The 922746-nt window shown below is 38.4% G+C and carries 934 protein-coding genes, 1 tRNA gene, 1 other RNA gene, 20 pseudogenes, 10 riboswitches and 3 other annotated features (2 of these 969 only partly in view); of the genes and pseudogenes, 487 read left to right on the forward strand and 469 right to left on the reverse strand.

Features of this window, described 5'->3' with window-relative positions:
- The 6 genes from MKZ25_RS06615 to MKZ25_RS06640 form a co-directional block, all read left to right on the forward strand.
- A protein-coding gene (locus MKZ25_RS06615) for a ribonuclease H-like domain-containing protein (RefSeq protein WP_340800793.1) crosses the window boundary here: on the forward strand, positions 1-1211 show its 3' portion. 52 nt of this gene lie to the left of the window's left edge; only the last 1211 of its 1263 coding nucleotides appear in the window; the start codon falls outside the window, past its left edge; its stop codon occupies positions 1209-1211.
- Positions 1212-1311: 100 nt separating this feature from the next.
- The gene (gpsB, locus tag MKZ25_RS06620; RefSeq protein ID WP_340800794.1) at positions 1312-1611 is read left to right on the forward strand and encodes a cell division regulator GpsB; all 300 of its coding nucleotides are present in this window, start codon (positions 1312-1314) and stop codon (positions 1609-1611) included.
- Positions 1612-1674: 63 nt separating this feature from the next.
- An RNA gene (gene rnpB, locus MKZ25_RS06625) (RNase P RNA component class B) lies at positions 1675-2057 on the forward strand.
- 201 nt (positions 2058-2258) lie between these two features.
- Positions 2259-4007, forward strand: coding sequence for a putative bifunctional diguanylate cyclase/phosphodiesterase (locus MKZ25_RS06630; protein WP_340800795.1), 1749 nt, complete (start codon positions 2259-2261; stop codon positions 4005-4007).
- Positions 4008-4011: 4 nt separating this feature from the next.
- On the forward strand, positions 4012-5151 hold the full coding sequence (locus tag MKZ25_RS06635) for a THUMP domain-containing class I SAM-dependent RNA methyltransferase (RefSeq protein WP_340800796.1): 1140 nt from the start codon (positions 4012-4014) through the stop codon (positions 5149-5151).
- Positions 5152-5339: 188 nt separating this feature from the next.
- Positions 5340-7241 carry an ATP-dependent DNA helicase gene (locus MKZ25_RS06640; RefSeq protein ID WP_340800797.1) on the forward strand — a complete coding sequence of 634 codons (1902 nt, stop codon included), beginning with the start codon at positions 5340-5342 and terminating at the stop codon, positions 7239-7241.
- Positions 7242-7401: 160 nt separating this feature from the next.
- Here MKZ25_RS06640 and MKZ25_RS06645 read toward each other — a convergent pair whose 3' ends face one another.
- Both MKZ25_RS06645 and MKZ25_RS06650 read right to left on the reverse strand, forming a co-directional pair.
- A complete protein-coding gene (locus tag MKZ25_RS06645; protein ID WP_340800798.1) occupies positions 7402-7866 on the reverse strand; it encodes a chemotaxis protein CheX in 465 nt (154 codons plus the stop codon).
- 392 nt (positions 7867-8258) lie between these two features.
- Positions 8259-9248 carry a S66 family peptidase gene (locus tag MKZ25_RS06650; RefSeq protein ID WP_340800799.1) on the reverse strand — a complete coding sequence of 330 codons (990 nt, stop codon included), beginning with the start codon at positions 9246-9248 and terminating at the stop codon, positions 8259-8261.
- A gap of 151 nt (positions 9249-9399) precedes the next feature.
- On the opposite strand from MKZ25_RS06650, the gene glsA reads away from it, so the two are divergent.
- A complete protein-coding gene (glsA, locus tag MKZ25_RS06655) occupies positions 9400-10320 on the forward strand; it encodes a glutaminase A (RefSeq protein WP_340800800.1) in 921 nt (306 codons plus the stop codon).
- A gap of 49 nt (positions 10321-10369) precedes the next feature.
- Here glsA and abc-f (MKZ25_RS06660) read toward each other — a convergent pair whose 3' ends face one another.
- Positions 10370-11830: a ribosomal protection-like ABC-F family protein gene (gene abc-f / locus MKZ25_RS06660; RefSeq protein WP_340800801.1), complete on the reverse strand. Its 1461-nt coding sequence runs from the start codon at positions 11828-11830 to the stop codon at positions 10370-10372.
- 420 nt (positions 11831-12250) lie between these two features.
- Here abc-f (MKZ25_RS06660) and MKZ25_RS06665 point away from each other — a divergent pair, with 420 nt between their 5' ends.
- The 4 genes from MKZ25_RS06665 to MKZ25_RS06680 all read left to right on the forward strand — a co-directional run bounded on the left by MKZ25_RS06665 (position 12251) and on the right by MKZ25_RS06680 (position 14853).
- Entirely contained in the window at positions 12251-12985 is a 735-nt protein-coding gene (locus MKZ25_RS06665; protein WP_340802982.1) for a DUF2087 domain-containing protein, read from the forward strand.
- 13 nt (positions 12986-12998) lie between these two features.
- Positions 12999-13352: a DUF6176 family protein gene (locus tag MKZ25_RS06670; RefSeq protein ID WP_340800802.1), complete on the forward strand. Its 354-nt coding sequence runs from the start codon at positions 12999-13001 to the stop codon at positions 13350-13352.
- A 213-nt stretch (positions 13353-13565) separates the two neighbouring features.
- Complete coding sequence (locus tag MKZ25_RS06675; RefSeq protein ID WP_445326854.1) at positions 13566-14615, forward strand: YeeE/YedE thiosulfate transporter family protein; 1050 nt, start codon at positions 13566-13568, stop codon at positions 14613-14615.
- 13 nt (positions 14616-14628) lie between these two features.
- Complete coding sequence (locus tag MKZ25_RS06680; protein WP_340800803.1) at positions 14629-14853, forward strand: sulfurtransferase TusA family protein; 225 nt, start codon at positions 14629-14631, stop codon at positions 14851-14853.
- 535 nt (positions 14854-15388) lie between these two features.
- On the opposite strand, the gene MKZ25_RS06685 is transcribed toward MKZ25_RS06680, so the two are convergent.
- Positions 15389-16306 carry a LysR family transcriptional regulator gene (locus tag MKZ25_RS06685; RefSeq protein WP_340800804.1) on the reverse strand — a complete coding sequence of 306 codons (918 nt, stop codon included), beginning with the start codon at positions 16304-16306 and terminating at the stop codon, positions 15389-15391.
- A gap of 187 nt (positions 16307-16493) precedes the next feature.
- On the opposite strand from MKZ25_RS06685, the gene MKZ25_RS06690 reads away from it, so the two are divergent.
- On the forward strand, positions 16494-18413 hold the full coding sequence (locus MKZ25_RS06690; RefSeq protein ID WP_340800805.1) for a penicillin-binding transpeptidase domain-containing protein: 1920 nt from the start codon (positions 16494-16496) through the stop codon (positions 18411-18413).
- A gap of 89 nt (positions 18414-18502) precedes the next feature.
- Here MKZ25_RS06690 and MKZ25_RS06695 read toward each other — a convergent pair.
- Together MKZ25_RS06695 and MKZ25_RS06700 are read right to left on the reverse strand one after the other, a co-directional pair.
- Positions 18503-18889, reverse strand: a pseudogene (locus tag MKZ25_RS06695) (ZinT/AdcA family metal-binding protein); the annotation flags it as partial.
- Between the two features lie 25 nt (positions 18890-18914).
- Positions 18915-19937 (reverse strand): DUF2332 domain-containing protein, encoded by a 1023-nt coding sequence (locus MKZ25_RS06700; RefSeq protein WP_340800806.1) that lies wholly within the window; start codon positions 19935-19937, stop codon positions 18915-18917.
- 110 nt (positions 19938-20047) lie between these two features.
- Here MKZ25_RS06700 and MKZ25_RS06705 point away from each other — a divergent pair, with 110 nt between their 5' ends.
- The 6 genes from MKZ25_RS06705 to MKZ25_RS06730 all read left to right on the forward strand — a co-directional run bounded on the left by MKZ25_RS06705 (position 20048) and on the right by MKZ25_RS06730 (position 28767).
- Positions 20048-20938 carry a LysR family transcriptional regulator gene (locus MKZ25_RS06705; RefSeq protein WP_340800807.1) on the forward strand — a complete coding sequence of 297 codons (891 nt, stop codon included), beginning with the start codon at positions 20048-20050 and terminating at the stop codon, positions 20936-20938.
- 406 nt (positions 20939-21344) lie between these two features.
- A complete protein-coding gene (locus MKZ25_RS06710) occupies positions 21345-24956 on the forward strand; it encodes a dynamin family protein (protein ID WP_340800808.1) in 3612 nt (1203 codons plus the stop codon).
- Positions 24957-24970: 14 nt separating this feature from the next.
- Complete coding sequence (locus MKZ25_RS06715; protein WP_340800809.1) at positions 24971-25768, forward strand: sulfurtransferase; 798 nt, start codon at positions 24971-24973, stop codon at positions 25766-25768.
- A gap of 148 nt (positions 25769-25916) precedes the next feature.
- A complete protein-coding gene (locus MKZ25_RS06720) occupies positions 25917-26723 on the forward strand; it encodes an MBL fold metallo-hydrolase (RefSeq protein ID WP_340800810.1) in 807 nt (268 codons plus the stop codon).
- A gap of 389 nt (positions 26724-27112) precedes the next feature.
- Positions 27113-27733, forward strand: coding sequence for a DUF47 domain-containing protein (locus MKZ25_RS06725; RefSeq protein ID WP_340800811.1), 621 nt, complete (start codon positions 27113-27115; stop codon positions 27731-27733).
- Positions 27734-27750: 17 nt separating this feature from the next.
- Complete coding sequence (locus tag MKZ25_RS06730) at positions 27751-28767, forward strand: inorganic phosphate transporter (RefSeq protein ID WP_340800812.1); 1017 nt, start codon at positions 27751-27753, stop codon at positions 28765-28767.
- Positions 28768-29119: 352 nt separating this feature from the next.
- Here the strand turns inward: MKZ25_RS06730 and MKZ25_RS06735 are convergent, their stop codons facing one another.
- A complete protein-coding gene (locus MKZ25_RS06735) occupies positions 29120-29935 on the reverse strand; it encodes a S1C family serine protease (RefSeq protein ID WP_340800813.1) in 816 nt (271 codons plus the stop codon).
- 390 nt (positions 29936-30325) lie between these two features.
- Between MKZ25_RS06735 and MKZ25_RS06740 the strand changes: the two genes are divergently transcribed.
- A complete protein-coding gene (locus tag MKZ25_RS06740; protein ID WP_340800814.1) occupies positions 30326-31540 on the forward strand; it encodes an NAD(P)-dependent malic enzyme in 1215 nt (404 codons plus the stop codon).
- Positions 31541-31636: 96 nt separating this feature from the next.
- Here the strand turns inward: MKZ25_RS06740 and pepF are convergent, their stop codons facing one another.
- Positions 31637-33442: an oligoendopeptidase F gene (gene pepF, locus MKZ25_RS06745; protein WP_340800815.1), complete on the reverse strand. Its 1806-nt coding sequence runs from the start codon at positions 33440-33442 to the stop codon at positions 31637-31639.
- 127 nt (positions 33443-33569) lie between these two features.
- Between pepF and MKZ25_RS06750 the strand changes: the two genes are divergently transcribed.
- Both MKZ25_RS06750 and MKZ25_RS06755 read left to right on the forward strand, forming a co-directional pair.
- Positions 33570-34463 (forward strand): patatin-like phospholipase family protein, encoded by an 894-nt coding sequence (locus MKZ25_RS06750; protein WP_340800816.1) that lies wholly within the window; start codon positions 33570-33572, stop codon positions 34461-34463.
- 192 nt (positions 34464-34655) lie between these two features.
- Entirely contained in the window at positions 34656-35795 is a 1140-nt protein-coding gene (locus MKZ25_RS06755) for a cation:proton antiporter (protein ID WP_340800817.1), read from the forward strand.
- A 53-nt stretch (positions 35796-35848) separates the two neighbouring features.
- Here MKZ25_RS06755 and MKZ25_RS06760 read toward each other — a convergent pair whose 3' ends face one another.
- The 4 genes from MKZ25_RS06760 to MKZ25_RS06775 all read right to left on the reverse strand — a co-directional run bounded on the left by MKZ25_RS06760 (position 35849) and on the right by MKZ25_RS06775 (position 39270).
- On the reverse strand, positions 35849-36562 hold the full coding sequence (locus tag MKZ25_RS06760) for a DUF2812 domain-containing protein (protein ID WP_340800818.1): 714 nt from the start codon (positions 36560-36562) through the stop codon (positions 35849-35851).
- Positions 36559-36873: a PadR family transcriptional regulator gene (locus MKZ25_RS06765; protein WP_340800819.1), complete on the reverse strand. Its 315-nt coding sequence runs from the start codon at positions 36871-36873 to the stop codon at positions 36559-36561. Before MKZ25_RS06765 ends, MKZ25_RS06760 begins: the two co-directional genes overlap by 4 nt.
- Positions 36874-37035: 162 nt before the next feature.
- Positions 37036-38418, reverse strand: coding sequence for a Na+/H+ antiporter NhaC (gene nhaC / locus MKZ25_RS06770; protein ID WP_340800820.1), 1383 nt, complete (start codon positions 38416-38418; stop codon positions 37036-37038).
- A 165-nt stretch (positions 38419-38583) separates the two neighbouring features.
- Positions 38584-39270: a phosphoribosylaminoimidazolesuccinocarboxamide synthase gene (locus tag MKZ25_RS06775; RefSeq protein WP_340800821.1), complete on the reverse strand. Its 687-nt coding sequence runs from the start codon at positions 39268-39270 to the stop codon at positions 38584-38586.
- 175 nt (positions 39271-39445) lie between these two features.
- Between MKZ25_RS06775 and MKZ25_RS06780 the strand changes: the two genes are divergently transcribed.
- Positions 39446-39868: a universal stress protein gene (locus MKZ25_RS06780; RefSeq protein ID WP_251688750.1), complete on the forward strand. Its 423-nt coding sequence runs from the start codon at positions 39446-39448 to the stop codon at positions 39866-39868.
- A 51-nt stretch (positions 39869-39919) separates the two neighbouring features.
- Here the strand turns inward: MKZ25_RS06780 and gdhA are convergent, their stop codons facing one another.
- Complete coding sequence (gdhA, locus tag MKZ25_RS06785; RefSeq protein ID WP_340800822.1) at positions 39920-41287, reverse strand: NADP-specific glutamate dehydrogenase; 1368 nt, start codon at positions 41285-41287, stop codon at positions 39920-39922.
- 171 nt (positions 41288-41458) lie between these two features.
- Between gdhA and MKZ25_RS06790 the strand changes: the two genes are divergently transcribed.
- From MKZ25_RS06790 to MKZ25_RS06800, 3 genes are read left to right on the forward strand one after another with little or no spacing between them, the layout of a single operon-like run.
- A complete protein-coding gene (locus MKZ25_RS06790) occupies positions 41459-41917 on the forward strand; it encodes a YaiI/YqxD family protein (protein ID WP_340802984.1) in 459 nt (152 codons plus the stop codon).
- Complete coding sequence (locus MKZ25_RS06795; protein ID WP_340800823.1) at positions 41918-43246, forward strand: D-serine ammonia-lyase; 1329 nt, start codon at positions 41918-41920, stop codon at positions 43244-43246.
- A 14-nt stretch (positions 43247-43260) separates the two neighbouring features.
- The gene (locus tag MKZ25_RS06800; protein ID WP_340800824.1) at positions 43261-43611 is read left to right on the forward strand and encodes a DUF4181 domain-containing protein; all 351 of its coding nucleotides are present in this window, start codon (positions 43261-43263) and stop codon (positions 43609-43611) included.
- 41 nt (positions 43612-43652) lie between these two features.
- Here MKZ25_RS06800 and MKZ25_RS06805 read toward each other — a convergent pair whose 3' ends face one another.
- Complete coding sequence (locus MKZ25_RS06805) at positions 43653-44474, reverse strand: squalene/phytoene synthase family protein (protein WP_340800825.1); 822 nt, start codon at positions 44472-44474, stop codon at positions 43653-43655.
- Positions 44475-44774: 300 nt separating this feature from the next.
- Here MKZ25_RS06805 and MKZ25_RS06810 point away from each other — a divergent pair, with 300 nt between their 5' ends.
- The 27 genes from MKZ25_RS06810 to MKZ25_RS06940 all read left to right on the forward strand — a co-directional run bounded on the left by MKZ25_RS06810 (position 44775) and on the right by MKZ25_RS06940 (position 75039).
- Complete coding sequence (locus MKZ25_RS06810) at positions 44775-44906, forward strand: RAxF-45 family protein (protein ID WP_008404783.1); 132 nt, start codon at positions 44775-44777, stop codon at positions 44904-44906.
- A gap of 97 nt (positions 44907-45003) precedes the next feature.
- Positions 45004-46617 (forward strand): ribosomal protection-like ABC-F family protein, encoded by a 1614-nt coding sequence (gene abc-f / locus MKZ25_RS06815; RefSeq protein ID WP_340800826.1) that lies wholly within the window; start codon positions 45004-45006, stop codon positions 46615-46617.
- Complete coding sequence (locus MKZ25_RS06820) at positions 46614-47054, forward strand: ASCH domain-containing protein (protein WP_340800827.1); 441 nt, start codon at positions 46614-46616, stop codon at positions 47052-47054. Before abc-f (MKZ25_RS06815) ends, MKZ25_RS06820 begins: the two co-directional genes overlap by 4 nt.
- A gap of 229 nt (positions 47055-47283) precedes the next feature.
- On the forward strand, positions 47284-49185 hold the full coding sequence (locus MKZ25_RS06825) for an LTA synthase family protein (protein WP_340800828.1): 1902 nt from the start codon (positions 47284-47286) through the stop codon (positions 49183-49185).
- 533 nt (positions 49186-49718) lie between these two features.
- The gene (locus MKZ25_RS06830) at positions 49719-50837 is read left to right on the forward strand and encodes a thiolase family protein (RefSeq protein WP_340800829.1); all 1119 of its coding nucleotides are present in this window, start codon (positions 49719-49721) and stop codon (positions 50835-50837) included.
- A 97-nt stretch (positions 50838-50934) separates the two neighbouring features.
- The gene (locus tag MKZ25_RS06835; RefSeq protein ID WP_340800830.1) at positions 50935-52110 is read left to right on the forward strand and encodes an acyl-CoA dehydrogenase family protein; all 1176 of its coding nucleotides are present in this window, start codon (positions 50935-50937) and stop codon (positions 52108-52110) included.
- A 68-nt stretch (positions 52111-52178) separates the two neighbouring features.
- On the forward strand, positions 52179-53372 hold the full coding sequence (locus tag MKZ25_RS06840) for a thiolase family protein (protein WP_340800831.1): 1194 nt from the start codon (positions 52179-52181) through the stop codon (positions 53370-53372).
- Between the two features lie 20 nt (positions 53373-53392).
- Entirely contained in the window at positions 53393-54679 is a 1287-nt protein-coding gene (locus MKZ25_RS06845; RefSeq protein ID WP_340800832.1) for an acetyl-CoA hydrolase/transferase family protein, read from the forward strand.
- A 35-nt stretch (positions 54680-54714) separates the two neighbouring features.
- On the forward strand, positions 54715-55626 hold the full coding sequence (locus tag MKZ25_RS06850) for an SDR family NAD(P)-dependent oxidoreductase (protein WP_340800833.1): 912 nt from the start codon (positions 54715-54717) through the stop codon (positions 55624-55626).
- Between the two features lie 35 nt (positions 55627-55661).
- Positions 55662-56837 carry an acyl-CoA dehydrogenase family protein gene (locus MKZ25_RS06855; RefSeq protein ID WP_340800834.1) on the forward strand — a complete coding sequence of 392 codons (1176 nt, stop codon included), beginning with the start codon at positions 55662-55664 and terminating at the stop codon, positions 56835-56837.
- Positions 56838-56891: 54 nt separating this feature from the next.
- The gene (locus MKZ25_RS06860) at positions 56892-57299 is read left to right on the forward strand and encodes an FAS1-like dehydratase domain-containing protein (RefSeq protein WP_340800835.1); all 408 of its coding nucleotides are present in this window, start codon (positions 56892-56894) and stop codon (positions 57297-57299) included.
- A gap of 10 nt (positions 57300-57309) precedes the next feature.
- Positions 57310-57690: a MaoC/PaaZ C-terminal domain-containing protein gene (locus MKZ25_RS06865; RefSeq protein WP_340800836.1), complete on the forward strand. Its 381-nt coding sequence runs from the start codon at positions 57310-57312 to the stop codon at positions 57688-57690.
- Positions 57691-57818: 128 nt separating this feature from the next.
- Positions 57819-58703, forward strand: coding sequence for a R2-like ligand-binding oxidase (locus MKZ25_RS06870; protein WP_340802985.1), 885 nt, complete (start codon positions 57819-57821; stop codon positions 58701-58703).
- Positions 58704-58760: 57 nt separating this feature from the next.
- Positions 58761-60278, forward strand: a complete 1518-nt coding sequence (locus MKZ25_RS06875; protein WP_340800837.1) for an aldehyde dehydrogenase family protein — start codon at positions 58761-58763, stop codon at positions 60276-60278.
- A gap of 24 nt (positions 60279-60302) precedes the next feature.
- Positions 60303-61505, forward strand: coding sequence for an iron-containing alcohol dehydrogenase (locus MKZ25_RS06880; RefSeq protein ID WP_340800838.1), 1203 nt, complete (start codon positions 60303-60305; stop codon positions 61503-61505).
- 78 nt (positions 61506-61583) lie between these two features.
- Positions 61584-63107: a class I adenylate-forming enzyme family protein gene (locus MKZ25_RS06885; RefSeq protein ID WP_340800839.1), complete on the forward strand. Its 1524-nt coding sequence runs from the start codon at positions 61584-61586 to the stop codon at positions 63105-63107.
- A 143-nt stretch (positions 63108-63250) separates the two neighbouring features.
- On the forward strand, positions 63251-64012 hold the full coding sequence (locus MKZ25_RS06890) for a 3-hydroxyacyl-CoA dehydrogenase (RefSeq protein WP_340800840.1): 762 nt from the start codon (positions 63251-63253) through the stop codon (positions 64010-64012).
- Positions 64013-64024: 12 nt separating this feature from the next.
- Complete coding sequence (locus MKZ25_RS06895) at positions 64025-64819, forward strand: enoyl-CoA hydratase/isomerase family protein (RefSeq protein ID WP_340800841.1); 795 nt, start codon at positions 64025-64027, stop codon at positions 64817-64819.
- Between the two features lie 76 nt (positions 64820-64895).
- Positions 64896-66014 carry a CaiB/BaiF CoA transferase family protein gene (locus MKZ25_RS06900; RefSeq protein WP_340800842.1) on the forward strand — a complete coding sequence of 373 codons (1119 nt, stop codon included), beginning with the start codon at positions 64896-64898 and terminating at the stop codon, positions 66012-66014.
- 194 nt (positions 66015-66208) lie between these two features.
- Positions 66209-66970 carry a membrane protein insertase YidC gene (yidC, locus tag MKZ25_RS06905; protein WP_340800843.1) on the forward strand — a complete coding sequence of 254 codons (762 nt, stop codon included), beginning with the start codon at positions 66209-66211 and terminating at the stop codon, positions 66968-66970.
- 599 nt (positions 66971-67569) lie between these two features.
- Positions 67570-67789 (forward strand) — a binding site (T-box leader).
- A 39-nt stretch (positions 67790-67828) separates the two neighbouring features.
- Positions 67829-69508, forward strand: a complete 1680-nt coding sequence (argS, locus tag MKZ25_RS06910; RefSeq protein WP_340800844.1) for an arginine--tRNA ligase — start codon at positions 67829-67831, stop codon at positions 69506-69508.
- Positions 69509-69632: 124 nt separating this feature from the next.
- Entirely contained in the window at positions 69633-70484 is an 852-nt protein-coding gene (locus MKZ25_RS06915; RefSeq protein WP_340800845.1) for an alpha/beta fold hydrolase, read from the forward strand.
- Positions 70485-70527: 43 nt separating this feature from the next.
- Positions 70528-71106 (forward strand): GNAT family N-acetyltransferase, encoded by a 579-nt coding sequence (locus tag MKZ25_RS06920; RefSeq protein ID WP_340800846.1) that lies wholly within the window; start codon positions 70528-70530, stop codon positions 71104-71106.
- A 190-nt stretch (positions 71107-71296) separates the two neighbouring features.
- A complete protein-coding gene (locus tag MKZ25_RS06925; RefSeq protein ID WP_340800847.1) occupies positions 71297-72367 on the forward strand; it encodes a 3'-5' exonuclease in 1071 nt (356 codons plus the stop codon).
- A gap of 103 nt (positions 72368-72470) precedes the next feature.
- Entirely contained in the window at positions 72471-73307 is an 837-nt protein-coding gene (gene coaW, locus MKZ25_RS06930; protein WP_340800848.1) for a type II pantothenate kinase, read from the forward strand.
- A gap of 137 nt (positions 73308-73444) precedes the next feature.
- On the forward strand, positions 73445-73843 hold the full coding sequence (locus MKZ25_RS06935; protein ID WP_340800849.1) for a MarR family winged helix-turn-helix transcriptional regulator: 399 nt from the start codon (positions 73445-73447) through the stop codon (positions 73841-73843).
- 5 nt (positions 73844-73848) lie between these two features.
- Positions 73849-75039: an MFS transporter gene (locus tag MKZ25_RS06940; RefSeq protein WP_340800850.1), complete on the forward strand. Its 1191-nt coding sequence runs from the start codon at positions 73849-73851 to the stop codon at positions 75037-75039.
- A 130-nt stretch (positions 75040-75169) separates the two neighbouring features.
- On the opposite strand, the gene MKZ25_RS06945 is transcribed toward MKZ25_RS06940, so the two are convergent.
- Positions 75170-75559, reverse strand: a complete 390-nt coding sequence (locus tag MKZ25_RS06945; RefSeq protein ID WP_340800851.1) for a reverse transcriptase-like protein — start codon at positions 75557-75559, stop codon at positions 75170-75172.
- A gap of 112 nt (positions 75560-75671) precedes the next feature.
- On the opposite strand from MKZ25_RS06945, the gene MKZ25_RS06950 reads away from it, so the two are divergent.
- On the forward strand, positions 75672-75863 hold the full coding sequence (locus MKZ25_RS06950; RefSeq protein WP_340800852.1) for a zinc-finger domain-containing protein: 192 nt from the start codon (positions 75672-75674) through the stop codon (positions 75861-75863).
- 307 nt (positions 75864-76170) lie between these two features.
- Here MKZ25_RS06950 and MKZ25_RS06955 read toward each other — a convergent pair whose 3' ends face one another.
- The gene (locus tag MKZ25_RS06955) at positions 76171-77166 is read right to left on the reverse strand and encodes a YecA family protein (RefSeq protein WP_340800853.1); all 996 of its coding nucleotides are present in this window, start codon (positions 77164-77166) and stop codon (positions 76171-76173) included.
- Between the two features lie 234 nt (positions 77167-77400).
- Positions 77401-78300 (reverse strand): DMT family transporter, encoded by a 900-nt coding sequence (locus tag MKZ25_RS06960; protein ID WP_340800854.1) that lies wholly within the window; start codon positions 78298-78300, stop codon positions 77401-77403.
- A gap of 226 nt (positions 78301-78526) precedes the next feature.
- Between MKZ25_RS06960 and MKZ25_RS06965 the strand changes: the two genes are divergently transcribed.
- The 3 genes from MKZ25_RS06965 to MKZ25_RS06975 all read left to right on the forward strand — a co-directional run bounded on the left by MKZ25_RS06965 (position 78527) and on the right by MKZ25_RS06975 (position 80966).
- Positions 78527-79399, forward strand: coding sequence for a LysR family transcriptional regulator (locus MKZ25_RS06965; RefSeq protein ID WP_340800855.1), 873 nt, complete (start codon positions 78527-78529; stop codon positions 79397-79399).
- Between the two features lie 14 nt (positions 79400-79413).
- Positions 79414-80076: a phosphopantothenoylcysteine decarboxylase domain-containing protein gene (locus MKZ25_RS06970; RefSeq protein ID WP_340800856.1), complete on the forward strand. Its 663-nt coding sequence runs from the start codon at positions 79414-79416 to the stop codon at positions 80074-80076.
- Positions 80077-80159: 83 nt separating this feature from the next.
- Positions 80160-80966: a VOC family protein gene (locus MKZ25_RS06975; protein ID WP_340800857.1), complete on the forward strand. Its 807-nt coding sequence runs from the start codon at positions 80160-80162 to the stop codon at positions 80964-80966.
- Between the two features lie 42 nt (positions 80967-81008).
- On the opposite strand, the gene MKZ25_RS06980 is transcribed toward MKZ25_RS06975, so the two are convergent.
- Positions 81009-81209: a cold-shock protein gene (locus MKZ25_RS06980; protein WP_340800858.1), complete on the reverse strand. Its 201-nt coding sequence runs from the start codon at positions 81207-81209 to the stop codon at positions 81009-81011.
- Positions 81210-81399: 190 nt separating this feature from the next.
- On the opposite strand from MKZ25_RS06980, the gene MKZ25_RS06985 reads away from it, so the two are divergent.
- Positions 81400-83079, forward strand: a complete 1680-nt coding sequence (locus MKZ25_RS06985; protein WP_340800859.1) for a formate--tetrahydrofolate ligase — start codon at positions 81400-81402, stop codon at positions 83077-83079.
- A 157-nt stretch (positions 83080-83236) separates the two neighbouring features.
- On the opposite strand, the gene MKZ25_RS06990 is transcribed toward MKZ25_RS06985, so the two are convergent.
- Positions 83237-83389 (reverse strand): hypothetical protein, encoded by a 153-nt coding sequence (locus MKZ25_RS06990; protein WP_176142076.1) that lies wholly within the window; start codon positions 83387-83389, stop codon positions 83237-83239.
- Positions 83390-83667: 278 nt separating this feature from the next.
- On the opposite strand from MKZ25_RS06990, the gene MKZ25_RS06995 reads away from it, so the two are divergent.
- The 4 genes from MKZ25_RS06995 (at position 83668) to MKZ25_RS07010 (ending at position 89252) form a co-directional block, all read left to right on the forward strand.
- On the forward strand, positions 83668-84300 hold the full coding sequence (locus MKZ25_RS06995) for an HD domain-containing protein (RefSeq protein WP_340800860.1): 633 nt from the start codon (positions 83668-83670) through the stop codon (positions 84298-84300).
- On the forward strand, positions 84297-86183 hold the full coding sequence (locus tag MKZ25_RS07000) for an ABC-F family ATP-binding cassette domain-containing protein (protein ID WP_340800861.1): 1887 nt from the start codon (positions 84297-84299) through the stop codon (positions 86181-86183). The genes MKZ25_RS06995 and MKZ25_RS07000 overlap by 4 nt, the downstream gene beginning before the upstream one ends.
- A gap of 10 nt (positions 86184-86193) precedes the next feature.
- A complete protein-coding gene (locus MKZ25_RS07005) occupies positions 86194-87315 on the forward strand; it encodes a conserved virulence factor C family protein (protein WP_340800862.1) in 1122 nt (373 codons plus the stop codon).
- Positions 87316-88055: 740 nt separating this feature from the next.
- On the forward strand, positions 88056-89252 hold the full coding sequence (locus tag MKZ25_RS07010) for an aldehyde dehydrogenase (protein WP_340800863.1): 1197 nt from the start codon (positions 88056-88058) through the stop codon (positions 89250-89252).
- A gap of 68 nt (positions 89253-89320) precedes the next feature.
- Here the strand turns inward: MKZ25_RS07010 and MKZ25_RS07015 are convergent, their stop codons facing one another.
- The 3 genes from MKZ25_RS07015 to proB all read right to left on the reverse strand — a co-directional run bounded on the left by MKZ25_RS07015 (position 89321) and on the right by proB (position 92750).
- Positions 89321-90211, reverse strand: a complete 891-nt coding sequence (locus MKZ25_RS07015; protein WP_340800864.1) for a DMT family transporter — start codon at positions 90209-90211, stop codon at positions 89321-89323.
- Between the two features lie 177 nt (positions 90212-90388).
- Complete coding sequence (locus MKZ25_RS07020; protein ID WP_445326877.1) at positions 90389-91660, reverse strand: glutamate-5-semialdehyde dehydrogenase; 1272 nt, start codon at positions 91658-91660, stop codon at positions 90389-90391.
- Positions 91661-91667: 7 nt separating this feature from the next.
- Entirely contained in the window at positions 91668-92750 is a 1083-nt protein-coding gene (gene proB / locus MKZ25_RS07025) for a glutamate 5-kinase (protein ID WP_340800866.1), read from the reverse strand.
- Between the two features lie 536 nt (positions 92751-93286).
- Between proB and MKZ25_RS07030 the strand changes: the two genes are divergently transcribed.
- A complete protein-coding gene (locus MKZ25_RS07030; RefSeq protein WP_340800867.1) occupies positions 93287-93769 on the forward strand; it encodes a sigma-70 family RNA polymerase sigma factor in 483 nt (160 codons plus the stop codon).
- Positions 93770-93830: 61 nt separating this feature from the next.
- Here the strand turns inward: MKZ25_RS07030 and MKZ25_RS07035 are convergent, their stop codons facing one another.
- Positions 93831-94223: a glucosamine 6-phosphate synthetase gene (locus MKZ25_RS07035; protein ID WP_340800868.1), complete on the reverse strand. Its 393-nt coding sequence runs from the start codon at positions 94221-94223 to the stop codon at positions 93831-93833.
- A gap of 219 nt (positions 94224-94442) precedes the next feature.
- Here MKZ25_RS07035 and MKZ25_RS07040 point away from each other — a divergent pair, with 219 nt between their 5' ends.
- The 4 genes from MKZ25_RS07040 to MKZ25_RS07055 all read left to right on the forward strand — a co-directional run bounded on the left by MKZ25_RS07040 (position 94443) and on the right by MKZ25_RS07055 (position 96471).
- Positions 94443-94637, forward strand: coding sequence for a hypothetical protein (locus MKZ25_RS07040; RefSeq protein WP_340800869.1), 195 nt, complete (start codon positions 94443-94445; stop codon positions 94635-94637).
- A gap of 158 nt (positions 94638-94795) precedes the next feature.
- On the forward strand, positions 94796-95497 hold the full coding sequence (locus tag MKZ25_RS07045; protein ID WP_340800870.1) for a Type 1 glutamine amidotransferase-like domain-containing protein: 702 nt from the start codon (positions 94796-94798) through the stop codon (positions 95495-95497).
- A 50-nt stretch (positions 95498-95547) separates the two neighbouring features.
- Positions 95548-96072 (forward strand): AAA family ATPase, encoded by a 525-nt coding sequence (locus MKZ25_RS07050; protein ID WP_340800871.1) that lies wholly within the window; start codon positions 95548-95550, stop codon positions 96070-96072.
- Positions 96073-96108: 36 nt separating this feature from the next.
- The gene (locus MKZ25_RS07055) at positions 96109-96471 is read left to right on the forward strand and encodes a hypothetical protein (protein ID WP_340800872.1); all 363 of its coding nucleotides are present in this window, start codon (positions 96109-96111) and stop codon (positions 96469-96471) included.
- A gap of 175 nt (positions 96472-96646) precedes the next feature.
- Here MKZ25_RS07055 and MKZ25_RS07060 read toward each other — a convergent pair whose 3' ends face one another.
- Positions 96647-98818: a DNA topoisomerase III gene (locus MKZ25_RS07060; protein ID WP_340800873.1), complete on the reverse strand. Its 2172-nt coding sequence runs from the start codon at positions 98816-98818 to the stop codon at positions 96647-96649.
- Positions 98819-99202: 384 nt separating this feature from the next.
- Between MKZ25_RS07060 and MKZ25_RS07065 the strand changes: the two genes are divergently transcribed.
- From MKZ25_RS07065 to MKZ25_RS07090, 6 genes are all read left to right on the forward strand, one after another.
- A complete protein-coding gene (locus tag MKZ25_RS07065) occupies positions 99203-100564 on the forward strand; it encodes an aspartate kinase (protein ID WP_340800874.1) in 1362 nt (453 codons plus the stop codon).
- Positions 100565-100679: 115 nt separating this feature from the next.
- Positions 100680-101330: a DsbA family oxidoreductase gene (locus MKZ25_RS07070; protein ID WP_340800875.1), complete on the forward strand. Its 651-nt coding sequence runs from the start codon at positions 100680-100682 to the stop codon at positions 101328-101330.
- A gap of 24 nt (positions 101331-101354) precedes the next feature.
- A complete protein-coding gene (locus MKZ25_RS07075; RefSeq protein ID WP_340800876.1) occupies positions 101355-103133 on the forward strand; it encodes a glycerophosphoryl diester phosphodiesterase membrane domain-containing protein in 1779 nt (592 codons plus the stop codon).
- Between the two features lie 10 nt (positions 103134-103143).
- Entirely contained in the window at positions 103144-103674 is a 531-nt protein-coding gene (locus MKZ25_RS07080; protein ID WP_340800877.1) for a tubby C-terminal domain-like protein, read from the forward strand.
- Positions 103675-103686: 12 nt separating this feature from the next.
- The gene (locus tag MKZ25_RS07085) at positions 103687-103941 is read left to right on the forward strand and encodes a thymidylate synthase (protein WP_079526108.1); all 255 of its coding nucleotides are present in this window, start codon (positions 103687-103689) and stop codon (positions 103939-103941) included.
- 60 nt (positions 103942-104001) lie between these two features.
- Positions 104002-104304 (forward strand): hypothetical protein, encoded by a 303-nt coding sequence (locus tag MKZ25_RS07090; RefSeq protein WP_340800878.1) that lies wholly within the window; start codon positions 104002-104004, stop codon positions 104302-104304.
- A gap of 55 nt (positions 104305-104359) precedes the next feature.
- Here the strand turns inward: MKZ25_RS07090 and MKZ25_RS07095 are convergent, their stop codons facing one another.
- Positions 104360-104551: a hypothetical protein gene (locus MKZ25_RS07095; protein ID WP_008408460.1), complete on the reverse strand. Its 192-nt coding sequence runs from the start codon at positions 104549-104551 to the stop codon at positions 104360-104362.
- Between the two features lie 160 nt (positions 104552-104711).
- Between MKZ25_RS07095 and MKZ25_RS07100 the strand changes: the two genes are divergently transcribed.
- The 3 genes from MKZ25_RS07100 to MKZ25_RS07110 all read left to right on the forward strand — a co-directional run bounded on the left by MKZ25_RS07100 (position 104712) and on the right by MKZ25_RS07110 (position 109223).
- Positions 104712-106928, forward strand: coding sequence for a YcdB/YcdC domain-containing protein (locus MKZ25_RS07100; protein ID WP_340800879.1), 2217 nt, complete (start codon positions 104712-104714; stop codon positions 106926-106928).
- Between the two features lie 456 nt (positions 106929-107384).
- Entirely contained in the window at positions 107385-108608 is a 1224-nt protein-coding gene (locus tag MKZ25_RS07105; protein WP_340799980.1) for an IS110 family transposase, read from the forward strand.
- Between the two features lie 186 nt (positions 108609-108794).
- Positions 108795-109223: a homoserine dehydrogenase gene (locus MKZ25_RS07110; RefSeq protein ID WP_340800880.1), complete on the forward strand. Its 429-nt coding sequence runs from the start codon at positions 108795-108797 to the stop codon at positions 109221-109223.
- A gap of 126 nt (positions 109224-109349) precedes the next feature.
- Here the strand turns inward: MKZ25_RS07110 and MKZ25_RS07115 are convergent, their stop codons facing one another.
- Positions 109350-110696 carry an MATE family efflux transporter gene (locus tag MKZ25_RS07115; protein ID WP_340800881.1) on the reverse strand — a complete coding sequence of 449 codons (1347 nt, stop codon included), beginning with the start codon at positions 110694-110696 and terminating at the stop codon, positions 109350-109352.
- Between the two features lie 323 nt (positions 110697-111019).
- Between MKZ25_RS07115 and MKZ25_RS07120 the strand changes: the two genes are divergently transcribed.
- The 3 genes from MKZ25_RS07120 to MKZ25_RS07130 all read left to right on the forward strand — a co-directional run bounded on the left by MKZ25_RS07120 (position 111020) and on the right by MKZ25_RS07130 (position 112532).
- Positions 111020-111598 carry a 3D domain-containing protein gene (locus tag MKZ25_RS07120; RefSeq protein WP_340800882.1) on the forward strand — a complete coding sequence of 193 codons (579 nt, stop codon included), beginning with the start codon at positions 111020-111022 and terminating at the stop codon, positions 111596-111598.
- Between the two features lie 340 nt (positions 111599-111938).
- Entirely contained in the window at positions 111939-112271 is a 333-nt protein-coding gene (locus MKZ25_RS07125; protein WP_340800883.1) for a redox protein, read from the forward strand.
- Positions 112272-112322: 51 nt separating this feature from the next.
- Positions 112323-112532, forward strand: coding sequence for a hypothetical protein (locus MKZ25_RS07130; protein WP_340800884.1), 210 nt, complete (start codon positions 112323-112325; stop codon positions 112530-112532).
- A 76-nt stretch (positions 112533-112608) separates the two neighbouring features.
- Here the strand turns inward: MKZ25_RS07130 and MKZ25_RS07135 are convergent, their stop codons facing one another.
- The 3 genes from MKZ25_RS07135 to MKZ25_RS07145 form a co-directional block, all read right to left on the reverse strand.
- Positions 112609-113781: a hypothetical protein gene (locus MKZ25_RS07135; RefSeq protein WP_340800885.1), complete on the reverse strand. Its 1173-nt coding sequence runs from the start codon at positions 113779-113781 to the stop codon at positions 112609-112611.
- 1 nt (position 113782) lies between these two features.
- Complete coding sequence (locus MKZ25_RS07140; protein ID WP_340800886.1) at positions 113783-114358, reverse strand: hypothetical protein; 576 nt, start codon at positions 114356-114358, stop codon at positions 113783-113785.
- A 144-nt stretch (positions 114359-114502) separates the two neighbouring features.
- Positions 114503-115795, reverse strand: coding sequence for an MFS transporter (locus tag MKZ25_RS07145; protein WP_340800887.1), 1293 nt, complete (start codon positions 115793-115795; stop codon positions 114503-114505).
- A 192-nt stretch (positions 115796-115987) separates the two neighbouring features.
- On the opposite strand from MKZ25_RS07145, the gene MKZ25_RS07150 reads away from it, so the two are divergent.
- Positions 115988-117238 carry a helix-turn-helix transcriptional regulator gene (locus MKZ25_RS07150; protein WP_340800888.1) on the forward strand — a complete coding sequence of 417 codons (1251 nt, stop codon included), beginning with the start codon at positions 115988-115990 and terminating at the stop codon, positions 117236-117238.
- 155 nt (positions 117239-117393) lie between these two features.
- Positions 117394-118368: an alpha/beta hydrolase gene (locus MKZ25_RS07155; RefSeq protein ID WP_340800889.1), complete on the forward strand. Its 975-nt coding sequence runs from the start codon at positions 117394-117396 to the stop codon at positions 118366-118368.
- Positions 118369-118439: 71 nt separating this feature from the next.
- On the opposite strand, the gene MKZ25_RS07160 is transcribed toward MKZ25_RS07155, so the two are convergent.
- The gene (locus MKZ25_RS07160) at positions 118440-119813 is read right to left on the reverse strand and encodes an aminotransferase-like domain-containing protein (protein ID WP_340800890.1); all 1374 of its coding nucleotides are present in this window, start codon (positions 119811-119813) and stop codon (positions 118440-118442) included.
- Positions 119814-119959: 146 nt separating this feature from the next.
- On the opposite strand from MKZ25_RS07160, the gene MKZ25_RS07165 reads away from it, so the two are divergent.
- The gene (locus MKZ25_RS07165) at positions 119960-120856 is read left to right on the forward strand and encodes a DMT family transporter (protein WP_340800891.1); all 897 of its coding nucleotides are present in this window, start codon (positions 119960-119962) and stop codon (positions 120854-120856) included.
- Between the two features lie 128 nt (positions 120857-120984).
- Here MKZ25_RS07165 and MKZ25_RS07170 read toward each other — a convergent pair whose 3' ends face one another.
- Positions 120985-122388, reverse strand: a complete 1404-nt coding sequence (locus tag MKZ25_RS07170; RefSeq protein WP_340800892.1) for a sigma-54 interaction domain-containing protein — start codon at positions 122386-122388, stop codon at positions 120985-120987.
- 279 nt (positions 122389-122667) lie between these two features.
- Here MKZ25_RS07170 and MKZ25_RS07175 point away from each other — a divergent pair, with 279 nt between their 5' ends.
- The 9 genes from MKZ25_RS07175 to MKZ25_RS07215 all read left to right on the forward strand — a co-directional run bounded on the left by MKZ25_RS07175 (position 122668) and on the right by MKZ25_RS07215 (position 133815).
- Positions 122668-123912: a Zn-dependent hydrolase gene (locus MKZ25_RS07175; protein ID WP_340800893.1), complete on the forward strand. Its 1245-nt coding sequence runs from the start codon at positions 122668-122670 to the stop codon at positions 123910-123912.
- 28 nt (positions 123913-123940) lie between these two features.
- The gene (locus tag MKZ25_RS07180) at positions 123941-125584 is read left to right on the forward strand and encodes an amidohydrolase (RefSeq protein WP_340800894.1); all 1644 of its coding nucleotides are present in this window, start codon (positions 123941-123943) and stop codon (positions 125582-125584) included.
- Positions 125585-125613: 29 nt separating this feature from the next.
- A complete protein-coding gene (locus tag MKZ25_RS07185) occupies positions 125614-127056 on the forward strand; it encodes a sodium:solute symporter family protein (RefSeq protein ID WP_340800895.1) in 1443 nt (480 codons plus the stop codon).
- A gap of 134 nt (positions 127057-127190) precedes the next feature.
- A complete protein-coding gene (locus MKZ25_RS07190; protein WP_340800896.1) occupies positions 127191-128372 on the forward strand; it encodes an MFS transporter in 1182 nt (393 codons plus the stop codon).
- A gap of 218 nt (positions 128373-128590) precedes the next feature.
- Positions 128591-129259 (forward strand): response regulator transcription factor, encoded by a 669-nt coding sequence (locus tag MKZ25_RS07195; protein WP_340800897.1) that lies wholly within the window; start codon positions 128591-128593, stop codon positions 129257-129259.
- A complete protein-coding gene (locus MKZ25_RS07200) occupies positions 129256-130269 on the forward strand; it encodes a sensor histidine kinase (RefSeq protein WP_340800898.1) in 1014 nt (337 codons plus the stop codon). Before MKZ25_RS07195 ends, MKZ25_RS07200 begins: the two co-directional genes overlap by 4 nt.
- A gap of 345 nt (positions 130270-130614) precedes the next feature.
- Positions 130615-131031, forward strand: a complete 417-nt coding sequence (locus tag MKZ25_RS07205; protein ID WP_340800899.1) for a hypothetical protein — start codon at positions 130615-130617, stop codon at positions 131029-131031.
- 20 nt (positions 131032-131051) lie between these two features.
- Entirely contained in the window at positions 131052-131819 is a 768-nt protein-coding gene (locus tag MKZ25_RS07210) for an ABC transporter ATP-binding protein (RefSeq protein ID WP_340800900.1), read from the forward strand.
- Positions 131809-133815, forward strand: a complete 2007-nt coding sequence (locus MKZ25_RS07215) for an ABC transporter permease (RefSeq protein WP_340800901.1) — start codon at positions 131809-131811, stop codon at positions 133813-133815. The genes MKZ25_RS07210 and MKZ25_RS07215 overlap by 11 nt, the downstream gene beginning before the upstream one ends.
- 79 nt (positions 133816-133894) lie before the next feature.
- Here MKZ25_RS07215 and MKZ25_RS07220 read toward each other — a convergent pair whose 3' ends face one another.
- A complete protein-coding gene (locus tag MKZ25_RS07220; protein WP_340800902.1) occupies positions 133895-135595 on the reverse strand; it encodes a M3 family oligoendopeptidase in 1701 nt (566 codons plus the stop codon).
- 189 nt (positions 135596-135784) lie between these two features.
- On the opposite strand from MKZ25_RS07220, the gene MKZ25_RS07225 reads away from it, so the two are divergent.
- The 5 genes from MKZ25_RS07225 (at position 135785) to epsC (ending at position 139894) form a co-directional block, all read left to right on the forward strand.
- Positions 135785-136099 (forward strand): ArsR/SmtB family transcription factor, encoded by a 315-nt coding sequence (locus MKZ25_RS07225; protein ID WP_340800903.1) that lies wholly within the window; start codon positions 135785-135787, stop codon positions 136097-136099.
- A 3-nt stretch (positions 136100-136102) separates the two neighbouring features.
- Complete coding sequence (locus tag MKZ25_RS07230) at positions 136103-137398, forward strand: arsenic transporter (RefSeq protein ID WP_340800904.1); 1296 nt, start codon at positions 136103-136105, stop codon at positions 137396-137398.
- 14 nt (positions 137399-137412) lie between these two features.
- Positions 137413-137838, forward strand: a complete 426-nt coding sequence (gene arsC, locus MKZ25_RS07235; protein ID WP_340800905.1) for an arsenate reductase (thioredoxin) — start codon at positions 137413-137415, stop codon at positions 137836-137838.
- Between the two features lie 42 nt (positions 137839-137880).
- On the forward strand, positions 137881-138837 hold the full coding sequence (locus MKZ25_RS07240) for an arsenic resistance protein (protein ID WP_340800906.1): 957 nt from the start codon (positions 137881-137883) through the stop codon (positions 138835-138837).
- Positions 138838-138964: 127 nt separating this feature from the next.
- Positions 138965-139894, forward strand: coding sequence for a serine O-acetyltransferase EpsC (gene epsC, locus MKZ25_RS07245; protein WP_079526150.1), 930 nt, complete (start codon positions 138965-138967; stop codon positions 139892-139894).
- A 38-nt stretch (positions 139895-139932) separates the two neighbouring features.
- Here epsC and MKZ25_RS07250 read toward each other — a convergent pair whose 3' ends face one another.
- A complete protein-coding gene (locus MKZ25_RS07250) occupies positions 139933-140703 on the reverse strand; it encodes a CPBP family intramembrane glutamic endopeptidase (RefSeq protein ID WP_340800907.1) in 771 nt (256 codons plus the stop codon).
- A 179-nt stretch (positions 140704-140882) separates the two neighbouring features.
- Between MKZ25_RS07250 and MKZ25_RS07255 the strand changes: the two genes are divergently transcribed.
- The 3 genes from MKZ25_RS07255 to MKZ25_RS07265 all read left to right on the forward strand — a co-directional run bounded on the left by MKZ25_RS07255 (position 140883) and on the right by MKZ25_RS07265 (position 143263).
- Positions 140883-141410: a YceI family protein gene (locus MKZ25_RS07255; protein ID WP_340800908.1), complete on the forward strand. Its 528-nt coding sequence runs from the start codon at positions 140883-140885 to the stop codon at positions 141408-141410.
- 201 nt (positions 141411-141611) lie between these two features.
- Positions 141612-142205 carry an NADPH-dependent FMN reductase gene (locus tag MKZ25_RS07260; RefSeq protein ID WP_340800909.1) on the forward strand — a complete coding sequence of 198 codons (594 nt, stop codon included), beginning with the start codon at positions 141612-141614 and terminating at the stop codon, positions 142203-142205.
- A 119-nt stretch (positions 142206-142324) separates the two neighbouring features.
- The gene (locus MKZ25_RS07265; RefSeq protein ID WP_340800910.1) at positions 142325-143263 is read left to right on the forward strand and encodes a ring-cleaving dioxygenase; all 939 of its coding nucleotides are present in this window, start codon (positions 142325-142327) and stop codon (positions 143261-143263) included.
- Between the two features lie 53 nt (positions 143264-143316).
- Here the strand turns inward: MKZ25_RS07265 and MKZ25_RS07270 are convergent, their stop codons facing one another.
- Entirely contained in the window at positions 143317-143832 is a 516-nt protein-coding gene (locus tag MKZ25_RS07270; RefSeq protein ID WP_340800911.1) for a GNAT family N-acetyltransferase, read from the reverse strand.
- A gap of 100 nt (positions 143833-143932) precedes the next feature.
- Between MKZ25_RS07270 and MKZ25_RS07275 the strand changes: the two genes are divergently transcribed.
- From MKZ25_RS07275 to MKZ25_RS07285, 3 genes are all read left to right on the forward strand, one after another.
- On the forward strand, positions 143933-145261 hold the full coding sequence (locus MKZ25_RS07275; RefSeq protein WP_340800912.1) for an amidohydrolase family protein: 1329 nt from the start codon (positions 143933-143935) through the stop codon (positions 145259-145261).
- Positions 145262-145366: 105 nt separating this feature from the next.
- The gene (locus MKZ25_RS07280) at positions 145367-145846 is read left to right on the forward strand and encodes a DUF2243 domain-containing protein (RefSeq protein WP_340800913.1); all 480 of its coding nucleotides are present in this window, start codon (positions 145367-145369) and stop codon (positions 145844-145846) included.
- Positions 145847-145880: 34 nt separating this feature from the next.
- Positions 145881-146690, forward strand: a complete 810-nt coding sequence (locus tag MKZ25_RS07285) for a cytochrome c oxidase assembly protein (protein WP_445326878.1) — start codon at positions 145881-145883, stop codon at positions 146688-146690.
- Positions 146691-146772: 82 nt separating this feature from the next.
- On the opposite strand, the gene MKZ25_RS07290 is transcribed toward MKZ25_RS07285, so the two are convergent.
- Complete coding sequence (locus MKZ25_RS07290) at positions 146773-148311, reverse strand: glycine betaine uptake BCCT transporter (protein WP_340800915.1); 1539 nt, start codon at positions 148309-148311, stop codon at positions 146773-146775.
- Between the two features lie 243 nt (positions 148312-148554).
- On the opposite strand from MKZ25_RS07290, the gene MKZ25_RS07295 reads away from it, so the two are divergent.
- The 9 genes from MKZ25_RS07295 to MKZ25_RS07335 all read left to right on the forward strand — a co-directional run bounded on the left by MKZ25_RS07295 (position 148555) and on the right by MKZ25_RS07335 (position 157998).
- Positions 148555-150081, forward strand: a complete 1527-nt coding sequence (locus tag MKZ25_RS07295; protein WP_340800916.1) for a spore germination protein — start codon at positions 148555-148557, stop codon at positions 150079-150081.
- The gene (locus tag MKZ25_RS07300; RefSeq protein ID WP_340800917.1) at positions 150078-151124 is read left to right on the forward strand and encodes a GerAB/ArcD/ProY family transporter; all 1047 of its coding nucleotides are present in this window, start codon (positions 150078-150080) and stop codon (positions 151122-151124) included. Before MKZ25_RS07295 ends, MKZ25_RS07300 begins: the two co-directional genes overlap by 4 nt.
- A 17-nt stretch (positions 151125-151141) precedes the next feature.
- Positions 151142-152161, forward strand: coding sequence for a Ger(x)C family spore germination protein (locus tag MKZ25_RS07305; protein ID WP_340802986.1), 1020 nt, complete (start codon positions 151142-151144; stop codon positions 152159-152161).
- 48 nt (positions 152162-152209) lie between these two features.
- On the forward strand, positions 152210-153046 hold the full coding sequence (locus tag MKZ25_RS07310) for an MBL fold metallo-hydrolase (RefSeq protein WP_340800918.1): 837 nt from the start codon (positions 152210-152212) through the stop codon (positions 153044-153046).
- 275 nt (positions 153047-153321) lie between these two features.
- Positions 153322-155316 carry a catalase gene (locus MKZ25_RS07315; protein ID WP_340800919.1) on the forward strand — a complete coding sequence of 665 codons (1995 nt, stop codon included), beginning with the start codon at positions 153322-153324 and terminating at the stop codon, positions 155314-155316.
- Between the two features lie 536 nt (positions 155317-155852).
- Positions 155853-156908, forward strand: a complete 1056-nt coding sequence (locus tag MKZ25_RS07320; RefSeq protein WP_340800920.1) for a YkvI family membrane protein — start codon at positions 155853-155855, stop codon at positions 156906-156908.
- Positions 156909-157130: 222 nt separating this feature from the next.
- Positions 157131-157349 (forward strand): helix-turn-helix transcriptional regulator, encoded by a 219-nt coding sequence (locus MKZ25_RS07325; RefSeq protein WP_340800921.1) that lies wholly within the window; start codon positions 157131-157133, stop codon positions 157347-157349.
- Complete coding sequence (locus MKZ25_RS07330; protein WP_340800922.1) at positions 157346-157708, forward strand: hypothetical protein; 363 nt, start codon at positions 157346-157348, stop codon at positions 157706-157708. Before MKZ25_RS07325 ends, MKZ25_RS07330 begins: the two co-directional genes overlap by 4 nt.
- An 11-nt stretch (positions 157709-157719) precedes the next feature.
- Complete coding sequence (locus MKZ25_RS07335) at positions 157720-157998, forward strand: DUF3784 domain-containing protein (protein ID WP_340800923.1); 279 nt, start codon at positions 157720-157722, stop codon at positions 157996-157998.
- 45 nt (positions 157999-158043) lie between these two features.
- Here MKZ25_RS07335 and MKZ25_RS07340 read toward each other — a convergent pair whose 3' ends face one another.
- Genes MKZ25_RS07340 through MKZ25_RS07350 form a run of 3 tightly spaced genes read right to left on the reverse strand, consistent with a single transcriptional unit; the run spans position 158044 to position 161081 of the window.
- Positions 158044-159594, reverse strand: coding sequence for a YndJ family protein (locus MKZ25_RS07340; RefSeq protein ID WP_340800924.1), 1551 nt, complete (start codon positions 159592-159594; stop codon positions 158044-158046).
- Positions 159563-160171, reverse strand: a complete 609-nt coding sequence (locus MKZ25_RS07345) for a DUF4166 domain-containing protein (protein ID WP_340800925.1) — start codon at positions 160169-160171, stop codon at positions 159563-159565. Before MKZ25_RS07345 ends, MKZ25_RS07340 begins: the two co-directional genes overlap by 32 nt.
- A gap of 1 nt (position 160172) precedes the next feature.
- Entirely contained in the window at positions 160173-161081 is a 909-nt protein-coding gene (locus MKZ25_RS07350) for a DoxX-like family protein (protein WP_340800926.1), read from the reverse strand.
- 174 nt (positions 161082-161255) lie between these two features.
- Here MKZ25_RS07350 and MKZ25_RS07355 point away from each other — a divergent pair, with 174 nt between their 5' ends.
- The gene (locus MKZ25_RS07355) at positions 161256-161885 is read left to right on the forward strand and encodes a hypothetical protein (protein WP_340800927.1); all 630 of its coding nucleotides are present in this window, start codon (positions 161256-161258) and stop codon (positions 161883-161885) included.
- A gap of 94 nt (positions 161886-161979) precedes the next feature.
- A complete protein-coding gene (locus tag MKZ25_RS07360; protein ID WP_340800928.1) occupies positions 161980-162366 on the forward strand; it encodes a peptidylprolyl isomerase in 387 nt (128 codons plus the stop codon).
- A 247-nt stretch (positions 162367-162613) separates the two neighbouring features.
- Here the strand turns inward: MKZ25_RS07360 and MKZ25_RS07365 are convergent, their stop codons facing one another.
- Together MKZ25_RS07365 and MKZ25_RS07370 are read right to left on the reverse strand one after the other, a co-directional pair.
- Entirely contained in the window at positions 162614-163900 is a 1287-nt protein-coding gene (locus MKZ25_RS07365; RefSeq protein WP_340800929.1) for an alkaline phosphatase family protein, read from the reverse strand.
- A 4-nt stretch (positions 163901-163904) separates the two neighbouring features.
- The gene (locus MKZ25_RS07370) at positions 163905-165158 is read right to left on the reverse strand and encodes an MFS transporter (RefSeq protein ID WP_340800930.1); all 1254 of its coding nucleotides are present in this window, start codon (positions 165156-165158) and stop codon (positions 163905-163907) included.
- A 148-nt stretch (positions 165159-165306) separates the two neighbouring features.
- Here MKZ25_RS07370 and MKZ25_RS07375 point away from each other — a divergent pair, with 148 nt between their 5' ends.
- The 3 genes from MKZ25_RS07375 (at position 165307) to MKZ25_RS07385 (ending at position 168448) form a co-directional block, all read left to right on the forward strand.
- On the forward strand, positions 165307-166479 hold the full coding sequence (locus MKZ25_RS07375) for an MDR family MFS transporter (RefSeq protein WP_340800931.1): 1173 nt from the start codon (positions 165307-165309) through the stop codon (positions 166477-166479).
- A gap of 173 nt (positions 166480-166652) precedes the next feature.
- Positions 166653-167318 carry a metal-dependent hydrolase gene (locus MKZ25_RS07380; protein WP_340800932.1) on the forward strand — a complete coding sequence of 222 codons (666 nt, stop codon included), beginning with the start codon at positions 166653-166655 and terminating at the stop codon, positions 167316-167318.
- 164 nt (positions 167319-167482) lie between these two features.
- Positions 167483-168448, forward strand: a complete 966-nt coding sequence (locus MKZ25_RS07385; RefSeq protein ID WP_340800933.1) for a GGDEF domain-containing protein — start codon at positions 167483-167485, stop codon at positions 168446-168448.
- An 86-nt stretch (positions 168449-168534) separates the two neighbouring features.
- On the opposite strand, the gene MKZ25_RS07390 is transcribed toward MKZ25_RS07385, so the two are convergent.
- The gene (locus tag MKZ25_RS07390) at positions 168535-170577 is read right to left on the reverse strand and encodes a S9 family peptidase (RefSeq protein ID WP_340800934.1); all 2043 of its coding nucleotides are present in this window, start codon (positions 170575-170577) and stop codon (positions 168535-168537) included.
- 267 nt (positions 170578-170844) lie between these two features.
- Between MKZ25_RS07390 and MKZ25_RS07395 the strand changes: the two genes are divergently transcribed.
- The 4 genes from MKZ25_RS07395 (at position 170845) to MKZ25_RS07410 (ending at position 174599) form a co-directional block, all read left to right on the forward strand.
- The gene (locus MKZ25_RS07395; RefSeq protein ID WP_340800935.1) at positions 170845-171327 is read left to right on the forward strand and encodes a DUF2975 domain-containing protein; all 483 of its coding nucleotides are present in this window, start codon (positions 170845-170847) and stop codon (positions 171325-171327) included.
- 11 nt (positions 171328-171338) lie between these two features.
- Positions 171339-171554, forward strand: coding sequence for a helix-turn-helix domain-containing protein (locus MKZ25_RS07400; RefSeq protein WP_340800936.1), 216 nt, complete (start codon positions 171339-171341; stop codon positions 171552-171554).
- Between the two features lie 50 nt (positions 171555-171604).
- Complete coding sequence (locus MKZ25_RS07405; protein ID WP_340800937.1) at positions 171605-172855, forward strand: DUF4153 domain-containing protein; 1251 nt, start codon at positions 171605-171607, stop codon at positions 172853-172855.
- A gap of 190 nt (positions 172856-173045) precedes the next feature.
- Positions 173046-174599, forward strand: a complete 1554-nt coding sequence (locus MKZ25_RS07410; protein ID WP_340800938.1) for a class I adenylate-forming enzyme family protein — start codon at positions 173046-173048, stop codon at positions 174597-174599.
- Positions 174600-174849: 250 nt separating this feature from the next.
- Here MKZ25_RS07410 and MKZ25_RS07415 read toward each other — a convergent pair whose 3' ends face one another.
- The gene (locus MKZ25_RS07415) at positions 174850-176667 is read right to left on the reverse strand and encodes a serine hydrolase domain-containing protein (RefSeq protein ID WP_340800939.1); all 1818 of its coding nucleotides are present in this window, start codon (positions 176665-176667) and stop codon (positions 174850-174852) included.
- A gap of 175 nt (positions 176668-176842) precedes the next feature.
- On the opposite strand from MKZ25_RS07415, the gene MKZ25_RS07420 reads away from it, so the two are divergent.
- The 3 genes from MKZ25_RS07420 to MKZ25_RS07430 all read left to right on the forward strand — a co-directional run bounded on the left by MKZ25_RS07420 (position 176843) and on the right by MKZ25_RS07430 (position 181391).
- The gene (locus tag MKZ25_RS07420) at positions 176843-177829 is read left to right on the forward strand and encodes an NADPH:quinone reductase (RefSeq protein WP_340800940.1); all 987 of its coding nucleotides are present in this window, start codon (positions 176843-176845) and stop codon (positions 177827-177829) included.
- Positions 177830-177996: 167 nt separating this feature from the next.
- Positions 177997-179835, forward strand: a complete 1839-nt coding sequence (locus MKZ25_RS07425; RefSeq protein ID WP_340800941.1) for a hypothetical protein — start codon at positions 177997-177999, stop codon at positions 179833-179835.
- Between the two features lie 128 nt (positions 179836-179963).
- Positions 179964-181391 (forward strand): aldehyde dehydrogenase family protein, encoded by a 1428-nt coding sequence (locus MKZ25_RS07430; protein WP_340800942.1) that lies wholly within the window; start codon positions 179964-179966, stop codon positions 181389-181391.
- Positions 181392-182002: 611 nt separating this feature from the next.
- On the opposite strand, the gene MKZ25_RS07435 is transcribed toward MKZ25_RS07430, so the two are convergent.
- From MKZ25_RS07435 to MKZ25_RS07455, 5 genes are read right to left on the reverse strand one after another with little or no spacing between them, the layout of a single operon-like run.
- Positions 182003-183358: an LLM class flavin-dependent oxidoreductase gene (locus tag MKZ25_RS07435; protein WP_340800943.1), complete on the reverse strand. Its 1356-nt coding sequence runs from the start codon at positions 183356-183358 to the stop codon at positions 182003-182005.
- 13 nt (positions 183359-183371) lie between these two features.
- A complete protein-coding gene (locus tag MKZ25_RS07440) occupies positions 183372-184184 on the reverse strand; it encodes an ABC transporter permease (RefSeq protein WP_340800944.1) in 813 nt (270 codons plus the stop codon).
- Complete coding sequence (locus MKZ25_RS07445; RefSeq protein ID WP_340800945.1) at positions 184185-185006, reverse strand: ABC transporter permease; 822 nt, start codon at positions 185004-185006, stop codon at positions 184185-184187. It lies immediately after the preceding gene.
- Between the two features lie 21 nt (positions 185007-185027).
- On the reverse strand, positions 185028-186023 hold the full coding sequence (locus tag MKZ25_RS07450) for an aliphatic sulfonate ABC transporter substrate-binding protein (RefSeq protein WP_340800946.1): 996 nt from the start codon (positions 186021-186023) through the stop codon (positions 185028-185030).
- 15 nt (positions 186024-186038) lie between these two features.
- Positions 186039-186815: an ABC transporter ATP-binding protein gene (locus MKZ25_RS07455; protein WP_340800947.1), complete on the reverse strand. Its 777-nt coding sequence runs from the start codon at positions 186813-186815 to the stop codon at positions 186039-186041.
- A gap of 589 nt (positions 186816-187404) precedes the next feature.
- Here MKZ25_RS07455 and MKZ25_RS07460 point away from each other — a divergent pair.
- Positions 187405-189633 (forward strand): S-layer homology domain-containing protein, encoded by a 2229-nt coding sequence (locus MKZ25_RS07460; RefSeq protein ID WP_340800948.1) that lies wholly within the window; start codon positions 187405-187407, stop codon positions 189631-189633.
- 180 nt (positions 189634-189813) lie between these two features.
- Here the strand turns inward: MKZ25_RS07460 and MKZ25_RS07465 are convergent, their stop codons facing one another.
- From MKZ25_RS07465 to abc-f (MKZ25_RS07475), 3 genes are all read right to left on the reverse strand, one after another.
- The gene (locus MKZ25_RS07465) at positions 189814-190758 is read right to left on the reverse strand and encodes a bile acid:sodium symporter family protein (RefSeq protein WP_340800949.1); all 945 of its coding nucleotides are present in this window, start codon (positions 190756-190758) and stop codon (positions 189814-189816) included.
- A gap of 200 nt (positions 190759-190958) precedes the next feature.
- Positions 190959-192005 (reverse strand): LLM class flavin-dependent oxidoreductase, encoded by a 1047-nt coding sequence (locus tag MKZ25_RS07470; protein WP_340800950.1) that lies wholly within the window; start codon positions 192003-192005, stop codon positions 190959-190961.
- A 122-nt stretch (positions 192006-192127) separates the two neighbouring features.
- Entirely contained in the window at positions 192128-193576 is a 1449-nt protein-coding gene (gene abc-f / locus MKZ25_RS07475; RefSeq protein ID WP_340800951.1) for a ribosomal protection-like ABC-F family protein, read from the reverse strand.
- Between the two features lie 474 nt (positions 193577-194050).
- On the opposite strand from abc-f (MKZ25_RS07475), the gene MKZ25_RS07480 reads away from it, so the two are divergent.
- Positions 194051-194683 (forward strand): LysE family transporter, encoded by a 633-nt coding sequence (locus MKZ25_RS07480; RefSeq protein WP_340800952.1) that lies wholly within the window; start codon positions 194051-194053, stop codon positions 194681-194683.
- 343 nt (positions 194684-195026) lie between these two features.
- The gene (locus MKZ25_RS07485; RefSeq protein ID WP_340800953.1) at positions 195027-195650 is read left to right on the forward strand and encodes a DedA family protein; all 624 of its coding nucleotides are present in this window, start codon (positions 195027-195029) and stop codon (positions 195648-195650) included.
- 52 nt (positions 195651-195702) lie between these two features.
- Here the strand turns inward: MKZ25_RS07485 and MKZ25_RS07490 are convergent, their stop codons facing one another.
- Positions 195703-196566: a helix-turn-helix domain-containing protein gene (locus MKZ25_RS07490; protein WP_340800954.1), complete on the reverse strand. Its 864-nt coding sequence runs from the start codon at positions 196564-196566 to the stop codon at positions 195703-195705.
- Positions 196567-196774: 208 nt separating this feature from the next.
- On the opposite strand from MKZ25_RS07490, the gene MKZ25_RS07495 reads away from it, so the two are divergent.
- The 3 genes from MKZ25_RS07495 to MKZ25_RS07505 all read left to right on the forward strand — a co-directional run bounded on the left by MKZ25_RS07495 (position 196775) and on the right by MKZ25_RS07505 (position 200571).
- A complete protein-coding gene (locus MKZ25_RS07495; protein WP_340800955.1) occupies positions 196775-197092 on the forward strand; it encodes a hypothetical protein in 318 nt (105 codons plus the stop codon).
- 129 nt (positions 197093-197221) lie between these two features.
- A complete protein-coding gene (locus MKZ25_RS07500) occupies positions 197222-199705 on the forward strand; it encodes a hypothetical protein (RefSeq protein WP_340800956.1) in 2484 nt (827 codons plus the stop codon).
- Positions 199705-200571, forward strand: a complete 867-nt coding sequence (locus MKZ25_RS07505; RefSeq protein ID WP_340800957.1) for an ABC transporter ATP-binding protein — start codon at positions 199705-199707, stop codon at positions 200569-200571. Before MKZ25_RS07500 ends, MKZ25_RS07505 begins: the two co-directional genes overlap by 1 nt.
- 60 nt (positions 200572-200631) lie before the next feature.
- On the opposite strand, the gene MKZ25_RS07510 is transcribed toward MKZ25_RS07505, so the two are convergent.
- Complete coding sequence (locus MKZ25_RS07510) at positions 200632-201195, reverse strand: DUF4256 domain-containing protein (protein ID WP_340800958.1); 564 nt, start codon at positions 201193-201195, stop codon at positions 200632-200634.
- Positions 201196-201529: 334 nt separating this feature from the next.
- Between MKZ25_RS07510 and MKZ25_RS07515 the strand changes: the two genes are divergently transcribed.
- Positions 201530-201730, forward strand: coding sequence for a cold-shock protein (locus MKZ25_RS07515; protein WP_191701229.1), 201 nt, complete (start codon positions 201530-201532; stop codon positions 201728-201730).
- Positions 201731-201980: 250 nt separating this feature from the next.
- Here the strand turns inward: MKZ25_RS07515 and MKZ25_RS07520 are convergent, their stop codons facing one another.
- A complete protein-coding gene (locus tag MKZ25_RS07520; protein ID WP_340800959.1) occupies positions 201981-203288 on the reverse strand; it encodes a serine hydrolase in 1308 nt (435 codons plus the stop codon).
- Between the two features lie 224 nt (positions 203289-203512).
- Positions 203513-203725 (reverse strand): alpha/beta-type small acid-soluble spore protein, encoded by a 213-nt coding sequence (locus MKZ25_RS07525; protein ID WP_008406565.1) that lies wholly within the window; start codon positions 203723-203725, stop codon positions 203513-203515.
- Between the two features lie 259 nt (positions 203726-203984).
- Between MKZ25_RS07525 and MKZ25_RS07530 the strand changes: the two genes are divergently transcribed.
- From MKZ25_RS07530 to MKZ25_RS07570, 9 genes and pseudogenes are all read left to right on the forward strand, one after another.
- Positions 203985-204752, forward strand: coding sequence for a class I SAM-dependent methyltransferase (locus MKZ25_RS07530; protein ID WP_340800960.1), 768 nt, complete (start codon positions 203985-203987; stop codon positions 204750-204752).
- 12 nt (positions 204753-204764) lie between these two features.
- On the forward strand, positions 204765-205568 hold the full coding sequence (locus MKZ25_RS07535; protein ID WP_340800961.1) for a GNAT family N-acetyltransferase: 804 nt from the start codon (positions 204765-204767) through the stop codon (positions 205566-205568).
- A gap of 12 nt (positions 205569-205580) precedes the next feature.
- Positions 205581-205979 (forward strand): acyl-CoA thioesterase, encoded by a 399-nt coding sequence (locus MKZ25_RS07540; protein ID WP_340800962.1) that lies wholly within the window; start codon positions 205581-205583, stop codon positions 205977-205979.
- 22 nt (positions 205980-206001) lie between these two features.
- Positions 206002-206802 carry a DUF2785 domain-containing protein gene (locus MKZ25_RS07545; protein ID WP_340800963.1) on the forward strand — a complete coding sequence of 267 codons (801 nt, stop codon included), beginning with the start codon at positions 206002-206004 and terminating at the stop codon, positions 206800-206802.
- Between the two features lie 12 nt (positions 206803-206814).
- On the forward strand, positions 206815-207687 hold the full coding sequence (locus tag MKZ25_RS07550) for a S16 family serine protease (RefSeq protein ID WP_340800964.1): 873 nt from the start codon (positions 206815-206817) through the stop codon (positions 207685-207687).
- An 11-nt stretch (positions 207688-207698) separates the two neighbouring features.
- Positions 207699-207836: riboswitch (cobalamin riboswitch) on the forward strand.
- Positions 207837-208668: 832 nt separating this feature from the next.
- The gene (gene ltrA / locus MKZ25_RS07555; protein WP_445326855.1) at positions 208669-210486 is read left to right on the forward strand and encodes a group II intron reverse transcriptase/maturase; all 1818 of its coding nucleotides are present in this window, start codon (positions 208669-208671) and stop codon (positions 210484-210486) included.
- A 381-nt stretch (positions 210487-210867) separates the two neighbouring features.
- Complete coding sequence (locus MKZ25_RS07560) at positions 210868-212064, forward strand: MFS transporter (protein WP_340800965.1); 1197 nt, start codon at positions 210868-210870, stop codon at positions 212062-212064.
- Positions 212065-212071: 7 nt separating this feature from the next.
- Positions 212072-212299: pseudogene (locus tag MKZ25_RS07565) on the forward strand (5-methyltetrahydropteroyltriglutamate--homocysteine S-methyltransferase); the annotation flags it as partial.
- Positions 212300-212591: 292 nt separating this feature from the next.
- A complete protein-coding gene (locus MKZ25_RS07570) occupies positions 212592-212723 on the forward strand; it encodes a hypothetical protein (protein ID WP_340718947.1) in 132 nt (43 codons plus the stop codon).
- A gap of 298 nt (positions 212724-213021) precedes the next feature.
- Here MKZ25_RS07570 and MKZ25_RS07575 read toward each other — a convergent pair whose 3' ends face one another.
- The 5 genes from MKZ25_RS07575 to MKZ25_RS07595 are packed head-to-tail and all read right to left on the reverse strand — an operon-like array spanning position 213022 to position 215819.
- Entirely contained in the window at positions 213022-213153 is a 132-nt protein-coding gene (locus MKZ25_RS07575) for a hypothetical protein (protein ID WP_340800966.1), read from the reverse strand.
- A 17-nt stretch (positions 213154-213170) separates the two neighbouring features.
- Positions 213171-214010, reverse strand: a complete 840-nt coding sequence (locus MKZ25_RS07580) for an energy-coupling factor ABC transporter ATP-binding protein (RefSeq protein WP_340800967.1) — start codon at positions 214008-214010, stop codon at positions 213171-213173.
- Positions 214011-214020: 10 nt separating this feature from the next.
- Entirely contained in the window at positions 214021-214800 is a 780-nt protein-coding gene (cbiQ, locus tag MKZ25_RS07585) for a cobalt ECF transporter T component CbiQ (RefSeq protein WP_340800968.1), read from the reverse strand.
- Entirely contained in the window at positions 214787-215074 is a 288-nt protein-coding gene (locus MKZ25_RS07590) for an energy-coupling factor ABC transporter substrate-binding protein (protein WP_340800969.1), read from the reverse strand. Before MKZ25_RS07590 ends, cbiQ begins: the two co-directional genes overlap by 14 nt.
- A gap of 1 nt (position 215075) precedes the next feature.
- On the reverse strand, positions 215076-215819 hold the full coding sequence (locus MKZ25_RS07595; RefSeq protein ID WP_340800970.1) for an energy-coupling factor ABC transporter permease: 744 nt from the start codon (positions 215817-215819) through the stop codon (positions 215076-215078).
- 123 nt (positions 215820-215942) lie between these two features.
- Positions 215943-216119: riboswitch (cobalamin riboswitch) on the reverse strand.
- Positions 216120-216525: 406 nt separating this feature from the next.
- Positions 216526-216712: riboswitch (cobalamin riboswitch) on the forward strand.
- A 142-nt stretch (positions 216713-216854) separates the two neighbouring features.
- Here MKZ25_RS07595 and cobJ point away from each other — a divergent pair.
- The 26 genes from cobJ (at position 216855) to MKZ25_RS07725 (ending at position 241197) form a co-directional block, all read left to right on the forward strand.
- Positions 216855-218516, forward strand: coding sequence for a precorrin-3B C(17)-methyltransferase (gene cobJ / locus MKZ25_RS07600; protein WP_340800971.1), 1662 nt, complete (start codon positions 216855-216857; stop codon positions 218514-218516).
- A gap of 8 nt (positions 218517-218524) precedes the next feature.
- Positions 218525-219283 (forward strand): precorrin-6A reductase, encoded by a 759-nt coding sequence (gene cobK, locus MKZ25_RS07605; RefSeq protein WP_340802988.1) that lies wholly within the window; start codon positions 218525-218527, stop codon positions 219281-219283.
- An 11-nt stretch (positions 219284-219294) separates the two neighbouring features.
- Positions 219295-219960, forward strand: coding sequence for a precorrin-8X methylmutase (locus MKZ25_RS07610; RefSeq protein WP_340802989.1), 666 nt, complete (start codon positions 219295-219297; stop codon positions 219958-219960).
- Positions 219935-221071, forward strand: coding sequence for a cobalt-precorrin-5B (C(1))-methyltransferase (locus tag MKZ25_RS07615; RefSeq protein ID WP_340802990.1), 1137 nt, complete (start codon positions 219935-219937; stop codon positions 221069-221071). Before MKZ25_RS07610 ends, MKZ25_RS07615 begins: the two co-directional genes overlap by 26 nt.
- Positions 221046-222242: a precorrin-6y C5,15-methyltransferase (decarboxylating) subunit CbiE gene (gene cbiE, locus MKZ25_RS07620; protein WP_340802991.1), complete on the forward strand. Its 1197-nt coding sequence runs from the start codon at positions 221046-221048 to the stop codon at positions 222240-222242. The genes MKZ25_RS07615 and cbiE overlap by 26 nt, the downstream gene beginning before the upstream one ends.
- Complete coding sequence (gene cobI / locus MKZ25_RS07625; RefSeq protein WP_340800972.1) at positions 222239-222943, forward strand: precorrin-2 C(20)-methyltransferase; 705 nt, start codon at positions 222239-222241, stop codon at positions 222941-222943. Before cbiE ends, cobI begins: the two co-directional genes overlap by 4 nt.
- Positions 222943-223725, forward strand: coding sequence for a precorrin-4 C(11)-methyltransferase (gene cobM / locus MKZ25_RS07630; protein WP_340800973.1), 783 nt, complete (start codon positions 222943-222945; stop codon positions 223723-223725). The genes cobI and cobM overlap by 1 nt, the downstream gene beginning before the upstream one ends.
- The gene (locus MKZ25_RS07635; protein WP_340800974.1) at positions 223718-224857 is read left to right on the forward strand and encodes a cobalt-precorrin 5A hydrolase; all 1140 of its coding nucleotides are present in this window, start codon (positions 223718-223720) and stop codon (positions 224855-224857) included. Before cobM ends, MKZ25_RS07635 begins: the two co-directional genes overlap by 8 nt.
- Positions 224854-226212, forward strand: a complete 1359-nt coding sequence (locus MKZ25_RS07640) for a cobyrinate a,c-diamide synthase (RefSeq protein ID WP_340800975.1) — start codon at positions 224854-224856, stop codon at positions 226210-226212. Before MKZ25_RS07635 ends, MKZ25_RS07640 begins: the two co-directional genes overlap by 4 nt.
- On the forward strand, positions 226209-226841 hold the full coding sequence (locus MKZ25_RS07645) for a precorrin-2 dehydrogenase/sirohydrochlorin ferrochelatase family protein (RefSeq protein WP_340800976.1): 633 nt from the start codon (positions 226209-226211) through the stop codon (positions 226839-226841). The genes MKZ25_RS07640 and MKZ25_RS07645 overlap by 4 nt, the downstream gene beginning before the upstream one ends.
- A complete protein-coding gene (gene cobA, locus MKZ25_RS07650; protein ID WP_340800977.1) occupies positions 226838-227599 on the forward strand; it encodes a uroporphyrinogen-III C-methyltransferase in 762 nt (253 codons plus the stop codon). The genes MKZ25_RS07645 and cobA overlap by 4 nt, the downstream gene beginning before the upstream one ends.
- Entirely contained in the window at positions 227593-228147 is a 555-nt protein-coding gene (locus MKZ25_RS07655) for a nitroreductase family protein (protein WP_340800978.1), read from the forward strand. Before cobA ends, MKZ25_RS07655 begins: the two co-directional genes overlap by 7 nt.
- Before the next feature lie 12 nt (positions 228148-228159).
- A complete protein-coding gene (locus MKZ25_RS07660; RefSeq protein WP_340800979.1) occupies positions 228160-228699 on the forward strand; it encodes a cob(I)yrinic acid a,c-diamide adenosyltransferase in 540 nt (179 codons plus the stop codon).
- On the forward strand, positions 228699-230192 hold the full coding sequence (locus tag MKZ25_RS07665; protein ID WP_340800980.1) for a cobyric acid synthase: 1494 nt from the start codon (positions 228699-228701) through the stop codon (positions 230190-230192). The genes MKZ25_RS07660 and MKZ25_RS07665 overlap by 1 nt, the downstream gene beginning before the upstream one ends.
- A gap of 5 nt (positions 230193-230197) precedes the next feature.
- Positions 230198-231040, forward strand: a complete 843-nt coding sequence (locus MKZ25_RS07670) for a class I SAM-dependent methyltransferase (RefSeq protein WP_340800981.1) — start codon at positions 230198-230200, stop codon at positions 231038-231040.
- Positions 231033-232073: a FecCD family ABC transporter permease gene (locus MKZ25_RS07675; RefSeq protein WP_340800982.1), complete on the forward strand. Its 1041-nt coding sequence runs from the start codon at positions 231033-231035 to the stop codon at positions 232071-232073. The genes MKZ25_RS07670 and MKZ25_RS07675 overlap by 8 nt, the downstream gene beginning before the upstream one ends.
- A 1-nt stretch (position 232074) precedes the next feature.
- Positions 232075-232851: an ABC transporter ATP-binding protein gene (locus MKZ25_RS07680; RefSeq protein WP_340800983.1), complete on the forward strand. Its 777-nt coding sequence runs from the start codon at positions 232075-232077 to the stop codon at positions 232849-232851.
- 10 nt (positions 232852-232861) lie between these two features.
- On the forward strand, positions 232862-233851 hold the full coding sequence (locus tag MKZ25_RS07685) for an ABC transporter substrate-binding protein (protein ID WP_340800984.1): 990 nt from the start codon (positions 232862-232864) through the stop codon (positions 233849-233851).
- A 68-nt stretch (positions 233852-233919) separates the two neighbouring features.
- A complete protein-coding gene (locus MKZ25_RS07690) occupies positions 233920-234657 on the forward strand; it encodes a sulfite reductase (protein ID WP_340800985.1) in 738 nt (245 codons plus the stop codon).
- Positions 234608-235804 (forward strand): CbiX/SirB N-terminal domain-containing protein, encoded by a 1197-nt coding sequence (locus MKZ25_RS07695; RefSeq protein ID WP_340800986.1) that lies wholly within the window; start codon positions 234608-234610, stop codon positions 235802-235804. The genes MKZ25_RS07690 and MKZ25_RS07695 overlap by 50 nt, the downstream gene beginning before the upstream one ends.
- 81 nt (positions 235805-235885) lie before the next feature.
- Entirely contained in the window at positions 235886-236842 is a 957-nt protein-coding gene (gene cbiB, locus MKZ25_RS07700; RefSeq protein ID WP_340800987.1) for an adenosylcobinamide-phosphate synthase CbiB, read from the forward strand.
- The gene (locus MKZ25_RS07705) at positions 236817-237884 is read left to right on the forward strand and encodes a pyridoxal phosphate-dependent aminotransferase (RefSeq protein WP_340800988.1); all 1068 of its coding nucleotides are present in this window, start codon (positions 236817-236819) and stop codon (positions 237882-237884) included. Before cbiB ends, MKZ25_RS07705 begins: the two co-directional genes overlap by 26 nt.
- Positions 237868-238431, forward strand: coding sequence for a histidine phosphatase family protein (locus MKZ25_RS07710; protein WP_340800989.1), 564 nt, complete (start codon positions 237868-237870; stop codon positions 238429-238431). The genes MKZ25_RS07705 and MKZ25_RS07710 overlap by 17 nt, the downstream gene beginning before the upstream one ends.
- 15 nt (positions 238432-238446) lie before the next feature.
- Entirely contained in the window at positions 238447-239328 is an 882-nt protein-coding gene (locus tag MKZ25_RS07715) for an NAD(P)/FAD-dependent oxidoreductase (protein WP_340800990.1), read from the forward strand.
- A 183-nt stretch (positions 239329-239511) separates the two neighbouring features.
- Complete coding sequence (locus MKZ25_RS07720) at positions 239512-239691, forward strand: zinc-ribbon domain-containing protein (RefSeq protein WP_340800991.1); 180 nt, start codon at positions 239512-239514, stop codon at positions 239689-239691.
- 165 nt (positions 239692-239856) lie between these two features.
- Positions 239857-241197, forward strand: a complete 1341-nt coding sequence (locus tag MKZ25_RS07725; RefSeq protein WP_340800992.1) for a hypothetical protein — start codon at positions 239857-239859, stop codon at positions 241195-241197.
- 75 nt (positions 241198-241272) lie between these two features.
- On the opposite strand, the gene tnpC (MKZ25_RS07730) is transcribed toward MKZ25_RS07725, so the two are convergent.
- Genes tnpC (MKZ25_RS07730) through tnpA (MKZ25_RS07740) form a run of 3 tightly spaced genes read right to left on the reverse strand, consistent with a single transcriptional unit; the run spans position 241273 to position 243570 of the window.
- Positions 241273-242871, reverse strand: coding sequence for an IS66 family transposase (gene tnpC / locus MKZ25_RS07730; protein ID WP_340800993.1), 1599 nt, complete (start codon positions 242869-242871; stop codon positions 241273-241275).
- A gap of 38 nt (positions 242872-242909) precedes the next feature.
- Positions 242910-243263, reverse strand: a complete 354-nt coding sequence (tnpB, locus tag MKZ25_RS07735) for an IS66 family insertion sequence element accessory protein TnpB (protein WP_340800994.1) — start codon at positions 243261-243263, stop codon at positions 242910-242912.
- Positions 243253-243570, reverse strand: a complete 318-nt coding sequence (gene tnpA / locus MKZ25_RS07740) for an IS66 family insertion sequence element accessory protein TnpA (RefSeq protein ID WP_340800995.1) — start codon at positions 243568-243570, stop codon at positions 243253-243255. Before tnpA (MKZ25_RS07740) ends, tnpB (MKZ25_RS07735) begins: the two co-directional genes overlap by 11 nt.
- 240 nt (positions 243571-243810) lie before the next feature.
- Between tnpA (MKZ25_RS07740) and MKZ25_RS07745 the strand changes: the two are divergent.
- Positions 243811-244182: pseudogene (locus tag MKZ25_RS07745) on the forward strand (acyl-CoA thioesterase).
- A gap of 120 nt (positions 244183-244302) precedes the next feature.
- Here MKZ25_RS07745 and MKZ25_RS07750 read toward each other — a convergent pair.
- The 8 genes and pseudogenes from MKZ25_RS07750 to MKZ25_RS07785 form a co-directional block, all read right to left on the reverse strand.
- The gene (locus tag MKZ25_RS07750) at positions 244303-244686 is read right to left on the reverse strand and encodes a ribonucleotide-diphosphate reductase subunit beta (protein WP_340800996.1); all 384 of its coding nucleotides are present in this window, start codon (positions 244684-244686) and stop codon (positions 244303-244305) included.
- Between the two features lie 288 nt (positions 244687-244974).
- Positions 244975-245559, reverse strand: coding sequence for a ribonucleotide-diphosphate reductase subunit beta (locus MKZ25_RS07755; protein ID WP_445326856.1), 585 nt, complete (start codon positions 245557-245559; stop codon positions 244975-244977).
- Positions 245547-246497 (reverse strand): hypothetical protein, encoded by a 951-nt coding sequence (locus tag MKZ25_RS07760; protein WP_340802992.1) that lies wholly within the window; start codon positions 246495-246497, stop codon positions 245547-245549. Before MKZ25_RS07760 ends, MKZ25_RS07755 begins: the two co-directional genes overlap by 13 nt.
- A gap of 234 nt (positions 246498-246731) precedes the next feature.
- The gene (locus MKZ25_RS07765; protein WP_340800997.1) at positions 246732-247457 is read right to left on the reverse strand and encodes a GIY-YIG nuclease family protein; all 726 of its coding nucleotides are present in this window, start codon (positions 247455-247457) and stop codon (positions 246732-246734) included.
- Between the two features lie 156 nt (positions 247458-247613).
- Positions 247614-248054, reverse strand: a pseudogene (locus MKZ25_RS07770) (ribonucleotide-diphosphate reductase subunit alpha); the annotation flags it as partial.
- A 315-nt stretch (positions 248055-248369) separates the two neighbouring features.
- A pseudogene (locus MKZ25_RS07775) lies at positions 248370-249080 on the reverse strand (ribonucleotide reductase N-terminal alpha domain-containing protein); the annotation flags it as partial.
- Positions 249077-249445, reverse strand: coding sequence for a class Ib ribonucleoside-diphosphate reductase assembly flavoprotein NrdI (gene nrdI / locus MKZ25_RS07780; RefSeq protein WP_340800998.1), 369 nt, complete (start codon positions 249443-249445; stop codon positions 249077-249079). The gene nrdI and the pseudogene MKZ25_RS07775, both read right to left, overlap by 4 nt.
- Positions 249442-249669: a glutaredoxin family protein gene (locus MKZ25_RS07785; protein ID WP_340800999.1), complete on the reverse strand. Its 228-nt coding sequence runs from the start codon at positions 249667-249669 to the stop codon at positions 249442-249444. The genes nrdI and MKZ25_RS07785 overlap by 4 nt, the downstream gene beginning before the upstream one ends.
- 143 nt (positions 249670-249812) lie before the next feature.
- Positions 249813-249997, reverse strand: a riboswitch (cobalamin riboswitch).
- A 164-nt stretch (positions 249998-250161) separates the two neighbouring features.
- Here MKZ25_RS07785 and dut point away from each other — a divergent pair.
- Complete coding sequence (gene dut / locus MKZ25_RS07790; protein ID WP_445326857.1) at positions 250162-250605, forward strand: dUTP diphosphatase; 444 nt, start codon at positions 250162-250164, stop codon at positions 250603-250605.
- A gap of 37 nt (positions 250606-250642) precedes the next feature.
- On the opposite strand, the gene MKZ25_RS07795 is transcribed toward dut, so the two are convergent.
- Positions 250643-250945 carry an ATPase gene (locus tag MKZ25_RS07795; protein WP_340801001.1) on the reverse strand — a complete coding sequence of 101 codons (303 nt, stop codon included), beginning with the start codon at positions 250943-250945 and terminating at the stop codon, positions 250643-250645.
- Between the two features lies 1 nt (position 250946).
- Entirely contained in the window at positions 250947-251369 is a 423-nt protein-coding gene (locus MKZ25_RS07800; RefSeq protein WP_340801002.1) for a cobalamin biosynthesis protein CobN, read from the reverse strand.
- Between the two features lie 248 nt (positions 251370-251617).
- Between MKZ25_RS07800 and MKZ25_RS07805 the strand changes: the two genes are divergently transcribed.
- The 7 genes from MKZ25_RS07805 (at position 251618) to MKZ25_RS07835 (ending at position 257797) form a co-directional block, all read left to right on the forward strand.
- Positions 251618-252505, forward strand: a complete 888-nt coding sequence (locus MKZ25_RS07805) for an alpha/beta hydrolase (RefSeq protein ID WP_340801003.1) — start codon at positions 251618-251620, stop codon at positions 252503-252505.
- 27 nt (positions 252506-252532) lie between these two features.
- Positions 252533-253069, forward strand: a complete 537-nt coding sequence (locus MKZ25_RS07810; protein WP_340801004.1) for a histidine phosphatase family protein — start codon at positions 252533-252535, stop codon at positions 253067-253069.
- 36 nt (positions 253070-253105) lie between these two features.
- Positions 253106-253840 carry a metallophosphoesterase family protein gene (locus MKZ25_RS07815; protein WP_340801005.1) on the forward strand — a complete coding sequence of 245 codons (735 nt, stop codon included), beginning with the start codon at positions 253106-253108 and terminating at the stop codon, positions 253838-253840.
- 179 nt (positions 253841-254019) lie between these two features.
- Complete coding sequence (locus MKZ25_RS07820) at positions 254020-254925, forward strand: cation diffusion facilitator family transporter (RefSeq protein WP_340801006.1); 906 nt, start codon at positions 254020-254022, stop codon at positions 254923-254925.
- Between the two features lie 183 nt (positions 254926-255108).
- Entirely contained in the window at positions 255109-257049 is a 1941-nt protein-coding gene (locus tag MKZ25_RS07825; RefSeq protein ID WP_340801007.1) for a translation factor GTPase family protein, read from the forward strand.
- A 68-nt stretch (positions 257050-257117) separates the two neighbouring features.
- Positions 257118-257426, forward strand: coding sequence for a monooxygenase (locus tag MKZ25_RS07830; protein ID WP_340801008.1), 309 nt, complete (start codon positions 257118-257120; stop codon positions 257424-257426).
- Between the two features lie 152 nt (positions 257427-257578).
- On the forward strand, positions 257579-257797 hold the full coding sequence (locus tag MKZ25_RS07835; RefSeq protein WP_340801009.1) for a hypothetical protein: 219 nt from the start codon (positions 257579-257581) through the stop codon (positions 257795-257797).
- Between the two features lie 95 nt (positions 257798-257892).
- On the opposite strand, the gene MKZ25_RS07840 is transcribed toward MKZ25_RS07835, so the two are convergent.
- Positions 257893-258630: a hypothetical protein gene (locus MKZ25_RS07840; protein ID WP_340801010.1), complete on the reverse strand. Its 738-nt coding sequence runs from the start codon at positions 258628-258630 to the stop codon at positions 257893-257895.
- An 863-nt stretch (positions 258631-259493) separates the two neighbouring features.
- On the opposite strand from MKZ25_RS07840, the gene MKZ25_RS07845 reads away from it, so the two are divergent.
- The 8 genes from MKZ25_RS07845 to MKZ25_RS07880 all read left to right on the forward strand — a co-directional run bounded on the left by MKZ25_RS07845 (position 259494) and on the right by MKZ25_RS07880 (position 265535).
- Positions 259494-259685 carry a hypothetical protein gene (locus tag MKZ25_RS07845; protein WP_340801011.1) on the forward strand — a complete coding sequence of 64 codons (192 nt, stop codon included), beginning with the start codon at positions 259494-259496 and terminating at the stop codon, positions 259683-259685.
- 86 nt (positions 259686-259771) lie between these two features.
- Positions 259772-260191 carry an HIT domain-containing protein gene (locus MKZ25_RS07850; protein ID WP_340801012.1) on the forward strand — a complete coding sequence of 140 codons (420 nt, stop codon included), beginning with the start codon at positions 259772-259774 and terminating at the stop codon, positions 260189-260191.
- Positions 260192-260402: 211 nt separating this feature from the next.
- Positions 260403-260609, forward strand: coding sequence for a hypothetical protein (locus MKZ25_RS07855; RefSeq protein ID WP_340801013.1), 207 nt, complete (start codon positions 260403-260405; stop codon positions 260607-260609).
- Between the two features lie 264 nt (positions 260610-260873).
- Positions 260874-261254 (forward strand): ArsR/SmtB family transcription factor, encoded by a 381-nt coding sequence (locus tag MKZ25_RS07860; protein ID WP_340801014.1) that lies wholly within the window; start codon positions 260874-260876, stop codon positions 261252-261254.
- Positions 261235-263367 carry a heavy metal translocating P-type ATPase gene (locus MKZ25_RS07865; RefSeq protein ID WP_340801015.1) on the forward strand — a complete coding sequence of 711 codons (2133 nt, stop codon included), beginning with the start codon at positions 261235-261237 and terminating at the stop codon, positions 263365-263367. The genes MKZ25_RS07860 and MKZ25_RS07865 overlap by 20 nt, the downstream gene beginning before the upstream one ends.
- A 216-nt stretch (positions 263368-263583) precedes the next feature.
- Complete coding sequence (locus MKZ25_RS07870; protein WP_340801016.1) at positions 263584-263988, forward strand: hypothetical protein; 405 nt, start codon at positions 263584-263586, stop codon at positions 263986-263988.
- A 302-nt stretch (positions 263989-264290) separates the two neighbouring features.
- Entirely contained in the window at positions 264291-264713 is a 423-nt protein-coding gene (locus MKZ25_RS07875; RefSeq protein ID WP_340801017.1) for a hypothetical protein, read from the forward strand.
- Positions 264714-265145: 432 nt separating this feature from the next.
- Positions 265146-265535 (forward strand): DUF5071 domain-containing protein, encoded by a 390-nt coding sequence (locus tag MKZ25_RS07880; RefSeq protein ID WP_340801018.1) that lies wholly within the window; start codon positions 265146-265148, stop codon positions 265533-265535.
- A 307-nt stretch (positions 265536-265842) separates the two neighbouring features.
- Here MKZ25_RS07880 and MKZ25_RS07885 read toward each other — a convergent pair whose 3' ends face one another.
- Positions 265843-266409, reverse strand: a complete 567-nt coding sequence (locus MKZ25_RS07885; protein WP_340801019.1) for a GNAT family N-acetyltransferase — start codon at positions 266407-266409, stop codon at positions 265843-265845.
- Between the two features lie 109 nt (positions 266410-266518).
- Entirely contained in the window at positions 266519-267853 is a 1335-nt protein-coding gene (locus MKZ25_RS07890) for a hydroxysqualene dehydroxylase (RefSeq protein WP_340801020.1), read from the reverse strand.
- A gap of 222 nt (positions 267854-268075) precedes the next feature.
- Here MKZ25_RS07890 and MKZ25_RS07895 point away from each other — a divergent pair, with 222 nt between their 5' ends.
- Together MKZ25_RS07895 and MKZ25_RS07900 are read left to right on the forward strand one after the other, a co-directional pair.
- Positions 268076-268300, forward strand: a complete 225-nt coding sequence (locus MKZ25_RS07895; protein ID WP_340801021.1) for a transcriptional regulator — start codon at positions 268076-268078, stop codon at positions 268298-268300.
- Between the two features lie 109 nt (positions 268301-268409).
- On the forward strand, positions 268410-268541 hold the full coding sequence (locus MKZ25_RS07900; protein ID WP_340801022.1) for a hypothetical protein: 132 nt from the start codon (positions 268410-268412) through the stop codon (positions 268539-268541).
- Between the two features lie 79 nt (positions 268542-268620).
- Here MKZ25_RS07900 and MKZ25_RS07905 read toward each other — a convergent pair whose 3' ends face one another.
- Together MKZ25_RS07905 and MKZ25_RS07910 are read right to left on the reverse strand one after the other, a co-directional pair.
- Positions 268621-269388, reverse strand: a complete 768-nt coding sequence (locus MKZ25_RS07905) for a TerC family protein (protein ID WP_340801023.1) — start codon at positions 269386-269388, stop codon at positions 268621-268623.
- Positions 269389-269716: 328 nt separating this feature from the next.
- Positions 269717-269881, reverse strand: a complete 165-nt coding sequence (locus MKZ25_RS07910) for an aspartyl-phosphate phosphatase Spo0E family protein (protein WP_340801024.1) — start codon at positions 269879-269881, stop codon at positions 269717-269719.
- A 326-nt stretch (positions 269882-270207) separates the two neighbouring features.
- Between MKZ25_RS07910 and MKZ25_RS07915 the strand changes: the two genes are divergently transcribed.
- The 11 genes from MKZ25_RS07915 to MKZ25_RS07965 all read left to right on the forward strand — a co-directional run bounded on the left by MKZ25_RS07915 (position 270208) and on the right by MKZ25_RS07965 (position 279303).
- Positions 270208-270642 (forward strand): BrxA/BrxB family bacilliredoxin, encoded by a 435-nt coding sequence (locus MKZ25_RS07915; RefSeq protein WP_079526359.1) that lies wholly within the window; start codon positions 270208-270210, stop codon positions 270640-270642.
- Positions 270630-271418: a class I SAM-dependent methyltransferase gene (locus tag MKZ25_RS07920; protein ID WP_340801025.1), complete on the forward strand. Its 789-nt coding sequence runs from the start codon at positions 270630-270632 to the stop codon at positions 271416-271418. The genes MKZ25_RS07915 and MKZ25_RS07920 overlap by 13 nt, the downstream gene beginning before the upstream one ends.
- A gap of 98 nt (positions 271419-271516) precedes the next feature.
- A complete protein-coding gene (locus tag MKZ25_RS07925; RefSeq protein ID WP_340801026.1) occupies positions 271517-271843 on the forward strand; it encodes a metal-sensitive transcriptional regulator in 327 nt (108 codons plus the stop codon).
- 13 nt (positions 271844-271856) lie between these two features.
- Positions 271857-272063, forward strand: coding sequence for a copper chaperone CopZ (copZ, locus tag MKZ25_RS07930; protein WP_251688345.1), 207 nt, complete (start codon positions 271857-271859; stop codon positions 272061-272063).
- Between the two features lie 95 nt (positions 272064-272158).
- The gene (locus MKZ25_RS07935) at positions 272159-274552 is read left to right on the forward strand and encodes a heavy metal translocating P-type ATPase (RefSeq protein WP_340801027.1); all 2394 of its coding nucleotides are present in this window, start codon (positions 272159-272161) and stop codon (positions 274550-274552) included.
- A gap of 215 nt (positions 274553-274767) precedes the next feature.
- Entirely contained in the window at positions 274768-275766 is a 999-nt protein-coding gene (locus MKZ25_RS07940) for an NAD(P)/FAD-dependent oxidoreductase (protein ID WP_340801028.1), read from the forward strand.
- A 232-nt stretch (positions 275767-275998) separates the two neighbouring features.
- Positions 275999-276718 (forward strand): ABC transporter ATP-binding protein, encoded by a 720-nt coding sequence (locus tag MKZ25_RS07945; protein WP_340801029.1) that lies wholly within the window; start codon positions 275999-276001, stop codon positions 276716-276718.
- Between the two features lie 12 nt (positions 276719-276730).
- Positions 276731-277513 carry an ABC transporter permease gene (locus MKZ25_RS07950; protein WP_340801030.1) on the forward strand — a complete coding sequence of 261 codons (783 nt, stop codon included), beginning with the start codon at positions 276731-276733 and terminating at the stop codon, positions 277511-277513.
- A gap of 10 nt (positions 277514-277523) precedes the next feature.
- Positions 277524-277979 carry a LytTR family DNA-binding domain-containing protein gene (locus MKZ25_RS07955; protein WP_340801031.1) on the forward strand — a complete coding sequence of 152 codons (456 nt, stop codon included), beginning with the start codon at positions 277524-277526 and terminating at the stop codon, positions 277977-277979.
- Entirely contained in the window at positions 277980-278390 is a 411-nt protein-coding gene (locus MKZ25_RS07960; protein ID WP_340801032.1) for a DUF3021 domain-containing protein, read from the forward strand.
- Between the two features lie 106 nt (positions 278391-278496).
- Positions 278497-279303: an aldo/keto reductase gene (locus MKZ25_RS07965; RefSeq protein ID WP_340801033.1), complete on the forward strand. Its 807-nt coding sequence runs from the start codon at positions 278497-278499 to the stop codon at positions 279301-279303.
- Positions 279304-279325: 22 nt separating this feature from the next.
- Here the strand turns inward: MKZ25_RS07965 and MKZ25_RS07970 are convergent, their stop codons facing one another.
- From MKZ25_RS07970 to MKZ25_RS07985, 4 genes are all read right to left on the reverse strand, one after another.
- Entirely contained in the window at positions 279326-279616 is a 291-nt protein-coding gene (locus MKZ25_RS07970) for a hypothetical protein (RefSeq protein WP_340801034.1), read from the reverse strand.
- A 7-nt stretch (positions 279617-279623) separates the two neighbouring features.
- Positions 279624-280247, reverse strand: a complete 624-nt coding sequence (locus tag MKZ25_RS07975; RefSeq protein ID WP_340801035.1) for a permease prefix domain 1-containing protein — start codon at positions 280245-280247, stop codon at positions 279624-279626.
- The gene (locus MKZ25_RS07980; protein ID WP_340801036.1) at positions 280234-280569 is read right to left on the reverse strand and encodes a PadR family transcriptional regulator; all 336 of its coding nucleotides are present in this window, start codon (positions 280567-280569) and stop codon (positions 280234-280236) included. The genes MKZ25_RS07975 and MKZ25_RS07980 overlap by 14 nt, the downstream gene beginning before the upstream one ends.
- Before the next feature lie 291 nt (positions 280570-280860).
- Positions 280861-281553 carry a hypothetical protein gene (locus tag MKZ25_RS07985; protein WP_340801037.1) on the reverse strand — a complete coding sequence of 231 codons (693 nt, stop codon included), beginning with the start codon at positions 281551-281553 and terminating at the stop codon, positions 280861-280863.
- Positions 281554-281840: 287 nt separating this feature from the next.
- On the opposite strand from MKZ25_RS07985, the gene MKZ25_RS07990 reads away from it, so the two are divergent.
- The 4 genes and pseudogenes from MKZ25_RS07990 (at position 281841) to MKZ25_RS08005 (ending at position 284185) form a co-directional block, all read left to right on the forward strand.
- Positions 281841-282335: a sigma-70 family RNA polymerase sigma factor gene (locus MKZ25_RS07990; protein WP_340801038.1), complete on the forward strand. Its 495-nt coding sequence runs from the start codon at positions 281841-281843 to the stop codon at positions 282333-282335.
- Positions 282325-283374, forward strand: a complete 1050-nt coding sequence (locus tag MKZ25_RS07995; protein WP_340801039.1) for a hypothetical protein — start codon at positions 282325-282327, stop codon at positions 283372-283374. The genes MKZ25_RS07990 and MKZ25_RS07995 overlap by 11 nt, the downstream gene beginning before the upstream one ends.
- Before the next feature lie 57 nt (positions 283375-283431).
- Entirely contained in the window at positions 283432-283821 is a 390-nt protein-coding gene (locus MKZ25_RS08000) for a hypothetical protein (protein ID WP_340801040.1), read from the forward strand.
- Between the two features lie 23 nt (positions 283822-283844).
- Positions 283845-284185 (forward strand): annotated as a pseudogene (locus tag MKZ25_RS08005) (VOC family protein).
- Between the two features lie 97 nt (positions 284186-284282).
- Here MKZ25_RS08005 and pgeF read toward each other — a convergent pair.
- Positions 284283-285044 (reverse strand): peptidoglycan editing factor PgeF, encoded by a 762-nt coding sequence (gene pgeF / locus MKZ25_RS08010; protein WP_340801041.1) that lies wholly within the window; start codon positions 285042-285044, stop codon positions 284283-284285.
- An 88-nt stretch (positions 285045-285132) separates the two neighbouring features.
- On the opposite strand from pgeF, the gene MKZ25_RS08015 reads away from it, so the two are divergent.
- From MKZ25_RS08015 to MKZ25_RS08025, 3 genes are read left to right on the forward strand one after another with little or no spacing between them, the layout of a single operon-like run.
- A complete protein-coding gene (locus MKZ25_RS08015) occupies positions 285133-285561 on the forward strand; it encodes an ATPase (RefSeq protein ID WP_340801042.1) in 429 nt (142 codons plus the stop codon).
- Positions 285545-286216, forward strand: coding sequence for a DUF771 domain-containing protein (locus MKZ25_RS08020; protein ID WP_340801043.1), 672 nt, complete (start codon positions 285545-285547; stop codon positions 286214-286216). Before MKZ25_RS08015 ends, MKZ25_RS08020 begins: the two co-directional genes overlap by 17 nt.
- A gap of 16 nt (positions 286217-286232) precedes the next feature.
- Positions 286233-286535: a DNA primase gene (locus MKZ25_RS08025; RefSeq protein ID WP_340801044.1), complete on the forward strand. Its 303-nt coding sequence runs from the start codon at positions 286233-286235 to the stop codon at positions 286533-286535.
- A gap of 50 nt (positions 286536-286585) precedes the next feature.
- Here the strand turns inward: MKZ25_RS08025 and aspA are convergent, their stop codons facing one another.
- Complete coding sequence (gene aspA / locus MKZ25_RS08030; RefSeq protein ID WP_340801045.1) at positions 286586-288004, reverse strand: aspartate ammonia-lyase; 1419 nt, start codon at positions 288002-288004, stop codon at positions 286586-286588.
- A 211-nt stretch (positions 288005-288215) separates the two neighbouring features.
- Here aspA and MKZ25_RS08035 point away from each other — a divergent pair, with 211 nt between their 5' ends.
- Positions 288216-288758, forward strand: coding sequence for a dehydrogenase (locus MKZ25_RS08035; RefSeq protein ID WP_340801046.1), 543 nt, complete (start codon positions 288216-288218; stop codon positions 288756-288758).
- 321 nt (positions 288759-289079) lie between these two features.
- Positions 289080-289159, forward strand: a riboswitch (glycine riboswitch).
- A 258-nt stretch (positions 289160-289417) separates the two neighbouring features.
- Positions 289418-290755, forward strand: a complete 1338-nt coding sequence (locus MKZ25_RS08040; RefSeq protein WP_340801047.1) for an amino acid permease — start codon at positions 289418-289420, stop codon at positions 290753-290755.
- 477 nt (positions 290756-291232) lie between these two features.
- On the opposite strand, the gene MKZ25_RS08045 is transcribed toward MKZ25_RS08040, so the two are convergent.
- On the reverse strand, positions 291233-292441 hold the full coding sequence (locus MKZ25_RS08045; protein WP_340801048.1) for an MFS transporter: 1209 nt from the start codon (positions 292439-292441) through the stop codon (positions 291233-291235).
- Positions 292442-292452: 11 nt separating this feature from the next.
- On the reverse strand, positions 292453-293724 hold the full coding sequence (locus tag MKZ25_RS08050) for a sugar-phosphatase (protein WP_340801049.1): 1272 nt from the start codon (positions 293722-293724) through the stop codon (positions 292453-292455).
- Positions 293725-293939: 215 nt separating this feature from the next.
- Here MKZ25_RS08050 and MKZ25_RS08055 point away from each other — a divergent pair, with 215 nt between their 5' ends.
- The 10 genes from MKZ25_RS08055 to MKZ25_RS08100 all read left to right on the forward strand — a co-directional run bounded on the left by MKZ25_RS08055 (position 293940) and on the right by MKZ25_RS08100 (position 303449).
- A complete protein-coding gene (locus MKZ25_RS08055; RefSeq protein ID WP_340801050.1) occupies positions 293940-294488 on the forward strand; it encodes a GNAT family N-acetyltransferase in 549 nt (182 codons plus the stop codon).
- 192 nt (positions 294489-294680) lie between these two features.
- The gene (locus MKZ25_RS08060) at positions 294681-295586 is read left to right on the forward strand and encodes an ABC transporter ATP-binding protein (protein ID WP_340801051.1); all 906 of its coding nucleotides are present in this window, start codon (positions 294681-294683) and stop codon (positions 295584-295586) included.
- Entirely contained in the window at positions 295573-296511 is a 939-nt protein-coding gene (locus MKZ25_RS08065; protein WP_340801052.1) for an ABC transporter permease, read from the forward strand. The genes MKZ25_RS08060 and MKZ25_RS08065 overlap by 14 nt, the downstream gene beginning before the upstream one ends.
- Before the next feature lie 305 nt (positions 296512-296816).
- A complete protein-coding gene (locus MKZ25_RS08070) occupies positions 296817-298049 on the forward strand; it encodes a DNA polymerase IV (protein ID WP_340801053.1) in 1233 nt (410 codons plus the stop codon).
- A gap of 157 nt (positions 298050-298206) precedes the next feature.
- A complete protein-coding gene (locus tag MKZ25_RS08075; RefSeq protein WP_340801054.1) occupies positions 298207-299691 on the forward strand; it encodes an MFS transporter in 1485 nt (494 codons plus the stop codon).
- Positions 299692-299801: 110 nt separating this feature from the next.
- Positions 299802-300251, forward strand: coding sequence for a protoporphyrinogen oxidase (locus MKZ25_RS08080; RefSeq protein ID WP_340801055.1), 450 nt, complete (start codon positions 299802-299804; stop codon positions 300249-300251).
- A complete protein-coding gene (locus MKZ25_RS08085) occupies positions 300252-301190 on the forward strand; it encodes a TRM11 family SAM-dependent methyltransferase (RefSeq protein ID WP_340801056.1) in 939 nt (312 codons plus the stop codon). It abuts the gene before it with no gap.
- Between the two features lie 128 nt (positions 301191-301318).
- Positions 301319-301753 (forward strand): MarR family winged helix-turn-helix transcriptional regulator, encoded by a 435-nt coding sequence (locus MKZ25_RS08090; RefSeq protein WP_340801057.1) that lies wholly within the window; start codon positions 301319-301321, stop codon positions 301751-301753.
- Positions 301754-301830: 77 nt separating this feature from the next.
- Positions 301831-302814, forward strand: a complete 984-nt coding sequence (locus tag MKZ25_RS08095) for a ring-cleaving dioxygenase (protein WP_340801058.1) — start codon at positions 301831-301833, stop codon at positions 302812-302814.
- A 32-nt stretch (positions 302815-302846) separates the two neighbouring features.
- Positions 302847-303449: an alpha/beta hydrolase gene (locus MKZ25_RS08100; RefSeq protein ID WP_340801059.1), complete on the forward strand. Its 603-nt coding sequence runs from the start codon at positions 302847-302849 to the stop codon at positions 303447-303449.
- 315 nt (positions 303450-303764) lie between these two features.
- On the opposite strand, the gene MKZ25_RS08105 is transcribed toward MKZ25_RS08100, so the two are convergent.
- Positions 303765-304130 carry a hypothetical protein gene (locus MKZ25_RS08105; RefSeq protein WP_340801060.1) on the reverse strand — a complete coding sequence of 122 codons (366 nt, stop codon included), beginning with the start codon at positions 304128-304130 and terminating at the stop codon, positions 303765-303767.
- A 468-nt stretch (positions 304131-304598) separates the two neighbouring features.
- Here MKZ25_RS08105 and rnz point away from each other — a divergent pair, with 468 nt between their 5' ends.
- Together rnz and MKZ25_RS08115 are read left to right on the forward strand one after the other, a co-directional pair.
- Positions 304599-305540, forward strand: coding sequence for a ribonuclease Z (gene rnz / locus MKZ25_RS08110; protein ID WP_340801061.1), 942 nt, complete (start codon positions 304599-304601; stop codon positions 305538-305540).
- Positions 305541-305662: 122 nt separating this feature from the next.
- Positions 305663-305893, forward strand: coding sequence for an acyl-phosphate glycerol 3-phosphate acyltransferase (locus tag MKZ25_RS08115; protein WP_340801062.1), 231 nt, complete (start codon positions 305663-305665; stop codon positions 305891-305893).
- Between the two features lie 82 nt (positions 305894-305975).
- Here the strand turns inward: MKZ25_RS08115 and MKZ25_RS08120 are convergent, their stop codons facing one another.
- Entirely contained in the window at positions 305976-306452 is a 477-nt protein-coding gene (locus MKZ25_RS08120; RefSeq protein ID WP_340801063.1) for a hypothetical protein, read from the reverse strand.
- Between the two features lie 130 nt (positions 306453-306582).
- Between MKZ25_RS08120 and MKZ25_RS08125 the strand changes: the two genes are divergently transcribed.
- The 7 genes from MKZ25_RS08125 (at position 306583) to istB (MKZ25_RS08155) (ending at position 312893) form a co-directional block, all read left to right on the forward strand.
- Positions 306583-306912, forward strand: coding sequence for a histidine kinase (locus MKZ25_RS08125; RefSeq protein ID WP_340801064.1), 330 nt, complete (start codon positions 306583-306585; stop codon positions 306910-306912).
- Between the two features lie 9 nt (positions 306913-306921).
- Positions 306922-307689: a hypothetical protein gene (locus tag MKZ25_RS08130; protein WP_340801065.1), complete on the forward strand. Its 768-nt coding sequence runs from the start codon at positions 306922-306924 to the stop codon at positions 307687-307689.
- Between the two features lie 1050 nt (positions 307690-308739).
- Complete coding sequence (locus tag MKZ25_RS08135) at positions 308740-309021, forward strand: hypothetical protein (protein WP_340801066.1); 282 nt, start codon at positions 308740-308742, stop codon at positions 309019-309021.
- A 94-nt stretch (positions 309022-309115) separates the two neighbouring features.
- On the forward strand, positions 309116-309811 hold the full coding sequence (locus MKZ25_RS08140; protein ID WP_340801067.1) for a UDP-N-acetylmuramyl pentapeptide phosphotransferase: 696 nt from the start codon (positions 309116-309118) through the stop codon (positions 309809-309811).
- A 41-nt stretch (positions 309812-309852) separates the two neighbouring features.
- The gene (locus MKZ25_RS08145; protein ID WP_340801068.1) at positions 309853-310302 is read left to right on the forward strand and encodes an NUDIX hydrolase; all 450 of its coding nucleotides are present in this window, start codon (positions 309853-309855) and stop codon (positions 310300-310302) included.
- Between the two features lie 285 nt (positions 310303-310587).
- Positions 310588-312141, forward strand: coding sequence for an IS21 family transposase (gene istA, locus MKZ25_RS08150; protein ID WP_340716296.1), 1554 nt, complete (start codon positions 310588-310590; stop codon positions 312139-312141).
- Positions 312141-312893 carry an IS21-like element helper ATPase IstB gene (gene istB / locus MKZ25_RS08155; protein WP_340716297.1) on the forward strand — a complete coding sequence of 251 codons (753 nt, stop codon included), beginning with the start codon at positions 312141-312143 and terminating at the stop codon, positions 312891-312893. The genes istA (MKZ25_RS08150) and istB (MKZ25_RS08155) overlap by 1 nt, the downstream gene beginning before the upstream one ends.
- Before the next feature lie 33 nt (positions 312894-312926).
- Here the strand turns inward: istB (MKZ25_RS08155) and MKZ25_RS08160 are convergent, their stop codons facing one another.
- A complete protein-coding gene (locus MKZ25_RS08160) occupies positions 312927-313364 on the reverse strand; it encodes a hypothetical protein (RefSeq protein ID WP_340801069.1) in 438 nt (145 codons plus the stop codon).
- Positions 313365-313557: 193 nt separating this feature from the next.
- On the opposite strand from MKZ25_RS08160, the gene MKZ25_RS08165 reads away from it, so the two are divergent.
- The 3 genes from MKZ25_RS08165 (at position 313558) to MKZ25_RS08175 (ending at position 316545) form a co-directional block, all read left to right on the forward strand.
- Complete coding sequence (locus tag MKZ25_RS08165; RefSeq protein ID WP_340801070.1) at positions 313558-313731, forward strand: tRNA U-34 5-methylaminomethyl-2-thiouridine biosynthesis protein; 174 nt, start codon at positions 313558-313560, stop codon at positions 313729-313731.
- 232 nt (positions 313732-313963) lie between these two features.
- Complete coding sequence (locus MKZ25_RS08170) at positions 313964-316198, forward strand: transglycosylase domain-containing protein (protein ID WP_340801071.1); 2235 nt, start codon at positions 313964-313966, stop codon at positions 316196-316198.
- A gap of 59 nt (positions 316199-316257) precedes the next feature.
- Positions 316258-316545 (forward strand): 3-isopropylmalate dehydrogenase, encoded by a 288-nt coding sequence (locus tag MKZ25_RS08175; protein ID WP_340801072.1) that lies wholly within the window; start codon positions 316258-316260, stop codon positions 316543-316545.
- A gap of 65 nt (positions 316546-316610) precedes the next feature.
- Here the strand turns inward: MKZ25_RS08175 and MKZ25_RS08180 are convergent, their stop codons facing one another.
- The 4 genes from MKZ25_RS08180 to proC form a co-directional block, all read right to left on the reverse strand.
- Positions 316611-317069, reverse strand: coding sequence for a DMT family transporter (locus MKZ25_RS08180; RefSeq protein WP_340801073.1), 459 nt, complete (start codon positions 317067-317069; stop codon positions 316611-316613).
- Positions 317070-317080: 11 nt separating this feature from the next.
- On the reverse strand, positions 317081-317509 hold the full coding sequence (locus MKZ25_RS08185) for a DMT family transporter (RefSeq protein ID WP_340801074.1): 429 nt from the start codon (positions 317507-317509) through the stop codon (positions 317081-317083).
- 77 nt (positions 317510-317586) lie between these two features.
- Entirely contained in the window at positions 317587-317901 is a 315-nt protein-coding gene (locus tag MKZ25_RS08190) for an ArsR/SmtB family transcription factor (RefSeq protein ID WP_340801075.1), read from the reverse strand.
- A gap of 223 nt (positions 317902-318124) precedes the next feature.
- Positions 318125-318931, reverse strand: coding sequence for a pyrroline-5-carboxylate reductase (gene proC / locus MKZ25_RS08195; protein ID WP_340801076.1), 807 nt, complete (start codon positions 318929-318931; stop codon positions 318125-318127).
- Positions 318932-319002: 71 nt separating this feature from the next.
- Positions 319003-319214, reverse strand: a binding site (T-box leader).
- Between the two features lie 371 nt (positions 319215-319585).
- Here proC and MKZ25_RS08200 point away from each other — a divergent pair.
- Complete coding sequence (locus tag MKZ25_RS08200) at positions 319586-320584, forward strand: MBL fold metallo-hydrolase (protein WP_340801077.1); 999 nt, start codon at positions 319586-319588, stop codon at positions 320582-320584.
- A gap of 775 nt (positions 320585-321359) precedes the next feature.
- Here MKZ25_RS08200 and MKZ25_RS08205 read toward each other — a convergent pair.
- The 3 genes from MKZ25_RS08205 to hmpA form a co-directional block, all read right to left on the reverse strand.
- The gene (locus MKZ25_RS08205) at positions 321360-321977 is read right to left on the reverse strand and encodes a hypothetical protein (RefSeq protein WP_340801078.1); all 618 of its coding nucleotides are present in this window, start codon (positions 321975-321977) and stop codon (positions 321360-321362) included.
- Between the two features lie 17 nt (positions 321978-321994).
- On the reverse strand, positions 321995-322741 hold the full coding sequence (locus MKZ25_RS08210) for an FxLYD domain-containing protein (RefSeq protein ID WP_340801079.1): 747 nt from the start codon (positions 322739-322741) through the stop codon (positions 321995-321997).
- Between the two features lie 711 nt (positions 322742-323452).
- On the reverse strand, positions 323453-324613 hold the full coding sequence (gene hmpA / locus MKZ25_RS08215; RefSeq protein WP_340801080.1) for an NO-inducible flavohemoprotein: 1161 nt from the start codon (positions 324611-324613) through the stop codon (positions 323453-323455).
- Positions 324614-324857: 244 nt separating this feature from the next.
- Here hmpA and MKZ25_RS08220 point away from each other — a divergent pair, with 244 nt between their 5' ends.
- From MKZ25_RS08220 to MKZ25_RS08300, 17 genes are all read left to right on the forward strand, one after another.
- Positions 324858-325307, forward strand: a complete 450-nt coding sequence (locus MKZ25_RS08220; protein WP_340801081.1) for an RrF2 family transcriptional regulator — start codon at positions 324858-324860, stop codon at positions 325305-325307.
- Between the two features lie 51 nt (positions 325308-325358).
- Positions 325359-326105, forward strand: a complete 747-nt coding sequence (locus MKZ25_RS08225; RefSeq protein ID WP_340801082.1) for an SDR family NAD(P)-dependent oxidoreductase — start codon at positions 325359-325361, stop codon at positions 326103-326105.
- A 247-nt stretch (positions 326106-326352) separates the two neighbouring features.
- On the forward strand, positions 326353-327567 hold the full coding sequence (locus MKZ25_RS08230; protein WP_340801083.1) for an argininosuccinate synthase: 1215 nt from the start codon (positions 326353-326355) through the stop codon (positions 327565-327567).
- 87 nt (positions 327568-327654) lie between these two features.
- Complete coding sequence (argH, locus tag MKZ25_RS08235; protein WP_340801084.1) at positions 327655-329028, forward strand: argininosuccinate lyase; 1374 nt, start codon at positions 327655-327657, stop codon at positions 329026-329028.
- Positions 329029-329150: 122 nt separating this feature from the next.
- The gene (locus MKZ25_RS08240) at positions 329151-330764 is read left to right on the forward strand and encodes an MFS transporter (RefSeq protein ID WP_340801085.1); all 1614 of its coding nucleotides are present in this window, start codon (positions 329151-329153) and stop codon (positions 330762-330764) included.
- A gap of 277 nt (positions 330765-331041) precedes the next feature.
- Positions 331042-332193, forward strand: a complete 1152-nt coding sequence (locus tag MKZ25_RS08245; protein ID WP_340801086.1) for a toxic anion resistance protein — start codon at positions 331042-331044, stop codon at positions 332191-332193.
- An 84-nt stretch (positions 332194-332277) separates the two neighbouring features.
- Positions 332278-332664, forward strand: coding sequence for a hypothetical protein (locus MKZ25_RS08250; protein WP_340801087.1), 387 nt, complete (start codon positions 332278-332280; stop codon positions 332662-332664).
- Between the two features lie 149 nt (positions 332665-332813).
- Positions 332814-333110, forward strand: coding sequence for a hypothetical protein (locus MKZ25_RS08255; RefSeq protein ID WP_079526514.1), 297 nt, complete (start codon positions 332814-332816; stop codon positions 333108-333110).
- A gap of 75 nt (positions 333111-333185) precedes the next feature.
- Entirely contained in the window at positions 333186-334097 is a 912-nt protein-coding gene (locus tag MKZ25_RS08260) for a DMT family transporter (protein WP_340801088.1), read from the forward strand.
- A 51-nt stretch (positions 334098-334148) separates the two neighbouring features.
- Entirely contained in the window at positions 334149-335318 is a 1170-nt protein-coding gene (locus MKZ25_RS08265) for a M20 family metallopeptidase (RefSeq protein ID WP_340801089.1), read from the forward strand.
- Positions 335296-336024, forward strand: coding sequence for an SIR2 family NAD-dependent protein deacylase (locus tag MKZ25_RS08270; RefSeq protein ID WP_340801090.1), 729 nt, complete (start codon positions 335296-335298; stop codon positions 336022-336024). Before MKZ25_RS08265 ends, MKZ25_RS08270 begins: the two co-directional genes overlap by 23 nt.
- Positions 336025-336168: 144 nt before the next feature.
- Positions 336169-337458 carry a methyltransferase domain-containing protein gene (locus MKZ25_RS08275; protein ID WP_340801091.1) on the forward strand — a complete coding sequence of 430 codons (1290 nt, stop codon included), beginning with the start codon at positions 336169-336171 and terminating at the stop codon, positions 337456-337458.
- The gene (locus MKZ25_RS08280) at positions 337448-340027 is read left to right on the forward strand and encodes an AAA family ATPase (RefSeq protein ID WP_340801092.1); all 2580 of its coding nucleotides are present in this window, start codon (positions 337448-337450) and stop codon (positions 340025-340027) included. Before MKZ25_RS08275 ends, MKZ25_RS08280 begins: the two co-directional genes overlap by 11 nt.
- Before the next feature lie 547 nt (positions 340028-340574).
- Complete coding sequence (locus MKZ25_RS08285) at positions 340575-340730, forward strand: hypothetical protein (RefSeq protein WP_340801093.1); 156 nt, start codon at positions 340575-340577, stop codon at positions 340728-340730.
- A 46-nt stretch (positions 340731-340776) separates the two neighbouring features.
- Positions 340777-341061 carry a DUF3219 family protein gene (locus MKZ25_RS08290; protein ID WP_340801094.1) on the forward strand — a complete coding sequence of 95 codons (285 nt, stop codon included), beginning with the start codon at positions 340777-340779 and terminating at the stop codon, positions 341059-341061.
- Between the two features lie 6 nt (positions 341062-341067).
- Positions 341068-342084, forward strand: a complete 1017-nt coding sequence (locus tag MKZ25_RS08295) for an LLM class flavin-dependent oxidoreductase (RefSeq protein WP_340801095.1) — start codon at positions 341068-341070, stop codon at positions 342082-342084.
- Positions 342085-342330: 246 nt separating this feature from the next.
- Entirely contained in the window at positions 342331-342900 is a 570-nt protein-coding gene (locus MKZ25_RS08300; protein ID WP_340801096.1) for a hypothetical protein, read from the forward strand.
- Positions 342901-343272: 372 nt separating this feature from the next.
- On the opposite strand, the gene istB (MKZ25_RS08305) is transcribed toward MKZ25_RS08300, so the two are convergent.
- From istB (MKZ25_RS08305) to MKZ25_RS08315, 3 genes are all read right to left on the reverse strand, one after another.
- Entirely contained in the window at positions 343273-344025 is a 753-nt protein-coding gene (gene istB / locus MKZ25_RS08305) for an IS21-like element helper ATPase IstB (protein ID WP_340716297.1), read from the reverse strand.
- Positions 344025-345578, reverse strand: coding sequence for an IS21 family transposase (gene istA / locus MKZ25_RS08310; RefSeq protein WP_340716296.1), 1554 nt, complete (start codon positions 345576-345578; stop codon positions 344025-344027). The genes istB (MKZ25_RS08305) and istA (MKZ25_RS08310) overlap by 1 nt, the downstream gene beginning before the upstream one ends.
- Positions 345579-345791: 213 nt before the next feature.
- Complete coding sequence (locus tag MKZ25_RS08315; protein WP_340801097.1) at positions 345792-346403, reverse strand: hypothetical protein; 612 nt, start codon at positions 346401-346403, stop codon at positions 345792-345794.
- A 432-nt stretch (positions 346404-346835) separates the two neighbouring features.
- Here MKZ25_RS08315 and MKZ25_RS08320 point away from each other — a divergent pair, with 432 nt between their 5' ends.
- From MKZ25_RS08320 to MKZ25_RS08330, 3 genes are all read left to right on the forward strand, one after another.
- Positions 346836-347414 (forward strand): sigma-70 family RNA polymerase sigma factor, encoded by a 579-nt coding sequence (locus tag MKZ25_RS08320; RefSeq protein WP_340801098.1) that lies wholly within the window; start codon positions 346836-346838, stop codon positions 347412-347414.
- On the forward strand, positions 347399-348169 hold the full coding sequence (locus tag MKZ25_RS08325; protein WP_340801099.1) for a polyphosphate kinase: 771 nt from the start codon (positions 347399-347401) through the stop codon (positions 348167-348169). Before MKZ25_RS08320 ends, MKZ25_RS08325 begins: the two co-directional genes overlap by 16 nt.
- A gap of 445 nt (positions 348170-348614) precedes the next feature.
- Positions 348615-349049, forward strand: coding sequence for a hypothetical protein (locus tag MKZ25_RS08330; protein WP_340801100.1), 435 nt, complete (start codon positions 348615-348617; stop codon positions 349047-349049).
- A gap of 257 nt (positions 349050-349306) precedes the next feature.
- On the opposite strand, the gene MKZ25_RS08335 is transcribed toward MKZ25_RS08330, so the two are convergent.
- The gene (locus MKZ25_RS08335) at positions 349307-349867 is read right to left on the reverse strand and encodes a GNAT family N-acetyltransferase (RefSeq protein ID WP_340801101.1); all 561 of its coding nucleotides are present in this window, start codon (positions 349865-349867) and stop codon (positions 349307-349309) included.
- 291 nt (positions 349868-350158) lie between these two features.
- On the opposite strand from MKZ25_RS08335, the gene MKZ25_RS08340 reads away from it, so the two are divergent.
- The 3 genes from MKZ25_RS08340 to tnpC (MKZ25_RS08350) are packed head-to-tail and all read left to right on the forward strand — an operon-like array spanning position 350159 to position 352316.
- Entirely contained in the window at positions 350159-350350 is a 192-nt protein-coding gene (locus MKZ25_RS08340; RefSeq protein ID WP_340801102.1) for a hypothetical protein, read from the forward strand.
- Complete coding sequence (gene tnpB, locus MKZ25_RS08345) at positions 350347-350700, forward strand: IS66 family insertion sequence element accessory protein TnpB (RefSeq protein ID WP_340732394.1); 354 nt, start codon at positions 350347-350349, stop codon at positions 350698-350700. The genes MKZ25_RS08340 and tnpB (MKZ25_RS08345) overlap by 4 nt, the downstream gene beginning before the upstream one ends.
- 53 nt (positions 350701-350753) lie before the next feature.
- Complete coding sequence (gene tnpC, locus MKZ25_RS08350; RefSeq protein WP_340801103.1) at positions 350754-352316, forward strand: IS66 family transposase; 1563 nt, start codon at positions 350754-350756, stop codon at positions 352314-352316.
- A gap of 61 nt (positions 352317-352377) precedes the next feature.
- Here tnpC (MKZ25_RS08350) and MKZ25_RS08355 read toward each other — a convergent pair whose 3' ends face one another.
- Complete coding sequence (locus MKZ25_RS08355; protein WP_340801104.1) at positions 352378-352848, reverse strand: amino acid oxidase; 471 nt, start codon at positions 352846-352848, stop codon at positions 352378-352380.
- Positions 352849-353097: 249 nt separating this feature from the next.
- On the opposite strand from MKZ25_RS08355, the gene MKZ25_RS08360 reads away from it, so the two are divergent.
- The 14 genes from MKZ25_RS08360 (at position 353098) to MKZ25_RS08425 (ending at position 361228) form a co-directional block, all read left to right on the forward strand.
- A complete protein-coding gene (locus MKZ25_RS08360; protein ID WP_340801105.1) occupies positions 353098-353595 on the forward strand; it encodes an RNA polymerase sigma factor in 498 nt (165 codons plus the stop codon).
- Complete coding sequence (locus MKZ25_RS08365) at positions 353588-354457, forward strand: DUF3298 domain-containing protein (protein WP_340801106.1); 870 nt, start codon at positions 353588-353590, stop codon at positions 354455-354457. Before MKZ25_RS08360 ends, MKZ25_RS08365 begins: the two co-directional genes overlap by 8 nt.
- Before the next feature lie 72 nt (positions 354458-354529).
- A complete protein-coding gene (locus MKZ25_RS08370; protein WP_340801107.1) occupies positions 354530-354898 on the forward strand; it encodes a hypothetical protein in 369 nt (122 codons plus the stop codon).
- A gap of 97 nt (positions 354899-354995) precedes the next feature.
- Entirely contained in the window at positions 354996-355190 is a 195-nt protein-coding gene (locus tag MKZ25_RS08375) for a DUF6980 family protein (RefSeq protein WP_340801108.1), read from the forward strand.
- 366 nt (positions 355191-355556) lie between these two features.
- Positions 355557-355901 (forward strand): DUF3221 domain-containing protein, encoded by a 345-nt coding sequence (locus tag MKZ25_RS08380; RefSeq protein ID WP_340801109.1) that lies wholly within the window; start codon positions 355557-355559, stop codon positions 355899-355901.
- A gap of 187 nt (positions 355902-356088) precedes the next feature.
- Positions 356089-356541: a GNAT family N-acetyltransferase gene (locus MKZ25_RS08385; RefSeq protein WP_340801110.1), complete on the forward strand. Its 453-nt coding sequence runs from the start codon at positions 356089-356091 to the stop codon at positions 356539-356541.
- Between the two features lie 26 nt (positions 356542-356567).
- Positions 356568-356846, forward strand: coding sequence for a hypothetical protein (locus MKZ25_RS08390; protein WP_340801111.1), 279 nt, complete (start codon positions 356568-356570; stop codon positions 356844-356846).
- A 67-nt stretch (positions 356847-356913) separates the two neighbouring features.
- Complete coding sequence (locus MKZ25_RS08395; protein ID WP_340801112.1) at positions 356914-357219, forward strand: hypothetical protein; 306 nt, start codon at positions 356914-356916, stop codon at positions 357217-357219.
- A gap of 203 nt (positions 357220-357422) precedes the next feature.
- Positions 357423-357974, forward strand: coding sequence for a hypothetical protein (locus tag MKZ25_RS08400; RefSeq protein ID WP_340801113.1), 552 nt, complete (start codon positions 357423-357425; stop codon positions 357972-357974).
- Positions 357975-358185: 211 nt separating this feature from the next.
- Positions 358186-358449 (forward strand): CPCC family cysteine-rich protein, encoded by a 264-nt coding sequence (locus tag MKZ25_RS08405; RefSeq protein ID WP_340801114.1) that lies wholly within the window; start codon positions 358186-358188, stop codon positions 358447-358449.
- Between the two features lie 315 nt (positions 358450-358764).
- A complete protein-coding gene (locus MKZ25_RS08410) occupies positions 358765-360099 on the forward strand; it encodes a tetratricopeptide repeat protein (RefSeq protein ID WP_340801115.1) in 1335 nt (444 codons plus the stop codon).
- Positions 360099-360560 carry a hypothetical protein gene (locus tag MKZ25_RS08415; protein WP_340801116.1) on the forward strand — a complete coding sequence of 154 codons (462 nt, stop codon included), beginning with the start codon at positions 360099-360101 and terminating at the stop codon, positions 360558-360560. The genes MKZ25_RS08410 and MKZ25_RS08415 overlap by 1 nt, the downstream gene beginning before the upstream one ends.
- Before the next feature lie 43 nt (positions 360561-360603).
- The gene (locus tag MKZ25_RS08420; RefSeq protein WP_340801117.1) at positions 360604-360840 is read left to right on the forward strand and encodes a hypothetical protein; all 237 of its coding nucleotides are present in this window, start codon (positions 360604-360606) and stop codon (positions 360838-360840) included.
- Between the two features lie 73 nt (positions 360841-360913).
- Positions 360914-361228: a hypothetical protein gene (locus MKZ25_RS08425; protein ID WP_340801118.1), complete on the forward strand. Its 315-nt coding sequence runs from the start codon at positions 360914-360916 to the stop codon at positions 361226-361228.
- 51 nt (positions 361229-361279) lie between these two features.
- On the opposite strand, the gene MKZ25_RS08430 is transcribed toward MKZ25_RS08425, so the two are convergent.
- Together MKZ25_RS08430 and MKZ25_RS08435 are read right to left on the reverse strand one after the other, a co-directional pair.
- Positions 361280-361489 (reverse strand): hypothetical protein, encoded by a 210-nt coding sequence (locus MKZ25_RS08430; RefSeq protein ID WP_340801119.1) that lies wholly within the window; start codon positions 361487-361489, stop codon positions 361280-361282.
- A gap of 52 nt (positions 361490-361541) precedes the next feature.
- A pseudogene (locus MKZ25_RS08435) lies at positions 361542-362026 on the reverse strand (GNAT family N-acetyltransferase).
- Between the two features lie 268 nt (positions 362027-362294).
- On the opposite strand from MKZ25_RS08435, the gene MKZ25_RS08440 reads away from it, so the two are divergent.
- Positions 362295-362720 (forward strand): cytidine deaminase, encoded by a 426-nt coding sequence (locus MKZ25_RS08440; RefSeq protein WP_340801120.1) that lies wholly within the window; start codon positions 362295-362297, stop codon positions 362718-362720.
- Between the two features lie 97 nt (positions 362721-362817).
- On the opposite strand, the gene MKZ25_RS08445 is transcribed toward MKZ25_RS08440, so the two are convergent.
- Complete coding sequence (locus MKZ25_RS08445; protein WP_340801121.1) at positions 362818-363423, reverse strand: DUF2812 domain-containing protein; 606 nt, start codon at positions 363421-363423, stop codon at positions 362818-362820.
- Positions 363410-363733 (reverse strand): PadR family transcriptional regulator, encoded by a 324-nt coding sequence (locus MKZ25_RS08450; protein WP_340801122.1) that lies wholly within the window; start codon positions 363731-363733, stop codon positions 363410-363412. The genes MKZ25_RS08445 and MKZ25_RS08450 overlap by 14 nt, the downstream gene beginning before the upstream one ends.
- A gap of 194 nt (positions 363734-363927) precedes the next feature.
- On the opposite strand from MKZ25_RS08450, the gene MKZ25_RS08455 reads away from it, so the two are divergent.
- Both MKZ25_RS08455 and MKZ25_RS08460 read left to right on the forward strand, forming a co-directional pair.
- On the forward strand, positions 363928-364959 hold the full coding sequence (locus MKZ25_RS08455; protein ID WP_340801123.1) for a S66 family peptidase: 1032 nt from the start codon (positions 363928-363930) through the stop codon (positions 364957-364959).
- 190 nt (positions 364960-365149) lie between these two features.
- Positions 365150-365383: a permease gene (locus tag MKZ25_RS08460; RefSeq protein WP_340801124.1), complete on the forward strand. Its 234-nt coding sequence runs from the start codon at positions 365150-365152 to the stop codon at positions 365381-365383.
- Positions 365384-365482: 99 nt separating this feature from the next.
- Here MKZ25_RS08460 and sspO read toward each other — a convergent pair whose 3' ends face one another.
- The 4 genes from sspO to MKZ25_RS08480 form a co-directional block, all read right to left on the reverse strand.
- Entirely contained in the window at positions 365483-365632 is a 150-nt protein-coding gene (gene sspO, locus MKZ25_RS08465; protein ID WP_339176346.1) for a small acid-soluble spore protein O, read from the reverse strand.
- 351 nt (positions 365633-365983) lie between these two features.
- Positions 365984-367546, reverse strand: a complete 1563-nt coding sequence (gene tnpC, locus MKZ25_RS08470; protein ID WP_340732393.1) for an IS66 family transposase — start codon at positions 367544-367546, stop codon at positions 365984-365986.
- Between the two features lie 53 nt (positions 367547-367599).
- Complete coding sequence (gene tnpB, locus MKZ25_RS08475; RefSeq protein WP_340732394.1) at positions 367600-367953, reverse strand: IS66 family insertion sequence element accessory protein TnpB; 354 nt, start codon at positions 367951-367953, stop codon at positions 367600-367602.
- Positions 367950-368141 (reverse strand): hypothetical protein, encoded by a 192-nt coding sequence (locus tag MKZ25_RS08480; RefSeq protein WP_340718477.1) that lies wholly within the window; start codon positions 368139-368141, stop codon positions 367950-367952. Before MKZ25_RS08480 ends, tnpB (MKZ25_RS08475) begins: the two co-directional genes overlap by 4 nt.
- Before the next feature lie 91 nt (positions 368142-368232).
- On the opposite strand from MKZ25_RS08480, the gene MKZ25_RS08485 reads away from it, so the two are divergent.
- Complete coding sequence (locus MKZ25_RS08485) at positions 368233-368739, forward strand: RNA polymerase sigma factor (RefSeq protein WP_340801125.1); 507 nt, start codon at positions 368233-368235, stop codon at positions 368737-368739.
- Positions 368732-369670, forward strand: a complete 939-nt coding sequence (locus MKZ25_RS08490; RefSeq protein WP_340801126.1) for an anti sigma factor C-terminal domain-containing protein — start codon at positions 368732-368734, stop codon at positions 369668-369670. The genes MKZ25_RS08485 and MKZ25_RS08490 overlap by 8 nt, the downstream gene beginning before the upstream one ends.
- A gap of 152 nt (positions 369671-369822) precedes the next feature.
- Here the strand turns inward: MKZ25_RS08490 and MKZ25_RS08495 are convergent, their stop codons facing one another.
- A complete protein-coding gene (locus MKZ25_RS08495) occupies positions 369823-370623 on the reverse strand; it encodes an SAM-dependent methyltransferase (protein ID WP_340801127.1) in 801 nt (266 codons plus the stop codon).
- 420 nt (positions 370624-371043) lie between these two features.
- On the opposite strand from MKZ25_RS08495, the gene MKZ25_RS08500 reads away from it, so the two are divergent.
- The 7 genes from MKZ25_RS08500 to MKZ25_RS08530 all read left to right on the forward strand — a co-directional run bounded on the left by MKZ25_RS08500 (position 371044) and on the right by MKZ25_RS08530 (position 378623).
- Positions 371044-372270: a threonine synthase gene (locus MKZ25_RS08500; RefSeq protein WP_340801128.1), complete on the forward strand. Its 1227-nt coding sequence runs from the start codon at positions 371044-371046 to the stop codon at positions 372268-372270.
- Positions 372271-372295: 25 nt separating this feature from the next.
- Positions 372296-372955: an amino acid ABC transporter permease gene (locus tag MKZ25_RS08505; protein ID WP_340801129.1), complete on the forward strand. Its 660-nt coding sequence runs from the start codon at positions 372296-372298 to the stop codon at positions 372953-372955.
- Positions 372936-373613 (forward strand): amino acid ABC transporter permease, encoded by a 678-nt coding sequence (locus MKZ25_RS08510; protein WP_340801130.1) that lies wholly within the window; start codon positions 372936-372938, stop codon positions 373611-373613. Before MKZ25_RS08505 ends, MKZ25_RS08510 begins: the two co-directional genes overlap by 20 nt.
- 15 nt (positions 373614-373628) lie before the next feature.
- Positions 373629-374372: an amino acid ABC transporter ATP-binding protein gene (locus MKZ25_RS08515; RefSeq protein ID WP_285848760.1), complete on the forward strand. Its 744-nt coding sequence runs from the start codon at positions 373629-373631 to the stop codon at positions 374370-374372.
- Between the two features lie 11 nt (positions 374373-374383).
- Positions 374384-375244, forward strand: coding sequence for a cysteine ABC transporter substrate-binding protein (locus MKZ25_RS08520; protein ID WP_340801131.1), 861 nt, complete (start codon positions 374384-374386; stop codon positions 375242-375244).
- A gap of 365 nt (positions 375245-375609) precedes the next feature.
- Positions 375610-376590: a GMP reductase gene (gene guaC / locus MKZ25_RS08525; protein ID WP_340802993.1), complete on the forward strand. Its 981-nt coding sequence runs from the start codon at positions 375610-375612 to the stop codon at positions 376588-376590.
- A 131-nt stretch (positions 376591-376721) separates the two neighbouring features.
- Positions 376722-376955 (forward strand) — a binding site (T-box leader).
- 78 nt (positions 376956-377033) lie between these two features.
- Positions 377034-378623 carry a 2-isopropylmalate synthase gene (locus MKZ25_RS08530; RefSeq protein WP_340801132.1) on the forward strand — a complete coding sequence of 530 codons (1590 nt, stop codon included), beginning with the start codon at positions 377034-377036 and terminating at the stop codon, positions 378621-378623.
- Between the two features lie 185 nt (positions 378624-378808).
- On the opposite strand, the gene MKZ25_RS08535 is transcribed toward MKZ25_RS08530, so the two are convergent.
- The 6 genes from MKZ25_RS08535 to MKZ25_RS08560 form a co-directional block, all read right to left on the reverse strand.
- Entirely contained in the window at positions 378809-379804 is a 996-nt protein-coding gene (locus MKZ25_RS08535) for an LLM class flavin-dependent oxidoreductase (protein WP_340801133.1), read from the reverse strand.
- A 61-nt stretch (positions 379805-379865) separates the two neighbouring features.
- Positions 379866-380438, reverse strand: a complete 573-nt coding sequence (locus MKZ25_RS08540; protein ID WP_340801134.1) for a YdcF family protein — start codon at positions 380436-380438, stop codon at positions 379866-379868.
- A gap of 64 nt (positions 380439-380502) precedes the next feature.
- Positions 380503-381474, reverse strand: a complete 972-nt coding sequence (locus MKZ25_RS08545; protein WP_340801135.1) for a TDT family transporter — start codon at positions 381472-381474, stop codon at positions 380503-380505.
- An 83-nt stretch (positions 381475-381557) separates the two neighbouring features.
- Positions 381558-381872, reverse strand: a complete 315-nt coding sequence (locus MKZ25_RS08550; protein WP_340801136.1) for a DMT family transporter — start codon at positions 381870-381872, stop codon at positions 381558-381560.
- Complete coding sequence (locus MKZ25_RS08555; protein ID WP_340801137.1) at positions 381872-382210, reverse strand: DMT family transporter; 339 nt, start codon at positions 382208-382210, stop codon at positions 381872-381874. The genes MKZ25_RS08550 and MKZ25_RS08555 overlap by 1 nt, the downstream gene beginning before the upstream one ends.
- 5 nt (positions 382211-382215) lie before the next feature.
- A complete protein-coding gene (locus MKZ25_RS08560; protein ID WP_340801138.1) occupies positions 382216-382782 on the reverse strand; it encodes a TetR/AcrR family transcriptional regulator in 567 nt (188 codons plus the stop codon).
- 95 nt (positions 382783-382877) lie between these two features.
- Between MKZ25_RS08560 and MKZ25_RS08565 the strand changes: the two genes are divergently transcribed.
- A complete protein-coding gene (locus tag MKZ25_RS08565) occupies positions 382878-383435 on the forward strand; it encodes a DNA-3-methyladenine glycosylase I (RefSeq protein ID WP_340801139.1) in 558 nt (185 codons plus the stop codon).
- A 433-nt stretch (positions 383436-383868) separates the two neighbouring features.
- Here the strand turns inward: MKZ25_RS08565 and MKZ25_RS08570 are convergent, their stop codons facing one another.
- The 3 genes from MKZ25_RS08570 to MKZ25_RS08580 form a co-directional block, all read right to left on the reverse strand.
- Complete coding sequence (locus MKZ25_RS08570; protein ID WP_340801140.1) at positions 383869-384051, reverse strand: hypothetical protein; 183 nt, start codon at positions 384049-384051, stop codon at positions 383869-383871.
- A gap of 320 nt (positions 384052-384371) precedes the next feature.
- A complete protein-coding gene (locus tag MKZ25_RS08575) occupies positions 384372-384791 on the reverse strand; it encodes a universal stress protein (RefSeq protein ID WP_340801141.1) in 420 nt (139 codons plus the stop codon).
- Between the two features lie 10 nt (positions 384792-384801).
- Complete coding sequence (locus MKZ25_RS08580; protein ID WP_340802994.1) at positions 384802-386235, reverse strand: SulP family inorganic anion transporter; 1434 nt, start codon at positions 386233-386235, stop codon at positions 384802-384804.
- A 240-nt stretch (positions 386236-386475) separates the two neighbouring features.
- Between MKZ25_RS08580 and MKZ25_RS08585 the strand changes: the two genes are divergently transcribed.
- Both MKZ25_RS08585 and yfkAB read left to right on the forward strand, forming a co-directional pair.
- Positions 386476-388293 carry a dynamin family protein gene (locus MKZ25_RS08585; RefSeq protein WP_340801142.1) on the forward strand — a complete coding sequence of 606 codons (1818 nt, stop codon included), beginning with the start codon at positions 386476-386478 and terminating at the stop codon, positions 388291-388293.
- 138 nt (positions 388294-388431) lie between these two features.
- Positions 388432-389535, forward strand: coding sequence for a radical SAM/CxCxxxxC motif protein YfkAB (gene yfkAB, locus MKZ25_RS08590; RefSeq protein ID WP_340801143.1), 1104 nt, complete (start codon positions 388432-388434; stop codon positions 389533-389535).
- A 110-nt stretch (positions 389536-389645) separates the two neighbouring features.
- Here yfkAB and MKZ25_RS08595 read toward each other — a convergent pair whose 3' ends face one another.
- Positions 389646-391580 (reverse strand): right-handed parallel beta-helix repeat-containing protein, encoded by a 1935-nt coding sequence (locus tag MKZ25_RS08595; RefSeq protein ID WP_340801144.1) that lies wholly within the window; start codon positions 391578-391580, stop codon positions 389646-389648.
- Between the two features lie 279 nt (positions 391581-391859).
- Here MKZ25_RS08595 and MKZ25_RS08600 point away from each other — a divergent pair, with 279 nt between their 5' ends.
- The 8 genes from MKZ25_RS08600 (at position 391860) to MKZ25_RS08635 (ending at position 405194) form a co-directional block, all read left to right on the forward strand.
- Positions 391860-392978 (forward strand): AAA family ATPase, encoded by a 1119-nt coding sequence (locus tag MKZ25_RS08600; RefSeq protein ID WP_340801145.1) that lies wholly within the window; start codon positions 391860-391862, stop codon positions 392976-392978.
- Between the two features lie 24 nt (positions 392979-393002).
- Entirely contained in the window at positions 393003-394385 is a 1383-nt protein-coding gene (locus tag MKZ25_RS08605) for a VWA domain-containing protein (protein WP_340801146.1), read from the forward strand.
- A gap of 114 nt (positions 394386-394499) precedes the next feature.
- Complete coding sequence (locus tag MKZ25_RS08610) at positions 394500-395330, forward strand: DUF2785 domain-containing protein (protein ID WP_340802995.1); 831 nt, start codon at positions 394500-394502, stop codon at positions 395328-395330.
- A gap of 300 nt (positions 395331-395630) precedes the next feature.
- Entirely contained in the window at positions 395631-398327 is a 2697-nt protein-coding gene (acnA, locus tag MKZ25_RS08615) for an aconitate hydratase AcnA (protein WP_340801147.1), read from the forward strand.
- A gap of 584 nt (positions 398328-398911) precedes the next feature.
- Positions 398912-399808: a group II intron reverse transcriptase/maturase gene (gene ltrA, locus MKZ25_RS08620; protein WP_340799763.1), complete on the forward strand. Its 897-nt coding sequence runs from the start codon at positions 398912-398914 to the stop codon at positions 399806-399808.
- A complete protein-coding gene (locus MKZ25_RS08625) occupies positions 399769-400197 on the forward strand; it encodes a group II intron maturase-specific domain-containing protein (RefSeq protein WP_340799764.1) in 429 nt (142 codons plus the stop codon). Before ltrA (MKZ25_RS08620) ends, MKZ25_RS08625 begins: the two co-directional genes overlap by 40 nt.
- A gap of 192 nt (positions 400198-400389) precedes the next feature.
- The gene (locus tag MKZ25_RS08630; protein WP_340801148.1) at positions 400390-402549 is read left to right on the forward strand and encodes a 5'-nucleotidase C-terminal domain-containing protein; all 2160 of its coding nucleotides are present in this window, start codon (positions 400390-400392) and stop codon (positions 402547-402549) included.
- 338 nt (positions 402550-402887) lie between these two features.
- Positions 402888-405194: a YhgE/Pip domain-containing protein gene (locus tag MKZ25_RS08635; protein ID WP_340801149.1), complete on the forward strand. Its 2307-nt coding sequence runs from the start codon at positions 402888-402890 to the stop codon at positions 405192-405194.
- Between the two features lie 260 nt (positions 405195-405454).
- On the opposite strand, the gene MKZ25_RS08640 is transcribed toward MKZ25_RS08635, so the two are convergent.
- Entirely contained in the window at positions 405455-405748 is a 294-nt protein-coding gene (locus tag MKZ25_RS08640) for a YxcD family protein (protein ID WP_340801150.1), read from the reverse strand.
- Entirely contained in the window at positions 405736-406194 is a 459-nt protein-coding gene (locus MKZ25_RS08645) for a hypothetical protein (RefSeq protein ID WP_340801151.1), read from the reverse strand. The genes MKZ25_RS08640 and MKZ25_RS08645 overlap by 13 nt, the downstream gene beginning before the upstream one ends.
- A 251-nt stretch (positions 406195-406445) precedes the next feature.
- On the opposite strand from MKZ25_RS08645, the gene MKZ25_RS08650 reads away from it, so the two are divergent.
- From MKZ25_RS08650 to MKZ25_RS08685, 8 genes are all read left to right on the forward strand, one after another.
- Positions 406446-407429: a diaminopimelate dehydrogenase gene (locus MKZ25_RS08650; protein WP_340801152.1), complete on the forward strand. Its 984-nt coding sequence runs from the start codon at positions 406446-406448 to the stop codon at positions 407427-407429.
- Positions 407430-407632: 203 nt separating this feature from the next.
- Complete coding sequence (locus MKZ25_RS08655; protein ID WP_193433777.1) at positions 407633-407905, forward strand: YhdT family protein; 273 nt, start codon at positions 407633-407635, stop codon at positions 407903-407905.
- Positions 407905-409350, forward strand: a complete 1446-nt coding sequence (panF, locus tag MKZ25_RS08660; RefSeq protein WP_340802996.1) for a sodium/pantothenate symporter — start codon at positions 407905-407907, stop codon at positions 409348-409350. The genes MKZ25_RS08655 and panF overlap by 1 nt, the downstream gene beginning before the upstream one ends.
- Before the next feature lie 135 nt (positions 409351-409485).
- Positions 409486-410220 (forward strand): GTP cyclohydrolase II, encoded by a 735-nt coding sequence (locus MKZ25_RS08665; RefSeq protein WP_340801153.1) that lies wholly within the window; start codon positions 409486-409488, stop codon positions 410218-410220.
- Between the two features lie 12 nt (positions 410221-410232).
- Complete coding sequence (gene ribD, locus MKZ25_RS08670) at positions 410233-411345, forward strand: bifunctional diaminohydroxyphosphoribosylaminopyrimidine deaminase/5-amino-6-(5-phosphoribosylamino)uracil reductase RibD (protein ID WP_340801154.1); 1113 nt, start codon at positions 410233-410235, stop codon at positions 411343-411345.
- Entirely contained in the window at positions 411338-412414 is a 1077-nt protein-coding gene (locus tag MKZ25_RS08675; protein WP_340801155.1) for an FAD-dependent monooxygenase, read from the forward strand. Before ribD ends, MKZ25_RS08675 begins: the two co-directional genes overlap by 8 nt.
- Positions 412415-412423: 9 nt before the next feature.
- Entirely contained in the window at positions 412424-412996 is a 573-nt protein-coding gene (locus MKZ25_RS08680) for a 5' nucleotidase, NT5C type (RefSeq protein WP_340801156.1), read from the forward strand.
- A 138-nt stretch (positions 412997-413134) separates the two neighbouring features.
- On the forward strand, positions 413135-413728 hold the full coding sequence (locus MKZ25_RS08685) for a transcriptional regulator (protein ID WP_340801157.1): 594 nt from the start codon (positions 413135-413137) through the stop codon (positions 413726-413728).
- A 122-nt stretch (positions 413729-413850) separates the two neighbouring features.
- Here the strand turns inward: MKZ25_RS08685 and MKZ25_RS08690 are convergent, their stop codons facing one another.
- Positions 413851-414231: a nucleotide excision repair endonuclease gene (locus MKZ25_RS08690; RefSeq protein WP_340801158.1), complete on the reverse strand. Its 381-nt coding sequence runs from the start codon at positions 414229-414231 to the stop codon at positions 413851-413853.
- A 421-nt stretch (positions 414232-414652) separates the two neighbouring features.
- Here MKZ25_RS08690 and MKZ25_RS08695 point away from each other — a divergent pair, with 421 nt between their 5' ends.
- Together MKZ25_RS08695 and MKZ25_RS08700 are read left to right on the forward strand one after the other, a co-directional pair.
- The gene (locus tag MKZ25_RS08695; RefSeq protein ID WP_340801159.1) at positions 414653-415525 is read left to right on the forward strand and encodes a DMT family transporter; all 873 of its coding nucleotides are present in this window, start codon (positions 414653-414655) and stop codon (positions 415523-415525) included.
- A 102-nt stretch (positions 415526-415627) separates the two neighbouring features.
- Positions 415628-416362 carry an alpha/beta fold hydrolase gene (locus MKZ25_RS08700; protein ID WP_340801160.1) on the forward strand — a complete coding sequence of 245 codons (735 nt, stop codon included), beginning with the start codon at positions 415628-415630 and terminating at the stop codon, positions 416360-416362.
- A 43-nt stretch (positions 416363-416405) separates the two neighbouring features.
- On the opposite strand, the gene MKZ25_RS08705 is transcribed toward MKZ25_RS08700, so the two are convergent.
- Complete coding sequence (locus tag MKZ25_RS08705; RefSeq protein ID WP_340801161.1) at positions 416406-417227, reverse strand: TetR/AcrR family transcriptional regulator; 822 nt, start codon at positions 417225-417227, stop codon at positions 416406-416408.
- A gap of 93 nt (positions 417228-417320) precedes the next feature.
- On the opposite strand from MKZ25_RS08705, the gene MKZ25_RS08710 reads away from it, so the two are divergent.
- The 10 genes from MKZ25_RS08710 to MKZ25_RS08755 all read left to right on the forward strand — a co-directional run bounded on the left by MKZ25_RS08710 (position 417321) and on the right by MKZ25_RS08755 (position 427780).
- Entirely contained in the window at positions 417321-420407 is a 3087-nt protein-coding gene (locus tag MKZ25_RS08710) for an efflux RND transporter permease subunit (RefSeq protein WP_340801162.1), read from the forward strand.
- Between the two features lie 207 nt (positions 420408-420614).
- The gene (locus MKZ25_RS08715; RefSeq protein ID WP_340801163.1) at positions 420615-420791 is read left to right on the forward strand and encodes a DUF5412 family protein; all 177 of its coding nucleotides are present in this window, start codon (positions 420615-420617) and stop codon (positions 420789-420791) included.
- Positions 420792-420859: 68 nt separating this feature from the next.
- Positions 420860-421066 (forward strand): helix-turn-helix transcriptional regulator, encoded by a 207-nt coding sequence (locus MKZ25_RS08720; protein ID WP_340801164.1) that lies wholly within the window; start codon positions 420860-420862, stop codon positions 421064-421066.
- A complete protein-coding gene (locus tag MKZ25_RS08725; protein ID WP_340801165.1) occupies positions 421063-421362 on the forward strand; it encodes a hypothetical protein in 300 nt (99 codons plus the stop codon). Before MKZ25_RS08720 ends, MKZ25_RS08725 begins: the two co-directional genes overlap by 4 nt.
- 470 nt (positions 421363-421832) lie before the next feature.
- Positions 421833-423011 (forward strand): M14 family zinc carboxypeptidase, encoded by a 1179-nt coding sequence (locus MKZ25_RS08730; protein ID WP_340801166.1) that lies wholly within the window; start codon positions 421833-421835, stop codon positions 423009-423011.
- A 290-nt stretch (positions 423012-423301) separates the two neighbouring features.
- On the forward strand, positions 423302-424258 hold the full coding sequence (locus MKZ25_RS08735) for a cation diffusion facilitator family transporter (protein WP_340801167.1): 957 nt from the start codon (positions 423302-423304) through the stop codon (positions 424256-424258).
- A 42-nt stretch (positions 424259-424300) separates the two neighbouring features.
- Entirely contained in the window at positions 424301-424612 is a 312-nt protein-coding gene (locus tag MKZ25_RS08740) for an ArsR/SmtB family transcription factor (protein ID WP_079528762.1), read from the forward strand.
- A gap of 189 nt (positions 424613-424801) precedes the next feature.
- Positions 424802-425341 carry an NADPH-dependent FMN reductase gene (locus MKZ25_RS08745; protein WP_340801168.1) on the forward strand — a complete coding sequence of 180 codons (540 nt, stop codon included), beginning with the start codon at positions 424802-424804 and terminating at the stop codon, positions 425339-425341.
- Between the two features lie 379 nt (positions 425342-425720).
- Positions 425721-427241: a succinate CoA transferase gene (locus MKZ25_RS08750; RefSeq protein WP_340801169.1), complete on the forward strand. Its 1521-nt coding sequence runs from the start codon at positions 425721-425723 to the stop codon at positions 427239-427241.
- 29 nt (positions 427242-427270) lie between these two features.
- A complete protein-coding gene (locus MKZ25_RS08755) occupies positions 427271-427780 on the forward strand; it encodes a YfiT family bacillithiol transferase (protein WP_340801170.1) in 510 nt (169 codons plus the stop codon).
- A gap of 53 nt (positions 427781-427833) precedes the next feature.
- On the opposite strand, the gene MKZ25_RS08760 is transcribed toward MKZ25_RS08755, so the two are convergent.
- The 3 genes from MKZ25_RS08760 to MKZ25_RS08770 form a co-directional block, all read right to left on the reverse strand.
- The gene (locus MKZ25_RS08760) at positions 427834-428259 is read right to left on the reverse strand and encodes a GNAT family N-acetyltransferase (protein WP_340801171.1); all 426 of its coding nucleotides are present in this window, start codon (positions 428257-428259) and stop codon (positions 427834-427836) included.
- A gap of 30 nt (positions 428260-428289) precedes the next feature.
- A complete protein-coding gene (aac(6'), locus tag MKZ25_RS08765) occupies positions 428290-428724 on the reverse strand; it encodes an aminoglycoside 6'-N-acetyltransferase (RefSeq protein WP_340801172.1) in 435 nt (144 codons plus the stop codon).
- A gap of 122 nt (positions 428725-428846) precedes the next feature.
- The gene (locus MKZ25_RS08770) at positions 428847-430088 is read right to left on the reverse strand and encodes an erythromycin esterase family protein (protein WP_340801173.1); all 1242 of its coding nucleotides are present in this window, start codon (positions 430086-430088) and stop codon (positions 428847-428849) included.
- A 194-nt stretch (positions 430089-430282) separates the two neighbouring features.
- Here MKZ25_RS08770 and MKZ25_RS08775 point away from each other — a divergent pair, with 194 nt between their 5' ends.
- The gene (locus MKZ25_RS08775) at positions 430283-430846 is read left to right on the forward strand and encodes a glutathione peroxidase (protein WP_340801174.1); all 564 of its coding nucleotides are present in this window, start codon (positions 430283-430285) and stop codon (positions 430844-430846) included.
- 43 nt (positions 430847-430889) lie between these two features.
- Here MKZ25_RS08775 and ku read toward each other — a convergent pair whose 3' ends face one another.
- Complete coding sequence (gene ku / locus MKZ25_RS08780) at positions 430890-431714, reverse strand: non-homologous end joining protein Ku (protein ID WP_340801175.1); 825 nt, start codon at positions 431712-431714, stop codon at positions 430890-430892.
- 114 nt (positions 431715-431828) lie between these two features.
- Between ku and MKZ25_RS08785 the strand changes: the two genes are divergently transcribed.
- Complete coding sequence (locus tag MKZ25_RS08785) at positions 431829-432401, forward strand: ATP-dependent DNA ligase (protein WP_340802997.1); 573 nt, start codon at positions 431829-431831, stop codon at positions 432399-432401.
- Between the two features lie 220 nt (positions 432402-432621).
- Entirely contained in the window at positions 432622-433863 is a 1242-nt protein-coding gene (locus MKZ25_RS08790) for a hypothetical protein (RefSeq protein WP_340801176.1), read from the forward strand.
- A 138-nt stretch (positions 433864-434001) separates the two neighbouring features.
- Here the strand turns inward: MKZ25_RS08790 and istB (MKZ25_RS08795) are convergent, their stop codons facing one another.
- Both istB (MKZ25_RS08795) and istA (MKZ25_RS08800) read right to left on the reverse strand, forming a co-directional pair.
- Complete coding sequence (gene istB, locus MKZ25_RS08795; protein WP_340716297.1) at positions 434002-434754, reverse strand: IS21-like element helper ATPase IstB; 753 nt, start codon at positions 434752-434754, stop codon at positions 434002-434004.
- Positions 434754-436307, reverse strand: a complete 1554-nt coding sequence (istA, locus tag MKZ25_RS08800; protein ID WP_340716296.1) for an IS21 family transposase — start codon at positions 436305-436307, stop codon at positions 434754-434756. Before istA (MKZ25_RS08800) ends, istB (MKZ25_RS08795) begins: the two co-directional genes overlap by 1 nt.
- A 151-nt stretch (positions 436308-436458) precedes the next feature.
- Here istA (MKZ25_RS08800) and MKZ25_RS08805 point away from each other — a divergent pair, with 151 nt between their 5' ends.
- Both MKZ25_RS08805 and MKZ25_RS08810 read left to right on the forward strand, forming a co-directional pair.
- Positions 436459-439689: a helix-turn-helix domain-containing protein gene (locus tag MKZ25_RS08805; protein ID WP_340801177.1), complete on the forward strand. Its 3231-nt coding sequence runs from the start codon at positions 436459-436461 to the stop codon at positions 439687-439689.
- A gap of 22 nt (positions 439690-439711) precedes the next feature.
- Positions 439712-440650 carry a hypothetical protein gene (locus MKZ25_RS08810; RefSeq protein WP_340801178.1) on the forward strand — a complete coding sequence of 313 codons (939 nt, stop codon included), beginning with the start codon at positions 439712-439714 and terminating at the stop codon, positions 440648-440650.
- A 39-nt stretch (positions 440651-440689) separates the two neighbouring features.
- Here MKZ25_RS08810 and tnpC (MKZ25_RS08815) read toward each other — a convergent pair whose 3' ends face one another.
- The 3 genes from tnpC (MKZ25_RS08815) to tnpA (MKZ25_RS08825) are packed head-to-tail and all read right to left on the reverse strand — an operon-like array spanning position 440690 to position 442987.
- Complete coding sequence (gene tnpC, locus MKZ25_RS08815) at positions 440690-442288, reverse strand: IS66 family transposase (RefSeq protein ID WP_340800993.1); 1599 nt, start codon at positions 442286-442288, stop codon at positions 440690-440692.
- A gap of 38 nt (positions 442289-442326) precedes the next feature.
- The gene (gene tnpB / locus MKZ25_RS08820) at positions 442327-442680 is read right to left on the reverse strand and encodes an IS66 family insertion sequence element accessory protein TnpB (protein WP_340800994.1); all 354 of its coding nucleotides are present in this window, start codon (positions 442678-442680) and stop codon (positions 442327-442329) included.
- Positions 442670-442987 carry an IS66 family insertion sequence element accessory protein TnpA gene (tnpA, locus tag MKZ25_RS08825; protein ID WP_340800995.1) on the reverse strand — a complete coding sequence of 106 codons (318 nt, stop codon included), beginning with the start codon at positions 442985-442987 and terminating at the stop codon, positions 442670-442672. The genes tnpB (MKZ25_RS08820) and tnpA (MKZ25_RS08825) overlap by 11 nt, the downstream gene beginning before the upstream one ends.
- A 256-nt stretch (positions 442988-443243) precedes the next feature.
- Between tnpA (MKZ25_RS08825) and MKZ25_RS08830 the strand changes: the two genes are divergently transcribed.
- From MKZ25_RS08830 to MKZ25_RS08855, 6 genes are all read left to right on the forward strand, one after another.
- Positions 443244-444368 carry an IS4 family transposase gene (locus MKZ25_RS08830; RefSeq protein WP_340801179.1) on the forward strand — a complete coding sequence of 375 codons (1125 nt, stop codon included), beginning with the start codon at positions 443244-443246 and terminating at the stop codon, positions 444366-444368.
- A 142-nt stretch (positions 444369-444510) separates the two neighbouring features.
- Entirely contained in the window at positions 444511-445203 is a 693-nt protein-coding gene (locus MKZ25_RS08835) for a hypothetical protein (RefSeq protein WP_340801180.1), read from the forward strand.
- Positions 445196-445861: a hypothetical protein gene (locus MKZ25_RS08840; protein ID WP_340801181.1), complete on the forward strand. Its 666-nt coding sequence runs from the start codon at positions 445196-445198 to the stop codon at positions 445859-445861. Before MKZ25_RS08835 ends, MKZ25_RS08840 begins: the two co-directional genes overlap by 8 nt.
- Before the next feature lie 926 nt (positions 445862-446787).
- Entirely contained in the window at positions 446788-448329 is a 1542-nt protein-coding gene (gene istA, locus MKZ25_RS08845; RefSeq protein WP_340800721.1) for an IS21 family transposase, read from the forward strand.
- Positions 448326-449084 carry an IS21-like element helper ATPase IstB gene (gene istB / locus MKZ25_RS08850; RefSeq protein WP_293927736.1) on the forward strand — a complete coding sequence of 253 codons (759 nt, stop codon included), beginning with the start codon at positions 448326-448328 and terminating at the stop codon, positions 449082-449084. The genes istA (MKZ25_RS08845) and istB (MKZ25_RS08850) overlap by 4 nt, the downstream gene beginning before the upstream one ends.
- A gap of 724 nt (positions 449085-449808) precedes the next feature.
- The gene (locus MKZ25_RS08855; RefSeq protein WP_340801182.1) at positions 449809-450000 is read left to right on the forward strand and encodes a hypothetical protein; all 192 of its coding nucleotides are present in this window, start codon (positions 449809-449811) and stop codon (positions 449998-450000) included.
- Here MKZ25_RS08855 and MKZ25_RS19850 read toward each other — a convergent pair.
- On the reverse strand, positions 449959-450087 hold the full coding sequence (locus MKZ25_RS19850) for a hypothetical protein (RefSeq protein WP_445326858.1): 129 nt from the start codon (positions 450085-450087) through the stop codon (positions 449959-449961). The genes MKZ25_RS08855 and MKZ25_RS19850 overlap by 42 nt on opposite strands.
- Before the next feature lie 166 nt (positions 450088-450253).
- Between MKZ25_RS19850 and MKZ25_RS08865 the strand changes: the two are divergent.
- The 27 genes and pseudogenes from MKZ25_RS08865 to MKZ25_RS08995 form a co-directional block, all read left to right on the forward strand.
- Positions 450254-451122: pseudogene (locus MKZ25_RS08865) on the forward strand (rhodanese-like domain-containing protein); the annotation flags it as partial.
- A 39-nt stretch (positions 451123-451161) separates the two neighbouring features.
- On the forward strand, positions 451162-452208 hold the full coding sequence (locus MKZ25_RS08870; protein WP_340718241.1) for a TlpA family protein disulfide reductase: 1047 nt from the start codon (positions 451162-451164) through the stop codon (positions 452206-452208).
- A 3-nt stretch (positions 452209-452211) separates the two neighbouring features.
- On the forward strand, positions 452212-452523 hold the full coding sequence (gene trxA / locus MKZ25_RS08875) for a thioredoxin (protein ID WP_340718242.1): 312 nt from the start codon (positions 452212-452214) through the stop codon (positions 452521-452523).
- Between the two features lie 153 nt (positions 452524-452676).
- Positions 452677-453054, forward strand: a complete 378-nt coding sequence (locus MKZ25_RS08880) for a YidH family protein (RefSeq protein WP_340718243.1) — start codon at positions 452677-452679, stop codon at positions 453052-453054.
- Positions 453055-453182: 128 nt separating this feature from the next.
- Positions 453183-453389: a hypothetical protein gene (locus tag MKZ25_RS08885; RefSeq protein ID WP_340718244.1), complete on the forward strand. Its 207-nt coding sequence runs from the start codon at positions 453183-453185 to the stop codon at positions 453387-453389.
- 50 nt (positions 453390-453439) lie between these two features.
- Positions 453440-453850: an OsmC family protein gene (locus MKZ25_RS08890; RefSeq protein WP_340718245.1), complete on the forward strand. Its 411-nt coding sequence runs from the start codon at positions 453440-453442 to the stop codon at positions 453848-453850.
- A complete protein-coding gene (locus tag MKZ25_RS08895) occupies positions 453843-454427 on the forward strand; it encodes a TlpA disulfide reductase family protein (protein ID WP_340718246.1) in 585 nt (194 codons plus the stop codon). Before MKZ25_RS08890 ends, MKZ25_RS08895 begins: the two co-directional genes overlap by 8 nt.
- Positions 454428-454458: 31 nt before the next feature.
- Positions 454459-455211, forward strand: a complete 753-nt coding sequence (locus MKZ25_RS08900; protein ID WP_340718247.1) for a cytochrome c biogenesis CcdA family protein — start codon at positions 454459-454461, stop codon at positions 455209-455211.
- A gap of 104 nt (positions 455212-455315) precedes the next feature.
- Positions 455316-455999, forward strand: a complete 684-nt coding sequence (locus MKZ25_RS08905; RefSeq protein ID WP_340718248.1) for a response regulator transcription factor — start codon at positions 455316-455318, stop codon at positions 455997-455999.
- Entirely contained in the window at positions 455986-457065 is a 1080-nt protein-coding gene (locus tag MKZ25_RS08910) for a sensor histidine kinase (protein WP_340718249.1), read from the forward strand. Before MKZ25_RS08905 ends, MKZ25_RS08910 begins: the two co-directional genes overlap by 14 nt.
- A gap of 557 nt (positions 457066-457622) precedes the next feature.
- Positions 457623-457883: a metal-sensitive transcriptional regulator gene (locus MKZ25_RS08915; protein WP_340718250.1), complete on the forward strand. Its 261-nt coding sequence runs from the start codon at positions 457623-457625 to the stop codon at positions 457881-457883.
- Positions 457884-457932: 49 nt separating this feature from the next.
- Positions 457933-458409 (forward strand): DsrE/DsrF/DrsH-like family protein, encoded by a 477-nt coding sequence (locus tag MKZ25_RS08920; protein ID WP_340718251.1) that lies wholly within the window; start codon positions 457933-457935, stop codon positions 458407-458409.
- Positions 458410-458419: 10 nt separating this feature from the next.
- Positions 458420-458761 (forward strand): rhodanese-like domain-containing protein, encoded by a 342-nt coding sequence (locus tag MKZ25_RS08925; protein ID WP_340801183.1) that lies wholly within the window; start codon positions 458420-458422, stop codon positions 458759-458761.
- 12 nt (positions 458762-458773) lie between these two features.
- Positions 458774-459070: a rhodanese-like domain-containing protein gene (locus tag MKZ25_RS08930; RefSeq protein ID WP_340801184.1), complete on the forward strand. Its 297-nt coding sequence runs from the start codon at positions 458774-458776 to the stop codon at positions 459068-459070.
- Positions 459071-459120: 50 nt separating this feature from the next.
- Complete coding sequence (locus tag MKZ25_RS08935) at positions 459121-459681, forward strand: sulfurtransferase TusA family protein (protein WP_340718254.1); 561 nt, start codon at positions 459121-459123, stop codon at positions 459679-459681.
- 1 nt (position 459682) lies between these two features.
- Positions 459683-460078: a DsrE/DsrF/DrsH-like family protein gene (locus MKZ25_RS08940; protein WP_340718255.1), complete on the forward strand. Its 396-nt coding sequence runs from the start codon at positions 459683-459685 to the stop codon at positions 460076-460078.
- Positions 460079-460190: 112 nt separating this feature from the next.
- Positions 460191-461318 (forward strand): MBL fold metallo-hydrolase, encoded by a 1128-nt coding sequence (locus MKZ25_RS08945; protein ID WP_340798453.1) that lies wholly within the window; start codon positions 460191-460193, stop codon positions 461316-461318.
- 129 nt (positions 461319-461447) lie between these two features.
- The gene (locus MKZ25_RS08950; protein WP_251401579.1) at positions 461448-461675 is read left to right on the forward strand and encodes a sulfurtransferase TusA family protein; all 228 of its coding nucleotides are present in this window, start codon (positions 461448-461450) and stop codon (positions 461673-461675) included.
- 65 nt (positions 461676-461740) lie between these two features.
- The gene (locus MKZ25_RS08955) at positions 461741-462523 is read left to right on the forward strand and encodes a sulfite exporter TauE/SafE family protein (RefSeq protein WP_340801185.1); all 783 of its coding nucleotides are present in this window, start codon (positions 461741-461743) and stop codon (positions 462521-462523) included.
- Positions 462524-462800: 277 nt separating this feature from the next.
- The gene (locus tag MKZ25_RS08960; protein ID WP_340718258.1) at positions 462801-463463 is read left to right on the forward strand and encodes a nitrous oxide reductase accessory protein NosL; all 663 of its coding nucleotides are present in this window, start codon (positions 462801-462803) and stop codon (positions 463461-463463) included.
- A 5-nt stretch (positions 463464-463468) separates the two neighbouring features.
- Positions 463469-464800, forward strand: a complete 1332-nt coding sequence (locus MKZ25_RS08965; RefSeq protein WP_340798454.1) for a right-handed parallel beta-helix repeat-containing protein — start codon at positions 463469-463471, stop codon at positions 464798-464800.
- Positions 464797-465255, forward strand: coding sequence for a nitrous oxide reductase accessory protein NosL (locus tag MKZ25_RS08970; protein WP_340718260.1), 459 nt, complete (start codon positions 464797-464799; stop codon positions 465253-465255). The genes MKZ25_RS08965 and MKZ25_RS08970 overlap by 4 nt, the downstream gene beginning before the upstream one ends.
- Positions 465252-466064: an ABC transporter permease gene (locus MKZ25_RS08975; RefSeq protein ID WP_340718261.1), complete on the forward strand. Its 813-nt coding sequence runs from the start codon at positions 465252-465254 to the stop codon at positions 466062-466064. The genes MKZ25_RS08970 and MKZ25_RS08975 overlap by 4 nt, the downstream gene beginning before the upstream one ends.
- Positions 466061-466747 carry an ABC transporter ATP-binding protein gene (locus MKZ25_RS08980; protein WP_340718262.1) on the forward strand — a complete coding sequence of 229 codons (687 nt, stop codon included), beginning with the start codon at positions 466061-466063 and terminating at the stop codon, positions 466745-466747. Before MKZ25_RS08975 ends, MKZ25_RS08980 begins: the two co-directional genes overlap by 4 nt.
- Positions 466744-467268 carry a peroxiredoxin family protein gene (locus tag MKZ25_RS08985; protein WP_340718263.1) on the forward strand — a complete coding sequence of 175 codons (525 nt, stop codon included), beginning with the start codon at positions 466744-466746 and terminating at the stop codon, positions 467266-467268. Before MKZ25_RS08980 ends, MKZ25_RS08985 begins: the two co-directional genes overlap by 4 nt.
- An 82-nt stretch (positions 467269-467350) precedes the next feature.
- Positions 467351-467537: pseudogene (locus tag MKZ25_RS08990) on the forward strand (ArsB/NhaD family transporter); the annotation flags it as partial.
- Between the two features lie 283 nt (positions 467538-467820).
- Positions 467821-468210 (forward strand): DUF302 domain-containing protein, encoded by a 390-nt coding sequence (locus MKZ25_RS08995; RefSeq protein ID WP_340718264.1) that lies wholly within the window; start codon positions 467821-467823, stop codon positions 468208-468210.
- A 230-nt stretch (positions 468211-468440) separates the two neighbouring features.
- Here the strand turns inward: MKZ25_RS08995 and cydC are convergent, their stop codons facing one another.
- Positions 468441-470117 (reverse strand): thiol reductant ABC exporter subunit CydC, encoded by a 1677-nt coding sequence (gene cydC / locus MKZ25_RS09000; protein ID WP_340718265.1) that lies wholly within the window; start codon positions 470115-470117, stop codon positions 468441-468443.
- Positions 470101-471816, reverse strand: a complete 1716-nt coding sequence (cydD, locus tag MKZ25_RS09005; protein WP_340718266.1) for a thiol reductant ABC exporter subunit CydD — start codon at positions 471814-471816, stop codon at positions 470101-470103. The genes cydC and cydD overlap by 17 nt, the downstream gene beginning before the upstream one ends.
- Positions 471817-472136: 320 nt before the next feature.
- Between cydD and MKZ25_RS09010 the strand changes: the two genes are divergently transcribed.
- The 7 genes from MKZ25_RS09010 (at position 472137) to MKZ25_RS09035 (ending at position 477671) form a co-directional block, all read left to right on the forward strand.
- On the forward strand, positions 472137-473495 hold the full coding sequence (locus MKZ25_RS09010; protein ID WP_340801186.1) for a cytochrome ubiquinol oxidase subunit I: 1359 nt from the start codon (positions 472137-472139) through the stop codon (positions 473493-473495).
- Positions 473486-474514: a cytochrome d ubiquinol oxidase subunit II gene (locus MKZ25_RS09015; RefSeq protein WP_340801187.1), complete on the forward strand. Its 1029-nt coding sequence runs from the start codon at positions 473486-473488 to the stop codon at positions 474512-474514. Before MKZ25_RS09010 ends, MKZ25_RS09015 begins: the two co-directional genes overlap by 10 nt.
- Before the next feature lie 12 nt (positions 474515-474526).
- Positions 474527-474619, forward strand: coding sequence for a cytochrome bd oxidase small subunit CydS (cydS, locus tag MKZ25_RS19855; protein WP_445326859.1), 93 nt, complete (start codon positions 474527-474529; stop codon positions 474617-474619).
- Between the two features lie 229 nt (positions 474620-474848).
- The gene (locus tag MKZ25_RS09020; RefSeq protein WP_340801188.1) at positions 474849-476126 is read left to right on the forward strand and encodes an IS110 family transposase; all 1278 of its coding nucleotides are present in this window, start codon (positions 474849-474851) and stop codon (positions 476124-476126) included.
- A 410-nt stretch (positions 476127-476536) separates the two neighbouring features.
- Positions 476537-476725 carry a hypothetical protein gene (locus MKZ25_RS09025; protein WP_340718269.1) on the forward strand — a complete coding sequence of 63 codons (189 nt, stop codon included), beginning with the start codon at positions 476537-476539 and terminating at the stop codon, positions 476723-476725.
- Between the two features lie 12 nt (positions 476726-476737).
- On the forward strand, positions 476738-476998 hold the full coding sequence (locus MKZ25_RS09030; RefSeq protein WP_340718270.1) for a spore coat protein: 261 nt from the start codon (positions 476738-476740) through the stop codon (positions 476996-476998).
- Between the two features lie 121 nt (positions 476999-477119).
- Complete coding sequence (locus MKZ25_RS09035) at positions 477120-477671, forward strand: cupin domain-containing protein (RefSeq protein ID WP_340718271.1); 552 nt, start codon at positions 477120-477122, stop codon at positions 477669-477671.
- Between the two features lie 207 nt (positions 477672-477878).
- Here the strand turns inward: MKZ25_RS09035 and MKZ25_RS09040 are convergent, their stop codons facing one another.
- On the reverse strand, positions 477879-478550 hold the full coding sequence (locus tag MKZ25_RS09040; RefSeq protein WP_340718272.1) for an exosporium glycoprotein BclB-related protein: 672 nt from the start codon (positions 478548-478550) through the stop codon (positions 477879-477881).
- Between the two features lie 493 nt (positions 478551-479043).
- Here MKZ25_RS09040 and MKZ25_RS09045 point away from each other — a divergent pair, with 493 nt between their 5' ends.
- Positions 479044-479376, forward strand: a complete 333-nt coding sequence (locus MKZ25_RS09045) for an STAS domain-containing protein (protein WP_340718273.1) — start codon at positions 479044-479046, stop codon at positions 479374-479376.
- A gap of 192 nt (positions 479377-479568) precedes the next feature.
- Here MKZ25_RS09045 and lgt read toward each other — a convergent pair whose 3' ends face one another.
- Entirely contained in the window at positions 479569-480387 is an 819-nt protein-coding gene (gene lgt, locus MKZ25_RS09050) for a prolipoprotein diacylglyceryl transferase (RefSeq protein WP_340801189.1), read from the reverse strand.
- 263 nt (positions 480388-480650) lie between these two features.
- Positions 480651-480923: pseudogene (locus MKZ25_RS09055) on the reverse strand (transposase); the annotation flags it as partial.
- Positions 480924-481006: 83 nt separating this feature from the next.
- Here MKZ25_RS09055 and tnpA (MKZ25_RS09060) point away from each other — a divergent pair.
- From tnpA (MKZ25_RS09060) to tnpC (MKZ25_RS09070), 3 genes are read left to right on the forward strand one after another with little or no spacing between them, the layout of a single operon-like run.
- A complete protein-coding gene (tnpA, locus tag MKZ25_RS09060) occupies positions 481007-481324 on the forward strand; it encodes an IS66 family insertion sequence element accessory protein TnpA (RefSeq protein WP_340800995.1) in 318 nt (105 codons plus the stop codon).
- Positions 481314-481667, forward strand: coding sequence for an IS66 family insertion sequence element accessory protein TnpB (gene tnpB, locus MKZ25_RS09065; RefSeq protein WP_340800994.1), 354 nt, complete (start codon positions 481314-481316; stop codon positions 481665-481667). The genes tnpA (MKZ25_RS09060) and tnpB (MKZ25_RS09065) overlap by 11 nt, the downstream gene beginning before the upstream one ends.
- A 38-nt stretch (positions 481668-481705) precedes the next feature.
- A complete protein-coding gene (gene tnpC / locus MKZ25_RS09070) occupies positions 481706-483304 on the forward strand; it encodes an IS66 family transposase (RefSeq protein WP_340801190.1) in 1599 nt (532 codons plus the stop codon).
- Between the two features lie 56 nt (positions 483305-483360).
- Here the strand turns inward: tnpC (MKZ25_RS09070) and MKZ25_RS09075 are convergent.
- Positions 483361-483513 (reverse strand): annotated as a pseudogene (locus tag MKZ25_RS09075) (transposase); the annotation flags it as partial.
- A 2-nt stretch (positions 483514-483515) separates the two neighbouring features.
- On the opposite strand from MKZ25_RS09075, the gene MKZ25_RS09080 reads away from it, so the two are divergent.
- The 3 genes from MKZ25_RS09080 to tnpC (MKZ25_RS09090) are packed head-to-tail and all read left to right on the forward strand — an operon-like array spanning position 483516 to position 485673.
- A complete protein-coding gene (locus MKZ25_RS09080; RefSeq protein ID WP_340718477.1) occupies positions 483516-483707 on the forward strand; it encodes a hypothetical protein in 192 nt (63 codons plus the stop codon).
- A complete protein-coding gene (gene tnpB / locus MKZ25_RS09085) occupies positions 483704-484057 on the forward strand; it encodes an IS66 family insertion sequence element accessory protein TnpB (RefSeq protein ID WP_340732394.1) in 354 nt (117 codons plus the stop codon). Before MKZ25_RS09080 ends, tnpB (MKZ25_RS09085) begins: the two co-directional genes overlap by 4 nt.
- Before the next feature lie 53 nt (positions 484058-484110).
- Positions 484111-485673, forward strand: a complete 1563-nt coding sequence (gene tnpC, locus MKZ25_RS09090; RefSeq protein ID WP_340732393.1) for an IS66 family transposase — start codon at positions 484111-484113, stop codon at positions 485671-485673.
- A 71-nt stretch (positions 485674-485744) separates the two neighbouring features.
- On the opposite strand, the pseudogene MKZ25_RS09095 reads toward tnpC (MKZ25_RS09090), so the two are convergent.
- Positions 485745-486192: pseudogene (locus MKZ25_RS09095) on the reverse strand (transposase); the annotation flags it as partial.
- Positions 486193-486416: 224 nt separating this feature from the next.
- Here MKZ25_RS09095 and MKZ25_RS09100 point away from each other — a divergent pair.
- Positions 486417-486752, forward strand: a complete 336-nt coding sequence (locus tag MKZ25_RS09100; RefSeq protein ID WP_340718275.1) for an STAS domain-containing protein — start codon at positions 486417-486419, stop codon at positions 486750-486752.
- A gap of 154 nt (positions 486753-486906) precedes the next feature.
- Here MKZ25_RS09100 and MKZ25_RS09105 read toward each other — a convergent pair whose 3' ends face one another.
- Entirely contained in the window at positions 486907-487770 is an 864-nt protein-coding gene (locus tag MKZ25_RS09105) for a manganese catalase family protein (protein ID WP_340718276.1), read from the reverse strand.
- 153 nt (positions 487771-487923) lie between these two features.
- Between MKZ25_RS09105 and MKZ25_RS09110 the strand changes: the two genes are divergently transcribed.
- Positions 487924-488547, forward strand: coding sequence for a DUF421 domain-containing protein (locus MKZ25_RS09110; protein WP_340718277.1), 624 nt, complete (start codon positions 487924-487926; stop codon positions 488545-488547).
- A gap of 160 nt (positions 488548-488707) precedes the next feature.
- On the opposite strand, the gene MKZ25_RS09115 is transcribed toward MKZ25_RS09110, so the two are convergent.
- A complete protein-coding gene (locus MKZ25_RS09115; protein WP_340718278.1) occupies positions 488708-489250 on the reverse strand; it encodes a recombinase family protein in 543 nt (180 codons plus the stop codon).
- 93 nt (positions 489251-489343) lie between these two features.
- On the opposite strand from MKZ25_RS09115, the gene MKZ25_RS09120 reads away from it, so the two are divergent.
- Both MKZ25_RS09120 and MKZ25_RS09125 read left to right on the forward strand, forming a co-directional pair.
- A complete protein-coding gene (locus MKZ25_RS09120) occupies positions 489344-490771 on the forward strand; it encodes a SulP family inorganic anion transporter (RefSeq protein WP_445326860.1) in 1428 nt (475 codons plus the stop codon).
- 13 nt (positions 490772-490784) lie between these two features.
- Positions 490785-491198 carry a universal stress protein gene (locus MKZ25_RS09125; protein ID WP_340718279.1) on the forward strand — a complete coding sequence of 138 codons (414 nt, stop codon included), beginning with the start codon at positions 490785-490787 and terminating at the stop codon, positions 491196-491198.
- A gap of 75 nt (positions 491199-491273) precedes the next feature.
- Here MKZ25_RS09125 and MKZ25_RS09130 read toward each other — a convergent pair.
- The 3 genes and pseudogenes from MKZ25_RS09130 to MKZ25_RS09140 form a co-directional block, all read right to left on the reverse strand.
- Positions 491274-491357: pseudogene (locus MKZ25_RS09130) on the reverse strand (IS3 family transposase); the annotation flags it as partial.
- Positions 491358-491598: 241 nt separating this feature from the next.
- Positions 491599-492426 carry a hypothetical protein gene (locus tag MKZ25_RS09135; RefSeq protein WP_340718280.1) on the reverse strand — a complete coding sequence of 276 codons (828 nt, stop codon included), beginning with the start codon at positions 492424-492426 and terminating at the stop codon, positions 491599-491601.
- A gap of 127 nt (positions 492427-492553) precedes the next feature.
- A complete protein-coding gene (locus MKZ25_RS09140; RefSeq protein ID WP_340718281.1) occupies positions 492554-492901 on the reverse strand; it encodes a helix-turn-helix domain-containing protein in 348 nt (115 codons plus the stop codon).
- Between the two features lie 126 nt (positions 492902-493027).
- Here MKZ25_RS09140 and MKZ25_RS09145 point away from each other — a divergent pair, with 126 nt between their 5' ends.
- Entirely contained in the window at positions 493028-494020 is a 993-nt protein-coding gene (locus MKZ25_RS09145) for a DGQHR domain-containing protein (RefSeq protein WP_340718282.1), read from the forward strand.
- A gap of 335 nt (positions 494021-494355) precedes the next feature.
- Here MKZ25_RS09145 and MKZ25_RS09150 read toward each other — a convergent pair whose 3' ends face one another.
- Positions 494356-495582, reverse strand: coding sequence for an MFS transporter (locus tag MKZ25_RS09150; RefSeq protein WP_340801192.1), 1227 nt, complete (start codon positions 495580-495582; stop codon positions 494356-494358).
- A 1018-nt stretch (positions 495583-496600) separates the two neighbouring features.
- Here MKZ25_RS09150 and MKZ25_RS09155 point away from each other — a divergent pair.
- The 9 genes and pseudogenes from MKZ25_RS09155 to MKZ25_RS09195 all read left to right on the forward strand — a co-directional run bounded on the left by MKZ25_RS09155 (position 496601) and on the right by MKZ25_RS09195 (position 501528).
- On the forward strand, positions 496601-496861 hold the full coding sequence (locus tag MKZ25_RS09155) for a metal-sensitive transcriptional regulator (RefSeq protein WP_340718284.1): 261 nt from the start codon (positions 496601-496603) through the stop codon (positions 496859-496861).
- A gap of 50 nt (positions 496862-496911) precedes the next feature.
- Positions 496912-497388 (forward strand): DsrE/DsrF/DrsH-like family protein, encoded by a 477-nt coding sequence (locus MKZ25_RS09160; RefSeq protein ID WP_340718285.1) that lies wholly within the window; start codon positions 496912-496914, stop codon positions 497386-497388.
- A 64-nt stretch (positions 497389-497452) separates the two neighbouring features.
- Positions 497453-497740, forward strand: a pseudogene (locus MKZ25_RS09165) (rhodanese-like domain-containing protein).
- A gap of 13 nt (positions 497741-497753) precedes the next feature.
- Positions 497754-498050, forward strand: a complete 297-nt coding sequence (locus tag MKZ25_RS09170; protein WP_340718286.1) for a rhodanese-like domain-containing protein — start codon at positions 497754-497756, stop codon at positions 498048-498050.
- 62 nt (positions 498051-498112) lie between these two features.
- Positions 498113-498673: a sulfurtransferase TusA family protein gene (locus MKZ25_RS09175; protein WP_340718287.1), complete on the forward strand. Its 561-nt coding sequence runs from the start codon at positions 498113-498115 to the stop codon at positions 498671-498673.
- Position 498674: 1 nt separating this feature from the next.
- Complete coding sequence (locus MKZ25_RS09180; protein WP_340801193.1) at positions 498675-499070, forward strand: DsrE/DsrF/DrsH-like family protein; 396 nt, start codon at positions 498675-498677, stop codon at positions 499068-499070.
- Between the two features lie 119 nt (positions 499071-499189).
- On the forward strand, positions 499190-500317 hold the full coding sequence (locus MKZ25_RS09185) for an MBL fold metallo-hydrolase (RefSeq protein WP_340718289.1): 1128 nt from the start codon (positions 499190-499192) through the stop codon (positions 500315-500317).
- Between the two features lie 122 nt (positions 500318-500439).
- Positions 500440-500667 carry a sulfurtransferase TusA family protein gene (locus MKZ25_RS09190; protein ID WP_340718290.1) on the forward strand — a complete coding sequence of 76 codons (228 nt, stop codon included), beginning with the start codon at positions 500440-500442 and terminating at the stop codon, positions 500665-500667.
- Between the two features lie 81 nt (positions 500668-500748).
- Complete coding sequence (locus MKZ25_RS09195) at positions 500749-501528, forward strand: sulfite exporter TauE/SafE family protein (protein ID WP_340718920.1); 780 nt, start codon at positions 500749-500751, stop codon at positions 501526-501528.
- Between the two features lie 305 nt (positions 501529-501833).
- On the opposite strand, the gene MKZ25_RS09200 is transcribed toward MKZ25_RS09195, so the two are convergent.
- The gene (locus tag MKZ25_RS09200; RefSeq protein WP_340718291.1) at positions 501834-502775 is read right to left on the reverse strand and encodes an ATP-dependent DNA ligase; all 942 of its coding nucleotides are present in this window, start codon (positions 502773-502775) and stop codon (positions 501834-501836) included.
- Positions 502776-503262: 487 nt separating this feature from the next.
- Between MKZ25_RS09200 and istA (MKZ25_RS09205) the strand changes: the two genes are divergently transcribed.
- The 4 genes from istA (MKZ25_RS09205) to ligD (MKZ25_RS09220) all read left to right on the forward strand — a co-directional run bounded on the left by istA (MKZ25_RS09205) (position 503263) and on the right by ligD (MKZ25_RS09220) (position 508083).
- A complete protein-coding gene (gene istA / locus MKZ25_RS09205; protein ID WP_340716296.1) occupies positions 503263-504816 on the forward strand; it encodes an IS21 family transposase in 1554 nt (517 codons plus the stop codon).
- Positions 504816-505568, forward strand: coding sequence for an IS21-like element helper ATPase IstB (istB, locus tag MKZ25_RS09210; protein ID WP_340716297.1), 753 nt, complete (start codon positions 504816-504818; stop codon positions 505566-505568). Before istA (MKZ25_RS09205) ends, istB (MKZ25_RS09210) begins: the two co-directional genes overlap by 1 nt.
- Positions 505569-505794: 226 nt before the next feature.
- Entirely contained in the window at positions 505795-506658 is an 864-nt protein-coding gene (ligD, locus tag MKZ25_RS09215; protein ID WP_340801194.1) for a non-homologous end-joining DNA ligase, read from the forward strand.
- A 141-nt stretch (positions 506659-506799) separates the two neighbouring features.
- Complete coding sequence (ligD, locus tag MKZ25_RS09220; protein ID WP_445326879.1) at positions 506800-508083, forward strand: DNA ligase D; 1284 nt, start codon at positions 506800-506802, stop codon at positions 508081-508083.
- A gap of 52 nt (positions 508084-508135) precedes the next feature.
- On the opposite strand, the gene MKZ25_RS09225 is transcribed toward ligD (MKZ25_RS09220), so the two are convergent.
- From MKZ25_RS09225 to MKZ25_RS09235, 3 genes are all read right to left on the reverse strand, one after another.
- Positions 508136-508291, reverse strand: coding sequence for a uroporphyrinogen-III decarboxylase (locus tag MKZ25_RS09225; RefSeq protein WP_340801195.1), 156 nt, complete (start codon positions 508289-508291; stop codon positions 508136-508138).
- Positions 508292-508410: 119 nt separating this feature from the next.
- Positions 508411-508584 (reverse strand): hypothetical protein, encoded by a 174-nt coding sequence (locus tag MKZ25_RS09230; RefSeq protein ID WP_251688012.1) that lies wholly within the window; start codon positions 508582-508584, stop codon positions 508411-508413.
- Positions 508585-508798: 214 nt separating this feature from the next.
- Positions 508799-509692: an AraC family transcriptional regulator gene (locus tag MKZ25_RS09235; protein ID WP_340801196.1), complete on the reverse strand. Its 894-nt coding sequence runs from the start codon at positions 509690-509692 to the stop codon at positions 508799-508801.
- A gap of 229 nt (positions 509693-509921) precedes the next feature.
- Here MKZ25_RS09235 and MKZ25_RS09240 point away from each other — a divergent pair, with 229 nt between their 5' ends.
- The 4 genes from MKZ25_RS09240 to metA all read left to right on the forward strand — a co-directional run bounded on the left by MKZ25_RS09240 (position 509922) and on the right by metA (position 516252).
- Positions 509922-510347 (forward strand): acyl-CoA thioesterase, encoded by a 426-nt coding sequence (locus MKZ25_RS09240; protein ID WP_340718295.1) that lies wholly within the window; start codon positions 509922-509924, stop codon positions 510345-510347.
- Between the two features lie 120 nt (positions 510348-510467).
- Positions 510468-514214 (forward strand): AAA domain-containing protein, encoded by a 3747-nt coding sequence (locus MKZ25_RS09245; protein ID WP_340801197.1) that lies wholly within the window; start codon positions 510468-510470, stop codon positions 514212-514214.
- A gap of 20 nt (positions 514215-514234) precedes the next feature.
- The gene (locus MKZ25_RS09250; RefSeq protein WP_340801198.1) at positions 514235-514987 is read left to right on the forward strand and encodes a nucleoside-diphosphate sugar epimerase; all 753 of its coding nucleotides are present in this window, start codon (positions 514235-514237) and stop codon (positions 514985-514987) included.
- 60 nt (positions 514988-515047) lie between these two features.
- Positions 515048-515156, forward strand: a riboswitch (SAM riboswitch).
- Positions 515157-515310: 154 nt separating this feature from the next.
- Complete coding sequence (gene metA, locus MKZ25_RS09255; protein ID WP_340801199.1) at positions 515311-516252, forward strand: homoserine O-acetyltransferase MetA; 942 nt, start codon at positions 515311-515313, stop codon at positions 516250-516252.
- A 50-nt stretch (positions 516253-516302) separates the two neighbouring features.
- On the opposite strand, the gene MKZ25_RS09260 is transcribed toward metA, so the two are convergent.
- The 4 genes from MKZ25_RS09260 to plsY form a co-directional block, all read right to left on the reverse strand.
- The gene (locus MKZ25_RS09260) at positions 516303-517073 is read right to left on the reverse strand and encodes an ABC transporter ATP-binding protein (protein ID WP_340801200.1); all 771 of its coding nucleotides are present in this window, start codon (positions 517071-517073) and stop codon (positions 516303-516305) included.
- A gap of 124 nt (positions 517074-517197) precedes the next feature.
- On the reverse strand, positions 517198-517830 hold the full coding sequence (locus MKZ25_RS09265; RefSeq protein ID WP_445326861.1) for a YczE/YyaS/YitT family protein: 633 nt from the start codon (positions 517828-517830) through the stop codon (positions 517198-517200).
- A 141-nt stretch (positions 517831-517971) separates the two neighbouring features.
- Positions 517972-518262 carry a HesB/YadR/YfhF family protein gene (locus MKZ25_RS09270; protein ID WP_340801201.1) on the reverse strand — a complete coding sequence of 97 codons (291 nt, stop codon included), beginning with the start codon at positions 518260-518262 and terminating at the stop codon, positions 517972-517974.
- Positions 518263-518371: 109 nt separating this feature from the next.
- Positions 518372-518974, reverse strand: a complete 603-nt coding sequence (gene plsY, locus MKZ25_RS09275; RefSeq protein WP_340801202.1) for a glycerol-3-phosphate 1-O-acyltransferase PlsY — start codon at positions 518972-518974, stop codon at positions 518372-518374.
- Between the two features lie 303 nt (positions 518975-519277).
- Between plsY and parE the strand changes: the two genes are divergently transcribed.
- Together parE and parC are read left to right on the forward strand one after the other, a co-directional pair.
- Complete coding sequence (parE, locus tag MKZ25_RS09280) at positions 519278-521251, forward strand: DNA topoisomerase IV subunit B (protein WP_340801203.1); 1974 nt, start codon at positions 519278-519280, stop codon at positions 521249-521251.
- Entirely contained in the window at positions 521251-523680 is a 2430-nt protein-coding gene (gene parC, locus MKZ25_RS09285; protein WP_340801204.1) for a DNA topoisomerase IV subunit A, read from the forward strand. Before parE ends, parC begins: the two co-directional genes overlap by 1 nt.
- Positions 523681-523900: 220 nt before the next feature.
- On the opposite strand, the gene MKZ25_RS09290 is transcribed toward parC, so the two are convergent.
- The 6 genes from MKZ25_RS09290 to MKZ25_RS09315 form a co-directional block, all read right to left on the reverse strand.
- Entirely contained in the window at positions 523901-524041 is a 141-nt protein-coding gene (locus MKZ25_RS09290) for a hypothetical protein (protein WP_176142089.1), read from the reverse strand.
- Positions 524042-524154: 113 nt separating this feature from the next.
- Positions 524155-524577 (reverse strand): hypothetical protein, encoded by a 423-nt coding sequence (locus MKZ25_RS09295; RefSeq protein ID WP_340801205.1) that lies wholly within the window; start codon positions 524575-524577, stop codon positions 524155-524157.
- A gap of 127 nt (positions 524578-524704) precedes the next feature.
- A complete protein-coding gene (locus MKZ25_RS09300; protein ID WP_340802999.1) occupies positions 524705-526249 on the reverse strand; it encodes a solute symporter family protein in 1545 nt (514 codons plus the stop codon).
- A gap of 5 nt (positions 526250-526254) precedes the next feature.
- A complete protein-coding gene (locus tag MKZ25_RS09305; RefSeq protein ID WP_340801206.1) occupies positions 526255-526581 on the reverse strand; it encodes a DUF485 domain-containing protein in 327 nt (108 codons plus the stop codon).
- A gap of 493 nt (positions 526582-527074) precedes the next feature.
- Positions 527075-528625, reverse strand: coding sequence for a solute symporter family protein (locus MKZ25_RS09310; protein WP_340801207.1), 1551 nt, complete (start codon positions 528623-528625; stop codon positions 527075-527077).
- A gap of 2 nt (positions 528626-528627) precedes the next feature.
- Positions 528628-528966 (reverse strand): DUF485 domain-containing protein, encoded by a 339-nt coding sequence (locus tag MKZ25_RS09315; protein ID WP_340801208.1) that lies wholly within the window; start codon positions 528964-528966, stop codon positions 528628-528630.
- A 543-nt stretch (positions 528967-529509) separates the two neighbouring features.
- Here MKZ25_RS09315 and MKZ25_RS09320 point away from each other — a divergent pair.
- Positions 529510-530049 (forward strand): GNAT family N-acetyltransferase, encoded by a 540-nt coding sequence (locus tag MKZ25_RS09320; protein WP_340801209.1) that lies wholly within the window; start codon positions 529510-529512, stop codon positions 530047-530049.
- An 18-nt stretch (positions 530050-530067) separates the two neighbouring features.
- On the forward strand, positions 530068-531585 hold the full coding sequence (locus MKZ25_RS09325; protein WP_340801210.1) for a transglutaminase domain-containing protein: 1518 nt from the start codon (positions 530068-530070) through the stop codon (positions 531583-531585).
- Positions 531586-532229: 644 nt separating this feature from the next.
- Here MKZ25_RS09325 and MKZ25_RS09330 read toward each other — a convergent pair.
- Positions 532230-532718, reverse strand: a complete 489-nt coding sequence (locus tag MKZ25_RS09330; protein ID WP_340801211.1) for a GNAT family N-acetyltransferase — start codon at positions 532716-532718, stop codon at positions 532230-532232.
- Between the two features lie 98 nt (positions 532719-532816).
- On the opposite strand from MKZ25_RS09330, the gene MKZ25_RS09335 reads away from it, so the two are divergent.
- Both MKZ25_RS09335 and MKZ25_RS09340 read left to right on the forward strand, forming a co-directional pair.
- Positions 532817-533263 carry a MarR family winged helix-turn-helix transcriptional regulator gene (locus tag MKZ25_RS09335; protein ID WP_340801212.1) on the forward strand — a complete coding sequence of 149 codons (447 nt, stop codon included), beginning with the start codon at positions 532817-532819 and terminating at the stop codon, positions 533261-533263.
- 77 nt (positions 533264-533340) lie between these two features.
- Positions 533341-534741 carry an NAD(P)-binding domain-containing protein gene (locus MKZ25_RS09340; RefSeq protein ID WP_340801213.1) on the forward strand — a complete coding sequence of 467 codons (1401 nt, stop codon included), beginning with the start codon at positions 533341-533343 and terminating at the stop codon, positions 534739-534741.
- Between the two features lie 161 nt (positions 534742-534902).
- Here the strand turns inward: MKZ25_RS09340 and MKZ25_RS09345 are convergent, their stop codons facing one another.
- The 3 genes from MKZ25_RS09345 to ltrA (MKZ25_RS09355) form a co-directional block, all read right to left on the reverse strand.
- Positions 534903-535487, reverse strand: a complete 585-nt coding sequence (locus tag MKZ25_RS09345) for a hypothetical protein (RefSeq protein ID WP_340801214.1) — start codon at positions 535485-535487, stop codon at positions 534903-534905.
- A 146-nt stretch (positions 535488-535633) separates the two neighbouring features.
- Positions 535634-536089: an NUDIX hydrolase gene (locus tag MKZ25_RS09350; protein WP_340801215.1), complete on the reverse strand. Its 456-nt coding sequence runs from the start codon at positions 536087-536089 to the stop codon at positions 535634-535636.
- A 268-nt stretch (positions 536090-536357) separates the two neighbouring features.
- Positions 536358-538175 carry a group II intron reverse transcriptase/maturase gene (gene ltrA, locus MKZ25_RS09355; RefSeq protein WP_445326855.1) on the reverse strand — a complete coding sequence of 606 codons (1818 nt, stop codon included), beginning with the start codon at positions 538173-538175 and terminating at the stop codon, positions 536358-536360.
- A 1034-nt stretch (positions 538176-539209) separates the two neighbouring features.
- On the opposite strand from ltrA (MKZ25_RS09355), the gene MKZ25_RS09360 reads away from it, so the two are divergent.
- Positions 539210-540601 (forward strand): S-layer homology domain-containing protein, encoded by a 1392-nt coding sequence (locus MKZ25_RS09360; protein WP_340801216.1) that lies wholly within the window; start codon positions 539210-539212, stop codon positions 540599-540601.
- Positions 540602-540989: 388 nt separating this feature from the next.
- Here MKZ25_RS09360 and MKZ25_RS09365 read toward each other — a convergent pair whose 3' ends face one another.
- The 5 genes from MKZ25_RS09365 to MKZ25_RS09385 form a co-directional block, all read right to left on the reverse strand.
- The gene (locus MKZ25_RS09365) at positions 540990-542171 is read right to left on the reverse strand and encodes an MFS transporter (protein ID WP_340801217.1); all 1182 of its coding nucleotides are present in this window, start codon (positions 542169-542171) and stop codon (positions 540990-540992) included.
- A 575-nt stretch (positions 542172-542746) separates the two neighbouring features.
- Entirely contained in the window at positions 542747-543946 is a 1200-nt protein-coding gene (locus tag MKZ25_RS09370) for an MFS transporter (protein ID WP_340801218.1), read from the reverse strand.
- Positions 543947-544002: 56 nt separating this feature from the next.
- Positions 544003-544566 (reverse strand): TetR/AcrR family transcriptional regulator, encoded by a 564-nt coding sequence (locus MKZ25_RS09375; RefSeq protein ID WP_340801219.1) that lies wholly within the window; start codon positions 544564-544566, stop codon positions 544003-544005.
- Between the two features lie 26 nt (positions 544567-544592).
- Positions 544593-544856: a hypothetical protein gene (locus MKZ25_RS09380; protein ID WP_340801220.1), complete on the reverse strand. Its 264-nt coding sequence runs from the start codon at positions 544854-544856 to the stop codon at positions 544593-544595.
- Positions 544857-545190: 334 nt separating this feature from the next.
- Positions 545191-545556, reverse strand: a complete 366-nt coding sequence (locus MKZ25_RS09385; RefSeq protein ID WP_340801221.1) for a TetR-like C-terminal domain-containing protein — start codon at positions 545554-545556, stop codon at positions 545191-545193.
- A 237-nt stretch (positions 545557-545793) separates the two neighbouring features.
- On the opposite strand from MKZ25_RS09385, the gene MKZ25_RS09390 reads away from it, so the two are divergent.
- A complete protein-coding gene (locus tag MKZ25_RS09390) occupies positions 545794-546540 on the forward strand; it encodes an SDR family NAD(P)-dependent oxidoreductase (protein WP_340801222.1) in 747 nt (248 codons plus the stop codon).
- Positions 546541-547009: 469 nt separating this feature from the next.
- Here MKZ25_RS09390 and arsC (MKZ25_RS09395) read toward each other — a convergent pair whose 3' ends face one another.
- Genes arsC (MKZ25_RS09395) through MKZ25_RS09405 form a run of 3 tightly spaced genes read right to left on the reverse strand, consistent with a single transcriptional unit; the run spans position 547010 to position 549062 of the window.
- Entirely contained in the window at positions 547010-547435 is a 426-nt protein-coding gene (gene arsC / locus MKZ25_RS09395; RefSeq protein ID WP_340801223.1) for an arsenate reductase (thioredoxin), read from the reverse strand.
- Positions 547436-547448: 13 nt separating this feature from the next.
- Positions 547449-548744: an arsenic transporter gene (locus tag MKZ25_RS09400; protein WP_251687948.1), complete on the reverse strand. Its 1296-nt coding sequence runs from the start codon at positions 548742-548744 to the stop codon at positions 547449-547451.
- Between the two features lie 3 nt (positions 548745-548747).
- On the reverse strand, positions 548748-549062 hold the full coding sequence (locus MKZ25_RS09405) for an ArsR/SmtB family transcription factor (RefSeq protein WP_251687946.1): 315 nt from the start codon (positions 549060-549062) through the stop codon (positions 548748-548750).
- Positions 549063-549644: 582 nt separating this feature from the next.
- On the opposite strand from MKZ25_RS09405, the gene MKZ25_RS09410 reads away from it, so the two are divergent.
- From MKZ25_RS09410 to MKZ25_RS09425, 4 genes are all read left to right on the forward strand, one after another.
- On the forward strand, positions 549645-549854 hold the full coding sequence (locus tag MKZ25_RS09410) for a spore coat protein (RefSeq protein WP_340801224.1): 210 nt from the start codon (positions 549645-549647) through the stop codon (positions 549852-549854).
- Between the two features lie 12 nt (positions 549855-549866).
- Entirely contained in the window at positions 549867-550229 is a 363-nt protein-coding gene (locus tag MKZ25_RS09415; protein WP_079526734.1) for a spore coat protein, read from the forward strand.
- A gap of 21 nt (positions 550230-550250) precedes the next feature.
- Positions 550251-551387, forward strand: coding sequence for a zinc-dependent alcohol dehydrogenase (locus tag MKZ25_RS09420; protein ID WP_340801225.1), 1137 nt, complete (start codon positions 550251-550253; stop codon positions 551385-551387).
- Between the two features lie 289 nt (positions 551388-551676).
- Positions 551677-552186 carry an Ltp family lipoprotein gene (locus tag MKZ25_RS09425; protein WP_340801226.1) on the forward strand — a complete coding sequence of 170 codons (510 nt, stop codon included), beginning with the start codon at positions 551677-551679 and terminating at the stop codon, positions 552184-552186.
- A gap of 39 nt (positions 552187-552225) precedes the next feature.
- Here MKZ25_RS09425 and MKZ25_RS09430 read toward each other — a convergent pair whose 3' ends face one another.
- The 3 genes from MKZ25_RS09430 to MKZ25_RS09440 form a co-directional block, all read right to left on the reverse strand.
- Positions 552226-552870, reverse strand: coding sequence for an alpha/beta family hydrolase (locus MKZ25_RS09430; RefSeq protein WP_340801227.1), 645 nt, complete (start codon positions 552868-552870; stop codon positions 552226-552228).
- Positions 552871-552891: 21 nt separating this feature from the next.
- The gene (locus MKZ25_RS09435; protein WP_340801228.1) at positions 552892-553692 is read right to left on the reverse strand and encodes a protein phosphatase 2C domain-containing protein; all 801 of its coding nucleotides are present in this window, start codon (positions 553690-553692) and stop codon (positions 552892-552894) included.
- A gap of 184 nt (positions 553693-553876) precedes the next feature.
- Positions 553877-554251 carry an rRNA methyltransferase gene (locus MKZ25_RS09440; RefSeq protein ID WP_340801229.1) on the reverse strand — a complete coding sequence of 125 codons (375 nt, stop codon included), beginning with the start codon at positions 554249-554251 and terminating at the stop codon, positions 553877-553879.
- A 498-nt stretch (positions 554252-554749) separates the two neighbouring features.
- On the opposite strand from MKZ25_RS09440, the gene MKZ25_RS09445 reads away from it, so the two are divergent.
- Positions 554750-556123: a nucleoside-diphosphate sugar epimerase gene (locus MKZ25_RS09445; RefSeq protein WP_340801230.1), complete on the forward strand. Its 1374-nt coding sequence runs from the start codon at positions 554750-554752 to the stop codon at positions 556121-556123.
- A 95-nt stretch (positions 556124-556218) separates the two neighbouring features.
- On the opposite strand, the gene MKZ25_RS09450 is transcribed toward MKZ25_RS09445, so the two are convergent.
- Complete coding sequence (locus MKZ25_RS09450; protein WP_340801231.1) at positions 556219-556386, reverse strand: hypothetical protein; 168 nt, start codon at positions 556384-556386, stop codon at positions 556219-556221.
- On the reverse strand, positions 556379-556540 hold the full coding sequence (locus MKZ25_RS09455; RefSeq protein WP_340801232.1) for a transcriptional regulator: 162 nt from the start codon (positions 556538-556540) through the stop codon (positions 556379-556381). Before MKZ25_RS09455 ends, MKZ25_RS09450 begins: the two co-directional genes overlap by 8 nt.
- A gap of 200 nt (positions 556541-556740) precedes the next feature.
- Here MKZ25_RS09455 and MKZ25_RS09460 point away from each other — a divergent pair, with 200 nt between their 5' ends.
- Positions 556741-557994, forward strand: a complete 1254-nt coding sequence (locus MKZ25_RS09460) for a mechanosensitive ion channel family protein (RefSeq protein ID WP_340801233.1) — start codon at positions 556741-556743, stop codon at positions 557992-557994.
- Positions 557995-558114: 120 nt separating this feature from the next.
- Here MKZ25_RS09460 and MKZ25_RS09465 read toward each other — a convergent pair whose 3' ends face one another.
- A complete protein-coding gene (locus tag MKZ25_RS09465; protein ID WP_340801234.1) occupies positions 558115-559056 on the reverse strand; it encodes a tyrosine recombinase XerC in 942 nt (313 codons plus the stop codon).
- A 277-nt stretch (positions 559057-559333) separates the two neighbouring features.
- Between MKZ25_RS09465 and MKZ25_RS09470 the strand changes: the two genes are divergently transcribed.
- Positions 559334-560755 (forward strand): sugar phosphate isomerase, encoded by a 1422-nt coding sequence (locus MKZ25_RS09470; protein WP_340801235.1) that lies wholly within the window; start codon positions 559334-559336, stop codon positions 560753-560755.
- A gap of 54 nt (positions 560756-560809) precedes the next feature.
- Here the strand turns inward: MKZ25_RS09470 and MKZ25_RS09475 are convergent, their stop codons facing one another.
- Together MKZ25_RS09475 and MKZ25_RS09480 are read right to left on the reverse strand one after the other, a co-directional pair.
- Positions 560810-561214 (reverse strand): hypothetical protein, encoded by a 405-nt coding sequence (locus MKZ25_RS09475; RefSeq protein ID WP_340801236.1) that lies wholly within the window; start codon positions 561212-561214, stop codon positions 560810-560812.
- Between the two features lie 39 nt (positions 561215-561253).
- Positions 561254-562123: a tyrosine-type recombinase/integrase gene (locus MKZ25_RS09480; RefSeq protein WP_340801237.1), complete on the reverse strand. Its 870-nt coding sequence runs from the start codon at positions 562121-562123 to the stop codon at positions 561254-561256.
- A gap of 172 nt (positions 562124-562295) precedes the next feature.
- Here MKZ25_RS09480 and MKZ25_RS09485 point away from each other — a divergent pair, with 172 nt between their 5' ends.
- Entirely contained in the window at positions 562296-563099 is an 804-nt protein-coding gene (locus MKZ25_RS09485; protein ID WP_340801238.1) for an enoyl-CoA hydratase/isomerase family protein, read from the forward strand.
- A 220-nt stretch (positions 563100-563319) separates the two neighbouring features.
- Here the strand turns inward: MKZ25_RS09485 and MKZ25_RS09490 are convergent, their stop codons facing one another.
- Both MKZ25_RS09490 and MKZ25_RS09495 read right to left on the reverse strand, forming a co-directional pair.
- Positions 563320-564684 (reverse strand): FAD-binding oxidoreductase, encoded by a 1365-nt coding sequence (locus MKZ25_RS09490; protein ID WP_340801239.1) that lies wholly within the window; start codon positions 564682-564684, stop codon positions 563320-563322.
- 168 nt (positions 564685-564852) lie between these two features.
- On the reverse strand, positions 564853-565653 hold the full coding sequence (locus tag MKZ25_RS09495; protein WP_340801241.1) for a hypothetical protein: 801 nt from the start codon (positions 565651-565653) through the stop codon (positions 564853-564855).
- Between the two features lie 182 nt (positions 565654-565835).
- Here MKZ25_RS09495 and MKZ25_RS09500 point away from each other — a divergent pair, with 182 nt between their 5' ends.
- A complete protein-coding gene (locus MKZ25_RS09500) occupies positions 565836-566999 on the forward strand; it encodes an aminotransferase class I/II-fold pyridoxal phosphate-dependent enzyme (protein ID WP_445326862.1) in 1164 nt (387 codons plus the stop codon).
- 51 nt (positions 567000-567050) lie between these two features.
- Here the strand turns inward: MKZ25_RS09500 and MKZ25_RS09505 are convergent, their stop codons facing one another.
- The 3 genes from MKZ25_RS09505 to MKZ25_RS09515 form a co-directional block, all read right to left on the reverse strand.
- Positions 567051-567443, reverse strand: a complete 393-nt coding sequence (locus tag MKZ25_RS09505; protein WP_340801242.1) for a cysteine synthase — start codon at positions 567441-567443, stop codon at positions 567051-567053.
- Between the two features lie 107 nt (positions 567444-567550).
- Positions 567551-568762 (reverse strand): AI-2E family transporter, encoded by a 1212-nt coding sequence (locus MKZ25_RS09510; RefSeq protein WP_340801243.1) that lies wholly within the window; start codon positions 568760-568762, stop codon positions 567551-567553.
- Between the two features lie 93 nt (positions 568763-568855).
- Positions 568856-569794 carry an LCP family protein gene (locus MKZ25_RS09515; protein ID WP_340801244.1) on the reverse strand — a complete coding sequence of 313 codons (939 nt, stop codon included), beginning with the start codon at positions 569792-569794 and terminating at the stop codon, positions 568856-568858.
- Between the two features lie 289 nt (positions 569795-570083).
- On the opposite strand from MKZ25_RS09515, the gene msrA (MKZ25_RS09520) reads away from it, so the two are divergent.
- Positions 570084-570605 carry a peptide-methionine (S)-S-oxide reductase MsrA gene (gene msrA / locus MKZ25_RS09520; protein WP_340801245.1) on the forward strand — a complete coding sequence of 174 codons (522 nt, stop codon included), beginning with the start codon at positions 570084-570086 and terminating at the stop codon, positions 570603-570605.
- Between the two features lie 74 nt (positions 570606-570679).
- Here msrA (MKZ25_RS09520) and MKZ25_RS09525 read toward each other — a convergent pair whose 3' ends face one another.
- From MKZ25_RS09525 to MKZ25_RS09535, 3 genes are all read right to left on the reverse strand, one after another.
- Positions 570680-571927: a helix-turn-helix domain-containing protein gene (locus tag MKZ25_RS09525; RefSeq protein WP_340801247.1), complete on the reverse strand. Its 1248-nt coding sequence runs from the start codon at positions 571925-571927 to the stop codon at positions 570680-570682.
- 282 nt (positions 571928-572209) lie between these two features.
- Complete coding sequence (recQ, locus tag MKZ25_RS09530) at positions 572210-573973, reverse strand: DNA helicase RecQ (protein WP_340801248.1); 1764 nt, start codon at positions 573971-573973, stop codon at positions 572210-572212.
- A gap of 738 nt (positions 573974-574711) precedes the next feature.
- On the reverse strand, positions 574712-575893 hold the full coding sequence (locus tag MKZ25_RS09535; RefSeq protein WP_340801249.1) for an MFS transporter: 1182 nt from the start codon (positions 575891-575893) through the stop codon (positions 574712-574714).
- Between the two features lie 215 nt (positions 575894-576108).
- On the opposite strand from MKZ25_RS09535, the gene MKZ25_RS09540 reads away from it, so the two are divergent.
- Positions 576109-577713, forward strand: coding sequence for an ABC-F family ATP-binding cassette domain-containing protein (locus MKZ25_RS09540; RefSeq protein ID WP_340801250.1), 1605 nt, complete (start codon positions 576109-576111; stop codon positions 577711-577713).
- A gap of 54 nt (positions 577714-577767) precedes the next feature.
- On the opposite strand, the gene MKZ25_RS09545 is transcribed toward MKZ25_RS09540, so the two are convergent.
- The 3 genes from MKZ25_RS09545 to MKZ25_RS09555 form a co-directional block, all read right to left on the reverse strand.
- Positions 577768-579405: a hypothetical protein gene (locus tag MKZ25_RS09545; RefSeq protein WP_340801251.1), complete on the reverse strand. Its 1638-nt coding sequence runs from the start codon at positions 579403-579405 to the stop codon at positions 577768-577770.
- Between the two features lie 247 nt (positions 579406-579652).
- The gene (locus MKZ25_RS09550) at positions 579653-579853 is read right to left on the reverse strand and encodes a cold-shock protein (RefSeq protein ID WP_079526785.1); all 201 of its coding nucleotides are present in this window, start codon (positions 579851-579853) and stop codon (positions 579653-579655) included.
- A 214-nt stretch (positions 579854-580067) separates the two neighbouring features.
- Entirely contained in the window at positions 580068-580358 is a 291-nt protein-coding gene (locus tag MKZ25_RS09555; protein WP_251687892.1) for a DUF1033 family protein, read from the reverse strand.
- A 296-nt stretch (positions 580359-580654) separates the two neighbouring features.
- Here MKZ25_RS09555 and MKZ25_RS09560 point away from each other — a divergent pair, with 296 nt between their 5' ends.
- Positions 580655-581302, forward strand: a complete 648-nt coding sequence (locus tag MKZ25_RS09560) for a 5-bromo-4-chloroindolyl phosphate hydrolysis family protein (RefSeq protein WP_340801252.1) — start codon at positions 580655-580657, stop codon at positions 581300-581302.
- Positions 581303-581305: 3 nt separating this feature from the next.
- A complete protein-coding gene (locus tag MKZ25_RS09565) occupies positions 581306-582418 on the forward strand; it encodes a toxic anion resistance protein (protein ID WP_340801253.1) in 1113 nt (370 codons plus the stop codon).
- Positions 582419-582466: 48 nt separating this feature from the next.
- Here the strand turns inward: MKZ25_RS09565 and MKZ25_RS09570 are convergent, their stop codons facing one another.
- The 10 genes from MKZ25_RS09570 to dapF form a co-directional block, all read right to left on the reverse strand.
- Positions 582467-582664, reverse strand: coding sequence for a DUF6501 family protein (locus tag MKZ25_RS09570; protein WP_079526794.1), 198 nt, complete (start codon positions 582662-582664; stop codon positions 582467-582469).
- Between the two features lie 326 nt (positions 582665-582990).
- Positions 582991-583725 carry an amino acid ABC transporter ATP-binding protein gene (locus MKZ25_RS09575; RefSeq protein ID WP_340801254.1) on the reverse strand — a complete coding sequence of 245 codons (735 nt, stop codon included), beginning with the start codon at positions 583723-583725 and terminating at the stop codon, positions 582991-582993.
- A 1-nt stretch (position 583726) separates the two neighbouring features.
- Positions 583727-584473, reverse strand: a complete 747-nt coding sequence (locus tag MKZ25_RS09580; protein WP_340801255.1) for an amino acid ABC transporter permease — start codon at positions 584471-584473, stop codon at positions 583727-583729.
- Between the two features lie 124 nt (positions 584474-584597).
- The gene (locus tag MKZ25_RS09585) at positions 584598-585434 is read right to left on the reverse strand and encodes a transporter substrate-binding domain-containing protein (RefSeq protein ID WP_340801256.1); all 837 of its coding nucleotides are present in this window, start codon (positions 585432-585434) and stop codon (positions 584598-584600) included.
- A 114-nt stretch (positions 585435-585548) separates the two neighbouring features.
- Positions 585549-585736, reverse strand: a riboswitch (Lysine riboswitch).
- Between the two features lie 398 nt (positions 585737-586134).
- Positions 586135-587400, reverse strand: coding sequence for a 2-oxoglutarate dehydrogenase complex dihydrolipoyllysine-residue succinyltransferase (odhB, locus tag MKZ25_RS09590; RefSeq protein ID WP_340801257.1), 1266 nt, complete (start codon positions 587398-587400; stop codon positions 586135-586137).
- 93 nt (positions 587401-587493) lie between these two features.
- Positions 587494-590301, reverse strand: coding sequence for a 2-oxoglutarate dehydrogenase E1 component (locus MKZ25_RS09595; protein WP_340801258.1), 2808 nt, complete (start codon positions 590299-590301; stop codon positions 587494-587496).
- A 315-nt stretch (positions 590302-590616) separates the two neighbouring features.
- Positions 590617-592011: a HAMP domain-containing sensor histidine kinase gene (locus MKZ25_RS09600; protein WP_340801259.1), complete on the reverse strand. Its 1395-nt coding sequence runs from the start codon at positions 592009-592011 to the stop codon at positions 590617-590619.
- 5 nt (positions 592012-592016) lie between these two features.
- Positions 592017-592688 carry a response regulator transcription factor gene (locus MKZ25_RS09605; RefSeq protein WP_340801260.1) on the reverse strand — a complete coding sequence of 224 codons (672 nt, stop codon included), beginning with the start codon at positions 592686-592688 and terminating at the stop codon, positions 592017-592019.
- A 119-nt stretch (positions 592689-592807) separates the two neighbouring features.
- Complete coding sequence (locus MKZ25_RS09610; protein ID WP_340801261.1) at positions 592808-594823, reverse strand: diguanylate cyclase domain-containing protein; 2016 nt, start codon at positions 594821-594823, stop codon at positions 592808-592810.
- 27 nt (positions 594824-594850) lie between these two features.
- Positions 594851-595813: a diaminopimelate epimerase gene (gene dapF, locus MKZ25_RS09615; RefSeq protein ID WP_340801263.1), complete on the reverse strand. Its 963-nt coding sequence runs from the start codon at positions 595811-595813 to the stop codon at positions 594851-594853.
- 390 nt (positions 595814-596203) lie between these two features.
- Between dapF and MKZ25_RS09620 the strand changes: the two genes are divergently transcribed.
- Positions 596204-596752 (forward strand): GNAT family N-acetyltransferase, encoded by a 549-nt coding sequence (locus tag MKZ25_RS09620; RefSeq protein ID WP_340801264.1) that lies wholly within the window; start codon positions 596204-596206, stop codon positions 596750-596752.
- A 133-nt stretch (positions 596753-596885) separates the two neighbouring features.
- Here MKZ25_RS09620 and MKZ25_RS09625 read toward each other — a convergent pair whose 3' ends face one another.
- The 5 genes from MKZ25_RS09625 to MKZ25_RS09645 form a co-directional block, all read right to left on the reverse strand.
- Entirely contained in the window at positions 596886-597962 is a 1077-nt protein-coding gene (locus MKZ25_RS09625; RefSeq protein WP_340801265.1) for an undecaprenyldiphospho-muramoylpentapeptide beta-N-acetylglucosaminyltransferase, read from the reverse strand.
- Between the two features lie 519 nt (positions 597963-598481).
- A complete protein-coding gene (locus MKZ25_RS09630; RefSeq protein WP_340801267.1) occupies positions 598482-599384 on the reverse strand; it encodes a CobW family GTP-binding protein in 903 nt (300 codons plus the stop codon).
- Between the two features lie 67 nt (positions 599385-599451).
- Positions 599452-600960 carry a lmo1851 family serine protease gene (locus MKZ25_RS09635; protein WP_340801268.1) on the reverse strand — a complete coding sequence of 503 codons (1509 nt, stop codon included), beginning with the start codon at positions 600958-600960 and terminating at the stop codon, positions 599452-599454.
- Between the two features lie 167 nt (positions 600961-601127).
- Entirely contained in the window at positions 601128-601973 is an 846-nt protein-coding gene (locus MKZ25_RS09640) for a DUF6612 family protein (RefSeq protein ID WP_340801269.1), read from the reverse strand.
- A gap of 189 nt (positions 601974-602162) precedes the next feature.
- The gene (locus tag MKZ25_RS09645; protein WP_340801270.1) at positions 602163-602621 is read right to left on the reverse strand and encodes an RND transporter; all 459 of its coding nucleotides are present in this window, start codon (positions 602619-602621) and stop codon (positions 602163-602165) included.
- A gap of 218 nt (positions 602622-602839) precedes the next feature.
- Between MKZ25_RS09645 and MKZ25_RS09650 the strand changes: the two genes are divergently transcribed.
- Entirely contained in the window at positions 602840-603934 is a 1095-nt protein-coding gene (locus MKZ25_RS09650; protein WP_340801271.1) for an acyltransferase, read from the forward strand.
- A gap of 370 nt (positions 603935-604304) precedes the next feature.
- Here the strand turns inward: MKZ25_RS09650 and deoD are convergent, their stop codons facing one another.
- Together deoD and MKZ25_RS09660 are read right to left on the reverse strand one after the other, a co-directional pair.
- Positions 604305-605012 carry a purine-nucleoside phosphorylase gene (gene deoD / locus MKZ25_RS09655; RefSeq protein ID WP_079526826.1) on the reverse strand — a complete coding sequence of 236 codons (708 nt, stop codon included), beginning with the start codon at positions 605010-605012 and terminating at the stop codon, positions 604305-604307.
- Positions 605013-605201: 189 nt separating this feature from the next.
- Positions 605202-605426 (reverse strand): YozE family protein, encoded by a 225-nt coding sequence (locus MKZ25_RS09660; RefSeq protein ID WP_340801272.1) that lies wholly within the window; start codon positions 605424-605426, stop codon positions 605202-605204.
- Positions 605427-605518: 92 nt separating this feature from the next.
- Here MKZ25_RS09660 and MKZ25_RS09665 point away from each other — a divergent pair, with 92 nt between their 5' ends.
- On the forward strand, positions 605519-607306 hold the full coding sequence (locus tag MKZ25_RS09665) for a methyl-accepting chemotaxis protein (RefSeq protein WP_340801273.1): 1788 nt from the start codon (positions 605519-605521) through the stop codon (positions 607304-607306).
- A gap of 41 nt (positions 607307-607347) precedes the next feature.
- On the opposite strand, the gene msrB is transcribed toward MKZ25_RS09665, so the two are convergent.
- The 5 genes from msrB to MKZ25_RS09690 all read right to left on the reverse strand — a co-directional run bounded on the left by msrB (position 607348) and on the right by MKZ25_RS09690 (position 610804).
- Positions 607348-607776 carry a peptide-methionine (R)-S-oxide reductase MsrB gene (gene msrB / locus MKZ25_RS09670; RefSeq protein WP_340801274.1) on the reverse strand — a complete coding sequence of 143 codons (429 nt, stop codon included), beginning with the start codon at positions 607774-607776 and terminating at the stop codon, positions 607348-607350.
- The gene (gene msrA, locus MKZ25_RS09675) at positions 607777-608304 is read right to left on the reverse strand and encodes a peptide-methionine (S)-S-oxide reductase MsrA (protein ID WP_340801275.1); all 528 of its coding nucleotides are present in this window, start codon (positions 608302-608304) and stop codon (positions 607777-607779) included. It abuts the gene before it with no gap.
- 16 nt (positions 608305-608320) lie between these two features.
- Positions 608321-608893, reverse strand: coding sequence for a YpmS family protein (locus MKZ25_RS09680; protein WP_340801277.1), 573 nt, complete (start codon positions 608891-608893; stop codon positions 608321-608323).
- Between the two features lie 4 nt (positions 608894-608897).
- Positions 608898-609800, reverse strand: coding sequence for a GDSL-type esterase/lipase family protein (locus MKZ25_RS09685; protein ID WP_340801278.1), 903 nt, complete (start codon positions 609798-609800; stop codon positions 608898-608900).
- A 158-nt stretch (positions 609801-609958) separates the two neighbouring features.
- Positions 609959-610804, reverse strand: coding sequence for a DegV family protein (locus tag MKZ25_RS09690; protein WP_340801279.1), 846 nt, complete (start codon positions 610802-610804; stop codon positions 609959-609961).
- Positions 610805-611001: 197 nt separating this feature from the next.
- Between MKZ25_RS09690 and trhA the strand changes: the two genes are divergently transcribed.
- Positions 611002-611646, forward strand: coding sequence for a PAQR family membrane homeostasis protein TrhA (gene trhA, locus MKZ25_RS09695; RefSeq protein WP_340801280.1), 645 nt, complete (start codon positions 611002-611004; stop codon positions 611644-611646).
- Positions 611647-611699: 53 nt separating this feature from the next.
- On the opposite strand, the gene MKZ25_RS09700 is transcribed toward trhA, so the two are convergent.
- The 3 genes from MKZ25_RS09700 to MKZ25_RS09710 form a co-directional block, all read right to left on the reverse strand.
- On the reverse strand, positions 611700-612170 hold the full coding sequence (locus MKZ25_RS09700; protein WP_340801281.1) for a dihydrofolate reductase: 471 nt from the start codon (positions 612168-612170) through the stop codon (positions 611700-611702).
- A gap of 12 nt (positions 612171-612182) precedes the next feature.
- Entirely contained in the window at positions 612183-613160 is a 978-nt protein-coding gene (locus MKZ25_RS09705; protein ID WP_340801282.1) for a thymidylate synthase, read from the reverse strand.
- Between the two features lie 239 nt (positions 613161-613399).
- Positions 613400-613591 carry an ABC transporter permease gene (locus tag MKZ25_RS09710; protein ID WP_340801283.1) on the reverse strand — a complete coding sequence of 64 codons (192 nt, stop codon included), beginning with the start codon at positions 613589-613591 and terminating at the stop codon, positions 613400-613402.
- A gap of 437 nt (positions 613592-614028) precedes the next feature.
- Here MKZ25_RS09710 and MKZ25_RS09715 point away from each other — a divergent pair, with 437 nt between their 5' ends.
- Positions 614029-614364 (forward strand): DUF378 domain-containing protein, encoded by a 336-nt coding sequence (locus tag MKZ25_RS09715; protein WP_340801284.1) that lies wholly within the window; start codon positions 614029-614031, stop codon positions 614362-614364.
- A gap of 630 nt (positions 614365-614994) precedes the next feature.
- Here the strand turns inward: MKZ25_RS09715 and MKZ25_RS09720 are convergent.
- A protein-coding gene (locus MKZ25_RS09720; RefSeq protein ID WP_340801285.1) for an IS3 family transposase occupies positions 614995-616349 on the reverse strand; the annotation gives its coding sequence in 2 pieces (ribosomal slippage) (positions 614995-615896 and positions 615896-616349; 1356 coding nt in all).
- 830 nt (positions 616350-617179) lie between these two features.
- Between MKZ25_RS09720 and MKZ25_RS09725 the strand changes: the two genes are divergently transcribed.
- The gene (locus MKZ25_RS09725) at positions 617180-617803 is read left to right on the forward strand and encodes a copper amine oxidase N-terminal domain-containing protein (protein ID WP_340801286.1); all 624 of its coding nucleotides are present in this window, start codon (positions 617180-617182) and stop codon (positions 617801-617803) included.
- Positions 617804-617911: 108 nt separating this feature from the next.
- Here MKZ25_RS09725 and MKZ25_RS09730 read toward each other — a convergent pair whose 3' ends face one another.
- Positions 617912-618505, reverse strand: coding sequence for a YpjP family protein (locus MKZ25_RS09730; RefSeq protein WP_340801287.1), 594 nt, complete (start codon positions 618503-618505; stop codon positions 617912-617914).
- Between the two features lie 747 nt (positions 618506-619252).
- Between MKZ25_RS09730 and MKZ25_RS09735 the strand changes: the two genes are divergently transcribed.
- Positions 619253-619483 (forward strand): DUF2188 domain-containing protein, encoded by a 231-nt coding sequence (locus MKZ25_RS09735; protein WP_340801288.1) that lies wholly within the window; start codon positions 619253-619255, stop codon positions 619481-619483.
- Positions 619484-619724: 241 nt separating this feature from the next.
- Here MKZ25_RS09735 and MKZ25_RS09740 read toward each other — a convergent pair whose 3' ends face one another.
- Positions 619725-619922: a hypothetical protein gene (locus tag MKZ25_RS09740; RefSeq protein ID WP_340801289.1), complete on the reverse strand. Its 198-nt coding sequence runs from the start codon at positions 619920-619922 to the stop codon at positions 619725-619727.
- Between the two features lie 673 nt (positions 619923-620595).
- Here MKZ25_RS09740 and MKZ25_RS09745 point away from each other — a divergent pair.
- Positions 620596-621651, forward strand: coding sequence for a nucleoid-associated protein (locus tag MKZ25_RS09745; protein WP_340801290.1), 1056 nt, complete (start codon positions 620596-620598; stop codon positions 621649-621651).
- A 65-nt stretch (positions 621652-621716) separates the two neighbouring features.
- Here MKZ25_RS09745 and MKZ25_RS09750 read toward each other — a convergent pair whose 3' ends face one another.
- From MKZ25_RS09750 to rsgA, 3 genes are all read right to left on the reverse strand, one after another.
- The gene (locus MKZ25_RS09750; RefSeq protein ID WP_340801291.1) at positions 621717-623513 is read right to left on the reverse strand and encodes a M3 family oligoendopeptidase; all 1797 of its coding nucleotides are present in this window, start codon (positions 623511-623513) and stop codon (positions 621717-621719) included.
- A gap of 123 nt (positions 623514-623636) precedes the next feature.
- Positions 623637-625085 (reverse strand): cardiolipin synthase, encoded by a 1449-nt coding sequence (gene cls / locus MKZ25_RS09755; RefSeq protein ID WP_340801292.1) that lies wholly within the window; start codon positions 625083-625085, stop codon positions 623637-623639.
- Between the two features lie 374 nt (positions 625086-625459).
- On the reverse strand, positions 625460-626521 hold the full coding sequence (rsgA, locus tag MKZ25_RS09760) for a ribosome small subunit-dependent GTPase A (protein ID WP_340801293.1): 1062 nt from the start codon (positions 626519-626521) through the stop codon (positions 625460-625462).
- Between the two features lie 381 nt (positions 626522-626902).
- Here rsgA and MKZ25_RS09765 point away from each other — a divergent pair, with 381 nt between their 5' ends.
- The 5 genes from MKZ25_RS09765 (at position 626903) to MKZ25_RS09785 (ending at position 630005) form a co-directional block, all read left to right on the forward strand.
- Positions 626903-627361: a MarR family winged helix-turn-helix transcriptional regulator gene (locus MKZ25_RS09765; RefSeq protein WP_339176601.1), complete on the forward strand. Its 459-nt coding sequence runs from the start codon at positions 626903-626905 to the stop codon at positions 627359-627361.
- A gap of 12 nt (positions 627362-627373) precedes the next feature.
- Complete coding sequence (locus tag MKZ25_RS09770; RefSeq protein WP_339176521.1) at positions 627374-627889, forward strand: GNAT family N-acetyltransferase; 516 nt, start codon at positions 627374-627376, stop codon at positions 627887-627889.
- Positions 627890-627898: 9 nt separating this feature from the next.
- Positions 627899-628501 (forward strand): FMN-binding negative transcriptional regulator, encoded by a 603-nt coding sequence (locus tag MKZ25_RS09775; RefSeq protein WP_339176522.1) that lies wholly within the window; start codon positions 627899-627901, stop codon positions 628499-628501.
- 133 nt (positions 628502-628634) lie between these two features.
- Positions 628635-629162 (forward strand): YceI family protein, encoded by a 528-nt coding sequence (locus MKZ25_RS09780; protein ID WP_340801294.1) that lies wholly within the window; start codon positions 628635-628637, stop codon positions 629160-629162.
- A gap of 171 nt (positions 629163-629333) precedes the next feature.
- Complete coding sequence (locus MKZ25_RS09785) at positions 629334-630005, forward strand: HAD hydrolase-like protein (RefSeq protein ID WP_340801295.1); 672 nt, start codon at positions 629334-629336, stop codon at positions 630003-630005.
- 332 nt (positions 630006-630337) lie between these two features.
- Here MKZ25_RS09785 and MKZ25_RS09790 read toward each other — a convergent pair whose 3' ends face one another.
- Complete coding sequence (locus tag MKZ25_RS09790) at positions 630338-631024, reverse strand: hypothetical protein (protein ID WP_340801296.1); 687 nt, start codon at positions 631022-631024, stop codon at positions 630338-630340.
- A gap of 300 nt (positions 631025-631324) precedes the next feature.
- Here MKZ25_RS09790 and MKZ25_RS09795 point away from each other — a divergent pair, with 300 nt between their 5' ends.
- Entirely contained in the window at positions 631325-631663 is a 339-nt protein-coding gene (locus tag MKZ25_RS09795) for a GlpM family protein (protein WP_340801297.1), read from the forward strand.
- Positions 631664-631739: 76 nt separating this feature from the next.
- Here the strand turns inward: MKZ25_RS09795 and MKZ25_RS09800 are convergent, their stop codons facing one another.
- Together MKZ25_RS09800 and MKZ25_RS09805 are read right to left on the reverse strand one after the other, a co-directional pair.
- Entirely contained in the window at positions 631740-633092 is a 1353-nt protein-coding gene (locus MKZ25_RS09800; protein WP_340801298.1) for a TraB/GumN family protein, read from the reverse strand.
- A 397-nt stretch (positions 633093-633489) separates the two neighbouring features.
- Positions 633490-634614, reverse strand: coding sequence for an IS4 family transposase (locus MKZ25_RS09805; protein WP_340801179.1), 1125 nt, complete (start codon positions 634612-634614; stop codon positions 633490-633492).
- A 218-nt stretch (positions 634615-634832) separates the two neighbouring features.
- Between MKZ25_RS09805 and MKZ25_RS09810 the strand changes: the two genes are divergently transcribed.
- On the forward strand, positions 634833-635309 hold the full coding sequence (locus MKZ25_RS09810) for a YusW family protein (RefSeq protein WP_340801300.1): 477 nt from the start codon (positions 634833-634835) through the stop codon (positions 635307-635309).
- Between the two features lie 647 nt (positions 635310-635956).
- Entirely contained in the window at positions 635957-638464 is a 2508-nt protein-coding gene (locus MKZ25_RS09815) for a sensor domain-containing protein (RefSeq protein WP_340801301.1), read from the forward strand.
- A 65-nt stretch (positions 638465-638529) separates the two neighbouring features.
- On the opposite strand, the gene MKZ25_RS09820 is transcribed toward MKZ25_RS09815, so the two are convergent.
- The 3 genes from MKZ25_RS09820 to MKZ25_RS09830 all read right to left on the reverse strand — a co-directional run bounded on the left by MKZ25_RS09820 (position 638530) and on the right by MKZ25_RS09830 (position 643272).
- Positions 638530-640344, reverse strand: coding sequence for an ABC transporter substrate-binding protein (locus MKZ25_RS09820; protein WP_340801302.1), 1815 nt, complete (start codon positions 640342-640344; stop codon positions 638530-638532).
- Positions 640345-640363: 19 nt separating this feature from the next.
- Positions 640364-641860 carry an ABC transporter permease gene (locus MKZ25_RS09825; RefSeq protein WP_340801303.1) on the reverse strand — a complete coding sequence of 499 codons (1497 nt, stop codon included), beginning with the start codon at positions 641858-641860 and terminating at the stop codon, positions 640364-640366.
- Between the two features lie 62 nt (positions 641861-641922).
- A complete protein-coding gene (locus tag MKZ25_RS09830) occupies positions 641923-643272 on the reverse strand; it encodes an ABC transporter permease (RefSeq protein ID WP_340801304.1) in 1350 nt (449 codons plus the stop codon).
- Positions 643273-643442: 170 nt separating this feature from the next.
- On the opposite strand from MKZ25_RS09830, the gene MKZ25_RS09835 reads away from it, so the two are divergent.
- The gene (locus tag MKZ25_RS09835) at positions 643443-645179 is read left to right on the forward strand and encodes an ABC transporter ATP-binding protein (protein ID WP_340801305.1); all 1737 of its coding nucleotides are present in this window, start codon (positions 643443-643445) and stop codon (positions 645177-645179) included.
- A gap of 51 nt (positions 645180-645230) precedes the next feature.
- Here MKZ25_RS09835 and MKZ25_RS09840 read toward each other — a convergent pair whose 3' ends face one another.
- The 11 genes from MKZ25_RS09840 to ilvD all read right to left on the reverse strand — a co-directional run bounded on the left by MKZ25_RS09840 (position 645231) and on the right by ilvD (position 659297).
- Positions 645231-646355, reverse strand: coding sequence for a Ger(x)C family spore germination protein (locus tag MKZ25_RS09840; protein ID WP_340801306.1), 1125 nt, complete (start codon positions 646353-646355; stop codon positions 645231-645233).
- Positions 646330-647445 (reverse strand): GerAB/ArcD/ProY family transporter, encoded by a 1116-nt coding sequence (locus MKZ25_RS09845; protein ID WP_340801308.1) that lies wholly within the window; start codon positions 647443-647445, stop codon positions 646330-646332. Before MKZ25_RS09845 ends, MKZ25_RS09840 begins: the two co-directional genes overlap by 26 nt.
- Positions 647442-648785: a spore germination protein gene (locus MKZ25_RS09850; RefSeq protein ID WP_340801309.1), complete on the reverse strand. Its 1344-nt coding sequence runs from the start codon at positions 648783-648785 to the stop codon at positions 647442-647444. The genes MKZ25_RS09845 and MKZ25_RS09850 overlap by 4 nt, the downstream gene beginning before the upstream one ends.
- A 156-nt stretch (positions 648786-648941) precedes the next feature.
- On the reverse strand, positions 648942-649532 hold the full coding sequence (leuD, locus tag MKZ25_RS09855; protein WP_340801310.1) for a 3-isopropylmalate dehydratase small subunit: 591 nt from the start codon (positions 649530-649532) through the stop codon (positions 648942-648944).
- Between the two features lie 12 nt (positions 649533-649544).
- Complete coding sequence (leuC, locus tag MKZ25_RS09860) at positions 649545-650954, reverse strand: 3-isopropylmalate dehydratase large subunit (RefSeq protein WP_340801311.1); 1410 nt, start codon at positions 650952-650954, stop codon at positions 649545-649547.
- Positions 650955-651022: 68 nt separating this feature from the next.
- Positions 651023-652123, reverse strand: coding sequence for a 3-isopropylmalate dehydrogenase (gene leuB, locus MKZ25_RS09865; RefSeq protein ID WP_340801312.1), 1101 nt, complete (start codon positions 652121-652123; stop codon positions 651023-651025).
- A gap of 125 nt (positions 652124-652248) precedes the next feature.
- A complete protein-coding gene (locus MKZ25_RS09870) occupies positions 652249-653793 on the reverse strand; it encodes a 2-isopropylmalate synthase (protein WP_340801313.1) in 1545 nt (514 codons plus the stop codon).
- A gap of 1 nt (position 653794) precedes the next feature.
- Positions 653795-654808 carry a ketol-acid reductoisomerase gene (ilvC, locus tag MKZ25_RS09875; protein WP_079526917.1) on the reverse strand — a complete coding sequence of 338 codons (1014 nt, stop codon included), beginning with the start codon at positions 654806-654808 and terminating at the stop codon, positions 653795-653797.
- A gap of 118 nt (positions 654809-654926) precedes the next feature.
- Positions 654927-655442 carry an acetolactate synthase small subunit gene (gene ilvN / locus MKZ25_RS09880; protein WP_008403681.1) on the reverse strand — a complete coding sequence of 172 codons (516 nt, stop codon included), beginning with the start codon at positions 655440-655442 and terminating at the stop codon, positions 654927-654929.
- On the reverse strand, positions 655439-657187 hold the full coding sequence (ilvB, locus tag MKZ25_RS09885) for a biosynthetic-type acetolactate synthase large subunit (protein ID WP_340801314.1): 1749 nt from the start codon (positions 657185-657187) through the stop codon (positions 655439-655441). Before ilvB ends, ilvN begins: the two co-directional genes overlap by 4 nt.
- 439 nt (positions 657188-657626) lie before the next feature.
- On the reverse strand, positions 657627-659297 hold the full coding sequence (ilvD, locus tag MKZ25_RS09890; RefSeq protein WP_340801315.1) for a dihydroxy-acid dehydratase: 1671 nt from the start codon (positions 659295-659297) through the stop codon (positions 657627-657629).
- A 673-nt stretch (positions 659298-659970) separates the two neighbouring features.
- Between ilvD and MKZ25_RS09895 the strand changes: the two genes are divergently transcribed.
- Together MKZ25_RS09895 and MKZ25_RS09900 are read left to right on the forward strand one after the other, a co-directional pair.
- Positions 659971-660513 (forward strand): cysteine hydrolase family protein, encoded by a 543-nt coding sequence (locus tag MKZ25_RS09895; protein WP_340801316.1) that lies wholly within the window; start codon positions 659971-659973, stop codon positions 660511-660513.
- A 172-nt stretch (positions 660514-660685) separates the two neighbouring features.
- Positions 660686-660943 carry a GlsB/YeaQ/YmgE family stress response membrane protein gene (locus tag MKZ25_RS09900; protein WP_340801317.1) on the forward strand — a complete coding sequence of 86 codons (258 nt, stop codon included), beginning with the start codon at positions 660686-660688 and terminating at the stop codon, positions 660941-660943.
- A 54-nt stretch (positions 660944-660997) separates the two neighbouring features.
- On the opposite strand, the gene MKZ25_RS09905 is transcribed toward MKZ25_RS09900, so the two are convergent.
- A complete protein-coding gene (locus MKZ25_RS09905; RefSeq protein ID WP_340801318.1) occupies positions 660998-661681 on the reverse strand; it encodes a lytic transglycosylase domain-containing protein in 684 nt (227 codons plus the stop codon).
- A gap of 142 nt (positions 661682-661823) precedes the next feature.
- Here MKZ25_RS09905 and mscL point away from each other — a divergent pair, with 142 nt between their 5' ends.
- The 3 genes from mscL (at position 661824) to MKZ25_RS09920 (ending at position 664673) form a co-directional block, all read left to right on the forward strand.
- Positions 661824-662216 (forward strand): large conductance mechanosensitive channel protein MscL, encoded by a 393-nt coding sequence (gene mscL / locus MKZ25_RS09910; protein WP_340801319.1) that lies wholly within the window; start codon positions 661824-661826, stop codon positions 662214-662216.
- A gap of 181 nt (positions 662217-662397) precedes the next feature.
- Positions 662398-663513 (forward strand): methionine biosynthesis PLP-dependent protein, encoded by a 1116-nt coding sequence (locus MKZ25_RS09915; protein WP_340801320.1) that lies wholly within the window; start codon positions 662398-662400, stop codon positions 663511-663513.
- Positions 663510-664673 carry an aminotransferase class I/II-fold pyridoxal phosphate-dependent enzyme gene (locus MKZ25_RS09920; protein WP_340801321.1) on the forward strand — a complete coding sequence of 388 codons (1164 nt, stop codon included), beginning with the start codon at positions 663510-663512 and terminating at the stop codon, positions 664671-664673. Before MKZ25_RS09915 ends, MKZ25_RS09920 begins: the two co-directional genes overlap by 4 nt.
- A gap of 55 nt (positions 664674-664728) precedes the next feature.
- On the opposite strand, the gene MKZ25_RS09925 is transcribed toward MKZ25_RS09920, so the two are convergent.
- On the reverse strand, positions 664729-665466 hold the full coding sequence (locus MKZ25_RS09925; protein WP_340801322.1) for a DUF4362 domain-containing protein: 738 nt from the start codon (positions 665464-665466) through the stop codon (positions 664729-664731).
- Positions 665467-665668: 202 nt separating this feature from the next.
- Here MKZ25_RS09925 and MKZ25_RS09930 point away from each other — a divergent pair, with 202 nt between their 5' ends.
- Together MKZ25_RS09930 and MKZ25_RS09935 are read left to right on the forward strand one after the other, a co-directional pair.
- Positions 665669-666607 (forward strand): ring-cleaving dioxygenase, encoded by a 939-nt coding sequence (locus MKZ25_RS09930; protein WP_340801323.1) that lies wholly within the window; start codon positions 665669-665671, stop codon positions 666605-666607.
- 45 nt (positions 666608-666652) lie between these two features.
- The gene (locus MKZ25_RS09935; protein WP_445326863.1) at positions 666653-667129 is read left to right on the forward strand and encodes an LLM class flavin-dependent oxidoreductase; all 477 of its coding nucleotides are present in this window, start codon (positions 666653-666655) and stop codon (positions 667127-667129) included.
- 91 nt (positions 667130-667220) lie between these two features.
- On the opposite strand, the gene MKZ25_RS09940 is transcribed toward MKZ25_RS09935, so the two are convergent.
- From MKZ25_RS09940 to MKZ25_RS10010, 15 genes are all read right to left on the reverse strand, one after another.
- A complete protein-coding gene (locus MKZ25_RS09940; RefSeq protein WP_340801324.1) occupies positions 667221-667811 on the reverse strand; it encodes a hypothetical protein in 591 nt (196 codons plus the stop codon).
- Positions 667811-668623 carry a hypothetical protein gene (locus tag MKZ25_RS09945; protein WP_340801325.1) on the reverse strand — a complete coding sequence of 271 codons (813 nt, stop codon included), beginning with the start codon at positions 668621-668623 and terminating at the stop codon, positions 667811-667813. The genes MKZ25_RS09940 and MKZ25_RS09945 overlap by 1 nt, the downstream gene beginning before the upstream one ends.
- Positions 668624-668748: 125 nt before the next feature.
- Entirely contained in the window at positions 668749-669282 is a 534-nt protein-coding gene (gene ssuE, locus MKZ25_RS09950; RefSeq protein WP_340801326.1) for an NADPH-dependent FMN reductase, read from the reverse strand.
- A gap of 14 nt (positions 669283-669296) precedes the next feature.
- Positions 669297-670619 carry an LLM class flavin-dependent oxidoreductase gene (locus tag MKZ25_RS09955; RefSeq protein ID WP_340801327.1) on the reverse strand — a complete coding sequence of 441 codons (1323 nt, stop codon included), beginning with the start codon at positions 670617-670619 and terminating at the stop codon, positions 669297-669299.
- Positions 670620-670630: 11 nt separating this feature from the next.
- Entirely contained in the window at positions 670631-671758 is a 1128-nt protein-coding gene (locus tag MKZ25_RS09960) for an LLM class flavin-dependent oxidoreductase (RefSeq protein ID WP_340801328.1), read from the reverse strand.
- Positions 671759-671770: 12 nt separating this feature from the next.
- Complete coding sequence (locus tag MKZ25_RS09965; RefSeq protein ID WP_340801329.1) at positions 671771-672142, reverse strand: chemotaxis protein CheY; 372 nt, start codon at positions 672140-672142, stop codon at positions 671771-671773.
- Positions 672143-672157: 15 nt separating this feature from the next.
- Positions 672158-673456: an O-acetylhomoserine aminocarboxypropyltransferase/cysteine synthase family protein gene (locus MKZ25_RS09970; protein ID WP_340801330.1), complete on the reverse strand. Its 1299-nt coding sequence runs from the start codon at positions 673454-673456 to the stop codon at positions 672158-672160.
- A gap of 15 nt (positions 673457-673471) precedes the next feature.
- On the reverse strand, positions 673472-673963 hold the full coding sequence (locus MKZ25_RS09975; protein WP_340801331.1) for a redoxin domain-containing protein: 492 nt from the start codon (positions 673961-673963) through the stop codon (positions 673472-673474).
- Positions 673960-674313, reverse strand: a complete 354-nt coding sequence (locus MKZ25_RS09980; protein WP_340801332.1) for a FixH family protein — start codon at positions 674311-674313, stop codon at positions 673960-673962. Before MKZ25_RS09980 ends, MKZ25_RS09975 begins: the two co-directional genes overlap by 4 nt.
- Positions 674310-675080, reverse strand: a complete 771-nt coding sequence (locus MKZ25_RS09985; protein ID WP_065215891.1) for an ABC transporter permease — start codon at positions 675078-675080, stop codon at positions 674310-674312. The genes MKZ25_RS09980 and MKZ25_RS09985 overlap by 4 nt, the downstream gene beginning before the upstream one ends.
- Before the next feature lie 13 nt (positions 675081-675093).
- Complete coding sequence (locus MKZ25_RS09990) at positions 675094-676164, reverse strand: ABC transporter substrate-binding protein (RefSeq protein ID WP_340801333.1); 1071 nt, start codon at positions 676162-676164, stop codon at positions 675094-675096.
- Positions 676165-676176: 12 nt separating this feature from the next.
- Positions 676177-677052 carry an ABC transporter ATP-binding protein gene (locus tag MKZ25_RS09995; protein WP_340801334.1) on the reverse strand — a complete coding sequence of 292 codons (876 nt, stop codon included), beginning with the start codon at positions 677050-677052 and terminating at the stop codon, positions 676177-676179.
- Between the two features lie 4 nt (positions 677053-677056).
- Complete coding sequence (locus tag MKZ25_RS10000; protein WP_340801336.1) at positions 677057-678196, reverse strand: acyl-CoA dehydrogenase family protein; 1140 nt, start codon at positions 678194-678196, stop codon at positions 677057-677059.
- Between the two features lie 258 nt (positions 678197-678454).
- Positions 678455-678673, reverse strand: a complete 219-nt coding sequence (locus tag MKZ25_RS10005; protein ID WP_340801337.1) for a hypothetical protein — start codon at positions 678671-678673, stop codon at positions 678455-678457.
- Between the two features lie 22 nt (positions 678674-678695).
- Positions 678696-679064 (reverse strand): SLAP domain-containing protein, encoded by a 369-nt coding sequence (locus MKZ25_RS10010; protein WP_340801338.1) that lies wholly within the window; start codon positions 679062-679064, stop codon positions 678696-678698.
- Between the two features lie 111 nt (positions 679065-679175).
- Here MKZ25_RS10010 and MKZ25_RS10015 point away from each other — a divergent pair, with 111 nt between their 5' ends.
- Complete coding sequence (locus MKZ25_RS10015; RefSeq protein WP_340718429.1) at positions 679176-679559, forward strand: SET domain-containing protein; 384 nt, start codon at positions 679176-679178, stop codon at positions 679557-679559.
- 19 nt (positions 679560-679578) lie between these two features.
- On the opposite strand, the gene MKZ25_RS10020 is transcribed toward MKZ25_RS10015, so the two are convergent.
- Positions 679579-680379, reverse strand: coding sequence for an alpha/beta hydrolase (locus tag MKZ25_RS10020; RefSeq protein ID WP_340801340.1), 801 nt, complete (start codon positions 680377-680379; stop codon positions 679579-679581).
- 106 nt (positions 680380-680485) lie between these two features.
- Between MKZ25_RS10020 and MKZ25_RS10025 the strand changes: the two genes are divergently transcribed.
- Both MKZ25_RS10025 and MKZ25_RS10030 read left to right on the forward strand, forming a co-directional pair.
- Positions 680486-681046 carry a copper resistance CopC family protein gene (locus tag MKZ25_RS10025; RefSeq protein ID WP_340801342.1) on the forward strand — a complete coding sequence of 187 codons (561 nt, stop codon included), beginning with the start codon at positions 680486-680488 and terminating at the stop codon, positions 681044-681046.
- Positions 681043-682122 carry a copper resistance D family protein gene (locus tag MKZ25_RS10030; RefSeq protein ID WP_340801343.1) on the forward strand — a complete coding sequence of 360 codons (1080 nt, stop codon included), beginning with the start codon at positions 681043-681045 and terminating at the stop codon, positions 682120-682122. The genes MKZ25_RS10025 and MKZ25_RS10030 overlap by 4 nt, the downstream gene beginning before the upstream one ends.
- 152 nt (positions 682123-682274) lie before the next feature.
- On the opposite strand, the gene MKZ25_RS10035 is transcribed toward MKZ25_RS10030, so the two are convergent.
- From MKZ25_RS10035 to ribE, 8 genes and pseudogenes are all read right to left on the reverse strand, one after another.
- A complete protein-coding gene (locus MKZ25_RS10035; RefSeq protein WP_340801345.1) occupies positions 682275-683000 on the reverse strand; it encodes a TspO/MBR family protein in 726 nt (241 codons plus the stop codon).
- A 118-nt stretch (positions 683001-683118) separates the two neighbouring features.
- Positions 683119-683751, reverse strand: coding sequence for a LysE family translocator (locus tag MKZ25_RS10040; RefSeq protein WP_340801346.1), 633 nt, complete (start codon positions 683749-683751; stop codon positions 683119-683121).
- A 328-nt stretch (positions 683752-684079) separates the two neighbouring features.
- Entirely contained in the window at positions 684080-685276 is a 1197-nt protein-coding gene (locus MKZ25_RS10045) for a DUF2812 domain-containing protein (RefSeq protein WP_340801348.1), read from the reverse strand.
- A gap of 176 nt (positions 685277-685452) precedes the next feature.
- A complete protein-coding gene (locus MKZ25_RS10050) occupies positions 685453-686631 on the reverse strand; it encodes a DUF2812 domain-containing protein (RefSeq protein WP_340801349.1) in 1179 nt (392 codons plus the stop codon).
- On the reverse strand, positions 686624-686941 hold the full coding sequence (locus MKZ25_RS10055) for a PadR family transcriptional regulator (protein ID WP_340801350.1): 318 nt from the start codon (positions 686939-686941) through the stop codon (positions 686624-686626). The genes MKZ25_RS10050 and MKZ25_RS10055 overlap by 8 nt, the downstream gene beginning before the upstream one ends.
- Before the next feature lie 139 nt (positions 686942-687080).
- Positions 687081-687545, reverse strand: coding sequence for a 6,7-dimethyl-8-ribityllumazine synthase (ribH, locus tag MKZ25_RS10060; protein ID WP_340801351.1), 465 nt, complete (start codon positions 687543-687545; stop codon positions 687081-687083).
- Between the two features lie 18 nt (positions 687546-687563).
- A pseudogene (gene ribB, locus MKZ25_RS10065) lies at positions 687564-688172 on the reverse strand (3,4-dihydroxy-2-butanone-4-phosphate synthase); the annotation flags it as partial.
- Between the two features lie 14 nt (positions 688173-688186).
- Positions 688187-688822: a riboflavin synthase gene (ribE, locus tag MKZ25_RS10070; RefSeq protein ID WP_340801353.1), complete on the reverse strand. Its 636-nt coding sequence runs from the start codon at positions 688820-688822 to the stop codon at positions 688187-688189.
- 121 nt (positions 688823-688943) lie between these two features.
- Positions 688944-689079, reverse strand: a riboswitch (FMN riboswitch).
- A 99-nt stretch (positions 689080-689178) separates the two neighbouring features.
- A riboswitch (FMN riboswitch) is annotated at positions 689179-689315 on the reverse strand.
- Positions 689316-689632: 317 nt separating this feature from the next.
- Here ribE and MKZ25_RS10075 point away from each other — a divergent pair.
- From MKZ25_RS10075 to MKZ25_RS10090, 4 genes are all read left to right on the forward strand, one after another.
- Complete coding sequence (locus MKZ25_RS10075) at positions 689633-690316, forward strand: VC0807 family protein (protein ID WP_340801354.1); 684 nt, start codon at positions 689633-689635, stop codon at positions 690314-690316.
- A gap of 113 nt (positions 690317-690429) precedes the next feature.
- Positions 690430-690810, forward strand: a complete 381-nt coding sequence (locus tag MKZ25_RS10080; RefSeq protein WP_340801355.1) for a group-specific protein — start codon at positions 690430-690432, stop codon at positions 690808-690810.
- A complete protein-coding gene (locus MKZ25_RS10085) occupies positions 690794-691333 on the forward strand; it encodes an RNA polymerase sigma factor (RefSeq protein WP_445326864.1) in 540 nt (179 codons plus the stop codon). Before MKZ25_RS10080 ends, MKZ25_RS10085 begins: the two co-directional genes overlap by 17 nt.
- A complete protein-coding gene (locus tag MKZ25_RS10090) occupies positions 691317-691565 on the forward strand; it encodes a hypothetical protein (protein WP_340801357.1) in 249 nt (82 codons plus the stop codon). The genes MKZ25_RS10085 and MKZ25_RS10090 overlap by 17 nt, the downstream gene beginning before the upstream one ends.
- 357 nt (positions 691566-691922) lie before the next feature.
- Here MKZ25_RS10090 and MKZ25_RS10095 read toward each other — a convergent pair whose 3' ends face one another.
- From MKZ25_RS10095 to MKZ25_RS10110, 4 genes are all read right to left on the reverse strand, one after another.
- Complete coding sequence (locus MKZ25_RS10095; RefSeq protein ID WP_340801358.1) at positions 691923-692534, reverse strand: SCO family protein; 612 nt, start codon at positions 692532-692534, stop codon at positions 691923-691925.
- Positions 692535-692640: 106 nt separating this feature from the next.
- Entirely contained in the window at positions 692641-692781 is a 141-nt protein-coding gene (locus MKZ25_RS10100) for a YvrJ family protein (RefSeq protein WP_340801359.1), read from the reverse strand.
- Positions 692782-692847: 66 nt separating this feature from the next.
- Positions 692848-693069 (reverse strand): DUF2922 domain-containing protein, encoded by a 222-nt coding sequence (locus MKZ25_RS10105; RefSeq protein ID WP_340801360.1) that lies wholly within the window; start codon positions 693067-693069, stop codon positions 692848-692850.
- A gap of 31 nt (positions 693070-693100) precedes the next feature.
- Positions 693101-693319 (reverse strand): DUF1659 domain-containing protein, encoded by a 219-nt coding sequence (locus MKZ25_RS10110; RefSeq protein ID WP_340801361.1) that lies wholly within the window; start codon positions 693317-693319, stop codon positions 693101-693103.
- A 163-nt stretch (positions 693320-693482) separates the two neighbouring features.
- Between MKZ25_RS10110 and MKZ25_RS10115 the strand changes: the two genes are divergently transcribed.
- A complete protein-coding gene (locus MKZ25_RS10115; protein ID WP_340801363.1) occupies positions 693483-693917 on the forward strand; it encodes a DUF2621 domain-containing protein in 435 nt (144 codons plus the stop codon).
- Between the two features lie 293 nt (positions 693918-694210).
- Here the strand turns inward: MKZ25_RS10115 and MKZ25_RS10120 are convergent, their stop codons facing one another.
- From MKZ25_RS10120 to MKZ25_RS10135, 4 genes are all read right to left on the reverse strand, one after another.
- Positions 694211-694702 carry a CcdC family protein gene (locus MKZ25_RS10120; RefSeq protein ID WP_340801364.1) on the reverse strand — a complete coding sequence of 164 codons (492 nt, stop codon included), beginning with the start codon at positions 694700-694702 and terminating at the stop codon, positions 694211-694213.
- 124 nt (positions 694703-694826) lie between these two features.
- Positions 694827-695537, reverse strand: a complete 711-nt coding sequence (locus MKZ25_RS10125; RefSeq protein WP_340801365.1) for a cytochrome c biogenesis CcdA family protein — start codon at positions 695535-695537, stop codon at positions 694827-694829.
- Between the two features lie 191 nt (positions 695538-695728).
- Entirely contained in the window at positions 695729-696106 is a 378-nt protein-coding gene (locus tag MKZ25_RS10130; RefSeq protein WP_340801366.1) for a hypothetical protein, read from the reverse strand.
- Positions 696107-696222: 116 nt separating this feature from the next.
- Positions 696223-696852, reverse strand: a complete 630-nt coding sequence (locus MKZ25_RS10135) for a hypothetical protein (RefSeq protein WP_340801367.1) — start codon at positions 696850-696852, stop codon at positions 696223-696225.
- 190 nt (positions 696853-697042) lie between these two features.
- On the opposite strand from MKZ25_RS10135, the gene MKZ25_RS10140 reads away from it, so the two are divergent.
- The gene (locus tag MKZ25_RS10140; protein WP_340801368.1) at positions 697043-697390 is read left to right on the forward strand and encodes a hypothetical protein; all 348 of its coding nucleotides are present in this window, start codon (positions 697043-697045) and stop codon (positions 697388-697390) included.
- Between the two features lie 593 nt (positions 697391-697983).
- Here the strand turns inward: MKZ25_RS10140 and cbpA are convergent.
- From cbpA to MKZ25_RS10165, 5 genes are all read right to left on the reverse strand, one after another.
- Complete coding sequence (gene cbpA / locus MKZ25_RS10145; RefSeq protein ID WP_340801369.1) at positions 697984-698625, reverse strand: cyclic di-AMP binding protein CbpA; 642 nt, start codon at positions 698623-698625, stop codon at positions 697984-697986.
- Between the two features lie 93 nt (positions 698626-698718).
- Positions 698719-700053, reverse strand: coding sequence for a dehydrogenase (locus MKZ25_RS10150; protein ID WP_340801370.1), 1335 nt, complete (start codon positions 700051-700053; stop codon positions 698719-698721).
- A gap of 12 nt (positions 700054-700065) precedes the next feature.
- Positions 700066-700689 carry a serine protease gene (locus MKZ25_RS10155; protein ID WP_340801371.1) on the reverse strand — a complete coding sequence of 208 codons (624 nt, stop codon included), beginning with the start codon at positions 700687-700689 and terminating at the stop codon, positions 700066-700068.
- 122 nt (positions 700690-700811) lie between these two features.
- Positions 700812-701999, reverse strand: coding sequence for an NAD(P)/FAD-dependent oxidoreductase (locus MKZ25_RS10160; RefSeq protein WP_340801372.1), 1188 nt, complete (start codon positions 701997-701999; stop codon positions 700812-700814).
- Positions 702000-702034: 35 nt separating this feature from the next.
- On the reverse strand, positions 702035-702463 hold the full coding sequence (locus MKZ25_RS10165; protein WP_251687634.1) for a DUF1641 domain-containing protein: 429 nt from the start codon (positions 702461-702463) through the stop codon (positions 702035-702037).
- A 450-nt stretch (positions 702464-702913) separates the two neighbouring features.
- Here MKZ25_RS10165 and MKZ25_RS10170 point away from each other — a divergent pair, with 450 nt between their 5' ends.
- Positions 702914-703714, forward strand: a complete 801-nt coding sequence (locus MKZ25_RS10170; protein ID WP_340801373.1) for a M15 family metallopeptidase — start codon at positions 702914-702916, stop codon at positions 703712-703714.
- A gap of 70 nt (positions 703715-703784) precedes the next feature.
- Here the strand turns inward: MKZ25_RS10170 and rarD are convergent, their stop codons facing one another.
- The 3 genes from rarD to MKZ25_RS10185 all read right to left on the reverse strand — a co-directional run bounded on the left by rarD (position 703785) and on the right by MKZ25_RS10185 (position 708317).
- A complete protein-coding gene (rarD, locus tag MKZ25_RS10175) occupies positions 703785-704711 on the reverse strand; it encodes an EamA family transporter RarD (RefSeq protein WP_340801374.1) in 927 nt (308 codons plus the stop codon).
- 86 nt (positions 704712-704797) lie between these two features.
- Entirely contained in the window at positions 704798-706564 is a 1767-nt protein-coding gene (locus tag MKZ25_RS10180) for an ABC transporter ATP-binding protein (RefSeq protein ID WP_340801375.1), read from the reverse strand.
- The gene (locus MKZ25_RS10185) at positions 706554-708317 is read right to left on the reverse strand and encodes an ABC transporter ATP-binding protein (RefSeq protein ID WP_340801376.1); all 1764 of its coding nucleotides are present in this window, start codon (positions 708315-708317) and stop codon (positions 706554-706556) included. Before MKZ25_RS10185 ends, MKZ25_RS10180 begins: the two co-directional genes overlap by 11 nt.
- 446 nt (positions 708318-708763) lie before the next feature.
- Between MKZ25_RS10185 and MKZ25_RS10190 the strand changes: the two genes are divergently transcribed.
- Positions 708764-709342, forward strand: coding sequence for a copper resistance CopC family protein (locus MKZ25_RS10190; protein WP_340801377.1), 579 nt, complete (start codon positions 708764-708766; stop codon positions 709340-709342).
- A 62-nt stretch (positions 709343-709404) separates the two neighbouring features.
- Here MKZ25_RS10190 and MKZ25_RS10195 read toward each other — a convergent pair whose 3' ends face one another.
- The 10 genes from MKZ25_RS10195 to MKZ25_RS10240 all read right to left on the reverse strand — a co-directional run bounded on the left by MKZ25_RS10195 (position 709405) and on the right by MKZ25_RS10240 (position 719609).
- Positions 709405-710139, reverse strand: coding sequence for a glucose 1-dehydrogenase (locus tag MKZ25_RS10195; RefSeq protein ID WP_340801378.1), 735 nt, complete (start codon positions 710137-710139; stop codon positions 709405-709407).
- Positions 710140-710214: 75 nt separating this feature from the next.
- Positions 710215-710847 (reverse strand): TetR/AcrR family transcriptional regulator, encoded by a 633-nt coding sequence (locus MKZ25_RS10200; protein WP_340801380.1) that lies wholly within the window; start codon positions 710845-710847, stop codon positions 710215-710217.
- A 124-nt stretch (positions 710848-710971) separates the two neighbouring features.
- Complete coding sequence (locus MKZ25_RS10205; RefSeq protein ID WP_008403793.1) at positions 710972-711160, reverse strand: hypothetical protein; 189 nt, start codon at positions 711158-711160, stop codon at positions 710972-710974.
- 15 nt (positions 711161-711175) lie between these two features.
- Positions 711176-712372, reverse strand: a complete 1197-nt coding sequence (locus MKZ25_RS10210; protein WP_340801381.1) for a class I SAM-dependent rRNA methyltransferase — start codon at positions 712370-712372, stop codon at positions 711176-711178.
- Positions 712373-712552: 180 nt separating this feature from the next.
- Entirely contained in the window at positions 712553-713548 is a 996-nt protein-coding gene (gene bioB, locus MKZ25_RS10215) for a biotin synthase BioB (protein ID WP_340801382.1), read from the reverse strand.
- A 252-nt stretch (positions 713549-713800) separates the two neighbouring features.
- Positions 713801-715033, reverse strand: a complete 1233-nt coding sequence (locus MKZ25_RS10220) for an ABC transporter permease (protein ID WP_340801383.1) — start codon at positions 715031-715033, stop codon at positions 713801-713803.
- Positions 715026-715928 (reverse strand): ABC transporter ATP-binding protein, encoded by a 903-nt coding sequence (locus tag MKZ25_RS10225; RefSeq protein ID WP_340801384.1) that lies wholly within the window; start codon positions 715926-715928, stop codon positions 715026-715028. Before MKZ25_RS10225 ends, MKZ25_RS10220 begins: the two co-directional genes overlap by 8 nt.
- Positions 715929-716213: 285 nt before the next feature.
- A complete protein-coding gene (locus MKZ25_RS10230) occupies positions 716214-718700 on the reverse strand; it encodes an N-acetylmuramoyl-L-alanine amidase (RefSeq protein ID WP_340801385.1) in 2487 nt (828 codons plus the stop codon).
- Between the two features lie 292 nt (positions 718701-718992).
- On the reverse strand, positions 718993-719151 hold the full coding sequence (locus tag MKZ25_RS10235) for a hypothetical protein (RefSeq protein ID WP_340801386.1): 159 nt from the start codon (positions 719149-719151) through the stop codon (positions 718993-718995).
- Between the two features lie 155 nt (positions 719152-719306).
- Positions 719307-719609, reverse strand: coding sequence for a YqhV family protein (locus MKZ25_RS10240; RefSeq protein ID WP_340801387.1), 303 nt, complete (start codon positions 719607-719609; stop codon positions 719307-719309).
- A gap of 190 nt (positions 719610-719799) precedes the next feature.
- Between MKZ25_RS10240 and MKZ25_RS10245 the strand changes: the two genes are divergently transcribed.
- Positions 719800-721050 (forward strand): MFS transporter, encoded by a 1251-nt coding sequence (locus tag MKZ25_RS10245; protein ID WP_340801388.1) that lies wholly within the window; start codon positions 719800-719802, stop codon positions 721048-721050.
- 531 nt (positions 721051-721581) lie between these two features.
- Here the strand turns inward: MKZ25_RS10245 and MKZ25_RS10250 are convergent.
- Entirely contained in the window at positions 721582-722475 is an 894-nt protein-coding gene (locus MKZ25_RS10250) for a copper amine oxidase N-terminal domain-containing protein (RefSeq protein WP_340801389.1), read from the reverse strand.
- Between the two features lie 55 nt (positions 722476-722530).
- Positions 722531-723319, reverse strand: coding sequence for an N-acetylmuramoyl-L-alanine amidase (locus tag MKZ25_RS10255; RefSeq protein ID WP_340801390.1), 789 nt, complete (start codon positions 723317-723319; stop codon positions 722531-722533).
- Positions 723320-723507: 188 nt separating this feature from the next.
- Here MKZ25_RS10255 and MKZ25_RS10260 point away from each other — a divergent pair, with 188 nt between their 5' ends.
- Entirely contained in the window at positions 723508-724458 is a 951-nt protein-coding gene (locus MKZ25_RS10260; RefSeq protein WP_340801392.1) for an EamA family transporter, read from the forward strand.
- A gap of 521 nt (positions 724459-724979) precedes the next feature.
- Here the strand turns inward: MKZ25_RS10260 and MKZ25_RS10265 are convergent.
- Both MKZ25_RS10265 and MKZ25_RS10270 read right to left on the reverse strand, forming a co-directional pair.
- Positions 724980-725999, reverse strand: a complete 1020-nt coding sequence (locus tag MKZ25_RS10265; protein ID WP_340801393.1) for a serine hydrolase domain-containing protein — start codon at positions 725997-725999, stop codon at positions 724980-724982.
- A gap of 142 nt (positions 726000-726141) precedes the next feature.
- On the reverse strand, positions 726142-726519 hold the full coding sequence (locus tag MKZ25_RS10270) for an iron chaperone (RefSeq protein ID WP_340801394.1): 378 nt from the start codon (positions 726517-726519) through the stop codon (positions 726142-726144).
- A 241-nt stretch (positions 726520-726760) separates the two neighbouring features.
- Here MKZ25_RS10270 and MKZ25_RS10275 point away from each other — a divergent pair, with 241 nt between their 5' ends.
- A complete protein-coding gene (locus MKZ25_RS10275) occupies positions 726761-727444 on the forward strand; it encodes a VOC family protein (protein ID WP_340801395.1) in 684 nt (227 codons plus the stop codon).
- A gap of 45 nt (positions 727445-727489) precedes the next feature.
- Here the strand turns inward: MKZ25_RS10275 and MKZ25_RS10280 are convergent, their stop codons facing one another.
- From MKZ25_RS10280 to MKZ25_RS10310, 7 genes are all read right to left on the reverse strand, one after another.
- Positions 727490-728059 carry an AAA family ATPase gene (locus MKZ25_RS10280; RefSeq protein ID WP_340801396.1) on the reverse strand — a complete coding sequence of 190 codons (570 nt, stop codon included), beginning with the start codon at positions 728057-728059 and terminating at the stop codon, positions 727490-727492.
- A gap of 11 nt (positions 728060-728070) precedes the next feature.
- Positions 728071-728613: a DUF402 domain-containing protein gene (locus MKZ25_RS10285; RefSeq protein WP_340801397.1), complete on the reverse strand. Its 543-nt coding sequence runs from the start codon at positions 728611-728613 to the stop codon at positions 728071-728073.
- 545 nt (positions 728614-729158) lie between these two features.
- Positions 729159-729506 carry a DUF3139 domain-containing protein gene (locus tag MKZ25_RS10290; protein WP_340801399.1) on the reverse strand — a complete coding sequence of 116 codons (348 nt, stop codon included), beginning with the start codon at positions 729504-729506 and terminating at the stop codon, positions 729159-729161.
- Positions 729507-729536: 30 nt separating this feature from the next.
- Positions 729537-729746, reverse strand: coding sequence for a hypothetical protein (locus MKZ25_RS10295; RefSeq protein WP_340801400.1), 210 nt, complete (start codon positions 729744-729746; stop codon positions 729537-729539).
- 129 nt (positions 729747-729875) lie between these two features.
- Positions 729876-729992 carry a DUF6366 family protein gene (locus MKZ25_RS10300; RefSeq protein ID WP_340801401.1) on the reverse strand — a complete coding sequence of 39 codons (117 nt, stop codon included), beginning with the start codon at positions 729990-729992 and terminating at the stop codon, positions 729876-729878.
- 131 nt (positions 729993-730123) lie between these two features.
- Entirely contained in the window at positions 730124-730900 is a 777-nt protein-coding gene (locus tag MKZ25_RS10305) for a GNAT family N-acetyltransferase (RefSeq protein WP_340801402.1), read from the reverse strand.
- 88 nt (positions 730901-730988) lie between these two features.
- Positions 730989-732251 carry a M48 family metallopeptidase gene (locus tag MKZ25_RS10310; RefSeq protein ID WP_340801404.1) on the reverse strand — a complete coding sequence of 421 codons (1263 nt, stop codon included), beginning with the start codon at positions 732249-732251 and terminating at the stop codon, positions 730989-730991.
- A gap of 160 nt (positions 732252-732411) precedes the next feature.
- Between MKZ25_RS10310 and MKZ25_RS10315 the strand changes: the two genes are divergently transcribed.
- Positions 732412-732633: a hypothetical protein gene (locus MKZ25_RS10315; protein WP_340801405.1), complete on the forward strand. Its 222-nt coding sequence runs from the start codon at positions 732412-732414 to the stop codon at positions 732631-732633.
- Positions 732634-732757: 124 nt separating this feature from the next.
- Positions 732758-732830 (forward strand) — tRNA-Val (locus MKZ25_RS10320).
- A gap of 395 nt (positions 732831-733225) precedes the next feature.
- Here MKZ25_RS10320 and MKZ25_RS10325 read toward each other — a convergent pair.
- From MKZ25_RS10325 to MKZ25_RS10360, 8 genes are all read right to left on the reverse strand, one after another.
- Positions 733226-733447 carry a hypothetical protein gene (locus MKZ25_RS10325; protein WP_340801406.1) on the reverse strand — a complete coding sequence of 74 codons (222 nt, stop codon included), beginning with the start codon at positions 733445-733447 and terminating at the stop codon, positions 733226-733228.
- Positions 733448-733459: 12 nt separating this feature from the next.
- The gene (locus tag MKZ25_RS10330) at positions 733460-734653 is read right to left on the reverse strand and encodes a hypothetical protein (RefSeq protein WP_340801407.1); all 1194 of its coding nucleotides are present in this window, start codon (positions 734651-734653) and stop codon (positions 733460-733462) included.
- Complete coding sequence (locus tag MKZ25_RS10335; protein ID WP_340801408.1) at positions 734641-735144, reverse strand: hypothetical protein; 504 nt, start codon at positions 735142-735144, stop codon at positions 734641-734643. The genes MKZ25_RS10330 and MKZ25_RS10335 overlap by 13 nt, the downstream gene beginning before the upstream one ends.
- 284 nt (positions 735145-735428) lie before the next feature.
- The gene (locus MKZ25_RS10340) at positions 735429-735848 is read right to left on the reverse strand and encodes a DUF4279 domain-containing protein (protein ID WP_340801409.1); all 420 of its coding nucleotides are present in this window, start codon (positions 735846-735848) and stop codon (positions 735429-735431) included.
- Positions 735817-735954, reverse strand: a complete 138-nt coding sequence (locus MKZ25_RS10345; protein WP_340801410.1) for a hypothetical protein — start codon at positions 735952-735954, stop codon at positions 735817-735819. Before MKZ25_RS10345 ends, MKZ25_RS10340 begins: the two co-directional genes overlap by 32 nt.
- An 11-nt stretch (positions 735955-735965) precedes the next feature.
- Entirely contained in the window at positions 735966-736646 is a 681-nt protein-coding gene (locus tag MKZ25_RS10350) for an SMI1/KNR4 family protein (RefSeq protein ID WP_340801411.1), read from the reverse strand.
- Between the two features lie 100 nt (positions 736647-736746).
- Complete coding sequence (locus tag MKZ25_RS10355) at positions 736747-737208, reverse strand: hypothetical protein (RefSeq protein WP_340801412.1); 462 nt, start codon at positions 737206-737208, stop codon at positions 736747-736749.
- A 203-nt stretch (positions 737209-737411) separates the two neighbouring features.
- Entirely contained in the window at positions 737412-738248 is an 837-nt protein-coding gene (locus MKZ25_RS10360) for a hypothetical protein (protein WP_340801413.1), read from the reverse strand.
- 1392 nt (positions 738249-739640) lie between these two features.
- Between MKZ25_RS10360 and MKZ25_RS10365 the strand changes: the two genes are divergently transcribed.
- Positions 739641-739988 (forward strand): winged helix-turn-helix transcriptional regulator, encoded by a 348-nt coding sequence (locus MKZ25_RS10365; RefSeq protein WP_340801414.1) that lies wholly within the window; start codon positions 739641-739643, stop codon positions 739986-739988.
- Positions 739989-740087: 99 nt separating this feature from the next.
- Here MKZ25_RS10365 and MKZ25_RS10370 read toward each other — a convergent pair whose 3' ends face one another.
- Entirely contained in the window at positions 740088-740273 is a 186-nt protein-coding gene (locus tag MKZ25_RS10370; RefSeq protein ID WP_340801415.1) for a hypothetical protein, read from the reverse strand.
- 461 nt (positions 740274-740734) lie between these two features.
- Between MKZ25_RS10370 and MKZ25_RS10375 the strand changes: the two genes are divergently transcribed.
- Complete coding sequence (locus MKZ25_RS10375; protein WP_340801416.1) at positions 740735-742189, forward strand: DHA2 family efflux MFS transporter permease subunit; 1455 nt, start codon at positions 740735-740737, stop codon at positions 742187-742189.
- A 461-nt stretch (positions 742190-742650) separates the two neighbouring features.
- Here the strand turns inward: MKZ25_RS10375 and MKZ25_RS10380 are convergent, their stop codons facing one another.
- Positions 742651-743109: a hypothetical protein gene (locus MKZ25_RS10380; protein WP_340801417.1), complete on the reverse strand. Its 459-nt coding sequence runs from the start codon at positions 743107-743109 to the stop codon at positions 742651-742653.
- A gap of 909 nt (positions 743110-744018) precedes the next feature.
- Positions 744019-745326 (reverse strand): sensor histidine kinase, encoded by a 1308-nt coding sequence (locus tag MKZ25_RS10385; protein WP_340801418.1) that lies wholly within the window; start codon positions 745324-745326, stop codon positions 744019-744021.
- Positions 745327-745633: 307 nt separating this feature from the next.
- Between MKZ25_RS10385 and MKZ25_RS10390 the strand changes: the two genes are divergently transcribed.
- Together MKZ25_RS10390 and MKZ25_RS10395 are read left to right on the forward strand one after the other, a co-directional pair.
- The gene (locus MKZ25_RS10390; protein ID WP_340801420.1) at positions 745634-746131 is read left to right on the forward strand and encodes an RNA polymerase sigma factor; all 498 of its coding nucleotides are present in this window, start codon (positions 745634-745636) and stop codon (positions 746129-746131) included.
- Positions 746124-746993, forward strand: coding sequence for an RsiV family protein (locus tag MKZ25_RS10395; protein ID WP_340801421.1), 870 nt, complete (start codon positions 746124-746126; stop codon positions 746991-746993). Before MKZ25_RS10390 ends, MKZ25_RS10395 begins: the two co-directional genes overlap by 8 nt.
- Positions 746994-747435: 442 nt before the next feature.
- Here MKZ25_RS10395 and MKZ25_RS10400 read toward each other — a convergent pair whose 3' ends face one another.
- The 5 genes and pseudogenes from MKZ25_RS10400 to MKZ25_RS10420 all read right to left on the reverse strand — a co-directional run.
- Entirely contained in the window at positions 747436-748395 is a 960-nt protein-coding gene (locus MKZ25_RS10400; protein WP_340801422.1) for a sensor domain-containing diguanylate cyclase, read from the reverse strand.
- A 543-nt stretch (positions 748396-748938) separates the two neighbouring features.
- Positions 748939-750867: an MASE3 domain-containing protein gene (locus tag MKZ25_RS10405; protein ID WP_340801423.1), complete on the reverse strand. Its 1929-nt coding sequence runs from the start codon at positions 750865-750867 to the stop codon at positions 748939-748941.
- A 161-nt stretch (positions 750868-751028) separates the two neighbouring features.
- Positions 751029-751541 (reverse strand): hypothetical protein, encoded by a 513-nt coding sequence (locus tag MKZ25_RS10410; RefSeq protein WP_340801424.1) that lies wholly within the window; start codon positions 751539-751541, stop codon positions 751029-751031.
- 249 nt (positions 751542-751790) lie between these two features.
- Complete coding sequence (locus MKZ25_RS10415) at positions 751791-752216, reverse strand: zinc-binding dehydrogenase (protein ID WP_340801425.1); 426 nt, start codon at positions 752214-752216, stop codon at positions 751791-751793.
- A gap of 98 nt (positions 752217-752314) precedes the next feature.
- Positions 752315-752482: pseudogene (locus MKZ25_RS10420) on the reverse strand (UV DNA damage repair endonuclease UvsE); the annotation flags it as partial.
- 181 nt (positions 752483-752663) lie between these two features.
- Here MKZ25_RS10420 and MKZ25_RS10425 point away from each other — a divergent pair.
- A complete protein-coding gene (locus tag MKZ25_RS10425) occupies positions 752664-753485 on the forward strand; it encodes a polysaccharide deacetylase family protein (protein ID WP_340801426.1) in 822 nt (273 codons plus the stop codon).
- A gap of 304 nt (positions 753486-753789) precedes the next feature.
- On the opposite strand, the gene MKZ25_RS10430 is transcribed toward MKZ25_RS10425, so the two are convergent.
- The 12 genes from MKZ25_RS10430 to MKZ25_RS10485 all read right to left on the reverse strand — a co-directional run bounded on the left by MKZ25_RS10430 (position 753790) and on the right by MKZ25_RS10485 (position 767369).
- Positions 753790-754179: an OsmC family protein gene (locus tag MKZ25_RS10430; RefSeq protein WP_340801427.1), complete on the reverse strand. Its 390-nt coding sequence runs from the start codon at positions 754177-754179 to the stop codon at positions 753790-753792.
- Positions 754167-755165 carry an ABC transporter ATP-binding protein gene (locus tag MKZ25_RS10435; RefSeq protein ID WP_340801428.1) on the reverse strand — a complete coding sequence of 333 codons (999 nt, stop codon included), beginning with the start codon at positions 755163-755165 and terminating at the stop codon, positions 754167-754169. Before MKZ25_RS10435 ends, MKZ25_RS10430 begins: the two co-directional genes overlap by 13 nt.
- On the reverse strand, positions 755165-756151 hold the full coding sequence (locus MKZ25_RS10440) for an ABC transporter ATP-binding protein (RefSeq protein ID WP_340801429.1): 987 nt from the start codon (positions 756149-756151) through the stop codon (positions 755165-755167). Before MKZ25_RS10440 ends, MKZ25_RS10435 begins: the two co-directional genes overlap by 1 nt.
- Positions 756151-757089, reverse strand: a complete 939-nt coding sequence (locus tag MKZ25_RS10445; protein ID WP_340801430.1) for an ABC transporter permease — start codon at positions 757087-757089, stop codon at positions 756151-756153. The genes MKZ25_RS10440 and MKZ25_RS10445 overlap by 1 nt, the downstream gene beginning before the upstream one ends.
- Positions 757090-757101: 12 nt before the next feature.
- Positions 757102-758052 (reverse strand): ABC transporter permease, encoded by a 951-nt coding sequence (locus tag MKZ25_RS10450; protein WP_340801431.1) that lies wholly within the window; start codon positions 758050-758052, stop codon positions 757102-757104.
- A gap of 79 nt (positions 758053-758131) precedes the next feature.
- Positions 758132-759718, reverse strand: coding sequence for an ABC transporter substrate-binding protein (locus MKZ25_RS10455; protein ID WP_340801432.1), 1587 nt, complete (start codon positions 759716-759718; stop codon positions 758132-758134).
- Positions 759719-760120: 402 nt separating this feature from the next.
- Positions 760121-760696: a histidine phosphatase family protein gene (locus MKZ25_RS10460; protein WP_340801433.1), complete on the reverse strand. Its 576-nt coding sequence runs from the start codon at positions 760694-760696 to the stop codon at positions 760121-760123.
- A 296-nt stretch (positions 760697-760992) separates the two neighbouring features.
- A complete protein-coding gene (locus MKZ25_RS10465) occupies positions 760993-761724 on the reverse strand; it encodes a conserved phage C-terminal domain-containing protein (RefSeq protein WP_340801434.1) in 732 nt (243 codons plus the stop codon).
- A 568-nt stretch (positions 761725-762292) separates the two neighbouring features.
- Entirely contained in the window at positions 762293-763942 is a 1650-nt protein-coding gene (locus tag MKZ25_RS10470) for a catalase (RefSeq protein WP_340801435.1), read from the reverse strand.
- Between the two features lie 447 nt (positions 763943-764389).
- Entirely contained in the window at positions 764390-765016 is a 627-nt protein-coding gene (locus MKZ25_RS10475; RefSeq protein WP_340803001.1) for a response regulator transcription factor, read from the reverse strand.
- 48 nt (positions 765017-765064) lie between these two features.
- Positions 765065-766483, reverse strand: a complete 1419-nt coding sequence (locus MKZ25_RS10480; protein WP_340801436.1) for a HAMP domain-containing sensor histidine kinase — start codon at positions 766481-766483, stop codon at positions 765065-765067.
- On the reverse strand, positions 766467-767369 hold the full coding sequence (locus MKZ25_RS10485) for a substrate-binding domain-containing protein (RefSeq protein ID WP_340801437.1): 903 nt from the start codon (positions 767367-767369) through the stop codon (positions 766467-766469). Before MKZ25_RS10485 ends, MKZ25_RS10480 begins: the two co-directional genes overlap by 17 nt.
- Positions 767370-767736: 367 nt before the next feature.
- On the opposite strand from MKZ25_RS10485, the gene MKZ25_RS10490 reads away from it, so the two are divergent.
- The gene (locus MKZ25_RS10490) at positions 767737-769074 is read left to right on the forward strand and encodes an MFS transporter (protein WP_340801438.1); all 1338 of its coding nucleotides are present in this window, start codon (positions 767737-767739) and stop codon (positions 769072-769074) included.
- Between the two features lie 254 nt (positions 769075-769328).
- On the opposite strand, the gene MKZ25_RS10495 is transcribed toward MKZ25_RS10490, so the two are convergent.
- Positions 769329-769568: a cAMP-binding protein gene (locus tag MKZ25_RS10495; protein WP_340801440.1), complete on the reverse strand. Its 240-nt coding sequence runs from the start codon at positions 769566-769568 to the stop codon at positions 769329-769331.
- A 607-nt stretch (positions 769569-770175) separates the two neighbouring features.
- On the opposite strand from MKZ25_RS10495, the gene MKZ25_RS10500 reads away from it, so the two are divergent.
- Positions 770176-771423: a flavin-dependent oxidoreductase gene (locus tag MKZ25_RS10500; RefSeq protein ID WP_340801441.1), complete on the forward strand. Its 1248-nt coding sequence runs from the start codon at positions 770176-770178 to the stop codon at positions 771421-771423.
- 102 nt (positions 771424-771525) lie between these two features.
- Positions 771526-772899: an MFS transporter gene (locus tag MKZ25_RS10505; RefSeq protein WP_340801442.1), complete on the forward strand. Its 1374-nt coding sequence runs from the start codon at positions 771526-771528 to the stop codon at positions 772897-772899.
- A 260-nt stretch (positions 772900-773159) separates the two neighbouring features.
- Here MKZ25_RS10505 and MKZ25_RS10510 read toward each other — a convergent pair whose 3' ends face one another.
- Positions 773160-773531 carry a hypothetical protein gene (locus MKZ25_RS10510; RefSeq protein WP_340801443.1) on the reverse strand — a complete coding sequence of 124 codons (372 nt, stop codon included), beginning with the start codon at positions 773529-773531 and terminating at the stop codon, positions 773160-773162.
- 191 nt (positions 773532-773722) lie between these two features.
- Here MKZ25_RS10510 and MKZ25_RS10515 point away from each other — a divergent pair, with 191 nt between their 5' ends.
- Together MKZ25_RS10515 and MKZ25_RS10520 are read left to right on the forward strand one after the other, a co-directional pair.
- Complete coding sequence (locus tag MKZ25_RS10515; RefSeq protein WP_340801445.1) at positions 773723-773908, forward strand: hypothetical protein; 186 nt, start codon at positions 773723-773725, stop codon at positions 773906-773908.
- A gap of 283 nt (positions 773909-774191) precedes the next feature.
- Positions 774192-774734: a LysE family transporter gene (locus MKZ25_RS10520; RefSeq protein WP_445326880.1), complete on the forward strand. Its 543-nt coding sequence runs from the start codon at positions 774192-774194 to the stop codon at positions 774732-774734.
- On the opposite strand, the pseudogene MKZ25_RS10525 reads toward MKZ25_RS10520, so the two are convergent.
- Positions 774719-776070, reverse strand: a pseudogene (locus tag MKZ25_RS10525) (amino acid permease). The gene MKZ25_RS10520 and the pseudogene MKZ25_RS10525 sit on opposite strands and share 16 nt — an antisense overlap.
- 298 nt (positions 776071-776368) lie before the next feature.
- Between MKZ25_RS10525 and MKZ25_RS10530 the strand changes: the two are divergent.
- The gene (locus MKZ25_RS10530; RefSeq protein WP_340801446.1) at positions 776369-777847 is read left to right on the forward strand and encodes an aldehyde dehydrogenase family protein; all 1479 of its coding nucleotides are present in this window, start codon (positions 776369-776371) and stop codon (positions 777845-777847) included.
- A gap of 335 nt (positions 777848-778182) precedes the next feature.
- Positions 778183-779613: a carbon starvation CstA family protein gene (locus tag MKZ25_RS10535; protein ID WP_340801447.1), complete on the forward strand. Its 1431-nt coding sequence runs from the start codon at positions 778183-778185 to the stop codon at positions 779611-779613.
- Positions 779614-779763: 150 nt separating this feature from the next.
- On the opposite strand, the gene MKZ25_RS10540 is transcribed toward MKZ25_RS10535, so the two are convergent.
- The 3 genes from MKZ25_RS10540 to MKZ25_RS10550 form a co-directional block, all read right to left on the reverse strand.
- Positions 779764-780228, reverse strand: a complete 465-nt coding sequence (locus tag MKZ25_RS10540) for a YtxH domain-containing protein (protein ID WP_340801448.1) — start codon at positions 780226-780228, stop codon at positions 779764-779766.
- Positions 780229-780427: 199 nt separating this feature from the next.
- Complete coding sequence (locus MKZ25_RS10545) at positions 780428-781405, reverse strand: ketoacyl-ACP synthase III (RefSeq protein ID WP_340801449.1); 978 nt, start codon at positions 781403-781405, stop codon at positions 780428-780430.
- A gap of 42 nt (positions 781406-781447) precedes the next feature.
- A complete protein-coding gene (locus MKZ25_RS10550) occupies positions 781448-781789 on the reverse strand; it encodes a hypothetical protein (protein WP_340801450.1) in 342 nt (113 codons plus the stop codon).
- A gap of 763 nt (positions 781790-782552) precedes the next feature.
- Here MKZ25_RS10550 and MKZ25_RS19860 point away from each other — a divergent pair.
- Positions 782553-782834, forward strand: coding sequence for a DUF5658 family protein (locus MKZ25_RS19860; RefSeq protein WP_445326881.1), 282 nt, complete (start codon positions 782553-782555; stop codon positions 782832-782834).
- A 134-nt stretch (positions 782835-782968) separates the two neighbouring features.
- On the opposite strand, the gene MKZ25_RS10555 is transcribed toward MKZ25_RS19860, so the two are convergent.
- The 5 genes from MKZ25_RS10555 to MKZ25_RS10575 all read right to left on the reverse strand — a co-directional run bounded on the left by MKZ25_RS10555 (position 782969) and on the right by MKZ25_RS10575 (position 788286).
- A complete protein-coding gene (locus tag MKZ25_RS10555) occupies positions 782969-783262 on the reverse strand; it encodes a hypothetical protein (protein WP_340801451.1) in 294 nt (97 codons plus the stop codon).
- Positions 783244-784230, reverse strand: coding sequence for an anti-sigma factor (locus MKZ25_RS10560; RefSeq protein ID WP_340801452.1), 987 nt, complete (start codon positions 784228-784230; stop codon positions 783244-783246). Before MKZ25_RS10560 ends, MKZ25_RS10555 begins: the two co-directional genes overlap by 19 nt.
- A complete protein-coding gene (locus MKZ25_RS10565; RefSeq protein ID WP_340801453.1) occupies positions 784230-784709 on the reverse strand; it encodes a sigma-70 family RNA polymerase sigma factor in 480 nt (159 codons plus the stop codon). Before MKZ25_RS10565 ends, MKZ25_RS10560 begins: the two co-directional genes overlap by 1 nt.
- 142 nt (positions 784710-784851) lie before the next feature.
- Positions 784852-787359, reverse strand: coding sequence for an EAL domain-containing protein (locus tag MKZ25_RS10570; RefSeq protein ID WP_340801454.1), 2508 nt, complete (start codon positions 787357-787359; stop codon positions 784852-784854).
- 330 nt (positions 787360-787689) lie between these two features.
- On the reverse strand, positions 787690-788286 hold the full coding sequence (locus tag MKZ25_RS10575; RefSeq protein WP_340801456.1) for a CAP domain-containing protein: 597 nt from the start codon (positions 788284-788286) through the stop codon (positions 787690-787692).
- A 372-nt stretch (positions 788287-788658) separates the two neighbouring features.
- Between MKZ25_RS10575 and MKZ25_RS10580 the strand changes: the two genes are divergently transcribed.
- Positions 788659-789084 carry an SRPBCC family protein gene (locus MKZ25_RS10580; protein WP_340801457.1) on the forward strand — a complete coding sequence of 142 codons (426 nt, stop codon included), beginning with the start codon at positions 788659-788661 and terminating at the stop codon, positions 789082-789084.
- Positions 789085-789213: 129 nt separating this feature from the next.
- Here the strand turns inward: MKZ25_RS10580 and glpK are convergent, their stop codons facing one another.
- From glpK to MKZ25_RS10655, 15 genes are all read right to left on the reverse strand, one after another.
- A complete protein-coding gene (gene glpK, locus MKZ25_RS10585; protein WP_340801458.1) occupies positions 789214-790707 on the reverse strand; it encodes a glycerol kinase GlpK in 1494 nt (497 codons plus the stop codon).
- Positions 790708-790727: 20 nt separating this feature from the next.
- Positions 790728-791525 carry an MIP/aquaporin family protein gene (locus MKZ25_RS10590; protein WP_340801459.1) on the reverse strand — a complete coding sequence of 266 codons (798 nt, stop codon included), beginning with the start codon at positions 791523-791525 and terminating at the stop codon, positions 790728-790730.
- Positions 791526-791697: 172 nt separating this feature from the next.
- Positions 791698-792264: a glycerol-3-phosphate responsive antiterminator gene (locus MKZ25_RS10595; RefSeq protein ID WP_340801460.1), complete on the reverse strand. Its 567-nt coding sequence runs from the start codon at positions 792262-792264 to the stop codon at positions 791698-791700.
- Positions 792265-792377: 113 nt separating this feature from the next.
- Positions 792378-794021 carry a glycerol-3-phosphate dehydrogenase/oxidase gene (locus tag MKZ25_RS10600; protein WP_340801461.1) on the reverse strand — a complete coding sequence of 548 codons (1644 nt, stop codon included), beginning with the start codon at positions 794019-794021 and terminating at the stop codon, positions 792378-792380.
- 218 nt (positions 794022-794239) lie between these two features.
- Positions 794240-794443, reverse strand: a complete 204-nt coding sequence (locus MKZ25_RS10605; protein ID WP_008403962.1) for a zinc ribbon domain-containing protein — start codon at positions 794441-794443, stop codon at positions 794240-794242.
- Between the two features lie 116 nt (positions 794444-794559).
- Entirely contained in the window at positions 794560-794979 is a 420-nt protein-coding gene (locus MKZ25_RS10610; protein WP_340801462.1) for a DUF4279 domain-containing protein, read from the reverse strand.
- A gap of 45 nt (positions 794980-795024) precedes the next feature.
- The gene (locus tag MKZ25_RS10615) at positions 795025-795504 is read right to left on the reverse strand and encodes an NUDIX domain-containing protein (RefSeq protein WP_340801463.1); all 480 of its coding nucleotides are present in this window, start codon (positions 795502-795504) and stop codon (positions 795025-795027) included.
- A gap of 143 nt (positions 795505-795647) precedes the next feature.
- Positions 795648-796505, reverse strand: coding sequence for a PhzF family phenazine biosynthesis protein (locus MKZ25_RS10620; protein ID WP_340801464.1), 858 nt, complete (start codon positions 796503-796505; stop codon positions 795648-795650).
- A 119-nt stretch (positions 796506-796624) separates the two neighbouring features.
- Complete coding sequence (locus tag MKZ25_RS10625) at positions 796625-797920, reverse strand: NCS2 family permease (protein WP_340801465.1); 1296 nt, start codon at positions 797918-797920, stop codon at positions 796625-796627.
- Between the two features lie 109 nt (positions 797921-798029).
- Positions 798030-798129, reverse strand: a riboswitch (purine riboswitch).
- Between the two features lie 256 nt (positions 798130-798385).
- Positions 798386-799411: an LCP family protein gene (locus MKZ25_RS10630; protein WP_340801466.1), complete on the reverse strand. Its 1026-nt coding sequence runs from the start codon at positions 799409-799411 to the stop codon at positions 798386-798388.
- Complete coding sequence (locus MKZ25_RS10635; protein ID WP_340801467.1) at positions 799401-799928, reverse strand: sigma-70 family RNA polymerase sigma factor; 528 nt, start codon at positions 799926-799928, stop codon at positions 799401-799403. Before MKZ25_RS10635 ends, MKZ25_RS10630 begins: the two co-directional genes overlap by 11 nt.
- Before the next feature lie 194 nt (positions 799929-800122).
- Entirely contained in the window at positions 800123-800815 is a 693-nt protein-coding gene (locus MKZ25_RS10640; RefSeq protein ID WP_340801469.1) for a polysaccharide deacetylase family protein, read from the reverse strand.
- A 49-nt stretch (positions 800816-800864) separates the two neighbouring features.
- A complete protein-coding gene (locus MKZ25_RS10645) occupies positions 800865-801287 on the reverse strand; it encodes a DUF4181 domain-containing protein (RefSeq protein ID WP_340801470.1) in 423 nt (140 codons plus the stop codon).
- 25 nt (positions 801288-801312) lie between these two features.
- Positions 801313-801861: a GNAT family N-acetyltransferase gene (locus tag MKZ25_RS10650; RefSeq protein ID WP_340801471.1), complete on the reverse strand. Its 549-nt coding sequence runs from the start codon at positions 801859-801861 to the stop codon at positions 801313-801315.
- A gap of 56 nt (positions 801862-801917) precedes the next feature.
- Positions 801918-802457, reverse strand: a complete 540-nt coding sequence (locus MKZ25_RS10655) for an AAA family ATPase (protein ID WP_340801472.1) — start codon at positions 802455-802457, stop codon at positions 801918-801920.
- Between the two features lie 257 nt (positions 802458-802714).
- Here MKZ25_RS10655 and MKZ25_RS10660 point away from each other — a divergent pair, with 257 nt between their 5' ends.
- Positions 802715-802987: a YesK family protein gene (locus MKZ25_RS10660; protein ID WP_340801473.1), complete on the forward strand. Its 273-nt coding sequence runs from the start codon at positions 802715-802717 to the stop codon at positions 802985-802987.
- Positions 802988-803088: 101 nt separating this feature from the next.
- Here MKZ25_RS10660 and MKZ25_RS10665 read toward each other — a convergent pair whose 3' ends face one another.
- From MKZ25_RS10665 to MKZ25_RS10680, 4 genes are read right to left on the reverse strand one after another with little or no spacing between them, the layout of a single operon-like run.
- Positions 803089-804018, reverse strand: coding sequence for a hypothetical protein (locus tag MKZ25_RS10665; protein ID WP_340801474.1), 930 nt, complete (start codon positions 804016-804018; stop codon positions 803089-803091).
- On the reverse strand, positions 803961-804161 hold the full coding sequence (locus MKZ25_RS10670) for a phosphate starvation-inducible protein PhoH (RefSeq protein WP_340801475.1): 201 nt from the start codon (positions 804159-804161) through the stop codon (positions 803961-803963). The genes MKZ25_RS10665 and MKZ25_RS10670 overlap by 58 nt, the downstream gene beginning before the upstream one ends.
- A gap of 20 nt (positions 804162-804181) precedes the next feature.
- Positions 804182-804640 (reverse strand): hypothetical protein, encoded by a 459-nt coding sequence (locus tag MKZ25_RS10675; RefSeq protein WP_340801476.1) that lies wholly within the window; start codon positions 804638-804640, stop codon positions 804182-804184.
- 35 nt (positions 804641-804675) lie between these two features.
- On the reverse strand, positions 804676-805026 hold the full coding sequence (locus MKZ25_RS10680) for a hypothetical protein (protein ID WP_340801477.1): 351 nt from the start codon (positions 805024-805026) through the stop codon (positions 804676-804678).
- 248 nt (positions 805027-805274) lie between these two features.
- On the opposite strand from MKZ25_RS10680, the gene MKZ25_RS10685 reads away from it, so the two are divergent.
- Together MKZ25_RS10685 and MKZ25_RS10690 are read left to right on the forward strand one after the other, a co-directional pair.
- Positions 805275-805658, forward strand: coding sequence for a nuclear transport factor 2 family protein (locus MKZ25_RS10685; protein WP_340801478.1), 384 nt, complete (start codon positions 805275-805277; stop codon positions 805656-805658).
- Positions 805658-806149, forward strand: a complete 492-nt coding sequence (locus MKZ25_RS10690) for a histone acetyltransferase (RefSeq protein WP_340801479.1) — start codon at positions 805658-805660, stop codon at positions 806147-806149. Before MKZ25_RS10685 ends, MKZ25_RS10690 begins: the two co-directional genes overlap by 1 nt.
- A 49-nt stretch (positions 806150-806198) precedes the next feature.
- Here MKZ25_RS10690 and MKZ25_RS10695 read toward each other — a convergent pair whose 3' ends face one another.
- From MKZ25_RS10695 to MKZ25_RS10785, 19 genes are all read right to left on the reverse strand, one after another.
- The gene (locus MKZ25_RS10695) at positions 806199-807992 is read right to left on the reverse strand and encodes a S9 family peptidase (RefSeq protein ID WP_340801480.1); all 1794 of its coding nucleotides are present in this window, start codon (positions 807990-807992) and stop codon (positions 806199-806201) included.
- A gap of 245 nt (positions 807993-808237) precedes the next feature.
- Positions 808238-808843 (reverse strand): ABC-2 transporter permease, encoded by a 606-nt coding sequence (locus MKZ25_RS10700; protein ID WP_340801481.1) that lies wholly within the window; start codon positions 808841-808843, stop codon positions 808238-808240.
- Entirely contained in the window at positions 808836-809702 is an 867-nt protein-coding gene (locus MKZ25_RS10705; RefSeq protein WP_340801482.1) for an ABC transporter ATP-binding protein, read from the reverse strand. Before MKZ25_RS10705 ends, MKZ25_RS10700 begins: the two co-directional genes overlap by 8 nt.
- A gap of 5 nt (positions 809703-809707) precedes the next feature.
- The gene (locus tag MKZ25_RS10710) at positions 809708-810079 is read right to left on the reverse strand and encodes a GntR family transcriptional regulator (protein WP_340801483.1); all 372 of its coding nucleotides are present in this window, start codon (positions 810077-810079) and stop codon (positions 809708-809710) included.
- Positions 810080-810468: 389 nt separating this feature from the next.
- A complete protein-coding gene (locus MKZ25_RS10715) occupies positions 810469-811083 on the reverse strand; it encodes a TetR/AcrR family transcriptional regulator (protein ID WP_340801485.1) in 615 nt (204 codons plus the stop codon).
- Between the two features lie 37 nt (positions 811084-811120).
- Positions 811121-812296, reverse strand: a complete 1176-nt coding sequence (locus MKZ25_RS10720) for a thiolase family protein (protein WP_340801486.1) — start codon at positions 812294-812296, stop codon at positions 811121-811123.
- A gap of 78 nt (positions 812297-812374) precedes the next feature.
- Positions 812375-812773: a MaoC/PaaZ C-terminal domain-containing protein gene (locus MKZ25_RS10725; protein WP_340801488.1), complete on the reverse strand. Its 399-nt coding sequence runs from the start codon at positions 812771-812773 to the stop codon at positions 812375-812377.
- A complete protein-coding gene (locus MKZ25_RS10730; protein WP_340803003.1) occupies positions 812770-813219 on the reverse strand; it encodes a MaoC family dehydratase N-terminal domain-containing protein in 450 nt (149 codons plus the stop codon). Before MKZ25_RS10730 ends, MKZ25_RS10725 begins: the two co-directional genes overlap by 4 nt.
- 15 nt (positions 813220-813234) lie before the next feature.
- On the reverse strand, positions 813235-813999 hold the full coding sequence (gene fabG / locus MKZ25_RS10735) for a 3-oxoacyl-ACP reductase FabG (protein ID WP_340801489.1): 765 nt from the start codon (positions 813997-813999) through the stop codon (positions 813235-813237).
- 100 nt (positions 814000-814099) lie between these two features.
- Positions 814100-815074, reverse strand: coding sequence for an MBL fold metallo-hydrolase (locus MKZ25_RS10740; RefSeq protein ID WP_340803004.1), 975 nt, complete (start codon positions 815072-815074; stop codon positions 814100-814102).
- Between the two features lie 93 nt (positions 815075-815167).
- The gene (locus MKZ25_RS10745; protein ID WP_340801490.1) at positions 815168-816787 is read right to left on the reverse strand and encodes an ABC transporter substrate-binding protein; all 1620 of its coding nucleotides are present in this window, start codon (positions 816785-816787) and stop codon (positions 815168-815170) included.
- A gap of 36 nt (positions 816788-816823) precedes the next feature.
- Positions 816824-817729: an ABC transporter permease gene (locus MKZ25_RS10750; protein WP_340801491.1), complete on the reverse strand. Its 906-nt coding sequence runs from the start codon at positions 817727-817729 to the stop codon at positions 816824-816826.
- A 44-nt stretch (positions 817730-817773) separates the two neighbouring features.
- Positions 817774-818721, reverse strand: a complete 948-nt coding sequence (locus MKZ25_RS10755; protein WP_340801492.1) for an ABC transporter permease — start codon at positions 818719-818721, stop codon at positions 817774-817776.
- On the reverse strand, positions 818718-820757 hold the full coding sequence (locus MKZ25_RS10760) for an ABC transporter ATP-binding protein (protein ID WP_340801493.1): 2040 nt from the start codon (positions 820755-820757) through the stop codon (positions 818718-818720). Before MKZ25_RS10760 ends, MKZ25_RS10755 begins: the two co-directional genes overlap by 4 nt.
- 37 nt (positions 820758-820794) lie before the next feature.
- Positions 820795-822342: a class I adenylate-forming enzyme family protein gene (locus tag MKZ25_RS10765; RefSeq protein WP_340801494.1), complete on the reverse strand. Its 1548-nt coding sequence runs from the start codon at positions 822340-822342 to the stop codon at positions 820795-820797.
- 81 nt (positions 822343-822423) lie between these two features.
- Positions 822424-823638: an MFS transporter gene (locus MKZ25_RS10770; RefSeq protein WP_340801495.1), complete on the reverse strand. Its 1215-nt coding sequence runs from the start codon at positions 823636-823638 to the stop codon at positions 822424-822426.
- 323 nt (positions 823639-823961) lie between these two features.
- Positions 823962-825128, reverse strand: coding sequence for an acyl-CoA dehydrogenase family protein (locus MKZ25_RS10775; RefSeq protein ID WP_340801496.1), 1167 nt, complete (start codon positions 825126-825128; stop codon positions 823962-823964).
- A 273-nt stretch (positions 825129-825401) separates the two neighbouring features.
- Entirely contained in the window at positions 825402-826175 is a 774-nt protein-coding gene (locus tag MKZ25_RS10780) for a hypothetical protein (protein WP_340801497.1), read from the reverse strand.
- A gap of 156 nt (positions 826176-826331) precedes the next feature.
- Positions 826332-826721, reverse strand: coding sequence for a DUF2500 domain-containing protein (locus MKZ25_RS10785; protein ID WP_340801499.1), 390 nt, complete (start codon positions 826719-826721; stop codon positions 826332-826334).
- A 395-nt stretch (positions 826722-827116) separates the two neighbouring features.
- Here MKZ25_RS10785 and MKZ25_RS10790 point away from each other — a divergent pair, with 395 nt between their 5' ends.
- A complete protein-coding gene (locus MKZ25_RS10790; protein ID WP_340801500.1) occupies positions 827117-828202 on the forward strand; it encodes a type II asparaginase in 1086 nt (361 codons plus the stop codon).
- A gap of 119 nt (positions 828203-828321) precedes the next feature.
- Here MKZ25_RS10790 and thpR read toward each other — a convergent pair whose 3' ends face one another.
- From thpR to MKZ25_RS10815, 5 genes are all read right to left on the reverse strand, one after another.
- Positions 828322-828888, reverse strand: coding sequence for an RNA 2',3'-cyclic phosphodiesterase (gene thpR / locus MKZ25_RS10795; RefSeq protein ID WP_340801501.1), 567 nt, complete (start codon positions 828886-828888; stop codon positions 828322-828324).
- A 192-nt stretch (positions 828889-829080) separates the two neighbouring features.
- On the reverse strand, positions 829081-829248 hold the full coding sequence (locus MKZ25_RS10800) for a hypothetical protein (protein WP_340801502.1): 168 nt from the start codon (positions 829246-829248) through the stop codon (positions 829081-829083).
- 91 nt (positions 829249-829339) lie between these two features.
- On the reverse strand, positions 829340-829711 hold the full coding sequence (locus MKZ25_RS10805) for a hypothetical protein (RefSeq protein WP_340801503.1): 372 nt from the start codon (positions 829709-829711) through the stop codon (positions 829340-829342).
- A complete protein-coding gene (locus MKZ25_RS10810; protein WP_340803005.1) occupies positions 829708-829911 on the reverse strand; it encodes a helix-turn-helix transcriptional regulator in 204 nt (67 codons plus the stop codon). Before MKZ25_RS10810 ends, MKZ25_RS10805 begins: the two co-directional genes overlap by 4 nt.
- A 182-nt stretch (positions 829912-830093) precedes the next feature.
- Positions 830094-830576, reverse strand: coding sequence for a nucleoside deaminase (locus tag MKZ25_RS10815; protein ID WP_340801504.1), 483 nt, complete (start codon positions 830574-830576; stop codon positions 830094-830096).
- 189 nt (positions 830577-830765) lie between these two features.
- On the opposite strand from MKZ25_RS10815, the gene pdxS reads away from it, so the two are divergent.
- Both pdxS and pdxT read left to right on the forward strand, forming a co-directional pair.
- Positions 830766-831650: a pyridoxal 5'-phosphate synthase lyase subunit PdxS gene (pdxS, locus tag MKZ25_RS10820; RefSeq protein WP_340801505.1), complete on the forward strand. Its 885-nt coding sequence runs from the start codon at positions 830766-830768 to the stop codon at positions 831648-831650.
- 1 nt (position 831651) lies between these two features.
- Positions 831652-832239, forward strand: a complete 588-nt coding sequence (gene pdxT, locus MKZ25_RS10825) for a pyridoxal 5'-phosphate synthase glutaminase subunit PdxT (RefSeq protein ID WP_340801506.1) — start codon at positions 831652-831654, stop codon at positions 832237-832239.
- A gap of 42 nt (positions 832240-832281) precedes the next feature.
- Here the strand turns inward: pdxT and MKZ25_RS10830 are convergent, their stop codons facing one another.
- Entirely contained in the window at positions 832282-833532 is a 1251-nt protein-coding gene (locus MKZ25_RS10830; protein ID WP_340801507.1) for an S-layer homology domain-containing protein, read from the reverse strand.
- A 329-nt stretch (positions 833533-833861) separates the two neighbouring features.
- Here MKZ25_RS10830 and MKZ25_RS10835 point away from each other — a divergent pair, with 329 nt between their 5' ends.
- Positions 833862-834389: a DUF2179 domain-containing protein gene (locus MKZ25_RS10835; RefSeq protein WP_340801508.1), complete on the forward strand. Its 528-nt coding sequence runs from the start codon at positions 833862-833864 to the stop codon at positions 834387-834389.
- A 32-nt stretch (positions 834390-834421) separates the two neighbouring features.
- Here MKZ25_RS10835 and MKZ25_RS10840 read toward each other — a convergent pair whose 3' ends face one another.
- The 12 genes and pseudogenes from MKZ25_RS10840 to MKZ25_RS10895 all read right to left on the reverse strand — a co-directional run bounded on the left by MKZ25_RS10840 (position 834422) and on the right by MKZ25_RS10895 (position 842283).
- Positions 834422-834868, reverse strand: a complete 447-nt coding sequence (locus MKZ25_RS10840; protein ID WP_340801509.1) for an NUDIX hydrolase — start codon at positions 834866-834868, stop codon at positions 834422-834424.
- A gap of 43 nt (positions 834869-834911) precedes the next feature.
- Entirely contained in the window at positions 834912-835511 is a 600-nt protein-coding gene (locus MKZ25_RS10845) for a cysteine peptidase family C39 domain-containing protein (protein WP_340801510.1), read from the reverse strand.
- 42 nt (positions 835512-835553) lie between these two features.
- Complete coding sequence (locus MKZ25_RS10850; RefSeq protein ID WP_340801511.1) at positions 835554-836390, reverse strand: hypothetical protein; 837 nt, start codon at positions 836388-836390, stop codon at positions 835554-835556.
- 226 nt (positions 836391-836616) lie between these two features.
- Positions 836617-837462, reverse strand: coding sequence for a pirin family protein (locus MKZ25_RS10855; RefSeq protein WP_340801512.1), 846 nt, complete (start codon positions 837460-837462; stop codon positions 836617-836619).
- Positions 837463-837589: 127 nt separating this feature from the next.
- Positions 837590-838087, reverse strand: coding sequence for a GNAT family N-acetyltransferase (locus MKZ25_RS10860; protein WP_340801513.1), 498 nt, complete (start codon positions 838085-838087; stop codon positions 837590-837592).
- Between the two features lie 47 nt (positions 838088-838134).
- A complete protein-coding gene (locus MKZ25_RS10865) occupies positions 838135-838857 on the reverse strand; it encodes a DUF5694 domain-containing protein (RefSeq protein ID WP_340801514.1) in 723 nt (240 codons plus the stop codon).
- Between the two features lie 134 nt (positions 838858-838991).
- Positions 838992-839678, reverse strand: coding sequence for a DUF3600 domain-containing protein (locus tag MKZ25_RS10870; protein ID WP_340801515.1), 687 nt, complete (start codon positions 839676-839678; stop codon positions 838992-838994).
- A complete protein-coding gene (locus MKZ25_RS10875; protein ID WP_339194673.1) occupies positions 839662-840195 on the reverse strand; it encodes a sigma-70 family RNA polymerase sigma factor in 534 nt (177 codons plus the stop codon). The genes MKZ25_RS10870 and MKZ25_RS10875 overlap by 17 nt, the downstream gene beginning before the upstream one ends.
- Before the next feature lie 153 nt (positions 840196-840348).
- Positions 840349-840564, reverse strand: a complete 216-nt coding sequence (locus MKZ25_RS10880) for a DUF3923 family protein (RefSeq protein ID WP_339171452.1) — start codon at positions 840562-840564, stop codon at positions 840349-840351.
- Positions 840565-840636: 72 nt separating this feature from the next.
- A complete protein-coding gene (locus MKZ25_RS10885; RefSeq protein ID WP_340801516.1) occupies positions 840637-841074 on the reverse strand; it encodes a DMT family transporter in 438 nt (145 codons plus the stop codon).
- 64 nt (positions 841075-841138) lie between these two features.
- Positions 841139-841609 carry a DinB family protein gene (locus MKZ25_RS10890; protein ID WP_340801517.1) on the reverse strand — a complete coding sequence of 157 codons (471 nt, stop codon included), beginning with the start codon at positions 841607-841609 and terminating at the stop codon, positions 841139-841141.
- Between the two features lie 139 nt (positions 841610-841748).
- Positions 841749-842283: pseudogene (locus MKZ25_RS10895) on the reverse strand (helicase).
- Between the two features lie 191 nt (positions 842284-842474).
- Here MKZ25_RS10895 and MKZ25_RS10900 point away from each other — a divergent pair.
- Positions 842475-843122 (forward strand): DUF421 domain-containing protein, encoded by a 648-nt coding sequence (locus MKZ25_RS10900; protein WP_340801518.1) that lies wholly within the window; start codon positions 842475-842477, stop codon positions 843120-843122.
- A gap of 92 nt (positions 843123-843214) precedes the next feature.
- Here MKZ25_RS10900 and MKZ25_RS10905 read toward each other — a convergent pair whose 3' ends face one another.
- The 8 genes and pseudogenes from MKZ25_RS10905 to MKZ25_RS10940 all read right to left on the reverse strand — a co-directional run bounded on the left by MKZ25_RS10905 (position 843215) and on the right by MKZ25_RS10940 (position 848875).
- A complete protein-coding gene (locus tag MKZ25_RS10905) occupies positions 843215-843745 on the reverse strand; it encodes a D-glycero-alpha-D-manno-heptose-1,7-bisphosphate 7-phosphatase (RefSeq protein WP_340801520.1) in 531 nt (176 codons plus the stop codon).
- 167 nt (positions 843746-843912) lie between these two features.
- On the reverse strand, positions 843913-844389 hold the full coding sequence (locus tag MKZ25_RS10910; protein ID WP_340801521.1) for a CarD family transcriptional regulator: 477 nt from the start codon (positions 844387-844389) through the stop codon (positions 843913-843915).
- A 326-nt stretch (positions 844390-844715) separates the two neighbouring features.
- Positions 844716-845405: pseudogene (locus MKZ25_RS10915) on the reverse strand (M3 family metallopeptidase); the annotation flags it as partial.
- Positions 845387-845986 (reverse strand): hypothetical protein, encoded by a 600-nt coding sequence (locus MKZ25_RS10920; protein WP_340801523.1) that lies wholly within the window; start codon positions 845984-845986, stop codon positions 845387-845389. The gene MKZ25_RS10920 and the pseudogene MKZ25_RS10915, both read right to left, overlap by 19 nt.
- Positions 845987-846168: 182 nt before the next feature.
- Positions 846169-846717: a hypothetical protein gene (locus tag MKZ25_RS10925; protein ID WP_340801525.1), complete on the reverse strand. Its 549-nt coding sequence runs from the start codon at positions 846715-846717 to the stop codon at positions 846169-846171.
- Positions 846718-846756: 39 nt separating this feature from the next.
- Entirely contained in the window at positions 846757-846981 is a 225-nt protein-coding gene (locus MKZ25_RS10930) for a hypothetical protein (RefSeq protein WP_340801526.1), read from the reverse strand.
- 143 nt (positions 846982-847124) lie between these two features.
- Positions 847125-848378, reverse strand: coding sequence for a DUF4179 domain-containing protein (locus tag MKZ25_RS10935; protein ID WP_340801527.1), 1254 nt, complete (start codon positions 848376-848378; stop codon positions 847125-847127).
- The gene (locus tag MKZ25_RS10940; RefSeq protein ID WP_340801528.1) at positions 848375-848875 is read right to left on the reverse strand and encodes a sigma-70 family RNA polymerase sigma factor; all 501 of its coding nucleotides are present in this window, start codon (positions 848873-848875) and stop codon (positions 848375-848377) included. The genes MKZ25_RS10935 and MKZ25_RS10940 overlap by 4 nt, the downstream gene beginning before the upstream one ends.
- Before the next feature lie 166 nt (positions 848876-849041).
- Here MKZ25_RS10940 and MKZ25_RS10945 point away from each other — a divergent pair, with 166 nt between their 5' ends.
- The 3 genes from MKZ25_RS10945 (at position 849042) to MKZ25_RS10955 (ending at position 850113) form a co-directional block, all read left to right on the forward strand.
- Positions 849042-849272, forward strand: coding sequence for a hypothetical protein (locus tag MKZ25_RS10945; protein WP_340801529.1), 231 nt, complete (start codon positions 849042-849044; stop codon positions 849270-849272).
- Positions 849273-849540: 268 nt separating this feature from the next.
- On the forward strand, positions 849541-849699 hold the full coding sequence (locus MKZ25_RS10950) for an aspartyl-phosphate phosphatase Spo0E family protein (RefSeq protein WP_340801530.1): 159 nt from the start codon (positions 849541-849543) through the stop codon (positions 849697-849699).
- A 219-nt stretch (positions 849700-849918) separates the two neighbouring features.
- On the forward strand, positions 849919-850113 hold the full coding sequence (locus MKZ25_RS10955; protein ID WP_340803006.1) for a DUF4017 family protein: 195 nt from the start codon (positions 849919-849921) through the stop codon (positions 850111-850113).
- 78 nt (positions 850114-850191) lie between these two features.
- Here the strand turns inward: MKZ25_RS10955 and MKZ25_RS10960 are convergent, their stop codons facing one another.
- Complete coding sequence (locus tag MKZ25_RS10960) at positions 850192-851148, reverse strand: CAP domain-containing protein (RefSeq protein WP_340801531.1); 957 nt, start codon at positions 851146-851148, stop codon at positions 850192-850194.
- Between the two features lie 378 nt (positions 851149-851526).
- Between MKZ25_RS10960 and MKZ25_RS10965 the strand changes: the two genes are divergently transcribed.
- The gene (locus tag MKZ25_RS10965; RefSeq protein WP_340801532.1) at positions 851527-851793 is read left to right on the forward strand and encodes a YesK family protein; all 267 of its coding nucleotides are present in this window, start codon (positions 851527-851529) and stop codon (positions 851791-851793) included.
- Between the two features lie 54 nt (positions 851794-851847).
- Here MKZ25_RS10965 and MKZ25_RS10970 read toward each other — a convergent pair whose 3' ends face one another.
- From MKZ25_RS10970 to MKZ25_RS10980, 3 genes are all read right to left on the reverse strand, one after another.
- Complete coding sequence (locus MKZ25_RS10970; protein ID WP_340801533.1) at positions 851848-852474, reverse strand: nucleotidyltransferase domain-containing protein; 627 nt, start codon at positions 852472-852474, stop codon at positions 851848-851850.
- A 98-nt stretch (positions 852475-852572) separates the two neighbouring features.
- A complete protein-coding gene (locus MKZ25_RS10975) occupies positions 852573-852965 on the reverse strand; it encodes a DUF5412 domain-containing protein (protein WP_340801534.1) in 393 nt (130 codons plus the stop codon).
- A 71-nt stretch (positions 852966-853036) separates the two neighbouring features.
- Positions 853037-853594, reverse strand: a complete 558-nt coding sequence (locus MKZ25_RS10980) for a hypothetical protein (RefSeq protein WP_340801535.1) — start codon at positions 853592-853594, stop codon at positions 853037-853039.
- Between the two features lie 512 nt (positions 853595-854106).
- On the opposite strand from MKZ25_RS10980, the gene MKZ25_RS10985 reads away from it, so the two are divergent.
- The 3 genes from MKZ25_RS10985 (at position 854107) to MKZ25_RS10995 (ending at position 855988) form a co-directional block, all read left to right on the forward strand.
- Positions 854107-854478, forward strand: a complete 372-nt coding sequence (locus MKZ25_RS10985; protein WP_340801536.1) for a hypothetical protein — start codon at positions 854107-854109, stop codon at positions 854476-854478.
- A 181-nt stretch (positions 854479-854659) separates the two neighbouring features.
- A complete protein-coding gene (locus MKZ25_RS10990) occupies positions 854660-855346 on the forward strand; it encodes an HAD family hydrolase (RefSeq protein WP_340801537.1) in 687 nt (228 codons plus the stop codon).
- Positions 855347-855361: 15 nt separating this feature from the next.
- On the forward strand, positions 855362-855988 hold the full coding sequence (locus MKZ25_RS10995; protein ID WP_340801538.1) for a histidine phosphatase family protein: 627 nt from the start codon (positions 855362-855364) through the stop codon (positions 855986-855988).
- Between the two features lie 126 nt (positions 855989-856114).
- Here MKZ25_RS10995 and MKZ25_RS11000 read toward each other — a convergent pair whose 3' ends face one another.
- On the reverse strand, positions 856115-856501 hold the full coding sequence (locus tag MKZ25_RS11000; protein WP_340801539.1) for a molecular chaperone: 387 nt from the start codon (positions 856499-856501) through the stop codon (positions 856115-856117).
- Between the two features lie 220 nt (positions 856502-856721).
- Between MKZ25_RS11000 and MKZ25_RS11005 the strand changes: the two genes are divergently transcribed.
- Entirely contained in the window at positions 856722-856967 is a 246-nt protein-coding gene (locus MKZ25_RS11005) for a hypothetical protein (RefSeq protein WP_340801540.1), read from the forward strand.
- A 39-nt stretch (positions 856968-857006) separates the two neighbouring features.
- On the opposite strand, the gene MKZ25_RS11010 is transcribed toward MKZ25_RS11005, so the two are convergent.
- The 5 genes from MKZ25_RS11010 to MKZ25_RS11030 form a co-directional block, all read right to left on the reverse strand.
- Positions 857007-857267, reverse strand: coding sequence for a hypothetical protein (locus MKZ25_RS11010; protein WP_340801541.1), 261 nt, complete (start codon positions 857265-857267; stop codon positions 857007-857009).
- Between the two features lie 176 nt (positions 857268-857443).
- Entirely contained in the window at positions 857444-858409 is a 966-nt protein-coding gene (locus MKZ25_RS11015; protein WP_340801542.1) for a quinone oxidoreductase family protein, read from the reverse strand.
- 256 nt (positions 858410-858665) lie between these two features.
- A complete protein-coding gene (locus tag MKZ25_RS11020; RefSeq protein WP_340801543.1) occupies positions 858666-859247 on the reverse strand; it encodes a GNAT family N-acetyltransferase in 582 nt (193 codons plus the stop codon).
- A 255-nt stretch (positions 859248-859502) separates the two neighbouring features.
- The gene (locus tag MKZ25_RS11025) at positions 859503-860294 is read right to left on the reverse strand and encodes an alpha/beta fold hydrolase (RefSeq protein WP_340801544.1); all 792 of its coding nucleotides are present in this window, start codon (positions 860292-860294) and stop codon (positions 859503-859505) included.
- A gap of 52 nt (positions 860295-860346) precedes the next feature.
- Positions 860347-860787 (reverse strand): hypothetical protein, encoded by a 441-nt coding sequence (locus MKZ25_RS11030; RefSeq protein ID WP_340801545.1) that lies wholly within the window; start codon positions 860785-860787, stop codon positions 860347-860349.
- A gap of 201 nt (positions 860788-860988) precedes the next feature.
- Between MKZ25_RS11030 and MKZ25_RS11035 the strand changes: the two genes are divergently transcribed.
- Positions 860989-861330 carry a short-chain dehydrogenase gene (locus tag MKZ25_RS11035; protein WP_340801546.1) on the forward strand — a complete coding sequence of 114 codons (342 nt, stop codon included), beginning with the start codon at positions 860989-860991 and terminating at the stop codon, positions 861328-861330.
- A 116-nt stretch (positions 861331-861446) separates the two neighbouring features.
- Here MKZ25_RS11035 and MKZ25_RS11040 read toward each other — a convergent pair whose 3' ends face one another.
- Entirely contained in the window at positions 861447-861887 is a 441-nt protein-coding gene (locus tag MKZ25_RS11040; protein WP_340801547.1) for an NUDIX hydrolase, read from the reverse strand.
- A 228-nt stretch (positions 861888-862115) separates the two neighbouring features.
- On the reverse strand, positions 862116-862289 hold the full coding sequence (locus MKZ25_RS11045) for a Fe3+ hydroxamate ABC transporter substrate-binding protein (RefSeq protein ID WP_340801548.1): 174 nt from the start codon (positions 862287-862289) through the stop codon (positions 862116-862118).
- Positions 862290-862593: 304 nt separating this feature from the next.
- Here MKZ25_RS11045 and MKZ25_RS11050 point away from each other — a divergent pair, with 304 nt between their 5' ends.
- The 6 genes from MKZ25_RS11050 to MKZ25_RS11075 all read left to right on the forward strand — a co-directional run bounded on the left by MKZ25_RS11050 (position 862594) and on the right by MKZ25_RS11075 (position 866719).
- Entirely contained in the window at positions 862594-862806 is a 213-nt protein-coding gene (locus MKZ25_RS11050) for a DUF6366 family protein (RefSeq protein WP_340801549.1), read from the forward strand.
- A gap of 116 nt (positions 862807-862922) precedes the next feature.
- The gene (locus tag MKZ25_RS11055) at positions 862923-863477 is read left to right on the forward strand and encodes a hypothetical protein (RefSeq protein WP_340801550.1); all 555 of its coding nucleotides are present in this window, start codon (positions 862923-862925) and stop codon (positions 863475-863477) included.
- 328 nt (positions 863478-863805) lie between these two features.
- Complete coding sequence (tnpA, locus tag MKZ25_RS11060; protein WP_340800995.1) at positions 863806-864123, forward strand: IS66 family insertion sequence element accessory protein TnpA; 318 nt, start codon at positions 863806-863808, stop codon at positions 864121-864123.
- On the forward strand, positions 864113-864466 hold the full coding sequence (gene tnpB, locus MKZ25_RS11065) for an IS66 family insertion sequence element accessory protein TnpB (protein WP_340800994.1): 354 nt from the start codon (positions 864113-864115) through the stop codon (positions 864464-864466). The genes tnpA (MKZ25_RS11060) and tnpB (MKZ25_RS11065) overlap by 11 nt, the downstream gene beginning before the upstream one ends.
- A gap of 38 nt (positions 864467-864504) precedes the next feature.
- Entirely contained in the window at positions 864505-866103 is a 1599-nt protein-coding gene (gene tnpC, locus MKZ25_RS11070; RefSeq protein WP_340800993.1) for an IS66 family transposase, read from the forward strand.
- 175 nt (positions 866104-866278) lie between these two features.
- Positions 866279-866719, forward strand: coding sequence for a hypothetical protein (locus MKZ25_RS11075; RefSeq protein WP_340801551.1), 441 nt, complete (start codon positions 866279-866281; stop codon positions 866717-866719).
- Between the two features lie 711 nt (positions 866720-867430).
- Here MKZ25_RS11075 and MKZ25_RS19865 read toward each other — a convergent pair.
- The 7 genes from MKZ25_RS19865 to MKZ25_RS11105 all read right to left on the reverse strand — a co-directional run bounded on the left by MKZ25_RS19865 (position 867431) and on the right by MKZ25_RS11105 (position 873270).
- On the reverse strand, positions 867431-867574 hold the full coding sequence (locus MKZ25_RS19865; RefSeq protein WP_445326865.1) for a nucleotidyltransferase domain-containing protein: 144 nt from the start codon (positions 867572-867574) through the stop codon (positions 867431-867433).
- Between the two features lie 47 nt (positions 867575-867621).
- A complete protein-coding gene (locus tag MKZ25_RS11080; RefSeq protein ID WP_340801552.1) occupies positions 867622-868488 on the reverse strand; it encodes an ABC transporter permease in 867 nt (288 codons plus the stop codon).
- A gap of 1 nt (position 868489) precedes the next feature.
- Complete coding sequence (locus MKZ25_RS11085) at positions 868490-869419, reverse strand: ATP-binding cassette domain-containing protein (protein ID WP_445326866.1); 930 nt, start codon at positions 869417-869419, stop codon at positions 868490-868492.
- The gene (locus MKZ25_RS11090) at positions 869412-869816 is read right to left on the reverse strand and encodes a DUF3021 domain-containing protein (protein WP_340801554.1); all 405 of its coding nucleotides are present in this window, start codon (positions 869814-869816) and stop codon (positions 869412-869414) included. The genes MKZ25_RS11085 and MKZ25_RS11090 overlap by 8 nt, the downstream gene beginning before the upstream one ends.
- Complete coding sequence (locus tag MKZ25_RS11095) at positions 869813-870268, reverse strand: LytTR family DNA-binding domain-containing protein (RefSeq protein WP_340801555.1); 456 nt, start codon at positions 870266-870268, stop codon at positions 869813-869815. Before MKZ25_RS11095 ends, MKZ25_RS11090 begins: the two co-directional genes overlap by 4 nt.
- A 274-nt stretch (positions 870269-870542) precedes the next feature.
- Positions 870543-871436 (reverse strand): SDR family oxidoreductase, encoded by an 894-nt coding sequence (locus MKZ25_RS11100; RefSeq protein WP_340801556.1) that lies wholly within the window; start codon positions 871434-871436, stop codon positions 870543-870545.
- Positions 871437-871653: 217 nt separating this feature from the next.
- The gene (locus MKZ25_RS11105) at positions 871654-873270 is read right to left on the reverse strand and encodes a thiamine pyrophosphate-binding protein (protein WP_340801557.1); all 1617 of its coding nucleotides are present in this window, start codon (positions 873268-873270) and stop codon (positions 871654-871656) included.
- A gap of 214 nt (positions 873271-873484) precedes the next feature.
- On the opposite strand from MKZ25_RS11105, the gene MKZ25_RS11110 reads away from it, so the two are divergent.
- The 3 genes from MKZ25_RS11110 (at position 873485) to MKZ25_RS11120 (ending at position 875490) form a co-directional block, all read left to right on the forward strand.
- Positions 873485-873910: a hypothetical protein gene (locus MKZ25_RS11110; RefSeq protein ID WP_340801559.1), complete on the forward strand. Its 426-nt coding sequence runs from the start codon at positions 873485-873487 to the stop codon at positions 873908-873910.
- 131 nt (positions 873911-874041) lie between these two features.
- Positions 874042-874689, forward strand: coding sequence for a phosphatase PAP2 family protein (locus MKZ25_RS11115; RefSeq protein WP_340801560.1), 648 nt, complete (start codon positions 874042-874044; stop codon positions 874687-874689).
- A gap of 99 nt (positions 874690-874788) precedes the next feature.
- Positions 874789-875490 carry a DUF421 domain-containing protein gene (locus MKZ25_RS11120; RefSeq protein WP_340801561.1) on the forward strand — a complete coding sequence of 234 codons (702 nt, stop codon included), beginning with the start codon at positions 874789-874791 and terminating at the stop codon, positions 875488-875490.
- Here the strand turns inward: MKZ25_RS11120 and MKZ25_RS11125 are convergent.
- The 3 genes from MKZ25_RS11125 to MKZ25_RS11135 all read right to left on the reverse strand — a co-directional run bounded on the left by MKZ25_RS11125 (position 875483) and on the right by MKZ25_RS11135 (position 876831).
- Positions 875483-875956 carry a GNAT family N-acetyltransferase gene (locus MKZ25_RS11125; protein WP_340801562.1) on the reverse strand — a complete coding sequence of 158 codons (474 nt, stop codon included), beginning with the start codon at positions 875954-875956 and terminating at the stop codon, positions 875483-875485. The two genes, MKZ25_RS11120 and MKZ25_RS11125, sit on opposite strands and share 8 nt — an antisense overlap.
- A gap of 188 nt (positions 875957-876144) precedes the next feature.
- Entirely contained in the window at positions 876145-876288 is a 144-nt protein-coding gene (locus MKZ25_RS11130) for a hypothetical protein (protein WP_340801563.1), read from the reverse strand.
- A 132-nt stretch (positions 876289-876420) separates the two neighbouring features.
- Complete coding sequence (locus MKZ25_RS11135) at positions 876421-876831, reverse strand: hypothetical protein (protein ID WP_340801564.1); 411 nt, start codon at positions 876829-876831, stop codon at positions 876421-876423.
- A gap of 520 nt (positions 876832-877351) precedes the next feature.
- Between MKZ25_RS11135 and MKZ25_RS11140 the strand changes: the two genes are divergently transcribed.
- On the forward strand, positions 877352-877582 hold the full coding sequence (locus tag MKZ25_RS11140) for a hypothetical protein (RefSeq protein WP_340801566.1): 231 nt from the start codon (positions 877352-877354) through the stop codon (positions 877580-877582).
- A 107-nt stretch (positions 877583-877689) separates the two neighbouring features.
- Here the strand turns inward: MKZ25_RS11140 and MKZ25_RS11145 are convergent, their stop codons facing one another.
- The 16 genes from MKZ25_RS11145 to MKZ25_RS11220 all read right to left on the reverse strand — a co-directional run bounded on the left by MKZ25_RS11145 (position 877690) and on the right by MKZ25_RS11220 (position 889343).
- Positions 877690-878256 (reverse strand): dihydrofolate reductase family protein, encoded by a 567-nt coding sequence (locus MKZ25_RS11145; protein ID WP_340801567.1) that lies wholly within the window; start codon positions 878254-878256, stop codon positions 877690-877692.
- A 25-nt stretch (positions 878257-878281) separates the two neighbouring features.
- Positions 878282-878794, reverse strand: coding sequence for a GNAT family N-acetyltransferase (locus MKZ25_RS11150; protein WP_340801568.1), 513 nt, complete (start codon positions 878792-878794; stop codon positions 878282-878284).
- Positions 878795-878923: 129 nt separating this feature from the next.
- A complete protein-coding gene (locus MKZ25_RS11155; protein ID WP_340801569.1) occupies positions 878924-880579 on the reverse strand; it encodes an alkaline phosphatase in 1656 nt (551 codons plus the stop codon).
- Between the two features lie 158 nt (positions 880580-880737).
- Positions 880738-881526: a sulfite exporter TauE/SafE family protein gene (locus MKZ25_RS11160; protein WP_340801571.1), complete on the reverse strand. Its 789-nt coding sequence runs from the start codon at positions 881524-881526 to the stop codon at positions 880738-880740.
- A 91-nt stretch (positions 881527-881617) separates the two neighbouring features.
- Positions 881618-881845 carry a sulfurtransferase TusA family protein gene (locus MKZ25_RS11165; protein ID WP_087616299.1) on the reverse strand — a complete coding sequence of 76 codons (228 nt, stop codon included), beginning with the start codon at positions 881843-881845 and terminating at the stop codon, positions 881618-881620.
- A gap of 47 nt (positions 881846-881892) precedes the next feature.
- Positions 881893-883017 (reverse strand): MBL fold metallo-hydrolase, encoded by a 1125-nt coding sequence (locus MKZ25_RS11170; RefSeq protein WP_340801572.1) that lies wholly within the window; start codon positions 883015-883017, stop codon positions 881893-881895.
- Between the two features lie 45 nt (positions 883018-883062).
- The gene (locus MKZ25_RS11175) at positions 883063-883623 is read right to left on the reverse strand and encodes a sulfurtransferase TusA family protein (protein WP_340801573.1); all 561 of its coding nucleotides are present in this window, start codon (positions 883621-883623) and stop codon (positions 883063-883065) included.
- 52 nt (positions 883624-883675) lie between these two features.
- Complete coding sequence (locus MKZ25_RS11180) at positions 883676-883972, reverse strand: rhodanese-like domain-containing protein (RefSeq protein WP_340803007.1); 297 nt, start codon at positions 883970-883972, stop codon at positions 883676-883678.
- A 13-nt stretch (positions 883973-883985) separates the two neighbouring features.
- Entirely contained in the window at positions 883986-884327 is a 342-nt protein-coding gene (locus MKZ25_RS11185) for a rhodanese-like domain-containing protein (RefSeq protein WP_340801575.1), read from the reverse strand.
- 10 nt (positions 884328-884337) lie between these two features.
- On the reverse strand, positions 884338-884820 hold the full coding sequence (locus tag MKZ25_RS11190; RefSeq protein WP_340803008.1) for a DsrE/DsrF/DrsH-like family protein: 483 nt from the start codon (positions 884818-884820) through the stop codon (positions 884338-884340).
- Between the two features lie 45 nt (positions 884821-884865).
- The gene (locus MKZ25_RS11195; protein ID WP_339171633.1) at positions 884866-885126 is read right to left on the reverse strand and encodes a metal-sensitive transcriptional regulator; all 261 of its coding nucleotides are present in this window, start codon (positions 885124-885126) and stop codon (positions 884866-884868) included.
- A 191-nt stretch (positions 885127-885317) separates the two neighbouring features.
- Positions 885318-885779, reverse strand: a complete 462-nt coding sequence (locus tag MKZ25_RS11200) for a cupin domain-containing protein (protein WP_340801576.1) — start codon at positions 885777-885779, stop codon at positions 885318-885320.
- Positions 885780-885978: 199 nt separating this feature from the next.
- The gene (locus MKZ25_RS11205) at positions 885979-886968 is read right to left on the reverse strand and encodes an NADPH:quinone oxidoreductase family protein (RefSeq protein WP_340801578.1); all 990 of its coding nucleotides are present in this window, start codon (positions 886966-886968) and stop codon (positions 885979-885981) included.
- A gap of 141 nt (positions 886969-887109) precedes the next feature.
- Positions 887110-887931, reverse strand: a complete 822-nt coding sequence (locus MKZ25_RS11210) for a MetQ/NlpA family ABC transporter substrate-binding protein (RefSeq protein ID WP_340801579.1) — start codon at positions 887929-887931, stop codon at positions 887110-887112.
- A 10-nt stretch (positions 887932-887941) separates the two neighbouring features.
- The gene (locus MKZ25_RS11215) at positions 887942-888604 is read right to left on the reverse strand and encodes a methionine ABC transporter permease (RefSeq protein WP_340801580.1); all 663 of its coding nucleotides are present in this window, start codon (positions 888602-888604) and stop codon (positions 887942-887944) included.
- Positions 888597-889343 carry a methionine ABC transporter ATP-binding protein gene (locus MKZ25_RS11220; protein ID WP_340801581.1) on the reverse strand — a complete coding sequence of 249 codons (747 nt, stop codon included), beginning with the start codon at positions 889341-889343 and terminating at the stop codon, positions 888597-888599. Before MKZ25_RS11220 ends, MKZ25_RS11215 begins: the two co-directional genes overlap by 8 nt.
- A 471-nt stretch (positions 889344-889814) precedes the next feature.
- Here MKZ25_RS11220 and MKZ25_RS11225 point away from each other — a divergent pair, with 471 nt between their 5' ends.
- Both MKZ25_RS11225 and MKZ25_RS11230 read left to right on the forward strand, forming a co-directional pair.
- On the forward strand, positions 889815-890546 hold the full coding sequence (locus MKZ25_RS11225) for a conserved phage C-terminal domain-containing protein (RefSeq protein WP_340718633.1): 732 nt from the start codon (positions 889815-889817) through the stop codon (positions 890544-890546).
- Positions 890543-891811 carry a replicative DNA helicase gene (locus tag MKZ25_RS11230; protein WP_340801582.1) on the forward strand — a complete coding sequence of 423 codons (1269 nt, stop codon included), beginning with the start codon at positions 890543-890545 and terminating at the stop codon, positions 891809-891811. Before MKZ25_RS11225 ends, MKZ25_RS11230 begins: the two co-directional genes overlap by 4 nt.
- Before the next feature lie 253 nt (positions 891812-892064).
- Here MKZ25_RS11230 and MKZ25_RS11235 read toward each other — a convergent pair whose 3' ends face one another.
- From MKZ25_RS11235 to MKZ25_RS11290, 12 genes and pseudogenes are all read right to left on the reverse strand, one after another.
- Positions 892065-894044 carry a hydantoinase B/oxoprolinase family protein gene (locus tag MKZ25_RS11235; RefSeq protein ID WP_340801583.1) on the reverse strand — a complete coding sequence of 660 codons (1980 nt, stop codon included), beginning with the start codon at positions 894042-894044 and terminating at the stop codon, positions 892065-892067.
- A gap of 21 nt (positions 894045-894065) precedes the next feature.
- Positions 894066-896093, reverse strand: coding sequence for a hydantoinase/oxoprolinase family protein (locus tag MKZ25_RS11240; RefSeq protein ID WP_340718636.1), 2028 nt, complete (start codon positions 896091-896093; stop codon positions 894066-894068).
- A gap of 100 nt (positions 896094-896193) precedes the next feature.
- Positions 896194-897585: an aldehyde dehydrogenase family protein gene (locus MKZ25_RS11245; protein WP_340801584.1), complete on the reverse strand. Its 1392-nt coding sequence runs from the start codon at positions 897583-897585 to the stop codon at positions 896194-896196.
- A gap of 11 nt (positions 897586-897596) precedes the next feature.
- On the reverse strand, positions 897597-898724 hold the full coding sequence (ald, locus tag MKZ25_RS11250; protein WP_340718638.1) for an alanine dehydrogenase: 1128 nt from the start codon (positions 898722-898724) through the stop codon (positions 897597-897599).
- Positions 898725-898728: 4 nt separating this feature from the next.
- Positions 898729-900060, reverse strand: coding sequence for an aminotransferase family protein (locus MKZ25_RS11255; protein WP_340718639.1), 1332 nt, complete (start codon positions 900058-900060; stop codon positions 898729-898731).
- A gap of 260 nt (positions 900061-900320) precedes the next feature.
- The gene (locus tag MKZ25_RS11260) at positions 900321-901961 is read right to left on the reverse strand and encodes a sigma-54 interaction domain-containing protein (RefSeq protein WP_340718640.1); all 1641 of its coding nucleotides are present in this window, start codon (positions 901959-901961) and stop codon (positions 900321-900323) included.
- 64 nt (positions 901962-902025) lie between these two features.
- Positions 902026-903459 carry an amino acid permease gene (locus MKZ25_RS11265; RefSeq protein ID WP_340801585.1) on the reverse strand — a complete coding sequence of 478 codons (1434 nt, stop codon included), beginning with the start codon at positions 903457-903459 and terminating at the stop codon, positions 902026-902028.
- Positions 903460-903660: 201 nt separating this feature from the next.
- A complete protein-coding gene (rpoN, locus tag MKZ25_RS11270) occupies positions 903661-904998 on the reverse strand; it encodes an RNA polymerase factor sigma-54 (RefSeq protein WP_340801586.1) in 1338 nt (445 codons plus the stop codon).
- 210 nt (positions 904999-905208) lie between these two features.
- A pseudogene (locus MKZ25_RS11275) lies at positions 905209-905568 on the reverse strand (M23 family metallopeptidase); the annotation flags it as partial.
- A 509-nt stretch (positions 905569-906077) separates the two neighbouring features.
- Positions 906078-906953 carry a dehydrogenase gene (locus tag MKZ25_RS11280; RefSeq protein ID WP_340718642.1) on the reverse strand — a complete coding sequence of 292 codons (876 nt, stop codon included), beginning with the start codon at positions 906951-906953 and terminating at the stop codon, positions 906078-906080.
- The gene (locus MKZ25_RS11285; protein WP_340718643.1) at positions 906943-907437 is read right to left on the reverse strand and encodes an RNA polymerase sigma factor; all 495 of its coding nucleotides are present in this window, start codon (positions 907435-907437) and stop codon (positions 906943-906945) included. Before MKZ25_RS11285 ends, MKZ25_RS11280 begins: the two co-directional genes overlap by 11 nt.
- A 124-nt stretch (positions 907438-907561) precedes the next feature.
- Positions 907562-908062 (reverse strand): DUF1648 domain-containing protein, encoded by a 501-nt coding sequence (locus MKZ25_RS11290; protein WP_340718644.1) that lies wholly within the window; start codon positions 908060-908062, stop codon positions 907562-907564.
- Positions 908063-908167: 105 nt separating this feature from the next.
- Between MKZ25_RS11290 and MKZ25_RS11295 the strand changes: the two genes are divergently transcribed.
- Complete coding sequence (locus MKZ25_RS11295; RefSeq protein WP_340718645.1) at positions 908168-908821, forward strand: DedA family protein; 654 nt, start codon at positions 908168-908170, stop codon at positions 908819-908821.
- Positions 908822-908862: 41 nt separating this feature from the next.
- Here MKZ25_RS11295 and MKZ25_RS11300 read toward each other — a convergent pair whose 3' ends face one another.
- The 5 genes from MKZ25_RS11300 to MKZ25_RS11320 all read right to left on the reverse strand — a co-directional run bounded on the left by MKZ25_RS11300 (position 908863) and on the right by MKZ25_RS11320 (position 913241).
- Positions 908863-909345 carry a chemotaxis protein CheW gene (locus MKZ25_RS11300; RefSeq protein ID WP_340718646.1) on the reverse strand — a complete coding sequence of 161 codons (483 nt, stop codon included), beginning with the start codon at positions 909343-909345 and terminating at the stop codon, positions 908863-908865.
- An 11-nt stretch (positions 909346-909356) separates the two neighbouring features.
- Positions 909357-910466, reverse strand: a complete 1110-nt coding sequence (locus MKZ25_RS11305; RefSeq protein ID WP_340801587.1) for a M20/M25/M40 family metallo-hydrolase — start codon at positions 910464-910466, stop codon at positions 909357-909359.
- A gap of 47 nt (positions 910467-910513) precedes the next feature.
- Positions 910514-911494, reverse strand: a complete 981-nt coding sequence (locus MKZ25_RS11310) for a hypothetical protein (RefSeq protein ID WP_340718648.1) — start codon at positions 911492-911494, stop codon at positions 910514-910516.
- Between the two features lie 54 nt (positions 911495-911548).
- Complete coding sequence (locus MKZ25_RS11315) at positions 911549-912292, reverse strand: AAA family ATPase (protein ID WP_340718649.1); 744 nt, start codon at positions 912290-912292, stop codon at positions 911549-911551.
- A gap of 259 nt (positions 912293-912551) precedes the next feature.
- Positions 912552-913241, reverse strand: coding sequence for an AIM24 family protein (locus tag MKZ25_RS11320; protein WP_340801588.1), 690 nt, complete (start codon positions 913239-913241; stop codon positions 912552-912554).
- Between the two features lie 150 nt (positions 913242-913391).
- Between MKZ25_RS11320 and MKZ25_RS11325 the strand changes: the two genes are divergently transcribed.
- Entirely contained in the window at positions 913392-913775 is a 384-nt protein-coding gene (locus MKZ25_RS11325; RefSeq protein WP_340801590.1) for a general stress protein, read from the forward strand.
- A 2-nt stretch (positions 913776-913777) separates the two neighbouring features.
- Here the strand turns inward: MKZ25_RS11325 and MKZ25_RS11330 are convergent, their stop codons facing one another.
- The 4 genes from MKZ25_RS11330 to mce all read right to left on the reverse strand — a co-directional run bounded on the left by MKZ25_RS11330 (position 913778) and on the right by mce (position 916878).
- Positions 913778-914128, reverse strand: a complete 351-nt coding sequence (locus MKZ25_RS11330) for a hypothetical protein (protein ID WP_340801591.1) — start codon at positions 914126-914128, stop codon at positions 913778-913780.
- A gap of 45 nt (positions 914129-914173) precedes the next feature.
- Positions 914174-914665 (reverse strand): tetratricopeptide repeat protein, encoded by a 492-nt coding sequence (locus MKZ25_RS11335; protein ID WP_340718652.1) that lies wholly within the window; start codon positions 914663-914665, stop codon positions 914174-914176.
- Between the two features lie 228 nt (positions 914666-914893).
- Entirely contained in the window at positions 914894-916462 is a 1569-nt protein-coding gene (locus MKZ25_RS11340; RefSeq protein ID WP_340718653.1) for an acyl-CoA carboxylase subunit beta, read from the reverse strand.
- A 2-nt stretch (positions 916463-916464) separates the two neighbouring features.
- Positions 916465-916878 carry a methylmalonyl-CoA epimerase gene (gene mce / locus MKZ25_RS11345; protein ID WP_251687099.1) on the reverse strand — a complete coding sequence of 138 codons (414 nt, stop codon included), beginning with the start codon at positions 916876-916878 and terminating at the stop codon, positions 916465-916467.
- Between the two features lie 203 nt (positions 916879-917081).
- Here mce and prli42 point away from each other — a divergent pair, with 203 nt between their 5' ends.
- Entirely contained in the window at positions 917082-917177 is a 96-nt protein-coding gene (prli42, locus tag MKZ25_RS11350) for a stressosome-associated protein Prli42 (protein WP_008404197.1), read from the forward strand.
- Between the two features lie 92 nt (positions 917178-917269).
- Here prli42 and MKZ25_RS11355 read toward each other — a convergent pair whose 3' ends face one another.
- From MKZ25_RS11355 to MKZ25_RS11375, 5 genes are all read right to left on the reverse strand, one after another.
- Positions 917270-918226, reverse strand: a complete 957-nt coding sequence (locus tag MKZ25_RS11355; RefSeq protein WP_340801592.1) for an aromatic acid exporter family protein — start codon at positions 918224-918226, stop codon at positions 917270-917272.
- Positions 918227-918303: 77 nt separating this feature from the next.
- On the reverse strand, positions 918304-918744 hold the full coding sequence (locus MKZ25_RS11360) for a BrxA/BrxB family bacilliredoxin (RefSeq protein ID WP_340801593.1): 441 nt from the start codon (positions 918742-918744) through the stop codon (positions 918304-918306).
- 135 nt (positions 918745-918879) lie between these two features.
- Complete coding sequence (gene meaB / locus MKZ25_RS11365; RefSeq protein ID WP_340803009.1) at positions 918880-919962, reverse strand: methylmalonyl Co-A mutase-associated GTPase MeaB; 1083 nt, start codon at positions 919960-919962, stop codon at positions 918880-918882.
- 2 nt (positions 919963-919964) lie between these two features.
- Positions 919965-922115, reverse strand: a complete 2151-nt coding sequence (gene scpA / locus MKZ25_RS11370; RefSeq protein ID WP_340801594.1) for a methylmalonyl-CoA mutase — start codon at positions 922113-922115, stop codon at positions 919965-919967.
- Positions 922112-922746, reverse strand: the 3' portion of a protein-coding gene (locus MKZ25_RS11375; RefSeq protein WP_340801595.1) for a methylmalonyl-CoA mutase family protein. The gene runs 1048 nt beyond the window's last position; only the last 635 of its 1683 coding nucleotides appear in the window; its start codon lies beyond the right edge, outside the window; it ends in the stop codon at positions 922112-922114. Before MKZ25_RS11375 ends, scpA begins: the two co-directional genes overlap by 4 nt.

The raw sequence follows: 922746 nt of genomic DNA on the forward strand, positions 1-922746 counted from the left end.
CGGAGCAAAAAAAAGAAAAGCCGAAATTCATGAAACCCGAGCGGCCTTTATACAGCGAACAATGGCAACAGGCAGGGCTTGAACTGGTAGAAAATGAATTCGGCATGCTATTTAAACGGGAAGTACATTATCCATTTGATTATCAGCACGGCGACTACAAGCTCGGGGAACTTTTTCCTTCCTTAAAGCGCTGGAAGTCCCAAGCCGAAGATCATCCGTTTGCCATGAACGAAGATGAAACAATCGTGTTTTTTGATACGGAAACGACCGGTTTAAAAGGCGCGGGTACCCATATATTTTTACTCGGCTTTTTGGAAGCGGATGATGAAGGTTTTACGCTCATACAGTATGTAATGGCGGACCCCTCGAATGAAGCGGCACTTCTTTTTGAATCAAAGCTATGGCAGCGGAATGTAACGGTTGTTTCCTATAACGGAAAAAGTTTCGACTGGCCGCAGCTTCAAGTGCGCTGGACGTTGAACCAGCAATTTTTGCCGCCGCTGAAATCACAGCGGCAAATTGATTTGCTGCATAGTACGAAACGACTTTGGAAAGATGATTTATCACGCATGAAGCTTACTCAAGTTGAACAGGATAAACTTGGCTTTTATCGGGTCGGGGATATACCGGGACATTTAGCCCCGATTATTTATTTTGATGCGATTAAGAGCGGGAATGCGGAAACGTTGATGAAAGTGCTGTTGCATAATGAATGGGATTTACTGTCGCTGATCACTTTGTATATTCATTCTACGAATCTATTATTCGATGATATATCAACAGAATCCGCGACAACGTATACGAATATCGGAAAATGGTTTGGCGATTTGAAAAAACGGCAAACAAGTACGGAAATACTGCAGGCGGTGACGACGCATTTCGAAACGAAAGATACCGGTTATGCGCATTTTTATTTAGCATTCGAGTTAAAGCGAATTGGAGAAACGGATTTAGCGATCCAATCATTCCAAACAGCGCTCCCGGCAATCCCTGTAAAAAAACAGCTGCAGGCATACGAACAACTGGCCATGCTGTATGAACATCAACTAAAGGACTACGAGCAGGCATATATTTACACGGAAATAGGGAATAATTTACTTCCTGAAATACCGTTTCAAAAACAAACACAATTTCAAAACCAGCAAAAAAATTGGCGGAAAAGACTTAGTCGATTAGACAATAAAAGAAATAAAATTTTTTTCGACAAATAATGAAAAATTTTTCGACATCTAGAATATATGTAGTCGTCCCATTTGTCTGACCTATGCTATAATAAACCAAAGAAGTAGCGTGATGGAAGGACGAGGAATAATGGATATAAAATTAACAGCTGATCATATATTGGAAAAAGAATTTAAAAAGAGCATGAAAGGTTATAACATTGACGAAGTGGATCAATTTTTGGATCTGATTCGTGAAGATTATGACACATTTACTGCAAAGATTGCTTCCTTGGAAGAGGAGAACGAGCGCTTAAAGCAAGAGCTGGCAAATTCAAGCCGCAAATCGGCGGTTGCTCCTGCTCCAACAGCAAATAGCACAAACTTCGATATTTTAAAGCGACTTTCAAACTTGGAAAAGCATGTTTTCGGGAATAAGCTTTATGAATAGTTAAACTATTCATAGGAATATTGTTTTTTTTCTATTATTGCAGTATACTTTATTCATACATCAATATTCGAGTAATCGCTGCGTCTTTAATGTCGTAGAGGAAAGTCCATGCTCACACGGTGCTGCGATGCCCGTAGTGTTCGTGCTTACTGAAAAAATAAGGTAAGGCAAGAGAATCTCTCTTGACGGCGGAAGGAACTCCTAAGTCTTTTAGATATGGACGAAACTTCCTGAAAGTGCCACAGTGACGGAGCTTATAGTGAAAACTATGAGGTGGAACGAGGTAAACCCCATGAGTGAGAAACCCAAATTATGGTAGGGGCACTCTCCTGAAGGAATTGAACGGATGGAGGGACGGTCAGCTTGGCCGTAGATAGATGATTACTACCTAGTCGTACGAGGCGCAAGCTGTTTGAGTACTTAGGAACAAAACATGGCTTATTGATTATTGATGCTTTTTTGAACATATAAAAGGGCTCTCCATTCTTTTGTGGAGAGCCTTTCTTAGTAGAGAAAATTATTATAAATATAAAAATGAAGGTTCATGACGGGGAATTAGGGAACAAAATCTATAAAACTGCACCTGCTTCTGTCGGAGTGAATATATAAAAAACTGTTCTTTATATAAGATATAAGGGTGATATGTCTTGAGTGAATTGAAGTCTAATAAATCCATCATGCAAGAACTGGCATTGTCTCAATTTCCAAAAGAATTAATCGAAAGAGTTTTTGAAAATATTGCGGAAGGTATAATGATTACCGATCGTTATAGAAGAATTTTATCGATTAATGCTGCTTTTGAATTTGTAACAGGCTTTAAATTAGAAGAGGTACAAGGGAAAAAACCATCTATTCTACAGTCAGGTGTGCATGACAGAACTTTTTATATTGATATGTGGAAACAAATTGGCAAAGCAGGAATGTGGCAAGGTGAAATTTGGAATAGACGCAAGACGGGTGAATTATACCCCGAATGGCTGACAATACTAGCTATTAAAGATGATGCAGGTAAAATAACAAATTACTGCGGCATTTTTACAGATTTGTCAGAACGTAAAATCGTGGAAGACGAACTTGAAAAAAGGGCTCTTCATGATTCATTAACAGAAGTGTGCAATCGTTTTGCCTATATTGAACGTATGAAAGCACTGCTTGAAGTAACGGAAAATAAGGTAATGCCGATACAGCATGCCGTTCTTTTTATGGATTTGGACCGCTTTAAGCAAGTGAATGATATGCTCGGACATGCCATTGGTGATCAGTTATTGGTGGAAGTTTCCAAACGTGTGAAAACTTTAGTGAGAAACAAAGATATTTTAGCGCGCTTTGGCGGGGATGAATTTGTCATTACATTAGCAAATATCCAGCATCCAAGAGAAGCGGCAAAATTTGCTGAGCAGGTGCTCCGGGTTTTTGAAGCTCCGGTTAAAGTTCATGACCAGGATGTCTATATATCGACAAGTATGGGAATCAGTATTTACCCGACGGATGGTACGACGACAGAACAACTATTGAATCGTGCCGATCGTGCCATGTCATTTTCAAAAGATAACGGACGAAATTGCTATTCTTTTTATTTTGATGAGTTGGAAACGGATTCGAATCGAGTACTGACGCTGGATAGTGAACTCCGTAAAGCGATTGAAAACCGGGAATTTACGCTTGCCTACCAGCCGAAAATTAGCACCGAAAACAACGGAATTGTCGGAATCGAAGCATTAGTACGTTGGAACAGTGAGAAACTTGGCAATGTATCACCTGCTGAATTTATCGAGCATGCCGAAGAGTCAGGTCTAATTATTCCACTCAGCGAGCTGATTTTCGAGCTTGCCTGTGAAGGCTACCATCAGCTTGATGCTGCCGGATACCCGAATATACCGATTGCAGTAAACGTATCGAGCATTCACTTCCAGCAGCAAAGCTTCTTGGATTCGGTTCAAAAAATTTTAGAGCGGAACAATTCTTCTGCACAAAATTTTGAAATCGAAGTGACAGAGCGGACAGTAATGAACAGTGCGCAGGAGACAGTAAGCAAACTAGTAAAACTGAGGCAATCCGGCTTTAAGCTTTCGATTGACGACTTCGGGACGGGGTATTCTTCATTAAGTTACTTAGTGCGATTCCCGCTCGATGTGCTGAAAATTGACCGCAGTTTCATTCAGCATATTTGCTCGCTTGATGATAAGCAGGCAATTGTCGACGCGATTATTCAAATGGCGCATCGCCTGCAGATGAAAGTAGTAGCTGAAGGTGTGGAAACAAGCCAGCAAGTCGATTTGCTTAAATCGATGGGCTGTGATTATATTCAAGGGTATTACTACAGTAAACCTCTGCCTATGGAAGAATTAATCGACTTCATCCAATATTGGGAAGTCGAGCATCAAGGAAGGATTTAAACGCATGACAAAATTTAATTTAGTTGCAACAGCTGCGATGGGCCTAGAGGCGATTGTAGCAGAAGAAGTACGTGATCTAGGGTACGAAACACGTGTCGATAACGGCAAAGTATATTTTGAAGGCGATGAGATGGCGATTGCACGCACGAATCTATGGTTGCGTGTAGCAGACCGTGTGAAAATCGTCGTTGCCCAATTCCCGGCCAGAACATTTGACCAGCTATTTGAAGGCGTTAAAGCAGTTCAATGGGAAAAATACTTACCGGTGGATGCAAATTTCCCGGTGTCAGGTAAATCGGTCAAATCAACATTATTCAGTGTACCGGATTGTCAGGCGATTACGAAAAAAGCCATTGTTGAACGAATGAAACTTGCTTACAAACGTTTAGGATTTTTAGATGAGTCCGGTCCGACATTTAAGATCGAAATTTCGATTTTAAAAGATATGGCAACATTAACGATCGATACATCGGGTGTTGGATTGCATAAACGCGGGTACCGTACGACACAAGGTGAAGCCCCATTAAAAGAAACTCTTGCAGCAGCATTAGTGAAAATATCAAAATGGTCACCAAGCCGTCCGTTCGTAGATCCATTCTGTGGTTCGGGAACGATTGCATTGGAAGCGGCAATGATCGGCCAAAATATCGCACCGGGCTATAACCGTGAATTTATTTCGGAATCATGGCCATGGATGAAGCAGGATATTTGGGATAAAGCACGTGATGAGGCGGATTCGTTGGCGAATTATGATCAGGATTTAACGATAATCGGTACGGATATCGATCACAAAATGGTTGCTATCGCTCAAGAAAACGCACTAGAAGCAGGGTTTGGCGATTTATTGACATTCAAGCAAATGCAGGCGACAGATTTCACAACGAAGCTGACTGACGGAGTTATTGTTACAAACCCGCCATACGGTGAGCGGATCGGTGAAGTGGAAGAAATCGAGAAAATGCTGCGCCAGTTTGGTCAAGTTATGCAAAACTATCCGACTTGGTCCGTGTACATGCTGTCATCAATGGAAGACTTGGAAGTACATTACGGTAAAAAAGCGACGAAAAAGCGTAAGTTATTTAACGGATTCATCCGCACAGATTTATACCAGTACTGGGGTCAAAAATCTAAGCGCGAAAATTAATAACGAAGAGCGTGTCCGAGAAGACATTCCGGAGAACGCTCTTTTTGTTGCATATTATTAGTCTTTTTTATGTAAATCGTTGTATAATGATGAGTACGGAATTTTTTATAAAAAATTGTAAATTGTTAGTATTTGCGGAAGGAACTGTAATCATTTCCTTCCGCCTCATATTGAGGGGGAACATCCATTTGAGAAAATCTTTACCTTTTGAACTTTCAAGAGAAAAAACTTTCTTTGATTCGTTAGGTGATTGGCTCGGTGACGTATTATATGATGAGCTGCCAGAACGAGGATTTGAATGCCGTGACGAACAAATTTTCATGGCTTACCAAATAGAACAAGCTTTAAAGGAAAAGAACGTGTTATTTGCGGAAGCTGGGGTAGGAACAGGAAAAACGATCGCCTACTTATTACCGGCTGTATCCTATGCACGTTATACAGGAAAACCGGCACTTATTGCCTGTGCAGATGAAACTTTAATCGACCAGCTCGTAAAAGAGGGCGGCGATATTCATAAACTTCGTGATGTATTAGGACTGGATATTGATGTCCGCCTTGCAAAATCACGTGACCAATACTTATGTTTAAAACGTTTTGAAGAAGCGGAAAAAACTGAAACGGATGAATGGATTGATGATATAGCATTTTCAATTCCGGACGGTGTATATGCACAGGGCAGTATGATTGCCGTGCAGCCATACGGGGAGCGCTCGGATTATCCGTTAGTGACGGATGAAGACTGGGAGAAAGTAAACTATAATTCAATCATGCAATGCGCGGTATGCGATTTGCGTAATCGTTGCGGTCAAACGTTACACCGTGCCCATTACCGTAAATCGACGGACCTTATCATTTGTTCGCAAGACTTTTTAATGGAGCATTTGGCGACAAAGGAATCACGTGAACGTGAAGGACAGTTGCCGCTATTGCCGGAAGTTTCAATGATGGTGCTTGATGAAGGACATCTACTTGAATATGCAGCCCAAAAAGCATTAACTTACAAAGTTCAGGCGTATACGATCGTAGAGTTGCTGGAACGATTGATGGTTGATGGTGTTCGTGAACGAACATTATATGCAATGGAACATTTACAAGATCACCATGAACTGTTTTTTGACCAGTTACGTGAAGATGTCATTCAATCAGAAGAAGACCGTAAACGTATTGTGAAATCAGAGCGACTGATCCAGTTGGGCGAGCGTGTGATTGCATATGTCGACCAGCTGCTGGAAGAATTCGTCTTTGAATCGGAACTCTATATGATTCCGGAATATGAGCTGAATATGGCGGAAGAATTTTTAGAGCATTATGTTGCAGCGATTCGTATTTTTGTTGCGCAAGGCGATGCTGTTGATTGGCTCGAGGATACAGATGGAGAAGAGACGCTCGTCATTATGCCGCGCCTGATTACAGACGTGCTTTCAGAAACATTATTCTCGAAAAAAATGCCAATCGTGTTCTCATCGGCAACACTTTCGGTGAATAAGGATTTCAGCTATATCGCATCAAGCTTAGGCATTGAACAATACCAAAGCTTCAGTGTACCATCACCGTTTGATTATGAAGAAGTAATGAAAATTTATTTACACGAACTTTCGCAATCCGAAAAAACTGCAAAAGTCGAGCAGCTTTTGAAAGATGATAAACAGACGTTAATTTTATTTAAGTCGAAACAGGCAATGAATCACTTTAAATCAAATGTAGGTTTAATGGAACGCTTAAATATCGCATTTGAAGGCGATCGTGAGCTTTCTGCAATTGTCCGTGAGTTCCAAAACGGGGAAGTGAAAACATTATGTTCCTATCATTTATGGGAAGGTTTGGATTTACCGGAAGAAGCGTTAACGCGCGTCATTATTTTCGACTTGCCATTCCCGCCGCATGACCCGTTGTTTGATGCAAAACGTTCATTTGCACAAAATCCATTTGAAGAAGTCGAGTTACCATTCATGCAGCTTCGTCTTCAGCAGGGAATGGGCCGTTTAATTCGTACATCGAATGACCATGGTGACATTCATATTTTACTAAATAATGAAGAAGCAAGCGTGAAATCTCACTTTATAGATATTTTAGCAGTGGAACCACAATAGATTTCAACCCCATTCGAGTGTTTCGAGCGGGGTTTTTTGTTTGATTTTACTTGGGCGGGCAAAAGATTTTCTAATAAGGAATGAGTTTTTAAAAAATTGAAAAACCGTCGGTAAATAAAAAAACCTTTTACTGAAATAATCAACAAAAGGCAGTACTAATTTATTCGTCTTCATCAGTATCGATTGTATAAAGAATAACAAAATCCCCGATGCCTTCTAAAGTAGCGGGTATTTTAAATGCTTGCTTAAAACCATATAACTTTGTATGTCCAACCATCACGGTAGGTGGCGTAATATCAAGCTCCAGATCATGTTGTACCGTGTATGTACATAAATTACCGGCAATCATATTACCAAGTTCCCCAGTAAAAGATTCCAGCATGGCACCTTCTAAAGGCATTCCGAACATTGCAGAACCGATTGCACCAAATTTTTCCGGTGTACCATCAATGATAATACGTCCTTTAATATCACCAACCAATCCTATGAGTACCCCCATCTCGAATTGTTCGTACGGTTCATTTATGATTGAAGGAGATTTTACATCTATAATCATAGGCAATATAGTTTTTAATGAATTTATTGTCCCGTTTAAAATAGTTTGAATATGCGTCGAATTACTCAATATTTTTTTCTCCTTCCTAGACTTTTAATTCATATTACCATGTAACTTTAGTATATGTATAGAAGAAAATTAAAAGAGTCTGTATTGACAGAAAATTTCGGACCATTTATAATGAAAATGATAATTATTATCAGTGTATAGGGCGGTGTATGAAATGTTGTATGCTTTGATTGGGGCAACAGTAATCGTTTATGTGGCAATTGGAAACTATGTGTTAAAAAATACAGTAAATTAATGAAAATCATTTATCGCATTGTCAAGCTGACAATGCGATTTTTATGCAATAGAGTAGAATTTTAATTCTGAAATGAATTTACGGCATATATTGAAAGGCTATTGAATTCCGGAGTTCCATAGCCTTTTGAATGTCGAAAAGTTCCTTTCCTTAATAGCTAAAGCCAATGTTCAATACACGTAATCGTTTGGTTGATCGTATCCAGACGAATTTTTTTGCCGATTGCCAAAGGGAACATCGGGTGGGTATGGGCACAATCGACTTCTGCAAGTATAGGGATTACTTTTCCATCCAACTGTTCCAATAACAGATCAAGCGGCTGCTTGCCTGTCCCCTCATCATCAAAGAGCTCATATTTTCCAAGGAGAATACCGCCAACTTTGTCGAAGACCCCGTGCAGTTTTAACATCGCAAAATTCTTTTCTACAGTTGACGCACACTTTAATGAATCCTCTATCAGTAAAATGTCACCAGTATGAATAACGGGAAAAAATGATGTCCCGATAAAGCCGTACATTGTATTATTGTTGCCGCCAATTAAACGCCCCTCCACAACACCTTCATGAACACCGATCCAATTATTTGAGTAAAGTGTTTTTGGCTTCTCATAATTGAGCCAGTTAATCATTTCGTCTGACCAGACATGTGGCATAGAAATCGAGTACGGAATGCTCGGTTGGCAAAAATAGCGTTCGAAATAATTGTATGTTTCATGGACTAACGGCTCAAATTCTCCGAAAGAGGGGATGAGAGCCGGACCGTAATATGTAGGAATATTCGTTTTGGCAAATAGAGCCAGTAAAATTGCAGTAGTATCTGAATAGCCGACAACAATTTTCGGATTATTTTTAAATGCTTCGTAATCTAAATAGGGTAGCAGGCTATTCGAATTCGTCCCGCCAATTGAGGACATAATCATTTTTATCGATGGGTCTTTTAGTAGCTCATTGAATTCTTCGGCACGTTCTTTTGGCGTCCCTGACCGATAGCCATCTTGTTTACCTGTAAGATTTCCCTCGATAATTTGAAACCCTTTTCCCTCCAAAAATTCTTTACCGCGACTGTAGCGCAATTTTGCGGTAGCAGTTGCCGGTACAGAGGATGAAAAAATGCCGATCTTATCTCCACGTTGCAGTGGTTCAAACATATAATCACCTATCTTTACTAATTTATAGTTTTGGATATATGTTAAAATTATACAATATATTCAAGTAGAAAAAAGGAAATAATAAATGGAGAGTAGGGTACATGTTAGAAAAATGAGGAGGTGAGCAACTAGTTACGGCAACTAGTGTCGAATGAGCAAATTACAAAAAATTTATGAACAGGCAAAACAAATGACAGCAAGTGGTCAGGTCGCCTCGTATATACCGGCGCTTGCTGCAGCAAGCAGTGATTTGTTTGCGGTAAGTTTACTAAGTGCAGAACAGGAAATCGAATTAGGCGATTGTACAGAAACTTTTACCCTTCAAAGTGTCGTGAAAGTAATCAGTTTTATGGTTGCTGCAAACCATCACGGTATCGAGGAGATCATGCATTATGTCGATGTGGAGCCGACAGGAGACTCATTCAATTCGATCGTCCGCTTGGAAGGTCATAATAATAAGCCGTTCAACCCGATGATCAATGCAGGGGCGATAACGATTGCTTCGTTACTTCCGGGTGAGACAATGTTTGAAAAAGTGAAATCTGTGACGGCTTATTTGGAACAAATGATTGGAAAGAAAGTGAATATCAACAATGAAATCTATCTTTCGGAATACAAGTCAGCCGATTATAACCGGGCGATCGCCTATATACTACAGGCGAACGGTTTCCTGAAATCTGATGTGGAGGAAGCGCTTCAGGTCTATTTACAGCTTTGCTCGATTTCAGTAGATGTGTCAGATCTAGCGAAAATGGCCTATTATTTTGCTACTAATGGAAAAGAAAGTAAAGCTTGCTGCAATAAAGAGGTAATTAATATTGCTAAAGCTTTAATGCTCACATGCGGAATGTACAATGCATCCGGAAAATTTGCGGCGTTTGTAGGGTTACCGGCAAAGAGCGGTGTATCCGGCGCCATTATTGCGGTTGTACGTAATGGTGAAATAGAACAACTGCAAGGCCCTATTGGAATCGGCATCTATGGACCAGCCATTGACCAAGTTGGCAATAGTGTAGCAGGCATCGATTTTTTAATGCACCTGTCAAAGGAATATGATTTATTTTGTTTATAATAGGAAAAGGAACATTCCCATCAAAGCAGGGGAATGTTCCTTTCTTATTTTAACGATAAGGAAGAAGCTCGATAACTTTTGTTGCCGTGTTATTTATAAATGTTGCATCATGCTCCACAAACAATAAGGTCGGCTTAAAATGAGCAATCATATTTTCAATCTGCTGCTGGTTAAAAACATCCAAATAGTTGAGCGGTTCATCCCAAATATAAAATTCTGCTTCGAGTCCGAGCGACTTTGAAAATTCGACTTTCTTTTGCTGACCCATGCTCATCTTTTCGATTGGAACCTGAAAAACATCACGGTTAAAACCGAAAATACGTAAATTGTTCAAAAATAAGGTGAAGTCGATTTGGTGTTCGAGGGCAAAGTCTTTTAACGTTCCCCGGTTATCATCATAATTTTGACGGATCACACTTGTGCTCAATCCCTGTGGCATGATTATTTCGCCGTTTACAGTACCGGAAAAATTACCTTGTAAATATTGAACAAGTGATGTTTTACCGCTGCCGTTCGGTCCGATAATGGCAACTTGCTCTCCTTGGAAAATTTCAAATGAAATGGGTTTGAACAGCGGTTGGTCTGTGTAGCTTAACGTAAAGTTTTTAACCCGAAGCGCAGGATTTCGATGCTTAAATTGACAGTTAATCGTCAAATCGCTTATTGTTTCAATATTTTTCAGGAGCTTTGTTTTGTTTTCGATTTTCTCCTGTGTACGTTTTTCGATTGCTTTCGCTCGTTTATTCATACGCTTTGCAATGGCATTCCCGAACGGATCATTACCTGAAGGCTTTTCACGTTGCGCGGCCCAGTCAGACTTTTCACGGGCCGTTTTCTGCAGGCGGTTAATTTCAGTATTTAATGAACGATTTTGCTCGAGTTCAAACTCGTCCTGCAGCTTCTTCTGCTGTTCATAGATGGAATAGTTCCCTTTGTATAGGCTAAGCTGTTTTTTTTCAATCGCCAATATATGCGTGACCACTTCATCGATAAATTGACGATCATGGCTGACGACGATAAAGCCTTTTTTCTTTTTCAAATAGTTTGCAACGATGGAACGGCCTTTTATATCGAGGTGGTTCGTCGGTTCGTCGAGCAGCAGAAATCGTTTTTCCTCACAAAAGACAGCAGCAAGCATTACTTTAGTTTGTTCACCCCCTGACAGTTGCTCAAATGGCATCCATAGCAACGATGGATCGAGCGACAAAAGCCGGCATTCCCGCTCAAGCTTCCATAGTTCAACTGGCATTGCTTCGTCAATCGCATAATACGTACTTATTTTCGGATCACGAATGGCCAGGGGAAAATAATGGAATTCTTCATCGCTTATTACTGTTCCGCTGAACGGCAATTTGTTTTGCAGTAAATGCAGCAAAGTCGTTTTTCCGCGACCATTGCGGCCTATTAAACCAAGTTTCCACGTATTATCGATCGTTAAGTTAATGTTATTAAATAATGGTTCTTCAAGTAAGTCATAGCTAAATGATACGTTTTTCATTTCTATTGGCATAGATGCATACCTCCAAATTTCGATTTGAAAGTATACGCATTCACAAAGAATATTTATATATAAAAAATCCTTCTGAAAAAGTCAGAAGGATTAGTAATCTTACGTAAATAAGCCTTTAAGTTCGCTAAAGGAGTATAAATGGGCAGACTAATCCTATTTTATGTGAAAATGCGTATACATTTTACGTGTAAAATAGAATTATTTATCCATCAGCCATTCATCTTCCTTTCCGGTAAATTACTAGTAGTATGCCATAGATTTTTTAGGAATTCAACCCTGATATTTATGGAGCGAACAACGCCAAAAGGAAATGCAGGTTTTACTCTGGAGGAAATTATATAATGGGGAAGTTTTTGTATTAGTAAACATAATGTAAAAATGTTTACAAATAAGGTAACGTACATTATAAATATAATAGAGGTGATATTTTTGGAAATTCAAAATATTTCAACGGAAGCACTTATAAAAGGATATGAAATGAAACAGGAAAGTTATCAATGTCTGTTTTGTAAACAGTCCTATCATTTAGATGAAGTCTTTTCATATGACAACCGTTTTCTGACAGCGAAAGGCATAATTAAAAAACATATTGAGCTGGAACATATTTCACCATTTCATGCTCTGCTTGCTCTAGATAAAAAAGTAAGCGGGTTATCAGAAGTTCAAATTGAAATGATGCGGCATTTCTTCGAAGGCAAAACCGATCAGGAAATTGTAAATGACAGCAATTTGTCGAGTGTATCAACAGTACGCCAGCATCGCTTTAAACTTCGCGAAAAGGAAAAACAGGCGAAAATTTTTGTTGCTCTCATGCAGCTGATGAAAAATCCTGAACATTATCAAATACATAAAGGGGCGAGACAAGTGGACGAACGTTACAGTATTGAAGAGAAGGAACGGGAAAAAGTACTGACTACCTATTTTAAAAACGGGTTGGACGCAGGGATCGAAACAATTCCAAGTAAGGAAAAGAAAAAGCTTATTATCCTGCAGCATGTTTTAAAGCGTTTTGAGGCAGAAAAGCACTACCATGAAAAAGAAGTAAATGAAATTTTAAAGACGGTTCATATTGATTTTGTATCATTGCGCCGTCATTTGATTGAGTATGGCTTTATGGAGCGGAGTGACGATGGATCCGAGTACTGGGTGAAATGAGAGGAGGCTTTCAATGAGAGTAGAGCTGACAAGATATCGTGTAAAAGCCGGGAAAACCTCTAAAGTAGAAGAGTGGATGGAATTTTTAAATGATCATATGGAAGAAGTTCTCGTAACACTGGACGGAGAGAAGATGTATGTGGAAACGATTTTTCATGAACATTTGAATGGTGATGAATATCTATATTGGTATTCGGTGCAAGGAAGCGGTGGGGTGGATGTAGATGATTCCACCCATTGGATTGATAAAAAACATTTGGAATACTGGTATGAATGCATCGATGAAAGTTTTGGTTCCATTGATCTGAAAACAGAAGTTGTAATGATTCCCGAAAAAGTCCGGGCTAGTATGGGCTTCCAAAAATAGCATCTTATTATATTAAAACAGTGAATTTTCTGAAATTTAAAATCTGTATTATTCTATTGTAGTGAAATACTGTCATTTTCGTCCTTTAAACAAGAAAACCAACTAAATTTATACGATTATCTTAATCTTAAACAAAATACTTGTGTTATAGTGGTAAAATATTATATTATATCCCTATTGATAAACTTGGTTTTAATAATAGGAGGAATTATTTTGTTGCAAATGGCAATTACGGGTATCCTTTGTGGTGCTCTTTTAGGTTTTGTGATGCAACGTGGACGTTTCTGTTTAACAGGCGGTTTCCGTGATATGTACATCGCAAAAGATAATCGTATGTTTTATGCTTTACTAGTAGCCATTGCAGTTCAAGCGGTAGGTGTATTCCTGCTGATTGAGGCAGGGGCGTTTGAATATACAGCAGGTCAGTTCCCATTATGGGCAACGATTGCAGGCGCATTTATTTTCGGTATCGGGATTATTTTGGCAGGAGGCTGTGCGACAGGTACTTGGTATCGTGCGGGTGAAGGCTTAATCGGGAGCTGGATCGCATTGGCGTTCTACATGATAATGGCAGCTATCATGAAATCTGGCCCATTAGCACAATTTACAGTTGATGCACGTACACCGGTAGTAGGTACGGATTCAATTGCCGATACATTTGGCATTAATGTCTGGTTTTTAGTCATTCCGTTTGTCGCATTGGTGGCATTTATCGTTTACCGTGAATTGCGCAAACCAAGAGTGAAAATTCCAGGCTTGAAACCTAAGAAAACAGGCTTGGCACATATTTTATTCGAAAAACGCTGGAATCCGTATGTGACAGCAATTTTAATCGGTTTGATCGCAACATTGGCTTGGCCGTTAAGTGCGGCATCAGGACGTATTTTCGGTTTAGGGATTACAACACCTTCAGCAAACGTTCTGCAGTTTTTAGTAACTGGGGACTTAGACATCATTAACTGGGGTGTATTCCTTGTAATGGGTATTTTATTCGGTTCTTACTTCGCTGCTAAAATGAGCGGTGAATTCCGTTTACGTACACCGGATACAAAAACAGTTGTACGCAGCTCTGGCGGCGGTATTTTAATGGGATTCGGCGCAAGTATTGCAGGCGGCTGTTCAATCGGGAACGGTCTTGTTATGACATCTATGATGACTTGGTCAGGTTGGGTTGCTTTAGTATTCATGATTTTGGGTACATGGACAGCATCGTACTTTGTATTTGTGCGTCCATCAAAAAAACGTGCAGCAGCGCGTGCTTAAGGAGAGAATTTACATGAAAAAAACATTAGAAGTATTAGGAATGGTTTGTCCGTTTCCGTTAATCGAAGCAAAAGAAGCAATTAAAGAGTTAAATTCGGGCGATGAGCTTGAAGTACAATTCGACTGTACACAAGGCACGGAATCAATTCCACGCTGGGCTGCAGAAGACGGTCATGAAGTGACAAATTATGAACAATTAGGCGAAGCTTCTTGGACAATTTCAATTAAGAAGAAATAATAGTTGGGCTACGGGCAGCATCTCGATTTTAGAGGTGCTGCTTTTTTTATTGGGTGACGGGGACGGATTGCATATTACCCGACACTAATTGATATAAAAATTAATTTATTATGAGGCTATCAAGGCAAATTAAGATTAAAAGTAAACTTAGGCTTTGGCAGGGCTTTTATTAGAACTTTTGGGGGACTTATTAGAAAAACTTGGGGCGATATTAGAAGATTGAACCAAGATTTTAGAATAAAGCTTGCCGAGCACTGCTTTTGACCGAAGATTTCATATAGAAGTACTAGATTTGGATTTATATTAGAACAAGTCGGCGTTTTATTAGAAAAAGTCCGAGTGATATTCGAAGATTGGTAGGGAATATTAGAACAATCCGAACATTTATTAGAACAACTAGAAGAGATATTAGAAAATCTGCATTTTATTAGAATAAATAGTATTATATTAGAACATTTCCGGTTATATTAGAAAATCTCGCAACAACACCGTCCATCCCTCTTGATAAAAGACAAAAGGGACTACCGAATAGCCCCTACAATGAATTAGCAGACAAAGACAACTGATAATTTGTCAGCGCTGGCTTCAATAAATCAAGAAATGCCTTAAAAGCAGGCGATTGCTGGCGCTCCTTCTGATAGATGAGCAATGTTTCTCTTTCCAGCAAAGGGTGCTGAATGATATGAGCCTGCAGTTTATCCGAAGCATGTAAATCAAACAGTGTTTTAGCTACAATTGTTCCGCCAAGACCTTGCTCGACAAACTGAAAAATAGCGGGAATGCTTGAGGTTTCAAACTTCGGTTCAACCATTAACTTGTCCGATTTTGCCGCAGCATTTAAAATCCGCCGGCAAAGATGCGCATTTGGAAACAAAACAAGTGGTTCATTTAAAATATGGCGTAATTGTACGGTCCCATCATGGTGAGTAGCAGCGTCTTTGCTTTCTACATAACAGAACTTTTCATTATATAAAGGAATCTCCACAAACTGCTCATCGTAGTTTTCAATGAGTGGTGAAAACGAAAATCCGAAATCGATTGTATTGTTCTTCAGTAATGTATGAATATCTTCACCAGAAGTAACCTTTACTTGTATATGCGGATAGTTATGCATGAACTTCAATACTAAATCTGACACAATATTCGTCAGCTCACCAGGCAACGCGCCCACACGCAGAATCCCTTTTTCAAGCGAAGCCAATTGCTGCATTTGCATTTTTGTAGTATGCAATGTTTGAAATATCGTTTGTGCTTGGCGATAAAGAATCTGTCCGGCCTCCGTAAGGCTGATTTTCTTGCCTATCCGGTGAAACAAAGGGGTATTTATTTCATTTTCAAGCACTTTTATTTGCTGGCTTAAAGTTGGCTGTGCAATATTAAGCCGTTCAGCCGCTCTCGTAAATTGCATCTCTTCGCACAACATTAAAAAGTACTCCAACTGTCGTAATTCCATAGAAAACACCTCGTTTTTATAGTTATAAACTATTATATGTACTATTAATATAATTCATATCTATTGTAAAGGACATTCATCTAAATAGAAAGAGAAGGTATTCTTCTAATCCGATGAGCTATTCGACATGTAGCTGCTCGAATAGAAAATCAATTTTATTCATAATGTGAATATTGAGGTGAATTTTTTGAAGTGGATTTCAACTATTTCCAAAAAAAGATTGAGGTTAATCTTTTCTGCTTTTATTCTTTTCGGAGTTATTGTCTTTTTAAGACTGTTTTATGTGCAAATTATTCAGCACGATAAACTAACAGAGCTTGCAAAAACGAATTGGGATCGGGAAATTCCCTTTACTTCAGAGCGCGGGGAAATTACGGATCGAAACGGTAAACTAATTGTTACGAATGAATTAGCGCCAACGCTTTATTTCATGCCAACACAGAATGATAATATTGAACAAGCTGCAAACCAGATTGCAGAAGTACTTAATTTGGATGCGAAAAAACTATACGAAAAAATGAATTCAAAAAGTTATCTCGTCAAACTTGCACCGGAAGCGAAAAACATTTCATACGAACAAGCCGTTAAAGTTCAGGAATTGAAAATTGACGGACTATATAGTGGTGTAGATTACGACAGGATATATCCTTACGGGAATCTGTTATCAAGACTCGTAGGATTTACTGGATATGATTCGCAGGGACTTGCAGGGATTGAATATCAATATGATAAACTTTTGACTTCTAAAGATGCAGCGATCAAATTGTTTACTGATGCAAAGGGAAAGGCTTTACCTCATGTGAATGATGAATGGCGTGAAGGGAAGCAAGGAGCGACGGTAGGCTTAACAATTGATGTGGAAGTTCAGAAAGTAATAGAACGAGAACTGTCTCAAGCTATGACAAAATATAATGCAGAACAGGCATTGGCCATTGCGATGAACCCTAAAACGGGGGAGATACTAGCTCTTTCTTCATATCCTACATACGATCCTTCTAAGTTTGAAGAAATAGAATCATCCATCTTTAATCGAAATCTGCCGGTATGGATGACATATGAGCCGGGGTCAACCTTTAAAATTATTACACTGAGTGCAGCCGTTGAAGAAAATGTAGTGGACCTTGAAAAAGACACTTTTTTTGATAAAGGCTATACGATGGTGGAAGGTGTAAAACTTCGCTGTTGGAAACGTGATGGTCATGGAGAGGAAACTTTTTTACAAGTAGTGGAAAATTCCTGTAATCCGGGATTTATCGAACTAGGTCAGCGAGTCGGTGCTGATAAATTAATGAAGTACATTAAAAACTTCGGGTTCGGTCAAACAACCGGTTCCAATATTGCCGGAGAAGCGTCAGGTATTTTATTTTCAGAAGAAGCATTTGGTCCAGTCGAACATGCTACCACTTCTTTTGGGCAAGGTATATCTGTGACGCCGATTCAACAGGTTCAGGCGGTTTCAGCAGCTGTGAATGGTGGTAAACTCTTTACGCCGTATGTTGTCTCAAAAGTATACAACCAGGAAAGTGGAGAAGTAATCATTGAGAATAAGCCGACCTTAAAACGCAATGTGGTCAGTGAGGAAACTTCCAAAATAGTAAGAGACGCGCTGGAGTCCGTTGTAGCAAATGGGTCAGGGCGGGCTGCATATCGGGATGGACTTCGCATTGGCGGGAAAACGGGTACTGCTCAAAAAGTAGAAAATGGACGCTATAAAGATGGGGACTATATTGTATCATTTATTGGTTTTGCACCGGCAAATGATCCTGAAGTTGTTGTATATGTAGCGGTTGACAGTCCAAAAGGGGAAGTAGTATTCGGCAGTACAATTGTAGCACCGATTGTTGGACAGATTATTGAAGATATTGCACCAATATTGGGGATAGAAAAAGATCGAGAAGGCCAACTGGAAAAGCAATATCGTTGGGGAGATGAGTTGACGGAGCGCGTACCTGATTTAGTAGGTGTATCTGTAAATGAAATTATGGAGTTGGAATATCCTTATCAAATTAAAGTACATGGAGAAGGCGAAACAGTAAAAGCGCAGTTACCGGAGCCGGAAAGTGTATTGGAAATAGATGGCACGATTCATCTTTATTTAGAAAAATAGATAAATAATTTCAAATGTAGCTTGCTTTGCACATAATTGAAACAACCATTTCCTCAATGAGCAAATGGTTGTTTTTGTGTACTCAATTTTTAATGTGCTATCATCTTATGTGCAATTTCATGGCCATCCATATGTGAAGGGTAATAGGTTGGCCAATTCGTTACTTCTTTTAGTAAAGCTTCACGATCATTCCCCCAGTAGATATGGTAATGCCCAGATTTTTGAGGTGCAATAATGTGGTCGCTAAACTGAACATAAGCAGGGACGCCTGTTTCATTTCCAACATGTTTGAAAATAAACCGAACCCCACGATTACCTTTTTCATAAGTTAAAATTTCATAGCCATCATATGCGTATTCTCCTTTATGCGCGTGACCATGATCATAAAAAGTAATAAAACGATCTTCAATGACAATACGGTCCGTAGTTGTTTTATACCCAATTTCATAATAAGTTTTAAACTCCTCAGATGTTTGGCTTTCATCTTAATCGTAATTATTACTATTTGAGAAGTTGATTCCATAAAAAAAACTTGCCGTGCCCGTCTGTATTTTCTAGTATTTTGACAGTTTTAGTTATACCCTCATCAATGAAATCCACATGTAAATCAGCATCATCCATATTGTTATAAATATGATAAATACTTTGAATATGGCTTAGTTGCTGAAGCATTGCCAATAATTCCGCTTTTAATTTAGCAGAAAACTGATTTGCCACATGTGTGTGCAAAATAATAATCTGACTATCTTTAAGATCATGTGTATCAAATAAAGAGGGAATAAAGATTCTGAAATCACCATTTAGTAAAAGCTTTGAATATTGCCGATTAATCGTTCGTGCCTTCTCTAAATTTTCTTTCCGTTCAATTTGTTCGGGCCAAATTAAACTTTTCAGCCATAAAAATTCATCCGAATCTTGTAAATTAATAATATTTAAATCGATTCCGATACGTTGTGAAATATCCAAATTTTCCACAGAAGTGATAGGAGTGCCGTAGTTTTTTGCAAAAAGAGTGAGAGGACTATTTTCATTGCCAAATGAAATCGGCGGTTCCTGATCGATTTCATATCGATACCCATCTAGATTAAGCAAAAGTCCTGCACTTGTACCGATCTCTATTAAGGTTAACGGTTGCTTTGTTTCTTCGGAAATCTCTGAAAAAATCGGATAAAGATAGCTGGCCCGCTGTACTTCATTTGTTTGAACGGACTTTGTCTGAAACAACTGCAACAGTTCATCCGAATGTTGTATACAGAAATCTATGAGCAATTGAAAGCTTTCTTCCATATTTACTTCATAAGGATTTTCGAATATTTGTTTTAATGGGGTTTCTTTTTGGGCTGATAAGTACTGCACAGACCCAAAAAATAAATTAGGTTTTGGCTGCGTCTCCGGAATATGCATCATGAGATTCAATAGCTGCCCGTTGGTTATAATCCTTTCACACCAATATTCATAAAGCGGGCTATTGTTTTTAGCTTCATGGCTGGCGAAACGTCTGAAAGCTGCAACTAGTTTTTCCATTTTCAGCACCTCATTTCGATTAGTGCTTACAGTGTATAATAGACTTAAAATTAACAGAATTAATAAATTTTAATATATTTGATTAATACTATTAATAAGAGGGGGATGAAATGGATATAAAATGGCTAAAATCATTTATAGCAGTTGCCGAAGAAGGGAGTTTTCGAGCGGCGGCAGAAAAATTGTATATTTCTCAGCCTAGTATCACAGTACATATGAAATTATTAGAGGAACATTTACAGGTTCAATTGTTTCACCGTGAACATACAAAAGTAAAAATATCTGTAATTGGCGAAAAATATTATCCGATTGCTAAAAATCTGGTGGCTCAAATCGAAGCTAGTACGAATGAAATTCATCTTGAATCACTAAATCCGGTCGTTCCGTTAATAGTTTCCGTGTCACCCGCCTTACTTTATACGAATCTATTAGAGCAGATCCATAATTTTATTGAATTACATCCACAATTTAATGTGGAAATTGTTATGGAAGATCAAGTACAGTTAGAGAATGCAATAAGAGGACAGCGAATAGATGTAGCACTAGGTTTACATAAATTTACTTATAAAGAATTTCATTCGGAGCGTATTGACCGTTCACCGTTAAGACTGGTTTATTCCTCAAAATTAAAGCTGGCTGAGAAGCAATTGGATTTACAGCTTAAAGAGCTATTTGATGAGCATCAGCTTTATGTAGGTTATTTAAATGAACATACCCCGGTAGTTGAATGGTTAAAGAATGAATATGACATAAAGAAATTCAACAAAATAAATGATGTTATTTTTGCTATAAAATTGATTAAGGAAGGTTTAGGTATCGGGCTATTGCCTGAAAGTTTGATTGCAGAGGAAATTGAAGCAGACTTATTAAGGGTAGTGGATATAGGATCGATTGGAACTATTAATCCGGTTGATATTTACATGAGTCACTTAAGAAATAATACTAAAATTATTCCTTTGACGAGCTTTGTTCGACAAAGTTTAATATGTATGGGGGAGTAAGATTGTTTTTGAAAAAATCGACATGCAAATAAAACAGAAATAGCAAAAAAGCAGCGCAGGTTGGATTTGTTTTTTATTCGGTTGTTTAACTTGTCTATTCAATCTATTCATATTTCAATTTCTGCTCCAAACTTTTTATTTTCTTATTATACTGATATTATGTTGGGTAATGAGGAGATTTTATAAATCTTTACACTACAATCATAATAATGCTTTCAAATGCGCATAATAACCTGATTATTTCGAAATAGCAATTTCATAAGGAAAAGGTTAATCTTTACTGGAAAAATACGGATTACAATAATTTTAAAAAAATACTAGCCGATTTTCTTGACTGGGCATGGTACTATAGAAATATGGCGAATTTAAGGCGAAAAGATATAAATTGATATAAAGGGGTAGTAATATGACGATGTTTGACGAGAAAATTCAGGGATTGTTACAGCAATCGGCATTACAATACATAATTTATAAAGAAAATGAAGATACAGAACGAATTGAAAAGCTTCATCTCTTTGCACGCAAGCTTTTACAAAAGGAATTCGTTATCGGGTTTGCCGGTCACTTCTCTGCTGGCAAATCGAGCATGATCAATGCACTGTCGGGGGAAAATATCTTAGCGACAAGTCCGATCCCGACTAGTGCGAACATTGTTAAAGTGCATAAATCGGATGAAGATTTTGCGATTCTTTATTTACACAATGAAAAGCCGGTAAAGTTTGAAGCGGGCTATGATATTAAACAGGTAAAAGAATTGAGCAAAAACGGTGAATTGGTATCGCAAATTGAAATTGGACATAGCACGTCAAGTTTGCCTGAAGGAGTAACGGTAATGGACACTCCGGGTGTTGACTCAACGGATGATGCGCATGCGATGAGTACGGAATCCGCGTTGCATATTGCGGATATGGTGTTCTACACAATGGACTACAACCATGTGCAATCTGAATTGAACTTCCAATTTACAAAGCAATTGATGAAATACAATCCGAATGTATATTTAATCGTCAATCAAATTGACAAGCACCGTGAAGCTGAACTGTCATTTGAAGATTTCAAACAATCCGTTCATAACTCGTTTGCGGCTTGGGGTGTTTACCCGAAAAATATTTTCTTCACATCATTGCGTGAAAAAGAGCTTCCGGACAACGATTTTGATCAAGTAAAGAAAATCGTCATGGATTCGATGAACGACTGGCAGGAACAATTAATCTCTACGGCAGAAAATACGTTGACGAAGCTTCAGCATGAACATGAAGCGTATTTGGAAGAAGAAAAGCAGGACCGCTTCACGACATACGCTGAAATAGTTACTGAAGATGACTGGCAGCACCGTGATGATATTTTAGAGCAATATGAAAAACTGACACGTCAAACTGAATTATTCTCGTTTGATGTATTTGATAAGCAGTTCGATAAAAAACGTAAAGACCTGCTTGCAAATGCTGCGATTATGCCTGCGGATGTCCGTGATAAATTGCGTGCCTATTTAGAAAGTCAGCAAGAAGACTTTAAAGTTGGCGGACTGTTTACTGCGAAAAAGAAAACAGCAGAAGAGAAATCGCGACGTCAGGAAGAAGCATATGCAAGCTTTAACCATGTTGTCCAATCTCAAATTACCGGCCATATGAAAGCATTGATGAAGCAAGCTTTGAAAGATGTCGGTGCTTTGAATGACGAACGTGCCGCAAGTATTGACAATAAGGAATTTAGTTTCCCGTTCTCGATTATTGAAGATCAGGTGCAAAAAAGCGCAGTCATAACGGGAGATGCGGTATTGAACTTTGCGAATCGTGTATCAGAGGCGACAAAACGTTACTTTGTCCAAACAACAGATGCATGGAAGCTTGAGCAAAAAGATACATTGGAGCAAGTTGCACGAGAAGCGGCAGCACCTGTTAAGCTTAAAATTAATGCCATGTCCGAAAAAGTGCATGCGCTTCAGCATATTCTGCAAATCGAGAAATTCCAGGCATTCAGCAACACATTAATGAAACAAGTTTCCAATGAAATTCGCGCGGAATCCAAGATTTATCTGGAAAATTGGAAGCGCGAACATGAGCAGGCATTGAAAGATATTCGTCCTTTTGATGAGTCGATGCTGCAGTTGAAAGATCAGGAAACAGAAATTGCTGCTGAACAAACGCAGGAAAAAGTGGGTTCAGGTTTAAATGTTGATAAAGTCACTGAAAAAGCACTGAAAACAGCGCATATTATTAAAGACGTTCAAGGATTCAAAGAAGTGTCCAGCTTCTTGACAAAAAAAGTGGAGCGTCTGCAAAAGCGCGACTTTACAATCGCCTTATTCGGTGCATTCAGTGCGGGTAAATCAAGCTTTTCAAATGCATTGATGGGTGAGCGCGTATTACCGGTATCACCAAATCCGACGACAGCAGCGATCAATAAAATTCGTCCTGTCACACCGGAACATCCACATGAAACAGCCGATGTTCATCTAAAAGATGAAGCACAGCTACTTGAAGATATTCAAGGTTCGTATGCAGCAATTGGCCTTCAAGTATCATCACTAAAAGAAGCATATGATCGTGCAGAAGAAGGTTTGGCTGTTCCATTAACAGATGAGCGCCTGAATGTTCATAAATCATTTATCCGTGCGTATTCGGAAGGTTATGAAACATTCGTGACAAAACTGGGAACGACTTTGCGCGTGAACCGTCATGATTTTGAAAAATACGTAGCGCAGGAAAACCGTTCTTGTTTTGTGGATAATATCGATTTTTACTTTGATTCACCACTTACGCGAATGGGTGTAACATTAGTAGACACACCGGGTGCCGACTCGATCAATGCACGCCATACAGGTGTAGCGTTCGATTACATTCGAAATGCCGATGCCATTCTTTTCATTACGTATTACAACCATGCATTTGCAAAAGCGGACCGTGAGTTCTTGATTCAGCTAGGACGTGTAAAAGATGCGTTTGAACTGGATAAAATGTTCTTCATCGTGAATGCGATTGACTTGGCTTCCACAATGGAGGAAGAGGAAGAAGTAAAAGGCTACGTTCGTTCAGAGCTTCAACGTTTCGGTATCCGTTTCCCAAGACTATACGGAGTATCGAGTTTACTGGCCTTAAAAGAAAAGCAAGATCAGCTTGAACATCAGTCAGGTATAGCACCTTTTGAAGAGGCGTTCCACCATTTCCTGAATGATGAACTGATGGGAATTGCGGTACAGGCATTGCAGGAGGAAGTAGATAAAACAGAAGCCCGACTGAATGATTTAATCATACAAACCGAAGAGAACCTGAAACGGAAAGATGAACGACTTGAAGAATTGGCTCATTTGGAGAAGCATGTACGCTCCAAGTTCCAGACAACTCAGACAGCCATGCTTGAAAGTGAAACAAAGCAAGAACTGGACGAATTGTTATACTATGTGCTGCAACGTGTGTACTACCGCTATCCGGACTTCTACCGTGAAAGCTATAATCCGTCCACGTTCGCGCAAATGCCTGCACAGCAAGCATTGCAAACAGCATTAAAAGAAGTGCTTCAGGCGTTAAGCTTTGACTTCGCTCAGGAATTGCGTGTAACGAATTTCCGCTTAGCGCAATTTGTTGAGAAGAAGATGAAGGAACTGTTTAAAGAAGAATCGCGTGAATTAAAAGAACTGAATCCAAGCTTCGCATTTTTAAGCTATGAATCGAAAGAGCCGGAAATTTTGGACTTTGCTGGACCATTTGCAGATTCAACACCATATGAAGGGGTAAAATCACACTTTAAAAATGTGAAAGCTTTCTTTGAAAAGAATGAAAAAGAACAATTGCGTGATGCGCTCGAGCAATTAACAAAGCCAAATGCACAAAACTATCTGGAAGCAGAAAAAGCCAAAGTGATGGATTGGGCAGCAAGCTATATTGCCATTGAGGCAGAAGGATTACGCCAGCATATGCTTGAACAGGCAGTCGAGCAGATTGAAACAGAACGTTTATTACTTCAAGAAGAAAGTCGCTTAGCTGTTTGGAAAGATATTTACGCGCAGCTTCAAGCGTAAGGAGGATCTTTTTAATGACGAATATTTTTGTGACCGCAAATCGAATGGAAAGAACAGGTCGTTTAATCGATACTAGATTTGATATGATCAATTTAGAGTCAGGCAGAAAGATGTATGAAGAGAGCCATATTGAAGGCGCGGTATACTGGGATTTAAATACCGATTTGTCGGATTTAACAAAAGAAGAGGGTAGACATCCGCTTCCTGAGAAGGCGCAGCTTCAGGCTTTGTTTGAAAAGTATGGTTTGAATTACAATGATGCCATCTATATTTATGATCAGGGCGCTGCAGCTTTTGCAACACGTGCCTGGTGGATACTGCACTATGCAGGCTTTAAGCATGCCTATGTCGTAAATGGCGGTTTTGAAGCATTGAAGGAAGCGGGATTCCCTGTGACGAAAGAAGTACCTGAATATAAGGAAAGTAAGCTTGATCTACATTGGAATGATGATATTTTAATAAAACGTCAGGATATTATGCATATTATCGAAGGTAAGCGAAAAGCGACATTAATTGATGCCCGTGCACCGGAGCGTTACCATGGTGAGAAGGAGCCGTTCGATAAAGTGGCAGGACATATTCCAACAGCCAAAAACTATGATTGGGAACAGTTGCGAAATGGCTCAGAACTGGTGATTACATCTTCTCTTCTCGAGCAAGTTCCAAAGGGGGAGGAAGTAGTAGTCTACTGCGGTTCTGGTGTAACTGCTACCCCTGTATATACTGTTTTAAAAGAAGCGGGCTATGAAAATATAAAAATCTATATGGCGGGTTATAGTGATTGGGTAAAACATCATTCTGTCGAAAAATAGGTTGGAACTGCTGAACAGGCCGTTATGTAAATTAATTTTGCATAACGGCTTTTTGTCATACAGAAACTTAGCAAGTGTATGGACCTGATTTCCAATATTTATAATTAAGTGGTATTGTAGAAAAATAACGGTCAAAGGAGTGAGAAACTTGTTATTTAAGAAAAAAACAGAACTGAGCGAAAAAAACGGAGTGAAAATGATCAATGGATCTGTCCAATTTCAAGCTGTTCACTTAAATGTTCATTGCTTTGAAGTGGACGGTATACTAATTGATACAGGTTCTGCCTCGCTTCTTAAGCAGTTCAAGCCTTTTTTTGAACAGATGGACGTTGATCAGATTATGTTGACCCATTATCATGAAGATCACTCCGGAGGCGCTCATTTTTTGCAGAAAACGTATAACTTGCCGATATTTATGCATCCGCACAACTTGGAAGAATGCAGTAGGAAGGCAAGTTATCCTTTATATCGCAAGCTGTTCTGGGGGGCAAGACTGCCTTTTCTTGCACAGCCTGTCGGAAATTCTTTTTCATCAAGAACAGCTAATTGGACAGTAATTGAAACACCTGGACATACTGAAGACCATGTAGCCTATTTGAATGAAGCGACAGGCCAACTCTTTACAGGAGATCTGTATGTAACACCGAAAACAAAGGTTGTCCTGCGTGAAGAAAGTATCCCTCACATTATCGGATCGCTGGAGAAAGTGTTAACATATGACTTCCTTGAAATATATTGTAATCATGCGGGATATATAGAAAATGGAAGAGATGCTTTAATGCGTAAACTAAATTACTTAAAAGAGCTAAGTTATAAAATAGAAGTGTTGAACGAAGAGGGTTTGACAACTGATGAAATTACAGAGCAGCTTTTCAATAAAAAATATCCGATTACAAAATTTTCTTTAGGTGAATGGGATGCGGCGCATATCGTATCTTCAGTCTTAAACAAGTAAATAATAGATATAGGGTCTAGTAAGTTGAAACTTGCTAGGCTTTTTTTATATAAAAATACAGCTGAAAAAATAACTATTACGAAACTTAAAATTTACATTAGCTTTACAATTAACAATTCGTAATAATGGGTATGGAAGAGGAAAAACTAATTTTTGCAGACAATGCCGTAAAAAATGCTGGGAAATAGCATTATAATAACAAGTTTGTTGTGTTTTCAGAATATTTCATCAGAAATAGGCTAAAATTAACAGGATACAATCGTGAAGGTATGTTTCATAATTGTTAAGTTTTTGTAAATAACATAATTTAATGTTGAAGATATTGAAAACTCGGTGGTATGATTACCTAGGTTTTAATTTACAAACTTCATTTTAGGAGGATTTATTCGATGTTTAACTCTAAAAAGCCGGATCCATTTTTTGAAGGATTATTAAATATTGCAAAAAATGTACAACAAGGTGCCAACTATGCAAAAGAATCGACAATTACAACAGTATCAGAACTAAAACAAATTCAAATTAAAATGAAGTCCTATGAAACAGCAGGGGACAAGCTGATCCATGAATTGATCGTGAAATTAAACGATTCCTTTATGACGCCTATTGAGCGTGAAGATATTTTATCATTAGCCATCAAACTGGACGATATTCTGGATGGCATTGAAAATACAATTGCCCACTTTGAAATGTATTCATTTACAGAAGTGAATCAGTACATGCGTGACTTCGTAGACTATATTGCCAAATCATGTGATGAAGCAGTAAAGGCTATGGAATTATTGAATAAAAAAGATTTAATCGGTATGCGTCAACATGCCATTCTGATCAAAGATTATGAGCGTGAATGTGATGAAATTTTCCGTAAATCCATTACTGAACTATTCCAGACTGAGAAAGATCCGATTCGCCTAATCATCTTTAAAGATTTATATGAGCAGTTAGAAGAAATTGCAGACTACTGCCAAAATGTAGCGAATACAATCGAATCAATTATTATGCGAAATGCATAATGAAAAAGGAGTAAACTATGGATACGTTATTAATCATTACCGTACTCGTTGTCATCTTTGCGCTGGCATTCGACTTTATTAACGGTTTCCATGATACAGCGAATGCGATCGCCACATCTGTTTCGACGCGTGCATTAAAACCTCGTGTAGCTGTTCTGTTAGCGGCAGTGATGAACTTCGTAGGTGCGATGACGTTCGTAGGTGTAGCAAAAGCTGTAGCATCTGGAATTGTGGATCCGTTCTCTTTAAACGCATTTGAAGGGGATACAACAGGGTCTGTAGTAATTTTGGCAGCATTATGCTCTGCCATCACGTGGAACTTATTAACTTGGTATTTCGGTATTCCATCAAGTTCTTCCCATACATTAATCGGTTCAATTGCCGGTGCAGCAGTTGCATCTGCAGGTATGAATATTTTAAACTATGAAGGTTTCTTTAAAATTTTACAGGCATTAATTATATCGCCGATTTTAGCATTAACTCTTGGTTTTATCGTAATGAAATTATTTAAATTTATTTTCCACCGCTCGCCGTTATATGGGACAACGAAAGCGTTCCGTTTGACGCAAATCGGTACAGCGGCATTACAATCGTTTACACACGGTACGAACGATGCCCAAAAAGCGATGGGTATTATTACGATGGCTTTAATCGCAGCAAACTGGCAATCAACAGATGAAGTACAGGATTGGGTACGTTTTGCCTGTGCATTGGCGATGGGTCTTGGGACATCGGTAGGCGGATATAAAATTATTAAAACAGTCGGCGGTAAAATTATGAAAATCCGTCCGGTTAACGGGGTAGCGGCTGACTTGACTTCGGCATCCATCATTTTCGGTGCAACAGTCATCGCATTACCGGTTTCGACAACACATGTAATTTCTTCTGCAATTATGGGTGTTGGTGCAGCACAGCGTGTAAAAGGTGTTAAATGGGGAATGGCCCGTAAAATTGTGATTACTTGGTTTATCACATTGCCAATTTCCGCCTTAATGGCCGGATTATTCTACTTCTTAATTAGCCTTATTTTCTAATTTTAAAACGGCGCTCATTAAATAATAGTGAGCAGCCGTTTTTTGATCTGTAGGCGGTGGTGGGGGAGTTCTAATAAAGTTGCGGATTGTTCTAATTAAATTTGGGAAGTTCTAATAAAACTAGGGTAGTTCTAATAAAACTAGGGTAGTTCTAATAAAACTTAAAAAGTTCTAATTTATCGCCGTCCTTCTAATAAAGTACACGTTTGTTCTAATATGGTCGTTCAATCTTCAAATAAACTAGTTAAAAATTCTAAAATATCATCCAACTCTTCTAATATCATTCATAAATCTTCTAATAAAATGCATCAAAGGGCTCCCAAGCTTTTGAGCCTAGCTCCTCACTCCCGAATTACTTCAAATAAGCCCGAAACAGCGCATGCACATTTTCTACCGGAATAAATAATCCGACTTTCCCGTGACCTTCCCGAGTTCCGGTTGCAAATACAACCCCGATTACGTGTCCGTTATCATTAATGACCGGGCTGCCACTGTTCCCGCGATAAACAGGTGCGTCCATCATAATAATGTCCGGCTGAATGTCAGCGGCATTCGTATAGCCGATAATCGTTCCTTTATTGGCGATCCCGCTAAATGCAAGCGGATTTCCGATAAAATAAACGGGTTCATTTTTACTGAATTCGCTCGCCCGGGCAAGTGGCAGGAACGGCAAGTTTTCCGCATCCACTTTCAACAGTGCCAAATCATAATCTTCATATGATCCTACAACCTCAGCTTTATAAAGCGTATCATCCGGAAAAACAACGGTAATCGTCAACGCATCCTCAATTACATGATCATTTGTTATTATGTAGCCATTATTCGATACCGCAAATCCTGTTCCTTTTCCGGAGTCAGTATCAATCGTAACAACGGATTGTTTATATGTTTGGATATTTTCCTGATTTGATAGTTGTGCCGATACTTTTAAAAATTCGATGGCAGGAATGGAATACACATTGAAAATCATAGCAAACGTACTAAAAGCTAATGTTAATGCCATCAGCCAGACTACAATCCGAACAAACGGTTTTTGCTTTTTCGGTTTTTTCGGCTGTGGGTTTAACCGTTCCTCTCGTGCTTTTGCAAGCGCCTTTTCCTGTTCTTCCAAAACTAGTTCCAAAAATTCTTCTTCTGTCAGTTCCTCAGTATTCTTTTTTTCTGTCATTGTGTTCCCTCCGATATGTATAAGTGTAACAAAACTACACGGAATTGGAGACAAAAGTGCCGGTTCAAAAATTTTTTTTTAGGAGTTTGTGAATTATTTCATATTACTAAATTGAAAATACTTCGTGCAATCCATCACATACTTTAGCTTGATAAAGCAAGCTTTTGAAAATGACAGCCCTTACATTTATTATTCAAAAATAGTAGATTGTGTTTAAATTCACAAAGAGGGCAAGTGGTTAATTACCGTTATAAATGTTGTCATATCAATGTTTGCGGTGTAATTTAAGCGATTCGGATTGATTTTTAAAGCTATCGTTGACAAAGTAAAAGTTTACAGTTAACATTCGTAATTACAAAGGGATTGAAAAATTAGAAGGGGATGGTAATTATGGATTTAATGAAAAAGTCGCTTGAAATGCACGAACACTTTGGCGGGAAAATGGAAATTCGTGCAAAAGTTCCGGTACAGGATAAATATGATTTGAGCTTAGCTTATTCTCCGGGTGTTGCAGCTCCTTGCCTTGCGATTGAACAGAATCCTTCAACCGTGTATGACTATACGATGAAAGGGAATTTAGTGGCGGTGATTACAGACGGAACCGCGGTTTTAGGTTTAGGGGATATCGGTCCGGAAGCCGCCTTGCCTGTAATGGAAGGGAAAGCGTTATTATTAAAGCGTTTTGCGAATGTAGATGCTGTACCGGTTTGCTTAAATACTAAAGACGTAGACGAAATTGTCAATATCGTAAAAGCAATTTCACCGACATATGGTGCGATTAACTTGGAAGATATTTCAGCACCGCGCTGTTTTGAAATTGAAGACCGACTGCGTGCTGAATGTTCAATCCCGGTATTTCATGATGATCAGCATGGGACGGCAATTGTCGTTGGGGCGGGTTTAATCAATGCGGTGAAACTCGTGAAAAAAGATGTTACGAAAATGAAAGTTGTCATTAACGGAGCCGGGGCTGCAGGTATTGCGATTCTCCGTATTCTAATTCAGATGGGATACACAAATGTCGTAATGTGTGACACGAAAGGCATTATTTATGAAGGGCGTCCTGAAGGAATGAATCCGGTAAAAGAACAGGTTGCTCATTTATCGAATCCGGAGCAGTTGCGCGGAACTTTAGATGATGCATTAGTAGGGGCGGATGTGTTTATCGGGGTTTCAGCAGCAAATATTTTAACGGAAAAGCATATTAAATCGATGGCTATAGATCCGATTGTCTTTGCATTGGCAAATCCGGATCCTGAAATAACACCGGAAAACGCGAAAAAATGGGGCGTGAAAATTATCGGTACCGGCCGTTCAGACAATAAGAACCAAGTGAATAATATGCTTGCCTTCCCGGGAATTTTCCGTGGTGCACTTGATGTAAGAGCGACAGATATTAATGAATCGATGAAGCTGGCGGCGGTTGAAGCTATTGCATCGCTAGTAACGGAAGAAGAGCTGAATGAAGACTTTATTATTCCAAGCTCGATGGATGAACGTGTGGCAGGTGTGGTTGCGAAAGCGGTTGGATCTGCTGCCATCGAATCAGGGGTATCTGAATTATTCCAGCCAGTAGATCTTATCAGCACTTCGGTAGCCATTTAAAAAGGATGTGCCTGAATGTAAATTCAGCACATCCTGTAAAATAGTGATGATGGCCAATCAGTGGGAGCCTTAAATGCCCGCTGATTGCAGTGTCACTTAAACTGTTTGAAGCTCTGCAGTCAGTTGTTCCAATTGTGTAATTAAATCTCCGATAAATGCAATTGTGTCACGTAATGGCTGTTCGGTCGTAATGTCGACACCTGCCATTTGAGCTAGTTCAACAGGTGTTTTCGTACCACCTGATTTTAATACATCAATCCATTGTTCGACAGCTGCTTCGTCACCGTTTAAAATGCGTTGTGAAACTTGTGTTGAAATTGTTAATCCTGCAGAATACGTATATGGATATAAGCCCATATAGTAATGAGGCTGACGCATCCAAGTCAATTCTGCACCTTCAGTTACTTCAACGGCATCTCCCCAGAATTGTTCAAGCACTTCACGTTTTAATTCATTCAGTTTCGGTGCGTTGACGCTTCCGCCTGCATCGATAATTTCGTATACTTTACGCTGGTAAGCTGCCTCAAGTAAATGAGTTACGAAATTATGGTAGTACGTACGGCTGATGATTGTTGAGATGACCCAACGTTTAAAGCGCGCATCTGTAGAATTTTTTAATAAATGGTTTGCCATAAGCATTTCATTCATTGTTGATGGCGCTTCAATGAAGTAAAGTGATGGTCTGGCATTGAAAATGTTTTGCGCATCATTTGCCAAGTAGAAATGACCTGCATGACCAAGTTCATGGGCTAAAACGAATACTTCATTCATTCGGCTCGTCCATGAAATCAATACATACGGGTGCACACCATATGGACTTGAACAGAATGCGCCAGTTGATTTTCCTGCATTTTGTGCAAAATCAATCCATCGCTCGTCAAAAGAACGGTCGATCATGTTCGTATAATGGTCACCCATAATCGATAATCCGTCTTTCATATATTGACGGGATTCTTCCACCGTAATTGTTGGCTCATATGATGGGTCCAGCGAAATTTTAAGGTCTGCAAACGTCATTTTGTCCAACTGATGTGTTTTTTGCAGCAGTTTCGCATAGCGACGCATATGTGGTGCAAGCTCATTCATAATTAGATCGATTTGACGGTTATACATTGAGCGGTCCACTTGCTGTGACTCTAATAAAGAATCAAAAATGTTGTCGTAGCCCCGAAGGTCTGCTTCCGTTTTTTCAATCGCCAAGTGTGTATTGTATGTTTTGGCTGTCGTATGCTGATAGTCGCGTAGTTTTTTTGAAAAGGCTTCAAATGCAGCACGGCGTTTATCCGTGTCCGTTTCAAGCTCCCAGTCGCCTTCAAACAAGTTGTAGCTAAGTGGGAATGATTCACCACCTACTTCAAAGTCAGGGAACTGCATATCTACCAATTTTGTCGTATTGTACAGTTCATATGGCGCGTTGAATGTGGCCCCGAATGCTGCCAGCGCTTTTTCCGCTTCAGGATGTAACTGGTGCGGTTTCTGTACGAGCAGTTTATCAATAAAATTGGCGTATTCCGGTTTTACTGTTTGCGCTTCTTTTAAAACAGCTTCGTCCAATGCTAGTAAATCACTTTTTACAAATGATAACGTTGTTGCAAGTTTTGCAGCGAAAGAACCGAAGCTTGCTGCACGCATCTGATTGTCGGTGTTCGTTTGGTCAACACTATGTGAAAGGCTAGCATAGGTGCCGATCACAACCATTTTCTCCTGAATTTTTTCTGTTGCTTCAATTGCGTTAATCGCGCCTTGTACATCAGTAATTGTCCCTGCAAGTTTAGCTGCAGTTTCCTCAACAAGTTGTCTTACTTCTTCGATTGCCGCAGTGTAGGCTTGTTCTGTAGCAAATAGATCTTCCAAATTCCAAGTTTCTTCAACCGGTATATCACTACGATTCAACATTGACATAATTAGCCTCCTAATATTACGATATTCGAAATAAATAATACCATATTTCTGAAAATTTAGGAAGTAGCGAAAATTCATTGAGTATTATTTTTAATAATATTTAGAAGACATATAGTAAAATAGAGGAATGATGGAAATAGGGAAAGAGTGGGATGAGATGCAAGAGGTGAAGGATTGTAGTCTAATACTTGAAGGCGGGACATTTCGAACGGTTTTTACAGCAGGTGTTTTAGATGCTCTGATGGAAGAACAAATTAAGATGCCGTATATTGCGGCGATTTCGGCAGGTGCCATCAATGCGGTATCCTATATGTCAAATCAGCCTGAACGGACGATGCGTGTTTTGACAACGTACCGCAATGATCCCCGATATATGGGAATGCGGAATTTTTTGAAGGAAAAAAGCCTGTTCGGATTGGATTTTGCCTATAATATTGTGCCGAATCAGCTTGATTTGTTTGATTGGGACGCCTACTACAACTACCCAGGTGAGGTGGAGTTCGGGCTGACGAATGCATATACCGGAAAAGTGGAGTATAAAAGTGCCCATACTATGACAAAAACATGTGACATACTGCAGGCAACTTGTGCGATTCCTATACTGTTCCCTGAGATTAAAATTGACAATATTCCGTATTATGATGGGGGACTATCCGATTCGATCCCAATCAAACGTGCGATCGAAAAAGGATATAACAAACATCTGCTCATTTTGACGAGGGAACCGGGTTATATAAAAAGTGCATCAAAAACGAATCAGTGGGCAACGAAGCTTTTTCAAAAACGCTACCCGAGACTCGCGGCTGCGATGAGACACCGAGCGGATATGTATAATGAAACAATGCAATATATTGCTCAAAAAGAGACAGAACAGGAAGCATTTATTTTTAAACCGGACCGCCCGATCAAAAGCTTTGAAAGCAAAGTCGATCAAATGAAAGCCAATTATGAGGTCGGCTATGAACAGGCACAAAAGCAGATGCGTGAGTTGAAGGCGTTTTTAGGGATCTCAAGTAACTAGAAAAAATAGGAATAAGAAAGAAATAATAATATGATTTACCGTAAATATTATATACAGAAGCTTGCAAGTGCCAGGGGAAATATATTAGAATAGGGCCGTAAGCAATTAATTAAATAATAAATGCAAGACAAGGTGGAGCCATAGTCAACTATGGCACCGCCTTGTCTTTTTTTGCATTGAAAGGGGAAATTTATGTTTATTTTACAAATTGTAATAGTGTTATTAGCTACAAAACTTGCTGGCCATCTTGCAGCGAGAATCGGGCAACCATCTGTATTAGGAAAAATAATTGTTGGTATCATTCTTGGTCCGGCACTGCTTGGTTGGGTTCACGATACTGAACTTTTAACTGTATTCAGTCAAATAGGTGTTCTACTGTTAATGTTTTTAGCGGGTCTAGAAACTGATCTGCAGGAAATGAACAGAAACAAAAAGGCGGCAATCTATGTTGCTTTAGGTGGTATTCTGCTGCCAATCATTTTAGGTTATGCAGGTTCACAATATTACGGATTGTCTGTAGGAGAATCCATTTTTATTGGGTTATTACTTTCTGCTACATCTGTCAGTATATCGGTACAGGCTTTAAGAGAGCTTGGCTGGCTGAATAGTAAGGAAGGTTCAACTTTACTCGGGGCTGCGGTATTGGATGATATTGTAGTCGTTATTTTAATCGCGATTGCAATGAGTTTCTTTGCCGGTTCGGACACGAATATCGGTATATTAATCGGTAAGAAAGTTTTATTCTTCGCGATATTGATTGTGCTTGCAAAATGGTTTATTCCACACTTTATAAGACTATTCAAGAAGTTTAGAGTGACTGAATCAATATTGAGTGCGGGTTTGATTATATGTTTTGGTTTGTCATATTTTGCGGAATTCCTAGGTATAGCAGGTATTATCGGTGCGTTCTTTGCGGGGATTGCGATTGCACAAACAGAATATAAAGAAGAAATCGAACATAAAGTTGAGCCGATTGCCTACGGGATTTTTGTTCCGTTCTTCTTTGTCAGCATCGGATTAGCAGTTTCATTCGATGGAATTGGTGATCAAATCGGGTTTATTATCGTATTTTCAATAATTGCGGTTGTATCCAAGTTTATTGGATCAGGACTAGGTGCTAAATTAGCTGGATTCAATACGAAATCATCGATGGGCGTCGGTGCTGGGATGGTTTCGCGAGGCGAGGTTGCACTAATATTAGCTGCAATGGGACTTGAAGGAGGACTTCTCCCGGGTAATTATTATACATCGATCATTATCGTAATTATCGTAACGACAATCGTGACACCGCCTCTGTTAAAAGCGATTTTCGGGAAGAGAATCGTCGTATAAATTTAATGATTAAAAATAGAAAGATAGGCTCATTTTCAAGAGCCTATCTTTTCTTACGCTTTGTTTACTTTAAACCGGTGATAAAGAGACATAAACAATGTAATGAACGTTACAAAGACGGTTGCTCCAATGACAGCAGCGGCTAACATTTGTACTGTTTTTAAGTCGGATTCAACTATTGCATAAACCGCGATAACAACTGCAGCAGCGGGAAGCAGCTTTGTAAGGAGAACAAGCCCCGTTTTATTTTCAGCCTTCCATTGGTTCCCGTATGAAGTCAGTGCAGTCCACAGTAACGGAATCGTAATTACTGTCAGTAAAAGGGCTAAACTAAAGAAGAGCGTGTGTATGCTGCCAGTTGTTTGGAGAGAAATCATCCAAGATATGATTGTACCTGGTACCAGTGTCAACATCGCAAGATTCAGTGGTTTCTTTTGGCTTTTATACTTTTCAATTGTTGTATCACGGTCCGTGTATATTGGCTTCGTATGTGGTGCGGCACGGAACAGATGAATATCGCCGGCGGAATCCACAAGCGACCAGCCTGCATCCTTAAACAGCTCAAAGTATTCTTCTGCATCATTATCCAATGTACGATAATCGATACTGTAAATATAATCGGCACTTTCACCTTGCTCAAGCGTGTAGCCTAAAAATGAAAATTTCCGGACATGCCACCCTTCAGAAGAATATTTACGCAGTTTCTCCATATCTTTTTGTTCTGAAAAAGCTAATCCGCCAGACATCATATACTTCGTTCTACTCATGCTTCTTCCTCCAGTCCTTTTTCAGCTAACTGAATCATCAGCTTTCGAATTTTTAAATCTTCTGTTAATACAGTCCTGCCTTTTTGTGTCAATAAGTACACTTTGCGCCTTGAATCTGAATCATCGTACAAATAAATCCATTCATTTTGTATAAGCTTTTTTATAATCGTATACATGGAAGCCGGTCCGATAGAAATAGTGCCGTTTGATGTTTTTTCAATTAAACTCATAATTGCGTACCCGTGTTGAGGTGTTGTTAATGCGGCCATAATATGAAACATGGATTCGGTCAATTGATCATTGTTTTTCACTATGTCACCTCCTGATATATCCATAAGTGATATATATATCTAAAAACAATATATCACTTTATGATATATATGTAAACAGAATTATCGATTAATTTAGCGGAGGTTATAAAACACGGAAAAATAAAAACCTGCTCATTATAAAAGTGAGCAGGCGCATTTTTTTTAACTATTGCTGATTTTCGTAATCGTAATATTCAACCATCCAAATAAAATTGTGATGACTGGACTTAACAGACAAAAGAAAGCGAATGGTAAATAATCAGTGACCGGAACATTCATTGTAGAAGCAATGAACATACCGCACACACTCCATGGAACGAGCGGGTTGATGACAGTACCAGCATCCTCAATCGTGCGGGCCAGATTTTTCGGATGTAGCTGAAGTGATTTGAATTTCTCCTTAAACGCTTCACCTGTTAATAACAGCGATAAATACTGTTCGCCGATTGTTACGTTAATACCGATTGCTGTAAGAGCTGTACCGGTAATTACCGAACCGACTGATTTCAACTGGTTTTGAAGCACCTGTAATAATGTTTGGATAATGCCGAGTGTAAAGAGCAATCCGCCCATAGAAAGGGACAGTATAATCAGAATAATCGTAAACAGCATACTGTTCATACCGCCTCGTGACAGCAATGAATCGATTGCTTCGACACCTGTCTCCATTGAATAACCGTTATATAAAATCGAAAACAGTTCGTTCAATGGGATCGAGCTGTGGAAATACGATAACACGATGCCCGAAATAGCACTAATTGCCAGTGTAGCTAGGCTCGGCAATTTAAAAATTGTGCACACAATCAGAACGATGAGAGGGATGACCGCATACCAATGAATTAAATTTGTTGCAACCAATGTTTCTTTAAAGCTTGTAATAAGCTCAGTGTCCATATTCTGACTGCTTGGAGAAATCCACGCATAGATAATGAGTGAAATAATAAATGCGGGTATTGTTGTGTACATCATATTTTTAATATGCGTAAACAAATCAATCCCGGCAACAGTCGCAGCCAAATTTGTCGTATCGGACAGCGGGGACATTTTATCCCCGAAAAACGCTCCGGAAACAATCGCTCCTGCTGTAATTGCGAGTGAAGCATCTATCGAACTGGCAACTCCCAGCATCGCAACACCAATTGTTGCGACGGTAGTAAGCGAACTGCCGATCGCTGTACCGATAATACTTGTAATGATGAACACAACAGCATAAAAAAAGCTCGCGGAAATAATGGATAGACCAATATACAGCAATGTAGGAATTGTACCGCTTATTAACCAGCTACTAATTAATACACCGATAAGCAAAAAAATATAAACTGCGCTGATACTTGTTGAAACAGAAGCGATCATACTTTGTTCCATAATGCGGTACGGTACTTTTCGCAATACACCATACATCATCAGGACGATGATGGCTATGAAAATCGGAATATGCGGCACACTGCCAAGTTTCATAATGCTATAGGAAATGAGTGCAATAATAAATAAAATTAAAATAAGAGCTTCAATGAAATGGGGTTTTACATGTTGTTTTGCATTCATGATGACTAGACCTCGCTATATGATTTCGCGCTTCAACGCGTTGAAGTACAAAAGTAAGTGTAGCATTTTATCTTGAAAAAGGGAAGGGGGTAAAAACAAAAGGAACATACCGGAAAGTCCGGAATGTCCCTGTAGTGCTTGAAGAAAGGCATTAAGAAAATGAAATTATTCAGCAAGCATAATCTTTTCTAATTGTAATGGTTCAATATATGTATCACCTTGGTATGCGCGCATATTACCGCCTGAAATTTCATCAATGAGTAAAATTTCACCTGTTTTTGCATCGCGGCCAAATTCCAATTTAATATCATAAAGCGTTAATCCTTTTTTCTCCAACTCTGCTGCAACAAACTTTGAAATTTCGATTGTGCGCTGTTTCAAAATTGCATATTCCTCATGAGTCAAAATACCAAGCATTGAAAGCGCATCTTCTGAAATAGGAGGATCCAGGCGTTCATCATCCTTAATAGTTACTTCTACAAATGAATCCAAATCCTGACCTTCTGTTGCATAAGCACCATAGCGGCGTAAAAAAGAACCGACTGCTTTAAAACGGCAAATAACTTCCAAACCTTTCCCGAAAACAGTTGCTGGTTTAACCGTCATTGTCGCTTCATCAAAATTTGCCTCAACATAATGTGTCGGCACATTCAATTCGTTTAATTTCGAATAAAAGAAAGAGGTAAGTTTCAATCCGGCAAGGCCTGCGCCATCAATTGTTAAACCGACTGTGTTTGCGCCTGGGTCAAAAACCCCGTTTTCTCCTGTTACATCATCTTTAAATTTCAGTAAATATAGCTCGTTTTCAAGTTTAAATACATCTTTTGTTTTACCTGTATACATTAATTCCATGTGAGATACCTCCAAAAGTAATTTCAAATTTATTATAACACGAATGATTTTATAATATTGATATAAAATCGTTCGTATTTTAAAGAAAGACGTCTAACCTTTAATAGGGTATGCCCTTTGTTACCAGTGTAATGGTAACATTTGTTATACTAATCTTAGACAAGGAGTGATTTAGATGCTAAAAACGTATAATAATATTGTTGTAGCAATAGACTTTTCAGAAAAAGCAAAAATTGCCTTTGAGCGTGGTATGAACGTTGCTCGATTGACGGATGCGACATTGAATCTAGTGAGTGTAATTGATACACATTCATTCGGATCAGTGGAAGCATATGATTTAAAGTATGCAAAGGCTCTAAAGGAAAAAACTCTTGATCAGTTAAAGGAATACAAAGTTATAGCAGAACAGGCCGGCGTTAAAAATGTACAAGTATCCGTTGAAGAAGGGTCTCCTAAAGCGGTATTGACGAACTTGACAGATGCCGATCTGATCATTATCGGAGCAACTGGTTTAAACCGTGCCGAACGCTTCTTACTCGGATCTGTATCGGAAAATGTTGTACGCAGCGCCAATTGTGATGTTCTCGTAGTACGTTAAAAAATAAACCCGCAATGCTCCTTATTCGTAGGAAATTGCGGGTTTTGTTAATTAATAAACGCCTTCTACAAGCATACCGTTCGCTACTTTAATGAAGCCGGCAATGTTTGAACCGACAACTAAATTGCCTTCATAGCCATATTTTTTCGCTGCATCCGAACTTTCTTTGAAAATTGATTTCATAATACCGTGAAGTTTTTCATCAACTTCCTGGAATGACCAGTAGTTACGGCCTGAATTTTGAGCCATTTCAAGTGCAGATACAGCAACACCGCCTGCATTTGCTGCTTTACCAGGACCGAATAATACATCGCTTGCTAAAAATTCATTGATTGCATCTAAATTCGATGGCATATTAGCACCTTCTGCAACGACTTTTACGCCATTAGCAATTAAAGTGCGGGCCTGTTCACCGTTAATTTCATTTTGAGTTGCACATGGAAGAGCGATATCACATGGAATTGTCCAGATACCGTCACAGCCTTCTGTATAAATAGCATTTGGACGATAATTTACATATTCTTTAATACGCTTCCCTTCAACTTCTTTTAACCGTTTAACAATTTTTAAATCAATGCCTTCCGGATCGTAGATGTAGCCTGCAGAGTCGGAGCAGGCAACTACTTTTGCTCCAAAGTGCTGAGCTTTTTCAATTGCATAAATTGCTACATTACCAGAACCTGAAACAACAACCGTTTTTTCGTTAATTGAAAGTTTTGCATCACGCAGCATTTCTTCAACAAAGTATACTAAACCGTATCCTGTTGCTTCTGTACGCGCCAATGATCCTCCGTAGCCAGGTTTTTTACCTGTTAAAACACCTGCTTCATATGCACCCCGGATTCGCTTATATTGACCCCATAAAAAACCGACTTCACGTGAACCTACACCAATATCTCCGGCCGGAACATCGACATCCGGACCGACATAACGGTATAATTCTGTCATGAATGCTTGGCAGAAGCGCATAATTTCTGCATTTGATTTACCTTTTGGATTAAAGTCGGAACCGCCTTTACCGCCGCCGATCGGTTGACCAGTTAAAGCGTTTTTGAAAATTTGTTCAAAGGCTAAAAATTTCATAATTGATTCGTTTACAGTAGGATGGAAGCGTAAACCACCTTTATATGGCCCGATAACGTTATTATATTGAACACGGTACCCGCGGTTTACTTGTACTTGGTTTTGATCATCTTGCCAAGCTACACGGAAAGAGATGATTCTGTCCGGCTCAACGATACGTTCTAAAATATTATGTTGAATGTATTCAGGATGTTGTTCGAATACAGGTACTAAAGAAAGGAAAATTTCTTCTGCTGCTTGCAGGAATTCCAATTGATTTGAGTTTTTTGCTTTTAATTTTTCAAACACACCATCAACATATTGCTGTGCGTTACTCGTTGTTGTCATTGTCGTCATGTTAATACCCCCAAATGGATTAATAAGTATACATTAGTATGAATTATCAAACAATTCAATTATATTTTATGTGACATCACTATGTAAAATCGGTGTTAAAAAAGAGAAAACGTTTTCATATATTATATTGATATATTAATTTGGAGTTGCTTTTGGAAAGGATGATGAACTATTTTACAACTATTAATTGATGCAGATGCATGCCCAGTTGTTGATTTAGCGCTGTTTATTTCATCTCGATATGAGATAAGACCAATCTTGTTCTGCGATACATCACATCGAATGGAACGAGATGGTGCAAAAACAATTATTGTTGACAAAGGACCAGATTCGGTTGATTTTAAGCTCTTAAGTGTCTTAAAGCGAGGAGATATTGTCATAACAGGTGATTATGGCCTTGCTGCGATGTGTATTGCAAAAGGTGGAATTGTCATTACTCATAACGGTAAAAAACTGACGTCTGACAACATAGACCAACTGTTGGCTTTTCGATTTGAAAGTGCGAAAATAAGACGTGCAGGGGGACGTACGAAAGGTCCTAAAAAACGCACAGAAGAAAATAATTTGGCTTTTGAAACAAAATTTCGACAAATTTGTGAACGTGCGATTTTTGAGAAGGAGGAATCATAAATGAATCAGCAAATATTAAATTTAGACGCACTAAAAGAGCGCTTTCCATTAATTGAAAAGCTGCAATCCGAACAATACGTTTTTTGGGAAAATGAAAATGCAGAGAAAGGAAGGCAGTTATCTGAACAAGTAACGCTTGATATGATTCAAGACGCAGAAAATAGATTAAAGCGTTTTTCTTCTTATATAAAGGTCGCATTTCCGATGACGAAATTTTCAGACGGTATTATTGAATCGGAATTTAAAGAAATTGCTGCGATGAAAAAACTCATAGAAGGACGACGCGGTTTTAATATTCCCGGAAAACTAATGCTTAAATGTGATCATGCATTACCGATCGCCGGTTCAATTAAAGCGCGTGGCGGTATATATGAAGTGTTAAGCCATGCCGAAAAGCTGGCAATTGATGCAGGTATGATAACAGAACAAGATGATTACGCAAAATTCCATAGTGAAGAATTTCGCCAATTTTTTAGCCAATATAAAATAGCGGTCGGATCAACTGGTAATTTAGGCCTGAGTATCGGTATTATTAGCGCACAGCTTGGTTTCCGGGTAACGGTGCATATGTCGATAGAGGCAAAAGAGTGGAAAAAAGAACTGCTGCGTGAAAAAGGGGTAGAAGTGATCGAATACGAATCTGACTACACGTCTGCCGTGGAAAACGGCCGCCAAGTAGCAGAAAAAGATCCCGCATGCCATTTCGTTGATGATGAAAATTCAATCGATCTGTTTTTAGGATATTCAGTTGCCGGTTTACGCCTGAAAGAACAGCTACAGCAAGCAAAAATAAAAGTCGATGCGAATCATCCGCTATTTGTTTATCTGCCTTGCGGGGTTGGGGGAGCGCCCGGAGGAATTGCCTACTCTTTAAAACAAATTTACGGTGAACAGATTCATATTTTCTTTGCGGAACCATTTGCATCACCATGTATGCTTTTAGGATTGATGACAGGTTTGCATGACAAAATCAGTGTGAATGATATTGGGTTGTCCAACCAGACAGAAGCTGACGGATTGGCGGTAGGACGTCCTTCACGATTTGTCGGAACATTGATGGAATCCGTTATAAGCGGATGTTATACTGTGGATGACAGCTTTTTATTTAGAAGTTTAAAAGGTATGTTTGAGACGGAAAACATTTTTATGGAACCTTCAGCGCATGCAGGTGTGTATGGTCCGATTGAATTAATGATGCAGGGGACATCATACATCGAAAAGCATGGGCTTACAGATAAAATGGAAAACGCCACACATATTATTTGGTCAACAGGCGGTGATTTAGTGCCTGAAGAATTACGCCAGCAGTATTTACAATCAGAGATATAGAAGGGAAGTCGCTTGTGTTAATTGTAGTAGTCATCATCGCATTTTTTGGGGCAGGTTTACTCGATTTAAACTTACGCAAAAAATATAACATCCCAAAAAACGAGAAATTTATGGATCAGTATGTGGGGATTTGGCATTTCGTCTTGGAAATCATCCTATGCTTCATGTTTTTATCGTATGTAACTATTAATCTATTTGACCAAAAAACATTATATTCTGTATTGTTTGCGTTCATTATGATTTTGTTTATAGTTCGCGGATTATTGGAGTTTTGGTTTAGAAGAGAAAAGCGCCGTCATATTATTTCATTTACGTATGTAGGGCTTTGTGCAATTTGCAGTATCGCGATTGCCATCATTATGTAAGAAAGAAGTGTGTTGTGGGAGAACCCTCAACACACTTCTTTTTAATCTGCCTGGATTTCTTCTACTGTTGCTTCAACTTCTGAGCGGGACATTTTTTCTCGTCCATCTCTCATGGCCTGCAATGTTTTATGTGCCAATGCTAAAGGCAGTCTACAGAATAATTTAATCGAACGTTTGTCTAAATCTTTCATATAAAGGTCGGCCTTTGCCAAGTTTTCCTCCGCATAAGCAAATAGTTCAGCACGCGTCCAGCCATCAGGTACGAAGCTGACACCGCGCTCATCCAAATCTTCCTGCTCGTTACGTAAAATATTTACTGCCTGCAAACCGCGACCGTAGCCGATTGCCAGTTCACGGTCTGTTTTCGTGCCGGCGCTCCATTCCCAAAGCTCCGAAAGCATGACACCGACTAAGCCAGCCACATAATATGTATAGTCGTCCAAGTCTTCTTTCGTATGCACTTGCCAATTTGCGAGTGCCCATTTTGCCATCCCTTCTGCCATTTCGCTCGTCGCTGAAGTGACAATCGGGAATGCTCCTTGAGGACAAACTTCCAGCCAGTCAGCTAAACGAAGCGTTACTTCAGGCATTTTGTCCTTTACAGGTGCCAGTGCATCAAGGTAAGCATTATTATCAAAAGCAGGGGCTTTCAGCAATTCTGCTACTTTTAATAATGTCGCATTTTTCATTTCATTGGAAACATCTTCATGATCTTCAATTTCATCAATTGCCCGCATCGCTAAATACGCTGCAGCAACCGTTAATTTTAATTCTTTATCTAAAAAAGTAATGGGGATATAAAATGTGCGGCTCGTTTCTTTTAAAACGCGCATCGCATCTTTTTGTAAAGCTTTATTCGACATAAGGAAAACTTCCTCCATTCTAAATTGCATCCACCTCTTATCGTAACGCAAATTTGAGAAAAGGGAAAATAAAAGTTCCGGCTCTTGAGGATTTGAGGCAGGGAATGAAAATAGAAAGCGGAGAAATAGAGCAATGGATATCAAAAGTGGAAAAATCAGCGAAAAGTAGGAAGGTTGAATGCTAAAGTAGACCCTCTCCCGAATAAAGAACTACCCCCGTATAACATTCATTTCCAGTATGTACATATTAATTGAAATATGTTAATATTAGAACAATTCAAATGGACGGAGGTGAACGGAATGAAGAAGTTAGCGATCGAGACAGGTGTAAAAGTGGATACAGCTATGTATTTTGCACGTGTCATTACTTTTAAATTTGGGTCTAACGGGATAGGTGTGTCCTTTTTTAGACAATTTAAAAATAATGCGTAGCTAATTAACTTCATTCTTTTCACCATCATTGAAAAGGCTGCTCTTGTTAATGAGCAGTCTTTTTGTTGTTTAGCTGCGCCAGTGGAGGCGTAGAAATATGCAGTTGAAAGCAGAAAACATAACGAAAATTATCGGTGGCAACACCATTTTTAAGGAACTTTCCTTTGAAATGAATGCCGGTGAACGTATCGCAGTCGTCGGTCGAAACGGCAGCGGGAAAACGACTTTATTTAAAGTGCTGGCAGGCATTGAAAAACCCGATGAGGGGCGAATCATAAAATTGAAAAGTCAGACAATCGGCTACTTGCATCAAATTCCCCGATACACGGATCTATCAGTTTTTGATGTATTGTCAAAAGCATTCGCCGAATTACATGTTATTAAAGATCGTCTGTCTCAGTTGGAAATGAAGATGGCAACTGATTTATCCGAGAAGATTTTAAATCAATATGGCGAGCTGCAAGAGCACTATTTAGCAAAAGGCGGCTACGAAATCGAAGCAAAAATTGCATCGATTGCCAATGGACTCGCAATTTCAAAGCTATTGGAGCAACCTTTTCATGCACTGAGCGGTGGGGAAAAGACAAAGGTAATGCTCGCTCAAATTTTACTCCGGCAGCCGGATATTTTACTGTTGGATGAACCGACAAATCATTTGGATCTTGCTGCAACACAATGGCTTGAAGACTATTTGCAATACTTTAAAGGTACCGTTGTTGTGATCTCGCATGACCGGATGTTTTTAAATAAAATTGTTCACTATGTGGCAGAAATTGAAGATGGGCAGATTTGGGTGAGTAAAGGTAACTATAATCAGTACATTAAAAATAAAGAGGCAAAAATAGCACAGCAGTTTGCGGCATATGAAGAACAGCAAAAAAAGATTCAAAAAATGAAAGAAGCGATTCGCCGATTACGACAATGGGCGAATGAAGCGTCACCTCCGAATCCCGATCTATACCGTAAAGCGAAAGTAATGGAGAAAATGCTGGCACGAATGGAAACCGTCAAAAAGCCAAAAACCGAGCGCCAGATGAATTTACAGTTGAAAACTGAAGACCGGACAGGAAAAGAAGTGTTTATGCTGAAAAACATTTCCCACGGATTTGAGCAGGATTTTTTATTTATGAATGTACAGTTATCGGTACATTTTCAAGATCGAATCGCGATTGTCGGGAATAATGGAACAGGTAAATCCACATTGTTAAAAATCCTATTAGGGGAAATTGCGCCTATAGATGGCGATGCAATACAGGGAAGTAATTTAAAAATCGGTTACCTTGCACAGCAGTTTGACCAATTTAACGGCAAACAGCGTCTTATTGATGCATTCCGTGAGCAAGTGTCATTAACGGAATACGATGCGCGGCATATGCTTGCCCAATTTTTATTTTACGGTCATGATGTATTTAAAAAAGTGGATCAACTAAGCGGTGGGGAGAAAATGAGACTTCGATTAGCTCAGTTAATGGTTCAGAAATGCAATGTTCTTGTTTTGGATGAACCGACAAACCATCTTGATATTGAGTCGAGGGAAGCACTTGAAGAAGCATTGGGGAACTTTGAAGGAACCATACTAGCGATTAGCCATGACCGCTATTTTCTTCAAAAACTATTTACGAGAACGGCTTGGCTGGAAAATCAGCAGCTTACCGTGCATGAAGGTCCATTTGAATGGGCACAGTCGAAACAAAAGGAGTTAAGCAAATGAATCAAATCGAAGCCTATTGGCAGTATTTTTGTAATTCGGAAGGTATGAAAAATATTCATTATAAAGAAGCATTTCAATTTGGGGAAAAAGCAGATTGGCTTGCGGGACTTGTATTGGATGGCGTCAAAGGAGCAACTTGTTCAAGCTTTCCATTGTATGAACTGGAAGGAGAAAGATTACCGGAAATCGGGGACTATCAGATTGTTTTAAACAGTCAGGATGATCCGGTTGCGATCATCCAATCCTATTCCATTGAAATATACCCATTCAATGAAGTACCGGTTGATTTTGCGTTAGCAGAAGGAGAGGGGACTTATGCCGAGTGGAAGGAAGCGCATGTCGCGTTTTTTAGCAGAGAACTGTCCGAACAAGGTCTTGAATTTACCGAAGAAATGCTGACAGTTTGTGACCGCTTCAAAAAAGTTTTTCCTAAATGAAGTTTAGTAAGCTACATGTTCAATAGTTAGACTTATATAAAATGGAGGGATTTGCTTAGGCAATCCTCCATTTTTTCACTTTTTTCCTCAAGATCCACACTTCTTGGCAACAATTACTATCAGAAATCGTTACATAATAGTTGCATAAGTTAATGTTTTTTTGATATATTGATTCTTGTTTTTCTAAATAAAAAAGAAAAACGTCTTGAATAGAAAGAGTGATTACAAGGTGAAAAACTTAGTAAAAAATAAAAGCTTATTAAACAATTTCCTAGGGATTTTCGTTCTGGCTGTATTAATGCTATGGGCGAAAACTTATATTACACAACTAACGCAGTTTAAGCTGGGCGTTGAAGGACCACTCCAGCAGTTTCTTTTATTGATTAACCCATTAGGATCTGCGCTATTATTTTTATCAGTTGCTTTTCTGTTTAAAGGAAAGAGAAAACTGACGGTCTTGATCATCATCTATACATTGATGACAATTCTCTTATTTGCAAATGCTGTATATTATCGCTTCTTCAGTGATTTTATTACGCTTCCTACAATCTCTCAAACACAAAATTTCGGGGATTTAGGCGGCAGTGTTTTAACATTATTAAAACCTTATGATGTATTATTTTTTGCGGATATTTTCGTGTTGCTATATATTCGTTTTTCAAAGAAAATTAATTTCCAATCCGGCAAAATCGGATTCAAAATGCCTGCAGCTGTTATGGCAGCGGCAATTGTATTGTCTATTGTTAACTTACAATTAGCTGAAGCAGACCGCCCGGATTTATTGAGCCGAGGCTTTGACCGCAGTTATATCGTAAAATATTTAGGTATGTACAATTATTCTATTTATGATTCTGTTAAAACGTTTGAAGCGTCTTCAGAGCGGGCTTCAGCTGACAGCAGTGATATTGCGGAAATTATTAACTATACAAATTCATTTTCAGCCGGGCCAAACGAGAAGTACTTTGGTAAAGCGAAAGATATGAATGTTATTTACTTACATTTGGAATCCATGCAGTCGTTTTTGATTGATTATGAACTTGAGGGCGAACAAGTAACACCGTTTTTAAATTCATTAGTTAAAAATGAAAACACAATGTATTTCGATAACTTTTATCATCAAACAGCGCAGGGGAAAACTTCCGATGCTGAATTTATGTTAGAGAATTCATTATTCGGATTGCCACAAGGTTCGGCCTTTATTACGAAAGGACAAAATACGTTTGAAGCCGCACCATCGATTTTAAAAGATTATGGCTATACGTCTGCAGTGTTCCACGGAAATAATGGCAGCTTCTGGAACCGAAATATTATTTACAACCAGTTTGGCTATGACGAATTTTTTGATGAAAGTTCATATGATACTGCCGATTCGAAAAATATGGCGGAGTACGGTTTAATGGATAAACCATTTTTCGAGCAGTCAGAAAGCCTGCTTGAAACATTGCCGCAGCCATTCTATACAAAATTCATAACAGTTGCCCATCACTTCCCATACAAGATTGACCAGGATTTAGTGTCGATCGGTAAGGCGACAACAGGCGATGCAAGTGTCGATAATTATTTCCAGACAGCTCGATATGCCGACGAAGCGATTGAACAGTTCTTTGCCTATTTAAAAGAATCCGGTCTTTATGAAAATACAATGATTGTGATGTACGGTGACCATTACGGGATTTCCGATAACCACAATAAAGCGATGGAACAAATTATTGGTGAAGAAGTTACACCTGTTGTAAATGCAGATTTACAGCGTGTACCGCTATTTATTCATGTACCGGGCATGGAAGGTGGCGTTAACCATACGTATGGCGGCCAAATAGACCTTCTTCCGACAGTACTGCATTTACTTGGTGTTGAAACGAAAAACAATATTCATTTTGGTACAGACCTGCTTTCTGAAGAGCATAGCGAAATCGTGCCGTTCAGAAACGGTAATTTTGTCAGCCCGACGATCTATTCATTGGACGGCAAATACTACAATCCGAAGTCAGGTGAAGCGCTCGATGAGTCGAAAGTGGAAACAGCAGATAAATTAAAAGCGATGGTAGAAGAAAAACTTCACTATTCCGATAAAGTTGTAAATGGGGATTTATTGCGCTTCCATTCAAAAGACGGAAGCATAAAAGAGTAAGCAGAACAGTTTATAATTGGATATATTTTCTCAGGCATCATCTAATTTGATTAATTCAAATGGATGATGCCTTTTTATTATCGCTAAAAAAATAATTAACAAAGATTCAGATGGAGAAAATACTTTTGGAAATATAGTGGAATAGTCGAGGAACTCTATCTGTTTCATAATAAATCATTGACGGGTTTGAAGTTTGGTTTCCATATAAAACCATGTATCTATCCTGTTAACTACTTTCTGCGATGATGTATATACTTTATACTGAAATTTTAAATGAAATCGTCAATTGTTATTAAAGCAATAACAATTTATGTTGTGAGTGTGAATTTTACTATTTGAAAGTACTAATTTAGTGAGAATATTTTCATTGCATTATCTATATAAATTAAGAGACAGATATTTAATTGCTTAATAGGTTGTAATCTTTTTGTATAAGCAACATATATTGTTTTTTGGGAAAGCGAAATGATTTAGAGTTTTTAGGCGATCTAAATGATTCGCCAACGCCCAATTTAATAAGGGGGAATGAATGGATGAGAGAAGCCGTTATCGTCGCTGCAACACGAACACCGGTAGGCAGAAGAAATGGTGTTTTGGCAAATGTACGGGCAGATGATTTAGCTGCAGATGTACTGGAGGATGTAGTAAAGCGTGCGGGAATAGAAAAGGCACTTGTGGAGGATGTGATTTTTGGCTGTGTTACCCAAACATTGGAACAAGGCGGAAATATCGCACGAATGGCTGCGTTGATGGCAGGCTTTCCGATTGAGGTGCCCGGTGTAACGATTGACCGGCAATGCGGCTCGAGTTTACAGGCAGTTCATTTTGCGGCACAGGCGATTATAGCAGGTGATATGGATATTGTTATCGCAGGTGGTATTGAAAGCATGAGCCGTGTACCGATGGGATCGAATATGGAGGGCACGCGTAAAAGTGAACGTATCAAAAACTATGAGTTGATCCACCAAGGGTTGTCCGCAGAGCGTATCGCTGAACAATGGCAGTTAACAGAACAGGAAATTAATGAATATTCTGTTCTGAGTCAGCAGCGTGCCACTCAGGCAATTGAAGCAGGCTATTTTGATGATGAGATTGTAGCGATCGGTGATGTAGATACTGATGAGGGCCCAAGACCGGGAACAACCGTCGAAGTTCTGCAAGGCTTAAGAAAGCTGTTTAAAGAAGAGGGAGTTATTTCTGCAGGAACTTCATCTCAAATGAGTGATGGTGCATCAGCGGTACTCTTGATGTCGAGTGAAAAAGCGCAGGAACTTGGTGTGAAACCGATGGCGAAAATCATTGCGCGCACTGTCGTAGGTTCTGATCCTACACTTATGCTGACAGGTCCGATTGAAGCGACAATACGTGTCCTTGAAAAGGCAAACTTAACGATTGATGATATGGATACGTACGAAGTGAATGAAGCTTTTGCACCTGTACCGATTGTCTGGGCAAAAGAGCTTGGTGCGGATCTGGAAAAACTGAATCCCGACGGAGGTGCGATTGCACTAGGTCATCCGCTTGGCGCAACAGGAACAAAATTATTAACGACGATGCTTTACCGCATGGAACGTAATAACCAGCGCTACGGCTTGCTTGCGATTTGTGAAGGTATGGGCATGGCCAATGCAACAATTATTGAGAGAATTTAAATAAAACTCTATTCATATTTTATAAAATTACGAGATGGCATGTAATCGCTTTCAATATATAAGGTGTTAAAAATATGACGAAGAGAGAGTGATATAAATGAATAAAACATTGGCGAAAACAAGAAAAGAGTCCCGTACTTTTTTTAATAATGATCATATTATGTTCAGGGAGTCTCTTAAAAAATTTGTGGAAAAAGAGATTGATCCTTATTTTACACAATGGGAGCATGATCGCATCGTTCCGCGCGAATTATGGACAAAGTTAGGCAGTCAGGGATTTTTATGTCCGAGCGTAGAGGAAAAGTATGGCGGGATGGGCTTGGACTTTATTTTTGATATCGTTTTATCTGAAGAATTGTCAAAAGTCGGTGGCGGTTTAAGTGGAATCGGATTGCATAGTAATGTCGTAACGCCGTATATCACCTCTTTTGGAACAGAAGAGCAGAAGATGAAGTATCTTCCGAAGTTTGTGAGTGGCGAGTGGATTTCAGCCATTGCAATGACAGAGCCGGGTGCAGGTTCGGATTTACAGAAAATGACGACTACGGCCATTAAAGATGGCTCAGACTATATTGTGAACGGTCAAAAAACCTTCATTACGAACGGGATTCTTTCCGATGTCATCATCATCGCCTGTAAAACAGATCCAAAAGCGGTACCTGCCCATAACGGGGTAAGCTTATTGATTGTTGAAAGAGGGATGGAAGGTTTCTCACGCGGCAGAAAATTAGACAAGGTAGGCATGCATAGCCAGGATACAGCAGAACTTATTTTTGAAAATGTCCGGGTTCCGGCAGAAAATCTTCTTGGTGAAGAAGGAAAAGGTTTCTTGTATTTAATGCAAAAATTGCAGCAAGAACGTCTCCTGACAGCAGTAGGGGCAATTACTGCTGCAAAAGATATGCTCGACTTAACATTGCAGTATGTTAAAGAGCGGGAAGCGTTTGGTAAACCGATTGGAAAATTCCAAAACACACAGTTTACACTGGCTGAAATTGCGACGCAAGTAAAAATCGGCCAAACATTTGTAGATGATTTGATCATTCGCCATCTAGAAGGACAGGATATTGTGACGGAGGTATCAATGGCCAAATGGTGGACAACGGATATGGCTCGGAAAATCTCGGTAGAGTGTATGCAATTACATGGCGGCTACGGCTATATGGAGGAATACAAGATTGCTAGAAGATTCCGCGATATTGCGGTTACACCAATTTTCGCAGGTTCCAATGAAATTATGAAAGTCATTATTGCCAAAAATTTAGGACTGTAATGGATCCGAAGCGACTTCATCAAGTTTAAGCACATGATTAGTACTATGAATTTTTGAGGTGGGATGAAATGAGAAATGCCGTAATAATAGACTCTGTACGTACAGCAGTCGGTCGCATGGGCGAGACATTGAAAGATGTGGAAGTAGATTATCTTGCGGCAAAAGTGTTGGACGAAATTACGATCCGTACCGGAATCGACAAGAGTGAAGTCGATGAAGTCATTATTGGACAAGCGAAGCAAAGTACAGACTCGCCTAATCTGGCCCGCTTAGCCCTTTTACGTGCCGGTTTTCCGATTGAAATTACCGGCTATACTGTTCACCGGCAGTGCGGATCAGGTCTGCAGGCGATGAATAGCGGTGCCCAGCAAATCATGTGTGGACTGTCCGATATTATTATCGCGGGTGGGGCTGAAAGCATGAGCACAGCGCCGTACTATTTGCGGAATGTCCGATACGGTTACGGGGCAGGAAACGGCGAAATTCTCGATTCAAACACGGAAAGTCAGCCCCGTGCCCAACCGATTGAAACATATGGAGCATTAACAATGGGGATGACTGCCGAGAACTTGGCTGTAAAATACTCGATTTCCCGAAGTGAACAAGATGAGTTTGCCTTAAGAAGCCAGGAAAATGCAAAAAAAGCGATCGAGTCGGGATTATTTAAGGATCAAATCGTTCCTTATGAAGTGAAGTCGAAAAAGGGAACCGTCGAATTTAAAGTAGACGAGCATCCAAGGGAAACGACATTTGAAAAACTATCACAGCTAAAACCTGTTTTTAAAGAAAATGGCACAGTAACTGCCGGAAATACGAGTGGTCGAAATGATGGGGCAGGTGTAATCATGCTGATGTCGGAAGAAGCTGCTGCACAGTATGATAAAAAACCGAAAGCGAAAATCATTGCGCAGGCTGTAGCTGGGGTTTCGCCTGAAATTATGGGAATCGGTCCTGCTCCGGCAACTAGAAAAGCACTGAAAATGGCGAATTTAACTCTCGATCAAATCGGGTTAATTGAATTGAATGAAGCCTTTGCAGCGCAATCTTTAGCCGTCATCAAAGAACTTGGCATGGACATAAACCGTGTCAATGTTAATGGTGGGGCAATCGCCCTAGGTCATCCTATTGGCGGCACTGGCGGCGTATTAATGACAAAGCTGCTTCATGAAATGGAAAGACGCGGAGAAAAATATGGTTTAGTTACATTCTGTATCGGCGGCGGACTTGGTATTACGACTATTGTTGAAAACATGCAATTGTAATACGTACTGGAGCTGATCAAATGAACAAGACCGAATGGAAATGCCTCTATACAAAAAAATGTACCACTGCTGAAAAAGCAATCCAGCTTATTGAATCCTCTCAAACAATATTTTTGGCACCGATGTGTAATGAACCTCAAGAACTTGTAGAAGAATTAATACGTCAAAAGGCGCGTTTACAAGAGATTTTACTATATACCATCGTTTTAGGTAGTCCGTGTAAATATGCGGATCTATCATGTCAACCACACTTTACAATCCGAACATTTTTAAATTCATCCTTATTGAAAAAGGCCTGCCAACATAAACATTGTGATTACATTCCTATGAATTTCTCGGACATCCCCCGGTGGATCAAAGAAGAGAAAATCGATGTTGCACTTATCCAGGTTTCCAAGCCAAATGCAGATGGTTTTTGCAATCTCGGACTTTCGGTAGATGTTGTACCGTCATTAATAAAGGAAGCGAAGGTTGTAATCGCGGAAGTAAACAGCAATCTTCCTTGTACATCCGGTGAAACATTGGTCCATGTATCTCAGATTGACTGTTTTGTTCCGTCCGACCGTCCGTTACTCACGATTCCAAACAGTCCACCAGCCAACGAAGATATAGCGATCGGCAATTACGTAGCAGCACTGATCCCTGATTATGCAACGATACAAGTAGGGGTCGGTAAACTCGCAGGAAATATTGTCCGATCACTTCGGTCAAAAGTGGGCTTAGGTGTGCATTCGGGTTCGATTTCTGATGACATTATGCAGCTCATCAATCTAGGAGTCATTACGAACGAACGAAAAGAAATCAATCGTCATAAATCCGTATGTACAACACTTACCGGAACAAACGAGTTATATGAGTTCTGTCATCACAATAATAGCGTTGAACTGTATCCGGTCAGCTACACACATAATGCGGCAGTTATTTCGAAAATAAGCAACTTCTATTCAATTAACTCGGCGCTGGAAGTAAGTCTGTCCGGGCAAATCAATGCCGAACAGGTTGAGGATTCCTATGTTGTTGCAGGAGTTGGCGGTCAAATGGATTTCATTCACGGATCCAAACTTTCCCCTGGTGGAAGAGCGATTATTGCCCTGCCATCCACGGCGAAAAATGGTACGGAATCCCGGATAAAGGTTCATACAAAATACGTGACATCATTGAAGTCTGAAATTGACTATGTTGTCACAGAGTACGGTGTTGCCAAACTGTTCGGAAAGTCTTTAAGCGAACGGTCGGAAAGCTTAATTGCCATTGCGCATCCGAAATTCCGGGCTGCTCTATCTGAACGATACAAACAATTCGTATAAAGAGGAAATCAGCCAAATGAGAAAGGGTGTTAACTATGTCGAATTTAAAAGATAAAGTTGCAATCGTTACAGGTTCCGGTCGAGGGATCGGACGAGATATTGCCTTGCTTTTAGCAAAAGAAGGGGCGAAAGTTGTTGTCAATGATTTGGGCGGAGGATCTGACGGGCTAGGGAATGATACAAAAATTGCAGATGAAGTAGTGCAGGAGATACAGGAACTTGGTGGAGAAGCTGTAGCCAACTATGATTCCGTTGCAGACTATGACTCTGCTTCCAATATTGTAGATACAGCACTCTCACGATTCGGACGCTTGGATATCGTTGTGAATAATGCAGGTATTTTACGTGACCGTATGTTATTTAAAATGAGCGAGGAAGAATGGGATGTCGTTATTGCGGTTCATTTAAAAGGTTCATTCAATATGACGAGGGCGGCATCAACGATTTTTAAGGAGCAAAAAAGTGGACGCTTTATTCATTTCACTTCCACTTCAGGGTTAATCGGTAATGTGGGGCAAGCCAATTATTCTGCTGCCAAATTAGGAATTGTCGGGTTAAGTAAAAGTACGGCTTTGGATATGGCCCGCTATAATGTTACATCGAATGCGATTGCCCCATTTGCATGGAGTCGATTAATCGGGACAATTCCTGCAGATACAGAAGATGAAAAAGAGCGTGTGGAAAGACTGAAACAGCTTTCACCGGCTCATATTGCGCCATTAGTTGCCTTTTTGGCATCAGACGAAGCTGCCGATATTTCGGGTCAAATATTTGGTGTACGAGGAAAGGAAATTATGGTGTTTTCTCAGCCGCGCCCGATTCGCTCGGTATTCAATGCAAAAGGCTGGTCTGTCGATAGTTTAAGTGCAATTAAAGGATCGCTTCAATCAAGTTTTACACCACTTGAAGGTAGTGCTCAAGTCTTCCCGTATGCTCCGTTAGTGTAATTGTTTGGACTGCTAAATGGAAGGGAGAGAAAAATATGGACTTTCAGCTGCCACCCGATTTACTTGAAATGAAAAAATCAATCCGGGATTTTATAGATAATGTAGTGGATCCACTTGCAGACCAGATTGACCGTGAAGACCGCATTCCAGAACATATTATGAAAAGGTCAAAAGAAATGGGGTTATTCGGTTTAAGTATCCCAGCAGAATATGGCGGAACAGGTATTGATATGGTCGGTAAATGTAGTCTCTTTGAAGAAATCGGGCGCACATCGAATGGTTATATGACGGTTATTGGTGCCCACACCGGAATTGGGTCTGTCGGGATTGTGGAATTGGGGACAGAAGAGCAGAAGCGAAAATATTTACCGCGCATGGCTTCAGGTGACATCATTGGTGCGTTTGCTTTAACCGAAACGACTGCAGGTTCCCATGCGGCCGCTCTGAAAACAACAGCTGTTCGCAAAGGGGACAAATATATTCTGAATGGTGCAAAGCAATATATTACGAATGCCCCGATTGCAGGAGTTTTTACAGTGATGGCTGCGACCGATCCAACGAAAGGTGCAAAGGGGATCACTTCATTTCTCGTAGATAAAAGCGCTCCCGGTTTCATCATCGGAAAAACAGAAGAAAAAATGGGACTTCGCGGATCCCATTCGTCTGAAATCTTCTTCGAGGATTGTGAAGTTCCGGCCGAAAATGTGCTTGGTGAAGAAGGATTAGGTTACGTCAATGCTTTAACCATTTTGGCAAATGGCCGTGCGGGGCTCGCAGCGAGAAATTTAGGCTCATCGCAAAAGCTGTTTGAGCTATCCGTCAAATATGCCCATGAGCGTGAACAGTTCGGTAAACCAATTTTTGAACAGCAAATCATACAGCATTACTTGGCGGAAATGGCTTTGGATATCGAAACATTGAGATCCTTTACGTACCGGGTAGCATGGATGGTGGACCAGGGGATGAATGTCATGAAAGAGGCCGCGATGGCAAAGCTTTTAGGTTCGGAAATTTATAATCGCATCGCGGATAAAGCTGTTCAAATCCATGGTGGTCTCGGCTATATGAAAGATTTTCCTGTTGAAAGATTCTACCGGGATGCCCGTATTACAAAAATATATGAAGGTACATCCGAAATTCAAAAAAACATCATTGCTGCTCAAATTCATAAAGACTATATGAGGAAAGCCCATTCAGCAACAATGAAGTAAAGCAAGTAGAATTATCTGAAAATATCGATAAATGAAGTTGAAGGAGGTGATTTTTTGAGTACAGGGCTTAAGGAAAAAGTTGGCCTGAAATTAGAATCCTACACCTTTCGAGTTGAAAAAGGAAAAATCAAAGAATTTGCACAAGCGATTGGCGATCTGAAAGAGGAGTATTTGAACGGAGAAGCAGTACCACCGACATTCCCAACAGTGATCGATTTCTGGGGTGGAGGTGCCTCCTCATCCGAGGTATTGAATTTAAATATGAAAAAAGTCCTCCACGGTGCGCAGGAGTATGAATATTTCAGGGAAATCGTTCCCGATGAGGAAATTACCGTACATGGTGTTATTGAAAAAGCTTATTCAAAAGCGGCGATGAACTTCTTTGTTATACGCAAAGACTACTTGGACAAACAGGGTGAAACGGTTTTAATCAGTCGATCCACGATTATCGAAAGGCATTAGGGGGCATTTTATGGAAATCGGCCAGACACTGGAACCTTTACAGAAGGAAGAAATAACACATACACAGCTCGTTCGGTATGCAGGTGCATCCGGAGATTTCAATCCGATCCATACCGTTGTCCCTTTTGCGGAAGCGGCGGGATTAGGGGGAGTTATTGCACATGGCATGTTGGTGATGGGCTTTGTCGGACAGGCAATTGGACAATGGTTCGAAGTAAAGGATTTGAAGAAATTCACTACGAGATTTAAAGCAATGACAAGACCGGGAGAAAGAATAACAATTCAAGGCCGGATTGTTGATGAAAATGAAACCTGTTGGATTTGTGAGGCGGAAGCAGTCAATGAAGATGCTGAAGTAAAAGTGAAGGCATTTTTTGAGTTGAAAAAATAATTACTTTTACGTTTGTTCTAGAGAGATGTTTCGTTACGTAAAATTTGTGATGTTGACTGCAATTTTACAGGAGTATCTCTTTAATACACAAGCAGTTATGGACGAAGCGAACAAAATTTAAGGGGGAACTGGCAATGAGAGAATACGTAACGACGAAACAGGAAATCAACAAAAATTCACTACCGTATAACTTGTATCAGAAAGCAAAAAAATTCGGAATCTGGAATCCGGTAGATATCGACTTTACACAGGATAAAGAAGACTGGAAGAAATTAAGTGAGGAGCAACAATTAGAGGTACTTACACAGTTTGCTCAATTTATCGGCGGTGAAGAAGCGGTCACTCAAGATATTTTACCGATGATCATGGCAGTTTCCAAAAAGGGATGGTTCGAAGAGGAATCGTATTTAACAACATTCCTTTTTGAAGAAGCGAAGCATGCTGAATTTTTCAGTCTGTTCCTGGAAGAAATCGGCGTAACGGAAGATTTGACACATTTACTTTCACCAGGCTACCGAAAGTTATTTGATGAAACATTACCGGCAGTGATGGGGAAATTGATTGATGATCAGTCACCGGAAGCGATGATCGATGCAGCGGTTACTTACAATATTTTCGCGGAAGGTGTTTTGGCTGAAACAGGTTACTGGTTCTTCCATGAAGCACTCTCAAAATCAAATCTGTTCCCGGGGTTTATTACAGGAATTCGAAATGTAAAGCGTGACGAAGGACGTCATATTGGTTTCGGTACATTCCTCATTCAGCGCCTGATCAGTGAAAATCCTGAACTTGAGCTGTTTGAACGCGTGCAACAAAGACTGCAGGAGCTGTTACCGATTGCGATGATGTTAACGGAAAGAAAAGAAGAAGTAACAAGTCTTGGTATCGAACGAGGGAAATCGATGGAATTTGCAATGAAACAATTGCAGGCACGTCTGACAGTTCTTTCACGGGCAAAAGGAAAGACTTTAGAAGAAATCTACAATACGGACATTGCTTTAGAGGAAGTATAGGAAATAATCATTCAGACGCTGTAACAAGACAGTTTGCTATTTAAAGGGGGATGAAGGATGACGACAGACGTACAAGTAAAGGTCTTTCCGCAATATATCAATGGTGAATGGACTCCACCTGCTTCAGGTGAATTTTTTGATGTAATTAATCCGGCTACATCAGAAGTCGTTGCGAAAGTTTCAAAAGGGAACCAGGATGATGTGAATAAGGCGGTTCAAAATGCGAAAGAAGTATTTGAATCGGGTGTATGGTCAGGAAAAACGCAGGCGGAACGCGCACAGATCATGCTGCAATTTGCGGGGAAAATCAGGGAGCATGCCCAGGAAATCATTTTCCTGGAGGGGATCAGTACAGGGGCGACACTTCGTAAATTAGGTGGCGCGGATATCCGACAGTTAATCCTTTCTCTTACTCAAACAGCGGATTTATCATTGAAATATGAAGCTGTAACAGCGCTTCCCGTTAATGAGCAGCTCGGTGCGAACCGAAGCCTGCTTGTTCGTGAACCTCTCGGTGTAGTAGCGGCGATCACGCCATTTAACTTCCCGTTAGTATTAGCGATGTGGAAAATCGCACCAGCAATCGCGATGGGGAACTCGATCATTATCAAGCCGGCTTCGAATACACCACTAGGTACATTGAAGCTTGCACAATTAGCTGTTGAAGCCGGTATTCCACCAGGGGTAATTAATGTCATTACTGGTCCGGGAGCTGAAGTGGGGGATGCCCTTGTCACGCATCCGGATGTATCGAAAGTGGCATTTACTGGATCTACTGAAGTAGGCAGAAAGATTATGGCGCAAGCTGCGGGAACGGTAAAGAAAGTGACGCTTGAACTTGGAGGAAAAGCGCCTGCGATCGTACTACCGGATGTAGATCTCGAAGTAGCGATTCCGGGAATTCTGCTCGGTGTGTTTTTCCATTCCGGGCAAGTGTGTGAAGCGAGTACACGAGTTATCGTCCATGAATCCATATATGATATCGTCGTCCAACAACTAGCTGAAACATCGAAGAAAATTAAGCTCGGTCAGCCGCTTGATATGACAACTGGAATGGGGCCGGTGATCTCTGAATCACAGATGAATAAAATCCTCGATTATATTCAGTCTGGCGTTGATGAAGGAGCAAGACTTGTATGCGGTGGTAAACGGGCATCAGGTCCAGGGCTGGATAACGGATATTTCATCGAGCCGACGATTTTCGCAGACGTAACGAATGATATGAAGATTGCGCGAGAAGAAATCTTTGGTCCGGTATTATGCGTGCTTAAATATTCAACAGAAGAAGAGGCAATCGCCATCGCCAATGATACGGAATACGGGTTATCAGGCGGTGTCTGGGGTCGTGATGTGACGAAAGCAAATGAAATTGCTACGAAAATTAATGCGGGAACAGTCTGGATCAATGACTGGCATATTTTCCGTACAGATGCTCCATTCGGCGGCTATAAGCAAAGTGGTGTAGGTCGTGAACAGGGAGCTCAAGTGTTTGATGACTACACGGAGCTTAAAAATATTTGCACGTCCTTAACGACGGAAAACGCACAGCGTCCAGCTTTAGGTTTAATCTTTTAATCGAAAAACGAATGGAGAGATACGATGAAAACGACTTCCTATTTTGAGTTCACGCATCGCCCTGAAATCCGAAGTGGTGCAGGTTCACATATTTTAGTGCCGGATTTAATTCAAGGTTTAGGCGGAAAGCGCCCTGTTCTTTTTTCGGATAAAGGACTGACGGATGCCGGTTTAACGCAAAAAATCAAAAGCTTATTTGACATGGTACCCGGCATAAAGCTTGCTGGTGTGTTTGATGATATTCAGCAAGATGCGAAATCAAGCAATATTAACAGAGGTCTGAAGTATTTTAAAGATTGCAATGGCGACTCCATCATTGCGATTGGCGGAGGCAGTGTTTTAGATACTGCCAAAACAATTAAATGGGCTCTTTATAATGGTGTGAATCAAGTCGAATATACTTTAACGGGGAATGTTCTGGAAGTATGGCCGGATGCTAAGCCATTCGGTATTCCGCATATTTCGCTTCCGACAACTGCCGGAACAGGCGCAGAAATTTCCAGTATTTCTGTTGTGTTCAATGAAATGCTGAATTTGAAATGCAACTTGATGAATCCGTATTTAAGTTCCGACATTGCGGTATTAGATCCCGATTTAACGGTAGGCTTACCGCGACGAGTAACAGCATTTACCGGTATGGATGCACTGACACATGCTGTAGAAGGATTTTTCTCAACAAAATCCACGAATTTCTCGGATGCTTTTGCGCTGCATGCTGCAAAGATCATCGTCGAAAATTTAACTACAGCAGTACATGATGGGAAAAATGTTGCGGCACGTGCCAATATGCTTCAGGCAAGTGCGATGGCGATCACAAGCTTCCAGGCGGCGATGGCCAATATACCAATTCACAATATAGCCCATACGTATGGTGCGAAATACGGGATTCCACACGGTTTGGCAAATGCAGTTCTCATGCCGAGTGTGATGAAAAACATGCCGAACATGTATTTACCGAAAGTAAATGCATTTGCTTCTGCATTAGGGGTCATCCCGAATGCTGAAAATCCGCAAGAAACATTGGATGAGTGCATCAATGTAATTGTCGATTTAAGAAATGCAGTAAATCTGCCGCCAAGCTTTGACGAATTTAATATTGATGCGGCGGATATTCCGCAACTTGTGCCTGCTGTTCAAAACGATCCGTCGTCTTTAAGTTTCCGTATTCCGGATGACATCATCGTAAACGTTTCTAAAGAAGTAATCAGTTCAAAAGTAAGTATTTGATTTAAAGGAAGCGCTCTTGAGGAGAGGGGGGAATCTTCCTTTCCTTTGATCGATAATTTGAAAGTAGGAGGTTACATTATGAATATTGTTGAATTGCTTACTTCAACAACTTCACGTTTGCCGGATCAACCTGTCATCCACTTCAAAGGGGCAATGCTTACTTATAAAGAATTGCAAGATAAAGTGTACAAAATCGCCGCAGGTTTGAAGGAACAAGGTGTCACAAAAGGTACAAATATAGCATTAATGATGACGAATCGCCCGGAATATATTATTACGTATTTTGCTGTTTTAGCGAATGGAGGTACGGTCGTTCCGATCAATCCGACATTTAAAGAGCAGGAAGTTACGTATATCGTAAACGATTCTGAAGTGGAACTGTTAATTATGGAAGATGTGTGTAGGCCCGTCATTGAAAATGCAATGGCTCAATTGAAAACGGTCAAAACAATTATTAACTACAGTGATACGGCCGATGAACAATTTTTATCATGGCATCAACTGGACACATCCGCTTCTATTTCAGAAATTGTACCCCTTCATGAATCTGATGTCGCACAAATTATTTATACTTCCGGAACGACAGGAAATCCGAAGGGCGCCATGATTACACACGGAAATCTAAACTGGATGGCAATAACAGCAGCCGTCTACAATCAGTTAGTTCCGAGTGACCGTGTACTATGTGTATTGCCCTTGTTCCATGCTTATGCAAAACTTCAGGGCTTCCTTGCACCGATTGCTCACGGTTGTGCAATTTATTTAGAGGAACGGTTCCATCCTGTCGAAACATTAAAAGCGATTGCCGAACATGAAATTACAATCTTTTTAGGTGTGCCGACAATGTATGCCTTTTTTGCCCAAGTACCTCATTTAGTAGAGCAGCTGGACTTCTCAAAATTACGTACAGCCGGTTCAGGTGGTGCAAGCTTACCGGCAGAGCTATTGCACAAGACGAATGAATCGTTCGGTGTCAGTATTTCAGAAGGATACGGTTTAACGGAAAGTACGGTCATGCTGTTGACAACACACCGAAGCTTACCGAAGAAAGTCAATTCTGTCGGCATGCCGTTACCGGGAATCGATTTAAAGCTGGTCGATCCGGAAGGCAATGAAGTGGCCGATCATGAAGTAGGCGAAATCTTATTCAGAGGGCCGAACATGATGAAAGGTTACTACAAAAAGCCTGATGAGACTGCAAATACAATCAGGGACGGCTGGTTGTATACAGGGGACATGGCTTACCGAGATGAAGAAGGCTATCACTTTATCGTAGACCGTAAAAAAGACATTATCATTCGAGGCGGATTTAATATTTATCCTAGGGAAATAGAGGAACTGCTGTATCAGCATCCGGCGATCGTGGAATGTTCAGTGATCGGCAGACCGGACCCGATTTTTGGTGAAAAGACCGTTGCGTATGTCGTATCGAAAGATTCCGAGCTTACAGAAGAAGATATTCGGGACTACTGCAAAGTAAAACTTGCCGAATACAAAGTACCGGATTATGTAAGTTTTATCGAAGAAATTCCGAAGTCGGGAACAGGTAAGATTTTAAAAACGGCGCTGAAAAACTTGGACAAGAATGCACTGCCTAAATAAGAAGCGGTCGGTTGGTCGAAGTTCTTAAACTTCAGTACATGAACTAGAACGCAGATCATGCCCTTTTGGACGAGGCGCAAATGCGAATGCCCGGAAATGGCAAACAGGTTAACCATTGAACATGAATAAGGAGGGATTTATAAATGAATTTTGACCAAAAGGCAATTATCGTTACGGGTGGAGGATCCGGTTTAGGTGAAGCGACTGCACGAAAGGTTGCAGCTGCTGGAGGCTATCCGGTCATATTGGATTTAAATGAAGAAAAAGGTCAGGCGGTAGCTGATGAAATAAATGGCCTGTTTTTTAAAACGAACGTTGTGAAGGAAGAAGACGTACAGGCAGCGATCGACGGTGCTGTAGAAAAGTACGGTTCGATTCAAGGTGTTGTAAACTGTGCAGGTCTTGGTACTTCGACACGTGTAGTAGGCAGAAAAGGTATTTTTCCATTAGATGAATTTAACTTTATTATTCAAGTGAATCTGGTTGGTACGTTTAATGTCATCCGTTTAGCGGCAGCTGCCATGATGACAAATGAACCGAACGAACACGGGGAGCGCGGGGTTATTGTGAATACAGCTTCTGTAGCGGCATTCGATGGGCAAATCGGCCAGGCTGCCTATTCAGCATCTAAAAGCGGGATTGTAGGGATGACATTGCCGATTGCAAGGGATTTGGCAAGCTATGGCATCCGGGTTATGACGATTGCACCGGGAATTTTCGATACACCTTTAATGAACAGTGCCCCTCAAGCGCTTAAGGAAGCATTAGGAAAACAAATTCCATTCCCATCCCGTTTAGGGGAAGCTGATGAATATGCACATTTAGTAAAGGCCATTTTTGAAAATCCAATGTTAAACGGTGAAACGATTCGACTCGACGGCGCGATTCGCATGGCCCCAAGATAAGGAGGATAACGGATGAATCTTGAAACAATGACGATAGAGAAATTAGATTACGGTGTCCACGTCGTAACAATTAATAACCCTCCAGCGAATACATTAAATGCTGGAATTCAACAGGACTTGTTGCACCTGATTGAAGAAGTCGAGAAAAATCCGGCAATCCGGGCTATTGTGTTCAAATCGGCCAATCCTAAAATCTTCATAGCAGGTGCTGACCTTGGAGCAATGGGCAGCTCCAATGAAAACGTGGATTTTGCCGAAAGTTCAAAACATGTGCAAGATATTTTTAATCGGCTCGAAGCATTGCGGGTACCGACAATTGCCTCAATTAATGGCCATGCATTAGGCGGCGGTTGTGAATTCGTACTTTCATGCGACTTCCGTATTATGGGTGCCGGTACAATTGGCTTAACGGAAGCATCTTTGGGCTTATTGCCTGGTGCTGGCGGTACGCAGCGAATGACTAGATTGGTAGGCGGAGCAAAAGCACGTGAATTAATGTATTTAAGCAAACGTTTAAAAGCTGAAGAAGCTGCGGCAATCGGCTTAATTACAGAAGCGGTAGCCCCGGAAGAGTTGGAGGAAAAGGCAATTGCATTCGCAAATAAGCTTGCGCAAAGTGCAGTAGGAGCGATCGGCCTCATTAAAGAGAGTATTTTGGCTGCGGAAGAATTGCCGTTGGAACAAGGGTTGTTAGTGGAACGGGAAGCCTTTGCGAAAACATTTACTACAGGGGAAGTAAATGAAGGCATCCGTGCGTTCTTTGAGAAACGCCCTCCGAATTTTTTAAAGCCAGTTACAAATCAATAAATAGGACAATTGGGGGCCGTGTTGAAAGTTCAGCTTTCAGTACGGCCTTAATTTATACTGGAAGGATGAAGGAAATATGTTGTTAAAAGGGTTGAAAATTTTGGATTTCTCCACATTATTGCCAGGTCCGTTTGCGACGATGATGCTTGCAGATCTAGGAGCGGAAGTGGTACATGTCACAAAACCGGTAGAAGAAGGCAGGCAATGGGGACCGGACGAGTATTTGCAGCGCTCTAAAAAATCGCTGGCGGTCGATTTAAAATCTCCGGAAGTTGTCGCATCCATAAAGGAACTATTAAAGGAACAGGAATACGATATTGTTGTTGAGCAGTTCCGCCCTGGCGTGATGGCACGTCTTGGTCTAGATTATGAGTCATTAAAAGCGATCAATCCTGGCTTAATATACTGTTCCATTACCGGCTACGGACAGACTGGCTCTTACAGTGAACGCGGCGGGCATGATATTAACTATGTCGCTTTGGCAGGGCTGCAAGGATATTCCGGCACAAAAGAAAATGGCCCGGCAAATATTGGTTTTCAGGTGGCTGATTTGGCGGGAGGATCAATGCATGCGGTCATCGGCATTTTATCGGCTGTCATTTATCGTGGAACAACTGGACTCGGGCAGCATCTGGATATAAGCATGACGGATTGTGCTTTAACGTTAAATGCCTTATTTGCCCATGATTATCTAGCTGAAGGAAAACCGCTTGCGCGTGAAGAGCTGATCTTAAACGGCGGATCATTCTATGGTTACTACGAGACACTGGATGGCCGGTACCTTTCTGTCGGCAGCCTGGAACCGAAATTCAGGCAGCAGTTATGTGGGGCAATCGGATCCCCGGATTTACTCCGATTAGCATTGAGTAATAAACCGGATGATATGGCCATGCTGAAAGAACAGCTGCAAAGTACTTTTAAGCAAAAGACACTGGAAGAATGGCATTCTATTTTCTCTGAAGTAGATGCTTGTGTAGAGCCGGTATTGACGTTTGAAGAAACGGTTGAACACCCGCTTTTCAAGGACCGGGAAATGTTTGTGGAAATAGCAAAGCCGGATGGAACGACACAAAAACAGATTGCATGCCCGATCAAGTCCAATCTCTTCCAAGCATCTTATGGGACAGTCGGGGTAAAAGCGGGCGCACATAACGAAGAAATATTAGGGCATCTGTTAAAGAAGAAGATAAAGTAGAGAGAAAGAAGCAGATAAAAACGTATCACCTGCAGTGCTGAAAAGTGAGTAAATAGTAGTGGGAATGTAAAAAATAATACGTTTTATTACGTTCATATTAAAAAAACTTAACATTTATGAGAGTGATTACTGTTCTTTTTTTGAAAAATATTTTAAGATATAAACGAATTACAAGAATGTTGAGCAGGTGAACTATGAAAAACTTAAAACTTAGTGTTTTCCTTCTGACCGTTCCACTTTTACTGGCAGGCTGTGAAAGTGTTGAAAACAAAGAAGGCTTCTTCTATTCAACATTTGTACGTCCGATGGATTGGACGTTAAACACATTTGGTGAATTATTTAACGGCAGCTATGGTCTGGCTATTATTGCTATTATTTTAATTATTCGTCTCGTACTAATGCCGTTTATGCTTAAAACTTACCGCAGTCAAGCTACAATGAAAGTGAAGATGGATCTTGTCCGACCGCAAATGGAGGATATCCAGAAACGTTTAAAAGCAGCAAAAACTCCGGAAGAAAGAACGACGGTTCAGCAGGAAATGATGTCGCTCTACAAAGAACATAATATTAATCCGCTAAATATGGGCTGCCTGCCAGCGCTAATACAAATGCCGATTATTATGGGCTTATACTATGCGATTTTATATTCGGCTGAAATCAAAACACATTCATTCCTATGGTTTGACCTCGGCTCTACAGATATTTGGATGACTGCAATCGCAGGTGTCGTTTATTTTGTACAAGCAAAAGTATCGCTTCAAACCGTACCAGAAGCTCAGAAGAATCAAATGAAACTGATGATTTATGTATCACCGATCATGATTGTCATTATTTCATTGTCTTCGATGGCTGCACTCCCGCTGTACTGGGCAGTCGGAGGGTTATTCTTAATTGTCCAAACTTTTATTGGACGCAAATTTTTTTCTCACATCCCTGAAACTAAGGGAAATGAATAAATATAAGTTATGCCGCTGCTAAAGGCTTACTGAACTAAAACTACTGAGACGATGGTTCCAGTAGTTTTTTTTATGGTTTTTTGCTCAGTGTGCTGTTGTGGTGCAATTTTCTAATAAACTGGCGGATTGTTCTAATATATTTTAAAAAGTTCTAATAAAATGCTGATCTTCTAATATATTTGCCATTTGTTCAAATAAGTAGTCGAGATTTTCTAATAAAGCATCCGGTTGTTCTAATATGTCACAAGCATTTTCTAATAAACTGACGAATTGTTCTAATATATTTTAAAAGTACTAATAAAATCCTTATCTTTTAATCTATTTGCCAGTTGTTCAGATAAAATGGTCGAGATTTTCTAATAAAGCATCAAGTTGTTCTAATATGTCGCAAGCATTTTCTAATAAACATATTGTTTGTTCTAATAAAGGTGACATGAGGTTTCGGATCCTTCCTTTAATATAGGAAAACTTGAGGGGCCAGCATTTATTTCCGATGGTTTCCTAAAATAAAGTCGATTGTCTAATAACCACCTCAAATTATCTAATAATCGAAAAAAGATTTGACAATAATCAACTTTAATAGATATAATTCAGTAAATTTAAATTCGATGAAGAAGACAGTAATTTACAGATGTTTTGGAAAGCGAGCTGGGGATTGGTGTGAGCCTGGTGCAAAATATGTAAATGAAGCGCACTTTGGAGAAGCGGTCTGAACATGAGTAGGATCTGCCGGGGAGTCACCTCGTTACTAATGGAAAGTGGTCACGATTTGTGGCAACTAGAGTGGTACCACGGGAATTCAAAGCTCTCGTCTCTATTATTTGAGACGGGGGCTTTTTTATTTTGGGAGGGGAAAACATGTATAAAAGTATTGCATCAATTATTCATGAGGCTTTGCCGCAAAAAATAATAACTAATGATGAAATTGAACGACTACTGGAAAAGCCGAAATATGAGGCTTTAGGGGATGTAGCTTTTCCATGCTTTACGTTTGCTAAAACTTTAAAGAAAGCCCCAAACGTGATCGCTCAGGAAATAAGCAACAATATTAAAAGTGGGCTCGTTCAGGAAGTACAAGTTATTGGAGGCTATATAAATTTATTTTTAAATAAACTACAAGTGACGAGAGAAGTCATTACTCAAATTATGAAAGCTCCAGAAACGTACGGTCAACAAGAAGCACAGCATAAGAACATAGTAATCGATTTTTCATCACCGAATATTGCAAAGCCATTCTCCATGGGACATCTACGTTCTACTGTTATTGGCAATGCCCTTGCAAATATTGCAGAAAAAAACGGATACAGTGTCGTTCGGGTAAATCATCTTGGCGACTGGGGCACCCAATTTGGAAAATTGATTGTCGCATTCCGATTGTGGGGAGATAAAGAACGTGTTGAACAAGCACCTATTGAAGAACTTTTAAAGCTATACGTGAAGTTCCATGATGAAGCAGAAACAGATGAAACACTAAATGAGGAAGCGAGATCAGCTTTTAAAGCGCTCGAAGATAAGGACCCACAATCAATGGAATTATGGACCTGGTTTAAAAGTGCCTCCTTACAAGAATTTAAGCAGATTTATGATCAGCTCCATATTGAGTTTGATTCGTATGAGGGGGAAGCTTTTTATAATGACAAAATGCAGTCTGTTGTTCATGAATTAAATAAGAAGCAATTACTTACAGAGTCGGATGGTGCAAATGTTGTTGAGCTTGAAGACATGCCACCTTGTTTAATAACAAAACAGGACGGTGCAACATTATATGCAACCCGTGATTTAGCCGCAGCATTTTATAGAAAGGTGCATTATGAACCTTCCAAAGTTTTCTATGTAGTAGGTAATGAGCAAACACTGCATTTTAAACAAGTGTTTCAAGTAGTTTCGAAAATGGGGTATCCCTGGGCGGAAAATCTGAAGCATGTACCATTTGGAATGATGCTGAAAGACGGGAAAAAGATGTCGACTCGTAAAGGTAGAGTCATTTTATTGAAGGACGTATTAATAGAAGCAGTAGAAACGGCAACCAGAAATATAGAGGAGAAAAATCCAACGTTAAATAATAAACAAACTGTTGCTGAGCAAGTAGGAATTGGCGCGGTTATATTTAATGACTTAAAAAACTTCCGATTAAACGATATTGAATTTTCATTACCTCAAATGTTAAATTTCGAAGGTGAAACAGGACCATATGTACAATACACTCATGCCCGTATACATTCAATTTTACAAAAGGCAAAATTTAAAGCTAACAAGGAAATACCCGTAAAAGAATTAGAAGAATCGGCTTGGGCGGTAATTCAGCTGTTGCAACAATATCCACAAGTGATCATAGATAGTTTTGAACAAGTGGATCCGTCATTAATTGCGAAATATGTATTGCAATTAGCACGGATGTTCAACAAATATTATGCAAATACAAAAATTTTAGTGGAAGATGAGCAGCGGGAAAGCCGTTTACAGCTATGTTTTGCAGTGGCAACTGTATTAAAGGATGGTTTGAATTTGCTAGGAATCCAATCTCCTGAAAGTATGTAATTATAACGAACTTAGTGGTGATTTGAATGCTTTTAAAATTCTCTAAAGATATAAATACTCATTGTATCCACTCATTAACTATGCGAAAATTTATTAGAATATTGGAAAAATAAGGAGTGGTACTATGTGGGAGCAGCAGCTGATTGAAACAACGCGAGGAATATTCGAAGTTTTTACAAAAGGCGAGGGGAAACCGCTCTGTGTGACGCATTTATACAGTGAATATAATGCAAATGGAAATCGGTTTGCGGAAATGTTTGTACCGTATTATAAAGTGCATTTAGTGAATTTGCGCGGCTGCGGAAAATCAACGGATGATGTGTCTATCTTTAATTATGGTATGCAGGATAGCGTAGAAGATATGGAGGCAATCCGCGCAGCATCAGGTTATGAGGCATGGGGGTTTGCGGGACATTCAACAGGAGGGATGCTTGCATTAAATTATGTGATTTTGCATCCGGAAAGTGTGGAATTCATCGTAGCTGGCGGTCTTTGTGCTTCTGCGGAATATATGCATCATCCTGCGAGCATTTACTGCAAGGAAAATCCTAACAATAAAAGGATTCTAGAGATTTTAGCGATGCTGGCTGATCCATCATCAACAATCGAGCAAAGAAGAGCTGGCTCTAAAGAATGGGCGCTTATGTCGTTATATAAAAAACAAAGCTATGAAAATATGATAAGCCGTCCGAACAGCGGGAAAACCGTTACAAAAAGACTGGACTATTTTTCGTATAAAGAGCTGCCAGACTTTGATTTGCGACCGCAATTGCCGACAGTGAAAACGAAAGCCTATATATATGGCGGGTTATTCGATGCGCAATGTCCTTATGAATTTGCAGTGGAAGCAGCCGATTTGTTGGCAAATGCCTCTTTGACCACTTTTGCAGAAAGTAACCACAATCCGTTTATTGAGGAAGAAGAAAAGTTCTCGGAATTTGTGCAGAATGTGTCTCAAATTCATTCCCTCCGATAAAAAAGGATAGGTTCGATCAGATTTAGTGAAAAGGGAGAAATATATGGAAGATATACTATTAGAAAATAAAATCATCAAGTTAAGGCCAGTCCAATTAAGTGATATCGAAGCAATCACAAATGCCGCGAATGATGCGCGGATTTGGGAGCATATGTCGGTCACGCTGCTGTCAAAAGAAGCGGTACAAAACTATATTGAAAATGCGATGAAAGAACGGGAGAAAGGTATTTCGTATATGTTTGCGGTCATCGATAAAAAAACAGATGAAATTGTAGGCTGTACATCTTTTCTTGATATTTCGTTTCCCCATAAACGGTTGGAAATAGGGGCTACTTGGTATCACCCGAGTGCTTGGCGTTCTGCGATTAATACAAATTGCAAGTTTCTCTTGTTCCAATATTGTTTTGAAGTACTTAAATTAAATCGCATTCAAATTAAAACCGGGCACGAAAACTACCGCTCACAAAAAGCCATCGAACGCATAGGCGCAGTAAAAGAAGGGGTTTTACGCAACCATATGATCCGAAAAGAAGGAATTATTCGGCATACCGTTATGTATAGTGTCATTGCGGAAGATTGGGGAAAACTCAAAACCAAGTTCATTGATGATTTATTAAAATAAATGTGAAATTGAGATAATGGCTATGATAAGAATTTAAAAGAAAATCACATTTTTTCAAGCCTTTTAACACAAATTGTGTGGATTAAACGAACATTATCGTGTCATAACCCATGTTTTCATATACAATGAGAGAGGTTAATCTTTAATAGGGATACTTTTTACCTGTTAAATATAGATAGATGCGGTGTAGGTGAAAAATTTGGGACGAACGAAAACATATATAAGTATAGATATTGAGGCTGCCCTTATACGGGGGAAGCAGTATATTATTGAAATTGGTGCGGTTAAATGGTTGCCGGATGGTACGACGGAAACGTTTACCCAGCTTATTCAGCCCTATAAATTCAAAAAGCTGAATGCTCATATTCAAAAGCTGACAGGTATTACTACAGAACAGCTAATTGATGCACCTTCTTTTAAAGAAGCTTTTAATAAATTTAAACGCTGGTGTAAGCAGGATTATGTATTTTTAACATTTGGTGAATTTGATCGGAAAGTGCTTGAAGAAGAGCTGTCGCGCAATTACATAAAAAATGATTGCTTATATCCAATGATCGATTTTCAGCAAAAATATATGATTGCAAACGGTTTAAAAGAGCAGCCTTCATTAGGTGGGTTAATGGCCCAGCTTGGACTGGAAAACGAGACCCAGCACCGTGCATTAGCTGATGCGGTAAGTCTGCTCTCAATTTTTGTGAAAGTAGATGGAGATAAGCTCATTGAACAGCAGCAAACAAATGATTTTATTTTGTTGCTGACAAATTTCAGAATGCTGGAAACGACGTACGAACTCGTAATTTCAGCAACGAATTGCAAAGTCGAGGATGATCGGATAATTGTCAATTCAATGAATACTTTCCGTGATGAGCTTCCTTTTACTGTTCAAATGGTTGAACGTCAGGGGGAAGACGGGGAAAAAACGGCAACGGAAAAAATTTCGATTAAACCGAGTGCGCAGGCAAAACAGTTCTTGCAGCAGATTTCCGATAATATGAACGGTAAAATTTTAATTTCGCGTACGGCATTACGTTCAATGTCAAAAATATTAAAATTGCATCAAGTAACTTTGCCTAAAACAGAAGTGATGACATTAGTAAATTTATTGAAAAAAGAAGAGATTATTGCTAGGTTTAATTTGGATGATGAACCTACAAATACATATGAAGCAAGGGTTTTACATTTGCTTAATAAGTATGAGCATATGTTTGTTGCTGAGTTTTATAAGCGGGCATTAATCGAGAAAAATATAATACAGGTATAATAAATTCTCCATTATAAGGAGAATTTTTTCTTTAATGCCGACTCCTATTACGTTATGATAGGGGGGTACGAATCACTCGTGGGATAATAAAGGAGATTAATTTATGTCAGCATGGATTGGAATTGATACAGGGGGTACGTTAACGAAGCTTGCCTATTTGGATGAACAGCAGGAGCTTAAATTGACGGTCTTTCCATCTAACGAAATGCATTTAGTAAAAGAATGGTTGGAAAATCATCCTCAAGTTGAAGAAATCGGCTTAACAGGAGGACGTACAGAGCAATTGCTGGACGTCTTAAAGACGATGAAGTCGATTGAATATATTGTTGAATTTGAAGCAACTTTAAAAGGTGTGCGCTATTTACTGGAGAAAGAAGGCTACACAGTTGATCAAAGTATCATTACCAATATTGGCACAGGTACATCGATACACTATATGGATGGCAATACCCATGCCAGAGTAGGCGGTACAGGTGTAGGCGGGGGTACTCTGATCGGACTTTCCACAATCATGACCGGAATTTCAGATTTTGATGAAATAAAAGCAAACGCTTTCAAAGGGAAACGAGAAGGCATTGACATGCTTGTAAAGGATATTTATCAAGGAATGGATACACCGATTGACGGCAATTTGACAGCCAGCAATTTTGGGAAGGTCGGCATTACCGATCAACGCGAGTTTGAACAAAATAACGTACTGGCAACAACACAGGGGCTGATCGGTGAAGTGATTTCGACGTTAAGTATCCAGCTAGCCGTCCAGTATGAGACAGAGCATATCGTTTATATCGGTTCAACACTGATCGACAATGATCAGCTTGTAAAGGTAATTGAACATTATACTACTTTAAAAAAACATAAACCTATTTTCTTGGAAGATTGCGGATTTTCCGGTGCGATTGGTGCATTGTTAAATATCCGTGAGCATAGCAGAAGTTAAAGGACAGCATTTAGGCTAGCAACATAGTTTAAATGCTTCTTTTTTGCCGTTTATCTCTCAATTACTTTACTTAGCTTTTTAGGAAGCGTAAAATGGGGAAGTAAATTATTTAGTTAGGTAAATAAGGAGTGATTGCGATGAATCCGTTATTTCATACATTTTTTCAGCAAAATCGTTATTTAGTAAATCAATTAAATGATGTTCTAAAACAGCATGGACTATTCAGCTCACAATGGACGGTTCTTTTTTTATTGCATCAAAACGGGCCAATGACACTAACAGCGATATGGAAATACCTCGATGTGGAAGCGCCGACCGTAACACGAACAGTCACACGTCTGGAAACGCTTGGATGGGTGGAAAGGGTTCAAGGTGCAGATAAACGTGAAAAAATGATTGATTTAACTTCCAAAGCAATGGAACACTTTCCTCAAATAGAAGCATCTGTCGTTTCGTTCGAGGAAAAAATGACTAAGAATCTGTCTGAAGAAGATCAGGCACTCCTCATTCACTTACTAAAAAAGATGGAAGGTTAGAATAAATGGAGCTTCAGGAACAAACAAATAAAATTTTTACTAAACGATTTATTAGTCTATTCTTTACGAATATGTCGATATTTCTCGTGTTTTACGGCTTAATCACAACATTGCCGTTATATGCAATCGGTGAGTTAGGAAAATCGGATGACGATTCAGGCCTGCTTGTAACGGTATTTTTAATTTCAGCGATTATCGTCCGTCCATTCAGCGGAAAATTGTTGGATATTTATGGCAAGAAGCGATTGCTGATTATAAGTCTTGTACTTTACTTTGCATGCACGGTAATGTACTTATTTTTCAAACCTTTTCTGCTTTTGCTTGCACTTCGTTTTTTCCAGGGGATATGGTTTAGTATTGCAACGACTGCATCGGGCTCTTTGGCAGCCGATATTATTCCGAAAAGGCGAAAAGGAGCAGGATTGGGGTATTTTGCGATGTCTTCGAATTTAGCTGTCGTATTCGGTCCTTTTATTGGATTGCTCATTGTCCAATATTCAAGTTTTGATATGCTCTTTATCCTATTATCTGTATTTGTGGCAATAGGCAGTTTGCTGGCATTAACTATTCAAACGAATGACTTACCGCTACCGTTCGTAGCAGACCGCAGCTTTAAATTTTCATTCAATGATTTATTTGAACGAAGTGCATTGCCGCTTGCCGCACTAGCCAGCTTGATTGCGTTTTCTTATGCAAGTGTACTGTCGTTCCTATCGCTTTATGCAGAACAGAAGGATTTACTGAGCGTTGCCAGCTATTTTTTTGCGGTGTTTGCTGTTGCAATGATAACAGTTCGTCCAATTACCGGGAAAATCTATGATACAATCGGTGCAAAATTTGTTATTATCCCATCGTTCTTTATTTTTGCATTAGGCCTGATTATTCTTGGCAATGCCAATCAGGAAATTCCATTCATATTATCCGCAATCTTTATCGGTGCAGGATATGGTACGTTAACAACAAGTTTCCAGTCGCTATGTATCCAGTCAACTTCAATCCAGCGCAGCGGCTATGCAACGGCCACTTATTTTACACTGTTTGACATAGGGATTGCTGTTGGATCGTATTTGCTGGGGATGGTAGCGGTGAGTCTTGGCTATAAATATGTGTATTACATTGCAGCATTTATAATTGTTGTCGTATTTGCTCTGTATATGCTGTTACTCACTCGGCAAAAACACAAAACGGAACAATAAAAAAGACGATTCATCATTCCTCCAGTGGGATAGATGAATCGTTTTTTGCCACAATTAGTTTTAGGAGTTTTTTGATTCATGATTTGGTTGGGGATGAATGAACTCTCAGTAAATTTAAGGGGAAGAGCTTCTAATTATTTTTTAAGATTGCTTCACGAGCCAGAACATCAGCTGCTTTGTTATCTTTATCGGAAATCCATTTTATGAAAAAAAGGTCAAATTGTTCAATTAACGCGAGTGCCTGCTCTAAATAAGGTTTGAATTCCTCGTTTTTCACATATGCTTTGTCGATTGAGCTTACAACAATTTTTGAATCGGAGCGCATTGAAACAAACGATGAACCGATTTTCAACGCTTCTTCCAAACCACGTATTAGCGCTATAAATTCGGCCTGATGATTGTTCGTGATTCCTATTGGTTCACTGATTTTTATATGCTGTCCTTCACCTTTTATAAATATCCCAATCCCGCTAGGACCAGGATTTCCGGCACTGGCACCATCTATATACACTTCTAACATAATTTCGCTCCTTTTTTCGTTCTGTTCGTTTAAGTATAACAAATACATGTAAGTTGGAGAAAATAAAAAAATAGCGTACAATAGTAAAACAAAATATCGGGAGGTACATGACTTGAATAAAGTAGATGTTATGAAAGATATTGATGAATTGATGGATATGTACTGCGCTGATTGTCCAGTCATTCAGGATCTTCGTAAAGAACGGGGCAAACATGGTGCACACCGTTTCTGCATCGAATCTTGTACAGTAGGGAAACAGCTTCAGTTTCTTGGAAAAGAAATAATGAAAGTATCCGAAAAATAATAATATTTGATCTTTCATCTTAATATAGAATAATAATGAATTTTTTATATAATGATTAATTGTACGTTGTTTACGTAATATACATCTCTGTTACAGAGTCACTTTTCACAAATAATTGATTACAGTGGTGTTGTTGCCTTTAAAAACTCTTTCGTTTTTCCTTTTATAACTGAAAAGGGAGAGTCAGCTTGTAATAAGTAGCGCATAACTACTATATTACAAGCTGTTTTTTATGAATTTATTTAAAAAATGGGCATAGTAAAAAGCTACTTTCGACGTCTCGAAAGTAGCTTTTCTGATTTTGTTATTAACTATTAACAAGTTGTTTTTCATTATAGAAGGCATTTAATTCCTGATAATACTTATTTAAAGAAGATGGGGAAACACTGAAGCTTTCGCCGATTTCTTTTACAGTGAACTTTTGATCGAATAAATCATTTTCCTGACCAAATCGTACTGCACCGGCAGCTATAGCCCCTGCTTTACGTGCTGTAGGCTGTTTTTCGATTAAATAATCTTCAACTGTCGCTATGAAGCTCTCGTTATTGATCGCTTTTTCGGTCATAAATGCTTTTAACTGTTCCACTACTTCCTGCTCAAACGGTGTAAACTCTTCACCTTCATAGCCGTTTTCGACTAAACCTTCCCATAATACTAAGTGATTTTCTTTTGTGAATTGCGCAACAGATAAACGACTTGCTTTGTACGCCTCTGTAAACTGTTCAAAAGAAATCGCATGCTCTTTATGGAAGAAGATCAGTGTAGATACCGCTAATACGTGGTTTTCCTTGTTTGAACCATCCGGTAATAAAAAGGCGAACACACGCATTCCTAGAGGGATTGATTTGTGGCTTTCTCGCTGAATATGATATGTTGTGCCAGTTAAAGCAGAGATGGCTGTGAAGTAACCATCCTGTACATCTTCGACAGTTCCGATGAAGAAAATCGGCTGTTCCCATGATTTCAATAATTCGATCATAGATGGGCGAAGTGCTTTCTTAGCTGTTTTAGCTAAGAAATTTTGCCAAATATCTGGTCGTTGATGGAAGAAGTATTCATCTAATGCAACGGCTTCCACCAATTCCTTATGCAATTTTTTTTCTAGTTTCGGTGCCCAAGTACGAACCAATTCCATAAATTCACGGATATCTTTTCGTTCCGGGTAATTACTATAGAAAGTTTGTAATACGTTTTCAATTTCATCTTGGAAAACGTTTTGTGAAGTTACTTGATTTTTTCCTTCACAACATTTTTTGTATTTTTTTCCACTACCGCATAGACATGGGTCATTTCGTCCAATCATTGTAACACTTCCTTTAATACAACTTTTAAATACTAATGTCGCAGTATTGCTACTAATAATAATAACGTCAGATTGTTATTATGAAAACTGATTATGTTTTTAGAACTGTCAGAAAAATTGTTGCATTTTATATTATATGAAACTTGATATAAAAATAGAACAATCATAGAGTTAATTCTATCACCAATCTATAAAAAAGAGACATTGCACGCTCGGATGCGATGTCTCTTCCTATTATAACGTAGTTTTGGAGTGTGTTGGTGCAGGTAATTTTTTCATTGCTATAAATTGTTCTAGCTGAGCAACAGTATTGCCGATTAAAATAAATGCGCCGCCAATTACTAGTTGTGCAGTCAATCCTTCACCAAGGAAAATCAATGCGAACACAGCTGCGAAAATCGGTTCAAGTGAAAAAATTAGCCCGGTATGTGTAGGAGAAGTGTATTGTTGTACAACAGCTTGGGCAACAAAGCAAAACGCAGTACAGATAATGCCTAATCCAAGTACAGCAACCCAGCTCGTAGAATTAGACGGGAGCATAGGGGTTTCGAACATCATTGTGAACACTGCACCAAACACCCCGGCAATCCCTAACTGATAGACACCATATGAAATGGATTCGACATTTTTAGTGAATTTGCTATTTAATATTAAATAGATTGAATAGCAAACAGCTGCAATCGCTACTAATAAATCACCAATTTGAAACGTCATCGATTCTTTCATTGTCAGAACTGTAATTCCGATCATTGTAGCAACGATCGCGAAGCTCACTGCTCGTGAAGGAAGACGTTTATCAATGAAGCTTGTCATGATTGGTACTAAAACAACAGTCAGACTTAGTATAAAGCCTGCATTACCTGCTGAAGTCGTTTTTAACCCTAGAAGAGAAAGAGCAAAAATCGTGAACAATAAGAAGCCTTGTATCGAAGCATATAAAATCGTTTTAATATTTATGCGCAACATCTTCGGTAAAAAGATTAGCCCTGCAATGATAAATGCTATTAAGCATCGAAGTGCTACAACATTGAAAGCCTCCAAACTTTCCAGTCCCATGACCATAAAAGTATAAGATAGCCCCCAGAACATTGTAACAATCACCATTAAAATATTTGCTTTCCCTTGTAAACTCAAAGATGTCACCACATTTCTAAAAAGTAAGTTCTTAATAATCAGTAAAAATATGTACTTTACGACAAATACAAATAGCGATTAAAAGATGGTAAAGTACTGAATCACCTATTAAACCAATCTGTTATAAAACAGTATAAACAGGAAGTTGTGATTAGTAAAACGAATGTTTATAATGATTGATATGAAAATAATTCATGTTTAAAATTGAATAGTGGAGTGAATTATAATGAGTCTAGTAAAATACGAAATTTTGAATAAAGTGGCGGAAGTTCATAGCTTCACAAAAGCTGCATCGGTTTTGGGGCTTACCCAATCAGCTGTAAGTCATGCAGTTTCCAGTTTGGAAAAGGAGTTTGGATTTAATTTAATCCACCGGAACCGTACAGGAGTGACGTTGACTGAAGACGGAATGAAGATGCTCTATGAAATGCGCAAAGTATTAGTGGCGGAGGAGCATCTGCAGCAGACCGCATCAAATATTTTAGGTGTAAGCCAAGGAACCGTTCGAATTGGCCTAATATCGACAATTTCTACACATTGGATGCCGAACATCATTCATATAATGGATTCTGAGTTTCCGGGCATCCGCATTGAATTGCGCGAAGGGGATTATTATGAGATTGAACAGTGGCTATTACAAGGGGAAGTCGACTGCGGATTTTTAAATCGGACAAGCTCCAAACAGTTCGAATTTATGCCGTTAAAACGCGATCCGTTGTTATGTATTGTGTCGTCGCATAGTCCGCTATATGATAGAACAGAGATCGATTTATTTGAAATTGAAGATACCCCGATTATAATGCCTTCCTATAAAGGAACAAACGACGTTATGACAACATTTGAGAAATATGGCGTATTTCCGAATATACGTTTTGAACTTTATGACGAGAAGGCCATCGTATCAATGGTGGAACATAATCTAGGTATTAGCATACTGCCTGAAATGGCGATTTCGATGTTGCCGGATACTGTAAAAGCACTGCCTCTTGTACAGGAGAGTTATCGAATCCTCGGATTGTCAACAAAGCAGAAGCTGTCACCGGCATCGCAAAAATTTGTGGAAATATTAAAACAGTGGCTGGAAAATGAAGAACAGTAAAAGGGGAAACAACAATGCTGACAGGAAAAAAAGTAGTAATAACGAGTGGCGGGACATTTGAGAAATGGGATAATGTCCGTGGCCATACAAACTTATCAAAAGGAACGATGGGTAGTTATTTAGCCGAAGCCGCGCTTGGAAAAGGTGCGAGCGTTATTTATATGCACGGTGTATTTACACAGCTGCCGGAACAACGAAACGAGATGCAGCTCGTTGAATTTGAAGGAATAGAGGATTTAGGCGAAAAATTAAAAACGATTCTTGAATCCGAGCGAATTGACTATGTCATTATGGCGGTAGCCGGCTCGGACTGGCTTATTGACAAAGTGTTCGATCAGCATGGCAATGAGCTGAGTGAAAAAGGTAAGATGCCATCTGACGAACCTCCGATTATCCATTTTAAAAAAGCGCCGAAAATATTGGCACAAATTAAAAATTGGGCTCCGGATACAACATTAATCGGTTTTAAACTGGAAGCAACGGATGATGAATCGTATTTGTTGGAACGAGCTTCTGCAAGAATGGAAACAGCAAAAGCGGATTATATGGTCGCAAATAGTTCAAAATCTTTGTATGGTGCGATGGAGCCCCATTATATTATTCATAAATCCGGGGAAACTCATAAAGTCGACGGGAAAATGGCAGCTGCAACGGCATTAATGAATATCATCTCTTAACTAAAGTTGGCTTATTTTTCAATTGCCTATATATGGTATAATTTAGAATATTGTATCTATTTTTATTGAAAAGAGGTTGTTGCATGTACCAGTTCGATCATCTCGTCCATTTTGTTCCCTATCCAGAACAGACATCGTTAAAACTCCAAGAAGAAGGTTTCCATGTTGTCCCGGGAGGAAGTCATGAAGCGTGGGGTACATATAATACGCTAAGCTATTTTGATTTGGCTTATATTGAATTGATCGGCATTGAAAATGAAGAGAAGTTCCAGATAGCTGCCGAAAAGAAATATTCATTACATGCGAGCTATAAGGAAAATCGCCGACGTGACGGATTGACGCGTTTTGCGGTTCGTACAACGACAATTGAAGAAGATGCGAAGTTATTTGCGAAAGCCGGTTTGGAGGTAGTTGGTCCGGAACGTTATTCCCGTAGACGAGATGACGGTTCTGAAGTAAGCTGGCAACTGCTTTATATTGGTCATCCGAAATCGAAAATTGAATTCCCTTTTTTTATTCAATGGGATGAAGCAGATACGCTTCGACGCAAGGAACTAACGGACCGCGGTATTATAGCACAACATCCGTTAGGGGATTTAACGATTGAGGCTGTGCATTTTGTTGTACCGAATTTTGATGCAGTTGAGCAAATTGCCCAATTATGCGGAGCGACCATTTTAAAAAAGGTAAATCAGGAAGAGAACGTAGAGTATTCGATTATTCTGCTCAATGAAGTGAAGCTTATTTTCGTCAAGCCAGTCGGTGAAGGAACAGCCTGGGATTATATGCTTGAACACGGCTATGGCATAAAAAAGGTCGTGCTTTCAGGTGCGACGGAGCAAAAGCATATTACAATTGACGGCGCACAATACGAAATAAATAAGAAATAAAAAAGGCTGTAAACGATTAAACTTTTTCGTTTACAGCCTTGTCTATTTTTTTATAACATTCGCTGCTTGTGGACCCCGGATGCCGTCGACTAAATCGAATTCAACCACTTGTCCTTCATCCAGTGAACGAAATCCTTCCTCTTGTATGCCAGTAAAGTGTACAAAAACATCTTCACCATTCGTAGATTCTATAAATCCATAACCTTTTTCATTATCAAACCATTTTACAGTGCCTTGGTGCATCCGCTTTCTCCTCCGATACTGTCAAAATCAATTGATGAAACATAAAGATTCCAGAATATTACGAATAAACTATATACTATATGTATGTTAACTGTCAATAATTTGTCGATTTATGCACTTTTTTTTATTTATTAATTCAGACAAAACAGACTATAATAAAGTGATTACATATAAGAAAGCAGGGCGAAGCATGACAACGATTACGAAGAATCCATTAACAGATATTGAAATAGCCAATCAGGCGACAATGAAGCCGATTTTAGAAATTGCGGAACATGCACACATTCCGTTAGATGCAGTTGAACAATACGGTCACTTTAAAGCAAAAATTGATACAAGCAAAATTAGTGGTGAAGCAACGGCAAACGTGGTACTTGTAACAGCGATTAGCCCAACACCAGCAGGTGAAGGGAAATCGACAGTAACAATCGGTTTGGCGGATGCACTGCACCAATTGGATAAGCGGGTAATGGTTGCATTACGTGAGCCTTCTTTAGGACCGGTAATGGGTGTGAAAGGCGGTGCTACTGGCGGCGGATATGCACAAGTGTTGCCGATGGAGCAAATCAATCTGCATTTCAATGGCGATTTCCATGCGATTACAACTGCAAACAATGCATTATCTGCATTGATTGATAATCATATCCATCAAGGGAATGCATTGAACATTGATCCGCGACGAATTGTCTGGAAACGTGTACTGGACTTAAATGACCGCGCACTGCGTCATGTAACAGTTGGTTTAGGCGGACCGATGCAAGGTGTACCTCGTGAAGACGGATTCGATATTACAGTCGCTTCTGAAATTATGGCCATTTTCTGTTTAGCAACAGGCATGAAAGATTTGAAACAGCGTTTGGCGCGTATAGTAATTGGTTATACGTATGATCGAAATCCGGTAACAGTTGGTGATTTACAAGTAGAAGGAGCACTCGCTCTTATTTTAAAGGAAGCAATGAATCCAAACTTGGTGCAAACAATCGAAGGCACTCCGGCATTAATTCATGGGGGTCCGTTTGCCAATATTGCCCATGGATGCAACTCGATTACTGCAACTCAGACAGCACGCAAACTTGCGGACATCGTTGTAACAGAAGCCGGATTCGGTTCAGATTTAGGTGCGGAGAAGTTTTTGAATATTAAAGCCCGTGAAGCAGGTTTTAAACCGAGCGCTGTCGTGATTGTTGCGACAATCCGCGCACTGAAAATGCATGGCGGCGTGGCAAAGGCTAATTTGGTGGAAGAAAATGTGGAAGCCCTAAAACAAGGGATTTCCAATTTAGCACAGCATGTAGCCAATGTCCGGAACTTTGGACTGGAGCCGGTAATTGCTTTGAACCGATTTATTACGGATACAGAACAGGAACTGAAAGCTGTTTTACAATGGGCGGAAGCGAATAAGGTTCGAATTGCCCGTACGAATGTATGGGAAGAAGGCGGTAAAGGCGGTATTGAGCTTGCCGAAAAAGTACTTGAAGTAATTGAACAGCCAAATACTTTCCATCATTTATATGAGCTGCAAGAAACAGTGGAACAGAAGTTAACAAAGATTGTACAGCAGGTGTATGGTGGTTCAGGTGTGCAATTGACGGATGCTGCCAAAAAACAGTTGGCAGTGATCGAAAAAAATGGTTGGGACACTTTACCGATTTGTATGGCGAAAACTCAGTATTCACTATCAGATCAACCAAGCTTAGTAGGGCGACCAACCGATTTCGTTGTGACAATTCGTGAAATTCTTCCAAAGTTAGGTGCAGGGTTCCTTGTATGCTTAACAGGGGATATTATGACAATGCCAGGCTTGCCGAAACAGCCTGCAGCACTGAATATGGATGTGGCCGAAGATGGAAGTGCACTCGGATTATTCTAATCTGAACAATAGATAGCATCCGGCAGTATTTATGTCTGAGGACAAAATAACTCGGGAGCGATTAATAAAAGTAAAAGAAACGTATTCGTTTGATAATTCATTCGAATACGTTTCTTTTATTTGCATTGGAAACTTTGCTGAAATTTACGATCGTTCATTAAAACATGATTTGTAGAAGGTTAGTAGCAATCATAAAAGTTGCACTTAATCCGTATGCAACCGACCCGATTAAAATTGGTGATATAACAATTAGACCTTTACGTTGGCTATCGTTCATATTTGGTGCTACAGCTTGCATCATTCTTTGCATAAATAACACTCCCTTTTTCTGTTTAATGTTTTCTTATTGCTATTATATGATGTAAATTTGTAAAATACAAGCATTTAGTTCACATTTTAGACAAAAATTATCTCTGAATAATTGTTGACACTTGATTTTTTGGAAGAAAGTTGCTACACGAAGGGGGTTGCCATAAAAGGTTGAAAGACCGAATCTTTTAGCGATATTCATGTCAAATAACTGAAGTATCCTTGCTTATCATGGTAATATGATTATGGAAACTCTAAAAAGAAAATGGTGAATGTAACATGTCCGAAATAATCGTACGATGTGAACAATTAGTAAAGGAAATTTATGAAACGATGGATGCAAGCCATGATTTTCAACATATTGAGCGTGTTTATCAAAACGCTATGACAATACTTAAGTCCGAGCCTTTAGCAGATGGGAAAATCGTAAGTTTAGCTGTGCTGCTGCATGATGTCAGTGATGAAAAATATGCTGCGGATAAACAGCAGGAGCAGCGGATTTTGGATGAACTTGATTTAACGGAAGAGGATAAACAGCATATCCGTACAGTCATTGCAGAAGTTTCATTTAATGGGGGCAATGAACGGGATATTACAACAGTAGAATCAAAAATTGTGCGGGATGCAGACCGTCTGGATGCAATTGGTGCGGTAGGGATTGCACGCACGTTCGCTTACGGTGGTGCGAAAGGACGCAAGTTGTATGATGATGCAGAAGAAGTGCGCGTGAATATGACAAAAGAACAATACCGCAGCGAGTCCACAGCCTCTGTTACGCACTTTTATGAAAAGCTATTGCTATTGAAAGATTTAATGGTAACTGCAAAAGGGCGCGAAATGGCTGAAGAACGTCATGCCTTTATGGTACAATTTTTAGAGCAGTTAAAAAAAGAAAGAGACGGGATTTCATGAGTCATTTAATCGTATCAAATTTAACAAAAACAGTTGGCGATAAAACGCTATTTCAAAATATTGAATTTACCATTTATGAAGGCGAACGTGCCGGGTTAATCGGGATAAACGGGACTGGGAAATCAACTTTATTATCGATTATTGCTAAAAAACAGGATGCGGATACAGTGGAATTCGACCATCCGAATAAGTACCGCATTGCCTATTTGGAACAAGATCCGCAATTCCCGCAAGATTTAACGGTTTTACAGGCGGTATTCAGCGGAGATTCACCAATATTACAGTTAAACCGTGCCTATGAAGAGGCGGTAGCAGCGTTGTCTTTAAATCCGCAATCTGAAAAGCTGCAAAATGAACTATTTCGTTTACAGCAGCAAATGGATACGGAAAATGCCTGGGACGTCAATGCATTGGCAAAGCAAGCATTGACGAAGCTTGGGATCGATATGTTTGATAAGCAAGTAACGAGCCTTTCGGGTGGACAGCAAAAACGTGTGGCATTGGCAAAAGTATTAATCGAGCCGGCGGACTTGTATTTACTGGACGAGCCAACGAACCATTTGGATGTTATATCGACAGAATGGCTGCAGGAAATGGTGTCACGCCTAAAAGGGGCGGTCATCTTTATAACCCATGACCGTTACTTCCTTGATGAAACAGCGACACATATATATGAATTAGCTGATAAAACATTGTACCGCCATACAGGATCTTATGGAGATTTTCTAGAAGCACGTGCAATTCGTGAAGAAATGAATGCAGCATCACAGGCGAAGATGCGTAACCGCTACCGTTCTGAGCTAAAATGGATTCGACGCGGGGCTAAGGCGCGTACAACAAAGCAAAAGGCACGTATACAGCGTTTCGATGCACTGGATGAATCAATCGACCGTTCGAATGACCAGACAGATCTGGAATTAGGTCTGGCAACAACACGTTTAGGGAAAAAGGTGTTGGAATCAGATGGGATTTCCAAAGCATACGGAGACCGTGTCATTATTCAGGATTTCGAGTTTTTACTGCAGCATGGTGACCGTATCGGCATAATCGGCGCAAATGGGTACGGGAAATCGACACTTCTTAATATGCTTGCTGGAGAAATAGAACCGGACAAAGGCGAGGTAATTGTCGGGTCGACAGTAAAACGTCTGCATTTCAAGCAAGCACTGCCAGCGATGAATGAAAATGCACGAATGATCGATTATATTCGTGAAGCTTCAAATGATATTACGGATGCTGAAGGTGTTCGTTATTCTGCATCGCAAATGCTTGAACGCTTTTTATTCCCGCTTAATACGCACGGAACCCCGATCAGCAAGTTATCAGGCGGGGAACGCAAACGACTTCACTTGCTTCGTCTGTTGATGGAACAGCCAAACGTTCTGCTTTTAGATGAGCCGACGAATGATTTAGATATTGAAACTTTGGGTGTTCTAGAAGACTTTATCGAAAATTTCCCTGGCGTTGTCATTACAATTAGTCACGATCGTTTTTTCCTGGACCGAATTGCGAAAAAACTGTGGATTTTGGACGGAAAAGGCGGCGTATCGGAAAGCCTGGATATTTATACCGATTATTTGGCTAAACGTGAATCGGAGCTGCAACAGGAAGCGAAGGAAATGAAATCGGAAAGGCCAAAAGTTGAAAAGCAGAAATCCGAAAAGAAAAAGCTATCATTTAAAGAGCAGAAAGAATGGGAAACTATTGCTGATACAATTGCTCAAGTTGAAGAAAAAATTATGACGGCAGAAGACGAAATTTCAACAGCTGGTTCGGACTTTACAAAACTACAGCAACTGACGTCAGATTTGGAAAAGCTAAATCAAGAATACGAGCAATTGATCGAGCGCTGGAGCTACTTAGATGAAATCGTAAATGGATAGGAGCATAACAATGAAAATTTTATCAATTGAACCAACACCAAGTCCAAATTCAATGAAAGTAATCATTGATCAGGATTTACCATTCGGTAAAAGCTTTAATTATACAAAAGACAATATTGGTGAAGCATCAACTGAGCTGCAGTCCATCTTTGCAGTAGAAGGTGTAAAGGGTATTTACCATGTAACGAATTTCCTGGCGATTGAACGAAACGCGAAATATGCGTGGGAAAATATTTTGGCGGATATTCGCCGTGCAATTGGCGGAGAGGCAACTGAAAGCACTGAATATGAGATGAATGAGCATTACGGTGAAGTCAATGTGCATGTTCAAATGTACAAAGCGATTCCATTGCAGATCAAGGCATTTGACGGCGAAGGGGAAGTGCGAATAAGTGCAGGAGAGCGTTTCACAACAGCTTTTAAACGTCTGCAATTCAGTGTAACGGACGAAAACTATATTTTTGAAAGAAAATGGGTTGATTTCGGGGTTCGTTATGGCGATAAAGAACAAGTTGTACAAGAAGTGCTAAAAGAGGTAGATGCACTATATCCGCAAGAACGTGTGGAATCAATTGTACAGTCGGCGAATGAACAAGTTTTCACTGCAGCGCAAGAACGTAAAGAAGTGACTTTGGAACAATATGAGCAGGTTGAAGATTGGCAACAACGCTTCCAGCTATTAGATCAACTACCGGATCCGGAAGTGAAGGATATTCCATTATTCGAAAAAGCGCTGGAAGACGAGCAAATGTCTATACGACGCCTTGCAACCGTTTATTTAGGAATGATTGAAGATGCAGCGGTCGTACCGGCTTTAACAAAGGCATTGAATGACAAAAGTGCGGCCGTTCGCCGTACAGCTGGAGACTGTATGAGTGATTTAGGGTTACCTGAGTTTGAGTCTGCGATGATCGCTGCATTAGGTGACAAAAATAAACTTGTTCGCTGGCGTGCGGCAATGTACTTGTACGAAGTAGGTACAGAGCAGGCGATTGACGCATTAAAAACAGCGAGTGAAGACAAAGAATTCGAAGTAAAACTGCAGGCAAAAATGGCCCTTGCCCGTATAGAAGGCGGAGAAGAAGCAAAAGGTTCTGTATGGAAACAAATGACAGAAAGCCGTAAAGCTTAAATTTTAAGCTGCTAACGAAATTAATCGTTAGCAGTTTTTTATTTTAATTAAACATTTTCTTTTTATTAAATGGTATAATTTGAGAGAAAGGTATATATTTGGCTTATCATCAAAACATGGGGTTGCCATTTCGAATCAAGTTTTACTTGTTTGATTGGCGTGCTACGGCAAGACCGCGACAAAGCCACGTGATACGTGTCTTTATCCCTGTCTTTGTTGCCGTTTGCGAGGCGCGCCAATCGAAAAGTATTGTTCTCGTAATTAGGGTAAAGAGCGCAAAAGACAGCCGCTTGCGCTAACGCGAGGCGGCGGTGTGCAGAAATGCTCTAGTGTGTTTGTGGATAGCGTTCCGTTCCGTTAAAAAGAAATGCTACTTTTATGGAAGTTACTTTATACCAAAGTAGCATGCAGCGTAGCGAAGGGTGAGTCACGGACACACTTGCTTCAGCGAGTTGTACGGAGCGCAGGGGCGGACTCCTTGGCGATTAAGCGTGCGCGGAACATCCAATTTTGATGCCGCCGTCAGAGGCATCAAAAGTTAGTTGGAGCCACGCCGCCCGGAAAGCCTGCCCCGGAGTGCAGTACAACGGACCTATGCTTTAAACCACCTCTCTTCAAAGCATACAAACCCGTAGCAGAGCAGGACGGACTTCATTAGAAAAGCGTTTTGATCTTGTCATCTCCAACTTATGGTGATGAACCATATATTTAACAGTATATTTTAGAAAGGTGGGTCCATAATGGAGGAGATATTGTTGAAAAATCCTAGCGCTTTAAGTGATGAGCGTAAAGAAGCATTGTTAGATTTACTTTACTCCGAACATTGTAATGACTCCATACTATTAAAAAGTGATGATTTTTATTTGTTTTTTCATGATATTTGGTCACTTTTTGAAATTGGGGAAGAGTACGAAAGTGAAATTGTAGAAGAAGATATTAGGCTGAAAGAATGGCGCATTTTCATATTGGAATTTTTCTCCGCTCGAAATTTGGAAAAATTGAACTTTGAGTACTTAACGGATTCCTCTTTAAAAAAATTTTTGGTAGCACTATACATATGGAAAAAAATAAAAAAAGATTATTTTTACGAGATGCGTAAGGCGTTGAAGATTGAAAAAATAAAAAATGAATATGAAAAGGATTTTGCTGATAGTGAAGTTACTGGGGATATATATCATGAAATTCATTTAAAAGTTCAAAGCTATTGGTATATGAATTTATTTAGATTCAATTCCATTTACGACAGAATTCTCGATGAAGTATTGGAAGAAACGAAAGCGGTAGAGCTGCTTTTCGGTGACAAGATATGGGAGACAATCAGCAATGATAATTTAAGGAAATTTATGAGTTATATCGAATCAAGGCACTTTTCCGAAGTTTTGTTTTGGAAATCCAAATTTCAGACAGAACAATTTTTAAAAGTTGGTCTTGATCCGAACAGTACATATGTATTTTGTGTTCAAAAAGATATATCGATGAAACGCAGCCTTACTTTACAAAATGGATTGGCTTTGGCTGTTTCGGAATTTTCACAACAACATGAGCACAATTCTGTTTTTTTATCATTCATAAAAGCAATCGGTCAGGAAATGATTACACATAAAGAGACGATAGATTTTAATCATTATTTCGAGCTGGATAAATCATTCGGACTTAAAACGGAACCGATTAATTATAAAGGCGTTATCAACTATGCCTTCACGATGTTAAAGTTAGAATTATCCCATAGCAATAGCGGTAAAATCTATTTAATCTGCAATGAATTACTATTTGATGATTTCCCTGATGATGAAGATTGGATATCAGCTGTTACGCATTACAAAAAGGCAAAAAAGATTGAAATAGTCGTAATCTATATGGGAGATAAAACGAAACTCCAGCAAATATGGTTCGCAGATAAAATACTGATTCCAAAACAACTGGCCCAATTTAAATAAAAAACCTCTAAATAGTAAGCGCTTCAATTCCGCATACTGTTTAGAGGTTTTTTCATTTTATAGATCAATTAGGAACTGCTTGATTTAACCTTCTTTACGGTTTGCTGAGGAGAGAAAACAGTGTACAAAATACTTCCGAAAATCAGGACAATTCCGAGCACTTGCAATAAATTTGGTCGGAATGAAAGTAATACAGCATCCAATAATATCGCTACTACCGGATCGACAAATACAAGCACCGAAACGATGACAGTAGGGAGATCCCGGACACTATCAAAAAATAAGTAGTAGACAAATCCTGTATGGATTAACCCTGTACCAAGTATGTAAAGCCAGTTTGTATTCGATAAACCTTCAAATGCTGTAAAATCGCAAAACGGGAGCAGCAGGATTATTCCGGCAATCGTTTGGATAAAAGTAAGTGCATAGGATGACATGCCATGAACCGTTTTGCTCGTGAACATGGTCAGTGCATAGCAAATGGCCGAAAGAAGCGCCCATATAAATCCTGAATTCATAAATTGCGAGACGCTTGTAAAGCTCTCAATACCGATAATGAGAATACTGCCGAAAAAGCAAATAACCGTTGCGCAAATTGCGCGTATGCCCATTTTTTCAGCTAAAAACACCGAACCTAAAATTAATACAAAAATCGGCGCTAAATTATAAATCGAAATAGCGATCGAAATCGACATAACTTCAAACGCTTTAAATAAAAATACCCAGTTTAATACAAGAAATATACCGCAAATGACTGTTTTCATCACTTCGCTTCTATTCCAAACTTCTGTTTTATGCCCGCCTGTAATAAACCATAATCCTCCTAAAAAAAGTGTCGCACAAATACAGCGGACAAAAACGAGCTCTACTGCAGGCAAGCCGGTTTGTGTAGTAAAGAAACCGATAGAGCCGAAAATGGCCATGGAAAGAGTAAGTTTAAGCATCGAACGTACATTCATATGGTGAACCTGCTTTCTATATCCCGCCTTAACGGGGGAGTAATATATCTGCCACAAAAGCGCAGTTGCAGAGGTATGACTCCCACCTGAAGAATTAACAGGGCGAAAGGATAGGCGGGAGAATAACTACCCGAAAAAACCCCACTGTTTAAAGTATCACTTTATAGAAGATGAGTACTATTCACGAATTTGACCGTTGCCATGAATATAGTATTTCGTAGATGTCAATGCTGGTAAACCCATTGGACCGCGCGCATGCAACTTTTGAGTTGAAATCCCGATTTCGGCCCCATATCCGAATTCAAACCCGTCTGTAAAGCGTGTGGATGCATTATGATACACAGCGGCCGCATCAACTGAATTTAAAAATATTTCCGCGTGTTGCAGATTGTCAGTGATAATAGCTTCCGAATGATTTGTGCCAAACTGATTAATGTGATGTACCGCTTCCAGTACATCATCCACTACTTTTACGCTTAGTGTCAGAGCCAAAAATTCTTCGGCGTAATGTTCTTCCGTCGCCTCGATTGCTTCCGGCAATACAGTACACACATTTTCATCGCCATAGATTTTTATTTCAAGATCATTTTGCAAATAATGCAAAAATTGCGGACCGTGATTTTGGAAAAATTTCTGGTGAATCAATAAACTCTCTGCTGCATTGCATACGGATAAACGCTGTGTTTTCGCATTTTTTACAATTGATTTTGCCATTTCGAAATCAGCAAATTCATCCAAATAAATATGGCAATTTCCGGCACCGGTTTCAAGTACAGGCACCGTCGATTCACGCACGACTAAATCGATCAGTTTTTTTCCTCCTCTTGGTATCAGCACATCCAAGTATTCCGTCAATGTAAATAAAGATTTCGCTGTTTCCCGGCTTGTGTCCTCGATGAGCAAAACGGCATCTTTCGGGTAGTCGACAGCTTCCAATGCACGGTGAATCGATGCAACGAGTGCGATATTTGAGTGTTTCGCTGATGAGCTGCCACGTAAAAGGACCGCATTACCGGTTTTAATTGAAAGAGTTGCTGCATCAATCGTTACATTCGGGCGCGCTTCATAGATCATACCGATTACGCCTAATGGTACACGCTTTTTCGTAATTTGAAGCCCATTTTCTTTCGTGATTTGCTCGACTACTTCACCGACAGGATCTTCTAATCCGATCAGCTGAATGATCGCATCGCTCATCGCCTGTATACGGTTTTCATTCAGTAAAATACGGTCCAATGTCGCTTGATCGAGTCCGTTTATTTTTCCATCAGCAATATCTTTCGTGTTTTCCGTCAGCAGGATGTCCATATCGGCAAGAAGTTGTTGAGCGATACTTCTTAAAGCTTCATTTTTTTCTGCTGTTGTTTTGATATTCGTTAAATAGCTTGCCTTTTTTGCACGCTTTCCTTTTTCAACAACTTCATTTGCAATTGTTTTCGTCATTAAAATAACCTCCTTAAATTTTGACCCATTGATTACGGTGAATCACTTCAATCGGGTAATTCATGAGCTCTGTCGTCCGTTTGCCCATCGCATGCTCCAATTCAGCTGAAGAATAAAGGATTTCTCCACGACCGATACATGTATGTCGGTCAAAAACTTCTACAACATCGCCTTTTTCGAAATGTCCTTCATAGGCATAGACACCGGCTGGGAGTAAACTTTTTCCCCCATACTGCAATGCTTGGACCGCACCTTCGTCTATAAAAATCTTCCCGGAAGATTTTGAGAGCTGGACCCACTGTTTATTTGTCGGAACATACTTTTCATTGCGTTCAAAATATGTCCCATCACCGTTGTTTTCAAGGATTTCGGTAAGTTTTGTATGGCCGGACCCGGTGCCGATAAATACTTCGACACCGGTATTAATTGCGTAATTGGCTGCAGCCAGCTTGGACTGCATGCCGCCGGTCCCGACTTTTGAACCTGACCCTGTAGCAAATAGAAGCATTTCTTCTGTAATTTTTTCTATGCGATCGATTCGAATGGCGTTTGCGTTTGTTAATGGGTTTGCCGTATAAAGCCCGTTGACATCCGTTAAAATGATTAACTGATCTGCATGAACAAGACCACTAACTAATGCGGACAGCATGTCATTATCACCAAAAGTCAATTCGGCGACAGATACGGTATCATTTTCATTGATAATCGGGATGATTGAACGCTCCAATAGCTCTGTTAATGTTTCGTATGCATTTCGGTAACGCTGTTTATCGTTGAAATCAGAGCGAGTCAGTAATATTTGGGCGGATGTCTCATTATATGTGGCAAATTCATCTGCGTAAGCTTGGATTAATATACTTTGACCAACTGCCGCGGCAGCTTGTTTTCCTTTGAGTGTAATCGGTCGAGAAGGGTAGCCAAGCTTTCGGAAACCTGCTGCTACTGCGCCCGAAGATACTAAAATAACTTCATGACCAGCCTGTTTCAATGTGGCGATGGCAGCAACATGGTCATGAAATTTTTCATGATCAAGCTCACCTTTATTATTCGTTAAAGAACTGCTTCCGATTTTTATTACAACACGTTTTCTTTCCACCCGAAATCCTCCTCGATAAAAATATTGTAAAAAACATTGAGCGGCTTTAATACATAAAAAAGCACATTTCAATCCTATTGATTAGGACGAAATGTGCTGTTTCCGTGGTACCACCTAAATTGAATGCTCGTACTTGCATTCCACTTTATCTCATAACGCTGAGTCTGCGCCTATTTTTGTAGGAGCTGTTGAAGCAGGTTCGGCAGGTTTTGCTATGCCATTCTTTCAGCCTGTGGAATGTGCTCTCTTATATAGCCAATTGCTGCGTACTTGTCTTCAATATGCCTTTATATTTTCTAATAGCATGCATGATAGCGCGTTTTTTGTCAATATCGTTAAGTCTGATTTATTTGAAAATTATGCGAAAAACTCCTTTTTGGACCGATTTACGTTATAAAAGTGTGAATTTTACGACTATTACCTATGCAAAAGTATTTTTTCATGCTAAATCCGTACTTTGTTTCATTTTCAACTATTTTTTAAATTTGTAGTACCTAGGAATAATCGGTTGTGCACAGCTTAAAGGATTTGGAAATATGCAGATGCAGGATATCGAACAACTTCTTACTGAAAATGAAACATTAATCAAAAAAGTCATCTATAAACTGAAGATTTATCGGGATCTTGATGAATACATGCAAGTAGGGAGGATTGCTTTTTGGCAGGCATTACAGAAATTCGATGAGACAAAAGGAGACTTTGCGATGTTTGCCTATATGAATATAAAATATGCTATTATTCGGGCGCTTACGAAAGCGAATGACGTATCCGAACATGAACTGGCGGTGGAAGAAGATATAATTATCGTTAATACGCCACAATACGATTTGATTACATCCAGTGTGGAATGGCCAGAATGGTTTGATGAATTAAATGAAGAGGAGCAATCTCTGTTGATCGCTTTATATGAAAGAGAGCTTTCATTAAAACAGATTGCTGAAACGTATAGGTTGAAGTATGAAACACTAAAGAAAAGGCATCAGCGGTTACTGTCCAAGTTAAGAAGGTCATTAATATAATTACCTAGTTGCCGGGACACAAAAAAAGTGGAAGCTTATAAAGTTTCCACTTTGTATCATGTTATTGGATTGTATTTAAAAATGCTGTTCGCTGCTCTTCGGATTGCTGTTCGCCATTAACAAGCATTGCTCCGATACGGTAATCCGTTTGTCCTTTTTCAACAACATACTGTAAATTAACTGGCTGTACTTTGTTATCGATTTTGCACTTACCTTTAAATTCCACAACATGCTCCATCATTTTCGTTTGGAAGTATTCCCAGCGATTTTCTTCACAATAATTTTTGAAGGCATCTTCTATCGTAATATCGCTATTTTCCATAACGGGTGTAGCTTGAATATATGTAATGTAGTCATTATCTGTAACAGCTTTTTGCGGACCGAAAAAGTAAAAAAATATACCAATTACCCCGATTGGTATGATCCAAAATATCGTCCGTTTTCTTTTCTCCATGAAATAAATCCCCCTTTTTATATCATTAGTATAACATTGAAATGTTGATATTTTCTACATTGGGATAATAATTAGCTTAAAAAAGGGGTGCTGTTAACATATAGCATATGGATGTCATAATGGGCAGTCTAATAAGAGCATCCGTTAATATCGTAAAATTTGTTAATATAAAGATAGGTTATTGGTAACGAGAATTTATTTGAAAACCTGGAGGAAATTATGTTTTTTATTTTTATGGCAGTATACGGTACACCGGTTTTAGCTGTTTTATTTTGTTTAAAATTAGCACTGATCATCGATAAATCAAGAAAAGATGAGGATTTCAGGTTTAATGTTTATGTAATGACAGGAGCTTTCACGCTTATGATATCCTGTATCACAATTGCGCTGTTAACGGTTTTAGATGGGGTTTAATCCGTGTTATTTTATTTGATCAGTAAAAGAGCATTGTCTAAATGGCAATGCTTTTTTGTTAGGTACTCAAGGATTATCGCGAATTTTGCAGAATATATTAATAAAGCTAAAATGCGGGGAGACACTAAATACTCTTCATAACTGAAAGGAGTACACAAATGAAAACGAAACAAATAATTGCGATGGGCGGCGGGGGCTTTTCAATGGAACCTGATAATCCGCTTTTAGATCGTTATATTTTAAAACAGGCGGAAACGTCAAAACCGAAAATTTGTTTTCTGCCTACTGCTAGTGGAGATTCTGAACAATACATATCCAGTTTCTATAATTTTTTTAATACACAAGATTGCGACCCATCTCATTTATCACTAAATAACCCACCTTCTCGGGATTTGGAAAGTTTTATTTTAGAGAATGACATTATATATGTTGGTGGGGGAAACACGAAAAACCTTTTAGCTTTGTGGAAGGAAAGGGGATTAGATCGTATTTTAAGAAAAGCTTGGGAGGAGGGCGTTATTTTAGCCGGGTTAAGTGCAGGGGCAATCTGTTGGTTTGAACAGGGGGTGACAGATTCCTTTGGGGACGGACTTGAACCAATAACCTGTTTGGGATTGTTAAAGGGGAGTAATTGTCCGCATTACGATGGAGAAACGGAAAGAAGGCGTACATATCATCAACTGATTGAGTCTAATAAAATACAATCAGGAATTGCTGTTGATGATGGTGTTGCGATTCATTATACAGGACAGGAAATTCATAAAATAGTAAGTTCCAGATCTGATGCAAAGGCGTACAGTGTGTTTTGGGAAAAGGGCATAATTGAAAGGGCACTCCAAGCAGAATATTTGGGAACTTAATAGTTTATATTAGACTAGTCAATAAATTTTGAGGAAGTGAGTTGTTAAACATGCTTTTCGTACAGATGTCCGGATTCCCGGGCTCCGGCAAGTCGACGCTTTCTCGACAAATTGCCAAGAGAACTGGAGCAGTCATAGTAGATCATGATATTGTAAAATCTTCGTTATTAACGTCATTTGAGGAAATTCCAATAGAGAAAAAACTTGCTGGAAAGATTGCCTATAATGTTGATTGGTCTTTAGTGGAATTTCATTTATCACAAGGACAGAATGTCGTTTTAGATAGTCCTTGTCTTTATCAGGAAATGGTGGAGCGAGGGATAGGATTGTCAAAAAAGTATAATGCCGCATACAAATACGTAGAGTGTTATCTGAATGATTATCAGGAAATTAATAATAGATTACAAAGTCGAAATAGAATGGTTAGTCAAATAGAAAAGGCCAGCTCAGAAGAAATATTTAAATTTACGATTGAGAATAGTAAGAAACCAGATGAAGGTTCATATATCATTGTAAATACTAAAGATCCTTTAGAAAGTTACATAGATCGGGTAATTGATTTTATCATGGAGTAAGCCATACTGAAATCTATCCATTGCGGAGGTGCTGTATTGAAGCTCGTTAGTTCGAAAATAGGAATTTTAATTTTGTTTAGTGTTACTCTTTTATCTGCCTGCATACAGAAAGGTTATGTGTTTTTTGGTGAAAGTGAAAATTGGAGAGTCCAATATACAGTGACAGATGATAGTGGCTGCAATGCTACTAAAGGCTATATAAAATACCTGGGAAATGATTCAATGCCGGAACAATTGGAATTTAGTGTTGATAATACAGAAGGGGCCTCCATTTCATTAGATGAAAATGGCATGTTCTTTCTGCCATATGGCTGTTCGAATGCAACGGAAGGATCAGAGCTTGAAGCGAGTATCAAGTGGAACAGCCAATCGGAGACAATCCAATTACCTTTAAAATAATATTTATAAGTTAATTAGTATAGTACTGGTAGATTTCTGTATTCCGACTGCTATTGCGTAATTTTTCTTTATATTCAACAGAAATTAATAACAAGTCATAAAAGAAAAAAACACCTCGAAAGTTATGTGTTCGACACTAACTTTCGTGATGTTATTTTTAAAATGAAGTAAATTACTATGACTTTGTAAATTTGAAGCTTGTCTTTCGTTCCTTCTCATCCCAAATGAGGTGGGCATTGAAGATTTTTCCGCCTTTTTTAAATCCTTTGATCAAGTCCGTTTCACCGGAAGTTAAAAGTTTCTTCAGATTCGTTTGTGTAATTGTTTTTCCGAGTATTTTTTTGGAAACTGAAAATTTACAGCTGGCTTTTTTATAGTTTGAACAGCCGTAAAAAGTACCGTGATCGACAATGGATCCATCACAAAGAATACATTTCCCGACAACTGTTTTTTCTTTCTTATACTTTTTCGTATAGGGATTGTTTTCGGTGATTTTCTCCACATCATTTTGGTTGAAGGCCCAGACTTTTTCACGCTCGCCGGCATCTGCTATCAATTTATCGGCCAGTTTTTTTACCTGTTCCATAAATACTTGCGGGGAAGCGTGCCCTTCACCAATTTCAGAAAGGCGCTGCTCCCATTTAGCTGTCATGGATGCGGACGTTAATATGCTTTCACCCAGCGCCTCAATGAGCAGCATGCCTTTTGTCGTTGCAAACACTTGGTTTTTCCTCACTTCGATATAGTTCCGGTCTTTCAGTGTGCCGATAATTCCGGCGCGTGTAGCTTCCGTACCTAATCCTTCCGTTTTCGATAACACTTTTTCCAGCTCCGCATCTTCCAAATGTTTACCCGCCGTTTTCATGACTGTAATTAAATTACCTTCCGAATAGCGGTTTGGCGGCTGGGTTTCACCTTTCTTTACATCTGCTTTCACGACAGTCCCTTGCTCACTTTCCTGAAGAAGGGGGAGCAGTTCATCTTTATCAGCACTATCTTTTGTATGATGAATGACTTTACGCCAACCTTCCTCCAGCAGAACTTTTCCTTTGGAAATGAATTCCGCGCGCTGATCCACAAGCGAGTGAATTGTTGTATAGGAGAATACGGCATTATTGTAATGGGCCGCAATGACTTGCCTTGCAACTAAATCATAAATCTTTGCTTCCTCGGCACTGAACTTTGCCATATTCGGAACTTGTTCAGTAATTATTATGGCATGGTGATCGGTTACCTTTTTTTCATTCACGAACCGTTTATTGTTCATAAGTGAAGTTGTCGGTGGCGGTAAAAGACTTTTATATTGATCCAGCTTACTTAACTGTCCGAGAATAGCCGGTAATGTTTTCGCTTCCTCATTCGTCAAAAATTGTGAATCCGATCTTGGATAGGAAACGACACCTTTCAAATAAAGCTTCTGCAAAATATCGAGCGTCATTTGCGGAGAAAATTTAAATGCTTTGTTAGCTGTTGCCTGTAGTGCAGACAGATTGAACAAAAGGGGTGGTGCATATTCCTTCTTTTCTTTTTTTATATTTGTAATTTCCACGTTTTTATTGATGCAAAAGTTGGCTGCAGCAATTGCCTGGCGTTCTTCGAGAAGCCTTGTCACATTATTTTTATGCCATTTTGCTTTGAGGGTCTTGCCGTTGAAATTGAATTCCGCCTCCACTTCCCAAAACGGTTCTGGTTTAAAGTTCGCAATTTCATGCTCACGTTTCACGATAAGCGCCAAAGTGGGTGTTTGTACTCGTCCAATGGAGAAAACATCTTTTACGCTATTACGTTTAAGGAGTACCGTGTACAATCTGGATGTATTAATACCGATAAGCCAATCAGCACAGGAGCGGCTTAATGCTTCAAAATAAATATTCCTCGTTTTTTCTTCCGGCAATAAGTTTGCAAATCCGTTTTTCACAGCATTTTCCGTTAATGAGGATATCCATAATCGTTTCATCGGTTTATTCACACCACATACTTTTAAAATGGTACGTATAATGAGTTCACCTTCGCGCCCAGCATCCCCGCCGATGATGATTTCTCGAATATCCGGTCTTTTAGTGAGTGTTTTTATAATATTGAACTGCTTATATTTCGTTTTCGTTACTTTATACTCGAAACGTTCGGGAATGATCGGCAATGTATCCAACGTCCATTTCTTCCAGGCAGCGTTGTACTCTTCCGGGGCCTTCAATTCACAAAGATGACCGATCGCCCATGTAATGAGGGCACCTTCCGGAAAGTATGTGTTTGGCTTCACTTCAAAATAACCGGCCTTTTTAGTAAATGAAAATGGGGCAGCCAATTTTGCTGCCTGATCTGGTTTTTCTGCAATTACTATTTTCATATATCCTTCTCCTACTAATAATAATTACAACTCCTATTGTAATAATTATAGAGTAATTTACAGTCGAATGGGAGAACAAACATTTATTCCTTACTATAGATGGTGGGTAAGATGGTTTCACTATTTTGTCACTTCATTTGCCTAACAGAGGACAATTATTTTTTATTGTAAAAATGTTATAAATTTAAATAAATAAATATCATTTTTTATAAAAATCTCATATAATAGATTGACAAAATGACGAATTATTCGTATTTTGACTAAATAGATTAATGAATTTACTGAATAGTCTTGACTGAAATGGGATAAATTTGTACACTGTGTAAAGTCAAATGTTTTTTCGGTGAGTACAAATATCAATTTTGAGAGTAAGGATATGATGAGATGATAGTATGTAAATTTGGCGGCACATCTGTCGCGAGTGCAGAACAAATCAAAAAAGTAGCAAGCATTGTGAAATCTAATCCTGAAAGAAAGATTGTCGCTGTTTCTGCGCCTGGTAAGCGTTCAAGTGACGATATTAAAGTGACGGATTTATTAATAGATTTAGCAAACACCGTGATGAATGAAGGCGATGTTGAAGCGAAAATTAAGACTGTAGTAAATCGTTACCGTAATATCGCTGAAGATCTTGGTCTAGACAATACAATTTCAGATATTATTGAACAGGATATACGAGGGCGTGTGACAGAAAATTTGTCAGACAAAGATTTATTCCTAGATAATATAAAAGCAAGTGGTGAAGATAACAACGCAAAACTTATTGCGTCTTATTTTAATGCAATCGGCATGCCTGCAAAATATGTAAGTCCAAAAGATAAGTTAATTTTAAATGACTTCCCGGAACGTACGTATGCACTTCCAGAAGCATACGAAAACTTAAGTGTATTGAAAGATACGGAAGAAATTATAATTTTCCCTGGATTCTTCGGATATACAAAGTCAGGCATATTACGCACATTTGACCGTGGCGGATCTGATATTACAGGTTCCATATTGGCATCTGCCGTTGGGGCAAAGCTATATGAAAACTTTACGGATGTGGACTGCGTGTTCGCTGCAAATCCTAAAGTCGTAAATGATCCAGTCGATATTAAAGAAATTACGTATCGCGAAATGCGCGAATTATCGTATGCCGGTTTTTCCGTATTCCATGATGAGGCATTGATGCCGGTCTATAAACAGGGTATTCCGGTCAATATTAAAAACACAAATAACCCGTCTGCGTCCGGAACATTAATATTACCAACTCGTCCGGCAACGAATCGCCCGGTCACAGGGATTTCGGCGGATAGTGGTTTTTCAATACTATATGTATCAAAATATTTAATGAATCGGGAAGTTGGCTTTGGTCGCAAGCTTCTTCAAATTATAGAAGAAGAAAACATTTCCTATGAGCATACGCCATCTGGCTTAGACGATATTTCAGTTATTATGCGTTCATGCCAGCTGACACCTGAAATTGAAGAGCGTATTGTAAAACGTGTTAAGGAAGAATTATGCGCAGATGATGTTCAATTCAGTCATAACTTTTCAATGATTGTCATTGTCGGGGAAGGCATGCGCCATAATACAGGCTTGGCGGCACGTGCGGCAACTGCGATTTCCGCAACAGGTGCAAATATTGAAATGATTAATCAAGGTTCTTCGGAAGTTAGTCTTGTATTTGGTGTTCTTTCAAAATATGAAGATCAAATTTTAAAGGGACTTTATGAAGAGTTTTTCGCAACAATTACTTCGTTTTAGATAATATTTAGTCGAATCCATGTCGGGTTCGGCTTTTTTCTTTGGAATTTTGGGTATTGTAATAAAAAACCCATAGAATAGAGGGATAAATACATAAATTAAAGGGGGAGACAATATGAAAATAGAAATTTTTTCCGATTATGCTTGTCCGTTTTGTTATATTGCGAAAACGAAATTATTTCAAGCGATTAAGCAGTTAAATCTAGATGAGGAAACGGAAGTCGTTTACAGGGCATTCGAACTCAATCCTGCAGCTTCAAAGTCGGAAACGGTATCTTATGTCGACACAATCTTTAAAAAGAAAAACAATGATCTCCGTAAAACGGAAGAATTTATGGAAGCGTTGGAAATTCATGCACAGGATGCCGGAGTCAGATTCAATCTTGATAAGGTAGTGCTCGCCAATACAAAAAATGCCCACCGTTTAACTAAACTTGCAAGGCTTTATGAAAAAGAATTGGAGTTTGCTGATATTGTGATGGAATATTTTTTTTCAGAAGGTCTTAATTTAAATGACATAGAGGCACTGTTGGACATTTGCGAACAGATTGGCATTGACCGGAACATGGCGCAAAAAATAATAAAAGAACAACAATTCACTGAAGAATTAGTACTGGATCGTTATGAGGCACAGCAGCTGCAAATATCAAGTGTTCCTTTTTTTGTCTTTGAAGACCATTACGGTATTAGAGGAGTGGAGCCGCTGGAGGTATTTATAAATACATTACTTCAAACAAAGGAATATATGAAGAAAAACCAAAAATAGAAATTACTAGTCGGAGGAAGTTTTGTGGACAGAATTAAACGAGTTATAAAACTGATTTTCAGAAATCTGTATTATTATCGAGTCGATTATATACGGACGTTTGCGATATTACGGATTGTGCAGGCATTTATTCTATTGCCGCTCATCTGGCTGATTACCGCGCTTGTCATGGATATAACAGGAGTGCAGGTGATCACTCAAGATAGCATCTTGTATTTACTGACACATCCGTTTGCGATATTAGGAATAGGAATCATATTTTTTATCGGAATTGTATTCATCTATTATGAATTAGGATTTTTAATACTACTGGCATATTATCAGCAACGGGCCATTCCATATACATGGAAAGAGCTGTTAAAACGGTTAAATCAGAAGGTTGTCTATTTTATCAGTTTGCAGACATTGCTGATTGTCGTTTACCTCCTGTTATTAATTCCGCTTATTTCATCATTATTACCAGTTTCATTGATTCAAAATATCAATGTACCAAGTTTCATTATAGATGAACTTTTGAACTCCCGGAATGGCACTGTCTTATATATTGTGCTAATAATAATATTGAGCTTTATAAGTTTACGCTTTATTTTTACATGGCCATTTTTTACGGTTTACCAAGAGGTTACACTATTTAAAGCATTAAAAATGAGCTGGCAGTTTTCGAAAAGGAAACTGCTTGAGACGGTCGGAATGATCGGGCTTGTTGTTATTGTCAATGTAACGCTTTTATTGTTCGCATTATTTATAGTATTAACACCGCTATTTATCATTGAAACTCTGAAGCCGGACTGGGGACTTGTTACCGCAAGCTTTACGCTGACCCTCGCACAGGGCGTCATCATTCTGTTTTTTACTATATTGCAAGTGTTCTTTACACAGCTGATCGTAATGGTGGCATTTCAGTTAACACGCCATAAACCATTAATCGTTCAGGAAGAATCATTTAGACAAACGATTCGCCAATGGACCTTTATCATTGTTGTATTCGCTTTTTTCCTTGTGAGCGGTATTAATCTGATCAGTTTGGAAAAAACGATTTACGAACCCGAAACCAACATCATATCCCATCGAGGATTTATGGATGGCGGTGTGGAAAACACATTAAATGCCATTGAGGCTGCAAAAAAAGCAGAAGCGGATTTAGTGGAAATCGATATTCAGCAAACGAAGGATGGGGAATTTGTTGTCCATCATGATAAAACGTTGTCACGCTTGGCGGGTGAAGACGATATTGTCTATGATTTAACGCTCAATGAACTAGTTACGACGACTGTTTTGGCGGATGGGTTCAGCGACACGATCGCTTCTTTTGAGGAAGTGCTTGAGATGAGTCGTGATTTAAATATAAAATTGCTTATTGAACTGAAAACACATGGTTTTGAAACAGAGGACTTTCTTCAGCGCTTTGTCGATCTGCTTGATGAATATGATGCCTTGGATTATCATTATGTTCAATCGCCTGATTTGCCGTCAATGGAAATGCTGGAAGAACTGGAACCCCGGATTCATACCGGTCATATTTACTCCATCGCCTATGGGAAACTACCGGAATCAAATGCCGACTTTATTTCAGTAGAGCAGTCTTTTGCGACAAAAAATATTCAGAAGCAGGTTGTAGACCGCGGTATGGAGCTGTTCGTCTGGACGATAAATGATGAGTCGGATATGCAAAAATTTTATGAGAAAAATGTAGATGGTGTCATTACCGATCATCCGGATGAAGCACTTTCAAAACGTGAAAAATTTGATGAAAAGCAAAATTTCATAGGGCGGATACTCAATAAAATCAAGATTATTTATTAAGGGGAAATCAATGCAGACTTATACGTACGAAGTATTAGGAGATATAAAATCCACGGAACAGCGGCCAGTATACAATCAAGCGGGGGAACAAATCCTGAAAGTTCAGCGCATTTATGATAATGGGTTGAAAAAGGTGCTGGATGGCTATTTCGATCACCGCTATTTTTTGAAATATGCGGTGCTCCGTAATGATGGACAATTATTGTTCGAAGTGAAAAAGATTTTTAGACGTGGGAAAGTGTGGTTTGAAGGGAAAGATCATGTTCTAAACGAAAAATATATCATTAATTACGAAAACTGGCGTATAGGCGTCCCTGAACTATTTATTTCAAACGACAAATTTAGAATGAAAATTGACAAAGAAATGGAAGACTGGTCCAACTTTATTATCAATGATGAGGTTATCGCAAGATGGCTTGCAGTTTATAATGAACAATCGGATATGTTTTCGGTTAAGCTGGTAATATGGGATGAAGCACCGGTGCAGGACCCGGCGTTTTATATCGCCATTGCACAGGCGACACTATTTATAGGGGTATAGGAGAGTAAAAAGATGAATGTTGTATTTGTATTAACAGAAACCGCTGAAGAAGTTTTGCAAATGGTCAGTAACGATGTTGCGGGACTGCTCGCTGCTGTAAAGGGCGAAAGTGTTTCTTTTCCGTTTGGCAGCTATCAGTACGACAGCCACACACTGGATCATTATTTATTGGAAAATGGTACATATCAGCAAGAGCTTGTCATTTATTTAAAACCAGAGCAGAAAAATAACGAAACGATTTTGCCGTTACCTAAAATGCAGGATTAACATAGCTAATTTGCATCCATTCTATTATAATTTCACCTGAATAAAGGAAATCGAATTCACTTGTCGAATGTAGTTGTTGAATACATATTGGCAGGTGAATTTTCTTTGCGTCAGCTAAATCTATTTGATCTGGAATTTGAGCGGCATCAGCCGAAATTTCAATTGATGGATACTGTGAAAGTAATATTAATCGATGAACAACTGGATAGTGAAACCTATTATTATCGCAAATTTTATGAAGCCCATATTATTAATAAGGTAGGGGAAATAACAGACATTCATATAAATACATCCGGAATCCTTACCTGCGAAGTGGATATAAACGGAGCGAAATATTATTTGCTTGAAGAGGAGCTTATTTAAAGAAAGGTATGCAAACGGAAAAATCCCGAGTACTTAAAGCGGTACTCGGGATTTACTATTTATTTTTCCGTTCAAGTTTCATACCGATAATACGAATGACGATGCCGATCAGGATAAACACCCATCCGATGCCGATAAAAACATAATTCAATGTTTGATTAGTGTTAGGCAGGATGCCAAACAAACCTAAACAAACGACAATAATGCCGGAAAATGATACAAGCATTCCTGCTGTTACAATATTCACGAACTTCACCTCTGAAAAATTCTATCATGACTCACTATCGAACACAATCTCCCAATGTTTCCTGGATGAAAAGGAATAATTTCATTTAATATCCAATATATTGAAACTATTGCCAATAATTAGGCGTATAATAGGTAGAACATAAAAGGAGGAATTGGAAATGAAGAAATGGACAACCGCTTTAGGCATGTCGATTGTTTCTCTAGGATTGCTTGCCGGTCCCGCTCTTGCAGAAACTTCTGTTAAACCGAAAGAAGAAAGGGTACCCATCTATGTGGCAATGACGGAAGAAAGTGTAACAAAAGAGCAGCTGATTAAAATTTTAAAAACAAAGTTACCGGAGATGTTCGCTACATACTCTGATAGTGATTTTCAAATGACATCGATGAGCTATCATTATGCAGATGATTTGACGACACGCTATGAGTTAACATTTCAGAAAAATGTTAATAAACAGATGGAAAGTGGCAGCGCATCATTCAGATCGGACAACCTGGAAATAGAGCATCTCTATTTTAGCCCTGCAAATCTTAAAGATGCGCTATTTCCTGGGAAAATAACGGAAGAACAAGGACGTAAAATCGCGGAAGATTTCTTGAAAAAGGTTGCTTCATCATCCAATTACGTGTTATCAAATGAAACACCCAATTATTTCAGCCGCTTAATCACGGAGCCGATCACATACAATTTCAACTTCACTTCAACTGAAAAAAATATTCCAATACAGGATCAGTCGATTGTAGTGAATGTTCTGGGCGATGGAAAAATTCAATATTTCACACAAATGATTCCGGAACAAAAACGCATGGCATTTGAAGAGGCGAAAAATATTGTTTCAAAAGAAGCCGCGCTGGAAAAAATGAGAAATCAATTGGATTTAACATTGCAGTACTCGATTGATTATTCTTTAACATCGTCAAAACCTGCTGTAAAACTTGTTTACTTGCCAGCTCCAAATGTAATTGGCTTACATGCAGCATCGAATAAATGGGCAACTACTGCGGGCAAGGTAGAATCGTTAAATAGTAACGTAGCAATACAACCGCTTGCTCCTAGTCAATTAAAAGCACCATCGCCAATTACAATGGATGACGCGAAAGAAATTGCAAGACGGTTAGTAGAAAACCAGGGGAACACAACTAAGTTCACAATTGATCATGCTTATGAACATGAAATGAATGATCAGGCTGTAATCAGTGTTTCTTATTCTTACCGATACCAAAATGGCTCATTTGGTTCTTCGATCGAGTTCAATAAAAATACAGGGGAACTTATTTCGTACTCTGATTTCTATAGTCCAATCCCACTTGAAGAAGGTGAAACGGAAAACACAGTGCCAAGACTGGATAAAGATAAAGTTCTTGCAGCGGCGGAAAAATATGTGAAGGAACTTGCTCCGACCTCCGTACATGAATATGCAATGGCAAATACAGATCCGGGTTACGATAAAGAATCGAAAGTGCATTATGTGAATTTCCCTCGAATAAAAAATGGACTGATTGTAAATGGTGACAGTCTATCGGTAACAATTGATGACGAAGGGAAACTGAAATCATTCTATCGCTATCCATTAGAGATTGAACAGTGGCCGGATGCTGAAGCAACAGTTTCAGGTGAGGAAGCAAAGAAACGATTTGCTGATGCACTGGATGTTAAGCTGGTCTATCACCGACTGCAAAACGAAGACGGTAAATATGAGCTTGTTTACGTGCCGACTGTAAATGGACAAGAGACTTATCAAATCAATGCCAACAGCGGCGAAATTGTCAGCCCATATGCACAAACTGAAAAAGCGAAAGTAACTCATCCGACTGCAGAAAAGGAACTGAACTATTTAATCCAGGCTGGCGCAATTGAAGTGAAGGATCCGAAAACTTTCAATGCGGATACGGCTATCACACAAGGGCAGGCGCTGCAGACAATTATTAAATCCATCACTTATTTCTATGAGGATTATTATGCATATCGTCAGGAGCAGCCACCAGTATCATTCGATGAGATCAATCCGAATCACCCTTACTATAATGTAGTGGAAACAGCAACACGGCTTGGCATTTTAAATCCGCTTGAAGATAAACTGAACATCGATCAAAACGTAACAAATGAGCAATTGGCCGTTTGGTACATCCGTACACTTGGTCTTGAACAAGCAGCCAAGCATCCGGACATTTATCAGTTAACGATTAAAGATGCTACTGAGATCGACCCGAAAAAAATCGGATATGTGGCAATTTCCCATGTGCTAGGACTTCAAGGGGCAGAACAATCGATGTTCTCACCGAAAAAAGAAGTAACATATGCACAGCTGGCAAAATCCATTATTAGACTAGCTTATGAAATTGCAGAAAAGCGAAATAGTGGTTCGTATTACTACTAACCCTTATAATAATTTTAAACTCGTGAAGTTTATGGAGACTCCACGAGTTTTTTTATATTTTTTTCATAAAATAAGGAATATACGTTCTGTTTTGTGCAATCGTTAGTGGTTTAACTGTACCGACTTGTGATAAAATAATTTAAAGTGCTAAACTGAAAAAAATCGCGATAATTTTTTTGAAACGTTGTAAGATAGTACAAGTAATGAATCAATAAACATACTAACATTAGTAGTACAAACCAAGGCCATGGTTTGTGCTACTATTTTTTTATAGTAGAAGTGAAGAAAAGTCGACCAGCCTCTGGGACCATTTCTGAGTCCGTATAATAAACCGGCTAACTTCACGCCCTTATATGAATCAGTTTAGTATGTTGGGTCCAAGAGATCGTGTATAAGAAAGTGGAATCGATAAGGTATTGTGAAGACTTCTATATTTGGCTAAAAAGGAGAAACTATATGAAACATGTCATTGCGTTTGATGTAAGTAAAGGGAAAAGTTCGATGGTTATTTACGATGGCTATCGTCAATGTGAGTTTGAAGGAGAACTCTATCATACTCGAGTTGATTTTGAACGTTTACACAAACGGATTGAAGAAATCTCAAGACTTGATGGACAAACTCCTCAAATTGTATTTGAAGCGACAGGTGTTTATTCAAAACCAGTTGAAGCGTTTTTCAAAAATCATGGTTATACATACAGTCGTATGAATCCACTGGAAGCGAATTTACAGATGGCGAAAATGCGACGCCATAAAACGGATAGAAGTGATGCCCATGAATTAGCGAGAACGCACTTTAAAATGGAGCGTGAAGCAACTTATATACAAGATGATTATTATGAACAAATGCGTGCTTTAACCCGATATTACGATGAAATCGATGAGGAAATGATTTTATTAAAAAGTCGTATGCATGCGATTTTACATATGAGCTTTCCAGAGCTTGAAAAACTCATTACGCCAAGTTCTGCTTTATTTTTGAATATCGTACAACTATATCCACATCCAGCACTTGTTTTGTCGCATTCAAAAACGGTCATTAAAAATCGTTTGAAATCAAATACGAAAAAGAATCTATCACTTACCCGTGCCGAGAAAAAGGCGATGGAGCTAATAGAAGCAGCTCAAAATAGTTATCCGGCAATTAAGTCGTCAGATGTTCGATGCGAACAAGTAAAGGATTACGCCACTCGTATTGCGGAATTAAAAGAGAAGAAAGAAGCAATCGTCCAAAAGATGACAGAGCTATCAAAAGAACGTCAAGAATATCTTGTATTCCGTTCGATTCCTGGTGTGGGCGATTCAACCGCTTGTCGTCTGATTGGTGAAATCGGTGATATTCGCCGCTTCCAAAATGCGAAACAATTAAACGCTTATGCAGGCATAGACATCATGCGGTATCAATCCGGTAACACACAATATCGGGATCGTATCAATAAGCGTGGCAATAAACATTTGCGGAAAATTTTATATTTCATGATGCAAGGAATGCTTATGTTAAAAGACAAACCCAATCATTTTGCGGATTACTATTATAAATTAAAAACGCAACCTCAGAGAAAGCCTCATAAGGTTGCGATCATCGCCTGCGTCAATAAATTTCTGAAAGTGACATTTCAGTTACTGACACGTGGCATTATGTACGATTATGAGTCCGCACTACCAGCTCAGAAATCGTAATGAAATGTAATTCAACTATACCATACAGACCTTTCGAAAAAAATAGAAATCGTTAGGTCTTTTCGTCATGTGAAAATTTAGTTTTAAGGGTGAGGGGTACCCCTCACCCTTAAAACTAAATCATCAAAACAAAAGAAATTAATTAAATACACTTGACTAATCGTAAGAATGGAAGTTGGGAAAAAAATGCAAAAAAATAAATACCGAATTCATAGCAATGTTCTATTTGAAATTGCGCAAAGCCGTTCATTCACAGAAAAGGATAATATCGAGGAACGTTTTGATGAAGAAGGAAAAATCAAATTATTAAGTGACCGTGCTGGTGCAGATCTATCATTATCCATTGTGAAGACTGAAGATGGGATCGCATACTCAGTAAAATGGGATGACTCGGAAGAAGTATTCAAAGGGTGGAACATGGCATGGGAAGAATTTATTTGGTGCCTAGGTGTTGTCAACAAACCACTTGAAGAAGCCGCAAAAAAAGCTGCAGAAGAAGCAAAACGCCGTGCAGCTGAAGAAGCATTGCTGGCAGAAGAAAATGCAGAACTTGAAGAAGCTGTAGCAGAAGAAGCTTCAACTGAAGAAGCTGCAGCTGACGAATCATCTAAATAATTTTGTAAAAACGCCTTCGCAGCTATTGCAGAAGGCGTTTTTTCCATTATGAAGTGCATTAGGGCTTTCCGGCAGCCAAAAACATCCATCACCTCACATTAGGAGGAGATGGATGTTTTAGCATGCTTATTTATCTGAACCGACAATCGCATAGCGTTCCCATTTTCGGCTTCGCCAGCGGAAAATAACGAGCACTGCACGAATCCATTCATCACATGCAATAGCCAGCCATACACCGACAAGACCTAAATCAAGAACGAAGACGAATAAATAACCCAGCGATAGCCCGATGACAATCATGGAAACAAATCCAATACGGACAGGGTATGCGGCATCCCCGGAAGCACGCAATGAGTTAATGATTGTAATGTTAATTGTACGTCCTGTCTCCAGGAAAATACTTAGTAATAGTACACTTGCCCCGATTTTAATGATTTCTTCGTTATCAGTAAAGAGGCCCATGAACGGCTCTCGGAAAAGGATGATAATTGCAACCATGGACAATGTAAAAATTAGCGCAGATTTTACACCAAACCATACTTTATTATAGGCCAGCTCTTTCTCACCAGCTCCGACATACCGGCCGACCAAAATAGCAGTTGCCATCCCGATAGCCATTGCGAAAAGATAGGTAAACATCGAGATATTCACAGCATACTGGCGGGCAGATAATGCCTCGGCTCCAATAAATGTTACATAGTAGAGAAGGACGATTTGATTTGTCTGGTAGAGTACCTGCTCAAGTGCGGAAGGAATCCCGATTTTCAAGATTTTTGAAATATAGTTTTTGGATAATCTATAGTAATCGGCCCATTCAATACGAACTTCTAATGCCTGGTATAAAAGCCAGAAAAATACAGCTGCAGCAAGGGCACGACTAATAACGGAAGATATCGCTGCACCTTCCACACCAAGTTCCGGCATTCCGAATTTACCAAAGATTAAAATATAGTTTAAAACAACGTGCACAATATTCATTGCAAGTGAAACATACATCGTTTGCTTCGTCCAGCCTTGCACACGGATAATCGATGACATGGAAGTAATTAAAGCCTGAACGAATATAAAACCTCCGACAATGACTAAATAGCTTTGCGCTGCTTCCAATACAGCACCTTGCAGATTCATCATCTTCATTAAAACATCGGAAAACAATAAAAATAACCCGCTGATGACTAAACCGACGAGCAGATTGAGTGTTACCGATAAAGCGGCAATTTGTGATGCTTCTGCAATTAGGCGAGACCCTAAATATTGAGAAACAACTATGGAAGCACCTGTACCGATTACCCCCAATAATAAAATTGCAATCTGTATATATTGATTGGCTGTTCCTACCCCTGCTACTGCATCATCCGATACAGCGCTTAACATAAAAGTATCCGCTAATCCCATCAGCATAAATAGGAACAACTCTAAAAATAATGGCCATGTTAACTTAAATAAACTTAATTCTTTCGTGCCTTTTTCCAATCAGTTCACTCTTTCTATTGTTAAAATCAAAACAAAAAATATATTAGCATAAATTGTTACTGTAGGATAGTTTTTTACTCATACGTGTAAAAAGGGGAAAAAGTCATGAGAAAATTGTTAAATAATAGGGATATTTTAGTTGAATAATTAAGTTTATTCAGATATTCGTAATATATTCTCGACATATTTCGACACTTTGTTATCGAATTGTAATATTAGTAGCGTTATTTTGTCATCTCCATGAAACATAGGAAGGTTATGCTAGGTCATGTTGAATCAAAAAGATTTTTCACGACACTTTTTCTGGAGGGAAATATTCAAGTATGATCAAGAAAATAGTAGCATTTATTGCGGTTATGGCCGTAAGCACATTTATTTTTGCAGGAACGTCAGAGGCAGCTTCACATACAATTAAAAAAGGCGAGAATTTAACAATGCTTGCGAAGAAATATGATACATCAGTAAAAGAACTCATGGCGATAAATGGTTTAAAGACAACAAATTTACAAATTAAACAAGTCCTTAAATTACCAAGCCAAGTTAAAAATAAACCAGCTGTGAAAAAAGAAACAGCAACTAAAGCATCCGCTACACACCCATCAAATGTAAAAAAGACGATTAAGATGTCAGCAACGGCTTATACAGCAAATTGCAAAGGCTGTTCAGGTATTACGAAAACTGGGTTAAACCTGCGTAAGAATCCGAGTTTGAAGGTCATTGCAGTAGATCCGAAAATCATTCCGCTTGGCTCTAAGGTTTGGGTAGAAGGCTATGGGATTGCCGTTGCCGGTGATATTGGCAGTGCCATTAAAGGAAATAAAATCGATGTCTTTATGAGTAAAAAATCGACAGCTAAAAATTGGGGACGTAAAACAGTTACGGTTAAATTATTAAAATCATAATCAAAGCCTATTGCGAAGAAATCATTACTTCTCGCAATAGGTTTTTTTCATTTTAAGTTATAATAATAAAAGATTTTGCGAAAAGGAATGGTTCAAAATGTTTTTTTATGAGACAACTTGCCGGTATTGCCGAAAACCATTCAAATTAATGGAAGGCACTAAAAAATATCAGCGGTTTAAAGAAAATCGACAAGCAAGCATTGGCTGCGATAATTGTGATCGACGGATCGAAGCAGATTCAAGAAAATATTTGTTCAATCGTGATTAGATATGCTGCTTAAAATGTTTTCATTACAGGCTTCCCTGCGCTAAGTAACGAAATAATAGGAGTTGGTCATTCATGGATGGCAAAAAAGTAGAAATTGAATGTAGAAACTGTCATGAACGAATGACAATCGATTTTTCTACGGATTCTTTTTCATCGCAAATACAAATATTTAACGGGAGAAAACAACAGAAAAGGACATATATTAAGGAATGTCCGCATTGTCATACAATCAATTCCGTCACGAGTGATAAAAAAGAGGAGTGGGGCAGCCGGAAAGGACCGAATTTTAAGCTGTTTATGTTTTCCGGGTTATTTGGCTGTCTAGGATTTATTGTTATTGGTCTCCTTTTTCTTTATTTTGCGTTTCAAGGATTCGGATTTGTGGTAGATTGGTTATTTAATTAAGGAAATAATAAACTTTCGTGCTATAATAAATAGCTTGTGGAGGTGTAGTTAATGTCAAAAAAATGGACAATCCATTCGATTCAGGAATATGTAGAAAAGAATACAGATACAAAATTATTATCAACAGAATTTAAAGGTTTTTCGCAAAAATTAGATTTCCAATGTGCTTGCGGGAACACATTCCAAAAACCTTGGAAAAAGTTCAAAGAAAACAAACAGCAAAAGTGTGAAGTGTGCCAGCCGCCAAAAGAATCACGCTAATGGAACAAAAGATTTGTTTGTATCATGAAAAACGCTGTCCAGCTTATTGATGGACAGCGTTTTTATTGAAGCGGCATTATTTTTGGCCGACGATTGATAAATTTAATTCATTATACAGTTCGTAAAAACTTCTTTGTTCGGTATTTTCCGCAGAACCAATATAAATTACACAGCTTTTTAATTGCCGGTTATTCAACAGAACCTCCTGATATTTTTCGGTTGTAATCAGTAAAAACTTTTGTTCGCTGTAGGGGTAGATAATGAGCTGATTGTTGGCAGATTCACCATCAATCAGATCAAATAATTTCCTGAAGTTCATATGACTTTTAAGCTCCAGTTTATACATCGAAACAAGGTTATTTTCTTTAAGGTGCTCCGTAAAAAAAATGTTGGCAAGCTGATAAAACTGCCTCGAGTTATATATCAAAACATTTTGAGTAGTATTCAGGTCAGCAGGAATATATGACTTGTGACGTTCAATTATTTGCTCGCAAAATGTCAGTAAATCGCTGTATAGCAAGTTCGCCTCTGGATGCTTCTTAATAATCCGATAGAAGTGTCTTGCTAAAAACGAAGTATACATAATTTCGTTCGAGTCGTTAAATTTCTTTAACAATGAAGACATTGCAAAAATGGCCATTTCGTAATTTTTCTTCAAGAAGTTTGTACTTGCCTGAATGGAATGAACGAAAACAACTTCCGCGTCGTTTTTACAATGTTCAATATACCAGTTGAACTGATCAATATATTTATTAGCTTCTTCAAAACTTCCGGTTTCCAAAAGGGCGGTTACAAGCTGTAACTGAGCATTACATTCGTAAAATAATCGGTCTTCTTTCATTTCCAACGCATAAAAATATGCACTTTTTGCATATTGAACCGCTTCCGGATAGTTATTGTTTTCAAGTGCATGGATGCTTAATAGGTAGTGGCACATAGACAAATTTTGAGGGAAAGAATCTGTATCAATCGTGTGAATGATTGAGTTGATCAGCATATCGCTTTGTGGAATGGAAGAAACGATGGAAGCAAAATTAACACAGCAAACGAGCGCTTCTGTCACATGTTCCGGGTTGTTGGACCTTTCTATGATGGCCAAAATAAATTGAAGCTGCTCAAATGCTTCATCAAACTGTTTATTGGCATAAAAAGTTTTAAATTGCTTTATGCTCAGTGTTAACGAGCGTTCGATCAATCGTAATTCGTTGTTCAAACTAAGTTGTAATGATGTATCGGAACAAGTATGCATGTTATAACTCCTTTTGATGTATGAAATAATACCGGTTTGTACGATCAACAGTATCTTTTATCAATTGACTGAAGTAAGTGCCGACAAAAATTTTTTCTTTTAATTGTTGAAGAAACTGAACATGAATGTAATTGATGATCTGACTGGATGGGGATGGAAGGAGATTGTTGTCGTAAAAGTTTATTAACTCCAACGGCAATTCCGATGTGAAGCCGGCTTCCTCAACAATGCCCTGTATTGTTTGCTTTAATTTATTTTTTAGAAGAACAGAAAATAGTAAACAAATTAAAGGATCATTGCTCTTTTTAATTTTAAATCTCTGCAGCTCGTATTGCTTTATGATTATTTCATGAAGATACGACTGAAAAGGATAGTAAAAACGTATGTGATCATCCATTATTAATTCGTAATCATCCGTAGTTAAATATGTATACAGATTATAAACAAATTGATAATAAAAATTATAACCTTGATTATAATCTTCTAATTGGACATCCAGAAATGGGTTGTTTGACAGGAGCTGCTGAAATTCTGAATATTTACCTTCTGGCATAAAATAATAGTTGTGGAAATTCAATGAAATATCAGCCTCTCTAATATAAAAATTATTACAATATAAATTGTACAGAAACTTTGACAGTATATCAAACTTATATGGACTCTTATTTAAAGAAAAAAAGAGCTAATATAGAAATTTAGCTCTAATTCGAGTGAAAGTCTATTATTCGGTTACCGGTTCTGTATCCAGCTTCACCTTTTTCAATTCAGGGTGAGCCATTTCTAATATTGAAGGGCGAAGTAATAATAAAACAATTCCAATCAAGATCAGACCGCTGAAGATTAAAATATATTGTGCCGGAATGAATTCATATAAGATTCCAAAAACTAGTGTCCCGACAGGCATAGCACTCATCGCCATCATTTCGATAATCCCAAAAACACGCCCGCGGTACTCCTCTTCAATGGAAGTTTGCATCAACACGCCAAGTGGGGTATTTGTGATGACACCCAATGCCCCGAATAAAAACATGATGATTAAATAATAGACGAAATTCATCATTGCCGAAAATGTTATGATAAGCGGTATTGCCGATAGAATAACAACAACAGAAGAGGCAAACAGGGATCGTTTTACTGTTAGTAAAGGAAATTTGACGGTTGCTTTAGATGCAAAATAAACAGATGTAATTAAAACGCCAACTGCACCACCAGCCTCAGTAAAACCGATATATTTTGGATCTAAATTCAAAATCGTCAATAAAATATAATCTCCGCCAACATTGATCGCTGTAAAAAATAAATTTAACCAAAGTGCTGTCCATAGAATCGCTTTAATTATAGGTTTCGAATTGACATATCGGAAGCCGGCTTTAAAGCTTTCTAACATCGATTCTTTCTCCGCATTCTCATTTACTGTTTCTTTCTTATAAAGTACAAAGTTCATTGTAGATTCCAACAAAAGTGTTATAACAGCAGCACCGATAAAGATAATGAGGAACATTTCCATCGATACAAAACCGAATAACATTCCGCCGAAGATCGGTCCGCCAATACCTGAAATAGAATAGGACAACTGGTTAAAGCTCATCGCTTTCTGAAGTCGGGCTTCATCAACAAGGTTGGCAATCGAAGCGGAAAATGCCACACCTGAAAATGTGCTGAAAATACTATTGAACACTGTTGCGGTATATATCGCGATTAAAGATAATCCAAATTCATGCGTGTAAAGCAATAATCCGCCCACAGTCAGTATAACGCCGGCTTGCCCGCTGAGCACAAGCCATTTTCTTGGTAAGCGATCCCCTAATAGACCTGCAATCGGTGACATGATCGTGCGCGGTAAGTAGCTTAAAATAATATTTGTCGCAAAACTAAGCGAAGAACCTGTCATCGATAAAATATACATACTGATTCCAAAACTGTAAACATGTGACCCGAGCGCACCAATCATTTTGCTTATTAAAAACGTGTATAAATGATACGTTGCTCTTTTTAATTTCTGATGTTCATTCATAAACAAAAACCCCTTTGTTTAATTTAATTAAACTTATTATATGGCGAGATTTGTTAAAATGCAATACATAAGTTTAATTAAATTAAAATTATTTTAAAGCATTTTAATTTATTTTGATTTAAATGTTTAATTAGGTTAAAAAATTCGCCTTTTATTTGATTTTTGGTAAACTGTATTTAATGAGGTGACGACGTGTTGAATATTGGTGCCAAAATAAAAGAACTTAGAAAAGAGCGCAAAATGACGCTTGCCCAAGTAGCGGGAGACCGAATTACAAAAGGGATGCTCAGTCTGATTGAAAACGGGAAGGCACAGCCATCCATGGAAAGTCTTCAGCATATCGCAAAACAGCTCGATATCGATGTATCCGAGCTCATGCAAACCGAAAATCATCAGCAAATGAAAGAATTATACCGGAATGTTGAAGTAAAACGTTTAGCTCTGAATAAAGAGCATGATGATAAGAAAATAAATGAAAAAGTTCTCGAACTGTATCATCTAATCCATCCATTTTATGAAAATGGCAGCCTTAAAGGGGCAACGTTCGAGGAAGTGCGCATTTACGAAGTGTATTTAACAATGCGCTACTTTGCGAAAATGGATTTATCGGAAAAACCATTCGCCAAGTTAATCAGAATGTATGAACAAGTACACGGCTATTCGAAAATATTGAAGATTTATGCCCGTATGGGGAATATAAAGTTTCTTGAAAATCAATATGCGGAAGGCCTCCAGTATTTACTTGAAGGGGAAAAGTATATCGAGAAATACGGGGACTTGATAGACGACCTTGAAAAACTCGATTTATACTATAATATTACGGTTTCCTATGCAGCACTGAATGATGATGTCCAAATGGAAGTGTATTTGGAAAGAGCATTAAAATTAGCAAAAGAAAAGAAAATCGTCTATCGGTTAAACGATTTTTACCGCTTTTTGTTTTTCATTCACTGTTCAAAAGAAGAGGAGGAAAAAGCTTCATATTATTTAAAGAAAATCCGGGCATTCGCAGAAATTATGGAAGATCCGACTGAAACACTCATGGAGCAGCTTGTAACGCTTCTCTACACAAATCAGATCGAAAAAGATTACGAGAAAACAGTTGCAACCCGATTTGAAAATAATTTTGTTTTAGAAGGCTTTTCATACAGCGCGGACATTTTCTTTAATGGACAGTATGGGTATGCCTACTACATGCTTGAGCGGTATGAAGAAGCGTTGCAAACTTTGAAAGACATCGAAATATTAGAATACAATCAGCACCCGCTTGATTTGTCGATGATGTACATGGCGTTTGCAGTAAGGGCATTATGTTATTTCAAACTAGGGGACAAAGAAAACGCCAAACGCGATATTTTATATGCAATGGATGGTGTGAAAGATTTGAAAGTCACAAAGGAAATCCAGTTCATAATCGATGCGTATGAGGAAATATTGAAGTAGAACCAAAACACGGATAATCCTGGAGATTGTCCGTGTTTTTCTGTTATTAAACACTTGATACATTTCAGGAATTAATTTTGATTATGTTCTATTCATTTATCAGGACGAATAAATTAGTAGAGTGAGTTCAATTTTTGTGACATGGAGGAATGAAGATGATCAAACGAGTAAATCCAGAATTTTTAGCCGGTTTAGAAGCATTTACAGACTTTGATTTTAAAGTAGAGCACTTGGAAACGATGCGCGAAGGTATGGCCCAGGCGGTACTGCCGTTAACGAGCACTGATACAGTGAATATTATCAATAAAACTATTACCGGCATTGATGACAATGAAATTCGTGTTCGTATTTATAAACCAGCTCACCAGGATCAAGAATTACCTGTTTTATTGTGGATTCATGGTGGGGGTTATGTACTGGGCAGCATCGAAGACAATGATCATCTTTGTGTACAAGTTGTCGAGACAGCTAACTGTGTCGTTGTTTCCGTTGATTACCGTTTAGCACCGGAATATCCGTATCCTGCACCGCTTGAAGATTGCTACAGTGCCCTTGCATGGATTGCGGACAATGCAGCAGAACTGCAAGTGGACAAGAACCGTATCGGCGTAGCCGGGGCAAGTGCCGGCGGTGGTTTGACAGCCGGTTTAACATTGCTGGCGCGTGACCGTGAGTATCCTTCAATTTGTTTCCAAATGCCACTTTATCCGATGATTAATGACAGTAACGATACACCTTCCGCGAACGAAATTACGGAAGGTATGATCTGGAACCAAAAAACGAATGATTTTGGCTGGAAATGCTATTTAGGCGAATTGCATGGGCATGATGATATACCAATTTATGCTGCACCGGCAAGAGCGGAGGATTATCGCAATCTTCCATATACGTATACATGTGTTGGTCAATTGGATCCTTTCCGTGACGAAACCATTACGTATGTAACTAAACTGGCACAGGCAGGGGTTGATGTGGAATTTCACTTATATCCAGGCGCATATCATGGCTTTGAATCACTGAACCCACAGTCGGAACTTGCTCAGAAAGTAATTAAAGAATACGTGAATGCGATTAAAGTAGGCTTTGACCGCGTGAAAGCAAGCGCTGACCAAGTGGAAGAAGTAAAATAAATTCCTGGCTTCAGGGAATGCTCGGTTCTAAAGTGAACCGGGCATTTTTATTTTGAATACTGTTATTGAATTTAAAGATACGGTTTGAACGAGAGCAGGTTATAATTCCGTTTTTCATACAGTTCGATTATAAGCGCGGCCAATTGCTGAATGCCGAGATGGATTTTGTTTTCATCTACTTGTGAAATGCTTAGACGAATTGCTTTCTTCCTGTTTTCACTTAAATACATTCTCGAAGCATTATCTACATAAATATGTTTTTCCTGCAGCATGTAAATCAATTTATCGACATTTATAGAAGGGGGCAAGTAGATGGTGAGATAAAAACCGCTTTTGGGCTTTGTATACTGTACATAGGTAGGTAAATACAGTGAACATGCTTCTAATAACAGATCCATTTTAGTTGAATATAATTTTTTCACCTTTTCTAAATGGTATTGAAACATCCCATTTTTTAAATAGATTTCCAAAGCCCCCTGTGAAAGCGGCGATGTATTGAAATCTGCACTGAATTTATTGTGCACAAAGGAAGAAATCATTTTTTCAGGAAGTACCACTGTTGCGATTCGCAGTCCAGGCAAAAATACTTTGGAAAAGCTCTTAACATAAATGACTCTTTCATTAGGTTCATATGCAAACAAAGGATCGGACTTTATATCTGTATCAAGTTCTGCCAAGAAATCATCCTCTACGATATATACATCGTATTTTTCTGCAAGAGCAACAATTTTTTTCTTTTCTGCATTAGAGTAATGATGTCCTAATGGATTGTGGCATCTTGGGATGATGTAAAAGAATTTTATGTCAGCGGAGCGAAATAACTTCTCCAGTTTTTCAAATTCGATTCCTTCCATCGTCACTTCAATTCCGAATGTTGTAATCCCGTTTACCTGTAAGGCATCAATCATCCCAAAGTATGTAGGCTGCTCAATTAATACATTCTTTTTCCCGTTCGGAAACGGCATGGCTGAGAGAATATGGAGTGCCTGCTGTGATCCGGACGTAACGACAAGCCGATCGGGTTTCGTAAATACTTGTAAATGTTGCAAATACTTCGCAAGCTCCTTACGTAAAGAAAAAAGGCCCTGTTGATCACTATAAGTAAATAACTGTTCTTTATAATGATCGATTGCCTGGTTAATACAATACTGGAAATCTTCATATGGCATAATCCTTTTATCCGGACCAGCAGATAAGAAATCAATCTCGCTTTCCTTCTCGTCAAATGTTTGATAATCATCCACTACGTAATAGCCACTTTTAGGTTTTGCATAAATCATATGCTGTTTTTCCAACTCAATTAATGCTTTCACAACCGTATTTTTACTGCATTGAAATTGTTCAGCGAGCCGTCGGATTGAAGGCAACTTACTTCCTGTCTTTAAGCAATCATCCTTAATTTGTTGTTTGACCCATTCCAAAATGCCAATATATTTAGTTGTCATCTCGTTCTCCTTTGCTATCTGTCCCATGACAGATGGGAAATTCCCTTATTTTAAAAAGAGTGGATTTTCATTACAATCTGTTTAATTAGCTTAATCGTATTAACTAATTATGGAATATTTTTTTACGACTGTGAAGGGGGAATGAAATGGAAACTCATATGAAAAAAGGGATGCTGTTAGGCTTTATTGGAATCATTTGTTTCAGTTTTACATTACCGGCTACAAGCATTGCTGTTTCTTACTTCGGTGAGACAATTGTCGGATTGGGTAGGACAGTTATTGCAGCAATTATAGTCGGAACAGTATTTATTGTGAAAAAGCAATCTTTACCAAGTAAAAGACATATTAAGAGTTTACTAATTGTCGCTGTTGGAGCTGTACTGGCTTTTCCGTTATTAACAACATATGCGATGAAGTCATTGCCAGTTTCACATGGGGCAATTGAATTGGCTTTACTCCCACTTGCGACAGCTGGTTTTGCTATGTGGCGAGGGGGTGAGAGGCCTTCAAAACGCTATTGGATTGCGAGTGCAGCCGCGGCGATTACGGTCATTATTTATGCCATCTATTTAGGATTAGGGCAGTTGCATAAAGGAGACTTTGCGCTGATCGCAGCGGTCATATTACTTGGATTAAGTTATGCTGAAGGCGGCAAACTTTCAAAGGAACTTGGAAGCTGGCAAGTCATTGCTTGGGCTATTTTAATTGGTGCACCCTTTTTTGTTATTCCTGTAGGCCTGGGTTTATCAAACGGTATGTTGCAGGCACCTATCAAAGCATGGGTCAGTTTGTTCTATTTAGGAATAGTCAGTCAGTGTTTAGCTTATGTAGCATGGTATGGTGGTATGTCTTTAGGAGGCATTGCGAGGGTAGGGCAGATTCAATACTTACAGCCTTTTTTAATGATTGGTTTTTCTGTATTATTTTTAGGGGAATCGATTACTTGGATTACAATTATTCTAGCTATCATTGTTGTGCTATGCGTCATAGTGGGGAAAAAGGCACACTTGATGAAGAAAGATATCCACTCAAAGGCTAATTAAATAAAATTAATCAATTGGTGCCGGAACTACTAAAAATAGAACTCAGTAAAAAGAAAACAAGGGCTCACCCTTACAGAAAGTAAAAGGCATGATTCCTTGTTTTTTAGTGCAATGGTTTTCTTTATAAATTATGACTCAATGGACAAATTATATTTTTTTATTCTTCTCATAAGTGAAGATTGGGTTATTCCCAGTGCCTCCGCTGTCTTTCTTGTTGTCTTGTTTATAGCATAGGAATTGGATATAATCCTTTTTTCCACAGAGTCTAAAACATCATTCAAGGTGTTGTTACCTTCTAAGTACGTATCAATTATAGCCTCACTATGTTCTCTCAAGTGTTCCGGCAGGTCTTTCAATTGGATTTCATTATCTGCAGAAATAATTACTAATCTCTCGATTAAGTTTTCTAGTTCTCTAATATTTCCCGGCCAACTATATTGCTGAAGTTTCTCTAAGACATCAGGTGAAATGTGACATTTCCTTTTATGTTTGTTATTTGATTTAATTAAATAAAAATGAACAAGGCCAATTATATCTTCTTTTCTATCTTGAAGCGAAGGAACATGTACTGGCAATACGTTTAGCCTATAATACAAATCTGAACGGAAGTTACCATTTTTTACTTCATCAAATAAATTTAAATTTGTGGCAGCAATAATTCTTACATTAGCAATTTCATACTTAGTCGAACCTACAGGAAGAAATTTCTTTTGCTGCAGAAATTGCAATAGCTTTGCCTGTAGATGAATCGGTAACTCACCTATTTCATCAAGAAATAAAGTACCGCCATCTGCCAATTTTATTAATCCGGCTTTACCTGTTTTGTTTGCTCCAGTAAAAGCCCCTTTTGCATATCCAAAAAGTTCTGATTCGATAAGGGCCTCCGGTATTGCTCCGCAGTTAATTTCAATAAAAGGGCCATTGCTGCGCTCACTTAGATCATGTATCCGTTGAGCAAGCACATTTTTCCCAACCCCCGTTTCTCCCGTGAGTAACACTGTAGAATCCGTAAGAGAAATTTTATCAATTGTTTTTAAAAGAGTAAGATAGACTGGGCTTTGTCCAGAGAAAAAATGTGAATCTAGTTTTTTTACATAATTTAAGCGGAAAATCTCCTCGCTATAACGCTTTAATAATGACTGTGTTTCTTCTAATTTATTAGTTGTTTTTACAATTTCGGTAATATCTTTTGTTTGGGCAGTAATGTACTCTATTTCCCCGACTTCATTTTTAATCGGATGTCCTAAAACAATGAACCGGCTGTCCTTACTAGTTGTAGATTGTACTGTACTAACCACCGTTTTTGTTTCGAGGACAAGTTTTACGACAGAAGGATTAAAAATACCTAATTCTTCTAAGTGATATACATCCTTTCCGATGAAGAAAGATTTAGGTTTACCTGAAAAATTCGCACAAGCCTGGTTAATACATAGAACATTCCCTTTGCTATCAGCAATTAGTACACCATCAGAAAGTGAATCAATTATCTTAATAAAAAATGGATTCTCTATAATATTAAGGATTTTTTGCAATTTTTACCCTCCCCATTAAACGATGAGTAGATTATAACATTATTTTTGAGTCAAATTCGTTTCGAAAAACTACGAAGAAAGATTTTATAGGCTTTTAGTGAGTCGTCTTTGGTTCAAATGGCGAAATTATGAGTCGTTTTTGTTAAAAATAAAATAAATTTATTCAAAAATTTTATATATTTGTCTACAAAATTGGCATTTGTCCTCAAAATAGTTGGCATATAAATTGCTTTTAAAATGTTAAGTCCCTGAAATTCAGAATTAAGGAGGTTTGGGTTAATGATTCGCCAAAAAATACAAATCAATAGCGATCGTCTTACGAAGGCGATCGACGAAAGTGCAGGAATAGGTGAACTATCCGAGGGTGGAATAAGAAGACTTGCACTTACTGATGAAGATAAGAAAATGAGGAACACCTTTATTCAATGGTTGAAGGATAGTAAACTTGAAGTTAGAGTGGATGATTTTGGAAATATCTATGGACGAAGAGAAGGGCTCCTCCCCGATGCTCCCGCGGTACTGATTGGATCTCATTTGGACACACAACCAGAAGGTGGCCGCTTTGACGGTATAGTGGGAGTACTTGCTGGTCTTGAAGTAATTCGTACATTGAATGACTATAACATTCAGACAGAAAAGCCAATTGAGATCGTTAATTTTACTAATGAAGAAGGTGCTAGATTTGAACCGCCGCTTTTAGGTGCAGGGGGTGCTACAGGGCATTTTGATAAAGAATTTGTTTATAGTCGTAAAGACAAGGATGGAAAAACTTTTTTAGAAGAACTTAAAAGAATTGGGTTCCATGGTGAAAAAAGCAGCCGATTTCAAAACAGCCATTGCTACATTGAACTACACATTGAGCAAGGCCCCGTATTAGAGCATAGAGCTATAGACATTGGGGTTGTGACAGGTATTCAAGGAATTGATTGGCTAGAAGTTAAAATTACCGGACAATCTGACCACGCTGGCCCAACTCCAATGAACATGAGAAAAGATGCACTTTATGTAGCAGCCAAACTTATCCAAATTATTAGAGATACCATTGTCAGCGAAAATAGTGAGGCAACAGCAACTGTAGGAAGAATGGAAGTAAAACCAAATTCAATCAACAGCATTCCTGGCGAAGTTGTCTTTTCGGTAGATATCAGACATTCAGATGATAGGGTTAAAGAGCATTTAACTCAATTGATTATAGAAAAGTTAAGTGTTACTGCTGCAATTGAACAGCTTATGATAGAAATTAAAAAAATTTGGGAATCCTCTGCTAGCGATTTTTCTGCTGAACTAATTGACATCATTTCCGAAACATCCAATGAACTTGGATATAGCAGCCAAAAAATGGTTAGTGGTGCAGGCCATGATTCAAAATATATGAATGAAATTACTCCTACCGCCATGATATTTATTCAAAGTGAAGGTGGCAAGAGTCATTGTAAAGAGGAATTCACAAGTAGGAATTCAATTGACATGGGTGCCAATGTGCTATTGCATACTATTTGTAAATTGGCCTGTGCATCCAACTGAGAAAATAAAAAAGAAGAGGTGAGTTTATATGTATGCAGATTTGATCATTACAAATGCTGAGATTTATACAATGGATGAAAGTTATCCAATTGCTGAAAGTATGGCTATCAAAAATGGGAAAGTCATTGCTTATGATCAACAAGTTGAAAAATTAAAAGGACCGTCAACAAAAATGCAAAATTTGTATAAAAAAACGGTATTACCGGGTTTCATAGAGAGTCATACACACCCTCTGCACTATGCACTGAACTTACTTCAACTTGATTTAAGATCCGAAGTGACTCAGGATATCGAAAGTATACTTCATGCTGTAAGGGAGAAGGCAAAAGTGACCCCCAAAGGACAATGGATTTTAGGAATGGGTTGGGATGACAGCAAAATGAAAGAAAAGCGATTTCCAACAATAGAAGAATTAACTGAAGCAGCACCTGATCACCCTGTTTTTTTGAAAAGAACATGTGTGCATAATGCGGTTGTTAATCGAAAGGCCTTTGATGTAAGTGAACTTCCCGAACTCCCAAAAGATCCACAAGGGGGACACTTTCATATTAATCAGAAAACTGGAAAACCTAGCGGATTGATTCAGGAAAATGCAATGCAGGAATTTATGATTCCGCCATTCACAACAACACAGATGGTTGATACGATGTTACAGGCACAAGAGCAATTCTACCGCTGGGGTATTACTGCTGTCCACGATATGGCCGTGACTTCAAAAGAAATGGCGGTATATCAACAGCTCCAAAAAGTAGAGAACTTCCGATTAAAAGTACGTTTATGGTTATGGGCTACTGATTTAATGGGATGGAAAGGCGTTCAAGAAGAAGTTCTTTCCCTCGGTATAGAGAGCGGAATTGGAAATGATCGACTAAACATTCAGGGCTTAAAATATATGCTAGATGGAAGTGTTGGCGGAAAAACAGCAGCAGTAAACGAACCGTTTGAAGGTAATGAGAATACCCGTGGAATTTTATATATGAAACAAGAGAAATTAAATCAGTTAGTATCACAGGCTATAAATAATAATTTACGGGTTGCAGTACATGGAATTGGGGAACAGGCCATCGATATGGCACTGGAAGCCATTAAACAAGCTACAAATCCGGATGATAATAAAAAAATGAGAAATAGAATTGAACATTGTGCGTTACCTACTGATGATCACCTAAAGACAATAGCAGAGTATGGGATAATTGCTGCCTCTTCCATTGGATTTGTGTATTCAATCGGTGATAGTTACTTGAAAAATTTAGGGGAAGAACGAGCAGCTAGGGTGTTTCCGCATGCCTCTTTTAAGAGATATGGAATAATAGCTCCGGGAAACTCCGACTTACCAGTATGTAATGGAAACCCATTATTGGGCATTTATTCGGCTGTTACTCGTAAAACAGTGGGAGGGCGGCAACTTGGGACAGACGAAGCAATTTCTGCTGAGGAAGCAATAAGAGCGTATACAATAGATGCAGCTTATTCTGGTTGTGATGAGAATATTATAGGGTCACTTTCAATTGGCAAGTATGCTGATTTTATAGTATTGAATCAAAATCCGTTCAAGGTGGATCAAGAAAAGATTAAAGATATAAAAGTTATTCGGACAGTTATCGAGGGTGAGACAGTTTTTATCAGTGAGAACGCGTTAGAGGCCGAAGAGGTTTTTAGTAAGAATTATTGAAGAAATTTAATTGAAAAGGGGGAAATGTAATGTTTAATTCACAAGAACAAACGATTTTAGGTGGAATTGTTATCTTTTATTTCCTATTTCTATTTGCAATTTCTTTTTACATCAATCAAAAGAGTATTAAAACATACGATGATTACAACGTAGCTGGCAGATCCGTATCCATTTATCCATTAATATTAACTTTCGTTGGAACAGCAATTGGAGGTTCCACTCTGTTGGGATTCATGACAAATGGGTACAACTTCGGCATGGGACAAAACTGGCTAAATTTCAGTATTTTTATTACAGGTGTTTTAATGATGTTTTTCTTCCTGAAAAAAATCAGGAAGTATGGGGAAGAATATAACATGGTAACCATCGCAGATTTTACCACATTACGATTTGGTGAAGGTGCCCGTTTCCCTACAGTGATTAGTATTTTAATAGCATATAGTGCTATTACTGGGATGCAATTTATTGCTATTGCTACTATTCTGAACTTAACTATTGGAATTAGTATGACAGCTGGTATTATTATTAGTTGGATAATGCTTACATTAAAGACTTATTTCGGTGGTATGAAATCTGTTATTTGGCAAGATGCATTTCATGGAACAATACAAACTATTGGTATCTTCATTCTATTTGTTACTGTTATTTTCGTATCAGGCGGTTGGAATAAAATTTCTGAAAATGCTCTCGCGATAAATGAAGGAGCTAATTTGAATATATTTAATATTTCGATGACGGAGGTATTGGTATACCTTTTGACTATTGGGGGATATCAATTTGTCAGACAGGATCTATGGCAGCGATTTTGGGCAGCCAAAGATTTAAAAACAGCTTCACGAGGTTACTGGATTTCCATTATTGTAGCATTTGCGACAGGTATGGCCGTTATTATCATAGGTATTTACGGTAAATATGGCTTGCCAATGGGCGAGATTAATCCAACTTTAGCGTATTATGCCATTACAGAACATGTTTTCAATTTCCCGATGGTTGTAGTAATGATTGTCGCGTTACTGGCCACGGTTATCTCTACTGCGGATTCATTTTTCATGGCAGGTGCTTCATCGATCGTGAATGATGTCATTAGGCCGCGTATGAAAATCCAGGATGACAAAAAACTCTTAAAATACAGCAGATTATCAGTTTTTATAGTTTCACTATTAGCTTTAGGGCTGTCCCTTTATATTCCACAGCTTGTTAATTTATGGGTAACAGGAACTGCAATGCTTGTATCAGCCTTGGTAGCCCCAGTAACTTTTGGGCTGTTTTGGAAAGGCACGACAAAACTTGGCGGCACTATAGGGATGTGGGTTGGCTTATTCGTAGCTATAGGCTGGCAATTAGCAGGACATCCATTCGGCATTCATCCTGTATTCTTGGGATTACCTATTTCTATATTTTTAACAGTTGTTGTTTCACTCATGACTCTCCCAAAGAATTCAGTAAATCAAACAGAACAAGAATTGACTTAAAATAAGATATGTCGAGAAAATGCACTTGGAAAAGGGAAGGGGACATATACCTTCTTTTTCCATCTGTCATGTCTTGCTGTTCTAAAATAATTTTTGGCATAAGAACGGTTACTAAGCAGGGAGAGGAGTTATGGATGGCCTTTACATTTCGAAACCAAACTACCTTTTTATTCGTTTCTTTCTTATTTTGGGTTTCTCAATTTATTTATGTTCCTGTATTAGCGCCATATATAGAATCACAAGGTGGGAAATATACTTTTATTGGCCTTGTATTAGGCAGTTATGGCGTTTTCCAATTAATTAGCCGAATGCCCATTGGAATTTTTTCGGATCTTTTAAAAATAAGGAAACCCTTTATTTTATTTGGTTTGTTTATTAGTGCATTAAGCTGCTTGACATTTGCAATAACAGATCAATTAGGATGGATACTTGTGGCGCGATCACTAGCAGGGCTTGCAGCTGCAACATGGGTGGTATTTACAGTTCTTTATTCAAGTTATTTCACGGATCAACAGATCACTAAGGCAATGGGGAGCATTTCCCTAGTTGTAGTTCTGGCCCAATTTACAGGCATGGGTCTTAGCGGGTATGCGATAGCACAATGGGGATGGAATGGACCGTTTTGGCTGGGAGCAATAATTGCCCTAATTGGCATGCTCCTATCCGTGTTAGTATTTGAATCAAAAGAAAAAGTCACTAGTGAGCCTATTAGATTCAAAGAATTGACGTCTATAATTACCTATGTCCCTCTCATAAAAGTTTCAGTATTGTCTATTGTAGCCCACGGAATTCTCTTTACAACAATGTTTGGTTTTACACCGGCATATGCACTGGAAATCGGTTTCAAAGCAACCGATATAAGTTTAGTCACTATTGCCTTTATGATACCACATGCAATAGCAGCAATTGTAAGCGGCAAATATTTCGTTCCAATGTTAGGGAAGTGGCGAACGTTACAGTTAGCTTTTTGTTCAGTGACTGTTTTTACGTTACTTACACCTGTAATAGATGGAAAATTGCTATTTTGTATCTTGCAAATATTTAACGGCTTTTCGCTTGGCCTCCTATTTCCTGTACTATTGGCGATGGTAGTAGAATTGGTGCCGTATCAGAAAAGAGCTACAGCTATGGGAGTTTACCAAGCTCTATATGCACTGGGAATGTTTATTGGTCCATTTGTGGGTGGGATACTCAATTCATATTTAGGGATCGGTGGCGCATTTTATCTATCAGGCATAGCCGGAAGTATTGCAACAATCTTTACGTTTATTTGGAACTTTAAAGAACAAAATAAATTAAATGTGCAACCTGATTAAAGAATAGTATTATCCAAACTTACTGAATATTGTAAGGAGAACGATTTCATTTTGAATGGATTTCGTTCTTTTTTTATTGGGAAAAAGGGGTAAAAACGTTTTTTGTTGAAGTTAATCACATAGGACTGCTGTACATATGTTTGTGATAAATGATTAAGAATGGTATAAGTGTAAATGAATTTTAATCTGGAACTCCAAACGTTAAAGGAAGTGAACGTATGTCAAAAATCGTAATTATAGAGGATACGGAAACGATAAGAGAAGAATTGAAAACTTTTTTAATCACATATGGGTTTGAAGCAATTGCACCGACAAACTTTGAAAATATTATTCAAGAAACGCTAAACGAAGCACCGGATCTTATATTGCTGGATATCAACCTACCCATTTTTGATGGTTACTATATTTGCAGGGAAATAAGGAAACAATCGGATGTGCCGATCATCGTCGTGACGAGCAGGGATAACGAGATGGATGAACTGATGAGTATGAATTTAGGTGCGGATGATTTTGTTACAAAGCCTTATAACACTCAGATTCTTTTGGCAAGAATTGAAACCATTTTAAGAAGAGTTCAGGGATCGAGTATGCGGGATACTCTTGTTTATAATGATTTAAAGCTCAATTTATCCAACGGTTCTGTTACTTATAAAGGGGAGAAGGCAGAACTCACTAAAAATGAAATCAAAATACTTTCCTGTCTTTATAAAAACAAAGGAAAAATCGTATCAAGGGACGACCTCATGGATTTTATGTGGAACGCAGATGTCTTTGTAGATGATAATAACTTATCGGTCAACGTCACGAGATTAAGAAAAAAACTTGAAGCGTTAGGTATGGAGAAAAATATTGAAACGAGACGCGGGTTAGGATATATACTTCCATGACACTAAAAGAATATGTTAAAGACAGAACTGTATTCCTGCTCATGAATTTCATATTATTTATCATTATTGGCGGCATTATGATACTTGTCAGGATGAATGTCCAAACAGTTTTTCTTATTTTCTGTATTTGGTTTTTTCCACTCTTCATATATATGTTGATCGAATATTTTAAGCAGAAAATTTTTTATGATGAATTAACGAGCATTATGGATGATTTAGATCAGAAATACTTGCTGCCTGAAGTTATGAAAGAGCCTGAAACTGTGGAAGGTAAGGCTTTGTATGAGGCATTGCGTCAGGCAAACAAAGATATGCATGAGCATGTAAAAAGTTATCGTGACCGGGAAAATGAGTACAGGGAATATATTGAAACATGGATCCATGAAATTAAAACACCCATTGCCTCCACAAGGCTGATCATTGAAAATAATCAAAATGGCGTTACCCGAAATATTAAAGAGGAAATAAAGAAGATTGAAGAATATATCGAGCAGGTTCTCTATTATTCAAGAAGTAATAATGTGAGCAAGGATTACCTTATAAAAGAGGTACCTTTAGCTGACCTTGTAAGAAGTGTTATAAGGAGAAATTCAAGGGATTTTATTAGTAAAGGAATTTCAATTGACCTTGAAAAAGTTGAAGGGATCGTTTTCAGTGATACAAAATGGCTGGAATTTATCTTGAATCAGCTGATCGGGAATGCAATTAAGTATAACCGAGAACGTGATGGAAAGGTAATCATCCATACGGTCAGAAACGAAAATAATATCGTTCTTACGATTGAGGACAACGGGATAGGGATTCCAGAAAAGGATATACATCGGGTTTTTGAAAAAGGGTTCACCGGGGAAAATGGTAGGCAATTCGGGAAGTCTACCGGTATCGGTCTTTATTTATGTAAAAAACTCGCAGATCGGCTTGGCTTAGGTCTTACCATCACATCAAAGGCGGGTGAAGGAACAAAGGTGAGTATTATTTTCCCTTTAACCAACGTAAACTTCATGCAGTAATGCAACATAGAATAGCGGGTTTATAGCGATTGTACATTACAATAGCTATAAGTCCGTTTTTTATTTATTCGGGAATGCTTAACGTATTGTAAATCCCTTAAACTAAAAATTTTATTTACGTCTAGGCTAAAGCGCCAACCCCTGGCCATTTCGGCCCATCGTGCAAAAGTGATGGTACGTTTACTTTTGCGTCGGGACCTCCAATCGCTGGCGGAGTTAATCGGGCGCATTAGCGCTTTTGTTTATAATCTTGCAAAAATGTCACTTTAATAAAATATAAATCAATATGTCCTCCCAATAGCTATTGATAAGATACCGTTAGAAATCAATTAGGGGGAATAAATTATGAAAAAAGCCATTTCAATAGTATTAGGAATCTTTCTGTTAGGTCTTGGGATTTTCCTAGTGTATGAATATGTATCAGAGCCAAAAATCGTAGAGGGCGTCATGGCAAAAACGATTGATGAAAAGGGAAAACCTTCTGATATAACAAATACGTTTACACCAGGTGAAAAAATATATTTTGCCGCAAAGAGAAACCGGTTCTGGACTAATAAAGCAGAAGTGGTTTGGTATAAAGGTGAAATTAAAACAGCGAACCGATTTTTAGTGGAGGAAGAAGTAACTGTAAACGATGCGAAATATTTCATAGCCGAGCTATCTGTTCCGGAAGGTCTTGAAGAGGGGCATTACGGTGTCACGATATATGTAAAAGGGAAAAAAATTATGGAAACACATGCCGAATTTGATGTGAAAAAATAGATGTATCTTGGAGGAAACGTATGCAACCGATATTAAGCGTAGAAAAAATCGAAAAATACTACGGAAACAAAGGCAATATTACAAAAGCGATCGATAATATCAGCTTTACCGTAAATGAAGGCGAGTTTTTAGGAATCATGGGTCCTTCAGGGAGCGGAAAGACAACACTTCTGAATTGTATTTCGACAATTGATCATGTTACAACTGGCAAAATTATTATCAATAATCAGGATATTACGACATTAAAGAAGAAAGGTCTTGAAGCATTCAGACGTGACGAGTTAGGTTTTATCTTTCAGGATTTTAATCTGCTGGATACGCTGACAGCTTATGAAAACATCGCTTTGGCTTTGACGATTCAAAAAAGAGAGGCAATGGAAATTGATCAGCTCATTAAAGCCGTTGCGGAAAAGCTCGATATTTTGGGTATCCTTAGCAAATTTCCTTTTCAACTGTCGGGAGGGCAAAAGCAAAGGGTCGCTTGTGCAAGAGCGATTGTAACCGAGCCTTCTCTCATCCTGGCTGATGAACCTACAGGTGCACTTGATTCAAAATCATCACGATTATTGTTGGATTCTTTTGAAAAACTGAATAAAGAATACCAGTCAACAATACTAATGGTTACCCATGACTCGTTTACTGCAAGTTATGCCAATCGAATATTGTTTATAAAAGATGGTCGGATTTTTAATGAGCTCGTGCGCGGAAATGACACGAGAAAGGAATTCTTCAATAAAATCATTGAAGTGGTGACTTTACTTGGAGGCGATGTCGGCAATGTTCTCTAAAATCGCATTCAATAATGTTAAAAGAAGCTTTAAGGATTATTCAATCTATTTTCTGACATTGACTTTAGGGGTTTGTATTTTTTACAGTTTCAACTCTCTTGACTCGCAACAAGCTATCCAGGAGATGAACAAAAATAGTGTTTTTCGTGAATCATTAGAATTGCTCATGTCTGGAACATCAGTGTTTGTATCAGTTGTTCTTGGAGGTCTGATTGTATATGCCAATAATTTTTTGATAAAAAAACGGAAAAAAGAACTTGGCTTATATATGACATTAGGTATGTCAAAAGGAAAAATCTCTAGAATTTTAATTGTCGAAACTCTCCTGATCGGTGTAGTATCTTTAATTGCGGGAATTGGACTTGGGATCATAGTATCACAAGGCTTGTCGGTGCTGACGGCAAACATCTTGTCTATGGATCTTGACAAATATAAGTTTGTTTTTTCACTTGGCGCCATGATGAAATCGATTGTCTACTTTGGTATCATCTATTTGCTTGTCATGCTTTTCAACCAGTATACAATTTCCAAATACAAACTGATTGATATGTTAAATGCTTCAAAACGTAATGAAGTAGTAAAGCTGAAAAACTCTTTCGTATCCGTGCTGACATTTATTTTATCTTTAGCTTTTCTAGTGTTTGCCTATACAAGAATCCTAAAGACAGGTTTAAATGCTGATAGTATGGAATTGATAATCACGGTTATCGCAGGGGTATTCGGAACACTTTTATTCTTTTTCAGCCTTTCGAGCTTCTTTATCCATATTGTGCAAAAGAACAAAAAATACTATTTGAAAGATATAAATATATTTGTCTTAAGACAAATAAACAATAAGATCAATACGAACTTCCTTTCCATGACAATTATCTGTCTAATGCTTTTTTTAACAATCTCACTCATCTTTACTGCTTTTGATTTAAAAGGAACGATAGATAAGAATTCAGCAAAAAATTTGCCTTTCGATGCTTCGGCGTTTCTCGTAGCTGATCAAGATGAAGAACCTGCAGTGAATGATATAGAAGTCTATTTAAATAATATTGACTTTACATTTGAACCATATGAAAAACATGCTTTCTTTGATGAATACCTCCTTGATTTAACGATTGAGGACCTGTTATCAAAATATTTAAGCGAACAGGAACAGATTGCTATACAGGAAAATTACTTATATGGTCCAGTTTCAGCAATAAAAATTTCGGATTATAATGCAATTATCAATCTGAAGGGGCAAGAGGCTGTTGCTCTAAAAGATGATGAGGTACTTATTGTATCAAGCTATGGCGAGATGATCCAAGCTTTGCCTGAGTATATGAAGAATGAAGAAAACATTGTAATTGAGGATAAAGCATATACAATCAGAAATGATGTGGCTATTGAAGAAAATATAAGAATTAACAAGAGCAGTAAGTTCTTTTATCTTATCATTCCTGATAATTTTACAGGAAACCTCCAACTAGAGTTCTCAAGTTTTAACGTATTATATGAAGAGCGCTACTTTGAAAAATCCGAAGAGAGATTTTCTAACTTATTTAATGATCTGGAAGAAAATAAATATAGAAACATTCATCCGGGATTGGTCATCGGAAGTACAATCGATCAAATCAAAGAGCGAGAAAATGGTTCAGCGGCATTATTTCTATTCCTTGGCCTGTTTTTAGGGCTCATCTTTATTATATCGAGCGCAGCTGTTATGGCGTTGCAGCAGTTATCTGATGCAAGTGACAGCTTGGAACGCTATATATCACTAAAGAAAATCGGTGTCACGGATAAAATGATAAACGGGGCTATATTAAAACAATGTCTCATTTATTTTTTACTCCCTCTAGGTCTTGCGGTCATTCATTCGATTGTTGGAATCAAGGCGGTCAGCGGAATGTTCCATTTCAACTATGAAAGCATACTGATCAGTTCAGTGATCCTTGTTATCATTTATGGCGGGTATTTCTATGCAACGTATGTTGGTGTGAAGAATATTGTAAAAGGCAGTAATTAAGTAGCGTAAATGGCTATAATCTAAAGAAGAACGAATTTCCGCAAAGGGAATTCGTTCTTTTCAAGTTGTTCTCGACAGGTTATGAATTAATATCCTGAATTAATTTTTCCAAAAATTCTCCCATACGTTTTACAGTTGACTCTGAAAAGTCAAAATCCACACCCGTTTCTTTGTATATTGCTGCAATGGATTGATTGTAATCGGCACTTGCACCTTTTTTATAATACTCGACAGCTTGCTGAGGATTCTTTTGATAATTTTCAAGTAATTGAAGGGCACCGAGCATTGACATCGAGTATTCAATATCATAAAAAGGATATTGAATAAAGTGCAGCGTCCCGATCCAGCTCATGCCGATTTCCTCTTCCAGTCCATTAGTATCGACAGGGTTCAAGCCGTAACGTTTTGAAATTTCAAAGAACTTTTTATCACGTTCCTGCGCAGTATGCTGAGGATTTGTATACATCCAATGCTGGAAAAGGTCTCCTGACAATGGGCCGAATAACATCGTAAATGCCCGTCTAAGCTCTTCACGTTGCGCGCTTTTGAATTCCTGTTCTTCAGGATAAAACAGATTAAACTTATCCAATAACAACAATTCCATTCCGTGTGAATACAATTCAGCGATTTCCGCCCGCCACTGGAATTCTTCAATAGGGCCTTGTTCCGAGGCTTGGAGATAACCATTTACCGCGTGACCCATTTCATGAATTAGCGCAATAAGCGAGAAAAAGGAAGGACTGAAGTTTGCAAAAACGAAAGTATCCCCGGATACAGGTAAAGGGACACAGAAGCCACCCGGACTTTTCCCTTTACGGTCTCCAAGATCAAGCAATCCATTTTCTCTCATATATTCCAAACGGTCTAAAAAATACGGGTCTGTTTTTCCTAACATCTCGGCAACACCGTCCAAAAGCGCGGGCGTTTCAGAATAAGGAGGATTTTTAAGCAGTTTTGCGGTATTATCCCAAGGGCGATATGTATCGACACCAAGTTTAGACTTAAAAACTTCTGCAAGCCTGTTCCAGGCCGGAATAATATGCAGTTCAACATTTTCATGAAAGTTATAACAATCTTCTATACTGTACTCGCGATTTTTTGCTACAAACATATAATCACGGTAATTATTAAAACCCGCATTGACTGCAATTTGATGGCGCAGCTGAACGAGCTCATCCATGAGTGCATCCGTTTCAGGTTTAATTTGACGGTAGGCTCCTCTAATTAAATGGTAAGCTTTTTCACGAACACTTCTGTCCAAATTATCCAGCTGGGATTCGATAAATGGGAAAGGTTTTTCTTCTCCGTCCCATTCAACTGTAAGTCCGCCCATAATTTCACTGTACTTTGTGCTTAGTTCCTGTTCCTTTACAAACAGCGGGATATTTTCTTCTCTAAACAGTTTTAGCTTTGATTGTCTAAAATTACGCATTAAGCCGTATCGCTCTTCATCCAATTCACTGAAAAAAGGTGATTCACAGCACTTTTCATTTAGTTTTGCCTCATATTTCATCATCAAAGGTTGAATGACTTGCTGATCATGAAGGTAAGTTGATTTGATATCCGGATCATCTGTATTTCGGTAGAAGTCGACTAAATGGCCAGTCAATGCTTCTTCAATTTCAAAGCGTAAATTCTTTTCTTCTTCAATCCAATTCTCCAGGTCACTTACGGATTCAATCGAAACATTAAGTAACCGTTGAAAATGGACTTCCATTCCTTCGAGATCTTTCAAATCAATTAATTCCTTATAATAGTTAATACTTTTTGCTTGAGACATGAATAATACTCCCTTTACCTTCAGATTATTTTGACTAATGAATTAATTATATTATAGATTGCCGCCGATTCATTCTATTTTTCAAAAAAAATTCGATGTAGAAAAGTATTCTCTAAATAATTGCTTGCTTATATATCATTCGACTTATAATATAAGTATATTCTTATATAGTAATAGAGGTGTTGATAAGTGGAAATTGAATTAATGGAAAAGCAGTTAAAAGCGGTTGCTGATCTAAATCGGTTGAAAATTCTTGCATGCCTGAAAAAGGGGGAAGTTTGCGTTTGTGATTTTACAGATGTGTTGAATATTTCTCAGCCCGCGGTTAGTCAACATTTACGGAAGCTAAAAGAGGCGGGTATTATTGCCGAGCGGAAAGTCGGTACATGGAAGCATTATCGCATTCATGAAGACCAAACAGAATTGATGCGAAATATCCTTGTCTCAATTGAAACGCAGCCGTCTTGTGACTGTAAAATTAGCGGGATATGTATGGAGGAGTAGAATTTGAGTCTATTTGTAATAGCAGCATTTATTTTTATCGTGACGCTCATATTTGTTATTTGGCAGCCTAGAGGACTGAACATTGGCTGGTCGGCCATGGCAGGGGCAATTATTGCTTTAATGGCAGGTGTTGTTGATATTACCGATGTTGGAACAGTGATCGATATTACGTGGAATGCAACATTGTCCTTTGTTGCAATCATACTGATCTCGCTTGTTCTGGATGAAATCGGCCTGTTTGAATGGGCTGCACTTCATATGGCTCGTGGAGCAAAAGGCAATGGAATCAAGATGTTTGTCTATGTCAGCTTGCTTGGTGCAGTCGTTGCAGCATTGTTTGCGAATGACGGAGCGGCATTGATTTTAACGCCGATCGTCCTGGCGATGGTCCGTAATTTGCAGTTTAGTGAGAAAATGATTTTTCCGTTTATTATGGCGAGCGGATTTATAGCGGATACGACAAGTTTGCCGTTTGTCGTAAGTAACTTAGTAAATATTGTTTCCGCGGACTTCTTTCACATAGGGTTTGTAGAGTATGCAGCACGTATGATGATCCCAAACATTTTTTCGTTAGTCGCCACGATAACTGTTCTACTCGTTTACTTCAATAAATCGATTCCACTCTCGTACGATGAATCGATGCTAAAAGAACCGAAACAGGCAATTAAAGATATAAAGATGTTCAGGTTGTCTTGGGTTGTACTGGCCGTTTTAGTGGGGGGCTATTTCTCAAGTGAATATATCGGTCTGCCGGTATCGCTCGTTGCCGGAATTGTAGCGATTTTCTTCTTATTTATGGCGAAGCAAAGTACAGTAGTCAATACGAAAGCGGTCATTAAAAGTGCACCGTGGAACATTGTCTTTTTCTCTATCGGCATGTATGTAGTCGTATACGGTTTAGGAAATGCAGGACTAACTCCGGCACTAGCCAGCTTCATTGAGTGGACAGCCGATCAAGGGTTATTTGCTGCTACAGTCGGAATGGGCTTTATGGCAGCATTTTTATCTTCTGTTATGAACAATATGCCAACAGTTATGGTGAATGCACTGGCGATTGCGGAAACATCAACAAGCGGAATGATACGTGAAGCGCTCATTTATGCCAATGTCATTGGTTCAGATTTGGGTCCTAAGATTACACCGATCGGATCACTTGCAACATTGGTTTGGTTATATGTATTGTCACAAAAAGGTGTGAAAATTCCTTGGGGTACCTACATTAAAACAGGAATTGTTTTGACGGTCCCAATTTTGTTCTTCACACTGATCGGACTTTACATAACATTATTACTTTATTAAAAGGGGGAATCGAGATGACGAAGAAAATTCTGTATTTTTTATGTACGGGAAACTCATGCCGCTCACAAATGGCTGATGGCTGGGCGAAGGAGTTATTACCGGATGATTGGGAAGTCTATTCTGCGGGGATTGAAACACATGGTGTCAATCCAAATGCAATTAAAGCAATGAATGAGGTCGGGATCGATATTTCCAATCATACATCGGATTTAATTGATGAAGAAATCCTAAAGACCGCAACGTTAGTTGTAACACTTTGCGGGGATGCGGCAGATAAATGTCCGGTCACTCCACCGGATGTACGCCGTGAGCATTGGGGATTTGAAGATCCGGCGAAAGCAGTAGGATCAGCGGATGAAAAATGGCTTGTTTTCCAACAGGTACGTGATGCGATTGGAACACGTATTGAACAGTTTGTAAATGAAGAAATAAAAGGATAACATGTTCTCAAAGGAAATCGCTCGGATAAAGGAGTTTTTGTCATGATTTCAAGAGATCAACTGGAAAAGAACCAAGTAACGATATATATCATAACTTTATTATTGGCGGGATTTTCAGGATTGAATTTTTCGCGGTTGCAAAGTCAACTGGAAAATTCAATCCCCCTGATTCTTGGAATTTTAATGTACAGTATGTTTGTTCAAATTCCATTTGCTTCATTAAAAAAATCCTTTGTAAACAGGCGCTTTTTTTACGCAATCTGTATAGTCAATTTTTTTGCGGTACCAATTGTCGTATGGGTGCTGACGTTCTTTATTCCATATTATCCGCCACTATTATTAGGTGTTTACCTTGTTTTACTCACCCCATGCATTGATTACGTCATTGTATTTACAGCGCTTGGCAAGGGGAATGAAAAGGCGATGCTCAGTGCAACCCCTTTTTTGTTTGTTGCACAAATGCTGTTACTGCCGTTTTATTTATGGCTGTTTATCGGCGAAAAAGCGGCAAATGTAGTAGAGGTCGCTCCATTTGTTGAAGCATTTGTTACCTTTATTGTATTGCCATTATTTTTTGCGCTGATTGTACAACTTCTTTCAAAAGAGGGCGGTCGTGTTTATGAGGGGTCTTCCTGGCTCCCGGTACCATTCATGGCTTTAACTTTGTTTGTAATAGTTGCTTCTCAAATTGGCAAATTGGCGGGTACATTCGAATTGATTTTAAAAGTGATACCGATTTACATAGCATTTATGATCATTATGCCTTTTATCTCAAAGATAGTCGGGAAATGGCTAAAGCTCGATATCAGCACAGGCCGTGCACTAATCTTTAGCGGTTCGACACGTAATTCACTTGTTGTATTACCGTTTGCACTTGCAATGCCTGAGGAAATCCGTTCGCTCGTTGTAGCAGTTATTGTAACCCAGACAATTGTTGAGATTATAGGAGAGCTTATATATATTCGCATTATTCCGCAATTTGTCTTGCGTGATATATAGAGTATAAGCTCTTTACTGGCTATTGCTCCTGGGCTGCTTTACAATTTTGAAAAGAGGGATCAAACTGCGCGTTTTATGTAGTATAATCTTCATTACTATGTATTTTAAATAGAAAAGGAGTTTTAGCATGAAAATCGAGGACTGGTTAAATAAAGAAACATCAACAATCGCAAATAAGTTAATCGACTATAACAAAAAACATATTGAAGTTGAAAAATCGATTGGATTCACGGGCCGTGATCAAATCCATCATATTTTGGATAGCTTTTATGAAATTTTCTTCCCGACGATTTATAATCAAGGTGTTGTCGATGAAACACGTACATTGATGAAATTGAATAATAATCTTCGTCAATCAGCATTGGATTTGCGTGATATTATCGAAAAAGTATTAGTCTACCAAAACTTTGATAACTGTGATGGCCAATGCCGAGAAAAAGCGGATCATGTTGTGATGAAGTTAATGGACCGTTTCCCGGAAATCCGTGAAACGATTCAAACTGATATCCAGGCTGCTTATAACGGAGATCCGGCTGCTACCTCAACAGAAGAAATCATGTTAAGCTACCCGTCGATTCGCGCTGTATTTATCCACCGTATCGCACATGAGCTATATAAAATGGATGTCACAATCGTACCTCGTATTATGTCTGAATATGCACATCAGTTAACAGGGATAGATATTCATCCGGGGGCGAAAATCGGCCATTCATTTTTCATTGACCACGGTACAGGTGTTGTTGTTGGTGAAACATGCACAATCGGTAACAATGTTAAAATCTATCAAGGTGTGACATTAGGTGCCTTAAGTTTTCCGCTCGACGAAAACGGAAATCCGATTAAAGGTGTAAAGCGTCATCCGAATATTGAGGATAATGTTGTCATCTACGCCGGTGCTACCATTTTAGGCGGGAAAACGACAATTGGCCATGACACAGTGCTTGGCAGTAATATTTGGCTGACATATTCAGTTCCGCCATATTCACGTGTGTACAATTCTCAGCCATCCCCGAATATCAGCAATAGTAAAGAAGTTGTAATTGAGTACGAAATTTAAATCGAATAGCCAGTGAAAAGAGAGATAAAGTTTATACTTTATCTCTCTTTTAGGTTGTGGATTTTACCCAACAGTAAGGTCATTAATAATACTAAGCTAAATATAAGAAGCTTTATCAAGTCAGTCATATGTTTTGAAAGGTGAATATGAATACCATCACTAAAATAAAAGACGTTCATCAGCCCGTGGAAAAAAGCGGCAGGTACTACAGAACCGCTCCATTCCCTCAAGTAGGTGAGGAGACAGGAAGTAAAAAAGAGAATAATAAGATAACTTAATGTACTGATGAACAGTTGTGTGTAATCTTTATAGAATAGAGCAATGGGTAAATGCCAAATGCTCCAAATGACAGCAACAATAATGGCAGTTTTCTTAAGTGTATAGACCTTTCTTAAGCTGTCATGATAAAATCCGCGCCATACAATTTCTTCAAGAAGTGCTGAACCTGCTGAAACCGTTATCCCTATTAAAAATAGGAAGATTAATTTAAACGGCTTTTCAAATAAAAAGTGGCCTTGATTAGTTGAATATAAGAATAGGTGAACGAGTAAACCTAACATAATCGGAAAAATTATAGAGAGGAGAAGGGGTACAATTTTAGGTTTCTTAATAAAAAACTGCTTCAATTTGATTTTTTTACGGGTAGCATAATAATAAATAAGTAGTGTGAGTATCGGAATAATCATAATAAAACCTAAATATGATTGTTGCAAAAGCGCTAATACATAAAAGTAAATCATAGTAATCGTAAAGATTAAAAGTGTAAGTATCTTTAAATCTTTTAAATTCAAATCAATACCTTCCTTCATAAGTATTCTCACGAGTTTTGTATAAGTTCAATAAAATATAGTACATAAAATAATTTAAAACAATACTTGACGGATATTATTATGTTTGATATATTTATCTCAAGTTCGAGATATTCAATTTCGAAATTTTATTTTGAATATATATCTTGAAATCGAGATAATATGGAGGAGAATATAAAATGACAACATTTACAGTCGATCAAACACACTCAACAATCGGATTTGAAGTAAAACACATGATGGTATCAAAAGTTAAAGGTCAATTTAATAACTATACGGCAAGCGTGGAAGCGGCAGACTTAACGGATTTAACTACTGCTTCAATCAGTTTTGAACTGGATGTAGCAAGCATTAATACAAACAATGAAGATCGCGATAACCACTTGAAATCGGCAGACTTCTTCAGCACAGAAGAGTTTGGGCAAATCAAGTTTACTGCAACAAACATTGAAAAAGATGGCGATGACTACAAAGTGACTGGTGACTTAACAGTTAAAGATGTAACAAAACCGGTAACATTTGATGTTGAATACGGTGGTAAAGGTACGAACCCATGGGGCGTAGAAGTATATGGTTTTGAAGCAGAAACAAAAATCAACCGTGAAGATTTCGGTCTAACATGGAATGCTGCTTTAGAAACAGGCGGCGTACTAGTAGGGAAAGATATCAAAATTAAAGTAGAGTTAGAACTAAACCCTGCTGCATAATAATATTGAAGGTATTTATAAGGATAAATTATCAGCAAAACGGTAATAATGATTTACGTTACTGATACGAATGCATAAAAGACAAAATTAAAATTTGAGGCATAAACTTCAATTATTTATATGCATACCTATATCAAACTATAAAAGCCTCAAAGTTTTAATTGATATCTTGAATTCGAGATAATTGAAGGAGTGTAAGAAATGGGATTCATCAGTAAACTATTCGGTAATAAAAAAGAGGAGGAAATTAAAGTGGAAAAATTAAACATTGGTATTATTTTAGGATCAACTCGTGAAGGTCGTGTAAGCCCTCAAGTCGGTGCATGGGTGAAAGAAATCGCAGATAAACGAGGCGATGCTAATTATACGATCATTGATATTGCGGATTTCAAATTGCCATTACTAGGAGAACCGGGTGGGGATGCATCAGGTGCTGCAGGCTGGTCTGAAGCAATCGCAAAACAAGACGGATTTGTATTCATTGTTCAAGAATATAACCATTCGATTACAGGTGCACTTAAAAATGCATTAGACTACCTACGTGATGAGTGGAACAACAAAGCAGCGGGTATCGTATCTTACGGTTCTGTTGGCGGAGCACGTGCTGCTGAACATTTACGCGGTATTTTAGGTGAATTACTTGTTGCGGATGTACGTGTACACCCAGCGTTATCATTATTCACCGATTTTGAAAACGGTACAACTTTCAAGCCGAAAGATGTGCAGGCGGATTCAGTAAATCAAATGCTGGACCAAGTTATTCCATGGTCAAAAGCTTTAAAAACAATTCGTTAATAAGATTATCAGGTCTAGCACATGTTAATGCATGTGCTGGATTTATTATCTAAAAATTGGACAGAGTGTTTTATCAAATGGAATGTTGTGTTCAGTTTTTATGAATGGAGGAAATGAATATGAAAAAACATACAACAGGAATTCATCATATTACAGCAATCGTCGGTCATCCTCAGGAAAATGTCGATTTCTATGCAGGTGTTCTTGGATTACGTCTTGTAAAGAAAACAGTCAATTTCGACGACCCTGAAACATATCATTTATATTTCGGGAACGAAGGTGGGGAGCCCGGGACAATTATTACATTCTTTCCTTGGCCTGCAGCATACAAAGGCAAAATCGGCGATGGTCAAGTTGGTGTGACAACATACGTTGTACCGGTGGGAGCAATCGATTTCTGGAAAGAACGCTTATCACAATTCAATATACAATATACTGAAGAAACAAGATTTGGAGAGACCTATTTACAATTTGATGATCCACATGGTCTGCACCTCGAAATTGTCGCACGTGATGGCGGTTCTCTAAATGGCTGGACGTTTGGTGGAATAGCTGCTGAGGTAGCGATTAAAGGCTTTGGCGGTGCAATATTATATTCATCAAAGCCGGAAGAAACGATCAATACATTGGTTGATGTGATGGGACTTAGTGAAGTTGGCCTTGAAGGAGACTTTGTAAGATTAAAAGCAACTGCTTCGATCGGCAATATCGTGGACGTAAAAATGACAGTCGGCAATCGAGGAGCGATGGGTGTCGGAACGGTACATCATATTGCATGGCGTGCAAACGACGATCATGATCATAAAGAATGGCAGCAATACGCGATGGATAAAGGTCAGCATGTAACAGACATCAAAGACCGTAATTACTTCAATGCCATTTACTTCCGTGAGTCAGGAGAGATATTATTCGAAATCGCGACAGACCCACCAGGATTTGCACATGATGAAACGCCGGCAACAATGGGCGAGCAGCTAAAGTTGCCGGTACAATATGAAGACTACCGTGACCGATTGGAAAATTCGCTGTTCCCGGTTAAAGTTAGAGAGTTAGATTAATAGTATGCAATGAAAAGGGGGTTACTCAATTTTTTGAGTAGCCCCTTTTATCATTATAGCAATAAAGACATATACAGTTCATTTACAAAGTGTCCATCAACCAGTAAAGAATCTCTTTTTACACCTTCAACTTCAAACCCCATTTTCTTATAAAGGTGGACAGCTTGTTCATTATGCTCAATGACCGTTAACTCCAGGCGGTGAAGCTGCGTCTCTTTGGCCCGCTGGATCATATAGTCGAACAAAGCGGTACCAACTCCTTTACCGCGACTTTTACTTTGTACACCGACAGCAATTTGTGCGCGGTGAGAAGTGCGGGATAACGTTTCCGTTTTTAATAGAAGATAACCTGAAATTTCATCCTCATGCTCTGCGATAAAGAAACCCGATGTTGGGGATTGATTTATGGAAGTGATCAACTTGCTTAAAGAAGCGGGTGCCATGTTTCTTTCACCCGGTGCAAAGAGCATAAATCCGGACTGTTCCGCATCTTTCATCACCGCAAGTATTTGTGGTGTATCACTTTCATCCGCTTTTCTGATAATAATTTTTTCGCCGACTGTGTTCATCGAATTCACCTCATTCTTATTGTAATAAAATTATATCATTTCCAGAATATTTAAATTAAACTAAATTTAACACAGCGATAAAATTTAAAGGAGTCTGAAAATGAAACTATTAAAAAACGGGTTTGTGATAAATATGGAAAGAGGAGAGTTTACTAGACAGGATGTATATATTGAAAATAATAAAATAATAAAAGTGGCTCCTAATCTTCAAATGAATCACGTTGAAGTAATGGATTGTACGAATAAATGGCTCATTCCAGGGCTAATTGATATGCATGTCCATATAAAAAAACACTTTGCCAATTACTTCACAGCAGCAGGTATTACAACAGTTCGAAATACTGCGGGGAGCATCATTGAACTCAAACCATTTATCGATGCGAATGGTAGTGAATTGGAGCCGCGCGTTATTTCTGCAGATCGTATGATTGACGGTCCGCCGGGCTTGTGGGGAGATGATACGGCCTATAATATCAATGTTGACAATGAAGATCTTGCAAGGCAGGAAGTAGCGCGGCAAGTAGAGCTTGGAGCACATTTTATTAAAATTTATGGCTGGCTTGATCCTGAATATATGAAAGTAGTAGTTGATGAAGCAAATAAACATAATCTGGAAGTAAGCAGTGATATCCTATATTCCAGAAAAGTAGATGCACTTCTGGCGGCAGACATAGGGATTAACTGGCTTGAACATGCCTCGGGTATTGTTCAGGCGATGTATCCACAGTGGACAATGGATGCACCGCAAGAGATCTGGGATTCAATACCATGGGAGCAGCCGGATGAAGAGTTGATCGAAAGCATATGTAAACAATTGTTGATTAAGGACATAAAACTTTGTCCGACAATCGTATTGTATGATCAGATGCGATTAGCAGCCCAATATTGGACAACAAACCATGAAATTGTTCATCATATGGAGGACAGTGACTACTTATTTAAGCATTGGCCACAAGCTGCACAGGCAAAACAAGGACAGTCCACGTTTGGAATTCAAACGAAAACGATTCAAAAAATTGCCTATACCTATTATAAAATGGGCGGCACTGTCGTGACAGGTACCGATACTCCTGCAGGAATCTATACATATCCTGGTATTGCATTGCACCGGGAGCTTCAGCTGTTTGTTGATGCCGGATTTACACCATTTGAGGCTCTTCAGCAAGCTACAATTAATGCTGCGAAAGCTTTGAAAGTAGCTGATTTAGGAGAGATAAAAGAAGGTTTTACTGCGGATCTATTAGTATTGAATGAAAATCCTCTTATCAATATAGAAAATACAATGAAAATCGATCGGTTAGTAAAGGATGGGAAATTGTATACGATTCCTGAGCTGCTTGAAAATATACCGACCGAGCAAGAAATGAACGATTTTATAAACGAATTGATTAAAACTTTCGAAGAACAAGGATTATATGCAGGGAATTAGGTTTAGTCCATAAGGTAAGAGGGGAACTTCTATTATCGAATATGTTGTGATGTATTTGGAGAGATTAGATGTAAGTCATTACACGTAAAGGGGCTCTGAATTGACATGAGAAATAACAACGACATAGAAGTTTCACGCCGGAACATGTGGTCAGGAATCTTGTTTGGCGTCGGTCTGATTGCCTTTATTGATGAAACCGTTTTCCATCAGCTGTTAAGATGGCATCATTTTTACGACAAATCGACAACGGATATCGGGTTAATTTCTGATGGCATTTTTCATGCTTTCAGCTGGTTTGCTACGATAGCAGGATTATTTTTATTTGCAGATCTGCGCCGGAAGAATGGTCTGATCTTTCAACGCTGGCTTGGCGGCGTATTATCAGGGATTGGTGTATTCCAATTGTACGACGGCATCATTCAACATAAATGGATGCGAATTCACCAAATTCGATACGTGGACAATGTCATTGTGTACGATATCGTGTGGAATGTTAGTGCTCTGATTATTCTGCTCATCGGTATTTATCTATTATTCCGCACATCAAAAAACAGTACTTTAAAAGAGAAGACTGCAAATGAATAGCCTATATTTGCTGCACGGTCTTGGACATAGTGCAATGAACCATTCAGTACCTGGAATCAACCTTCAATTCTTGCTTGGGGTCGTTTTCATATTTTTATTGGCAGCATATATAATAGCTGTCATTATAACGAATCAGCGCTATAAAAAATGGCCCGTTTACCGTACGATTTATTGGACAATCGGTATGTTAATTGCACTTGCCGCAGTTGTCGGTCCGTTGGCAAACAGTGCGCATTCTAACTTTACGGCACATATGGTGAGTCATTTATTATTAAGCATGGTCGCCCCAATTTTTATGGCAGTTACCAAGCCGATGACTTTGCTGCTCAGAACAGCAAACACAACATTTGCACGTAAGCTGACGTCCATTTTAAAAAGTCGCTTGCTAAAATTCGTTTCGCATCCGATTACTGCCGCAGTTTTAAATGTGGGGGGACTTTGGCTGCTATATACAACTGATTTTTTTGTTTTGATGCATGAAAGTGCATTTTTCGCCTTGTTTGTACATTTGCATTTTTTCATTGCAGGCTATATATTTACAATTTCCATTATTTATTTCGATCCTGTCTACCATCAATATTCCTACCGATTCCGGGCGGCCGTTTTAATCATTGCGATAGCCGGTCATGATATATTGTCGAAGTATATGTATGCGAATCCGCCTGCAGGAGTTTCACAACAAGAAGCGGAAACGGGAAGTATGGTCATGTACTATGCAGGGGACTGGATTGAAGTGGCGCTCATTATTATTTTCTGCTGGCAATGGTACAAATCGGCAAACCCACGCAAAAATGTTGCATTCGAGTTCAATCGCGAAGAACAGGTTGCTGTGAATGGAAAATAAAACTATTAATTTTAATAAGGGGAAAATTTTTTCTCCTGAAAAAAGCGTCGCAAATTTGCGACGCTTTTTCATTTGGAATCGGTCAACCATCTTTTTTATGGACATTTGTTGGTGGCTGTTTTTTTGGTCGGATGTAGAGGCCCAACTTCTTCCTCTCAGCCATTAACGATTTGTAGAGCGAAAGCATCATCAGCAAAATGATAAACGAGAATGGGAAGGCGACAATAATCGCGGCATTCTGCAGTGCGGTCAGACCGCCGGAGAATAGAAGACTTGCCGCAATGGCAGCCTGTAAAATTCCCCAAATCAATTTTATTTTAAATGATGGGTTCATCGAGCCAAATGTTGTTTGCATCCCTAATACAAATGTAGCGGAATCGGCTGAAGTGATGAAGAAAATGGCGACAAGTAAGAGCGCGATAATCGATAAAATAAAGCCGAGTGGCATCTGATCAAATACACCGAATAAAAGTTGTTCTGTCGGTAAATCAACAAGCCCCTCATCTTTTGTCAAATATGTTTCAATCGCTGTCGTTCCAAACGTCGCAAACCAGAAAATACTAACAAGTGTTGGTGCTAAAATGACACCCATTAAAAATTCTCGGATTGTTCGGCCTTTTGAAATACGCGCAATAAAAATACCGACAAATGGAGACCACGACATCCACCAAGCCCAGTAGAATATCGTCCAGCCGTTAATCCAATCACGACTACCCGCATCACCAGGTTCCATACGTAAACTCATTTGCACGAAGTTTTGTAAATAACTGCCGAGACCTGATGTAAAGTCATTCATGATGGCAACAGTAGGACCAATAAATAAAGTTAATAATAGTAAGGCAGCTGCCAAATAGAGGTTCCAATTACTTAACAGTTGAATTCCTTTATCAAGACCTGTTGAGGCGGAAATGATAAATAATACAGTAACGATAACAATGATGATTAACTGAACAGTAAAGTTAATAGGAAGGTCAAATAAATAGGAAAGACCGCCATTAATTTGCTGGGCACCTAAACCGAGTGTTGTTGCAACACCGATTACTGTAGCGAAGACCGCGATGATATCAATTGTATATCCGATAGGGCCCTTTGTTTTTTCACCGAGTAGAGGAAAAAGTGTGGAACTTATTAATCCGGGTGCCCCTTTACGGAAATTGGAGTAGGCAAGTGCCAATGCGACTACACCGTAAATGGCCCAAGCTGAAATTCCCCAATGGAAGAACGTGTATCGAAATGAATCTTTCAATGCTTGCTGGGATCCTTCAGGAGCCTGTGGGGAACTAATAGCGAAATGTGATAATGGTTCCGCTGCTCCCCAGAACACTAAACCAATCCCCATTCCAGCGCTAAATAGCATCGCAAACCATGATGCATTGCTGTAGTCCGGCCGGTCAGTCGGCTTACCAAGGCGTATGGCTCCAACAGGACTCAATATAAGGAAAACACAAAACGCAATAATGATTGCAACAACTAATAAATAATACCACCCAAAATTATAAGTAAGTAAATTTTGAATGTTCTTGGTGACATTTTCTAAAGTTTGTGGAGCAAGTACACCAACTAATACAGCCAGCATTACTAAGGTAAATGAGCTCCAAAAAACAATGCCTACTTTTTTCATTTTATAACCTCCGTTCAGTGACATATAAATGTATTACCCCGTATGAAAAAAATAAACATTTTTGATTATTTTTGTTGTAGCTATAGGTGTAGTTCGAATGGGAGATTCATAAATTGTCTCACCATTAAAATTAAAAAATTATAGCGCTCTTTGTCTTTATATTACCCAAATTTCCCGACTTTAACTAAAGTGAATAACTCTTTTATAAATTTCCTATACTGTGACAAAAAGGGGGGAGTCGTCTTGACACAAGCAATGGATATAAAGCAGGAAATTAAACGACTTAATAAGCAATTCCTCCATTCATCAGACTTTGTTGCAAAAGAAATTCAGCTTGGTCGAGGGAAAAATGTTATTTTATGTTATTATTCATCCCTTGTGAATAAATCGGATGTAGAACAGAACCTTATAAACCTGAAACAGTTAAGTGAATCTTCATCACAGAATACCCAAAAAACAAGTCATAATACTGATCAATCTTTATCAAATGAATCACAAAACAATAGTGATAAAAATCAAGATTCCGGGGCTCAAAAACAACAGCTAGCCAATGAGGAAACTATAACAATTACTACAGAAAAGTATGATGAGCAAAAACTTGTTGATTATGTATGTAATGGTGAGACTTTAATTATTCTATTAAAGTCTAAACAGATGATTCGATTACAAAATGGCGAATTTGCCCACAAAACACCTGAAGAACCTGAAAACGAACAAATATTAAGGGGTTCGCATGAGGGATTCGTTGAAAATTTGGATGTTAATATTCAGCTGATCCGAAAACGTATAAAAAACAATAAACTCGTTGTTAAAACAATCCTGCTTGGTCATGAAACGAAAACTACTGTTTACTACTTTTATGTAGAGAATGTCGTGGACAGTGAGGCACTTAAAACAGTTGAGAATCGGTTGAATTCTATCGATGTAGACATGCTTTACAGTACCGGACAGTTGACAGATTATTTGGACGATCAAGTATGGTCACCGTTTCCTCAGCTGCTGCTTACAGAACGGCCAGATCGTGTAGTAGCGAATATTTTGGAAGGTAAAATAGCCGTAATGAGTGATTTGTCGAACAACGCACTCATTGGACCCGTTACATTTTTTTCGTTTTATCAAACACCGGATGATTTCAACTCCCGTGTAATCGTCGGAACATTTTACCGGCTGACACGATTATTTGGTTTTGTATCAGCCATTTTTTTACCTGCATTTTATATTGCGATTGTAAGTTTTCATTTTGAAGTGCTCCCGCTAGAACTCGCAAATAAAGTTAAAACGGATATAAACCAGATTCCATACAGACCACTCATAGAAGCAATGATTATGGAATTAACGATTGAATTGATTCGTGAGGCCAGTGTCCGGTTGCCGAAGTCAATTGGCCAGACTATTGGTATTGTAGGAGGTCTTGTAATTGGCGATGCCATTGTAAGTGCGGGCCTTGTATCAAATTTAATGGTAATTGTTGTGGCTTTTACAGCTATATCGAGTTTTGTTGTGCCTTCAGTAGAACTAAATACGACGATACGGACGCTTCGTTTCCCGTTCATGTTTTTAGCCTCGCTATTTGGATTTTTCGGAATTGTAATTGGAACATTTTTATTGGTCGTTCATTTAATGAATTTAAGTTCTCTTAAACGTCCTTATTTTTCACCGGTTATTCCATTTGATCCAGTAGGAATGCGGAAAATTTTTTTCCGTGGTCCTTATTACGGAGCCAATAGACAAGCAAGAAGCTTTAAATCGAAAAGGAATGATAGAGAATGACGATCCAATTGACGAAGATACAATTGTTTCTGTTAATGTTCGTAATGCAAACCGGATTTGTCTATACATCATTTCAGAATATGCTTATCGAAAATAGCAAACGTGATGCTACTATTCAGTTTCTTGCTGTTGCGTTCATCTTTTTTCTGCAGTTATTGTTTTTTGAACGGATGCATCAATACTTTTTCTTAAACGGATTTACAAAAACGCTTTATCTAATTTACTGGTCAATCTATATTATAATATTTGTAGTTTACATTACTTATGTACTAACTACTTGGGTGTTTCCGAATACACCTGAAATTGTTCTAATTACCATATTTTTATCGGTTTGCCTGTATGCAAGCGTTAGCAGACCTGAAACAGCTGTCAATATAGGCGTCGTATTAATTCCGATGTTATTACTGTTTTTATTGTTTATGTTTTTAACAGTGACAAATCTAAATGTAACGAATTTACTGCCGTTTTTTTATGACCGTTCTAATACTTGGTTTATGGGATTTGTTTTCAGTACGTATGCATTTGGCGGTGCTGAGATGTATATCGTTCTTCGCAAATATTTAGCTAAAAATGAAATAATGCCGAAAAAGGCGTTGGCTATTTACTATTTGATATTAACAAGTTTTTACTTACTTTCAATTACTTTTACATTGATGTTTTTTTCTTTGGAAGAACTAAAACTAATTCCTGAGCCTATTCTGTATATATTACATTCAGTCGAAGTTACATTTGTGAAAAGGCTCGATCTATTTTTTGTTTACATTTGGCTTTCTTGGTCTTTAGTAACGATCGTCAATTACGTACTTGTCATAAGACTTGTCTATTTTGAAAATAAAATTAAATATCCGAAAGTAAAACTGCTTATTTTTTTCATCGTTGTGGGGGGCACCGCAAATTTTATGATCAGGTTTTCAGTACTGGAATTTTTAAAACAAAATTTAGTTTATGGAGTTATTGCTTTCACATTTTTATTGCCAATTCTCATCATACTTATCAATAAGATAAGGGGGCGGACAGTATCCGATTCGGTAAAATCATCTTAATAGTTGCTCCTCTTTTACTGGCAGGATGTTGGGATGAGAGGCTTTATAAAAACTCATCCGTTGTATCGCTTACAGGTTTTGAAGGTGAAATAGGAAAGTTAACTGCCTATTATGCCTATCCGGAAGCTACAACAACAGAAATGAAAACGGTGATCATTACAGGGAATGGTGTTTCACCGCGTGATGTACGGCAGGATGCAGAACTAAATGTCGAACAGACAATGGATTTATCGGTATTATCAACGATTCTGATTTCTGAAAAAACCGCAGAAGATGATATTTACAAGTATTTGGATGGATACTTTCGTGATGCGAATAGTCCAATTACTTCAAAATTAGCCATTATTCAAGGAGACTTAAAACCATTTTTTGAAGTAAGTGAAGATAAGCAAAGTACAGCAGGGGAGTATTATGATCGCTTTATTACAAGCTTGGAAGAAAATTCGATGGTCATACCATACACATTGCAAACAGCTTCTACTATAATTTTTGAAGATGCCCAAGACCTGGCCTTGCCGTATTTAAAGATGGGAGAAGAGAAACATCCTAAGGCAGAAGGAATGGCGCTATTTTCCGGGCGCTCCTTTACTGGAAAAACTTTGACTATTGACGAAGGCGTTCTATTAAATATTTTAAATGATTCTCTTGGATTTGCTACGCGCATCTCTTATTTATATGAAGACAGTCCAGTAACAGTAAGGATCAATAAATCGAAACGTAAACTGAATATTTCTGAAAATAAAATTGAAATTCCTCTAAAACTGGAGTTTATACTTTCTGAATTTCCAGATGATAATTTAGATAAGACCAGTGTCAAAAAAGAGCTGGAGCAATTTCTTGAAAAGGAAATCGAAAAAGATATGAAAGAAGTTATAAAAAAATTACAGGAAGCAAATTGTGATGCAATTGGACTCGGACGTAGTGTACGAGCATTTCATCCGGAATGGTTTAAAAAAGATTGGAGCGAACATTTTTCAACTTTGGATATTTCCCCAAAAGTAGATGTAGAAATAGTGAAAACGGGTATATTGGAATAACTGTAGAAGATTATATTCAGTTAATTTTTTTATGAAGGGGTGTCCATTTTGAATAAACAAATGAATTACGGAGATGACTATAAATTTATACCTGCTACTTCTGTGCAAAGTGGTGTGAGTGAGGAATTATTGCCCGACTTATATGTTCATACGATTCAAATTGCGAATATTGTTTTCTATGGCAGCCCTGATAATAACGGTTTTGTTTTAATAGACGCCGGGATGCCCAAAAGCGCAAAAGAAATTATTGATGTGGCAGAAAACAGATATGGTAAAAATGCAAAACCGAAAGCGATTATTTTGACACACGGGCATTTTGATCATGTAGGGGCTATCATTGAACTTGTAAAGCACTGGCAAGTACCGGTTTTCGCCCATAAGTTGGAACTGCCGTTTTTAACAGGCTTAGATAATTATCCGGAGCCGGACCCTACTGTTGATAGCGGGTTAGTTGCTAAAATGTCCCCGATGTTCCCGAATGAAGCGATTGACTTAGGGGAATCTGTGCAGGAACTTCCGTCTGATGGAACAGTACCATTTATGGAAGGGTTCAAGTGGATTCATACACCGGGTCATACACCTGGACACGTTTCGTTATTCAGGGAACGCGACGGAGCACTTATTGCAGGGGATGCTTTTGTGACGGTAAAGCAGGAATCCTTATATAAAGTATTTACCCAGGAAAAAGAAGTGAACGGACCACCGAAGTATTTGACGCCGGACTGGACCGCCGCTTTTGATTCGGTAAAAAAGTTGGCAGCATTAAATCCATCTGTAGCGGTTACAGGACATGGGGTGCCGATGAGCGGGGCAGAGCTGAGCGAGGGGTTGCGTAAACTTGTTGATGATTTTGATCAAGTAGCATTGCCAAAGAATACTAAATAGTTCAGGATAAAAAATCATCCATTTACTCAGTTAATGTGCAAATGGATGATTTTTAGTAGTGAATGGATAAAGTAACTCTGATTAAAATGTTTAAGCAAGCCTTATTTATTCAAATCGTATTATTAGAGTGAGAAGGAACTAACTTTTAAGAATTAAATATTACGATTATATTTCATAGGACTACTTTTCGGGAAATAGGGTAGAAAAGTAACAGAGATGGTTGAGTATAACTAATCTTGTGAAACTTGCTATTTTTGGAATGAGGAGGATGTAAATTGGAGAATAATAATAAAAAAATCGAGCAATTGAAACAGTTTACTACGAAAGATGAAGGTCAGCCGCTAACAACGAATCATGGATTAAAGTTAACGAATGATGAGCATTCATTAACGATAGGTGAACGTGGCCCAACAATAATGGAGGACTTTCATTTTCGTGAAAAAATGACCCATTTTGACCATGAACGTATTCCGGAACGAGTTGTACATGCACGGGGTTCAGGGGCTCATGGTATATTTGAAAGTTATGGCGATGCATCCGATATAACGATGGCTCATTTTTTAGGAGAGAAAGGTCGCCAAACACCTGTCTTTGTTCGATTTTCAACAGTAGCAGGATCACGAGGCTCAGCAGAAACAGTTCGTGATGTACGAGGATTTGCGACGAAGTTTTATACAGAAGAAGGGAACTATGATTTAGTGGGGAATAATATCCCGATTTTCTTCATTCAAGATGCAATTAAATTCCCGGATTTAATCCATGCAGTAAAACCGGAGCCACATAATGAAATTCCTCAAGCGCAAAGTGCCCATGATACATTTTGGGATTTTGTCGTAAGCAATGAAGAGACCGCCCATATGACAATGTGGAAAATGTCTGACCGAGCGCTTCCAAGAAGTTTCCGTACGATGGAAGGGTTTGGTGTAAATACTTTCCGTTTTGTCAACGCCAATGGGGAAGCCCACTTCGTAAAATTCCATTGGAAACCTGTATTCGGTGCTCATTCTTTAGTATGGGATGAAGCTCAAAAAATTGCCGGTAAAGATCCGGACTTTAATCGCCGCGATCTTTTCGATAATATTGAAGCCGGAAATTATCCGGAATATGAACTTGCTGTGCAGCTGATTCCACAGGAAGACGAGTTCAAATTTGATTTCGATATTTTAGATCCGACAAAAATTTGGCCGGAAGAACTGATTCCGCTTCGCAAACTCGGTAAAATGACATTAAATCGCAATACGGATAACTTTTTTGCAGAAACGGAACAGATTGCATTCCATGTAGGGCATGTTGTACCGGGAATTGATTTTTCAAACGATCCTTTATTACAAGGCCGTTTATTCTCATACACAGATACACAACTGATCCGATTAGGCGGGCCAAACTTCCATGAGTTGCCGATCAATCGTCCTGTGTGCCCATTCCATAATAATCAGCGTGATGGTTATGGTCGAATGACGATCAATAAAGGACGAGTTGCATATGGGAAAAATAGTCTGCAAAACAATACACCGCATGTAGTGACGCAAAAGGAAGGCGGCTATGCCCATTACCAGGAGAAAATCGAAGGACGCAAAGTACGTGCTCGAAGCTTATCGTTTGAAGATCATTATAGCCAAGCGCGTCAATTCTGGTTAAGCCAGACAGATGTGGAAAAACAGCATATTATTAATGCTTTCAGTTTTGAACTGGGGAAAGTAGAAACAATCGAAATCCGCAAAGCAGCAGTCGATATGTTTGCTCGTGTCGACCGTGCAATGTCTGAGCAAATTGCACAAAATATCGGGGTGACACCACCGGATGAATCGATCCAGCAAGTTGCCGATCAACAGCCATCCGATGCTGTGAGTATTTTAAAAAATCAGGTACCATTTTTAAAATCGAAAAAAGTCGGTATTATTGTTGATACAAACAGCAATTTGGAGGAACTGATCATGCCTTTGGAAAATGAAGGCGTTACAGTTGAGTTGATCAGCGATAAGCAGGGAAGAATCGGTGATCATGAAATTGATCATACGCTGGCAACGGCCGATCCTGTACTTTATGATGGTCTAATTGTTGCCACAACTTTCGAAAGTGTCGTGCCTAAACGAAAAGTACAACGATTTGCTGATGAAATTTTCAATCATTATAAAGCATTAGGTTATGCTTCAACTGAAATTTTGGATAAAGACTATGCGAATGCACCTGGTGTCACAGCAGGGATATCTGAATTTGTAGAAGCATTGAAAAAAGGACGCCACTTTGACCGTACTGATGCAACGGGCTGATTCTTTTAAGATTATACGGTGAGAAGGGATTTTATTAGAAAAGTTTGGGTACTTATTAGAAGAGTTGAACAGGATATTCGAACGTTAGTGTGCTTTATTTGAATAGTTGAAGTACTTATTAGAAAAAAAAGGTGCTTTATTAGAACATCCCACTTCTATTAGAAGATTTTTCGGGATAATAGAATAATGGAGCACTTTATTAGAAAATCGGCCTCACTGTAATCATGTCCGCATAGCAAAATAAAAAAACATTTTTCTCCGTTGAGAAAGATGTTTTTTTTATTGAACTATGTTACATACTATATCTCTATTTTCCTACTCATTTTATAAAAAATGAATATTTTGAATAATAAAATATTGTAATAATGGTATGATATAATATAAAAATTGTAGTTAATTTTATATCGGAGGGGGGACATTTAGAAAGAATCTAAAAGGGCTACAATAATCGGAAAATTCGAAACGGGGAAAATAGCCTTACAAATTATTTTAATAAAATACATATTGATCGATGGATTAAAAGGGGAGTTAGACGTGTGAAAAATATACTGAAAATTGGAAGCGCATTTATTGGCGTAATTGTAGGTGCCGGATTCGCTTCAGGACAAGAAATACTGCAATACTTTACGAGCTTCGGAATACTCGGGATATTCGGAGCTATTTTATCAACAGTACTGTTTTCGGGCATTGGTATGCTTTTAGTATGGCTTGGCAGTTATACAAAAACGACATCGCATAAAGATGTTATTTACAGAATTAGCGGGCGATATCTTGGAACTGTAATTGATTTTATTCTTATTTTTACGTTGTTTGGCGTAGGTGTCGTGATGCTGGCTGGTGCCGGTTCGAACTTAAATCAGCAGTTTGGCTTACCGGTCTTTGTAGGTACGACTCTTATGACAATACTCGTATTATTAACAGGGTTTTTGAAAGTAAAACGGGTTGTTGCCATTATAGGAAGCATTACACCGGTTCTCATTATTTTTGTTATATTTATTTCGATTTACAGTTTTCTGACGATGAGTGGAACTTTTGCTTCGTTAAACGATGTAGCGCAAGCAACACCGACTACTTTACCAAACTGGTTTATTTCGAGTATTAATTACGTTTCATTTAATATTGCAGTTGGGGCTTCGATGTCCATTGTGATGGGCGGAGCTGAAAAAAATCCAAAAACAGCAGCGATAGGCGGATTGGTTGGGGGACTTATTTTAGGAATTCTCATTCTATTAATTCATTTAGCCATTTTCTCGAAAATCGAAGAAGTTGGCACATTGGACATGCCGATGCTGGGAATTGTTAGTAATTTATCGCCAATACTAGGTATTATCATGTCATTAGTTATTTTCGGCATGATTTATAATACAGCGGTTGGCATGTTCTTTTCTTTCTCGGCACGTTTTGCGGAATCAGGGACACAGAAATTTAAAACATTCTTTACGATTACAATGATTGTTGGTTATTTGGCAAGTTTTGTAGGCTTTACTGGTCTAGTTAGTTATTTCTATCCTCTAATCGGTTATTTAGGAATCATCCTCATTTTTGCTTTAGTGGCAGCACCCTTTATAATTAAGAGACAAGAAGCAAGATAATTAGTTGAATGAATAAGGAATTATAAAGTAGCTACCATTTTCTCTTTTTGGAAATGGTGGCTTTTTTGTTTTTTGCAGTTTTATATTGCATAACGTGTCATATATAATTGACTAAGTTAATATATATGTTACACTTTAGTTATAGTTATTATTTTCCTAATTGCATTTTGTCAGCAACTTCAACATCGTGACATCAAAAATTTTAGAGAGGAGGCTTTCAAATTGAAAGATGTTCAAATAAATAACTGTGTGAAATTACGAAGAACTGAATTGGGTAATTTAACACAAAGTGATTTAGCAAAGCAAATTGGTGTCACAAGACAAACGATGAATTTAATCGAAGCACAAAAGTATAATCCTACAATTAAAGTATGCTTACTGATTGCAAATGCACTGGATACTTCAATTGAAAAATTGTTTTGGATGGAGGAAGAATCATGAAAAAGATATTCACCTATATCCCGGTTCTTTGCTGTATTATTGTAATTTTATTTATTGAAAGTTCGTTATTGAAATGGATTTTGTTAGTAGGGATCGGTTGTTTAATAATATTTGCAAAGTATAAACGAGGTGAATTAACGAGCGAAGAATTCGAATTTGATGATCGCGTAAACGCAAATATTTCCAAATGGTCATTACGAAGCATGTTCGTTTTAAATACTCTGCTCATAATGATTTTAGTTATTGGCAGCCAAGGGGATTTAAGCTGGGCGATAAATATAGAATGGATTTTGGTGTATTTAGTAGCTACACTTTGCATTCCATTCTATATAATTCCAGCTGTTATAAAAAACTTTTAGGGGGATGGGAAATGGAAATGAATTTGATTATAGTTGGTGTCATATTTTTATTATTAGGTTATTTAGTCGGTGTTAAAAAATTAACATGGCTATTAGCGGGGTATAATGAAAAGAGAGTAAAAGACAAAAATAAATTAGCGCTACTTGTCGGTGGAACTTTTGCTATATTAGGCATAGGAATCGCCATAAGCGGATTTGCAGGCATACAACAAGCAGAAACGATTATGTATGTTACAGTAGGCATCATTTTACTTGAATTAGTGTATGTTAACGTAAAAATGGTTGAATAAATTATATTACCCGGCCCCTCTATTGCACTTAGGGAGCCGGGTATTTTATTGTTTCTGTATATTGTAATCAATGTGTAAAAACTTCATACCAAACAGTGTCATCTGATGAGTTGCGGTTAGGGTTCCTTGTTGTTCCTTAATTACAAAATACTCATGTAACGGCAATTTGAATAGATAAGAGCCGAACGCCAAATACGTACCGGCATCGCCTTGTCCATCACTTGTAAGGTATAAAGCGCGGTCTTTTACGGAAAGCTGCAGTATACCGTGCATCGAAGAGAAGGGCAGGGGCAAAGCAATATTCATATACGTATTGGATGCATCATGATGCTGCGAATAGATCGCATTAAAAACTGGTTCGCCATTGATCGACCTGTGCCAGACGCGCGGCTTTTCCCGGCCATCTTGATGCGAATCAACTTGCCAAATTTCACCGTCCATCACAATCATTTTTGAGGAATACGGTAAATTCAGCTGCCCCATTTTCCTGCTAATGAACTGATACACAAAAGCAAAAGGTTTAAACCATGTTGCCCATCGAACTGATGCTTTTAAATCAAATTTCATAGTATCTTCATAAAATTCATTAACCAATTCAGGAATTTCCTCTTTATTAACATAAGATGCCATATCATCGACCAGTCCGCGTGCCGGTTTGTTTTTTGAAGAAAATCGTCCCCGAATTTTGCTTATCGGGAATGTATAGTCCCTGTGATTTGTCGGTGGCAGCAAGAGACTCCAGGCGATTACTACAGCAATACCAAATCCAAAACAATTTAACAGCCCGTGGAAGTCCAGCATACTTGGAATATCAACAAGATTCGTTCCTGTTAAATTGCTGTATGTGTATAAAAACGACCAAATAATTGTAAAGCATAATGTCAAAAATGCCAGGCGAATGAAGAGACGCTGCACACGCGGCAATGGCCATTTCATAACGAAAAAACTAATGCTGAAAATGGCGATTACATATAAGCTGACCGAAATGATTTCAACGATCCTTGAAAAAGTTATCCCGACTGCTACGAGCATTGGTCCTGATGCGATGACGGCACAGCAAAACCTGAAATAGCGGGTCATATGATGACGCCCAATCAAACCGACTGTAATGCATAGCAGAAAGGCGGAGTAATGAAAATGAATAGCGGTCAGCCATGTAATAATCGGACTGAACCCTGTATCCAGTTGCAGATGGAATGCTAAAAACCATAGGCCACCCATCACAATATAAATTAGACCGATATCTATCATCATTTCAGCTGTATTGACAAAGCCTCTTCTCAAAAACCGGTTAATCCCATGGGAGGCAACAATAAGCGTACTTAGTAAGTAGGCAAGTACACAAAGCAGGATGAGGAAATCGTTTTGTGTAAAATACAGTATTGTAACTGCAAACTGACCGGTTGCTATAATGAGTCTTTGCCAATTTTTCAGCAAAACTAACTGTTCCAGCATGACTGGTACAAAGATAAGTTGAGCTAGCGTCAAATAATAATACATAGATGTGGGTTCGTTAAATAACAGAAGCCAAGCCATACAAACAAGGCCAATAATTGTTAAAGGTCTACTGAGCACATGGCGTAAATTGACCAGCATACATCATCATCCTTCCAATGAGATCATTATAAATGGAGACATGAATTGTATACACATCGAGCACATCATCATACCCTTCCGTTACAACAACTCGGCCTGTCAGTTTCTTTGGCAAGCCAACTTCTTTCTGACCGATTACGGCACGCTGTTCTGCGGAGCGGATCATTAAGGAACCCTCCTTTGTAACATCCATTTTTAAATCGGAGTAAAAGAGTGCAGGATCCCCTAAATAATCTTTTACGATTTCCCGTTCCAAATCGACTGTCATCGTCGCATTGAACTTGCGTGTTGCGAGTGGAAAATGGAAAGTGCGCTCCCAATAGACTTCGGCTTCCTTATCATTGTTCATTCTTGCGGTATTCGTTATTGTAAACGGAATTTCTTTCCCGGACTCGGGAAAAAGGAAGTTTGTTTTCGTAAACAGTTGATACATCGGTCGTAAAAAACGTGGTCCTGAATGAATGACTTGCATTGTTCCTTGTGCATGAAAGGGTTGGCCAAATGGAAGGCGGTACCTTTCCTGCAGTTTTGGATGCAGCCTGTGAAAGTCTTTGGCCAGCAATGTTTCGTAAATCATATTAAGCACCTCTTTTTCGTTTGCAGAATCTTGCTGTCGGTAATTCTTTTGTAAGCAGTAAAGCAGTAATTGAAGCGATCCATAGACCAATGTTAAAGGTTACGACATTAAATGGAGCCGTTGCTACTGAAGGAGCAGCAATAATTGCGCTGAATGTCAGCAATGGGAACAATAAAATTTGCGCCTTTAGCAGCAGCGGTTGTAATTTCGGTATTAAAAAGACTATTCCGATCGTCATCTCCAAAATACCTATCCAAATAATGGCCGTTGATGCTTGACCAAAAGTTAGCGGCGACAGTTTCATCAGCAGATCAATTTCAAGCGGATGCTTCATCAATACTTTCGGAACGAGACCTTGGTAGAGCCATGTAAAACTGAACAGGAAGCAGAGTAAATAATAGCTGAAAAATCGCCGGTATTGGGTTGCCGGTTTTTCTCCGATTTCAATCCATCTTGCCAGTACATTAAAGCTTAGTGCAGTTGCCCAGCCGATAATAGGGCGGAACAGCAGATCAAACAATTGCCCAAATCGACCGAACCGGACGTCATAGTCATACTGGGTCAGAAAGGTTACACGGTCGCCATTCGGAATATATTGCCAATAGCCGCGGCCTTCCTTAATCGGGGAAATCAGTTGCGGTGTCCCGAAATGGAGAGAGGAGGTTTTAACACCACTTGCTTTTTCATGTGTTCCTTTACTTTCACCCCAACCTGCAATAGACATGCCCGGCATTATTTTAGTTTTATATGTAAAAGTTTGAGGCCCGTCCTCATGCTGTTTTTCATTGTAGGTGATGGATGTGAAACGTAAATCCCATTGTTCATGCAGAGCGGGCTGCTGTGTATAATGCCATACTTTTTCAATCGAGCTGTCTATTACGGTTTCCACATAAATCGGCTTTTTTTTCAAGACATACAGCTCCTCTATCAAAATATATTCTACTCATTCATCATACCTTAATATGTCTTCTGGGATTAGTCAGAATTTAAAGTGAATGAATTTGCAGAATAAATGTTAATCTCTTACATTATCAAGTATTATAAGAATGGGTAGATCAAGTAACCGATTTTAAGGGAGGAAGCAATGGACTTTATTTTGGATTATAAGTGGTTTTTCCTTATTACTGCCGAAGTAGTTTTCTGGGTATGTGCGATTGCTTTTTTGCTGTTGCGCTATTGGTTTCAGCTGAAAAAGCTGAGCATATTCGTTTTTATTATTTTTATTGTGAATGATTTATGGATTGCACTATTGGCGTATTTCGATTATCAGCGAACAGGTGAATTTTCGATTTATCAAATTATTATCGTTATCATTATTGTATACGCGATGACATTCGGGAAATCTGACTTTAAAAAGCTCGATGCCTTTATTAAAAGGTGGGTGGCTAAAAAACGGGGAGAGCCGATCGATAAATCACTCCAACCTGTTAAATTGTATGGGAAGGCTTATGCAATACAAGAATGGAAGCAATTTGCGTTACATTTCGTCGTTTTTATCATTGTTCATATAGGGTTTGCTATTGGAGTTGGCTTTTCAGACAGTTTGCAGCAAATACCACTGAGTGATTTTTTCGGAGTGTGGTTTGATGACGAGAGCGGAAATTTCCCTTTCAACAATGAAGGAATCAATAAATTCAGTCAGGTATGGCTGATTATTCTTGCGATTGATTTTGTAATAACACTTTCGTACACATTATTTCCTAAAAAGAAATGATCGAAGTGATAAATAAAATACGGCAAATTTAAGATGTAGAATTTAACTAAATGTTTTTGAATAAAACGAAGCGAACCAAGGAAGGGGACGTAACTTGAAAAAATTATTATCATTAATGTTTGTTACAGCAATACTTTTAGCGGCTTGCAACTCCTCGGAAATGAGTATTACCCAAGTGCAAAAGATTCCTCCAAAAGTGCAGGAGAGTATTGATTTTCTGGATAAGGATGACAAGTTACAGGTCGTTAATGACAGTAAAAGCGATGTGAAGTATATTATTATTCAATCTGCAGGAACAGTAACAGCTGAACTTGAAGAGAGAGAAAACATATTGGATATAAAATTGGATACCGAAAATGAAACAAATAGCGAATTGAAACAACACGTTTTTAAAGTTACTCGTGGTGATGCACAATATGACTCAATCAATGTAAAAATAAATGGCCAAGATACGCCTATAGATAATTCCACTGGGTTTTAAAAAGACGGTTAGGTTAGATGGAGGAAATTTTGAAGAAATTAAAATTAGTGTTTGTACTACTAATTTCAGTTTTAATTGTAAGTGGATGTAATCGTAATTCACCATAGAAATTTATGAAGAAATGAAGGAACAAGATTAAATTTGCGTATAGAGCTTTATAAATATGAAATAAAAATCCCTTTTGATTCTACTGTTCAAAAGGGATTTTCTATACATAACTATTAAAGGAGAAGCTTTCTTGGCAATTTTATCGCATAAAAATTTCAGTCAATGCTCTGCCATCTGTATTACCAAAGTCCAACTCTAAAATATGCGCAATGGTCGGACCGATATCAACGACACATGCTTCGCCAATTGCTGAGCCGGCTTTCACACCGGTTCCTGAAATAATCAGGTTGCTCGTATAATCGGGTTTGTCAGGAGAGTACCCATGTGTCGCATACTTTTTGCCGAGTGCATGTAAGTCTACAACAGCTTCCTGTAAATGGTCATCTTCAAAAGCATAGCCTTCTTTTGCTTCAATCATATAGCGGAACTTACTGGCTACATGAAATTCCTGCAATTCCTCCGTACGCAAAATCGCTTCGATTCCATAAGATTCTTTCCGTGCAGCATCCTGTAAAATTTTAAGGGCGATATGTTCTGCTTCTGCATCACCTGGTTGTATATGCAAATAAGCGGCCCCACCGGCACTTTGAATATATGCGCGCCAATGCCATTTGCCATTTTCCTCATAAATAAGGCCTTCCTCGTATAAAATCCGATTTAGATACACTTTGTACTGAACATCGAGCTGACTATGGTCTCCGACAATTATAAAAGTCGTTTCTTCATAAATATCCGCATCGATTGTCGCCTGGATGAGCTCTCCAATCCGGCGATCCATCCGTTCAATGACTTCTTCAATATGAGGTCCCTTTGTTCCATGTAAATGCTTCGTATCATCGAGATCAATTAAATGCATTAAAAGTAAATTCGGCTTTTTCCTTTTAATCGTATCTACTGCACATAGCGTTGTGAAATCATCCAAATACGGCTGCTGAATCCCTTGCCGAACTTTTCCGTACTTGATTTCCATTTGCATCGTAAACAATTTACTGCCGCTTTTCAGTATTTTTAATGCCTGGTTTTCATTTTTGATCGCTTTTATTTCAGGAATATTAAAGTTAATATCCGCTTTTCCTGATACCGGCCACAAAAGCCCGGCAGTTGTAAGTCCTTTTTTTCGAGCTGCCTCATATACAGTCGGAGCTTGAATATCACTGCGGAACCAGTGCCATTTCTGATCGTCTTCCGGCACGAACGGCTGAAACGGATTGTTATGGAAAACCCCGTGCCGGTCAGGATAAACACCTGTCACATAGGAACTGTGTATGACATAGGTAAGGGTAGGGTACACACTTTTTAATAGATTTGTGGAAGCACCCCGTTCAATCAGTTTTGCTAAATTCGGTTTCGATGCTGCACTTTCCCAATTATCTTTAGAAAAGGCATCATATGAAACGACAATTACATACTTATTATTTTTATTCATTCGATCACCCTGTTACTTTAGTTTGTTCATGCGCATCTTTTGGCAGCATTAAAAAGACAATGAGTCCGATGATGAATAGTGGGATAATTGATAAAATACTGTACCGGGCATCACCGGTCATCGTTGTTGTAAGTGCCATTAAAAAAGGACCGATAATCGCCGCAAACTTCCCGAAAATATTATAGAAACCGAAAAATTCATTGGAGCGTTCTTTCGGAATAATTTTCCCGTAATAAGAACGGCTGAGTGCCTGAATCCCGCCTTGTGCAGATCCAATCATAATCCCTAAAATAAAGATATGCCACAGTTCCGAAATGAAAAAGGCAGCGATACAGGCAATGACATAAGTCGTTATCCCGACAATAATTAGTGCCCGTGTCGAATATTTTTTTGCAAGCGATCCATAAAGCAGGGCAAACGGGAACGCTACGATTTGAATAACGAGTAAAATGGCCAAGAGCATAAATGTATTCAGCCCGTCGGAGCCTAAAACACTTGTCGCGTACGGAACAACCATTTTTATAATTGTATCGACACCATCGATATAGCAGAAATAGGCGATGAGAAACATGAATACTATTTTATAGTCTTTAATATTTGAGAAGGTTTGACCTAATCGTTTGAAACTATTGCCGATCGGATTCGGTTCGGGTTCGATATAGTGGCGCTGTTTGACGTCTTTAATCATCGGAATCGTCAGTAATCCCCACCATAGCGCGGTGATACAAAATCCGATTTGATAACCGATCGCTGCATCCATTCCCATGATTAAGATGACGACTAAACTAATTCCAAATGGAATGACACTTGAAATATAGCCGAAAGCAAAGCCGGATGAGGATACTTTATCCATTTTCTCATCTGTCGTCACATCGACCAGGAAAGAATCATAGAAAATATTAGCGCCGGCAAAGCCGATACATGAAAGAATATACATGACGATTAATAGCTGCCATTGCCCGCTATCCGGAGAAATAAATGTAAAGGAAAGAGTAGAAATAATTCCGACTAACGCAAAAAATGTGAAGAAACGTTTTTTCTTGTCCTTATAATCTGCAAAGGCTCCTAATATAGGACTAAGAACGGCGACAAGTATACTTGCGAGTGAATTGAAATAGCCTAAATCCATATTATTCACACCTTGAAACATCCCGAAGACAATAGGGAAAAGGGCGGTAGTAATCGCAATGGAATAAGCAGAATTCCCGCAATCGTATAAAATCCAGGACTTTTCTTCTTTTGTCAGCTTCATTAACATAAAACCTCCCAACCTACTATTTTCAGTCATTATACCATTATCTTGAAATTGATAAGGGAAACCATACAGAAATTTCATATTAAAGAAATATTCTTTACGCAAACTCTGTATAATGGAAGTTATCTCTAAAATTTTTAGGAGGCGGGCTATGGCAAGGATTTTCAGCTATTTTCATCCACTTGTATGGATTATATTAAGTGGCACGATTTTTGTACGGACTGCAAGCTTCATGGCAATCCCGTTTTTAGCTTTATATTTACATAATGAACTTCAAGCCTCGCCTTTACTAATCGGGGTTACAATTGGGATCGCGCCTCTGTTTTCAACATTCGGCGGGTTAATCGGCGGCTATTTGACCGATCGATTCGGACGAAAAGCGGTCATTATTATTACGGTCTTTATATGGAGCCTTACATTTGTTGGATTTGCGTTAGCTCCTTCAGCTGTTTACTTTGTCGTGTTGAATGCGGTGAACGGGCTATGCCGCTCATTTTTTGAACCGGGTACCCAAGCACTGATGATTGATTTTACGGAGGATGCCAAAAAAAGACGGTTATTTTCAGTACGATACACGGCCATAAATATTGCGGCTGTTATGGGCCCATTGCTCGGTGTGTGGGTCGCAAGCTTATCAAGCCCGGCGACACCGTTTTTGATTACCGGCATCATGTATGCGTTGTATGGAATTTTTTTACTTGTCGTATTAAAACGTTATGAAATGAAGCAAAAAAGACTGAGCTCAACTCAACAGATCCGAACACTGTTACAAGCGGTTTTCCATGATCAGAAGCTGCTGCTGTTTATCGCGGGAGGCATTTTGATTACGGTCGGTTATTCCCAGTTCAACTCAACACTTCCCCAATTTATTAATATGAATGTGGAGGATGGGGTGAAGCTCTTTTCTTATGTGATCGTCGCAAACTCCATTACAGTGCTGGCATTTCAGCTGCCTTTAACCGTTTTAAGTGAAAAAATTTCAATTTACAGTTCGCTGAAGATCGGCGTCGTCATTTTTGCGGTTGGATTATTTCTGTTTGGTGTTTCCGACAGCTCTTGGATGTTCATTGCGAGTATGATTGTGTTTTCAGTTGGTGAGATTTTCTGTTTCCCGATGATGAATGCAGTTATTGAGGAGATTGCACCTGAGGATCAGAAGGGAACATATCTTGGTGCGTCACAGTTTAAAAATATCGGAGGCTTTGTCGGACCGATTATCGGTGGCTGGCTGTTAACGGTTTATATCGATTATATGTTTGCGATTATTTCATTAATCATGCTTTGCAGTATTTTTATATATAACCGGGCTAAAAGACTGATTTGAAAAGTTGAACTACCAACAAGTAATAAAACAAAAGTGCTGCTCATAAAGTGAAGAAGATTACACTCATGAAAAAACTTGATTAATAGAACTACGTTAAGTACAATGAACACTTTGAATACATAAGAAGTGCGCGGTAAATTCCGTTAAAGGCTTTACAACAATGAGGTGACAACATGAAAGGTCGAACACATTTAACAATTGGTTTAGGGATCGGGGCAGTGGCATCTGTCAGTCAGGAACCTGAAATGATTCCGGTCGTTTTAGCTGTTTCCGCGGTAGCTTCGCTTGCTCCGGATCTGGACGGAAACAATCTGTTGAATAAACATGTAACGAAAACGGCGAAACAAATAAAAAAGGGCGGACAAATGGTCGGCGGAATCATAATGATTCTTTCCTTGGCGGCGTACGTAAATCTTTTGCCTTTTCTGGATGGGGAATGGTTTACTCAACAGAATAAGCTGCTGTTTTTAGCATTGGGCGCCATTATTATCGCATTATCCATGAGAAGTCAGGAAACGTTGAAAAATATTTTAATGACTATTTTAAGTTTCTTTCTTCTGTATTATGCAGTTACCGACGAGTTGTGGTGGCTCGTACTGTTTGCTGTATACATTGGGGCAGCGGGCTGGTTCCCGCATCGAGGGTTTACTCATACAATTTGGTCGGTAGTGTTTTGGGCATACATGTCCCATCTGCTGGAAGTGAGTACAGGCGCGGAAAATTTAGCGATCATCTCTACTATGGCTTATTTATCTCATATTTTAGGGGATATGATGACGAAAAAAGGAGTTAAGTTTCTCGCTCCGATTACGAATAAAGTCTTTAAAATACGAATATAGATTTTAAGGAAGGTCTTTCATCAGTTTCAATGAACTGTCGAAAGATCTTTTTTAGTTAATTATTATTCACTGCATAGAAATCTTTCATAAGCTATAATAAAGTAAATGTTTACAATTTAGAGAGCCAATGTATACTCTATATGGATGTTAGAGGAGGGTGAATGATGATTGAAACGCATCGTAGGAATTCATTATTGCTTCTATTAATAAGTGTTTTTTATTTTACACAAATAATAATTAGTATATCCATTGAAGGAATAGAAAGTATTTTTCCTCCAGCATTCTTTTTTGTAATATTTGGGCTCATCATGATGTTGCTGATCAAAAAGAAAGTAAACGCCAAACTTACAATGTATGCAATGATCGGCAGTATGTATTTATATTTTTATTATCTGCTTAACGATTCACCATATTTAGTAAATTATTTCTTTATGTGGCTCGCCCTTCCGCTAAGTGCCATTTATCAAAATATAAAAGCCGTTTTGATGGCAGGGCTCGCTTCAATTTTTCTTACATTTTATTCGTTTTTTTATCTTCACGATGAAATTTTCCCGAACGTCATCAAGGAAGATTTTATTTATTTAATACTGTTTGGTATATTTATCACGATTTTTCTCATTGTTTTTATCCTTAAAGTGAGGGAGGCCAACGACAAGTTACAGGACTTGGCATACCATGATCCTTTAACCGGAGCAGCAAACCGTGTATTGCTTAGGGAAAAGTTTGATTTAATGAAGCATGAGAATGTCGATTCAATAGCCTTACTGTTCCTTGATATGAACGGCTTTAAAAAAATAAATGATACATACGGCCATGAAATTGGGGATCATTTATTACAGATTATTGTATTAAGGATAGATGGCGTATTAAGGGAGACGGATTTACTTTGCCGGTTAGGGGGAGATGAATTCGTCATTCTAACGGCTAATATTAATGATACTATATTGGAAAAGATTAAGGATCGAATAAAATCTGCACTGGAGAAACCAATGATTCTGGAGCAGCATATTATTAATGTTTCGGCAAGTATTGGCTGGTACTATACGACGGAAGTTTCGGATGCAAATTTAGACGAGTTGATTAAAAAATCGGATCAGGCAATGTACAAAGAGAAGCAATTGAAAGATTAATATTCGGAATGTGGAATTATGAGTTTAAGTTAGCAAAACGCCTCTTCATCGGTAAAGAGGCGTTTTTTCCTATAGTTGCAGTAAGATTAATAACCGAATTTACTTAAAATAAACGAGTAACATTCTGCAAGTTCACGCAGCTGGTTGAATCTGCCTGATGCACCGAAGTGGCCAGCGCCCATGTTTGTTTTTAATACAAGCGTATTGTCATCTGTTTTTAATTCGCGCAGGCGGGCTACCCATTTTGCAGGCTCCCAATAACCGACACGCGGGTCATTTAACCCTGTCGTTATATACATATGAGGGTACGGCTTTGCCTCAACATTGTCATATGGACTATATGATTTCATATAGAAGTAATCGTCTTCTTTTTGCGGATTCCCCCATTCATCCCATTCTAAAGTCGTTAATGGAATTGTCTCATCCAGCATCGTTGTAACAATATCGACAAACGGCACTTCCGGAACGATCACTTTAAAACGATCTCCTGCCATATTAGCTACAGCCCCTACCAACAAACCACCAGCACTGCCGCCACGAGCTGCGATAAGTTCAGTAGTTGTAATACCCTGTTCGATTAAATAAGTCGCTGCATCAATAAAGTCAGTAAAGCTATTTCGTTTTTTCTGCATTTTCCCATCGAAATACCACGTACGTCCCAGCTCTGAACCACCTCTCACTTGTGCAACTGCCATGATTATCCCTTTATCAAGCATAGGCAGTCGATAAGCGCTAAAGAATGGGTCGCTACTATACCCGTAGGAGCCATAAGCATCTAGAATAAGTGGTGCCGGCCCATTGTCGAGTGCATTCTTTTTGTAATGAAGCAATATAGGAACTTTGACACCGTCAGCTGCTGTTGCCCAAATTTGCTGCTGTACATATTGCTCTCGGTCGTATTCTCCGGTAACTGCTGCCTCTTGTAATACTTCCTTTTCTTCAGTTTCAATATCAATACGAATAGTCGTTTTCGGTGTTAAAAATGATTGATATTCCACTAAAACCTCCGAAGCTTCATAGTTTTGATCTGAAACGAGTGATACCGAATAAATAGCTTCATCCCATTCCAGCAAAACAAGCGTATCCCCATCGATTCGCCAAATTTGTTCCAGACCATTTTTTCGTCCCGTTACATAGATGTGGCGTTTAAATGGATAAATATTTTCGATAAACCGTTTTTCATCATACGGAATAATGGGTGTACGCTCATTAAAGTCTTCGATTGAACAGCGAAGCAATGTGAAGTTCAATGCATTTTCATTCGTTAATAGTAAAAGTTCATTTTCCCAATGCTCTACATCGTATTCGATTCCCTCACGACGCTCTTCAAATAACGTTGGAGCTGCTGCTGGCTCATCCGCATCTATAATTTGCACCTCCGATGTCGTCGTAGATTGTGAAACGATGAAAATAAAACGCGTACTCCTTGATTTAGTAATATATAAATTGAAGGTTACATCGGTTTCTTCATATAGAAGTATGTCTGATGTGTAGTCAGTACCCATTTCATGACGCCAAACCTGGTAAGGCCGCTGCAGTTCATTTAGCTTTACATAAAAAATATATTGTCCGCAGTTACTCCATTCCACGCTGCTGTAGATATAAACGTTTGGAATGGTATCTTTCAGCAACTCACTACTATGCAAGTCCTTCACAAACAACGAATAGCTGTCTGTGCCATCACGATTCTCCAAGTAGGCAAGATAGCGGTGATCTTCTGAATAACGCTGAACAGTAACGCTTAAATAGTCATCTCCACTTGCAAGTACATTTTCATCTAAAGTAACTTCTTCAGCAGCGGATTCTAATTGTGAGCGATTTGCTGCACGTTTTCGCGCATAAATAGGGTATTGTTTTTCTTTTTCTAAACGAGAGTAATAATAATATGGCCCTCTTTGAATAGGCACCTGAGTTTCTGATGCGGGGATGCGTGCTACCATTGCTTCGTATAGTTCAGTTGTTAAACTTTCCAGCGGCTTCATGACTTCATCATAATAGCTGTTTTCCTGTTCTAGATACGCAATGACTTCCGGGTTCGATTTATCTTTTAGCCAATAGTATTCATCATGGCGAACATCTCCATGTAATTGAAACGTATGAGGTATTTGCTTAACTACTAGTTTATTCAATGTAATTCTCCTTTCTATATCACACTATAATTTCGATAAATTTATCTATAATCCTCCATTTGTTAAGAGAAATAGCAACAACTAAAAGCTTGGGAAGCCTGAATTAATTTGGGTTTTTCCAAGCTTTTTTGTCTGGGAAATCTAATTCACATTAAAGGGGAGAATTATTATGCAATAAAAACTTCATGAAAATAGATATATATTTATTGATTTACGATAAATTTTATATTAAAATCAAAATTGAAAATAATAAGTGAGGTGCGGTTTATGGAAAAAGTAACTACGTTGTTTTTAAAAGTTGCTGTTGTTTTTTTGGGAATTCCTGTTTTGGCACTATGCATCTTTTTAGTACCTGAGCTGGCAAATGTAGCAGCAATGATGCTGCCGGAATTTGCTTTCGTAAAGTATTTTGTTTACATCGTTTTCGATGCCTCGGCAATTCCTTATTTCTTTGCTTTGTATCAGGCTTTTTTGCTTTTACGCTATATTGACAATAATAAAGCGTTCTCGGATTTAGCTGTAAAATCTTTAAAGAAAATAAAATTTTGCGCCATAACGATCAGTGTTTTGCATTTATTAGTTTTGCCGCTGTTTTATGTATTTGCGGAATTGGATGACGCACCGGGAGTTATCTTTGTCGGATTAATTGTTCCTTTTGCTTCATTGGTAATTGCAGTCTTTGCAGCTGTTCTTCAAAAACTTTTACAAGAAGCAATTAATATTAAATCTGAAAACGATTTAACGGTCTGAGGTGAATAACAATGGCAATTATTATCAATATTGATGTGATGTTGGCGAAAAGGAAAATGAGCGTAACAGAACTTTCGGAAAAGGTTGGAATCACGATGGCGAACCTGTCAATTTTAAAAAATGGAAAAGCTAAAGCCGTCCGGTTAACAACTTTAGAAGCCATTTGTAAGGCGCTGGATTGTCAGCCTGGAGATATTTTAGAATACAAAAGTGATGAAGACAGTTAACGATTACTTCGGAAATTTAATATGGACTATAATTTGAGGGAGGGAAAACAATGGAGAGTAATAATTTAGTAATTGAAAATATTACTAAGCCTGACGTACTTGAGAGAATGTATAGAAAAGATCCGAAAGCTTTTACCAAGTCATTCCAACAGGCATGGGAACAGACCTCTGATTCGCCAATACTGCGTGTTTGGTATGAAAGATTGAATTTCAGCGAAAAGGAAAATACGAAAAAGTCAGAGTCGTTTCAAAATGGATTTTTCCTTATGGGCATATTAGCAATTTGGGCTGGGGTATGCACAAGAATTCTATTCCATTTTGTCGAACAGGAAGCAATTGCTCCGGTTAATCTGGCATTTGGTATTATTCCCTTTATTGCAGCCTACTTTGTTTACAAGAATAAACCTAATAGAAGTGTCATTTATTCGTTAGTGGCAATGTTCTTAGTTTCAGGAGTTTATCTGAATATACTGCCATTAAATTTCAACGACGACAGCATTATTTTAGCGTATTTACATTTCCCGATTTTCTTATGGGTATTATTAGGGCTAGCATATACAGGAAATGATTATTTGAATAGCAGTACAAGACTGGCTTATATCAAATTTAATTTAGAATATGGTATTTTATATGCCAGCATGGCAGTCAGCGGGATGTTTCTTGCATTATTAACGTTGCAGTTATTCAGCTTCATTGGCTTGGACATTGAGGACTTCTATTTTAGCAATATCGTTTTATTTGGGGCAGCGGCACTTGCAGTTGTCGGTGTACACCTCGTTTCAATGAATTTGAAGCTTGCCAAAAATGTAACACCGTTTATAGCAAAAATTTTTAGCCCGTTAGTATTAATCACTTTGCTTGTATACCTTGTAACGGTCCTATCCGTTGGTAAAAATCCGTTTTTGGACCGCGATTTCCTGATCGCTTTCAACGGCATACTACTTGGCGTACTGGCTGTTACAATATTCTCCATAACCGAGAAGGACACGGGAGATAAAAAGAGCATTTTCGACTATATCAATTTCGCGTTAATCATTGTTGCACTCATCATTGACAGTGTCGCATTATCAGCCATCCTGTTCAGACTGACTTCATACGGTATTACACCGAATCGGCTTGCTGTTTTAGGGGTAAATATATTAATCTGTGCAAATCTACTATGGATTATGATTTCCTATATGCGTTATCTGCAAAACAAAACCGGTCCAAACGCTATCCAACACGCCGTTACGAAGTATTTGCCGGTATACGGATTATGGGCAGCTTTCGTTATATTTACATTTCCGGTGATTTTTAATTAGTAATATAGCTGTTACAAGCAAAATATAAACGACCTCTGCTTTTTAGCAAGGGTCGTTTTATTTTTCTGCGGACTTTACAAATATAGTGGGCATTCTATAAAGCGTAGTCATCATTCTAAAAATATCAGCGAATGAATATTTATTAATAATAACAACTTAATAATAAATTTTAGAAAGAAAGGTGATGGAGATGGAACAAAAAGTATTATCGATGTCCCAACAACTGTTGATAGGGGAAGCGCTTAAATATGCTGCACATAATGTTCCTGAAAGGGAAGCGTTCATTTATGAAAATCGTCGAATAACCTATCGGGAACTTTTGATGCGTTCGATGCATTTAGCAGGATGGCTTCAAGCTCAGGGGATTGGTGTAAATGACAAAGTTGGGTGTTTGCTGAAAAATGGGCTGCCATTTGTGGAGCTATATTTTGGTGTTTCTTTATGTGGTGGTGTTTTTGTCCCGGTCAATTTCCGTTTAGTTGCTAAAGAGATTGAATATATTGTTAATCAATCCGATGTAAGTATATTATTTATTGAAGAAGAATTTATCGAAAGTATTTGCTTGATTAACTTGCCTCAAGTTAAACTTATCGTCCCAATTAAATGCGGGGATTCCCAACTTCAAACAAAAATGATTCCATATGAGGCAATATATAGCACATCAGCTGACTACGAGGATGTAAATTTCACTGATGAACATGCACATGCAATTATTTATACATCGGGTACAACAGGTAAACCAAAAGGCGCAGTGTTAACCCATAAAAATTATTATATGAATGCGATGAATAAACTTTATCATTCTCCACCTAGAAAAGGAGCAAAGCAACTGATTATTCCCCCTCTTTTTCACGTTGCGGCTCTATCCTCTCTTTTACAAAATTGTTTAATAGAAGGCACAATTATTTTGCATCGTGAGTTTCAACCAGACGTTGTTCTGAAGACGATCCAGGATGAAAAAATTGAAACAATGTTTATGGTGCCGGCGATGTGGAATTTTCTGTTCCAAGTGCCAAACTTATTAGAATATGATTTAAGCTCGATGACAAACTGTGCTTTAGGAGGAGCAATCTGTCCTATTGAAATAAAAAGGAAGATTTTGCAAGTATTTAAAAATGCAAGTATTTTAGAAGCGTTTGGGCAAACAGAAATGAGTCCATCCACAACATATTTGACGAATGAAGATGCACTTAGGAAGACTGAATCTGTTGGAAAACCTTCTATTAATGTAAGAGTAAGAATTGTGGATGATGAAATGAATGATGTGCCTGTTGGAGAAGTGGGAGAGATTGTGTATCAGGGACCTACTACAATGAAGGAGTATTATAAAAATAAGGAGGCAACTGAAGAAGCATTCAAAGGGGGCTGGTTTCATAGCGGCGATTTAGTTCGAATGGATGAAGAAGGATTCATTTATGTAGTAGACCGGAAAAAGGATATGTTTATTAGTGGCGGTGAAAACATTTATCCGAAAGAATTGGAAGATGTTTTATATTCTCATCCGGATATTTTGGAAGCTGCCGTAGTGGGAATTCCCGATCCTCAATGGGGTGAGGCTGTCAAAGCATTTATTGTCTTAAAGCCTGGTAAACAGATGACTACGGAACAGGTAATTCGATATTGTCAAAATAGCATTGCTTCCTATAAAAAACCGCGGGCAATTGAATTCATGGAATCTTTGCCTAGAAATGCAACAGGAAAGGTACTCAAAACGGTTTTACGTTCGGGAGCTTACCAATTATAATTAAAAGAATGTGCAGAGTCTAGGTTTAAAGTTTTCTGAATAGTTGTAATTTTCCGGGAAATGATGAAGGGGCCAGAAGCGGCTTGCTTCTTTGAAAAATGGAAACCTGTTTTTATAAATCATAGAACGAAAAAAATGATTTTAAGAAGAATGTACCGGGCGCATTCCCAATCCTAATTTTTTTCTGCACCGGGTACATAATTAAATAGAATGATTATGGAAGCTTGAAACGTAATCGCCAAAGGATTAATTAATAATAAAGCTCCCAGCAAAGAATGAGGACAACGAGCAATAGTGCTGACATATATGAACATACATAGCGAATTTTTAAACCACCTGTAGGCTTTATTTTTCTCCAGTTTAAAAATAAAGTTACTAGACAAATGGCTACGAAGGCGATATATGCGAAATTCACCCAAAAATGAATTTTTAAGGCTGAATAAGAAACATAATTCAAAGTTCTGTAAGCTAAAATCATCATATTTATAAAAGGTATAATATTAGTGGAAAGTAAAAGCAATTCCCATTTATCTATAAATGTCCCTCGGATTGCTTTTTTTCGATTGATGATTTTTTTGATGAACAAAATCACTAAAACTATGAACGTATACAAACCACTAAAAGCTGCCGCTATGATACTGAATATATTAATAATCTTCATACTTTGAGAGACAGGCAAAAAATCACTTGTCGGCATTGAAATCTTTTCCACATTTCCATCATTCATCGTAACATGAAAATATACACGATAATCATCTAAAGATTTATATAAGTACGGAGCGACTTGTTCCAGTCTCATCCCAAAAGCATCCGCACTGTTTGAGTCTGTCGCTTCAAAACGACCAATATTAAGTGCACTGTACAGTTTGGTAAACCCCTTATAAGGCTGCCTTGCCATAAAGTAATTTCCTTCAAGCTCCTGCGCATTGGGCAATGTTTGTTTGTCTTCTTCAGCAAAATACTCACCGAATATAAGTGTCGGCAAACCATAACTTAGTCCTGCTTCACCCGCCTGATTCGTGAAAACAATTACTCCCATATTCTCATCTTTTGAAAAAGAAAAATTGCTTGAAAAACTATCTGTATTTCCTGCATGTTCAAGTGCATCAACTGTATATAAGCCTTTCCAAAAACCATGTGAATTTCTTGGAAAGCCATCGTCATAAAAGTCACTTGTCGTCAGCATTTCATCTAATGTCCGGTTGTTTTGAAACAAAGGGCTATTTGCATCCTCTGCCGGCATAAGTGCCATCATGAATTTAGCGGCATCGGTTATTGTACCAATGGCACTTCCGGCTGGATATAAACCGATATAGATCCGCTCATTTTTCGAAATAGTAAATTCACCATTATTATTAACGAAATAACCGTAAATTTCGTCTCTTTTTGTTGCGACATTATTGTTATCTTCCTGTGTAGGATGAATTGTTGTGTCCTTCATATCCAATACAGAAAGAATATGTTCATTCACATAATCATAAAAGGGCTGTTCTGTGAGCTGTTCCACAATAAAACCGGCGAGTGCTACGCCATAGTTTGAATAGGCAACGACACTTCCAGGTACGTGTACCTGATAAGGCTCAGTAATGTGAAGCATTTCTTCTAAAGGCTTTATTTCATTTGCTGACATGTAAAATAAATCTGTAAATTTCTCTTCCCACCCAGCATTATGGTGCATCAGGTTCAACATCGTGATAGGGGCATCGTATTGTAGTTTCGTAAAAAAACCTACCGGCAAATACGTGCGAATATCTTCATCTAATGTTAATTTCCCTTGCTCTACCAGCTGCATCACGCTGGTCCAAACGAGAAGCTTTGTAACGGAACCCCATTCAAATACAGTGTCCGTTGTGACATTCACCTGATTTTCAATATCAGCAAAGCCGTACGCTGTATTCAGGAAAATTTCCCCATCCTTCACAATTAGTACATTGGCTCCAGCTGTAGTCGTCCCAATGTATTTAGAAGCATATTCATCGACACGTTCCTTTAGCTCGGCATAAAGAATCCCTGATGGTGTAGACATACGTTCTTTTGCAGTAACTGCTGGTACACAACATATCACCATTACTGCTAACAATAAAATAATTTTTTTTATTATTTCTCGCCTCCTCTGTATCAACCATACATATGAAACAATTAAATTATTACATTAATTAAGAATTTATATATGTATTTGGACGGAGCTATCTCTATACAAATTATAATTTTTCTAATATTCTTAATATAATATAGATGATGGGGTGAAGTTATTGAAAGCAATACGTATTAATCAATTTGGAACATCTGAAAATCTAGTAGTGGAGCAAACAGATATATCTACACCATCTGAAAATGAAGTACTGATAAGCCTTCATGCAGCAGGTGTGAATCCTAGTGATGTATATACATCTACAGGTACATATGCGATTAAACCGAACCTGCCATATACACCAGGTCTGGACGGGGCTGGGATTGTTGAACAAGTTGGAAAACAAGTGACAAACGTAAAAGCAGGAGACCGTGTATTTGTCGCAAGCTTGCCGAATGGTAAGTCGACTGGTACATTAGCGCAACAGATTGTTTGTGAAAGCCGCTTTGTTCACCCAATTCCGGAGCAAATTTCATTTGAGCAGGGAGCCGCGTTAGGGATTCCGGCATTGACAGCGTACAGAGCATTGGTAGGAAGAGCAAAAGTGAAATCAGGACAAACGGTTTTCATTCACGGAGCAAGTGGGGCAGTGGGTTTGCAGGCTGTTCAAATTGCAAAAGCTCTAGGAGCAAAAGTAATTGGAACGGCAAGCCGTGATTCCGGGAAACAACTTGTAAAAGAAGCGGGCGCGGATGTTGTACTTGATCATATTAAAGAAGAAACTATTGAAACTGTACTTGATGCCAATGACGGCAAAGGTCCGGATATCATTATCGAATTTCTGGCAAACGAAAATCTGCAAACCGATTTACAGATGCTAGCCAAGCACGGTGTCATCGTTATCGTCGGAAACCGCGGGGAAATTGAAGTTAATCCTCGTTTTGTGATGCAAAAAGAATGTGATGTACGTGGAATGGTTCTGTTTAATGTATCGGCAGAGGAACACCAGGAACTGATTTATGGTGTGGCAAAGCTGCTGGAAACAGAACAGTTAAAGCCTGTTGTAGGTTACAGTTATCCATTGGAACAGGCTGGCAAGGCATTTGATGCAGTGATCAATGGGGAGCATAACGGTAAAGTTGTTATAAAAACTCAATAATACATCGTAGGGACTAGTATATATTGCTAGTCCTTTTTATCTGACCATTCTCATAAATAGAATCGATGCTTGTGATATTATTTTGTTTATTTGCAACTATTTAACAAATAGTTAACAAAGATTGTTATGATGGTTGTATAGAAACGAGAGGGATAGGTAGCAAGTGAATGGGATTTAAAGAGGAATTTAAGCGGGAAATGCGCAATGCCAAAAATGACATTGCAAAAGAAGTAGAAAAATATTGGGTCCTGGAGTATGACGGCCATCAAATAGAAGTAATGAATGGCATGATGAAAGAAGTTTTAAAGGTAGATGGCCAAATGATTGCACAAAATGTTCGGAAATCAATATGGTCGCATCTTATGCCATTTTCAACAATGAAAGGAACTTTCCAATCAAAAAGTGGTAGGACACATAAAGTGTATGTAAAAATAGGCGGATTTGTTAAATTGAATATAACGGTAAAAGTGGATGGGAAACAGCTGCTCCATGAGGCTACGAAACTGCAATTTTTACCATGGGCAAATAAGGAGTATATAGTACCTTTCCTTGAAGAGCAATTCCAGCAGAATCAGCAGCTAATAACAAAGGAGTTGCCGGATGACGAGTTTTTATATGATGAACATCATCCGAAATTTGTACCAGGATTTGCAGACCAGCTTCATCAGGAGGCAGTAACGCCATTTTATACGAAAAAGCTGATCAAGCTATTTTTAGAACAGGTCGCAAATCCGACTGATCAAACACGGAAAACAACCTACGAAAAAATTAAAGATGAGAAGGTCATCAGTTATTTCCATGAATTTCTGGAACTGTTTTATGAAGCTGAAAAAGATGAAGTCCGAGTGAAAGATGAGGCGATTTGGCTTCTTGAACATGCGGCACATCGTGAAGTTTTGAAGTTCGCGCTTCTCGTGTTAGGTACACTCAAATGTGAAGAGTATAAGGAACGTTTGAAAGTGATTGCATTACATGAAGAATTCACCGGAGTAGCCTTATTTGCGATAAAAAACGGCACAACAAACAGTAATGAGACGGTGTGGCATATTGCGCAAAATGTTTCGGACTGGGGTAAACTCGAAGCACTGAATTTTCTGGATGCCTCAAATGAAGATATCAGACAATGGATATTGCTGGAAGGGTTGAAAAATACCGTACCGGGTAATGCTTCGGCATTGATGTGTGCTGAAAAAGGAAAGCTTGATATTGAATTGCACGAAAAAATTATTTCCGGGAAAATATTTGACAGTGCAGGGACAATAATAGTAGCTCTTTTATACGATGGGGCTTATCAAACAATGGAGGAATATGAGTATGCAGGTCAAGTACTGATGCGCTATACACATCATGCGAAAACCCATTGCATGACACTGAGCCAATTTTTTATTTTGACACAAATATATGAGTACTTGCAATATGATGAAGAAACATGGGAAGATCGCTTTTCTTCTAACTGGAAACCGCATGAAAAGCGTACAGTAGAAGAAAATATCGAAGTAATTGCCCAAAATCGATTATGGTTGCAGGAAGCATTGGAAATACTGCAAAACGACCAAGAGAATGAGGAAAAGGCGTTAGCAATAGCCAAATATTATAAAGCAGATATTACGGACATCGTATTCGAAAAATTAAACAATCATCCTGAAAATGTGCAATATTATTATTCTTTATTTGCAGTGAAGGATACGCAAATTATCGAACGGCTAATAGGAATTACGCATTCTTTCGGAGATTTCAATGAACTGACGAATAATCAGAAAGTTGTTGTTTTATCGCTTATTGAAGAATTGGATCAGTATAATGGCGTTGGTATGGATTTCATTGGGCAAGCACTAAAAACTAACGACGGCCATTTGCAGTATATGGCGATTCAGTCATTGCATTCATACGATCGTGTGCATTGGCAAGGTACGGAAGTCAATCAACTTGTTGTTCGTTATGCAAAAGAATCAAAAGATCCGGATGTGAAGGAAATCGCCAAGCAATTGCTTGCGGTAAATGAATAGGTTACGCTGTTTGAAAATTCGAAGTGCTGGTACAGGCTTCGAATTTTTGTTAGGCCAAGCTTCAAATGTTTACTGACAAGTACAGAGGGAATATTTTTTAATAAGTCGATTTATAAAGGAGTTTGATTATGCTAAATCATACAAAACAATACATCAATGGGGAATGGGTTGAATCTACTGGAACAGATATAATTGAAGTAATTAACCCTGCGACAGAGGAAGTAGTAGGTAAGATTAGCAGCGGAACAAAAGAAGATGTGAATCGAGCGGTCAAGGCGGCGAAAGAGGCATTCCCTTCCTTTTCAAAAATGACGGTGGAAGAGCGAATAAAACTTTTGGAAGCTATTGCTGAAGAATATGAAAATCGTAAAGACGATTTAGTGAAAATAATGACCGCGGAATTAGGTGCGCCTATTACAAAATCGGAGGATATCCATTATAAGATGGGGCTTACGCACTTTAAAGAGGCGGCAGAACAGTTGAAAACGTTCAAGTTTACCGAAGAAAGAGAGAAATCATATATTCGAAAAGAACCGGTTGGCGTAGCTGGACTGATTACACCATGGAATTTCCCTACAAATCAGATTTCCACAAAGATTGCCAGTGCTTTGGCGGCCGGTTGTACAATGGTAGCAAAACCGGCTTCCCAAACACCATTTTCAGCAGTTATTCTGGCGGAAATTCTGGATAAAGCGGGTGTTCCGCAAGGCGTCTTTAATCTTGTCAACGGCTCGGGTTCAACAGTAGGTGAAGCAATCAGTACTCATCCGGATGTGGATATTGTATCGTTTACCGGTTCTGGTGAAGTGGGCAGCGGATTAATGAAGAATGCGGCAGAAGGTATTAAAAATATTTCATTGGAACTTGGCGGCAAATCGCCATTCGTTATTTTAAAAGATGCGGACGTAAAGGAAGCGGCAAAAACAGCATTAGGTCAAATTGCTATGAATACAGGGCAAGTATGCTCAGCTGCTACACGCATGATCGTACCGGAAGAAATGCATGATGAATTCATTGAAGCAATGAAAGAACTAGTCGCGGAATTTCCGGTAGGGGATCCACAGGATGAAAATACATTTATGGGTCCGCAAGTTTCAAAAGACCAATGGGAGACCGTTCAATCCTACATTAAAAAAGGTGAGGAAGAAGGAGCAACCATTGCAATCGGCGGCCCTGGCAGACCGGCTGGAATCGAAAAAGGATTCTTCTCGCAAATTACGGTATTTACGAATGTGAAAAACGATATGACCATTGCACAGGAAGAAATCTTTGGTCCGGTTATGTCGGTCATTAAGTATAAAGATTTAGACGAAGCAATTGATATTGCCAATGATACAATTTATGGACTTGCCGGTTATGTATTCGGAAATGATAAAGATGAGCTGAAAAAAGTCGCTATATCAATCCGAGCCGGGCAAATCCGTATTAACAATAGTGAAACAGATCGTTCGGCACCATTTGGCGGATTTAAACACTCTGGTATCGGCCGTGAATGGGGCGATTATGGGATCGAGGAATTTCTTGAGCCAAAAGCGATTATGGGAATGCCATTTTAATCGGAAAGCTGTCCAAGTGTTCGTAACTTGGGCAGCTTTTTGTTTTTAGGTGTACCGGGGAGGGATTTTATTAGAAAAGTTGGGTAGTATAGTAGAAGAAGTGCGTTTGTTATTTGAAGATTTGAGGGGGATATTAGAAAATCATCAAATATATTAGAACGTCGGCAGTTTATTAGAACAAATAATAATATAATAGCAGATTTATGAATTTATTAGAAAAACGGTACCCGACACCCCCGGAAAAATCAATTCAGATTCAAGTTATCCACAAGTAACTGAAAATTCCAAAAATTATTGCGCGGGCAATAACTGCGCTTCTGCCCAAAATAATTTCCTGAATTCCCCTCTTGTTAATTAAAAATGAATTGATGTTTATTTCCTATTACGCCTTCTTTCACTGATTCAATCAATCATTATGCCATTATTAGTTTTCTTTGTGTTATGAGTTTAACAAGTACAAAATTAAGTTGATTCGATGCAAAATTCTTTCAAAACAGAAAATCTCCTGGAGAGAATGAACTCACAGGAGATTGCAGCGGAAATTTTTATGGGAAATCAATTCATTGGGAAATAGGGGGAACTTCTTTTGCAATTTCGTAGCCAGTTTAGCATTAAATTTGTAAGCTCACTTGCTCCCTATTCTTTTTAAAGTGGTTTCTTTCTGGCCGGACCAGGCCTAAATGCTCGCGTAGCGTATTACCTTCATACTCTTCGCGGAAAAGACCACGTTTTTGAAGTTCAGGGATCACTAAATCCACAAAATTGTTTAAATGATCGGGCAAGACCGGTGGCATAATATTAAACCCATCGCAAGCATATTCATTAAACCAAAGTTCCAGTAGATCTGCCAGTTGCGCAGGTGTGCCGACAAATTCCAGATGACCCCGCGCTCCATGCATTTTACGACCGAGTTGGGCTATGGAAAGATTCGCTTCACGCGCGGAGTCTATAAATAACTGGATCCGGCTCTTCATCGCATTAGATTGTGCAGCTAAGTCAGGCAGCTCAGGAAGGGGACCATTTGCCGGATAGTCGGACAAATCAATTCCTAAAAAAGCGGAAACGGTTTTCAAAGCATCTTCATCCGAAATTAATTGGTTGAGCTCTTCATATTTTGCCCAAGCAGCTTCTTCTGTTTCGGCAATAATCGGTGAAATGCCGGGCATGATTTTGATGCTGCTTGGATCACGGTTTTCCTCAGCCAATTTCGCCTGGAGTTTCTTATAAAATGCTTTTGAACTTTCCAGTGATTGACTTGCAGTAAAGACCACTTCACCGGTTTTCGCGGCGAAGGCAATCCCAGCTTCGGACCCCCCTGCTACAACGAGTACCGGATAGCCTTGCGGTGGACGGGGAACATTTAATGGTCCACGTGATGCATACCATTCTCCTTTATAATTTATTTCCTTAACGGAGCCTGGTTTTAAAAAAGATCGATTTTCCTTGTCGTTAATGATTGCATCGTCTTCCCAGCTATCCCATAGATTACGTGCCAAATCTACATATTCTTCCGCCATTTTATATCGAAGCCCATGCTCAGGATGTTTATCTTTCCCAAAGTTCTGTGCTTCGGTATTATGCTGTGATGTAACAATATTCCATGCTGCCCGTCCCCGGCTAATATGGTCCAATGTCGCAAATCGTCTGGCAAGATGGAACGGTTCGTTGTATGTTGTAGAACATGTAGCTGTTAATCCTAATTTTTTGGTGTGACCGGCGATTGCTGATAAGAGAGTGACAGGGTCAAGCATACCGGATGCCGTTTGTTCAGCCCCTGAAACGTGGAGATAATCCGCCAGAAACATCATATCGAATTTACCACGCTCGGCAGTTTTTGCGACTTGAATGAAGTAATCAATATCAAATGGATTATGGCCAGATCCAGACGGATGCCGCCAACTTTCACTATGATGACCGCTATAATAAATAAATGCACCTAAACTTAATTTTCCTTCTCTTTTACTCATTTAAAATTCCCCCTTAACCTTTGTATGTGTCACGCCATTTTAAGGCGCGCTTTTCAATTGAACCGACTAGCGAATCTGTTAACTTGCCTAGGATAATAAATATAATTAGTCCGACAAAGACAATGTCCGTTTGGGAATAGGCGCGGGCATCCTGAATCATATAGCCGACCCCCGCACTTGCACCCATCATTTCGCTCACAACGAGGACGAGCCAAGACGTTCCCATTGCCAGACGAAGACCGAGTAGTATATTAGGCATCGCAGAAGGGAAGATCAGCTTCCTCAGCTTATCCTTAAAGGAATATTGTAAAATACCGGTTACTTCAAAAAGTTTTTGATCAACAAGACGAATCCCTAAAAAAATATTGACGTATACCGGGAAAAATGCGCCAAGAGCGATCATCAAAACTTTGCCGAATTCCCCAACCCCAAACCACAGGATAAAAAGCGGAATGAGCGATAACAGTGGTACTGTTCGTAGCATTTGAAGAGATGGGTCAATAATCTGCTGGACAATTTTACTGAAGCCTGTTGCAACACCTAGAATAATGGCAGTGACAGTACCTAACAGAAAGCCAAGTACTACCCTTTGTCCACTGGCAAGTAAATGCACATGCAATTCCCCGTTTGCTGATAAAAGCCAGAAAGTCGATAAAATTTTAAGCGGTGTCGGTAAAATATGCTCTTCTACGACACCGAACGTACCGGCCAATTGCCAAAGCAATAAGATGGAGACTGGAAAATAGAGCGGATATAAAATATGATGGAATTTTTCCAATGGCCAATTACGCTTTACTTCCACTGTTTCCTTCGATAGTAGTGTCATTTATTTCCCTCCTTCGAAATTGCTCTGCCATTTTAATAATTTTTTCTCCACTGTAAGAACAATAAAATCGGATAACTTGCCGAGAGATGCAAAGATAATAATTCCCACAAAAACAGTAGTTATAATCGACATGGAACGTGCATCATTTATTAAATATCCGATGCCTTGAGTTGAGCCCATCATTTCCGCGACTACCAACCCGAGCCATGCAACTCCTACTGACAAACGCAAACCTAGTAAAATATGCGGGAGCGCGGACGGGATAATCAGTTTTATGACGAGCTGTCTTCTATTAAACTGCAGTACACGCGCTACTTCGAATAACTTGCTGTCGGCTGAGCGAATTCCTAAAAAAGTATTTATATACAGCGGGAAAAAGGCACCTTTTGCGATCAGTAATAGTTTTGATGTTTCCCCAAAGCCAAACCATAAAATAAAAAGCGGGGCAATTGCCAGATGCGGTAACATGCGAATCATTTGAATCGTTGGATCAAATGCACGCTGGCTTTTATAGGAAAAGCCAACAATGAGTCCTAGCAATAACCCGAGAGAACCGCCAATAGCCAGACCGGCCAATGCTCGTATAACGGATACTTGGAGATGGCCGAGTAAATGCTGTTGTTGCAGTAAATAAATGAACTCATTCCAAATAGCTGTTGGAGCAGGGAGCAGAAGTGGGTTTAAATAGCCATTATGTCCTGCCCATTCCCAAAGTATGATTAAGCCAACAGGTAGGAGTGCACCAAGCAGCAGCTGCCGGCTCCTGGCAGTAAAAGCGGTTTTCTTCCTGTCTTTAGTAAGAGTTTTATTAAGTGTTACCATGACAGCACCTCCTCAAAAGAATTATTTAACGGCTTCCTTATAAAAGCGATTGTCGAATACTTCGGAAACATCGACTTTTTGACGAATGGTCCCAAGTTCATACTGGAAATCTGCCGTTTTTTGGTGTTCCTCAATAATTGCATCCTCTACTAAAATATTTATACTTTTTGACCGTTGCCTTGTTTGCTCCATCAACGTTACTGGTAGGTTACGTTCTTTCGCATAGCGTTCCACTGCCTCGTCTTCGTTTGCTGTTTCCCATGCCAAAAGTTCATTTACTGTTTTTAAATAAGTTACAACGAGTTCAGGATGTTCTTCAGCAAATTTTGACCGTGCAATCGTGTATGAAGGGGAGAGAAGACCGACTGTTTCTCCGTCTGCTATGATTGTTCCTTTTTCGGAAAGTGTATTAATTGTTAAGTAAGGTTCCCAAATTGCCCATGCATCCACACCCCCTGAATCAAATGCGGCTTGTGCTTCATCAGGGTTTAAATTGATTAACTCCACTTCATCTGCATTGATATTTTGTTTATCAAAGCTTCGTAAAATAAAATCATAGGCATTCGTACCTTTACCGACGGCGATTTTTTTACCTTTCAGCTCTTCCAACGAAGTAATGCCGCTTGATGACTGGACAATAACACCTACGTTTTTCTTTCCTTCCAGTGTTTGAGAAATAATCTTAAATGGAATATTGGCCGCTTGTGCTGTAATGACAGGCATATTGCCAAGTCCGGCAAAATCCAATTTGTTCGAGGCAATTGCTTCTGTCATCGGAGGGCCGCTTTGGAATTCCACCCATTCTACCGTTGCACCGTACGAGGCAAATGCCTCTTCAAATAATTGATCTTCTTGTGCCTTTCCAAACAGGCCGCCACTACCTTGAACACCGATTCGAACGACTACATCATTACTACTTGAGGATGCTTTTGTTGTTTTTGAAGATTCATCACTTGCGCACGCTGCCAACAGGAAGGTGAAAGCTACTACTAAAAATGTTAATAACTGTTTTTTCATAAAAATTCTCTCCTTTTAAATTCCTGCACCAACTGTGTAGGATTCGTCTTCCACTTTTTCAAATTCGTTCAGTACATTGCGACGCATCTCCTGGAAGGAAATGGATGACCGCTTTCTCGGAAAAGAAAGCTCAATAGGCAAAATGGCTTTAATATGTCCAGGTCGCGGATTCATAATGACAACCCGTTGTCCGAGGAACACGGCCTCATCCAAATCATGCGTTACAAAAATCATTGTTGTTTTGTTCTTCGTCCAAATATCGAGCAGTACTTCCTGCATATGTGAACGTGTGAATGCATCGAGTGCACCAAATGGTTCATCGAGCAGCAATACCTTTGGGTTTCTTAACAGTGCACGCGCAATGGACACGCGCTGTGCCATACCACCCGAAAGCTGTTTCGGATAGGCCGTTTCAAATCCCTCAAGCCTTACAAGTTGAATTAATTCATTTACTTTTTGACGAACAGCAGGGTTTTTTAAGGATTGGTCACCTGCGATGTTTTTTTCCACTGTTAGCCAAGGGAAAAGGCGTGGTTCCTGAAAAATAAAACCTTTCTCTAAACTGGGTCCCTTAATTGGTTTGTTGTCTAACTCAACACTGCCTTTATACGTTGTATCGAGACCTGCAATAATTTTAAGTAACGTACTTTTTCCGCATCCGCTAGGTCCTATAACTGTAATGAATTCACCTTGCTTAATTTGTAAATTTACATCTTTCAAAGCAATTACTTGTTCTGTGTTCGTTGTGAATATTTTGTTTAATGTTTGAATGTTTAACGCATGTTTTGTCATTATTTCCCTCCTTATTCATAAAAAAAAGAGGCACATACTGGCATTTTCAAATGCCAGTATGTGCCTCTAGTTGTCTAGTCAGCGCTAATACCTAGTAAACTTATATACATAATAAACAACCTTGTGAATATTGTCAAACAATTTCGAAAATGAATTTAAAAATCGGAATGGAATAGGCAGTCAGGTGTTGATACTACATGGAATAAACCGTGTGGCGACGGGTATTAAGTGCTTAGTGAAACGTATTTTTAAAAAATTGGTCATGTCTTCTTGATTGAAGTGGAAATATGCTGTTGTTTAAAAGTAGAGAAGCCTCGCTAGACGATACTATCGGTCAAAATAGGTGTTTTATTATTCTTTTAGGAATAATTCGAGATAAAGATGACAATAACTGTTAATATTTTCAGAAAGAGGGAAAAGGGAGGATTCGATTTTATATGTTACTGTAGTACATTTAGGTAGATGGCTAATTGGCTTTCATTCATTATTTACAGTTAAATTTATACAAATATGAAACCTTTTGTGTTTATATTCCGTAATATGTAAGTGTAAACAGATATTATAAGAAAAAGAGATAGGGGGATGAAGAGTGGTAACTTTTAAAAAGGCGGGTGCCATATTAACTGCCACAGCACTGTCTGTTGGATTATTAGCACCTATTGCAAGTGCTTCAACAGTAGGAAATGAACATATGGAAAGATTGCCGATCCAAGTTGCACAAACAAATACAACGATAACAAAAGAAGATCTAATGAAGCGTTTTAGAGAACTATTTCCAAATGAGTTCTCAAATGTATCAGAAAAAGATTTTCATACTGGGGCAGGTTTTTCCCGTCCTACAGACGCTGAGGTGCGTTACGAACTTAATTTCTCGAAAAATATTAATGACCAATATGAATATGGAAGTTTTGTTTTTGTGGGAGAAACGTTAGAGCTAGAACAATTCTACTATCAACCGGCAAACAGAAAGGATGTATTGTTCCCGGCGAAATATTCTAGAGAGGAAGCGCAAAAAGCAGCGGATATTTTTATGGGGAGGTTCAATAAAGGCGAAGGGTATGAGCTAGTGCCAAGTTCACAAAATTATTACTCACCTTCTATTTTAACGCAGCCTGTTGAATACTCATTTATGTATGAGAAGAAAAATTCGGGTATTCCAATTTCAGATCAGACTATTAATATTCGTGTGTTAGGGGATGGCACAGTGTCATCATTTTATAGAACAACCCCTCCAAAAAAAGATTTTACGTATGATGATTCATCGAAAAAACAAGATGAATCTATCATTACGAACCGCATACAGGATGCTTTAAAAGCACAGTTGTCTTACACAATTGTACCGGATTATTCAACAGGGAATCACAGAGTAAAGCTTGTATATGAACCAAGCAGCCAGGTAACTTCAGGTATCCATGCGCAAACAGGGGAATGGTTAACTGTGGACGGGCTCTCTTCAACATTGTCTGCTAAATCTATTACACCAATTGTATCTGCGCCATTAACGGCAAAACATCCAAATATGACAGCAGCGCAGGCACGGGCATTGGCTGAGAAATTGCTTGCAACAGATATAAAAGGTGTTCAACTGGAGATTGGAGCAGTTGATGAAACAACATCCGAGACTGGTAAAGAAGTATTCAACATTCAATATATGTATAACTATCGGAATGGTGGAACAGGAACTGTGCTGACAATTGATAAAGCGACAGGGGAATTCATTCATTACAGCGATATTAAAAGCAATCTTGAAGTGGACACTGATGACAGCGAGGCGGAAGTGAAGTTAACACAAAAACAGGCCTTGGATAAAGCAATCGCTCTTGTGAAAGAATGGATACCTTCATCTGCTCACAAATATGCATTGCCTGTAAATGACGGCTACCACGAAACTTACAATAACAGTTATAACTTTACGTTCCCGCGTATTGTGAACGGCCTATCAGTGGCAGGAGACAATATATCGGTAGGTGTTGATGCCAAAACAGGTGCTTTAGTGAGCTTGTATATGAGCGATTTTGGTGATTTGGAGTGGCCGGCAGCAACGGATATTTTATCTGAACAGGAAGCAACAAAAATATTGAAAGATGAGTTGAAACTGAAGCTGCAATATGTGAATCATGCAAAAGTGGGGAATGAGCAGCATTACAGTCTGGCATACCAGCCAATCTTCAAAGAAGGGTTGTCCGCGGGCATTGATGCCAAAACAGGTGAATGGTTAGATCCTTATGGAATGGCCAATTCGGACAAGCCGAAAATCGAACATCCAAAAGCTGCCGAAGAATTAAATTATTTAATTCATGCGGGTATTTTAGAAGTAGATGAAAAGTTTAACCCAGATGCCCCTATCACTAAAGAAGAAGCACTGAAGGTTTTACTGAAATCGGTAACATACATGTATTATAGCTCAAGTTACAATGAGTCCGAAACGGCGGACCAATCATTTACGGATGTTAAGCCGGACGATGCCTCATATGCATTTGTCGCACGTGCACTACAAATGGGAATGCTTGATGCCTCTGCCAAAACATTCAATCCTAAGACAGCCCTTACTAATCAGGAGCTGGCAAGATGGGTAATCGGTACACTGAAACTGAATAAACCTGCACAACTTAGTGATATATATGAATTGAAATATAGTGATGCAGCACTAGTGGATAAGGCATTACGTGGTCACGTGGCACTGGCATATGCAATGGGATTATTAGAAGCTGAAAACAATCAGCTGAACCCGACGAGTGAAGTCACATATGCACAATTAGCTCAAGTGACGATTCGTTTAGCCCATAAAATGAATGAATATCAGGTTAATAACTATTAATAAGGATGTAAAAGTGCTTATTGTCCAATAAAAAATATCCCATTGCTATAAGAACGGCAATGGGATATTTTTTGTAACCAAGTTGACTTAATGAAAAATCTTAGTTTATACAGAAGGAAATTAACTATGAAAAAAAGCGGTACGAATGTAAAGCTTCGTACCGTTTTTTTTGCGTAAAATCTATTTACTATTTTCCTTCTTATTCGCTTTTGAACCCCAATAGGTTGCTAGAATCGGTCCGGAAATATTATGCCAGAAACTGAAGATCGCACTAGGAACCGCTGAGACTGGGTCGAAGTGTGCCATCGCCAATTGCGCTCCTAAGCCTGAATTCTGCATCCCGACTTCAATCGAAACTGCTTTTTGATCATCGTATTTCAGTTTAAATAATTTCGCTACTAAAAATCCTAATAAGTATCCTAAACCATTATGTAAAATAACAATGGCAAAAATGATCAATCCTGTTTCCAAAATTTTATCGCGGCTTCCGCTTACTACCGCAGCAACGATCATCACGATTGCCACAACTGATACTGTTGGAAGAATATCAACACTTTTTTCTACAATCGGTCTAAATAAGAACTGAGCAAGAATTCCTAAAATAATCGGAATTAACACAACTTTAATTACTGACATAAACATGGCCATAAATGAAACTGGTAACCATTCGCTTGCTAATAAGTAGATTAGTGCAGGTGTTACAAACGGTGCCAATAATGTTGTACATGATGTAATCGTAACAGATAATGCCGTATTTCCTTTTGCGAGGAATGTCATTACGTTTGATGACGTACCCCCTGGACAACAACCTACTAATATAACCCCAACCGCAATTTCAGGTGGTAAATTGAAAACTTTTGCTAACGCAAATGCAAGTAAAGGCATAATGACAAACTGGGAAACGATTCCGATAATAACACCTTTCGGATATTGAAGAATTAATTTGAAATCATCTAATTTTAGTGTCATCCCCATTCCAAACATGACAATTCCTAATAATATGGTGATGTAACTGCCGATCCATGTGAAATATTCAGGTATCCAAATCGCTAAACCAGCGGCAACGAGTACCCAAATCGCAAATGTATTTCCTGCAAACTTTCCTATCTTCTGTAAAACTCCCATGATGATGTAACCTCAGCTTTCTGTTGAATTCATGTAATTGTAGTTTATTAAATTTCTAATTGCAATAATTTTCAGAATTTTAAGCGATTTCGTTATTATTCTAGTTAATATAGTCGGAAAGTTTGGGGAAAGAGGAGAATTAAAGGTCATAAAAAATAGGCTATGCAGCAAAATACTGCACAGCCCATAAACTATCATTCTTATCTATTTTTTAATTTTGCTACTTCCTCACGGACAATTGGTGCAACTTTCGTACCTAACAGGTCGATGGCATGCAATACTTGATCATGCGGCATGGAACCGACTGGCACGTGTAAGAAAAATCTTGAAATGCCGACATGTTCGTAAAGATAGATGATTTTCTTCGCAACCGTATCAACATCGCCTACATAGAGAGCGCCTTCCAAGCTGCGGGCGTCATCAAATGCTTCGCGGGTATACGGAGCCCATCCACGCTCGCGGCCCAGTTTTGTCATAGCCGCTGCTGTTGACGGGAAAAACTGCTCCGCTGCAAGTTCTGTCGTATCCGCAATAAAGCCATGTGAATGGGAAGCAACACGCAGCTTCGAAATGTCATGACCCGCCTTTTTCGCCACATCATAATAAAGTTGAACGATGCGCGCAAAATAGAGGGGACTGCCACCGATAATCGCTAATGTTAATGGCAAACCCAATGTTGCAGCACGGATTGCAGATTGTGGTGTACCGCCGCTCGCAACCCATATCGGCAATTTCTCCTGAACCGGGCGCGGGTAGATGCCGCGTCCTGGAATCGACGGACGGAATTGGCCAGTTGATGACACAATCTCATTTTCCTGAAGATTCAATAATAGATCGAGTTTTTCTTCAAAAAGCGCATCATAATCAGTCAAGTCGTTGCCGAACAGCGGGAACGATTCAATGAAAGACCCTCGGCCAGCCATAATTTCGGCGCGGCCGTTCGATAGTCCGTCAAGTGTCGCGAATTGCTGGAAGACACGTACCGGATCATCTGATGAGAGTACTGTTACAGCACTCGTCAGCCGAATCTGTTGTGTTTGCATTGCAGCTGCCGCGAGCACGACAGAAGGAACTGATGCAGCATAGTCCTTTCGGTGATGTTCACCGACCCCATACACATCCAGTCCTACCGCATCCGCCAGCTTAATTTCTTCGACGATTTGTCGCAGCCGCTCGGCATGAGTCACTGTTTCACCGGTTAAAGCATCCGGTGTAGTTTCTGCAAAAGTCGAAATACCTATTTCCATGTGATCACCTCCAAATAGTAAATGGCTCGTTTCCTTTTCTTACTATCATTACCATATGAAATCATTTTAGTGCACATCGGCTGGAAATGAAAGAAATGTATCTCTCGTAATGAGCTGTAAAATCATATTTCAGTTAATGCTTTATCTTTTATTTCTATAATTCTTGTAGCCACTTGCTTAACAAAATAGTCATCATGGGAAACAAAAAGAACGGTGCCGTCATAGGCTCGGATAAAGTTTGCCAAAGCCTCTTTTGCAGCTATATCTAGGAAGTTTGTCGGTTCATCAAGCAAGAGAATATTATACTGACCCAAAAACAGTTCACTTAATAGCAACCGAATCCTTTCACCGCCGCTTAAAACAGTAATCCGTTTTTGTAAATCATTCTGTTCAAACTGCATTTGATGCAAAACAGTGCGGATAAATGAATCACTGTATTCACTTCTTGTTTTTATAAAACTCCAGATAGTATCATCCGGTAAGTTTTGATAGGCAAGCTGTGAAAAATGACCGATTTTTACTTTCGGTGAGATATCTATATTGGAATGCTTTTCGATAATCGCCTGCAGCAATGTTGATTTTCCACTGCCGTTTGGTCCTGTTATAGCGATCTTTTCCTGCAGGCGAACTTGAAGCCGGCATTGATTCAATAATATCTTTTCTCCGATTTTTAATGTAAGATCCTGCATCATAATCGGCACTTTGTTATGAAGTTCCAGTGCTTTCGATTGTTTGAAGTGAAGTGGCACATCCTCTTTTACTTTTTCGACAACAGGCAGCTGTTCGATCCGTTTTTCCATTGCTTTAGCAGAACGGTAAACCGACTTTTGGCTCGTTCCTTTCGATTTTGTTTCAAACATTCGATTCGCTTTTGCCTTTGTTTCTTTTTTTGACATCTTCTTGGCCTCGGTAATTTTTTCGGCCTTTTTCATTTTTTCAGCAACAGCCTTCTCCAAATGTGTCTTCTCACGAACATATTTTTCATGGGCAGTTGTTTGCTCCTGTTTTTCCCGTTCTTTTTGCGCTGCATAATCGGAGTAATTCCCGCTATATACCGAAACATGCCCGTCACTCACTTCCCAGATTGTCGTAACGATACTATCCAGCAAGATTCGATCATGACTGACTATGACGACTGCTCCGTAATAATAGCGGAGTTGCTCCTGCAAAAATTGGATGCCATCCTGATCTAAATGCGTTGTCGGTTCATCTAGAAGCATTGCCTCGTAGTAATGGCTGAATGCCTGAGATATCTTTAACCGTGTTTGTTCACCACCGCTATGTGGATCAACTGCCTTTAACTTATGGGCAAGCGCGATATCAATATTGTCCTGTGTAACGGCAGGGGATGTTTGTTCAAAATAATAATAATCAGCATGTGCGTTTACATTCCCTTGTTGTGGAATGAGCTGACCGGTTAATAATTTTAATAACGTACTTTTACCGGCACCGTTTTTACCGACAATCCCGATGCGGTCAAATTGATAAATGGCCAGTTGCGGGATTGTAAGTATTTCCTTATCCAAAAATTGTACGTGTATATTTTTCAGTTCAAAGCTTAAGTTTTCCATTATCGCTACCTCCGAAATTTAAAATTTCGTACCGATAGCTATCGATACGAGCGGTTTGTGTAATCCGCCCGTATTAAAAGAATAGTAGCATCTGCATAGTTTTAGCCCTCCATTTTGTAAAATGAGCCTAAAACGCAATAAAAAAGCAGACATATGTATGCCTGCTCCGAAAAAATATAGAAATCTCCCGTTCAAAGAGGTATCCCTATGGTTTCTCCGTTTACAAGCATGACAAAAAAGCCCATCTCTAATGGGTTTGCTTTTTTATTGCCAGCTTAGCGTAAACGAATAAAAAACATAGAAAAATCCCTCCTTCTCATGAATTACTGCCATCATAATAGATTTCCGGAAATAAATCAATACTGGAATTCATTAGGTGAATTTAAAAGGTAATTGAAGATTTATAAATATTCAAATATAATTATATTTATAAAACGGACGTAAGAAGGAATTTTTCTTGGAAGACGTGATCGAATGAGTTTATATTTTGCGTATGTCATGATTGGCCTTGCCATTGCAATGCCGGTTGGTGCCATTACGGTCGAAATGACGAAACAGGGTTTAAAAAATGGGTTTATGCACGGTTGGGCAGTAGGGCTTGGCGGAATGACAATAGATCTTGCTTTAATCATTGCTTTGTATTTTGGGGTGGCTAAATTTTTATCGCTGGCTTTTATTCAGCTTCCACTTTGGTTAATCGGAGCTGCTTTTTTGTTTGTTTTGGCTTTCGATTCAATTAAAAATGCAGATAAAGATATTGCGTTAGCAGGTGAGAAAGCGAATAGATCCTTTTTATCAACATACCGGAATGGTTTATTAGTTGCGGTTTCGCCAGGGAATCTTGTTTTCTGGATTTCTGTATTTGGAGCCGTTTTGGCCGACTCTTATACAGGAAAAGGGGTCAATCAGTTTTTGATTGTTGCACTAGGCATATTATCAGGTATATTACTGCATGATATTGGGCTTTTAACAATTGTTTCACTTACAAGGAAAGTCATGAACCGATCGATGATTAAGTGGACTTCCATTATTGCAGGCATATTATTGTTCGGGTTTGGCTGCTACTTTATTTATGAATTTATTCGTGCTTTAAAAGCATTAATTTAACTAGTAGAACAGGTGATTCCAGCATACATATGGTTTCGCCTGTTTGTTTTTTATATGTGCACATATAAGGAAGAGACCATGCAAAAAATGCTCTGACATATCGGTTTTTGCATAGACATACACTGCTATAAAATTAAAAGTTTTGCGGATAAGGCAACATTTGCGGGGAGAGGACGTTCTATTCTAAGGAAGAACATACATATTAACGGCAAGTTTTCGCAATTCCTATTGTGAAACGGTCAAAGTTTTTGTATGCTAAGTGAATGTAGAAGTGGACTTTGGAGTGGAAATCGGGTTGACCGATTTTAACTTTGGATATTGCAAATGATTGGAGTTGTTTTTGTTGTTAGATACAATCATTCTCTCGATGATTGAGTTTTTTAAAGGGTTTGGCTATTTTGGTGTACTGTTGGCACTCTGCTTTGAGTTTATTCCAGCAGAAGTCATATTACCAATGGCCGGGTTTTGGATTGCTCAAGGGGAATATAGCTATTGGTTAATGGTGCTTGCCGGAACGGTAGGCGGAACGATCGGACCGTTGACATTATATGCGGTAGGACGTTATGGTGGCCGACCAATTGTCCTGAAATACGGGAAATTCTTCTTGATCAATGAAAAGCAAGTGAATGCATCGGACAAGTTTTTCGCAAAATATGGCGCGGGTGTCGCATTTTTCGGTCGCTTTATGCCAATCGTCCGTACGGCAATCTCGGTACCATGCGGGATGACAAAAATGAATGTATGGAAGTTTACAATCTACACATTTTTAGCAATGTTTCCGATTACCGCGCTTTATGTTTATTTAGGCATTCAGCTAGGGGAAAACTGGGAGCAGGCAGGAAATCTGTTTAAACAGTACTTGCAGCCGTTTGTCATCATCATTATTATTCTTGCAGTAATTTATGCGATTTATAAATACCGCATTAAAATATTGGAGCGTAAAATGAACTTACCGAATAAAAAATAAATACAGGAGGGCAGCCGAATTTACTGGGCTGCCCTTTTTAATTTGCTTTCTATTATTTAACGATTATATTATTTTTTATTTCCTTCTCCAGCATTTTCACCAGTTCTGCTTGTTCTAGATGTTGAAGTAGCGTTAATCCCTTTTCAATAAAACCTTCATCCGTTCCTTGTAGATTATTTAGGCAGACACCCTTTCTCACATAACAGATCGACAAGTTGATAAAAAGCTGCTCTGCTTTACATTTACTGCTAGCATCATTCAAAAGTTCCAGTGCGGTTTCATAGTCTTTTCCCTTTATATTAATAAGCGACAAATTGATCAGAAAATTTATTTTTAACTTATTAATATTTTGGAACCCGTTGTATTTGTCAATATGGCGAAAAGCGAATTCTTTTATTTTGGTCGCGGTTGAAACCGGAAATACAAATAAAATGGCATTGAGCAAATAAATATCAGCTAAGTACAATGTATTTCGTTGCGAGAGATCTTTCCATATAGGAGATAAAGTTTCGGAAGCCAGTAAAAAATCACTGGACCTCGCCAAAACGAGCATGCCTTCCATTACTGTTCGGATATTCCTGATCAGATTGTCATTCGGATTGTGCTCTAAATAAGCAGTGCACTCTTCAATCATTCGGAGCAGGGCATTTTCGGAATTATATGTTTGATTGTAAAACTTCTTCATGATCCTTTGCCGGTCATGCATTTCATAATTGTTGCTTATGTATTCAAATTCCTCGTAGGACATTTCGAGCCGACCTAAAAATTCCTTCAAAATCGAAAATTTAATTTCTCTGTTTTCTCCTTTTTCGAACTTCGAGTAATTGCCCTGTGAGCATATTTTTTCGCTGACATATTGTTGTGAATAGCCTTTACCGACCCTGATTTCTTTTATAACTTGCCCGTAATTATTCATTTCATCACCTAAATTATTCTTTTAGGCATATTATACACTTTTCGTCGTATAGTTTGTAAAATTAATACAAAGGAGGGGACGATATGGTAGATTTATTAATCACAACTTTAGAACTGTGGATTATTGGAACTGGTGGAGGATAAGTTAAGGATTTAGAAATTCATATATAGCAATCAGGCTTTGGAATAGGAACTAGGAGGAATCAATGATGAAAAAATTTAAATTGTTAAGTTTAAGTTTATTAACAGCAATTTCTTTAAGTGTATCCGTAAATATTTCAAGTATCCAAGCAGCTGAAAGTTTGACGCCTGAAGCTTCTGTAACATCCGATACACTCTGGTATTCAAAAGAAGTGCCATATACAACGACCCAATCGATGTGGGTGACGGTTACCAAGAACGGTAAAACGTATTCTGGTTATTTGTATAATCGCGGCTATGCTGTAGGAAAGCCGGGCTATTCCTTCTTTTCAGGCACGCTTAAAACAGGACCATATGCACCGCTAAGTAACGCAGACCATGAGTAATGTGTAAAAACTGAATCTGATAATTTTCCAATATCCTCTTTGACTAGGATGAGCCCTCCGTTTTTTGGCAAATCTGCTCAAAGAGGAATTTCTATTTTCAGCATCTTAACAGGGGAAGGAGGGTGAATGATGAATGAAGTGATCCGTTTTCTCATAAAAGGCTGGTTAAAAAGCAACTATATTTTTATATTACCTGTTGCGATTTTCGTTTTTGTCGGGGCGATGCTCGTTATTAATAGTACGCAACCAGAAGCTACCAAGCAGGAACTGCAGGAAACGTTCAACAACCGAAAAGATACAGTACATTTGTTGATTACGAGCACACTAACTAAAGAACGGGTTATAGGTCTCACTCCGGAAGAACAGCAATCATTGGAGAGCCTCCTATTAAAAGAGCAATATATAAACGGTATTTTAAAGAAATTAGACGAGAATGATTTACAGATTGTCAACGAGCAGCTTGCCTATTTAAACGAATATGAAAACTACATAGCATTTAAAGCAATCCCATATCTCGGAGAACATACAGTGGCAGTTGAAAGAGAGAAGGCGGAAACACTTGCGGATCATCAGTTGGCCTATACGGAACAAGATACTCCATTTAAAACGGCCTTGTTTACAAAACAATTATTCCAGATTTTATTCAGTCCGGTTACAGCTTTTCTTCTATTATTGGTTTTTTGCTATAAATATATATTTGACCGGGAAAATCGGACATTCGATTTCTTTAAAATCAATTCATTGTCCAATACAGCGATTTATTTAGGATACTTGATACCCTTATTGATGGTCGTCTTGAGTTATATCGTCATCATATGCGTTGTATCGTTACTACCGCCATTAATAACAGGGAATCTCAACACAATTTACTATCCTGTTGAAGTGGCATTGAATTCCGAAACTATTTTAGTCCCAATATGGAAATGGCTTGTGTTTATTCCGATTGGCTGGGGGATTTTCAGTGCGATGTTATTGCTGCTGTTTACTTGCCTGATTAAACAGCAGGCGAAATTAGGATTATTGTTTTCGCTGATTAGTTTACCGGTTTTATTCAGCTATATGATTTCTTTGAAAACCGGGTTTCAAATATATAATCCGATTCATTTGATTGTTTCATATGACCAGCTATTACTGGATCCGAATCGTTTTGTCACTTATTTAATCATCATGTTAGTTCTAGGAGTGATCGGTACAGGTATTACTTATGCTGTCATTAATATGAAAAGTGTCAGTTTTGGAATTCCTGAATATACAGCATCCAAAAAACAGTATCGACCAAACAGGAAATTTAAATTATTACAATTTGAGCATCTAAAGAAGAAGCGGAAAGGTCATATTTTTTTGATCGTACTTATGCTGTTCGGAATATTTGGCGGTACGGTCATTGTGGTGAATGAGCAGTTCCAAACATTTCCTGACAATGCACTGAAAATAATCGAGCGTTCCCAAAATACGATTATCCAGGATCAAGCACATTGGAGACTCGTCGCAGATGAATTTGAAATGGAGCAGGAATTGCAACGGCGGATGGCTGAGGAAACGGGTGAAGAGCTGGAAATACTTGATCAAAATCCTTACCAGTCTATGATCAAACAATTAGAAATGCGATTTGAGGCGTTGGAACATCTCAAGGCTGATATTCATTCTCCTGTATTTTCCGAGACATTTCGGGATGTGATGAACTCATTTGAGCCAGGTTCTTACAGAGAAAGCGATAATACGCTTTGGACGTTGACCGACATGGCATCGGAAGAGCAGGAAATACTACTGGATGACAGAAGAATAACCCCGTGGCCGCTTGGACATAAATGGGTATCTAATTTTGATAATCCGAGTCAGGCTTTAGACCAGGAACATTATGAACGTTTAAAACTGTTCCAGGAACAAAATACAAAATACGGAGACAGCAGCTCTTTTGCAATGTACAGGTTCTTTGAATGGAACATGATGCTGTTCGTCCTGGCCTTATTTGTACTGTTGTTATGGACAACGATGGCCGATGAATACCGAGCGAATCCGTCGATGAACTTTTTAGCGACAAAGCCGGTTCGATTTACTTCTATTTATATATCGAAATGGGTTTATAATTTAGCGATTGCCAGTAGTTTGGTGCTCATTACGGGTACTATTATTTTTCTGATCGCCACATTTATTGGCGGTGTAGGCGAGACGGATTATCCGATCCTGGTATATGCAACAGAACGGCTGGAGGAGCACTATTTCTTTTCAACAGCGAATAATGCCTATTTTTATTTTGAAAGTTTGACATCGCTGCTCGTTAAAAGTGTTGTGCTTGTATTCATGCAGCTATTCTTCTTAAATAGCTTGTTCAGCTTTGTCGGGAAATTGTTGAAAAATCATTATGCAGCGATTATCGTTACATTCATACTTGTCATTGCCGGGTACTTTGCCGGGAACCATTATATTGAACTCGCAATTAGTTTGTATAATCCGTTTGTATATTTTGATACATGGAATATTGTAGATGGCTGGAAATCGATTGAGGCGAACAACGGAAAAATGAATTTTTTGACAGGTACGGTCATTTTACTAATCAGCGGAACCGTATTGTTCGGCATGGGGCTTCTATTTAAAAGGAAGGTGACATCATAATGGTATTGCAGGTGAATGGACTTGAAATGAAATACAAAAGTAAACAAGTCCTGGATAAGATTACGTTTTCTATCGGTACCAGTGAAATAATAGGCATTGTAGGACCGAATGGGGCAGGGAAATCAACATTAATGCGCTCGGTTTTAGGCTTGGAAGAAATAAACAAGGGCTCTGTCCACATTAATAATATTCCCAACACCAACCCTGAATTTTTCAAATATATTTCTTTCTTGCCAAGTGATAATTACTTATATATGCAATTAACCGGCTATGATCATCTGTCGTTTGTAGCGAACATTTACCATATACCGCAGCAAGAAATAGAAGAAGTCATCGAGTTGATCGGCATCCGCTCATATGTGCATCAGCCCGTCAAATCCTATTCATACGGGATGCGTCAACACTTGCTGATCGCGTTAAGTATATTGACAAAGCCGCTCATTATTTTAATGGATGAACCTTTTAATGGACTGGATCCGACGAGCATTATTGAATTAAAACAATTGATAGAGGTGCTCCATGCTAAAGGAATCAGCATTGTCATTTCGACGCATAATCTGGATTTACTGGAGGATTTGACGGAGGCAATCTGGTTTCTTAAAGAAGGGAAGCTTTATACGGATCCGTTGCAGTCAAATAAGGAAGTACAATACGAAATTAAGTATTCCTGTGATGGTGATCTTTCACAAATAATGAAAAAGAGTCATCTGCCTTTCCAAACAAACGAGAATCTGCTCATTACAGATGCAACATTTGCGATTGAAACCTATCTTCAGTGGCTGCTGAAAAATGGTGTGCGTATCCATTCGGTGAATCCGATTAAAAGGAACTTGGAGGAACTGTACCGTGAATTTTATGGTCTATAATAGAAACAAGCCGTTGTCAGAAAGGATGACAACGGCTTGTTTTAAGTTGAAATCGATAAATCAGACAGTAAGAGAACCTCTAAATCCTCGCGCGCCATAGTATGAGTCAGCACCGTTATGGTACATGAAAATTGTTTCGTAACGACGGTCGCAGAAAATCGCTCCGCCAAGTTTACGGATATCCGGTGGTGTCAAAACCCAACTGGATGTTTTTAAATCGAATTTTCCGAGTTGCTGCAATGAGCGGTATTCGACTTCGGTTAAAATGTCAATTCCCATTGATGCGGCCATATTCATCGCACTGTCTTCCGGTTTGTTTTTCTTACGCGCATCCAATGCTTCCTGGTCATAACAAATACTTCTGCGTCCTTTAGGGCTTTCAGCTGAGCAGTCCATAAATGTATAGGTGTCCGTTTCATGGTTGTATGCAACGACATCAGGTTCTCCTTCTGTACGTTCCATTTCATGAAGTGACCACAGTTTCACAGGATTTGCTTCGAGCTTTGTCTGAACATTTTCCCAATCGATATTCGGATGACGTTCCATATGCTGTAAAAAGCGTGCTTTCAATGTTGAAAGAAGTTGTTCTTGCTGTTCGTTTGTTAATACTTTTTTAGCTGCCATAATAGTGAACACCTCGTTAAGTAGTTGATGCTTTTAATGATACTGTAGTTTTGAGAATAATGTCTAGTAATGGTTAACTCTCATAAAAAAAAGCTGCTTCTAAACATAGGTTGTATCATAATTATAGTTTACAGGAATGAATTGTTTCATATGGGTAGACAAATGAATAAGTTTGTTATATACTAATGTTAATAAGAAATGTTACAAGACAACAATAAATTCACCTATTACAATATGTATTCGTGTTTTATTTAGTACTTATTGTAATATGTGAATTTTTTTCTTTATGAGGAATTGTGATCTTATTAAATTTAATTAAATGGAGGTCATTTAAATGACACAAGGTACAGTAAAATGGTTTAACGCAGAAAAAGGTTTTGGATTTATCGAAGTTGAAGGCGGAAACGACGTATTCGCTCACTTCTCAGCAATCCAAGGCGACGGTTTCAAATCTTTAGACGAAGGTCAAAAAGTTGAATTTGAAATCGAAGACGGTCAACGTGGCCCACAAGCTACAAACATCGTAAAACTTTAATTTTAAAGCTTAACGATAAACTGCATCCCGAATACGGGGTGCAGTTTTTTTGTGATTTATCTTTTTTAGTGTCGTTAGTTAGGGAGTATCTTATTCCTTTGTTTACTTATATTCTGCTAGTCATTATGTACAAAGAGCTGTATACGGAAAGCGAATAGAGAGTCCGGGGAATAATTAAAATGTAAAAGATGCTTAGCCAAATCTGGCAAAGCATCTTTTTTGCAGCGGTATTTATAAAATTAAACCACACTTAGTTTAATAGCGCATCACGTACCTCATTGCGAAAATCTGCATCGTTCAAAAGCTTTCTTTCAAATGAATTTCGGTTGTTTCTCAACAGGAAATGTTCATGAAATTTCAGGTCATTAAGCAAAATAACAATTTCGAACTGATCTCCCTTAAGATTTTCAACATACATCGCATTATTTAAGATGAACAGTGTAGAGCCGCCTTTTGAGCCAATATGTGTATATTTTTTATGATTTTCTTCATTTAACTGCATCGGCCACTCCATCAGATCCCGGATAGTTTCGGCAGCATTTGCTGGCAGCTCGTCATTGGAAATAAGGGAGAGCAGTTTGCCGTATTCATTTGCTGAAGCGCCAATTAACCGATCTGACCAAACTCTTTGTACGGCAGGGGATGAGTCGAATTTAGCTTCACTTGCATTAATTTCGCCTGTTTTCATTTGCAGGCTGATCGATTGTGCTAAATTACGATAGTCTTCCATTGATAACTTTTCGAGCGCATCGATTAATTCTTTTTCGGACAGTCCATCTTTTTGCATAGAATCAGGAATCAAGAGTGCACTGACAATTGGATAAACATCTTCATGCTGTGTTAAGCCTAACACTGTTTTGCGCTGATTTATCGCATCGACACCGAGCAGATTGATTAAATAGTCTGTATTGGCATTGGAGCTATACGTAACCATCCCTTTTGCAACATCATGTAAAGTGACTGCATTATTTTGGATGCCCCCATTTTGTTTCACAGCTTCCAACCATGCTTCATGACCACCCCCATCCGTATTTTTCAAATAATAACGGTTCAGATCGGCCAATGGAATTGTCTGGTCTTTTTGAATTTTATTTTCTTCGACCTGCATCGCATATTCAACGGCAATAAGGATTTTTACTGTACTTGCCAATGGCCGTATAACAGTTGACTGATAAGTAATGACAGGTTCACCGTTTTCAGCAACATATAAAGAGCTGGATTCCGGATTTTCCTTTAAATGTTGAATAACATAATTGGGATTGTCCCGGAGTAGAGCATATGCTGCAATTCCTGCAATTAAAGAAAGAACACCATATATAGTTAACCTCTTTTTTGTATAAGTTTTATGATCAAACAAAATCATAGCCAGAACACCGAACAGGAAAGCGGTGAAGTAATTTATATTGAACACTAAAACGGCAATAATAATTCCTAATACGATAGCAACCGTTACAATGGCTTTCTCAACTTCTTCACGTGTTCTTTGTTTCTTATTCAATAAAGGTATTAAAGTAAGGAAAACAATTCCGGACAAACCGATCCAACCATAAATATTCATTTATGTACTTCCTCCTTAATAAAACCAAGTTAATCCAATAACAATTGCTGCCGGATTTACAACTAAGCTAGTTAATACTGTCTTTTACGGAGGAAAACAGTAAAAGTTTCATTTTTATGGAAAATTCCTTGTTTGTATTTTAGTTTATAGGTGTATGTAATCTTCCCGAAAAGCCAAAATGAAAAGAAAACGCTACAAATTTTGTAGCGCTTCCTTTTCGTTAATTATTGTTGATTGTTTGAATTACCGCGTAATTGCTGCTCTGCCATTTGAACTAGGCGTTTCGTAATTTCGCCACCTACAGAGCCGTTAGCACGTGCCGAAGCATCTGGTCCTAATTGAACACCAAACTCTTGTGCAATTTCGTACTTCATTTGGTCAACTGCTTGTTGTGCACCAGGTACACGTAATTTGTTTGAGCTGTTGTTGTTTGCCATTTGTTATCGCCTCCTTCTGACATTAGAATGTACCGGGAAGAGAGTTTCATACTATATCAGGAATAGGTAATTTACAGTTCAATTGGTAACGTTTTTATAAAATGGTGAAGTTTTTATAATGACCGATTGCCATCGATAAACATCAAATCATACACGATAAAACATACCGTAACTAAAACAAATTAGAAAAATTGTCGGATTGTATCATTTGGAATAAAGTGGTTTAATTGGGACATCTAGTATAGATTCATCGAAAGGAATGACTTTTTTGAATTCAATTATAGAAAACAACAAAAAAAGCTGGGATATTGTAGCGAAGCATTTTGCGGGAGGAGATGCGTTGCCAAGCTACGGACCTTTAGCTCAAACAGAAGAAGAACTGAATTTGATCGGGAATGTTGCCGGAAAAACGGTGCTGGAAGTCGGTTTTGGGAGCGGTCATTCTCTTTTATTTATGAACAGCAATGGTGCAAAAGAGCTTTGGGGTGTCGATTTTTCTGAAGCACAAAAAGAACTTGCACAGAAAACGTTAAAAGGTATTGAGGCCAATTTATTTACTGCTCCAATGGAAGAAGAAATCGGTCTGCCGAAAAATTACTTTGATTTAGTGTATTCCATTTATGCGATTGGGTGGTCTAGTGATCTTCCGGCAACTTTTAGGTTAATTCACAGCTACTTAAAAGAAGGCGGCGAATTCATTTTCAGCTGGGAACATCCTTTCTATAATCAAATCAAATGCCGTGATCATCAGTTTATTTTAACGGATTCCTACCAGCGTGAAGGGTATATTGAAACAACGTCATTTAAAGGGGAAGATGCGCCAATGCAAATACCGAAATATAAAATGGCGACATTTATAAATGCACTTATAAAAGCAGACTTTGAACTTGTAGAAATTATTGAAAGTGATATCCCGGTACATGCAAAAGGTGAAGAAATTCCGTATTCCGAAAAGTATTATTCTCTTCATAAAGCAAATTACTTTCCAACGACCTTTATCGTGAAGGCTCGAAAACGTACTTTATAGGGGGCAAGTAAAATGATCCGAAAGTTAACAAATGAGGACTTTGAAACTACAATGGCACTTGTACATAAAAATCCGGCGGAAAATTTATTTATCATCGGTGATATTGAAGCGTACGGGATGGAATCGGATATCCAGGATTTATGGGGGCAATTTGAAGGTGATCGGCTAATCGCGATATTACTGCGCTATGATCAGAACTATATTCCGTATAGTGAGGGGAACTATGATGTTGATGGATTTGCCAAACTAATCAACGAAAATCCAGGGCGGATCGAAATATCTGGACTACAGCATCTAGTCGCTCCATTAAAAAAATGGATTAACCGCGGTATTCGTCGTGACAGCGAAACGTATTATGCAAAATGTACAAAATTGACCGTTCCCACAGCTGAATTGGATTTTTCGAATGTGACATATTTACAGCCAAGTGAGTACGGAGAAAATATTGAAATGCTACAATCGATTCCGGAATTTTCAACGGGTACTTTTAGTATTGAAGGAAGAGAGCGCGCGGAAAAATTTAAAACAGGGCGTACTTATATTATTCGTGATGAACAAGGTGTGATGGTATCGTCAGCCTCAACAACAGCGGAAAATTCTCAGTCCGCGATGATTGTAGGCGTCGGAACAAGACCCGGTTACGGGAAAAAAGGATATGCGACACATTGCATGTTAAAACTTTGCCGAGACCTGCTCGCTGAAGGAAAATCAGTTTGTCTGTTTTATGATAATCCGGCTGCCGGACGCATATATAAACGGATCGGTTTTGAAGATATCGGTTTATGGACAATGGTTCGTTATGAAGAAGAAAAATAGAGGGGGAATATTGTGAGAATATTATTAGCAGAACAACCGATTCAAATAAACGCCTATGATATTGATGCGATGGGCATTGTTAGTAATATCGTGTATGTACGGTGGTTTGAGGATTTACGTATGGCTTTTTTGAATGAACATTATCCATTGGCGGAAATGATGGCAGTGCAAATCTCCCCGATCTTGATGAAAACAGAGATTGAATACAAAGCCCCTTTAACAATTTTCGATAAACCGGTCGGACGGTGCTGGATGGTGAAAATCGGGCAATCGAGTTGGGAAATGGAGCTGGAAATTACAACGGAGAAACATACACATTGTACCGGAAAGCAATCTGGATGCTTTTTCAATTTAGAAAAGAAAAAAGTTGCGAAAATTCCTGAGGCGTTAAAGAAACTATTCGAAATGTAGCAAGAAAAAGGAGTAAATGGAGATGAAAGAACATTTAGAAGGAGTAGTAAACAGATCGATCAATGTAGATTTAATTGATCTTAATGAATTAATCGAATATATGTTAAAAAATATCGGAAATACGGACAGTTATTTACGTGATCACTTAATTTACCAGGGATTTTGTGAATTAATTCTGAATGACCAGTTCACGAAAGAACAGTTAATTTTAATATTAAAAACATGTTTGGATGACGGGCATCTTTATTTAAATATTACACACAATGACCTTTCGGATGATGTGTTTACAAGATCATTTTCAGCACTTGTTATCACGCTTATTTTAGGGAAAGATCGTGAAAAAAGAAGTTTGCCGGAAGCACTTGTTGTTGAGGCTATTCACCGAAGTATTCATTATTTATTCCTTGAGCAGGATTACCGGGGATACGATCATACGAAGGGCTGGGCACATGCGGTAGCACATGGAAGTGACTTGTTAACAGAAGCAATCAGACATCCGTTGATGAGCGATTCTCAATTTTTATGCAGTGCATTACAAAGTTTAAAAAGCTGCCTTCTTACTGAATACGCTTTAATCGATGAGGAAGAAGAACGCATGTTACCGGTCATTGATGCATTACTGGATAAGGGACTGACGGATGGGCAACTGTTGACATGGTTAAAAGGATTGCATTATATAGAAGTAGCGGATTGGCATAAAAAATACCGGTATGAATGGAACGTGAAGAAATTCGAGGCGGCATTATTAAGACATTTATTAAAATCAGCCAAATGTACACAAACAGCCGATTGGATTATCTTTGGAAGTCCCACTTTAGTTTAAGGAGCTGAAAAATTGAAACGCATTTCTTTAATAATACTGCCATTCGTTTTATACATAACAGGATTAGTTGCATATTATTTCGGTAAGATTAACGGTTATCAATTTATTATTTTTATTATAGTCGGCTTAGGAATTTCAATTTTCGGTTTTTCTCTTTACCGGAACGAAAAGAAGTTGAAAGCTGCTTTTTTAGGGATATTTTATATACTAACTCTATTAACTTTATTTGAAAGCCGACTGATCGATTATGAAAAGTATACTTATTTCCTAATGTCATATAACGAGCCTTTTGAAATAGTGGAAGATTCAGGTGTCAATGTACTGGCAGTGGATGTTTTTGAGGCCCCATATATAACAGATTTGGGGTACTTAATTCATACTTTAGAATCTTCAACGAATAAAGAAGTTTTGGATGCGGAAGTTGTCACGAATAAAATCCGGTACCGTTCGAAAAACGAAGAATTACTAAGTTATGTACGTCCTGAGGAGAAACATTTTGAAACAATGAAGGAAAATGTTTTTACCAATTTACCGGGCACCTCTTCTGCTATTAATCAATTTTTAGAAAGAGAAGATATAGAAGGCGACAGTGCGGGACTTGCCACTGTGTTAAGCGCTCTTATTGAAAAAGGTGACGTTAATAATAATGTTCCGATTGCCGTAACAGGTGCGATTGACAGCACAGGAAATGTGAAGGAAATTGGTTCGATAAAAGCGAAAACTTTGATTGCCGAACAAAGCGGTTTCTCTCATATCCTTGTACCTGTGGAAAACGAAGAAGAAGCGAAGAAAGTAAAAAAAGATGAGCAGCTAAATATAAATATTATTGCAGTGGCGTCTATTGAAAATGCTGTAAAGGAAATTATGAGAATTAATAACGACTAACCGGTGCTTGCCTGTGCTGAAAAGTTATTTGTAATCAAGAATGGTCCTAAAAAGGGAAATTAGTGAAAGACTAATGCAGCCCCCGCTACTGTAATAGCTGCGTCCCCAAAGCGATGTTTTAGGAGTCTTGCGAATCTATAACTTTGTCATGGCATTTGTTATTCCATAATCGGGCGCGATTCTTCAATATGAAGATCGCGTTTTTCCGTTATAGGGCCATATTGTTGGTGCGACACGTTCCTAGCTTAAATGAGATGTGGTTAACACAATCTTGGTAAAGGCTAGGCAATTTATATTTAATTGAAGGATATTATCAAGGAGTCGAATGATGAGGTAACGCTCTGAAAGGCTCCCCCTGCGTCGAATAGCACGCTGCTTAGTAAGGAAAAGCGTGTTATAAGCTCGGTTAATAGGCGTGAGAATTTACCGTAACAGTCTAGCTGACGAAATCCTACCCGATGGGGTGGTGTAAATCATGGTGCTTGGGTTGAACAAATATGGTGAGAATGCAACCAATAGGATAATAAACCTAATTTGCTGACGAACCTCTGAATGTACGGGTCTAGACTGGCAATACATAGAAATGTGTATATCACTAAATGTGAGATTAGCTATGGATGAGTAAGAATCAACAATATAAAAGTCCATCTTGTGTTACAGGCACATGTAATGCTAACAGGCTCATAGGAGGCACCTAAGTTTGTTCCATAATAGTTAATATTCAACGTGGTAAGCTGATAACGTGGAGAGCTTACTCTCGATGAAACGTTGGAAAGGAAAATAATCGTGAGATTAACGAGTATATAACTTTCCTTAATATCAGTGAAAGTGGTGGCACAGTACCGTTGAAGCGTGTAATGAACGTGGAGGGATCGCCACTAGATTAATACAAGATTTATTCACCATGAAAGGCAGTTCTTCAACGATTAATAAGGTTCTTGTGAGACTAATAGAGGTTCAGCTCCAAAAGGAGCCACCGACTTGTTAAAACGAAAGAAACTGAGACATAACGAATATTATGACATGCAAAATCAATTTGATAGGTTATATGCTCGCAGTGTTGATGGTCAAAATTTTTATGATTTATTAGATGTAATGCAATCGCGTGAAAACATTCAATTAGCGTACCGTAATATCAAGAAAAATACGGGTAGTAAAACAGCTGGGTTTGATGGTCAAACAATTGAAGATATTAAGCAACTTGAAATATCTAAAGTTGTATCAACGATACAAAAGATGTTTGCACACTATCGTCCACAAGCAGTACGACGTGTTTTTATTCCAAAAGCAAACGGGAAAACACGACCGCTAGGTATTCCGACAATTTGGGATAGGTTATTTCAACAATGTATTTTACAAGTCTTAGACCCAATTTGTGAAGCACGATTTTATAAGCATAGCTATGGATTCAGACCCAATCGTAGTACACATCATGCGAAGGCACGTTTTGAAACATTGATAAATCGAGCGTGTTTATATCACTGTGTAGACGTTGATATAAAGGGATTTTTCGATAATGTTAATCATTCGAAACTGTTAAAACAAATGTGGACAATGGGTATTCGTGATAAAGCTCTTCTATCTATAATTTCACGCCTCTTAAAAGCTGAAATTATAGGCGAGGGTTTTCCAGTAAAAGGTACTCCGCAAGGAGGAATACTATCACCACTTCTATCGAACATTGTATTAAATGAGCTTGATTGGTGGGTTAGTAAACAGTGGGAAAGCTTTGAAACGAAGAAGGCTTATAAAAACAAAGTGAATATGAATCAGGCATTAAAGAAATCGAACTTAAAGCATTGTTATATTGTAAGGTATGCAGATGATTTTAAAATCATCTGTCGTACACGTTCACAAGCAATACGCATGTTTTATGCAGTTAAAGATTTCCTCTCTACACGCTTGAATCTTGATATTAGCGACGAGAAATCGAAAGTTGTGAATCTAAAGAAAAATTCTTCCGAATTTCTTGGCTTTCGTATTAAAGCTCATCCTAAGAAAACAGAGAAGCGTACCCTATATGTTGCACATTCACATATGACGAAGAAGGCTCTAAACAATGCCCAAATAAAGTTGAAAAAGGCGGTAAAGACAATACAAAAACATCAATGTATTGAAAATGTCTGGCGGTTTAATACGGTAGTTATGGGTATTCAAAACTATTACTCCGCAGCGTCACACATAACAGATGATTTAGCTGAGCTGAACTATCGTATCCATAGAACGCTACATAATCGTTTGAAAGGGATTAGAAAAGAAGCAACGTTTCAAGACCTTACGAAATCTTTACGAAAAAGGTATAAGGGGTACGAATGCAAGATTTATAAAGTTAAAGAAATGGCACTTGCTCCAATTCATGCTCAACGTTGCCGAATAAATCTAAACTTCTCACAAATTATCTGTAATTATACTACCGAAGGTAGAAATAAAATTCATCATAGTTTAAGAGCGATTAACAAGCAAACACTTATAAATGTGATGCAACAGTTTATCCCTCAACGTTCCATTGAGTATAACGATAATCGGATAAGTAGATTTATTGCGCAATATGGTAAATGTGCTGTAACTGGGGTTGAACTTAGTTTTAATAATTGGCATTGTCACCATAGAACCCCATATTATTTATCGCAAGATGATTCTTATAGTAACTTAATTATTTTACATAAATCAGTTCATAGATTAATTCATCTTAAAGACCCCAAGAAAATTGAAGTACTCATGAAAGTACTTCAATTAGATAAAAAGCAACTAATGAAAGTAAATGAATTGCGTGAGCAATGTCTGAACGAAGCAATCTAATTCTACATTACATCTTGTCCTTACATAAAAATCAAATGAATTGAATTAATTGGAACGCCGTATGCTGGGAAACTCGCACGTACGGTGTGAAGTGGGGGAAAAGCTGGAGATAACTTCAAAGGCTTACCTATCACTATAGTAAAACAACATATATTTATATTTTACGTAATCAAAATTGTTGAGGAATACACCTAAACTAAAGAGGTGGGTTAGTTGAAGAAGCCGAAAACATTGTAGGGTAGTGAAAAACCTTTTTAAAATTTTACGCAACATTTGAATATCAAAGCACGAAATTATAAAATAATGGAACCGAAGAGATGAGGAGGGTGGCGAGAAGAAGCAAGTCGGAGTGCGTTTTTCTAATTTACTTGGGGGGATAGGATGATTCAAGGTTCATGGAGAGCATTAATATGGATTGGATTATCAGAGTTGTGTGCTTTAAGCTTATGGTACAGTGCTTCAGTTATTGCACCAAATCTAATGGACATTTGGAATCTCAGCTCCAATTCGGAGGCTTGGCTTTCGGCTTCTGTCCCTATAGGCTTCGTTATAGGTGCATTATTTAGTGCTTATTTTGGGATTGCTGACCGTTTCAATGCACGAAAGGTTTTTGCAATTTCGGCATTTTTAGGTGCAATATTAAATGCCTTATTAATTTTTGTCAATTCTAGTTTTATCGGAATTCTACTAAGGGTATTAACTGGAATAACACTCGCTGGTATTTACCCAATCGCTGTTAAAATGTTATCAGAATGGTTTCCAAAAAAACGTGGGTTGGCGATCGGAATCTTAATTGCTGCATTAACATTAGGATCATCATTACCGCATTTTATTGTAATATTCATTTCTTCATTAAGTTGGAAATTCGTAATTATTTGCAGCTCAGTATTGGCTTTATTATCAGCCTTTGTTGTTTCGTTTATTTTAGAAGATGCCCCAGTAAAATCCATAAGATTGCCCTTCTCTTTAAAAATATTAAAAAAAGTGATAAAGAATAAACCAATAATGCTTGCGAACTACGGTTACTTCGGCCATATGTGGGAACTGTATGCGATGTGGACATGGCTTCCCGTATTTATGTCTGCTAGTTTTTCAACCCACTCACCAGAAATTCCTCATTGGGTGATTGGACTGTCATCTTTTATTTCAATTGGAATTGCAGGAGGCATCGGTTGTGTGATTGGTGGAATAATTTCAGATAAAATCGGGAGAGCAAATTTAACGATTATTTCAATGTTGATCAGTGCAAGTTGTTCAATCATAATAGGTTTTACATTTGGTCAATTTGTTTTGTTAACTTTATTAATTTCGATTATTTGGGGGATATCCATTATAGCTGATTCCGCTCAATTTTCTGCAGCTGTATCAGAAATAGCTGAAGAGGAGTATGTAGGTACAGCGCTTACTTTTCAAATGTGTATCGGTTTCCTATTTACAATATTCTCTATAAATCTAATCCCTATTATTCAGAGAATAGTTGGTTGGGAGTGGGTCTTTACAATATTAGCGATTGGACCTATTGTTGGAATTATAACTATGCTCAAATACAGACGTTACGAATTCAATAATACCAACTAGATCTTTATTGTTAGGTATTGGTTTAGGTGTTTATGATATTCATAGTCCACGTATTCCAAGTGTTGAAGAAATGAATGCTATTTTACAGGAAAGTTTAGCTGTTATTCCAAAAGAACAATTTTGGGTTAATCCTGATTGTGGGTTGAAAACACGTCAGGAAACAGAAACAGTTACGTCTCTCAAGAACATGGTGGCAGCGGCACTAGAGCTTAGAAAAGAAGTTGTTTCTATCTAATAATAACAAAGCGCAAAGCAGCAATTGTTGCTTTGCTCTTTTTTAAAAATTAAAGCTGTGAATAGAGGGCAAGACTATTAGTCATTTACATAAAGTGAATTGTTTTGATAATGCCGATATTAAATCATGCCTATCCCAACCAATAAGCGAGTGTATTCCCTGATAGAATATCGGAATTTGGATAATGTGGATAATAGTGTTAATACCGTCAGTTCCATTCGAAATATCAAAGTATAAATAATAAATAATTTCCTACACTTAAATTAGTATTAGTGAAAAGGATGTGATTATTTTGGGTGAAACAAAATTCGCTGAACTAAATGATGAGCAGCTCAAAGAAATAAAACAGCTAGAGGAAAAATTTAATATAACCTTAATTGCTTATGATAGCTCTGCATTAGAAAGTCAAAATTCACATAATTAGATTATGGTACTTAGTGTTTAGAATAATTATTTCTAAACACTTTTTTAGTGCAGAATAGGAAAGAGATATTTTATAAAATTCCACCTTATTTTGCAATGGGGCTGAATAAATTATTATGTGGAAATTGGAATCAATAAGTACATTTATTCTAATAGCAAAGTAAGTATTCACAGGTTATTAACATTTAAGATTATTATTGAATGGAATTTAGGAGTCACCGACGTCAGCTTGTTTTATCTTAATTACAATTTCGTCATTTTAATTAATTGAATACAAAATAGGGAACTCAATTCTAAATCTATTTTAAATTATCATTTTCAATATTTGTTATAAATTGTATAAAGCAAGTTTCTGGATCATCATCGAAATTATCCTCTAGTAGAAGCATGTTATCCTGGGGTTCTAAAGATTGCTGTAATTCATTTTTCATCGAAATTCTCCTCAATATTAAGAATTATTTTTTAAGAGGCTCAACAAATCTTTCATAGAGCGGGGGAGTGTTTTCTGAACTTGAATAAGACCTTCCCCCATCATATTTTCATAGCATTGAACAAGCCAAGGCTTTTCAATATGGGCAGTCTCCAACAGTTTGTCATCTGAAAATAGTGCATCTCGTTGCCCCGAATATAATATCTGTCCTTTATGAAAAACGATAAAGTATTCCGCCCATTCATAAATTAAATTGACTTGGTGTGTGGAATACAAAAACGTGCGTTCTTCATTTTGAAGTTCATTTAGATATGTCGTGAGTTGATTAGAAAAATAGAAATCTAAACTACTCGTTGGCTCGTCTAAAATATAAATTTTAGGGTCCATTGCATACACACCTGCAATCGTCACACGTTTTTTTTGTCCACCGCTCAAGAAGTGAATCGGGCGTTCAGTTAAATCATATAATTCCGTTAATTGAATCGCGTTTGCCACATGACGCTCAATCTTTTCATGTGGCCATTTTAAATTAATGGGACCATATAAAATATCCTGTTTTACAGTAGAAGCAAATAATTGATTCTCTGCTTCTTGAAAAATAAAACCAACTTGCTCACGCAGGTGGATTAATTGTTTTTTTCTATAATTTAAAGGCTCACTTAAAAAGTAAATCTCACCACTAGTTGGCTTTTCAAGTCCAATAAGTAATTTAAAAAAAGTTGATTTACCCGAGCCGTTTTCACCTAGAATCGCGACCTTTTTGCCCTTTGGAATCGATAAAGAAATGTCTTTTAATGCCTCGGTACCATCACTGTATCGAAAAGATACATGATTAAAAGTAAAATAGCTTTCTGTCATAAAAAACTCCTTATATTACAAGTATGGCGATACTTATCATAGTAAAAATCAGTGCCATGCATGTGAATTTCATGTCCCACGTTTTTATAGTTGTGAAATGCTGGGGGAGAATGAATTGCTCAATATTCCGTGCAGCCATTGCATCTGACATGGCTTGATAGCGGAAAAAAATTGTCCGAAATAGTGCACTAATCAGTAGGCTTAATGATTGAAAACTTTTTTTATATGAACGATAACCTAAACGAGCATGCTGTGCCGTATAAAGCTGCATAACAGTCCGTAAAAATAAAAAAATAAAGCGATACATCAACTCGATTAATTCAATCACAATTGTAGGCACTTTTAATCGTGCAAGGACCGGGCTGATTTCAAACATTGGTGTAGTTAAAATTAAGAAATATAAGCAGCTTGTTGCACTAACCGCTGTACAAAAGATAGTTATTGCTCGAAGTATGTCGCTCGGTAAAATAAAGAACTGCATCGTAAAAACTGAACTATGCCATAGTGCTGATGCTGGAATCGGCTGTGTAAATGTGATGGATAAAACAATAGCAAACACTCCTGCTAAAACAAAACCGATTGGTGCAAGTAATAATGTAATATATGTTTTCAATGGGACTTTTGCGTAAAATATAATGGCACCGCTCATGAAGAGCAGTGTCCAAACGGAAAAACTGTTATTTCGTAATAATGTGACAAACAATAAAGTAATTAAGCTGAACGTCATTTTTTGGCTTGCTGAAATCTTTAGTAATGCATTATGGCTGGCAATAAAATCAATGTTTAGCATGGTCTTTTGTATGTTTCCCACGCATGTAGCCAATGAAGTAACCGATAATTAATGCACCAATCACGCCTTGTAGAACAAATAAAAGACTTTCGATTTCTCCGCTTGGTGGCTCCCATAGAGCACTAAACCAAGGTTCATAATCTGCTGCGATTTCAGTGATGGCTTCTTCTGCCTCACCATCGGCACCGCCAAATTCCGCATCCTGTAAAAATAGTATCGGTAATAGCGCTAAAACAATCACGCCTAGAAGTAATAGTAAATTTTTCTTAAACATATTAGCTCTCCTTTGCCTTTAATATACGTAGTTGAACTAATTCTCTCATATTATACTTTTGTAAGAAGTTCATAATCATAACCGTTAATAACCCCTCACTAATTGCAAGTGGAATTTGTGTTAATGCAAAGATGCTCGCAAATTTCTGGAATGACCCTAAAATACCGCCTACTTCAGAAGGGAAAGCTAATGCCAACTGAACAGATGTCATTACATATGTACCTAAATCACCAAGCATTGCCGCTAAAAATACAGCTACACTAAATGATAATCCCCATTTTGTCGATAGTTTGAAAACACCAACAGCTATAAAAGGACCGACAATCGCCATTGAGAAAATATTCGCACCTAATGTTGTAAGTCCTCCATGGGCAAGAAGAATGGATTGGAATAATAGGACGATGGATCCTAAGACGCTCATCACAAATGGTCCGAATAAAATCGAGCCTAATCCAACACCAGTAGGATGAGAACAGCTACCTGTAACCGATGGGATTTTTAAAGCAGACAGTACGAATGTAAAAGCACCTGATAGGGCGAGTAGTAGTTTGCTTTCCGGATTTTCCTTAACAACCAAACGAATTACTTGTAGTCCCTTCACCAAGAATGGTAAGCATAGTGCAAACCAGAAAATAGCCCATCCGATTGGTAAAAATCCCTCCATAATGTGCATGGCATATGCTTGCTTTGGCATAAATAACAGAACGATACCGAAGTAAGCAAGTTTTGGTAATAATTGTTTCATGTTTTTACTCCTTTTTTCAATTTTGATGAAAAAAGTGCATAAAAAAATACACTTTTTAGAGTAAAAGTGCATAACAAAAAATAAGCATTAACTGCTTATTTTCACGCACCTATCCTCGTAGGTCTGAATCAGTCATTTTTGGCAGGTATCCTGACTTCTCTTCAACGTAATTGACATGCCTTCCCACATAAAATGCAGTGACGTGTTATGTAATACTCCGAGTTACAGTTGCGGGACAGTACCGGATTTGCACCGGTTTCCCTATTAAGCTTAAAAAGCACCAAAAATTATTCAATTTTCACCATGTGAGAAATAATATCACTTGTATTTTTACTTGTCACTAAATATTTTTAAATACTTTAACTATTCTGTGTTGAATTGGATAATGAAAATTTTATTTATCCTCGTTTGTGTATAGAATTCTCTTGAATATCAATTTTCTTTTAAAAAGTAATTGTAGAAGGTTCAAGTATCAATGTATTGGCAGTGGTTATTGATAAAAAGCTTAATGGTAAGAGACAAGAAAATAATAAAGTAAATAATTGAAATTAAACAACTTTTGATTAGTTAGATAGTAAATTTATGTACAAAACACCTAATAAACGAATAATAAACACTTCACTTATGCTAAATAAGCTTATTGAGATAATAATTACCCTATCATTTTTTAGTAGACTATGTTATTTTTATTTTTATAATAATTTAATAATTTGCAATTTGAATAAGTGCTTACAGAATTTTGTAAGGTAAAAGGGAAATTAGTGAAAGACTAATGCAGCCCCCGCTACTGTAATAGCTGATGAAATCACAATAAATCACTGTCGTAATGATGGGAAGAAGTGAAAGTAAAAGGAAGCTTAAGCCAGGAAACCTGCTTATTTAAACGATACTTACTTTTCGGAGGGAGAAGTATAGGCGAAACAAGTAATTGTTTTTGTGTTTTTTTATACTTTTTTAGTATTAATTTCACATGCCCGTACCTCTTTCTGACAAGAGGTACGGGCATTTTTTATTTCTTATACGGAGGGTGTTTACATGCAAAAGGGAAAAATCTTTGTTGTAGGCTTCGGTCCTGGAGATCGGGAACATATAACAAAACGTGCAGTCGATGCGCTACAGCAAAGTGATCACATTATGGGCTACAAAACGTATGTAGAACTGATTGAGCATTTAGTGACAGCGAAAACCATTGTCAGTACGGGAATGACGGAAGAAGTTTCACGTGCACAAGAAGCTGTAAAACAAGCTGAAGCCGGCCATATTGTTGCCGTTATTTCCAGTGGGGATGCGGGTGTTTACGGGATGGCGGGGCTCGTATATGAAGTATTAATCGAAAAGGGCTGGACTGCAAAAGAAGGCATTGAAGTAGAAGTTGTTCCGGGTATATCTGCGATTAACTCCTGTGCAAGTCTACTTGGCGCTCCGGTTATGCATGATTCATGCACAATTAGTTTAAGTGACCATTTAACACCGTGGACAGTAATCGAAAAACGGATTGAGGCAGCTGCAATGGCAGACTTTGTCGTTGCGTTCTACAATCCGAAATCTGGCAGACGCACGAGACAAATTGTTGAAGCACAGCGTATTTTGCTTAAGTATCGTTCTCCGGATACACCTGTCGGATTAGTAAAAGCTGCCTACCGGGATACACAGGATATTGTATTAACTACATTAGAGGAGATGCTGGAATATGATATCGGAATGCTGACAACGGTAGTCGTAGGGAATTCCTCGACATTTTACTATGATAATAAAATCATTACACCCCGTGGTTATCAGCGTAAGTATACGTTAGGGGAAGAAAAACAACTATTAAAACCGCACCAACGTTTGAAAAAGGAAGCGGAACCTTGGGCATTGGATCAGGAAACGGGTGAAGCAAAGACCGGGTATGAAAAAATTGAAGCTATCGAGAAAAAAATAGTTGAACCAGCAGCTGTTAAAACAACCGCATTACAGCTTGCAAATGAAGCATTAGCGCTCGTACATAAAGAAACGTCAGCTGTAAAAGTTGAAGAAAATCCTTTTTTAGTACAGCAAGAAGTGGAATCCATATTTGAATTTGCTGTATCACCAGGTGTTGCCAATAAAATGATTACACCAGCACAAATGATTACATTGGCAGAGGTTGTAGGAGAACGCGGTACGATGGAGTATACGCCTGATCACCGCCTCGTGTTGAAGGTACCTACTGATTCACCTCAAAGAATTGTAGAAACGGTAGAACAAACGGGCTTACTTGTTCAACCTGTCGGCGACGTAGTAATCGTCAAGGCATGTGATTTCTGTTACGGCGAAAAAGCGGAATCCATTCCATATGCGGAACAGGTCATGGAAACGCTCGGTGGCATTAAAATGCCGAAAGAGCTTCACGTCGGTTTTAATGGATGCGGTATGGCATGTTATCGAGCGGTTTTTGATGATATCGGTATTGTTTACCGCAAGAAAAAGTTCGATTTGTTTATCGGTTCCAAGCCAGTAGGACGAACAGCTCATGCCGCGCAACCGGTCCTTGAAGGTCTGAATCCTGAACAACTAATTCCATTACTAACCGATATTGTGGCGGACTATAAAGAGAATGCACATCCAAATGAACGTTTCTTCAAATATTTCAAACGTGTGAAGAAAATATTGAATTTCAATTATGTTGATATGTCTTGCAAAATTAAAGTGGAAGAAGCCCCGTGTGGAGATTAGGTGAAACGATGATTTTATTTTTAGCAGGAACAAGTGATGCGAGAGAGCTGGCGATTCAAATAATGCAAGCTGGCTATGATTTGGTGGCGACTGTTGTTACGGATTCTGCTGCTGCGAGTCTAAAGGATGCGAATGTTCCTTATCATGTCGGTCGCTTAACAGAACAGCAAATGAAGGAACTGATCGAAGAACGACATGTAACAACGGTTGTAGATGCAAGTCATCCGTATGCAGAAGAGGCTTCTAAAACAGCGATGGCTGCTGCGAATATAACTGGTATACCCTATATTCGATATGAACGTCCCCAACAAAGCTACGTACATCCGCTCGTTACGGAAGTGGAAACATATAAAGAAGCGGCAATTGCTGCATCCGCACATTCAGGAACAATTATGTTGACGACAGGCAGTAAAACGCTCGCAGTTTTTACGGAGCAATTATTACATAACGAAAATATTCGTCTTGTCTGCCGGATGCTGCCAAATAAAGAGAATATGGATAAATGCGATGCACTTGGTGTGAAGCAGCGCGATATTATCGCAATTCAAGGACCGTTTTCTAAAGAATTGAATAAAGCGCTATACGAACAGTTCAGCACAACATTTATTATTACAAAGGAAAGCGGGAAAGTCGGCTCGGTAGACGAGAAGATGGATGCGGCTTTAGAGCTTGGAATTCCTGTCATTTTAATTAAGCGACCAAAAATACAATATGAAAACTTATGCACTTCATTCGAGAAAGTGTTTGAAAAATTAGGAGGCAAATAACAATGGCAAATATGAATTTCAATACAGATTTCGTACCACTAACGGTAGATCCGGACAAAATTTATGATTACAGTTTTGCGATGATTAAAGAAGAAATGGGCGAACATCCATTTACGGACGAACAATGGCTTGTCGTTCGCCGCGTTATCCATGCTTCGGCAGACTTCGAATTGGGGCGCAGCATGATTTTTACGGAAGATGCCATTGAAGCGGGCATTCAGTCGATATTGGCAGGACGCCATGTTGTAGCAGATGTACAAATGATTGAAAGTGGTTCAGGCCGTAAACGTTTCCAAAAACATGGCGGGGATTTACATTGTTATATCGCAGATGAAGATGTATCGATCGAAGCAAAAAAACTTGGAACAACTCGTGCGATTATTTCGATGCAAAAGGCGACTCAACTACAAGAAGGCGGGATTTATGCAATCGGTAATGCCCCGACAGCTTTACTTGAATTAATTCGCCTGATTAAAGAAGGTCTTGCAAAGCCGGATTTAATTATCGGGATGCCTGTTGGGTTCGTTTCGGCAGCAGAATCGAAAGCGGAATTAGCGATTTTAGAAGGAATTCCGTTTATTACGAATGTAGGAAGAAAAGGTGGCAGTACTGTAACCGTCGCAGCATTAAATGCCATCTCAATCATGGCAGATGAACGAGCAAAAGAAACGAAATAAAAAAGATCCGTCGGAAATGCGTCACGGCTATACAACAGGAGCTTGTGCAACTGCGATGACAAAGGCTGCCTTGTACGCACTTGTGACCGGAGAAGTTCCTGAACATGTAACAATTCATTTACCTGTAGGAAAAGATGCAACATTTACAGTGGCATCTTTTGCAGTAAAGGACAATGAAGTGATGTGTGAAACGATTAAGGATGCCGGTGATGATCCGGATGCGACACATAAAGCACGCATTCAAAGTACGGTTCGTTTTATAGAGAAAAGCGGTGTTCACTTAGATGGAGGAATCGGTGTTGGTCGTGTAACAAAAGCAGGACTGCCCGTCCCTGTCGGAGAAGCGGCAATTAACCCTGTTCCGAGAAAAATGCTCCATGGTGTTGTCGAAGAAGCGATTCAACTTTTCCAGATTGACAAAGGAATCGAAGTGATCATTTCTGTTCCGGACGGGGAAGAAATTGCGAAAAAGACGTTAAATGCAAGACTTGGTATACTGGGCGGAATTTCTATATTAGGTACGCGCGGAACGGTCGTACCTTTTTCAAGTTCAGCCTATATGGCGAGTATCGTGCAGGCGATTAGTGTTGCAAAAGAAGCGGGCTGCGACCATCTAGTCATTACAACCGGGGGACGCAGTGAAAAATATGCGATGAAGCAATATCCGCATTTACCGGAAGAAGCATTTATAGAGATGGGGGATTTCGTCGGTTTTACATTAAAGCATATCGCTCGTAAAGAGATTCCCCAAGTATCGCTTGTCGGGATGATGGGGAAATTTTCTAAGGTAGCACAGGGTGTCATGATGGTACATTCAAAAAGTGCACCGATCAGTTTCCCGTTTTTGGCTGAAATCGCGAAAAAAGCTGGAGCTGATTCAGAAATAATCGAGCAAATATTACAGGCGAATACGGCATCACAAGTAGGGGACATCATGCAGGAAAATGACCAATTCTTTGAAGCGCTTTGTAAAAACTGCTGTTACTTTGCACTGGATCATACGAAAGCGAAATTACGTGTCTCCACATCGCTGTATGCCATGAACGGGGACATGCTGGGAAAGGCTGAGAATATTGAACAATTGGATGAAAATGATTGGTATCGGGGATAACGGTCCGGCAAGTTTACTACCCCAATATATCGCTTGGATCAATTCAAGTGAAGTACTTGTTGGTGGTGAACGTCATCTTGACTTTTTTCCGGAATTCACTGGAGAAAAAATCATTATAAAAGGCGGACTCTCACGACTCGTGGAAAAGCTGCATGCAGAAAAAAGAAATATCGTTATTTTAGTATCGGGTGACCCGTTGTTTTACGGATTAGGGGGAGTTTTGGCGAAGAAGCTCCCATTAGAAATTTACCCATATGCAAGCTCTGTTCAATTAGCTTTCACAAAGATGCAGGAAAGCTGGCACGATGCTTATTTAACGAGTGTTCATGGCCGGTCAATGAAAGGACTCGCCCAAAAAATCGATGGCCGAAAAAAAATAGCGATATTGACCGATGAAGAAAATTCACCGAATGCACTTGCCCGCTATTTAAAAGCGTACGGCATGACCGAATACGATGCGTTTGTAGCAGAAAACTTGGAAGGTCCAACTGAACGATGTCGTCATCTTTCATTAGATGAAATGGAGAATGCCGAATTTTCACCATTGAATGTCGTTATTTTAAAACAGCGTGAAGCTGTTGAGCGTGCGTCAATCGGTATTGATGATGACAAGTTTATTCAGCGAAAACCGGATAAAGGGCTTATCACAAAAAAGGAAATTCGAGTTCTTTGTTTACAAGCACTGCAATTAAAAGAAGCAAGTACAGCATGGGACATTGGGACATGCACAGGATCAGTTGCTATCGAAATGTCGAAAATAGCCCGGGAAGGTCAAGTTTTTGCGATTGAAAAAAATGAAGCAGATTTGGAAAATTGTCTTCAAAATCAACAAATTCATCGAACTGACTTTACAGCTGTTTTAGGAAAAGCACCAGAAAGATTAGAAGAATTTCCTGATCCGGACGCCATTTTCATTGGTGGAAACGGCGGCAATATGGAGCAGTTACTGCAACTATGCGTCGATCGATTAAAGCCAAGTGGCCGCATTGTTATGAACATCGCGACTATTGAAAACTTGGCAGAAGCTATGGGGCATTTTAAAAAGTTCAACTGTGATGTTTCTGTACTGCAGGCACAAATCTCAAAAAGTAAGCCAATTTTAAATTTAACGCGTTTTGAACCGTTAAATCCAATTTTTATCGTAACAGCACAGAAAGGGTTGGAATTATGACAATCGGTACATTAATCGGATTAGGTGTTGGACCTGGAGATCCTGAACTTATCACAGTAAAAGCTTTTCGAATGTTGAAAGAATGCCCGGTAATTGCCTATCCTCAAAAATTACGCGGCAGTAAATCGTATGCTCAACGAATAATTGATGTGTACGTTAATCCGGCAGAAAAGGAAATGCTTGGACTTGTATTTCCGATGACGAAGGACGAGAAAACGTTGCAGGAAGCATGGTCTAAATCCGCAGAGAAAATTTATGCACACTTGAAAGAAGGCCGAGATGTTGCTTTTGTAACGGAAGGCGACCCGATGCTTTTTAGTACATATATACACTTGATGAACTTAATGAAGGAAATGCATCCCGATGTCCCGATGAAATCTATTGCGGGTATATCTTCATTTAATGGAACTGCCAATCGTTTAGGAATCCCATTGGCAGACGGCGATGACCATGTAGCAATGATTCCGGCAACTTCGGATATGGCAGAGATGCGTCGTGTTATTGAGACCCATGACGGGATTGTGTTCATTAAAGTAGCGAAAGTATTAGAAGTTATGCTGGATTTACTTGAAGAAATGAACTTACTTGAAAAAACGTATGTTGTGACAAAAGTAACTTCAGATGAAGAAATTATTTGGAAAACGAATGAATTACGTGGAGCTGAGCTCAATTATTTATCTTGTATGGTGGTGCGAAAATAATGAAGAAAATTTGGATTATAGGTGCAGGACCCGGCGACCCGGATTTAATTACTGTGAAAGGTCTTAAACTGCTTCAACAAGCGGATGTTGTCATGTATACAGATTCTTTAGTTAGTGAAACTCTAGTTGCCGAAGCCCGTGCGGATGCAGAAGTGATCCGTACAGCAGGTATGCATTTACAAGAGATGGTTGATTGCATCGTCGAACGTGTCAATTCGGGAAAAATGGTTGTGCGTTTACATACGGGTGACCCGGCAATGTACGGGGCAACAATGGAACAAGTTGCATTGTTAAAGAACCATAATATTGGCTATGACGTTGTTCCAGGTGTAAGTTCTGTATTTGCTGCCGCTGCAGCCGTAGGAGCAGAACTAACGGTTCCTGATTTAACGCAAACTTTGATCTTAACACGAGCAGAAGGACGTACACCGGTACCTGAGCGTGAAAAACTGCAAGCATTGGCAAGCCATCATTGCACAATTGCAATGTTTTTAAGTGCCACATTAACGAAAAAGATTACAAAAGAACTACAGGCTGCGGGCTGGTCGGACGATACACCGGTTGCCGTTATTCAGCGGGCTTCATGGCCAGATCAAAAAATCGTTCGCACGACAATTGCTGAACTGGATGAAGCGATGCGGACAAATGGCATTCGCAAACATGCGATGATTTTAGCCGGCTGGGCACTTGATCCGAACATTCATGAAAAAGATTACCGTTCAAAACTGTATGATGCTACATTTACACATGGTTTCCGTAAAGGTGTGAAAGTCGATGATTAATTTACGAGAAGGGGAAATACCGGACGTTCGCGTGACAAAACCTTATGCACTTGTAGCCATTACAAAGCATGGTGCGGCGAATGCGCGAAAGTATGCGGAGAAGTTTCCATATGTCGATGTATATTATATGAAGAAATTTGAGCAGGGCGACGAGGCTGAAAAAAATATTCAATTATTTGACGGGACGGTGCGCCTGTTGCTCCCTGCATTATTTAAAGCATATAAGTCGATGATTCTGATTATTTCCCTCGGTGCAGTCGTTCGGATGATTGCCCCGATTTTAGTAGATAAAAAGAAAGATCCGGGTGTTCTCGTTGTTGACGATAAAGGACAATATGTCGTGAGTGTTTTATCCGGACATATTGGGGGTGCGAATGCCCTGACAAATGAGTTTGCACAAGCAATCAATGCGACTCCGATTGTAACTACAGCATCCGATGTTCAAAAAACCATCGCGGTTGATTTATTTGGCGCACGGTACGGATGGGTTTGGGACAGTGAAGAAAAACTGACGCCTGTCAGTGCTTCAGTAGTGAATGAGGAGCAGGTTGCGATTGTTCAGGAAACCGGTGAAAAAAGATGGTGGCTGCATGAAACACCGATGCCTGATACTTTGAAAATTTACCGGACAACAGAGGAAGCAATTGCTGCAAAACCACATGCTACATTGCTCATTACCGATCGTATTATCGGAAAAGAGGAAGAAGTGTTACTTGAAAACGGTGTAATTTATCGACCAAAGTCAATTGTTTTGGGAATGGGCTGTAATCGCGGAACATCTGCAGAAGAAATTGAACAACTAATTGATGAAACGCTTGCAGAACTAAAGCTGAGCAAAAAAAGTGTCAAAGCAATCGCCACAATCGATTTGAAAAAAGACGAGCAAGGTTTCCTGCAAGTAACGGCTAGAAACAACTGGCAGTTTATAACGTATACACCGGCAGAGCTAAATGAAATGCCGCTGCAAAATCCATCTGAAACGGTCTTTAAATATACAGGGGCTTACGGTGTCAGTGAACCCGCAGCATTACGGTGTGCCAATGCGACGGACTGGTTATTGGAAAAAAAGAAAAGCGGCAATGTAACCATTTCCGTTTCCCGGATTACATTTGAAGAGGAGGTAACCGGATGAATCGATTTGTATTAGCCGGTACAGGAAGTGGCGTTGGAAAAACGACATTTACGATCGGTATTATGCGTGCACTGATGAAGCGCGGCCTAACTGTTCAAGGATTTAAAAGTGGTCCGGATTATATCGATCCGACGTATCATACAGCTGTAACGAAACGGTCTTCACGCAATATTGACAGTTTTATGATGTCAGAAGATGTTGTCCGTACAATTGTCGCAAGAAACAGCATAGATTCAGATGTGTCTATTATTGAAGGTGTCATGGGATTTTATGACGGGAAGTCACCATTATCGAATGAAGGATCGGCCGCACATATTAGTGAAATTACTGACAGTCCGGTAATTTTAATTGTTAACGCAGCAAGTATGGCCCGAAGCGTCGCTGCTATAGTAAAAGGATTCCAGCAGTTGGATAAGAATGCCAATATTGTGGGGGTTATTGCCAATCAGCTTGGGAGTAAAAGTCACTTTGAAATTATTAAAACAGCGATTGAACATGAATGTAACATCCCCGTTCTCGGCTACCTGCAAAAAGGTGCGGTACCAGCGTTGCCGAGCCGTCATTTAGGTTTAGTACCGGCTATTGAACGAGGAGAGCTCGATCCGTATTTCGATGAGCTTGCAGCTGCTATTGAAGCAACTGTTGATCTGGATTTATTGCTACAAGTCACAAAAGCGACCGAATTGGAGCAAACTTCAAAGATTTTCGAAATACAAGGAAATACGCAAGAAATTCATTTGGCTGTTGCAAAAGATGCAGCATTTAACTTCTATTATGAAGAAAATTTTGAATTACTTAAAGCATACGGTGCAAAACTGCATTTCTTCTCGCCTCTTGAAAATGAGCCGGTTCCTGAACAGGCACAAGGTTTATATATTGGCGGAGGGTTCCCTGAAGAATTTGCAGAGCAGCTTGCTCAAAATCAACAGGCAAAAAATTCGATAAAACAAGCAATTGATAAGGGAATTCCAACACTTGCAGAATGTGGCGGCTTCATGTATTTAACTGAAGAAATTTTCAACCGTGAAGGAAATGGCTACAAAATGCTAGGTGTCATTCCGGGGATCGTTCGTATGCAAGATAAGTTAGCGGCGTTAGGCTACAGAGAAATTACCGGTGTGGAAGGCAACTTTTTAATTGGTGAACAGGAGCTTGCCAAAGGTCATGAATTCCATTATTCCGTATACGAAGGAAACCATGAAATACCTGCTTATTTTACAAAAGGACGCTTTGGAGCGAAACAGGAAGGTTATTCACAAGGTAATCTAGTCGCTGGTTATACACATTTTCATTTCGCATCCAATCCACAACTCGTGAAAAATTGGCTTGCAGCTTGTTTGGAGGTAAGAGCATGAATTATTTTCCGTTAATGGTCAATATAGATTTTAAAAAAGTGGTAATCGTCGGTGGAGGCCATGTAGCCCGTCAAAAAGTGGAAGCATTAATACCTACGAATGCCCAGATTACCGTTGTCAGTCCGACAGTAATGGATAAGTTAAAAATATATTTTGATGAAGGCAGAGCAGTGTGGAAACAAAAACTTTTTGAACCGGCTGATTTAGACGATGCAGCCCTCATTTTTGCGGCAACTAATGACGAAGCGGTAAATGATGCTGTGGAAGAAGCGACACAGCATTGGCAATTATTAAATCGTGCAGATGCTTTAGGCCGTATGGATTTTATGAACCCTGCTGTTGTCCGTCGTGGAGATTTTGTTGTAACGGTGTCGACAACTGGCGCGAGTCCGGCGCTTACTAGAAAAGTAAAAGCAGACTTAGAGGAACAATACGATGAAAGTTATGCAGATTATATTGCATTTTTAAAGAAAGCCCGTTTACTTATTCTTAAAAATTATGAAGGCGATGCAAAAAAAACGGTGCTTGCTCAATTACTCGAACCTGAAATACTGGTTTGGATTCAGCAAAAGAATAAGGAAAAGTGTGCACAGTTTATACGTCAGATTGAAGCGGGAGAAATCAATTGAGTGGATTTGTTTATATAGTTGGCGCTGGACCGGGTGATCCGAAATTACTGACAATACGTGCTTTAGAATGCATTCAGATAGCTGATGTCATTTTATATGACAGATTAGTAAACCCCGAAATTTTAAAACACGCAACAGCCCATTGCGAATTAATTTATTGTGGAAAAGAACCGGGAAAGCATGGCCTGATACAAGATGAAATTCATCGGGTGCTAGTTGAAAAAGCACAGCAGAACAAGCGGGTTGTCCGTCTAAAAGGTGGCGATCCATTCGTCTTTGGACGAGGCGCAGAAGAAGCAGCAATTCTTCGCAACGAAAACATTGAATTTGAAATCGTTCCAGGGATAACAGCAGGAATAGCGGCACCGGCATATGCAGGAATACCTGTTACACATCGTGATTATGCAACAAGCTTTGCTATTGTAACCGGACATGGCCGTGAAGAAAAGGGGCAGGACTTTTTAAGCTGGGCAAGTCTCGCACAAATCGATACGATTGCGTTCTATATGAGTATTGGCAATATCGATCATATTACGAAAAGCTTAATTAAACATGGAAAGAAACCGACAACCCCGGTTGCAGTAATTGAATGGGGAACAACAAGCAATCAGCGTACGATTACAGGTCAATTAGAATCGATTCCCGAACAGATTCAACAGCAAAAGATGGTCAATCCTTCAATGATTTTAGTCGGGGATGTTGTAGGAATTCGGGAAGAAATTGCATGGTTTAATGAAAGGGTTGAGACAACATGTTAGAAGCATTAAAAAAACGACGTGCGGTGCGTCAATTTTTATCAAAGAAAGTAGAACGGGAGAAAATTGAACAATTATTGGAAGCGGCAACTTATGCACCGAATGATCGCATGCGCGAGCCTTGGCATTTTTATATTTTGCAAGGTGATAGTTTAAAACGTTTTGAACAAGTAGCATTTGATTATTTACAGCAACGTTTCCCGACAAAACCAAACTTAGTGGAAAGCTCGATGCAGGCAGTAACAAAAACACCGCTCATCATTGTCGTAACATCTGCCATAGTGGAAGACGATGAAGGGGCGACACTGGACAATAAATTTGCTGTTAGCAGTGCGATCATGTCGATGTGGCTAATGGCTGAAGCGCTCGGTTTAGGTATGGTGTGGCGGACACGTGGAGTCGGTCTTGTACATGATACAGCTTTGCATGAATTTGTCGGGGCGACGGATTCCGAACACCTCGTAGGTACGTTATGTATTGGCTATCCAGAGGAACCAGTTACAACAGAGAAAAAACGTACATCGTTTTCAGAAAAAACAACTTGGATTTAAGGAGGCATTTTCATGGCGAGAAAAGGAATGCTGCTCGTATATACGGGTGAAGGAAAAGGCAAAACAACCGCTTCATTAGGTGTAACCTTACGTGCAATCGGGCGTGGGATGACTGTGAAATATTTTCAGTTTATTAAATCACCGGAACGTACATATGGGGAACAAATTGCACTTCGTAAATTAGGTGTTGAAACCGTTCAGCTCGGCATTGGTTTTACGTGGACAAAAACACCGGAAGAACATAGAGAAGCGCTAAAAAAGGCTTGGCAAACAATAAAAAAGGAATTGCAGGATGAAGCGACTGATTTACTAGTTTTGGATGAGTTAAATAATGCATTGGCAATTTCAAAATTCCCAATTAATGATGTTTTACCTTTAGAGGAAGTACTTGAAGCAATACGTAATAGACCGGCCAGAATGCATTTAGTCGTTACAGGACGTTCAGCACATCCGGACCTTATTGCAATGGCTGATCTGGTTTCAACTGTTAATGCGACAAAACATTATTACAGCGAGCAGGACGTCACAGCGATGAAGGGGCTGGAATTTTAGTGCAGGCAATCATGATTCAGGGCACCGCATCCGATGTGGGGAAAAGTGTACTATGTACAGCACTATGTCGCATTTTAGTTAATGACGGTTACCGAGTTGCTCCGTTTAAATCACAAAATATGGCGCTGAATTCGTATATTACAAAAGATGGCGGAGAAATTGGTCGTGCACAAGGGGTTCAGGCAGAAGCGGCAAAAATTGATGCAACGACAGATATGAACCCAATTTTACTGAAGCCTAAAGGGGATATGGTATCGGAAGTGATTCTGCACGGTAAACATTTTGCCAATATGGATGCGGTCAGTTATCGTGAACAATTTGTAGAGGCGGTCATGCCTGAAGTTCGTACATCACTTGAACGTTTATCGGAGAACTATGATGTTCTTGTTTTGGAAGGTGCGGGAAGTCCCGCGGAAATTAACTTGAAAAGCCGTGATATTGCCAATATGCGAATGGCCCATGAAACAGATGCGGCCGTGATTTTAGTGGCGGATATTGAACGCGGTGGTGTTTTTGCTTCCCTTGTCGGGACACTGATGTTATTGGATGATACGGAGAAAGCCCGTGTCAAAGGAATCATTATTAACAAGTTTCGCGGCATGAAAGAACTACTGACAAATGGAATCGAGTGGCTGGAAGAGTATACAGGGATCCCTGTACTGGGCGTTATTCCGTATTTCGATGTTCAAATTGAAGCAGAAGATTCAATGGCGCTATCCAGTTTGCGCTTAAAGAAGCCACAACAACACGAATTTGCGATTGATGTTGCTGTCATCCGGTTACCCCGTATTTCTAATTTTACTGACTTGGATCCATTGTTTGAAGAACCTGGTGTAGGAGTCCGCTTTGTTACCAATCTAAGTGATTTAAAAAATCCGGATGTCGTAATTTTACCAGGAACTAAAAATACGGTGGAAGATTTTTTATGGCTTCAGCAAACCGGGTTGATGCAAGGAATTTTACAATTAGCGAATCAAAATGTTTGCATCATCGGTATTTGTGGGGGTTATCAAATGCTAGGTGAGCTCATTCGTGATGAGCAGGCGGTTGAAAGCACTGGCGGAACGTATTTAACTTTAGGTTTGCTGCCGATTGAAACAACATTTATTAATAGTAAGCAAACGGTTCAAGTTTCTGGAAGAAGCTGTACAGGCCATGAGATTGAAGGCTATGAAATTCATCTAGGGCGCAGTATAGCGACTAAACCGTTGAAGCCTTTCATCCAATTTTATGACGGCCGGACAGATGGTGTGTATACGGAGCAAGTATTTGGTACATATGTACACGGGATTTTCCAAAATCGCCTATTCACACGTGATTATTTTAATACAATCCGTATACAAAAAGGGATGGAACCAATATCAGGAGATGTCTTATCTGATTATGAACGTCGCGAACAAGCCTATGAAATGCTAGACCGCCATGTACGTGAGCATTTGGATATGGAGAAGATTTATTCGTTTATTTCGGAAACCACGGTTGAAAAGAGGTGAAGTTGATGGCTGTTTTACATGGGCCACTTGCGATTGATTTTGAGCAGCTCTGGAAGGAAGGGATGCTGGACTGGCATGGAAATATGCCGGAACGGATGAAAAATGATGCGTTGGAAGAAGCCTTTTGGGCACAATCGATGCAAAAAAAATCCTATAAACAAACGGATGCACATGCCGTTCCGATTTATGAAAAGATTCGTCAATACATACCACAGGGTGCAAGCTGTCTGGAAATGGGACCCGGTTGGGGGAATTATACATTTCCTTTAAGAGAAGATGTCGGAAAACTGACATTGGTTGATGGATCAAAAAGTGTTTTGGACTATCTGCAGCAGTATTTCATAGAAGACGATGCGGTACACTTTGTCCATGCAAAATGGGAAGAAGCCGATGTTGAACAACATGATATAGTGATCGGAGTCAATTGCTATTACCGAATATATGAGATGAATAAGGCATTGCTGAAAATGAATAATCGTGCAAAGAAAAGGGCGATCATCGGTTTAACAACAGGACCGATTCAACCGCATTATGATGTTTTAGCAAAAGAATATCATTATCAAATTAAATATCCTAGACGTGATTATATTGAAATTTTAAATATGCTGTATCAGCTCGGTATTTATGCTAATTGTGAGATGCTGCCATTAGAGCGTGTTTATTACTATGATAATTATGAAGCACTCTATGTGGCACAAAGTAAAAAGATACTATCGAATCCGTTTGATTCAGAGCATGTTAAAGAGGTACTTGCCCGATTCGTTACAAAGGAGGAAGGCAAGATTGTTTACCGACATAAATTTTATGCAGCCATCATCAGTTGGGAGCCGGTAAACTTCTATGAATAAAAAGAAATTTTGGTTATGGATGCCTATTTTAATCGTTGTGCTCGCAATATCGATTATTGGCGCAATTATGGTAGGTTCTGTAGGAATTACACCCCAGTTAATTATTGAGGTTTTACTTTATAAAACCGGTATTTTAAATGAAACAAATGCATCAAATGCGCAACAAGTCATCATTTGGGAAATTCGGGTACCCCGCGTATTATTGGCACTTTTAGTTGGGGCTTCATTAGCAATATCGGGTGCAGCAATCCAGGCTCTAGTAAAGAATTCCATTGCAGATCCATACATACTCGGTGTATCCTCGGGTGCTTCTGTCGGAGCAACTTCGGTAATTTTATTCGGTGCATTTAGCTTTTTCGGAGTGTTTGCTTTATCGCTTGCCGCTTTTTTTGGTGCGATATTAGCTGTATTGATTGTCTTTATGCTTGCGCGGGTGAGTGGGAAAACTTCAATGATTCGATTGTTGCTTTCGGGAATTGCGGTTTCCATGGTGTTAGGAGCGATGACCAACTTTATGTTAATGATTTCCAAAGAACAAGGCGGTGTTCAGGCCGTCATGTTTTGGATGCTTGGTAGTTTAGGTGGCGCAAAGTGGTCAAATCTCGGAATACCTTTTGTTACTTTTTGTATCGTCTTCCCATTATTACTACTAAGCTATCGTCAATTGAACGTACTGTTGCTAGGTGAAGAAACAGCATCGACATTAGGAATTAATATTGAACGCTTCCGGCTGTTTATTATCATCATTGTGTCCTTACTAACCGGTGTTGTCGTTGCTGTTAGCGGAAGTATCGGGTTTGTCGGTCTCATTGTTCCGCATATTGTGCGCATGATTGTCGGCTCCAATTATAAAGTGGTTTTACCGCTAAGTGCGCTGCTTGGGGCAATTCTTATTATATGGGCTGATATGGGTGCACGAATTGCAATAGCACCCGAAGAAATGCCGATTGGAATTATTACCGCATTATTTGGCAGTCCGTTCTTTATTTGGATGCTTCGTCGCGAGCGTTATGCATTTGGGGAAGGAGAATGAAATGATCCAGCTACATCAAGTTGAATATTCGGTGGATGATAAGAATATTTTAAAAAACATTTCTTTGGAAATCGTCGAAGGTAAATTTATAGGGATTATTGGTCCAAATGGTAGTGGTAAATCCACGATGCTTAAAATTTTGTACCGACATCTAAAACAATCATGGGGAAAAGTAACTTTACATGAACAGGAAGTTTGGGATATTTCCCCGAAAAAACTGGCAAGACAAATGGCTGTCGTTAGCCAGGAGTCAACTGTCTTATTTGATTTTACTGTAAGAGATTTGGTGATGATGGGACGTACCCCTTATAAAGGCTGGCTTAGCGCGGATAACTCAGAAGATGTGTCGATTGCCGATAGAAGTATGGAATTAGCCAATGTCGCCCATTTAGCCAATCGTACACTAAGTAATTTATCGGGTGGAGAGAAAAAGCGGGTCATGCTCGCACGTGCATTAGCGCAGCAGGCAACTATTCTCGTATTGGATGAACCGACAAACCATTTAGATATTGAACACCAGCTCCATTTAATGGATTTAGTCAAAGATTTACCGATTACGATTATTGCTGCGTTACATGATTTAAATTTAGCTGCAGCGTATTGTGATGAGTTAATTGTTATGAACGATGGAACATTACATATTCAAGGTACACCGGAAAATGTATTAACGACAACGATGTTAAAAGAAGTATTTAAAATTGATGCAGGGATTTCCAAAAATCCGTTCACAGAGAAAATGCATTTATTTTTTTATACGAATACATCACTAGATACATAAGGAGAAGAAAATGAAAATACGTAAAAATATTTGGGCACCGTTTGCCCTGGCATCAGCATTAATTTTAGGGGCATGTTCAGGTGATGAACAAAGTGAAAGTATAAAACAAGCAACAGCAGATTCGGATGAAACGGTACAGGCAGTAACAATTGAGAATGAAGGCATGTCCATTACATATGAAGAGGTTCCAAAAAAAGCGATTTCCATTAACCAGCATGTAACGGAAGTGATGCTTGCACTTGGCTTGGAAGATTCGATGGTAGGCACAGCATACTTAGATGACCAGATTTATCCTTCACTACAAGAAGCATATGACCAAGTTCCGGTACTGGCTGAACAATATCCTTCGAAAGAGCAGGTTATCTCGACAGAAGCCGATTTCATTTACGGTGGTTGGGCAAGTGCATTTAATGAGAAAAACTTAATGTCCCGTGAAGAATTAGAACAATTGGGAATCGGCAGTTACTTACAGTCTTCCTCTGTAAAAGTAGCTCCGGAGTTAGAGGATATTTACACGGATATTCGTAATATCGCAAAGATCTTTCGTATTGAAGAGCGCGGTGAAACGTTAATTTCAGAAATGAATGCAGATATTGAAAAGATTAAAGAAAAAGTTCCTGCGGTGGAGAAGCCAATCGATGTCCTAGTATTTGATAGTGGTGATAAAGATGTATTTACAGCAACGCAAAACTTTATGAACACGCTCGTGAAAATGGCAGGAGCAAATAATATTTTTGGTGATATCGAAAAAAACTGGGCAACGGTTTCAAAAGAAGATGCCGTTGAGCGTAATCCTGAGGCCATCATTGTCATCGATTACGGTTCTACAACAGCTGAAGAAAAAATTAATTTCCTGAAAAATGATCCGGCATTGAGCCAAACGCCGGCAGTACAAAATGAGCGTTTTGTTGTTCTACCATTATCGGCTGCATCAGAAGGTGTACGAGTGGCAGAAGCGCTTGAAATTATCGTAAAAGGTCTTTACCCTGATTCATTCTAACCTTGCTAAATCAAAGGGGTTCAACCAGTGCTAAAAGGGCGTAATTGATGAATGGGAGCTGTGTATCTATGCAAGAATATGCTAAGAAAAATTTCGAGAAGGCGTTGCAGCTGCCGATGCCGAACAAGACTTTTGCTAAGTTAAAAGCAATGGATGACTATGTAGCATTAATTGTACGACCAGGTTTAATAAACAAACATTTAACAAGTGATCAGCTGATTGTGTTAGCGAATCTTGAAAAATCTGGCGCTGTAAAATATTCTGCCGGCCATAGTTTTATCGTTACGGTCCATCGTTCGAATGTTGAGCAGGCAATGGAAAAATTAACGGAAGTGAATTTGTATGTGGCTTCGCAAACACCAAGTGCTTTATTCAAATGTTGTGACTTTTGTGATGGGGATTTGTTAGACGGTTTCCCACTTGCAAAGGACTTACTGGAACAAGTTGAACAAATGCCATTAAAAAATAGAGTACGCATCGGCTTTAATGCATGTACTAAAGCATGCTATAACGCAGTACAGGATGACCTGGCACTCATTTTCCATAATGGCAAAGTTGATGTTTACGGAGGCGCAATTCCTATGGGAAGACGTGCCAGTTCCGGGCATCTATTGGTGAAAAAAGTACCGGAAAATCAAGTGATCGATCTTGTGAAAGACATATTAGGGAAGTACAATGCGTCATCAACTGAGAAGTTTGCCGCGTTCGTGCACAAAAATAAAGCTTATTTTGAACAACTACAAGAAGGAGGACTCTATGACAACTTGGAATTTAAACCAAATGCAGCGACATCTATTAATTTGTAACGGGGCTACTTGTATGGGTGCCGGTGCAGAAGAAGTAACACAGCAAATCCGGGATGAAATACGTAAAAATCGTTTAGATGAAATGATTCATACATCACGTACTCGATGTAATGGGCGATGTAAAGATAAATGTGTTGTTATTGATTATCCGAAAGGGACATGGTATTCCGTTCAAAACGAGGAAACCTCGCGGGCAATTGTACAGGATACCGCTGAAGAAACATCCATTATTTATTCGGTGGAACACGGGGAAAGAATCCGTCATGAGAATCGAATAAAAGGGATTGATAAATATAAAAAAGGAAGAGGACCAATGAAAAAGGCAGTTCTATTTGTTGGACATGGAAGCAGAGTAGAAGCAGGAAATGAGGAGGTACGTCAGTTTGTCGAGCAGATGAAAACGTACATTGATCCAGCACTTCTTGTTGAGACTTGTTTTTTAGAGTTTGCTGTCCCGAATATAGAAGATGGAATTCAGCTATGTATTGAAAAGGGTGCGGATGAAGTTCATGTTATTCCGATCATTTTATTGCATGCAGGACATTCAAAACTGCATATTCCAGCCGAAATCGAACATGCTAGAGAGCATTTTCCGGATGTTCGGTTTACATATGGTCAAACAATTGGGATTCACGAAGAAATTTTTGAGATTCTTAAGTCTCGATTAGCTGAAGTCGGCTTCAATCCTGATGAAAAATATGAAGACACAGCTATTTTACTTATTGCGCGTGGAGGTAGTGATCCATATGCAAACGGTGATTTCTATAAAATTACCCGCTTGTTATGGGAAAAACTAGACGTTCCAATTGTAGAAAGCGCATTTATGGGCGTAACGACACCATCTGTGGAGCAAGGAATCGAGCGTTGTATAAGACTTGGAGCAAAAAAAATTGTAATGCTTCCATACTTCTTGTTTACAGGAGTGTTGATGGAAAGAATGGCTAAGATGGTCGAGCAGTTTACAGAGCAGTATGAAGACGTTGATTTTTTACTTGCAAATTATTTCGGCTACCATCCGAATTTAAAGAAAGTATTGCTGGAGCGCATGGAACAGGCCCTGGACGGTACATCAACAGGTATGATCGATTTAGAGAATTTCCGCAAATATGCAGAAGAACATGGATATGAACACCACCATCATCATTAATGTTAAAATTTATCCAGAGCATTGAATGTGCTCTGGAATTTTCATTTCATATCAAACGAAAATAAAGGAGCGAGGGGCACGATGTATTTTATTATTTGTGTAATCGCAGTGCTCATCGATTGCATTGTTGGGGATCCAAAAAAATGGACGCATCCCGTCATTTATATTGGCAACGTGATTTCGTTTTTTGAGAGGAAATGGAATAACGGCAGTAACTGTAGAAGACGGTTCAAAGGCTTTTTAACGGTTTTTCTCACGGTAAGTATTACAACCGGCTCGGTTTTTTTTATTGTCTTTCTTGCAATGAAAGTACATATTCTTCTTTGGCTTGCAGTTGAAATCTTTTTGATTAGTTTAGCCCTAGCCCAGAAATCATTAAAAGAAGCGGCGATGCTCGTTTACGATAGCTTGAAAGCGAATGATTTACCCGAAGCAAGGAAATATTTAAGCTGGATCGTGGGACGTGATACGAATCATTTGGATGAAGCCGAAATTGTAAGAGGTGTCATTGAAACAGTCTCGGAAAATACGAGTGATGGTGTAACGGCTCCGCTTATGTATGCGTTATTTTTCGGGGCAACCGGTGCATGGTGCTATAAAGCGATTAATACACTGGACTCGATGATTGGCTATAAAAACGAACGCTATGCGGATTTCGGATATGGTGCAGCTAAATTGGATGATGTTGCGAATTATGTGCCTAGCAGAATTTCGGGGTGGTTCCTTATAATATTTACAAAATGTCATACGGCACAACCATTCAAATACCGTTATAAAAACTGGCTAAAAGATGCAAAAAAACATCCAAGCCCGAACAGCGGATATTTGGAAGCAGCTACTGCCGTTCAGTTAGGAATCCGATTAGGCGGGTTTAATCGTTATGGTGGTGTGGAATCATTTAGAGCTTATATGGGTGAACCTGACAATACGATGCAGAAAATACATATTAAAAAAGCGATCCGGCACATGTATGTTTGTACATGGTGTGTTGTGATAACAGGGGGAATATTGTATGCAATTGCCCGCACATGGGGCTAATGCAGCCGCGTTATATAAAGCGATGAATTTACATATGCCAGACAAAGTCATTGATGTAAGCGAAAATGTTAATCATCTCGGGTATCCGAAGCTAGTAAAGCAACAGTGGGCGAATTTGATAGAGAAAATAGCGGGGTATCCGCATGAACAAGCGGAACCGTTTCGCTCGCAAGCGGCGGATGTACACCAAGTGGCAGCACAACACGTTGTCGTTACAAACGGTGCAGCAGAAGGCTTAATGGCTTTGGCGCAGCTTTTCAATGGACAGGAGATTGCTCTGTTACAGCCTTCCTTTTCGGAGTATGCGAGAACATTAACACAGCAGGATTGTGTCATTCATTCTATTTTAGCTGAGAATATTGAAACATTTAGGTTTAATGAAGAAATACTGGAGAAAAAGCTGAAAAATGTTCATGCCTGCTATATTTGTAATCCGAATAATCCTACAGGCGTATTATTGAAAAAACATTGGATTGAACAGTTGATTAAAAAGTACCCACACTGTAATTTTGTTGTCGACGAAGCGTTCATGGACTGGACCGATGAATCGGAGAGCGTTGTTTCATTGGTAAACACCTATTCCAATTTATTTGTCGTACGATCCATGACAAAAATGTATGCACTGGCAGGAGTTCGTCTCGGTTATGTCATCGGGCAACATGCAGAAAAAGTCCGTCATTACTTGCCGCACTGGAATGTGAGTGCGATTGCAAATGAAATCGGCTGTCTCTGTTTACAAGACAAGGATTTTGTGAAGGAATCTCGTGAAAAGAGCAGTAAATTACGAAGTCAGATGGTGAAGGACTTAAAATTAATTGATTGTAAAGTATCAAATAGTGCAGCGAATTTCTTATTGTTCCAATTACCGAAACAATATAATCCGGATGAATTTTTTAAATATTTGTTAGAGCAGGGAATCGTTTTACGCCATACAAAAAACTATGTCGGCTTGGACGGCGCATGGTTTCGAATCGCTGTCAAAAGTGAAGAAATCTGGACAAAATGCAAGGATGAAATAACGAATTATGTCAAAAATCATTAACTACTACCGTCATGGTGAAACAGTGTGGAATAAAGTAGGGCGGCTGCAAGGATGGCTTGATTCGGATTTAACGACAAAAGGAGTTGAACAGGCAATGTCCGTTAACTGGAATCCTGAGATCGTATTCTCCAGTGACTTGAAGCGTGCAGTGCAAACAGCCCGTCTCATGTTTCCGGACCACACCATTCATAAAAATGAAAATTTGCGTGAAATCAACTTGGGACATTGGCAAGGCAGCTATATTAAGAACCTTCAACAGGATGAACAGTATTGTTGCTATATGAATTCACCTGAACTGTTTATCAATACGACTCAGGAATCCTTTAATGAAGTAACCAACCGGATGCTCAGGTTTCACCAGTATTTGTTAAAGTTACCGTATGAGAGAATCGCTGTCGTTTCGCACGGTGTTGCAATTGCCTGTTTGATTTCCGCACTTCATAAACAGCCTTACAACCAGCTATGGGGTTATCTGTTGGATGGTGGTGCTTGTTTTTCGATAGAAGGGAAAAGTGAACAATTACATAAAGATATTTTTATACAGTAATGATGGGGGAGAGCAATGATTTACGATGTTTGTGTAATCGGTGGTGGTCCTGCCGGGATGTTCAGTGCATTTTATAGTGCATCTAGAAGGATGAACACTGTATTAATTGAAGGTAATCATGAACTAGGCGGACGACTTAATTTATTTTTGGACTATAAAATTTATGATATTCCTGGTCAATTTGGTGTTTTAGCGCGTGATTATAAACAAGCGCTGATCGAACAGTTAAAAGTAAGTAAAGCTAATGTGTTACTTGGAGAAATTGTTGAGGAAATTGAAAATATTGACGAGTTGTTTTATGTAATGACAACACAGCAAACCATACTAGCTAAAACTATCATAGCGGCAACCGGCAATGGATTTAGTGAGGTAAAAAGAATCGAACATGCACATATGTCGAAAAAAATACAGTATGACCCGCCAGCTTTCCAACAATATGATGGACCTATTGCAGTAATCGGACATACACCGATGGCAGCGGATTGGGCAATTCGGTTAATGGGTTATGGTAATGCGGTTACATTATATACCGACAAAGAGCTGAATTTACAGCCTATTTTAATGGACGGGCTTGCAAACAATAACATTCCAATTTATAAATTCTCGGATTTTAATGACCGGGCATATGAAGCTGTCTTTTGTCATATTGGTGCAAAAAAACGGACCATTGAATTCAAAGGACGAATAGAGCAAAGAGATAATGGTTTAACGAATTTTCCCGGATATTTTGTAGCAGGGGATGCTCGCTATGAGCAAGGCAAACTGAAACTCATCCACGGGGCAACACATGATGCAATGCAAGCAGTTAATGCGGCCTTTCAATATATACACGAAGGTGCGAATTACCAGCCGATAGTTTCAACACATGACCCGATATTTAAAGAATGGCTAAAATGAACTTATTAAATAAGAAGAAACGCTATACCAGTTTTTTGGTATAGCGTTTCTTTTAGAATTAAAACGTATCATCAGTTATAGGGGCTACATTACTAATTGTTAGAATTTTTAATTATTTTCATTTACAATTTAGGTGAGAATATCTTGATATAAAAATTACGAATAAAGGTTGGTGAATGATTTATGAAAACAGTTACTGAGGAGAAATCTATTGCTAAGTTATTTCCAGAACTTCTTGTTGAATGGGATTTTTCTAAAAATGCAACTATTATCTCTCCAACTGAAGTTTCTAAAGGTTGTAATTTAAAGGTATGGTGGATTTGTCCAGAAAATCATTCTTATGAAAAAAACAATGGAGCTTAGGCTAAGGAGCTTTGGTATGTTGATTTTTCGAGTGCACAAAAGAACTCGCACAAACAATGTTAAATGGTTAGATCTTAACTTTTCTTATGTTCCAAAGTCAAAGGTTGTTAAACCAATGTAAGTAATCTCCCAATTTCAAGAGAGAGAAAAAGCGAGGGAAAGAAAATGAAAAAAGGAATATATGCTTTGGTGATTAATGGGAAATATTATATTGGAAAAGATCATTTAATTGAAAAAGAAAAAAGAATTAAAGATCATATTAATTTATTACTAAAAGGAGAGCATTATAATCGTTATTTACAAAAGGCATTCGATAAGTATGGGGATATTCAGACATATATCATCGCTACATATGAGAATATTTCAAAGGAAGGTCTCTCAGTAGAAGAACGCAGATTTATTCAAAAATATGATTCTTATAAAAATGGTTATAATCTAACCTTAGGTGGAGAAGGTGGACATGGTTTAATAATTACCGAAGAACGTAAGAGAGAAATGTCTCAACGAATTACAGGGGAGAAAAATCCAATGGCAAAACTAACTAATGAACAATTTTTTGAATTAGTAGATTTGTTTGTCAGTGGAAAGAGCAATAAATTCATCGGAGAATTATATGATTTGCATGATAGATATGTTTCACTTATTCGTCATAAACATAGATTTAAAACTTTATGGGCTCTAGTGGAAAATTACATCCCTACCAAATCAAATGATGTTGCTGAGTTGTTAGGTAATGTCACAGAAGAAGAGTTTTTAATGATAGTAGAGGAAATGTTAGAGGGAAAAACTAATGCTGAAATTGAAGAAATCCATACACTGCCATCTGGCACAGCAAGTCGAATACGTAATCGGAAGTTATATAATAATTGGTGGGAGAAACACTTTTCTGAACGTGAGTGTATAGATAATAAGATAAAAGTGGCTCATCAGCGAGAAGTAAAAAGGAAATTAGTTGAAAATGGAAAGAGAATGAAGGGAAAAGGAATTTCAGAATCGACTCGTAATACAATGATGAAGAACAATGGAAAAAGCAAAGGTATAATTATAGATGATGTGTTTTATCATTCAATGATGGAAGCTGAACGACAGCTACGTATAAATCGTAAAGTTATTGCTAAAAGGCTAAAAGATAAGGCATACCCTAATTTTATAGAGGTTCAGATAAAGAAAACTCCTAAAGGGGAGTTTTCACATAATTCGAGGAAGAGTAAACGAATTTGCGTTGATGGGATTGAATACGCTTCAATAATGGAAGCGAGTCGTCAGCTAGGTATCCCGAATAGAACTATATCAGAAAGAGTTAAGAGTGAGTCCTTTTCGAATTATAAGTTCATTGAAGTTGGAGAAAATCCTTTATCTAAAAAGGCAAGAAAGGTACTTATTGACGGTATTGAATATCAGAGTGTTAATTTTGCTTCAACAATATTAAGTATAGATAAAAATATACTAGTGAGAAGATTAGTTAGCGAAGCGTATCCTACTTATAAATATATCGAAAATGTCTGAATTAGATTTCTGATTTTAAAAGTAAGCGTCAAATAGCGGCCACCTAGTTTTAGGCAGCCGCTATTGTTATGTTATCTATATAGTTCGTTTTGGTACGTGGCAGTTGGTCGGAATTTTATCTGACCAAGGCATCAACGCATCTAACGCTGCGTCGTCTGTTCGTTCAATTAACGGCAGCTGTTCCAAGACATACGTTAAATATTTCAGCGGATCGAGTTGGTTCTCTTTGGCTGTTTCTACAATACTGTAAATGACAGCACTAGCCTTTGCGCCTTTTGGAGAACTCGCAAATAACCACGCCTTGCGACCGATAACGAACGGTTTAATCGAACGTTCGCCTCGATTATTATCTAACTCTAGACGACCATCCTTTAAAAATACCACGAGTTTTTGCCACTGATTTAAACAGTATGTAATGGCTTCACCTAATTTTGTTTTTGGTGCGACACGGGCTTTTTCTGTTTTTAGCCATACTAAAAAATCATCTAATACAGGTTTACTCTGCTTCAGACGTTCATCGTAGCGACGTTCAGGTGTACAGTCGTCCATTTTATTAATCTTTTTGTCGATCGCAAATAAACGATTACAGAATTGAAGGCCTATTTTTGCGGCACATGGCTGCTCTGTATTTTGTAGATTTGCTGGTAAGGATTTCAGTGCTTCATCATATTTTCGACGCGCGTGCGCCCAGCACCCGACCAACTCGACATTTTTCAAGTCGTGATAACCTGCATATCCATCGACATGGAGATAACCTGAAAAACCTTGTAAAAATGCTTTGGGATGTTTACCCGAGCGTGTAGTTTGATAGTCATAAAGCACGATGGGCGCTACTTCTCGACCTGTTCGATACATCCACATAAACGATTTGCTTGTCGCAGCGCGACCAGGTTCATTTAATACTTGTAAACTGGTCTCATCCGCATGGGCAATATCCTCTTGTAGTAGTTTTTTATGAAGATGATGATATAAATGGATAAGCCATGTGTTCGCCCCATACATCATCCAGTTCGCCATCGTTTGACGTGAGAGTGAAATGCCCATTCGCTCTAATTGTTTTTCTTGTCGATAAAGCGGAAGACCTTCACAATATTTTTGGCTCATCAAATAAGCCATCGCTGATGGCGAAGCTAAGCTACCTGGATACATAGGCGCTGGCATTTTCGCTGTGACGATAGGTGTTTCTGTTCCTTCTTTTTCACAATGACGGCAGCTGTAAATGTGTTGAACATGTTCGACCACTTCGACTTGTGCCGGAATGATTTTCAATTCACGACGGATTTGTGTACTCATTTCGTGTGTCTTTTCACCGCAACACAAACAAACCTGCTCTTCTTCGCTTAAACGATAGTGAATCGTTTCGACAGGCAAGTTTTCTAACATCGCTTCGATTTGACCCGAACGCTTTTTACGTTTATAGGTAACCGTTTCAAGCGTCGGTTCTTCGACCGTGTTATCTGACGTCATTTCCATTTCATTGAATAGCGTCAGCGTAAGTTGATCTTGGTTGGTTTTTTCACTTGAAGCACCATACTTCTTTTGTTGGCTCAGGCGGAACTGTGCTTCCCACCAGTTGAGTTTAGCCAGTAGGGCTTCATTTTGTTTTTCCAACGCCGCATTCTTTTTTGCGAGTTCTTCAATTGTAAGTGTTGGAGTAAGTTCGATTTTTACCATAGATAAAGAAATTCGACCTGATTAGCCGAATTCCTTTTTCAAATGACAACTTTAGCAGAAATCTTCATATGTGAGGATTTTTGATTCATAGGTAACCCTTCGAGTAACCATTTAAATTGCCTGCCTGAAATTTTCAATGGCGTAGTCGCTTCATCGGGCCAGTCAAACAGGCCATCTTCTAAACGACGATAAAAGAGCCAAAATCCATTATGGTCCCAGTGAAGGATTTTTAATTTATCCTTTTTTCGGTTACAGAATACAAAGAGATGCGATGAAAAGGGATCAAGCTGAAAGCTTTCTTGTACAATTGCAGCGAGACCATCCACGGATTTCCGTAAATCTGTTGGTCCACACGCAATGAACACTTGATCCATTCTTAAATTAGTGAACATGATGTTGGACAACCTGAAGGACTTTCGTTAAAGTCGCTTCATCAAAATCGGGTGGACAGTCAATGGTGATGCCATTTAATTTAATCGTAATGGGAATCGTTTCAGGTAGAACAGGCTCTTGTACAACAACAGGTAACCACTGAGCAGGTTGAATTTTTGTCTGCGTCCGTGATTTACGCAGCCACTGATACATACTTTGAACAGGTACATTTTCTTTTGCGCACCAAGCAGCAACGCTTGCTTCACCACTCGTGTGGAAAGCTTGAATACGAGATTGCCACATCAGCTGACGTTCTGATCGTTTCATAAAAAAACCTCCAACTTCATTCATTGTCATGATTGTCTCATGGCCATTGAATTCGTTGAAGGTGTGCTATATTTGGCGCTTACTTTTAAAAGAGATTATGGAATTACAAATTGCTTAAGGGCGCATTTATAAGCAAATTGGATTTCAGGATATTGGTTTTTGGTCAATAATTCGTTATGAAGAGGGAAAATAAGGGGGGCAAAAATTATGAGAATTTTATTAGCAGAACAACCAATTTAAATCAATACCTATGATATTGATGCGATGGGCATTGTCAGTAATATTGTGTACGTGCGGTGGTTTGAGGATCTACGCATGGCTTTTTTAAATAATCATTATCCATTGGCAGACATGATGGCTGTGCAAATTTCACCAATCTTGAAAACAGAAATAGAATACAAAGTTCCTTTAACAATTTTTGATAAACCGGTCGGACGGTGTTGGATGGTGAAAATCGGACAATCCAGCTGGGAAATGGAGTTGGAGATTACTACCGAGAAGCATGTTCATTGTATGGGGAAACAATTCGGCTGATTTTATCATTTAGAAAAGAAAAAGGTTGCGAAGATTCCGGAACCATTAAAGAAGCTTTTTGAAACAAGCAGTAAATAGTTAAATTAGGAGATTGCAAAAGAAGAATATAAAGATGATTATTCATTTTTACAATAAGCAAGAATTGATCTAATTTGAAAAAAACGCTATGGACCATGACCAAACCATAGCGTTTTAATTTTAAAACTTAAATGTATCATCCGTAATAGGGGCCACTTTAGCCACCGCGTAAGTTGCTCCTTTTTGACTGAAGAAATCATAGGTGGACCCAGTATTGGAAATTCCGTTCATGACAACCGGGTTGACTTCCTCGTCAGGGAACATCGTGTCGAGCCCCAAGTTCATAAGCGCTTTATTCGCATTGTAGCGTACGTATTTTTTAACTTCGGGAGATAGTCCCGTTTCTGCGTATAAATCATCGGTATACTTCATTTCATTCTGATATAAATCGAGTAAATATTCATAGCCCCACAAAGTTAGCTCCTGCTGTTTTTCTGTTGAGAACGTTTTGAAAATGTTCTGGGCGAAAAAGCCGACTGCTACTCCGTGGATTGATTCGTCCATTTTGTTTCAAGTAAGTTCGTCATTCTTACTTCTGCTTTATGCAGCTTATAATTTCTTATAAGATCAGATCATATCATATATAGCTTTTGCTATATCTCTCCGCTTCGGATACCATTCTTGACTTGTATCCTACTCTACTCGCTTCCATGTAAAAACATGTGCTTTCGATGACCGTTGCACCTTATTGATAGTTTTCAATCTCTTAACTATCAATCTTGGCTCAGGATTGTCCTCGACTAAACGTTAGGATGTTCCCTGAATTCAAAGAGTTTTACTTGCGCCACGATATTAACGCAAGATTAAGCTAATCACTTCCGCACTGTTTCGCAGTACACCCTGTCCTCCTAAATAAAGAGGGTAGAAGAAGCCGGAATAGAATAAGAAGCTTTCCAGTATAACTGAAGCGAACATTGCTTTCCATAAGCTTTCCGGGTCATCTTCTTTTATAGCGGTGTATACTTCACCAATGCGATATGCTTTATATTGAAGAAACTCATTTTTTTGTACCCACTCGAAAACTTCGTCGATTTCAGTATTTGTGCATAGTGTTGTAAAAATATATGAATAAGACTTTGCGTGAATTGCTTCAAACGATCCGAATACGGTTAACACCGCTTTCTCCTGAAAATCGGGAGTGTACTTGGCGATTTCATTCATGCCGATGTTCGTTTGTACCGTATCAAGCAATGTCAGGCCGCCGAACACTTTTTTATATGTATCCTGATGTTCGAATTCCTTCCATTGTTTGACGTCTTTACTGACTGCAATTTCTTCGGGAAACCATATTTGTTTCCATTGCTGGTCCCAAAAAATGCGAGCGAGCTCACTCGTAGGGGTATTCCAGTTGACGGCTTTATACGTTAAATTTGACATGCGACACACTCCTCAATTGTAAGTAAACGTTGGCGTACGTAATAAACGGTTTTAATACCTTTCGTCCACGCATAAATATAAGCTTTTGCCAATTGTTCTGTGTTCCACTGGTCCGTCACGTATAGTGTCATGGAAATCCCCTGGTCGACATGCTTTTGCGCGGCTGCGTAAAGGTCGATCAGTTCATACGGGTTTACTTCATAGGCTTCGGTATAAAGTTCTTGGTTATCATTCGTTAAAAATGGCATCGGATAAATTGTTCGACTGTCCGCATAATCACGAACTTCCACGCGTTCTGTAACAGGGGCGATGGAAGCGGTACAGCTGCGGATGTAGGAGATACTGCCTGTCGGAGCGATCGCCAATCTATACGAGTGGAATAATCCATGCTCCAATACATCAGCCTTCAACTGTTGCCACATATTTTTTGTAATAACCGGTGTACCCCCAAGTGCTTTAATCACTTCAGGTGTAAGTTCTTTTTCTTCTTTATTTATATAAGTTTCAAAGTAAACACCGCTCGCATATTCACTTTCCTCAAATCTATAAAACGTTTCGTTCTTTTGCTTCGCGATTTCCATTGATGCTTTTAATGAGTAATAGTTCAGTGCTTCCATAAATGCATCGATAAATTCAATCGAATCTTTGGAACCATAACGGATTCCACTTTGTACAAGGTGTCCATGCAAGTTCATAACGCCCAATCCGACAGAGTGCATCACTTTGTTCGCTTTCGACACAGAAGGGACGTTGACGATATCGGTCATCGTTGAGACATTAGTCAATAGACGCATTGCTGTATCGACAAGCTGTCCGAAATCCTGAACTTTCGTTGCTTCGTGAATGTCAATCGAACCTAAGTTACAAGAAACATCGAGACCATATTCATTCGGCTCGTTTTGGTCGGTGATAATACTTGTTTGTTGGTACTGTAAAATTTCTGTCCTCTATGTTCATTTAGAATCGCTACTTCTAAACCGATTTCTCAGCTATATGTTGCCATATAGAGCAGACTATTTCATCACCTTCAGCTTTACCTGCTAAGGTGCTCCGCGTTTCCCTTTATGTTTTATCCCTATTTTGCATTCGGGCCTCGCTTGAGGGGTACTCTACTCGCTTCTTCACTAGAGTTTTTCATCTAGCTATGCTTTCGATAGTCGTTAGACATTTTATTATTCAAGGCGTTTATAATTGGGGAATTTATCACTATTTAATCTAGTATTTAAGGTTGTTTTACTAATATTTAATTTTTTTAAAGCTTCATTTTGCCCATTATAGATGATATTATCAACTTCAATTTTTTTGGTTTTAGTATGTGAAGTATATCTTTCTTTTGGGTGTTTTGGGAACAATCTCTTATAATTGGGAAATTTAGAACTGTCCAATCTATAGGCTATTGTAGTTATTCCTATCCCTAGATTAAATGATACTTCAGAAAGGCTTTTATAATAAATATCATCTATTAAGATTGCACGAGAATTAGCTTGTTTTACTGATTCAATCATTCTTTTGGTTTTAGGTTTTCCATATTGATTATTCCCTTTACCAGACATTTGTTTAACTCTCATTTGTCTAATTTCTTCTTTACGAGGATTATTAGTAAAACAATCTCCACCTATTGCAGTCAATTTTAAATTGTAAAAATAAGGAGAATTTACTGCGTTAAATTGCTTGATATAATATTCTTCAAGGTTATTTAATTCATCGGAAGAATAAGCTTCTTCTAAAATGAACCTAATAAAATTTTCCTTCCCGTATTTCTTTATTGCTTTTTTTAAATATAATCCAGACCCTAAATAACTTTCCCAATTATTTTGTCTTTGATAAATACATTTCCCAATATAAGCTTTGCCATTTGCCTTATTAATTGTTATATAAACAAAACCAAATGTTTTCACTTTAAGATTACCTCCAAGTGTAAAAATTTAATTTTATAATTTATATACCCAATTTTATAGGGTGAATAATAATTTAGTACGAGATTATCTTAATAAGATTTCCCTCGTTTAACGGAGTTTTCGACTAAGATTTCTCTTAGAAGGTGCTAATTATTAACACAAATTAGACATCTTCACACGCCCGATTTCCTTTAATGGATGGGCGTTATTGACATTATCATCGAATATTTCAAACGGGTAACCTGATTCAAATTGTGCCTTTTTAATTTCCGTATATAGTTTACGGGCGTTTAATCGTTTCAATTTACGGATGTTCGGATTATCCAATAGCTCATAGTACATTTCCGTAATTGAAATTTCCGACATGCGTTTCCCGTATTCTTTATAAATATCATAAGAACTGAACAAGACGATATCTTTATCGCGACGCATCAGTTCAAAGAAAATATCCGGAAGAATAATCCCTGTAGATAGTGTAGCTAAACGGATTTTGTCGTCGGCATTTGGTTTCTTGGAAGAGATGAACGCTTCAATATCTCCGTGGAAAACATTTAAATAGACTACTCCGGAGCCGTTACGTTGCATTTTGTTACTCCACTTAATTAAAGTAGGGCTAGGTCATTTCTGCCTAGCTCTCTATGTCGCCATAGAGATCAGACTATATCTTCACTTTGCCAAAAAAGTTAACAATTGTGGAAACATCAACTCTATTGGTAAAGGCGCGGTTCGGATTAAAATATTACTAAAATAATCACTTAGTCGTTGAACCTTCAACCTTACTAGGTTGCTTGGCTGCGGATTTTCTGCAATCTTGGATTTTTAGGGTTCGCTACTAGATTACTCTGTAGAATCCTACCTTGATATACTCAGATGTTCCCGCAATTGACCGCGTTTTAATTGGGCCAATTATTAACCCAATTGATTCGAATAAGAGAACGAATTCTCCAGCAGTTTCGCAACGGGCATAACCCCGCTCGCACGGTTTAAGATCCCTTTTATCGGATCTCCCAATGGACGCAGATCGGTCAAGTTTACCCCGACACCGCCGCCTAAGCGGGAAAGTTCAAGACAATAGCCGATATTCTCGGCGATTGAGTTCATCGTATCGTCCATCGTTAATTTAAAGCATGAGACAAGCTCACCACGCGCCTTTTTCCCGCTGTTTAAAGCAGTTGGGGTTGCCGGCTGGTAGGCAGTCATAACCGCTTCAATGGCCTTTTCCGCCAAAGTTTCATCACCTTGTGCTAAATAAAGGGCGATGATGACGATCCGGTCCTCGTACTTTTCCAGAATCTCTTTTCCGTCACGGCTTTTCATCGCATAGCTTTCATAAAATTTCGAAGCACTCATGAATGAAGGGAACCGGAACTTGTAGGAATAGGCTTTTTTGTACATCTGTTTAATAAAGTCCATCGAGTACAAGTCAAAAAACTCTTTTTCGTAATAGCCTTCATCAACTAAATAGCGCACTTTTTCCTCTATATCGATAAAGTAGCGTAACCGGACATTGACGTCTTCCAGAAAATAGCGGCGTGTTGCTTCTTTGTCTTTCGCCAAATCCAGTTCACCGGTAGCACGGTAACGGTTTAATATATCATTATTTAATTTTAAATACTGTTTCATATCGATGCCTCTTTCCAAATGGAGTAATAGTAATCTGTAATCGACTCGTAATTAGCCGGAGTTCCTCGCATTTCCACTTTTTCAATTAACGGAATTCCATATTGTGCAGCTAAAAGGTCGCCAGCACGGCCGAAAAAATCATGACCGAAATTACGGTTTCCGCTTACGATGATTCCTTTGCATAATTCAAAGTTCGCAGTCATGAACTGGTCGACGATAGGGGGGACAGAGCCTAATCCATCCGTATACGTAAATAAAAGATACGGTTCACCGATTTTTACCACCCCGGTCAGATCCTTTGCGGGTAAACCGAGTTTTTGCACGATATATCGTACATTGCCAGTTCGTGAAGCATAAATGATCATGCCGTCATTTCAGAAATGCGATCGATAATAGAAGTCGGCTCTGCAATAAACTCACCGTTTATTTCAAATAACGGCACAGACAGAAAACCTGCATCGATGACTTTTTGTTTTGCTGATTCGTCCTGGTCAATATTAATGACCTCTACGTCCAAGTTGGCTGCATCAAGTTCGGATTTTACCCATAGGCATTTGGGGCAAATTGTTTTCGTGTAAAGTTTCATCATAGAATCCCTCGCTATATAAGTATTACTAACGATTGTGCCGGACATGTCAGCGGGGAAAACAAAAAAGCTATCCCGGAAAACAGGATAGCTTGAAATGGAAACGGATCGAGTGCGCGCCTCCATTTCCTATTCCCCGAAGAAATGTACGTAGTTTTAACGAGGCAGGTCTCCTGGCTTTGCTTCATCCGTCAGACGCACCTTCCCATGCTAGTAGCACAGTGGTCTATTCGTCTTCAGTCAGCATTTACAGTTGCGGGGACAGCGTTGGAATTACACCAAACTTCCCTTTTAAACTACATTTAGTAGTACCTTGTTAAAAAAACACAATATATAGTTGAATTGAGTATAAGCGTTAACAACCTAAAAGTAAAGAGCCTAATGAATGATTACATAAATTCAACCAAAATCCTAGAAAACTCCCTATTGAAAATAGAGAAAAAATATGGTTTTGTTATAACTGCATGTAATTAGATAATACAAATAGAAAGTTGGATGAATATGCCGATTCAATTAAAAATTAAGAAAACCCATCCGGAAGCCGTATTGCCGAAACAGGCACGGGAAGGGGACGCAGGGATGGATTTAAGTGCGGTTGAAGACAAAGTTTTACTGCCTGGGGAATACGGGTTAATTAAAACCGGGCTTCAAATCGAATTGCCTGAAGGAACAGAAGCTCAAGTACGCCCACGTAGCGGATTGGCTTTGAAACACGGGATTACGGTGTTAAATAGTCCTGGAACGATCGATGCAGGCTACCGCGGTGAAATTGGCGTAATTTTAATCAATCACGGGAAAGCACCGTTTACGATTGAAAAAGGGATGCGCATTGCCCAGCTAGTCGTCCAATATGTCCCGCAAGTTTTCATTGAAGAAACGGACGAACTGTCGGATTCGGAGCGCGGTGACAAGGGCTTTGGTTCGAGCGGAGTGAAATAATGGAAAAAGCCTGGTTCCAGATGAACTCAGGCTTTTTCTAATCCTCTTTTTTCCACTTTATATAATTGTACGTCGTTTGAATCCCAAAAAGTAGTATGAAAAAGAGCGTGAAAAATATAAAGAGATTAGTGAAACCTTCAAACAAATAAATAATGATCAACGCTATAATACAAATGGGAATGGAATAAAGGTCGCGCATAAATTTACGGCGGTATGATAGACCATGATAAGCAATTTTAAATCCTTTATCCACTTTTGGTTTATCCCGGTAGTGGATTGATAGAATAAGTGGTGTAATTAAAACTAAAATAAGTATAAATGCAATTGAAAAATCAATCATATTAATCACCTTTCTTTCCTGTTGTCACAATATCGATTTGCGTCACAATTTTTGTAATCGGTAAAAACGTTAATTCACATTGATAACGCCCATCAGGGAAGTCTTTGTAAGTACTGGATTTAATATTGTAAACTTTATTTTCAATCGTAACCTCAGTCGTATCGATACTTCTGCCATGCCCATTTACAAAGGTGATTTCGCAACTTCCTCCAGCAGTTTTCTGATCACCTGTCTGCAGATGATAGAAATCGTAGCTGTAAATCCCTGAAACAATCAGCATAAACAACGAAAGCACGCCAAGCATAACTGTATTCAAGTTATAAGGGGATACTTTCTTATTTACGAATTGCCGGATAAAAAAGAAAGCAGCAATGATAAATAATAAAGTGAAAATGATAAGCGCACTGTAAAATCCAATAAGCATGAACATGCCCCCTCTTAACTCATTACCTAATTTACGAATAAGTTGGAAAAAAGTTTCAAAATGATCTTATTTTTATTTTATTGGAATAATAAGAAATTGAAGTTACATAAGGACTTTTCTAACGAAGTATAAATGTGCATATGCATAAGGGAAACGTTTTTCCGTTTAGAAGGGGATCGATCGATTTTAGGCGAATTGATAACAAAGGGAAAATGTTAAATTGGGGTTGAGATAAAGGGAGGCATTGTATGCGAAGTATGCAAAGTGTATTGTTTGAGAAGTTTTTAGTGCTGCGCGGAACGAAAAAGAAATTTATGGATTTACGCCTGCTCGATGATTTTATTGCAATGAAACATAACGAGAGACCGTATGAACTGGATGCCAAATTCAAAGAGCAGCACCAAATCCAAAAAGACGAACTGAATGGCATGCACTATTACACAATCAACGAACAGCAGACACCGCAAAAGGTTATCTATTATTTCCACGGCGGTGCCTATATTAATGATCCATTGATTTTTCATTGGCGCTATTTAGAGAAGCTTGCACAGGAGACAAACTTCACGATTGTCGTGCCGATTTATCCGAAGCTGCCTAAACATACACATAAAGAGTGCTTTACTGCCATTCATGATTTATATGATCATCTCGTTTTAAAATATGATGCACCGTTTATTTTTATGGGGGATTCAGCAGGCGGTGGACTGGCATTGGCGCTGGCGCAGGATGTAAAGAAGTTCTCAAAAAAACAGCCGCAGCATATTGTTCTACATTCCGCATGGCTCGATGTACGGGGGGAAGATCCACGCTACAAAGAACTTGAAAAACTTGACCCGATGCTGGGCGTAGCAGGCGCACAGGAGCTCGGCAGATTATGGGCAGACGGAGCGGAGTTAACCGATTTCAAAATAAGTCCTCTACATGGAGAACTGAAAGACATCGGTCAAATCACTGCTTTTGTCGGGACAGGTGAGCTGCTGCTTGTCGATGCAAAAATGCTTCTCGATAAAGCAAAGGAACAAGGTGTAAGGGTCCATTACTATGAGTACCCGAGAATGAATCATGTTTTTCCGGTATTTCCCATTCCAGAAGCAAAGAAAGCAATGAAGCAATTACTCAAGATCATAAAAAATTAGCATGAATGAACGAGGAGCATTTACAGTATGAAATTATATATTATCCGACACGCAAAAGCAGAAGGACAAGATCCGGAAGCCGAGTTAACAGCAGCTGGTAAGAAGGAAAGTGAGCAGCTGGCGAATTTTCTGGAACAGTACCCGATTGAACTTGTCATATCAAGTCCATTTACAAGAGCATTACATACTATAGAACCTTTTGTCCGGAAAAACAAGATTCCTTTCAAAATGGATCATCGGTTGAGTGAACGAGTATTAAGTGACGAAAGTCTTCCGGATTGGCTGGAAAAATTGAAACAAACGTATGTAGATAAGGATTTAAAATTTACTGGCGGGGAATCTAGTAATGAAGCAACATATCGTATAATTGAATTAGTAGAAGAATTAAAACAAAGTACTCATATGTCAGTGGTAATCGTTACACACGGCAATATAATGTCATTACTACTCAATCATTTTCAACCGCATTTTGGATTTGATGAATGGAAACAGCTGTCCAATCCGGATGTATTTGAAATAGAGTTTAGCAATGAGCAAACAGTTGTAAACCGTATATGGCGATAGGTAGCGTAAAATAGGTTGTAGAAAAGCAGGTGCAATATGAAAAATTATTTTATTATCAGTGATATCCACGGTCAGTATAAAGCATTTGAACAGTTATTATCGTACTGGGATGAAAAGGATACCCTTGTTCTACTGGGGGATTTAATCGACCGGGGTCCTCGTTCTTATGAGGTTGTACAAAAAGTAATGGATTTGAAGCGGAAATACGGGGAACAGGTTGTTTTCTGTAAAGGGAATCATGAAGCGATGCTGTTGGATTTTCTTGAAAACCCTGGGCAAAAACACGCCTTTTATTACAAATACGGTGGTCGGGAAACAATGGCTTCATTTTTAAAGTATTTACCGGTCGAAGTAAGTGAACTGGACCCGATTGAACAAGCGCAAGTCGTAAAAGAGAAGTTTGCGGAGGAATTGGATTTTTTAAATAACGGCAAATTATATGAAATCGCAGGAAATCTGTTGTTGACGCATGCAGGGTTTGATTCGAGTTTCGCGACAGTTGATGAAACGGATGATGAAAATTTCTTATGGATTCGCCAGCATTATAAAAATGAAAATAAAACACCGTATATCAATGTTTTTGGTCATACACCATTACAACACATCCATGATTGCAATGATGTTTGGATTAGTGAAGACCAAAAATATATTGGAATAGACGGCGGGTGTTATTTTACAGGTCAATTGAATGGCATCGTTCTGTCGGAAGATGGACAAATCGTTCATATATATGCCGTTACTTCGGACAAAACCGAAAACTATGATATTTGACAGGTGTCGTTTAGACTGAGTATAAAGTTATAATTGTATAATATTTTTTCTTGTATGTATGTTTTCTCCCGGTTTTTTGGTATACTACAATCAACGATATGTAAAAGAGGTTATCCCGTTCGATTTTGTGCGGGGTAACCTCTTTCGTGTTTAAAGAAGTTTTTCAGGGAGGAAACATTTTGGAGCAATATACAAATTTACGAGCGGGCGAAAAAGGTGCCTATTTATCGATTTTTGCCTACATATTTTTAAGCGCTCTGAAGTTAGCTGCAGGCTATTTAGGCGATTCAGAAGCATTGAAGGCAGACGGATTAAATAATACAACCGATATTATTGCTTCGGTAGCCGTCTTGATCGGGCTCAGAATTTCCCAGCGCCCGCCGGATGATGATCATCGATACGGACATTTTCGTGCAGAAACGATCGCATCACTTGTTGCATCCTTTATTATGATTTATGTCGGGATCGAAGTACTGATATCAGCAGGTGAAAAAATCGCGAAACCGATTGATCAGGATCCTTCCATTTTAACAATTATTGTTGCTGTGTTTAGCGCAGCAGTTATGTTTGCAGTTTATAAATATAATTTAAACCTCTCAAAAAGAATTAACAGTTCTGCTGTTAAAGCGGCAGCCTATGATAACCGCTCTGATGCCTTTGTCAGTATCGGGACAGCAATCGGTATTACCGCAGCGATATTAGGTTTCCCGATCGTCGATACGATTACCGCCTTTATTATCGGTTTAATCATTATTAAAACAGCGATCGAAATCTTTAAAGAAGCGGTGTTCTCGTTAACGGACGGATTTGATACGGAATTGATCAGTTCGATTGAAGAACGTGTTTCGAAAATTCCGCGTGTCCGTGACGTTACCGATGTCCGTGGCAGACAGCACGGCAGCTTAATTCTTGTCGATATTACAGTAAGTGTAAATCCTAATCTCAATGTACGTGATTCACATGCCATTACGGAGCAAATTGAAAATGAAGTGAAGCAGTTGAATCCTTATGCGACAACACTTGTCCATATTGAACCGTATGACCCGAAAGAGCTGATTATTTGTGAAGATGATTTCCATTTCTAATGTATAGACAAGCCGTTCTCCTTTACTAACCGTGAAAGGAGAATGGCTTTTTTTATGTTTGAATCAAAATCATCCATCTTCTGTTAAAATGTAAGTACTTGCGAGCTTTATACCTACGTTAGGTTCTTTAACAAGAGTAACTTACATAGATTCAAAATTTACAAAAAAGAAAGAGGAATACTATTGCATACTACAATCGGGATTGTCGCTCATGTTGATTCTGGAAAAACAACATTTTGCGAACAATTGCTTTATCATACAAATGCGATTAAAAAGCGCGGGCGGGTCGATCACCAAGATGCTTATTTAGATAATCATGCCATTGAACGGCAACGCGGGATTACGATTTTTGCGGAGCAGGGGCGGATCGATTACAACGGGCAAGTGTATACGCTGATCGATACACCGGGTCACATCGATTTCGCACCTGAAATGGAGCGTGTGGTTCATGTGATGGATGCGGCTATTGTCATTATTAGTGCGGTCGATGGAATTGAAGGGCATACGGAAACAGTTTGGCATTTGCTGCGGGAGCACCATGTTCCGACATTCATCTTCATTAACAAAATAGATCGTGAAGGAGCAGATGTTGATGCAGTAATGGCTGCGATTAAAAAAGACTTATCTCCAAATGCCCTACTGTTCAACAATGGCATTGATACTACAGTAAAAGAGTGGCTTGCGGAACGTGATGAACAGCTGATGGAAAAGTACTTTGCAGATGAATTAACGGAGCATGACTGTAACGCAAAGCTGAAAGAGATGATACAGAAGGAACAGGCCTTTGTTTGTATGTCGGGCTCTGCTTTAAAAGATGAAGGGGTACTGGATTTTTTCGAAACGATTGCGCAACTGACAGAAACGACATTCGATGTGAACGGACCATTTGAAGGGAAGGTCTATAAAATTCGCCATGACAATCAGCAGCGTCTCACATTTATGAAAGCATTATCGGGTGTATTGAAAGTTCGCGATGAATTTACTTTCGGTGAAACGACAGAAAAGGTAACGGAAATCCGGCTATACAATGGCAGCAGCTTTACGACGGTTCAACAAATACAGGCGGGCGATATTTTTGCGGTGAAGGGACTGGCGACACCGGTTATCGGGGATGTGATCGGGGATACGGAAGCAAATGCTGCGCAATTTGAAATGGTACCGACATTGCAGGCGAAAGTAATGTACGAAGGTGCATTACATATTAAAGAACTTCACCGGATTTTCCGTGAAATTGAAGCGGAGGAGCCGAGTTTACGGATCGTATGGAATGAGAAATTCCAGGAAATTTCGGTTCATGTTATGGGGGCGATTCAGCTCGAAGTATTAACGGAACTGGTGAAGGACCGCTTCGGAATTGACGTGGACTTCGGCAAGCCGCAAATTCTCTATAAAGAAACGATTGCTGCTCTAACAGTCGGCTATGGCCATTTTGAACCGTTAAAGCATTATGCGGAAGTACATCTGAAAATGGAACCGAACACGCGCGGTGCAGGAAACACATTCTCGAGCGAGTGTCATGCCGATAATTTATCTGTCGGGCAGCAGCGGTTAATAGAAAAGCATCTATTTGAGCGGGACCATCACGGATTGCTTACGGGTTTTCCTGTAACTGATATTCATTTTACGCTACTGACAGGACGTGCACATAATAAGCACACAGAAGGCGGAGATTTCCGTGAAGCATCGTTTAGAGCATTGCGGCAAGGGCTTGAACAAGTGGAAAATATACTGTTGGAGCCTTATTACCGATTTAAGATGAAAGCGTCAAACGACCATATTGGCCGGATGATGTCGGATATCCAACAGGCAAGCGGAACATTTGAAGCACCGATTTTAACAGAAGATACCGTGACAATATACGGGTGGGCTCCAGTAGCAACTTTTATGGAGTACTCCACTCAATTTGCCGCTTATACAAACGGGAAAGGTGCGTTAACTCTGCAATTCGATGGCTATGATGTATGCCATAACAGCGAGGAAATCATTGAACAGATTGGCTACAATAAAAACGCAGACCCTGAATATACATCCTCAAGCATTTTTTGTGCAAAGGGGAAGGGGTACAGTGTGCCTTGGCATGAAGTGAAAGACGCGATGCATTGTGAAGTAAGGGAAATTGAATAACGAAGAGAAGGATTTTGCGGGACAATAAAGAAATAAGCTAGAGTGTACAGAAAAAGGAGGCACTTCTAATGGCATATATTTTACAAGTAGATTTCAAAATGGACGGTCCATTCGGTGAAGAAATGGCTGTGGGGTTTAAAGGATTGGCAGAAAGTATTAATGAAGAAAAAGGTTTGCTTTGGAAAATTTGGACAGAGGATGCGAAAGCTGGCGAAGCGGGTGGTATTTACTTATTTGAAACAAAGGAAACTGCTGCAGCTTACTTGGAAATGCATTCAAAGCGTCTCAATGGCTTCGGTATAACAGCCATCAACAGCAAAATTTTAGCAGTGAACGAGTCGTTAACGAAGATTAACAATGGTCCGGTTAATGTATAAATAAAAAAGCATGACAGTTTTTGAGAGACACAATGGTGGTGTCTCTCTTTTTGTTTGGAATTAACTGAACGTAAAATCCAAGTTTGGGGATTTTTGGAACTTATCGTATAATATAATACGTCCCAAAATTTAAGGGAGGAGGTTAGCGTTTTATGGAAACATTAGTCCCTTTATCTTTAATAGGTATTCCACTTTTCTCGATCGTGCTCTGTGTCACTATTATCAATTTGCTGAAAATTATTATCCATCACCCGGAACAATCTGTAAAGAAACATACTTTCTTAATTAGTATCAGCGTTGCATACATACTATTTTCATTTTTATGTATATTAATTGTCATTGCCGATTCAGTTTGGGGAATATCCCCTTAAGTGACTCACATATTGCTATGGAGTTAAATTAATACTAAGAAAGACAAAATACTCTTTAGGTAAGAGTTTTTGTCTTTTTTTACGCTTACGCTCATTTAGTTTTTCTTTTGCTTTGACCAAAAGTCAGGAGGCATATAAGAAATTAACGAATAATCAATTTCATCCCCGGATTGAGTTGCTAATTGTACAAGTAAAGGTTCCTTTTTATTAAGTGGGTTTATTGCCCCGGTTTTAACTGTAATAACCTGAACCCCGGTTCTTTTTGGATGGCCGACCAAAACGACCTGATTACCTAAAGTAAAAACATCGGTAATTTCGGTTTGAAATGCAACAATATAAAGGTCCAAATCATTTTCATTTTGAAACATGGGGATAGATAAGCCGAGGTTGTGTTCGAAATCATACCAACCAGAGATTCCAATATCATAATTTGTAAATAATCGGTGCAGGGCATAATGGATCCTACTAGGAATATAACTCCATCTTCCGGTCTTGCTATACCAATGTTCCTCATATGCAGGTCTTTTATAATCAGGTTTACTTACTATCACTTCAAAAGGAATTTTAGTTCCATTTTTCATCACTTCTGAAATTTGAACCACATTTGATGGGAAAGGTTGCTCTTTCCAAGGAGGGTCAGAAATATTTTCAGGTTTGGAAGGCTCAAGATTTTGAAGACGTTTTTCTGCTTCATTTAATTTTTCTTTAAGGTCTGCAATTTTTTCCTCTAAACGCTTAGCTTCATTTAATTCTTCTGCATTGCAAAGCGGTGCAATACTTATATTAAAAATCACTACGCAAATAATAAATAAAATCTTTTTGACAATTACCATTTAAACACCTCAAAATTATTTTGCGCTATTGATGCTTAATTATGTTTTAGTAATTATTTCTATGAGTACGGATACTTTAGTACCAGAATAAAGAATGCTATTTAATACTCATTTTCCAGATTGAGGTTGCTAGTCTCCGAATATTGTAATAGTGTTTTAATTACATTTCATTTTAATGGTTTTATTTTAGCAGCAATTCCAACATTTATTCGCAGTAAACAGGGGTGATGTTATAGTGATTTTAGTGATTTTGATGCTAGGTTTATTTTTAATGATTTATCTGAAGAAACCATTTCTGTTTAGTAAAAGAGTATATGATAATATTTTTTTAGGCGGTTATCTTATTCTCTTAACACTTTATATTATTAACACAGCCTTTTTTAGATTAATGTCTGATCAGTTACTTTTAATTGTTACACTTATTTTCCTATTACCTTTGTTTATTAAGTTTTTTGCAGTTAAAAGTAGCACAAAATAAATTCGAAATTCAAGAAAAGCAGGAACATTGGTAATTCAACGTTCCTGCTTTTCTATATACTTTTCGTTGTAATCCTCGTTGGGATTCATTTTGGGAACTTTAATCAAGTCAGCATTTACCTCACAAAAATTTGTGCATCAAAATAACACAGACCTTTGCAGCTTGGGCAATCGACTAACAACTACATAACGGATGCCTCCAGCCTGATCGACGGTATCGCCATGGGGGAAATTATTATCATTTATTTAATAAGTTAATGTAATATTCTTACTGTTTTGTTATATTACAAGGGGGAAGGCGGTTTGAAAACGTTTGGAATTAAATAAACCCTTGATAAATAATCTTTGTATTTTGATACATAATTTGAAGTTGGGAGCTGCTGAAAATGTTGGATAAGATAAAGGATTCATTTACATCTAAGCAATTAGCTTGTTCTAATTGTGGAAGAAAAATTGAAGAAGGGGAACGTTTTACAGCCAATATAACGATGCCCTCTGAAAGAAACATGATGGTATCAAGATTAGATAATGCAATTGCAAGAACCGCCGACAGTGTTATTTGTGAAAAATGTCAGTAAAGCATGCAATAACGGATTCATGAAAGACTGATAGGTAGTATACACAAAGTGAATAATTCTTACTGAGGAATGAAAGGATTGAAAAAATGGAGAATTGTATATTTTGTAGGATTGTAGGGGGAGAACTACCCTCCTACACAATATTTAAAGATGAGATAGTAACTGCATTTCTAGATATTAACCCTGTGGCTATAGGTCATATATTAGTAATCCCCAATAAACATTTTACCAGATTAGACACTATCAACGATGAAGAAATTATGAAAGGATTAATGAATGCACTTATCAAGGTATCAAATCAACTCATTGCTTCTGGGATTTGTAATGACTTTACTATACTTAATGATAATGGAATAAATGCACAACAAGATATTATGCATACTCATTTCCATATCATACCGAGACATCGTAATGAAAAAATAGAATTAAAACTTCCAACAGATAAAGATGCTGCTACTACAGAGAAACTTGAATATACATATACTCTTCTGAAACAATTATTATAAGATATTCATTTAACAGTTAGTTTTATAGTGACTTCAACTTAAATTTGAGTTTTATAATGAGGTAGTGGACAAAAATTATGGAGTAAATTATCTAAAAAAAAGATTGAGATTATGAATTTAAAATACATTTCGATTTATACTAACGTTCCCAATTGAAACTTTTGGTACGATTATTTAGTTACAATTATTGCAAATGAAAAGAGGTTTTTGCATGAATTTTTTTCTACCTATTTTAGGTTCAATATTGCTATCACTTATATTATTTATGATTCATCCCTTTGTTGCAGCTATTGTTTTATCAGGTATAGTAGTAGGTTGCTTATTAAGAGGGCTATATTTGTTAAAAGAAATTCACAAAAAACTCATACCTAAAGAAGATAAAGTAAAAGCTGCAGTAAGACGCCATTTAGAAGAATAAAATCGTATAGAATAACTATCTGAAATTTTTACAGTCAAAAATTAACATTTAAAAGTAATTTTATGGATAAACAAATGAATTAAGCATACATAATTAACTTAAATAACCTTCCCAAATAAAAGCTTCGGTAGCTTTTAACTAAATTTAATAACGTTATTAAGAATTGGACTTTTCCAATTCTTTTTTTTATCATTCAAACATTGAATGATACAAAAAGAGTACACTATAATCAAATGAATATTTGAATGAGGGAGGGTGATCTTAATGAGTAAGAAAGATACATGTGAAATTTATTGTTATGACGAGGAAAAAGTCAATCAAATACAAGGTGAATTAGAAAAAGAAGACCTTTCCAGTGTTGCCCAATTGTTTAAAGCACTTGCAGATGAAAATAGAGCAAAAATTTCCTTTGCTTTATGCCAAGATGATGAGTTATGTGTTTGTGATATTGCCAATATTATTGGTTCTTCTGTTGCAACAGCTTCTCATCACCTTCGAACTCTTCATAAGCAAGGGATTGTAAAGTATCGAAAAGAAGGTAAATTAGCCTTTTATTCACTGGATGATGACCATATCAAGCAATTGATTACCCTCGCATTAGCATATAAGAAAGAGGTGAAGGTCAATGTCTGTGCAACAAGGTAAACTAACAGAAGAAGAAATGAAAACCTATCGTGTACAAGGGTTTACTTGTACAAATTGTGCAGCTATTTTTGAAAGTAACGTTAAAGGTTTGCCAGGTGTTGAGGATGCAAAGGTTAATTTTGGTGCATCTAAAGTGTATGTGAAAGGCAATGCAACAATTGAGGAACTAGAAAAAGCAGGAGCATTTGAGAATTTAAAGATTCGGGATGAAAAAGAACAAAAGGTGGAACGTGAACCATTTTGGAAGCAAAAAGAGAATATTAAGGTTTATATTTCAGTCGTTTTGCTTGTGATTAGTTGGTCTTTAGTGGAGCAATTTGGAGAAGAACATACCCTTCCAACAATCGGTTATGCAGCATCTATTTTAATTGGCGGCTATTCGCTATTCATTAAAGGGCTTAAAAATCTAAGCAGATTAAAGTTTGATATGAATACGCTCATGACGATTGCCATTATAGGAGCTGCTGTGATAGGTGAATGGGGAGAAGGGGCAATGGTTGTCATTCTGTTCGCTATTAGTGAAGCATTAGAGCGTTATTCAATGGATAAGGCTCGTCAATCTATTGAATCTTTAATGGATATTGCTCCAAAAGAAGCGTTAATTCGCCGTGGAACTGAAGAAATGATGGTTCATGTTGAAGATATTCAGGTTGGAGATATGATGATCGTCAAACCTGGTCAAAAATTGGCGATGGATGGAACAGTTATTAAGGGAACTTCCACGTTAAATCAGGCTGCAATTACTGGAGAAAGTGTTCCAGTAACTAAAACAATAAATGATGAGGTATTTGCGGGAACCTTAAACGAAGAAGGATTGCTTGAAGTAAAAGTAACAAAACGAGTTGAAGATACGACGCTTTCGAAAATTATTTATCTTGTAGAAGAAGCACAAGCAGAGCGAGCACCTTCTCAAGCATTTGTAGATAAATTTGCGAAATACTATACACCTGCAATTGTCATTTTGGCTGCTGTAATTGCCGTTCTTCCGCCACTGTTTGGTGGAGATTGGAGTGAATGGATTTATCAAGGTTTAGCAATATTGGTTGTTGGTTGTCCCTGTGCTTTAGTTGTTTCAACTCCAGTGGCTGTTGTTACTGCAATTGGAAATGCAGCAAAAAATGGTGTCTTAATTAAAGGTGGCATCCATCTAGAAGAAACTGGACACTTAAAAGCGATTGCGTTTGATAAAACAGGAACATTAACAAAAGGTATTCCTGCTGTAACAGATATCGTAACATATCGTGGAAACGAAAATGAATTATTGACAATTACTGCAGCCATCGAAAATGGTTCCCAACATCCATTAGCTTCAGCGATTAAGAGAAAAGCTGAAGAAAACGGGTTAAACTTTAAGGGTGTCGTGGTTGAAGAGTTCCAATCTATTACAGGAAAAGGCGTTAAAGCCAAAGTAAATAGTGACATGTACTATGTGGGAAGTCCTAATCTGTTTGAAAAAACCATTAGAAATGGTATTGAATCATCTATTACAGAAAATATCACTCGTATGCAAACTCAAGGTAAAACGGTAATGGTTTTGGGAACGGAAAAAGAAATTCTTTCGTTGATTGCCGTTGCAGATGAAGTGAGAGACTCCTCAAAAGAAGTCATCAGTAAACTGAATCATATGGGCATCGAAACAGTAATGCTTACTGGTGATAATCAACGAACAGCAGAAGTCATCGGAAAACAGGTTGATGTATCAGATATTAAAGCCGATTTATTGCCAGAGGATAAATTATACTTTATTAAAAAACTTCGTGAAAAGCATCAGAGTGTGGCAATGGTTGGAGATGGTGTCAACGATGCCCCAGCACTTGCAGCATCTTCAGTTGGTGTGGCAATGGGTGGTGCTGGAACAGATACAGCGTTAGAAACTGCTGATATCGCATTAATGTCTGATGACCTAAGTAAATTACCATATACAATTAAATTAAGCCGTAAAGCTTTAGTCATTATCAAGCAAAATATTACCTTCTCCTTAGCAATTAAATTAGTAGCATTAATGTTAGTTATGCCTGGTTGGTTAACGCTATGGATTGCGATATTCGCTGATATGGGCGCAACACTGCTTGTAATGTTAAACAGTTTAAGGCTATTGAGAGTAAAAGAATAAAATTTAAGTTCAAAAAGGGATTATAACGTATACAAATTAACCATAGATAATGGTCCCTAATGACACTTTAGTTACTTTACCTGCTGACCTTCCTAAACACGCTTTGGGAAGGTTTTTGAATTTATTTATATTTTACTTTTAGATTTACTAATAATTGTATAGTTAGTAATCTTAAGTATAATATAAATATATACAATTATTGGAAAGGGGATATGGATGAAAAAGAAATTACGTGTATTTTTCCTATTAGCAGTATTGATTTGTGGTATTTTTACGTTTTCAAATAATTCTTATGCAGTCACACAGGAGATAGAATTAAAAGACGACTATTTTTCTACGGAGGTTCAAACTCTAACAGTTTCAGATTTCCAAGGTATTTCCTATTTAACTACGAAAGAATATTTACACACACCTTCTGGATTACCTATTTACAAAACTGAATTATTTTATACTGATTTACATGAATTACAACAACAACCCGAGTTCTTCGAATTTACAAAAGATATTGAAGGGCATTTGTATAAGGGTACTTTAGAATTATATCGAGCCGAAAAGGAGGGCGATATGTGGAAAGCTATGTATAGCGGGGTTATCACTAGAGTTGAATCGTCTAACGAATAATATTTGCAATATATAAAAGTTGTATTCTAATAACGTTCCTAAATCAAAGCTTGGTAATATTTCAAACAGCGACAAAAACTGATTTAACAGTGCTTGTCGCTGTTTTTATTAAAATAACGTTCTGAGACGCTGTGAGAAATCATTTTAAAGAGGACATGGGGGTAAGTGAAGGAGTAAACCAGAAAAAGGCGTCTCGCCAGATTTATGCAGATTTACAACGTTAATGGCTTGAATGTTACCAAACGTTGGTTTGGGGACGTTATAATTTAATTAACGAACTAATTGATAAAGGGGAGGATTCATTGCACCCAATAGAAATTATTCAATTGTTGATAGCCTGTGGAATTTTAGTTTTTATTTTGTTCATTTCTTTTATTTTTAAAGAAAAAACGAGAAAAAGGATTCAGGGGTTGGCTCTTTTATTTTTATTGTCTTTTGGCATCATTTATTTTGTACGTCCATATTGGACAGATATACAAATTGAAAAGAAAGTAAGTTATATACAGTTGCATTTGGAGAAAAAGTATCCTGGAGAAACGTGGGAATTTCGAACAGTGCCTCATCGTGAAGATGGTTATGAAACCTCGAATCCATATTTTATTGGTGTCATATTTGATAATGAACCACAAGTGGAATATACATATTTCGCTCGTAATAAATACGATATTACTCAACAAGGGTTTTCTACATCTGATTCAGAAAGTGATTTACTACATTTAGAATAAAAATTACATTTTGAAGCCCACTCTTTACATATTTATCTAAACATACATTTTTAAAAAGAATTCCACTAAACATTCCTAAACATCGCTTTGGGTGCATTTACATTGGGGATATATGTTAAAGTTGATTTTATAAAGAGATGTGAAGGGATTGGTGTCATTGTGCATAAAAAGAAGTATTTTATTATCTTCGTACCAGTGTTAATAATAGGCTTACTTTTAATATACTATCTTCCAGCAAATGGGCTTACTTATCTTATGTTAATTCCTCTGATTGCTTGGTTCATTTATTATGCTTGGATATATAACGAAAAAAGATTGAAAAACAAAACTTAATTATTTTATTTGATTGATAAAGCATAAATAATAACGTTCCCAAATGACACATTGGTAACGTTATACTTCAACTAAGGTAAGCATGGAGGCTAGGTATATATGGAGAATTTCGAAAGTCTTTTACCAAGACATAAATCAGATAATGATAGAGTAGAAATGATAAAAAAAATGGATAGAGATAAAATATTGCCTTTATTACCTAATCTCCTTGAATGGATTCAAGATATGAATTGGCCAGTGGCATCAAGCGTGTTAGAACTACTTTTAACTTTTCCAGAAGAAATTGTTCCATATGTGCAAGATGTTTTAACTTCTTCTGATGATGATAACTGGAAGTGGTTCATTTTACACTATTTAGTTATAGAATTGCCGAAAGAGTCGAGAGTTCAGTTTAGAGAGTATTTAACAAGAGTATCTGAAACACCAAAACGTAATGAACTCGCAGAAGAACTTGATGAAATAGCAAAAAAGATTTTGGAAACAATCTAAATAAACCTCCTCTTACTTCACTAACGATGTGCTTTAGTGCAACAAGAACTAATAACGTTTACAAAACAAATGGGGTGCACTTCAAGTTTGGGAATACACGAAAAAGCAGGAACGTTGTTAAATCAACGTTCCTGCTTTTTCTATAGGTATATTCTTTATTCATTGTTTTATACACTTCTACTAAATCTCAATAATGACAACGGTTTAAACGTAAAAGGTGTTTGCAAAGTCATCAGTTTTTTTGCATAGATCGTGTATATTTTTTTCGCTGTACAATCCTCTTTGCGTCCCATAAACAAGTCAGTGCTTATTTCACAAAAATATGTGCATCGCAATAACAAAGACCTTTGCAGCTTGGGCAATCGACTTGATAGGGCTCGAAATAGCGCGGCATATAAATAAATGGTTCAAAGCCCTGTGATGCAAATTGTCGCTCAGCTGCCCAGCGGTTTGTATCAGATTGTACCCAGCCAACTGTAACGATCGTTTTTGCAACCGGATGTACAGCTTCGAGGTAGGCACGTACAAGCTTTGTTCCAATTCCTTTTTTTCGCTCGTTTGGATGGACGACAAAATGACTTGTATAATAACTGATGCCTGATTCGACAAGTCCCTTTAACGATTGCAGCTCTTCATGAAAGTAAGGGAACTCCTTGTTGAAATCCAATATTTCATAACCTGCAATATAACCGACAACTTCATCAAGCTCATTAACGGCTATATAACGAATGCCGCCAGCCTGATCGACGGTATCGGCCGTTTCTGGTTCAAATGGTAAAAAATCGTTTAGGAGTACCGCAATTTGCACTCCATATTTCTTTTCGTACGGGTAAATATTCATCGGTGGACCTGCCTTCTCATGTTCGAATTTCATTATTTTAACACAATAGAGGGCATTATGTTATTACAGCGAGTGTTTCGACAGGTTCGACTACTTTGCAAAAAAAAAATCCCTTTATAGTAAGGGATTTTAGAAGGGGAATTTATTCTTCCAAAATAAGGCGGGCTGCATTCTCACCTGAAGTAACAGCTCCTTCCATCGTTGCGAAAAATGGTTGACGCGTATAATCACCAGCTAGAACAAGTCCTTTGACTGGAGTTTGTTGATCAGGACGTAAATGATCATAATTCGGTTCTAAGCTATGGAAATCTTCAGGATGGCTGATTACGCGGTAATTAGCCAAACCTGTTTCCAGATCGAGCCCTAATGCTTTGCCGTCTTCTTGTACCTGTTCCAAAATTAGTTTATGGTCCATGTTGATGAACTTTTCCGGTGGTGTCAATATAATCGACATTCTGCCCGGGACGTGTGTAAACGTAGTTCGGGACTGCTCGGCAAAGCTGGCAAGTGAAGTGAGTGGACCAAATGTCGTTCGGTCGACGGGAAGTACAGGCTGTTCGAACTCCATTTGAATAGTGACAGCAGGCATTGTCGGTAAACGGAAAATCTTTTCGAAGAACGGATTATCCTGAAAGTGGTTCTTCAATATTTTTTTGGCTCCGCCGAGATTTGCAGCAATTATGACATGTTTTGCCGTCAACTCCTGGCCGTCTTCCAACAGCACTCCTGTAACTGTATCCTGATGCATAACCAAGTTTTTGACTGGTGAATTTGTCCGGATGACGCAGTTGTTTTTAGTAATATGATGCGCTAGCGGATTGGCCAATACCTCAGTCATCCCACCAAGATACGAACCGATTCTCAACTTATAAAACCGGCTCACACCCGGAAGGAAAAGACCGAAAAATACTTTTGCAGAGTATCGTTCGGGAGGCAGGAAAAATACGCCTGTACTCAAAGGAATGAGAAGATTATGCAAAGCTTCTTCACTAATATTATGCTTTTTGGCGAAGTCCCTCAAACTGTACTGGTCCAATTCTTCTGGATTTTGAGTATATTGTAAAAATCCATCTGTAAAAAAGGGAACTAGTGCAAGTTTATCCCCAGGTGGCAGAATATCATTATTTCCGATTATGCCTTTTAACGTTTCTATCGGACCGAAAACCGGAGAAATTCCAAATGATTTGTTTTCTTTGCTCCCTTTTATGCGGATATCGATTTGTTCTTCCCACTGAACGATGTCATCAACATCGACACCAGCTTTTTTCAACAGTTTTGGTAAAGCTTTGTAATAGCCGATATGTCTATGCAAACCGGATTCAACCAACATTCCATCCTCATCCCATGAAGATGTCCTTCCTCCAATAACATTATTCATTTCCAATACAATAACTGATTTTCCTTTTTCACTTAGTTTAAGGGCAGCCGTTAAACCAGCCAAGCCTGAACCTACAACAATGACATCAAACTTTTCCAATATTCCCCCTCCTACAAATTGAAGTAAAGTATTGTTCCTATTCCCGAACAAAATCGTGTCAAACAATAATGAATCAGCATGGAGAGAAATTGTGAAATTCATACATCCGATCTTTTATTTTTAATTAAATACGTTGGCAGTGAACTTTCTTTCATTTGGGGATTTTTGATAATTGTAAAAACAGAACACTTGTTCTATAATAAAGTAGAGTGAGGTGTAAGGATGAGGGAACAATTGATAAAAGCGATGAAACACAATCAAATTTTGGATATTGTGTACATCGCCAAAGATCAGTCAATAACAAAGCGTCGAATAAAACTAATAAAAATTTCCGGAAATCATGTGCAAGCATATTGTTTTTCCCGTCATGCAAAACGAAATTTTATTGTAGATAATATTTTAGCGGTACATCCGGTAAATAAAAAAGCAAGGGGGTTACACGCTTAGGATATATATAAGCTAATCGAATATACAAAAATTAATATCATTTATTTAATATTTTGTGGAATATTCTGACTATTTGTGTTATATTACAAGTAGGGGAGGTGGATACTAGATGCGAGCACTAAAAAGAATGGGGGCAACAAACTTTTTTGAAAATATTGTGAAGAGTAAACCTAGATTAAATAAATTAAAACGTATGTATTTAATTAGAAGGGAAATTTCAGAATATGTTAAAACAAAATAAATAAAGCCCTCCACTTTTAATTTGTGGAGGGTTATTTTTCTGCGCTGATTTGACAATCGAGCAACAACTTTCCGGGAAGTTATTTATTGGAAGATTTTAAAGTTTTGCCATTGGATAAAAACCATCCTGCTACCGCAATTGCGATTAATACTCCATAAAATATCAGTTTCCACTCAAGGGAGTGGGCAAATTCATAAGAAATGACACCTACATCAGGGTGACTCAAAGTTAAAACGGCAAGTTTGACACCAACCCACCCTACGATTACAAATGCTGCAATTTCAAGTCCTGGTTTAGATTCAAGCAGTTTCACAAAATAGTTTGCAGCAAACCTCATAATAATTAATCCGATTAATCCCCCTGCAAAAATGACAAGGAATTTTCCGCCATCCATACCGCCAATCTGAGGTAAATCCGTATTAGGGAGTGTCATGGCCAGAGCTACTGCTGCTAAGATTGAATCAACCGCGAATGCTATATCCGCCAATTCGACCTTAAACACCGTCCCCCAAAAACCGGATTTTTTCTGTTCTTTTTCCTTTTTGGGGACTTTATTTTTAAAGTATAGTTTCCTTACAATGTGATTGATTGCTATAAATAATAGATATAGAGCACCAATAGCCTGTACCTGCCATACATCTACTAGAAATGTTATGATAAATAAAGAAGCGAAACGGAATATGAAGGCACCTGCAAGACCGTAAAATAGAGCCTTGCGCCTTTCTTTTTCAGGTAGATGTTTAACCATAATGGCTAAAACAAGTGCATTATCTGCAGCAAGCAATCCTTCCAAGCCAATTAACAGTAATAATACCCAACCATACTCTAGTAACAAAGAGATATCCAATTACATTCCCCCTAACGCATTAAAAAAATGATAAAAATATTATCATTTACGGAGAGTATACCCCCTTTTATTTTTGATAAGCCTTCATGGGGGATACAATATCAGTAACTTAGAAAAACGTTCATAGTACTTTTTTACAAAGTGGTTTTCTTTTTGGGAGAGGGATATATTTTTCTTTAAGTTCGTGGAAATAAAAGTGTCTGAAAAAGAGTTTTACAAAACTAACAGATACATAGTCCATTGGCTTCAATGAACTATGTATAACTAATAAACCAATCTGAACTCAAACTTTTAAGAAGCAAAACTATATGTTAATCCTTCATTTTAATTAAGCGGCAATATCCGAATACTTATTAAGTAATTCATCCAGTTCCTGACTGCAATTGACGACTTCTGGATGAGTGAATCCTAAATCACTGGCTTTTTTGTACATTAGTTTTCTTTTTGTCTCAATTCTTAACTTTAGTAATTTTTTTAACAGTAAAAATTTCATCGATAAATTTCCCTTCAATAGTAATTAGTAGGTTTTAAACTTTTGTTAATACAAAATGACAACTGTTTCATCCTATAATACTTCGGATAAAATATATGTCGAAACATGCTAAATACGCATAATTCAATAATTTGTAAAATGTAATAATAATATACATAAATCGAATGCTTTATATTTGACTAAATTTGGAATGTATGAATTTTTTGGAGAATCTAGTGACTTTTAAACCATTAGAAAATCGTTGAAATCCAATTTTTGTACATCTGGTATTATCATTGATATAATGAGCGATGTGAATACATATAAACAGAAAGAGGTTTTGAAAAATGACAAATGCTTATGATGAATATATGCGTCAAGTAACACAGCCAATGCGTACGGAACTTGAGAGTGCAGGCTTTACACAATTAACTACGGCAGATAGCGTACATGAATTCATGGCTGAAACAAAAGGGACAGCTTTAGTTGTAATCAATTCAGTATGTGGTTGTGCTGCAGGTCTAGCACGTCCGGCTGCTCGTGAAGCAGTAGCAGATGTGAAACCGGATCAGCTTGTAACCGTATTTGCCGGTCAGGACCCGGAAGCAACTGCAGCGATGCGCGGATATTTTGATGAAGTACCGCCAAGCTCACCATCAATGGCAATTCTTAAAGATGGTCAATTAGCTTATTTCATTCCACGTGATCAAATCGAAGGTCATCCAATGGAACAAATCCGTGATCATTTATCAGATGTGTTAAAACAAGTATGTGCCGAGTAACGATTGTCACAACTGCAGGCAGACCGGACGAGCAATCACTTCAGTTAGCTGAATTTGCAAGTAAGGAGCTGCAGGCAACAATTGTTCCGCGCAAAAAACTTTCGGTTCGTAAGCTTTCTGAAGTGTACGACGCCAATGTCATTGTTGCGGGGAAAAATCGTTTTGAATATTATGCGAAAGGTGCCGAGGCGCCTTTCTTTTTTCATCCGAACTCTGCCGCATTTCGTCTGAAACGCGTCGCTCGTGGTGAAGACGAACCATTACTTACTGCTTGTGCATTGCAAAAAGGGGATACATTTTTGGATTGCACACTAGGCCTAGGAGCCGACAGCTTGCTGGCCGCTTATGTTGTAGGGAATGAGGGAAAAGTGATCGGTGTAGAAGCAGATAAAAATGTGTCGTTTATTGTAAAAACAGGGATGCAAACTTATGATACGACTGAACTTCCTTTAACTGCGTGCATGCGAAATATCGAAGTGGTCCATTCCACTGCACTGGAATATTTAAAAAAGCAAGAAAATAATAGCTTTGATGTCGTCTACATGGATCCGATGTTTGAGGAAGTCATTGAAGAATCAACTAATTTTGAAGCGCTGCGCTATGCCGGAAAGCACCTGACATTGACGGATGAATGGGTGGCTGAAGCAAAACGGGTGGCAAAAAAACGCGTCGTGTTAAAGGCACACTATCAATCGAACTGGTTTGAAAAATACCAGTTTCAGCGTGATGTCCGATTAACAGCCAAGTTTCATTATGGTGTGTTTGAAGTGAAATAGCGTTGGGGTTCTTGTAGAGAACTTCAACGTTTTTCTTTACACTTTACATACCCCTTATAGGTATGATAATCTGAAATCAAGTTAGGGGGAATGATTGAATGATTCATGAAAACGATAGTCTATTGGAAACAATTGAAGAGAGCTGTCGCAAAAGTCATCATCCTGAACCGATAAAAAAAGATTTAACGACGAGATTGAATCGAATCGAAGGGCAAATTCGCGGAATTAAAGGCATGATCGATAAAGATGTGTATTGTGATGATATCATTACACAATTATCGGCTACCCAATCGGCTTTAAACAGTGTCGCGAAAATTTTGCTTGAAGGCCATTTAAAGGGCTGTGTCGTGGATCGTCTGAATGAAGGCGATACGGAAGTTTTGGACGAGCTTGTCGTAACGATTCAAAAAATGATGAAAAAATAAGGAGTGTTCAAGTATGGTAAATGTAACGTTAAATGTGAATGGTATGTCTTGCGGTCATTGTGTGAAATCTGTAGAAACGAGCGTCGGCGCATTAGCTGGTGTACAGGAAGTAAAAGTGGATCTTGCCGAGAAAAAGGTATCGGTTGCGTATAACGAAGATGCCGTTACTGTAGAGCAGATTAAAGAAACGATTGATGAACAAGGTTATGACGTTGTTTAATGATTGAGGTTTATGAATGATTCAGGTTCTCTACTTTAGAGAACCTCTCTTTTTATAAAATTTTATACCCCCTAAAGGTATAAAGAGGTGAGAATATGACGAAAGAACTGACATTGCAAGTAACAGGTATGACGTGCGCGGCATGTTCGGCAAGGATTGAAAAAGGTTTGAACCGTATGGATGGGGTTGAATCGGCGAACGTCAATCTAGCCGTTGAAAAAGCGGCGGTTCAATACGATGAAACGGTTATTAAAGCACAGGATATCGAAAAGAAGATTCAGGCACTTGGCTATGATGTCGTCAAAGAGAAAGCGGACTTCACAATCGATGGAATGACGTGTGCGGCGTGTTCGGCAAGAATCGAAAAAGTGCTTGGGAAAATGGATGGGATTGCATCGGCAAATGTGAACCTGGCATTGGAAAAAGCAACGATAGAATTTAACCCGTCACAAGTTTCGGTGTCCGATATTATGGCGCGAATCGAAAAAATCGGTTATGGCGCACAGCCGGTCGTTGAAGGCGATGCGGTTGATCATCGGGAAAAAGCGATCCAACGGCAAACGGTTAAATTTATCTCGGCTGCCATTCTATCATTGCCGCTGTTATGGACGATGGTTGCCCATTTTTCATTTACGAGCTTTTTATATGTGCCTGATATTCTTATGAATCCTTGGGTACAGCTGGCATTAGCAACACCTGTTCAATTTATTATTGGCTGGCAATTCTACGTGGGCGCATATAAATCATTGCGCAGTGGTGCTGCAAATATGGATGTGCTCGTCGTGATGGGAACAAGTGCGGCCTATTTCTATAGTATTTATCAAATGCTCGCACATCCGAACGGCCATATGCCCCACCTGTATTTTGAGACGAGCGCGGTGCTGATTACACTGATTTTATTAGGAAAACTGTTTGAAGCACGTGCAAAAGGCAGATCATCACAGGCAATCAAGCAGTTGATGGGGATGCAGGCGAAATCAGCGCTTGTGATCCGTGATGGCGTCGAGCAGTCTGTGCCGCTCGAAGAAGTGCGCATCCATGATATCGTCCGAGTGAAGCCGGGTGAAAAAATACCTGTTGATGGGGAAGTCGTTTCCGGAACTTCAGCAGTGGATGAATCGATGCTGACAGGTGAAAGTTTGCCTGTGGAAAAAAGTATCGGAGATTTCGTTTACGGTGCCACACTGAATAAAAATGGCGCACTGGAAATGAAGGCATTAAAAGTTGGCAGTGAAACAGCTTTGTCGCAAATCATTAAAATCGTCGAGTCGGCTCAAGGCTCCAAAGCACCGATTCAGCGTCTTGCCGATAAGATTTCCAATATTTTTGTGCCGATCGTTGTAGGGATTGCCGTTGTAACATTCCTATTATGGTGGCTGATCGGCGGAGAATTTATCCAGGCATTTGAAGCGACGATTGCCGTTCTTGTTATCGCATGTCCATGTGCGCTCGGTTTGGCGACGCCGACATCGATTATGGCAGGTTCAGGCCGTGCCGCACAGCTCGGCATACTGTTTAAAGGCGGCGAACATCTTGAACAGACAGGTTTTGTCGATACGATTGTTGTCGATAAAACAGGAACCGTGACAAACGGAAAGCCTGTGCTGACAGATGTTGTACTGTTCAATAATTTTGATGAAATTGATGTGCTTCGCATCGTTGCATCAGCAGAAAAACAGTCCGAGCATCCATTGGCAGAAGCAATTGTTGAAGGTGTATTAGAGCGCGGGATTGCACTTTCGAATGTTTCTGGCTTCCAGGCTCTTCCCGGGCTTGGTATTGAAGCGCAAGTGGATAACACAGAAGTTGCTGCCGGTACGAGAAAGCTGATGCAAGATCGACAAATTCGTATTGATGAATCAGTTGAACAGCAACTCATTTCATTGGAACAGCAAGGGAAGACGGCGATGCTTGTTGCGATCAACAAACAATTTGCAGCAATCATTGCCGTCGCGGATACGGTAAAAGAAACATCTGCTGAAGCGGTAAAACGTCTGCACGAACTTGGCCTGAAAGTCATTATGCTTACAGGGGACAATGAGCGTACCGCCAATGCGATTGCAGCGGAAGTCGGTATTGATGAAGTAATTGCAGAAGTGCTGCCGGAACAAAAGGCACAGCAAATCGAAGACTTGAAACAACAAGGGCGTAATGTTGCAATGGTCGGTGACGGGATCAACGACGCACCGGCACTTGCGGTCGCTGATATCGGGATGGCGATCGGCACGGGTACGGATGTAGCGATGGAAGCGGCGGACATCACATTAATTCGCGGGGATCTGAACAGTATTGCCGATGCGATTATAATGAGCCGTAAAACGATGACGAATATTAGACAAAATCTGTTTTGGGCATTTGCCTATAATGTCATCGGTATTCCGATTGCCGCGCTAGGGTTCCTTGCTCCATGGGTAGCAGGCGCAGCAATGGCATTCAGTTCCGTTTCCGTTGTGTTGAATGCATTAAGACTGCAGCGTGTGAAATTGTAAAATATTCGGTATCCTGGATAAAGAATGCGGATGAGATTGAAGGAAACGGCGCAAGGATGACAATCAATATTGAAGTTTAAATTCGATAAGAATATTCCAACATAGAAATACAGCATTTGTTTTAAAAAAGTTTGTTGTGGAAACGTACAATGAAGTGTTAAATGCGTTTGAACATACTAGCACTCTAATTTCTTATAATGATTGGGGCCAATAATATGAATGAAGATTCAAAAGTATATGATGTCACGATTATCGGTGGCGGTCCTGCAGGGATGTTTACGGCATTCTACGGGGGCATGCGCCAGCTTGAAGTGAAATTGATTGAAAGTCTGCCGCAATTAGGCGGGCAGCTTGCAGCACTTTATCCGGAAAAATATATTTATGATATCGCAGGATTTCCAAAAATCCGTGCACAGGAACTTGTCAATAATCTGAAAGAACAAATGTCAGCCTTTGATCAGGCGATTGTAACTGGTCAAAGTGTTGAAGCCATTGAAAAGTTGGAGGACGGAACATTTAAGCTGACAACCGATAAAGAAATACATTATACAAAAACCATCATCATTACAGCAGGTCTTGGCGCATTCCAGCCAAGACAGCTGGAAGTTGAAGGAGCCGATTATTACGAGGGCAAAAACCTTCATTACTTCATCCACAATATAAGTGAATTCAAAGGGAAAAATGTTGTCATTTTCGGTGGCGGGGATTCTGCTATTGACTGGTCGCTTATGCTTGAACCGATTGCCAAAAAAGTTACACTTGTGCATAGGCGAGATCAGTTCCGGGCGCATGAACACAGCGTTGAAAATCTGTTCAATTCCGGTGTTGAAATAAAAACGCCTTATATGCCTGATGAATTGGTTGGCGATGAAAATGGTATTAGACAGATTATCATCCGAAATGCAGAAGGCGAAAAGGAAACACTAGAAGTTGACGACATCATCGTAAATTATGGATTTAAATCCTCTTTAGGACCGATTAAAGAGTGGGGTTTGGAAATCGAGAGAAATTCCATTGTCGTCAACCCAAAAATGGAAACCAATATCGAAGGAATCTATGCGGTTGGTGACGTCACAACATACGATGGAAAAGTGAAATTGATTGCAACGGGATTCGGTGAAGCGCCGGTTGCCATTAGTGCAGCGCGGCTGTATATTGACCCAGCTGCCAAAAAACATGTACCGCACAGCACGGATCTTTTTAAAGAAAAATAGCTTTATCGACTTTCTACGGTTAATTAAACGAAGCTTTATTATGAATACCATTTCCTTACGGGGAAGTGGTATTTTTTATTTTCATTTCACTTTGCTCTTTTCGTTTCATGTAACTCACCGCGTTTTTTATACAAGTGACCTTTGAAATATGACCGGTCACCGGAAAGCGGAAGACGTGATTTCGTCCCGGAATTATAGTAAGGGTACGAAGAAGAACAGGGAGGAACGGAAAATGGAAATTGTGAATGTAAGCAACCTGAAAAAAACATATGGCAGTAATCATGTTTTACGTGGAATTAATTTCGTAGCGAAGTCGGGTGAAGTTATTGGGGTCATCGGAAAAAATGGTGCCGGGAAATCGACGTTTTTGGAAATATTAATGACTTTGAAGACTTATGACAAGGGGAATGTCATTTTATTCGGGAAAGAGCTCAAATCATTTTCCAATCAGGAACTTGAACAGGCGAGAAAAGATATTTCAGCCGTTTTGCAGCCTACCCAGTTTTATAAGACGTTGAAAGTTATCGAGCTGCTGAAGTTGTTTAAAGCCTACTACAAATCCTCAGTAGACATTGAGCAAATTATTACGGATTTCAAATTGGGACCATATCGCAAGAAATATTTTGATAAATTGTCCGGCGGCTGGAAGCAAATTATCAGTTTGGCCATCGCTTTCTTATCAGAACCGAAAATGCTTATTTTGGATGAACCTACAACAGGTCTGGATCCGCATATGCGCAATATGCTTTGGCAGTATATTTCTGATTACAACCAACGCACTGGAAGAACGGTCATATTGACGACTCATAACATGGATGAGGTGGAATTATATTGCGATAAAGTAATGCTGTTAAATGATGGAGTCGGGGAAGTATTTGATACGACAGAAGGAATTTTGGCTTCCGGTTACAAATCGATTCACGAATTTTACTTAAACTCAGTAGTTATATAAGGGGGAAATGACATGTTAAAAACTCAATTGAAGTATGACTTGATTATGTTTTCGAGGGAACTGTTTTATCTTTTATTCACGATTGTCGTACCGCCAGCAACGTATTTGTTTATGGGCGAATTATTTGGAAGCTTCACTTATGCGGGAAATTTAAGCTATGTCGAAACATACACACCTTCTTTTATTCTGCTCATTACGTTCGGTGTCATATTCTTTGCTTTTGGCTTTGACCAAGTAATGAATCGGACTACTGGAGTGGAAAAGCGCATAACCCTGTCACCGGTACCGAAAAAGATACTACTGCTATCAAGCATATTAAAATCGATCATCATTACAAGCTTTGGATTTTTTCTTGTTTCGATTCTCGGGATGATTGCCTACGATCTTTCTTTTACTGTATGGAAATTTATCATGTCATTTGGTTTCTTCATGCTTCTTAATGCGGTTTTGCTCATCATATCGTCGGCTATTTATTCACTATTTACAACGATGAATGGCGCACTCGTATTTTCGATTATTATCTTTCAAGTCGGCATGATTACAGGAGGGTTTGCGATGCCGGTTGACCGTATGCCGGAATTTGTGCAAATCATCGCCAATTTCAATCCGCTCTATCATATGAATCAGCTCTTTATTGCTGTGTGGAATGGTCAGCTTCAGATGGACAATAGTTCGCTGCTTTCCATAGTGGTTATTATCGGTTGTTTTGTAATATCGCTTATCGTTCTTTATTTTGGAAACATAATGAAAAATAGGAGCTATAACATGGTACTATGGAAAAAAGTACAAAACTAGGGGTGTCAACGTGAAAGTCACATTGGACATAGATAGCGAGTATGAAGAAACGAAAGTAACAATCCACTGTAGTGAAATGGACGACTCCATTAAAGAAATACTTGATTTTTTAAAGGGAAAGAAAACGCAATTTATTGTTGGAAGAGATGGAGAGATGCAGCATATTTTAAAGCCGGATGAGATTCACTATTTTCATACAGGCAATGAAGGCGTTGTAGCCGTCAGTTCAGAGGGTTCTTTTATATTAAGAGAAAAATTATATGAGCTTGAGGAGATACTGCCGGCAACAAAGTTCATCAGACTTTCGAAATCCGTCATTGCCAATCTTCATGAACTGAGTCGTTTTGAAGCTTCCTTTAATGGTACGCTTTGTGTTCACTTTAAATCTGGAGCGAAGGAATATGTTTCACGAACTTATGTGAATGCGATTAAGGAAGCTTTGAAAGTGAATAGGAGGAAAAAATAGATGAAGGGATTTTTGAACAGAAGTATAGCAGGTATTTTTTTCGGTTCTTTTTTGACACTGGTCACAATATTTTTGACGGTTTATTTTGGTGAAAAAGAAGTTCTGGATTCCAGTGTTCTAGTGAAAAATGCACTTGGATTAATAATTTGCGGATGGTTCTTCTCTGTAACACCATTGCTGTTTGAAATGGAGAACTTTACATTAAAGATGAAAACTGTTTTGCATTTCCTTTGTGTCGTCATATTGTATTTCATCGTTGCGTTCGTTATTGGCTGGATACCTTTCACGATCAAAGGGTTTTTCGGTATGCTTTGTATCTTTATCGTGTTCTATACAGTTATTTGGCTGGGATTCTACTTGTATTTCAGACAGCAGGCAGCAAAGTTGAATGAGGATTTGAATAAATTATAAAAGTTAAAGCATGAAGCACTACCTATTACTTTCTGAAAATTCCCTTTTTCGTTATGATAGAGTCATCGGGAAAAATAATGAGAGATACAAAGGGAGTGCCTAAACTATGGAATATATCACACTTAATAATGGAGTAAAAATGCCGATTGTTGGTACTGGTACTAATACGTACGGTAAAGAAAATAAAGACTATAACGGTGAATTGACAAATGAAATTCCTGAACTTAAATCAGCACTTGAGCTAGGATACCGTTCAATAGATGCAGCGATCAGTTATCGAAACGAGGCGCTTGTCGGGGGGATTTTAGCAGAGAGTAAAGTGCCTCGAGAAGAATTGTTCATTACGACAAAAGTTCCTGCGAGAGAAGAATATGTTTCTTCAAAGGAATCGACGCGAGCAGCAATCGATAATAGTCTAAAAAACTTTAAAACAGACTATCTGGACCTGCTTCTGATTCATGCTCCGATTGAAGACAAAGAGCAGCTTAAAAACACTTGGGAAGTTTTTGAAGAATATTATGAGGCGAGTAAACTTAAAGCAATTGGCGTATCGAACTTTAAGAAAAATCATTTGGATGAATTGAAAGAGTTCGCGAAAGTGAAGCCGGCCGTTAATCAAATACAAATTAATTTAAAAGAAAAGAACACAGAACTTCTTGATTTATTGCAAGAAGAGGGCATCACACCCGTAGCGTGGGGGCCGATGAAAACGGAAGAACACCAAGATGAAGTGCTGGAGGAAATCGGTAAAGCGTATGGGAAAACCGGTGCTCAAGTTTTATTGAAATATCAAATCGGGCGTGGTGTGGTCGTTATCCCGAAATCACACAACCGTGAAAACCAGGCAGCTAATCTGGATCTTTTCGATTTCGAACTGACTGCAGCGGATATAGAGAAAATTGAAAACCTATAGTTAGTTATTAACTGGGCGTCTCCTATTTTGGAGACGCTTGTTTGATATCTGCCTTTGTTAAAAGTCCACTTATCAAAATAATAGCACCAATGAAAAACATTCCAATAAACAGTATGACCATCATACCCATTCCTGCAAAGCCTTTTCCGGCAAAAATAGCGAAACAAATTCCAATTAGCCAGGAAACAAACGGGTTTAATCCAATCATAATCAAGATACCCCATACAATCCGCTTTCTTCTTATTGATTGACCTTTCGTTAATGCCCGGCCAATCGCTGTGACAACAACTATGATTAATAGTGCGACTCCCATTGCCATTTCAACCCCTAATTTTTTCGCCTATACTATACGTATATAATTGGCGCCCCACAACGTAAAAGATTACATATAGTGGAATCAACAGTTCATCATGAAGTAACCAATCTTCTAAAGTATCCGGCTGGAATTGCAAATATACGATGAATTCATACAATAACGTCGGTACAATAAAAATGGTTGTCACATTAAGCCATTTTGTTTTATAAGCCTTTTTAGCTTCGTTATACAACAGTTCCCATGCACCGAATATGAATGTGCAAATGAAAAGCAGCATCACTATCACACCGATGGAAATAGGTGAAGCATTACGGGGCTCCAGCCATTTTGAAATAAAGTGGGCGCTAATACATAGTGTAAAAATGGTAAATACAATCGCCGCGCAAAAGCGTATCCATTTATAATGCGGGAACAATACTTTTTTCATTTCTTTTTCAATGTGATAAGCTTCACCGAACGACTGCAAAGCTTGTTGAATGGCTTGCTGTTCGGAATATCCAACCATTCGTAGTTCATCGATATGTTCCAAAATATGATTTTCAAATTCTTCTTTCATCAAAGCACGTTCTTCATCATTGATTGGCAAATTCGCTATAATTTTTTCTACATAATGTTTAACGACTTCCATACAATCCACCTGCCGTTCGTTTGATTAAACGGGTCAACTGCTCCCAACTCGATATTTTTTGCTTTAATTGTTCACGTCCCACATCTGTAATTGCATAGTATTTCCGACGTTTTCCGGAAGCCTCGTCTTGCCAATAACTCGTCACAAGGCGCTGCTGTTCTAAACGCTTTAACGCAGGGTATAACGTACCCTCATTCATAGAGTAGGCTTCATCGCTTAATACGCGAAGCTGCTTTGTCATTTCATAGCCGTATCGATCCTGTTCTGCCAGTAGTGATAACAGTAAAATATCGATACTCCCTTTCATCATTTCTTTTTCCACTATTTACAATCACCGCCTTTTAAATACATATTAATCCAATGTACATCGTAATGCAATGTATAAAATAAATTCTATACTGGACAAAGTTTATGGTTGGCCAATGCTGATGGCCTATTTCGCCGTTTAGAATTTGTGGACATTATTGTTTATCATATAGGGAGCAGACAAGGCTTGGGTTATTCTTAACCCATTACATTTTGCTTTCATTTTTATGGTTCACATCCAGACATAAAAAACCTCCATTCAATTCAAATGGAGGTTTTCAGATTCAATCCAGCTACTTTTCCTAAGTTAATAATGTGGGTTAATTTCCCATGGGTTGTAATTATAATCTTCGGACTGTGTTCTTTCTAAAAATTCTTCATCCGTTTCTTTAATTACTTCTTTTCCTTCATCTGTTTTAAGATTTTCAAAGTTGGAATATATTAGATGGCAATCATCTATCGTTCCGCCACTACACATTACAGAAGTTTCGAATCCGCCGCTGTAAACAGCGTTATCCTCATCGGTATATGTCACATTGAAAACATAATTTAGTGAAGGAAGCTTTCTCCCCTCATCGACTTCTTCAGAATATTCTTGTTCCATTAAATGGAAATCAATACTAGGATTTTCAACTATTATCCGTTCTTTTATAACCTCTAACATTCGTTCTTCGCTACCAAAACTAGCTACAATCTCTTTTTTTATCGGTTTCTCCGGTAGAAGCGAAAAAGCAAATATTAATTGCATCGCTGTCACAAAAATAAAGAAAGATAAACCTGTAATTTTAATGATTTCTGAATCCGTCTTGCTTATCAGAGTGACAAGAAACCAAATCATGAACGGGATTAAAAAAATCGTCACATAAAAAAATTTTATCGATAGCGCAAATAAAAGAAAAGTTATCATGAAAATTCCTTCAAAATTATTGTTTTCTGTAATAACTTCCCACTTAATAATTATAACAAAGAGCGCCGTAGTAATCCAAAACGTTTTTTTCATAATTCCTCCTACGTTTACAATTTCATTTTGCATGTCAAATTAAATTATTTTAAAAAAGTAAAGGATATCAAAAAGTCTTTGATGTACTGGTTATTTATAATACTTTAGCATTTTTAAGATTAAAAATGCTAAAAAAGTACAATAAAAAAGAGTTTTAGATTAAACTCTAAACAAAACCCGATTAGTGGCTGCTTAAAAGTGAATTTCTTGTTAAATGCTGGAATAACAAAATATAAAATGAATCGAATCTGTTCTCGGCTTCGTTATATTATTGAGAGGGGGATTACATGGATTTGGAGCAAATATTAGACGAACATAGTGAACACTTATTGCGTATAGCCTATTACTATACGAAAAGTCTACATACAGCTGAAGATATTGTTCAGGATGTTTTTATAAAATACTTGCAAAGTAATTATGAGGAAAACGGTAAATTGCAAGCTTACTTAACAAAAATGACCATTAACCGCTGTAAAGATTATTTAAGAAGTTGGGCCTATCGTAAAATTCAACTTCAAGAGCACTTGCCAATTATTCCTGTTTTACAAAAAGACAGGGTGATACAAAAGGAATTAACGTTTTCTGTCGGGGAATCAGTTCTCTCTTTACAGATCAAGCAAAGAGAAGTGATTGTTTTATATTATTATGAAGAATTAAATACAGCAGAAATTGCCTCCCTTTTAAAGTTACCTGAAAGTACAGTACGGACAAGACTTAGAAGAGCTCGTGAAAATTTGAGACCAGCACTATCGAATGAATGGGAGGAATTATATGAGAAATGAAATTAAAGAAGGCTTATTGGAAATTACACCGGATCTGAAAGAAAGCAAAGATCGTATAAGAAGAGCCGTCCTGAAACCGGAAATCAATTCAAAAAAGAGCGTTATCTTTCCCCGTATTATCTTTTCATTTGCTTTAATTTTATCCATTTTCCTTATTACATCCGAATTTAAAAATGATAGTTATGTGAATGGATTTTCTCAAGAAACGCTTAATATGTATGGTTTGCTGGAAGATAATGAACCTAATGAGCAATACCAGAAGGATTTAATTATTTTGAAATACGGGGAACTTGAAAATATTCCATTGAAAAAGCAGGATGTTAAAAATTTAGTGACCTCTTATAGAAACGAGTTACCGGCAAGTTTTGAAAGAGTGCTCAAACAAAATAAAATTAGTGAATCTGCATATAAAGCGCAGTACCTTACACTAAAGGCACAAGTCCAATTGATTTTTGATTCTCTGTTACCTAGGTACATGCAGTTATATCCTCAGTTTCCGCAAGAAGTTCATGCTCAATTAATAATTCTTGACGCTATGGAGAAAGTGGAACATGAGAATTTCTCATTTGGAAACACGGATAGTATTTCGGCAATCGTTTTATACGAGGGGGGAAATGCTCGTATCTTATCGCTTATTGAGGAAAAAAAGTTGGCAGAAGAACAATTCATTATTATGCCTAAACATGACAGCTTGAATTTAAATCTTGGTGACGAAATACTACTGGAAAACAATTTGATAACAAGCCAGCAAGCTGACGGTAACTATAAACAATTTGTAGTTTCCGAAAAGGTACGGTTAATGAAAGATAATGAAACAATCGAAGTGCCTGTTATGCCTGGAAAAATAAATGAATATTTTGGACAATCTGAATGGACACCACTACCTATTACCGATGAGCCCGATATGAAGCTGAAAACGCTTAAAGGAGATTATTCTGTTTGGTTTCGCGATAACATTCTGATCGGATCCGATAATAAAGGTTTTGTAATTAATGAGGAAGATATACAAAACTGGGGTGAGCAATTGATTAATGAATAACTTTGCCTGCTCGAACTATTAATATTAAATTAAAACCATATAGAAAGTGGCGGTATAATGAGCCTTTATCGATATTTTGCTTCAAAAAACCCTTTACCAATTATTGAAAACTCTTTCGCAACTTTAGAAGGTTATGCTTTAGAAACACAGTTTGAGATTCTCCCTTGTCGAAAAAATCCTCCGATTGCAGCTGCAGGACAAATCCAAAAGCCTTTTGTTTACAAGGTAAGAGGGAATGGAAAGCCTCTACATCAACTTGTTGACTATATTAAAGAAAATGTTAGAGAACAAGATCGAGTAGAATTTTGGTCGATATGGTACAGTGAAAAAGTACCTTCGAACAATATGTATCGACTTAATCCACAACAAATAACACCTGAAGATTTACGATTCTTGCATGACAATGAAAATTGTTGCATTAGATTTTTTCCGAAAAATAAAAAGTAGCCTTCTTGAAGTCAAAATGAGGGATAGATGTTTTTGGGGGTTGGTTTTTAGAAGAATTGGGATATGAATCTTTTCAAACGTGGAAAAGCGGACAGAGTTGGAAAATCGGAGAGACCTATATCGTTTTCGTGCAAGCAGAAGAACGGTTTATGAATGTACCATATCATAGATGTCGGGTTGGTCTGAACCATTTGGCTTTCCATGCAAGCTCCCGTCAACAGGTAGATGATATGACCAGAATGTTAGAAAGTAAGGGTGTTAAGATCCTTTATACTGATAAACATCCCTATGCAGGAGGGGAAATTATTACGCTGTATTTTTTGAAGATCCAGATAGAATTAAGGTTGAATTGGTAGCACCATGACCTTTCCTGCTTTAATGTTTTTTACTTCTTTAAAATAAAAACGGAACGCCTGCTGAATTACAGGTGTTCCGTTTTCGCATATTCAACACAAAAGTATCTATTCTTTCCGCATAATAAAGCTCAAATGTCTGCCTGTTGAGCGGTCCTGGCGGTGGGAGAATCCATCCTCGTCCATAAATGTGCACATGCGGTCAATCGTAATATTCTCTTCAGGCACACCAGCAAGCATGCACTGCTTTTTCACGGTTAACTGGTTGTCGATATGGAATTTGTTCGTTTCATCATTCCAGTAAATAAATTCATCTGCATAACCGAGTGCTTTGAATTTTTCCTGCACATCGGCATCCACTTCAAATTTTTCCTGGCTGATTGCAGGTCCTATCATTACTTTCAAATCACTTAAATCACAATTTTCTTCTTGTTGTAAATGCTGCAGCAGTTTCAATGTAATTTCCTTAATCGTCCCTTGCCATCCGGAGTGAACAGCCCCGATGACATTTGTTTTTTCGTTATAGAATAAGACCGGGACACAATCTGCGGTAAAGCTTGAGATTACAACATTCGGTTCATACGTATATAGTGCATCGGTCTCGGGAACAGCGGATGCATTGTCGAAAGCTCCTTTGCCGATTGCGGATTTTTCCACACGGAAGAAGTTGGCGCTATGTGTTTGGTTGGCGCATACAAACTTAGATAAATCCGTTTGCAGCAGTGAGGTAAGCTGTTGGCGGTTTTCGATAATATCCGCTTCGTTATTGCAGACATGGAGTGCCATATTATTGTTCTCGGGAAAGGCAGGATCTTTTAATGTAATGCCTAGTACGCGATTTTCATTATTTTCATAAAATTTTATCTTCATTTTATCACCCCCTGTACTATACCCGTAAAAGCAAATTTTGTATAGGCAAATGGTGTTTGGTATAATGATGAAAAATAGGGGGAATGTGATGAAGAGTTGGCAAATCATTTTAACAGGTTTTTTACCTTATGTCATGGCGGTCATTACCTTTATCGCATTTTCAAACCCTTATGTGAATCATATGATTACATTCGGAACGGCCGCGTCCATTATCATTTATATTTTGCCGATTTATTTTTTTGTCGTGATTCCCTGGTATTATGTGCTGTACATCATGCGTAAAAATTACAGCAAACGGGCACTTTACTTAACAAGCTTTGTTTTTTGTTTTCTGCAGCCAATTGTATTTGGATACTTTATGAAAGCACCTATTGGCAGTGAGAAATTTTTATTTTTTGTATCACCACCGTTTATAGTAGGCATAATGGTTAGTACATTGTGTATTAACTGGTTTTATAAGGAAGATTTGCAGCAAACGACAAATGGAAGGGGAGAGCCGATTGGAATTGACGATTGAATGGCAATATATTACAAAGTCAAAGCAGGAAATTACATGGCGAAGTGAGGCAATTCCGGCAGCGCATGCTTATACACTCGTACTGGATATGGAAAATACAGGACGCACAAAAAATATAGTGATGACAGATGAACATGACAGTACATGGACATTGAAAGAGCTGAAAAAATATTTGAAATCTCTTGAAACAGAACCTACTGAAGTGGAAGTGTACTTCGATGGCGGATTTAATAGAGAAGAAAAGCTGGCCGGTTTAGGAATTGTCGTCTATTATAAACAGAATGGGAAAAACTACCGCTTGCGGACGAACCAGCTGGCGGAGTATTTGACATCAAACAATGAAGCGGAATATGCAGCATTAAATCTTGCAGTTGAACAGCTTGAAGAAATGGGCGTTCATCACCAAAAAATAAAGATTTACGGCGATTCGCAAGTCGTCATTAATGAAATGAACGGCGAATGGGCAGTAACCGATAGTGTTCTGACTACATGGGCGGATAAAATCGATGCGAAGCTCCAAAAGCTTGGGATTCGACCGGAGTATCAATATATCGACCGCAAACTAAATGGAGAAGCGGATCAGCTTGCTAATCAGGCACTGCAGGAAGTAGAAATATACGCGGATATTGATATACGAAAAAGTAAGAAAAGATAGATGAAGGGAGATTTTTATGATTCGTTCTGTTGGCACAGGGAGTTCAAGTTTAAACAACCAGACACGTCCCCGAAATTTACAGCAGCAAACTACAGCCTTTCCGAAAATCGGGGAAGAACAAGGTGTCGCACGAGAGCAGGAAAAGCTGCGAACAGATGAGGCCGAAAGAGGACCAGTAATGGTTGGAGTCAAACCGAAAGCACAGCTGAAATCCATTTTTGATGAACCGAATGGTGTCGTGAAGCTGAATGCGGACGGCGACAAATTGGAAGTTAGTAAGCGTGCGATCTCACTCGCAAAAGAAGTGCTCTATACGTAAAGAAAAAAGCTCCGCCGGGAATATCTCGGCGGAGCTTTCGTATTGGGAATTTATTGTTGTTTTTCAAATGCACGTTCACCAGCAATACCTGGTTGCGTTAATTCGAATGGATTTAAAATAATATCGAGCTGCTCAAGTGTGAAATAGTTGTACATTAAGCAAAGTTCACGAACAGATTTACCGCTGTGCAGTGCTTCACGTGCAATTTGACTTGAACGCTCATAGCCTAAATGTGGAGCAAGTGCTGTAATTACACCGATTGAACGTTCTACGAAATCATGCAGGCGCGCTTCATTTGCTTCGATATGATCCAGGCAATATTTTGTAAATACTGTGAAGCCGTTTGTCATAATTTCGATTGACTGAAGCAGATTAAATACGAGAACCGGTTCCATTACATTCAGTTCAAATTGTCCCGCTTCTGAAGCAAGCGAGATTGTTACATCGTTACCGATTACTTGGAATGCAATTTGGTTAATAACTTCCGGCATAACCGGATTTACTTTACCCGGCATGATAGAAGAACCTGGTTGACGTTCCGGTAGGCGAATCTCTGCGAAACCGGCTTTTGGACCAGATGCCATCAAGCGTAAGTCATTACAGATTTTCGACATATTCATCATGGCGATTTTTAACATGGATGATACTTCAGCATACGTATCGGTATTTTGTGTACCATCGATTAAATTGTCTACTTTAATGAACGGGAATCCACTATAAGTCGCGATGTTTTCTACTGCCAATTTCATATATTCAGGGTCCGCGTTCAGGCCTGTCCCGATTGCGGTTGCTCCGATATTGATTTGCAGCATAGTTTGCTGCGCTTTTTTGATTCGAGCAATATCACGGGACACAACGGCAGCGTAAGCACCGAATTCCTGGCCTAAACGAACAGGTACAGCATCTTGTAAATGCGTACGACCCATTTTAACGATTGAATCGAATTCTACTGATTTTCTGATAAAGCTATCTCGCATCATTTCCATTGCCATAATCAGATTATTTAACGTAGAAACTGTAGCAATGTGGATAGCTGATGGGAATGCATCATTTGTTGATTGCGCCATATTGACATGGCTGTTAGGACTAATGATTGAATAAGTACCTTTTTCTTCCCCTAAAATTTCCAGTGCACGGTTAGCAATTACTTCATTGGCATTCATGTTCATTGAAGTGCCTGCTCCGCCCTGAATTGGATCTACGACGAACTGGTCATGTAATAGTCCTGAAATAATGTCATCTGATGCTTGTGCAATTGCATTAGCAATTACTGGATCCAATTTGCCGATAGCAGCATTTGCAAGTGCTGAACTTTTCTTTACGATGGCAAATGCACGAATTAATTCAGGGTGCATTGTCATTTTAGTAATCGGGAAATTTTCTAATGCACGAGTTGTTTGAACGCCGTAATAAACGTCCTTTGGTATTTCTAATGTGCCTAAAAAGTCTTTTTCAATACGTGTACTCATTTGTACAAACCCTCCAAGAGAATGGTGTAATAGTTGGATAAACAACTACATTATACGCCATATTATAATAAAAGCTTACTTGCTGAATTATTAGTTTATTTAACGTTCTCACGTAAGTTTAAATTAACCAATATTAACAAATATAATGAGGGGAATTTCGTAACTTTTTGACTTTTTATACGACTAATCAGGAAAGAGATGAGGTGATTGAATGAAGAAATGGTTAAGTTACGCGTTGGTCGTGGGGATGGTTTTGCTCCTTACAGCATGTAATACAAAAGAAGATGAAAATGAATCATCATCCGAACCAACCGAACCGGTGCAGGAAAAGAATGATGAAAATAAAGTAGATTATGAATTACTGCTTCATTTAGATACGATACCTCCTGAGGTCGGTACGAGTATTTCAATCGTGCAGGATGAAAAGCTGTATACGACTTGGGCCGATATTTTTGGTTTTGAATCGGTTCCATCTGTCGATTTTGAAACAGAGGAAGTACTGTTTGTCACAGGGTATTCGGATGGCTGTGGAAGAGAAATTGAAAAAATCGAAAAAGACGGGGATACGTTAGTCATTACGTTAAACTATCCGGAAGATCTTCGCAGCGAAGAAGACATCGCCTGCACAGAAATTGCTTTGGACAATACGTATGTTGTTAAAATGAAAAAAACCAATACAACAAAAGGTAAGCTGATCGATATCAATCGAACAATCTATGAAGAAGATAAAACGGTTCAGGAAAAATTGCAGTAAACGAATACAGTAATACGAGGGGCTACCAATTCCTCTATACAAATATTACACTGAAAATATTGAATTTTCGGTGTAATATTTTTTTGGTCATGAATTTTCTGCAAGAAGAAAACATTATGTTGGGAATAAGGTTAAATTGCTATTTACATAATAACTGGCTTCGATTATCTATTGTAAGACCCTAAAAAAATTGGTAGTATGAATTATCGTACAATAATAGTATTGAACGCGAACTATAGGAAACTGGAAGATGCCAGGGACCTATAGGCAACTAATTGCATACATATCAAGCGTAGATCGTCGTGGATAAAACTACTGGCGGGAGCAGTTTCTGGAGAGAGCGCGATAATTCGCGTCGCCGAAGGGTTCACAATCTCAGGCAAAAGGACAGAAGAGTAATGAGAGACGCTTTTCTTTAGCATTATGTATTTGTAAAACATGCATTGTTTAATGAAAAGCCCTCGATAGATGTCGCAGATTTTTTAGAAATCTGGACGCGATTTTACAGAGGTGAAATCGATTATTCTTAGACACAGGGACTGGCATATTATCAGTCCCTGTTTTAATTCCAGAAAAATTTACTTGATGGACCGCGATGAAGTACCTATTATTTTGCGCTGTGTATACAGACAAAATACTTATCCTTTGGAGGAATCGTTTTGGAACAACAAGAATTAAAGCGCGACCTGAAAAATCGCCACGTTCAGTTAATAGCGATTGGAGGAACAATCGGAACGGGGTTGTTTTTAGGGTCAGGTAAAGCGATCTCACTTGCAGGACCTTCTATTATCTTTGCATACTTAATCGTTGGAATTGCACTATTTTTCGTCATGCGTGCACTTGGCGAATTGCTTTTATCAAAAGGCGGCTATGCATCATTTACCGAGTTCGCCACTGAATACTTAGGGGATTGGGCAGGCTATATTACCGGCTGGACTTACTGGTTCTGCTGGATTATGACGGCAATGGCAGATATTATAGCTGTCGGCATGTACACGCAGTACTGGTTCGACATCCCGCAGTGGGTACCGGCTATCGCATGTTTAGTTGTTTTGCTTATTTTGAATTTATTGACGGTCAAACTGTTCGGGGAGCTGGAATTTTGGTTTGCGTTAATTAAAATCATCACTATTGTTGCGTTGATTGCGATTGGCATTGTATTGTTGATCATTGGTTTTGAAACTGATACAGGCAAAGTGGCTGTATCGAATTTATGGGAGCATGGCGGATTATTCCCGAATGGTGCATTTGGATTTTTAATGGCGTTCCAAATGGTTGTCTTTGCATTCGTCGGGGTTGAGTTAGTAGGGGTAGCTGCTGCTGAAACGGCAAACCCGCAAAAGAATATCCCATCTGCGATCAATAAAATTCCTGTGCGTATACTGCTGTTTTATGTAGGGGCATTATTCGTCATTTTAACAATCAATCCTTGGGATACATTAAGCGCAGCAAGCTCGCCATTCGTTCAGGTTTTCGCATTGGTAGGAATACCGATTGCAGCAGGTTTAATTAACTTTGTTGTGCTGACATCAGCTGCTTCTGCAGGAAATAGCGGGATGTTCTCAACAAGCCGTATGCTGTTCAGTTTAAGTAATAATAAGCAAGCACCGAAAGCTTACGGTAAATTAAACAAAAATGCGGTGCCGCAAAATGGTCTTTTATTTTCTGCAGTCGTGGTTTCGATTGGAGCATTGCTAAGCTATTTCATGCCGGACGATGCCTTCAGTATCGTGACAACAATTAGTGCGATTTGTTTTATTTGGGTTTGGAGCATTATTCTGATTTCGCATATTATCTATAAAAAGCGTCATCCGGAATTACATAAATCTTCAACTTTCAAAGCACCTTTAACACCATTGGTCAACTATTTAATATTGGCATTCTTCTTGTTTTTACTAGTCGTTATGGCAATTTCCGAGTCTACGAGAACTGCACTGCTGTTAACACCGCTATGGTTTATCGCGCTGTTTGTTCTTTATAAGATTAGAAAGAAATAAATAGTCTAAAAAAGCATTTTTCTTTTAGAAAGATGCTTTTTTTCATTGTAAAATTGATTTCCATTCCGGGGGCGGATTTTATTAGAACAATAGGGTGGTTTATTAGAAGAATTTTAAGTGATATTAGAAGAACCGGGCTGGATATTAGAAAATCCTTAAATTTGAGGCCGTGTAGAAACGTTATAGCCGGTATAATGGGCGAGAAGAAGCCGTGTCTGGATTTTATTAGAACATTTGAGCGGGTTATTAGAAATTCGAGGCAGGATATTAGAAGAAGTACATACTTTATTCGAACATCCGGGACACATATTAGAACAACCCGCATTTATATTAGAAGATCGGCAATATATTAGAACAAATAAACTTATATTAGAACTTCTGTGGATATATTAGAAAATCCGGCCTCTCTCCGCTGCACAATAGTTCAACTCGAAGCAATAGGTTTTTTACAGCAGTAGCAAATCGTTTCGTACGCAATCAAGTAAGCTCCTCCTTTGTAAACAATGATTTGTTGTTCAACAGATGGAAATAGACGATACATGCAATGACAACTCCGATCAAAGCGAAGATGCTTGTTGTCAGCTGAATCGTGTAGATTTCCGCCAAAAAACCGATAATCAATGTCAGGATAATCTGCATCACACTTTCAATCAGCCCAAGAGAACTGCCGAACCGTCCCATAATTTCTGTCGGGATTGTCTGCTGATAAAAGGTCGCGTAGCCCGCATTGCTGAATGCCATGAACAGCCCGAGCAATATAAAAGCAGCGACCGCAATTATTAAATTAGGTGAAAAGTAAAAGATAAAATAGGAAAGTAATGTACATGTAAACCCGACACCGATGTACGAAACGAGTGACAGCTTTTTCACAAGTCGTGCAGCTAAATAGCCACCGACAATGGCACCGATTCCTGTGATTCCTACAATGATGCCATATACCGAATCCGTCACTTCATGAAAATCTTTCAAAAACGACATTTCCTGGGAATCAAGTGAAAAGCAGATCATCAGTGCTGTTGAATATAGGACAAAAAATTTCAGCAGCATTTTCCGCTGCGAGATAAATTTCCACACCGTCCTAAAATCATCTCGGATCACAGCAAGTGTGAGTACAGTTGACTGGGTGGACGACTTGAGCTCCTGATTCGGAAGCAAATACATCATGAATGCGCTAAACAACAGCATAAACCCATTCACCCACATCGCCGTCGCGGTACTGCTCATGGCGATAATGGCACCACTTAGAGCAGGACCGATCATAAAGCTCCCTGAACCGAGCATGCTGTTGATGGCATTAAAACGCAAACGGTCATTTGGCAAAACAAGTTTAGTAATCATAAATGTGCTGCTCGGGTTGGCAAAACAGACGGCGATATTGGCCAAAAAGATCAAACAGTAAATAAGCCAAATTTCCGAAAACAGCGGCATCATACAGACGATCCCGGCGCGGAAAATATCACAAACAATCAGGATGATTCTTTTATTCGTTCTGTCGACAATCGAGCCGGCAAAAAAGCTGCACAAAATGCGGGCAATCGGACCAATAATATAGATGCCCGCAACAGCTGCGGGTGACTCGGTCAAATGCCAGACTAATAGATTGAGCGCGATTAAGTAAATCCAACTGCCCAGTTTGGATGCCCCAAATCCGAACCACAAATAAAAATACTCTTTTCTTAAGTCCAAATCATCACCCCTTAACGGCTCATTCGCTGCCGAATTTTTTCACTTGCATACAGTGCCTGCTTAAAGCAGTGGCTTGCCTGTTTATAGGCGTGGAGCTGCTCGTAAAACTGTGCCCATAATGGCGCATAGAAAAGAATCAGTGAATAATACTGCTGTTCGCTGAAATGTGGAAATGCTTTATCCTCCAGCGATTTCAGTTCGCGGATCGTATGTTCACTTTCAACCGCATAGGCTAGTAGATTGCGCTGATAATTATGATGGGGTATAGTAAACTGCTGTTCTTCATAGCGTTTTAACAGCGTATCGAGCTGGTTGAAATCCTTCTGGGCATAGCATGTGCGCATCCAGTTAATTGCGGAATGCAGGTCTTCGTCGTAGTTATTTGCCGATTTATAATGTTTGGATGCTTCCGTAAAGTTCTCCTGACATTCGTAACAATACGCGATATTGTTATGCAGTGAGCTCCATTGCATCGGCGTTTGGATTGACGGTACATTTGCAAGCAGATTGAGCCCTGCTTCAAACTCCTTGAGAGCTTCCTGGAATCGGTGTGAATCATTGAAAATCACACCTTTCATGGAGTAAAGCTTCAACTGGAACAACGGTTTATACTGGTGGGTGAAAAACGTCTGTGCCAGTTCAATATGTTCAAGCGCTTTTTGCAACTTGTAGCTACGGTGGTTCGCAAAAGCGATATGATAATGATAGTTAGCCAGTTCAAATGGATGGGCATTGGATAGAAATTGCGCCAATTGATCGTTCTCTTCTTTAATGGATAACTGTTCAAATTCCTGAAAAGACAGATGACCGAAAGCGGTAATCGCTACGAATAGCTGGGTGATCCGGTCTTTTTTCCAGCTAACAAGCGGCTCGATCTCCTGAAGTATTGTTCTCGCCCTATCATCTTCTTTTAGCGAGTAAAGGAAGCGAGCATAAACAAGCTTTGCCGTCAGCTGCTGTTCAAATGGCTGTTCATCATTTTGCATAGCGGTTAATTGATCAATTTCATCTGTAGTAAGCTCTATATTCGACAATAATTTTTCGTATAATTGCTCCAAAAAAGTTGTTTGGCTTTGTAGTTGTTGTTCGAGCTTATGAAAATCGATGCCCAGGTTTTCAAACAGCTGCTCATAGATCGAATGCTCTGCGACAACGATTCCGTTTTCAATCCGGCTTAAATAAGAAGGGGTACAGATGCCGAAAGCTACGTCATCTTGTTTTTGCTTCTTTTTTTGCCGGTAATATTTTAATAGTTTTCCCCAAGCTTGTTCATTGGTTTCCATAAAAAACACCTCACAGTTAGTTTACCAAAATACTAAGCAGGAATATTGCGAATTTTCTTTAGAAAGTGCACAATTAACGGTACGAAATTGGTAAACTTACACAAATAATTCTAGGTTTACATATTTTAATTGCATATTCGGAAATAGCTCTATATGATAAGAAAATAAAAAAGGGTTTATTGTTTTAAATGGGAGCTTAGATTGGAGAGATAGTAATGTTCTTTTATGAAGTAGATAATGAAATTCAATTAAAATTGATTACACAAAATGATGCAGAAGAAATCTTTGCTTTCATTGACCGTTCACGCGATTATTTACGTGAATGGCTAGGGTGGGTAGATAATACGAAGACTGTTGAAGACACACGCGAATTTTCTGCAATGAATTTAGACAAATTTGCAAAGCGCGAAGGTTTGGATACAGCGATTTTTTATAAAGGGCAATTTGTCGGGAAAGTATCGATTAATACGATTAACTGGTCTTTGAAAAAATGCGAGATCGGCTATTTTTTAGATGAAGAATATCAGGGAGAAGGCATTATGACACGCGCTGTGAAAGGCATCATTGATATCGCCTTCAATGAATATAAGCTTGGAAAAGTCGAAATTCATGCTGCTGTTAACAATACGAAAAGTCGTCATATTGCGGAGCGTCTTGGTTTTATGCATGAAGGGACAATCCGTCAGGCGGAATGGCTGTACAATCACTATGTCGATCATGCAGTCTATGGTCTGTTAAAAGACGAATGGGTTGGAGAATATTAATAACTGGTTTCGCCTCATCAGAAATACCTGATGAGGATTTTTTTCGCCATAATTATAATTTAATGAAACTTTTTCCATACTCACCCAGTATAGTAATTAGAATCTATTACATGTGAAGTCATTACATAAAGCATCAAGGTACGCCAATCAATGCTTGTAATAGAAGAAATAGCAGAAAGCAGGTGTGGACAATTGTCACAGCCAATTGTGGAAATTAAAAATTTGAACAAAACGATTAAAGGCAAACATATTATTAAAGACTTGAACCTGGACTTTTATCCGGGTCAGATCACCGGATTTTTAGGTCCGAACGGGGCGGGTAAAACGACAACGATCCGTATGATGACGGGGTTAATGTACCCTTCAAAAGGAGAAGTAATCATCGATGGGAAACAGCTCTCGACAAATTATGAAGAAGCGATCAGTAACATCGGTGTAATCGTAGAAAACCCGGAAATGTATAAATATATGTCAGGGTATAAAAACTTGCAGCATTTTGCCCGAATGCATAAAGGTGTAACGAAACAGCGTATTGATGAAGTGGTAGCGCAAGTCGGACTGCAAAATCGTATTCACGAAAAAGTGAAGACGTATTCATTAGGGATGCGTCAACGCCTTGGACTGGCACAGGCGATGCTGCACCGTCCAAAGTTTCTGATTTTGGATGAACCGACAAATGGTCTGGACCCTGCCGGTATCCGTGAATTCCGTATGTATTTACGTAAGATTGCCGCAGAGGATAATGTCGCGATCGTTGTGTCGAGTCACCTTTTATCCGAAATCGAGTTAATGGTAGACCGGATCGCCATTATTCAAAATGGGGAGCTGATTGATATTCGCGAACTGCAGCATGTCGCGGCATCGCAATATTACATTGAAGTCGGTCAACCGGATCAGCTTCAGGCGATGTTTGAAGAGCCGTTAACTAAAGAGAATGGCGGCTATGTCGTCAATCTGACAAAAGAAGAGGTGCCTGCACTTATTCGGAAACTCGTTGAATCGGGCATTGATCTTTATACGATCCAGCCGATTCAAAAACGTCTTGAAGATCAATTTATCGAGATGACAGGTGGAGGTGCAATCGATGCAATTCGTTAAAAATGAATGGATCAAAATGTGGTCGCAAAAAAATGCATGGATCATGTGCGGACTTTTAATTGTATTAATCGTATTCGTTGCAGGAATGAACAAATATTATGATGTGGATTCGAGTACAAAGGAAGCGCGTTTAGCAGCAAATGAAGAATTATTGGCGCATCCGCAAGAAATGCTTGCTTCAGGAGAACTAATGCCGGAAGATGAGCAGTATTTCAATGATGAAATTGCGATGATCGAATACCGGATCGCCAATGACTTGCCACCATCAAATGCCATGACATTTACGGAACATATGGACTTATCGTTAACATTGACAATCATGGTAACAAGCATCTTCACTGTCGTTATTGCGGCAGGTATCGTCTCATCCGAGTTTGGTACAGGAACGATTAAAATGCTGCTGACTCGCCCTGTAGCACGATGGAAAATCTTACTTTCAAAACTTGTTGCGTCTATTCTATATGGGGTTGTACTTTTTGCCGCTGGAATCGTTGTCGCATTAATTGTCGGTATGGCCTTATTTGGTATGGATAGTGCCATTGCGTTATCGATCGTAGATGGGCAAGTCGTGCAGGAAACGGTGGAGAATACCTTTATCAAAACGACGCTTTATTCGCTCGGTTCTACAATTATGACGATTATATTTGCGTTCATGATCGGTACGATTTTTGGTTCAAGTACGTTAGCGGTAAGTTTATCGCTGTTCATCCTGTTGATGGGTTCAACGGCAACAATGTTTATCGCCCAATATGATTTTGCGAAATACGTATGGTTTGCCAATGATTTATCGTTTTATGCACCGGGAAGTATGCCGATGATTGAAGGCTTGACGTTTACGTTCTCGTTAATTGTCAATATCGTGTATGCGATTGTCTTCCTGGCGATTACGTTCGGTTACTTTATGAAGCGTGATGTAACGGCTTAATTGTGATTTGATGAAATTCCTCGTTCGTTTATCGTTATTGATAAATGGATGGGGATTTTTTTGTTTGTGCTGTTTTGCGTGAGTATGTTGGAAGTAAATATCGGGAATTAATGTCTCTATTTAATAGAAGCGGTCCGTTTTGGCGAACATAACGGTAGAAGGTCCGGTTATTTTGCACGTATAAAATTAAATTGTTGAATTACAGGAATTTCCCCTTATTTATTGGATTCCGCGTTTCCCCCGTAACATGAATAATGTAGTAAAATAGTATTCATAATAATCTGCTCAGTAAAGGAGGTGGGAAAATGGCGGCGAGAATTATTTTTCATTTAGATATGAACAGTTTTTATGCATCTGTCGAACAGGCCCATGATCCGAGTCTGAAAGGGAAACCGATTGCTGTTGCGGGAAATGCAAAGGAACGGCGCGGCATTATCGTAACAAGTTCTTATGAGGCGCGTGCCAAAGGGATTTATACGACGATGACTGTAGGGGAAGCAAAGCGTAAATGTCCCGAACTGCTGTTGCTGCCACCTGATTTCCCAAAATACCGGGCAGCTAGTGCGGCAATCTTCTCCATATTACGAAGCTATACGGATCTCGTGGAACCTGTATCAATTGATGAAGGCTATTTGGATGTAACAGAACGCTCCAAATCACAGCATCCGCTCCAATTGGCCGAGGAAATTCAGCAGAGAATTTTACATGAGCTCGATTTACCTTGCTCGATTGGTATTGCCCCTAACAAGTTCCTCGCCAAAACCGCTTCAAACATGAAAAAGCCGCTCGGAATTACGATTCTTAGAATTCGCGAGCTGCCGGAGCTTTTATGGCCGCAGGAAGTCGTGACAATGCACGGGGTAGGGGAGAAAACAGCGAAGAAGCTAAATACGATCAATATATTTACAATCGGTGATTTGGCGCAAGCGGATGAACGGCTGTTAATACGGAATTTAGGGAAAAACGGGGCTCGACTCATCAAGCGTGCAAACGGCATTGACTCGCGGCAGGTTGACCCGAACGCAATATTTGATACGAAAAGCGTCGGGAATTCCACGACCCTACCTAGGGATGAGACCGAATATTATATATTGAAGGAAACGTTCGAAAAGCTGAGTAAAAGTGTATCCGAACGTCTGAAAGTAAAGTATTTGGCGGGGACAACGGTGACGATTCAAATACGCAATTTCGACTGGCAAAATGCTTCGCGCAGTAAAACATTGCGAAATGCCGTCAATCAGGCGGATGAAATATTTGAAATCGCGTGGAAGCTGTTTACCGAAAACTGGGATGAAACGCCTGTCCGACTGATCGGCATTACCGTTTCCAATGTTGTCGATCAATCCGAACTGACCCAGCAGCTCAGTCTGTTTAATTTTGAACAGCATATAAAAGATGAACCGATTTTGGAACTGGTCGATACGATTGAAAAGAAGTTCGGAAAAGGAGCCATTAAACGCGGTGTCCGGGTGAAATCAAAAAGCTATGCCTCAAAAACAAGCTTCAGCAAGGATTTTCTGGAAGATCATACAAAATGAATGCAAGCTGCGTTAAAGTGGAAACTTCAACACAGCTTGCAATGTTTAAATTCTCCGAAACTCGTACATAGTGTTATGAGAATAATTTTCATTTAGTTAGGTAACTGCGAAAGACCCATGCTATAATAGGGTTGATATTATGCTTCAGGAGGACAATATGCGTATACATCCGATCCGGTTTTTACGAATAATGGGCTTACTCGATGGGATTTCGCTCATTACATTATTACTTATTTCCATGCCGCTTAAGTATTTCGCGGATTTACCGCAATTTGTGGCGGTAAACGGCAGCGTACACGGCGGTATTTTTATGGTTTATTTTCTCGCAATCGTCATCGTGCAACTGCGCATTCAATGGCATATCGGCTGGTCATTGTTAAGCGTGCTGGTCGCATTTATTCCATTTGGCAATTTTCTGCTTGATCATCAACTGAAAAAAATGCAACCATCCTTACATACAAAGCCATTCCCGAAACAATGGCTCGTTTATGCCATCATTTTCTTCTCGTTTTTCGATCTGTTCGTCCAGCTGCCGATCATGAGTACATATGCATTGTCGGTCGGCGCAACAACATTCATCGCGGGGATTGTCGTTGGCCTGTATTCATTTATGAATACATTCGGCAATATCTTTTCCGGAATTTTCACCGATAAAATCGGAGCATTCCGCATTTTGGTATTCGGATTATTAACGTCTGCAATTTCGCTATTATGCTACCAGCTTGTCGATAACGCGACGGCCCTTTTAATCGTCCGCTGTATTCACGGATTCAGTAGCGGGTTTATTACTCCGGCGGCCTTTACATTGCTCGCAAATATGCGTGCATCGAACGAACAGGGGAGCGGAAGCGCGGTTACAGGTTCGTTTGTCGGCATTGCGGCGATTGTCGGTCCGGCTTCAAGCGGTATTCTCGCTAGTAAAATTTCTGTGCCGAATGTGCTGGGAATTGTTGCACTGTACGGCCTTGTCTTATTGGTCGGACTTGTCCTGTTTTTACGCAAATCACCGCTGCCAAAACGGGAAAAGCAGCAGGCAACCGAAAAGTTGGACTGGAACAGCGGTATTTTAAAAGCATATGGAGGCGCATTTTTCCTTATGTTCTCACAAGGTGTTCTCGCGTATTTATTGCCGATTTACGTACAGGAATTAGGGTATGGCTCGCGAGTATCCGGTACATTACTAAGTGTATTCGGAATCGTTGCAGTCCTGATCTTTATATTGCCGACGAATAAAATTTTCGATTATTTAAATCCGCAAGTGACTTTGTTTGCCGGAGTACTATTACTTGGATTTGCTCAAATCAGCATCGGCCTGACAACAGAAATGTCATGGCTTTATGCAATACTGGCACTTTACGGCATCGGGTTTGCGTTTTTATTCCCTTCTATTAATGCAATATTAATTGAAGCAACGACTGAACAGACGCGCGGGAAAGCGTACGGCTATTTTTATGCGTTTTTCTCCATTGGCGTAGTCGCAGGGTCTTCACTATTAGGGGCACTTGATCTGGTAGGAACATCCGGTTTTGTATTTACAGGAACATTATTGTTCAGTTTCTGTATCGTAGTTCTTTATTCATTTTTGAGATCGGGTGCGGCATTCGTGAAGGTTCACCATAAAGAAAAAATGAATCATTCATAATTACACGGTTTGAAAGAAATTTCTTTCTAATGCGCTTTAAACAATAGTCATGTATACTGGACTAGGTGATTTTTTAATGGGCGAATTTGGAATCGAAAGGAATTATAATCATGGTACAATTACATTTAGAAGTTTTAGAACGATGCAGTAAAGAAACAGAAGATACAATTACAGCGGAAAGTAACGCATTTGCATCAACACCGATCCATTATTTAAAGGACAATCAAGGGGAATTTATTTATGTGGAATGTGCACAATTCAACGATATCCGCATCGATGCGGTAGCGCTTGAATTTGATGATGCATTTAATCTGTATACGGCATTATTCGGTTTGAAACTGCAAAAGAAACATGGTGAAGTCATTCGTCAATATTTTAAAGACAATGTGAAATCTGCATTAGGAAGCAGCAGTGCAGCGTTCTCCGGTCAAGAAGGGCTGTGGGAACTGAACATTGCGGTTGACTGCATAGAAGGTTTCCATGAGAAGATGACGATTACAGAAGTTTGTGAAATGCTTTATCAATTTGTTGCGCAATTATTATCGACAGTCGAGAAATAAATGACGCAAAAATACTTATATAGTTTTACTTGGCAAAGAGATGAATATGAACTTTCACGTTTGGAAATGCGCACATTTTTTAACTTTCACGTGGAAGGAAATGTTCTAATTAGCCAGGAGAAAATAGAACCGAGCCGTAGTCCATATATGCGTTCAAGGTTAGCGGTATTCCATGAAGCGGATTCAATAGAGCAGCTGATTGGAATGGCAGCGCAGCTGGAGCTTAAACAAAAAACGTTCAAAATTCACTGTTTAAACAATAGTGCTGATGCGATTAAGCCAAAACTGAACCGAGCGATTCGAAACGACTATATGATGCGCCTCAGCTCGGCAATCAATGCCGAACCGGAACTCGTAAAGCCGGACGTAGTATTGGGTCTTGTGATTCACGATGAGCGCTATTATTTAGGCGAGCTTACGTACGGTGAAGCGGTGTGGCTGAAGCATATGCAAAAGCCTGAAATGTACTCCACGGCACTGAGTACACGGGATGCCCGTGCGATTGTCAATATCGCGGTACCGTTTCCGGACGGATTAAAGGTGATCGATCCTTGCTGCGGTATCGGTACAGTGCTTGTGGAAGCGATGAGTATGGGCATTGCGATTGAAGGGCGCGATATCAATAAACGTGTTGTGTGGGGCTCCCAGATCAATCTTCGCCACTTCGGCTATGAACCGAATGTGGAAATCGGCCCAATTGAAGAGGCTGCTGAAGGTTATGATGTGGCCATTATTGATATGCCGTACAATTTATTTACGCATATTACAGGTGAGCTGCAGCAAAGCATCATTACAAATGCCCGACGTATTGCGAAGCGGGTGGTCATTGTGACAATCGAATCGATGGACGATAAAATCCATGAAGCCGGTTTAACAATAATCGACCGGGCCATATTGAAAAAAGGGAAATTCGAACGCCAAGTTTTAATATGTGAATAAAAGAAACGTTTCAATCCGATGCATAACTGGATTGGAACGTTTTTTGTTTGACACGTCATTTTATACATGGTATATTTATCTCGAATTAAAGATAAATGAATTCGTGATAACAGGAAGGAGGGTACTTTATGAATAAATATGACAAACAATTAAAAGCATTTACTGTTTTGCATCGGGCACAGACTTCCGTTCAAGAAGCGACGAAAAAAGATATCCAGCAGCATGATCTGAATTTAACGGAATTTGCCGTGATGGAATTGCTTTATCATAAAGGAGATCAGCCTATCCAAATCATCGGTAAAAAAGTATTGATCGCAAGCAGCAGCATCACGTATGTCGTCGATAAACTGGAGAAGAAAAATCTCGTGGCACGTGTTGCCTGTCCGACAGATCGCCGGGTTACGTTTGTTTCGTTAACAGATGAAGGAAGACAGATGATTGAATCGATTTTCCCGTCACATGAAGAGAAGATTGCATCGATTTTTGATGTGTTGTCGGATGAAGAACTGCAAAATTTAACAGACTATTTAAAGCGTGTGGGACACCATGCGAACAAATTTTAAATTGATGAGAGCATCGGAATCGGTGCATTTTTCTTAAACTAATATCTCGATATCGAGAAAAAATGGAGGCAATACAGATGAATCACATTAAAGGAATCCACCACGTAACAGCCATTACAAGCAGTGCAGAAAAAAACTATGAATTTTTCACGTATGTTTTAGGAATGCGACTAGTTAAAAAAACTGTCAACCAGGATGATATTCAAACATACCACCTGTTTTTCGCGGATGATAAAGGTTCTGCAGGAACAGATATGACTTTCTTTGATTTCCCTGGTATCCCGAAAGGCCGTCACGGTACGGATGAAATTTACAAAACAGCTTTCCGCGTTCCAAATGATGCGGCACTGGACTATTGGGTAAAACGTTTTGACCGTCTGAAAGTACAGCATGAAGGCATCAAACCATTGTTCGGTAAGCAAACATTATCATTCGTCGATTTCGATGACCAGCAATACATGCTTATTTCAGACGAAAACAATGAAGGAATCGCTTCAGGCACACCTTGGCAAAAAGGTCCGATTCCATTAGAGTTTGCGATTACAGGATTAGGTCCAATTCATGTACGCGTTTCGAACTTTGATTATTTCAAGGAAGTTCTTGAAAAGGTATTAGTGATGCGTCAAACGGGAAAAGAAGATTCACTGCACTTGTTTGAAGTGGGAGAAGGCGGAAACGGAGCATCCGTTATTGTCGAGCACAATACGGTATTACAACCAAGCCGTCAAGGTTTCGGTACAGTACACCATGCAGCGTTCCGTGTAGAAGATACGGCCGTATTACGTGAATGGATCGGGCGTCTTGAAAGCTTCGGGTTCGGAACTTCCGGCTATGTGGACCGTTTCTTCTTTGAATCGCTTTATGCACGTGTAGCGCCGGGGATTTTATTTGAATGGGCTACTGACGGACCGGGATTCATGGGCGATGAGCCATATGAAACAGTGGGAGAAAAACTGTCATTGCCGCCATTTTTAGAGAGCAAACGTGACTATATTGAAAGTGTTGTCCGTCCGATTGATACGGTACGTTCAACAAAAACAATCGAAAAAGAATACGAATAATTCGACTAACAAATGAGAATGGAGAATGTCCGATGAACTATATTTTTAATCAAGGTAAAGAAGACAAGCCGGTATTTTTACTGTTGCACGGTACAGGCGGAGATGAGAACAGCCTGCTTGCACTGGCAGAAATCATTGATCCGGAAGCATCTGTTTTAAGTGTGCGCGGCAATATTTTGGAACATGGAATGCCACGATTTTTCCGCCGTTTAGCTGAAGGCGTGTTTGATATGGAAGATTTGACTTTCCGTACGAAGGAACTGTATGAATTTATCGGCGAGAAAGCACGTGAATACGGCTTTGACCGTCAAAACATCATTGCGATCGGTTATTCAAATGGTGCCAATATCGCAGCGAACCTGTTATTTGAATATGAAAATGCATTAAAAGGGGCGGTTCTGCATCATCCAATGGTTCCGAATCATGAAGCGACTGTTGCGAAACAGAACGGCACACAAGTATTTATCGCAGCAGGAGTGAATGACCCGATTTGTCCTCAGCAAGAAGCGATTGATCTGGAGCGTTATTTAACGGATGCAGGTGCGAACGTGACATTGGAATGGGAATCCAACGGTCACCAGCTGACGATGAATGAAGTGCAAAAAGCGAAGGCCTGGTATGAGCGCTCGTTTTAATTAAAGTTTGTAACAACAGAATATACTGTCATATTATGACTGTTCAAGACGGAATCCAACAGGGTTTCGTTTTTTTTTACATTCGGGACAAATTGTGGAATAACACTTCTGGCGATAAGGAATGCCATTCAAGTTTTTATGAAAATTTATGAGCATGCACTGCGGGTAGAAAGGCTGCTACTTCAACCGTATATGCCATATGTATAGTAAACTGTATAATCGATCGTCAAACGAAAAGACACAAATGTTGATGTAACAACATTCGTGCCTTTATGGTGTATGCCCAAACTAAAATGAAATAGACATTAGCTCTTGTTAATTTAAGATTAATGGTATTGTCTCGGTTTGATTCTCCCACTTTATTGTTGCTTTAAGTTCTGACCCCACGGTAGCATTAGAACAACCGTTAAGAAGATGAAACATACCATTATCATCTAAAGTAATGATAGCTCCTTCTACTTTATCAATATCAAGCTCTAAACGTTCAGGCATTGGCTCAGTGCCTAAATATCTTATGTAACCACTAGTAGTGTTACACTCTTCATCTCGTTTTTTTACTTGCGCTACTTCATAATGTACTTTCCAAGTACCGCTTTCTCCAACAAATATTAAAGGTTTCTCCAAACATCCTGATAAGATGATGGATACGCTAAATAAAAGTATAAGAACTTTATATTTCATTATGACACCCCTTTCCATAGCTACTAACGCTTTAGCTGGTTAGCCAACTGTATTTCTTAATTCGCGAAGATACGTTATAATTCCTGTTTTATAAAACTACTACTTATAAACAATCCGAAAGCAACGCTTGAGAGTATTACTGAACATAACCTTATAATAGCATTCGTAATTCAACACTCTGGGCGCTTTCCTTGAGTAAAGGAAAGCCCCTTCTTGCGTTATAGGGCCATATTGTGGAACAACGTTTTTTTGGGGGACAGTGACAGAGAAGATGCACATTTATAACGATAAAAAATGGCTACTGATAACTACTTCCAGTTGAAGTGGTGGATTTTTATCATTTACATGGCCATTTCTTTTACCGTACCATTTTTACTTTGCATAAACTTATTTGCAACCTATAATAAGTACTACGATAGTAAAAGCTTCTACATGAGGCAAACTAATCTCGTGTTAGGAGGAAATGACATGCAAATCCAATTTTTAGGTACGGGTGCAGGGATGCCTTCAAAAGAGCGCAATACAAGTTCGATCGCATTCAAACTGCTGGAAGAACGGGGCTCAATTTGGCTGTTTGACTGCGGGGAAGCGACACAGCATCAAATTTTGCATACAACGATTAAACCGCGCAAAATCGATAAAATCTTTATTACGCATTTACACGGCGACCATATTTTCGGGCTGCCCGGTTTTTTAAGTTCCCGGTCTTTTTTAGGCGGGGAGGATGTGCTCACAATATACGGGCCGGCCGGGTTACAACAATGGATTGAACAAACATTGCAATTATCAAAAACCCATTTAACGTATCCGATTGTATTTGTCGAAGTAAAAGATGGAATCGTGTTTGAAGATGAGCAGTTTACGGTACGTGCACTGCCGCTGCAGCATGTTGTCCCGTGCTTCGGCTACCGGATTGAACAAAAGCCGATGCAGGGCGAGCTGCTGATCGACAAGGCTTTGGCATTAGGTGTGCCAAAAGGTCCGCTATTAGGCCAATTAAAAGCAGGTCATTCAGTACAACTGGAAGATGGCACTGTTGTCGAAAGCAGTGATGTGACGTCACCGCCACAGCAAGGGTTCACTGTAGCTGTTTTAGGGGACACCAAGTACTGCGAAAACAGCATCCGATTAGCACAAAATGCGGATGTTGTCGTACACGAAGCAACCTTTGACCATTCCACAATAGAACTGGCGGGCAAGTATGGACATGCGACGAATACGGAAGCGGCAAAAATCGCGAAAGAGGCACAAGCGAGCCATTTGCTGTTGAATCATATAAGCGCCCGATTTTTGAAGCCTGATCTCATTCCGTTTTTGGAAGAAGCAAAGGCAATCTTCGAAAACAGCTATTTAGCAAATGATTTCAGCCAGTATGAGTGGCGGAAAAACGAGTTGCTGGAAATTGAATAGATGAATTTCATCGAGGTGTATAGTAAATGGCGTGATATTTACTATATGCCTCTTTACTTTTTAAGAGAATTTTGTTCAATTACAGAAAGTTTCCGCTATAATGGAGAAAAGGGGGATGAATGATGCAGCAACCGACAATTTCACCGAAAGTATTACGATTGCTAGTTATTTTTCCAAATGTCATGAGCTATATTCTGTTATTTGGGGTCGTTGTGTACATACGAACAAACTTGGACATGCTGAAGGCGACAGATGGCTTAACGATGTGGCTGATCATTGCCGCGGTATTAGGTTCGATCTCGCTCTATACAACATTCAGTATCGTGAAGCGGATTAAGAATGGATTATTGTAACGGTTCCGTTTCGCTTAAGGGGAAAATATTTTAATAGATCATATGCCAAAACACTCAGTTATTTTTTGAACTGAGTGTTTTTTTAGGGAGTCGATTCTTTTATTAATCGCAGCAGCTGCAACCCATCAGATGGATGTCCGCTATATCCCGACATCCAGCGAGGATAGGTAATGGGAATGATAGTGATGATAAATTGAAACAAGTTTAAGATTGCGGTTGCCTTTAAAAGTGAATGCAAATCCCCGGTGGAAATATTCATAGCGAATAAGAAACAAGCTGTGGAAATTAACAATGACATTGCCGGACCACCTACTAAACTACAAAGGCGTTGTTGTTTAGTCAATTGACCTCCCCAGTAACAGTATCCGATATATGACCAATTGATATGAAAATGCAGTCTTCCCAAACGGAAGTTTTCCGTATTATTTTCATCCGGCTTCCCTAAATAAATTTTGGCCTGAGCTTTTGAAGAAACGATCACTCCAAGTCCATGTCCTATCTCATGCAACAAAATCGTCATTGGCCATATGATTAAGTAAAAAACTAGAAATAAAATCAAGTTAATTTCTCTCCTTACTTAAATAAACGCTTACATATAATTTACCATAAAAAGGGGTTTTTCCTTCCTGATAGATTAAAATAGTTATAAATTGTAGACAATAAACTTGGTTAAAGGAAAGGGGAGGTACATGAAAAAGTTAATTCTCTTTAATCTATTATTTTGTATAGTAGTGATTTTTACTGCATTCAATTATGTTAATAGTAAATCTCGAAGCGCGGTTGTATTCAATTATGTGGGAGACTATATGGAAACAAACTATGATATCGATAGGGAAAATATCATTTTAGTAGAAAATAATTTCCGAAGAGGCATGGGGTTGTTTGAAATAGAAGTTCAAGATAGTGTTACGGACAACTATTACTTTTATGAAGTGGATATTAGAGAGGACTATTCATTAATCTATATAAGGGATCTTTCAGAGTTACACCGTAAAAATAAGGCGGATCAAGAAAGGTGAATGATGAAAATGATGAAACAGATTTATGCTTTTGAAAGTATTCAGGATTATGAAAACTACAAAGACGAAATTCGATTATTAAATAAAAAATTGAATACGTATAAAGAATTGTTAATTAACCAATTTGAGCTTAAAGAGATGCCTAAGTCAATTGTATGGACCAGCAGTCATAACGCTACTACTGTATTTTCCCAAGTCCCAGTACCTGCCTATACGAATCGAGAAACAATTTATATGTCGCCGAGTGTGAGCGAATGGAAGGCATTTTACCTTTCCCAATTGGATGATGAGGAACTGGAGCATCATGATGAAGTTCAGTACATAAAAAATTATTTCCAATCACTGACGATCGATGATGTTTTTTGTATTTTAGCACATGAACTAACACATCATATTGAACTCTTTCCAGATGAATTTGAGGAAGAGCGCCATAATAGTATTTGGTTTGAAGAAGGAATGTGTGAATATCTCTCTCAAAAAATGACATTACCGGATCAACGATATAAAGAATTAAGAAATAATGAAAACAAATTGATTCGACTATTTAAGCCAAAGTATGGCGGCTTTTCATTGGACGATTTTGGTGCAGGTACCTATAGTCAGACATCGTTAGCTTCAATTATGCTGAATTATTGGAGAAGCTCCGCTGCAGTTCATTATTTAGTAGAATGCTGCTACGGAGGCGACGTGATGAAGGTCTTTAGCAAATATGAAGAATGGCATGAAAACGGGAGACAGCACCCATTAACTGAATATTTTGGTGTGGAGAAATTTTAAATCCAGCGAGCGGGCGGAATTCATAAAGACGAATTCCGCCTTTTTAGCTCAATTAATTGGTGTTTCCGTTTCACCAAATAAGTAAGCTGTTGTGCTAATATAAACAGTACATCTATCAGTAAACATGACATATGATGTTAGAATAGAAACAAAGACTTTTGCTAACGATGTATTAAGTTTTTTTGAACAATTTAATTCTGATACTAAATATTATTCTAACGGTAAATTTCTTGAAATTAATGGTTTATTTAGGCTGATCGGTTGGAAGTCAATTACGGATTACTTGTTAGATACAGGTGATTTAATAGTGGATAAAAATAAGATGGGTATTCTTTGTGAGGCAGACAATGACTAAGAAACTTATTGTGCTAACGGGTTCGTTTCTGAAACAAACAGGAACGCCTTTTTCATTAGCGGGCAGGAGCAGAATCGTTCAACAAAGTGTAATCTCCTAAAGTTTTAAAAATTGAGTAGAATTTTGTTAATTGATTTTAACGTAAACAGAGAAAAATTATATTATATAGAGGTGTATGATATGAATGCAGAAATAATGATGTTAGTGGTAACTGCAATAGTAGGATTCTCGTTATTTTTCATGCAATTTACCAAAAAAGGTAGTTCAACGATAGCTTTTTTACTTTGGTTAATTCAATTGGCTGCCGTCCTTAGTATCAGTATATTTATGCTGAACTTGGGGGTAATTGATACATTCATCTCAACATTCGGTCTTATAACAATTCTGATGTTTATACTGGTTGTGACTAATAAAAAGAGTCGAGTGTAGTTGATGCTAAAGCTAACGGTAGCATTAGTGTTAAGGGGTCATCTTTTGATGGTCTCGTTTTTTTGTATAAGAATGGCATGAAAACGGGAGACAGCACCCATTAACTGAATATTTTGGTGTGGAGAAATTTTAAATCCAGCGAGCGGGCGGAATTCATAAAGACGAATTCCGCCTTTTTAGCTCAATTAATTGGTGTTTCCGTTTCACCAAATAAGTAAGCTGTTTGTGCTAATATAATCAGTAAGTCTTTGCAATAGGAGGTTCCCATGAATTTGATCGCGCAACATCCTTATTTTAAAGTAGAAAGAACCGTGACAGGTACTGAACAGTTTGAAGTGGAACATGACCGAATCATTTATTTATACCATGATAAAGTCGTTACCCAGCATCGAGAATTCCCGATTAACATTGTGATGGATTTTTCTTACCGGGCTATTGCCAATCAAGGGGGAATTCTCTATTTACATACGCTCCGAGGAGTATATACGTATCCCGTGAAATCCTCACCTGAAGTTTTTATCAGTGCATATAGACACTATTTCAAGTAAAGGTAGTATTTTAAAAATTGGTTTTTTATGGTAGCATTCTGAGTGAGTCTTAAATAAACATAAAAAGTTTATTCGCGTATCAAGGAGGAGAAATTTGTTATATTTCACACTATCCATAGGTTTGGTTATGGTCGTAATGACAACGAAGCTTACTCAAAAATTTAAATTATCGAGCATCTGGTTGATAGTTGGTCAAATTAGCGCATCATTAATCATCATATTGTTGGGTGATCTTGAAGTTAGTTATATTAACCAAATTGAATTAGGTTATTTAGCGATTCCATTTTCTTTATTATTCCTAGTAGGGTTCACTAATGTAATGAATGTAGAACAAGAACAGCAACCGTTAATTTTGGTGTTACCTTGTATTTCTTTACTATGTCTTTCCGCAGCTGCTTTTGTTATGGGGTACACTTTTGTTTCGATCACCGGCCTATTTGCTGTATTAACAATTATGTTGTGTCGTTCAGTTTTAGGCGAAAAGGTTTTAGGGAAACCCTTTACTTCATCGATCGGTTTTGTAATGGCAGTATTATCACTAATTCTATTTAAAAGTTCATTTATTACAATTTACATACCGATTTTTACATTGGCATTACCGTTAGCAGTTTATCTTATTTTACAAACGAAAATAACGAATGCACAGGCAATGACTATTAGCGCTTCAATAACTGTATTATTCGGATTACTAATGTTTATCATTCCGTTTAACATAGTATGGTACTTGGTCGTTGGGGCAACAGTTATTTTAGCCATTTCACAACTATCGAGGAAGTATCGATTTATTTAGTGAGGTTCAAGTTTTATTTAAACTAGTAGTAGGTGATGACATTGGGATATATTATGGAGTTGCGTAAAAAGATTGGTACTGACCCGATCATTATGGTGGGAGCTTGCGTTTTAATAGTGAATGAGAAGGCTCAATTACTTCTACAACATAGAAAAGATAATAATAGCTGGGGACTTCCTGGTGGGGCGATGGAATTAGGTGAAAGCTTGGAAGAAGTGGCAGTGAGGGAAATGGAAGAGGAAACCGGATTAACCCCCATACGGTTGGAATTGTTCAGAACATTTTCTGGTAAAGAGTTTTATTATAAATATCCTTATGGTGATGAAGTTTATAACGTCGTTACCGCCTTTATCTGTAAAAACTATGAAGGTTCGATTAAATTCGATGAATCAGAAGCAACGGATATACGATTTTTCGATTTAACAGATTTACCGGTAATCAGTCCTCCAGATGATCCGGTAATTAAGGATTTCTTGAAAACTTGTAACTAATAATATATAGCTAAAGTAAAACGCTCAGAAATAGAAATCTGAGCGTTTTTCATTAATATTCTATAGAGAGACGATACTTAATGCGTTCTCCGATTTCATGTTCTTCATCGTTCATCGCATCATATAAAGCATGCCTATCATATCGAGTAAGGTCATTGATATCTTTAGCTATAAAACGTACTGCATTGTATTTGTTAAGCTAAAACTGAGCCACAAACGCAATTGAAATATGAGCCACTTTATATCAAAATAATCCTAACTGTTAAAAGTTAGGAGGATATAGAGGTGATCAGTTTGGAGAAAAAGCAATTGGTATTGATTGAGTACTACCAGCACAATACAAGTCAGCGTCAAATTGCAGAGAAGCTTAATATGTCACGAAATACTGTTAAGAAATATATCGAACAAGACTTAGCGGCAAGACAACAAGATACAAGGAATTTACCGATTACAGATAATTACGTTACGCCTCCGGCATATAAAAAGCGTAAGGGAAAAAAGAGAGCTTTAACAAATACGGTGATGAAGCGTATTCGCGAGATGATGAAACAGAATGAAAATAAGCGTGAAGTAAATATGCATAAGCAGCAATTAAAGATTATTGATATACATGACAAACTTTTAGATGAAGGGTTTAAAATCGGCTATACGACAGTTCGCAATTTCGTGAATCGTGAGGAAAAGAAGCAAAAGGAAGTATTCATCCGCCAAGAGCCTAAAGTTGGTCGTGAAATTGAGTTTGATTGGGGAGAAGTAAAGTTATTTATCGATGGAAAACTAAGAAGTTTTTCAATGGCCGTATTTACTCTAGCCTATAGTAACGATCGCTTTGCGCGACTCTACGAATCAGAAACAATGGTTTGTGTACAGGATGCACACGTAAAATGTATCGAAGCTTTAGGCTTTGTGCCACACGTTTTTACATACGATAATATGCGTACAGTTGTCAAAAACTTTATCGGTTATGATCGTTTTATTACCGACGGTATGAAAAGTTTATCCTTGCATTATCATTTTCAAATACGACTTTGTCAGCCTCGTAAAGGCAATGAAAAAGGCCATGTGGAGCGAAGTGTGGAATACATACGTCGCAAAGCATTTGCGCATCGAGATACGTTTGTTTCTTTAGAAGAGGCACAGGAGTATTTAGTTTCTATTATCGAAAAATTAAATGGTCGCGTTCATTATTTGAAAGAGAAAACACATCATGAATTGATGTTGGAAGAAAAAGCTGAACGAGCTGGCAGTTTAACAGCGGCACCGTTCGACCCTGCAGAATTAGTGGAGCTACGTGTGGATAAATATAGTACGGTTACCTACCGTCACAATCGCTACTCTGTACCCGAGGGGCATGTAGGAGAATACATTAAGTTAAAAGCTCGTGCAGAGGAAGTGCTTCTATTTAGCGAAGGTGAATGCATCGCGAAGCATAAACGAAGCTGGCAAGTTCATGCCTGGGTGATGAATATCTACCACTATTTAAACACCTTGGAAAAGAAAAAAGGTGCCTTAGCCCAAAGTGAATGTTTGAGCCAAGCACCAAAAGATATAAAAAATATCTACCACCGCTATTATATCGGAAATGAAAAAGATTTTCTAGAACTACTTGTTTATGTCAAAGAACGAGATTGCCTAACAAGAGTACTAGAAGTCATTACTGAACTAGAAAAGAACCCTTTGGTTCATCTAACAACGGAAAAAATCATTTTCTTAGCAGAACAGTCAGCTGAAGTACGTACTGTTTTAACTGGCCAAGATGATGTCACCAGTCAATCTTTAGATAATTTATCTTCATTAGCAGCATTATTTCATTCTAAAGGAACAGGAGTGGTTCATTAATGGACAAGCAAAAAGAGATGATTGAAATGTGTAAAGAATTACGTTTACCAAGTATTCGTTCTTTACTTGAACAAGAAGTATTATTTGAACAACATACAACCCCGGCTGACTTTCTCTATTTCGCTTTAAAACAGGAAATGGAGGACCGATACGTGCGAGCAAAAGCTAATCGAATTCGATTAGCCAACTTCCCAGAGAAAAAGCTATTAGAGGAATTAGATGTAGAGGCACTGCCGCAAAATGCGGCGGTTCGCCTTCCTCATTTGAAGGAACTAAAGTTTATACAGGAGAAGCAAAATGTATTATTAATTGGCTCACCTGGTACCGGTAAAACCCATCTTGCGATTGGATTAGGCATTGAAGCCTGTTTAGCGGGCTATAAAGTGTATTTCACAAGTGTAGCATCACTTGTGAATCAATTAAAGGAAAGCCGTTCTGCGAGAACATTGCGCTCCTTTGAACTAAAATTTGAGAAGTATGATTTAGTCATCATCGATGAACTCGGGTACATTTCATTCGATAAAGAAGGAGCAGAACTTCTGTTCACGCACTTATCGTTACGTGCCGGTCGAGCAGCGACAATTATAACAAGTAATCTAACGTTTGAACGCTGGGAAGAAGTATTCCACGATCCAGTATTAACATCAGCTTTAACCGATCGACTCACGCATCGAGCGCACATCATCAACATGATTGGTGGCTCCTATCGAATTTTAGAAACGAAAGAATGGATCGAACAGAGCAATTTTTAGTGGCTCATATTTTAATTAACAATTGGCTCATATTTAACTTGCGAAATACACTGCATGGAGAACCTGATATAAATCAGCAACTTGTTCTTCTGTAAGTGAACCTTTATCATCATAAGTTAAGAAATACCTATCTACCTCGGACAGTTTAGAATACAATTCCGGATGGGCGGACTCAGTACGGAGTCTAAAAAAAAGGTTTTCCGATGCGGTATTAAATAATCTTGAAAGTCTAAAGATTTCATTTTTGTTTTCTTCAGTTATAGGCTGAGAAAAATCAAACATTAATAGCTGCTCTGCCGCATCTTCCCATAAATAGAGGTCGCTTCTATAATGATTACCAATTTGTTCTTCCAGGGTACTTACTTTTTCCTCTAATTGATTTGCTTTAATTTTTGTTGTGAGGTTAAACAAAACAACTGTTAAAAAAGCTATTACTATTACAAATACAATTACATACTTCAACCATTTCACTTTATCACACTCCACTATTTATACATCAACCACAATTTTTAAACCTCTATAACCATAAATAAAGGTGTTATATTACTATTTTAGCATAAATAACCAAATATAATTCAAAGTGACATAGGAGACAGGTAAAATTTAAGTTAAAATCTAGTAAGTTTCTTTAATGTAAAATAGTGAAAAATTTAGGGGGTAGAGATTGAAAAAGTTACTTGGTTTAATATTAGGAACAGTTGCAGGTTGGCTAATATGGGGATATTTTACGGATGACTTTTCAGGGGAAAGATTGTTCATGTTTTTAATGGGAATCAATATGGGGTATATAATCGGTAGAATTGCCCCAAAACGAAAAAAGGTTGATTTAGGAACTTGATGGTTGCTTATTTTCATAAGTATTTTAATAATGGGGGCGTGATTCTTAATTAAGAATTAGCGCCCTTTTATTATTGTGGAGCCCCATTATATAGGAGATATGATATGAATGCATTGGTTTTAGTAGAGGACAAAGTAGCGGTTTAATAAAATTCTATTGACTATATAAATAGCATATCTAACAATAACCTTTATGCAGAAACTGAAACGCAGGACTAAAGGTGGAACGAAAAGTGAAAAGAGTGGAAAGAAGACAGCAGCAAAAATTAAACGGGCGGATATGGCGTAAGGTTAAAGATAAAAAAATAATGATGAAAGTTATAGTAGGAGCGTCAGTATTTTTATTGTGCTGTTTGCTCGTAGTTAATATTTTCATTTGGAAAAGCGATGTCAGTAAACTAGAAGAACCTACGCCGCAGCCAACGATTATTTATGATCAACATGGTGAGATAGCCAGTAAAGTAACAGGTTCGAAAATAGATGGCGTCAAAATAGAACAGATTCCGGAACATCTGATTCAGGCTGTAATTGCAACCGAAGACCAGAAGTTTTATAAGCATAGTGGGATTAATGTGATAGGAATTGTACGTGCATTGACTCAAAACACGATGAGTGGAGAAATTGTTGCCGGGGGAAGTACGATTACACAGCAGTTGGCTAAAAACGTCTTTCTATCACAAGAGCGTACCTATACGAGGAAGATTAAAGAACTGATTTTGACGAAAAAAATTGAACGAACATACGATAAAGACGAAATTATGGAACGTTATTTAAACCAGATCTATTTTGGTGAAGGAGCCTGGGGCGTGCAGCGTGCTTCCCAAACGTATTTCGGCAAAGATGTCAGTGAAGTAACATTAGGTGAGTCGGCTATGCTTGCGGGGTTGATTAAAGCGCCTTCTGTTTTGTCACCATTAAAAGACATGAATAAATCAGTTCAGCGGAGAGACCTTGTTCTATCATTGATGGAAAAGGAAGGTTACATTACTCAAAACGATTTGAAAAAAGCTAAAGAACAGCCGATCGTATTAGAAGGTAGAAAGATTGATGAGTATAAGGGGAAATATCCTTATTATGTCGACCATATTATTGACGAAGCGATCAAACAATACGGGCTGACGGAAAATGAGGTTCTTTCGGGCGGACTTCATATTTATACAGAACTGAATCCTGCAATACAAAATGCAGTTGAACAGGTATATAAGGATAATGAACTATTTCCTGAAGGGCAATCTGATCAGCTAGTCCAAAGTGGGGCGATCTTGATCAATCCCTCAACTGGAGGAATTAGTGCACTTGTTGGAGGTAGGGGAGAACATACTTTTAGAGGGTTTAATCGAGCTACTCAATTAAAACGTCAACCAGCATCCGCTATGAAACCATTGGCGGCATATACTCCTGCTCTGGAACAAGGCTATGAAATGTATGATAAATTACCAGATTCACCGATTAATATTGACGGGTACCAGCCAATGAACTATGACAAACGATTCCATGGGGAAGTCACAATGTATGAAGCATTGGTGAATTCATACAATATCCCACCGGTATGGCTATTAAATAAAATGGGGTTGAAATCCGGTATAAATGCAGTGGAGCGTTTTGGCATTGAATTGAAAGAAGAGGATCATAATTTAGGTTTAGCACTTGGTGGTTTAACTGAAGGGGTTTCTCCTTTACAAATGGCTCAGGCGTTTTCAACATTTCCTAATGATGGTGTGATGGTAGAAGCACACGCCATTCAAAAAATTGAAGATGCAGATGGCAAGATCATTGCTAAGTGGGAGCATAATGAGACGAGCGTGACAAAGCCCCTAGTCGCTCAAGAAATAACATATATGCTTAAAGGTGTTGTCGAAGAAGGTTCAGCGAAAAATGCTCAAATAGAAGGATGGGAAGTAGCCGGCAAAACGGGCACATCAGAGCTTCCTTTTTCGAATTCCGGTGGTGCAAAGGATCACTGGTTTGTTGGATATACGCCAGAAATAGTGGGCGCAATTTGGATGGGCTATGATCAAACAGATGAAAATCATTATTTGTCAGGAACCGGCGGAATGACTGCCACAAAGGTTTTCAACGAAATTTTGACTGAATCGATTACTGAGTTTAACCAAAAAGAATTTGGCTTATCTCTACTAGGCAAACAGCTAAGGGAACAGGCGAAGAAAGAGGAAGAACAGAGGAAGAAAGAAAAAGTGAAAGAAAAGAAACAGGTGAAGGAGGAGAAGGAAAAAGAGAAGAAAGAGAGGGATAAAGAAAAGGAGAAGAAAGAGAAAGATAAAGAGAAGAAAGATAAAGATAAAGAGAAAAAAGAGATAGATAAAGAGAAAAAAGAGATAGATAAAGAGAAGAAGGAAAAGGAAAAAGAGAAGAAAGAGAGGGATAAAGAAAAGGAGAAGAAAGAGAAAGAAAAAGAGAAAGAAAAAGAGAAAGAAAAAGAGAAAGAAAATGAGAAAGAAAAGGAGTGATTTGGGATACAATAAGGTTATATTCTAACTGGTAGAGTGTGTATATGGAGGGGAATTAAATGGGTAATTTTTTAGTCGTACTCATGATTTTTTTAATCGTTATTGCAAACATAATTGGCTTTATAGTTTTCAAAAGAGAGAGAAGTCTGTACTCTGCAGCATTAATAATATTACTGCTGGCAGGTGTATTTGGGGGGCTAGGAATTGCGTTATCATTATTTATTAATGATGCCTTTGCCATATTTTACGGATTAAACCTTGCCGGCTATTTACTGATAAATAGCATTATTGTATTTCTTATTGCCATTTTGGTTACTGTAATTAAAAAATTTAACCGTATCTTTTAAATATAAAGGCAACCTTCGTATAATGAAGATTGCCTCAAATTCTTTAACTCCTAAATCGCACTCTCTTATGTATTTTCTTTAGTGCGTTTGTTCCCTTTATAGATAAAATAGAGGGAGATAAACATAAAGAGTAAAGCGAATGTCCGTTTAACATCGATTTCTATGACTAAACTATTGAACCACCCAAAATGATCAATAATCACTCCGATTACTAATTGACCAGCTATACCGGCAATACTCGTTGCAATCACTCCAATTCGTGGAACGGCCATAACTGTCAACAGTAAATACATCGTACCTAAAAATGCTGCACTTAATTGCCATTTTGGCGCCTCTAAAATTCCAAGCAGATTCCCGTTGCCAAAAAATAAAATAAATATCGTCAAAAACATTGTCCCGGTAAGGAAGGTTAAAAATGTTGTTTCAATTGTTCCGGCTTTTTGACTAAATGTACCATTGATAGATGACTGTGCACTTAATGTGATACCGCCGATCAACGTGAATAGAATCATAAATAATCCCATGGCCATACCTCCTAGTTTATTAATATAAGTGCAATGATCATTGAAATAACCGCATATATTTTTTCTTTATTAATCTTATTTTTCTTACTACCTAACCATCCGAAATGCTCAATCGTCATACTCATCATCAATTGCCCGATGATGACAGCAACCATGGTAATACCAACACCGACGAATGGGACACTTACAACGATGGAAGTTAAATAAACAACTCCCAAGAGCCCTCCAAGCAATGCCCATTTAGGTGCCTCCAATGTATAGGAAATCCTGCCTTTTCCAAAAAAGAGCCACAAAAGCCCCATGATGATTGAGCCCATAAAGAAGTTATAAAAGCTTGTTTCGATTTGTCCGATTGTTTTTCCTAGTTCAGCGTAGATTGCGCCTTCAAAGCTAAGTGCTGCACCAGCTAAAAAAGCAAATACATAAAATATAAAGCGCATAGATGAAATCCTCTTTTCGGTATAATTATATATCTAGATAAATCGATATATGAGTTGGTAAAAAAACAGAAATCCCATTAGATATCTGTTTTAAAGTATTCAGCTAACTGATGAATAAATTCTTCATTACGTCTGTAATATGTCCATTGTCCATGGCGAATCGACTCAAGTAAACCAGCTTTTTGCATCATATTTAAGTAGCTCGAAACCGTAGATTGAGAAATTTTGGCCTTTTCCTGAATATCCCCAACACATACTCCACCCTTATAACTTACCTCCTTTGGCAGGTGAGCGCCTTGCTTTGGGAAATGTTTCTCGGGTTCCTTTAACCACTCCAGGATATTGAGTCTTGTTTCATTCGATAATGCTTTGAATACATCAATAGGTTCCATGCGGGTAATTATATATCTAGAATTCTCGATATGTCAAGGTGAGGTATTGCTGTATTTCCCAGGAAAAGTAATTGATAATAAATAGGGAAAAGCTTGATTCTTTTGAGGAACCAAGTATTTTTGTAGTTAAAAGGGAAGTTGGGCTGCTGAAATCAAATTAATCAGAAGCCCATAGTGTCTAAAGTTACATCCTACTAATCAAATAAGTTTAACGAGTGTATGTTTATTCCCCGCGCGCCAGTTCTCTTGAGCGGTTTTCCGCACTCCTGACACAGTTCACAATCGCTTCGTTAAAGGACATCGACTCAAGTGCTTTAATTCCGGCTTCTGTCGTTCCGCCTGGACTCGTTACTTTTCTGCGCAATATTGAAGGTTCCACGTTTCCTGATTTCAGCATTTCCGCTGAACCGGCAATTGTCTGTACCATCAGTTCCCGCACGACTTCTTTCGATAGCCCAAACTCAGCACCGGCCTGTTCAAATGCTTCAACCAAATAGTATAAATAGGCAGGGCCGCTTCCGGCAAGCGCTGTAACTGCATGAAGCTTTTCTTCTTCGACTTCAATGACGATGCCGATCGCTTCAAGCATTTGGATATAAAGCGAACGCTGCACGTCTGTTACATGTGGATTGAACGCAATACCGGATGCAGACATGCCGATTGTTGCAGAAGTGTTCGGCATGACACGAGCTATCGAACGGCTGCCAAGATACTGTTCAATTGTTTCAATCGTTACACCGGCGAGCACCGATATTATAGCCGTTTCTGCACCTAGATATGGGGCGATAATTTCCATTGCAGCACGTGCATCTTTCGGTTTCATTGCCAAAATGACGAGATCCGCGTCCTGCATCTGTGTATGGTCCTCCAACAGGTTGACATCATAGCTTTCGACCAAATCTTTAAGTCGTTCTTTATTGGACCGATTGGATATAAACAGGGCATGTGGATTGATGACATTCTTTTTGATCCAACCGTGAATGAGCGCTTCTGCCATCGAACCTGCGCCGATAAAAATAATTTTTTGCATAGTGTATCCCTCCGTTTTTTAAATCCGATTCCTTAATGGAACATAAAAAAGCATTTCCATCCCTACAATCAAGTAAGGACGAAAATGCATTGATTTCCGCGGTACCACCTTTATTCACACATAATGTGTGCAGCTTCAGCCTTTTTATCGCAAAGGGTACGGTTATGTTGTCATAACGGCTCAAAAGGAGGTTCAATTATTTCAGCGGGTTATGCCGATTTCAGCAAAGACGGCACTCTCTAAAACCTTAAAATAATCTACTTGGCTTTTTCATTGCCTGTAAATTTTGAATTATCCAAAATTATAGTGCTGTATTGAAAAACTGTCAACCTTTGACGTGACGAATGAAGAAAAAAGAGTTAAAATAAATGAATAGTCATTCAGAACGAGCGAATCAATTACGCCTGGCGTAATTGCGTTCAGATTTTTTTGAGTTTAGGCCCACTGGACGTGGGTCAGTCAGCCGTTGTCGCAAGATGCGGCGTTTTTAGGCTGACTTCCTCATTAAATTCAATTTAAAAAGTGTGACATCTGCAAGAGGCTGATCTTTATTCAGCTGGCTTTTGGACCAGCAGCTGGGGTAAACAAAACAAGCAGCTCTCATCTACTTGAAGAGGTGAGTGATTGCTGAATTAAAATAAAGGGGATTAAACTATGGAAGTACATAAAATTGTTATACCTACACCATATGCAGTGGGGGATGTAAATGCTTTTTTAGTAAAGGGAGATGCACTGACTTTATTTGATGCCGGGCCGAAAACGGAAGAAGCGTATGAAGCGATCAAATGGGGGTTGCACGCAGCAGGTTATGATATGAAAGATGTGGAACAGGTCGTCTTAACGCACCATCATCCGGATCATGCCGGCTGGATCGATGCATTTCCAGGGGCGGAAGTGTTAGGGCATCAATATGTTGATTACTGGATGAAAAAAGAGCCGGAGTTTCTGCAGTATCATGAGCGATTTTTCAAAAAGCTTTTAATCGAGCAGGGCGTGCCGGAAAAATATGTGGACCGGATTTTACATGTTAAAGGGGAAATTGAGCTATTCGGTACGATTCCATTGACAGGTTATTTAAAAGAGGGCGATGAAGTGCCAGGTCATCCTGGTATGAAAGTATATGAAACACCCGGACATGCACAAAGCCATCTGATTTTTGTTGAAGAGAATACCCGTGAATGCATCGGCGGTGATTTACTGCTGGAACGCACATCATCGAATCCATTAATCGAGCCGCCGCTTGATTTATCGATGAAACGTCCTAAATCACTGTTGCAATATAATGAATCACTTAAACGCCTGAAAAATCTAGAAATATCGAAAGTGTATGCTGGTCATGGCGGAGAACTGACAAATATCGAACCGCTCATTGATGAACGGTTGGAAAAACAGAGACAACGCGCATTGAAAGTATACGGTCTGCTCAATACACCGCAAACTAACTTTGAAATGACCACTCAATTATTCGAACGCATTTATCAGCAGCAATTAGGCCTGACATTATCTGAAACATTAGGGCAGTTTGATTATTTGATAGATCAAGGTATGGTCGAGATTGAAGAACGTGACGGGATTCAGTTTTATAAGAAAAGTGATATTACTCTACATGCTTCAAGAGAAGCGAATAAATCATTAAATAAAACTGGGTATTAATAATGAAAAACCTAACTGATAGCGATTGAAGATCTCAGTTCTAAAACAAACTTCTATTTCCAAGTTAATAATAAAGATCACTTTTTTTTGAAGCAAACCAAGTTCAAATCAATAAGGAAACTTTCAGTGACTTAATTCAAAGCGGTGAAAATTTTAAAAATCAATAATTTGAACGCCTCCTAATTAAAAATTGGGAGGTTTTTTATGCATAAACAAGATATCAAAGCCAATGAGATAAACAAGGATCGCATCTAGCTTATTGTTGTATACGATGACTTCAATAGTACAAAAAAGCTGTTGAAACAATTAAGTGTTCTTGCAAGATATGTGAATGTTCCCGTCTCCATTTGTGTATCTGCTCTCTTGCCTTATATATGCCTTTCAAATCCCCAAAAGGGGACAAACGTGGTGAAATAATAATTTTCATTGCTAGATTGTTAAGTGGTACAAAGAGAAAATCCACCTGGTTGCGTTTTAACGCAACAATATATATTTTTTAATTTATTTAAAAGATATAAGATCTTTTTGAGGGGCCTTTTGCGGGTTCATGTGGAGGGGACTTTAGTGGTTCGTTCCAGAAGGGACTGGAACGGGCCGTTGGATGGGAATTATTTGGCCGTGGAAATAAGGATAAAATCTGAGTAAAATTTGCTAAGAAATTAGTGGGAATTCTATTTTGAGATAATAAATTGGTTTCTAAGCTTGGCGATAAAAAAAGCCCAGTAAGATTTATTTATAAATCGTTTACTGAGCTGCATTTTATTGAAACGAAACCTTATTCTTCAGTCTCTGCATCACTGTTTTCAGAATCATCTTCTATATCATCAGGGAATACAATTGTATCCGTTTTTTCTCCCGTTTTTTCATCAATGATATTGACGGTTGTTTTAAGATCATCACTGGATTTGCCGTCAAATGCACTGTAAAGCATTGAAACATAGGCTAATCCAAATAGTCCAAATGAATCGAAACTGTTTTCAAAGGTTTCAGCATTCACTGTTACATCAAATTCTGTAAAGTCCTTGTTATATGAAATTTCTTTGAACGATTCGTAGTCCTCGCCATTGACTAGATCATCAACCGCACTAATTACACCTTTCTCTATTTCCTTCATCATTTTTTTGTGCGCAGATTTACTCATTTTGTAATAAACAGTACCGTCTTCATTTACTTTAACTTCTTTTACACCTTTTTCTTTAGCAGCCGCCTCAATTTCTTCCGGCGTTTGATCTTCAAAAAGGTCGGCAGGTAATGTTAATTCTACATCAAGCAAGCCTTTGTCTACTTCAATACTTTGTTCCTTTTGACTATCCGATTGCTTCTTATCTTGTTCTGCGCTGCAAGCCGTTAAAAATAACAGCGCGGTACTTATAATAAATAATGATTTTTTCATCCTATATACTCCTTCGTTTACCAAGTGAAGCCGTAGCTTTTTACTTCGATTTTATTTACCTTTGAACCAATGTTATCCGGTAATGGCGGGTAGCTAAGTTCAAAACCTGCTTCACCGCCAGCAGCTAGTCCTACATCCACACTGCCAGATAATCCGCCTAAAATTTTACCGTTTGCATCATATAAATTGGCCGCTAAACGTATATCTTCCTGCTTAAAATCAGTAGGGTTTTTGACAATACCTGTCACACTATATCCGTAGTCACTTGAAATTCCTTTGACTGCACTAACTTCCATTAAGTTTGAACCTTCTTCCGTTGCTTCAAAATTAAAATTAAATGTTGTTTCAGAATAATTCTCTACTGATGTTTCTCCATCTATTGTTGTGCCTTCTACGATAAATGCTGATTCTCCAGGCTGAACAATTTCAGGAACGGCATAAATCATAGTTGAAGTCCCTAAAATACTACCGTCTTTCCCTTTGTAATTCATTTGTGTTTCACCAATATTAACCGTCACATCGCCAGTGTTTTTAAAAATAGCCGCTGTATTGATCCAAATTGAGTCAATAGAATCGTTCCATACAGTAGATCCGGAATCTTCAATTTCTAATTTAGCGTTGGTATTTTCTTCAGTAATTGCACTTTCTTCAGTTTTATCAGTTTTACTTTCTTTATCTGCCGATTGAGAAATGGTTTGTTTTGAATCTCCGCATGCAGTCAATATGAAAAGTAAGCTAAACATTAATATAGTGAATTTTTTCATTTAATTTCCTCCTGTTATATTACTGTTAATTTATATAATGCCCGAATGATGAAAACACAGTCTAAAAGTTATATTTAATTTTTCTATAAATCAAAAAAATATTAAATATCGTATAATAAACCGGAATATTTACTATCTTGTCCCGAGAACAGGAGCGCATTATTCTTTAGTATAATACTTCCTAATATAACGAGTCAGCACAATGTCAGACGAGAGTTAAAATGAAACAGGGGGCTGTGGTCGCATATTAGAAATGCGGGCTGCTGCTTATATTAGAACTTTCCCCGGATATATTAGCCCATCCGGCTGACATATTAGAAGTTCTGGCTGTTTATTAGAACAATGCACCAACTTATTAGAAAACGGCCGCACCACCTCATTAAAAGTCCTCGTACGCATATAAAAAATGCGGACCTCTTTTCATCTGAAGCTTATATTAGAACTTTCCCGGATATATTAGCCCATCCGGCTGACATATTAGAAGTTCTCGACCTCTTATTATAAAATCCGGACCACTTATTTGAACATCGGCGACTTATATTAGAAGATCGGTGTTTTATTAGAACTTTTTCGGATATATTAGAACATCTCTCCGATTTATTAGAAACATAGTTAACAGTTGAATCATTTTGGAGATCGGAAAGCGAGAAGGAAAGCAAAACAGCCAGTCCCTGGTATGACTACCGGCAACTGGCTGTTTCTTCATATATATTAAGCTGTCTTCTTAATCTGTAACGCCATCGCAGCACCGAAGAATTCATAATGAATCTTCTCGGCAGGTACACCTAGCTCAACTAAGTATTGGATGACAGTTTCCATGAATACTGTTGGACCACATACATATACTTCCGTACCAGGAACCAGGAATTCCTCGATTTGCGCTTTTGTAATATAGCCGTCTAAATCTGAATAAACCGCTTTATATTTACCGTCTGTCGCTGCAACGTTTTCTTCGATTGTTTCTTTAAACGCCGCTACATTTTCGTTGCGTGCACATTGGATAAATGATGCTTGGCGGCCTTCGATTGTTTTAAGCATTCCTTGTAAAGGTGTTACACCAACGCCACCGCTGATGAATAGAACCGGGCTGTCATTTTCCACTAATGTGAACACGCCTGCAGGAGCACTTACATCCACTTTCGTGCCGATTTCAGCATTGTGCAGGAAGTTTGAAACAATGCCGTTTGGTGTTACATCATCTTCACGTTTTACAGAAATGCGGAAATAATCTTCCGAACCATCTGTTAATGTATATTGGCGGTTCATTAAGTATTGTTCACCAGGTACTTGTGTGCGCAATGTAATGAATTGGCCTGCTTTAAATGGTGGTAATTTTTCACCGTTAACCGGTTTTAGATAGAATGATTTCACTGCTTCGCTTTCTTCTACAACTTCTGAAATTGTAAATTCTTTGAATGCGCGCCAGCCTCCAGCATTTTCTGCTGCTTTGTATAAATCTTCTTCAACTGAAATGAATACATCTGCAATGACGCCGTAAGCTTTACCCCAAGCATCGATAATTTCATCTGTCGCCGCATCTCCAAGAACTTCTTTAATCGCTTCTAACAAATATTTGCCCACGATCGGATAATGCTCCGGTAAAATACCTAAACTTACGTGTTTATGGGCAATTTGGACAACAGCCGGAACGATTGCCTCCAAGTTATCGATGTGAACTGCAGCTGCATACACCGTGTTTGCTAATGCTGTTTGCTGACGATCTTTCTTTTGGTTTGTATGATTGAAAATGTTTAGTAATTCCGGGTTTTCTCTGAAAAGGTTTGAATAGAAAGTTTTAGTAATGGCTAATCCGTGTACCTCCAATACAGGTACAGTTGATTTAATAATATTGATTGTTTGTTGTGCTAACATACATTGCACGTCCCCTCAAATTTGGTTAGTTTGTTTCTTGCACCATCAATATACTGCTAAAAAAATGCTAAAGCAATATCAAAAATACATCTTTAACAGATCTGTCACAAAGATATATAAAAAATACATCTTTAACAAAATGGACACAAAACATTATAATGAATTCATCGATAAACATAAGCCGTTCTATTCGAACATTTTTATTAAAATGTTATACTTAAGTTGAAGAAAGATGGTGAACAGCGTGCGGTTAACAGTATATACAGACTATTCTTTGCGTACGCTCATGTATTTAGGCGTACGGGGCAGAGAAAATTTAGTTACGATTCAGGAAATTGCAGATGCGTATCAGATTTCCAAAAACCATTTAATGAAAGTAACCCATGATTTAGGAAAACATGGCTATATTGAAACGATTCGCGGACGCGGTGGTGGCATCCGTCTGGCACTTGAACATGAACAGATCAATATCGGTGATGTCGTCCGTAAGACAGAAGATGACTTTCACCTTGTTGAATGTTTCAATCCGGAAGGAAATCTTTGCAAAATTTCACCGGAGTGCAGGCTGAAATTTGCTTTACACGAAGCATTAAAAGCATATTTGGCTGTGCTTGATACCTATACATTGGCGGATGTGCTCGTATCGAAAAACATTTTAAGTGAATTATTCGACATTACCCAAACTAGTAAATAACCGTTTACTAGTTTTTATATACATAAAAATAAACGAATAAAGAGGGAAGCTATGAAAAAGACAGTTTTTATTACAGGAGCGACAAGCGGTATTGGACGCATCATTACAGAAATGCTTGTAAAAGAAGGGCATACCGTTTATGCAACTGGAAGAAACGACAGTGCCATTAATTATTTAAATGGGATAGGGGCGGTTGCCTACAAAGCGGATTTACGAATTCCATCGCAAATAGATGAAGTCGTTTCGCAACTTCCGCCAATCGATATCGCTATTTTAAACGCCGGATTAGGTTATTTTGAAAGTGCAGTAGATTTAGCTGATCAGGAAATCGATCAAATGCTCGATGTAAATGTCCGTGCACCGATCCACTTGGCAAAACGTCTGGCACCGGCAATGATTGAAAGAAAGAATGGCCATTTTATCTTTGTCGGTTCACAGGCAGGCAAGGTCGCTACAAAAAAAGCGAGTGTTTATGCAGCGAGTAAACATGCAGTTACCGGTTTTGTGAATGGTCTTCGTCTGGAGCTGGCAGAGTACAATATACATGTTACCGGAATTTATCCGGGCCCGATCGATACACCGTTTATTCAAAAAGCCGATGCGACAAACGCTTATAAAGATGCAATCGGGAAATTTTTATTACCTCCTGAAAAAGTGGCTAAAGAAGTTGTCTATGCCATCGGGAAACGTCCGCGTGAAGTGAATCTACCCCGTATTATGAGTGTAACAAGTAAATTATATGCAGTCGCGCCAGCACTTGTAGAATTTGTCGGCAAAGGATTCTTTAATAAGAAGTAAGTGTGAGGGCATTCAACTTTTTTACCTTAAAAATTAAAATGTTCTCTTCTGTAATCTGCTGCAAATAATAGCATATTTATGCATGAACGAGAGCTTGTGAAAACTTCCGGAGTGAATGTTTTTAGATTGTATCAAAAAGTGAAAAAATTTATATAAATGCAGTTGCGTTTATTTTTATAACGTGTTACTATTCGTGTATAAACTATTAATTCAATGTATAAACATACATCATTTGGGGGCAATTAACATGGCGAACAAAAAAGTCGTATTGGCATATTCAGGTGGACTTGATACATCAGTAGCAATTCCATGGTTAAAAGAACAAGGTTGGGACGTAATCGCAGTATGTCTTGATGTTGGTGAAGGTAAGGACTTAGAATTTATCCGTAACAAAGCACTTCAAGTAGGTGCTGTTGAATCATATATGATCGATGCAAAAGATGAGTTTGCAGAAGATTTTGCATTAATCTCATTACAAGGACACACTTGGTATGAGCAAAAGTATCCATTAGTTTCTGCATTATCTCGTCCATTAATTTCTAAAAAATTAGTAGAAATCGCAAATGAAACAAATGCCGATGCAGTAGCACACGGCTGTACGGGTAAAGGGAATGACCAAGTACGTTTTGAAGTATCAATCAAAGCATTAAATCCGGATCTTGAAGTATTGGCACCTGTACGTGAATGGGGCTGGAGCCGTGACGAAGAAATCGAATATGCAGCAAAACACGGTGTTCCAATTCCTGCAACACTTGATTCACCATTCTCGATTGACCAAAACCTATGGGGCCGTGCAAACGAAGCTGGCGTAATGGAAGATCCTTGGGTAGCACCACCAGAAGAAGCATACGGTTTAACTGTTTCATTGGAAGAAGCACCGAATACACCGGAATACGTTGAAATCGAATTCGTTGAAGGGAAACCTGTTTCGATTAACGGTATTCAAATGAAACTGGCAGACTTAATTCAAGAATTAAATAAAATTGCCGGTGAACACGGTATCGGCCGTATCGACCACGTGGAAAACCGTCTAGTTGGTATTAAATCTCGTGAAGTATATGAAATTCCAGGTGCAAAAGTATTATTAACAGCGCATAAAGAATTAGAAGATATTACATTAGTAAAAGAATTGGCGCATTTCAAACCAATCATTGAACAAAAACTATCTGAAATTATCTATAACGGTCTTTGGTTCAACCCGATCCGTACAGCGCTTGAAGCGTTCTTAAAAGAAACGCAAAAGTATGTAAACGGAACAGTTCGTGTAAAACTTTACAAAGGCCATGCGATTGTTGAAGGACGTAAATCTCCAAACTCTCTATACTCTGAAGAATTGGCGACATATTCAAAACATGACCAATTCAACCATGCTTCTGCTGTAGGCTTTATCGAATTATGGGGTATGCCGACAGTTGTTGCATCAGAAGTAGCAAAAAGTTCAAAACAAACAGTAAATAAATAATTAGATATACGGTTAATGAAGTGAGCGATTCGGAACCCGAGTCGCTTCTTCTATTATTAGGAACAAAAGTTGAGGAGTGAAACTACTATGGCAAAATTATGGGGCGGTCGTTTCCAAAAGTCTGCAGAAAGCTGGGTTGACGAGTTTGGGGCATCGATTGGCTTTGATCAGCAGTTAGTGTTGGAAGATATTGAAGGTTCTGTAGCGCATGTTACAATGCTTGGTGCACAAAATATTTTACCGAAAGAGGATGTCGAGAAAATTCTGGACGGTCTTGCACAATTGAAAGTAAAAGCCGAAGCGGGTGAACTGGAGTTTTCAGTTTCAAATGAAGACATCCATTTAAATCTTGAGAAAATGCTGATTGATCTAATCGGTCCTGCTGGAGGGAAGCTTCACACTGGACGCTCACGTAATGACCAAGTCGCAACAGATATGCACTTATTCCTGAAAAAGCGCGTACCTGAAGTAATCGGCTTGATCGAACATTTCCAAAAAACGATTGTCGAGCAGGCAGAGCAGAATGTGGACACGATTGCACCAGGCTACACGCATTTACAGCGCGCACAGCCGATTAGTTTTGCCCACCATTTAATGGTGTACTTCTGGCAGTTGCAACGTGATAAAGAGCGTTTTACAGAATCGATGAAACGCATTGATATTCTACCTTTAGGTGCCGGGGCGATGGCAGGTACGACATTCCCGATTGACCGTCTGAAATCGGCTGAACTGCTTGGTTTTGCAGAAGTGTATGCCAATTCGATGGATGCGGTAAGCGACCGTGACTTTATCGTTGAATTTTTATCAAATTCAGCACTATTAATGACACACTTATCACGTTTTGCGGAAGAAATCATTATTTGGTCTACGGATGAATTTAAATTCATCGAGCTGGATGATGCATTCTCAACGGGTTCATCTATTATGCCGCAAAAGAAAAATCCGGATATGGCGGAACTGATTCGTGGGAAAACAGGCCGTGCATACGGGAATTTAATGGGGCTGTTAACAGTTTTAAAAGGTACGCCGTTAACATACAACAAAGATATGCAGGAAGATAAGGAAGGCATGTTCGATACGATGGATACGGTATTAGGTTCACTGAAAATCTTCGAAGGCATGGTTCGTACGATGACGGTCAATAAAGCGCGTTTACACAGTGCGGTACATTCAGACTTTTCGAACGCGACAGAGCTTGCGGATTATTTGGCGACAAAAGGCATGCCGTTCCGTGAAGCGCATGAAGTAACAGGAAAGCTTGTATTTACATGTATCCAGCAAGGCATCTACCTACTGGATCTGCCATTGGAAGAAATGCAGAAAGAATCTGCATTAATTGAAGAAGACATATATGCAGTACTTGCACCGGAAGCCGCTGTGAGCCGACGTAATTCACTAGGTGGCACAGGTTTTGAGCAAGTGGCACTTCAAATTCAAAATGCGAAACAGCTATTAGTATAGCAATGGGTGTCCTGTAAAAAACTTTACAGGGCATTTTTGTTCCTTTTAATGGAATTTTTTCTTATGCAAATTAAAAATTAGCAGTATAATAATAGATACTTTAAAGAGAAAGGTGTCTTTTTATGACAAATACAAAGACTTCGCAAACATGGGTGCTTACGTTATTTGCACTTGGCGTATTTATGGCGGCACTCGATAATGGCATTATCAGTGCCGCACTGACAACGATCAACAGTTCGTTTAATGTCGAAGCAAATTGGGGAGCCTGGGGTGTTACACTGTACACACTCGGCTTGGCTATCAGTGTTCCGATTGTAGGGAAACTTTCGGACCGATATGGACGAAAAAAACTGTTTATTGTTGAAATTGCGCTTTTTGGTCTAGGTTCACTGCTCGTTGCACTTAGCCCGAACTTTACATTTTATCTGATTTCCCGCTTTATCCAGGCGATGGGCGGAGGCGGTATTTTTATTATCGGTACTTCGTATGTCGTAAGTACACTGCCTGCGGAAAAGCAAGGGAAAGCATTAGGATTACTTGGCGGGATGAATGGGGTTGCCGCTGTTTTAGGTCCAAATATCGGAAGTGTCATTTTGGATCTGACAGGCAGCTGGCATTGGCTGTTTTTAATTAATGTGCCAATCGCAATTTTCCTTGTTATCATGGGTTATCTCAAACTGGAAGAAACAAAAGATGCAGCACCCGGCAAGCTTGATATGACGGGGACGGTTCTGCTTTCTGTCGCGATTTTAGGGATTATGTACGGGCTGACAAATATTGAGGGGATTAACTTCTTCAGTTCTCTGATCGAACCGACAGTCTATCCGTATTTACTGGCTGGGATTATCGTACTTGTTATCCTTTACTTCTATGAAACTCGTCTTGAACGCCGTGGTGGGGACCCGATTTTACCGGTGGCGTTAATGCGTCAGCCGACTTATTTACTGACATTGTTGTTAGGTCTTCTATCTGGTGCGATGCTTGCTGCAATGATTTTCATTCCAGCCTTTTCGGAGCAAGTATTGGGCATTAAATCCGAGCATGCCGGGTACTGGATGACACCGCTTGCACTGGCTGCAGGGATTGGGGCAGCGGTTGGCGGTATTTTAGTCGATAAAAGAGGGCCGGTCTTAGCGGTTCTGTTTTCAGGTCTCGTTGCCGCAATTGGCTTTTTCCTGTTCCCGACATGGATTGATGCCAAATGGCAGTTTGTCATTGCATCCGTAATTGGCGGTGTCGGCATGGGGGTACTTTTAGGAGCACCACTGAACATTTTGGCTACTGAAAAACTCGAAGCAAATAAAGGGACGGCACTAGCGTCATTATCGTTAATCCGAACAATCGGGATGACAATCGCGCCAACGATTTATGCTGGATTTATCGCGCGCGGCTTCAGTGAAATCCCATCCTTATTTAAAAACGACTTTCAAGGAATTTTGCAGCAAAATGTACAACAGGCGAATTTATCGGAACAGGCTACTGCTGAGCTTGCTCAAGTGGGCAGTCAGTTTGCAGCAGGCGGTCAGTTTTCCGAGGAACAAATGATGACTGTCGTCCAAAACATACAGGATCCGACGTTAAAAGAAGTCATTATGAATTCTGTCAATGAAGTAACGGTTATGGCAGCACAGAACGGCTATGGCGGCCTGTTTTACTCGGCAGTTGTCATTGCAATCTGCATTTTTGCAGTTGGATTGTTTTTAAAACCGATTCGAAAAAAATCATTGGAAATTTAAAAAAGTGTTTTAGGTTGAACAATTTGGGGTACTTTATCTTTAGACTCATGCAAAGCTTGTGTGGGTGTGAAGTCTCTCCCCCAATAGTAGACTTACAAAAAGTGTCCTTTTGCGCATAAAAGGGCATTTTTTGTGTCTAAAAGCGATGCATTTGTTTTCCGGCAACCTCAAGTTAGAATATTCGCAATGTTTTGCGTTATAATTAGCAAGAGCAGCATGAAACTTTTTATTGAAATTAACGTAAATACTAGTAATACATAGAATGGGGGAATCGAACATGGCTGAAAATCCATTATTTGAAGATTTAAACAAACGAGCTGAGCAAGAGCCGGCACCAACGACTGATCTTGTCGAACAACCACAAAAACAACTTGTTTCGGAACAGGAGCTTTCTCAAATCCGTCAGCGTCAGGAACAGCTAAAACAGCAGCCGCAAGTTCAGCAGCTTGCAGAAAAAATTGACGTAAAAAATCAAATCGCCGTTCTCGAATTCGGTAAAGAAACCGCTCAGGGTATTTCAACATTTTCAGACCGTATGCTTGCAACGATTAAACAAAGCAATCTGGAAAAATCGACAACATTACTCAACAATCTAAATAAAATTATGGACCGCTTTGATCCTCAGGATTTCCAGGAAGAGCAGAAAAAAGGCTTCCTGAAAAAACTGTTTTCAAAAAGCAAAGAGCAATTGGAGCGCATTTTATCCAAATACGATACGATGAACAAAGAAGTCGATGTCGTTTATAACGAAATTCAGAAGTACGAAGTGGAAATGAAACGAAACACCGTACAGCTGGAACAAATGTATGATGAGAATTTAAACTACTTCCATACATTAAGCGAGCATATTGCGGCAATCGATATTAAAGTAAACGATTTGCGTCAGCAGCTGCCGGCATTGTCGGCGAAAGCGGATTCCGGTGACCATGAAGCGATCATGGAGCTTGAAACGGTAACACGCGGAATCGAGCTATTGGAGCAACGAGGCTACGATCTTGAAATGGCCCAGCAAGTATCATTCCAGTCAGCCCCGCAAATTCGTTTAATGCAGCAAGGGAACAACCATCTAATCGGAAAAATCAACTCCGCATTCGTGACGACAATTCCGATTTTCAAACAAGGTCTGATCCACGCCGTTACAATGCAGCGACAAAAGCTTGTTTCGGATTCGATGGCTGAACTGGACCGCCGTACAAATGAAATGCTTGTGCGAAACGCGGAGAATGTCCGTCAAAATTCGGTGAACATCGCGCGTCAGGCAGGCAGTCCAAGCATTAAAGTCGAAACGATCGAAACAACTTGGAAGACGATCATTTCGGGTATTGAAGAAACAAAACAGATTCAGGCAGAAACAGTTCGCAATCGTGAAGAAGGGCGTAAGCGCATTGAACAATTGCAGCTTGAATATGAAAAATTAAAGAGCATGTAATCAAATAGATTATTTTTGAAAGGCATCGAGTTTCCTTTGCTCGATGCCTTTTATCATCTTTTTAAACACTTTAGGGGGAGTTTTATGCAAGTATTAAGTCGCAAATTTACAGTAGCACTCATTTCTACATTTCTTTTCAGTTTTCTGTTAGCGCTTATCGTGACGATGACCCAAAGCGACCAGTATTTAACGTTTAGTATGACCGTGCTGACATTTATCGTATTAAGTGCACCGATGTTTCTCATTGTCGGTGTTGCAGTATCTTTTCTTTTTGAAAAAAATCTGCGTTCAACTACCATGAAATGGTTCAGTTATATCATCATTGGCGCGGCATTTACAGTTCCTTACGCCCTCTACTTTTTTGAAGATGCCAATCTTTTATTATACTCAATAATAGGCGGGGTGGGGGCAGCCATCTATTGTGGCATACACCTAATATTCGATAAATATATATTCAAAAATACGGATTAGCATACAATTTAAAAGCTTGTTATATTAGGCATATAAGCGGTCTAAAATTTCCTTTTGGTGATTAATTAGGGGTGAATTTGGTGAAATTGGGTAAATAACAACAAAAGAAAATTTACACAAGTATTGCCATGAGGGAAAGGAAGACAATGATGGAAAAGAACTTAATGAAAATCGACGAATTTCTTAAAATGCCTAAAAGTGTTATACGCAGAGCAAATGAACGGGACGTATTGAGTATAAAGAATGAACTGCTTATATTAATGAATGAAAAAAGCGATATGTATGATAAGGCGCATATCCGAAAATTAATTAATGAAATCCAGTTTTTAAATGTGTTTGTTGTAAAGGATGATTTTGATAAAACCGTATTTTCCTACGAACCTCCAAAATACGCATCACCCCGCGTAACGATTAAAGAAAGTGGCTGGATCGAGCTAATCAAATAATAATTACTATATTTCCAACAGTGGAATCATGATAAAATTTTATTATGAAAAGAAAGTTGGAAGAAGGTAGTAGTTGTGGAACGATTGAAAGGCATAGCGATGATTCTAGCAGGCTCGATGTTTTGGGGGGCTACCGGTCCGATGATGGAATGGCTCCTGCAAAAAACAGCCATGACCGCAGAGTTTATGCTTGCTGTAAGGTTAACGATTGCAGGGATTTTAATACTAGGCATTGCAGCTATGCAGAAAAAATCAGTATTTTCCATTTGGCATAACCGGAACCATTCCGTACAATTGCTGGTTTTCAGTGTGATTGGAATGGTCGGTTTACAATTTACGTTTGTAAAGTCGATTGAAGTGAGCAATGCGATTATTGCAACACTTTTGCAGTTTTTAGCGCCAATCTTCATCGTCATCTATACATCGGTTATTGGGAAGGTTCTTCCACCGCGCAGTCAATTGATCGGTATTTGCGGTACGCTTGTCGGGCTGTTTTTATTGCTGACAAACGGCTCGGTATCAGGATTGCTTGTGAGTAATGAAGCGCTTGTTTGGGGACTGCTGTTAGGATTTACGTATGCATTTTATACACTGTATCCTGCTCGACTGATGGCTGAAGTAGGGGTCATCATCATTATCGGCTGGGGTATGATCATAGGCGGAATTATTTTCTCGGTAACGGGGCAGCTTTGGAGACCGGAGCAATGGCTGTTGCTGCTGGATCCGTTAAATGTAGTCATCATTATTGCTACAGGCATTTTGGGATCCTTCGCCTATATTTTATTTTTAACAAGCCTGAAATACATATCACCAGTTGAAACGAGTATTTTATCGAGTATTGAACCATTGACGGCAATGGCGATTTCCGTTGTCTGGCTCGGTGCGACATTGTATAACTGGCAGTATGTCGGTATTGTATTAATGCTAGTGTTTGTCGCCTATTTATCAATTGCCGGGAGCAAAAAGTCTCCCACTTCGAATGTCTAAGTGAATGTCACTTAGGCATTTTTGGGTATAGAAAATGAAGGAGGCGTTGTTATGGAAGCATTCGATTTTTTTACATTACATGAAAAAGATATAAAAGATGATATTAAACGCTTAGTATTAGCCGATTCACCTTCGCAAAACAAAGAGCTGCTTGATCTGTGCAAAGATGTACTCCAGTCGATGTTTTATGACTACTTTCATGTAAAGGCAACGGAATATGCGATGGAGCATAACGGCAATCATCTCCGCTTTGAAATGGGCGAAGGGACCGAACAGATCTTAATGATCGGTCATTATGATACCGTTTGGGACAAAGGGGCCTTGCCGTACCGCGAGGAAGAAGATAAAATTTTCGGTCCTGGTATTTTGGATATGAAATCAGGTCTCGTCAGTGCGATTTGGTTTTTTAAATATGTTCAAAAAATGAATCTGCCTTTGAAGCGTCGGGTTGTTTTTTTCCTGAACAGTGATGAAGAAATCGGAAGCCCAACATCCAGAGCGCTAATCGAGGAAGAAGCGAAAAAATCGGTGGCCGCCTTTATACTGGAGCCGGCTGTTACCGTTTCAGGCGAACTGAAAATTGCGCGGAAAGGGACTTCCAGATATTTGCTGAACATTCGGGGGCTTGCATCGCACGCAGGAAATAATCCGCGGGATGGTGTCAGCGCAATTACGGAAGCGGCAAGACAAATCCTGAATATTGATGCGCTCAACGATTACGAGAAGGGGACAACGCTGAATGTCGGGATGATCCAGGGCGGCGGTAAATTGAACGTCATCCCTGACGAGGCGCATGTAGGGGTCGATGTCCGGTCGGTTACACGCACAGAGCAGGAGCGTATCGACGATTATTTCGAGGAGCTTAAACCATATGATCAGCGTACGAAAATCGAAATCGATGGGGGAATTAACCGGCCACCGATGGAACGTGATGAAGAAAGCGAAGAACTGTTCGAAATTGCGCAGGAAGAAGCGGAGGAGCTTGGTTTTGATGTGGAGGAAGCATCAGTCGGGGGCGCGAGCGACGGCAATTTCACGTCGTTATACACGCCGACATTGGATGGTCTTGGACTTGTAGGGGATGGTATTCACGCCGAACATGAGCATATTTTAAAAGACCATATCATTGAACGTTTCGCACTTTTGACGAATACATTGATGGAAGTTGTGAATGAGATTGAGATGGAGGGAAATCGGGATGACGGCAAAAACACTGGCTAATTTGATGAGAGAATCGAATCGTACAGTTGTGCTGACGGGTGCCGGGATGTCGACCGAATCGGGCATACCGGATTTTCGATCGTCAACAGGTCTGTGGCAAAATATTGATCCGCGTATTGTTGCCTCTACCGAAAGTATGCAGAAGAACTATGAACAGTTCCGCGAGTTTTACCAGGGGAGAATTACCGCTCTGGACAACTGCAAGCCGCATCAGGGGCATGTAATATTGGCGGACTTCGAAAAGCGCGGACTTGTTTCGATTATCGCGACCCAAAATGTCGATCAGCTGCATCAGCGGGCGGGTAGTAAAAATGTAGCGGAACTTCACGGCAATATCGTGACAGTCCGCTGCCAAAAATGCGGCAAACCACATGCAAAAGAACAATTTTTGAATAACAATATTTGCACCTATTGTTCCGGTAAGTTACGGCCGAATGTTGTGCTGTTTGGTGAAACATTACCGATGGAAGCATGGGACCGTACACTCCACGAAATACATGAGGCGGACCTTGTCATAGTAATCGGCACAAGTTTGGAAGTATACCCTGTCAATCAGCTGCCGAGCATGTCGAAAGGGAAGCTCGTCTATATAAACCGCCAGCAAACGTCCACGAGCGCACATTATTCGTTTGATTTAGTATTGAAAGGGTCGGCCGGGGAGGTTTTGGCTGATGTTCATCGAGAGTTGGAGAAATTAAAAAAGTAATAACTAAGCCTGTATAAAAGTGCAGGCTTTTTTCTGTGGTAGTGGAAAATCCGAAGCAACTTTCTGAAACTTTACAAACATTTCGCCAAGCACTCATTTATAATGGGAAATAATAACTAACCCTTAAAGGAGAAATTTAACTTTATGCAATTATCTATTTACACGAAAAATCCGCATGCGAAAGCAATTTCATATTTACTGGCGAAAAACCCGGCAACCGTTTATGAGCGCCAAGTAAAAGGGCACGCGGTTCGATTTGTATATCATAAAATGACTGATGACGAATTATACGCATCCATCTTTGTTACACCTGATTCATTGGCGCTTGTAAAAGACAATGAAGCATTTGATATTACCCATTACATTAATGACCGTGAATTTGCAGTAAGTACCATTTTCTTATCGCTTATTCGTTCAGCTTTAGGCACAGCGCTGAACGGAAAGCCTAAGGAAGAATATATCCAATTTGCAGCAATGGACTTTCCGTTTACGTTTGAATTTGGTCCCATTTCCTCAAAGCTCACAGACGAGGAAATCCGAAATTTATGGGAACCGTTAGGCTATGAAGTAACAATTAACACAATGACTGACGCTAAACGTGCACGATTCTTAACGCTTGCAAACACCATTCCGTTAAAGAAAGCACTTCAGCAAATTTTTATATTAATCCCGGTTATGGATGACTATAAGCATTATTTTATTGATGAAGCCGAGCGGGAGCGGTTGGAAAATTACGGAGAGGGCTGGCTTGAAGCTCATCCGATGCGTGCGTTCATTTATAAAAAAGCATTGCGCTTTAAACAGTTATACAAGACAGAAGAGAATGAGCAAAAAGTCGACAAGCCATCTTTAAATACGCGTCGCTATGAAACGATTGCAGAGGTGGTTACAGCATTAAAACCTAAAACGGTCATCGATATGGGGGCAGGAGAAGGGAAATTATCGGTGCTTCTTGCGCAGATCGAATCGATTACTAAGCTGTACAGTGTCGATCCTAGTAATCATGCACTTGCAAAAATGCAAAAACGGTTTGCCGATCAGCAATTTGCCGCGGCACCCATTATTAAATGGGGCTCACTTTACTATGAGGATCAAGAGTTTACAGACGCGGATGTATTTATTTTATGCGAAGTCATCGAGCATGTTGATGAGGAAAGACTGCCTCAAATGATGCAGCTCATCACACAAAACTACAAGCCAAAGCATTTAATTATTACGACGCCAAACGCGGAGTATAATACGGTTTACGAGCTTGAGGAAATGCGCCATGATGATCACCGCTTCGAATGGGACCGCAAGCAGTTTGAGGCGTGGTGTAAAGCGGTTGCGCCAAACTATGAATTACGATTTGAAGGAATCGGTACAGTACATGAAAAGTACGGTGCACCTACTCAAATGTGTGTCATGACAAGGAGAGATTCTCATGCAAGTTAAACTTCCAAACGGGGCGATCGTACTTTTAATTGGGCCATCAAATAGTGGGAAATCCACATTACTGCAATCATTAGTCGATTCGGGTCAGCTTCTTGAAAGCGAGATCATTAGCTCCGACTACTATCGTCGGCTTGTGGCGGATATCGATTTTATCGATTTTACAGCTATATCTAAAAATGATGAGGATATGGTTTACGAAGAATATCAGCGCATTTCAGAGCAGGCATTTCATGCGCTTCATACGATTGTGGAAGCCCGTGCAAAGCTAAATAAAGTATCGATTATTGATGCAACAAATTTACGCGGCTTTGAACGCGCCAAATATTTTGAAATTGCTAAGCGTCATCATGTACCCGTTTTAGCGCTTATTTTAAATACACCAAAAGAGCAGCTACTGGCACGTGATATGTTGCGTGATAACCCTAGAGGTCGTAAACGTGTGCTTCTGCAATTTAATACGTTGAAATATGAGTTGAAAGCAATAAAGAAAGAGCCCTTTGCCAAAATTTATAAAGTAAATGACGAAAGCGTCGAGATCGTGCGAGAACCGAATAAGCTTTATTTAGAAATCGAAAACGGTTTTGATATTATCGGGGATATTCATGGCTGCTATGACGAGATGCTTGTGCTCTTGAAGGATCTTGGCTATGAGCAGCGCGGCAATGTATATGTTCACCCAGCTGGCCGCCGATTAATTTCTGTAGGCGACATTATGAGCCGCGGTCCTAAATCACTTGAAACGATGCAATTTTGGTTGAATCAGATCGAAGCAGGATTAAGCTATATGACAGACAGCAATCATGGCTGGAAAATAGCGCGCTGGTTAGACGGGAAAAATGTATCTCTTAATCACGGGGACGAACTTGTCGAGCAAGAATTTACCGAGTACGAAAAGGTGCATGGCGAAGATGCTGCAAAGGCGCTAAAGGAGCGTTTTGTAAGCATGCTATTAAAGGCACCGTCACATTATATTTTAACGAAAAATAAGATCACAAAAGCTGTTGTTACACATGCTGGTATAAAGGACCATTACATCGGCAAGGAATCTAAACGCATATCTGATTTTTGTCGATACGGTGATATTCAGCAAACGGACAGCTCCAGTAAGCCTGTACGCGGGGACTGGTTTTCGCAGCACAAAACGAGCGAGCTGATCATTTGGGGACATGATGTGAAAGTACAGCCGTTTAAAGCAAACCGGACGATTAATATTGACCAAGGTGTTGTATTCGGCGGGGAGCTTACGGCATTTCAATATCCTGAGCAGACATTCAAAAGTGTGAAGGCATTCGCGAATTATGCCGGGACTGAGGACAACCCTATTTTAGAGGCGAAAAATAAGCGGTTCAGCTCGCCAAATGCTGCACAATTTATAAATGGCTTTGCGGTTCATACAACGAGCGGGGATCAAATAACAATTCCGAAAGAAAATGCATTGGCAGCAATGGATACATTTTCCCACTATACATTGCCTTTGGAGCAGGTAATTTACATCCCGCCAACAATGAGTCCAACCCCACAAACATCGGCGTTACCGGCTTATTTGGAACACCCTGCAGAGGCGTTTCATTACTATAAGAAAAACGGTATCCAAAAAATGATAGCCCAGAAGAAGCATATGGGCAGCCGCACTGTCATCTTTATTGCAAAAAATAAAGAAGTGGCAAAGGAGCTTATTAACAGTGATAGCCTCGGCTACATTACAACACGTACGGGCCGCGCTTTCTTTGAACAAAAAGAGCAGCAACAGATGGTGGAAAAAATCCATGCGGAACTAGCCGCCAAAAATTACTTCGAGCAATTTAATACAAATTTCGTCTTAATGGACGCCGAAATTCTACCTTGGAATTTAAAAGCACAAAGCTTAATCGATCAGCAATATGAAACGGTCGCTGAAAATGCGTTGATGGACCGCTATAAAATCATCGAAAAGTTGAAAGCCACAGAGCAAGTGGACGTGACGAGCTGGCTGGATGAATATACCGATAAATATAAAAATGCTGCACGCTTCGACGCGGTTTTCAGAAACTATTGCTGGCCAACAAATGAGCTTTCAGGTATACAAATCGCACCGTTCCATATTCTTGCACATAGCTCAACGACAAACTTCCACCAGTCTCATAGCTGGCATATGAATATGAATGCGTATTTGGCCGAGAATAGCTCGCTCTTTATACCGACAGAATACCGTTTGATCGAAAGCGAAATGGATGAGCAGGAAGTAATCAATTGGTGGCAGGACATGACTGAAAATGGACATGAAGGCATTGTTATTAAACCGTTCGATTTCCTGGCTTATCATAAAGGGAAATTACTGCAGCCGGCTATTAAAGTGCGGGGTCGTGAATATTTACGGATCATTTATGGTATGGACTATACAAATGAAGTCTTCATGAAAAAGTTGAAACAGCGTAACCCTTCCCGTAAAATGAAAAACGCTTTATTGGAATTTAAATTAGGGCTGGAAGGGATTTCACGCTTTATAAGTTTGGAAAGCAGCAATCGTGTACATGAATGTGTACTTGCAACGCTTGCGTTAGAAAGCGATACAATCGATCCGCGTTTATAAATTAATAGGAGACTCCCTTCAATTCAGCTATTTGGATTGGAGGGATTTTTCTTTTACTGCAAGCCTTTAAAATGCTAGGCTAACAAGTAGAAACTAGCTATTGTATAATTAGGTACATAAATCCTGAAAAAGAACTATTTTGAATATTTTTCGCGAGAAATACTAGCGGCACTAAAAAGCTTAAAGGAGTTTAAACAATGCCAGTAATTCTGACAAGTATTTTTTCGGCGTTCATCATTTTTCTTACTGTTTTTTCTATGATTAAAGTACTAAGTATAGCCTATAAAAGAAAAGAGATTTCTATGTCAAAATATAGAGTGTATGCATCTTCTTTTATAGTGGCAGGGATTATAATTGCTGCAATACTACCTTTTGGCTATCAAAAAATATACGAAATGATCCTCTGACTGTGCTTTGCAATACCGTCTTGCAGGTATCAATATGTATAAAAAAATAGTCGATAATTAGTCATTTTAATGCTGAAGATAAGCAGGGAAAACTAATAGTCAGGGAATGTTATACTTTCATTAAATAAGGGGGCGAAAAAATGGATTATTCTAAAATTTATAATGAGGAACTGATTGGCTTAGTAAAAGAGAAGATCAAGTCAGCCGGTGAAGTTAAAGCGGTGAAGTTTGTGAGAGAACAAACAGGTATGTCCTTAATACAGGCAAAAAAATTTGTGGATTTTTGTAAAGAATAGATATGATAATGAGCGTCAATAAACCGATTTAAAAGGAAGTGATTTTTTGGTCAGTCAACTAATATTAGATGACCGAGTAATTCAAGTAAGTAGCTATGAAGAAGAAAAAGTAAATGGGCGCTATAAAGTCTCCGTCATTTTTGACGTGACAAGTGAAGAATATCATGACATCGCGACGTTACTTTACAACGGAACATTTGACGTAAAGATTCCTGAGAAAGCATTAATGTTTAGAGGAACGATTTACAACTATTCCACGTCTATTACAAATTTGTATGAAAAAAATCAGGTAGGACAGTATAAGCTGACTTTAGTGGAGGAAAAGGACTGAAATTAAATGAGATTAAGCATATTGGATCAATCCCCTATCTCTTCAAATCAAACTCCTCATGATGCACTAAACTGGTCAATGAAGTTAGCACAGGCTGGGGAGGCACTAGGATATACAAGATACTGGATTGCCGAACACCATGATTTATCTGGACTGGCATGTCCTGCACCTGAAGTAATGTTAAGCTATATCGGCGCTAACACGAATCGAATTCGTATAGGATCTGGCGCGGTTTTATTGCCTCATTACCGACCATATAAAGTTGCTGAGACCTTTAATATGCTAGCGACATTATTTCCAAATCGTATTGATTTAGGGATTGGTCGAGCGCCAGGAGGATCCGCTGAAGCGATGACTGCTTTGTCTGGTAATTTTATAAAAAATGTTGGAAGTTTTCCTTCCTTACTGAGAGATTTACTTCATTTTTTAGATGATGATTTTCCAACGGATAGCGAATATTCAAAGTTATCGGCGTCTCCCATACCTGAAAATCCGCCAGTACCTTGGCTCCTTGGAACGGGTAAAAAAAGTGCTTTACTAGCAGCGGAAAATGGTTTGCCGTATACTTTCGGTTATTTTATGAGCGATCAAGATGGGGCTGCTATTATTAGCGAATATATTGATGGCTTTAGACCAAGAAAAAAAGGGCAAACGCCACAAGTCATCATTACTGTTAACGTTATTTGTGGAGAGACTACGGAAAAAGCCGAAGAAGTTGCAGCAAGCTTTCTCATCTGGTCATTACAAATGGAAAAAGGGGAGGGGCATCAAGGAGTTCCTTCTATAAATGAAGCTAAGCAATATAAGCTAACTGAAAAAGATACAGAAACGTTGAAAAAAGTTAGACAAAAAATAATTATTGGTAATCCTCAAGAAGTGAAACATAAATTATTTGAGCTAAGAACAAAATACCAAGCAGATGAAATGATGATTAATACAATCACATACTTACCAGAAGATCGAATCCGATCGTATGAACTAATTGCAAAGGAAGTATATTCAGAAGGATTTCCCTTAAAGTAATCATGGATAGATTAGGAAGTTCTGAAAACTAAAATTACAGCTTTTATTACGTTCCAATGGTGTTTTCAAAATTTGTGCTAATTATATAAAAAATATTCAGAAGGAAAGTCACGAAACATTGATTCAACAACAATCGTGACTTTTTAGTGTGCGCCCAAACCTACATTGGAAAAAAGAAATTGAATATTTATGAAACATAAATGAAACAAAGACGTCTAATTCGTAAATTTACTTTGTGGAGGAATAATGAGATTAATACTACTTATAATGATGTTATCAATATCTCTAACTCTAATTTTTCCAATTCAAAGCAAAGCATTAAGTTGCGTTGAATTAGAAGAACCAGCTATTAATCATTTTGATGCTGCGATTGTTGGGACAGTTTTAAATGTAAAAAATGATATTGTACAAAAAGGAATCACTGGTCCAAAAGAGACAAAAAAGTATGTTTTGGTAGACGTTGAGAAAAGCTGGAAAACTGAAGTGAATTCCCAATTAATTTTTGAAGCCGATTTTACATGGGCTTATAATTTTGAAAAGGGGAACAAATACATTATTTACTTGAACGAAGAAAAAGGGAACTATCTTAATAGTCCTTGTAGCCCAGTTGTTTTAGTAGAATCAAGTAACGATTACGAACAATTACTTGGTGAAGGTTTAAAACCGAAAGAAGAGGTTAACTTGGGCTATAAAATGTTGTTCAAGTATGATAAGGATTTAGATTTTGAACTTGCGATTTTACTAATAGCCATTTCGGTAATCTTAATTTGGAAATGGAAATCAAAAAGAGTTAAATCATCTAAGAAAGAAGATTAATCTTATTGCGATAACCTAGACTATAGTGATCTTCAACAATCGTGCGCTTTTCTTGAATAAGGAAAGTGCTTTATTCAATTAAAGGGCCAGATTGTTGAAGAACTATATTCAACTAAATCTCTCGTTAATTGATAAGGTTTGAACTATTAAAGCAACTTCTCTCGACTTAACATCAATAGACGATAACCTTTTTCTATCCACATCGACAAATATGTTCCTCTATTTCTTTCTTTGACTATGTATTCCTCACCATGTCCAGTTCCGAATGTTCCATTAATGATTTCTATTAAAAAAAAATATTGGGTTCCGTTATATTAAAGTATGTATTTCGCAAGTTAAATATGAGCCAATTGTTAATTAAAATATGAGCCACTAAAAATTGCTCTGTTCGATCCATTCTTTCGTTTCTAAAATTCGATAGGAGCCACCAATCATGTTGATGATGTGCGCTCGATGCGTGAGTCGATCGGTTAAAGCTGATGTTAATACTGGATCGTGGAATACTTCTTCCCAGCGTTCAAACGTTAGATTACTTGTTATAATTGTCGCTGCTCGACCGGCACGTAACGATAAGTGCGTGAACAGAAGTTCTGCTCCTTCTTTATCGAATGAAATGTACCCGAGTTCATCGATGATGACTAAATCATACTTCTCAAATTTTAGTTCAAAGGAGCGCAATGTTCTCGCAGAACGGCTTTCCTTTAATTGATTCACAAGTGATGCTACACTTGTGAAATACACTTTATAGCCCGCTAAACAGGCTTCAATGCCTAATCCAATCGCAAGATGGGTTTTACCGGTACCAGGTGAGCCAATTAATAATACATTTTGCTTCTCCTGTATAAACTTTAGTTCCTTCAAATGAGGAAGGCGAACCGCCGCATTTTGCGGCAGTGCCTCTACATCTAATTCCTCTAATAGCTTTTTCTCTGGGAAGTTGGCTAATCGAATTCGATTAGCTTTTGCTCGCACGTATCGGTCCTCCATTTCCTGTTTTAAAGCGAAATAGAGAAAGTCAGCCGGGGTTGTATGTTGTTCAAATAATACTTCTTGTTCAAGTAAAGAACGAATACTTGGTAAACGTAATTCTTTACACATTTCAATCATCTCTTTTTGCTTGTCCATTAATGAACCACTCCTGTTCCTTTAGAATGAAATAATGCTGCTAATGAAGATAAATTATCTAAAGATTGACTGGTGACATCATCTTGGCCAGTTAAAACAGTACGTACTTCAGCTGACTGTTCTGCTAAGAAAATGATTTTTTCCGTTGTTAGATGAACCAAAGGGTTCTTTTCTAGTTCAGTAATGACTTCTAGTACTCTTGTTAGGCAATCTCGTTCTTTGACATAAACAAGTAGTTCTAGAAAATCTTTTTCATTTCCGATATAATAGCGGTGGTAGATATTTTTTATATCTTTTGGTGCTTGGCTCAAACATTCACTTTGGGCTAAGGCACCTTTTTTCTTTTCCAAGGTGTTTAAATAGTGGTAGATATTCATCACCCAGGCATGAACTTGCCAGCTTCGTTTATGCTTCGCGATGCATTCACCTTCGCTAAATAGAAGCACTTCCTCTGCACGAGCTTTTAACTTAATGTATTCTCCTACATGCCCCTCGGGTACAGAGTAGCGATTGTGACGGTAGGTAACCGTACTATATTTATCCACACGTAGCTCCACTAATTCTGCAGGGTCGAACGGTGCCGCTGTTAAACTGCCAGCTCGTTCAGCTTTTTCTTCCAACATCAATTCATGATGTGTTTTCTCTTTCAAATAATGAACGCGACCATTTAATTTTTCGATAATAGAAACTAAATACTCCTGTGCCTCTTCTAAAGAAACAAACGTATCTCGATGCGCAAATGCTTTGCGACGTATGTATTCCACACTTCGCTCCACATGGCCTTTTTCATTGCCTTTACGAGGCTGACAAAGTCGTATTTGAAAATGATAATGCAAGGATAAACTTTTCATACCGTCGGTAATAAAACGATCATAACCGATAAAGTTTTTGACAACTGTACGCATATTATCGTATGTAAAAACGTGTGGCACAAAGCCTAAAGCTTCGATACATTTTACGTGTGCATCCTGTACACAAACCATTGTTTCTGATTCGTAGAGTCGCGCAAAGCGATCGTTACTATAGGCTAGAGTAAATACGGCCATTGAAAAACTTCTTAGTTTTCCATCGATAAATAACTTTACTTCTCCCCAATCAAACTCAATTTCACGACCAACTTTAGGCTCTTGGCGGATGAATACTTCCTTTTGCTTCTTTTCCTCACGATTCACGAAATTGCGAACTGTCGTATAGCCGATTTTAAACCCTTCATCTAAAAGTTTGTCATGTATATCAATAATCTTTAATTGCTGCTTATGCATATTTACTTCACGCTTATTTTCATTCTGTTTCATCATCTCGCGAATACGCTTCATCACCGTATTTGTTAAAGCTCTCTTTTTTCCCTTACGCTTTTTATATGCCGGAGGCGTAACGTAATTATCTGTAATCGGTAAATTCCTTGTATCTTGTTGTCTTGCCGCTAAGTCTTGTTCGATATATTTCTTAACAGTATTTCGTGACATATTAAGCTTCTCTGCAATTTGACGCTGACTTGTATTGTGCTGGTAGTACTCAATCAATACCAATTGCTTTTTCTCCAAACTGATCACCTCTATATCCTCCTAACTTTTAACAGTTAGGATTATTTTGATATAAAGTGGCTCATATTTCAATTGCGTTTGTGGCTCAGTTTTAGCTTAACAAATACAAAAGTATTGCGCTATAAATATAACCACATTAAGTTATATCTCTTTTTTATTTACCTTGGCTTTAAAAGTACTCCCGATTATAGATGAGTTTTAACTGAAGAAACTAATGTACAGTCATTCAGTTTTTACTACACCAAGTAAATATCCTTCATATATATTTTCCCGATCATAGTTTTCGTTGATTAATGTCATGTTTGCTAGTACTTCAACTTTTTCTGCAGGATAATTTCCGGATCTAGAGACAGCTGAAATAAATTCAGTTTCTATCTTTTGAGTGTCAGATAAAATCTCGATTGTTGGCTGATTCATTACAATTATCTTATGACTGATTGGGTTAAGTTCGAGAGTAGCAATAAGTTTAATCTTGGATTTTTTTAATTTGATCTCACGATAAACAAGCTTTTGATTGCTTTTACTCAGCTTCTCACCATAAGTAAATAATAGTTTATTTGAGTCCTTATCTCTAATATCGATAATTATCGTTTCATTTTCTACTCTTTTATAAAGATTTACTTGTTCTTTTCTATAGGGGATTTCTATATATAAATCATTCAATGCTATTTGGTGCTCACCTAATCCAATATCATCTTCTATTATCTTTTCTCCCTTTATTTCCTCAGTAACTGTTTCTTTAGGGGGTACAGCATTTTCCTGTTTTTCACAGCCTGTAACAATACCTAAAATTAATAGTAGGATTACCAATAAATTGTGTGATGTTTTCCTCATGAATAAGCATCCTTTTTTAAATGTCATTTGGTTCCAATTGTAACATATTGTTTAAAATTTTATCTCTCTAAAAATAACAATCTCTACTAAGGTGTTGCTCAACAATCTGGTCCTATAACGGAAAAACGCGATCTTCTTATTGAAGAATCGCTCCCGATTGTTGAATAGATTGGCAACATTTTTAATGCCTTTATAATTTTTCAAATGAATTTTCTAGTTATAAATCAGTATTTATTGCTTTTAAATTAATCCCCAAATTTTTATTTGAGTCCTAGCTGCATGGGAGAGATTATTTGGATATGGATTGGTTTAAGAGTCGTCCTAAAGAATGGGCAATAAAAATAAATAAAAAAAAAAAAAGCAATAAAAATGCAATATTTTATCTACTTCTGGAGTCTTATATTTTAAACGGTAAGTAAGGAGGGTTTTTGAATGGAATTGAAGCAAAGTGAATTAGATGCCATTAAATCAAATCCGCTTGAAGCAATAGTGGATATTATGGATACGTATGGAACTGAAATAAAAAAGTTTGTTTATATGTATTTAAAAAATGAAGCGGATACGGAGGATGTAACCCAAGAAGTGTTTGTGTCCGTCTATCAAAATATACATACTTTTAAAGGGAATTCATCGCTTAAAAGCTGGATTTATTCAATTGCTGCAAATAAATGCAAAAATCATTTAAAACGTGATCGATTACGTCATTTCAATTTAATTGAGCGATTAACTCAACAGGAATCAAGCATTTCCTCGAAGCAAGAAGACCTATCGGAGCTATATTTACAAAACTCCTTAAATAAAGGTCTATTTGAAAAAGTAATGGATTTACCTATCAAATATAGAGAAGTCGTAATCCTTTATTATTACAAAGAATTATCCATTAAAGATATTAGCGCAATCTTAAATGAAAAGGAAAGCACCTTACAATCTCGCCTATTAAGGTCTCGAAAAAAGTTAAAAGATTCTATGCTTAATGAAGTGGGGGGGCATCATTCATGGATAAACAATTAAAGGAATTGGATTTCGAAAAAAAGATCAACGTTACATTTACAGAAGAAAACAAAAGAAATGTATTAAACAAAATTCAAAAAGTTGAACAAAAGAAAATCTACAAACCTCATTATTTACAAAATGCACTTACATTCACTTTCACAATTGGATTAATTTTCTTCGGTTACACTATGTTCGCTAATAATGATGTTCAAGAGAGTGCCGAAGATTCCACTCAGTTGAATAATCAAACCCCTCCTAATAGTGGAGATTCAAATGCTGTTATCACAAGTGAAGTAGATAAAGAACATAAACAATTAAAAGTCGGCGCTAAATATTCTTATTGGGATCCAATTACCTTTACTCGAGTAGATACAGAGACAAATAAACGTGTCGAGTATGATTTTTCAGATCCAAATTATAATTTATTTGCTGCTCACCTCAAAGCTGCTGCCATTACAGAAAATACTATTTTTATGGGAGCAGTTAGAGGTAATGAGATTCCCACTCATACTATGTATATTAATTATTTAAACGAAATATTGCTTTTATTAGGCAACATTGAGCCAAGTGAAGAAAATATAGAGGAATTAACGCAAGCCAAACAAATTGCACAACGTGTTCTTGATGAAGAGATAAGTAAGTGGGACCCAATTTTAGATGAACTTCACATGATTCTACATGATTTAGATGAATATTATAACGTAAAACCTTTTAAAGACAATGTTATGACGGAAGATGGGCATCTAATATTATTGGATGAAACAGAGGATTAATAATAGTAAGTGGATCAACTTTATTTCAACGCCATAATTGATTAATAAAAAAGCCCCTGTATTTCTTAATAATCAAGGGACAGGGGCACTCGGTGAACTTGAAAATTAAAGTTTAAGTATGGATATCGCATATGGAGTGTATGTGCAAGTAAAATAAGTTTTATAAAGTAGTTCATTACTTTATGATTAATATCCAAATTATTTAGCAGTTTGAGCCAATTTGGTACAAACTGCTTCATTGTTTTTGTAAGTTTCTCTATTTCGATTACAGTCTAATTGGACATACAAAGGGCCCTTTACTTGTAGGTTATCCCTTTATCATTTCTTTAATCATCACTTTAACATATATTATTTTATAGAAATTAAACGTAAAGCGCTCTGAAGGCAATTTTACAAAACGTACCTCAGAAAAAACAAAAAGATTATTCTTATAGGAGGAACAGAGATGAAAAAAATCCTTTTGTTGTTAACAACTCTATCTTTATTAGTTGCTTGTCAATCCGACGAGGGGAAAAAAGCACCAAGTGGACAAATTGTAGCAGATGGTAAAAAGTATGAATTGAAATTCCTCAATTATGAATGGATGGAGGATAACTTAGTTATGAGACAACCAAATTCAGAAACAATATACGAATCCTTAAAAGGTGACCAAGCCATTCCAGTTAAAAAAGGTGATGAACTATTGCTGCAGATTGAGAAAAACCCTGATTCAGTTACAGTAATTACATACAATGAAAACGAAAAGCAAGAGACTTCAACTATTTCAGATAATAAAATTATTATACCGTCGGAAGAAGATAATTATTTTTACGAGATGATTGCAGAATGGGAAAACGGAAGTAAGGTTTCGTATGTATTTAGCGTTGAATATACAGATTAGGTAATAAAATTTTGGACAACGGTACATGTAAAGAATAAGAAATAAACAGAATTCTGAGGTGTATCTTAATGGGGAAGTGTTAGAGAGGATGCACATTTATACCAAAAAAAGAATGGCTATACAAGTTTTTATGCAAATTAAAGATCGTGACCAGTAAGCGTATAAAAAATATTCCAAAAAAACCGGTAAACGCTAGTACAACAACGTTTACCGATTTTTTTACCCCAAACTTTTATTTGAGTACATTTTTTCGGTTGCTAGTGTATGGCTATACAGGATTTAGCATTCTGCACTTCCCATTTTTCTCGTAAAATCCCCATTCTAATCGAATCGTAGTAATTTCCTTCATAATAACGAACTTTACGAATACGGCCTTCTAATTGCATTCCTAATTTTTCACCCACACGAATCATCCGTTCATTTCCAGACCATGTAGTAAAGCCAACACGAACTAAAGGCATCGTATTGAATAAGTGATCAATCCAAAGTTTTAAAGTTCGAGTGCCAAGCCCTTTTCCCCATTTTTCACCTTCGTAAAAAAGAATGCCCATCTCTAACCATTTCGAGGGTTCATGTTCCCAATAATAAGATACTGTTCCACACAAAATACCATCTACTTCAACTGCCCAAACGTTTTGTTGACTCATCCACTTTTTGCCGATAGGTAAAAATTCATCGAAAGATTTTGTTTCATGCGGGTAATACGGTGCATTCCATTTTTTCCATTCAGGTTTTTCTTCGTTAAATTCTAATTCCCAAATACGAGGTAAATCCGTTTCTTCTATTGAGCGGATTATTAAGTTCTGATCTTTATACAAGTTATAGTTCCTCTTTTCGAATAGATTTCTTTCGTCGCCTTGTGAATTGAAAAGAGTAAGTACGGAGACTACTTTTCAATCATTTGAATGATACTACCTGTTTATAACAATCTTAACTACATAAAATCTAACTTTGTATTGTTTCAATCATTTGAAAAAGCTCTTTATAAAGACTATCTAACTCTTTTTCATTCTTTAAATAGAAATACCGTAAGCCCGTAATCAAACAACGCATATAAAACATCAGGCACCTCCGGTACGATAAATGTATCAATCAAAGGAGGTGCCATTATGTCTACAAACAAATTAACCATTGTTCCCGTCAAACTCGATCCTCTTCCAGTTGAAATTTCTTCGAATCATTCTCTCCACTACACTGCTGAGCCAAGTTGTGTAATTAAAACCGCTGTGGCTGAAATTTCCTTCTTCAATGGCGTAGATGAGCGCATTATCCAAACCATTATGAAGGAGCTGAAGGGATGAAACAGGATTTTACGAGCGTGCAAAACATCTACATCATCTGCGGCAAGACAGACATGCGTAAAGGAATTGATGGTCTCGCAACGCTCATTCAAGATTCTTTCGAATTGGATCCGTATAGTGATTCTATCTTTCTGTTTTCTGGATGGAGCAAGGATCGTTATAAATGTTTGTATTTCGATGGAGATGGCTTCGCCATGCTTTATAAACGATTAGATAATGGGAAATTACAATGGCCAAAAGATGAAAATGAGGTACGCAAACTTTCGCAACAAGAGCTTCGTTGGTTATTAGAAGGATTATCTCTGCAACAGCCAAAGGCGATTGCAAAATCTACAAAAGGTATCTTTTAATAGCCCTATTTTAAGTGGTATAATCATTCATAACTTAAATTGAACGAAATGTGGTGAATGATTTGGGAAACGCTTCAAATGAAAAAGTGATTCAATTATTGGAAGAACAATTAGCCTACACAAAAGAACAAAATAAAAATTTAACCAAACAAATTGAAGCATTGACTGAACAAATTCGCCAATTAACAAAAGCTTTATACGGTTCTAAATCAGAAAAATCAAAGTATCAAGTACCAGATGGACAAGGCTCATTATTTGAAGACGATCCGTCTTTTAACGAACCTGAGCAGACAGAAGAACAAAGCACCGAAACGGTTAGTTATACGGTTACTCGTAAAAAGACAAATAAAAAACGAAATGATTCGTTTCATGAGGATATAGAAATTGAAGAAATTCATCATCACCCAGCCAACTTAGCTTGTGACTGCTGTCGTGGGGAGATGGTAGAGTTCAGTTCAACATTGATACGTGAAGAGGCGAAATTTATTCCAGCCTCCCTGAAGCGTGTGCAACATTTTGAACATGTGTATGAGTGCAAAACGTGTAAAAACGATGCCCTGCTAAAAGCTCAAATTAAACGAGGTAAAGCACCGCAAGGTCCAATCCAAAGAAGCATTGCCGGTCCTACTGTTTTGGCAAAGCTTATCTACGATAAGTTTATCCAGTACTTACCTCTTTACCGTCAGGTAAATGAATGGGAGCGCCATGGACTACATACAAATGATAAAAATCTATCCAATTGGGTAATACGTGTGGCAGAGGATTGGCTTCAACCGCTTTATAATTTGATGAACCAATTATTAACGGCAAAATCTGTGTTGCATATAGATGAAACCTATGCACAAATAATTAAGCGTTCAGATGGAAAGCCAGCTCAATCAAACGCTTATAACTGGGTATGTCGCAGTGTACAAAGTGAAGGTCCCATTATCGTTCTATTTAAGAGCGCTCTTTCTCGAGGGCGCGCTGTATTAGAAGATTTAATTAAGGGATTCAAAGGCACTGTGATCTGTGATGGGTATTCAGCTTACGGTCAATTACCTCTTGTTCAATTCGCCAACTGTTGGGCTCACGTACGCCGTTATTGGCTAAAAGCCGATAGTAAAAATGGACGAATAGGCGTGCAGTATTGCGATCGGTTGTTTCATATCGAACGGAAAATCAAACATCTTTCACCGGAAGAGCGCTTGCAAGTTCGCCAACAAGAAGCAAAACCGATCGTCGATGAATTTATGGATTGGATTGATCGTTCGCCTTTCTTCGGTAAAAATGCCATTGCGAAAGCAGCTGAATATACATTAAGCCGTTCATCAGAGTTAAAGGTTTTCCTTGAAAATGGGTATGTCGCCATTGATAACAATCCCGCTGAAAATGCCATTCGTCCAAATGTTATTGGTCGCAAAAACTGGCTCTTCTCCGTGAGTGAAGCAGGTGCTAATGCGAATGCCATTTGTTTGAGTTTGGCTGAAACGGCCAAAGCAAACGGAATTGATTTTTATCAGTACTTGGTAAAGCTGATGACGGAATTACCTAATATATCGTTTCATCAACAACCTGAGATTTTACATAATTACATGCCATGGTCAGAAAATATTCAAGCCACATGTGCAAAATAGCCAGCTAACTGAAAAAAATTTCAGTTAGCTGGCCGTTCGTCGTGCGTACCGTGAAGGTGCGCTATTTTTTATATTTCGGGCTTACGAAATACCAAACATCTTCTCTATCGACATCTCTATCGGATAGATAAATTGTCGTATGAGAGCCATTATTTAAAGATTCCCAACGAGCCGTTTCATAGGTAGTTCCTCCGTTCGTAAACGGAAGATTCCTTTTTTCCGAATCAAAAAAGATAATAGGTATTTTAGAGTTATTATATATATCAACAAATCTATCATGAGATGCTTCTTCAAACATCACAGGCGTTATCATCACAGCGTCAAAGTTTGTTGAACTATGTGCTGTATCCTCGCTAAATTCATCTAATGAAATGGGTTCAAAATGAATTTTTTCGTTATTTAATTCTGGAATATCGCCAATTACAGCAATTTTTAAAGGTTCTCCATCATATTTAACTTCATTATTTGAGCACGCACTTAAAGTTAGTAAGGAAAAAATAAATATAATACTTAAAATCTTATTTAATCTCATCGTGATACCTCCTAAACAATATACACCCTCATATTACCATTTATGAGTTATTTTATATAGTTGTGGTTTGAGTGAATTACTAATAGAGAGTATTTTGGCTACTTATAATCGGTCGGTTTCCAAACAAGAGTTTGGTAAGGTTAAATAAATCATTAAATATAAAATTCTATTAAATTAATTTCAGTTTAAACTTTTTATACAGCTCTATCCGTCTTATAAGCAGGGACAACAAAAAAGGAGAATCTAGGAATGACCGAATCATTAGAAGCTGCATTTATTACATTTATCCGATTGCAGCAACAGTCTATTTATCGCCTTGCATTTAGCTATACAAAAAATGAACAAGATGCACTTGATATCGTGCAAGACAGTATACAAAAGGGTTGGCTAGCTCTTGAGAAATTAACGAATACAGAACAAATGAAAAGTTGGTTTTATACGATTTTAGTGCGTACAGCCATTGATTTTTTACGCAAGCATAATCGAGTTTTATTAATTGGCGACGAGGCTTTACAACAATTGCCTGAGCATGATACATATGAAAATCTGGATTTACAGCAGGCATTACAGCAACTGCCTCTACAGCTGCGAGAAGTCATTATACTACGTTATTTTGAGGATTTAAAAATTGATGAGGTAGCTCATATTTTATCGCTTCCCGTAAGTACAACTAAATCAAGGTTATATAAAGCATTAAAGCTATTAAAAGTAGAGCTAGAACAGGAGGAAATGATGCATCATGCATAAGAAAATAAGACAGCTAAATGATCAATATAAAGCGGTTCCCATACCAAAAGAGCTAGGGATCATCGTGGAGAAAAATTTACAGCGTCCACAAAAGAAAAAACGAAAAATCCCTATTTTTTTTGCATCTATTGCAGCTGCGACGCTTTTATTTACTGTCGGACTTAACACGAGTCCTACACTGGCTAAAAGTTTAGCTGATGTGCCTATTATTGGACCTGTTGTAAAAGTACTAACGTTTACGGAGTATGAAATGATAAAAGACAAATATACAGCGGACATTAAAGTCCCTCAAATCTCTGGTTCATCGAGTGAAATTCAAGCATTAAATGAGCAATATGCAGAGGAAGGCAAGGAACTGTATGAACAATTCAAAACAGAAATAGAAGATATGGAAGCTGGCAATATGGCCGTCAACAGTGGCTACATCGTTCAAACAGATACGGATGACTTGTTGTCATTTGGCCGATACATAGAAGTGACAGTTGTTTCTTCTTCTACCGTGATGAAGTACACGACGATTGATAAAAAATCAGAGACGGTGATTACATTGCCAAGTCTATTTAAAGATGATCGCTATTTGGAGATTATTAATACCTATATTGAGGTCTATTTACGAAACCGGATGATTGAAACAAAGGGCGATGAAATGTATTGGATTGGCGGAACAGAGTATTTTGACGAAACAATGGGTGTTTTTGAGGGGATTACACCTGAGCAAAATTTTTATATTACGGATGCAGGCAAGCTTGTCATGTCCTTTAACGACTTCGAAATTGCACCGGGCTTTATGGGCGTTGTCATAGTTGAAATTCCAACTGAGCTACTGCAGGATGTGTTAATGAGCAATCAATATATAAAGTGATGAATGGAAAAAATTAATAAGTTTGATTATTAAACAAATTTTTTAGAGAACGTACCAACGTGGAGGTGCTTTATGAAAAGACTGGCATTTTTTTGTTTGATTTGTTTAACCGCTTTAAGTGCTTGTTCAAAAGAAGGGTCTTCAATTACTTCAATTACTGGTGAAATAATTGATATAGAAAAGGGCAACTTAAAAATAATGTGTTCAAATTATGTTACAAAACAAAAAAACAGTTCAGGTTCTGATGACATTGGGTATACTTGTGTAGTAAAAATAACAGATGAGACTTTAATTAAATCTGATAATGGTGAAAAAATAACACTTAGCGATTTACAACAAAATAATGTCGTTAGTGTTATTCTCACAGAAGAGAAAACATTGACTGAAGATAGAGACAGCCGGACAATAGAAGCAAAAGAACTTACTTTATTGGAGAAATGATAATTGTGGTCTTTTAAGGGTTGTTACCAAACAAAGCCAGGGGAATGCTAAAATTGAACTAACAAAAGTTTGACTACTAAAAGGGGGGAATTAATATATGATAGAATTTTGCTGTGAGTTTATGGAATATCATGCAAATTTCAAATGTGATATTCATGAAAATCCTTATGATTGTCCTGATAAGATAGTCATATTTAATGAAAAATCTAATGACTACGGAATAATAATTCATGATGGTGGTTCTTCTATAATAGAAATTAATTTTTGTCCATGGTGCGGAGATAAATTATAATATATTCCTAAAATATATTAGTTCCATTAGTAAACAATCGGGATCATTCGGTAATAACCATGTGATCTGAAACCAAATGAAAGTTTAGTAGTAACAATTTTCTAGGGTGTTGCTAATTTAGAAATAATTGTAGGGGTTATCTTAACTATTCCACTATATGGGATATTGATTTGGAATTATTTCTACCCTGAAGAAAGCTTACTAGCTGGAAAACGGTGGATGTACAAAGTGGAACCTGAAATATCGGACGGCGCTATTCAATACATAAAAATTGCATCAGTAACCAGTATTATTGGATTAATATTATTTTCCGGTTTTTTTATTACAGCACAAATTAGAAGTTGATTCTTTGTAGGGGTGTTATTCATGCAAAAGTTATTATTAATAGGAATCTGTACGGTATTTTTAGTTGCTTGCAACAGCGAAACCGAAAATACGAATAATTCGAAAGAAACTACTGAAAATGTCGAAGTTGAAAAGGATGTTCTACCTTCAATTACAGGTGAAATTGTTGAAATAGAAAATAGTAGATTCTTAGTGGAAAGTACAACAAAAAAATTACCAGACGGGAGACCGGATGCCATTTGGTTTTCAACAGATGATATTGAATCTTTAAAAGTTGGGCAAAATGTTTCTGTTTGGACAACGGCAATAGATCAAAGTTATCCAGGACAAGCGAGGGTAGATAAAATCAAAATTAATGAAAAATGAGAGAATTAATCGAAAAAATAAGTAGTTTCACAATTGGGCGCTTTTCTTAAATAAGAAAAGTGCTTTATTCAATTATAGGGCCAGAGTGCGGAGTAATATCATTTAGTATTTGGATATTTATGTTAATATATAACCGAGAGAAATGTACTTGAACTAACGAAGGCCGTTAAGATGGGGAGGCAATGTAGTGAACCTGAACAATATAATAATAACTCAATATCATCCAAAATATGCTGAACAGACAGTGGCGATGTGGCGAGAAAGTAAGGAACACGCTATTGGTCAGAAAGAAAGACATACCTTTGAAAATCATCTATATTTTTTAAATAATATATTACCTGAACATTATCAAATAGATGTAGTGCTAATAGATGACAAAGTAGTTGGTATGATTGCATATAACGAAAGGGAGATCAGCCAACTTTACATTCATATTGAGTATCAAGGATTTGGTATCGGTCAAATATTACTTGATAAGGCAAAGGAACAGTCAAGTGGGAAACTCACATTATATACATTTGAAGTAAATGAAAACGCACGGCGATTTTATGAAAAGAATGGCTTTAATATCAAATCCAGAGGGTACGAAAATGAAGAAAATTTACCTGATATTCTTTATGAATGGATTTCAAATAAATAATTTAATAGAGAAAATGGAGTGATAGTTTGTTGAGAGTAATTTTTTCGGTAGTATCCGCATTTCTTTGTTTTTTAATAATTTCACTATTTACTGAAATGCCTTTTCGTTTGGGGGAAAAGATTTTTAACTTAATTGTTGGCACTAATATTTACTTACCATTTGGATTAGGTGTTTTAGGATTTTTGTTTGCCATGTTCGGTGTGAAAGGATATATAAGACTTACATTACTAGGATTAAGTATAGTTGGTTTGGTTGGCTATCTTGTAATATTTTTAATGGCAACAGTGGGTTTTCAAGAACCATAAGATTTTCTACTTTTAACTTAAATTAGATTAGATATTTGTGAAGAAACTTGAAAATGAGGCGGTTTCAATGGAAAATGTTATCTGGATAAATGGAAGCCATAAAGAGGATACTCGTATTTTTGATTCGGAGTTTGAAGTGGATGAATGGGCGAGAGCATTATATCCAGATTTTGTTGCGTACTTAAGTGAACAAACGAATGTAGGGTATGCAACACCTGACCAGAAAGTAATCAATTATTTAACATCTCTTTTTCCTGAATGGGCTGATAATATCAATTTGAAGGTTGATGTCTGTACAGGAAAAACAGAAATAAATGGTCAAATCATTTATAAAATATGGACGGTAATTTGTAATCTCGAACGCAATTCTTGAAAAGGGATTGTGTTTTTTCATGATCCGGGCGTGAGTATATCTATAGTTAGAAATTTGTTATTTTTCATTTAAAGTCATGACTTTGAATATCGTCATATAAAAGGTTTTTATATAAAAATAGGAACTTGTTGATTTATTGTTAAAATTATTCAACTATATATAATTACAAGAGAAAATGTATAGGCAATTGGGAGAGGGATTATTTGAGAATACATATTAAGCAGGAAAATATTAAAAGATTGTACAGAGCACAAAATAGGGCATTATATTGGTTGTTTGGAATTGTTTGTTTGGGATTTTTAGGACTACAACTAGGGAGAATTCAAGCTATTGCAGACTTTAATTATAGTCTTCATGAAATGATGTACTTCCCTTTTATTTTTGCACTTTTTGCTGCACCAATTGTATTTGTAATATACATTTTTCTATTGTGTAAATTTTTATTGAATAGAGGGTTGCAAAAGGCAAATATAAAAACAGGTATTACATCCATTTTTGTAATAGCTTCAATAGTTGTTATCATTTCTATAACTATTCATCAATCTTATGAAGTTACAACTGGTGGAGTATTTGAAGTAGAAGAGAAATTTCGTGAGGACAGAAATTATTATTTAGTATTGAATGATAAAAAAATTAGAGTATCTAGTGAACAATTTCATTTAGTTGAAAAGAATCAACAGTATTCAATTAGCTTTGTTTGGAACAAGCGAACTCCAAACATAGGCGAACTTGAAACGATTGAACCGATAAAATAATTGTAAACTTTTCCTGTGATTATTAAATTATTTATATTTACTATCGGGCGCGGTTCTGTAAAAAGGATCAGCGCTCATTTTCATAAGAGGGGATTGTTGAGGTATCTAACAGGAAATTGGATATTTATGTTAGAATATCGGTAAGATTTAATAGCAATAAACTGAAAACCTAACAGGAAAATGAAATTTAAATAATTGATGAGGTGATGAGATGAAGTATACTTGTCCTTGTTGTGGCTATAAAACGTTAGATGAAGAACCTCCGGGAACATATGAGATATGCAATATCTGTTTTTGGGAAGATGACGGAGTTCAATATGATGACCCGGATTATAAGGGCGGCGCAAACACACCATCTTTACGAAAAGCACAGAAAAATTTCTTCTTAATTGGAGCTTGTGAAGAAGGGTGTAAGGAATTTGTTAGAGAACCAAATGATAAAGATGTAAAAGATTTTAATTGGAAACCATTATAGGTAAAGGAAAAAAAGACGGAATACTGTGTACTTTATCCAATATTATATTTTTCTAAGAAACTACTCTGTCGTAAAGGATGATGTTAATATGGAAATTTTATATCCAGTAAGTGCTTTATTGTTCTCGATTCTATGGTTTCTAAATTTAGTTCAGCTCTTAGAAAAGTTACACCAAGGGAAAAATATACATAATCAAAAGATATTAGGCTGTGTTTGGACTGCTTGTTTAATTTTATCAATCATCATTTCTACAGCTATAGTTTTATAACACGTTGAACTTATAGAATATGAATTTAAAGAGAAGGTGGTAGAAACATGATCTTTCAATTTCGGCTGGAAGGTGAGCATTTAAATCAAGATCAGAGGGCATTTTACAACGATTATATCGAAGGAGATTTACAAATTTACATAGATGGACAACTGTATTTGACCGAAACCTGTTTCAATATTGTAGAGCTGGCGAATCAGTTGGGGAAATGGCTGCATTCGATGGCTAGTGGTAACAGATGTGACTTTGAGTATGATTCCAATAATTGTGACGAATCGCTTTTATGTTTTTTGGTACAAGAAAACGGGATTAAGATACAGGCACCCCTTGAAAGCTATGAGCAACCAATTTTACCTGTAGAAACGGTGAAACATGCAGTTATTCGGTTTTTAGTAGCGTTAAATATAGAGCTTCATCAAACCTTTCATATGGAGAATCTAGACCTTTTTTTAACAGGCCTCATTTCGGAAAATACGAGAGCGATTATGCTGTTAGAGCAAAATAACTATGATGAATCCTTTGGGCTATTTAAAAAGTTAGCAAGAGAAACACCGTCTGTTCAAAGTCTTAATAATTTGGCCTGGTTTATGCTGCGTGAGGAAGAGAACCGGGATGAGGCAAGGACATTATTAGAGCAAGCGCTGGTCCTTAACCCGAAGTCCTCGTTTCCATATATGATGCTCGGTGAAATTGCGTTACATAACAAACAATATGATGAAGCGAAGCATTATTTACTACAGGCACTCAGTTTAAGCGAAACAGAAGAAGCGACCTATAATTTAGCATTGGCGCATTTTCAGCTCGGTGAGTTTGAGCAAGCAGCGAAAGTCTTTTCTCATTGTGATGGTGTTTCAGGAATTACGCAATTACACGAGGTCGTATCTTGGCTGTATGCAGGTCATATTGATAAGGCAAAGGCGCTATTAGCCAATTGGAATGATGAAGCGGATGATTACACAGGGGCGATTGAAATTGCGGATGTTTACATAGAGCTTGGTTGTTACAAGGAAGCACGGGCCCAGTTTGAAAAAGAATGGAACAGCTATTATATTTCACCATATTGCGTCAGTCGCTATGCGTATAACTTGTGGCAATTAGAGGACTACGATGCGTGCCGAACAATCATCCAACAAGCAATTCAACAGAATAAGGAAGAACAAGTGGATGAACAGCAAAGGGAGCTGGATGAGCATTGGACAGCGCAGGATCGTGACGAGTGCATAAGGGAATTAATCGAACAGCAGCAAACTCTCGAAATGCTTTGGCAGCGCCTGGAAAACGGTGATATGCCTTCCTTTGAATACGATATGTATCCTAGTGGCGGCTGTCAGCTATTTGGCTGCATGCAGCATGGTCATCCTGAATACGAAGAGGTGGAGTAATGGACGTCGAATTAATTAAGCACTATGTGTATGAATTACATTGGCACTTACCAGAAGAAATACAGCAGGAGGCAATTGGTTGGCTTGTCGCGCATACACCACGTCATCAGCTTGCCCTTGTTTTTCCACCGTATGGGAAGAACTACTGGAAAAATAGCATGAAGGTAGTTACGAAAATCGGTTATCCATACAACATCGCGGCTTTCCCAAGCATGGTGAAGCTGTTTCAGGATATCAACTGGCCTGGTGCTGAGGAAGCGGTGCAATATTTTCAAACTTTACAGAAGTCTACCGTACTCCCGTATATAGAAGCTGGAGCGAAGCAGGCAATGGCTGAGCAGGAGGAGCAGTGGCTTTGGTTTTTGTATGCGGTTTGTGAAAGGTTGCATATTGTCCGAGGGGATTTTCTAGATAGCATTGTTTTTGATAAGATGGAAGAAATTTATACGCGTGATGCTTAAAATTTAAGCTATACGACTGGCTAGCAACCAGTAGTGATCAAATATGCTAGTTGAAATGGATGGATATGATCAGCAAATGCTGTTAACTGGACCAAACTATACATTAGAGCAGTTAAACAAAATTTATAGACATGCAAAAAAGCACGCATCCTCAAGCCTAGAAATTATGCAGTTTTTGTGTTCGTATTATCAATTTAGCCGAATTCCGTATGATGCAACAATTCAGGTGGAATTTGTGATTGATACGGATACAGGGAGAATTTATTCACCGACATATTAAATCTTCGGGAACCATATTGTTACAATTCATGTCTATACTAGAAATGGGAAGATATGGGGGAGGGGGCATCATTATGTGGTTTTTAATAGGTCTTATTGCGATAGGCGCAACTTTTACAAACCTGTTTATGTACTTTACAGGTAAAGATTACAAACTTGCGATGGCAATGGGGTTATCGTTTACAGCATTAACCCTTTGTGCCGAATACACGCTGATAACGAATTGGGTAGAGGTAAATGATTGGGCGGCTATAGAAGATGTAGTACCAGGTATGGAAAGGGCATTATGGTTTTTAACTATAATTTCGATCTTATTAAATATAGCGCCGATATTTCTGGAGAAAAAAGAAATAGTATCAATTAACGTATTTCAAAATCGGCACTATTAAAAACTGAAGAACACTATGTATTGGATAGCATAAAAGACTTTAATTTTTATGCTATTTTTTCTCACAAATTACCGGAGACCAAAACCCATCCTTCTTTATCACCACTTCTTCCGCTTGATGGAAGTTTTCAAAGCATTTCTTGATAATAAGTTCATTTGCTTGATGATTCTTATAAATTTGGTTAAATAATACTCCGCCAATAGTTAGAATAAAAATACTTCCAACTATGGCAATTAACAGACTAAGTTTATTATTATTCAATGGCAATATCTCCTTTCTTGTAAATCCATTTCTTATCTTCTAACATACTCATCTATTGAACGAAATACCGATAAAATAATTTATCCACCTGCAATACAGGGAAACTTTCAGGTAATTTTTCTATACTTGTAAATCCATTCTTTTCGTAAAATCGATGAGCGGCTAAAAATTGGGTGTAGTACCTAGATAGATAACCTTTATTGAATGTTCTTCTGCCCATTTAATTGCTGTGTTTAATAATAGACTTGCGGTTTTGAATTTTGCTTCGCGGTAATTTTGATCAACAAACATTTTTCTTAAGGCAACTCGGTTATCACCTATATCTAAAAGACTTATTGTACCAACTACTTTATCATTATAAATAGCTACCCAAAAGTTTCCGTTCCCAGTCTGATAAAATTCTTCTATTTTAAACAAATCGGGTTGATCATTCTTTGTTATCTCAATGTTGTATTCCTGCTGCTGAATATGAAGAATTAAATCAACCACCTGAGCTTGATATTCATTATTATACTGTTTCACAATTGGGGAGTTCATTTTCTGTTTACACCGCCTATAACTATATGTATTTTCTAAATTTTACAATATATATCATTTTTAGCAACCCTATCTTTGGAAACGAAAGGTATGAAGGTATATTTTGTCGAAACTATATTTAGTACAAACTAAAAGAACAACTTGGAATTGACGGGTGAATCTGATATGGGGATAGATTTTCATAATGAAAATACCGTAATACTTTACAACTCGAAAAGCAGTGAAATAATTTAGTCGTATGATTAAAGAATATAAGGAGCTGGAATCAATGCTAGATAAAGAACTTTATAATGCAGTAAAAGAATTGGTGGATGTAAGGTATTCGAGTGGGCGGGGTGGTGCGGCAGCGGTTCGTGTAGAAGATGGAACGATTTATACAAGTGTGGCACCGGAAGTGATTAATGATTCAACCGCTCTTTGTATGGAAACGGGTGCTATTTTAGAAGCCTATAAATTCAATAAAAAAGTTACACATAGTATTTGCTTGGCAAGGGAAAATGAACTTTCACCATTAAAAGTACTTTCACCTTGTGGTATTTGCCAGGAACGTTTATTTTACTGGGGACCTCAAGTACAATGTGCGATTTCAAATGATACCCAGGCCGTTATTTTTAAAACATTAAAGGAACTGCAACCTTACCATTGGACAGATACATATTACGATGAAATGACCGAGCATTGGCAGAAATTTTAGCCGTTATTGAATTGAAGCAACAAAAGATAGAGGAAATCGATGCATGGATTTCCTCATTATGCGGTAAGGGGCTGTAAAAGAGCTTTCCTAATGCCTATCAAATCGACTTAGCGATTTCTCGCTTGTATTTAAAATACATATTTAAGGAAATCAGGCCAAAAATAAGCATTAGCCATGGAGAACCGAATCTTGTAATGGCAAAAGGTGTTTCGAATAAGAAGGAACCCCAAAAGTCATAGCCGGTTTTATACCATAACCCAGGTGTATAATAAGCATCTTTAAGATTCAAAAACTGTTCAGAACCTTGACCTTGGTAAACACAAAATGCAAAAAAAAGAGAAAAGTATGCGTATGTCCCATATATTTTGCTAAGACGCTGAAAGTAATGCTTTTCAGATGATTGATCGGAAAACAGTGAATCATCTATATTATTCGGATTTAACCAATACTGTAAAGCCGATGATCGTGAGCCTCCTACATGTAACCAGCCAAATTCCTCGTAAAGTGCTTTGTAATGCTGATATTTTTGTTCAGATTCAAACGATTGGCAATCTAATCGTAAAATTTGCTCCTTATTTGTTGTTTTTTCAAATGTGTATATATTAATGCCATTTACACGTTTTAATTGCCAGCCTTTTTGAAGCATGTTATTTAACCACTGTTCCTCTTTTTGAGCATTCGAAAATACTTTAAACTTTTTCATCATTAAATCCTCCTTCATAAAGTGAAAGAATATGCATGAATCGTCTTTTTTCAATTTCTAAAATCTCTAAACCCTCATCCGTAATCCGATAAATTTTTCTGCGAGAGTCGTCTGAAGGAACAAGCACAATCCAGTTGTACTTCAATAAATTTTCAATGGCCCCATACAAAGTACCGGCAGCTATCCGCACCTCACCATTACTCATTGTTTCAATCTCTTGCATAATTGCGTATCCATGCAAAGGTTTTCTTAAAGCGAGTAATATATAATGCATTGTTTCTGTTAATGGCAACAACTTATGTCTTTTCATTACAACGCTCCTTGCCAAAAATATACAGTTCAACTTTATATCATTATATACAGTCTAACTATACATTTCAACTGTATAAATAATGTTGTATTGATTTAATTGAAAGGCTTGTTTATAAATAACAGCAGGTATTAAGCTTTTTCTATAGAATTAAATTTCTATACATAAAATCGGATTTGTAGAGGTGAGTGGAGATGTTAATTAAGCCTGAAAAATTACAGCCGGGAGACCGGATTGCTACAGTAAGTCCTTCGTGGGGTGGAGCAGGAGAACCCGCTCTTAAATGGAGATATGATCAAGGGGTAAAGAGATTGGAGGAAGTGTTTGGGCTTGAGGTAGTCCCAATGCCGAACAGTTTGAAGGGTGAAGAGTATCTTTATCATAATCCACAGGCTCGAGCAGAGGATTTAATGATGGCCTTTAAAGATGAACAGATCAAAGGAATCATTGCCAATATTGGTGGAGAAGATAGTATCCGCTTGCTCCCTTATATTGATATAGATGTCATACGTAAAAATCCGAAAATATTTATGGGTTATTCGGATGTAACCATTGCCCATTTATTTTGTCATAAAGCGGGGATCTCTTCATTTTATGGTCCGGCCATCATAACCGATTTTGCTGAAAATGTGCAGATGGATCCTTATACGGTTGAAATGGTAAACCGGACACTATTCTCGGGTGAGATCATTGGTGAGATACAACCTGCAAACGAATGGACGAGTGAGCGTTTGGAATGGATAGAAGAAAATAAAAACCGTCGCAGGAATATGCGAAAAAATTCAGGTTATGAAGTACTTCAGGGAACAGGTGTAGCACAAGGGTTTTTAATAGGCGGTTGTATTGAGGTTTTGGAGTTTGCAAAGGGAACTGACATTTGGCCGGAAAAAGAATATTGGGACAATAGCATCCTTTTCTTTGAAACATCTGAAGAATACCCTGAACCGAATCTTATTAAATATTGGCTGCGAAATTACGCAGCACAAGGCATTTTGCAAAAAACAAAAGGCATTATTTTCGGGAAACCACAGGATGAGAAGTACTATGAGGAATATAAAGAGGTAATTCATCAAGTAATGAAAGAATTTGATTTAGAAGATCTGCCGGTATTATACAATTTGAATTTTGGTCATACTGAACCAAAATTTATTCTACCGTATGGTGCAAAAGCAGAAATTGATTGTGAAATGGGGACGTTCAAAATTTTAGAAAGTGGTGTTAAATAATCGAACCGAGTAAAAGGTGCGAATGTTGATTAAACAATATTCGTACCTTTCTGTTGTTTAAAACCGACATTTTGTGGATCAGTTGATTTTATTTCGATATATTAAATGCAAGGAAAGTAAAAAGAAGAATATATTTGATCTTACCGGTTGAATTAATAGAAATATCACATGTTATGGAAGGGAGGATCATATGTGGAGTTTTAATACTTTTAAAGACATTCGTTACTGGATGCTTTTAGTTCCATTTCTAATCATCTTAGTCCTGTACATTCATTTTACTCCTAGTTATATCCTTGAAAAGCCGTATGTTTCAGCACTTTCACTTTTTATTTTTCCGACATTATTCTGGTCTACATATCATCTTTGGAAACATTTTGGAGATAAAAAGGAAAGAAACGATGTGGAAAGTAGCAGCGGCTTGTAGCCTGGATAAGATAATCATCAGAAAATCTGGTGGTGTGCCGTTTATTTATCACAGTAAATAGCTAATAGCCCCCAACTTTCTTTAGATGGGGGCATGCTGTTATTGCCGCTTCTTCGTTTTTTTGTTATTCAGTCTCTCGGCAGCTGTCAATGGTTCGTTTGCCAGTTCGTGATCAAGCGCCCTTGATAAATTTTTTCTTACCGCTTGCTCATCACTAGTGCTGCGATTGTTTTTATTGTTAGTACTCACTATAAACACCTCCATGATCGTAGTTTGCCACATGGTGTCATGAGTATGCATTTTAGTTAAGCCACGCTAACGTCATTTGACTCATTAATTCTACTCCAATTAAGGAAGGCTATTCTTCAACAGAAGAGCAGCTTTTTTTATTTTTATAAGGGGCGTAGGCTAGATATCAATACATGAAATTCTCATTAGAAAAAAATTTTTATTTTCTTGTAAACTTTTTGATGAAAAGGGACTCTTTAGTAGTGAAGGCTTTAGAAAGGAGTACCGTAAGCCCGAAATATAAAAAATAGCGCACCTTCACGGTACGCACGACGAACGGCCAGCTAACTGAAATTTTTTTCAGTTAGCTGGCTATTTTGCACATGTGGCTTGAATATTTTCTGACCATGGCATGTAATTATGTAAAATCTCAGGTTGTTGATGAAACGATATATTAGGTAATTCCGTCATCAGCTTTACCAAGTACTGATAAAAATCAATTCCGTTTGCTTTGGCCGTTTCAGCCAAACTCAAACAAATGGCATTCGCATTAGCACCTGCTTCACTCACGGAGAAGAGCCAGTTTTTGCGACCAATGACATTTGGACGAATGGCATTTTCAGCGGGATTGTTATCAATGGCGACATACCCATTTTCAAGGAAAACCTTTAACTCCGATGAACGGCTTAATGTATATTCAGCTGCTTTCGCAATGGCATTTTTACCGAAGAAAGGCGAACGATCAATCCAATCCATAAATTCATCGACGATCGGTTTTGCTTCCTGTTGGCGAACTTGCACGCGCTCTTCCGGTGAAAGATGTTTGATTTTTCGTTCGATATGAAACAGCCGATCGCAATACTGCACGCCTATTCGTCCATTTTTACTATCGGCTTTTAGCCAATAACGGCGTACGTGAGCCCAACAGTTGGCGAATTGAACATGAGGTAATTGACCGTAAGCTGAATACCCATCACAGATCACAGTGCCTTTGAATCCCTTAATTAAATCTTCTAATACAGCGCGCCCTCGAGAAAGAGCGCTCTTAAATAGAACGATAATGGGACCTTCACTTTGTACACTGCGACATACCCAGTTATAAGCGTTTGATTGAGCTGGCTTTCCATCTGAACGCTTAATTATTTGTGCATAGGTTTCATCTATATGCAACACAGATTTTGCCGTTAATAATTGGTTCATCAAATTATAAAGCGGTTGAAGCCAATCCTCTGCCACACGTATTACCCAATTGGATAGATTTTTATCATTTGTATGTAGTCCATGGCGCTCCCATTCATTTACCTGACGGTAAAGAGGTAAGTACTGGATAAACTTATCGTAGATAAGCTTTGCCAAAACAGTAGGACCGGCAATGCTTCTTTGGATTGGACCTTGCGGTGCTTTACCTCGTTTAATTTGAGCTTTTAGTAGGGCATCGTTTTTACACGTTTTGCACTCATACACATGTTCAAAATGTTGCACACGCTTCAGGGAGGCTGGAATAAATTTTGCCTCTTCACGTATCAACGTTGAACTGAACTCTACCATCTCCCCAAGACAGCAGTCACAAGCTAAGTTGGCTGGGTGATGATGAATTTCTTCAATTTCTATATCCTCATGAAACGAGTCATTTCGTTTTTTATTTGTCTTTTTACGAGTAACCGTATAACTAACCGTTTCGGTGCTTTGTTCTTCTGTTTGCTCAGGTTCGTTAAAAGACGGATCGTCTTCAAATAATGAGCCTTGTCCATCTGGTGCTTGATACTTTGATTTTTCTGATTTAGAACCGTATAAAGCTTTTGTTAATTGGCGAATTTGTTCAGTCAATGCTTCAATTTGTTTGGTTAAATTTTTATTTTGTTCTTTTGTGTAGGCTAATTGTTCTTCCAATAATTGAATCACTTTTTCATTTGAAGCGTTTCCCAAATCATTCACCACATTTCGTTCAATTTAAGTTATGAATGATTATACCACTTAAAATAGGGCTATTAAAAGATACCTTTTGTAGATTTTGCAATCGCCTTTGGCTGTTGCAGAGATAATCCTTCTAATAACCAACGAAGCTCTTGTTGCGAAAGTTTGCGTACCTCATTTTCATCTTTTGGCCATTGTAATTTCCCATTATCTAATCGTTTATAAAGCATGGCGAAGCCATCTCCATCGAAATACAAACATTTATAACGATCCTTGCTCCATCCAGAAAACAGAAAGATAGAATCACTATACGGATCCAATTCGAAAGAATCTTGAATGAGCGTTGCGAGACCATCAATTCCTTTACGCATGTCTGTCTTGCCGCAGATGATGTAGATGTTTTGCACGCTCGTAAAATCCTGTTTCATCCCTTCAGCTCCTTCATAATGGTTTGGATAATGCGCTCATCTACGCCATTGAAGAAGGAAATTTCAGCCACAGCGGTTTTAATTACACAACTTGGCTCAGCAGTGTATTGAAGAGAATGATTCGAAGAAGTTTCAACTGGAAGAGGATCGAGTTTGACGGGAACAATGGTTAATTTGTTTTTAGACATAAATGGCACCTCCTTTGATTGATACATTTATCGTACCGGAGGTGCCTGCTGTTTTATATGCGTTGTTTGATTACGGGCTTACGGAGTACCTATGGATTCGCATCTTTTGTTGGAAATATACAAAAAGCAAGCAAGGATGATTTATTTTTATTTAAAAAAGAACGGCTGTAGTCTTGAAGATGCAGAGGATATTGTTCAAGAAAGCTATACGAAATTCATTGCTTATAGCAGTGGTGTTCCTTCTGATAAAGCACTTTCCTATATTTTTACGATTTCCATGAATGAACTAAAAAAACTGTTAAGGAAACAGGGCAAGGAACATTCCATTTCAATTGACAATGAATATTTCTGGAACAATTTTGCTGATGACCAGGATACGGAACTGAGTATATTATCGATTGAAATGAACCATGAAATCACAGCTGTATTGGATGGTATTCAAGAAATCTTTAAGCAGCTTTTACTATTAAAATATGAGCTGGAACTTAATTATAAAGAGATTGCTTTGTTACTGGGCATGAAGGAAGAAACGGTAAGGACTTATTTATTTCGAGCAAGAAAAGAATTTCAAAAGAAGTGGAGAGAGCTACATGAATGATTTTCCGGATGATCTTTTTGATGAAAAGAAAATCAAGAAAGCAGTAAAAAGAGGGAAAATGAAAACAATCATTACGGTAATTATTATTTCTTTCTTGGTATTCGTTGTTTTAAACATAGCTAATTCTGCAATTTTGGCAAACTATAGTGAAAAGGCATTTAAGCAGTGGGATGCTTATGTCCGTCTCAGCACGCCAAACGGTTACATAAGTGAAACCGTAGAGTCCAGAGGTTTATTGGGCGGAGTAAGCAACTATGAAATTTCGAAAGACTTTAAAATCAAATCGGTTGTGATTGAACGAAAACAATATTCATTTGGTCTGTTGCCATCTGTTCTAACATCTAGATACTCAGGTGGGAAAATAGGGTTGAAAGATAAAGATTGGCATTTTGGCTATAAAGAAAATGGTTGGCGAGAAATGATGTTTTTCCATCCGAATGTAACCTATCAAAAATATAAAGATGATGAAGGACAGATAGAGCGTATGCACGGCGATAAAATTTATGAAGTGGCACTTTCCTTTGATCGGCCATACAAACCAGGAGAAATTTTCGTACAGCTTCCCGAAATGACATGGTTTTGGATAGATACTTATAGTAGTGAACAATTAAACGAGTTTCAACAAGAGGCAAAAGAAAATGATGGGTCTTCAACATTTATTAGGGAATATGATACGCTGGGGTTTTCAATAAACAGGCCTTATATTTCAATCCATGATTTAGAAGGAGAGTATGACGAATTTCTGGAATTATTGCAAATGAGTATTTCCCCTGATCACCAACAAGCTTTTAACAGGATGAAAGATATCAAGTTAGAGGATGTAGAAATATTGGGGGCAGTTGTTTATGGAACAAAGAAAGAAATTGTAGAAATATTAAAAGAGCCGATGATAAAAGCTTCATCAATAGGAGGAGTCATTGAAAATTATTAGTTGATGTGAACCTGATATTCTAACGGAAAGGTAATAGAATCCTTACTAAAGAAGGGTTTATTCCGTAAAGGAAATTTTGCGGAAAGTAAAAAAATCCAGTTTTCTTACAAAGGAAAACTGGATTTTTGTTTGTTTCCAATGGGAACGGTATTTTACAAATCAGCGCACAGCACAAAACTATTTAACGATAAGGGAGGCTTTGCCTGCTCATTCATTAAATAGGCATAACTATGAATCAATGACTGAATTTTAGTCGGAACCTCCGGGAATTCATTTAGCAAGTAATTACTGTAGTCGACTTCCCAAGACCCGTCCTGCAAATAGCTGGCGTCGACGGTTTGTTCAACATTGATCGAAAAGCCTTCACTATGCATAAGTTCCTTTATTTGCGTTTTATGAAAGAGATTTTGGATATTCCCATCATTTTCTGTAAAAGCTGTATAAAGCAACGCAATATTGGCTGCGCAAAAATGGGCACGCTGGGCATCCATTGTATAATCGATATCCCATTCAGCAAAACAGATTCGATCTGCTACTTGCTTGATTTTTTGCATGTAATTCTTTAAGAGCTCAATACTTTCGAAATACCATGAACAATGGGATAGTACAACGACATCAAATTTCTCGTCGAACGCCATTTGCAAAAAGTCCGTTTCAAAGTGGAAGTCGATTCGCTGTCCTAATGGGGATTTAGAAATCGTTTCTGCAGCTTCGCCTAATGTGATTGGTGCACCGTATTCAGTTGAGGCAATATCGATTGCAACAACATGTCCTGTTTCTCCGACCGCATCTGCCAATACGACCGTTGTGTCACCTTGACCGCATCCGATTTCAAGTACTTTCATACCTTTCTTAATTTGAAAGGTTTTTACTAGCTCAACACGATGTGTTAATTGTGTACGTTGGATTGTATCGTCTCCGATGATTTTCATACAGTTTAATAAATGGTCCAATGTTTTCAGCTCCAATAATGTTTGATTTTTAAGCCTATTTTTCAGCTCAATATTAGTTCTGAACGTTCCACCTGTTTTATAACATCAATTCATCGACTCCTTTTTATAAGTCTATTAATACATGGTGACGAGTAAGAGAGCAATGATTATTTGAAAGTAAAATTACAGAAATAAGAAAATAAGATGTTTTAATAAATAATTTGGTAATAGCTATTGTAGAAATAGGTAAATATTAGTATTTTGTGAATTCCTAGTTGACTAATAAGGAATGTTTGTAATAAGATGATTTTAATTCAATAATCAAGTTAGTTGATTGGAAAACCAAAGACTACAATTATCTCTTTTTCTATAAGGGGGAAATTGTGGTCTTTTTTCTTTTTTCTTATTTACATAACTTACATACATTAGAGGGGGATAACCATGAGCAAATTTAGTTACGTATCACATTTAGAATGTCCGAAATGTGATGAAAAATATAGGGAAGATCAAATTCATCACTTATGTAATTGTGGATCACCATTATTAGTTCGTTATGACTTAGAAAAAGTTAAGAAAAATGTTTCAAGGGATGATATTTCAAATCGTAAAAATAGCTTATGGCGCTATCATGAACTACTACCTGTACATAGCGAAGAAAATGTCATTTCCCTTGGTGAAGGTATTACACCATTTGAAAAACTCAATACTTTGGGCGCAGAGTACGGTTTAAACAATTTATATATTAAAGATGAAGGCATTATTCCAACCGGCTCTTTTAAAACGAGAGGAGCTAGTGTAGGGGTATCAAAAGCATCAGAGCTTGGCGTTAAACAATTAGCGATGCCGACGAATGGTAATGCAGGTGCAGCATGGGCACTTTATGCATCGAAAGCGAACATCAAAGCAACGATCGTTATGCCACTGGATGCGCCCGAAATTACACGAAAAGAAGTGTATATTGCAGGCGGTGATTTGCATTTAATTAACGGTTTAATCAGTGATGCAGGGAAGGTAGTTGGCCAATTAGTACAAAATGAAGGAGTTTACGATGCTTCAACACTAAAAGAGCCTTACCGTATCGAAGGTAAAAAAACGATGGGATATGAAATTATTGAGCAGTTTGGCTGGAATGTACCGGACGTCATTTTATATCCGACAGGCGGCGGTGTAGGGATTATAGGGATTTACAAAGCAATTGTTGAGTTACAGGAATTAGGTTGGATCGAAAAAGGGAAATTCCCTCGATTAGTGGCTGTCCAAGCTGAGGGTTGTGCACCGATTGTAGAAGCGTGGAAGAAAGGCCAAAAAGAATCGGTTTTCTTTGAAAATTCTAAGACGTGTGCGTTTGGTATTAATGTCCCGAAAGCATTAGGAGATTTCTTGGTACTAGAAAGCATTTATACGACGGAAGGCTGTGCGATTGCAGTTTCAGAGAAAGAATTATTAGAAGCACAGAAGCAGGTAGCTTCATTAGAGGGGAATTTTATTTGTCCGGAGGGTGCGGCTACATTTGCGGCTGCGAGAAAATTGCGTGAGCAAGGATGGATTCAAGCCGATGAGCACGTAGTTTGTCTTAATACGGGATTAGGGGTTAAATATCCTGAAACGGTTGAAATTGAAGGTGTGCAAACACTACAGCCAGGAGACAAGATTTATGTAAATAATTAATCGTTAGCTAGCGGGGAGATAAATTATGGATTGGCAATATTTCAGTGAAGTATTACCACATTACAAAATGGCACTTTGGCTAACGGTAAAGCTTGCTACAATCGGGATTTTCTTTGCGGTAATTGTAGGTGTTATTTGCAGTGTCATTCAATACTTCAAAATTAAATGGTTACATCAAATAGTTCAAGTATATTTGGAAATTGCTCGTAATACACCGCTGTTAATCCAGTTATTTTTCCTGTATTTTGGCTTGCCGAAAATAGGCATCACGCTCAGTGGCGAAATGTGCGGAATTATCGGATTAACTTTTTTAGGTGGTAGCTATATGGCAGAAGTTATCCGATCTGGAATGGAGGCAGTTTCGAAAACTCAATTAGAAAGTGCAAAGGCATTAGGGCTGAGTAATATGCAGTTAATGCGTTATGTCATTATTCCACAGGCAATTTCATATAGCGTGCCAGGTTTGGGTGCCAATTGTATTTTCTTAATTAAAGAAACATCTGTATTTAGTGGAATTGCGATTTTAGAGCTGACTAATACAACAAAAAATTTAATGGGAATCTACTACAAAACGAATGAAGCTCTTTTCATGCTCGTAATTGGTTATTTAATCATTTTACTTCCTCTTACATTCTTCTTAATGTGGTTGGAAAGGAGAGTGCGAAATGCTGAATTCGGGGCTTAATGTCCTTTTTGAAGGAATAAATTTTCTTCGCTTATTAGAGGGGCTTGTTCATACGTTACGTATTGCTTTTATAGCAGTTATTATTTCGCTAGTGATGGGGACGATTATTGGGGTTATCAGAACATCCAATAATAAGTTTGTTCAGTTTCCATTTAAAATTTATTTAGAGTTATTTCGTATTATTCCAATTCTAGTCTGGCTTTTTGTCATTTATTATATTGTACCGGTAAACTTCGATGTGGAATTAAGTGCAGAAACAGTTGCACTCATCGTTTTTAGTTTATGGGGGGCAGCAGAAATGAGTGATATTGTGCGCGGTGCAATTATTTCATTGCCTAAACACCAGGTGGAGTCAAGTAAAGCATTGGGTCTTGGGAAAATTCAAATGTACCGTTATGTACTGGTGCCTCAAGCTGCAAAACGTTCGATTCCGCCGATAATCAACCTTATTACACGTATGATTAAAACTACAGCATTGCTAACGATGATCGGTGTAGTCGAGGTGATTAAAGTAGGGCAACAAATTATTCAAGTGAATAACACTGAATATCCGACAATTTCGTTTTGGATATACGGAGTGATATTTTTGTTATATTTTTGCATCTGTTTTCCATTATCACGTATTTCGCGAAATCTGGAACAGAAATGGGCGATGTAAGGAGTTGGACATAATATGGCAGAACAAATGCCGATTTTACAAATTAATGGCCTTGTCAAAAAATTTGATGACAAAGTCGTCTTAAATGGCATCGACTTGCACGTTGAGCAAGGGAAGGTTATTGCAATTTTAGGGCCGTCTGGTTGCGGGAAAAGCACATTTCTACGCTGTTTAAACGGGCTGGAGGAAGTGCAGAGTGGTGAAATTATCTTTGAAAACCAAAATCTTATTAAAGAAACTTCCAGATGGCGCGAAGTACGCCAAAAAATCGGAATGGTTTTCCAAAGCTATGACTTGTTTCCGAATTTAACGGTGATGGAAAATATTTTATTGTCTCCTACGAAAGTGCAAAAACGTTCGCGACATGAAGTTGAGGCGCAAGCAAATGAGCTGCTTGAACGAGTTGGACTGGCGGATCGTGCAAATGATTATCCGCGCCAATTATCTGGTGGGCAAAAACAACGAATTGCAATTGTCCGTGCACTTTGTATTAACCCGGAAATTATGCTGTTTGATGAAGTAACCGCTTCTCTTGATCCAGAGATGGTACGGGAAGTATTGGATGTTATCGCGCAGCTGGCCAAGCAGGGTATGACAATGCTTATTGTGACACATGAAATGAATTTTGCAAATCTAGTAGCGGATGAAGTGATATTTATGGATAAAGGAAAGATACATGAACGAGCATCTGCGAAGGATTTTTTCTCAAATCCTAAAACGGAGCGCGCCAAGCAATTTTTGAATATATTACAATTTTAGGAGGAGAAAAATTGAAAAAGATTTATTTATTCTTTTTTGTGGGGATATTAACTTTAGTATTAGCTGCATGTAGTGGTGATAATGAGGCAGTATCAGGTAATGCAACATCAGAAACAGATTCAGCAATTGATAAAATAAAAGAGCGTGGCACATTACGTGTAGCAGTATTTAGTGATAAACCGCCTTTTGGTTACGTTGATTCAAATGGTGACAACCAAGGCTATGACATTTTACTAGCAAAACGTGTTGCGAAAGATTTATTAGGTGATGAGTCAAAAATTGAGTATATCATTACAGAGCCGCAAGCACGTGTTGACTTATTAAAATCAGATAAAGTAGATATTGTTTTAGCAAACTTTACAGTAACACCAGAACGTAAAGAGCAGGTTGATTTTGCCAATCCATATATGAAAGTAGCAGTAGGTGTTGTGTCACCGGAAGGGTCGCAGATTACCTCGGCAGAACAATTAGAAGGTAAAAAACTAATTGTCCCAAAAGGTACCACTGCAGAAACATACTTCATGAAGAATCACCCTGATGTGGAGTTAGTTAAGTATGACCAAATTACAGAGGCTTTTGAAGCGTTAAAAGATGGTCGTGGTGATGCATTGGCACAAGATAATGCACTATTATTCAGCTGGGCAAATAATAATCACGGATTCGTAGTAGCACTGCCAACATTAGGTGAACAAGATTACATTGCACCAGCAGTTAAAAAGGGCAACAAAGATCTATTAGATTGGTTAAATAGTGAGCTTGAAACATTAGGCTCTGAACAATTCTTTACCCAAGCATATGAAGAAACATTGAAGCCAGCATTCGGTGATTCAATTAGTGCGGATGAAGTAGTAGTTGAAGGTAAGACAGAATAAGTAACATTTCCTATTCTAATAAAGCCTAGAGAAATTACAAAACTAGGTAAATTGAAGAAGCTACTGTCTGTATTTTACAGAAAGTAGCTTCTTAATTTGGGTTTAAATAAAGTACTTCTTTTAATTCACAAAATGTTTCTCTTCCTCTGGAGATAAATAATATTATGTTAAATTAATTGTTATGTAGCTATTTACAAAGGAATAATCTCAAGAAAATAGCTGAAAATCCGAACGATTAACTTTAATCTAATAAAATAATTCGTTTTTAGGTTGACAACGCTTTCAATGTTTTGTAAAGTAACAGATGTCGAATGATTATTATAAAAAACACGAAAAATGTTCGTATTTAGGAGTGTAGTGAAATGATAGATACAGTATTTGATTATGAAGATATTCAATTAATCCCTGCAAAGTGCATAGTGAAAAGTCGTACAGAATGCGATGCAACCGTAACTTTGGGTAATCATACATTTAAACTTCCGGTAGTTCCGGCAAATATGCAAACAATTATTGATGAGAAATTAGCAGAAAAATTAGCTGCACAAGGCTATTTCTATATTATGCACCGTTTCCAGCCAGAAAAGCGTGTACAGTTTATCCGTGATATGCAAAGTAAAGGCTACATTGCATCGATTTCTGTCGGTGTAAAAGATGAAGAATATACGTTCATTGAAGAGTTGAAAGATGCTCAGCTTGTACCGGATTATATTACGATTGATATCGCACACGGTCATTCAAACCAAGTCATCGAAATGATCGGCCATATTAAAAAGCATTTACCGGACAGCTTTGTTATCGCAGGAAATGTCGGTACGCCGGAAGCAGTACGTGACCTTGAAAATGCAGGTGCGGATGCGACGAAAGTTGGGATTGGCCCAGGTAAAGTGTGTATTACAAAAATTAAAACAGGCTTTGGTACAGGCGGCTGGCAGTTGGCAGCACTTCGCTGGTGTGCAAAAGCAGCTTCAAAGCCGATTATCGCGGACGGCGGTATTCGTACACATGGCGATATTGCCAAATCAGTGCGCTTTGGTGCATCCATGGTGATGATCGGTTCACTTTTTGCTGGTCATGAAGAATCACCGGGTCAAACAGTGGAAATCGACGGCAAACAAGTGAAAGAATACTTCGGTTCTGCATCTGAGTTCCAAAAAGGCGAGCGCAAAAACGTTGAAGGCAAGAAAATGTATGTCGACTCAAAAGGTTCGATTTTCGATACGTTAACTGAAATGGAGCAAGATTTGCAGTCATCCATTTCATATGCGGGCGGGAAAACATTATCTGCGATCCGTAACGTTGATTACGCGATTGTTAAAAATTCAATTTTCAATGGCGATAAAATTTAATTTTATACAGCCTGCTTAAAAAGTAAGCTAGGGCTGATTTCAACATCATTACGCTGAAGTGAAATTTAAATTTTCTGATAATAACTGTTGACATTTTATTTCATTGCCGGTAAACTTCATTTCAAGGTAATATCTAGGCAATGATTGGAAGTAGTAAATAGCTTGTATACTTTTAGAGAGCCAGTGGGTGGTGCAAACTGGCAGATACAACTGTTGAACTCGTCCATGAGCTACGACCTGAAGTTACAGTAGGGAAGTCGGAAGTCTCCGTTAACAGACAGGCAAACTATTTGTCATTAAGTGGAATGTTTCAGTAATGGACATTCAATTTAGAGTGGTACCGCGAGTTTAACCTCGTCTCTATGGAATTCTTCATAGGGGCGAGGTTTTTGTTTTTATTCACTGTTTTAAAATCTATTTTGAGAAGAAAAGGGGAAATGAAAATGAGCAGAAAAATTTGGGTTTTTGATACGACATTACGTGATGGTGAGCAAGTGCCAGGGGCTAAGCTGAATTTATATGAAAAAGTGGAAATTGCCCAGCAGTTAAAAAAGCTCGGTGTTGATATTATCGAAGCCGGATTCCCAGCATCTTCACAAGGTGATTTTGAAGCGGTAAAAGCTGTGGCGCAAAAGGTTGGCCAAAATTCGAATATGATGATTACGGCACTTGCCCGTGCTGTAAAAGATGATATTGATTCTGTATATAATGCAGTCAAATATGCAAATAATCCAATGATCCATATGGTTTTAGGGACATCCGATATTCATGTGGAGAAGAAGTTCAGTAAATCGAAAGACCAGATCCTGCAAATCGGGGTAGATGCAGTAAAATACGCGAAATCGTTACTGCCGCAAGTACAATATTCAACGGAAGATGCATCCCGCTCTGATTTTGAATACCTTTGGAAAACGATTGAAGCGGTCATGAAGGCCGGCGCTACGATGATCAATGTACCGGATACAGTCGGGTATGCCGAGCCGGAACAGTGGGGCGAGATGATTGCGAAGCTGAACGACCGAATGAAAAACCTGGACGATTCCGTACTGCTTTCAGTTCACTGTCACAATGATTTAGGTATGGCGACTGCCAATACGTTAGCGGCGGTTAAAAATGGTGCCGATAAAATAGAAGTGACGATGAACGGTATAGGGGAACGTGCCGGAAACGCGGCATTAGAAGAAGTCGTTATGGCGATTAAAACACGCGGTGATGTGTACGATGTGTTTACAGATATTAATACGAAGGAAATTATGAATACGTCTCGCTTAGTGTCAAGCTTTATGGGACTGGATGTGCAAGTAAACAAAGCGATTACAGGTGATAATGCTTTTGCCCATTCATCGGGTATTCACCAGGACGGCTTACTGAAATCACGTGATGCATATGAAATCGTTCATCCGGAAGATGTAGGACTAGACGATATGGAGCTTGTATTAACAGCACGCTCTGGACGTCATGCAGTGAAAAATGCGCTGTCTAAACTTGGTTTTGATGCTTTCACGGACGAGGAATTTGAAGGTATTTTTGAAAGCTTCCTGAAACTGGCCGATTCGAAAAAAGAAGTTTACAACCATGATTTATATGTCATTGTTGAAAGCTACTACGAAAAAACAGAGAAAAACAATCCAAATAAGGAATCTTACTCTGATCAGTTTTATGATATTGAAGATTTACAGATTATTTCAAACGCTGCCTTTCCGTCTGCCAGCGTAAAAATCCGCCGCGGGGAAGATGTTTTCAAATCAAGTGCGGTCGGCTCCGGTCCGATTGATGCCCTATATTCAGCCATTGCAGATGTTACAGGGATCAAGGTAAAGCTTGTCGAGTACAACATCAGCTCTGTATCACGCGGCCAAGAGGCATTAGGAAAAGTAAAGATCATTATCGAATACGGTGGAGAAAAATATATCGCAAAAGCAGCAGATACTGATATTTTAAAAGCTTCTGCAATGGCTTATATTAATGCGGTAAACAGCGTCATCGTCGCAAAAATCGCTCCGCAGCCCGTAACTACGACAGCTACAGTATAAATAGGTTGAAATGAAAAATATATGAAAATTACAGGCAATCCAAATTTTACAACATGTAAAGTTTGGATTGCCTTTTTTAGTTGCAATGTTCCTGTTATTCTTCACCCGCAAAAAAATAACCGTACCTGAACCAAAAAAAGTAGTGCCCTTGACGAATCAAATGGCACTACTTCATTAAAACTATATTATTTTTTGAACTGTTCCATTAATAGACGGTAGCTGTTCAGACGCTGATCAATCGTATATAAATTACAGTTGATCATCGCTTCATCAAAACCGTAATATGCCTGTTCTTCTTTAATCTGATTCGCAACATCCTCGGCAGAACCGATCAGCATTAGCGGACGGTTTTGCTCCAAAATCATTTTATCCATCTCGGTAAGCGGATAGTCATTTGCTTCTTCAGGAGAAAGCACAGTGAGGAGCTTGCCGCGCATTAAGTTCAGACGGGTAATTTGCATCGGCATCGATAAGTATTCCGCTTCTTCCGCCGTTTCAGCTACACTGATTGCATAGGTCGTAATAATTTGCGGCTGTTCCATAAAGTATGATGGCTGGAAACTGTTGCGGTACGCATCAAAAATTCCTTTAGACATTTGTCCATTGAAGAACTGGGCAAAGGAATAGCCGACACCCGCTTCACCGGCTTTTTTCGCACTTTGTCCGCTTGATCCAAGCAGCCAGCTTTGCGGCAGCTGAACTTTGAAAGGAACGGCTACAACATTATCATAAACATCTTCACCTGTGCGCTGTTCATTCATTAAACGTAAAATAACTTCAAGTTTATCATATTGTTCCGTCAAGTCCGGTCTGCGTCCACTTGCAAGTGCAGTCATTGCCGGCATATCCCCGCCAGGAGCGCGGCCTGCACCGAAATCGATACGGCCTGGTGCCAACGCGGCCAATGTTTTAAATACTTCCGCCACTTTATATGGAGAATAATGCATCATCATAATGCCGCCCGTTCCGACACGGATACGCTCTGTTTTCGCAGCAATATAGGCAGCTGTTACTTCAGGAGCGGAGCTGGCAAGTGAAGTTGTGTTATGGTGCTCTGCAAACCAGATTCGTTCATAACCGTGCTCATCACCAAGTTGGGCAAGCTTCACTGCATTAGCTAGTGCTTCAGTTGATGTCATGCCTTTGGAAATAGGTACTTGATCTAATATACTAAGTTTCATTGAAATTCACCTCAACTGTTCGTTACAGTTTACGATAACGAATTGAAAGGCAAATGTAAAATTATTGGCCTCTCGTATAGGCCTTAATGATCGCAAGCCGTTCGCGAATACGTGATTTTGTGTTGACGACTTTTGGGGTAGGGGCTGCCACAACATCCGCCTTTAGACCAAGTTTTTGGGCAAGGATTGTCGCGCGTTTCAGGTGGAAATCATTTGAAACAATCGTGATGCTCTTTGTATTTTCGGGCAACAGTTTTTTTGCGAACAACAGATTTTCATAAGTCGTTGTAGACTGATCTTCCAATAAAACTCTCTCTCCAGCAATTCCATGTTCGATTAAATAGTCAGCCATGACCGATGCTTCTGTACGATCTTCATCAGCACCCTGCCCACCTGTAACAATCGCTTTTACGGTAGGATATTTTTGAAGGTAATCCACTGCCGCATCTAAACGGTTTTTTAATGACTGGGAAGGGATGCCGCCAGGTTTCACTTTTGCGCCTAAAATGACAACATATTCATTGGAACCGTCTGCCTCATTTTTTAACGCTGCATTCATTTCATAGTCAAGCCAATAGAAAATTAACACGAGTATAAGTAGAATAAATAATAGTGCAAAAATAATTCTTTTCAAAAAAATCCCCCCTTTATGTAGTATACGATGCATAAAGGGGGAATGTTTCGCTATGGCGGAAGAATTATGTAATAGCTTCTTTTTCTTCCCGAATGACTCTGCGCTGTTGTCGTACTTGTACGGACAAGTAGTTGATATAGCGGATTAAAACGTAAAATACAATAATTGCGGAGAATGTTAATTGAAAGTAGAAATACGTTTCCAGCCAACTTGTCGACATCCCGTTTTGCCCGAAATAATGAATGACACCATAAGTGGCAGTAGCAGAAATAACTAACGGGAATGTGAAGGCAGCATAGCTTGGATAAAAAGGCAGCTGCAATGCGCCCGGTAATTTCGATAGTACCAATAGATATAATATTTGCGCGACGATGAATAATGTCAAAATAATCCCGAATTGACTTTCAAACTGCTGGAAATAAGCCGCTAAACTGATCGATACGGGGGCGGTTAAAATCGTCAGCATCGGAATCGTAGGCTCCGGCAGATCTTTTCTAATAAATACACGGAAAATAAGAATCGGCACTAACACAATGAATGCACATATCGCAAAAATGACAATCGCTCTTGTGAATACGCCTGAAAGATCACTCGCTGTCAATGGCATAACGGCGGTTCCGACAAACAGAATAAGCCAGCTTGGATAAATATCCGAAATCGCAATGCGCTTTTTCCAAATAAACGTTCGAATAAAATAAAAGATAATAAAGATTTGAGTCGTTGCAGCAAGAATCCAGATCATATGTATAACGAACCCACTAACACCGTAATAGTGCAACCCGCTGCTTATCGATAAAGTACCCATCGTAAAAGTGGGGGATACTGACGCAATGATCGGGTTTTGCATTTCTGCAAGGATACTGGAAAACGCAAAAATCAGTTTTCCGATGACTAATAGAAATAAAAAGATTCCTGTAAAAAAACAGACGTGGCCGAAAGCGGCTTTGTCCATACTTAAAAATAAATTTCCCAATGATACCAGTCCGAGCATAAGCCCGCTGATTGGAATTGGGACGACTTGAAATAAATTTCTCACAATGGCCTCCAACATATAACAATAATGTGCACAATCTATGAAAATATTCATAAAATGTACACATTATTTCTATTAACTCTATTCTACTGCGTAATTTTTAATCCGACAACCGCAATAATAATAAACGAAATAAATAGAATTCTCTTCCAGTCTTTGGATTCGTTATAGATAAACATCCCTACAAGTGTGCCGCCGACCGTACCTATCCCTGTCCAAACGGCATAGGCAACCCCCATCGGCAATTCTTTCATTGCCAGTGAAAGGAGAGAGAAACTGAAAATAAAAGAACCGATCAGAAACGCATAGGAACCGATAGACTTTTTCTGGGCAACTTTGTTCATTCCGATGACACCGCCGACTTCAAAAAGTCCGGCAAAAATTAAATAAACCCAAGCCATTATGCATCCCTCGTTTCTTCCGGTTCATTTGAAATAAGTTTCAATCCAATGACGCCTATTAGTAATAATCCAATAAAGCCGATTTTCGTAAAGCTGAACGGCTCGTTGAAAATGACCGTTTCCGCGATGACTGTACCGGCTGTACCAATTCCTGTAAATACCGCATAAACAGTAGCAACAGGCAGCTTCTCTGTTGCGATGATTAAAATATAAAATGATACAACGATCAATGCGGCCACTCCGACCCATAGCCACACTGTATTTGCATATTTCAGTCCCATTGCCCAGACAATTTCGATGATGCCTGCCAATAGGACGAGTATCCAGTATTTTGTCATGATGTCTACACCTCAGCTCTTATTCCTCTGTAAAATATTGTCCATCCCGCCTGCAAACGTTTTTCACAGCGTTCACTGCCACCATAAAGCATTTCGACATAAAGACTATCAAGCAATGCCAAAAAGCCGATTGCTGCTTCATTCGCTGAAACGGACAGTTGTTGTTCTTTTAAATAATCCGTGAAAAGCTTTTCCAATTCATCCAAATAAATGTACGTCTGCACACTTAACTGCTGTTCCAAATGCTGCGGCATCAAGAAAATCGAGCGCATGAAAAATTTGGTTTCTGAAATAGTTTCAAAGCGCTGCTGAAAAGACTGCAGAAATGGCAGCAATACTTTTTCGACAGGAAGTTGTTGATGTTTTGCGATAAATTCTTCTGCAAATAACAGCTCAGCTTCCATTGCCTGTTTTGAAATCGATAAATAGAGCGCATCTTTACTTTTGAAATACGTATAGATCGATTGTTTCCGTATTCCAACCTCTTCCGCGATCTGGGCCAGTGATCCGCCGCTGTAGCCGTGTTCGCTGAAATTAACCAGAGCGGCCTGGATGATTTTCTCTTTCGTCACATTATCACCTTCCTGACGTTCGTAAGGTAAGGGTAACAAAAATTAATTGCGAATGCAAACGAGTTGGATTACAGTGGTTAAAAAGAGGTGAGGACATGGAACGTTGCAGTTGGGTGAAGCTGGATGAACCGATTTATGTGAAATACCATGACGAAGAGTGGGGCGTACCCGTTTATGACGACCGGAAGCTGTTTGAAATGCTCTGTCTGGAAGGGGCACAGGCAGGCTTAAGCTGGTTGACGATTTTAAAAAGAAGAGAGGGGTATTTGGCGGCATTTGACCAGTTCGATGCTGAAAAAATTGTATATTACAGTGAAGAAAAACTTGAAGCTTTAAGAAATGACGAACGCATTATCCGCAACCGGCTGAAAATCAAAAGTGTCGTGACGAATGCCGAGAGCTTTTTGGCGATCAAAAAACAATACGGCTCATTTTCTGACTATATTTGGTCCTTCGTCGACGGTAAGCCGATAATAAATGCATGGGCATCATTCGAACAAGTACCGGTAACGACCGAAATAAGCGACCGCATGAGCAAACAACTGAAAAAAGACGGATTCAAATTTGTCGGCAGTACAATCTGCTATTCCTATATGCAGGCAGTTGGCATGGTGAATGACCATACAACGAATTGCCACTGTTTCAAAAGGTAATGCTGTTTTTTAAAAATCTACCGGAAGCCTTCAATCAATAAAAATATCCCCGAAAATAAGTTTTGGGGATACTATGTTCTATTAAACCTATATGGGAGGCAGAGGCTGATCTGCTCTATCAGGACAATACTTACAATGTGGGTCACTACATTTCGGTTCCGTCCAGCTGTTACATTTCGGGCAAATATATGTATCAAAATCATCATAATATACTAAATTAAATTTGCATTGCGCACAAAATTGCTCTTGTTCGATTTGACCGTAAAATTCCAATTCGCCTATTAGTATTTTTCCGTTAGATTCTAGTATTTTCACATCAGCACCTCGTTTCTATTTTAAATGATTAGTGCATTTTCTCTCCAAAAAATTTTTTGGAATAAACGCCTTCTTTTATTTCGCCTTCCTTAAACTATGGATTCATATTGTAGCGGAATTAAAGCAATAAATTTTGAACAAGAGAAACAGTTATGATAATTGCTGATAAAGTTCCTGCGGATATTAAAGTTACCATCTTTCTTCTATTGATCTCTTTTGAGGGTTTTACAGCCTCATTAGATACAGCAATCCATATTATAGTTGAAATTATGGCTAATACTATTACGGCTTCATTGGTCATGTTGCTTCCTCCCCGGTAATCTTAGTTCTTTATCGCCTGTTCTACATATGCTAAGAAATTATTATAGTTGGACTTGCCGTCAAAATATTGCTTCACTTCATAAATGGGGCACAATACGTTTGCTCTGGTGAGAAATCTTTAACAATGCCGTATAAAATTTCTTATTATTTTTAATTAGTTCAGGTTTCAAGAAAAACACAGTTCCCACCTCATCCCAAATCTGACCTGTTGACCCCAATTATATCAGTTATACATAAAAAAAAGACAAAACATATTAGTCGCGCTAAAAATGTTTTGTCTTTTCTCTTTTTAGATTTCCTTTACTTCACAAGCATCGCAGGGCATTTGACGCGCTTCATCACTTTATGTGATACGCTGCCCAGCACCATTTCCTGCAGACTGTTTAAGCCGCGGCTTCCGATCACTACTAAATCGACATTTTGCGTGTTGGCAAATTTGATGATTTCAGGTCCTGGTGAGCCGTGAATGATTTCCACTTTATAGCGGACTTGATGCTCGTTGAACAGTTCCTCGATCGGCACGATTTTTCGACGGCGTTCCATGTAGAGACTTTCGTTGGAGCTTGAATGCAATACATCCGTTTTCGCTTTTTCCATATCAATGATAAAAATAATCGTCACCAATGTTTCAGCATTTATTTGGGCTATTTTTACAGCTTCTTTTGCCGCACGTATCGAGTTTTGTGAACCATCAGCGGCCAATAAAATATGTTTATACATAAGCCACCTCCTAATCGATTAATGTCGAACCGGTTAACTTCTTCAACAGCTGTCTACTTGACTCATCAATATTCAAGTAGGTTACTTCTATATTTTTCGCTTTCAACTGGTCTTTCACCTTCATTAAAGCGCCGATTGCCGAGTCATCCCATACTTTGCATTGTGAGAAGTCGATGACAATTGATGAATGCTCGTTTTGAACCGTTTTGAAATAATTAATAAAACCTTCCGTCGAAGCGAAGAATAGTTGCCCTTTGACAAAATATGTTTTCCCTTGTTGTGAAATACTTACACGGGAAATTTCGTTGACGAAAAACAGCGCACTGACAATAATACCGGCGACAACACCTAATGCTAAGTTATGTGTATAGAGGACAACCGCAATTGTCAGAAGCATAACAAACACATCTTTTTTCGGTGCTGTCACAGCATATTTGAATGATTGCCAGTCAAATTGGGTAATACATACAACAACCATTACACCGGCAAGTACCGGCATTGGAATTTGAACGACATAATCACCCAATACGAGTATTAAAAACATTAGAAATACCCCGGCAACAAAAGTCGAAAGTCGGCCGCGTCCACCGGATTTTACGTTAATAACGGATTGTCCGATCATTGCACAGCCGGCCATCCCACCAAAGAAACCGTTAATGACATTGGCGATTCCTTGACCGCGCGCTTCTTTATTTTTATCGCTTTCCGAAGCCGTCATATCATCCAGAATCGATGCTGTCAGTAATGATTCGACCAATCCGACAACTGCCAGAGCCAATGAATACGGTAAAATAATCATCAATGTTTCAAAATTGAACGGAATATCCGGAATTAGAAATGACGGCAAGGATTGTGTAATTGTCCCCATATCTCCGACTGTATTCAAATTGAAGCCCGAATAGATGGCTACGGCCGATAAAATAACTACGGCAATAAGCGGTGCAGGGATCCCTTTAATGACAAAAGGAATGGCGTAAATAAGTGCGATCGTCGCCAGCAGGAACACCCATGTAACGAAGTCGCCGCCGATAAAGTGCGGTGTTTGGGCCATGAATACTAAAATCGCCAATGAGTTAACAAAACCGATCATGACCGCATTCGGAATAAATTTCATTAATCGGGCAATTTTCAGCATCCCGAAAATGATTTGGATAATTCCAGTTAAAATCGTTGCAGCGAGTAAATACTGCAGTCCATGATCTTTTACAAGCGAGACGATCACGAGGGCCATCGCTCCTGTTGCTGCGGAAATCATCGCAGGACGACCGCCGACAAAGCTGATCGTTACAGCGATTACAAATGAGGCATAGAGTCCGACCATCGGATCTACACCGGCTAAAATAGAAAAAGCAATTGCTTCAGGAATGAGGGCGAGTGCGACAACAAGTCCTGCCAGCACATCTGAGCGCACATTTCCTAACCATTGCTCACGGATAGTGTACATATAGTGTGTAGCTCCTTTTAAATATTCTTCTACTATAATAGCACGCAAATCATGCCCGGCAATAGCAACATTGTGATGGGATTTAATTTCCATATTTAAATTCCCATGTGTTATTACCTAGTATTCACTTTATTGATTAAGTATGAGGAACCAATTATTTCGATTTTCGTAATTACTTCACCACAAGAAAATCACTGCGTTTATAATAGAATAACAATTGTTTGTAAAGGAGTGACCCGTATGACTGAGCGATTCGGCGAACAGCTAAACAACTTTGATGAACAGAATCCGTTGGAACAATTAATTGAACGGTTAAAACCTTTGCATAGTATTCTGTCACGAAATCATTATGTAAAAGATACGACAACCCGTTTAAAACAAATTATAGGTGATGCAGAAAGCCAGCCAATCGTGCTCTTTATCGGAAAAGAGCGGGTTGGTAAAACGACAGTAATCAACAGCTTAATCGGCAGAAATCTGCTGGAAGACCACCCATCACAACAGACGAGGACCCATACATTTTTAAAGTATGGTGATGAGGAATATATAAAAGCCGTTTTTTTAAATGGGATGGAAGTAACCTTTGATATTGTCAACCTCTCGCTATTCACCATTTCCAATACGGAAAGTGCCCAAATCATTCGTAAGCATCTGAATTATTTGGAAGTATATATAACATGTGAACTGTTAAAAAAAGTGACCATTGTCGACTCGGTGGCGCTGGAAGCAGACGTCAGCAATACAGCCTACTTTTCACCAGCTCTATTACAGCGTTGTGATGAAGTATTCTGGGTATTGCAGGCGGGTTCACCTGCAACAGATGCGGAAGTGAATTTTATCGAAAAGCTGAACAAAAGGGGGATTACTGCCCATCTCATAGTAAACGGGATTGACCGGGTAGATGGTGAAGTGGAAACCTTCCTTGAAATGGAAAAAGAACGTTACGGCTACTTTATCGGAGAAGATGTTCCGGTATCGGCTCTAAAGGCACAGGAAGCCCGGCAGACGAACAATACACAGCTGCTCATTGATTCCCGCCTTACTCAGCTGTCACAACTGATGTTCCAGTTGATTGACAACAAGCAAAAAAAGACGCGCCATATAACGGAGCGATTTATACAGTGGCTGGAACGTCTCTGTGTGGAGATGAATACAATTCCTGCAAGAGAGCCGTATGTATCGGCGTTTGAATATGTCATACAGCATCAAAATGATTCTTCTATTGATGCAGCCCAATTTCAACAGGATAGAGCACTCATTCCCTCTCTTGAGAAACAATATGAATCGGTCAGTAAAGTATTCAAAGAAGTACAGACGCTTTTTCAGCTGTTACAGACTTTGGAAAACCATACCTATTTACGTGATCCGTTCGTCGATATGTATGAGGAGATGGCGGGGCTGTATCAAAAAAATGTGCGTGATTACCGGAAATTGCATGTAGAGTATACGATGGAATATGGACAAATTGAAAAGCAGTTCAAAAAACAAACCGGGATGGCGCTTGCATTACCTTTTGAAGAGAGCGAGCTTACACCACTTCTGCTGGAGCAAATCCAAACGTTGAATAATATCCATGCACATTGTGAAGAGAAGCTGATGTTTATTAAAAAATACGAACAATATGTACTGGAAAAACTGGACTCAGTACAAAGTCGTCTGAATGAATTGGCGGAAAATCGGCTATCAACAATACACAATCAGATAGATGAATTGGAAGCGCAACGGGTTCGTGGACAGTCCTACATGACAGCCTCTGTAAATAAGCTGGCGGAATTCAGCTGCATGGCTGAAGCGCAGAGCTTTTTAAAAGATGCGATAGAACCACTTTTATTGGAAAGAGTGCTGCCGATTAAAAAGCAGGAAGAAGCATATATAAGGCAAACGATCGATCGTATTGTAACGGTGGATTTCACATATGAAGCACCAATTGAAGCAGAACCGGATGAAATGTTGTCACAGCTGAATTTGAACGGGAAATACCGGTTGTTTGAACTGCGTTTAACCGAAGAGGATATTGTATCGGATATTCCGGAACTGCCAGAAAAAATCGAAATCTAAATAAATGGCTGCACGGGATTTTTATCTCGTGCGGTCATTTTCTATGTATCGAAGTGGCTGTGATTCCCTTATAAACGATAGCCTTTCCAATATAACGATTTTATGAGAAAATTGTACTCGCAGAAAGGAAGTATTTAAATGAATACAATTTTTAAACCTCATGATGAATGGGAACCATATATTGATATCGATCAACATGGTAAATTAACTTTATCCAATATAGAGTTTACAACAACGAACTTATGTAATATGAGATGCTCGCATTGTGCAGTAGGATATACGTTATTAACGAAAGAATTACCCGCCATTCCGGCAGACGAAATTATTCGTAAACTGGATGAGGTTGAAACATTACGCACAATGAGTTTTACGGGTGGGGAACCGCTATTGACGAAAAAGGGCATTAAGGATAACCTGTTACCGCTGTTGAAATATGCGAAAAGCAGGGGGATTAAGACTCAAATTAACTCCAACCTCACTTTACCGATGTCCCATTACGAACTGGTTGCACCTTATTTGGATGTTATGCATATTTCCCACAACTGGTGCGATGAAAAAGAATTTGTTGAAACAGGATTCGCGATGATGGAAAAAACACCGTCAGTTGAATATAGAGGGAATTTATATCGCAATATTTTTGATAACGCAAGAGAACTGTCAAAAGGCGGCATGTTCGTTTCCGCAGAAACAATGCTGAACCGCAACACGGTGCCATTCATGGAGAAAATCCATCATGAAGTAGCAAATGAAATGCTGTGTAAACGTCATGAGATTCATCCGATGTACGCCAGTGATTTTGCTGAAAGTTTAGAGACGATCGGCTTGGATGAATACCGAACAGTTATCAATGATATCCTTGATTACAGAAATAAAGATATTTGGGTTTTATTCGGAACATTGCCATTCTATCCGTGCAGCCGGGATGAGCGTGATATCGCATTAATCAACCGAATCAATCATGCAGCGAATACAACAATGAGAAATGATGTTGACGGACGCTCAAGAATGAATCTCAATATTTTCTCAGGAGATATTTCGGTTACCGATTTCTCGGATGACGGTCAGGCGTTCGGTAATATTAAAAATGAATCGTTAACTCAAATTTACAAGAGATGGCTAGATTCAAATATTTCTAAATCGATCAATTGTCATTGTCCAGCGGTGAAGTGCCTTGGGGCGAATGTGATTGTTAAAAATATGTATTATCCTGAAACTGAATTTGTCAGCGGGATTGTGAAATAAATAAGTTATAAATAGAACAATCTATCCAAATTCGGGTAGATTGTTTTTTTTTTGGTCGGACCACATTAAAAAACTACCTGCAACTGAAAAAGTCGCAGGTAGGAAGTTCATTAGCTGATTTCATCCAGGTTTGATGAGATTTCGCTGTTATTTTCACTGTAAAATTTTGAACCGAACGAGTTGTCGACCATTGTTTCGGACAGATAAATTTTCGAGAAGTTGACCGCCTGTATATTGAAGTCAAACTTCGCATTTTGAATAATGCATTTCGAAGCATGAAGAACCGACTTGTTTTGTACAAATATATCGGATTCATGCCCCTCGATAATCTGTGTGGCGTTCAGCTCAACTGAAGATTCGGAGTCGATCCATATCTGCGAATACATATGATTGGAAATGAATGTATCCTGAATTAACGCCTCTGCATGGTTTTCGATAATTAGACCGTTTCGTTCACCTTCCATCAGCTCGCTGTTCTTTAACACGAGCGAACTGTCATTGACAACAATTTGCGGCATTTTATGACAAGATATTTGACTATCAATAATATGGACCGATGTATCTTTCATTGCCACAATCCCGTTTGTTTCACCACAGCTTATTTTGGAATGCTGAATGGTCGCCTTCGTATTGCCGACCATTTCAATTTGAATTCCAGTACCGTCTTTTACAACGGATTCCGTTACTTCCAGTTGACATTCATCCATGACAAAAATACTTTTTCCGCCGATTAGTTCACTTTGGTAAATCGTCACCGTACTGTTATTTTTCCCGGCAATATGCGCCAGATCATTATGGTTGAAATGGCAGTTATCCAAAGAGGCTTTCGCATGATTGACCGCTAAAATACCATTGCCTTTATTATGGTGAATCGTCGTATTTAAAAGGAAGAGTTCTGCCTCCATCACCGTTAGCGCAGCGTTTTTATGTCCTGTAATCGTACTGGAAACAATTGAACAAGAAGCCCCTTTTTCTGTATAAACCCCAATTTGTTTTCCTTCCTGAATTGTCGCATCTTTTAATGTACAAATGGAGTTTTCGGTAATGAACAGTTGCGGCAGCACATTGTACGCAAACACCGTACTGTTGAAGTTTGCAATTGATTTTTCTTTAATGTGAATGCCGACGCCTTGGCAACTGTACACTTCACAATTTGTCATATTAAGTAATGACTCGAGCATTAACTGGACATTTGCGATTTTATGGGAAGCGATCAATGAATTTTCGATCATTGCTTCCGAACAGTCCCGTAAAATAATGCCGGATTCATTGCCGTATTGTATTTGGCAGTCTGCCACGTTCAGGGAACTTCTTTGCATCCAGATTTGCGGAAGGTGATGGTGCTGAATGGAAGTTTTCGTTAAATGAATGTTTGAATGATCTGATGCATATATACCATTACCTTCGCCATGCATTAGTTCGCAGTCTTTCATTTCCAATAAAGCATGATCCTGAATAATGAGCTGTGTGCCGGAATGATGATGGACTTTCACGCGGGTTAAATAAGCTTTTGCGTGTGATTTGACCCATAGTGCCTGATTCGCCTTTGAAAGTGTACAATCCGTTAAATGAAGAGTTGAGTTTTCCGCTAAGATGTGGATTTTTTTATTGTTTTCAAAATGACAATGTTCAAAATGGGCGGCACTATTGTAGATCAGTGTGACGGCTGCATCCGTTGCATCCATGAAGGCCGTATTTTCACATTGTAATGTTCCACCGTTAAGTGCCAGCAGTACGTTGGTACGTCCACCCTGAATAACGCAGTTTTTTAATATGATTTTGCCTTCGACGTAAATTTGCGTTGTAGGTTGTATCGTCATGTTTTCAAATGTGACTGTCGCTGAATCAGCAATCACGATGGCCCCTTTTATGCATACGGCAGCATTGTTTTGTGCTGCCACTGTTCTGTTTTCCTCAAAAGTTAACGTTTCTTTATATATCCCGGACGCAACGGTAATTTCATCATTGCTTGTCGTTCGTTGCACAGCTTTTTGAATTGTTTTAATTCGTGAAAAAATTGAAGATGACACTCTTACTGACGCCATACGATTCCTCCTACAAAACATGCTATATGTAATATGTTCACGTAAAATAACAAAATTAATCATTTGCAACTAAAATTGTGTGCAAACATGAAAACATTTTTTCCTATGCTCTTACTAAAATAGTGCAAAGTCACCTGAAATATTCCTAGTTATTTATAAGAAGAAATGTCACAAGGAAAAGGTTTAAAAACCGTACAGGAAGTGTAACGTTATAAGGAGAGGTATACATAAACGTGCGGTGAAACAAATTTACAAAAAAGAGGGGAAGGTAGTCAATCAATGTGTGAACAGCTGCAAACGATCCGTCAGCAACTGAATGAACGTTTTTATGATCGGGAAGAAGAAATTGATGCATTATTAATTGCTTTATTATCACGGCAACACCTGCTATTTATCGGTCCGGCTGGGACTGGAAAAAGTGTGCTGTCGTCAATGCTTGGTTCCATCGTTGAGGGGAGTCATTGTTTTCAGCATTTGTTGACGCCTTTCAGTACGCCTGAAGAATTGTTCGGTGTACTTTCATTAAAAGATTTGGAGCAGGGAATTTATAAACGGAATGTGACAAATATGCTGCCGGAAGCCCATTTTGCGTTCATTGATGAAATTTTTAAAGCAAACTCGGCGATTTTGAATTCACTGCTGACTCTAATAAATGAACGGATTTATTATAACAACGGAGTTCCGATTCCTTCACCGCTTTTGACGATGGTCGGTTCATCCAATGAATATATCGAAGATGGAGAAGGGCTGGAGGCATTGTTTGACCGTTTCTTGCTGCGCTATGAAGTCGACTATATCCGTGAAGAAGAAGCCTTCATTGCGATGTTAAAAGATGATACGGAAAAGGAAGTTTCGAAAATAACGTTGGACGAGCTTTATGAACATCAGCAAAAGACGAATCAGGTTGCGATATCGGATACGATTTTTAAAGTACTCGCTAAAATGAGGCAGGTGCTTCAAGATGAAGGCATACGACCATCCGATCGTCGTTTTAAACAGTCCCTGTCGATTTTAAAAGCGAAAGCGTATTTAGATGGGCGGTCAGAAGTGATCCGGGAAGACTTGTCGATTTTGACGAATATTTTATGGGAAACGATTGAACAGAAAATTATAACAAATCGGATAATTAATGAAGTGGCCTTTGATACGGTCGAAGCGTTTATTCACAGGACATCGACAGAGTTTGAAATGATTATTTTAACTGCAAGAAATGCGATGCTTCAAAAATCCCCGTTTGCCAAATCGGAGCTGAGTCAACTGCTCCTAAAGGGGAAAAATTTATTTATGGAAGTACAAAATATGAGCCGTCAAATCCCGAGTCGTCCGGAATTAAACAGTCTTAAAACAGAAATGCACAAACAATTGCTTCGAATCACTTCAGATGTCATCGGTTTTTAAAGAATACAGAAGGTGGGATGCTTTTTGAGTGAGAACATACATGTAATCTACAGCCGAACTGTTTTTAAGAGCAGCGCAGAGCAAAAGGCACGGTTTAACGAATTGTTGAAAATGGCCACTTTGCTGAATGACAGCTGCATGGCAGGAGAAAAAATTGTTCCCGGCTTTACGAATATCATTGGGGATTGCTGGCATGCTTTCTATTATAAAGCGCCTATATTAGATGAAAATGCAAAACAACGGGATAAAATGCAATATGATTTTGTGAAAGAGCTGCTGAAAAACGAAGAATACATCCAATGGCACGAGCTGACAAAAGGCGACGAGCTGTTAAGTGTCCTTACTTCCGTCAGCATCGCCGAACAGCTTCTTAAAAGCTTCGAATATTATGAGGAACAAAAAAATCCATTTCAGATCGAGCAACTGGAAGCCTTTCAAAAGCAGCAGCAAACGCCAAACGCGACAAATGATCTGCCGGAAAGAAGGGAATACTTAAAGCAGTTATCCAAAACGTCGATCGGCATGATGCTGCAGGAAAACAAAAAGAATATCCATCATACGAAAACAGCGGTCATGAAAGTCGGGACGATGGACGGCAAAAAGATGGACCAACTGCCCTTAAGCGATCAGTTTAAACTGGCGAGAATGATCAGCGAGCGGAAGGAATTGCATAAAATTGCCGAATTGGTCGGCCGGTTCAAAAAAATTGCGACAAAAAAGCAGAAGTCTAGACATGCGGAGTCCATCCAGCATCAATCGGTGAGTTTTGGACATGAACTTTCCCGTCTGTTGCCTGCCGAATTGGGCAACTATATGCTCGGACATAGCAAGCTCGATTTTTTAAAGCGGTTAAGCGAGCAGCAAACACTCGTTTTTAATAGGAAAGGTAAAGATCGTCAAGGAAAAGGACCGATTATTGTCTGTATGGATGAAAGCAGTTCCATGACATCAATAAAAGCCCAAAGCAAGGCATTTTGTATTGCTTTACTGAATATTGCCAAAAAGCAGAGAAGAGATTTTGCGATTATTCCATTTGCCACAAATGTTGGGGAGATTAAGTATTTCAAAAAAGGCCAGGCAAAGACGCAGGATCTCATCCAGTTCAGCGACAGTTTCATCGGTGGCGGGACGAATTATGAACTGCCATTACGGGAGGCATTGAAACTTTTAAAGAAAAGTGAATTTAAAAAAGCGGATCTGCTGTTCGTAACGGACGGGTCCAGTTTTTTACCGTCCCGTTTTATTGAAGAATTTGCGCAAACGAAAAAGCAGAAACAGTTTGAATGTACTTCGATTGTATTAACCAATTTATTCAATACCGTCGATTTGAATGTTGTAGACCGCTTTTCGGATCGAGTGATTGAAGTAAATGAATTATTTGAAGCAGAAGATGCATTTGTTTTGTGAAAAACGGGTATATTCAGAAGGTGTGCGTCTATTAGAAGAGCTTTTACCTAGTCAAATGATGGTACGTCTCTTACAATAATGGTAGGCATTTGGTTAGGAGGCGTCTTTTTGGTAGTGGAAGATTATGAGAAGATTTTTGAAATGACGACGGAAGAGCGAAAACAATCTATTCAGGAGCACCCGTCGATATTGATTGATTTGCTGGAGACAATCGGTCATGAAGAGGCAGCAATCCGTGACCAGCTGAACTATCGGCTGTTCATCTTGCTGTTATCGGAAAATGCACTCGGTGAAACAGTTATTACAGATTTTGTGGGCAAACTTTCTTCAACTGAAGGTTTACTTTATAAAATCAGTGAGAACGGGACAAGTTCTGTTTTTCAACGTTCCTATGCGGCTCTTTATTTAGCGGCAATCGTGAATGCCGATCGACAGCTTAACATTTTGACGAGTGAGCAGTTGGAGCAGCTTGCACAAAATGCGGTGGCACTGTTAGCGAAAGAGCAGGATTTGCGAAGTTTTGTTGATGCAAAATCCGGCTGGGCACATTGTGTGACCAATACAACGGAGTTAATTAACGCCATTATTGCACATCCGCTTTACCCGATTCGCTTTACGGCCCAGATACTGCAGGCAATTCGCGCAAATATTTGGAAGGGCTATGTATTTACAGATGACGAAGAAGAACGTTTCTGCAATATCATTCAGGCATTGTTAGCCAAAAATATCGACGAAGAACTGTTCATAGAATGGTTTGAACAGCTGTTTGACCAGCTGGAAATGGTCGCCTATGAGCGCGGCTATGATGGCCTTTGGTTTAAAGCGAGAACAAACCAGCTGAACGTGGCAAAAACGCTCTACTTTTATTTGAAATTTGCCGATCGCAATGAAAAACTGCGCAGTATTGTATCAACCTTCATTCAGCGCTGGCTCAAATTAAACTAACTACTTTATTTTAGTACAATAATAAATTTAAGATTTATTTAAATATGTACTGAAAAAGTAAGCCATTAAAAATTTAATATGTAATAGATGAGAAATACAGTGTGAGAAGAACTTTCAGACAAAGTAGGATTTCTAAATGTATTGCAGCAGAAAATGGCATTTCCGATAGGTCATAATTTTAACTTATCGCAAAAGATAATAATAATGCAATTTACTTATGTATGAATGTGCGCTATTATTGACTGTGGAGAAAAGAGCTTTACAACCTTTTCAATTAAGAAAAACTAGGGGGAACACAACATGGCAAACTTACACAACAGTCGTTCTACGTTTGAAGTTAACGGTAAAACTTATAACTATTTCCGTTTAGCTGCAATCGAAGAAGCTGGTATCGCAAAAGTATCACGCCTACCTTATTCAATTAAAGTATTATTAGAATCAGTATTACGTCAATATGATAACTACGTAATTAAAGACGAGCATGTTAACGAATTAGCAAACTTTGGTAATCACAATGCTGATGCTGAAGTACCATTCAAACCTTCTCGTGTAGTATTACAAGACTTCACTGGTGTTCCAGTAGTAGTTGACTTAGCTTCATTACGTTCTGCAATGAAAGAAATGGGTGGAGACCCAGCTAAAATCAACCCTGCAATTCCTGTAGACCTTGTAATTGACCACTCAGTACAAGTAGACAAATACGGTAACGCAGCAGCATTACAAGCGAACATGGATTTAGAGTTCGAACGTAACGCTGAACGTTATAACTTCTTAAAATGGGCTCAAACTGCTTATGATAACTTCCGCGCTGTACCACCAGCAACTGGTATCGTACACCAAGTTAACTTAGAGTACTTAGCTCCAATCGTTCACGTGAACGAAACAGAAGAAGGTTTAGTAGCATTCCCTGACTCAGTAGTAGGTACTGACTCTCACACAACTATGATCAACGGTATCGGTGTTCTAGGTTGGGGTGTTGGTGGTATCGAAGCTGAAGCTGGTATGTTAGGTCAACCATCTTACTTCCCGATTCCTGATGTTATCGGTGTTAAATTAGTAGGCGAATTACCAAACGGTACAACTGCTACTGACTTAGCATTAAAAGTAACTCAAGTATTACGTGCTCGTGGCGTAGTAAACAAATTCGTTGAGTTCTTCGGACCTGGCGTACCTGGTTTACCACTAGCTGACCGTGCTACAATCTCAAACATGGCTCCAGAATACGGTGCTACTTGTGGTTTCTTCGCTGTCGATGAAGAATCATTAAACTACATGCGCTTAACTGGCCGTGACGAAGAGCACATTGCTGTTGTAGAAGCTTACTTAAAAGCTAACGACATGTTCTTCAACCCGGACTTAGAGCCTGTTTACACTGACGTTTTAGAAATTAACTTAGCGGACATCGAAGCTAACCTTTCTGGTCCTAAGCGTCCACAAGATTTAATTCCTTTAACTGAAATGAAACGTGTTTACCGTGAATCAGTAGTAGCTCCACAAGGTACTCAAGGTTTCGGTTTAACAGAAGAAGAATTCTCTAAAACATCTACTGCTAAATTTGCAGAAGGTGACGTAGAAATTCCTGCAGGTGCTGTAGCAATCGCTGCCATCACTTCTTGTACAAACACTTCTAACCCATACGTATTATTAGCTGCTGGTTTAGTTGCTAAAAAAGCGGTAGAGTTAGGCATTAAACCTGCTAAGTGGGTTAAAACTTCTTTAGCACCAGGTTCTAAAGTAGTAACTGGTTACTTAGAAGAGTCAGGCTTACAAGACTACTTCGACCAAATCGGTTTCAACACAGTTGGTTACGGTTGTACAACATGTATCGGTAACTCAGGTCCGTTATTACCTGAATTAGAAGATGCAATTAAATCAAACGATTTATTCGTAACATCTGTATTATCAGGTAACCGTAACTTCGAAGGTCGTGTACACCCATTAGTAAAAGCTAACTTCTTAGCTTCACCACCATTAGTTGTTGCTTACGCTTTAGCGGGTACTGTAGATATCGATCTACAAAAAGACGCGATCGCTGTAACTCCAGAAGGCAAAGAAGTATTCTTCGCTGATATCTGGCCATCAACTGAAGAAGTTAACGAAGTATTAAATAAAGTTGTAACTCGTGAATTATTCCAAAAAGAATATGAAACAGTATTCACTGCTAACGAAGCTTGGAATGCAATCGAAACTTCAACTGAAAACTTATATACTTTCGATGAAAAATCAACTTACATCCAAAACCCACCATTCTTCACTGGCCTTTCTAAAGAGCCAGGTGCTATCCAAACATTAGCTGGAATGCGTGTAATGGCTAAGTTCGGTGACTCTATCACTACTGACCACATCTCTCCTGCAGGTGCAATCGGTAAAGATACACCAGCTGGTAAGTACTTAATCGAAAACGGTGTTGCAATCCGTGACTTCAACTCTTACGGTTCTCGTCGTGGTAACCATGAAGTAATGATGCGCGGTACATTCGCGAACATCCGTATCCGTAACCAAATCGCTCCAGGTACAGAAGGTGGTTTCACTACTTACTGGCCAACAGGCGAAGTTGAGTACATTTACGATGCTTGCATGAAGTACAAAGAAGCAGGTACTGGCTTAGTAGTATTAGCTGGTAACGACTACGGTATGGGTTCATCTCGTGACTGGGCTGCTAAAGGTACATTCTTACTAGGCGTTAAAACTGTAATCGCACAATCTTATGAGCGTATTCACCGTTCTAACTTAGTAATGATGGGCGTATTACCATTACAATTCATGGCTGGCGAATCAGCTGAATCTTTAGGATTAAAAGGTGACGAAACAATCGACGTTAACTTAACTGACAATGTTAAACCACGTGATATCCTAACTGTTACAGCAACTTCTCCAGAAGGAAATGTAACTGAGTTCAAAGCGTTAGCTCGTTTCGACTCTGAAGTAGAAGTAGATTACTACCGTCACGGTGGTATCCTACAAATGGTATTACGTGCTAAAGCTGCACAACAATAATTCCATTGTATAATATGAAAGACAAAGTCAATTTCTATTGGCTTTGTCTTTTTTTGGTGTGCCCGGCATGCACAACAGCCTGGTGGTGAAAGTCCACTACAGGCTTGGCAGTAGGAACTGTTAGCGAAAGACAAGGGTGTCCATGGTGACGTGGAATCTGAAGGAAGTCGGACGCAAACTCTCGAACTGACGAACAGAAATCAGATAAAAGGCTGACTTGGGACGGATGAGCTTGCCAAACAAAGCGAAGTCCAATACTGCCCAAATCCCATACAGTAAATCTGGCAGTTACATGAGAGGAAGGCGGTTGTGCTTACCCGGGGAGGTCTCTTGAGGGTTATTCAATTAACAATTTGTTTAGTGATAAATGGATGAATCAAGAGAAGTCAGCAGAAGCCATAGTAGTCTTCGACAAAAGATGAAGGGCCGAACAATCTTTTAAATCTTGAAAGAAACAAGGAGGTGGAGACATCCCGCCAAAACACAGAAAACATCAAGGTATAGACCGAATAGATGGCTACTTATAGAGGGATAAGCTGGAAGCGAAAGAGTATATAAGAGCGTGTAGGGATGTAAACATGGAAATGAAGAAACAAGAAAGTATCAATTTAATTGACAGAATTGCGTCCCATAGAAACCTATGGAATGCATATAAGAAAGTAAAAGGAAATGGAGGAGCACCTGGAATCGATGGTATCACGGTTGATGGACTGAAGGCGCATTTAATAAAATATGAGGAACCATTGAAAAGGAAATTAAAAGATGGTTCCTACCAACCTCAACCAGTGAAACGAGTAGCTATCCCAAAAGCGGATGGCTCCAAACGATATCTAGGTATACCATGTGTATTGGACAGAGTTGTTCAACAAGCCATTCTACAAGTCATCCAACCAATAATTGATCCACACTTTTCAGACAAAAGTTTTGGCTTTCGAAAAGGTCGAAACCAACACCAGGCAATTGCCCTCGCTAAGAAATATTACGAGGAAGGTTATCGAACAGTGGTGGACTGTGACTTGAAAAGTTACTTCGATACGATTCATCACCAGCGACTACGAGCTTATTTGGAAGAATTCATAACAGATAAAATAGTACTTAAGCTAATATGGAAATTCTTACGCTCAGGCATATTGGACAAGGACATCCTCATTGAAACGACAGAAGGTACACCCCAAGGGGGTCCACTCTCTCCAATTCTAGCAAACGTGTATTTAAACAAGCTAGATAGAGAGTTAGAAAAACGAGGACACCGATTCATTCGCTATGCGGATGATTTTGTGATTTATGTAAAGTCACCAAGAGCAGGTGAACGCGTCATGACCAGTGTCAAGAATTTTATCGAAGATGAACTGGGTCTCACAATCAATGAGCAGAAAAGTAAAGTGTGTGGCGCAACAGCAGCTACATTCTTAGGGTTTCATCTACAAAATCTGTCGGGAAAGTGGGATACCGACCAATCAAGTCCGCCAAGAAACGACTAAAAGATAAGCTAAGAATACTGACGAGTCGTAAACGAACAGGGACATTTAGTGAGATTGTGAAAAGAATCAATCAAACAACGGTTGGTTGGATTAATTACTATGGAGTTGCCAACATGAAAACTTTCATCCAAGAATTACAGGGATGGTTAAACCATCGCTTACGTCAATTAATATGGAAACGGTGGAAGCTACCACGAACTAAATATGTGAAATTACGCCAATACGGAATCCAACATGATGAAGCGATGAAAACGGCGCATTCAAGAAAAGGGTACTGGCGAATATCACGAAGCGAGGTTCTACACCAAGCCATTCCAAATAAAAGGCTCGTAAAATGGGGACTGAAAGACCTGTCCCAATTTTACGAGCAAAGATACTCAAAAGGTTGAACCGCCGTATACGGAACCGTACGTACGGTGGTGTGAGAGGTCGGCTAGCCAATTAATGGCTAGCCTCCTACTCGATTATCTAAAGAATTATGTTTTTTGTTAAAAATAAGTAAAATTTCCGAAAAATGTGGAAATTTTTATAATATTTAGTTACTATCAAAGAGAAGGTTAAAAAATTGGGGGGTCTTTTGGATGAAGAAAAAGAGAATGTATTCGGCAACAGCTTTAGCAGCATTTACGGCAGTAGCTGTAGGCGCAACAGGTGTAATGGCGGAAGAGACAATTTTTACGGATGTAAGTGTTAGCCATCCATATGCAGAAGGGATCAATGCATTAACATCTGCAGGTATTGTTACAGGATTCGGAGACGGTACTTTTAAACCGGATGCAATGGTTACACGCGGACAAGCTGCAAAAATGATTGCTGGTGCTCTTAAACTTGATACAACAAATGTGAAAAATCCTAACTTTAAAGATATTCAAACAACAAACCATTATTATAATCATATAGCGGCGTTGGTTGCTACTGGATTTGTAAATGGTTATGAAGACGGTACGTTCCGTTCGGCGGATAACATTACACATGATCAATTGGCTAAAATTTTAGCGAATGTTTCTTTAGTATATCCGCTTGATACTACGGCGTTATTAACAGAGGCTAAAGTTGCATTTAACCCTGCTAAACAATTAACTCGCGGCGAACTTTCAAGCGTATTGGCAACAATGATGGCTGCAGCTGCACCAGCACCAGCACCACAGCCAGAACCGGAAACAGACAATTATAAATTATCGATCATGCATGTGAACGATACTCATGGACGTGTTGACGCATTCCCGAAATTAATGACTGCGGTTAACGAACAGCGTGCAAAAACACCGGATGCGCTTTTATTGCATGCTGGGGATGTTTTCAGTGGAACTTTATACTTCAATGAATTTGAAGGACAAGCAGATCTGCCGTTTTTAAATGCATTGAAGTTTGATGCGATGACATTAGGGAACCATGAGTTTGATTTAGGTTCTTCAGCTGAAGGACATAAAGCATTGGCGGATTTCATTAAAGCGGTCCAATTCCCTGTTTTAACTGCAAATGTCGATTTCACAAAAGACAGCCTGTTCACAGGTTTGTTCTCGGATTTAGTATCAAGCGAGCCTGAAAACGGCAAAATTTATGCGGGTATGATTAAAGAAGTAAACGGCGAAAAAGTCGGAATCTTCGGTTTAACAACAGCTGAAACAGAAGATATCGCTTCACCGGGCAGTGTGGCATTTGAAAACTATATCGACGAAGCGAAAAAAGCGGTGAAAGCGTTTGAAGATAAAGGGGTCGATAAAATCATCGCCCTGACACATATCGGATTTGACGATAATCCGGCATATGATAATGACCAAGTTCTAGCAAAATCAGTGCCTGGAATTGATATTATCGTAGGCGGTCACACACATACAGAGCTTAAAGAGCCATTCATAGTTGATACAAACACAGTTGGCGAGAAAAAAGATGCAACATTAATCGTTCAAGCAAAAGAGTACGCTGGTTTCCTAGGTACAGTGAACGTTGAATTCGATGAAAATGGTGTCATTGTTAAACATGACGGTCAATTAGTTGAAATCGGTAAACTTGCAGATGATGCAGAAGGGTTAAAAATGCTTGCACCATTTAAAGAAAAAGTGGACGCAGTGTCTCAAGCAGAAATCGGCGTAACGATTACGGAAGATTTGGTGAGCCCTCGTAAATCAGATACAAGTGCCGTAAGCGTGAGAAACAGTGAGACAGCATTAGGTAATATCATTACTGACGGTATGCTTGCAAAAGCGAAACAGTATACGGATAAAAAGGTTGTAATGGCATTGCAGAATGGCGGCGGTATTCGTGCTACAATTCCTGCTGGTAATATTACAACAGGTCAAGTTATTTCAGTATTGCCATTTGGTAATACACTGGCATTAATGGATGTGACAGGTGCTGAGTTAAAAGCTGCATTTGAGCACTCTGTGAAAGAAGCTCCTGAAGAGAACGGCGGATTCCTGCATATTTCAGGTGCTAAACTGGAATACGATTCTTCTAAAGAAGCGGGTTCTCGTGTTGTTTCATTGAAATATTATGATGAAGCAACAAAAGCCTTTGTAGATGTGGCAGATAACGAAACATACACAGTTGCTACAAATGCATTCACAGCTAAAGGCGGAGACGGCTTCAGCTCGTTCGGAAAAGCATATGGAGAAGGCCGTGTGACTGACTTAGGTTTATCGGATTGGGAAAACTTAAAAGAACAGTTACTATCAATGAAAGAAATTAAGTTTACGACTGAAGGCCGCATTGTAGATACAGCTGCGCCATTAGAAAAATAATTCAACAGTGAAACCACTAAATTGGGCAACCATTTTAGTGGTTTTTTTATTTTTTTTTGCGGAAATCATTATGTACATGAAACCATTCAACTGATCATTCGATAACATTAAATATTAGAATATTCAGATAAATATGAAGGTACTTGAAATAGAATATTATTCAGCGATTATATTGTCCTATTTTCCGAATATCAATATGAACAAAATTCACGTACTATATAGAAAATATTTACATTTTCTAGTAGAAATATGTAAAAACTTAGAATATATTAATGTTATACGTAATGATTGAATATTCATTCGTATAGGATTATTTTCATAAAAAAAGGGGGGGTTTTATGGGGTCGTTTCAGCTGTTTGGGAAGGAATTGCAGTCACTGAAAAATCGGAAAGGTTTACTCATTGCGTTGATCGGTGTCTTGCTCATTCCAATTGTGTACGTAGCAGTTCTTCTGTCTGCTACATGGGGACCGTATGACAATCTGGATAACTTACCGGTTGCATTCGTAAACAAGGATGCAGGCGGGGTTTCAGGTGGTCAAGCAATCAATGTCGGCAATGATTTAATGGAAACATTAAAAGAAAGCAACTCATTGGGCTGGCATTTTGTGACGGAAGAAGAAGCAATGGATGGGTTGGATAAACAGGAATTTTACCTGGTAGTAGAAGTGCCGGAAGACTTTTCACAAAAGGTGACAACCGTTCTTGATGCAAGTCCGCAAGTGCCGGAATTGCGCTACATCCAAAATGAAGGATTGAACTTCATGGGTGCACAAGTGACGAACAGTGCTGTTGAAAAACTTCGCGAACAATTAGGGGACAAGATTACAGCGACTTATGCCAGAACAGTATTCTCCAGATTTACGGATATCGAAACAGGATTTGCTTCCGGAGCGGATGGTTCGAAGCAAATCGTCGATGGCACAGAGCAGCTGGCAGATGGGACGAACACATTATTAACATCGTTAACGGAAAAATCGGCAGATATTAATAAGCTTGCTGTCGGTGCGAAAACGGCCGATGCGGGGGCAGGCCAGCTTCTTTCCGCAATTAATGGGGGAACGAGCGATATTAATAAGCTAGCGTCCGGATCACGTCAATTGGCATCAGGCGCGACACAGTTAAAAGGCGGCTCACAGCAAGTATTAGCTGGACTGAATTCATTAAAAGGCGGTTCAACGGAAATTTATACAGGCTTACAGCAATTACAGCCTGGTTCCGAAAATCTCCTGACGGGGTTACAGCAGCTTTCTGCAGGAGCAAATCAGCTTTATGCGGGCATTGCTGTTGGTGACGGCACACAGGCGAATCCAGGGTTGGCAAAAGGATTAAATCAGCTGGCTACTGTATTGCAGTCCAAACAGGCAGATATCACACAGATGGCGCAAGGTGCAGCATTACTGCAAACATTGGCACAGGCACCTGGTATGGAAGCATACCGGGAAAATTTACTTGCTTTAAGTGCAGGATTAGGAGAACTTGGTAACGTATATCCAGTTGCCGTTCAAAGTGCCAGCGCATTAAGCAATGGTGCCAATCAGATGGCACAGTCAATGCCTGCATTGACGACGGGACTTGAAAATGCGATTGCCGGTCAAAAGACGATTGTGTCCGGTATTAGTTCATTAACAGCAGGACAAGAACAGGCTGTAAAAGGAATCGATGCGCTTGTTGCAGGGCAGACAACGGTCGTTTCGGGGGCGTCAACTTTAGCGGGCGGTGCATCGCAAGTAGCAAATGGTAACGCATCGCTAACGAGCTCATGGAACAAATTAGGTGCAGGTGTTTCCAATCTGAAAAGCGGTTTAACGCAAATCAGCACAGGGAATGAAACAGTTGCAGTTGGATGGCAAACGATGACAGAAGGCGTGAATTCATTAAATGATGGGGTCAATCGTCTTCAGGCAGGTTCATCGGAATTGGCGACTGGTTTGGAAGGCGGTCGTGAGCAAGTGGCAGCATTACGAATTACCGATGAAAATATTGCGATGTTCTCTTCACCGGTCACTTTGGCAGGAGAGAAGGTCAATGCATATGAATATTACCGAGATTCAACAGCACCGTATATTTTATCGCTGGCACTATTTGTAGGTATGCTTGTATTGTCGATGTTTGTTGACTTTAAAAAGCCGGCTGTATTGCCAAAATCTGCAGTAAGCTGGTTTGTCAGTAAATGGCTGCAATTAGCACTGTTTGCCACAATTCAGGCTATATTGGTTACGGTATTTACATTAGTTGTCTTACAGCTATCGGTAGACCATGTAGTGCCGTTTATTTTATTCGGGATTTTTGTCAGCATTGTATTCATGTCGATTATTTACCTCCTTGTATCGGTTGCAGGGAATGTCGGTCGTTTTATCGCGCTTGTACTGGCTGTTGCACAATTATCGATTACAGGTTCAAATTTACCGATTCCGATGCTGCCTGAAAATTTACAGGCTGTAAGTGCATATTTACCATTTACGTATTCGATTTCAGGGTTTAAATCGGTTATCTCATTAGGAGATCTTTCAATGTTATCATCGAATGCTTTAATCCTTGTCATTTATTTAGTCGTTGCTTCTGTGTTGGCACTGATTGCATTCATCGTAAGCTATAAATCCCTTACGACGAAGTACACACCGGAAGTGCAGCCGACTGCATAATAAACAGGCTGGGACATAAGTAGAATGACCGTTAAATAAAAGGAAAACCTTTATTAAGAAACGGATATTTTGCAAAATTGATTGGAATGCAGGGCGACTCCTGCGGGAATAGCGTGACGCCTGAGACTACAGGCTCAGGCCACGCCCGCGGAAAGCGTCCAGGAATGGAAATCAATTTTAACGCTCAGCAAAAAAATGCTATTTTTCTCTGAGAGAAAAATAGCATTTTTGGGTTATGTCCCGGCCTCTATAATATTTAATTAAAACTCTACGTTGGCAATCATGCCTTCTTCATCATCAATAGCCAGTGTAATACGGGCTGACATTGAATCACGGCCAAGCTGCTCGTCAATAAACAGACGAAGTGCCATGATGAAATTCACAGAGTTGTATACATCCAGTTGTCCATTGTAGAACGCTTCCGCTGAATATCCGGCAACATCATCATACATCAGCTCCACTTCCACTTCTTCGGGTGCTGTGTTTTTGAACTTTGCATGGAACAGACAAACGGCATTAATTAAATCTTGTTCAAGTAATGTTAGTTTTTCCACGTGTCAGTAACCTCTTTATCCTTTTTGCGTTTGATCAGCTGGTAAATCTTCACGAGGAAGAAGACGATCGCCGCAATGGCTGCTACATTAATTAACAGACCTAAAATGTTACCTAACATACCCATGCCTGCAAATAAGCTACCGAACAATAAACCGGCTAAACCACCAAGCATTAAGCCTTTCATTAAGCCGCCTTTGTTTGTTGAAGCTGTGTTTGAATCATTCTTTTTCGTTGTATTATTATTTTGTTTTGTTGTTGTCGGGTTTGTTGCATCATTATTGTTTTTTTGAATATTTGAGTTGTTATTGTTGCTGTTGAAACCTTTTTTACCTGACTTGTATCCTTTTGCTTCAACAGTATCTGCATCATCTACAAATAAAATTGTAGTCCCTACACTTGAAAATACAAGTGTGAAAGCTAATAAAATCGCTGATAACTTTTTCATGTTTTTCCCCCAATTAGTCTATTTATTTACTTTCTCAGTATATCAAAAATCTACCTAAATAGAAAATGAAAACACTTTTAAGCAAATACTACGAGCATTGCCCGAAAGATAGCATTTCTTGTGAAATTCACAAAAATTATTGTATTCATAAAAATGAAACTGTATGATGAAATATAATTTAGACGAAAATTCTGAATTCACATCATTGTGTTAAGAAAAAACATCGAATAATGAAGTTGGGGGAATGAACAATGAGTAAAATTCGCGTAGGTATTGTAGGGTACGGAAATTTAGGGCGAGGTGTAGAAGCGGCAGTCGGTCAAAATGCTGACATGGAATTGGTAGCTGTATTTACGCGACGTGATCCTGCTGCAGTGGCCATCCAATCAGAGAACGTACCGGTCTATTTAGTGGAGGATGCACCGAAGTATAAAGAACAGATCGATGTCATGATTTTATGCGGTGGATCAGCAACAGATCTTCCTGAGCAAGTTCCGCATTTTGCACAATGGTTCAACACGATCGACAGTTATGATACACATGCAAAAATACCGGAATTTTTTGATGCTGTCGATGCGGCTGCACAAAAAAGTGACACGGTTTCGATCATTTCAGTTGGCTGGGACCCGGGCCTATTTTCATTGAATCGTCTATTGGGTGAAACAGTCCTGCCTGAAGGAAATACATATACGTTCTGGGGTGATGGTTTAAGCCAAGGCCATTCAGATGCAGTTCGTCGCATTGAAGGTGTAAAAAATGCCGTGCAGTATACTTTACCGATTAAAGAAGCGGTTAACCGTGTGCGCAATGGTGAGAATCCTGAGCTGACAACACGTGAAAAACATGCCCGTGAATGCTTTGTTGTATTGGCGGAAGGTGCGGATGCAGCAGCAATCGAAAAAGAAATTAAAGAAATGCCAAACTATTTTGCGGACTATGATACAACGGTGAACTTTATAACGGAAGCGGAATTTAAAGAAAATCACCAAGGTATGCCGCACGGCGGGTTTGTAATCCGTTCTGGTCAATCTGGCGAATCAGACAAGCAAATTATGGAATTTTCATTAACGCTTGAATCGAATCCGATGTTCACTTCAAGTGTTCTTGTTGCCTATGCACGCGCTGCATACAAATTGCACGCAAAAGGAGATAAAGGTGCAAAAACTGTATTCGATATCCCATATGGTCTATTATCACCAAAGTCTCCTGCAGAATTGCGTAAAGAATTACTGTAATTTCCAAACAAGCGTCGTCTAATAAATTGAGGCGACGTTTTTTCGATTTTTACTGGACAAATCGTCGGCAAAGTCTTTTCTTTCACGGTTTGGCAACGTAGAATAGAGAGGTTAAGTCACTGATAGAGGGTTGTCCACTTTCGAGTGAGTTCATTCCCTCAAGAATCTGAAATTACAGCAGATTCAAATGGTAAACAGAAAGGATGTTTAATGTGCAGGATAAGCGTTTTAAAATCGCACATAAAGAAGCACTGATCGGCGTCGTGCTTGTCATCATCAACTTTGCAATCTGGTTTGGATTTGCATATGGGCTCGGTTCCGGTGACCCGCTGGAATATGACTATGTATTCGGATTCCCGGCATGGTTTTTCTATAGCTGTATCGCAGGAACCATATTCATGATTATCGCAATCTGGCTCGCGATGAAGCTTTTCTTCAAAGACATCTCACTTGAAGAGGAGGACGAGCAAAAATGATACATTGGTCTGTCATTATTCCATTACTCATATTTTTAATCATCATTTTTGGCATCGGTATTTGGGCAAATCGTCAGGTTCGTACATCAAGTTCGTTTTTACAGGAATACTTTTTAGGCGGGCGTGAAATGGGCGGTTTCATCCTGGCGATGACGATGATGGCGACATATGGAAGTGCCTCAAGTTTTATAGGAGGACCGGGCGTTGCCTATAATACAGGACTTGGGTGGGTTCTGTTAGCAATGGCACAGCTGCCTGCAGGATATTTTGTATTAATGGTGCTAGGCAAGAAGTTTGCGATTGTTGCACGCCGTATTGAAGCCATTACATTAATCGATTTTCTAAAGAAACGTTATGACAGCCATACAATCGTTATTTTATCGGCAGTCAGCATCATCATTTTCCTTTTTGCATCGATGACAGCGCAATGGGTAGGTGGTGCACGACTGATTGAATCATTGACAGGACTCTCCTATACAAATGCATTGCTCATTTTTGCGGTAGCCGTTTTAGCATATGTAATTATCGGCGGTTTCCGGGCAGTCGCGTTAACGGATGCATTGCAAGGATCCATCATGATGGTGGGTACGGTCATCCTCCTTATTGCTACGGTCATTGCCGGTGGTGGTGTTGATACGATTATGCAAGGACTTGTAGCAGAAAATCCGAATTTAGTGACGCCGTTTGGTGCAGATCAAAATCTGACACCATTGTATGTATCTACATTTTGGATTCTAATTGGACTAGGGGTTATTGGTTTGCCTCAAATTGCAGTTCGTGCGATGAGCTACAAAGATTCGAAAAGTTTACATAAAGCGATTCTAATAGGTACAATCGGAATCGGAACAATCATGTTCGGCATGCATTTAATCGGTGTATTTGCACGTCCGGTCATGCCGGGAATTGAAGTCGGCGATAAAGTAATGCCGCTTTTGACATTGGAAGTGCTGCCGCCGGTACTGGCAGGAATCGTACTCGCTGCACCAATGGCAGCTATTATGTCGACGGTCAACGCATTGCTGATTCTCGTAAGTTCAACAGTTGTAAAAGATATTTATTTAAACTATATCAATCCGAAAGCAAGCGACACTCAAATTAAAAACCGCAGCTTCTGGGTGACAAGCATTATCGGAATAGCAGTAGTTATTTTCGCCGTCAAACCGCCGGAGCTGTTAATCATGCTGAACCTGTTTGCGTTCGGCGGCCTCGAATCGGCCTTTTTATGGAGTGTCGTATTTGGACTGTACTGGAAGAAAGCAAATAAATACGGGGCAATCAGTTCGATGATTGTCGGCCTGACATTATATATTGTCATCTACCGCTTTGCGGAAAATATTTATGGCATGCATTCCGTTACAATTCCAATCATCGCCTCACTTATCACATTTGTAGCAGTAAGTTTGATTGCGCAAAAGATAAAAAAAATAGAAGATTACCATTTCTAATAGCCAGAACAGGTTTAGGTCTGTATGATAGAAACCAGGACTATCAATTGATAGTTCTGGTTTATTTGACGTTAAGCACTTATTATTGTAAACTAGGTTACATAAAGTAACTTAATAAAAATTAAAGGTGATCAGATGAAACAATTAATGGCTATTTTAGAAGATAAAATTCAGCTTGTCCGTCGGGATGATCTGCAAAATATTGCTGTTGTCGGACCGGTAAAGCTACCTATAAAACAAGAAAATCTAGAAGCGACATTCCAATGGTATTCATGGACGACTGTTGAAAAAAATCAGACGAAAGAACAGGTTGTAGAATCTGTATCGTCTATGCATTTAGCATTTGGCCAGCAATCTTCTGTCCTCGTGTATGGAGACTTTGCAAACCAGGATGATGCATTGATCCGGATGCACAGTATCTGTCATACAGGAGATATTTTCGGTTCACAGCGTTGTGACTGCGGCTACCAGTTACATGAATCGATGAAAATGATTGTCGAACACGGCTGTGGCGCAATCTTTTATTTAGCGGATCATGAAGGGCGTGGTATTGGGCTGTTTTCAAAATCATTAGCTTACTTACTACAGGAAGAAGCGTTTGATACAGTGGAAGCAAATCATGCACTCGGTTTTGAAGACGATGTCCGTTCATATGATGATGCAATCCGCGTTTTACAAGTACTGCGTGCAAAACCTGTAACACTCATTACGAACAATCCGAAAAAGCTTGCAGCGCTGCAGGAGAACGGATTACTTGCGGATGGCCATATTCCATTATGGGGCGGCCTGACGGAAACGAATGAACAGTACTTGAAAACAAAGGTAGAAAAGTCTGGACATATCGCGATGGTTGAAAAGCTAACTGTGTAAGGAGAATTTCGAATGAAAACTGATCAGGACTATATGCAACTGGCGCTCCAATTAGCGGCAAGTGCCAGAGGGAATACAAATCCCAATCCGTTAGTAGGAGCCGTTATTGTAAAAGATGGCGTAATCGTCGGTACTGGACTTCACCGTAAAGCAGGGGAACCCCACGCAGAAGTACATGCAGTGAACATGGCGGGCGAACATACAAAAGATGCGACCATTTACGTCACACTGGAACCGTGTTCGCATTACGGCAAAACACCGCCTTGTGCGAAACTGCTGAAAGAAAGCGGATTTAAACGCGTTGTCGTTGCAACCGAAGATCCAAACCCTGAAGTAGCAGGGCGCGGTATTCGTCTGTTACGTGAAGCGGGAATCGAAGTGGAAGTTGGTATTCTCCAGGAGGAAGCTCAAAAACTGAATGAACGCTTTATTCATAATATGCTGACAGAGCGTCCATTTGTCGTTGCAAAATTTGCCATGACACTCGATGGCAAAATCGCGACATATAACGGACACTCACAGTGGATTACAGGTGAAGAAGCACGTACGGATGTCCATGAATTGCGTCATGAAGTGGACGGGATACTAGTAGGTGTTCAAACGGTCTTAAATGACAATCCGAAACTGACGACACGTCTTAAAGGTCGACAAGGTCGCAATCCGATTCGAGTTGTATTGGATAGTACTTTAAAAACACCACTTGATGCGCATATTGCGGATACGACGGAAGCCCGTACAATCATCGTCACTTCACTCGATTCAGATGAAGAAAAGACACAGCAATTGGTACGCAACGGTGTTGAAGTTATTCGGGTAGAAAAAGATACAACAGGCTTAAACATAGAAGATATGTTGAAAGCATTATATAAAAAGGGCATTACGCATCTGCTTGTTGAAGGTGGTGGCAATGTGAACGCATCATTTTTACGAGGCGGCTTCATTGACCAGTATATGGTGTATGTCGCGCCGAAAGTATTGGGCGGGAAAAACTCCATTACACCGTTTACCGGATCTGATGTGGAAACAATCGATTTGGCGAGCCTGCTTGAATTTGGTGAAGTCACTCGCATCGGAGAAGATTTGCGTATTTTAGCCTATCCAAAGAAGGCTGGTTTACATGAATAGAAAAGTGGATGTATGCATTGTCGGCGGTGGTCCGGGCGGTGCACTTCTTGCCAATATACTGGCGAAAAATAATGTGTCGGTTCTTTTAATAGAACGGACAAATGACTTCGCAAAGGCATTCCGCGGAGAACATTTAAATGAAGAAGGAGAACGAATTCTAAAACAGTACGGGCTATTCGAACGAATTGAACAGCTCGGTTTGCTGCGCATGGAAACATTGGAATATTGGATGAACGGTGAAAAATTTAAAACAATTGAACCGGATCCGGCTATAGGCCATTTAGGTATCCATGTTCCGCAAGCTCATCTGCTTCAGGCAATAATCGAGCAGGCAAAAGGCTACCCAACGTTTGACTATTTATTGAATACGACGGTTAAAGAGCTTATTCAAAATGAGCATGGGCAATATACTGCTGTCCGTGCTAAACAAGGTGATGCTGATATTACGATTGAAGCACAGCTGATCATCGGTGCGGATGGGCGCTATTCGACAGTCAGAAAATTGGCGAATTTGGATGTGACGATCCGTGATCATGGCTATGACTTGCTTTGGGCGAAAATACCGGCACCTGAAAATTGGACGCCATCCATTAAAATGGCCTTAGTTGACGGCATGCAAATTTCCCTGTTTACGCAGGCAAAAGGATTTGTCCAAATCGGCTGGAATATCGAAAAGGGAAGCTATCCGCAATTGCGCAAACAGCCTTTTATGCCGTTTATCGAAAAGCTTGTAAAAGCATTTCCTCAATTGGTACCTGTCGTACAGGAGCATATCCGGTCATGGAAAGACTTTGTGCTGCTTGATGTCTTCAGCAGTACGACCGAACAATGGGGAAAAGAAGGCGTTGCATTAATCGGGGATGCCGTTCATACGATGACCCCGACAGGCGCATATGGATTAAATAGTTCGTTAATGGATGCCCATGTGCTGGCACAAATGCTGCTGGAAAATGAAAAATTTGATTTTGTCAGCTGCGCCACAGCAAGAAAGAAACAGATCGAAAAAATCCAGGCAATACAAATAGAAAAAGAGCAAAAGTTCCATGAAGCTTTTCTCGTATTAAGTTAGGTGAGACATATGAAATTTGGTTTTGATATTGATGATACGTTAATCGATTTACGTCGGCATGCCTTTCATCTATATAATAAGAAATTGAACAAAACGATCGGCGAAGATGTTTTCGATACGATCCCGACTGTCGAAATTCATGCACCATTCGGGTTAACGAATGAAGAAGGCAGCCAAATGTGGAAAGATACGATGGAAGAAATCTATTTCACGGACTGTCCAAGCTTTGAAGGAGCGAAGGAAGTTTTAAATGCTTTGGCAGAGGAAGGACATGAAATTTATTATATAACGTCCCGTCCAAAAGGGTATTGCGAACAGACCCGTGCATGGGTAAAAGCACAAGGATTCCCGGTTGTTGATGAGCGTTTTTACTGCGGAATGGCAGACCATGAGAAAATCGACATCATCAAAAGTTTGGAACTGGACGTTTATGTAGATGATAAGCCGGCTGTCTTAAACACATTAGCCGAAAGTACAACAAAAGTCATCGTGAAAAATCAGTCATACAATCAGGCAGTAGAATATACGCGTCTGACAAATTGGAATGAATTCAATAAACTGATCGGTTATGCCACGGTGTAATCGATAAGGAAATTCCCGGAGCTTTTCCGGGAATTTTTTTATATAAAAAGTGAAAATAGTTTGAATTTTTTCCTTTCAAGGGAATGAATATGTGGTATTGTTAACAGTGTATAGACATACCGGTTGGAGGATTTTACTATGATAACACAACAACATTACGAAGCAAGCATTCATTACAATGGAATTATATTACTGTCGGCTTACCTGCAACGCCAGTATGTATATCGTACAATTCAAGTACGTCTGAACGGAGCAAGTGAAGAACCACTAAATAAAGTGAAAAATATGCTTGAACATACAGAGCTGATGCTTAATATTTTTGAGGAATCAAAAGATCTGATGGATGGTCAGCGCAACAAACTGAAATCATTTGCAGATGAGGTAGCCCTTTTGATGCAAAATTATATTAAAGAAAATCCGGACTTTAAAGAGCGTCTGGCAGTTGTCGGCTCAACTCTTTACTCGGAGCAGCTGATGAATAATGGAATTATTAAACTCGGCTATATTTTCAAGCAAAATATCGGCAAAGATTTCCCGGCACGCGTCAAGTTTTACGAAGAACGTACAAAAGTTATCGACGTGATGGTACAGCTTGTATCAGAAGGAAAAGAAATCGAAAAGGGCATGCAGGACATTTTAAATAAATGGTATGACGGCATCGCCAACCAGAAAAAAGGCATTATGGAAGACCTATCGAAAATCAACGAAATGCTCGATTTTAAAGCAGAGTAATAAAAAGATTTTGGAATAGAAGTAAAACACTAATTAGAAACCGAATAAATTTTTAACGCTCAGCAAAAAAACGCCAATTTTCTTTCGGAGAAAATTGGCGTTTTTGGGTTATGTTCTACTAATTATGCGCGTTCGAAAAATACTTTTTCGATATTGTATTTAGACTGGAATTGATTGATCGCATATGTTTCGTAAATTTCACGTTCCATTGGATCTTCAATTTCATATACTTCAATTTTGTGGATTTCAGCACGGTGGTTTTTCATTGGTGATACATTGTCTTCAAAGTGCTTTTTAATACGCTGACGGATTTTACGTGCTTTCCCTACAAATAAAAGCTCGTTCTTTTCGTTGTAGAAGAAGAAGATTCCGCCTTTATCGCGAGTGATTTTATGGAAATCAATAAATCCGAAGTATGGAGTAATTTCCACATCACCTGGTTTTAATACTTGTTCACGTTGACGAATTACTAAATCTGGTTTTGGCATTTCAATTTTAATCAAACTATTCACGTCCCTAAATTATTCTAAAAGTTTATTTTACACGATAACCCGGTAAATTGCTATTATATAGTAGTCCAAGCATTGGAGAATTGAAAAATAAGCGGGAATTTTACCGTTTTTTTCAAAATAGAAGGCATAACCAAATACATATTATCCGACACTATATTGTTGATTTATTTTATCACCCCTCCGAACAAAACTAAAAATAAATCATAAACTACACACTTTTAAGTCAATAAAAACCACTAATAGCAATCCCCGGTCAAGCAAAAAATTCTAACTTATCTGCAGGAATGGATAGATTTTGAATTTTCGCTTTCTTTTTCATGGAAGATTGCTTATGGTAATAATAGTTTGTTCAGCAATAACTAATTATACATATTAATTTTTAATAATAGTTTCAACAGGGAGAAGGAATGGTATGCAAAAATTTAAAGGTGAGCTGCTTATGCTCATCACCGCTGTTATGTGGGGAAGCGGATTTGTTGGAATGGCAAAAGGACTTGAACATTGGACGGTATTTCAATTAATGGCTGGAAGATTTTTATTAGCTTCCATTATTTTAAGTTTCATTTTCTATAAAAAATTAAAGCTCATTTCTAAGGCAGTAATATGGAAAGGGGCAATTCTCGGAGCAATCTTATTCGTCGCATTTGCATTGCAGACTATGGGCTTGGAATATACAACACCTTCTAAAAATGCATTCTTGACTGCGATTAATGTTATTATCGTACCGATTATCGCTTACGTCATCTATAAAAGAAGGATTGATCGGTTCGAGTTTATTGCCGCTGGTGTGGCTGTTGTCGGTATCGGCTTTTTATCATTACAGGATTCGCTGACGATTAATATCGGTGACTTCCTATCGATTCTGTGTGCGGTCGGGTTCGCTTTTGACATTTTTTATACAAATGTATTTGTAAAAACAGAAGATGCTTTAGCGCTGACAATCGTTCAGTTTTATACAGCGACTGTCCTCAGTATAGTCAGTGTCCTCATTCTTGGGGAAGTGCCGACGACGTATACTTCTGAAGGCTTGGGAATCATTGTTTACTTGGCGATATTCTGTACTGCTGTTGCGTATGTATGTCAAAATATCGGGATGCAATATGCAAACCCCACGAAATCCGCCATTATCTTATCGACGGAATCATTGTTCGGTACAATTTTCTCTGTGTTAATTCTAAATGAACTTCTAACAGGTCGAATGCTTGTTGGATGTGTCCTCATCTTCTTTGCGATTTTATTTGCAGAAGTCAAGCCGACCTTTAGACGAAAAAAATCCTATATTTAGCGAACAGCCATTTTAAGCAATCCGTTTAAAATGGCTGTTTTTGTTTATTATTTAAAAAATACGGAAAAGGATAAGAGATGAAAAAAGGGGAGGACTGGTTACATGTTAAATTATACTCGGGAAGGTTCTGGGGAAGTTGTCGTATTAGTACATGGATTTTTAGGGAGTACAGCAATATTTGAAAGAATTATGGAACCATTGACAAAACAATTTGATGTAATTGCAATCGATTTACCGGGGCACGGAAAAAGTGAAATGCCGGAAGGGGAATATACGGTTTATCGCTATGCTGAAGATATTATCGATGTATTAGTAGCAGAAAAAGTTGAAAAAGCTTATTGGATCGGTCATTCGATGGGTGGCTATATTACTTTGGCGGCAATCGAGAAACAATATTCTAAAATCGAAAAGGCTGTGTTACTGTATTCATCCGATTCAGCGGACACACCGGAAGCAATCGATAAAAGAACGAAGCAGCAGGAAGAAATTCAGGAACACGGAACAGGCGCGTTTGTCGACGGAATTATTCATAATTTCCTGGCACCTGATGCGAAAACGGAAGATGTGCTGTTCGCAAAAGAAGTCGCCCATGTAGCAAAGGAAGAAGGGCTCGTTGCGGCACTCGGTGCAATGAAGTCACGTCCAAACCAACGAGATCTGGTCGATACGTTACCGATTCCGATCCTCGTAATCGAAGGGGAACAGGACAAAGCGGTCACACCGATTACAACATCCAACCCGAATGTAGAGAAAGTAAAGACAAATACAGGACATCTCGGTATGGTAGAAGATTCTCAAACCGTAGCAAGAGAAATCATCCGTTTCCTGAACAGCTAAAACTAAAACGAGAGGGATCCATATTTTTTGGGTCCCTCTCGTTTTAACTGTACTGCTTTCTCAAATATAATGTAATCCAATTGAAGCATTCATTTTTCTCTAAATTGGCGACAAGACCAATAATGATCGCATTTCTTGGATTATTGCTTTTTAGTTCTTCTATTAATAACCGGATGGAATCGAGTTCTAGATTATTCGTAGTCTGTTGTTGAAGTGCCAACAGATCCTCCATTATATGATCAATCGAATAATTTTCAATCCGTTTGTAAAACTGGGAAGGATGTACAAGCAGTGCAATTTTGCTTTTAGTCGCTAATAAAGTCGTCTTTTCAACGAGTGAATCCGCAAATTTTCCTGAATCAAACGGCTGGCATGAATCGAAAATATACTGCATATACGATTGGACCATCCCATTTATTATAACTACTAAATCGTATTGTCTTCCTTCAATTTGATCGCCGAATACTTCGAATAACAGCTTCTCCAAATTTTTATTGGAAAGTTCTACATAATAATGGATCCGTTCAATTAATGCTTTATTGATGGCAGAAACATTTTCCTTCATCAAAATATCCGCAAACCCTGCATATTGTGATAATACTTTCATCGTATGAACAAAGTAGATATGGAGCTTATCTGTAGGTGTATGTCCTTCACTGACTGCTTGGTCAACTTCGCGTATTATATTGTTCATGAAATGTTCAATAATAGAAAAAACGAGCTCATCTTTTGATTTAAACGATAAATAAAAGGCGCCCTTAGAAATCTTGCAGTGGTCAGTGATTTGCTGTACTGACGTGGCTTCAATCCCTTTTTCGGCAAATAAATGAAGTGCAGAATCGATGATCAATTGTTTTCTTGTCATAATAATTTCAAGCCCCTTTCAATTGACACGTGACCGACTAGTCATTATTATAGAATGGTGGTTACATATAGTCAAGAAAGGTAAGGTGGAACCGTGAAAGGCTTAGTTAATTTCGTATTAAAAAACAAGCTTGCCGTATGGTTACTAACAATCATTATCGTGTTTTCCGGTATTTATTCATCCACACGTATGAAGATGGAATCGATTCCAGATATTTCGATCCCGTTCTTAATCGTTATGGGTGTTTATCCTGGTGCAACACCAGAGCAAGTAATGGATGATCTTTCAATTCCTTATGAGAAGGCAGTTGAAAGTTTAGAAGATGTAAAGGCAGTATATTCTACATCTTCATCAAATGTTTCACAAGTTCAAGTGGAATATGAATATGGCGTGGATATGGATGAAAAGAAACGTCAGTTAGAAGCTGCTTTAGATAATATTGAGCTTCCTGAAGGTGCACAAGAGCCTTCAATTATGGCAATCAGTATGAACATGATGCCTGTTATTGCTTTATCAGTAAGTAGTTCGGATGAAGATATTGTTGAACTGACGTCGACAGTAGAGAAAACGATTCTGCCGAAACTAAACAAAATTGACGGTGTTGCATCTGCGACAGTTACAGGTCAACATCTTGAAGAAGTAGCCTTCACATATGATGAAGAAAAGATGGCACAACTAGGTTTAACGGAAGACTCTGTTAAGCAAATGATCCAGGCAAGTGACCTTGCAGTCTCATTAGGATTATACGAGTTTGAAGAAGGCGAGCAGGCTGTTGCAGTTGACGGCAAGTTCAAGACAGTGGAACAGTTAAAAGAAATGCTGATTCCTGTTACACCTTCTGAAACAAACCCGGTTCCTTTTGTAAAACTAGGGGATATTGCTGAAATCGAAAAAGTAGGTAAAGTGCAATCAGTATCACGAACTAATGGTAAAGATGCGATTGCGATTCAAATCGTAAAAGGTCAGGATGCCAATACGGTTACTGTAGCAAATGCAGTAAAAGATTTAATCGAAGAAGAGCAGGAATCAATTTCAGGTCTTAAAATCGATATTTCTTTAGACCAAGGGAAACCAATTGAAGATTCTGTCTTTACAATGGTTGAAAAAGCGGTATTTGGTGGTTTAATCGCAGTATTGATTATTCTATTATTCCTGCGTGACTTTAAATCAACAATCATCTCAATCATTTCAATTCCGGTGTCAGTATTCATGGCATTAATGGCATTGCACTGGATGGATATTACGCTGAATATTATGACGCTTGGAGCGATTACTGTTGCAATCGGACGGGTAATTGATGACTCGATTGTAGTAGTAGAAAATATTTATCGTCGTATGCACTTGAAAGAAGAGAAATTACAAGGCCGTGCGTTAATTCGTGAAGCAACAATTGAAATGTTCAAGCCGATCATGTCTTCAACATTAGTAACAATTGCGGTATTCGCACCACTTATATTTGTAGGCGGTATGGTAGGGGAATTATTCGTACCATTCGCATTAACAATGTCATTTGCTTTAATCGCTTCTTTAATCGTCGCGGTTACAATCGTACCAGCACTTTCACACACTTTATTCCGCAAGAAAATTTACGGTGAAAAGTCTGAAAGTCAGCATAAAGAAGTTGGTAAGCTTGCAGTAACATACCGCAATTTCTTAGAAAAAACATTAAACCATAAGTGGATTTCATCGATTATTGCGGTTGTTCTATTAGTTGGTTCACTAGCGTTAACACCATTAATCGGCTTTAGTTTCATGGGTTCTCAAGAAGAGAAAGTGATGTATTTAACATACACACCAGGTACTGGCGAATTGATGGAAGAGACACTGACGAACATTGAAGAAGTAGAACAGGAATTACTGAAACGTAAAGACATCGATGTTTTACAATTATCGGTGAACACAGAACCTTCTACTGATGCTGCAGCAATGATGACTGGCGGCGGTGCAGGCGGTGGGTTAATCTATGCCATTTTCGATCCGGATATGGATGATTTCCCGAAAGCGAAAAAAGAAGTAGAAGACTATATCTTTAACGTTGACCAATCAGGCGAATGGAAAACGCAAAACTTTGCGATGGGTATGTCATCGAATGAAGTAAGCTATACACTATACAGTGAAGACCTGAATAAGTTAAATGAAGCAGTCGCTCAAGTTGAAGATGTTCTAGTGGACGTTAAAGGACTTGATGAAGTTGAATCAAATGCTTCTGCTCCATATGTAGAAAATGTAATTAAAGTAGATCAGGAAAATGTATTACAATACGGTCTGACTACTGCCCAAATCTTAATGGCTTTACAAACAAATTCAGCAAAAGAAGTGCTGACAACTGTTGAAAGTGACGGCGCTGATATTAATGTAGTTGTACAACGTGAAGCAAAATCTGCGGCAGCGGATATTGATGAATTATTGGAAACACCGATTCAAACGGCAACTGGTCAGACAATGACAATTGGTGACATTGTTGAACTTGAAGAAGGCACAACTTTAAATTCATTATCTCGTCAAAAAGGTGAATATTTTGCGACAGTATCTGCAACGATTACTGATAAAGATATTTCAAAAGCAACATCTGCAGCAGATGAAAAAATTGCTGATTTAGATTTACCGAAAGGCGTTACGACTGGTGTAGGCGGTGTTGCAGCAGATATGGCTGAAACATTTACTCAACTGGGCGTAGCGATGATTGCAGCAATTGCAATTGTTTATTTCATCTTAGTAGTAACATTTGGTGAAGGTTTAGCACCATTTGCGATTTTATTCTCTTTACCATTTACTGTAATCGGTTCATGGATTGGATTATTCGCAACAGGTCTTACAATTTCGGTTTCAGTTATGATGGGATTACTGATGTTAATCGGTATCGTAGTCACAAATGCAATCGTACTTGTAGACCGCATTATCCGTATGGAACACGAAGGTATGAACATGCGTGAAGCAATACTGGAAGCCGGTGCAACTCGTTTACGTCCAATCTTAATGACGGCGATTGCAACAATTGGTGCAATGTTACCAATGGCATTCGGTGGAGCTGGCGGCGGTCTGATTTCTCAAGACCTAGCTGTAACAGTAATTGGTGGTTTATTATCATCAACATTATTAACATTAATCATCGTACCGATTGTATATGAAGTATTATCAAAAATGCTGAAGAAAAATCGTAAAGATGTAAAAGACAATTAATACGGGCAGAGGCTGGGTCAAAACCTACCTCTAAATTAAAAGCAGTCCAAATTTTACGAACAGTAAAATTTGGACTGCTTTATTTTTTTCAACTTCGCAGCCGTTTTTCTCCGTTAAGGCGGATGCTTTCCTAGGGGCACGGCTCGAGTCTGTAGTCTTGTTCCCCTGTCGATAGCTTTTTTATTAGGCTTGGCAGTAAATACAGTTGTGAAAAAGCATAACGAAACAACTCAATCACCTGATAATAAAACGACTATATACTTTTACACATTGAACGGTGGAGCAGTTACCTCAATTAGTGTTACGGGAATTGTAAATGGACCTCTTTGGAGTAAAAAAAGGATTTATTATGAAGAACCAATTCATGGGGGTGATGTGGAGTGATTGTAATATATTCTTTACATATTGTTAGAAATATATTACAATTTTCATAAAGGTGTAGGGGGTTAAAAATGTTAGAAAATGAAATCAATGTATTTAGAGCAAGGAAGAAATGGACACAACAACAATTAGCGGACCAGATAGGGGTGAGTCGTCAAACAATCGCAGCCATGGAGAAAAACAAATATAACCCATCGTTAATTCTAGCTTTTAAAATTGCGAATGCATTAGAGGTTCCTATTACAACTGTATTTAATTACAAGGAGGATAATAAATGAGTTTAATTATAGAATATGCAATTTTCTTCTTAGTTATATTAGTAATAGCAGCGGAGTTTTATAAGATTAGATTTGAAAGTAACAAGGAATCTAAAGATGAACGAGGATTACAGTTGATATATAAATCTAAATCCCTCTCTTACTCAATCTTGTCGGGTGGAATTATAATAGGAGTCATCCTAGTTGGTGCTTTGAAATTAGTTCCAACAGAAGCTTTTATACTGATTATTATGATAACGTATTTTGTTCAAAGTATAGCTTCAAGTGTGTATTTGTTTTACTGTAGAAAAATTTAAGCCTATCATTCTTATTAAACTAACGGGAGCTTTTGTGCAATAAGGATTTATAAAGTATGCAAAATAAACATAAATAATGTTTCCAAATAAAAGTTTGGGGACACATTGAAAAGGTTCGAAACGTTGTTAAATCAATGTTTCGAGCCTTTATGTATGAATATTAGGTTATGCAGGATTTTATACGGCTGATGCAAACCCTGAATGGAACGGTCTTTATACTTGCTGAGTTTTTTAGTTAGTTTGTATAAAACTTGTATAGCAAATCTTTTTCAACATCGATCATCTGCTCCAACAGCCTAATTGGGAAGAAAACGTCTGTACAATTCAAGGTGTGACGAATAATATAATGAAATTACATTAGTTAAGAAATTCACAGCAAGATAGGAGAATCAATACTTCTTAGGCTGTTTTTTAATTTAAAGTTATGGGTATAGATGTAAAGTTTTAGTAAATTTTACAGGAGGCCTTATATGAGGAAACTATTATTATTCGGTCTATTATTCACAGCGATTTTCAATTTTAGTGCACATTCTGCTATAGCGGAGACGGCTACAATTGAGTTTGGGAAATACCCGGTGCAGGTGATTGCGAATAAGCATGCGGAACTGAAAGATGAACAGGGCAAAGTCATAAAAACTGTAGCAAAAGGAGACAAGCTATTACTGCAGGCGTTAAAAGGTGATTCCGGAGTGATCAAATATGCATCCAAATCAGCTTTTATTCCTATAACCGATATTTATTATGTTCAGTTAGTCGATGGTGCAAAAGTAATTTCCTATGACGAAGTGGCAGCAAAGCTAAAGCTTGTTTCAACAATGTATCCAACGCTGACGAAATTGCAGGAGATCGGAAATTCGGTGGAGGGGAGACCACTGTATTCATTAAAAATTGGGACGGGTAAAAAGGAAGTATTGATGGATGCGTCTTTTCATGGACGTGAACATATGACAACAAATGTTTTGATGGAAATGATTGATACTTATATAAATGCTTATGTAAACGGAACGAAAATCGAAAAATACGATGTTAAGAAAATATTAAGTGAAGTGAGCCTCGTATTTGTGCCGATGGTGAATCCTGATGGCGTAACACTTGCACAAGGCGGCAAAGTAAACACATCGCTGACAAAACTTAAAGCGATGAACAATAACAGCACCAATTTCAATCGCTGGAAAGCAAACATGAACGGTGTCGATCTGAATCGTCAATTTAATGTGAACTGGCATTTAATTAAAACGACAAAACCTTCGTTCAAAGAATATAAAGGAAAAGCGCCAAATACAGAACCGGAAGCGCTCGCGATCAAACAGCTCATCGACCGGGGAAATCATTTAGCCTATGTTTCGTATCATTCTTCCGGTCAGATTATTTATTGGAGCCAAACGAAAACCAATTTCAGTCGTACGAAAAAGTTGGTGAAAGGTGTATCGAGCATTACCGGCTATAAATTGATGCCTGTAACCAAAAAAAGTGAGCCGATTGCAGCATCCGAAGACTATTTTACAAAAGTAAAAGACCGACCTGCGATGACGGTCGAAATCGCACCATATGCAGGGGAAGCATCCGTTCCGTTAAAACGGTGGAACAATGTTTGGAAGCAAAACAAAACAGTCGGACTGTACGTAGCCAATGAAGCGCGAAATTGGTAAAAAAACTGGTGAACCTCAATTGCGGAGGTTCACCAGTTTTTAGTTTGCTAATTGAGTTGGTATTTTTCGTTTATGCTTTGGAACGAAAAGTATGATGATAAAGGCAATACATATAGAACGTCGAGCTTGTCTCATTTGGCTGTTTCGGTGTAACCTGTTCCGTTAGAGTGACTAATATGAGAGATGGTCACCATAAATGGGCATATGTAATTGACAATTTTCTGAATTCGTAATATGTTAATATATGAGTATATGTTCATATATAAAAAAGGTAAATGGGGGCGTTATAAATGGTAGAGCATCATCATCATCATCACCATCATTCACATAGTACGAACAAGAAAGTTCTGTTTATATCCTTTTTAATTATTACCGGGTTTATGATTGTCGAAGCGGTCGGTGGGGTGCTGACGAACAGTCTAGCGCTGCTGTCAGATGCAGGACATATGTTAAGCGACGCCGTTTCACTTGGAATTGCATTAATGGCCATTATTTTTGCGCAAAAAGTAGCGAATGCCAGTAAAACATTTGGCTACAAGCGTATTGAAATATTAGCTGCCACACTGAATGGTCTGACATTAATCATCATCGCCCTGTTCATTTTTTACGAAGCCATTGGACGTTTCATGAATCCTCCTGAAGTTGCTTCAACCGGCATGCTCATCATCAGCAGTATCGGATTGGCGGTAAATATTTTAGTTGCGTGGATTATGATGCGCGGTGCAGATACGAAAGATAATTTAAATATGAGAGGTGCCTATCTGCACGTAATCAGCGATATGATCGGTTCAATCGGTGCCATTGTTGCCGCCTTGCTTATCCTGTTCTTTGATTGGGGATGGGCAGATCCATTGGCCAGTGTTTTTGTAGCCGCACTTGTGCTTCGAAGCGGATATCATTTAACGAAAGCTTCATTGCATATTTTAATGGAAGGCACACCTTCAGATATAACTGTTGATGAAATCATACAAACGATTGAAAAGTATGAGGAGATAAAAGCGCTTCATGACTTGCACATCTGGACGATTACTAGTGGATTAAATGCCTTGTCTTGCCATGTTGTTGTAAATGAGGACTTGACGATAAAGGAAAGCGAGCAACTTTTAGGGAAAGTTGAACATGATTTGCTTCATCAAAATATTCATCATGTGACGATTCAAGTGGAGTCAAATACGCATAAGCATGATCATTCGGTTTATTGTACAGCGAAGCAAGATTCAAGCCATCAGCACCACCACCATCATTAATCAAATATGCCTGTCGTATAGGAGAAAAGAGTGTTAGATCGTATGACAATGGAAAAAAGAACCCAACATGAATTGGATGAAGAAACATTGTTTGTCGTTTCGCAAACGTTCAAGGCGTTAAGCGATCCGACACGAATCCGTATTTTAAACATGTTATGCTGTGAAGAGCATTCGGTAAATGACATTGCGGAAAAGCTCGACTTAAATCAGTCGGCGGTTTCCCACCAATTGCGTTTTTTGAAGAACTTGCGTTTAGTAAAGTTCAGACGTGAAGGTACGACACTGTACTATACAAGCGCAGATGACCATGTGATCAACTTGCTTCATCAGGCAATTGATCATGCCCATCATTAAGTGAATAAAATAATCGGAAACACGTAAAAGTTTTATTTAATGAACTTTTACGTGTTTTTCGTTGGTTTCGTCACTTTAGGATGTTGGGTATATCTATAAACGGTAGTCGCAAACTAAAATCATTGTCCATTTAAGGCAGGAGTAAGATATTTATCGATTAATTCTAAAATAATGGAGGTTTTTTTCTATATGAAAGTTGTAGCAATTGTAGGAAGTATCCGTAAAGAATCATACAATCTAAAAATCGCAAAATATATTCAGGGCCGTTATGCAGATAAATTCGATTTGGAAATTCTGGATCTGGCTCCTCTGCCAATGTATAACCAGGATATCGAAATGGAAGCTCCTGAAACCGTACGTAACTTTAAGGCCAAAGTGAAAGATGCAGATGCAGTTCTATGGATTACACCTGAATACAATTCTACAATTCCTGGGGTATTAGGAAATGCGATCGACTGGCTAAGCCGTGTGGACAAGGTGATGAACGGCAAGCCATCCATCATAATGGGATCATCTATGGGGATATTAGGTTCTGTTAAAGCCCAAATGCATTTACGCGATATTTTATTTGCGATTGGCTTAAATTCACCGGTTTTACCTGGCAATGAAGTGTATATTGGAGCAGTTCATGAAAAAATTGATGTGCAAGGGCAACTGACAGATGAAGCGACAATCGCATTTTTAGATAGCGTTATTGCAAACTTCCTGGAATGGATGAAGCAGTTTTAATATAGACGGCACCTCTTTTTAAAGAAGAGGTTTTTTTTATCAAGCAGAGTTTTCTGAAAATGTTATCGCAACAATGGATACTTCTACGGTAAACTTCAAGTGTGAAATGTATGGATATCGCGTTTTGTCAATAGATTTGTGTTACAAAAAAATATTGTTTTAGGTGAAAGAAAACTCCTTAAATCCGCTTTTTTATATACTATAGTTTTCTTCTATCAAAATTATAGGAAGTATCTAATGGACGAAAGACGAATCTCTCATTACAATGTAGATAAGGCGATTAAAAAATAAGGTGTAACGGATTTTTTAATTGGCTATATGGATTTACAGAAATTCATCGTAACATCGAACTAAAAATACTATTTTGGGGTGATTGTTAATGGGAAAAGATTTAAGTCAGTTCATCAGAAATGAAGCGTTTTTAAACAAAGTTGTTTCAGCGGAGGAAGCCGCGTCTTGGATTGAAGACGGCATGAATCTGGGTATGAGTGGTTTTACACTTTTCGGAGAGCCAAAAGAATTTCCGCTTGCACTTTCTAAACGGGGAGAGCAGGAAAATTTCAAAGTAAATCTTTATACAGGTGCATCATTAGGCCCGACTGCTGACCAATCGATGGCAGAAGCAGGAATCATCAACCTGCGTGTGCCTTATCAAGGAAATGCGATTATGCGCGGTAAAATCAATAACGGAGAAATTTTCTATATTGATCAGCACTTATCACATACAGCAGAAGAAGTTCGTAAAGGTTCACTTGGTAAAATTGACTATGCGATCATTGAAGCAGCAGCCATTACAGAAGACGGTCTAGTCATTCCAACAGGTTCAGTAGGGAACTCACCGATTTTTGTAGAAAAAGCTGAAAATGTCATTATCGAAATTAATACAACTGCCCCAAAAGCATATGAAGGGCTTCATGATATTTATATTCAGAAATCACAAGGTGAACGTAGAGAAATTCCTATCTATAGTACAGGGGACCGAATCGGTGAAATCGGAATTAAAGTGGACCCGGCGAAAGTAAAAGGAATTGTTTTATCGGAGCAGCCGGATATTCCATCACCATTATTCGAGCCAAACGAAGAAACACAGAAGATTGCGGATAATTTACTGGCATTCCTGGCAAATGAAGTGGAAGTGGGGAATTTACCGGAATCATTAGCACCACTTCAGTCAGGCGTTGGATCGGTAGCGAATGCCGTATTAAACGGAATGCAAAAATCTCAGTTTAAAGATCTTGAAGTATTCTCGGAAGTACTGCAAGATGGTGTGTTTGACCTGATCGATGCGGGAATTGTAAAATTCGCTGCTGGTACGGCATTCTCACTTTCCAAAAAGCGTGTGGAATCACTGGCGGAAGACTTGGAAAAGTACAAGGATAAAATCATGTTCCGCCCACAGGAAATTTCGAATAACCCGGAAGTCATTCGCCGCTTAGGTGTTATTTCGTTTAACACGGCAATTGAAGTAGACATTTACGGTAATGTCAATTCGACACATGTAAACGGCACGAAGATTATGAATGGTATTGGCGGTTCCGGGGACTTTGCCCGTAATGCACGCATTACAATTTTCGTAACATCTTCATTAGCGAAAAACGGTGCTATTTCAACAATCGTTCCGTTCGTTTCACATATCGACCATACAGAACACGATGTCGATGTAATTGTAACGGAGCAAGGCTATGCGGATCTTCGTGGTCTCCCACCAGTGAAGCGTGCAGAGAAATTGATTGAAATTTCACACCCGAAATATAAAGAACAGTTACGTGCTTATTTCGAAGAGGCAAAAGAAAAAGTTGGCGGCCAAACACCGCATATTCTCGAAAAAGCATTCTCGTTCCATAACAATCTAAAAGAGCATGGGACAATGTTATTAGAAGATGACAAAATCAAACATTAAAGAGTAAATAGATAAGGTGGCGTTTTAACATGGATGTAAGATTTCCGATTGGTCCATTGCAAGTGCCTGAACAGGTGACACTTGATAATGTAAAGGAATGGTTACAACAAACGGAATCCTATACGACACGTTTAAGAGAAGTTGTCGATTCACTAAATGAAGAGCAGTTGAATAAAACATATCGCGAAGGTGCTTGGACCGTTCGTCAGCTTGTTCACCATATTGCCGATTCACAGCTGAACATGTATCAGCGACTGAAGCTGGCACTAACGGACGACAATCCGACAGTACCGGGGTTTGATGAAGAGAAGTGGGCCGTTCTGCCAGACAATGACTTGCCTGTAGAAAGCTCGATTAAAATGCTTGAAGGCATAAACGAGCGCATCGTTTCGTTAGGTCAGCATTTAACTGAAGACCAGCTGAAAAGGGAATTTACCCATGAGACAAACGGGCCGGTTACAGTTGCCGCAAAAGTTGCGAAACTGGCATGGCATGAGGAGCATCATTTCGCTCATATTAAAATTGCCCTATCAAATTAGTTTTTAGAAATGGCTTACCAAATAGAGGTAAGCCATTTTTTTACGAAAATGAACTATTTAATTTCCTTATATAAAAAGACGAGCCGTTCAATTTCGTCAAAGCCATTATTTTTATAAAACTGTTCTGCCGGTATATTTCGGTTTGTGAGCAGTGTCATCGATTCGACAGATTTGGCTTTCAGCTCGATTTCTAAATAGTTCAGCATCGCTTTACCAATACCTTTATTTTGCAACGTCTGATCGACGCACATTTCATGGATGAAATATTCATCACCACTATACCATTTCCGCTGCACACCCATTATAAAGCCTAGCAGTTCACCATCTTCTATAGCAAGTACGCCTAGAAAGTTTGGGGTATTGTAGTAATCGGATAAATACTGGAATGCACTTTCATAGTTCCAGTTGTCATTCCATGGGTCCGCATTAAATACTTTTATAAATGTTGCTGTGCATATTGCTAAATCTGTTGCTTCCATACTTTTAAACTCCACAATCAACCGCTCCCTCTATAGTTTCTTTGTAAAGCATATTATGCGGTTCGCTTCTGTAAAGCCTAATTTGAGATGAACGTTTAAACTATCCTGATTCGACAATTCACAGTCACTCGCAAACTCTGTACATCCTTTTGTTTTAGCCCACTGTTCACAAACTTGCACTAAATGTTGTGCGAAATGCTGTCTACGGTAAACCTCTTCTACATATAAGCCTTCCAAATAGCCAACCGGACTGGAATGTGTTCCTTCAACGTAATCGAAACGGAGCTGACATTGTGCAAATCCAATTGGTTGTTCATCATCAAATGCTAAGAAAACTGTACTGTTCGGATTTTTAATAACATCTTCTATGTTCTGTACAAAATCATGTAAATCATTGCCGGGCCAAAGGAGTAATGCAAGGTGTGCTGCTGTAGATGCATGCTCAAGTGTCGCTTCTTTGATCATAGGTTCCTCCTGTACAACATAATGTCGAAAATCAATCGCATCTTTATTATAGGATAAAATGGAAATGTATTGGGGGTTAAGCCAAATAAAAAAGCAAGCCAAACGATAAACGTAGGCTTACTTTATAATGGCTTTAATGCTTTTGTCTGCTCAATGTAAATAAAGACATCATATCTTGAACCGATGTTTGATGGAACATAATTCCGGTACGCTTCATATTCAGGGTGATAGACAACACCAATTGCACGATGGCCAATCCGGTCATTGAACAACTCCCGATTTTCATCAGTAAAAATCAATACTTTATCTTGCCCGCCAGCTGCATGGAGCTGTCCTTCCCATGTGTTGAGTTTGGAAGGGGGGACATCAATCACTTGCAGAGGATCTCCCCAGCTGTCAGCAGCAATGACTGTACCTTTATACGTGCCAAAACCAATGGCAAAAGTATTGTCCTTTCCATACTGTTCACGGATAAGTTGACCGACGTTGATCATTTGATCTTCTTTCATACTTGTTGCGGAAGCATCCCCGATATGTGTATTATGTTCCCAAATAATGATTTTTGCATCTTCACCGTGGTACTTCAATAGTTCATTGATCGCTTCCACCATGTGCAAATCGCGTGTATTCCAGGAAATCGCATCCTGCATCATTTCCCTGTAATATGTTTCCGCATTTTTGGTGACAAGTGCATTCATCATGACATTTAAATCTTCTTCATGTTTGTTCGAGTACTGTTCCTTATTATTTCGTAACGATCTCAGCAAATCTGTTACTTCACGCACACATTCATCCGTAAATTGAGCAGTGGAGAGGGCATAGTGCTCCGGCATTCTATTATAAGGCTCAAAGCAGGAGAATGCTTTCTTTGCATGTTCAAAATCGGCTTTGTATTTAGGGTTTTCAGATAAAAAGTGGAACACTTCATCCATCGATTCAAAGAGACTGTATAAATCAATGCCATAAAACCCGACTTTATTGCTCAATGTGTTATTTTTATCCTTTAGCCACTCTACAAAATGTTCTACTTCTTCATTTGCCCACATCCATTGCGGCCAACGATTAAATGATTCTTTCAAGATTGCAGCAGCGGTTTCATTATCATCTTCATAACTTTTGACATAACGGTTAACTGCCTGTGCAGATGGCCAGTCTCCTTCTACCGCGATAATATTAAATCCTTTTTGATTGATCAGCAGTTTCGTTAACTCGGCTCGGACTGTGTAAAACTCTGATGTACCATGCGAAGCTTCACCGATCATCACAATTTTGGCATGACCAATTGACTCGACGATTTTATTTAAACTGTGCTCATTAAAGGGCAGGGCGTGCTTTTTAATGGCAGCTACCAGTTTCCTTGGCATATTTTTATTCGCTCCTTTCATACAACGTTATTTTTCCCTTGCTATTCATATGGATACCCGTTATCTAGTATTTCAATGTGGAAAACAAAGCGTTAATCTTAATCTTTTTACAACTTTCGGTTTAGTAATTTTGTACTTTAGGGAAGTTTATACTATGATAGTTTTATACTAAACGTTGTAGGGAGCATGGCTTAATGAGTATTTATAATTATTTAGTGAAAAAAACAAACGGTGAGATCCTTTCGATGGAAACTTATCGAGATCAAGTGATGTTGATTGTGAATACAGCAAGCAATTGTGGATTTACTTTCCAATATGAAGATATGCAAAAGTTATATGAACGCTATGCAGATAAAGGGTTCACAGTACTTTCATTTCCATGTAACCAATTCGGTGAACAGAACCCGGAAGACGGGGAAACATCTGCAAGACAATGCAAGCTTCAGTTCGGTGTTACATATCCAGTATTTGATAAAATCAATGTGAATGGCAATGAAACCCATCCGCTATTCAACTATTTAAAACACGAGGTTGATTGTCCGGAATTTGTTCGTGAGACAATGCAGCAAAAACATTTATACAATACAATTCAATCGAACTATCCCGATTACTTAATCGGCCGCAATATTCGCTGGAATTTCACAAAGTTCCTAGTAGACCGTAACGGCCGTGTCATCCAACGTTTTGAGCCGGATGCTTCCTTCTTGGATATCGAAAAGGCGATTGAAGGGCTGTTGGAAACGGCTGCTGTAAAATAGAATACATATAAAGCCCATTTCTTTGTTGGAAATGGGCTTTATTCTATGCATTTTTCTTCGTCCTTGTAGTTGTTGTACGTTTTCTCGTTTTCGGCTTCTTCGTCTTATCGAGTGAAGCTTGTAATGCGGACATTAAATCGGTCACATTATCAGGCAACGGGCGTTTTTCGTTTGCGACAACCGTACTTTCCGCTTTCTTTTCCTCGATCAGCTGCATGAGCGCTGTCCGGTAATCATCCGTATATTTTGTCGGATCGAACTCGGTTGTCAATTGCTCAACAAGCATAAGGGCCGTCTCCAGTTCTTTTTGCACGACTGCTTCAACACTCGGTATATTCGGTACGTCTCCGACAGCACGCACTTCATCTGGGAAATGAATGATCTCCATTACTAATGTATTTTTATAAACACGGACGATGGCCAATTGCTCTTTTGAACGGATTGTAATTTTGGCCACACCGATTTTACCGGATTCCTCCAACGTTTTTCGTAATAGGACATATGCTTTTGCCCCTGTATTGTCAGGGGATAAATAGTACGTCTTTTCAAAATAAATCGGGTCGATTTCTTCCAGCTTCACAAAATCTATAATCTCTACCGATTTATCTTCATTTTCTTTGCGTAAATTTTCCAGGTCCTCTTCATCCAAAACAACGAATTTGTTTTTTGTATATTCATACGCCTTTACGATATCTTCATCTTTTACCTCTGCCTGACATCCTTCACACACCTTTTTGTAGCTGATCGGTGTATGACATTCTTTATGGAGCTGTCGGAGCTTAACGTCTTTATTTTCCGTTGCAGCATGAAGTTTTACCGGGATATTCACTAAGCCGAAGCTAATACTACCTTTCCAGACAGTATGCATGTTGTCACCTCATTTTTCCTTACTATGGGACTAAAAATTTAATTTATGTATTGTCTGAGAAAAAAAACAAAGGATAAATAGAAAAAAACGAAAGTTGGCCTTTATGTGAAACCTATGTTATTAACCGATGCACCGGAAATTCCGTTAGGTGAGGATTGGTTATACGAAACTAAATATGACGGTTATCGTTCTGTTTTATTTTGGGAAAAGGGCAGTCAATCGCCAATATTGAAAAGCCGGAATGGTAACGTTTTAAATGATAAATTTCCTGAAATTATCCGTTACTGTGAGAGTATTTATGACAAAATCAAAGCTTATTTACCGCTTACCTTTGACGGGGAAGTCGTTTACTTAATAAACAATTTTCAAAGCAAATTCTCGTATGTGCAAAAGCGGGGGAAAATGACGAACCAAAAAAATATCGAATCGCATGCAGACACATTCCCGTGTCATTATATTGTGTTTGATTTACTGAAACTAAAAGGGGAAGATAAGGGAAATAGCCGATTAACAACAAGAAAACAATTACTTTCCGACTTTTTTGAACGTCACAATTTACCTGTACCGGTTCAATATACCGATTCAAGGAGACTGCAAATGATCGATGTGTTTGATAATCCGCATGTACTTTGGCAAAACGTAAAGTCCTATAATGGGGAAGGGATCATCGCCAATATCTACATATAACTGTACAAAATATAAATTGTACAATAAACATAATGTATTTCTCTCCATATAAAGGATTTAAGGAACTTTCATGAAATAAATTACTGTACATTACATTTAAAGGGTATTTATAGCATTAATATATATCTTTCCAATTAATTCTATTTATTTCTGTACATATTTTTATTTATATGCATTAATTGTAAATATAGGAATTATATTTTGAAAGGAGGTTGGTTAAATGAGTACAAAGATATATCCGATATATAATTCAAACTACAAATTTAGAGCTGATACAATTTGGATGGATTGGAAAATAAAAAAAAATGGTGAATTCGAAAAAAAACAAATAGCATTTATATGTCTTCAGAATAAGGATAATCAATTTGAAATAGTACATCCAATAACTGATTTTATCTTTTTCAATTGGAGGTATGCTTCATATAACACACAGCGAAAACATGCTTTAAACTTATCCTCCTTTTTAAATTTTATTATAGATAATAGAAATAAATTTAAATTAAAATCATTAAGAGATTTAGAAATTACTCATGGAGAGAAATTTCTTAACAATTTAACAGAAGATGGAAAAGCAAGACAAACAGTTAAAGATATTGAAAGAACCCTGACTTTATTTTATTATTACCTCTCAAACAAAGAATGCTTACCCCTAGTCGCTTCCACAACTTTTGAGTCATATTATAACGAAAGTGGTAAAAAAATACACATATCTCCATTTAAGAATGTTATTCTTCCTAGTTTCTCAAGTAATGAAATGGAACACACTTTTCCTATTGAACATTTACCATTATTCTTTGAAATAGCTTGCTTGACTGCAAAACCTATTGTTCTTGGTTTATACTTTCAGATTTTCGGTGGATTAAGAGTTGGTGAGGTTGTGAATATAAAGAGAAGTTCAATTAAACATACGGTAAATGGGGAATCTATGCTTATAAATTTGAAGGAAAACATGTTCCGTACTGATTTAAAGGATACCAATGGTGCCGATTACGTTAAGAAAGAAAGAAAGCAATCGGTAATGATTTTACAAAACTGGTTTAACCAACTTTATAACGATCATTTAGAACTATATACTTGTGAAGATGGGACAAGCGCATTATTTGTTAATCGTGATGGAAAGGCAATGACTGCGAAAAGTTATAGGCAATACTTTGATAAGGTAAAAAAATATTTTATATATTGTTTAAAAAATAGCAATAATATTAATGATAAATTACTTGCTCACCACCTTAGAATTTCTAAGTGGTCAACTCATATTGGAAGAGGAATCTTTAGTAATATGTTAGCTGAGTATGCAAAAAATCCTTATGAAATTGCAGTTCCCCGTGGTGATAGTTCACTTCTTTCCTCTTTAAGATATCTTAAGGGGACCTCTAGATTTCGAAAAAAATTAGAAGAGAGATTAAATCATATGCATGGTTTCTATATTCCTCGTCTTATTGAAAGTAAAAATGAAAAATGAAATTAGGTGAACGAATGGATAAGTTTACAATTAGAGAAGCTGCTATTTATCTCGGTGTGTCTGAAGAAAAAGTTTATCATTGGACAAGTGTATTTCGCAAGTTAAATATGAGCCAATTGTTAATTAAAATATGAGCCACTAAAAATTGCTCTGTTCGATCCATTCTTTCGTTTCTAAAATTCGATAGGAGCCACCAATCATGTTGATGATGTGCGCTCGATGCGTGAGTCGATCGGTTAAAGCTGATGTTAATACTGGATCGTGGAATACTTCTTCCCAGCGTTCAAACGTTAGATTACTTGTTATAATTGTCGCTGCTCGACCGGCACGTAACGATAAGTGCGTGAACAGAAGTTCTGCTCCTTCTTTATCGAATGAAATGTACCCGAGTTCATCGATGATGACTAAATCATACTTCTCAAATTTTAGTTCAAAGGAGCGCAATGTTCTCGCAGAACGGCTTTCCTTTAATTGATTCACAAGTGATGCTACACTTGTGAAATACACTTTATAGCCCGCTAAACAGGCTTCAATGCCTAATCCAATCGCAAGATGGGTTTTACCGGTACCAGGTGAGCCAATTAATAATACATTTTGCTTCTCCTGTATAAACTTTAGTTCCTTCAAATGAGGAAGGCGAACCGCCGCATTTTGCGGCAGTGCCTCTACATCTAATTCCTCTAATAGCTTTTTCTCTGGGAAGTTGGCTAATCGAATTCGATTAGCTTTTGCTCGCACGTATCGGTCCTCCATTTCCTGTTTTAAAGCGAAATAGAGAAAGTCAGCCGGGGTTGTATGTTGTTCAAATAATACTTCTTGTTCAAGTAAAGAACGAATACTTGGTAAACGTAATTCTTTACACATTTCAATCATCTCTTTTTGCTTGTCCATTAATGAACCACTCCTGTTCCTTTAGAATGAAATAATGCTGCTAATGAAGATAAATTATCTAAAGATTGACTGGTGACATCATCTTGGCCAGTTAAAACAGTACGTACTTCAGCTGACTGTTCTGCTAAGAAAATGATTTTTTCCGTTGTTAGATGAACCAAAGGGTTCTTTTCTAGTTCAGTAATGACTTCTAGTACTCTTGTTAGGCAATCTCGTTCTTTGACATAAACAAGTAGTTCTAGAAAATCTTTTTCATTTCCGATATAATAGCGGTGGTAGATATTTTTTATATCTTTTGGTGCTTGGCTCAAACATTCACTTTGGGCTAAGGCACCTTTTTTCTTTTCCAAGGTGTTTAAATAGTGGTAGATATTCATCACCCAGGCATGAACTTGCCAGCTTCGTTTATGCTTCGCGATGCATTCACCTTCGCTAAATAGAAGCACTTCCTCTGCACGAGCTTTTAACTTAATGTATTCTCCTACATGCCCCTCGGGTACAGAGTAGCGATTGTGACGGTAGGTAACCGTACTATATTTATCCACACGTAGCTCCACTAATTCTGCAGGGTCGAACGGTGCCGCTGTTAAACTGCCAGCTCGTTCAGCTTTTTCTTCCAACATCAATTCATGATGTGTTTTCTCTTTCAAATAATGAACGCGACCATTTAATTTTTCGATAATAGAAACTAAATACTCCTGTGCCTCTTCTAAAGAAACAAACGTATCTCGATGCGCAAATGCTTTGCGACGTATGTATTCCACACTTCGCTCCACATGGCCTTTTTCATTGCCTTTACGAGGCTGACAAAGTCGTATTTGAAAATGATAATGCAAGGATAAACTTTTCATACCGTCGGTAATAAAACGATCATAACCGATAAAGTTTTTGACAACTGTACGCATATTATCGTATGTAAAAACGTGTGGCACAAAGCCTAAAGCTTCGATACATTTTACGTGTGCATCCTGTACACAAACCATTGTTTCTGATTCGTAGAGTCGCGCAAAGCGATCGTTACTATAGGCTAGAGTAAATACGGCCATTGAAAAACTTCTTAGTTTTCCATCGATAAATAACTTTACTTCTCCCCAATCAAACTCAATTTCACGACCAACTTTAGGCTCTTGGCGGATGAATACTTCCTTTTGCTTCTTTTCCTCACGATTCACGAAATTGCGAACTGTCGTATAGCCGATTTTAAACCCTTCATCTAAAAGTTTGTCATGTATATCAATAATCTTTAATTGCTGCTTATGCATATTTACTTCACGCTTATTTTCATTCTGTTTCATCATCTCGCGAATACGCTTCATCACCGTATTTGTTAAAGCTCTCTTTTTTCCCTTACGCTTTTTATATGCCGGAGGCGTAACGTAATTATCTGTAATCGGTAAATTCCTTGTATCTTGTTGTCTTGCCGCTAAGTCTTGTTCGATATATTTCTTAACAGTATTTCGTGACATATTAAGCTTCTCTGCAATTTGACGCTGACTTGTATTGTGCTGGTAGTACTCAATCAATACCAATTGCTTTTTCTCCAAACTGATCACCTCTATATCCTCCTAACTTTTAACAGTTAGGATTATTTTGATATAAAGTGGCTCATATTTCAATTGCGTTTGTGGCTCAGTTTTAGCTTAACAAATACAGACAAGATCAAATCGATTAGAAACTTGTTCATCTTTTAATTCAAAAAGAATCTTGATTGCTAAAAAAGTATTGGAAGATTTCAAATTTACAAATTCAAAAGAACTCTCTTTTTTGAAAAAGGGTGTTCCCAAAGGCTTTTTTACAGTAGATATGTTAGCTCAAAGATTCAACGTTAAAAGAGATACAATTAATTTATGGATAAATAAAAATATTTTTAAAAATATAGAAAAATCAGGAGTCCCATATGGTTCACCTGAGTACTATTTGATTCCTGAAACCGATGTAATTGAATATGAAAGGGAAATCAATGATATTGAGGAACGATATATAAAATCTACTGTTGTCCAAGAAACATTGGGCATTTCTGCAGGTTCATTATATATACTAAAAAAAAAGGGATATTTTGAGGACAGCATAATCTGGAAAGGTAAATTGTATTTATCTAAGTCATCTGTAATATCGCTCAAGAAAAAGTTAGACCAAGAAAGCCAAATGTTAAGTACGAAGGAATTGTCGGAAAACCTAGGGGTTTCAGTTGAACAAGTCCTTAAAATATTTAGACCTGACTTACAATTGTCTCTAAGAGGGGGTAAGTTTCTATTATCTAAAGAAAATTTTGAAAATTTTCTGAGAGATAATGGTGATCTTCTGGCTTATAAAAATAAAGTTATTCCAAAGGGATATTACAATACAAATATGTTAGCCCAATACTTTAATGTTAATCAAACAGAAATAGTACGTTGGATAAATCAGGGTAGATTTGATAGAATTAGAAAATTTAGGGAATCTACTTCAGGACAAACAAGTATTTTTCTTATACCTGAATCCTCTGTAAGAAAGTATGAGGAATTTCTTGATGATTTAAATAAAAATTATGTAACCCCAAACCAAGCTATGGATATCCTAAATGTAAGTAGTTCAACAATTGGTAATTGGATAAATAACAAAAAAATATCCGGTGGAATACTTTGGCTTCGCACTTGGTATCTTCCACTGAAAGAAATCAAAGGAATTATATCTCAAAAATTGTTATTAAAAAAGTTAATATCTTGTAATAAAGCTGCAGAATTATTAGGTGTCTCTCGTAAAACAATAAAAAAATGTTTAGAATTGAACTTATTTAAAGTAACAATTATACAAAATAAAGTTTATTTAAGTCGAGAAGAATTGGAAACACTCCCTGATGATTTTTTTGAGAAATTGAAATCAAATTATAATTTATACGCGTGTAAAATAAAAAGACCTGAAGGATATTTAACCATTAAAGAAGTAGCTGAAAAACTAAATATCTCTTATAATTCCGCGAGCGAACTTATTAATAATGGTAAATTAGGTACACCTATAGAATTTCTAGAAAACGGAAAAAAGTTAAAAGCAATTAGTCTGGATGAAATGAAATTATATATTACAAAATTGGAAAAAAAATCAGAAAAACAAAAACATTGTTTAAATGCAAGTGATGCAGCTCGTTATTTAAATATACATTCTACAACGTTAAGTAGTTATATAAAAAAAGGGTATTTTCCTAATGGTTTTAAAGAAAATAATTATTTCTATATCCCTCTAACAGATTTAGAGGAATATAAGAGAATTAGAAATTTATCAAAACTACCAAACGAAAAGGGAATAAAAATCGATAAAGCTTTTTTGCTAGAACATTTAATTCATTCCATTAAAAATTTCAAAATCCCAAAGCATATTGAAAAAACTAGGGAGTACTATATTGATTATATTTCGGTACGAATATCATCATTAAATGGTCATATAAGCTATGTTAAGTCAGAATGTTCTCGAGCTAAAATTTGCTATGAAAAAATCATTTTAAATTTAACTAACGAATGTTTTGAATTAAGTGAAGAAGAAATCCATTCCATCCTTATAGATGAATCTTATGCACTGTCTCACAGGACTCTAGTAAATTGGTTTTTTCAGTATGTTTTTGGTATCTTGGGTATCGATAATAAGAAAAACTTTATTATTACCCCTTCATCATCCACTAAAGATGATGAAAAAGAAATCTATTCTCCTGAGATTTATCTTGAATACCTTTCCTATACCAAAAATATTGATAGGCATGTTTTAGAGGCATTAAAGAGTAAGCATTATGCTAATATGTGGCTTTTTACTATTATGCATCTAATAGATACGTGGAGATCTACAGACATTGTTAATAGTCTTAAAAATATAGAATTAGAAGCCGTAGAGATTAATGATTTTGAATGGTTTTTGACAAACAAAGTTACAAAAGAACAGGCTCAAATTGTAATAAATCAAATTTATTATAAGACTAGAAGTTTAACCACATCAAAGACTAATTCACTCTTAACCTTTCTTGTACCTATGGATTTTATCCTGGCTGCAGGAAATGCATTTATAATCTGCGAGTTACATCGTCGACATACTAAGGATGAGTTTTTACTTCAAACACTTATTTCAAATAGTCTAAGGGCTCGTAAACCAAACAATCAGCATTTAAATTTCTTTAAATATAATGAAGATTTAAGAGACTTTAAAAGTTTAGTAATGAATCGTTCAACCATGACTTATCTTTTTAATAGTATTGTAGATGAAGCTCCTGATCCTGAATTGGCATTAACATATACACAGCAGACGCGTTCTCATGAAAAAGAAGATACTACAGCTATCTATGTTAAAGCTACAAACTTCGATGGATCCCTTGGAAATGTTTCTTTAAACTTATTCAATAGAGGTCATTTTGGATGGTTATACAATACATTAATTAAGCTTTTATTTGAAGATGGAATTGATCCAATACCAATTGATGTCAGATCGCATTATATAATGGAATTAAGAAAAGAATTTAGCCCTAAGCAAATAGAGGATTGGGCAGTATTTCTCAAAAATATTGATAAAAAAAGGCTGCCTATATTAAATAAACTAAGTAAATTAAATAATCTACAAATTAAAGAATTAATAAATGGCATATTAAGTGGAAAAAGGCCTTCTCGTAATGAACACGGTTCATGTTTGAGTTACCCTGATTGCGAGAAACCGCATCTACAGTCATGCTATTCATGTGAATTCTTTATTCCAGAAGTATATACAATTATTCATATTAAACAAGAAATTGAAAATTTAATGACATCGATTGAGTCAACGATGTATACAACTATTATTGAGAGGGATTCTTACTTTCTAAAAATATATTTATTACTTCTGAATGAAGCTATTTCTGTCTATGGAGAGAAATATATCGAAACTTTTATTGATCTAGTTGGCATTAGAAAACGAGTCTTACAGTTGAGTCCATTACTAATGTAAACCAAAGGGGATGGCATATAATATGGAAGTAAAAATCGACATTGGTAAACTTTCTGAGAATATTACATTAAAATCAATTGAAAACGTAACACATACACAAATTCCAGAAGAGGAATTGAGGAAATACTTTTCTTTTTTGAAAGAAAACTCTTTAATTAATGCTGATAATTTTGATGATTCAGTGTGGTTAATATATAACGAAAATAAAGACAGAGAAATTATATTTAAATTTGATTTAGAGATGTATCAAGAATTAAATAAAGCTCTAAAAGGTTATATACTTCTAAAAAGAATGACAGGAACAGCTATCACTACTTGCCAAAGAATACTAATGACATTAAAAAGAGTTATCTTAAAAACGAGTAAATTTGAAGATTTAAAGGAGCTAGAAATCTTTTTAATGTCGCAAACCTCAATTGTCGGATTTGAAACGGCTGGGATAATTAGATTATTTTTAACTTTTTATGAACATCCATTGAGTTCGGAGATTATCGATATTTGTAACTCTATAAAAACCCCAGAGAAAAAAAACCGAGAACTACCGTATTTTCCTGATGTAATTGCCTTCGATGAAATTATAGAGGAATTCTTTAGTTCATACAATTCAGAGGAATATTTTCGGTTTTATCCCATTTTAATTTGGTGGAAACTAACAAATGTATTACCAATGAGAATTATTGAAGTTCTTAAACTAAAAAAAAATTGTATAGATAAAAAAAAAGATGGAACCTTTTGGATTATCCTTCCAAGAGAGAAGAAAAAAGCAAACTCTCCTTTTAAATTAGATATTACTGATACAGTTCAAATTAATAAAGAAACATACGAAATCATATTATGTTACATTAATTTTATAGATAACAATAAAGTAGAAACAGAATATTTATTTCCCTATGATCTATATGTTAAATTTTTACCAAATCCAAAAGGGAGCTCTGGTCAAAGAAAAGTAAGCGTCAAATAGCGGCCACCTAGTTTTAGGCAGCCGCTATTGTTATGTTATCTATATAGTTCGTTTTGGTACGTGGCAGTTGGTCGGAATTTTATCTGACCAAGGCATCAACGCATCTAACGCTGCGTCGTCTGTTCGTTCAATTAACGGCAGCTGTTCCAAGACATACGTTAAATATTTCAGCGGATCGAGTTGGTTCTCTTTGGCTGTTTCTACAATACTGTAAATGACAGCACTAGCCTTTGCGCCTTTTGGAGAACTCGCAAATAACCACGCCTTGCGACCGATAACGAACGGTTTAATCGAACGTTCGCCTCGATTATTATCTAACTCTAGACGACCATCCTTTAAAAATACCACGAGTTTTTGCCACTGATTTAAACAGTATGTAATGGCTTCACCTAATTTTGTTTTTGGTGCGACACGGGCTTTTTCTGTTTTTAGCCATACTAAAAAATCATCTAATACAGGTTTACTCTGCTTCAGACGTTCATCGTAGCGACGTTCAGGTGTACAGTCGTCCATTTTATTAATCTTTTTGTCGATCGCAAATAAACGATTACAGAATTGAAGGCCTATTTTTGCGGCACATGGCTGCTCTGTATTTTGTAGATTTGCTGGTAAGGATTTCAGTGCTTCATCATATTTTCGACGCGCGTGCGCCCAGCACCCGACCAACTCGACATTTTTCAAGTCGTGATAACCTGCATATCCATCGACATGGAGATAACCTGAAAAACCTTGTAAAAATGCTTTGGGATGTTTACCCGAGCGTGTAGTTTGATAGTCATAAAGCACGATGGGCGCTACTTCTCGACCTGTTCGATACATCCACATAAACGATTTGCTTGTCGCAGCGCGACCAGGTTCATTTAATACTTGTAAACTGGTCTCATCCGCATGGGCAATATCCTCTTGTAGTAGTTTTTTATGAAGATGATGATATAAATGGATAAGCCATGTGTTCGCCCCATACATCATCCAGTTCGCCATCGTTTGACGTGAGAGTGAAATGCCCATTCGCTCTAATTGTTTTTCTTGTCGATAAAGCGGAAGACCTTCACAATATTTTTGGCTCATCAAATAAGCCATCGCTGATGGCGAAGCTAAGCTACCTGGATACATAGGCGCTGGCATTTTCGCTGTGACGATAGGTGTTTCTGTTCCTTCTTTTTCACAATGACGGCAGCTGTAAATGTGTTGAACATGTTCGACCACTTCGACTTGTGCCGGAATGATTTTCAATTCACGACGGATTTGTGTACTCATTTCGTGTGTCTTTTCACCGCAACACAAACAAACCTGCTCTTCTTCGCTTAAACGATAGTGAATCGTTTCGACAGGCAAGTTTTCTAACATCGCTTCGATTTGACCCGAACGCTTTTTACGTTTATAGGTAACCGTTTCAAGCGTCGGTTCTTCGACCGTGTTATCTGACGTCATTTCCATTTCATTGAATAGCGTCAGCGTAAGTTGATCTTGGTTGGTTTTTTCACTTGAAGCACCATACTTCTTTTGTTGGCTCAGGCGGAACTGTGCTTCCCACCAGTTGAGTTTAGCCAGTAGGGCTTCATTTTGTTTTTCCAACGCCGCATTCTTTTTTGCGAGTTCTTCAATTGTAAGTGTTGGAGTAAGTTCGATTTTTACCATAGATAAAGAAATTCGACCTGATTAGCCGAATTCCTTTTTCAAATGACAACTTTAGCAGAAATCTTCATATGTGAGGATTTTTGATTCATAGGTAACCCTTCGAGTAACCATTTAAATTGCCTGCCTGAAATTTTCAATGGCGTAGTCGCTTCATCGGGCCAGTCAAACAGGCCATCTTCTAAACGACGATAAAAGAGCCAAAATCCATTATGGTCCCAGTGAAGGATTTTTAATTTATCCTTTTTTCGGTTACAGAATACAAAGAGATGCGATGAAAAGGGATCAAGCTGAAAGCTTTCTTGTACAATTGCAGCGAGACCATCCACGGATTTCCGTAAATCTGTTGGTCCACACGCAATGAACACTTGATCCATTCTTAAATTAGTGAACATGATGTTGGACAACCTGAAGGACTTTCGTTAAAGTCGCTTCATCAAAATCGGGTGGACAGTCAATGGTGATGCCATTTAATTTAATCGTAATGGGAATCGTTTCAGGTAGAACAGGCTCTTGTACAACAACAGGTAACCACTGAGCAGGTTGAATTTTTGTCTGCGTCCGTGATTTACGCAGCCACTGATACATACTTTGAACAGGTACATTTTCTTTTGCGCACCAAGCAGCAACGCTTGCTTCACCACTCGTGTGGAAAGCTTGAATACGAGATTGCCACATCAGCTGACGTTCTGATCGTTTCATAAAAAAACCTCCAACTTCATTCATTGTCATGATTGTCTCATGGCCATTGAATTCGTTGAAGGTGTGCTATATTTGGCGCTTACAAAGAAAAGGAAAAAAGAATAGATTAATCGATAAATATCACTAGCGTCGCATTAAAATAATTCAACGCTATAAATAAAACTGAATTTTCTGCAATATAATCCAGGCACAAAAAAATCCTTTATAATGGTTGGGCGGTAGTAAACCATCCAAATCCAAAATAAAGGACAATCGCATGGATAAGTTTACACGAAAAACATCATTTGAACAATGGTTTTCCCCTATTACCTCGACAAAATTAGAGGAATTGGTTGAATTCTATCAATTAAATTACTATACAAAGAAGTTACACGTCGTTTCATTTCTTAAATTATTGTTGTTTGCGCAGCTGAATGAAACCGAAAGTCTGCGTGCTGTCAGTGATACATTATTTTCAGACGACCTTCAAAAAGCGACGGATTTAGAATCAATTAGCTTTTCACAGTTAGGGCGTCGGTTAAATCAAGTGCCGACAGATGTGTTCCAGCAGGTATTTCTCGATTTAGTCGCACAAATTCATGAGAAATCACATTTTGAACAACGTCGAAAAGTGACGACACCACTCAAAATTATCGACTCGAGTACGTTGCCATTGAATTTGAACAATCACAAATGGGCTGAATTCCGTAAAACAAAGTCGGGAATCAAACTCCATTTACGTCTGGTTTACTTAGAAAAGGGCTGTTCGTATCCTGACAAAGCCGTGCTGACAAACGCAAAAGAACATGATCGAGGCCAATTAGAAGTGCTAATTGACGACAAAGAATGCATGTACGTGTTCGACCGAGGTTACTTAGATTATGAGCGATTCGACCGCATGACAGACGACGGCTATTTCTTTGTCTCACGCTTGCGCAAAAACGCTGTCACACGTGTGATAGAGCCATTTGAGCTACCCGAAAATTCAGCGGTATTATCCGATGAAATGATTCTGATTGGTACGACGCAAAATCGTGCCGAAAATGCCTTTCGTCTCATCAAAGTACTGGATTCAAAGGGAAATGAGCTACATTTGATTACGAATCGTTTTGATTTAAGTGCAGACGAAATCGCTGAGTTGTACAAATCACGCTGGGCCATCGAGCTGTTCTTCAAATGGATGAAACAGCACTTAAACATTAAAAAGTTTTATGGGCAAAGTGAACAAGCTGTGCATAATCAAGTGTATATCGCGATGATCGTCTACTGCTTAAACGTACTGGCTCAGCTCCATACAAATAGTTCACGGACATACTTACAAATCAGTCGGTATTTAAAAGCAGCCCTATGGAAACCAGCGAAAATTTGGATTCGAAAAATCAAAGGAAATGCCGTCCCATAAAGAGTTTCACATTTCTGTCGCCCTCGCCAAAGGATATAGTAAAAAAATGGATGTTTACTACCTCTACTTGCGTGTCTTCGTTTTTCTTCTCAAAAGGGAAAGTTAGAAAACAGAAAATTCAGTAAATATTTACGCGACGGTAGTGGATAAATATATACAACGAATATTGGACGATTTTTATTCTCATGTAATTCAAAATGAATCATTAGAAAAAATTAATTTAGGAGACACCAGACACTTTGCAATTATGAATATGTTCTTGCAAGGATTCAATATGTTATCAATTGCTAGAATGGCTGGTCACGATAATTTGGAAATGCAATTCAACTATTATTCTCATATAGACCATTATGTACAATCACAGGTTTATTTACTTGCACAAAAGAAACTTGAATTAAACATTGAAAATAACATAGGTAAAACCATAAACAATACTTCAAGATATTTATACGATAAGGGATTAATTTATGAAGATATCGTGCTCGAAAAACTAAGAAAAGTAGATTTCGGATACTGTAGTAATCTTGATTTCCCGAATGATTGTGTTGGTGAATGTAAAGTATGTCAACCTTTTTATATATTTAAACCAGCTGTAAATGATTTAGAAGAAGGGTTAAAGTGGTTAACCGATTACTCGCAATCTATTCAAAGAAATATACAGGAAGTTACTGAAATGATGTTTTCACTTAGCAAAAATATGTTTTATGATTTTCAGAACCATAAGTATCAAGAATCTGGGCAAACTAAATTGAATTCTGCTTCCTCTCAACTAACAAGATTAATGGACCAGAGATCTACTGTTGAAGCATGGATTAGGAGATATAAAGATGAGTGAAACTAAAGAGCCTGGGCGCCCTAAAAAAATTAGTGATGAAAAATTAAAAGAAATCGCACTTAGCATTAAACATAAAAATGGGAGGAAAAAAATTACTTTTCAATTTCTTCAAAATGAAACGGGTATTGGAAGACAAACGTGGAAACGCAGAATTGAGGACTATATTAATGAACTAAATAAGCCAATTATTCTACCTACTAACGCTACATTGGAAGGTGTTTACTTTCCAAATATTGAAGATATTTTTGAACGACATAATAACAACAAAACAAAAATTATCGACGAATTTTACCATTTTGAAGAAATGTTTCGGCAAACTTTTCAAGAATTAACTTCATTAAAAGAAAAAATGGTTCATTTGGAACAATTACCATATATAGTTGAAAAACAGAAAGAAGAAATAAAATTAGCTAAACAGAAGGCCATCCATTATGAGAATTTATACAAAACTTTAATCCTTACTAGTAGCTTTTCTCATCTTCGTGACCATAAAAACATTCAAGGAGATTTATTACAATTCAATAGTGGAACTGAACATCATATGACAGTAGAAGAAAATGAATTTAATAAAATGTTTACTTCTGAAGGCCAAAAATCTGCTGAAGATTCCATTAAAAATCTAAGTACAATGTTTCCTGATTTATTTAAAGAGGAATAAATTCATATTCTCCAAAATAACTTGGGGTCTCGTCAGAAAAGTAAAGTACTATGGATATACAAATATATGAAGGCTTAATTCACAGTGTAATTACAGGGTGGTTTATTAGTTATTTCATTTATAGGATACACGGCAGCTCATGGCGATTAAGTTGTGCTTAATACATGGTTGAGAATCTTTTAAGGATAACAAATAAAATTATTGAATATATTTATATACTTCCAAAAGAATTAAAATAGAACTTGAACAAATAACCATAGAAGAAAGCAAGACGAAGTTAAAAAAGTATTGAATTTACTTAGTTCTTAAATCCATAGAAGAATCCGTTTGATCAATCTTTTTTTCAAAATGGATTCTTTTTTTTCAGCAATTTGAAGAGCTACTCTTCTTTAAATCTAAACTATATACACCTGTCTCCGTTAAATATAGCTCTACTTTAAGAGTGCAGTTACTCCGTTTATTTGTGGTCCTTACGTTGATCCTCTTTACTCGACTTAACTTCATTGATGATGATTTTCTCCTCGTTATATTCAATCACATCAACACGTTATTTATTAGGTAACACGACCTCACTTGCTACATACATCGCATTGATTTCAAAATTTTAGATTAGGTACATCCACGTTCGTAATCACACTTGAAATAATGCCCGTACTATAATTCGGTAGGCGTGGTGCTCGGCAAAATCAAAAAGTGAATGGATTCCCCAAATTACTCGTCATTTAAATCAACAATTTTTTCTTGTCACATGTTTTGAATATTGCGATCAAAAAAGACCACTAGTGCGGAACATTAAGCCACTCAATGCGGACAATTGAGCCACCGAGTGCGGAAACTTTGAGCCACTTACATATATTCCCTTAAACCTCCTGTATAATGAAGGAGCATGCCACCCAGCATGACACTTCAGAACAGGAGGATTTTTTATGATTGATTACCGTAAAATACTAGCTCTTTCCTTTGATGGCATTAGCCAAAGAACGATTAGCGCTAGCACCGGACACTCTCGCAATACCATATCTGACGTAATCCAACGTGCGAGAAATCTCAGGATTACTTTGTTAAACGACACGATGACAAACGCTTGGCTAGAGGAATATCTTTACCCCGAGAAACAGCCAATTGAAAAAGGCTATTATCCTGTGGATTGGGAGAAGGTGCATAAAGAATTACAGAAAAAGCATGTGACGCTCAAACTTTTACATCACGAGTACGCGCTAGCTGCAAAGGAAGCAGAGAAAATCCCCTATGCCTATCGGACATTCGCTGAAAAATATGGTCATTATGCGCGAAAATTTAAACTAACGATGCCGCTAAGACGCAAGCCAGGTGAAATTATGGAAGTCGATTGGGCTGGTGCAACACTCTCTATTCGAGACCGTGCAACAGGTGAAGAAATGCCTGCGTATGTATTCGTCGCTGCTTTGCCGTACAGCCAAATGATGTATGTAGAAGCTTTTTTAGACATGAAATCGACGAGTTGGTTAACAGCACACATCCATGCCTTCGATTATTTTGGTGGTGTTACGGAAACCCTTGTACCTGATAATTTAAAAACCGGTGTCATTAAAGCGAAACGCGAAGAATCTGTTTTAAATGAGGCATACCGTGAACTGGCTGATCACTATCGTACAGTTATCGTGCCAAGTCGTGTGCAAAAGCCAAAAGATAAGCCAAGTGCCGAAGGTAGCGTAGGACATGCCTCAAGACAAATCATCGCTGCATTACGCAACGCACAGTGTTTTCACATTAACGAGCTGAATCAGTATATCGCTGAAAAATTAGAAGAAATCAACACAACCGATTTTCAAAAACGTCCAGGAACACGAAAAAGCGTATTTGAGGAAGAAGAGAAAAGCACTCTCCAGCAACTGCCTCAAACACGCTTCAAAATGACGGAATGGAAAACCGCCAAGGTTCAACTGAACTACCACATCCAAGTTGAACGCATGTATTATTCCGTCCCTTACGAATACGCCCGTGAATCGGTCGATATTCGTTTAACAACAGATCTAATTGAAGTGTACTTTAAAGAAGCACGAATTGCATCCCATAAACGATTAAAAGGTGAGATAGGACAATATTCTACAAACATTGATCATATGCCAGATCACCATCGTTCTTACGTAGAACATAATCCTGAAAACGTAACTAAATGGGCAACAACCATCGGTTCATTTACGGAAAAATATGTCGCGTATATTTTAGAAAATCATGTAGAGAAAAAAGCACTCCAAATTTTAAGTACATTACAAAACATGGTGAAGAAATATACGGCAGAAGAACTTGAGCAAGCCATTAAGACGTTACTTGAAATCTCATCAAGCCCCTCTAATACAGTTTTAAAAGGCCTATTAGAAAGAACAAAACAGGCTTCAAAAACAAAGAGCGTACCATCCATAAAAACTTCGAATGAAAATCACGGATTTACACGTGGTGCTGCTTATTTCGGGAGGGAGAAAAAATGAGTAAACAAGAAACACTACGTAAGCTTTCAGAAATGGGTTTAAGCGCAATGGCGGAACTCTATCAGGAAATCAACCAAAATCCAGCCTATCGTGATATGGATTTTAATGATCTTTTTAGTCTCTTAACAGATACAGAATATGATCGCCGCAAATCGAATAAACTCGCTCGTTTAATCAAACAAGCGACGTTCAATGAGCCGTCGGCTGCCATTGAAGATATTGAATACCATCCAGATCGCCGTTTAGATAAAAACCTCATCTTAGAATTAGCTACAGGAAACTACATTCAAAATCACCACAACATCATTTTAATGGGCGCTTCAGGCAACGGAAAAAGCTATATAGCCAATGCATTCGGTGTTCATGCCTGCCGTCAATTTCACAAAGTTAAATATATACGCCTCCCGGAACTACTAGATGAACTAGCTGTAGCGAAATATGAAGCAGATGGCAGCTACCGAAAACTTATTCAGCATTACAAAAAAATCGATTTACTCATTATAGACGAATGGCTTTTAACAGACCTATCAGAGGAACAAGTTTTAAACGTTTTCGAAATTGTGGAGGCTCGTTTAAAAAAGGCTTCAACTATCTTCTGTTCTCAATTTGCGCCGGAAGGCTGGTACGCGAAACTTGGCCATGCCCAAATCGCAGACGCTATCTTAGACCGTATTGTACATGATTCTTACCACATTTTAATTGATGGCGAAGTCTCGATGCGCGAGCGCCATGGTCTAAAACCACTTAAGCGATAGATTATTTTCAAATTAAAAAGGAAAACAACTAGCTGCAATTTCAGTAGTTGTTTTCCTTTTCTTAATAGTGGCTCAATTGTCCGCAATCGGTGGCTCAAAACTCCGCATTCACTGGCTTAAAGTTCCGCACTGCTGGCTCAAACGCTCCGCAGTACTCAGTTTTACCGAAGCTACTATAGACACGATGGCGAAGCACTTAATAGCCGTTTTTATGAACGCCCAAGTAATAGAGTAGGGGTTGTTATATTGCTTGTAAACTAAGGCGGTTATTTTCCTGTAATCATCTTCCCGCCACCTTTTTAAAAAAAGTGTACCATGCATTTTGGAATACATAGTTAGATATAGAGTAATCAAGTTAGTGACCTTAAGTATGTATCTTTTTAATACACATTATTTAACCAGGAATTCTTTCATATTTGAATTGAAGATTGGCTAAATAAAATAAAATGCTACTAGCGATTAAAGGAGATACTTTAGTTAGGAAACTAATGGTAAGGGGTAAGTAGGTAGAGAAGCTTTCATAAGAGAAGATAGGACAAGCTTGAACGAGCACTAGAATCTTAATATAAAAACAGTTGACAAAATACCCTGTAGGGTATAATATTTGTGTTAGAAATAGATTATTTGCAAATTTAAGAAGAGGCAGAGGAGGGTTCATGATGAAAAAAGTAGTCATAATTGGTGGAGTTGCTGGCGGTGCTTCCTCAGCAGCAAGAAATTATTAATGATGACACCGGATTCATTTGAAGAAAAGCATAATATTGACGCCCGTGTAAATAGTGAGGTAATTGCGATTAACCGAACCGACAAAACGGTGACAGTGAAAAACGTTGTAACTGGTGAACAATCGGCAGAATCATACGATAAATTAGTATTATCGCCTGGAGCTAGTCCGATGGCCATCTCCTACAATTAATTCCACACCATGATCTACCATTTCCTTATGCAAAATTTGAACCATGTCATCATCAAATGGTGTTAAAATTTGTGGAGCAAACTCCACAAGGGATACCGAAAGCCAGCTAAACGTAGATTTTCAGCTACTTCAACGCCAATAAAGCCCCCAAGAACCGCAATATTTTGCGCATCTTGCTTAACAACGGCTTTTTATAAACGCTCGATATCTACGACTTTTCTAACGGTAAAGACATGCGGTAAATCACTACCCGGTAATTTCGGCAGGCGATGCCATTGAGGTGTACCACCGCTAAATGAACAAGCAAACGCGTCTGGCGTTAGCCGGACCTGCACAACGTCAAGCCCGTGCAGTAGCAGATCATATGTATGGAATGACGGTTACAAATAAAGGGGTAATTGGCTCATCCAGTATTCAAGTTTTTGATTATGCAGCAGCTGCAACAGGTTTAAATGAGCGTACAGCAAAGTAAAGTGGATTGTCGGTCGATGCGGTGTATGTCATTACACTGGATAAAGTTGGATTGATGCCTTCGAGTAATCCACTACATTTTAAACTAATTTACGAGGTGCCAACGAGTCGCATCATTGGGGCACAAGCTTATAGGTAAGGGCATTGCCTATAAACGAATTGTTGTTATTGCTACGCTTATTACGATGAACGGGACGATTGAGGACTTAAAGAAATTAGAGCTTTCATATTCACCGATGTTTTCAACAGCAAAGGATGTCGTGAATTTAGCGGCATTAGTTGCAACAAACTTAATGGCAGGACGCTTTAAGCAAGTACGTGTGAGTGACGTACGTGATTTAGTGGAAGAAGAAGCGTATATTGTCGATGTACGTGAAGTAAATGAGTTTGCACAAGGTGCCTTAAAAGGGCAGTCAATATTCCATTAAGTGAGTTACGTGCACGTTTGCATGAAATTCCGACAGATGTACCAGTTTATGTGCACTGTGTTCATCACAGCGTAGCTATAATGCAGTAATGGAATTGAATAATAATGGGTATAAAAATGTTAAGAATATTTCAGGTTCGTTTTTAGGAATTTCTTTATTTGAGTATTACCAGGATCAAGCAAAAAACCGTGATCCGATTGTGACAAATTATAATTTTAAATAAGCTATAGAGAGCCAACTGTTGGTAGAGAGGAATTTTCAGATGACGTATATATCTTTAGGACAAGTAAATATTCCGATCGCATGGCTCGCTTTCTTACTTGCTATTTTTTATAGCGATTTTAGAAGTCGGAAGGCAGGTGTAGCAACAAATAAATTATTAGAGCAACTTGTCATTACCTATATTCTCGTTTGGAAGTTCAGCTATATCCTATTTTCTTTACCTGACTTTATAAAAGCACCGTTATCACTAGTTTATTTTGACGGAGGGCTAAGAGGACATATTCTCGCATTAGTGGTGCTTGCTTTTATTCTATTAAGAAAAAGACAAATACTAGTATGGGCAGATATTTGGATATACTGGGCAAGGGTTGTGGCTGTAATTAACGTCATTAGTTTAGGGTTTCAGGAGCACTGGCTGCTTGCGGTGATCTGGCTTTTGGCCCTTGTACTTGTTGAAAGAAAATATCAACACGGGCTGTTACTCGGACAGTTTTTACTACTAGCATGGTTGAATGGCTTTACGAGTAGTCTAACACTCGTCCATCTTTTTGTTTTGTTAACAGTGTATCTAAAAACAAAGCAAGCACAGTATTTGGTTATTACGGGTATTTTAAGTTTAGTGGCAATGATGCTTGTGGATGTAGAGAGAGCAACTGAAACAATAGCCCATGAAATGATTGATTTACCGACAACGACCGGGGAAATGTATAATTTATCGGAGCAAGAGCAGAAACTGACCATAGTTAACTTCTTCGCAACCTGGTGTCCACCATGTAAAGCAGAAATGCCACACTTGCAAAGCTTTGCGGGAAATTTACCGGCGGGGGTAGCGCTCATCGGGGTGAACTTAACAGACCGTGATAATGGCGAGCAGGCATTGGCTAATTTTATGGAAACTTATGAAGTGACCTATCCAATTTTAATGGATGAAACAGATGAAGTAGGAACTGCCTTTCGGGTAATGTCCATTCCGACAACCGTGCTACTTAATGCACAAGGTGAGGAACTGGAGCGCATCGTAGGCCCTGTCAGTGAAGAGGGCTTGCGCCAATTAATCAAAAAACATCAAACATATTTGGAGGAATAAAACATGGCTATTGTACATGCAACAGATCAAACATTTGAACAAGAAATTTCAAACGGTGTCGTATTAGTGGACTTTTGGGCAGCCTGGTGCGGTCCATGTAAAATGATTGCGCCAGTTTTAGAGGAAGTGGATGCAGCAATCGGCAACGAAGTGAAAATTGTGAAGGTAGACGTAGATACGAACCAAGTTACAGCAGCGAACTATCAGATTATGTCAATTCCATCGTTGTTAGTATTTAAAGACGGTGAATTAAAAGGCAAGACTGCGGGCTTCATGCCAAAAGAAGATTTAATTGATTTTATTCGGCAATATTAATGGTCAAAGAAGCCATATACAGCAAATGTGTATGGCTTTTCTAGTGTCCTTTTGTAAAGATTTTACCGCTCTATTAAACAGATGCTTTTTAAAGCTGGCTATAGAGTTAAACAAATTATTTCTATTTTTAGAGTAAAAGGAAGAGGTGAAAAAATGAAAAAAGACCAAACGGAGATTAATCAAATCCAGTATGCACAACAGCATTTGGCCAATGAGCGAACGTACTTGGCTTGGGTACGAACAGCTATTGCCATTGTAGGAGTGGGCTTTTTAGCAACAAGCTTGCATTTTACAATTGGAAACATACGAAATGCGTGGGTAGATGTGTTGTCAATTATTTTAGGTATTTTCTCTGGCATTTTAGGTATTATCGTCATTTATATTACAAATCGTAATTATAAAAATAAAGAGCAAGGGATTATGAATGGAAAGTTTCAGCCATCTAGTGCACATATTAATTTATTATCCATACTGATGATTATTTTTATTTTATTAATCATTAATTATTTCATGTTTATATTATGGGCATGATAAAATCGGTTTTTTTATAAAGCTATCTATCTATAAAAGAATGAAGAGAACCGATTTTGGTTCATTTAGATTAAGTAATAATTGAAGAAGATGCAAAAGGCTATATAGCTGAAAATGAAGATACTTCAATGGCAACAATTGATGAAATTCGTGCACTAGCAATCGAACGTCATCAAAAGAAAATGATGAAAGATGGCGAAGCACATAATCATGACCATTCAAATGAAGGTGAATGGTCATGCAGAAATGACTTCTTCAGAGGAAGCAAACGAATAGTTCCATCCAGTTGCGAGCAAGTGAATGATTCATTTGCTTGCTTTTTTTGTATATATTAACGAAATTTTCACATTTCTCCTCCATACTTCAAGTGAAGGGAGTGGGTGAAATGCAATTTGTTTATGAACAGGAGCGATTGATTGGGCAGTTGTCATTTGGTGAGTTGTACACGTCTACGAATCCACTAAAAGGTTATAAGCCGTATGAGTTACTTCTCGCCTCGTTGACGACGTGTAGTGGATCGTTACTAGTGATGCTGTTACAAAAGATGCGTCTTCATTTTGTAGAGGTTTCATTTACATCAGAGGGGCATCGTAATCCAGAGATGGCGAATCGAATCGAAGCGATTGTCATCACAGCACACGTGTCATTTAACGAGGAAGTGAAGGGAGAGCAACTAGCGAAGCTTGAAAAGTTGGTTGTAAAAAATTGTGGGATGATTCAAACGGTCATCGAAGCGGTGGATATCAAATTTACGATTGTACCCGCTACAGCAAAGGGGAAGAAAGAGCATGATTAAGAAATTGTTAGCGATTGTACTCCTCGTTTTACTTGGAGGCTATGCTACTTGGGATTACTTAGCCGGTGAGAAGACAAAAAAAGTGAACGAACCGACTCAAGAAATGATGGATGCTCCAGAAGAACAGGTTGAGACGGGAGCAATTACGTCCGACATTCCTGTGGCACAGGATTTTACGCTACCGACTTTAAATGGGGAGCCAGTAAGTTTGTCGGATTCGAAAGGGAAAATTACAATCGTCAATTTCTGGGCAACATGGTGTCCACCTTGTCGAGAAGAAATGCCCCATATGCAAAGTTTTTATGAGAAGCATCATGAAGAGGTTGAAATTCTAGCTGTCAATGTAAAAAATATGGATGATGGTCGACCAGCAATTGAGCAATTTGTGCAGGAGCATGAGCTAACATTTCCGATTTTACTCGATGAAAGTGGAGAGGTTGGTCTCACGTATGAAATCATGACGCTGCCAACGAGCTATATTTTAGATGCGGAAGGACGTGTTTTTCAAAAAATTATCGGAGCAATGGATGAGCAAGTAATGAATGAATTAGTTGAAGCCCTTCGTTCCTATGAATAATAAAATTGATTAGAAAAGTAGGTGGGAAATCATGATTGAAACAGATACGGTCCTCATCGTGGGAATTCTTTTAGCATTCGGGGCCGGGGTGCTGTCATTTTTATCACCCTGTGTATTACCTTTATTCCCAGCGTATCTCTCTTATATTACAGGGATTAGTGTCATGGAAATGCAAGCCGATCAAACGGCAGCAATTCGGAAAAAAATATTGATCCATTCAGTTACCTTTTTAGCAGGAATCGGCGTGGTTTTCATTAGTTTAGGTGCAAGTGCCTCCTATTTTGGACAGTGGCTACAGCATTTATTTATTGGGCAAACGGCAACACTCATTCAGCAATTAGCGGGTATTTTTATCGTCTTTATGGGCTTAATTGTGGCAGGATGGCTGACGATTCCAGTACTTATGAAAGAAAAAAGACTCCATGTGGCGAAAAAACCAACAAGTTATGTCGGAACATTTTTTGTGGGCTTAGGCTTTGCGGCAGGATGGACGCCGTGTATTGGACCGATCTTTGCGTCAATTTTATTATTAGCAGCGACGAATCCAGGAGCAGGCTTAGTGTATACTCTCATGTATGTGATTGGCTTTGCCGTGCCTTTTATCCTGTTAACGTTTTTCATCGGGAAATCAAAGTGGATTGTGAAAAAAAGTGGTCTTCTGATGAAAATTGGTGGCATTATGATGATTTTCATGGGGATTTTATTGTTTTTTGGCCAAATGTCCCAACTGAGTATTTTTTTATTACGCTTAATAGAAGGAACATGGCTTTCTAATTTAGGTTAGTTCAGTTGATAGTGCGAGCATTCAATTTTCGGTACAATAAAATAAGAATTTTTTGTTGATTGAAGGGAGGTGTCTCCCTTCAACCAACAGGACGAGGGGGTACTATGAAACAAAAAATACTAATTGTAGAAGACGATCAAATGATTCGTAACCTCATTAAAATTTATTTACAAAAAGAAGGTTATGAGGTCGTAGAAGCAGACGATGGTGAGGTGGCGAAGTCTGTTTTTCTTAACGAGCATCCGTGTTTAATTGTGTTGGATTTGATGTTACCGAAAGTCAGTGGGGAACTGCTTTGTGAATGGGTCAAGGAGCAAGGAAGAAATGAAGTGTCGATCATTATGTTAAGTGCGAAAGTGCAGACAGCTGACAAAATTCATGGGCTACGACTCGGTGCAGACGATTATATGACGAAACCGTTCGACCCAGAGGAACTAGTGGCACATATTGAGGCAGTTTTACGGCGAACAGGACAGTTTTGTCAAAAGATTACTTATGATGGACTTTGTATTAAGCCAAGAAAAGGAGAAGTCCTACTATATAATCAAAAACTCCGTTTAACGAAGCATGAGTTTCAATTGCTATTTCATTTGATGGATAATCCAAATATTATTATGCCCCGAGAAAGGTTAATCGAATCGTTATATCCGTATCTTGAGAAAGACGTGATGGAGCGAACGATTGATGCCCATATCAAAAAACTACGTGAGAAAATTGAAGAAAACCCAAGTCGACCGAAAAGAATTCAAACGGTACGAGGAATGGGGTATAAGTTTGTTACGAAATAGATGGGCGAGATTTTTATCAAAAAAGTTGTTATGGCGGTTAACATTCGTCAATAGTTTGATTATCAGCGCATTTATTTTGTTTGCGTGCTGGGCGATTTATGAAGCAACTTGCATAGTTGTAGACGAGAATGTTGCGATTCAAGAAGGAAAAATTATTAAAGATATATTATTGCAGTACATAGGGATTTTCGTTGTATTATTTACTGCTTTTGTGGTATCACTTCAGTATTTTTTTACACGTCATCAATTACAACCGTTACGTGAATTAATGGAGTCGATGGAAAAGTTGAAGCAAGGCAAAGAAGTACAAAATGTTCGCTCAGAGTATGAAGATGAAATCACCGCGTTGATGGATCAATTTAATGACTTGGTCAACCAGTTAGAATCTAATAAAAAGCAACGTCATCAGCGTTTATCAGAGTTTTCTCATGAATTTCGTACACCTTTAACCAACATTAATGGCTATCTAAAGGCTCTTCAAACGGGCGTGATTTCTGGGAATCCAGAGCTCTTTCAAGCATTGCATCAAGAATCGAAGCGTTTAATTTTGATGGTGGAGCAATTAAAATCGATTGAAGAATTGACCTATGCGGAGCAGCAAAAGTATTTACAAAAACAAGACATTGAAATAGCAGACGTCATACATCAAGTTATCCAAATGTTTAGTTGGACAATGAAAAGTAGAAACATCGCGCTCCATGTACAACTAGAGCAGCAAATACTTGAAGTAGATCCATATGGACTTACACAGGTAATGAGTAATCTCATTGAAAACGCCATTCGTTATTACGAAGGGATGAAACCTATTGAAATTGTCGGAAAAAAAATGACGGGTTTTTATGTAATTTCAGTTAGCGGACAAGGAAAAACCATTTCAGAAGCGGAAAACCCATTGATTTTTGAACGTTTTTATCGTGTAGACGCGATAAATCATTCAATAGAGAAAGGGGCAGGGCTCGGACTAGCCATCTCCAAGCAAATTGTTGAACAGCATGAAGGGACGGTTTCGCTTAAGACAGACGGTACTTATCATACCTTTCTTGTAAAGCTCCCACTTCGAAATTAAGGTCGTTTCCTATAGAAACGGCCATATTGAACGATGCTTGCAGTGATGGAGAAACGTATTATGTTTAAGGATTGTAAGTGCCTAGGGGGTACTACTATTTGAGGTATATGAACATAGCGAACTAATTTGGTATTCGGTCGGACGTTTATATTAAAGGACTTCGTACAGATAGCTTATATTTAATTGGTGAACTACGTTCGGCGCAAGTCGTATCATTACTTTTAATTGTAGTAGGATTCTCTGCGATTATTTATCGCCGTTTTTATTTAAAATCGACCGTCACATATCAAGATAAATAATGAAGATGTAAACCAGAGGCTATCTAAAAGTAGCTTCTGTTTTTTAGTTTAGTGTAAAAGTGAATTTATCAATTGACATATACCCTTAGGGGTAGTAGCATATTAAACAGATAGTAATTGCTCTTAAATATTTTTTTAACCTTTATAAATTAATGTTTTTAGAGGTTTTATGAAAGAAGTTTTATTTGTTGACATATACCCGTATGGGTAGTATGATACGAAATAGATAATGAAATGATTTAAAAAAGAGGTGAAATAATGCAATACGATGCAAAGGTTACAGCACGAATGAAAAAGATTGAAGGTCAGCTTAAAGGTATTTTACGTATGATGGATGAAGAGAAAGATTGTAAGGATGTTATCACACAATTAAGTGCCGTTCGCTCAGCTGTTGATCGCACAATTGGTGTTATTGTCACAGACAACTTAGTAGATTGTTTATCGAAAGAAGATGCAGCAAGTTTAGATAAAAATGCAATGGTAAAAGAAGCAGTAGAGTTGTTAGTAAAAAGTCGCTAAGACTTTTTATTTTTAAAATAAATTATACCTATAGGGGTAAGGAGATATTATGGAAAAGAAAAGAACAACAATCGTTTTATTCAGTGGGGATTATGATAAGGCAATGGCAGCGTACATTATTGCAAATGGTGCAGCAGCTTATGATCACGAGGTAACAATCTTCCATACATTCTGGGGTATCAATGCGCTACGTAAACAAGAGCCAGTAGCAGTGAATAAAGGTTTCCTTGAAAAAATGTTTGCTAAAATGATGCCACGTGGTGCGGAAAAACTTGGTTTATCAAAAATGCAAATGCTCGGTATGGGTCCTAAAATGATTAAGCACGTAATGAACAAGCACAACGCATTAACGTTAACGCAACTTATTGAGATGGCACAAGAACAAGATATTAAGCTGGTTACTTGTACGATGACAATGGATTTACTGGGTCTTCAAAAAGAAGAATTATTAGATGGTATTCAGTATGCTGGTGTAGCTGCTTATTTAGCAGATGCTGAAGAAGGTAACGTAAACTTATTCATTTAAGAGGTGACCAATGGAAATTGTAATTTTAATAATCGGAATTGTCGCATTTTTTGCTTGGCGTATGAAGCCAACAAAAGGAGTTAACAATATATCAACTGCACAGCTTAAAACAATGATTAACGATAAAGATAAAGTTTTTGTCGATGTACGCACACCTGGCGAGTATAAGGCACGCAATGCAAAGCAATTTAAAAACATTCCTCTTGGTTCTGACTTTTCAAAGTTGCCAAAGGATAAAGAAATTGTCGTTATTTGCCAAAGTGGAATGCGTTCAAAGCAGGCATGTAAGCAGTTAAAAAAATTAGGGTATACAAAAGTAACGAATGTCCGTGGTGGCATGAGTGCATACTAGGAGGAGTAAATATTGAAAACAATTCAACCAATAGAGGTACAAGCAAAATTAGAAGCTGGCGAAGCATTGAATCTAATCGACGTGCGTGAAGTAGCAGAAGTAGAAGCAGGCCATATTCCTGGTATTACGCACATTCCACTAGGATTACTTGAGTTCCGCATGCAGGAATTAGATAAAAAAATGCCTTATATTATGGTGTGCCGTTCAGGTGGACGGAGTGGTCAAGCAACAATGTTTTTAGAATCACAAGGCTTTGATGTAACGAACATGACAGGCGGAATGCTTGAATGGACGGGCGAAGTGAAGTAAATCTTAAATTTTATTATAAATAATACCATAAGTATAAATGGAGGTTTCTAATGATTAAATCAGACGTACAACTAGATGCAAAAGGTCTAGCTTGTCCAATGCCGATCGTAAAAACGAAAAAAGCAATGAATGATGTGGCTGAAGGGCAAGTGTTAGAAATTCAAGCAACAGATAAAGGCTCTGTGGCGGATTTAGCCGCATGGTCAAAAACAGTAGGTCATCAATACATTGGCTCAAGTGAAGATAACGGTGTGTTCTATCACTATATTCGTAAATGTAATCTTGAAACGAGTGAATCAGCTGAAAAGACATTTGAGCAAACAATTTCAAATGAAGACGCTGTTAACGGTGAAGGGTTAATTTTAGATGTACGTGAAGCAGCAGAATATGCTTTTGGCCACATTCCGGGTGCTAAATCCATTCCAATGGGTGACTTAGCGGACCGTATGAATGAGCTTGATCCAGCACAAACTATTTATGTCATTTGCCGTACAGGCACGCGTTCTGACTTAGCTGCACAGCAATTAGCAGCAGCAGGTTATACAAATATTTATAACGTCTTACCTGGCATGACAGGTTATGAAGGCGAATTACAGAAAGAGGTAAAGTAATATGTCAAACAAAGTAGCAATTATAGCAGCTAACGGTGGTCTTTTCGATGCGTATAAAGTATTCAATATCGCAACAGCAGCAGCCGCTTCTGAAAAAGAAGTAGCGATCTTCTTCACATTTGAAGGCTTAAACTTAATCCACAAGCAAGGGATGCAAGCACTTGAAATGCCTGCAGGAAAAGAGCACTTCGCAGAAGGCTTTGCTAATGCACAAGTACCAGCCATTCCACAATTAGTAGAAATGGCGCAGGAATTAGGCGTGAAATTCATCGCTTGTCAAATGACAATGGATGTTATGGACTTAACGAAAGAAGATTTCGTGGACGATATTGAAGTTGGTGGCGCCGTTACATTCCTAGAATTTGCAAAAGACGCAGCACCGACATTAACATTCTAATGACTAGCATTTTCTTTTCATATATGTAACATATCCATTGGTTCCGGTAGCAATTAGGCTACCTGAGCCGAAAAAAATTTAATTAAAATAATACCTATGGGGGTACAATTATATGACAGTAACAGCATGGACAGCAGCACAAGTTGCACGCAGAGTGATTGATAACAAAGAATTATTTATTTTAGACGTTCGTAATGCAGATGCATTTGAAGATTGGAAAATTGATGGTCATAAATTCGATTACTTAAATATCCCTTACTTCGAACTTTTAGATGGGGTAGAAGAAATTTTACCGAAAATCCCTGCGGATAAAGACGTACTTGTAGTATGTGCGAAGGAAGGTTCTTCTATCATGATAGCGGAAATGTTATCGGATGCGGGTCTTTCAGTGGGCTACCTTGAAGGAGGTATGAAATCTTGGTCAATGTACCTTGAGCCAATTAAAGTAGGCGATCTTAACGGCAATGGCGAGTTATACCAATTCGTACGTTTAGGAAAAGGCTGTCTTTCTTATATGGCTATCAACGATGGGGAAGCAGCGATTATCGATGCAGTACGATTTACAGACGTATTTACAAACTTTGCAAAAGAAAAAGGTGTAGAGATTAAGCACGTATTTGATACACACTTACATGCGGACCATATTTCAGGCGGTCGTCATATCGCAGCTGCGACAGGGGCAACATACTATTTACCATCAAAAGATGCAGAAGAAGTTGTATTTGATTACACACCACTTGAAGATGGTTTAAAAGTACAGTTAGGCACTTCTCAAATTGAAGTAGGCGCACTTTATTCACCAGGTCACACAATTGGTTCAACATCATTTGTGATTGACGGCAAGTATTTATTAACAGGTGATATTTTATTCATCGATTCAATCGGTCGCCCTGACTTAGCAGGTCTTGCAGAGGACTGGGTTGGTGACTTACGCGAAACATTATATTCTCGCTACCGCAGATTAACAGAAGATTTAATCGTGTTACCAGCACACTTCATGATCATTGACGAGTTAAACGAAAATGGAACAGTAGCGAAGCGCCTGGGTGATTTATTTGCTGAAAACCACGGTTTAAACGTAGAAGACGAAGACGTATTCCGTTCAATGGTTACAGATAACTTACCACCACAACCAAACGCGTACCAAGAAATTCGTACCGTGAATATGGGTAAAGTGACGCCTAGTGATGATGAACAAACGGAAATGGAAATTGGTCCTAACCGTTGTGCAGTACGCTAATTTAGTTTAGCAATGAGATGTTACACCTATGCTTGTCTCACGCTCAAAAGGCAAGTAACCGTTTACGTTTTATTCGGTAAATTAGAAAATCGCTTACAAAAAAGAAATTTACGAGAAGAGGAATTCAACATGAATATTACAAAAACTTTGGATGCAAAAGGTTTAGCTTGCCCTATGCCAATCGTACGTACGAAAAAAACAATTGACACAATTAACTCAGGTGAAGTATTAGAGGTACAAGTAACAGATAAAGGTGCACTTGCAGACTTCACAGCATGGGCTGGCGCAGGTGGTCACACAATTTTAGAGCAAAAAGAAGAAGCAGGCGTACTGTACTTTTATATTCAAAAAGCATAACAGTGTTTTGGGCGAGTAGAGCATTGTTCTACTCGCTTTAATTTTTATGAAAGAAGGACAAACAAATGGAAATCGATTTATCATTCACATTTATAGCCGTTATTTTCGCACTTGGATTTTTTGGATCATTTATTTCAGGGATGCTAGGTGTTGGAGGGTCTATTATTAAATACCCTTTACTTTTATACATTCCACCACTATTTGGACTTGCAGCATTCTCTGCACATGAAGTATCAGGAATTAGTGCGATTCAAGTGTTCTTCGCATCGATAGCGGGTGTTTGGGCGTACAGAAAAAGTGGTTTACTGCACAAAGAGCTCATCATCTATATGGGGGGCGCTATTTTAATCGGTAGTTTTATCGGTAGTTATGGTTCAGGTTTCTTATCAGAAGAAGTCGTGAATATCGTATATGGAATTTTAGCAGCAATTGCAGCAGTAATGATGTTTATCCCCCGTAAAACGGTTGAAGACACATCTGTTATTACATTTAATAAAGCGTTGGCAATTTCATTAGCATTAATTATTGGTATCGGTTCAGGAATTGTAGGGGCAGCCGGTGGGTTTTTACTCGTACCGATTATGTTAACGGTCTTAAAAATTCCAACTCGCATAACAATTGCGACGAGTTTAGCGATTACATTTATTTCTTCGGTCGGAGGTAGTGTGGGTAAAATCATTACCGGTCAAATTGAGTACTGGCCAGCGTTTATTATGATTATTGCAAGTATCATTGCAGCTCCTCTGGGCGCAAAAATCGGACAAAAAATGAATGTTAAAATTCTTCAATGGTTATTGGCACTTATGATTGGTGCAACAGCCATTAAAATCTGGATCGATATTTTATAGTACAAAATCGTTAGTTTAAAATAGAGTTCCTATTTGTTATTTACGAAGTTAGTTTGAGTTGATGCAATACGATCATGAATTTTTTTCGTAACTTGCGCCATACTGGATTAGAGGTAGGATTGAAGGTGTTGACTGTTAGATCGTAAGCTATCTTAGAATAAAATTTGTGAAGATTAGTTCATTAATTCGCTATAGAATCGTCACACCCATTTCAATTGAAGTCCATATTTCACTTATATAATTGAATTTGTAAAACTATCCATGTCGGAGGAGAATTATGAAAAAACTATTGTTTGCAGCACCTTTAGCACTCACTTTATATGCTTGTGGTGATGAGGAAGTGAAGGGAAGTGGTGAAAAAGCAGAGGTTTCACAAGAATCCCTAGAAGAGAAGAAGGTTTCGGTATCTGAACAAGCAGAATGGACTGTAGATGAGCGTTTACAAGAGCCAACAGAGGATACAACGTGTTATATGTGCAATATGAAAGTGTATACACGAGATCATGAACAAGGTGTCTTTTCTGCACAAGCTGTACATGAAAATGGCGAAGTGGTTTTCTATGATGATATTGGCTGTTTATTAAACGATGAGTATGTCAATAAAGTAGAGAATGAAAAATTTGTACGTGATTATCATACGCTAAACTGGTTTAACGTTGAAGAAGCATTTGCTGTAAAGACTGATATGAAATCACCAATGAACTGGGGCTACATTTTCTTTAAGTTTGAAGAAGATGCGGAAAACTACATTGCTGAGAACGAGCATGCTGCTATGGCAACAATTGATGAAATCAGAACGCAAGCAATCGAACGTCATAAGAAAAAGCAAATGAAAAATGGCGAAGAGCATAGTCATGGAGAGAATAACGATCATTCGAATGAAGAAAATAATACTAATGGTCACCAAGAAAATATGTCTTCAGATGAATCGAGCGAGTGATGACAATGAAAAACTGGATCATTGCCACTGTTTGTGGCGTACTAGTAGGTATTCTTACACCGATTGTTGCAGAAGCAAGTTCGGAGCATCAGCATGAATCACCTAGCTTTGTGCAACCGAAAAAACCGTTAAAGGGTGAAAAAAGCCAGTTGCAAAAATTAATAGATCGTACGGAACCAGGGGGCACGCTTTTCTTAGAAAAGCGTGTTTATCGTGGTTCTTTATCGATTACAAAGCCCATCACTATTATTGGAATGGACGGTACTAAGATTCACTCACTCACAACGGCATTAACAGTTTCTGATACACAAAATGTCGTGTTGGAGAATATCAGTTTTCAAGCAGAGAATACAGCGATTGTTGTAAGCAATGTACAAAATATTCACTTGAAAAATGTCGGAATAGGCGATTCGATGGCTGGTATACAAATTACGAAAAGTGAAAATATCAGTCTGCACGATGTAGATGTTCTCGGAAAAGAAGGACATTTCTCTTCAAAGGGACACGCTGTTGCAATCTATGAATCGAAGAAAATTACAGCTACAGATAATGATATAGAGCAAGTACTGGACGGATTTTATCTTGAAAGTGTCGAGGACATTCATTTGACGAATAATAGTATCAAAAATAGTCGTTATGCCATGCATATGATGTATAGCAATCATATCGAGTTAGCCAATAATAACCTATTTAATAATATGACTGGCTTTATGGTGATGATTGCAAAGGATGTACAGATTTCCGATAATATGGTAGCAAAAAATAATATGCTCAACAGTTTAGGAGTTTACGTATATGACGTTGAGAATGTGCTATTTGAAGACAATGAATTAAGGGAAAATACGACGGCGATGGATATACAAAATGCTCGTGATATCACAGTTGAGAAGAATGTCTTTTTAGTAAATGGTACTGTTTTACATGTACAGCGCTCACAAGAATTATTCGTTCAACAAAATGAATTTCATGGCAATATTTTAACTGTTCGTACAGATCAGCAAGGTTTCAGCTTAAAAAGGAATTATTATGACGATTATGAAGGAAAAGATTATAACGGGGATCAGATAGGGGATACCCAATATATAGCGACGAATTCATTCGGTCAATGGATGGTACGTAAACCCGTTTATCAATACTTTATGGAATCCCCCAGTGTTGTGACTTTAAATATGATGGATACAGAAGTAACGGAAAACAATACACAAGTTGTTGTAGATGAATACCCTATCATTTTAAAGAAGCCGTTTAGTTTGGAGATAGATATTCATATTTGGCAGTTGCTTATTAGCAGTATCCTTTTAATAAGCATGTTGATTATAAGGAGAAGATTAAAATGAAATTATTTAAATGGATTGGGTTTACGATATCGGTTTTCATTTTAGCAGCATGTAGTGAACAAACGTATGAGCCGAGAGAAATTAACGCAGAGGCAGATGTTTGCTATATGTGCAATATGAGTATTACACATGTGGATTATGCAGCACAGATTGTATTGAAAAATGGTGATCATGTCGCCTTTGATGATTTAGGTTGCTTAATGGAATATGTATTGGAACAGGGGAAAGAGAAAATAGGTGCAGGCTTTATTCGAGATACTAATTCTTCTAAATGGTTGAATATTGAAGAAGCCATTTATGTGTATTCTAAAGAATATTGGACGCCTATGAATTATGGGGTACTCGCCTTTAATTCACAAGAGGAAGCAAACGATTATATAAAAGCGCAGCCAGGCGAAATTGTTCCTTACGAAGAGCTTCTTACATTTAATTGGGGAGTACATGAGCACGAATGAGCATGCAAATGATTTTATTGGAATGTAAGCAGCTTTTACGTAGTAGATGGATACAGATTGTAACAATTTTATTTGCAATTGTATTTACTGCGATTTTAATGATTCAACATTTAGCTTTACCGGAAACGGAGGGCTTTACCCGTCAAACCGCCTCTTTACTTAATATTTTGCTGTTTTTGTTGCCGCTGTTTATGTTAACGATTGGCAGTATGAATATAGCGAGTGATCAAGAATCAGGCTGGTTGGGATTACTTCGAACATATCCTTTAACAATGGGACAGTATGTGTTGACAAAATATATAGCACTCTGCATAGTTTTCGCGGGAGTAGTCCTGTTTGTGTTTGCTGTGGCTTTTCTAGTGGGAAGTTTCTTTGGCGGGCTGAAGCTACCTCTATTTGCAATAGGTATTACAGCTTTGATTTTGCTCATATTTAATGCGGTGAGTATATTAGTAGGAACGATGGCAAAAAGTCGCTTGCATGCACTTGCAATGGGGTTAGGGGTTTGGTCTGTTATAAGTTTATTATTTTCTTATATGGTGATGGCGATCGGTACTGTTACGTCTGAAAACTTTTTACAGAAGCTAGTCATTGCAACGATTCACTTTAATCCACTTGAATGGATTCGTTATGGCTATTTCGTATTTTCCGAGCAAACAGCTGTATTAGGGCCGGCCTTTTATGGAATGTCGAAATTTTATTCTTCTCCACCAGGTTATCTTTTCTTCATCATCATTTCAAGTCTATGGGTCATCATTTCATTAGTTGTGGCGACAATTATTTTGAAGATTCGAGGTAAACGAGTATGACGGTACAACTTCATCATGTTACGAAAGTATTTAAAGGGGAACGAGGGATTTTTGATGTCAATTTCACACTAAAGCCAGGGCATATTACTGCGCTTGTCGGCTCCAATGGGGCAGGAAAAAGTACGATTATTAACATATTAACGAATTTATTGCACCCCGATAATGGAGAGATTATTCGCGAATCCCAAGAAGTAAGATTTATGCCAGATGATATTGAATTTCCTGATACGCTAACAGCTAAGGAGATTATGCACTTTTTAGGGAATTTGAAAAAGGTCCCAGTAAAAAGACAGATAGAATTATTAGATAAAGTAGGCTTATGGGAAGCAAGAAATTTAAAGGTTGGTCAATTCTCAAAAGGAATGCGGCAACGATTGAATTTGGCACAAAGCATAATGGGGGAAAGCCAATTTTATATTTTAGACGAGCCGACAAATGGGTTAGATCCTTTTTGGATTGCCCAATTAAAAGCTATGCTCAAAGAAGAGCGGGACAATCGGCAAATCATCTTATTTTCTACGCATTTACTAAGTTTAGCAGAAGAAATTGCTGATCAAGTTATTCTAATTCATCATGGCCGTATTTTGGCTTCAGGTGATATTAAATACTTATTACAAGAGGGTAAATGCCACACACTTGAGCAACTATGGCTACAAATAACAAAACAAGAGGTAGAGCGATGAAAAAGTGGTTTACGATTATTTTCGTTGTATCTGTTATGTTGTTTATATGCTGGGAACTTGTTGGAACCATAAAGGAATCGCAAGAACATGTTCCAGTTCGAGTGGAAAATATGATGCAAGCCACAGATTTTAAACTTCCAACGTTTGATGGGAAAAAAATTTCACTTCAAGAGCAACATGGGAAAATTGTTATTTTAAATTTTTGGGCTTCGTGGTGTGAGCCTTGCAGAATTGAAATGCCCCATTTTCAAACATTCTATGAAGAATATAATCAAGACATTGAAATTTTAGCTGTGAATGTTACAAGAAAAGACAAGATGAAAAATGTAGGAGCGTTTGTGGATGAGTATGATTTAACGTTTCCAATCTTACTAGACACATCTGGAGAGATTAGTACGATCTATGGTGCTTTTGCACTTCCAGCGACAATTATAATTGACCGAGAAGGAAATATTGCTCGTGAAATCTTAGGCCCAATGGATGAAGCTTTATTACTTAAATATGTAGAACCCTTATTATAAGTAAAGATCTAAATATATGGAAAGGATGTTTGAAAGAGTTATAAGTTTCAAACATCCTTTTATATTTTGATAAGTTTATTGGGCATTACATCTGGCACGTGTTGCAATGGGAATGGCATAAAAATGTTTGTGTATATTAGTTTGATCGGAGCTGCCGTTGCTGCATTAATTTCGAATGGCTGAGCTGAACTGTTCTTAACGCCAATTGTTTAGCGAAAAATGATTTTCCAGTTTATTTGGCGAGGGGTTATATTGATGGTACAACGAGCTAACCTTTTACCGTGAGTAACTTAGTCAATATCATATCGGCAGACATGATTGGGGAATAGCTTTTTCTATCTGGCAACGGTCATTATAATTGTTGCGGGTTTAATTGCAGCACCAATTGGGGTAAAAATAAGCAAAAAGATGGACACAAAAGTATTACAAGGAATACTAGCTGTTCTAATAAAGCAACTGCTTTAAAGAAATGGATAGATTTTTTAAAATTATCCAAACTAAATAATCAAATTATAATCTGATTAAATTATAATTCAAAATAGGGGGATATATATGGATTTTCATTTTACAGTAAATAGTGATAAATCAATTGATGAAGCGATTACATCTATAGAACAAAATCTTAAAGAAAATAAGTTTGGGGTTCTTTGGCAACTTAACTTGACTGAAACTTTGCTGAAAAAAGGCGTAGACAGCTATAAAAAGCCTTACCGAATTCTAGAAGTTTGCAATCCATTAGAAGCGGCACGAGTAATAGAGCATAATCCTTTAGTGGGTTACTTCTTACCTTGTAAAATTACCGTTTATGAAGAAGAAGGAAAAACCAAAATTGGACTTCCTAAACCAACTGCTATGATAGGTTTATTAAATGATACTGAATTAATTGCAATAGCAGAAAAAATTGAAAAAATCCTCATAGATGTATTAGAAAAAAGTAAATAATGAATTACCGGACAAGAATGTATGAAATAATGCATTCTTGTTTTTTCATTTTATTTAAGGATTACGGGTAATACTTATACAAGAATCACACCTAGGACTATCAATTGAATAATATTCTTTTTAAAAAAGGACAAAACATATTAGTCACTAAACTATGTTTTGTCCTAAAATTTGTTTATTTTGGTAGGTACAAATAATAGCTAAGATCTTGCTTTTACTGATTATCCAAACTACCTATTGTTGAATTGTTTTTGGTACATGGCGAAGTAAAGCCCCTGCTGACTGATTAACTCCGCATGTTTTCCTGCTTCGACTAATCTTCCGTTTTGCATGACAAAAATACAATCGAACTTGTCTAACTCTATTAACTTATGTGTCACGAGTATAAGTATCTTATTTGTTGATTCATTTAACAACGTTTGAAACAATTTTCTTTCTGTTTGAATATCTAAACTTGTAAATGGCTCATCTAAAACCAAAAGCGGGCTATCTTTTAATAAAAAACGAGCAAAAGCTAGACGTTGCTTTTCACCACCGGATAAATTCTCGCCTTTTTCATATACAACATCCTCTAGTTTTTTGAAGAGACAAGCTTTATTCAATATGAGTTGCATTTTTTCACGTGTTGCCTCTGGTTTCGCTAGTTGTAAGTTTGTCTCTATGGTTCCAGAAAAAAAATGGTTGTGCTGTAGCATTATACTTAATTGTTTATAAATTGAGTCAGTATCAAAGCTTGATAAAGGGTACATATCAAATAAAATTTCCCCGTTACTTGGTTCAAATTCATTCATCAATAACTGTAATATTGTTGACTTACCAGATCCACTTGGACCTATAATGGCAATCTTTTGACCGGATTGTACCGATAAGTTTATGTCTTCAATTGCTGGTCGTTCTATATTTGGATAAACATAGGAAACATGATTAAAATGAATTGAATGGATATTGTCTCTAAGTAAAATACCGTTCTGCTTCTCGATTGTTGGTGAGATTTCATTAAGCTCCTGCATGGCCTTTTTTGTATGTCTCACATAGTTAGGAGCCATTGCGAGGGGAATTGCAGACTCAAAAACCGTTAAAGAAACAAGAACAATCATCGCTAAATAAACTCCATCTAGTTGCTTCGTTGAAGTTAAATAAGCACCAATGAACAGAATCAAAAAGGTCGTAAATAGGGCAACAAGTTGATTCCCTAAAAATGCTGATTGTTCTTGATCCAATTCTTTTTGTTTTGCTTTTGCGAACTGCTTATTCCACTGTAATAAAGTTTGTTTTTTAGCTTCTAGCTGATTATGCAAGACTAAATCACGATAACCATAAAAATATTCCGTACCCTCTATTGTCATCATTTTTTTATCTTCAGTTGCTGTTTTATGCGGAATACGGAGTAATATATACGGCACGATAAGACTTGTTAAAACAATGCCTAATAGTAAACAAAGCGCAATCCAAGTTGAAAAGAAAAGCATAAATAAACATGTTGTAAAAAAGACAATGCCTGTCACAAACGGTGGGTATAATACACGTAAAAAAAAATTTTGTACAGTCTCCACATTTGTTGTAACTCTGGTTAGTAAATCACCACTTTTATAAGTGTTTAATAAATGCGCTTTAGGTAGCAGTTTATTAAAAAATAGCATTCGAATTTTACTGATGAAACGAAATGTTACACGATGTGTAATCAAGCGCTCGGTGTATTTACTAATTGATTTTGTTACACCAAATAGTTTTAAAAAGGCGGTTAGGATTAAAATGATATAAAAGGGTGGTAATAGCGCGGCTTTAGAAATAAGAAGCCCACTTTGTGCAAAAAGCGCAACTGCTGTTAAACCACCAATTGTTCCACATAACAGTGCTAGTAACACATCTTTCTTATCTGTCCAAATGAACTCAACTAATGATTTCATCGATAAATCCTCCCTTCATCATCTTTTGATAAAATGGATGTTGGACTAGTTCACCTTGTGTACCATAAGCAGCAATTTGTCCGTTTTCAACGATATAGATAACATCTGCAAAGCGAATACTTTTATATTGATGTGCGGCAATAATGACGGTTGCAAATTCACTTAATACTTGAATGGAATGTGTTAATAGTTGTTCTGTTAACACATCAAGTCCAGCTGTTGGTTCATCAAAAAATACAATGTGTCCCTTTTTTAAAAAGGCACGCGCAATGGCAACGCGTTGCTTTTCACCACCTGATAAGCCAAGTCCCCCTTCGCCAAGCGCAATGTCCAATCCTTGTGGAATCATTGAGAGCCAGTCCATAAGTTGGGCATCCTTCAATGCTCTTAAAATTTCTGCGTCACTATACGGCAGCCCCATACAAATATTGTCTCGCAACGTACCAGAGAATATATAAGGATGTTGTGAAATGTAGCTTACCTGAGCATACCAGTCCGATTCCTTATAGATTGCACGCGGCTGATCATTTAACATAACGGAACCTTGGTCAATTTCAATCAAACTTGAAAGCATATTTAAAATTGTACTTTTCCCATGTCCAGTTTGACCGATGAAAGCAACGGTTTTTCTAGGAGATATTGTACAAGATATAGGTCCAATGGTCGTCCCGTTTGCATAGCTGTAAACGGCTTGATTTAATGCTATTTTGGGCTGCGTTGGTAAGCTATTGGTACCCCATTGAACAGGGGCTGTTTTTTCAGTAAGTTGCTGTTCGATTAAATTTGCCGCACCAAGGCTTCCTCGTCCTGTATGAAAGGCACTGCCTAATTCCTTCAATGAATTATAATACTCAGGTGCAAGTGTCAAAATGAAAAAGGCTGGTGCAAATGCGAGTGTTTGAAAGACAATCATTTGAAAGCCAATCTCGAGTGCAATTAAGCCAATACCTAATGTGGCAATTAGTTCAATAAATAATGTCGATGCAAACGCAATTTTTAATACGCTTAATGTACGTTTCATAAAGCCTTCATTACTGGTAGCTAGCACTTGTTCCTGTTGTTTACTTTGTCCAAATAATCGGATGGTTTGCAGGCCCTGTAGTAAATCGAGAAATTTCCCTGAAAAACGATTTAAAGCCTCTAGTTGTTCTTCTGATTTTTTCTTTGTTTGCATGCCAATAATAATATACGTAATCGGCACAAACGGGGCAGTAATGAGCATAATCCAACCACTATTAGGATGAATATAAAAGACAGTGGCTAATATCATTATTGGCACAATGATTGTTTTAATTACTTGCGGAATGTATTCACGATAATAGCTTTCTAATTGTTCAACTGTATCCACAAAAAGTGTCACTCTTTCACCAGTTTTATGTTGAATGTGCTTCTCTAAAGAAGATTCAGACCACTTCGCTAAAAGCTCATGTCGAACAGCTATTTTCACGCTCGCTGCAAATATGCCACCGATTTTGCCAATCCCAAATTGAGAAAGCAATCTTCCGATCATTGATAAAAATAAGTAACCAAAAGACGGAAACGTATCCTGGAACGGTACGTGTTCGATAAACACGTCATTAACAATTGTTACAATGCTTAAGGCTTGTAATATGATACTTGCGCCAGTTATCCCGGAAATAAGAATGAGAAGTAATAATAGCAACTTATTTTTATTTGTAAGTTGTTGTAAAAAATGCATAAGATTCGCTCCTTTCGCACATCAGCTATTTATACGAATACTAAAACAGGCGAAGTAGAATATTTACTAGTGTTACGTGATTAGGATAAATTTAAACGCGTACAATAAGCGGGAATTATGAAAAAGAAGATTCGAACATTAATCGAAGCATCTCACCGTTTTATAATGAAAAACCTTTTAAATTTGCACTAGAAGAAAATTAAATTGATTAAATATTCTATACGAGGTGAATAACTATGCCTAAGAAAAAAGCAATATTTGTGACGAGCTCTCGTTATCAACCATCGTAATGATTTATGTTATAACCGCAATTTTTTTGGATGTTAGGAGGAATTGAGATGGAAGGCTCCTCGGTATTTTGGAGTAGGGCATTAACAGAATTAACTTTATCATTCCATATTATCTATGCAACGCTTGGTGTTGGAGTACCGCTAATGATTTTGATTGCACAATATGTCGGTTATAAAAAGAATGATATACATTACACGTTAATGGCACGGAGGTGGGCAAGGGGATATACGATTACTGTTGCTGTAGGTGTTGTAACAGGAACCATCATCGGCTTGCAATTATCATTATTATGGCCACAATTTATGGAACTTGCTGGAAAGGTTATTGCACTCCCATTATTTATGGAGACCTTTGCCTTTTTCTTTGAAGCTATTTTCTTAGGCATATATTTATATACATGGGATCGCTTTAAAAATCCAAAGCATCATATGCTATTACTCATTCCAGTAGCGCTGGGTTCAGCAATGTCTGCCATATTTATTACAATTGTAAATGCATTTATGAACTCACCTCGGGGCTTTGACATAGTCAATGGCGAATTGATTAATATTCAACCACTATTAGCAATGTTTACCCCCGCAATGCCTACTAAAATTGCACATGTATTAGTTTCTGGTTTTATGACGGTAGCCTTCGTATTAGCTGCAATTGCTGCTTACAAATTATTAAAAGGTGAAAACGAAATTTATCATAAAAAAGCCTTATCATTACTCATGAAGCTTGGTATTATTTTTTCGCTTGCTACAGCATTGGTAGGTGATTTTTCGGCCAAGTATTTAGCAGAATATCAGCCTGAGAAATTAGCGGCAGCGGAATGGCATTTTGAAACGACAGAAGGAGCGGATTTAATATTTTTCGGTATATTAGATGAAGAAGATGTAAAATATCAAATTCGCATTCCCAAATTACTAAGCTTTTTAGCATTTAGTAATTTTAAATCGGAAGTGATCGGTTTGGAAGAATATCCGGAGGAAGATCGGCCTCCACTGTATATTCACTATTTCTTCGATACAATGGTTACCATTGGAGTTTTACTGATTCTTTTATCCCTTGCTTTTGTTATTGGTAGATGGGGGAAATGGAAATGGATCCATTCCCGTTTGTTTAGATGGTTGATTGTACTAAGTGGACCTTTATCAATAATTGCTATTGAAGCAGGGTGGTGGCTTGCCGAACAAGGACGTCAACCATGGATTTTATACGGTATTATGCGTACTGAAGAAGGCGCGACAACAGCAACAGGCGTCGAATGGTTATTTATTGTTTTTGCGATTGTTTATTTAATTTTAGGAATAGGCAGTATTGTGGTATTAAATCGTATGTTTAAAAATAATCCTGCAGAGAAAGAATTGGCTGCACGTAAAGGTGGTGCAAAGTCATGGACATAGAAATTTTAGGGATTTCTGTACTATGGATTTTTCTATTTGGATATGTAATTATCGCTTCCATAGATTTTGGTGCGGGATTTTTCAATGCTTACAGTTTAATCACGAAGAAAAACCATATTCTCTCTAAAGTTATTAAACGTTATTTATCCCCCGTATGGGAAATTACCAATGTATTTTTAGTATTTTTCTTTGTCGGAATCGTTGGGTTCTTCCCACAAACAGCTTACTATTATGGGACTATTCTATTAGTACCTGCATCCGTTGCGCTTATTTTACTGGCGATACGAGGAAGTTATTATGCGTTTGAATCCTACAGCACTTTACGTGGACATAAAGGCTATGCATTTGCTTATGGAATCGCCGGTCTTTTCATCCCTGCAGCCTTTTCGGTTATTTTAACGATTTCTGAGGGAGGCTTTGTGACGATCCAAGATGCAGGTCCTAAATTAGATTATCCTGCATTATTCACTAGTACATTATCTTGGTCGATTGTCGCGTTAAGTGTTACAGCAGTACTCTATATATCAGCAGTATTTTTAACGTGGTATGCCAAAAAAGCAGGGGACTCAGATGCAAGCGATTTAATGCGTAAATATGCACTTATTTGGGGGATTCCATTAATTGTTAGTGCCATTGGTATTATTCTTGAATTTAAAGCTGAAAAACACTGGCATTATGAAAATATGTTAGATATATCTTGGTTATTTATTATTTCAGGTACTCTCTTCTTAGCAACGTATTGGCTTTTATGGAGAAAAGCGAAATACGGCTTAGCCGTCATTTTGTTAATACTACAATTTGCGGCTGCATTTTTTGCATATGGATTTTCGCATTATCCATATTTGTTGTATCCGCATTTAACCATTCATGATAGTTTTACAAATCAAGCCATGGCAATTTCACTTGTTGTTGTCTTCATTGCAGGGTTATGTTTGTTAATCCCTTCACTATATTTAGTTTTCAAGCTTTTTATTTTTAATAAAGGCTATCTTTCAGGTGATGATGAAACGCATGTATGAGGAGATGTGGAAATGGAAGCATTTTTAATAACTTATGCACCGATTATTGTTGTGATCATATCCGTTTTTGCTGCATTTTTCGTTGCAGCAAAAACGGAGTTATAAAGTACCTAACTGGAGGATTGAATCCTTTGTTTAGGAAAATATGTCGTTTTCATGTGTTAAGTTGTTAGTCAAGTATTGTATAAATTTTTAATAAAGGTGAATTATTAATGTAAAGGAGCATTCCTGTTAGAAAGATTTTCGGGGACTTGAAAATAAAAAAGCCCTCTTGTATGATGCTTGAGTGTCAACGGTCATTGACTCATACATCTACAGAGAGGACTCCATTCCAATGAATTTTAATACGAATGAGAAAATTAATCAAGTTTCTGAAAATACTCTAGTTATCGGCATCGACATTGCTAAACATAAACATTATGCATGTGCAATTGATGATCGAGGTCGAGTGCTCCAAAAATCATTTCCAATCGCGCAATCACGTATTGGTTTTGAAAACCTTTATGAACGCCTAATGGCGCTTAAAGCAACTTATGATAAACATGAAATTCTCGTTGGGTTCGAGCCAACGGGTCACTACTGGATGAACTTAGCTGCTTTTTTAACGAACTATGGGATTCCATTTGTGATGGTCAATCCAATGCACGTCAATCGTTCGAAAGAATTAGATGACAATCTGCAAACGAAGAATGATCAAAAGGATGCGCTAGTCATTGCTCGCCTTATGAGAGACGGTCGTTTCAGCTATCCCCGACATCTTGAAGGAATCGAGTCTGAGTTACGAAATGGAACGACTTTACGTTCAAAGGTTCAAGAAGATTTAAATGCCCTACAAAATCGCATTATCCGTTGGCTAGATCGCTTTTTCCCTGAATTCACACAAGTGTTTAAAAGCTTTGGGAAAATGGCGTATGCGGTCCTTGAAATGACACCGTTGCCAACAGATATTGTAGGCAAATCACCAGAAGAATTACTATTTTTATATCGGCAGGTAGAGGGTATGAAATGCCCGCAGTTACCAAAGGCAAAGCAATTAGTCGAGGTTGCAGAAAGCTCAATCGGACTGACAGAAGGTTTAGTGATGGCCAAATTCGAAATTGCCACGCTTCTTTCACAGCACAAATTGATGCAGGTTCAGCTTGATGAATTAACAACTCAGCTCGTAGAGTTAGCCAAACAAATGACGGATTATGAATATTTAGCATCGGTACCTGGAATCGGTGATGTTACAATTGTCGATTTATTATCAGAGGTAGGTTCCTTAACGCAATATGCACATCCACGCCAATTAATTAAACTAGCGGGACTCACATTGCGTGAAAACTCTTCTGGTCAGCAAAAGGGACAAAAAAGGATTTCCAAACGAGGGAGAAGAAAACTTCGTGCCCTCCTCTTTCGAGTAATGATGCCTTTAATCTTGCATAATCCAGCGTTCAAACAACTACATGAATATTACACTACACGCACCATCAATCCGCTTCGAAAGAAGCAGTCCATCGTCGTGTTATGTGGGAAGTTACTGAAGATTTTACATGCCCTATGCAAAAAGAAAACAATGTTTAACGAACATCAAATGATGACCGATTTCGCTAGTCTTCAAACGGCTGCTTAATATCACTAGTAGAAGTCAAAAACAAGAGGATGACACGGAGAAGCCGGCATTATTTTCACCATCCGACCGTTGAATGAATTCAAATGAGTCCCTAAAGGAGCATCGCCAGCCTCTGCCTTATGAATAGACCGAACGAAGGAATGTACGCGCAATTAGACGCCTAGAGACATGGGAGGGTCCGTCATCATAAGCAACGCAGAGATCCAAATGTGCATCAATATACGGTACTGGATCAGGATAGCTATTACCAATTAATGGATCATCCTTTAGCGAAGCGTTCGGACGCATTGTAAAAAAAATCAAGAATTACAAAATAACGATAGATGTATGTGTCATAAAAAATTTTTTTTGACACTCAGAAATGGCGCTAGCCATTGATATATCAACATTTATAGAGGGAGGAATTAACAGTGAATCATAACTTAACTGAACTAGAAGTTGAGCATTTACGTAGTTTAATTGGTGGGCATGGAAACGTTGCAAAAAAATTGGAAATGTATGCATCAAGTTGCACAGATACAGATTTAAAAGCACTCTTTGAAAGAGATGCACAAGCTGCTAAGCAAGCACAACAGGATTTAATAACATATTTAAACTAAGGAGGAGTGTAAATGTTTCAAGATAAAGAAATGGTCAATGATTATCTGGCCGGGTTAAATGCAAGCTTAACTGGATATGCCAATATCATCGCACAAACGAATAATGCGGAACTCAGACAAACATTAATCCAATTGCGAAATCAGGATGAATCCCGTCAACGAACTTTATACAGTTATGCCCTTCAAAAAGGATACTATCAACCTGCTGCACCAGCTTCAAAAGAGGTCGTTCAGCAATTGCGAAACCAATTAATGTCTGACATGCAGAACTAATATTTAGTAAGCCGAACTATGTATTCGGCTTTTTTTTTGCCTAAATCGAAATCTATACTTAGAAAACACATTATTAAAAGTTAGCATACAATAGTATATTATTTTCGAAAGGGTTGAAAAAATGTATTATTCCCCATACGGGTATCCATATCAACACCCATATTACAGTATTGCTCCGATGTATCATTATGCTGTGAATACAAATCAATGGAATCCTCAAGGTCCTGTTCTTGTAAATCAAACTAATTCATCTCAAAATAATGGTTTGCCAATCAGTGATTACGGAAAACGTCCTTTTGTTATAAATATTAATGAGGCAGCTAAACAAAACAATACTTATCGTACTGCTTTGTGGACAGGAAATCACCTACAGGCTACATTAATGAGCCTAAATCCAGGTGAAGATATCGGTTTAGAAATGCATCCTGACGTTGACCAATTTTTACGAATCGAACAAGGTCAAGGTGTTACTCAAATGGGTAAAAGTAAAAATCAGTTAGACTTTAGTAGAAATGTTCAGGATGATTCCGCAATTTTTATCCCCGCTGGAACATGGCATAACTTAACGAATACAGGGAATATTCCATTAAGGCTATATTCTATCTATGCACCACCTAATCATCCATTTGGCACGATTCACCGCACCAAGGCAGATGCAATGCATGCTGAGTAAGGGATTTCTTAACTTAATGGTAGCCCCGGAATTGATGGTATAACACCCAGACCTATGGATTCAAAGGTCGGAATTTTTAGTCAACGAAGGGTTGGAAGATGTTAAAAAAGAAAATAATATAAAACACATTCTTTAATAATTTATACTCATGGGAATTCTTGTAGGAAAAGGATATGTTCCAGAAAAAGCATATGAATTGGTAGAAGTTTAAGAAATCGTAATACCTGCTGTTGCAGCACCTGTAAGTACGATAATATCTGTAACACCTGTTCCACTAACAGAAAACACCATTGCTAAACGGTCACCAGCGGATACCGGAATATTTGATAAATTCGCTAATCCTTGGAAGGTAGTACCGACATTAATCGTTCCTGTAAGTACCGGCGTTAAGTTAACAAATGCATTTGTTGCTGTGAATGTGATAATTCCAGCAGGGGCGCGATAAACTTGTGCAGTAATAATAGCCGTTCCTGTAACATCAGCAATAGCTGTTTCTGTAAATGTTGCAGAAATAGCGGTATTAGTTCCTACACGTGGAACAGAAAAAGCTTCTGTTGTACCTGCTACTTCAGTTGGTAAGATAACCGTATTTCCTATTGCAATAGTATCAACAGCACTTCCAAAACCGATTGCAGACACTCCTCTAACTTCTCCAAGTTCTGGAGGTGTAAACGTTACTGTTACTAGTCCAGTTCCTGAAGAAAACGGAATTATGGAACCTATATTTTCAGGAGGACATACTGTACTAGTTGCTCTAAGTGGACCTGATGAAAAACATAGATTTCCACATTTAACCGATAGTTGATTAGAACTAACACTGCACCCTCTATTCATACAATTACACATTCTCTCACCCCCCTTCTTTAATATCCTATTCATAACAATATAAAATTGAAGTGCAGTTATTTATGATTCGCGCCTTACCAACCGCCGGATCATGACGAATGAGACTGCGCTCTTTTTGCAGACTCAAGCGGCATGGGCGGTACCGCGAATCGAATTGTAAGTCAAATTTCGAAAAAGTTATTCGACGCATTCAATCGAGTAATTCAAAAGGATTTAAAGAACTAGTTCAAAATTCAGAAAAACGATACAGGACGATGTTGTAGAGCTTTATGTATTGTATTTAAATCCAAATCGAAAGTGAGAAGGAATAGGCAGTAAGCTATTAGCAGCTATTACAAATGAGCAAATAGAAAAAGCGCTGTAGAACAATGGGTATCTGTTGCTAAAGATAATATGCATAAATTTATGCATATTTTACGCAAAAATAGGGAATCTTGACGAAGGATTTCGCTTTTTTATTCTGAATAAAAGTGTTTTAATAGTTCTTAAGATGGGAAAATATAATGGGACTTAAGGAGGGGAATAAATGAATTTAAGATTACAAAAGCGGGAAGTTGAAGATTTGATACAGGGATTTATTGAAGGTGAAATCGATAGTCATACAGCACCAATATTAAAAGGTGAACTAGAATTAATTGCTTTGTCAGACGGCTTTATTATAGAATTAGATCTTTCCAAAGTAACTTATATGGATAGTAGTGGTCTTGGTGTACTTGTTGCTTTCTATAAGAAAGTAATTAAAGAAAATACTTCCCTAAAATTGTTGAATCCATCTGCAAGAATGGCGAGAATGTTTAATATAACGGGCCTTAGTCAGTTTATGAATATTGAAATAAGAAAAGTCACTAGTGTAGGCTAAAAAAGCAATAACGCTAATGAATTTTAGTAAGAAAGCCAATTCAATTATTAATTCCATCACTGACGATGCTGACATTCTCCCTAACCCACCGTCCCACCCCTAATACATAATCGGGCGCTTTCCTTAATTAATACAACAAAAAAGCTCCTACATTTATGTTTCCTTAATGTAGGGGCTTAGAATTGTTTCTTGCTAAAATTTTTCTTGATATTTAGTAGGTATTTTTATACAAAATCGACGATAAACAATTAATCCAATTGCTACAATAAGGCTAAGAATCGATACAATTTGTGCTGAACGTAATTCCCCGATTAAATAAAGGCTGTCCGTGCGCATGCCTTCGATATAAAAACGACCAATCGCATACCAAATTAAATATGTTGCAAATACTTCACCCCGATTTAAGTGTTTGCGAATAAGTAAGACAATAATTAACCCGACTAAATTCCATAAAGACTCATATAAAAATGTAGGGTGAACATAACTACTCAAGCTTTCTATATACATCTGGTTAATTAACCAATTAGGTAAGTGTAATGATTCTAAAAATGCTCGACTCACTGGTCCACCATGAGCTTCTTGATTCATGAAGTTACCCCAGCGTCCTATAATTTGTCCAATTAGTAAACTTGGTACTGTAATATCTGCAACTTTGAAAAAGGATATTTTTTTTACTTTACAATAAATAATAGTCGTTAAAATGGCTCCGATTAATCCACCATGGATCGCAATACCACCGTTCCAAATTTCAATTGCTCGCAGAGGATTAGCCGCATATTGATCCCATTCCATTGTAACGTAGTAGATTCGTGCAGAAATAATCGAAATAGGAATAGCCCACATTAAAAAATCTGTATAAAAATCTTTTGGTAAGCCCCGTTTATCAGCTTCTTTATTTGCAACTATGTATCCTAAAAGAATACCTGATGCAATTAAAATACCGTACCAACGAATATCTATAGATCCAATGCTAAAAGCAATAGGATTAATGGTAAGCAATAACAAATTCACGAAAACAAAAACCTCCATTTCATTTAACTAAATAAGAATGACACAATTATGTTTATTTTAACATTAAAATGAAATATAAGTATTACCTCTAGATAAAGTTAGGGGGCATTTCTGCGTGTTTATTCCACAAAACCAGCTAATAGTTGTCAATAATTTTTATTAAAAATAATAAAAATATCATGTTATACTAAATTTGTGCATGCCAAATAACCGTCCAAATTCTTAATTTGGAAAGTTCAGGTTTACTTGGTTAAATTGTTAAATCAATCTATGTCTTGGAAAGAATTCTTGCTTTTTAATAGTGCATAAATCCAAAGTAAGAGTTTGTTTGCACAAGCTATTACAGCTACTCTAAATAGTTTTCCTTCTTCCTGTTTTTTATCATAAAACGCTCGTAATTTCTTATTACGAGGAAGGATTTCATCCGTTGTTTTCTGTTTTCGACAGTCACGAATAGCACATTTAACAGCCATATACAAAGCTTGCCGTAGTCTGCTAGAGCCTCTTTTGGTTATTCGGTTGTAAGTACCTTTGAAGTAAGCGCCAAATATAGCACACCTTCAACGAATTCAATGGCCATGAGACAATCATGACAATGAATGAAGTTGGAGGTTTTTTTATGAAACGATCAGAACGTCAGCTGATGTGGCAATCTCGTATTCAAGCTTTCCACACGAGTGGTGAAGCAAGCGTTGCTGCTTGGTGCGCAAAAGAAAATGTACCTGTTCAAAGTATGTATCAGTGGCTGCGTAAATCACGGACGCAGACAAAAATTCAACCTGCTCAGTGGTTACCTGTTGTTGTACAAGAGCCTGTTCTACCTGAAACGATTCCCATTACGATTAAATTAAATGGCATCACCATTGACTGTCCACCCGATTTTGATGAAGCGACTTTAACGAAAGTCCTTCAGGTTGTCCAACATCATGTTCACTAATTTAAGAATGGATCAAGTGTTCATTGCGTGTGGACCAACAGATTTACGGAAATCCGTGGATGGTCTCGCTGCAATTGTACAAGAAAGCTTTCAGCTTGATCCCTTTTCATCGCATCTCTTTGTATTCTGTAACCGAAAAAAGGATAAATTAAAAATCCTTCACTGGGACCATAATGGATTTTGGCTCTTTTATCGTCGTTTAGAAGATGGCCTGTTTGACTGGCCCGATGAAGCGACTACGCCATTGAAAATTTCAGGCAGGCAATTTAAATGGTTACTCGAAGGGTTACCTATGAATCAAAAATCCTCACATATGAAGATTTCTGCTAAAGTTGTCATTTGAAAAAGGAATTCGGCTATTCAGGTCGAATTTCTTTATCTATGGTAAAAATCGAACTTACTCCAACACTTACAATTGAAGAACTCGCAAAAAAGAATGCGGCGTTGGAAAAACAAAATGAAGCCCTACTGGCTAAACTCAACTGGTGGGAAGCACAGTTCCGCCTGAGCCAACAAAAGAAGTATGGTGCTTCAAGTGAAAAAACCAACCAAGATCAACTTACGCTGACGCTATTCAATGAAATGGAAATGACGTCAGATAACACGGTCGAAGAACCGACGCTTGAAACGGTTACCTATAAACGTAAAAAGCGTTCGGGTCAAATCGAAGCGATGTTAGAAAACTTGCCTGTCGAAACGATTCACTATCGTTTAAGCGAAGAAGAGCAGGTTTGTTTGTGTTGCGGTGAAAAGACACACGAAATGAGTACACAAATCCGTCGTGAATTGAAAATCATTCCGGCACAAGTCGAAGTGGTCGAACATGTTCAACACATTTACAGCTGCCGTCATTGTGAAAAAGAAGGAACAGAAACACCTATCGTCACAGCGAAAATGCCAGCGCCTATGTATCCAGGTAGCTTAGCTTCGCCATCAGCGATGGCTTATTTGATGAGCCAAAAATATTGTGAAGGTCTTCCGCTTTATCGACAAGAAAAACAATTAGAGCGAATGGGCATTTCACTCTCACGTCAAACGATGGCGAACTGGATGATGTATGGGGCGAACACATGGCTTATCCATTTATATCATCATCTTCATAAAAAACTACTACAAGAGGATATTGCCCATGCGGATGAGACCAGTTTACAAGTATTAAATGAACCTGGTCGCGCTGCGACAAGCAAATCGTTTATGTGGATGTATCGAACAGGTCGAGAAGTAGCGCCCATCGTGCTTTATGACTATCAAACAACACGCTCGGGTAAACATCCCAAAGCATTTTTACAAGGTTTTTCAGGTTATCTCCATGTCGATGGATATGCAGGTTATCACGACTTGAAAAATGTCGAGTTGGTCGGGTGCTGGGCGCACGCGCGTCGAAAATATGATGAAGCACTGAAATCCTTACCAGCAAATCTACAAAATACAGAGCAGCCATGTGCCGCAAAAATAGGCCTTCAATTCTGTAATCGTTTATTTGCGATCGACAAAAAGATTAATAAAATGGACGACTGTACACCTGAACGTCGCTACGAGGAACGTCTGAAGCAGAGTAAACCTGTATTAGATGATTTTTTAGTATGGCTAAAAACAGAAAAAGCCCGTGTCGCACCAAAAACAAAATTAGGTGAAGCCATTACATACTGTTTAAATCAGTGGCAAAAACTCGTGGTATTTTTAAAGGATGGTCGTCTAGAGTTAGATAATAATCGAGGCGAACGTTCGATTAAACCGTTCGTTATCGGTCGCAAGGCGTGGTTATTTGCGAGTTCTCCAAAAGGCGCAAAGGCTAGTGCTGTCATTTACAGTATTGTAGAAACAGCCAAAGAGAACCAACTCGATCCGCTGAAATATTTAACGTATGTCTTGGAACAGCTGCCGTTAATTGAACGAACAGACGACGCAGCGTTAGATGCGTTGATGCCTTGGTCAGATAAAATTCCGACCAACTGCCACGTACCAAAACGAACTATATAGATAACATAACAATAGCGGCTGCCTAAAACTAGGTGGCCGCTATTTGACGCTTACCCTTTGAATGTACCAGATTCAAAGACACTTGGATCAAGACCGGCAAATGCGACTAGTTTCTTAGGGTGATTAAACGTAAGCCCGTAATCAAACAACGCATATAAAACAGCAGGCACCTCCGGTACGATAAATGTATCAATCAAAGGAGGTGCCATTTATGTCTAAAAACAAATTAACCATTGTTCCCGTCAAACTCGATCCTCTTCCAGTTGAAACTTCTTCGAATCATTCTCTTCAATACACTGCTGAGCCAAGTTGTGTAATTAAAACCGCTGTGGCTGAAATTTCCTTCTTCAATGGCGTAGATGAGCGCATTATCCAAACCATTATGAAGGAGCTGAAGGGATGAAACAGGATTTTACGAGCGTGCAAAACATCTACATCATCTGCGGCAAGACAGACATGCGTAAAGGAATTGATGGTCTCGCAACGCTCATTCAAGATTCTTTCGAATTGGATCCGTATAGTGATTCTATCTTTCTGTTTTCTGGATGGAGCAAGGATCGTTATAAATGTTTGTATTTCGATGGAGATGGCTTCGCCATGCTTTATAAACGATTAGATAATGGGAAATTACAATGGCCAAAAGATGAAAATGAGGTACGCAAACTTTCGCAACAAGAGCTTCGTTGGTTATTAGAAGGATTATCTCTGCAACAGCCAAAGGCGATTGCAAAATCTACAAAAGGTATCTTTTAATAGCCCTATTTTAAGTGGTATAATCATTCATAACTTAAATTGAACGAAATGTGGTGAATGATTTGGGAAACGCTTCAAATGAAAAAGTGATTCAATTATTGGAAGAACAATTAGCCTACACAAAAGAACAAAATAAAAATTTAACCAAACAAATTGAAGCATTGACTGAACAAATTCGCCAATTAACAAAAGCTTTATACGGTTCTAAATCAGAAAAATCAAAGTATCAAGCACCAGATGGACAAGGCTCATTATTTGAAGACGATCCGTCTTTTAACGAACCTGAGCAAACAGAAGAACAAAGCACCGAAACGGTTAGTTATACGGTTACTCGTAAAAAGACAAATAAAAAACGAAATGACTCGTTTCATGAGGATATAGAAATTGAAGAAATTCATCATCACCCAGCCAACTTAGCTTGTGACTGCTGTCTTGGGGAGATGGTAGAGTTCAGTTCAACGTTGATACGTGAAGAGGCAAAATTTATTCCAGCCTCCCTGAAGCGTGTGCAACATTTTGAACATGTGTATGAGTGCAAAACGTGTAAAAACGATGCCCTACTAAAAGCTCAAATTAAACGAGGTAAAGCACCGCAAGGTCCAATCCAAAGAAGCATTGCCGGTCCTACTGTTTTGGCAAAGCTTATCTACGATAAGTTTATCCAGTACTTACCTCTTTACCGTCAGGTAAATGAATGGGAGCGCCATGGACTACATACAAATGATAAAAATCTATCCAATTGGGTAATACGTGTGGCAGAGGATTGGCTTCAACCGCTTTATAATTTGATGAACCAATTATTAACGGCAAAATCTGTGTTGCATATAGATGAAACCTATGCACAAATAATTAAGCGTTCAGATGGAAAGCCAGCTCAATCAAACGCTTATAACTGGGTATGTCGCAGTGTACAAAGTGAAGGTCCCATTATCGTTCTATTTAAGAGCGCTCTTTCTCGAGGGCGCGCTGTATTAGAAGATTTAATTAAGGGATTCAAAGGCACTGTGATCTGTGATGGGTATTCAGCTTACGGTCAATTACCTCATGTTCAATTCGCCAACTGTTGGGCTCACGTACGCCGTTATTGGCTAAAAGCCGATAGTAAAAATGGACGAATAGGCGTGCAGTATTGCGATCGGCTGTTTCATATCGAACGAAAAATCAAACATCTTTCACCGGAAGAGCGCGTGCAAGTTCGCCAACAGGAAGCAAAACCGATCGTCGATGAATTTATGGATTGGATTGATCGTTCGCCTTTCTTCGGTAAAAATGCCATTGCGAAAGCAGCTGAATATACATTAAGCCGTTCATCGGAGTTAAAGGTTTTCCTTGAAAATGGGTATGTCGCCATTGATAACAATCCCGCTGAAAATGCCATTCGTCCAAATGTCATTGGTCGCAAAAACTGGCTCTTCTCCGTGAGTGAAGCAGGTGCTAATGCGAATGCCATTTGTTTGAGTTTGGCTGAAACGGCCAAAGCAAACGGAATTGATTTTTATCAGTACTTGGTAAAGCTGATGACGGAATTACCTAATATATCGTTTCATCAACAACCTGAGATTTTACATAATTACATGCCATGGTCAGAAAATATTCAAGCCACATGTGCAAAATAGCCAGCTAACTGAAAAAAATTTCAGTTAGCTGGCCGTTCGTCGTGCGTACCGTGAAGGTGCGCTATTTTTTATATTTCGGGCTTACGATTAAACCTTTCAATTTCCCCAATTTCAGAAACAATCGTGGCAGCGATTTTTTTTCCGATTCCAGGAATTGATTGGATAATCTTAGATTCTTCAATACTTTTTGTTAAAACATCTATCTCATTTTCAAGTAGGGATAGATGTTTTTTGTATTCAAAGAGCATATTAACATACATATCTAAACTTAGGGAAAGACTAATATAAAGCCTTCTGAAAAGGGTTTTGAGCTGCTGCAGTCATTAGCTTTTCGGCCTGTTGATTTGCCCATTATAGAGAACGAGAATTACAGAATTCTTTTATTTTAGTTGTTAATACTTCATTATTGGCTTTCAATATATCTTTTGATGTAGGAAATGCCTGTAGTATTTTTAAAGAAACATCCGAATATAAGTCTCCAAAAACATTACTATATTCAGGGAAAACTTGATCTAAAACTGTAGGGGTTTAACGCTCGAATAAGGGTATCATGCCCGCCACTCCAAATGAAGCCGAGCTGTGCGTCTGAAAAATACACAGTGGGTTAAGTGGCTCACTATTGGGTTGCGATATATACACAAATCAATGACGAAGGATTATTCTTCTTTTCTAATCTAAATAAAAATGGTTAAATAGTCTTAAGGGAGACGAATATTACTGTAGATTAACGGAGGGGAAACTAAATGAATTTAAAATTACAAAGGCGGGAAATTGGTGATTTACTCTATGGATTTATTGAAGGTGAAATCGATACTCATACAGCACCAATATTAAAAGATGAATTAGGGTTAATTGTTTTGTCGGACGGTTTGATTATAAAATTAGATTTATCCAAAGTAACTTATATGGATAGTAGTGGCCTTGGTGTACTTGTAGCCTTCTATAAGAAAGTAATTAAAGAAAACACTTCACTAATATTTATTAACCCATCTGCAAAATTAACAAGAATATTTAATATAACGGGCCTTAGTCAGTTTATAGATATTGAAGTAAAAAACGAGAAAATTCTAGAAGTGTAATTAATATTAAAAGTAATAACGATGATTACCTATTGTTTTTTGAATAAAAAAACAATGTCTCGAAATAATTCGAAGTCCAATGGAGTGATAAATAAAAAAGAGGGCGATAAACACCCTCTATAGTTTGAAGTCTTTTCAATTGAAACTTTAGCTTTTATTCTTGTGTATAGTTTGCTGATTCCGTTGAGGGAGCAGCCTCTCCGGGAATTGGTGTATTATGAATATAAGCGGGTGCTTGCCCCAGTTTAGGTACTTGTCCCATTGCTTCAGGATTTGCAATATATTCAAAATTAGCCTGCTTATCCATACTTGGTCCGGAAGCCCATCGCCCTTGTGAACTTTCTTCCCCTTTTGAGAAGTTCATAAAAGAGTAAGAGACTTGCTGTTTTTCAAGTCCTTGTGGGAAGGTACTAGGAACAATTGGCTTTTGTTTTTGTTCTAACTCTTCTATAGCAGCCATCCATTGATTTTGGTGCATTGTATCCCGAGCAATTAAAAATGATAGCATATCTCTTATACCGGGGTCTGTTGTAGACTCATATAATCTTACTACTTGTAATCTTCCTTGAGATTCAGCGTTAAGATTTGCACGAAAATCCGCCAAAAGATTGCCGCTAGCAATCGTATAGCGTGAATTCCACGGGTAACCCACACTATCTGTTGGGGTTGCACCTAGTCCGGAAACAATAACATGTTGTGGATTCATTCCACCTAAGACGGCTCCTATTAGAGGATCTTTAGCAGCTTGTTCTTGTTCATTCACGGGAGCTCCATCAAGTAACTGGGCAATCATTGTGGTAATCATTTCGACATGTGCGATTTCTTCAGTACCGATATCTAAAAGCATATCTCGATATTTTTCTTCTCCTCGACAGTTCCAACCTTGAAATAGATACTGCATCATAACCGTTATCTCACCGAATTGTCCACCTAAAATTTCTTGAAGTTTTTTTGCATAAACCGGATCTGGTCGTTCTGGTTTAGCATTATATTGTAATTCTTTAATATGGTAGAACATTAAAAGCCCCTCCTTTAATTTTCCTTTTTATTTTAGACATTAAAATTCATTTTTAATCCTAAACCTTTTTAGGATTGTTTAATCATTGAATAGTGATAATAAATTTGGAGAAGCTATTATTAATTCTTTTAATGAACGGTGGTTATCTGTTAGATGGAATGGGATTATATATGGAAAGCTATATTAGTTGTTGTTGCGGGAACAGTTCTCTTGAGAATTGCAGGCAGGAAGACAATTTCACAAATGACATTGGCTGAAACAGTTATTATGATTGGAATTGGGTCATTACTTATTCAACCTGTAGCCGGTAAGGATATTTGGACAACCATATTAGTTGGAGGTGTGCTTGTTGGGACACTGTTAGTGATGGAATATATTCAAATAAAATCTGATATTATTGAAAAATTAATTACAGGTAAAGCAAAAATTGTAATAGATAATGGAAAATTGAATAAACAAAATTTAAAGAAACTTAGGTTATCCGTAGACCAACTGGAAATGAAATTGAGGCAAAATAGTGTATCTAAAATAAGTGACGTGAAATGGGCAACATTAGAACCGAATGGTCAATTAGGTATTGAGTTAAAACAAGATGCTCAACCTGTAACGAAAAAGGATTTCGAAGAATTTAAAAGAAATATGATTAGTTTAATAACTAATAATTCTCAAGATAATCATACAAATGAAGTAACCAATGAAGGAAATAATCAAGAAAATATATTCTTAGAAATTCAGAACAAGGGTCACCAGTCGCCACCACCAAAGGACCTACAATAATAGGGACTGTGTTCATTGGATACAATGATAATATTATTGTGACGCTAACTATAACTCCACCACTACTTATAAGATTTAATTTAGGGAAGTGAACGAGTATATAATACTGAAAAGCATCTGTTGGTTTACTCTATGCACAGATGCTTTTTTAATAGGTCCTTTATTCAATAGTTTCAAGATAGCGGTATAGTGTCGATTTACTAATGCCTGTCTCATTTTTAATATCTAAAAGTGTAAATTTCCCGGACTGATACATATCAATCGCTTTCTTCACATTATCATCGGATTTTTTAGGGCGCCCGATAGATTTACCTTTCGCTTTTGCATCCGCCATACCTAAAGTAGTCGATTGCTTAACGATATCGCTTTGAAATGTTAAAAAGAAGTGTAAAACCTGTTCAAGCGATTTTCCGAGTAATTGTGTAGATGTAATATTTTCCTCCATGAAATGAAGCGTGACTTGATCACGTTTACAAATTTTAAGTAACTCCTCTAAATGCCTCGTAGAATCGGCAATACTAAAGAAACGTAGTACTTGAATCGTATCTCCTTTTTCTATTGCCATGAGTAATTCTTCAAGAGCTATCCGCTTTTTTGCACGGCCATGATTTTCAGTGAAAACTTGGTCACAATTCATTAAAGCAGCCGTTTGTATGTGCATACCTTCATCGTTGTATAGTGGTCGTTGATAACCGTAAATCATTCATTTCACTCCATTTTCGTCCCATAAAGGTTCCTTTTTGGGAAAAGTATGCTATGATATTCTAGGAATTTATTTTATATGAAGGAGAATATCATGCAAAGTTTAAAACAACAATGGTTCGGTAATGTACGTGGAGACATCTTATCAGGGATTGTCGTGGCATTAGCGCTCATTCCAGAAGCAATTGCCTTTTCCATCATTGCTGGTGTCGATCCAATGGTCGGACTTTATGCGTCATTTTCTATTGCAGTTATTATAGCATTTGTTGGTGGCAGACCGGGAATGATATCTGCTGCAACTGGCGCAATGGCATTAGTTATCGTTAATTTAGTAGCAGATCATGGATTACAGTATTTATTAGCAGCCACAATTTTAACAGGGGTTATACAAGTACTATTTGGCGTGTTTGGCATTGCGAAATTAATGCGCTTTATTCCGAATTCAGTTATGTTAGGTTTCGTGAATGCTTTAGCGATTCTTATTTTTATGGCACAAGTACCCCATTTTTTAGGTGAAGGGACAATGACGTATGTTTTTATAGCCGTTACATTACTTATCGTCTATATATTGCCACGTTTCTTTAAAGCGATTCCAGCTCCATTAATCGCGATTATATTATTAACAGCAGTCACATTTATGTTTAATGTGGAATTAAAGACAATTGGGGATTTAGGTTCAATTACACAGAGCTTACCAAGCTTTTTCATTCCAGATGTACCGTTAAATTTAGAAACATTGTCGATTATTTTCCCATATGCACTTGCACTGGCATTAGTTGGCTTAATGGAATCTCTGATGACGGCTCAAATTGTCGATGATATGACAGATACGAAATCAGACAAAAACCAAGAAGCACGTGGACAGGGAATTGCAAACTTAATTAACGGTTTCTTCGGTGGGATGGCTGGTTGTGCAATGATTGGCCAATCGATTATTAATGTCAAATCTGGTGGGCGAGGTCGCCTATCTTCACTTGTTGCAGGTTTATTCTTAATGTTCTTGATTTTAGTACTTGGGAATGTTGTAGTAGATATCCCAATGCCTGTACTTGTAGGAATTATGATTATGGTGAGTATCGGTACATTTGATTGGGGTTCGTTTAAATATCTTGCAAAAGCGCCTCGGACAGATGCGATTGTGATGCTTGCTACAGTTGCAGCAGTTGTATATACACACAACTTAGCAATTGGCGTTGTTCTGGGAGTAATTTTAAGTGCATTATTCTTCGTAGCATCGATTTCAAAGGTTCGTATCCATCAGAATAGAGGTGTGTTTATTGTAGAAGGGCCACTGTTTTTCGCATCGACACAAAACTTTATTCAAACGCTTGAAGAAGCAAAAGAAAATTATGTCACGATTGATTTAACAAGTAGTCATTTATGGGACGAATCCGCTGTTGGTGCTGTTGTAAAAGTCGTCACAAAGCTGGAAGAGCAGGGTAAGACAGTAAAAGTCATCGGTATGAATCCTGCGAGTGAAAAGCTCTATAAACAATTATTAAATGTTAGTGTGTCACATTAAAGGGGGATTCTTTATGTATCAGCATATTTTATTAGCGGTTGACGGTTCTGAAAATGCTGTGCGTGCAGCTAAAGAAGCAGTGAAAATTGCTTCAGATGCTTCATTAATTGAAATGATATATGTTGCAGATTTTGAAAAGGCAAAAACCGAAGTTTTACATGCAAAGTCCAGCGAAAGTTTAATGTTGGAGCGTAAACGTAAAATAGCGCCAATAGAAGAAGTTTTAAGATCCGCTGGTAAGCAATTTAAATTAACAATTTTACATGGTACACCAGGCCCTGAAATTGTGAAATATGCTAATGAGAAAAAAGTTGATCTTGTTATCATAGGTAGCCGTGGCTTGAATTCATTACAGGAAATGGTATTAGGTAGTGTAAGCCATAAAGTAATGAAGCGTGTTCATTGCCCAGCATTAATTGTGAAATAACGTGATGTAATTAAAAAGTACTTATCACCTTTTGCACCCCAAAAAGTTAAATATTATATATTAAGTTAGGCAACTTCAGGATTGAATTCGGTATTGTACCGGACTCAATCCTTTTAATTTTTCTATAATCCGTTTGTGATTATAATACAATCGTAGATACACTTACTGCCCACTTGTATTTGTAAACCCAGACACATAAGACGTAATAGGGATTGTGCCTGGAGAATACTAACTGAGGCTAGATAAACGGCTTTAGAGAAAAAAGGTTTATTAAATACTTTAACTTATTAAAGAAATAAGCTGCGAATAAGAAAGAGTATGTTTTGATTAATCTTAATCAAAACGCTCTTCTTATTGTTTGAGATTAATAAGATTAATTAAACTTTATTACAAAGCAGCATTAATCAAGATTAATATCCTTGTTAGGTAATCTATTGAGTCCCTCTAGTTTAAAATTTACCGAAATATCATAATCATTTTGAAATGAATGTTTAACAGTACTTCTTCCAATGTAAATGTCAGTATCCTTTTCATATTTATTATTAAATGAATCATAATAGGTTACTAATACTTTCATTCTAGGAATTAATTTAGAGTCAAAATGAATACAATTTAAGAGTATAGCAATATTAAAAATCGCTTGATGACTTTTATTTAATAGAAAAGAAACTGATTGCTCTGGTCGTATATAATTAAAAGACTGATTATCTGTTGAATCCATATCATAATTGTGCATAGACTTCTTTTTAAAATCTTCACCGTATTCATACTGAAAAAATTCCATACCGTAATCAGTATACAAATTTCGTAAATTAAAAATTTTATCCTTATCCAATTCTATTAATTCATTGAGATAGTCTTTTTCAATATATGCCTTGAGTGATACATACTTTGCCACACCATTTCCAATATTCGTTATTTTAACTGGTAGAGGATTAACCTCACTGAATGAATCTCCAATGTTATTGCTCCATGAGGCAGCAAATAAGATTTCTTCATTTTGAAAATTAACAAATAACTCAACCGGTTCGATAAATAAATCTGGTTCTTGTGAATGTGTTCTTTGTAATTGCATTTCATAAACTTGTCTAACAACAGCCTTTAAATTAATCATAGTAAGTATAACGGTTATTACTGCAATAATAACCCCAAATATTGTGAAAATAGAAACTAAATTTTGTAGCAAATTTGATTCTGAATTTAAAAAATTAAGAAATTCATCTATCAAAAGTCTTCCTCCCTGCAACTAATGTTTAATTGTATTATATCAATTCCATATAGTAAGTGATAATAACCAGGATAAAAAAACAGCAATTCCATGATGGAATTGCTGCTCTAACTATATAGATACATATTTATTTATACATTTGTTTTATTTCTTGAACAATATTAATAATTCTACTTATTTCACGCTCATTAAAGTCATTCATTATGTTTAATAATACCTTTAGCTTCTCTTGCTTATTAAAAAATTGCTCATCAATGTCTAATCCTTCAAACTTTAATAATTCGATCGGTGATATTTCTAATCCATGCGCTATTTTTTCAAGTGTTTGCATAGTAATATTGCGTTCTCCACGCTCAACACCTGCTAAGTAAGTGGTATGTAAACCGCATTTTTCGGCCAATTCTTCTTGCGTTAAACCATTAATTTTCCTAACTTCTCTAATGTTTGCACAAATAACTTTAATTAGTTCTGACATTTTATCACCTCACTTTAAGATTATGTGAGATTTAAAAATCCAAAAGATAACCATAAGCGCAAAAAACTTGAATACTATACGTAAAAGTATTATTATACTTAGTAGTAACAAAAAGGAGTTAAGAAATTGAGTAATTTATTAAATTCTAATATTGCAATAGAAAATGTTGTTCAGACTAAAATGAGAGGCAGAGTAGCATATCAAGGTGCTGTCTCGTCGCAAATTGCTATACAGTTTTCTTATTCTAAGCTCTATAACGATCCATCAGGAAAAGGTTACCAGCGCCCAATAACGAAAAAGCGTTGTACTGATTTTGCGAATTATTTATCACAAGGTGAAGGCGCACTTTATACGCCTATTCTTTTAAATGCAGCAGGGAATTGGGAGTTTCATGCCTACGATAAAAATCGCCCGTCTTTTGGACGATTATTATGTAAAAACAAGGCCGCTTTGATGGATGGCCAACATCGTCTCGGAGGAATCAAAGAATATATGGAAGAGACAGGATCTACATTAAATGTCCCATTCCTAGCATTTCATTATTTAGATGAAGATGAAGAAATTTTACTTTTCGATGTCATAAACACGAAAGCAAAGGGGATTGGGACTTCATTAAGCCGTTATCTCAACCGAAATACGGATGATTTAAGCTGGGTAGCTACAAACCTCATTCTTAAACCCGAAAGTCCTTTTTTCTCTAAAGGAACTTTAATAGGTATGCGAAGTAAAGAGCGTAATATCACATTACAAAATCTTTATAATATCGTTCATCTTCTTACAAAAGGTTCAGAGTTAGCTTCACTGCCGAAAGAAAAAAAGTTAAATTTAGCGCTATTTTACTTCAATTTAATTAAAGAATTGTTTCCCGATGAGTGGGAGGATAATAAATTATATAGAATGACTCACATAACTTGTTTAAATGCATTAGCGATTGCAGGTAATACGATTCTAAATGAAAATTATCTTTCAAAATCGCAACAACCGGATTCAGTTAAAATCGCTAACAAAATGGCGAATTTAAGTAATATAGATTGGCTTTCTATTGGAGATTTAAAGTATTTAAAAGGGGTAGCCGGATCTAAAATGTTGGCTAAAGACATTTTGAATTGTGTTAAATAAGAATTTCAAGCTGGCTAAGCAATATGCTGTCAGCTTTTTTATTTTAAAAAAGTGAAATGGAAAAGATGTAAGCTGCCGACTTGGCACTCAAGTAGGGGACATTGATTACAAACAGTTGCTGGAATTGTGAAAGTACCGCTATAGGCATTTTGTGCGATGTGTTTAAATGATAAAGCTTTTGCAAATACTAAGGGGTTTGTCATGAATGAAAATGGCGTGAAAACGTCTTTTGTTAGACAAATCACACGACAAGATATGTTAAAGTAGCGAAAATAAAAATAGCATCAACAAAAGCTCATCGAATCGGTGGGCTTTTGTTGGTGCTGAGATATTCGTTATGAACGTGTTTTATTGGTTGCCCAGTACAAGACCGGAAGTAAAATAAAGCCGATTACTCCGCCTACAAATGCCAGTGTACCAAATGACGACATAGACATGAATACGCCTGACAGTAAACCAGCACTTGCACCGAAAACTGCAATGGATACATCGGTTGTTCCTTGGACCTTCGCACGTGTTTTCAATGTCGTCCCGTCAATAATGAGTGCTGTTCCACTAATGAGACCGAAATTCCAACCAACACCAAGTAAAGTTAACGCAATCGTAATGCTAAGTAGGGAATCAGCAGGTGAAAACGTTCCGATGACCCCTGATAAGAATAAGGTAACCGATGAAGCGATAATCATAACTGAACGCCCAAATTTATCGACTAACGCCCCCGTCACAAGGGACGGTAAATACATGGCTCCAATATGCATACCAATGACTAAACCAACTGCCGATAAGGAATGCCCATGATGCGTCATATGAATCGGTGTCATCGTCATGATGGCGACCATAATGACTTGTGTAACAATCATTACGATTGCACCTAAATAAATGAGTGGTCGCTTTTCAGTAGATTCGGTCGTTACTTGCGTCTTCGTTTCAATTGTTCGGGCAACGAGCAGTGGATCTGGTTTTAGTAAAAAGAATATAATGACGCCCGCTAAGCCGTAAGCTACAGCTGCTAGGATAAATGGTCCTGTTAATGTAGGAAGACCGATTGAATCTGCCATTCTACCAGTCGGTGCAACAAGGTTTGGTCCTGCGACAGCCCCAATCGTTGTAAAAACCATCGCCAAGCTAATCGCTTTACCTCTCGTCGTAGGAGTAGCTAAGTCGGTGCCTGCGTAACGAGCTTGTAAATTGGTCGCAGTCCCTGCACCATATAAAAATAAACTACTAAAAAGTAGCACAATGGAATCAATCGCTGCTGCATATATAACCCCGAGTGCCCCAATCGTTCCAATGAAAAAGCCTGTTGCTAACCCGATGCGGCGTCCCCTTTTATGTGAAATCGCCCCAATGGAAAAAGCGGCAAGTGCTGAACCGAGTGTAAAGAGGGCTGTCGGTAACCCGGCAATGGCATCACTCTCCATCATGTCCTTTGCTAAAAGAGCCCCAACTGTTACACCTGCTGCTAAACCTGCCCCACCAAAAATTTGAGAGGTGATAATAATCCAAAGTGTTCGTTTATAGAGTTTGCGTTGCTGTTGTTCTGAAAGCACTTCAGTATGCATATAGTCCCAACTTTCTTAAATTGATTATATTTTTGTAAAGTTTCTTTTGTTCGTAAATAGTTAAAGCTTGCTAGCATTGGTAAAACAGCGATAATCCCCATCGCAACCGGTAGCGAGTGCCAGTCCGCTAACAGCCCTGCAAATAGTGCTCCGAACGTGGAGTCACTGTTACGCCAAAAACGATAAATTCTCATTAATGAGCAAGCCATCTTGTTGGTGCCATATCACTAATGGCAGTTTGTAGCGTTGGATAAACCATCGCGGTCCCAAGTCCAACTAAAATTGCTCCAATGAGCCATGCCATATAGGAATCCTCAAGTAAAATAAGCCAAATCGAGCTCGCCTGTACTCATATCCCGCCCACAATCAGTCCTTTACATCCAATTTTATACAATAAGCCACCTGTGAACAATTAGAAAATTCCCCACGTTGCATGATAAACAGCAATGATCCAACCCATTTTGCCAACAGTTAAACCACCGGATAGGTGTGCGGAGATAATATAATTATTTAATTTTATAATAAAGTCCTTTAAAAAATAATAAAGTTGTTTAATTCATATTGAACTAACGAAGCAGGTTAGTGAAAGAAGGATTCTTTAACCCAAAGAAGTATATTTTAAAGTAAGTTTACTTTTATAATATCTTTAAAACCTAACAAAGTAGGCAATTTTCATTTACGATTCCCTCAGTTAAAATAAAAACACATAATTTAAAACATTAATTCAATTAAATTCAATTAAATTAGAAAGGGGTTAAAAACCTGCTGTTTTTGCTTTTAATTGACCATCAGCAAAAAAATAAGAAAGCTTTATACATAGAGTATAGGGCTTTTTCTTTTAGTAAAATCTTAAAAGGAAAGAAATAATTATTAGGAAAGTATATTTAAAGTTATATAAGAGTAATTTACGCTAATTTAAAAACTTTTAAAAAAAGTGAAGTAAAAGCGTTGACATATACCTATAGGGGTAGTAGTATGTGTATTAGATTGATGCGCAACATGTAAAGAGGTGAACATTATGCAATACGATGCGAAAGTCACAGTCCGACTAAAAAAAATTGAAGGTCAGCTGAAAGGGATTTTACGTATGATGGAAGACGAAAAAGATTGTAAAGCCGTTATTACGCAGCTAAGTGCCGTTCGTTCTGCTGTCGATCGTTCAATTGGTGTGATTGTTACTGAGAATCTCGTGAGTTGTATGTCAGAAGAAAATAAAAAAAGTATGAATCAAGATGAAATGATCAAGCAAGCAGTTGATTTATTGTTAAAAAGTCGATAGGACTTTTATTTTTAAATAATTTAATACCCCTATGGGTAGTGGAGGTTGCGATGGAAAAGAAAAGAACAACAATCGTTTTATTTAGTGGAGATTATGATAAGGCCATGGCGGCTTACATTATTGCAAATGGTGCAGCAGCGTATGATCATGAAGTAACGATTTTCCATACATTCTGGGGAATTAACGCATTACGCAAGCAAGAGCCTGTTGAAGTGAAAAAAGGCTTTTCAGAAAAAATGTTTGCCAAAATGATGCCACGTGGTGCAGAGCAATTAGGTCTATCTAAAATGCAAATGGCAGGTATGGGTCCTAAAATGATTAAGCACGTAATGGAAAAGCATAATGCCTTAACATTGACACAATTAATCGAAATGGCACAAGAACAAGACATTAAAATTGTAACTTGTACGATGACAATGGATTTACTTGGCTTACAAAAAGAAGAGTTATTAGATGGCATCGAATATGCGGGGGTAGCTGCCTATTTAGCAGACGCAGAAGATGGCAACGTAAACTTATTTATTTAAGGGATGCGAAATGGAAACTTAGATTGAACTTGAAGTACTTATTAGGATTTTAGCATGGCGTATGATGCCAACAAAAAGTGTAAAGGCGATTACAACGGCACAATTGAAATCGATTATTAACGATAAGGACAAATTTTTTATCGATGTTCGCACACAAGGCGAGTATAAAGCACGCGGTTTATAGCAGTTTAAAAACTTACCACTTGGATCAGCCTTTTCAAAGCTACCAAAGGATAAAGAGATCGTTGAGATTTCTCAAAGCGGCATGCGCTTAAAGCAAGCATGTTTAAAATTAAAGAAGTTAAGGTATGAAAAAGTAACGAATGTCCGTGGTGGCATGAGTGAATACTAAGGAGGAACTTTTAATGAAATCCATTTCAACAACAGAATTACAAGCGAAAATTGAAGCTGGTGAAGCAGTTAACTTAATCGACGTGCGTGAAATAGGAGAAGTTGAAGCAGGCCATATTCCTGGTATTACACATATTCCCCTTGGTTTATTGGAATTCCGTATGCATGAATTAAATAAAAACGAGCATTACTACATGGTATGCCGTTCAGGTGGTCGCAGCGGTCAAGCAACACAGTTCCTTGAGTCCCAAGGATTTAACGTAACGAACATGACAGGTGGCATGTTAGATTGGGCTGGAGAGATAGAGTAATCCGCTTCTTAAGCAAAAAAAATTTATAAAATAATATACCCTAATAGGTATGGAGGTACATGATGATTAAAGCAGACGTAAAATTAGACGCAAAAGGTTTAGCTTGTCCAATGCCAATCGTGAAAGCGAAAAAGGCAATGCAAGGCTTAGAAGATGGTCAAGTATTAGAGGTAGTGGCAACTGATAAAGGATCAAAGGCGGATCTAGCAGCTTGGGCAAAAACAGTTGGGCACCAATATATCGGTACTACTGAAGAAGGCGACGTTTTATATCATTACATCCGCAAATGTAATCCTGAAACGAGTGCAGCAGCTGAAAAAACATTCGAACAAACAGCGACAAATGAAGAAGCGATCGCAGCAGGCGCAACGATTTTAGACGTGCGTGAAGCAGCGGAGTACGCATTCGGCCACATCCCAGGTGCAAAATCAATCCCAATGGGTGAGCTTGCAGACCGTATGGGTGAATTAAATCATGACGAAGTCATTTACGTGATTTGCCGTACAGGTACGCGTTCAGACATGGCAGCAAAACAACTGGCTGAAGCAGGATTTACAAAAGTATACAACGTCTTGCCTGGAATGACAGGTTATGAAGGCGAATTACAGAAAGAGGTAGAGTAAAATGACAAACAAAGTAGCAATCATCGCAGCGAACGGCGGACTTTTCGATGCGTATAAAGTATTCAATATCGCAACGGCAGCAGCAGCTTCTGAAAAGGAAGTAGAAATTTTCTTCACATTCGAAGGCTTAAACTTAATCCACAAGCAAGGTATGCATGCATTAGAAATGCCAGCAGGTAAAGGGCATTTTGCCGAAGGCTTTAAAAATGCACAAGTACCAGCCATTCCACAATTAGTAGAAATGGCTCAGGAACTAGGTGTGAAATTTGTAGCTTGCCAAATGACAATGGACGTAATGGGCTTAACGAAAGAAGACTTCGTAGATGGCATCGAAGTTGGTGGCGCCGTAACTTTCCTAGAATATGCAAAAGACGCAGCACCAACATTAACTTTTTAATTAGCGGTATTCAATTTACCAAATTGTTTTATATAATACACAATTTTCTTTACTTGGTTTCGGTAGCTTTATGCTACCAAATCAAAAAACAAAAATTGTCCCTATGGAGGTAATTAATTATGACAGTAACAGCATGGACAGCGGCTCAAGTAGCACGCAAAGTAATTGATAATAAAGAATTATTCATTTTAGACGTTCGTAATGCAGATGCATTTGAAGACTGGAAAATTGACGGTCACAAATTCGAGTATTTAAACATTCCTTACTTCGAATTATTAGACGGTGTAGAAGAAATTTTACCACAAATTCCTGCCGACAAAGAGGTATTGGTTGTTTGTGCAAAAGAAGGTTCTTCCATCATGGTAGCAGATATGTTATCTGAAGCAGGTCGCGAAGTTGGCTACTTAGAAGGTGGTATGAAATCTTGGTCAATGTACCTTGAACCAATTAAAGTCGGGGATCTTGCAAACGGCGGTGAACTTTACCAGTTCGTACGCTTAGGTAAAGGCTGTCTTTCTTACATGGTGATTTCTGAAGGCGAAGCAGCGATCATCGACGCAGTACGCTTCACAGAAGTATTCACAAAGTTCGCTGAAGAAAAAGGCGTAGAAATTAAGCATGTATTCGATACACACTTACACGCAGACCACATCTCAGGCGGTCGTCATATCGCTGAAGCTACTGGTGCAACATACTACTTACCACCGAAAGACGCAGAGGAAGTTGTATTTGACTACGCACCACTTGAAGACGGTTTAAAAGTACAATTAGGTGCTTCTGAAATCGAAGTAGGCGCACTTTATTCACCTGGTCACACAATCGGTTCAACATCATTTGTCGTCGACGGTCAATACTTATTAACAGGTGACATCTTATTCATCGATTCAATCGGTCGTCCAGACTTAGCAGGACTTGCTGAAGACTGGGTTGGTGACTTACGCGAAACATTATATTCTCGCTACCGCACATTAGCAGAAGACTTAATCGTTTTACCAGCTCACTTTATGATCATTGACGAGCTAAACGAAGACGGTACAGTTGCAAAACGCCTTGGTGATTTATTTGCTGAAAACCACGGGCTAAACGTGGAGGACGAAGCAGTATTCCGCTCAATGGTAACAGATAACTTACCACCACAACCAAATGCTTATCAGGAAATTCGCCACGTTAACATGGGTAAAATTACACCTGATAACGACGAGCAAACGGAAATGGAGATTGGTCCAAACCGTTGCGCAGTACGCTAATTTAGTTTAGCAATGAGATGTTACACCTATGCGTGCCTTACGCTCAAGAGGCACGCAACCTGGTTACACGATAAACTTATAGGTCGCTTACAACAAACAAATTTAAGAATAGAGGAATTTCAATGAATATTACACAAACATTAGATGCAAAAGGCTTAGCATGTCCAATGCCAATCGTAAAAACGAAAAAGGCAATCGATAAAATTAACTCTGGTGAAGTACTTGAAGTTTTAGTAACAGATAAAGGCGCATTAAACGATTTCAAAGCATGGGCAGGTGCAGGCGGCCACACAATCATAGAACAAAAAGAAGAAGCAGGCGTGCTTTACTTCTACATTCAAAAAGCATAATTTAAAAGGTTGTAAGCTGTCGACGCAACAAGTTGTGAAGGCAGCTTTCTTCATTTCAGAAAGAAGGAAAAGAACATGGAAATGGATTTATCTATCATGTATATCGCCGTAATTTTTGGGCTTGGCTTTATCGGTTCATTTATTTCAGGGATGTTAGGTGTCGGTGGTTCAATTATTAAATATCCGATGCTGTTATATATTCCACCACTATTTGGTTTAGCAGCGTTTACGGCACATGAAGTATCTGGCATTAGTGCCGTTCAAGTACTGTTCGCATCGATTGCGGGAGTTTGGGCTTATCGTAAAAGCGGATTACTGCATAAAGAGTTAATCATTTATATGGGGGCTTCAATTTTAGTTGGTAGTTTTATTGGTAGTTACGGCTCGGGCTTCTTATCGGAGAATGCGGTTAATATTGTATACGGAATGTTAGCTGTGATTGCGGCTATTATGATGTTTATTCCGCGTAAAAAAGTGGAGGACACAACAAATATTACGTTTAATAAACCGTTAGCGGTAAGCTTAGCGTTAATCGTCGGCATTGCATCAGGGATTGTCGGTGCAGCAGGTGGCTTCTTATTAGTACCGATTTTGTTAACGGTGCTTAAAATTCCAACACGTGTTACAATTGCGACAAGTTTAGCTATTACGTTTATTTCATCAATCGGTGGTTCAGTTGGTAAAGTGATGACGGGTCAAGTTGAGTACTGGCCAGCATTCATTATGATCATTGCGAGTATTTTAGCGGCGCCACTGGGGGCAAAAGTAGGCCAAAAGATGAATGTCAAAGTATTACAATGGTTATTAGCAGTTATGATCGCAGGTACTGCAGTTAAAATTTGGATGGATATATTAGGATAAAATCCAACAGGGGAAAAAGTAAAATAAAAGAATTGCTGACGATGTTTCAAAAAAGGACGTTTAATTTATTCTATTAAGAATAAAGTTGTAAACCTAAACATTTTCACAGACATATGAATTAAACCAAAAACGCTTTATGGAAGAATATATCTACCATAAGGCGTTTTTAGTTCTCTGTTATTCGATTAAATTCCCAATTACTAGTTTATACCGTTAAGTAAGATATTTGTGTCAAACAACTATGAGAAAATTTCAGAACGAATTTTCTAACTTGAATTAAGTTTATAAGGGGACAGGGAGTTGGACTAATCGAAAATTAATTTACATTCTTCAGGATTTATTGATACAAAAGCTTCGATAACTGGTTGTCTTAACTTTTTTCCATTAATCCATTCAAGAAAGTGAACTTTCACAGTAATTAATGGTTCTATCCAAACACTATCTTTACTAATAAAGTTTTCAAAAGGGGAATTATTCCTAATAAATGAATTTATTCCTACAGTAAACTGCAACCAGTCTTCCTTTGTTAACTTTCCAGTGCCAACACTACCTATATAAACTAATTGTTTATTTTCATTATATAATCCTAAGTGAAGAGATTTTACTAATGAGCCATTTAAGGTTACACCTCCAACTATAGCAACTATATCTTGATTTTTCTTTTTCTTTAGCCATCTGTTATCTTTACCATTTATAATATAAGTGCTATTTATATCTTTGAAAACTGCGCCCTCCAAGTCATTTTCTATACAGGCATCGAAGAGTGCTTCAGTATCAGAAAAGTTCTCTACAACTTGTACATGGCTATTTGGAATAATCATTTCTTTTAAGATTTTTTGTCGTTCAATTAGTGGTAGGTTTGTAATCCATTTATTATTAATTGATAGCAGATCAAAAACCATATAAACAATCGGTGTATTCTCAATAAGTTCTTTGTTTTTCTCAATGTTTTTAATTTTATCTCTTTTCATAACCTCATAAAATGATGGAACACCATCTTTAAAAGCTATTACTTCGCCATCAATAATAAAATTCTTAGTATTGGAGTACTCTTGTGGAGTCATTAACTCAGGGTACTGTTTTGAACGTTCATTTAAGTTCCGGTTGAAAATTTGTATGTTTTTATCAGATGAATAAACCAAAATTCTAGTTCCATCCCACTTCACTTGTCCAATCCAATTATCATCATTAGGAATTATCTCTGTAACAATAGGTTCAAAAGGTTTTATCGGCTTTATTTTTGTCATAGTATTTTTTCCTTTTATATTTATCATTTACAATTACTCTGTGATTAATGTGCCATTATAAAGAATTTTTTATTTAGGGAGTTAAAATTTGTCAGTATAACACAGATAGTCTGATTTAAATGTAATTTTAAAATCGATTAATCTATATTAACTTGGACAAACTGAGGAAGAGGTGATTTTATTGCAGAATATCTGGAAAGTTGATGGAAAAAAGTCGGAATTTAGTGGTTTTTTTTTGTATTGGGTTTTAATAGTCAGAATGAAAATTTCCTGGTTGGTTTAAAGAAAGATGATGCTATTGTTCAAATTGGTACCTTTTCAAAGGGAATGAAAACAAACGAAAAAGATTCTTTAATCCAATCCATTATTAAGAATGAAAAGAGAAGAGTGTATTTGTTAAGCTAAAACTGAGCCACAAACGCAATTGAAATATGAGCCACTTTATATCAAAATAATCCTAACTGTTAAAAGTTAGGAGGATATAGAGGTGATCAGTTTGGAGAAAAAGCAATTGGTATTGATTGAGTACTACCAGCACAATACAAGTCAGCGTCAAATTGCAGAGAAGCTTAATATGTCACGAAATACTGTTAAGAAATATATCGAACAAGACTTAGCGGCAAGACAACAAGATACAAGGAATTTACCGATTACAGATAATTACGTTACGCCTCCGGCATATAAAAAGCGTAAGGGAAAAAAGAGAGCTTTAACAAATACGGTGATGAAGCGTATTCGCGAGATGATGAAACAGAATGAAAATAAGCGTGAAGTAAATATGCATAAGCAGCAATTAAAGATTATTGATATACATGACAAACTTTTAGATGAAGGGTTTAAAATCGGCTATACGACAGTTCGCAATTTCGTGAATCGTGAGGAAAAGAAGCAAAAGGAAGTATTCATCCGCCAAGAGCCTAAAGTTGGTCGTGAAATTGAGTTTGATTGGGGAGAAGTAAAGTTATTTATCGATGGAAAACTAAGAAGTTTTTCAATGGCCGTATTTACTCTAGCCTATAGTAACGATCGCTTTGCGCGACTCTACGAATCAGAAACAATGGTTTGTGTACAGGATGCACACGTAAAATGTATCGAAGCTTTAGGCTTTGTGCCACACGTTTTTACATACGATAATATGCGTACAGTTGTCAAAAACTTTATCGGTTATGATCGTTTTATTACCGACGGTATGAAAAGTTTATCCTTGCATTATCATTTTCAAATACGACTTTGTCAGCCTCGTAAAGGCAATGAAAAAGGCCATGTGGAGCGAAGTGTGGAATACATACGTCGCAAAGCATTTGCGCATCGAGATACGTTTGTTTCTTTAGAAGAGGCACAGGAGTATTTAGTTTCTATTATCGAAAAATTAAATGGTCGCGTTCATTATTTGAAAGAGAAAACACATCATGAATTGATGTTGGAAGAAAAAGCTGAACGAGCTGGCAGTTTAACAGCGGCACCGTTCGACCCTGCAGAATTAGTGGAGCTACGTGTGGATAAATATAGTACGGTTACCTACCGTCACAATCGCTACTCTGTACCCGAGGGGCATGTAGGAGAATACATTAAGTTAAAAGCTCGTGCAGAGGAAGTGCTTCTATTTAGCGAAGGTGAATGCATCGCGAAGCATAAACGAAGCTGGCAAGTTCATGCCTGGGTGATGAATATCTACCACTATTTAAACACCTTGGAAAAGAAAAAAGGTGCCTTAGCCCAAAGTGAATGTTTGAGCCAAGCACCAAAAGATATAAAAAATATCTACCACCGCTATTATATCGGAAATGAAAAAGATTTTCTAGAACTACTTGTTTATGTCAAAGAACGAGATTGCCTAACAAGAGTACTAGAAGTCATTACTGAACTAGAAAAGAACCCTTTGGTTCATCTAACAACGGAAAAAATCATTTTCTTAGCAGAACAGTCAGCTGAAGTACGTACTGTTTTAACTGGCCAAGATGATGTCACCAGTCAATCTTTAGATAATTTATCTTCATTAGCAGCATTATTTCATTCTAAAGGAACAGGAGTGGTTCATTAATGGACAAGCAAAAAGAGATGATTGAAATGTGTAAAGAATTACGTTTACCAAGTATTCGTTCTTTACTTGAACAAGAAGTATTATTTGAACAACATACAACCCCGGCTGACTTTCTCTATTTCGCTTTAAAACAGGAAATGGAGGACCGATACGTGCGAGCAAAAGCTAATCGAATTCGATTAGCCAACTTCCCAGAGAAAAAGCTATTAGAGGAATTAGATGTAGAGGCACTGCCGCAAAATGCGGCGGTTCGCCTTCCTCATTTGAAGGAACTAAAGTTTATACAGGAGAAGCAAAATGTATTATTAATTGGCTCACCTGGTACCGGTAAAACCCATCTTGCGATTGGATTAGGCATTGAAGCCTGTTTAGCGGGCTATAAAGTGTATTTCACAAGTGTAGCATCACTTGTGAATCAATTAAAGGAAAGCCGTTCTGCGAGAACATTGCGCTCCTTTGAACTAAAATTTGAGAAGTATGATTTAGTCATCATCGATGAACTCGGGTACATTTCATTCGATAAAGAAGGAGCAGAACTTCTGTTCACGCACTTATCGTTACGTGCCGGTCGAGCAGCGACAATTATAACAAGTAATCTAACGTTTGAACGCTGGGAAGAAGTATTCCACGATCCAGTATTAACATCAGCTTTAACCGATCGACTCACGCATCGAGCGCACATCATCAACATGATTGGTGGCTCCTATCGAATTTTAGAAACGAAAGAATGGATCGAACAGAGCAATTTTTAGTGGCTCATATTTTAATTAACAATTGGCTCATATTTAACTTGCGAAATACAGAAGAGAAAATGGAAATATCTTAATCGAACCAGGAATATGTGTAAAATTATTTTTTAAAACGATAAAGGAAAATGAGTTAATAAATCCTATATTTAATTCATTTCAACTAGAGATTAGCTGGGAGAATTGTACATGGGACAGATTAATTATAGATAATACACTAGTTGAAGGTGGAATGAAGTTAACTCACTCTAAAAAAACTTTATGGAAGACACCTTATATTAATAAAGAAGGGTTTCTATCTTACTTAATTCAGGTTTCTTCGTATATGTTACCATTTTTAGAAAGACGAACTTTAACTACTATTCGTTATCCACATGGTATACCTGGTGATTTCTTTTATCAAAAGAATTGTCCAGATTATGCACCTAGCTCAATATTGACGAAATCAGTAGAGGGCATAAATTATATAGTTTGTAATGAATTATCAACTTTACTCTGGCTAGGTAACCAACTTGCAATTGAATATCATATTCCATTTCAAACAATTGATTCATTAAAACCATCAGAAATTGTTTTCGACTTAGATCCGCCAAGTAAGGGGGATTTTCACTTGGCAATAAAAGCAGCATTAGAAATGAAGAAAATTTTCGACAGCTTGGAAATAAGAAGTTACCCAAAACTCTCTGGTAATAAAGGTCTGCAAATTCATATACCAATTAAGGTAAATTCTCTTACGTATGAGGATACTCGAATTTTCATGTACTTTATAGCGAAATATTTAATCGAAAAATTTCCTGATGATTTTACAATTGAAAGGTTAAAGAAAAAACGAAATGGTAAACTTTACATCGATTATCTGCAACATGCAGAAGGGAAAACAATTATATCCCCTTACTCAACCCGTGGACAAGAAAATGCCACAGTTGCTGCACCCCTTTATTGGGAAGAAGTGAACGGAAATTTAAGAATAGAGAAATTCAATATTCCATTTGTACTTGATCGACTTTCAAAAGTTAAATGTCCAATGGATGATTTTTTTATACAGGAGAATGCAAATCTATTAGAAATTATTTCTACTTTAAAGGTAAATCTTTAGAGATAATTCTGATTAAATGTACATAATTGGCACAGTTATGTACGTTTTTTATTTATGTACATCACTATTATGCTTTAGATAATGTTGTCTTAAAAGGTTTAGGATAAGTTTCATTGATATATGTACATCTATTTTATGTAGATACTCGCCAAGAAGCGTAACAGCAAATGGCTGGAAGATACGAGAACGAAAAGCTGGCTGAAAATAAAAAACTGGAAGCACGTAAATGTCATTCTTACAAAATTTGACCAATCAAACGGCTTCTTTAATGGGGCAATTTATAAAGAAAATATGCTTTTGGAGATTGTATCGTTTAAACATGGTTTATCTGAAGAAGAAAGTAAAACGTTGACCACCTTTTTTAAAACAAATGGGACACTGGTGGCAAAAAGCATATTGGAAATTCCTCCTTCAATTTGTGTAACCGTTGACTGTATTGATTTTGACGGCACTAAACTGAGAGAACCGCGCTTTCATTCATTCCAGCATCATCTGGAAGCTTCAGATTGCAACTGGCAGCAGATGCATAGACAGTTAAACCCGATTCCGGAAAATGTAACAGTGACAAGTCCCGATAAACCGGTTTTTCCTGCAAGCAAAATTACAAAGGACGATTATTTATATTATTTGCAGACGGTTGCGCCATTAATGCTGCCATTTCTGCAGGACCGGCTATTGACAGTCATCCGTTATCCGCACGGGGTTCCGGGAGAAAGCTTTTACCAGAAAAACTATACCGAAAATTTGCCGGCTTTTATTAGGGCGCAGTTAGTGGACGACACGAATTTTATTTTATGTAACAATATTGAATCCCTTTTATGGTTGGGTAATCAGCTTGCATTGGAGTTTCATATTCCGTTTCAGCCGGTTACTACGGAACAGCCAACAGAAATTGTATTTGATTTGGATCCACCGTCCGTTGACGAATTTGGATTGGCGGTAAATGCCGCATTAAAGTTCAAAACAATTTTGGATTATTTCGAACTGACAAGCTTTGTCAAAACGTCAGGCGGAAAAGGTATGCAAATTTATATTCCATTGCCGCTCCACACATTTTCCTATGAAGAAACGGGTGTATTTACGGAGTTTATATGCCGATTTCTCGCACAGCAATATCCTGATTCGTTTACAATCGAGCGGATGAAAAAAAACAGAGGAAAAAGGCTGTATTTGGATTATGTCCAGCATAGGGAAGGGAAAACGATTATTGCACCGTATTCAGCGCGCGGCAATCATAATGGATTGATCGCCACACCGTTATTCTGGGAAGAAGTAAATGAAAAATTAACACCCGATCTTTTCACGATTCCAAATGTAATGAAGCGTATAGAGAGCAAAGCCAATCCATTTAGAGATTTCAGGGAAGCCGGTGAGCGACAGCCATTCGAAACTGTTCTCGATCAAATAAAGGGAAAACAAGGGTAGTCGGCAAACAGTTAAAAAAGCCTTTCGCAAGTTATGCGAAGGCTTTTTTACATTAAGAAGGATTAATCACAATTGGGGCGTCCTCATGATGGGCTTGATGACTCGGGGATAAATCATAAGCAATCAACGTGACATTTAATTTTTGTTCCAGTTTCTTAATTTCTCCGATTTTATCGCGATTCAAATCGGCAAATTTCGTTTCTTCCACAAAAATCACATCCTTTTTAAAGTATAGAGTTAGTATGAAAAGTTGTTTTATATTTATTCATGCTGCATGTTATTGGTATACCAGTGGAGACAAATTAAAAAGAGAGATAAAATTATCTCTCAAGAATTAATAGCATTATAGTTTAATGGATGAAGAATATTTGTAAATACATCTTTTTTTACTATAAAGTATGTTTTTTTATTATATGTAACCACGACTTGCCCCGGTTTAACAAACACTTTCGCAGTTTTTAAATTAGCATATGGTGCACCTAATAATTTTGAAATGTTCATGATGATTACCCCTTTTTAAGTTTCTATTTTCGTTATTCCCAAAATAATAATAGCTTTAAACTATTTCAAATAGATTTATGCTGTAAAAAGGTCTTAAGTAACAAATTCACTATACAAATATAGAAGAAAAGACCTGAGCGACCACTCAAGTCCATAAAATGACCACTTATTTATATATATGTTTCTTAGTTGCAAATTATTACACTTCAAAACTTTAGCTTTGTGTCTTAACTACCGGAATATAAATATCACAAATCTTCCCATCCTCCAACATACAACGGTCATCGTACAATTCAAAATCGTTACAACCTGGTGCGTACTCGTAACCGGACTTAGGGAACCATTCATTAAAAATGTAATTCCATGTGCCCTGTATGGCAGCTACAAAGTTTGTGGCATCAGAAGGAGGTGTTGAAAAGACAGCATACGTTGCGGGAGGTACTTCACTAACATGGTATTCGCCAGCGATTTTAGCGCCGTCTTCCGGTTCAACCCCGATCACATATTCAAATTCTCCGGTTGTCGGATCTTCCGGGAAGCAGACACCGTATTCATCGTGCTTTTTAATAAAGTTTTCCGAATGAAGTTTTTCCATTCTTCCTCCGCTCATATAGTCGTCCCAAAAAGCCGGGATTGCGGTAGAGTTTTCGCCGCCAGTTGACGTCGTTTTAATGGCATAACCAGCAAGTTTAATAGCAGGCAGTGTGACAAATTTAGGTTCCATAACAATTCCTCCAATAAAGTATTTGTACGTGCAGGCAAGGCTTGGCGGAAACGGACGATTACTGTGCGCATGCAAACGGTAAGTTCCCGGTGAACAGCCGTAATGACGCCGAAAAGCTTTACTGAATCCAGAGTGAGTTTCAAACCCATATTCTATTGAAATATCGAGAATCCTCTTGCCCGAAGAAAGTTCATGTGCGGCAAACGCAAGTCGGCGGTTCCGGACATAGTTCATCACCGAATATCCGCTACCCCATTGGAATACTCGGCTGAAATGCCATGTTGAATAGCCCGCTTGTGCAGCCAAAATATCCGGACTTATATTTTCAGTAATATTCTCGTCAATAAACTCTAAAATCATCTGTAAAGTTTCTCTTGTGTCCATTTAAATTCCCCCAGCTGTAAAGTGATTCGTACAGTAAAATCAGTATACCAAAGCACAGGTGGAAAACTGTTCCAAAATTGCTGTATTTGGAAATTAAATGCTTGCATAAATAAGCGTTCATTTGATTTGTTCAAATACTTCAAAATTTCCTATGTTTAAAGAAAATAACGAATCATTATCCTTACAACTCATTCACTTTAGCGCTATAATACCTCTAGAGGTGAAGAGAATGTTTATTTCAGAAACAACAGTAGAAGTACGTTATGCCGAGACCGATCAGATGGGGGTCGTGTATCATGCCAATTATCTAGTTTGGTGCGAAATCGGACGTACACAAATTGTGAAGGATTTAGGATTTAACTATGCAAAGCTTGAGGAAGACGGCTATTTATCGCCTGTTATGGATTTCTCGATTCAATATAAAGCGGCGATGCGCTATGGACAAACGGCTACGGTTCGCACATGGATTGAGGAACATACGAAGCTGCGCACTACATACGGCTATGAAATTTTGCATGAAGACGGTACCGTTGCAGTAACGGCGAAGTCTCAACATATTTTAGTGAAAAAGGAAAACTTCCGTCCGGTCGCTTTGAAAAAGATTGACGCGGCATGGGATGCCAAATATGCGGAAGTTGCGAAAATTCAAAGTTAATCGACATGTCCTGTTAAATTGATAACAGGGCATTTTTTCTTTAATGAACAGACGAATATTGTTATAATCATATACGTCCACACGGAACTGTATATAAAAAACTATGAGGGAGGTGTGTTCATGGCACCAAAAACAATCGCGAATATTCAAACCCGCTGTCATATTTTATTGACGAATACGGCACGTGAAGCGATGAAGGAGCATGTTCCAGATGAACACGCCTTTTTTAATTTACAGCAATATTTCATTGTCGCGATTGAAAAAGTATCGGTCGATGCAGAGCAAACGCATTTGAGCATCTTTTTCGATAATGATAAAAACGTAAAACTAAAAAACAAATTCGAAGAACGCGTCGTCATCATGGACTGTGTATTTGACCGGAAAAACGGACTTGTAGCGAAAAGCTTCCGTACACGCGGCAAAGGAACACCGGTTGTCACAAATCGCCGCGCCACAATGAAAATCCACTTTGTTGCATCCCGTATTAGCGGCCATACATACCAGGAGCCTTTCCTAAAAGCCATTGATGAACTGCCGATTGCACAGGAACGCTTTGATTATGTCAATAAGCGGATCAGCAGCTGGGAAGGCTATTTAAAAGTATTAAATAAAAATGCGGACATTGAAGATATCCATGCCCGTTTTTCAAGTGTCACGTTTGATGCCGACTTTTCTCATATGACAGTGCGCATTAACAATCTCGATAAAAAGCAGTGGAAGCAGCTGGAGGGCCTTAGTGCGCGTTTGCGCGGCTATGTCCAGGAAATCGGGGATGTTGCTAAAATCCGCCGCAATGAAAATACCGTTGAAATTGCGTTAAAACCGCATTACAGCAATCTGGCGCGGAGAAATGAGCTCCAGTTCCAATCGGAAGACATCGAATTTTCCAATGCGGCGACGAAATCACAGCTAAAACGCCTATTAAAAGGGTTTGAACGGTTAAAAGAAGGCTTGGCCGCCAATGCGAACCTCGAAACGATTTTATTCGAAGATAAACCGGTCATCGCAGAGCGCAAAAAAACGGTTCCTCTCGATTTTCATAACCGGCTGAATCAGTACCAGCAGCAGGCAGTTGAAGGGGCGATCAGTTCCGAAGATCTGTATGTCATTCAAGGTCCGCCGGGTACCGGGAAAACGACGGTCATTTCGGAAATTTGCTATCAAAATGCAAAAGCGGGTCTGAAAACACTCGTTGCTTCCCAATCGAACTTAGCTGTCGACAATGCATTAAGCCGGCTTTTATCGAACAAAGACATCCGGATTTTGCGCTACGGCCGTACAGAAAGTATTGAAGAGGAAGGGAAAAAGTTCATTGAGGAAAATGTTGCGACCTATTGGCAGGAGCAGACATTTGAAGCAATCGGCCATGAAATTTCGCTGCATGAAAGAAAAGAACAGCTGTTAACAGATGAAATCAGTGAAACACAAATTGAAATTGCAGCGCTAGAACAACAACAAAAAGAGCTTAAACTGCAAATCGAACAAAAAGAAGCGGCAAAAGCCGAACTGCATGTTTTGGCCGAAAAGATTTTGACATTAAAAAAAGAATTGACCGAATGCAAAAAAGAACTGGAAGACAATGAACGTAAACTGGAAAAACTGCAGGCAACACAAAAAACAGTAGCTGAAACCGTTGCCAATTTTGAACAGCAAGTAAAAGACGGATTGACTGTCGAGCAACTGACAGAACAAGCACAACAGTTAAAAGAAACGAGAGAAAACTACCAGCAGCAACTTACGCAAAGTCATTATAAAGCGCAACTTAAACAATTCCAGCAGCGTTTTGATGCTGTTAAAACGAAAATCGAAAAGGCCAATGAAACGTCCCAGTATGATTTGCTCGTTGATAAAATCGCCTCTTTGAAAAAAGTGTACGAAATTGAGGAGTTCATGAGTGAATACAATATTCGCCGGAACTATGCAATGGACCGTTTACTTACGGCGCTTGATCGAATTCAGCCGCAAATGGAGCAGTATAAGCCAATTAAAGATGTGAAGGAACGTCTGGAAAAGGCACTACACTACAGTGAAACGGCGTTAGGTATCCATGTGACACCGGACAGGCTGGATATGGGCCATCATTATACGCTTGAAGAGATCCAGGAATTTTTGACGAAGCTTAGTATCGCCTTTAGGGACCGTCGCGTAAACGCTCAAAACGGCACCCGCTCCATCCAGGGGATTCATTTGCGTATGCAATACATCGAACAGCTGAACAATAAATATATGGATGCGATCCGTGAAACCGTGCTTATTTTCGAAAAGCTGAAAGAGGAAATCATTCTTCAGTTTAAAGAGCAAAATGATGTGAAAGCACAGCATCTTCAGCAGCTGGAAGAAGAGGCAACAGCGGTAAAATCCCAAATGGATGCGGTCAATGAAAAAATCGATCCGTCGATTACGGTGAACCATTCAACTGATGAGCTGGAAGAACTGCTCGCAACAAATGAACTCGATCAGATGAAAACCGAAACACAGCGCCAAAACCGTGAAAAAGTGGAGCTTCAACTGAACAAAAAAGCGGAGGAACTGGCTGTCTTAAATGAACAGATTGCCCTTGGTACCGAGACTGTAGAACAGTTAACAGTTCGCTTTAAAGGGATCAACAGCGAAGGCGTTCAGCTTGAAAAACGCCGGACAGAACTCGAACAGCTGACAAAACTGAACCCTGAACAGGCGATCATTGAAGTAAATGAAAAGATTACACTTCTTACTGAAAAAATCGAGACGCTTGAAGTGAAAATCAGTTTGCTTCCGGTAACGGCAGAACTTCAAAATGAATGGCACGGTTTACTGAAAAATGCCAATGCCCATGACTTGGACGAAATCCGCAAATTGTATGTGAAACATGCCAATGTGATCGGCACAACTTGTGTTGCATCAGCAAATAAAGAGTTTATGGACAACTACCCGACATTTGATGTCGTGATTATTGATGAAGTTTCGAAAGCAACACCACCGGAACTGTTACTGCCGATGTTAAAAGGCGCAAAAATTATTTTAGTTGGGGACCATCACCAGCTGCCGCCGCTTGTAGGCGATGCGACATTTGAAGAGACATTGGAGCAAGTTGTGAAGGAAAGTACAACATTTGAAGAAAAACGGGAGCTTGAAAAGTTACTGGAAGAATCATTGTTCGAGCGTCTTTACAACAATTTGCCGCCTCAAAACAAAACGATGCTTGCACTTCAATACCGCATGCATAAAAATATTATGTCAACTATTACACCGTTTTACGAAAATGAATCCGAACAGCTGCAATGCGGGTTAGAGGATTCGGATGCCGTACGTGATCATTTCCTTGAAACATCCAAAATTACACGAAATCATCATTTGCTATGGCTCGATATTCCGAACGCCAAGCCGTATTTTGAAGAGCGTATGAAAGAAGGCTCGAGTTTATTCAATATAGCGGAGCTGGAACAGATTAAACAGCAGCTGCTTGAATTAAATGCCGCAACGGAACAGGCGAAAGCACAAGGGCTGATTCCGCAAGATGCATTAAAATCGGTTGGTGTTATTTCCTTCTACGCGGAGCAGGTGAAGCGCATCAATCGTTTAATCGAACAGGATATCAATGTACCGCATTTGCACATCCGTACAGGCTCGGTCGATAAATTCCAAGGGATGGAGATGGATGTCATTATTGTCAGCATGGTGCGGAATCATGACAATGAGCGCGGAGAAATCGGGTTTGCGAAAGATTACCGACGTTTGAATGTTGCACTGTCCCGCGCACGGGAGCTGCTCATTATGATCGGCAGTACCGAAATGTTTACAAAGCGTCCAAAAAGCGCGAAAACACGGGATATGTATGCCCATGTATTAACGACAGTAAAAGAGCAGGACGGCTATTTTGCTGTTTAGAAACAGGGGGATTGGATTGAATGGATTTACAAAATACAGTTTTACAGCTGCAGAAAGAACTCAGCCAAAACCCATCCATTGAAATCAAAAAGCAAATGCAATATGCCATTCCGATTCACACATTGGAAGTGAAATATCATCCGGTGATACGTAATGCCATGGATATTTTAATGAAGATGATGCTCATTTCATTTGAGAAAGCAAAGCTGAAAAATGTGGAGCTATTAGCCGAAATTTTATTGGTGGAACCGTTATTTATTCATGATTTGACGAATAAAATGTTACGAATGGGTATGATTGTGAAGGAACAGGAATTTGCGCTAACCGCTAAAGGGAATGCTCAGCTGGAATCGGGCATTTTTGAAGAGGAACTTGAAGAAACAAGTTATTTTATTCAATACAGTCCGATTCATGAGCAGCCATTGGAGGGCGATCTGGAGGAATTTGCGGATTTGGAAGAGTTTCCGGAGCCTTTCCCGACAATCGAAACAGAAGAGATCGAAGCGATAGAAGAAACGGTGCTCATTGATTTCATTCAACAGCAACTATCCGAACAACCCGTAGCGGAAGAGGAAGTGCCGCATTCTATTACAAGTATTGTTTCGACGGAATCGATCCAGATTAATGATATACCGGTCCTATGTTTTTTACTGTTCGATCAAAAGGAAAACAGACATTTTGTGCGGGTATACAATACATTGACACGGGTATGGGATGAACGACTGGAAACAATCTTATTCAATATAGAAAAAGAACAGCTTCAGGAAGAGTAAAATATTTTTGGAATTATTGCAAAATTACAAAGTACATGTTACACTAATGACAATTTAATAGACTTATCAAGAGAAGCGGAGGGAACTTGGCCCAATGATGCTTCAGCAACCTCTAGTCCAACTAGAAAGGTGCTACTTCCAGCAAGGTGTTGACCTTGGCAGATAAGAACGGGTAAAAGCCCCTCTCAATTCTGATTTGCTGGAGTGAGAGGGGCTTTTTATATTGTTCTGGAACGGGTCGTTTCGCTCGTAAAACAATGCAATGCCTGAACATCACAGATTATTAAAAGTTTATTGAAAAAGTTTATGAGGGGGAAAGTGGAATGCCGATTAATATTCCGAAACATTTACCGGCGGGTGAACTGCTTAGAAAAGAGAAGATTTTCGTCATGGAGGAAGACCGTGCGAAAACACAGCAAATTCGACCGTTAAATATTTTGGTATTTAATTTAATGCCTGAAAAAGAAAAAACCGAACTGCAGTTGCTGCGCTTACTCGGTAATACACCATTACAGGTAGATGTGACATTTTTAAACACGGCTACATACGAATCAAAAAATGTTTCCAAATCGCATTTAGATACATTTTACCGCACGTTTGACCAAGTAAAGCACCGTCGTTTTGATGGTCTCATTATTACGGGTGCGCCTGTAGAGAAAATGGACTTTGAAGATGTAGGCTACTGGAATGAAATTACGCATGTTATGGACTGGGCAAACGAACATGTCACTTCGATCATGTATATATGTTGGGGCGCTCAAGCTGCTCTTTATCACCATTTTGGCATCGGGAAATTCGAATTGCCGAAGAAGTGCTCCGGTGTTTATTCCCATGTGATTACGGATTTAACAGTAGATCTAGTACGTGGCTTCAGTGATGAGTATGTGGCACCGCATTCACGTCACACATCGGTTTCGATTGATGAAGTACGGGCACATCCCGACTTGCGTTTACTAAGCTATTCGGATGATGCAGGCGTGTTTATCGTGCAATCGAAAAACAATAAACACATTATGATTACAGGACATCTGGAATATGATGCAACGACATTATCGGATGAGTACTTCCGCGACATGGAGAAGGATCCGGACAATACGGACATTCCGCTCAACTATTTCCCGAATAACGACCCGCTGCAGGCACCGAAAAATGTTTGGCGTGCCCATTCGCATCTGTTGTTCTACAACTGGCTGAACTACTACGTATATCAAGAAACGCCATATGAATGGCATTACGTCGATGAAAATATTGAATATCATATTTAATGCTTATAAATGAAACGAACCAGCAAGAGATGGACTCCTGCTGGTTCGTTCTATTTGATTGCGACCCAGGCACGTTCGCGTTCGATCTGCAAACTGATTTCCCGCCCGAAGAAATCGCTTAATACTTCGTCTGTTAAAACAACTTCCCGTGCATTGGCTTCGACATTTTTTCCGTCCTTCATTAAAAGGACATGGCTAAAACAAGGCAGAATCTCTTCTACATGGTGCGTCACATAAATAAGGGTAGGGCCGTTTTCAGTTTCTGCGATCTGTTCAATCGTCTGCAGCAGATTTTCCCGTTCGATCAAGTCCAGCCCGCCACACGGCTCGTCCAATATCAGAATTTCCGGATCTGCCATAACGGCCCTTGCGATCTGTACGCGCTGCCGTTCACCTTGTGACAAATGCTCGAATGATTTATTCGCTAAATGGTCACAGTGAAAATGTTTCATAACCGAAACTGCATGATCAATTTCTTCTTCCGTCACATCATTAAACAGACGAAGGGCACCGAATTTTCCGCTGAGCACGATTTCAATCGCGTTATCCTGCCAGTTGAAGTTATCGATCATCGCATTGCTGACCCAGCCAATCCGCGTCCGCAGTTTCGGTATATATGTCTTCCCGTATGTTTCACCCAGTACCTGTACTTTACCTTCATTTGGCCAAATATAACCGTTAATGACTTTCAGCAACGTTGTTTTGCCGGAGCCGTTTAACCCTAAAATAGCCCAATGCTGTCCCTTTTGTACATGCCAGCTTAAATCATTTAAAATCTGTTTGTCATTGCGATATAAATGGATATTTTCAATATGTATCATTTAAAAACACCTCCACTTACTACTATGCACTTTTTTCCATTGTTTCGAAAGTATTTTTTGAAAATTGTAATAATTTAAATATAAAAAAAGAAAGCAAACGCATAGTGCCTGCTCTCCCCATTATTTATATAACGACACTTTCAACACCTGCTGCGCGGTGGAATAGCTTTCCGTTCCATTTGAGCGCCCATTGTACGACAGGCCCTAAGCCGAACGCCATAAATACTGTACCGACTCCAACTGGTCCGCCCAATATAAAACCTACAACAGCAACCGTTACTTCCATTGTCGTGCGTGCGCGGTTAACACTCCAGCCAAGACGATGCACCAACAGCAGCATTAACGTATCACGTGGTCCTACACCGAGGTTCGCTACCATGTACATCCCGCAGCCGAAGCCCAGCAGGACAACGCCAACAGCAAATGCCAATATTTGTTCTAACAGTGTATTCGCATCCGGTAATACAATCAAAAATATATCAATAAAAATCCCTGTCAGGAACATGTCCAAGTAAGTCCCGACTTTCGGCAATCTTTTCGTGAAAAACGTATCTACAGCCAGAATGAGCAAGCCTAAAATAATCGACCACATGCCGACCGTTAAGCCCAAGTTTTTTTGTAATCCGATATGAAGGACATCCCATGACCCGACGCCAAGTATCTGTCCTTTAATCGTCAATGCGACGCCTAATGATAAAACAATGATGCCTGCAATAAAAAATACGCAGCGCCAATAAAGTTCCTGTTTCACTTTCACATGTAATCCCTCATCAATCCTCGATATAATCCTTACTCATTATAACGATTGAATCGGCAAAAACGGATTTACAATAAATTCGAAACATTTGAACTTTTTAACCGGCAAAGTGTTCGCATGAAGAAGCGGAAAAAGGGCTCTTTATTTTTCGTATGAGTAACGTAATTCATCGGATGAATCGGCGACATCTACAACTAAATGATGTTCATTAAAAAACCATTCATCGGATTTTTCGATATAGAAATGAACATCTTCCACTACCGTTTCGATGCCTATTTCATGGGGCTGCTCGCGTGTCATTCCCAACGAAAACCCTTCATGAAAAGGTGAAGAACCTCCATATCGTGCGTAAAAGCGAATAAAATCACCTTTTTCTACTTCCATTTCTTGTTTAAACCAATTAAGTGCTTTTTCTGATAATCTGATTTCCATATATTTCACCTCTACTGCCATTATGCAGTAAATGAAAAAAACTTACAAAGCTTGCGTTCTAAATTGCAAGTACAAAAAAGACTGAAAGGAAGCCCCTTCAGTCAATTGTTTAAAATCCTTTAATTTTCGGTTCAGTACCGGCTTTAATCCGCTTAATATTTTCACGGTGCCGGTAAAAAATAAAGCCTGCCAGAACGACAACTAAAATGAACAATGCATATTCACCTGTCACCATCCAATGAACAATTACATAAATAACGGCCGCAGCGGATACAATCATAGAAGACAAGCTGACCATCTTCGTTAACTTTAAGGCGATGACAAATACAATAATTAAAATTAAAAATAACGGTAAATTATAGCCTAAAATTACGCCACCGCTTGTAGCAACCGCTTTTCCGCCGCGGAAACTAGCGAAAATCGGGAACATATGGCCAGCAGCCGCGATGACACCCAAAATTAAAGGGTGGACCGTACTGTCTGCGAAAAAAGGCAGTAACGGGAGCAAAACCGCAGCCGTCCCTTTTAATATATCAATGAGCAGAACGGCGATGCCCGGTTTTTTGCCTAATACTCTAAATGTATTGGTTGTTCCCAAATTGCCGCTGCCTTGTTGTCGAATATCCGTTTTGTAAAAAATTTTGCCAATCCACAAAGCTGATGGAATGGAACCGATTAAATAAGCACAAATAATAATTAACGCGTTGATCAAGTGTTGTGCTCCTTTCGAATTCAGAATTACTACTTGGTACTAATAGTATGTATTGAATATTTTACAATGTTTTTTAATAGAAGGAAAGAGGTATTATTTTTTCACCCAATGCAAAAAATAGGGAAAAAGTTACAATTTACTGTTCACTGTTATAGGATATACTTTTAAACGTTCGTTTTTGATGATACAATTAATCTTTGCAAAGCCTAAATCCGTACCTTTAAACATTGACATCATGCATATTTGAGCGTACGATTAGGTAGTAAATAGAACGTTTGTTTGTATTTTTGGAGGGGATTACATTTGGTAAAAAACCAAACCGGTATTTCGTATAATGAAGATGCCATTCAAGTATTAGAAGGTTTAGAAGCCGTACGCAAAAGACCAGGGATGTATATTGGTTCTACAGATAGTCGAGGTCTTCACCACTTAGTGTATGAAATTGTAGACAATGCAGTGGATGAAGCGCTTGCTGGATATGGACATCATATCATCGTGAAGATTCATGAAGATAACAGTATTAGCGTGCGTGACCATGGTCGTGGTATGCCAACAGGTATGCATAAAATGGGCAAACCAACCCCGGAAATTATTTTCACCGTCCTTCATGCAGGCGGAAAGTTTGGACAAGGCGGCTATAAAACAAGTGGTGGTTTACATGGTGTAGGTTCATCAGTTGTAAACGCCTTATCAACATTTTTGGAAGTAACAATTTACCGTGACGGCCAAATTTACCGCCAGCGCTTTGAAAAGGGCGGAAAGCCTGCTACATCGCTTGATTTGATCGGAAAAACGAAGGAAACAGGAACTCTTGTACATTTCCTGCCAGATCCATCGATTTTTTCTGTCGTTAAATATAATTATGATACTTTGGCAGAGCGCTTACGCGAATCTGCGTTTTTATTAAAAGGATTAAAAATTGAACTGATCGATGAACGCGGAGAAGGACAGCATGAAATTTTCCATTATGAAAGCGGTATTGAAGCATTCGTCACATACTTAAACGAAGAAAAAGATGTATTGCATCCGGTTAAATATGTAGAAGGTACCATTCAGGAAATTGAAGTGGAGTTCGCGCTGCAATTTAATGACGGCTATTCCGAAACCATTTTGTCGTTCGTTAACAATGTCCGTACACGGGATGGCGGTACGCACGAAACGGGTGCGAAAACGGCTTTAACACGTGTATTCAATGAATATGCCCGCAAAATTGGATTACTGAAAGAAAAAGATAAAAATCTGGAAGGCACTGATATTCGTGAAGGCCTGACAGCAATTGTTTCTGTACGTATTCCTGAAAATCTGCTGCAATTTGAAGGGCAGACAAAAGGGAAGCTTGGTACATCTGAAGCACGCGCTGCTGTTGATACCGTTGTTTCAGAGCAATTAATGTATGTACTAGAAGAAAACGCCGAGCTGTCGGCTTCATTAGTGCGTAAAGCCATTCGTGCCCAACAAGTTCGTGAAGCTGCACGTAAAGCACGTGATGATGCCCGCAACGGGAAAAAGAAAAAATCGAGTACGCTTCTGTCGGGTAAGCTGACACCTGCACAGTCAAAAAATGCTTCAAGAAATGAATTATACCTAGTAGAGGGTGATTCGGCTGGCGGTTCAGCGAAGCAAGGCCGTGACCGTACATTCCAGGCGATTTTGCCGTTGCGCGGTAAAGTAATCAATACCGAAAAGGCCAAGCTGCAGGACATTATGAAAAACGAAGAAATCGCGACGATTATCCATACGATCGGTGCCGGTGTCGGAGCTGATTTTTCGGTGCAGGATGCCGCTTACGATAAAGTGGTCATCATGACCGATGCCGATACAGATGGTGCCCATATTCAAGTGTTATTGCTGACATTCTTCTACCGTTATATGCGTCCGCTCATCGAAGCAGGGAAAGTGTATATCGCGTTGCCGCCTCTTTATAAAGTATCGAAAGGGTCCGGCAAAAAGCAGGAGCTTATGTATGCCTGGACTGAACAGGAGCTGAGTGCCGCAACGAAAAAAATCGGCAAAGGCTATATTATTCAGCGCTACAAAGGGTTAGGTGAGATGAATGCCGACCAGCTTTGGGATACAACGATGAATCCGGAAACACGTACATTAATCCGCGTAAAAATTGAAGATGGTGCCCGTGCAGAACGTCGTATTACAACATTGATGGGCGATAAAGTAGAGCCCCGCCGTAAATGGATTGAATCAAACGTCAACTTCGGCATGGAAGAGGATGCAAGCATTTTAGAAAATGAATTCATCCAGCATGAGGAGGTTAACGAATAATGAGTTTTGTTGAAAAATTTCAAGATCTGCCATTAGAAGAAGTAATGGGTGACCGTTTTGGTCGCTATTCCAAATATATTATTCAAGACCGTGCATTACCGGATACACGTGACGGGCTAAAACCTGTACAGCGTCGTATATTATATGCGATGTTCCATGAAGGTAATACGTTTGATAAACCGTTCCGTAAATCAGCAAAAACGGTCGGAAATGTAATCGGTAACTACCACCCGCACGGAGATTCTTCGGTATACGATGCGATGGTCCGTATGAGCCAGGACTGGAAAAGTCGTCAAATGCTTGTCGAAATGCATGGTAACAACGGTTCTGTCGATGGAGACCCGCCGGCCGCAATGCGTTACACAGAAGCGCGACTTTCAGCAATTGCCGCAGAACTATTACGTGATATAAACAAAAATACAGTTGAATTCGTACCAAACTTCGATGATCAGGATATGGAACCAACTGTATTGCCATCTCGTTTCCCGAATTTATTAGTCAACGGCGCAACAGGGATTTCGGCCGGTTATGCGACGGATATTCCGCCACATAATCTGCAGGAAGCACTTGATGCGGTTTTAATGCGTCTTGACAACAAAAACTGTACAGTCGATGAACTGATGACCGTTATTAAAGGTCCCGATTTTCCTACAGGCGGAATTATTCAAGGTATTGACGGCATAAAAAAAGCGTACGAAACAGGTAAAGGGAAAATCATTGTCCGTTCACGTACAGAAATTGAACAGTTAAAAGGCAATAAAGAGCAGATTATCATTTCCGAAATCCCGTTTGAAGTAAATAAGGCCAACATGATTCGTAAAATGGACGAGCTGCGCGTAAATGACCGCCGTTTAGATGGTATTTCCGAAATTCGCGATGAATCGGACCGTGATGGTTTACGAATTGTTGTCGAACTGAAAAAAGATGTGCCTGCACAGGGGATATTAAACTTCTTATTAAAATCGACGGATTTGCAAGTTTCATATAACTTCAATATGATTGCGATTCATAACCGTCGTCCAATGATGATGACATTGCCGCTCATGTTGGATGCGTACATTGATCACCAGAAGGAAATTGTGCGACGCCGATCCCAATATGACTTAACAAAAGCAGAAGATCGCTTACATATCGTTGAAGGTCTTATGAAAGCCTTGTCCATTTTAGATGAAGTGATTGAAACCATCCGTGCATCGAAAGATAAACGCGATGCGAAAAATAACATTATGGAAAAATTCGGCTTTACGGAAGAACAGGCAGAAGCGATTGTCAGCCTTCAACTTTACCGTTTGACGAATACCGATATTACGCAACTGCAAAAAGAGCAAGATGAATTACATGAGCTTGTTGTGAAACTGAAAGCCATTTTAGAGGACGAGAAGAAGTTGATCCGTGTTATTAAGTCCGAATTGAATGACATTAAAAAACGCTTTACATTACCTCGCCTTTCTACAATTGAAGCTGAAATCGAAGAAATTAAAGTAACGCGTGATGTATTGGTGCCAAGTGAGGAAGTTGTCGTAACCGTGACAAAAGACGGCTATGTAAAACGTACAAGTCTGCGTTCACACAGTGCATCCAACGGCAAGGATTTTGCGATGAAAGATTCCGATTACTTACTGTATGAAGCGAACTTGAATACGCAGCATCATTTACTTCTGTTTACGAACAAAGGGCACTACATTTACCAGCCGGTACATGAATTGCCGGATATTCGCTGGAAAGATCTAGGGCAGCACATTTCAAGTATTGTGCCGATTGACCCAAATGAAGAAATTATCGAAGTCATCGGTATTGAAACATTCGAACAACCGGATACGTATGTATTCACCGCTACAAAAGAGGGGCAAATCAAGCGTTCGGCACTTGCCGATTATATCGTCACTCGTTATTCGAAACCGATTAAGACAATGAATTTAAAAGGTGCAGACGAGATGATTTTTGCGCGTCTTGTTACGGATAAGGAAGAAGTATTGCTTTCTACGAACACAAGCTATACAATCCGTTTCCCTATGGAAGATCTTCCGGTCACAGGGGTAAAAACAGCAGGCGTTAAAGGAATTATTGTTAAAGAGGGCGAGTATCTTGCGGCGGTTGCATTGTTAAATCCCGAGAAGGAACAGGAACTCGTTATCGTCACACAGCGCGGTGCCGTTAAACGAATGCTGTTATCGGAACTGGAACTGGGCAACCGTGCAAAACGCGGTGTCGTTATTTTAAAAGAGTTAAAATCGAACCCGCACCGTATTTATACAATTTTAGTTGTCAACTTTAGAAATACAATTACAATCGAGACCGACAAAGGCATACAGGAAACGATTTCAGTGACATCCTTAACGAGGGCGGACCGTTATTCAAATGGTTCACTACGGATTGATACAGAAGGCGATGGAGCAATCTGCCGCGCCTATGTTGAAAAGACGGAGTAGGGATTCATGTATAATAGCCGAATTCAAAACATATGATAAAAGTAATTCATTGACATGAAAGGCATACTTTCATACAATGAAGTTAGTAAGATTCATGCGTGATGGATCTACAGTAGTACAGAGCGGTTGGGTGGCCCCCAATCGCTTTTTTATTTATTCATTTTTAATGAAACAAAAAACACCACCTAGATGGCGAGTCTAAGTGGTGAAAATAAATTTTTTACAGCATCATCCGGAAAAAACGATAAATGGTATCGACAATACGAAAAATGTCTGTCGCATAACGAAAAATGGCGAGTTTTTCCTTACGCTTTTTTTCCGAAACAGCCTTAGCCTTTTCTTTGCGTGATGGATAAGACACAGTAGTACACCTCCTTTACAAAAGGAGTCAGCTGGATGCTGCTTTTCTATTGTATCATGAAATATTAAGGAGAATATTCCTGTTTTTTATAGAAAAAAAGTATAGTAAAAGCGTCAAATTCCGGCAAGAAATTCTCCGGATTTTGACGCTTTTTTATTCGTGAGCATTTTTACAAAGGTCCATTTTTGTTCAGGCGGCAAAAGAATATTATTTTGTTTGACCGCACCGATCGTAAATCCCGTATAATCTTTTTCGACGACAAACTGGTAAATATCCTGCTGTTCATCATTCGTTCCAGTAAACTGAACGACATGCTGGCCATTTCGCGCGGTAAAGTACTCCCAGTAGGTCAATTCATAATGGCCACCGAATACTTCAGCAATGTGCAACTCTTCGTTAAAAGGCCATTGCTGCGCTTTTACATAATCGATATAAGGGGAGTCCGTTTCAATTTCTTCCCCGTTCAGTACAAAGCCGACAATACAACCCATCACTACGACACAAATGAATACGCGTATATGTTGACCAAGCGTCATCGCCTCACTCCTCATAATAGAATAGGGGAGATTTCATCATAACAGTGAAGTTATAAAAATCAGCCTCTAACACAGTTAGAAGCTGATTCGTTTTTTCCTCAACTCGTCAAAGTTAGGAAGGTTATTTTTAGTGAGAAATGTCCTGTACAGAAATACCAGTTTGCGCTTTTACTTCAACTTCACGGTATTTCAGATCATTTCTTTCTTTAGAAATGAGTGTACCGATAAACCCGCCCAGGAAACCAAGAGGTACGGAAATTAATGCAGGGTTCGTTAACATAATTAACGGCTCACCCACAAAGATTGCTTTACCTTCAACCGGATTCCATACGTTTGGAGATACTGCAACTAAGATCAATGCAGAGATTAAACCTGTTAACATTGCTGTAACCGCACCTGATGTGTTGAAACGTTTCCAGTAAATTGTGTAGATGATTACCGGTAAGTTCGCTGATGCCGCGATACAGAATGCTAATGATACTAAGAATGCCACGTTTAATGTTTGAGCACCTAAAGCTAACAGAATCGAAACAACCGAGATAATGATTGAGCCGATACGGGCTGCTTTAACCGCTTCTTTTTCAGTAACTTTCCCTTTTTTAATAATCTGTCCGTAAATATCATGTGATAGGGCAGATGCACCGGAAAGTACTAAACCTGCTACTACCGCTAAGATTGTCGCGAATGCTACCGCACACACGAATGAGAACAGAATGTCGCCACCAAGCGCTTGTGCCAATAGTGGGGCAGCCATGTTTCCTGCCGGGTTCGCTTCTATGATTTTGTCTGCACCAACGAATGCTGCTGCACCGAAACCTAGGAAGATTGTTAATACATAGAATAAACCAACAATCCAAGTAGCCCAAATTACTGAAGAACGAGCTGTTTGTGCGTCTTTTACTGTGAAGAAACGCATTAGGATATGTGGAAGACCCGCTGTACCAAGCACTAACGCCATCAGCATTGAAATTGTATCAATACCGTCTGTATAACGTAAACCTGGATTTAAGTAAGCTGCACCATGTTCAGTTTCAGTTGTCATTTGCGTAAACATTTGTGCAATCGAGAAGTCGAATTTTGCTAATACTAAAAATGAAATAATGACAGTACCTAACATTAATAGCGCTGCTTTAATGATCTGTACCCAAGATGTTGCCGTCATACCACCGAATAATACGTAAATTGTCATCATGACACCAACTAAAAGTACCGCCATCCAGTATTCAATACCTAACAGTAATTGAATAAGGGCACCTGCACCTACAAGCTGTGCGATCATGTAGAACAATACAATTGTAATCGTAGATAATGCTGCTGTACCACGAACTTTTGCTTTATCGAAACGAGCTGTGATCATGTCGGCTAATGTGAATCGGCCTAAGTTACGTAATGGCTCAGCTACGATATATAAAACTACTAAATAGGCTACAAGGTAACCGATCGAGAAGAAGAAGCCATCGAATCCGAACAAGGCAATCGAACCCGCGATACCCAGGAATGATGCTGCCGATAAGTAGTCACCGGCAATGGCCATACCATTTTGCCAGCCTGTTAACCCGCCGCCAGCTGTATAGAAATCCGACGCGCTGGATGTACGTTTAGATGCCCACCAGGTAATGACTAACGTTAAACCTACGATTGCTACGAAGAAGAAGACGGCTGTAAAACTCATCCCATTCATAATTTACGACCTCCTTCATATTCCGCAATAATCGCTTTCGCTTCTGCGTCATATTTGTTTGCACGCGCTACATAGAAGTGAGCTAAGCCCCATGTCATTACGAACAAACCTGCTGAATACAGCCATACCCATGTGATATCACCAATCGCTTTTTGATGTAAGATTTCTGTAAACGAAGTTAAGATTGGCAGTAACATATAAAGTACTAAAAAGATTGCGGTAACCGACCATAAAAATGAATTCTTTTTCTTCGCAAGTTGCCTGAAAGATTGCTGTGATGCAATTCTCTCATAATCAATAATCGGCTTTTGATTATTCCCCATGAACATTCCCCCATTTTGTGATAATTATTACTGCTTAATGTACGTAAAATTCTGCTTTTAGGATTTTACATTTTCATTCTATTTTAGCTGTAACAAAATTGCAACACTTTTTAAATAAATTATGGGGAAAAATTTATTGCAAAAATAAGTTTAATAGAGAAAAAATAATACATTAAGGGGAGAATATTAAATTGTTATATTTTAGATATTCAATGCAAACGTAGTATTTACATGGGTTTGGAGGGTCCTGGATATGAAAGTATTACAAAAAATCTGAAAATTAATCATAAGAAAATATTATTCAATTCTATAAGTAAAAGTAATATTTAAAAAATGATTTATTTTACAAAAAAATAAATTCAGTATATTCGAAAAGTTATATTCATGTAAAAAATGGTATAAAAAAGCAAAAAACTGCTCGAAAACAGAAAATATTTTCGAGACAGTTTTTATTTATTGAAATCTTTTGTTCTATTTTATTTTCTTATAATAATTAGTGGGAAACATCTTGTACAGAAATACCTGTATGTGCTTTAACGCGGATTTCTTTATAAACACGTTCCGCCTCTGCTTGTTCCACTTTGTGTGCTGTTAATATCGAGCCTAGGTATCCTGCAAAGAAGCTTAGAGGAATCGTAATGATGGCAGGTACCGCTAAATTCACGATTGGTTCACCTACAAAAATCGCATTTCCTGTAGGACTCCAAATATTTGGACCAAGCGCACCTAATACTAGACAAGATACTAAACCCGTTACCATTGCAGCAACCGCGCCATTTGAATTGAATTTCTTCCAATAGATTGTATAGAGGATAACCGGTAAGTTTGCCGATGCCCCGATACAAAATGCAAACGATACTAAGAAGGAAACGTTTAGGCTTTGTGCAAATAATGCCAAAATAATAGAAACAATCGCAATGGAAATAGAACCGATTCTTGCAGCTAATACTTGCTGTTTCTCCGTTAATTTTCCGTCTTTCAGAATTTCACCGTAAATATCATGGGAAATCGCTGATGCACCTGTTAATACTAAACCGGATACAACCGCTAATATAGTAGCAAATGCAACCGCACAAATGAATGACAGTAAAATATTGCCGCCTAAAAACTCTGCCAACAGTGGGGCAGCCGTGTTACCTGCAGCATTTTCCGCGATGATCTTATCAAAGCCGACGAAATGCATGGCACCAAAACCTAAGAAAATCGTCAGTGAGAAGAAGATCGCCGTAATCCATGTTGTCCATGAAATGGATGCACGTGCCGTTTTCGCATCTTTTACAGTAAAGAATCGCATTAAAATATGTGGTAAACCTGATGTACCGAGCACTAAGGCAAGCATCATCGAAACCGAATCGATTGTAGATGTGTACTTCATACCCGGCACTAAGTACTCGTCCCCGTAATTTGTGCTGACCGTATCAAACATTTTCACTAAATTGAAATCAAACTTCGAAAATACTAAAAACGCCAATAATGTCGTACCGAACAACAATAGTCCCGCTTTAATAATCTGTACCCAGCTCGTTGCCGTCATTCCGCCGAACAATACATACGTCGTCATCATGACACCTACGATCAAAACAGCCATCCAATACTCGATACCGAATAAAAGTTTAATTAATGCACCGGCACCAACCAATTGAGCAATCATGTACAAAATTACGATAATAATCGTACCTGTAGCCGCTACACCGCGAATTCGTTTTTCATTAAAACGCGCAGTCAGCATATCCGCTAATGTATAGCGTCCTAAATTACGCATCGGTTCTGCTATTATATATAGAAGAACTAGATTTGCGACAACATATCCGACAGAGAAGAAGAAGCCGTCAAAGCCTGTTAATGCAATCGCTCCGGAAACTCCAAGGAATGCAGCTGCAGATAAGTAGTCACCAGCAATGGCAAAGCCGTTTTGCCAACCTTTTAAACCTCCGCCAGCTGTGTAGAAATCGCTTGCGGATGAAGTTCTCTTAGAAGCGATATATGTAACGATCAGTGTTAAACCTACGATACCAATAAAGAAACCTGCTGAAACGAGATTCATCGTTATGCACCTGCCTTTTCGTATTCTTGTAAAACAGCTGCCGCCGCTTTATCGAAATTTGCTGCCATTTTTACATAGAGTGTACATAAAATAATTGTCATAATGAATAGGGCAAGCGAGTAGACCCAAACCCAAGTAATACTGCCGACAGCCTTCTGTTGTAACACAGGTGTGAATGCCAGGATGGGCAGTAAGATGTAAAATGTCAAAAATGTTATAGTTATTCCGAATAAAAATGTGTTTTTCTTCTTTACAAACTGATTGAATGTTTCCATGCGATCGATTTTATCATAGTTAATGCCATCGCATTTCGCTGAGATTTTGTTTTCTAATTGACTCAACGGAATTCCCCCTTATGAAAAATTATTCTGTTTTAAACGGCATATTACTATTCGAATCCGTTAATAGTACTCATTGTAAGAGGGGATAGAATATAATGCAATAATAATTTTTCTGAAAAGTTGGAATGTTTAAAATGCGAATGGAGTAGAATTATCAAGTTTTAAGAAGATAAAATGGAAGGAGATATGTTTGGGATTTACAAAGGAATACTATTTGCGGAAAGGAGATTAATGAAAAATATATTTTAGCTAGAAATTAAAACACATAAAGCACAATATTATATTTCGATACTTAAAATATCTGTAATTTAAGTTAATATTGAGTCATTCAGCACATTGTACTATAACACAAAATGAATAGTAAAAATCTGATATACTAACATTGTGAAAATTTTTATTTTATAGGAGGGAATCCTTTCTTCTAGAACAATTATGTTATTTACAAAATATGAAAGTAAAATAATAATATTTTGACTTGGTTTAAGAAAAAACCCGAGTTATTATAAATAAATAATCAAAAAAGTATTAAATTGGAGGAATATCATGTTGAATTTGAATACGAACCGGTTAACATTTGAACGGTATAAGAATGAGGACCTCCCATATGTTATTGACCTCGTTACGGATCCCTTCATGATGAGATTTATTGGAAATGGACAAATAAAGGATAAGCAATATGCGAGTCATCTGATTGAACGGATGATTGAACAGTATCGAAACTTTGGGGATTACGGCTTACATAAACTAATTCATCGTCAAACGGGAGAGTTTATCGGACACGCGGGTCTTGTTGCACAAGTTATTGACGATACATTTGAAATCGAGCTCGGGTACTGGATAAAACGAGCATACTGGGGACAAGGCTACGGGTTTGAAGCGGCACAGGGCCTTGCGGAGTATGCAGATGAAGAAATATGGTTGCACCGGTATATTTCAGCGATTCAAGTTGGAAATGAAGGGTCTAAAAGAATTGCCTTGAAAAACGGGATGCATTTGGAGAAAATCATTGAAATGGACGGAAAAATGGTTGAAATCTATGTTAAGCTCAATTCATTTGAAGAAGATGAAACGGAAGCTTTATAAGAGGAGTATCGACATATTGTGAAAACTTATTTTGAGAGCTACAAACAGTATAAAAGGCAAGGTAATTCAATCAAAACAACAACCATTACAGCGAAACAGCTGCTGCCGGCGCTTATTGCCCATATGGAGCGCATGGATAGGCAGTTTACACTTCATATTAACGGCCAGCTGCCAATGCCGATTGATTCTTTAATTAAGGAAGCTTTTGATCAGTGCCATCTGGAACAGCCGTTTTATACCCAGCATTGTGAAAAGCGCAGCTACAAATATCGCCAGTTAACGAAAAATCGGATCAAGGTGGAATTTACGATGCGTTATCGTATGGCACGTCAGGAAGAGAAATGGATTGTTGACGAAATTCACAGCATTTTAAAAAATCGAATTCATCCTGACATGTCTGCACTGCAACAGGTTTTCATTGTCCATGACTATATTGCAAGAACGTATAGCTATGAACGCCATACTGATGCTTCACCGTTTGCTGTGTACACGTTTATGAATGAAAAACACGGTGTTTGCATGGCATACGCGCTACTGTTTGAAAAGATGATGGAAGCACTTGAGATCCCTTGTTATTATGTCATTGGAAAAGCAGCGGGTGAGGGATCAGAGGGGCATGCTTGGAATATGGTGCAGCTTGATGATGATTGGTATCATGTAGACGTGACTTGGGATGATATCGGTTCGATTCCCGGTAAAGAAGTTCGCTATCGCTATTTTTTAGTTGCGGATGAAAAAATGCGTCTTGACCATGAATGGAATGAAAATCATTATCCAATCTGTACGAGTACTAAATTTGAAGCGTTCCATCGTTTAAATGATGGCTGTCTCGTCAACACTAGTTTATATTATGCACATCCTGTAAATGGCTACTTGTATGAAATAAACTTCGCAGATTATCTTTTTCAGGCAAAACAGAAACTTGCGGTTAAAATTCAATTTTGTTTCTATATAAATGGATTGTTATATTTCAGGAATGATTCTCATAATGGCTATTTGTATCAATTGAAGCCAGATACTGAGGAATTGACACAAATAAGCGCGGAACAAGTTATACGAATCTATGAAACTGATATGGCACTAGAAGTCGTGTATGCAGATCAAACGACTGAAAGTATTCAGAAAATGATTTCCGTGGATGCAGTAAGAGAAAATTCATTATTAGGTGAAACTGCTGAAAATCGCTTGGAAGTCCCGTTAAATACATTTGGGGACAGCTGGGTAGCGACAATTGATCAGCAAGATGAATGGCAGCCGATTGTGTTTAAAAGCGCGGATGGAATCGAATTGAATATAGATGATCCATACAAACAGTTAACGGTAGATTTATATATTAATAGAGGTTTACATATTCAAATGATGAGTAACCGAAAAAACGTGGAATTTAAGCAGCCGGCACAATTGAAGATGCCAATTATGTTAATACCAGGTTTAGAAAAACAATTAAGTAAACAAAACGCGCTGGATTATTTTGCTGATGATGAGTATGTTTATATACAGTTATATAAAAGCGTAACGATCCAACTCAAAAAGTAAGCGAATGGCCATAATATAACGGGTTCGGTAATGTTGTGGCCATTTCATTAAAAAACGCATTTCGTCTCACTATTATAAGTATACTTTTGAAACGAGACCTAACTTCCTATAATATATATTATGACCGTGTCCCTATTTTTAAAATGAGTTGTAGCCTTTTCGCTCGCCACTTGGAAATTGATGTACAATTACAAGAACTTCGGGACACTCTATTTTTGGATATTAATACTGAAAACTTAGAAGTTCGGGTCTGAAGTTCTATCCATATTGGATTTTATAATAGATAATCAAACCTGCTCATCTAATAACGGGACAGGTTTGATTATTATTTAACTGGAGTATTGATCTCTTTTATAAATGCTGCATAATCAGATTGTTTTAATACAAATAAATTAGTATTATTCCAATGACTTATATCAGCTAAAAACTCATTACTTGAAATACTTTTTTTAATTTATTATTCCTCCCTTTTTCACTTAATATTTCTTCGAAGTCTATAGTATTTTGTGTACATTCAGATATATAGTCTTTAAACAGCTATTGTTTTCAATAAATAATAAAAACCTCGATAAATCTTGTTGTTCTAAACCTAGGCAGTGTCTTTCATAAAGTAATTATGTTCAATGATGCATTCTATATTTGTATTAGATAGAATTTCTTCTTTCTAATAGCACATTATCTTTCCATATTCCATCTAATTGAGCGATCTTTTCTCGCACTCCAACAATACGAAAGCCATTCTTGATGTGTAAGTTGAGGCTAGCAACATTCTCTTTAAAGATTTTGGATTCTAGAGTCCAAAAACCTTCCTTTTCAGAAGCTATAATCATATGCTTTAATAATAAATCACCGATTCCTTTCCCTTTAGCGTGTGTATCTATATAAATACTTACTTCTCCTACCCCCTTATACACATTTCGTTTGGAAACGGGAGATAATTTACACCAACCTAAAATATGAATTTCCTCATATGCCACAAATGAACATTGAGGATTTGCTTCACCAAACCATTCATCATAGGATGCTGGTGCTTTCGATTCGAATGTAGCCATTTTTGTTTCTATCCCTGCTTCATAAATTCGTTTTACATCTTGCCAATCTTCACTTACAACAGACCGCACTTTAATTGCCATCGATTAACCTCCATATAAATTAATTGATAATCAAAATAATAAATACAATAGTTGCATTTTACAAGTATTTTTGATTTAATTTTATTAGAGGTGATTGAATGGAAAACAAACGCGAAATTTTTCACATACTAACACGAAGATTTGGCTTATTAAACAAAAATTGCTGCACTGTTGGATCGTTTGAAATTTCTACAATCCAAAGTCATATAATTTATGAAATCGATAAAAAGAAAACACCTTCTATGCAACAAATAGCAGAAACACTCGCAATGGATATTACGACATTCAGTCGTCAAATTCAAACACTTATAAAAATGGATTTGGTGAAAAAAACACCGTCTCCACAAGATAAACGTGTGTCGATTTTATCATTAACAACACAAGGGAAATTTGTCGCAACAACAATTGATGAGTCCATGAATACCTATTTAGAAGAAGTATTTTCACATATGAATGATTTTGAAAAAGAAACTGTGCTACGCTCTATTCAACTACTAAATGAAGCTATGTCCAAATCAAAAGTATGCTGCACCCCTCTTTACTAAGCAAGAGCAATCTTGCTTTTCATTTTCAAAATATAGTTGTACTTTGCAACTAAATAAATTTGATGGAGGATTTTCAAATGGAAATTAAATTAACGGTTAAATCACAAACTTCAAGTTGTTGTTCAGCTACTCCTGAACCAACTACAACATGCTGTGGATCTACTGAGCAAACTAAAAAAGAAACAACAAGTAATGAAATGGCATTTCATTTAAATAAACAATATCCTGTGGCGATACTTGGTGCAGGTCCAGTTGGTTTAGCTGCAGCAGCACATTTAGCAGTAGCTGGTGAATCTTTTATTGTTTTAGAAAAAGGTGCTGACGTTGCTAAAAATATAAAATCATGGCAACATGTTCGTCTATTCTCTCATTGGCAATATAATGTTGATAAAGCAGCTAAAGAGCTTTTACAAAAGCACGGCTGGAAAATGCCACAGGAGGATCAGCTTCCAACAGGTCAAGAAATTCGCGAACACTATTTACAGCCACTAGCCAATATCCCTGAAATTAAACCATTCATATCATTTAATACAACAGTGGTTGGTATAAGTAAAAAAAATCACGATAAAATAAAGTCTGCTAACCGTGATCAGGCTCCGTTTGTTTTATATATTGAACAAGACGATGAAACAAAACAAATTTTAGCAAGTGCAATCATTGATGCTACAGGAACGTGGACTCAGCCAAATCCGATTCTTTCAGATAATGTATGGACAAAAGCTGAAAAGCAATTAGCTAATAATATTTTTTATGGCATTCCAAACGTAGATGAATTGAAAAATCGCTATTCAGGAAAACATGTCGCTGTTGTAGGTGGCGGACACTCTGCGATTAATACAATTTTAGAGTTAGAAAAGCTTAAAGATGTTGAAATTACATGGATTTTACGTAAAAAACGTGTGGAAGATGCATATGGTGGTGAAGACAAGGATGCACTTGCCGCACGAGGTGAACTAGGTAGCCGAATTCACAACTTAGTTGATGAAGGTAAAGTAAAAGTATATACACCTTTCTATATTCAGAATCTTGAACAAACAAAAGATGGCATCATCATCAAAGGCGAAGATCCAGACGGTGAACAACAACTTCCTGTAGTTGATGAAATCATCTCCAATACGGGTAGTCGTCCAGACTTCTCTTTCTTAAATGAAATTCGATTATCGATTGACGCTGCTGTTGAAAGCGTAGAGACGCTTGCACCACTGATTGACCCAAATGAGCATAGTTGTGGTACCGTGCGTCCCCACGGCGAGCTAGAGTTGCGTCAACCAGAAGCTGGCTTCTATATTGTTGGTATGAAGAGTTACGGACGCGCACCAACGTTCTTAATGGCAACTGGCTATGAACAGGTTCGCTCCATTGTCGCTTATTTAACAGGTGATATAGAGGCTTCGCGTAAGGTGGAGTTAGATTTACCTGAAACGGGTGTATGTAGTTTAGATTTAAGTGCATCTAATACCAAAACAACATGTTGCTAATTAAAAGGGCCACGCTAGCTGAACTAGTGTGGCCCTTTTAATTAACAAGAAAGTCTTGTCCATGTACATCAATTTCTAATCAACAATATGGCCCAAAAACGCGAACTTCTTATTGAAGAATCGCGTCCGAATGTTTAATAATATTGATTTATATTAACTGGTTAATGAGTACTATTTAATTCACCATTTTTTATTGGTTTAATTGTAGAATAAATTAACTCGCCAGTTTCGGAAAGTGCTCTAATGTTTACAGGCATTAACATCTCATAATCTGATTTAACAAAGAAAAATTGCGCTCCCACACTGTTAACGATCAAAGCATCTTCAAAGAAGTCTTTCTTTGTTTCAACTTCTATTCTCTTAATAATAGGATTGATAATTTGACCAAAATAGTAGGATCTGTTTCGTTCCTTTGAACCTGATGCACTCCAAGTAAATTCATCATCTTCAATAGGTGGAAAATATGTTGAAATTAATGTAGATTCTAATCCCTCATCATTTCTTAACTCCCAATTCCCCAACCAATTTTGCTCTAACCGAGCCATCATAATTGAATCCCAATTTCTAAGTATGGTTAACCAGTCCCCATCTATTTTTCTAACAAGATAGACCTCTTCTGTTGCAGAAGACCATTTTTCCGTAAATTTAAATACATCCTCTTCTGTGGGTGGTTGTTTGTGATTATAAATTAGAAATACAGTTATCGATACCGTTAATGTTACTATCCAAATAAATATCTTCCTCAATTAATCCCCCCCTTTTTCTGAAAAAGGCGAACTTCTTTTCAAGAATCCCGATTGTGGAATATTGTTTTTATGTATCCCCAAATTTTTCGTTTGGGAGCGTTTATTGAATTTACTATTTTTATCCTTTTTCACTAATTTTGTATTATTTATTTTGCGATAAACATGAAATATTGTTTAATAAGATTTTTTATCAGTGGATTAAGTCCTTCAGGTAACTCACTTACTCTAAAAAACATTACTTCGGTAGTTTCTTGACCATCTGCTTTAAGAACACCACCTTTAATTTCTTTTGAAATATATGCAATTGTAACAGGGTAAAATTGGTCGCCGTTTGGTAACTTCACAAAATGCTGTTTTCCAGAATAGACACCCACTAAATCAAGTTTACCTATTTCAAGCCCTGTTTCTTCTAATACTTCTCTTCTTCCTGCTTCTTCAGTAGACTCTCCTAATTCGATAAACCCGCCGGGAACACCCCATTGCCCATCATTTCTTCTTTGCAGCAATAAATCTCCATTTCCGTTAACCACAGCTACCGCAACTCCAACTAAATTGAGAGGTTGGTTACCCACAATCTTGCGTAAATCTTCAACATATCCCATAGTTTCCTCCTAAAAAATATAATAAGTGTTTACCAAATTATATTTCAACAACTTCAAAAAATTTCCTTTTATAAACCTTGAAAAACACTTCCAGGGCCTCATTCGAAAGCATTTCTTAAAAAAATGTTATTATAGTGATAGGTAAGCCTTTGAAGTTATCTCCAGCTTTTCCCCCACTTCACACCGTACGTGCGAGTTTCCCAGCATACGGCGTTCCAATTAATTCAATTCATTTGATTTTTATGTAAGGACAAGATGTAATGTAGAATTAGATTGCTTCGTTCAGACATTGCTCACGCAATTCATTTACTTTCATTAGTTGCTTTTTATCTAATTGAAGTACTTTCATGAGTACTTCAATTTTCTTGGGGTCTTTAAGATGAATTAATCTATGAACTGATTTATGTAAAATAATTAAGTTACTATAAGAATCATCTTGCGATAAATAATATGGGGTTCTATGGTGACAATGCCAATTATTAAAACTAAGTTCAACCCCAGTTACAGCACATTTACCATATTGCGCAATAAATCTACTTATCCGATTATCGTTATACTCAATGGAACGTTGAGGGATAAACTGTTGCATCACATTTATAAGTGTTTGCTTGTTAATCGCTCTTAAACTATGATGAATTTTATTTCTACCTTCGGTAGTATAATTACAGATAATTTGTGAGAAGTTTAGATTTATTCGGCAACGTTGAGCATGAATTGGAGCAAGTGCCATTTCTTTAACTTTATAAATCTTGCATTCGTACCCCTTATACCTTTTTCGTAAAGATTTCGTAAGGTCTTGAAACGTTGCTTCTTTTCTAATCCCTTTCAAACGATTATGTAGCGTTCTATGGATACGATAGTTCAGCTCAGCTAAATCATCTGTTATGTGTGACGCTGCGGAGTAATAGTTTTGAATACCCATAACTACCGTATTAAACCGCCAGACATTTTCAATACATTGATGTTTTTGTATTGTCTTTACCGCCTTTTTCAACTTTATTTGGGCATTGTTTAGAGCCTTCTTCGTCATATGTGAATGTGCAACATATAGGGTACGCTTCTCTGTTTTCTTAGGATGAGCTTTAATACGAAAGCCAAGAAATTCGGAAGAATTTTTCTTTAGATTCACAACTTTCGATTTCTCGTCGCTAATATCAAGATTCAAGCGTGTAGAGAGGAAATCTTTAACTGCATAAAACATGCGTATTGCTTGTGAACGTGTACGACAGATGATTTTAAAATCATCTGCATACCTTACAATATAACAATGCTTTAAGTTCGATTTCTTTAATGCCTGATTCATATTCACTTTGTTTTTATAAGCCTTCTTCGTTTCAAAGCTTTCCCACTGTTTACTAACCCACCAATCAAGCTCATTTAATACAATGTTCGATAGAAGTGGTGATAGTATTCCTCCTTGCGGAGTACCTTTTACTGGAAAACCCTCGCCTATAATTTCAGCTTTTAAGAGGCGTGAAATTATAGATAGAAGAGCTTTATCACGAATACCCATTGTCCACATTTGTTTTAACAGTTTCGAATGATTAACATTATCGAAAAATCCCTTTATATCAACGTCTACACAGTGATATAAACACGCTCGATTTATCAATGTTTCAAAACGTGCCTTCGCATGATGTGTACTACGATTGGGTCTGAATCCATAGCTATGCTTATAAAATCGTGCTTCACAAATTGGGTCTAAGACTTGTAAAATACATTGTTGAAATAACCTATCCCAAATTGTCGGAATACCTAGCGGTCGTGTTTTCCCGTTTGCTTTTGGAATAAAAACACGTCGTACTGCTTGTGGACGATAGTGTGCAAACATCTTTTGTATCGTTGATACAACTTTAGATATTTCAAGTTGCTTAATATCTTCAATTGTTTGACCATCAAACCCAGCTGTTTTACTACCCGTATTTTTCTTGATATTACGGTACGCTAATTGAATGTTTTCACGCGATTGCATTACATCTAATAAATCATAAAAATTTTGACCATCAACACTGCGAGCATATAACCTATCAAATTGATTTTGCATGTCATAATATTCGTTATGTCTCAGTTTCTTTCGTTTTAACAAGTCGGTGGCTCCTTTTGGAGCTGAACCTCTATTAGTCTCACAAGAACCTTATTAATCGTTGAAGAACTGCCTTTCATGGTGAATAAATCTTGTATTAATCTAGTGGCGATCCCTCCACGTTCATTACACGCTTCAACGGTACTGTGCCACCACTTTCACTGATATTAAGGAAAGTTATATACTCGTTAATCTCACGATTATTTTCCTTTCCAACGTTTCATCGAGAGTAAGCTCTCCACGTTATCAGCTTACCACGTTGAATATTAACTATTATGGAACAAACTTAGGTGCCTCCTATGAGCCTGTTAGCATTACATGTGCCTGTAACACAAGATGGACTTTTATATTGTTGATTCTTACTCATCCATAGCTAATCTCACATTTAGTGATATACACATTTCTATGTATTGCCAGTCTAGACCCGTACATTCAGAGGTTCGTCAGCAAATTAGGTTTATTATCCTATTGGTTGCATTCTCACCATATTTGTTCAACCCAAGCACCATGATTTACACCACCCCATCGGGTAGGATTTCGTCAGCTAGACTGTTACGGTAAATTCTCACGCCTATTAACCGAGCTTATAACACGCTTTTCCTTACTAAGCAGCGTGCTATTCGACGCAGGGGGAGCCTTTCAGAGCGTTACCTCATCATTCGACTCCTTGATAATATCCTTCAATTAAATATAAATTGCCTAGCCTTTACCAAGATTGTGTTAACCACATCTCATTTAAGCTAGGAACGTGTCGCACCAATAATATGGCCCTATAACGGAAAAACGCGATCTTCTTATTGAAGAACCGCGCCCGATTGTTAAGTAATATTAGATTTTTATTGGTTAATTCTAAATACACATATCTTGGGGACACATTACAGATGAAGTAAACCTTTGATGGAATTTAAATACATAATTGACCTATCAAAAAAACTTTAAAAAATGTTGAAACTATTTCTCGTTTTTTCCGTCGGTACAGGGCATTACATAATAAAGGAGACTTAATAATGAAGAAAAGTATCAAAAGGAGGTCTTTCATGTTGAAAGCCAAACTAACAATAGTAGGGATTATTTTAATCATTATTGCTGCAAACCCATTCCAAGCACAAGCGGCTACTCAGTTTTCTGATGTGAATAGTCATTGGGCGAAGAAAGAAATCATGTATTTATCTGATTTCAATATTATCGGTGGCTATCCGGATGGAACATTCAACCCGAATGAGCCGATCACGCGATCACAGGCATCTGCTATGCTCATCAAAGCACTAAAGATTCCGTTGAACGAAGATACATCAATTCAGTTCAAGGACGTGGCGAAAGATTCCCCTTACTACAAAATTCTCGCGACGGTGAATGAAAAAGGAATCCTTCGCGGTAACAATGGCTTCATGCGTCCCGGAGAAGAAACATCACGCGCGCAAATGGCTGCAATCTTACGTCGTGCATTCGACATGCCGCTTGATAAGCAACCGACATTCATTGATGTCACACCAGCACACTGGGCATATCAGGATATCAACGGAATCGCAAAACAGCGTGTAGCAGGTGGTTCTAACGGCAAATTTATGCCAAAAGACGCTGTCACACGTGCGCAGTTTTCGGCATTTTTAGTGCGTGCAATGGATGATAAAATGAAATTAAGCAACTATCGTTCATATGTCAGCATAAAAGGTAAAGCAATTGAACAGGATGGCTTGCTCTACTCTATCGCTAAAGACAAAGATGGTTATAATCAAATTATTAAAGAAAATATGGAAACCGCTAAACAAGAGGTTTTATTAAAAGATGAAGACATCCCACGTAGTACTTGGGATTATTCCCCTTTGTACTTGCATAACAATACTCAATTGATTCTCTATAACAATGAAATTTTTATTCCTTATCATAGTGGCGATTTTGCTGAAGCAGACGAAGTTCCATATGCTTATGCAGTAATGAAAATGAATACAAATGGACAGGAACTGAAGAAAATGAAAGAACCTTCAGGCAGTAACTTCCGTAATATGTTCGTTTGGAACGACCGGATTTTCTATACGGATGTAGATGCAGAGAATTGGAATTACTTGAATCGTCGTATTGTACAGGACAATGAGAAATTTGTGGACAGCAAGCTAGAACTTTATTCTACAAAGATGGATGGCAGTAGTGATAAGAAAAAAGAATTCAGCTTTGATGCGCGTATAACTTTTGATGTATACAGTTACAGTTACGGGGATGGAACACCTATCGAGGCGGGTGGAGAAAATAAATCTGTATTATATGACCATTCTTCAATTTATTACTTTAACAATAAAGGTATCTTCAAATATAGTTTGCTTGATAAAACGACAAACAAGCTTTCCAATGTTTTAGCTAAGGATATGAATATTTCAGATACACAATTAGTTGTGACAGATCTAAACGGAAAGAAACATACACTAAAGAAATAACCTATAAACAAAAAAGTGGTCTTTTGATAAATCGTACTTACTTATGGTACGGTTCACCCATGTTAATCCAAAAGCCTTTTAATTTACCAATGAGTCCTTTGAATTCTTATTCAAGGAAGATCGTTATTCAACTAAAGGCCCTGGAATCGAAATATTGGAGCGAAAAAAATGCAGGTTTACAGCGTTAATAAATTTTCTCTGTATACAGGTTTTTATTCAAATAACAACTCATAACGTTTTCTCCATGTTTATATACCATTGCATAAAAAGCTGTATAAACAAGGTTACATACAAAAACCCACAAACGTTGATTTAACAATGTTTGTGGGTTTTCTGTACGTGTCCAAACTTTCATTTGGGAACGTTTATTTTATATTTAATGTATGATTTATACGAATCTTTTTTGCACATAACCAAAATAAATAGCGGACAGTAGTAAAATTAGCCCCGAACCAATGAAAAGCCACTGAACAGAAAAGATAGTTGCTAACGCCCCTGCAAGCAATGTTGATAAACCAAATAATAAAGATGTTAATACACCTTGGGCACTATAAACTTTCACAAGTTGTTCATCCGTTGCTTTTAATTGTAGCCACGTACCAAGCAGAATGCCTTTGAACTGGTCAAAAACTCCGAAAAATAGACTTAATATTAGTGCTACTATTGCAATTTGGTTTAATCCAAACAATAACATCACAATAGCAACAGCAACTGATGAAAACAATACGATATTTTTTAAATTCCTCTCGAAAAATTGGTCAAATTTAGTGAAAATAAAACCACCAATAATCAATCCAATGAAGAAGGTTGTATTAATATAACCCCACCATGCCTCAGATACATGTAGTACATCAGCCACAAAAAGATACATAATGGCTGCGACCCAAACGACATTTGCAATGGATTCAAGGATAATCATTACATGAATCGTACGGAACGAATGATTATCCCAAATAAGTTTAAAGCCCTCTGTTAGTTCCTGTTTTTTAGCAACATTTAATTTTCTTTCGAATCGCGTATTGTCTGTAACGAACAAAATAAAAAATGTAGAGAGAATAAAAAGGAATAATGTCATCCAAATCACTATTCCCCCACTAGTTGCTGCCACAAGTATCCCGCCAAGTGCCCAACCACCAAGCCGTGTTGATTCATCAAGCATTGATAAAATTCCATTTGCACGTAGAAGATGTGAATTTTCTACGATTCGAGGAATCAGCGCAGTACTAGCTGGTTGTGCAAACCCATCTAAAAAAGCGACTGCAAAAATGATTATTAGCATAAAGGATAATGACAGTATATAAAGCGAACCTACTGCCAAAATCAACAATAAAATCGTTTTTAATGCTTGCGAAATAACAAGTAATTGTTTTAAACGGTAACGATTAAACAGTAGAGGCGCAAAACTGCTACTAATCATGCGACCAGCCATATTTAAAAATGGGAATAGTGCCATAAAGAATGGTGACTCACTTGCTTGATATAAAATAGAAATTAACCCGACGATATAAAAAACGTCACCTAAGTTGGCAAATAATTGACTAATCCATAAATAATGAAACGATTTTTTCATCTTCACTACCCTTTCTTGTGTTAAAAATTCAAAAGGTAGTTAAAGTTACACTCGTATCTCCTCCAATTCACTCCGATACACCACTAGCTAACATTTAAATATAAGAACAAAAACGAACTGTAATTATCCATTTTTGGCAGGAAGATGAAATGTTTATTTTAATTATAACGTAAAAATTATGCATTTAAAACAAGTTCCCAAAGCGATGTTTGGTCACATTTAGAAATATTTGTTGCACTAAGCATCCATTTCTAAATTCCGGTTCCTTTTGAAAGTTTCTTTTTAATAACAAAGTAAGTTACTACACCTAAGCAAATGTATATAATCAACATATAACTTCCCAATAACATTGAGTTCTTAAATACAATGGTTAGCGTGTAGGCGGCTTATGTTTCAAATCAATCTTAAATTTTTCATATCCACAGTCAAAACTAAAAGACACAACCATTAACTATTTCAATCGTTATTCCCCTTTCTGCTTTAATAACCTTCCCCGTTAGCTTAAGTGGCCCTTTAACTGAAAAGGTTCCATTCCGTATCCAAGGAAAGCGCCCGATTACGATATAAGTAAAAACCTATTTAGTTGTTTCCATTGAGGGAAGTATGAGAAGACAAGCTATACCGATAATTAGTAGATAGGCGGATAATATGAATCCTAAGCTAATGATACCGATTAAGTCTATTAGGTAGCCAAATAGCAAGTAACCTGGTATGCCTCCCCCAACACTAATAATATGATAAACACTAAATACACGCGCAAGGTGTGTACCCTGTACATTGGTTTGAAGATAACTCACAACGAAAATATTTAATATACCTTGAGAAACCCCGCCAACTATTAATAAAAACTGTAACAAAGGCAATGGCAATTTCAGTGCAAAACATAAAATAGCAAAACTAAAAGCAAATAATGATATTAAGAACCCATATTTTTTATTTAAATTGTTGTATAGAAATGGACTAATTAATGAACCTATTACAATTCCGAGTATTGTCGGGGTTGTAAATAAGAAAAAGTATTCGGCTCCTTTACCATATATCACTTTTAAATAACTAATTAAGTAAATATCAATTGCAGAGCCAACCATCCAACCTAAAAAAAATATAATAAACAGCCTGAAAATGATTCGATCCTTTTTAATATAGAGAAGACCTTCTTTAATTGAATTCACTAAGGGAACTTTTTCTGATATATAAATGTTATTTTGATAAGCAGGTTGAATAAAGAAAACAGTTAGAAGAGAAGCAAAATAAAAAATAGTCACGACGAGTAAACTATCATATATAGTAAAACCGAATTTAAATAACAGAGCTGCAAAGGAATAAGCAATCAGTTTACCTGTCATATTAATGATACGAAAAAGGCCATTAGCTTTAGGGATTGACTGACTATCTATAATATGTGGAATTAAGCTGGCACTTGAAGTAGTGAAAAAAGCATTCACGAGTGTGATTAAAAAAATCAGTACATAAATTATAAGAACCGATTTGTTTTGAAAATAACTGATGTAATAAAAGAGCAACAGTAGGGCTATTCGAATAGCGTCGGAAGAAACCATTATTTTTTGTAATGGTTTTGCTTCAACAAATGCCCCGATGTGTAAACCAAATAATAAAACAGGAAGTGCCGAAAATAGAAAATATAGCGAAGTATCGACACCAGTCCCTCCCAATGTCTGCAGCATACTCAGTAAAATAACAAATAATATTGCATCTCCAAACGCACTAAAAAAGTGAGCAGAAAATAGTAAGAGGAATTTTTTATTGTTAAACATGTTTCACCTCATCCATTTTAATTGACCAGTGGTTAATAAAGAGTGAAAAGAAAACTCTAGCGAACTAGAGTTTTTAGTAAAAAATCGGTATAGGATTGTGCTTCTTCTTGTGCTTGTTCGAAATTTTCAACGCGTCCTTTATAATAAAGGACAAAGCCGTGAAGCGCTATAAATGTCGAGTGGATGTTATTTTCATCTAATGTATGCTTATGTAGGCATTGTAAAGTATGAATGAACTTTTTTAAGCTTTCTTTTGGAGCGATTTGTTGTAAGGGATCATTTAAACCATCGTGTTTAACAAACATAAAATCATACTGGCTTTGATTGTCTAAGCCAAATTGAATATAGTTAGTTAATACATATTTAGTACCTTCAAGGCAATCAAATTTTAAGGCACTATCTAATAAGTTGTTTAATATTGTGAAATACTTTTCAATAACCGCATTAAATAAATCTGTTTTATTTTGAAAGTGGTAGTAAATAGAGCCGTGACTAAATCCTAAAGCACTTGCAATAGAACGCATCGACACTTTTTGAAAATCAATTTGAAGAAACTGTCGGTCTGCCTCCTCGACAATCATATCCTTTGTTAATCCATTCTCAACTTTCTTTCGTCCCATAAATTACACCTCTATTTGACCAGTGGTTAATTATATAATAAAGCATAAAATTTATTAATGCAAATTAAATATTGGTTAAACCAAATACCTGCCATATAGATTGCATTCTGTGTAATTACTGCTGCTTTAAGGTGTGCCGCATACAGATTATAATTTGGATCTGAATAATCATAGTATACGTCATCACCATAGGTATCCAAAATGTCTTCAATTGCTTCAATCGGATTTGAGTTTAAATTATCAAATGAATTAGTTCTAAAATCTATGAGAACCCCCTCTTTGCTTGCCAAAATTACCTCTTCCTATCTTTAGTTCTACATATAAGACGTTACTAACAAGAATAATATTGCATTTATTTACAAAAAGAGCTCAATTTGTTAAAAAACAAATTGAGCTCTCATCAAATTACCGAGATTATTCTTTTTCTAGCAATGAACTTGGTGCCATGCTTCTTATAGGGGAAGCAGAGGCACTCGCTTCCCTTATACTTAGTCATTCAACCTTACCAGAAACACATTATGTAAAGCACTACCTTTGTGAAATCCTATTACCTAATGGTGGCCCTACCATTAGGTTTATCCATATACTCTAGGTAATCCCTGACTTGTAACTAAAAATTCTTCACTAAAACGATTTAGAAAAAAATAATACCGTTTGCATACTCATTTCTAGTGGGCTCTTTTGGTAATTACTTTTACACCAATGATTAATAACGCCTATCGTGGCACTGATACAAAATGTGTAATATAATTCCTCATCCATTTCGCTTTGCCCTGATTTTGAAATAATCTCCTTTGGAACTTGCATATAATATTGGCTGAAAAGTGAAAGATATTTCGTTGGTAACTTTTCTGAAAAGAGTACATTATAAAACACTCGGTTATTTAAAATATGTTGAAAAACATTCGTTAAACCTGTTTTTTCTCCAACAGTAATTTGTTTGTGTGCCTTTTCATATTCAGTTGTCAATTCTTTCATAATGCCAATCATATGCGTTTATTCGTTTGTAATAATTGGAGCAACGCTTGAAATAATGTTTTTTGCGTTTTATGTATACGTAAGTCCTGTTTCATTCCATCGTCCCCCATCCCTTTTTTCCAACAATATCACACTTTATGTTGGATAACATACAATTAATGTTTCTTTGTTGTTCTATTGGTTGCAGCAATCTTTATAATTTAAAGTACTTATACATCCTTAGTTGTATAAAGTGAAGGAGGACTCCAAATGAATAAAGTTGTATTAATTACTGGTGCTGCAACAGGTTTAGGCCGTGCAACTGTTTTAAAATTAGCAAAGCAAGACTATAAAATCGCTGTTGTAGATTTTAACGAGGTAGAAGGTCAAAATACTGTGACAATGGCCAAAGATTTAGGGGCGGAAGCGATTTTCATTAAAGCGGACGTATCAAATGAAGAGCAAGTAAAAAATTATGTGCAGCAAACAATTGAAGCTTTTGGCAAAATTGACGTATTTTTCAACAATGCAGGCTTAATGGTGCCATTCCGTTTAATTCATGAATATGATGAAAACGAGTATGATCGTATTATGAATGTAAACGTGAAAGGTGCATTTTTCGGCGTAAAATATGTGATACCACATATGCTTAAAAATGGCGGCGGAACAATTGTGAATACCGTTTCTTCAAACTCTTACAAGCCAACAGCATACAACGGTGTCTATTCAATGTCGAAGCACGCGGTAAATGCTTTAACTAAATCAATCGGTCAAGATTACCAAGAGAAGCAAATTTTTGCTGTCGGTGTAGCACCTAATGCGATGCTTACGAATATAGCAGCAAATGCAACAGTAACAATGAACGAAGAAATCGGCAAAGCGATTTTCGTCACTACACCACCAAACATCGCAGCTACGCCAGAGGAAGTAGCAGATGCAATGCTGTTCGCAATGAACAATAGCAAAATGTTAAACGGCTCAACGATTAACTGCGCTGGTGGTCAAATCTTTAACTAATGTTGCAAGCAAACATTGCGAAGGAACCACTCAGGCTGAAGCAGCATTATGGCTTATGTAAGAGCAATCTTCATTTGTACTAGGACAAACATTAAATGTTGATGGTGGTTGGACAGTCAACTAACTAAATCAACAATATAATCAACTGAAAATCAAGATCAATAAAACTTTCATATACAAAATATCATTCAACTATTAAAGCAGCTGAGATTAAAATGAAATCTTAGCTGCTTTAAGTTTGATCTTGAATTTTCAATATATATATTAGATGACAGGATGAAACCATTACTTTAGCATCTTCTTCTGTAAAGAATTAGGTTTAAACGGATTTTTTTGTTACTGATTTGGTCATCATTATTGCCTCTCCTAGTTAGATTAAATAACACTTGTCAATAACTAAGATAGTACAGCCTGAATATTATCGCCTGTTCAAAGATTCCACTTACCTCTCGGCGACACATCTGTATACTTATTTTTTTAACTCTTCGTTTACAAACTGCTGTATACGAGCACCGATCGCATCCCGTACTTGCTGGAACACTGCCCATTTTTCTTCCTCTGTACCCGTAGCTTTAGCGGGATCTTCAAATCCCCAATGCTCACGGCGCACACCTGGAGGAGTCATTGGACACTTATCCGCCGCATCTCCGCAAAGTGTTACGACTAATGTTGCTTTGTTTAAAATATCTTGGTTAATTAAATCCGAAGTATGGTGAGTAATATCGATTCCTACTTCATTCATTGCCTTAATCGCATTGGGATTGACACCATGCGTTTCAATTCCAGCTGAATACACTTTCCAATCTTCCGGTAATAGCTTTTGTGCCCATCCGTCCGCCATTTGTGAACGGCATGAATTTCCTGTACATAAGAAATATAGTGTGTTTTTTGTCATATTATAAACTCCTTTAAAAGATTCGTAATGTAATATAAAGTCCGATTAATGTAAAAATTAAGATCGGCACCGTTAACACAATCCCTGTTTTAAAGTACGTACCCCAAGAGATTTTCACACCTTTTTGAGACAATACATATAACCAAACCAGTGTCGCAAGTGACCCGATTGGTGTAATCTTTGGACCTAAGTCTGAGCCGATAACATTAGCGTAAATTAATGCTTCACGTAACGTACTATCCGTCGTCGTTTCTGCAATCGCTAAAGCATTGACCATCACAGTTGGCATATTGTTCATGACAGATGATAGAAATGCCGCGATAAAGCCCATTCCAACTGTAGCTGCAAACAAACCTTGCTCTGCTGTCCATTCAATTACACTAGCTAACATAGGGGTTAATCCTGCATTGCCTAGTCCGTATACAACAACGTACATCCCGATTGAGAAGAATACGATATTCCAAGGTGCCCCTTTCACAACGGCTTTTGTATCCACGACAGCACTTTGTCTTGCCATGACTAAGAAGAAAATCGCGATAACGCCTGCTACGAGCGAAACCGGTACACCAATAAATTCACTTGAGAAATAGCCAACTACTAAAATTGCAAGTACAAACCAAGATAACTTGAACATTTTCATATCTTTAATCGCAAGGCGTGGTTCCTTTAACATCGATTCATTGTATTCACGTGGAATCGATTTGTTAAAGTAAATCAGCAGTACAACAATCGTTGCCGCAAGCGAGAACAAGTTCGGAATAATCATACGTGAAGCATACTCCACAAACCCAATATCAAAGAAGTCTGCTGATACGATGTTGACTAAGTTACTCACTACAAACGGTAAGCTCGTTGTGTCTGCAATAAAGCCACTCGCCATAATAAACGGGAAAATCATTTTTTCGCTAAATTGTAAATTTCGCACCATCGCTAACACTATTGGCGTTAAAATTAGTGCCGCTCCGTCGTTCGCAAATAATGCAGCCACAACCGCTCCAAGCAAACTGACAAACACAAACATTTTTACACCATTGCCTTTTGCTGCCCGCGCCATATGTAATGCAGCCCACTCGAACAGACCAATCTCATCTAATACAAGTGAAATTAAAATAATTGCAATAAACGATAATGTGGCATTCCATGTAATATCTATTACTGTCCCGACATCGTTAAAATCGACCACACCAACAAGTAATGCAACGATTGCTCCAGCCATTGCCGACCAGCCAATATTCAGTCCTTTTGGCTGCCAGATGACAAAAATCAGGGTAATGATAAAAATGAGTGCCGAAATAACAAACATATTCATATTTTAGCCCTCCACACAGTCACTGTTAATTTTACATCCACATGTCGAATCCTCATTAATTGAAGCAAGTATATTTTGCATTAACGAAGTTTGATTTTCATGAATACGGTAATGCTTCCACGTCCCGACTTTACGTTCTGTAATAATGCCAGCTTCCTTTAGCTTTCGTAAATGCTGACTCACAGCAGGCTGTGAAATTTTAAGGACGTCCGTAAAATCACATACGCATACTTCCCCTTTTTTCAGACAGGCTAAAATGCGTAAACGATTGGCGTCCGCAACAGCCTTCAACTGCTTTTCCATTAAATCGAGCTCCATCATATCCCTCCATAGCTATATAATAATATGCTTATATTATGATTAAAAAATAAATCACTATATAATGATATGCTTATATTATGCTACGAGAAATATTTATGCAACCCCAAATTTGTATTTACCGCTGTAACTTGAAATAATATGAAATAACAACAAGTTATTTACCACGTAAAAAATAAAAATTCCCCCTACGCAAGGCCTTCGACTGTCTCAACTGCTCTTATGTATGGACTGGGTACTATATGATCAATGGATTCTGAACTCAGTATTTCTGTCACTTTATCAGCATCTTTTTTACCTTTTCCAATAGGCCTCTTCTTTGTTCATTTTCTATATCAAAAACAGAATGTGCGTGTCTCACACAATATAGTTCTGTGTTCATTACTAGTACCTTCCTTTCATACTTCCAATTATCTTATGAAATCCGCGCTTTGCTTTTTTAGCTTCCTCGATAACTAGCCCAGTCTCTTTTTTTATCCTACCCATAGTTTTTCATGAATCCAAAACTGAAAATACGATTTAGTATAAAGAGAATTGCTCCAGGGTAGACTTTTTAAAAAAAAATCTGGAGGTGCGTTTAACGTGTTAGAGAAAAAATTGGCAGTTCACGAAACAATGGAATTTCATGAAGTTATAAACTTTATGACAACTAGTTTACTTAAATCAAAGTTAAGTCAAGGTGTTGTCTTTGATGATGATTTAAGAGCATTATTAGACAAAAATGTAAAATTATCTACCCCAGCACTTGCCGCAATGGTTAAGCTCTACTCTAAATCGGAACTGGTATATTAGGAGGTCAATTTTATGGAAGACTATTTAGATCCGATCAATTCAATTGGAATGCCTGAACTAACGGATTCTGGAGTTGCACTTGAGTTTTTGCTAACAACAAAGACAGGTATTCGAAATCTTTCAATCGCCTTAACCGAAACAGCTTCCCCGGCTCTTCAAAAAATTATGAGAACGCAGTTGAATGTCATGATTGATCTATATTTTGAGATTTCTGAGCTTATGATGAAAAAAGAATGGCTGAAGCCTTATCATCTGGAAGGTCAAAAAGAGTTGGATATTAAATCTGCTGAAAATGCGATAAGTATTGCACAGTTGGATTTATTTCCTAAGAGCATGAACCGCAAAGGAATGTTCCCTACCCCACCAAAAAAGTAAACGGAAACGAGGGATTTTTTAATGAAAGCTGTTACTTTTCAAGGTATAAAAAATGTTGAGGTCAAGGAAGTAAAAGACCCTAAAATAAAAAAAGCCGATGATATTATAATCCGTCTAACAACAACAGCTATTTGCGGATCTGACTTGCATCTGATGCATGGAATGATACCAAATATAGGCCAGGATTACGTCGTTGGGCATGAGCCAATGGGGATTGTGGAAGAAGTCGGCAAAGATGTGACGAAGGTTAAAAAAGGTGACCGGGTTGTCATTCCCTTTAATGTCGCATGCGGTCAATGCTGGTATTGCAATCACGAGCTGGAAAGTCAATGTGATAATGCAAATGATAATGGTGAAATGGGCGCCTACTTCGGATATTCAGACACTGCTGGTGGATTTCCTGGAGGCCAGGCGGAGTATATGCGTGTTCCCTATGGCAATTTTCTCCCTTTTAAAATCCCGGAGAAATCTGAAGTTCCTGATGAAAGTCTCGTTCTCCTTGCAGATGCGGCCACCACTGCTTTTTGGAGTGTAGAGAACGCCGGTGTGAAAAAAGGAGATACCGTTGTCATCCTTGGCTGCGGACCTGTTGGGCTATTGGCGCAAAAATTTACTTGGCTGAAAGGTGCGGAAAGAGTAATCGCAGTAGATTACATCGGATATCGTCTCAAACACGCAAAAAAGACAAACAAGGTCGAAATCGTCAATTTTGAAGACCACGAAAATTGTGGTGAATATTTAAAAGAGATGACTAAGGGCGGCGCGGACGTTGTCATTGATTGTGTCGGGATGAGCGGTAAAATGACGCCATTGGAGTTTCTGGCAAGTGGTGTAAAACTGCAGAGCGGTGCTATGGGAGCGATCGTTACAGCAAGTCAAGCTGTACGCAAAGGAGGAACCATTCAAATTACCGGTGTTTATGGTGGCCGGTACAACGCTTTCCCGCTTGGTGACATATTCCAGCGCAATGTAGCGATTCGTACGGGACAAGCCCCTGTTGTTCACCTCATGCCTCATGTCTACAACTTAATCGCTGATGGGAAAGTGAATGCAGGTGATATTATTACACATGTCCTCCCCCTTGAAAAAGCGAAATATGGGTATGAAATATTCGATGCAAAACAAGAAGACTGTATAAAAGTTGTTTTAAAACCTTAAATATAGTGGTTCGGTACTTTTGCAGCCCCTTGCAGAAGTGCCTTTTTTATTATAATAGTTAACCTCTCGCCAACTCCTTACCGTGGGAATATGCATCAGCGACTCTCTCCATAATAACTAGCACATCTCCCTACATATATTTTTAATAATTTTGTAACATTTTATTTGATTTTTATTGAATATATCAATTTATTAATAAACATTAGCTATATATAAAAATATTACCAGTATTATTATCCTACCATAACTAGTAATATAGATTTATTGTCAAAAAGGAGGATTTACCGCGTTGAAGAAAGTATTTAAACTTGGTTGTGGCGGATTTTTAGCCCTTATTATATTAGTAGTAATCATTGCCATGTTCAGTGACGGGGAAACATCTGAAGTGGATTCAGACAAAACAGTTGAAGCGACAACTGAACCGAAAGAACAAGCAGCAAATACAAAAGAAGCTGTAAAAGAAGAGCCGAATGAGGAAGCAAAAGAAGATAATGTACCGCGCGAATATAAATCGGCATTGAAAAAAGCGGAAATGTATGCAGAAACAATGCAAATGTCTAAAGCCGGTATTTACGATCAGTTAATTTCGGAGTATGGAGAAGGTTTCCCTAAAGAAGCTGCGCAATATGCAATCGAACACCTGGAGTTTGACTGGAAAGCGAATGCATTAGAAAAAGCAAAATCCTATGCTGAAACAATGGCGATGTCTGACTCTGCCATTTATGATCAATTGATTTCCGAATACGGAGAAAAGTTTACGGCTGAAGAAGCTCAGTACGCAATCGATAACTTAGAATAAAATGAAAGCCTTCCATTAAATCGGTGGAAGGCTTTTACATTAGAATGCATCAATTTCCTTGATGACCGCTTTTAATAGATCAATGGAACTTACTGGATCGTTTTTATACTGCAAACTGTGATCTGCTCCTTCAAGTAGTCTTGTTACCAGTTTTGGATTCTTGGCGAATTGACGATATCTTTCCGCATTATAGTGCGAGTCATCATCCCCAATCAAACATAGACTTTCATTTCGGCTGTGTAACATGAATTCAAAGACATCATCCCGATTAAGAAGCGGTGTTAACCAGACAACCTTTGCATTATGAAAGATTTCTCTATCTAACAGTGATACAATAGCAATCGTACCTAAAGATTTCCCGACAAGGTAATAGCCTTCATACGAATTTTCTTCTAATACTTTATCAATGACGGCATCTACATCATGTTTAATCGCTTCAACGAGCTCCTCCATAGTGAAATGATCGTAAAACTTATCGTTATACGTATAATTCACCTGCAGCACATCCACCGATTTATGTAAAAACACACCCGTCGAATAATGAAGAAGTGGTGCTTGCGCGGTATAGCCTGCTCCTGGAAGCAAAATCGCCAATTTAGAGGCATGCTCATCGGTACTTAAAACTGTAAAATGAATAACCTTTTCTTTATAACCTGTGATTGAATCTGTTTTTACTTTAAACATATACATAACCCCTTTTATTGATTATTTATTACTCGGTTCAGTTGCATTTTGATCGACATCAACGGTCCATGAAATAATCGTTGTACTGTCCCGTACGCCCTTTGCTTCAATCTCTTTTAATAGTTGCCATACAGCATCATGCTGAGACTGGAAATGGTCAAATACCTTCATAATATCTTTCGGGTTATCAAATGTAGCATTGGGGCATTCCGTTAGTCCGTCCGTTGTCATAAAAAGCCGGTTCATTCCTTTTCGCAACTCCCTACGCCCCATACTGTAACACGGCACATCCAATTCAAATGTATTGACATACCCGATCCATTCGTAGAAATTTCTTTGATTTAACTGATATTGCTGCATTTCAGCCAGTTCAGGTTGAAATAAATGAAAAATACAATCTCCAACTGAAAACCACCAAATATATTTGTCTTTCCTTAACACGATCAGACATGCCGTTTCCCCTTGTACTTCACGGCAACGGGCTATAAAGAGCGGATCTTGGAAAATATGTATAATATGATGATCCAATTCCTGAAAAGCTTCGAAAATTGGCTTGCTAAAAATTGAAGTCAGGTTATTTTCTTCTTTCGAGATCGTCTCCACGACAAGCTCGGCACTTTCCGCGCTGTTATGAGCGTCCAGAATGACGACAAATTCCCAATTCTGTTCTTCATTCACCCAGACGATACAACCATCTTCGTTTTTATATTGTCCTGCTGATGAATTGCCGCCAAACCGTCCAATTGAAAGGTTCTTGTATTGCTGAAGATGCGGTGAATCAACAAAATGCTTTTCGCTCCCTACCCAAGTGAACTTGAACATTGCTATTAACCTCCTTATTCACTTTATAGATTTCCATAGTATAGCACTTGCACGATAAAAAAAGCTAATTATGGCATAAATTAGGAGTATAGAGTGTGGAAATGAAGAACATCTCTTAATTCGCAACTTTGTATAAATTACAAAAAAGCAATCGGTTCCCCAATTGCTTTCATCATTTTCAATATTAAACTTCCACACGGTAACGCCAATTTGCATGCTTTACATCCTCGTAATTGATATACGCCACACTTGCTTCTATGACGTCGTTTAAGTTCAGGTTGTGGTCTTTTGCAAATACTTTCAGACTATCAAGTAATTCTTTATCGCATGTTGTCCGAAATTCGATACGATCTTTTGGCCGATTTTTTTTATCGTAAACGATTGTGCCGGATTTAATTAGATTACTATATCCATTTTCCAATAAATAACCGATATGCGTGTCATATTTTTCGGCAAGCTGCTTTAAACTATTAATAATTGCCGCGCTCATTCGCGTTTTGTATCGGATTCTTGACTCATCTGTTGTTTGAATCAGTTTTCCATTATGTATCTTCCACATTGTCATTCTCCTATCAGCAATTCATTACGTATATTATAGCCAATATCACACAAAAGAAAACACTCCTTATGGCATAAGGAGTGAAAGGGGTAAAGTTGCGGTCGGTGTTGCTTATTCAGTTGTAATGTTTCGTACGTTAGTTTAACATCAAATAAAACGTTTGAGCTGAAATTTTCAATGGTATATCTCAATTCGTGTATGCATTTCGCTCGCCTAACTTTGGTTGGCATCTTTCGAAAATCTTCGTTAAAGCATTTGGTTCATTAATTGCCTAAAACAAACTGTGAATGTTGCTTGATAAACGCATACAACGAAGCTAATAGAAATCATCATATAGATAGTCTAAACTAGTGGTTAACTTACATCTACTCTTCAGTGACCGCAACCTTACTTACAAATAATATACCACCTCAAAACATCCTTAAACCTAATTTGCGAACTTTTTTTTCGGAATTTTTATGATTCAAGTATATAATAGTAGAAACGGAGGTGTCTTACATGCTAAAAATTAAAAAAATCGAGTTTATTAAGGTTCTGTATGATGACGCAATAACGCAAAATATATTTTCTATCGCGAATATTACGTTTTCAAATAGAAGTCCGATACAAGGTGCCCTCCTCTACTGGCAGAAAAATGAATCAAAGGAGCCTTATACAAAAGAAGGCGACTACAAGTTTTTCTATGACTTGGCAAAAGCGCAGTATTTTGCGGCTGTAAAGTTTCCGAAAGACTGTGAGTTAACACGGGATGAACGCCAGGAACTCGCCTATATTTTACTGGAAGAGCGCGGAGCAATCGGGACGTACAGTTTTGTCTCGACGAAGCCGAAAGCAACATTCCATTTAAATAAGGTTTTTCAGGAAATCCCTTTTCCTGAACAGTTTTCAGTAGATGATTTTAACAATTTGTCCGTTGTGAAAATGCTGGAATCCAATGATGAGACAGCTTACGAGCAACTTCCATATGACGGCGTATTTTTGGAAGCTTATAGAAACTGGTGCCAACAAGCAGTTCAGTTGCACCCTTCACGCCTAACAGCCTATTTACAATACTTGCCGTTTTCATATATATGTTATGCGAATCCGCTTTTATCAGAGCAGTTTTTAATCGATTATTTGCCTGCAGCGGACCTGGAAGCACTCCAGTATAACAAGCCGGTATTATCTCGGTTATCCGTGTCCTTTAAACGTTATTTAGTTTCAACATTAATGGCCGACAAAAAGCGTCTGAACCCGGACTTTGTCGATCAGCTGGATGATTTTATTGAAAGCAATGCTTTTTACAATTCATTTGAACTCATCTATTTACCGGAAGCCGATGAAATACCGGATATGGATATGCAGCTTTTCGAGTATGACCGCGGTTCGTATAAATGGCCGGGCAGTGAGCATTTAGTAAAAGGAATCCCCTCACTTGTCAGTCAGAAGTATAACCGGTACGGGGATAGACGATTAACAAATGCCGAAATGGATAAAAAGTTTAAGACATACAGTGATGAACAAAAGCAGTTATTTACAGCAATTGCTGAACTGCATTGGCTGAATAAATATAAAAATGAGCTGGATTGGGCGTATATTTGCCAATATAATGTGCATTTAACGGAACAATTTCTAACGGCGCATATCAATTATGTCGATTTCGATGCGCTGGGCCAAAATACGGATATTGCAGTAAATGTAGAGTTTTTATCAACATATTTGCACCGGTTCAACCACCAAAAAGCGGTTCCGTTAATTATTTCCCATTTAACAGAGCAGTTTTATTTAACACATAAAGATGAAATTAAAGTCGATCTCGATTTGCTGTATAAGTATATGGATAATATTGATGAGGAAGAGTTTTTGCGAATTGAAAGTTATTTACTTGATTAATACAGGGCTGCTTCGTAATCAGATTACGAAGCAGCCTTTTGTTCTGAAAAAAAATCAACCTACAACGGATTCGTAGATTGATTTAATACAGTAGATTAAGTTGTAATTTCATAAACACCTCGATGCAGCATGGCGTAGTTTGCAGCCAAATGGGACATTTCCATCGTCAAATCAGGCTGGATATAGTGAATGTTCACAAGTTCGATTGAATGAAACGGCATTGCATCCTTATAATAAACCGTTTCGGTATGAGGGCTAATCATTTTGTCTCATCTCCTGTTCCATTGCATAGCCATTGTACGCAAGTAATTGCTGATAGGAAAGCTGATTTACGTAATACCGGAAATTCAGCGGCTGTAATCCAAACTGCTCACACTTCTCTACATACATTTGATACCCTTTTTCAAAATAACTCATTATTCTTCTCTCCTTTGTTATATAACAGTTTTTATTTGTAAATTAAATATATAACAGTTTATGTGCAGTGTCAATGAATTATCTGAATTTTTATTTTACTTTTAAAAATTTTAGATAACGGATTTTTATCAATATACCGCGGTATTCAATCATTTCATCTTATCGACATCTTTGTTACCATAGGAGTCGGGAGGAATTAGATGAATCTTATTTACAAAAAACTTATAGAACTTGGATTAAGTCCATTATTTGCTGAATATCTTTCAGTAGCGCTTATGATTATATTCATAGTAATCATTTGCTTAATTGCAAACTTCATCACGAAAAAGATCGTCATCCGATTTATTACACATGTTGTGAATAACAATAAATATCAGTGGGATAACATTCTGTTGGAAAAGAAAGTGTTCCATAAGTTATCTCATATTGTGCCGGCGATCATTATTTATTATTTTGCGGAAGCCTTTACGTACCAAGCCCTTATCGAAAAAGGAGCTGTTACGTATATCATAATAGTTGTATTAAGCCTAATAGGCAGTTTATTAAATGCTGTTCATGATATTTATCAAACATTTGAGATTTCAAAAGTACAACCGATTAAAGGCTATATTCAAGTCGTGAAAATAATTGTCTATGTTCTCGGGATTATCCTGGTCATCGCAAACTTAATCGGAGAAAATCCGCTGATCATTCTAAGTGGACTGGGTGCCTTGTCCGCTGTACTACTGCTCGTTTTTAAAGATTCCTTATTAGGTCTTGTCGCTGGGATCCAATTAACATCAAATGATATGGTGCGTGTAGGTGATTGGATTGAAATGCCGAAATACGGCGCGGACGGTGATGTCATCGATCTTTCATTAAATACAGTGAAAGTCCAAAACTTTGATAAAACCATTACGACGATTCCAAGTTATGCACTGATTTCGGATTCTTTTAAAAACTGGAGAGGTATGCAAGTTACTGGTGGAAGAAGACTCAAACGCTCGATCTTTATCGATACAACAAGCATCGCGTTTTGCTCCGAGGAAAAGATCGAGAAGTTACGAAACATCCATTATCTTACGGACTATATTGATACGAGACAACGGGAAATTACGGAATACAATGTGAAACATCGGATCGATACGAGCAATCAGGTGAATGGCAGAGCACTGACAAATGTCGGGCTGTTCCGAATGTACATTAGCAACTATTTAAAAAACCATCCAGGAATCCATAAAGAAATGACTACGATGGTAAGACAATTGGCGCCGAGCGAACATGGATTACCAATTGAGATATACGCCTTTTCAAACGATATCAACTGGGCGGTGTATGAGTCGATTCAAGCGGATATATTCGATCATCTCTTTGCAATCGCAACCGAGTTTGACCTGAGACTCTTCCAAAATCCAACCGGCAATGATTTTAAAACAATGAGTTCCTTACAGAATATAACTCAAAGCGAATCATAATAAAAACACCCATTTTCTCTTGGTTAGAAAATGGGTGTTTTATTGATTATAGCACGGGGGTGCCGCTCGTCTTCCTTGTTATAAGGCTCGTATATTTATTTAGTTTACATAATATAATTATCATAAATTATTGAATGGATTGTTTTTCAGTACTTCCTGAATTTGTTCATCCTCGATATGCGTGTAGATTTGTGTTGTCGCCACACTGGAGTGGCCAAGAATATGCTGTAATGTTCGAATGTCCGCTCCGGATTTATACATCATGGTCGCGGAAGTATGCCGCAGTTTATGCGGTGTCAGTTTTTCTTTCGGTGACTGACTGTTGCCATTAATCACTTTCACGATGCGTGCAATCGACTGTCTCGCAAAACGTGTCCCTTTTTGAGAAATGAACAGCGGTTCCTTTCCTTCCCCTTTATATGCATGCCGCTCCTGTAAATACTTATCTAATGCGTTTATACACGCATCATTTAAATATACATGGCGTTCTTTATTCCCTTTCCCGATCACCGTCAGCATCCGGCCATTGATGGAATCGATATTGAGTGAACACAACTCGGAAACACGAATGCCGAGATTCAGGAAAAAGACCATCATGCATTCATCACGCGCACTGTACGACTGTATCTGTACTGCGCCGATAAAATCCTTTGCCTCATTATAATTTAAATAAACTGGCTGGCGTCGGCCGATTTTTGGTGTTTCCAGATGCTCGGCCGGATTTTCATCAATGAGACGACGCTTGCCTTTTAAGTATTTGAAAAAAGATTTCAAGGTGGCTACTTTGCGTGCACGGGCTGATGAGGAATTGCCGCGCTGAACTTCGCAATACTCCATAAACAAATATAAGTCTTCGAGAGACACTTCTTTAATTTGATCGATTTTAACTTCAGAAATGTCGATTGTATGTAAACGGTCTAACGGAATATCTTCTTCAATCGCTTTTAGAAAACGCAGGAACAATATTAGATCATATTCATATTCTTTTCGGGTTCTTTGGGACTTTCCCGTAATCGTTGTTAAGTAAATCAAAAAATCACGTAAAAATTTCGGCAGCTTCAATTTCGTCCAATCCCCCTCTATTTAGCTCTTATTATAGCATAAAAAATGTTCCCAAATTTATATTTGGGAACATTATTGCTAATTTAGAAGATTTAAGCGGTATTTCGACAATAAATAGAAACATACGTTCTTGTTTTGTGAATTCGCTCTCAGACGAAGTGAAATGTCGATTCGTGGATGATGATCCATGTCGAATCGTCTGAGAGCGATTTTTGTCGAAGCTCTTTTTGGTTAAGTTTATCGAATTTTGGGAATAGATGTTCCAGGAGGTGAAAGGATGAATGCGCTAAAAACCCACTATGTTTTTTATTATCCTTTCAATTATCGACAGTACGATTTTGAAAAGTTACAGCAGAATCTAAAGCGCAACAAATTTTACCATTTTACGATCGATGAAGAGGAATTTAACGAAACGCTTTACGGACCCGACATCAAAGTTTCCCCACAATTGTTAACGCAATTCTTTTATCCTTTCATGGAAGAGAAATTATTGAATGACGAAATTTCCGTACGAAACTTCAACCGCTACTCGAAAAAAATCCATTGCGAAGGAAAATTGAAGACGGCATTCGATGAAGTTCCATTTACGATATTGAGCGCGGATATTAATCTGTGTCCATTTGGTATTGGGATTTTAGCGTTAAGAATTCAATTGGCAGATAATGTGGATATGAATGCCGCATTATCATTCGGACATTATTTTAGAGTACTGCGACCGAAAATTGAGGAAGAGTTGGGCGCGGAAATTTATTACGATAATTTTGTCTTTCAAAATACAGATGAGTTATTATTAAAAAAAATCGCCCCGTTTTTAGAGCAGTACTTCATTGATTATTCATCAATCCATAAAAACATAAGCAAAATCCCGTTTTTCGAAGATGAGCGCATGTATGTCAGTGCTTTTTTTCATATGGGAGAAGAAACGAAAATCGACGATTATTTATTGTACCGGGCTGGGCAGTTAAATGGACGGGATAATAACGGGGACCCGTATATTTCGAGTACAAATAAGGAATATATTAAACGCTTTGTTGAGGAACAATGCCATGACAGATGGGCACCAATATTTCATATTATTACAACATTGCAAGGTCACATTCACCTATCATCTGTAGATGACAAGAGCATGAATAAACATTTAAACAGCTTTCACTCCGTCTCATACTATACATTGCTCATTCATTATTTCTATAAGCTGATGCTGTTGAAACTCGTCTTCGAGCATAGTGAACTGAAGTTTTCAAAAGATAAGGATATTGTAAAGGAGTTAATCGAACAGATTACGAAGTTTGCATCCAGGTATTACTTTTCGGAGGTATCGGCACGTACAGAGGGGAAAGAAATCTCGCATTATTTCAGGAAAGTATTCCGTATTGATGGTCTATACCGCGAGACGAAAGAAACACTGGAAGAACTGTACCGGATACAGGAAGACCGTTCAACAGACCGGTTAAATAAACTGATTTTTATTTTAACGATATTCAGTATGATTTCAGGTATATACGGCATGAACCTGGTTATTGAAATGCTGGCCGAGCCATTTAAAATATCCGAGATTTTTAGTTTCACATTTTTTGAATGGATTGCACTTATACTGATGGTTATTGGCTTACTGACGCTGGCACTGCTTATTTTAAACCAAGTATACAAATATTCAATAAGCTATTACGGAAAGTTAAGCAGGCGAAGACAACGCTAAAGGAGGATATGGGAAGAGTCGATTGACTGCTCCCGTATCCCCTTTTTACTTTAACTACACATAAAGTGTAAGCAGTTCTTTGTTTCGCTCGACTTTCCAGTTTGAAGAAAGCATTCCGCGGATTTGCTGTTCAGTGATCGGATCGATTTGCAACGATTGCAGACCGTTTCCTTCAGGCAGCAGTTCGTACTGGTCATCGGATATTTGAAAACGCATGCGCAGCAAGTTTTTCAAACCATTGATTGTTACAAATTTCACCTTATAGTTTCCTGCAAAAGCCTGTTCCATTTCTAAAGCATTATCATCGAATAAAGTTTTAAAGCGATCAGTATCTATATCATACTTATCTGTTAATCGATGAAGTTCATCATTTTCAATTAAGTGTTTAATTTGTTCAAATGTATAAGGATGGGTTTTCAGTAATTCGATCGTATATGCATCCATCATTGAAATTGCCATTGGTTCTCCCTCTCGATCTTTCATCAATCATTTATATTACTAGCCGTTTTTCGGGAATCGTTGTTCTCGTTCAAGCAGGACACCTTTTCTCGCATAGCCGAACTGCTCGTACAAAACTTTCGGATCCTCTTTTTTCGTTAATAGTTTTTGAATCGCATGGTAGCGCATATTTGTAGCCGTCACTTTAAACCGGAGCTGTTCAGACATCGCCTTGAAAATCCGTTCGATTGTCTTGACGGAGACTGGTTCCCCCATTTTATTGCCGACGCCGAGCCAAACATATGGTGACATTTCGGTTTGCGGCATGAATTCAATTGTGTGGCGTTTATAGTCCTCGAGCAGTTCAAGCAGTTTTTTCGAGCACTGTAAAACACGATAGCTTTTTGATGCGAGTACAGTGATTTCCTGTTTTTCGGGATTTATATGTTTCCATTCCATACGCACAAGCTCGGCTGGTTTAATCCCAAGCTCCGCTACTGTAAAAACAATGACGGTATTGCGTAATGCAAGCCATTCATGTTCCTCATTCAGGGCAATCTCATACTGCTTCGGCCAATAGGCTAATGCCCGATTGAATTGTTTTTCTTTTAGCACGTTCAGTTCCGTTTCCTGTTTAGTCAACGGTGCGATGATTGCTTCATTATATACGGAAATTACACCGCGCAGCTGCAAGAAAACAAGAAAGTGGCGAATGGATGCGAATTTTCGGTTGACTGAATTGAACGACGGATACTTTTCCTGAATCGTTTTTGAATAAAGCTGCAGTGCTTCATTTATCTGATTCTCGTGCTGAATAATCTCCGCGAATTGCTTTGCGTCCAATGTATATTGTTTCGTCGTATGAAAAGATTTATTTAATGACTTCAAATAAGCTGTAAATGCTTTAACATACGGTTGGATTTCTTCCACATTTTTCGCCCCTTTCTTTTTATTGTATCATGTGAAGTGGTAAGAATTACATGGATTTCATACAGTAAATTGCTGAATATTCGATAAATTTACTTGAACCGTCCGGATTGCATGTTATTGTATATTGTTTCGTCTATAATGACTATGTATACATAATTAAGGGGGACCACAAATGCAAGTACGTACGACTAGGCTTGAAGCGGAAGAAGCGAAAATCATTTATCAGGAAACTGCGGGGCTCGCCATTATTACGATTCATCGCCCGCAGCTTAAAAATGCATTAACGGCGAATATGTGGGATCAGCTTGCAAAAATTGCACTGGGCACATTGGAAAATCCCAAAAACAAAGTGCTGTTATTGCGCGGTTCCGGCGAGAACTTTACAGCAGGGTCGGATATTAAAGAATTTAATTCAATTTCGCTGGATAAAGCGGAAGAAGCATTCGTGCATATGGAAAGAACGATTTCAACAATTGAAAATTTGCCGATTCCTGTGATCGGTGTTATTAACGGTCCGGCAATGGGTGCTGGACTGGAGCTTGCCCTTGCATGTGATATTCGCATCGGTTCGGACAAAGCGAAAATGGGGATCCCGGTCGGTAAGCTTGGCATTACATTGAATAATAAATTTGCCAAGCGTTTAGTCGATCTGGTGGGACCTTCTGCAACGAAAGACTTTGTATTTACAGGACGCATGTATAAAGCGGAAGAAGCATTTAAAGCCGGAATGCTGAATTATTTAGTTGCTGAAAAAGACTTAAACCGATTTGCCATCCGAATGGGTAAGCTTGTTGCCGGCATGTCTCCGGATTCTTTATTAGCCGTAAAACGTTCGGTTAAGGAATGTATAGATTCAGCTCCTGCTTTATGGGAAGGATCAACACCGTTTGTTTCCGAAAGAGACTTTTCAGAAGGTGTCCGTGCTTTTGTCGAAAAACGTCAGCCAGTTTTCACAAGACAGCTTCCAAAACAATAGAAAAACTGCCCCAATACACCGGGGCAGTTTTTTTGATTGCTAATACAATACATCGAAGTGCTTAGATTAGACGTAATTCGAGCATTCCGCGCAAAGTCGTTTGGACTGTTTTTAACGCGACGCTTGTCAGATGCTGTAGAATTGCCTCTAGTGCATTAAGTTTTTATATATGTTCTGTATCCGTAACGAATTTCGACAAACCGCCATATTTCAAAAGACATTAATCAAGAAAAATTTTGCCGGGGTTCATAATATTGTTCGGATCAAATACTCGCTTAATCTCTTTCATCCACATATAGGCAAGTCCATGTTCTTGCTGCTGATACTTTTTCTTCCCATATCCTACACCATGTTCCCCGGTACAAGTTCCTCCAAGAGACAGTGCATATTCAACGACATGTTCATTCAGTTCTTTCGCTCTGGCAATTTCTTCTTTACTGTCCATATCAACCATAAGCAAAATGTGATAATTGCCGTCACCTACATGGCCGACAATCCCCGCGTCGATCTGCATGCTTTCAATTTTTTCACGTGAGTTTTGAATCGCATCCGGCAATGAATTGATCGGAACGACAACATCTGTAGACATCAGTTTTTTTCCTGGCGCGGAATGAATATATGTATAAGCCATATTATGACGAAGCTCCCATAAATGATTGCGCGCACGTTCATCCTGTTCAAATGCCAGCTCGATACAGCCATTGTCGTTCAATAATTCGGTCGCAAATACAACATCTGCCTGTAAACCCGCCTCATTCCCATGGAATTCCAGAAATAGTGTTGGTGTTTCAGGAAAATTTGTTCCGGAAGCAAAATTTACTTTTTCAATACTTTGTTTATCGACTAGTTCCATTCGTGCCATTGGTATACCGGCTTGTTTTAGTGAAACGACAGCATCTACTGCTTGCTGGACCGTCTCAAATGTTGCGCGGCCCGCAACAATTCTTTCCGGAATCCCGTAAACCCGCACTGTCAATTCCGTAATGACCCCAAGTGTCCCCTCCGAACCGACCATTAAACCATTCAAGTGATAGCCCGAAGAAGATTTTGCGGCCAATCCCCCAGTATGAATCACATCACCATTCGCCAATACCACTTCTAAATCACGGACTTGGTCACGCATAATGCCGTAGCGTACAGAAGTTGTTCCACTTGCATTCGTTGCGGCCATTCCGCCTAATGTCGCGTCGGCACCCGGATCGACAGAAAAGAATAAGCCGTATTTTTTTAATTCTTTATTAAGCTGACTGCGCGTTACACCTGGCTGGACCTTTACTAGAAAATCTTCCGGACGGACTTCTAAAACAGCATTCATCAGCGATAAATCCAGGGAGATTCCGCCTTGATAAGGAATCACATGTCCTTCCAGACTCGTACCAAGACCAAATGGCACTACTGGAATTCGCTGTTCATTTGCCAGTGTTAAAATTTCGCTTACTTCCTGTGCCGTTTTCGGGTAGACAACAACATCCGGTAAATGCGGTTCATGATATGATTCGTCTTTCCCGTGCTGTGTACGTAACACTTCATTTGTTGTCACTTGCTCATGTGATACTATTTGCTGTAACTGTTCAATGTAAATCATTTCATTTCCCCCTTACCATTATCGTAGGACCTTTAAAGATTTTGGTCCAATCAGTATTCAATAATTAGAATATACTTAATCAACTAAAAATAGAAACTACTAATTTATTATACGATATTTTCCATTTAAAAAAGCTGACAAATTTATGCCAGCTTTTTTTATCACTGTTTATTTGATTCCTTTTATTTGCACATGAATCGTTTCGGGTTCTATACCAAAATGCAGTGAAAATTCCTGTGAAATTTCCTTTTGAAGTTCATAAAGATAATCCGGCACAACATAGGAAACAGGTGACTTTAAATAAAGCGCAATAGTTATTTGGGGTACACCGTCTGTTTGAATATTGGCTATTTCAAATTTAGCAAGTTTATCCTGCTTTTCCAGAACGTGATCCAGCACATCGGTAAATACATTCTTAGAAATATAAACACTGTTTTGATGGAAGTCAGGCTGTACAATTGTCGTTTCCCCAAGCTTAACTTGTGATGAAGAGAAAATTTCTTTCCCGCGCTGAATAAGGCGTTTGAAAAAATTTTGTTCTACTTGGCGGTACGGGACAGGCATCACATGTTTTCCCTGAATTTCCCGTACATATTTGGCAATGCGAATTTCTTTTTCCGTTCGGATATTATGGACATAGTGGAATTCATCGATTTCTCCAAGCTGTAGCCGAGCTGCGATTCTTTTCGTCATCTTGTCGGACGTGCCGATCAGTAAAATGGAATTTACTTCATGGGAGCTAATCGCCTCCAGTACTTCCTCTTTATGTATGTCATCATCCAAAATGGCGCGGCGCACCGCTTTTAATGTGTTTTTCTCAAATTTAGCAGATGTTCCTGCTGCTTTTTCCCCGTTTACAATCAATATGCCGTCATCAATGATAGCCTCAATGTCATTGTCATGTGCAAATTGCAAAGCACTTGTACTTTTGCCTGTCCCGCTTGGCCCGCTTAATGAATAGATTTTCATCCTACACCTCTTAATTATTTATTTTCCTAAGAATAATATTCTCCAGTACTTATATCGCTATTCCATTACGGTTTCGTGCTTTATGTAGTGAATTAATTCTCTTTTCTGATTTCATCCCCATTATACGTGATGTGTATGATAAAATGGTGCTTACAATTGAAAGATTTAAGGAGTGTTAAAGATTGAATATCCAACCGTCTAAAAAAATGTCATTATTTGTACCTGCTATATTTGGTGACTTAAAAAAACATGCCAAAATGCAAGAGGAAAAAGGAACGGAACTCATTGATTTAAGTCTTGGAAGTCCTGATATTGCTCCAGCAGAGAACTTACGCCAAAAAATGTCCGAGCTGACGGCACTCTCTTCTTCTTACGGCTATACTTTAACGGGTATTCAAACCTTTAATGATGCGGTATGCCGCTATTATAAGCGAGTAAACAATGTAGAGTTAGATCCGGCAAGTGAAGTAGTGCAAACAATTGGCTCACAGGAAGGTTTAGTCCATCTGCCAGTCGCTTTCTGTGATCCTGGTGACATTGTACTTACTACAAACCCGGCATATGTTGCTTATGATGCTGGAATTCATTTGGCTGGTGCGACACCTTATTATATGCCATTAACAAAAGAAAATCAGTATTTGCCTGATTTAACAGCCATTCCTGAAGAGATTCGCCAAAAAGCAAAATTGCTAATTTTAAACTTGCCGGGCAACCCGGTACCGGCAATGCCATCGATCGCTTATTTCGAAGAAGTCGTGGCATTCGCGAAAAAGTATAATATTATCGTTTTGCATGATGCGGCCTATTCCGAATTTTACTTTAAGGGAGATGCCCCAATCAGTTTCCTTGCCACACCTGGTGCGAAGGAAGTCGGTCTGGAAATCAACTCTTTATCAAAAAGCTTCAGTCTGGCTGGTACTCGTATTGCCTACATAGTTGGTAATGCCGAATTAGTGGCGATTATGAAACAGCTGAAATCGAATTTGGACTTTGGTATTTTCGAACCGATTCAGCAAGTAGCGGCATTGGCATTGGACAATGCCGAACAAGTTACAAGTGTCCTAAGAGAAACCTTTTCTGTCCGTCATAAAACTCTTATGGAAGGCTTAACATCAATCGGCTGGGAAGTTGCACCAAGTGATGGCGGGATGTTCGTTTGGGCAAAATATCCTTATGATATTAATTGTATTGACTTCGCTTATAAGGCAATTGAACAAACAGGTGTCGTCATGGTGCCGGGTACGGTGTTTGGCACAGCCGGTGAAGGCTATATGCGTCTTGCATTGGTGCAGCCTGTTGAAAAGCTTCAGGAAGCTGTCAAACGACTGTCAACAATAAAATTATAAATTATAAGTGAAAAGGCGCTGCTGTATGCAATTACAGCTGCGCCTTTTCAGTTATTCCATCGTGCTATACGTAATAATACCTTGTTCTTCGATTTCTGTGCCGTCTAAAAATACAACGGTCGTTTGAAAAATCAGCTGCTCGTCTTTACCGCATACCCAGCGCTCGTCTGGAATAATCTCAAATGGAATAATTTCACCATCTTTTGATCGGATCCCGCCAACTAACTGAAACGAGTGTTTGCCGACAATCGATAATTCGCCATCCAATTCTTCACAGAGTACTAGTAAAGAAATGTAATCGATTTTTTCTTCTTCATCTCCTGTAAGGCTTGTAACATAAACAGAACCATTTAATATATCGCCTTCAACAAGCTCTGTCTTTTCAATGACGGTTTCAACCTTTACGCCATTCTCTTCCAATGATGTTAGCCATTTGCTTAACATGTATACTCCTCCATTATAAATATGTAATTGGTAAAAATTTCAAAAAGGGAGCGTGTTAAAAGTTTTCGCTTTTAACACACCCCATCTTTACATTATCCTGTTTAATGTTATTTCACTTCTTCATACAGATTCGTCTCGTCAGACTGGAAACGGTTGTAACGTTGTTTAAAGAGTCGATATGTGTGTGAGATGAGAACTTTAATTAAAGCATAACCAGGAATACCTAATACGACACCCGGGACTCCAAATAAAGAACCGGCTGTTAATAAAACAAAAATAATTGTAATAGGATGGATACTTAATGATTTACCCATAATTTGAGGGGATATAAACTTCCCTTCGATTAATTGTACAATTGTCCATACAATAGCTAATTTTACTAAGAGCCATGGTGAATTCACAATCGCAATAATTGCTGCAGGAGTAGCAGCAATGGCTGGTCCCAAATATGGAACAACACTCGTAATCATCGCAAGGAAGCCAAGTAACAAAGCATATGGCATACCGATTATTAAAAATCCGATAGTCATCATGACGCCAATACAAAACGATACTAAAATCTGGCCTTGTATGTAGGAGCTAATCTGCTTGTCCATATCATGCAGTACACTTCCAATTTGCTCCCGCATACGCGGAGGAAACAGGAGTAAAATGAAGCGCGGCATTTTTTCGCCTTCATATAATAAATAAAATGTAATAAACGGAACAATTACAAGTGATAAAATGATGCCTGTAACGGTTGACAGAAAGCCAGTAATCCCAGTGGCAACTCCGGATGCTAAACTTCCTAGAGTAACTTTAACTGTTGTAATAAAACTGTCTGTAAAGTCCATTAAAATCTGATTGTAATCAAAGTTGATCTTTTCAAAATACTCGCTGAAATGAGAGTTATTTAAAAATGCCAGTAAATCATTCGCAAGCGCCATTAAAACAACAGGGAATTCTTGTACTAAGTTTGTAAACTGATCACGTAAAAACGGGAAAACCAGAAGTACAAGTAATGTGATCAACGCAATAACTACTATATACAAAATTAGAATTGCTAAGGCGCGAGGCACTTTCCATCTTACTAAAAGTTTCAATGGCGGGCGTAATAAGTAAAACAAAATGACCCCTAGTACACCAGGTAAAATGATGACTTCAAACAGTACATGTAACGGCTCGAAGATAAAGGAAATTTTATCGTATACGAATACTGTACAGCCAGTTAATAAGATGATCACTAATAAGAATAATAAATTTTTACCACCTAAAAACCGAATAAATTTAGAAGAGAAAAATTTAGACGTTTCCTCGGGTAATGAATTCACTTTATTCATTTCTTTTTTTCTCTCCAAAAGACCACCTCAATATTTCAACAATATTTAATTTATACTCTATTTTATCATGAAAAATCATTCGACATATAATGCTTACTCGTTTAAATTCAAAAAATCATGTAAAATTTCCGAATTTTTCGCTACATCAATTTCCAGTACTTCTCCTGCATGTCGGTAATTACTGATTTTATAAGTACCTTCTGCCGGTATCGTCATTTTTTCAACAGTGATTTCCCCTCCGGATACTGCTCTAAGCGCAGTTGTCACCTGGTCTTTGCTTGATAAATCCGTCGTAATATAACCTTGGGTAGCACCGATGAATTTAGGCAAATTCGCTACATTTTTTGGTGATAATAATTCATTTTTTAATGCTTCGATTACTTTTTGCTGACGTACCACACGTCCGAAATCACCGTCAGCATCCGCACGGAAACGGGCATAGCCGAGAAGCTCTTTACCGTTTAAGTTTTGCAGGCCTTTTTTAATTTCCACATCAATTAATCCGCCCATGTCTTTTTCCACATCCATCTCAATACCATCTGGAGCCAAAATATCAATCATTGTTTCAAAACTTTTAAAATCAATCATTGCATAATGGTGAATCGGTATATCGAACATATTATTTAGCGTTTCCTGGAGTAACGGTACCCCATCCAAATAATAGGCCGTATTCAGTTTATAGGATTGATATCCAGGTATGTCCGCGTAAATATCACGCATAAAAGAAACGAGCTTCATATCGTTTGTTTTTTGGTTCCACGAAAGAAGCATCATCGTATCAGAACGCGATTTTTCTTCACCTCGAGTATCAACACCGATTATTAAATAATTTTCTATTGTCGGATGGTTATCATCTGGTTCAAAGCCTTCTACTTCAATTTTATTATCGCTTGCCAATTCTTTCCCCTTATTATATTGGACATAGCTGTATCCAATGATACTTAAAAGGAAAAGAAATACGACTACGAAAAGTAACCGGCCTTTACGCAATCTTTTCTTTCGATAGCGGGTGTGACGCGACTGTTCTTCCATTGCTGTAACTTCCTTTCTATTTCTGTGAAGTTTAGACGATTTACATTAAATTTAGTTGCAAATTACTTATAGTATACCATTTTATCCACATTTTCTTCCTCACTAATGAAATGTCGGTATATCTTTTTTCTTTATTTTTATTACACGACAGAATATTATATGCTATTAAAAGCTTAATAAATTGAATGTCATTCTTATCCATGTTAGAATACTTCATATTTAGCAGCTTTATTCAAGTAAAGTAAAGGTTGAATATGTATGTTTACTGGTTTATGAGGAGTGATACAGAATGGAAAAGGCAACATTTGCAGGCGGTTGTTTTTGGTGTATGGTAAAACCTTTTGATCAATGGGAAGGCATCGAAAGAGTAACGAGCGGTTATATGGGTGGTCATGTGGAAAATCCTACATATGAAGATGTAAAGCGTGGAGACTCTGGTTATAAGGAAGTTGTCGAGATTGAATTTAACCCAGAGATTTTCAGCTATGAAAAATTATTGGATATATATTGGATGCAAATTGATCCAACAGATGCTGGCGGTCAGTTCCATGATCGCGGCGAGTCTTATAAAACAGTGATTTATACGCATAGCGATGAACAATATGAGGCTGCACTAAAGTCTAAGAAAAACTTGGCCGAAAGTGGTCGTTTCAAAAAGCCGATTGTAACTGAAATTCAACAGGCACAGACTTTTTGGCCAGCGGAAGACTATCATCAGGACTACTATAAAAAAGAAGAATCACATTATCAGGAAGACCGCGCCAAATCCGGACGTGATGAGTTTATTGATGCACACTGGAAAGAAAATTAAATCCTATGCATAAAAAGGAACGTACCATTTGTAATTACGAGCGGTACGTTCCTTTTTCAATAGGTGCTTAAAAGTTAAAGGAATATCTCATTGAAAGCTTTGTAGATAAATTTTTTATAAATGGTCTCGGGAAAGTCTTCGACACCATTTTTCGCGAAAATAATATCACGTTTTGCAGCAACTTTATCCATTTCATAATAAGAAGATAATGCCCGTACAGCAAAGAACTGATAATATTTAGCTAAATCAATGGGATGGTGTAAATAGTTAGGAATGGTTAAAGCAGTTCCGATTTGGAGTGCTTTCGAGTAGTTTTGTAATTTAAATTCCGCATACATCTCTTCACCGATGAAGATTGGATTTTTAAATAAAAATAAATAATCCTGCAGTTTGGCTTGGTAATGTTCAATCTCTGGAACGATTTGTGCGTAATTCTTTTCGACAATGTTCATATAATGCAGTTTGCTGTATAAATATCGTACTGATATGGCCGGATCGTCAGCAAACTCCGATAAAAGCATTAATTTTTCTATGTACTCTTTACTCTTGTTAATATCCTCATTTGCAATGGATTGGATAAACAACAAATGATAAAAGCGGTCCATTCGATAAAATATTTGCTTCTTTTTCGCCATGTTCAATGCCTTTTGTAAATAATGATCCGACATTTGAATATTATCTGCCGCCGAATAGGAAATTGTTAAGTTGTAATACAAATCAAGGATTACCATAGGGTCCATCATCAGCTCATAAGGTTCAATACGTTTTTCCCCTTGCTTTAAAATGGCTAGTGTTTCGCTGTAGTTACGCTGTTCAATCGCAGCCTGGCATAAATAGAAATAACAGCGAAGCATCCGGCTATAGGCATGGATTTCTTCGTATTGATCGATAAACTTCCAATATTCGTCGAGAGATTTTGCCTTATTAATAGTACGATTCATTAAAAAATAAACTTCTCTTAATCGAATTTGTTCATAGTTTGTACCTTGAATTTCCGGTAAATAAGGTTCTATTTTCTCGATTATTTTAATCGTAAGGGATTGGAGCTCTTCAGGATCACGTATGAGCTTTCTGCGCTCTACATCTTCTTCAATTGTGGTATACAAGTTTCTGAGCATTGTCAGTGTCCCGTCATCCAGTAAATAATCAACATCGACATTTAATTGTTTGGCAATAAAACGAAGACTTTCCATCGAAGGCTGTGCTTTGCCATTCTCAATTAAACTTAGCATACCTTTCGTTAAACGTTCCCCTACTACCTCGGTTTGAGTTAATTTCTTCTGTTTTCTCAGCTTTTTGATGCGTTCTCCTAGTATATTCAATATTTCACCTACACTTCTTAACTGAATATTCTTATTAAACTATGAATACAGAATTTTTACAATATCTTAACTTAAAGTTTAATGATTTAAACAGAAAAATAGTAAAAAAAGAACGTACTGCACTTAGCAATACATTCCTTTAGTATAGTGAGATAGCAATTTTAATGAGCAAAATGAATGTACACGTTAAAAGTATTTTTTAGAATAAATTACATGACCATAAAATAATTGAAAAAGTTTAATTTTGACCAATAGCTAACTCTGTAATTATTTAACAAATTATTATGAATTTGCAATAATTGCCTCGATAAAAGTCTTCCCGTATTTCTCCAGTTTGTTTTCCCCTACACCGCTAACCTCTAAAAATTGATTACTGTTCCTAGGTTTACGTACACACATATCTTTTAATGATTTATCCGAAAAGATAACAAAAGGAGGTACTTTCTCACGGTCGGCAATTTCCTTCCGTATTTTACGAAGAACTTCAAATAATGGATCGTTAGGCTCGACTGTTGTTTCAATAATCCGCGCTTCTTTACGTAGCACCTTTTTTTGACCGAGTAATACTTCCTTTCCCGAATCCGAAATGGATAACGTCGGGAATTGGCCATTATTTACGACTATGAGTTTTTCAGAGATTAAAAACTCAATAAAATTAGCGATTTCTTTTGCATTCATTGCACGTAAAATACCATATGTCGGCAACTTATGAAAGTTAAATTCAAGCACTTTCTTACTGCGTGACCCTGCTAATACGGAAGCGGTTAATTGCTTCCCGAATTTTTGACCCATTCGTACGATACAGGACAATACTTTTTGGGCATCTGTTGTTACATCCAGCTGTGGACGGTTATCCGTGCAATTTGCGCATCTGCCGCAATCTTGCCCGGCTTCATCTCCGAAATATTCGATAATATAACTTTGAAGACAGCGCTCTGTATGACAATAATCAATCATTGCATGCAGCTTTTGCAGTTCAAAGGGAATTCGAGAGCGATCTTGTGCCTGATCGATTAAAAAACGCTGTGTTTGTTCGTCGGATGAACTGTAAAGTAATATACACTCGCTATCCAGCCCATCACGCCCTGCACGGCCTGCCTCCTGATAATAGCTTTCCATATTTCGCGTCATGTTAAAATGAAGAACATAGCGTACATTGGTCTTGTTTATTCCCATTCCAAAAGCATTTGTTGCGACCATTATTTGAACTTCATCATTTAAAAAGCGATTTTGTTCATATGTACGGTCTTCTTCAAACATCCCACCATGGTATTTTGCTACGGCAAATCCGGCTTTGCTCAGCATCTCATAGACCGCTTCCACCGATTTTCGAGTAGCAGCATAAATAATGCCAGCCTCATTTTCATTTGCTTTCACATATTTTTTTATATAGGCTTCTTTGTTTTCACCAAGTAAAACCGAGAAAGTTAAATTTTCGCGTGCAAAGCCGGTAATAAAAGTATTTTCCTTTTCAATGGAAAGAAGCTGTTGAATATCTCCACTTACCTCTTCGGTAGCAGTAGCCGTCAATGCAATAACGGTCGGTTTCTTTTCCCATAAATGCAGCAGTTGCTGGATTGAACGGTAACTTGGACGAAAATCATGCCCCCATTGTGATATACAATGTGCTTCATCAATTGCTAATAGAGGCACATTTATTTGAGAAAGTTCCATACAAAAGCGCTCATTTTCAAGTCTTTCCGGTGCAATGTAAAGCAATTTGATTTTACCGCTTTGTACACCATACATTACGTCCTGTACTTCTTCATAACTTAGCGAACTATTGATATAAGCCGCTGAAATTCCACTGGAGACTAGCATGTCTACCTGGTCTTTCATTAGCGAAATCAATGGTGAAATTACAAGTGTTGTGCCTTCCATACAGAGTGCTGGAATTTGATAGCAAAGGGATTTCCCTCCACCCGTCGGCATAATAACAAGCGTATCATTGTTATTCAATACATTATCGATAATTTGGGTTTGACCTGGACGGAAAGTGTCATAACCAAAGTGTGTTTTTAAATGTTGTAATGCTAGTGAAATCATAATCCCTCCTCAATAACTTCAATTTCTTTATTATACATGCAAATAAAAGTTCGTAAAAGGATGTTTAGTTTACATAATATAGTTATTGGTTTATTTGTTCTAATACATTGGATAGATTTTCAATGATATATCCCCTATTTCCAATAATTTCGACATATATAAATAGAACCCTTTCGCTATCCTAGAAACAATTTTTTTTCATTATTTTCTGGTTTGGTTTATTTCTTAGTGGCTTATTTTAATAAATAAATTTCTATTAAATAGTGTCGGATAATATGTGTATTTTAAAAAGGGGTTGTATAACTGTTCTAATTGGGCTGTGGTTTTGTGAGGTTTTCTTATAAAACTGTAAATGTTCTAATATAAATTTATTTGTTCTAATAAAAGTCGGATGTTCTAATATATCGACGTGTTGTTCAAATAAATAGACTGAATGTTCTAGTACCATGGAGGGATCTTCTAATATCACTCCCCCATCTTCTAATAAAGCACTGAATTGTTCTAATAAAATCCAAAGTAAAGTTCTTCCCTAGTAACTCATCTGTCAGAAGCATTAATCGGCACGATTTTTTCTAATATGTGGGCGCAATGATCTAATATCATCCTGGCTTCTTCTTATAAGCCCCTCCGATTTTCTAATAAAACCTCAGCGTCAGTATAGTTAAAAATAATAATATTATGTAAACTAAATTCCCTTCAAAAAAAAGAAGTGACTGAACCGATTCAGGCACTCCTTCATTATACTGATTTCTTTTGCCTTTGCATGCCAATGATCGAAAATAACATAAAACCGAATAAAATGACGATAATCCATTTTGTAACGTAATGCGTACCTGTCTTATCATACACGATACCAATAATAAGCGGGACAATCGCACTCATCATAAAACCGCCCGACAAAACCATCGAACTCCATTCATTTGCTTCGGCTTTGTTTTTTGCTTCATCCAATGGAAGCATTAACCCGATCGGGAATAGTCCGCTGAGAACAAAACCGAATACTACCGCGCTCACCCATATTGCCCAATTTTCATTGATAAAGAATATAACCGAACCGATCAATCCAATCATAATTAAACTATACAGCCAAACGACACGATTAGGATAACGATTAATGAAAGACGGAATGAGTAGATTCCCAGCCAACTGAACGATTGTCATCAGTGTTAATACGGAACCAGCTGTCAACAATGCCATCCCCTGTTCCAGCGCTACAGAAGTAAGCCATGTCGTCAAACTGAAGAACAGCGATGTTTGAAAACCGAAGAACAAAAGAATCGACCAGGCTACTTTATTTTTCCACGGATTCCGTTTTTCATCGGTTTGAGAATTTTTTATGGATGTGACAACTGGAGCCTTCACTGCAGTGAACCAGCTGATCATCGCAATAACTGCCAAAATACCCCAAATTCCTAAAGCCAGTGCCCAATTCCCATCAAATGTTTTATAAATAATGGCAGTAAATCCTGCACTTAATGTAGCACCAAAACCCATCGCAAAGGAATAGACTCCAATGACCGGTTCCATTTTGGTCGGAAATATTTCTTTTATATAGGCATTTATAATCGGACTTATTATTGCAATGGCAAAACCGGCTAAAAAACTCGTTACTACAAGTGCACCATAATTGGAAAAAAAGATCCTAGCAGCTGTAGCAAAACCGATTATTGCAACTAAAATTGTAACCGACCAGCGATAACCGTACTTGTTTTGTATTGGAACGGCCAGCGGTGCAAATAAACCCATACAAAATACCGGGATCGATGTCAGTAAACTCATATGGGTACTTGAAACTTGTAGAGCTTCCCTAATGGTCGATAATATCGGTCCTACAGAAGTAATGGCCGGACGCAAATTTATGGAAACAAGTATAATGGAAAAAATAATGAAAACAGATTTCCATTTTGATAATTGCTTCATATTCGTTCCTCGCTTTTCTTTTAATAACTCGATAGTAAAACGGAATAAAAATGTGTGACAACTAAATGATTCGGCTTATAAGATTCGGTTATTTCCGATGCGCTGTTATTTAATTTAACAATAAGACATGCTATAATAGAAACATTGTGTGCAAAAGAGAATTCTCTTTTTTAAGCAATCGAAAATACAAAGAAACAATTCAAGGAGGTACTTGCATGATTCAAGTATCAGGTGTAGGTCTACGTTATGGTGACCGTAAATTATTTGACGATGTAAATATTAAATTCACTCCAGGTAACTGTTATGGTCTAATCGGAGCAAACGGTGCTGGTAAATCGACATTCTTAAAAATCTTATCTGGTGACATCGAGGCACAAGAAGGCCACGTATCAATGGGTAAAGATGAGCGTCTTTCAGTATTAAAGCAAAACCACTTCGAATACGATGAGTACAACGTATTGGATACAGTTGTAATGGGTAACAAACGTCTTTGGGAAGTAAAAGCCGAAAAAGATGCAATTTATATGAAACCGGAAATGACAGACGAAGATGGTATGCGTGCTGCTGAACTTGAAGGCGAATTCGCTGATATGAACGGTTGGGAAGCTGAATCTGATGCTGCCACACTTTTAAACGGACTAGGTATCGGTGATGACTTGCACTACATGATGATGGCTGACTTAGAAGGTTCGGACAAAGTAAAAGTATTATTAGCGCAAGCTTTATTCGGGAAACCGGATGTATTACTGCTGGATGAGCCTACCAACCACTTGGACTTAAAAGCGATTAAATGGCTGGAAGAGTTTTTAATTAACTTTGAAAACACAGTTATCGTTGTATCCCATGACCGTCACTTCCTAAATAAAGTATGTACACATATCGCAGACTTAGACTTCGGTAAAATTCAGCTTTATGTCGGGAACTACGATTTCTGGTATGAGTCTAGTCAATTAGCGCAAAAAATGATGGCTGACCAAAACAAGAAAAAAGAAGAAAAAATTAAAGAATTAAAAGAATTCGTTGCACGTTTCTCTGCAAACGCATCGAAATCTTCTCAAGCAACGTCTCGTAAAAAAATGCTTGATAAAATCGAGCTGGATGACATCCGTCCTTCAAGCCGTAAGTACCCGTTCATCAACTTCCAAGCTGGTCGTGAAATCGGGAATGACGTATTAACAGTCGATGGCTTAACGGCTTCACAAGATGGCGAAACATTATTCAAAGACATCCGCTTCTCTATGAACAAAGAAGATAAAATTATCCTTCTAGGTTCTCCAAATGCAAAATCAGCATTAATGGATATTTTAATGGATCGTCAAAAAGCTGATGCCGGCACATACAAATGGGGTGTAACAACATCTCAAAGCTATTTTGAAATGGATCATGACCAATACTTTGGCGGTAACGAAAAGTCATTAGTTGAATGGTTACGCCCATATTCTCCTGAAGATGAAACAGAAAGCTTCCTACGTGGTTTCTTAGGCCGTATGCTATTCTCAGGTGAAGAAGTGAAGAAATCTCCGGCTGTATTATCCGGTGGTGAAAAAGTGCGCTGTATGCTTTCTAAAATGATGCTTTCAAACTCGAACGTATTATTATTGGATGAGCCAACAAACCACTTGGACCTTGAATCAATTCAAGCATTGAATGAAGGTTTAATCCGCTTCAAAGGTGCGATGATCTTCACATCACATGACCACCAATTCATTCAAACGATCGCAAACCGTGTCATCGAAATCCGTGAAGACGGTTCTATTTTGGATAAACCATTATCATATGATGAGTATCTAGAGTGGAAAGATGCACAAGGCTTAAGCTAATAAATGAAAAAGAAGGAGGCAGTTATTCTGCTCTCCTTCTTTTTATTTGGAAACTTATTCTGTAATCGTATTTTTATAAATGTCGAGTAGTTCAAGCAATTGTTTTTTCTTTGTTTCATCCGCCTTTAATTGATCCAGTTTGTCTATATATTGTGTAATTGAATAACGGGAAAGGACCGGTAAATCAAATGTTTGCACAAGCAGATCAAAAAATATTTGCTGTTCATCCGATAAATAGACCGTAAGCGGGTAACGCTCAGTGAAAACATATTGCCCTTTAATATTCTTACCAATCTGTGGTGCATATTCCGGTATGGAAAAAGATAACTCAGGTTGTGGCTCCAGTGCTTCAACAATTTCATCATCTTTCATCGACCACATTTTATCGAATTTATATTCCCATGTGAAGTTTGCAGCCATTCGGTAACGCGCTTCGGTCCACCCTTTATTATATCGCCGATTTGTATCAAGACCGATATTTTGTTCATTCATTTGCTCTAAAAGCAGTTGATATTCTTCATTCACTAACAAATAATCATCGATATACGTAGATAATGGAATCTCAAAATTCTTCAGTACATCATCCATATATTTTTTAAAATAAGGATTTCCCATTTGCTCTGCTAAAGAATTTTCAATCTGTTCACGCGCATAGATACGAGCCGCTTCATCTAATTCAATTTCGAAATCCTGCTTCAAATAATTAAATAATCCATACATCTCCCCTATTTTTTCATTGGCAATTCGATAAGCAAAAAATTTATCAGGGATGTTTTCATCCAAGTGATAATTTTCATATTCCAACAACTGTAACGTGATATCTTTATGCTTCCTCAACTTGCTGGGATCAAATGAAGGTATTTCATTGAACTGATAATTTAACTCTTCACCTAGTTCCCAATCTATACTCTTCTCCGCAATTTCAAATAGTTTCAGCAAATCGCTCACAACTATACTATTTTCATTTCCTGCAGTTGCTTCTTGCTCTAATGCATTTTGATACTGTTTGAAACTATGCCGCGACAATTCCTGAAAGTTGTTCTCTTTTTCTATCAGATAAATCAAACGGGATTGCTCTTCTGTAAACCGATGCCGGTCAAAATCCTCTGAAGCAAGAATGATTTCTCCAGCCTGATTTTTAGCAAAATCAAGATAAAGATTAGAAACTGCAAAAGGCAAATCTAAATCTGTCCCAGTAGAATCGATATGAATAAATTCACTTAAAGCTAAATATTCCCGATAATCGAAAGATATTCCCAACTTCTTTGCATACCAGTCTTCCTGGTCGCCTTTTGAATAAATTGTACCCGAATCATGCATATTCCTTTCTAAAATTTCATGTTCTTTATTAACAAGTAAATATTCCTCGATATAGTCCTGTTTGCTAATTTCAAGCTCTTGGAACATCTTCTCAAAATATTGTTTTAATAGTGGATTTTGCATATCATATGTAATTTGCTCTTCTAAAATTTTCAGCTGTAATTGGCGCTTTTCATCACTTAACGTAATATTTTGCTGCTGTAAATAATCGATCAGTGCATATTTAGTGATCGCTTCATTTAGTGCAGAAGACTTTACCGCTTCTTTTGATCGTATATTTCCGTCTCGGTAGAATTTCTCATATTGATTAATTTTTAAATATGTCTCGATTAGGGATTTTTTATAATCTTGACTTTCCGCAAGAACGTTCACTTGTTCATCGCTTTCCTTACTTTGCTTTTTCTCATAAAACGATGCAAAAAAACAAGCCAATACTAAAATAATAATAATAATTCCCCATGTTAATAATCTTTTTTTCTTAGTACTTAAACTATGTACTTTTCTTATTGGAATCTCAACCTTCCTTCAGTTTTCCATAAATTATATCATTATATGTAAATATTTGTTATACAAAAGAAAAAGCTGCGTAAATGAATACGCAGCTTCGGAATTTGTACGATTATAGTTTGATTACATTAGATGCTTGTGGTCCGCGGTTGCCATCTACAACTTCGAATTCCACTTGTTGTCCTTCTTCCAATGTTTTGAAACCTTCACCTTGAATTGCAGAGAAGTGTACGAATACATCGTTTTCCCCTTCTACTTCGATGAAGCCAAAACCTTTTTCTGAGTTAAACCATTTTACTGTACCTTGTTTCATCAATAAATACCTCCAAAAATAAAAGTTAACAATTAAAAAACCAAATAAAAAACACATATTACAAGAGTACCGATCCACTAACTCGATTACTATTTGTAATATGTGAAGCCATTGTATTCGGTCAATCTTTCAATTGTTAAATATAGTATATATAGCATAATAATAACTGTCAATTGCCATTTGGTAAATTAAGCAAATTTTCAATCAAATGTAGTTATTGTGTAATCGCTTCTGGCGTCAATACAATGATGCCATGATAAATTTGGGCATCATCATCACAGGCTTCACAAAATTCACATTCATCCTCTGACCAAAATGCATAAAATCGTTCATTTTTATGTGCTTCAAACTCATATTTATTTCGAAATTGAGCAAGCAAATGATTCAATGCCATTTGGAATTGATGCTCTGTATCATATTGCTCCGTTGATACGATATACTCTTCCCAACCGTCAAATTGCCACCAAGGCTCATAATCCGCCTTCATATAAATAATTTTATACATATACATTATCCTTTCTTTCTCTATATTTTATACACTTTTATCCGTGATGTCTAATAATGCTCACTATAATTAGGGAGAGAATGGAAATCATAATAATTGTTCAGCTTTTCAAATCTTTTTACTTTTTAATAGAGCGAAAACTTGTTACGATTAGTAAAAAGCCGCTATTTTAAATTCGATTGAAATATGTGGTGAATAATAATTAATTCCTTAGATTTTCTTCATTATAGTAAGTAAAATTGAAACTTTTTTTCGTTTCATACGTATCAATAGTATCGAGTAAAGGAGGTATGACAATGCTTGGTCCTATTAATTTTCTAACAAGGCATCTAATTAATGTATTAGTTTTTTCGACAGCGGTTACACTTACGTTTGTTAATTTCACCGGAATAACAACGATGCTGGCATTACCTCTTGGAGCAGCAGCATATTTCATTAGTAATAAAGTTACTTACGCTATTCAGAAAACGACACAGAGTAAAAAAATTGGGCTATCCAAATCGGAATACAATTTAATCGAAGCACAATTAAAACAGGCCCGTTCACATATTCAGGCTTTAAACCAGCAATATGTCAGAGTGCGTTCGGTACGTTCTTTCAAGCAAATAAATGAAATGTCAAAACTGGCAAAACGCATTATCAATATTGTGCAAACAAACCCGCACAAGTTTTATGCAGTGGAAGATTTCTTCTATGCACATTTGCCGTCAGCCGTACAGCTTTCTGATAAATATACGTTACTAACAAAAGAACAAGTGCCTGGTACAGAAGTGCATTTAGCATTGGAGGATACGCGCAGAACTTTAAAAGAGCTGCAAATTACGATGGAATCCGATTTGAAAAGTGCATTATCTTCGGATATCGAAAACTTGAGAATTGAACTCGACTTTGCAAAATTGTCGAATGAAAAGCGTAAAGATCGATTAAAAATCGGCGGTGAGTAACAAATGAATATGACAAATAATCCATTTGATGCCTTTACAGCGAGTGAAAACGTTGACTTGCAAGTAAGTAAAGAACAATTTGCGGTGAATGTTGCAAATAATGCAGCCTCACCGCTTTTCGCATCGTTATCAAATGATATGAAACACCGGGCACTGCAACTGGCCCAAAATTTGGAGCCGAAAAATTACGAGACGGTTCTTGCCTTTGGTTTGCCTGCACAAGAAGCATTGAAAAAATTCACAACCCAGATGCTTCAGTATATTCAGCGTAAAGATGTACGGAAAGTCGGTGAAGTATTATCCGATTTAATGCAGCATTTGGAGATGATTGACCCGGATGCATTAATTGAACAGGAAAAAGGTTTCTTTGCCAAGCTGTTTAGCCGTTCAACAAAGTCTATTCAAGAGATTATGACCCACTACAACAAATTGAGTAAACGCATCGACCGATTAAGCATCCAGTTGGAATATAACCAAAATGCTTTATTAAACGATTATCAGTTTTTAAATAAACTATATGCAATAAATGAGGATTATTTCCAGGAAATCAATGTTTATATTGCGACACTGGAAATTAAAAAACAGCATATGCGGGATGTTGTCTTACCTTCGCTGCAAAAAGAAATTGTAGAAGGACAAAATCCGTTTAAACAGCATGAATTGAAAGACACTGAAATGCAAATCGAATGGATTGACCGCCGTATGTACGATCTGGAACTATCTCGGGAAGTAGCCATTCAGTATGCGCCTCAAATCCGGATGATTCAGCAGACGAATCAGATGCTGATCGAAAAAATTCAAAGTTCGATTATGACAACCATTCCACTCTGGCAGTCACAAATTGCGATATTACTAAACATGAACAATCAGCGTCGTGCGATACGGTCCCAGGAGCGTTTGATGGATGCATCGGAGCAATTGATGCGTAAAAACGGGAAGATGTTGGAAGTGTCCAAGAAAGCGGCTAATAGACCGGCATTATCCCATAATGATATTGACCGGTTTAAACAAACCCAGTTGAAATTGCTGCATGATATTGAAGATACATTACGCGTGCACGTTCAGACCGACGAAAAGCGTCACGAAATCGAGCATACGATACTGGAACAGAAATAAAAAGGGTGTGCGAAAAGTCATAATGACTTTTTGCACACCCTTTATTTTTTAAGCGAAGTATTCTTTGTAGAATCCGCCAACTTCACCTGTGTTATCGATGACAAAAATGAATTCTTCAGTTTCATTTTTCACTTCATACTCTTTACCTACTGTTAAAACATTTGATACTAAATATTTCGATGCATCTGTATGTACACATTTTACTGTGCGAATTGTCGGCGCATCTTTCCAATTTAAATGTAGCATGTTGTTCCCTCACTTTTAACTAATATCGATACTCTCCTATTTTATATGATTTTCCTTCCAGTGGAAAGCTCGTTGTAGTAAAAATCAACTTTTCTTGTTTCTAGATGTATTCTTTAAAGTCACATTCTTAAATTTATCGATGTTTGAGATATTTGATAGAACAACTTTTCCATGTTAAACTCACAAACAGAGGTGGAAATAATGGTATTTGGTAGTGTTCCGATGTGGTTTTTCGCGATTGCCATTGCTTTTGCAATTGTATTTATAATAATAAGCGAATGGAATTCACGAAAATAAGCTCGCAGTTAACTGCGAGCTCATTGCTTTTACCGTAATGTTCGTTTCAGGAATTCTTTTGTGCGGTCGTGTTTCGGATTTACAAGCAATTGTTCCGGAGGGCCTTCTTCCACGATAACGCCTTTATCCATGAAAACAATACGGTCCGAAACTTCTTTGGCAAACTCCATTTCATGTGTAACAATCAGCATCGTATTTCCCTGGTCTGCCAGATGGCGCATTACTTTCAATACTTCCCCTACCATTTCAGGGTCAAGCGCTGATGTCGGTTCATCAAACAGCATGACATCCGGATCCATCGCCAATGCACGTGCGATGGCGACACGCTGTTTCTGTCCACCTGATAAATGTTTCGGTTTCGCATTTTTATAGGCGTTCATCCCGACTAGTTCCAAATATTTCATCGCATTTCGCTCTGCTTCTTCTTTTGAACGTTTTAACACTTTGATCTGACCAACAATACAGTTATTCAGTACATCTAAATTATTGAATAAATTGAACTGCTGGAATACCATACCTAAATGTGTACGGTATTTTTCGATATGATGACCGTCATTTAAAATATTTTCACCGTTGTAGATAATTTCCCCCGCTGTTGGTGTTTCCAGTAAATTAATACAACGTAACAGTGTAGATTTCCCGGAACCCGAAGAGCCGATCAATGTTACGACTTCCCCTTTGTTAACTTGGAAATTAACATCTTTCAATACTTCATGATCACCGAATTTTTTATTTAAATGGTTAATATCAATTACAACCGTCATCTTATTCACCATCCTTATCTAGCTTGTTGCCTGTAATGAGCTCCACTTTATACGAAGATGGTCCATCCATCTTTTTCTCGAATAATAGTAAGAAACGAGTAACCGTAAATGTCATAATAAAGTATAATACCGTCGCGATAAAGAATGCTTCAATATATTTATAGTTACTGCCCGCAATCGAATTCGCTGTAAAGAACAGTTCCACTACCGAAATGACACTTAATACAGATGAATCTTTAATATTCATGACGAACTGGTTGCCTGTAGCCGGTAAAATATTTCGCGCTACTTGCGGCAGCACGATATGAATCATCGTTTGCAGGTGATTCATACCAATCGCCTGTGCGGCTTCAAATTGGCCTTTATCAATCGATACGATACCACCACGCACGTATTCGGCCATGTATGCTCCTGTGTTTAAACTAATAACGATAGAAGCTGCTAAAAAGCGGTCAATATCGATCCCTAAATAGACAAGGCCGTAAAATACGACCATCGCCTGTACCATCATTGGCGTGCCTCTGAAAATTTCCACATAGGCCGTTAAAATAAAATTAACTACCTTCAAAATAACTGACTTAATATTTTTTTTGCGTTGTGGAATGGTATGCATAATTCCGATGAAAAATCCGATCAGCGTTCCGCAAATTGTCCCGATAATTGCCAACAGAAGTGCAGTCCAAGCTCCACGGACGAATAAATCCCAGTTGTTCGTAAACAAGTTCCATGATGATTCTAAAAATGCCATCGCCTTGTCCTCCATTTCTTTCTTTGTTTCTATTATTTATGTATGATACTACAATTTTAATAGAAAAAGGTTGTCTTCCGTCTGCCGGCAAGACAACCTCTTTAAAACTGTTAATCCAACACGATTATTGTGCTGCTGGTTGATTTGCAATTGCGTCTTCCATTAATTGTTGACGCTCTTCTTCCGAAATTTCAGCTAAAACTTTGTTAATTTGGTCACGTAAATCTGAACCCTTTTTCAAACCTACCGCTACAGCTGTTGACGCTTCGTCTGCTTCGAAGTTTGGTTCAGGTACGATGTATTTAATGTTATTCAGTGCCATCTCAGCAGAGATACCTTCCGGACGTTCTGAAACATATCCGTCAATGGCGCCTGACTGTAATTGCACACGCATTGCGCCAAAATCAGTTGCCGCTACTTGTTTTTGAACACCTTCGATTTGATCGATTACATCATAGTGTGTTGTCGCTTGCTGACCAGTAATTTTTGCACCTGCAAAATCAGATAATGAAGTTGCATTTGCATATGGGCCGTCTTCTTTTACGACGATGACATAGTCACTTGTATAATAGTTTTCTGTGAAATCAATTACTTCCATACGTTCAGGCATTGGTGACATACCAGCAATGACCAGATCAATTGCACCGGATTGTAATGATGGAATTAAGCCATCCCAGTCTGTCTTAACAATTTGTAGTTCCATGTCCAGACCATCAGCAATTTTCTTCGCGATTTCCACATCATAGCCTGCTGCGTATTCCTTAGAACCTTTAATTTGAACACCGCCATTGGCATCATCTTTTTGTGACCAGTTAAATGGCGCATATGCTGCTTCCATTCCAATTTTGATCACTTTTTTGTCTGAATCAGAACCGCCTGTAGTACCTTCATCGCTTGAGCCACATGCTGCCAGCAATAGCATTGTCATGGCAGTCAGTAAAATCAATAGTCTCTTTTTCATAGAAATTCTCTCCTTTTTTGTTAAATTTCGGACGCCGTATATGCAAAAAACGACCTAAAAGAAGAACTTTAGGTCGTTTAAATTATAATTAGCCCGAATCCTCTACAGTTCCCATTTTGAGATAGCACAACTCAACCATCAGGGATATAGATGATTGAGACAGTTCTGCAATTGTTCACTGCAGACCCAGCATAGTAAAATTGAGCATTTACAACACTTCGGCGATATTTCCTTCTCTTATATTTCACAGCCTGCTCATGGCTCCATATAAAACTGTTAAGTATCGCGCCTCTACCTCACGAGAGTGTGAGGTTTTAGTATGAAATTGATATGTTTATATTACATTATTGCGACATTTCCGTCAACACTCATTTTTCAGAAATTTTACTGTAAGAACAAAAGCGCTAAAGCGCCCGTTCAACTCCGAGGGGGCATAACGCCACGTCCTTGTGACATGCCCCCAATGACTCACATCGTGTGAGCCGCAAGACTTGGAGGGCCCGACGCAAAAGTAAACGCTCCATCACTTTTGCACGGAGGGGCCTAATGGTGCAAGGATGCAAGGAGTTGGCGCTTTAGCCTAGACGTGGATAAAACTATATTTTTACGTCATCTACAATGCGATACTCTATAATTTCCTTAAGAAAAAAAGCTAATGCGCAATATATAAGAATATTGCGCATTAGCATAGTGGAAGCTATTAAGAATTTAATAATAAATCTTCCGGATTTTCAATCATTTCTTTAACTGTTTTTAAGAAGCCAACAGAATCTTTACCATCGATGATACGGTGGTCATAAGATAATGCTACATACATCATTGGACGGATTTGAACTTCACCATTAACAGCTACTGGACGGTTTACGATTGAGTGCATACCTAAAATACCAGCTTGAGTACCGTTCATGATCGGTGTTGACATTAATGAACCGAATACACCACCGTTAGTAATTGTGAATGATCCGCCAGCCATGTCGTTTAAGCCTAATTTTTTGTCGCGTGCTTTACCAGCTAACTCCGCAATGTTTTTCTCGATTTCAGCGAAGTTTTTAGCGTTTGCATCACGAACTACTGGTACTACTAATCCTTCTTCTGTTGAAACCGCAATACCGATGTCGAAGAAGTTGTTTAAGTGAATTTCATCACCGTTAATTTGTGCATTTACATATGGATATTTCTTTAATGCTGCTACTACAGCTTTTGTGAAGAATGACATGAAGCCTAATTTAATATCGTTAGCTTTCACGAACTCGTCTTGTTTACGCTTACGTAATGCCATAATGTTCGTCATATCAATTTCGTTGAAAGTCGTTAACATTGCAGTTGATTGTTTTACTTCTAGTAAACGTTTCGCAATTGTTTGACGACGACGGCTCATTTTTTCAACTGTTACACGGTCTGTATCAGCTGCTGGTGTAAAGATCATTGGACCATTTCCTGCTGCTGGTGCTTGAGCAGCCGATGCTGCAGGAGCTGCTGGTGCTGTACCATGTGCTGCAACGTCTTGTACACGTACGCGACCTTGTGGGTCAACAGGTGAGATTGCTGCCAAGTCGATGCCTTTTTCACGAGCTAATTTACGAGCTGCCGGTGAAGCGATTACACGCTCACCTGAAGTTTCTTCAACTGCAGCTGGTGCAGGTGCTGCTGCTTTAGGAGCTTCTTCTTTTGCTGGAGCCGGAGCTGCTGCCGGTGCTTCTTCTTTTGCAGCTGGTGCAGGTGCTGCGCCTTCGCCAGCTTCAACTACTGCGATTACTTGTCCTACTAATACAGTATCGCCTTCTTCAGCTAAAATTTGCTTTAAAACACCTGCTTCTTCAGAGATGATTTCAGCATTAACTTTATCAGTTTCCAACTCAACGATGAATTCGCCTTTTTCTACGCGATCTCCAACTTTTTTCACCCACTGGGCAATTGTACCTTCAGTAATTGATTCTGCTAATTCAGGGACTTTAATTTCAGCCACGTTCATATCCTCCTTTAATTACGCTACACATTCATTGTATAGCAAGCCACTTCTATTTTAAATAGAAGCAGCTTTTTTTAAACAAATCATTTATTACTTTTCAAGTGCTTCGTTCACTAATTTAGCTTGTGCTGCTTTATGTGAATCGCCATCGCCTTCAGAAGTTGAGCTCATTGCAGGACGTCCTACATAGCGCACTTTTTTACCTTCTGCGATATCATATAGTGTTTCAAGAACATATGTCCATGAACCTTGGTTTTTTGGTTCTTCCTGTACCCAAACAATTTCTTTGACGTTCGGGAAACGAGCGATAATATCTTTCACTTGTTGTGCAGGGAATGGATAAATTTGTTCTACGCGAATAATGTGTAAGTGATCCAGTCCTTCGCCGTCTTTCACGCGTTCAGCTAAATCGATCATTACTTTACCAGTACCAAGCACTACTTTTTCAACCGCTTCTGTGTTTTTGCCTAAACCTTCTTGCTCGATTACTTCCTGGAAGCGACCAGTTGCAAGCTGTTCAGCAGTAGCTGCAGCAAGTGGGTGACGTAAAAGTGATTTTGGAGAAACCACTACTAATGGACGAACACCTTCTGTACCTAATAATGCAGCTTGACGGCGTAATAAGTGGTAGTAGTTGCCTGCATTTGAACAGTTTGCTACGAACCAGTTATTTTCTGCAGATAATTGCAGGAATCGTTCCATACGGCTTGATGAGTGTTCCGGACCTTGACCTTCATAACCATGTGGTAATAGAAGTACGAATCCAGATTTTTGACCCCATTTAGCGCGTGCACTTGAGATGAAGTTATCAAACATTACTTGCGCCATGTTTGCAAAGTCACCGAATTGTGCTTCCCATACAGATAGTACATTTTGGTTTTCTAAATTATACCCGTATTCAAACCCTACTACACCCGCTTCTGTAAGTGGTGAGTTGTAAACAGTGAATGATGCTTTTGCACCTTCAATGTGATGTAATGGAGTGAATTCAGAACCATTATTTTTATCATGCAATACTAGGTGACGTTGAGAGAACGTACCACGTTGTGCATCCTGACCAGTGAAACGAACCGGTGTACCATCTTGAGTGATAGTTGCATATGCTAGTGTTTCAGCATGACCCCAGTCAATTTTGCCATCTGCGAAAGCATCACGGCGTTTTGCTAAAATTTTCCCTAACTTGTTTTGCGGTTCGAAGCCATCTGCAAAGACAAGTAAATCTTCATTTACTTTAGCCAGACGCTCAGCATCTACTTTAGTATCGATTTCAGGGAATTCGATTTTTAGTTCTTCCGGCATATCAGGCGTTAAATGCTCGTCTTTTTCTGCCATTTCTTTTACATGATCATACGCAGCTTGCATTTCCGCATAAATAGCAGTATCCAAAGCTTTAACTTCATCTGCAGATAAAATACCAGCTTCTGCTAATTCAGCACCATATAATGCGCGAATCGGCTCATGTTTTGCAACTAATTTATATGTTTCAGGGTTTGTTACTGTTGGATCGTCCGTTTCGTTATGACCGTAACGGCGGTAACCGATTAAGTCGATTACGATATCCTTTTTGAACTTCGCACGGTATTCCGCCACAAAGCGACCAACAGCTGCCACTGTTTCAGGGCTGTCAGCGTTTACATGAATAACCGGAATGTCATAACCTTTTGCAGGGTCAGACGAATAAGTAGATGAACGTGAATCATGTAATTCAGTTGTGAAACCAATCATGTTGTTCGCGATAATCTGAACTGTACCGCCTGTTGTGAATCCTTCTGTTTGAGAGAAGTTGAAGCCTTCCGTTACAATCCCTTGACCAGCGAATGCCGCGTCACCGTGCAGGATGATACCGAATGCATTTGATGGATCATGTTTTGCAACACCTGCTGCTGATACTTCGTCTTGTGCTGCACGTACAGAACCGATTACAATCGGGTTTCCTACTTCCAGGTGAGATGGGTTGTAAGCTAATTTAACGTTCAATCCAGAATCATGAGTGTAAGATGCACCCATATGGTATTTAACGTCGCCAGTCCAGCCTTTTGTAATTTCCAATTTACCGTCTTCAGGGAAGAAAAGATCATTAGAAACATGGGCGAAATCAGAGAACATCATATCGTACGGTTTATTTAATACGTGAGTTAATACGTTTAAACGACCACGGTGTGCCATACCAATTCGAACGTTTTTTACACCTTTAGTTTCAGATGATTTGATAATTTCATCCAATAAAATGATTTGAGTATCCAGACCTTCTCCAGAGAAACGTTTTTGACCTACAAATGTTTTATGAATGAATTTTTCAAAGTTTTCAATGCGTGTTAAACGCTCTAATACTGCTTTCTTTTCTTCAGCAGATAACGTTGTTTTGAACGTACCGCCTTCAACTTGCGCTTCGATCCAAGCACGTTCTTCCGCATTTTGTAAATGTGCAACTTCCACACCAATTTTATCTGTATAAACAGATTTTAAATAATCAATTGCTTCCTTACCGTTTGTAACACCTGCAGGAACATTTGCAAAAAATACTGATGCAGGAATAGCCTGCAGATCTGCTGCTGTTAAATTGAATACGCTTTCTTCAATGCGTGAAGTATCTAATTGACGATTTTTTAATGGGTATAAATCTGCTGCTAAATGACCGTATTCACGGATTGATTCTGCCAACTTAACGGCTGCTAATACTTTTTTGTAGTCTCCAGTACCTGCTACTGATGCTGTTGCAACCGGTTGTTGACCATCTGCGAATACAGGACCACCGTAAGCTTGGAATAATTCCACTAATTCCGGTTCTACTTCTTCAGGAGATTGCAGGAATAAGTCATACTGCTCTAATACATAACCTAAGTTAGGACCAGAAAACGCTGACCATGGAGAACCTGCAGGTAATACATTGTTCGACATGAAAATAACCTCCAAATTTTGCCTTATGGCTGTTCCAATAATTTACTTAAAAAGGTATAATATTGTATATTACAATACAAAAATCACCTTCTTTTGTAAGTAGATAAATTAAGTACCCTCTTTTTATCTACCAAAACAAAGCAAATAATATTTTATCATTCTTCCACATGGACTAAAAGCACATTTTTAAACGGCGGAAGAACATTTTTTCCATCTCAATCTTACTACTCTTCACAAAAAATACAACTCTTTTTATCAAATTAAGCAATTTTTTTCGTGAACTATTGAAATAGTAATTAGATTGACTAAAATTATTCATTTTTTAAGAAATTTCAGGTAAAAAAAGGTACCTTTCTGTAATTCACTTTCGATATCAATTTCCACTTCATATTTGTCTGCGAGCATTTTCGTAATACTCAATCCTAGTCCGGTACCGGCGACTCGATTTGTTCGTGATGCATCAACCCGGTAAAACCGGTCAAAAACATGCGGTAAATGCTGTTCGGAAATTCCTATCCCATTGTCTTCTATCGTAACGGATATCGGAGACTGCAATTCATTATAATCGATTGTTACATGAAGATCTGGAACATTGCTATTATATCGTATACTATTACTTAAAATATTTCTAAAGATTTGCGCTAGCGCATGTTCGGTAATGGAGGCGGCCGATTTATCACCCTTAACAGCCAGGTGAAACTCAGCGTTAGGATACAGTTGCAATAATTCTTCTTTTACTTGTTCATATACTTGTTCTATATCAGCAGAAGCCTGTTCATCCGCTTGCTCCCTTCTTGCCAATTGCAATAGCTCTTCAATCATTTTCCTCATTCGCGCGATTTCGGTTAATGAAGTGTTTAATGATTCTTCCATTACTTCCGGTTCATCCTTACCCCACCGTTTGATTAATGATAGATGACCTTCAATGACTTGAATCGGCGTTCGCAGTTCATGCGAGGCGTCTGCGACAAACTGCTGCTGCTTTGTAAATGAAATTTCAAGTTCATTCATTAAAGTACGGTACATATACAGCAGATCGCCAATTTCATCTTTTGCCGTATAATCAAATTCAGGTTGTGCAGTAAAACCGTTTTTTCGGACAAAACTCATGGCGTCACGTAACTGTACAAGCGGTTTCATCAGTATATTCGCCAAATAATAGCTGATCATAACCGAAAATACAATGGCACCGAATCCAATAATGAAAATCGTCGTCAAAATATAGTTCATCATCGATTGGAATGTTGCTAACGGGTGAATCAGTTGCATGATTCCCTGAAATTGTCCGATTTGAACAACTCGGTGGATGACGTAGTTTTCAGACCCTGAAATCGTCTGCTTTTCGATCATCGTCGAAAAATAATTTTGAGCGTGAGGAAGTTGTGCAGCTGGTGCGGTATCATTAATTCGCATTACTTCGATACCATCCAGATTAAATACACGCACCGTTTGTTCCTGATTTAAAATGGCTTTCATTAAAGCGGTATTGTTTTGCAGTGCCTGTACTGTAACAGTATTCCCTTGTGATTCGAAGTAGGTTGTCATATCATCAACCGTTCGCAATGCATTTTTTTCTTCATTATGAATTAGCCATGTTTGCAGTGCAATATACAAAACGACAGATATGAGGGCATAGCTAACGAAGATTGTTACACCTACCGCAAGCATCCACTTTGATTTTAAAGAAAGGTTCAAAAATTTATTTTTCATCATCCTCACCCGCGCATCACATATCCAACACCACGTACTGTCTCAATGTACGGAGTATTTTCTGTTTGCAGTTTTGAACGTAAATGGCGAATATATACATCCACTACATTAGTTTCTACCTCCGTATCGAATCCCCAAACCATTTCTAAAATACGTTCACGAGTACATACATGATTTCTGTTCTCCACAAGCAGTTTCAATAAATCGAACTCTTTTCTTGTTAGCTCAATTTTATTATTTTCAAATCTCACTTCATATGCATCCACATCGATTTCCAAATCTCTTAAAAGGAGTTGTTTAGATTTTTGGGTGTGCTGGACTCTCCTCAAAATCGAACGAATCCGTGCCAGTAATTCTTCTATAGCAAATGGTTTTACGATATAATCATCCGCTCCGGCATCCAACCCTGAAACACGATCCATCACTTCATCGCGTGCTGTAATCAACAGAATCGGTACATCACTTGTTTTTCGTATTCTGCGACATACTTCGATTCCGTTTAATTGCGGCAGCATGACATCGAGCAAAACACAATCAAATGGTTCACTTTCCGCCATTTCCAGACCCGCCCTTCCATCATATACAACAACGGTTTCAAATTGCTCGTGTTTAAGTTCCAGCTCAAGGAAACGTGCTATATTTTTTTCATCTTCAACAATTAAAATCTTTTGTTTCATCAGCTTCCCTCTCTATCTACAATATATATCAGGATTATTGTACCACTAGTATTTTACATTAAAAAAAGAATACGGAGTAAATATCCGTATTCTTGCACGTGTAAAAGGAGCATTGAAATTTACTTGACGGAAGATTTTTTTTCCTTGTATAATGCCTGGTCTGCTAAATCGATAAGGACATCCAAACTCTTACTGTCTTTTGGATAAATCGAAAAACCCATCGAGGCGGTTGGTGAAAAATGCACGCCTCTTATCATCCATCCAATTTGCAGATTTTCTTTGATCCTGTCCATAATATGAGCTAATTGAACAGAGCGTTCTTTTTCGTAAATGGACAGCCCTGTTAAAACAATTAAAAATTCGTCTCCGCCCAGTCTTATAACGAGATCTTCATTACGCACGCTGTGGACGAGCGAATTTCCGAATTGTATTAAAAACTCATCCCCCACATCATGTCCATACACATCATTCACTTGTTTAAAATTATCACCGTCAAGGTAGAAAATAGCGAGGCATGTATCCGCCTCGTCCGCCTCTGTTTTAAGTTCCGGAAAGTCCTTGTATAGTTTCCGTCGATTCCCAAGCTGCGTCAGGCTATCATGATAGGCTAAATAGGTCAATTTATCCTCCAGCTGCTTGCGCTCGGTTATTTCTCTTGAAACCATGACGATTTCCGTGATTTCATGATGTGTCAAATCAAACGTTAGCGTATAATTCCCTTCCGTCCAGATCGTGCTTTTATCTTTTTTATACAAAAGCAATTCAATTTTTTGTTCTTCCACAACATCAACAGTTTTAGGGTTTAATGCATCATGCCATAAAGGAACACTTTCAGGCTTCAGCAATCGATCATAAGGTAAACCAAGCAGCTCACGTTCCCGATAGCCTAATTTCCTCGAATACGATGGTGAAGCATATTTAATCTTCCCGTAGCGGTCAGTTACAACGATAAAATCATTTGTATTTTCAGTAATCGCTCTGAAATTACGCTCTATTATATAGAGTTCGGACATTAATCGCTTTTCAGACGAAATATTATACTGAACCATTAAAAACTGCTCGACTTCTCCGAGTTCATTCTTTAAAGGAATCATTGTCGAGTCCACCCAATAAATATCGCCATTCTTTTTACGGTTGCTCACTTCATCACGCCAAATTTCTTCTTTACTGACTTTTTGCAAATAACCCATCGAAGCGGAGTCGGACTGATAGGTTGAGTGTAGAAAATGGTGCGGCTTACCGATTAATTCTTCGCGGTTATAGCCTGTATTTTCAATAACCCGCTCATTAACGTCCATTATAATTCCGTCAGCATCCGTGAATATAACGTCAGCCAAAGAACTGATCGCATTTTTGAACATTTCCAGGCCATGCGATGCTGTACGCAATGCCTGTCCTTGTTTAACAAATTCCGTAATCTCTTGTAATATAATAAATACGGCAATATTTTCACCATTACTTGTCAGCGAAGAGAATGAAGCAGTAAAACATCGCTGTTCATTGTATTTATCGATAAAAAACAGCATTTTTGATTGGACATTTTCTCCTAGGCGTGCCCGTTTTAAATAGCTTTTTAATTTTTTTGCCGTTTTTTTATCTATAAAAGGCATTTCTAACAAACTTATCCGGGAAGCATCTTCCATCTGAATATTGAACTCTTCCAAAAAAGTTGTGTTTGCTTCTAGTAATTGCAGTTCATTGGAGACTAATATCGTTGATAAAAATGAATTAGAAAATAAGGAGCGCATAAATAAATATTTATCTTCAAGTTCAATACTCATCGATACATCTTTTGTTACTGCCAATATATAATTCTTACCGTCTTGTACTACTGGAATAGTGGTCGTTCTTTGTTTTCGTACGTTCATTTTTTTATAAGTGAAATCTTCAAATTCAACTTGTTTATTTTGTTCGATTGTTAAATTATAGTGATGTATAATTGTTTTTGCTAAATGGGGCGGGATTACCTGCTCGATCGTTTTGCCGCAGGGATTGGTATTAATCAGATTTGCTGCAGCATCATTAACAAAAATATAACGATACTTTTCATTTATTTTCTCCATAAAAAACACAGCATCATTACTATTTTTATATAACAAATTCAATAGATCCATTGAAAAAATGGAACTCACCATACTTTTCCCCCTACTATATACTGATATCTACAGAAAGCTTTCTATTTTATCTTTCACAAAAGTTTTACATCTTTCATATTGAATTTGCTCTTTTGCAGGATGAAGATGGATTAATTTTATTGTTTCACCTTGAATTTCGAACTCATAATCCCCTAACACTGTTGCATTTCCGATAAGCGACAATTCCCAGCTATCCTCAGTTTTTGAAACTTCACATTGAACAAAGCCACCTGGATTATAGACAGTTACTTTATTGTTTGTAACGTAGCCTTCAATAGAAGCAACCAATGCGGAAGCAGTCATTGCAGTGCCGCAAGCATTGGTAAAGCCTACTCCCCGTTCGAATGTTCTGACAAATATTTCTTCAGAAGATAATGGCTGGACATAGCTTACATTCACTCCGTCCGGGCAATATTCATTTACGCTGTTCAAATAGGCAGCGAGCTGTTGCTGATGTGCTGTATTTTCGATATATTCTTTACCTACAATTCCGATTAAATGCGGGTTCGGTACAGAAATCGCAGTAAATGGAATGTCCTTTGAAAGAGCAGGTATGACTTCATGGCACAATTGTTGTTTGTTGTCTATTTTCATCGGCAATGATGACAATTCAAATGAGATTGGCGAAATTTCTACAGAATATGTAGGAAGCTGTTCAAAAATGGAGGCCTCTCGTTTCACTTTCAAACAGGCATGCATCGTTTCCATAACCGCTTCATCGACATTTAATTTTTCGCAGACATAACGTGCGACGCAGCGCAATCCATTTCCGCACATCGAAGCTTCCGAGCCGTCTGCATTGATGACGCGCATTTTTGCATCTGCTACGGATGAAGGAAGCACCAGTAGTAAGCCGTCCGCGCCCCCATCATTAGAAGGATGACATAATTGTTTGGTGATTTTCACAAAATCAAATTGTTCATCATATAATGCTTCGTATAAATAAAATGTATTTCCGGAACCATGGACTTTTTTTAATTGAATATTCATATTTTGTGCCTCCGCGTTCTCTCTTATTTTATTATATTATACTTTTAAGAAATTCATCTTGTCATTAATAGTTTTTATTTGCGGATTTTTCTGAATATATAGACTTTTTACAGAAAAAAATGTTTTTTTCGAGCTTGAAAGTTGCGGCAAGAGAATATATTATAATAAAATGTAGATATATTTCTTATTTCGATATTGTTATTAATTGTCTAGGATAGAGCGAGACATACGAATTATGAATAATAGTTTAACGTCAAATTCTTTTAGGTAAGATCAAGCTCGAAATGACTACTGCCTTATGATAAAGAACCTTTTAGCATCAGAAGATTATTTGCACCATTTCTTTAACAACAGGCTCTACCATTTTCTTCTTAAAAGGAGGCGTTTCACATGTTAAAACAGAGAGAACTTCACGAAACAGCAGAATTATACGAATTATTACGTCATCCGTCTGTGTTTCCATTCGTACGTCAGAAAGCGACATCAGCCGAAGAGTACTTATTTATGACTAAGCAATTAATCGAAGAAGAGCAAAACGGATTAACGATTTCACGTACAATTGTAGATGATTGGGGCGCTCCCATCGGTACGATAAGTATTTTTGATATCCAAGATGGCGCAGGCTTTTTAGGAACGTGGATCGGTAAACCATTTCAAGGCATCGGTTATAATCAGAAAGCGAAATTAGCGTTTTTAAATGAACTATTTTTCGACTATGATTTCCATACAGTATTTTTACGGATTCGTGAAGAAAATGCCCGTTCTCAGGCAGCTGCATTAAAATTACCTTATGTAGTTGATGCTGAGCAGACAAATCCTTCACTTTACCAGGAAATTAATCAAGGCGTAAATAAATTCCGCCTATTTAAAATCCCAAAAGATCTGTTCTATTTAACAACTGCACATACGCTTGAGGAAGCAGAAGAACAGGCAATGTAATAAGCGAACTTTCATTCTTGATACGAATACCTTCCTTACGCTTATATGAAATCGGGGTCAAAATTATTCCTGATACAAAATAAAAGGGTTACCTGAAGTGTTTAAACTTTCCAGGTAACCCTTTTTTAATCTGCTATTTTTCATACTGGGTGATTAAAGCGACCATTTCTTTCGGTGTTTTCGGATGTTCGACTTCGAGCATCTGATCAATCATTTCTTCCGCTTTCTGTTCAAGTAATCGTATCGCCTGCAGGAATGATTCTTTTGTCAGTTTCTCTTCATCCAATACTTGTGCAAAGCCCTGTTTTTTAAATAAGTTGGCATTTAAAATCTGATCGCCGCGGCTTTTGGCTGCTGATAAAGGAATAAGCAGCATCGGCTTATGAAGTGCTAAAAATTCAAAAATCGAATTCGACCCGGCACGCGACACAACAAAATCAGTCGCATACATTAGATCCGGCAATTCTGTTGTCACATATTCAAACTGACAGTAGCCTTGCAGATTATCAAGTTTTTTATCGGCGTTCCCTTTACCGCATAAGTGGATAATCTGATAGTTCTCAAGAAGTGCAGGCAAATTTTCACGAAGCGCATCATTAATAATAACCGATCCTAAACTTCCGCCCATGACAAGCAGAACTTTTTTTTCAGTTGTAAATCCACACAACGCCAAGCCACGCTCACGATTCCCTTCAAATAGCTGCTGACGAATGATCGAGCCTGTGCAAGTAGATTTGTCGCTCGGTAAATGTTTCATCGTTTCTTTAAAAACCGTAAAAATATGGGAGGCGAACGGCAATGAAATCTTGTTCGCTAAACCAGGTGTCACATCTGATTCATGGACAACAACCGGGATATTTGCCAGTTTTGCCGCAATAACTACAGGCACTGATACGAATCCGCCTTTAGAAAAGATTACAGTAGGCTTAACCTTTTTTATAATCGAGAAGGCCTGTGTAACTCCTGCCATTACTTTAAATGGATCTGTAAAATTCTGTACTGAAAAATAACGGCGCAGTTTTCCGCTCAATATACTGTGATAGGGTAATGAAGGAAACGCATTTGAAATGAGTTCCTTTTCAATCCCATCATGGGAGCCTATATAATGGACATTATACCCCGCTTCCTGCAATGAAGGGATAATCGCTTCATTTAGTGATACGTGACCGGCCGTACCCCCGCCTGTTAAAATAATTGTTTTTTCGTTCATAAACTTCTCCTAACAAAGCAAATGTCATTGCATCTATTTTATGCAACATGACATTTCAACATGCTTCGATAAATATCTTATTTATTTGATGTTACATTTTATTTTCATGATTATTTTAATAATACTCTTAATAGTTCCTTTTAAATATTTATAAGTTATTTACAATTTATTATTTCAAAAAAATGATTTATGTAATTATCACTTCTATTCCTGAAAATTTCACCCCTTTTCATAAGAGGCTTTTAAAAGTATACCGTATATTGTAGCACATTTTGACACTTTATAAAGCATTTCTCTAAAAATGGGTGTTTTCACATACAAAATTATAAAGTTCGAAAAAAATAATTGATATTCGATAAAAGTATTTTTATTGTTTTAATAATTCGGTTAATACCTTGAAAACAAAAAAACTACCCTTTTCAGTTGGAAAAGGATAGCATCAGCAAATTACGTTTTAATAAATTATTATGTCCAAATATTACCGTCCTGCACATAACCTATTATAAAGCTATTGCCGAATTAAGATTGAGAGATAACTTCAAGATTGTTGATGTTCTCTCCGATGATGACCAAATTCGGTTCCATCTTAATATATTCCGGCAGCCATTGGACCATTCCATAAGCATATTGGAACAACATTGGATTTTTGACGCCTTCAATCGGTACATAGCCTTTCATACGGTAAACCGTATCCGGCAAAGTTCGAACCCAATCTTCAAACTGTTCTTGTGTAAAGCTTGTATCAAATCGCACGAGACGTGAACCTAAATTAAAGCTTTCCCCTATACGCGCTGACACAATGTCTTCTTTGGAAACACGAGCAGTAGACTGCATATTCTGCAATAACTTCAACGGTACTCGGCCATTTGTCGTCTGGAGGATGAAAGCATTTGCATTAAATCCTTGCAGCTCATAGACTACTTGTGCCTGTTCCGATTCCGTAAGCAAATCCGTTTTATTTGCCAATAAAAGGTGGGCATGACGAATTTGTTCCATGAATAGAGACCGTACCTGTGGTGTAAGGCTTGTACGGTCTAACCATAACCGACTGTCCGCCACCGTCACAATTCCTTTAATATTTAACTTATCCGCAAATAAAGGCGAATAGACTGCATCCAGAGCTTCAACAGGGTGGGCAGCACCAGTTGTTTCTATTATAAGTACATCAAATTCCTGATCGTGTAAGAGCGATTGGATTTGCGCTTCCGTTTTTTCCGCTCCGCTGCAGCAAATACAGCCTTCCAACATTTCTTTCAATGGTACATCCTGTTCCACTGCCTGTGAATCAAATGGAAGCTTCCCTAATTCGTTCATAATAACTGCCGGCTTCAAATCGGCTTCTTTCAACTGGCGAATGACATCGGTTAACATGGACGTTTTTCCGCTTCCTAAAAATCCGCTAAATAAATATACATCCTTCATCTCTTCACTTCCTATAATAATGGGCTGGCAATAAAGTATTTCCACACTTTTTGCCAGCCCGCATTTTTTATTCGTTTGTCTTTTCTTCAGGCAATGTATCCAGTAATTCTTTCGCCTTTAAAATTTGAGGATCTTCTGTTTTCAACTTTTCGCTAATTGCATCCATTAACGCATATGTTGTATCCCCAGTTAAGATACCCGTCACTTCAAGTTCATTATCTTGTTGATATTCTTTTAATGCTGCTGCTGTCGATTCATCAAATTGTGTATCGACTTCACCTGGTTCATAGCCCAATACTTCCAAAATGCGTTCCGCTGTTTTGATGGACGCATGATCGGAATTTTGTTCATATGTCTGACTCGGATCAATATATGGTAAAGAAGCATAATCCGGATAGCCAACTTTCACATCCGGTGCAATTCCTTTTTCATTCACCCAGTTACCGTCAGGAGTTAACCATTTGCCTGTTGTGAATTTCAAGTTTGCGCCGTCTTCCATATAGATGATCTCCTGCATTGTCCCTTTACCAAAGGAATTCAACCCGACAATTTGGGCACCTGCAGATTCTTTCAGTGCACCTGCTAAAATTTCAGAAGCAGAAGCACTGCCTTCATCGATTAAAACTGTTATAGGCAAATTATATTTAGAACGATTGTCCGCCGTCACAATTTGTGGCGTTGTATCTCGTTCTTGAATTTGAACGATTGTTTTTCCTTCTTCAACGAACAAGTTCGAAATATCGATTGCCGCTTTTAAATAGCCGCCAGGATTTTGGCGTACATCTAAAACAATCCCCTTCATCCCTTGTTTTTCGTATTCAATTAGCAGTTTTTCAAGTTCTACCGCTGTATTTTCACTGAATGAAGTGATCTGGAAGTGAGCAATACCTTCTTCATCAATATCACCATATACCGTTTCAACCGGGATATCATCACGCACAATTGTCATATCAAAACTTTCTGCATCTCCGCGTTGAATTGTCAAAGTGACTTCAGACCCTTTTTCACCGCGAATCAATAACACAGCTTCTGTAGAGCTCATGCCTTTTACGCTTTTCCCGTCAACGGCCAATACCATATCTTTCGGCTGTAAACCTGCTTTTTCGGCAGGTGTATTTTTAATAGGGGAAACAATCATAATATAACCATTTCGTTCTTGGATCTCCGCACCAATTCCTTGGAAACTAGAAGACAGGCTTTCATTAAACGAACTTGCCTCTTCTTTATTCATATAATCAGAATAAGGGTCTCCCAGTGCATCGAACATTCCGTTGATCGCACCATATACCACTTCTTCTTCATTTATGTCCTCATAATATTTTTGCTGCAGTGCATCATACGCATCATATAGTTTTTTGAATTCCGCCCGTTCCACCGGTTCTTTTACTTCTACAACCTTTTTTTCACCGAATGTCAATGCAAAAATTGTTAGACCTGCTGTACATAAAATTGCCAGGAAAATGACCATTATAAAAGCAAATGGTTTCATTCGAAGATATTTTCCTGCTGGCTTCTCATTTGTAGTTTGCTCTTCGTTTAATTTGTTTTGTTCCTCGTCTCTTTTTTGTTCATCCATTTCAATTTCACCACTCTCATATTTACACTATCTGATGTCACACTATACCAATAATATCAGTTTACAAGCGACTAGAAAAGGATAGACATCATTTTTTTTCTTTCGTTTCATATTAAATAGAAAAAAGCAGCGATTTCCGCCAATAAGTGGCCTCGCTGCTTGATTTATTATTCGGTTTTAGCTTGTTTGATCACTTCATTCGGTATATTGATTTCTTTTACTTCATCAAATTTCGAATAGACAATGTTCGCATCATTTTCAATCGTTGTTTCCTGGCCCTCTACATTTGTAATGATTTTAAGGTCCATATCCATTTCTTTTATATCAAACGTATCTTTTGCCACAACAATTTTATATTGTGAATCTTCAAAAGACATGTTCTCAAGAATTTCACCATTAACCTCCATAGATTCACCTAAACTTGCTCCCATTTGCGATAGTATAAACTGCTTGAACTCATCGCCTTCAATGTTCAGCGTTAACAAATAATTTTTAACATCCTGTTCGAAGCTGAAATCTTCTATAAATTGCTCAAGCTGTTGGAGTTGCTCTGATGCATCTGCCTGAGCACCGGTTTGAGCTAAAAGTTGTTCATACTGTTCATCAGGCATTTTCAACCATTCATTCGACTCGCCGTTTAACATGTAAAAGCCATCTTCTTCTGTCATATACATTTCAATTGGCATTTCCATTTTTTCGTCGCCCATATTCATCTCAACGGTACCTTTCGAGTACATCGCCGTCGGATTTTGCTGAATATCCATTGCCAGATTGGAGTTGCTTGTGATTTCCATCGATTGACCCTCCATCACGAAGCTTGTCACCTGATCCATCGTTGTTTCGGCATGAACACTTTTCAAGTTCTGCTGCCGCTGCAATGCATTCTCGTATACTTGCTGTAATGTTAAATTCGCTTCGCTATCAGTACCCTCGACCGGTTCGGCTGTATCTCCGCAGCCTGCAACAAGTGCAATCGATAATGTGGACATCGCGAATAAGTATCGTTTTTTCAAATTGATTTCAACCCTTCCTTAAGTAAACTTCTCTATCCATACCCTAATTTATTGTATTTATATCGTGAATTTTGAAATTAGTTTGAATGAATTAAGTACGCTTTGAAAATATTGTCTGGATAGAGTGCATTATTTTAGGAATGACGGATAAAATAAAAAGTGTCTACAGGCATAGACACTTTTTATTCCTCACCAATTCAATTTAATTCCGTATTGTTCATTTAAAAACACATGCAACTCTTTGTACGTACAAAGGGCAATCCCGATGACAATTTCATTTTCATTCATGTCTTTTTCGATTTTGAGGTTGTTTTCAAAAATGTGAAAGTTCATCGGCAAAGCTTTAATGTCCACACTAATATTATGTGCAGCTTTGTTGCGCCAATAATTCAGCAGCCATAAGTTTTCAAATAGTTTTTTTTCGATTAATCCTAATGCATAAACAGAATATACTTTAGTGCTGTAATTGGAGCTCGCCATTGGGATATAAGTTGACTGATCTTTAAAGCTCCTTACTTTCGGCAGCTTTTCCTGAATCAAATGGTTAATGGCATTTTCACAAAACAGACTAACCGTGACAATATTCGCTAACGGATCCACTGTGCTTGAGATTCGATCAACAAATTTCTTCGCTACTTCCTGACTCATCCCCTCACTCCTTTTTTTCCTATTTGGCCGTCATTTATGTGCTTTAAAATTGTCGGTAACTCAGTTTGCCCACCACATGAATATGCTATGCCAATATTCCAACAGGAAATTCCCCCAAAAAGCCCCAAATGTTTATAACAAAATAGGAAGGGTAAAAATTGTTTAATAGAATTTCAAATCTGGATTTTCTATATTATAAAAATCGGAAAGAGATGCTTATGAATCGTAAATTAGAAGAAGTGCAATTCGCTCGAGCATTTGCTATGTTCGCAGTACTATTTGTACATTTTAGTTCATCTGGTTTAGGTGCAATGGAAGTTGGCACGAATATGTTTTATATGTATTCAAGCTTCAATACACTAGGTAAACTTGGTGTTCCGGTATTCTTTTTCTTGAGTGGACTCGTCTTGCTGTATAGTTACCGGAATCGGGATTTCAATTTTGGAACGATTAAAGCCTTTTACATTAAACGCATGAAATATATTATTATCCCGTATATATCGATTTCACTCTTATATTTCATCGGTAAGTGGATGATTTACTATGATTACACGGCCGTAGAAGCAGTAAGAACATTTACGGTGCAATTATTTACCGGAAAAGTCTATATGCATTTATACTTTTTGTTTGTACTTATTCAATTTTATTTAATATTTCCGTTTATTTTGTTTATATTTAAAAAATTCAATTTGAAAGTATTGCCTGCTTTGATTGGTTCACTTATCATTCAATTTGCTTGGTATTACTTAAACAAAAATTATTTCGTTGTTACATCACGCGGCTCCTACTTTATTTCTTATTTACCTTTCTTCGTAACAGGTGCTGCAGTTGGTTTTCATTATTTGCGGTTGGATGAAAACTGGAATCGTTCAAAGAAGTGGCTATCATTTTTTATAGTAGCAGCATTTTTAATTTCAGCAATCACACTAATAATCGGGGATATTACATTACAAATGAATACGTTAAGTAACTGGCTACCACCATCTGACTACCGTACGCTTATTTTGGATGGCTTTTATACCGCTCTTGGACTAACGGGCGGATTTATGTGTATTTGGCTTGGAAAAATGGTCATCAGTATAGATAATTATAAGTTAACTGATTTTTTAAACCGATTGGCAGCAATGTCTTTTGGCATTTATCTATTCCATCCGTTCTTCCTGATTTTCACCAGATTGTTGATACCAGGTGGTACACCTGTCGTCTTTCATTCATGGCAGCTAATTACAGCCGTTGTGGTTACAGCCATTAGTTGGATGATTACGCGCCTAGTTTCAAACATCCGATATGGTTGGTTATTAATCGGAAAATAAAACAAAAGGGGCCGGAACATAACCCAAAAACACTATTTTCCTCTGAGAGGAAAATAGTGTTTTTTTGCTAAGCGTTAAAATTGATTTCCATTCCGGGACGCTTTCCACGGGCACGGCCTTACACGAACGTCTCAGGCGTCGTGCTGTTCCCGTAGGAGTCGCCCTGCATTCCAATCAATTTTCCGAAATATCCGTTTCTTAATAAAGAATTCCTTCTTAGTCACTGGTAATTCTACTTATGTCCCAGCCTGTTCATTGTTCAAAACCTGATCGACATAAAATCACTTGATTTAAAAAGATAAAAAGAGGCAAGCCACCTTTTTGGTCGCCTGCCTCTAGTTTTAAGGGATCAAAGCCCTTTTAATCACTGTTAGTCTTGAATCGCCGCTTCCAACGCAATTACCATCATGTCATTGAACGTAGTTTGGCGCTCTTCAGATGAAGTTACTTCACCTGTCAGGATGTGGTCAGATACTGTTAGTACTGTTAAAGCTTGACGGCCGAATTTCGCTGCTAATGTGTATAGTGCAGATGTTTCCATTTCAACTGCTAATACGCCATATTGCGCTAGTTTTTCGTTTTGTGCTTCGTCAGAATAGAACATATCAGCAGTGAAGATATTTCCTACACGTACGTTTAAGTTCGCTTCTTTTGCAGCATTGTAAGCTTTCAGTAATAAATCGAAATCCGCAGTAGGTGCATAGTCGATTGTCCCCCCGAAAACAACACGATTCATGTTAGAATCTGTAGATGAAGTTTGTGCAATAATAACGTCACGTACTTTCACGTCTTTTTGGATCGCACCACAAGTACCTACACGGATCAGTTTCTGGACACCGTATTCTTGCATTAGCTCAGTCGCATAAATTGAAATAGATGGTACACCCATGCCTGTCCCTTGTACAGAAACGCGCTTCCCTTTATACGTACCTGTATAGCCAAGAATATTACGTACTTCATTATATTGTACAACATCTTCTAAAAATGTTTCGGCAATATATTTTGCACGCAATGGATCTCCTGGTAATAGTACGATTTCTGCTATGTCGCCTTTTTTGGCATTAATATGAACGCTCATCTAAAAACCTCTTTTCATCATAATTCTTCTAAATTGTAAACGTTTTCGAATAAACATTCAATCGTTAGACGTCTTGCTTCTCAAAAAAATTGAAGAAAAAACAATATTTGGACAAATTAACGAATTTTTTTACGAAGGCACGTCCTATTTCAATATACCCTATCTGACGTTTAGCATGCAAAATATTGCTTATAATGAAAATTTATTCTCATACAGGTCCCATAATTGGTCAAAAGCGCCTATCGTCATATATTCATCGGATTGAAATTCTATATAATTTGTGAGTTCTTCAAAGCTGTCGGACATTTTTGGAAAGGCGTGATCGTGAAACATACTTTCGGCAAAACGCACCTTTTCGTCCGACCACTCCCCTCCTCTAAATGTAAGTGCAAAATGATAAAATGATTTTTTCAATTTTTTCCCTCCTTTATATATTTTTCACAATATATAGTGTAAATTTCCTATCCATGTAGTAAAATAGTTAAATACTGATTTTTCAGAAAGTGGTGAATAATTTGCGAAAAAGCAAGAAAACTAAACCTGATAAAGAAAAACTAAGGAAAAAATTTATTAATCCGAAAGCCTCATTTCACTTTTTTCATTTAATACGAGGTAAAATTCTACTTACTTTCACTATTTTAATGGCAATAATTATCGCTATGCAAATTTTGTCGTATATTAATATAACAAATTTGGAAAAAAACTTGCGAGAATTTGCAGAAGAAAATTTACAGCAGCAAATGCATATTAACAGTTTAGCTTCAGATATTGCAAAGCTTTCAAGCCATGAACAAACTTACTTAATTACAGGTGACGAAAAATTTCTTCAATTATATGAAGAGACAAAGGAACGAATACATACAAATTTAACATCTGTTGAAGCGTCATTCAAAAATCAGGATGAAGAACTCAAAATTGTCGGGTTAATCCAACAGTTTTACGCTAATTATTTATCCTATTCTAAATCGACAATTGAAGTGCGTCAAAAATATGGCTATGAAAATGCCGCCAAACTTTTTGCCAATAGCGGAAGTCAAAATTTCAAAAGTTATATTGATGAAAACACGGGTAAATTGATTCAAATACTTGAGCAGCGCAATGAAAAAACTATTTCAGACTTGGAACAGTTTGCATTCGCCTCTAAAATAATGATTTCTGCCCTAACAGGAGTTGCTGTTATTTTAACAATTTCATTAGGTTATATTTTATCGAAATCAATACGGAGAAATACGAAAAAGATTAATGAATCGATTCTGGATATCGCCCAGGCTGGCGGTGACTTGACACGGCGCGTGAATGTGAAAACAAAGGACGAATTTTCAATTATAGGTGATTCCACAAATATTTTAATCGACTCGATATCCGCATTGGTTAAACGTGTCTCAAGCCTAGCCGAAAACGTATCCGGAAGTTCACAGGAATTAATGGCACTTGCAGATGAAAATGCTCGAACAATAGATTTTATTGCTGATTCTACGATGAACATCGCGAGTGACAGCAGTGAAATTTTAACCAGTATCGGAAATGCGGGAAATGAAATGCAAAAATTGGAACAATCGATGCACGTATTAGATGAAAAGGCACGAGAAGTTCAGCAAGCTGCATCTGAAATGAAAGAGGCTGCACATAAAGGAAGCAAATCGGTGAACCATTCATCAACTGTCATGCTTGAAATCGAAGAGACAATGGCTACAACTTCTGATACAGTTGAAAAATTAGGGGAAAAATCCAAAAATATTACTTCTATTATCAGTACAATAACAGCGATTGCCGAACAAACAAACTTACTTGCATTAAATGCGGCGATTGAGGCTGCTCGGGCAGGAGAACATGGAAGAGGTTTTGCTGTTGTAGCGGCTGAAGTTCGTAAACTTGCCGAACAATCCCAAAAGGCTGCGAAAGAAGTATCGGCCATCGTTGGATCCATTCAAGCAGAAGTCAAGTCCATTATTGAGCAAAATCATACAGGGGTTGAAAAAGTAATCCGTGGTGTGGATGTGACGAATGAAACGACCAGTTCTTTACAAAATATATTACTGCAAACAGAAAAAACATCTGATATTTTAACACAGATGGTTGCTCAGATTGAACAAACTTTAAATAATAGCCAAGGTGTAACTACATCGTTCGTACATGTTGCCGCGATTGCAGACAATACTGCTGTCAATACGGAACGAAGTGCAGCTGCCGCATCTCAGGGATCTGCCTCTATGGAAGAAATTAATGCATCTGCTGTGGAATTGGCATCACAAGCAGATCACCTTCGAAGTGTTGTCAATGAATTTAAAATATAATATAAAAAACTCGCTCATGGGACATCCATAAGCGAGTTTTTTTATTCAAACAATGATTTATATTCAGCGTAACCTTCTTTTTCGAGATCCTCTACAGGAATAAAGCGCATTGCCGCTGAATTAATACAATAACGCAATCCACCTAATTCTTGCGGACCATCCGGAAATACATGACCTAAATGGGAATCAGCTGTTTTACTGCGGACTTCTACACGACGCATACCGTGTGATGTATCAAAATGCTCGGTCACCTCTACTTTTTCAATTGGCTTTGAAAAAGATGGCCAGCCGCAGCCTGCATCATATTTATCTTTTGAGCTGAAAAGCGGCTTTCCTGAAACGATATCCACATATATACCATCTTCGAAAACATCATTGTATTCATTGCGGAATGGAGGTTCCGTTCCTTGGTTTTGTGTAACATGATACTGCATATCTGTTAACTCTTTCAAACGCTGCTCTTTATTCATTTATTTCGCCCCCCAGTGTTTTTCAATAAATCCTGCACGCCCTGAACCAACAGAATAGCGTTCGTAGTGTGCCGGGTTCTTCTTATAGTAGTGCTGATGATAAGCTTCTGCTGCGTAAAATGGCTTTGCTTCAAGAATTTTAACGGCAATCGGTGATTTGAATTTTCCGCTCGCCTCCAGTTTGGACTTAGATAGTTCCGCAATCTGCTTTTGAACATCATCATGGTAAAAAATCGCCGTTGTGTATGATTCGCCACGGTCATAAAATTGACCGCCCGCATCTGTCGGATCAATCAGTGTCCAATAAAGTTCAACCAGTTTTTCATAAGGATAAATTTCAGGATCAAACGTAATTTGAACTGCCTCCAGATGGCCTGTTGTTTCACTGCATACTTGTTCGTATGTCGGGTTTTCAACATGCCCGCCCGTATAACCAGAAACGACCTCTATAATCCCGGGCTGTTGATCAAACGGCTTTACCATACACCAGAAGCAGCCCCCTGCAAATGTCGCTTTTTCATATGCCATTAACATTACCTCCTATTTACTTCGTCTGGTTTGGAATAACTACTTCCAACTCTATTTTATCATTCGGTAAATCAATTTCCTTAGCGCGCACTCTTGAACCGCTAGCGATATTGATGCGCGACAGATCAACATAAATTTCCTCGTCATTTGGTTTCACCGTTATCCAGTTTGGAAAATTAACCGCATCATCAATCATTTTCAGGACGGTTTTTGGAGGAATATTTACTTTGCCCACATGGACAGCCTCTTGATTCAGTGTAATATTACCATTATTTACAACAGGAATGAAATCCATCTGTATCGGTAATTCGATATTAAAAACAGTTAGTGTACTGTATAAATAAATTTTATCATCCACTGTCAGCTCTACCGGTACCGGTGACTGGTTCATAGCTTCCGATAAATATTGTTTTGCGATTGCTTCGAATTCTTTAGCTGTCGTTTCCACAGTCAATATATTGCCCTCAACAGGGAGTGGCGGCTGTTCGGTTGCCTGTTTAACATCAGCAGTTATTAAATACAGCAATGTGGCAAATGTTATGAGTACTGCTCCAGCCAATAATAAAAATGCGACTTTCCATTTGTTCATCTTCTCACTCCTCAAATCCTAATAAACCGTCTGACATCTGCTCAATATCACATTGTTGCATTGTTTCAATGATGCGTCTTGTCATACGATCATATCCTGTGCTATTCGGATGAAAGAAGTCTACATGATATACCATATCCTCGTTTGATACAAATAAATCCTCTACAGATACGAAACACGCATTTTCATCTGTGGCAGCAAGCTTTTCGATTTCATCATTCCACTCCGATATAATCGGATCAAAAGGTGTTATCTCATCGACTACGATTGAAAAGGGATTATAAAACCCAACTAAAATAATCGGCGCATCAGGATTTACTTTACGAATTTCGGCAATAACTTGCTCGTAGCGCTCAGCAAATCGTGGCAATTCCTTATCAAACATAGACTTTTTCATTGAAAACAAATTCTTTTTTACAATTTTCATGACATCATTACCGCCAAGTGTAATCGTGATCAGATTTGCTTTTTGGAGCTCTTCTTCATAGTGGCCCCGCTCTAGTAAACTTAACAGCTGGTCACTGCGTCTACCATTTTTACCTCGATTATCGAGTTCCACTTCCTCTACCATCGGCCATTTTTCCAGCTCCTGCTGGAGACGAATCGTGTAGCCATAATCCTGGGTTTCGTCTCCAACACCACGCGTAAGGGAATCGCCTAACGCTAAATAATAAACCGATTGTGCATCTTCTTCCTTACGATCAGACCAGTCTAGTTGAAATACATCATTTATAATATCAAAAAAGCTCGTATTGATTGTTTCTTCGTTTTCGGCTTCTGTTTCTGATATAGACAACTCATTGGATGAATTGTCGGATTGTTGTGCTTCTTCTATTTGTGGGTCAATTGTAACGGAGCATGCGGACAAGAAAATGACAGCTAATGATGTGAGTACTAACCGCCACATGCAACTTCCCCCTTTTTATTTTGTTATTTCATTATAAAATATTTTCCCCGCCTTTAGGAATGATTTGCCTATAAAAATAGTGATATATCAGAAAATATTTTTTTCAGTTTATAAAAAAAGTAATTCTAAAGTGAAAATCCTTTAGAATTACCTTTGAACTATTCTGTATAATAAATAAAGCCGATTGCACCTTCACCTGTATGTGTACTAATTACCGGTGACGTAAAGGCAACTTCCACTTTACCTGTATAACCCGATGATTTTACCTGTTCAATCAACGGATTCACTAATGTATCCATTGCATTCGCATGAGAGATGCCGACACCAGCCACTTTTTTACCTTGAGTATCCTTTTCAAATTCACTCATTAAATATTTCACCACTTGCTTATAGCTGCGCGGTTTTGCACAAATCGTCACTTCCCCGATATCCAGGTGACCAATTGGCTTAATATTCAATAAAGAACTAACGACAGCCTTACCTTTTCCAATTCGGCCGCCTTTTACCATATTCTCCAGCGTGTCCAATGCAACAAAAAGACGTGTGTTTTCACGTACACGATTCACACCCGCAACAATTTCCTCCACAGTAGCACCCGCATTACGCAGACGGATCGCTTCCCGAAGCTGAAAAGCCAAACCAAAAGCAATATAACGCGAATCCATTACGGTTACGTCAGAATCACTCATTTGTGAAGCTTGATTGGCTGACTGATATGTACCGCTCATACTGCCTGTCATATGGATTGATACAATTTTTGATCCATCTTTTCCAAGCTCGTCATATAATTCTTTAAATACACCGGGAGACGGCTGAGAACTTTTTGGAAGTTCTTTTGCTGTTTTTAATAATTCAATAAATGTATCCGGTTGCAAATTTACACGATCTGTATACGTTTTTTCATCAATTTGTACTGTTAATGGTACTACATGAATTCCATGTTCCTGAATTTCCGCGTCTGTTAAATCGCAAGTTGAATCTGTTACGATATGAATTTGACTCAAAGAAAACACATCCTTTTTCTATCTTCCTTACTATTATAAAGAAATCATAATTGTTTACCAATATGACATTTGTCATTGAAGAATGTCCCCGTTTATCACTATTTACATATGACATATAGCAGTATAACATCATGACAACCATCTATCACGAATATTTTAGTTAGGAACTATACTAATATAAAGGAGCGTGATGACTCATGCACAATTTAGACGCATTTGACTACAAAAACTGGAAAGAAGAACTTTGGAATGCCATAACACATGGTATAGGTCTTGCCATCAGTATACCTGCGTGCATCCTATTAATTATTCATTCAGCTGTAAACGGTACCGCCCTACATATAACTTCCTACGCTATTTTTGGCTCATCATTGATTTTACTGTTTTTAATGTCGACATTATTACATAGTGTTCCGGAAAAATATAAACGGTTCTTTTCCATTTTGGACCATTCTTCAATTTACATATTGATTGCGGGTACCTATACCCCGTTTTTACTTGTAGCAATCGGTGGCGTAACAGGAATTGTCATGCTGTGTATTATCTGGTTTATTGCCATATTGGGCGTTGTGTTCAAATGTTTGTTCATCCATCGATTCGAAAAATTATCATTGATACTATATATTTTCATGGGCTGGCTTATTATTTTTGCCATTCGACCATTATATGAATATTTGACGTTTGATGGTTTTATGCTCATGCTTATCGGCGGGCTGCTATTTACATTCGGCGCGATATTTTACGCTTGGACACGCCTTCCGTACAATCATGCGATCTGGCATTTATTTGTTATCGCAGGATGCGGATGCATGGTGGCTTGTGTATATATTTACTTAATTTAAAAGCAAAGGACGTGCCGGATTTAATCATTCGGCACGTCCTTCTTCTATAAAATTCATTTTTCATAAATGCAATACTGGAAAGTGTATCCTGCGTCGGACTCGATAGGCTCGAGGCATGAGATTTGTTTCCAGTCATCGTATGACGGGAAATAAGTGTCACCTTTAAAACTATGGTTGATCAGCGTAATATATAATCGATCGGCAATTTCCATTGACTGCTCAAATATTTGCGCACCGCCAATGATCATTACTTCTTCTTCACCTTCAACAAGTGACAAAGCTTCTTCCAGACTTCCAACCACTTCAATTCCATCGGCTGCAAAGTCTGTATTTCTTGTAATGACAATATTTCGGCGTCCCGGCAGCGGGCGTCCAATGGAATCGTATGTTTTACGGCCCATTATCATCGGTTTTCCCATTGTCATTTCTTTAAAATATTTCAAATCACCAGGTAAATACCACGGCAAATCGTTTTGATAGCCAATGACCCTGTTCTCATCATGTGCAACAATTAATGAAATCATTGTGATCCCCCTTTATACTGCAATAGGTGCTTTAATTGATGGATGCGGATGATAGCCTTCCAGCGAAATATCTTCAATTTCAAAATCAAAGATCGATTGCTTTTCAAGATTTAACTTCAAGATCGGCAATTGCTTCGGCTCACGTGCAAGCTGTTCTTTAACTTGCTCAAAATGGTTTGAATAAATATGGGTATCTGCCATACTGTGCACAAACTCACCTGCTTCCAGACCACATTCATGGGCGATTAAATGCGTCAGCAATGCATAGCTTGCAATGTTGAAAGGCACCCCTAAAAATGAATCAGCACTGCGCTGTGTCAGCATACAGCTTAATTTCCCATCAGCCACGTAAAACTGGAACATTGCGTGACATGGCGGCAAAGCAGCTTTACTGCCCTTTCCTCCCGCATCGATCACATCTTCCGGGTTCCATGCATTCACGATAATGCGACGCGAATCCGGATTATGTTTAATTAAATCGATTGCATCTTGTAATTGATCGATCGATTCTCCCTCGGAAGTTGTCCAGTTACGCCACTGTTTCCCGTAAACATTGCCCAAATCCCCATATTTCGCAGCAAATTCATCATCTTGTAAAACACGTTCGCAAAATGAAGATAACTCAGTTTGATACCGTTCATTAAATGCTACATCAGTAAGGCAGCGTCTACCAAAGTCACTCATATCAGGCCCGCTGTACTCTTCTGATTCTACCCATTTTTTAAATGCCCATTCATCCCAAATATGGTTGTTGTTCTGAAGTAAATAACGGATATTCGTATCACCTTTTATAAACCAAAGAAGTTCACTTGCTACGAGTTTGAATGGTACGCGCTTAGTGGTTAATAGCGGAAAGCCTTCCTGTAAATCGAAGCGCATCTGATAGCCGAAAACGCTGCGTGTTCCTGTTCCTGTACGGTCCGATTTATCGGTACCGTTGTCCAATATATATTGCAATAAATTTAAGTATGTATGATCTGCATGTGCCAATGTATTCACTCCTAAAGAATGTTCTTTCGTTTATTATATAGACTTATGGTAAGAATAACACCTAATCCGTAAAATCGAACCGAAAAGACTACTTAGAAATTTAAAATGTCACAATGAAATCGATATGTATGTATTAAAAAGTGCATAATAAAAGGCGCTACTCGTATTTCGTCTGCTGAGTAGCGCCTTTAGTCAAATGTGTCTAAGTCATCGTATAGCTCAATCGTTTGCGTCAATTTTTATGTTGCCTCCCTAAGTAATGTTTTGTTGTTTTCAAGAATTTGAATCATTTGCAGTAAAATTTTGTCCTCAATTTTTTGAGTACCATTCACTTCTTTCGCAATAATTTTTGTTAATTCCAAAATTGTATTTACGTCGAGCTTATGTTTTTCCGCTAATTGGAATGCTCGCCCTAACTGACCGGTTATCATCGGCAGTCCTCCTTTTTACTATAGTATACAAATATTATACCTTGAGTTACATAAAAATTCACCTTTAATTTTTAAATTTTTCGTAAATTTATTTCAAAAATAAAGGTACACTTTGCTGTCGCATAATAATATTATGATAAATTGCCGGATACTCTATTACCAACGTTAAATAAATAACTTTTGCTTTATTTTCTACGAATTCCGAACTATATATTCTCCTCTTTTTTACTCCGGATATTAATTCCTATTTTTATTTATTTTTATTTTCCAAAGCACATTTTTATTCGTCATTTGATACATTTTCTTTTTAAAAAAAGAAGTATAAACAAATGGTTACCGGGAAAAATACGAGCAGAAATAGATACTTGAATTTCTTCAGTATGTGTTATTACATACCGAATGAACTTCTTTATCTAAAATAAAGGAGATGTTTTTAAATGGGCGCATTATATAGAATTGCCCTCGTACTTGTCATTATTGGGGCAATTAACTGGGGACTTATCGGCTTTTTCAAATTTGATTTAGTCGCATCATTATTTGGCGGACAAACTGCCGGATTATCACGAATTGTTTATGCACTTGTCGGTCTTGCCGGTCTTGCATGCATTCCGCTGTTAATGAAGAATCTTGACGAAGAAGACAATGCTACCGTTACGCATACAAGAGCAACGAACAGACCGAACTATAATATGGAAGCCGGGAAAGAAGCGGATTTCTCAGAATATGCAAAGCAAAAGAACAAAAGCAACAATAGCGACAATAACGAAAAGTAATAAAACTAATAAAGAAACAGACCAGGCTCAGTAATGAGTACCTGGTCTTTTTAAGGTATCCAAAACTTATGTTGGGTAGCCCTTCTCCGAATATTACGATGACTTATAATAAACCAGTAATTATTTTTATCCATCCGAAAATTGAGGTCCATAATATAACACTTAAAATCAAGCCATTAAATAACCCTAAGAAAAACCGGTTTTCCAAATTCACCACTCCTTAAAATTAAGGTTGGCCAAACGAAGATTATTTAAGCTTAAATTTCTTATTTTTAAAATGATGTCCTGGATTTTTTAATTCCCAATTAAATGGTTTGGATCTTATATTCTCATACTTAGTAAAAGTAATGCTTCAACAGAAAACAGCACAGCAGAATATGCTCTGTTATTGATGGATCATTTTGGAATTTATACTGAAAAGTTGTATAGTGAAAGTAGCAAATAAGTTTAATCGGGGTGAATAATGAGTTTTTGGACATGGATAGCAATCATTATTGCATTAGTTAGTGGAATTTTTGCAGCTAATTCCGGAAAGAAGAAAATCGAGAAATAAAACAAGGCTTTAAAAGCTCCAAAAAGCACCCGACCAATAGTGAAGTGACCCCCAAAAGTTAGACACGGTTATTTCGCTTAGGCAGCTTGGGTAAAATGAGTTCGGTAGTGTACCGGACTCATTTTAAATTTGGCCTTTAGACGTTTCGTGTTGTAATAATGAATATATTTTTCGAGCTCTTCTTTAAAGTGCTCAATACTTTCAAATTCTTTTAAGTAAAGGAATTCTGATTTCATGATGCCAAAGAAATTCTCCATCACCGAGTTGTCGTAACAGTTGCCTTTTCGTGACATGCTTTGCACAATGCCTCTTGATTGGAGCGCATGGCGATATTGCTTCATTTGATAATGCCAGCCTTGATCGGAATGCATGAGTAGCTGGTGGTCTTCTGGCAAACGCTCTAATGCTTTATCTAACATTTCTGAAACAAGAGAGAAAGTAGGTCTAGAGCCGATTGTATAAGTAATAATTTCACCATTAAACATATCTAAAACTGGCGATAAATACAGCTTTTCGCCAAATAATTTAATCTCTGAAATATCCGTTGTCCATTTTTCATTTGGTGCTTCCGCTGTAAATTGGCGGTCTAAAATATTTGGGGCAATTTCGCCCACTGAGCCTTTGTACGATTTATATTTTTTCATACGCACCAAACATTTCAAGCCAAGCTCTTTCATGAGGCGCTGTACCTTTTTGTGGTTCACTTTTTGCCCACGATTCGCCAGCTCATCCCGAATACGACGGTAGCCATAACGACCATCATGTTCCTTATAAATGGCTTGAATATCGTCTTTTAATTTCGTGTCTGGATCAGGCAAATCTAATTTCTTTGCGATTTGATAAAACGTACTGCGTGGAATTTCTGCGTACGCTACAAGTGCTTTCACCGAATAAATCTCCCTTAATTCACAAATGACTTTTACTTTGTCTTTCGTGGTGATGCTTCCTTGGCTTGAACTAAGGCATTCAACTTTTTTAAATACGCGTTCTCCATTTCTAACTGCTGAATACGTGCTTGAAGTGCTTCTGTAGAGCCTTCTGTTACTACTTTCTTAGATTGTTTAGCTGATGCTTTTTTCATGGATTGACGCCCCTTTTTCTTTGGCTGAAGGGCGTCCTCTCCTAAAGTTTCGAATTGGTTTTTCCAATTTCGTACGGATGAAGCACCTGCAATTTTAAAAATCGCAGCTGTTTCATTAAGGGACGTACCATGTTCAGTCATATAGTTAAGTACGTCTAGTTTAAATTCTTTTGTATAATTTGTACATCGTCTGACGAACGCTTCTACACCATTCTTTTGATATTGATTCGTCAACGTGAGTAAATAACGATGTGAAATACCAAACTCCGCAGCGACGGCTCTGGAACTTTCCCTGCTCGTTAAATAGCGTTCAACCGCTGCTAATTTTTGTTCGGAACTCATTTTAGCCATGAAAAAAACACCTCATTCGTTAGTATCGTGTCTAACAAATGGGGTGCAGTTCATAGGCGGGTGCTTTATTTTGCTATGATAACCATTTTGGCGATCTGTTGAATTTATTCAGTATAATGGACCGATTTTTCAATTATACCTAAGTGTATTAAATCATTTTCCAAGGAATGGGGGTACTCGATTATTATTGATTTGTTCTCCTGTATCCAAAACCTAATAAATTGTAAATTATTGAGTGAATCCACTACTTTTTGAACTCTATTTCTAATTCTGGGAATGTCCGGATTTGCCATTACATATAAAGATTTTTCGTTACCAATGTTTTTATACTCCATGAGCTTACCTATCTGATTATAGGTATGAATTTTTATTTGCCCCTGTCCAAATACTGTGTTGCTATCATGATTATTTGCATGGGATCCTTTAGATTCGACATAAATCATCCATCCCAATTTTGTCCCTTGCACGTCAATACCTTGCTAGTTCGCTTTCAATGGGTTAGGACTAGAAAACCCTTTCAGTTTCAGAAATTCCCATACCGAATTATTTACTGTATCTTCATTCATTACAAATGGATCAGGCATTATCATTTTACTTAAAAGCCTCGGCATACTTATACCGCCCTTTCTCAGTAACTGTAAAATATCAAAACAAAATGAAAACAATCTTTCATTGATCTCAGACATAAAAAAAGCTTGCTTATCTCTTTCCTCCTACACTTTTCAATAAATACTTTTTTCATAATAAAAATATATATTATTCCAATTTTATAGTAATTATGACTATTTATCCCTATAATAGAAAAGTACTTATCGATAAGGAGGATATCAATGAAAAAATTAATTTCTGCTTTAACCATTTTTGTATTAATTATTATGGCTAGTCCGTTTGCAGAAGCCCATTCTGGCAGAACGGATGCCAAAGGAGGTCATAATTGCAGTCAAAAATCCATATCAAAAGGCTTATGTAGTGGATATCACTACCATAACGGGGGCAGTAGTTCGGGATCACAAAGCAACAGTTCGAATTCCAGCAGCTCAAGTAATTACATAAAGCACCAATACACTCCTACCCCTGAACCTTTACTGACTACAGTGGATGTATATATTGACAACGCTTGGAAAAATTATGATCCAAGTGCTTACATGAAGAATGGTACAACATTAGTTCCGATGAGAGCTATTTTTGAAGGCTTAGGGGCATCTGTAGACTACAACAACAATACAAAAACAATCACAGCTCACAAGGGCTCTAAAAAGATTTCCCTTGCAGTAGGTAATAAAACGGCTTATGTCACTACAGATGGCGTTGGTAGTTCAATAAGTTTATCTCACCCTGCCGAATCCTATAAAAATACAACAATGGTTCCACTTCGCTTTATCAGTGAAGCTTTAGGCGCTACTGTTGAATGGGATAGTATTCTATTGGATGTGAATATCACAACAAGTAAATAGACTATTCAACCGGCTCCAGTTCAATATCTCCTTAAAGCAGAAATACTTATATATCAATGTTTTAAGACATAAAAAAGCACCCGACCAATAGGCGGGTGCTTTATTTTGCTATGATAACCATTTTGGCGGTGTGTTTTTGCTCCAGTAAATTTCGCCAAGGTCGTAATGTTTTGAATAGTTGTCTTCAAACGTATGATAGTGGAAATTGTAGTAGTAGCCATCGAAAGGACGATTTTCTGTTCGTACATGGAAACGGATTACGTCTGATTTCGATTGGCTGTCAACAATATGGAAGATTTTTTCCGAGTAATCTCCACTCGGTTTTTCGGAAACTGTTAAGTTACGCAGTTTTTCATCGCCAACTCGTTCCACTGTCATTGCAATCGCTTCTTCGATTTTCGGGAAAATGTTTGTTTCGAATTGTTGTTCAATAACCGGTCCGACTTTTGTTCCAAATTTTATGTATGATTGTTCTTTTGCGGCGGACACAAAGTCATCGGTTGTTGGCAGCGGTTTTTCATCAACGATAATATCATCCAACTGATAGGCAGCTGAAATATGGTTGTCGCTTGGCCGGTCCAAAACCGATTTGCCAAGGCGGTCTTCATCAAAATTTGCCCAAATTTCATGCTTTGGCGTAATTAAACCAAATGATAATAATGCGACAGAAACAACGAGAGATTTGTAGATCCATTTTTTCAAGTCTATCACCCACTTTTATTATGTATAATTTTAAAACGCTCTTACTTAATATATACGAATATTTCAACAAATAGTTTCATCTTTATTGTAATCATTGTACAATAAAAAAGGAAGATATTGTAGGTTATATTAAGGGAGGTTGTAAAAAATGGACATTGTTATGGGTCTTGGATTATTACTAATGCTTGGGTATATGACTTCTTTATGCTTCACGGACTAATAACTTTATTATGCTCTAAGCAACATCAATACGCCCTAGAATCTTTTATTCATCATATTTCTAGGGTATCTCTTATTTCATCAACTTTGCAGAATAAAGTAAATTGATGTTTCTTTATGGGGCAATTTGGGGCTAGCCCCACAATCAAAATTCACGCTTTGGTGGGCATGTTTATAAAGATGAAAAAAGCAGAACTCTACAATTGCCGTAGAGGAATTCAATTATGTCAGATAGCTTATGTATTCTGTAAGCGACCTCCAACGATTCTTCTTCACTCTTTTCTCCATTTGCTTCTACTTCCTCTGATGAAATTTCGGGATAATTAAATACTTTTTCCTTAAAAATTAATTTAAAAAATTTTCTTTAGTTAGAAATTTTAATTCCACAAGCTCTTCCATTATTTCAATTAATACTGATTTATCAATTTCAACTACCAATTCAAATGCTCCTTCTCTCCCTTTATTCTATTAATGTTCCAATTTTTCTAATAGATTTGATAAAATAATTTTTACATAAAGGAATAGGAGGTGAATATTATACCTGATCAACACGTAATCCCTCATCCAGATGGCGGTTGGCAAGTGAAAGGCGCTGGCAACGATAGAGCTACTTCTAGACATGATACACAACAAGAAGCTATAGAAGCGGCCACTGTCATTGCAAAAACCCAACAATCTGAAGTAGTAATACACAAACAAGGCGGACAAATCCGTGACAAAAATAGCCACGGTAATGACCCTTACCCACCAAAAGGATGACTTACACATGAGAACGAGTGCGTGATATGCGTACTCTTTTTCATTTCCTCCTCCCTTTTCCATTCACCTTGTGGTAACGGTCAAGATTCGTCCCCATAATTTCTTCCCAATCACGTTTGGATAATCTTTCTTCTTCTTCGGACGATGATTGGCATTTAATTTATCTCGTGTATCATCATCGATCTTTCAATGTTTGAGTGTACTAGAAAAAGCCACATCCGTTTGGATATGACTTTGAGTATCACTTTACCTCTTCTATAGAAACAATGTGGTTTGTAAATATTAATTCTGATTGTTCTTCTTTTCCTTCATTTAACACGAATCTTATATAACCAGAATGAAAGGAACCGTCATCTTTTAAATACATTTCTTCGAATTCCTCAAGACTGGCTTTCATCTCTACCTTTTCATCATTGCTTAAACGTAGAATTAAACTCATAACTATCCCCCCTTCACACTAATCATAATGTGAATGGAAATGATTGTCACTACTATATTCCAAATGAATTAATGCCTACCTTTTGAGTGAAGATTATGTATTTATTACTGAAAAGGACAATTATTACTGGTCAATTTGTGTATTTTTATTGAAAGCTGGTGTAATAAATGAACAAGCTGTCATACCGGTAATTGTGAAGTTAATTTTCGCTTCAAGGACTACTAATTTTTATGTGCCATCCAAACCGGTTTGGATGGTTTTTATTTGGAGAATTGGACAAGGGGCCCCCAAGTATTGGGGACCCCTTTAGTATTTAATAGATAGATTTATAAATAAATGAAAGTCTCAACCCGATCATCCGGGGAATTTATATTTATTCGGAGTGCACAACTCCAGTTTTAACCGCGGTAAAATTCTACTAATCTCTTCTAACTTAAGCAACATAGTCCCAACCTGCTACTATGTCCTTGCAGCCCTGAAGCTTGCGCCAGTGTGAATAAGTGTCTTCAAAAACACTAGCAGAAATGCCAATTCATTTATAGCACTATCTAAAATAGCACAAAAACAATCATAACACATATGTTCGCGTTTGTAAACTGATTTTAAGTCCGTGCAAATTCTCCTGATGTCCGCTATACTTGAAAAATCGGAATTTAAAAGGAGCTATGTAAAGATGAATGAAGTTGAAACAATATTATCGATCCAAATGAAACGGATGGCTGTTACATTGCTGGATATGCAGCAAAGCCGTTTTGTGTCTGCAAGTGAAACAATGGATTTATCCGCACTTCAATCTGAGGTGTATAATCAGTTTTTTGAATCCTACATAGATGCAACGATGAATAGTCCGAAATCTGTTGCATGTAAATTTTTAGACCGTGACAATGATATTCTGACAAAAATGAACCGTTATGTAGAATATCCTGATGATACCCACTTCTTATCGCTGGCCAATGATTTATCCAATAAACTGTATCAAATTATGCAAACCGTATCGAACAGTAATGGTTCGGTATTTGTCGCGCATATCGAACTGATTGGTGAAGATTATATTCTACTGTTGAAGCTCGATCCAAAAGACGCGGTACAGATTGATTTGGAAACATTGCATTTGAAAACAATCGAAAATATTTTGCCTGATGCATCCAGCCGTGTACAAAAATGTGCACTCATTCGAATGAATTATAATCCGCTCGAAGAAAATGTTTATGTATTGGACAAGCAATCGGATGGCGAACCGGCAAAGTTTTTCATGGAAACTTTCCTGCAGGCCACTCCGATCGCGTCCGACAAAAAGAAAACAAAAATGCTTATGAAGGAATTATATGAAAAAATCGCGGAATCGATCAATGAAGAGGAGACTCACCATCTACAAAGAGCGATTGACGAGGAATTTGAACACGGTAAATATATCGAGCTCGACGCATCGGTTCATAATATTTATGAAGCGATCGCACCACCGGAGAATCGGGAGGATTTCGTTGAACAAGGCGCCAAATTGTTTATCAATGAATTTACCGACCGCAATCCAGACTTCACGCCTACATTCGAAGTGAAACGGGATGATTTGCATGTTGTCTATAAATCGGCAGAAGGTGAAATTCTCTTCCGCTACGATAAAGGATTGGACAATATTGATGTAAGGCACGACCAGGTAAGCGGTACGTATACGATCACAATCCGTGATGCGGATACAGTAGGGTTTACGCTGCACAAAAAACCGCTATAAAATCATCGATACTATAAAAGAATATAAATAAGGGGCTGTGTTTTTTCACAGCCCCTTTTTGCAACCTATTTCGATGTTAACGCAATAAACTCCTCGACATCTTTTTCACAAAGTGCGATTCCTTTTAGCCAGAACTCTTCTTTCGTAATGTCTTCGCCTAAATGCTTCATTGCCAATTCTTCAACTGTCATGACCGCTGTGTCACGCAACAGAGCCATATACTTTTCTTCAAAGCCCTTACCTTCTTCTTTTGCTTTCGCGTAAATGCTTAATGAGAATAAATAGCCGAATGTGTACGGGAAGTTATAGAAAGGTACACCTGTAATATAGAAATGCATTTTTGATGCCCAGAAGTGCGGATGTGTTTCACCTAACCCGCCCGCATGTGCTTCAATTTGAGCTTCTTCCATCAGTTCGTTCAAGCGTTTCGTTGATACAATGCCTTTTTTACGTTCATCATAAAAACGCGTTTCAAATAAATAACGTGCATGGATATTCATAAAGAAAGCAACTGAACGCTGAATTTTATCTTCCAGTAACGCAATCTTTTCCTGTTCGGTTGTTGCTTCTTCAACTGCTGCATCTGCAACAATCATTTCTGCAAACGTTGAAGCTGTTTCGGCGACATTCATTGCATAGCGGCGGTTCAATGGATGAACAGGGCGCAGTGCATACGAATGGAAAGCATGTCCCAGTTCATGTGCCAGTGTTGAAACATTAGACATCGTGCCGGAGTAAGTCATGAAAATACGAGATTGCTCTGATAAAGGCATTCCTGTACAGAAACCGCCAGGACGTTTATTATCACGGTCTTCCGCTTCAATCCAGCCATCTTCAAACGCCGTACGTGCAAAGCTTTCCATTTCTGAACCAAAGCGGCCGAAATGCTTCAGGATAAACTCGGCACCTTCTTGATAGGACATTGTAGCCGTCGAATCCGTGACCGGAGCATCAAAGTCAAACCAATCCAATTGCTCTGTACCTAACAGTTTTGCTTTATGCTGCAAATAGCCTGCAAATGTTGCCTTACGGGATGTAATGGCGCCCCACATCGCATCGATTGTTTCCTGTTTCATACGGTTAATTTGCAGCGGCTCTTTTGTAACGGAGTCCCAGCCGCGCTTTTTATAGACGGCTAAACGGAAACCTGCCAAGTGATTCAATGTTTTTGCAAAGAACTCTTCCCGCTCTGTAAACACTTTTTCCAAAGCATCAAATGCCGCTTTTCGCACTGTGCGGTCTTTATGTGAACTTAAATTGTTCGCTTGTCCTACTGACAGTAATTTCTTCTCGCCATCCACTTCTACTTCCACTTTAATATCGCCGATCAGCATGTTATAAAGCTGGCCCCAAGAACTGTAACCATCAACACCCAATGCTGAGATTAGCGCTTCTTCTTCTTCGGATAATGATTCTTTCGATTTTTCGCGCCATTCCGTTAAGATGAATTCGAATTGAGCCAATTCTTCTGTCTGCAATAATGCTTCGAAAATTGACTGCTCGATTTTACCCAATTTTTGATTGAAGCTTTCCAGGATCGGCGATAAATTTGCCGCAATGCCGGATAATTGGCCTTGCAGTAGTAATGCATCACGATCCGTCGTGTCTTGTGCTGTTAAGCAAGAAAGCATCGCCCCTGCCTGGGAAATATGCAGCATTACTTCTTTGATGCTTTCCAGTATCGATTGGATTTCCAATGCAGCGTCACTATTATGTGGTACTTCGAATTTGTCGATTTTCTCTTTTAATACTTCCAGTTTAGGTGTCAAACTTTCAATATGCTCGATTAATTGTGGAGAAGCACTACCGCCAGGAAAAAACACATCCAAATCCCAAACTTCAGGATATTTAACATTCACCATTTCATTACCCACTTTCTGAATTGTATTTCAATTCTTATTTTACTAAAAAGTAAGGTGAAATGCTCGAAAATATTTCGGTTTTAGAAATAAAAAACTAGCCTTTGTGATCGGCTAGCTCCTTTATCATAAAATCGGTGATATTAAACGCGAAACGGATTCCCGAATTTTTGTCCAATTTTTACGTTCGTCATATTGCTCCTTCGTTAATTCAAAACTGTCCTCAATATCTGCTTCAAACAGCTCCCTGCACTGTATCGCCAAATTGGAATCATAAAGAATGGCGTTAATTTCGAAATTCAGGCTAAAACTGCGGACATCAATATTGGCCGTACCAATTGTCGCCACTTCATCGTCTATGACAATCATTTTTGCATGAAGGAAGCCTTTTTTATAACGGTATACCCGACCGCCAACCTCCAACAAGTCGCCGCTGTATGCTGAATTGGCTCCATATACGAAAGCATGATCGGTTACTTCGGGCGTCATAATGCGCACATCAACGCCTGATGAAGCAGCAATTTGAACCGCATGCATAAATGGCTCGTCCGGTACGAAATACGGAGATTGAATATAAACATACTTTTTGGCACTTAAAATCATCCGGATATAGCTGTTTTTAATCGATTCAAAATCCGTATCAGGGCCGCTCGATACGATTTGAACAGGTGTGTCCGCATCAACTGTAAACGTTGGAAAATATCTTTGTTCGATTTCAGTCAGCTCTTCTTTTCTCGCCTGGTACCAGTCAAATAGAAAATGCGCCTGCATGTTGTAGACAGAATTACCCTCGATTCTCAGATGCGTATCGCGCCAATATCCGATATCGTCATCCAGACAGGCGTATTCGTTCCCGACATTAAACCCTCCGATATATCCAATCCTTCCGTCAATAATAATAAGCTTCCGGTGATTCCTGAAATTGATACGCGGATTAAACAGCTTAAAATAAGATGAAAAATACGCTTCCACCTGTCCGCCGGCATCCGTTAATTTTTTCAGATCCTTTTTCCGTAATGTCCGTGAACCTAGATCATCGTACATCATCTGCACTTCAATGCCCTCTTTTGCTTTTTTAACGAGGGCATTAAAAATACTTTTACCGACATCATCCATTTTATAGATGTAGTACTGAATATGGATGGTCTGTTTTGCATTTTCGATATCTTCAATGACCGAACGGAATTTTTCTTTCCCTTCAGACAGTATTGTGACATCATTTTTTGAACTCAGTAATGAATGGTTATAATCAACATTCATCTTAATTAGTGCTTCATGTTTTTTTGTAATGGCATTCGGAAATTCATATGTTCCCTCTTCCAATGCAATTTTCTGATTTTGAAATGCATCAAGTGATTCCTCCTGCTGTACTGCATGCCATCGTACAAAATGTTTCTTCTGTAAATTCCGTCCTAAAAGTAAATACAGAATAAAACCAAAAATCGGCAAGAAAAAGAGCACGAATATCCATGCCCATGTAGATGAAGCGCTTTTTCGGCTGATGAATATTAATACGAGGGCAAGTAGTATGTTCAAAGCAAATAAGGTGACGGTTAAAATACCAGTGACTGTCATGAAATTCATCTCTTTTCATTATTTAATTTTAAGAGGAAGCAACTGTTAAATGTTATAAATTACTAGTTTCTTCTACTATTTTCCTATTCCCTTCAATTAAAGTTTTGAGACACGAATATACATTTTTTAAAGGAAACGATTCATTATTCAGGCAGGATTTGCATTTAACGTGAAAATGAAAATAACGCTTACCTGTTAAGTAAGCGATGACTAGTGTTAGTTACTAAATTCCAATTCGATTTTTTGAAAAGATAATGGCGCTGCAATCTCCTTACTCCATTTATTATAGCCCAATCCTTCTTATATTCAATGACTGTTCAAACTAACAGACCGCACAAAAAACAGATGCACAAAGTCTGTGCACCTGCTTGTATTTATCTCGCTTTCTTTATGCTTTTTGATATTTGCTTCCATTTACGTTTTTCGGCAAGCTGGGCATCTGTATTCGCTTTTTTCTCGATATAGGCAAGTTCGCGCTGCAGTTTAAAGAAGCTCGTCAACCTTCCAGCATCAAGCGCTCCTTCTTCAACTGCCTGCAAAACAGCACAACCGGGTTCATTTTTATGCTTACAATCGCGGAACCTGCAGTTTTCTGAAAGCTGTTCAATATCGGAAAAACTTGTATTTAGACTGTCTCCCTGATCCCAAAGCTGCAACTCCCGCATTCCAGGAGTGTCGATCAGGCAAGCACCGGATGGTAAAACAACAAGTTCCCGGTGTGTCGTCGTATGACGGCCTTTTGCATCATCTTCACGGATTGTGGATACTTTCATTTGTTCTGTGTTTAGCAAAGCGTTCGTAAGTGTTGACTTCCCTGCACCGGAAGAACCGAGTAATGCCGCAGTTTTCCCTTCAGTTAACAGGGCATGTAATGAAGCCATTCCTTCACCAGTCTGCGCACTCACCGTCATCATATCCACACCAAAAGCAACCGATTCAATTTCTTTTAAAAACGGCGTGACATCCTCACATAAATCCGCTTTCGTTAATACAATAACCGGTGTTGCCCCTGAATCCCATGCAGCTACTAAATACCGTTCTAAGCGGCGGATATTAAAATCATCATTTAAACTCATGACAAGAAAAATGAGATCTACATTTGTCGCCACGATTTGTTCATCGACTTCAAGACCTGCCATTTTTCTTGTGAATTTGGATTTTCGATCAAATAAATGATGAATAATGGCACGTTCTTCTCCCGGCATTTGTTCGATGATTACAAAATCACCGACAGCCGGGTAATCTTTTCTTGATAAGGCATGGTAAGCAAAGTTTCCTGACACCGTTGCCAAATACTCCCCCTGTTCTGTCAGGACACGGTAGGAATGTTTATGTTCGAGGATGACGCGGCCCACAAGCTTTGTCGTCATATCAATTGATAATGTTTGTAGTTGTGTATCAAAAAATGTTGTAAAACCTAATTGTTGTAAATTCAATGGAATTGCCTCCTAATGGCGTATGATAGTTTATTTGTTTTTCAGGCAAACAAAAAAAACCTTATGACCAGCAATTTTGCCCGTCATAAGGTTTCATACGCACAGTAAAGAAGCGTGACTCTTCTGTATTAGAAGGCACTATTGTGGCGAATGTCATATGACAAGCATAATTGCATTGATTCAATCTCATGTAATTTAGTCATATTCATCACCATCTTTCTCCATTAGTTATTCCAACTATAACAATAGATAGAATGTTTTGTCAATACAGTTCCCCAAGTTTATTTAATACAAGAATGCATTTATTTTTTGTTGCATTTGCAACAATAATCTTTTACGCTAAATGTGTAGTTGCATTTTATATTACACACTTAAAAGGAGCTGAAAGAGATCACTCTATTACGTGAAATCGGGATGATAGCCCGTGCACTTGATTCGATTAGCAATATAGAATTTAAAGAATTTGATTTAACAAAAGGGCAATATTTGTATGTCGTTCGTATTTGTGAACAACCCGGAATTATTCAGGAAAAACTGGCAGATTTAATTAAAGTAGACCGTACAACAGCGGCCCGTGCAATAGCAAAGCTTGAAAAAAATAACTTTATCGAAAAACGGGATGATCAGGTTAATAAAAAAATAAAAAAACTGTATCCAACAAACAAAGCTTTAGCAATTTACCCTTCTATACTGAATGAACATAAACATTCTGAGAATACAGCCATGTCGGGATTTTCTGAAGAGGAAAAAGCCCAACTTGCTACTGCATTAAACAAAATGCGAAAAAACATTGAAAAAGACTGGGAAAATGTAAAGCGAGGAAAAAAACGCAATTATTAAGGAGTAATTATAATGAACATTCAACTAATACATTGTACTACCGAAAATTTAGACGCATTACAAACAATCAGCCGGGATACGTTTTACGAGACGTTTCATGAGCAAAATAGCGAAGAGAGTATGACAGCTTATTTGAATGATGCTTTTTCAGCAGAAAAACTGACAACCGAGCTTGAAAATAAACACTCACTATTTAAGTTACTGTATGTAAATGATGAGCTGGCAGGTTATTTAAAAGTCAATGCAGATGAAGCACAGTCAGAACAGTCAGGGCAAGATACTCTTGAAGTAGAACGAATTTATATTTTAAGCCGTTTTCAGAAACTCGGTTTAGGGAAAGTATTGATGGATGAAGCGATTAAACTGGCCAATGAAAAGAATAAAAACAAAATTTGGCTCGGCGTATGGGAAAAAAATCTGAATGCCATTGCTTTCTATGAGAAAACTGGCTTTGAGAAGACAGGCTCTCATTCATTTTTCATGGGTGAAGAAGAACAAATTGATTTTATTATGACAAAACATTTGTGAGGGAAAACGATGTATATTCCAAAGCAGTATCAATTAACAGATAACCAAAAAATTCGTCAACTCATTAATGAGTATAGTTTTGCGACAGTAGTTTCCATTCATCAAGGGGTACCGACCGCCACTCATTTACCACTCTATTTAAGTGAAGACGGAAAGTTTCTATACGGGCATTTTGCACGTGCCAACACACAATGGAAAGATATTCTCGATCAACAGGTGCTCGCCGTCTTTAATGGCCCTCATAGCTACATCTCTTCTTCCTGGTATGAAACAAAAGATTCAGTACCAACTTGGAATTATGTAGCGGTCCATGTAAAGGGGCTTATCGAAATGATGGAAGATGAAGAAGAAATCCGTCTATCTCTTCACCATTTAATTGAAAAATATGAAACTCCAAATAGCACCTATGATGTAAATGCGGTTGACTCCAAATATATGACCGGCTTATTGAAAGGGATTGTGCCATTTAAAATACGGATTAGTTCCATTGATGCTGCAGCAAAATTAAGCCAAGGTCATTCGAAAGAACGCCAGGCACTCGTCATTGATGAATTATTAAAACGGGATGACGGATTTGATGAAGAAATCGCAAAATTAATGCTGAAAAATTAACGCCTTGTAAAAAGTTTGAATTATTGAAATAGTCTTATATATTAATTGACACTCTTCTCCTAATATGGTAAATTTATCTCGAATTCAAGGTAAAGATTTTCTTGAGTTTCATTATAGTTGGGAGGAATTTATCATGGCAAAATGGCAAATCGATCAGGCACACTCAACAATTGGTTTTGAAGTCAAGCATATGATGGTGTCGAAAGTTAAAGGTCAGTTCACAAATTATTCAGCGGATGTAGAAGTTGATAATTTAGAAGATTTAACATCGGCACAAATTGAAATTACTATCGATACGACGAGTATTACTACAAACAATGAAGATCGTGACAACCACTTAAAATCAGCGGAATTCTTTGATATTGAGCAATTTCCCGACATTAAATTCAACTCAACAAATGTCACAAAAGATGGTGACGATTATAAAGTTTCAGGCGATTTGACGATTAAAGATGTCACAAAACCGGTCGTATTTGATGTGGAATATGGCGGCAAAGGAACAAACCCATGGGGTGTGGAAGTTTACGGTTTTGAAGCGGAAACGAAAATTGACCGTGAAGAATTTGGCCTGACATGGAATGCTGCACTTGAAACAGGCGGCGTTTTAGTAGGCAAAGATATTAAAATTAAAGTAGAACTTGAATTAAACCCAGCACAATAATCATGAATGAACAGCCGTAGCTATTTTCGAAACGGCTGTTTTTTTTTGGAAACTTTCCGTTTTTTAGAACGTCAAATGACAAAACATAATTTTCCAGTTGAATGTGAGGTACTGTTTTGCGGAGTTAAACGAAGAATCATTCGGCTTTAAAATTAATACGAGGTGAAGTTAATGCAAACAGCAATTATTTTTGATATGGATGGCACTTTATTTCAAACCAATCTTATTTTAGAACCGGCGCTTGAGTGTACATTTGAGTATTTACGTCATAAGAATCTTTGGTCAGGTGCTGCCCCTATCGAGAAATACCGGGAAATAATGGGCGTTCCTCTTGATGTCGTTTGGAAGACGCTGTGTCCGGATCACTCGGATAAGATTCGTAAAAAGAGCAACGATTATTTTCAGGCGGCACTTATTGAGGAAATCCGACAAGGAAACGGCGCACTTTATGAAAACGTATTGCCGACACTTCAATCGTTGAGTGATTCTTATCCATTATATATTGCCAGTAATGGCGAATCGGCTTATTTACAAGCAATTATGTCTACTTATCATTTAGACCGTTGGATAAAGGGGTGCTATAGTATTGATATCATTCCATCGAAAAATAAAGCCCAACTTGTTGAACGAATAATGAAGGAACAGAATATAGTCAGCGGTTTTGTCGTTGGTGACCGCGCATCCGATATTAACGCGGCGATTGACAACAATTTAATAGCCATTGCAGTTAACTTTGATTTTGCCCAGCAAGAAGAAATAAAAAAAGCCCATCATATCGTTGAACAATTCCCGCAGCTGATCGATATTATAAAAACCTACCGAATACAAATACAGGAGGTTTAACATGACAATCTCGACCAAAAACTCGGATTTGCTTAAATTAAGCAGTATATTTGCAGTCTTTGGGCTACTAGTAATTGTTTTTAACGGATAGATTGCCAATACACTCGGTTCAATTAGGATTCGGTCTCTCGGTGGTATATCAGATACGAATGAATACATATTTATAAAGGCAAGTTACGCCAACGCATCACATGTTGCTGGCGGGATATTGTTGAGCATCGGATTATCAGCAATGCTGTTCAGCTGGTATCAGCTTAGAAGTTAATAATTTTTACAAAACAAAAGCATCGACTATGGAATCGATGCTTTTGTTTCATATATTGAGATGAAAATTATTTGTTTTTACTTTTATATGTTTCATGAACAGAAGTTTCCTGAACCGGTTCATCAGGAATTCGGTTGTACGATTCTTTTTCAGTTTCAACTTTTGTTTCTCGCTTTAGCTGATTGCCTTCGACATGACTGCGTTCATCATAATTTTCCATCTCTTCATCATTTCGCTCATCCGGTAATCGATTATATGACTCTTTTACAGTCCCAACAGATTTGTCTGTATGACTGTCCCCTTCCACATGACTTCTCTCATTGTAATTTTTCATCACTTCATCATTGCGTTCGTCCGGTAAACGGTTATATGATTCCTTCACCGTCTCAACAGTTTTATCTCTTTTTAAGCTATCTTCTACATGGCTGCGTTCATTATAATCTTTCATTTTTGTTTCATCACGCTCATCCGGTAAGCGGTTATACGATTCTTTATTCGTTTCTAGGCTTTTTTTTTCCTCATTTTCTTCGATCTGACTGAGTTCATTATAATTTTCGATTTTCTTATCATCACGCTCATTCGGTAAACGGTTAAACGATTCTTTATTCGTTTTAAGCAATAAATCATCTTTCATAGATTCATTTTGCACATTTACGTGATTCGTTTCATCAAACTTTTCTACTTTCTCGTCTTTACGTTCATCAGGTAAGCGGTTATATGATTTTTTATTTGTTTCAGATTCTTTGTTTCCCATTTTTCCATTCCTCCTACTATATCCATGTAGCTGACAATGTATGATGCGTGATAGTCATCTCTTCCCGTAAACAACTACATAAAAACATGTTGTGTAATTGGACCAGTAGTCAATCAGTATCGATAGAAATGTTGCTGATTATTCTGCAAACCGCCCTGTTTTCTAATAGTATAATCTTAGAAAATTCACCATGGAGTTCTCGTTTTACTTAATTAATTCTGTTTTCCGAAGATGCTATTGATAGATGCTATTCGATGATTTATAGTTATTGTATTTTAATGGAATTGAGGTAGGCGAAACGTGTTTTATGTGATTCAGTTTATTCTTGGTGGTACAGTGATGCTGCTGGCTTCTTGGTTAAGCAAGTCGAATTTGCACTTTTTATCCGGTATTATTACATTGCTACCGATATTAACGTTGCTTAATATGCGGATGCAAGTGAAAAATATGACGGAAGAAACTTTTCATATTGTGCAGCAAAATGCCATTTTCGGGGCTGTCGGTATGTTATTATTTACTGTACTTGTTTTTTATTTTTCAGGTATGTGGAAGCCTGGATATGCCATTTTAGGAGCTCTTTCCATCTATATCATTTTCATGGTTGCCGGCAGACCTTTGCTTACTTTAATTCATTCTTAATTCATATTTTTATGTAATTCAAAAAATAAAACGCATGGTCCGGGTACTTTCGTAACCAGCTCCATGCGTTTTTAATTTATTGATAAAACGGTTTTACTTCATAACCGCTTTCCTTTAAATGATAGCGAATATTTTTATCAACTAAAAAGTGACCCGCGCCGACAACGACAAAGAATGTCCCTTTCTGTTCTTCCAATACATCGACAAGCTTTGCGGCCATTTCTGCGTCGCGTTTACCAAACAGCATCTGATTGAACTCGGATGTATCCCCTTCCATTTCGTTTAAGCTTTCCGCAAACTTTTCCGCATCCCCTTTCACCCAATTCGTGAACCAGTCTGCCATTAACTGAACATCTTCTTCGGACTGTTCTGTAGGCTCCAAAATACCGTCCAGTGCGGCTACCAATGATTCTTCCTGGGATTCTGGTGATAGAGATTCAAACATATCGACTTGCGCATTGATTCCTTCCAGCTCATAAATAGGTTTTTGCTGTAAGTAGGCACTTAATAAAAACTGCATATCCACTCCATGCATCGCCATTTCCTCTGCAGTTAAACCAAATGCCCCATCCATCATCATCGTCGAGAAATTATTGGAAAGCAGCCACGGCTTTTGCATTTCCAGCTCTTCCAAAGGCATTTCAAGCTGTGCTGCGACCTTTTGCAGTTTCGCATACGTTTCTTCACTTACTACATCCTTAACTGTACGACCATCATTAAACATCGCTTTTTCAATATAGTACTCCATCCCGGTAGGATCCAATAAGTTCGCTTCAACGAAAAGGCCGTCCGACTCATCAAAGGCTTTCGTCAATTTTTTATGCATCGGGTACAGATCCGGTGTTCCTACATGAATAGAGCCGAGCAAATATACTTTTGTATCTTCATCTTCCACTACCCACGCTACACCTTTTGCCCCGGCACTTGCCTGCTCAAATGTATCCTGGATTAGGCGCACTGCAAAAATTACCGCATGTTGAGCAGTAGCTTTTTTATCAAGCATCAAGCCTTGTTCCGAGCCTTGTAAAACTTTATGTTTTTGCATATATGTTACAGCATCATCTGCTGTATCTAATTTGTATTGTCCGACAATATTATAAAGACTGCTAATAATATCGCCGCGAGTTCCATCACCTTTTACAGCAACGGGCTTAAAATCTTCGTTTTTATCCAAATTTAAACTTGCAATTTTTTGTGCAGTCTTTTCAATCAATGAATCTAAACGTTCCGATGTAATTGGGGAACGGAATCCATCATAGTACCATTCAATCGGAAAAATTCCGTATTTTTCGCCTTCATTTAAAGTTCCGATTGCCCAGCTGCTTATATCCGGTGTTACCTCATCAGCTTTAACGGCAGGCATAATCGATGTAAGCATCAATGTAGTACCCAATGTTGTAGCTAAAACGGTTTTAGTCATCTTTTTCATTCAAACATCCTCCTGCATTAGAAAGTCATTTCCAATTGGTTTTATGAAATAAATTGGAGAGACGAGAGAGGAACTTATGCTTAAGTTCATTTTCCATTAAAATCTATTTCACACAATAAGTGTAACATAATATTTTTAAAATATAGAATATTTTGGCATGTAATATATTTTCCGATTTTCCTAATATAATTAGATGTTCTCATTATTCGCTATAGTTAATATGACATAAATAAAATTAACTATATTTTCCTACACTACCGTCGCGTAAATATTTACTGAATTTTCTGTTTTCTAACTTTCCCTTTTGAGAAGAAAAACGAAGACACGCAAGTAGAGGTAGTAAACATCCATTTTTTTACTATATCCTTTGGCGAGGGCGACAGAAATGTGAAACTCTTTATGGGACGGCATTTCCTTTGATTTTTCGAATCCAAATTTTCGCTGGTTTCCATAGGGCTGCTTTTAAATACCGACTGATTTGTAAGTATGTCCGTGAACTATTTGTATGGAGCTGAGCCAGTACGTTTAAGCAGTAGACGATCATCGCGATATACACTTGATTATGCACAGCTTGTTCACTTTGCCCATAAAACTTTTTAATGTTTAAGTGCTGTTTCATCCATTTGAAGAACAGCTCGATGGCCCAGCGTGATTTGTACAACTCAGCGATTTCGTCTGCACTTAAATCAAAACGATTCGTAATCAAATGTAGCTCATTTCCCTTTGAATCCAGTACTTTGATGAGACGAAAGGCATTTTCGGCACGATTTTGCGTCGTACCAATCAGAATCATTTCATCGGATAATACCGCTGAATTTTCGGGTAGCTCAAATGGCTCTATCACACGTGTGACAGCGTTTTTGCGCAAGCGTGAGACAAAGAAATAGCCGTCGTCTGTCATGCGGTCGAATCGCTCATAATCTAAGTAACCTCGGTCGAACACGTACATGCATTCTTTGTCGTCAATTAGCACTTCTAATTGGCCTCGATCATGTTCTTTTGCGTTTGTCAGCACGGCTTTGTCAGGATACGAACAGCCCTTTTCTAAGTAAACCAGACGTAAATGGAGTTTGATTCCCGACTTTGTTTTACGGAATTCAGCCCATTTGTGATTGTTCAAATTCAATGGCAACGTACTCGAGTCGATAATTTTGAGTGGTGTCGTCACTTTTCGACGTTGTTCAAAATGTGATTTCTCATGAATTTGTGCGACTAAATCGAGAAATACCTGCTGGAACACATCTGTCGGCACTTGATTTAACCGACGCCCTAACTGTGAAAAGCTAATTGATTCTAAATCCGTCGCTTTTTGAAGGTCGTCTGAAAATAATGTATCACTGACAGCACGCAGACTTTCGGTTTCATTCAGCTGCGCAAACAACAATAATTTAAGAAATGAAACGACGTGTAACTTCTTTGTATAGTAATTTAATTGATAGAATTCAACCAATTCCTCTAATTTTGTCGAGGTAATAGGGGAAAACCATTGTTCAAATGATGTTTTTCGTGTAAACTTATCCATGCGATTGTCCTTTATTTTGGATTTGGATGGTTTACTACCGCCCAACCATTATAAAGGATTTTTTTGTGCCTGGATTATATTGCAGAAAATTCAGTTTTATTTATAGCGTTGAATTATTTTAATGCGACGCTAGTGATTTTCCTAAATAATATTAAGTTGATTAATTTTTAGCTAATCGGGTAATTTAACAGTAGTTATAAGAAAGGTGGTTACCATTCATGAAAAAATTTGCATTGTTTTGCGCCTTAAGTACAACTGCATTATTAGTAGGCTGTGGTGACAGCGAAGAAGCAACCAACTTACCTGATAATGCGCCGACGGAACAAAATACGATGAATCAGACAAGTACTGTTACCGACACTTCGGATGCCCCATTTAACTTTACTCACTTTGATTTGGATATTCAGTATGCGGATGATAAAAGCTATGAAGTGAGTTATGAAAATGAAGCATCACGAGCGGAAGCACAAATTGAAGATGAAGTAAATAAGACAAAAATGGAAGGTAATGAGGCAACAAACAAATTGGTGCCGATTTTTGAAAGCTTCACATTTGACGCTAACACTGACAATGAAGCAGTTATAGATGAAGTACTTCAGAAATTTGAACAACCTGACAGTTACTTGGAAGTGGAAATAGAAATTAAGTATGTTGATGGTACAGTAAAAGAATACCGACGTGCCGGACAGCAATAATAAAAAGTATATTGAAAAAGAAGTAGATAGTTCAAATCCCCCTTTTAATAGAAAATCTTTTTTCATTTAGTAACAAATGCCGTTTTCTCAATGAGAAAACGGCATTTTTAATTAACTTTTAAAAACATATAGCAATAATTTATTCCTCCAGCAATGCAAAAGCATCACTTAAGATATAGTATCTGTCCAATATAGATAAATATTTCTTTTTTAAGTTATATCGCTTTTATTTTTGCTATATATTCCATATAATTTTGAAGCTGTAAGTATAAATAACTTCCGATTATTGCTCCTTTACGGGAGATCATAAAATGGTCTCTATCGAAGAAAAGCTAACACCGTTCTGCGACTTTTACTGTTTTAGATAATTCGCATTTTGTACTCCTTGTAATTTAAATACCTTTGAATAACCTCTTCCTGAAAATGTTCTATACAGTTTAGCGTGAAGCTTTTAAATGTTTGGATATTTACCATTTTTTATTGAATACTTTTAATACCTCTACATTTTCATTACGTTTTATGATTAAATATAATTAATATCGAAAATAGTATTTTTTTATCATATAGTGTAAAATTCGGTTGACAAGCAAATGTTAATTTCTTATTTATCAATGAAGTGGATTTTATAGAGGGATGGTGGAAAAATTATGGAAAATGATTTGAACTATCATAAATTCAACCAATTATTTTTGGGTCGAAATCTCAATCAGGAAGTGAATAAAGACTTTTTCAACTATTTCACATCTCTTACGAATAATCATCCGAATATTGTTATTGTATTATCTAAATTCGGTGAAGTACTTTCATTAAATTATAAAAAAATCCATACACTACTCGGTAAGCCGATTATAGATGATAAAGATTTACTGCAGTTTGTTTACGGAAATAACTTACATTTACTCAAAAACACTTTCAATAAAACATTACAAGGCCATACTGAAAAATGTAATATTGAAATAAAAAATAATTTTAATCAAAAATTATTCCTCGATCTTACTTTCATACCAATTATTATTGAAGAAGAAATTGTCGGTATTTATTTAATCGTTACCGACAATACAGATAAAACTTTGATGAAACAAGAATTAATGCAATGGGAAAATCATTTAAACTACGCACAGCAAATAGCTGAAATCGGAAGCTGGGAATATCTTTTCAGCGAAGATAAACTCATCTGTTCCAAAAATTTTTATAATATGTTTGGACTGGGCTATCAAAAATCTATAAGTATTGATGAGCCGTTTAAACAGATACATCCGGATGATTTGGACCTCTCTATCCAATATTTAAATAAAGCGATTAATGATGGTGAAAACTATACGCATAAAGTCCGTGTTTATCATAGAAAGACAAATGAGTTAAAACATTTCAAAGTACATGCAGAGGTGTTTTGTGAAGAAGGAAAGCCAGCTAAAATCTTCGGCATCATTAAAGATGAAACATATCAAATATTGCTGAAAAAACAGCTGATCGAACAGAATGAAGGCTATAAGTCAATTTTTGATAATCTCACTTCTGGAATTTGGATGCGGAAACAAATAGGCGGTAAATTCCTCTTTGCTTCTAAAGGATTGGAAGACATATTGGAGATCCCCCTATCCACTCTATATGAGGATTCAAAAGCCTGGTATAACATGATCCAGCCCATCCATTTACAAGAGTTGGAAAACGGTAAAAAGAAAATGATGAACGGGCAAAGTTTCCAGTGGATCTATCGGATTAACTCCGGAAACGGCACAACTAAGTGGCTGCTTGAAGAAGTTGTCCCCCGTCTTGATGATCATGGCCAAATAACGAACATATTCGGTTTAGTTACGGATATTACTTATGAAATAGAAAAAGAACATCAAATAAACTATCTATCCAACTACGATAATCTCACAGGCTTGCCAAATCAGCAAAGTCTATTCAAAAAATTGGATGACATGTGCGAGACTGATGATCCATATGCCATTCTTTATTTCGACCTGGACCGCTTTAATATCATCAATGATTCACTTGGTTATTTTATCGGGGATGAAACTTTAAAATACGTTGCAAACCGCCTTGAAAAAATAATGCCTAAAGACAGTTATCTAGCGCGTTTGAGCAGCAATGATTTTATTATGATCATAAAAAATTTCGAAAATAAAAAAGAAGTGATTCAATATGCCAAAACAATCATCAAAAAAATTAGAGAACCGTTCACCATCCAGGATTATGAGTTAAATATTTCGACTAGTATCGGCATTACCTTCTATCCCGAAGAAGGAAGGGAAAAATTGACCCTATTGAAAAATGCTCACACAGCACTTTATAAAGCTAAAAAGGAAGGAAAAAGTACTTATCAGCTTTCTTCTGATGAAGGTGATCTATCAACTTATAAAAAGTATGCATTGGATCGCGATATGCGAAAAGCGATTTCAAATGAGGAATTTGAGTTGCATTTCCAGCCGCAAGTAGAAACAGGCACTGGTTCTCTTTGCGGAGCCGAAGCATTAATTCGCTGGAACCATAAAGAATGGGGATTAGTCTCTCCCGGTGAATTTATTCCACTTGCGGAAGAAAACCATATGATCAATGGGATAACTGATTGGGTGATTGAAAAGGTATGCCAGCTTCTTAAAGAATGGAAAGAAAAAGGACTGCCTATCATTCCAATAGCAATTAATATCCCACCTATCCGATTTATGAAAAAAGGGTTGTATCAACATGTGAAAACACAATTGGAATATTACGGCATTGATCCGTTCTATTTGGAATTCGAAATTACAGAAGATACGTTGCTGAATATAGAATCAAGTGTATATTCAACGATTCAAAGCTTAAAAGAGCTCGGGATCCGGATTGCGGTTGACGATTTTGGTACGGGCTATGCATCTTTAGCTTCGATTCGAATGTTTAAACCGAATAAAATTAAAATCGATAAAATATTTATAGATAATATTAATAATGAGGATAAAGTAGATAACGGCATTATTTGCGCTACGTTGCACTTAGCGAAATCGTTGGAGATGAATGTAGTTGCTGAAGGTGTGGAAGAATTTGAACAGCTTAAATTTCTCAAGAAAAACGATTGTGATGTCATTCAAGGGTATTTATTTTCCAAACCCGTTAAAAAAGAAGAGTTCGAAAATATCCTGAGAGCCGGTTATCTATCTCCTCAAGTTTCATAATTAATCATTGTTAGTATAAACAAAGAAACCGAAGCAGCTTTCCTTGCCGCTTCGGTTTTTTTATATTATTTTGATTCGTTATAGGCTTTTAGGAATTCTTTCACTTTTGCACTGTCTGCTTCCAGTTTTAAACCTGTGTCGATTAAAGGTGAAACTGTTGATACAGCCGGCTTTTTCTTACCTTGGTAGTAGCTGATGAACTCGTCTTGATTGATCGAGTGAAGTACTGCTTTACGTAAGTCTGCAGATTTCGCCGTTTCACGACCGTTTGTATTGAACAATAAGTAAGATACGGCATTGCTGTCAGCTGTTTTTAATTGTAAGTTTTCATCGCCTTCCACTACATCTGTTTTTGTTTCAGGAACAGATTGTAATACGTGGATTTCACCATTACGCAATGCAGATAATGCACTGTCATTGTCCTGGATGAAACGAACGCTGATGTTTTCAATTTTCGGCTCGTTTTCAGTTCCTGCCTGGTATGCAGGATTCTTCACAAATGTTGCTTCATAATCGTTTTTCTTCACTAAAATATATGGACCAGATGCTGCTAAATGATTGGCATAGCTTGCGCCTTCAGTAACTGTCGATTGGTCACCGTAAGCGATATCCGAGTTCAGGTCATAGCTTGCAACATCAAATGTATTCACTGCCGTTACCGCAGCTTCTGATACAATACCGCCAGATTGGTGCGCTAAGTAGTTTAATACTTGCGGGAAAGGATTTGGCGTTGTCAATTTAACAACTTGGTATTTCCCTGCTGCATTGTCTACATCTTTTTCATCTGTCACAACTTCAGAAATCGCTGCAGGCAGTTCATCCGATAATTCTTCCAAAACAGACTTGCCATCTGCTGTTTTCACTGATTCCAACGAACTGATATCCGATACGATTTCTACTGTATCAATATTTTCATGGATGGAATATGTGCGGTGATCCGGCACCGATGTTTCATCTTTAGCACGGTTTAATGAGAATACTACATCTTCTGCTGATACTAAATCCCCTGTATCCACCGCTTTTTCACCTTCAACTTTTGCGAAGTTAATATCATCGCGCAGGACGAAATAATATTCTTCATTGTTTTCGGCAATTGCATGGTCGTATGATAGTGAGCCATCTGATACGACTTCATCTGTATCCGATAAATTCACTAGGCGAACATACATATTCGTGTTCAATGTATTGATCGATCCATCGTTCGCCTTGACCGGGTCAAGGGAAGTCAATGATGCCAAGGCTTGGTGAAGCACTAATGTTTCAGATGCATTTTTCCCTTCATCATTGAATGAAATCGTTTCCCATGCCTGAGCTCGTGATTTTGGCAGACGTACTGTGTCCGGATTAACTTCCGCTTTATAAATACCTTGGAATTTTTGAGAAATATATAATGGCGCAATATAGGCATTGTCGAATACTAAAGCTTGTTCCAGCTCTTTATATTTTTCCTTTGCTTCATCACCTGTTAATGTGCTTGCTTCATCGATTAATTTATCGACTGTTTCATCCGAAGTCCGGCTGTAGTCCCCGCCTGTTTTGAATAAGCCGCGTACCGCATAGTCCGGGTTACCAGTTACAGTCGTCCAGCTTGAAATGGCAATGTCAAAGTTGCCCGCATCCTGTTGTGCTGTAAATGAACCGTAATCCGGCTGAATATTCAGTTTTATATCGAAACCGTTCTTCACTAATTGGTCACGTACAATATTCATGTCCTGCTCCGAAGAGGACATACCAAGTAATTCGATGACTGGCTTTGCGCCAGCCGTTTCAGAAGTTGCTGAATCATTTTCTTTTACATCCGATTTTGTTTCAACACAGCCTGCTAAAGCTACTGCTGCCACAGTTGCTGTTGATGCTAACGTAAATAATTTTTTATTCATGAAAAATTCCTCCAAAAAGTTAATTAGATTTTGGGTCCAATGCATCCCGCAGTCCATCGCCGAAAAAGTTGAACGATAAAACAAGCAGCATAATACATAGCCCCGGGAAAATCGCTAAATATGAATGTGATTCTAAATACGTACTTCCAACTTTTAAAATATTGCCCCACTCCGGTATATGCGGTTCGATACCTAACCCGAGGAAGCTTAAACTACTAGTTGAAATAACAGCTCCTCCGATTGTTAATGTTGCTTTGACAATCATCGGTGCCAGCGCATTTGGAACGATATGCTTGAAAATAATCGAGCGGTCATTTGCCCCTAAAGCGCGTGCGGATTCAACAAATTCATAGTTTGAAATCTGAAGTACATTCGCCCTCATTGTCCGCGCATAAGTCGGGATAGCACCTACACTTAATGCGATAATCAAGTTTGTCGTATTCGCGCCAAATGCGGCAATAATCGCAATTGCCAGCAGAATTCCAGGAATCGCATATAAAATATCCAATGCACGCATAATCATATTGTCGGTATTTTTGCCGTAATAGCCGGAAATCGCACCAAGCGCCCCGCCGATGATCGCAGGGATGATCGTAGCACAAAAACCAACGATCAATGAAATTTGCGCACCGAACACAATGCGTGAAAATAAATCCCGGCCGAAATTATCGGTACCTAACGGATATTCAAGCGTCGGTGTTTGCAGCAATACCGCATAATTGTTTTCCACCGCAAAGTCATAATCGAATGTCCATGAGCTGACAACCGATAAACTGAACATGAAAACGATGAAAAACAGTCCGAATACCGCCATCGTATTCCGCAAAATCTTATTCCATGTTTTTTGCCATTTCTCTACTGCGGACGGATCTGCATTCCGCGCTTTACGGATTAACGTAATACCTAGTAACAGCGAGAAGAAATTGCCTGTCAAAGTTGGAATCAGCAGTACAATTCCAAGCGGCAGCATCCATTTCGGCGCTGTGTCAGGCGTGACATATTTCGCGATGAACAGCGCTGTTGCCAAATACAGCAATGCGAGTAGAATGAAACCGCCCATAGCAATGACAAATGTATCGACTACATATGGTTTGAACAAATTAAATCCCGAAATCAGGATAATGAATATTTGCGTCATAAAAGCATAAACAGCAAAAGTATATTCTGCCGTTTTGTTTTTCGATGCGAGCATAAAACCGTATCCGGCAGCAAATACATTCCCGACGAAAATTGTAAGTATCAGCGGGATACCAAGCAGGCGTGTACGCTTTGTCAGTTCCCGGTGCTCCGATAAATCCTTTTTAATAAGAAGTGATGTGAGCCAAACGTAAATCGTTGTACCAATATAAATCACAAAAAAACCAACTACATACGGACGCCAAACACCTTCTGAAAAATTAAAACTATAAAGTAAAAACAGCAATGAAAAAATCGCAGAAAAAGCAATGGTAAACTGTGCATTTACATACTCTTGTGTTATTTTCAACAGCAGTTTTACGTCTGATATAAATTTCACGTCGTTACCCTCTCCTATGATTTTTTCATTTTCGAACGAATTCTCGGGTCAAAGAAAGCGTACTAAATATCGATCAGCATGTTCACAATGGAAATGGTGATCGCAATATAAACAACCCCGCCCAAAATTGCCGGAATATCCGGAATAAACTGCTTGTCGACAATATAACTTCCGATACCGCTAATATTAAATACTTTCTCTGTTACTGCCGCACCACCGAGCATTCCGCCGAACAATAGTCCAATCACTGTAATAATCGGAATCATCGCATTCCGGATCGCGTGCTTTGTAATTACTTTCCGTTCACTCAACCCTTTTGCTTTCGCTGTAATAATATAATCTTCATGGATTACTTCCAGCATACTTGATCTTGTCATGCGGGCAATCGATGCAGTGATCGATGTTCCGAGTACAACAATCGGGAGAACGATCGACATCCAATTGCCCGGATTATACGTCGCTGGGAACCATTTCAATTCAAGCGAGAACGTCAAAATAAAAATCAGCCCTTGCCAGAAACTTGGAATCGATAAACCGATCAATGCGATCAGCATAAATACATAATCGATAAATGAATTCGGACGTACTGCCGAAACAATACCGACCGGAATGGCAATGGCAATCGCCATCAGTAATGAGAACATCGCAATTTCAAGTGTTACCGGAAATTTGTTCAATATGCTTTGCGTGACATCTTCCTTTCCGGCAAAAGATGTTCCTAGATCAAATGTGAACAAACCTGACAATGAATGCCAAAGCTGCACTAAATAAGGCTGATCCAACCCGTATAGCTTGTTAAAGTTTTCGACTTGTGCAGGTGTAGCCTCCACCCCAAGCAAATTCCGGGCGGGGTCAAACGGTGAAATATACAAAATCGTAAACACGAGTGTCGCCACCCCAATGATAACAAACACACTTTGTATTAAGCGCTCAAAAATAAAGCGAGCAAATGGATTACTCGTTATGAGTAGTAAAACATACATCAAAATACCGGGAATTATCGTAATCAGTAAAAAGTTGGGACGTTTTAATAGTGTACTAAAATAATTTTTGTAGGAGTTTTCCACTACTCCATTTGCCGCAAGTCTTTTTTCAACTTCTCGCTCCAATTTTTTTTGGGCAAGCGCCTTGGCAGCAAGAATGATAGTTTGCTCATCGACATTTTGATTAAAAAATTGAGCTTTCGTCCGTTCCTCTACTTCATATTGCTTATGCCATTCGAAAACTTTCTCGTCTTCTATTAATTGTCTCTTCACATTCATAGCTTTTTCCGCATACGTTGATTTAGATCGATTTACTAAATAGAACGGAATTGTAAAAATGTGTACGAGCAGACCGAGCAGCATGAAAGCAAAATAATAACTTTTTTTCGAAGCATTTTTTTGAAAGCTTTCAAAAAATAAATGCTGCATGAAATAAAAGCAGCTCCTTTCTTACCAATTCTTTTCACCCTTAATGCTGTGTAAAGAATCTTCACACTTTAAATATTGTATAATTCCTACCTGTATAGTAATGTATTATGTAGAACGAACATTCAGAAGTCAATGAAATTATTTTATTTTTATTAAAGGATGAGCATTTTATGAGTAAAAAGTTGCTTCAAGTAAAGGATTTACGTGTATCTTTTATAACTGGCGAGCAGGAATTCGAAGCCGTTAAAGGCATAAGTTTTCATGTAAATGAAGGTGAAACAGTCGGAATTGTAGGAGAATCCGGTAGTGGTAAAAGTGTAACGGCCCGTTCAATTATGCGTTTACTTCCTTCCCCTCCTTCGTTTTTAAAGGATGGAACGATTGAATTCCAAGGAAAAAATTTAATTACCCAAACGGAAAACCAAATGGAAGCAATCCGCGGAAAAGACATTAGTATGATCTTTCAGGACCCGATGACCTCAACAAACCCTACTATTCGTATTGGAGACCAAATTGCGGAAGGTATCATAAAGCATCAAGGACTTTCAAAAAAAGAAGCGTATATAAAAACAATTGAACTACTAAAATTAGTCGGAATAAAAAATACCGAAGAACGTTATAACCAATACCCCCATGAATTCAGTGGCGGAATGCGACAACGCGTTATGATAGCAATGGCATTAGCATGTAATCCTTCCCTTCTTATTGCCGATGAACCGACAACAGCGCTTGACGTAACAATCCAAGCACAAATTTTATCTTTGATGAAGGATATGCAACAGCGATTTGGTACGTCTATTATATTGATAACTCATGATTTAGGTGTCGTAGCGGGAATGTGCGACCGGGTTGTTGTTATGAAGGAAGGCGAGGTCGTCGAACAAGGTACAACGGAAGAGATTTTTGCCAATCCGCAGCATCCTTATACAAAACGACTATTATACGCTTTGCCTAAGCTTCATGAACCGAAACAGCCAAAAGAACTGCCAAACTTGTCGCCTGACTTGAATATTAATGTGCCGTTAGTCGAAGTTAAAAATATATCCAAACATTTTGAATTAGCAAAAGGCAATGTATTAAAAGCTGTGAACGACTTATCGTTCCAAATTTTCCCGGGTGAAACATTAGGGCTTGTTGGTGAATCAGGTTCCGGAAAATCAACAACCGGACGTACGTTATTGCAGTTGCATGAGCCAACAGACGGTGAAGTTCTTTACAAAGGTGTACCCGTTAGTCGCTTAACGAAAAATGAACTGAAAAGTATGCGACGTCATATGCAAATTATTTTCCAGGATCCATATTCAAGTTTAAACCCAAGAAAAAAAGTGCTGGATATTATAGGAGAAGCATTGGATGTGCATAAACTGTCCCCTTCCAAGGAAGCACGCCGGGCACGAGTGGAAGAATTGCTGGAGCTTGTAGGTCTGAAAAAGGAGCATGCACTTCGCTATCCGCACGAATTCAGCGGCGGTCAGCGCCAACGAATCGGAATTGCACGTGCATTAGCTGTAGAACCTCAATTTATTGTTTGTGATGAACCATTATCCGCGCTTGATGTGTCCATTCAAAAACAAGTCGTGGATTTACTAAAAGATTTGCAGCAACGACTAGGATTAACGTATTTATTTATTGCACATGACTTGTCGATGGTAAAACATATTAGTGATCGGGTAGCTGTTATGTATGGCGGGAAAATTGTCGAGCTGGCAGAAAGTGAAGAGCTGTATGCCAATCCGCAGCATCCCTATACGAAAATGCTGCTTGATTCGATTCCTATTCCAGATCCGGCTATCGAAAAACAGAAAAAGCGTCGTGTACTGACAGACGAAGAGCTGATAGCGAACCGGTTTGATGTCGAAAATACGGAGCTGGTCGAAGTTACAGAAGGTCATTGGGTAGCCATTTAACAGTAAAAAGACTTCAAACATACGATTTGAAGTCTTTTTTATTCATATTATTCACTGAATGGATCCTGTACTTTTAATTCCTGGTTTCACCGTCAAGTTGACTTTAGCTTTTTTATAGGCTTCCTTCCATTCCTCAACGGTCATGCGCCGATTATGTAATACTTTCGCTTTGTAATCGATGCCGAAACCTAAAGGATCGTAGCCGCTTTTTTTCATCTCCGTAATAAAAGCCATAAATTTCTCTTCCGATTCTTTTTTCAGTTCTTCATTATACTTTGGAAGATTTTTATTTATCATTGGTTTATGTGATTCCGCTATCGAGCCGTATAAACTAATATTAATATTAAGTTGGATTTCTGAAGGATTAATAACTTTCACATTATATTTTGATTTGACCGTATCGATATTGGCAATAAAATGATCTCCATCCTCCTTTATTAGTAAATTCGCATGTTTTACACTTCGGGACAGCATATTATAAATCGAAGTATTTAATGAACCCAATTCGAGCGGTTCTTTATTGAGTGCAAGCAGTAATGATTTATTAATTTCAAAATGCTGATCTTCATCATTTATTTCTATAATCGGCAGCACACTATCGATCCCGTCTTCTTTAATATTTCTTCTGAACTCAAACAGGTGGGTCGTTACAATATAAGGTGTTGTCGTACCATTACTGTCAAAGTAATTAAAAAGTTCAGGATAGGCGGCAGATTCCCCTTGCGGAATCATTTTAATAATATCTTCCGCATTAGGACGTCCGACAGCTATCCAGGAAATCATCTGTATATCAGGTCTGCGTATTAAAAAGTCCAAAATTTCCTTGTTTTTATCTTCCTTCACCAATTCCTCACCGAGGACAATAAGTTTTGAATGTCCAAATTCAAGCTCCTTGTCCGAATAGGATTCCATTATACGAATCGCTTCTGAAAGCGTTTCGCCATTCTCCGATAAATAGGAATACTGAGGTTCTGTTGCCTCTGTAAAAGATCCGGTCGGTTCATATAGCTTCAATGTAACTTTGTACGGTTTTTCCTCATCATCGGAAACGTCCAGGGCGATCATTGCAACAAAAACACTCTTATCAATGTCTTTAAATGCGCAGCCGGTTAATAGAACACTTCCTAATACAATTAACAGTAAATTTACTTTAATTTTCAGTGGCAGACTCGTCATTTTTCATCCTCCTGTTAATGTAAGTAAACAATAGGATTATCCCTGGAAAAATAAACACCATACCAGCATAAAAATAACTTGAATACTGAAAAAGCTGATACTCTGTTAATACGGTTACAAAGTATAAAGAGATACCAACAAAAATTGGAAGAGGCAAAAAAATCCCGATCACTTTATCTTTGTATTTAATTTTTTCCAGATTAAATGTAAATTTTAAAAACTCTACCGCCGCATGCCAGTGAATGAGTATGCTCAAAAAGGCAATCCCTAAATAAAACAGTAAAAACATGAATAACACACGTTCAATAATAAAATAATCCATCCTGATCGAATCGGTCGTAGAAATCCACGGATAGACAAGTTCATTAATACCTTCAAATCCATTAAACCCTATCGGTATGAAATACGTTGTAAATAAAGTCCCAATCGATATTAGAACGATAAACATAATCTGTTTAAAGCCAAATTTCTGTTTATCCGTAAAATATCGATTGAATATAAACAGATTGGCAGCACCCAAAAATAAAAAAAAGCAAGCAGAAAATGAATGCCAGTTCGGTACTTGATTAATATATAAAGCCGCTTCCCTAACAAAATCCCAATTTAAACTTCTGCTGCTGTATGCTTTAAAAAATATGAAAAGAATCAAAGGACTTGTGATAATCATAATCATCTCAACGGTGTACAATACCCGGTCTGTTTTTAATATACAGCCAAAAATCACCGCAAATATAAGGGTCAGGCAAATTAGAATAATCGGCATTTCAGGACTTAAATAGCGTATAAGTAAGAATGTAAATGTTATTAGCGTAATAAGTCCTGCAACAAACCATAAGACAGCAAGTATAAAAACGAAAGGCAAGTAAAACCATTTGGAAGTAGTCTTTTCCAGCAGTTCCGGTAATGTTTTACCTGGATACTTAAGGAAAAATTTTGTGTACAGTGTTACAAGAATCACACCTGCAGCAATTGATAAAAGCATGGAAATGACAGCACCATCATTATGGTAATGGAGAAGGATAGCTGGTACCGAAGCAATAATATTTGCAACCATATTAATGATAATTAAATAGTAATAAAACCTGCTCATGCTTCCTCCCCTGCCTTCGCTTTACTTGACTTCTTTTCATTAAATTTCAGATACGGTTCACCGAAGCTGTCGATACTTACTAAATACATAATCAATGCATAAAGCGCTAAAGTCAGTCCTGCCAAGCCGAGTATTGTTGCCGCAAGGATGAAAAAAAAGCGAATTACCCGAATGGAAAATGCCATTTCATTGATCGGAATAACGAAAGTTGAGATTGCCACCGCCGACACTATAATAACCATAATATCCGATGCAAGGGATGCTTCCGTTACAGCCGTCCCCAAAATTAACCCCCCAACGGTAGTAGCCGTTGCACTGATAGTTTTCGGCAGTCGTATACTCGCTTCCAGCAGCATTTCCATAAAAAACAGCATGAACAGTACTTCCACAAATGAAGAAAACGGAACCCCAATACGGCTTCCTGCAATTGTCAGAGCGAGTTCTGTCCTGAACACTTCCGGCGCGAATGAAGTAATACCGATATATAGACCCGGTAAAAGAAGACTGATAAATAGCCCAGTATAACGAAGGAATTTAAGAAAATACGATATATAAAACGAATGGTAATTATCCTCCATCGATGTCATAAAATCGAAGAAATATACAGGGGCAATCAGTGCTTGAGGGTTGCCATCCACCAATATTATAACTTTGCCTCCAGCCAAGTTATAGACGATCCGGTCCGGACGTTCGGTCATAATCAACTGTGGAAATAACGAATACTTTTTATTATTGATATAGTTGCTTAGTTGAACCGTGGATGTAATGACCTGCTTATCCACTTGCTGCAACTTTTCCGTGATGAGTTTCAGCGCATTTTTATTTACTTTTTCTTTGTCGTAAATAATCGCCATTTTGTGATTGTTTACTTGCCCTATCGTGGAATATTCAACATATAACGTCGGCTGATGATAATCGGATCGAATAACATTAATATTGGTCGCAATATTGTCGCTTAGTGCAAGCTGTGAACCGTGTATTGTTGTTTCAACCGATGCTGAATTCGTCTGATCATTGAAAGAACATTTCAGATCCAGCAAATAAAATTTATTCTGTATGAAAAGCACTACATTGCCGTTCAGCACTTCAGTTTTCAGCTGCTCCTGCGACTTGCTGTCCTGAAATTGGGGCAAAGCTTTTAAATATCGAATGTATTTCATTTCTGATTGCATCTCAAAATAAGGTTTAATGACAATTTGTTGAAGCAATTCCACATCGATAAGCGGCTTTATGTAAAATAGCTCTGCTTTTTTATCATCATCTTCCAGCGTCTTCATCGTTAATTCATTTGTATCTTTGAATTGTTCATTAATCCACTTAATGTTCTCTTCTGAAGACATAGTATTTCTCCAATCTCAGCTAAACTTTTTTATAGAATGCCCAATAGGAGAAATAATATTCAAGAAAGGTTAAATTTGGTTAAGTAGAAAAGCGGCTGGGATATAAGACAAAAAAGCCTCTTACAAAGGGAAAACCCAAAGTAAGAGGCTTGTAGATTAGTAGGCTACGCGGTTTTTTTCGTATGCTGCAATTTGCTCATCATACTGGAATGTAAGAGAAATTTCATCCCATCCATTTAATAACATTTGTTTATAGTATGGATCGATTTCAAACGAATACGTTTTTCCGTAACCTGTCGTAACTGTTTGCTGTTCTAAATTAACTTCAATTGCCTGTGCTTCTGCCAAACCTTTTTCTAAAAGTTCGTCACATTCGCTTTCCGTTAATTTAATCGGTAAAATACCGTTTTTGAAGCAGTTATTGTGGAAAATATCTGCAAAGCTTGGTGCGATGACAACCCGGAATCCGTAATCAAGGATTGCCCATGGTGCGTGTTCACGGGATGAACCACAGCCAAAGTTATCTTGTGCAACTAGAATTTCCGCATTTTTATATTCTGGTTTATTTAACACGAAATCTTCGATCGGATTGCCGTTTTCATCAAAACGCCAGTGATAAAATACAAATTGTCCGAATCCTGTGCGTTCGATGCGCTTTAAAAATTCTTTCGAAATGATCTGGTCTGTATCGACATTTTTGCGATCAAGTGGTGCATAAATGCTATTTACTATATTAATCGGTTTCATGCTGATCTCTCCTTATGCTTCCTGCTTTTGTAGCTTACGAACATCGACAAAACGTCCGTGAATTGCAGCAGCTGCTGCCATCGCTGGTGATACAAGATGTGTGCGTGCACCTGCACCTTGACGTCCTTCAAAGTTACGGTTAGATGTTGAAGCACAACGTTCACCCGCCGGAATAACATCTTCATTCATCCCTAAGCAAGCAGAACAGCCAGATTCGCGCCATTCAAAGCCGGCATCAAGGAAAATTTGATGTAGACCTTCTTCTTCTGCCTGGCGTTTTGTCGACCAGGAACCAGGAACTACAATCCCTTTAACACCCGGTGCAAGCTTTTCGCCTTTTACAATGTCAGCGGCTGCACGTAAGTCGTTAATACGGGAGTTCGTACAAGATCCGATAAATACATGCTGGATTTCAATATCCGTAATTTTTTGGCCTTCCTGCAGATCCATATATTTCAGTGCCTTGTTTAAAGCGGATTTATCAGTTTCATTGTCATAATCCGCAGCAGTAGGTACTGTTTTCGAAACGCCGACACCCATCGCTGGATTTGTACCCCAAGTTACAATCGGCTCAATTTCCTGTGCATCAATTTCTAAGACAACATCATATGTTGCATCTGCATCTGAAGCAAGACTTAACCAGTATTTTGCCGCTTCCTCAAATGTTTGTCCTTGAGGTACATGACGGCGACCGCGTAAAAATTCAACTGTCGTTTCATCCGGTGAAATCAGGCCTGCTTTTGCACCTGCTTCAATTGACATATTACAGATTGTCATACGCTCTTCCATAGAAAGCTTGCGGATTGCTTCACCTGTGTATTCCACGATATGTCCTGTACCGATACCGATTCCCCATTTAGCAATAATTGCTAAAATAATATCTTTTGCTGTAACACCAACGCCCAACTCACCGTTCACACGGATTTCCATTGTTGGCGGCTTTAATTGCCATAATGTTTGAGTCGAAAGTACATGTTCAACCTCCGATGTCCCGATTCCGAATGCGATTGCGCCGAATGCACCGTGAGTTGCTGTATGTGAATCACCGCAAACGATTGTTTTACCAGGTTGCGTAAGACCTAACTCCGGTCCGATAACGTGAACGATCCCTTGATCCGGATGACCGATATCCGCTAATTCGATACCGAATTCTTTTGCATTTTCAGCAAGTGTCATAATTTGTTTTTTTGCGATTGGATCGTTGATCGTCGGCAGATTTTTAGTCGGTACGTTATGATCCATTGTTGCGAACGATAGATCTGTACGACGTACTTTCCGTCCTGCCAGACGTAGTCCTTCGAATGCTTGAGGACTTGTAACTTCATGAATTAAATGCAGGTCGATATAAAGTAAGTCCGGCTTTCCTTCTTCACGATGTACGACATGCTGTTCCCACACTTTTTCAATAATATTTTTCCCCATTGTTCTCACCGTTCCTTAACCATATATAGTGTTGATATCCAAAACATCAACAAATTTTGCAATTGAAATTAGTTATATGAAATCATAATGCTGTCTGATACGAAGCTTGCATCGATTTCGTTCAATACTTTTTCTGTCCATTCCTCAGTCGATAATGTACGAGTATGTTCCTGAGCTAAATCGGCTGTGTAGTAGCCATCTTCGAATACGGCTGCAACAGCACGTTCGATTTCTGCCGCTTCTTCTTTTAAGCCGAATGAATATTGAAGCATCATTGCTACTGAAAGAATTGTTGCTGCCGGATTTGCAACACCTTGGCCAGCAATTTCTGGTGCCGAACCATGTACAGGCTCATAAAGTCCAAAATTATCACCGCGAATTGATGCAGAAGGTAAGACACCAAGTGAACCCGTAATAACAGAAGCTTCATCACTTAAAATGTCGCCGAATAAGTTTTCTGTAACGATGACATCATAATGACCCGGGTTTGTAATCAATTTCATTGCCACTGAGTCAACTAAGTTGTGTTCTGTTTCTACATCTGGGTACTGCTTTTTCTTTTCTTCTACAATTTCACGCCATAAACGGGATGTATCCAGTACATTTGCTTTATCTACCGAGCAAAGTTTTCCACGGCGTAAACGTGCTAATTCGAATGCATTTTCAACAATACGTTCGATTTCTTCACGGGAATACACACATGTATCAATAGCACCTGCATCTGTTTTTTTACGTGGCTCTCCGAAGTATAGCCCTCCTGTTAATTCACGGACGATCATTAAGTCTACATTTTCCGCAACTTCACGCTTTAATGGAGAAGATGCAAGTAAACTTGGGAATGCTTTTACAGGGCGTAAATTCGCAAATAAATCAAAGTGCTTGCGGATTTTTAATAAACCTTTTTCCGGACGCAATGCTGGCGGGTTGTTATCCCATTTCGGACCACCTACTGCACCTAATAAAATGGCATCACTTGCTTCACACATCGCAATTGTCTCTTCCGGTAATGGATTATTATACTGGTCAATTGCAGCTCCGCCGATTGCCGCATAGTTTAAATGAAATGTATGGTTAAAACGTTTCCCGATTACTTGTAATACTTTTACTGCACTTGCAACAACTTCAGGACCAATGCCGTCACCTGGTAGTACTGTAATTTTCTTTTCCATTTGTAAAACACCTTTCTTTCTACGTGAAGTAACTTGATGTAGAAGCGCCACCAATTAAGATGGCGCTATTATTCATATCATGAGCTTGCCATGTTTTCCATTACGGAAACCACGTTGTTATTCTATTAAACCGTAATTGCCTGTTTATCGCGTATTTGCTTTTGGATAAGCTGTCTGTTCACTGCATTTAGATACGCTTTTGCGCTTGCTTCCAGCACATCTTGTGCGGAGTCGCGTCCTGTTGATGTATAGCCGTTATATTTCATATTAATGACCGCTTCTCCAAGTGCATCGCGTCCTTTACCGACTGATTGTACCCGGTAGTCCAAAATATTGACTTTGCCTCCAACTAGCTGTTCAAGTGTATTAAAAATGGCTTCGACTGAACCTGATCCTGTTGAGGCAATTGTTTTCAACTCACCTTCAGGAGTCATAACTGATGCAGTAGCTGTAGGTATATTTTCAGTACCGTATTGGACTTGCACCGATTTCAGTTCAAATAACGGAACATCTTCTATTGAAACTTGCTGCTCAGTCAAAATCGTTGTTAAATCTTCTTCAGTCACTTCTTTTTTGCGGTCGGCCAATTTTTTAAACTCAGCGAAAGCTTTGTTCAGTTTTTCATCCGACAGCTGGAAGCCCATTGTTTCTGCGCGGTCACGGAATGCGGCACGACCTGAATGCTTTCCTAAAACTAATGGAATATCATCTTCACCGATTAGTGCCGGTGAAATGATTTCGTATGTTTCCGGATTTTTCAGGACACCATCCTGGTGAATACCCGATTCATGCGCAAATGCATTTTTACCGACAACCGCTTTGTTCGGCTGAATGACTACGTTTGTTAAACGGCTTACCATCTGTGATGTACGTTTAATTTCTTTTAAGTTCAAGCCCGTTTCAACACCGTAGAAGTCTTTACGAATATGTAGGGCAACACCGATTTCTTCCAATGCGGCATTTCCTGCACGTTCACCTAGTCCGTTAATCGTACATTCTACTTGGTCTGCACCGTTTTCGATCGCTGCCAATGAGTTGGCAACCGCCATTCCTAAATCGTCATGACAATGTGCAGAGAATTTAATCTTTTCTGCACCGATCACGTTTTCACGTAAATAACGGAATAAAGCGCCGTATTCTTCCGGTGATGCGTAACCAACCGTATCTGGAATATTAATCGTTGTTGCACCAGCTTTAATAACTTCCTGGCAAATACGAACTAAAAATTCCTTGTCTGAACGGAAACCATCTTCTGCAGAAAATTCTACAAGCGAGAATTTTTCCTTGGCATACTTTACAGCAGTAACAGCTTGCTCGATTACTTGATCCGGATTTTTCTTTAGCTTATATTCCATATGGATCGGGCTTGTTGCGATAAAAGTATGAACATGTGGCTGCTCAGCATGACGTATTGCTTCCCATACTGCATCGATATCGCTTTTCACAGCACGTGCTAAACCTGTGACAATTGAATTTTTCACCGTTTTTGCGATTAACGATACCGCCTCCAAGTCACCTGGAGATGAGGCAGGGAATCCCGCCTCAATAATTGTGACACCTAAACGCTCTAGTTGTTTTGCGATTTCTACTTTCTCTGCTGTATTTAAGTTAATGCCAGCCGACTGTTCTCCATCGCGCAATGTTGTATCAAAAATGTCAATTTTCCTCATATTATTTCACTGTAACCTTTTGTTTTCCTTGGTTGATGAATGGCATCATAGCACGTAATTTTTCGCCAACTTCTTCGATTTGGTGGTTTGCGCCAGCTTCTTTGAATTTTGTATATTCAGGGCGACCGTTTTCGTTTTCAGCGATCCAGCGTTTCGCAAATGTACCGTCCTGGATATCTGTTAATACATCTTTCATACGCGCTTTTACTGATGCGTCGATAATACGTGGACCTGAAACATAGTCTCCCCACTCCGCTGTATCAGAAATTGAGTAGCGCATTGTTGCCATACCGCCTTCGAACATTAGGTCAACGATTAATTTAAGTTCGTGTAATGTTTCAAAGTAAGCTAATTCTGGTTGGTAACCTGCTTCAACTAATGTTTCGAAACCTGCTTTAACAAGTTCAGTTGTACCACCGCAAAGTACTGCTTGCTCACCGAATAGGTCAGTAACTGTTTCTTCTGCAAATGTAGTTTCAAGTAATCCGCCACGTGCTGAACCGATTCCTTTACCGTATGCAAGAGCTAAATCACGAGCTTGACCAGTCGCATCTTGGTGGATTGCGAATAATCCTGGTACGCCAGCACCTTCAGTGAATTGGCGACGTACTAAGTGACCTGGGCCTTTTGGAGCTACTAGGAATACGTCTACATCTGCAGGTGGTTGAATTTGACCGAAGTGTACGTTGAAACCGTGTGCGAACATTAACGCTTTACCTGGTGTTAAATGTGGTGCGATTTCAGCTTCGTATACTGCTTTTTGACGCTCATCCGGAAGTAGGATTTGGATAACATCCGCTTCTGCAGCAGCTTCTGCTACAGATTTTACTTCTACGCCATCTTCTTTTGCTGCATCATATGATTTACCTGGGCGGATACCAACTACTACATCAAAACCTGATTCTTTTAAGTTAAGCGCATGGGCATGGCCTTGTGAACCATAACCGATGATCGCGATTTTTTTCCCTTGTAATACTTGCTCGTTAATTTCGTTTTCATAATACATTTTTGACATTTTCATTTCCTCCAATTAAGTGAATGTTTTTTTATTTTGTAATTCGGGCTTCAGATGTCATCCTCCACCCTGTTTGTAAATCCAATGTTGTATAGCTTGTCGGTGATGCTTTTATTGCCTATTTTAAAATCGATAATTGCGGGCTTTCGATTTTTTGCGCTTCACGGATGGCTGCTGTAGCACCTGTACGTGTTAGCTCTTTAATGCCGTATGGACGGAGCAGTTCGATAAATGCATCGATTTTTTCCGGGTGACCGACTACTTCATATGTCACGACATTTTTTGATGTATCGACAACCTGCGGGCGGAATGGTTCAACGATTGCATTCATCTCCAGTCGCAAGTTTGGCGGTGAAACTACTTTTATCAGCGCCAGCTCTCGAAGGACAATCGCTTTTTCTGTAATATCGTTTACTTTTAATACATCAATTTGCTTCGAAAGCTGTTTGATCAATTGTTCGATTTTATTTTCATCTTCAACATGGACGATGAAGGTCATTTTCGAAAAATTCGGCTGCTCTGTATGGCCTACTGTAATCGATTCAATATTGAATTGACGTTTCATTAATAAGCCAGTCACTCGGTTCAAAACGCCGCTTTGGTTAATGACTGTTACTGTCAGCACTCGCTTCATGGCTTCTTCACTCCAATCATTTCATGTAATCCTTTACCAGGCGCAACCATCGGGAATACGCTCACAAGCTGCTTCACTCGGCAATCAATGACAACCGGTTCATCCGAATTGATCGCTTCGTCAAAGATTGCTTCTGCTTCTGATAAATTATCGATGCGGTAACCTTTTATGCCATATGCATCGGCAAGTTTAACGAAGTCCGGCTGGATAGGCATTAAACTTTGTGAATAACGCTCATCATAGAATGTTTCCTGCCATTGACGTACCATCCCTAGACAGCTGTTGTTAAGGATTACTACTTTTACCGGTAAGTTAAATTCTTTTAGTAATGCAAGCTCTTGGTTTGTCATTTGGAAACCGGCATCCCCGACAATTGAGATAACCTTTTTCTCGGGCTTTGCAAACTGTGCGCCGATCGCTGCCGGGAAACCGAAGCCCATCGTCCCTAAACCGCCTGATGTTACCCAGTTATGAGGATTATTTAAATGGTAATATTGGGCTGCCCACATTTGATGCTGTCCAACATCCGTTGTAATAATCGCTTCACCGTCTGTCAGTTTATGAAGGATTTCAACTGCCTGCTGCGGTAAAATTTCTTCTCCTGCGTCTTCATACCATAGCGGATATTTATCACGGCTATCATTTAAGTAATGTGTCCATTCCGTCGTATCCGGTCCTTGGAAATCTTTTTTCAGCAGTGCAAACAATGCTTCTTTTGCATCCGCAACAATCGGAATATCAGTCGGTACATTTTTTCCGATTTCTGCCGGATCGATATCGATATGGATAATTGTAGCGTTCGGTGCAAATGTTGCTAAATTTCCTGTTAATCGGTCATCAAAACGTGCACCGATATTAATTAATAAGTCGCATTTAGTAATTGCGTCATTTGCCGTTGCATAACCGTGCATCCCAGCCATTCCGTAGAATTGTTTATGCTGTCCGTGAATGCTTCCTAAACCAAGTAATGTATTTACAACCGGTAAATTATATTTTTCAATAAATTCTGTCAATTGTTCGCGTGCATCTGCGAATAATACTCCTGCACCAGCAAGTACTAAAGGTTTTTTAGCTAAGCTTAATGCTTGGATCGCCTTTTGGATCTGCAGGTAGTTCGGTTTTGTTGTCGGCTGGTAACCCGGTAAATAAATATCTTCCGGTGCTTTAATTTCATCCAGGAACACAGTTTGTGAGATATTTTTCGGGAAGTCAATAACAACCGGTCCTTTGCGTCCTGTATTCGCAATATGGAATGCTTCTTTCACGATTCGAGGGATATCCGCTACGTCCTGCACCTGGTAGTTATGCTTTGTGATCGGTGTTGTGATGCCCATAATGTCGGCTTCCTGGAATGCATCTGTACCGATTACGGATGTTGCCACCTGCCCTGTAAAAATAACTAACGGAATCGAGTCGATCATCGCATCGGCAATACCTGTTACGAGGTTTGTCGCTCCTGGTCCTGATGTCGCGATTACTACACCCGGTTTATTCATAACACGTGCATAACCTTCTGCCGCATGGATTGCACCTTGTTCGTGGCGTGTCAGAATGTGACGGATCGGATTGCGGTAAAGCGCATCATAAATTTGTAACACTGCCCCGCCCGGGTAACCGAAAATAATATCAACATCTTGTTCATGCAGTGCCTGGACTAAAATATCCGCACCGTCTCTCGGTTTTGTTACTTGTTGTTGTTCTTCGGGCTTTTCGATTTCTTGATTTACTGAAACGTTTGCACTCATAGTAATTTCTCCTTCCTTTTTTAAAACTTTATATGTGAAGTCATTTTTTTATAAAAAGAAAAAGCCTTTTTCTCCGCACGCAAAAGAAAACCTCTTACGTAGGGATGAAAAAGACTTTTCATGGTACCACCCTCATTTATAACATCGACGAACATGCTCTCCTAAAAGAGACAGGTTTATCTAGTTACCTCGTGAACCGCCTGAGCCTCTTTATTTCAAAATTCCCCTTAGGAAATTTGTGCAACTAAACAAAGAGAACGGTTCATTAATAACGAGCAATTCGAATATGCCCGGAGCTATCTAATGGCGAATGCGTTTAATAGCTCACTCCGAGGGGATGTCGGATATAGTTGTATCGCCGGCTTCCACCAATACCGGCTCTCTGGTAAATACAAGACTCTATATCCTTTAACCTCATCAACGTTTTAATGTATTCAGATTATATTTTCATTACGCCGCCTTGGGAAGCATTTGTTACTAATGCAGAGTAACGTGCCAACCAGCCGCGCTTAATTTTTGGTTCAAATGGTTTTAAGTTTTGACGACGCTCTGCAAGGAGTTCGTCGGAAACCTGTAAATTGATTGTTCTGCTTGGCAAATCAATAATAATTGTATCGCCATTTTCGACTAATGCGATTGGTCCGCCTTCAGCCGCTTCAGGAGAAATATGACCGATTGAAATACCGCGTGATGCACCTGAGAAACGGCCATCTGTAATGAGCGCTACTTTCGTTCCTAATCCGCGTCCTTGAATCGCTGAAGTTGGTGCCAGCATTTCCGGCATACCCGGCCCGCCTTTTGGACCTTCATAGCGAATGACAACTACATGTCCTTCACGTACGATGCCATCATCGATTGCCTGCTGTGCTTCTTCCTGTGATTCAAAGACAATCGCTTCGCCTGTAAAGGTTTTAATAGAAGGATCAACCGCCCCTACTTTAATTACCGAGCCTTCAGGGGCAATATTTCCGAACAATACGGAAAGTCCTCCTACAGCACTATATGGGTTATCCTTTGTACGAATGACACGATCATTCGTAATTTCATAGTCTTTCACAAGCTCACGCATTGAAACTCCTGCGATTGTTGGTCTGTCAGGGTGAATTGCCCCTGGAATTTTTGTTAATTCATTAATAATCGCCTGAACACCGCCAGCTTTTGCAATGTCATCCATCGAAATGTCCGATGCCGGCATAATTTTTGCTATATAAGGAACACGTTCTGCTACTTTATTAATGTCTTCAATGTTGTAGTCAATTTCTGCTTCGTTGGCGATTGCCAGGGTATGAAGCACTGTATTTGTAGATCCGCCCATTGCCATATCAAGAGCAAAAGCATCATCAATCGCTTCTTTTGTAACAATGTCACGTGGTTTTACATCTTCTTTAATCATGCGTACTAAGTGTTTCGCTGCTTCGTAAATTAATTCTTTACGTTTTTCGCTTGTTGCAACGATTGTACCGTTACCCGGTAATGCCAATCCCAGCATTTCCATTAAACAGTTCATTGAGTTGGCTGTGAACATTCCCGAACAAGAGCCGCATGTTGGACATGCATTGTTCTCGATATCAAGTAGCTCTTCAGCTGTCATCGTACCTGCTTTATGTGCACCGACCCCTTCAAAAACACTCGTTAAAGATAATGTTTTACCTGAAGAAGAAGTACCTGCTTCCATTGGTCCTCCTGATACGAATACTGAAGGAACATTTGTACGAACAGCCGCCATTAACATACCCGGTGTAATTTTGTCACAGTTTGGTATGTAGAACACTCCGTCAAACCAGTGTGCGTTAATAACCGTCTCAGCCGAATCGGCAATAATTTCACGTGATGGCAATGAATAGCGCATCCCGATATGCCCCATGGCAATTCCGTCATCGACTCCGATTGTATTGAATTCGAATGGAATTCCGCCTGCTTCAATAATCGCTTCTTTTACGACATCCGCGAATTCTCGCAAATGGACATGCCCTGGAATAATATCAATATAAGAATTACATACACCGATAAATGGCTTTTCTAAATCTCTCGCCTTTACTTTACCTGTAGCGTATAAAAGACTACGGTGTGGAGCTCGGTCAACTCCCATTTTAATCATATCACTTCTCATTTTAAACGCCCCTCAACGTAATGCTTTTACTCTAGCTGTTTTTTATATGTTCGATTTTCGGCTAAAATTTCAAATATTCAAAATTTTATATTTAGAAAGTATCGAATCTTTTACACCATATAAGCTCACATCAGAATGTCGCTTGAGTGATGTGGTGTACTAAATTGTTGTTATCATAGTACGAAATGAACTACAACGTCAACACTATTTTTTGAATTTTTTATACAATTCAGAAACTATGAATTTATTGCAATCGCTTTCATCCTTATTGATGTTGCCTTTTTACTCTTTCGTCACACTTTTTACATAAATTGAATTTTTAAAATTTTTTGTACATATTTATTGACCCCGGATCTTTTTCTGCATAAAAAAGAACCTAGCGCCTATTCAGGCTAGATTCTATTAAGTATCGCAATCTATTAGAGTAATAATAATTCAATAGCAAAGTTCAATATGATTAAACTGTGGATTCCTGCAAAAATTAACCCTTGACGGTTCAGCTTCCTTGTAATTGCCATTTCCATATTAATCACCCCGTTTATTTGATATCCTAACTATACTACAACAGGATTAAAAAATCAAAATATTTAGAATATTTAATTAATATTTTCACCCACATTTTTTTAGTAACCATGGCATAATAACGTTACAACGAATAAGGAGTGAATTACAGATGAAAAAAGCATTAATCGTCATTGATTATACGTATGATTTTGTAGCGGACGATGGACAGTTAACTTGCGGAAAGCCGGGACAGGCCATTGAAAAGAATATTAGTACTTTAATAGAACAGTTTATTCAGCAAAATGATGTTATCGTATTCGCAAATGATTTACATAGCGAAAACGATCCATTTCATCCTGAATCAAAATTATTTCCGCCCCACAATATAGTAGGAACTAAAGGTCGTGAACTCTATGGTTCAGTGAATGAGCTATATGAAACCTATAAAGATCGCGTTATTTCATTTGATAAAACTCGTTATAGTGCATTTGCAGGGACAAATTTAGATATCTTACTTCGGGAACGTAGCGTGGAAGAAGTTGTACTTGTCGGAGTATGTACAGATATTTGCATTTTGCATACAGCAGTGGACAGTTATAATTTAGGCTATAAAATTACAATCCCGGAACATGCCGTGGCAAGTTTTAATGAAAGCGGACATATATGGGCGCTTGGCCATTTCAAATCATGTTTAGGTGCTTCTATTATTTAATGTAAAAATATTACACCATATTACTATTCCATATAAAGTAATCTTACTTCCATAATTTCCGAATCAGCTTAAAAACTTCCAGCTAAAAATATGTTTAAGCTTTCGTCTGAAAGGAAATAAATAACTAGATGCAATTATTATTCAATATTTTTAAACAAAGGAGATGGACAGTATGATGAGTTTCATTTGGTTCTTAATTATCGGAGGTATTCTAGGTTGGTTAGCAGGTGTAATTTTAGGTAAAGATGTACCAGGCGGTATTATCGGTAATATTATTGCAGGTATCGTCGGTTCATGGATCGGTAGTATGATTTTAGGTAACTGGGGCTGGAAAGTTTCTGACTTCTATGTATTCCCAGCATTAATTGGTGCCATTATTTTAATCTTTATCGTAAGCTTTATCCTTCGCTCAATGCGTAAAGCAACATAAACTGGATTTCTGCATCTGGAATAAATAAAAAGTGTGACTTAGCGTCACACTTTTTTATTTGTCTTCATCAAGCGCAATTTGTTTCAGCTGATTGCCGTAATCCCTGTATTGCTTATAGTAATATAAAATATCTTCCACATAGTCATCACTATGATTATACTGGAATATTGCTTTTTTCAGTTGCCCTTCCTTTACACCGGCAATCGATAAAAATTTTGCTGCACTGAATACGGCGTCTTCTATATCAAATGGATCAGCAATGCCGTCATCATTTGCATCAACACCATATCCGCCATATTTTTTTATTATGGCAGGATTTGTTTTATCATGCTCCGGGATGTTCCCCTGCCCTAAATCTTTGCATGAAGGATGTTGCCAGCCTACAAAAGTGCATGGCATAAATTGAAAATGCCCTTCTGCACCAACCGGTGAGATAAGTGTTTTCATAGTGGAAAAACGGGTTTCTACACGATGATGTGCCGCAAGAAGCGTCCATGGAACACCGTATTGCTTTTCTGCTTCGACGTAAACCGGGATATATTCGATTGGAATTTCCAAATCAAACTGTTCCTGGATTTGCTGATACACTGTTTTTTCGGTAAAGGGCCAAACACGAAGCTGCTGCCAGCTGGAATAAGCGACAATATATACCGTTAAAGTGATAGGGAGAAGCAAAATAATCAATAAGATTTTAGTTTTTGGGGAAAGTAAAGGGTTCTTTTTCTTGCTTTTTGCCATATAAGCCACCAATCTTTAAGACGAAATAATGTTGTTAACTATCATTCTACTAGAAAAGCAGGTAATATTCACTGTTGAAAATTTATATCGCAATGTATAAAATTAGACTTTGTTTACTAAAGATAAGAGGAGTTGCTAGATTATGTGGAAAGACTTTAAAGAATTTGCTATGAAGGGCAATGTTATCGATTTAGCGGTTGCAGTAGTTATTGGTGCTGCATTCGGTAAAATTGTTACATCATTAGTTGAAAATATTATTATGCCGCTTGTCGGGATGCTGACTGGCGGAATCGATCTGACAAACGAATGGAAGTTCGGACCAGGTGAAGCCCAAGTCGCATTAGGCGTATTTGTTCAATCGATTATTGATTTCATTATTATCGCATTTGCTATATTCATGGCACTACGATTACTGACGAAACTGAATCGTAAAAAAGAAGCACAAGTTGTAGAAGAATCAACTCCGGAATTGGATACTAAAGAAGAACTGCTGAAAGAAATCCGTGATTTATTAAAAAACGAGCAAGCTAAATAAAATTTATTCATCCTAGCGTACTATTAAACGTATTCTAGGATTTTTTGTTTTTTAATTTAATTATCCCTTATTCTATTCATTCGTTGTTTCTACTATTGTTCCTTTTATCTGTTCATGATAAATTGATGTAATACTCGATTCATTCGAAATGTTTAGCAAATTCATGTAAGGAAGTGTATTCATGTCACAACGTTCAATTGAAACAAAGTTAGTACAGCTCGGAAACCTGAGTGATGCCAAAACAGGTGCGATCAATCCGCCGATTTATATGTCGACTGCTTATCAGCATACTGGGATTGGTGAATCGACAGGCTATGATTATACACGAACAAAAAATCCAACTCGTACGATACTCGAGCAAGGGATCGCAGAGCTGGAAAACGGCGATGCCGGATTTGCATGCAGCTCAGGCATGGCAGCTGTCCAACTTGTCATGTCATTATTTAAACCGAACGATGAATTAATCGTTCCGGAAGATTTATATGGCGGCACCTATCGCCTGTTCAAAACATTTGCGGAAAACTACAATATTAAACCGGTTTATCATCCGTTTACTAATGTTGAAGAAGTTGAAAGTTTAATCAATGAAAATACGAAAGCATTGTTTATCGAAACTCCGACAAATCCATTAATGCAGGAAATCGATCTTGTCGCATATGCGGCACTTGCGGAAAAACATAATTTATTACTCATTGTGGACAATACATTCTACACTCCATATTTCCAGCGTCCCCTTGAATTGGGTGCACATATTGTTTTACATAGTGCAACAAAATATATTGGCGGACATAATGATGTTTTGGCGGGCCTAGTCGTTGCAAAAGGTTCTGAATTATGCGAGAAGTTAGCATTCTATCATAACGGCATTGGAATGGTGCTTTCACCAATGGATTCATGGCTGCTGATTCGCGGACTGAAAACATTGCATTTACGTTTAAAGCAGCATGATGCGAATGCAAAAAAAGTGGCGGCATACTTGGCTGATGAACCACTTGTGACAGATGTACTGTATACAGGTAAAGGCGGCATGCTGTCATTCCGTGTCAAAGATTCCTCAATGGTCAATCCGTTTTTAAAAGGAATCAAGCTGATAACATTTGCAGAAAGTCTTGGCGGCGTGGAGAGCTTTATTACTTATCCTGCTACTCAGACGCATGCCGACATGCCTTATGAGGAACGTGTTGCACGTGGAGTATGTGACCGATTACTCCGTTTTTCAGTAGGTATTGAAGAAGCAGAAGATTTAATCGCGGACTTAAAACAAGTTTTCGATTCGTTACGAGGTGAATTTGCATGACAAACCGCATTGAAACAGCATTAGTTCATGGGGCCATCCGTGAAGGCTATGCCGATAAAAAAGGTGCTGTAAACGTACCGATGTATTTATCATCGACTTTCCATCAGGAATCAATCGATGAATTTGGCGAATATGATTATGCTCGTTCGGGAAACCCGACACGTGCTGCATTGGAAAAGGCAATTGCCGAACTGGAAGGCGGTAGTCGAGGATTTGCATTTGCTACAGGAATGGCTGCCGTATCAGCCTGCTTTATGATTTTATCTGCAGGCGATCATATCGTTATTACCGAAGATGTTTACGGTGGTACGTACCGCTTTGTTACAAAAGTATTGCCGCGCTATGGTATTACCCATACATTTGCCGATTTTACCGATATTGAAGCAGTAAAAGCAGCTGTACGTCCTGAAACGAAATTAATTTATATGGAAACACCATCGAACCCTACATTAGGAATCACAGATATTCGTGGTGTAGTTGAAATCGCAGAACAACACGGTGCGCTCACGTTTTTAGATAATACATTCATGACACCTCTGCATCAAAAACCGCTTGAATTAGGTGTGGATGTTGTGATTCATTCCGCTACGAAATTTTTATCAGGGCATTCCGATATAGTGGCAGGCCTTGTTGTTACAAAATATGAAGCACTCGGCAATGAAATTTATTTCGTTCAAAATTCATTCGGTTCTGTACTCGGTGTGCAGGATTGCTACACATTAATTCAAAACATGAAAACGACGGCTGTGCGTTTTAATGAAGAATCACGTGTTGCAATGCGCATCGCACAGTTTTTACATGCACATCCATTAGTAGAAAAAGTCTACTACCCTGGACTCCCTACCCACCCCGGGTTTGAAATTCATGCTGCACAGGCAACTTCAGCGGGTGCAGTCTTATCGTTTAGTTTACCGAATTATGACATTGCAAAAGCATTTGTCGAAGCGATGAAAATTCCGGTATTTGCGGTTAGTCTTGGCGGTGTGGAATCAATTTTATCGTACCCTGCCAAAATGAGTCATGCAGCAATGGAGCCCGAAGAACGTGCAAAACGCGGAATTACTGATGGTTTGCTGCGCTTTTCAGTCGGTTTGGAAAATGAAGATGATCTGATAGAAGACTTTACACAGGCATTGGAAATCGCCAGTAACATAAAATAATGTGAAGGCCGAAAAAATCTACTGAAACGGATTTTTTCGGCCTTTTGTTACGTCCTTATTCACTTGTTACCGATAATAAATTGATTTCATAGCCACCTTCACATGATGTAAAATTATAATCAGTCAATGAACCCGTAACATCTTCAGTCAATTTATCACACTGATAATTTTCAATATTTTTACTTCCCCAATTATCTTCGCGGTTATCGACTTCGATGTTATACTGCCCTTCCTGATATTCAACTTTCCAGTAAATTGGTGCCCCTTCTATCGTATAGCGCGTCAATTCCAATGACGCTTGTCTTTTTTCGTCGGTATCTTTTAAAAACTGATGCAATAACTCCAAATTCTCGATCTGACCATGCTGATCAATAACACGATCCTTCCCCATTATATTTTGTTGAAGCAATTCTTTAAAAGGTTTTCCGAATTTCCCCTGTAATTTGCCAAACCCTTCTGATTTAACATTGCTCATAATGGTCATCGAATTGTCTTCTTCAAACCAGATTTGATATTCGTTAATACGTTCGGGCATATTTTGTTCAACTTCAATAAATAAACTTAAAATAATATCTTCATGCGTTGCCATTTTCGGTTCAGTATTCGGCTGCCAATCTGTTTTAGATAAATAACTTGTGATATCTTCCAGCTCTTTTGGATCATGAATGATTATTTCGTCGGCAGCTGAATTTTTAACGTTAATGACGGCCCATTCAAGAGTTGCTGAATGCTGCATCGTATCATTACATCCGGCTAAAAGAAGCAGCAAGCCATATGCGAGTAGTCTTCTCAATAAATCCCCTCCTCTAATATTAATAGACGGATAAAAAGGTAAATAGTTACAATATTTATTTATTTCGAATTCGAGATATTTTTCTTGTCGTCGAATCCGTTGAGTAGTAAAGTAAGAGGTAAGAAATCTCTTGATTAGTTGCCTTTTTGAAATGTAGTTCAAAGAACATACAACGCAGTAAATTATTATTGGAGGAATGACCATGTATACAATTCCAGGACATCATCATATTTCGATGATTACAAAAAATGCACAGCAGAACAACAAATTTTACCGCGATATTTTAGGATTACGCCGTGTTAAAGTAACGGTCAATCAGGATGATACATCCATGTACCATCTCTTTTATGGTGATAAAACAGGCAGTCCGGGTACAGAGCTTTCCTTTTTTGAAATCCCGTTAGTTGGCCGTACTCACCGAGGCACAAATGCCATTACAAAAATCGGTTTGATCGTACCAAGCGTCGATAGCCTGCAATATTGGGTGAACCGACTGGATGAATCCGGCGTTCAACATGAAGGCATCGCAACGTTTGCCGGTCGCCCTGCACTTCTTTTTGAAGATGAAGAAGGGTTACGATTGGCACTTATCGCTTCACCAAATACGAAAGTTAAGCATTGGGAAACATATGAGAAATCCACTGTTCCGGTCGAACATCAGATTCAAGGGATGGGCATTGTTGAAATAACTGTAAAAAATAAAGGGAAACTGGTTCGAACATTAACTGAAATCTTTAACTATGAATTGAAGATTCAAGACGAAACAACTGCCCTCCTCCAATCGATCGATGATGAAATGTTTGGGGAAATTTACATTGTCGAACAGGACGGACCTTCGGAAAAACCTGGCCGCGGCAGCATTCATCATTTGGCCATTCGTGTGAAAAATGACGAAGAACTGGCGTATTGGGATGAGCAAGTAAAGGCGCGAGGATATATGTCATCGGGCATTGTCGACCGCTTTTATTTTAAAAGCCTGTATTTCCGTGAGTCGAATGGGATTTTATTCGAAATTGCGACGGATGGACCAGGTTTTATACGCGACGGTGATGTGGATTCGCTCGGTGAACAGCTGGATTTACCTGATTTTTTAGAACCACAGCGTGAAGCGATTACAGCAAAATTAAAGCCGATTTTATAAGGAGTCAATGATCATGGAACAAGATCGCATCAATGAAAAAACGGGATGGAATTTGGACTATATACGTTAGGTGACCATATTCCGAATCCTTTAACAGGATCACGCATTTCCGCGCAGCAGCGCATTCAGGAAATCATCGAAGCGAGCCGATTGGCAGAACAGGCTGGGATTGATGTATTTGCAGTCGGTGAAAGCCACCAGCAATATTTTACAACACAGGCACATTCGGTCGTACTCGGTGCAATTGCGCAGGCAACGAAAAGCATTAAACTGGCAAGCTCTGCGACGGTGTTAAGCGCAGCGGATCCAGTCCGTGTTTACGAGGATTTTGCGACAATTGATTTAATTTCGAATGGCCGTGCAGAAATTGTTGCAGGTCGCGGCCAATACGAGCTGTTTGGCATGCAGCGCTTCATGGCTCAAATCGATTTCGGCGGAGTGCCGTTTGATAAAGTAATGAAAAATATCGAACTGATCGGTAACGAAATCATCCCGGCGATTAAAAAGTATACAGCGAAATAAAATAATACCCATCCGTTTCTTTTAAATGAAATGGATGGGCTTTTTCGATAATGCTTTATGAACTCTATAAAATGTGCGGTATAAATGAACGTTATTTAGGCTCTGTTATCGGCTCCAAATTCATATCGGAACTAGATGCCTCGTCCGATTCAATCATCTTACCGTATTTCATCATTTTATAGCAGTATACGATAAACCGAATAATGCTGATGAATAAGATGATAGCACCTATTACGAATATAATACTTAACACTACCCAATCAATATGGACCAGAATATAGTTTGCTGTCATTAAAAACCACAAACTGCCAATCAGCCAATTTTTCACCCTTTTCGTGTACTCCATATGCGGTGTCTGTTCAACAAAACTGAAGCAGACCCCAAAAATATAATAATAAAATATGAGGTTTGCGAAACTAATAATGAATTCGTAACTTATTAACAATTCTTGCGGCAACCCCGAAAAGATCCCTTCCATTACCGGCATTTGAAATACAGATAGAATCCCAACAAGCCAGCTTAACCTGAAAGCGGTTTTGCCGTATTTTGAATCAGCATAATTTCGAATCGCATATGCAATCACAATAAATCCAATAATATCCGGAAGCCAGTCAATGACGATTTGTATGTCCAAGATAATCATGAGGTATCCAATTAGCAACCGAGCAAAAAATTGATGCATTAGCGATCCCCCATTTTCTGTACGAAATTTTCAATCCATTGTTCAGATGGTGGATTATCCATAAAAAATCTCAAATTTCCAGCAAAAGGCTTCCCTGTATCAAGTGTTCCCCTTAAAATGATATCGGTGTACATCGATGGCCAGAAACGATAATTAGATGATGTACGGATTGATAGGTTTTCCCCTTTTTCTGTAGTATACGGAAGTGCTAGTGGCCTCCCATCTTTATAAATATCGATATTCTCTAATGGGAAGGTCGATTCGATTGATTCGAACGTTGCTATTTCTCGGACAGTAAATGTCGTAAGTGCACCATCCTCAACTAATTCATGGTGTTGCTTTACTGTAAGCGGTTTACCGTTATATTTTTCCATTACCGCTACATTCAGCGGAAATGTTTGCTTGTATCCGTTTGAAAATACAGCTGTCGCCTCATCTAAGTCTAGTAGCAACTCGAACATATTTTCTTCCACTTTAAATTGGGCCGTATGCAAATCGTAATATTGGTACGTTTCCATTTTTGTATCTACTTTAGTATTTATAGGATTAAAGTAAAGATCATTGTTTTCGTTTAGCGAGCTCAACTGCAACTGTAAAATACCTGCCTTAATATATGGTATCCCCACATCCTCATTGCGATTTGTTATGTAACTAACCGTTATGAATTGCTCTTCCTCGCTACCTTCCAGCAGAACTTGTGAGTCAAACGGAATGATGAACGGTTCTTCAATTGTTTTGCTATGTAAAACTACGGTGCTGCTTATAAAAACGAGCAATGTTACTGCAAGCATTGCCATGAAACGTCTGCTCAATCAAGCCACCTCCTTTTGTATAATAATAGCAAAGTTGGAAGTATCATTCACCTGTTTCATAAAAAAGCGGGCAGTATACGAATAAAAAACCCCGCGAAGGAAAAAACTCCTTCACGAGGTTCATTTTAGACAGTTACTTTGCTTTTGGGTGCAACACTTTCCCACACCTTTTCGATGCGTTCTTTTGCTGTTTCTTCCAATGTAAAGCCATTGTCTGTCTTCGTTACTTGGGAATCAACGATATAAATCGGGCTTGAAATGGTTGTCGCTCCTAAAATCGAAAGTACCGGCTTCAATGAATATTCCAGTGCCAATAAATGCGCGATTGACCCGCCGATTGCAACTGGAACGACAGTTTTGTTTTCCAGCCCTTTTTGCGGCAGTAAATCGATGAATGTTTTCAAAATGCCAGTATAGGAACCTTTATAGATCGGTGTCAGGAAAAATACGATATCGGCCTCCCCCACTTTGACAATTTCTTCGGCAATCGCTTCACTCGCATAGTTTGCAGTAATCAGATCTTCTGCAGGAAGCTGATGAATCTGAATTGTTTCATGAGCAATGCCTTGCTGCTCAAGCAATGATTCGATTGATTGCTGAACACCTGTTAATCGGGAAGTCACACTGTTTCCACCATTAATTAAAATCGCTTTTGACATGATTCACACTCCTCCTAAATATTTTGTAAAGTATAACGGGATGGGACTTGTTTTAACCCTAAATTCTCACGTAACGTCTTACCTTCATATTCTGTACGGAATACCCCGCGCTTTTGAAGTTCAGGAATAACCAGATCAATAAAATCGGTAAAGCCGCCCGGGAAATACGGTGGCATTAAGTTGAAGCCATCCGCAGCTTCCTGATCTACCCACTCAATTAACTGATCCGCTATTTCACTTGGCGAACCAAAAATAATACGGTGACCACGTGAACCGGCGATACGTAAATACAGTTCGCGAATCGTCAGGTTTTCACGTTCCGCCAGCTCGATGATCAGCTGCTGACGGCTGCGGTTGCCGTTCGTCGGAGGAATGTCTTTCGGCAATGGGCCATCCAGGTCATGTTGCGACAGATCCACACCTAAATAATCCGCTAAAAAGTCCAGGCCAATTTCCGGTGTAATCAGCTGTTGCAGTTCTTCGTATTTGGCATAGGCCTTTTCTTTCGTTTCCGCCACATAAATCGATACGCCCGGCATGATTTTAATATCTTCGCGGTCACGTCCTGCTGCAACTGCCTTGTCTTTCAGTTTTTTATAAAATTGTTGTGCGTCTTCAAGCGTCTGCTGTGCAGTGAAAATAACATCCGCTTGTTGTGCGGCAAGAGTCGTACCGGCTTCCGATGAGCCCGCCTGCACTAGAACCGGTCTTCCTTGAGGCGGACGCGATGAATTTAACGGACCGCGAACCGCGTAAAATTCACCTTTATGGTTTAGCGTGTGCAGCTTCCCTTTTGTAATATATTCACCGGTCTGTTTATTGCGTGCCAATGCATCATCTTCATAGGAATCCCATAATCCTTTTACTACTTCGACAAATTCATCTGCCCGTTCATAGCGTAGTGAATGATCCAGATGCTGATCCTTGTTAAAGTTGCTTGCTTCTGCCGAATAGTAACTTGTCACAATATTCCATGCAGCACGGCCGCCGCTTAAATGGTCAAGCGAAGAAAACTTGCGCGCGATATGAAATGGTTCATTGTATGTTGTTGAAGCCGTAGCTGTTAAACCGATATTTTTCGTCACAGTTGACAGGACACTCAGTAATGTAAGTGGTTCAAAACGAACTTGTTCTGCCGGATGTGAAAGCTCGTTGAAAGACAAACCGTCACTTAAGAAAAGCATATCCAATTTCCCTTGCTCCGCTTTTACAGCAACTTCTTTAAAAAACTCGACATTCTCGCTTGCGTCAGCCTGTGCTTCCGGATGGCGCCATGAAGCGATGTGATGCCCTGTACCCATTAAAAATACGCCTAATTTCATTTGTTTTTTTGTCATTTGCGTACCTCCTACACTAACTGCTCTTCGCGTTTAGCCAATATTTCATGAACGAGTGGAATGACCTTTTCGCCAATCTCTTCGATTACTTCCAAATGCGGGAAACCGCGCAGCAGTACTTTGTCAAAACCTAAATCGACGAACTCCACGATGCGTTCAGCAACCTGCTGTGGTGTGCCGACAAGCGCAATCGAGTTGCCCGATAACACTTGTGTTAACCCTGCCCAAATATTCGGTGCAATGATGAAATTATTGTCTTTTGACTCCAGCATCAACTGATGAAGGCGGCTCACACCTACTGCTCCGTTGCTTAAAGTATTGGCATGTTTTGCTTCCAGTACTTCCGGGTCCACTTGGCTAATAATTTTGTTCGCATTTTCAAACGCAGCTTCTTCTGTATCACCCAATACAACCTGGAATGAAACACTGTAGGAAAGATCGCGATTTTTTTCTTTAGCCAGTTTAACAACTGTTTCCAGCTCTTCTTTTGTCGTTTCCAATGTTTCGCCCCAAAGCATGTAGACGTCAGCCACATCTGTTGCGACTTCCTTTGCAATCGGTGATGAACCACCGAAGAAAATCGGAGGCGCATTTTTAACAGGCAATGGCAGGTTTGCACCTTTTAATGTGTAGAATTCACCATCGTAATCAAACGTTTCCCCGTTAAACAGGCGTTTTAAAATTTCAATATACTCACGCGTACGCTTATAACGATCTGTATGCGATAAGAAATCCCCATCATTTTCAAGTTCCTTTGGTGCACCGCCTGTTACGACATTGACAAATACACGGTTATTCGACCAGTAGTTGACTGATGAATATTGTTTTGCCAGCTGGGTAGGCGCAGTAGAGCCAGGTCGAACTGCAATCAGGTAATTCAATGTCTTTGTATTTGCCGTCAAATGGGATGCAGCAACCAATGAATCTACACAGCTTCCGCCAATTGGTAACAATAATGTCGAGAATCCGGCTTTTTCAGCAGCCTGTGCAACTTTTGTAATATACTCCACAGAAGGTTCACGATCCGAATCAACACCGACACCTGACCATGTTTGTGCACCTTTATTTGACGTTTGGTTTCCTACATATTCACTATCGCCTGAAGTTGGCGCCATCGTAATAAACTCTACTTTTGTCATTTTAATTCCCCCTTATTTTGTAACCGGTGCACTTGCTACTACTTCATCAGCCGGTAATTCGTTTGATTGTTGGATTGTGCCTGCTTTCAACTGTTCTGCCACCTGTGCAAATGCTTGATTTGCCGGAATATTAATAAATGAAATTTGTTCTTCCTGTGCTTTTTTGTAAGATAGTTCGCAGAAAGTTTCAGGCGGGGCAACAAAAGTTGTCGCTCCCAGCTCAATTGCTTTACGTAATGTTGCGCCGCGGCGTCCCTCTGTTAAATCAAGTGCCGGATTACGCAAATCTTCTACAGAATGGTCCTGCTGAATAATACGTAAAATCGTTCCTTCCACAATCGGTGTTACAATACCTTCATCATTTACTACAACTGCAATCGCCATGTTAAAATCCCCCTGTTATTTTGTTATTTGAGCAACTTCGGCAGCTTTTTGCAAGCTTTGTGCCAAGTCGTTTTTAATATCTTCAATATCTTCCAAACCAATTGATAAACGGATCAGACCAGGTGTTACACCACTCGCCAATTGCTGTTCCGGCGATAGTCGTGAATGTGATGTGCTTGCCGGGTGAATGACAAGTGACTTCGAATCGCCGACATTGGCAACATGTGAAAGTAGCTGAACATTATTAATAAACGCCTTCGCTGCTTCCAGTCCGCCTTTGATACCAAAGCTGAATATCGAACCTGCCCCTTTCGGTAAATACTTCTCTACTAAATTGTTTGGATCATTGCCAGGTAGTGTCGGATAATTTACCCATTCCACCAGATTATGCTCCGCTAAATATTCAGCAACCGCCTGTGCGTTCACAACATGCTGACGAACGCGTACTGCGAGGGATTCAAGACCTTGAATGAAGAGCCATGCATTGAACGGTGATAATGTAGCACCTAAATCATGGCCCAGCTCAAAACGTGCCTTCGTAATGAATGCTTTTTCTCCTGCAGCTTCAACAAATGAACGATTGCCGATCAATTCATTCGGTTCAACAAAATTGGCGAATCGAGGCGCATTCCATTCAAATTTACCGCCATCAATTATCGCGCCGCCTAACGATGTTCCGTGGCCGCCGATAAATTTCGTTGTGGAATGGACTACAATATCTGCTCCAAATTCAATCGGCTTCGATAAGTAAGGTGTCGCAAATGTATTATCAACAATAAGCGGTACATCATGACGGTGTGCGACTTGTGCCAAACCTTCAATATCCGCAATCTCCAAACTTGGATTGCCGATTGTTTCAGTGAATACGGCACGTGTTTTGTCATTGATTGCTGCTTCAACTTCCTGTAAGTCAGATCCTTCGACAAAGCGTACTGTTACACCGAAGCGAGGCAATGTTTTAGAGAATAATGTATACGTCCCGCCGTAAAGGGCGTTCGTTGCGACAATCTCATCGCCCGCCTGTGCAACCGTCAATACCGCAATCAGGATTGCCGCCTGTCCGGAAGCGACCGCAAATCCTCCGACACCGCCTTCCAGTGCAGCTAGACGTTCTTCAAATACAGCATTTGTCGGATTGGCATTTCGCGAATATAAATAACCGCTTTCCTGTAATTTAAATAGGTTCGCCGCATGTTCCGTATCATCAAATACATACGAAGTTGTCTGATACAGCGGTACTGCACGTGAGCGTGTTACCGGGTCAACTGTCTGGCCTGTATGAAGCGCGATTGTTTCCTGATTAAAAAATGTCATATGAAAAATTCTCCTTTAATAAAGAAATTTTTGAGTAAGTGTAAGCAATTCCTGTTCTGTCATTTCACCCTTTACGGTGTGTACTACTTTTCCGTCCTGCAAAAATAATGTCGTCGGCAATGTTAAAATTTCATAGCTTTCTTTCAGTTGCCCTTCACGGTCTAAAAGAATCGGGAATGGCAAATCGAATTTCGCCAAATATTGATTGACCAGCCTTGTTGGTTCTTCCACATTGACTGCATAAAGCTCGATGTTATGAGACTGAAGTGTTTCATACGCCGCTTTAAAGGCGGGCATTTCCCTTTCGCATGGGGGGCAGTAAGTTGCCCAGAAATTAAGGATGTAGCTGCCTTCTTCCGGAATGGCAAATTGCTCACCGGATGTTGTTTGGAGCACAATTTCCTCAGTTTTCGCTTCTGCCTTCTGTTTCGACGTATTGGAAATAATGGCATAGCTTAATGCGATAATCAGGACAGCGGATAATGCTAGCTGAATCCATTTTTTCATTTCAGCTTCACCTCAATTTCAGGCATTTCATGCAGTTCCCCATAGCTGACATGTGAAATCACTTTATAAGTACCGGTACCGTCAAAGCTCGTTTCAATCGTATACTTCCCGTCCCCGCTAGGATCCGGTTTCACGGAACCAATGGCATTGCCGGTTGGATTGATCAGTTCGAACTCAATTTCCACATCGTCTTGAACCAGTTCACCGTTATACGTGACGGTTGCTGTGATCGTTACAGGTTCAAAAGCTTCGAGCTCAGATTTACTGGCATTTAATGTGACATCGAGCGTTTCATTTGCCTGTGCGCTGCAGCCGGCGAGCAGCAGCACTGTAAGTAAAAGTTTTTTCATTTGCCATCAGCCTTTAAATTTGTCCAGAACAGCAGGCGTTTTTTTAATTTTTCAAATGCAATCATGATAGCGACAATGATAATACTGTTAAAAATAATCCCTGCCAGCACATAATGATATTGCGAGAAGTCACTGTAATACTGGATGAAAAAGCCCATTCCCGATGAAGCACCGAACATTTCGGCAATCGTTAAAATCAGGAAGCTCATACCGAGTGATGTACTCGCACCGCTTAAAATATGAGGTGCACTTGCGGGTAACACGACTTTCAGCAAAAACGTCGGTCCTTTTAAGCCAAGCGATTTCGCATTGTCGAGATAATGCTTTTCGATCAGCAGGACACCGTGAATCGTTCCTAAAAATACAGGCCAAAATGCGCCGATAAAAATAAGGGACATCGAAGCCGTCTGGAAAGTCGGTAAAATCGCAATGACATATGGAATGAACAATGTCGGCGGAATCGGACTTAATGCATGAAAGTATGGCATTAATATTTCACGTGACCGTTTGTTCAATCCGAAAAACAGACCGCCTACAATACCTGTCACTAAAGCGCCGAAGAATCCGGGTATCAAAAGTTTCATCGAGCTCACAACACCAGTTAACAGCTCCCCAATTTTCGCGGAAAAGGACTCAACGACCGTTAGCGGCTGCGGGAATATTACCGGATTGATCCAGGTCGCATATTTTGTGACAAGGGCCCAAACAACAATAAATATAATTCCTATCAAAATAGTAAGATTATAGCGTTTAAAAAATGTGAGCATTTCATCCTACCCCTTAAATGTTTTGTTCATTAAATCGAACGAGCTGATCTTTGTAATAAGCATCATCCGGATATTGTTCAATTAATTCGTTTAATGCTTTTTCGTATAGATCGATATTTACATAGTCGTTTACATCGATATCATCCACATTTTCAACATAGCCGATTTCTTTCATCTGCTCCCACATTTGAACTACTTTCTCTCTGCTTGGATCAGAAGAATAGTTCGAGTGGCTGTCGTTTACAATTGTATTAATTACTTTATCATCGACTTTCATATATTCTTTCGCTGCAGTTACAGCTGATTGCGGATCTTCAATCTTTTTACGTTCCGCGCGAATAAGTGCCTTTAAGAATCGTTTATATGCTTCTCCATCTTCTTCAGCCAATAATTCCGAGCGTGTTACGACACGGCAGCATACATGCCCTTCCTGTAGATCGTTGCTCCATGCAACTGCTTCAAGGCCCATATCAACCGCCTGTGCGTAGAATGAGTTTGCCGATACTGCTACGTCCACTTTTCCTGACGCTACCGCTTCAAGCAACATACTGCCTGTTTTGAATTCAACGATTTCCAGATCATTTTTCCAGTCGATCCCCGCATCTTCAAGTGCAGAGCGGAAAACGATATCCGATGTAAAGATCCTGATAGTTCCGACCTTTTTTCCTTTATAGCTTTCAAGCGAAGTATATTGCCCCGCATTTTCCTTTTTCGTTAGGATCGGGTGTCCGCCTTCCAAATGTCCGCCGATAATCGAGAAATCCGAGCCGTTTGCGATAAATGTTAATGGGCCGGCTGTACCGAATGTTAATCCGACGTCAATTTTTCCTGCCTGCAGTGCATTCAGTCCGTCTGCCGAATTTGCAAAGCCAACACGATTGACCGAAATGTTTTCTTCCTCAAAATAGCCTTCCTGATGAGCAATGTCGACAAGTGTTCCACCTGCAGATTGACTTAAACCAACCGTGATTTCATAATCATCAGAGGCTTCCCCTTTTGAAACTTGTTCATCATCTCCACATGCAGTAAGCAAACCTGCTGCTAAAGCAAGTGAAGCGATCCATTTCTGATGTGTTTTTTTCATTTAATGATCCCCCTATATTCCTGCGCCATCTGCAATTTCCGTTTTTAAACTATTGACGATCTGTTCGTTCATTTCATTTAAAAGAGATTCACGAAATGCACGGAATTCCTTGTTTTCAAATAGTTTCTGACGATCAGTCCCTTTTTTCTCTATCGGTACTTGGATGCTTTTCGTCACCGCACCGTTTTTCCCCGGAGCAAAGATGATAATCCGGTCCGCCAAATAAATGGCTTCGTCAACATCATGTGTGACAAACACGACTGTACGCTTTTGCTCGGTACTAATTTGAACAAGCAGATCCTGCAGTTGAATTCTTGTGACCGGATCCAATGCGCCAAATGGTTCATCCATCAGCAATAAATCCGAACCGTAGCTTAATGCACGAGCGATGGCTGCACGCTGTTTCATACCACCGGACATTTGCCCCGGATATTTTTTTACGGCATGCCCTAAATGGACAAGTGTCAAATATTGCTCCGCGATATGTGCCAGTTCTTTTTTCGGCATTTTCTTGTTACGCTGTTTTAGTGCAAGCATGACATTCGCCTGCGCCGTCAGCCAAGGGAATAAGGAATAATCCTGGAAAACGACTCCGCAGTCCGGGTGAGTTTCCTTTACAGATTGGCCGTTTATTTCGATATTGCCGTTTGAAAATGGTTCAAGTCCTGCCATCATTCTGAGCAATGTACTTTTCCCGCATCCGGAAGGCCCCATAAATACGAGAAACTCGCCTTCTTGTACTTCAAGCTGAATATTGTTCAATATTTTGGTCGTCGCATCATAACTGAAATCGATATTCCGGACATTAATCTTTGTTTTTTTCCCGGTACTGTCTTCCTTGGATATAGGGTTTTGTTGTGGCACTGGGCGTTCCAATAATTGAACCATGTACTCACTCTCCTAACAGAAATTTTCTACCCAATGATTGGATCGATGTATCAACCGGAACATGCAATGTCATTGTCCGCAAATTACGCCAATAGCGATCAAACCCATATTGGCTAGAAGTAGCGCGGCTGCCCATCACTTCGAAAATTTTGGATGTAATATCGAGCCCTATTTGTGTTGTAAAAATTTTAGCTGTTTGCAGCGCATCATCCAAATTACTGCGATGCTCCGGAGTAATTTTTCCAGGCACATCCCATAGCTCCTGCAGTAATTGATCCGCTTTTTTTACGACCAGATTCGCTGCTTCAACCTGTACGTAAAACTGACCGTAATGGTGCTGGATAATCGGATCTTCAACTGCCGATGTCTGTGTAATGGCGCGCGGTCTAGTTTGCTCTCTTGTATATGCAAGTGCTGATTGTAGAGCACCTTCTGAAATTCCTAAATAGACATGGTTTAAAATGAATGTAGCAATATTCAGACGCAACTGGGAAAACTCGCTTGCGTAAAATCCTTGCTGCAACACTTCTTCCTCATGTACGGCAACATCGGTGAAAATGATTGTTCCACTATCTGTTTGACGTTGACCCATATTATCCCAATCGCCTTTTATATCTACACCTATCCGTTTACTAGGAATAACGACCAATAATGGCTCATCCTGCCCTTCCACTATCGCCGATACTAATAATACATCTGAATCAACACTGCCGGAGCAGAACGTTTTTACACCGTTCAGCACATAACCAGTTGTTGTTTTTACAGCCTTCAGTTGAATAGCGACCGGATTGAACGCATTTCCCCAAAAATAGTTATGTTTTGCGGTTTCGCGGTAAAAAAATTCCATCTGTTCCGGTGAACCGCACAGATGCGGTGTAACGAGATTAATAAAATGGTAGCCAACAACATGTGCCAGTGAACTATCCGCACGTGCAATCGTCCGAACGACTTGAAACACATCATGCCAATTCCCACCTAAACCACCGTATTCTGTCGGAATTAAAAGTTTCAAAAGTCCGCTTTCGCGAATTAAATCACGCTCAAGCTTAGCATTGCCTCCAGTTTTATCTCGCTCTACGGCTGTTTTTTCAAACTGTTCGGCAAGCTTCTCCGCGATTTCGTCTATATGTATAACTGCTCCCATAACAACTCTCCTTTATAGTTATAGAATTTTCTTGCAATTCAGTATTCTTAATTCGTTAGTTTACAGATGCATTTATTTAAAGTCAATAGTCAATTTAAACAATTCATACTGGAATAGTATGGTTTTAGCGAATTAACGTAAAAAACCGTATTAATTTGTATTTACTTACAATTTAAATAAGTGATTTATAGGGTGATTTTGAAATTAGAAAAAGAAAAAACCACTATTTTCATAGCGGTCTTTTGATTACTAGTATGTTCAATAATTCATGACTTGATAATAAACAACAATTTGGTAAATCGCCGGTACAATTAATGCAATTGCCAGTGAAATGACTGCTCCCCACTTCGATTGGGTCATTAAACGATCATTGTCCATCTTCAAATACTGAAAAAATGACAGTGTAAAATATAATGCACTGACTAAAAAGATAGGGGTTACGAATGTGAGCCAAATTCCTGCATTCATTTCATGCATCGATTCCTTCACCTCACTCCCATTATATTTCAATATCCAGCTGTTTTATTTCTGTGAATAGAAAATTAATACTTTCGTCGAAAATAAACGTCCATGGCATTGAACAATAAGGAGGAATTTGAAGGGCTTCACTTGTAAAATTTTGAGTAATTCCCCCTTCTTCTGTTATAATACTTACTTCCCTATTATGGAAACTAAGTTGCTGGTCGGTCCGGTTATGAATTAGCGTTGTAATGAGCATCTGTTTTTTATGATTGACTGCCGTTCGAATAATACAACAGGAAATGCGCTGATCCTGTTCTTTTGTTTCATCAAACACTTGTTCAATTAATGTCCGGTCCTGATCTGAAATCGTTTTATCCCATGCAGCTTCAAATTGCAGTTTTTGCATGAACTTCACCCCTTCAATGAATAATTTATGTAAATAAGCAATAAAACAACCTTTCTACTATGATACATGTTACAGTAGGAAAGAATCTTAAAAGTTAGAAGGCGAAAAAATATGATCGAAGTAAAGAATTCCCCGATAAGTGATGGGGAATATAATCGCGGCATTTTTGCGATTAATGCAATTCCTAAAGGAACGTTATTCCATCAAGCACCAGTACTAAGCTATCCAAACGAGCAGCATGAACATATCGAGAAAACGAATCTTGCGGATTACGCGTTTGAATTTGGCATTGGACGCTCTGCAATCCTATTAGGCTACGGGATGCTATTCAACCATTCGTACGAACCGAATGCCACATATGAAATTAATTTTGACAACGAAACATTCGATTTCTTTGCCTATAAAGATATTGAGGCTGGCGAAGAGATCTTTATTAATTATAATGGCGATGTTGATGACAACGACCCGTTATGGTTTAACAACGATGAAGAATAACACGGGGAGCTGTCTATAATTAGACAGCCCCTTTTTTTATTTCATCGATAAAGCGAATGATATCCTCTGTCAGTAATTGGCGCTCTTTTCCTAATGTAATAAGATGGCTACTGTTGTCGTAATGTTTTTTCATAATCATGTTGCTTTGTGCGGATTGTTCGATCATGTCAATACTTTGATGGAATACCGATTCGTCCAGCATCCCTTTTGCAAGGAAAAGCGGCTGTTTCAGCAAATGAAGCTGATTGCCTGTTTCAACGATAAACTGCTGTAAAGCCCTCATCTTTTCTACAGGTCTCGGGAAGTTATCGGCCAGGAATACTTCCAGTTCCTGTTCCGAGCTCCCTCTATTCTGTAAATATCGCTTGGAATAATAGATGACACGCTGTTCCAAACCTTCCACAGGTCGCTCCATTACCGGTGAGGAAATAATACATAAAGCCTTCACTTCAGGAAACTCATTTGCAAGTCTTATACCTAGAACACCGCCTAATGACTGGCCGATTACTGTAATCGCTTCATATTTTTCTTCGATTAAATATTGAACAGCTTGTCTGCTATGTTCCCATACGTGCTCCATAGAACTTGCAAATAATTGTTCCGGAGATGCCCCATGGCCTGCCAGATTTGGCGCATAGCACGTGTACCCTTTACTATGAAGCATTTTTGCCACATAGTGCATCTCCTTCGCATTGCTCGTAAAACTATGTAAAAGCAAAAAGGCCTGTCTATTTCCTTGTAAATAAATATCCTCTACTAAATGTTGCATAGTAATCCCCTTTTCATTTGTGACAATATTATAGCATAACAATTCTCTCATACTGACATTTCCTCTAGTTTAAAAAGCGGAAACAGTGCATTTGTTTTATCGTTCGGCTACAATATGGGTTGAGTAAAAAAACATATGAAAGGAGAATCATATTAATATGAGAACATTATTATTATCGATTCTAGCTGCACTATTTTTAGTTGTCCCGAACGCAGCAGCACATACGTATTTAGACACGACTAATCCCGAAGATGGAGCTATTGTAACTGAACCGTTGCAGTCGATCGAACTTACATACGCCGGGAAAATTGAAGTGGGGAGTACATTTAAAGTCATTTCAAGTAACGGCGAAGAAATAGAAACAGTTTCGGTAGATTTAGTCGATGGTGTATTAACAGGTACTTTTGATTCCCCATTACCGAACGATGACTATACAGTTGAATGGAATAGTATTAGTGAAGATGGCCACCCGCTTGCAGGTCAGTTTTCTTTTACGGTAGATGCGCCTGTGACTGAAGAAGCGGTTGAGGAAGAAGCTGCAGAAGAAAATGAAGAGCAAGTGGAAGTAGACGAAACGATTCAAACTAATGAGACAGAAACGACAACGGCAGATGATGAAGAAGCGTCAATTAACACACTATTATATATCATTGCCATTTTACTTCTTATTATAATAGTAAGTATTATTACAGTGGCTAGACGGAAAAATACAAAATGATGTTTTTGACAATTTTCAGTCAATTTTTACTTTATGTTAGTTTAGCTCTTCTTATGGGGACATTTGTTTTATATTTTGTCCCCGAAACAATCCGACCGAAAATTGCAGTACCAGCAAAGTGGCTAATTATAAGTGCGGTCATTTTGCCGATTGTTACATTTGTACCGAATATTCAATTGCTGGCAATTTTGACACCGCAGTTCGGATTGATTGAATCCGTTGGCATGTTGCTTATGAAATTCAAAGTCGGCCATTCATGGCTGGTGATCGTTTGCTTTACGATTATTTTGCTAATTATTACTCGCCAATTTGTTAAAAATTCTTCAAAACTAATGGCGGTCATGGCGATCTTTGTTTTAATCGCGATCATGGCGGCAATTGGCTATATAAGTCATGCCGGTTCGATGACAGGCATTATTGGATCGATACTTGATTTTGTTCATCTACTTGCTGTCAGTGTATGGCTTGGTATATTAATCTTGATGAGCTTTTTTACGAAAGATGCACAAAAGTGGGAAGACTTTCTGAAGTGGTTCTCCCCTGTTGCGCTCGTAGCTTTTACAGCTGTTGCTTTAACAGGTGTCCTGATGACAGACACTATCGTACCGGGATATGTAACAAGCTGGTCGAGCAATTATGGACAGTTTTTGTTCATTAAACATGTTCTGCTCGTACCGTTGACTGTCATTATTTTGGCAAACAGTCTGCTTATCAAACTGAAAATGAACAAGCCATTATTTGAACCGCGTACATGGGTTCGGATTGAAACAATATTGCTCGTATTGATTTTATTCATTACCGCGCTTTATAGTGAACAACAGCCACCCAGCTTTTATGTACAGGAAATCTCGCCGTTTTTTGAATTGTTCTACCGTAGCTCCATTGAGGCAGGCATGCGCGGGTATCTCCAAATGACAGGTATTGGCTTAGGATTTTTCCTGCTGACTGCACTGTTCATCGGGCTTGTCATTGTAAGTTATATTAAACAGCTGCCGGTCGTTGTATCGGCTGCCATGACGTTCGCATTGACACTATGTTTTTACATGGGCTTTATGTCGATTGTATTTTTTAAATAATGTCCAAAATAAAGGGGCTGGCACACAACCCAAAAAAGCTATTTTTCTCTGAGAGAAAAATAGCTTTTTTGCTGAGCGTTAAAATATCCGTTTTTAATAAAGGCTTTCCAGTTATTTAACGGTCATTCTACTTATATCCCAGCCCCTTATCTTTATGCAAGCTTTTTCGTCTTCATCGTTACATAGCGAATGAGTGCCGCGATAATTAATAACGCGGTCAATGCGATTGTACCGTTCTGCATTGTCGAATCATCCGTTTTGGCAGCAATCCCGATGAGCGCCCAAACGATGACGAGTGTAAAGAAAATATCTTTCGAGAGGGCAACGGCCAAATAACCGAGAATAACCGCGACTCCTACCAGTACGAGTGATCCGCTCACTTCCGAAATTCCCAAATCGACCCCATGATGTTTTAACACATAGCTCACATTAGCGATTGTCGCTACAGAAATCCAAGCTAAGTAAAATGAAAACGGAAAACGTTCAGATAGCCCTTTTTCCGTGTTTTTATATTGCAGATAAATCGCAATGAGGGTAAATAACAAAAAGAACATTACGATAATGGATAGTATGAACTGTTCATAATGCCAGCTGAACAGCCAGGCAATATTAAATATACAGCTGATAATAAACAGAATACCGACTTTACCGTTAAAACGATTGTCTTTCACTTTGCGGTATATCGTAATCAGCCATATGACAAGCAGTACATAAATTAGCGACCAAATGGAAAATACGTAGCCTGCTGGCGTGAATAATACTTCCAAGCGATTCGTTATTTCAGCTGCCGTCTGCCCGTTTAACGGCAGTGTATTCGATAGCGCATTTACTACTATTACAGCGATCATAGCTATCCACATTGTAATATACAAGCCCATTTTTCATCATCCTTTTTTCTAGAATTAGGGAACTATACCCTTCTTTAAAAAAGAATAAGCGGTAAAAACGGCTTTTGCTTTTAAGCAATGTTTTGTTGATTTCCTAAATTTTTAACGATTATACCTGTTTCTCAAATGCGAGCTTAATGCCAAATCCAATTAGAACAGCCCCAGTGAACGTTTCAATCACAGATTGTGTAGCAGGTTTTTTCATAAAGTTGCGGATTTTGTTCAATAAGAATACATAGAGTGCAAACCAGACAAATGTTAAAACAATATAGACGATTCCCATCGTTAAAAACGGCCAAAACGGTTCTGCGCCCTTTGATAGAAATTGAGGTAAAAACGTCAGAAAGAATACCGCTACTTTTGGGTTTGTGATATTTGTAATAAGGCCCTGTTTAAAATAGGAATTGCCTTTTGCTTCAATTTCCGGAATGTCCGTCATTTCTTCCATATCCGCTTTTTTCGCACGCATGCTCAGCAATGTCTTGATGCCCAAATAGCATAAATAGACTGCCCCAACATATTTCAGCACGGTAAATGCCACGGCGGATTTTACGATAATCGCCGACAGCCCGGCAACCGCTGCTATTGTATGGACGGTCAGTCCCGCACAAGAGCCGACCATCGTTTGGAATCCTCCCCTTTGTCCGTGAACTACTGTATTTTTCGTAACAATCGCTGTATCAGGACCCGGCAATACAATCAGCAGAACACATGCAATGATAAAGAACACAAGATTCTCCATTTACTCACCTTCGTTTTCTGAATTTTTAAATATGTTAACATGTTCAACTGAATGAAGCTAGGGGAATTTTAAGTTTACTGGATTGCTAATGCGGCGTTACAAGTATGTATTCCGTTAAATTTTGTAAGCAGTGACGGAAATTATTAGAAGAATTTAAATTTTATTAGAAAACTTCACCTGTTTATTAGCATTTTCCGAATGCTTATTTCAACATTCAGGAGCATTATTAGAACAATTGCATTATATATTAGAAAACCGTCAACTTATTAGAAGATGTCGAAACGATATTAGATGATTTTAAATTTTATTAGAAAATCTAAATCAGCAATCAGCTTTCCGTTAACAGCATCATTTTTTCGGCAGCCTTCACTATAATGACATCCGCCTCAACTTCCCCCGAGTAATCAATATACATGACCGCCTGTTCTTTTACGAAGATGAATTCTTTGTTTCGGTCACTTAGGCGCACAAGTAATCGGTCAAATCCATCATGCTCTCTTTCCGTAAATAATTCTGTTTCATCATCAAACGTATGCTCCGTGATTAAGTCCTCAACCAATGGTGCAACAAGGGAGTGAAAGCTTAACCGGAAAATTTCAGCCGAGATACTAGGGTTGTAACTGTTGTTCGGGTCAGACCATTGCCCTTTCTTTTCAATGAAATTTTCCTTCATTTTAAATTGCACAGGAGCAACTATACTCCAGTTTTCCGAGTAACTGTTTCTCCAATCTTCCCCGTCTATCATAAAAACATCACGTTCAAGATGTGGAGCATTTTCGATTGCTGCAAGCCTGACAAACGGCAATGTCGGATCTTCTTCTGGTAATGTAACGGTACCTAAATGCAACAACTGGTAAATTGGAATGCAAGCGGCAATTAATGATAAAACCAAAGTCGCAACATACGTTATTAAGTTATTCCGATAAAAATTTTCCCATGGCTTTTGACGATCATCAGGATTTCCCTCTTTCATATCGCGTCGTATGCGTGCAATACCAAGCAGCCCCATCGCCATGGAAATCAGGTGAAAAATGTTTAGTAAATAAAGAAGCGTCGTCGTAAACATATGACCTTCAATTAATATTAAGATAGGGGTCTCGTCATTAAACCAAAGGCCGCCTATAAGCCAAAAAAGAGCTGCCAAAGCAAATAATATAAAGATGAAACTTATCAATGTCTTCTTGAAAAGAGCATTTGCCACAGTTATTTGCTCTTCCCGATCTATCGGAGGTTCATTTGCTTTACGATCTGTCGGTGATGCAAATACGTGAAAATTGCGGTCACTCGCAATATAGTCCCAGCCGCTTTCTTCAAATAACCGGATTTTTTCACTTGATATATATTTGCTTTTTGCGAGTTCCAGCCGGTAATCCATTCGTTTGCGATCACCTTTTTTAAACTTCGCAAAATGTGTGCCAATCTCATAAAAATGAAGACCTTGCTCGGACATATCCGAAAACCAGCTTTCATGTTCCTTGATACGCCAATACTGCCCCGGTCTTAATCTGCGTACGATTTCTGCCATCGCTCTCCCTCCTCATATGTCTGACCTAACAATAAAATACAAGGGAATGTTTGTAAATAAACAATTCGGACCAGGTAACCATTTCAGCACTCACTGACGCACTAAGGAATATTGAAAATGTTCACAGCAAAGAGGCAACCCTGCCCATGCAGGATTGCCTTTTACACCGCTTAGAACTAACTTTCCGCAAGCAGCATTATTTTCTGAGCTGCATTTTCCACTAGGACATCCAGTTCTGCATATCCGTAATAACGTATATACATGACCACTTTATCTTTTGAAGCAACTAATTGTTTCATTTCTTCATCCTCGTGAATAACAAGATAATCAAGAACAGGGTGCTTACTTTCTATGAAACTTCCCCTTTCATCTCCGTATGTATGCCACTCCATCAAGTCGGACAGCAATGGTTTAGCGAATGCCTGAAATGTTAAATTGTATATTTCAGAAGAAACGCTCGGTGAATAGGTTCCGCTTTCTTCCAACCACATTTCTTCCGTCTCGAACTGTACAGGTGCAAAGATACTCCAATTTGTTGTATAACGGTTTGCCCAATCGAATTCATCTGTATAATATTCATCCCGGTTCAGCTGTGGATTTTGTTCGATATCAGCTAAACGGACAAACGGCAAGTTTTCGTCATTTTTTGGAAGTGTAAAGGTATCCATTTTTTTCAATTGATAAAATGGCATAATTAAGCCGTTTGCAAGAATAATACCTATAAAGACAACCGAAAATGCACCATTTTTTTTCAAACTTTTTTTCCAGGGAGCGTGATGATTGATGGCTTTGCCTTCATTTAAACTTTTTTTCAATTCTTTAATCGCGAGCATTGCTTTTACCGCATTAATAACATAGTAAATATAGAGGATCGTCAGGGTACTTTGCTGAACGACATATCCTTCAACCAACCGTAAAACAGGCGTTCCATCCAAAAACCACATCGCCAAAAGCATACCTAAAATCAGGGCCACTCCCAGAGAAACCCATACTAAATTAAAGACGAGTTTTTTATAAAGGCGCTGTAAAGTAAATGCCTGTTCTGCTGGATCTGTATGAATTTCGGGTGCATTGGTTTCAGCCGGCGAAGAGAAAACATGAAACCATTGATAGCTTGTAACATACTCCCAGCCGTTTTCCTCGTACAGATCAATTTGCTCATTAGTTATTAATTTTTTGTCTGTCACTTCAATCCGGTATTCGATTCGCTTCGGGTCACCTTTTTTAAAATGGGCTAAATTGGTTCCCATTTTATGAAGGTGCAGCCCTTGTAACGACATGTCCGAAAACCAGCTTTCGTGTTCTCCGATTCGCCAATAGTTCGTTGGGCGGATTTTGCGTACCGTTTTAGCCATCGTTCCCCTCCTCCAATATAGTGCTGTCGAAAATTAGAGATTGTAGACGAGCATATTCCAGTCTTAATGCACGCTCGCCTTCTTCCGTAATTTCATATATTTTTCTCCGCCCATCGTCTTTTGACAAAGCGATTAATCCGTCCTTTTGCATACGTGACAGGACACCATATAACGTTCCGGGCCCCATCTTTAAACGGCCTTTTGATACTTCTGTAATGGATTGCATTACCTGATAACCATGATTTGGGCGCATTAACGCCAATAACACATAATACATTGCTTCAGTCATCGGTCCGCCATTGTAAGACATATTCATTCCTCCACCTATTATGTCACGCGATATATCGTATAACGTAATAGTAATATACAGGAAATAATTTGTAAACTTGTTATTGAAAGCAATGAAAAAAACCACCCCAAAATTTTGGAGTGGCGTACACTATTCTATATTAAAACATTTTATTCAAGTTGGCCATTTCAATTGCGGACATTGCGCTGTCATAGCCTTTATTGCCTGCTTTTGTACCAGCACGTTCGATCGCCTGTTCGATATTTTCAGTTGTGACAATGCCGAAAATTACCGGAACTCCTGTATCCAGGCCTGCTTTTGCAATTCCTTTCGCTGCCTCGTTGCATACATAATCATAATGTGTTGTTGATCCGCGAATGACCGTACCTAATCCGATTACTGCATCATAATTATTTGTTTCAGCCATTTTCTTCGCCACAAACGGTACTTCAAAGGCACCAGGTACCCATGCTGTATCAATGTTTGCTTCTTCAACACCGTGACGTTTCAAGCCATCGAGTGCACCACTTAATAATTTATCATTAATAAATTCATTGAATCGCCCTACGACAATTCCGATTTTCAAATCTGTTCCGACTAATTGTGCTTCAAATATTTTTCCCATTTTAATTGCTCCTTTTTATACCAATACGGTAGTTAATTTTATATATTGAACTAAGTCTTCGATAGTAATAAATTTCAGTTTATGTTTTTGTGCCAGCTTTTCGAGCTGCGGCATGCGTGCCATTGAACCATCTTCGTTCATAATTTCACAGATGACCGCGACTTCATTTGAATCGCAAAGCTTTGCCAGATCGACGCCTGCTTCCGTATGCCCGCGACGCTCCAACACGCCTCCCTGTTTTGCAATGAGCGGGAACACATGGCCAGGACGATGAAAATGCTCCGGTTTTGTTGCAGGATCCAGTAATGCTAACATCGTTTTAGAACGCTCAAATGCACTAATACCTGTCGTTGTTTGGATATGATCGATACTAATCGTAAAAGCCGTTTGATATGTATCGGTATTGCTTTGCACCATTGGATGAAGAGAAAGTCTTTCTGCAATTGCAGATGAAATTGGTGTACAAATTAACCCTCTTCCATGAAGTGCCATGAAATTAATATTTTCCGGTGTAGCGAATTCTCCTAAAACTAGAAAATCCCCTTCATTTTCACGGTTCTCGTCATCTGACACAATAATAATCTCGCCGTTTTTCAATGCCTGAATTGCTTCTTCAATCGTATTCATTTTGTACCACTCCTTTAAAATCCTGTACGTTGCAATAAGTCCATTGTTATCGTACTTCCCGTTTGATTTTGTAAATGTTTTTTTACATATTTACCGATTAGATCTGTTTCAATGTTCACAACATCTCCCGGCTTTTTATAGCCTAATACAGTCTGCTCATACGTATGAGGGATTAAGGAAATGGTAATGAATGTGTCGGTCACATCAAAAATTGTTAAACTCGTGCCGTCCACTGTAATTGAGCCTTTCTTAATACATTCTGCAATCAAATGCTTTTCCATTGCCAGGTCAATATAAACGGCATTGGCAACAGGTCTTTTACGTTGTATTGTCGCAATCCCATCAACATGGCCCGAAACAATATGCCCGCCAAAACGACCATTCGCCGACATCGCCCGTTCCAGATTGACAGGCATTCCTGCTGCTAATTGCTGGAGGCTTGTTGCTTTGACCGTTTCTGGCATGACGTCCGCCAAAAATACGGATGGCGAGAATTGTTTCACTGTCAGACAGACACCGTTAACGGCAATGCTGTCCCCGAGTTGAACATCCTCTAAAATTTTGCTTGCGCGAATGGCTAGTTCCATCGCTTGTGTGGACTGGCTGATCGTTTCAACCGTTCCCAGTTCTTCAATGATTCCTGTAAACATCCTGCTCACCTCTTTTTAAAATTAAAAAAAGAACCCCGATTGAATTCGGAGTTCGATGAGAGGAAAATTGAGCATCATCAAATAAGCTTTTTGAACATAATTTTCAAAAAACTGCTGACATTGCTTCCTTCTCCCATCCAGACTGTAACTGTCGGCTTTGGACTCGCACCAAATCCTGCACACATAAAGTGGCTCACGGGCTTAGAGATCTACTCATCACCGTCGATTGGGAATTTCACCCGACCCCGAAGGAAATTATTCTTTTCATGGAAATAAAAAAATCCCGTCACAAGGCGCGACAGGAAAAGTGTATAGCAAAAAATCACATTTAAAATCAAATTTTTTAAAATGTGTTGCTATTCCTTCTCCCATCCAGACTATAACTGTCGGCTTTGGATTTGCACCAAAATCCTGCACACATAAAGTGGCTCACGGGCTTAGAGTTCAACTCATCACCGTCGATTGGGAATTTCACCCGACCCCGAAGGAAATTATTTTATTTGAAAGTTATTGTAACATACATAATTTAAAAAGCTAATAGTATTTTAGCACCTACTTACTTTTTGTTCCCTCAATCCTTTTACCTTACCCCTCTATTAAATTAAAATTTTGAAACTTTCTTCAAGGCAATACGTAGAAGAATATACATAATATTACAGTAATAGAAAAGGAGTTATTGCAAGCTGATTTTAAGTGTCTTTCATTTGCTTAGTTGCTTTTTTTCAAGTAATTCATCTATAAAACATAGTGTCGGATAATCTTCAGTATTATAAAAAATAAATACCTTTTTTAATGGTAATGGAGGCTTTTATGGCAAATAATTCACAGTCGAATAAATATTTTATCTTTCTGGAACTATTGTTCTATGTAGTTTTACCTTATGCGATATGGAAGTTTGGACGAGAGCCTCTTGGTGACTATGCCGCAATGCTGCTGTCCACTGTTCCCGGGATCATTTATACGGTTTACCGCTTTGCGAAAGATCGTCAGTTTAATGTGACGGGATTGTTTATTTTAGGTTCGATGCTTATTGGTACTACGGTTGATCTGCTGTCGGGTTCAGCCGAGCAGATGATTTGGAATAACGTATATTTAGGTCTTTTTTATACGTTTCTATTTGTCATTTTATTCATTGTGAAGCAGCCTATTTCTCTGTATATTGCAGTCGATTTTGCTTATCTGCAAGGCTATTCACGAAAGGACAGTAAGGCGTTATTCTTCCAAAAAGGGATTTTCCGGTGGTTTCAGCTGATCCAGATTGTGTTCATTATCCGAGGACTAGTTATGGCAGGAATTACGGTCTATCTTTTACGGAAGTTTGGAATTGACAGTTATGGTGACATGCTGATTTATAAACGAGTAGCGGTTTGGGTATTTTCCGGTATTTTAACGGGGATGTTCTTTTACATTAGTGTTGTTGTACAAAAATATACGAAACGATTACAGGAAAAGAATGAGCAAAATATAAAAGAACCGGAAGTTGTTACGGAATAATTATTTTATAATTTTTTGAACCTTTCTCTCCTCCTGTTTGTATAGTCATTGAAAGCATTAAAAATGGAAGTACGATATGTATTCCAAATTCAACGAGGTGAGGGGTAATGCTTATGGGTACCGGTTTTAAAGTTTCGTTAATTGCTGTTGCGGTTGAGATGATAGTTTTATTTTCAATTTTGATTCCTTTTTTCAAGAAACATATTGTTAGGGAAAACAAGAAGATCAATTATGCTAAGACAACTATCTTTTTGCGCTGGAATGTATTTGATGCGGTTACTTTAATTCTAGCTGTGTACACAATCGTCTGTGTGCAAGCTCTTAACATATTACTTTCATTTGGCGAAACAATTGAAAATTCCTATGTTCAGTTTTTTACTAACCAGGCGCAGGCATGGGTTATTGTAATGGTTGTCTATTTAGTCATGCGTATTTCAGCTGTACTAAAAAGTATTAAAGCCCGTTTTGGTGACATTTATGATGGCGAGCAATGAGGAACTGATGACCGCTTTTCAAATTGGCGATAAAGATGCATTGGCACAGCTTTACGCTCAATTGCATGAACCACTTTACTGTTTTTTGTACCGCTACACAAAGGATGAGCAACTGAGTGTTGATATTGTCCACGACAGCTTTGAATTGCTGCAAACAAAAAAGGATCAGTATGACCAGCAACGAGGTAAGGTGAAGGCCTTCTTATTTCAGATTGCCTACCGTCTAATGATAAATAAGTTGAACAGACGTAAGCGATGGCAAACACTCATGCCGTTTCTTGTACCCATTCAGAAAAAGACACTGCAAGCTGAGGACACATTGGTCATTCAACAGGCGATTTCCAACTTGCCGGATAAACAGCGGGCAGTAATTTTGCTTGCATTCTATGAAGATTTACCGCAGGAAGACATCTCCTTAATTTTAGATATCCCGGTCGGAACGGTGAAATCACGGCTGCATCATGCTATAAAGACTTTAAAAGCTGAATTAAAGGAGGATTTCCACCATGAACGAGGAATTTAATAAGGAAAAAGAGCTTTCCAATATGCTTGATTCTTATAAATTTGACATACCCGTAACAAAACTTGCGCAAAAACAGTCCACTTTTCAGAGGTTCATTCGCTACCTAGGTTCTCCTTCAAAAGATCCTTTAGAAAATTGCACGAATCAATCAAACGGGTATTTATTTTTCAATATTTTCCCTGTAGTTTGTGGTTTGTTTTTAGCAATCTTACAAGTATTTTTATTGAACTGACGCTCCTGCGGGAATGATTAAAATGGTAAGCCGGGGAAATATTAATGAGAATTTGAATAAGGTGCGAACTGTTGTATTATCGACATTTTGCACTTTTTTTGATGCCAGCTTTTATTAGAAGAAATTTGTTTATTTTAGCACTTCTGCAGCTGATTTTAGAAAAGTCGGCATGTATATTAGCTGATTCGGACCTGATATTAGCATATCCCGCTTCTTTATTAGAAGAACCGCAATTTATTAGAAAATTTGCAGGTATATTAGCACATTTAAAATTTTATTAGAAAACCCTCACTCTACAAAAAAAACTTGCTAAAAAGCTGCTCCACTTTTTTCGCAAGTTAATCTATCATTTTACTATTAATTTAGACGTTCGTCAATGAGCGCTTCCATATCACTTGCAATCGTTTCATATGGAACACCATCTTCTCCTGTGCCATAACCTGAATAGTTTTTCACGGCGATTCCTTTTTCATCCACCAGGAAAAATGTATCGGCGTGGATCACTTGATCGTCTCCTTCAATTGACTGGACAGGTGTTTTAAATGAGTTTCTGGCAAATTGTTCGATAAATTTCTGATCGTATCCTGTCAGCATATGCCATTTTGATTCGTCTACCGGTGTATGGCGCGATAAGTATTCTGTCAAACGCTCCGGTGTGTCGTAGTCCGGATCAATGGAAAACGCGACAATTTTATAATCTTCCAGCCCTTTTTTCTCCAGATGGTCCTGCACACGCGTCATATTCATCGTCATTGGCGAGCAGATCGTTGTACAGCTTGTGAAGATGAACATCGCCAGCCATGGTTCCCCTTTTAAACTTTCCAGTGTCACTTCATTGTTCCGATGGTCGGTCATTGTAAATCCACTGATTTCAAAGTTGGTCGTCGGTTTAAACTGATAATTGCTGCATGCAGTAAGAACTGTTGCTGCCAAGAGCATAAGTGCGAATATTATTTTTTTCGTTTTCATTTCTCTCTCTCCACTCTTTGAACATTACTCTCATCTTACCCAATATTTAGTATATTCTCAATAGTTATCGGCAGAAAGTATGTGTGTCAACATTGTGAAGAATTACTCATGTTCTGTCTGCAGGATGATGTAATGATACGAGTGCTGTATGAATTGCTTCAAGTTTTGTCTCTATCCGATACAGCAAATAAAAGGAGATAAAGATCGGAAACGTCACTTCCTGAAGAATGGCAATCCACTGGTCCATTAAAATCCCTCCCTCTATTCATTTAAAGAGACCGGAAAAGCATTACACTTTACCGGCCTTGTACGATTAGCTGTTCAGTTTAAATTCCGTTACATTACGTTCAACGATACTCGCAGACTTTTTTACATTGAACAAAAATCCGTCTTTCGAAAATACTTCCTGATCAATAATTGTCTGCATTGCTGCATTCACTTCAGCCTCCGTTAAATTCGGCTTCGGATCATTAATACTGATCGTCATCGTATTTCCTGCAATGTTGGCAAATGTTAATTGCAGAACTTGTGCCATACGCTCACCTCCATTCTTTTATTGAATCCGGTTAACCTGTAATCAGTTCTTTCTGCGTTTTCACAGATTCGATATAATCGTGATCTGTTAAGCCGACGATGGTTGTTCCTACTGTGTACAGCTGTTCGGCAGTAGCATATCTTTCCACGTTACGGAATGTTGAACTTTTAATAATCGGCTCATTAAATTCATCCATGCCTGTCTGATAAAATACTGTCAACGTTGCATTTAAAAATCCGAATTCGTTCATGTTTCTCACCTCCTTGCCCTATATATGTCATGAATTACCGGAAAAAGGGACAATGACGATGAAAAAATTTACAAAACCTTATATAATAGACAATAATGAGGTTTATCCCCAATAGTTTAGTAGAAGAATTTCGTAGACAATATTAAGTAATGAGGTGAACATTGTGGGCTTAGATGGCTGGTTTTTATGGTTTATTTTATTTTGGGTAGTAGTATTGATCTCGCTTATGGGAATCGGCGGCTTTTTCATGTTCCGCAAGTTTTTGAAGGCAATGCCGAAACAGGACGGAAAATCGGATTTAGACTGGCAGAACATATACTTAGATAAAACGATTCACCTTTGGGGTGAAGAGGAAAAAAAATTACTTACCGAGCTTGTCGATCCTGTGCCAGAGCTATTCCGTCAAGTCGCAAAAGAAAAGATTGCCGGTAAAATCGGTGAAATTGCACTAGACGAGCATGCCTCAAAAATCGACTTGGACCTAATCATTCGCGGCTATATTATTGCTTCGCCCAAACGCGATCATAAGTTTTTACGTAAAAAACTCAATGAAATGAAAATTGATACGACGAACTATGACCACTTATTTGAAGCATAGGAACAAAAGCGCTAAAGCGCCCGTTCAACTCCGAGGGGGCATAACGCCACGTCCTTGTGGCATGCCCCCAATGACTCACATCGTGTGAGCCGCAAGACTTGGAAGGCCCGTCGCAAAAGTAAACGGTTCACCACTTTTGCACGAAGGGACTGAAATGACCGAGGAGTTGGCGCTTTAGCCTGGACGTGGACAAAAATTTAGTTTCATGTTATCCACAGCGCGATAGTATATAATTTCCTTCACAGAAAAAAAGACTGTCTTTAAAAGTATATAACTTTTAGAGACAGTCTTTTCTATGCGGCAATATGCGATTTTTCAAGCTTCTTATATTTGATAAGCATACCGATTCGCCACGGCAAAATCATCGAGAACGCCAGGATGAAAAACATGCCTGCCAGTTCGCCTACATCAAATGTTTCGGCAAATAATAATTTTAAAATAATACGTAATACTAGTAATCCCACTAATATGAATGGAAATGCTTTAGATTGCTTCATATAAATTGCGCCGTCTCGCACTTCAAATTTCGACGTTAAGATTAATACAGATGAAAATAACAAGCCGAGTGCGGCCGCTTCTACTATTTGAATTGGCGCTACACGAAACTCCTCAAAAATAAACATCAGAGCACCTGTTGACATCGCAAAAGGCGGGATGAGTATTTTTTTTGTGGATACCGGCTTTTTTTGTGCACGCAGTCTTATGAACATTACGAAGGAGCCCATAATGATTGCCATAATCGTCGAACCAATTAATAAATAGTGAGAAGGTATACTGTCAAACATCATATTCCTCCTCTTGCATGGACAAATGTAAAGCTAATGGAAACACAGCCATTCATTGAATCATGCATACTTTCACTTATGTTACTTTCCTTAGTATAGCATGGTCTTAATAGGCAGGGAACTGTTAGAATCCTTTAAAACCATCGAAAATCGGCAACAGAAGATTAATAATGTATGTCAATCCGTCAAAGAACAATAAAATGCCGACAGCTATCATAATATAGCCGCCCACTACGATGATTTTCTGGCTATGCGTACGAATCCAGTTCATGCGTGAGATGAAGAATGACAATGTAAAGAATGGAATCGCAAACCCTAAATAGTAAGCGAGCATATACCACATTGCCGAATCGGGGTTCGTTCCGCCAAGCGTGATAATCGCTGCCAGTATCGGACCTGTACAAGGTGTCCAGCCCGCCGCAAAGGCAAGACCGATCAGCACCGAACCGAAATAGCCGGATGGTCGGTTTTTGAACTGGAACTTGCGGTCTTTCATCAAGAAGTCAACCTGCAAAAGACCGACAATCATTAAACCGAATGCGACAATTAAAATAGCGCCGACTTGACGCAGTAAATCCTGGTACTGGAAAAAGAAATCTTTCGCTAACGATGTTCCAAATCCGATCGCGATAAATATAATCGAAAACCCGAGCAGGAAAAATAAAGTATGTAAAATTGCGCGTTTTTGCATCATCCCTTTTTCAGTTTTCAGCTCATCGAGTGTCATCCCGGTTATGTAGGACAAAAATGCAGGATAGAGCGGTAGCGTACATGGTGAAATAAAACTTAAAAACCCGGCACCGAACGCTAAAAGGACATTTAAATCTGTATTCATGCTGCTTCATTCTCCTTAACATTGATACCTTCATCGTACCAAATTTCCCCATACATTACTTGCTTTTTTAAATGAATATTTTTTGACAGTGTGTTGTGGTAGAGTGGAAGAGATATTATGCAAAAGTGCCGCGCTAATAGGTAAAGGAATGAGCGACACTTTCGCACACAGGGGTAAGAAGAGTGTTTTTATTACCTGATCATATCAATAAGAAACAGACTGGAATAAATAACTGAGGTAAATAAGATCACGATTGAAATCGTAATGAGTTGGAATTTTAGCGACCAGCGCCATACACATTCCTTAGGATAGCTTTTTTTCCATCGAAGAGCTGCTTTAAAGTTAATAAACCAGCAATGCAATGTGACAAAGATGGAAGGTATCGTATACAGAGCAATCAGCAGTAAAGATTGCTGGAATACATTTGTCGTATATTTACCGTAATTAATCATGAAGTACGGTAGTACAAACCAGAATACGGATGTAAACACTAATACGACAGCGGCCAAAAAATGCAGCCATTTATATTCGCTGTGTGTTTGTCTGTAATGTTTTAATGCTGCCTGCATGATCATCACCTACTTTTTTCACTTACTATTCCCGCTTTTTGTCGAAAATGAAACCGGAAAAATATAGTAAAATGAAAAATTCCGCCTTTATGTTGTTAGATGAAAGGCAGCTCTTATTATAAGGATGACGTTAATTCGAAAACTTCTCTGTTGGACCGTATATTCCACTCAGGTTCGAAGCGTTTTACAATTGCATTCTTCAGTTTATTCATCGCTTTCTCATTCTCCATCGGATAGATTGCAAAATGCACATCACTTGCCGGCAAAAGCTGGGTTATTTTTGCGTTAACATGGCAATGGGTAGACGTTCCATCCCGATAGCAGCCTTTTGCATATATATTGCCGATATGCTGGTTAAATCGCTCTTTAAATGTTCTTGCACAAACACCGCAAAACTTCAGTTCATTGTTTGCAATGACCGTATAAACGCCTCGCTGTTTCAATAATTCCTCATCCCCACTGACGACAAAGCGCGAATATACCAAGTCCCCATAATTATTTAAAAACTGTCTATACAAATAGTTCCCTTCATTTTTCAGCACTTTTAATGCGGCTCCTGCCGGCATGTCTACTAGGTGTGAATGTTCGTTGATGAGGTCTTTTAAATGCTCGTATTTCTTTTGTTCCGTAAGTTCTCCAAGCGTTCTTTTATCAAATCTCTCAAATAAGTCGGCTATTCCCTGTTCTAGTACACTTATCTCTACTTCAGTGAATTCTATTTCTTCTTCATTTATTTGGATAAACATCATTATTCCCCTTTCTGCAAGTCCCCTTTCTACATACATTTCGATATAAATCGGCAAAATCCCTCTTAATCTACGAGAATTCTGTATTAGTACACAACTAAGGCAATTGAATCATTGAGATTTCTTTATCTCTAAACTATCATTTAAATTAGTAAAATCAATCAAGCTTGGAGAAAGAAGTGAGTGCTCTTTGGACATCAAACAACTTAACGAACAACTTTATAAAAACAGACCACAAGTCGGATCAGCCAGCCATTGCGATTGCAAGGAATGCTTGTTTTATGCGGAAAAAATTATGCTAAATGAGTTTGTAGTAAATTTTCTAAACGAGAGAGGACTTCATCCATTAAAAGCCGACGAAGTTTGGTGCTATAAAGAGGAAGACGGTTTTAAATACTATTTGGTAGATTTCTTCGAGGTAGTCGCAATGAAGGAACAACACTTTGATTTGGACAATGGAAAATTGATCATAGCTTCAAACCCTTTCGCTGAAATCGGACAATATAAACATGCATTAACGATCGATCTAAAGTTATGAAAAATTGGCTCATCACCATAAGTCGGGGATGACAAGATCAACACGCTTTTCTAATGAAGTCCGTCCTGCTCTGCTACGGGTTTATATGCTTTGAAGAGAGGTGGTTTGAAGGATAGGTCCGTTGTACTGCGCTCCGGGGCAGGCTTTCCGAGCGGCGTGGCTCCAACTAACTTTCGATGCCTCTGATGAGGGCATCAAAAGTGGATTTTCCGCGCACGCTTAATCGCCAAGGAGTCCGCCCCTGCGCTCCGTACAACTCGCTGAAGCAAGTGTGTCCGTGACTCACCCTTCGCTACTTTGGTATAAAGTAACTTCTATAAAAATAGCATTTCTTTTTAACGGAACGGAACGCTACCCACAAACACACCCGAGCATTTCCGCACACCACCGCCTCGCGTTAGCGCAAGCGGCTGTCTTTTATGCACTTTACCCTATTACGAAATCAATACTTTACGATTGGCGCGCCAATCAAACAAGACAAACTTGATTCGAAATCGAAGGCCCAAGTTTTAGTGATGAGCCAAAACATAGTATGAAATTTATTGTTTCGCATTAAAAAAGCGATTCGCTCTACTGAACGAAACGCTTTATAATTAAAAATTTTCTTTATCAAATACTTCTAAATCAATAATGCGGGCACCTTGTTTTAAAATAGCGGCTTCCAGCTCATCCACTGTCGATTGTTTCGCACCTTGTGCCAGTGTAATAATTACTCGGCGCAAATAGGTTGTGTCATCATCAAGCGAGAACACACAGTGCAGTGGCCAAACCTTTTTCACTGCCGTCAGAACTCTGATTAAAATCCCGTCCGTGTCCGGTAATGCAATGGTAATGGCACAGCTTCCTGTACGGTAGCCCCACGCTTCTTCCAATAGCTCAAATACTTTAGAATGAGGTAAAATGCCTGCAAAGTTCCCTTTTGTGTCAACAACCGCCAAATAAGGCAATTGTTTAATTGAATGGAAAACTTCAAAAAATGAACTGTTTTCGTGGACGAATGCATCCGCTTCTTCAGCCAGTGCTTTAACCGGTGCTTTCGTATCGCCTTCTTTTAATTTATATTCGAGTAGTTCCACTTTATAAATATTTCCGACGAACTTTTCACCAGCTGCATCCAATACCGGGATACATCTGTAGCCGTTGTCATTTAACTGGCCGAGCACGTCTTTGATAGGGTCCGTCTCTTTTACATAACTTACATCTTTTTTCTTTACATATCTTTGTTTCACTAACATGGCATTACCTCCTTGATGTACTACTCTTATTTTAAAGCTAGTCATTCAAATACGAAAGTAATTTTTAGAATATTTCGTATTTTACAGTTATTTCTATTTGTAGATTTCATAATAAATATATGCGTACGCTAAATCGAGGCACTTTTGGTAGCTTGGTAAATTATTCTCTTTATTATTTACCGATGCAAAATAGATGGCCTCCAGTACGCTGTTGTTTTTCGGGTAATGCTCGCGGACTTTATAGAAAACATTTGCGCACAGTGTATCGGTACACGTTTCCGACAGCTGAATTATATAACCGATCGTCGACTCATCAAGGCGCGTACTCGTGATGATGAACTCTTTCATCTCTTTCATCATTTCTTCATTGATTAAATGGATAATCTCATTTAATTTCCCTTTTTCAGTCGCCACCACTTTACAATCAACTAGCACGAGGGTATATCCTGAATCTTTTACGGAATTTAATAAATATGTACCCGCGAGCTGAAACTGCTGTAATGGTGATATAAAACTTTTATCCAATTCATATTCGTTGGTCACAGAGGTTTTAATATATTTTTCCATATAGCGTTTATCTGTTTCAATTTTGCGGTAAAAACGGGACTGGTACTGCTCCATCTTTTTTAAGAGGGTTTCTTCGTTTATCAGCATATAGGACCGGGTAATATACTTATAGCATTCTTGCACCAGATCTTTATGGCTATTCGCTTTCATGCAAAGCAATAACACTTCATGCAATACTTCTATTGCACATTCATACTGTTCATTTTTGAAAAGTATTTTCCCCCTTAGTACACGGACATGCAAATCGATACGTGAAAACTTTTCGAACGGATATTCCTTAAAATACTCATTAAATAACTTTTCCGCATACTGTACTTTCCCGAGTTGCAGGGACAATTCAATATGGGTTATAAAACGGACGAGCATGAACCGATGATCTTCATGATTCCCCATCTTCAAAAAGACTGCTGGTAATTTACTGATTTCCCAAAAAATATCTTTCGGTAATTCATCCATTTGTGTTGCATAATAGTTATTCATCGCAATTGACAGCAATGAGTAATTTTCATCTTCCAATGCTAAACTGCTCGCAAGACGGTAATATTTCTTCGCTTGTTCAAAATCAATACTGAAATAATAGCAATGCCCAATTACCAAATAAAGAGTAGATAGACATTCTCTAAGATTTTCTTTGAAATGCTGTTCTTTGTCCAATAATAATCGCAAAATCTTTATATTGCTATTGGCTAAAATAAAAGGTTCACTATCAAATCGAAGAAAAGCATTCACCTTTTCAATATTTCCCTCTGCTACTAATGTTTCTAACATTGCTATATATGCCTTATAGTGTGCATCGATCGATGAAAATGTTTGTGAACGGAAATGGTTAAGCTGCAATGCCTTTAGTTGCTTCCCCATCATTATATGCACCTCCTACTTTTTCAACGATAACGGTTCGTACAGTTCTCGTTTAATAATTGAATACTGGTCCATAAATCGGATGACTTTTTGTTGGCAATCATTATATTTTACTGGGTTATCTTCAAGATGTTGCCGCAGCCTTTTAATAATTATGGTCTCGATCTGGACGAGTTTCCTAGGATAATGTTCGTATTCATAGAAACGGTCATTAAATAATTGCTTCGAGCTGTTTTCAAACTTCATATATAAATCATATTGATCTTCAGGTAACATGCCAAGCACTTCACGCAAATAATCTAAATACAGGTTGATGGTCATGACTGAAGCCATGAGAGCATTTGTAAACGACCCAACCGTTACTTTTTTCAGTCGTTTCAATTTCGGACTGATTAATACTTCATTCAAAATGAAATTTCGAAGCAGAAAGATGAGCGCATGTTCGGAATTGATGACCGGTTCTTCCTCAAAATAAAAGTACATCCAAACATCTTTCACACTGTATCTTGCGAAAGATAAATGGGCGAAATCATGGCGGATTAAATGGAAAAAATAATCAAAATGTTCGAGTTGTTTAAATTGTTCCATCTGCTGTTCTTTTAGTATAAATAATGAATTTGATGTATCAAAATCTTTCATTCTCACACCTCTTCCACGACCTTTACTACCATTATAATAGTTTTTTGTTAAATTTTGTTGTTTTTTGCAAAAATAAAAAGACATACCCGAAAGAAAGTGACTTTCGGGTATGCCTTAACTAATTAATATGCTAGTCCAAATAACGCTTTAATATGAGTCATATAGCGGATATTTGAAGCTTCTTTCATTAATGAAGCAGGTAAACCTACTAATTGAGTATTGTTAGCTCCAACTGTAGCAATACCGTCTTTGCGACCTAAAGAACCTAATGTACCTGAGTTAGTAAATTTGAATTCTTTTAAGTCAGCACCTTTAATTTGTGCAAAAATATTGTATCCTGCAATTTCACCTTGCTGCCATGCTACTTGAGCAGTTGGCGCGTAAGTTGGACGGTCACCCGGGTTTGGAATATGTGCAGATGCATCACCAATTACAAATACTTCAGGATGTGAAGTCGATTGCAGGAAGTCATTGATTGTTGCTTTACCGCGATCTGCAGCTAAACCTGATTCACCTACTAATGGAAGCGGAGCAACTCCACCTGTCCATACTAAGGTATTTGCAACGATTGGCTCACGGTCTTTTAATTGAATCACATTGCCTTCAACGCCAGTTACAGGTGTTGATGTGATGAATTCAACACCACGCTTCGATAAAGACTCTGTTGCACGCTCGATTAAGTTTTCCGGGAATACCGGCAAGATTTTTGGACCTGCTTCAACTAGTTTGATTTTAAGGTCTTCAAATTTTACACCGTACTTCGCCGCAACTTTAGGGAAATGGTCTACGATTTCACCAACAAGCTCAACGCCTGTTAAACCGCCACCGCCGATAACGATTGTCGCATCTGCTTCGTCTTTAGTTGTTGCATATGCTTTAATGCGTGCTTCGATATGCTCGCGGATTGCATTTGCTTCATCAACCGATTTTAATACGAAAGAGTTCTCCTCTAAGCCTGGGATTCCGAAGAAACCTGTTTGACTGCCTAAAGCAACAACTAATGTATCGTATTGTAATGTTTTGCCGTTTGAAAGTGCTACATTTTTGCTTTCTACGTCAAATCTGTTTACTTTTGCGATTTCCAAGTTGATGTCCAAACCTTTGAAAATCTTTTCAAGTGGCAATGAGACAGCACCTTCAGCAATTGTACCACCAGCTAAACGGTGTAATTCAGTAATGATTTGATGTGTCGGGAATTGGTTTACAACTGTAATACGCGCTTCATCTTTATTTAAATATTTACGAGCTGTTTGTGCTGCTAAAACACCAGCAAATCCAGCACCTAAAATAACGATTTCTTTAGTTACCATATTAAAAATCCTCCAATAAAATTAGATTGTACAAACTATTTCATTTGTTTGCGTTCAGATGCTACTTGTAAAAATGCATTAGCAAAACGTAATGCCCCTTGAACTTGCGGGTCTTTTAACATTTTTAATAAGCCGAATACGCCTACTGTTTCATTGTTAACTTCAGCACGGTCTTTTGCTTCGATCGCTGTTTGTGCCAATGATTTTGCAGTACCAACGACTGGGCTGGCCATTTCTGTTACAGCAGCAACTGTATCATTTTTCAATGTTTCGTCTGTTGCAACACTCGTCGCGAAATCATAAGCTTTTGTTAATAATGTAGTCATCTCAGCCAATTTCGGTAAGTTATCTACTAAAGTAGTTAATGAAGCTTGTACCTCTGGCTTAAGTAACTGGTCTAATACATCTAATTGCTCTTGTGTAACAGCCATTTTTTCTACCTGCTGATTATTCATTTCTGACATAATAACTCTCCTTTGCCATCACTTAATATTATTTTTTTCGAAAATTTCATACCGATTGTAAAAATTTTCACATACCATTCAATAAGCAACGATAGCACAAAGATTCGTTTGTTACAATTAGAAAACGGAAATAAACGACCGAAAAACTTAATTCAAGAATATTCTGTAATTTTATTATTTAAAATAATTTTATTTTTATGTATTTAGCGTATTATTGTGTATTTTATAATAAAAATTCCCCTTCATTATTTTTAATATTTAAAGTATTGAAACAGTTGTTTCTTTTCATTATTAAAGGTTCATTAAGTATTTAAATCAGGGAATTAAAATTCGTTACTAGTAAAAAGTGATTCCCCCCATTATGATTCATAGTTCTTCGGAATATCTCCACAATTTAACCTTCAATACTTCGTTTTATTTGCTATGCTTAAATTGAAGGAGCGTTATTTAATGAAAAAGATTATTTTTATACTTATTTTTGCCGTTAGTGGCTTTCAATTTTTTACGACCGAGCAGGTTGGTGCTCCCGACTTGCCCCAACAGATTTCACTGGCATCGTATTCTGTTTCAAACGGGGATCTTGTCCTTGTTAACCGGGATATCGCATTACAGGGTGAACCTGACCATTTAGCCACTATTCCCTATGACATTGCTAAAAACGTAGTCGTCAATTCAGAGTATTTTCTTGAAGAACAGGCTATTTCACCGCTCAAGCAATTATTCGATGCTGCAGCGGATGATGGAATCGAACATTTCATCATCAATAGTGCCTATCGCAGCGGTAAACTTCAGGAACAGCTTTACGAACAATATGGTGCTGATTATTCGCTGCCCCCAGGCTATAGTGAACATCAGACTGGCTTATCGATTGATATCGGTTCGACTGTCGGCAAAATGGAAAATGTTGAGGAAGGAAAATGGATGGAAGAACATGCAGCGGAGTTTGGCTACATCCTACGCTATCCAAAAGACAAAGTCGACATTACCGGGATCGAGTATGAACCTTGGCATTTCCGTTACATAGGCTTGCCCCATAGCGTTTTGATGAAACAGCATGACTTTGTGTTCGAGGAATATATTGCCTATCTTAAAGAGAAGCAATTTTACAAAATGAAATTAAATGATACAACTTATTTCGTGCATTATACCGGCAACAAAAGATCTGTTAATACGCTTGAATCAAAGAATATTATGGTATCGGGTGACAATGTAGGCGGGTATATAATTACTTCCATATTGGAGGAAATTTGATAGGTTTTTGATAATGATAATTAAAACGACCATTTGCATATGCAAAAAGGTCGTTTTTTTTGAACTTTTATTAAACTTTAACTTCATTTTCTTTATTATAAGTAGCATGCTGTTTTCTCGCTTCGAGCACTTTGGATGCCGAAAAGATGAATACTGCCAGCCAAATACATATGAAAGTGATGAACTCTGTCAGTGTAAACGGCTCATTGTATAAAAAGATGCCGAGCATTAAGGTGATCGTCGGTGACAAAAATTGAATGAAACCCATTAAATAGAACGGTATTTTTTGCGCACTTTTCGCAAATAGGACAAGTGGCAAGGCCGTCACGATCCCACCGCCCATCAATAGTAGATTCGTTTTCCAGTCCACCTGCATAAAAGCAATTTCCGATGTGTTCATTAAATAAATGTAAACCCCTACGGCAATCGGTAAAACGAACAATGTTTCGATCGCGAGTCCGCGTGTCGCATCGAGCGGAATCTGCTTTTTAATGACCCCGTAAAAAGCAAAAGTCAGCGCCAGCGCAAGTGATACCCAAGGAATCGTTCCGCCTAATACTGCCTGATACCCTACCCCGATGGCCGCAATGATGACTGCTATTGCAGTAGCACGGGAAATTTTCTCTTTGAAAAAGATCATCCCGAACAATACGGATATAAGCGGATTAATATAGTAACCTAAACTTGTCTGAAGTATATGGCCATTGTTAACTGCCCAAATAAAAATTCCCCAGTTAAGCGAAATAATTACCGAGGCAATGAACAGTAAAAAAAACTGTTTCTTATTTTTCCATAGCATTTTTGTATCTGCTATCATCTGTTTGTACTGACGGATCAGCAACACAAACACGACGGTGAATACAAAGGACCAAATGACACGCCCCACTAATATTTCCACACTGCCGACGTGCTGCATTTGTTTCCAGTAGAGGGGTATAACCCCCCACATTAAATAGGCGCCGATTGCTAAAAAGACGCCCTTCTTTAGTTCTGACATTGGTGCACCTTCTAATTTTTGATACTCTCATTATAGATGTCCATATTTGAGAAGTAAATAATTGTAGCTTCATAGCAACTTTTAAATTATTCCACTATACCATTTTGCAGTAAGTACATTTTATGATACAGCCCTTTTTGTGCGATAAGCTGCTGGTGTGTACCGCGTTCGACCATTTCCCCTTTATGCAGCACGAGTATTTGCTCGGCATCCTGGATTGTTGATAGTCTGTGGGCGATCGCAATTGTCGTGCGGCCTTTACGCATTTTTTCCAATGACTGTTGGATGCCCACTTCTGTTTCAGTATCAATCGATGCTGTTGCTTCATCGAGCACAAGAATTTTCGGGTTTGTCGCAATTGTCCGCGCAAAAGCCACCAGTTGACGCTGCCCGCTTGAAAACGTCGAACCACGCTCTGTCACACGGCTCTCGTAACCATCCGGAAGCGATTCAATGAAATCATTTGCCTGCACAAACTCGGCCGCTTCCTTTACCTTCTGTAATGTAAGTTTTTCATTATACAGTCGGATATTGGAATCAATCGTTCCGTAAAACAGGAACGGGTCTTGCAGCACGAGCCCCATTTTTTCACGTAGCTCCTGCTGTCCGTAATCTTTGATCGACTGGCCGTCAATTAAAATTTCACCGCGCTTAAACTCATAGAAGCGCATTAGAAGATTGATAATGGAACTCTTTCCGCTGCCGGTATGCCCGACTAACGCGACCGTTTCCCCAGGGTTGACCGTGAACGAAATATTTTTCAGTACATCCTGCTTGCCGTCATAGCTGAACGACACAATTTTAAATTCGATATGACCTTTTGAAACTTGCACCGGCTTATTTTGCTGTGCCGGCTCGAGCTCCTCATTATCGAGCAGCTCAAATACACGGGAAGCCGCTACAATCGCCTGCTGGAACAGTGCCAGACGTTCCATTACTTGATTGATCGGGTCAAAGAAACGGTTCATATATGTAATGAACGCATAGACAACCCCGACTTCCACGGCTGTTTCAAATGATGTCCATCCGAAGTAGAACAGTAAAATAACGATCGCTGTAAAGTACACCAGATCAATAATCGGACGAAGCAGAAGACTGTTCATTTTCGTATTGGCCATCATTGACTGGAAATGCTCTTCATTGACACGGTCAAACTCATCATTAAAACGCGGTTCTTGACGGAATGCCTGCACGATGCTCATTCCTGATAATGTTTCGGAAAGTTTTGCATTCAGCTCACTCAATTTTTCCCGCATGCGCATATATACGACCGAACTCATTTTGCGGTATAGCCAAATGATATACAGAATGACCGGCAGCAATAGCAGCATGTAAAAGGCCAGCTTTGCATTCAGGAAAAACATCGCAAAATACACACCGACAATTAAAAACGCCGCCTGTACAAAGCTGATGAGCACCGACACGAACATATCTTTAATCGCTTCCGTATCATTCGTAGCTCTGGAGACGATTGAACCTGCCGGAACCTGGTCAAAATAACGCATGCCCAACCGGTGGATTTTTGAAAACACATCAATCCGCAGCTGCTGAATGACTTTCAGGGCAAGCTCCTGGAATTTTAAATTTTGATAATATGTGATAACAACATTCAGCAACTGAATAATAAAGTACCCGACACCCAGCGTCACGATTGGGGTCATATCAAAATTGCCGATCATTAAATGGTCGTCGATATAGACTTTGATCAAATACGGACCGATAATATCGCCGAGAACGGTTAAAACAAGAAGTAACAGTGCAATGGCCAATATTTTTTTATGCGGCTTTAAATACGTAAAAAGACGCATTAATACGAGGCGCTGTTCTTTACTGGAAATCGTCTCATTCGCCATCGTGGTCACCCCCTTGTTCCACTAACTGCTCAAGCTGCTGTAACTGGTACATTTCATAATAGCTGCCTTCCAGTGCCATCAACTGTTCATGTGTACCTTTTTCAATAATCGTTCCTTCATCAACAACGATAATGACATGTGCCTGCTGAATTGCGCTCAGACGATGTGATGTAATAATCGTTGTCGCATTTTTCCGCTCTTCTTTCAATGCGTGTAAAATGGCTTCTTCGGTACGCGCATCAACCGCGGATAAAGAATCATCCAAAATGAGCAGTTCAGGTTTCATCAGTAATGCCCTGGCGATGGAAATCCGCTGTTTCTGTCCGCCTGAAAGGGATACTCCCCGTTCCCCGACAATCGTGTCATAGCCTTCTGTAAAGCTCAAAATGTCTTCATCAATATTCGCAAGGGCTGCAGCTGCACGAACTTCCTCCATGCTTGCACGTGGATTGGCAAAGGCAATATTGGAATAAAGTGTTGCCGAGAATAAAAAATGATCTTGAGGTACATAACCAATTGCCTGACGCAGCGATCCTTTCTTATAATCATTAATATTGTGTTCACCAAATTGAATTGTTCCTTCATATCCTTCAAACTCACGAAGGAGCAGCTTTAAAATCGATGTCTTCCCCGCACCTGTTTTCCCGACGATTCCCAATGTTTCGCCGCGTTTCAGCTCAAAATGCACATCGTTTAAAGTCGGTGCCGCATCCCCTGGGAATGTAAATGAAGTGACGTTGAACAAAAGATCACCCGAAGGATTTTCTTCAATTGCGCCAACCTTGTCATCAATTTCAATCGGGGTATTTAAAATGCGTTCAATCCGGTCATACGAAACACTTCCACGTTCGACAATATTGAACAGCATCCCAATTGCCAGCATCGGCCAGATCAGAATACTTAAATACGTCGTGAAAGTGACCAGATCACCGACAGTCATCGCTTCTTCCAAAATAAATTTCGTGCCGAATCCAAGACTCAGCATAAAACTCAACCCGACAACAAAGCTGATCGTCGGGTCAAAAAGTGAATCGACTTTTGCTACGCGCATATTTTTTTCCACAACTTCATCGGAAAGCTTCGTAAAATCCGCAACGTCCTGCTGCTGCTGACCAAACGTTTTCAATACTTTCATCCCGCTGATACTTTCCTGAGTTTTATCGTTCAAATCGGAAAACGCCGCTTGGGCATGGCGGAAACGCTCATGCAGTAACTTGCCGTAATAGCTCGTCGATAGGGCGACTAGCGGCATCGGAATGAGTGCAATCAGTGTTAGACGCCAGTCAATTGTGATCGCCATTGCCAAAATGACAAAGCCCCCAGTTGTAAGCGAGTCAAATAATGTTAAAACTCCGCCGCCAGCTGTTTGCTGCACTGCACTTATATCATTTGTTGCATGTGCCATCAGATCACCGACACGATTTTTTTGATAAAACGACGGAGACATCTGTGTAAAATGGCGATGGAGCTTTTCGCGTAATGTGCGCGCCAGCAGATTGGACGATCCGAAAATCATTTGACGCCAGTAGTAACGCAGTATGTACATGGCAATGGCTACACCGATGATGACGGCTAGCCATTTAAACAGGCCTGCTTTCGTCAATGTCCGCGTACCGATTTCATCGATCGTGAAGCCGATGATTTTCGGCGGCACGAGCTGCAGGATGGCTACTAAAACAAGCATTAGAAGCCCGACTGTGTACTGGTATTTTCGCTCTTTGAAAAACCAGCCTAATTTAAGAAATACCTTCATTCTCTCACCCTCTTTTGATTCCTTTACAAATGGTGGGGTTGATTTCCATTCCGGGTCGGACGCTTTCCGCGGGCACGGCTCGAGCCTGTAGTCTCTCCCTCGTGCTATTCCCGCAGGAGTCGCCTCCCCTCCATTCCAATCAACTTTACTGTCATCAGTATGCCATCTCACTATTTATAAAGAACCTCTTTTTTTACTCAAGTTCCACCATTTTACCAAATATTTTAATTTTCCGATATATTTTACAACTATTTTTTTCGGGTTCCGAATTATTTTTTGATTAAAATTTTTTGTTAATTGTAGAACGGTTTTGCATTTCTATTTTCGCTTTCAATATTTCTGTCTCTTTTTGTCCATACTAAATTTACTATTCCATTTACTGCAGATTTTTTTATTTTTTGCAGCCATGGGAACTGCTAAATGACTATCGAAAGGAAGTTTTTTCATTGAGGAAACAATTATTGTTATCGTTTGTTGCTGCATTTTTATTATTTGTACCGGGAGCAATCGCACATACACACTTAGTATCAACAAATCCTGCAGAAGGTGAGACTGTTAGCGAAAATATTAAAACGATTGATTTAACGTTTGAAGGAAAGGTTGAAGAAGGCAGTATATTTAAAGTGATAGCAAGCGATGGAAAGGAAATGGACATTCATTCGATTTCTATAAATAATGGAGTCCTATCCGGGATTATGCTTGATCCTCTTCCAAATGACACTTATACAGTTGAGTGGGATAGTATTAGCGAGGATGGGCATCCGTTATCAGGGACATTTTCATTTGCAGTAAACGCCCCACGGGAGACAAAGAAGGAAGAGGATACCGCAGCTGATACAACGGAAAAAATTACAGATGATGTGAATTCACTTGTCGATACATTAAAAGATGAAACGAATTCCGATGAGGATGATGAAGGCTCATTTTGGACGCTTGTTGTTGTCATCACGCTGATTGTTCTTGTACTGGCGGTTATAACGATGTACAGCTACAAGAGATGGTTAGTTAAGAAAACAAAAAAATAAAAACTAATGAAAACTGCACTCTCACTGTATAAAATTACGGTCAGAGTGCAGTTATTTTAAATTTACTGTGCTGTAATTCCGCCATCCACTACAAACTCTGCACCTGTTGAATAGCTTGACTCGTCCGATGCTAGGAAGACCACTAATTGAGATACTTCTTCCGGTTGTGATACGCGTTTGAGCGGGATATGCTTTGCAAATTCTTCGATCGCAGCTTTTGCATCTTCCTGCATAATCATTGGTGTTGCAATAACACCCGGGTGTACTGAGTTTACACGAATGCCCATCGGCGCCAAGTTTAATGCCGCTGCTTTTGTCATGCCACGAACAGCAAATTTAGTATCTGTATAACCTACAGCACCCCCAACTAAGCCATTGATTGACGAAATGTTGACGATTGAACCGCCACCAGCTTTCATCATTGAAGCCGCTACTGCTTTCATACCTAAGAAAACAGAAACTTGGTTAATATTGACGATTTTCATGTATTCATCTAAAGTCATTTCCAGCATATTTTTAGCCATTGAAATTCCTGCATTGTTTACTAAAACGTTAACAGGGCCAAATGCTTCTTCTGCTTTTGTGATAACAGCTGTCCAATCTTCCTCAGAAGCAACATTTTGTTTTATGAAGATTGCGTTCTCTCCTAATTGTGCAGCAAATGCTTTCCCTTTTTCTTCATTTAGATCTGTTAAAACTACTTTTGCTCCTTGTTCTACAAAAGCTTTTGCATGGGCAGCACCCATACCTTGAGCGGCACCAGTAATAATTGCAACTTTACCTGTTAATCGAGACATCAAATCATCCTCCTAAAAATATGATAGTTAACTATCACTATCTTAATTTAACAATAGCAATGTTTCACCGGTGCGTCAATTTTTAGTAGCTATGAATTGTAAAAACATCTCTCTAATCAGCTTTAACTGCTTTTTAGGATCTAATTTCACAGGTAAATTAGGATCATGCTCGGTCAAATAGGATTCTACAGTAAAGTAACTTATATTTTGTACAACTGTAAACACATACTCCGGAATATCAATACCAGCTCGGATTGATTGGTCTTCCTTTCCTTTTTCTGCAATAGAATACAAGACATTGGCCATTTCTCTTCTAATATCTAGAAATTCCTTGTACTCGTAGGTCTCTTCAGATATCGGTTTATAAGCTTCGAACGCTTTAAAAAACTTTACGAATTGGTGCTCCGGATCATCGATTAACTCAATATAATAAGTTAATATCCGTTCAATTTGTTCGTATGCGGTCATTGGTTCATTTGCAATGTGCTTGATTGTATTTGTCATTTCTCTCGTTATTTCATTGTTGATTGCTAAAACGAGCAATTCTTTATTGGCAAAATAGCGATAAAATGTGGCAATACCAATCCCTACTTCATTGGCAACGTCCTGTAACTGAACTTGCTGAATGCCGTTTGCCAACATTAAAGATTTAGCTGACTGAACGATCTGTTCCCTGCGCTGTTGTTTTCTTTGTTCTCTAATACTCAATGGTTTTCCCCTCGATTTTACATATTATAGCTGTATTGTATCATGATTATGTACCAGTAATTTAATGGTCATCCTCAAAAAAATACACCGCAACAATTGTTACAATCGTTGCGGTGTGTCTGTATTAGCGTAAACGTTCCAAATCCTGATAATCTTTCATATAGGGACCATCTTCTGCCACTGCTGAATGGTACAGCGCTTTAACGGCAAAGTTTTTTTCAAGTCCCATTTCCGATTTCAGTTTTTTCAGTTCGTCATGCAATTCGCGATGCTCATTGATAAGTTTCAGCATCGTTGTTTTATTGTATTTCATATAATATCACTCCGATTAGTTCATCACTTGGATGATGACTACTTTTAAATAATTGAATTCCGGGAAGTTATGCGGCACCGTGAAATCTTCCGGCAACTGGTGCTCTTCTAAGATTTTATAGCGTGCTCCAAAATCTTTAAATGCTTTGTCGATGAAAGTTTTGAACTTTTTCATATTAAAGCTCGCATTATTTGTCGATGCGATAATAACGCCACCGTCATTCGTAATCGTTAACGCATCCTTCAGCAGTTTCGGATAATCTTTTGATGTACTGAACGTCATTTTTTTCGTACGGGCAAAGCTTGGCGGATCCAGTACAACGACATCGAATTTCAGGCCTTTGCGTGCTGCATAGCTGAAGTAATCAAATACGTTCATCACTTTAATATCTTGTGATTCAAAGTCTATTCCATTCACACTGAATTGCTCAATTGTTTTCGGCAGGCTGCGCTTTGCCAGATCGACACTAGTCGTACCCGATGCTCCGCCTAATGCTGCCGCAACCGAAAATGCCCCTGTGTATGAGAATGTATTCAGTACCGTCTTATCTGTCGAATAGCGGTCACGCAGTGCTTTACGTACATTACGCTGATCAAGGAAAATTCCTGTCATCGCCCCATCATTCAGATCAACCGCAAAATTCATGCCGTTTTCCTGTACAATCAGCGGGAATTCACCCTTTTCACCAGATACATAATCGTCCTGGTCAATATACTGACCATTTGTATTAAAGCGCAGTTTTTCATAGATCCCGCGCGTATTCACTGCCGCATGCAATGCTTCATATATGTCATTACGGAATGAATAAATCCCTTCACTGTACCAGCTCACCATATAAAAACCGTTAAAGAAGTCAATTGTCAAACCGCCTATACCGTCACCTTCACCGTTAAATACACGGAAAGCACTTGTATCATCCGATGCAAAAAAATCTGCGCGTTTTTCAGCAGCTTCACGGATTTTTTTCGTAAAGAACTTCACATCGATCAGTTCTTTTTCTTTACGAGTCAGCACCCAGCCAATTCCTTTATTTTGAATACCATAATAGCCTGTCGCAATATAGCCACCGCTTTTATCGACTAAATGAAGCAAACTGCCTTCTTCAATCGATGCTTCCGGCATTACAACCGAATCTTGTAAAATAAGTGGATTGCCATTCGTTAAATCCTTAATCGCTTTACTATCTACTTGTAGTTCTGTTTTTTTTCTCATGCTTTCATCCTTACTACCGTTTTTCGTTCAAAAAAAGAGAGACTTGTTTTTAATACAAATCTCTCCGTACAATATCAGTTTACTACGAAAGCTTGCGAATAGCTACTCGCATGTTGAGTTGTCACTTACTAGTATTGTTCCTGTCTATTTAATTTTGTTGAAAGAACACTTCCCTACTGCTTAATTTTGGAGCGCTGCTTGTCTCTCGTTCACTTCAACCTCAAAGCCTAAATCTCTGATTAATGCATAATCCGCATTTTCCTCCTGACCTTCTGTAGTTAAATAATCACCTACAAAGATACTATTTGCCGCAAACAATCCAAGTGGCTGTAATGAGCCCAAGTTGATTTCACGCCCTCCCGCGATCCTTATTTCCTTTGTTGGATTAATGTAACGGAATAAGGCGAGTACTTTTAAGCAATAGCGGGGATCCAGCTCCTTTGTACCTTCCAGTTTTGTACCGTCAATTGCATTTAAAAAGTTGATCGGAATGGAGTCTGCATCCAGTGCATGAAGTGCATAGGCAATATCGACAACATCCTGTTTTGTTTCACGCATTCCAATAATGGCCCCCGAGCAAGGTGACATCCCATATTTTTTAGAAATTTCAACCGTATTGACCCGATCTTTATATGTATGTGAAGTTGTAATATAATCGTGATGCTTTTCGGATGTATTCAAATTATGATTATAGCGATCGACTCCCGCTGTTTTTAATTGTTCTGCCTGTTCATCTTTCAGCAGCCCTAAACAAGCGCATACTTTTAATCCGTATTTTTCTTTAATTTCCTGGACCGCTTCACTTACAACCTTTACATCTTTACGTGTCGGTCCGCGTCCACTTGCAACAATACAAAACGTTCCAATTTGATTTTCAAACGCTTTTTTAGCTCCAGCAATAATTTCTTCTTTTGTTATAAACGGATATTTTTCGATTGGTGCTGTAGAAATTGACGATTGTGAGCAGTAGCCGCAATTTTCAGGACAATAGCCACTTTTTGCATTCATAATCATATTCAATTTTACTTTTTTACCGTAGTAATGTTTTCGAATGATGAAGGCTCCTTGCATTAATAGCAGCAATTCATCATCGGGTGCATGTACAATTGCTAACGCTTCTTCATTTGTAAGTATTTTTCCTTGTAGAACTTCTTCAGCTAATTGAACCCAATTCATTATTCCTTCCCCCTATTGATCAGTCAAATTTTTAACTGATTCACTTTTATTACATCCGCATTTTTGTTAACCTTAAATTTTATTAGGTTAACGTAAATATAAAGGAATCACCTTTTTACGTCAACTATATTTTTATTTTAGTTAACTTATATTACGTTAAATATGTTGAGCTTATTAGGGGAAGGCATGAAAAAACTCCCCATTAAGTCGAACAGGTTTTCCGTTCGCATAATGAGGAGCACATTTTAAAAATTATGTTGTTACTTTAAATACCGTTTTCATTTTTTCAATAATACCGCCTGATGAATACGTCAGTACACTGCGTTTGTAGAATGACAGACTCATGAAGTACAGCACCAGGACTGTTCCAACTAGAATAGCGAGGCTAATGATTGGTTCAATGGCATTCATATCCGTTGCACCTATACGCATCGGCATCACCATACCTGATGTAAACGGAATGTACGAGAATACTTTGATCAGCATTGTATCCGGGTTGCCCATACCTGTCAGCATGACATAGAATCCAACAAGTGTCAGCATCATTGCCGGCATCATTACTTGCCCTGCCTCTTCTACTTTTGATACAAGCGAACCGAATAATGCGCCGATAATTAAATACATGAAGATCGTTAAGAATAAGAAACCGATAATATAAAGGAAGTAGCTCATTGACAGTGAATCAAGCAAATCGGTCACAATTGACCATTTGTTTCCGCCATCTGAAAAGCGAAGCAGTAAAATAAGTCCGCCGAACAGAACGACAAATTGTGTAAGTGCGACTAAAAATACACCAACAATTTTCGAACGGAAATGTACTTCAGGCTTCACGCTCACTAATAACATTTCCAGTGCACGCGATCCTTTTTCCGAAGCAACATCTGTTGTAATCATTGATAAATACGATGCGACAAAAATATAAATGATAATTCCAATCGCATAGGAAACCCACACACCTGCCATTTTTTCTTCAGCGGATTTACCGTCATTCGCCGCTTCATTGAGAGAATTTAATGTGATAACCGGCTCTGACGACAATAATAGCTGTTGCTGTTCTGGTGATAATTCCATTTGACTCATCGCATACAGCTGACCTGCCTGACTTAGCGCACTTTGGAAATCTTGCTGGTCATTCAACGGAAGCGGATCGTATGATTCAATTTTCGCCGCTAGTTTGCCTTCTGCATCCGATAAGGTAAAGGCGGCATAATAATCGCCGTCCTTCAATTTATCCGAGATATCCCCCGAATCAACATATACATATTCCACATCATCTGTATCCTGCAGCACTTGCGCGATATCAAATTCCGTTTCGTTTACAACGGCAATTGTATCGGCATCCCCCGAGAAAATGAGGTCTTTGATTTCAGACCAGAACATAAACCCGCTTAGCACTGCTAAATAAAGCAAAGTAGTTAAAATAAAGGATTTCGAAGTAATTTTTTGTTTATATAATTTTTTAATGAGTACTTTAAATTTAGACAAGGCCGGCACCTACTTTCTCTTTGAAGATTTCATGCAGCGATAAATAATCCAGACTGAATTTTTCGATGTAATTGCCGTTTGATAGCAGCTCAAAAATTTCAGGTGCATATCTTTCATCTTCAAGTGTCAGGACTGCCTGCGAATCCCTTTCCATTTTGACATGATTCACACCTGGATACTTGCTCAATACTTCAAAAGATTTGTCGGTACGTACAGTCAGCTTTGTTTTGCCATACTGTTTTTTCAGATCAAGCAGCGAGCCTGAAAACAGGGATTCACCGCGTTTTAGCAAGCATAAATGGTCACACAGCTCTTCGACGTTATCCATTTGATGACTGGAGAATAATATGGTCATTCCCTGGTCACGCAAATGCATAATCGCGTTTTTTAATAACTCCATATTAACCGGGTCCAGTCCGCTAAACGGTTCATCCAGAATTAAAAAGGCCGGTTTGTGGATAAAGCTGGCGATTAATTGAACCTTTTGCTTATTCCCTTTTGACAAAGTCTCGGCTTTCACATGTCGCTTTTCTTCCAGATCAAAGCGCTCGATCCAGAAGTCGATATCCTTTTTCAGCTCGCCTTTATCCATACCATGCAGCTCCCCGAAAAAGTACAGCTGCTCTTCGACTTTCATTTGCGGGAAAATACCGCGCTCTTCCGGTAAATAACCTAAAAAATCACGGCTCACCGATTTGATCGGCTGCCCATCCCACGTTATTATACCTTCTGTCGTATCCTGTAAATCCAGTATCATTCGGAATGTAGTCGTTTTACCTGCACCATTTTGCCCGATCAAACCGAATATTTCACCTTTTTCAATTGTAAAGTTCAATCGATTTACTGCTACGAAATCCCGATAGCGTTTCGTCACATCTTTCAGTTGTAACACCATGAGCTTACCTCCTGTTTATAAGAACTAGCGAATTCCATTATATAGTAATTATTCCAATTATAATATAAGTATCAATTTATGTAATGAAAATGCATATTAAAATACTAAACAATTTCTTTCGCCACTATGTTTATGTACGAACGAGAAGAGGAAAAGATTCATTACCACGCGAAATATTAAGGGATGCACTAAATTTATATAATTTTTACTTTTATAAATTTTAATGCACTTTATTAAAAAATGGCTTAGTCCTTTTGCAAGAACTAAGCCACTTTACAGCATATTTTATTTTTTGTAGTAATCGACAATCCCGTTATAAATAGATTGCGCATAGATTTCTACATACTTGTCATTGATTAATTTTTTACGGTCTTCTGCATTCGAGATGAACCCAAGTTCTACCAATACAGAAGGAATGATCATATTGCGTGTCACATAATACTGTGCTTCTTTTACACCACGGTTTTTCATGTTCGCATTTGTGACGATTTCGTTGTTGATATACGTTGCAAGCTTTTTATCCTCTTCAAACTGGTCACCACTCGAAATGCTGTAGTACGTTTCCGTTCCTTTTGCACTCGTTGATGTCGCAGCATTGACATGGATACTGACAAATACTTCACCGTAATTGCTCTTCGTAAAGTTCACACGCTCTTGTAATGTTGGGAAAGTATCCCCTGCACGTGTTGTGAAAACTTTTGCGCCATTTGCTTCAAGCTTCTGTTTTACAAGATTCGAAACTTTTAAAACAATCGCTTTCTCTGTATGACCTGAATTCACAGCACCCGGATCTTTACCACCGTGACCTGGGTCTAAAATGATAATACGGCCTTTAACAGCACTGCCAGTTCCGTTCGTGAGTTTAAGGTACGATTTATGCACATAGCCTGTATCGTTGCCCGATGTTACTTTTGCCCAGAAACCTGATATTGAATGCACCGCAACAACCGTTCCTTTAGACAGGCTTTTGATTTTTGGTGAAGAGTCAGATGCGGATTGACGCATATTTAAAGTCGAAACTGTTACTTTACCAGTTGTGGATGTCGTAACAGGATTACTGTTATTATTTCCCGTATCCGTTTTTGGCGGTTCAACTTCCGATCCAGCAACTACCGTCGTACTATTTTTTACAATATAGCCCGGAATACCGTTCACCATTGTTAAATAATAACCACTAATCTCCTTATACACCGACAAAGTTGTTCCCGTCGAAATTTGTGTAATCTTTTTCGATGAAGATGTCGGTTTGTAATAAAGATTCAATGTTGCGTTGGCTGTAACAGATTTTGTTGATTGTCCAATTGAATTCCCGTCTTGCTCAAGGAATTTGGCATACGATTTACTAATATAGCCATAAGCGCCTTGGTAAGATACTTTCAGCCAATTATCTTCCACCGCGTAGACTGATAATTTCCCGCCAGTATCCACTTGACCCATAACAGTACCGGATGTTGTCGGCTTTGTACGAACATTCAAGCCATCCGTTGTCACCGAGATAAGTCCAATTACCTGTGATGTATCTACTGCCTCAAGCTTCTCTGGAAGAGGCAAACGGAATTGATTGCTTTTTGCACGTGCGATAAACGATGCAAACTGTGCTCGTGTAACAGTACTTTTTGGCAAGTACTTGCCATTGCCGCTGCCGATCGTTATTCCATTATAGTAGATTGCTTTAATATACGGAGCATATGTATTTGTACCCGGTACATCCTGGAAATACATTGCTAAGTCTTTGTAGTCACTTTCATTTAAATTAAATGCTTTTGCTAATACGTGACTCATTTCTTCACGTGACAAAGGTTCATTAGGATTAAATTGTCCTGATGTTTTTGTAAATAGTCCAAGCTCTCTTGCCCGTTCTATATACAGTGATAATTCCGTACCGACTTTTACATCAGTATACGAAGATTGTGATACTTTTAGCGGACCTTTACCTGCAGAGATGACAGCCATTTTTGCAGCATGTCCACGTGTCACACTATTATTCGGTTTGTAGTACGTTTTGCCGTTTTCCAGATATCCGTTAATCGCCCCGAGGCTAATCAAATATTGGATTTCTTCGTATGCGGCATAATTGGCACCAACATCCGCAAATACAATTTTGCCAGTATTTCCTGAAGTATTACGTTCAGGTAAAGCTAGACGGAATTCATCGCTTTTTGCACGTGCGATAAACGATGCGAACTGCGCTCGTGTAACAGTGCTTTTTGGCATGTACTTGCCGTTGCCGCTGCCGATCGTTATTCCATTATAGTAGATTGCTTTAATATACGGAGCATATGTATTTGTAGTCGAAACATCCTGGAAATACATCGCCAAATTTTGATAGTCACTTACATTTAAATTAAATGCTTTTGCTAAAACGTGACTCATTTCTTCACGTGACAAAGGTTCATTAGGATTAAATTGTCCTGATGTTTTTGTAAATAGTCCAAGCTCTCTTGCCCGTTCTATATACGTTGATAATTCCGTACCGACTTTTACATCTGTGTAAGAAGATTTACTTACTTTTAGCGGACTTTTACCTGCAGCAATGACTGCCATTTTAGCAGCATGCCCCCGTGTCACACTATTATTCGGCTTGAAATTCGTTTTGCCGTTTACTTCCTGATATCCATTAATCGCCCCAAGGCTAATTAAATACTGGATTTCATCGTAAGCGGCATCGGTTGTCGCAACATCTGCAAATACTACTTTAGCTGATGTCGGTGTAACAGCTAGTGTACAAACGAGGAAGATTGCAACAACCAATGTAATCAGTTTTTGATTCATTGTTACCTATCCTTTCATAAGCTGTCCCCCTCATTGTATAGTACAAAACCGGAAAAAAATAGAGGTAAATCCATATTTAATGTCAAAATCTTGTTACAGTCTAGTTACAAAAACATTACACAATATAACAATTTTGGTTTGTAAAGTTGTAGTAATGGGTAAATAATCTAATTTGATTGTTGTAATGGAGCGAATGATCCGTGTTTTCTGAAGGCAAAAAAAAGAATCCGGTTCGTAATATTTCGAACAAATGGATTCTTCTTGAAATTATAAAGTTTTGGTGTAAAGGTTATTAGAAATTGATGGAAAACTGTTTTGCGATTGCTCGTATCTCTTCAATTTTTTCCGGTTTTAAATAGTCCATCATCTTCGGAACGAACTGCTCGATATCCTCTTTTGTAAAAGCGGCAGGTCCGCCTATTATGTCACTCGTTATGAAAAACCATCTCAATACTAGCTATATCACTGCGGGTATTTTGGGAATAATACTTTTATTGTTAGTCTTGAAGTTCATCAAAATAGATGAAATCGGAAAATCAAAAGAACCGGCATAAAAATAGGGACCTGTCAGCAATGGCTGCCCAGGTCCTTTATTATTGTATTTTTTCATGCTGATTTTAAACTGAAAAGAATCAGGGAAATTCCGCAGAAAAGACATATGATTCGTGTCAGGGAAATTTTTTCTGCAAGACCAAGCAATGCTAGAGCCGTTGTAACAATTAAAACAACCGGACCGACCAGGGCTAGTAGCGTATTAATATAAAATGCTTTTTCTAAATCATTGAATTTAAACATTAATGCAGCAGCAGTCAACTCTATACTTCCGGACATAATTCTTAAAGCAATGATTATTATGAGTGCTTTATCCATAAATGTAACCACATCCTTGCTAGTTTTCTTACCTAACATATGCAATCCATTCCGGAAATATATTTAGTCAAACACTTTTTTAAAAACATATAGGATGCGGATAATCACGGATCTATACATATAGAACACGCAGAATTCCAAAACTGTCTGAAAATATAGTCAAATTCAATTTTACATATGATCCATTTCTATTTACTATTAAACTATAGAAAAAAAGGGCGGTGTTCAGTTGAAAAAAATACACTATAGCTGGATTATTCTTGCTATATCATTCTGCTCCATCATTGCCGCCGGGATCGCGATGGCATCATCCGGAGTCTTCCTAACGCCTTTTGAACAGGAGTTCGGCTGGAATCGTCAGGTGATTTCCCTCGCCTTTGGAATCAGCTTGTTTTTCTACGGATTTGCGGGTCCGTTCATGGCTGCATTACTTCAAAAATTCGGGTTAAAGAAAATGATGCTTGCCTCGATGGCAACGTTACTGATCGGGCTTCTCTTGATTTTCCTGATGAGTCAGTCATGGCAATTGATCATTATTTGGGGCGTAATTATCGGGCTTGGATCCAGTCTGTTTTTAACGGTTTTAAGTCCATATGTAGCAAATCACTGGTTTAAAGAAAAAAGAGGGCTTGCCACAGGGATTCTGACCGCGAGTACCGCGATGGGACAGTTAATCCTGCTTCCTGTATTAGCCACAATTATCGAAAACTATTCCTGGCGATGGGCAGTCGGTTTAATCATGACGATTAGTGCAGTTATGTTTTTCATCATCTTTTTATTCATGAGAAACACCCCTAAAGAGATCGGTATCCTCCCTTTTGGACAGACAGAGGAATTAGAGGATGCGCACGATCAATCAAAAGGCAATCCGATTGTTCTGGCATTCAAAGGGTTGGCCGACGCCATACGGGCTAAAGAATTTTGGTTATTGGCAGGAAGTTTCTTTTTCTGCGGCTTTTCAACGAATGGACTTGTAGGGACTCATTTTATTTCCTATTGCATTAGTTTCGGAATTCCTATTGTTACTGCAGCTTCCTTGCTCTCTTTTATGGGGGTTTTTAATATGGTCGGAACAACACTTTCCGGCTGGCTGTCCGATCGGATTGATAATCGCTGGCTTCTGTTTTGGTATTATCTCTTTAGAGGCGCTTCCCTTGTTTTGCTGCCTTTTGCGTTAATGGAAGGCAATCTTACTTGGATTCTTGTGTTTACTGTTTTTTACGGTCTGGATTGGGTAGCAACAGTACCGCCGACCATCAATCTTTCAAGACAGATTTTCGGAATACATAAAAGCGCAATTATTTACGGGTGGATTTTTGCTTCCCACCAAGTAGGCGCTGCAACTGCCGCGTACGGCGGAGGTATGCTCTATTCCTATTTCAATACTTATACGTGGGCGTTCTTTATGGCCGGTGTGTGCTGTGTTATGGCAAGTTTATTTGTTATTTTAATAAAGAAACAGCCTCGCCCTGTACATTAAGATTGGGTGCTTTGATTTTTTATTCAAAGCACCTTTTACTATATAAAAAGGCTGTTTTCGTAAAATTTGCTGTTTGGGGTAATTATTTTTATTCAACAATCGAGCGAGGTGGTAATGATTGGATAATTTTGAAACAAATAAGAAGGTTAATCGTATATTAGTTATTAAATACTTTAAGGCGGTGTTTGAAGTTGGGTATGGTTGCTTTAATATTGTTATCGCTTATACCATTTGGGGTTACAATTTGGACTTATTTCAATCCTAAAGAAAGTTTATTATGGGGGAAACGAGGAATATACAAAGAAGAACCTGAAATAACTGAAAGTGCAATTAATAATACAAAAGTGAAAGCTTTAATCACTATTATCGTCTATCCGATAATTATGATTATAATTTTTGTTTATAGTTACAGTTTATAAAAAGTTCAAAACCTTTTATGCAGAATGATAGCAACAATCTTTGAGAAAAGAGCCTATAAAAAAGACTAAAATTCACGTAATGGATGAATTTTAGTCAGGAAAATATTTACATTTAGTTCAGCAACTCTTTAACAAAATCATACTCTACATATGTTTTGTTTTTTTCCAATAATGCCGGTGCGACATCAAAATATTTAAGTGCACGATTATGGCCATATGTTTTTTCGCCGCGTGTAATAGTGTAAGACAGTGCACCTTTTGAGATGATAGCGCCGTTTCCTGTCGCAGCGACTTTAAAGCCAAGTTCTTCAGCAATAATTCGTAACGGCACCATGACTTTGCCATCGACTTCTTTGTAATCCTCACCTATTATTTCCCGTATTTCTGATGCGATTCCGGAGTTTACAGCTTCTTCTTCAAGTTTTGGGAACACAACAATTTTTTCAGGTGCTGCCTGCGCTGGAATACTCTTTGTTGTCGGTCCGTAAAATACAATCGCGTTATAGTTTTTCAATTCTTTCGCAGGCACTTTTTTGCCTTTTGCATTGATGATGACCGACTTTTCATCCAAATGCAGCTTTAATTCCCCGTCATCACTTAAGAAGTTTTCATCAAATTGTGCGACCTTTACTGAGTTAGCCGTATCATCCTTTTCCACAATGACTACAGATGGTGCATATTGCGGCGGATAAATTAAAATCATTGGCTGATCCGCGTAAATAGATAGTGAAATCATATCACCAATTTTCAGTTTAACTTCACTGCCATGTTCATCGAAAACAAGTGTTTTGTCATCAACATAGAAATTGAACACATTGCCATCTTGTTCTGCCGTATATAATTTAGCGTTTTCCCTCTCTTCGACTGCAGTAATATTCCCTCTGTGCTGGATAAATGTCCCTGTTTTTTCCACTTCTTCAGTCCCTTCTGCTGTTGGCTGCTCAGCGTAAGCAGTAACGGTTCCGAGTAGTAGTACAGATAATGCTAAAGGTGCAATTTTTTTCATATCGTTCCATCCTTTCGGTAATTTCACTACATTAGTCGATTTGAGGGAAAAAAGGTTACACATTCGAGATATTTTTTTGATATTGCAATGTTGTAAGTGCGATATAATCGTATAACGTTAATTGTCCACGATCGAAATTTTCCAACCATAATGGCTGAAATGCACCTATTTGAATACCTAGTTTAAGTTGCTCCCGTACAGCTTCTTTGTCATTGAAAATTGCTTCCACTTTTTGCTGCAATGCCTTGATCGTGATAGTTTGCGGGTCTGGTGCTGGTGTCGGTTTTACTGGTGGTGCTGGTGGTGCTGGTGCCGTATTTGGAAAATAGCTTTTTAATGTCTCGGCAATTGCCTCAATTATTTGGTTTTTATTTGACCGGTACAGTTTTACATCTTGCTCTGAATTGACAAAACATACTTCGATGAGAATGGCTTTTTTCGCTGTGCCATTCAAAAATGCCAAGTTCGTACGCTGTTTGGCTCCGCGATTTTTAAACTTTCCTGCTTTCGCAATTTCAGTGCTCATCTTTTGCGCAAATGAAGAAATGGCCGGATTCACATATAGCACCTCTGTCCCGATCCCATCTTTTTGCTGTGCCGCTGCAGAATTAAAATGAATGCTGACATCCATTTCGCGCTGAGTTGCATTATGCTGCTTCACTATATACGTTAAATTTTGCTGCTGGTTTTTAGATTGTTTATCGATAATTACGTTGACCTTAACACCTTTTTGCTGCAATTTTTTCCCGAGCTCCTGCACAAGTGAGACGGTCTCCTCTCCTTCATCCATGTAGCCTGAGGCACCTGTCCCCTTTCCGTAATGACCTGCACTAATTGTTAGCATCGTAATTCACCTCCTTTTTCTATCTATATGTCCTTTTGTATGTCAAAAAAGGGACATCGAGGTTTTTATTATATTAAAATAACAGTTAAATTTTTAACTCATTGTTAGACAACCTTCAAATAGCGATATAGCAATTCGAATAATAATTCGTTACAATGAAGTAATTATACATAATGTGAGGGTTTGGCATGAAAAACAAACGAATGATTGGATTTTTATTAGTTGTGTGTGGCAGTTTTTTCTGGGGAATCGGCGGAACGATGGCACAACAACTGTTTTCTCTTGGTATCGAAGTGAACTGGCTAGTCTCAACTCGTCTTGTCATTGCCGGTATTCTTTTATTAATTGCCCAGGCAATATTTAAAGATCGCGGCCAGATTTTCAAGATTTGGCGGGAAAAAAGGGATGCATTCCGCCTGCTCGTTTTCGCGATTATCGGCATGCTGGGGGTTCAGTATACATATATGGCTTCCATTAAAGAAGGGAATGCAGCGGTCGCAACACTCTTGCAGTACTTGGCACCGGTTATGATCATTATTTGGGTGACACTGCGTGGCCTGTCCAAATTCACGAAAAAAGATGCGGTAACAATTGTGCTGGCGCTTAGCGGAAGCTTCTTTCTATTAACAAACGGTTCACTTTCCGCTTTTGCCGTGCCGCTGCCTTCGATTCTTTGGGGATTATTGTCCGGTGTGACGCTTGCATTTTATACGCTCTATGTCATTCCCCTTTTAAAACGCTTCGACTCACTTGTTGTTGTCGGTTGGGCGATGCTGCTTGCCGGTTTGACGATGAGTTTAGTGCAGCCGCCATGGGATGTGGATATTTCGGTATGGACCGGCGCAACTGTCTTTTATTTGTTTGTCGTCATTATTTTCGGCACGATGCTGGCATTCTGGTTTTACATCGAAAGCCTTCAGACTCTTACTGCCAAAGAAACGAGTCTGCTTGGCAATATTGAACCGCTGACTGCTGTTCTGGCAACAGTTTTATGGTTGAAGGAACCGTTCGGCGGATTCCAATGGCTCGGATCTTCGCTCATTTTAGTGATGATGGTTTATATTGCACTGAAGGCTGATCGGGAGAAGCTTGAGGAACGGAATGACGTTGGGGATGCGGATGCCAGGGTTGACGTTTAATGGTGAAGGGCTCGCATGGGATGTGCGGGCGCTTTTTTAGTTATGGGGGTTACTGCGGATTTTGCGAAATCTTCCGCAGAATTCGGAAGATTTTTTGGTTGGAGGAGTTTTCCGGGAAATATAGGGGCATGCAGAAGATTTTTTGATTTTTATTGGAACATCGGCGGCTGTTATTAGAAGATTTGAACGGGTTATTAGAACATTTTGGATAGATATTAGAAGACTCAAGTGAGGAGTACGATTTTAGATGAATTTCCCGGCTATATCGAGTGTAATTTGATGGTGTTTTGTTTTTATTAGAACAAATGCTGTGGTTATTAGAAAACCTGAGAGGGATATTAGAACAACTATGAAGGATATTTGAACATCTTGACGGGTTATTAGAACATTGAATAATTATATTAGAACTTCGGCATTATATTAGAACTTTTCACGTTTTATTAGAAGATCAGCACCGGATATTAGAAAACCGTCCCCCAGCAATAATAGAAACCAACTAGCCGAGGCTAGTTGGCTCCACTCTAAATGTTTTCAATTTCCTTGAATACATCAAAAGCGCCTTCACTTTTGTTCGAACAAACCACACTGATCAAACCAGTCTCCGGATAATAAGCCGAGTGGAAGCTCACGCCCGGATCATAGCCCATCACATGGTATTTTGAAATACAATCACCCGTCTTATCAATCCATACCCCGTAGCCGTAAAAGCGGTCATAATCATCATCTGTGTGAATATATGGCGTCAGCAATCGCTGCGTCATTGCTTCGCCTAAAAGTTCAAACGTCATCAATGCATGCCAGAAACGCTGCATATCTTCTGCAGTGACAAATGCTCCGCCGTCCGCCCCGCCTTTAACAGGAACTGAATAAATATTCGATTTCCATGAGCCATCGTCCTTTTTGATATAGCCGAGTGCCGTATTTGAAGGCAGCGCATCCAGTTCAAAGTAGCCGGATTGCTCCATGCCTGCACGTTTGAATATGTTTTCCGTCACATACTCATCAAAGCCCATGCCGCTCAACTGTTCGACCACAAGTCCGAGCAGTATATAGCCGGCATTATTGTAGTGAAAGCGTTCACCTACTGCCATCTTCATTCGTTCATGCTGGAACAACGGTAAAAAATCACGGCCGTTTCGCATTAAATACATCGGCTTTTCCACCCATAATTCCGCAAAGTCTTCCATTACTTCTTCGTCAAAGTAATCCGGAATTCCCGCCGTATGAGTTAGCAGATGGTGGATAGTAATTGCCGGATCGAACCGAGGAAACGGAATACCCAAAATCTCGGGCAACTTCGATTCAAATGAAAGCTGGCCTTTCTCTACAAGCTGGCAAATTGCCACTGCCGTGAAGATTTTGCAGCCGGAAGCAATACCGAATCGCGTCTGCTCATTAATTAAAATTTCATGTGTACGATTCGCAAACCCATTACTATGTTGCTGTAACAAATCATTATTTCGTTTTACTAACACATTGCCTGAAAAATCAATTTCATTCATAACTGTTATAACTTTCTCGTTGTACTTATTCATTTTCATCCTGATCCCTTCAATTTTGAGTGACTTCAGATAAAAACTGGTTAACTAGAATTTTCCGAATGATATTTTTCGGAATTACAAAACTTGGCAATTTGATTTTAACATATACTTGAAGGCTTTAACCAATAAAAAAGAACTGTCTTTAGCAGTCCGTATCTTGGCCAGCTCGCCACATGTCGATTGTTTTTCGGATAAAATCCCGCAATCCTGTCTCTTCAATGTTGATCGTCTTATTGACTCGGATGCATCCTTTGCCATAGTTATAGCCAATTAAAAGCGCCTCGGAGTTTTCTATTTTATCAATAGTCCCCACATAGAGGCTGACGTAATGTTTTTGCGCGTTCAATGCGAAAATATAATGTTCATCCTTACCGAAATTCAGCATCTTATAGCGAATCGACTCATCCAATTCAGGTGCATAGGATAAGATTATTAGCCGGATTGCAAGAAGCTTTTCTTTCCGCCAGTCGTCTTCAAGCATTTCTAAATATTCTTCAGCATTTTTGGCATCATATTGCATGTGAAACACTCCCCCCTGTACTTTCCATATCATTATTAGTTTACATAAAATTGTTATCGTATGCACAAAAAAGCAGGCGGTGCACACCTGTCAAAAATTTATCCTACCTCACAATGTGGTAAATCGCCCTTTTAGAATGGTAACGTTCTGGCCATAGTTGAAAATTCAGTCTATTTAACGATTCGTATTTGACGGATTCGTGGTAATTTAAAGTTATCACAGATCGAGAGAAGGAAAATATATGAATATTAAACATGTTACGATGTACGCATCCAACTTTGAGGCAACAAAACAATTTTATTTAACAAAGTTCCAATTCCCTCTCATTTCACAGGAGCCGGACCGCTTTACAATGAGTGTCGGAAAATCAGCCGTCACTTTCATTAAGGCACCTTTGAATGAAAAACCATTCTATCATTTTGCATTTGATATCCCTTCAATTCAATTTGAAGAGGCGAAGGCATGGACTAAAGGAAAAGTAATATTATCGAAAGAACAGGGTGAAGATGAAGTTTACTTTGAAGGAATTGATGCAAAATCCATCTATTTTGAAGACCCTGCAGGAAATATTGCAGAATTTATATGCCGGCTTACAGATGCGAAAGAAAGTACAGCACCTTTTTCGGCTTCATCTCTTCAAAAGGTTTCGGAGATGAGTATTGTCGTAAAGGATAAATTAAAATCAGTATCGGCGTTTCATGAAGTTTCGATTTTTGAACGTGACCACGAAAAAGTTACGGCTGAAGGTTTAACATTTATGGGCTCGCGTGAAGATGCATCCTACCTGTTATTTGTAAACGAGGGCCGCACATGGTTTTTCTCAAATAAGAAGGCTGAAGTTTTCCCAGTTGAGGTTTTATTAACGGATGGAGTATGGTTGAAAATTGATGAAAATCTGGATTTGGTGAGTTCGAATCGGGTTTGAAGATGCTTAAAATCGTTTTAATATAGGAGCACGAGCTTGCCGGCCCTACAAGCTCGTTTGTGCAATTAGTACAATACTATGTATAACTTTTTCGATATCATTATTATTGTTGATAATAAATAAACGGTCAGCCTCATGTACGGTTGGATCAACGATATCTATTTCTGAGGATTCTGCCTGTTGTCTGAGAAGGAGTTCCTCAAAATTTGTAATACGACCCCTAAATATATTGGTACTTCTCTGACTCTTTTTTACTCTGGAATGAAGTTCATCGTCCGATATATCAAAGTGAACCAATATCCGTACAAACGCTTCTGCCGGGAACACTTCCTCAAGTAAATGCTTACGACCTTTGATGTTTCGGTTCGAATTGCAAATAATAAAATGAAAATCGGTATGTTCTTTCGCATATTCGACAATTAGCTTTGATAAAGAATTTTTGAGTAGATTAGTCCCTTGGTTTGGTAGCAGTTTTTTATAATGAGTATTAATGAATTCCGCATGATTGTCTTGATCCATAATAAATGAATTACTTAATTGTTTTTCCAGAGCATGTGCAAATGTACTTTTTCCGGAATGGGTTTTGCCTACTGTAATGATTGCTAACCTTTTCACTGTTTTACTCCTCAAGATGGATTTAATATGTAGGTAAATTCCTTTATAAAAGGAAAATTCCCTTCATGAACTTCCCCTTTCAATCGTTCTAATGCCACGATTGCTTCCTGTTTTAACTCTTCAGGGTACACATATTTTATACTGTTCTCTTCAAATTCATCTTCGTCCACAACTTCCCACTCTTGATTTTTTCTTTTTATAAAATCCAGATCCAAATCTACAAAACTCAGTTCGTTTTGATGTAAAACAGAAGGCATTGCAACATTGCAATACGCTGAAACCACTTCCCCTTCTTCGACTTCCATCGCTGCGGTAAACCATTTATTGAAAGGAAAATATTCAATCGACGTATTATTGATCGTGTATACATTATTTTTAGAGTGATGCACTAGCTTTCTTCCTGATTTGCATAGAACAAGGATGTATTCAGATGTCTTTTCAAGAATTTCCCCTTCCCATTCATAATGGGGAATGTCAGGAAACTTCAACGCTTTAATTTTCAGGATATTATTCAAATACCTCTCCTCCGAATACATGTTAAATTTATCAAACAATGCTTTTACTTCCTCAATAAATATTAACATAAATTCCCATACTGAAATTATGATATTTTGTGAACTAAAAAAGCATTACCCGATCCAGGCAATGCTTCACAATCTCACATGTTGTCATTTTTGTTTTGATGAATCAGCTGAATTAACTGATCAATTTTTTCATTTCTTTCTTGATCTAATTTCTGCTTCATTTCCATAAATTTTATCGTTTTTACTATAAAATAAATTCCCAAAATAATTATAACTAAATACAACATTTCCATCACTCCACTCAATAGATCTTTATATTATAACAATACATGAAGTGGTGATTATTCCCTGACGTTGACTTTTGTGGCGGCTTTTTAAGAAACAGGAAAGATTAGCCTGGCAAAGTTAAACATGATCAACATTAATCCTGCAAGTACTAATAAAAGCAAACGAGATGAGTAAATAATTGATACGATCAATCTTCCTTTTAATCAATGTAACCAAAAGGTATAATACCAGATCAGTTCTTCTACAAGCTTTTATATGCTTAAAAGAATATATCTTTTGGAGCTCGGTTAATTAATCGAACCGCTTGGATCATAATTGCATAAATCATCTTTCGTTATTCCCTCGAATTCCTCATCAATAATTTGATATTCGAACTGCAGTACTCTTTCATGTGCAAAGTAAATATATTCAATATAAGGTTCATTAGTGAAGACTACAACAGTGTAAAATTTAGGCATTTTGAATCCATAAACGCCCTCCACCGACGCTATTTCACTTTGATCATATTGCAATTCATCCAAAAGATAATCGGTTACTCTATTTGCGTATATCAGTTCGTTCGCTTCAATATAAATAAACCGGGTCAGTATTATAAAAATAGGAATTAATAAAACTGCTTTCAATTTTTTTGGCATATATACCTCCGCGGCATTTCATATGTACGATTAAATACCTAAACGATGCAACAAGTACGCTCCCCCACCAAATATAAGGAACATCAGCGCCACCTTAATTAATGAGATTTGCTCCAGAAGGGGTGTATGCGTTGAGCGATTCGCTGAAAAAATAACCCACCAGCTCGGATCTGGATATTGATGTGAAATCCCGATCCAGAACAGAAAAAATAGTAAAACAAAAAACAAATAGAGTTTCATCTGAACCACCTTTAAATACTTCCTTAATTTTCGTTCAAAATGTGGGAATGCGTCTTTAGTTGAAAAATGCCAAATAGATGACAATGGCATTAATAATAAGAAGAAAATGGTTTCTGACCCTTTCCATCCTTAATCCCCGATCAGATCTTGAAGGCCGCCACCATGCATAGCTGCCGGGTTTCTCTTTAATTCTTGCTGCCTTAACCTTTCTCTTCTTGCTTCTGGAGATTCCTGATCTTTATTCAATATAGATTCCTCCCTCATCTATGTATTTAACTCTCGCTATTGCAAATGCTGCTATTATAAATTAAGCGCTAACCCTTTTAGAGAATAGCGCTTATATAGAAAAGTGTCTAATTAGTACTATCCTGTTCTAGCTAAGAAATACTAGGTGACTGGCAGCCATATGAATATGCCAGACAACTAAAACCAGACTTTTCAAGGATCGGTTTACTCATTGGAGTGGCGTCTACTGTCAGGAAAGAATACCCCTTCTCATAAGCTTTTTGTGCACGAACCGCCAATAGTTTTGAATAATAACCATTGCCTCGGTATTGTGGTAGCGTTGAGCCTCCCCATAAGCTTGCAAAGGACGAATTATTCTCCAAGTACATCCAAGCGGCACTTACAAGCTGGCCATCTTCATAAACCCCATAAATATATAGTAAGTCCGGACTATTTTGCTTATCTCTCCATAGTCTTTCCCCAAGTTCTTTATGGGATCCATTCCAGATGATCTCTATTAATGTAATAATATCCCGGATGCCTTGTTCATCCGTAATTTCTTTTACTGCATGCAGATCAAAATTTGTAAGAAAAGGATGACTTTCCGATAATTTCACGACCATCAGTGCTTCTTGATCATCAATCGTAAATCCTTCTTGTTTAAGTATTTCAGTCAAATTATCAGGTTTGTCATAGCTGTACACTTTCCATTCGAAACTCTGTTTAAGATCACCGAAATAACTAAGCTCATTTCGAATCACTTCCATTGCAGAACTTTCATTTACATTAGAGGCTAATATAAATCCATTTTCGTTAAATTTTGAAATATGCCGAACAACAAAGTCGGTTTCTTCCCTTATAAATCCTGGTGTTACAGCTTCTTGTCGCAGTTCTTTGTGAAAAAGTGCAATCCATTCGTTTTTGTCCATAATCAAGTTCCCCTTACTGTCTCAAACATTTGCTTACAAAAAATTGAAGTGCTTTTAGATATAGTAAACTAATTATACAGGATTTTGTTTATTCCTCATCAACTTCTTCGGCAATTTTATCGATTCTATCCAACATTGGCGGATGCGTATAGCGGAACCATTTCACAAGTGCCGGCGGGTTTACTTCACTAAGACCGGCTTTGGTCAGCTGTTGAAATGATGAGATCGCTGCTTCAGGATTTTCCACCAGCTCAATCGCAAATTCATCTGCACGGGTCTCCTGATAACGTGAAATCGCATTGGACAATGGGCTGGAGAAGAACAGTAAAAATGATGAGATCAGCAAAAACAGCGGCAATGAATTCAAATTGCCAATTTCTTTAATTTTCAGGACCGGTCCGTAACGGCGAATCATCCAAGGCATGATTTTTGCGATGAGCCAAAGTCCAATGAGCGTCATAACTAAATAGACCGCGATGTTAATATAAATATCCTTCAGCAAATAATGCCCCATCTCGTGTGCCATGATGAACAGGATTTCATCATGGGTTAACCGGTTTAACGTCGTATCCCACAGCACGATCCGGGAATTGTCGCCGATTCCGGTCACATAGGCATTTAAAGCATTCGTTTTCTCCGACATATTCACTTCAAACACATGGTCAGATGGAATGTCCGCCTGTTCAGCGAGTGATAGAATTTTCGTCTCCAGCTCCTTGTCTGTTAACGGAGAAAACTCATTGTAGATCGGATCGATGACGACAGGTTGAATAAACATCAAGAAGATTGAAAACGGTACGGTTAAAGCCCATGCATAGAGCCACCATTTTTTCGGGCTTTTTCTAATCAGCCAATAAAGAACGGCTATCATGATGACCGACATCCCAAAATCGAGCCAAAAATCAATGATATTTTCCCGCATCCAGGAAGAAAAAATTTGCGTACTGATCCCATAGCTTTTGCTGAGCATATAGCGGTAATAGTCCATCGGGAATTGGAGGATAAACAACAGCAAGGACAGAAAGAACAGATACATTGCTGTTCTGAAAATGGACCATTTGAATTGTTCAGCACTCCATTTCTCGAACAGACGTGAAATACCCGTAATTAAAATCACGAAGTAAAGCAGCCATTCCAACGGCGTTGTGATAAAGAACAGGAAATTTCTCACTTTTGATAACTCTTCACTTAATAACAGCTCCTGTGTTGTAAGAAAAGTGCTTGGATCTGCTGCTGTTCCTTGAAGAGTGGCTGGAATCCCACTATTTTGTCCATGAAAAAAATACAAATACATTGCGGCAACATACAGTCCAAATGCAAAGACAGCCATTAAACCCCATTTTTTTGTCATTCCTTCTACACCTCAATTCAGTCGTTACCATATCCTATTATTGAAATGCGGAAATCATTTCTACCAAGTTGGCCAATCTCGATTTTTGATGGTTCTAACCATCTTGGAATCTTCATAAATTGACTCAATCCAAAATTGAAATAATAAGGAGCGCTTTAACATGTTGTTTGCCGTTCATTATCTGGAAAATAATACGCCTGTTCTAAGTCAGTGTTTAGAACGTATTCCTGAAGTAGATGAGGATCTGAAAATAAAAGGTCGTAAAGGAAAGGTTGTACATGTCGTTCAAATCGAAGAAAGTAAATACCACGTCCATGTCGTCCTGGAAAAAATAAATAAAAAACAAGCGCTATTAAAAGACGATAAAAAGAAAAGACGTTGATCTATGGAGAAATTGTAGGATGCAATAAAAATAAAAGTAAAAATATAACAGTTTTCTATATACCTCTCCCTCTGAGAATGCTATACTAACAGGTAAGAACAATGTTATATCTGTTTCTTATCACGGTCTTGTAGCTCAGTTGGGAGAGCACCACCTCGACAAGGTGGGGGTCGCTGGTTCGAGACCAGTCGGGACCATCATGCCGAAAGCCTTTATTAACAAAGGTTTTCGGCTTTTTTTATGCCTTAATCTCCTCGTGAAAACTAATGATTTTTGCTGTTGCGTGACGGATGTGTGGTGCAACATTACTCTTCTCACTTGGGCTAGCTTCGTGCGGTGGAGATGAAACAGAAACTCCCCAAAGGCAGTAAAAACTGCTGAAAGTGAAAATAAAAAAGAAAAAGTATACGCTAGTACAGTAGATGTGACTGCTGCACAAGATACAAGCGTCCCTTTCGCAGATTGCTTAAACCAAATTGCACTGGAATTATTCGTTACCCTCTCCGTATATTTGATTTTTTCAATTACATCGCGCTCGCTATATGGCGGTCTCTCCTTATCGTATTGTAGACGATCTTGCATTTCACTTATTTCAAACAAGTCTTTCAAGTACTGTGGGTATTTCATTCACTTCTACATGTATATTCGGATACTGAATCATCACATCTGGCTCAAACCATTCTTTGACACGACCATTCACAGGTTGAACTGCCGCATAGCTCGCCTTTTTAAACGCTATTCGTAAAGAACCCCAGTCACGCTCTAGAGACAAATCTCCCGCAGTGCAGCCTGTCAACCCTCGTTTTAAAATCATCGATAAACCTCCCTATCGATTGTCAATCCAATGAATTTCTCCTGTATACGCATCGACAAATTGAATATGTGCCCCTGTTGGTGATGTAGGATAATCAATCGTATAGACAAACGAACGTTTTCTTTCATTCACTAAATCATTTTCTAATAAAAGTTCGACATCTATTAACTGTCCTGCAATGTTATTTGCTTGTTGTAATGAAATCGTTGGCTGTTTTAATGTTGGAAATGTTTCAAATGGAATCAAACGATACTGAACTGATGAAATTTGATTTGTACCCGTATGAACAAAAATCGTAAGTGCCTCAAAATCAAACGATATGTCTTCATAAATATAAACAAAGCGGAATGCGACAGATGCTTGCTTATCCATTTGTAGTAGTTTACGTAACGTTGGCATTTGTTCAAAGTAATAGTGCTCATACGCCTCTCCAACTAAATACTTGACTACTTGGCATGCTCGAATAAATACTTTGTCTTGTAAGCTAACTCTATCCTCTGCCTCAACTGACCAACATTTTTCTTCTACTGATTGAGAATACTCAATAATGCCATCACGACCACCTTTTAAAAACGCATCAAAATCAGTTATTGCTTCAACTTCTGGCAAAGGCTCGAAGCTTGCATCCTTCATCGCCTCATCCTCACTCCATAAACGTACTTTTCCGTCTGGATCGACGCCGAATAAATCGTAATTTGGCTTATATGTATATTGCCACCCCATCTCCCTTGCAATGCCAAGCTGTAAAATTGGCTGCTGCTGGATTAGGGCACGTGCCTCTTCCTTTGAAATCATTGTCTCAGGATAGCAAATTTCAAGATCCAGTTCATGTAATGTTACACTTGCAACAAAGCCAGTATCCGTCACTGTCACAAACAAGCCAACACCTTGCACAAGCAATCCATATACAGGCTCAATTCGTCTAAACTCAGCTAAATAGCCCTCCTCCTCGCGTTCTATCGATTGTAACTGTAAATGGTCTTGCCCAAAGACTTTTTTAGTTGCTTCAGCGATTTCAACAGCTTGTTCCTTCGTAACATGCTTGAATTCACCTTCACCATAAAACGTCGCTGAACAAAATTGCCCGTCCTGTTGATACACATCTGCAAGTAACTGCCCTTGTGAATCGTAATAGTACAGCATATCCTCTTCCATACGATCTGATGCAATCTCAGCTATCAGAAATGGTTCAATCATTTTTCGCATAAAAAATCCTCCCTTCTACTTGTGATAAAAATGGCGGCCTGTCCGTCATAATCTACTATCAATATTTCCGTCTTGTCACTGTTCGTCGAAAGATGCTCACCTTCAAATATAAGCCTTTGTTCATTCGTCAATGCAAAAAGAAAATTTTGCTCGGAGACGTAGAAAAATTCCTCTAGCGCTTGCTCGAGCATCGTTTCATTATCGATTTGGAGGACAAATGCTGGAATACGTTCACGCTGAAAGACCTTTGCAGAAAAATGGAGAATCTTTTTAATAGATAACATCTCTTTCACCGGCAATGGTGTGTTCAATATCGCATCTTTTTCATCTGGATACGACTCAAAATATAGCGTCATCGGAAACGCCCACCGATTTTTGGCGAACGTTTGCATAACAGCTTCTGTTTGCTCCTCGCTGACGATGTCATAGGCAGAAAATTGCTTACCTAATTTGAGGTATCTCATGTCTTTTTTATACGGTACGAGTCTCATATCGGTAACCCCTTTCCTTTTACCTGCAGACTATAGCAAACTTGTTCATAAGAAGTGCTAAAGATGACCCTATATTTCGTCACATAAATTAAATCTCGGTACAAAGCAGGCTAAACAGTCGTTTCCTGTGTATCCGATACAGTGTAAGGGAATTCATCATACGGATTTTCAGTATGCTTATATACGGCATCATATTCTGGATGCGTTTCATTGAAATTGATCCACGCCACAGCCTTGCACGTCTAGTAACAATTCATACGGTCTGTCATATTTTATAATATTAGTCATATTTCACTAAACGGAGAGACATACATATCAATATCAATCAATGCATCAAGGCTACTTGTAAAGCGGCTAAATGCTGGTGAAATGACGAGCCCAGGTGTCTGACCATTTTCCATTTCAATAACTAATACAATTTTTACGTTTAAATCGTATTGCTGCATTAGCTCATTGATAACGTCAACTTTCGGGTTAAATACGTCGTACAACTGGTTTAGCACATCGTCTACATCGAGCGATTGGACTGGGCCGACTTGGTACTTCCAGCACGTATAAAACCGTTTAAGCGAACGGTTTCGGCGTACCTCATCTCCGACCTTCCAAGTGTTTGTTGGCTCCACACCTAAACGCTCCGTCACGGCCTCTAAGGGAAAATCGTCTGCTGCTAGCTTAATATATGTATAAAATGAAGTTTGCTCCATGGTCCAACTCCTCATTTCTACCTGCATACGTCGATGGTGAAAATACAACGTCACGTTGCGGTAACTCTTGCTTTACAAGCTCATTGCTTAGTATTTTTTCCTTCATCTGGTTCACCTCTATACGAATTTTTCATAATAACGCTGTATTTTATCCGCTTTGCGTTGCATCATCCCATCATCATATTTCGCTGGAAACTTCTTCAATCGTGCAAGCACACTTCTACCTTCTGGATATGCGAGTATATTAACATTGCGCTTTTTAATCATCGTAATTGTACCGTTCATAAAAAAATCAAGCATGTTAATGGAACGGTTTGGCTTTTTGTAAATGTCATAGCCTCCCTCAATAAACGCCTTTATATATGTATCGAGCTGCGTAAAATACCACGTCAAATCATCGTCTGTAAAGCCGTAGTACATCATGCCAGCAGACATCGCATACGCATCGGTGTCCTTACAGCGAACCATTATGTGCTCGACTTCCTCACGTGGGAAATACTCTAGCTCACGCCCGTATTCATATTCACTACTTTGCAAGCTTTCGTCGAATGTCAGCAGCTTCAAAAACGCCTCAAAATCTTTCGCGATGACAGTTTTGTCGCCACGCTCCACATCGATATACGTAACAGGCGGATTGTCACCCTTATAACGACGATAATCAAGTGCTACCCACGTATGCCCATCGCCGTACAAATAGACAAACTTATTTGACAAGCCCCATTCTCGTTTAAGCGAAGTTGATAATAAAATACCTTCACCTGACCTCGTGCCAATGCCGTTTATATAATCGATACACATAACCTCCTTCCCCGCTTAACAATACTTGCTCGTAATAGCCATCTATTTCCATAACTAGGTTCATCACTACTGGTTGCTAGCCAGTCACTTCGCATAAAATCTACGTATCACGCGTATAGATTTCCTCCATCGCCTCAAACACAGTACCATCTTGAAAATCCATTCGCTCGATCCGTAGCCGTTCGCAAACCGCATATAAAAACCACAGCCACTGTTCATCCTTTTCAGCTATCGCTTGCTTCCCTCCAGCTTCTAGATAGGGTACGACAATCGCTTTTTCTAGCGTTTGAAAATATTGCACCGCTTCCTCCGCACCAGGCCAATTGATATCTTGAAACAACTCGACCATCCTCGGGAAAGCAGCTACGTTGGCTGGATAACCAATTTTGGCAACCACCTTCACGCTGTTTTGCCAGTAGCTTTTCCCATATGGCGGAAAAACGAGAGCAAGCTGATCACGCGGTGTGTATGCCACAAGCCAGTCAATTGCTTCCTGCTGCATTTCTTCTGGTAAATGCCAATGTAATTCATGCGCAAAGTGCTTGATTAACTCTGGATCCATTGCTACGCCTCCTATCTCTTTTCTTTCAAATATTACTAAGTATCATTAACATTTCTTCATTCAACAATATGGATATAACGGAAAAACGCGATTTCCTTATTGAAGAATCGCGCTCGATTGTTGAACATCGCCTTAGGATATAAAAAAATTACATTTAGCTTACATAAATCTAAAGTATATTTAAATTACGCTAGGTAGAACAGTTAGTCTTCGTCAAGTAGATTAATCCAAATACCACCACCGCTTACAGTAACATAATAGTTAATTTCGGTACCTTCAGTATTTTCAAAGCGGATGAAAGTATTACCATCCTGTTTTGCTGTCAAAGTGGCATGGTTGTCATCTGTCATCTCTATCATGACAACGGTCTCATCCTCCATCGAGTAAGTCCAACTTCCCTCCTCAAGGAATATTTCCTCTGTTTTATCTGGTCCAGTAAAGAGAACAATAACAATAAGTACCGTAGCTAAGACCGAAAGAGCCGCAATGCGATGCTTTTTATTATCTAGTAAAACAAAAATGAAGAAAATCGCTAAGCCAAGGGCAAATATAGCACTGAGGAGATGATTCGGAAAATTTGTCATTGCAGCTCTGTAATAATCGACGCTAGCGTAGGCAAGATAACCTGTTGCCACGGACAAAACTAGAACGCTAAGCCAGTTTTTCTTTTTAAGTTGGAATGCTATCACAGCACCTGGCAGGGTTAGAAATGTGATTTTAAACCAGTAATCATAGTAGCGGAATATCTCCCACCCTTGCGCGTAAAACGGCACCTCAATTAAATAAATTAAGGGCTGGCTAACAAGGAAGAACACGAAGCATTTAAGTGCTGCTTCCCACCACTTTTCGCAGTTCACAATAATGAATACAGCAAAAAGAATCCACCAGTCAACATAAATAGCGATATCTTGAAATGAGGTATCTTTTAAAAATGACACCTGATTGATAAGTGCAGTATATACCGCTGTAATAACAGCTAAAAGAAGTACTCTCGACCAAGTCATATTCAATTGACCGAAGTATTTTTTTAATTTATCCATGATTTCTCCTCTATTCTAAAACCTATTGAAATCCCAAAAGGCTTGTAATTTTTTAAGGTTTATTAAACGTTACAAACTTTATTTTGTCTATATTCAGTTAGAAAAATTATTAAAGGATTTAGATATTCAAATTATACACAATGGGACTCTTTAAGTGAATAAAGGGTTGTTCCTTGTGACAGAATCTGGCCCTATAATAGAAAAACGCGATCTTCTTATTGAAGAATTGCGCCCGATTGTTGAAGATTCAATAAAACTACCAGGTTAAATCATTTAAGAATGTAAGAATATCTTTATTCATTTGATTAATATCTGTGCCTAATGTCATTAAGTGTTTAGAGTTTGGATATCCCTTGATTATTTTTAGATTTGTTGCAACGCTTTGGAGAATTATTCCTGCACTCTCTTTATACAATGGTTCATCTAATTCACCATATAATATACGAATTGGTGACGTTAAAAGTCCTAGAGCGATGTTTGGTAACATTTAATTGAGATTCTATTTATATGTTACAGCCATTCAGAACAAGTAGATCGAACAGTCCTCTTTAAAATAATTTTTCACAACGTCTCAGAGTGTTATTTTCTATAAAAAACAGCTACAAACACTGATTTAACAGTGCTTGTAGCTGTTTTAAGAGCTAACAAAAATTAAAAGGAAATTTTTGAAGTTTACAAGATACAATAAACGAGGAATTAATCCTAAAAAATTTTAAAAGGGTGGTAACGTGAATTTATTTATTAAAAAGGTTATCTACTCTGTATAAATTTTAGGGGTACTATTTTTCAATTTGAACCAACACAATCCTATACAGTAGAAAATTGCAACACATGTACTCAAAAGGAAAATGAAATGAATTTTGAAAATGTCAATGGTTCTGAAAAATAGAATTATATTGAAGAAGCACTTAACACTATTCGCCATCTGTAAATTCGCTTCAAGTGGATTCATCCGACTGTATGTATAGCCATGATTTTTGAAAAACGCTTCCACAGGTTTTGAATAAATACCTGTCGCTTCAAATACAATTTCAGGAGCTTGTCCATCAAGGCTGGAGATTTCTTCAATTCGTTCGTGTAATAGGGTGTGAAGTTAGCCGGTTTTAAATACGGACTCTCAAATGGTCCCAGAGGCTGGTCGACTTTCCTTCACTTCTACTATAAAAAATAGTAGCACAAACCATGGCCTTGGTTTGTGCTACTAATCTTAGTCTGTTTTTTATTTTAAATGTATATCTAATAATTCATAGGAAAAACCCCGTCAAACCGATAAAAATGTTCTTACATTTTTGGTGCTTGACAATATAAATACTAAAGGTAAAATACGATATGACAAGTACGCTATTTTTTGATAGATACTATAAAAAAAGATAGTGTAAGAGGAGCATATAAATGAAGAAAAATTATGAAACGAATATTGAAACGTGTCCGCTTGTAGACGTACAAAAAATTGTACAAAATAAATGGGCAATTGTCGTGATGTATTATTTACAGGGGGAAACATTACGATTTGGGGAGCTATCAAGAAAAACACCGCAAGTGACACAAGCAAATTTAACAAAGGTGCTGCGTACGTTAGAAGGTGCCGGACTCGTACATCGAGAAGTATATCCTGTCGTACCCCCAAAGGTAGAGTATTCTTTAACACCCATTGGTCAGAAATTTAAGATTGTCCTGGAGGCGTTAGAGCTTTGGTCAACGGAATATGTTGAAATGAAGAAAACTGAAACGAGTGCATAATTGCTCTTTAAATTACCCTCTCAGGCAGTTACTCGTTCATCGGGAAATATCTTCTATTTAGAAAATAATTCGCATGCGATAGACAAAAAAGGTTCCCGATCAAGAAAGGGAACCTTTTTGTCTACCTTGAGAAAATAAATTTTGATTGACACCAACGCCATCAATGACGACATCTACTGGCTCAATCGATGTCCAATAGTTTGGCGTATTGTAATCAATGACTTCATCTGCACCTAGATTTTTCGTAAATTCGATATTTTTCGGACCGACTGTTGTAAGATGCACCTAAATTTTTTGCTAATTGCCCGACACCGCCTGAACCGCCAACAATTAAAACACGCTGACCTGCAGTAAGATTTGCTTTTCGTCCTTCCCCCCACCCATGCGAGGAAAAATATCCGTATCCTTTGCAAAAACGCCACTTCTTTCGACGCTTCTATTTTCTAACTTTTGCATACTCTGCTGACCACTGTTCTATGGCATGTAGGATAACTTGAAACTTTTTCTCCAAGTTCCGTAAAAGTCATACTGCATCCTTTCTACACTATTTTTTTAATAGTATCTATAAAATTTAATAGTATCTATTAAAAAATATCGTACTTGTTATTATAAATCTTATCTATATTATTAAAGATGTCAAAAAACATTAATGTGCTTACCATCACTTTATTCAAGCATTAGGTACTCCATCAATACAACAATATGATAAGCTAATCTTTATCACTAAAGGAGATATAACAAAAATTATGAAAATAGATAGTTCTTCAAATAATGATTCAACCATTCCAAAAAATAATATAAAAACTGTGCCGATTATCATCGCATTTTTAATTGCTGGCTTTGTGGGTCTTTTCAGTGAAACAGCTTTAAATATGGCATTAAACAGCCTAATTGCTGATTTTAATATTAATGAAGCGACTGTCCAATGGTTAACGACAGGGTATTTATTAACGCTAGGAATTTTAGTGCCTGTATCAGGTCTGATTTTACAATGGTTTACAACAAGACAACTTTTTAGTACATCCCTTATTTTTTCAATCATAGGAACATTGGTTGCAGCATTAGCTCCAACGTTTACGGTATTAATGATTGCACGTGTAATTCAAGCAATCGGAACGGCGCTTTTATTACCACTTATGTTTAATACGATTTTAGTATTAATTCCACCACAAAACCGTGGGAAAGTGATGGGCTTAATGGGGCTTGTTATTAGCTTTGCACCAGCTGTTGGTCCAACAATCTCAGGGTTAATTTTAAATACTTTAACATGGCACTGGATTTTCTGGGTTTGCTTACCTGTTTTAGCTGTGGCCTTTATATTCGGTACGATTTTTATGCAAAATGTAACAACACTTACTAAACCAAAAATTGATATTCTTTCAATTGTATTATCTACGGTTGGTTTTGGAGGGATTGTATACGGTTTTAGTAGCGCTGGTGAAGGCGGCGGTTGGGGAAGCCTTGAAGTTGTCCTAACATTAGTTGTAGGTGTTATTGCGTTAGTGTTATTTGCCATTCGACAACTAACAATGAAACAACCAACGATGGATTTACGTGCATTTAAATATCCAATGTTTGTGATTGGTTTGGTACTTGTCCTTGTTGTCATGATGGTAATGCTGTCTTCAATGATAATCCTGCCAATGTATTTACAGTCTGTATTAGCATTAAGTACATTTACAGCAGGCTTACTGTTATTGCCTGGAGGTATTATGAACGGCTTATTATCACCAATCATGGGTGGTTTATTTGATAAGTTTGGTCCAAGATGGCTAGTTATTCCGGGCTTACTATTTATTTTAGTTGCGTTATATGGATTCTCTACTATTGATCTTGAAACGACTAAAGGCTTTATAATTGGCGTTGTCATTGTATTAATGGTTGGGATTTCGATGGTAATGATGCCAGCACAAACGAACGGATTAAATCAATTGCCACCAGAGCTTTATCCGCATGGTACAGCGATTATGAATACGTTACAACAAGTATCAGGAGCAATTGGAACAGCCGTTGCCATTTCATTATTAGTTTCAGGAACCAAAGAGTATCTTAGTCAACCTGAAGAAGCAACGAATCCATTAAATCCGTTACTTGCCTTTGTAGAAGGTGCACATAATGCGTTTACCTTTGCGATTATTATTACAATCATCGGATTAGTGTTTGCGTTCTTTATTAAGCGTGTGAAGGTAGAACATAAATAATTGTGGTAATTGAGTTAAGAATTCACTTTTAAAGAAGTACTTCAAAATTATTATATTACTAAGAAAACAACCACATAATTTCTTAAATTAATGACCAGATGGAAAGCAAGGTAATTATGCTTCCCATCTGGTTTTGTGTTTCGAGAATTATATGGAACTTTTATATTTCTTCTAAGTACTCAAAGAATCATTTGATATTCTTCTAAAAAAATATTACTCGATAATCTGGTCCTTTAACTGAAAAGGACCCCTTCCCTATTCAAGAAAAACGCACTTTTCTAGAATAAAATTTTCTATGTCTTAACTTTCCTAATTTTAAGTCCGAGCAATTGGCATAACCAAAATGCCCGGCTGTTGTTTTACCAGAACTAGGTGTCCCTTCAATGGCATCATCTCATTATGCCAGTAACTTGGTAAAACAAAAAGACGCTCATTATGGGCGTAGCACCTTTTCTATATTTTTATAGGTAAATAGAAAGTGCACTTTTAAACACCTTTTCTATGTCCGCATTATCAAAGGTTATATCAGTAGTTTCCCCATTGACTATACCTCGATAAACCCATGTTGGCTCTCCATTTACATCGCCTAATAACAATTCATCGAAATGCACAATCCCAGTACTATTAGAGTTAATATATTCGATCGTAATTATAACTGAACCGTAGTATCCAACTGCCTTACTTGCTTGCTTCGCTCTTCCTCTAATTGAAACATCACCAATTACTGATTCCATATGAAAGGGGTTGCTCGTAAAAATAGTGGAATTACCAAATTTACTAACTATAGTTTCATGCATTTGTTTAAAGGAAGCCCATAATTCTTTTACCTTTATTGGATAATTTTTTATTATTTGTTTCTGATTTTCTTGAGCCTTTTTGATTTTTGTGTAGTTTTCTGCAGCCTTATCTAACCAATCCATACTATTTACCACCTCCTATAGGACAGAAATAAAATTAAGTGGGAATACAAATAAAACACTCATCAACGCTCAATAGCACGTACCGCCTGAGGAATAGCAATACGCACTATTTAAAACCCTATTCCATCGTAGGTTTAATTCCACCACCACATATACAGTTACGTTCATAAACCTTCTTAACTTTTCAATGCGGAAAGTTTCCTGGTTTCTTTTAGTAATCGAGCCGGTTCTTCACATTCTTGACACTTTAAAATAGTAGACAATGAAGCAGTCCCCTTCACAATGATATCTTTTGTATAATCATTTTATTCTGAATATAAAAAAAAGCACTGGCTTTTATCCAGGTGCTCTCAGCTTAAAAATTGCTACTAAAATGTTAACTGATACAATTACAACAGATACCCAGCTCTACTTTTTTAATACTCTATTATTCTGTTCTTACCTTGTGCCAATATTAAATCAAGTTCATCAATAATCCTCATGTACCCATATCTGGTCCGTAGGTTTCACCTTTATCATTTACTGGATAACCATTCCCTTAAATAACTATAAAAATCACTTTGTCTTCTTACACTCTTAGCTTTTGTAAAACTCTATTTAAAATACTAACCCATAAATATAAAGAGAAGAGACACATACGACTGCGGCAAAACCGATAATTGATGAATTTTTAATTGGATTGATTGTTCACCTTTCTTCGGTAAAGGTTACCATTGCGAAAGCAGCTGAATATACTATGCCGAAAAATTTTACAGCTAGCTGACTATTCGTCGAGCGTACCATAACAGTGCGCTATTTTTATATTTCGTGCTTATGGACGACTTGCACTACATACCATCGCTAAAAAAGCTTTTTTCCCACTAAAAAAGGCTATGGCACGTTTAAATTTGTACCATAACCTTTTACTATTTACTTAATAGGGATTTTCACAATCGCTGTTGTCTCTTTTTCGTTTATTGTATCAAATGTGATCGTACCATTGTATTTATTGATTGTTTCTTTCACAATAAACAAACCTTGTCCTCTAACTCTTCCTTTCTCTACTTTTTTCGTAGAGAAGCCTTGTTTAAAAATTTGATTTATATCTGGTAGCTTCCGCCCGGCGTTCGTAATCGAGAACGTATAATATAACTCGTCCGCCTTACAGCTAACTGTAATTTTACGCAGTTCCTCTGGCAACTCCATTGTCGCTTCGATCGCATTATCAATTAGGTTCGATAATATATTGATTAGATCAATCGTTTTTATGTTATCAAATGGATGATCATCAACGGTAATCTGTATATCAATTTGTTGATTTTGACATGTTAATTTTTTTGTTTGCAGTAATATCGCTAATCCTGGGTGATCAAGATTCAATTTAATGGATTCAATTGTCTGTATGTCTTTCGATAGATGATCGACATACTTTTTCGCTTGATCTACCTCACCTATATGCAGAAAGCCATGTAAAACTTGGATATGATTAATATAATCGTGCCTTAATGATGAGACAGAAGCAATTAACGTTTTAATTTCCTTTTGATATGTATCCTCCGTAGTTCCAACTTCTTTTTGATACCACTTTTGTAAAAGTAAGAAAGAAATAATAACAATTACAACAAAAACTCCACTGAGTATTAATAGAAAAATATTACTCTTAATAACTGTACCTTTAATCCCGTCAAGTGTATCCGTACTAATATCAATGCCAAGATAGCTAATGATTTCCCCTTTTCCATTCATAATAGGAGTCCCAACCGTTATATAATGATGATCATATCTCGTATCTTCCAAGATCCCTGTTACAAATTGCTTTCCTTCCTCATACGCTAATTTCACTTGGGCTTCCGGTACAGTACAGCCTTCACCTATTGGAAAATCATTTGGATTATCCTTGTTTTTAGGTTCACCTACAATTAACGCTTTCGATGTAGTCGGATTGTCTATTTCCATAGTATAGACGTATAATACACCTAGTTTTTCTCGGGCATCATTTAAATAATGTCGTATTGTCCAATAGTCTTCATCACGGTTCCGTTCTTTTAAAAATCGCTCATATGTTTCCAGATCAATCGCCTTAGCAATGGATTTGGCAGCTTCAAGATTTTGATTAGCAATCGCATCTTCCACTGTATCTTCAATCTTTATATAGGAAGTATACATACTTATTCCAATAAAGAATATGACTAATACTATAGATAACACTATTATCAGCTTTAATTTAAAACGTTTCATATTAAAACACTCTTCCTTACTATTAAATACATATTTTGCTGTAAATTAAACAATTAAATTATTTTCCAAAATTGAAATAGCCCATCCCACCGATTGATGAAATAAGGGCTATTCCATTTAAATTATTACTATTACATCGATATAAAGGAACAACAAACAGTATAAATGTTCTAAATCCTTTTGTCCAAAAATCTTTTACTTTTACTACCTGTTCTATAGAAATCCCATAAAATAAATTTCAGTTTAAACTTTTTATACATCTCTATCCGTCTTATAAGTATGGACAACACAAAAGGAGAATCAAGGAATGACAGAACCATTAGAAGCAGCATTTATTGCATTTATTCAATCGCAGCAACAGTCTATTTATCGACTTGCCTTTAGCTATACAAAAAATGAACAGGATACGCTTGATATCGTGCAGGACAGTATACAAAAAGGATGGCTGGCACTTGAGAAATTAACGGATACTGCACAGATGAAAAGCTGGTTTTATACAATTTTGGTACGTACGGCAATTGATTTTTTACGAAAGCATAATCGGGTGTTATTAGTTGGTGACGAGGCTTTACAGCAATTGCCTGAGCATGATACATATGAAAACCTGGATTTACAGCAAGCTTTACAGCAACTGCCTATACAGCTGCAAGAGGTCATTATACTGCGCTATTTTGAAGATTTAAAAATCGATGAGGTGGCTCACATTTTAACGCTTCCCGTAAGCACAGCTAAATCGCGATTATATAAAGCATTAAAGCTATTAAAAATTGAGCTGGAACAGGAGGAAATAATCCGTCATGCATAAAAAAATAAAACAACTAAATGATCAATACAAAGCGATTCCCATTCCAAAAGAGCTAGAGATCGTCGTGGCGAAAAATTTACAGCGTCCACCGAGGAAAAAACGAAAAATGCCCATTTTTTTAGCATCTGCTGCAGCAGCGGCGCTTTTATTTACTGCGGGTCTTAACACGAGTCCTACACTTGCTAAAAATTTAGCTGAGGTGCCTATCATCGGTTCTGTCGTAAAAGTGCTGACGTTTACAGAGTATGAATTGGAAAAAGACAAATATACAGCTGACATTAAAGTCCCTCAAATTTCTGGTTCATCGAGTGAAATTCAAGCATTAAATAAGCAATATGTAGAGGAAGGCAAGGAACTGTATGAACAATTCAAAACAGAAATAGAGAATATGGAAGCTGGCAATATGGCCGTCAACAGTGGCTACATCGTTCAAACAGATACGGACGACCTGTTGTCATTTGGCCGTTACGTAGAAGTGACGGTTGTTTCTTCTTCTACCGTGATGAAGTACACGACGATTGATAAAAGATCAGAGACGGTGATTACATTGCCAAGTCTGTTTAAAGATGATCGCTATTTGGAGATTATTAATACCTATATTGAGGACGATTTACGAAACCGGATGATTGAAACAAAGGGCGATGAAATGTATTGGATTGGCGGAACAGAGTATTTTGACGAAACAATGGGTGTTTTTGAAGGTATTACACCCGAACAAAACTTTTATATTACAGATGCCGGCAAGCTGGTCATGTCCTTTAACGACTACGAAATTGCACCAGGATTTATGGGCGTTGTCACGGTTGAAATCCCAACTGAGCTACTGCAGGATGTGCTGATGAGTAATCAATATATTAAATGATCTGAGAATATAAAATATAAACGCGAATGCTTATCTACTCTACCAATTTGGCCCTATAATGAAAACGGGCTGCTCCTTTTTACAGAATAGCGCCCGATTGTTGAGTAACATAAAAGCAACCCTACATTAAGTAGAGTGGCTCAGAGTCCGGGAAATTTACACTTTTAGATATTAAAAATGAGACAGGTATTAGTAAATCAACACTATATCGTTATCTTGAGACTATATAATAAAGGGCTTAAAAAAGCATCTGTATGGAGTAAACCAACAGATGCTTTTAAGTATTCTAATTTTCCTATAATAAAGTTTGTTTAGTATTAACGGGCAACAAAGAATCCCCCAACTCATTCTCATAATTAAAAGGCAATCATATAACAGGTTGCCTTTTAATTTCCCCCAATTATACAATTGAAAAAGCTCGTCACATCAATGTGCAGCAGAGCTAAGATAACTCATGCAAATCTCCAAAAAATTTATAGGTATTCTTCCCTGCATTTTTCGCACAGTATAAAGCATTATCTGCATTTTTTAGTAATACTTTTACATCAATATCATGCGCTTTAGAATATGTTACAATTCCCATACTGGCAGAAAGTTGGTATTCGGGATTCCAAGTACTTAAACTTTCTAGAATATCCTCGGCTTGTTTTCTAATTTCTGCTTTAGATAGAATTTGAGGGAAATGTACCAGGAATTCATCTCCCCCTAACCTAACTGCAAACTCATCTTTATACTCATTAATAAATTTTTTAAGTCGGAAGGCAACTTCTTTTAATACAAAATCACCAGTTTCGTGCCCATGAACATCATTAACGTTTTTAAAACCATCTAAATCGATTGAGAAAAGTACTCCTCCAGTTGCAGAAGGGATACTAAAAAATTTTGATAAATAACGTCTATTGTATAGGTCAGTCAATGGATCTCGAAAGGCAATATATTCTAAACTTAAATAATATGAAAACATTTTAGCTATCTTTTGTAGCAGTTCTATACTCTTTTCGTCAAAGTAACTCTCTTGATGATGTGCCGCACATAAGGTTCCGAATCGCTCCCCCTCCACCAAGGAAATAGGAAGTCCCATATAGGATCTAATATTAGCTGATTCAAGTAAATTACTTAAATCAGCTGGACAGGAGCTTTCTCTAGTATCATTAAAGATTAATGGTCGATTGTTTCCGAAATCGATTCGATTGCATGCGGTTTCATCAATGTTTAAAGCCATTCCCTCTGTTAACAGAATACTTGTATTAGTGTCTGAAAGTTTTAGAATAATTTGTTGGTTATTACTAAAGGTAGTTAAAAAAATTAATTTGTCTGGCAATATTTCGGTTGCTAATGCAAGAACATCATTTGCCAGCTCATTAAAGTCATTATATAATTCCAATTCTTTTAGGTTTCCCACAAAAGCACCCCTATTGCAATTAAGTTATTCAAAGAATAATAATTTATAATACATTTTCCTGAAATTTTTAAAATTTAAACTCTTTAAACAACTTACCATTTTACATATTTTTTCAGTATATACAATATAACATACCTTCTCAATTTATTATGAATAAATTATTAATTACATAATAAAACCTCATCCTAGTGCCTAGTCAAAATAGTCCATGAGCATTTACATAAAGTAACAAAGCCCACCAATGTTCCAAAATTCTGGGAAAGCGCCGATTGTGGAATAACTAGGAGTCTTACATTAATATTGGAGACTGTATTTCCAATTCTTCTTTTTATGTATAGCTGTTATGATCAGCTTCCTAAGAAAGATACATCGAACTTCAATGTGATTTTTAATTTTTAACTGCTAGGGAGGAATAAAAATGGATATATATAAGGTGGGAAAACCCAAAATTTCCAATAGGGAAAAATACATTTCCCAAATTAGATAGGGGCAATCTAGCTCGATTCCTTAATAAAAAAACAAAAACCAGGCTAGTGCACCTGGTTAAGCCTTCAATATAAGAATGGTTTGGTCATCATGAACATCGGACGGTCTCAATTTGTTTACTCTTTCTAGCACTTGCTTGGCGAATACTCCCCCTGACAGAGAATGGTCAACTTCCTTTATTGCACTAATCAGCAAATCGATCCCATCGGATGCAATGTCTCCCTTGCATTCGGTTACCCCGTCTGTATAGAAGATAATAAGGTCATTCGGCTCAAGCTCCACACAGTGCGTCGTATAGATACTATCCGCCAAAATACCAAGCGCAGGGTTTTTCGTGTGTAATTCAATAAACTTATCGATTCCAGCCTTGTACCATATAATGGGCTCATGTCCGCCTGTCGAATAGGAAAATAGCCGGGATGTTTTATTATAGTTCGCCATTGACATTGTGACAAAGGAATAGTCGCTCGTATAATCATGTACAAAGTTGTTCATGCTCGTCAGTACATCATGTGGCTCCTCAAAGCGGCTATTGAAATCCTCCAGCGCATAAACCATCATTGATTTCTGAATAGCTGCCGGGATGCCTTTACCTGAAATATCGGCAATGGCCATCATCAGCAAGTTTCCCTGCGGCACAATGCTGTAAAAATCGCCATTAAGTGCACGGTACGGAACGCTTACTGCTCCGACATCCTCGAGTAGCTTCCATTTTTGTTGCTGTACACTAAACGATTCCTGGAGTTTAACGGCAAGCTGCAGTTCCAGGTCTATTTCATTTTTCTCCTGCTGTAATGCATCAAAAGCCAATTCCCGCGAAAGATCGGAAAATGTGACAACCGTTCCCCTCTGCTCCCCATTTTCAAGCATTGGCTCTGTTTTCATCGATACAGGGAACACATGTCCATCAATATGCTTAAAATACTGATCCTTACAGAAGCGCGATTCTCCGTCATAGGAAGTTTGCCAAGCAATACAGTGCGATTTTTCAAAGCAACAGCCCTCGGAGGTACAGTGAATGAAATCATGTAAATCCAAACCGACAATTTGCTCCTGCCTATAGCCAAGCATCTTAAGGGCTGAGTCGTTGATAAAAGTTACCTTGCCATCCTCATCAATACCGTAAATTCCCTCCGCTACCGAATTCAGTAACAGTTTATGCCTTGTACCTAAATTATGTAGTTCAGTGTAAGGCTTTTCTATTTTCCGGTGGTATATATGCTTCAGCAAATAGTAATAGCCAAGTACTTTAAAAACATGCCCGGCCAAATTCCGGTATTCCGTCACTACTTCATAGGAAGTTAAAAGCCACGAAGACATGATCAGGTAAAACGAAGCAATAGAAATATCCTTGTAATTCATATCAAATTTGCTCGTCATCACTTTAACCAGTATTGCCACATGAATGCTCATCGTTAAATATTCAAAACTGTTCTTTAATGAGGTCGGACCCCTATCCCCGATAAGAATCGGCAGGTCGGCATAATATTTAAAAACAATGAAGGCCACAAACGCCGCATACACTAGTGCAAGCAGATAAACGTAATTTCGAACAAATAGCTTCACTCTACTTTTTAAAGGGAAAAGTACGACAACCAAGAAAACTATGCTTTCCGTCAACCGAGCAGTAATCCAGAACCAAGTTGCCGCCAACGAATTACTGTCAATAATAAAATAAGGCATACCATCAAAAGAGAAAGTATGCAGCACATCCAACACCGCAACCGCCACAAACATCGCAGAAAACAGAAGCCAATTTGCCGACATCGTTTCCTTAAAGGAAATCCAGCCATGAAGTGCAATGGCGAGCGCCACAAAGATGCTAGCCATCTCAAGAAAGCTATGTATCGCTACATGGTTGTCACGAATTGGCTCATAGAGCGTCGTAAAAAAATCGACCTGCAGATTCAGGGCGATAAAAAAGAAGACAGAAATTAGTAAAAGCACTCTTGTAAACAGTGTGAATCGTTGAAAAAAGGAAATCATAGTTGTCCTCCCAGGCTGCAACTTTTTCTAAATAGTTTCATAGAATTCATATTCTCTAACCCAGACAGTTTTTCATAGCATAAACGATTTTATATCCCCTTATAATTGAACATTTGTTCGACTAATTAGTTCATTATAAACTTTTTACAGGTAAAATAATATTAAAAAATAAAAAGGTGATATATTTTCGCAAATATGGAATATATCCCCTCATATATCTCTACAACTTTAAGTTCCTCTATCTTCATCACACCATTTGAGTAATCATTCATATCTCTTATACTATTCATTGTTAATGAACTAAACTCTTGAAAAATCATTACACATAAGACGATAAAAATTATTCCTGCTCCCCCGAATGCAACTACCTGGCTTTTCCTTACCTTTTGGGGATTTTTTATCGTGATAACGAGACAACAATAAATAAAGTAGAGAAGTAGGGTCATGCCACCCATATACAAAAAAGCAGTTCCTACCCAGTCATAGATAAATGCATGATAAAGATTTGTAGTAAATAATATTCCTAGAATAATAGTAGCTACACCTAACAAAACTAGAATACCGAATACAGTAATGAAACCATAAATAATCCTCTCCCTTTTGCGATCTGAAACAACACGTTTCATTTCTTCCGCATTTTCGGAATCACGACGTTTTTTTGTTGATTTGCTCACTTAATCTACCCCCTTTAAATAGTCTATTTAACTTTTGAATTTTAACACAACACCTTTTTTATTGTCTTCGCTCGAGTGAAACACTTCATAATCTCTTTTCTATTTCTAATTAATTTTCCCTGATTGTCGAATATCTATCTACTATATGATGTCGTAAATATTCTATACTATAGCCAACATGTTTAAAAAACCAAAAAAGAAAAAGCACCTTTCAGACAACAATTTGCTTGAAAGATGCATAACATTTTTTTACTTTATTTTTAAAACCGGCTTAATAACTGAACCATTCTCTGATTCCTCAAACGCCTTATTAATTTGTTCAAAATCATAAAATTTTACCATTCGGTCATATGGAAATTGTCCTTTTTTATAGTAAGAAATCATTTCCGGGATAAATTTTTGTGGAATGGCATCGCCTTGACTTGTTCCTACAATGCTGCCGCCTTTTAGCGCCAAGATTTCCAGGGGGATATTAAGGCTGAAATCAGTAACAACAGTTGCTATTTTTCCAAAAGCATCTAATGATAGGATTGCTTGTTCAACTACCATATCTACTCCAGTCGTATCAAGTACATGCTGAACACCCTTACCAGTAATTTCGCTGATTTTTTCCGCAACATTTCCATTGCGACTATTAATAGTAGCTGTCGCACCTAACTCCTTCGCAAGTTCCAAGCGATTTACCCTTCCCTTTAACGGGCTTAATTTTATCTGAATGCAGTTTTGAATTATAAAAATGTCTGCTATAACCATACTACAGATGAGGTGGGTTAAATTTTTATTGGCAATGGTGAATCCTTCCAAGTAGCGACAATTCGGTCCCACTTATTATCCCATTTTTCATCATAATGATGAGCAAGATGGTGATGTTAATCAAATACAAGAGGTATTTCCAACTTCTCATACAAATAGAGCGTATCATCCACTTTAAATGAAGTATCATGGAGGAAATAAAACTTCGTGAAGATGTAGAAATCATTGACGGTTCCTCTTTTTATTTAATGTCATTATAAGTGTACTGAAAATACAATAAGCCCAAATATGGGAAATATAAAAACATTTAAGTTCGGATAGCCATCTCTAAAATGGGAATCAATATAAAAAAAGAAAGGAGATGAATGGATGAAGGAACGAATAGTAAAATGGTTGTTGGTTATGGGGTTTGTATTTTGTTTTCCTATAACAGACATGATGAGCGTTTATGCAATACAGGGAAATGCGGAACAAGATTTATCTGGCCATAAAGGTGTAACTGAGATTTCCGTAAGAGAACCTATGCAGCCTGTTGACCTGAGAATACTACAGCAACGCTATCCCGAAATATTTTTCATACAGGGTCCTGCTGATCAGAAACGAATTGCTTTAACGTTTGATGACGGTCCTGATCCCCGTTTCTCAAATGATGTATTGGACGTATTAAAACAGTACAATGTCCCAGCAACATTCTTCGTACTGGGTTCAAAAGCCGTTGCTAACCCCGAGATTGTAAAGCGAATGCAAAACGAGGGCCATGTAATCGGGAATCATACCTACTTACACCCTAACCTTGTCGAAGAAGCTGACCTCGGAACACTTGAGAGTGAAGTAACGAGAACGGAAGATACCCTTAACGAAATTATAGGTTACCGGACAAAATTATTTAGACCACCTTATGGCTTTCTATACAATGAATTAGTCGAGAAGCTTGGGAACATGAACTATTCCGTGATTGGCTGGTCGGTTGATTCGCTGGATTGGCAAGAAGATCCGCCTGAAGTAATTGCTTCGAAAGTTGTAGACAACATTCATCCAGGCGCAATTATTCTCATGCACGACGGGGCAGAATCTTCTGGAGATCGAACGAATACAATCTTATCACTTCAGCAAATTATTCCAAAACTGCAAGAGCAAGGCTATGAATTTGTCACAGTTCCGGATTTGTTGAGTATTCCATTTGAGAAATAAAACTATATTTACCTGTATTACTTACTATATGAAATGATAGCACCTTTCAAACATCAATTGCTTGAAAGGTGCATTTTCTTACTTCATTTTTAAAACAGGCTTAATAACTGAACCATTTTCTCTGATTCTTCAAACGCCTTATTTATTTGTTCAAAATCATAAAATTTTAGCATTTTGTCATATGGAAATTGTCCCTTTTTATAGTAAGAAATTAATTCCGGAATAAATTTTTGTGGAATAGCATTACCTTGACTCGTTCCTACAAAACTGTTCCCTCCAAGTGCTAAGATTTGTATACTTTTAACTATCTTTCTACAATTTCAACCGCGACATCGCTAACAAGCGTGTTACTAATCGTACAGCCTCGCTCAATTACTTTTAAGAGCTTAGCTTTATAGGCCGTTTCCAAAGTAGAGGGGAATGTAACCTGTACTTCAAATTTCGCAAAGTGATTTTCTACGCCTTCTCCTTTTGAAGCAACGACGTCGATCTCTATTTCGTTTAAATCCGCTTCAACCGCATCACGCTCTAACACTTTTTGTAATGTAATCGACAAGCATAGAGCCACTGCACCTTCTAATAATTCCTTCGGTGATAGTCCTCCATCAAGATTTGGTCCCATGTTTCCACTTAGTTGAACCCCTGCTTCATTTGAAATTTCATTTTTATTTTGTGCCCAATTTAATTTGACCATTGTTTTGCCTCCTCTGCATAATGACACGCAACTCTATGCTGCGATCCTTCCATTCCTATCTCTCGTAAAGCCGGTACTTCATTTTTACAACGCTCTGTAGCAAACGGACATCGCGTATGGAATACACAGCCCGATGGTGGATTTAATGGTGAAGGAATCTCACCTTTTAAAATTACACGTTCACGCTTTTGCTTGCCGGGCACAGCTGAAAATAATGCTTGCGTATACGGATGAAGGGTATTAGCAAACAGTTTCTCTGTTGACGCCTCCTCAACAATCGTTCCTAAATACATAATGCCTATACGATCCGAAATGTAACGAACAACGCTAATATCATGTGTAATAAAGAGCATTGATAAATCCATGTTTTGCTGTAATTGCTTTAAAATATTTAAAATTTGTGATTGAATTGAAACATCCAGCGCAGAAACCGGTTCATCACAAATCATTATTTTCGGATTAACAATTAATGCACGCGCAATACTTAGACGCTGTCGTTGTCCACCTGAAAATTCGTGCGGAAAACGATAAAAATGCTCCTTTTGTAAGCCTACCATTTCTAACATTGAAAACACTTTTTCGATTCGTTCTTCTTTCGAGCCAATACCATGAATAATTAGTGGCTCTTCTAAAATTCGGCCAACACGCTGACGTGGATTTAATGAAGAAAATGGATCTTGGAAAACAAGCTGTAAATCTCTACGGAAATTACGCAACTCTGCTTTCGATAGCTTCGTTAAATCCTGCCCGTTATATATGACCTCTCCAGCTGTTGCCTCCGTTAACCCTAAAATCGTACGGCCCGTTGTACTTTTACCAGAGCCAGACTCCCCTACTAATCCATAAGTTTCACCTTCGTACATCGAAATCGAAACATCTTTTACAGCATGTACTGTCTGCTTGACTCCACCCAACTTACCAAAAGGCCCGTAAACAGGAAATTGTTTTTGCAATTGTTTTACTTGTAAAATCGGCTGCTTTGTCATTATGCCCAGCCTCCCTTTTGCTCATCATACAACCAGCACTGCACTCGCTGATCTGCTTCAACTTCGATTACTGGCGGCATTTCCACCCGACATAAATCAGTGGCAAACGGACAACGTGTCGCAAAGCCGCAACCAGCCGGAATATTAGACAGAGGCGGTACAGTCCCTTCTATTACTTGAAGTGGTGCATGGCGATCTCCGTCGAGCTCGGGCTTTGATCGTAATAAGCCTTGTGTATAAGGATGAAGCGGCTTTTTAAATAAATGATCGGTTGTTGCTTCCTCGATAATTTGACCTAAATACATTACTTTTACCTTTTGACAAATTTCTGCAACTACTCCTAAATCATGCGTAATAAAGAGCACACCCATTCCTAGCTCCTTATTCAATTTTACAATTAAATCTAAAATTTGCGCCTGAATCGTTACATCAAGAGCTGTAGTCGGCTCATCTGCAATTAATAGCTTTGGCTTACACGCTAGTGCCATCGCAATCATTATACGCTGTTGCATTCCTCCTGATAGCTCATGCGGGTACTCATCCACGCGCTTTTCAGGTGAAGGAATGCCTATTACCCGAAGCAAATCGATAGCTCGGGTACGCGCTTCCTTTTTTGAAAGCTTTTGATGCAGACGTAAAACCTCTACGATTTGTGCGCCTACTGTTTGTACAGGATTTAATGAAGACAACGGATCTTGGAAAATTATCGAAATATCATTACCACGAATTTTACTCATTTGCTTCAAAGGTAAATCAAGTAAATTTTGATCTTCAAAATAAACCGCACCCTCATAATCAACTGGCTCCGTATGCTCTTGTAAGCGAATAATCGACTGTGACATTACACTTTTGCCACAGCCAGACTCACCGACAATACCGATAATTTCTCCTTTTTCTACTGTAAAATTAACTCCTCGTACAGCAGATACTTGACCGCGCTCCGTTTGGAAATGCGTCTGTAAATTTTCTACTTTTAATAATGCCATTACGCATTTCCTCCCTTTATTCGTTTATTTGCCTTACGTTTTCTAGATGGTAATCCTTTTAGACGTGGATCTAAAAAATCACGTAAGCCATCGCCCAATAAATTTAACGAAAGCACTGCTAACACAATAAATGCTCCAGGCACCAATACCATCCACCAGGCTTTAAAAATAACCAGCTTGCCGGCCTGTAATATATTGCCCCAACTTGGTTCTGGTGCAGGAATACCTGCTCCTAAGAAACTAAGTGCTGCCTCAGAAATAATGGCCTCCGCAAAAACAAATGTTGCTTGCACTAACAACGGGGACAATGTATTCGGCATAATATGTAACCAAATAATACGTGTATTACTAGCACCTTGTGCATGCATCGCTTCGATATAAGTTTGTTCCTTTACGACTAGTGCCGCCGCCCGAACAACTCGTGCAATATTTGGCGTAAATACTACGACTAGTGCGATAATTACATTTGTTGCAGATGCACCTAATGCTGCCATTAACGTTATCGCTAGTAATATTCCTGGAATCGCAATTAATCCATCACAAATACGCATTAAAACATGGTCTAACCATTTATAATAGCTCGCATATAATCCAATAACCAAGCCGAACATTGACGATAAAAATGCAACGGTTACACCGATTAATAAGGATACCCTTGCCCCATATACTATTCGGGTAAATAAATCACGACCGAACTCATCCGTTCCAAACCAATGCGTAGCACTCGGCTCCAACAAACGACTTGTTACTTTCATTGCATACGGATCATTATTCATAAATAAAGGACCTAGTAATGCAAGTAAAGCTAATACAACAAATATAAAACTTCCCGCAAGCAAGCCTTTATTACCTTTTATTTTTCGCCAATTGAGTGCACGCTGTTCCTTTTTGAATTCCTTAGACAGCCGTTCAAGCTCATCCTTCGAATAGGTAGTCATTTTTTCACCTCTCTATTTACGATCCAAACGGACACGTGGATCCACAACGCCGTACAGTAAATCGATTACTAAGTTAATAAATACATACATAATTGTTACCATTAGCACGACACCTTGAATAACCGTATAATCGCGTCGCGTTACAGAATTGATAATTAATTGACCTAGCCCAGGAATATTAAAAATCGTCTCAACCACGACTGCACCCGTTACCAATGTGCCAAACGTTTGCCCAATTACCGTTAAAATCGGTAAAAATGCATTACGAAATGCATGTTTTAATAATACGTTCATCTCCAGCACACCTTTAGCGCGTGCTGTTTTAATAAAGTTTAGATTTAATACATCCAGCATCGAAGAACGCGTCATACGAGTAATTAATGCTGCCTGAATCGTCCCTAGTGAAATCGCCGGTAAAATCAGGAATTTTATATGCTCCATTAAGCCATCTGATAGAGGTGCATAGCCAGCTATTGGTAACCACTGCAGCTTCACACCGACGACAAGCATTAAAATAAGCGCTAATAAAAAGCTCGGGATGGCCATTCCTAACAATGAAATACTCATCAATGACGTATCTGTTAATGAGCCTCGCTTATATGCAGCAAGTATGCCAAACGGAATTGCCAATACAATCGCAATAAGCTGCGCTAAAATGGCGAGTGATAATGTTGGGCCGATATGTTCTATAATCGCCTCAGTTACAGGTTGTCTCATAAAAATGGAGTCACCTAAGTCTCCTTTAAATATACCGCTAACCCATGAAATATATTGTTCATGGATTGGTCGGTTATAGCCAAGCTGCTCGTTTAGCTCTTCAATTTGCTCTGGTGTCGCTTCCATCCCTAAAATTGTTGCACCCGGATCCCCCGGCGTAATATGTATAATAATAAAAATTACGACAGATACGACAAACAGTACTGGGATTGTTGAAAGCAAGCGTTTAAAAATATAAGCTAGCATGTTTTTCCCTCACAATCGGTTTATCCTTTTACATTAAGAAAAAGGAGAGCAATTATCACCCTCCTTTTTTATTTATACATTATTTTGGGATTTTAGCATTCCAAACTACTGGTGCTTCAAATAACTCAAAGCCTTCAATTTCTTTATTTACTGCAACTACACCATTATAGTGACCTAGAACAGTTGATGTTGCATGCTCGTACATATAACCTTGAACTTTTTCCCACTCAGCTTTCGCTTCCTCTGGCGTTGCTGCAGAACGAATAGCCTGTAAGCCTGCCGCTACTGTCTCATCTTGTAAGCCAGCCCAGTCAGGTGTTACAGCCAATAGTTGTGGTGGCGTAATTTGGTAACCTGTACTTGCTAAGAAAATATCCCATTTGCTTGTATCACCCTTTGTTTCTAAGAACGTTGGGAAATCGAATGTATCTACGCGTACATTCATACCTAATTGACGTAATTGTTCTTGAATTACAAGCGTACCTGAGTACATTTCATTGTAATCTTTTGTTGTTAATAATACGATTTCTTCACCATTATAACCTGCTTCTTCCAAAAGCTTTTTCGCTTTTTCAGCATCTGCTTGGTTATAAAGCTCAGCACCTGCATCATTTGCCCATTGCACTTGCGCTTCATTTAAATAGCTTGGTGATAAAGAATAAAGTTCTGGTTTAGCAAATGCCGCTAACATAATTTCTTCGTTATTTAATGCCGCTAAAATCGCCTGGCGAATTTTCTCATCCTTCAATGAACCTTCTGTCGTATTAAAGAATGCCGTCAATGTTCCACCCGGGAATGTTTGCAGCTCTAAATTTTGGTCTGCTGCTAATTGATCATAGTTTTCGATTGGGATACTATCTGCGATATCATATTGACCCGTTTGAACACCAGCAATACGCGTCGCATGGTCTGTTACGAAATGATACGTTAACGTTTCTGTTGGAGCCTCAATTTCACCCGTGAAACCACTCGCATCTTCCGCACCTTCAACCGCTACATAATCTTCAAAACGGACTAATTGGATATTTTGATCTTGCTTCCACTCTTTGAATTTGTATGGACCTGTACCTACATATTCCGAGAAGCCATCTGCTGTTGCAGAATCAATAATCTCTTTCGGCATAATTGAAGGGAACTGTGCTTGAGAAGCCATTAAGATTAAAATATCAGAAGTTGCTGTTGGTACTGTTAATTGAACCGTATTTTGATCTACTTCTGTAAATTCAGCACCTTGCAATAATGATTTTGCACGAGAAGATGTTACTAACCAACGATTCATCGAAGCAACAACATCAGAAGCTTCCATAACATCACCGTTATGGAATTTTACACCTTCACGTAATTTAATTGTATATGTTTTACCATCTTCACTTACTTCATAAGAAGAAGCCAATACTGGTTGTGGCTCATAGTTTGCATCTAATTGGAATAATTGTTGATAAATATTTCCTGCGATATCTAAAGCTACTGCCGATACAGTTTGTGCCGTATCAAGTGTTGGTGGCTGTGCTGTAATCGCGATATTTAATTCATCACGGTATTCTACTTGCTGTTGTTGCTCTGTAGCTGTCTGATCTTTTGAAGAAGAATCATCTCCACCACAAGCTGCTAAAGTGAGTGCTAGTGCCGTTGCAGCGAAAGGAACTTGCCATTTACGAAATCTCATTGAATTGCCTCCTAAATACCTAGGTATTCTTTCTGTTTTTATATCAATAATCTTACTTGCCAATTCCGACCATGTCAATAAGGATAATACAAAAGTTACTATGAACTCCAAATTCGTTAATCTTACTTATAAAAAACATATTTTACATTTATTCAACGTATTCCAACGTAAGCCCGAAATAAAAAAGAACTCACCCTTCTTGTATGTACAATAAATGGCCAGTCAGCTGAAATTTTTTCGGCTAACTGACCAGGTTAAAGTATTAAGTTATGTAAAACTTGGAATAAGCTTATCGCACTAAATCGTCTGGAAGTGAGGTATCTTACTTCTTGCTGATTTAGTCTGTTTCGCCTGCTTGTGAACGATACGCCGTCAAACTATTCTTTAGAAGCTTTTACATTTCTATAAACTCACTTTTAAATGTTCTACTTGATTATAGTTTTTTATTTTCCAAATTCCTTCGTTATAATAGATTGTAGACAAACATGCATTAGCCAACTGCGTCTTGCCGGAACCAATTTCACCGTTCGAAAGGATTGCTAATATACTGTTTATCACTGCACTATGTGCTACAAGAACTATAGTAGATTCTTTGCGTTCTTTTTGAATTTTATGTAAGCCATTCATTACCCGGACCCTTAAATCTTCTTTAGACTCCTGATTCGTATATTGTAAATCCGGGAACTTACTGAGGCGGGCTTCCACAGTCATTCCTTCAGCATCCCCAAAGCTCCTTTCAATAAATTGCCGCATTTCTATAATTGGAATATTCTTTTTTTCTGCAATAATTTCAGCCGTTTGTTTTGCACGTTTTAGCGGGCTTGTAATAATAAGTTCGAAAGGGGCATTATTTAAATACTCAGCACAGGCATAGGCCTGTCTAATTCCATTTTCATTTAATTCGATGTCAGTATGTCCTTGTATTTTCCCTACCTTGTTCCAATCTGTTTCCCCGTGTCTTACTAAACATATTTCCATAGTTACTCATTCCCTTCTCCCCTTATTTTACCGAATTCCCTCTATATAAAATACAAAATTTTACATGACAAAAACCAGAAAATATTAATTTTATCTTCACTATCTTTTATATGTCTTTATTTCAATTGTTATAATGGCCGTTTTTCAGATGAACAATATTAGCGAACGGGCATGAAAAATAGACGCAATCGATCATTTATTTGAGCTACACGAAATTATTCCTATACAGGAAAATGAAGTTCGGTCTGAATCGATTTCCTCAAGCATCCTAGCTAAAATCAGTAACCCCTTTTTAATCAATAGCATTCACCTTCATCAAAATCGAGGATGACCGGCTCGAAATCGAGATGATTTTCCTGCTGTCTTGTCTGCGCATCGTTTAAGTAGCTTTCGAAATTCCCTGGGCGGAATAAGGTGATCGGTCTTAAGTATTTGTTCATCTGGGGATCGTTCTTCCAGTTTCTCACTTGTTCATCAATGACTAAGCGGCAATCTTCCGCTGTGTAGCCTTCCTTTAAAATCGCTTTGATCAGTCGGATCGTTGTTTTGGAGCTTCCATTAAAATTCTTTTTGGCTTTTTCGTTTAAGTAATCAATGATGTTTGCAATTTCATTACTGCTGTCCGTATTCGGTTTCTCCTCTTTCTCCTCGGGCAATTTCGGCTCTTCAGGTAACAGCTCTTCCTGTGTAAAAATTTCCGTCTCCAATAGCTGATTAACTTTTTCATCATCAATGCGGTACCATTTCGAACGGTCTGTATTGAAACGGTTAAATTTGTCTGAGGAAATGATTATTTCAGAGCGTTCCAGTTTCGTGATGAGTCTTTTAACTTTCGTTTTATCCCAGTAGAAGCATTGTTTTGACCAGCCTTGATATGTTTGGCGATACCACTTATGTCCCTCTTTCTCCACACCTTGCGTTTCTATCCGGTAGTAAAGTTGCTGAAGGAATAACGCCTCCTCCACTCCGATACGTGCTGCCAAGTTCGGTGATACAAACAAATGCCTTTCGTTAACTAATAATTTCATGTTTCCACCCTCCATTTTTTTGTCTTACTCTCTATATGTCCTCGAAAATCCAAAAAAGGGACAAGTAAAACAAAAATAATTTCTACGGAGTACAAATGATTAAAGGCCACAAAGAAAAAAATCATCCGGTTGCGTTTTAACGCAACAATATATATCTTTTAAATTATTTAATAAATTATTAAATCTTTTAGAGGGGACTTTTTAGATCCCCTGTGGAGAGGATTTATAAATCCACTCCAGAAGGGATCAAAGCGGCTGAGTAGAGCGGAACTATTTGTCCATGGAAAACACATGAAATAGCTCAGGATTTTATAGGTGGGAAACGGGGATTATTCTATTTTGAAATAATATATTACATAAGGCAAAATGGACTATACGATTCACCTGAGCGAAAGTACGGACACATTTTTAAACAAAACTAAATACAGCTATGATTCGTGCAACAGGTTTAACTCCACCGCCGCTACAATTCGCAGTTAAAAAACAAAAGACTTAAGCCTGGTGGGACACCAAACTTAAGTCTTTAAATTTTACCTATTTTCTTTTGAACGTGTATCAACCCTCATTGTTAATAAGGGTCTGCCTCATGGCTTTTCTTCACCGCATCTTTTGTTGCCTCATTTGCAGCGGTCGTACCCTGGCCATATTTGGAAATCCCTGACTCTCGGCCCGGTAATTTACCTTCCTGAGCCAGCTTTTCGATTTCTTTCATTTTCATTTCAGTCGCTTCCTTCACACGGCGGCCATAATCTTCATCAGCCTGTGTAAAGTGATCAAACATTGCTTCCTGAATACGCTTGTCACAAATTGCCAGAGCATCCGATAAGTTATTAATGAGTTCGTCACGTTCCCAGTCTTCAAAACTGCGGTATGTTTCACCTGCTTGCCCATAGTTATTCGGGCGATCAATAGGTTCACTTATTAAGGCTGCATTATAGGACGGCTGATGTGGCGGATAGGCTTTATCCCCTGCGTCACGGTAGCCACCAATCATAGACGGCTCGTAATTGATATGCGGGTTGTCACCGGATTCTTTCGGATCACGGGTATCCATTTGGCCGCGATGCTGATTTGTACGAACCGGTACCTTTGGTGCGTTGACCGGCAATTTCAGATAGTTTGGACCTACACGGTAACGCTGTGTATCTGAGTAAGAGAATGTACGCCCCTGCAGCATTTTGTCATCCGAAAAGTCCATACCGTCTACGAGAACACCCGTACCGAATGCAGCCTGCTCAATTTCTGCATGGAAGTCCTCCGGGTTGCGGTTAAGCACCATACGACCTACAGGCAGCCAAGGGAATTTATCTTCCGGCCAAAGTTTTGTATCATCAAGCGGATCAAAATCCAGTTCCGGATGATAATCGTCCTCCATAATCTGAACAAACAGCTCCCACTCCGGATATTCTCCACGTTCGATTGCTTCATACAAGTCCTGTGTAGCATGTCCTACGTTTTTAGCCTGAATGGAGTTGGCCTCTTCTTGTGTCAAATTGCGGATGCCCTGTTTCGGCTCCCAGTGATACTTCACAAGTACAGCTTTTCCTTCTTCATTCACCCATTTATATGTGTTAACCCCCGACCCCTGCATGTGGCGGTACGTCGCCGGGATGCCCCAAGGTGAAAACAGGAATGTAATCATATGCGTCGCTTCCGGTGAACGTGAAACAAAGTCAAACATACGTTGTGGATTCGGTACGTTGGAAGCCGGATCTGCTTTAAAAGCATGAATCATATCAGGGAACTTCATCGCATCACGGATAAAGAAAATCTTTAAATTGTTGCCGACAAGATCCCAGTTGCCATCTTCCGTATACATTTTCACTGCAAAGCCGCGCGGATCTCGTGCAGTCTCAGGTGAATCCTTTGCACCTGCCACTGTAGAAAAACGCACCATAAGCGGCGTTTGTTTACCGGCACCGGAAAAGACTTTTGCACGGGTATATTTTTCTACTGGCTCATCTCCAACTTTACCGTAAGTTTCAAAATAACCGAAAGCACCTGAACCACGTGCATGTACTACACGTTCAGGAACCTCTTCACGGTCGAAGTGTGAAATTTTTTCAATGAAGTGGTAATTTTCCAAAGTCGCTGGTCCGCGGTTCCCCACTGTACGGATATTCTGGTTGTCTCTTACTGGATGCCCTTGACGAGTAGTTAGAACTTCACGTTCCCCATCCTCTTTTTTTGCAACATGTTTGTCTTTGTTTTCAGCCATATTAAAACCTCCTAAATAGATACTTCACTTATAAGCACTGATAAAAATATTACAACACTATGCTTTATACCCGATTTTCTCTGTATATATTCAAAGATTGGAAAATTATCCTGTGTATATTCTGTTTTGATAATTAATGGGTCATTTTTAATATTGAAGTTTCTGGCGGGTTAGCGTTTCCAATTTTTTTGGAACACTGTTTATAGGAGGGTTTATTCCATTCATAGAAACATTACTAAAGCCGTTATTAAGATCCATTCGACAAGTTTGTGGGACGCTAGTTCGAGATTTGACGGGACCATCAATTTGAAAAGCCCGCAAACGCAATGTTCGCGGGCCTTTCAATCAACAGTCAACGGGGTAATAATAGATGCATTTTTGCAAAGGTTTCTTTTCACCGCTTTATAAATCGTAGCGTAACGAAAACAGGTACTTATATTCATCTGCCTATATTTCAATCAGATTATGTTTAATTATAAATTCAACGAGTTCACTTTTTTTACTGACGTTCAGTTTATTGAATATTCTTGTTTTATGGGTGTCTACTGTTTTTATACTGATCAGTAGTTCACCTGCAATTTCTGTTAACGAATACCCTTTAACAATCAGCTGTAGTACCTCCTGTTCACGGAGGCTTAATGTAGAATACATGTTGTGAACATTTTCTTCTTTCTGCTTATTTTTCATCATGGACGTCATTTCCTTCGGGCGTAAATAGATATAGCCGTCCATAACGGTCTCAATGGCAGAATACAGTTCTTCGTCCACAGCTACTTTCGGTACGTAGCCGGATGCCCCCGCATTCATAATTAACGAAACATATTCTTCGTCTTCATACATTGTCAAAATAATCACTTTTGCATGTTCATGCTGTGCCTTTATATTTTTCAGTACCTGCAGCCCATCCATACCGGGCAAAGAAATATCAAGAATCAAAATATCCGGTTTTAATTCATTATAAAGTTCAATCGCCTTATACCCATCATCAGCCACTCCCACCACATGGTAGTATGTCCGCTTTTGCAGTAAAAGCTTTAATCCCGATATAAGAATGGCATGATCATCAACTAACATGATCCTGATTTCTTTTTTTAGATTTTGTTGCAATATAACCACTTCTTTCTATTTTAATGGCAGTGAAACGGAAATTTCTGTTCCTCCCACCATGTTCGTTCTAATAAGGAATGTCCCTCCCTGTAACTCGGCTCTTTCCTTCATACCATGAATGCCAATTCTATTTTGTTGCTTGGCTTTTTCAAAATCGGCTTCATGAATTCCATGACCATTATCATTTATCGTCAAATTAACCCATTCGTCTTTAACGTCCAAGCCGATTATAATTTCAGTTGCTTTCGTATGTTTTACTACATTATTCAAACTTTCCTGAACAATCCGGTATATGGCCAGCGTAACATCTTCGGCTAGTGTGACGTCAGTATCGGGAACAGATAAAACAGTTTGGATGTTGTATTTTTCCTCAAAATTTCTCGCATATTTCTTTATCGCCGAAACCAGCCCCATTTTGTCCAAAATCGGCGGACGCAATTCGACTGCCAGATCCCTGATTTGTTTTAATATTCCCGCAGCTATATCTCTGCTTGTATAAAGTAGCTCACGTTGCTCACTGTCTTTCGCCTCATTCGCCATAATTCTCATCGTTACCATCAATGAAGCGAGCGCCTGACTTGTCTCATCATGCAGTTCACGTGAAATTCTTTTTCGCTCATCCTCTTGAACAGATAATAACCTTGAAATCAATTTATCACGCAATAAATCCTTTTGTTGTAATTCCTTAAGTAAATAGTCAACTTCATTATTTGAATTGATGAGATGATCCGTCATTTCATTAAAGGCCTGTGCCAGTTTCCCGATTTCATCGTTGTTAGTATTTTCTGCTCTTAAGGATAGGTTACCTGCCGATATCCCTAATGCTACATCTACTAAGGTGTTGATTGGTTTCGTTATCCTACGGGTAGCAAAATAAGCCATTCCCAAAGCGCCAATTGATACCAAAGTTGTCGCAATGATTAACTTAATTATCCTGGAATAAATATATTCCAGCGATTTTTCTTCCGACATCCCTAGCCGAACATACCCTACGCCCCCTTCTTCTATCGGGACAATGACATCATGGATATCCCCTTCATCCGAAGATAAAATCGAATAATCTTGTTGGGTAATCCCTTTTGGCGTATGAGCATTTACGATTCCTTTCGGCAGCTTCTCAGGATCGGGGAATGTGTGGGCGTAAAGTATGTGACTGCTATTAAAAACTAAAATATAGCGAATATCTTCATCTATCTTTTTTGTTTCATTAATCAGATTATCCACCGAATACTGATCATCAAAGAGAATATAGTCCGAGCTTGTTTCAGCCACATTTTTAGCGATAGTGGCACCACGTTTCACGAGATCCTCCGTCATGATGTTTGTAAGGGAATCCCATATGATCCACCCGAAAATGCTGGTAAGAAAGAGTAGAGAGCACATGATTGCTGCAAGGATTTTATGATGTATTTTAATATTATTTATCCAGTTCATAGAGTACCTCATAATATTCCGAGTCGAATGGGATAAAGCGATCAATATATAATCCTTGAATAGCTTGCTTCATAGATTCCTGTTCGTGCATCGAAAGAAAGCTCTCTTTTATTATTTCCTTATCTTCCTCAGGCAGATTACTGCTGATCACTACCGGTCCGGTACCTAAGGGCATTGATTTCCCAATAATTTTTAACGATTCCAATTGTTCCGGACTTTCATTTTTCATCGTTTCAAAAACGAGAGAATTGACAGCTGCCGCATCAACAATATTATTTAATACGGCATTCATGGATCCTTCATGGCTATATGTATAAATATGCCTCCCAAAAAAGCTATCGATATCTTCCCCTAAACGCTCCAATTCTTCTTTCACAAAAATATATCCCGAATAACTGGAAGGATCAAAAAATGCGATATCTTTACCTTCCAGATCATCAATCGATGAGAAGCGGTTTTCATCCTTCGCAACAATGTAACCATAATAGTAAGGGCTGCCGAATCTTTCTTGTGTTGCAATACCTTCAAATCCGCCGTTTGCACCAAATGTGATGTATGCACCGGTTGGAAGCAGAGCGATATCAGCACCTCCATTCATCATGAGGTTGCTGACTTCATTATAGCTTCTGCGCTGGATTAAAATGGTTGGCCGGTCAAGTTTTTTACCGATATAATTTACGATTTCCCGATAGTAGATGATCGTATCTGTCGGAGAAAGTACACTCGAGATAGCTAAGCGTATCGGATCTTTTTTATCCTCTTTTATTACCGATGTTGTCTTTTCATATTCCGAAAAGACAATTTGATAGGTTGAAGGGTTCGACCTGCAGCCTAGTATTAAAATGATCAGTACTATAATAGGAATAGCCATATATATTTTTCTCATAATATCCCTTCCTGGTGCGGTTTCTTCAGCAATAATTCACAGATTGAAATTTTTTCCCAGCAATTAATTTTTACTATTATATCACAAGCATATTTTCGTATTGAGCGTTATTTAATGTTTCAGACACGAATTGTAGGATATTTTCTGACAATGAAAAGATGATTTTCTTACAAAGAATAGGATATATGCTGATAGTTTAATAGTTTGAAAAGTTAGATAATACGATTATGTAAACCAATTGTGTTTTCTATTTTTAAAGCGCTTTCAAAATACGAGGAAAGGATTTCATCTTATATTGCCAATAGCAAAATACGATTTGTAACAAGACTTTAAAATTTATAATTTACAGTATTGGAGGGGGTTTAGTATGGTATTAGCTTACCAAAAACAAAACACCGAGAAATTTGCACGCTATCTTTTTCGTCGTAAAATAATTTTCCTAATTGCATTTCTAGGTTATGTATGTGCTTACCTTGTACGAAATAACTTTAAATTAATGTCCAACAGCATCATGGTGACAAATGGCTGGGAAAAAACAGATATCGCTTTGTTGCTTTCCTGCTTAACGATTTCCTATGGATTGGCCAAATTTTACATGGGTGCGCTAGGTGACCGCGTCAGTATAAGAAAACTTTTCTCAATCTGTTTAGGCGCAAGTGCGCTCATTGCCATTCTCATTGGCTTTTTCAATACATCTATTGCAGTATTAGGTATTCTGCTTGTATTGAGCGGGGTTGTACAAGGTGCCTTAGCCCCTGCTTCCCAAATGATGCTTGCCAATTATTATTCAAATAGATCCCGAGGAGCGGCGATTGCGGGCTGGAATATTTCGCAAAATGTCGGTGGGGCTTTACTGCCTTTAATCATAGTGGCGTTAACTAGTATGGGACTGGTTGTTCCTGAAACCGGAAATGTTTTCATGGCTTTCTTGGTTCCTGCCTTGCTGGTGCTGTTCTTTGCCTATATATGCTGGCGTTACGGCGGTGATAGCCCTGAGTCGGAAGGTCTGGATTCTTTAAGTACAATGTATGGTGACGCTGCGCACACAAACATCGCAACGGAAGAAGAAAAAACAGGACTAACCTACTGGCAATTAATCTGGAAATATGTTTTTACCAATCCGCTGATCTTACTTGTAGCTGCGGTTAATATCGCATTATATTTCCTTCGTTTCGGAATTGCGGACTGGATGCCAATTTATTTAAGCGAGGTCGGAAACCTATCAGCTACAAAAGCGCAATTGGCCGTTTCCGTTCTGGAATGGATTGCGATTCCAGGTTCACTTATCTTTGCATGGTTAGCGGTTAAATTCCCGAATAAAATGGCTAAAATCGGGGCAATCGGATTGTTTGCCATGGTTCTGTTCGTCTTTATATATGAAAGACTAGTTAGCAATGGGGTAGCAAATTTCGCATTATTCCTGATCGTTTGCGGGGTTTTAGGTGCCTTGATTTATGGACCGCAATTAATTGTCAATATCTTAACAATTGACTTTGTACCTTTGAATGTAGCAGGGACAGCAATTGGTTTTGTAGGTGTTACGGCGTATTTAATCGGCAACATGGGTTCGAACTGGTTAATGCCGATCCTGGCTGATCAATTTGGCTGGTTCTGGTCTTATACTGTTGTAGCGTTCTTATCAGCATTCGCAGCAATAGGATATCTAGTCCTGGCAAAATCGGAACAAAAAGTGAAGGTAGTTTAATACAGCATATTATTTGCATTCAAACTAACAACTTTTCATGAAAATTGAGCAAGGTACTTTACGGAATAATATCGTAGGGTACCTTGCTTTTAATAGTTTCAGAAGTATTTTGTGGGGATTTATAAAATGTAAGGAATGATGGAAATAAAAAACCCCTTAAATCAAAAGCATAAGCTCTTAATTTAAGGAATTTTAAAGTTTTATTACGCTAAAGGAAGAATTGCCTTAAGTCACTATGCATTCACTTACAATAATTACCTCGGCCCATTTCGATCTAAAATGGCGGATGTGTTATCTTCATGTAGGTTGTTCAAAGTGGTTGTTGTACTATCCCTTGCATATACATGTTCTTTTCCTAAAGGAATATCCGTAGTTTGAACTTCCGACGCCTGTGCTAATAATGCTTCGCTATCGTTTTTGGTCATGCCAAACGCTTCACTTATTAGTTCGGCACCTGTTTTTCCATGATTCGCCTTCGAAAAATTCTTCCCCATATTCCCACCTCCTATATATAGAATGTGTGATGGCTCATTAATTATGTAAAATATATAGGAGGTTTCGTTTGCCAGTCAGTTGATTTCCAAATTGCCTACGTTTAAAATCCAGTACATTAAAATAATACAGCTTTCAATGTTTTTAATTTTATTTATTCAACTTAATTTCATTGACTAATTTACTGCACCCTGAGGAATAGGATTCGAACAGATCGGTGACTGATCCAATAATGCTTGATCTCATTAAATTTCAGCCCTTTTCTTCCACTAAAGTCAGTTTATATTGTCCAACTTGATCTTTCCTATTCGTTGCAAAAATATACAATTTTTTTCCTGTATTATGGACATTCCTGTTTGTTCTCTTACAAACTTCACTGCTTCACTTCGCCGACTGACTTTTGCTTCTCCTTTACTAAGGCAATCCGTTATTCGTTAATGATTTCGGAATTGCTAACTCTTTTATACTTAAAAATACTAAAATATCTTTCAATTCCGACAATTTCCCAATCGTGACTAGCTACCATACCAAACATATGCAATAATGTACAAATAGTGAAATTAATTAGAAAAAATAGATTATTCTATTTTCTTCGATGGAGGGATTGTTTTGTCAACAATTAAAACAGCGATGATTGTCGGTGGTGGCATTGGCGGACTCGTTACAGCATTAAAACTTCACCGCGCAGGCATATGTGTAAAAGTATTTGAAAGTGTAGAAACAATTAAAGAGCTGGGAGTCGGCATTAATCTGTTACCCCATTCGGTACGCGTGCTAACAGAATTAGGTTTAGCAGAGGAACTGGAACAAACAGGCTTACCAACAGCCGAGTTGATGTATGTGAATAAATTTGGGCAAAAAATTTGGCAAGAAGACCGCGGCATCAATGCCGGATATAAATGGCCTCAGTATTCGATTCACCGTGGACGCTTACAAATGCTGCTGTTAAAGACCGTAAAGGACCAATTAGGTGAAGCAGCCGTTTTAACAGGTCACCATTTAACATCCTTTGAAAATGAGAGTGATGGCGTCGCAGCTCATTTTGAAAATAAAAAAACAGGTGAATCACTTGGTACATATCGTGCAGACATTCTGATTGCAGCCGATGGCATTCATTCCGTTGTACGAAAATTCTTCTATCCAAACGAAGGACTGCCAAAATATAGCGGACGCATCTTATGGCGTGGCATTACAGAAGCAGCACCTTATTTGACAGGTCGCTCCATGATTATGGCTGGTTACCAAGATCAAAAATTTGTTGCCTATCCAATTTGTCCAGATACAGCTGCTCAAGGACGTTCTTTAGTCAATTGGATTGCGGAATTAAATGTCGAGACAATGCCTGATCGCGCGGATTGGAACAAGGAAATCGATAAAGAGAAGTTTGCCCCTGCCTTTGAAAACTGGAACTTTGGCTGGCTGAATGTACCAAAAATTATTGAAGAAGCAGAAGCTGTTTATGAATTCCCAATGGTTGACCGGGATCCCCTTCCACAATGGACATTTGGACGTATTACCTTACTTGGCGATGCGGCACATCCAATGTATCCAATCGGGTCAAACGGTGCATCGCAAGCCATTTTGGATGCGGATGCTCTTGGACAAGTCATTGCGGAACAACAAGATGCGGAAACTACATTAAAAGCCTATGAAGCACTGCGACGGGAAGCAACAGCGAACATTGTATTGACGAATCGCCAAAACGGTCCGGAAGTGGTGATGCAGATTGTAGAAGACCGTGCACCAAATGGCTTTGCTGACTTGGACGATATCATTTCAGCTACAGAACTTGAAGAAATTGCGAATCGCTACAAGAAGATCGCCGGTTTTGACCGCGAAACATTAAATGCCAAATAGGAATATAGGAAACTAAATTTTTTTGCACGTTACACTTTAGCGCACAAACGCGTTGATGCGTTTGTGTACTAAAGTACTTTCTGAAATAAGAGGTGTTAATCAATGAGTACTTTACACATAAACGAAATAATAGATAGGAGTCGCTTTAACGCCTTCCATCTTTCCATTATCTTTTGGTGCTTTTTCATTATTCTTATGGATGGATACGATGTAGTCATCTATGGATCGGTTGTCCCGTCTTTAATAGAAGAATGGGGGATTTCCACTGTTACCGCTGGGGCTATTGGAAGTTATTCAGCTGCGGGAACAGCAGTAGGAGCAATTGTTTTTGGACTGTTAGCCGATAAAATCGGAAGGAAAAAAGTGATTATCATTTGTACCGTCATGTTTAGTCTCTTCACAGCACTCTCCCCTTTTGCGGGAGGACCTGTACTTTTTGCCATCCTTCGCGTTATTGCGGGCCTTGGACTGGGAGGCGTTATGCCAAACGTCATTGCACTTTCTACGGAGTATGCTCCTAAAAAAATCAGAGGAGCCATTGTTTCGTTTATTTTCTGTGGCTATTCAATCGGGGCGATTGCAGCAGCTTTATTCAGTAAATCTCTCCTACCGACAGTCGGCTGGAAACCAATTTTCTGGATTGCCGCTATTCCGCTTTTAGCACTGCCTTTTCTGGCAAAACAGCTTCCAGAATCGGCAAACTTCCTTTTAGCAAAAGGAAAAGAAGCCGAAGTAAAGAAAATCCTTGGGAAACTCAATCCCCAAATGTCGTTTTCTCAAGACGTAGTACTGGCAAAACCAGCAGCAAAAGCACCAGGCTCTCCACTTGTGAAGCTTTTTGAAAATAAACTGGCACTAAGTACGATCATGTTCTGGATTTCATGTTTTTCTTGTTTCGTCCTTATCTACGCGATGAACGTATGGCTGCCAAAGCTTATGGTTGAAGCAGGCTATAGTTTAAGTAACAGTCTATTATTTGTCGTTGCTTTAAATTTGGGGGCTATTGTAGGTACGATCGCGTTCGGTCGTTTAACGGATAAATTCGGCTTCAAAAAAGTAATGGTACCGCTCTATTTCGGAGGGGCCCTTGCACTGGCTGCGGTTGGATTAACAAACAACACCGTACTTGCGTATGTATTAATCGGGATAATTGGCGCCGCATCAATTGGTGTTCAAAATATTAGCAATGCCTTTGTATCACAGTTCTATCGACCAGAAGTTCGTTCAACTGGTGTCGGAGCGGCGATGGCATTTGGACGAGTTGGCGGTATTTTCGCCCCAACATTTGTAGGAATTCTCTTAACAATGAACCTATCTGCCCAAATGAACTTTACACTACTCGGCACAGCCGCACTTGTAGGAGGAATCGCTATTCTATTTGTTCAGGAAAAACATGCTTTTTATCGCCCGGCTGAAGCTACGGAAGCAGAAAGTTCCACTCAATCAGCAACCGCTGAAATGAACCATTCCGTTTAGTAAGCGAATTAACAGTTTATCGACGGAAGCCCTACAAGAAAAACTCCAGCAAACATACCAGCAATCTACCGCTGAAGGCATTCGTGCTATTTGGCACTAAACAAATCAAACCCATCCCGGTACGATTCTCTTGTACCGGGATGGGTTTTCTATTTACAAGCAATTAGTGTGGCGATATCCGAATGAAAATACCGGACGCCTAGTAAAGATATTTTGATTTCCTGACGAATTATTGCATTAAAGTTTTTAGCTTGAGGACCCTACTTTCTATCCGCCGGTGTCAGGTACTTCATGCCCAATATACGTTTCATCTCTTCACTTACCCAGTTGCGTAAAGCAATGTTCCCATAGCTTCTTGTTTCATCGTATCCCCTAAATAATATAAAATAATAGGTCATATAATCATCAGATTTTTGCTTTTCAATTTTACATCCTTTCTTATATAAAAAGTCCCTCAGCTTTTTAAATTCGTGAAAGGTATCATTAATTTTGGTGTCGTACCACTCTTCCAGTACGTCCCTCATTTTTAATTCTGAAATGCAATCCCTATCTCGCTCGAGTGTTTTTAGAAATAATTCCAGTACAATATACCGGTGAATATCATCGCTTAATTTCATGAATTCTTTATGCATTTAGACCACTCGCTTTACTGATTGTTGGAAATAAACCTATTTCTATTTTATACAGGAACACCTGTTTGTATACGTAATTAATGATTGTAAATTGAATATAGCCATCAGAAGGAAAAACTTTCAACTGAAATATTGAGTATTTTTCGTAGCTGTTTAAGCCATTCTAACTTTTGTTAAGGAGGTGAGCAGCTGTGGAAAATAATAAACTAAATATTAAACGTCAGCGTAACAACAATAACAACAACAATAATAATGAATTTGAATTCGGTGAAGACTTCAATTTCGAGAACTTAAACAATCAAAATCAAAATAACCGTAACAACAATAACAACAATAATTTCAACAAGAAAAACAAAAATAACAACAATAATAAGTAATATGACTAATACAGTCTCCCTTTAGCGGAGACTGTATTTTTCAAAAACCCCACGACAATATATTAACTAAGCAGCAGCCCTTTACCTTTCCATTGGTAAAGGGCTGCTTAATTATTGAAATAAAATTCATTTTTATAGTTGTACGAGCCACTCTGTTTGAATAAGATGCACAGACATCATTTTAAGGAGGGTAATTATTGAACTCAATAGCTGCTTATATTTTTTAGGTGTATCATTAGCTGCGCCTATCGGTCCTGTCAACGCAGCGCAGCTAGATACAGGGATAAAAAACGGTTTTTTTCATGCGCTTATTTTTGGCATCGGCGCTTTAACTGCTGATATTCTGTACATGATAATGGTTTATTTCGGGATTGGCCAAGTGATTGAATACTCTCCTGTAAAAGTATTCCTTTGGTCATTTGGTTGTTTTGTTCTTACATATACCGGGATCGAGAATTTACTTTCTCTGCATAAAATTAATTTAGCTGTAAAATCCAACAAAAAAACTACACGACTTAGACATTCCTTATTAACAGGCTTTCTCATGTCACTGTTGAATCCGCTCACTATCCTTTTTTGGCTTGGAATCTATGGCTCAGTACTTGCAGAATCTATCAAAATCAGTACGGATAACCAAGTGCTGATTAATAGCCTTGCCGTCATCCTTGGAATCATGTTGTGGGATACGATAATGGCCGCTATCTCCAGTGGAGCCCGCAAAATATTATCTACCGGGTTCATAAATATTATTTCCATCATCTCATCGCTTGCAATGATCGGGTTCGGGATTTACTTTGGGATTCAGGCTTATCAAGCATTATTTTGAGCTTCTTCCTTCTTCCATCGTTTTCGCATAAAAAAGACGATACTTCCGATTACTGCAAGAAATACTAAACTGATAAAAAAGCCTGGACGACTTGTCTGATGAAATAAAGTTCCGCTAACCGCCGAACAGATCAGTAATATTCCAATAATTCTTTTCACTTTATCGAAAGTAGTCGTCTCAACTAACCTCGGGTACATGACTAAAATAAACAGCCAGTTGTAAAGCAGCATTAATGCTGCTGCAGTCGTTATATATTCGTATACTTTATCCGGCAGTAATAAAGACGTAATGATAGAAAGTACAAGCCCTAAAGTTGTTAAAGCAATTGCAGGTAAGGGCATTTTAAGCTTCTTTTTCTTCTGTTTACTGAAGATTTCAGGAGCATCTCCATCCTCTGAAATAGTCACGAGTATTGTCGTAACCGAAAACAAGGAGGCTGACATTGTTGAGAATCCTGCAATAATAATTGCTGCGATAAATACATGCGGGAAGAAATCGATAGTATGGACACCTGATAATGCTTCAACAAACGGACTCTTACTCTCCTTGAACTTATCAAATGGCTTCAGTAAAAGTGCCAACGAAATTGCGTCACATAAATGATTCCTAGTAGCCCAAGCATCACTTTACCCGATTTAGGTGCATCCACTTTATTTTTAAGATGAATCGCCATTATACTCATCACTTCGATTCCACCATGGGCATAAAACGCAAATATAAGAGCGCTCCAAAATCCGATGAAGCCTTTCGGGAAAAATTCATTCATGGATTGCGGGATGTCTGGAGATGATTTTCCGTCTATTACTCCTGTCAGCGCTAAAATTGCAATTATTATAAACATAAAAATAGCTGCAATTTTCATCACAGCAAATACGCTTTCCAATTTCCCAAATGCTTTCGCTCCTATAAAGAGAACAATGAGACCGAGAACCGCATAAATTGCTGCGAATATCCACAATTTAATAGTAGGAAACCAAAACTTCGTTAATAATGAAATTGCGGTAAGTTGACTACCAATGATTAATATTTCTGAACACCAGTAAACCCAACCACTGCTAAAACCCGCCCAACGCCCGTATGCTTTTTTCGCATAGGTACGAAAAGATCCTTTCTGTGGATCCGATGCAATCATTTTTGCAAGAGCCTCAAAAACAATATACGTTGCAGCAGCAGCTATTATAAAGGCCAAGATAACAGAAGGACCTGTCATTTTAATCGCTATACTTGACGCAAGGAAAAACCCTGTCCCAATCGTGCAACCTACTCCAATAAGCGATAACTGCCACCAAGTAAGATTTGCTTTTTCGTCGCTGGCACCCGACGCTTTATACCCCATTTCTACACCTCCATAAAAAATAGCCTTCCACAAAAAAGTGGTTTTATGTGCTATTTAGATGATGAAAGCACTTCTAGACGAGCATAAGTTGAGCATCCCTAAAACCCTCTAATTGTATAAAAAGAAATGGTATGGAGAAGAATAAATTTACTGATACTTTCTGTTAATTTTCCGATGCAGAAATCTGGATTTGAAATTAAATAAGCGATTTTTAACATGAGCATGTATCTTGAAGAAACACTTAAATAGGAATAATATAGTAATTGAAAGTTATTCTCACTATTCGGAGGGGTTTAATATGAATATTGCACCAATTACAGTTAACGCTATTATAAATGGCGAGAAAATACAAACAGATAATAAAATTACGCGTGAAAATCCAACACACCCTGAGCAAATTGTGGGGTACGCTCCCAATAATACGAGAGAGCAAACAATCCAGGCAATCGACGCGGCATATGAAGCCTTTAAAACTTGGGCCTGGAGTGATGTCGAGGATCGTATCGCAAGAATGCAGCGTGCCATTCAGAAAATAAAAGACGCAACGCCTGAAATCGCTGAGCTATTATCACGCGAACATGGGAAAGCGCTGTATGATGCCCAAGGGGAAATTGCAGTTTCTCTTATGTGGATGGAATTTGCCGTTGAAAACGTGAAAAAAGTGACAGCTCCTGAAGATCGCAAACATGAAACTGGTCGAACTATTATTACCCATGACCCAATCGGTGTTGTATCGGCGATTACGCCTTGGAACTACCCGATTTCACTTTCAACAATCAAAATTGCTCCCGCTTTGTTAACAGGTAATACAATGGTACTAAAACCAAGTCCATTCGCCCCTTTAGCGGTAAGCCGGGTAGCCGAAATTATTGCGGAAGAATTTCCCTCAGGTGTATTGAACCTAGTTAACGGGGATGCAGAAGTTGGAATTGAACTTACATCAAACCCGAAAGTTGCGAAAATCGCCTTCACAGGTGGGACAAATACGGCTAAACATATTATGAAAGCAGCATCTGAAACGATTAAAAAAATGACCCTGGAACTTGGCGGTAATGATGCAGCAATCGTACTGGATGACTTTGATGTTAACGATGAACGTGCATTAAGAAGAATGGTTATTGCCAACTTCCTGACAGCCGGTCAAATTTGTATGATTGCAAAACGTATCTATGTACACCGTTCCATTTACGATGCGTTTGTTGAAAAATATATCGAAGCAGCAAACAAATGGATTAAAGTAGGCGACCCATTCAATCCAGATGTCACAGTCGGTCCCGTAAACAACAAAAACCAAGTAGAATATGTAAAAAGTTTAGTGGAAGATGCCAAAAATAAAGGGGCACAAATTATTCCATTAGGAACAATACTGAACCCTGAATTAATGGATAACGGTTACTTCTTACAACCAACACTTGTGTTAGGTGCTGATGTTCATGACCGTGTTGTAGTTGAAGAACAATTTGGCCCTACTGTACCAATCCTTCCATATGATGATGAAGAACAAGTTATCCAATTACACAATGAAAGCATTTACGGTTTAACAAGTTCCGTTTGGGGAGAAGCAGAACATGCCATAAAAGTGGCTCGTCGCATTGAAGCAGGTACAACGATGATTAACACTGCCGCAATTCAAGGATTAGATGTTCGTTTCCCGTTTGGCGGTGTGAAACAATCAGGTGTAGGTCGCGAATATGGATTAGATGGTATCAAATCTTACACAGAAACTCATGTCATCAATCTGCCAAACGACCTGGAATTACCTTACATTCCTGAATAAAAGCATACTTCATTAGAAAAGAGCATTAACCTCATCGGGTTAATGCTCTTGTTTTTGTCTATTTACTTATCTGTGCCCTGTGCTTTCAGGATCTATAGGCTATTTCCATTTTTATCAAATTATTAAGGATATCTATAAATCTCCAGCCAAAATTATTTGATTTTTATTATATTTTTATATAACAGTTTTCACTGCATAATGTTTGTTTATCTATATTTTATTTGCATATTTACACTTTCAGACGATATTTATACTGAATTTTCTAAAAACTTAGTTTACAAACGTAGTCTTCCATTACTATAATTTGAGTTATCAGAAATATTGGAGGAAGATATATGTACACACTTCTTGGTTCGATCACTCTATTAATTGTAGGATATATCGTCTATGGAAAGTTTATTGAAAAGGTGTTTATTGTTAATGATGCAACGCCGACCCCAGCTTATACAAAAGCTGATAATTTAGATTATATGCCCATGCCTGCCTGGAAGGGCTGGATGATTCAATTATTAAATATCGCAGGGCTTGGACCTATTTACGGTGCCATCGCAGGTGCACTGTATGGACCCGTTGCAATGATTTGGATTGTATTTGGTTGTATTTTTGCAGGTGGGGTTCATGACTATTTTGCAGGGATGTTATCATTACGTCATGGAGGCGCACAATTCCCAGCACTTGTTCAACGTTATTTAGGTAAAGTAATGCGTGTCTTCACTGATATCGTTTCAGTAGTATTAATGGTTTTAGTAGCAGCCGCCTTTACTGCAGGACCTGCTGCTGTTCTTTCTTCAAAATTAGGAATTACATTTATGACAGCACTTATTGCGATTTTCATCTACTTCTTATTAGCAGCAATTTTACCAATCAATCAAATTATCGGTCGTATTTATCCACTATTTGGTGCAATATTAATCATTATGGCCGGTGCGGTGTTAGTATCTCTAGTCACTTCAGGTATTGCGATTCCTGAAGTATCTTTAACAAATATGCATCCGAATGATTTACCGGTTTGGCCATTATTAATGGTCACGATTTCTTGTGGCGCAATCTCTGGCTTCCACTCTACACAAAGCCCGATAATTTCAAGAACAATCAAGAAAGAATCGGAAGGTCGTAAAGTCTTCTACGGTGCCATGATTGGTGAAGGTGTCATTGCATTAATTTGGTGTGCGGCTGGTATGAGTTTCTATGGCGGTACAGAAGGATTATTACCAAAAATCTCCGAAATTGGTGCAGGTGGTGTAGTAGACGAAGTTTCAATTGCATTACTTGGTACATTTGGTAGTATTTTAGCAATATTAGGGATTGTAATTTTACCAATTACAACAGGTGATACTTCATTACGTTCAGCACGCATGATTGTATTAGACTTTTTAGGCTCTCGTTTTTCAAAAAATAGGACAACACCAATTTTAGCAACAGTTGCAGTTGCAGCACCCGCATTTTTCCTATCAACAATTGATTATCAATTCTTATGGCGTTATGTAGGGATGACGAATCAAATGGTTGCAACAGTTATGCTTTGGGTTGCAACATCGTATTTATTGAAATCAGGCAAGTTCCACTGGATTGCAGGTTTACCAGCCTTATTCATGACCTCTGTAGTATTTGTATACTTAATGGTAGCGCCAGAAGGATTTGCGCTTGCTTATGAAACAGGTGTCGTCATTGGTTTAAGCTTTACTGTCCTAGTTTCTTTCATTTATATTTATCAAATCTTTAAGCATAAAGCTTTTACAACTCCGGTATTTTTAACAGAGAAATAAGGGATTCAGACTTTTGCTAACTATAAAATCTCGCATTTTTATAATTTCTAAAAATGCGAGATTTTTGTTTTGAGTATGCTTCGATTTTTTACTAAATGAATTCAAAATCTAAATTAATTTTTACGTTAATCCTTTAAAATTTCACGGAAGTTAAGCACCCTGGCTTTGCCCATTATTGCTGCCCTTCACTTCTACGCCGGCTTCTTTCACTTTCCCGCCGATGTCTTTTAAATCCGTCGTTGCTTCTTTGGCATGAGAAAGAATCTCACTTGACTCTTCCTTTACCATAGTAACTGGGAGAATAATATTCTCGTTTACTTTTTCATAAAGATTTTGAGCATCGCTTATTGCTTCTTTTAATACGGAAGAAGCGGATTTCAGACGTTCTTGCAAGTCATCCTTTACTTCTGAAGGATTATTTTTGACTTGGCTGTACATATCCATTGTCGAATCTTTCATATTTTTGGTTGTCTCCGTTACTTTATTTCTTGTGTTTGCATCAAGCATGGCAAGCGCACCACCAATAACCGCCCCTATCACCATGCCTCTTAAAAGCTTTCCGTTATTCTCGTTATCAATTGTTGTTGATACATTATTATAAGAAGTTTGTGTCATCATTATTGCTCCTTTTTATTTGAATTTGTAACGTTATTCATTAGTTGCCCGATATTTTTCCCGTTCAAACTATTTGAGCGGATTCTTTTTCTTAACTACCCGGACAAGCTTTAACAATTCAGGAGCTCCTTTATCGTTCCTAAAGCTCAAAAAACGGCAACCCGTAAAACATCAGGGTTGCCGCTTTTTTTATTAATAATTAATATTTAAATAACATTGCTACCATTTCATGACCTGCACCGATCGTCCAGAATAATACAATGTCACCACGTTTAATGCTGCCCGTTTCAATACCTTCATGCAAGCAAATAAAGGGACTGCTAGTAGACGTATAGCCGTATCGATCCCCTACATAAATAATCTTCTCTTCAGGAATATTAAAGTGATTTTGTATTTTTAAGATGTTCGATAAGGCAAATTGTGATAAGCAAAACGAATTGACATCCTCAATTTTTAACCCGTTGTCTTTTAATAGTTTCTCAATCATCTCACATGCGACCGGAATTGCCATCGCACCGTCAAACGGAGTAAAGACGATATGCTCTTTCTTGCCGATTGTTTGAGAAAATCCTTCTTTCGGATAAATAATGTTATTTCTATTCGCTGAATCCACTTCATATACCGCATCAATAAAACCTGTATCTTCATCTGCTGTCTTTTCCAGAATAACGGCAGCAGCTGCATCTGAAAAGTTGGCATATGTAAATGCCTGTTCGGGATTGGAAATCAAACTGTTAGCGTCAGAACCAATGATGAGCGCGCGGTTAATACGTCGGTTTGACATCATATAATGTGAAGCGTTTTCCACTGCGACCGTCATTCCCGCGCAGTTAGCATTACTGTCAAACATCATTGTATGATTCGCTCCATCAATTTCATGGTGTACAAACATCGCATTTGTAGGTAATGTATGCTCAGGCACTTGTGTAGAAAATACAATCATATCAATATCTTTTCCCGTTAATTGAGCCTTTGCTAAAACTCGCTTAGCCGCTTCAATTCCCATTGACAGAGAATTTTCCTCATTGTCGATGATATAGCGTTTGTTTCTTCCCATCGAAGTCAAGAAGCCGGTAACATCTTCTCCCTGCTCTTTAAAATGCTCTAAGTAAAACTCATTCGCTACTAAATTCTCAGGATGATAAATAGCAACGTTTTTTATTTTAATATTCGTCATGCTATAAATAAACTCCTTACTGGCTCTATTCATTTGTTTTTACTAAATTGATTCTACAGTTGCGTTCGTAAGTCCGGCAGCATTTGCAAGACGGCTTAATTGCATTTTTAATGTTAAATTATTCGCTACAGTGAATTTTACTTGTTTGAATCCTGTTGCTTTGTACATTTTCATAACTTCCGTTAAATTTGCAGTCATATCAGCATTCAATAATTGCATTTCAGTACAATCAACTTCCAGATTAAATGTTGATGGCGTGATGGCTTTCATTTTTGCATTATAATCTGCAACGAAGGCATTCGCATCTTCCATTGTCATTTTGCCGTTCACAAAAATATTTACTACATTTCTTACTGTGTTTACTTGAATACCTGTTTTTTTCATGTTCATTTCTCCTACTATGTCGATTAATTTTTGAATTTATTTTAAGTATAAAGCAGCATAAATGCTAGGACATTTGAATTATAACAATACAACTTAATAAACAACAATAAAAATGTCAAATTTCCTTATTTTTCTGCATAAAATAATGATTTTGAACTAATTATTATTTTTACATTAGCTTCAAATACCTATCCTAAAAAGATCATATCTACTTGAATTTTTATAAAAGCAGGAATTATTAACCTGATCGATTTTTACCTTACTACATAAAATCAAAAGCGGTAAATGTTGATTTCCCATCAACACTTACCGCTTATTCTCAGTTAGCATTTCTCAAGTGGCATTAATAAAATATCTTCCCTGTTCCGCTTTTATCTCAAAGATATATTTTTCTCCATTCTTTAACTCTTCTAAAGTCGTACTTTTTCCAGGTTTTATCTGAAATTCATCCACTATTATTTCTCCATTTATATCCTTTACCCTTAGTAGTATATCGCCTGCACTGTTTGCGTGATTAATGATTTCCTTAAATTATTCTAAAACGAATAAAACATGTATTCAAAATCAATAGTCAAATTTCTGCTTTACCATTTCATTTCGGATATAGAGACAGTATAAAAGTTTACATTTTGGTGAAAGCTTTTCTCAAGTTGAAGTGATTGAAAGAAGAATGCAAAAGCAGTAGTAAAATTTCACGAAAAAAGGAGAATTGCAATTCTAGCGACGTGTGATATACATGAAAAACTTGTTCAATATCAAAAGAATGTTGTTGGTCATTTTGCTGTTAAATCTCATGGATGGCATTTTTACGGCTTGGGGACTAAGCAATGAATGGATTGAAGAAGCGAACCCGCTGATGAGTTCGTTTTCCCCCTTAACAATCCTTGTAATAAAGGTATCCTTATCCGGCGCCATTTTATTACTTTGGAAATCAAACTTCCCTACACGGTTAACGAATATTTGGCGAGTCGTTCTTTCATTCGTCATGTTCCTATATACCGGAATATTCCTTTTGCATATGACCTGGATGACCATGCTGTTATAAAAAGTAAAAACCCGAAAGAAGATCGTCTTCTATAAAAAAAAAGTGCTGCAAACCCTAAATATTAGAGATTTGCTGCACTTTTCAATTCACTGACTTTTCTTTATTAATCCATTACAATGCAAGAACTTATCAGATTAAGGGAACGGAGCCACCGTCCAGCTGAGGCCGAAGATTGTAAATACAAATACGATGATAAACATACTAATACCCAATCCCCAAAATCCTAAAGACCTGCTTTTTTTGTTTACCAACGAAATAACCCCAATAATTATAGAAGTGACTACCAATGAACTGAATCTAGTTTCTATTTGTAAATCATATTCGGATAGCAGGGAAATATTTAAAATCGCCAATGAAATAAGACCCATCACGACACTCAGCCATCCCATCGTTTGTAAAACTGTGCTCTTTATTGTACCCAATTCCATAATTTCACCTCTCCTACTTTAAGAAAGCGAACCATCTCCAATTTTTCAAGTGATTCGATTTCGTTTTTTGGACCGGTTACAACAACTCCATATGTTTCATAGCCATTTTTCTCAATGTAATGAATACGTTCTTTTAGTTCAAGACTTTTATGAGGCGAGACTTTTACAGCCAACTCTTCATAAGGCAGTAAGTCCTTCAGCATTTCCAAAAACGTTTCCTCATGTGATCGCGAATCCCGAAAAGGCGACCAATAGGATTGATCCGGCTGTACAGGATACCCGATTGGTGAAATGATGTTTCCACTAGAGCTAAGCATTTTGTCTTCCGTCCCGGTATAGATGGCCGCCCATGTCACATGGACATTTTTCATTGCATTCTCCACTTCTTTTACTTCATATAAATCGTTTAAAGAAATATACGCTTCGACAACCGTTTCCTCCGGCAATCCATATAAGACTTTCCATTCATTATAATTACTGAAATCTACGAGAAATTGTCTTGGGTGAGCAATCCACTGATTTTTATCTGTTGGATTTTTAGGATATAATTTCTCCAGTTTAGAATCTGCCTCTTTACCCACTAACTCATCGAGCACAAAATGTAAATCGTAGTTTTTAACCGGATACAATTCATCGCCTATTTGTTTGTATTGTTCAAAGGACAGGTCCATTGAGAAGAGAGAAAAATCCATATCAAACTCCATCTCCTCCAAAGTCGTATTCGGCTCGGTAATATAAAGCGTTTTGCTTGCGATATCCATTAACGTAGTAGATTTTGTCCCAAATGCATAATAGCTAAAGGTCAAGATATAGCAGACAGGCACAATTAAAAGCACGATTGTTAAAGTGGAGAGAATTAACTTCCATCTTGAAGAGTTAATAGCCCTCTTCATCTTTTTCTTGCCCTTTTTTGTAGGTTGAATTTCTTCCTTTTTTGCTTTTTCCAGCAATTTATCATACGAATCCATTATGAATCCTCCCTTGATAACATCTCACGCAACTTTTTCCTTCCACGTACTAAATGACTCTTTAAAGTATTTAACTTTACATCCAAAATATTGGCAGCTTGTTCATATGTACAATCATGCACATCACATAATAAGATCGCTTGCTTTTCTATCGGTTTTATAAAATCTAAATAGCGCAGCAGTTCTATGTAGGCATCGTTTTCCACTACAATATTCTCCGGGGTATTTAAATCCGCCTGTGAAAATTCATTCGTCAATATCGTGCGCTTTCCTTTTCTAAAGTGATCAATGTATGTGTAATAACCTACCTTAAATAACCAAGGTTTTATTTCCTCAATCTCATCAGTGAGCAATACAATGTGCGCTTTTGCGAAGGTTTCCTGAAGTAAATCCTCTGCATCGGCATGATTTTTTGATAGAGAATATAAATAGCGATATAGATCATTGAAGTATAGTGAATATACCTGCTTGAGTTCCATTACTTCCCACCTTTCACCCTATCCACGGATTAGATATAAAAAAAGTTGCAAAATAAGGAAAATAAATGAAGAAACTTTATTATACAAAAAAAATCCATCGAATTGATTACGATGGATTTTCTGCTTCGGTAACAAGCCCCTACTATTCTTTATATAAATGAAGAAAATTATTTTCAAATTCTTCAATTGAACATGGTTTGCCAAAATAATAGCCTTGAATAAAACGACAATTTTCTCCTAAAAGGAAATCTAATTCTTCTTTTGTTTCAACACCTTCTGCAATCACTTCTAACTTTAGATGTTGTGCCATTTTTATCATGGCATATGTGATTGTGGCATTTTCTGATTTGTGGGAAATGTCCCGAATAAACGACTGATCTATTTTTACACCGTCTATTTTAAATACCTTTAAATAGTTAAACGAAGAATAACCTGTTCCAAAATCATCAATAAAAATTTTAACACCCATTTCATGTAAAGAAGTCAGCGTTTTTTGAACCGTTTTTTCGTTTAGCATAATGGAGTTTTCGGTAATCTCAATTTCCAGCCATTTTCCGTCTAACTCAAAATATTCTAATAGCTGACGAATTTCTTCGGCAAAGCCTTGCTGTAAAAATCGCTTGGAGCTTATATTTACACTTATCGGAACGAGCGGCAGCCCCGCATTTCTCCATGCAACTAGCTGTTCACATACTCTTTTCTTCATCCATTTTCCGATTGCAATGATTAATCCTGTCTCTTCAGCAATTGGAATAAATGTACCCGGCGAAATTAAGCCATGTTCCGGATGAGCCCACCTGATAAGCGCTTCTGCACTCACTATTTTCCCCGTTAATGCGTCTACTCTCGGTTGGAGATGAGCGACAAATTCATCGTTCATAATAGCTTTCCTTAAATCCCGCTCCATTACGAATGACTGGTAATTTTCTTGTTTCATCGAAGAATCGTAAATCTGATACATATTTCGTCCAAACTCTTTTGCCTTGTACAGTGCAACATCCACCCTTTTCAACAATTCCGTTGCGTTCGTATCGCTCGATGGATAAAAGTCGATCCCTATACTTGCGGTTAAAAGTAATTCAGAGCCTTGAACATAAAACGGATTTTCTAAGCTATTTAAAATATTTCGGGCAATTTCAATTACTTCGTCTCTTGTTTCAAAGTTCGTGCAAAGCAGCATTAATTCATCGCCACCCATTCGAGCTACATGGAACTTCTCTTTATAAACATTGTTTTGCAATCTACTTGCGATCTGCTGCAATAATCCATCACCTACAGCATGCCCTAACGTATCATTGACCGATTTAAAGCGGTCCAGATCCAGGGATAATATCGCCATCTCCTGCTTGTTTTCTTCAGCCAGCTTAAGTGAATCCTGAATTTTTTGTTCCATCCATCGACGATTTGGTAAACCTGTTAATTCATCATGATGGGCTAAATACGCGTTGCGTTCCTGTACAAGTTTTTCCTCTGTAATATCTTTCCCTATTGAATAGACGGCGTTAATCTCATTATCAATCACCATCGGAACTAATGTGACATTCAGAAATTTCCTTTGCCCGTTATTCTTGACTTCAAATTCAAAAAATTGGACTTCTCCGTTTACCGCCTTGTCAAAGTAGGCTGCAATTACAGGGCGTTCTTCCTCAACGGTAATATCGATGATGTTCGTATTCTCAAACATGTCTTCCCCGATTCCGAGCAGTTCCAATGTTTTGGCATTCATATGTAAAATGGTACCTTCTTTATCCATCATCGTGATATATTCATGGCTGTAATCCAGTAAAGACTGGTAACGTTCTTCATTAAGTTTCAATTGCTTTTGAACTTCTCTAAACTGTGAAAAATCATGCACAGTTCCGACAATTTCCGTGACTTCTCCATTATGTCGGATAGGCTCGATATCCACGAAAATAAGTTTGCCGCCCAACTCAATCTCATATTGTACTTTCTTTCCTTTGAGCGCTTTTGTATACATTTTTTGTTTGATCTTTGCAATGTCTTGCTCAAATACATCAAAGGGTGATTTAGATAAAATGATATCGGCACTCGCACCAATTTCATCCATTAATCTCCCTTCTGACATAATATATTTTAATGTACCGTCTTGTTCTTTTCGTACCTTAAAAATACCATTTTGCAGATTTTGAAACGTCCGGATAAAATTCGTTTTAAATTGGTTTTCCATTTGTTTGTTTTCCGTTATATCTGTTTGAAAGCTAACAAAATAGTACGGCTGCCCGTCCTCATCAAGGATTGGCACGATGATTTCAAATACCCAGAAAACAGTTCCATCCTTTGCGCGATTTTGAATTTCACCACGCCAAGTATTACCGCTTACAATCGTTTGCCACAGTTTCACGAAAAACTCTTTCGAATGAAATCCGGAATTAATAATTCGATGGTTTTGTCCAATGATTTCTTCTTTCTTAAATTTTGATAGTTGGCAGAAATTATTATTCACATAAAGTATTGTGCCGTCAACATTTGTAATTGTAATATTTGTCGATTCATTCATTGCATTTAATATATCATCCAACATTTTGTGTACTATGTTAGATTCCATTATTTTTTTGGAATCAAAAGAAGAAGTGAAAAATTCGCTGATTTCCTCCCTAATATTTGATATTCCTTTTGTATGAAATCTCATCTAATCACCTTTTATTTCGAAATATTTCTGATTTATTATATTATTCAATATTATTTTACTGAAGTCTACCTTTCAATGCATTAAACAATTGAGTATTTTATCATGTTAAGACATAATACCCGAAAAAAACTGTACTTCTAATTGAAAGTTGTTTCTTACAACAATAACAGCCGTTATGACCTCCCCTTATTAGTAACAGTTCATCTCACTTTTCCAGTAGAAAAACCACTGCGATTGATACTCTTAATCTCGTAAAAAAACGAGCGCTGATTCTTTTTACAGAATCGCGCTCATTTCATGATTACCTCTAAATAAAAGGATTTCAATATTTTATTTTTTGATGAACATTTGTGTCCAGTAGTTACCATCTTCAACGTAGCCTACACCAATATGCGTAAATTTCGCATCCATAATGTTTGCTCGGTGGCCTGAACTATTCATCCATGCATCCATTACTTGAGCAGCTGTTTTTTGACCTTTTGCAATATTTTCACCTGCTGCTGTATAGCTGATATTGAATTTTTTCATCATATCAAATGGTGAGCCGTAAGTTGGGCTTGTATGGCTGAAGTAATTTTTGTCGTGCATATCTTGGGATTTATATTTCGCAACACGTGCCAGTTCCCAATCGATTGCAAGTGGTGCCAGTCCTTGCTGTGCACGTTCCTTGTTTACCAGGCTGACTACTTGTTCTTCTACTGCCTGTTGTTCATTTTCTGAGATTGTAATTTTCTCTCCGACATAGATCATATCCGGATTTTTTAATGTAGGGTTTAAAGAAATTAATTCACTTAACCCGATTTGATTTTTAGAAGCAATCTTCCAAAGCGTGTCCCCGCTTTTTACTGTATAAGTAGCTGCAGATGCAGTAGCTGGTAAAGCAAATAGCATCATACTAAAGAACAACACGATACTTTTTTTCAACATGATTGTCTCAATCCTTTCTAGTTGTCTATAACAAGGTTACTAGAGAAAAACTGTGATTTCACTAGGGAATGAATGGCGCTTCTTTTGCGAAAGGATAACAAACATTACAAATGTGACAATTGTTTGCTGAAATGTAGTAATTTCAAATAGGAAGCATTCGCACAATAAAAAGAGATATAAACAAAGTTACAGTCAGAAAATCATCTAATAAACCCTATATCTTTTGAATTTTTATAAATATTCCTTGCTTCATTTTTTACCGCTGTATAAATAATGAGAGTCTGATTCAAATTAAAATTACCCTTGTAGTATTTAATTGCATCTATAAATACTAAGGTAAAATATGTCGTACTATGAGTTAGGTTGGTGAAAATGGAAGAAATTAAAGAAGTTACCGTAAAAACAATCGTTCAGGCACCAGTAGAAAAAGTATGGAAATATTGGGCTGAGCCAGACCATATTAAGAAATGGAACAGCCCTTCAGATGATTGGCACACACTATTTGCTGAGAATGATCTAAGAGCTGGCGGGAAATTCATATCAAGAATGGAAGCAAAAGATGGTAGTATGGGGTTTGATTTTAGTGGAACCTACGATGAAGTAAAATTACATGAGGTGATTTCTTATACATTGGGAGATGGAAGGAAAGTTAAAATCACCTTTAAAGATCTAGGATACAAGACTGAAGTAATTGAAATCTTTGACGCTGAAAAGGAAAATCCTGTCGAGTTTCAACAACAGGGTTGGCAGGCTATTTTAAATAATTTCAAACAGTACACAGAGCAAACTCCCACATAAATGGATGTCTATATTTACACTGAGATACCGTTCCCAAATATCGAATATAAGCGCCATAAAAAAGCTGTATGAAAGCTCACTTGCTTTTCATACAGCTTTTTTCCTTTTCAAAATGAGAAACTAAAATGACTATTTAAACGCCTGCGCTGCCTTAACCGCTTTGCCCCAGCCTGTGTATAAAGCTTCGCGCTCTTCTTCGGCCATTTCAGGCTCAAATTTATGATCTAAATTCCAGTAGTTTGAAATGTCGTCCAATGTCTCCCAATAGCCTACCGCTAAACCTGCCAAGTATGCTGCACCTAAAGCGGTTGTTTCATTTACAACCGGGCGATCTACCGGTGCATTTAACAGGTCTGACTGGAATTGCATTAAGAAATTATTTTTCACAGCGCCGCCGTCTACACGTAACGTACTTAACGGAATTCCTGAATCCGCTTCCATTGCACTTAGTACGTCGCGCGTTTGATAGGCAAGTGACTCAAGGGTAGCACGTACGAAGTGCTCTTTTTCCGTTCCCCGCGTTAAACCGAATACTGCACCGCGCACATCCGAATCCCAGTAAGGAGTACCTAGGCCAACGAATGCCGGTACTACATACACGCCTTCAGAAGATGTTACACGTGCTGCATATGCTTCACTTTCTTCCGCTTTACGGAACATACGTAAGCCGTCGCGCAGCCACTGGATAGCAGAACCCGCTACGAAAATACTTCCTTCCAGCGCATACGTTACTTTGCCGTCTAGGCCCCATGCGATTGTCGTTAATAAACCATGATCAGATTTCACCGCTTTTTCACCTGTGTTCATTAACATAAAGCAACCAGTGCCATATGTATTTTTCACCATTCCTTGCTCGAAGCAAGCTTGCCCGAATAATGCTGCTTGTTGGTCGCCCGCGATACCTGCGATTGGAATTTCCTGACCGAAAAATTTATCTGCATCTGTATGACCGTATACTTCAGAAGAAGAACGTACTTCCGGAAGCATCGAAGCTGGTACCGTTAAAATATCAAGTAGCTCTTCATCCCATTTCAAATCGTAAATATTAAACATTAATGTACGGGATGCGTTTGAATAATCGGTTACGTGTACTGAACCGTTCGTTAATTTCCAAATGATCCATGTATCGATCGTCCCGAATAAGAGATCCCCATTTTCTGCTTTTTCACGAGCGCCTTCTACATTGTCTAAAATCCATTTCACTTTTGTTCCTGAGAAGTACGCATCAATGAGCAGCCCTGTTTTATCGCGGAATGTATCGTTAAAGCCACGCGCTTTTAAATCTTCGCAAATTCCGGCTGTTTGTCTTGATTGCCAAACGATTGCATTGTAAATAGGCTGACCTGTATGTTTATTCCATACGACTGTCGTTTCACGCTGGTTTGTAATGCCGATTCCTGCAATTTGATCAGCAAGTATATTTTTCTCTGATAATACTGCTGCAATACAAGATAGCACAGAAGACCAAATTTGTTCCGGGTTATGCTCTACCCAACCTGATTCCGGGAAATATTGCGGAAATTCTTGCTGTGCTGTATGAAATACCGTACCATTTTTATCAAATAAAATTGCACGAGAACTTGTTGTACCTTGGTCTAGCGCCATCATAAATTTTTCTGTCATCCTCAAATCCTCCTACTCTCCTACTCTTCTACTTTCGATACTGTCATTTGTGCAGCTACGAACACCGCCGCTACTACGACACTGAAAATCCAGAATAATGTAGCATCCGCTCCATTCCAGATGAAGCTAAAGAATACTGCTCCGTATACACCCCCAATAATTGGGGCAACTACAGGTACCCATGCATACCACCAAGCTGAATCTCCTTTACCTGGAATCGGTAAAAGCGCGTGTGCAATACGTGGACCTAAGTCACGGGCCGGGTTAATCGCATAACCTGTTGGCCCACCCAATGCCATACCAATGACAACAATTAAAATACCGACTAAAAATGGATTTAATCCTGCTGTTATTTCGTTTGTACCTAATGCTAAAATCCCTAATACTAATGCGAATGTGCCGACCATCTCAGCAATCATGTTAGAAGGAATATGTTTTACTGCCGGAGTTGTTGAGAATACGCCAAGTTTTGCACCTTTGTCTTTTGTGCCTTTCCAATGCGGTAAATAAACAAAGTACACTAACACAGCACCTAAAAATGCTCCAATTAGTTGTGCAGCGATAAACATTGGCACATCTGCCCATGCAAAGTTGCCAATTGTTGCAAATGCGATTGTCAATGCCGGGTTTAAGTGTGCCCCGCTAATGCCCCCTACTGCATAAGCTGCCATTGCTACGGCAAAGCCCCATGCAAATGTGATGACGACCCAACCGCCGCCTTGACCTTTTGACTTGTGCAATGAAACACCTGCTACAACGCCGCCACCGAATAATATTAGCAGCATCGTGCCGACTAACTCGGCTGTAAATGTTGACATTCCATAACCTCCTTAGCTCATGTATATTCCGTTAATAAAATACTTAGAAGAAAAAAAAGTCCGCAAGTAACAAATTGTTTTACGTTTTTACGCAAAACAATGTTACATGCGGACTCCTTTACTCAACCACGTATTTATTGACTTAGTAATCATAATAGTTTGAAATAAATCATTAGTCAACAATTTTTTGAAAACGTTTCCACAATTCTTTATTGGAGGTAGTAATCGCAATTGCCCCTGCATCAAATGCCTGCTTAATTTGGTCATCCGTCCGAATCAGGCCTCCAGTAATAACAGGAATACCCGTCTGAGTATATACTTCCTTAATCATATCCGGGATAACGCCGGGAAGTAACTCAATAAAATCCGGTGCCGTTTGTTCAAGAAGTGAATAGCTTTTTTCCAATGCAATTGTATCGATTAAAAAGATGCGCTGAATCGCTAAAATACCACGGGATTTCGCCTTTAGGATCATATTGGAGCGTGTAGAAATAATGCCTGCAGGGCGAATATCGTTACACAAAAAATCCGCGGCAAAATTATCCGTCTTCAGGCCGTGGATTAAATCCGCATGAATGATTAATTTTTTCCCATGACGTTCGGCTTCCTGTTTTAGCGAGCGCAGATGGCTCAAATGCACTTCAAGCAATACGATATATTCGAATTCACTTTTTACTACTTTGTCAAACTGTTTAATTGTTCGGGCAGCAGGAATAATTTTCTGATCATGAAACGGCATAACATCCTCCTCTAGTTAGAAATCTGTTTCTATTAATATGGCTCATCGGCTGCGTTCATTCAAATCTCCCACGCATTCGATGAGCCTAAATTATATTACAATATTATTTTACATTATTTTGCGGTTGTTGCACGCTTAATTTCAATGTTCAACAGTTCTGTAAACTCCGATAATTGGGCATCCGTCCAATTTAACTGCTGTGCCATATGTGCTATGACTGCATCTTTATGTGCCAGTACCGATGCAATATTAAAGAACATATTACCCGTACGGCGCACAAAGAAATCTACAGGTGTCGTGACAAGCTCATGCTCGATGCCATATTGGAGCTGTGCAAATAAAGCTTTTGGCATTGTGTCGTTTGCTTTCGCTACATAGCTAAATACTTTTTCAACATTCGAACCGTAATGCTGAGCCAAATACGCCGCTTCTTCTTTCGTTAAGCCCGCTTTCACACCCAGCTCTGTCTTTTTCGAAATAAACGTTTGGATATGTTTTGAACCGCCTACTTCACCGCCGGAAATCGGGATGTTTTTCGTAATACAAGGCTTGCTGTCTACACCAAATTCCGCTTTTAAGCTCGCGGAAATTTTATTTACGACTGCTTCCGCCATTTTACGATAGCCTGTTAATTTACCGCCCGCAATTGTAACCAAGCCTGAAGCCGATTCCCAAACTTCATCGTGACGGGAAATTTCAGATGGTCCTTTTCCTTCTTCATGGATTAATGGTCGTACACCCGCCCAGCTTGACTCAATATCCGTATCCGTCACGTTTACATTCGGGAACATGTAGTGGATGGCTTTCATAATGTAATCGCGGTCGGATTGTTCGATATCCATATTGCGCGGATCGCCTTCATAAAACGTATCCGTCGTACCAACATACGTTTTACCGTTACGCGGAATCGCGAATACCATGCGGCCATCCGGTGTATCAAAATAAACTGCCTGCTTTAACGGGAACTTCGATTCATCAAATACGATGTGCACACCTTTTGATAAAATTAAGTGTTTACCGCTTGTTTTGCCCTCAATGCTGCGTACATCATCAACCCATGGACCCGCTGCATTCACGACTTTTTTCGCATGGATCTGGATGGTTTCATTTGAAAGTAAATCTGTCGCTTCAATGCCGATCATTTTTTTCGCATCATTATATAAAAAGCCTGAAGCTTTCGTATAGTTTGCTAAAACGGCACCTTTTTCAATCGCAACTTTTGCCACTTCAATTGTTAAGCGAGCATCATCCGTACGGTATTCAACATAAACGCCACCGCCTAATAATTCGGCTTGCTTCACTAGCGGTTCCTTTTCCAACGTCTGCGCACTGTTTAGCATGTAGCGGCGTTCTGATTTTTTTACCCCCGCCAGAAAATCGTACACACGTAAACCAACAGATGTAGAGAATTTACCGAAAGTCCCGCCTTTATGAAACGGTAATAACATCCATACAGGCGTTGTAACGTGAGGACCATTTTCATACACGATCGCACGCTCTTTTCCTAACTCGGCTACTTCTTTAATTTCAAATTGTTTTAAATAGCGTAAACCGCCATGCACTAATTTTGTTGAGCGGCTTGACGTACCTGCCGCAAAATCCTGCATTTCAACTAATGCAACTGACAATCCGCGCGTAATGGCATCCAGTGCAATCCCAACACCTGTAATACCGCCTCCGATAACTAAAACGTCATATTCTTTGCTCTGTAAATCATTCATGATAACTGAACGTTGTAATGATGAAGCTGTTGACATAATAATTCCTCCTTAAATGTAGACAAAAAAAGAGAGACCTTAAAGCACCACACAAATATCGCTTTGTGCGTTCTTTAAGGTCTCTCTTTAACTCAAACCGGTCTATTAACTTGACCTTATCTTAACGCCACAGAAGAAAAAATGCAAGACATTTACATGATTCGTTCTGATTTGATCACTTACGGTCCGGTAAGTCTTAAAAACGATAGTAGTTCTTTTCAACCAAAAAACAGGTCAAAAATATTAGAGGCTGAAGATGATTTTTTATTATAGAACTCTGAATATCCACAGTTATTGCAGTAAACGACGATAAACTGATTGTGCTGAACATCAAACATTTTGGATAACCCTGTACCGGTCATCGCCACTTCCTTCTTGCTCGCATCCTTACTTCCACATTTTATACAGCCTTTTTCTGACATTTATATTCCCCTCTCCGATGAAACGATTTGTTATACTTTCATACGGAATCGGGAACAAAAAAGTTTCAGTAATTAGGAGTCAGCAACAATAAATAGAAAGCTATTAAAACACTTTTCTAATCGGCAGAATTATAAATATCGAATTCAAATTCCCCATTTACCTGATTGGCAAATTCAATTGCTTTATTATTCATAACAAGCCTTCGTGTAGGCTCACGATTAAAACAAACAACCGTAACTAATTTGCATTTCAAATTGTAGTGATCTACATATTTTTTAATAATCTCTGATGAGTTATATAGTGTATTTACAATGGTGTGAATTTGTTCCTCTGGATCGTTTGTCATTTTGTAATCGAGCCCGTACTCCCATGCCGTTTCAAATCTAATATGTTTTGTTTTACCTCGAATAAATTCCTCTCCTTTTCTGTATGCTTCTGTTGGAATGATTCCCATTTCTCTAGTGAATTCCTCCAAAGGGAAATCCTCGCCAAATAAAGTAAAGTAGGCCCTCGTTTCTGTATAATAATCTTCCATTTTGAACACCTCAATTTTATACTAGGACGTTTTTTGAACTGACTCTCACTTCAAATAGAGTTTCTCCAGCCTGTAATCTTCAATCAATTCAATATTTCTTCTAATACCCATATAGTTCTTTATTTGCAGTTGGATATTTGGAATCAGCAAGATTGAATCCAATTCTTCTACAGGAATCCATTTCATCGCTGTTTGATTAGGATCTGGATATTCGGGTAATTTCGGGACCGAGTGATTCTTTAAAGTACATTCAAAAATCAGGTGCAGTCCATGTTTCCCATTCACATCATAATCACCGGATTGCTTATGCGGGAGAAACTCATAAATTAATGCTAACGGTCCAACTTCAACATCTGCCGTAGTTTCTTCAAACACTTCTCTTGCGACACCCTCCATTATTGTTTCACCGGGTTCAAGTCCCCCACCCGGTAAATTATAATGGATTCCATTATCATCATACTCCACTAAAAGTACCGAATTATTTTCGATGATCAATCCTGTACATCGTATTCTTACATGTGACAATTTCCCACCTCTTTTATTTTCCATTTGCTATCCTTATAAATATTAACATAATTATCCAAATGTCATTTGATTTTCAATCCTCGATTCAATATAAAAAACGAGCATGATCCTTATAACAGGTTCAGGCTCGTAAATTAAAGCTCTTAATAAATCTTCCCTTTTGTCAGTATAGTAGCATTCCCTCCTACCAATACTACTGGGTTATTTTTATTTACCAATTTCGTAATAATGTAGGAAGGTCTTTCCATACTGTATCCTTGAAGAAACGTGTATTCTTTGTTAAATTCATTTATCACATTATGATAATAAAGATAATAAGTTAAAGCTCCATTTGAAGTTCCTGTTGCGGCTTCTTCGTCAATTCCATAGAGCGGGCAAAAGTTTCTACTTATTGCTACACCTTCAATTGTATCAAGCGTAAATGCATGGACACCTCCTATTTTATTTACCTTTGTATATTCAGCAAGAGCTTTAAAATCAGGTTTTAGCGCATTCAAAGCTTCATTTGTTTTTATAGGCAGCATAATATCCCAGAGCCCCGTACTTGCAGCTTGAGGAAGCAAGTTAAAATCTGCACTTCCTATTTGGCTTTTATCAATTTTAAAAAGGTCCGCCAAATACTCATAATCATCAAATATTTTCCCAAGTTTAGGCTTAGCTTGTTCCATCATTATAAATGATTGATTGACCTCAACAGTTAGTGTTCCGGCAAGTGTTTCCATTATATATGTATGGTTATGTTCAACAGCCTGGCTTTCCAACAATGCTTTAAAAGAAGCTATCGTAGCGTGTCCGCATAATTCTACTTGTGAAGTCGGTGTAAAAAACTTTATCTTAAATGTTTTATTGTCTATTTTTTTAACAAAAGCTGTCTCAGAAAAGCGAACTTCAGCAGCAAATTTCTGCATAAACTCTTCGTCTAAATTTTCATGGATTACTACCCCTGCTGGATTTCCGCCAAATTTTGTTTCTGTAAAAGCATCAATTACGTAATATAACAAGTTTGATTCACCCCTCAATAACTAATCTAAATTCAATTTCCTAAAATAATTATAAAGTAAAAAGACATAGATTAGCTGAACTAACCTATGTCTTTTATTTCGTTTATTTTGAAGCCCATTTATACGATAAACGCAAAGTATAAAAGGAATAACAGGCAAAGCACATACATGATCGGGTGGATTTCTTTGGCACGCTTTTGTGCGATGAGACAAATCGGATACAGTACAAAGCCTAACCCAATCCCGATAACGACACTGGAAGTTAGCGGCATCATAATAATTGTTAAAAATGCCGGAATAACGATTTCCAGCTTTGTCCAGTTGATTCGACGGATTTCCATAGCCATCAGTGCACCGACAATAATTAATGCCGCGGATGTTACTTCCACAGAAATAACACTTACAAGTGGTGAGAAGAATAAGGCAATAACAAAACATGCTGCAATCACGACTGACGTGAAGCCGGTTTTTCCTCCAACAGCAATACCAGCCGAAGATTCAACGCTTGTTGCAGGTGTTGATGTACCTAATACAGCTCCAATTACACCGGCAGCTGAATCGGCAAGCAGCCCTTTTCCGATATTCGGGATTTTATTGTTTTTCATCATGCCAGCTTGGCTTGTCAGTCCAATTAATGCACCGGCTGTGTCAAAGAAAGCGACAATCAGGAATGTGAAGATGACTGTCAGGATTTCCGCTGTAAAAATTTCATCTAAATGACCGAACACAACACCAAATGTCGGTTCAAGGCTTGGAATACTGCCAACGAATGAAGATGGTACTTCGATTTTACCAAACAGCATTCCTATAATTGTCGTAATGACCATAGCGTAGAAAATACCGCCGTTAATGCCTTTTACTAACATAATGATTGTAAGGAAAATACCTAGAATAGCCAATAACGTCATCGGTGAAGTTAAATCACCGATCGCCACAAATGTATCCGGATTACCAACAATAATGCCACCGTTTTTTAATCCGACAAATGTGATGAAAAATCCAATACCTGAAGCGATGGCGAATTTTAAATCACTTGGGATAATGTTAATAATTTTTTCACGGATTTTAAATAAACTTAAAATCAGGAAGATGATGCCGGCTACAAAAACACCGGTTAACGTAACTTGCCAATCAATGCCCATTCCAATACAAACTGTAAAAGTAAAGAATGAGTTCAATCCCATACTCGGTGCAATCGCGATCGGGAAGTTTGCAAGTATCCCCATCAGCAATGTACCGATAATCGCCGTAAGCGCCGTCGCTGTGAATACAGCCCCGTGATCCATACCAGATTGACTTAGGATAATCGGATTGACGATCAAAATATAGGCAATCGATAAGAAGGTCGTAATCCCGGCAAGTGTTTCCGTTTTATACGAAGTACCCCGTTCTGCAAATTTGAAAAAGTTTTTCATATTGTAATCTCCTAGTTGCTAGAATGTTAGCAATTAATTATTATTCTAGAATAAAAAAAGCTTTGACCACGGATGGCCAAAGCTTCTCTACAAAATGGAATAAAAATAGAATTTAATTCCCATTCCTTGTAGTCAGCTATTATCGGTAGCTGGTAGAAACTTTCAAGCCATCTTCTTGAATTTATACAAGGCATATTAGATTTTCTAAAAACAATAGTAGAATAATATCAAGTTACATTTAACTAGTCAATAGAATAAACAACAATATTTATTTGTTTGATTAATATATAAATATTCAAAAAAGAGCAAAAAATCAGTACTCATAGTAAACTTGTCAGCAGAAAGATCATTTTAATCGTAATAGCATGAATATGCATGAATTTAAATAAGAGAAGAATTCAGGACGATGACATCATTCAATTTCAAAAGACTCGATTCCAATTGGGAAAATCGAGCCTCTAATGATTATTTAAAGGTAGTTAACTCTTTTGAGACGGTATTTAGAAACTCCTCATCAAACCTGTAAATGTGTTTGCCTTCTGTATTACTAATTGTGATTGCATCATCGATCATTCCGCCGCTTAAAGATATTTGTTTGAAAGCTTTTATATCCTTATCTAACAACTGTATATCGCTTAATGATTTTGCAAATGATTCTTTTAACTTATTGGATGAAGTTTCATTTTCCGCTTTATCTATTACTGCTTCCATCAATTTTAAAAGGTTCCCTTCATCAAGGCTGTTCGGCTCTGTAGCAGCCATCATTAATGCTACGACCCCTTCTCCATTTAAATGATTGGCGCCTTTATTAAATTCCATTGTCCTTTGAGTTATCCCTCTTACTGTCATATCATCCTGCAAACGGTACTCTACCCCACCAATAGAATCAATGAACGAAGAAAAACTCCTCAGTTCAATCACTGCATGATGATCAATCGGTAGATCAAAAAGACTGGAGACAATGGTCCTCACATTTTTAGCGCCCCCATGCTGATACGCAAATAACAATTTGTCGTTTAAAGTAGTCCCTTCATCTTGTTCTGCGACAGGTACATATGTATCATAAGGAATCGATACTACTTTCACCATTTTTTTGTCTGTACTGTATGAAAGTAAAAGGTTGAGGTATATTCGATCATCCATTTTTTCAGACTTAACCGTTATTAAAGTTGTTAACACTTTTGCCTCTTCTGTTCCTGTAGTGCCTGCAACAGCTGGATTCGTTTCTTTATTTACACTAATGCTGCTTATTTCTTTATTTATAGTTCCAGGAAGCATTGACGGAAGGAATAAAAATAAACAGAGACCAACAATTAATAAAGCCGTTGTAACTGGGATCATTTTGCTTGATACAATCAAAGATTTTTTTGGGATTTTACTTTTCTGTATGCTATGGATTTTTTCGAATACTTCATTACGGTCCTCTTTCGTAAAATTCAATTCCTGATCTGAAATATCATTAAATTTTCCTCTGAATCGATTATCTTCCATTAAGTTCCGCCTCCTTTATCATCGGCTCCAACCGTTGTTTCGCTCTTCTTAATCGAGTTTTCACAGTATTCGCAGAGATATCCAAAACACCGGCAATTTCTTCTGTGTTTAATGAATTATAGTAGTATAGATAAACAACTTCCCGGTAGATTTTCGGAAGAGATAGTATGATATCTTTTAATTCTTCATCTTGATATTTATCAATTACGGTTTTTTCGATTGACGGTCGTACAGCGTTGGTTGTTACATTTATAAAACTTTTAACCTGTACCATTTTATAGTGCCAACTTTTCAAATAATCTTTGCATTCATTGATCGTGATACGATAAAGCCATGTTTTAATTTGCGCTTCAAATCGATAGGAATCCAGGTTGTTATAGCATTTAATAAACGTATTTTGAACAAGGTCCTTCGCAATTTCTTTATCCCTCACATAGGAAAATGCAAGCCGTACCAGTTCATTTCCGTAGTCAATCATGATTTTTTCCAGTAAATACTCCTTCTCTTCATTGTCCAATGTACTGCCCCCCCTTACATTTAAAATTCAATTCTGCTATTAGACGATTGCCAAATCAATACAGGTTCAAATTCCCAAAAATATTTTATTATGTAAGTTCTCATACAAGTATAATTGAAATCAAAAAACCTGTATCTTAGATTTTCGAGAAATCGCAGATACAGGCTTTATAAAATTTTTTGAGGCGAAAGTGCTCACAATGACTGAAGTTCATCCACTGTTACAAATCGATAACCTTCATTCGTAAGTTCTTTTAAAATCGTTTCAACCACTTGCGATGTCCCGCCGGTTTGATCATACATGGGATGCAGCAAAATAATCGATCCCGGCTGAATATTTTCCAATACATAATTGATTTTTTCATCCACACTCGTATAATACGTTTCCGGATCCAACGACCACATAATCGTTTCCTTATTATGTTTGTTTAAATAATACGGCAGGCCAACGAATTTCTTCCCGTAAGGCGGGCGAAAGTCAATTTCCCCTTCATACCCTATATTTCTGATCAACTCATCCGTTTTTTCTATTTCCTCTCTAATAAAAGAAGGCGATTTTAAAACCATTCGTTTATGGGAATATGTGTGATTTCCAATTTGATGCCCTGCTTCAATTATTTTTTTTGCTTCTTCAGGATGCTTTTCAATTTCATTTCCGATCAGGAAAAATGTAGCTTTCGCGTTGTATTTATCCAGCAAAGGCAAAAGCTGATCGACATTCTTTGTCGGACCGTCATCAAAGGTTAAAGCGATAACCTTCTCCTCTGTTTCCGCCTGGTAGGTCAACCCTCCAAATAATTGAAATGTTCTCAGTTTCGTAACTTGGAACAGCCCTGCAAGTATAAGAACGATTAAAATAACCGCCATTATTAACTTCTTCTTTTTCATCAGTGTTTCCTTTCTCAATATGCTTTAAGCGAAAAGGTATACGCATTTACTACCATGCCAGCAAGCCAAAAAAATCTGTCGAAAACATTGCGATTAAGAACGTCGAGATAACTACTAATTGAACAGCGGTGAAAATATAATCATTCTTGTTTGCAGCATATCTCTTTTCCATAATGATTCGAACTAGTTCAGTTACAATAATTAAGCCCAACATAAGAACATGAGGTTGCAGCAACCAAATGTGCTTTGAAGGATCTTCGCTGACGTTAAAGAAAAAACCAACTAGCATAACGACTATAAAAGTAATTCTAACAGTCCAATCCATTTTTTTATGTTTCTCATTTACAAAATGATTCGAGAAGAGTTCTTTCTTTTCCACGTTTAGCCATTTTCTTAAAAACTTATTCACAAAAAATAGTACAAGGCCAAAAATTGCTAAGATTAAAATTAAATTTGTCAAAAAATGTTCCATGATCATTCACCACCTGATTTTCACTTCACAACTGTGCATTGTTTTTGAATTCATCTTTTAACAACCCATAGTATGCCAGGTCATAAAATATACCAAAGCGTGATACATGTTGCTTTAATGTGCCTTCATATTTCAAACCGATTTTCTCCATTACCTTCCATGAACCAGGGTTCGATGTAAAAGAAGCAGCAAATATTTTATTTAATTTAAGTTGGCTAAAACCATATTTCAACACTGCTTTAGCAGCCTCTGTACCATAGCCATTTCCCCAATACTCTTTACCAATCCAATATGCTAATTCTCCTCTTACATACGGAATGGATAAATTTAAATTTATCAGGCCAATTAACAGTTGCGATTCTTTATGAACAACCGCAAACATTACAATTTTATTATTTTGTTCTGCAGATTGGATGCTTTCTATAAACTGACAGGCAGAGCCTTTCGGGTATGGATGTGGTATGTTTAGTGTAGACTTTGCTACATCATATTCTCCGGCCAATTCTTCAATTCTGTCTGAATCATCTACTGTTAATGGTCTTAATAGTAATCTTTCGGTTTCTAATATGCTCATCATCATTCCTACTTTCTCTTTATATAAATTGTTTAGTCCTGCTTGTATTTTCTTTTCTAATTTAATTTATATTTTGGATTGCTTACTATTTCATGGACCACGTATGACATATCGTCTGAGGAAGTATTCGTTGTATCAAATATGTATTTTTCATTTAATCCTGATTCTAGGAACTCATCTACTAAAATCGTACATCGTTCACCCATTCTAGCGCTTGGCATTCTCATATTGTCCCTGGCCAACAAAGTCTCCTTATCAGTCCATAAGACGACATAAATCACTTCCACATTTAGACTTTTAAGATTTTTGCTAATCCACTCTGCTTTTTTAGGAAAAGTTACATAATCAACGATGACGTCATTGCCATACTTAATAAAGTTCTTTATGAGACTTAATATGTTATCCCAAATCAAAGCTGCTTCGTCTGCGCTTTCCCACGGCTTTTTTCTTCCGTTCATGTGCATATGGCTAACATCATCACCAGAAATATAGGCACTGTTCATAAATTTTTTTGCCAGTTCTTTTGAAGTTGTTGACTTCCCTACACCAGCCGGACCTGAAATAATGTACACTTTATTTGCCGTTTTTTTATTCATTCGGTCAACTCCTTAAATTTGAAGTTATCTACAAGTTTGTTCCCCTAAAATTCCATTTAAGTTATAATTTGCTTACTATTCTACTAGAACGAGGTGCAAAATGTTATCTTTATTTAAATATAATTGGCAAGTACAGGAAGATTGGTTCACTTGGTGTGAATCAATACCGGAAGAAGGATGTTAAAATTTTTACAGAATGGATTTCAGGGTATATAACAGTCATATCGGTTCACGAAAATATAACAGGGGGTAATGAAGTGGATGCTTTGATGTTGGAAGGATGGACGCCTTTATTATTGTTAGGAATTTTATTTGCATTTATGATGTTTTTTATTGGCCGGAAAGTTTCAAAAAAAATAGTACTTTTAACTTCTGCTATAATGAGCCTGCTTTGCTTCGGGTTAATACTTTTCAGCATGTTTGTAGTTGGTGGTTGGGAAGGTATGGGTCTGGGCTTCTTTGCGATTACTGTTTTCATAGGCGTTTGGATAGGTACTGTTTTTGGGATGATTTTTCAAAACACGAAGTAAGGGCTTTAGTTGAATAAGCAGATTGAACGCTCAAAGATATTTAAAAACTGAGCGTTTTTTATATTCTTTGCTGACATATTACCGCTGACTTATATATGAAATTACATTACCAAATCTATAATATCTTTTACCCACTCGGGATTCTCATCAACTCCGTATTGCTCACATAATTTCTTATGAATTTGAATAAATTCCGGAATGATATTTTTCATTACATTTAAAATTTCTTCTTGCTCTCTACTGCATTGCCACTGAATTAACAGTGATAATTGCCGATCACTTAGTTTGCTTCTATCCCCTTCTAATTTTGCCCAATCTCCAAAAGTATTAGGTTGTAAGCTTGCTTCCATATACCAACCCGTTATCATGGATAATCTTAAATTATCTATATTGTGAAGTGCATAATAGATTTCATTTCTCATCACTCTTCTGTACGCTTCATGCAGATAAGCAAATAATTTAGTTCTCCAATGCTCTATTTCTTGAATAGAAGGTATATACGTCAAATCTGCTGATTTTGTTAATACATCATGGATCAAGCCTGTTGGATCATGAATAATTTTTAATTTCTTAGTCCATATAGATGGCTTCATATCCAACTTTTTATAATAAAAGCTGTCCACTTTTATAAATGACCTGTAATGTGCCGTACTGTAATTTGCCCAATAAAAGTCTTCAAAGAAAAGAACATTTCCCCAGTTACTGGCCCGTTGCTTTTTGTTCAACCTATACTCCTCATATACTTCATCCTTTACAACAATACGAAGATCGATATCAGAATATAAATCCGTTTCCTCATTTCCGATGGACCCTCCGTAAAAAACAGCCAAAACATTCTTATCATTGATTAAATCAAGTTCAATCGCTTCCATTAATTCCTGTCGATGCTTTGGAAGACCAACATCTCGTTCTTTATTTTTAGTTTCTAATCCCACACATTGTAAAACAGCTCCTTCGTTATATGTTAAAGTTTTTACAGCAATCGAGGCATTAGCCACCATACTACAATAAAAATGCTCAAGACTCCCCACACTGTTGTTCCCCAGATCCACCTGATGATTTTCGGTGTAGCTGTTTGATCATGAATTTTATCTTTCAAGCTTCTCATTTTGATAGCACATACAACCATTCCGGTGACGATGAGTACAATAGCCAGGATTGATAATGCATCCATAATTTAACCTCCATTCTTATTCAAACCTTCTGAATATCTACTTTTTTGAAACTCATAATTCGAATAAAAGCCATACCATACACTGATGACATTAACAGAGAGAATGCTTCATAATTTAAATTAAATAAATAGTTGATCCCAAATAGCGGAGTCGTATATATCAAATAAAACGGGTACTGTATGGACCCTATGATATCTAATATGGCGTAATCCATCATTACGCTTTCAGAAATTTTAATGCTATAGACAATTAAGCCCGATATAGAACCAAATAGGAATATTGCTTTTAATCCGCTCTTAAACTTACTACAAAAAGAGGCCTCTTTAATAAACATTAGCAAAGCAGTTAGAAACAATCCAGTAGCAATCAAGTTAAAAGCATTCATCACTGAATCTGGATGCTTCAATGATGGAATTAAATTTGTTGAAAATGCAATTACATAAGTCCCTACAAAAAAAACGAATAATTTTATCCGCATTTTAGTTCTCCTTTCGAAAAAAATCGAACAAATTCCTATCCTATGAAAAACTTACGTGTAAAAAGTCTAACAAATAACTGTCCTATTACAAATATAACTGAACAAAATATTACTGCCATATCTCTGCCAAAAGGTATAAACCAACTGCCATCGTCTGTTATAAAATATGAAGCCAAAAAAACAGACAGTAATGTTGATACGACATTTACTAAGAAAACATACCGTAATTTTACACTACCAGCTAAAATACCGGTAACTAGAACGAACAGAATAGATCCCAGAAGAAGGAATTTCGCTTCTTCATGTTTGATATGTTGTCTATATTCATAAAAATGAAATAAAAATGCGACAGGCACTAAAGAAAGAACTAACCAAAAAACTTTCATAAAAACCTCCAGTAAGAAACATTACTCTTTTCGTGTAATTTTACACTATAAGTTTTATAAGTCAATATTGGTTTTTAAAATAAACCCCTCCCCATTTCCTTTTTATTCAAGATTTTACTATAGAGATCTATCTATAAATTACTTGTTCACCAACAGATGTTGAAAGGTTTCTTATAAATAAGAGGATTTACAATAAATAATATAGAAATAAATTCAGATAGACGGAAAAAAGTTAGGTGGTAATTATGATGATAGAGAATTTAAAAGAGCATTTACAGCAACTAGAGGAAAGTCATACCGGTTTGGAAGTTAGAAGGAGTAAAGAAAAACTCGACGCCATTTTAGCAGATGAATTTTTTGAGATCGGCAGCTCCGGTTATATTTATGATAAAAAAGAGTGTCTTGAAACGGGTGTTGTTTTGACAGAAATGAAACTGCATAACTACGAAATCTATCCGCTCGCTCCTGACATTGTCTTAGCTACTTATTTTTTAGTGGATACAACTAGAGAACGGAATACACTGCGCAGTTCGATTTGGAAATTGATTGACGGACATTGGCAGCTCTATTTCCATCAAGGAACGATAACGCCACTTCAATTGACTAGTTTTACTGGCAAGTTGTCTAAGTGATGAGAAAATGGCTTTCGGTAATCTCAATCGGTGCCATTGTTTTAGGCTGGATTATTTTTGATATGCGGCAAGAGTCGAGCAGGGATGCCATTATAGGAAAAGCTTTGAATAGTCATATTGATACGATTACAGTAAGAGATACTAAAACAAATGAAGAAGTTTTAGTGATGACGAATTCGAACCCCGCTTTTACTTCTATGGTTGAAATTTACAGGTTCCCATACATACAGTTGGAACGGCCGGACAATAAAATCCTTAAAGAAGAGCCAGTGCTTGAAATCGAATACTTACAGGAAAACGAAGTCATGTATGTGGTGAGGGTTCATCAGTTTGATCGTAAGCCAGTACTGGAACAGCAATTAGCAGCCAGTTACATATATTCTCCAGAAAATGATGATAACGTGTATCTTTTTGAAGTGCAGGGCAATGATCAGCTGGTCGAAGTAAATGACGGGTTAAAAACGCTAATCGATATCATCACTTCCAAGTAAAAACAGCGACAATCATTCTTGTAAAATGATTGTCGCTTATTATTATATTTTACACTTTAGACTCTACAAACTGGCTGAAAAAGGAAAGGATTTTTTGGTAAACCGCAATTTCATTTTCTTTTTTGGAGAATCCGTGACCCTCATCTTCAAGAAGCATATATTCCACTTCACGGCCTTTCTCTTTCAGCGCCTGCACAATTTGATCCGACTCCTCTTTCACAACGCGCGGATCATTTGCCCCTTGGATAACGAGCATTGGTTTTGTCATTGTTTCTAAATACGTAATCGGTGAGTATTCGATAAACTTATCTTTGTCTCGTTCCGGATTTCCTACCCACTGATCCATCATCGGCTTCCAGTCTTCCGGTACCGAATTGACAAATGAAAACAAATCAGACGGTCCAAAGATATCGACTACCGCTTTGAAATAATCCGCATGGCGTCCGTGGAGCAGTAAGGCCATATAGCCACCATAGCTGCCACCCATCAGTAAAATATTGCCTTTTTCTGCATAACCTTTATCAATAAGCCAATCGAGACCCGCGACATTATCAAGTCGCGGACCGTATCCCCAATCACCGTTTACCATTTTTGTGAAAGCCAATCCGTAACCTGTAGATCCACGGAAATTTGGCGCAAATATACTGTAGCCATTATTTAAAAAGAACTGGAACGAAGCTCTAAAGAATTTTCGCTCTGCAGCTTGCGGACCACCATGTGGCCAAAAGATGATCTCCCCATTATCATTTTCCTTTTTCGCTTTGAAAAATAGCGATTCGATTTCCAGCCCATCAAAAGAAGTGTACGTAATGACTTCAGGCTCCACTAATTCGCTTTGATCGACACCCGGAACGGTATATTGTGTAAGAGAAGTCCACTCATTCTCTGTAAAACGGTAAATATTATCCGGTTGAGTTGCAGTACCGCCCAACATATATAAATTTCCTGAATTCGTGACAACAAGCTTATCGATCGTGCTGCACGGCGTCTCTATTTTCTCCCACTCATCCGAGCCTAAATCATACATGTATACAGTATCTTCTACACCTTTTTCACTGACAATATATAAGCGCTGTTTATGCTGGTCATATTTCAGCGTAGTGAAGCCTTCATTCTCTATCTCTTTTACTTTCGTAAATTCATCTGTTGCTAAATTATATGAAGCCAAGTATGTAAAATCTGCGTTGTAGTCCGTTAAAAAATAGACAAGTTCATCTGTAGCGAAACAGGCATCACTCACCGTGTGCTCGGAATCGGTCGCTGGTGTCAGCAAAGTATGTTTGTCCGCCCGTTTTGCATACAACAGTGTATGTGTATTGGAATACGCCGTCATATAAAGGATAGTTTCTTCATTCGGGCTAATCCCAACTGTTAACGTTGGAGTCGTTTTTCCTTCTAAAACCAATTCTTCCGCCCCTGTTTCCAGGTCATATTTATACGTATTCAAAAAAGAAGGATTTCCTTTTGAAGAAGTGTAGTAAAGCTTTTTTCCGTCCTTTGAAAGAATCATTCCCGTATTGCGTGTTCCTTCTTCATGAATAATGGGCTGTAATGTACCGCCATGAAGAGGCAACCCGTAAAATTGTGTGTTTTCATCGCCGTCTTCATCAAAGCCTGCAAGGATGAATCGGCCTTGTTTATCATATTGAAGACCGTGACAGCTCTGGTTATTGAATGTCAGCTGTGTCGGGAAGGTACTTGGCAGATGCATTGCCCATAAGTTGTACTTTCCGCTTAAATTGGTACTGAAAACAAGTTGATTTTCATCGGGACTTACCGCAAAATCTCTTATTGAAAATGTCCTTAAAAACTGCTCGGCCCCCGGTTTAGGAAATGAAACCATATTGAATAACCCTCCTTAAGATAGAAAACTGAATTATTACTAAATTACCATAAATAAACTATTATTGAAATAAATTGGCTCACCACCACTAGTTGGAAGTAATAAGATCAAAACACTTTTCTAATGGGATCCGTTCTGCTCTGCTAATTACCAACTAAAAAAGCAAACCCGCATCATACGAAGTTTGCTCTTTGAATAGCTGAGTTCATTTAAATTTCATATTCCATATAGGATGTTACCTTTACTTAAAACGCCTTTCGCTGGTATATGCTGTTCGTAACCACCCAGGAAACGACATAGACTGTGATGACGACAATGGTTGCCCCTGTATATAAAGCAGGGATGGATAAATTAATAATAAAATCCTTGATTACAGTCAATTGGTCAGCTAAAAATAACACAATAGCTGGTCCGCCTGCAGATAAAAGGAGAAAACTAATCAGTACAGCCGGAAAAATATAACCCGGTTTAAATAAATAAAATAATGGGAAGGTAAATGAAGCAAACAATAAAAATAAACTACAGCCAATCGCAATATGTGTCAGGGTAAAAGGTTTATTGAAAACAAATAATGTGAGACTTGTCACACCGATTGCTAAAACCATATAGATAACAGCACCAATATAGCGAGATGCGATAATTTCCGAACGTGTATAAGGTAATGAATTCAATAAGATGTTCGTCTCTACTTTTTCATCGTAGGCATATGTGTTAAAGGGAATCAGAATGCTGGCAACGAGAAAGATCATAGCGGGATTTGCTTCCATGAAAATAAAGAAAATGACAAAAGGAACAAAAAGTAATAGCTGTTTTTTCTGTAAGATGACATCACGTCTGATAAGATTAAACATGTTGTATTCCCCCTTTCATGTAATACATGATCTCTTCCAGAGAGGCCTGATCAATGGCAACGGTGTCTCCGAAAATTCTTTGTACTCCTTTGATATTATCCGTTAATGCTTCAAATCCTGTTAATGCACGGTGAACATGAATAAATGCCTGTTCAGTGTCCCGGTCCAGTAGCTCCAATCTTCCTTTTACGAGTGCATAGTTTTCAACTACATCAAGAATAGACTGATTGAATAGTAACTCCCCCCGCTGTATAAGCGCGATATAATCTGCAATACGGTCTAAATCGGACGTAATATGTGTGGAGAAGAAAATGGTACGATCTCCATCCACCATTAATTCCTGTAATAGATCCAATAGCTCCCGTCTAAAAATGGGGTCTAATCCTGCTGTTGGCTCGTCCATAATGATAAGCTCCGCATGATGGGATAATGCTATTGCCAATGATGCCTTCATTTGCATTCCTTTTGAAAAAGTCTTTATTGGTTTATTCAGCGGCAATTCAAATCTTTCCAAGTATTGATGAAACAGTGAATCATCCCAGCGTTTATATGCAGGGCCCACGATGCGTTTTATATCTTTTAAGTTCAGCCCTTCAAAAAACACATTGCCATCGTATACAAACCCAATGCGCTCTTTAATCGTCTTCTCGTGTTTCATGTAATCCAAACCGAAAAGTTTAATTTCCCCGGCATCCGGTCTTAATAGATTCATCATCATTTTGATCGTCGTCGATTTACCCGCGCCATTTGCCCCAATAAAGCCTGTTATAAAGCCTTTCTTCACTTCTAAATTCAATTTTTTTACTGAAAAATCTTTAAATTTTTTCGAGACATTTGTAAGTTCAACAACATTCTCCATTCAAATCACTCCTCATATAAAATTTTTAATAAGTCTTGCAATTCTTCAAGTGAGAGACCAATTTCCCTGCTATTCGTGATGACTGAACTCATTTGCTCCTCAATGACTTTCAATTTCTTTTCTCTGATGACTTCTAAATTTTGCTCTGCTACAAAGGACCCTTTTCCGACAATGGAATAAATAAAGCCCGCCTTTTCCAATTCCTCGTAAGCACGCTTCGTTGTGATGACACTAATTTGCAGTTCTTTGGCAAGGTTACGCATGGAAGGTATTGCTGCACCCTCCTGCAGTTCACCTGCCAAAATGGCGGATTTAATCTGATTTGTAATTTGTTCATAAATGGGTTCTTTTGAAATGTTTGAAATAATTATTTGCATGCCAATCCCTCATTTTTACTTATTAAAATCGTGTTGTTCATTACTTGTTTTAACAGTTATACTGTCCTATAAAATATCAGTGAACCATCCAAATAATCACAAACCTTTTTGTATAATGTATATATACTATAAACACATTATATACACACTATCAATATTTGTTCAACCATTTTTTGTAAAGATAGCTTGTTTTACCGTAAAAAATGCACAAAGAAGCCACAAAACCTTGTTTTCACAATGTTTGTGGCTAATTTGACAATTTCGGTATTTGAAGTGAAAAAATAAAAACAAAAGAGTGATACAGATGCCTGTTTACTCTTTTGCTCGTAAATTGTCCATAAATTTCTTTTCGTGCAATGGCTAATATCTCCATAATGATATGTTCCCTTTTAAAAAGTACTTCCGCTGTAATTTTTCCTCTTATATTCTGTAGAATTTGTATCTTTATTTATTCCTTTTAATATCATTTCCATATAAGTACTGACAAGTTCTTCTTCTGTTACTTCTCCATCCGGATTATACCAATTATAGGAACGGTTAACCATGCCAAGGATGCCAAAGATAACAATATCACTTCTAAGATCTTCCCTGAATTCTCCTTTTTCAATACCTTCATCAAAAAGTTTTTCGAGATTAATACGAAATTCTTTCCGATAATCATTGATTAACTTTAATTGCTTATCTTCCAGATGCCGAAACTCCCGATGAAATACTCTTGCGCTCTTACCATGTACTTTAATATTTTTTATAATTAAATGAATTAATTTATTCATTTTTACTATACTGCTTAGATACTCGTCATTTAAAATCACTGCTTGTTCGGCTAATAACTCTTTAATATAGTTTAAGTGAATATCCATTAATAATTCCTGTTTACTTTTAAAGTAATAATAAAAGGTACCCTTTGTCACACCGATTGTATCAATAATATCTTGAATGGAAGTTTTACTGAATCCCTTTTTATCAAAAAGGTCTATACTTTCTTTTATAATTCTTCCTCGCATAATAGTGTGCTCCTCGAGTCTTAGATTTTATGATATTTTAGTTCGGCTCCCTTTCGATTACTAAAGAGATTCCTTGGCCTCCACCGATACAAGCTGTAATGAGGGCGAATTTCCCTGCGGATCGTTTCAATTCATAGACAGCTTTTGTTATTAAAATTGCTCCTGTAGCACCTAATGGATGCCCATGTGCAATTGCTCCGCCATTAACATTTAGCTTTTCCGGGTCGATTCCTAATTCCCGGTCACAGGCGATTACCTGTGCAGCAAATGCCTCGTTCAATTCGATAATATCCATATCGGATAAAGAAAGATTCAACTTCTCTAATAATTTTTTCGTTGCCGGTACGGGACCAATTCCCATGATATTAGGATCTACTCCTGCGACAGTTGATCCTTTAATCGTGGCTAATGGTTGAATCCCTAATGCTTCAGCCTTCTCTCGAGACATAATGACCATTGCTGATGCCGCATCATTAAGTCCGGAACTACTGCCTGCTGTGACAGTTCCATCTCTTTGGAAAGCCGGAGATAGCTTTGCCAATGCAGCTAACGTTGTATTCGGACGTGGATGCTCATCTTTGTTAAAAAGAATCGGCTCACCTTTACGGACAGGGATAGTAATTGGAACGATTTGTTCATCAAAACGACCTTCATTAATTGCAGTTGCCATTCTTAGTTGACTTCTTAAGGAATACTCATCTTGTTCCTTTCTTGTAATATCATATTTTTTTGCAAGGTTTTCTGCAGTAGTTCCCATCCCAGGGTTACCGATTTCTTCAGGAGCAAGTAACGTTTTACGATACCTTGGCGGGATTGAACTGTATGCTTGTTCTGGACGTTCATATTGATATGGAGCACGGCTCATGCTTTCAATACCCCCGGCAACATATACATCACCTGCACCAGATTGTATCGCTTGGGCAGCTAATGCAGCTGCATTAATACCTGAACCACATTGCCTGTCTATTGTTAACCCCGGTATGTTGACAGATAAACCGCCCTGTAAAGCTGTCAATCTCGCAATATTGCCGCCACCACTTAAAACATTTCCCATAATCACATCATCTATCATTTCAGGATTAAGGTTCACTCTCTTGATTGCTTCTTTTATAACTTCCCCTCCATACAGATGAGCAGGAAGACTTGCTAATGCCCCACCTTGTTTTCCAATCGCCGTACGAACAGCTGATACAATGACAGCATCTCTTTTCATATATGGTCTCCTTATTATCAGTTTATATTTAAAGGATTTGCCCCTATCCTATTTGAAATCGAGACAAACCCTTTTTAATTAATAACGTTCAAATATTAATTTTCCCTTAACCACAGCTTTTTGATGCTGGTTTATAGCTTTAACATCAAAGATTAGTGATTGATCCACTATGTCCACTAAATCGGCCTTTAAAGTAAGAACATCATTTAAAAACACCATTCCGGAAAATCGAATATTATAATCTTTTATATAGCCTTCTTCATAATAAGCGGTAAAGAGCTTCGAAAGATTCCCCATCGTCCACATACCATGAGCAATAATTCCTGGTAGACCAGCTTTTTTAGCTTCATCATCAATTGTATGAATCGGATTAAAATCACCGGATGAACCTGAGTATTTGATTAAATCCATTCTCGATACTGGTTCTAGTGTCGTTTCAAGAGATTCACCTTTTCTTATATCTGCTAAAACTGTCATACGTTTAAGGACCTCCTTACCGTTTCCGTAATGATTGTGATCGACTCTTCAGTGAAAATTAATCTCCCATCTTTATCTTCACCATACCGTGTCATCTTCAGGAAGCCCATTTTTCCGGTGCTGCCTTCTTTTTCATAGTAATCTTCTATTTTCGAGTAGCAATAGACTTCCTCTCCTACTAAAAGAGGTCGTTCATAATGATAAATTTGTTCACCATGTATTAATCCTTTTAACGGTAATTTGAGTCCATCGATATAGCCGGATCTTAGCACCCTAGGAAATGTAGGGGGAGCAATATTTGTGCCATATCGTGATTGTTTACCAATCTCTTCATCTGTATAGATTGGATGATTATCTCCAATGGATTCCGCAAATCTTCTTACAAGCTCTCTTTCAACTACATTTCTAACTTTGTTAGAAGTTAGACCAATATATTCTGTATACAAATCGTCCATCCCTCCTTAATTTGTCGGTCCGCCGGCTACATAAAGTACTTGCCCGTTTACAAATGAGGAATTTTCATCCGCAAAGAAAGCAACTGCATTTGCGATATCTCTAGGCTTTCCAACTCTGCCGACAGGTATTTTACTGGCACCTGCCTTTAGGAAATCCTCAAATGGTATGCCCATTCGATCTGCAGTAGATTTTGTCATATCTGTCTCGATGAAACCAGGTGCAACTGCATTTGCAGTAACGCCGAATTTCCCGAGTTCCCTTGCCAGTGTTTTTGTCAGACCTTGTAAGCCAGCTTTAACCGTTGAATAGTTTGCTTGGCCGGGGTTCCCTAATGCTGAAGTTGAAGAAATATTAATAATTCTTCCATACTTCTGCTGAACCATGTATTTTTGTGCTGCACGTGTTGTATTAAAGGCACCCTTTAAGTGAACATCGATTACCTGATCCCAATCATTATCTGTCATTTTAAATAGTAAATTATCGCGGATAATGCCTGCATTGTTAACCAAAATATCAATTGATCCATATTCCTTCATAACTCGTTCCATCGCGGCCTCAACTTCATGTGAATTCACAACATTTGCCTGTAGAGCTAAAATGTCGAACCCTTTTTCTTTAAATTCAGACTGTACATTTTTCAATGCTTCCGTATCAATATCAATTATGGCTATTTTTGCTCCTTCTTCAGTAAAAGTTTCTGCAATGCTTTTCCCTATACCGCGACTACCACCAGTTATAAATGCAACTCTATTTTCAAATCTTCCAGTCAAATAAATTCCTCCTGCCCTATCTACTAAAATTTTGTGTCTTAACATTTTATTAGTAGTTTTAAAGAATTATTCAGTCAAACGAAACATTTGCATTTTTTCACTAATTATTTATCAATCGGTACTTAAAAACTCCATTTTGTTTTTCTGCAATGACTATATTCCGTTCTTCCAATAAATCCAATACACTTATAATTTCAAACAAAAATGTAATCACTGCTTTCTCATACCTTCCCCGGTACATATCTTGAATAATTTCAAATCCGGTTGCAGCACCATTTACTTTTTTTAGCGTATTGATTACACGAGTTACACGGTTATCTATATTGCCTATATGTCCATCGATTGCTTCATTTAAATTTGTAATAATCGGACCATGTCCTGAGAAAGTAAAATCAGCAGAAAGTTTTCTGCACTTTTCTAAATTACTTAAATATTGGATTAAAGGTTTTGCACGCTCACTTCCGGGTTTAGGTGGATCCATCCACATCCCCCCGTGAACTCCTTTGATAATGTGATCACCACAAATGAATTGCTGCTCATCTGCACAATAAAAAGAAATATGATCCTGTGAGTGGCCTAAGGTTTCGATTACTTGAAATGAAGGTAAGCCCGGTACCATATCTCCCTCCTCTAGTACCTCATCAACAGATGCAATTTGGAAGTAATCACGGTGTCCCTTTCGAAACGCTGACTTGATAGCCATATCTTCTGTTAAACCAAATTCTATGAATAAGTTGTGAAAAAATTCAGAGCTCCATTCTATATAGCTTTCATCCTTTAAAATCATTTCAGTATCTTTATGAGCAAAAATCTTAATGGCAGGATTTTTCTCTACAATCCAGTCTACAAGACCTGTATGATCATTATGGTGATGGGTTAATACAATTTGTTCGAGATCGGTTATTTCAATGCCCAGACGATGCAGGCCATTATTGAGATCATCCCAACCCTGTTTATTTTTTAGGCCGGCATCAATAAGGGTTAACTTCTCTCCAAACACAACATATGAATTTACCGGACCAATCGGGAAGCTGGTTGTTAACTCTATTTTTTCTATTCTTTGCAAAGTACTCATTCCTTCTTTTATCGGAATTTTTCTCACATACCTTCCATGTGACGTTATATTTTTAACACAAATAGTATCCAACCCTTTACAATGATTAATATGTTATTTATCCAACCAAATGTCTTTTAGATAGCCGTATCCATATGAAGCATGTGGATATGAATCTCTTACATAAGGCTGTATCGGAGTCTTCGTATAATAAGTAGTGATTGGAATTGGATTCACTACGTTTTCTAAAACATAACGTTGAATATCATAGACATATTTTTTTCTTTCCTCTACATCCATGATTGTTCTCTGCTCATCAAGCATTTTGTCTAATTCAGGGTCACTGATGTTATACCAGTTTCGAGAACCATTTGTGTGCAGTTGCGTACGAAGCCATTCATCCGGCTCCTGGAAATATGTTTGATAGCCTACTCCCATGTCATAATCGACTTTTGGCCATTTTTCCGAGAAATAAGCAGCATATTCAACTACCTCTATTTCGATATTAATGCCGATATTTCTTAAATCCTCCGCAACCCATTGTGCGACACGCACAAGTTGTTCTCCGTAGCCATTCGTTACAATCATGGTCGTGTCAAAACCGTTTGGATACCCAGCCTCTGCCAGTAGCTTCTTTGCCTCTTCCGGGTTATATGATAATAATTTTTCTCTTTCTTCTAAAGGTAAGGCCCAATCCCCTAATGAAGGATTGACTGGTCCGCTCGTTTCGCCGCCACCGTAGATAGCCTTAACCATTGATTTTCGGTCAACAGCCATGCTAATGGCCTTCCGTACCCGTAAATCCGTAAATGGTTCTCTTTTCATATTCATATATAATTGTTCCTGTGTGGCGAACAGTGCTTCAAAAATCGAGATATTTGGATTTGTTTTTTGCAATTGAGCTATCTCTTCCGGTGACAAACCACCTATTGAATCCGCCTGACCTGTACGAAATGCTGCTATACGAGATCCTTGTTCCGGTACGACTTTATAAATAATTTCATCTAAATACGGTTTGCCTTCTTCATAATAATTCGGATTTTTTTTGTATGTTGCCTGCACATTATCTTCCCATTTTTCTAACACAAAAGGACCTGTTCCAATGGCATCAGTTGCTAAATCTACTTTCCCATCGATCGCTTCTTTAGGTAAAATCCACATGAAATGGTTTGCCATGAAATTTAAAAATGGAGCAAATGGCTGTTTTAATGTAAAGACTACCGTTTGATCATCTTGTGCAACGATATTTTCTACTACAGATAAGAGAGCCGCTTGATGCCCAGGTAAGTTGATGATTCTTTCCATTGTCGCTACAACGTCTTCTGCCGTTAACTTCCTGCCATTCACCGGCTCTACATCATGCCAGTATGCTTCACGAAGATAAAATGTATAGCTTTTTCCATCTTCAGATATCTCCCAACGCTCCGCAAGATCCGGCACAACATTGTAATCTGTATAAGCAGCATTCGGTCCTGTTTCATAAGTTACTAGCTTGTTATAAACTAACCCTGCAAGCATATGTGTATAAATTGATGACTGACGATGAGGATCAAGCATATCAGGATCTGCTGGTGTAAGAATTGTATAGGTTCCACCACTTTTCGGTGTGGTAGATCCTTCCTTCTTGTCATCTGGCCCTTCATCTGATGTTTTGTCAGCGGAGCAAGCACTAATTATTAGTGCTAATAATCCTAAAATCAGCACATACATTATGGATCTTAGTTTTTTATCCATCAATATTTCCTCCTAAGGGAAAATTGTTATTAACATCTAAGACATTTTTGGATCAAGGAAATCCCGAAGTGCATCCCCAAATAAGTTAAATGCTAAAACTAGTATACATAAGGCTAAACCAGGGAAAAGCACGAGCCACGGTGCACTTTCCATATATCTACTCGCATCACTCAACATTAATCCCCAGGATGGATTCGGTGGTGGTGTTCCTATTCCAAGAAAACTAAGTGATGCTTCAGCAATAATTGTTTGACCAAAAGCAAGACTTGCCATGACAATGATTGGTGCCATCATATTTGGCAATCCATGTCTCATAATGATTTGAAATGGACCTGCACCAACCGAACGGGATGCTTCCACATAATTAGATTCACGGATTCTCATCATTTCCCCTCGAACAATCCTTGCAAAACGAGGTATTTCGATAATCACCAGTGCTATAATTACATTTTGGATGGCAGGTCCCAACAAAGCTGCAATAAACAAAGCAAGAATTAGAGCTGGAATTGACATAATAGCATCCATTATTCTTTGAATTACTAAATCGATTACCCCACCAAAATATCCAGAAATCATTCCAATTAATGTTCCTAATACGATTGAAATAACGACTGTTACAACTCCGACAAGTAACGATATTTGTGAACCAAAAATTAGACGACTAAACACATCACGTCCTAAATCATCAGTGCCCATCAAATGCTGTGAGTTTGGTGTTGCCAAAAATGCTGTACGATCTTGACTAATTGGGTCAAACGGTGCAATTAAGTGTGCAAATACAGCGATGGCGAAAACTAAAAGAATAATTAAAAGAGATATAAAGCCAATTTTTTGCGTATAAATAAAGCGTTTACAATCCTCTTTAAATTTTTTTAAATGTATGTTCCTGCTCGCCTTTATACTCTCTTTTGGCAACTCAGAGTCTATTTGTATTTGAGACAAATGAATCACTTCCTTTTCTTGAAACAAGAATATTGAGGCATTTTTTATTTAGTTCTAATTCGCGGATCTACCCAACCGTACATCACATCCACCATCAAATTAACTAATAAAAACATCGCTCCAAAGACCAGTACGGTTGACTGAACAACTGGATAATCTCTCACTAATACCGTTTCAAAAATCAAACTGCCTAGTCCTGGGAGTGCAAAAATCGATTCAAGTACTACAGTTCCTCCAAGCAGATATCCAATTTGTAAACCAATTAATGTAATAACTGAAATCAACGAGTTTCTAAGAGCATGTTTGAATATTACAACCGCTTCTTTCGCACCTTTTGCCCGTACCGTTCTGATAAACTCCGAATGCAGTACTTCGAGGACAGCCGATCTTGTCATACGAACAATACTGGCACTCAGTGTAATTGCTAAACATATTGCGGGTAAGAACATTTGCTGCAGATTAACAATAGGATTTTCTGCGAATGATTGATAACCGAGTGGCGGGATCCAATTGAAAGACAGTGATAATACAGTTAATAAGATTAGTCCCAGCCAAAAGCTTGGAATCGATAACCCGCCAATTGAAATTACTTTTAAAAAATGATCTATAAATGAATTTTGTTTAACAGCAGAAATAACTCCAATCGGAATACCGATAATGATGGCTAAAACAATCGCCATTAATGCTAGTTGTATAGTTACGGGAAGTCTGTCTAATATAATTTGGGATACTTCCTTACCTGACCAAAGAGAACTTCCCAAATCTCCTTGAAGCGCATTTTTACCCCAATCTATTAGTTGACCGAAAACACTTTTATCTAGACCCATTTCAGCTTTCAATGCAGCCATTTGTTCAGGTGTTGCACCGGAGTTAGCCAACTGAAGGGTCACAACGTCACCAGGTACCGCTCTCATAACGATAAAAATGAAGGTTGTCATGATCAGTAGTACGAATATTCCGAAAATTAAGCGTCTAACAATATAGTCAATCATTTCTGCGACACCTCCTTATAGAAATGACAGGCAACGGCATGACCTTCTGTAATGTCCATTAGTTCCGGTTTTTCTTTTTTGCAGAGATCCATTGCAAAAGAGCATCTCGTATGAAATTTACAGCCACTTGGAGGATTTGATGGACTTGGTACTTCACCACTTAGGATAATTCGGTCTGGTTGAATATTAGGATTAGGAATTGGCACAGCGGAAATAAGTGCCTTTGAATATGGATGGAGCGGGTCTGTAAATAAAGTTTGTGAATCGGTCACTTCTACTATTTCTCCTAAATACATGACAGCTATTCTATCTGAAATATATTTGACGACCGTTAAATCATGAGAGATAAATAAATAAGATAACCCTAGTTTCAACTGAAGATCTTTTAATAAATTTAAAATTTGGGCTTGAACAGAAACATCTAAAGCGGACACTGCCTCATCACAAATCAGAAGTTCTGGTTCAGTTGCCAAAGCTCTTGCTATACCAATTCTTTGCCTTTGACCTCCTGAAAATTGATGAGGAAATTTATGCATATCATTTTTAGATAGCCCTACAGTTTCAAGCAGCTCTCCTACCCGTTGACGCTTTGAACTTCCTTTTGCTAGATTGTGCACTTCTAAAGGTTCACCAATAATATCTAGAATGGTCATCCTCGGATTTAGAGAACTATAGGGATCTTGAAAAACAAACTGAACCCGCTTCCTTAAAACTTTTTTCTCTTTTCTATTAATATTTGATAATTGTTTTCCATCAAAACTTACTTCCCCGTTCGTTGAGTCAATAAGACCTGTTATTAATCTTCCAACAGTTGATTTACCACAGCCGGATTCACCTACAAGACCAAGAACTTCACCTTTGTGAATATTCAGTGTTACCCCATCCACTGCCTTAACGTGTCCGATTGTTCTCGACAGTATTCCTTTAGTGATAGGAAAGTATTTTTTTAAGTCTGTTACTTTCAATAAATTCTTTTTACTGATTAAATGCTGATTAAGCTCAAAGACAAGCTCATTTTCTTCTGTTAAAATTGGACCCTCCCAATTTCCTGTCAAATTGGGATCTGCCATCCAACACTTGCTTACTCGATCATTTACTAATTCAAAAAGTGGCGGTTCCTCACTTCTGCACTTATCAGTAGCAAAAGGACATCTTGGATGAAAACGGCAACCAGCTGGAAATTCTTTCAAACTTGGAACATTTCCTTTTATCGTCAGCAGTTTACGTTCTTTACTTGTATCAATTTTCGGAATACTTTTCATCAATGCTTCTGTATACGGGTGTTGAGGTTTATTGAACAAATCCTTCACATTCGACTTTTCTACAACCTGCCCCGCATAGACAACAACTACTTTATCCGCCATTTCCGCTACAACACCTAAATCATGTGTAACCAGGATAATCGCTGTTCCAAACTGGGTTTGCAAATCTTTCAGTAATTGCAGAATCTGTGCCTGGACAGTCACATCAAGAGCTGTTGTAGGTTCATCTGCAATAATTAAACTAGGCCTGCATGCAAGAGCTATGGCAATCATTACTCTTTGCCTTTGACCGCCCGATAATTGATGTGGGTAAGCATTAATACGGCTCTCAGGGTCCGGAAGTCCAACTAACCTTAATAATTCTAGTGCACGTTCCTGCAATTCATTTTTACTAAGCGTTTCGTGAATTTTAATCGTTTCGGTAATCTGATCACCAATCGTATAGACAGGGTCTAAGCATGTCATCGGATCCTGAAAAATCATGGCAATTTCATTTCCACGAATTTTTCGGATTTCATCATTACTTATATCTTTTAAATTTAAATCATTAAACAGGATTTTCCCGGAAGTAACTTCTCCATTACTGTCCAACAAACGTAAAATCGAAAGGGCTGATACGCTTTTACCAGAGCCTGATTCACCTACGATTGCTACTGTTTCACCTTTAGAAATGCTAAATGAAATACCATCAACAGCTTCAAGGTTACCTTTTCTTGTCTTAAAAACCGTCTTCATTTCCTCTACTTGGAGTAGTGTATTATTTTTTTCAATCATTCGATTGCCTCCTTTCAAATATATTTAACTACTTATATTAATCTAATATCAGGTTAGCAAATTGTTCTCTCAGCTTTATTTTCATGATTTTTCCAACTCCATTTTTCGGAAGTTCCTGAATGAATTCAATATGACGAGGTGTCTTATATTTAGCTAAATTTTGTTGGCAGTATCCGATTAATTCACTGGCACTTACTTCTGCATCCGGCTTTTTCACAATACAAGCAACAATTTCTTCACTCATTTTTTCTGAAGGAACACCGATCACCGCAGCTTCTAAAACAGCTTCATGTTTAACTAGCAATTCCTCTAAATCCCGCGGATAAATATTAAATCCGCCTCGAATAATTAAATCCTTTTTACGATCTACAATATACAGATAGCCTTCCTCATCCACTTTTGCCATATCCCCTGTATGAAGCCATCCATTTTGCAGTGCCTTTTTTGTTTCTTCTTCATTTTTATAATAACCAGGCGTTACATTATCGCCTTGTACCAATAATTCACCGACATCCCCAACTGGTACCTCATCCCCATTTTCATCCACGATTTTAATGTTCACTCCTGGCATTGGTACTCCTACAGAACCTTCTTTTATCGGCATATCATTACGTTGTGTAGCAACTCCTGGCGATGCTTCAGAAAGTCCATACGCATCTCGTACCTCAGCCCCAAATTTTTCTTTAAATTTGTGACGTAAGCTAATCGACAGTGCAGCAGCCCCTGATCCAACTGTTTCTAAACTTGATAAATCATATTTATAGGCATTCGGATGATAATACATCGCATGCACCATAGCCGGGACAGCAGCAAAGGATTTTACTTTAAATTTTTCAATAACCTTAAATACCTCTTCCGCATCGAATTTATCAAAAATAACAACTGAGCTTCCTAGCAGAAACATACTGTTCATAATGCCAAAACCATAAATATGAGCTAGAGGAAGAACACCCAGGGTAGTACTTCTTATTTCGTCCTCCGCTCTAAGTTTTAATCCTGACATTGAATTTGAGTAGAGATTTTTATGCGTTAACATAACTCCCTTCGGTATACCCGTAGTGCCGGATGTATAAAGGATAACAGCTACATCCGATTCTTTTAGCTCTAAAGGAGTATTTTCATAAATTGATATAGTAGAAAGAGCCTTTTCCCATTCAATGATTTCGAACTCTCCTTGTATATCTGCCTCACTTGGTTGATCGATGCATATAATTTTCGGTCTAACGGTTAAATCACTGGATGCATTTTTTAATTTTTGCAACAGAACAGACGATGTTATAATAACTTTCGCTTCCGAATTTTTTAAAATAAAGTTGATTTCATTTTCATGTAACAGATACATAGCTGGTACAATGATGCCACCAACTCCTAATACTCCTTGGTAAGAGAAAATAACTTCGGGACAATTTGGCATACAAATTAACACCCGATCTCCTTTTTCCACTCCCAGAGAATGGACAAGACTAGAAACCTTTTTACAAATAATTTCCGTCTCTCTATTTGTATAAGTTTTATCATAGAAATACAGAAGGTTATACTCACCAAAATTCTCAATATTCCCGCCCAATAATTCAGTTAGTAACATGTTACCCTCCTAACTTTTATTTACTATTTTCATAGTATTTTCCGCATTAAAGCGCTTACATTTCAGGGGCAATAATTACTTCTATGAGTTACTAGTATCTTTGTGTAGAGATATGTCAATTTTTTGTTGGGAAGTGATTAAAAATGCAATACCTAATAGAAATACTGTTATAACAGCCGAAGTGATAAATGGAGCCGATACGAGATATATGAATACCCACCCTCCCCAAAGAGGTCCAAGTATTCTCCCTAAACTATCCATTGATTCTTGGAGGCCCAATGTAATACCACGCCCCATCTCAGTGCGTTTTGATAACATCGCTATCGTAGTCGGCCGAACCAATGATTGCCCGAAACCAGTAAAAACACATCCTAAAATAGCTACCCATATTAATGGCGCAAAACTAATTAAACAATAGCCGATCGCCGTAAAGGTTAAGCCAATTTTTGTAATCGTATCTTCATTCCATAATTCATAACATTTTTTTAATAAAAAGAATTGTACCAAGACAGAAGTTCCAGCCTGTGCGCTAAAGGCCATACTTACAAAGATAGGAGTAGCTTCAAATTTCGCTATTAAGTAATATCCAAGTAATCCGAAAAAACTTGAAGCTGCAATGGACAATCCAAGGATGATCATATAATGATTCCAATAACCTGTTTTCGTCACCATTGTAATGGATTTCCAAAAAGAAATTGCTTCATTATTTTTAGCAAACGTATTCATAGTTTCTTTAGCATCGTTATTAATCGAATCTTGGATGTAAAAATGGGCAAACGGTAGCGTTACTAGGGCTAGAGATCCTGCAATAATGAAAGGTACTGTGACCCCAAACGGAGAAAACAGCCCTCCAATAGCTGGACCACATAAGAAGCCAAGACCATTTACCGCACCCATTTTCGCAATGGTCTGATTTCTAAACTCTTTTTTAGTTTGATCAGCTACCATAGAAAAAGCAGCAGTTTGAGTACCAGATGAAATCGCTGCACCAATTAATCGAACTAAAAGCAATTGCCAATAATTTTGAGCCAAAATTAATAATAGGAAAGCTACGCCAAAGCCAAATACTCCAATCATTAGAACGGGTTTTCTCCCTATTTTATCAGCTAAACGTCCCCAAATCGGTGCAGTGATCAACTGGGAAACTGCCCAAATAATGATTAATGATGACATTTGAACTGATGAAAGTCCCAAATCATCTGCTAAGAATGGTAGTGTAGGTAGTACTATTCCATAACCTGTCATCGTTAAGAACATTATGAATCCTAGTAGAAAGAACGCTTTCCTTTCCATCATCTATTTTCATCTTCTTTCAATTTAATAGAAAAGCGGGGAACGCTCACTTAACCCTGACACAAGTTGGAGACTCTGACATGGAGGCGGATTTGCCTCCATCGGGAGAGCCGAAGCGCATGGCGGTGCTGGCATTTACTATATAATTTGAAAATATGGTAAAGATGATAGATGTTCTACCCCCACTATTTCGGATTAAATTTTTGATTTGGCAAACTAACTATTCATCTAGAACCACACTTATTAACTAACCGGTTAGTATTACTACTGCATAATAACTGACCAGTTAGTATGTTAAAGAAATAAATGAGTAGAAGCTTCCTTAATTAAAGTAACTCTCCAACTTTTGCATGTCCTTTCAGTAAATTTCTTGCAATCGTTCTGCGCTGAATTTCATCTGTCCCTTCGAAAATTCGATATAATCTTAATTCTCTATACCAGCGTTCAATCGGTAATTCCTTTGTATATCCCATTCCACCATGGATTTGAAGTACACGATCGACCACTTGATTTGCCATGATTGCGCCATTTAGTTTTGCCATAGATGATTGGTGACGTGGATCCATACCATTTTCAGCCATCCACGCTGCTCTCAATACGATCCATTTTGCTGCTTCGATTTCAACTGCTGAATCTGCAACCATCCATTGGATTGCTTGACGCTCTGCTATAGGTTTACCAAAAGTAACTCGTGTTTTTGAATAGTCGATGGCCATTTGTAATAAGCGTTCTGCAGCACCGATTGCACCAGCAGGAATCATATATCTTCCTTGACCTATCCACTGCATGCCTAAATTAAAACCTTGACCCAGTTCTCCTAAAATATTTTCTTCAGGAACACGAACGTTATCAAATACTAATGTGGCTGGTCCCCATTCGCCCATTGTATAAATATATTCCGACTTCCAACCCATTTCTTTATCTACAAGGAAACAAGTTACTCCGCCATTCGCGCCTTTCTCTTTATCTGTCACTGCAAATACCATGGCAAAGTCTGCTTCATTTCCATTTGTAATAAATACTTTCTCACCATTTAACACCCAATGGTCGCCATCTTTAACCGCTTTCATTTGAATGCCTCTTGCATCTGATCCCGCATCGGGTTCGGTTAAAGCAAAGCAAGAACGTCTTTCCCCATTAATGGTAGGTATTAAATATTTCTGTTTCTGTTCTTCGTTACATAAATAAAGGATATTATCAGCAGAACCGCCAAAGTTGAACGGTACAAAAGTTCTTCCTAATTCCATTGCTATTAACACTGACATAATTGGTCCTAAATTTGCCCCACCGTATTCCTCAGGAGTATTAATGCCCCAAAATCCAATTGCCTTTGCCTTTTCTCTTAATTCTTTTATTTTTTCATTAGAGATACCAGGTCTGCCTTCCCTTTCATTTTTTAATACTTCTTGCTCCAAAGGCTTCAATTCTTTATTCACAAAATCTCTTACTGTTTTTTGAATCATTTTTTGTTCATCATTAAGCGTAAAATCCATTCATAACATCTCCTTGTAAATGTAATTATTTGAGTACGAAATTGTTAAGTAATATTCACAATTTTATAGAATACTCAGTTACAACACGTTATGAATCTAACAGTTTATATATGCGAAAAATTTTTAAGCGCTTTCATTTTATAAAGAATAGTTTTTAAATCAAAAAAAAAGAAACCCAAAAGAATGAAAACTTTCGGGTGTCTTAACAGCTTTCGTATGAAATTGTTTTTGTTCGAAGCTTTGGAAATTTGCTCTTTAAATACGTATAAATATTTATTTAAACTTCACAATCCAACGTAATGTATCTTCACCAAAATCCGTCATTGTGTATAAATAATTTTCCTTTTGCCACTTCGCCATTGTACCGGTTTGCTCGGCATCGACATGTAAAGTACCATAATCTTTTGGTACCGGAAGCATGTTCGTTTCTAAAAATTCGACTGTTTCCTTTGCTGTGTTCAAGCTTTCTTCGGCTTTTTCCGTCAATGACCGTGCAATAATTGCCCAACGCCCTTCATTCCAGCTGGTAAATAAAGAGCCTGCACCGGCATCCTGGTAACCTGTAATTCCATAGCCTAAATCGACAGCTTGCCCACTATCGAAAACGGTTTGGTCAATCTCTTCGCTCGCCAATTCCTTTGTATTATACTCGGTAATCGTTAATTGGCCGATGTAAGTCCCCTCTTGCTCAATGGTCTTATCGTTTATCGCCAGTTTAGATGGAGTTTCATAGAAATTAAATGTCAAGACATCATTATCAGTCGATGTAATCGCAGTTAAATAGCTGCCCTTTGTTACGGGAAAATCGGTTGGCATTTCAACATTCCAATTGCTTGGAATCATACGTTGAAAATCTTCAGTCGTTGCAGAAACCTCCTCTTCCGATTGACTCGAATCCGGTTCTTCCTTACTCGGGGAATTTGTTGTTTCTGCTTCACTGGACTTTGAATCTTCTGCAGTATCCGGATCGGCGGTTGCACTATTATTTGTCTCCTCACATGCTGCCAGCAGAAAAAGGCTTAAGATAAATGGTACATATTTTTTCAAGGCCCCACTCCTCAAGTTTGTCTTGTATAAAGTATCATACATTTTTCAAAATACATGTTCAAATGATGGATAGCCCTGCACCACATAAAAAAGCGCTGATTCCATTACAGAATCGCGCTGCTTATTATTGTAGGTTCAGTAAAATGGCGTCGAGTGCTACACGCGAGTAAAATCAAGATATCTTGTTCCTTGGAAAGTCAACTTGCCGATATCCCCTTCTGCAAGCATCCCGTACTCCTTCCCCGAAACATGGAACTCCGACCGGTCCCCACTCTCAAACTCAAAAGTAATAAAGTAATCAGTAGAGGTACTGTGCGAGTGGTGGTTATTATCATGATGGTGATGGGTATGTCTCGTTACATTTGTTCGTTTAACTTTCACGATGGCCGGCACTGTCAGGCGAGGTGAGTTCTCATTTTCCTTCCATTGCTTGAATCCACTGAATAGACTCCCGATTATTGAGATAAATATGATAATAAAAATAAGTGCGATGAATATTGGTCCGAAATCAAATAGCCAATCCCCACTTCCTGGCATGTCATACATGATATAACCCCCTTGCTATGATAATTAAATTATACGGATAAAATGGTAAAAAGTTTCAGATTGATGACCTCCTAAAACCTCCATCTAAATTACTTTTCTTTCGTTCCTAAACTTAGATTTAGCAAACAAAAGATGGATAAATGCTATTCTAAAGTATTAATTTTATTTCCGGAAAACTATTATTCAGCAACAATAAATAATTAGAAAATTTAGATTTTTTTATTTACAGTTGAATTTTTATAATGTAATATCTTAAATGTAAACAAAACTAACATAAAAACCCAATTTTCTTAAAATTTTTTTTGTTATTAGGTGCTTTATGTTAATTAATATAACATAGGAGGTGTTCGTTTTTTATTCGATAGTTATATCACACTAATAACGGGGGAATGTATATGAAGAAAAATAATATTTTAAAATTATTTATTGCCTTAGCATTAATGCTATCACTTGTTGGCTTTTCTGCACCGAGCTTTTCTTTGGCTAATACATCAAACAAAGAATTACCGAACATTAAAATTTTAGCGACAGGTGGTACAATTGCATCCAGAGCTGAATCTGAAACGGATACATCAAATTATTCAGTAGCAGATGGTATTCAAAGTTTAATTGATGCGGTCCCGGCAATAAAAGACATTGCAAATGTTAGTGGCGAACAACTATTTAATATTGTTAGTTCGGGTATTACAGATGAACACCGTTTAATATTGGCTAAACGTATTAATACATTATTGGCTCAAGACGATGTAGATGGCATTGTTGTTACACATGGTACAGATACACTTGAGCAAACGGCTTACTTTTTAAACCTAGTTGTAAAAAGTAATAAGCCTGTAGTAGTCGTCGGCGCAATGCGTCCCGCATCAGCAATTAGTGCAGATGGTCCACTTAATTTATATAATGCAGTTAAAGTTGCCGGTGACAAAAAGTCGGTTGGCAAAGGGGCATTAATCGTTATGAATGATCGTATTGGTGCTGCTCGTTTCATTAACAAAAACAACTACTGGGCAGTCGATACATTTAAAGCTACAGAACAAGGGTTCATTGGTGATATTGTAGCTGGAAAAGTAAGATACTACCAAGAATCTTTATTAAAACATACGTATAAATCAGAGTTTGATATTATGAATTTAGATGAGCTGCCTAAAGTAGATATAATCTATGGATCTTATGGACAAAGTGATGCATCCATGTTTAATGCAGCAGTAAGTTCAGGTACTAAAGGAATTGTACTGGCGGGGTCAGTTCTCGGTGATCTTAGCGATCGTTTAGCTTCGTATGCGAAGCTTGGTGCTGATAAATCAAATGGTGGAGTAGTTGTTAGTTCGTTTTACCAAGCGAATGGCCACTCTTTATATGAAAATGCGGATCAAGTAGAAAGTAATACATTAAATCCACATAAGTCTCGTATTTTACTTCAATTGGCTTTAACAAAAACAACGGATATGGAAGAAATCCAAAAATTCTTTGATGAATATTAAGAGGAAATGTGAGGTAAAAAGAAAATTTATAAAATATAAGTATCAGTGAAAATACGTTATTAACTCCCTATTTTTTAGACTAGCAATAAATCATCAGTCTATCAGATAGGGAGTTTTTACTATACTAAATGAATCGACGCTATCGGTTCATATTTCGGTGTATTTTCTACGTTTGATTTATAAAGGACGATTTCATTTACTTCAAAAGATAAAACCTTTTCTTTAAAAGGGTTTTGCCTGACTAAGTTTTCCGCTTTGAAATCTTCATTAGCTCCCCATTTTCTTGCCAATGTAATATGCGGATGATAAGGACGCGTTTCTAACTTAAACCCTTCAGCAAGACAAGTTTGATGAACAATTTCCTGAATTTCATTTAATGCATCTGTTTCACTTACTGCACCCCAAAATATACGAGGTGATTTTTGAGCTCCGAACACACCCAGTCCTTCAATGTCCAGCATACAAGCTTTTTGATTTTTTATGGCCTCTCCAACCGCTTCGATAACGGATGAAAGTTGCTTCGGATTGACCGCCCCCAGGAATGCAAGCGTTATATGATAATCATTTAAATCCACCCAACGCTTAAACTGGAATATTGGTTTAATTCGTGTCAGTTCCTCGTAAATGGTTTGTTTTACTCCATCCGGAATCCGAACCGCCCAAAAATAGTGCGCCACTCTTTCCATATTCTTCACCTCTTCTATAACAGAATTGACATTATTAAATAAACTAATACAAATACAAATACAATGATGATATGTAATTATATCTCCAAAGGACATCTAAGCCAAAAATAACTTTTTATCATTTTTAAAAAAGACGCGTTCCTTTTATTGAACTGCGCCTGTTGATTATTAAATACAAATTACCACTTTCAATTACTGAAGCCTCTGTCTTGAGGATGGTATTCTGCTAACCTTTACAGCAATGTACAAAATCAAGCCAAATGCAATCCCACCCAGTAGAATTAAACCAAACTCAGCAAGCGCCATCACCAATATAGCCGTAATGATTATTCCTAATATAATAAATAAAAATATTTGCATTATGTTTTCCCCTTTCAAAATCACCTGTGTCTTAGTTTAAGAATGGTTAGGTGCAATTAGCACATATTATGTTGGGTATATGACAGATTCATTAAATCCGTTTCGAATAATAAATCATCGTTAGAGGAATGGAAGTAACCATAATACAAAATAAAACCGTTAAAACTTCTGATCCACTTAAAGTATCAGCTACTGTAATAAATAGCAGTGTAATTGTTGCAAACAGCGTAAAATAGTTTGCTGTCATACTTTTTCCTATAATTTCTTTTGTACGCTCATCTTTCGGAAATAAATGTGGTGATAAATAAGCCATCATTAATGCACCTGTTCCTAAGAAAAATGTCATTACACCTACTGGAAATTCACCTCTTGCAATATAAGGGTAATTAATATAAATACCTAATGGAACCATGATAATTCCTAAAAATAAGTATGATAGTTGATTCTTTCGAGCTTCTTTCATTCAGTTTCCCCCTCATAAATAAATATATCTTCAATCTTACAATTAAAAATTTCTGCCAATTTAAATGCTAAAATAATCGAAGGATTATATTTTTCCTTTTCCAGTGAAATAATAGTTTGTCTAGAGACAGAAAGCTTTTCTGCCAACTGGTCTTGTGTCATACTGCGTTGAGCCCGTAAAACCTTAATATTATTTTTAATAATAAATCCCCCTCACATGTAAAGTAAGTTTTACTTAAAGTAAAGTTTACTTTACATATTTCTGAATTGCAAGTCATCAAAAAATATCTACTTTCATCTCAACAACTAAATAAAAACAAGCGCTGATTCTTATAACAGAATCGCGCTTACTTAACACCCTATTGACCTTCTCCATTTTTTATTCATCGTTTTATTTTATGAAACTGACGATGGAGTTGTCGAACTTCCTCCGCTAGTTCAGGAACAGGACCATCTACAATTGCATCATTAATAACTTCTTGAATAGACAAATTGCGTACTCGTGAAGGGGCTTGGCCCAATTCTGCCAGCCATTTTGCCAATTGTTTAGATGAACTTGCATAAACAATCCTTCCTAAACCAACCCAACCGTGGGCTGCGGCGCACATCGGACAATGTTCCCCGGAAGTATATACGGTCGCCTTACTTCTTTCTTCAGGTTCCATATTATTTGCTGCCCATCGCGCTATTGCAAACTCGGGATGCTGTGTATGGTCACCGCCTGCCACATGATTATGATCTTCAAAAAGCACTTCTCCCTCTGCGGAAACAAGTACTGATCCAAATGGCTCGTCACCTTTCTCAAGCGCAATTTTTGCTAATTCTACACAACGTTGTAAGTGCTTTAAATCGATATTATTTATCATATTAGTATCCTCCTCAACCTGTAAGCAGAAGCCTTTGCAACCATTATTATAACAGAATTATCAGACTGTTTTATGTCCTTAATTTCAGCTACTCCACTACTGACCTTAAAGATTTATATGAAATTGACTATTTTAATATGGTCAATTTTCATTATACTAAGAGTCATTACAGGAATGGAGGTTATTTACATGGTACAAGTTGGAACTGATCGAGTAAAACGTGGAATGGCAGAAATGCAAAAAGGTGGCGTTATTATGGATGTCATTAATGCTGAACAGGCAAAAATCGCGGAAGCGGCAGGTGCAGTAGCAGTGATGGCACTGGAACGTGTGCCTTCTGATATTCGGAAAGCTGGCGGTGTTGCCCGTATGGCAGATCCGCGGATTGTGGAGGAAGTGATGAATGCCGTCACGATCCCTGTTATGGCAAAAGCACGAATCGGTCATATTGTCGAAGCACGTGTATTGGAGTCAATGGGTGTGGACTATATCGATGAAAGTGAAGTTTTAACACCGGCCGATGAAGAATTCCATTTACTTAAGAGTGATTATACAGTGCCATTTGTTTGTGGTTGCCGTGACTTAGGAGAAGCAGCTCGACGTATTGGTGAAGGGGCTTCTATGCTCCGTACGAAAGGTGAACCAGGTACAGGCAATATCGTTGAAGCAGTTCGTCACCTTCGAAAAGTTAACGCACAAGTTCGCCGCGTTGTTGGAATGAATGTGGATGAATTAATGACTGAGGCCAAAATTTTAGGTGCCCCATTTGAATTACTATTGGAAATTAAGCGTTTAGGCCGATTACCTGTTGTGAATTTTGCTGCGGGTGGCGTGGCAACACCTGCAGATGCCGCGTTAATGATGGAACTTGGTGCAGATGGTGTGTTTGTAGGCTCCGGAATATTCAAATCAGAGAATCCTGAAAAATTTGCGCGTGCCATTGTGGAAGCAACAACACATTATACAGACTACCAACTGATTGCTGAAATATCGAAGGAACTCGGAACTCCGATGAAAGGAATTGAAATAGCTACACTGAATGTTAATGAACGCATGCAGGAGCGTGGCTGGTAGTATGGCAAAAATAGGAGTGCTTGCATTACAAGGTGCGGTAAAAGAGCATATTCAGCAAATTGAACTTCTTGGTCATGATGCTGTTGCAGTAAAAACATACGATGAATTACTGGGTGTTGATGGCCTAATTTTACCTGGTGGAGAAAGTACGACAATCGGGAAAATGTTAGAACGAAATGATTTGTTAGAACCTATAAAGGCAATGGCACAGCAAGGTCTCCCAATGTTCGGGACATGTGCCGGCCTTATACTATTGGCCAAAAAGATCAAGGATTTCAATACCCCTCACCTCGGTTTAATGGATGTGGAAGTAGAAAGAAATTCTTTCGGTCGACAAGTAGATAGCTTTGAAGCACCGCTATCAATTCCATCAATCGGTGATGAAATAACAGCAGTTTTTATTCGTGCACCGCATATTGTCTCAGTCGGTGAACATGTTGAAATACTCGCTACATATGAAGAACGAATCGTACTAGCCAGAGATGATCAATTTTTAGGCTGCTCTTTTCATCCCGAACTCACTGATGATGTTCGAATCCTCGAATATTTTATCGGTATGGCAACAGAATTTAAAAAGGTTCCTAAATAGATAAAAAAGAAGCACAATTGTGTGCTTCTTTTGTTTGCCCTATTATTTATTCAAACCCTTTTCATGTATCCGATAAATCATAGCTGCCATATGTGCTCTTGTTGTCGGATTGTTTGGACCAAATCGGCTAGCCGTATAGCCCGCCATAATACCTTCTTGTTTCATCGTTTCTATCGCAAGAGATGCCCAAAAATTTTGGTGCACATCTATAAATGAATTTACACCCTTGTTCGCAGACTGGCTATAAAGTCCGGCATTATAGAAAATTTGAGCCGCTTGTGCCCTTGTTAAAAAAGTATTCGGTGAAAAATAGCCATCTTCAATACCATTAATTATGCTATGTTGGGCAACTAGACGAATTGATTCCGATGCCCAAAAGCTATTTTCCACATCTTTAAATGAAATATCTTTATTTGTTGTAGTCAGCGCTAAAAAATTACTGATAATAGCAGCTGCCTGAGCTCTTGTGATCGAATGATTCGGTTTATATGTACCATCAGGATAGCCGGAAAGCCAGCCTTTTTCAGTTAAGAATACAATTTGTTCTGCAGCCCAATGTCCATCTATATCTAATTTTCTATCATCATATTGATATAAATCACGTTCGTCCATGATGGAGCCTACTTTATTTCGATAGTATTCCCCGCCCAAGTGGATATAGCCGGCGTTGGCAACATCGTATAAATATTCTTTGGAAGCCCGCTCATAACTCCATCCTTTTTTTATTCTCTCGTCATAATTCTTTTTAGCGAATCGATATCGATCATTTAACAATAAGTTCCCTGCCAAATAATCGACCGCTTCTTTATAGGAACTAAAAGCCCGGTACCAGTTATCCCTTCTTTTGCTTTCATCGTATATTTTGCGGTCATTCCCGTAATCCTTCAGGACAGGTACCGGTTCATAATCTTCATCAGGTTGTCCCTTCAACTGCCAGGCGTTCTTCGGATTATGTCCCCAAACCTTTATTCCGAAAAGATTATTCGCATTCATTGCTATTCTTGTTGTTCCATAGCCGCTTTCAAGAATGGCCATTCCCATAATGGCACTAGCAGGGATTCCCCACTTTTCATTTGCTTTCATTGCATATGTAGAAATTTCATCAATAAAGTCTTCCTTCATTTTATTTGAAGGATATTCGTATGTAGATAAGTAGGCATTACTGTTTCTTCCGGACTTTACATCTTCAAATGGTAGAAGATTAACGCCTTTTGCACTCGTGGTCAACGAGCTGCCATTTAAGACTAGTAAAAAAAATAATAGTGATAGTAATGGTCTAATTGTTTTCGCCAAATTCACAACTCCTTAAATATTCAAATAATAGTCTCAGACTCTTCCATCATAGCAGTTATTTATTAGAGTTACTGTATAAATTATCATTTTATTAATACTAATTAATGGTCATATTACCTGACTTTACCTATATTGAATTTTCTTTTCAAACAAAAAACCACCATTCATCCTAATGGACAAATGATGATTAGATGGAATCAATATATTAACAGCAATGGATTTCCCCCTCTTTTCATACCATTTACTCAAATAATTAATAAGAATATATATTTCATATTAGGGTAGAAGTAGAAAAGTAAAGTAAATTTTTAAATGAAAGAGGGGATTTTATGCAGGAAATAATCCTAATTCTGGTCATACAGCTCGTTTACGTGCCGTTAATGACATTGAGAACAATTTTTTTAGTTAAAGATATGAGGCTTCTTGCTTCTATTTTCGGTTTTTTAGAAATTCTTATTAATGTATTTGCACTTTCAATTATTTTTAATGGGGAACAGAACATCATACCGATGCTTGTATATGCACTTGGATTCAGTTTAGGGATACCTATCGGAACAATGATCGAAAACAAGTTGGCTATTGGTTTTGTCTCTGTTACAATCAATACGCAGCAAAAAAATCAGGAATTGATCGACACATTAAGAAACAGCGGCTTTGCCATTACGACATCTGTCAGTGAAGGACGTGACAGTGAACGTTATAAATATGAAATTCTCGCTAAACGAAACCGGGAAAAAGAATTATTCGCCCTTGTGGAATCGATTGAACCAAAGGCATTTATCATTTCCTATGAGCCAAAATCATTCAAAGGCGGTTTCTTAGTCGATCGTATGCGTAAATTTAAACTTCGACGATAAAATAAAAATGAGCTGGATTCAATGATTCTAGCTCATTTTTTATGTTTTTGTAGTTTTAGTCCTTCTTTTACTGCCCATTTTTGATGAGCATGCACTAAGAGTTCCCGGGCTTTATCTGCCTCAATCCATTGTATAAAATGGTCGTCATCAATGGGCTCTTGAATTTTATTGAATAATTGTGCGAAGTAGAAATAGCCATCATTTAGAATGGGCTCTTTTTTAGTTGAAAGAAAATAGCCCTTTGCATTTCCTATAAAAGGACCGACCAAAACGTTATATCCGGTTTCTTCAAGTATTTCTCTTTCCAAGCATTGCGAGTGGTTTTCATGACCTTCTATCCCGCCACCCGGCAAAAAGTAATCGCCTCTTGAAGTTTGGACTGTTAAGACATACTTCATTGTTGAATCAAAAATAACGGCATAAACCGCATTTCTTATTTCATAATTAAGGCCATCTAGTTTTTCTCCAAATACTTTCACTTTTTTCACCTGCCACGAAAAAGAATTATTAACTTTATTCAGGTTATACCGCGATATATGTATTGCTGTAGGGAAGCGTATGAATTCTCTTTACATCCCAAAGTTTTTTAAACTCTTCAACCGGAACCTTTCGATTATGAGTCTTCTGTTCTCCTGCATCATTTACTAAGTGGCTGAGTGACTCTGAAAGATAAATGTACTCTTTGTCATACCCGACTACCGGGACAAAATGCAGATTTTTGAGATCCCTCTTCACTTTAATGAAAACAATGACCGGCGTTCCTTTACTGACTTCGGACTTTAATGTATTTATATTGCCTTTATAATAATTCGTCTTAAATCCATAATTTCTTAACACCGTACGTATCCCTTTTGGATAGACATTGCCTGCTCTTGTTTTGTTAGGAAAATGCTGATATAACGTTTCCCCTTCAGCATCCCTGCCAAAGTGACGCAGCAAGTACGCTGTAGAAAATGCCGCGCATTCCGTACCTTTTTGGAAGTCAATTCGATTCTCCTGCTGAATCATGTAAGTAGCCGGAAAATCCTTTTTTCGTATAACCGGTATAGGCAAAGTCATTAAATACGTATTAATGGACATTGAAATAATCACCCAGAAAACAACTGAATTTATTATTATCATGTTACTCCCCCAATATATGAATTCAATATGTAAATACTTTTCTTAAATCGTACGTAATAACAATTTCATTCTCTCTTCAAAATCCGGATGTCTCCAATAAAGCATTGCATTTTCTATACCTTCTTCATCTACCAAATGCTTCACTAATAGATAAGCGATATAATAAGCAATCCGACTATAGCCAAAAGTTTGACCACCGTTAATCGAGAACCATTCTTTAAATAGTTCTGCTGGTGTACTTTGAGCTAAATCTTGCTGAAAAGCATTAAGTATGGTTTTAGTATTTTCTTCGCAAAATGAAAGCCACTCTGGGTCGGGTTGATAAGCAAAATAAATATCTTGGTCTGCATTTACTACTAAAGTGGATAAATAAGTCGCTACCCCCTCCTGCAACAGCCAGGTATACGGGTTAGACCATTGTATATCTTTTGCATCTATCCCATTATGCGTAGTGAAAAGATGATGGGCTGCATGGCCGAATTCATGTGCAATGATTACATTTAGGCCCTCTTCAAAAGGCTCGAACTTTTCTACACAAAACGCAATATGAGGATCCATGGAACGGTATGTATACGCATTCGAACCACCTAGACCGACAAAAATATAAACATCTTTTGAAAACAGTATCGGAAACCGCTTTTCGTATTCCTTTGTAATTTGAGGTGTCAGCGATTTCAATTTGTCCGCTATCCATTTCATTTGCTCAGTTTTGTGTGGATGTGCCTTTAATGCATTTTCAAGTTTCAGTTCTTTATTGTGGCAATGATGTTCAAAGTAATAACTATAGATTTCAGGATGTTTATTAAAATAATTTTCGTAGTACTCTTTTGATGGTTCATACGGATTCAGAAATGGACTTGCCAGATCGTATATTTTCATGAAGATTTCTCCAATCATTTAATTATTCATTTCCAGCCATCACTTAATTAAATTTAACAGAAATTTTTTCATACTTATCCTTCCTTATAACTCTCCTTATATTGTAAATTTTACCATAATAGGAGCGTCCAATTTTTAAAAAAAAAAAACCAGATGGCTCAGTTCCATCTGGTTCATCGTAATGGTCGCTATTTATTTTTTATTTTCTTACAGCTGGCGGTCCAAATTACCCTAGCTGCAGATCACGGAATGCTTCTCTGATTTCTTCTCTCGTATTCATCACGAACGGTCCGCCTAGAGCGATATCTTCTCTAATGGGAACACCTGAATAAATTAGAACTTTAGAACGTGTTGCTGCTTTCATCTTTAATTCGCTTGCATTGTCTTTGGAACCAGCTTCGTTAAATGAGATCGTAGCCGCTCCTGTTTTGGAGATTTTGGTCCTGCTTTCCCCAAATTCCATTTCTCCTGCCAGCATAAAGAGAAATGAATTATGATTTTCAGGTAAAACATGTGTGTATTCTGCACCTTCACGGAGCGTAATTTCGGTCATCGTAATCGGAACTAAACTTTGCATTGGTCCTGTTACACCTGCAATATCTCCTGAATAAACGCGGACAAACCCGCCACCGATATTGACTACCGGTGCATCTTCCACATAAATATTTTGATAAGACGTTTCTGTATGTTTTAAACTTTTCGGCAAGTTCAACCATAGCTGTAATGTATGAATCAAGTCTTCCTCGAACGCTTCTTCCGCATGGCGAGCTGCCCAGCCGGCATTCATATATTGAACATCCCCTGCATTTAAAATGCTGTAACCGCCAGCATTATCAATATGTTCAAGTCTACCATCCACAACATAGGTTACCGTTTGAAATCCGCGGTGCGGGTGATCAGAGAAAACACCGCGCTTATACCAATCCTCTGCCATTAAAATAAATGGATCGAATTCAGCGTTCCGATCAGGGTGAAGAATGAATCCTTGCTGGACATGAGGATACCCATTATTGTTGTACTCCGGATACCAAAAACTTTTAATCTCTCTTTGAAATGCTGCATTCGTTGCCAATTCTATTCCTCCCGCCAAGGTTACTGTAAATTGAAATCTTCCATTTAAAGTTTATCGCACTTTCTCAGCTAACTCTAAAATTATGCCTTCTGATCCGTGCATAGAAATCTACTACGGTGCCTATCCATTAACTCATATTCTCCTGCAGTTTGATCATGTTATACCAGCTGACGCCGCCATGCTGTGATTCAGAAATGCCGTGATTTAGAAAACCGAGCTTTTCATAAAAAGGAACCAATTCCTGTTTGCATGTTAACGTAATTCCTTGTCGGTCATTTTCTTTAACGAGCTGCTCCATTTTATTGATTAAGATCCGAGCGATTCCTTGATTTCTCGCCTTTTTAGAAACTGCTACGCCTAATATACTCTGGTAGCCGCCTTTTTTGGGATTTCCAGTAATTTCTTCAAAAAGGTCATCCGTTATGTAGAGTTGAGGAATGACCGGGCCGTTAATATAACCTACCATCTCTCCATCTTTTTCAGCGACAATAAACGTATCCGCAATCAGCTGAATTCTTTCCACAAAGGCTTCCCTTGTGGCCGCTTCTTCTTTTGTAAAGCCTTCATTTTCAATGACGATCAGCTCTTCTAAATCTGTCTTTTGCACTTTTCTTAATGTAATCATGTTGTTCCTAACCCCTTTATAAAGCCATATACTTATTCAAATTCGATTCATTCAGACCAATCTCCAAACGGAATAACTTTAATTGCTTCGTCCTCTTCCAGCAGTTGTTTAAATAGATAATTATGTGCGCTTCCATATAAAATAACAGCCCGTTTTGTTTCAGGAAGAATGGATTTTTTAATATTACGGACGATTTTTAAATTCCGGTAATACCAGTATTTCGTCACCCACTCAAATGCAATTTTATCGTCGAGCTGCATTAAATCCACATAGACTTGATGATCATTTACATTGTATTGTTGTGTATTAATATATTTGTACAGTTCGATGATATCCCCTTGCTGAATGATAGTAGAGAGCTTTTCGAGCACAAATTGTACACGGTTCATTATTTCCTCGAACTCTGTTTTCGATTGCCCTTCTGCAAGGAGACCCAGATCGATCGATTCTTCCGGCTGCTCGTTCCAATCCACAGCATAAATGGCATCATGTCCAAGCATTTCAGCTAACCGGAATCCAATTTGATAAATCTCATTTTCTTTGAAATCATCATTTACCTTTTCCACTTCTGCCGAGCGATAAATGGAAGTCAGATGTTCTTGTAAATGAAATGGATATTCGACAAACACTTGATCCGCTTGGAACCTCGCAAGATCAATGGCCAACTTTTCGAAATCGCCATCGCTATATTTCCTTTTATCCTTTTCCGATAAAGTGTTCAAGTCTGAAGTATCGCTAAGGTGACATGTTCCGACTAATAGAATTTCCATATAAATGCTCCCTCTATTCACCTGTTTTTAATAAGTTTTCATTCCTAAATCTAACTAAATTTTAGCATAAATTTCCCAGGTGATATTACATTCATAATAAAATCAGCTTGAATAGTCCAAGCTGATTGTCTCCATTAATTCCCCATTTGTTTTTCATTCACGTAATCCAATACGGCACGAGCCTTTAAAAATTCTTCTTGTGCATCTGCAGGAACCATCTCTACTTTTGGTGGTGAAGAAACACCTAATTGTGCCATAACTGTTTCAAAGGTTAATAACGCCTGAATATATTGCTCATATTCTTCAGCTGTTAAAATTTCTTTACTCGATGGCTGATTATTTAACTTATCAAAGTACGGTTGGATTTCATAAATGGCCGCTTTAACTTCCGCCCGTTTTTCTTCAGACACCTTAGAATAATCGATATTTCCGTTTTTATCGCCAAATTCAAGTTTTGCATCTGTAATGACATGGAGTATTTCTTTAAACTGTTCGAATTGTTCTTTTCCGAGGTCACCTTTTGCCTGGGACAATTTTGCATCAAATAGTAAATAACTTTTCATTGTAATATTTGCTATATGTTTTTTCACATTATCAAACGATCCATATAAATCATCTGCAAGTAACGACTGATACGCAAATGCTCCAGTTGGAACCATTAAGCAGGCAGCCATGATCGTAATTGCGATTCGTTTTTTCACAAAACGTTTCACCGTTCCGTCCATTTCCGATTTGGCTTCCTTTATGCCTTTTTTGCTTCTTTCATGAAGCTGGAACGGGATTTCAATTTTATCCATATCCTCTTTAAAATGATTCTCCATAGTTCTCTACCTCCTTTAAATTTTGGCGAAGCTTATTCAGAGCACGGTACAAAATCGATTTGGCTGTTCCTAGCGGGATGTCCAGAATATCCGAAATTTCCTTTAACGTACGGTCATTATAGTACTTCAGTAAAATCACACTTTTCTCGTCTTCCTGCAAAATATCCATTAGTTCCCGTAACGATAAAGACATGGCAATATCTTCAACTCCTTCTTCCGTATGTACTTCAAACTGAGGTATGAGTGGCACTACTTTTTTATTTTTATTAATTACGTTCAAGGCACAATTGATTGTAATTTTCATAAGCCAAGTTTTGAAATATTCCGGTTTATTTAAAGTGCGAATATTTTTGAATGACTGATACGCTACTTCTTGAACAACATCTAAAGCATCATTTTTATTTTTTACATAGACATAGGCCATTCGATAAATATCTGCTTCATATTGTTGGAAAAGCTCTAAGTATGCTTTGTCATTTCCTTTTTGAGCTTTCTTTACTAAGCGCTTCATATTCATCGCAATTCCTCCCTTCATTTTCGTTTTACATTTATTAGACATCCGAGAAGAACATTTGGCTTTAAAATTTTAAAATTATTTTTCTCATCATTGGCATTCTTCATAAAAAAACGCTTCCCTTATTACGGAAAGCGCCTTAAATATTATAAGCTATTAACTTTTTCGTTTCTTTAAAAAAAATAAAAATATAAGTTGGACGATGGTAATGAAAATAAACACTACACCTAACAATGCCAAGGAAAGCCATCTAAGCTCAGATGTTTGGACTACACCTGCAGCATCTACTTCTCTAAAATAAATAAATATAGCTAAGCCACTAAACAAGACAAGCCAAACCCCATTAATAATTATCCACCATATTTTCTTCATTCATTTCCCTCCATAAATATACCTACGAAGGGAAACCAAATAAGTTTCATATACTATACAGAAAATTTCCATTTAAGCTTTATTAAACAAATAAATCCCGGCAAACATTAACGCAAGAGCAATGAGCTTCGTCATATTCATCGGATAGGCAACCCCTCCGAAAAGTCCGAAATGATCAATAATCGCGCCGACAAAAATCTGACCAATGATAACCGCCATAAACGTTGCAGCTACTCCGATTAAATTAACAGAATAGATATTGATGACAATAAAGAATGCGCCTAATAACCCTCCGATTAATTGCCATTTTGGAACGGTAAATACATTTAAAAAATTCCCTTTTCCGAAAAAGAAAGCTAAAAAGAATAAGGCAAGTGCGCCTACCATGAAAGAGACGGTGGCACTTTCCAATACGCCTACTTTTTTACTGAATAAGGCATTGATTTGACTTTGTATCGCAACGGCCGAACCGCCGATCAATGCTAATAAAGCAATTATCAATTTCAACATCAACAGTTCCTCCAATGTGAATACCACGAAATAACGTAATATGAATGAATTTATTTAACTAGAATTATAATCTGTTTTCGAGAGTAGATTTCATTTGGTTTAAATGATGGATATCATGTTCCATTAAGTCTTTTAAGTATTCGTAAAACGTTAACGTTGATTGGTTAATCTGTATTGGAATCAACCAGTCATCTCCAGGAATTTGCTTTAGCTGACTTAATAAGTCTTGCCGTACGTGAATACATTTTTCCAATGTATTTTCTACAGCTTCTGTTCTGGCTTGTAAAGAAGATTGGTCGTTTAACTCCGCGATACCCGGAGCTTTCGGTAAGTGCTCGCCTGAAAATATATAGGAAATCCTTTGCTGTAACACAAATTCATCCCAAGGGTAAAAGTGACCGACGATTTCTATAACGGACCACTTCCCTTCCCCGATCGGTTTTCTTAATCGACTTTCATCAACAGATTTCAAACTATGTATAAAAGTTATGAAGTTTTGATGATGCACTACTATTTCTGATTTTTCCTTCCGCAATTGGACCACCTCAAATAGTTATTCGTTACTGAACACAAAAACACCTACAAAGGTTCACATTCCAGGAGACTTCAAAGGAACGTAAACCAATTCCATGACATTGGGTAAGCTCCACCAAAAACTTCACTAATATCGTTTCCTATTTTAGCTTGTCTGATTTGAAGACAAACCGGTTATCGGGATTCCACACATGCAAGCTGTCAGCTACATATCCGCGCAGCCATAATATACCGTCAACTTTTCTGACATAAAATCCTTTCGGAAAACTTTCTTCATCACTTATTAATTCTGATGCAATGGTGACAGATCCTGAAGGTGCCTCATTTTTTTTGTGAAAGATCCCCTGAATCCCCCTCATCTTGGTCTACATATTCCAGTCGTAGGTATGGTCCCAACTCTGGCGGACATAACTGCAAGCCCAGTTCGTTTGCTTGTCTAAAGATTTCAGGTAATGTTGCGCCATTCGGAAAGCCAAGATCCCTAACGGATAGTTCAACTATTTCCACGCTATATGCTGTTTCGGTAGTGGTAAACCGATCATCATATAATAATTTCTCACCATATTGGTTCAATGAAATAGACGATTGTTGCAGTTTTTGAAGAAGATCGGCTTTCGACAGCCCTCCAACAACAATTGATTTTGTAATAACAGGACAATCAGGGTATCTTCGCATTTCTTTTCCTCCTCATCGCTTCGAGTGGTTATTTTGTTGCAAATCTCGCTATTTATTAACCTCTACTAATCACTTCCATTAAACTCATTCATACTCCTTCATTCCTTTTAAAACAATGAACACTAGTGATTAATGACCAGCTTAAATTAAGAGGCTTCGGGGTATTCAATGATGATAGGAGAGTGAAATAAATGATTACAGCAATTACTATTAAAATTATTGCAGGGTTTATCGCACTTATGGTTGTGATCCGCTTTATCGGGAAAAAAGAGCTTACTGATGTCACCCCGTTCGATTTTGTGTTTATCGTTATTCTCGGAGGAACACTGGAAGAAGGAGTATACGATGAGAAAGTGAAGATTTGGGATGTGCTCTATACGATTGGACTATGGACTGCGCTCTATCTTTTAACCGATTTTCTTGTAAGAAAGTTTGAAAGGCTGCGCCCGATTATTAAAGGGGAACCGTCCTTTCTTGTAAATAACGGGAGACTGGATATTAAAGAATTAGGAAAAAATAAAATGGAATCCGAACAGCTGCGTTCTTTGCTGCGGATACAGGGCGTTTTTTCGGTTAGGGAAGTAAAATATGCTCTTTTGGAGCCTGGTGGGCAAATCAGCGTATTGAAAAAGGATTCATCCGGGGAAGATTCCGGTGGTGTGCTTACTCATTTAATTGTCGATGAAGGGCGAATGGAAGAACGGATTCTTGCACAAATCGGAAAAGATAAGCACTGGGTCATTCATCAATTAAAAGAGGAAGGCTACGAGGATATCTCGAAGATTTATTATGCGGAATGGTCTGAGGAAAATGGATTTTATGTTCAGACTTATGATTAATGTTATCCGTTGAAAATTGGCAACTGTAGCTGCTACAAATACCAAAGACATTAATATATAACCCACAAAGGTTCTTCTTTGTGGGTTATGTTTTATTCATTTTTAATATCGCGAATAATCCATTGTGCTGCTTCTTTTAGATTTGGAAATACTGCATCTGCCAATGGATCACTTTCACCAATAAAGACGGCTTTTGTCCCGGCTTTCTTCCCTGCCTGAATATCCGTATCCGTGTCACCGACCATATAGGATTTTTCCAGATCAATGTTGTATTTTTCACCTAAATCCAAAATCATTTTGCTGTTAGGTTTTCTGCATTCACACCCGGCCTTTGGTTTATGCGGACAATAGGCAACCTCATGAATCGATGCGCCCTTTTTCTTCAACTCGGCCACCATATAGTCATGAACTTTCTGTAACTGCTTTTCCTTCATATACCCTAAACCGATTCCGCCTTGATTCGTTACGACAAATACATAATCAAAATAGTCATTTAAATTTTTAATCGCTTCTTCTGCACCAGGTAAAAAATAAAATTGTTTTGGTTCATTTACAAATTTTACTCGTTTCGTCAGCACTTCGTTAATTACGCCGTCCCGATCTAAAAACACTGCTCTTTTCAATCCATCCACACCTTTAATTTTTAATCTTACTTTTAGTATGTTAAAAATTATCAGCTTTAAGCGGTTTTGTTTCGAGTATTCAGTGATTCTCTTCACGAAATCAATCAATTGAAAAAGGTACAACTCTTTTTAAGAATCGTACCCTTTTTGGAAGTCTTCAGTTAATCTTAGCAGAAACTTTTAATTTGATTTTCAGTAATCCCTTTTATTAATCCGAGTTCAATCATCAAAAAATGATGTGCGCTATTTAACATTTCTCTTTCACTTGTATTTAGTGCTTTTTCTTCTTTCATACGCATTAAATCACGTACAACTTCAGCACATTCCAATATTTTACCCGTTTTTACTTTGTCCGAGTTCACTTTATACCTTTGTCTCCACGACAATAAATTATCGGATTCTCCATGCTGAAAAATGTGAATGATGTGTTTCAAATCCATTATATCAGTAACAGGTCTTATACTTGAATTCAATATTTTGTCCTTCGGAATCGTGATTTGCATATTACCGATTGACATTTTTATGACATAACACTGTTGTTTTTCACCTGATATTTCCATTTCTTCTACGGCTTTAATGATACCTGCTCCTTGCATTGGATAAATAATGTTTTCACCAATTTGAAACAAATAATCCACCTCCATGTATGGCAACCATAAGGTAACCTTCTTAACCTTAACACGTAAATGGATTATTAACAAATTTTTAATAATATCATAATTTTTATTAACCTGTCAAATAATTTTTATTTAATATTTAAAAATGCAAAAATCAATAAAAATCGCGTCGGATTATCAATAAAGAGGAGGTTAGTTTGCCTATGTATTAGAGAGTAAATGTGTTTTAAAGGAATAGTTAGATTCACAATTTATACTAGTTTATAATCAGCACTATTGAGCACAATTTGAATTAAGCTCTTAAATAATCTTTTGCTGAGCTTGTGTTCGCTGAAATTCCCTAGAATCATATTTTAAGACGTAAGGGTTATAAATTCCTCCGCATCTTTTACACAGATTTTCATTCCCTTTTCCCAGAAATTCTTAGATGTAATATCTTCTCCTAAATGTTTCATCACTAAATCTTCTACCGTCATCCTGCCTGAGTCTTTAAGTAAATTCAGATAATCCTTCTCAAATTCTTTTCCTTTCTCCTTTGCCTTTGCAAAAATTCCTAATGCAAATAAATAGCCAAAAGTATAAGGGAAATTATAAAATGGCGATTGCGTAATATAGTAATGGGGTGTCCATACCCAAGAATAGATGGACGGTTCGTCAAGGGACCCTTGATACGCTTCTTGTATAGCCTCATTCATTAATTCGTTTATACGCCTGGATGAAACAAGCCCTTTTTTTCGAACTTCATAAAATCTCTGCTCAAATAAAAATCTGGAATGGATATTCATAAAGTTCATGACACTGCGTTTTAATTTTTCATCCAATAAAAACAATTTCTCTTCTTTTGACTGCGCTTTTTCCATTGCTGCATCAAAAATAATCATTTCGGCAAAGGTTGAAGCGGTTTCGGCAATGCACATCGGATACTGTTTATTTAACCCATCCACCGATTTCATCGCGTAATTGTGGAAAGCATGCCCCAATTCGTGCACAAGCGTCAGCACATTTAAAAACGTTCCGCCAAAGGTCATAAAAACTCTTGATTCATTGAAAGCTGTTTTTCATTTCCATCCACTTCAATATGTACTTTCATACTACTTATCAGTGCATTATAAAAATGGCCCCAAGAATGATAGCCATCAACCGTTAAATCAGCTATTATCGATTGTCCGTCATCCGATAAAGCGGTATTCGTATTTTCACGCCATTCAGTCAAAATAAATTTATAATCTGCTAATTCTTTAGCTTCGATTAAATTTACCCATCTCTCCTGGTCAATATTTGCTAAGACCACCTTTAGTTTAGATAATACATTTTTAAAATCAGATTCAAAACTGACGATTTTGCCGCGTAAAGTTACTGCATCCGGATCTTTAGAATGTTGAGCAAGGAGACACGTGACAAAAGAATTGGCTTGAGATAAATGGATGCGGGTTTCTCCAATTTTGTTCATTAATTCTGCTATTGGGGCACCATCATCTATTGAGGGCACTGCACTAAAAGAGGCAACCGACTCTTTTATAGTATGTATATAATCTTCCACTTCATTTAAGTGATTGCTGAATTGATCTGACTTGCTTCCACCTAGAAAAATGCTGTCTAAATTCCAATTCACTTCATATGGCATTTTAACTTCCCCCTACTGAGAACAATTGCTTTCAAAATATATAAACCTTTATAAAACCTTAATTCATATTAACATATTTATCCATATCCAAATTAACCCGATACTGCCTGTTTGTTTCGGTCATGAAAAGATCACTAGATTTCAACTATAGTTCACTATTTTAAAAAAGCGCTGATTCCAGTTCAGAATCGCGCCTCATTCACTTCCCTCTTATATGAAAATCCTGTAAAGATAAAACATGAAATACACGCACCTGTTGTGACCACAATCCCCATAAATAATCCGATTGCTCTCATAAAAGGATCATCCCCTGGATAGGCAGGCTCCAGTGTTACTAACATATAAATCAACATAAGGGACAGGATCATATAAAAACTGCTCCCGACTGCTGCCATCTTCAAACGATTTTTTCTCGTCCCTTGCCAAGTTCTATTAATTATTATCCATAAAAAGAGACTTCCTATTACAGCAAGTATCATCAAAGGCAAATGGACATACGGAATAAAGAAATAACTTAACACGTAAAGAAGAAGAGCAGTCGAAAAGAAAAGGATGGCATTCGTAATAAACAGAAATATGCCTGCTAGCCAATGATTTTGAAACCATTCCGCATTGTTCAACCTAGATATTAGAAAATTGTCTTCTCCAAGTAAGTTGATTAACGGCCTTTTAAGAAACATGACAAAGAAAACACCAATAAGACCCATAAATAAGAATAAAGTTAAGGACATCGCTTCCCCCCTAATTGTCAGTTTTTTGCTTGTATAATATTAAGAGCAACATAATACAGCTTTATCAAAATCCTTCTCATTTATTAAAACACTACCATTATCATCTAATATAAAATCTATTTTTGCATTAGTTAGCCTTTCTTTTGCTGTATCAATAAGTACTAGTCCTTGGGATGATTCAATCCAAACGCTATAACCTTTTTCTTGAGAACAGCCAACTAGTATAAAACTAATCACTGTAAATAGAATGAGAATTTTTTTCAAAATACCACCTCTTTTAAGATAGTTTAACGCCATCAATGGAATAAAGTTCCTTAAATAGGCGTTTACATAAAACTGAGCAGTAAAAAAAGCATTGTTTCCAAAAGAAACGATGCTTTTTTAATTAGTAAGACTGAGATATTTCGTTAATCAGTCAAATCTATTTTAATCTCAACGTCCTTCGCTATCGGATTGTCAATATAGCTGATCCACAGTTTTGCTCTGCCATTGTAGGGCACATAGTACTCTCTATAATTAAAGCCTTCATGGGCAGATGTAAAGTAACTGCATCCTTCAGTTTCAAGTGTCGTACCATCTTCTTTTTCAGCAGGGTATAAGGGTTGGCGGCCGTGGTCGTCTTTGACAGGTGCGTTTACATAGACATCGTTGCCGACAACTTTAATATCCCAGTCAATGAAGTCTGGTTTGTAAAGCACTTCCTTCGTTTTGAAGTCAACTTCGATATAGTCTTCACCTTTTGGAATAGCTTGTATTTTGCCGATACGGACGATGAGTTCATCTGAATCATAGAAGTAATTGCTTTGTAGGTAAAACGTGGACTGTCCTTCTCGGAAGGAACCACTGCCCACTAACCCATTGCGAATAAGTTCACGTTTACTGCCATTTTTAAGCTCCAGTGAGATGTCATCGAGTGCGACGATTTGCATTGTATTCGATGGATCCGGCTTTACTTCGATATGAATACGTAGGGGTGTCCGAATGATTTTACTAATTGTTAGGCTTTGACCTTGTGCTGTAATGCTCGTATTCGGTTCTACTACTTTCGCTTTAGCTATCGGTTTTTCCAGAGAAAATGGAATGGAAATCGTTTGTTTGTCCCCATCACGCATTTCAAATTCAACACGGAAATTAGGGTTTTTCGTATCAAGCGGCTGATCGAGCGTCAACTCAAGTATATGGCCGCTGTGTGCAACCGGCTCGTCCAGGCTGTCCTTTGTCCCGTAAGACATACTGTTTTTCAGCTGTTGATCGCCTTGGTAAATGTTCACCGTATAGTTATGATGATTGCTTTTCTTCGTCGGGTAATCAAAATCATACATGAGCATCACCCCATATTCATCGATGATGGCACCTTGAAGTGTAATCGTAACGTCCTTGTCTTGCACAAGTATGCCCAGCTCCTCGTAGTATTCATTGGCGATGGCATCTTTTATTCCTTCATTTTCCTGTACAAGCTCGACGATAACGCTCAGGCCTGGGATTTTAGCGGCATAGCTGGCAATTGTCGGTGAAACACGAACCGTCAGCAAAAAACTCAGGAAGAGGATAGCTACTGCAGTGATTCCCTGCCACTGCTTTTTTCGTCGTCGTTCTTTTTTCAGTTTTGTAAATGCTTCAATACGTCCTTGGCGCAGCTTATCTTTTGGAATATCCATCATAGCCAATCCTCCTTTTGTCCAGCGGCTTTACGCAGCTTTTTTAAAATCGCGTGCAGCCGAGATTTAACGGTGCCTTCCGGAATGTTTTGCAGTTCAGCGATTTCATTGTTTTTCAGCTGTTGAAAATATTTTGCGTAAACGAGCTGCTGTTCTGTAAGCGTAAGTAAATTAAGAAGACGGCTGATGTCCGAATAAACCGGGGCTTCACTAAAGCTGGTCTCTTCAATTTCCACGGTTTGAATCCGTTTTTTCAGCATATCGTTACAACAATTGATGAGTACACGTACGAGCCAAGTACGCGCAAATTCAGGCTGTTTAACAGTGTGCATTTTTTTCAGTGCCTTATAGGTCATTTCCTGCATGGCATCGAGTGCGTCCTGCTCATTTTTCAAATATGTATAGGCAATCGGGTAAAGCACTTCCTCGTCTTGTTCGATCAGTTCCAGGATTGCTAATTTGTCCCCAGCGGTAGCTTTTTCAAGTAAGTTTTCCAACATGTGCCACCTCCTTATTTATTAGACTGTAAAAGTGTTGATTTCGTTCGAATCAGGTGAAAGTTTTTTTGAGGTGGTTTTGATGCGGTGAATAGGTTCCATATATCGTTAACTATTTTGAAGTAGACACACTCTTTTTTCAAAAGCATAAAATACACAGAAAGGGTTGATGAAAATGCCGCCATGGCAACATAAGGTCAGTTATTTAACAGGGCAACCGATTGGTATATCTTTCGTAAACGGTCAAGGGACATCCGGAGTACTTTGTGGCGTATCAAATGGAAAGCTACTGGTTGTTGAATACTTGTATCAAACACAGTTCGCAATGAAGCAGTATGAATTCTCCATGATTGCAGATATTTCCGGTTTTCCACCTTGTAATCAACAACGCCTATTTTAACAATAAAAGGGTAAAAACTGCAGCTCAATTTGGGCTGTAGTTTCTTGAAGCTCTTACTTTTCCGAAAAACCATTTAAATGAAAGCCGAACGTATTCTATAAACCTCTTGTTACCCACGATTCCCTTAAAAATCTATATTCTAAATTTTATTTGGAGAAAAATTCATACTTCAGGTTTATCTTTTAGTTTTAATGTGTACTTACATAATATATGTATTTTGTAAATTATTGTATCTAATTAGAAAATTAAAAACGAGGAGAGATTTCTAATGCCTAGTAAAATAAAAACTCAAAAAAATGTGGAAACACTCAGAACTGCCATGATAAAGTCCGGTACTGAAAATGGGCTCAACCATCCTACTACGATAAAATTAAGTCAGAGCTTAGATAAGCTGCTCAATGAATATTCGCTAACTTTCAGCAATTAATTTACAAATAACTGCTATTTTTGTTATCTTTTAATAAGGGCTCATCAACATGCCCGGATTATTTAATACCAAATGGTCGACCTGTATATGATTAATCTTCTTAAAGCAAGGGGCTGAATGAAAAGTAAATTCTTTTCATTCAGCCCTATATGAGGGTTGTTCGTACGCCCTTTGTTGAGGTTATGATGTACGTTTTGAAAGGAGGTAAATAACTTAATGATGAAAACCATCATTCCATTATTAGCTTATTTAATCGTTTGTATCATCGCAGTTTTGCTGCCCGCATCTGATGGATATAATGAGATAGGCTGGAAATTGCTAATTGGACAAGTCTACGCAATCCCTGTTTTAATCATTGCCATTTTTATTTCTTTATTTCTTAATAAAAGAAATTCGCATAAAGCTAGCATATAATTTCTTAAGATAAAAAAAATTAGGCTACGTGGCGCCAATAAAATGGTCGACACGTAGCCTAACAGTATTTTTATATTTTTATAGTTGGATAAACTGTTGTGTCCAATAGTAACCCTCTTCAACAAAACCTACACCAATATGTGTGAAATTGGCATTCATAATGTTTTGACGGTGTCCCGGTGAATCCATCCATGCTTGTACCACTTGTTGTGGTGTTCTTTGACCTTGTGCAATGTTTTCACCAGCAGAACGGTATGAAATTCCTGCAGATTTAATCTGATCGAACGGGCTTCCAAACGTTGGGCTCGTATGTGAAAAGTAATTATTTTTCGCCATATCTGCTGATTTTGCATGCGCAACAGCCATTAATGGTGTGTGCATTTCAAGCGGTTTCAGGCCTGCTTTTGTACGTTCTGCATTTGTTAAGTCTACTACTTGTTTCTCAAATTCAGAGACTGATTGACTCGCATTGTCAGTAGTAGTTTTTGCTGGTGACTCTGCTTGCTGGTTATTTGAGTTTGATGGTGCTTGTGTAGTATTATTGTTTGTCACAGGAGTAGCCTGTGTGTTTGTATTTGTTTTTGGTGCAGTAGTTTCTTTTGTTGGCGCTTGCGCTTCTTTTACATCATTGTTGTTTGTTACTGGTGCAGTTTTTTCTTCTTTTACAGGTGCTTGAGGGGCTTTATCCTCTTTTTTAACTGTATTATTAGTAGATTCTTTTTGAGTCTCTTTATTAGTAGTGGCTTTTTCTGCCTGTACTACTTTGCCCTCTTTAATTATTTTATTGGCATCCAGATTTACTAAAGCTTTATTGATTAGGTCTTTAGATAAAATACCGGATTCGCCTTTTGCTGAAATTTGCTCGATTAATTTTGAAGCCAACTCTTGATAATGATCACCTTTAATAAGTTGGATATATTGAGTAGTTGCACCTTTCTTTTCATCTGTATTTAAACTTGCTGCATCTGCTGCAGTGAAAGATGTTGCAAATAATGTTGCTGCACATAATGAAGTTGCTAACCATTTTTTATTCATTTTTGAATTCCTCCTCTTCTACAAAACCTATGTTACCGTACAAAATGTGTCATAAAAGGTCCATATACTGGTAAGCGTAACAATCTATTACTAAACTCCGTAAAATCAAAGGATTATAAATTGTGAACTTGATAAAATTATCCAAAAAAAAAGGATACTACCACTGAATAAATATTGACAGATTTTTAGCATTATACAATTTCGAGTTACTGTTACGTTTGTTACAGAAAGATTACAACAATTGAACCTACTTTTCTTACATTAATAGAAGCCCTTGGGAAGTTTGGCAGGATAACGCAATCAAAAAAGCCCCTTTCCTTATGAAAGGAAAGCGGCCGATGGTTTAATAAGAACATTCATATAACAGGAGGTAATCAAATGGATGCTTTAATGTTAGAAGGATGGACCCCTATTTTACTTTGCGGGATTGTGTTTGGAATTGGGATGTTTATTGCATCCCGTAAGGTTTCAAGAAAAGTTTTACTTTTAATCGCTATTATAATAAGTCTGATTTGTATTGGATTCATTATTTTCAGCAAAAATGTCATTGGTGGTTGGGATGGTATCCTTTTGGCTTACTTTATGATTACTATTTTTGCCGGTGTATGGATAGGTACTTATATTGGAGCTACTTCAAGAAGGTAAAATAAATGTCTTCTCGTTTATCGCCTACTTTTTTGCAGAAAGACACAAATGTTGCTATATCAATGTTTCGTGTCTTTTCTTTTGACCATTATGTAGTAAAATCAGATGAATTAGCTTAACAATTGAATCCATGGATGTTCGGGGTACATGAAGTTCAAGAGCGGATTTCAGCCATTGTTTCTTCTTATTATCAAGATGCTCTTTTACAGTAATAAAATCTTGATGGTCTTTTTCTCTTGTATTCTTTGCCTTATATAAAAGTACGATTTCCGGATTAAGATAAGGAATACCCGCTTTTGAATAACTCCATACTGCATGGTGAGGTAAGGAAATCCTCAAATCTCTTCTGAATTGCCAATCCTTATCTTCTGCTTCGTTTAGAAGTACTTCCAGCTTATCTCCATTTAACTTATTAGTAGCATGAATTTCATGGATCGGCAGCTCTAAAAACTCATCCCCCCAATGATGAAATTCACTGTTAATTACTTTTTTAAAATCCCATTCTTTTAAATACGCTTTTAAATGTTGTTGGTCTTTTCGATATAAAGCAATTTCGATATCTTTATGTTCTCTCGTTTCTTTTCCCATAAAAAGATCAATCGCCCATCCACCAGCAATGAACCAAGGTTTATTGAATTTTGCCATTAAAGAAGTTACGTTTTGGCATTGTTGAAATGACATATAAATCCCCCAAATCTAAAATACTTACTATTAAAGAGCATATTCATATTTCTAGGTCTTTCAATATTCGAGTGATTATAAAATGATAAAAACTGAATTTATTGGTTACGAAAATCGAATTTTTCATTTGGCACTTCAAGCGTATGCCCGTTAATAGAAACTGTTTTATTATCCAGCCACTCGATTTTGGCTGTTGATTCCCGATAATTCCAGTAAATATTTTTTGTTTTGCCTTTGCGCTCATTAAATACTAATTCACCTCGTACAGCATCCGCACTTAAGCTTGTACTCGTTACATAGGCTTTTAACGTATAGGCACCATCAGGAGAAGTTTCTTCCGTAACATATTCACCTGTTGGCAAACTTTTCATATCGAAAAATGCCCAATAGATTCCATATCCAACAAACCCCACAAATATAAAGCTGATAATCAGTACTATTTTGACTATCTTTTTCCGCTTAGCCCCTTTTACTGTTGCGTGAGCAGTCATACCATACACCCCTTTACTGAAAAAGCACAATTCCTTTTTAAGAATTGCGCCCGATGAAGATTAAAAAATAATTACATTTTCTCCTGTTCAATAAATTCAACATTATTTTGTTTAGCTACCCTATAAATTTCACTTTTATCTTCTTGCAGGAACTGACCGTTTAATGGAATTCGAATAGAATCTCCTTCAATTGAAGTAAAAATGTATTCTTCATGCGTATCTATGTCGTCAACGTAGTATTCGAGAACGACTTCTTCTATTTCAGACCATTGAAATATTTTTTCATCGAATAATTTATTTGAGACCACTTGTTCTTTTCCTATATAGGTATAACTTAAAATTGATAAATAGAAAACAAAGAGGCCACCTGCCATAAAAACAAATAAGAGGCTATAAGTGAATTTGTTCTGTTTAATCAGTGGGATCATAAGTCCGATAAATAATATAAAACAGGCTGCCATTACTAGTCTAAAATTTATGCCATCAGGATAAAGGATGATTGCCAATCGATCAAATATAAATGTTTGAACATAAAACACAGGGAATACTGCTCCTAAAACAGGTATGCTGATAAGCGTTAATATCGCGAGCACTAATAAGATTAGACGTGACGAGTAATGGGTACGCATGTTAATTTCCCCTTTCAATTACGTATGAATAGTTGTCCAAGTGAACTATTGAACCTTCCAGTAACGGTAAACCTAGCCTGCATAGCGCAGTATTCTTTTTCATATAACCATCCCCCCATCGTATTTTAACTAACCGCTTTTATGTAACTAACTAATTATACGAAACAGGTAAGATAAAGTTTCAAATTTCTGATTTTTTTACCAGTAAATACTAATCACTTGTTCTTCACTAATTTAGCTCTATAAATAAAAAATGGCGCTGATTATTATTTCAGTATGATATTTTGTTATTGTTTTGTCTTCTTTTCAAAGCACATTCAACTTAAATTTATAATGACACTTCTCTAATAAAATATGTGCCTAGATTATTTCACGCAGCTATTTAAATAGCTTATAGGCTAATCTCCCTTGAATAATTTAGAGTTACCTAAGATAATCGTCCACAGTCTTTTCCAACTAGAGCATAATCTAGTGACGTAATACCAAATAAACTCGAAAGGAGATGATTTTTTATGGCGATTACTGGAAATCAAAACACTGGAGATAATCTGGAAGTAAATCAATATCAAAATCAGGGCTTAGTAATTCAAAATTCTCATACAGTTGACGTAACTCAAACGGAAGTGCAAGGTCTTGTCGTAGTTCAAGCTGCCCTGCAAGCTGCTATCGAAGCTGCCGTTGTAGTGTTAGGTTCGAATGAAAATGCTGATATAAGCAATCTTCAAAGAATAGCTCAAAATTTAGAAGTTACTCAAACTGAAATTCAAAACGTTACTATTATTGACTCTGATGCAATCACTGTAAGACAAACAGAAGTTCAAATTGATGTAGTAGTTCAGGCTGCTATCCAATTATTAGCTCAGTTAGCTTTAAGAGTCGCTTAACAGGGAATCTCCCCTATTAAATATTACAATACTGATCAATTGTAAGAGCTATCCTTAAATTTTTGCGGATAGCTCTTATTTAATAAGGGCGGCATATAATTCAAGAATATTCATGTTATTCAGTCTATTAATCTGGTAGGATAAATATTGAACTAAAATTTGGCTATGGAGGAATTTTACAATGTTAAAAGCTGTATTATTTGATTTAGATGGAACTTTATTGGATCGGGATCAATCGGTTGAGCTTTTTATGAACCGCCAATACGAAAGATTGTATGAGTTCCTTTCCCATATTCCAAAAGAGCAATATACTTCGCGATTTATTGAATTAGACAATCACGGATATGTTTGGAAGGATAAAGTATACCAACAACTGATCCGTGAATTTCATATACCTTCCGTAACTTGGGAAGCACTTCTCCAAGATTATGTCGAAGATTTCAAACATCATTGTGCAGGGTTTCCTCATATTCATGAAATGTTACAGGAGCTAAAAAATAATGGTATTGCTTTAGGCATGATTACAAATGGGTACGGTCAGTTCCAGATGGATAATATTAAAGCACTGGATATTGAAAAATACTTTGACGTCATCCTAGTCTCCGAATGGGAAGGCATCAAGAAACCTGATCCCCGAATCTTTATGAATGCATTAGAAAAATTAAACGTAGAGCCTTCAGAAAGTGTATTTATTGGCGACCACCCTGAAAATGATGTAAAAGCTGCCCAAAACGTAGGAATGAAGGGGATTTGGAAAAGAGATAATCAATGGAACAATATCGAAGCCGATGCAATAATTGATAATTATTCAGAGCTTCCTTTGGTTTTGAAGAACCTGGATTTTAATGTACATAGCCTTACAAAATAACGGATGGGGGTAATAATGAGTACTTTTTTATATTTAACGAGACACGGAGAAACAGTTTGGAACACCAAAAAATTGATGCAGGGGTGGAAGGATTCTCCTCTGACTGACACGGGAATCAAACAGGCCTATCAATTATCGCAAAGATTATCCAATGTAACATTAGGCGCCATTTATTCAAGTACAAGTAAAAGGGCGATCCAAACAGCTGAAATAGTAAACGGGGAAAGGAACCTCGAAGTCTATACATATGACGATTTAAGGGAAATTTCTTTTGGCATATGGGAAGGCAGAACTTCGGAAGATAATGAAAAGGACAATCCGGAAGAATGGACGACTTTCTGGAAGACGCCTCACCTGTTTAATAATGATTCAGTAGAGCCATTTTTAACAGTTCAACAAAGAATGGTGAATAGGGTGAATCAAATAGTACAACAACATCCCAATGAAAATGTACTAATCGTTACACATTCCATAGCACTTAAACTACTTATGGATCACTTTGAACATAATGAAATGAAAAATTTATGGTCAACCCCAGCTATTCCGCCAGCGAGTTTAACTTTGGTAGAAACAGAAAAAAATAATCAGCAGGAAGTCATATTTAAGTATGATACCTCACACCTGGCCGATTTAGTGCGATAAGCTTTTGGTTGATTTTTAGAAATTCAGCGCAAAACATAGAATGACAAAACAGCACCGCGGTAAATATATTTCCCAACGGTGCTGCATCTTCATTTCATATTTATTAGGAGTATTTAATTGTCGAATTTAACTCGACTGTTCATATGCCTCTCCAAATTCACGGTTAAACATCTCTTTAGCATCCAATGATTTGAAAAACGGAATATCCGCGCAAGCTTCTTCCAGCGCATTTTGAATGGCTAATAGCACTTCGTCATTCGATACAATCCCAAATAAGCTTTCTCGCATAATCTCACCTGTCGTATAGATGGACAGGTCATCGTAAACTACGAAATCGATGTAGCGCATAACATTGAGGAAGCTGCCCCGATATGTCATCGCAATTCGTAATGGATCTTTTAAAGAAATAATCTTATTTTTAAATACAAACTGAATCCCTCCAGCTGGAATGTAAATGATTTTGTGTTTCTCTGTTTCAACAATTTTTTCAATTTTCAAGAATTCTAGTTGCATTGTTACTACTCCTCCTATGTATTACACCAAACATATACCCTGTTTTCCTGATTACTAATATTAAAAATATGTTGCAAACACTGATTTTATAAAAAAGGAAACCAACTGTTCTCAACAAAGTTTTATCAAAACAGTTAATTATTTCATGATATAATAATTAATTATCGCGCATGATGGTTGAATATTACTTTACAACTAAAGAATACGGAGGGTTATAGCATTGTCTAATGGTGTATCAGGTGTAAATTTTGGAGATATAGTGGCAACTATTATTACCCTCGGTTTTATAGTAGTTCCAATTATTTTATTGGTTTTATTTAATAGAGCCAACAGGAAAAATGTGCAGCGTGCAGAAGAGCGGGTAAATGCAGAAAAACAGCAAACATCTCATTTACAAAAACAAGTCGATGAATTAAATGAACGAGTACGTATAATTGAACGTATGCTAAAAGAAACAGATGAATAGATAAAAGCCTTTATCCAAAATATTATGGATAAAGGCTTTTTATTCTACTAAATAAAATATCGGAAGCACCATTAATCCTAAAAGAAAAATCACGGGAATCAAGGTAATAATAATTGCAACGATTCGTAATTTCCCTTTTTGGCTAAAAAGTGCAGCTAAAAATGCAGCGATTATTAATGAAATGATCACCTTGTCTCCAAATTCCGAGGTCCCATCCACTACTATCGGGGAAACAAAACCAAAATAAATAAACAGTAAAAATAATAGCAATGAAATAACACTTAAATATCTTCTGAACAATTTTTCTTCCCCTTTAAAGTCACTTTAGTTTAGTTACCTGCTTCATATTCTTTTCTTAATAACACCTATAAACTACCAGGTAAATGATATTTATACATTTTTAAAGCATCGGTATGTCTTCCAACTTTGTCTTACACCAATATTCCCCCCCTCTATATAGGAAAGATTTACAATCATTAAACTTTAAGTAAAACTTTCCCTTCATAATTACGACTTTCAATTAATTTATGTGCGGCAGCAGCCTCTTCTAGATTAAAAATTTTTGCAATTGGAAGTGAAAGCTGTTTTGAATCAAAAAGGTTTATGACTTTTTCTGCCACTGGTGCCAATCGTGATGAATCATGCGCTCTCGTTGTCCCTAAACTAAAGCCTTTAATGTTTCGACAACTGCTGTGGACATCACTTGTTTTAAATTGACCAACTTCCCCACTGCTATTTCCAAATTGTACAAGAGTGCCATATAACGCTAAACAATCTAAACTCTTCCTCGTTACAATACCCGCAACCGAATCATAAATAATGTTCGCACCTTGATTATTTGTTGCCTTTAAAACTTCCTCTGCAAATGTTTCATACGTACAAACCATCGTAGCCCCTAGTTTCTTTACATAATTTGCTTTGTCAAGACTGCCTACTGTTCCAATGATCTGTTCAACGCCCGCTATTTTCGCTAATTGTACAAGCATTGAACCTACTCCACCAGCAGCACTATGTATAACAATAGTATCTGTTTTTTTAACTTGCCCTATGTCATGTAAAAGCAGATACGATAAGATGGATACTGTCGGCATTGCAGCAGCCTGTTCAAAAGAAAGCGTGTCCGGAATTTTAAAAACTAACTTTTCATTTGCAAGCACATATTCTGCATAAGATCCACCTTTAGGAAAAGCCATGACACGATCGCCAATTGAAAAAATCGAATTAGGGGCAGTTTCTGCAATTGTCCCGGCACAATCTAAGCCTACTATTATGGGGAAATTCCCTTTCCCTTTATTCCCAATCCGTTTTTTTATATCTGCATAATTTACACTTGTATAGGAAACCTTTATTAAACATTCGCCATCTCCAATTTTCGGTATTTCAATATCCGCGTATGTCAGGACATTTGCATCTCCAAATTCCTTTTGATTTATAGCTTTCATCTAATTCCCCCTATTTTAATTCTCCTATAGTCTTCTAAATCATATCAATCTCCTTAGAACTTATATTAAAACATAAAGGGAAATATTAACATCAAACTTTTGATTGAATCCATTTACTAGCAGTTTCACATAAAAAAACTAAATAATTTTAGAACAAGTTACATACTCATCAGCCCTTAAAATCAAAAAAGCGTGTTTCTAAATAAACACGCCCGAATGTTGAATAGTATAGGATATCTCAATCGAACCTTCATATTTAATAGAATGATCTTTCAAAACAAACACATTTGTGAACACGTTTATTATGTTTAAATTGGTCAATATCGTTTCCAACGTAATGAGTGAAAGTGTTAACTAGAAAGAGATTCGGTAAGTTACTTTGAATTTTATGGTTCATTTCGCTTCCTTCAAAATAAACATGGTAATAGGAATCCACCATTTTAAAATGCATTTTTTCATACCAGTTTTGAACCCATTGATCATCTCTTGTCCACGCCTCAAAACGATTAATATTCATTTCTTTTGCTTTAGTTTCGGCAGCATCGAGTAGTTGTTGTCCTATTCCTTGACGGGAAAAATCCGGATGAACCGCAATGTGCCAAATCATTGCACCTAATCCTTCTCCTCTAGAGCAAACCGTTCGTTCTACTTTTTCAACTTCTACATCAATAAGCCCAACAATTTGACCATCTAACTCTGCGACTAGCTCAATCGCCGAATTTTGATAGTGTTCTTTTTTATTTAATACATTATCAAAATAAGCCGTCTGTAAAAATGCAAGTGTTCGACATCTTACCCAACCAGTTTCATCAGTAACTCTATAGTTTCTAATAATCACTCTACTACCTCCGGATTTTAGGAACCACGCAGTTTATAGGGGATTTATACGCTTATTCCTTAAAATAGATACACCCCGTTTAATTTGTTTGTGAATTTCATCATATACCGCCTCCTTTACTACCGATTATTTGAATTTTACCATACATTCCCAGTAGATAGACCGATAAATAGGTATTTCACTATTCGTCATAGGGTCATAAAAAGAGGCAAGCACCATTCTTATTGCAGAATCTCGCCTGGATGTTTAAGATTTCTATTTAACGAAAGTCTCCATTTTCAAAAAGGCCTCTAAGTTTTTTGCGACAGCGTCAGTATTTGTTAATGGTAGGTAATGTTGGCCTTTATCAATGCAAACTACTTTAGCTTGCTCAAATTGTTCATTGAAAATAGTCGCTTTGTTGAGAGATATCTCATCTGTAGAAGCTTCTGCAATCAATAAAACAGTCGGAACAGCTATTTCCTTTAAGCAATAATTCGTTGAACTGATTTCTTTTGATAAAGAGTTATAAGCTGCTTCACAACAATGGTGCGCATAAAAATCGCCTTGTTTCATATAATTGTTCAAAAAATAATTTTCAAAATTAATATAGGCCTGACTTTCAAGATTAGGCATAGAATAGGTTAATTCCTTAACGGCATTTCTAATATCATCAAAATTTTCAATGGCAGATGGCAGCTCCACATCCTCGTGCGGTTCATTTCGTTCACCTAAAAAGTAATGCCCCCCATCCAGTAAAGCTAATGACCTAACATATTCAGGATAACTGGAGGTAAATGCCTGAATAACCCAAGCTCCTAAAGAGTTGCCTAAAAAATGGGCTTTACCGATATTCAGTGAATTAAGTGTTTGTTTTATGTATTCACAAAAAGCAGGGATTGAATAGTCATCTACTTGTTCCTTATTACTTCCCGGCAGATCAAATACTAACCAACGATAGTTATTCATTTTGTTAGCCAAAGGTTGGAACATTTCTCTGCGTTCCCCTAAAGCTGGAATCGCAACAATTACTTCATTTAAATTTATATTTCCATAAATCTCATACATCGATGTGTACCTGCTTTCAAAATATCTTTTTACAAATTATAACATTATGTGTTCAAACATTCATTTCGGCATTTTTATGTTTGGTATATCTGAAATAAAGTGAAAAATACATTCCGGTACAAACAGTTAATAAATAATATAAGGCCAACTGTAAGGTGAAATTTAAGAAAAGATAATATCCTATACCAAAGTTAACAATCACAAGACCTATCAGTGATTTTAAATTATCTATAAAATTACTGAAAAGAGGAATGATCAATGGTACTACTATTGAGCAGCTAATCAATAAAATGCCTACTAATCCACCAGCTACAATGATCGCAATCATAGCTCCTGCTGCATTGTCTAAATCTTTCACAGCAGAGAAAGCATCATTCTGAAATTTCTCCATAAATAACCTCGAACAAATAAATGATATAAATACGATAAGGGCTGTAATACATTGATTTTCACATAGCAAGGCACTGGATTCTGTAAACTTTTGTTTTCTCATATACCCTCCCCTATTCAATTTTATTTAAATTATAGAGATAGACGGAATTTCAAATGTGAAGTTGCTTGGTCTATTCATTTACAATGTTAAGCCGTGATGATGTTGTCAAATGATATTGTGGTAACGTTTATTAAACCTTTCATTATTCATAGAATTTATAGTAGTATTATGATTAACAATAAGAAGAAGAGGTGTTTGCCAATGCCATTAACGCACGAATTTGGAATCATAAAAGATATTACCGAAGAATCTTACAAGAGCTATGCACCTGAGAAATCTCAATGTATTTCAGTAGATGATGATATAATAACAAATTTAATAGGGCCTTTATCGTTAATGAAAACTTATTTCCATTCTTTACATCGTCCTGAATACGGATTGGCATATCACGGTATCACTATTATTCCACCAGAATCTTTACCCACATTTTTAGATATTGTTTTATCAGCTGATGAGAAACAGTGTGATGATTTAAACATACTGGGTCAAAAAATAATTCAAGCAAAACAGGAAAATAAATATATGATTCATTACGGCATTTGAACGTCTATTGATTTGAATGTACTTTTGAATTAGTGACAACCAGGATAATTGGACATACGCCTAGTCCCAATAAAAATGTTATTCAACAATATGGTCCTATAATTGAAAATGTATAACTAATGTTTCACCTGCAAATTATCCTGTAGTGTCTTCTCTGCAAGTTTAATGTTTTCTTTTAGAAATAAAGGGAGTTCCGGATGTGCAAGAATTTCTGATGTAGTCATCCAAATTACATCATCAACTTCTTCCGTACTTTTAGCGTAAGGTTCTCCGGATTTGTGATGACACAGGAAAACGATATCGATTACATTTATCCCTGATTCTGTCACGAAGGAGGAGCTATTTACATATTTGATGCCTGTAATTTCGCTACCTACCTCTTCAAAAACTTCCCGTTTTAATGTTCTTTCCAGAATATCCGACGAATCACCTTCAATTTCACACTTTCCCCCTACTAATGAGAGACCTCCACCGGCATGCTCTTCCTTTTCACTTCTGCGGATTAAAAGCCATTTCTCATTGCGACGAATTGCTCCTTCTACATTTACGACAAACATAAAGTACCCCCTGATTCAAATAAAATTTCGAATAACCGATTTTTTCTGCGTAATGCTCCAACTGCCACGTTGTTAATAGGTTCTCCTCTAATGTATCTACAATTTTTTGGACGATTTCACTATACATGACTGCCCACCACCGGGGTAGAACAAGACCCTTTATGTATAAATATTTCTTAGACTGTGCGCTTTCCTTACTCAAGGAAAGCGCGCAATAATTTTTAACAATTAATTAGCCTTATTATTATAGCAATCCTCACAAATTAGTCTTCCTTCATTTTGTATATAAGCTTTAATTTCAGTCATACCTTTTCGTTCTGGATAACGCATTTTCACAAAAACCATTTCGTTTCCTTTAATTTCTTTATCGCATTTAGTACATTTAGGCACAATATCAAACAATGTATATCTCCGCCTCTCAATTAAGTTAACTTTATTACGTTTACCTCTAAAGAAAAGTTTCATATTCCATTAAATGGCGCAATTCTTAAAAAGCATATTTCCTTTTCAAGAATTGCGCCCAGATTGTGAAATAAGGGGGCGTCATATTCATGTGGTATACTACCTTACATAAAAAGAAGCACCAAATACGATTTTGAGTACGGGACTAGACTGTAATGTTACCAAACGTCGGTTTGGGGACATTTTAAAGGAATCTATTGGCACAATCTAGAAATATTAATATATCAACTTAGGAGGTGTTTAGATGTCTACAAGAAAAGAAACACCAGAACAGGAAAGAGAACGTTTATACCGAGAAGAACAAAAAAAGAATCCTGCTGGGAATTTCAATGACAATCTTAATCGCACACAAGCAGGTATGCCTAATACTACTGGAATGAGTGCCAAAGAAATTGGGGTATTGATTTTAATTGTTCTTGTAATTTTTATTGTATATAGCATCTACAAAGCATTTTAAATATTCCCAAATCCCGCTTTGGGTGCATTTTGGAATTCAATTACAGCAGCATTTTACTTGAATAAGAATTGTTGTAACTAAACTGGACAAAATAAACCTAAATAATATTTAGGGTGATGAAGTTGAAAAAAATTTTTCCTCTTTTCTTATATTTATTAGGTTTCTTAATTTTGGGAATAAACGATGGACATGTTTCTGGGAATACAAACGATATCGCTCGACCTTTTGAGGAAATATATCCTGAAATAGGGTACAAATCGGTAGATGCAGCAGTAGACGATTTTGAACAACATTTTAATCAAGAGCTTATGTTACCAATAAGAGTACCACCAATTAGTTTTACGCATTACTGGGGCAGGTTTAGTGATTTAGATGGCGAAGCAAATGACACTCTTGAGGTTACATTTATAAGTGAACATTTTCCTAATAATCACTTTAAGATTGATGTGCGACCTATTCAACATAAAATCCCGTTTGAAAAGTATAAATCTAAAGAGATTAAATTAAAAAATGGGAATAATGCAATATATACTGGAGATTTATTCCTTGGTTTTAAATTGTTGATATTCGAAACAGATCATTGGCAATATGTGTTTAGTGTTGATGAAGATGTTTCCGATGAAGTAACACCTGAAATACTCGTCCAAATAGCAAATTCGATTGATTTCTAAATAATCCTTATTTAACTAACGCTTTAGTGAAACAAGTATTTATAACGTATACAAAACAAATCTAAATAACGTTCCCAAACGCAAGCTTGGTAACATTTCAAACAGCGGCAAGCACTGTTAAATCAGTGTTTGTCGCTGTTTTTATTAGATAATAACATTCTGAGACACTGCGAGAAATCATTTTAAAGACGGCTGTCCGATCCAATTGTTCTGAATGGCTGGAACATATAAATAGAATTTTAAAAGTAAGCGCCAAATATAGCACACCTTCAACGAATTCAATGGCCATGAGACAATCATGACAATGAATGAAGTTGGAGGTTTTTTTATGAAACGATCAGAACGTCAGCTGATGTGGCAATCTCGTATTCAAGCTTTCCACACGAGTGGTGAAGCAAGCGTTGCTGCTTGGTGCGCAAAAGAAAATGTACCTGTTCAAAGTATGTATCAGTGGCTGCGTAAATCACGGACGCAGACAAAAATTCAACCTGCTCAGTGGTTACCTGTTGTTGTACAAGAGCCTGTTCTACCTGAAACGATTCCCATTACGATTAAATTAAATGGCATCACCATTGACTGTCCACCCGATTTTGATGAAGCGACTTTAACGAAAGTCCTTCAGGTTGTCCAACATCATGTTCACTAATTTAAGAATGGATCAAGTGTTCATTGCGTGTGGACCAACAGATTTACGGAAATCCGTGGATGGTCTCGCTGCAATTGTACAAGAAAGCTTTCAGCTTGATCCCTTTTCATCGCATCTCTTTGTATTCTGTAACCGAAAAAAGGATAAATTAAAAATCCTTCACTGGGACCATAATGGATTTTGGCTCTTTTATCGTCGTTTAGAAGATGGCCTGTTTGACTGGCCCGATGAAGCGACTACGCCATTGAAAATTTCAGGCAGGCAATTTAAATGGTTACTCGAAGGGTTACCTATGAATCAAAAATCCTCACATATGAAGATTTCTGCTAAAGTTGTCATTTGAAAAAGGAATTCGGCTAATCAGGTCGAATTTCTTTATCTATGGTAAAAATCGAACTTACTCCAACACTTACAATTGAAGAACTCGCAAAAAAGAATGCGGCGTTGGAAAAACAAAATGAAGCCCTACTGGCTAAACTCAACTGGTGGGAAGCACAGTTCCGCCTGAGCCAACAAAAGAAGTATGGTGCTTCAAGTGAAAAAACCAACCAAGATCAACTTACGCTGACGCTATTCAATGAAATGGAAATGACGTCAGATAACACGGTCGAAGAACCGACGCTTGAAACGGTTACCTATAAACGTAAAAAGCGTTCGGGTCAAATCGAAGCGATGTTAGAAAACTTGCCTGTCGAAACGATTCACTATCGTTTAAGCGAAGAAGAGCAGGTTTGTTTGTGTTGCGGTGAAAAGACACACGAAATGAGTACACAAATCCGTCGTGAATTGAAAATCATTCCGGCACAAGTCGAAGTGGTCGAACATGTTCAACACATTTACAGCTGCCGTCATTGTGAAAAAGAAGGAACAGAAACACCTATCGTCACAGCGAAAATGCCAGCGCCTATGTATCCAGGTAGCTTAGCTTCGCCATCAGCGATGGCTTATTTGATGAGCCAAAAATATTGTGAAGGTCTTCCGCTTTATCGACAAGAAAAACAATTAGAGCGAATGGGCATTTCACTCTCACGTCAAACGATGGCGAACTGGATGATGTATGGGGCGAACACATGGCTTATCCATTTATATCATCATCTTCATAAAAAACTACTACAAGAGGATATTGCCCATGCGGATGAGACCAGTTTACAAGTATTAAATGAACCTGGTCGCGCTGCGACAAGCAAATCGTTTATGTGGATGTATCGAACAGGTCGAGAAGTAGCGCCCATCGTGCTTTATGACTATCAAACTACACGCTCGGGTAAACATCCCAAAGCATTTTTACAAGGTTTTTCAGGTTATCTCCATGTCGATGGATATGCAGGTTATCACGACTTGAAAAATGTCGAGTTGGTCGGGTGCTGGGCGCACGCGCGTCGAAAATATGATGAAGCACTGAAATCCTTACCAGCAAATCTACAAAATACAGAGCAGCCATGTGCCGCAAAAATAGGCCTTCAATTCTGTAATCGTTTATTTGCGATCGACAAAAAGATTAATAAAATGGACGACTGTACACCTGAACGTCGCTACGATGAACGTCTGAAGCAGAGTAAACCTGTATTAGATGATTTTTTAGTATGGCTAAAAACAGAAAAAGCCCGTGTCGCACCAAAAACAAAATTAGGTGAAGCCATTACATACTGTTTAAATCAGTGGCAAAAACTCGTGGTATTTTTAAAGGATGGTCGTCTAGAGTTAGATAATAATCGAGGCGAACGTTCGATTAAACCGTTCGTTATCGGTCGCAAGGCGTGGTTATTTGCGAGTTCTCCAAAAGGCGCAAAGGCTAGTGCTGTCATTTACAGTATTGTAGAAACAGCCAAAGAGAACCAACTCGATCCGCTGAAATATTTAACGTATGTCTTGGAACAGCTGCCGTTAATTGAACGAACAGACGACGCAGCGTTAGATGCGTTGATGCCTTGGTCAGATAAAATTCCGACCAACTGCCACGTACCAAAACGAACTATATAGATAACATAACAATAGCGGCTGCCTAAAACTAGGTGGCCGCTATTTGACGCTTACTTTTAAAATGTGACCAACGACGCTTTGGGAATGTTTTTTTTTACAAATGGTACTGTTTAGTCAATAACATAAGTAAGTTTAAAACCTTTTATACAGTCATATATTTAAAGTAAAAAAGGAAGTGAACAGAATAAAAAAGGGCAAAAACCTTTTAATAACAACCATTGTGATTTTATTTGTTGTAGCCTTTCTATGTTTCTATAACATCTCAACTAAAGGAGAATTATCTGAAGCTCTTCCTTCAATAAATCCTGAAATACAAGTGGAAAATGAAAAGAAACTAAAAGAAGGAGAAGAAATTACAACCCTACTCTATGAAGAGGGGGGCTTTTTTGAACAGGTAAACAACCAATTAAAAGAAGAAGGTTATGCATTTCAAATATTGCTTGCCGTTTATTCAAAAGATGATATTCGGGTGAAATATATCTTAAATAAAGAGGCAACTGAATCTGTACAAGAAGCTGTAAAATCAATTTTCTTTGAAGCAGTTGAAAAAAATAATTTAGACTCTAAATCATTTAATCTTAAAGTGGCTGATAAAAATGATGGACCAGATTGGTAGTGATGTTTTTATTTCAATAACTGATAGTGCAGCAAGTGATTTATAAAGCATACAAAACAAACCTAATAAACGTTCCCAAATGAAAGTTTGGGGACACATTAAAAATGCACGAACGTTGTTAAATCAACGTCTCGTACATTTTTTTATGAACATTGGTTATGCAGCATTTTATACAGATGATGCAAACCGTTGATGGAACGGTGTTTATAATTGCTGGACTTGGTCTTTAAATTGCATAAAAACTTGTATAGTATATTTAGCATCGTTCTAAATCTGCATCTTTTCTAACAATCACCCAGAAAAATGTTATTAAACAATATGACCCGATTATGGAATAATGGTTTATCTGGAGTTGAAAAGTATTAGATTAAAAATTGAATCCACTTCTGTTCCGGTTCGTAAGTTCACGTGCAGATTTGAGCCATTGTCTCTTTTTATCATCAAGATGGACCTTTACTGTAATAAAATCTTACCTTATATATTTCTGGATCTAGATAGGGAATACCTGTTTCAGAATAACTCCACAATGAATTTAGTGGTGAGGAAATCCTTAAATCTCTTCTGAATTTCCAATCATTATCATTATGTTTTGCTTCATTTAGAAGAACTTCAATTTTATCTCCATTTAACCTATTGGCAGCATGTATTTCGTGAACAGGTAGCTCTAAAAATTCATTTTCCCAATTATGGAATTAACTTTTAATTACTTTCTTAAAATCCCATTCTTTTTAAATACGCTTTTAAATTTAGTTGGTCTTTTCGAAATATAGCTATATCTTTGTGTTCTCTTGTTTCTTTCCCTATAAGAAGGTCAATCGCCCACCCACCCGCAATAAACTTAACTGCTCCTATCATTTAAGCGCAATATCATTATAAGAAGTAGTTAATTTCTCTAATTGAGCTCACTTATGCTGCAGGCGGAATAGAACAGCTGCAAAAATGGCGATACCGACAATCGAACCGCCAATAAACAGCGCACTTGATTGCGTTCCTAAAATACTGCCGCCTATTTCGTAAACAACGCCGTAAGTTAGCATATAGGAATCCATTGCCTCTTCCGCATTTCCAAACACCGTTCGCAAAGAATCTTCCATCAAAAGCTGACGTAACAATACTGCGACGTGACTGACAGGAAATAATTGAATGACCGTTTGAATTGCTTTCGGCAGCACGCCCATCGGAACATAGACCGCGCATAAAAAGCCAATGAGTGTACCGATCAGTGAATTTACCGTTGAAAATGCTTTTGCTGATTTCGCCAAAAGTACGATCACTAAATTGATCATTGCGCTCAGCAACACACCAAGCATAATCACACCGACTAGTTGTATGAGCTTCCATATACTCGGCAGCTGGGTACCAAGCGTCAATAAATATATTTCACATACTATAAAAGCAATAGCCGTCATGAGAAACCCGATTAAGACCGAGCTGATGACATAGCTTAGCTGAATTGAAAAACGGGATGCGGATGTAACAAGAAAATCCGCTGTACGCTTTGATTCCTGATCCCCTACGAATATCGCAAATACTGCCAGTGTTGAGGTCATGGCTGTCATTGTCAAAATCCCGGCAATCATCCATTGACTTACAGCTAATTCAACTGCGGGCGTCACTTCAATTACCTGACTAATGGCATCAATTTGCAGTTTCTGTAAAAAGACAATAAATAACCCGATTGAAATCAAGACAGACAGCAACGAGAAAAAGACGAGCATTCTGTCCCGGAAGAAGATTTTATGATTGCGAACAATTAAGCTCGTCAGCATATTAGTTTTCCTCCCCCGCATCATTCGTTTCAATAAATACTTGGTCGAGCGAACCTTTAATTACTTCAAATGATGCAATGTATGGCTCGAGTTGTGCCAAAACCGGAATCGTCGAAATTGTAGAAGTCACTTCCACCTTCCACCCGTCCTGCTGTTTTTCAGGCGCTCCAGGTAAAATGGCTGTTACCTCATCAATGGCAACAGTCGGCTTTAATACAAATTGCAAATAGTCCTTCGCATAAAGCGCTTTTAGCTCATTCGGCGATCCTTGTGCAATGATTTCACCATTTTTCATGATGACGATATCGTCTGCATGTGCTGCCTCTTCCATATAATGTGTTGTCAAAAATATGGTCATGCCGATTTCCTTGCGCAGCCGATCAATCGTGGCCCAAACAAATTGTCGTGTAAATGGATCGAGTCCGGTCGTCGGCTCATCTAAAAATAACAGCTTAGGCTTATGAATTATTGCCCGCGCAATATCCGCCCGACGACGCTGCCCGCCTGAAAGCGAACCGTATTTTTTATGCTCGATGTCTGCAAGCTGTAAATACTGTTGCACAAAATCATAATTTTCCTGTAATATTGGCTTCGGTAAACGATAAAAACGGCCACGATGCACGATATTTTCCTTCACCGTCAATTGGTGATCTAAAATACTTTCCTGAAATACAATACCAATCGTCCGGCGAATCGCTTCATTGCCTTTCAGCGTACCAAGTGTATGCCCATCGATTGAAACCGTTCCGCTCGTTTTCCCCAAAAGCGTACATAACATTTCAATTGTCGTGGATTTACCTGCACCGTTACTCCCAAGGAAAGCAAATAGAGCCCCCTTTTGCACGGAAAAGCTGATTCCTTTTACGGCTTCGAATTCTCCGTACTGCTTTGTTAACTGCTGGACATCAATTAATACTTGCATGTTACTCACCTCGATGTTGAAGTTGACTGTTCATTTTTCGAATTGCACGCTTTTCATCGGTATAGTAATACAGCCAAACGATGAGATAAATCACCGAAGCGCGAGCGTATAAAGTAAAGATGGATTTGCCGTTATCAAGTTCGAACCAGCTGCCATAATAACCTATGATAAAGACTGCCGTTACAGTAATTACATAATGGATTATAAGTACAGCAAACATTGACCAATCCAATTTATACAGTTGGTTTGCTACTGCAATGACAACTCCCAAAATGACTGCATAGGAAAACTGATGGACAATCGTCTCACTCATCCAGTAATCATGTGGCGACTTTAATGAGATAAGCATGATGATGAAATAGGATGAACCTAAACTTATCAAAATGCTTTGTATTAAATTTTTCACTTGCCGTTTCCCCCTAACCCGAATGCCTCTTTTAACGCTTTGAAATAATTGCGGCTGATTGGAATCATGACTCCATTTTCGAGCGTAAGTTGCGGGTTGCCAAGAACCTTCGACTGAATGGAAGCAATTTTCTCAAAATGCACAAGTGTCGCCTTATTGACACGTATCAGCTGTGTTGAAAATCGTTCCTCCAGCTCATAAAGCTTTTGTTTCACTTCCAGCTCCTGCTCATCTGTCTGGATATAAACTTTGCCCTGCTCGCTGTATATGCTGTACACATCCTGCATTTTAATCAAATGAATATCCCCATCAATGTAGCCGGCGATTGTATCATTTTTCGTTGCTTGATTGAGCTTTTTCAGCAGTTGTGCCACTTGCTCACCGTATTCCGGCGCATGCACATGAACTTCGATCTCCGAGAGCTGCTGCTCAATATGTAAATGTATTTTCATAAATCCTCCCTCTTGATTTGTAGTATAGCACCACTATTTATACGGATTTTATAATTCGCGCCAACACGTAGAAAGCGGTATGTAAGATGTAAAAATGGGATTGTAACATGCAATTTCATTATAAGTATTATTTCCTGACAATTGTTAAGGAATTTTAGAATAGGCATTGTTCCAAAAAATAAAACAGCAACCTCCCGTCTATTCAGGAGATTGCTGTTTTTGTTGAATGTTATATCAATTTATTTGAAGGAGATTTTTCCGATGCCCTTCAGGATTATAGGTCGATCGCTTCGCCACCTGTTACGCCGTAAATTTGACCGGTAATATAGCTTCCTTCATCGGATGCCAGAAGGACATATACTGGGGCAAGCTCTACCGGCTGTCCAGCACGGCCAAGTGGTGAATTTTGGCCAAATTCAGGGATTTTGCCGTCCGGTTGTCCGTTATCCAACTGCAAAGGTGTCCAAATCGGGCCTGGCGCAATCCCGTTCACACGTACCCCTTTAGAAGCGAAGTATGCTGAAAGGTTTACGGTAAAGTTGCTGATCGCACCTTTTGTAGAAGCATAGTCCATTAAAAAGGTAGATGGATTGTACGATTGAACCGATGTCGTCGTAATAATCGCACTTCCCGGTTCCAAATGTTCTTCAGCAGCTTTAACGGCTTCAAACATGCTGATAACATTTACTTTGAACGTATCTTCTACTTGTTTGATCGTTAAATCGCTTAGTGTCTGCTGTGCGATCTGCTGTCCCGCATTCAATACGAGCGTATCCAATCCGCCAAAAGCTTCCACTGTTTTTTTCACCATTTCTGTCGCCGCGCCATCTTCACGCAAGTCATATGGCAGAAGCAATGCTTTTTTGCCGGCTTCTTCGATTAATGCTTTTACTTCATTTGCGTCTTCTTCTTCGCCAGGGAAGAATTGAATTGCGACATTAGCGCCTTCGCGTGCATAGGCAATCGCGGCAGCACGGCCAATTCCGGAATCGCCACCGGTAATTAATGCATTTCGCCCTTCCAGACGCTGATGCCCTTTATATGATTTTTCTCCACAATCAGGTTTGGGACTCATTTCGTTTTGTATCGCCGGAGTACTCTGTTCTTGATCCGGGAATTTCTCCGTATGAAATTTTTTTCGTGGATCGTTTAGGTTTGGGTTTCCCATCAAAAATCATCTCCTATCTAGTTAGTACATTCTTTGCAAGGACAATTCCGATAATGGCTTATCAGATTGCCCTTCACAAAAACTGTTACATTTTTTTGAATACCCTGTCTGAATCACTTTAAACAGTTCCAGATCTTTTTGCTTGGTAAAATCAACTGCTATTTTCATGCATTGCGGCTGTTAAAATAGGGGGACCCGTGAGATGGCCATCCCTTTTTTATTGTGTTTCCGGGAAAAATACTTGTGCTGTGCTGATATCTACCAGTGTAGGCCCTATCGTATTGAGCGCCTCTTCCATGACAGATTCCAGCTCGGTATCCGAAGCAGGTCGCAATCCTTTCCAACCGCAGGCTTCAGCCAATTTCACAAAATCAGGGTTCGTTAAATCGACTCCTACTTCTTCCTTCTTCGCAACTTTCAGCTTGTCCCTTTCCATTTGAAGACTTTCATTATTCAGGACAACGACCGTAATATCCAGTTCATAGCGAGTTGCTGTCAATAGATCTGCAAGTACCATTTGAAGCCCTCCGTCGCCTACAATCGCCACGACTTGTTTTTCAGGTTTGATGAGCTTGGCTGCCATTGCTGCCGGAAGACCAAAGCCCATTGTCCGCCAGTATCCGGAAAATAAGACAGACTGCTCTTTTTGTTTGAAGTTACGATTCGTCCATACTGTATTATCCCCTGTATCCAGTGCGAGAATCGCATCCGGTGCTACTGTTCGGTCAATGGCGCGGATAATTCTTGAAGGATGAACAGGATACCCTTTCGTATTGCCTTCCTGCTCATTTTGCGCAGCCCATTTCTCTTTTACTTGTTGTAAATGTTCTACCCAATCCTCCGAACGGCTGAATTGTTGCAGGCTCTCCGTTAAAATGGGAATAACCTCTTCTGTTTTTCCCATGATTCCAAGTTCTGTCGGAATTTCTTTTACGAACTTATCAAATTGGCGGTCGATCTGGATAATTCGGGCATCCGTAGGCACAAACCCTTCCGGCCACCAAGTCGTCCCTGCAAGAAGTACGACATCTGCCTGTTTAAATACATCAGCAGCATGAGGATTCCCGCCTTCGCCAATCCCTTGTAATACAAGCGGTGAAGATTCATCAAACAAACCTTTTCCGCCTAAACTTGTAAGAATGCCGGCTCCCCACAGATCCGCCAGTTTTTCCAGATCCGCTGAAACAGAAGTGGCGCCTAGACCAGCCAGAATCATTGGTCGCTTGGCTGTTTTCATAATGTCCACTGCGTGTTTCAGGCTTTCATTCGTAAAGCTGGAAGCACCTTCAATTACATCCGGCAATCGGCGCGGCTCTCCCTTAGCAGGCATCATCATAATATCCTTTGGTATTGATATATGGGTTACAACCCTTTGTCCGAGAGAAGTTCGCGCTGCTTTTTGCAGAACTTCAATTGTTGCATCCGGGCTGGCCAGATTTGCAGAATAAGCGGCAAATGGCTTCACAAGCTCCTGCTGGTCAATATATTGCGGATATTCCGTGCCGATTTTACCGCTTTCGGCCTGCCCGGTAATTGCCAGGACAGGCGCTCTGTCTGCATGTGCATCACCGAGTCCATTGATAAGATTCGCTGCACCTGGTCCCATCGTTGCCGTACACACACCAAGACCACCAGTTAATTTTGCTTCTGCAGACGCCATAAAAGCAGCTGTCGACTCATGTTTGACCGCAATGTATTTAATTTTATCCTGTTTCGCCAGTGCATCGATCAGTCCGAATGTTGCATCACCTACTACTCCATATATCCGTCGTACACCGAACATATACAATTGATCAAGCATTAATTCAGAAACTGTTCGCTCTGTTTTTCCCATGATAGATGAACCTCCCTGATAGACTTTCCTAACCTGCCAGTTATTAGTCTATTTTATATTTTTGCTCACATTTTTTAACTTTCCCTAAATCATTCGAGTTAATCTATCTTTTTCAATGGAATGTATATAATAACTCGTCAGGAAATTTTGGAAATATCTTTTCTTCGTGGTTTTTTCAAGGTTGTGCTATATTCAAAATGTCAGGAGTGATTTGATGAAGAAATTTTTAACGATAACTGTAATTATTCTTGTTTTACTCGGAGCAGCGGGTTATGCTGTGTGGCATTTTGGGACAAATATCGCCTCCGAAAAAATCGTCGAGCAAGTGGAAGCGAATTTAAATGAAGAAGATAAAGAAGAAGTGAAATCCTATATTGCAAAAGATCCGAAGCTTCAGGAAATTGTAAACGAAGCGGCAACTACGAACCCCGATGCTCTTCCCTTCCAAACGAAGGAAGAAGCAACTCGTCTGTTAATAAAAAAAGTAGGCATTAATCGTTTACTAACGATTCAGGAGCAGGCGCAAAACGGTTCAATCAGTATCGATGAAGTAGTATCCGAAATGGAAGGTACGCTTTCAGATGAGGAAATTTCTGCGCTAAAATATGTTCTGTATAAGGAATTGTATAACCAGAATTAGTCACTTGTTATCTTTAGCAACAGCTTCATATTGGTGAATCAAAATAAAACTCGATTTCGAATAAACGGAATCGAGTTTTTTTAATGTATTTTTGATTGCTTATAGCCATAATAAAGTATATTTACTTTGCATTGACCCAGTTAGGAGGAACAAAAATAAAAAAGCGGCCATATATTTTAGGGATTTTTACATTTGTTGTATTCTGCATTTTATGGATAACGTTTGAAACTGCGTACATTCAGGCTTTTGATCAAAGGGCTTTTGAATTACTCTACGGAAATAAATTCATTACACGGTTTCATCATTTAGGTGAAACTAACTTTATTTTTACTGTCGCAGTCATTCTTTGTATCATGATTTGGATTCGCAAAAAAGATTATAGACTGATTGGTTTTGTTATTTTTTCCGTAGGCGGCGGATACGGGTTATATCAACTGTTAAAACGCCTGATTGAAAGGCCGCGTCCGGATAGAGCGGATCAATTTTCCACATTTAGTTTTCCTTCAGGACATGCTGTACATGGTTTATTGTATTTATTTACGATCGCATATGTACTAAACCGACTTTACAATTTCAATAAAGCATCACTGATTATATGGATGGCAACTGTTATTTTAACTTTACTAATCGGAATTTCCCGAATTACAGAGGCTCGTCACTTCGCTTCAGATGTGATGGCTGGTTGGTCTCTTGGCTATAGCTGGTTTATGCTTTGCTTATGGTTTTATATAAGAAGTAAAAAAATTAAACGCTCAGAAAATAACCATTCCGAAACTTAGATAAGTTTACGAAAGTAGGTCAGTGTAAAGCCTCCTTCGAATAATTTTATAAATTTAGGTGAGAATAGTAACAGCACTAGGTTCGAAGGATGTGACACTGTGGACTTTTTTTACGCTCAAGAATCTCTTACTGCAATTCAATGGATATTAAGGGCAATTGTCGCCTTTTTTTTCTTATTTTTTGTAGTCAAAATAATGGGATTGCGTTCGTTTTCCCAACTACGATTACTTGATTATACAATGGCGATACTCATTGGTAATATCATCGCCCATCCATTATCAGATGAAGGGTTAGGATTGGAAGGTTCCTTAATTTCCATGTCTGTTTTAGTCGTGCTTTATTTAGGTTGTTTATATGTAATGAGAAAGTTTATCCCGTTTAGAGAATTTGTAGCTCCTCCCCCAATCCCTCTCGTTAAAAATGGGGAAATTAATGTAAAGAATTTAAAAAAAGCCAGAATCACAATAGATGTTGTTTTATCTGAACTTAGAAAACAAAGTATTTCCGATATCAATAAAGTCGCGTTAGCGCTATGGGAACCGGATGGAAAGATATCAATTTTCCTGTCACCTGACCATCAGCCTGTAACAAAGTCAGATCTCAAGATTACATCCCAACCTTTTTCCTATCCGGTGACGATTATTAAAGAGGGTAAGATCAATTATGAAGCTTTAAGTAATTCATCCTTTACTGAAGAAACCCTTAAAAGTACTGTAAACAAAACTTATAATGTAGAAATTAACGCGATCTTGCTTGCAACAATCGATCAAAATAATCAACTGCAAATTTTCCTCAAGTAGAAACAGTTAGATTTTTTTGCATAGTTACAGCTGGAATTTCATCACCATTTTGATTAATGATGATTTCTTCCTTCACGATTTTATATCCCAATTTTGAATAAAGCCCGATATTATTTTTTTCACTTTTTCGAACTTTGCATTTTGAGACAAATATATTGTTTTGCACAGCGTAGCCTTCTAAATATTTCACCAAATTAGTTGCTACGCCCTTCCCTTGGTTCTCAGGTAAAACAGACAGTCTTGAAAAATAAATAAACTCATCATTTAAAACACATTTCACGAGTGCTATTAATTCATCGTTATCGTATACCCCGAACATTTCTGTCCCTTGTTTTACTTCAGTAATAATGGAGTCTGCTGTATCATTTAATGCACTGGACGGTTGCGGATTTGTCTCGTAACTCTTGAATGCGTGATGGATCACTTTCACCGCTTTTGCTGGATCAATATTCATTTCAATTTTCAAATAAATACCCCCTTCCAATAATTATAAGTATTTATTTATAATTATACATATATTGCAAAATAAGTAAATTAAAAAAAGAACACTTTTCTTATATCAGAAAAATGTTCTATCTAGTCATATTTATTTAACCTCAAAATCACTTAGCAGATCAAGTCCTTGTATAGTAATGCATGATGAATGATGAGAATTCAATTCTTATAAAGAAATTCAGCGATCGAATAAACTATAGAAATAAAGGGTAGCGCAACAAAAAAGAAAAACCAGAAGAAATCTGCATTGTTAATTTTAAGCCCAGGTTTCACTTCTTTTTTTGCTTTTACACCAATCTCCATTACTACACTCCTTTACTACATAATTTTGTAGAAGATTCACTTCTAATTTATCCAAAACTGTAGTAAATCATATACCCTTTCTTTTGGGAAAGCAACCTATTTATCAAGAAAATTTAAATGCGTTCTTTTGGATTATCTTTCAATATAAATTACATCATCTGAAGGCTCAAGATACTCTTTATCTCCTAAAGAAAAAGTGGTATGTAAACGTTCAATTACCGCATACTGGACAGCTTTACCCTCCTTGACAAAAACCAATAGATAAATATCATCTCTCGATTCAATGTTGCTTGGATCCGTGAAGTTAACGCCGGTCTGTTCTTCTATGCCTGCTTGTGTCGTGTAAGGCTGAATTAAAAACGCCTTGTCCCATTCGAAATCGTCAAATGTGTTTAAAGAAGTTTTGCTTGTACTGTTATCGGATACCATAATAATCGAAGAATGCAGTCTTTTTTCAATTTCTGTATTCCGTTTAATATCGTTGTCGCTACAACCGGTTATCAATAACAAGGATACCAATATAACTGAAATTTGTTTTATCAATACGATTCCCCTTTTATGAAAACAGACGCGGATTCTTGTTCAAGAACTGTGTCTTTCAATGTAGTTATGGAGCAAAATCCATTATACCTGTAAACAATAAGAAAACGCTAATATCCAAAAAATAAAGAGGGAACTTCCGGGCAGGATATTGGAACTTTCACGGATATTATTAGAACAATCTATTTATGGAGAATTTTCTCCACAGGCTTATTGACTATATTAGAAGATTTGAGCGGTTATTAGAACTTCCGAGCGAGATATTGGAACTTTTGCAGATTTTATTAGAACAATTTATTTATTGAGAATTTTCTTCACAGGCTTATGGATTTTATTAGAAGATTTGAGCGGATATTAGAACTTCCGGGCAGGATATTAGAACTTTTGCTGATTTTATTAGAACAATTTATCCATGGAAATTTTCTTCGCAGGCTTATTGAATATATTAGAAGACTTGAGCGGATATTAGAACTTCCGGGTGGGATATTAGAACTTTTGCTGATTTTATTAGAACAATTTATTCATGGAGAATTTTCTTCGCAGGCTTATTGATTATATTAGAAGATTTGAGCGGTTATTAGAACTTCCGGGCAGGATATTTGAAGATTTGCGGATAATATTAGAACAAATCACCTACTTATTAGAACAACCGACACTTATATTAGAAAATCTCACTTTTATTAGAAGATTAAAAAATATATTAGAACAACTCAGCCCTTTATTAGAAAATGAAGCGCCGGGTGAAAAGAATTAAAGAGAGAACGGGAATTAACTTTCTCTCCTTTTCTTTCGATAGCGCCAAACTAATATCGGTCTTTCTTCTATACGCTGCCCCTTATACGAAATTGTAGGGGACCGATATTAGTTGCCTTCATATTGGTAAATGATTTGTACAACACCGGAAGAGAATGTTCTAGTACTCACAACTTTTAAATTTAATCTCTCTTTAATATCGATAAACAGCGGCTTGCCTGCACCCAATACGACTGGATGGATAGACAATCTGAATTCATCGACAAGCCCTAAATTGATAAAAGTAGTAATGAGGCTTGCCCCGCCATATAGCCAAATATCCTTACCAGGTTTATTCTTTAATTTAATCACTTCATCACGGATGTTATCATTTATAAATTTTGCTTCATGACCGGCCCCGTTTTGAGTTCTGGAAAACACATACTTCTCTTTACTATGAACCAGATTCCACATTTCCTTTTCGGTTTCGGAGCTCACTTCTTCAGGAATATACTGTCCCCATAAGTCGTAGCTTTTCCTGCCGTAAAAAATGGTGTCTATTTGATTCAAAAAATCATTAAAGTTCATTTCCGGGTCCATAATGCACCAATCGATTTCACCGTTTTTCCCTTCAATCAATCCATCCAGAGTAATTGCCAAATCTAAAATTACCCTTCTCACCGCTATATCTGCCATAATTTTTTCTCCTTTTTGATGCAGCTTATTTCCACTCTTCACCCAAAATCGCGTAATAGTATTCATCCCACCACTCATCCCCGTTTGGAATGCATTTTTTGAAATACCCTTCCCTTCTCATACCGATTTTCTCCATGACACGATACGACGGCGGATTTTGCGGCTGGCAAGTTGCGATCACTCTATGTAGCTTCATTTCTTCAAAGGCATATTGTAACATTCCATGAGCCGCTTCAGTAGCATACCCTTTATTATAAAATTCCGGATTGAATACCCAGCCGATTTCATATGTATGGTCGCCGAAATATTTACCGAAAAATAGATGCCCTATCAACGTATTTTCACCTTTCAGTATGACCGCGAACTTTTCCGCTTCCTCCCCCATATTTTGTTCGATAAATTCTTTTGCCGTTTCTTCTGTAAAAACCCCTTCAGGTATATATTTCATCACATTGGTATTGGAAGTATATTCATATACCGCTTGTAAATCGGTCATTTTAAAATTCCGTATTAATAATCTTTCGGTTTCGACGTGCATTCTCTTACCTCCATATTAACTATTATTTTCTAGTTTCGACATCAAATGTTTGATTACCTTTAAAAAAATGCCCTGACTACTTCAAACAAAAAATCCTCGCCAAATGAACTGGCGAGGATAGCTTAGCATTTACTTTAAATTCTTAATAGTTTCTTTTGAAATATAGAATCCACTTTCATTGTATACGCTGATTGTATTAGTTTGAATCTCAGTTGCTGTTACTTTGCCTGATTTATCCATTGTTTTCTTTATGATTATATCCTTATTTTCAGGGATTTCAAACGTAGTCGAACCTTTCTTCACTACAAGGACCGCGTTTTCCTTATCCGATAGGTCGATTGAAGTCGTCATGCCTTTACCATTCAGCGCTATTTCTGCGTTTGTGTAAAGATCCTTTGTTAATTTATCCAATTTAATCCCCATGAAGCTGGCCATTTCTTTTGCTAAATCGGTATTGTCCACTAGTCCGGAAATTCGTTTTGGTCCATAAGAGTACAGGAATACGTCATCTCCCGTATGTCCACCAGTCGTGTATCCTAAATCCGCACGCTTTGATAATAGATTAACGAGTGTACCGGCAAGCTTCTTCGTTTCTGTTGCGTTTAGGGCAGCCGTTTCCTCTGCAGTTAAATTATCGAGTCCATATAGTTTCGCTACTTCAACTAAATTCGAGCGATCCGCCTTTAAGTGGCTTAGTGCGCCTTCGACTGTCATCGTTGCCTTCTTCAATGGATTAATATAATTGGAAATATTAATTTTGTCATATGTAGAGTTCGTGTTTTCATTACCGATTGTAATCCCGCTGTTGCCGTGGTCTGTTACCGCTATTACCATTGTATTTTTGTCTTTCTTCGCAAATTTCAGCGCTTCATTTACCGCATCATCGAATGACAAAATATCCGTAACCATTCCGATTGGATCATTCGCATGGGCAGCCCAGTCGATTTTACTGCCTTCAATCATAAGGAAGAATCCGTCTTTATCTTTGTTCAGCGTATCGATTGCTGTTGACGTCATTTCCGCCAATGACGGTTCATGTGGATTTGTTTTCGTACGATCTAGTTCGTATGCTAACGAACTGCCGGCAAAACTTCCGTAAATTTTATCGGATTTCGTCGTTAGTAACTCATCGCGTGTCGTAACGAGATCATATCCTTTCTCTTCAATCACGCTAACTAGATTTTCGCCATCTTTCCGGTTTTCTGATTTTAAGAAATCATAGCCACCACCAAGAATGACATCCATATTTTGATACACTTGCTGCTCGCCGATATCGTCATAGTTACTGCGGGACGTTACATGTGATGAAAAGCTTGCCGGTGTCGCATGTTGGATTTCGGAAGTGGAAACAATTCCTGTTGCCTTGCCAAGTTGTTTCGCTCCTTCCAGCACATTGGCAACTGGTGTAAATGCATCGTTCGGATTCCCGTTAACACCTGGCATATCAATTACGGATGGCAGTACTCCTACATATCCGCTGTTTGATTTGTGACCTGTAGCAAGCGCCGTTCCAGCCGGTGCCGAGTCTGTAATCGCGGATTCGGCTGAATGCGTTGTCACACCACCTGTCAGAATTTCATCCATTGCGAGACTCTCGCCTTTGTACCAGCGTGCCAACGATACCGCATTATTGCTGGAACCATCCATCACAAGCATGATGACATTTGTCGGATCCTTTTTCGCCTGTTTTGCTTCAGCCTCTGAATCAAACTGCATAACCGAAAGTGATGATACTGCTACTGTCCCCGCAAGTGCATACGTCAACCATTTTTTCTTGTTCTTCATCAATGAAATATCCTCCTAAGCAACCGCTAATTTGTAATTCGATTTCATTGTAAAGTTCCTTTGTAAATCTGGGATGCTAGATTTGTAAAACTATATTGAGCCATTGTGAAGTAATAAAAAAGAGTGAAGCGCTACTTGACGCTTCACCCGTTACAATTTTATTTTTGTAAAATATCGATCCATATTTTAATAGCTGTGGCACCAATCATGATGGCAAGCAGCCATTGCAGTAATCTAACATTCATTTTCTGACCGACTTTTGCCCCAAGTGGTGCCGCGATGATACTTGCAACGATCATAATGAAAGCCGGCCAATAGTCGACCTGGCCTGTCATTACTTTGCCGATACTCCCGCCAATTGAGGAGACGAACGTAATCGCCAAGCTTGTTGCGATTGTAATCCGTGTTGGGATTTTTAACACCGTCAGCAGTATCGGTACGAGTAAAAAACCGCCTGCTGCCCCGACAATGCCTGATCCGATCCCGACGATGAGTGCAAGTATACTCGCCAATGCTTTATTGAATGAAATTTTTGTAGCATCTTCAACTGTTTTCCTCGGTATAAACATCATCACCGCAGCAATGACGGCTAGTAGCCCATACACAATATTCACGGCATCTTCAGATAAAAATCCCGAACCGTAACTGCCTATGAAACTGCCGATTAATATCGCCACCCCCATATATAGGATAAGCTCTCGATTCAGCAATCCGCTTTTCCGGTAAGCCCAAACCCCTGCAAGCGATGCGAATAATACTTGGACGGCACTAATGCCGGAAACTTCATGTGCGGTAAATGCGACTAAACCGAACAATGGCGGAATATAGAGCAGCATCGGGTATTTTATGATCGAACCGCCGACACCGAGCATGCCGGAAAGAAACGATCCGATAAATCCAAGTGCAAAGATGACCGTTATATACATTACTGATAAATCGATTTCCATATGCTTTCCTTCTCTCAAAAATTCATTTATGCCTTTGCTAATACACTGTCGATATAGAAAGCGGATAGAAGCTTTTTCTACCCGCTATTTTTTATGCTTTTTGGATATAGAAGTACAGGACACCCGCTTCTTCTTTTTGTTCAACGATTGTGTGGCCGCCAGCTCCTGCCCATGCAGTAAAATCATTTAAAGCCCCTTTGTCTGTCACTAATACTTCTAGCACTTCTCCGGAGTTCAGTGTATCGATTGCCTTTTTAGTTTTGACAATCGGCATTGGGCAAGCTAACCCTTTAGCATCCAGTGTTTGTTTAATATTCATGTGTATTTCCTCTTTTCTTTAAATTAGTATGTTATATTAAAAAATCGTTATCTTACTGCGCAACGGTTTGGACCGATCTCCATCTCTGTCTGTTCCTCATCGCTTGGCATCAATTTCCCCATATTTACAATACGGATTTCCTGATAGGCATTCGGTTGGGGAGGTAAATTGTCTGTTACCATTGAGCGGAATTCGTCTTCATCTTCCACATTTAAACCATGATTTTCAGCGAATAAATTGCCTAGTCGTTTTGCCACTGTTCCATCTTCATTCAGCTCATCGATGATCATGAAGTGTGCTGGCAGTACGATTAAATCTTCGGCCAATGTGCGGTAGCGTTTGTATAATGTTTCGCGTAAATCTCCAACCCAATCCTCCGCTAATCCGGCTAAGTCCGGGCGACCGATTGAATCGATGAACAGGATGTCTCCCGTTAATAAGTACTTGCCGTCAATGACAAATGATGTTGAACCGATTGTGTGACCAGGTGAATAAAGGGCGCCGACTTCGATTTCAGAAGCACCTAATTGTACTTTTAAACCGTCTTCAAGTGCTGTATAGTCAAATACAACTTCTTCCGCGTCTTTTGGAGGCAGGTAGTACGTTGCACCCGTTTTTTCTGCAATATGGCGTCCGCCGGAGATGTGATCTGCATGCAAATGCGTATCGAAAACGTGCTTAATCTCGACGCCCTTTTCTTTCGCGAAGTTTGTGAAGACATCCGTGAAGCGTACGGCATCAATGATTGCTGCTTCCCCGTCATTTATTGCCATGTATGAAAGACAGCCTTTCCCTAAACGTACGAACTGGTATAGTTCACCGTTATTCAAGTCGCCAACTTTAATCGGCTCAAGGTACATCGACCAAGACTTCATGCCACCTTCTAGGTAACCGACATCAAGGCCAGCATCCGAAAGCATGTCTGCTACCATGATGGAAGAACCTTCTTTCGCACAAACAACCAATACCTCTTTGTCGACAGGAATTTGCGGTAAAATTTCTTCTACACCATCTAATAATTCGAAGTAAGGAATATTTAAGTACTCAAATTTGTGACCTTCGATTTTCCAGTCTTTAAATGCGTCTTCATTCCGGACATCTAAAATAAACAATTCTTTGTTTTCAATTACTTGGCGTGCCACTTGTTCGGCTGTCCATGCTGTTACTGTCATTATCACTACCCCCATAGGTATAATTTTTTATAAAAATTTTTAAAATTACTCTACTTCTTTCTGTAACGCGCCTTCATAGCCGGTCATACCCGGCAAGACGTTGTATACTTTTGTAAATCCTGATTCAGCCAGTTGTCTAGCTGCCAGATCCGAGCGTGTACCTGTACGGCAAATAACATATATTGTTTCGTCTTTACCGAGTTCATCCATTCGTGTTGCCAATTCCCCCATCGGAATTGATTTTGCTCCCGGGATATGGCCGAAAGCATACTCTGCTGCTTCACGGACATCCAAAATCAAGCCTTCCTGTTTCACTGCATCTTCATTTGAAATCGTTTGTTCAAACGTTTTTTCAGATGCTTCACTAATTTCCGGATTACATTTTCGGATATAGTGGTAAAACACGCCATTTACTTCACTTGAGCCGATATATTGATGACCGACCGTTTTCGACCATGCGGCTAAATCCGCGACAGAACCTTTGTCTGTCGCCTGTATTTCCAGCACTTGTCCTTCTGCCACGTCATTCATCGCTTTTTTCGTTTTGACGATCGGCATCGGGCAAGCTAAACCTTTTGCATCAAGTTGTACGTCTGATTTAATCATCGTTATCCTCCATCCATACCGGTAAGGGTATAATTTATTTCAAAATTTTTTCTTACTTAACTTCGCCATTCCATTCGAGCATGCCACCAGTCATATTTGTCACGTCAAATCCTTGTGACTCTAAAAAAGCTGTTGCCTGACCACTGCGTGCACCCGAACGGCAAACCATTATATACGGTGTTTTTTTATCCAATTCGTGCATACGGAATTCCAGCAGTCCTAATGGGATATGGGTAACGCCCGGAATATGACCTGCCTCTACTTCCGCCACTTCACGAACGTCGATTAAATGAACCGCTTCACCGGCTTCCAATTTTGCTTGTACTTCTGTTGGTAAAATAGTTTTCATCATGATTTCCTCCTTAATATGCACTCATTCCGCCACGAACATTTGTCACCTGTTCATAGCCTAATTTTTTCAGCTGATTGCATGCTTGCTTCGAACGCATGCCGCTGTGACAAATGACTACAATTTCCTTACCCTTTGGCAGCTTGGACAAATCCGAGCCGAGCGGAATATTTTTAAATTGCTTCACATTACGTGCCTTATACTCAGCAGGTGTACGTACATCAACAAACACTTTATCTTTGTCATTAATCATTGTTTTCAGCTGTGCCGTTGAAATGGTTTTGACACCTTTTACAGGTTTCATGCGCCACGCTAAAAAAGCTAAAATCACAGCAATTAATAGTATTGTTTCCATAGGATACCCCTTATATGAATAAATTTACGTTTCCGTCTTCAGCATCCGCTAAATAGGCTGCTACTCCGGCATATTCAATGCCATCCAGCAATTCTTCCTTTTGAAGTCCCAATAAATCCATCGTCATCGTGCATGTCACAAGCTTAATGTCCTGTTCCTGCGCCATTTCTACAAGTTGTGTCAATGTTAATGCGTTATGTTTATTCATGACATGCTTGATCATTTTCGGGCCCATGCCGAGCATCTGCATTTTTGATAGACCCAGTTTTTCCGCACCACGCGGCATCATCTTGGCAAACATTTTTTCGAGAAACCCTTTTTTAACAGGTACCGGTTCTTGCTTTCTTAATGTATTGATACCCCAGAACGTATGAAAAATAGTTACTTCATGATCATATGCAGCCGCACCGTTTGCGATGATGTAAGCAGCCATCGCTTTATCATAGTCTCCACTGAATAATACGATGGTTGTTCTTTTCTTTTCCAAATTCAGTCCCCCTACCCCTATAGGTATAATTTATTTTAAAAATAAAAAGCCTTATCGACTTTTTACTAGTAAATCCACTGCCTGTTTGACCATAGCGTTTTTATCGAGTGTATCGGCATCTTCTTTTGAAAGACACTCGACTAAATTATCCGTCACGATGACACCGATTGTCCGGTCAACAGCAGAACGGACTGCACTTAGTTGCGTTATTACATCTTTGCAGTCCTTTTCTTCTTCCATCATCCGTAGAATGCCTCGTAGCTGACCTTCGACTTTTTTCATTCGAGCCAAAACTTTAGGATCATACTGCATATGCTCACCTCATTTAGAATAATTTATTAACCACACTATACTACCCCTTAGGGTATATGTCAAACTATAAACTTGCATCAATAGCTGCAGGTTTTCTCTCGGCAACCACGGCTATTTCTAATCTCATCATATACCCCAATAGGTATATTGTCAATGAAAAAGAAGCTCGCACATTGTGCAAGCTTCCAAAACTAGTGCTCATGCATCATCGCATCTTGTTTCGTCGGATGCACGGTACCGTATGGGTGATTCGGCGGAGCATAGATGGAATACAGCTTTAACGGAACATTGCCGATATTGATCACATTGTGCCAAGTTCCTGCTGGGACGATGATGGCACTATCATCAAAAACGAACCATTGCATATTTAGATTGTCTCTTTCATTCCCCATCTGAACGATTCCTTGCCCTTGCTCAATCCGTAAAAACTGATCGACATTCGGGTGCATTTCCAAACCGATATCCTCTCCTGGATGTAAACTCATAACAGTCAATTGCAGATGTTCCCCTGTCCATAATACGGTCCGGTACGTATGATTTCCGATTGTCGCTGCGTGAATATTAATGACAAAGGGGCTTTTGCCATAGTCCGTTCTCTCATTCATGCTGTTTCCGTAATTCCAATGGCCATACGCACTTGGCATAAAATCCATGTTAATTTTTCATCCTTTCACAATCCTGTTCTTTAAGTAGATTATGTATAGCGGACAGATAGCGTTCATTGATTATTGAGGTGTACGAACTAATAGGAATCGAAAATGAATTTACCGCAAAATCAAAAAACGCACTCCTTATTTAAGAAGTGCGTCCAAGTTTATTTACAAACGAATTAAAGTTTCTTCCAATATTTCATTATAGCTTTACGACTGTTCTACCTTTTGCCTGGCCTTTTAATAGTGTCGGTAGTGCTTCCGGAAGCTGTTCAAGCGTAATTTCTTGCTGAATCAATTGTTCCAGATTATCCGGTTTGAAATCAGTTGCCAAACGGTTCCACACCTTAAGTCGCGTTTCCATCGGGCAATATACAGAATCAATTCCCAGTAAGTTGACACCGCGTAAAATAAATGGGAAGACCGTTGACGGAAGTTTTGTCCCTGCAGTTAATCCGCTGACTGCAACAGATCCGCCGTAATGAATTTGACTTAGCAATGATGCTAATGGCTCACCACCGACCGGATCGACCGCAGCTGCCCATTTTTGTTTCCCTAATGCGCGAACTTTACCGTCATAAACTTCTTCACGCGGGACGATCGAAGTCGCACCAAGTTTCTTTAAAAAATCATGTTCCGATTCTTTCCCTGTACTTGCTTCTACTTCATAGCCAAGCTTTGACAGAATCGAAACGGCAAAGCTTCCGACACCGCCTGTAGAACCTGTTACGAGCACTTTTCCTTTATCGGGCGATACATTATTTTCTTCCAGTCGCTGAACTGATAAAGCTGCAGTAAAGCCGGCTGTACCGATGATCATCGCTTCTTTTAATGAAAGTCCTTCCGGCAATGGAACAAGCCACTCAGACGGGATGCGCGCATATTCACTATATCCGCCAAAATGAGTTACACCAATTTCATAGCTTGTCGCAATCACTTTATCCCCTTCTTTGAATTGCGGGTTTTCCGATGAAATGACCGTTCCTGCCAAGTCGATGCCCGGTACGAACGGATAGCTTTTCACAATGTTGCCATCCGGTATTGCTGCTAAACTATCCTTATAATTTATAGAAGAATACTCTACTTTAAGCAGCACGTCTCCATCAGGTAAATCATTCAAGGTAAGTTCCTTCACGTCCACTGTAAATTGTTCTTCATTATTGACGACTAATGCTTTAAAGTTTTCTGCCATTTTGACCACCCCTTCAAATGTTTACAAATAAAGGGTAACAAAATTAGGCATACCGGTCAAAAACCTGCTTTGATCCAGAACATTTTTAATAAAAAAAGCCGAAACGCATAATGGAAGCGCGTCTCGGCATGATCGATCTTTTTATTCAAAAGCTGGTGTTGCAGTTTCGTCGTAGTTTTCAGTAAGGAAATTACGCACTTCTTCATTTGTCATTGCTTCTGCAAGCTTTTTGATTGCTTCGTCGTCTTTGTTGTCTTCACGTGCCACTAATGTAATGGCAAAGTCATTTTCCACGCCTTCAGTCAGCAGCGCATCACTTTTCGGTGTTAGATTAAGGGGTGCCGCATAGGCAGGTGTCATAACGACTGCATCCGCATCATCGTACATACGCGCAAGCATTAACAGATCGACTTCCTTAAACTGAAGATTTTTCGGATTGTCCTCAACACTTGCTAATGTGTAATACACATCCGTTTTTTCCTTTAATGTAATGACACCGTGCTGGGCAAGCAGCATTAACGAACGGTCAACATTTGAAATATCGTTGGCAATCGCAACTGTCGCCCCTTCAGGCAACTCTTCGATTGAATCATAATTTTTAGCATACACACCGTAATTCGCAAAGTAAATCGGCTGGATCGGCACTAAATTTGCGTCATTGTTACGGTTGAATTCCTCCATATACGGTACGTGCTGGAAGAAGTTTGCATCCACTTCCTTTGCGGCCAGTGCACTGTTTGGCTGTACATTATCGCCTAATACGACAATTTCCAGATCAATGCCCTGTTCTTCCAATTTAGGCTCCACCAGTTCCAGAATATCTGTCATCGGTGAAATCAATGATGCAACTTTTAACGTTGTCTCTTCTGTTTCCACTTCTTTATTCGTTTCTGTTTCATCATTCTGTCCGCAGCCTACTAAAGCAAGTACTGCTGCTACACTTAACATCCATCTTTTTTTCACAATCATTCTCCTATCTTTTGTCCAACCATCTTGCTGCAGTTGTACCAATCATTTGAATAAGCTGCACCAAAATAATCATAATGAAAATCATGTAAAGCATTAGATCTGTCTTGAATTGCTGATAACCGTAACGAATCGCAAAATCACCGATGCCGCCACCGCCAACTACACCCATTATTGTAGAATAGGAAATGAAGCTGACAATCGAAGTCGTCAAGCCGAGCACCAGGCCTGAACGTGCCTCCACAAAAAGAAAACTGAAAATAATCCGCCGTACCGAGGCACCCATTGAAACAGCTGCCTCGATTACACCTTTTGGCACATCAAGCAGTGACTGTTCGACAAGCCTTGCATAATGCGCAATGGCAATGATCGATAACGGAACGGTAGCCGCAACCGTACCGATTGCCGTACCGACAATGAGCCGTGTAAAAGGAATCAAGAAAACGACCAATAGCAGGAATGGAAATGAGCGGATCGTATTCACCGCCAAGTTTAGTATGTTGTAAACGACACGATTTTCAAGCAATTTTTCTTTCCCGCAAAGAAATAAATATGTACCGATTGGTAAACCGATTAAAACGGCAGCTACAATTGACACACCGACCATGAAAAAGGTCTCGCTGATCGCCCGCCCAATTTCGGCTTCATACTGACGTAACACATCAGGCATGTCCAATTCCACCTTTCACGAGCTGATCAACGAAGCTTTGCGGATGATGGCTCGTTTCTAGTATGCCACCAGGTGTTAACTCGACTGTTTCATATATTTGCCCTGTATCCAGTACGGTAGCACGATGGCAAATACTTTTCACAACATCAAGTTCATGACTGACAAGCACAATCGTTACACCGAGCTCCACATTGACCTTCTGTAAAACACGCAAAATTTCCGCAGAAGTGTTGGTATCAAGCGCAGAGGTTGGCTCATCACAGAGCAGGACCGCCGTTTCGTTTGCCAGTGCTCTTGCAATCGCCACACGTTGCTTTTGCCCACCGCTCAGCTGGGCCGGATATTGGTTTGCAAACTGTTCCAGCCCGACAAACTTCAGGCATTCGATGACACGCGCTTTCCGCAGCTTTTTCGGAAAGTTTGCCAGTACCAGTGCAATTTCCACATTATCATGGACGGTTTTATTTGCGACAAGATGAAAATGCTGGAAGATCATCCCGATTGATTTTCTCGCTTCACGAAGTTCCGCAGTTTTTAAAGCGGTCAGTTGCTGGCCGTTGACGACTACCTCTCCACTGTCCGGAACTTCAAGCAAGTTCATCAGACGCAGCAATGTCGATTTCCCTGCACCGCTCGCCCCGATCAATCCGTGAATTTCCCCTTTAGCAATCGTTAACGTCACATCCTGCACAGCGACGAAAGAACCAAATTTTTTTGTGACTTGCTGTAATTGTATCACCTGTATAGACACCTCCACTGCATACCCAATCGATTTCTAATTATAGTAGATATTGCATCAGCTACCAAGAGAAATGTTTATTGCAAAAAATCCCATGTGTCTACTGTTTTGCGAACCACAAATATTCCATACGAAAAAGCAGTAATTCTCCTTCTTCTATACACCCTAAAAAAACAGGCTACTTTTATTCTTAATTTTAATGATTGCAATTCCGCTGTTTTGTTGTCATGAATGTGCAAAATTCAGTGTTCCGGAAAAACAATTTCCAGGTGCTCTTAAAGATTTAGTATTCTCTTTTAATAATTATAAAAAGTATTGTCGTGCTGTCACACGACGAATGGATTTCCTGACTGACATACGATTCCTTCCTCCTGATAAGTTCCATTTCCAAAAAAAGTTTTTCAATCTTGTCCCCAAATCCGTTTTTCAATGACATATATAAGGCAAACGAACAATTGGAGGTTGGAAAACATGAATTTTGTAGTAGAAGGTCATCAAATGTACTATTCACAACGCTTGGCAAATATTGTAGGCATCGAGGAAGCAGCCATACTCCAGCAGCTGCATTACCGTCTAAAGCATCAAGGAAAGAAAAAGGTAGGACATTTCTGGTACTGTCAAACCCATCACCAATGGACCAAGCAGCATACTTACTGGAATGCCGCGAAAATTGGCCGGCTCCTTTTAAAGCTTGAACAGCGAAAGCTCATTATTTCAACAAGAAAATTTAACCGCTTTTCAACGGACCGCTCGAAATGGTACCGGATTGATTACACGCAGCTGCAAAAATTGCTTGATGCGGAAGAAGCCGGTAACAATGAACTGGCGATGCAAGGCAGCTTGCCGATCGAGGCATCACAAAATGATAAAAAGAAGGCCCGGCAAGAAGCCGTGTCGGATATTATTCACTATTTAAACAAGAAGGCCAATAAGAATTTCAATGACCAGGCACCTGCCAATTACAGGTTAGTGAACACCATTTTAAATTTAGGTTATACGGTCGAGGAATGCTATACGGTGATTGACGAGCAAGTGAAATGCTGGCGCCATGACGTGCAAATGCAAAAATATTTACGCCCGATGACATTGTTCCGTCCGGTCAATTTTGAAAGCTATCTCAATAATGCCCATGCAAGAAAAGCACCGCTTGAATACGTGCCAAAGCCGGTAGTACTTGATTATGAGGCAGGTGAAACGTTTTGATTAAAAAGGAATATTTGGAGCAAAGCATTTTAGCAACGATGCTTGAGGAGAATTATTTGATTTTGGACAGCCAGTTAAAGCCCGAAATGTTTTACGGGCAGCATCATCGCCAATTATTTAAGTTGATGCAGCAATTGGCAGCAGAGGGTCGTCCTGCCGATTACCTGACATTAAGTGCCCGCTTTGAAGAAATCCAGACGATCGGCGTTTCCTATTTGACAGAGCTGCTCAAGTTTGCCGATGCAGAAAAGTTTGATGATTATATACAGGTATTGCGTGAAGTTTGGCGCGAACGGCAAAAACAGCAGATCCTGTTTCAGGCTGCTGAGGGGGATTGGTCGATTCAGAAAATTATTGAGCGGCTGGACAATACACAACTTGAAGCCACTGTGACCGATACGTCGATCACCCAGGATTTAGTCGAAATGCATAACCGGCCATATGAGGATGTCGAGACAGAAGGAATGGTCGTGCCGCATATAAAGGAGCTCGGCCTATTGATCGACGGGTTTCGTCCGGGAGAGCTGACGATTATCGCAGCACGTCCTTCAATGGGGAAAACGGATGTCATGAACAACTTAGCCCTCAATGCCGGGTGGCAAGGACATTTGCCGATTGTATTTTCACTGGAAATGACTAAAACGATTTTACTTGACCGGCTCATCGCAACAACGGGCAATTACTCCCGATTGAAGATGCGCAATCCGAAAATGCTTTTTAATGACAATCAAAAAGCAGAATGGCTGCATGTGCTGGAACGGGTAAATAAGTCCAATGTGCATATTGATGACCGAAGCGGCTTGACGGTTGCGCAAATCCGCAGCCAGGCACGCCGGATTATCCGCCAGCATCCCGATAAGACACCGATCATTTTCATCGACTACTTGCAGATTATCCAAGCAGATGATGACTTTGACTATTCGGCAATCGCGATGAGCAAAATCAGCCGCGCGCTAAAGCAGATGGCCAGAGAATTTGACTGCCCAGTCGTTTGTCTGGCCCAGCTCAACCGCAATGTCGAAACCCGCAGCAACAAGCGCCCGGTCATGAGCGACCTGCGCGATTCCGGCTCGATTGAACAAGATGCCGATATTATCATTCTGCTTTACAGGAACTCCTATTATAAGGACCCGGAAGAGATCGATTCAAATGTGCCCGATCGTCTTGAACTTATAGTTGCAAAAAATCGGAATGGTCCAACCGGTACTGCCTCTACTTTTTATAATAAGATCACCGGGCATATTTCAACTGGGAGTGACAGGTAATGCATGTAAAAACGGTGTACGAACTTTTACTGGAAATGATGTAACACGAAGAAAACTTCGGTGCTTACTGGATTTACCTCGCTTTAAAAAAGGGCTATTTGCAGAAGCAGGATGATCCTTAACGCATATACGACGTCCCTTTTACTGAAGCGGAAATTGAAGAATTCGCGCAGATGGATGAACGCGGCTCAAACCTCATAAAACCCCTATGCAGAATTAGTCCTGCATAGGGGTTTCGTAAGCTTCCCGCTTCCTATGCCCAAAAAGCAAGAGAACGTTTTTTCATCTCTTCTCTGTATTGCATAGTCGAAACCGGTAAAACTTTATTCGTTTTATAATCCATAATTACTCCATGTCGGCGAACGACATCCATTTGATTAATTTCTCCAGCATTGTACATGCGTTCGACCTCAAGAGGGTCCAATTCCAGCCATTGACGGCGGTTATTACGAATATATTCCCGCTCTTTTGATGTTGCTTCGTAATCCACTTCAAACGCGTCAATATCCCGGTCAATTTCATAAATTATTACGCCGTAATCAAGTTTTGCACGCTCAATCGATACATACTCATCAATCACATCTTCCAAAACTGCATGAATATCGCGTTCTAACGGGTCACCTAAACCGCCGCCGCCTGCAGATGGTCGTGTAAATGAATCACCTTTTTTCACTTCTACATTGGAGAAGATAGTCCCTAAAAACTCTTCATCACTTTGATTCGGATTAAGGATGGCCCCTTGTGGAATAGAAGGTAATCCCCCTTTGATGCCCCATGTAATCGAGCGTGAGCGGTCACAGCAATAGGACATGACCGTATTATTTATATCTGTTAACATACCGCCCTTTTCAACACCGCAGCCCCCGCGATATTTACCCGGACCTGCAGAATCGGTTATGATTTGGTGCTTCGTCGTAATAACCGGTGACAGCCGTTCCTGACCTTCACAAGGTTGAACACTTAACCCGACCCCGAAAACCGGTGAAGTTGTATTTGCGCCGTCTCGGTCAATACGGCCACCATGACCGCCCGCCATCCAGTCGTACCACATAAAGTACTCACTGCCATTTTGTCGTTTATCATAACCGCCAATTAATAAATACTCTAAGTTAAAGGAACAAGCAATTGCACGTTCCGGCATGATGTTGGACCATAATTCAAAGCACGCATTCATGATTTTTTCAAACGACCCCGAACAGTAGCCCGATACCGCCACCGGACTTGGTGCGTTGACTACGGTATTTTCAGGGAGATACGTTTTTACGACCCGATAGAAGCCCGAGTTTAACGGAATGTCCGGGAAGAATGTCTTGGTCCCTGCATAAGTTCCCGAAAGTGCCGAACCAAAACCGGCATTTAAAAAGCAGCTAATGTACGGGTGTGATCCGCTTAAATCATATAAAATCTCATCGTCCGTTATCGTCATTTTCACACGTATCGGAATTAGACCATCCCCAAGCTGCGGGTCCATATCAATATAATCCACGGTTTCCCATTCCCCTTTAGGCAAAACCGCAATTTTTGCCTTCATTAAACGCTCCACATAATTTTGTACTTCATCGAAAGCTAATAAAACCGTATCAATTCCGTACTTGTCAATCATCTCATTTAATTGCTTTTCGCCAACTTTTGCGGCTTCCACTTGCGAACGTAAATCTCCAATTCGTTCTTCCGGAATACGCATATTTTTTACGATAATATTGACAATATCTTTTAAGTATTGGCCTTTACTGTATATCCGTACAGGCGGAATCCGCAATCCTTCGCCGAAATGTTCTTTCGCTGTAATATCGAAAGATCCAGGGTTTGAACCACCGACATCTGCCCAGTGCCCGTTCGTTTGCATCAGGGCTATAAGCTTTTCTCCATGAAATACGGGTAAAACGACTCGGACATCACTGAAATGTGTCCCTCCACGATAAGGATCATTTACTAAAAAAACGTCACCCGGGTGGATATCGTCCGCAAAATCTTCCAAAACTGCCTTCGCTGTTAAATGCAATGTTCCTACATGAACCGAAATATCCTGTGTCCCTTGCATGACCGTATTTCCATCGGCATCACATAGTGCACAACTAAAATCACGGTTATAAATCACAAACGAATAACATGTACGCAACATTTGCTCTGCCATCTGATCGACCAGATTGACAAACCCGTTTTTCAACACTTCAAATGTTACGGGATCTAGATTTTGCACTTGATTATGTTCTGCTAATTTCATTGTACTCATAGACTTCATCCTCCTTATCGTTTATTCGTTCACCGTAATAATAATATTTTTATAGACATCTACTTCCGCCGTAAATCCTGGTGGGATTACTGTCGTCGTATCTAACTGATCTACGATTGCCGGACCTTGTATTTGTGTGTAGACCGGAATTTTATCGCGGTGATATACTTTCGTATCGACAAATTCCCCTTCGAAATAAACAGGACGTGTCTCTTTATAAGCATCTTCTAACGTTCCTTCTTGTTCATATTGCAGAAATTCCGGTTTTGGCACCGTTCCAATGGCTGTTACACGCAATCCGTAAATTTCCACCGTCTGTTCAGGATCAGAGAAAGCAAATTCACGTTCATGTTCTTTATGGAAAGCAGCCAGTACATCTTCTAATGAAGTCAATTCATCCGGAACAACTACAGCCAATGATCGCCATTGCCCCTTATAGCGAAGGTCAATATAGTTCATCAACGTTGAAGTTTCTTCGGAAATCCCCTCTTCTTCCAGCAGCGCTTTCGCCTCAGTTCTCAACTCGCTGAACTGTTCAGTTAACTCTTCAACCGATACATCCGTCACTTTTTTCACGTACGTTTTTGAAATATCATGACGCACATCAACGAGCAGACAACCCATTGCAGCAGCGACGCCCGGATGTGTCGGGATAATTACTTTCGGGATATTTAAATCTTTTGCTAAATAAGCACCGTGCAATGGTCCTGCACCACCGAATGCTACGAGAGCAAAATCACGCGGGTCATACCCTCGACGTACCGAAATTAATCGAACGGCATCGCTCATATTGGCGTTGGCCACTTGGATAATCGCATTTGCGGCTTCTTCAACAGACTGGTTAAATTCATCCGCAATGGACTTCACTGCCTGAGTTGCAGCAGATTTATCCAGTTGCATTGTGCCATCCAGTAAATTAACACCTAAACGGCCTAACACTAAATTCGCATCTGAGTTGGTTGGCTCAGTTCCTCCACGACCATAACAAGCAGGGCCTGGTGCAGCACCGGCACTTTGTGGTCCGTTTCGTAATGATCCGCCTTCATCTTTCCATGCAAGGCTGCCCCCGCCTGCTCCAATCGTTAATATTTCAATACTCGGGAACCCTATCGGATAACCGTATTCAATCGACCAGTCTTTTGTAATACGAATATCTCCCTCGAACATAAGGGAGATGTCGGTACTCGTTCCGCCCATATCCAAACCGATCGCATTATCAAATCCGCATAATTTGGCAATATGTTTACTTGCAATCGCTCCTGCAGCAATCCCTGAGCTGGCTAATCTTGCAGCATAACGTGGAACTGTACTCGACGTCATTACCCCGCCGCCTGAATGCAGTACTAAAATTTCCTCTTCATAGCCTTTTTTCTGCATTTCATCGCTTAACTTACTAATATATCTGCTCATAATCGGTCCTAGAACGGCATTAATAATCGTCGTGCTCATCCGTTCATGTTCAAAAATTTCCGGCAAGACTTCACTGGATATACAAACATAGACATCCGGCAGTTCCTCTTTTAAAATTTCCTTTACTTTTGCTTCATTTTCTCCATTAACATAGGCATTAATAAAGCAGACGGCAATAGATTCGGTATTTCTGCGTTTCAGCTTTTTTGCTAATGCGCGAATTTCGTCCTCCTGAATTGCTTCTAAAATATTGCCTTCATAATCTGTCCGTTCCGTGACCTCAAATCGATCACGCCGTTGAATATAAGGTTTTGCTGTATCTTTATACGTATCCCATATGTCTTCTTTTGTACCACGTCGAATTTCAGTTACATCCCGAAAGCCTTTTGTTGTGATCAGTGCTGTTTTCGGTAACTTCCGTTCAATCAGCGCATTCGTGCCTACTGTAGTGCCATGAGAAAATATTTTTATATCCTTGCCGTCTAATCGGGCCTTCTCAATTCCATTAATAATACCTTCTTCCGGGTTTGATGGTGTAGAAGATGTTTTCGTTACAAACACTTCTCCCGTATTTTCGTTAAATACAAAAACATCTGTAAAAGTTCCACCAACATCAATAGCTAAACGAGTATGTGTCATAGAGATACCTTCTTTCATAAGGAAGTTTATTGTAATGAACCGGACAGTATTGGGTCGTTTTTATAATTAAATTAAGTGAATAGTCAGATAAAAAAACCTGCTATTTCGTATTGATCGTAACGGTTTTCATTGTCGTGAAAAATTCTTTCGCCGCCTGACCTTGTTCACGGGCACCTGTACTAGAATTTTTCACACCGCCAAACGGGGCTTGTGGTTCTGCTCCGCCTGTTTCATCATTTACCTGGACAAGCCCTACTTCACTGCGCTTAATAAAATCAAACGCTTTTTGGATATTTTCAGTATAGATTGAAGCACTTAATCCAAACTCCGAATCATTCGATAATTGAATTGCTTCCTCGTAATCTTTCACTTTTACGACAGCCAGCACCGGCCCGAAAATTTCTTCGCGTGCAATTGCCATTTCATGAGTCACATTTTTAAAAATCGTCGGCTGAATATAGTAGCCCTCTGTTTCATTTGGAGCCGGTTCACCACCGTAAATAAGTTCTGCGCCTTCAGATTTCGCCTTTTCTATTGCCGCTAAAATATTTTCATATTGTCCTTGTGAAACAACAGGTCCCATCGTTACACCAACTTCAATTTTCTTCGTTTCTTCAATTAATAACGCCAGTACTTCTTCATAAACCGCCTGTTCGATATAAACACGGCTTGTGGCTGTGCAGCGCTGACCCGTCTGTTTCATCGCACCTTCGATTGTCAATTTTGCTGCTGATTTTAAATCGGCGTCCGCTAAAATAATCGCCGCATTTTTCCCGCCAAGCTCCAGCTGAATTTTTTTGTTTGTCGATCCGGCTGTATTTAAAATACTTTGTCCGACGCCATTTGAACCTGTAAATGTTATTGCCTTTACTTCAGGGGCTTCCAATAAAACTTGCCCGACTTTTGAACCGCGCCCCTGTACAACATTGACGACGGATTTCGGGAATCCAGCCCGTTCAAATAATTCGCCTAGCAGCTTTCCGGTCAATGCTGCTTCAACTGAAGGCTTCCAAACTACAGTATTTCCGTAAACTAAGGCTGGTGCCATTTTCCACAGCGGAATGGCTACAGGGAAATTCCAAGGAGTAATTGCTGCAATTACGCCAAGCGGTACACGCTTCGTATACAAAATCTTATCTTCACTGGCTGAAGGCAGTACTTCACCTGTTGCCCGCATCCCTTCCTGGGCATAGTAACGTAAAATCGAAGCACCACGCTTTACTTCTCCGATCATTTCATTTTTTGTTTTTCCCATTTCACGCGAAGCTGTTTCCGCTACAAGATCTATTTCTTCTTCCAGTAAATCCGCCATCACACGCAAAATTTCGCCGCGAGCAACAGAAGATTTATTTTTCCATTCCTCAAATGCCTGATGTGCTGATGCAACGACTGCTTTCGTTTCGTCTACCGTCAGAAGTTCAACTTGGCCGATACATTCAGCCGGATTGGCTGGATTGAATTGTTCACGGATTTCTCTAATAATGGTTGTCATAAAATTCCTCCTTAAATAGACACAGTTTGTAGTACTTCTTTTAAAGGCGAATACGGCAGGTTGTGAGCGTGGGCAACTGCTTCATACGTAACTTTTCCGGTTACGGTATTCAATCCTTTTGCTAATGCATCGTTTTCAATCACAGCTTTTTCAAAGCCTTTGTTTGCAATTTGAAGTGCATACGGTAATGTGACATTTGTTAATGCAATCGTTGACGTCCTTGCCACGGCACCCGGTATATTTGAAACGGCATAATGTAATACGCCATGCTTTACATAAACAGGCTCGCTATGTGTTGTAATCCGGTCGACAGTTTCAATTGAACCGCCCTGATCCACCGCAACATCGATAATTACAGAGCCTTTTGACATCGTCTTTACCATACTTTCTGTTACTAAACGTGGTGCACGTGCCCCCGGAATCAGCACGGCACCTATTAATAAATCCGCTGTCTTTACTTCCTCCGAAATGTTGAAACTATTGGACATACGTGTTTTTAATCGACCTGCAAACTGATCATCTAATTGACGCAGTCGATCAACATTCGTATCCAAAATCGTCACATCGGCTCCAGCTCCTACCGCCATTTTCGCAGCATTTGTCCCGACGATACCACCACCAATAATTACGACTTTTGCTGGGGATACTCCCGGAACACCACCTAAAAGCGTTCCTTTTCCGCCTTCATGTTTTTCAAGGAAATGCGCACCTAGTTGTACAGCCATACGTCCTGCCACTTCGCTCATTGGCGTTAATAAAGGTAATGTACCATTTGGAAGCTGGATTGTTTCATAAGCAATCGCAGTCACTTCTTTTTCAATAAGCTGTTTCGTTAATTCAGGTTCTGGCGCCAAATGTAAATAGGTGAACAAAATTAAATTTTTCTTAAAGAAATGAAATTCCTGTTGTAATGGTTCTTTTACTTTAATAACCATTTCAGCATTCCAAGCTTCTTCAGCAGTCGCCACAATTTCTGCACCGACTTCTGTATAGGCTTCATCTGTAAATCCGCTTGCTAAGCCTGCACCCGTCTCCACCTTTATGCTATGACCACTTTTTTGAAGTTCAAAAACACCTCCGGGAGTCATTCCGACACGGTATTCATTATTTTTTATTTCCTTTGGAATCCCGATAATCATTCGCTTAGCCTTCTTTCTCCACAATATTTTTACGCACAAATTCAAATGTCTCGTCTAAAATTCTTAATATTTCGTTCAATTCTGCTTGCGATAAAATTAGTGGGGGCGCAAACACAATCGTATCTTGTTCATACGTAACCGTTCGCAAGATTAAACCTCTTTTCATCGTTTCCTGTACAAAAATCGGGCTTAGTAATGTGTCGAACAGTTCACCCGTCTCGCGGCTTTTTACTAACTCAATCGCTCCAAGTAAACCGAGTGTGCGCACACGGCCGATAAAACTGTATTTATCCTGTAGAACACGGAAGCCCTCCAGCATTGCTTCACCCATTTTTGCTGCATTTTCCACAAGGTTTTCACGTTCAATAATTTCAATATTTTTCAACCCGACTGCACATGCCATTGCATGGCCGCTGTAAGTATAGCCATGCATTAATGTCCCTTTCGACAGCTCACATAAATCCTGGTGAATATTTTCCGAAATGACAACGCCGCCAAGTTGTGCATAGCCGCTTGATACGCCTTTTGCGAATGTAATCATATCCGGAACTACATCGTAATGCTGCATGCCGAATAATTTACCTGTACGACCGAAACCAGTGATTACTTCATCCGCAATAAATAAAATGCCGTACTCATCACAAATTTCACGGACTTCTTTAAAATAATTTTCCTGGGCGATATTTACTCCACCTGCTCCTTGTACTGGCTCTGACATGAACGCTGCAACTGTTTCAGGTCCTAGCTGTTCAATTGTGTCTCGTAAATTACGTGCAGACTGATTGTAGACATAATGGAAGCCAGGTGCATGTGAATTAGTAAAGTCACGGAATGCTTTTAACCCAGTTGCATTTGTTGCTCCCATTGCTACTCCATGGTAAGACTGTGTACGTGAAATAATTGTCTGGCGCTGTGGCTGACCTTTCAGTACCCAGTAATGACGTGCTAATTTAATCGCTGTGTCATTAGACTCTGAACCGCCAGACGTGAAGAATACTGTGTTTAAATTTCCAGGGGCCATCGATGCAATTTTGGACGCTAAGCGAATGGCCGGTTCATTACTAAACGTTGCAAAACACGAACTGAATGCCAACTTTCCCATCTGCTCCTTTGCCGCTTCCGCGATTTCTTCACGGCCATGTCCAACATTGACATTCCATAAAGAAGACATCCCGTCAATATACACTTTGCCTTCCATATCTTTTAAATAAATTCCCTCACCTTCAGTAAAAATTGCAGCCGGTCCATCAGCTTGCTGTTGTTCAATAGAAGATGTCGGGTGGAGAAAATGTTTCTGATCCAATACTTTTAATGTTTCTTTTAACTGAATTGTCATAAATAGTTCCCCTCATTTCGATTTATTTACCTACACCTACTAATGAGCAATTCTCGTGCCAACTTTTATTTGAAGGGAATAAAATATAAATCTTTCAACTAAAAGACATCACTAGATGATAAGTGATGTCTTAGCTGTTATATTTTTTTGGCTTTTCTATATATATGATTTGTATTTTTTCAACAAAGTTGTATAACATCATACATTTTATTTATTTATACATTTTAAATTCAGAACTGCAAATTTGATGCAAAAACGCATCATCTATCTTCATACGAAATATTGCGTGTCAACTGATATTTTTGTATTTTCCGGACTAATGTTGACTGATCACACCCGAGAGACTTAGCTGTTTCACGAATGCTTGGATGTTCAGATAATGCTTGTTTAATCAGCTGTTTTTCAAATAGAGCCACTTGTTCTTTCAGCGTCCCCGCAAACTTGGGATGCACAGTTTGTTTAGTTTCAAAGTTCTCATCGTGCTGATTTTTTAAAATATGCACAATATCCGGATTGCTGTCCAATTCCTGTTTTACCATGTTCACAGTTATTTCCGGCTGAACAGCAAGCAGGCAAATCCGTTCTACGATATTTTTGAGCTGCCGGACATTACCGGGCCAGTCATATGCCTTAAAGATTTTCAATGCGTCTTTTTTAATCGTCCGGTGGATGCCATATTTTTTATTAATTAATGCTAGAAAATGATTTACAAGCGGAATAATATCTTCCCGGCGCTGTCTTAACGGCGGGACTTCTATAGGAATAATATTCAAGCGGTAATACAAATCTTCCCGGAAACTGCCCTGCTTTACCATTTCCGCCAAGTTTCTGTTTGTTGCGGCTATAATCCGTACATCTATCGGAATCGGCTTTCCGCTGCCGATGCGCTGAACCTCGCATTCCTGCAACACGCGCAATAATTTCACCTGTAACAGCAAGGGCATTTCGCCAATTTCATCTAAAAACACTGTACCGCCTGAAGCAATTTCAAACAGCCCTGCTTTTCCACCTTTAATGGCACCAGTAAAGGCACCTGCTTCGTAACCAAAAAGTTCCGATTCCAATAATGTATCCGGTATCGCACTGCAGTTAATCGTTAATAATTGCTTTTCACTGCGCCTGCTGGATGTATGGATGAGCTTTGTAATTTCTTCTTTCCCTACTCCCGACTCACCACTGATTAATACAGTAGAATCCACTTCTGCTACTCTCATCGCGCGATCTACTACTTGTTCCATGGCACAGGACATCGAAATAATATTCGTTTCTTTTGTATGTATCGCCTGCAATTTGTTTTTAAAATTTTCATTTTGTATTTCCAGCTTCTGCACTTCTTGTTCCAATATTTTCAGTTCGGTCATATCACGGGTAATGGCAACTACATATTGCAGTTCCCCTGCCTCATCGAATATCGGCTTTCCCGTTACTAAAAAGCACTTGCCATTAATAAACGTCTGCAAAATCGTTACTTTTTCTTTGGATTCAATCACTTTCATCGAAATGGAATCACTCATCAATCCCTCTGCCATTGCATCTTTCGCATATCTTCCCATTAGATCAATGCCGACAATTTCAATATCGCTTTTATTTTGAAACAAAATTTTGCCTTGGCGATCACAAATTGTAATGCCGTCAGAGATGGAGTTTAACACTTTAGTCGAAAGCGGATTCATAAAATCGCTGTCGCTGAACTGTTTTAATGACCGCACATTAAATAAATCCCCCTGTACCGACTCCAGTACTTGTACAAAATAGCCATCTACCTCAAATAATTCTTTTTCATTTTTATATTCGTTGATAATATTTTCGATTAAGTCCGGCTGTATTTCGCTTTTTGCTATAATTTCACCGTTTTTAACTACAAAAAAATGCTCTCCTTTATGGAACCCTACTATTGGCATAATGGTCACATCCTCTCTAAAATACCCTTAGACAGCCTGTATCTAAGGGTATTCTTCACCTATTCTATTCGGATAGTAAGTTCTCCTCTATTTCCTCTGCTTTTTCTTTCTGTACAGCCGATTTGACAGAGAACTTTCGCATGACAAAAAATAAACAAACCGAACCTATCAATACTAATGTGCTCAAGTAAAATTGGGAGCGTAAAGATTCAATTAACATCTGGCATAAATAAACGACTGCCAAAATACCGATTGTAATATAAGATAAATACGGAAACAGCCACATTTTTATCGCAAGCGGCTCATTCGAGACTTTTTCATAGTGGCGGCGGAAACGGATTTGCGAAATGGCAATGAAAATATAAACAACAATCATTAACCCCCCGACACTGTTTCCTAAAAAGTAAAAGATCACTTCCGGTGAAACGAAATACATTAGTGCACAAATATAGGCGACAACTGTACTGCCAATAATGGCATGTACCGGTGCACCACGCTTATTTTTAATTTGTGAGAACATTTTCGGTGCATCACCTTGACGCGACATTTCAAGCAACATACGCGAACTCGTATATAAAGCCGAATTCAATACAGAAATTAGAGAAATAAAAATAACAATCTGAATGATTTGTGCTGCAACCGGTAATCCGGCCAACGTTAAAATATTTGCATAAGGTGCTGCTAGCATAGCCGTGTCGTTCCACGGAACAATCAGAATCATAATAGCTACAGATCCGACAAAGAATAATCCTAGACGGAATACAACGTTCCGGATGGCACGTACAATATTTTTCGCCGGATTTTCAGATTCTGCCGCTGCTATCGCTGCAACCTCAGCACCACAAATAGAGAAGATTACGAATACAATCGCTGTCGCAACAGGGACAATTCCATTTGGAGCAAATCCGCCGTACGATGTTAATAGTTCTAAACTTCTCGACTCATAATTTGGCCATAAACCAACAATCATTAAAAGACCAACAAGTAAAAATACAATAATAGCCGTGACTTTAATGAACGACAGCCAATATTCAAATTCACCGAATGACTTGACAGAATAAATATTAACGACTGTCATTAGTAAGGTAATCCCTACACCGCCAACCCAGACCGGAATAACCGGGAACCAGTTATGCAATATACCTCCAATTAGCGCCGCTTCCAGCCCAACAATAAACACCCAGCTTGCCCAGTATAGCCAGCCTACTGTAAATCCTGCCCATGGACCAATATACCTTCCCGCATAGGAAGCAAATGAACCGAGCTCTGCAGAACTGCCTCTACTTTTCCCTAATGCAAGTTCACCTGTCGCCATTTCCCCAACCATTTGCATAATCAGGACAATCAGCATACATGCAATTGCATATGATACAACAGCTGCAGGACCCGTACTTAAAATATTTTTACCGGTTCCTACAAATAGCCCTGTCCCTATGACTCCTCCGATTGAGATCATCGTAATATGACGCGTTTTTAATGATTTTTGTAAAGTGCCCATTTATTCACCCCTCAGTGTTTGAATGCTGACATTTATAAACCCCTTCCTCTAATTCAATGTCTACTTTACAAGGAGCAATTTTCGTGCCGAATTTTAAAAATTCAGTTAAATTAAGTTAAATAAAAAAATTTTATTAGATTAACGATGCATTTTCGCATCATTATTGTATTTGTAGCATCAACTTGCTACATATTGCATCACCTATCCGCAAGTACGATTAGCTGAATTGACAATTCTCAATTCTTCCCGGTATTTTGCGACGGTTCGTCTGGAGATTTGTATTCCTTCCTTACGAAGAATATTAGTCATTTGCTGATCCGATAATGGTTTATTTTTGTCTTCTTCTTCAACCAGTTCTTTTATCCGTTTCTTAATATACGTTACGGAATCCATTTTGCCTGAAGCATTCGTTAACCCTTTTGTAAACAAGGACTGCAAAGCATAAATTCCATGCGGTGTTTGAATATATTTTCCCCGGATAGCCCTGCTGACTGTTGATTCGTGCACACCAAGTACTTCAGATACATCCTTTAAACGCATCGGTTTGATTGAATCCATTCCTTTTGCAAAAAAATCTTCCTGAATTTGTACGAGCAATCGAGCCAAATCGTACAGGGTCTTATCCCGCTGTTCAATGCCCTCCATTAATGCAAGCGCATCTTTTATTGAATCTCGGTAATACGTTTGATTGTTCGCATCGTTTTTAAGCAGTTTCACATAGGATTCATCAATTGTAACGGATGGCAAATAGTGACGGTTTAATTTGATGATCCATTCACCTTCAATATTTTTGACCGTTAAATCCGGTATGATATACGGAATGGCTTCCACTTTATCTCCTGCAATCATCGGGTTCAAATTTTTAATGTAAGTAACAGTCTGTTGTACCTCTTGAAGTGGCATTTTATATTTTTTACTTAACCTTTTGAATGCCTGTGCTGCGACCAATTTTAAATCATCATTGATAAATTTGACTGCCATTTCCGGAGCAGACGGGTCACGATTAATCTGAATCAACAAATACTCTGTATAGTTGCGGGCGCCAACTCCGACTGGCTCAAAAGTTTGGAGCAAATTTAATATCGCCTCGACATGAACCATACTCGTATTAAATTTTTCGGATACAAATTCTAGATCCGTTTCTAAAAATAACCGATCATCTAAAGACCGGATCAAAAAAGTTAAAATTTTCAAATCCGTTTCGGATAAATTACTATGCACCGGAACCTGTTCCATAAGAAAAAGTTCATAGCTTACTTTTTCCGCGAGTGTTTTTTCAATAATATTAAATTGCTCTTTTCCCGATCCATGCAAGGGTGAAAACTGCGTGCTGATTGAACTCCTTGCCAGTTTCATTATTTCCTCATAATTTCCTTTTACCTTTGCGTCGATAACAGAAAGCAGCGGGTTCTCATTTGCCTTTTCATAAATGTATTGCTCTAATTCGTTAGTAGAAAATTGAAGTATTTCTAAATGCTGCAACAATTTCGCTGACAAAACCTGTGTAAGCTTCTGTGAATTGTTTAAAATCATTTGCATCACTATCAGCCTCCAATTCCATATTTTTCTACATTATATCATTTTAATGCTAGTTTATCCCTCCTTTTCTTCGTTCGGCGAATGGATAAGAATTTCATAAGATAGATTATTCGTTAGTTGTTCATGACGGATGGTCTTTCCTTAGAAAAAAATAAACATAGCACAGGTCCTCTATCAAGCAGAGCTGTACTACATTTTTGACTGCATACACTATTTAAAAAACTGCCCAATAATTCGGGGAATTAATAACAGCAGTTCACCAGCTGTTAAAGAGTTTTCAATTTTATCAAACGTGCCGGATTCTGCCGTGCTTGCTGAGTTCGGCAGTACAAAATCCCCCTGAATGGGTTCTGCTCCCCCATGAAACTGAATCCGCAGCGATTTTGCCTGCAGAAAATCCGGATGATCCATCACTTGAAAATGGATATGTGCTTCCGAGGAATTGCCCGAATTCCCGCATAATCCGAGCAGTTGACCTGCCTTCACTTTATCTCCTGTTTTCACACAAATCGAATCCTGCTTAAAATGGGCAATCATACTGTATTCATTGTGTTCATGTGCAATGGTACAATAGTTACCTGCTAAATTTTCTTAAATTCCTTTTATAAGTTGATAAACAAAAAAAGGCCGCTTCTTTATGAAGGGCCATGCATTTTCATTTTGGTTGTTTTCGCTAAGTATATTGCTTTCAAAGGGAAAGTGGAATATATTGAAAATACATTAATTTTATTAAAAATTGGAGTTGTTTGAATGTTAATACTAATCGTTGCCGCAATGTTAATAAACCTAGTTTCCCCACTATTTCTCAAAAAAAAGTACAAAGGGGCTTCGATAATAATAACAGTTGTTTCAACAATATTTTCCATAGTTCCATTTATTTTAGGCATGTTATTTGATGGATTTAACGCAAATTCGGCAATGTTTCCTTACGTTTTCCTATCTTCTTTGTTTTTACCTTTGTTATTTCTTTTGTCAGGTATTAATATCGTAATGATTTTGAAACAAAGGTGGCTAAAATAATCAAAATTAGTTTTTTTGTGAGAAGTAACTCTTTACGAAAACGGCCTTCATTTTTATTATTATGCCATGCCTATCCAAATAAGGAACCATAGCACAATAAATAGGATTTTGTACTTTTCCACTTTCAATATGTTCAAGTTTGTCACTTCTCTTTTTATGAGCCACCACATGCTGAATCCATATACAAACAATAAAAGGAGAACCAAGGGCTTGTAAAACGGTCCGATTATAAAATAGTAATATCCCATAATCGCCACAACGATCAAGTAAATAGTCATAGCAATACCCATTCCGCGTATTTTTTTCGGCAGTTCAATTTGTCGGCGGCTATAGTAGCTGGAGGCCACCAGAATCATCACTAAAATGCCTAGACCAATAAATATAGAAGGAAATTGTAGTCGGTCATGTGCATTTTCCAGGTCAGATAAAACAGCGGACGGATATTGTTCATGCCCGGGATAGTACGCATCATTCGTCACGTCATACAAATAGTTCCATGCCAATTCAAATTTTCTCTGTTCACCGTTTCTATACAACACAACAATGTCATAATGCTCATCGCTATTCGGAGGAGCCATGACAGCTGGAAGCGCTGAAATGTTTTCGAATAAAGTAACCATTTCATCTGTCGTCACATTTTCAACCCCAATGAAAAATGTCGATGCTCTGCCCCGAAACCCCTTTTCTCCGTTATTTTCATAGGAAGTAATTTTCACGATCTCACCGGATGCTGCCTGATTATTAAGATTGTTCGAGGTGAACAGTAAAAACAGACCAATGAAACAAATCGCCGCCATCACACCTAGTTCACGGAATGTTTTCAAAGGATTGCGTCTTTTGACAGGCTTTTTATGGATGTTGTAATAGATGGATTTTTTTAATGCCTCATTTTCAGGGAATTCATTTAACTGTTTTAAGCGATCGTCAAGCTTCATCGATTTCACCTCCTAAAATTTTCTGCAATGCCAGCATCGCACTTCGCTGTGTATTTGCGACTTTCATCGAAGTTAACCCCATAATGTCGCACGTTTCCTGAATCGAAAGCTCCTCGATTTTCCGGTAAATAATAACTTCGCGTTGGACCGGCTTTAACTTTTGCAGTGCCTCGTACAATCGTTTCCGGTCTTCTTCCTGAATGAGCCAATCATGCGGAACGTAGTGAAAATCCTGCTGCTCCGGGGCAATTGTAAATGGAAGCCACTTAATTAATGCTCTCTTCCGGTAATAGTCATAAACAAGATTCCGGGCGACTTGCCTCGTATAAGTCTGGAAATTGGTCACTTTGGTCAAATCCGTTTTATAAATCCGCACAAACGTATCCTGCGTTAAATCTTCGGCTACTTGTGCATTCGATACCATGTAGCGTATGTATTGATACGTCTTGCGGAACTCCTGCTCATAAAGCTCGTCGAAATCCATGTCCATCACCTCTCTTACTTCTATAGACGAATGAAAATCAAAAATATGTAATTTAATTTAAAGTTTTTCATGAAAAAAGCACCTCCTTTATGAGATGCTTCCGGTATTCGAAAGAAATTCTGCTTTACCTGATCTTAAATATCTTAACCATCTTCCAAATGAGTACAATAAACAGCGCTGCCAAAATGACGAAAAACGGCCAGCCGATCGTTGTTGCTTCTTCTAAAGCAATCATCATGATGCGGTATACGATGTAGGCGAATAATATATTGATGATGTTACGCATATAATTTAATGTTTGGCGACTATTTCTGTAAAAGACCTCGGCATTGGATTCATTGAAGCGTTCCGGATAGTTGTGCGTTTCAGGGAATTTTTCCAAAATCATTAAAAAGAAATGCATGGCAATCCCGATGCCCGGTAATATTAACAGCTCCCATTTAGAGCCCCACCGGTCGACATTGCCGCTGCCGTCAAAGTGGGCAGGTATTTCTTTAGGCAGTTCGCTCCAGTTCACGAATAGTACAGCGAACATGATTGCCAATGCGATATACCCGATAAGATCCATCAGCCATTCGGATTTCGTTTTCGGAATCTTGATCTTAGGGCGTTTCGTCAAACTCATTTCCATCACCTCTTTTAATTTTTTTACTCAGCACTTTTTATAACAATATTTTGCCAACATCCGCTATACTTGAATTTAATCATCCTCTTGATGGGAGAACTACTTATGCTACTTGACATCATTCAATTTTTACGGGAAATCGACCAGGTCATATTTTATTACATAAAAGAGCTCGGACTGTATATTTATATTTTGCTGTTTGCGGTTGTTTTCACGAAAACGGCCTTTGTAATTTTAACATTTTTACCCGGGGATAGTACGGTGTTCACAAGCGGGACATTGGCAGCGATCGATAAGCTTGATTTTCTGACATTGCTGATCATCTTCATCGTTGCGACAACGCTTGCCGACAGCAGCAACTACCTTATCGGAAAATCGATACGGAAAATTCCGCCGAAGCGCAATCTGTTCATGCGTTTTTTATCAGAGGAAACTACTGAAAAAGCACTGAAATTCCTGGAAGACTACGACCGGATTGCCATTACGTTTTCAAGGTTTGTGCCGTTGATGCGGACAATGACACCGTTTATATGCGGATATTCGGGCTTTTCGTATGGGACATTTTTACGCTATAACTTCATGGGGGCCGTACTTTGGACCGTTGTATGGCTTGGCGGCGGCTTTTTACTCGGAAATATACCATGGGTTGAAGAAAATCTCGTCCTGACACTCACGATTATTTCCATCTTCGTATTTAGCTTCACAGGTTATGCGTACGTTAAACAATTCAAAAAAAAGAAAGCGGTTACTGCCGATTGAAAAAATGGAGCCTATCACGTTCAGATGATAAGCTCCTTTTTTTAGTTTGTCTGATTTTCCTGCTGGTTCATTTCATGCATATATTCGATAATTTCACGGATGCCGTCCAATGAGTGAACGAGAATATTCGGGTCGATACAAGAAATCATGCGGTCTTCCAAATTGGCAACCGCAGTAAAATATTTCGTCTTTTCGTAATTGACAAGCCCCATCTGTTTTAATACGCCTTCTTCAAAGTCGATAATTTCTTTCGCATCGGCAACGACCAATCCGTAATTAATCAACTCTGTCTTCAACACAATGATTTTAGCCGTTTGTGTATTTGTCGGGCGATTGTATAAAATGGTCTGAAAATCGATGATCGGTGTAAGTTCCCCGCGAATTCGCGCAAAGCCGAGCAAGTAGTTCGGCAAATGAGGAATCGGAGTTACGCGCTCCAGCTTTTCAATCGAAACAACCTGCCCAACCGGAACGGCATATTCTTCTGTGCCGCATAAAAATACGACTGCTTTTTCAATGCTCATATTCATACCTCTTATTTCATTGTTTGAACAACGATTTCTTCCAATAAATCAGCCAGTTTTTCCAGTTCTTCCACCGGCATTCTTTCGTTTGTCGTATGAATTTCCTCATAGCCGACCGATAAGTTTACAGTAGGGATTCCGAACCCGGCGATAACGTTTGCATCGCTGCCGCCGCCTGAAATACCAAGCTGCGGTGTGCGACCGATCGCTTCTACCGCCGCTTTCGCAACTTTCACAACCTGATCTTCTTCTGTCGCACGGAAACCTGGGTACATTAACTTTACTTCCACTTCAGCGCGCGCACCCATTTCTTGTGCGACACGTTCAAATGTTTCTTTCATATGGTCCGTTTGGGCATTCAGTTTTGTTTCATCGATCGAACGGGCTTCCGCAAGAATCGATACTTCATCACATACGATATTCGTTGCTTTCCCGCCTTCGAAACGTCCGATATTCGCTGTTGTTTCTTCATCAAGACGGCCTAATTTCATTTGGGCAACCGCTTTTGCTGCAACCGTAATTGCGGAAATCCCCTTTTCAGGTGCAACGCCTGCATGTGCTGTTTTACCGATGATTTTCGCAAATACTTTTGCCTGGAACGGTGCTGCTACTACAATGCCGCCTACTTTGCCGTCACTATCAACCGCAAAACCGTATTTGGCGATGATTTTTGAAGGATCCAGTTCTTTGGCTCCGACTAATCCGCTTTCTTCACCCGCTGTAATGATGAACTGGATTGTGCCGTGTGCGCTGTCTTTTTCTTTTAAACGACGCGCCATTTCGAATAATGCTGCGATACCTGCTTTATCATCCGCACCTAGAATCGTTGTGCCGTCAGAATAAATATAGCCGTCTTCACGAATTTCCGGTTTAATGCCTTTGCCCGGTACGACTGTATCCATATGTACTGTAAAGTAGATTGGCTCGATAGACTCATCACCTTTTAATGTTGCGATAATATTGCCTGCACCGTGACCATTTCGTGTATGTGCATCATCCTGAAAAACATCAAAGCCCATTTCTTCTAATTTTTTTACTAAGATTGGTGCAATTACTTCTTCGTGTTTCGTTTCAGAATCAATTTGCACTAATTCCAGAAACTCTTCTACTACTCGGTTCATAATCGATAACTCCTTTAAATAACTAGTTTACGCTTTATTGTACGCCTCTATTTTTGAAAAAACAATGATTGATCATCGGCAGTTAAAATGCTTTGTTTTTCCTCTTGCAGCGCCTGTTCTTTTTCGGTTGTCATGCTCAGTTTTTGCTTCAAATCCCGAAGTGTATTCGCCACATCATCCTGTACACGCAAAAGCTGATCGATTGCAGTTGTAATTTTCGAATGAACCGACCAGTCGGTAAAAATATTATCGAAAAAGTAATCCGTAAACATGATAAAACCATCCGTATGAACTTCCAGTGTATTTTGGCGCATCTCTTTAATATCGAGCAGTTCGTTTTGGAATCGTTGAAGGGCCATCTGTGCTTCGTGCAAATAGCCGTTCGTCTCTTCCAGCTTGTCATGCTTTAATGCCGTTGCGATAAAGCCTCCGCCTAAAAATGTATCCCATGTCGAGTAGGATTTGGCATCCTGCAATTTCGAGCCGGCATCCGTCAGCTTATTGAATGCCTGTTTACCCGCATCAATCGCTTCATGGATTTCGGTTTTCAGCTGTTTGCATAAAAGCTCCTGTTCAATGATGCCCGTTAATTCCTTCGCTGCTGCAGGTGCATTTGCCATCAGCCACACTTGTTTTTCATTTTCTATTTTCTTCAGCTGCTCACGTATAGTTGAAACATCTATTGCGCTTAATCGCTGAACGAGTTTACCCCGGTCTTCCTGTAAATCCTTAAACGTCAGCTGCGCTTCGACCAGCTTCAGCTCTGAAACGGCAACCTGGTCCATATTCTGTTCGATCAGCTCATCCTTTTTCCCGGACCAGCCGCGAAATAGATTCACGAACGAAAACCCCTCGAGCTTATTCAATTGCTGGCGTGCCTTTTGCAGATTCTGTTCATGCTGCTCAATATCCTGCTCGGTATGCTGGATCTGCTGTTCAAGACTTTCGATTTTTTTGCTCAGTTTTTCCGCTTCCAAAAGTTGAATGTAATGCTGTTCTGATTGCTGCTGCAATTGCTGCCATCCCATATTCTTCACTCCTTTATAAATCCTTTATAGTTACCCGACATCTGTAATCGATTGCTAATCCAGTTCATCCTCATTGTCTTCAAACAAATTTTGCAGCATTTTATCACGGTGCTGCAAAAAATACGAGGTTACCTGATAATGTTCGGTTTCTTCATACTTTACCTGCTCGATGCCATGCTCATCAAATTGATAGATGACCGCCTCCGGGAATCCGAGTAAAATCGGCGAATGTGTTGCGATGATGAATTGCACATTTCCCTGCTTTACCAAATCATTCATCAATGTTAAAAACGCCAGCTGTCTTGTCGGGGATAATGCGGCTTCCGGCTCATCCAGCAAATAGATGGCCTGCCCTGTAAACCGGTGCTGGAACAGCGAGAAAAAAGATTCCCCGTGTGACTGATGATGAAGCGATTTTCCCCCGTATGCTTTGTAGCCGTTCTCATCGGTTTCATCCAAATGCGACGCAAACTGATAAAATGTCTCGGCACGCAGAAAAAAGCCGTTCGTTACTTTTGGCCACCACGAGAGCTTCACATAATCGCCAAGCGCGGATTCGGATTGATCCACTTCATATGCCTTATAGTTTTGTGTGCTGCCCCCTGCCGGATTGAAGCCGATCTGATCTGCAATGGCTTCGAGCAATGTCGATTTACCCGCCCCGTTTTCTCCGACGAAAAACGTGACCCTTGCGTCCACATCCAATTCATCCATATGGCGAATAAACGGAATCGAAAACGGGTATTCGCTATAGTCCGTTATTTCTTCTTTTTTAAGTTTGACTGATTTTAAAAACATCTGTTTTCTCCTTAAATCAATAAAAAAGTGGTGATTTCCATTCCGGGTCGGACGCTTTCCGCGGGCGTGAGGCCAACACGAAGTTGGTCACAAAAGCGTTGCTACAGGACGTGGCGTTCTTAGCTTTTGTTCCTAGTCTCAGGCGTCAGTGCTCCTGTCGCTTCGCTTTCGTCGCAAAATAAATTACGCTATTGCCGTTGGGGTTGCCTCCCCTCCATTCCAATCGCCTTTTTACACATTTCCCCCTCTAAAGCAGTGTCTATTCCGACGATAAATACACTTCTTCAAATGGCTGAATGATGACGAATCCTTCACCGGAAAAGGCCATTTGGATCGATTCATTGCTGCCGCGTCCAATGAGTGTGCGGAACGTAATATCCGTTACAAATTCCGGCTTCAAATTCCCGGACCATGCGACTGTCGCATTCGGGTCGGTATACACTGTTTCACCCGGCTTAACGATCAGTGTCAGCGGTTCAAAATGGGTTGTAATCGCCACTTTTCCTTTGCCGTCCAGCATGACGTTGAATAAGCCGCCTGCCATCATACCGGCCATTTTGCGCATAAGTCGTATATCCCAATTGATTGACGGTTCAAATGCAAGCAGGTCATTGCCGTTCACACACAGACTTTCGTTCTGCAAATCAAAAATGGTAATCTTTTTTCCTTGGTCAGCTAAATATAACCGGCCTTTCCCTTTAGCCTTCATCAATTGCGTACCTTCACCGGTCAATGCTTTCTTGAACATTTTCGACACGCCGTGCTCCAGCATGCGCTCACGCTCAAACTTGATCGAACCGACGTAGGCAATCATTGCGCCCATTTTCGACCATACTTCCCCGTTCAGATTTACTTCAAGTACACGATCGGTTTCCAATTCAAAATAATCATTTTCATTCTGGTCTTGCTGCGTCTTGTTGACAAAATCACGAATGGAATAGTTCCCCATCAGTAAAACCTCCCTTTTCATGTTCTACGGATTAGATACTGGATAAGTTTCGAATTTTCTGCATTTTGTAATTGTATTAAGGCACGATTGTTTTCAATCACTACCATCTGAATAATATTTGCATTACAATAAAAAAAAGAGGTGATCATGATGGAGTACCGACGTGAAATCGCTTTAGTGTACAGTGTTGAGGAAGCTATGACAAAGCTGAACATGATTAGAGGGCACGGTTTTTCCGAGCATGAAATCCATGTGTTTTCAAAAGATCTTCACCCGTTACAATCTCTGAAAATGTATACCGACATTCAAGTCCACCTTGCCGGCAACTGGCTCGACCAGCTCATCAGCTTTGTGACGCGTCAAAATGTTTATGAAGTGAGCTTGCGTATTTTGCATCTCACTCCGGAAGAAACCGCCCATTACGGGCATGGCATTGAACTTGGGGCAATCTTTCTGTTTGCCGAGCACGAGCACCCGTATGAAAAGGAACCGAATAAACAGCATGCAGCATTCAATCTTAATGCGGTGGAATAATTTTATAAAGAACTGCCGTCGATCATAATGAATTTTACGATTAATGCACCAACGACCAAACTGATGATGATCCCGTTCAAAATAAGCACAAATCCCTTTGGAAACGGTATTTTTAAAAGCGATGCAATGGTCCAGTGAATGAGACTGTAAACAAATAGCGCAATTAACGTTCCAAAAGCTTGAAAGGCAATGGTCAGCAGCCTGCCTGAATTTGAAATGTCTCCGGGTGGTGCATCAGCAGCGGTAAACAGCATCCCCATGATAAACAACATTGATAGGAAATAACAGCTGTAGCCGATCAGGCTGACCATCGCCGTATAGAGGAAGCAGTTTACAATTTTAATTATTTTCATTGTGTTGCCGACCACCCTAAAAGTTTTCTGCAATGAAATGCGCATTTATTTCCACACTTCATTTAATTTATCACTATAAAAATTTATCGCATTTTTGTATTTCTGAATTTGAGGGTCAGATGAAGTAGTCGCTAAGTTTTTCAATAGAAGCTCCAGTGAACGCTCATGTTCATTCAAGTTAAACAGCGTCATGGCATAAAATACTTGAATGGCTAAATTGTGCGGAAACTTCTCCAGCCCTTCTTCAAGTGTATGTTTTGAACTTTCGTATTCTCCCAGTGTTCTGTATGTACTGCCGAGACCTAAATAAGCATTCGCTAAATCTTCTTCTTTCAAATTACCTTGAATCGCCTTTTCATAGTACGGTACAGCTTTGGACTCTTCTCCTAGCATATCATAGCTCCATGCACACTGATAATTTACATAGCCATCTTTCGGATGTTGTTCAACCAAACTCAATAATTGTTGGTTGGATTGTCGTAATTCCCCCTCACTCCTTAAATCAATTGCTCTTTGTAGTTGATTGATTTCCTTCATGCATTTATCCTCCTAGAATTTCTCTTTAAATAGCATAATGGCTTCTCGTAAATTTCACTATAATAAAAAAGGAGGATTTACAATTTAATGGTCAGTAATTTTTGATAATTTTTTTGTATTACAAACTGTTTTGTTTCAAATTATTATAGCCTGAACTAAAAAACACCTCAAAAATGATTGGATTGTCAATCATTCAAGAGATGTTTCTTAGTGTATTTTAATTAAAAATTATAGCGGAATATTTCCGTGCTTTTTGTATGGACGGTCTTCCTGCTTTGTTGAAAGCATATCCAATGCCTGGATCAGCTTAATACGTGTTTCACGTGGATCGATAACATCGTCAACCATACCGCGTGATGCCGCTACATAAGGATTAGCGAATTTTTCTTTGTATTCTTCAATTTTCGCTGCACGTGTTGCTTCCGGATCAGCCGACTTCGCAATTTCACCTGCATGAATAATGTTTGCCGCACCAGCAGCACCCATTACAGCGATTTCAGCATTCGGCCAAGCAAATACTAAGTCCGCGCCAATTGCTTTCGAGTTCAATGCTACGTACGCACCACCGTATGCTTTACGTAAAATGACTGTAATTTTCGGTACAGTTGCTTCAGAGTAAGCATAAAGGATTTTCGCACCGTGACGGATAATCCCGCCGTGTTCCTGTTTAACACCCGGGAAGAAACCGGATACGTCCTCAAATGTAATGACAGGCACATTGAATGCGTCACAAGTACGTACGAAACGTGCTAATTTATCAGATGAATCGATATCCAATCCGCCAGCAAGGAACTTCGGCTGGTTACATACTAGACCAACTGATTCGCCCGCGATACGTGCAAAACCAACAACGATATTTTTCGCGAATTCTTTTTGCACTTCCATGAATGAACCTTCGTCAACTACTTGTTCTACTACTTTACGAACATCATAAGATTTTGTTTGGTCGATCGGCACAACATCAACAAGTTCTGAACGGAAGTTATCGCCTTCCGGAGCAGCTTGTTTCGGTGCTTTTTCTCTGTTGTTCTGTGGTAAGTATGAAAGCAGTTGCTGAATTTGTGCAATGGCAGCTTCTTCGTTTTCAGCACGGAAGTGGGCATTCCCTGAAGTCGCGTTATGCACTTTAGAACCGCCAAGACCTTCTGCCGAAATTTTCTCGCCTGTAACTGTTTCAATTACTTTAGGACCTGTAATGAACATTTGAGATGTTTTATCAACCATTAAAATAAAGTCTGTAATCGCTGGTGAATAAACAGCACCACCCGCACAAGGTCCCATAATTACCGAGATTTGCGGAATTACACCTGAATAGATTGAGTTACGGTAGAAGATGTGACCGTACCCGTCAAGTGATAATACACCTTCTTGAATACGCGCACCGCCTGAATCGTTAATGCCGATAAACGGCGTACCGTTTTTCGCTGCCAAATCCATTACTGCTGCGATTTTTTTCGCGTGCATTTCACCAAGCGCACCACCGAATACTGTGAAGTCCTGTGCAAATAAATACACATTACGCCCATTGATTTTACCGAAACCAGTAACTACGCCGTCACCAGGGCCTTCCAGTTTGTCCATGCCGAAATCAACAGTACGGTGTGTGATGAAAGGATTGATTTCAACGAATGACCCTTCATCCAATAACATATCAATACGTTCACGGGCAGTCATTTTCCCTTTTTCATGCTGCTTTTCGATACGCGCATCCCCGCCACCAAGCTGGATCGCTTCTTTACGGTCATAAAGCTCATTAATTTTATCAAACATATCTGGAGTTACTGTCGTCGTTGTCATCGTTATTTATCCCCTTTTCCGCTTTTATCGCATAATTCATAAAGTACACCATATGAGTCTTTCGGGTGTAAAAATGCTACTTCCGCGCCGCCAGCACCTGGGCCAGGCTCTTCGGATAATAGTCGTACACCTTTTTCACGAAGTTCAGCCATGCGCTCACGAATACCTGTTACTCCGAATGCAACATGGTGAATGCCTTCTCCGCGCTTTTCCAAGAAGCCGTGGATTGCGCTTTTTTCACTCATTGGCTCAAGCAGTTCAATTTTTACGTTGCCTGCATCGATAAAAGCAACTTTTACTTGCTGTGATTCTACTTCTTCCATCTTTAATAATTTCAAGCCTAACGTTTCTGTGTAATATGTAATACGTTCTTCAATATTACGTACGGCAATGCCGATATGATCCACTTTTTCCACGGTACTGACTCCCTTTTGAATAAAATTATTAATGCCGCCTCATCTGAATCGTGTTCAGACATTTGTTGACTGCTTTTTTTATTGGGTATTTGGACGCCCGATAAAAAATTTTATAAAATTTCGAAAATGTAAAATCTAATGTACTTGAGAATTCCTTCAAATTTGATAAACTAGTACTAGTTCATATTGAAGGAGCGAAAAGAATGAGCAACAAAAAGTTTCAAAAAATAGTCGTTTATTCAATGGTTGTTATCATGTTAATCTCAACTGTTGCAATGGGTGTCGCAGCAATTATGTAATGGATGTTTATGCATCCATTTTTTTATTTTCTCCTGGGAATTAAAATTGATTCCCGTTCCGGGTCGGACGCTTTCCGCTATCAAGTTCCCGATTATTTCATTCCCCTGAACGATTGCTTGATGACCAGGTATTCATCCATTTCTTCGATGAACTGGTACAGCGCGGCCATGGCGAGGAATGTTTCGTGATCATTTGGCAAAGGCATTTGGGCGAACTCTCCTTTTACTTTGTCGAGCTTTTCCAAAAAGCGGCTTGCCGTGTTCCCGGAATGCACGTTTTCACTCAAATCTTCCATGAAGGCCGCAATTAATGTAGCCTGCTCTGTCATTACCGGAAGGGTCGTGATTTTCGGCAACACCCGCTCGATGATTTCCAGCTGTCTTTCACGCATATCAAAATACAGATAAAACGTATTTTCTTTACGGGTGACGTGATTTTCAACATCCTGGAATGCGAGCGCTTTTCCTGCCTCGACCACTTTCGCCGCCTCAATCAGTTCATGACCGTCCCACAATGTATCGCCATCTCTCAAATAGCCTGCGATTTCCGCAAGAATTTTTTTCAATAACGACTCCAATTTTTCGCGGTGGTAATACAGGCCCTGCTGGATATCCGGCATATACATATTGACGACCAACCCTACCCCATAACCGATTGCCATTAAGTAAAATTCATTGATAAGCAGATCGACGGTAAAATTGGCGGTCAAATAAATGTGCATCATGATGACCGAACTTGAGATAAAACCTTCCACAACCTTCAGTGACACGATTGTCGGAATGAAAAGAATCATCACAATCCCCAAAATAACCGGCGAATAACCGAATATTTCGAAAAATATAAACGCATAAACAATCCCGATAAATGTTGAAACAATCCGGGTATACACTGCATGGAGAGATTTACGCTTAGTTGATTGAATGCTTAAAATCGTCAGAATACCAGCCGCCGTGAAAAACTGCAAATCAAAATATTGGGCAATTGCTATCGCAACAGCAGCACCAATGGCTGTTTTTAAAGTCCGATAGCCGATTGAAAATTTCTTCATATCGTTTGAACTCCCCCATTAGAGGAATGCAGCGGGTACGTTCGAAACGCACCCGTTACACAAGTACTCTAGTAGTATTAGATTTCTTCGCAGTTTTCCTCGAAGTGACCTTGAAGGTTTGTGACAACACTCATCGGGTCATGGCCTTCGATTTCAAAACGGCCAACTTCTCCTACAACTTGTCCATCTTTCAATAAAATGAATGATGGCGATGACGGGATATGGTCTTCACCGAAATAGTAACGTGCAGCTGCTGTTGCCTCTTTATCTTGACCGGCAAATACGGTTACTAGATGGTCAGGACGTTTATCGTAATGTACAGCATGTGTTGCTGCAGGACGGGCAATACCGCCAGCACAGCCACATACAGAATTCACCATAACAAGAGTTGTTCCTTGACGGGCAAACGCTGCTTCCACATCTTCCGGAGTGCGCAGTTGTTCATAACCTGCTGCTTCCATCTCTGCACGTGCAGTCGTTGTAATTTGTTGCATAAATAAATCATAATCCATGTTCATAAGCTTTTTAGCCCCTTTCTATGTTCCTTTTTATCATAGCAAGGTTGCGAAAGATGTGCAAAGACTCTTGATTATCATTTGTTTTCATTCAGCGGAAACTCCCGCTGAATGAAAATAAGCCAAGGCGTAATTGATTTATTCCTTCTTCTCATTAAATAATGCATTAACCCCTTGTGTTACCGTCAGCTGGCCATGCAATATTTCTTCCTCAAGTGACCGGACCTGCTTTTTGCGTTCCGGATTTTTATAAAACGAATCGATTAAATGATCGGTAATCATCGTATGGAACCAGTCGCGCGTCTGCTCATGGCGACGTGTTGTCCAGTAGTTCGACTGCCTTGTTGTTTGCTCAAACTGCATCAGCATGTCCCAAACTTTGTCGAGCCCCGTTTTTTCAAGGGAAGAGACGGTCAGTGACGTACTGAGCCAGCCTGGTGTCGATGGCTGCAGAAAATGAAGGATCTGCTTGTATTCCTGCATTGTGCGGCGTGCAGGGCGTGCATTGTCCCCGTCCGCTTTATGGACGATAATGCCGTCTGCAAGCTCCATTATGCCCTTCTTCATCCCTTGAAGCTCATCTCCCGCACCTGTTAAAACTAAGAGCAGGAAGAAGTCGACCATGCCGCGTACATACGTCTCACTTTGGCCGACCCCGACTGTTTCAATCAAAATGACATCATAGCCTGCCGCCTCGCATAACAGCATCGTTTCACGTGATTTTTTATGGACACCGCCCAATGTACCGGCACTCGGTGATGGACGGACAAAGGCATTTTCCTGGCGTACCAGTTCTTCCATCCGTGTTTTGTCCCCCAGAATACTGCCGCCTGAAAGTGATGAGCTCGGGTCGATTGCAAGTACCGCAACACGCTTGCCCATTTTGCACAACATCGTACCGAACGCTTCGATAAACGAACTTTTTCCCGCACCCGGTACACCGGTGATGCCGATTCGGATCGAATTGCCCGTATAAGGCAACAGCTCCTGCAGCAGCTTCTGTGCTTCTTCCTTATGGGCATTGTTCGAGCTTTCGATGAGCGTTATCGCTTTTGCGAGCGAAGTACGGTTACCCGCACGCACTTCGCTTGCCAGCGTCTGTAGATCAAGTGTATCCTGCTTTTTTTTCCGGAACTTTTTCGGGTTCGAATAGCTCATACCATCATGACCACCCTTCACACCATCCATGACAAATAAAGCGCTCTTCTCGTCTTGTGGCATCACTACTCTGCCACTTCCTCATAACCTAACTTTTTATAAATTTCTTCTATAATACGGATTGCCGATACTGGAATCACAGTACCTGGTCCGAAGATCGCCGCTGCACCTGCTTGATACAGATAATCATAGTCCTGAGCCGGGATTACACCGCCGCAAATGACGATAATGTCCTCGCGACCCAGTTTCTTCAATTCAGCTACAAGTTCCGGCACTAAGGTTTTATGACCCGCTGCTAAAGAAGATACTCCGATACAGTGTACGTCGTTTTCGTTTGCCATTTGTGCTGTTTCTTCCGGTGTCATGAACAATGGAGATATATCGACATCGAAACCTAAGTCCGCATAGCCGGTTGCTACAACCTTCGCACCACGGTCATGTCCGTCTTGTCCCATCTTCGCCACTAAAATACGTGGACGGCGACCTTCTGCTTCCAGGAAGTCTTCTGTCATTTGCTTCACTTCTGAAATCATTTCATCATCCGAGAAGTTTGCAGAGTAGACGCCCGAAATTGAACGGATAACCGCTTTATGACGGCCAGATACTGCTTCAATCGCATCCGAAATTTCACCTAGTGATGCACGCGCTCTTGCCGCATCAACTGCAACAGCCAATAAGTTTTCAGAACCGTCTTCAGCCGCTTTTGTAATTCGCGCTAAATGTTTTTGCACTTCCGCTTCATCTCGAGTTGCCTTCATTTTTTCAAGGCGGGCAATTTGTGATTCGCGTACGATTGCATTGTCGATATCCAAAATGTCGATTGGATCTTCTTCAGCAAGACGGTATTTGTTTACGCCGACAATCGTTTCTGTTTTAGAATCGATTTTTGCCTGGCGTTTAGCCGCTGCTTCTTCAACTTTCATTTTCGGAAGTCCTGTTTCAATCGCTTTTGCCATTCCGCCAAGTGCTTCGATTTCTTCGATTAATGCCCATGCTTTTTCTGTCAGCTCTTCTGTCAGTTTTTCAACATAGTACGAGCCGCCCCATGGATCGATAATTTTTGTCATACCTGTTTCTTCTTGCAGGAACAGCTGTGTATTACGTGCGATACGAGCCGAGAAATCCGTCGGTAAAGCAATGGCTTCATCCAGTGCGTTCGTATGAAGGGACTGAGTATGGCCCATCGCTGCCGCGTTCGCTTCGATTAATGTACGAGTGACGTTATTGAATGGGTCTTGCTCTGTTAAACTCCAACCAGATGTTTGCGAGTGTGTACGAAGTGCAAGAGACTTCGAGTTTTTCGGATTGAATGTAGACATCATTTGTGCCCAAATGCGACGTGCTGCACGCATTTTCGCCACTTCCATGTAATAGTTCATGCCGATCGCCCAGAAGAACGATAAACGCGGTGCAAATGCATCAATGTCAATGCCCGCTTTTAAACCTGTACGTACATACTCAAGACCGTCTGCCAATGTATAGGCAAGCTCGATGTCATTTGTCGCACCTGCTTCTTGAATATGGTAGCCCGAAATGGAAATCGAGTTGAATTTCGGCATGAATTTCGCCGTATATTCAAAAATGTCTGCAATGATTTTCATCGACATTGCCGGTGGGTAAATATAAGTGTTACGCACCATGTATTCTTTTAAAATGTCGTTTTGAATCGTACCGGCCAATTTATCAGGCGATACTCCCTGTTCTTCAGCTGCAACGATGTAGAAAGCAAGAATCGGTAATACGGCACCGTTCATCGTCATCGAAACCGACATTTGATCAAGTGGAATGCCGTCGAACAGAATTTTTGCATCTTCAACCGAATCGATCGCAACGCCGGCTTTTCCGACATCCCCTGTTACACGAGGGTGATCCGAGTCATAACCGCGGTGTGTCGCCAAGTCGAATGCTACTGAAAGCCCTTTTTGCCCCATTGCCAAGTTACGACGGTAGAAAGCATTTGATTCTTCCGCAGTCGAGAAACCTGCATATTGACGCACTGTCCATGGACGCGCTACATACATCGTCGGGTATGGACCACGTGTATTCGGTGCAATACCAGCCACATCTTTTAAATGTTTTGCATCTTGAATATCTTCTTTATTGTAGACAGAATTCACTTCGATGCCTTCATTTGTCACGTACGAGCCTGTAGAAGTAAGTTGCTCTTGTTTTAATACATCTTCAATGACAACCGTTGCGAAATTTGCTTTACTCATTGTTGTACCCCCTTCACGCTCATCACGACATCCGACAGCTTTTCTACGATGTTCTGACCTGCATGAATAAAGCCGTTTAAGCCTTTTGCAGTCCATGCCGCTTCTTCTTCTTTGTATTTACCTGCTGCATCCAATACAACCGATTGTTTTTTGTTGTCAAGCAATGCCGGCACAATGGCTTTTGTATCTTCATCCGTTGCTGCTACGACTACATAGTCATAGTCGGCACTTGCCAGCCAAGTTGTTGCATCCTCAATTGTTTGGAAGCCTGCTGTCTGATACGCTACGATGCCCGCTGTCGCGAAGAATCCTTGTACAAAATCTGCGCGCGGCTTGTAGTTTTTCAGTTCGCCGAATGTTAAGATTGCTGCCTTGATACCAGTTTGTGCATAAGTAGCACGCAAGTTTTCAAATGGAATGGCAAGACGTTTGACACCTGCAAATTGCGCATTTTCAGTTGTTGCTACTGTATCTTGCGGGTTTGCATAAATGTTCGTACCGATCAGTGAATGCTTGCGTGTTTCCACTTGCTTCATGCGCGTCTGATACACTTCCTCAATTTGAGCATCGATACCGTATGCTTCCAATCCGCCGGCAATTTCGATTTCCAAAAACAGTGCCCATGCTTCTT

Origin of the sequence: Solibacillus sp. FSL W7-1464 (assembly GCF_038004425.1) — a bacterium.
GTDB lineage: Bacteria > Bacillota > Bacilli > Bacillales_A > Planococcaceae > Solibacillus.

What these genes read in the sequence shown, in the direction of transcription:
- MKZ25_RS10805 (WP_340801503.1), bottom strand. Translation starts at nt 829,711, where the DNA reads ATGAAAGAAGCTCGAAAGAATCAACTATCATACTTATTTTTAGGAATT.
- MKZ25_RS08635 (WP_340801149.1), top strand. Translation starts at nt 402,888, where the DNA reads ATGGGGTCGTTTCAGCTGTTTGGGAAGGAATTGCAGTCACTGAAAAAT.
- MKZ25_RS07945 (WP_340801029.1), top strand. Translation starts at nt 275,999, where the DNA reads ATGGAAATTGTGAATGTAAGCAACCTGAAAAAAACATATGGCAGTAAT.
- ltrA (WP_340799763.1), top strand. Translation starts at nt 398,912, where the DNA reads ATGAAGAAACAAGAAAGTATCAATTTAATTGACAGAATTGCGTCCCAT.
- MKZ25_RS07595 (WP_340800970.1), bottom strand. Translation starts at nt 215,819, where the DNA reads ATGAAACAATTATTACCAAAACTTGCTTACTTCGGTATCGTTCTGTTA.
- MKZ25_RS09295 (WP_340801205.1), bottom strand. Translation starts at nt 524,577, where the DNA reads ATGACGCTTGGTCAACATATACGCGTATTCATTTGTGTCGTAGTGATG.
- istB (WP_340716297.1), bottom strand. Translation starts at nt 434,754, where the DNA reads ATGGACAAGCAAAAAGAGATGATTGAAATGTGTAAAGAATTACGTTTA.
- MKZ25_RS09995 (WP_340801334.1), bottom strand. Translation starts at nt 677,052, where the DNA reads ATGGTTCAATTATTGGAACGCCCAGTGCCACAACAAAACCCTATATCC.
- MKZ25_RS10990 (WP_340801537.1), top strand. Translation starts at nt 854,660, where the DNA reads ATGTTAAAAGCTGTATTATTTGATTTAGATGGAACTTTATTGGATCGG.
- cbiQ (WP_340800968.1), bottom strand. Translation starts at nt 214,800, where the DNA reads ATGCTAAACATTGATTTTATTGCCAGCCATAATGCATTACTAAAGATT.
- tnpB (WP_340732394.1), top strand. Translation starts at nt 483,704, where the DNA reads ATGAAACAGGATTTTACGAGCGTGCAAAACATCTACATCATCTGCGGC.
- MKZ25_RS10550 (WP_340801450.1), bottom strand. Translation starts at nt 781,789, where the DNA reads ATGAAAAAAACAGGTATTCAAGTAAACACAGTAAGAAATGTAGTAAAT.
- tnpB (WP_340732394.1), top strand. Translation starts at nt 350,347, where the DNA reads ATGAAACAGGATTTTACGAGCGTGCAAAACATCTACATCATCTGCGGC.
- abc-f (WP_340800826.1), top strand. Translation starts at nt 45,004, where the DNA reads ATGCAGTTGAAAGCAGAAAACATAACGAAAATTATCGGTGGCAACACC.
- MKZ25_RS09375 (WP_340801219.1), bottom strand. Translation starts at nt 544,566, where the DNA reads ATGGGACGAAAGAAAGTTGAGAATGGATTAACAAAGGATATGATTGTC.
- MKZ25_RS10335 (WP_340801408.1), bottom strand. Translation starts at nt 735,144, where the DNA reads ATGAGACTCGTACCGTATAAAAAAGACATGAGATACCTCAAATTAGGT.
- MKZ25_RS09270 (WP_340801201.1), bottom strand. Translation starts at nt 518,262, where the DNA reads ATGGAAATCAGATTATCAGAAAAAGCACTTAATTGGTTTAAACAAGAA.
- MKZ25_RS07900 (WP_340801022.1), top strand. Translation starts at nt 268,410, where the DNA reads ATGCGAGCACTAAAAAGAATGGGGGCAACAAACTTTTTTGAAAATATT.
- MKZ25_RS11335 (WP_340718652.1), bottom strand. Translation starts at nt 914,665, where the DNA reads ATGAAGGAAATCAATCAACTACAAAGAGCAATTGATTTAAGGAGTGAG.
- MKZ25_RS10715 (WP_340801485.1), bottom strand. Translation starts at nt 811,083, where the DNA reads ATGCGAGGAAGAATTATAAAAGAAAGTATAGACCTTTTTGATAAAAAG.
- ligD (WP_340801194.1), top strand. Translation starts at nt 505,795, where the DNA reads ATGAAGTTAACTCACTCTAAAAAAACTTTATGGAAGACACCTTATATT.
- MKZ25_RS08255 (WP_079526514.1), top strand. Translation starts at nt 332,814, where the DNA reads ATGGAAAAGAACTTAATGAAAATCGACGAATTTCTTAAAATGCCTAAA.
- MKZ25_RS07935 (WP_340801027.1), top strand. Translation starts at nt 272,159, where the DNA reads ATGACGAAAGAACTGACATTGCAAGTAACAGGTATGACGTGCGCGGCA.
- ku (WP_340801175.1), bottom strand. Translation starts at nt 431,714, where the DNA reads ATGCATACTGTCTGGAAAGGTAGTATTAGCTTCGGCTTAGTGAATATC.
- yfkAB (WP_340801143.1), top strand. Translation starts at nt 388,432, where the DNA reads ATGAATACAATTTTTAAACCTCATGATGAATGGGAACCATATATTGAT.
- MKZ25_RS09970 (WP_340801330.1), bottom strand. Translation starts at nt 673,456, where the DNA reads ATGACATTTTTTAATCAGGAAACAATCGCGCTTCATACAGGCCAGACA.
- MKZ25_RS11355 (WP_340801592.1), bottom strand. Translation starts at nt 918,226, where the DNA reads ATGAAGAAATTTTCAATCGGCTATCGGACTTTAAAAACAGCCATTGGT.
- MKZ25_RS10270 (WP_340801394.1), bottom strand. Translation starts at nt 726,519, where the DNA reads ATGCAATATGATGCCAAAAATGCTGAAGAATATTTAGAAATGCTTGAA.
- MKZ25_RS07385 (WP_340800933.1), top strand. Translation starts at nt 167,483, where the DNA reads ATGATTGAAACGCATCGTAGGAATTCATTATTGCTTCTATTAATAAGT.
- MKZ25_RS08370 (WP_340801107.1), top strand. Translation starts at nt 354,530, where the DNA reads ATGAAAAGACTGGCATTTTTTTGTTTGATTTGTTTAACCGCTTTAAGT.
- MKZ25_RS10495 (WP_340801440.1), bottom strand. Translation starts at nt 769,568, where the DNA reads ATGGGGAAGAATTTTTCGAAGGCGAATCATGGAAAAACAGGTGCCGAA.
- pgeF (WP_340801041.1), bottom strand. Translation starts at nt 285,044, where the DNA reads ATGAAGATAAAATTTTATGAAAATAATGAAAATCGCGTACTAGGCATT.
- MKZ25_RS07280 (WP_340800913.1), top strand. Translation starts at nt 145,367, where the DNA reads ATGAGAAATAACAACGACATAGAAGTTTCACGCCGGAACATGTGGTCA.
- MKZ25_RS09715 (WP_340801284.1), top strand. Translation starts at nt 614,029, where the DNA reads ATGGGCGCATTATATAGAATTGCCCTCGTACTTGTCATTATTGGGGCA.
- MKZ25_RS10075 (WP_340801354.1), top strand. Translation starts at nt 689,633, where the DNA reads ATGGCAAATAATTCACAGTCGAATAAATATTTTATCTTTCTGGAACTA.
- acnA (WP_340801147.1), top strand. Translation starts at nt 395,631, where the DNA reads ATGGCAAACTTACACAACAGTCGTTCTACGTTTGAAGTTAACGGTAAA.
- MKZ25_RS08070 (WP_340801053.1), top strand. Translation starts at nt 296,817, where the DNA reads ATGGCGGCGAGAATTATTTTTCATTTAGATATGAACAGTTTTTATGCA.
- MKZ25_RS06900 (WP_340800842.1), top strand. Translation starts at nt 64,896, where the DNA reads ATGTTGTTAAAAGGGTTGAAAATTTTGGATTTCTCCACATTATTGCCA.
- MKZ25_RS11280 (WP_340718642.1), bottom strand. Translation starts at nt 906,953, where the DNA reads ATGAAGCTTGACGATCGCTTAAAACAGTTAAATGAATTCCCTGAAAAT.
- MKZ25_RS10375 (WP_340801416.1), top strand. Translation starts at nt 740,735, where the DNA reads ATGAAAATAGATAGTTCTTCAAATAATGATTCAACCATTCCAAAAAAT.
- MKZ25_RS09915 (WP_340801320.1), top strand. Translation starts at nt 662,398, where the DNA reads ATGTCACAACGTTCAATTGAAACAAAGTTAGTACAGCTCGGAAACCTG.
- MKZ25_RS07750 (WP_340800996.1), bottom strand. Translation starts at nt 244,686, where the DNA reads ATGGACGAATCAATCCACGGAGTAGCAGTCGGCTTTTTCGCCCAGAAC.
- tnpA (WP_340800995.1), top strand. Translation starts at nt 481,007, where the DNA reads ATGAAACGATCAGAACGTCAGCTGATGTGGCAATCTCGTATTCAAGCT.
- MKZ25_RS07715 (WP_340800990.1), top strand. Translation starts at nt 238,447, where the DNA reads ATGATTTACGATGTTTGTGTAATCGGTGGTGGTCCTGCCGGGATGTTC.
- MKZ25_RS11295 (WP_340718645.1), top strand. Translation starts at nt 908,168, where the DNA reads ATGCTACTTGACATCATTCAATTTTTACGGGAAATCGACCAGGTCATA.
- MKZ25_RS10605 (WP_008403962.1), bottom strand. Translation starts at nt 794,443, where the DNA reads ATGTCAGAAAAAGGCTGTATAAAATGTGGAAGTAAGGATGCGAGCAAG.
- MKZ25_RS10380 (WP_340801417.1), bottom strand. Translation starts at nt 743,109, where the DNA reads ATGGATTGGTTAGATAAGGCTGCAGAAAACTACACAAAAATCAAAAAG.
- MKZ25_RS08105 (WP_340801060.1), bottom strand. Translation starts at nt 304,130, where the DNA reads ATGAAATATAAAGTTCTTATACTTTTATTTAGCGTATCCATCATCTTA.
- MKZ25_RS10655 (WP_340801472.1), bottom strand. Translation starts at nt 802,457, where the DNA reads ATGAATAAAAAAACGGCAAATAAAGTGTACATTATTTCAGGTCCGGCT.
- MKZ25_RS10040 (WP_340801346.1), bottom strand. Translation starts at nt 683,751, where the DNA reads ATGGAGAATCTTGTGTTCTTTATCATTGCATGTGTTCTGCTGATTGTA.
- MKZ25_RS07675 (WP_340800982.1), top strand. Translation starts at nt 231,033, where the DNA reads ATGAATAAAAAGAAATTTTGGTTATGGATGCCTATTTTAATCGTTGTG.
- MKZ25_RS10940 (WP_340801528.1), bottom strand. Translation starts at nt 848,875, where the DNA reads ATGTTGGAAAACTTACTTGAAAAAGCTACCGCTGGGGACAAATTAGCA.
- MKZ25_RS06760 (WP_340800818.1), bottom strand. Translation starts at nt 36,562, where the DNA reads ATGAGTAGAACGAAGTATATGATGTCTGGCGGATTAGCTTTTTCAGAA.
- MKZ25_RS08175 (WP_340801072.1), top strand. Translation starts at nt 316,258, where the DNA reads ATGGGTAATTTTTTAGTCGTACTCATGATTTTTTTAATCGTTATTGCA.
- MKZ25_RS06810 (WP_008404783.1), top strand. Translation starts at nt 44,775, where the DNA reads ATGAAGAAGTTAGCGATCGAGACAGGTGTAAAAGTGGATACAGCTATG.
- MKZ25_RS10450 (WP_340801431.1), bottom strand. Translation starts at nt 758,052, where the DNA reads ATGCTAGCTTATATTTTTAAACGCTTGCTTTCAACAATCCCAGTACTG.
- MKZ25_RS09170 (WP_340718286.1), top strand. Translation starts at nt 497,754, where the DNA reads ATGAAATCCATTTCAACAACAGAATTACAAGCGAAAATTGAAGCTGGT.
- MKZ25_RS10765 (WP_340801494.1), bottom strand. Translation starts at nt 822,342, where the DNA reads ATGTTACTAACTGAATTATTGGGCGGGAATATTGAGAATTTTGGTGAG.
- MKZ25_RS09340 (WP_340801213.1), top strand. Translation starts at nt 533,341, where the DNA reads ATGGAAATTAAATTAACGGTTAAATCACAAACTTCAAGTTGTTGTTCA.
- MKZ25_RS08315 (WP_340801097.1), bottom strand. Translation starts at nt 346,403, where the DNA reads ATGAGGAAAACATCACACAATTTATTGGTAATCCTACTATTAATTTTA.
- MKZ25_RS09790 (WP_340801296.1), bottom strand. Translation starts at nt 631,024, where the DNA reads ATGGGAAACAAAGAATCTGAAACAAATAAAAAATCATATAACCGCTTA.
- tnpA (WP_340800995.1), top strand. Translation starts at nt 863,806, where the DNA reads ATGAAACGATCAGAACGTCAGCTGATGTGGCAATCTCGTATTCAAGCT.
- MKZ25_RS11180 (WP_340803007.1), bottom strand. Translation starts at nt 883,972, where the DNA reads ATGAAAACTATTTTACCAACAGAAGTACAAGCAAAATTGGAAGCCGGT.
- ilvN (WP_008403681.1), bottom strand. Translation starts at nt 655,442, where the DNA reads ATGAAGCGAGTGCTGACAGTAACAGTCATTAACCAAAGCGGCGTTTTG.
- MKZ25_RS07800 (WP_340801002.1), bottom strand. Translation starts at nt 251,369, where the DNA reads ATGCTTATTGGATTTTACAGTGCGCTTATCATTTTCACTTTATTATTT.
- tnpB (WP_340800994.1), bottom strand. Translation starts at nt 243,263, where the DNA reads ATGTTCACTAATTTAAGAATGGATCAAGTGTTCATTGCGTGTGGACCA.
- nhaC (WP_340800820.1), bottom strand. Translation starts at nt 38,418, where the DNA reads ATGAATGCAAAACAACATGTAAAACCCCATTTCATTGAAGCTCTTATT.
- MKZ25_RS07940 (WP_340801028.1), top strand. Translation starts at nt 274,768, where the DNA reads ATGAATGAAGATTCAAAAGTATATGATGTCACGATTATCGGTGGCGGT.
- MKZ25_RS11160 (WP_340801571.1), bottom strand. Translation starts at nt 881,526, where the DNA reads ATGGAAATCGATTTATCAGTAATGTATATAACGGTCATCTTTGCACTT.
- MKZ25_RS08895 (WP_340718246.1), top strand. Translation starts at nt 453,843, where the DNA reads ATGATTAAGAAATTGTTAGCGATTGTACTCCTCGTTTTACTTGGAGGC.
- istB (WP_340716297.1), top strand. Translation starts at nt 312,141, where the DNA reads ATGGACAAGCAAAAAGAGATGATTGAAATGTGTAAAGAATTACGTTTA.
- MKZ25_RS09600 (WP_340801259.1), bottom strand. Translation starts at nt 592,011, where the DNA reads ATGAAAAATAAATTTTTGAACCTTTCTTTAAAATCAAAGTGGATGCTT.
- MKZ25_RS10455 (WP_340801432.1), bottom strand. Translation starts at nt 759,718, where the DNA reads ATGAGATTTCGTAAATGGCAAGTTCCTTTCGCTGCAACGGCACTAGCA.
- MKZ25_RS11140 (WP_340801566.1), top strand. Translation starts at nt 877,352, where the DNA reads ATGGAGAATTTTCTTCGCAGGCTTATTGATTATATTAGAAGATTTGAG.
- MKZ25_RS10250 (WP_340801389.1), bottom strand. Translation starts at nt 722,475, where the DNA reads ATGAAAAAAATTGCACCTTTAGCATTATCTGTACTACTACTCGGAACC.
- MKZ25_RS10005 (WP_340801337.1), bottom strand. Translation starts at nt 678,673, where the DNA reads ATGCATGAAATGAATGCAGGAATTTGGCTCACATTCGTAACCCCTATC.
- MKZ25_RS09840 (WP_340801306.1), bottom strand. Translation starts at nt 646,355, where the DNA reads ATGACGAGTCTGCCACTGAAAATTAAAGTAAATTTACTGTTAATTGTA.
- MKZ25_RS08655 (WP_193433777.1), top strand. Translation starts at nt 407,633, where the DNA reads ATGTTTAATGTGCAGGATAAGCGTTTTAAAATCGCACATAAAGAAGCA.
- MKZ25_RS09810 (WP_340801300.1), top strand. Translation starts at nt 634,833, where the DNA reads ATGAAAAAATTTGCATTGTTTTGCGCCTTAAGTACAACTGCATTATTA.
- MKZ25_RS06685 (WP_340800804.1), bottom strand. Translation starts at nt 16,306, where the DNA reads ATGGAATTACGACAGTTGGAGTACTTTTTAATGTTGTGCGAAGAGATG.
- MKZ25_RS07380 (WP_340800932.1), top strand. Translation starts at nt 166,653, where the DNA reads ATGAAAGGTCGAACACATTTAACAATTGGTTTAGGGATCGGGGCAGTG.
- MKZ25_RS08940 (WP_340718255.1), top strand. Translation starts at nt 459,683, where the DNA reads ATGTCAAACAAAGTAGCAATTATAGCAGCTAACGGTGGTCTTTTCGAT.
- MKZ25_RS07575 (WP_340800966.1), bottom strand. Translation starts at nt 213,153, where the DNA reads ATGAAAAATGAATTACAGCAATCTTTAGAACCCCAGGATAACATGCTT.
- MKZ25_RS07785 (WP_340800999.1), bottom strand. Translation starts at nt 249,669, where the DNA reads ATGATGAAACTTTACACGAAAACAATTTGCCCCAAATGCCTATGGGTA.
- MKZ25_RS08000 (WP_340801040.1), top strand. Translation starts at nt 283,432, where the DNA reads ATGAGCCTTTATCGATATTTTGCTTCAAAAAACCCTTTACCAATTATT.
- MKZ25_RS09035 (WP_340718271.1), top strand. Translation starts at nt 477,120, where the DNA reads ATGTATTATTCCCCATACGGGTATCCATATCAACACCCATATTACAGT.
- MKZ25_RS09740 (WP_340801289.1), bottom strand. Translation starts at nt 619,922, where the DNA reads ATGAGTTTAATTCTACGTTTAAGCAATGATGAAAAGGTAGAGATGAAA.
- MKZ25_RS09710 (WP_340801283.1), bottom strand. Translation starts at nt 613,591, where the DNA reads ATGATAACCGGTCAGTTAGGGCGAGCATTCCAATTAGCGGAAAAACAT.
- MKZ25_RS10960 (WP_340801531.1), bottom strand. Translation starts at nt 851,148, where the DNA reads ATGAATAAAAAATGGTTAGCAACTTCATTATGTGCAGCAACATTATTT.
- MKZ25_RS08830 (WP_340801179.1), top strand. Translation starts at nt 443,244, where the DNA reads ATGGATAAGTTTACACGAAAAACATCATTTGAACAATGGTTTTCCCCT.
- MKZ25_RS10950 (WP_340801530.1), top strand. Translation starts at nt 849,541, where the DNA reads ATGCCTAGTAAAATAAAAACTCAAAAAAATGTGGAAACACTCAGAACT.
- MKZ25_RS09780 (WP_340801294.1), top strand. Translation starts at nt 628,635, where the DNA reads ATGGCAAAATGGCAAATCGATCAGGCACACTCAACAATTGGTTTTGAA.
- MKZ25_RS08720 (WP_340801164.1), top strand. Translation starts at nt 420,860, where the DNA reads ATGTTAGAAAATGAAATCAATGTATTTAGAGCAAGGAAGAAATGGACA.
- MKZ25_RS11325 (WP_340801590.1), top strand. Translation starts at nt 913,392, where the DNA reads ATGGAGTACCGACGTGAAATCGCTTTAGTGTACAGTGTTGAGGAAGCT.
- MKZ25_RS08995 (WP_340718264.1), top strand. Translation starts at nt 467,821, where the DNA reads ATGGATTTTCATTTTACAGTAAATAGTGATAAATCAATTGATGAAGCG.
- MKZ25_RS09515 (WP_340801244.1), bottom strand. Translation starts at nt 569,794, where the DNA reads ATGGAAGAACAGTCGCGTCACACCCGCTATCGAAAGAAAAGATTGCGT.
- MKZ25_RS09990 (WP_340801333.1), bottom strand. Translation starts at nt 676,164, where the DNA reads ATGAAAAAAACACATCAGAAATGGATCGCTTCACTTGCTTTAGCAGCA.
- MKZ25_RS07710 (WP_340800989.1), top strand. Translation starts at nt 237,868, where the DNA reads ATGTCAAAAATCATTAACTACTACCGTCATGGTGAAACAGTGTGGAAT.
- MKZ25_RS11100 (WP_340801556.1), bottom strand. Translation starts at nt 871,436, where the DNA reads ATGGGAAACCCAAACCTAAACGATCCACGAAAAAAATTTCATACGGAG.
- MKZ25_RS07640 (WP_340800975.1), top strand. Translation starts at nt 224,854, where the DNA reads ATGAATCGATTTGTATTAGCCGGTACAGGAAGTGGCGTTGGAAAAACG.
- MKZ25_RS07250 (WP_340800907.1), bottom strand. Translation starts at nt 140,703, where the DNA reads ATGAAGGAAGGTATTGATTTGAATTTAAAAGATTTAAAGATACTTACA.
- MKZ25_RS08770 (WP_340801173.1), bottom strand. Translation starts at nt 430,088, where the DNA reads ATGCCAAGGAAACTGGTAGCTGCCATTAAAAAGCACGCCCTGCCCTTT.
- MKZ25_RS08425 (WP_340801118.1), top strand. Translation starts at nt 360,914, where the DNA reads ATGTGGTTTTTAATAGGTCTTATTGCGATAGGCGCAACTTTTACAAAC.
- cobI (WP_340800972.1), top strand. Translation starts at nt 222,239, where the DNA reads ATGACAATCGGTACATTAATCGGATTAGGTGTTGGACCTGGAGATCCT.
- cbiB (WP_340800987.1), top strand. Translation starts at nt 235,886, where the DNA reads ATGTATTTTATTATTTGTGTAATCGCAGTGCTCATCGATTGCATTGTT.
- MKZ25_RS07285 (WP_445326878.1), top strand. Translation starts at nt 145,881, where the DNA reads ATGAACCATTCAGTACCTGGAATCAACCTTCAATTCTTGCTTGGGGTC.
- MKZ25_RS06730 (WP_340800812.1), top strand. Translation starts at nt 27,751, where the DNA reads ATGGATACGTTATTAATCATTACCGTACTCGTTGTCATCTTTGCGCTG.
- MKZ25_RS08125 (WP_340801064.1), top strand. Translation starts at nt 306,583, where the DNA reads ATGAAAAAGTTAATTCTCTTTAATCTATTATTTTGTATAGTAGTGATT.
- MKZ25_RS09980 (WP_340801332.1), bottom strand. Translation starts at nt 674,313, where the DNA reads ATGAAAAAACTTTTACTTACAGTGCTGCTGCTCGCCGGCTGCAGCGCA.
- MKZ25_RS10600 (WP_340801461.1), bottom strand. Translation starts at nt 794,021, where the DNA reads ATGTCAACAGCTTCATCATTACAACGTTCAGTTATCATGAATGATTTA.
- MKZ25_RS10345 (WP_340801410.1), bottom strand. Translation starts at nt 735,954, where the DNA reads ATGAAGGAAAAAATACTAAGCAATGAGCTTGTAAAGCAAGAGTTACCG.
- MKZ25_RS09960 (WP_340801328.1), bottom strand. Translation starts at nt 671,758, where the DNA reads ATGACAAAAGTAGAGTTTATTACGATGGCGCCAACTTCAGGCGATAGT.
- MKZ25_RS09510 (WP_340801243.1), bottom strand. Translation starts at nt 568,762, where the DNA reads ATGAATAAAGTGAATTCATTACCCGAGGAAACGTCTAAATTTTTCTCT.
- MKZ25_RS06965 (WP_340800855.1), top strand. Translation starts at nt 78,527, where the DNA reads ATGAGTCTAGTAAAATACGAAATTTTGAATAAAGTGGCGGAAGTTCAT.
- MKZ25_RS09905 (WP_340801318.1), bottom strand. Translation starts at nt 661,681, where the DNA reads ATGGCAAAAAGCAAGAAAAAGAACCCTTTACTTTCCCCAAAAACTAAA.
- trxA (WP_340718242.1), top strand. Translation starts at nt 452,212, where the DNA reads ATGGCTATTGTACATGCAACAGATCAAACATTTGAACAAGAAATTTCA.
- MKZ25_RS11235 (WP_340801583.1), bottom strand. Translation starts at nt 894,044, where the DNA reads ATGAGTACAATGAAATTAGCAGAACATAATCAAGTGCAAAATCTAGAT.
- MKZ25_RS07000 (WP_340800861.1), top strand. Translation starts at nt 84,297, where the DNA reads ATGAGTCATTTAATCGTATCAAATTTAACAAAAACAGTTGGCGATAAA.
- MKZ25_RS09385 (WP_340801221.1), bottom strand. Translation starts at nt 545,556, where the DNA reads ATGATTGGCATTATGAAAGAATTGACAACTGAATATGAAAAGGCACAC.
- MKZ25_RS07490 (WP_340800954.1), bottom strand. Translation starts at nt 196,566, where the DNA reads ATGAATAATTACGGGCAAGTTATAAAAGAAATCAGGGTCGGTAAAGGC.
- MKZ25_RS09405 (WP_251687946.1), bottom strand. Translation starts at nt 549,062, where the DNA reads ATGGAGCTCGATTTAATGGAAAAGCAGTTGAAGGCTGTTGCGGACGCC.
- MKZ25_RS09985 (WP_065215891.1), bottom strand. Translation starts at nt 675,080, where the DNA reads ATGCTCACATTTTTTAAACGCTATAATCTTACTATTTTGATAGGAATT.
- MKZ25_RS10050 (WP_340801349.1), bottom strand. Translation starts at nt 686,631, where the DNA reads ATGGCTAAAACGGTACGCAAAATCCGCCCAACGAACTATTGGCGAATC.
- MKZ25_RS09305 (WP_340801206.1), bottom strand. Translation starts at nt 526,581, where the DNA reads ATGGGGAATAATCAAAAGCCGATTATTGATTATGAGAGAATTGCATCA.
- MKZ25_RS10120 (WP_340801364.1), bottom strand. Translation starts at nt 694,702, where the DNA reads ATGTTTGACAGTATACCTTCTCACTATTTATTAATTGGTTCGACGATT.
- MKZ25_RS07970 (WP_340801034.1), bottom strand. Translation starts at nt 279,616, where the DNA reads ATGGGAGTCGCACTATTAATCATAGTTGTTGTCACAGCGATTGGCCGG.
- MKZ25_RS07680 (WP_340800983.1), top strand. Translation starts at nt 232,075, where the DNA reads ATGATCCAGCTACATCAAGTTGAATATTCGGTGGATGATAAGAATATT.
- MKZ25_RS11200 (WP_340801576.1), bottom strand. Translation starts at nt 885,779, where the DNA reads ATGGATTTTATGCCAAGTGCGTATGGCCATTGGAATTACGGAAACAGC.
- MKZ25_RS10315 (WP_340801405.1), top strand. Translation starts at nt 732,412, where the DNA reads ATGTTGTTTGCCGTTCATTATCTGGAAAATAATACGCCTGTTCTAAGT.
- ssuE (WP_340801326.1), bottom strand. Translation starts at nt 669,282, where the DNA reads ATGTCAAAAGCGATTTTAATTAATGGTGGAAACAGTGTGACTTCCCGA.
- MKZ25_RS07455 (WP_340800947.1), bottom strand. Translation starts at nt 186,815, where the DNA reads ATGACAAAACATGCGTTAAACATTCAAACATTAAACAAAATATTCACA.
- MKZ25_RS10985 (WP_340801536.1), top strand. Translation starts at nt 854,107, where the DNA reads ATGGCGATTACTGGAAATCAAAACACTGGAGATAATCTGGAAGTAAAT.
- MKZ25_RS07155 (WP_340800889.1), top strand. Translation starts at nt 117,394, where the DNA reads ATGATCAAACGAGTAAATCCAGAATTTTTAGCCGGTTTAGAAGCATTT.
- MKZ25_RS08295 (WP_340801095.1), top strand. Translation starts at nt 341,068, where the DNA reads ATGAGATTAAGCATATTGGATCAATCCCCTATCTCTTCAAATCAAACT.
- MKZ25_RS06945 (WP_340800851.1), bottom strand. Translation starts at nt 75,559, where the DNA reads ATGTTAGAAGTGTATATAGATGGTGCCAGTGCCGGAAATCCTGGTCCT.
- MKZ25_RS07275 (WP_340800912.1), top strand. Translation starts at nt 143,933, where the DNA reads ATGAAACTATTAAAAAACGGGTTTGTGATAAATATGGAAAGAGGAGAG.
- MKZ25_RS08985 (WP_340718263.1), top strand. Translation starts at nt 466,744, where the DNA reads ATGAAAAAGTGGTTTACGATTATTTTCGTTGTATCTGTTATGTTGTTT.
- MKZ25_RS08225 (WP_340801082.1), top strand. Translation starts at nt 325,359, where the DNA reads ATGAAAAAGACAGTTTTTATTACAGGAGCGACAAGCGGTATTGGACGC.
- MKZ25_RS09920 (WP_340801321.1), top strand. Translation starts at nt 663,510, where the DNA reads ATGACAAACCGCATTGAAACAGCATTAGTTCATGGGGCCATCCGTGAA.
- MKZ25_RS08575 (WP_340801141.1), bottom strand. Translation starts at nt 384,791, where the DNA reads ATGTATAAACATATTTTATTGGCCGCTGATGGTTCACAAAACTCGATA.
- MKZ25_RS11340 (WP_340718653.1), bottom strand. Translation starts at nt 916,462, where the DNA reads ATGACAACGACGACAGTAACTCCAGATATGTTTGATAAAATTAATGAG.
- MKZ25_RS11185 (WP_340801575.1), bottom strand. Translation starts at nt 884,327, where the DNA reads ATGGAAACAATACTATTAATTGCTGTGATTTTAGCTTTTTTAGCGTGG.
- MKZ25_RS10535 (WP_340801447.1), top strand. Translation starts at nt 778,183, where the DNA reads ATGTACACACTTCTTGGTTCGATCACTCTATTAATTGTAGGATATATC.
- MKZ25_RS08415 (WP_340801116.1), top strand. Translation starts at nt 360,099, where the DNA reads ATGGACGTCGAATTAATTAAGCACTATGTGTATGAATTACATTGGCAC.
- MKZ25_RS10920 (WP_340801523.1), bottom strand. Translation starts at nt 845,986, where the DNA reads ATGCCATATGAAGTGAATTGGAATTTAGACAGCATTTTTCTAGGTGGA.
- MKZ25_RS06840 (WP_340800831.1), top strand. Translation starts at nt 52,179, where the DNA reads ATGAGAAATGCCGTAATAATAGACTCTGTACGTACAGCAGTCGGTCGC.
- MKZ25_RS10710 (WP_340801483.1), bottom strand. Translation starts at nt 810,079, where the DNA reads ATGCAAATAATTATTTCAAACATTTCAAAAGAACCCATTTATGAACAA.
- abc-f (WP_340800951.1), bottom strand. Translation starts at nt 193,576, where the DNA reads ATGGAAAACTTAAGCTTTGAACTGAAAAATATACACGTACAATTTTTG.
- MKZ25_RS10125 (WP_340801365.1), bottom strand. Translation starts at nt 695,537, where the DNA reads ATGAATACAGATTTAAATGTCCTTTTAGCGTTCGGTGCCGGGTTTTTA.
- tnpB (WP_340800994.1), top strand. Translation starts at nt 481,314, where the DNA reads ATGTTCACTAATTTAAGAATGGATCAAGTGTTCATTGCGTGTGGACCA.
- MKZ25_RS10935 (WP_340801527.1), bottom strand. Translation starts at nt 848,378, where the DNA reads ATGATGGATATTCCAAAAGATAAGCTGCGCCAAGGACGTATTGAAGCA.
- MKZ25_RS09550 (WP_079526785.1), bottom strand. Translation starts at nt 579,853, where the DNA reads ATGAAACAAGGTACAGTAAAATGGTTTAACTCAGAAAAAGGTTTTGGC.
- MKZ25_RS10945 (WP_340801529.1), top strand. Translation starts at nt 849,042, where the DNA reads ATGAAAATGCCGCCATGGCAACATAAGGTCAGTTATTTAACAGGGCAA.
- MKZ25_RS07990 (WP_340801038.1), top strand. Translation starts at nt 281,841, where the DNA reads ATGGATTTGGAGCAAATATTAGACGAACATAGTGAACACTTATTGCGT.
- MKZ25_RS07345 (WP_340800925.1), bottom strand. Translation starts at nt 160,171, where the DNA reads ATGATTTACGAAACATTGCTGGCCAAAGACTTTCACAGGCTGCATCCA.
- MKZ25_RS07265 (WP_340800910.1), top strand. Translation starts at nt 142,325, where the DNA reads ATGAAAAAACATACAACAGGAATTCATCATATTACAGCAATCGTCGGT.
- MKZ25_RS10020 (WP_340801340.1), bottom strand. Translation starts at nt 680,379, where the DNA reads ATGAGAGAATTGTTATGCTATAATATTGTCACAAATGAAAAGGGGATT.
- MKZ25_RS07530 (WP_340800960.1), top strand. Translation starts at nt 203,985, where the DNA reads ATGACTTTTTTGAATTCAATTATAGAAAACAACAAAAAAAGCTGGGAT.
- MKZ25_RS08935 (WP_340718254.1), top strand. Translation starts at nt 459,121, where the DNA reads ATGATTAAATCAGACGTACAACTAGATGCAAAAGGTCTAGCTTGTCCA.
- MKZ25_RS10295 (WP_340801400.1), bottom strand. Translation starts at nt 729,746, where the DNA reads ATGAAACTCTATTTGTTTTTTGTTTTACTATTTTTTCTGTTCTGGATC.
- MKZ25_RS08380 (WP_340801109.1), top strand. Translation starts at nt 355,557, where the DNA reads ATGCAAAAGTTATTATTAATAGGAATCTGTACGGTATTTTTAGTTGCT.
- MKZ25_RS07910 (WP_340801024.1), bottom strand. Translation starts at nt 269,881, where the DNA reads ATGAAATTTTTACTGTTAAAAAAATTACTAAAGTTAAGAATTGAGACA.
- MKZ25_RS10080 (WP_340801355.1), top strand. Translation starts at nt 690,430, where the DNA reads ATGGGTACCGGTTTTAAAGTTTCGTTAATTGCTGTTGCGGTTGAGATG.
- MKZ25_RS09030 (WP_340718270.1), top strand. Translation starts at nt 476,738, where the DNA reads ATGTTTCAAGATAAAGAAATGGTCAATGATTATCTGGCCGGGTTAAAT.
- MKZ25_RS08965 (WP_340798454.1), top strand. Translation starts at nt 463,469, where the DNA reads ATGAAAAACTGGATCATTGCCACTGTTTGTGGCGTACTAGTAGGTATT.
- MKZ25_RS06990 (WP_176142076.1), bottom strand. Translation starts at nt 83,389, where the DNA reads ATGCAAAGAATGATGCAAGCTGTAGCACCAAATATGAACGATAGCCAA.
- MKZ25_RS07580 (WP_340800967.1), bottom strand. Translation starts at nt 214,010, where the DNA reads ATGACAGAAAGCTATTTTACTTTTAATCATGTATCTTTTCGATACAGT.
- MKZ25_RS10240 (WP_340801387.1), bottom strand. Translation starts at nt 719,609, where the DNA reads ATGTTAGGTAAGAAAACTAGCAAGGATGTGGTTACATTTATGGATAAA.
- MKZ25_RS08095 (WP_340801058.1), top strand. Translation starts at nt 301,831, where the DNA reads ATGAATCACATTAAAGGAATCCACCACGTAACAGCCATTACAAGCAGT.
- MKZ25_RS08925 (WP_340801183.1), top strand. Translation starts at nt 458,420, where the DNA reads ATGGAAATTGTAATTTTAATAATCGGAATTGTCGCATTTTTTGCTTGG.
- MKZ25_RS08630 (WP_340801148.1), top strand. Translation starts at nt 400,390, where the DNA reads ATGAAGAAAAAGAGAATGTATTCGGCAACAGCTTTAGCAGCATTTACG.
- MKZ25_RS06715 (WP_340800809.1), top strand. Translation starts at nt 24,971, where the DNA reads ATGACGAATATTTTTGTGACCGCAAATCGAATGGAAAGAACAGGTCGT.
- MKZ25_RS07120 (WP_340800882.1), top strand. Translation starts at nt 111,020, where the DNA reads ATGATCAAGAAAATAGTAGCATTTATTGCGGTTATGGCCGTAAGCACA.
- MKZ25_RS10205 (WP_008403793.1), bottom strand. Translation starts at nt 711,160, where the DNA reads ATGAAATACAATAAAACAACGATGCTGAAACTTATCAATGAGCATCGC.
- MKZ25_RS09770 (WP_339176521.1), top strand. Translation starts at nt 627,374, where the DNA reads ATGAACATTCAACTAATACATTGTACTACCGAAAATTTAGACGCATTA.
- MKZ25_RS10720 (WP_340801486.1), bottom strand. Translation starts at nt 812,296, where the DNA reads ATGAAAAGAGATGCTGTCATTGTATCAGCTGTTCGTACGGCGATTGGA.
- MKZ25_RS08570 (WP_340801140.1), bottom strand. Translation starts at nt 384,051, where the DNA reads ATGACCAATGAAGCCGTAATAGTATTAGCCATAATTTCAACTATAATA.
- MKZ25_RS09505 (WP_340801242.1), bottom strand. Translation starts at nt 567,443, where the DNA reads ATGTTAAGCAAATGGCTAACATCATTGGAAGAGAATGGCGTAAAGGTT.
- MKZ25_RS07105 (WP_340799980.1), top strand. Translation starts at nt 107,385, where the DNA reads ATGAAACATGTCATTGCGTTTGATGTAAGTAAAGGGAAAAGTTCGATG.
- MKZ25_RS11110 (WP_340801559.1), top strand. Translation starts at nt 873,485, where the DNA reads ATGAAGAAATTTTTAACGATAACTGTAATTATTCTTGTTTTACTCGGA.
- MKZ25_RS06865 (WP_340800836.1), top strand. Translation starts at nt 57,310, where the DNA reads ATGGAAATCGGCCAGACACTGGAACCTTTACAGAAGGAAGAAATAACA.
- thpR (WP_340801501.1), bottom strand. Translation starts at nt 828,888, where the DNA reads ATGGAAAGAGTGGCGCACTATTTTTGGGCGGTTCGGATTCCGGATGGA.
- MKZ25_RS11130 (WP_340801563.1), bottom strand. Translation starts at nt 876,288, where the DNA reads ATGGAGATTGGTGTAAAAGCAAAAAAAGAAGTGAAACCTGGGCTTAAA.
- MKZ25_RS08975 (WP_340718261.1), top strand. Translation starts at nt 465,252, where the DNA reads ATGAGCATGCAAATGATTTTATTGGAATGTAAGCAGCTTTTACGTAGT.
- MKZ25_RS09400 (WP_251687948.1), bottom strand. Translation starts at nt 548,744, where the DNA reads ATGAATATGTTTGTTATTTCGGCACTCATTTTTATCATTACCCTGATT.
- MKZ25_RS10000 (WP_340801336.1), bottom strand. Translation starts at nt 678,196, where the DNA reads ATGGGAGCAGTTATACATATAGACGAAATCGCGGAGAAGCTTGCCGAA.
- MKZ25_RS10875 (WP_339194673.1), bottom strand. Translation starts at nt 840,195, where the DNA reads ATGAATATGAAGCGCTTAGTAAAGAAAGCTCAAAAAGGAAATGACAAA.
- MKZ25_RS08680 (WP_340801156.1), top strand. Translation starts at nt 412,424, where the DNA reads ATGAAATTTGGTTTTGATATTGATGATACGTTAATCGATTTACGTCGG.
- MKZ25_RS08050 (WP_340801049.1), bottom strand. Translation starts at nt 293,724, where the DNA reads ATGGAAACCAATGAACAAGCTTGGGGAAAACTATTAAAATATTACCGG.
- MKZ25_RS10485 (WP_340801437.1), bottom strand. Translation starts at nt 767,369, where the DNA reads ATGAGAAAAATATATATGGCTATTCCTATTATAGTACTGATCATTTTA.
- MKZ25_RS10275 (WP_340801395.1), top strand. Translation starts at nt 726,761, where the DNA reads ATGAATATTAAACATGTTACGATGTACGCATCCAACTTTGAGGCAACA.
- MKZ25_RS09610 (WP_340801261.1), bottom strand. Translation starts at nt 594,823, where the DNA reads ATGGTGAGTTCCATTTTTTCAATGGATCTATTGAATTTGTTATATAAA.
- MKZ25_RS06740 (WP_340800814.1), top strand. Translation starts at nt 30,326, where the DNA reads ATGGATTTAATGAAAAAGTCGCTTGAAATGCACGAACACTTTGGCGGG.
- MKZ25_RS07335 (WP_340800923.1), top strand. Translation starts at nt 157,720, where the DNA reads ATGGAAATGAATTTGATTATAGTTGGTGTCATATTTTTATTATTAGGT.
- trhA (WP_340801280.1), top strand. Translation starts at nt 611,002, where the DNA reads ATGCACAATTTAGACGCATTTGACTACAAAAACTGGAAAGAAGAACTT.
- MKZ25_RS09475 (WP_340801236.1), bottom strand. Translation starts at nt 561,214, where the DNA reads ATGGCAATTTCAATGATGGATGCATATACGATCGAATTACTGAAAACC.
- MKZ25_RS07435 (WP_340800943.1), bottom strand. Translation starts at nt 183,358, where the DNA reads ATGAGTAAAAGAGAAGGAAAATTAAGTTTAGGTGCATTTATTTATTAT.
- MKZ25_RS08275 (WP_340801091.1), top strand. Translation starts at nt 336,169, where the DNA reads ATGCAATTATCTATTTACACGAAAAATCCGCATGCGAAAGCAATTTCA.
- MKZ25_RS10800 (WP_340801502.1), bottom strand. Translation starts at nt 829,248, where the DNA reads ATGCAAATATTTTTATTTATTATATTAGGAATAATCATTACGGCTATA.
- ribD (WP_340801154.1), top strand. Translation starts at nt 410,233, where the DNA reads ATGAAAACTGATCAGGACTATATGCAACTGGCGCTCCAATTAGCGGCA.
- MKZ25_RS07815 (WP_340801005.1), top strand. Translation starts at nt 253,106, where the DNA reads ATGAAAAATTATTTTATTATCAGTGATATCCACGGTCAGTATAAAGCA.
- MKZ25_RS08240 (WP_340801085.1), top strand. Translation starts at nt 329,151, where the DNA reads ATGACAAATACAAAGACTTCGCAAACATGGGTGCTTACGTTATTTGCA.
- MKZ25_RS07100 (WP_340800879.1), top strand. Translation starts at nt 104,712, where the DNA reads ATGAAGAAATGGACAACCGCTTTAGGCATGTCGATTGTTTCTCTAGGA.
- MKZ25_RS10460 (WP_340801433.1), bottom strand. Translation starts at nt 760,696, where the DNA reads ATGGAAATATGTTTAGTAAGACACGGGGAAACAGATTGGAACAAGGTA.
- MKZ25_RS08015 (WP_340801042.1), top strand. Translation starts at nt 285,133, where the DNA reads ATGAAGAGTTGGCAAATCATTTTAACAGGTTTTTTACCTTATGTCATG.
- epsC (WP_079526150.1), top strand. Translation starts at nt 138,965, where the DNA reads ATGAAAATCGAGGACTGGTTAAATAAAGAAACATCAACAATCGCAAAT.
- MKZ25_RS10675 (WP_340801476.1), bottom strand. Translation starts at nt 804,640, where the DNA reads ATGCGGATAAAATTATTCGTTTTTTTTGTAGGGACTTATGTAATTGCA.
- MKZ25_RS07035 (WP_340800868.1), bottom strand. Translation starts at nt 94,223, where the DNA reads ATGGAGAAAAGAAAACGGACGATATTTTGGATCATACCAATCGGGGTA.
- MKZ25_RS08955 (WP_340801185.1), top strand. Translation starts at nt 461,741, where the DNA reads ATGGAAATCGATTTATCATTCACATTTATAGCCGTTATTTTCGCACTT.
- MKZ25_RS08880 (WP_340718243.1), top strand. Translation starts at nt 452,677, where the DNA reads ATGAAAAAAGACCAAACGGAGATTAATCAAATCCAGTATGCACAACAG.
- ribH (WP_340801351.1), bottom strand. Translation starts at nt 687,545, where the DNA reads ATGGGAAAAATATTTGAAGCACAATTAGTCGGAACAGATTTGAAAATC.
- MKZ25_RS11105 (WP_340801557.1), bottom strand. Translation starts at nt 873,270, where the DNA reads ATGGGAAAAACAGAGCGAACAGTTTCTGAATTAATGCTTGATCAATTG.
- MKZ25_RS10035 (WP_340801345.1), bottom strand. Translation starts at nt 683,000, where the DNA reads ATGGGCTTGTATATTACAATGTGGATAGCTATGATCGCTGTAATAGTA.
- glsA (WP_340800800.1), top strand. Translation starts at nt 9,400, where the DNA reads ATGAGCAAATTACAAAAAATTTATGAACAGGCAAAACAAATGACAGCA.
- MKZ25_RS07965 (WP_340801033.1), top strand. Translation starts at nt 278,497, where the DNA reads ATGGAATATATCACACTTAATAATGGAGTAAAAATGCCGATTGTTGGT.
- MKZ25_RS10865 (WP_340801514.1), bottom strand. Translation starts at nt 838,857, where the DNA reads ATGGAAATTCTATTAGTCGGAACATGTCACCTTAGCGATACTTCAGAC.
- MKZ25_RS09630 (WP_340801267.1), bottom strand. Translation starts at nt 599,384, where the DNA reads ATGAAGGATGTATATTTATTTAGCGGATTTTTAGGAAGCGGAAAAACG.
- MKZ25_RS07805 (WP_340801003.1), top strand. Translation starts at nt 251,618, where the DNA reads ATGCGAAGTATGCAAAGTGTATTGTTTGAGAAGTTTTTAGTGCTGCGC.
- MKZ25_RS09140 (WP_340718281.1), bottom strand. Translation starts at nt 492,901, where the DNA reads ATGTCAGAACTAATTAAAGTTATTTGTGCAAACATTAGAGAAGTTAGG.
- MKZ25_RS09685 (WP_340801278.1), bottom strand. Translation starts at nt 609,800, where the DNA reads ATGTGGCGGTTAGTACTCACATCATTAGCTGTCATTTTCTTGTCCGCA.
- MKZ25_RS09250 (WP_340801198.1), top strand. Translation starts at nt 514,235, where the DNA reads ATGGATTTACAAAATACAGTTTTACAGCTGCAGAAAGAACTCAGCCAA.
- MKZ25_RS06915 (WP_340800845.1), top strand. Translation starts at nt 69,633, where the DNA reads ATGTGGGAGCAGCAGCTGATTGAAACAACGCGAGGAATATTCGAAGTT.
- MKZ25_RS08270 (WP_340801090.1), top strand. Translation starts at nt 335,296, where the DNA reads ATGACGGCAAAAACACTGGCTAATTTGATGAGAGAATCGAATCGTACA.
- MKZ25_RS10180 (WP_340801375.1), bottom strand. Translation starts at nt 706,564, where the DNA reads ATGGCGAATGAGACGATTTCCAGTAAAGAACAGCGCCTCGTATTAATG.
- MKZ25_RS10265 (WP_340801393.1), bottom strand. Translation starts at nt 725,999, where the DNA reads ATGAAAATGAATAAGTACAACGAGAAAGTTATAACAGTTATGAATGAA.
- MKZ25_RS07685 (WP_340800984.1), top strand. Translation starts at nt 232,862, where the DNA reads ATGAAAATACGTAAAAATATTTGGGCACCGTTTGCCCTGGCATCAGCA.
- MKZ25_RS10395 (WP_340801421.1), top strand. Translation starts at nt 746,124, where the DNA reads ATGCATAAAAAAATAAAACAACTAAATGATCAATACAAAGCGATTCCC.
- MKZ25_RS09955 (WP_340801327.1), bottom strand. Translation starts at nt 670,619, where the DNA reads ATGACAAAAAAACAAATGAAATTAGGCGTATTTTTAATGGGTACAGGG.
- MKZ25_RS07520 (WP_340800959.1), bottom strand. Translation starts at nt 203,288, where the DNA reads ATGAATATTTATGGTTGGATCGGTTTGTCCGGAATTGTTTTCCTTACT.
- MKZ25_RS07125 (WP_340800883.1), top strand. Translation starts at nt 111,939, where the DNA reads ATGGATGGCAAAAAAGTAGAAATTGAATGTAGAAACTGTCATGAACGA.
- MKZ25_RS08405 (WP_340801114.1), top strand. Translation starts at nt 358,186, where the DNA reads ATGAAGTATACTTGTCCTTGTTGTGGCTATAAAACGTTAGATGAAGAA.
- MKZ25_RS07560 (WP_340800965.1), top strand. Translation starts at nt 210,868, where the DNA reads ATGATTCAAGGTTCATGGAGAGCATTAATATGGATTGGATTATCAGAG.
- MKZ25_RS08185 (WP_340801074.1), bottom strand. Translation starts at nt 317,509, where the DNA reads ATGCGCTTTATATTTTATGTATTTGCTTTTTTAGCTGGTGCAGCACTT.
- MKZ25_RS08745 (WP_340801168.1), top strand. Translation starts at nt 424,802, where the DNA reads ATGAAAGTTGTAGCAATTGTAGGAAGTATCCGTAAAGAATCATACAAT.
- MKZ25_RS07355 (WP_340800927.1), top strand. Translation starts at nt 161,256, where the DNA reads ATGGACTTTATTTTGGATTATAAGTGGTTTTTCCTTATTACTGCCGAA.
- MKZ25_RS09350 (WP_340801215.1), bottom strand. Translation starts at nt 536,089, where the DNA reads ATGGGATATGTTGAAGATTTACGCAAGATTGTGGGTAACCAACCTCTC.
- MKZ25_RS09870 (WP_340801313.1), bottom strand. Translation starts at nt 653,793, where the DNA reads ATGAGGAAAATTGACATTTTTGATACAACATTGCGCGATGGAGAACAG.
- MKZ25_RS10480 (WP_340801436.1), bottom strand. Translation starts at nt 766,483, where the DNA reads ATGAACTGGATAAATAATATTAAAATACATCATAAAATCCTTGCAGCA.
- MKZ25_RS06995 (WP_340800860.1), top strand. Translation starts at nt 83,668, where the DNA reads ATGTCCGAAATAATCGTACGATGTGAACAATTAGTAAAGGAAATTTAT.
- MKZ25_RS09725 (WP_340801286.1), top strand. Translation starts at nt 617,180, where the DNA reads ATGAAAAAATTAATTTCTGCTTTAACCATTTTTGTATTAATTATTATG.
- MKZ25_RS09750 (WP_340801291.1), bottom strand. Translation starts at nt 623,513, where the DNA reads ATGGTGAATGTTAAATATCCTGAAGTTTGGGATTTGGATGTGTTTTTT.
- MKZ25_RS08190 (WP_340801075.1), bottom strand. Translation starts at nt 317,901, where the DNA reads ATGGAACCTATTGATGTATTCAAAGCATTATCGAATGAAACAAGACTC.
- MKZ25_RS09785 (WP_340801295.1), top strand. Translation starts at nt 629,334, where the DNA reads ATGCAAACAGCAATTATTTTTGATATGGATGGCACTTTATTTCAAACC.
- MKZ25_RS06650 (WP_340800799.1), bottom strand. Translation starts at nt 9,248, where the DNA reads ATGTTTGAACCACTGCAACGTGGAGATAAGATCGGCATTTTTTCATCC.
- MKZ25_RS10545 (WP_340801449.1), bottom strand. Translation starts at nt 781,405, where the DNA reads ATGACGAATATTAAAATAAAAAACGTTGCTATTTATCATCCTGAGAAT.
- MKZ25_RS11215 (WP_340801580.1), bottom strand. Translation starts at nt 888,604, where the DNA reads ATGCCTGATGTGTTACGTCAGTATGAAGCCGAAATTGGGCGGGCGATC.
- MKZ25_RS10685 (WP_340801478.1), top strand. Translation starts at nt 805,275, where the DNA reads ATGATAGAGAATTTAAAAGAGCATTTACAGCAACTAGAGGAAAGTCAT.
- MKZ25_RS07885 (WP_340801019.1), bottom strand. Translation starts at nt 266,409, where the DNA reads ATGAAATTCGAACATGAGAAGGCAGGTCCACCGATGAATATTTACCCG.
- MKZ25_RS07690 (WP_340800985.1), top strand. Translation starts at nt 233,920, where the DNA reads ATGCAAGAATATGCTAAGAAAAATTTCGAGAAGGCGTTGCAGCTGCCG.
- MKZ25_RS07985 (WP_340801037.1), bottom strand. Translation starts at nt 281,553, where the DNA reads ATGAAAAAAACGTTTTGGATTACTACGGCGCTCTTTGTTATAATTATT.
- MKZ25_RS10150 (WP_340801370.1), bottom strand. Translation starts at nt 700,053, where the DNA reads ATGATGGGGAAGCAACTAAAGGCATTGCAGCTTAACCATTTCCGTTCA.
- MKZ25_RS10085 (WP_445326864.1), top strand. Translation starts at nt 690,794, where the DNA reads ATGATGGCGAGCAATGAGGAACTGATGACCGCTTTTCAAATTGGCGAT.
- MKZ25_RS10170 (WP_340801373.1), top strand. Translation starts at nt 702,914, where the DNA reads ATGAAAAAGATTATTTTTATACTTATTTTTGCCGTTAGTGGCTTTCAA.
- MKZ25_RS10815 (WP_340801504.1), bottom strand. Translation starts at nt 830,576, where the DNA reads ATGATAAATAATATCGATTTAAAGCACTTACAACGTTGTGTAGAATTA.
- MKZ25_RS09745 (WP_340801290.1), top strand. Translation starts at nt 620,596, where the DNA reads ATGAATGAAGTTGAAACAATATTATCGATCCAAATGAAACGGATGGCT.
- MKZ25_RS10330 (WP_340801407.1), bottom strand. Translation starts at nt 734,653, where the DNA reads ATGCGAAAAATGATTGAACCATTTCTGATAGCTGAGATTGCATCAGAT.
- MKZ25_RS08205 (WP_340801078.1), bottom strand. Translation starts at nt 321,977, where the DNA reads ATGAAAAAATCATTATTTATTATAAGTACCGCGCTGTTATTTTTAACG.
- MKZ25_RS09540 (WP_340801250.1), top strand. Translation starts at nt 576,109, where the DNA reads ATGATTCAAGTATCAGGTGTAGGTCTACGTTATGGTGACCGTAAATTA.
- MKZ25_RS10885 (WP_340801516.1), bottom strand. Translation starts at nt 841,074, where the DNA reads ATGTTGAAATTGATAATTGCTTTATTAGCATTGATCGGCGGTTCGGCC.
- MKZ25_RS10195 (WP_340801378.1), bottom strand. Translation starts at nt 710,139, where the DNA reads ATGTCTCGATTAACAGGTAAAGTTGCAATTATTACTGGTGCCGCTCAA.
- MKZ25_RS09625 (WP_340801265.1), bottom strand. Translation starts at nt 597,962, where the DNA reads ATGAACGAAAAAACAATTATTTTAACAGGCGGGGGTACGGCCGGTCAC.
- tnpB (WP_340800994.1), top strand. Translation starts at nt 864,113, where the DNA reads ATGTTCACTAATTTAAGAATGGATCAAGTGTTCATTGCGTGTGGACCA.
- MKZ25_RS11255 (WP_340718639.1), bottom strand. Translation starts at nt 900,060, where the DNA reads ATGACAATTCAGTTAAAAGAAACATTAAAAGTATTGGATCAGAAACAT.
- MKZ25_RS10770 (WP_340801495.1), bottom strand. Translation starts at nt 823,638, where the DNA reads ATGATGGAAAGGAAAGCGTTCTTTCTACTAGGATTCATAATGTTCTTA.
- tnpC (WP_340800993.1), bottom strand. Translation starts at nt 442,288, where the DNA reads ATGGTAAAAATCGAACTTACTCCAACACTTACAATTGAAGAACTCGCA.
- MKZ25_RS07705 (WP_340800988.1), top strand. Translation starts at nt 236,817, where the DNA reads ATGCAATTGCCCGCACATGGGGCTAATGCAGCCGCGTTATATAAAGCG.
- MKZ25_RS07510 (WP_340800958.1), bottom strand. Translation starts at nt 201,195, where the DNA reads ATGGCAGCTAAAAAAGTATTAACAAACGAACAGCAAGAACAACTTCTT.
- MKZ25_RS07030 (WP_340800867.1), top strand. Translation starts at nt 93,287, where the DNA reads ATGCAGATGCAGGATATCGAACAACTTCTTACTGAAAATGAAACATTA.
- MKZ25_RS09965 (WP_340801329.1), bottom strand. Translation starts at nt 672,142, where the DNA reads ATGGCGATTGCAGTTGTAGTAAATGATGAAGGTATTGTAACACCGATT.
- MKZ25_RS10430 (WP_340801427.1), bottom strand. Translation starts at nt 754,179, where the DNA reads ATGGTCAAATTAAATTGGGCACAAAATAAAAATGAAATTTCAAATGAA.
- MKZ25_RS07330 (WP_340800922.1), top strand. Translation starts at nt 157,346, where the DNA reads ATGAAAAAGATATTCACCTATATCCCGGTTCTTTGCTGTATTATTGTA.
- MKZ25_RS09605 (WP_340801260.1), bottom strand. Translation starts at nt 592,688, where the DNA reads ATGAAACAAAAGATTTTAATTGTTGAAGATGAAAAAAATATAGCACGT.
- MKZ25_RS09845 (WP_340801308.1), bottom strand. Translation starts at nt 647,445, where the DNA reads ATGAGCAGGTTTTATTACTATTTAATTATCATTAATATGGTTGCAAAT.
- MKZ25_RS10900 (WP_340801518.1), top strand. Translation starts at nt 842,475, where the DNA reads ATGATTACAGCAATTACTATTAAAATTATTGCAGGGTTTATCGCACTT.
- MKZ25_RS07590 (WP_340800969.1), bottom strand. Translation starts at nt 215,074, where the DNA reads ATGTTTAAGAAAAATTTACTATTACTTCTAGGCGTGATTGTTTTAGCG.
- MKZ25_RS10185 (WP_340801376.1), bottom strand. Translation starts at nt 708,317, where the DNA reads ATGAAGGTATTTCTTAAATTAGGCTGGTTTTTCAAAGAGCGAAAATAC.
- MKZ25_RS07010 (WP_340800863.1), top strand. Translation starts at nt 88,056, where the DNA reads ATGGAGGAGATATTGTTGAAAAATCCTAGCGCTTTAAGTGATGAGCGT.
- MKZ25_RS11245 (WP_340801584.1), bottom strand. Translation starts at nt 897,585, where the DNA reads ATGACAACCATTATTAGAGAAATCCGTGAACAATTCAATCCAGCCAAT.
- MKZ25_RS09895 (WP_340801316.1), top strand. Translation starts at nt 659,971, where the DNA reads ATGAAAAAAGCATTAATCGTCATTGATTATACGTATGATTTTGTAGCG.
- MKZ25_RS10130 (WP_340801366.1), bottom strand. Translation starts at nt 696,106, where the DNA reads ATGCAGGCAGCATTAAAACATTACAGACAAACACACAGCGAATATAAA.
- MKZ25_RS08395 (WP_340801112.1), top strand. Translation starts at nt 356,914, where the DNA reads ATGGAAAATGTTATCTGGATAAATGGAAGCCATAAAGAGGATACTCGT.
- MKZ25_RS08585 (WP_340801142.1), top strand. Translation starts at nt 386,476, where the DNA reads ATGACTGAGCGATTCGGCGAACAGCTAAACAACTTTGATGAACAGAAT.
- MKZ25_RS11170 (WP_340801572.1), bottom strand. Translation starts at nt 883,017, where the DNA reads ATGACAGTAACAGCATGGACAGCCGAACAAGTGGCACGCCAAGTAATT.
- MKZ25_RS08355 (WP_340801104.1), bottom strand. Translation starts at nt 352,848, where the DNA reads ATGAGATTAAATAAGATTTTAAGTATTATATTTATTTTTTCCTTACTA.
- MKZ25_RS07070 (WP_340800875.1), top strand. Translation starts at nt 100,680, where the DNA reads ATGAAAATAGAAATTTTTTCCGATTATGCTTGTCCGTTTTGTTATATT.
- MKZ25_RS07430 (WP_340800942.1), top strand. Translation starts at nt 179,964, where the DNA reads ATGCTAAATCATACAAAACAATACATCAATGGGGAATGGGTTGAATCT.
- MKZ25_RS09935 (WP_445326863.1), top strand. Translation starts at nt 666,653, where the DNA reads ATGGAATTTGGACTATATACGTTAGGTGACCATATTCCGAATCCTTTA.
- MKZ25_RS10160 (WP_340801372.1), bottom strand. Translation starts at nt 701,999, where the DNA reads ATGGTAACTAAAGAAATCGTTATTTTAGGTGCTGGATTTGCTGGTGTT.
- MKZ25_RS08180 (WP_340801073.1), bottom strand. Translation starts at nt 317,069, where the DNA reads ATGGGATTATTTATGATTCTATTCACGTTGATCGGCGGTATCACATTA.
- MKZ25_RS09245 (WP_340801197.1), top strand. Translation starts at nt 510,468, where the DNA reads ATGGCACCAAAAACAATCGCGAATATTCAAACCCGCTGTCATATTTTA.
- MKZ25_RS07395 (WP_340800935.1), top strand. Translation starts at nt 170,845, where the DNA reads ATGGAAAAAGTAACTACGTTGTTTTTAAAAGTTGCTGTTGTTTTTTTG.
- MKZ25_RS07860 (WP_340801014.1), top strand. Translation starts at nt 260,874, where the DNA reads ATGAGTAAGAAAGATACATGTGAAATTTATTGTTATGACGAGGAAAAA.
- nrdI (WP_340800998.1), bottom strand. Translation starts at nt 249,445, where the DNA reads ATGATCATTTATGCTTCACGAACTGGCAATGTACGATATATCGTGCAA.
- MKZ25_RS08755 (WP_340801170.1), top strand. Translation starts at nt 427,271, where the DNA reads ATGGATGTAAGATTTCCGATTGGTCCATTGCAAGTGCCTGAACAGGTG.
- cls (WP_340801292.1), bottom strand. Translation starts at nt 625,085, where the DNA reads ATGACAGTCACTGGTATTTTAACCGTCACCTTATTTGCTTTGAACATA.
- MKZ25_RS11225 (WP_340718633.1), top strand. Translation starts at nt 889,815, where the DNA reads ATGAATTTTGTAGTAGAAGGTCATCAAATGTACTATTCACAACGCTTG.
- MKZ25_RS09580 (WP_340801255.1), bottom strand. Translation starts at nt 584,473, where the DNA reads ATGGCATTTTTAGAATCATCATGGAACTTGTTTACGAACAACTGGGAT.
- tnpB (WP_340732394.1), bottom strand. Translation starts at nt 367,953, where the DNA reads ATGAAACAGGATTTTACGAGCGTGCAAAACATCTACATCATCTGCGGC.
- ilvC (WP_079526917.1), bottom strand. Translation starts at nt 654,808, where the DNA reads ATGTCAAAAATGTATTATGAAAACGAAATTAACGAGCAAGTATTACAA.
- MKZ25_RS06750 (WP_340800816.1), top strand. Translation starts at nt 33,570, where the DNA reads ATGATGGAAATAGGGAAAGAGTGGGATGAGATGCAAGAGGTGAAGGAT.
- MKZ25_RS09450 (WP_340801231.1), bottom strand. Translation starts at nt 556,386, where the DNA reads ATGATTAGCCCTCATACCGAAACGGTTTATTATAAGGATGCAATGCCG.
- MKZ25_RS08035 (WP_340801046.1), top strand. Translation starts at nt 288,216, where the DNA reads ATGAAGAAATGGTTAAGTTACGCGTTGGTCGTGGGGATGGTTTTGCTC.
- MKZ25_RS11205 (WP_340801578.1), bottom strand. Translation starts at nt 886,968, where the DNA reads ATGGCAGAAAACTTTAAAGCATTAGTCGTCAATAATGAAGAACAATTT.
- MKZ25_RS07290 (WP_340800915.1), bottom strand. Translation starts at nt 148,311, where the DNA reads ATGAAAAAAGTAGGCATTGTTTTTTGGAGCTCATTTACCTTAGTAATG.
- MKZ25_RS10785 (WP_340801499.1), bottom strand. Translation starts at nt 826,721, where the DNA reads ATGTATGACATGCCAGGAAGTGGGGATTGGCTATTTGATTTCGGACCA.
- MKZ25_RS08200 (WP_340801077.1), top strand. Translation starts at nt 319,586, where the DNA reads ATGGAAGTACATAAAATTGTTATACCTACACCATATGCAGTGGGGGAT.
- MKZ25_RS06830 (WP_340800829.1), top strand. Translation starts at nt 49,719, where the DNA reads ATGAGAGAAGCCGTTATCGTCGCTGCAACACGAACACCGGTAGGCAGA.
- MKZ25_RS11175 (WP_340801573.1), bottom strand. Translation starts at nt 883,623, where the DNA reads ATGATTAAATCAGACGTACAACTTGATGCAAAAGGTTTAGCTTGCCCG.
- MKZ25_RS19860 (WP_445326881.1), top strand. Translation starts at nt 782,553, where the DNA reads ATGTTGTTGGTCATTTTGCTGTTAAATCTCATGGATGGCATTTTTACG.
- MKZ25_RS08750 (WP_340801169.1), top strand. Translation starts at nt 425,721, where the DNA reads ATGGGAAAAGATTTAAGTCAGTTCATCAGAAATGAAGCGTTTTTAAAC.
- cydC (WP_340718265.1), bottom strand. Translation starts at nt 470,117, where the DNA reads ATGAAATCATTAGTTGAGTTCATTTGGACAGATAAGAAAGATGTGTTA.
- MKZ25_RS08855 (WP_340801182.1), top strand. Translation starts at nt 449,809, where the DNA reads ATGATGACACCGGATTCATTTGAAGAAAAGCATAATATTGACGCCCGT.
- MKZ25_RS09360 (WP_340801216.1), top strand. Translation starts at nt 539,210, where the DNA reads ATGTTGAAAGCCAAACTAACAATAGTAGGGATTATTTTAATCATTATT.
- MKZ25_RS10530 (WP_340801446.1), top strand. Translation starts at nt 776,369, where the DNA reads ATGAATATTGCACCAATTACAGTTAACGCTATTATAAATGGCGAGAAA.
- MKZ25_RS06820 (WP_340800827.1), top strand. Translation starts at nt 46,614, where the DNA reads ATGAATCAAATCGAAGCCTATTGGCAGTATTTTTGTAATTCGGAAGGT.
- MKZ25_RS08920 (WP_340718251.1), top strand. Translation starts at nt 457,933, where the DNA reads ATGGAAAAGAAAAGAACAACAATCGTTTTATTCAGTGGGGATTATGAT.
- MKZ25_RS11095 (WP_340801555.1), bottom strand. Translation starts at nt 870,268, where the DNA reads ATGAAAATACATTTACATATTGAGCAGCAGCTCTCGGAGATCGAAGTT.
- MKZ25_RS07015 (WP_340800864.1), bottom strand. Translation starts at nt 90,211, where the DNA reads ATGAATGTACGTTCGATGCTTAAACTTACTCTTTCCATGGCCATTTTC.
- MKZ25_RS08890 (WP_340718245.1), top strand. Translation starts at nt 453,440, where the DNA reads ATGCAATTTGTTTATGAACAGGAGCGATTGATTGGGCAGTTGTCATTT.
- MKZ25_RS11300 (WP_340718646.1), bottom strand. Translation starts at nt 909,345, where the DNA reads ATGAGCATTGAAAAAGCAGTCGTATTTTTATGCGGCACAGAAGAATAT.
- MKZ25_RS07130 (WP_340800884.1), top strand. Translation starts at nt 112,323, where the DNA reads ATGTCAAAAAAATGGACAATCCATTCGATTCAGGAATATGTAGAAAAG.
- MKZ25_RS08490 (WP_340801126.1), top strand. Translation starts at nt 368,732, where the DNA reads ATGAATGATTTTCCGGATGATCTTTTTGATGAAAAGAAAATCAAGAAA.
- deoD (WP_079526826.1), bottom strand. Translation starts at nt 605,012, where the DNA reads ATGAGCGTTCATATTAATGCCAAAAAAGGCGACATAGCAGAAATCGTA.
- MKZ25_RS09555 (WP_251687892.1), bottom strand. Translation starts at nt 580,358, where the DNA reads ATGTATAAAATTATTTATATGAAGGCGGATTATGAGCCTTGGTGGCAA.
- MKZ25_RS10980 (WP_340801535.1), bottom strand. Translation starts at nt 853,594, where the DNA reads ATGCGTACCCATTACTCGTCACGTCTAATCTTATTAGTGCTCGCGATA.
- ilvB (WP_340801314.1), bottom strand. Translation starts at nt 657,187, where the DNA reads ATGAGTGCAAACGTTTCAGTAAATCAAGAAATCGAAAAGCCCGAAGAA.
- MKZ25_RS06920 (WP_340800846.1), top strand. Translation starts at nt 70,528, where the DNA reads ATGGAAGATATACTATTAGAAAATAAAATCATCAAGTTAAGGCCAGTC.
- MKZ25_RS10650 (WP_340801471.1), bottom strand. Translation starts at nt 801,861, where the DNA reads ATGAGCATATTAGAAACCGAAAGATTACTATTAAGACCATTAACAGTA.
- MKZ25_RS09570 (WP_079526794.1), bottom strand. Translation starts at nt 582,664, where the DNA reads ATGCTACATTTAAATTGGAAAGATGCGCCGACAATTCGCACAGTAAAA.
- MKZ25_RS10745 (WP_340801490.1), bottom strand. Translation starts at nt 816,787, where the DNA reads ATGGATAAAAAACTAAGATCCATAATGTATGTGCTGATTTTAGGATTA.
- MKZ25_RS10025 (WP_340801342.1), top strand. Translation starts at nt 680,486, where the DNA reads ATGAGAACATTATTATTATCGATTCTAGCTGCACTATTTTTAGTTGTC.
- rarD (WP_340801374.1), bottom strand. Translation starts at nt 704,711, where the DNA reads ATGTCAGAACTAAAGAAGGGCGTCTTTTTAGCAATCGGCGCCTATTTA.
- MKZ25_RS07470 (WP_340800950.1), bottom strand. Translation starts at nt 192,005, where the DNA reads ATGGAAATAGGTATTTCGACTTTTGCAGAAACTACACCGGATGCTTTA.
- gpsB (WP_340800794.1), top strand. Translation starts at nt 1,312, where the DNA reads ATGGATATAAAATTAACAGCTGATCATATATTGGAAAAAGAATTTAAA.
- MKZ25_RS07615 (WP_340802990.1), top strand. Translation starts at nt 219,935, where the DNA reads ATGAACGAGCAAAAGAAACGAAATAAAAAAGATCCGTCGGAAATGCGT.
- istB (WP_293927736.1), top strand. Translation starts at nt 448,326, where the DNA reads ATGAGTAAACAAGAAACACTACGTAAGCTTTCAGAAATGGGTTTAAGC.
- MKZ25_RS08025 (WP_340801044.1), top strand. Translation starts at nt 286,233, where the DNA reads ATGATTCGTTCTGTTGGCACAGGGAGTTCAAGTTTAAACAACCAGACA.
- MKZ25_RS10880 (WP_339171452.1), bottom strand. Translation starts at nt 840,564, where the DNA reads ATGAAGAAAATATGGTGGATAATTATTAATGGGGTTTGGCTTGTCTTG.
- MKZ25_RS10290 (WP_340801399.1), bottom strand. Translation starts at nt 729,506, where the DNA reads ATGCCAAAAAAATTGAAAGCAGTTTTATTAATTCCTATTTTTATAATA.
- istA (WP_340800721.1), top strand. Translation starts at nt 446,788, where the DNA reads ATGATTGATTACCGTAAAATACTAGCTCTTTCCTTTGATGGCATTAGC.
- MKZ25_RS08645 (WP_340801151.1), bottom strand. Translation starts at nt 406,194, where the DNA reads ATGAAAAAGTTATCAGCGATTTTATTAGCTTTCACACTTGTATTTTCA.
- MKZ25_RS10970 (WP_340801533.1), bottom strand. Translation starts at nt 852,474, where the DNA reads ATGTCATTTCAACAATGCCAAAACGTAACTTCTTTAATGGCAAAATTC.
- MKZ25_RS10700 (WP_340801481.1), bottom strand. Translation starts at nt 808,843, where the DNA reads ATGTTTAATCTTATCAGACGTGATGTCATCTTACAGAAAAAACAGCTA.
- MKZ25_RS07215 (WP_340800901.1), top strand. Translation starts at nt 131,809, where the DNA reads ATGTTCTCTAAAATCGCATTCAATAATGTTAAAAGAAGCTTTAAGGAT.
- MKZ25_RS08480 (WP_340718477.1), bottom strand. Translation starts at nt 368,141, where the DNA reads ATGTCTAAAAACAAATTAACCATTGTTCCCGTCAAACTCGATCCTCTT.
- MKZ25_RS10565 (WP_340801453.1), bottom strand. Translation starts at nt 784,709, where the DNA reads ATGGAACTCAAGCAGGTATATTCACTATACTTCAATGATCTATATCGC.
- MKZ25_RS09190 (WP_340718290.1), top strand. Translation starts at nt 500,440, where the DNA reads ATGAATATTACACAAACATTAGATGCAAAAGGCTTAGCATGTCCAATG.
- MKZ25_RS08970 (WP_340718260.1), top strand. Translation starts at nt 464,797, where the DNA reads ATGAAATTATTTAAATGGATTGGGTTTACGATATCGGTTTTCATTTTA.
- MKZ25_RS07870 (WP_340801016.1), top strand. Translation starts at nt 263,584, where the DNA reads ATGAAAAAGAAATTACGTGTATTTTTCCTATTAGCAGTATTGATTTGT.
- MKZ25_RS09490 (WP_340801239.1), bottom strand. Translation starts at nt 564,684, where the DNA reads ATGATTTACATTGAACAGTTACAGCAAATAGTATCACATGAGCAAGTG.
- MKZ25_RS07370 (WP_340800930.1), bottom strand. Translation starts at nt 165,158, where the DNA reads ATGTTAATGAAGCTGACAAAAGAAGAAAAGTCCTGGATTTTATACGAT.
- leuB (WP_340801312.1), bottom strand. Translation starts at nt 652,123, where the DNA reads ATGGAAAAGAAAATTACAGTACTACCAGGTGACGGCATTGGTCCTGAA.
- MKZ25_RS09390 (WP_340801222.1), top strand. Translation starts at nt 545,794, where the DNA reads ATGAATAAAGTTGTATTAATTACTGGTGCTGCAACAGGTTTAGGCCGT.
- tnpA (WP_340800995.1), bottom strand. Translation starts at nt 243,570, where the DNA reads ATGAAACGATCAGAACGTCAGCTGATGTGGCAATCTCGTATTCAAGCT.
- MKZ25_RS08055 (WP_340801050.1), top strand. Translation starts at nt 293,940, where the DNA reads ATGTTCTTTTATGAAGTAGATAATGAAATTCAATTAAAATTGATTACA.
- MKZ25_RS07255 (WP_340800908.1), top strand. Translation starts at nt 140,883, where the DNA reads ATGACAACATTTACAGTCGATCAAACACACTCAACAATCGGATTTGAA.
- MKZ25_RS06880 (WP_340800838.1), top strand. Translation starts at nt 60,303, where the DNA reads ATGAAAACGACTTCCTATTTTGAGTTCACGCATCGCCCTGAAATCCGA.
- MKZ25_RS11260 (WP_340718640.1), bottom strand. Translation starts at nt 901,961, where the DNA reads ATGCCAATAGTAGGGTTCCATAAAGGAGAGCATTTTTTTGTAGTTAAA.
- MKZ25_RS09235 (WP_340801196.1), bottom strand. Translation starts at nt 509,692, where the DNA reads ATGGACACAAGAGAAACTTTACAGATGATTTTAGAGTTTATTGACGAG.
- MKZ25_RS09180 (WP_340801193.1), top strand. Translation starts at nt 498,675, where the DNA reads ATGACAAACAAAGTAGCAATCATCGCAGCGAACGGCGGACTTTTCGAT.
- MKZ25_RS06670 (WP_340800802.1), top strand. Translation starts at nt 12,999, where the DNA reads ATGAGAGTAGAGCTGACAAGATATCGTGTAAAAGCCGGGAAAACCTCT.
- MKZ25_RS07410 (WP_340800938.1), top strand. Translation starts at nt 173,046, where the DNA reads ATGGAACAAAAAGTATTATCGATGTCCCAACAACTGTTGATAGGGGAA.
- MKZ25_RS08725 (WP_340801165.1), top strand. Translation starts at nt 421,063, where the DNA reads ATGAGTTTAATTATAGAATATGCAATTTTCTTCTTAGTTATATTAGTA.
- MKZ25_RS08135 (WP_340801066.1), top strand. Translation starts at nt 308,740, where the DNA reads ATGAATTTGATCGCGCAACATCCTTATTTTAAAGTAGAAAGAACCGTG.
- MKZ25_RS07440 (WP_340800944.1), bottom strand. Translation starts at nt 184,184, where the DNA reads ATGACACTACTATCGAAGGAAACAGTGGAAGTAAAGCGTAATTGGCCA.
- MKZ25_RS10360 (WP_340801413.1), bottom strand. Translation starts at nt 738,248, where the DNA reads ATGGATAAATTAAAAAAATACTTCGGTCAATTGAATATGACTTGGTCG.
- MKZ25_RS10325 (WP_340801406.1), bottom strand. Translation starts at nt 733,447, where the DNA reads ATGATTTTAAAACGAGGGTTGACAGGCTGCACTGCGGGAGATTTGTCT.
- MKZ25_RS08915 (WP_340718250.1), top strand. Translation starts at nt 457,623, where the DNA reads ATGCAATACGATGCAAAGGTTACAGCACGAATGAAAAAGATTGAAGGT.
- MKZ25_RS10465 (WP_340801434.1), bottom strand. Translation starts at nt 761,724, where the DNA reads ATGAAATTATTAGTTAACGAAAGGCATTTGTTTGTATCACCGAACTTG.
- MKZ25_RS10255 (WP_340801390.1), bottom strand. Translation starts at nt 723,319, where the DNA reads ATGCTAACAATTAGTGCAGGTCATTACGGAAAGGGGACAGGTGCCTCA.
- MKZ25_RS07220 (WP_340800902.1), bottom strand. Translation starts at nt 135,595, where the DNA reads ATGTCTCAAGCAAAAAGTATTAACTATTATAAGGAATTAATTGATTTG.
- MKZ25_RS08980 (WP_340718262.1), top strand. Translation starts at nt 466,061, where the DNA reads ATGACGGTACAACTTCATCATGTTACGAAAGTATTTAAAGGGGAACGA.
- MKZ25_RS08665 (WP_340801153.1), top strand. Translation starts at nt 409,486, where the DNA reads ATGAAACAATTAATGGCTATTTTAGAAGATAAAATTCAGCTTGTCCGT.
- MKZ25_RS10100 (WP_340801359.1), bottom strand. Translation starts at nt 692,781, where the DNA reads ATGGACCAGTGGATTGCCATTCTTCAGGAAGTGACGTTTCCGATCTTT.
- MKZ25_RS10695 (WP_340801480.1), bottom strand. Translation starts at nt 807,992, where the DNA reads ATGGTTTCATTTCCTAAACCGGGGGCCGAGCAGTTTTTAAGGACATTT.
- MKZ25_RS09365 (WP_340801217.1), bottom strand. Translation starts at nt 542,171, where the DNA reads ATGAAAAAATCGTTTCATTATTTATGGATTAGTCAATTATTTGCCAAC.
- MKZ25_RS08580 (WP_340802994.1), bottom strand. Translation starts at nt 386,235, where the DNA reads ATGTACACTATCCGTGAGCAATGGTTAGGAAATGTGCGCTCAGATGTG.
- MKZ25_RS08230 (WP_340801083.1), top strand. Translation starts at nt 326,353, where the DNA reads ATGGCGAACAAAAAAGTCGTATTGGCATATTCAGGTGGACTTGATACA.
- pdxS (WP_340801505.1), top strand. Translation starts at nt 830,766, where the DNA reads ATGGTACAAGTTGGAACTGATCGAGTAAAACGTGGAATGGCAGAAATG.
- MKZ25_RS06975 (WP_340800857.1), top strand. Translation starts at nt 80,160, where the DNA reads ATGTACCAGTTCGATCATCTCGTCCATTTTGTTCCCTATCCAGAACAG.
- MKZ25_RS09105 (WP_340718276.1), bottom strand. Translation starts at nt 487,770, where the DNA reads ATGTTCTACCATATTAAAGAATTACAATATAATGCTAAACCAGAACGA.
- MKZ25_RS09300 (WP_340802999.1), bottom strand. Translation starts at nt 526,249, where the DNA reads ATGAGTTTTACAGCCGTCTTCTTCTTCGTAGCAATCGTAGGTTTAACG.
- MKZ25_RS10390 (WP_340801420.1), top strand. Translation starts at nt 745,634, where the DNA reads ATGACAGAACCATTAGAAGCAGCATTTATTGCATTTATTCAATCGCAG.
- MKZ25_RS07960 (WP_340801032.1), top strand. Translation starts at nt 277,980, where the DNA reads ATGAAGGGATTTTTGAACAGAAGTATAGCAGGTATTTTTTTCGGTTCT.
- cobK (WP_340802988.1), top strand. Translation starts at nt 218,525, where the DNA reads ATGATTTTATTTTTAGCAGGAACAAGTGATGCGAGAGAGCTGGCGATT.
- MKZ25_RS06795 (WP_340800823.1), top strand. Translation starts at nt 41,918, where the DNA reads ATGAATCAGCAAATATTAAATTTAGACGCACTAAAAGAGCGCTTTCCA.
- MKZ25_RS09310 (WP_340801207.1), bottom strand. Translation starts at nt 528,625, where the DNA reads ATGAATCTCGTTTCAGCAGGTTTCTTTATTGGTATCGTAGGTTTAACA.
- MKZ25_RS09585 (WP_340801256.1), bottom strand. Translation starts at nt 585,434, where the DNA reads ATGAAAAAGAGACTATTGATTTTACTGACTGCCATGACAATGCTATTG.
- MKZ25_RS09650 (WP_340801271.1), top strand. Translation starts at nt 602,840, where the DNA reads ATGAATCGTAAATTAGAAGAAGTGCAATTCGCTCGAGCATTTGCTATG.
- MKZ25_RS09975 (WP_340801331.1), bottom strand. Translation starts at nt 673,963, where the DNA reads ATGAAAAAATGGATTCAGCTAGCATTATCCGCTGTCCTGATTATCGCA.
- leuC (WP_340801311.1), bottom strand. Translation starts at nt 650,954, where the DNA reads ATGGGGAAAAATATTATTGAAAAAGTGTGGGAACAGCATGTCGTACAT.
- ribE (WP_340801353.1), bottom strand. Translation starts at nt 688,822, where the DNA reads ATGTTTACAGGAATCATTGAAGAACTGGGAACGGTTGAAACGATCAGC.
- yidC (WP_340800843.1), top strand. Translation starts at nt 66,209, where the DNA reads ATGAAAAACTTAAAACTTAGTGTTTTCCTTCTGACCGTTCCACTTTTA.
- MKZ25_RS10645 (WP_340801470.1), bottom strand. Translation starts at nt 801,287, where the DNA reads ATGGAACATTTTTTGACAAATTTAATTTTAATCTTAGCAATTTTTGGC.
- scpA (WP_340801594.1), bottom strand. Translation starts at nt 922,115, where the DNA reads ATGAGTAAAGCAAATTTCGCAACGGTTGTCATTGAAGATGTATTAAAA.
- MKZ25_RS08375 (WP_340801108.1), top strand. Translation starts at nt 354,996, where the DNA reads ATGATAGAATTTTGCTGTGAGTTTATGGAATATCATGCAAATTTCAAA.
- MKZ25_RS09440 (WP_340801229.1), bottom strand. Translation starts at nt 554,251, where the DNA reads ATGTGGAAGATACATAATGGAAAACTGATTCAAACAACAGATGAGTCA.
- MKZ25_RS10260 (WP_340801392.1), top strand. Translation starts at nt 723,508, where the DNA reads ATGAAAAACAAACGAATGATTGGATTTTTATTAGTTGTGTGTGGCAGT.
- MKZ25_RS10030 (WP_340801343.1), top strand. Translation starts at nt 681,043, where the DNA reads ATGATGTTTTTGACAATTTTCAGTCAATTTTTACTTTATGTTAGTTTA.
- MKZ25_RS07915 (WP_079526359.1), top strand. Translation starts at nt 270,208, where the DNA reads ATGACAAATGCTTATGATGAATATATGCGTCAAGTAACACAGCCAATG.
- MKZ25_RS11360 (WP_340801593.1), bottom strand. Translation starts at nt 918,744, where the DNA reads ATGAACATGGATTATGATTTATTTATGCAACAAATTACAACGACTGCA.
- MKZ25_RS08730 (WP_340801166.1), top strand. Translation starts at nt 421,833, where the DNA reads ATGAGGAAACTATTATTATTCGGTCTATTATTCACAGCGATTTTCAAT.
- MKZ25_RS11240 (WP_340718636.1), bottom strand. Translation starts at nt 896,093, where the DNA reads ATGACACATACTCGTTTAGCTATTGATGTTGGTGGAACTTTTACAGAT.
- MKZ25_RS09335 (WP_340801212.1), top strand. Translation starts at nt 532,817, where the DNA reads ATGGAAAACAAACGCGAAATTTTTCACATACTAACACGAAGATTTGGC.
- MKZ25_RS09835 (WP_340801305.1), top strand. Translation starts at nt 643,443, where the DNA reads ATGAGTAAAAAGTTGCTTCAAGTAAAGGATTTACGTGTATCTTTTATA.
- MKZ25_RS08115 (WP_340801062.1), top strand. Translation starts at nt 305,663, where the DNA reads ATGCAGCAACCGACAATTTCACCGAAAGTATTACGATTGCTAGTTATT.
- MKZ25_RS07830 (WP_340801008.1), top strand. Translation starts at nt 257,118, where the DNA reads ATGGCATATATTTTACAAGTAGATTTCAAAATGGACGGTCCATTCGGT.
- MKZ25_RS07190 (WP_340800896.1), top strand. Translation starts at nt 127,191, where the DNA reads ATGGCCTTTACATTTCGAAACCAAACTACCTTTTTATTCGTTTCTTTC.
- MKZ25_RS10965 (WP_340801532.1), top strand. Translation starts at nt 851,527, where the DNA reads ATGGATGCTTTAATGTTAGAAGGATGGACCCCTATTTTACTTTGCGGG.
- MKZ25_RS08900 (WP_340718247.1), top strand. Translation starts at nt 454,459, where the DNA reads ATGATTGAAACAGATACGGTCCTCATCGTGGGAATTCTTTTAGCATTC.
- MKZ25_RS08550 (WP_340801136.1), bottom strand. Translation starts at nt 381,872, where the DNA reads ATGGCTTGGGTTTATTTAATTTTTGCCGGACTTTTTGAAGTCGGCGGT.
- MKZ25_RS09125 (WP_340718279.1), top strand. Translation starts at nt 490,785, where the DNA reads ATGTATCAGCATATTTTATTAGCGGTTGACGGTTCTGAAAATGCTGTG.
- MKZ25_RS09485 (WP_340801238.1), top strand. Translation starts at nt 562,296, where the DNA reads ATGCAAGTACGTACGACTAGGCTTGAAGCGGAAGAAGCGAAAATCATT.
- MKZ25_RS10630 (WP_340801466.1), bottom strand. Translation starts at nt 799,411, where the DNA reads ATGGAAGATAATCGATTCAGAGGAAAATTTAATGATATTTCAGATCAG.
- MKZ25_RS09100 (WP_340718275.1), top strand. Translation starts at nt 486,417, where the DNA reads ATGAATTTAAAATTACAAAGGCGGGAAATTGGTGATTTACTCTATGGA.
- MKZ25_RS08340 (WP_340801102.1), top strand. Translation starts at nt 350,159, where the DNA reads ATGTCTACAAACAAATTAACCATTGTTCCCGTCAAACTCGATCCTCTT.
- MKZ25_RS07160 (WP_340800890.1), bottom strand. Translation starts at nt 119,813, where the DNA reads ATGACAACTAAATATATTGGCATTTTGGAATGGGTCAAACAACAAATT.
- argH (WP_340801084.1), top strand. Translation starts at nt 327,655, where the DNA reads ATGGCAAAATTATGGGGCGGTCGTTTCCAAAAGTCTGCAGAAAGCTGG.
- MKZ25_RS09700 (WP_340801281.1), bottom strand. Translation starts at nt 612,170, where the DNA reads ATGATTTCATTAATTGTTGCACATGATGAGAACAGGGTCATTGGCTAT.
- MKZ25_RS10365 (WP_340801414.1), top strand. Translation starts at nt 739,641, where the DNA reads ATGAAGAAAAATTATGAAACGAATATTGAAACGTGTCCGCTTGTAGAC.
- MKZ25_RS06955 (WP_340800853.1), bottom strand. Translation starts at nt 77,166, where the DNA reads ATGATTGGACGAAATGACCCATGTCTATGCGGTAGTGGAAAAAAATAC.
- MKZ25_RS10305 (WP_340801402.1), bottom strand. Translation starts at nt 730,900, where the DNA reads ATGGACAAAAACGAATGGATTGCACTTTTTCACAAAGAACTGCGACAA.
- MKZ25_RS07145 (WP_340800887.1), bottom strand. Translation starts at nt 115,795, where the DNA reads ATGAATGAACATCAGAAATTAAAAAGAGCAACGTATCATTTATACACG.
- MKZ25_RS06970 (WP_340800856.1), top strand. Translation starts at nt 79,414, where the DNA reads ATGCTGACAGGAAAAAAAGTAGTAATAACGAGTGGCGGGACATTTGAG.
- MKZ25_RS09195 (WP_340718920.1), top strand. Translation starts at nt 500,749, where the DNA reads ATGGATTTATCTATCATGTATATCGCCGTAATTTTTGGGCTTGGCTTT.
- MKZ25_RS10870 (WP_340801515.1), bottom strand. Translation starts at nt 839,678, where the DNA reads ATGGAGAATCATTTTAAAGAGGATATGGATAAAATTGAAATCCCGTTC.
- MKZ25_RS09850 (WP_340801309.1), bottom strand. Translation starts at nt 648,785, where the DNA reads ATGTCTTCAGAAGAGAACATTAAGTGGATTAATGAACAATTCAAAGAT.
- MKZ25_RS09200 (WP_340718291.1), bottom strand. Translation starts at nt 502,775, where the DNA reads ATGACAAAAATAAAGCCGATAAAACCTTTTGAACCTATTGTTACAGAG.
- MKZ25_RS08535 (WP_340801133.1), bottom strand. Translation starts at nt 379,804, where the DNA reads ATGAAACTTAGTATATTAGATCAAGTACCTATTTCCAAAGGCATGACA.
- MKZ25_RS09080 (WP_340718477.1), top strand. Translation starts at nt 483,516, where the DNA reads ATGTCTAAAAACAAATTAACCATTGTTCCCGTCAAACTCGATCCTCTT.
- rnz (WP_340801061.1), top strand. Translation starts at nt 304,599, where the DNA reads ATGCAAATCCAATTTTTAGGTACGGGTGCAGGGATGCCTTCAAAAGAG.
- MKZ25_RS07200 (WP_340800898.1), top strand. Translation starts at nt 129,256, where the DNA reads ATGACACTAAAAGAATATGTTAAAGACAGAACTGTATTCCTGCTCATG.
- MKZ25_RS10015 (WP_340718429.1), top strand. Translation starts at nt 679,176, where the DNA reads ATGATCGAAGTAAAGAATTCCCCGATAAGTGATGGGGAATATAATCGC.
- MKZ25_RS09460 (WP_340801233.1), top strand. Translation starts at nt 556,741, where the DNA reads ATGAATCTTATTTACAAAAAACTTATAGAACTTGGATTAAGTCCATTA.
- MKZ25_RS07365 (WP_340800929.1), bottom strand. Translation starts at nt 163,900, where the DNA reads ATGAATAAAAATAATAAGTATGTAATTGTCGTTTCATATGATGCCTTT.
- MKZ25_RS09015 (WP_340801187.1), top strand. Translation starts at nt 473,486, where the DNA reads ATGGACATAGAAATTTTAGGGATTTCTGTACTATGGATTTTTCTATTT.
- MKZ25_RS09240 (WP_340718295.1), top strand. Translation starts at nt 509,922, where the DNA reads ATGTTTATTTCAGAAACAACAGTAGAAGTACGTTATGCCGAGACCGAT.
- MKZ25_RS09330 (WP_340801211.1), bottom strand. Translation starts at nt 532,718, where the DNA reads ATGGCAATTAAAGTGCGGTCTGTTGTAAGTGAAGATTGGCAAGATGTA.
- MKZ25_RS09320 (WP_340801209.1), top strand. Translation starts at nt 529,510, where the DNA reads ATGTTGAATTTGAATACGAACCGGTTAACATTTGAACGGTATAAGAAT.
- cydD (WP_340718266.1), bottom strand. Translation starts at nt 471,816, where the DNA reads ATGCATTTTTTACAACAACTTACAAATAAAAATAAGTTGCTATTATTA.
- MKZ25_RS10445 (WP_340801430.1), bottom strand. Translation starts at nt 757,089, where the DNA reads ATGACTACCTATTCGAAGGATGAGCTTGAACGGCTGTCTAAGGAATTC.
- mscL (WP_340801319.1), top strand. Translation starts at nt 661,824, where the DNA reads ATGTGGAAAGACTTTAAAGAATTTGCTATGAAGGGCAATGTTATCGAT.
- MKZ25_RS10845 (WP_340801510.1), bottom strand. Translation starts at nt 835,511, where the DNA reads ATGATAATAATAAATTCAGTTGTTTTCTGGGTGATTATTTCAATGTCC.
- arsC (WP_340800905.1), top strand. Translation starts at nt 137,413, where the DNA reads ATGACGAAGAAAATTCTGTATTTTTTATGTACGGGAAACTCATGCCGC.
- MKZ25_RS08735 (WP_340801167.1), top strand. Translation starts at nt 423,302, where the DNA reads ATGGTAGAGCATCATCATCATCATCACCATCATTCACATAGTACGAAC.
- MKZ25_RS11285 (WP_340718643.1), bottom strand. Translation starts at nt 907,437, where the DNA reads ATGGATTTCGACGAGCTTTATGAGCAGGAGTTCCGCAAGACGTATCAA.
- MKZ25_RS08265 (WP_340801089.1), top strand. Translation starts at nt 334,149, where the DNA reads ATGGAAGCATTCGATTTTTTTACATTACATGAAAAAGATATAAAAGAT.
- MKZ25_RS10440 (WP_340801429.1), bottom strand. Translation starts at nt 756,151, where the DNA reads ATGGCATTATTAAAAGTAGAAAATTTACAGACGCATTTCCAAACGGAG.
- MKZ25_RS10755 (WP_340801492.1), bottom strand. Translation starts at nt 818,721, where the DNA reads ATGATTGACTATATTGTTAGACGCTTAATTTTCGGAATATTCGTACTA.
- MKZ25_RS07065 (WP_340800874.1), top strand. Translation starts at nt 99,203, where the DNA reads ATGATAGTATGTAAATTTGGCGGCACATCTGTCGCGAGTGCAGAACAA.
- MKZ25_RS08460 (WP_340801124.1), top strand. Translation starts at nt 365,150, where the DNA reads ATGTGGAGTTTTAATACTTTTAAAGACATTCGTTACTGGATGCTTTTA.
- MKZ25_RS07645 (WP_340800976.1), top strand. Translation starts at nt 226,209, where the DNA reads ATGAATTATTTTCCGTTAATGGTCAATATAGATTTTAAAAAAGTGGTA.
- MKZ25_RS08410 (WP_340801115.1), top strand. Translation starts at nt 358,765, where the DNA reads ATGATCTTTCAATTTCGGCTGGAAGGTGAGCATTTAAATCAAGATCAG.
- MKZ25_RS11305 (WP_340801587.1), bottom strand. Translation starts at nt 910,466, where the DNA reads ATGAACCGAGTAGTAGAAGAGTTTCTGGAATTAGTGCAAATTGATTCT.
- MKZ25_RS10640 (WP_340801469.1), bottom strand. Translation starts at nt 800,815, where the DNA reads ATGAAAAAGAAGAAGTTAATAATGGCGGTTATTTTAATCGTTCTTATA.
- rpoN (WP_340801586.1), bottom strand. Translation starts at nt 904,998, where the DNA reads ATGCAAATGATTTTAAACAATTCACAGAAGCTTACACAGGTTTTGTCA.
- MKZ25_RS19865 (WP_445326865.1), bottom strand. Translation starts at nt 867,574, where the DNA reads ATGATAGGAGCAGTTAAGTTTATTGCGGGTGGGTGGGCGATTGACCTT.
- MKZ25_RS10155 (WP_340801371.1), bottom strand. Translation starts at nt 700,689, where the DNA reads ATGAAAGATTTTGATACATCAAATTCATTATTTATACTAAAAGAACAG.
- MKZ25_RS06705 (WP_340800807.1), top strand. Translation starts at nt 20,048, where the DNA reads ATGGATATAAAATGGCTAAAATCATTTATAGCAGTTGCCGAAGAAGGG.
- MKZ25_RS07480 (WP_340800952.1), top strand. Translation starts at nt 194,051, where the DNA reads ATGAGTTTATATTTTGCGTATGTCATGATTGGCCTTGCCATTGCAATG.
- MKZ25_RS10110 (WP_340801361.1), bottom strand. Translation starts at nt 693,319, where the DNA reads ATGAACGAATTCGGATTTTTAAATGCAACGTTGACAGTATTTTATCAG.
- MKZ25_RS09420 (WP_340801225.1), top strand. Translation starts at nt 550,251, where the DNA reads ATGAAAGCTGTTACTTTTCAAGGTATAAAAAATGTTGAGGTCAAGGAA.
- MKZ25_RS10505 (WP_340801442.1), top strand. Translation starts at nt 771,526, where the DNA reads ATGAGTACTTTACACATAAACGAAATAATAGATAGGAGTCGCTTTAAC.
- MKZ25_RS10560 (WP_340801452.1), bottom strand. Translation starts at nt 784,230, where the DNA reads ATGGATTCGTATGATAAATTGCTGGAAAAAGCAAAAAAGGAAGAAATT.
- MKZ25_RS06700 (WP_340800806.1), bottom strand. Translation starts at nt 19,937, where the DNA reads ATGGAAAAACTAGTTGCAGCTTTCAGACGTTTCGCCAGCCATGAAGCT.
- msrA (WP_340801245.1), top strand. Translation starts at nt 570,084, where the DNA reads ATGGAAAAGGCAACATTTGCAGGCGGTTGTTTTTGGTGTATGGTAAAA.
- MKZ25_RS06775 (WP_340800821.1), bottom strand. Translation starts at nt 39,270, where the DNA reads ATGGAATTAATGTATACAGGTAAAACAAAAGATGTATTTAAACTTGAA.
- MKZ25_RS09155 (WP_340718284.1), top strand. Translation starts at nt 496,601, where the DNA reads ATGCAATACGATGCGAAAGTCACAGTCCGACTAAAAAAAATTGAAGGT.
- MKZ25_RS08360 (WP_340801105.1), top strand. Translation starts at nt 353,098, where the DNA reads ATGACCGAATCATTAGAAGCTGCATTTATTACATTTATCCGATTGCAG.
- MKZ25_RS10095 (WP_340801358.1), bottom strand. Translation starts at nt 692,534, where the DNA reads ATGAAAACGAAAAAAATAATATTCGCACTTATGCTCTTGGCAGCAACA.
- MKZ25_RS11165 (WP_087616299.1), bottom strand. Translation starts at nt 881,845, where the DNA reads ATGAATATTAAACAAACACTGGATGCTAAAGGGTTAGCTTGCCCAATG.
- MKZ25_RS10610 (WP_340801462.1), bottom strand. Translation starts at nt 794,979, where the DNA reads ATGGAAGATTATTATACAGAAACGAGGGCCTACTTTACTTTATTTGGC.
- MKZ25_RS06635 (WP_340800796.1), top strand. Translation starts at nt 4,012, where the DNA reads ATGACAAAATTTAATTTAGTTGCAACAGCTGCGATGGGCCTAGAGGCG.
- MKZ25_RS10310 (WP_340801404.1), bottom strand. Translation starts at nt 732,251, where the DNA reads ATGACAAAAAAATGGGGTTTAATGGCTGTCTTTGCATTTGGACTGTAT.
- MKZ25_RS07840 (WP_340801010.1), bottom strand. Translation starts at nt 258,630, where the DNA reads ATGGTAATTGTCAAAAAGATTTTATTTATTATTTGCGTAGTGATTTTT.
- MKZ25_RS10925 (WP_340801525.1), bottom strand. Translation starts at nt 846,717, where the DNA reads ATGTCCTTAACTTTATTCTTATTTATGGGTCTTATTGGTGTTTTCTTT.
- pdxT (WP_340801506.1), top strand. Translation starts at nt 831,652, where the DNA reads ATGGCAAAAATAGGAGTGCTTGCATTACAAGGTGCGGTAAAAGAGCAT.
- MKZ25_RS09175 (WP_340718287.1), top strand. Translation starts at nt 498,113, where the DNA reads ATGATTAAAGCAGACGTAAAATTAGACGCAAAAGGTTTAGCTTGTCCA.
- MKZ25_RS07445 (WP_340800945.1), bottom strand. Translation starts at nt 185,006, where the DNA reads ATGGTAACACTTAATAAAACTCTTACTAAAGACAGGAAGAAAACCGCT.
- MKZ25_RS10105 (WP_340801360.1), bottom strand. Translation starts at nt 693,069, where the DNA reads ATGGCACAAGTTCTGCAATTAACATTTGCCAACATTGCAGGAAATACG.
- leuD (WP_340801310.1), bottom strand. Translation starts at nt 649,532, where the DNA reads ATGAAACCGATTAATATAGTAAATAGCATTTATGCACCACTTGATCGC.
- MKZ25_RS09800 (WP_340801298.1), bottom strand. Translation starts at nt 633,092, where the DNA reads ATGAAAAAGATGACTAAAACCGTTTTAGCTACAACATTGGGTACTACA.
- MKZ25_RS08760 (WP_340801171.1), bottom strand. Translation starts at nt 428,259, where the DNA reads ATGGAAGCAACAGATTTAGCAATATGCACAGCAACATTTATAAAAGTA.
- MKZ25_RS07045 (WP_340800870.1), top strand. Translation starts at nt 94,796, where the DNA reads ATGAAAACGAAACAAATAATTGCGATGGGCGGCGGGGGCTTTTCAATG.
- MKZ25_RS08530 (WP_340801132.1), top strand. Translation starts at nt 377,034, where the DNA reads ATGAGCAGAAAAATTTGGGTTTTTGATACGACATTACGTGATGGTGAG.
- bioB (WP_340801382.1), bottom strand. Translation starts at nt 713,548, where the DNA reads ATGAATTGGGTTCAATTAGCTGAAGAAGTTCTACAAGGAAAAATACTT.
- MKZ25_RS10135 (WP_340801367.1), bottom strand. Translation starts at nt 696,852, where the DNA reads ATGTTTATCCAAATAAATGAAGAAGAAATAGAATTCACTGAAGTAGAG.
- MKZ25_RS07205 (WP_340800899.1), top strand. Translation starts at nt 130,615, where the DNA reads ATGAAAAAAGCCATTTCAATAGTATTAGGAATCTTTCTGTTAGGTCTT.
- MKZ25_RS09230 (WP_251688012.1), bottom strand. Translation starts at nt 508,584, where the DNA reads ATGAACATTTCAAAATTATTAGGTGCACCATATGCTAATTTAAAAACT.
- MKZ25_RS07725 (WP_340800992.1), top strand. Translation starts at nt 239,857, where the DNA reads ATGAAAAAAGGAATATATGCTTTGGTGATTAATGGGAAATATTATATT.
- MKZ25_RS07810 (WP_340801004.1), top strand. Translation starts at nt 252,533, where the DNA reads ATGAAATTATATATTATCCGACACGCAAAAGCAGAAGGACAAGATCCG.
- cydS (WP_445326859.1), top strand. Translation starts at nt 474,527, where the DNA reads ATGGAAGCATTTTTAATAACTTATGCACCGATTATTGTTGTGATCATA.
- MKZ25_RS10850 (WP_340801511.1), bottom strand. Translation starts at nt 836,390, where the DNA reads ATGAAAATATACGATCTGGCAAGTCCATTTCTGAATCCGTATGAACCA.
- MKZ25_RS07845 (WP_340801011.1), top strand. Translation starts at nt 259,494, where the DNA reads ATGTTGGATAAGATAAAGGATTCATTTACATCTAAGCAATTAGCTTGT.
- MKZ25_RS07240 (WP_340800906.1), top strand. Translation starts at nt 137,881, where the DNA reads ATGATTTCAAGAGATCAACTGGAAAAGAACCAAGTAACGATATATATC.
- tnpC (WP_340801190.1), top strand. Translation starts at nt 481,706, where the DNA reads ATGGTAAAAATCGAACTTACTCCAACACTTACAATTGAAGAACTCGCA.
- MKZ25_RS09470 (WP_340801235.1), top strand. Translation starts at nt 559,334, where the DNA reads ATGAATGCGCTAAAAACCCACTATGTTTTTTATTATCCTTTCAATTAT.
- MKZ25_RS09805 (WP_340801179.1), bottom strand. Translation starts at nt 634,614, where the DNA reads ATGGATAAGTTTACACGAAAAACATCATTTGAACAATGGTTTTCCCCT.
- tnpC (WP_340800993.1), bottom strand. Translation starts at nt 242,871, where the DNA reads ATGGTAAAAATCGAACTTACTCCAACACTTACAATTGAAGAACTCGCA.
- MKZ25_RS09680 (WP_340801277.1), bottom strand. Translation starts at nt 608,893, where the DNA reads ATGAACAAATGGAAAGTCGCATTTTTATTATTGGCTGGAGCAGTACTC.
- MKZ25_RS10555 (WP_340801451.1), bottom strand. Translation starts at nt 783,262, where the DNA reads ATGGAATTGGGTACAATAAAGAGCACAGTTTTACAAACGATGGGATGG.
- MKZ25_RS11055 (WP_340801550.1), top strand. Translation starts at nt 862,923, where the DNA reads ATGAAGTTGAAAAAAATTTTTCCTCTTTTCTTATATTTATTAGGTTTC.
- MKZ25_RS07495 (WP_340800955.1), top strand. Translation starts at nt 196,775, where the DNA reads ATGAAAAAATTTAAATTGTTAAGTTTAAGTTTATTAACAGCAATTTCT.
- MKZ25_RS11195 (WP_339171633.1), bottom strand. Translation starts at nt 885,126, where the DNA reads ATGCAGTATGATCCTAAAGTTTTGGCTCGAATGAAAAAAGTCGAAGGT.
- MKZ25_RS08485 (WP_340801125.1), top strand. Translation starts at nt 368,233, where the DNA reads ATGGATTCGCATCTTTTGTTGGAAATATACAAAAAGCAAGCAAGGATG.
- MKZ25_RS09115 (WP_340718278.1), bottom strand. Translation starts at nt 489,250, where the DNA reads ATGATTTACGGTTATCAACGACCACTATACAACGATGAAGGTATGCAC.
- MKZ25_RS10045 (WP_340801348.1), bottom strand. Translation starts at nt 685,276, where the DNA reads ATGGCAGAAATCGTACGCAGATTAAGACCGGGGCAGTATTGGCGTATC.
- MKZ25_RS08445 (WP_340801121.1), bottom strand. Translation starts at nt 363,423, where the DNA reads ATGAAAAAGTTTAAAGTATTTTCGAATGCTCAAAAAGAGGAACAGTGG.
- MKZ25_RS09645 (WP_340801270.1), bottom strand. Translation starts at nt 602,621, where the DNA reads ATGAGTCAGGAAGTAGCGAAGAAATTTGTTGATCGAATCTCAAGCACA.
- MKZ25_RS10975 (WP_340801534.1), bottom strand. Translation starts at nt 852,965, where the DNA reads ATGACTGCTCACGCAACAGTAAAAGGGGCTAAGCGGAAAAAGATAGTC.
- MKZ25_RS08075 (WP_340801054.1), top strand. Translation starts at nt 298,207, where the DNA reads ATGCGTATACATCCGATCCGGTTTTTACGAATAATGGGCTTACTCGAT.
- MKZ25_RS07720 (WP_340800991.1), top strand. Translation starts at nt 239,512, where the DNA reads ATGAAAACAGTTACTGAGGAGAAATCTATTGCTAAGTTATTTCCAGAA.
- MKZ25_RS06850 (WP_340800833.1), top strand. Translation starts at nt 54,715, where the DNA reads ATGTCGAATTTAAAAGATAAAGTTGCAATCGTTACAGGTTCCGGTCGA.
- MKZ25_RS08085 (WP_340801056.1), top strand. Translation starts at nt 300,252, where the DNA reads ATGACGCAAAAATACTTATATAGTTTTACTTGGCAAAGAGATGAATAT.
- abc-f (WP_340800801.1), bottom strand. Translation starts at nt 11,830, where the DNA reads ATGCCAATAGAAATGAAAAACGTATCATTTAGCTATGACTTACTTGAA.
- MKZ25_RS08330 (WP_340801100.1), top strand. Translation starts at nt 348,615, where the DNA reads ATGAAAAAAATCCTTTTGTTGTTAACAACTCTATCTTTATTAGTTGCT.
- cobM (WP_340800973.1), top strand. Translation starts at nt 222,943, where the DNA reads ATGAAGAAAATTTGGATTATAGGTGCAGGACCCGGCGACCCGGATTTA.
- MKZ25_RS09930 (WP_340801323.1), top strand. Translation starts at nt 665,669, where the DNA reads ATGTATACAATTCCAGGACATCATCATATTTCGATGATTACAAAAAAT.
- MKZ25_RS09120 (WP_445326860.1), top strand. Translation starts at nt 489,344, where the DNA reads ATGCAAAGTTTAAAACAACAATGGTTCGGTAATGTACGTGGAGACATC.
- MKZ25_RS08675 (WP_340801155.1), top strand. Translation starts at nt 411,338, where the DNA reads ATGAATAGAAAAGTGGATGTATGCATTGTCGGCGGTGGTCCGGGCGGT.
- coaW (WP_340800848.1), top strand. Translation starts at nt 72,471, where the DNA reads ATGTCAGCATGGATTGGAATTGATACAGGGGGTACGTTAACGAAGCTT.
- MKZ25_RS10225 (WP_340801384.1), bottom strand. Translation starts at nt 715,928, where the DNA reads ATGGTGTTACAACTGAAAGATGTGACGAAACGCTATCGGGATTTCGTA.
- aspA (WP_340801045.1), bottom strand. Translation starts at nt 288,004, where the DNA reads ATGAGTACACGTATTGAAAAAGACTTTTTAGGCACATTAGAAATACCA.
- MKZ25_RS06940 (WP_340800850.1), top strand. Translation starts at nt 73,849, where the DNA reads ATGGAGCTTCAGGAACAAACAAATAAAATTTTTACTAAACGATTTATT.
- MKZ25_RS09040 (WP_340718272.1), bottom strand. Translation starts at nt 478,550, where the DNA reads ATGAATAGGATATTAAAGAAGGGGGGTGAGAGAATGTGTAATTGTATG.
- MKZ25_RS08695 (WP_340801159.1), top strand. Translation starts at nt 414,653, where the DNA reads ATGCAAAAATTTAAAGGTGAGCTGCTTATGCTCATCACCGCTGTTATG.
- MKZ25_RS10210 (WP_340801381.1), bottom strand. Translation starts at nt 712,372, where the DNA reads ATGAGAAAAAAAACAGAACTACAAGTAGATAGTAAAGCGATTAAGGAT.
- MKZ25_RS08790 (WP_340801176.1), top strand. Translation starts at nt 432,622, where the DNA reads ATGAGTACAAAGATATATCCGATATATAATTCAAACTACAAATTTAGA.
- MKZ25_RS11315 (WP_340718649.1), bottom strand. Translation starts at nt 912,292, where the DNA reads ATGTTTTTAAAATCAGTCAAACTTAAAAAAGAAGAAATAACGGACTAT.
- MKZ25_RS07670 (WP_340800981.1), top strand. Translation starts at nt 230,198, where the DNA reads ATGGCTGTTTTACATGGGCCACTTGCGATTGATTTTGAGCAGCTCTGG.
- MKZ25_RS07340 (WP_340800924.1), bottom strand. Translation starts at nt 159,594, where the DNA reads ATGCTGGTCAATTTACGCCATGTGCTCAGTAGACCTTTAACAATTATT.
- MKZ25_RS07180 (WP_340800894.1), top strand. Translation starts at nt 123,941, where the DNA reads ATGTATGCAGATTTGATCATTACAAATGCTGAGATTTATACAATGGAT.
- MKZ25_RS11030 (WP_340801545.1), bottom strand. Translation starts at nt 860,787, where the DNA reads ATGAGAAAACAAAAGTTTACAGAATCCAGTGCCTTGCTATGTGAAAAT.
- MKZ25_RS10680 (WP_340801477.1), bottom strand. Translation starts at nt 805,026, where the DNA reads ATGAAAGTTTTTTGGTTAGTTCTTTCTTTAGTGCCTGTCGCATTTTTA.
- MKZ25_RS09495 (WP_340801241.1), bottom strand. Translation starts at nt 565,653, where the DNA reads ATGAAAATCTATTCATTAAGCGGGCCAAGCGGGACAGGCAAAAGTACA.
- MKZ25_RS08250 (WP_340801087.1), top strand. Translation starts at nt 332,278, where the DNA reads ATGCAAGTATTAAGTCGCAAATTTACAGTAGCACTCATTTCTACATTT.
- MKZ25_RS09820 (WP_340801302.1), bottom strand. Translation starts at nt 640,344, where the DNA reads ATGAATAAAAAATTATTTACGTTAGCATCAACAGCAACTGTGGCAGCA.
- meaB (WP_340803009.1), bottom strand. Translation starts at nt 919,962, where the DNA reads ATGCCACAAGACGAGAAGAGCGCTTTATTTGTCATGGATGGTGTGAAG.
- MKZ25_RS07695 (WP_340800986.1), top strand. Translation starts at nt 234,608, where the DNA reads ATGACAACTTGGAATTTAAACCAAATGCAGCGACATCTATTAATTTGT.
- MKZ25_RS11330 (WP_340801591.1), bottom strand. Translation starts at nt 914,128, where the DNA reads ATGAAAATAATTAAAATTGTAAACTGCTTCCTCTATACGGCGATGGTC.
- MKZ25_RS08065 (WP_340801052.1), top strand. Translation starts at nt 295,573, where the DNA reads ATGCAATTCGTTAAAAATGAATGGATCAAAATGTGGTCGCAAAAAAAT.
- MKZ25_RS06855 (WP_340800834.1), top strand. Translation starts at nt 55,662, where the DNA reads ATGGACTTTCAGCTGCCACCCGATTTACTTGAAATGAAAAAATCAATC.
- MKZ25_RS08420 (WP_340801117.1), top strand. Translation starts at nt 360,604, where the DNA reads ATGCTAGTTGAAATGGATGGATATGATCAGCAAATGCTGTTAACTGGA.
- MKZ25_RS08685 (WP_340801157.1), top strand. Translation starts at nt 413,135, where the DNA reads ATGATAACACAACAACATTACGAAGCAAGCATTCATTACAATGGAATT.
- MKZ25_RS10595 (WP_340801460.1), bottom strand. Translation starts at nt 792,264, where the DNA reads ATGCCGTTTCATGATCAGAAAATTATTCCTGCTGCCCGAACAATTAAA.
- MKZ25_RS10405 (WP_340801423.1), bottom strand. Translation starts at nt 750,867, where the DNA reads ATGATTTCCTTTTTTCAACGATTCACACTGTTTACAAGAGTGCTTTTA.
- MKZ25_RS09620 (WP_340801264.1), top strand. Translation starts at nt 596,204, where the DNA reads ATGTTAAAACAGAGAGAACTTCACGAAACAGCAGAATTATACGAATTA.
- argS (WP_340800844.1), top strand. Translation starts at nt 67,829, where the DNA reads ATGTATAAAAGTATTGCATCAATTATTCATGAGGCTTTGCCGCAAAAA.
- MKZ25_RS06755 (WP_340800817.1), top strand. Translation starts at nt 34,656, where the DNA reads ATGTTTATTTTACAAATTGTAATAGTGTTATTAGCTACAAAACTTGCT.
- MKZ25_RS07500 (WP_340800956.1), top strand. Translation starts at nt 197,222, where the DNA reads ATGAATGAAGTGATCCGTTTTCTCATAAAAGGCTGGTTAAAAAGCAAC.
- MKZ25_RS07660 (WP_340800979.1), top strand. Translation starts at nt 228,160, where the DNA reads ATGGCGAGAAAAGGAATGCTGCTCGTATATACGGGTGAAGGAAAAGGC.
- MKZ25_RS07415 (WP_340800939.1), bottom strand. Translation starts at nt 176,667, where the DNA reads ATGGTGATATGTTGTGTACCAGCAGTTACTGCAAAAGAACGTATGTCT.
- MKZ25_RS09370 (WP_340801218.1), bottom strand. Translation starts at nt 543,946, where the DNA reads ATGTTTAACAATAAAAAATTCCTCTTACTATTTTCTGCTCACTTTTTT.
- MKZ25_RS07895 (WP_340801021.1), top strand. Translation starts at nt 268,076, where the DNA reads ATGAGGGAACAATTGATAAAAGCGATGAAACACAATCAAATTTTGGAT.
- MKZ25_RS07375 (WP_340800931.1), top strand. Translation starts at nt 165,307, where the DNA reads ATGGCAAGGATTTTCAGCTATTTTCATCCACTTGTATGGATTATATTA.
- MKZ25_RS10705 (WP_340801482.1), bottom strand. Translation starts at nt 809,702, where the DNA reads ATGGAGAATGTTGTTGAACTTACAAATGTCTCGAAAAAATTTAAAGAT.
- MKZ25_RS07110 (WP_340800880.1), top strand. Translation starts at nt 108,795, where the DNA reads ATGCAAAAAAATAAATACCGAATTCATAGCAATGTTCTATTTGAAATT.
- MKZ25_RS08450 (WP_340801122.1), bottom strand. Translation starts at nt 363,733, where the DNA reads ATGAAAAGACATAAGTTGTTGCCATTAACAGAAACAATGCATTATATA.
- MKZ25_RS08100 (WP_340801059.1), top strand. Translation starts at nt 302,847, where the DNA reads ATGAACTATATTTTTAATCAAGGTAAAGAAGACAAGCCGGTATTTTTA.
- MKZ25_RS10760 (WP_340801493.1), bottom strand. Translation starts at nt 820,757, where the DNA reads ATGATTGAAAAAAATAATACACTACTCCAAGTAGAGGAAATGAAGACG.
- MKZ25_RS08905 (WP_340718248.1), top strand. Translation starts at nt 455,316, where the DNA reads ATGAAACAAAAAATACTAATTGTAGAAGACGATCAAATGATTCGTAAC.
- MKZ25_RS10090 (WP_340801357.1), top strand. Translation starts at nt 691,317, where the DNA reads ATGAACGAGGAATTTAATAAGGAAAAAGAGCTTTCCAATATGCTTGAT.
- MKZ25_RS08365 (WP_340801106.1), top strand. Translation starts at nt 353,588, where the DNA reads ATGCATAAGAAAATAAGACAGCTAAATGATCAATATAAAGCGGTTCCC.
- MKZ25_RS10740 (WP_340803004.1), bottom strand. Translation starts at nt 815,074, where the DNA reads ATGAGTACTTTGCAAAGAATAGAAAAAATAGAGTTAACAACCAGCTTC.
- MKZ25_RS07795 (WP_340801001.1), bottom strand. Translation starts at nt 250,945, where the DNA reads ATGATTGATTTTTCAATTGCATTTATACTTATTTTAGTTTTAATTACA.
- MKZ25_RS06985 (WP_340800859.1), top strand. Translation starts at nt 81,400, where the DNA reads ATGACAACGATTACGAAGAATCCATTAACAGATATTGAAATAGCCAAT.
- glpK (WP_340801458.1), bottom strand. Translation starts at nt 790,707, where the DNA reads ATGACAGAAAAATTTATGATGGCGCTAGACCAAGGTACAACAAGTTCT.
- MKZ25_RS08595 (WP_340801144.1), bottom strand. Translation starts at nt 391,580, where the DNA reads ATGGCGTCAGTAAGAGTGTCATCTTCAATTTTTTCACGAATTAAAACA.
- tnpA (WP_340800995.1), bottom strand. Translation starts at nt 442,987, where the DNA reads ATGAAACGATCAGAACGTCAGCTGATGTGGCAATCTCGTATTCAAGCT.
- MKZ25_RS07535 (WP_340800961.1), top strand. Translation starts at nt 204,765, where the DNA reads ATGATCCGAAAGTTAACAAATGAGGACTTTGAAACTACAATGGCACTT.
- MKZ25_RS09430 (WP_340801227.1), bottom strand. Translation starts at nt 552,870, where the DNA reads ATGTTTAAAGTAAAAACAGATTCAATCACAGGTTATAAAGAAAAGGTT.
- MKZ25_RS07210 (WP_340800900.1), top strand. Translation starts at nt 131,052, where the DNA reads ATGCAACCGATATTAAGCGTAGAAAAAATCGAAAAATACTACGGAAAC.
- MKZ25_RS06845 (WP_340800832.1), top strand. Translation starts at nt 53,393, where the DNA reads ATGAACAAGACCGAATGGAAATGCCTCTATACAAAAAAATGTACCACT.
- MKZ25_RS07515 (WP_191701229.1), top strand. Translation starts at nt 201,530, where the DNA reads ATGACACAAGGTACAGTAAAATGGTTTAACGCAGAAAAAGGTTTTGGA.
- MKZ25_RS10580 (WP_340801457.1), top strand. Translation starts at nt 788,659, where the DNA reads ATGGAAGAAATTAAAGAAGTTACCGTAAAAACAATCGTTCAGGCACCA.
- dut (WP_445326857.1), top strand. Translation starts at nt 250,162, where the DNA reads ATGAATATGCCGATTCAATTAAAAATTAAGAAAACCCATCCGGAAGCC.
- MKZ25_RS08210 (WP_340801079.1), bottom strand. Translation starts at nt 322,741, where the DNA reads ATGAAAAAATTCACTATATTAATGTTTAGCTTACTTTTCATATTGACT.
- MKZ25_RS07400 (WP_340800936.1), top strand. Translation starts at nt 171,339, where the DNA reads ATGGCAATTATTATCAATATTGATGTGATGTTGGCGAAAAGGAAAATG.
- MKZ25_RS08885 (WP_340718244.1), top strand. Translation starts at nt 453,183, where the DNA reads ATGGCAACAATTGATGAAATTCGTGCACTAGCAATCGAACGTCATCAA.
- MKZ25_RS08300 (WP_340801096.1), top strand. Translation starts at nt 342,331, where the DNA reads ATGAGATTAATACTACTTATAATGATGTTATCAATATCTCTAACTCTA.
- MKZ25_RS07525 (WP_008406565.1), bottom strand. Translation starts at nt 203,725, where the DNA reads ATGGCAAACAACAACAGCTCAAACAAATTACGTGTACCTGGTGCACAA.
- MKZ25_RS08515 (WP_285848760.1), top strand. Translation starts at nt 373,629, where the DNA reads ATGGCAGAACAAATGCCGATTTTACAAATTAATGGCCTTGTCAAAAAA.
- MKZ25_RS06735 (WP_340800813.1), bottom strand. Translation starts at nt 29,935, where the DNA reads ATGACAGAAAAAAAGAATACTGAGGAACTGACAGAAGAAGAATTTTTG.
- MKZ25_RS10590 (WP_340801459.1), bottom strand. Translation starts at nt 791,525, where the DNA reads ATGTCAACATTTACAGCCGAGTTAGTCGGCACGATGCTGCTAATATTA.
- MKZ25_RS09010 (WP_340801186.1), top strand. Translation starts at nt 472,137, where the DNA reads ATGTTAGGAGGAATTGAGATGGAAGGCTCCTCGGTATTTTGGAGTAGG.
- MKZ25_RS07270 (WP_340800911.1), bottom strand. Translation starts at nt 143,832, where the DNA reads ATGAACACAGTCGGCGAAAAAATTATTATCAGAAAAGCGGATGAAAGT.
- MKZ25_RS11155 (WP_340801569.1), bottom strand. Translation starts at nt 880,579, where the DNA reads ATGAAGAACAAGAAAAAATGGTTGACGTATGCACTTGCGGGGACAGTA.
- MKZ25_RS09435 (WP_340801228.1), bottom strand. Translation starts at nt 553,692, where the DNA reads ATGTTCAAGTTCACTTGGGTAGGGAGCGAAAAGCATTTTGTTGATTCA.
- MKZ25_RS10510 (WP_340801443.1), bottom strand. Translation starts at nt 773,531, where the DNA reads ATGCATAAAGAATTCATGAAATTAAGCGATGATATTCACCGGTATATT.
- MKZ25_RS07655 (WP_340800978.1), top strand. Translation starts at nt 227,593, where the DNA reads ATGTTAGAAGCATTAAAAAAACGACGTGCGGTGCGTCAATTTTTATCA.
- MKZ25_RS08320 (WP_340801098.1), top strand. Translation starts at nt 346,836, where the DNA reads ATGGAATTGAAGCAAAGTGAATTAGATGCCATTAAATCAAATCCGCTT.
- MKZ25_RS07185 (WP_340800895.1), top strand. Translation starts at nt 125,614, where the DNA reads ATGTTTAATTCACAAGAACAAACGATTTTAGGTGGAATTGTTATCTTT.
- MKZ25_RS08740 (WP_079528762.1), top strand. Translation starts at nt 424,301, where the DNA reads ATGACAATGGAAAAAAGAACCCAACATGAATTGGATGAAGAAACATTG.
- hmpA (WP_340801080.1), bottom strand. Translation starts at nt 324,613, where the DNA reads ATGTTAGCACAACAAACAATCAATATTATTAAATCAACTGTACCTGTA.
- MKZ25_RS09535 (WP_340801249.1), bottom strand. Translation starts at nt 575,893, where the DNA reads ATGAAGCAATTATCAAAATGGAAATCTGTTTTCATTATTTTTTCCATT.
- MKZ25_RS08505 (WP_340801129.1), top strand. Translation starts at nt 372,296, where the DNA reads ATGGATTGGCAATATTTCAGTGAAGTATTACCACATTACAAAATGGCA.
- dapF (WP_340801263.1), bottom strand. Translation starts at nt 595,813, where the DNA reads ATGAATATTCAATTAAAAAAAGTCCATGGTTCCGGAAATACATTTTAT.
- MKZ25_RS09560 (WP_340801252.1), top strand. Translation starts at nt 580,655, where the DNA reads ATGCTTGGTCCTATTAATTTTCTAACAAGGCATCTAATTAATGTATTA.
- MKZ25_RS10350 (WP_340801411.1), bottom strand. Translation starts at nt 736,646, where the DNA reads ATGTGTATCGATTATATAAACGGCATTGGCACGAGGTCAGGTGAAGGT.
- MKZ25_RS07260 (WP_340800909.1), top strand. Translation starts at nt 141,612, where the DNA reads ATGGGATTCATCAGTAAACTATTCGGTAATAAAAAAGAGGAGGAAATT.
- MKZ25_RS07850 (WP_340801012.1), top strand. Translation starts at nt 259,772, where the DNA reads ATGGAGAATTGTATATTTTGTAGGATTGTAGGGGGAGAACTACCCTCC.
- MKZ25_RS09455 (WP_340801232.1), bottom strand. Translation starts at nt 556,540, where the DNA reads ATGAGTTATTTTGAAAAAGGGTATCAAATGTATGTAGAGAAGTGTGAG.
- MKZ25_RS11150 (WP_340801568.1), bottom strand. Translation starts at nt 878,794, where the DNA reads ATGCACGTCGAAACCGAAAGATTATTAATACGGAATTTTAAAATGACC.
- MKZ25_RS11290 (WP_340718644.1), bottom strand. Translation starts at nt 908,062, where the DNA reads ATGAGTTTGACGAAACGCCCTAAGATCAAGATTCCGAAAACGAAATCC.
- MKZ25_RS10725 (WP_340801488.1), bottom strand. Translation starts at nt 812,773, where the DNA reads ATGACAGTTTTAGCAGATATAAGAAAAGGTGAATCTCTTGAAACGACA.
- MKZ25_RS10690 (WP_340801479.1), top strand. Translation starts at nt 805,658, where the DNA reads ATGAGAAAATGGCTTTCGGTAATCTCAATCGGTGCCATTGTTTTAGGC.
- ald (WP_340718638.1), bottom strand. Translation starts at nt 898,724, where the DNA reads ATGATTATCGGGATTCCAAAGGAAATAAAAAATAATGAATACCGTGTC.
- MKZ25_RS08945 (WP_340798453.1), top strand. Translation starts at nt 460,191, where the DNA reads ATGACAGTAACAGCATGGACAGCAGCACAAGTTGCACGCAGAGTGATT.
- MKZ25_RS07005 (WP_340800862.1), top strand. Translation starts at nt 86,194, where the DNA reads ATGAAAATTTTATCAATTGAACCAACACCAAGTCCAAATTCAATGAAA.
- MKZ25_RS07040 (WP_340800869.1), top strand. Translation starts at nt 94,443, where the DNA reads ATGTTTTTTATTTTTATGGCAGTATACGGTACACCGGTTTTAGCTGTT.
- MKZ25_RS07865 (WP_340801015.1), top strand. Translation starts at nt 261,235, where the DNA reads ATGTCTGTGCAACAAGGTAAACTAACAGAAGAAGAAATGAAAACCTAT.
- MKZ25_RS10860 (WP_340801513.1), bottom strand. Translation starts at nt 838,087, where the DNA reads ATGATTACATTAAGAAAAGTGCAAAAGACAGATTTAGAAGAGCTGATC.
- MKZ25_RS09595 (WP_340801258.1), bottom strand. Translation starts at nt 590,301, where the DNA reads ATGTCGAACAATGTATTACCTGCAGGTTCTCCATGGTCAGCGTTTTCT.
- MKZ25_RS10625 (WP_340801465.1), bottom strand. Translation starts at nt 797,920, where the DNA reads ATGAAAAACTTTTTCAAATTTGCAGAACGGGGTACTTCGTATAAAACG.
- MKZ25_RS08565 (WP_340801139.1), top strand. Translation starts at nt 382,878, where the DNA reads ATGGAACGTTGCAGTTGGGTGAAGCTGGATGAACCGATTTATGTGAAA.
- parC (WP_340801204.1), top strand. Translation starts at nt 521,251, where the DNA reads ATGAGTTTTGTTGAAAAATTTCAAGATCTGCCATTAGAAGAAGTAATG.
- MKZ25_RS07880 (WP_340801018.1), top strand. Translation starts at nt 265,146, where the DNA reads ATGGAGAATTTCGAAAGTCTTTTACCAAGACATAAATCAGATAATGAT.
- MKZ25_RS09815 (WP_340801301.1), top strand. Translation starts at nt 635,957, where the DNA reads ATGGAAAATGATTTGAACTATCATAAATTCAACCAATTATTTTTGGGT.
- MKZ25_RS10910 (WP_340801521.1), bottom strand. Translation starts at nt 844,389, where the DNA reads ATGGAGGTGGATTATTTGTTTCAAATTGGTGAAAACATTATTTATCCA.
- msrA (WP_340801275.1), bottom strand. Translation starts at nt 608,304, where the DNA reads ATGGCATATGAAAAAGCGACATTTGCAGGGGGCTGCTTCTGGTGTATG.
- MKZ25_RS07175 (WP_340800893.1), top strand. Translation starts at nt 122,668, where the DNA reads ATGATTCGCCAAAAAATACAAATCAATAGCGATCGTCTTACGAAGGCG.
- MKZ25_RS10955 (WP_340803006.1), top strand. Translation starts at nt 849,919, where the DNA reads ATGAAAACCATCATTCCATTATTAGCTTATTTAATCGTTTGTATCATC.
- MKZ25_RS08650 (WP_340801152.1), top strand. Translation starts at nt 406,446, where the DNA reads ATGAGTAAAATTCGCGTAGGTATTGTAGGGTACGGAAATTTAGGGCGA.
- MKZ25_RS06835 (WP_340800830.1), top strand. Translation starts at nt 50,935, where the DNA reads ATGAATAAAACATTGGCGAAAACAAGAAAAGAGTCCCGTACTTTTTTT.
- MKZ25_RS10790 (WP_340801500.1), top strand. Translation starts at nt 827,117, where the DNA reads ATGAAGAAAAATAATATTTTAAAATTATTTATTGCCTTAGCATTAATG.
- prli42 (WP_008404197.1), top strand. Translation starts at nt 917,082, where the DNA reads ATGAGCAACAAAAAGTTTCAAAAAATAGTCGTTTATTCAATGGTTGTT.
- MKZ25_RS08775 (WP_340801174.1), top strand. Translation starts at nt 430,283, where the DNA reads ATGAGTATTTATAATTATTTAGTGAAAAAAACAAACGGTGAGATCCTT.
- MKZ25_RS08700 (WP_340801160.1), top strand. Translation starts at nt 415,628, where the DNA reads ATGTTAAATTATACTCGGGAAGGTTCTGGGGAAGTTGTCGTATTAGTA.
- metA (WP_340801199.1), top strand. Translation starts at nt 515,311, where the DNA reads ATGCCGATTAATATTCCGAAACATTTACCGGCGGGTGAACTGCTTAGA.
- MKZ25_RS09045 (WP_340718273.1), top strand. Translation starts at nt 479,044, where the DNA reads ATGAATTTAAGATTACAAAAGCGGGAAGTTGAAGATTTGATACAGGGA.
- MKZ25_RS09260 (WP_340801200.1), bottom strand. Translation starts at nt 517,073, where the DNA reads ATGATACATATTGAAAATATCCATTTATATCGCAATGACAAACAGATT.
- MKZ25_RS10340 (WP_340801409.1), bottom strand. Translation starts at nt 735,848, where the DNA reads ATGGAGCAAACTTCATTTTATACATATATTAAGCTAGCAGCAGACGAT.
- MKZ25_RS07195 (WP_340800897.1), top strand. Translation starts at nt 128,591, where the DNA reads ATGTCAAAAATCGTAATTATAGAGGATACGGAAACGATAAGAGAAGAA.
- MKZ25_RS07950 (WP_340801030.1), top strand. Translation starts at nt 276,731, where the DNA reads ATGTTAAAAACTCAATTGAAGTATGACTTGATTATGTTTTCGAGGGAA.
- istB (WP_340716297.1), bottom strand. Translation starts at nt 344,025, where the DNA reads ATGGACAAGCAAAAAGAGATGATTGAAATGTGTAAAGAATTACGTTTA.
- MKZ25_RS10435 (WP_340801428.1), bottom strand. Translation starts at nt 755,165, where the DNA reads ATGACAAAGCAGCCGATTTTACAAGTAAAACAATTGCAAAAACAATTT.
- MKZ25_RS10490 (WP_340801438.1), top strand. Translation starts at nt 767,737, where the DNA reads ATGGTATTAGCTTACCAAAAACAAAACACCGAGAAATTTGCACGCTAT.
- MKZ25_RS09940 (WP_340801324.1), bottom strand. Translation starts at nt 667,811, where the DNA reads ATGCATCAATTTTTTGCTCGGTTGCTAATTGGATACCTCATGATTATC.
- MKZ25_RS10470 (WP_340801435.1), bottom strand. Translation starts at nt 763,942, where the DNA reads ATGGCTGAAAACAAAGACAAACATGTTGCAAAAAAAGAGGATGGGGAA.
- MKZ25_RS07300 (WP_340800917.1), top strand. Translation starts at nt 150,078, where the DNA reads ATGACGATCCAATTGACGAAGATACAATTGTTTCTGTTAATGTTCGTA.
- MKZ25_RS08950 (WP_251401579.1), top strand. Translation starts at nt 461,448, where the DNA reads ATGAATATTACAAAAACTTTGGATGCAAAAGGTTTAGCTTGCCCTATG.
- MKZ25_RS07465 (WP_340800949.1), bottom strand. Translation starts at nt 190,758, where the DNA reads ATGGGAGTTTTACAGAAGATAGGAAAGTTTGCAGGAAATACATTTGCG.
- MKZ25_RS07925 (WP_340801026.1), top strand. Translation starts at nt 271,517, where the DNA reads ATGATTCATGAAAACGATAGTCTATTGGAAACAATTGAAGAGAGCTGT.
- MKZ25_RS10165 (WP_251687634.1), bottom strand. Translation starts at nt 702,463, where the DNA reads ATGTCAGAAATGAATAATCAGCAGGTAGAAAAAATGGCTGTTACACAA.
- MKZ25_RS09415 (WP_079526734.1), top strand. Translation starts at nt 549,867, where the DNA reads ATGGAAGACTATTTAGATCCGATCAATTCAATTGGAATGCCTGAACTA.
- MKZ25_RS09020 (WP_340801188.1), top strand. Translation starts at nt 474,849, where the DNA reads ATGAATTTTAATACGAATGAGAAAATTAATCAAGTTTCTGAAAATACT.
- MKZ25_RS08555 (WP_340801137.1), bottom strand. Translation starts at nt 382,210, where the DNA reads ATGACAAAATACTGGATACTCGTCCTATTGGCAGGCATCATCGAAATT.
- MKZ25_RS07080 (WP_340800877.1), top strand. Translation starts at nt 103,144, where the DNA reads ATGCAGACTTATACGTACGAAGTATTAGGAGATATAAAATCCACGGAA.
- MKZ25_RS07165 (WP_340800891.1), top strand. Translation starts at nt 119,960, where the DNA reads ATGGAAACTCATATGAAAAAAGGGATGCTGTTAGGCTTTATTGGAATC.
- MKZ25_RS08705 (WP_340801161.1), bottom strand. Translation starts at nt 417,227, where the DNA reads ATGACAAGAAAACAATTGATCATCGATTCTGCACTTCATTTATTTGCC.
- MKZ25_RS07920 (WP_340801025.1), top strand. Translation starts at nt 270,630, where the DNA reads ATGTGCCGAGTAACGATTGTCACAACTGCAGGCAGACCGGACGAGCAA.
- gdhA (WP_340800822.1), bottom strand. Translation starts at nt 41,287, where the DNA reads ATGACGACAATGACAACAACGAGTAACGCACAGCAATATGTTGATGGT.
- MKZ25_RS08600 (WP_340801145.1), top strand. Translation starts at nt 391,860, where the DNA reads ATGTGTGAACAGCTGCAAACGATCCGTCAGCAACTGAATGAACGTTTT.
- MKZ25_RS06710 (WP_340800808.1), top strand. Translation starts at nt 21,345, where the DNA reads ATGACGATGTTTGACGAGAAAATTCAGGGATTGTTACAGCAATCGGCA.
- MKZ25_RS09110 (WP_340718277.1), top strand. Translation starts at nt 487,924, where the DNA reads ATGGAATGGGATTATATATGGAAAGCTATATTAGTTGTTGTTGCGGGA.
- MKZ25_RS07450 (WP_340800946.1), bottom strand. Translation starts at nt 186,023, where the DNA reads ATGAAAAAACAGTTATTAACATTTTTAGTAGTAGCTTTCACCTTCCTG.
- tnpC (WP_340800993.1), top strand. Translation starts at nt 864,505, where the DNA reads ATGGTAAAAATCGAACTTACTCCAACACTTACAATTGAAGAACTCGCA.
- MKZ25_RS07425 (WP_340800941.1), top strand. Translation starts at nt 177,997, where the DNA reads ATGGGATTTAAAGAGGAATTTAAGCGGGAAATGCGCAATGCCAAAAAT.
- MKZ25_RS11050 (WP_340801549.1), top strand. Translation starts at nt 862,594, where the DNA reads ATGTCTACAAGAAAAGAAACACCAGAACAGGAAAGAGAACGTTTATAC.
- MKZ25_RS07085 (WP_079526108.1), top strand. Translation starts at nt 103,687, where the DNA reads ATGAATGTTGTATTTGTATTAACAGAAACCGCTGAAGAAGTTTTGCAA.
- MKZ25_RS06805 (WP_340800825.1), bottom strand. Translation starts at nt 44,474, where the DNA reads ATGTCGAATAAAGCTTTACAAAAAGATGCGATGCGCGTTTTAAAAGAA.
- MKZ25_RS06935 (WP_340800849.1), top strand. Translation starts at nt 73,445, where the DNA reads ATGAATCCGTTATTTCATACATTTTTTCAGCAAAATCGTTATTTAGTA.
- MKZ25_RS08810 (WP_340801178.1), top strand. Translation starts at nt 439,712, where the DNA reads ATGGAAGTAAAAATCGACATTGGTAAACTTTCTGAGAATATTACATTA.
- MKZ25_RS06780 (WP_251688750.1), top strand. Translation starts at nt 39,446, where the DNA reads ATGCTAAAAACGTATAATAATATTGTTGTAGCAATAGACTTTTCAGAA.
- MKZ25_RS10540 (WP_340801448.1), bottom strand. Translation starts at nt 780,228, where the DNA reads ATGACACAAACTTCTTATAATAATGTATCAACAACAATTGATAACGAG.
- MKZ25_RS07545 (WP_340800963.1), top strand. Translation starts at nt 206,002, where the DNA reads ATGAAAGAACATTTAGAAGGAGTAGTAAACAGATCGATCAATGTAGAT.
- MKZ25_RS07755 (WP_445326856.1), bottom strand. Translation starts at nt 245,559, where the DNA reads ATGTCAAATTTAACGTATAAAGCCGTCAACTGGAATACCCCTACGAGT.
- MKZ25_RS10835 (WP_340801508.1), top strand. Translation starts at nt 833,862, where the DNA reads ATGCAGGAAATAATCCTAATTCTGGTCATACAGCTCGTTTACGTGCCG.
- MKZ25_RS07135 (WP_340800885.1), bottom strand. Translation starts at nt 113,781, where the DNA reads ATGCATACTTGTTCCGATACATCATTACAACTTAGTTTGAACAACGAA.
- MKZ25_RS08090 (WP_340801057.1), top strand. Translation starts at nt 301,319, where the DNA reads ATGAATAAATATGACAAACAATTAAAAGCATTTACTGTTTTGCATCGG.
- MKZ25_RS07995 (WP_340801039.1), top strand. Translation starts at nt 282,325, where the DNA reads ATGAGAAATGAAATTAAAGAAGGCTTATTGGAAATTACACCGGATCTG.
- MKZ25_RS08130 (WP_340801065.1), top strand. Translation starts at nt 306,922, where the DNA reads ATGATGAAACAGATTTATGCTTTTGAAAGTATTCAGGATTATGAAAAC.
- MKZ25_RS09445 (WP_340801230.1), top strand. Translation starts at nt 554,750, where the DNA reads ATGCTAAAAATTAAAAAAATCGAGTTTATTAAGGTTCTGTATGATGAC.
- MKZ25_RS10230 (WP_340801385.1), bottom strand. Translation starts at nt 718,700, where the DNA reads ATGAATCAAAAACTGATTACATTGGTTGTTGCAATCTTCCTCGTTTGT.
- MKZ25_RS11000 (WP_340801539.1), bottom strand. Translation starts at nt 856,501, where the DNA reads ATGCAACTAGAATTCTTGAAAATTGAAAAAATTGTTGAAACAGAGAAA.
- MKZ25_RS07610 (WP_340802989.1), top strand. Translation starts at nt 219,295, where the DNA reads ATGAATTTCAATACAGATTTCGTACCACTAACGGTAGATCCGGACAAA.
- msrB (WP_340801274.1), bottom strand. Translation starts at nt 607,776, where the DNA reads ATGAATAAAGAGCAGCGTTTGAAAGAGTTAACAGATATGCAGTATCAT.
- MKZ25_RS09575 (WP_340801254.1), bottom strand. Translation starts at nt 583,725, where the DNA reads ATGACGGTTGTAATTGATATTAACCATTTAAATAAAAAATTCGGTGAT.
- MKZ25_RS08785 (WP_340802997.1), top strand. Translation starts at nt 431,829, where the DNA reads ATGTTATTAACCGATGCACCGGAAATTCCGTTAGGTGAGGATTGGTTA.
- MKZ25_RS07855 (WP_340801013.1), top strand. Translation starts at nt 260,403, where the DNA reads ATGAATTTTTTTCTACCTATTTTAGGTTCAATATTGCTATCACTTATA.
- MKZ25_RS07835 (WP_340801009.1), top strand. Translation starts at nt 257,579, where the DNA reads ATGGAAACATTAGTCCCTTTATCTTTAATAGGTATTCCACTTTTCTCG.
- MKZ25_RS11040 (WP_340801547.1), bottom strand. Translation starts at nt 861,887, where the DNA reads ATGTTTGTCGTAAATGTAGAAGGAGCAATTCGTCGCAATGAGAAATGG.
- MKZ25_RS09185 (WP_340718289.1), top strand. Translation starts at nt 499,190, where the DNA reads ATGACAGTAACAGCATGGACAGCGGCTCAAGTAGCACGCAAAGTAATT.
- MKZ25_RS10385 (WP_340801418.1), bottom strand. Translation starts at nt 745,326, where the DNA reads ATGAAACGTTTTAAATTAAAGCTGATAATAGTGTTATCTATAGTATTA.
- MKZ25_RS09775 (WP_339176522.1), top strand. Translation starts at nt 627,899, where the DNA reads ATGTATATTCCAAAGCAGTATCAATTAACAGATAACCAAAAAATTCGT.
- MKZ25_RS09900 (WP_340801317.1), top strand. Translation starts at nt 660,686, where the DNA reads ATGATGAGTTTCATTTGGTTCTTAATTATCGGAGGTATTCTAGGTTGG.
- MKZ25_RS06980 (WP_340800858.1), bottom strand. Translation starts at nt 81,209, where the DNA reads ATGCACCAAGGCACTGTAAAATGGTTTGATAATGAAAAAGGTTATGGA.
- MKZ25_RS11025 (WP_340801544.1), bottom strand. Translation starts at nt 860,294, where the DNA reads ATGTATGAGATTTATGGAAATATAAATTTAAATGAAGTAATTGTTGCG.
- MKZ25_RS11015 (WP_340801542.1), bottom strand. Translation starts at nt 858,409, where the DNA reads ATGAAAGCTATAAATCAAAAGGAATTTGGAGATGCAAATGTCCTGACA.
- MKZ25_RS08840 (WP_340801181.1), top strand. Translation starts at nt 445,196, where the DNA reads ATGAGTGAAACTAAAGAGCCTGGGCGCCCTAAAAAAATTAGTGATGAA.
- MKZ25_RS06680 (WP_340800803.1), top strand. Translation starts at nt 14,629, where the DNA reads ATGAAAAAAACATTAGAAGTATTAGGAATGGTTTGTCCGTTTCCGTTA.
- MKZ25_RS06885 (WP_340800839.1), top strand. Translation starts at nt 61,584, where the DNA reads ATGAATATTGTTGAATTGCTTACTTCAACAACTTCACGTTTGCCGGAT.
- MKZ25_RS07505 (WP_340800957.1), top strand. Translation starts at nt 199,705, where the DNA reads ATGGTATTGCAGGTGAATGGACTTGAAATGAAATACAAAAGTAAACAA.
- MKZ25_RS10425 (WP_340801426.1), top strand. Translation starts at nt 752,664, where the DNA reads ATGAAGGAACGAATAGTAAAATGGTTGTTGGTTATGGGGTTTGTATTT.
- MKZ25_RS10475 (WP_340803001.1), bottom strand. Translation starts at nt 765,016, where the DNA reads ATGTTAGTTGATGATCATGCCATTCTTATATCGGGATTAAAGCTTTTA.
- tnpB (WP_340800994.1), bottom strand. Translation starts at nt 442,680, where the DNA reads ATGTTCACTAATTTAAGAATGGATCAAGTGTTCATTGCGTGTGGACCA.
- MKZ25_RS08510 (WP_340801130.1), top strand. Translation starts at nt 372,936, where the DNA reads ATGCTGAATTCGGGGCTTAATGTCCTTTTTGAAGGAATAAATTTTCTT.
- MKZ25_RS07975 (WP_340801035.1), bottom strand. Translation starts at nt 280,247, where the DNA reads ATGGAAGTCGTTAAACATTATGTAGAAAAAATTATAGCGAATTTGCCA.
- MKZ25_RS08440 (WP_340801120.1), top strand. Translation starts at nt 362,295, where the DNA reads ATGCTAGATAAAGAACTTTATAATGCAGTAAAAGAATTGGTGGATGTA.
- MKZ25_RS09635 (WP_340801268.1), bottom strand. Translation starts at nt 600,960, where the DNA reads ATGGATGAACAAAAAAGAGACGAGGAACAAAACAAATTAAACGAAGAG.
- MKZ25_RS07060 (WP_340800873.1), bottom strand. Translation starts at nt 98,818, where the DNA reads ATGAAAATAGTAATTGCAGAAAAACCAGATCAGGCAGCAAAATTGGCT.
- MKZ25_RS09830 (WP_340801304.1), bottom strand. Translation starts at nt 643,272, where the DNA reads ATGCAGCATTTATTTTTTGAAAGCTTTCAAAAAAATGCTTCGAAAAAA.
- proC (WP_340801076.1), bottom strand. Translation starts at nt 318,931, where the DNA reads ATGCAAAAAATTATTTTTATCGGCGCAGGTTCGATGGCAGAAGCGCTC.
- MKZ25_RS10670 (WP_340801475.1), bottom strand. Translation starts at nt 804,161, where the DNA reads ATGGATGCATTATCAATCCTGGCTATTGTACTCATCGTCACCGGAATG.
- MKZ25_RS11080 (WP_340801552.1), bottom strand. Translation starts at nt 868,488, where the DNA reads ATGCTGACGAGCTTAATTGTTCGCAATCATAAAATCTTCTTCCGGGAC.
- MKZ25_RS10570 (WP_340801454.1), bottom strand. Translation starts at nt 787,359, where the DNA reads ATGAGATTTCATACAAAAGGAATATCAAATATTAGGGAGGAAATCAGC.
- MKZ25_RS08500 (WP_340801128.1), top strand. Translation starts at nt 371,044, where the DNA reads ATGAGCAAATTTAGTTACGTATCACATTTAGAATGTCCGAAATGTGAT.
- cobJ (WP_340800971.1), top strand. Translation starts at nt 216,855, where the DNA reads ATGCAAAAGGGAAAAATCTTTGTTGTAGGCTTCGGTCCTGGAGATCGG.
- MKZ25_RS06875 (WP_340800837.1), top strand. Translation starts at nt 58,761, where the DNA reads ATGACGACAGACGTACAAGTAAAGGTCTTTCCGCAATATATCAATGGT.
- istB (WP_340716297.1), top strand. Translation starts at nt 504,816, where the DNA reads ATGGACAAGCAAAAAGAGATGATTGAAATGTGTAAAGAATTACGTTTA.
- MKZ25_RS07635 (WP_340800974.1), top strand. Translation starts at nt 223,718, where the DNA reads ATGATTAATTTACGAGAAGGGGAAATACCGGACGTTCGCGTGACAAAA.
- MKZ25_RS10775 (WP_340801496.1), bottom strand. Translation starts at nt 825,128, where the DNA reads ATGGATTTTACGCTTAATGATGAACAAAAAATGATTCAAAAAACAGTA.
- pepF (WP_340800815.1), bottom strand. Translation starts at nt 33,442, where the DNA reads ATGTCAATGTTGAATCGTAGTGATATACCGGTTGAAGAAACTTGGAAT.
- MKZ25_RS10055 (WP_340801350.1), bottom strand. Translation starts at nt 686,941, where the DNA reads ATGTCTTACAATGGCGGACCGATGACTGAAGCAATGTATTATGTGTTA.
- cbiE (WP_340802991.1), top strand. Translation starts at nt 221,046, where the DNA reads ATGAAAATGATTGGTATCGGGGATAACGGTCCGGCAAGTTTACTACCC.
- MKZ25_RS10995 (WP_340801538.1), top strand. Translation starts at nt 855,362, where the DNA reads ATGAGTACTTTTTTATATTTAACGAGACACGGAGAAACAGTTTGGAAC.
- MKZ25_RS11145 (WP_340801567.1), bottom strand. Translation starts at nt 878,256, where the DNA reads ATGGCAGATATAGCGGTGAGAAGGGTAATTTTAGATTTGGCAATTACT.
- MKZ25_RS10355 (WP_340801412.1), bottom strand. Translation starts at nt 737,208, where the DNA reads ATGGATCCAGAGTTAATCAAGCACTTTGCGCATGAATTACATTGGCAT.
- MKZ25_RS08080 (WP_340801055.1), top strand. Translation starts at nt 299,802, where the DNA reads ATGGTACAATTACATTTAGAAGTTTTAGAACGATGCAGTAAAGAAACA.
- arsC (WP_340801223.1), bottom strand. Translation starts at nt 547,435, where the DNA reads ATGACAAAAAACACACTATATTTCTTATGTACAGGAAATTCATGCCGT.
- MKZ25_RS08245 (WP_340801086.1), top strand. Translation starts at nt 331,042, where the DNA reads ATGGCTGAAAATCCATTATTTGAAGATTTAAACAAACGAGCTGAGCAA.
- recQ (WP_340801248.1), bottom strand. Translation starts at nt 573,973, where the DNA reads ATGATTTCACTAGCATTACAACATTTAAAAACACACTTTGGTTATGAC.
- MKZ25_RS09565 (WP_340801253.1), top strand. Translation starts at nt 581,306, where the DNA reads ATGAATATGACAAATAATCCATTTGATGCCTTTACAGCGAGTGAAAAC.
- MKZ25_RS11035 (WP_340801546.1), top strand. Translation starts at nt 860,989, where the DNA reads ATGCCATTAACGCACGAATTTGGAATCATAAAAGATATTACCGAAGAA.
- MKZ25_RS11320 (WP_340801588.1), bottom strand. Translation starts at nt 913,241, where the DNA reads ATGGGGAACTATTCCATTCGTGATTTTGTCAACAAGACGCAGCAAGAC.
- copZ (WP_251688345.1), top strand. Translation starts at nt 271,857, where the DNA reads ATGGTAAATGTAACGTTAAATGTGAATGGTATGTCTTGCGGTCATTGT.
- cbpA (WP_340801369.1), bottom strand. Translation starts at nt 698,625, where the DNA reads ATGTTAGTGAAACAAAGATATGTAAAGAAAAAAGATGTAAGTTATGTA.
- MKZ25_RS09150 (WP_340801192.1), bottom strand. Translation starts at nt 495,582, where the DNA reads ATGCATACTGAAGTGCTTTCAGAACAACAGCAACGCAAACTCTATAAA.
- MKZ25_RS09160 (WP_340718285.1), top strand. Translation starts at nt 496,912, where the DNA reads ATGGAAAAGAAAAGAACAACAATCGTTTTATTTAGTGGAGATTATGAT.
- MKZ25_RS11310 (WP_340718648.1), bottom strand. Translation starts at nt 911,494, where the DNA reads ATGGGATGGCAGCAATTGCAGCAGCAATCAGAACAGCATTACATTCAA.
- MKZ25_RS08455 (WP_340801123.1), top strand. Translation starts at nt 363,928, where the DNA reads ATGTTAATTAAGCCTGAAAAATTACAGCCGGGAGACCGGATTGCTACA.
- MKZ25_RS06890 (WP_340800840.1), top strand. Translation starts at nt 63,251, where the DNA reads ATGAATTTTGACCAAAAGGCAATTATCGTTACGGGTGGAGGATCCGGT.
- MKZ25_RS07405 (WP_340800937.1), top strand. Translation starts at nt 171,605, where the DNA reads ATGGAGAGTAATAATTTAGTAATTGAAAATATTACTAAGCCTGACGTA.
- MKZ25_RS08285 (WP_340801093.1), top strand. Translation starts at nt 340,575, where the DNA reads ATGGATTATTCTAAAATTTATAATGAGGAACTGATTGGCTTAGTAAAA.
- MKZ25_RS08325 (WP_340801099.1), top strand. Translation starts at nt 347,399, where the DNA reads ATGGATAAACAATTAAAGGAATTGGATTTCGAAAAAAAGATCAACGTT.
- MKZ25_RS08870 (WP_340718241.1), top strand. Translation starts at nt 451,162, where the DNA reads ATGACGTATATATCTTTAGGACAAGTAAATATTCCGATCGCATGGCTC.
- MKZ25_RS10575 (WP_340801456.1), bottom strand. Translation starts at nt 788,286, where the DNA reads ATGTTGAAAAAAAGTATCGTGTTGTTCTTTAGTATGATGCTATTTGCT.
- MKZ25_RS11265 (WP_340801585.1), bottom strand. Translation starts at nt 903,459, where the DNA reads ATGGGCACTTTACAAAAATCATTAAAAACGCGTCATATTACGATGATC.
- ilvD (WP_340801315.1), bottom strand. Translation starts at nt 659,297, where the DNA reads ATGAGAAGTGATATGATTAAAATGGGAGTTGACCGAGCTCCACACCGT.
- MKZ25_RS08960 (WP_340718258.1), top strand. Translation starts at nt 462,801, where the DNA reads ATGAAAAAACTATTGTTTGCAGCACCTTTAGCACTCACTTTATATGCT.
- MKZ25_RS08280 (WP_340801092.1), top strand. Translation starts at nt 337,448, where the DNA reads ATGCAAGTTAAACTTCCAAACGGGGCGATCGTACTTTTAATTGGGCCA.
- MKZ25_RS07050 (WP_340800871.1), top strand. Translation starts at nt 95,548, where the DNA reads ATGCTTTTCGTACAGATGTCCGGATTCCCGGGCTCCGGCAAGTCGACG.
- MKZ25_RS06725 (WP_340800811.1), top strand. Translation starts at nt 27,113, where the DNA reads ATGTTTAACTCTAAAAAGCCGGATCCATTTTTTGAAGGATTATTAAAT.
- MKZ25_RS06895 (WP_340800841.1), top strand. Translation starts at nt 64,025, where the DNA reads ATGAATCTTGAAACAATGACGATAGAGAAATTAGATTACGGTGTCCAC.
- MKZ25_RS10010 (WP_340801338.1), bottom strand. Translation starts at nt 679,064, where the DNA reads ATGCAAAAACTGCAATTTGAAGCTGCATGGGATAAAACGATTTCAGAT.